Source organism: Rathayibacter tritici (assembly GCF_001641005.1).
GTDB classification, from domain to species: Bacteria; Actinomycetota; Actinomycetes; order Actinomycetales; family Microbacteriaceae; genus Rathayibacter; species Rathayibacter tritici.
The window spans coordinates 1,192,665-2,115,410 of sequence record NZ_CP015515.1 but is presented as its reverse complement, the minus strand read 5'-3'; the positions used below and the strand labels follow the sequence as shown (position 1 = coordinate 2,115,410).

Here is a 922,746-nt window from a genome sequence, read left to right as displayed (position 1 = left end):
GTACCTCTACTCCGATGCGGCGCAGAACCTCTACCTCGCTGCCGGTGCGTACCCGGTGCGCCTGGCCGCGATGACTGAGGCCGGCACGCTCGACCAGGGCGCGCTCGCCGCCGTCGGCGCTGCTCCCTCCGACCTGGTCCAGTTCACCGAGGAGCAGACGAAGGCCGCCTCGTCGCTCCTGGCCGAGAAGTGGGCTGCGGCGATCCAGGGATGAGCGCTCGTGCCGAAGCCGTTCCCGCCGCGCCGCTGGTCCGGGGACGGCGCAGCGCTCCGGCCGTGCTGGGTGTGGCCCCCTTCGCGCTCTACGTCCTGCTGTTCCTGGCCGTGCCCACCGTCCTCGTGGTGATGACCGGATTCACGGACGGCGAGGGCCGCTTCACCCTCACGAACCTCCAGGCGCTCGGCGACCCCGTCGTCCTCTCCGCCTTTGGCGCGTCGCTCGGGCTCTCGGCGGTCACTGCCGTGGTGGGCGCGGTCCTGGGCGCCGTCGTCTGCCTGGCGCTGGTGGGTTCGGATCCGCGCGGCCCGCTGCGCACCGTGGTCGACGCGGCGGCGAGCGTGCTCGCGCAGTTCGGTGGCGTGATGCTGGCGTTCGCGTTCATCGCGACGATCGGCGCGCAGGGGCTGGTGACCACCCTGCTCGCCGGAGCGGGGGTCGACCTGTACTCCGACGGGGTGTGGCTCTACCAGCTCCCCGGGCTCGTGCTGCCCTACCTCTCCTTCCAGGTCCCGCTGATGGTGCTGACCTTCCTCCCCGCGCTCGAGGGATTGCGCCCCGAATGGGCCGAGGCGAACGCCGTACTCGGCGGCGGCCGGCTCGGCTACTGGCTCCACGTCGCGGGTCCGGTGCTGGCCCCCTCGTTCCTCGGCTGTGTGTTGCTGCTGTTCGCGAACGCGTTCTCGTCCTTCGCCACGGCGGCGGCGCTGATCAGCCAGGGCGCGCAGATCGTGCCGCTGCAGATCCGCGCGGCGCTGGTCAGCGAGACGGTGCTGGGGCGGGAGAACCGTGCCGGCGTGCTCGCGCTCGGGATGCTCGCGGTGATGGTCGTGCTGATGTCCGGGTACGCCCTGCTGCAGCGCCGGACTCGGCGGTGGCAGCGGTGAGGCCGTCGCGGCTCCTCGCTCGGACGGTGCTGGTCGTCACCGGGCTCGTCTTCGCGGTCCCGCTGGTCGCGATGGCCGAGTTCACCCTCCGCGGCCCCGGCGGCTACGACCTCTCGCACTGGACGGCGATCCTCGATCCCGGACACGAGCGGGCGTACCGCTCCCTGTTCCAGGGGATCGGCAACTCGCTGATTCTCGCCGTCGTCACCGCCGTGATCGTCCTCGTGCTGCTGGTGCCGACGATGCTGCTCGTCGAGATCCGGCTCCCGCGGCTGCGCCGTGCTCTGGAGTTGGTGTGCCTGCTGCCGCTGACGGTGCCCGCGATCGTGCTGGTCGTCGGGTTGGCGCCGGTTTACTCCGTGGTCACCCGGCTCGCTGGTTCTGCACCCTGGACGCTCGCGCTGGCCTACGGCGTGCTGGTCCTGCCCTACGCCTACCGTGCGGTCGCGGCCGATCTCGCCGGACTCGACGCCGTGACGCTCTCGGAGGCCGCTCGCTCGCTCGGTGCGGGCCCGCTCGCCGTGCTCGGGAGGGTGCTCCTGCCCAATCTGCGCCGCGGCCTCGTCGCCGCCGCGCTGATCACGGTCGCGGTGGTCCTGGGCGAATACACGATCGCCTCGCTGCTCAGCCGCACGACCCTGCAGACCGCACTGGTGCAGGTCTCGAAGTCGGACGCCTACGTCGCCGTGATCTTCTCGCTGCTCTCCCTCCTCTTCGCCTTCGCCCTCCTCCTCGGGATCGGCCGCCTCGCGCGGATCGGTCTGCCGGTGGGCGCGGCGCGCTCCTCGAAAGGCTCCTCGTGACCGCTCCCACCCTGCCCGGCGCCCGCGTGCGCTTTGTCGACGTGGAGCGGCACTACGGCTCAGCGCGCGCCCTGGACGGCGTCTCGTTCGACGTGGCGCCGGGGGAGTTCGTCGCCCTGCTCGGCCCGTCCGGCTGCGGCAAGACGACGGCTCTGCGGGCCCTCAGCGGGCTCGAGCGGATCGACGCGGGCCGCATCCTCGTCGACGAGGAGGACATCGCGCAGGTCCCCGCGGCGAAGCGCGACATGGGCATGGTCTTCCAGTCGTACTCGCTCTTCCCGCACCTGCGGGCGCGCGAGAACGTCGAGTTCGGGCTGCGCACCCGCGGAGTGGCCGCCCGGGAGCGGCGCTCGGCCGCGCAGGAGGCCCTGGACGTCGTCGGCCTCGGCGGGCTCGGCGAGCGCTACGCTCACGAGCTCTCCGGCGGACAGCAGCAGCGCGTGGCGCTCGCGCGCGCCCTGGTCACCCGGCCGCGGGTGCTGCTGCTCGACGAGCCGCTGTCGGCGCTGGACGCGAAGGTCCGGGTACAGCTGCGCGACGAGATCAAGCGGCTCCAGTCCGAGATCGGGATCACCACCTTCTTCGTCACCCACGATCAGGAGGAGGCCCTCGCCGTCGCCGATCGGGTCGCGGTGATGAGCGCCGGCCGCATCGAGCAGCTGGGCGCGCCCGAGGACCTCTACGCGCGTCCGGCGACGGCTTTCGTCGCCCACTTCGTCGGCCTCTCGAACGTCGTCGCGGGTGCGGTCGCCGAAGGAACCGTCACCGCTCTAGGCACCCGGCTGCCGCTGGTCGACCGGGCGGCTCCGAGCGGACCGGTCTCGGTCTTCCTCCGCCCTGAGGACCTCGAGATCGTGGCCGAGGGTGCGCCTGACGCGCTCGTCGGCGCGGTCCTCGCCTCCAGCTTTCTCGGGCCGGTTCGCCGCTCGAGGGTGCTGCTGTCCACCGGCGAGGAGCTGGTCGTGCAGCACCCGTCGGGGCAGCGGCTCGAACCGGGGCAGCGCGTCGGCGTTCTGCTCGCGCGCCGGCCGGTCGCAGTGCGCGCTCACCGAGACGAGGTGCCGTCGACCGCCACCGGCTGAGCACGCCGGGGGGATGCCGCGCGGGGAATGCACCGGGGCCTATTCTGGGCAGATGAGACTCGGCAGGTCCCGCCGCACCTCCGGCCCGCGCGCCGGTGAGCCCGCGGCGCCTGCCGCTGCCACCGCTTCGAATCGGTCGGCATCAATCCCCGACTCCGCCTTCGTGAGCGATGGGATGCGCATCGCCGGTGCGTGGGCATGGCGCGTTCTGGTCGTGGTCGCGGCGCTGGCCGTGCTCGCGCTGCTGGTGATCGAGCTCCGGCTGATCGTCATCCCGCTGCTGGTCGCCATTGTGATCGCGGCGCTCCTCATCCCGTTCTCCAGCTTCCTCCAGCGTCATCGCTGGCCCAAATGGGCGGCCGTGGTGGTCGCGGAGCTCGGGATCGTGCTCGTGATCGGCGGGCTGCTCTTCCTCGTCGTCACCCAGGTCTACTCCGGCTTCGACGACCTCGGCCGTCAGACAGTGCAGTCCTACGCTGACTTCACGGTCTTTCTCCGGGAGTCGCCGCTCCACCTCACTGAGAGCGACATCAACCAGTACGCGCAGCAGGCCCTCACAGCGCTGCAGCAGGACTCCGGGATACTGGTCAGCGGGGCACTCAGTGTCGGCTCCACCGTCGGTCATGTGCTGGCCGGCGTCCTGCTCACCCTGTTCTCCACCCTGTTCATCTTGATCGACGGGCCGAACATCTGGAGCTGGGTCGTCCGCCTCTTCCCGCGTCGTGCTCGCGGAGCCGTGGACGGTGCGGGACGCGCCGGTTGGGTGACCCTCACCAACTTCGTCAAGGTCCAGATCCTCGTCGCGTTCGTCGATGCGCTCGGTATCGGCCTCGGTGCCTTCTTCCTCGGCGTCCCGCTCGCGATCCCGATCGGTGTGCTCGTCTTCCTCGGCTCCTTCGTGCCCGTCATCGGCGCCGTGGCGACCGGGGCGCTCGCCGTGTTCGTCGCACTGGTCTACAACGGCCCGCTGATCGCCCTCATCCTGCTGATCGTCGTGCTCGGCGTGCAGCAGCTCGAGGGCCATATCCTGCAGCCGCTGATCATGGGCTCGGCGGTGAAGGTGCATCCGCTGGCCGTCGTGCTCGCCGTAGCCGGAGGATCGATCGTCGCCGGAATCGCCGGCGCGTTCTTCGCCGTGCCGTTCGTGGCCACGCTCAACGTCATGGTCAACTACGTTGCGAGCGGAGCCTGGCGCTCGCCCGCCCGAACCCCCGAGAGAGTTGCCGCAGAGCATGCAGACTAGTCACGTCGTCGGTCCCGCGCTGCACGAGTACGAAGCGGCCCGCGCCGTCCTCGCCCCCGTCATCGCCGCCACTCCGATGGAGACGAGCACATTCCTCGCGCAGGTCCTCGGCTCGCCCGTATTCCTGAAGTGCGAGAATCTTCAGCGCACCGGCTCGTACAAGATCCGCGGAGCGGTGTTCCGGATGTCGCGGCTCACGCCGGAGGAGCGCGCCCGCGGCGTCGTCGCGGCGTCGGCCGGTAACCACGCTCAGGGCGTCGCCTTCGCGGCGAGGGAGCTCGGGATCAAGGCCACGATCTTCATGCCGATCGGCGTTGCGCTGCCTAAGCTCGCGGCCACCCGCGACTACGGAGCTGACGTCGTGTTGAGCGGTCACATCTTCAACGAGGCGCTCGCGGCGGCGGCCGAGTTCGCCGAGCGCACCGGCGCCGTCTTCGTACCGCCGTACGATCACCCGGACGTCATCACCGGGCAGGGCACGGTCGGCCTCGAGATCCTCGAGCAGGCACCCTCCGTCGACACGATCGTGGTGCCGATCGGCGGCGGCGGCTTGATCGCCGGAGTCGCGTCGGCGGCCAAGCAGAAGGCGGCAGAGGCCGGGCGCACCCTCCGCGTGATCGGTGTGCAGGCCGCCAACGCGGCTCCGTATCCGCTCTCGCTCGCGAGCGGAGAGCCGACCGCGATCACAATCTCTCCGACCATCGCCGACGGCATCGCGGTGGCGAAGCCGGGTCAGCTGAACTTCGCGATCATCCGCGAGACGGTGGACGAGGTCGTCACCGTGGAGGACGACGATATCGCCCGGGCGTTGCTGGTGCTGCTGGAGCGGGCGAAGCTCGTGGTGGAGCCCGCCGGTGCCGTGGGCATCGCGGCGATCCTGACGGGGAAGATCCGCGATGCGGGGGCGACCGTGGTGATCCTCTCCGGCGGGAACATCGATCCGCTGATGATGGAGCGGGTGATCAGCCGGGGCCTGGCCGCCTCGGAGCGCTACCTCAAGATGAGCATCGGCCTGCCGGATCGACCGGGGCAGCTCGCCCGCATCGCTGAGCTGATCTCGGAGGCCAATGCCAACGTGGTCGAGGTGTTGCACACCCGGCATGGTCGCGGCTTGCAGATCAGCGAGGTCGAGATCGAGATCAGTGTCGAGACCCGCGGCCCGGAGCACGCCGACCGCGTCATCCAGGTCCTCACCGACGCCGGCTACGCCCCCCGCATCTCCCGCGGCTGAGCCGCCCGGCCCCGGAAGGCCGGTCCAGCCGCTCCAGCAGCCAGCGTGGGCTCTTCTGCCGTACTCACGTCTGGACGCGCGTACCGCCGCCCTCCCCGATGGCGCGCGAAACGTCGCCGCCCGCCGTGGTGTGTTCGTGGTCCGCGGTGTTCTCCGCAAGGCGGAGGAGGATGCGATACCGGCGGTATCGCGCCCGACGACAACGCCGTGGGGTGTTTGGTCTGATCGTGGTCCGCGGTGTTCTCCGCAAGGCGGAGGAGGAAGCGATACCGGCGGTATCGCGCCCGACGACAACGCCGCGGAGAGCGCCGCGGACCGCGATCAGTGGCCCGACCAGGTTTCGACGTTGGCGACGCGAACCTCAATCTCCCGCCCGTTGGGTGCCGTGAAGCGCGTCGTATCGCCGACGTTCAGGCCCATGATCGCCGAGCCCAGGGGGCTCTGCGGGCTGTAGACGTCGAGGTCGCTCTCGCCCGCCATCTCGCGATTGCCCAGGAGGAAGCGGGATTCGTCGCCGGCGATGACGGCGGTGATGATCGTGCCGGCCTCGACCACTCCGTGGCTCTCGGGCGGCGTGCCGATCTCGGCTTCGCGCAGGAGCGAGGTCAGCTGGCGGATGCGGGCCTCGATCTTGCCCTGCTCGTCCTTCGCGGCGTGGTAGCCGCCGTTCTCCTTCAGGTCACCCTCCTCGCGGGCCACCTCGATGCGCTTGGCGATCTCCTCGCGTCCGGCGGTGGACAGCTCGGTGAGCTCCGCCTCGAGGCGGTCGTACGACTCCTGGGTCATCCAGGTCACCTGTGACTGGTCCGTCATGGTGGGCTCCTGCTCTGAGGGCCGCGCTCGCGGCGTCCGGCAGTGCCGTGCGGAGTGTCCGCGTCCGGCGGTCGGGACGGCCGGCGTCAGGCGGCGGTGGAAATGGCGACGCCCCGACGAGTCCGTCAGGGCTTCGGTCAAGCCTACGGGAGCCAGCAGGAGGAGATCAAACCTGTGTTCGCCAGCTCGGTGGTGCGGACGGTTTCGGTGTGCGAGCGGAAGCGCTCGGTGGAGGCGGGGTACTCCACTACCAGCCAGCCGACGACTGCGGACTGCTCGTTGAGGGCCTGGACGGCGCAGGCGACCTCACGCTCGACCGGGGCGGTGAGGTCGAAGGAGACGGTCACGGTGCGGTCGTCGACGACCTCGTGCGCAGTGTCCTGCACGTCCACCTGGCCGCGGGCGCCGTCGAGTCCGGCCCAGATCACCCAGGCTGCGAAGACGGCGACGAAGGCGAGCGCAACTCCGCCGAAGAGCCAGCGGTTGCCGAGGCGGGTGCGGCTCGTGCGGCCGTAGCGCGTGGCGAGGGGGCCGGCGGCGCGGAGCGAGTCCGGGTCGAGGGTGGACGCGCCGGGGCGGTCGACGCTCTCGGACGTGCGGGCGGCCACGGAACTCCCTCGATGATGCGTCTACTCTGGACAGGCGGCGCGCATCCACTCAGGGCAGTATCCCCCAGGGCAGAAGCGCCGGACTCTATTCAACCCCGAGGAATCGAGCGATCGTGTCCCAGGCCGTCGAGGTCTCCGTCGATTCGGAGGTGCGGGTCGTTCCGCGCCTCCTCGCCGTGCACGCCCATCCGGATGACGAGTCGAGCAAGGGTGCTGCGACTCTGGCGGCCTACGCCGAGCGAGGCGCTGAGGTCATGGTCGTCTCCTGCACCGGGGGTGAGGCCGGCTCGGTGCTGAATGAGGGCCTGGAGGCTCGCGCGCACGCCGAGCGCGACATCGGCGGCCTCCGCCGAGAAGAGATGGTCCTCGCCCGCGAGGCGCTGGGCGTGGAGCACACCTGGCTCGGATTCGTGGACTCCGGGATGCCGGAGGACGGGAAGGTCGATGGTGCCTCGTTCGCGGGTCTGCCGCTGGCGACCGCCGCTGCTCCGCTCGTGCGCCTGGTCCGGCGATTCCGCCCGCACGTGATCATCAGCTACGACGAGAACGGCGGCTACCCGCACCCCGACCACATCCGCGCGCACCAGGTCGCCGTTGAGGCGTACCGCGCGGCGGGCCTCGCCGAGGAGTACCGCGGGACGGGCGCTCCCTGGTCGGTCTCGAAGCTGTACTACGACCGCGTCTTCAGTGCTCAGAAGCTGCGGGCGATCGCCGAGCATCTGCGCTCGATCGACCCGGACGATTCGCGTGTGTCTGTTCTGGATGAGATGAAGGGCTGGTTCGAGAACACCCCCTTCCTCGCGACCACGCGCGTCGTGATCTCCGGCTTCCACGACCGGCGCGACGCCGCCCTGCGCGCCCACGCCAGCCAGGTCGCTCCGGATAACGCTTTCTTCTTCCTCCCGCACGCGGTGATCGACGCCGCCTGGCCCACCGACGACTTCCAGCTCATCGACAGCCGCGTCGACGCTCCGACTCCCGAGACCGACCTCTTCGCCGGCCTCGACCTGGCTGAGCTCGCCCCCGGCCCGAGCGCGGTCGTCCCGCCGATCCTTCCCGAGCCCGCGACGTCGGGCGCGGCCCCCATTTCCCCGGTGCCCGACGGATCCGGAGTCGCGATCGCCGACGAGGTGCGCGCGTGATCGCCGCGCTGCTCGAGGGCGCCCAGCGTGTCGTCGTCCTCGCCGCCACCTCGAGCCCCGTGCCGACCCCGGGCCCTGACTTCAACGAGGACACGGTCACCCCCGGCCTCTTCGGCTTCGTCACGATGCTCGTGATCGCCCTCGCCGCGGTCCTGCTCGCGCTCGACATGGCGCGCCGTGTGCGCCGCACCACCTACACCGCGCAGGTCAAGGAGCGGCTTGACGCCGAGGAGGCGGAGCGCAGGGACGGCTGAGCCCGTTCAGACGTTGTAGGCCGGATGCAGCGTGACGATCAACGCCGCCGTCCAGTGGCAGAGGAACGCCACGGCCGTGAGCGCGTGGAAGATCTCGTGGAAGCCGAAGACGCCCGGCACAGGGTTGGGTTTCTTGATGCCGTAGATCACGGCGCCCGCGGAGTAGCAGAGCCCGCCGACGAGGACGAGCACCATCATCGGCGCGCTGGCGTGGAAGAGCGGCCCCAGATACATCACCGCCGCCCAGCCCAGCAGCAGGTACAGCGGCACATACAGCCAGCGCGGCGCGCCGATCCAGAAGACGCGGAAGCCGATCCCGAGCAGCGCGCCCGCCCAGACCAGGACCAGCAGCAGCGTGCCCTGCGCGGGCGGCAGGGCGAGTACGGCGAGCGGCGTGTACGTGCCGGCAATCAGCAGGAAGATGTTCGCGTGGTCGATCCGCTTCAGGATCATCTTTGTCCGCGGCGTCCAGTCGAAGCGGTGGTACAGGGCGGAAGTGCCGAAGAGCAGGAGTGACGTGGTCGCGAATACCGCGGCCGCCCACGTCGCGGCGGTCCCGTCCGCGAGCACGACCAGCACCACTGCGGCGACGGCCGCGAGCGGGAAGATCCCGGCATGGATCCAGCCCCGCCAGGTCGGGCGCACCTCGGCTGCGGGGCCCTGCTCGATCGCGTCCTCGACCAGGGGGAGCACGGACGGGTCCGCTGCGTCGGCGGCGTGTGCGGAGGGATCGGACGGGGGAGGCGTCGGCCGCGAGCTCATGGCGGACAGACTACGACGCGATGCCGGTGTGACACCGAGCGTCCACCGGCTTCGAGGACCGGTCCGGGTCGGCTACCGTGTCACTGTGCCGAAGCCGAGACTGCCTGTGGGAAGGGACCTTCTCTACGGCGTCTATAAGAAGCGTCTGCGGTCGAGTCTTCCCCCCGACTCCCTACCGAACCACGTCGCGATGATCATCGACGGCAATCGGCGGTGGGCGCGGCAGCGGGCCTTCGAGACGGCGGCGCACGGGCACCGGGCGGGCGCCGCGAAGGTGCACGAGTTCCTCCAGTGGTGCGATGAGCTCGGTGTGCGGCACGTCACCCTGTACCTGCTCTCGCAGGACAATCTCGTCGGCCGGGACAGCAGCGAACTGACCGAGCTGATCGCGATCATCGCCGACCTCGCCGAGGAGGTCTCGCAGCAGCCGGACTGGCGGGTGCAGCACGTCGGCTCCGACGAGGGTCTCCCCGCCTCGCTCGTCACGGCCCTCGACACAGCCGAAGCGCGCACCGCCTCCCACACCGGCCTGCACGTGAATCTCGCGGTCGGCTACGGCGGTCGGCACGAGATCGCGCAGGCCGTGCGCAGCATCCTGGAGGAGCACGGCAAGCGCGGCTCCTCGATCGAGGACGTCGCGGGTCTGCTGACGCCGGAGCTGATCGGCGAGCATCTGTACACCAGCGGACAGCCCGATCCCGACCTGGTCATCCGCACCTCCGGGGAGCAGCGCCTCTCGGACTTCATGCTCTGGCAGAGCGCGCACAGCGAGTTCTACTTCATGGAGGCGTTGGGCCCGGACATCCGCGAGGTCGATTTCCTTCGCGCGCTCCGCGACTACGCCGGGCGCCACCGTCGCTTCGGCAGCTGACCTCGCGGCTCCTCCCGCAGTACCGACCGGAAGGGCCGGCATGAGTTCGAACGAGGTCACCCACCTCACCACGACCGAGGACTACCTCGCCGGGTTCGGCGAGGAACCCGGCTACCTCGACTTCGGCCGCGTGGGCCCGCTCTCGGCGACCGTCGCCGCCGAGCAGGAGGCGGCGGTCGAGCTGCTGATGCGCGCGCGCAGTGGCACCCTCGACGGGCTGTTCGGGCAGGATGAGCGCGTCCGCACGGCTGCCGCGGCGCTCGTGCGCGTCCCCGCCGCCCACGTCGTCTTCCAGCCCAACACCTCGACGGGCCTCCTGCATGCGCTGTTGGGCACGTCCGGTGCGGTGCTGCTGTCCGCCGCGGAGTTCCCGAGCCTGCCTTTCGCGGCGGTGCGCGCGGCGGAGGCCCTCGGGTCGGTGGAGCCCCGGTGGCTGCGCACGGAGCAGGGCCGAGTGACACCGGAGGCGCTCCGGGAGCAGCTCACCGACGACGTGACGACCGTCGCAGTGAGCCTGGTCGACTCCCGCACCGGCTACCTCGCGGACGTCGCGGCGATCCGCGACGTGATCGGCGACCGGATGCTCGTCCTCGACGCCATCCAGGGTTTCGGCGTCGTCGACGCTCCCTACGAGCTGGCCGACGTCGTGGTCACCGGAGGCCAGAAGTGGCTCCGAGCAGGCTGGGGAACCGGATTCCTCGCGCTCAGCGAGCGGGCGCTCTCGCGGGTGGCGCCGGTGCTCTCCGGCTGGAGCGGATCGGAGCAGGCGGAGCCGTGGGGCGAGGTAGCACCGCCGCGCGAAGACGCCCGGGCGTTCAGCATCAGCAAGCCGGATCCGATCGCTCAGGCGCGGCTCGCGTCAGCGCTGGAGGAGGTCGCGGTGGTCGGACAGTCGACGATCGCCGCGCTCGTGGCGGAGCGGGTCAGCGCGATCGTGGATCTGGCCGACGAGTTCGGACTGGCGGTCGTGGGTTCCCGCGGCGAGCACGAGCGCGCGGGCATGGTCGTCGTCGAGCCGGAGCCGGAGGAACTGGCGCCGCTGGCCGCCTCCCTCGCCGCGCACGGCGTCACTGCGCGCCTGCGGCCGGGCACGGTCCGCTTCAGCGCCCACGCGGGCACCACCGACGAGACCCTCGCGCTGCTCCGGGCCGCGCTGGTCTCTGCGGCGACGAGCATCGTCTACTAGCTGCGGATTCCGCGCGTTCACGTGTTGGTTACATATTCGTAGCGGTGCGAAGCACACGGATGTCATTCGCCGGGTTAGGTTCGAGTCATCAGGTACAGCGCCTGGTCGGGACAGCCTCAGACGCGGCTCGACATCGCGCAGACGCCGAAGGGATACTGCGCGGTGCACGACAGACACCGAAGAGGCCGGCTCGAGGACATGAGCCGGGGGCTCCGGCCCCCGGAGTGTGGAGAGTCATCGTGACAGTTCCCCAGGGCATGGATCCGCAGACCGGCGCGCAGGGCGGCCTCCACCGCCACGCGCAGCACGGCTCCGCGGATCCAACCGATCAGCTCCAGCGCACCTACGTCCTGGACACCTCGGTTCTGCTGTCGGATCCCTCCTCGATGTTCCGGTTCGCGGAGCACGCCGTGGTGCTGCCGATCGTCGTCATCAGCGAGCTCGAGGGCAAGCGCAACGACCCCGAGATCGGCTACTTCGCGCGGCAGGCGCTGCGACACCTCGACGAGCTGCGCGTGCAGCACGAGCGACTCGACTTCCCGATCGCGGTCGGCCGGGGCGGCACACTCCGGGTCGAGCTGAACCACTCGAACATGTCGGTGCTGCCGAGCGGGCTGCAGATGGGCGATAACGATGCGCGGATCCTCGCCGTCGCGCTCAACCTGCAGGGCGAGGGCGCCACGGTCACCGTCGTGTCCAAGGACATGCCGATGCGCGTGAAGGCTGCGTCGATCGGCCTCGCCGCCGAGGAGTACCTCGCCGAGCAGGCCCCCGAGTCCGGCTGGACCGGCATGGACGACGTGACGCTCGGCGGCGATGCGATGAGCGAGCTGTACGACCGCGAGCGCCTGTTCACGGACGTCGTGGCCGACATTCCGGTCAATACCGGCCTCGTCGTCCACTCCGACCGCGGCTCCGCCCTCGCCCGGGTGACCGGGAAGCGGCAGATCACGCTGGTGCGCGGCGACAAGGACGTGTTCGGCCTGCACGGGCGCTCGGCGGAGCAGCGGCTCGCGATCGACCTGCTCCTGGATCAGGAGGTGGGCATCGTCTCGCTCGGCGGCCGCGCCGGCACCGGCAAGTCGGCGCTCGCGCTCTGCGCGGGGCTGGAGGCAGTGCTCGAGAAGCGCCAGCACAAGAAGATCATGGTCTTCCGGCCGCTCTATGCGGTGGGCGGCCAGGACCTCGGTTTTCTGCCCGGCGACGCTGCCGAGAAGATGAACCCCTGGGCGCAGGCGGTCTTCGACACGCTCGGCGCGCTGGTCTCACAGAATGTGCTCGACGAGGTGATCGAGCGGGGCATGCTCGAGGTGCTACCGCTCACTCACATCCGTGGACGCTCGCTGCACGACGCCTTCGTGATCGTGGATGAGGCGCAGTCGCTGGAGCGGAACGTTCTGCTCACGGTGCTCTCGCGCGTCGGCCAGAACTCCCGGGTGGTGTTGACGCACGACGTGGCGCAACGCGACAACCTCAGGGTCGGTCGGCACGACGGAGTCGCCTCCGTGATCGAGACGCTGAAGGGGCATCCGCTGTTCGCGCACGTCACGCTGACCCGCTCCGAGCGCTCGGCGATCGCGGCGCTGGTCACCGAGATGCTGGAGTCGCACGAGCTCGCCTGAGCGGACGTCCGGCTCGTCGTGGAGCGTCCGGCTCGCTGAATCCGCTGGTTTCTGCGAGCCGGATGCGGTTCCGCGAGCCGGAGGCGCGGGGGCGTAGCGTGGGGCGGGTGAGCATCCTCGACGACGCGCTCCTGGAGCGCTTCCGCGGCCGTGCGGCCGACTACGACGAGCGCAACGCGTTCTGCTCCGAGGATCTGGAGGAATTGCGCACGATCGGCTACCTCGCGCTGCTCGTTCCCGAGGACCTCGGCGGCGCGGGTCTGGGCCTCGAGCAGGCGGCCGCTGAGCAGACCCGCCTCGCGACCGCGGCCCCGGCGACGGCGCTCGCCGTGAACATGCATTTGGTCTGGACCGGGATCGCACGCCTCCTGCTCGACCGTGGCGACGACTCCCTCCGCTCGGTGCTCATCGAGGCTGCGGCGGGTCACGTCTTCGCCTTCGGCAACAGTGAGGCGGGGAACGATCTGGTGCTCTCGGACTCGCTGACCCGTGCGGAGCCGGTCGGCGACGGCGGCTACCGCTTCACCGGCACGAAGGTCTTCACGTCCCTCGCGCCCGCGTGGACGCGGCTCGGCGTCTTCGGGCGCGACGACAGCGGCCCCCAGCCGCGCCTCGTGCACGGCTTCGTCGACCGGGAGACCCCGGAGACGCCCGTCGCCGGACTCGAGGTCCGCGACGACTGGGACACACTGGGCATGCGCGCGACACAGAGTCGCACGACAGTGCTCGACGGAGTGGTCGTCCCGGCCGAGCGGATGATCCGCTCGCTCCCCGTCGGACCGAGCGCCGACCCCTTCGTCTTCGCCGTCTTCGCGGCCTTCGAGCTGCTGATCTCCTCGGTCTACCTCGGCGTCGCGCAGCGGGCGCTGGACGTGGCCGTCGCCTCGGTGCACCGCCGGACCTCCCTCCGCTCGGGCGGGCGGCCGCTCGCCGAGGACCCCGACGTGCGCCGCCGGGTCGCCGTGGTCGGGATGCTGCTCGACGGAGTGGAAGCCCCACTGCGCTCGGCGGCGGCCGACGTGGACGCGCTTGTCGACCGGGGTGCGCGCTGGTTCCCCTCGCTCGTGGGCGTGAAGATCCGCACCACGGAGGCGGCGCTGCGCGTGGTCGAGAGCGCCGTGCAGATCGCGGGCGGCTCGGCCTACACGCGCGGGTCGGAGCTCGGCCGCCTCTACCGCGACGTGCTGGCGGGGCAGTTCCACCCCTCCGACGACTCCTCGGCGCACGGTGCCTGGGCGGCGCTGCTGCTCGGACCGCTGCCGCCGAGAGGCTGACTGCCCGGCGGCGGGCGCGATCGCCAACGTCCCGGTCGACGCCGTCCCCGGGGCTGCCCCCGGCCTGTGGAGAACGGTGACGGACGGAGGGCGATGCGCTCTACTCTCGGCGGATGATCCGCGGACTCCTGCTCGACCGCGCCGCCGTCCTGCTCGGCGCCGCCCTGCTGCTCGTCATCGCGGCACCGCGCCTCGGAGACGCGCCCGGCCTCGTCCCAGTGGCGCTCGTCAGTGTGCCGCTGGTGCTGGCGGATGTGCGCGGGAGGCGCCTCCCGAACGCGATCACGCTGCCGTTGCTGGCTGCGGGAGTCGCGTCGGCGCCGACGCCGGGGACACTGCTCGCCGTTCTCGCAACAGCGCTGGGCTTCGGGACGCTGCACGCGGCGGGAGGGTTGGGTCTCGGCGACGTGAAGCTCGGAGCGGCGCTCGCGCCTCCGCTCGCCGCCCTCGGACCCGACCGGGTCGCCACAGCACCGGCCCTCGCCTTCGTGCTGGCCGGACTGTGGGTGCTCGCGCTGCGCGGCCGGGGACGGATCGCGTTCGGCCCGTTCCAGCTCGCGGCGTTCTGGTTGATGCTGTGACGGCCCGCCCCGCTGCACGCGCAGGGACGGGCCGTCAGGGGGCCGGGCTCAGCCGGGGTGCGTCATCGACATGACGTCGAGGGCGCTGTCGAGCTGCTCCTGTGTCACCTCGCCGCGCTCGACGAAGCCGAGGTCGACGACCGACTCGCGGACCGTGATGCCCTTGGCGACCGAGTTCTTCGCGACCTTGGCGGCGGCCTCGTAGCCGATCACCTTGTTCAGCGGAGTGACGATCGAGGGCGAGGACTCGGCGAGGGCCCGCGCGTGCTCGACGTCGGCCTCGAGGCCATCGACGGTCTTGTCGGCGAGCAGGACGGCCGAGTTCGAGAGCAGTCGGATCGACTCCAGCAGCGCCGTGCCCATCACCGGGATCGCGACGTTGAGTTCGAAGGCACCCGAGGCGCCGGCCCACGCGATGGTGGCGTCGTTGCCGATCACGCGAGCGCAGACCATGAGGACCGCCTCCGGGATCACCGGATTCACTTTGCCGGGCATGATCGAGGAGCCGGGCTGCAGATCGGGGATCCGCAGCTCGCCGAGCCCGGTGTTCGGCCCTGAGCCCATCCAGCGCAGATCGTTGTTGATCTTCGTCAGGCTCACCGCGAGCACGCGCAGTGCGCCGGAGGCCTCGACCAGCGAGTCGCGCGCGCCCTGGGCCTCGAAGTGGTTGCGGGCCTCGGTGACGGGCAGGCCCGTCTCCTCCGCGAGGCGCGCGATGACCTTCTGCGGGAATCCGGCAGGGGTGTTGATGCCGGTGCCGACCGCGGTGCCGCCGAGCGGAACCTCGGCGACGCGGGGGAGAGCGGACTGCACACGCTCGATGCCGAGGCGGATCTGCGCGGCATAGCCGCCGAACTCCTGGCCGAGCGTCACCGGAGTGGCGTCCATCAGGTGTGTGCGACCGGCCTTGACGACCTCGGCCCACTGCTCCGCTTTGACCTCGAGCGACTCGGCGAGCTGCTCGAGCGAGGGAATCAGCGACTCGATCAGCGCGCCGGTGACGGCGACGTGCACGGAGGTGGGAAAGACGTCGTTGGAGGATTGCGACGCGTTGACGTGGTCGTTGGGATGCACGGTGCGGCCAAGAGCCGTGGTCGCGAGCGAGCCGAGCACCTCGTTCATGTTCATGTTCGAGGAGGTGCCCGAGCCGGTCTGGTAGACGTCGATCGGGAAGTGCGCCTCGTAGCCGCCCCCGACGACCAGGTCGGCCGCGTCCGCGATGGCGGTTGCGACGTCGGAGTCGAGGACGCCCAGCTCCGCGTTCGCGAGCGCCGCGGCCTTCTTGATGCGGGCGAGGGCCGCGATCTGCGCCGGCTCGAGTCCCGCACCCGAGATCGGGAAGTTCTCGACCGCCCGCTGGGTCTGCGCGGCGTAGAGGGCGTCGCGCGGGACCCGCACCTCGCCCATCGTGTCGTGCTCGATCCGGAAGTCGCCGGAGTCGTCGGTCGGGGAGTGATCCACCACGCTGTGTTCGTCCTTGTCTGATCGGTTGCTGCTGTGCTGTCCGGAGCCGCTCACGCGGGATCCGATCCCACCGCGCTCGGAGCGGCGGAGGGGGTCGAGCCGGAGTCGCGCTCCAGCTCAGAGACGTAGGGGCTGAGCTCGGGCGGCTCGATCCCGAGCACGACGTCGGACATCACGGTGCCGTCCGAGAGTCGGTAGTTGGCGCCGACCAGGGCGAGCTGCCCGGTAGCGACCGCGTCCGCAATCAGCGGGGAGCGTTGGAGCAGCTCGGCGACGGTGTCGCGCAGGTGCTCGCGGCCGACGGCCAGCGCGTCGGTCGCCGACGGGTCGACGAGCACGCGGCCGTCCGGCTGCGCGCCCACGTGGCGGCGCACGGCGGGGATGATCGGCTCGATCAAGTGCTCGATGTGCGGAGGAAGCCGCTCGGCTCCGGGCGCCTGCGACTGGATCGCCGCGCGGACCGCTCCGCACTCGTCGTGCCCGAGCACGAGCAGCACCTTCACGCCGAGGACGGCTACCCCGTACTCGAGCGAGCCGATGATGGAGTCGGCGATCACCTGGCCGGCGTTGCGGACGACGAAGAGGTCGCCGAGCCCTAGGTCGAAGATAATCTCGGCCGCGAGGCGGGAGTCGCTGCAGCCGAAGAGCGCGGCGAGCGGGGCCTGAGCGGCGGCGAGCTCGGCGCGGCGCTCGACGTCTTGGCGGGGGTGACGTGGTTCGCCCGCGACGAAGCGCTGGTTGCCGCGGAGCATCTCCTTCCAGACCCACGCCGGCGGTCGCGACTCGCGGGGGACGGTGCTGCTGGTGTCGAGGCTCATCGGGACTCCTCCTGGCCGATCTGCGGGCTGATGGCGTCGACGACCCGGCGGACCTCGTCCGTCGGGGCCGTGCCGTAGACGAGGTAGGTGCTGGAGCCCTCCGTCGTCTCGAGTGCGTACGGCGTGTTGCCGGTGTCACCACCGGACTCGCGATGGTCGTAGACCGTCCACTCGCGGCCGTCGATCGTCTCAACCCCCGTCGCCGCGCGGCGGTCCAGCTGCGTCGCGACCCAGGCCGCGTCCGCGTCGAGCCCCTGACTCAGGCCGATGTAGCCGGCCTTCGGGGTGATCAGGCCGATGTACCAGTAGTCGGTGCCGTTCTCGCGGCGCAGCTCGGCCGCGTTGGCCTTCCAGCCCTCGGGCAGGGCGGGCACGGCGAGCGTCTGCTGCTCGCCGAGCTGGACCTGCGCGGCGACGCGTGACACATCGACCGAGGAGAACTCCACGGTGTCGCCCCGGGGGACGAGCAACACGATCAGTGCCACGGCGCCGACGGTGGCGAGCAGCGAGAAGACGAGATTGTTCACCGTCTTGCGCTGGCGGTAGAGGCGGGAGTTCTCTGCTCTGCGAGCGGCTGTCTCTGCGGGGGTCTCCGGACGTCCGAGCTCGGCGACGACCCGTGCGGGTTTGCTGCGGCTCATCCGGCGCTCGCCCCTCCCGAGCGGGCCGCGTCCAACCGGGCGCGTGCTCCCACCAGCCACTCCTCGCAGCGGGCGGCGAGCGACTCGCCGCGCTCCCACAGGGCGAGCGAGCGCTCGAGCGTCGAGCTGCCCTGCTCGAGTTCGGAGACGACGCGAACGAGTTCGTCGCGCGCTTGCTCGTACGAGAATCCCGAGACGTCGGAGTCGGTCGCCAGGGCGTCGGGGGAGTCGGACATGGGGGTGATCCTATCGATCGGGGCTGAGGGGGGAGGTGGGGTGCGGCGTGCTCAGGAGCGGCCTGCTGGATCGCCGGCCGGGCCCTCGGAGCGGGCGCCGATGGCTCCCTCCGCGAGCGTGAGCACGAGCGCGCCGCCGGGGGGCGCGTCCTCGGGAGCGCGGACGACATGACCGGTCGCGTTCTGGACGATCGCGTAGCCGCGGTCGAGGGTGTGCTGGGGGGAGAGGGCACGCAGGTGACCGTGGAGGCGCTCGACCTCGAGGTGCGCACGTTCGAGGCGGCGCTCAACCAGCTCGGCGCCGCGCGCAACCCATCGGGTCAGCTCCTCGGAGTGGCGATCCACCAGGACCCGTGGCTGCGCGAGGACAGGGCGCGAGCGCAGCTGCGACAGCCGGTCGATCTCGTGCGAGACCAGTCCGCTCACGCGCCCGGTCATCCGTAGTCGGGCCTGCTGCACCCGCAGCAGCTCGTCGGAGACGTCCGGCACGACCCGCTTGGCCGCGTCGGTGGGCGTGGAGGCGCGCAGATCGGCGACGTCGTCGAGGAGTGGGCGGTCGGCCTCGTGGCCGATGGCGCTGACGACCGCAGTGGAGCAGGCGGCGACCGCGCGCACGAGGGCCTCGTCGCTGAAGCCGAGGAGGTTTTGGAAGTCACCGCCGCCGCGCGCGATCACGATCACGTCGATGCTCTCGTCGGCGTCGAGGGTTCTCAGCGCCGCGAGCACCTCGGGCACCGTCCGATCGCCCTGCACGGCGGAGTGGACGACCCGGAAGCGCACGGCGGGCCAGCGCAGCTGCGCGTTCCGCAGCACGTCCTTCTCGGCGTCCGAGTCCTTCCCGGTGATCAGGCCGATTCCGTGCGGGAGGAACGGCAGGGGCTTCTTCCGCGTCGCATCGAAGAGCCCCTCCGACGCGAGCTGCCGACGCAACCGCTCGAGCGTCTCGAGCAGATCGCCGAGGCCGACGTGGCGCATCTCGAACACCTGCATCGAGAGCGTGCCGCCCTTGACCCAGTAGTTGGGCTTCACGAGTGCGACGACGCGGTCGCCCTGCTTGAGGTCGGACGGGAGTCGGCTCCGCACCGACGACCAGACCGTGAAGCCGATCGTCGCGTCACCGGAGAGATCCTTCAGCTTGCCGTAGACGTTGCCGCCCGAGACTCCCCACTGGGTGATCTCGCCCTCGACCCAGGCGGTGCCGAGCCGCTCGATCCAGCCCTTGATCTTGCTGGCGAGCAGGCCGACCTGCCAGGGGGCGTCGGCGGTGGGTGGGGCGTCGGTCATCGCTGCCTCTGCTCGGAGGGACGGGGGAGCGGAAGTGCCCTCCCGCGCCGACCACGGTACGGGATGCCTCCGACACGGCGACCCCCCGGGCACGGGATACAGCACGTAGGATCAGGGGGTGAGTCACGTCCCGATCAGCCTGCCCATGCCGCGCATGCCCCGCGCCACCGGGCGTCTGCGCGACGTCCCCGTCGACGGGGCAAAGCGCGTTCTCCTCGCCGCCCCCCGCGGATACTGCGCCGGCGTCGACCGCGCAGTCGTCGCCGTCGAGAAGGCGATCGAGCACTACGGTGCCCCCGTGTACGTCCGCAAGCAGATCGTGCACAACCTGCACGTCGTCTCGACGCTCGAGAGCCAGGGCGCGATCTTCGTGGACGAGGTCGACGAAGTGCCGGAGGGCTCGCACATCGTCTTCAGTGCGCACGGAGTCTCGCCGGCGGTCGTGCAGGGCGCGGCCGATCGCAACCTCCAGGCCATCGACGCGACCTGCCCGCTCGTGACCAAGGTGCACCGCGAGGCCGTCCGGTTCGCGCGCGACGATGTCGAGATCCTCCTGATCGGTCACGAAGGCCATGAGGAGGTCGAGGGCACCGCAGGTGAGGCTCCCGATCACGTCACCCTCGTGGGCAGCCCCGACGACGTGCCCAACATTGTGGTGAAGGATCCGAATAAGGTCGTCTGGCTCTCGCAGACCACGCTGTCGGTCGACGAGACGATGGAGACGGTGCGTCGCCTCCGCGAGCGCTTCCCCAACCTCCAGGATCCGCCGAGCGACGACATCTGCTACGCCACCCAGAACCGCCAGGTCGCGATCAAGAAGGTCGCCGCGGGCGCCGAGCTGGTCATCGTCGTCGGCTCCGCCAACTCCTCCAACTCGGTGCGTCTGGTCGAGGTCGCCCTCGAGTACGGCGCGAAGGCGGCCTACCGGGTCGACTACGCGAGCGAGATCAAGCAGGAGTGGCTCGAGGGCATCCGCACCGTCGGCGTCACCAGCGGCGCCTCAGTGCCCGAGTTGCTGGTCCAGGAGGTCCTCGACGACCTGGCCGCCGCCGGCTACGGCGAGGTCGAAGAGGTCAAGACCGCTGAAGAGGACCTGATGTTCTCGCTCCCCAAGGAGCTGCGCAAGGACGTCGCCGGCAAGCGCGATGCCCGTGGAGTCGGCGGCCGGATCAGCGCGGGAGCCGGCGCCTAACGCGCCGCATCCCGCAGCGTCCCAAGACCCGTCTCGAACGCCTCCTCGAAGCGTGCGAGGTCGCCCGGGCGTGCGCCGTTCGACCGAGCAGCGTCCTGCCAGCCGGAGAGAGCTCCCACCACTGCGAGCAGTTCTGCCCGCACTTCATCGGGAGCGAGTCGGCACTGTTCCGCGAGGACGACCAGACCCTCCGCCTGATCCGCTCCGTTGTCCGCTCCTGCAATCGACGTCTGCCTCGCCCGCGTCAAGGAGCAGCTTCACCGACTCGAATCCGTCTTCGTCGCCGGTGACGGCTTCGGCGGAGCGCAGCAGCGCGGGCAGTTGGAGGAGTCGCGGTACGCCGTCGTCCGGGTTCAGGAAAGCGGCCGGGTGAGAACCACGGAATCGGAGGGCGCCCTGCCTCGTCGTGTCGGCGACTCCCGTCAGGAAGTCGACGTCGTCGAGAGCGCGGTACGTCCGCGATGGAACCGCGCTCGGCCTGCGAGCACAGTGGCGCCGTCGATCTCGACATGGACGTCGAGGGAGTCGTGTGCGGTCATCGGACGCGCTTTCGCAGGAGGAGGTCAGCGCGCGCGCGTCCCAGATCGGTCTTCAGGGGATCGAGTGCAGTGGTGAGGGTGTCACGAACACCGAGAGCACGGGCGACGCGGAGGAGGACATGGAAGGCGACGGTCGGGTCGCCGTGTTCCACCTTCCGGAGAGTCACTCGGGTCACACCCGCGCGGTCCGCGACCTGTTCCGCGGTCAGCCCGAGGATCTTCCGCCATCCGGCGAGGTTGGCGCCGATCTCGACCGCTGAGGCGCGTACTGCGGCGGGAAGGTCTGCGGTCATGGTTGCGCTCCTGTCCAGGTCCGTACAGCATCCACTAAACCTACATAGGGTCTGTTTGCTTTCCTTTAAGTGGTCGCCGCTCACTGGGGATGCCCTCCACCTGAGTGGCGTCGACGGCCACCACGACAGTGAAGACCTGCCCTTCAGACTGTGCAGCGGGACCTCGTCACGAGGACGCGACGATGATCGGCGCCGGAGTCCGCGAGCGGTCGCCTCGGGGGTTCAGGCGCCAGTCGTGGCGCCGCTTTGCCCGGAGGACATGCGGGTGACGTAGTCGGCGAACGTCGGATCGCCCAGGATGGCGATCGCAGCGATGATCAGCGAGAGCAGCACGGTCGCTGCGATCCCGAGGATCGGCACGAGCACTGCCCGCTTGCCCGCCCGCAGGCGACGGATCGAGATCCACACCGCGAAGGCGACGATCAGCGACTGGGCGAGCGCCACGACGACGCCGAGGATGCGCGCGAGTTCGGGCGACGCGTACGTGCCGATGCCCTGGGTGCGATAGAGCTCCTGCAGCGTCGTGGCGAAGCTGGACGGGTCGAGCAGCGTCGGTACGGCGAAGAACACGCCGAGTGCGAGCAGCACGACGGTGAGCAGGCGGTCGACGGGGTGCGCGACGGCCTTCGCGGACGGAGAGGTCGCGGGGCGCGGATCGGTCTCGGAGCCGCGCGGATCGGGGACGAGAACTGCGTCCTCGGGCGGCTGCCACGACCAGCCGGGCGGCGCGTACTCGCCGTACTGCGGCTCCGGACGTCCGGCGCCCGGCTGATCGTGTGCATTCGTCACGGAGCGGTGCCCTACTTCCCGGAGTTCCCGGCCGAACCGAGCTGGCGGGTGGCCTCGGCGACGCGTGCGGCCATCGCGGTCTCGGCGATCTTGCCCCAGGAACGCGGGTCGTAGACCTTCTTGTTGCCGACCTCTCCGTCCACCTTGAGGAACCCGTCGTAGTTCTTCAGTACGGTGTCCGCGATCGAGCGGCTGAACGCGTACTGGGTGTCGGTGTCGATGTTCATCTTCACGACGCCGTTGCGGACCGCCTCGGCGATCTCCTCGTCGGTCGAGCCCGATCCGCCGTGGAAGACGAGGTCGAGCGGGAGCGCGTCGGTGCCGTATTTCTGCTGCAGGCCGTCCTGGATCTCGCGGAGCAGCTCCGGGCGCAGGCGCACGTTGCCGGGCTTGTAGACGCCGTGGACGTTTCCGAAGGTGAGGGCGGCCATGTAACGGCCCTGCTCGCCGAAGCCGAGCGCCTCGACGGTTGCGATCGCGTCGTCGAGGGTGGTGTAGAGGTGCTCGTTGATGTCGTGCGAGACGCCGTCCTCCTCGCCGCCGACGACGCCGATCTCGACCTCGAGGATCGCGTTGATGTTCTTGACGCGGGGGAGGATCTCCTTCGCGATCGCGAGGTTCTCGTCGAGCGGGACCGCGGAGCCGTCCCACATGTGCGACTGGAACAGCGGCTCGCGACCGGCCTTGACCTCCTCCTCCGAGGCGGCGATCAGCGGGTAGACGAAGCCCTCGAGCGCGTTCTGCGGGCAGTGGTCGGTATGCAACGCGACGGTGACCGGGTAATTCTTGGCGACCTCGGTTGCGAACTTCGCGAAGGCGATTGCGCCGGCCGCACGGTTTTTGACGGTGTGACCGGCGAAGTAGTCCGCGCCTCCGGTGGTGACCTGGATGATGCCGTCCGAGCCCGACTCCGTCAGGCCCTGGAGGACCGCGTTGATGGTCTGCGACGACGAGACGTTGAACGCCGGGTAGGCGAAGCCGCCCGACTTCGCCTTGTCGAGCATCTCTGCGTACTGGTCCGGGGTAGCGACGGGCATGGCATCTCCTTTGACGGATGAACGAAGGGGGTCGGGCGAGGCCCGCGTCGCGGACGAGTCTACCGAGGCGCCCCTGCGCACTCCCTCCTGCGGCGGGAAGGCCCTGGACTAGGCTTCCCGTGGGATGGGGATCCGCTCCGCGGGTCCTGCGACGACGTGCACGAACTCGACGACGAAGGACTCCGCTCAGTGACTGATCACGACCTGACTGACAACGACTCGCTCTACCTCCACCCCGACCGCAACCTCGGCATGGAGCTCGTCCGCGCCACCGAGGCCGCCGCGATCCGCGCCGTTCCGTTCATCGGCAAGGGTGATAAGAACGCCGCCGACGGTGCTGCCGTCGATGCGATGCGGACCTTCCTCGGGACAGTGAACTTCGACGGCGTCGTCGTGATCGGCGAGGGCGAGAAGGACAACGCGCCCATGCTCTTCAACGGCGAGCATGTCGGCAACGGCTCGGGGCCCGCCGCCGATATTGCGGTCGACCCGATCGACGGCACCTCGCTGACCGCCGCCGGGCGGCAGAACGCGCTGTCGATGATCGCGGTGGCCGACCGAGGCGCGATGTTCGACCCCTCCGCCGTGTTCTACATGGAGAAGATCGTCACCGGTCCCGAGGGCGTCGGGATCATCGACATCCAGCGACCGATCGGCGAGAACATCCGTGCGCTCGCCCGCGCCAAGCGCAAGCCCGTGGAGGAGATGCGGATCGCGGTGCTGGACCGTCCCCGGCACGCTCAGCTCATCGAGGACATCCGCGCTGCCGGAGCCGGAACCCGGCTGCTGCTCGACGGCGACGTCGCGGGCGGCATCAATGCGGCGCGCCACGACTCGCGTCTGGACATGTGCGTCGGTACCGGAGGCACCCCCGAGGGCATCATTACGGCGTGCGCCATCCGCGCCCTGGGCGGGGTCATTCAGGGGATCCTGCGCCCGAAGGACGACGACGAGCGCCAGCGCGCTCTCGACGCCGGCCACGACCTCGACCGCGTGCTGCACGCGAACGACCTGGTCCGCAGCGACAACACCTACTTCGTCGCAACCGGTGTGACGAACGGCGGGCTCGTGAAGGGCGTGCGCAAGGAGGGTCACGTCATCACGACGGAGTCGATCGTCCTGCGCTCGCGTTCGGGCACCATCCGCCGCGTCACTGCTCAGCACCTCGCGGAGAAGTGGGTCTGAGCCCCGCCCCTCGGGCGGCCCGGCCTCCCTCTGCACTCCGTTCCCCGTCCGTCTTGTCCGCGAGCAGCTCGACCGCGGTCAGGCGGCGCGGGGAGGAGGTGACTCCCGCGACCGGGGCGATGACCCTGGACTCGTCGAGGGAGTCGAACTGGCGCGCGGTGACGAGCACGCGACTCTCCAGCGAGCCGGCGAAGGCGTTGTAGGAGTCGACCGTCTTCTCGAGGGAGCGGCGCAGGCCCTCGGCGTGGTCGGCGAGTGTGCCGAGGCGCGCATAGAGGGTCTTGCCGAGGTCGAGCAGGCGTTGTGCGTCGTCGGTGAGCACATCCTGCTGCCAGGTGTAGGCGACGGTCTTGAGCACGGACCAGAGGGTGACCGGCGAGGCGAGCGCGACGCGCTTGCGGAACGCGTACTCGAGCAGGCTCGGGTCGGCATCGAGCGCGCTGGCGAGCAGCGGCTCGCTGGGTACGAATGCGATGACGAACTCGGGACTCGCCGGGAGCCCCGTCCAGTAGGAGCGGGCGGCAAGCGCGTCCACGTGGCCGCGGAGCGCGCGGACGTGGGCGCGCAGGAGTGCCGCGCGCCGCGCCTCCTCCTCACCGACGGCCCCGGCCGGGATCGCGCTGGCCTCGAGGTATGCGTCGAACGGGACCTTGGCGTCGACGGCGATCGCCTTGCCACCGGGGAGGCGCACCACCATGTCGGCCCGGCCGCGACCCGCTTCTCCTTCGAGCCCGAACTGCACGTCGAAGTCGACCCGCTGTGTGAGCCCCGCGGCCTCGACGACGTTGCGGAGTTGAGTCTCACCCCACGCGCCGCGGCTGGTGGTGGAGCGCAACGCGGTGGCGAGGGTCTCGGTCGTCGAGCGAAGCTGCTCGCCCGCCGCCCGCTGGCCCTCCAGCTGCTCGGTGATCGCGCCGAACTGGGCGGCGCGCTCGCGCTCGAGCCGGCTCACCGCCTCCTGCATGCCGCGCAGGCTTTCGGCGACGGGGGAGAGGGTCTGCAGGATACGCGCGTCGTGCCGCTCGCGCTCGGCGACGACGCGCAGCTGCTCGTGGAGCTCGCGGATCTGATCGCGCGCGGACCCGAGATGCTCACGGTGCTGCTCGACGACGGCCTCGTGGCGCTCCTCCAGCCCCTCGGCGCGTGCGCGAGCGGTCGCGAGGTCGAGGGAGAGAGCGGCGTCGGGTGTGCGGGAGCGGGCGAGAAGGGCGGCGACGACTCCCGCGAGGAGCGCGCCGACCACCAGACCGAGGGCGAAGGAGACATCCATGCCGCCGATGACATCATGGACCTCCGACATCCTCGGATCGCCGTGCTATGCCCGCCAAATGAGGGACACGGGGTCGCTCCACCGCCTCGTAGACTTCGCGATCATGGGGAATCATCGTCGATCACCGCGCCTGCTCACCGCCGCGCTCGCCCTCGCAGTCGGGCTCGGCACCGCCGTCGTCCCGCTCACCGCCGCTTCCGCCGCCGAGGACGCGCCGTCGAGCGTCTCAGTCGAGACTGGCTCCCTCGACCCGGCGCTCGACCGAGCCGACCACGGCGTCCCGGACCAGTCGACGCAGTACGACGCCGCGCAGACGAAGAGCTTCCGCGCCGGCTTCATCATCAGCGACGCACAGTTCTTCGATGGCGACGCACTGAGCGCCGGCCAGGTGCAGTCGCTCTTGAACGAGAAGGGCAGCCGGTGCACGACCGGCGCAGGCACGCCCTGCCTCAAGAACTTCTCGCAGGCGACCCCGTCGAAGGCGCCGGACGCCATGTGCAGCGCCTACCAGGGCTCGGGCAGCGAGTCGTCGGCTGCGATCTTCACGCGCGTCGGAGCGGCCTGCGGGATCAACCCGCTGGCGCTCGTCGTCCTTGTGCAGAAGGAGCGGAGCCTCGTCACCACGACGAGGCCCGGCCCCGCCGACTACGCCAAGGCGACCGGGTACAACTGCCCGGACACCGCGGCCTGCGACCCCGGCTCCGCCGGCTTCTTCACGCAGGTCTACAGCGCGGCCCGCCAGTTCAAGCGCTACGCGAACCCGCCCGGCTCGGGCTCGAACTTCACCGCCTTCGCTCCGGGTACGACGCCGAACATCGAGTACAACCCGAGCACCGCGTGCGGCTCCTCGCCGGTCACCATCCGCAACCAGGCCACGGCCGACCTCTACTACTACACGCCGTACCAGCCGAACACGTACGCGCTCACCAACTCCGGCGATGCGAACTGTGCGACCTACGGCAACATCAACTTCTGGTACCTGTTCAGCGACTGGAACCCGAACGGGACTCTGGCGAACGCCGGAATCGCGCCCGCCGGCCGCGTCGATGCGCCACGCATCTCCGGCAGCACCCTCAGCGTGTCCGGCTGGGTGGTCGACCCGACCACGCAGCAGGCCGCACTGAGGACCACGGTCACCGTCATCGCCCCGGATGGCAGCCGCACGATTCGCACGCAGACTGCGAACGGCGACCGCGGCGACATCCCGGGCGACTACCCGGCCGCCGGCCGCGCCCACGGCTTCGGAGCGACGACGCCGGCCTCGACGCCGGGTACCTACCAGGTGTGCGTCGCGGCCGACTCCGTCGACTGGAACCGGTGGGTCGGCTCGGGAGACTCCCGTAGCCCGGGCGCCAAGGACCTCGGCTGCTCGAGCGTGAGCACGTCCGCGGGGATTGACGTCACGCGCCTCGCCGGCACCGACCGTCAGGGCACCGCCGTCGAGATCTCGAAGGCGGTCTACGGCGCGAACGTTCCCGTCGTCTACGTCGCGACCGGCGCGAACTTCCCCGACGCGCTGAGCGCCGCCCCCGCCGCCGCCAAGCAGGGCGGACCGCTCCTCTTGGTCGACCGCGACTCGATGTCGCAGCCCGTCCGCGACGAGCTCGCCCGGCTCAAGCCCGCGAAGATCGTGGTCGTCGGCTCTTCCCTGAGCGTCGGCGACGGCCTGCTGAACCAGCTGCGGTCCTTCTCCCCCCAGGTCCAGCGCATCGGCGGCAAGGACCGCTACGACACGTCGAAGCAGATCATCCAGTACGCGTTCTCGGGAGGTTCGGCGCGGGCGTGGCTCGCCACCGGTGAGAAGTTCCCCGACGCGCTCGGTGCGAGCGCAGCGGCCGGTGCCGTCGACGCGCCCGTGATCCTGGTGAACGGCGGTCTCGGTAGCGCCGACTCGACCACGCGGGCCATCGTGTCGGGCCTCAAGGTCCAGAATCTGACCATCGCGGGCAGCGCGCTCTCGGTGAGCGACGGGATCAAGAACTCCCTGTCGGGGCCGACGATTACGCGGATCGGCGGCGTCGACCGCTACGACACCTCGGAGCAGTTGAACCGCGCCGCCTTCTCCAGCGCGAAGACGGTGTTCCTGGCGACGGGCGAGAACTTCCCCGATGCGCTCGCTGGAGCCACGGCGGCGGGCTACTCGAATAGCCCCTTGTTCGCCGTGCCGCCGACCTGCGTGCCCCGCGCGGTCCTTGCGGACATCGCGAAGTCCGGAGCGAAGCGGGTCGTCCTCCTGGGCGGTCCGACCACTCTCTCGGAGGAGGTCGCGCGGCTCACGCCCTGCGGCTGATCGCGCTCGCCCCGCCACTAGCGTGGAGCAATGCTCTCGACCGCACCGCCCCCGACCGGCGCCCGACGCCGGCGGGGCGGTGCGGTCGTCGTCGTTCCGGTGCTGGCCGCGCTCGTGCTCGGGGGCTCGGTCGATGACATCCTGACGGCCGACTCGCGGGGGCCGCAGACCGTGCGATTGTGGACGTTCCTCCAGCCCGGGCCGGTGGCGGCCGACTTCGATCCGGGCGACCTCGTCTCGGACGAGGTTTTCTTCGACGGCGACGCCCTCGGCCCGCTCACGGTGCAGGCGTTCCTCAACGCCCGAGTCCCGGAGTGCGAGGGCTCTGAGATCCCGTGCCTGCGCGACTACGCGGAGGACACCGCGGCGATCGAGGGCGACGAGCAGTGCGCAGCTGTCCCCGCCGGACGCGACCGCCCCGCGGCCGAGATCATCAGCGCGGTCGCGGGCGCATGCACCGTGAATCCGGCCGTGCTCCTGGTGCTGCTGCAAAAGGAGCAGTCGCTCGTCACCGATCCGGAGCCGAGCGAGCGCCAGTTCCGCAGCGCCACAGGCTACGGCTGCCCCGACACCGCCGACTGCGACACGGACTCCTACGGCTTCGCGGCTCAAGTGTACGGAGCGGCGTGGCAGTTCCAGCGGTATCGGAACCCGGACAGCAGCTTCGATCGGTACCCGGTCGGCGCGACCAGCGACATCCGCTACTCCCCGGATGAGGCCTGCGGTGCGGCTGCGGTGACGGTCGTGAACGCGGCCACGGCGGGGCTCTACTCCTACACGCCGTATCAGCCGAACGCAGCGGTGCTCGAAAACCTGTACGGCGAGGGCGACGACTGCTCGGCCTACGGGAACCGCAACTTCTGGCGCATTTTCAGCACGTGGTTCGGGGATCCGCGCGGCTGACACGGCTCGCGCGGCGACGGCTCGGGCGGCACCGGATCAGGCGGCGACGACTCAGGCGGCGACGGGAGCCTTCGGGCGCAGACGCTTCACCGAGATGCCCGCCAGCTCGCCCAGCTCGGCCATGCTCGCGGCGCCGTGCCGTCGTGCCGCGTGCACGACGATCGCGGCGCACGCTTCCGCGTCTGCCGACGCGTCGTGGTGTCGGAAGTCCTCGAAACCCGCGGCCATCGCGACGACGGGGAGGCGGTAGGAGTCGAGCTCGTAGGTCTTGCGGGCGAGCTGGAGCGAACAGAGGTAGTCGTATTCGGGGTGCTCGAGGGCGGTGGCCGCGCAGGCCGCACGGATGACGCTCATGTCGAAGCCGGCGTTGTGCGCAACGAACACGTCCTCGCCCGCGAAGGCCGTCAGGTCGGCGAACTGCTCGACCCAGGTCGCGGCCGCGTGCACGTCGTGCTTGCGGATGCCGTGGATCCGCGTGTTCCACTCGAGGAAGTCGTCGAAGCCCAGCGGCGGGCGGATCAGCCAGCCGGCCCGATCGACGACGCGGCCGTCGCGAACCTTCACGAGCCCGACGGAGCAGGCCGAGGCTCCGTGCGAGTTGGCGGTTTCGAAGTCGATGGCGGTGAAGTCGATGGGCACGCTCCAGCCTCTCACGCACCTCCGACGCCGGCGGGAGGGGCGCGCGGCGCGGGCCCCGGGCGCACCCGTCCCGGCGCTCGGAGCCCACCGCGGCTCCGCCCGGCTCGGCCGCCGCCACGCCGTAGGATGAATGCCCGTGGCTCTCACTATCGCAATCGTCGGTCTCCCCAACGTCGGCAAGTCGACGCTCTTCAACGCGCTGACCAAGAATACGGTGCTCGCCGCGAACTACCCGTTTGCGACCATCGAGCCGAACGTCGGTGTTGTCAACCTGCCCGACTCGCGCCTCGAGGTGCTGGCCGGGATCTTCGGTTCCGAGCGCATCCTCCCCGCTCCCGTCTCCTTCGTCGACATCGCCGGCATCGTGCGGGGCGCGTCCGAGGGCGAGGGCCTGGGAAACAAGTTCCTCGCGAACATCCGCGAGGCCGACGCCATCGCACAGGTCATCCGCGGCTTCGAGGACTCCGACGTCGTGCACGTCGACGGCAAGGTCGACGCCGCGAGCGACATGGAGACGATCAACACCGAGCTCGTCCTCGCCGACCTCCAGACCCTCGAGAAGGCCGAGGCCCGCTACGAGAAGGAGCTGAAGGGCAAGAAGATCGAGCCGATCGTGGTCGAGACCGCGAAGAAGGCGCGCGAGTTCCTCGACTCCGGCAAGCCGCTCTCGGCGTCCTCGCTCGACCTCGAGCCGATTCGCGAGTTGGGCCTGCTGACGGCCAAGCCCTTCATCTATGTTTTCAACGTCGACGAGGCCGTGCTGACCGACGACGCGCGGAAGGCCGAGCTTTCGGCCCTCGTCGCGCCCGCGCAGGCGATCTTCCTCGACGCCAAAATCGAGTCCGAGCTGATCGACCTCGACGAGGCCGACGCCGCCGAGATGCTCGAATCGACCGGCCAGACGGAGTCGGGTCTGAACCAGCTCGCCCGCATCGGCTTCGACACCCTCGGCCTGCAGACCTACCTCACGGCCGGCCCGAAGGAGACGCGCGCCTGGACCATCGGGAAGGGCTGGACCGCGCCTCAGGCCGCGGGCGTCATTCACACCGACTTCCAGAAGGGCTTCATCAAGGCTGAGGTGATCTCGTTCGACGACCTCGTCGAGACGGGGTCGATCGCTGAGGCGCGTGCGAAGGGCAAGGCGCGGATTGAGGGCAAGGACTACGTGATGCAGGACGGGGATGTGGTGGAGTTCCGGTTCGGGTCGACATCGACGTCAAAAGGTTAAACGCGTGCGTGCTGTCTTCGTAGACGAGTCAGCCCGCGACGATCGGCTTTACTTCTTCGGTGCCCTGGTGGTGCACGAGCAGGCGGCAAGTGCGATCGAAGTTGGTCTGAACGGTATAGGCGAGCTTCTTGCCGAAAACGTCCCTGGCTTCAGCAGGGACACTGAGTTCCACGGCAACGAGATGTTCCACGGCGAAAAGGGGTGGGACCGAGTTCCGGTCGATTTTAAGATCCGTCGGGTTCCCGGTTATACCGATCGTCAGCTGTCTAGTCTGATCGACACTATGTACTTCGGGCCGTCCCACGCGAGTTGATTACTCCAGGCGACCGATGTGGCGACATACTTCTCGAATCGTAAGCTGACGATCGTGGAGAAGGATTCGCGTGCCAGGGCCGCCGTCGATCGGATCTCGAGCAGGATTCAGGCGGCGACGACGTCTTTCTACGTCTGGTACCCCTGAAAACACAACACCCCGCCGAGGCGGGGTGTTGGCCAGGTGCGGGAGGCCTTGCGGCGTCCTGCGTTCCTCAGTCTCGGGGTAGCCTCCGACATCGTCCTACGTCCTGCCGTGCGTTGAAGTGGTCCCTCGGTGATCACTTGCTGGCGCACGGGGCAGCCAACCACAAGCATGGCGCTCAGCAGCGACGCCCGTCCATCCGGCCCTTAACTTCAGTCGTCCAGGTCTGCTGAGGTCCCGACTGCCAGGGTGCGGCGGCAGGACGGCGACGCCGCAACGTCCCGCTTTACCGTATGACGCTCGTGCTCGGCGTCGTCCGCGGCTGGGATCATCAAGGCGCGGATTGAGGGCAAGGACTACGTGATGCAGGACGGGGATGCGGTGGAGTTCCGGTTCAACGTGTAGACGGCTCCGACTCGTTGGAACGCGGTCGGCTCGCGGGATCGGCTGATCCCGCGAGCCGGAGCCAAAGGCCGAACCATCCGGCACCGACGCATGCTCCAGCAGGAGGGGACCGCTGTGTCTTCGGGAGGTTGACCGGGCGGATGGGAGGCCGGTGGCAGCGCCCTCACGGTGCCGCCGCTCGCCGTCTCGACATCACGCCCTTCCACGGCGGCGCTCCAGACGATCGACTCGCATTCTGCTCGCGGTACGAGGGCGTTGGCCCCCGTACCGCGAGCCGCTGAGCCGAGAGGCCTACGCGGCAGCACCGAACGAGCTGTCGCGATGAAGGCGCTCGACGCCGACAACGACACGCTGGTGCTTGCACTCCGGGTGCACGGGGAGCGCCGAATAATTGGGCACGTCGTCTTCCCCCTGCCGGGTCGGAGCGCCGCAGTTCGAAATCGGCTGGGTCTTTGATCTCGAGCACGCGGCGCACCGGGGCTGCGCGGACGATCACCGAGCCGGGCTTCACAGGGGTGCGGCGCGCATCGGTTCGACGCGGAAAACGAAAGCATCCGAGATGAGCACGTCAGTGAACGAGGTCGCGGCGCTCCAGATGGTGAGCGACGGAGCAGCTCGAGAGAGGATCTCGGCTGCGACCGGAATTTTCCTTCGGCACGGTCGCCCTGAATGGACGTCCGTCCTAAGGATATGACGGTATCGACGAGAGAACCGAAGAGTATGAGGATCGGCAGACGATCAGGCACCGGCCTAGACATCGAGAAGTACCGAAGAATCATCTCTGTAAGATTCTTGTACCTCTCGCGGATCCTTCCTCGTGCATTTTTGATGCGCGGCCGTTTTCTCTGTGCACTCACGTCGTGGTGGTGGGCATGGAGAACCCCCGGGGCGTCGATGGCTCTCCGGATCCGAGCGGCAGAGCAGTTGTGGCCGTGCAGAGAGTCATCTCGGCAGCTCCCACGAGCGTGACTGTAGTCCGCGCTCGCGACGCCTCAAGTGCCGCAGATCAGCGCAGAGAACATGTCAAAGCGCACAGCCAGTTCTGCCGTGTCCGCAAGTGTCCGAGAGCGTTCGCCGTGCTGACCTATCAATCTATTGAGGAACCGGGATTTCTTGAGTTGATGGCATGAGAACTCCCAGCCGAAGCGCAGTTGCGTCGATTTGGGCCGGAGTACACTCACGCCGAAACACCCCCACACTCACCATCGCGAAAGAAGATAAAATGAACGACGCGGGCATTCTTGCAATCGAGCTCGACCTCGACAACATCGAGGTGATCGATGTGGCCAAGGGCTTGGATGACCGTGCACTCGGGATTTCTGCCTCCGACACGTGGCTTTGCACGTCCTCGTCCTCCTCCACGTGCAGCTCCACCTGCTAGAGAACGCCTCGACTGACTCATTCGCGGCCTGCGATCGAAGCAGTAGTCGCAGGCCCCTCCCGCTCTGAAGTAAGGGTGACAACAGGAACCCGTCAGGCTCGAGACGAGGATCACGATCATAAGTAAAACCGACAAATCGTACGTGGCCCTGAATCTTGAGCTACGGATTCCGAACTTCGATCCACGCATTGGTGATGAGGTCCTCACCCGTGTTGCTCATGATGTCGGCGATCGACCGTGGTGGTTCCTCCGATACTGGCAATCGGGGCCACACATCCGCTTCAGGGCGTTGCGTCGCGAAGACGCGGAGATCATCGAGCGCTCGGTGACGACCAGCTTCACGAAGTGTGCGACATCTTCCTGGAAAGACATCGCAGTACTGACAGATCGGGAATACCGGGACGCCACGTCGGGCGTTGCACGACAGGGCGAAGGGGATGGTGAAATGGAGTGTCTGCCGCTGGCGCCTCTAGGAGTGCATGCGCGTCCGTTCGAGAGCGAAGAGTCCCGATATGGGGGAGTGCAACGTTATCGCGCAGCCATTAGGGCCTTCAGCGCCTCTTCCGTCAGCGTGGGCCTCACGCTGGACTCCCATCGGGACATGGACGCGCGCACGAGATATCTCCTCGGTGCGTCGGCAATAGCCAACTTCTATGGGCGCGTTGCGGAGCTAGCGAATCCCTGTGGAACCGCGGATGGTTACGAAGGAAAGCGGCTGTCCATTTCTACACTGCGCAGTGCCCCGTTTGTTCCCGCGCCTGTCGTGACGATGATGAATCGCATCATCGCGAACCCTCGTCCAGATACTTTCGAGCACGTGGACCCGCGTCTCCTAGGCCCAACGGTCAAGGACGTGCTGACAACCGAGAACGTGCCGATACGCGGAGCGTACCTCGGCTCGATCATTCACACCACATGCAACAGGCTGGGGCTCGCCGTAGAAGCGGAGAGGTCATTGCGCTGGACGGCTCTTGATCTCGTGGAGGAACAACGTCGAGCTTCGCGCCGAGGTTAGGTCAAGTGATCCGGCCCCGATCCCGCGGAGAAGGACATGAAAAGTACGAGTCAGGAGCCGTATATGCATGACAGATCGCGCTTGAGTACTCCCAAGTCGAAGATCGTGATGGGTGCTGTAAACGTCGCGGTCCCGGTCGCGCTCTATTATTTGGCCCGCGCTCTCGGCGCGAGTCAGGTGGTGGGGCTGATGACGGGAGTAGGCTGGTCTCTCGTCTCCACGGTGTACGTATTCGCGATAACCAGGCGGATCAGTGCAAGTTCCGGGGCCGTCGGATTCCTCCTCCTTCTCAGTGTCATCACCGCGTTGGTCACGCGGGCTGCCTCGTCGGTCCTCGTCGCCTCCGGCGTCGTCCCCGCTGGCATAGGTCTGCTCATGATTGCGTCCGCCTTCGTCGGACGCCCCGTGATCCAGAGCCTGATCGCTCCGGCTATGGATGCCGCTGCGAAGAATGAACGAGTCACTGCCACGTGGATGTGGAACAACGAACCGACTTACCGGCGCGCCATGATCGTGTCCACGGCGCTGTGGGGATTTTTAGTCCTCGCCGAGGCGGTCGCAGGCATAGTCTTGGCTGTGAGTCTGCCGGTCGATGAAGTGGTGGCCATCCGGCCAGTGGTCGCTATTCTGATCGTCGGCGTAGCTGGTCTCTGCCAGTACCTGTACATAGGCCATCTGAAAAAGTCTGTGCCCGGAGAACTACGTGAAGGTAGGGACACCCAGTGAATCATCCGCAGCTCGTGAAGGACGTACAGCACAAGGTCATGAAATTCGGGGTCTCCTTTCTGCCGGATGTCAATCCTGGTCTTCGGTCACCGGTGCAGTACTACCGCGACCTCATTCGACTCAGTTTGCAGGCGGAAACACTCGGATTTGATTACGTCAAGATGACGGAGCACTATCTGGGAGACTACGGTGGCTATTGCCCATCGCCGATGATGTTCCTCTCGGCGGTGGCGGCCGAGACCCAGGACATAAAGCTCATGACGGGAGGCATCCTCCCGGTCTTCCATCACCCAATCCAGATCGCGTCGCAAGCGGGGATGCTCGATGCCTTGAGTGACGGTCGCTTGGAGCTGGGATTCGCACGCGGCTTCCTTCCCTACGAATACGCAGCGTTCCAGATCCCGATGAGCGAGAGTCGTGATCGCTTCTGGGCCACTGTTGACGCAGTTCGTCGGCTGCTGAGCTCCGAGGACGTCTCGATCAGCAACAAATACTGGGAATTCGCGCACGCGACGACGCGCCCGCGGCCGAGCGGTGTTGACGGAATTCGTTCTCTCGTGGCGGCGTCCACGTCAGAGGAGACGTTCGTCAGAGCAGGAGCGCAGGGAATGGGCCTAATGGTCAGTCCAGGTCTCACCGCGCCGTCGCCGCGTCTCGTGGAGGTGTACCGTAAGAACTTTATCCCCTCTGGCCACGATGCCGCCCCGCGGGTCGTGGTGAGCGTACCGGTGCTCGTTTCAGCGACGGATGACGAAGCAGTCGATGCGTCCCGGACGGCGCTCGACGGATACATCTCCGCAACATCTCGTGCGAGCGAGTCATGGGCGCACCTCGACGAGCCTGTCTCGTTCGCTCGATACCAGGACATGGGCCAATGAACCGCTCGAGCCAGCAGTAAGGCGATGATGCTGTCGGGAGCCGCACTTGTGGGCTCACCGAGTACTGTGATCAGTCAAATCGTCCGACTCGACAAGATTTACGGCGGGATAGACACCTTGCTTCTGCAGGTCGATTACGGCAACTTGAATCCGGTCGTCGCCGCCATGAGCATCGATCTCTTCTCCTCGGAGGTCGTCCCGGCGGTTCTGGCCGAGGTCGCCGCACCCGACCACCGGGTTCTCTGACCGATGAGGTCGAATGTCGTGGGGCTGCGGACCTACACCGTCGGCACTGACAGCATGGATATCCGAGCCGGACGGCGACTCTATGTCGATGATCGACTCGAGGCGCTTGTGAAATCAGGCGAGAAAGAAGACCTGCTCGTCGCCCTGCCGGGGCAGTCGTATTTTCTCTCCAGGGGTCTCTCCGATCTCAAGCTGTCTATCGCTGTGAACGCGCAGGACTCGCTGGAGCTCGCTCAACGAATCGATGATGTGGTGCGGGAGGCGTTCACGGTCACAGCAGTGACGGATCGAGAAGCGGTTTCACCGTTGGACGGAATATATTCAACGGCTTATGGCATGGTTCAGCGGTTGGCGCCTCCGACGACTTCCCATAAGCGTCTGATGCCTTTCTTGGTGACAGTGTTGCGAGCACTTGCGGACACACATCCTCGAGGCAGCTCCTACGGTTACGTTTCGCAGTATTCGAGTCGTGAAGCACTGATGGAGCTCGTCACTGAGGATGGCCGCGACAGTATTCGATCACAGGTGCGTGGGCAGCGCGAGTTGCTCGCGACAGCTGCCTGGGATGAAAAGTACCAAAGGGGCTCATCGTAATTGAGGGTGTAGTCGGGGTCTGAAGCCGCCAGTTTCGAGCAGGCTGCGGGCGATGTAGTTGGTGAGGTTGCGGAAGCCGAGGGCGGACCCTCGGAGGTGTTCGAGGCGGCCGTTGATCGCTTCGGTGGGGCCGTTCGATGTGCCGGGGCGGTCGAAGTAAGCGAGGATGTCGGCGGCGCGGGCGTTCATCGTGCGGCCGAGGGTGACCAGCTCTTTCAGGGCTCGTGGGACCTTGCCGCTGATCGAGTCGATCAGCGCTTGCATCGCCGTCTTCCCGGCGGTCCGATCCGGGTCGCGGTAGGCGGCGATCATGCGTTGATAGATGCCCCAGGTCGCCTCGACCTCGACGTGCTCGTCGACCGCGAACACCGTCTTGAGGCGGGCGTGTTGCTTGTCCGTGAGGAGGTCGGCGCCGGTGTGCAGGGTCCGGCGTGCCGAGTAGAGCGGGTCTCTGGAACGGCCGCGGTGCCCCGTCGACTGTTGTTGGACGCGTTGCCGGCAGCGGTCCAGGGCGTCGCCGGCGAGGCGGATGACGTGGAACGGGTCCATCACCGGAACCGCGTCGGGCAGTTCTTCCGCGGTCGCGGTCTTGAACCCGGTGAACCCGTCCATCGCGACGACCTCGACCCTCGCCCGCCAGGTGTCGGGTCGGTCGGCGAGCCACTGCTTGAACACGGCCTTCGAGCGCCCCTCGACCATGTCCAACAGCCTGGCAGGCCCAGTTTTCGCGCGGATCGGAGTGAGATCGATGATCACCGTGACGTACTTGTCTCCGCGGCGCGTGTGGCGCCAGACGTGCTCGTCGACACCGATCGTGGTCACGCCCTCGAACCGGGTCGGGTCATCGATCAGGACCCGTTTCCCCTCGGCGAGAACAGCCGCGTTCGCGGTATGCCACGACACCCCGAGGCCGGCCGCGACACGGGCGACGGTGAGGTGCCCAACGACGAGGCCTTCCAGCGCCCACCGCACGCCGCGGCGGGAGAGCTTCGCCCGCGGCTGCGCGGCCTTCGTGATGTCTTGTCGCCAGATCCGGCCGCAGCCCGTGCATGCGTAGCGGCGCACCCGGACCAACAGGGTCGTGGGTCGCCAACCGAACGGTTCGTGCGCGAGACGCCGCGTCACCGTGTCCCGAGGCACGCCCTCCGCACCACACTTCACGCACCACGGATCAGGGTCAACAACCCGACATTCCAGCACCGCCCGATCGGGCGCAAGATGCTGCCCGACAACACGAAGGCCGAGCTCGTCCAGGCGGCAGAAGGTCGTGAGATCAGGGTCGTCGAAGGTAGCGTGAGACACGTCGAGGTCTTTCTGATGGCTGGCGTAGGAACCTCCATCATCGGAAGACCTCGACCCCACTCCCGGCCACGACGCGCCGACCCCACACTCGTACGGCTACACCCTCAACTGCGAAGAGCCACCAAAGGCAGCTCATCCATTCCCGATTGGCCTTCATTTTAGGACAGATGCTTGGAGATCCTGGGGCATGGGACGTTCCGGATGGAATATTCATTCCGGAAATGATCTCTCGCTTTCATGTAAGCATTCAAGGTCGTTCCTTCCTCAATATTGGCACGACGCCCTGGTTTCAGGCTTACAGAAAACTCAGTGATCTTGTCTACAACTATGTGTTCTGGCTCTGTGGGGTAAGTCTTGTCGAGAGGATAGCCATACTCGAGACGACCCTGTTTGCAGCGCATGAAGACGGTTGGAGGCTGGCTTCACTCATCGACGACAAGTCGGCGCCGCCTGCATGATTCGTTGAGCTGTTCGCCCATCGTGGAGGGTCAATGATAGAGGAATTCGAACGTATTGTGGTGCTTCGATGGAACCCCGTCCCACAGCGCTCGCTCGCAAGCCCCGAATGGAAAGCCAAGCTGAGGCGACGTGAAGCGAGTTGGTCGAGATTCCGCCGCCTGCGAGTCGACACCGCGTGTTTGCTAGAGGAAATGATCGGTGCGGACGCGGAGTCCACGAAGGGTGGGCGGTCGCGGGAGCTACTAAACATCGCACGGAAGGTTCGACGATCCCGGATGGCGGCGTTGAACGCCTATCACCAGTATCGGACCACTGAGCGTGGGTCCGTTTTCGCGGCATGGGATGGGGTAGTCGAGGCGCTGCAGGATCTCGGGGACGATCTCGCGCGATCCGAGGCGGATGAGCTTCGTCGGGAGAGGAGTGCTCTGCGAGATGTCCTGCGGCTTGACTGCGTGCAGTTGCACGTGTCTTTGACATCTCCCGACCTGTATGACGGCATTTCCCGTCTTCTCGAGGAGGACCCGAGAGCCGGTTGCGCCGTGATCCCCAAGGATGAACGGCATTTCCTTGATCTCGCGTATCGAGCCATGTACCGAACCAGCCCGCTGGGGCGACTGACGGCTGTCACCATCGGTCTGGCTTCTGAGCGCGGTCTGGCCGCTGAGGACGGCCCGGTCGGATCGCTTTGTAGTCCCTCGTCTTTGATCACGTCCACTCCGTTGGTGGTGAGCGCACGCGTCTATGCCGATCTGTCCGCTCGATCCATCGACGCGTCATCGGGTGGTGACGTATCTAGCGCGCTGACTCTGAACCCGTCTCTGCGGCTGGCCGCGGAGAGAGTCGTCTTCGTGCGGAGCGTCGCCGGGGCGGCGGAGCGGGTGCCAGTCCGGGTCACACCCCTGCTGGACCACGTCGTCCAGCTCGTCCAGAATGTGAGCCTGACCCGCACCGAGCTGGCCGACGAACTCGCTGCGAGGTTCTACGACGGAAATTCGGAGGCATCCACGGCCTTTGTCGAATCAATGATCCGAGAGCGTCTTCTGGTCACGTCGCTTCCCGGACCGACGATCTTCGGAGAGAACCGTCTCGACACCTTTCCGGTGTCGGCGCTCGACACGTCTATCGAGGACCTCGCGACATCGGAGCCTCACAGACGACGTGTGCGCGTCGAGGGCATCAAGTCCGACCTGCGTCGTCGGCTCGCTCGCGAGGGGGTGGTCACCGAGCCGGTGCTCTACGAGGACCTCGGCGGCGTCGCTGCATTCGGGTCGGTAGAGCCTCTTCGGCGGGCGATCGCGCCGGGTCTCCGGCTGCTTGCTGCATTCGACACCAACCTCGACCTCGCGCTCATCTCGACGGACGTGTTCCACCGGCGCTTCGGGAACTCGACGCAGAATCTCATCGATTGCGGGGTGGCGCTCAACAGGGAGACGCGCGCCTCGTATGAGCATTTCCTCCAGCGACCGTCGCTCGATGTCGCGGAGCAGTTGGGCCTGCGTCGATTCGCACAGCTCGTTCGGGCGCGAGCTGAGGTGACGCACGCAGTCGACGCCATGTGGGAGAACAAGACGCTGGACTTCGACATCCGTTCGGATCAGCTGGCAGCGTTGAACGACTCTCTGATCGAGAGCGGCACGTCGAGATCGCCTCGTGCCTACTCCGTCTTCGCGCAGGGCCAAGGCGGTGACTGGGTCGTCAATGACGCGCTCGGGGGAGGGGGTGCCCTTTGGGCCCGGTACTTGCCGAGCCCGGACGCCGGTAGCTCGGGGTCGGACCTCTGGGACTATCTCCGCAAAGAAGCCACGTCGCGTGAGATGGAATCGGTGCAGGACACCTCGTTGCACGGGGTCTCGATCTCGAATTCCCCGCTGATCTCTCCCCGATCGGCGCGATGGGAGGACTGGCGGGGCATCAGCGTGCACTTGGATCCCGGGTCGGGGGGGCTCCTGCGATTCAACAGCGCCTTCTCGGACAGGGATGTTCCCGACTACCTCGGCGCTGGAGCGCCATGGCTCTTGGGGCCCTTCACGGGCCTCCTTCACTGGCACCGTGCTGGCGGTCGGCTGGGCGCTTCGCGGTTGCTGCTGGATGCTTATGGGGAAAGCGCACCAGGATGCGGCAGGTTGCGGATGAACGGCATCATCTTCCACCGTCGAAGCTGGAGCGTCCCCGAACTGAGCGTCAAACTCGGCAACGCGATGACCCGCTCTTTTGTGGAGATGTTCGATTTCTGGGTCGATGAAGGGCTCCCCTTTCAGGGGTTCTTCAAGCATCGGAACGGCGGCCGGGGAGCGAAGCGCGCCAAGCCGGTGTACTTCGACGCGAGCAGTGTCGCCTCGATGGTGACGCTCGGGCGTCGCCTGGGTGAACTCGAACGATACGGACTCCTTCAGGAGGCGTTTCCGGTTCCGGTCGACGGCGAGCGCGCGATGGAAATCATGTTGAATGCGAAGGTGTAGGAGCAATCGTGGAGTATGTGATGCGGCCGGGTGCGACGATGGCTTTTCTACCGGAGAAGGGGGTCTATTTCGGTTCCTCTGAGAAGGCGGTGGTCATTCCGGGTGGAAGGCCGCTCTTCGAGTACTTGTCTGATCGTGAGGAGGAGCTGCGCGAGGGCCTTCCCGTCAGCGAGCTGGCCAGTCGTTTCCCCCAGATATCCGCAGGGGCCTTATCTGGTCTGATGGACCGGCTCCTCGCTGCAGGTCTCGTCCGTCAGCGAACCTTCCCGGACCGTGACCTTCGAGAAGGGCTCTCCGAGCTCATCCGCTCTGTGCCCGGGCTGATGGCTGAAATCGAAGATCTCGTCGACCGTCCTGAGTACCTGTTGTCCCGATTCGTGTCCGATGAGAGACCAGTGATCTCGGGTTCCAGGGATCTGGTTGAGGCGGTCGAGAGCGAATTCGTGCGCATGCGAGTCCGTGCCTCGCGTGACGATCATGTCACCCGGATTCGCGAGGCGGTCGATTCGTCGGGCGGACTGGGGCACGCGCTCTGCCTCGTCCTTCGTTCCACGCGCATCGTCTCGTACGTCGTGTCCGGTGCGACCGGCGCGTTCTTGTTCAGTACGGATCGAAGCTCATCGACTGTCGGCGAGTTGGCGGTACTCAGAGCGTTATTCATAAGGTCTGATTCGGGCGTGTCGTTCCGAGGCATCGGCTTCCCATTCGGGAGAATAGAAGTTCCAAAGCTCGCTATTTTCGGAACGGGAAGCCGATGCGGTACGACTCTACTACAGGCCTGGATGCGGAGCAATTGACGGAGCTGATCTGTCGGATATGGCAGATTGTCACGGGGAGGGGTGAGGTTTCGGGACGCCCGGTGCTGCTGAACATTCGCGAGCAGGTCGTTATGACCCTGATCTTATTGCGGCAGAACGTGAACCAAGCGACTATCGCGGATATGTTCGGTGTGTCGCAGCCCACGATTTCTCGCGCATATCGGCGGATCGTCCCGCTGATCGAGCAGGCCTGCTGTTTGTCGGGGGTGTGTTTAAAGACGGCTATCCAGGGCCGAGTGGTCCTGGTCGACGGCACCGATGTTCCCACCGGGAACCGCGCCGTGACGGGGAGAGCGAACTACTCCGGGAAGCGACACCGTCAAGGGCTGAACGTGCAAGTTGCCTCGGACGTGAACGGTAACTTGCTTTGCGTGTCCGATCCGACCCCCGGCGCTCGGCACGACCGAGCGACCATCAGCCTGTGTGGATGGGAACCGATTCTCGATAATGCCGAGTGGATAGCGGACCCAGCGTACGTCGGAACCACCGCAGTCACTCCCCGGAAAAAATTTCACCACGGACAACATGATGACAACACACGTACAGCCAACCGATACATCTCCTCCATCCGTTCGGCGGTCGAAAGATGCATCGCGCACTGGAAGAACTGGAAAATCCTCAAGACCGGCTATCGCGGACGTCTTACAGAACTTCCCAACCTCATTCGCACCGTCACCCGCCTCGAACTTTACCGACTCGGCTGGTAAATGCTTATGAATAACGCTCTCAGTCGATGTGTGGGTGAACCTGTAGAGGGTGGGCCGGAGGCGCATCTTTATGAACTACCGCTACGCAGAAGCTTACCGGGCATGACCGTGTCGAGTCACGTTCGTCAGTCGGTGCTCGACGCGGGTTTCGAGATATTCGAGTTGCGGTTCGAACCTCCTTTTCTTCGGCGTCGTGATGGGCGTCAGGAGATCGCCCGCACGGGCAAGCCGGAGGGCACGTCCTCGGAATCCGAGGAGTCTCGCCTTTCGCGGGAATGGCTGAAGCCGTTCACCAGCGTCGGAATGACGATCATGCTGGTCGACCTCGACGAGGTTGACCAGCTGCCCACGTACTTCCAGGCCGCAGAGACCCGGTCGACCGCGCGGAGTCGTATTCTCGCCTGGAGCCCCAAGAGCCTAACGGATGCCTCCAAGTGCGCAGTTCTTGCCGCGTGCCGCGACTACGCGAGTTCTGTGGGCTCTCGTGGTTCGGGTCGGGGCGTCGGCGTGGCAGGAACGTCGGTCGACAGACGTTTCGTCGATGCCGCTCTGCGGCTGTCCGCGGTGGAGGAGCATTCCCTTGTGGCGTTGAGCGAGAGCGAATTGGACTTCTCTCCCGTGTCCGCCACGCTGGTGCGTGAGTTGGAGCAGTTTCTCGAGTTCTCCGTGCATCTCGGGAAGGTGTCGGGTACAGCTGTACACGTTGCCTGTGTTCTGACGGGTGGACGTACTTTCACCACGTACGAGGCGGATCCACAACTGGCCATCGTCCACTCCCTGGTGCGGCTCAAGGCGGTGACTCAGCTGAACAGAGGTGGCGACGTCTACCGGGTCGAGGAGATCGATACGTCCTTCCTCGAGCGTCTGGATAATCGCGACCTCGGCGAACTCGTCGCGGGTCTCAGCCGGAAACCTCTTGTCTGTGATGTGGTGGAGGTGTCGAATCGGTTCGTCGATGCGGGGCAGTGCGTCATGGGGGTCTCGTACAGGGTCGGTGCGCGTTGAGCGCGGAGACGGCAGTGGCGATCGTCGAGGGGGTGTCTTACCGCGATCTGCATCAGAGGGCATCACTCGCTGCTCTCCGAGCGCCAGCCGTGGTTCCCATCTACACGCGCGGTGGCGATGTCCTCGTCGGACCGGTTTACGTAGCGGGGGCGTCCGACATGCCCTGTCTGGGCTGCCTCGAGTACCAGCTCACGAACTTCGACTCGCATGCGGGCCTTGCCGTCTCTCGCGCCGCTGCGGGCGCTCGCATCGGAGCATCGCACGGTCTCGACATCCGTGAGGCGCGCGACCTTCTCGTCGACGTGGTCTTCCGGTCTGGCGGGGACCGATCCGGTGGTCGGGCTGTCGTCGGGACACTGTCGGGCGAGTGCGTGGGCGTGGGGAATCTGACGATCTCTCCGCTCTGTCGCCTGGGCGGCCACGTCGCTACTTGTGTGGGCGTCGAAGGGCCACGAGCGGCCGGAGGCGATGCGGATCTGCTGGTGCCCGGATTGCGCGGAGGGCGCTTCGCGTCGGCGCAGAGCAGACGAGACATGATCGCCATGTCCTGCGATTCTCTTTTCGGGCCGGTCGTCGGACCACGGAGATTTGAATCGATCTCGCCAGGAGTGTTGTCGGGTTCCGTTGTTCCTCCGGTGAAGAACGCGGGCTGGGGCCGCAAGAGGACGTCGCTGGATGCGGATTTCGTGGGGGTCCTGGAGGCTCTGGAGAGAATGTCGAGCCTCCCTTACCATGACGACGCGGTGGTGCGTCAGATCGACGGTGACGAGCGGTGCCTCGGTCCTGCTGATCTCGGGGGCTATCACGAGGACCAGTACACGCATTCGTCGAGTCGGATCAGTGCGGATGCGCCCGAGGAGTGGGTAGCGGGATGGGGGATGGACGGCGCTCGTGTCTGGGTCCCGGCGGAAATAGGCTTCTACAGCTACTTCCCTGAGTACGGTATCGCCGACATGGCTTCTGTGTTCGATGCGGAGCGCACTCCTCTTCGACGTTACGAGGAGTCGTCGAGTGGGAGTGCGACGGGTGCGACATACGGCGAGGCCTGTACGCACGCATTGCTGGAGGTGGTGGAACGGCATGCGTTCATGAGCTTCTGGTACTCCAGCGTCCTGTTGCCCCGTATTCCGAGTGAGGTCCTGTCGGGGTTCGCTCGCGAGGTGGAGCAGTGGATCTCGAACCGCGGGCACGAGGTGTCTCTCCTCTTGTTGTCGAGCCCGTATCCGATCATCTCGGTGGCCTGCGTTTCGTTCAACGCTCGTGGTGAGTATCCTGCGGTGATTCTGAGCGCAGCGAGCGGTCTGGGCTTCGACGCGGTGTGCGAGACAGCCCTCTGGGAAATGACGAACATGGTCGGCGGAGAACGCACTCTCTCGGAGAGCGAGGCGCGCGCCAGATTGATCTCCAAGTGGGATGTTATGGAGGCGGAGGACCACATCGCTTTCTGGGCTCTGCCGGAGCGAGCTCCCTTCATCCGCGCGAAGTGCCGTGGCAGTCTTCTGTCCGAGGGCGAGGTCGAGAAGCTTCGTGGTCGTCGTGGGGCGGGGAGCCGTCTGGATGCGTTGTCGGCGCTCAGCTACCTAATATCGGAGTTCCCCTCCCATGATCTGGGCGCGCCGGTCTTCGTCGATCAGACCAACGTGACGATCGGCGCCCTGGGAGTCAGCTGCGTGAAGTGCATCGTCCCGGGCGCGCTCGGCGTGTCCTTCGGCTTCGCTCACCAGCGCGTGGCGGAACTGCGTGTCCTCGAACGGTTGGGTAGAAGCGACCTGTTGGCTTCCACAGACGACCTCCTGCCCCATCCTTTTCCGTAGAACCCGACTTCGAAGTGGATTCGCAGTGATGACTGAGGCATTCGACTATTTTACGTTATGGCAAGTCGGTCCGGGCAAGCGGCTGAGGGCGGACTACCGCGGGAACGATCTCGATGACGAGTCGGGTCGCGCGAGCGGGGCGATCGTTCGTCGTGCTGACGTCGCTTCCGCGTACGTGTTGTTCGATCAAGTATCGGTGCAAACGGATTCAGTGACGGAGGGGCCTCCGAATGTGGGGATCGCCGATCTGCTGGCGTGCGCCCTCGCCGTCATCAGAATCGAGCCGTCCAGCACCTACGCACTGCATCCGCCTTATCCCTCGGTTCGGGCGAAGATCCCGGTACGTCTGGTCGACGTGCAAGAGCGCACGTCCTTCGATCCATGGCGTTGGGTCTGGCGCAGTTGGACCGAGGCTCCGGCGGAGATCGGGCCGGTAGACCGGTCGATGTTCCGGCTCGAGATCATCCCCGAGTATCTGCCCACGTTCTACGGCGAGCTGCGCCCGATCATCTGCTGGACCGAAATCGGGCTCGTCCTGCGGGTGATGACCATCATTGCGAACAGCCTGGGATACCGCCTCACCGTGGAGTATGTGGCGTCAGAGGGAGTGCATTTTTCGGTCATGCGCGAGCATTCGGCGTATGAGAGTCCGCGAGCATCCAGCAGCGCAGACACCTCCCTCGGCATGCTCTTCCGCGAACGGCAGTCCGGGCGATTGGGCGGGGGGCTGTTCGGCACATATCTGCGGAACCCTGTGGGTTTCGACGCGGACCCGTTCCTGTCGTGCTTCGACGCGAAGCAGGGTCTTCCGTTCGACGGCAAAGCTCATCTTGACGTGCGCACTCTGTATCTGACGCGAAGCGGGCGCTGGAAGTCGGGTGATGTTGAGATCGCTGGCGTCGACAAGGTGCTGAAGCCGCTGTCGGGTACGACGAGCCTGCGCGGAGGAAATCGACGCGCACGCGCCGAGATGCTGTTCTTCGTTACTGCCGACCTCTCGGCGGTGGTCAGCGAGGAGGGCGAGGTCGGGGTCGTCAAGAGTTTCATCGGCGCCGGCTGGCACGGCTACGAGCAGTGCGCGAGCGCCACGTTGGCAGGTCGTGTCCTGCGGCCCGTCCGGGAGTTCGATGACTTCGAGGTGGCCGAGCTGCTGGATCTGCCGCGCGCGACGCATGTCCTGCTCGCGGGATTCGGCGGCCTCGCTCGTGAGTTCGGAGCGGTTCACAACCTTGTCTGACGGGATCACCCGGGCGGTGATCGCATGCGGATGCGATTGCAGCCCTCGTCATCCGGCAGCCGGAGGTTCGCCCGCGAGAAATCCGCCTCCCGCAGGATCCGGAAATCATGCTTCAGTGCGCTCGACGTCGCCTCGTAGCCGGTCATCGAGCCTGTCAAGTTGTGTGTAAGCGCGTGGTCGTCGGGGGTTCAGAGGCAGTGGTGGATTCGTTCGGGGAATGCGATGGAGAGTTGCTCTACGGCCTTTCTCTAGTTCGTGAAAACTTGTCCTTCGACGAGGCATCCCTCGGCTCCATGTTCCGCGGCGGGGCGTCCTCGGTCGCGGGTTCGTTTGTCTTCGATGTCGCGGATCGCGAGCCAGAGGAGCTTGATCACGGCGTCGTCGTTGGGGAAGTTTCCGCGGTTATTCGTGACTTCGCGGAGCTGAAGGTTCAGCGACTCGATCGCGTTGGTCGTGCAGATCACTCGGTGGGCGTCGGGCAGCAACGCGAGGAAATGGTGTGGGCCGCTCCCAGGCGCTCTCGGACGCCGCTGCCGCGTTGCGGGTTCTCGCGCCCCGACTCCGACGCCGTGAACGCCTCAAGCGCCGTCCTGGCTGCGTCCGTGGTCGGTGCTTACTAGACCGGCTTCAGCGCGGCGGAGACGGCCTTGTGCTCCACGCGGTTCAGCGAGCCGGGAGTGGTCGTGCGAGCAGGAGTGGCGGGGCGCCGACGACGCCGACGGAACGGCCCAGCCGGGGACCTGATGAAGCTGTGGGCGTCCGTCACGATCGGCGACCCAAGCGAGTCCGGGGAACGAGCGTGTTGGCGTCCCTGGGAGCGGGACAGAGTGGATGAGAGACTCATTGCACGGAGCAAACGGTGCCGCTGATCCTCATCACTCGTCGCCTCGACATCACGCGCTTCGACCACGGCGACCTGGATGACCGTCTCGCGTACCAGTCGCGTGAGGACGTCGCCCGCTACCTACCTCTACCGCGAGCCGCTGAGCCGGGAGGCCTGCGCGGCGGGCATCGAGCGGGCCATCGCGACGGCGGCGCTGGAGGCCGACGGCGACACTCTGGTATTCGCGGTCCGGGTGCACGGGGAGCGGCGCGTCATCGGGGAGGTCGTCCTCACCCTGTCGGATCGTCGGGCCTCGCAGCTCGAGATCGGCTGGGTCTTCAATCCCGAGGACGCTGGCAGGGGATATGCCACCGAGGCTGCGCGGGCGATCGCCGAACTCGCGTTCTCGGAGTATGGCGCGCATCGGCTGTTCGCCCGGCTCGATACCGAGAACGAGCGTTCGGTGCTCCTGTGTCGACGGCTGGGCTTCCGACCTGAGGCGCACCTCATCGAGAACGATCGACGCCCGTCGGGGACGTGGGGGAGCGAGTTCGTCTATGCGGCGCTCAAAGGGGATCTCTTCCGTGACGACACACCGCGGCGATAGTTGCGCGGCCTCAGCCACTGATGTCGCCCGAGTACGGCTGACGCCCGCGCCGATCGGGGACGCCGTCCTCGGCCGGAGGGCGTTGGGTGCGACCAGGTGTTGTGTCACGCGGGCGAGGCACCTCTGTGTCGGCCGCGAAAGCGGAGCGGATCGATGAGCGTCGCTGCGAGCGCCTCCTCGTGCGGTCAGGACCGGCCGACCGGTACCGTGAGGCGCGGCGGGACGGCCATAAGCGGACAGCACGGGGAACAGGATGAGCAGTATCGACAGCGTGGACTTCACGAATTGGGATTGGCTTCCCCGTGCGGCGGAGGAGGTGGAGGGCTATGTGCAGCGGTTGCTCGCCGAGTCGAGCATTCAGCCGCATGCCGTGTCGGCGCGAGCGAAATCGATAGCGTCTTTTCAGCGGAAGCAGCGGGCGAAGAAGTACGCGGATCCGATGGGAGAGATTACCGACATCGTCGCGATCCGCATCATCACCTACTCGAATACGGATCGGGACCGGGTCGGCGAGCTGATCCGCTCCCGATTCGCGGTGCTGCCCGGGGAGGACCGGAACCCTGGAGAGGAGAAGCCGAAGCGCCTGCGCGGATACGACTGTCTGCACATCGTCGTGTCGGGAGAAGTCCACGGCCATGATTCAGACTGGGTCGTCTCCGGCGGAGAACTCGAGCGCTATTTCACGACGTTCGGAGGGCTGGAGATCCAGATCCGCACAGTGGCCGGACACGCGTGGGCCGAATTCGAGCATGCACGACGATACAAAGGCGCGCAGTACGAGGCGGTCGGCGAGCAGGACAGAGTAACGATTGACCAGCTCTTCGGAGCGGCGTCCGACGCTCGTCGTGCGCTCGATGAGACGTTTGTGGCGATCGACCGGATTCTCGCGCGGCCGTCGTTCGACGAGGAAAGCCGGCGCGACCAGGTCCGTGTCGAGCGGGAGACCGGTCCGGGGGACGCCACCGCGTCGACTCCTCTGGACGTCCGGGCGCTCTGCGAGTTCCTGGAGTCGAGGTTCCCCGACGACACGGACGGCAGTGAGAAGGGGATCGAATTCGGAATCGAGCTTGCACGATGCTGCGGGATCGACACGGTCGACCAGCTGGAATCGGCATTGGAGGACGTCGACAGCGAGCAGGTGCGGGCGCTGATGGAATCGGGTGGTCCGGTCACTCGGGTCCGGCGTCTCGACGACGAGCTGCTCGCGCGCTTCGGGCAGGACTACATCGAGAAAACCACGAACACGGGGACCGCTCGCCATCGCGGCCGGCAGCTCGAATGGCGTTACGACCGGTTGCGAGGAAAAACACGGTATCGGAGCTATCTCCTGCTGAGCCGTTCAGCTCGGACGGAGTTCGACGCCGGGCCGTACACGGCAATCGGTGCTCTGCGGGAAGTCGCGCGAATCATCGCGAGCAAATGCGGGAGGGAGGCCGTCGCTCTTCCGGGAGTCGTCTCCTTAGAACCCGATCTGCCCCCGAGGACGAGGGCCAAGAGGGTCTCGGTCGACGACGACTCGGACGTCTGGGTGATCTCGAATCTCGGTCGCGAGGCGGTGGAGGGCGTCATGGCGGACCTGCTCTCCCGGGTCTGCCCCTTCGACCTCCGGGTTGTGCGCGGCGATGTCGTGGTCGCCGACGGCCGGAGCGATCGCCCCGAGCGCGCGGCGGACGACACCGAGCGCGATCTGCGCCGGTGATGCGATCCGATCGACGGTGCTCTTGGTCGTGCCGATCCGCGCCTACGCACCCGTCTAGGCTCGCCACATGACTCGTCTCGACGGTGCCGTCGTCCTCGTTCTCGGAGCCTCGGGCGGCCTCGGCCGCCTCCTGGCGGATGCGCTGGACGCGCGCGGAGCCGTCGCAGTGCGCTCGGGGCGCACCCGGGCCGCCCTCGGCGACGCTCCGCTCGTCGCCGACCTGCGCGGGGAGGACGAGCCGCGCCGTCTGATCGCTGAGGTGCTGAAGCGGCACGGGCGCCTGGACGGCGTGGTCGTGGCGGCGGGCGTGGTGGCGTTCGGTCCGTCCGCCGAACTCGATCCGGCCGTGCTGGAGGAGCTGGTCGAGGTGAACGCGCTCGCGCCGATCCGCGTTCTGACCGCGGCCCTGCCGTCGCTCGTCACCTCGGCGGGCAAGGGGGGCGAGCCGTTCGCGCTGACCATCAGCGGAGTGGTGGCGGAGGCGCCGACCGCCGGTCTCGCGGCGTACTCCGCCTCGAAGGCAGCACTGCACGCCTTCGTGAAGGCCTCGGCGCGTGAGTACAAGCGGGCCGGCGTGCTGCTGCTTGACGCGCGGCCCGGGCACACCGAGACGGAGCTGTCCCGGCATCCGCTCGCGGGCGACGCTCCGCGCTTCGGTGCGGGGCTTGCTCCGCAGGCCGTCGTCGACCGTCTCGTCGCCGGCCTGGAGAGCGGTGAGGCCGACCTGCCTCCGGCCGTCTTCAGGGGCTGAGCACGTTCGCCCTCGAGGTCGAGAGCGCCGAGCTGGTGGCGACGGCCCCGCTCGGCGGGTCGATCGCAGCGCTGGTTCGCTGCCTTCAAGGGATGACGTCTGCACAACGAAGGTTGGGGCGCTCGAACGGGCGCCAGAGGGCCGCTGGTTGGCTTCCAGCCTTCGTTGTGCAGGCGCGGGCCCGCCGCCCGTCACCGCGCGTTCACCGGCGCGTCGCCCGGGCGCACTACGGTCCCTTCGTGCCCGACGACGCCCCCGAGACTGCCCACGACGCCCTCCGTCCCACTGCCGAGCTGCTCCGCTCGCTCGCACCCGACGACGCGCGGGACCTCGTCGTGCTCGACGAGGACGACGACGACCCGGTGCTGCTGCGCCGGGACGGCACGCAGATCGACACCTGGCGCGAGGGCTACCCGTACGACGAGCGGATGCCGCGCGAGGAGTACGAGGCGGGCAAGCGGCTCCTCCAGATCGAGCTGCTGAAGCTGCAGAACTGGATCAAGAAGCACGGTCGGCGGCTCGTGGTCGTGTTCGAGGGGCGCGACGCGGCGGGCAAGGGCGGCACGATCAAGCGCTTCACCGAGCACCTCAACCCGCGCGGAGCCCGCGTCGTCGCGCTCGAGAAGCCGACCGAGCGCGAAGCCGGACAGTGGTACTTCCAGCGCTACGTCTCGCACCTGCCGGCCGCCGGTGAGATCGTCCTGTTCGACCGCTCCTGGTACAACCGGGCCGGCGTGGAGCGGGTGATGGGCTTCTGCACGCCCGCGCAGTACGACGAGTTCATCCGTCAGACGCCGCTGTTCGAGCGGATGCTGGTGGGCGAGGGCATCGATCTGGTGAAGCTGTGGTTCTCGGTGTCGGCGGAGGAGCAGCGCACGCGGTTCACGATGCGGATGATCGACCCCGTGCGGCAGTGGAAGCTCTCGCCGATGGATTTCGCCTCGCTCGACAAGTGGGGCGACTACACGGCGGCGAAGGAGGCGATGATGGCGGCGACCGACACCGACGATGCTCCGTGGACCATCGTGAAGAGCAACGACAAGAAGCGCGCGCGGCTCGAGGCCATGCGCTACGTGCTGAGCCTCTACGACTATGACGGACGGGACGAGGAGGTCGTCGGGCCGCGGGGTCCGGACCCCCTGATCGTCGGGTCGGCCGCCGACGTCTACGAGCGCGGCGAGCAGGCCGCGACGAGCTGATCGGGGGACGGGAGATGAGGGAGTCGGGGATCGGCGCGGAGCTGCCGGGGGTGCATCTGCGCTGGCTGGCGCTGGACGAGCAAACCCTGGATGCGCGACGGCTGCTGCCGCTGCTGAGCGCGCCGGAGCGGGAGCGCTACGTCGGTACGGTCGCCGCAACGACGGCGGAGCGGTTCGTCTTCGGCCGAGTGCTGCTGCGGATGCTCGCCGCCGAACTCACGGGCACGCGCGCATCGGAGGTCCGGGTCGTCGCCCGCTGCGCGCGCTGCGGAGGAGCGCACGGCCGGCCTCGCCTGGAGGGGCGGGAGGGCGCGCTGGAGCCGCTCTCGGTGAGCATCGCGCACTGCGCGGGAGCGGTGGTCGTCGCGGCGAGCAGCGCCGGAGTGGTCGGTATCGACGTCGAGCCGTCCCTTGGGACACCGGAGCGCGATGAACGGATCACGCGGATTGCGGGGGCGCCGTTCGCAACGGGCGGCACGCGCCCCGCAGACCCCGTCCTGCACTGGACCCGGATCGAGGCCGCGCTGAAGGCGGACGGCCGCGGGCTCGAGCTTGACCCGCGCCGCGTGCACGTGCACGAGTCGCGGCACGCGGCGGAGGCGCGGATCGACAAGGTCCGTTTCCGGCTGGCCGAGCCGCGGCTCGATCCGACGCTGCGGGTCAGCGTCGCTCTGGGGCCGATGGGGGACTCGGGTGCCGGGCCGATCATCGGCTGGCGGCGCGAGCACGGCGACGCGCTCGCGGACTCGTTGGTCTCAGCGGGCGGGCGGTAGCGGCGGCAGCTCCTCGTCGAGGAGCCAGGCGTCGAGCAGGTCGTCCACGCCGTCGCCGAGCAGCTCGGTGCAGAGGTCGCGGAACTCCTCGTCGGTGACGGCGGCGAAGGCGTAGCGGGAGGTCCAGGCGTGCAGAAGCCCGAGGAAGGGCTCGTCGCCGACGATGAGCCGGAGCGCGTGCAGGGTGAGCGCGCCGCGTTTGTAGACGCGGTCATCGAACAGCGCGACCGGGCCGGGGTCGGCGAGCACCAGATCCTGCGCCGCAGCCCGGAGCACTGCATGGTGGCGGCGGGCGCAGGCGTCGGTGGAGGCGTGGCCCGACTCCTCGGACCACAACCACTCCGCGTAGCAGGCGAAGCCCTCGTTGAGCCAGATGTGCCGCCAGCGGGCGATACCGACGCTGTTGCCGAACCACTGGTGCGCGAGTTCGTGCGCGATCAGGCGCTCCGACCCGCCGCGGCCGTCGACGTGGTTCGCTCCGAAAATGGCCATCGCCTGCGCTTCAAGCGGGATCTCGAGCTTGTCCGCGGTGACGACCACGCAGTAGCGGGCGAAGGGATACGGCCCGAAGAGCCGCGTGAACAGGGCGAGCATGCGCTCGAGCGAAGCGAAGTCACGGGCAACCCGCGCGGCCAGGGCGGCGGGGCGGGCGAGGGTCACCGTGACTCCGGCGAGCACACGCTCCTCGAGCACGTACCGGCCGATCTGCACCGAGGCGAGATACGCGGCAGTGGGCTCGCGCTGCTCGTAGAGCCAGGTGCGGCGGCCCGAGCGGGCGCTCGAGTCGAGGAGTATCCCGTTCGCGAGCACGGCGTAGCCCTCCTCGGCCGTGATGCGGAAGCGGTAGGGCGCCTTGTCGGCGACGTCGTCGTTGCAGGGGAACCAGGTGGAGGAGCCGGAGGGCTGCGAGGCGACGAGCACGCCATCCTCCAACTCCTCCCAGCCCAACTCGCCCCAGTGGCTCGCGCGCGGGGCGGGGTAGCCGCTGTACTCGATCTCGACGACGATGCGCTCGCCGGTGACCAGGGGTTCGGCCGGGGTGACCCGCAGCTTGTGCGGTGCCTGCTCGTGGCGGGCGCGGCGCCCGTCGATGCGCACCCGGGCGACGCGGAGTCGGGAGAGGTCGAGGGAGAAGCGCCGCAGCGGCTGGAGGGCGATGATGCGCAGCACCGCCCGGCCGGTCAGCCGGTTCGAGGCGACGCGGTAGTCGAGGTCGAGGTCGTACGACTCGACGCGGTAGCCGGTATTCCCGATGCCGGGGACATCGGGGTCGCCGGCCGTCTCGAGTCCGGTCCGGGTCGGGCTCACGCGACGGGCGTGTGGTAGTCGGCGACGCGCACCTCGCGCCACGGGCCGATCGGGTTCCCGCTCCACCGGCTGCCCGCAGGCACCAGCTCGCCGCGCATGACGAGGGAGGCGGGGCCGACTGTGCCGTGCTCGGCGATTCGCGCGGCGGGAAGGATCACGCTGTGCGGGCCGAGGGTGGCGCCGGAATCCAGGCTCACGACATCCATGCTCATGATTCGATCATGGAACAGGTGAGTCTGCACGACGCAGCCCCGATTCACGGTCGCGCCGTCGCCGAGGGAGATCAGATCCGCCTCGGGGAGCCAGTAGCTCTCGCACCAGACGCCGCGGCCGATCCGGGCGCCGAGGCTCCGCAGCCACCAGATCAGAGCGGGGGTCCCTGTGGCCGCGTGGGCGAACCAGAAAGCGGCAACCATTTCGGTGAAGGTGTCGGCCAGTTCGCTCCGCCAGACGAAGGAGGACCACAGCGGCTGCTCGCTCGGCTCGACCCGCTGGATCAGGAGCCACTTCGCGGCGGTGGAGACGGTGGCGGCGACCGCCCCGGCCGCCAGCAGCACCACGCCTCCGATGAGCGCGGCGAGCACGGCGCCGAGCGCCAGGATCAGCGCCAGCAGGCCCACGACGACCCCGAGGCCGATCGCGACCGAGACGACCACCGGGACGAAGCGGCTGAGCTCCCAGGCGATGCGGGCCGCGCGGAGCCGTCGCGCCGGGCGGAAGGTGCGCGCCGACTCCGCCTCCACGACCGTGCGCCGCAGCCGAACCGGTGGCGACCCCAGCCAGGACGAGCCCGGTTTCGACGTCCGTGGCGCGGAGGAGAGCACGGCCACCAGTCCGCCGGCGGGCACCGTGTGGCCGGGAGCCGCCATGCCGGAGTTGCCGAGGAACGCGCGCTCGCCGATCTCGGCGCGGGCGAGCCGCATCCACCCGCCGCCGAGGGCGTAGGAGGCGACGAGTGTGTCGTCGGCGAGGAATGCGCCGTCGCGGATGGTCGTCATCGCGGGCAGGAGCAGCACGGTCGAGGCTTCGACGTCGCGACCGACCCTCGCGCCGAGCAGCCGCAGCCAGACCGGAGTGAACAGGCCGGAGTACAGCGGAAAGAGGAGGACCCGCGCGGAGTCCAGCAGCCGCTCCGTCGACCACACCTGCCAGCCGATCCGACCGTGCACCGGATGCGTGCCCGGCTCGACTCCCCGGCCGAGCAGGCGCACGAGGACGACCACCAGGGCGGCGAGGACGACTCCGGAGACGACGACGGCGGGCACGAGTGCCGCGAGAGCCGGCCCGAGTGCGGCGCCGAGGTCGGCCGAGCCCTGTGCAGCCGCGGCGACGACGGCGAGCCCGGCCGCGAGGGCGAGCACCGGGATCGCCGCGAGGCCGACCGCCGACACGGCGTAGGCCCAGACCCACCCCGGACTGCGTGCCGGACGCTCCGCAGGGAACCCGGTGTTCGCCCGGCCGAGCCGCTGGGCGGGGGAGCCGCCCCAGCGCTGCCCGGCCGGCACCCGCCCGAAGACGGCCGAACCGGGCTCGATCTGCGCATGCTTGCCGATCCGAGCGCCGGGGAGCAGTGTGCTGCGTGCTCCGACCGTGCTGCCGGCCCCGACCCGGACCGCGCCGACGCGCAGGACGTCGCCGTCGATCCAATACCCGGAGAGGTCGACCTCGGGCTCGATCGCGGCGCCGCGGCCGAGCGTGAGCATGCCGGTCAGCGGCGGGAGCGAGTGCAGGTCGACGTCGTCGGCGATGCGGGCGCCGAGCGCGCGGGCGTAGTAGGCGACCCAGGGCGCTCCGGCGAGGCTCACGGCCTTCAGCTGAAACGCGATCTGCTCGGCCAGCCACAGCCGCAGGTGCACGCTGCCGCCGCGCGGATGATCGCCCGCGCGGATCCCGCGCAGCAGCGTGCGCGCGGCGAGGACGGTGAGCCCCATCCGCCCGAAGGGCGTGAGGAAGAGCGCGAACGCGGGGATCAGGGCGGCGAGCGGAGCGGTGGGCAGCCAGCTGAAGCCGGGCACCAGGTCGAGCACGGCGGTGGCGGTGAGGATCGCCGTGACCCAGCGGGCGCTACCGAGCACGAGCAGCGGTGCGCCGAGGAGGGTCTGTAACACGCGCATCCGGAGGGGGACCGGGGCGATCCGGTGTGCGGAGACCGCCTGGGTGCCGGGTGCGCGGTTCTGGATCTCGGCGGACATCGCGGCCAGGCGCGGGTGGGCGTAGACGTCGGCCACCGTGAACTCGGGGTCGCGCTCGCGGATCCGCGCGACGAGCTGAGCGGCGGCGAGGGAGCCGCCGCCGAGGTCGAAGAAGTTCGCGCGCTCATCGACCGGCACGCCGAGCACGTCGCGCCAGAGACCGGCGAGCCAGGCCTCCTCGGGGTTCAGGGACGCGTCCTCGGTGACGCTGTCGGCGAGCGGCCAGGGGAGCGCGGCGCGGTCGACCTTGCCGGAGACGCGCGTCGGGAGTTCGTCGACGACGGCCAGCAGCGGCACCAGGGAGGCGGGCAGTTCCTCGCGCAGGCGCGTCAGCGCGACGTCGCGGTCGAGCGCGCGCCCGTCGGCCAGGGCGAGGTAGCCGACGAGGACCTGATGCCCCGCCGCGGTGGTGCGGACTGCGGCGGCCGCCCCCGAGACTCCGGGGAGCGCCTGGAGCGCTGCCTCGACCTCGCCGAGCTCGATCCTGCGTCCGCCGAGCTTCACCTGGTCGTCGGCGCGTCCCTGGAAAACGAGGCCGGCGCTCTCGAAGCGCACGAGGTCGCCGGAGCGGTAGGCGCGATCCCAGCCCAGGAGCGGCGCGGGCGCATACTTCTCGGCGTCCTTCACCGGGTCGAGGTAGCGTGCGAGCCCGACCCCGCCGATGACCAGCTCCCCGACCTCGCCGTCTCGGACGCGCCGTCCGTCCGCGTCGACGACGGCGAGTCGCCAGCCGTCCAGCGGCAGACCGATGCGCACCGGAGCGGGCCCGCCGAGCGGGGCGGCGCAGGCGACGACGGTGGCCTCGGTCGGGCCGTAGGTGTTCCACACCTCGCGGCCCTGGACAGCGAGGCGTTCGCCGAGTTCGGGCGGGCAGGCCTCGCCGCCGAAGATCAGCAGGCGGACGTTCTCGAGCGACTCCGCAGGCCAGAGCGCGGCGAGCGTCGGCACCGTCGAGACCACGGTGATGCCGTGCGTGGTCAGCCACGGGCCCAGGTCCATGCCGCTGCGCACGAGCGAGCGCGGCGCAGGGACGAGACAGGCGCCGTGCCGCCAGGCGAGCCACATCTCCTCGCAGGAAGCATCGAAGGCGACGGACAGACCGGCGAGTACCCGGTCGCCGGGGCCGAGCGGCTCCTCCTGGAGGAACAGGCGGGCTTCGGCGTCGACGAAGGCGGCGGCGGAGCGGTGGCTGACCGCCACGCCCTTCGGGGTGCCGGTGGAGCCGGACGTGAAGATGATCCAGGCGTCGTCCTCGAGCGAGGGCGGCTGCAGCAGCGGGATCGACGCGGTGCTCGGGTGCGGCGCGCTCGCGGTGAACAGGCGCGCGGCCGGCTCCTCGGCGCCGCTGCGCTCGAAGCGTCCGGGGCCGGTGATCACGCCGCGGACGGCGGCCTCGCCGAAGACGAGGCGGGCGCGCTCCTCGGGGTCGTCGGCGTCGACCGGGACGTAGGCGCCTCCCGCGGCGAGGACGGCCAGGATCGCGAGATACAGCTCCCGCGAGCCGCTGGGCATGCGGACCCCGACACGGTCGCCCCGACGGACGCCGGCGGCGGTGAGTTCCCCGGCGAGCTGCACCGTGCGGGCCAGCAGCTCTCGGTAGCTCAGCGCGCCGGCCGGGTCCTCGAGAGCGGAGGCGTCGGGGTGGCGCTCGGCGGTGTCGCGGAGGACGTCGACCAGCGTGCGCGCTGGAGTCGTCGCGGCTCCGGCGTCGAGCACGTCCTGCGCGCCGTCCGTCTCAGTCACGTCTCGTCTCCGTCCCGGCCGCGCGTCCCGGAGCGCGGCGGCCGGGGCGACACCGTAGGGAGGCGGGGTGTCGCGGAGGTGAACACGCGGGGCGGCCCGCCCTGCTCAGTGCGCCATCGGCAGCGGCGCGTCCGACTCGGCCGGGCGGCGGACGAAGAACGCGGCGACGATCGCAACGGTCGCGATGGAGGCGCCCCACAGGAAAGCGGAGTGGATCCCCCCGGCGTACGAGGCCGCCTGGTCGGCGCCACCCTGCGCGAGTTCCGCCGAGCGGATCGAGAGGACGGTGACGAACAGCGCCGTTCCCGCCGCCCCGCCCAGCTGCTGCACCGTACCGATGATCGCGCTGCCGTGCGAGTAGAGCGAGGGGCGGACCGAGCCGAGTCCGGCCGTGAACAGCGGCGTGAAGACGAAGGCCAGCCCGAGGCTCAGGGTCACATGCAGCGAGAGCACGAACCAGGGCGACGAGTCCGCCGCGAGCAGGGTGTACCCCCAGAGCGCGCCGGCGACCACGATCGATCCGGGCACGAGCAGTACCCGCGGGCCGAAGCGGTCGTACCCGCGGCCGACGAACGGCGCGAGCAGACCCATGAGCAGCCCGCCCGGGAGCAGCAGCAGCCCGGTCTCGAGCGGCGTGAGCCCCAGCACGTTCTGCGTGTAGAGGGGCAGCAGGATCAGCGTGCCGAACAGCGCCGACATGCTCACGGCCATCATCGCGATCACGATGGTGAAGTTCGTGGAGGAGAAGGTGCGCAGATCGAGCAGGGCGCGGTCGGTGCGCTGAAGGAGCAGCTGGCGCGCGATGAAGCCCGCGAGGCCCAGCCCCGCGACGACGAAGGGGATCCACGGCGCGAGGACCGCGGCTCCGCCCTCGCCCAGGCTCGACAGGCCGTAGACCAGACCGCCGAAGCCGAACACCGAGAGGACCACCGAGAGCGAGTCGATCGGGATCGAGCGCGGCTCCGTGACGTTCTCGACCTTGCGCAGGCCCAGCAGCAGCGCGCCGATCGCGATCGGCAGCACGATCCAGAACATCCAGCGCCAGCCGAGGAAGTTGAGGATGACACCCGAGATCGTGGGCCCGACGGCCGGCGCCACGGAGATCACGATCGAGATGTTGCCCATCATCCGGCCGCGGATCGCCGGCGGCACCAGCGTCATCACGGTCGTCATCAGCAGCGGCATCATGATCGCCGTGCCGCCGGCCTGCACCACGCGGGCCGCGAGGAGGACGGCGAAGGTCGGTGCGAGCGCGGCGCTGAGCGTGCCGAGGCTGAACAGGACCATCGCGGCGGCGAAGAGCGTGCGGGTGTGCAGCCGCTGGATCAGGTATCCGGTGATCGGGATGACGACGGCCATCGTCAGCATGAACGCGGTCGAGAGCCACTGGCCGACGTGCGCCTCGACGCCGAAGTCGCGCATGAGGTCCGGCAGTGCCACGCTCATGATCGTCTCGTTGAGGATCACGACGAACGCCGAGACCAGCAGGAGGCTGATAACCAGGCGGCTGCGCGGCTCGAGGGTCGTGGCGGCGGCGGGCGCGGCGGGCCGTGTCGCGGGAAGGGTGCTGCGCTCGGTCACAGGGGTTCTCCGGTCGTCGGGGGGATCGGCGTGAGGGGCGCATCGACGGCTCGATTCGCGGTCGCGGATGCGGGGTACGGACGGGAGAACAGTGCCGGACACCTCCGACATTCCCGATCGGCGAGGATCCGCTGCGAAAGGACTCAGGCGAGGACTGCGGCGAACGCGGAGGAGGCGGCCTGCGCCTCCTGAAGCGTGGCGCCCTCGCCGAAGCTGAACCGCACGGCTGTCTGGGCGAGCTCGGGGGCGAGCCCCAGGGCGAGCAGCGCAGGCGAAGGCTCGTCGCGCCCGGCCGCGCAGGCCGAGCCGCTGGAGACCACCACGCCGCGCTCCTCCAGCGCGAGGAGGGTCGACTCACCGCTGCGTCCGGGCACGGCGAACGCGGCGATCGAGGGGAGTCGGTGCGTCGCAGAGCCCAGCGGAACGGCGCGCGGCGCGAGGGTGGCGACCTGCTGGTCGAAGGCGTCGCGCACCGCAGCGACCCGGGTGGCGCGCGCCGGATCGAGCAGGCGCACGGCGGTGCCGAGCGCGACCGCGAAGGCGACGTTCTCGGTACCCGAGCGCCGCTGGCGCTCCTGGCCGCCGCCGTGCAGCAGCGGCTCGAACGGCAGGCGGCTGCGCAGCAGCAGCGCCCCGACGCCCTTGGGCGCCCCGAGCTTGTGCCCCGAGACCGAGATCGCGTCGGCGCCCCAGCCCGCCACGTCCAGCCAGCCCGCTGCCTGCACGGCGTCCACGTGCAGCGGCACGCCCCGCGAGCGGCAGAGCGCCGCGATCGCCGGCACGTCCTGCACCGTCCCGATCTCGTTGCTCGCGGCGAGGATCGACACCAGCGCGGTGTCCGGTCGGATCAGCGCGGCGAGTGCCTCGAGATCGAGCAGACCGGAACCGTCGACGGGAGCCACCGACACCGTGAATCCGTGCAGCCGCCGCAGGTGGTCGGCCGACTCGACGCTCGCCTCGTGCTCCAGCGCCGAGAGCACCAGGTGTCGGCCGCGCGGCGCTCCGAGTGCGAGACCCTTGATCGCCGTATTGATCGACTCCGTGCCGCCCGAGGTGAAGAGCGTCTCGGAGGCGCGCCCGCCCAGGAACCGGGCCACCTGCCCGCGCGCCGCCTCCAGCGCGCGGGCAGCGGCGTCGCCGAGCGCATGGCTGCTAGACGGGTTGCCGTACTCGGCAGTCAGGAACGGCCACATGGCCTCCAGCACCTCACGGCGCACCGGCGAGGTCGCCGCATGATCGAGGTAGATCACTCGACCCCGATGTCCAGGCCGAGGTCGAGCGAGCGGACGCTGTGGGTCAGCGCGCCGACCGAGATCACGTCGACCCCCGCCTGGGCGATCGCGCGCACGGTCGAGAGGTCGACGCCTCCGCTGGCCTCGACCACGGCGCGCCCGTCGATGAGCGCGACGCCCTGCCGCAGGAGCTCGGGCGTGAAGTTGTCGAGCATGATCGTGTCCGCCCCACCGGCCAGTGCGGGCTCGATCTGGTCGAGCCGGTCGACCTCGACCTCGAGGTGCGCGGTGTGCGGGATCGAGGCGCGCGCCGCCCGCAGCGCGGTGGTCAGGTCGATCCCGCGGGCGGCGAGCACCGCGAGGTGGTTGTCCTTCGCGAGGACCGCATCCGAGAGCGAGAAGCGGTGATTGCGGCCGCCTCCGCTGCGCACCGCGTGCCGCTCCAGCGCGCGCAGGCCCGGCGTGGTCTTGCGGGTGTCGACGATGCGGGCACGCGTCCCCTCGACGGCGGCGACGTACTGCGCCGTCAGGGTGGCGATGCCGCTCATCCGCTGCACCAGGTTGAGCGCGACCCGCTCGCCGCGGAGCACTCCTGCAGCCGGGCCCTCGATGCTCGCCAGGGACTGCCCGGCCTCGAAGGCCGCGCCGTCCTCGACGAGCACCGAGCAGTGGATCCGGGAGTCGGCCTGCCGCATCGTGCCGACGAGCACGGCGCCGCCGCTGAAGACGCCCGGCTCGCGGGCGATGAGGGCAGCGTTCGCCGTGGCGTCCAGCGGGATCAGGGTGTCGGAGGTGAGGTCGCCCCAGGGCGCGTCCTCGTCGAGGGCGAGGGTGACGACGCGGTCGATGCTCTGGCGGGTCAGCACGGGAGGGCCGCCTCTCTGGTGGGGGCGGCGGTGCTCGCCGTCGCGGGGGAGTCGGTGCGGTAGTGGGCGCCGACGGAGTCGGTGCGCTTGAGCGCCGCGTCGATCAGTGCGAGGGCGCAGGCCAGCAGGTTCGCGTCCTCGAGGGTCCGCAGCTCCAGCGGGGCGGGCGAGGCGGAGGCGACGAGGGCGTCGCGCGCGGCCTCGAGGCCCGCCGCGTCCCGGGCCAGGCCGGCTCCCGCCCACATCGCGTCCTGCAGGGCGGTGCGCTCCAGCGCCACAGGGACGAGGGCGGTCGAGGGGGCGACTGGAGCGCCGACAGAGGGAAGGGAGTCGAGAGCGGCCGCCGCGCGACGGGCGAACACGACGCCCTCGAGCAGGCTGTTCGAGGCCAGGCGGTTCGCGCCGTGGACGCCGGTGCGGGCGACTTCGCCGACCGCGAGCAGTCCGGGGAGGCTCGTGTGCCCGTCGAGGTCGGTGGCGATGCCGCCCATCCAGTAGTGCGCAGCCGGAGTCACGGGCAGGAGGTCATCGGCGAGGGAGAGCCCGTTCGCGCGGCAGACGGCCGAGATCGTCGGGAATCTCCGGGCTAGCACCTCGCGGTCGATACCCCGCGCGTCCAGGTGCACGGGCAGTCCGCCCTGGAGTCGCATCCGCTCAGCGATCGCCCGCGCCACGATGTCGCGAGGCGCCAGCTCCGCCTCGGGGTGCACGCCGACCAGGAACCGCTCGCCCGCCGCGTCGCGGAGCACCGCGCCCTCACCGCGCACCGCCTCCGAGACGAGGAACCCGCCCGGCAGGGCGAGCGTGGTGGGATGGAACTGGTAGAACTCCAGATCCGCCGTCGCCGCTCCGGCCCGCAGTGCCGCGGCGAGCCCGTCGCCGGTCGCCACGGTGGGGTTGGTGGTGTGCCGGTACAGCTGACCAGCGCCCCCGGTCGCCAGCACCACCGCATCGGCGGCCAGGCGCTCGGGCACCCCGTCGTGCAGGACGTCGACGCCCCTGATGGAGCCGCCCTCCCGCACCAGGTCGACCAGGGCGGTGTGCTCGCGCAGCTCGACGCCCGCCCTGCGCACCGCCGTGACCAGCGCCGCCTCGATCGCCGCACCCGTCGCGTCGCCACCCGCGTGCAGAATCCGCGGCCGCGAGTGCGCGCCCTCGAGCCCGCGCGCCGTCTCGCCACCCTCGCGATCGAAGTCGACACCCCACTCCTGCAGCGCCGCGACCGCCGCCGGCCCCTCGGCGCAGAGCACCTCGACCGCCGAGCGCACAGCCACCCCCGCTCCGGCCGAGAGCGTGTCCTGCACGTGCAGCGCCACGGAGTCGCCAGGCCCGGTGACCGCGGCGATCCCGCCCTGCGCGGCGCGGGTCGACGACTCCGCGAGCGTGCCCTTGGTGATGAGCAGCACCTCGTGGAGGCGGCAGGCCGTCAGGGCGGTGACCAGTCCGGCGATCCCGCTGCCGACGACGATGACGCGCGCCATGTCAGCGTGCCGGTCCGACGGGCGGCACCGCCGCGAGCATCCGCTCGAGCGCCACCCGCGCCTCAGCCTGCACCGACTCGGCGACCTCGATGCGGTTGAGCACGGTCCCGGCGACCAGGCCCTCCAGCACCCAGGCGAGGTAGCCCGGGTGGATGCGGTACATGGTCGAGCACGGGCAGACCACGTCGTCGAGGCAGAAGATGGTGTGCTGCGGGTACTGCGCGGCAAGGCGCTGAACCAGGTTGATCTCGGTGCCGATCGCGAAGGTCGAACCCGCGGGCGCCGCCTGGATCGCCTTCACGATGTAGTCGGTCGAGCCGTACTCGTCGGCCGCGTCCACGACCGCCATCGGGCACTCCGGGTGCACGATCACGCGCACGCCCGGGTGCTCGGTGCGCGCCTTCGCGATCTGGGCGGTCGTGAAGCGCTTGTGCACCGAGCAGAAGCCGTGCCAGAGGATCACCTGCGCGTCCAGGAGCGTCGCCGTGTCGGAGCCGCCCTGCGGCTTCCGCGGGTTCCACATCGGCATCCGCTCCAGCGGCACGCCCATCGCCTTCGCGGTGTTGCGGCCGAGGTGCTGGTCGGGGAAGAACAGCACCCGCTGCCCGCGTGCGAACGCGTCCTCGAGTACGGTCGCCGCGTTCGAGGAGGTGCAGACCACGCCGCCGTTGCGCCCGCAGAACGCCTTCAGTGCGGCGGAGGAGTTCATGTACGTCACCGGGACGAGCGGCACGCGGCCGTCCGCGTCCGGCTCGCTGCCGTAGAGCTCGGTCAGCTCGGCCCAGGCGTCCTCGACGGAGTCGATGTCGGCCATGTCGGCCATCGAGCAGCCGGCCGCAAGGTTCGGCAGGATCACGGCCTGCTGCGGCCCCGAGAGAATGTCGGCCGTCTCCGCCATGAAGTGCACTCCGCAGAAGACGATCGCCTCCGCGGTCGGTCGGCTGGTCGCCGCCTTCGCCAGCTGGAACGAGTCGCCCACGTAGTCGGCGTACTGCACCACTTCATCCCGCTGGTAGAAGTGGCCGAGCACGACCACCCGCTCGCCGAGAGTCTCCTTGGCGGCCAGGATGCGGTGGTGCAGCTCGTCGGCGCTCGCGGTCTGGTACTCCTCGGGCAGGCGGCCCTGAACCGGTGCGTCCGCGGGAATCGGGTCGGCCTGGGAGGCGCCGGGGCCGTAGGCGGGCAGGCCGAGGTCGAACGACCAGGGGGCCTCCGCGAGCTCGGGTGCGCAGGTGGCGCCGGGCGCGGATCCGCCCTCGATGAGCCGGATGGTGCTGTCGACGGATGTCACGGTGTTCTCCTCGTGAGGCGTGAGGCGTGCGGTGAGGCGGGCGGCGGGCTCAGACGGGCAGCGGGCCGTTGTCGACGAGCGCGGCCGACTCGTCGTAGCGGTACAGGCGCGGAGGGCGGTGACGGGTACCCGTCAGCCGCTGCCCGGTCGGCACCACGGTTCCGGAGCTCTCGATGGTGCGGCGGAAGTTGGCCGGGTCGAGCGGCTTCTGCAGGACGGCCTCGTGGACCTCGCGCAGCTGGGACAGGGTGAAGGTGTCGCCGAGGAAGGCGTGCGCGATGCGGGAGTACTCCATCTTGTTGCGCAGGCGCCAGAGGGCGTAGTCGATGATCAGGCCGTGGTCGAAGGCGAGGTCGAGCGGGAGGTCGGTGCAGAGCCAGGTGACGTTCTCTCCCACGATCGCCTCATCAGCCTCGGCGGAGCGCACGAGCGCCCAGTAGACGATCGACACGACGCGGTCCTCGCCCGGGGAGCGATCGGTGCCGCCCACGGCGTAAAGCTGCTCAAGGTAGCGCGGAGCGAGGCCCGTGGTCTCGTGGAGGGTGCGGCGGGCGGATTCGGCGAGGTCCTCGTCGGGATGCAGCGGTCCGCCGGGCAGGGCCCAGAGCCCCTCGAACGGCTCGCGGATGCGGCGGACGACGGGGATCCAGACAGTGCTCGCGCCGGTCTCGGGGTGTGGTCGCAGGGCGAAGATCACCGTCGAGACCGCGAGGTGCACATCCGGCATTCGAAGCTCCCAACTAAGAGTCGCTTTGACTCTAAGTGCTGAAGCAACCTTAGTGTCATCACCACCTGAACACCAAGCGCGGCCCGCGACACGCCGAGCGAGACCGGCCCCGCCCGCTAGGCTGACCGCACAACCGAATACCGGGCCGCAATACCCGACGCGGGAGAGCCGACTCCGGTCGGCACCGAAGGAGCAAGCCTCCCCGCCAATCTCTCAGGTCTTGTACCGCGTCGAACTGGCCACTCTGGAAAGCGATCCGCTTGGATCCGCCGACGGTGAAAGCGAAGGACCCCTCCGGTCGGCGCGAATCTCTCAGGCACCACGACAGAGGGGGAGTTCCCACGGCACTGCTGTGCTCTGCCGCATCGGCGGCGCGAGTCCAGCACTGCGACGAATTGGAGAACTCATGTCCGAGACCCCGGCGACCAGCCCCGACGTTCGCTACTCGCCCCTGCACGAGGTGCACGTCGCCGCCGGCGCGTCCTTCACCGACTTCGCAGGATGGCAGATGCCGGTCCGCTACTCCGGTGACCTCGCCGAGCACCACGCCGTGCGGACCGCCGCCGGACTGTTCGACCTCTCGCACATGGCCGAGATCCTCCTCGTCGGCCCCGAGGCGGTCGATGCCCTGGATTACGCCCTCGCGAGCGACCTCTCGGCCGTCGGCGTCGGCCGGGCGAAGTACACCCTCCTCCTGGAGCGCACCGGCGGAGTGATCGACGACCTGGTCGTCTACCGCACGGGCGAAGACCGCTTCATGGTCGTCGCGAACGCGGCCAACCGGCACATCGTCGTCGAGACCCTGCGCGACCGCACCGCGATGTTCGAGTGCGAGCTGTTCGACGAGAGCGACGACGTCGCGCTGATCGCCCTGCAGGGCCCGCGCTCGCTCGAGATCCTGCAGAACGTCCAGGGCCTGGCCGTCGAGACGGAGCGGGAAGCGGAGTCGGTGCTCGACACTGACGACGCCGCGCGCCTGCTCGCCGAGTTGCGCTACTACCGCGCCGTGCCCGCGAGCTTCGAGGCGCATCCGATCCTGATCGCGCGCACCGGCTACACCGGCGAGGACGGCTTCGAGATCTACGTCGCTCCGGAGACCGCCCCCGCCCTCTGGCAGGCCCTCGCCGAGACCGGCGCCGGAGCGGGACTTGTCCCCGCCGGCCTCGCCGCCCGCGACACCCTCCGGCTCGAGGCGGGCATGCCGCTCTACGGCCACGAACTCTCCCGCGACGTCTTCCCCGCGCAGGCCGGCCTCGGCCGCGTCGTCGCGCTCGGCAAGCCGATCGACTTCGTCGGCCGCGCCGCGAGCGAGGAGGGGCCCCCCGGCGAGGCACCCGTGCTCGTCGGGCTCGTCGGCGAGGGCCGCCGGGCCGCCCGCGCCGACTACTCCGTCTTCTCCGGCGACGACGAGGTCGGAGTGGTCACCAGCGGCGTGCTCTCGCCGACCCTCGGCGTGCCGATCGCGATGGCCTACGTCGCCCCCTCCTCCGCGCAGCCCGGGACGGCGCTCGCCGTCGACATCCGCGGCACGCGCCTCGCGATGACCGTCACCGAGCTCCCCTTCTATTCGAGAAAGAAGAACTGACATGGCCGTACCCTTCGAGCTGCAGTACACCTCCGATCACGAGTGGATCCGCGTCGACGGAGACAGTGCGACCGTCGGCATCACCGCCTACGCCGCGGACAAGCTGGGCGACGTCGTCTTCGTCGAGCTCCCCGAGGCGGGCTCCCGCGTCGAGGGCGGCAGTGTCGTCGGCGAGATCGAGTCGACGAAGTCGGTGGGCGAGCTGTTCGCGCCCGTCGACGGCGAGGTCCTCCAGGCCAACACGGCCGTCGTCGACAGCCCCGAACTCGTCAACTCCGACCCGTTCGGCGAGGGCTGGCTGATCCAGGTCCGCTTCGACGCTCTGCCGGACGGCCTCCTCGACGCCGCCGCCTACACCGAGCTGGTCGGCGAGTAGATGGCGGCCACCAGGACCCCCGGCGCCTTCGAGTCCCGCCACATCGGGACCGACGCCGACGCCCAGCGCACGATGCTCGCGGCCCTCGGCTACGACTGCGTCGAGGAACTCGTCACCGCGGCCGTCCCCGAGTCCATCCAGGTTGCCGGGTCGATCCCGGTCCACGACCTCGCTCGGGTGCTGCCCGCTCCGGCCACCGAGACGGAGGCGCTCGCCGAGCTGCGCGCCCTCGCGGCGCGGAACACGGTGCGTCGCCCGATGATCGGCCTCGGCTACTACGGCACGCACACCCCCGCCGTGATCAAGCGGAACGTGCTCGAGAACCCCAGCTGGTACACGGCCTATACGCCCTACCAGCCCGAGATCTCGCAGGGGCGCCTGGAGGCGCTGATCACCTTCCAGACGATGGTCTCCGACCTCACCGGCCTCGACACCGCGGGCGCGTCGATGCTCGATGAGGGCACCGCGGTCGTCGAGGCCATGCTGCTCGCCCGCCGCGCCTCGAAGGCGCGCACCGACGTCTTCGTCGTCGACTCCGACGCCCTCCCGCAGACACTCGCGCTGCTGCGCGGGCGAGCGGAGGCGGTCGGTATCCGCATCGTCGAGCTGCCGCTCTCGCGCACCGCTGCGGAGGAGGTGCCGGAGTCCTTCGGCGCCCTCGTGCAGTACCCGGGCGCCTCCGGGCACCTGTGGGACCCGTCGGCCGTGCTCGCCGCGGTCAAGGCTCACGGTGGCCTGGCCGTCGTCGCGGCCGACCTGCTCGCGCTCACCCTCGTCCGTTCGCCGGGCGAACTCGGCGCCGACGTCGCCGTCGGCACCACGCAGCGCTTCGGTGTGCCGCTGGGCTTCGGCGGGCCGCACGCGGGCTACCTCGCCGTTCGCACGGGGCTCGAGCGCCAGCTGCCCGGACGCCTCGTCGGCGTCAGCCAGGACGCGGACGGCCACCCCGCCTACCGCCTATCCCTGCAGGCCCGTGAGCAGCACATCCGCCGCGAGAAGGCGACCTCTAACATCTGCACCGCGCAAGTCCTGCTCGCCGTGATGGCGGCGATGTACGCGGTCTATCACGGGCCCGACGGACTCGCCGCCATCGCAGAGCGCGTGCACGGCCGGGCCGCGCTCCTCGCGCGCCTCCTCCTCGATCGCGGCCACTCCCTCCGGCACGCCGACTTCTTCGACACCGTCGCGGTCGTCGTGCCGGGAGGCGCGGAGGCGGCGGTCGCCCGCGCCCGCGAGGCCGGGTTCGACGTGCGGCTGGTCGACGCCGACACCGTCTCAGTGTCGCTCGACGAGACGGTCACCGACCTCGAGGTGATCGCCGTCGCGACCGCTATCGGGCAGCTGGACTCGTCCTTCGGCTTCATCGGCGGCTCGGCGCGGAGCATCCCCGCCGCACTCGACCGGCGGACGCCCTTCCTCGTGCACCCCGTCTTCAGCAGCCACCGCAGCGAGACGTCGATGATGCGCTACCTCAAGCGCCTCGCCGACTCCGACTACGCCCTCGACCGCGGCATGATCCCGCTCGGCTCCTGCACCATGAAGCTCAACGCCGCCACCGAGATGGAGGCGGTCAGCTGGCCCGAGTTCGCGAACCTGCACCCGTTCGCTCCCGAGGCCGACGTGCAGGGCTCGCTCGCGCTGATCGACCAGCTGGAGGGGTGGCTGGCCCACCTCACCGGTTACGACTCGGTGTCGCTCCAGCCCAACGCCGGCTCGCAGGGGGAGCTCGCCGGGCTCCTGGCGATCCGCGGCTGGCACCGCTCGAACGGCGACGTCGATCGCACGGTCTGCCTGATCCCCTCCAGCGCACACGGCACCAACGCCGCCAGCGCGGTCCTCGCGGGCATGCGGGTGGTCGTGGTGGCCTGCGACGAGCTCGGCAACGTCGACCTCGACGATCTGCGCGCGAAGATCGCCGAGCACGCGGGCTCTCTCGCCGCGCTGATGATCACCTACCCGTCCACCCACGGCGTCTACGAGCACGAGGTCGCCGAGATCTGTCGCCTGGTCCACGAGGCCGGCGGCCAGGTCTACGTGGACGGCGCGAACCTCAACGCCCTCCTCGGCTTCGCCCGTTTCGGCGACTTCGGCGGCGACGTCTCGCACCTCAACCTGCACAAGACCTTCTGCATCCCGCACGGCGGAGGCGGCCCCGGGGTTGGCCCCGTTGCCGCGAAGGCGCACCTCGCCCCGTTCCTGCCCGGGCACCCGCTCGCGCAGCGGCTCGAGCACGGCGTTGGGCAGCAGGGCGAGCGGATCGTGCACGGCGGCGCCCCGGTGTCGGCGGCGCCCTACGGCAGCCCCGGCATCCTGCCGATCTCCTGGGCTTACGCCCGGATGATGGGCGAGGAGGGACTGCGGGCCGCGACCGGCGCCGCCGTTCTCTCAGCGAACTACGTGGCCGCGCGCCTCCGCGAGCACTACCCGGTCCTCTATACGGGCGAGAACGGCCTGGTCGCGCACGAGTGCATCCTCGACATCCGCCCGCTGACGGCGGCGACCGGAGTGAGCGTGGACGATATCGCCAAGCGCCTCGTCGACTACGGCTTCCACGCGCCGACCATGAGTTTCCCGGTCGCGGGGACCCTGATGGTCGAGCCGACCGAGAGCGAGGACCTCGCCGAGATCGACCGCTTCATCGACGCGATGATCGGGATCAGGGCGGAGGCCGACCGCGTCGGCGCAGGGGAGTGGCCGGTGGACGACAACCCGCTGCGCGGCGCCCCGCACACCGCCGAGTGCCTAGTGGCCGAGGAGTGGACGCATCCGTATACCCGCGAGGAGGCCGTCTACCCGGTCCGCTCGCTCGTGCGCGGCAAGTACTGGCCGCCGGTCCGCCGGATTGACCAGGCCTACGGCGACCGCAACCTCGTCTGCGCCTGCCCGCCGATCGAGGCCTTCGCCTGATTCGCCTGCACAACGAAGGCTGAGAGTTCTGATCCGCCGCCGGGAGGCGGCTGACGAGGTCTCAGCCTTCGTTGTGAGGGGGCTGCGTCGAGTCCTCCGTCGAGGAGTGGTCGCCGAGCGTCCCTCCACAGTCGACGGATGACGTCCGCTGTCCACAGACGCCGGACGATAGGCCCCGACGCGGTCGCCCGCCGGTCATCGTTGCCGGATGGAGAGACTTCTCGCCGTTCTCGCCGAGCTGGGCGGCTTCGCCTCCGCGGCTCAGCTCGCCGCAGCCGGCTGCACGCGCCACCACCTGCTGAGCGCCGTTCGCACCGGTGCGGTGCTCCGAGTCCGCCGCGGGTGGTTCGCGCTGCCCGGTGCGCCGGAGGCCGAAATCGCTGCCGTCGCCGCGGGCGGTGTGCTCACCTGCGCCTCGGCGCTCGTGGCGGCAGGGCTGTGGGTGCTCGCGGAGGGGCCGCTCCACGTCGCCGTGCCGCCGAACGCGACAGCGCGCCCGCGACCGGGGGTGCTGCTCCACTGGCGGCGCTGGCCCGGGTGCGGCACCGGGACGGCGTCGGTCGACGGCATTCGCTCGTCCGTCCTGCACGTTCTGACCTGCCTCCCCGCTGAGGAGGCGGTCATGGCCCTCGACTCCGCGGTGAACTCCGGCGTGATCGCCTACTCGGATCTCCTCGATCTGCGCGGCATCGCTCCGGTCGGCAAGCGCGCCCTGTTCGATCTCGTCGAACCGCTGTGCCAGTCCGGGCTGGAGACGAGGATCCGCCTCGCCGCCGTTCGGATCGGAGCCCCTGTCCGCGCGCAGGTCCACGTCCCCGGAGTCGGGCGGCTGGACAACCTGATCGGGGACCGGCTGTGCGTGGAGACCGACGGGCGCCGGTTCCACGCCGGCTCGGTGCAGCTCGAGGAGGACTACCGGCGCGGCCTCGCCCTCCACGCCAGGGGGTTCGTCGTCGTGCGTCTGTCTGCGCGCCAGGTGCTCCACGAGTGGCCGGCGACCGAGGCGGTCCTCGCGTCGATGGTCCGGCAGGGAGTCCACCGCTGGGGCACGAGGACTCGCCCACTCCTGCACAACGAAGGCCGGGAGCGCTGATGAGCCCGAGAACCCCTCGCTCCGCGTGCTCAGCCTTCGTTCTGTCGGGACGGAGGCGCGAACAGCTCGGGCCAGAGCGCCACCGCCAGTGGGTACCCGACGAACGAGACGGTGTCGATGATCGAGTGGGCGATCACCAGCGGCAGCGTCCGCCCGAAGCGCTGGTAGAACAGTCCGAACACCACGCCCATGATCACGTTCCCGATGAACGGGCCGATGCCCTGGTAGAGGTGGTAACTGCCCCGCAGCAGCGCGCTGGTCATCAGGATCCGCCACCGCCCCCAGCCCAGGTCGCCGAGTCGGGCGTAGAGGTAGCCGATCACGATCACCTCCTCCTGCACCCCTGCCCGGATCGCCGAGAGCACGAGCACCGGAACCGTGTACCACCGCCAGTCGTCCGGCGCCGCGCTGACCGCCACCGTGATGCCCAGCGCTCGCCCGAGCACGTAGAGCCCGATGCCCGGCGCGCCGATCGCCACCGCCAGGATCGTCCCGGTTCCCAGATCGGAGAGCGGACGGCGCAGGTCGAGCCCCAGGCGCCCGAACGGACGGCCCGTGCCCTGCCAGAGCAGGAACGCGCACAGGGCGACGGGGACGAGATCGAAGAAGATCGCGAGGAGGTGGTAGATGAGATCGAAGCTCGGACGGTCGCTGAGCGCGCCGTTGATTGTCGCCGTCTGATCGCCGAGGGCCGTGGGGCGGGTCAGCCGATTCGTGATCGACACGATCGAATACACCGCGGAGGCGCCGAGCGAGAGCCCGAGCACGAGCACGATCTCGACATAATGTCGACAAAAAGGCCATCGAGACCCTGACAAGTCGGTGGACACTTCGTGCGACTCCTCTGGGTTCGATGTGTTGCGCGGTACCCGGCTTTCGCGCACGTTTCGTGCAGACCGACGCAAGGATTCCACCTCCCTGTTACCGCTGTGTAACGGTTGCCACCTGCTTTTGTGCAGATAGCGCATGAATACATAGTCTCGATCACGGCATTCGCGCGACGGCCACCAGTCTCGTGCGCCGCCGCCGTCGCCACGCGCACGGCACTCCACGCGTCAGGGAAACCACTTCTCGCGCGCCCCCACATCACTGGAGGAATTAGTGAATATCAGACGTTACGGATTCGGGGCTCTGGCGCTCGTCGCCGCGAGCACGCTGGTCCTGGCCGGCTGCAGCAGCTCGGGCGACTCCGGCGGGGGTGCATCGGGAGGCGACGCCGCCGCGATCATCTCCACCAACGGCTCCGAGCCCCAGAACCCGCTGGTCCCGACGAACACCAACGAGGTGGGCGGCGGCAAGATCCTCGACGAGATCTTCGCGGGCCTGGTCTACTACGACGCCAAGGGTGCGCCCGAGAACGACGTCGCTGAGTCCATCGAGTCCAGCGACGCGCAGAACTACACGATCACGATCAAGTCGGGACTGACCTTCACCAACGGCGATCCGGTCACCGCCAGCTCGTTCGTGGACGCCTGGAACTACGGCGCCAAGCTCTCGAACAACCAGATCAGCTCCTCGTTCTTCTCGAACATCGAGGGCTTCAGCGACACCGAGGACAGTGAGCTGACCGGTCTGAAGGTCGTCGACGACACCTCCTTCACGGTCGCGCTCAAGGCGCCGCAGTCCGACTTCCCGATCAGCCTCGGCTACTCGGCGTACTACCCCCTGCCGGCCGCAGCCTTCACTGACATGGCCGCTTTCGGCGAGAACCCGATCGGCAACGGACCGTACAAGCTGGCCGGTGACAACGCCTGGCAGCACGACGTCCAGATCGAGCTGGCCAAGAACGAGGACTACACCGGCCCCCGCGAGGCGCAGAACGGCGGGCTGAAGATCGTCTTCTACGCCACGCAGGACGCCTCCTACGCCGACCTTCTCGGCGGCAACGTCGACGTGATCGACCAGATCCCGGACTCGGCCTTCGGCACCTTCGAGAGCGACCTCGGCGACCGCGCCGTGAACCAGCCCTCGGCCGTGTTCCAGTCCTTCACCATCCCCAGCCGTCTCCCGCACTTCGACGGCGAGGAGGGCAAGCTCCGCCGCCAGGCCATCTCGATGGCCTTCGACCGCAAGGAGATCACCGACGTGATCTTCGAGGGCACCCGCACCCCGGCCTCCGACTTCACCTCCCCGGTGATCGACGGCTACAGCGACGCCCTCTCCGGCGCCGACGTGCTCTCGTACAACCCCGACGAGGCCAAGGCGCTGTGGGCGCAGGCCGACGCCATCAGCCCCTGGGACGGCACCTTCAAGATCGCGTACAACGCTGACGGCGGCCACCAGGGCTGGGTCGACGCGGTGACCAACTCGGTCAAGAACACGCTGGGTATCGACGCCGAGGGCGACGCGTACCCGACCTTCGCCGAGGCGCGGACCAAGATCGTCGACCGCTCGATCGAGACCGCGTTCCGCACCGGATGGCAGGCCGACTACCCGAGCCTGAACAACTTCCTCGGCCCGCTGTACGTGACCGGCGGCTCCTCGAACGACGGTGACTACTCGAACCCCGAGTTCGACTCCCTCGTTCAGCAGGGCCTGTCGGACGCCGACGCCAGTGCTGCGAACGCGACGTTCCAGCAGGCGCAGGAGATCCTGCTGCAGGATCTCCCCTCGCTGCCCCTGTGGTATGCGAACGTGACCGGCGGCTACGGCGAGGGTGTGTCGAATGTCGAGTTCGGCTGGAACTCGGTGCCGCTCTACTACGAGATCACCAAGAACTAAGCTCGAACCACTGGGGCGCTTCGCCCGTGCTGTCGGCCGCCCGGTCGCGGCACGGGCGAAGCGCCCTGTTTCGGTCACAATCGAATGAGGTCCCCATCCATGCGACTCCGGAACCGGCTGGGCTGACATGCTCGCCTACATCGTCCGACGCATCCTGCAAGCCGTCCCCGTGCTCATCGGCACCACGTTCCTCATCTACTTCATGGTCTTCTCCATGCCGGGGAACCCGCTCCTGTCGCTTTTCGGCGATAAGACGCCGAGCCCCGCGCTCCTGGCCCGCCTCGAGGAGCAGTACCACCTGAACGAGCCCTTCTTCGTGCAGTACCTGTACTACCTGGGAGGCGTCGTCCGCGGCGACTTCGGCATCTCGTTCTCCGGCCAGTCCGTCAACGAGATCCTCGCCCGCACCTTCCCGGTCACTCTGACGCTGGCGATGATGGCGATCATCATCGAGATCGTCGTCGCGCTGTCCATCGGCCTCATCAGCGGTCTGCGCAAGGGCAGTTTCTTCGACGCGAGCGCGCTGGTGGTCAGCCTTCTGCTCGTCTCGGTGCCGATCTTCGTGCTCTGCTTCATCGCGCAGTCGTTCTTCGCGATCCAGCTGGGGTGGTTCCCTCCGACCGTCGGAGCCGACGCGTCGTTCCAGAGGCTGCTACTGCCCGCGATCGTGCTGGCCCTCTTCGTGGTCGCCTCGGCCATCCGCCTCACGCGCGGCTCGGTCATCGAAACGGCCGGCTCGGACTTCGTGCGCACGGCGTACAGCAAGGGGCTCTCGCGACGCCGCGTCATCCCCGTGCACGTCCTGCGCAATTCGCTCATTCCGGTCACGACGCAGTTCGGGGCCGACTTCGGCCTCCTGATCGTCGGCGCGACTGTGACCGAGGGCATCTTCAACGTTCCCGGAGTCGGGAACACGCTCTACCAGGCGATCATCCGAGGGGAGCGACCGACCGTCGTCTCCTTCGTCACGGTCATGGTGCTGTTCTACCTCGTGGTGAACATCCTCGTCGACCTGCTCTACGCCGTACTCGACCCGAGGATCCGCTATGCCACATGAGTTCACCGGCGGCGCGCAGAAGCCCCGCCGCATCGACCACGTCGTGGCACCGCTCGAGGAGACGCCGATCGCGTCGATCGACGCGGTCAGCCTCGACGAGAAGCCCAGCAACCTCTGGACCGACGCGTGGCGGGATCTCCGCACGCGCCCGATGTTCTGGATCTCCGGGGTCCTGATCCTCGTCGTGATCGCGGTTGCGCTCTTCCCCGGCCTGTTCACGTCGGTGGACCCGCGGCAGTGCGCGCTCTCGTTCAGCAACCAGGGCCCGGGTGACGGCAGCCTGCTCGGCTACACCAAGCAGGGCTGCGACGTGTTCTCGCGGATCATTCACGGCACGTCGACCTCGCTGACGGTGGGGCTCATCGTGATCGTGATCACGACGGTCTCCGGAGTCATCGGCGGCGCCCTCGCCGGCTTCTTCGGCGGCTGGGTCGACACCGTCATCATGCGCCTGGGCGACATCTTCTTCTCGATCCCCTACATCCTCGCCGCGGTCGTCATCATGTCCGTCTTCTCGGCCTACCGGAACGTCTTCGTCATCGCCCTGGCGATCGGCGCGTTCGCGTGGCCGACGACGGCGCGCGTCCTGCGCTCCGAGGTCCTGCGCGTGAAGCAGTCCGACTTCGTCGGTGCCGCGACCGCGACCGGCCTCTCGCGCATGGCGATCCTGTTCCGGCACGTGCTGCCGAATTCGATCGCCCCCGTCATCGTCGTCACGACGATCTCGCTCGGCGCGGCGATCACCGCGGAGGCGACGCTGTCGTTCCTCGGCGTCGGCCTGCCCGGCTCGGTCATGTCGTGGGGCAACGACATCAGCCAGGCCCAGCGCGACCTGCGCACCAACCCGCAGACGCTGATCTATCCGTCGGTCGCCCTGACGGTGACGGTGCTGAGCTTCATCCTCCTCGGCGAGTCGCTCCGCGACGCGCTCGACCCGAAGGCGAGGGCCCTCCGATGACCGCGACGACACCGAACGCTCCGCAGGGGCACCTGCTCGAGGTCACCGATCTCGAGGTCGGCTTCCAGACCGGCAGCGGCCTGGTCCCCGCCCTGCGCGGCGTGAGCCTCACGATCGAGCACGGCCAGACCGTCGCGATCGTGGGGGAGTCGGGCTCCGGCAAGTCGACGACCGCCGCCGCGATCATCGGCCTGCTCCCCGGCACCGGCCGGGTTACCGCCGGCTCCGTGCTGTTCGACGGCAAGGACCTCGCCACGGCGACGAGGACCGAGCTGGAGGACATCCGCGGCCGACGCATCGGCTACGTGCCGCAGGACCCGATGTCCAACCTCAACCCGGTGTGGTCGGTCGGCTTCCAGGTGGAGGAGACCATCAAGGCCAACGGCCTCGCGAGCGGCCGCAAGGAGGTACGCGCCAAGGCGATCGAGGTCCTGCAGAACGCCGGTCTCGCGGACGCCGAGAAGCGACTCAAGCAGTTCCCGCACCAGTTCTCCGGAGGCATGCGCCAGCGCGTGCTGATCGGCATCGGCCTGGCCGCGGCTCCGCAGCTGCTGATCGCGGACGAGCCCACCTCGGCGCTCGACGTCACGGTCCAGCGCCGCATCCTCGACCACCTCGAGACGCTGACGAAGACCGACGGCACCGCTCTGCTCTTCATCACGCACGACCTGGGTCTGGCCGCCGAGCGGGCCGAGAAGCTCATCGTCATGTACAAGGGCCGCATCGTCGAGTCCGGCGCCTCGGTGGAGGTACTGCAGAACCCGCAGCACCCCTACACGCAGCGCCTGATCGCGGCGGCGCCGAGCCTCGCGTCGCGCCGGATCCAGTCGACGGCCGGTCGGGCCGTGGAGTCGGTGCGCGGCGAGTCCGAGGCCGTCCGCGAGGTCGACCTGGTCGGCGCGGGTGCCGCGCACCACGCCGGCGCGGTCGCTTCGGGCGCCCCGATGATCGAGGTCGACGGCCTCACCAAGGTCTTCAAGATCCGCCGCGGCGGGCTGAAGGCCGAGGACTTCACGGCCGTCGACTCCGTGTCGTTCTCGATCCCGAAGGGCACCACCACGGCGCTCGTCGGCGAGTCCGGCTCGGGTAAGTCGACCATCGCGCGCCTCGTTCTGGGGCTTGAGACGGCCACGTCGGGAGCGATCTCGATCGCCGGACGCCGAACCGAGAAGCTCAAGGGCCGCGAGATGCTGGCACTGCGCCGCTCGATGCAGCCCGTGTTCCAGGATCCGTACGGCTCGCTCGACCCGCTGCACAACATCGGCAACACCATCTCGGAGCCGCTGCGGGTGCACAAGGTCGGGGACCGGACGTCGCAGCGCGAGCGGGTCCTCGAGCTGCTCGATCAGGTGTCCCTGCCGCGGGTGATCGCGAGCCGGTACCCGAACGAGCTCTCCGGCGGCCAGCGCCAGCGGGTCGCGATCGCTCGTGCGCTGGCGCTCAAGCCCGAGATCGTGGTGCTGGACGAGGCGGTGTCGGCCCTGGACGTCCTCGTCCAGGCGCAGATCCTGCGTCTTCTCGCCGATCTCCAGGCGGAGCTCGGGCTCACCTACCTGTTCATCACGCACGACCTGGCGGTGGTCCGCGTGATCGCCGACGACGTCTGCGTGATGCAGAAGGGCCGGATCGTCGAGCACGCCCCAACGGATACCGTGTTCGACTCCCCGCAGCAGGAGTACACCCGTGAGCTGCTCGACGCCATCCCGGGCGCGGGCATCGAGTTCGCGGTCTGATCGACGGATCCACGGGCCCCGGCCCCGCAAGGAACGCCCTGCACAGGGCTGTCCGGAGTGGGGATCCGGGGCCCTTCGCCGTGCGGACGCCTCGCTGCGGTACGATGGATGGTCCCCTTTTTGCACGAGAACACGAGACGAGTCCGTATCCATGGCAAGTGCCACCCGCTCCGACCTGCGTAACGTCGCGATCGTCGCCCACGTCGACCACGGCAAGACCACGCTGGTCGACGCCATGCTCAAGCAGACGAACTCCTTCGACGCGCACGCCCACGTCGATGAGCGCGCGATGGACTCGAACGAGCTCGAGCGCGAGAAGGGCATCACGATCCTCGCGAAGAACACCGCTGTCTCATACAGCGGCAAGCACGCGAGCGACGGCCCCATCACCATCAACGTCATCGACACCCCGGGTCACGCCGACTTCGGCGGTGAGGTCGAGCGCGGCCTGTCGATGGTCGACGGCGTCTGCCTCCTCGTCGACGCGTCGGAGGGCCCGCTGCCCCAGACCCGTTTCGTCCTGCGCAAGGCACTCGAGGCGAAGCTCCCCGTCATCCTCCTGGTCAACAAGACCGACCGCCCCGATGCGCGCATCGACGAGGTCGTCGCCGAGAGCCAGGACCTGCTCCTCGGCCTCGCCTCCGACCTTGCGGACGACGTGCCGGATCTCGACCTCGACGCGATCCTCGACGTCCCCGTCGTGTACGCCTCGGGCAAGGCCGGCCGCGCCTCGGCGAACAAGCCCGAGGACGGCTCGCTGCCCGACGCCGAAGACCTGGAGCCGCTGTTCGAGGCGATCCTCAAGCACATCCCGGCCCCGACCTACGACGACGATGCACCCCTTCAGGCGCACGTCACCAACCTCGACGCCTCGCCGTTCCTCGGTCGGCTCGCCCTCCTGCGCGTCTTCAACGGCACGATCAAGAAGGGCCAGACCGTCGCCTGGGTCCACCACGACGGCACCCACACGAACGCGCGCATCACCGAGCTGCTGATCACCAGGGCGCTCGATCGCTACCCCGCGGAGTCGGCCGGGCCCGGCGACATCGTCGCGATCGCGGGCTTCCCCGAGATCACGATCGGCGAGACCATCGCCGACCCCGAAGACATCCGCCCGCTGCCGGCCATCACGGTCGACGACCCGGCGATCTCGATGACGATCGGCACCAACACGTCACCGCTGGTCGGGAAGGTCAAGGGCCACAAGCTCACCGCGCGCATGGTCAAGGACCGTCTCGACCGCGAGTTGATCGGAAACGTGTCGCTCAAGATCGTCGACATCGGACGCCCGGACTCGTGGGAGGTCCAGGGCCGCGGGGAGCTCGCGCTGGCGATCCTCGTCGAGCAGATGCGCCGCGAGGGCTACGAGCTGACCGTGGGCAAGCCCCAGGTGGTGACCCGCCAGGTCGACGGCAAGACGCACGAGCCCTTCGAGCACCTCACGATCGATGCTCCGGAGGAGTACCTCGGCGCGATCACCCAGCTCCTCGCCGCCCGCAAGGGTCGGATGGACGGCATGTCGAACCACGGCACCGGCTGGGTGCGCATGGAGTTCATCGTCCCCTCGCGCGGGCTGATCGGCTTCCGCACCGAGTTCCTCACCACCACCCGCGGCACCGGCATCGCGAACGCGATCCTGCACGGGTACGAGCCGTGGGCGGGCGCGATCGTCACCCGTAACAACGGCTCGATCGTCGCGGACCGCAACGGCGTGGTAACCCCGTTCGCCATCATCGCGCTCCAGGAGCGGATGACCTTCTTCGTGAACCCCACGGAGGAGGTCTACGAGGGCATGGTGATCGGCGAGAACTCGCGTAACGACGACATGGACGTCAACATCACCAAGGAGAAGAAGCTGACGAACATGCGTCAGTCCACCTCCGACACTTTCGAGTCGATGACCCCGTCGCGCCAGTTGACGCTCGAGGAGTGCCTCGAGTTCGCCCGCGAGGACGAGTGCGTCGAGGTGACCCCCGAGGTCGTCCGCATTCGCAAGGTCGAGCTCGACGCCAACGCCCGCGCTCGAATGACGAGCCGCCTCAAGAAGCAGGGCTGAGCCCCGGGCGCTATGGCGCTCGCACACGACGAGACCGGCCGGAGCATCGCTCCGGCCGGTCTCGTCGTCTCCCCACCCGCGTAGCGCGGGGTCAGCCCGCCGGAGTGGGTGACGGAGTACCGGACTCCGCGTCGAGCGTCGAGGTGACGAAGGAGACGAACGCCGACGCGTCATCGGGCTTCCCCGTGTACTGCTTTCCGTTCACGAGCACGGTCGGAGTCGACGCGAGCTTCGCGAGTGACGAGTTGGCCACCGGTCGGGTCGTCGCCCGGTCGGTGGCGGCTTTCACCCACGGGCGGAACTCTCCGCTGGTCATGCAGGCGAGGACGTTGTCGTTCGTCGCTCCCGCCCCGACCACGAGCGTTCGCAGCGCGTCGTCGCTCAGGCCCGTCGTCCCCTCGGCCGGCTGCTGCGCGAACAGCGCTGCGTTCACGGCGAGGAAGTGGTCGGGATCCTCATCGGCAACGCAGGCCGCCGCGTTCGCCGCGCGACTGGAGTACTCCGAGCCGGCCGAGGACGAGTCGAGGATCGCGACCGGGTGGATCTCGAGCGTGATCGCGCCCTTCGTCAGCCAGGACTGCAACTGTTCGGCGTTCGTCTTCTCGAACTGACTGCAGTAGGGGCAGAGGTAATCGACGTAGAGGTCGACCGCCACCACTCCGCCCGCCCGGGTCGCACTCTCGTCGGTCGGCACGGGCGAGGCCTCCGGAGCGATCGCGGCCGTCGTCTTCACCGTCACGGCAGAGCCGTCGCCCGCGAGGACGATGCCGTCGCTGAGCATGTTGGCGGGGCCGGCGGTCGCGATCTCCTGCTGCGACCAGACGTTCCAGCACACCAGCGCGACCACGGCGAGCAGCCCGACCCCGAGGCCGCCGTAGCCGAGCAGACGATTCCGGCGCCGTCTGCGCCTCTCCGTCTCACGGCGCTCCCGCGCCTCGGCTCGGGCGAGCTCCTGGCGCTCGCGTTTGGTCAGACCGTTTCTCGCACTGTTCCCGGACATCGCCGCCGACGCTACGAGAGCGCGCTATGGGCCACCGAGGAGCGCGCCCGCTGACGCCTGGGACGGCGTGCGGATGCTCTCAGGATCGTCCGAAGAGGGGATTGTCCGAAGAGGGGGTCAGCCGAAGAGGGGGGGTCAGCCGAAGAGGCCCGAGCCGAGGAAGTCGCTCTCGTCCCGAGCGCCGGGCGGTACCGCGAACACGGCGGAGCCCACGTGCTTGACGTACTCGTTCAGCGCGTCCGTCGCGAGGTTCCGCTGAACGGCGATGAACTGGTCCGGTGAGCGCTGGAAGGAGAGGAAGAACAGTCCCGCGTTCAGGCGGCCGAGCTCGTCGTTGCCGTCGACGAAGTTGTAGCCGCGGCGCAGGAGCCGTATGCCGTTGTTCCCGCTCGGATGCGCGAGGCGCACGTGCGAGTCCTTATCGATCAGGGGAGCGCCGGTCGCTCCGGCCGCGGTGAAGTCGGGCTCGGCGAACTCCGCGCCGCCCGAGAGCGGAGCGCCGGAGCCCTTGCTGCGTCCGATGACCCGCTCCTGCTCGCCGAGCTGGCTGCGGTCCCAGGTCTCGATGATCATCCGGATCTTCCGCGCCACCAGGTAGCTCCCGCCGACCATCCACTCCGGGCCGTCGGAGGAAGACACCCAGACGTGCTCCTGCACGGCGTCGGCCTCCTCGGACTTCACGTTCGCGGTGCCGTCCTTGAAGCCGAACAGGTTCCGCGGGGTCGCTTGGGCGGTCGACGTCGAGGAGGTGCGGCCGAAGCCGAGCTGCGACCAGCGGAGCGAGGCGCGCCCGAACGCGATCCGGCTCAGATTGCGGATGGCGTGCACAGCGACCTGCGGGTCGTCGGCGCAGGCCTGGACGCAGAGGTCGCCACCGCCGGCCGCGGGCACGAGCGCGTCGCCGCGGAAGCGAGGCAGGGCCTGCAGCGGGGCAGGGCGGCGGTCGGCGAGGCCGAAGCGGTCGACGCCGGACTCGTCGGTGAAGAGCGTGGGGCCGAAGCCGACGGTGATGGTCAGCGAGGCGGCGTCGAGCCCGAGGGCCTCCCCGGTGTCCTCGGGCGGTGCGGTGTCCGGTCCGTCCACCGCGCCGGTCTCGCCGACCTCGAGCCCCTGGGTCATCCGCGAAGCGGCGAGCGTCCAGTCCTGCAACAGCTCGATCAGATCCTCGCGGGTACTACCCGCCGCGAGGTCGAAGGCGGCGAAGTGCAGACGGTCCTGCGCCGCGGTGGTGATCCCCGCCTGGTTGGCGCCGAAGAATGGCACGGTGCGCGCGGCGGAGGGTGCGGTTGCGCCGGCGGAGGAGGTCACGGCGAGCGTCCCGCCGACTCCGGCGGCCAGCCCCGCGGTACCCGCCGAGACGAGGCCGAGCAGCCCGCGCCGCGAGAGGCGGTGGGGCTGCTCGGCGGGCTGCACGTCCGGGTGGTCGGCGGAGCGCTCGGGCGCGGGATCGGGGCGCTGCTCGGCGTTCACTCCGCGGTCGGCTCCTGGACACCGAGGACCGTGTGGGTCAGCTGCGAGAGCGGCTCGGAGAGGGCGTTCACCTGGTCCGAGAGTTCCTTCTTCTGCTCGGCGGTCAGGGTCGAGTAGGCGACGAAGCCGGAGTCGATCGAGCCGTACTGCGCGAGGCGGGCGTCCAGCTCCGAGAAGCGCTGCGTGATCTGCGCGGTGAGGTTCGCCCCGTCGTCACCGCTGGCGGTCGCGATCGGTTCCACGTTGCCGAAGGCCACCTGCGCGCCCTGCACGTTGGCGGCGAAGTCGGTCAGGTCGGTGCTCGACCACCAGTCCTCCTCGCCCGTGATCTTTCCGGCGGCGACCTCGTCGAGCAGGCCGATGGCGCCGTTCGAGATGTCGCCCACCGAGACGGTGAAGTCCGGGGAGTTGACGAGGTCGGCGAGGCTCTGCACATCCGCGACGAGCCCCTGGCCGAACTGGGCACGCTGCTCGGCCGTGGAGGGCGCCCAGTCGAGGAGGGCACTCGTCCCGTCCGAGTTGAGCGCGCCGTCCGCGGGGACCCAGAGATCCTTCTCGATGCGGTGGAACCCGGTCCAGTCCAGGCCTTCGGCGACTGCGTCGACCTCGCGGTAGTCGATGCGCGGATCGAGATCGCCGAACGCCTCAGCGGTCGGCTCGATGCGCTCGTAGAAGACGCGGGTGGAGGCGAAGAGGCTGCGCGCCTTCTCGTCCTCGCCCGCCTCGTAGGCCTGCGCGAACTCGGTGACCGCGGGAAGCAGCTCGCCAACCTGCGACTTCACGTACGAGACGTAGTTGGTGACCGCCGCTTGCGTCGCCGCTTTCTCGTCGGCCGACTGCGCAGTCGCCTGACCGGTGACGGTCAGGGCGCTGAGGCCGATCGGGGCGCCGACCTGCTGGAACTTGCAGGCGGTGTAGTAGGTGCCCGGTTCGAGCTGCGCGACGTAGGAGACGCTCTGCCCGGGGGTCAGGTTCTCCTTCTCGCCGACGATCCGCAGCTTGTCCTCCGCGAGGATCTCGAACTCGTTGACGTCCGACCCGCCGTTGGTCAGCGTGAACGTCACGGCTCCCGCTTCGGCGGTGGCCGCCGAGACCTCGCACGCGTCATCTCCGATTGCGACGTGGAGCGCAGCGGAGGAGGAGGCGGAGGAGGTGTTCGGCACGCACCCCGTCAGCAGGAGCGCCAGGGCGCCCGCTCCGGCAAGGCCGAGAGTGATGCGGGGGAGGGTGGGACGAGCGCGCGAGGACATGCTTCTCCTGGGATCGGGGTGGATGCGTCGGCGGGGCCGAAGCGGGTCGGACGGACGGCGGAAGCGGGTCAGACGGAGCGGGAAGCGGGAGCGGTGACCGGGGCCGCGCTGCCTCGTCGCGGACCGCGTCGGCGGATCTGGCGGACGAAGAGGCCGCCGACGACGACGAGGTACAGCAGCCAGACCGCGAACTGCAGGGCGGTCGGCTCTGGCGTGTAGTTGAACAGACCACCGACCACGGCGGTCACGGACGGCGGGAGGATCGGACCGAGCGAGAACAGCGGGGCGCCCCAGCCGGGTAGGAGCGCTGCCTCCTGCAGGTCGCCGACTCCGTACGAGAGCACGCCGGCGGCCACCAGGATGAGGAAGGCGCCCGTCCAGGTGAAGAAGCGGCCGAGGTCGATCCGGACGAAGCCGTGGAAGATCAGGTACGAGACCACGACCGAGCTGAGAATGCCCATCAGTGCGCCGATCGTGCCGACCCAGGCGCTGGAGCCGGACCCCGCGCTACTCGAGGACACGCTCGCCCAGACGAACAGTGCCGTCTCGATGCCTTCGCGTCCGACGCTGATGAACGCGATGGCGACAATCCCCAGCGCCGAGCCGGAGACCGCGCCGTCGAGCTTGGACTCGAGCTCGCCCTTCAGGCTGCGGGCGTTGGCGCCCATCCAGAAGATCATCCAGGTGACCAGGCCGACCGCAAGGATCGAGAGGCCACCTCCGATCAGCTCCTGCGCCTGGAAGGAGAGAGTCGAGGGCCCCCAGGTGAGGATCGCGCCGCTCGTGAGGGAGATCACGACGGCTGCGCCGATCCCGATCCAGAGCCGCGGCAGCACGTCGCGCCGGCCGAGCTTGGTCAGGTAGGCCACGAGGATGCCGACGACGAGGCCGGCTTCGAGGCCTTCGCGGAGGCCGATGAGGTAGTTTGCGAGCACGCGTGTTCTCTTGGTCGAAGGTGGACGAGGAGGGGGCGACTCCGCCCCGGGTCGATTCGGTCGGCGGGGCTACTTATTCGGTAAGCCTTGCCTAACCCGGGTCGACTGTAGTCCGCTGCCCGATCGCTGTCCAGAAGCGCGGCGCGGCGGAGGCCGCGTGGAACGAGAGGCGGAGAGTGGACGCAGGCCGGGACACAGTAGCGGAGCGCGTGGTGGCGGTGCACGCCCACCCCGACGACGAGACGATCACGATGGGCGGGACACTGGCGCGATTGGCGGCGCAGGGCGCCTGGGTCACCGTCGTGACCGCCACTCGGGGGGAGTGCGGCGAGGTCATTCCCGAGGATCTCGCGCCACTCGAGGGCTCGGCCGAACTGGCCGCGCACCGCACGACCGAGCTTGTCGTTGCACTGACCGCGCTCGGTGTCGCCGACCACCGCTTCCTCGGCGAGGCGGGCGCCCGCGCGCCCGGGCTCGCGCCGCGCATCTACCGGGACTCCGGCATGCAGTGGGGGCCGGGCCGCGTGCCCATTCCGCTCGAACCCGTGCACCCCGACTCCTTCACCGCCGCAGCTGAGGACGAGGAGGTGGCCGACCTCGTCGCCGTCCTCCGCGAGGTCGACGCGGGCGTTGTGCTCTCGTACGACGCGGGCGGCGGCTACGGCCACCCCGACCACGTCCGCACCGCCCGGGTCGCCGAGCGCGCTGCAGAGCTGCTCGGCCTGCGTCTGCTCGCCGTCCTGCCCGATGCGGCCCCGCCCCTGCCCGGCGATATCGCGATCGAACTCACCGCCGAGGACTTCGCCCGCAAGCGCGCCGCATTCGAGGCGCACGCCACACAGCTGGTGGTCGAGGGTGAGCAGGCCCGGCTCTCCAGCGGTCCGTCGTTCCCGATCGGCCGCGTCGAGCGCTTCCGCCCGAGCGCGCAGCCGGCCGGGCCTGCTGTGCCGGTGCCGGAGCGGCCAACGCTCGCCTCGCGCGCGCTGTCCGGAGTCGTCGGCGTCCTGGTCGGGGCAGTCGTCGGAGCGATCACCACCGTGGCGCACCAGAGCACCGTCTCCCTCGGATCAGTCGTCGTCCCGCTCGGCCTCGCCGCCTCCCTCACCGGCGTGCTGCTGCTCCTGCTCGGGCTTCGGCTCGTGCTGATCGACCGCTTCGTCGCGTTCTGCACCGCGATGGGGCTGCTCGGGATGATCGGGCTGCTCGCTCTGCGCAGCGCCGGCGGCTCCGTGCTCGTCCCCGCCAACGGCCTCGGCGTGGCCTGGACCTTCCTCCCCGCCCTGATCGCCCTGGTCGTGATCGCGTGGCCGCGGTTGCGCGCCGCCGCGCCCGCCGCCGAGCAGCCCGCGGACGCCGACCCTCCGTCGGCCCCCGTACGATAGACACACTGTTCGAAGGGATCTGGAGCACCGTGACCTACGTGATCGCACTTCCGTGCGTCGATGTCAAAGACCGCGCCTGCATCGACGAGTGCCCGGTCGACTGCATCTACGAAGGCGAGCGCTCGCTCTACATCCACCCCGACGAGTGCGTCGACTGCGGTGCCTGCGAGCCGGTCTGTCCCGTCGAGGCGATCTACTACGAGGACGACCTCCCGGAGCAGTGGTCGGACTACTACAAGGCCAACGTCGAGTTCTTCGATGAGCTCGGCTCCCCGGGTGGAGCCGCCAAGGTCGGCGTGATCGCGAAGGACCATCCGGTCATCGCGGCGCTCCCTCCGCAGAACCACTGAGGCGGCTCCCGTGGCCCTCGGCGCGCTGCCCGATTACCCCTGGGATCTGATGGCGCCCTTCGCCCGCACGGCGGCGGAGCACCCCGGCGGAATCGTCGACCTCTCGATCGGCTCGCCGGTCGATCCGACACCCGGTCCGATCCGTGACGCACTGGCCCGCGCCACCGACTCCCACGCCTACCCCACGACGGTGGGCACACCCGCCCTGCGCGAGGCGATCGCGGCCTGGTACGCGCGGCGACGGGGGGTCACGGGTCTTCGCGTCGACGAGGTGCTGCCGACGATCGGCTCGAAGGAGCTCGTCGCCTGGCTGCCCTTCCTGCTCGGCCTCGGCGAGGGCGACGTGGTCGTGCATCCGCGTGCCGCCTACCCGACCTACGCGATGGGCGCGGCGATCGCGGGAGCCGAGGCCATCGCCTCCGACGACCCCGACGAGTGGCCGGAGGCGACCCGTCTTATCTGGCTGAACTCTCCCGGGAACCCCGACGGTGCTGTGCTCGACGTCCCCGCGCTGCGGCGGGCGGTGGTCAGGGCGCGGGAGCTGGGCGCCGTCATTGCCGGCGACGAGTGCTACGCCGAGCTCGGCTGGGACGGTCCCTGGGCCGAGGAATCGATCCCCAGCGTCCTCGATCTGCGCGTCGTGGGGGAGGACCGCGCGGGCGTCCTCGGCGTGTACTCGCTGAGCAAGCAGTCGAACCTCGCCGGCTATCGCGCCGCGTTCGTAGCCGGCGACGCAGCATTGATCGCGCGCCTGGTCACCGTCCGCAAGCACGCCGGCATGATCGTCCCCGGTCCGCTCCAGGAGGCGATGGTGGTCGCCCTCGCCGACGACGAGCACGTCGCCGCACAGAAGCAGCGTTATCGCTCACGGCGCGACCGGCTCCGGCCCGCCCTCGAGTCCGCGGGCTTCCGGATCGATCGCAGCGAGGCCGGTCTGTATTTATGGGCCACCGAGGGGCGTCCTGCCTGGGAGTCCATCGAACGACTCGCGCGGGTCGGCGTGCTGGCCGGCCCCGGCGTGTTCTACGGCGACGGCTTCCCCGAGCACGTGCGCCTGTCGCTGACAGCGTCCGACGAGCGGATCGACGCGGCCGTGGAGCGCCTGGCGGACGGTCTCTGAGCGCTCGTCGTCTCGATCCTGGCGGGATTCCACAAAGCCGTCACCCGAGTGCTGGGCAATGTCACAGTGCCCGAACTTTGCCCATAGGCTGTATGCGGTTCGGTCGACGGCGCCACGCGAGGCCCCGGCTGCACCACGATCCAGACCCGGCGCCGCCGCTCCGTGCGAGCGCTTCCGGGGTGCGACCGCGACGACCTGGGAGGCGTTGTGACCGAATCCGGCACGCAGAGCGACGGAACCGCGACGGTGAGTTCCGCTGAGCCCGCTACCGGGAGCGCCACCACGCAGCCTCCCGTACCGGCGGAGCAGCAGCTCCCCGAGAAGGTCACTCTCACCTTCGGCGACCGGAGCGCGGAGTTCCCGGTCCTGCGCAGCGTCGACGGCTCCTCCAGCATCGATTTCTCGACCCTGTCGAAGCAGACCGGCTTCATGTCGCTCGACTACGGCTTCGTGAACACAGCGGCGACGAAGTCGCAGATCACCTACATCGACGGCGACCAGGGGATCCTGCGCTATCGCGGCTACCCGATCGAAGAGGTCGCCACCAACGCGACCTACCTCGAGGTGGCCTGGCTCCTCATTTACGGCGAGCTGCCGACTGCCGGCGAACTCGCGAGCTTCGACGAGCGGATCCGTCGCCACACGCTGCTGCACGAGGACCTCAAGCGCTTTTTCGATGCGCTCCCGCACAGCGCGCACCCGATGTCGGTCCTCTCGGCCGGAGTCTCGGCTCTGTCGACGTATTACGAGGACAGCTCCAATCCGAAGGACCCGGAGGCGGTCGAGCTGTCCACCATCCGGCTGCTCGCGAAGCTGCCGGTCATGGCGGCCTACGCGCACAAGAAGAGCATCGGCCAGGCGTTCCTCTACCCGGACAACTCGCTGAGCTTCGTCGACAACTTCCTCCGCTTGAACTTCGGCACGATGGCCGAGCAGTACGAGGTCGATCCGGTGCTCTCGAAGGCGCTCGATCGCCTCCTGATCCTGCACGAGGACCACGAGCAGAATGCGTCGACCTCGACCGTCCGCCTCGTCGGCTCGACGGAGGCGAACCTGTACGCCTCCGTCTCGGCCGGCATCAACGCTCTCTTCGGCCCGCTGCACGGCGGAGCGAATGAGGCCGTGCTGACCATGCTCGGTCGGATCCGGGAGTCGGGTGAGAGCGTGTCGACGTTCGTCGAGCGGGTGAAGAACAAGGAGGAGGGCGTGCGCCTGATGGGCTTCGGCCACCGGGTCTACAAGAACTACGACCCGCGCGCCAAGCTCGTCAAGGAGAGCGCCTCCGAAGTGCTGCAGTCGCTCGGCGTGAAGGACCCGCTGCTCGATATCGCGATGGAGCTCGAGGCCCTCGCGCTCGAGGACGACTACTTCAAGGAGCGCCGGCTCTACCCGAACGTCGACTTCTACACCGGCGTCATCTACAAGGCGATGGGCTTCCCGACCCGCATGTTCACCGTGCTTTTCGCGATCGGTCGCCTGCCCGGCTGGGTCGCGCATTGGCGCGAGATGAACATCGACAAGCAGACCAAGATCGGCCGCCCCCAGCAGCTGTATATGGGCTCGCCGGAGCGCCACTGGCCCACTGACCGCTGACTCGACCGCCGAGAGCCCGTCCCCGTCTGGGGCGGGCTCTCGCCGCATCGGCCCGAGGACGCGCGGTGTCGAGCCCGGACCGCCTCCACAGGCCTGCTGTTCTCCGTTCTCTCCCCGGCTTGCCACGAGAGCACAGATGCTGTCGAGCCGAGAGGCCATCTTTGAGGACATGCCCTCCGTCTACCTCCTCGAATGCTGCCAGCGACTCCGTTGGCAGTACTCGGATGCCCGCCCGCCCGTGTCGAGCGGGGCCGAGCGGGAAGCGCTGATGCGCAGCGATGACCCCGCGTTGCGGCGCGCGTCGAGAAGCAGGTCGGGGCCCGCCTGCCGGTCGATCGGGCGGAGTGAACGTCTTGCGGCAGGGGTGGGTCTCGAGGAGCCGACTGCGGCGCCTCCTCGACCAGCAGGGACAGGGGTGTGGTCAGGCGTGCAGGGCGGTGTTCAGCTCGATGCCGGCGCCGGTGCGGGGGAGGACTTCGACGGCACCGGTGAGCGAGTTGCGGCGGAACAGCAGGTTCGGGACTCCGGACAAGTGCACCGCCTTCATGGTCTGCGGGGTCCCGTCGGTGCGTGGCGCACCGCCGACCACGACGACCTTGGTCCCGGCGGTCACGTAGAGGCCCGCCTCGACCACGGTGTCGTCGCCGATCGGGATGCCGACGCCCGAGTTCGCGCCCAGCAGTGCCCGCGCGCCGATCGAGACACGCTGAACTCCTCCGCCCGAGAGCGTCCCCATGATCGAGGCGCCGCCGCCGATGTCCGAGCCATCGCCGACCACGACGCCCTGCGAGATCCGCCCCTCGACCATCGAGCTACCGAGAGTCCCGGCGTTGAAGTTCACGAAGCCCTCGTGCATCACGGTCGTGCCCGGAGCGAGGTGCGCCCCGAGGCGCACGCGCGACGTATCCGCGATCCGCACCTTCTCCGGCGTGACGTAGTCGGTCAGCCGCGGGAACTTGTCGATGCCGGTGGCCTGGATGCCGTGCCGCCGCAGCGACGGGCGCAGGCGCGTGAACGACTCGGGCGAGACCGGCCCGGCGTTGGTCCAGACCACGTTCGGCAGGTGCGCGAAGATGCCGTCCAGATTGACCTCGTTCGGCCGGACCAGGAGGTGGGAGAGCAGGTGCAGGCGCAGGTACGCGTCCGAGGTGGACGCGGGGGGCGCCTGCACGTCGATCTGAAGCGTGACCACGTCGATCCGGACCTCACGGCGCGGGTCCTCCCCGGCCTGCTCCTCGAACTCCGAGGGCACGATCCACGGGTCGCGTCCCGCGGGGATCGTGCCGAGCCGCGGCTCCGGGAACCAGGTGTCCAGGACGGTGCCGTCGGAGGCGATGGTGGCGAGCCCGTAACCCCAGGCGGAGGAGGGCACGGGGGAGTCTGCGGAGTGCTCGAGGGTCATGCCGTTCAGGGTCATGCCGTTCAGGGTAGCGCGGAGCCGGCTGCCGCTACCCTGGGGCGCATGTCCGACGTGACCGCTGCCCCTCCACTCGATCTGCGCACCGATCCGGTCGCTCTCACCCAGGTCCTCTGCGACATCCCATCCGTCTCGGGCGACGAACGTGAGATCGCGGACGCGGTGCAGTGGGCGCTCGAGCAGTACGAGCATCTCGAGGTGATCCGCGATGGGAACACGGTCGTCGCGCGGACGAACCTCGGCCTGACGCAGCGTGTCGTGATCGCTGGGCACCTCGACACGGTGCCGGTCAACGGAAACCTCCCGGTCGTCGCCGAGACGATCGACGGCGTCGAGCACCTCGTGGGCCGCGGCACGGTCGACATGAAGGCGGGGGTCGCCGTGCAGCTCGTGCTCGCCGCCGAGCTCACCGATCCCGCTGTCGACATCACCTGGATGTGGTACGACAACGAGGAGGTCGCCTCCGACCTCAACGGTCTCGGTCGGCTCTCCCGGCACCGCCCCGACCTCTTCTCCGCCGACTTCGCCGTGCTGAGCGAGCCGACCAGCGGAGCCGTGGAGGGCGGCTGCAACGGCACACTCCGTGTCGATGTCGTCGCCCGGGGGATCCGCGCGCATTCTGCCCGCAGCTGGGTCGGCGAGAACGCCATCCACGCCGCCGCGCCGGTCCTGGCGCGCCTCGCCGCGTACGAGCCGCGCGAGGTGGAGGTCGAAGGCCTGGTCTATCGCGAGGGAGTCAACGCGGTGCGCATCAACGGCGGAGTCGCGGGAAACGTGATCCCGGACCTCTGCACGGTGCAGGTCAACTATCGTTTCGCCCCTGACCGTTCCGGTGAGGAGGCGCTCGCGCACCTGCGGGAACTCTTCGAGGGCTTCGAGGTGACGGTGGACGATCTGGCCGAGGGTGCCCGGCCGGGCCTGGACGCGCCCCTGGCCCAAGGCTTCCTCGCAGCGGTCGACGCGCCGGCGAGACCCAAGTACGGCTGGACCGACGTCGCCCGCTTCTGGGGGATGGGGATCCCCGCCGTGAACTACGGGCCGGGCGATCCGCTCCGGGCCCACGCCGACGACGAGCGCGTGGCGGTGCACGAGATCACGGAGTGCGCCGAGGGTCTGCGCCGTTGGCTCACCGCGGCCTCATGAGCGCGACTACTGCACCCGCGCCGGTCCGCCTGCGCCTGATGATCCCCTGGTGGGCCCGGGTGCTCGCGGTGTACGTCGCGACCCGAGTGGTCACGACGGTGATCCTCCTGCAGTTCGCGGCGGAGCAGCTCGCCAACCCGTGGACCGGGCCCTCGCCCTCCTACTCCGCGTTCGCCTCGCTGTGGGACGGGCGCTGGTACGAGGTCATCGCGGCAGGTGGCTACCCGACGTCGCTGCCGATCACCCAGACCGGCCATGTGGGGGAGAGCGCCTGGGCCTTCATGCCGCTGTATCCGGGTGTGGTGAAGGTGGTGACGGCCGTCACCGGCCTCGCCTGGGCTCCGGCCGCCGTCGCCGTCTCGGTGCTCTGCGGGGCCGGCACCTGCCTCGTCCTCTACCGCCTGTTCCGCCACTCCCTCAGTGAGTCGCAGTCCCTCGTGGGGGTGCTGCTGTTCTGCGTGGCACCGACCTCCCCGCTCCTTCAGCTCGCCTATGCGGAGTCGATGGCGATGCTGCTGACGGCCGTCGTGCTCCTGCTCCTGGTGCGCCGTCGCTGGCTGGCGGTCGTGCCGGTCGTGCTGCTGCTGGGTCTGACCCGGCCGAGCGGACTCGCTTTCGCTGCGGCGCTGGGCCTCTACATCGTTTTCCGCTTCGTTCGGCGCCGCTCCGAGCCGTTTCCGCGGTCGGAGTGGCTGCCCGCCCTGGGCCTGACCGCGTGGGGTCTCGTCGTCGGCTTCCTCTGGCCCGCGATCGCCTGGGCGGTGACCGGGTCGATGACGGCCTACACCGACACCGAGCTGGCCTGGCGCTCCGTCTACATCGGGTACCAGGAGCTGCTGCCGCTGACGCCGTGGTTCCAGGGCGGCGCGTGGTGGGGCTCGTGGTGGTTCGGCGCTCCGGGAATCGGCATCGCTCTGGTGGTGCTCCTGCTGGCGGCCTTCGTCGGGATACTCGCGGCCCCGTGGACGCGCAGACTCGACGTGTTCAGCCGGGCGTGGGTCGCCGGCTACGGCCTGTATCTGGTGGCGTTCTTCTTCCCGCAGTCCAGCACATTCCGGCTGCTCGGCCCGATGTTCCCGCTCGTCGGGGCGCTCGCCGTCCCGCGCTCACCGATCTTCCGCGTCGCGCTGGTCCTGATCGGGATCGGCGGCCAGATTGTCTGGATCTCGATCTGCTGGGCGGTGACCGGTTCCGACTGGACCCCGCCGTGATCGCCGCAGCGCTTGCCAGCGAGCGCGGTTCATCGCGACCCCGCGGATGCACGATAATAGAGGGATACGTCACGAAAGGGGAACTCTATGGCGGCCATGAAGCCGAGGACCGGAGACGGACCAATGGAGGCTGTTAAGGAGGGTCGACTCATCGTCGTGCGTGTTCCGCTCGAAGGAGGCGGACGCCTCGTCGTCTCGGTCAACGATGCAGAGGCGAAAGAGCTGCACGACGCGCTCGCGTCGGTGGTGTCTCCCGACTGATCCGCACCGTCGAGAACGCCCGTCGCACACCGTGCGACGGGCGTTCCCTCTGTGCCGACGCGCCGCAGAGGCCCGTGAGCGGGAGCCTCCCGGTGCTCGCCCGCGGGCGCAACGGCGGAGGGGGCCCGTCAGGCGCGCCGCTTATTGGCCTGGAGCAGGCCGTCGCCGATCGGCGAGAGCACGCTGACGACGGCGGGGGAGGCGCACACCTCGGCTACCAGCGTGCGGAACGCGGTCGCGATCTCGTCGCGCTGCGCGGGGTTGGCCACCCGACCGCGCCAGAGTGCGTGCGGCACCAACACCGTGCCGCCCGGGCGCACGAGCCGCAGGGCGTGCTCGACGTTCTCGATGACCTGCAGCGGGTCGCCGTCGACGAAGACGATGTCGTAGGAGTTCTCGTTCATCCGCGGCAGCACCTCGAGGGCGCGGCCCGGGATCAGCCGGAGCCGGTTGGGTGAGATGCCGGCCTCGTGGAACTGAGCGCGCGCATGCTGGTGGTGCACGGCCTCCGAATCGATGGAGGTGAGCATCGCCTCGGGTGCGCCGTCCAGGAGCCACAGCCCGCTGACTCCGGTGCCGGTGCCGATCTCGATGATGGACGTGGCGCGCGCGGCCGCTGCGACGAGCGCGGCCTGCGCACCGATCGAGGGGGAGACGGCGTCGATGCCCAACTCGACCGAGAGCCGGCGAGCCGAGGCGATCGCCTCCGACTCGAGGATCGCGTCCTCGGCGTATTTCCAGTTGGCATCCTTATCGGACACGGGTGGGCTCCTCTGATCGGTGCACCGCGCGGATCGCGCCCGGGCATCGTCAGGGTACGGTGGCGCGCGGGCTCCACCGCGCAGGCGCGGCGGGTTAGTGTTGTCCTCGTGTTCGGTCTGACGTTCGACAAGCTCCTCATCATCGGGGTCATCGCTGTCTTCGTGCTGGGTCCCGACCGCCTCCCGCACTACGCCGCCCAGCTCGGGCAGCTCGTGCGGAAGGTGCGTGGATTCGCCACTCAAGCGCGGGAGCGCGTCAAGGACGAGATGGGCGACGAGTTCGACGAGGTCGACTGGAAGAAGCTCGACCCGCGCCAGTACGACCCCCGCCGCATCATCCGTGACGCCCTGCTCGATGACGACCCGGTCCCCACCGTGAAGCCGCCCTCCGCCGTCGCCGCTCCCGTCGTCCCGGGCGGCACCGGATCCGCTCAGGACAGCTATTACACGACCATGCAGCGTTCCGTCGGGTCGGGCACGCTCGCAAGCGTCGCGCCGCCGCCCATCGACTCCGAGGCCACCTGAGTTCTGCTCCCGCGGGAGCGGGCCGATGGCGCGTCAGCCGACAGCGAGTGGTAGCCGTCGCCCCGTGAGCCCTCGGGGTCGTGACGCGAGGGTCGCCGCCAGGGCATCAATCGCCCGCGCCGCCGGATCCTCGGGGTCGCCGACGACGACGGGTACCCCGTCGTCGCCCCCGGCTCGCAGGGACACGCTGATCGGCAGCGACGCGAGCAGCGGCACTGCATCTCCTGCGGCGGAGAGTCGGCGGGCCACCTCGGCTCCGCCTCCGCTGCCGAAGAGTTCCAACACCGAGCCGTCGGCCTGAGGGAGCCCCGACATGTTCTCGACGACGCCGATAATGCGCTGACCCGACTGCCGGGCCAGCGCACCGCTGCGCTCGGCCACGTCGGCCGCCGCGGGCTGCGGAGTCGTGACGATCAGCACCTCCGCGTGGGGGAGCAGCTGACCGATCGAGATCGCCACGTCGCCGGTACCGGGGGGCAAGTCGAGCAGCAGGACGTCGAGGTCGCCGAAGTAGACGTCGGTGAGGAACTGCGAGATGGTGCGGTGCAGCATCGGGCCGCGCCACGAGACCGCGGCGCCGCGCGTATCCCCCTCGAGGAACATCCCGATCGAAATGACCTTCACGCCGTGCGCCACCGGAGGCAGCATCAGCTCGCCGACGCGGGTCGGACCGGCGACGCGTCCGTCTCGCATCAGCCCGAGCAGGCCCGGGATCGAGAAACCGTGCACGTCCGCGTCGACCAGACCGACCGCGAGCCCCCGCTGAGCCAGCGCGACCGCGAGGTTGGCGGTGACGGTTGACTTGCCGACGCCGCCCTTGCCGCTGGTCACCGCGTAGACGCGAGTGAGGGACTCCGGACCGAAGGGCATGCTCCGCCGCCCGCCCTGCAGGCGCTCGGTGAGCGCTGTGCGCTGCGTCGGCGTCATGACTCCGACCGCGACCTCCACTGCCGTGACCCCGGGTACCGACGCCACGGCCTCGCGCACGGTGCGCTCGATCGTCGAGGCGGCCGGGCAGCCGACGATGGTCAGCCGGATCGCGACGCGGACCGCACCGTCGGCCGCCGCCCGGACCGATTCGACCATGTCGAGCTCGGTGATCGGCTTGCGGATCTCCGGATCGAGGACGCGGGCCAGCGCCGCCCGCACCGCCGCGTCGAGAGCGGCGGCGTCAGGCATCGCGCCGCTCGGGAGCCTGCGCCCGGTCCTTCTCGAGCTCCTCGAGCAGGCCGCGCAGCTCTGAGCGAATGAAGTCTTTGCTCGCCATATCGCGGATCGCGAGGCGGAGGGCGACGACCTCGCGCGCCAGGTACTCGGTGTCGGCGAGATTGCGCTCAGCCCGCTGGCGGTCCTGCTCGATCTGCACCCGGTCGCGGTCGTCCTGCCGGTTCTGCGCGAGCAGCAGCAGGGGCGCGGCGTACGAGGCCTGGAGCGAGAGGATCAGCGTCAGCACCGTGAAGCCCAGTGCCTGGGAGTCAAAGCGCGAGTCCGCGGGCCCGTAGGTGTTGAACATCAGCCAGAAGACGCAGAAGATCGTCATGCCGACCAGGAACCAGGGTGTTCCCATGCCGCGGGCGAACGACTCGGTCAGACGTCCGAACCGGTCGCTGCTCGGGCGGTTGCGCCGCGAAAGCACGCGGGTGCGCAATCCCTTCGGGGCGTCGAGCCGGCGGTCCTGCTTGCTGTCCCTAGCCACGCGCACCCCTCCGTCCTCGTCGTGCCCTGCCGGTCGTCACGGGTGCCGGCGGTAGGAGCGGGACGCCCTGCGTCGCCGTGCTCACCGGCGTCCTCGGTTCGTCGTCGTCGCCGTGGCTGCGCCAGTCGTCGGGGAGGAGGTAGTCGAGGACGTCGTCGATGGTCACCACACCGACGAGGCGGTGGGAGGCGTCCACGACGGGCACCGAGACGAGGTTGTAGCTCGCCAGGATGCGGGCGACCTCGGCGGCCGAGGTCTCGGGCGTGATCGGGTCCATGCTCGCATCCAGCAGGGTGCCGAGGCGCTCGTGCGGCGGGTACCGGAGCATCCGCTGGAAGTGCACCATCCCGAGGAACCGGCCGGTCGGTGGCTCGTAGGGCGGCAGGGTGACGCACACGGCGGCTCCCAGCGCGGGCGCGAGCTCGTGGCGTCGGATGAGGGCGAGGCCCTCGGCGACGGTCGCCTCCGAGGAGACGATGATCGGCTCCGTCGTCATCAATCCGCCGGCCGATTCCGGGGCGTAGGTGAGGAGCATGCGGACGTCCTCCGCCTCCTCCGGCTCCATCAGCTCGAGCAGCGCCTCGCCGCGCTCCTCGGAGAGCTGCGCGATCAGATCGGCCGCGTCGTCGGGCTGCATCTGATCGAGCACATCGGCGGCGCGGTCGTCGTTGAGTCGGCCGAGGATCTCGACCTGCTCGCTCTCGGGCATCTCCTCGAGCACGTCGGCGAGACGCTCGTCCGAGAGTTCGCCGGCCACCTCCAGCATCCGCTGCTGGGGAAGGTCGAGGAGCGTGCTGGCGAGGTCGGCGGGCTTGAGCTCGGAGAGGCTGGCGACGTAGTGCTCGGCGGACTGCGCCTCGGTCGAGACGCTCTCGCGGACCTCGCGCCAGGCGGCGAACGCGGTCGCGCCCTTGGCGAAGGGGGAGGGGCTGGTCTTGGGGCGCCGAACGAAGAGCTGCGCGAGTTCCCACTCGCCAGGGGCAGCCTCCTCGATCGCGACGTCCTCGACGGTCGCGTCTCCGGAGCCGTCGATGAAGCTCACCCGGCGGCCGAGGAGCTCGGCGATGACGCGGACCTCGCCGCCGCGCTGCTCGAAGCGACGCACGTTGATGAGCCCGGTGGTGATGATCTGGCCGCTGCCGATGCTGGTGACCCGCCCGATCGAGACGAAGACGCGTCGGCGCCCGGGGATCTCCACCACCAGTCCGACCACCCGCGGGGCGTCGTTCTGCCGGTAGACCAGGAGCACGTCGCGGACCTTGCCGACGCGATCGCCGGCGGGGTCGAAGACACTGCATCCGGCCAAGCGCGCGACGAAGACTCTGGCGGAACTCACGGCTACAAACCTAGACCCGCGCGCCCGGGCGGACGCCGAGGGTGCCCGGTTCGGTATCGATCGGTTCTCCTGAACCGTACAGAATGCTTCAAGTCCGCTGTGCCAGTCTGTGGAGGTGACTCAGCAGACGCCGTTCAGCGGCCGAGGGCCGGCCTTTCCCACGATCCCGCGCGGGGAGATCCTCGCCACCTTCGACACTTACCAGGAGGCGCAGGCCGCGGTGGACGTCCTCGCCCGAGCCGACTTCCCGGTGCGCCAGCTGGCCATCATCGGCAACGAGCTCAAGAGCGTCGAGCGGGTAACGGGCAAACTGACCTGGGGCCGAGTCGCCCTCGCCGGTGCGGCCTCCGGCGCATGGCTGGGTGTGTTCCTGGGGCTTCTGCTCATCATCTTCTCGCCGACGACGGAGTTCTCGTTCCTGATCGCGGCCGTGCTCCTCGGCGCGGGATTCGGCATGCTCTTCGGGCTCGCGTCCTATGCCGTCAACCGCCGCCGACGCGACTTCACCTCGACCATGCAGGTGATCGCAACCAGCTACTCGGTGCTCGTGGACCCCGAGGTCGTCAACCGCGCTCGCAACCTGCTCGACGGGAGCGCTGTCCCCGCCGAGACGCCGCAGACAGCCTGGGCGCCGCCGCCCGCCGCGGCCGGCGACCCGCAGCCCGTCCGTCCCGAGGACGACCAGCGCTGACGATCCTCCACGAAGGCCCCCGGTCCGCCGGGGGCCTTCGATGCTCCCGGGGAGGCTGCTCAGGCGGAGCCGACGGGCGGCAGGACGATGTCGACGGCGAGACCGCGGGGGGATCGGTTGACGAGGGCGACCGTCCCGCCGGCGGACAGCACCGTCGTGTGCACCAGGGCGAGCCCGAGTCCACTGCCGCCCGAGGCCAGTGCCCGGGAGTCATCCGGTCGGGAGAAGCGGTCGAAGGCGACGGGGATGAAGGCGGCGGGCATGCCGGGGCCGTCGTCCGAGACGGTGAGGAGCAGGCGTCCGTCCTTCTGTGCGAGGCAGGCGACGATCATGCCGCCGCCGTCCATCGCCTGGATCGCGTTCCTGACCAGATTGTCGATCACGCGCCCGAAGTCCTGGGTCGCCACGGCGTACAGGCGGGCCGGCTCGCGCTCGTCGATCTCATAGTCGATCTCGACCCCCGACTCCGAGGCGAGTAGGCGGGTGCGGTCGACCGCGCCGACCAGCTCCTCGACCAGCTCGGCGAAGGGAGCTGTCGGCCGGACGGTGCGGCTCTCGATGCGCGAGATGTCGAGCAGGGCGGAGGCGAGCCGCACGAGGCGGTCGACGCTCTTCTGCGCATCGAGGATGACCCGGTCCACCGCGGCGGGGTCCTCGACGCGGTGGTGGGCGATCTCGAGCTGCGCCGAGAGCGCGGCGAGCGGCGTACGCAATTCGTGACTCGCATCCGACACCATCTGCTTCTCGCGAGCGAGCGAGGCGGTCTGCTTGGTCAGGAACGCGTTCAGCGTTACCGCGAGCTCGTCGATCTCGTCGCGCGAGCCCACGACGGGGAGCTGATCGCCGTGGCCGGGCTCGGCGGCGATCTGATCCGCGCGCGCCCGCATGCGACGCACCGGCGCGAGCGCGGCTCCGGTCAGGATCCATGAGGCGAGACCGAAGGTGACCACGAGGAAGATCGCCGCGTAGACGAGGACGTGCGCGAAATCGTCGAGTACCAGCTGCGACGCCGCCTGGTCGCGCGCGGTGACAACCTGCCAGACGCCCTTATCGGTGGTGATCGCAGTGAACCGGACCAGGTAATTGCCACTCGCAGTGGTCACCTGGGAGTACCGGGGCGAGGTGTCCGCCGGTTCGGCCGCGAGGGCGGTCAGGACGTCGCCGCTGAGGCGCGAGGGCATGGTGGACGTACTGACGATCCCGTCCGGCGCGAGGGCCAGGAACAGCTGCCCGATCGAGGAGCCCTGGGTGCGAGGCACGGTGCCCGCCGAGATGTCGCGACGCACCTCGTCCTCGATCGACATCAGGATCGTCCGCTCGCTGCGCTCGACGATGCCGGTGACCACCTGGTAGAAGAGCATCGCCGAGAGCGCGAACAGGGCGGTTGCGACAGCGACGGTCCCGATGGTGATCCTCGCGCGGATCGAGAGCGCGCCGGCCCGGCGGCGTGCAGTGCCCATCCGCGGCACGGACTACTCGACCGGGCGGAGGAAGTAGCCCTTGCCGCGGACGGTCACGATGGCGACGCCGGTGTCCTCGGTCGGCAGTTTCTTGCGCAGGTAGCTGACGTACTGGTCGACGATGTTGTTGTCGACGATCTCGCCGCCGCCCCAGATCTCCGAGAGGATCCGCTGGCGGGTCACGACGGAGCCGACGGGGGTGATCAGCAGCTTGAGGAGTTCCAACTCCTTGGGGCTGACATGGATGCGCGAGCCGTCAGCCGTGCGCCGGATGCTCGAGCCGTCCACCGTGATCCGGCCGACGTCGATCGACGTCGACATCAGCGAGGGACTACGTCGCAACAGGGCGCGGAGGCGGGCGTTGAGTTCGGTGAAGGCGAACGGCTTGGTGACGTAGTCGTCCGCACCGGCGTCGAGCCCGAACACGCGGTCCTCGATCGCGTCGCGCGCCGTCAGGAGCATGATCGGCGTCGGACGTCCGAGCTCGCGGATCCGCCGACAGATCTCGAAGCCGGACATCGCCGGCAACATGACGTCCACGATCGCGGCTGAGAACTCGGCGTTACTGAACGCGACGAGCGCGTCGATGCCGTTCGTGGTCAGCACGGATTCGTAGCCGGCGTCTTCGAGGCCGCCCACGAGAGCCTCACCCATAGCCGGATCATCTTCGACGAGAAGGATATTCACGTGCTTACCCTACGGCCCGGCTCTTGGGAAGATCCGCTACGCCGGCCGTGTATCCAACCAGGTGAGAGCGGACCCCTCTGATGGGCGCCAGGCGGCGAAAAACGGCATGTCCGGCCCGGGATGGCGGCGGAGGTGGCGCGATTCGGTGGCGCGATTTTACTCTTCTGCCCAGGTGAGGCCGATGATACTGTTCGCCGAGTTCATCCCCACCGTCACCCGAAGGCGGCACAAAAATGCTCACCACCCTCTCCATCTGGGCGCGTCTTGCGCTGTCGATTTTTCTCTGGATCGTCTTCCTGCCCGTCATGCTGATCCTGCTCCCGTTCCGTTCGCGCCGAAGCGCCTGACGCTCCACTCGCTCGCCCGTGACGGCGCCGACGGTGGCGGTTGACTCGCGGGGCGCCTACTGACCCCTTCTTCGAAGGCGGGCGCCTCCCGTCTCCTGCTGACGAGCGCGCCACGGTTGTCAGTCGGCGACGCGTCCGGAACTCTCACGCCGCCAGGTGTCACTCTCGGGTACTACCGACCACGATCTCCGTCAAGCCCTTCGTGGGTTCTCAGAAAGCCGCAATACGGTGCTTCCACATGGTTCACCGATCAGAAGGAACACGGATGCCCCGCGCCGCGCCCGACACCGCTGGTATCTCGCTCGACCCGACCGTGGACGTTCCCGCGCGCTCCGATTCTCCGGTCTCGGTCGTCGCGTCGGGACCCCGGAGCCTGCTGTCGCGGATGCTTGGACGCCGCCGCTGCGAGGCGTGCGGCGCCGCCCTGGCCCGCCGCCGCGACGGATTCTGTTCGGACGCCTGCGCAGGCACCTTCCACCTCTACGAGTGAGGCCGGTCGGCCGAGCTGCGGCGAGGGTCCTCCCGAAGGTCCGTGATCAGCGATCGCGGGCCTTTGCGCTGTGCGCGCGGGGCGCGATGCGTGAGGTGCGCCTCGAGCCAGATCGAATGCCGCGCTCCCCTCTCCCGGGCTCAAGCAGGCCAGATCGCGCCCGTACCTGCGGTTCGTCGCGGCGTCGAGTTCTCGCCCTCTGAACAGCCTCTGGTGAGGAGCTCGGTCAGTCCCGACCACCACGAGCGCATCTGCTGGGTCAGCAGCCGTCAGCCAGCGGCCGCAGTGCCTCTACGGACGATCGTGATCGGCCAGCGGGAACTCCGGCGTGACGGACGAATTCCGTGTCCGCGACGAGCCCGCGGACGGACCGACTGTCGTCCACCATCCGTCGTCGGGAGGGAATCGAGGAGGTGGGGTCGAGTGTCATCGTGGGAGAGCGCTGCTTGAGTGTCACGACGACGCGAGTCGACCGCTCGAGCGGTGGTCAGACGCGAGGTCGCGGCCATGCCGGCACCGGTACCCTCGACGTATGGAACTTCTCGCTCGCGCCGAGGATCGCCGCCGTGCATCACTCGCGACTCTTGACTACAGCGGTCAGGCCGTGATGGGGCAGTTCTTTACCCCGGTGCTCGCCGCACAGATCATCGCGTCCCTTCCTCGAATCCGGGAGCGAGGGACGTTTCGGATCCTCGACCCCGGCGCAGGCACCGGCATTCTGACGGCCGCGATCGTTGAGCGTGTGCGACGTACGGCTCCGCATGTCCGAATCGCGGTTACTGCCATAGAGATAGACTCGACATTGCATCCAGCACTGGCCGAGACGCTCGCCGACTGCGAGCGAGCAGGGGCGGAGACCGAATTGATCAACGATGATTTCGTTGCTTGGGCTCTATCCACACCGAAGCGATTCGATCTGGTGATCCAGAACCCTCCGTACCGGAAGCTGCAATCTGGCTCAACGACGCACTCGGTACTCCGCGATGTCGGCATCGACGTGCCCAATGTCTACGCCGGCTTCCTCGCTCTCGGTCTTCGATTACTCGACGACGGTGGCCAGCAGACGTCGATCACCCCGCGCTCGTGGATGAACGGATCATACTACAAGGCCTTCCGGCACGACTTCGTGCGGCGCGCCGGCATCGACGCGATACACACATTCCAATCACGAAGCAAGGTCTTTGGCGATACGGGAGTCCTTCAAGAAGCGATTGTCGTCACAGCGACTCTTGGGGCCTATCCCGAGGAGATCATCGTTCGCACCTCGCATGACCACCGGGGCAAGGCGAGTGAACGAACTGTGCTTTATCGTGAAGTTGTGACCGAAGATTTCGTTCATGTCCCGGCGACGCAGACGGACGCCGATGCGGTGGCCTGGATGAACCGTGCAGTCTGCACTCTTAGTGACCTCGGTCTGTCGGTATCGACTGGCCGGGTGGTCGACTTTCGATCACGTGACCTTCTTACGGCTGAGCGGATGCCGCACAGTGTGCCTATGGTGTATCCGGGCAACTTCCGAGGGAATGAGATCGTGCATCCGCAGCCCAGCGCCAGAAAGCCCCAGTGGTTCACTGCTGACGCTGCGACTGCGGCGAAGCTACTCGTTCCAGCGGGTGACTACGTGCTCGTCAAGCGGTTCTCTGCCAAGGAGGAGAAACGCCGGTTGGTCGCCTCCGTATGGAGTGGTGAGGAAGCCCCTGCGTTCGACAATAAGATGAACTATGTGCATGACCACAAGCGCGGAATGGAGCCAGATGTCGCTCTCGGACTCGCAAAGTGGCTGAATTCTTCGCAGGTCGATCGCTATTTTCGAGTATTCTCCGGCCACACCCAGGTCAATGCCGGCGATCTGCTCCAGATGAAGTTTCCGACGCTTTCACAGCTCCGCGCGTTAGCAGAGTCCCCAGAAGAGACAGACGTGGCTGTCGAGCGAATAGTCACACGAGGGATCGTTGCAGCATGAGCACTTTAGCCGAAGCGCGCGCAATACTCACCACCTTCGGGTTCGACGCTGCCCGCTCGAACGAAGCCGCCGGGCGCACGCTTCTCGCACTTGCAAACCAGGATGCCGGGACCTCATGGGCAGGCGCGACGAACAGACGCATGGGCATCCGAGCGATGCTTGATTGGATGCGTCAGCGCTTGAACCACCCCATCGCGGAGAACACGCGCGAGCAAATCCGCCGATTCGTGATGCACCAGTTCCTCGAGTGCGGTTTCTGCCTTCAGAATGACGATGATCCGTCGAGAGCCACAAATTCGTCGCTGAACAACTACCGGCTCGCAGATGAAGCTCTTGCCGTCATACGACTTTACGGCACTCCCGCGTTCGACCGGGAGGTCACGAATTACCTTTTGGCGGCTCCAGGGCTCGCCGCCAAGTACGCCGCTGCACGCGACCTCGCACGCATCCCGATCATTCTTCCCGACGGCTTCGAACTGACGCTGAAAGCGGGCGGCCAAAACCGGCTCATTAAGGCGATGATCGACGACTTCTGCGCTTACTTTATTTCCGGCGGCGAGGTTCTTTACATCGGCGATGCCGACTCGAAACTGCTGCATTTCGATGACGAAAAGCTTGAACTACTCGGCGTTGTACTGGATACTCATGGTAAGCTTCCTGATCTTGTCGTTTACCAGCAGACAAAGAATTGGCTGTTCCTCATGGAGGCCGCGTCGTCCCACGGACCCGTCGATGCGAAGCGTCACGGCGAGCTGGCGACGCTTTTTGCTGGCAGCACGGCGGGTCTTGTGTACGTGAGCTGCTTCCCGGACCGGGCAACAATGCGGAGATTCTTCGTCGACCTCGCGTGGGAGACCGAGGCCTGGTGCGCCAGCGACCCGACGCACATGATCCACCTCAACGGAGACAGGTTTCTCGGGCCCCACGGCAGGTAAGTCCGGCGGCCGACTGCGGCCAGGTCGGACAGTCATGTCTCCTCACTAGGTCTTCACCTGCGATGAAGACGAGGGCTAGCCACGGAATGGCCCGCGCGCTCGGATTCTCCGGTCTCGGTCGTCGCGTCGGGACCCCGGAGCCTGCTGTCGCGGATGCTTGGACGCCGCCGCTGCGAGGCGTGCGGCGCCGCCCTGGCCCGCCGCCGCGACGGATTCTGTTCGGACGCCTGCGCAGGCACCTTCCACCTCTACGAGTGAGGCCGGTCGGCCGAGCTGCGGCGAGGGTCCTCCCGAAGGTCCGTGATCAGCGATCGCGGGCCTTTGCGCTGTGCGCGCGGGGCGGTACGGCCGTGCACGGCTGCCCGGGAGCAGCTGGAGGAGACGAGTCGACGGGCCGCTCAACCGAGGGGTGCGCCGTCGGAACCGGGGAAGGAGCGGGGCGCCGCGGTCGTGTGCGCAGAGGGAGTGCCCGCTCAGTCGTGCCTCAGAAGACAGCCGTGCCTCAGAAGACGTGCCCCCAGTAGGATTCGAACCTACGCCCCTGCCTCCGGAGGGCAGTGCTCTATCCCCTGAGCTATGGGGGCCAGGAGTGCCTGACAACATTAGCACCCGGGCGGAGCGGGCCCCGACGCGGGGAGCGCGCCTGCTGCGTGCCACGATGGAGTCATGCTGCGCACCGTCTCCGCCTCGCTGGATCTGCGTCTGAACGGTCCGACCGACCTGATCTTCCTCGTGGCGGCGATGCCCACGGGCGACTCCTTCGAGGACTCCTTCACCGTCCACCTCGACGGCGAGCCGGTCCCGGTACGGGAGTTCCCGGGCCGGCACGGGGCGCGGGTGCACCGCGTTGCCGGCATCCGGGGTGAGCTGCGGGTCGAGTACCGGGCGCGGGTCCTCGGACACGGTGCCCCGGACGAGCCGAGCGAACTCGAGCTGGTCGAATACTTGCGGCCGAGCCGGTATGCGGAGGCGGACGTGCTCGGCGGTATCGCCCGCCGCGAGTTCGGCCGGGCTCGCGGCTTCGAGGCGCTGACGGCGGTCGAGGAGTGGGTGCACGGGCACCTCTCCTACGTCGACGGCTCGACGGTCGGCACCGGGGGAGCGGCGCAGGTGATCGAGAGCGGGCAGGGCGTCTGCCGCGACTTCGCGCATACCGTCGCCGGCTTCCTCCGCGCCCTCGACATCCCCGCCCGGGTCACGGCGGTCTATGCGCCGGGCCTGGCACCGCGTGACTTCCATGCCGTGACGGAGGCCTGGGTGGGCGGCGCCTGGCACGCGGTGGACGCGACGCGGTTGGCTCCGCGCGGGTCGATGCTCCGCATCTCGTCGGGTCGGGACACGGCCGACACGGCGTTCCTCAGCAGTTACCTGACCGATCTGAGCTTGACGGGCATGGACGTTGTCGCCGACTGCGACGCCGCGCTCGTCGACGACCACGTGTCGCCGGTGCGGCTGGGCTGACGGGCGGGCTCAGTATCGACTCGCCGGCTGGGCCCACTGCCGCCTCACCCTGTGCTCAGCCGGCGAGCGCTCCGAGCGCCGACCGGATGATCGGCTCGGGGTCGCCGGGCTCGATGAAGGAGGCGCTGGAGGACTCGATCCAGTACTCGCCGACGAAAGCGTCCGCGACTCCGCGCCCCTCCGTCACCTGGTAGTAACCCTCGACCTGCGACGGCTCGCCGTAGGTGGGGACGGCCTTGCTCGTGGTGAAGAACTCGTTCTTGAGCGCCTCGATCACGTCGGGGTCGAGGTGCGCGACGGCGAGCTGCAGCTGGGCCCCCGAGTCGTCGGACCAGCCGCAGACCAGGCCGTTGTACTGCGCGATCTCCTGCGAGACGGCGGTCCGCTCGACGTCGTCGGTCGGCAAGAAACCACTCCACAGCCCGCTCAGCGCCGAGGCGGGCACCAGCTGCTCGCAGGAGAGGGGGATCGGAGTTCCGCTGACAGCGCCGCTCGCGCTCGGCTCCGGGTCGGCGGCGGGGGAGCAGCCGGCGAGGGTCGTCGCGGTGAGCGCGACGAGGAGGAGGGTGAGGGGACGGCGCATGCGTGGCACCCTAGCAACGCCTCCCGGCCGAGCGGCCGCGCGGTGTCGGGAGGCGGAGGGCGCGGGCGCGACGGCCGGTAGAATCGGGCCCCGTGACTCCTGAACAACTCGCATCCTCCCTGCACGCTCTCGTCCTCGACGCCGTGCAGCGACGAGGGAGCGACGCGGGCGTGGAGCTCTCTGACGTGGTGCTGGAGCGGCCGAAGAACCGCGATCACGGTGACTGGTCCTCGAACATCGCGATGAAGCTTGCGAAGCGGGTCGGCGCTAACCCGCGCGAGCTCGCGGCAGAGCTGGCCGAGGGCCTGGGCGCTGTCGACGGCGTGGCCACGGTCGAGGTCGCCGGGCCCGGCTTCCTCAATGTGCGGGTCGAGGCCGCGGCGGCGGGGGCCCTCGCGGGCGTGATCGTCGAGGCGGGCGAGGCGTACGGCACCGGGTCCGCCTACTCCGGGGTGCGGATGAACCTCGAGTTCGTCTCGGCCAACCCCACCGGACCGATACACATCGGCGGTACCCGATGGGCGGCGGTCGGCGACAGCCTGGCCCGGATGCTGCTCGCCCAGGGCGCCGACGTGACCCGGGAGTACTACTTCAACGACCACGGCGCGCAGATCGACCGCTTCACCCGGAGCCTCCTCGCGGCGCACCGGGGCGAGCCGACTCCCGAGGACGGCTACGGCGGCGCGTACATCGGGGACATCGCCGAGCGGGTGGTCGCCGCCTACCCGGGCGACCTCTCGGTTGTGCCCGAGGAGGAGCTGGCCGAGACCTTCCGCTCGATCGGCGTCGAGCTGATGTTCGGTGAGATCAAGCAGAGCCTGCACGAGTTCGGCGTCGACTTCGACGTCTACTTCCACGAGAACTCGCTGCACGAGTCGCGTGCTGTCGACCGCGCGATCCAGCGCCTGCGCGAGCTTGGCCACCTCTTCGAGGCGGACGGAGCGACGTGGCTGCGCACCACGTCCTTCGGCGACGACCGCGACCGCGTCGTGATCAAGAGCGACGGCGAGGCGGCCTACATCGCGGGCGACCTCGCCTACTACCTCGACAAGCGCGAGCGCGGCTTCGACCGGGCCATCATCATGCTCGGTGCCGACCACCACGGCTACCTCGGCCGGATGATGGCGATGTGCGCCGCGTTCGGCGACACTCCGGGCGTGAACCTCGAGATCCTGATCGGCCAGCTGGTCAACCTGATCCGCGACGGCCAGGCAGTCCGGATGTCCAAGCGCGCCGGGACCGTCGTGACGATGGAGGACCTCACGGAGGCCGTCGGCGTCGACGCCGCGCGCTACTCGCTGGTGCGCTCCTCCGCCGACTCGACCCTCGACATCGACCTCGACCTGCTGACCAAGCGCAGCAACGACAACCCCGTCTACTACGTGCAGTACGCGCATGCGCGCACCCGTCAGGTCGCCGCGAAGGCCGCGGGATCGGGCGTGCCCGTCGAACCGTTCGCGCCCGAGACGCTGGTGCACCCGACCGAGTCGGCGTTGCTGGGCGGTCTGCAGGAGTTCCCGCGGATCGTGGCGCACGCGGCCGAGCTGCGCGAGCCGCACCGCGTCGCGCGCTACCTGGAGGAGATCGCCGGTCTTTACCACCGCTGGTACGACACCTGCCGCGTCGTGCCGCAGGGCGAGGACCCGGTCGAAGCGGTGCACTCGACCCGGCTCCGCCTGAACGAGGCGACTGGGCAGGTGCTCCGCAACGGACTCTCGCTCCTGGGCGTCGGCGCCCCGGACCGGATGTGAGCGCGGTGGCGCCCCGGCGCGGGCGAGGGCGGCGCGCGGCGCTGGTGGTCGTCGTCACGCTGGTGCTGCTCGTGATCGCGGCGGTGGTCGGCGACTCGGTCGCCCGCCGGGCCGTCGCCGATCGCGCCGCCGCGAGCCTGCGCGAGGCGCTGGCGCTACCCGCTGACCGGACCGTGGACGTCGACGTGGCCGGATGGGCCGTGCTCCCGCAGCTGATCGCGGGGCGGCTGGACCGGCTGGACCTGCGCAGCTCCGACGTCGTGTTCGGCGAGCTCGACGGCGATGTCGCCGCGACCCTGATCGGCGTGCCGGTCAGCGCAGCGGGTGCCATCGACTCCGGCAGCACGACGGTCGCGATCGAGGCGGCGTCCGTCGCGCGGCTGGTCACCGAGCGCAGCACCGTGCCGGTCGACGACGTGACCCTCGATCCTCCGCTCGTGCGCGTGAGCGCTTCGGTGGACGTGCTCGGAGTGACGCTCGGCGCGGGTGTCGGCATGCAGCTGGCCGCTGTGGCCGGCGCGATCCAGCTGACTCCGGCCGAGATCTCGGCGGCGGGTGCGACCTTCTCGGCGACCGACTTTCGCGACCGCTTCGGTGCCGTCTCGGGCGACCTGCTCGCCCCGACCTCGCTCTGCATCGCGGATTCCGTACCGCGCGGGCTGACTCTCACCGGGGTCGAGGTCGCGGAAGAATCGCTGAACGCGACCTTCGCGCTCTCCCCGATGGTCCTCAGCGACCCGGAGCAGCAGGAGCCGGGCAGCTGCTCGTGAGCTGTAGCGAACCGCGAGAGCAGGGGCAGCGCACCCCCTGAGCCCGTGCGGGGCTCCCGGCGGCGACCGGTAGGATCGGAGCCCTGTGCCGGCGTTTCCCGCGGGCCGAACACTGACATCGCTGGCTTCAGGGGTCAATCCGGACCCGCTCGCCACGCAGTGACGCTCCCACTCTCTCTTGTGAGGTCTCACCCGTGGACACTGTCGACTCCCGCGCCCCGCGGCATCCGCTCGCTCCGGACTGGCTGCACACTCCCGAGGACGCCGACGCGCTCGTGGAGGGTGTCTGGTCGGACAACACCGTGCGCGATTCCACCGGCGCCGTCCGCATCGCCGGAGTGCCGGTCGCCGAGCTGGTGCGCGAATACGGCACTCCTCTCTATGTGATCGATGAGGCCGACGCCCGGCGACGAGCGGTCGAGATGCGCGAGGTCTTCTCGCGGGAGTTCGCCCGCGTCGGCACCGGCGTCACCGTCTATTACGCGAGCAAGGCCTTCCTCTCGGCGGACGTCGCCCGTTGGATGCGCGACGAGGGGCTGAATCTCGACCTCTCCAGCGGCGGCGAGCTGGCCGTGGCGCTGGCCGCGGGCATCGAGCCGGAGCGCTTCGGCCTGCACGGCAACAACAAGTCGCTCGCCGAGATCGACCGGGCCGTCGGGGTGGGCGTGGGGACGATCGTGCTGGACAGCCTGATCGAGATCGAGCGCGTCGCGGCGGCGGCGGAGCGGCACGGCCGGGTGCAGGCGGTGCGCCTGCGCGTGAACAGTGGAGTGCACGCGCACACCCACGAGTTCCTCGCCACCGCCCACGAGGACCAGAAGTTCGGTCTCGCGCTCGCCGACTGCCCGGCCGCCGTCGCGCGCATCCGCTCCCTCCCGTCGCTGCGCTTCCTCGGCCTGCACTGCCACATCGGCTCCCAGATTTTCGGCTCGGATGGCTTCGCCGAGTCGGCGTCGCGCCTGCTCGACGTGCACGCGTCCCTGCTCACCGACGGACCGGTTCCCGAGCTCAACCTCGGCGGCGGGTTCGGCATCGCCTACACCAGCGCGGACGATCCCACTCCGATCACCGCGATCGCGGCCGCCGTCGCGGACGCCGTCGCCGAGCAGTGCGCGGCGCGCGGGATCCCGGTGCCGCACATCGCGATCGAGCCGGGCAGGGCGCTGATCGGGCCCGCCGGGCTCACGCTCTACGAGGTCGGTACGGTCAAGGACGTGGTGGTCGGCACCGAAGGAGCGACCGCTGTCCGCCGCTACGTCAGCGTCGACGGCGGGATGAGCGACAACGCGCGTCCGGCCCTGTACGGGGCGGACTACACGGCGCGGATCGCCGGCCGCTCCTCCGCCGCGGAGCCCGCCCTCGTGCGTGTGGCCGGGAAGCACTGCGAGTCGGGCGACATCGTCGTCCACGACGACTTCCTGCCCGCGGACGTGCAGCCCGGCGACCTGCTCGCCGTCGCCGCGACCGGCGCCTACTGCTGGTCGCTCGCCAGCAACTACAACTATCTCGGGCGACCCCCGGTGGTCGCCGTGCGAGACGGGCGCTCGCGCGTCCTCGTGCGCGGCGAGACCGAGGAAGACCTCCTCCGCCGCGACGTCGGCATCGAACGAAAGGCCACCTCCCGATGATCGAGTACCGCAGCCTCCGCGTCGCCCTGCTGGGCGCCGGGTCCGTCGGTGCCCAGGTGGCGCGCCTCCTGCTCGACCACGGCGACGAGCTCGCCCAGCGCGTCGGGGCGCCGCTGGAGCTCGTGGGCGTGGCCGTCAGAGACGTCGATGCGCCCCGCACGGCAGATATCCCGCAGCACCTGCTCACCACCGACGCCGAGTCGCTGATCCTCGGCGCGGACATCGTCGTCGAGCTGATCGGCGGTCTGGAGCCTGCGCGCAGCCACATCCTTGCCGCGATCTCCTCCGGCGCAGACGTGATCACGGCGAACAAGGCACTGCTCGCCGCGCACGGCAACGAGCTGTTCGAGGCGGCCGACCAGGTGGGCGCACAGCTGAACTACGAAGCGGCCGTCGCCGGGGCGATCCCGATCATCCGGCCGCTGCGCGACAGCCTCGCCGGCGACCGGGTGCACCGAATCCTCGGCATCGTCAACGGCACGACCAACTACATCCTCGACCGGATGGACACCGAGCACTCCAGCCTTGAGGACGCGCTGGCCCGCGCGACGCAGCTCGGCTACGCGGAGGCGGATCCGACCGCGGACATCGAGGGCTACGACGCGGCCCAGAAGGCCGCGATCCTCGCTCGCCTGGCGTTCCACACCGACGTCCCGGTGACCCTGGTGCACCGCGAGGGCATTACCGGCATCACCACGGCACAGGTCAACCGGGCCCGCGACTCCGGCTACGTGATCAAGTTGCTCGCGATCTGCGAGCGCCTGACCGATGCGAAGACGGGGGAGGAGGGTGTGTCGGCCCGCGTCTATCCCGCGCTGGTGCACCGCTCCCACCCGCTCGCCGCCGTCCACGGCGCCAACAACGCGGTGTTCGTCGAGGCGGAGGCGGCGGGCGACCTGATGTTCTACGGCGCCGGCGCCGGTGGGATCGAGACGGCCTCCGCCGTGCTCGGGGACGTCGTCTCGGCCGCCCGCCGTCACGTCGTCGGTGGTCCCGGCCTCGTGACCAGTGCGAGTTCCGGCCTCGCTGTGCTGCCGATCGGCCACGTCACGACGCGCTACCAAGTGACCCTCGAGGTGCTTGACCGCCCCGGCGTGCTCGCGCAGATCGCCGGCGTCTTCGCCGACCACGGCGTCTCGGTCGAGACGCTGGTGCAGACCCCGCCAGGAGTCGACCCGTCGGTGGCGCAGGGCGGTGCGGAGCGGCGCGACCCGACCGCTACCCTGGTCATCGGCACGCACGCCGCGGCGGAATCCGATCTGGCAGCCACCGTCACCGCTCTCCATTCGCATGGTTTCGTCGGCGCCGTGACGTCCGTTCTACGAGTTGAAGGAGCCTGAGATGGCCAAGCAGTGGCGCGGAGTCCTGCACGAGTACGCGGACCGCCTCGATGTCACCGAGGCGACCCCGGTCATCACTCTCGGCGAGGGCGGCACGCCGCTCATCCCCGCCGCAGCCCTCTCGGCACGCACGGGCGCGAAGGTGTGGGTCAAGTACGAGGGCATGAACCCGACGGGATCCTTCAAGGACCGCGGCATGACGATGGCGATCTCGAAGGCCGTCGAGCACGGCGCTAAGGCCGTCATCTGCGCCTCGACCGGCAACACCTCGGCCTCGGCCGCGGCCTACGCCACGCACGCCGGCATCACCGCGGCCGTGCTTGTGCCGGAGGGCAAGATCGCCCTCGGTAAGCTCAGCCAGGCCATCGCGCATAACGCGCAGCTGCTGCAGGTGCAGGGCAACTTCGACGACTGCCTCGACATCGCCCGCGATCTTGCTAAGAACTACCCGGTGCACCTGGTGAACTCGGTCAACCCCGACCGCATCGCCGGCCAGAAGACCGCGGCCTTCGAGGTCGTCGAGGTCCTGGGCGACGCGCCGGACTTCCACATCGTGCCGGTGGGTAACGCGGGCAACTACACCGCGTACTTCCGCGGGTACTCGGAGGAGCTGGAGCGCGGAGAATCGACGCGCCTCCCGCGCATGTTCGGCTTCCAGGCCGAGGGCTCCGCTCCGATCGTGCACGGTGCCCCGGTCCGCCACCCCGAGACGATCGCCAGTGCGATCCGGATCGGCAACCCGGCCTCGTGGGAGCTCGCTCTGAACGCGCGCAGCGTCAGCGACGGCTACTTCGGGGCGATCAGTGACGAGAAGATTCTGGAGGCGTACCGCATCCTCGCGGGCGAGGTGGGCGTCTTCGTCGAGCCGGCGTCGGCGATCAGCGTCGCGGGGCTGCTCGAGCGCGCCGAGGCCGGAGCGATCCCGAAGGACGCGACCGTCGTTCTGACGGTCACCGGTCACGGCCTCAAAGACCCGCAGTGGGCATTGCGCACAGCCGATGGCGCGGACATCACGCCCACCGTCGTCCCGGTCGACACCGCCGCGATCGCGGAGGTGCTGGGGTTGGCCGGCGCATGACCTCGGCCGTTGCCGTCGGCCGCACCGTCCATGTGAAGGTCCCCGCCACCTCGGCGAATCTGGGCCCCGGGTTCGACACGCTCGGCCTCGCCCTCTCGTTTTACGACGAGCTCGATGTGACGGCCGTCGCAGCGACGGGCGCACGGGTCACTGTGCACGGCGTCGGCGAGGGCGAGGTAGCGACCGACGAGACGAACCTCGTCGTGCAGGCGATCGCATACACCTTCGCCGACCAGCGGCAGGAGATGCCCGGCATCGAGGTCATCGCGCGCAACATCATCCCGCATGGCCGCGGGATGGGGTCTTCCGGGGCCGCGATCGTGTCGGGGATCATGGCGGCGAAGGGGCTGCTCGAGGGCATCGTCGAGCTCGACTCGGACGACCTGCTCCGTATCGCCACCGAGATGGAGGGGCACCCCGACAACGTCGCACCCGCGCTCTTCGGTGGGCTGACCATCGCCTGGGTGGAGCCGCACGCCTCCGGTGCCGACAACTCGCCGCTCCGCCCGCGCTCGAAGAAGCTGATGGTGCACCGGGGAGTGTCCCCGGTCGTCTTCGTGCCCGAGCACACCATGTCGACGCGGCTCGCCCGCTCGCTCCAGCCGCAGAGCGTCCCGCACGAGGACGCGGTGTTCAACGTCTCGCGCTCCTCGCTCCTGATCGCGGCCCTCATTCAGAGCCCCGAGCTGCTGTTCGCGGCGACCGAGGACAAGCTGCACCAGAATTACCGCGCGGCGGCGATGCCGGAGACCTCCGCCCTGATCGCGCTCCTGCGCTCGCACGGCTACGCGGCCGTCGTCTCGGGCGCCGGACCGAGCGTCCTGGTGCTGTGCAGCGACCCCGCGCAGCGCCTCGCTGCCGCGGATCTGGTGGAGAAGCAGGCCCCCACGCCGTGGCGCGCGCACATGCTGGCCGTCGACTTCAAGGGTGCTACAGTGGGGACCGCATCCCGAGGAACCGCGTAACGAGCGGAATCTGTCCGACGGATCGTCCCGACAACCACGGCCATCACATCGTGTGAAGGGCGCCCCTGCTCCTCTTGCAGACCGGCGCCTGGTCTCCGGGCCCTTTCTGCGCTTTCTTCGGCAGTCGGCCTCGGCGGCCGAGAGCATCGCGTGGATCAGAACACGCGATGGCACCGCACGGTCGATGAGCTCTCCCGGTGAGCACTCGTTCCCGGGGGGAAGGAACCCTCTCCAGTGACAGACGTCAACACCCACGGCTCGACCGTGGATCTCACCGCCGACCTCTCGGCCCTGCGGGTCGCCGAGCTCCAGGCTCTTGCGACGCGCCTCGGCCTCGGCGGTGCCTCCAAGCTCCGCAAGGGCGAGCTCGTCCAGGCGATCTCGGACCTCCGCGCCGCCACCGCGGAGGACACGCCGGCCGCCGATGTGGTCGCTCCGGACGATGCCGCGCTCACCCTCGATGTCGCAGCGGTCGCGCTGGACGTCGAGGCAACCGGCGTCGCTCCCGATGTCGACGCCACCGGCATCGAGGCGGAGCCGGCCGACGTGGCCGAGCAGTCCGCTCCCGAGCCCGAGGCGCCGGCGGAGCTGCCGACGGCCGTCGAGAGCACCGAGGCCGACACAGCCGATGTGCTCGAGCAGGTCGCGCCCACTGTGGAGGAGCCGGCCGTGACCGTCGCCGAATCTGCCCCGCTCGAACTCCAGCTTCCCGCCGCCGCCGAGCAGGTCGCGGAGCCCGCCGAGCGCACCCCGCGCCGCCGCAGCTCGCGACGCGCCTCCAGCGGCACGGTCGCCGCCGGCGAGCACGTCAACATTCCCGGCGGGAGCGGCGTCGAGTCGCTGATCCCCGATCTGCCCGTCATCGAGCAGGATCGCGACGCCGACCAGGCCGCGAAGTCCGTGATCGACATCGAGCTGCCCAACGGGCCGGAGCCGGAGGACTCCTCCCGAGAGGGCGGCCAGCGCGAGCGTCGTGGACGCCGTCGCAGCCGCGGCGGCAGCGCTGAGCAGAACGACCAGGCCGAGCAGGCGCCCGCCGAGAACGACGCCGACTCCTCCGACTCCGGCGACCAGCAGGAGCAGCAGAACGGCGACCAGCAGCAGAACGGCGACCAGCAGGGCACGGGCCGCGGTCGCAATCGCCGTAACCGCAACCGCAACCGCGGGGAGGACCGTCAGAACGACGCTCAGCAGAGCCCCGCCGCGCAGTCCCAGCCGCAGAACGGCCAGGGCTCGCGCGCCGCACAGGCCGAGGGTCAGCAGGCTCCGCAGCAGCAGAACGGCTCCGGCCAGCAGCAGAACGGCCAGCAAGCCGAGGGCGAGGACGGGCGCCGAAGCCGCTACCGCGACCGCAAGCGCCGTGGCGGAGCGGTCGGCGACGACATCGAGCCCGAGATCGGTGAGGACGACGTCCTGATCCCGGTCGCCGGCATCCTGGACGTCCTCGACAACTACGCCTTCGTGCGCACCACCGGCTACCTGCCCGGCGTCAGCGATGTCTACGTCTCGCTCGGCCAGGTCAAGAAGTACAACCTGCGCAAGGGCGACGCGGTCGTCGGCGCCATCCGCCAACCCCGCGAGGGCGAGGGCGGCGGACGCCAGAAGTACAACGCAATCGTCAAGGTCGATTCGATCAACGGCCAGAGCGTCGAGGAGGCCGCGGCGCGGGTGGAGTTCCAGAAGCTCACCCCGCTCTACCCGACCGAGCGCCTGCGCCTCGAGACGGAGCCGGGCAAGCTGACCCAGCGGATCATCGACCTGGTCGCCCCGATCGGCAAGGGCCAGCGCGGCCTGATCGTCGCACCGCCCAAGGCCGGGAAGACCATCGTCCTGCAGCAGATCGCCAACGCGATCGTGCAGAACAACCCCGAGGTCCACCTCATGGTCGTCCTGGTCGATGAGCGTCCGGAGGAGGTCACCGACATGCAGCGCACCGTCCGCGGCGAGGTGGTCGCCTCCACCTTCGACCGCCCGGCCGAGGACCACACGACCGTCGCCGAGCTCGCGATCGAGCGCGCCAAGCGCCTGGTCGAGCTGGGCCACGACGTCGTCGTGCTGCTCGACTCCATCACCCGCCTCGGCCGTGCCTACAACGTGACCGCGCCGGCCTCGGGTCGCGTGCTCTCGGGCGGCGTGGACGCCTCGGCGCTGTACCCGCCGAAGAAGTTCTTCGGAGCGGCGCGCAACATCGAGAACGGCGGCTCGCTGACCATCCTCGCAACGGCGCTCATCGAGACCGGATCGAAGATGGACGAGGTGATCTTCGAGGAGTTCAAGGGCACGGGCAATATGGAGCTGCGGCTCTCGCGCCACCTCGCCGACAAGCGGATCTTCCCCGCCGTCGACGTGAACGCGTCCGGCACCCGCCGCGAGGAGATGCTGCTCAGCGCCGACGAGGTCAAGATCACCTGGAAGCTGCGCCGCGCCCTCGCCGGGCTCGACCAGCAGCAGGCGCTGGAGATCATCCTGTCGCGCTTGAAGGAGACGACGTCGAACGTCGAGTTCCTGATGCAGGTCTCGAAGTCGGCGGTCGGCCCGACCACCGCCGGCCACGGCAACGGCCACCACTAGCGCCCCGACGTCCGCGGTCGCCCCTGTCATCGGGGGCGGCCGCGGACGTTTTCGCGTCCCCGGGGCGAGCAGCCCCACCCCCGAACCACACCCGGAAGCCAGGACCCCATGTTCGAATCCGTCAGCGTCCTCCTCGCCGAGCACGAGGATCTCCAGACGCAGCTTTCCGATCCGGCTCTGCACGCCGATGCCGCGCGCGCCAAGAAGGTCAACCGGCGATACGCGGAGCTGAGTCGGATCGCGGCGGCGCACTCCGCGTGGATTCAGGCGGGCGAGGACCTGGAGGCGGCGCGCGAGCTCGCCCGCGAGGACGAGGCGTTCGCCGAGGAGATCCCCGAGCTCGAGGAGTCGCTGCGCGTGGCCCAGGAGAAGCTGCGGCGCCTCCTCATCCCGCGCGATCCGGACGACGGCCGCGACGTGATCATGGAGATCAAGGGCGGCGAGGGTGGGGCCGAGAGCGCGCTGTTCGCGGCCGACCTGCTCCGGATGTACCTGCACTACGCCGAGGCGAAGGGCTGGAAGACCGAGATGCTCGACCGCGACGAGTCCGACCTCGGCGGCTACAAGAACGTGCAGGTCGCGATCAAGAGCACCGCCACCGATCCCTCGCAGGGCGTCTGGGCCCATCTGAAGTACGAGGGCGGCGTGCACCGCGTGCAGCGCGTCCCCGTGACGGAGTCGCAGGGCCGCATCCACACCTCGACCACCGGCGTGCTGGTGTTTCCCGAGGTGGACGCGCCCGAGGAGGTCGCGATCAACCAGAACGACCTGAAGATCGATGTGTATCGCTCGTCCGGCCCCGGCGGGCAGTCGGTCAACACCACCGACTCCGCGGTGCGGATCACCCATCTCCCGACCGGCATCGTGGTTTCGATGCAGAACGAGAAGAGCCAACTGCAGAACCGGGAGGCCGGTATGCGCGTGCTGCGGGCCCGCATCCTGGCGCGCCAGCAGGAGGAGATCGCCGCGGCCGCCTCCGACGCGCGCAAGACGCAGATCCGCACGATGGACCGCTCCGAGCGGATTCGCACCTACAACTTCCCCGAGAATCGCATCGCCGATCACCGCACCGGCTACAAGGCCTACAACCTCGATGGCGTGATGAACGGGGCGCTCGACCCGGTGGTCGAGAGCGCCATTCAGGCCGACGAGGAGGCCCGCCTGGCCGACATCGGCTCCGAGGAGACATGAGCCTCGAGACCGCCGGCGTCGATGCGCGCGCCCTGCTCGCGGACGCGGTCGGCCGCCTCACCGCCGCGCGCGTCCCCACTCCGGACGTCGATGCCGAACTGCTCCTCGGGCACCTGCTCGGGCTCGGCCGCGGCCAGCTGCAGGCGCGCCTCATCACGGGGCTGACCGTCGACGAGGAGCACGGCCGGGCCTTCTCGAGCGCGATCGAGCGCCGAGCGGCACGCGAGCCGCTCCAGCACATCACCGGAGTCGCGCCGTTCCGATCGCTCGAGCTAGCGGTGGGTCCCGGAGTGTTCGTTCCGCGCCCCGAGACCGAGGGCGTCGCGCAGATCGCGATCGATGCCCTGCGCGCCGTCGTGGATCCGGAGCCGGTCGCCGTCGACCTCGGCACGGGCAGCGGAGCGCTGGCGCTCGCGCTCGCGCATGAGGTGCCGCACGCCCGCGTGATCGGCGTGGAGAACGCCCCCGAGGCGTTCATCTGGGCCCGGGGCAACCGCGAGCGGCTCGGGCTCGAGAACGCCCGGATCGTCTTCGACGACCTCGCCCGGGCCCTGCCCGAGCTCGACGGCACCGTCTCGGTGGTCGTCTCGAACCCGCCCTACATCCCGGCCGCCGCACTCCCGCGCGACCCGGAGGTGCGTGTGTACGATCCGCCCGCGGCCCTCTACGGCGGTGAGGACGGGCTCGACGTGATCCGCTCGCTCTCGCGGACCGCGCTGCGCCTGCTTCGTCCCGGGGGAGTGCTCGTGATCGAGCACGGCGAGCTGCAGGGCGCCGAGATCCGGGCGCTTCTCACCGCCGACGGCTGGCGCGGGGCAACGACGCAGCGTGATCTGACGGGACGCGACCGCGCGACGCTGGCGGTGCGCTGAAGCATCGTCAGGCTCTGCTAATGTCATCGGCGGTCCGGCGGCAGTGCCGGGTTGACACGCTCAGGAGGCTCGCATCGTCGCTGCACGCGAACCGCGCGATCGTCCACGCCGTCGGCTGCGCTCGGCCCTGCTGATCGGCGTGGCCGTCCTGCTGGTGCCGGCGCTGGTGATCGTCGCCGGGCGGCTCCTCGAGCCCGGCACACGCAGTGCCCCCGTCGCCTGCGGGCCGTCGTCCGCGACGACCGTTGATTCGGAATCCGTCGTCGCCTCCCCTGTCGTCACTCCCTCCGGCGACGACTACCTGGGCAAGCACGCCTTCCTCCGCGGTGTGAACGTGTTCGACCTGCAGGCGCGCGTTGACGTCGGCGTCGACTGCACCGCCGCCAACCCGGTCGAGAGCTACGACTATCTCGCCGGCCGCGGGCTCTCACTGGTGCGGCTCGCGGTGCCGTGGTCGCTCCTCCAGCCGCAGGCCGACGGCGAGAGCACCGACGACGCGCTGGCGAAGGAACTCGATCCGGACGCCGTCGCCCTGCTCCGCTCCGAGATCGAGGCGATCGGCGCCGCCGGCATGCGGGTGGTGCTTGATCTGCACAACAACGGCACGTATCCGGCGAGCCAGGGCGAGCTGCCCGAGGGGACAGTCTGGTTCGGCTCGGGGATCTCGGTGGCGCAGGCGCAACGGGTCTGGACCCTGCTCGCGACGCAGTTCTTGGCCGACGGACGGATCGCCGCGTACGACCTCTTCAACGAGGTCAAGCGGGCGCTGGTCCCCGTCGCGACGTACAAGGCTTACATGCAGGCCGTGGTGACGGCGATCCGTGACACCGGCGACCGGCACACGATCTGGGTCGAGGGGATGCGCGAGGGGGCGACCGGAACGCTCGCCGCGATCGCGCCCGACGGTCCGTGGATCCAGGATCCGCTGAAGAGGATCGTCTACTCGCAGCACTTCTACCCCGGCGGCACCGGCACGACGCTCCGCTCGGTCAAGCAGGGTGGGGTGGAGGAGGACCTGTTCGTCGGCTCGTTGACCATCTTCGGGCGGTGGTGTCAGCGGTACACAGTGCACTGCTCCGTCGGCGAGGTCGGCTGGCCGAGCGACGAGAGCCTCGTGCTCGCCACGGGCGGCGTCGGTTCCTGGACAGACCTCGGCGAAGCTTTCTACGCGGTCGCTGACGTCTACGGCCTCGACGTCACCTACTTCGGCTCCACTCGTAAGCCGGACTGCGGCTGGCTGATGGCGTACTGCGGGGACGACCATGAGATCAACGACGCACGCTCGCAGAGCGCGGTGATCGAAGAGCATCTCTCGCGCTGAGCGCCCATGTCCCCCTCGCGGGAGGGGGTACCCCCGAATAAGGCTCAGTCGCGCGTCCCGCCCGCGGGCCTTCCTGAGAATGGGGAGGCGTGGGGCTCTCCCACGACCCACGTCCGGGAGGCGCACCGATGATCGGCGACCCATATACACGCGAGACCGCGGGACACCCCGCTTCAGCGCTGCGACGCGGGATACTCGCCGCCGGGGCGATCGGAGCAGTCGGCGCCTGGAGTGCGGCCGCCGCACCGGCGGCCGAAGCGGCCGTCACCATCTCTCAGGGCGAGCTCGACCGAATCGCGGTTGTCGCCTCCGTCACCCGCTTCACGGGCATCGACGCGACCGGCGCGGCGGACTCGAGCGCCGGGCTGCAGAAGGCGATCAACGCCGTCCCCGAGGGGGGCCTGCTGGTGATCCCGGCCGGTACCTACCTCGTCGGCACCTCGCTCTACCCGCGGCTGGCCAAATCGATACGCGTCAGCGCGCACGGGGCGACGCTGGTCGCAACCTCATCGAAGCCGATCTTCTCGGTGTCCGGGGCGTACGGCACTGTCCTCGCGGTCTCCGCTCTCGTCGTCGCCGCGCCCGCTGGGGCGACGGCCGTCTCGCAGCTGAGCGTCGCGGGCACTCCGGACTGGGCGCCGGGCACGATCGTCAAGATCGTTTCGGACGACCCGATCCCGGAGCGCCGCCCGGGCGACGGGGTTATGGAGTCCCGGCTGGGCGAGTTCGCGGTGGTGCGCTCCTCATCAGGATCGACGGTGGTGCTCGGCGGCGTGCTGCGCGAGACCTACAGCACGAACATCCGCGTCGCGCCGATCTCGAACCAGACGTTCTCGATCGAGGGCGGCACGCTGATGGTGGCGGCCGCGCGGGCGAGCGCCTCGAATGAGCCGCTGGTGTACTTCTCGCGCCTGCGCTACCCGCAGCTTCGCTCGGTGACGGTGACTCGCGCCTCGGGGCCGGTGTTCCGCTTCACCTCCTGCTACGGCTATCTGGTCGAGGACGCGATCGTGGGCTTCGCGACTGACGACGCCGGCTCGTCGATCCTCGGCTACGGCGTCTCGGACGTCAGCAGCAGCTTCGGGCAGGTCGACCGCGGTGTGTACTCGCACGTGCGGCACTCCTACTCCGACGACACCAATCGCGTCGCGGAGAACAGCGACCTCTCCGGCTACGGCCGCACCTACGGCACAGTCGTCTCGGGCGTGAATGCGCTGATGACCACCTCCAGTGCCTTCGACACGCACCACTGCTCGGAGGGAGTGACCTTCATCGGCTGCACGGCGACCTCCGGCATCGGTCAGGGCAGCCAGGGGCAGTCCGGCTACCAGCTGCGCGGGATCGGGCACCGGGTGGTGGACTGCTCGGCCCGCTTCGTCGAGAACGGGGTGATCGTGCAGGACGAGGCCAAAGGTGGCGACTCGCGCTCGCATCAGATCAACGGCTTCCGGGTCTTCGACGCCCGCGGAGCAGCGGTGCGGGTGGTCCGCAGACCCAGCGGGCACCCGAGGGCCGGTGTCTTCGACTCCTCGCCCACCGTGACCGCCTCCGACGTCTACGCGGAGCGCGCCGGCGCGCTCGTGGTCAGCTACAACGCCTCGGTCGTGCTCGTCGGCGGCGTGTTCCGGGCCGGTGCGAGCAACCCCGGCACCGGGGATTACCACGGCATCTACTCCGAGAACAGCCTGCTGCGGATCCGGGACACGATTCTGGACTTCGAGGCCAACACGTCCGGCATTCCCCGGCCCGTCGGCTCCGGCAGTACCGCCGGCGCCGTACCGGGGCAGCAGCGGACCGAGATCGACGGGCTGGAGGTGCGCAGCACGCCCGACGTGGTCGCGCGCACCTGGGGCGTCTTCAGCGGCACCGACCACCTGGTGCGCGCCCGCAACGTGCGCTTCAGCTACCCATTCCGCTACATGCCCGGCGAGAACCTGTCACCGCAGTCGTCGATCGAGTGGCGCTGCGACGTGCCCATCGACGGAGCGACCGAGGTCGCCACGTCTAGTGCCTTCGTCTGGGGCAACAACGAGGTCACCGCGGTGCAGAAGCGACTGCCGCTCTCGCCGGATCCGGTGATCATGGTCCGGATCGTGTCGACGAACACGCTGACGATGGCCGCTCTGCCGGCGAGCAGCGTCTTCGGTCAGCGGCTGCACCTTCTGCACGCGGGGGCGCGACCGGTCACCGTGCGGCACGGAGCCGCGGGGGGCACCGCGCTCACCGGGGGCCAGGACGTCGCGATCGACCCGGGTGGGCAGCTGATGCTGTTCTGGGACGGCGGGGTCTGGCGCCAGTCGGTGTAGCGGGCCGACCAGCGGTGCTCCGGCCGCTCAGGGGTGGACACAGTGCCGCCCCCGCGTCGGATCCTCGGCCGGCGGCTGCGTCTTCATCCGCTGGGCGGCGACGGCGACGGCGAACACCAGCGGCCAGAGCGCGAGCGGGACGCCGGGGTTGGAGAAGTGGCTGTGGATGGTGGAGATCACCACGAGCACCACCAGCAGAATGCTCACCGGGAAGACGACCGCTGCTCCGAGCGCTCGGCGAGAGCGCAGCACGACGGCGAACGCGACCAGCAGCAGCAGGATCTCGGCGAGGAGGCCGACCACTCCGCCCGCGATCACCGTGCGTAGCCACTCCGACTCGGGCGAGCCCCACACCAGCGACAGCGGTCGCACCGGCCAGTCCTTCTCGGCGGCCGCATAGACCTGCGCTCCCCAGCCGGTGAAGGGACGCTCGGCGATGGCGGGGAGCGTCTCGGTGACCCAGATATTGACGCGGTAGCCGATCGTCTGCGGCAGCCAGGAGTACTGGGCGATCACGTACTGCGACTGCCCGGACTGCTGCTCCAGCCGCGCGGCGATGCTCTGCCCGAACGCGAGCCAGCCGCCCACCAGCACGGCGACCCCCGAGAGCACGAGCACAGGCCGGGCCTTCAGCCGTAGTGCCGTCAGCGCGAGGATGACCGCCGCAGCGCCGATGGTCGCGAAGGTCAGCGTCGTGACGGCTCCCGCGAAGAGCACGGTGAGGGTGATGATCGGCCAGGCGGCGAGCTTCGTGCCGGCCGAGCTGACGACCAGGTCGACGCAGGACGCGGCGATGATGCAGGCGAAGTAGCCGCCGAGCGCGGTCCAGTGGCCGATGGTCGAGGTTCCGCGGATGTCCCAGCCGCTCGAGAGCCGCTCGGTGAGTCCGTCGGAGCTCGTGACCTGCACCAGGACCTCGTTGACGCCCGGCACGCGGAGCAGCTGGGCGATCGCGATCCCCGCGACGAGGACACCCGGGGCACTGAAGCCGCGGAGGAATGGAGCGAGATCCGAGGGTGCGCGCACGACCATGCGGACAGGGAAGGTGGCCGCATAAGCAACACCGACAGTGAGCAGGACGCCGATGAAAGGAGAGTGTCGCATCTCGTTCGCATTCAGCAGCTCGATCAGTCCCCAGGCGAGGAGGAGAAGGAGGAAGGAATAGTCGAGAGGAGTCAGTCTGACTCGGGCGAGAGGAGCCTTGTCCTTCCAGAGGAGTGCGAGCAGGAAAGAGAGTACGACGAGCAGGATGGTGACTCCCTGGAAAGGACCGAGAGCGTTGATCTGCACTCCCACGAGTCCCGCGGCAGAACCCAGAAAGAGGCCGACCGCGAGGGGTCTTCTCGCCCGACGAGGATCGCTCGGAGGCATTCCACGATGCGCTGCTTTGTGTGGCCCGTTCGGGGGGTCAAGCACTGATCGATTGTTCGAGATGAGATCGTCTTCCGTCGAAAGCGTGGTCCTCGCTGTGGAGCGGGGATATCACGCGGTGAGAAGGGGGTGTCAGGGGCCATTAGTCTAGGTCCGCGTCGTGATTCTTGCATGCCGCAGGACGAGGAGAGCATACTTCCGTGCCGAAGATCGACGTAGTCCACTGGAACCCCGCACAGCCACTCAGTCGCGCCCCCTGGGCACGACTCGTTCCACTCCGTAGGAGAGTCGACAACTTCGGTGATCTGCTCGGACCGATGATCGTGGAGCGGATGCTGCAGCGCGAGGGGATCTCGGCCGACGACGCTCGGGAACCGCGCCGCCTGCTCGCCGTGGGGTCGATTCTCAAACTCGCCCGGGAGGGGGACACGCTCTGGGGGATCGGCGCGAACGGCAAGTCCCTCGATGCACGGTTCGACTTCACCGACCTCGACGTCCGCGCCGTCCGAGGCCCCCTGACCCGCGAGTTCCTCCGGGCTCGGGGCATCGCCGTCCCCGAGGTCTACGGCGACCCCGGGTTGCTCGTCGGCACCCTCTGGAGTCGCGAGGAGCTGCGCCGCGGCACCCCTGACCGCGGGCTGAGCGTGCTGCCCAACCTCAACGATCTCCGCCGGATGCGCGAGGACGGCACCGCCCCGCGCGCCGAGGACGGCCTGATCGAGCCGACCCGGCCCGTGCGCGAGGTGCTGGGCGCGATTGCCGCCAGCGAGTTCGTCGTCGGCTCGTCGCTGCACGCGATCGTGGTGGCGGAGTCGCTGGGGATCCCGGCCCGGCTAGTCGCCTCGGCGAGCGAGCCCGACTTCAAGTACCGCGACTACTACGAGGGCTCCGGCCGCTCCGGCTTCACGCCGGCCGCCACCGTGGACGAGGCAATCGCTGCGGGTGGCGAGCCGCCCCTGCAGTGGCGTCCGGACGCGCTGCTCGAGGCCTTCCCGCGCGATCTCTGGACCGTGCCGCGCGATCTCCGGGGAAGCGGCGTCGGGGCCTCACGGTGACCATCGCCGGCGACGCCGCGCGCGGCGCCGCGGCCACGCTCGGGGGGCAGTGGATCCGCTTCGTCCTGCAGCTCGGAGCGCTCGCGGTCCTCGCGCGCATCCTGAACCCGGACGACTATGGAGTGGTCTCGATGGTCCTCGCCATCGCCGGAGTCGCGACGCTCCTCGGCGACTTCGGGCTCTCGATGGCCTCGATCCAGTCGAGCGAGGTCACCGAAGCGCAGCGCACCAACCTGCTCTGGATCAATGTCGTGCTCGGCCTGGTGCTCGGCGGGATCGTCTTCCTGCTCGCGGTGCCGATTGCGGCGTTCTACGGGCGCGCCGAGCTCATCCCGGTCTGCCAGGTGCTCTCGCTGGTGTTCGTGGTCACCTCCGTCACCGCGCAGTTCAAGGCGGAGGTCTCGCGCCGCTTCCGCTTCCGCTGGCTCGCCGGCTCGGACGTGCTCGCGCAGCTGGTGGCCTCGACGGGCGCGGTCCTGCTCGCCCTCGCCGGGGCCGGATACTGGGCCTTGGTCGCGCAGCAGCTGCTGGTGGCGGTCACGACGCTGGTCGTTGTGGTGATCGGCGCCGGTTGGCTCCCCGGCCTTCCCTCGCGGACCGGGGGCATCCGCTCCTTCCTGGGTTTCGGCGCGAACACCGTCGGCGTGCAGCTGGTCAACTACATCAGCGGCAACGCGGACAGCGTCCTGATCGGCCGGGTCTGGGGTGCGGGGGCCCTGGGTGTCTACGACCGGGCCTATCAGATCTTCCGGATGCCGCTGCAGCAGATCGCCGCGCCGATGACCCGGGTGGCGTTTCCGGTGCTCTCGCGGATGAAGGACAGTCCCGAGTTCGAGCGCTACGTGCAGCGGGCCCAGCTCGTGCTCGCGTACGTGATGGGCGGGGTCTTTTTCGCCGCCGCCGCGCTGGCCGACCCGATCATGGAGATCGCCCTCGGCCCCGGCTGGGACGACTCGAAGACGATCTTTCGGATTCTCGCGATCGGTGGCGTGTTCCAGGCGCTGGGTTTTGTCTACTACTGGGTGTTCCTGGCCAAGGCGCTCACGGGCCTGCAGCTGCGCTTCAGCATCGTCTCGCGCTCGCTGATGGTCGTCTTCATGGCGGTCGGAGTGGTGTGGGGACCGGTCGGAGTCGCCGTCGGCAGCACGGTCGGCCTCGTCCTGAACTGGGTGGTGCTCTCCTTCTTCGCCGTGCCGCGCGCCGGGATCGAGGTGCGGGCGCTGCTGGTCCAGGCCGCCCGTCCGCTCGCGCTCGGTGTCGTGATCGTGATCCTCTCGCTGCCGGCACTGGGGCTGTCGGCGGGGCTCGGCGCCGTCGGGCAGCTGCTGATTGTGGGCGCGATCGACCTCGTGATCGCCGCGCTGGCGGTCCTGCTGATCCGCGCGTACCGCGAGGACGCCCGCCTGCTGCAGCACACGATCCTCGCGATTCGCCGTCGCTGAGGGTCGGCGGAGCGATCGTTCTCGGAGCGTCCGGCCGCGTCAGAGCGCGAGGGAGGCCCGCAGCTCGGCCAGGCGCTCGCGGCCGGTGGCGAGGTCGGCCAGCAGGTGCTCGCGCTGCCCGAGCAGGGCCTGGGCCCGCCGCAGCGCGTCCGCCTGGTCGGCGACGTCCTTCTCGGCGAAGGCGACGGGGAGGGGCGTCAGCGCGGCGAACGTGCGGCGCACCTTCTCGGGGTCGCCCGTGGTGAAGCCGAGGGGGACGGCGCCCTCGGTCATCCCCAGAATGAGGGCGTGGATCCGGTCGCTGACGACGGCGGCGCAGTCGCGGTAGAGCGCTCGGACCCGCTCCTCGTGGTCGGCGTGCGACACGGAGGCGTCCCAGTCGAGGACGGTGCCGTCGAGGTCCCGGGCGAGCTCTGCGCAGCGCTGCTCGTCCTCCTGCATCTGGTTGACGACGACGACGGTGGCGTCGAGCGAGCGGGCGAGGGCGCGGACAGTTCCGAGCCAGATCGGCCCGGGAGCGGGCCGGTCGCCGCGCAGGGTGACGGCGATGGTGCGCCGCCGGTCCGCGGGCAGGAACCGCTCGGCCGCGCTGCCCAGAGCGAAGGCCCAGTCCGGAGCGAGCGTCCCGACGCCCAGGTCGTCGCGGCTGTCCGGGTCGCGCCAGCTGGTCGTCCCGGTCAGGGCGAGCATGCGGCGGAACCAGCGCCGGGCGAGAGCGCCCTGGTCCCGCCGCAGGGCGATCCCGAGGGCGACCGGTCGGCCACCGCCCAGGCGCGAGCGGGTCAGCAATGCCGTCTGCCAGGTGGAGTTGATCAGGAAGCGGCGGTCGAGCACCCACTCGCCGGCGTTCAGCGCGAACCCCATCCGGGAGCCGCGCGGGCCGGCCGCGAGGGCGGCGCGCAGCCAGCTCGAGCGGGAGTGGTAGACGATGTCCTCCGCTACGAGGCCCAGGCCGGAGATGTACGCGGAGTGCGTGCCCGCGTAGACGTGCAGTTGCCCGCGATCGCGCAGGGCGTCGAGGTAGGCGCGGCGGAGCACCGAGTCGCCCAGGTTCTCCTTCTGGCCGCTCGGGTTGACGAAAATGCGGGTGCTCATGAAGTCTCTCCGGGTCGACGTGCACGAGCGACGGGGGCGTCGAGTGCGAGGTGGTAGGCGCGGGCGTACGACGCGCCGACGGCGCTCCACTCGCGCCCGGCGAGGGCGGGCCCGGAGGCGGGCAGGTCGGCGGTCGCGCGGGCGGCGGCGCGCAGGTCGTCTTGGCCGATCTCTCCGTCGAACATCCGCACCCACTCCTGGCCGACCTCCTGGGCGAGGAGGACGTTCGCGGGCGTGCGCGGGACGAGGACGGGACGGCCCAGCGAGAGCGCGACCAGGAGGATCCCCGAGTTGTGCATCTCGGTGTAGGGGAGGACGACCAGCTGCGCCGCCGTCATCTCGGCGACCATCTCCTCGTCCGGGACGAAGCCGAAGCGCGTCGTGACCCGGGGATCGAGAGCGGCGGCTGCTGCGATCCGCTCGGCGAGCTCCTGCGGCGCCTTGCCGACGACCCCGAGCGTGAGGTCCGGATCGTCGAGGCCGCGGAACACCTCGACCAGTCGCTCGATGTTCTTGTACGGCTCGATCCGGCCGAAGGAGAGCAGACGGCCGGGCTGGACCGGACGGCGGTGCTCGAGCGGGAGCACGTCGCGGTAGTGGCCGTGCGGGATGAGCATGGAGGGGGCGTTCCGCGGCACTGGCGTCACCCCCGTCAGGGTCACGAACAGGGTCGTCCTCCGCTCCAGCGCGGCCAGCAGCGCCGTCTCCAGGCGACCCCCGGGGGAGTGCGGCTCGAGGTTGTGCAGGGTGCGCACCACCTTTCCCCTGGTGATCGATAAGCGCACGAGAAAAAGGAGGAAAAGGAAGGTCCGCACCGCGGCGATCGGCGCCGATCGACCCCTCAGGAGGAATTCCGGCCAGTGTACGTGGAACGCATCCCACCGTCCCGCGATCGCTTTTCTCCAGGAGAAGAAGGAGAAGTCGATGTCGCGCGGGGCGAAGCGCGTCACCTGGTCGACGAAGCGGGTTGTCCCATCCGGCGCGGCGACGGAGAGGAGAACGCGAATCGTGTTCCTCTTCTGAGTGGTACCTATCACGGTGGGGGAGTGCCTCTCGACGTGGCTGAAATATGACGTTTCTTCTTGGCGACCAGCGATCGGGGGTCGGGCGAACGGGTGTCGTGCGATTATCGCGCACTGTCTGGAATGCTCGACAAGCACAGGGTAGAGCTGATCGAACAGGGTGGCGAGGTGAACGTTTCTCCCCTCGTTGTCCCCCCAACGGGTAGCACGATCGGGTTCGGCCGTGAATACCTCGGTGTTAGCGTCAGGTGATCAGTCTGGAGAGCGTTGCCCTGTGAAAGCACTGCCCGTGAAAGCACTCTACTTATCCGGCGCTCCACGCCTGTCGACCAAACCCTCGACGGAGAGTCTGGGTCCGCGGTCGCACATTCTCGGCGTGATCAACGGGCTCGAGCACAGCGGCGTCGACGTCGAGCGCTTCATCGTCGGCGACGCGATGCCCGAGGCCGTGCACGGTCAGGGCTCCGAGAGCCGGATGTCCGGGTCGCGGCTGTCCATCGTCGCGACCGACCTGTTCCGCCTGGTCTCCCGGGTCCGCTCGCGGTTCCAGCTCCAGCGCCGAGTCGCCGGCTCCCGCGCCGACTTCGCCTACGAGCGCTACGCACTGTTCCAGGAGCTGGGTTCCCTCGCCCGCCGCGTCACCGGAGCCGTCTGGGTGCTCGAGGTCAACGCACTCCTCGCCGTCGAGGCCACCAGCGAGCGTCGGGCGACCACCAGCCGTGCGCTCGCGGAGTGGATGGAGGGGCGCACCCTCCGCCGGGCAGACCTGATCGTCGCCGTCACCGACGCGCTCGCCGAGCAGCTCATCGCCCGCTACGGCATCCCGCGCGAGCGGATCCTCGTCGTCGCCAACGGCGTCGACCACACCGTGCACCGGCCGGCCGAGGTCGTGGCCGGGAGTGGCACCCCGCGGATCGGCTTCCTCGGCACGCTCTACCCGTGGCAGAACGTGTCCGCCCTGATCGAGCTCCTCGCGTCCGAGGAGCTGGGGGAGGTCCACCTCGACATCGCCGGGGACGGACCGGTGCGCGCGGACCTCGAGCGGCAGGTCCGCGAACTCGGCCTCGCCGACCGCGTCACGTTCCGCGGAAGGGTGCACCCCGACGACGTCCCCGCGTTCCTCGCCGACGTCGACCTCTGCTTTGCCGGTCACTCCAGCGCCAACGGCAGCTACTTCTCCCCCCTGAAGCTCTGGGAGTACCTCGCCGCAGGCAAGCCCGTCGTGGCGAGCCGCCATGACGTGACGGCCGACCTCCAGCGCGGGGGCTACCCCGTGGTCTGCTACGACTCCTCGGGCGAGGAGGACCTGCGCAGCGTCCTCACCCACAGCGTCCGCTCACTCCCCGAGCTCTCCCGGCTCGCCGCAGACCGCCAGCGCGATGTCTGGGCCGAGCACTCCTGGGCCCGGCGCGTCGAGACGATCGTCACCTCCGTGAAGGAGACCGTATGACAACCGCCGCGCGCACCGCGCTCCCCTTCGACCTCGGTCACGTGGACGCTCGGACGGCACCGGAGGTGATCGCCGAGATCCTCGCCGGAGAGCACCGCGGCCGGATCATCGGGAACCTCAACCTGCACGGCCTCTACATGGCGCAGACCGACGAGCACTTCCACCGGTTCTGCGAGCAGGCCGACACCGTGCTGATCGACGGTTGGCCGATCCTGGCGCTCGCCCGCGGCACGTCGACCACGTCGCCGCTGACCCCGGAGCACCGCATCGGCAGCACCGACTGGCTGTTCCCGCTGATCGAGAACGACGAGCCGCTCGTCGTCGTCGCCGTCGGCGGCACGGCGGAGTCGTCGGCCGCGGCCGCGGAGGACGTCGGCGCCCGCACCACGCGGATGACGTGGCTGGCCTACGACGGCTTCGACCAGCGGTGGCGCGGCTGCGGCGAGGAGCAGCCGCTCACCGAATCGCTCGCGCGCGCCGACCTCGTCCTCGTCGGAATGGGGATGCCTCGACAGGAGCGCTGGATCCTCGAGCACCGCGCGCTGGCTCCACGAGCCGCCTTCGCGAACGTCGGCGGCTGCCTCGATTACCTCGCCGGCACCCAGACCCTCGCTCCGCGCTGGATGGGAGCGCTCGGTGTGGAGTGGCTCTTCCGTCTCGCGCGCGATCCGCGCCGCCTCGCCGCGCGGTACCTCCTCGAGCCGCTGCAGCTCCTCCGGATCGTCCTGAGCGGGCGGAAGCGCTCGAAGCGGGCGCCCGACCCCTGTGACACGGCTCGGTCCACGGGCCGGCTCTCGACCGGGGCGACCCCCCGCTGAGTCGCCTCAGCCCTGGGCGGAGTACTTCGCCTCCGTGGCCGCCTTCGCCGGTCGCCACCACGCCTCGTTCGCCCGATACCAGTGGATCGTGGCCTCGAGACCCGCCTCGACGTCGGTGTAGTGGGGACGCCAGCCGAGTTCGGTGCGCAGGCGAGTGGAGTCGATCGCGTAGCGCAGGTCGTGCCCAGCGCGGTCGGCGACGTGGTCGAAGGCGTCCTGCGGTGCTCCGAAGGCGGTGAGGATGCTCCTGACGATCTCGAGATTGCTCCTCTCGCCGTCGGCACCGATGAGGTAGGTCTCGCCGATCTCACCGCGGTCGATGATCGCCCACACCCCGGCGTTGTGGTCGTCGACGTGGATCCAGTCACGGACGTTCGCGCCCGCCCCGTAGAGCTGGGGGCGGACGCCGTCGATGATGTTGGTGATCTGGCGGGGGATGAACTTCTCGACGTGCTGGTAGGGACCGTAGTTGTTCGAGCAGTTCGAGATCGTGGCGCGAACGCCGAACGAGCGCACCCAGGCGCGCACGAGCAGGTCGCTGGCCGCCTTCGTCGAGGAGTACGGGCTCGACGGGTTGTAGGGGGTGCGCTCGGTGAAGCGGGCGGGATCGGTGAGCTCCAGGTCGCCGTACACCTCGTCGGTGGAGATGTGGTGGTAGCGGACGTCGTGCGCGCGGACCGCCTGGAGCAACGTGAAAGTGCCGAGCACGTTCGTCTCGAGGAACGGCGTCGGGTCGTGCAGAGAGTTGTCGTTGTGCGACTCGGCCGCGAAGTGCACCACAAGGTCGGAGTCGGCGACCAGCCGGTCCACCAGCTCGGCGTCGGCGACGTCGCCCTCGACCAGCCGCACACGGTCGGCCACGGCGGAGAGGGAGGCGCGGCTGCCCGCGTAGGTGAGCTTGTCGAGCACGGTGATCCGCGCGTCGGGCCGCTCGCGCAGGGTCAGCTGGACGAAATTGCTGCCGATGAAGCCGGCGCCGCCGGTGACGAGGATCCGCACGGGTTCTCCTGGGGTTCGGGGAGGTCGGGGTAGCCGGGCTCAGCGGCCGGCGTTCGCGCCTTCGAGGCGCAGCAGGTGGTGCAGGTAGGCGCCGTAGCCGCTCTTGATCAGTGGCGCGGCGAGCTCCGCGAGCCGGGTGTCGTCGATCCAGGAGTTGCGCCAGGCGATCTCCTCGATGCAGCCGATCTTGAAGCCCTGCCGCTGCTCGATCACGCGGACGAACTCCGTCGCCTCGATCATCGAGTCGAAGGTCCCGGTGTCGAGCCAGGCCGTACCGCGATCGAGCACCTGCACGTGCAGGCGCCCCGCCTCGAGGTAGCGCTCGTTGATCGTCGAGATCTCCAACTCACCGCGAGCGGAGGGGGTGATCGTCTTCGCGATCGCCACTACGTCGTTGTCGTAGAAGTAGAGCCCCGGCACCGCGTAGTTGCTGCGCGGCTGCGCCGGCTTCTCCTGGATCGAGACGGCCCGGAACTGCTCGTCGAACTCGACGACTCCGTAGGCGCGGGGATCGGCGACCTGGTACGCGAAGATCACCGCGCCCTCGATCGTGGTGTTCGCCGCGAGGGCGGTGCCGAGCGCGGTGCCGTGAAAGATGTTGTCGCCCAGGACGAGGGCAACGGACTCGTCGCCGATGAACTCCTCGCCGATCAGGAACGCCTGCGCGAGGCCGTCGGGGGAGGCCTGAACGGCGTACTCGATCCGCATACCCAGGCTCGACCCGTCACCCAGCAGCGCGCGGAACTGCTCGTTGTACTCCGGGGTCGTGATCACCAGGACCTCGTCGATGCCCGCCATCATCAGGGTTGACAGCGGGTAGTAGATCATCGGCTTGTCGTAGATCGGCATCAGCTGCTTCGAGATGCCCTTGGTGATCGGCCACAGGCGCGATCCGGTGCCGCCCGCGAGGACGATGCCCCTCATCCGAGCCACCCGGCGCAGGAGGCCGGGGCCCGGCGGGCCGCCTGGGGGAGCGTGAAGGTCTGCGAGGCGAGGGTCACGGAGCCGACTCTATCGGCCGTGCCGCGGTGCTTGCGCAGGTCGCGGCGGCGGTCCCGACGCTTGTGGCGGGGACTGACGCACGCCGCGCCGCTCGCGTCGGGAGGCGGCGAGGGGGCCACTGCGCACGACGCCGCCGGCTCTGTTTCGCGCCGCTGTCTCGGGCGTGGCCGAGCCTCGGGATACCTTCTCGGACGTCCGTGGCTCCGCCTGCCGGGACGGAGAGAGGTACCGCCCTGTGTACGAGGTCATCGACCGTCGAGACGCTGCGCTCCTGCCGACCCCTCCCGGCTCGGGCCTGGACCCCCTGACGGAGAGGAACCGCTCGTGCTGACCATCGGGATCGTCGCCCTGGACGCCTGGCACGCGGCTGAGCTCGAGCGCGCCTGGCGCCGCGAGGGCCACCGCGTGATCGTCGTGACCGCCGACCCCGAAGGATTCAGCGGGGCCGAGCTGCGCGCCAGCCTCCTCGGCCGCCTGGTCGAGCCGGCCGGGCGGATCGGCATGGGGCCCGTCGGGCTCGCGGTCTTCACGCGCCGCGCCCGGCAGCTGCTCGCGCGCGAGCGACCAGACCTCGTCGTCGCGCTCCCCGGGACGGCGCTGGAGCTGCTCGGGCTCGCTCCTACGACGGTGCTCCTGGCCGATTGCGCTCCCGAGCCCGGTGTACCGCTGCGCCCCGCTGGACGCTCCGACCTTTCTGCTCGCTACGACGAGGAGCGCCGCCGCGCGGTCGTCATCGCTCCGACCGACCTGCTCGCGTCGCGGCTGTCGGGCGCTCCGGTCGTGCTGCAACTCGGCCTGCCGAGCGCGTCCTTCCCGACGCCGCCCGCGCCGGACGGACCGGTCCGCTTCACCGCAGTCGGGGGCGCCGGCCGCGATCACGGTGCCGACCGACTCGATCTGCTCGCCCGGCTCGCCGACACGGAGTACGTGAGTGTCGTCGACGACGGGTCCGGGATCGCCGACGACCTGGCTCCCGGAGTGCGCTGCGTCGGAGAGCAGGACCGCGCCGGTGTCGCGGAGGTGCTGCGGGGTTCGCACGCGTTCGCACTCCTGGCCCGCTCGACGAGCGGTGCGGCCGCAGGGCTCGACGCGCTGGCCAGCGGCCTGCCCGTGCTCACGACGGAGTCGAGCGTCCTCGCCGGCCTGTGCGCGGCGGGTGCGGGCGTCGTCGTTCCCGACGACGGGCGGCGCCGCGACTACGAGGACGCTGTGCTGCGCCTGCGACGCGACTGGTCCGCGCTCTCACAGGGTGCCCTCGAGCTCGCTCGGGAGCGGCCGTGGTCGGTCGCGGCCGAGGAACTCCTCGACCTGGCGGAGGGACGCGCCCGTGTCGCCTGATTCGACCCCGACTCCCGAGACCTCCGTCGTCGCCGCGCTCCCCAGCGCTGTGGCCCTGCGCCTGGCGGCCGTGCTCGTGCAGTACACCCTGCGCGATCACGACATCCGCAGCCTGATCGTCAAGGGCGAGGGGTTGCACCGACAGGGCATCCGGGCGCCCATGACGTCGGCCGACGTCGACCTGTGGGTCGACCCCGATCGCTTCGACGACGCGATCTCCCTGCTCGCCGAGATGGGCTGGCACCGGCGTGCCGAGGCCCTGAGCTGGACGCTCTTCGTCGACCACTCGATCACACTTGTGCATCCTTCCTGGCCGTGTGACGTCGACGTGCACCGCTCCTTCCCCGGCGCCTTCGAGGCGGACCGGGTCGTCTTCGACCGGCTCTGGGCCTCCAAAGAGGAGCTGCCGCTCAGCGACGAGGTCCTGCTCATCCCGGACTCCGCCCACCACCTGGTCCTGCACGCGTTGCACCAGTTGCGGAGCGCGCGCTCGGCGTCCTCGGCGACGATCCTCGCCGCCCTGGAGGTTCACGGCGCAAGCCTGCCGCAGAAGGGCAGGGAAGCGATCCGCGCCGCCGCCGTAGAACTCGGAGCGCAGACGCCGATGGCCGCGCTGCTCACTGCCTGGGGCGTGCCCGCTCCGGCCGAGGAACGCTACCGCCGTGCACAGGCGCTCTGGGACGTCCGCCGCCGCTCCGACCGGCACACCTTCAACTGGCTGCACGCTATCGCCTCTGCGCCCTGGCACCTCAAGGGGACGCTCCTGCTGCGCGCCGCCTTCCCCACCCGGGCCGATCTGGAGGCCAGCCACCCCGGTACGACCACGACACGCCGCCGCATGCGCCTGCGGTGGGAGCGGACCGTCCGCGCCGTCCGCGGCCTGCCCTCCGCCCTGTCCGGCTTCATCCGGGTGGCGCGGTCCGGAGCCGACGTCGAGCCGGAGCCGACCGCTCCCGCCCCGGAGATCGCCGAGGTCGCGGCGCCGATGGACGAGACTCCCGCCGTCGTCGAGGCGAGTGCGGGCACAGCCGCGGCGGTTCCTTCACCGGTTGACGACGCCGCTCCTCAACCGCGTCCGCGCGAACGCTTCGCCGTGGAGCACACCGAGGAGCAGGCCTACGTACTCGACCTCTCCCGCCCGGCGTCGCCCCCCGTCGTCCTCTCGCTCAGCGCGGACACCGTCTTCGAGGCCGTGATTCGGCAGCGACGAGCGCGCGACGAGGTCGTCGCCCTGCTCTCCGAGCGCTACAGCGTCGATCCGGAGACGATGGGCCGCGACGTCGACGCCGTCCTCGCAGTACTCGACGACTTCTTCCCCGACGCCGCCTCGGCCGGGGCGAGCACATGAGGGCTTGGGGCTCGTCATCGCTCCGGGTCCTCCACGTCCTGGACTCGTTCGAGGACGGTGGAGCTCAGCGCGTCGCCCTCTCGCTCGGCTCGTGGAGCAGGGAACACGGCTGCGCCACCGCCTACTGGGGCCGGCCCGGACCGCTCAGCGGCCGTGCGGCCCGGGACTCGGCGGTCTTCGTCGTCCGCGCCGCCGAGCAGAGCTTCGCCGCTGACCTGCGCGATCTCGCGCTGGCCGTCCGGCGCTTCCGACCGCACGTCCTCCACGCCCATCAGCGCCGCGAAGCGCTGCTGGCGCTCCTCGTCGGCTCCGCACTGCGCGTGCCCGTCGTCGAGCATGCGCATACGGAGCTACCCGCCATCGACCGGCGCGCGCTCTCGTTCCGCTCGCGACAGGTGTTCGCCGTCTCCGCCTCCGTGGGACGGATGGTCGTCGACGGCTACGGCCGCCCCTCGGCGCGCGTGGTGGTCACCGGCAATGCGCCGGCGAACGTGACCGCCGAGCCCGCGCAGGAGTCTGCGCTCGCCGAGCCGGTCGTGCGGGTCCTCGGCATCGGACGGCTCGCGGAGCAGAAGGATCCGCCGCGCTTCCTCGCGGCGATCGAGGCGCTGGCCCGGATCCGCCCCGTCGCGGCCACCTGGCTCGGTGATGGGCCGATGCTGCCGGTGCTGCGCGAGCGCGCGCGGGCGGCCGGAGTGGTCGATTTCGCAGGGCCGTCGAGCGACGTGACCGGCGCACTCGACGCGGCGCACCTGCTCCTGTCGACGTCGCGCTGGGAGGGGACGCCCCTGGTCATGCTTGAGTCGATGGCCCGGCGCCGCCCCGTGGTGGCGACCGAGGTGGGCGGGGTGGGCGAGCTCCTCGCCGACGGCAGAGGCCTGCTCCTGCCCGCCGACGCGGGAGCCGACGCGATCGCTGCGGCGCTGGCCGCGGCGCTGGAACGTCCGGACGAGCTGCTGCGGCATGCCGATCGGGCGAAGGCCTGGGTCGACGCGGTCGCGTCGCCGGACGCCGTCTTCGGACCCGTCCTCGCTGCCTATCGCCGACTCGGAGCCCGGCGGTGACCGCGCCGGCGCAGTCGGTGACCGTCATTGCACCCTGCTACAACGCGATCTCCCGGCTCGACGGCTTCCTCGCCGCGCTCGGTACGACCCTCGGGCCCGGCATGCGCGTCCTGCTCGTCGACGACGCCTCCTCCGACGGTTCAGCGGAGGTGCTCGAGCGCTGGGCCGCGGGGCGCGATGATGCGCAGGTCCTTCGCATCGACCAGAACGGTGGAGTCGCGGCGGCCCGCAATCGGGCGCTCGTGGAGGCCGACTCGGAGTTCGTCTGGTTCGTGGACGTCGACGACGAGTGGGATCCGGCGATCCTGCGCACCCTGACCGCCGAGGCCGAGCGGACGGCCGCCGACATCGTCGTCTGCCGTGCGCTGTACCGGACTCGGCAATCCGCCTCCGGCCGCGTGATCGACGGCCTCGACCGGCGCGAGCTGGTGTCGTCCGAGCACGCCCTCGAGCGGATGGCGTCCGGGCAGCTGCACGGCTTCCTGTGGAACAAGCTCTTCCGCCGGAGCGTTCTGCAGCAGGACCTCTTCCCGCGGCTGAGCTCCCAGTCCGACTTCATCGGCGTCCTCCGGGCGGTTCAGGCGTCGGAGCGGGTGCTCTTCGTCCCGGAGATCCTCTACTCCTACGTCTACACCGCCGCCTCGATCACCCGCCGTCGGGACCCGGATCTCGGTAACCTCCTCGTCTGTGCGGAGGAGATGCGCGCGGCACTCGCCCGGACGTTCGGGGAGGTGCCGAGGCCGCTGTCCGACTGGTTCACAACCTGGTTCTACGCGGTCCCCGTCGCCCTCACTCCGATCCGGCAGAACGCCGACCGCGCGCTGGTGAACTCGGGAGTCCGGCTCGGCTCCGCCGCGCTCCAGACCGTCGACCTGTTCCGTTCCGCCAGGAGACCGCGGATGCTCGCCCTGGGCCTGGTGCTCAAGCACCTACCCGCCGCTTTCACCGTCGTCAGCCGGATCCTCTACGCCGTGCACGACACCCACCGCCGACTCGCCAACCGCAGGAGCACCCGATGAACGGCCTGACCGTCTGCATCACCGCCCGGAACGCCGAGGGGACCATCGGTGCCTCGGTCCGCAGCGCCCTGGCCGCCCTGCCGCCCTCCGGCCGCGTCCTCGTCCGCGACGACGGGAGCGAGGACGGGACCGCGGCGGTCGTCGGCCGGATCGCCGATCGCCGACTGCGCGTCCTCGACGACGCCTCGCCGCAGGGGATCCCCGCCTCGCGCAACGCCCTCCTCGAGCAGGTCGAGACGCCCTACCTGGCGATCCTGGACGGCGACGACCGCGCTCTGCCGTGGCGCTTCCGCCGTCAGGGCCGGCTCCTGGCGCGCGGCGCCGACCTCGTCTTCTCGACCGTCATCATCCGCAAGCCGCCGATCCCGCTGCTCAAACCCCAGCTGCTCCCGCGCCTGTCGAGCCGCGCGATCGCCCTCGCCCTGCTCCTCGAGAACCCGCTGATGCATCCGACCATGACGGGCCGCACGAGCGTGGTCAGGGCGCTCGGGGGCTACCGCTCGGTCGCCGCGGAGGACTTCGACCTCTACCTCCGCGCAGTCACCGCCGGGCACCGCCTGCTGCGCGACACGGTGCCCACCGTCCTCTACCTCCGGCATGCGGGTCAGACGACGATCGATCCCGCGTGGATCCGTTCGAAGAGCGACAGCACTCTGGTGGCCGAGGCGTTCGCCGACCTGGGGCGCCGCGAACTCGGCTTCGCACCCGGCTGGTTCGCCTGGCGCCGCGAGGGCTTCCCGCCGGGGCGGGCGCCCGCCGACCTCCAGGTACAGCTCGGTGCCCTCCTGGACGCCGCCGAGTCGCTTCGGCCGTCGGAGCGCCGTCACCTGGCCGGCCTCGTCGCCTCCTTCCGCGCGCACGCCGCGCGGTGACCTCCCCCGCCCGCCCCCACTCCCGAGGAGTCCCGGCATGACGTCCTACATCACCGGCCGCATCGAGCGTATGCCCGCCAGCATCACCACGCTCGACGAGGCGGCGGATGCGGTGCTCGAGCTGTCCCGGAGCGGCCGCGACGAACTCGTCGTCACTCCGAACACCGACCACTTCGTTCGGTGGAAGCACTCGGGGGCGTTCCGCCGGTACTACGGCCGCGCGTCGCTCGTCGTGCTCGATGGAACGCCCCTGGTCTGGCTCGCGCGCTGGTACGGGCACCGCTCCGCAAGCCGCGTCACGGGGATCGACCTTTTCACCGAGGTCTGTCGGCGTGCGGCGCTCGAGGGTGCGCCGGTGGCACTGATCGGCGGACGCCCGGGCGTCGGCGATCGCGCGGCGGCCGAGTTGCAGCACCGCTTCCCCGGCCTCCAGCTGCCGGTTGTCGTCGCTCCCGAACCCGACGAGCTCGCCGACGATGCCTACCTGGCGCGACTCTCCGCGACCCTGCGCGCGGCCGAGGTCCGCATCGTCGCGCTCTGCCTCGGCTCCCCGAAGCAGGAGGAGGTGCGCGAGCGCCTGCTCGAGGTCGGCGGCACCGGAGCGGTGTGCCTGGGCGTCGGCGCCGCCATCGACTTCCTCGCCGGTGAGATCCCGCGGGCGCCGCTGCTGGTGCAGCGGCTCGGCCTCGAGTGGGCGCACCGGCTCAGCCGCGAGCCCGGCCGCCTCTGGCGCCGTTACCTCGGCGACGCCCTGCGGGTGCTGCCGAGCGTGGTCGCGGCGCTGCGCTACCGGTTGCGTCATGCCTCCCGCTGAGCCCGAGCGCGACGGGACGTCGGAGCTCCCCCTGGTCCTCGTCTGGAAGCGCGCCTGGCTGCAGGACTCGGAGACCTTCGTCCGCAATCAGATGCGGGGTCTTCAGCGCTGGCGCGCCCTCGGTGTCGGCCTCGAACTCACCGGTTCCGGCGTCCTGCGCGACAGCACGGACCTCGTCCTGCACGACCCGATCACCTCGCTGCGGCGCCGGGCTATCCTGCTCCGCTGGTTCGGAGTGTCGCGGCGGCTCGACGCGATCGTCGCGGAGCACCGGCCCGCGCTGATCCACGCCCACTTCCTCGTCGACGCCGCGTACATCGCGCGCTATGCGCGACGCAGGGGTCTCCCGTTGGTCGTGACCGGCCACGGCTATGACGTGACCAGTTGGCCCCTCGTGAGCGGAGCGCCTCGCCTTCTCCGGCCGCTCGCCCGCCGTCAGCGTGCGCGCGCGGCTCGCGCCGTGTTCCGCACGGCGCACACCGTGATCGGCGTCTCCCGGTTCATCGCCGACGGGCTGATCCGCTTGGGCGCCGATCCCGCGCGCACCGTCGTCAGCCACATCGGGATTCCGACCTCGGTCGACGGGGCCGCCCCGGACGCAGCCCGCGAGGGGATCGTCTTCGTCGGCCGACTCTCCGATAAGAAGGGCGTCGCCGACCTGCTCACGGCGGTGGCGGCCCTGCCCGCCCCGCTGCGCGAGGTCCCTCTCACCGTCGTCGGTGACGGCCATCTGCGCGCCACCCTCGTCGAGCAGGCGGCACGCCTCGGCCTGCGGGTGACGTTCGCTGGTTCCCTGCCGCCGTCCGAGGTCGCCCGGGTCCTCTCCGGCGCGGCCGTTTTCTGCGCCCCGTCGCTCACCGCGGCGAACGGTGACGCTGAGGGCTTCGGCATGGTCTTCCTCGAGGCCGCGCTCGCCGGAGCACCCGTGGTGTCGTACCGCCACGGTGGCGTTCCGGAGGCGGTGCAGGACGGCGTCACCGGGCTTCTCGTCCCGGAGGGCGACGTGCCCGCCCTCACGCGGGCACTCGCGGCCCTGCTCGGAGATCCGGAGCGTGCAGTACGGATGGGCCGGGCGGGCCGCGAGCGTGTGCTCGCCTCCTTCGACCTCGCCGAGCGCGTTCGCGACCTCGAAGACCTTTACGACCGGGCGGCCCGCCGGCTCCCGGTGACGACGAACGGAGACCGAGAATGAGCTTCGCCAAGCACGCCGTGGCTGAACACCGCCGCCGCCAGGGGGCCGCTGTCCCCGTCTACAGCCGTTCGACGGCTCCACTCCCGAGCACACGCACGGGCCGGCCGACCTTCTCCGAGGAGACGGCCGCGTCGGAGCGGGACGCCCACGACACCCGCCGGCGCCGCCTCCACTTCGCCGTCGTCCTCCTGCTCACCTTCACCATGACCTCGGGCGGCAAGATCGTCGACCTGTTCGTCGCGGGACGCGCGGCCTCCGACGGCTACTCGACCGGAGCGGTGAACCCGAGCTCCCTCGGCGCCGCCGTCGATGAGTGGGCGCCGACGCTCTTCCTCCTTGGCGTCGCTGTCATCGTCTTCCTCAACCTCAGGCGCAAACGGGCCAACCTGATCGGCCTGGTGGGCGCGGGCGTATACCTCGTCACGGCACAGCTGACCAACACGATCGCCGTCGGCGCTGTCAATCCGACGCCGAAGTACTGGGTGATCCTCGCGCTCGTCATCGCGCTCTGGTCGATCGCGCCGCGCTGGGACGACCTGCGGGTGATCGGTGTCGCCGTCGTCCTCATCGGTCTCGCCAGCCTGCTCACCGGACTCACCGACCAGGGTTGGATGCGCGAGGACGCCCTCCTCGCCGGTGAGACCAAGGCCCTGATCGGCACGCGCCTGCTCGCCGGCATCTTCCCGCAGATGAACGTGCTGGGCATGACGATGGCGCTGGGGCTGCCCTTCGTCCTGCTGCTGCGCACACGCAGGGCGCGCTACTCGGGGCTCGCGATCGTCCTGGCGAACCTGGTGCTCAGCGCGTCGCGGACCTCGTTGATCGCCGCGGGCATCACGATCCTCGTGGCGGTCGTTCTGCGCCTGGTGCGTCACCCCGGTACCCGTCGCGTTCTCGCGGTCGGTGCCGTCGTGACGGCCGCCACCGCCGTCGTGCTGCTCCCGATGCTGGTGCACGACCGTTCGGCCCTCACCAGCCGCGGCGCGATCTGGATGTCGTCGATGAGCGTGATCCCCGACCACCTGGTCTTCGGGCTCTCCACGAACGCCTTCACCAAGGAGGGGATCCTGCCCCGCCTGATCGGCCACACGCCGTGGCACGGACACAACCTCTTCGCCTCGACGATGGTCTGGGGCGGGCTCGTCCTGCTCGCCGCCCTCGTCGTGTTCCTCGTCAGCGTCCTGGTGCGCTCGCTCACCTACTTCGACCGCTCGATGGTCAGCTACCTCTTCGTCCTGATGCTGCTCGCGTGCTCGCTGGCCGAGATGCCCCTGCGAATCGACGACTTCGACGGCGTCTCGTGGCTGACCTGGATCGCGGTCCTCGCGGTGCTGATGGTGCCGGGCCCGCCCGCCTCCTCCGGGCAGGTCTGGCGGAGGCGACGCCCCTCGACGGTGGAGGAGGAAGCTCCGATCGTCCCGCGGTCCTCCGGCACCGGGCGGGTCCGGTGAGCCTGCGACGGACGACCGTCGATGCCACCACCTGGACCGCGATCTCGTTCGCCGTCGCCCTCGTCGTGCAGCTGGGGCAGTTCGCGCTGCTCGCGCGCCTCCTGGACGCCTCCGAGATGGGCATCATCGCGATCGTCGGCTTGCTGAACGCCTTCGTCGACATCTTCCTCGGCATGGGGGTCGCCCAGGCGATCATCCAGCGCCGTCGCGCGACCAGCTTCGAGCTCTCCTCGGTGTTCTGGCTCAACCTGTCGGTGGGCCTGGCGGTCACCGGGGTCGTGTTCCTGACAGCCGGGCCGATCGCCGCACTGCTCGGGTCCGCCGTGGCAGCACCGGTCCTCTCCGTCGCCTCGCTCGTCTTCGTCGGCAGCGCCGCCGGACAGGTCCCGCGGGCGGTGCTCGAGAAGGGCATCCGGTTCAAAGCGGTCGCCGTGTCCGAGACGGTCTCACTCATGGGCGGCTTCGCCGTCACGATCCTCCTCGCGTTCTCGGGCTCCGGCGCCCTCTCGTACGCCTGGGGCCTCGTCGCGACGGCGGCACTGCGCTCGGCGCTCGCCCTGCTGCAGGCGCGGCGCTGGTTCCGCCTGCGCCTACGGTTCCGGATCCGCGAGACCACGCGCTTTCTCTCCTTCGGCGTCTTTCAGACCCTTGACGGCATCGTGAACTATCTCGGCTCGAACGCCAGCTCGCTCGCGATCGGCCGCCTGCTGGGTCCGGCGCAGCTGGGTGGATACACGCTCGGCTACAACCTCGCGGTGAACCTGCCCGCGCGCGTCAACCCGATCGTGACGCGCGTGATGTTCCCGGTCTTCTCCTCCATCCAGCACGACCGCGACCGCGTCGCACGGAACTACCTCAGCGTCACCGCCGTGCTCAGCATGGCCAGCATCCCGCCCCTGACCCTGGTGGCGCTGCGTTCCGAGGACATCGTGCGCCTGTTCTACGGTCCGGACTGGGGCTGGATTGCCGGCATGACCAGCGCCCTCACCGTGGTGGGAGCGGTGCGGGCGATCGGTAACCCCGTCGGCTTCATCCTGATGGCGATGGACCGGGTGCGCTTTGGTCTGGTCGTGAACATCGCGAAGACGGCGATCACGATTCCCTTGATCGTCGGCGGGGGAGTGCTGTTCGGACTCGATGGGCTGATCGGCGGTCTTCTGGTCTCGAGCGCCATCGGCTTCCTCGTCACCTACGGCGTGCTGCGGGTCGTCCTCGGAGTGCGCCCCGGCGCTTTCCTGCGCGCCTGCGTGGCGGGCCCGCTGCTCGCGGCGCCGATGGCCGCCGTCCTGGTCCTGCTCCGGCTGCTCCCCGAGGGATCCCTCCTCCGCCTGTTCCCGGTGGAGCTGGCGCTCGCCGGACTGGTCCTGGCGGCGACCGTGCTGCTGGCTCCTGGCCGGGATCTCGCCGACGCGCGCTCCCTCGTCCTCTCGCGCCTGCCCGCCCGGTTCCGTCCCCGCTCCACCGACCCGGTCGACGTCGCCGTGGTGCTGGCGGCGGAGGAGCGCTTCGACGGTAGCGGCGGAGCCGTAGCGACGTGGGTCCGCGAGACGGTCTCACGGTCGCAGCTGCGGATCGTCGTGCACGCGCCGTGGTCGACGCCGACGCCGGGCATCGATGTCGCTCGGCACCGTCTCTACCGTCGGGTCTACTCCGCCCAGCGGCGCGCGGCCCTGCTCCTGGCCCGTCGACGCGACAGTGATCCCGCCGCGCAGCTGCGCCGACTGTCCCTCGGTGGGCGCCCCTGGTTGCTCCACCTCGCCCCGGCGCTGCGCCGCGTCCCGACTGTCTGGATCCACAACCGTCCCCGGTACGCCGTGCGGCTGCGCCGCCTCGGTTACCGCGGGCGGATCGTGGCGCACCAGCACAACGACCTGCTCGACCACCTCCCGCCGGATCCGATCGCCGCCCGTCCCTACCTCGACGCCGTGGACGAGTGGATCTTCTGCAGCGAGTTCCTCCGGGAGCGCGCGGTCGAGCGCTACGGACTGCTGGCGACGGCCGTGCTGCACAACGGCGTCGTACCGGCGGTCGATTCCGCGCCGCGTCCGTTCGGCCCCGTGCTGGAGGCGGTCTTCGCCGGGCGGCTGGTCCCCGAGAAGGGGGCACGCGAGGCGGTCGAGATCGTGCAGAAACTGAATGCGTGCGGTCGGGACGAGCTTCGCCTCGTGATCGCGGGCGCCTCGGGCCTCGGCGACGACGCGACACCGACCGCCTACGTCCGAGCGCTCGACGAGGCGGTCTCCGCCCTACCCGGGACGGTGCGCCGCCTGCCCTTCCTCCGCCACGAGGACCTGCTGGAGCTCTTCGCCTCCTCGGCGCTGCTGCTCTACCCCTGCCGGTGGGACGAGCCGTTCGGGATGGTCGTGGTGGAGGCGCTCTCCCGGGGGATCCCGGTCCTGACGGTCGAGCGCGGAGGCATCCCCGAGATTCTCCGCACTCCCGCGGGAGTGATCGACGGGTCGGTGCTCGTCGCGGCCGGCACCGAGGAGGAGGTCGCGGCCGCGATGATCCAGGCCCTTCCGCGCCTGCTCGCAGACCTCCGCGATCCGATCCGCCGCGAGGAGATTGCGGCGGCGTCACGCCGTCGCGCGGCCGTATTCGGCTGGCCGGACGTCGCGCGTCGGGCCGATGAGCTGCTGAGCTCTCCGAGGGTCTGACCACTCCGACCGACTGGGCCGGATCGGTCATCCGGCCGATCCGGTCGTCTGGGCGCCCCGGTCGTCTGGGCGCCCCGGTCCTCTGAGCGCTCCGGCCGTCTGAGGCGGGCTGATTGCTTGGGCGCCCCGGTCGTCTGAGCCGGTTCGATCCGGCCGTCCGCTGGCGCGAACCTTTATTCCGCGCCATACGGTGAGGATATGTCCGCCGCAGGTAATGTCGGCGCGCTATGGCATCCCGACCCTTCCTCATCTCCGAGTCCGTCCACCGTGACGGCTCGTGCTCCCGCCTCTCCCGCCTCTCCCGCGCGCTCGCGAACGGTCCCCGACCCGTTCCCCAGCACGTCTACGCCCTCCGATCCCTCTCCCTGAGCGGGCAGCGTCCCCAGGGGTGCTCGAGCGCCCCGAAGTCCCCCGTCCAGGCGCCGGGCTCCCCGGCGTCGACGCAGGCCGCAACGACTCCGAGAATCGGGGTCAACCTGCATCTCGCGCCAATCATGACGATCCTTCGCGGAATGCCCGCCGGTTCGTCACGGCGGGCCCCGGCCGCGAGCGCCCGCTCGTCCGCGACGGCGTCGGGGAGGGCCTGATATGGGCCGCCACGCCGATTCCATCACCGACACCGCGGTCCACGCCGCCGGCCGTCCGTCCACCGTCTCACCCTCTCGGCGAACCGGAACACCGGCCCCGCGCCGCGGTTCCTCGGCGCGGGCGAGACCGTCTCGCCCACTCGTCGATCCCGCTCAGCAGCGCCACGAGAAGGCGCTCTTGGTGTTCCTGGCCGTACTCGTGGCCCTCAGCGTCCTCCAGCTGTACACGCTCGGCCCGTTCACCGCTCCGGTCTCGTGGAGTCTGCTCTTCCTCCCGTACCTTCTGACCCGGCTCCGGGGCGCTCACGTCGACCGCGTCGTCGTCCTCGTCGCCTTCCTCCTCGTCGCGACGCTCTTCGCCCTGACCTACTCCCGGACCGCTGCGGTGGGCCTGCGCGAGTCCGTGTCCGTCCTCTCGTTCTTGAGCCCCTACCTCGCCGTCCGACAGCTCGGACAGAGCGCCTGGCGGATCGTCGGGCGCGCGCTCGCCTGGGCGACGCCCGTTTTCCTCGTCCAGGTCGCTCTCACCGTCCTCTTCCAGATCGACCCGGTCCAGGAGGCGGCGTACCTGCACTGGCCCAGCGCCGTGCTCTTCTCCGACGTGTACGTGCGCGACATCTACACGACCGCCTTCAATAACGTGCTCCAGGACAAGTCCGGTGGCTTCTTCCTCAACGGCAACATCGCTTCGATGTACATGGCCACCACCGCGATGCTCGCCTTCGCCGCCCGGCGCAAGGGCGGTCCGCGCGTGCTCGGGCTGACCGCCGTCGCGGGACTGGCCGGCGCCCTCTTCACCCTCTCGAAAACGGCGATCGTGCTCGCGATCGTCCTGCCGCTCGCCGTCGCCGCGGTTCGCGGCCTGAAGGGCAGGAGCCTGGGTCCGGTGGCGTGGATGATCGCCCTGCCCGCTAGTGCGGCCGCCGTCTACAGCGTCGCCGAGTTCTTCCCGCAGCTCGCGGAAGCAGGTCTGCTCACCCTCGGCGCACGAGGCGACTTCCTCCGGCTCGCGGCGAGCGCCTTCCCGGAGCACTGGCTCCTGGGGCTCGGCTACGGCGGCTGGGAAGATCTGTGGCACCTGCGAGCTTCCCAGTTCACGGCCCACAGCGAGGTGCGGCCCCCGCACAACCTGCTGATCGGGGCCTGGGCAAACGGTGGACTCCTCATCGCCGTGCCCGTCCTGATACTGCTCGTGACGGCGACGTGGCGGGCTCTGCGCCTGGTGCTCCGCGTCGAGAAGGGGCAGGCGTGGGCAGCAGGAGCCCTGGCGGTGGGGATCCTGTGGACCTTCCTGCACGGGATGGCCGACAACACCACGTGGTTCGGCGACCAGCATTCCCTCGCGACGCTCGCGATCGCTCTCGCGCTCCTCTCCGCGACCGAAGCGGAGACGGGGGAGCCGACCGCGGCGCGGATCCCCGCATCCAGCGCCGCACCGAGGGTGCCTGGCCGTGTTCCCACGAGGGTTCCGGGCCGTATCCCCACGCGGGTTCCGGGCCGTGCTCTGGCCCGATCCGGGACGATGCGCGGGCGGCCGGAGGCGCGATTGCGCGGCCACTGAGCGCGCCGCCGCGCCGCAACCGGTCGGGACACGGAGCGCGCCGGTATCATCGACGCGTTATGGCACGCATCTACGACTGCTCCGTCGACACGGACCTCCTGACCGGCACCCGTCTCGCGCGGACGGCCATCGGCCGTGGCGAGCTCGTGGTGATCCCCACCGACACCGTCTACGGCGTCGCGGCGAACGCCTTCGACGCCGCCGCGGTCCAGCGCCTACTCGACGCGAAGGGACGGACGCGGCAGTCGCCGCCGCCGGTGTTGATCGGGGACGTGGCCGCGCTCGACGCCCTCGCCGAGAACGTGCCGGAGGCTGTGCGCGATCTCGCGCGCGAGTTCTGGCCCGGCGGGCTCACCATCGTCCTGCACGCGCAGCCCTCCCTGGTCTGGGATCTGGGGGAGACTCGTGGCACCGTGGCGCTGCGGATGCCCGACAATCCCGTCACCATCGAACTCCTCGCCGAGACCGGACCGCTCGCGGTCTCCTCCGCGAACCGGACCGGTCAGCCCTCGGCCACGACAGCACAGGAGGCGTTCGATCAACTGGGCGACTCCGTCGACGTCTACCTCGACGCCGGTGCCGCGGGGTCGCAATACAGCGGCCGCCCGGCGGGAGCCAGCGAGTCCTCGACCATTGTCGACGCGACGGCCCTGAGCTTCGAGGGCGGCACACTGCGCATCCTGCGCCAGGGAGTCGTGTCGGCCGAGCGGATCCGAGAGGTCGTGGGCGATCTCCTCCCGGATCCGCAGGCGCAGCAGTCCGCGCCCGAGCCGATCACCACCGAGCCGGGGGCCGAGGCCGCCGGCACCGACGGAGCCGCGCCGGGGACCGACCCCTACGCGTTCGATCGCGGTCCCTCCGCCCGACCCGCCTGGGCTTCCGGCGCGCGACTCCAGGACGAAGCGGTAGCGGAGGAGGCGGCGCCCGACGCTGCGGCACCGGGCGAGGCGACGTCGGACGAGGCGACGTCGGACGAGGCGACGTCGGGCGAGGGAGCTTCCTCCGGGAGTCCCGGCGCCGGTCCCACACGCAACGACCCCGCCGCGGGTGAGTAGCCGGTGATCACCTTCGCCCTCGTCTCGCTCGCGGTCGCGCTCGTGACCGGAGCGCTGTCGTGGGTCATCTGGCGGCTGAGCCTGAAGTATCGGCTGTACCCGAAGATCCGCGTCCGCGATATGCACACCCGGCCGACGCCGCGCCTGGGCGGCATCGCGATGTTCCTCGGGATCCTGGTCGGCTTCGGCGTCGCCTCGCAGCTGCCCTACTTCCGGCTGGTGTTCGCCAATCCCGAGCCGATCCTCGCCATCCTCGGCGCGAGCCTGCTCATCGTCCTGATCGGCGTGGCCGATGACATCTGGGACCTGGACTGGACGACGAAGCTCGCCGGCCAGCTGATCGCGGCAGGCCTGATCGCCTGGAAGGGCGTACAGATCGTCTCGCTGCCGATCGGCGGGCTGACGGTCGGTTCGCCGTGGATGTCGCTGATCATCACGGTGCTCGCGATCGTCCTCGTCACCAACGCCCTCAACTTCATCGACGGTCTGGACGGGCTCGTCGCCGGCGTCGCTCTGATCGCCAACGGCGTCTTCTTCCTCTACAGCTATCTGCTGGTCCAGCAGACCTCGCCGACCGACTACTTCAACCTCGCCTCGCTGATCGCCGTGGTGCTGGTCGGCGCGTGCGCGGGATTCCTCCCGATCAACTGGCGGCCCGCCCGGATGTTCATGGGCGACAGCGGGGCGCTCCTGGTCGGGATGCTGATGGCCACCTCCGCCATCGCGGTCACCGGGCAGATCGACCCCGCGCAGCTCGCGGCGAAGGAGCTGTTGCCTGCGTTCATCCCGATCATCCTGCCGTTCGCCATCCTCGTGGTGCCGCTGATGGACTTCGGCCTCGCCGTGATCCGCCGCCTGCGCGCCGGCAAGTCCCCGTTCAGCGCCGACAGGAAGCACCTTCACCACCGCTTGCTCGATATGGGGCACTCGCACCTGCATGCCGTCCTGATCTTCTACGGCTGGACCGCCGTCGTCGCCGTCAGCTGCCTCTTGATGTTCGTCGTCGATGTGCTCTGGGTCCCGCTCGTCTTCCTCAGCATCGGACTGCTGGCGTGCACGGTCGTCACGCTCGCGCCGCTCAGCCGCCGCAAGCGCTTGGAGGCTGCTGCGCAGTCGGCTGAGGCCTCGCCCGTCCTCGATCCCCTCGACCGCGCGTCCTCGACGGAGCAGCTCCGTCCGCCGGCCGGACTCCCGATCGATCGGGACACGACAGCGCCGATCGTGGCGCAGAAGGAAGCATCATGACCGGAGCCTCGCCGGCCACCCCCCGCCCCCAGCCCGCCTCTGTCCCCGTCCTGCGCCGAGCGCTCGGCGTCGGTGGCCTCTTCGTGCTCGCCCTCGCGGTGCTCGGTACCATCGTCGGCGGGCTCGCCGCCGGGGGAGAGGGCGCGATCGGCGCCCTGCTGGGCGCGATCGTCGGCGGAGTGATGGTCCTGCTCACGGCCGCGAGCATCCTCGTCGCCAACCGGCTCGACATCGGCGGCTTCTTCGCCGTCGTGCTGGGCACGTGGCTCGCCAAGTTCGTCCTGTTCGTGATCGCGGCCCTGGTGCTGCGCGGCCAGCCCTGGCTGGACAGCACAGCGATGTTCGTCACGATCATCGTCGCCGTGCTCGGCTCGCTGGTGATCGACGTGATCGTCGTCTCGCGCTCGCGCATGCCGAATGTGAGCGACATCGCCCGATGAGGATGCGCCGGACGCTTCCTGAGAGGACCACGATTCGGCTCTCGCCGCGTTCTGTTGCTACAGTAGGGACGAATCCCGCAGGCGAACGTGTCCTCAGATCGTCTCATCGTTGATGGCGGTCGTCGAGTACGTGCGCCGTCCGAGCGGAAAACCCCACCTTTCGTCGTCGCGAGAGCGTTGCGTCCGAATGATTCGATTCGGTCGGCTGCAACGTGCCACGCCCCGAATTCCAGGAGCTAGCGCTGTTTGCTAACGCTGTGACCCTGTTGGTCTCGTCCTCGACCGGTGAGAGTGACTTCCACACCCCGTCGATCTCCGAGTTTTTCCCGCCCGGTTTCCTCTTCGAGGGAACCCCTTTCGAGATCAACCGCGTCATGCTGGTCCGCTTCATCGCGGTCATCGCCCTGATGCTGTTCTTCTGGCTCGGGACGCGCAAGCTGCGCCTCGTCCCCGGCCGTTTCCAGAACGTCGTCGAACTCGCGTTCGACTTCGTCCGCGTCACCATCGCGAAGGACATTCTCGGCGAGAAGGACGCCCGCCGCTTCCTCCCGATCCTCGTGACGATCTTCTTCGCGATCATCTCGATGAACCTGACCGGCATCGTCCCGTTCCTCAACATCGCGGGAACCTCCGTGGTGGGCATGCCGCTCTTCCTCGGCCTGGTCGCCTACGTGACCTTCATCTACGCGGGCATCAAGGACCGGGGGATGGGCTTCTTCAAGAACGCGCTGTTCCCGCCCGGAGCGCCGTTCCTGATCTACTTCATCCTCACGCCGATCGAGCTGCTGCAGACGTTCATCATCCGTCCGCTCTCGCTCGCGCTGCGGCTCGTGATGAACATGATCGTCGGCCACCTCCTGCTGGTGCTCTGCTTCTCCGCCACGCAGTTCTTCCTCTTCAGCTCCCAGATCGACCCGGGCTTCAAGCTCTTCGGCGTCGTGACCTTCGCCTTCGGCGGGGCGTTCACACTCTTCGAGCTTCTCGTCGCCGTGCTCCAGGCCTACATTTTCACCCTCCTCGCTGCGGTCTACATCCAGTTGGCCGTCGCCGAGGAGCACTGACCCCACTACGGCGGGCTCCCGCTCGCGCACACGATCACCACCTCGGTGTTCCTATGACCACCCACTGAAAGGACCCACTCGTGGACTCAGTCACCGTTCTCGCCGAACTCACCGGCAACATCGCGACGGTCGGTTACGGCCTCGCAGCGATCGGCCCCGGCATCGGTGTCGGCATCGTCGCGGGCAAGACCGTCGAGGCGATGGCACGCCAGCCCGAGATGGCCGGCCGCCTCCAGACCACGATGTTCCTCGGCATCGCGTTCACCGAGGTGCTCGCGCTCATCGGCCTCGCCACCTACTTCATCTTCGCGGCGTAGTCGTGGTCGGCACCGCTGTGAACATCGCTGCGGAAGAAGGTGACGTCCCCGCGGTCATTCTGATCCCGGAGTTCTACGACTTCTTCTGGTCGGGGGTGATCTTCCTCATCCTGCTGTTCTTCTTCTGGAGGCTGGTCCTGCCGCGCCTGCAGAAGATGCTGGATGCGCGCTCCGCCGCTATCGAGGGCACTATCGCGAAGGCCGACGAGGCTCAGCGACACGCCGAGGCCGCCCTCGAGAAGTACACCGCTCAGCTGGCCGAGGCACGCGCCGAGGCCGGAGCGATCCGCGAGAAGGCGAACGTCGACGGCACCGCGATCGTGGCGGCGAAGAAGGAGCAGGCGCAGGTCGAGGCCGAGCGCATCCTCCACAACGCGCACGCCCAGATCGAGGCGGACCGTCAGGCCGCTGTGGTCTCGCTCCGCTCCGAAGTCGGAACCCTCGCCATCGACCTCGCCTCCGGCGTGATCGGCGAAAGCCTCAACGACGACGCGAAGGCGTCCGCAATCGTGGACCGCTTCCTCGCCGACCTCGAGGCCTCGGAGAAGGCGAACAACTGATGGGCAGCGCGTCACGACAGGCTCTGGCCGCCGCGAAGGCGGAGCTGGCCGCCTTCAGCGGCCACGTGTCGCTCGGGGCGGCTCAGCAGCTCTTCGAAGCGGCCCGTGTCATCGACTCGCAGGCTCAATTGCGCTCGGCCCTCTCGGACCCGAGCGTCGAAGCAGCGAGCAAGCGCGCCCTCGTGGCCCGCGTGTTCGCTCCCTTCGACGCCAACGCGAAGCGTCTGCTCACCGTCATCGCCGGTCACCGCTGGTCGAGCCCGAGCGACCTGGTCGCCGGCATCGAGGAGGTCGGAGTTCGCGCGATTGCCTCCTCCGCCCCCGCGGGGGTGTCGATCGAGCGCGAACTCCAGATGTTCGGTGCGGTCGTCTCGTCCGATGCCGGCCTGGAGCTGGCCCTGGGCAGCAAGCTCGCCGCGGCCGACTCCAAGGTGTCACTCGTGCAGCGCCTCCTCGAGGGCAAGGCCTCGGCCGAGACGCTCGCGATCCTCCGGCAGCTGGTCGCGCACCCGCGCGGTCGCCGCATCCCGGAGCTCGTCCGCTTCGCCGCAGGCGTAGTAGCCGACCAGGGTGGTTTCACCATCGCCACGGTCTCTGTTGCTTCGCCGCTCGCGCCGCACCAGCTCGACCGGCTCCGGTCGGCACTATCGCGCCAGTACGACCGCCCCGTCTCCGTCAACATGCTGGTCGACCCCTCCCTTCTGGGCGGGATGCGCCTGCAGGTAGGCGACGAGGTCATCGACGGCACCGTTTCCGCACGGTTGTCCGACCTGAAGCTCCAGCTCGCGTCCTGACGGGCGCACGTATCCTGAGAGGGCACCGCCCTCGACCCCCGCACCATCCAGGTCAGGCCCCGACGACCTCTTCGGCTCGCACGGACCCAACGAATAGGAATTCCCATGGCAGATATCACCATCAGCCCGGATGAGATCCGCGACGCGCTGAAGGACTTCGTCTCGTCGTACGAGCCGGGCAAGGCCTCCACCACCGAGGTCGGCTACGTCATCGACGCCGCCGACGGCATCGCCCACGTCGAGGGCCTCCCCGGCGTCATGGCCAACGAACTCATCCGCTTCTCCAACGGCGTCCTGGGCCTGGCTCAGAACCTCGACGAGAACGAGATCGGCGTCGTCGTGCTCGGCGAGTTCTCCGGCATCGAGGAGGGCATGGAGGTCACCCGCACCGGCGAGGTCCTCTCCGTCCCGGTCGGCGACGGCTACCTCGGCCGCGTCGTCGACCCGCTCGGCAACCCGATCGACGGCCTCGGCGACATCGCCTCCGAGGGTCGTCGTGCGCTCGAACTCCAGGCCCCCGGCGTCATGTCGCGCAAGTCGGTCCACGAGCCGCTGCAGACCGGCATCAAGGCGATCGACGCGATGATCCCGGTCGGCCGTGGGCAGCGCCAGCTCATCATCGGCGACCGCCAGACCGGTAAGACGGCGATCGCGATCGACACGATCATCAATCAGAAGGCCAACTGGGAGTCGGGCGACGCGAACAAGCAGGTTCGCTGCATCTACGTCGCGATCGGCCAGAAGGGCTCGACCATCGCCTCGGTGAAGGGCGCGCTCGAGGACGCCGGGGCGATGGAGTACACGACGATCGTCGCGTCCCCCGCATCCGACCCCGCCGGTTTCAAGTACCTCGCCCCGTACACCGGCTCGGCCATCGGCCAGCACTGGATGTACGGCGGCAAGCACGTCCTGATCATCTTCGATGACCTGTCGAAGCAGGCCGAGGCCTACCGCGCCGTGTCGCTCCTGCTGCGCCGTCCGCCGGGACGCGAGGCGTACCCGGGTGACGTCTTCTACCTGCACTCCCGCCTGTTGGAGCGTTGCGCGAAGCTGTCGGACGAGCTCGGTGCCGGATCGATGACGGGCCTGCCGATCATCGAGACCAAGGCGAACGACGTTTCCGCGTATATCCCGACCAACGTGATCTCGATCACCGACGGCCAGATCTTCCTCCAGTCCGATCTCTTCAACGCCAACCAGCGTCCGGCGGTCGACGTGGGCATTTCGGTCTCGCGGGTCGGCGGCGATGCACAGGTCAAGTCGATCAAGAAGGTCTCCGGCACGCTCAAGCTCGAGCTGGCGCAGTACCGCTCGCTCGAGGCGTTCGCAATGTTCGCCTCCGACCTCGATGCAGCCTCGCGTCGTCAGCTCGCCCGCGGTGCCCGCCTCACTGAGTTGCTCAAGCAGCCGCAGTACTCGCCGTACCCGGTCGAGGAGCAGGTCGTCTCGATCTGGGCCGGCACGAACGGCAAGCTCGACGAGGTGCCGGTGCCGGACGTGCTGCGGTTCGAGCGCGAGCTCCTGGATTACCTGGGCCGCAATACTCAGGTCCTCAGTACCCTCCGCGACACGAACGTGCTCTCCGACGACACCGTCGCCGAGCTGAACCGTGCCGTCGATGGCTTCAAGCTCGAGTTCCAGACCGGTGAGGGCAAGCCGCTCGCCTCGGTCGGACGCGAAGAGCATCAGGCGATCGCGGCCGACGAGGTCGGCCAGGAAAAGATCGTCAAGGGCCGTCGCTGACCAGCGGCACCCCGACGATTCGCCACTTCTAGGACAACAGGAGACACATGGGAGCGCAACTCCGGGTCTACCGGTCGAAGATCCGCTCGGCCCAGACGACCAAAAAGATCACTCGGGCCATGGAGCTGATCTCGGCCTCGCGCATCCAGAAGGCGCAGAACCGCGTCGCTGCCGCGGCGCCGTACTCGAACGCGATTACCCGTGCGGTGTCCGCTGTCGCGACCTACTCGAACGTCGAGCACCCGCTGACGACCGAGCGCGAGAAGTTGGACACGGCCGCGATCGTGATCTTCACCTCCGACCGCGGCCTCGCCGGCGCCTTCTCCTCGAGCGTGCTCAAAGAGGCCGAGGAGCTGGCCGCTCTGCTGCGCAGCGAGGGCAAAGAGGTCGTCTTCTACCTGGTCGGGCGCAAGGCGAACGCGTACTTCTCGTTCCGGAAGCGGGCGAGTGTCCGCGTCTGGACGGGTGGCACCGACCAGCCCGTGTTCGAGACGGCGAAGGAGATCGCGGACGCGGTCGTCGAGTCGTACAACCTCGATGACGAGGAGGGCGGTGTGGACGAGATCCACCTCGTCTACAACCGTTTCGTCAGCATGGTCACCCAGCAGCCGACCGTCGTCCGGCTTCTGCCGCTCGAGGTCGTCGAGGGCGTCGAGGAGCAGAACAGCGAGTTCTACCCGCTGTACGAGTTCGAGCCCGATCCCGAGACGGTGCTCGACCGCCTCCTGCCTGTGTACGTCGAGAGCCGCATCTTCAACGCGATGTTGCAGTCGGCGGCCTCGGAGCACGCGGCGCGCCAGAAGGCGATGAAGTCGGCGAGCGACAACGCGGACACGCTGATCAAGACGTACACCCGCCTCGCCAATAACGCCCGCCAGACCGAGATCACGCAGCAGATCGCCGAGATCGTCGGCGGCGCCGACGCCCTGTCCTCCTCCAAGTAGGACGACTCCCCGCAGTTTCGACTCCGCCCTCCGGGTGCGGTGAGACCACAGAAGGAAGAAGCAATGACACTGACCGCACCTGAGGCGGCGACCGGGACGTCGGGCGGGGCCATCGGCCGCATTGCCCGCGTCACCGGCCCCGTCGTTGACATCGAGTTCCCCCACGACGCGATCCCCGAGGTCTACAACGCGCTCTACACGCACGTCGAGGTCGAGGGCGTCTCGAGCAAGCTGACCTTCGAGGTCGCGCAGCACCTGGGCGACGACCTCGTCCGCGCCATTTCACTCAACCCCACCGACGGACTCGTCCGCGGCCAGGAGGTCCACGACACCGGGCTGCCGATCTCGGTTCCGGTCGGCGATGTGACCAAGGGCAAGGTCTTCAACGTGATCGGCGAGGTGCTCAACGCCGACGCCGACGGGAAGATCAACGGCGAGTCGTTCGAGATCACCGAGCGCTGGCCCATCCACCGCAAGCCGCCGGCGTTCGACCAGCTCGAGTCCAAGACCGAGCTGTTCGAGACCGGCATCAAGGTCATCGACCTGCTCACCCCGTACGTCCAGGGCGGCAAGATCGGTCTGTTCGGTGGGGCGGGCGTGGGCAAGACCGTCCTCATCCAGGAGATGATTCAGCGCGTCGCGCAGGATCACGGCGGAGTGTCGGTGTTCGCCGGAGTCGGCGAGCGCACCCGTGAGGGCAACGACCTCATCGCCGAGATGGAGGAGGCGGGCGTCTTCGACAAGACCGCCCTCGTCTTCGGCCAGATGGACGAGCCGCCGGGAACGCGTCTGCGGGTCGCCCTGTCCGCCCTGACCATGGCGGAATACTTCCGTGATGTGCAGAAGCAGGACGTGCTGCTCTTCATCGACAACATCTTCCGCTTCACGCAGGCCGGTTCGGAGGTGTCGACCCTCCTGGGCCGCATGCCCTCCGCGGTGGGCTACCAGCCGAACCTCGCCGACGAGATGGGCGTGCTCCAGGAGCGCATCACCTCGACGCGTGGACACTCGATCACCTCCCTGCAGGCGATCTACGTCCCCGCCGACGACTACACCGACCCGGCTCCGGCGACCACCTTCGCCCACCTCGATGCCACCACCGAGCTCTCCCGCGAGATCGCGTCGAAGGGCCTCTACCCGGCCGTCGACCCGCTGACGTCCACCTCGCGCATCCTGGACCCCCGTTACCTGGGTGCCGACCACTACCGCGTAGCGACGAACGTGAAGCAGATCCTGCAGAAGAACAAGGAGCTGCAGGAGATCATCGCGATCCTCGGTGTTGACGAGCTCTCGGAGGAGGACAAGATCACGGTGTCGCGTGCGCGCCGGATCCAGCAGTTCCTCTCGCAGAACACCTACATGGCCAAGAAGTTCACCGGCGTCGAGGGGTCGACGGTGCCGCTGAAGGACACGATCGAGTCGTTCGACGCGATCACCAAGGGCGACTTCGACCACGTGGCCGAGCAGGCGTTCTTCAACGTCGGCTCGATCTCGGATGTCGAGGAGAAGTGGACGCAGATCCAGAAGGAGAACGGCTGATCATGGCCGGGACCCTGAAGGTCAGCGTCGTCTCCGCGAACGCCGAGGTGTGGTCCGGGGAGGCGAAGCAGCTCACGGCTCGCACGGTCGAGGGCGAAATCGGCATCCTCGCCGGCCATGAGCCGATGCTCGCGATCCTCGCTACGGGCGAGGTGCGGGTCACGGCCGTGGACGGCACGCGTCTCATCGCGCAGGCCGACGACGGCTTCCTGTCCGTCGAGAACGACGTAGTGACCGTGGTCGCGCGTCAGGCGTCGCTGGTCTGACACACGGCCGCGTGTCGCGGCACCGAAGGGGCTGGACGATCATCGCGATCGCTCGGCCCTTTCGTCGTGAGATCCCTGTCCCCGAGTGCTCGAAGGAGTTCCGTGCACGTCCTACTCCCACCGTCCGAGACCAAGCGGGACGGTGGCACCGAGGCATTCGCGCTCGAGTCGCTCGCTTTCCCGGAGCTTCAGGCGATGCGGCGCGCACTCGCGGATGCGGTGATCGCTCTGGCTTCGGACCGCGAGCTCTCGGCCAGGGCTTTGAAGCTCGGACCGCGTCAGCTCGGCGAGATCGACCGTAATGCCGCGCTCGCCAGGGCCCCCGGGCTCCCTGCGGTAGACCGGTTCGACGGGGTGCTCTTCGACGCTCTCGACGCGCGCAGCCTCGAGAGGGGAGCTCGGGAGGCGCTCGGACAAACCGTCATCGTGCAGTCCGCCCTCTGGGGGCCTGTCCGCGCGCTCGACGCGATCCCTGCTTATCGCCTGTCGCACGACTCTCGCGTCCCCGGGTTCCCGCTCAAGCGCTGGTGGGCGGCGGAGGCGGGACGGGTGCTCTCCACTCTCGACGGTCTTGTGCTGGACCTGCGCAGCGAGGCCTATGCTGCGCTCGGGCCGGTTCCGCCGGGCGAGGGGCGCTTCTTCGTGCGGGTGCGCTCGCGCGGCGCGCAGGGGGAGCTGCGCTCGCTGAACCACTTCAACAAGCAGGGCAAGGGCCGCTTCGTGCGCGCGCTGGCGGAGGACGGGCTGGCGACGGACTCGCTGGATGTGCTCGCGACGTGGGCGGAGGGGCGAGGCTTCTCTCTCTCCGAGAACCGCGAGACCGGCGAGCTCGACCTGGTGGTGCCGGAGGCGTAGTGCTCACGGTCGACGCCAACAGCCCGTGAGGTGGTCGTCGACGACTCCTGCCGACTGCATCAGCGCGTAGGCCGTGGTCGGCCCGACGAAGCGGAGCCCGATGCCCTTGAGCGCGCGCGCCAGGGCCACCGACTCGGGCGTCGAGGCCGGCACGTCTTTCACCTCGAGGACGCGGTGCGCCTGTGCCGGGTCGTGGAACGACCAGACCAGCCGGTCGAGCGCTCCCTCGCCCTCCTGATCGATGAACGCGAGGACGGAGCGGGCGTTGTCCCGCGTAGCGGTGATCTTCGCCCGGTTACGAATGATGCCGGTGTCCTCCATCAAGCGCTCGACATCGTCGTCATCGAATCGGGCGACGAGCGCCGGATCGAAGCCGGCGAACGCCTCGCGGAACTGCGGGCGCTTGCGGAGGATCGTGATCCACGAGAGCCCGGACTGGAATGCCTCGAGCGAGATCTTCTCGAAGAGCAAGCGGTCGCCGTGCAGCGGAGTACCCCACTCCTCATCGTGGTAACGGCGGTACTGCGCGTCCGCCCCACTCCATGCGCAGCGGAGGAGGCCGTCGTCGCCTCGGGTCAGCCCGTCGCCGACGCTCATCGGTGCGGGATCCCCTCGTGCTTCAGCAACCACGCTTTGGTGGTGATGCCCTCGCCCGCGCTGAAACCGGTGATGCGGCCGTCGCTGGCAAGCACCCGGTGGCAGCCGATGATGATCGGTACCGGATTCGCGCCGACTGCGCTGCCGATCGGTCGTCCCGCGCGCGGACGACCGGTGGCTGCGCCTAAAGCCCCGTAGGACGTGATCTCGCCGAAGGAGAGCGCCTGGAGGCGCCCCCAGACCTCGAGCTGGAACGGTGTGCCGTGAAGAGCGACGGGCAGGTCGAAGCAGCGGCGTGCTCCGCCGAAGTACTCGTTGAGCTGCTCGACCGCCCGCTCGAGCACCGGCAGCTCCGACTCCGGGAGGTGCTCGTGCGGGAGCCGGCCGGCCTTCTCGATGGCCAGCGAGACGATCGAGGCGCCGTCGGTGCCGACCTCGATGCGGCCGAGTGGGCTGGTGGTGCGTCGCACCTGGAGGGGAGTCGTTCTCATGGGTCGAGAGTATCCGCGCGGCCGGGGCCCGACCGGCGGGAATCGGACACCGGTGCAGAGCTCGCGGTATTCGTGGCTGTGGAGGGACGTTCTCCCGGATCGGACGCGGAGGAGGGGGGCTTGGCGACGCCGACGTCGATTCCTCCCTCCACAGGCGCCGATCAGGCGATTCGTCCGACGTCCGCGGAGGATTCAGCCCACGGCGGTGCAGCGGGTCGGCAGGATCGCCGCATGACCTCCTCAGCCCTTACCTCGACACCTGTTCCCGCCGCCCTTCCCTTCGTTCAGTGGGCCGATGCCGCACCGCTCCCCACGGCGTTCGCGGTCAGCCGTCCGCGGCCGAGCCCCGGCCCGGGGAGCCTCGTGCTCGTTGCGCTGCGCGCGGGTTTGCCGGTCGGCTCGCTCCGCTTCGCGTTGACGGGCGCCGGTCCCGAGCTCGTCGCGGGGGCCTGCCTCGGAGCGCTCGGCCGCTTCGGCCGCATCCAGCGCGCGATCGCACTGGTGCGACCTGACGAGCCCGATCCGGAGGCGAGCGCCCGCCTCGTCGTGGCGCTTCGTGAACGGGCGCGGAGCCTCCCCGCGCTGTCGCTGCGAATCGCCGTTCTCCCTCGTCCGGGCCGGGAGCAGGGCTTCGGTGAGACCGGGCGCGAGGACACGCGAGCGGTCGTGGCCGCCGTCGACCGGCTTCTCGACCGGCACCCGGATGCAGCACTGCCGCGGGTCCTGCTCCTCGCCGTGGACGATCTCGTCCGCCGGGCGCTCCGCGACCAGGACGCTCGGGCGAGGCCCGCGGCGCTGGCCGCGCTCATCGTCGCGGTGCAGAGCACTCGCGGCGCGGACCGCCTACTCCTGCTGGCCCGTGGGGGAGCGGAGGTATCCGCGGGATCGCTTGTCCCCCTGCTCCGACGCGCCGCAGCCGCCGCCCCCGTGAGCGAGCGAGCCGGTGTCCTCGTCGTGCTCGCCCGGCTCCTGGCGGGCGACGGGCAGGCTGCGCAGGCCCGAGATCTCGCGAGTCAAGCTGTCGCACTCGACCCGCACCACCTCGGCGCGCGTCGTCTCGCGTCCGCCCTCGCCGCCGAGCGGCAGGAGCGCGCGGCATGAGGACTCTAGAGACGCGACCAGGCCTCGGTCAGCACGGCCCGCAGGATCTGCTCGATCTCATCGAACTCCTTCGGACCGATTGTCAGCGGAGGAGCCAGCTGCACGACGGGATCCCCGCGGTCGTCCGCACGGCAGTACAGACCAGCATCGAAGAGCCCCTTCGAGAGGAATCCGCGCAGCAGCCGCTCCGACTCGTCCTCGTCGAACGTCTCCTTCGTCGCCTTGTCCTTCACCAGCTCGATGCCGAAGAAGTAGCCGTCGCCGCGCACGTCTCCGACAATCGGCAGGTCGAGGAGCTTCTCGAGTGTCGAGCGGAAGACGGGCGAGTTCTCGCGGACGCGTTCGTTCAGACCCTCCTCCTCGAAGATGTCGAGGTTCTCGAGCGCGACTGCTGCCGAGACGGGGTGCCCACCGAAGGTATAACCGTGCGGGAACACGACCTGGCCGTGTCGGAAGGGCTCGTAGATCCGATCGCTCACGATGGTCGCGCCGATGGGGGAGTAGCCGCTCGTCATCCCCTTGGCGCAGGTGATCATGTCCGGAACGTAGCCGTACTCGTCGCAGGCGAACATGCGGCCGATGCGACCGAACGCGCAAATGACTTCGTCCGAGACCAGCAGCACGTCGTGCTTGTCGCAGATCTCACGCACCCGCTGGAAGTAGCCGGGAGGCGGCGGGAAACAGCCGCCCGAGTTCTGCACGGGTTCCAGGAACACGGCGGCGACCGTGTCCGGCCCCTCGAACTCGATCATCTCCTCGATGCGATTGGCGGCCCAGAGACCGAATGCCTCCAGATCGTCGCCGTGCTCGGGCGCCCGGTAGAAGTTCGTGTTGGGCACGCGGAAGCCGCCCGGGACCAGCGGCTCGAACATCGACTTCATACCGGGAATGCCGGTGATGGCAAGGGCTCCCTGCGGAGTGCCGTGGTAAGCGACCGAGCGCGAGATCACCTTGTGCTTGCCGGGCTTGCCCTGCAACTTCCAGTAGTGCTTGGCGAGCTTGAAGGCGGTCTCGACGGCCTCGCCTCCGCCGGTCGAGAAGAAGACGCGGTTGAGGTCGCCCGGCGCGTAGTCGGCGAGGCGGTCGGCCAGCTCGATCGCCGAAGGGGTGGCGTACGACCACAGCGGGAAGAACGAGAGTTCCGAGGCCTGCTTCGCCGCCGCCTGCGCCAACCGGCGGCGGCCGTGGCCCGCATTGACGACGAAGAGGCCGGAGAGGCCGTCGAAGTACTTGCGTCCAGTGCTGTCCCAGATGTGGTGGCCCTCGCCGCGCGTCACGATCGGGACGCCCGCTCCGGAGTCCATCGTGGACTGGCGGGTGAAGTGCATCCAGAGGTGGTCCTTCGCCTTCTTCTGCAGCGAGGCGTCATCGATCCCCCCTGGTGCGTCGGTTCCGCGGACGGGATCGCCCGACTCGAGGCCGGAGGTCGAAAAAGCTGTCTCGGTGGTCATCGGTTACCGCGTTCCCCAGTTGTAGAACTGCTTGTGAAGCTTGAGATAGACGAAAGTCTCGGTCGAGAGGACGCCGGGCAGTGCACGGATCTCCTGATTGAGCAGGGCGATCAGGTCGTCGTCGTTCTCGCAGACGACCTCGGCGAGGATGTCGAAGGATCCGGCCGTCAGGACGACGTAGTCGACAGCGGGGATCGAGGCGAGCCGATCGGCCACGTCCCGGGTGTCGCCCGTGACGCGAACGCCGATCATCGCCTGGCGGTAGAAGCCGAGCTGCATGGGATCCGTCACCGCGACGATCTGCATGACTCCCGATTCGGTGAGTTTTTGCACCCGCTGCCGCACGGCCGCCTCGCTCAGGCCGACCGCCTTGCCGATCTCGGCGTACGAGCGCCGCCCGTCAGCCTGCAGCTGCTCGATGATCGCCTTCGAGACCTCGTCGAGCTGAATGGGACGCTGAGACGGAGGGCGGGAAGGGCTCATGCGGTGATTCTGGCAGTCGAGAAGGGGGTGGGCAAGTGAATCCGCATCCGCCGAGGTGCCGCAGCGGTGGAATCGGTGGTTCGAGGGGCGGTCGGGCGATCGGTCGGGCGGGCGATCGAGAGTGCCATCTCTCGCGCGTGACGAACCGTGGCGCGACGGCCGTCACCCCCTTGGTCGAGAGCCGGCAGCGACTAGCATCGGGAGGCGGCTGCGTGCCGGAAGGCACGAGCGATCCGGACAGCCCGACGGCTCGTGACCGGACCGGGCGGGAGCGAGGAGACGCGATGACGCAGATCGGCCGCAGCCGTGCATCCGTCACTGTTCCCGTCTCGGCCTGGACCTCGGACACCCCGTCCGCCGAGGTGACCCTCGGCTGGGCTGCTCGCACCGAGACCGGCCTCGTCCGCAGTGCGAATGAGGACAGCTACCTCGCCAAGAGTCCCGTCTTCGCGGTGGCCGACGGCATGGGCGGGCACGCGGCCGGAGAGGTCGCCAGCGACGCTGTCGTCTCGCGCCTCTCGACTGCGGCCCTGGGCGCAACCGTCGGGGCGGAGGAGATCGACAGGGCGCTGCGCGAAGCCGTCGGGGACATCGCCCGGCAGTCGCACACGGCCGACAGCGGCACCGGCACCACGGTAACCGGTATCGCGCTGACCGCGATCGGCGGCGAGCCCTACTGGTCCGTCTTCAATATCGGCGACTCTCGCGTCTACCTCAGGGTCGCCGGCAGCCTCGTGCAGCTCACCGTCGACCACTCGATCGTCCAAGAGTTGGTCGACGCGGGCCTGATCACGCGAGACGAAGCGGACGTGCATCCGCACAGCAATATGATCACCCGCGCGGTCGGCTTCCACGAGGCGCCCATTCCCGACTACCGCCTGGTCCCCGTCCTCGCGGGATCGCGCCTGCTGATCTGCTCCGACGGACTCACGAAGGAGCTCACCGACGCAGGCGTCGGCCACCTGCTCGCCGGGACGTACTCCGCACGGGAGGCGGCCGATGCGCTGGTAGACGCGGCACTGAGCAACGGCGGGCGCGACAACGTCACCGTGATCGTCGTCGACGTCCTCGCCGTCACCGGCGACGAGGAGACGGGCATCCCCATCTGAGACGAGATGGCGTGCACCGCCGCCGGCCGGTTCGCGTCGGGATCGGGCGGCTCAGGGGTCCCGGCGCTCGGGCTGGGTACGATGGGGAGAGGAAGGGCGTTCTCGGTGATCTGCAGCACGTGTGGCTCCACTCTCGCTCCCGGGGCGATTCTCTGCGGCGAGTGCGGTTCGTCGGTGGCGGCGCATGCCACGACGGGTGGCTTCCGGCCCTCCTCCTCCGGCGACACGACGGTCCTGGACCCGTCCCGTCGTGCCTGGCTGCCGGGCCTGGCCCCCAGCAGGCATCGGCGCCCCGCCCCCGGCGCTCCGATGGCGCCGCCCTCGCAGGGCCTCGTGCGCCTCGATTTCGCCACCGGGCAGCACGCGATCGTCACCGGCAACGGCCTGATCGGACGCCAGCCGCTGCCCGACCCCAACGAGACCTTCCGGCACATCCTCGCGATTCCCGATCCGTCTCGCTCGCTCTCGAAGACCCACCTCGAGTTCGGCTTCGACGAGGGCGGGCTCTGGGTCCGCGACCGCTGGTCGGCGAACGGCTCGATCCTGGTCGCGCCGACTCAGGCGCCGCTCCCGCTCGAAGCCGGCCGGCGGTACCGGGCGAAGCTCGGCAGCCGGATCCTGCTCTCCTCCGTCGAGATGGCCGTCGAGCGCGTCGACGGCTCCGCTGGCGGGTCGGGGCGCCCGAGCGTCACCCGCTGACCGTATCGGCGCTCGGGAACCGAATCAGTGGTGTCCACGTCGTCCGGGTGCGGATGTCGTGACGATCATGTTTCCGGATGAGTGTTCTCCTCCGTTCGCCGTGACAGGCGGACGAGCGCTGTGCCAGTATTTCCCCACATTCGGCCCTCGAGGTCCGAGCCTCGACGCAGTCAGGAGCCCCCGCTATGACCCGTCCCCTCCCGAGGGATCCTGTCCTCCGCCGGGCCATCGCGGTGGCTCGCTCGCACGAGCGCGAGCGCCGGGCGGTCCTCTCCCGTCGAGCGGTCCTCGGCGGTATTGGCCTCGGAGCGAGCACGCTCGCTCTGGCCGCCTGCGCTGCGCAGACCCGCGCCGCTCCGACCGCCGCCGCCGACGGCTCTGCGGGCGACCCGCAACTGGTCTGGGATAACTGGCCCGCCTACATGGACGAGGACGACGACGGGAACTACCCCTCGCTCCAGGGCTTCGAGGAGCAGAGCGGCATCTCGGTCACCTACAACGTCGCCGTCGATGACAACAACACGTACTACGGCAAGGTCAAGGACCAGCTCGCCCTCGGGCAGTACATCGGCGCCGACACCGTCTGCCTCACCGAATGGATGGTGTCGCGGCTGGTCCGTCGCGGCTACGTGCAGGAACTCGACCACGCCAACATCCCGAACATCGCCAATCTCACCCCCTCCCTGGCGAACCCCGACTTCGATCCTGGCCGCAAGCTCTCCCTCCCGTACCAGGCCGGATTCTCGGGGATCTGTTGGAACAAGGAGAAGCTGCCCGACGGCCTGTCCAGCATCGACGAGCTCTGGGACCCCTCGCTCCGAGGCCGGGTAGGCGTACTGAGCGAGATGCGCGACACGATCGGGCTGATCATGCTCGCGCAGGGGACCGATATCGCCGGCTCCTGGGGCGACGACGAGTACATGAACGCGATCGATGTCTTCCGCGAGCAGGTCGATGCCGGTCAGATCCGCAACATCAAGGGGAACGCGTACCTCAACGACCTGCAGAACGAGGACACCCTCGCGGCGATCTGCTGGTCCGGCGACGTCACTCTGATCAATGCCGAGGCCGGCGACAAGTGGGAGTTCGCCTTCCCCGATTCGGGCGGCGCGCTCTGGAACGACACCTTCGTCGTGCCCATGGGCTCCCAGCGCAAGGCGAACGCCGAAGCCCTGATGAACTACTACTACGAGCCCGAGGTCGCCGCCGAGGTGGCTGCCTGGGTCAACTACATCACCCCCGTGGATGGAGCGAAGGACGTCATGGAGAGTATCGACGCGGAGCTGGCCGAGAACCAGTTGATCTTCCCCGACGAGGACACGCTCGCACAGGCGCACGTGTTCCGCACCCTGACCGCCGCGGAGGAGAAGGAGTACCAGGCCGAGTTCCAGAAGGTACTCCTGGGCATCTGATGGCGATCGGGACCTTCGCCGAGAGCGGCGCCGACCTCCAGCTGGTCGGGATCAGCAAGCAGTACCCGGGTTTCGCCGCCGTCGACTCGCTCGACCTCACCATCCCGGCGGGCTCTTTCTTCGCGCTGCTCGGACCCTCCGGATGCGGCAAGACGACGACGCTGCGCTTGATCGCGGGACTCGAGGAACCGTCGGCCGGGCAGATCCTCATCGGCGGTCGCGACGTCACCGAGACCAAGACCTACCAACGGCCGGTCAACACGGTGTTCCAGTCGTACGCGCTGTTCCCGCACCTGTCGATCCTCGAGAACGTCGCCTTCGGGCTGAAGCGGCGGAAGATCGCCGACCCGGTCGGCAAGGCGCACGAGGCGCTCCGGCTGGTCGAGCTCGACCACCTCGCCCAGCGGCGCCCCGCGCAGCTCTCGGGCGGCCAGCAGCAGCGGGTCGCCCTGGCCCGAGCCCTGGTCAACCGGCCGGCGCTGCTCCTGCTCGACGAACCGCTGGGCGCTCTCGACCTCAAGCTCCGCCGCCAGATGCAGCGTGAGCTCACGTCGATTCAGCGGGAGGTGGGCCTCACCTTCCTGCACGTCACGCACGACCAGGAGGAGGCCATGACGATGGCCGACACGGTGGCGGTGATGAACAAGGGCCGCATCGAGCAGATGGGGGCGCCGGAGGAGCTCTACGAGTTGCCCCGCACCGCCTTCGTCGCGAACTTCCTCGGTCAGTCCAACCTCTTCACCGGCGAGGTGGTCGGCAGCACCGATCGGGCGATCACGGTGGACGCGGGTGGACACCGCATCGTGGTCCCCACGGCGCGCTGCGCCCGAACGACCGGCGAGATCACCGTGGGCGTTCGTCCCGAGAAGCTGCTGCTGCTGCTGACGCAGGAGCCGCCGACGAGTTCGGATCGCACCGTGCTCGGGCCCGGGCGCGTGACCGACGTCTCCTTCAGCGGAGTCAGCACCCAGTACACGATCCAGATGCCGGGCGTGGGGCCGGTGGTGGTCTTCGCGCAAAACATGGTCTTCGGGCCTGTCGTTGGCGAGGGTACGCAGGTGTGGGTCGGCTTCAGCACCGAGCACGGTTTCGGCCTGGCGGACGAGCCGGGCGCGATCCCGCGCTTCGCGGCGGACGACTCGACCAGCGCCATCGCCGTGCAGCGACGGGGGCTGTTCGCCGGCCGCAGCGGAGCGGCGTAGGCATGGCCTTCGCCGCTTTCGCGACCGGGTCGGCGACCCCGAAGGCCGCACCGGTCCGTCGGCGCTCGAGCGTCGCGCTGATCCTGCTGCTGCCGGGCATTGCCTACATGCTGCTGTTCTTCCTCGCACCGCTCATCTCGCTCGTGCTCACCTCGTTCCAGGCCGAGGTGCCGGACGGCGACATCGGGGAGTACGCGCCGGGATTCGCCTGGCAGAACTACCTCGCGGTGATGGCGGACTACTGGCCGCACGTGCTCCGCTCCTTCGGCTACGCACTGATCGCGACGGTGCTGGCACTGGTGATCAGCTATCCGCTCGCCTACTTCATCGGCGTCACGGCGCGGCCGTGGCCGCTGGTGCAGAATCTCCTCCTGACGCTCGTGATCGCGCCGTTCTTCATCAGCTTCCTGCTGCGGACCCTGGCGTGGAAGCAGATCCTGGCCGACGAGAGCCCGCTGGTGCAGGCGCTCAAGACCGTCGCGATCCTCCCGAGCGACGGCCACCTCACCGGCACGCCGATCGCGGTGATCTTCGGGATCACCTACAACTTCATCCCGTTCATGACGCTGCCGCTGTACACGACGCTCGAGCGGCTCGACGTGCGGTTCCTCGAGGCCGGCTCCGACCTCTACGCGCACCCCGCCTCGGTGTTCTGGACGGTGACCGTCCCGCTGTCGATGCCGGGCATCGTGTCGGGCACGCTGCTGACCTTCATCCCGGCGGCGGGCGACTACATCAACGCGAGCCGCGACTTCCTCGGCTCATCGCAGACCTCGATGGTGGGCAACGCGATCGAGGCGAACTTTCTCACCCTCGAGAACTACCCGGCGGCGGCCGCGCTCTCGATCGTGTTGATGGCCGTGATCCTGGTCATCGTCGGCTTCTACGTGAAGCGCAGTGGAACGGAGGACCTCCTGTGACCGCGACGGCCGATCGTCCGATCGCCAGCGCCCAGGAGGCGCTCGGTGCACCGGCTCCCAGTCCGATTCGTGGCCGGAGGCGCTTCGGGGGCCTCGGGCTCGGCGTCTACACAGCGCTCGCCCTGATCTTCCTGCTGATCCCGATCGGCTACACCTTCGTCTTCTCGTTCAACGACTCGGGCAAGAGCAATCTCGCCTGGCGCGGCTTCACCCTCGATAAGTGGGTATCGGCGTGGAGCAGCGAGGACGTGATGACCGCCTTCGGCAACAGCCTGCTCGTGGGCGTGATCGCGACTGTGCTGGCGACCGCGCTGGGCACAATGATCGCGATCGCCCTCGTGCGCTTCCGCTTCCGGTTCCGTTCGGCGATCAGCCTGCTGCTGTTTCTTCCGATGGCGACCCCGGAGGTCGTGCTCGGCGCCGGCCTGGCCGCGCAGTTCCTCAGCGTCGGCGCCGAGAAGGGGCTCGTCACGGTCGTTCTGGCGCACACGATGTTCTGTATCAGCTTCGTGGTGGTCACGGTGAAGGCGCGGGTCGCGAGCCTTGACCCGACGCTGGAGGAGGCGGGACGCGACCTGTACGCGTCGCCCCACCAGGTCTTCTGGCGGATCACCTTCCCGCTGCTGCTGCCCGGGATCCTCGCCGCGGCACTGCTCTCGTTCGCCCTCAGCTTTGACGACTTCATCATCACGAACTTCAACTCCGGATCGGTGACCACCTTCCCGAAGTACATCTATATCGCGGCGGCCCGCGGGATCCCGGCGGAGGCGAACGTCATCGCGTCGGCGGTGTTCGTGCTGGCGATCGTCGTCGTGGTGGTCACGCAGGTGTCCTCAGCGGCGCGGGCGAAACGCCTCGCGCGGGAGCAGTAGCACGGGGAGGCGCGAGGGCGCTCAGACGTAGGAGGCGCGGATCGCTCCGACTGGGCGCCCGCCGCCGGAGACGACCGGGTTGAGCCGCACCAGCACCTCGTTCGCCGCGGTGCGGTCCACCGCCTCCGCCTCGACGAGGAGCTTCAGCGCGACCACGGTCGCCGCGCGCAGGCTCCCGTCGAGGATCTTCAGTGCGACGGTGGTGCCGTCCGGTGAGGCCATCACGAGCACGCCCTCGGCACCGAGCTTGGCGACCAGACCCAGGCGCTCGATGACCACCGTGTTGTCGCGGCCCGGTCCATCGATCGCCCAGGCGTTCTCGAGGATCGCGGCGGTGAGCACGCCGGCTTGCCGGTAGAGGCCGAAGGGCGAGGCGGGGGAGGAGGAGACGATCCGCGAGATCCCCTTGGCCAGGGCGGTCAGGGGCAGGGCGTGCACAGGAGCACCGCAGCCGTCGATCCCGGTAGCGACGACGCGCTCGCCCGTCAGGCGCTCGATCGTGTCCACGATGTGCTGCTGCAGCGGATGGCTCCGCTCAAGGTAGTCCTCTGTGCTCCAGTCGTTCTGCACGCAGGCCAGCAGCATCGCCGCGTGCTTACCCGAGCAGTTCATGAAGAGCGCGTCCGGAGTCGCCCCCGCGCGCAGCAGCTGGGCACGGGTCGCGGAGTCGCCGGGCCAGTCGGCCGGGCACTGCAGCGCGGTGTGGTCCAGGCCGGCGCGGAAGAGCAGGTTCTGCACCAGGGCGACGTGCTGGGGAATGCCCGCGTGGCTCGCGGTGGCGATGACCGCCTCCGCGCCGGTCAGCTCGACTCCGGCGGTCATCACCGCGAGGGCCTGGAACGGCTTCAGGCAGGAGCGGGGGAAGACCGGGGCAGTCGGAGCGCCGAGGCTGCGGACGACGCGGCCCTCGGAGTCCAGGAGCACGGCGGAGCCGGCATGGCGGGACTCGACGAACCCGGAGCGCTCGACGACCGCCAGCTCGACGGACTCGGCGACAGTGAAGGTTCCTGCAGGCATCCCCCCATCCTGCCCGATGCGGCGACCGGTCCCGTGCCCGGAAACGCTGAGGGCCACCGGCGAGCGAAGTGTCGCTCCCCGGTGGCTCTCGGTGGATCGCGTCTAGAGAGTGGCGAAGGCGTCGGCGATGACGGACATCGCGTCGTCGAGCAGCTCGTCGGTGAGGGCGAGGCTGGGCAGGAAGCGGACGACGTTGCCGTAGGTGCCGGCGCTCAGCACGAGGACTCCGTGCTGCGCGGCGTAGTCGATGATCGCCTGCACGGCCGCGGTGTTCGGCTCCTTGGTGGTGGCGGCGGTGCCGGGCTGGACGAGCTCGATCGCCATCATCGCGCCGATGCCGCGCACCTCGCCGATGATGTCGTAGCGCTCCTGCAGGCCGCGCAGCGCGGTGCCGAGGCGGGCGCCGATCCGGTCGGCCTCGGCGAGCAGGCCCTCGCGCTCAATGCGCTCGAAGACCGCGACCGCGGCCGCCGCAGCGACGGGGTTGCCGCCGAAGGTGCCGCCGAGCCCACCGGCCTGCGCCGAGTCCATGATCTCGGCGCGGCCGGTCACACCGGCGAGCGGGAGGCCACCGGCGATGCCCTTGGCCGAGAGGACGAGGTCGGGGACGAGGCCCAGGTGCTCGCTGGCGAACCAGGCGCCGGTGCGGGCCATGCCCGACTGGATCTCGTCGGCGACGAAGACGATCCCGTTGGCCGTGCACCACTCCTGCAGCGCGGGCAGGAAGCCCTCGGCGGGGACCATGAAGCCGCCCTCGCCCTGGATCGGCTCGGCGACGAGACAGGCGAGGGCCGAGGCGCCGACCGTCTTGTCGAGGTAGGAGATGGCACGCTGAGCGGCCTCTGCTCCTGACAGGCCGTCGTGGTAGGGGTACGAGCTCGGCGCGCGGTGCACGTCGCTCGCGAACGGTCCGAAGCCCAGGCCGTACGGCAGGGCCTTGAAGTTCATCGCCATCGTGAGGTTGGTGCGGCCGTGGTAGGCGTGATCGAGCACCGCGACGCCGGGGCGCCCGGTGTGCTTGCGAGCGATTTTGACGGCGTTCTCGACCGCCTCCGCACCGGAGTTGACCAGGACGGTCTTTTTGGCGAAGTCACCGGGGGTGTGCTCGGCGAGCAGCTCCGCCACGCGGATGTACGGCTCGTAGGGAGTGACGGTGAAGAGCGTGTGCGTGAGGCGGGCGAGCTGCTGGGCGGCGGCTGCGACGACGGAGTCGTCAGTGTGCCCGATCGTCGTCACGCCGATGCCGGCGCCGAGGTCGATGAAGCTGTTGCCGTCGACGTCGACCAGGATCGCGCCGTGCGCGCGGTCGATGTAGACGGGGAGCGCGGTGCCGACTCCGGTGGGGACGACGGCGAGGCGGCGCTCGTGCAGGGCCCGGGATCGCGGCCCGGGGATCTCGGTCGCGACGCGCCGCTCCTGGGGGACTGCGGACGTGGGAACCTGGGGGGCGAGCGTGTCTGTCATGGTCCTCGAAGTCTACCCGCGGTGCTCCGACACCCAGAGGTCCAGACCGGCGCGAGCGGCCTGATCCACCGCCAGTGAAGGGGAGCCCTGATGACGTCCGAGCACAAGTACGCGGTGTCCGTCGTCTGGGAGGGCGATCGGGGAACCGGCACGAGCGGATACCGCGAGTACGGGCGCCAGCTCACCGTGACGGCACAGGGCCCAGCGCCCATCCTGGCCTCGGCCGACACGCCCTTCCGGGGGGAGGCCGACCGCTGGAACCCGGAGCAACTGCTGCTCGCCGCGCTCGCGCAGTGCCACCTCCTCTCCTACCTGCACGTGGCCGTGAAGAACGGAGTCGTCGTCACCGGCTACTCGGACGACGCGATCGGCGCGATGGTTCACGAGGGGGAGAGCGGCCACTTCACCTCGGTGACCCTCCGGCCGCGCGTGACGGTCGCCGAAGAGTCGATGGTCGAGCTTGCCCAGACGCTGCACGCCGAGGCGTCCCGGCTGTGTTTCATCGCGAACTCGGTGAACTTCCCCGTCGGGCACGAGCCGGAGGCATTCGCGCGCTGACGCTCAGCGGCGCTCGTGCGGGAGCGCACGGCGGATCCGCTCGACCGTGGTCGTCGGCGGTGACTCGTTGTATGCGCCGGCGAGCTCCTGCTCGGAGAGCGCGTGGATGGCGGCCATCACCTCGTCGGTTGCATGCCGGCGGGCCCGGCCGGAGTCGGCCGAGCCGTGCCGCGAGAGGTCCAGCGGTGCGCCGAAGCGGACCGTGATCCGGTGCAGGCGCGGGACCCGCGTGCCGACCGGTTGCAACTCCTGCGTGCCGATCAGGCCCACGGGGACAACCGGCGCACCCGTCGTGAGGGCGAGCCACGCCACTCCGGTGCGGCCCTTGTAGAGACGCCCGTCGCGGGAGCGGGTGCCCTCCGGGTAGACGGCGAACGCCTCATCCCGCTCCAGGATCGCCCGGCCGAGATCGAGCGCCTCCTGAGCTGCCTGGCCCGCGCCGCGCTCGACTGCGACGGCGCCGACGGTCGTGAAGAAGGCCCGCGAGAGGGCGCCGCGCACGCCGGTGCCCGTGAAGTAGTCCGCCTTCGCCAGGAACTGCACGGGCCTTGGCGCGAGCAGGGTCAGGACCGGGGAGTCGATGAAGGAGAGGTGGTTGCTGGCGAGGATCACGCGGCCCTCGGCCGGCACGTTGTCGCGGCCCTGCACGATCGGGCGGTAGACCAGCCGACCGATGCCGCCGAGGGACAGGCGCGCCACGCGCGCGGAGAGGCCGATCCCCGGGGGAGTCGGCCTCTCGTGGTCGTCGTCGATCCGCATTCCGACGAAGATACCGGCGCCTTCATGCCGCACCGGCTATGGCTCAGCCGAACTGGGCGAGCGCCTCCTCGATCACGCTCGCCGCGTCGTCGATGAGCTCTTCGCTGATCACGACGCTCGGCATGATCCGCAGCACGCTGTCCCAGCTGCCCGCGTCGAGCACGATCACGCCGTTCGTAGTGGCGTGCTTCAGGATCGCGGTGAGCGCCTCCGGGTACTGCTTCTTCGTGCCCGGGTGCACGAGCTCGACGCCCCACATGGCGCCCTTGCCGCGCACCTCGCCGACGACGGCGAAGCGCTCGGCCCAGTCGCCGATCCGCGCCTGAAGCAGGCGCTCGACGCGCTGCGCCTCCTCGAGCAGGCCCTCGGACTCGATGGCCTCGAAGGTCGCGAGCGCGGCCGCGGTCGAGACCGGGTTGCCGCCGAAGGTGCCGCCGATACCGCCGGGCTGCACCGCGTCCATGATCTCGGCGCGGCCGGTGACGGCGGCGAGGGGGAAGCCACCCGCGATGCCCTTGGCGGTCGTGATCAGGTCGGGGACCACTCCGTGGTGCTCGATCGAGTACCACGTGCCGGTGCGGGCGATGCCGGCCTGGATCTCGTCGGCGACGAACACGATGCCGTTCTCGGTGCAGAACTCGGACAGTCGGCGGAAGTAGCCCGGCGCCGGGATGATGATGCCGCCGTCGCCCTGGATCGGCTCGACGAAGAGCGCGGCCAACTCCTGCGCGCCGATGTGCGTGGTGATGGAGTCGATCGTGCGCTCGGCCGCCTCCTCGCCCGTCATGCCCTCGGGGTCGCGGAACGGGTAGCTGATCGGGAGGCTGTAGATCTCGCCAGGGAAGGGGCCCATGCCGGCGCGCTCCGGCCAGGGGCGGTAGGTCATCGCCATCGTGAGGTTGGTGCGGCCGTGGAAGGCGTGATCGAGCGTCGCGATTGCGCGCCGGCCGGTGAACTTGCGGGCGATCTTGACGGCGTTCTCGACCGCTTCTGCTCCGGAGTTGACCAGGATCGAGTGCTTCTCGAAGTCGCCGGGAGTGATCTGGGCGAGCTTTTCGGCGACGCGGACGTAGTTCTCGTACGGAGTGACGGTGAAGAGGGTGTGCGTCAGCTTCTCGGCCTGCGCGGCCGCGGCGGCGGCGACTGCGGGGTGCGCGTGACCGATGGTCGTGACTCCGATTCCGCAGCCCAGGTCGATCAGACGGTTGCCGTCGACGTCGACCAGGACGGCGCCCGAGGCGTGGTCCATATAGATGTTCGCGAGCGTCCCAGCCCCGCGGGAGACACTGGCGACGCGGCGCTCCTGCAGGGCGACGGAGCGCGGGCCGGGGAGCTCGGTGACGAGCTCTCGGGACTGGGGGACCGAGAATTCACGCATGCCCCGATGGTAGGCCTCGGACCCCGGCGGGCCTGCACCCAGCGCGTTGCGAGGCGCGCCGTGCAGGATGGGTGCTGATCCCCGAACGTTGCCGGCCGCCGCCGGTCAGGAAAGGTGCCCCTGTGCGCAGAACCCTCGCGATCCTCGCCGTCCTCGGCGCCTCTCTGAGCCTCGCGGCCTGCACCCCCGGAGCGCCGGACGCGGCGCCGACCGCCTCCGCGACTCCGCTGGGCTGCGCGAGCGAGGGGGAGGCGACCGCGGCGGTACAGACCAGCGGCGACTTCGGCACCAAGCCGGTCACCGTGTTCCCGAGCCCGATCAGCGTGGACGCCACCGAGCGCTCCGTCGCGATCGAGGGCACCGGTGCCGAGGTCGCCGAGGGCGACACCGTTCTGGTCGATTACACCCTCTACAACGGCAGCAGTGGCGCCGAGTTCTCGGCCAGCAGCTACGCCTCGGGCGGCCGGGCCGCCTTCGAGGTCGACACCGACCAGTACCTTGCCGGGCTCGTGAAGGCCGTGAACTGCGCGAGCGTCGGCTCGCGCGTCATCGCCGTCGTGCCCCCGGCCGATGCGTTCGGCGACGCCGGGCAGAGCGAGTTCGGCATCGCGGCGACCGACTCGATCGTCATGGTCATCGACGTCGAGCAGATCGTGCCGAGCGCCGCTGACGGCGAGCCGCAGCCTCCGGTCGACGGGCTGCCGACGGTGGCGCTCGCCGAGGACGGGGCGCCGACCGTCACGATTCCCTCCACCGACCCGCCCGCCGACCTGCAGCTCGCCGTGCTCAAGAAGGGGAGCGGAGCGACCGTGGCCGACGGCGACCAGCTGATCGTGCAGTACCAGGGTGTCGTCTGGGGCACCGGCACGGTGTTCGACCAGAGCTGGGGCAAGCCGACTCCTGCCGCTTTCGGCACGGGCGGCGTGATCGAGGGCTTCAAGGAGGCGGTGGTCGGCCAGACCGTCGGCTCGCAGGTCCTCGTCACCATCCCGCCGGCGAAGGGCTACGGCGACCAGGGCAACCAGAACGCGGGGATCAGCGGGACCGACACCCTCGTCTTCGTGGTGGACATCCTCGCCGTCAGCTGACCGGGAAGCGCCCTGCGCTCCGTGCCAGGATGGGCGGATGCGCAGGGTCATCATCCTCGGCTCGACCGGGTCCATCGGCACGCAGGCCCTCGACGTCATCGGCGCGAACCGCGAGCGGTTCGAGGTCGTCGGCCTCGCGGCCGGCTCCAACCGCGCCGTGGTCGCCGAGCAGGCGAGAGCGTTCGGTGTCGAGCACACGGCGTTCGGCGCCGAGGAGGCCGAGCAGTTGATCCGCACGGTCGACGCGGACGTGGTGCTCAACGGCATCACCGGCTCGGTCGGCCTCGGGCCGACCCTTGCCGCGCTCGAGGAGGGGCGGACGCTCGCCCTCGCCAACAAGGAGTCGCTGATCGTCGGTGGCGAGCTGGTCACCTCCGTCGCGGCCCCCGGTCAGATCGTCCCCGTCGACTCCGAGCACTCCGCGATCGCTCAGGCGCTCCTCGCGGGCGAGCACCGCGAGGTGCGGCGGCTCGTGCTGACCGCGTCGGGCGGGCCGTTCCGAGGCCGCGACCGCGCCTCCCTCCGCGATGCCACCCCCGCTCAGGCACTCGCGCACCCGACCTGGGACATGGGCCTGGTCGTCACCACCAACTCCTCGACCCTGGTCAACAAGGGCCTCGAGGTGATCGAGGCGCATCTGCTCTTCGACGTGCCCTACGACCGGATCGACGTCACTGTGCACCCGCAGTCGGTGATCCACTCGATGGTCGAGTACGTGGACGGCTCGACGATCGCCCAGGCGTCGCCGCCGGACATGCGCCTGCCGATCTCGCTCGGCCTCGATTGGCCGCACCGCGTCGCCGGAGTCGGTGTGCCGCTGGACTGGACCCGCTCGCACAGCTGGACCTTCGAGCCGCTGGACGAGGAGGCGTTCCCCTCCGTGCGCCTCGCCAAGCGCGTCGGCGAGGCCGGCGCCTCCTACCCCGCCGTCTTCAACGCCGCGAACGAGCAGGCCGTGCAGGCTTTCCACGCCGGCCGGATCGGCTACCTCGACATCCTCGAGACGGTGGAGGCCGTGGTCGACGCGCACAGCGTCGACGGCGCGCTGACCCGGGAATCGCTGGCCGCAGCGGAGCAGTGGGCGCGCCGCACAGCGGACGAGCGGATCGCTCGGGGCTGACGCGACGCCGTAACGTCAGCTGAGAGTGCTCCTCATCCACCATCGCGGCTGAGGTGCGCTCTCAGCTGACGTTGTGCGTTCGACCCGCGGGTACACACGGCTCAGTGCATCCGTGCAGGCGCACCCCAGCGCGGGCGACCGGCTCCGGCCTACAGTGAGTCGGTGGAATCCGTGCTGCTCTTCGTCCTCGGCGTCGTCATCATCGCCGTCGGCGTCGCCCTCTCGATCGCGCTGCACGAGGTCGGGCATCTGCTCCCGGCCAAGCTGTTCGGCGTCAAGGTCACTCAGTACATGATCGGCTTCGGTCCGACGCTCTTCTCCCGGCGCCGCGGCGAGACCGAGTACGGCGTCAAGGCGATCCCGCTCGGCGGCTACATCGCGATGATCGGGATGTACCCGCCGAAGCATCCGGGGGATCCCGTCACGGAGTCACCGGTCGGCATGTTCCAGGGCATCGGGTACGAATCGTCGGACAAGCGCGCGTCGAAGCGGCCGTCCATGATCGACGAAGCCCGTGCAGCGAGCGCCGAGACGATCGGCGAGGGCGAGGACCACCGTGCCTTCTACCGCCTCCCCGTGTGGAAACGCGTGATCGTGATGGCAGGCGGGCCCCTCATGAATCTTGTGATCGCCTCGGTCCTCTTCACCGTCCTGCTCTGCGGCATCGGCATCCCGCAGAGCACCAGCACCCTCGCCGCGGTGTCGCAGTGCGTGGTCCCGGAGTCGCAGCGCGCAACCGCGACCTGCACCGCCGACGACCCGCTCGCCCCCGGAGCTGCCGCGGGACTCCTGCCCGGTGATACGATCACGGCGATCGACGGCACTCCGGTGAGCACCTGGAACGATCTGACTCCGATCATTCAGCGTTCGGCAGGAGTACCGCTGAGCGTCTCGGTCGTCCGCGACGGCAGCTCGCTGACCCTCACCATCACCCCCGCCGAGAACGAGGTGGCGGTCACCGACCCGAACGGCGCGGCCGTCACCGACAGCTCCGGCGCACCTCGGACGCAGACGGTCGGCTTCATCGGCATCTCGCCCACCTCGGCACTCGCTCAGCAGCCGGTCACGGCGGTGCCCGAGACGGTCTGGTCGAACATCACGAGCGTCGCCCACGTCATCCTGAATCTGCCGCAGCGCCTCATCGACGTCGCTCAGGCGGCGTTCGGCTCGGAGGCGCGCGACGCCAACGGCCCGATCAGCGTCGTCGGAGTGGGCCGCATCGCAGGCGAGATCGCCGCCTCCGATCAGCTGCCGATCGTCTCGAAGGTGCAGACCATGGTCGGCGTCCTCGCTTCCCTCAACGTCGCCCTGCTCGTGTTCAACCTGGTGCCCCTCCTGCCGATGGACGGCGGACATATCGCGGGTGCTCTCTGGGAGGGCCTGCGCCGCCGGATCGCCAAGCTCTTCGGACGCCGCGACCCCGGCCCCGTCGACATCGCGCGCCTCCTTCCGCTGACGTACGTCGTCGTGCTCGTGCTCGGAGGGATGAGCGTCCTTCTGATGTATGCCGACATCGTGAAACCGATCACGCTGTTCTGACCTGCCACGCCGATCCTTCGCCGGAAGCGATTCGTCCTGTCACCCTGGGGGGACTCGGGCCGGTTTCGCTCGCTTCACCGGGTCGTTCCCTGCTCGGGCGTGATCGGCTGGGGTGGCGAGGTGCGATGTGCAGGGGATTCGGCTTCCCGGGTTCCAGCGACGCGACTGGGAGCGCTCTCAGCCGTCGGGGTCCTGCACATCGAACGTTCTCCTGCACATCGGACGGGGTCCTGCACATCGAACGGGGTCCTGCACATCGAACGTTCTCCTGCAGATCCGTTCGCCCGAGCGAGGCGCGACGGGACTCGATCGCCTCTCGGTCTCCCCTCCGGGTCGGGTGCCGCCTGGGAAGACGCGGCGAGCGGACGGGGGGTCCCGCGGCGCGCGTACGATGGGGCGCGTGCCAGCAGTGAATCTGGGTCTTCCCAAGGTCCCCATGACCCTCGCCCCCCGCCGCAAGTCCCGCCAGATCAAGGTCGGGAAGGTGCTCGTGGGCGGTGACGCGCAGGTCAGCGTCCAGTCGATGTGCACCACTCCGACCACGAACATCAACGCGACCCTCCAGCAGATCGCCGAGCTGACCGCCTCCGGCTGCGACATCGTCCGAGTGGCCGTCCCCAGCCGCGACGACGCGGAGGCGCTGCCGATCATTGCGAAGAAGAGCCAGATCCCGGTCATCGCCGACATCCACTTCCAGCCGAACTACGTGTACGCCGCCATCGACGCCGGCTGCGCGGCGGTCCGGGTGAACCCCGGCAACATCCGCAAGTTCGACGACCAGGTCGGGAAGATCGCTGCCGCCGCAAAGGCCGCGGGCGTCTCGATCCGCATCGGCGTCAACGCCGGCTCGCTCGAGCCGAGCATCCTGCAGAAGTACGGTAAGCCCACCCCCGAGGCCCTCGTCGAGAGTGCCGTGTGGGAGGCGAGCCTGTTCGAGGAGCACGACTTCCACGACTTCAAGATCTCGGTCAAGCACAACGACCCGGTCGTTATGGTGAAGGCCTACCGCCAGCTCGCCGAGCGCGGCGACTGGCCGTTGCACCTCGGCGTCACCGAGGCGGGCCCGGAGTTCCAGGGCACTATCAAGTCGGCCACCGCCTTCGGCATCCTGCTCGGCGAGGGCATCGGCGACACCATCCGCGTGTCCCTCTCGGCCCCGCCGGCGCAGGAGGTCAAAGTCGGACTGCAGATCCTGCAGTCCCTGAACCTCCGCGAGCGCAAGCTCGAGATCGTCTCCTGCCCGAGTTGCGGCCGCGCGCAGGTCGACGTGTACACCCTCGCCAATGACGTCACCGCCGGCCTCGAGGGCATGAGCGTCCCGCTGCGCGTCGCCGTCATGGGCTGCGTCGTCAATGGTCCGGGTGAGGCGCGCGAGGCCGACCTGGGCGTCGCCTCCGGCAACGGCAAGGGCCAGATCTTCGTCAAGGGCGAGGTCATCAAGACCGTGCCCGAGGCCGAGATCGTGCAGACGCTGATCGAGGAGGCCAACCGCCTGGCCGCCGAGATGCCCGCGGACGATACGTCGACCGGAGCCCCGGTCGTCTCCGTCGGCGCGAACTAAGTCGGCGCGGGGCGGATCGACGTGGTCCGTCCCGCTCTGCGTCTCGCTCTCGGCGTCGTCGCCGTGGCGCTCCTCGCCTCCGGAGTCGCCGCGCTCCGCAGCGGTCCGTCGTCCGAGGCCGGGGAGTGCATCGACAGCCGGACCCCGCAGGATCCTTTCGGCTGCGACCGCTGGGTGCTGACCGCGGCCGAAGGGGAGACCCCGTACACGGCCTGGGTCGAGGACGCCCGCGTTCGCCTCCGCTCCGAGCGCATCGGCGGGGCGCCCACCCTGGTCGTCGGTACTGGCTGCCTAGTGGTCAGCGCGACGTACCGGATCGACGGCGGCGTGCTGGTTCCGGGCGGCGAGGTAACCGGATCGGACGCCTGCTCCGACGCGCCGAGCCCCGAGGCGATCCGACTCCGAGCGCTCCTCTCGGGTCCGATGGCGATCGGAGGGACTCCCGACGACGTCCTGCTGGACGGCACGGGCGGCGCCGTCGTCTTCTCGCGCATCCCGGGCTGAGGCGCTCCGGCGCATCGCGAGCCGCGGGAGTGCAGCGGATAGGATCGTCCCTCGTGGTCACCCGTCTCTCGCATCTGTTCGTCCGCACGCTCCGGGAGGACCCCGCCGACGCCGAGGTCGCGGGCCACCGCCTCCTTGTCCGCGCGGGCTACATCCGCCGCCAGGCGCCCGGCGTCTTCGCCTGGCTGCCGCTGGGCCTGCGGGTGAAGCGTCGCATCGAGCGGATCATCCACGAGGAGATGGAGGCGGCCGGCGCCCAGGAGGTGCACTTCCCTGCTCTGCTGCCCCGCGAGCCCTACGAGCTCTCGGGACGCTGGACGGAGTACGGCGACGGCGTGTTCCGGCTGAAGGACCGCAAGGACGCCGACTACATGCTGGCCCCGACGCACGAGGAGTTCTTCACGCTGCTCGTCAAGGACCTCTACTCCTCCTACAAGGACCTGCCCTTGTCGATCTACCAGATTCAGGACAAGTACCGTGACGAGGCGCGTCCGCGCGCTGGCCTCCTGCGCGGCCGCGAGTTCACGATGAAGGACGCCTACTCCTTCGACTACACCGACGCCGGGCTCGATGCGAGCTACCAGCGCCAGCGCGACGCCTACGAGCGGATCTTCGCGCGCCTAGGGCTGGAGTACGTGATCGTTCAGGCCGACGCCGGCGCGATGGGCGGCTCGCGCAGCGAGGAGTTCCTGCACCCCACCCCCGTCGGCGAGGACACCTTCGTCCGCTCGGCCGGTGGCTACGCCGCGAACGTCGAGGCGTACCGAACCCCCGTCCCTGCGGCGCTGCCCGTCGAGGGTCAGCCGGAGGCGCGCGTCTTCGACTCACCCGACACCCCGACCATCCAGACTCTGGTCGACCTGGCGAACTCGACCCAGCCCCGCCCCGACGGCCGCGCCTGGACCGCGGCGGACACGCTCAAGAACGTGGTCTTGGCGCTCACCGCGCTCGATGGCACCCGCGAGCTCGTGATCGTCGGCCTGCCCGGCGACCGCGACGTCGACCTCAAGCGGGCCGAGGTGGCCTTCGCGCCGGCCGAGGTCGAGGCCGCGACGGCCGAGGACTTCGCGAAGCACCCCGGATTAGTCAAGGGCTACATCGGCCCGTGGTCGTCGGAGGGCGCGGTTCTGGGCGAGGAGTCCACGACTGGCGTGCGCTTCCTGCTCGACCCGCGGGTGGTCGACGGCACCGCCTGGATCACCGGGGCCAACGTCTCCGGGCAGCACGTGCTCGACCTGGTCGCGGGTCGCGACTTCCACGGCGACGGCACCATCGAGGTCGCGGATGTGCGCACCGGCGACGAGGCGCCCGACGGCTCCGGCCCGATCGAGACCGCCCGGGGCATGGAGATCGGCCACGTCTTCCAGCTCGGCCGCAAGTACGCCGACGTCCTGGGCCTGAAGGTGCTCGATGAGAACGGCAAGCTCATCACCGTCACGATGGGCTCCTACGGGATCGGCGTGACCCGTATCCTCGCGATCATCGCCGAGGCCACGCACGACGACCGCGGCCTGCTCTGGCCCGCGAACGTCGCCCCCTTCGACGTGCACGTGATCGCGACTGGCAAGGACGCGGCGGCACTGCAGCTCGCGGAGTCGGTCGGCGCCTCGCTGGAGGCGGCCGGCCGCGACGTGCTGATCGATGACCGACCGAAGGTCTCGCCGGGCGTCAAGTTCGGCGACGCCGAGCTGATCGGTGTGCCCGTGATCGTCATCGCCGGGCGGAGTGCAGCCGACGGGATCGTCGAGCTCTGGGACCGCCGGTCCGGCGAGCGCGAGCAGCTCCCCGTCGCCGAGGCTCTCGTCCGACTGGGCGCCTGACACCCCTGCGAGAGCCCTCGCCGCCGTCCTCCCGGGCGCGCGGCGAGAGCTTTCGTGCCCGTCCCACTCCGCCCGACGCAGCGAGATGATCGCGCTGGCCACCACGGTGAGGAAACCGGCGCCTCGGCAGGACCCGAACATCCGTGTCAGCTCCACCACTGCTCTCGCCGCCGCAGCATCTGCTGCACAGCCGCCTACCCCGGACGCAGTGGCTGCTCTCGCGTCTGCATCCCCCGAAGCGCTGGCCAACACAGCCACGCCCACTCCGTCTCCGCGGGGGTCAAAACAGAAGAGCGTTGTCAGCAACGCGCCTCTGCTTGCGTTCGGAACGGACAGCACCACGCCTGTCACGGTCGGCGCACCGTTCGCCGACACCGCCACCGCAGCCCCGACACAACAGGCGGGCGTGACTGTCTACGACAACCGCAACAGCACGTCCACGGTCGCCGTCACGCACACCGACGGCTCCGTTGCTGTCAACACCGTCATAGGGAGCAGTTCCGCCCCTCACGCCTCCAGTGACAACCTCGATCTTCCTGTCGGATCGAGCTTGCACGCCAATGACAGCGGCACAGTCAGCGTGCTCGACGCGGTCGGATTCTGGAGCGGAGGCGTGAAGGCCGCTTGGGCCCGCGACGCGAACGGAACGAGTATTCCTACCCATTACGACATCGCTGGCACGACACTCACTCAGATCGTCGACCTCTCTCAACCCGGTATCGCCTTCCCTCTGGTCGCGGACTCGTGGTTCGGTCAAGACCTCATCGATCACGTCACGTGGGTACAGGGCGACCCGCAGCGGGGACCCACCGCGCAGGTCTACCCCACGGACTACGGACGCGACCAGCTCGCCGTAGGCCCCGACGCCAACGAGGCCGCCTGGGGAGAAGCCCTGGAGAAGGGCGACCGGTCTCGACTCGATCACAACAACCTCCACGACCAGTTCAGCTGTCGCTTCCTCGGCCGCACCTCCATCGCAGGCAAGGAGAGCTGGAACCTCGACAGCAACCGACCCGACGTCGGACTCGCTGCCACGATCGCCGCCTCCTGCACTCCACAAGGTGGAGAAGACTAGCTCAACGGGCAGGAACGGTCGGTTCCTGATCGTTGTGTTCTCTCGGACGCCGCACCGGGCGCGTCCTGTCGGATCTTTCACGACGTCCTCTGCCACTCCTCCCGTTCCTCCCACCGCTTCCGGGTGTGCGGGTGGACCGTGCGGCCGCGTCGGGTACCCTGGATCGCTGATCCGGGTGTGAGCCCGGGGCGAACGTCCGCGGTCACCACCGCTGGATCCAAGTGAATAGAGAGAAAGGCCCGCCCGTGGACATCGACTTGAGCGTTCTGCGACTGATGGAGCGCGAGCGCGAGATCCCGTTCGAGGAACTCGTGCAGATCATCGAGCAGGCGATCCTGACCGCCTACCTCAAGCACATCGGCCAAGCCGACGACGCCGACAAGGCCACCGCCGTCGCCGCCCGTGTGCACCTGGACCGTAAGACCGGCCACGTCTCGGTCTTCGTGCCCGAGTACGACGACGAGGGCGCCGTCGTGGGCGAGGCCGAGGACTCGCCGCGCGACTTCGGCCGCATCGCCGCCTTCGCCGCCAAGCAGGTCATCAATCAGCGCCTGCGCGACATCGCCGATGAGCACGTGCTCGGCGAGTTCAAGGGCCGCGAGGGCGATATCGTCGCCGGAGTCATTCAGCAGGGCCCGAACCCGCGGATGATCCACGTCGACCTCGGCTCGATCGAGGCGATCCTCTCGCCGGAGGAGCAGGTGCCCGGCGAGGACTACAGCCACGGGCGCCGGATCCGCGTCTACGTCACGAGCGTCGGCCGCGGGCCCAAGGGCCCCTCGGTCCACGTGTCCCGCACCCACCCGTCGCTCGTGCGCAAGCTGTTCGCGCTCGAGGTCCCCGAGATCGCATCCGGCGTGGTCGAAATCGTCTCGCTCGCCCGCGAAGCCGGTCATCGGACCAAGATCGCCGTTCGCGCGACCGAGCCCGGTGTGAACGCCAAGGGCGCCTGCATCGGCGAGCTCGGCCAGCGCGTGCGCGCGGTGACCGCTGAACTCAATAACGAGAAGATCGACATCGTCGACTACTCCTCCGACCTGCCGACCTTCGTCGCCAGCGCTCTCTCACCGGCCAAGGTGACCAGCGCGTTCGTGATCGATCAGAGCCTCAAGGCCGTCCGGGCGCTCGTCCCCGACTATCAGCTCTCGCTCGCCATCGGCAAAGAGGGCCAGAACGCCCGGCTCGCCGCCAAGCTCACCGGCGCGAAGATCGACATCCAGCCCGATTCGGTGATGGACGGGGAGTGATCCGCGCGCATCGGCTCGACGGGGGAGCGGTCTCGGAGGGGAGGGAGTAGGGTGGAACCCGTCAGAACGTGCGTCGGCTGCCGTTTGCGCGCTCCCCGGGCCTCTCTTCTGAGGCTGGTCCTCCACTCGAACGTCCTCGCGGTAGATCCGCGTGCCGTTCGTCCCGGACGGGGAGCGTGGCTCCACAACGCGGTCGACTGCTACGAACTCGCGGTCAAGCGCCGCGCGTTCGGCAGGGCGTTTCGGACGCGCGAGAGCGTGGACGCGAGCGAACTGGAGCAGTACCTCGCACGATCCGACCGGCTCGGTCCCTCATCCGGAGGGCCCGGAGCAGCGCACGATCACACCATAGAGAACAGGCAGAACGGCCCGTGAACTGATCATGAGCGAAGACTGATGAGCGGCTCGATATGAGACCCGTCCGTTCGTAACGCCTGCCCCCGTCTTGGGTGCAGGCCCAAGACAGGAGAGAAGTGGCAAAACCACGCGTACACGAGATCGCATCCGAACTCGGTGTCGATAGCAAGGTCGCACTTGCGAAGTTGAAAGAGCTCGGCGAGTTCGTCAAGGGACCGTCCTCGAGCATCGAACCCCCGGTCGCCCGCAAGCTCCGCCAGGCCCTTCAGGGCCAGGGCGGATCCGCAGCGGGCGCGTCGTCGACCCCGGCGACCCCTACCGCCAGCGCCCGGCCCGGGGCTCCCCGCCCCGCCGGCGCACGCCCCTCCGCGCCGACGCCCGGCCCGGTGAAGCCGCCCGCTCCGGCGCCGGCTCCGCCGATGTCGGTCGCCGAACGCCAGGCTCAGGCTCAGGCCGCCCAGGAGGCCGCGGCCGCTCAGCGCGCTCAGGCCGCGAAGGACGCCCCGGCCGAGGCCGCCGCTCCGGCTCCGACCGAGGCGGCCGAGGCCCCGGCCGCGACCGACAAGCCGACGTCCGGCCCCACCCCGGGCGGACCCAAGCCTGTGACTCCGCGTCCGGCTCCCGCCGCGAACACTCCGCGCCCCAGTGGTGCCTCGGGCGGCTCCAACCGCCCCGGCGGCACCCCGCGTCCGGGCAACAACCCGTTCGCCAGCAACCAGGGCATGGGACAGCGTCCGGCCGCCCCGCGCCCCGGCAACAACCCCTTCGCCAGCTCGCAGGGCATGGGATCGCGTCCGACCCCGGGCAACATTCCCCGCCCCGCAGCTCCGCGCCCCGGCACGCCCCGACCCGGCGGACCCGGTATGGGCCAGCGCCCCGCCGGCTTCGGCCAGCGTCCCGGCGGGCCCGGCGGCGGCGCGGGACGTCCCGGCGGTGCCGGTCGTCCCGGCGGCGGCGGATTCCAGCGCCCCGGCGGTGCTCCCGGTGCCGGTGGCGGCTTCGCCCCGCGTCCCGGTGGTGGCGGCGGTCGCGGTCGCGGCCCCGGCGGTGGGACCGCGGGCGCCTTCGGCCGCGGTGGCGGCAAGAGCAAGGCCCGCAAGTCCAAGCGCACGAAGCGTCAGGAGTTCGAGCTCAGGGAGGCCCCGTCGCTCGGCGGTGTCAGCGTTCCCCGCGGGGACGGCAAGACGGTCATCCGTCTGCGCCGCGGCGCGTCGATCTCGGACTTCGCCGACAAGATCGAGGCCATGACCGGCGTGCCGGTACCCCCCGGCAACCTGGTCACCGTCCTCTTCGCCCTCGGCGAGATGGCGACGGCGACCGAGTCGCTCGACGAGGCCACCTTCGAGGTGCTCGGCTCCGAGCTCGGCTTCACGATCCAGGTCGTCTCGCCCGAGGATGAGGACAAGGAGCTCCTCGAGGGCTTCGGTCTCGACCTCGAGCAGGAGCTGGACGACGAGACGGACGAGGACCTCGAGATCCGTCCCCCCGTCGTCACCGTCATGGGTCACGTCGACCACGGAAAGACGCGCCTGCTCGACGCGATCCGCAACGCCAACGTCGTCGCCGGCGAGGCGGGCGGCATCACGCAGCACATCGGTGCGTACCAGGTCGTCGCGGAGCACGAGGGCATCGAGCGTCCGATCACCTTCATCGACACCCCGGGTCACGAGGCGTTCACCGCCATGCGAGCCCGCGGTGCCCAGGTCACGGACATCGCGATCCTGGTGGTCGCGGCGGATGACGGCATCATGCCGCAGACCATCGAAGCGCTGAACCACGCCCAGGCGGCCAACGTGCCGATCGTGGTCGCGGTGAACAAGGTGGACAAGCCCGACGCGAACCCGGCCAAGGTGCGCCAGCAGCTCACCGAGTTCGGGCTCGTCGCGGAGGAGTACGGCGGAGACGTCATGTTCGTCGACGTATCGGCCCGTGCCGGCACCGGTATCCAGGACCTCCTGGACGCCGTGCTGCTCACCGCGGACGCCGGTCTCGACCTGCGCGCCAACCCCGACAAGGAGGCGCGCGGAGTCGCGATCGAGGCGAAGCTCGACAAGGGACGCGGTGCGGTCGCGACCGTCCTCATCCAGTCGGGAACGTTGCGGGTCGGCGACGCGATCGTCGCCGGAACGGCGTACGGCCGCGTGCGTGCGATGGCGGACGAGAACGGCAACGCCGTCCTCGAGGCCGTACCGTCGCGTCCGGTTCAGGTGCAGGGACTCTCGTCCGTGCCCCGCGCCGGCGACACCTTCCTCGTCACCGAGGAGGATCGCACCGCTCGCCAGATCGCCGAGAAGCGCGAAGCCGCTCAGCGCAACGCCCTGCTGGCCAAGGCCCGCAAGCGCATCTCGCTCGAGGACTTCACCCGTGCTCTCGAGGAGGGGAAGGTCGAGTCGCTCAACCTCATCATCAAGGGCGACGTGTCCGGTGCCGTCGAGGCGCTGGAGGAGTCGCTCGTCAAGATCGAGGTCGACGACTCCGTGCAGCTGCGGATCATCCATCGCGGTGTCGGTGCGATCACGGAGTCGGATGTCAACCTCGCGACGATCGACAACGCGATCATCGTGGGCTTCAACGTCCGCCCCGACCCGAAGGCCCGCGAGCGCGCTGCCCGAGAAGGAGTGGACATCCGCTTCTACTCGGTCATCTACAACGCGATCGAAGAGGTCGAGAACTCGCTCACGGGCATGCTCAAGCCCGAGTTCGAGGAGGTCCAGTCCGGTGTCGCTGAGATTCGCGAGGTGTTCCGCTCCTCGAAGGTCGGCAACATCGCGGGTGTCATCGTCCGCTCCGGCACGATCACCCGCAACTCGAAGGCGCGTGTCATTCGTGACGGCGTGGTCGTCGGGGATAACCTCGCCATCGAGTCGCTGCGTCGCTTCAAGGACGACGTGACGGAGGTCCGTACGGACTACGAGGCCGGTATCGGTCTCGGTAAGTACAACGACATCCAGATCGGCGACGAGATCGAGACGATCGAGATGAAGGAGAAGCCGCGAGGCTGATTCGTTCCACTGGAAGGCCCGGGTCCGCCCGGGCCTTCCGGCGTTTCTCCTGGTGCGCAGTGGGATCGGGAGGGGACTCTCGTCCTCTCCCTCCTCCGGAGGAATGGGAAACGCCCTCGTCTCGGAGGCGCGGACCCTCCGACGGGCGCTGCCGCGGGTTGAGACCGAGGCGGCCGCGGCCGTCGCAGACTCGGGAAGACGTCGGACGACGCAAGGCCCCCCGGACGGGAACAGTCGGACGGGCGGGGAGTGGTTGAATGGCGAGCTGAACGGTTCGCCGAGAGAGATGTGAGGACCAGTCATGGCAGATCCGGCCCGGGCGAGGAAGCTCGCCGAACGTATCCAGGTGATCGTCGCGAGGCGGCTCGAACGCGGTCTCCGTGACCCGCGCCTCGGCTTCGTCACGATCACCGATGTCCAGGTGACCGGCGACCTGCAGCACGCTTCCGTGTTCTACACGGTGTACGGCACCGACGAGGAGCGTGCCGATTCGGCCGCCGCCCTCAAGGCCGCCACTGGCATGCTGCGGACCGAGGTGGGGAAGAACATCACCGCGCGGCTCACTCCATCGCTCGAGTTCATCCTCGACGCGCTTCCCGAGAACGCGAAGCACATCGAGGATCTTCTCGCCACCGCGCGCAGCCAGGACTCGCAGGTGCAGTCGCTCGCCGCTCAGGCGGACTACGCAGGCGAGGCCGACCCCTACGTGAAGCCCCGCGAGGACGACACCGAGGATTAGACGCCGAGGTTGAACGCAGCGGAGCCCGTGGCGACGTCGAGCGAGTCCAGGACGACGACAGCGGTGCAGCCGGCGCCGCGCAACAGCGTCGCCGCGGCGTACACGATCGCGAGCTGGGCGGGATCGTCGGTGTCGAGCCGGCGGAGGTAGGCGCCGTCGACGGCGACGACCTCCTCCTCGCGGAGGGTGAGGCTCGCCCCGTCGACGCTGTGCTGCACGCCGCGGTAGTCGAGGCGGGCGACGCCCGTGCGGTCGATGTCGGGGCGAGAGAGGCGGAGGCGGCGACCGGTCGCGGCGCCGATCCTACCCGCCTCCTCCGACGCCGGACGATGAACCGGCCTCAGGAGCCGGGGAGGAGATAGCCGTTGTCGGCGTCCCCGGTCGCCAGGCCGTCGGCCAGAAGCCCGGCCAGAGCCCGACCGCGTTGCTCAGCGTCGGGCCAGAGCGACTCCACCTCGGCCGCCGTGACCGGGCCGTGGGCGGCGCGCAGCTCGGCGAGGATGAGCCCGCGGACCTGACGATCGGAGCCTTCGAACCGCTTCTGCTTCGACTTCACCGCTCCGGTGTGCTCCGGGTAGCCCTCAGCCCGCCAGCGGCAGAGGTCGCGGATCGGGCACTCGCCGCAGCGCGGGGCTCGGGCGGTGCAGACGATCGCCCCCAGCTCCATCGCTCCGGCGTTGAAGGCCGCGGCGTCGGGTAGCGACTCGGGCAGCAGCGCCGACATCGCGTCGAGGTCGGCCTTCGCGCGCGGAGGACCGGGCTCGGCCGCACCGCCGACTGCGCGTGCGATCACCCGCCGGACGTTGGTGTCGACCACCGGATGGCGCCGTCCGTAGGCGAAGACGGCGACGGCGCGCGCGGTGTAGTCGCCGATGCCGGGCAGCGCGAGGAGGGTGTCGACGTCGTCCGGGACCACGTCGCCGTGCTCCTCGGCGATCGCCACGGCGCAGGCGTGCAGGCGGAGTGCCCGTCGCGGGTAGCCGAGGGACTGCCAGGCGCGCACCGCCTCGCCGGGCGGGACAGCAGCGAGGGCGGAGGGGGTCGGCCAGCGTTCCAGCCAGGCGGCCAATCGGGGCACGACGCGCAGGACAGGGGTTTGCTGCAGCATGACCTCGCTGACCAGAGTGCCCCAGGCGGGGAATCCCTCGCGGCGCCACGGCAGGTCGCGTGCGTTCGTGCGGTACCAGGCGACGATCGCAGTGGCGAGGGCGGCGGAGGGCATCAGCCCACACTAGGCGCTGGCGCGTATCGTGGGCGGATGACCAGGTGGGCTCCGCAGAAGGCCGATGTGCTCGACGCTCTCGCGGCGGAGGTGCTGCACAACTACGCGCGCGGACGGGTCACGGTCGGTATCGACGGCGACGACCCGGAGGTGAGCGGCGCATTCGCTCTCGAGCTGGCGGAGGCGCTGCGCCGGGCCGGTCGGGACGCGATCATCGCGCACCTTGCGGACTTCCGCCGTCCCCGGGCCGAGCGGGAGGATCCCGCCGTGCCCGAGCAGCAGCGCTCCTACGCGGGCGGCTACAACTACGAACTCCTGCGGCGGGTGCTCCTGGATCCGTTCACGCTCGGCGGAAGCACGAGATTCGTGCTCGCGGGCTTCGACTCGCTGCGGGACCAGGCGAGGCAGGCGCGCTGGCGGACCGCCGGCCGCGATGCGGTGCTGCTCGTGGACGGCGAGTTCGCGCTGCGGCCGGAGTTGCGCGGGGCGTGGAGCACCAGCATCCGGCTCGATACGCAGGAGCCGCCGGTTGATCGGGCCTACCGCGCCACGACGGATCCGCGCCGGCTCGCGGGCATCCTCGTCGACATCCGCGATCCGGAGCAGCCCCGCCGCATCTTCGCCGACTCCTGCTGAACGCGCCGCCTGCACAGCGAACGCAGAGAAGAGCCGGGACGGAGTCTCAGACCGCGGCGGCCCGGCGAACGACCTCGGCGGGGGGCAGGAAGGTGCCCGCCCGCTCGACCTCATGCACCAGGTCGACCAGCAGCTGGTTGACCGGGGCCTCGCGTCCACCGCGATGAGCGGTGCGGACCACGGCTCCGGCCAGGTGGTCGATCTCGCTGGGCACCCCGCGTCGGATGCTCTGCAGCGTCGATCCGGGGTTGGGCACCTCGCCCATGCCGGCGGCCATCCGGCGGGGGAGCAGCTCGACCACGGGCAGCGGAGCGGCGGCGAGTGCGCGGACGGAGGCGTTCGAGAGGCCCTGGAGCGAGCCGAAGCGGATGCCCGCAGCGATGCCGGTCCGGGCGGCCTCGCGGATCGCCCGAGCCAGGACTCGGCGCAGGCCCTGGTCGGCGATCGTCTCCTGCACCGAGAGCCCGGTGATCGCCGGGAGGGCGTTCATCTCGTTGATCAGCAGCTTCGTCCACTGCGCGCCGAGGAAGTCGTCCGTGACCGCGGTGGGGACTGCCTCGCCGAGAAGAGCGGCGGCGCGGCGCACGTCGTCGTCGGCCGGACGGCCGGGGACGCCGAGCGTGGTCGTCGCAGCGGCGGTGACGGTGACGCGACCGGGCTCGAGGTGGCTCGCGGCGAACAGGGCCAGGGCGCCGACGAGGCGAGCGTCGCGCACCTGGCGGGCGGCAGCGGTGAGGCCGTCGAGTCCGTTCTGCACGACGACGACCAGAGTGCCGTCGACGGTGCGACGGTTGCTGCGCAGCGCGTCCTCGGCGTCCTGCGCCTTCGTGCAGACGATGGCGAGATCCGGGACGAGGTCGAGGGTCTCACCGCAGCGGACCCACGCGGTGTGCTCGCCCCACGCCCCGTCCAGACGGAGCCCTGAGCGGCGGATCGCGATGAGGTGGTCGCCGCGAGCGGTGACCTCGACGTCGTGCCCCGCCTTGTCGAGAAGGGCGGCGACAGTGCCGCCGACGGCGCCTGCTCCGAGTACTGCGATCCTCATCCGGACAGCCTAGGGCGGGGAGGAGCGGGGTCCGACGCCACCCCCAGAGAGGACTCCCGATCCGTCCGTGTATCCTCACATCCGTGCTCGAGACCCCCGCCCCGGCTCCGAACGGCATCCTCCTGCTCGACAAGCCCGGCGGCATCACCAGCCACGACCTCGTCTCGCGGACTCGTCGCCGCGCGGGGACCCGGAAGGTCGGCCACGCGGGCACACTCGATCCGATGGCCACCGGGCTGATGATCCTCGGGCTCGGCCCCTCGACGCGGCTGCTCACCTACCTGGTGGGACTCGACAAGCAGTACGAGGCGACCATTCGGCTCGGCGCCTCGACGAGTACAGACGACCGCGAGGGCGAGGTCCTCGCCTCCGCCGACTCCGACCTCGTGGCAGCTCTCACCCCGGAGGCGGTGGCCGACGGCATCGCGGCCCTCACCGGAGCGATCGAGCAGGTTCCGAGCACAGTCAGCGCGATCAAGGTGGACGGCCGGCGTGCCTACGCTCGCGCCCGCGACGGCGAGGAGGTCGTTCTCGCCTCCCGTCCGGTGACCGTCTCGGCCTTCGACCTGCTGGAGAGTCGCCGGATCGACACCCTCGATGAGGGTGCACGCCTTGACCTCGACGTGCGCGTCACCTGCTCCTCCGGCACCTACATCCGTGCGCTGGCTCGTGACCTCGGCGCGGCGCTCGGAGTCGGCGGGCACCTCACGACCCTCCGCCGCACCGCCGTCGGACCGTTCTCGGTGGCGCAGGCCGGCGAGATCGACGAGCTCGACGTCCCCGCCGCGCTCCTGTCGCCGACGCGCGTGGCGGGCGAGCTGTTCCCGCTGCTCCGCCTCGATGCGCAGGAGGCGGGTGACCTCGCCAATGGCAAACGCATCCCGGCCCCGGAGGCGGTCGCGGGCTCGACGGGGCTCCTGGCCGCCGTCGGCCCGGGGGAGCGGCTGATCGGCCTCGCCGAGCGCCGCGGCACCCAGCTCAAGAGCGTGGTCAACTTCCCGACCGAGGACCTGCGGACGGTCGCGTCGTGATCGAGTGGTTCACGACCCTCCAGGTGGGGATCGCCGTCATGGCGGGCCTGCTCTGCCTGGTGCTCGGGCTGCTCGCCCGCCGCCCCTCCGACGTCTCGGTGGGAGCGACGGCGATCGTCGAGTTGCTCCTGATCGTGCAGCTGGCGGTCGCGCTCGTCTCTCCCCTGGTCGGCAACCGCCCGTCGGGGAGCCTGCCGGAGTACTACATCTACCTGATCTCGGCGCTGCTCCTGCCGCTCGCCGCGGGCTTCTGGGCGCTGATCGAGCGGAGCCGCTGGAGCACCGTGATCCTGGGCATCACCTGCCTCTCGATCGCGGTGATGGTCTACCGGATGCACCAGATCTGGTTCTTCCAGAGCGCCTGATCCGGCCTACCGCCGGACCCGGCCCGGCGAGCGCCTAGCATGGACCTGCGATGTCGAAACCAGCCAGCGATGCGTCCGGACGGGCCGCCCACAACCCTCGAAACCCCTCGGCCTCCGGAAGCGGCGACTCGACCCGCTCCGCCCGTTCGCGCGGTATCGGCAGCCTGCTCGTCGTGGTGTACGGGATTCTGGCGCTTGCCGCGACGGGCCGCTCCGTCTTTCAGATCATCGACCGCTTCGACGAGGCGCCGCTGGCGTTCTCGCTCTCGGCGCTCTCGGCCGTGGTGTACATCGTGGCGACCGTCGCGCTGGTCCAGCCGGGGCGCGCCTGGCAGCGAGTGGCTTGGGTGACCATCACCTTCGAGCTGGTGGGCGTGCTCGTGGTCGGCGCGCTCAGCCTGCTCGCACCGCAGCTGCTCGGGCTCACCAGCGCCGATCCGTTCGGCCGTCAGTCGACAGTCTGGGCGGCGTTCGGCGCGGGGTACCTGCTCATCCCGCTCGTCCTGCCGATGCTCGGCCTCTGGTGGCTCCGCGTGCAGGGGCGGCGCTCATCGAGGGCGGGGGTCTGATGCGCGTCGAGACTCGCCCCGGCGATCTAGCCGGGATCGGCCCCTCCGCGGTCACGATCGGCAAGTTCGACGGCGTCCACTCCGGGCATCGGGCCGTGATCGGCACGCTGCACGAGCGGGCGCGCGAGCGGGCTCTGGCCGCCGTGGTCGTCACCTTCGACCGCAATCCCCTCAGCGTGATCGCGCCGGAGAAGTGTCCGCCCGTCCTGGCCGGCAACGAGCAGAAACTGGAGTTGCTCGCGGGAACCGGCGTCGACGCGACGCTGTTGCTCACCTTCGACGAGGAGTTCCGCGCGCTCTCGCCGGAGGAGTTCGTTCAGCAGATCCTGGTCGACGCTCTCGAGGCCCGCGTGGTGCTCGTCGGCTCCGACTTCCGCTTCGGCGCCCGGGGCGCGGGCGACGTCGACCTGCTCCGCGTGCTCGGGCGGCAGTACGGCTTCGAGGTCGAGCTGATCGACGACGTGCGGCCCGAGGATGGCCGCCGCGTCTCCTCCACCTGGATCCGCCAGCTGCTCGCAGAAGGCGATGTGGAGCACGCGACGCGCCTGCTCGGGCACGAGCCCGTGGTCCGCGGAGTGGTCGTGCACGGCGCGAAGCGCGGGCGCGAGCTCGGCTTCCCGACCGCGAATCTCTCTCCCCAGTCGCAGGGCCTGATCCCGGCCGACGGCGTCTACGCGGGGCGGCTCAGCACCGACGGCGTCACGCATCCCGCCGCGATCTCGGTCGGCAGCAACCCCACCTTCGTCGGAGTGCCGCCGAAGCAGGTCGAGGCGTACGTGCTCGACCAGACGCTCGACACCCTCGACCTCTACGATCGCGTGGTCGACGTGGCGTTCGTCGGCCGGATTCGCGGCCAGGTCGCCTACGAGGGCGTCGAGCCGCTCATCCGCCAGATGAACCAGGACGTTCTGCGCGTCCGCGAGGTCCTCGGTATATCGCCTGAGCGCGAGTCAAGGCCCGCCTAGCAGGGCCCGCGAGCCCGCACCAGCGGGGGAGGTCGCGGCGCCACCGGCGTAGCGTGGCGACATGAGCGATACCCCCACCGACTCGGCGCGACCCCTCGCGCTCGTCACCGGCGCCACCGGCTACATCGGTGGTCGGCTGACACCCCGCCTTCTCGAGGCGGGCTTCCGGGTGCGCGTTCTCGTGCGTGATCCGCGCAAGCTCTCCGACGTGCCGTGGGCGGGTGAGGTCGAGGTCGCCCAGGGCGATCTCGGCGATCCGGAGTCGCTGACCGCGGCCGTGGAGGGCGTCGACGTCCTCTACTACCTCGTCCACTCGATGGGCTCCGGAAACGACCACGCCCACTTCGAGGAGGTCGAGAGCCGGGCCGCGCAGAATGTGGCCACGGCGGCGAAGGCGGGCGGCGTCGGTCGCATCGTCTACCTCGGCGGCCTGCACCCCGAGGGCCAGGAGCTCTCGAAGCACCTCCGCTCGCGGGCGGAGGTGGGCCGGATCCTGATGGAGTCGGGCGTGCCGACCATCGCGCTGCAGGCCGGCGTGATCATCGGCTCCGGATCGACCTCCTTCGAGATGGTTCGTCACCTCACCGACGTGCTGCCGTACATGCCCGCGCCGCAGTGGGTGCGCAACTTCATCCAGCCGATCGCGGTGCGCGACGTGCTGCATTACCTCATCGGTGCCGCTTCGCTCCAGGACGCCTCGCTGAACCGGACCTTCGACATCGGCGGGCCGGACGTGTTGCGCTACGGCCAGATGATGAACGGCTACGCAGTGGAGGCTGGTCTGCCGCAGCGGCCGATCGCGTCTCTGCCGGTGTTCACGCCGTGGCTGGCCTCGCAGTGGGTCAACCTGGTCACGCCGATCCCGCGCTCGCTCGCGGTGCCGATCATCGCCTCCCTCCAGTACGACTGCGTGGTGCACGAGCAGGACATCCGCTCGCTCATCCCCGACCCGGAGGGCGGATTGACCTCGTACCGCCGGGCGGTCCGGCTTGCGCTGGGCAAGATGCAGGCGGGCGAGATCGAGACGAGCTGGCAGAACGCGGAGGTCGTCGGCGCCCCCAGCGATCCGCTGCCGAGTGACCCGGAGTGGGCCGGCCACACGGTCTACGTCGACCTCAAGGAGCGGCGCACCCCCGCCGACCCGGCCAAGCTCTGGCGTGTGATCGAGGGCATCGGCGGCACCAACGGCTGGTACTCCTTCCCGCTCGCGTGGGTGATCCGCGGCTGGATGGACCGCCTGGTCGGGGGAGTGGGGCTCCAGCGCGGGCGCCGCGACTCCGCCCGCCTCCACGCGGGTGACGCGCTGGACTTCTGGAGGGTCGAGGCGATCGAGCGGCCGACGCTCCTGCGCCTGCGCGCCGAGATGAAGGTGCCCGGAGGCGCCTGGCTCGAGATGCGTGCCGAGCCCTCCGGAGACGGCGGATCGGTCTACACACAGCGCGCGGTCTTCTTCCCGCAGGGCCTCGCCGGCCGACTCTACTGGTTCGCGATCCTGCCCTTCCACGGCATCATCTTCAACGGTATGGCCAACCGCATCACGGCCACTGCGGCCGACCTGCCGGACTCCGGCGACGAGCGCTCCCCTGGCGGGCGCCGGGTGCAGCGGTGACAATGGAGGGGTCCGACGGCGGCGAGACCGCCCGGGACGCCGACGAGAGGAGCACGATGAGCGAACGGTCGATGGCGGACGCGGGGCGCGATTTCCAGCTGGGGAAGGTCCTTTTCATCGGGGACAGCATCATTCAGGCCGGTGCCTGGGGCGACTGGCTGACGGAGTCGACAGTCGTCGATGAGGGAGTCGGTGGGGCCACCACGGCGGACGTCGTCGCGCGGCTGCCCGAGCTCGTCGCGCAGGAGCCGGACACGGTGGTGCTGCTGATCGGCACCAACGACCTGGCCTGGCACCGCACCACCGAGCACGTCGTGCGCAACATCGAGACCGTGGTCGCAACGTTCCGCCGCGACCTGCCCGATGTGCGCATCCTGGTCACCTCGGTTCTGCCGCGCGGGCACGAGTTCGCCCCGCAGATCCGCGAGATCAACCGCCACCTTTGGCAGTTCGCGCCCACCGCGCACGCGGGCTACCTCGACCTGTGGCCGGTGCTCGCGGGGGAGGACGGCGGACTCCTCGAGCAGTACTCGCCGGATGGTCTGCACTTGAACGAGGACGGCTACCACGCTTGGCGGGAGGCACTGGGCCCGGCGCTCGAGGCTGTGGTGCGGATGCCCCCGCGGACCCGTCCGCTCACGCTGCCGTACGACGAGTTCGCGCGGCCGAAGACGGCGTAAACACGAGCGAGGGGGAGCCGACCGGCTGGTCGGCTCCCCTCCCCGTCACTCTGCGGCGAGGGCGGCCTCGAACGCGGCGAGGGCGGCCTCCGAGAAGAGCACGAAGCGAACCTCGTCGAGGGCGCCGTCGACGGTCGCCGACCGCACCGACTCCACCGCGATGCGCGCCGCGTCGTCCATCGGCCAGCCGTACACGCCCGCCGAGACAGCCGGGAAGGCGACCGTGTGTGCGCCGAGGCCGACCGCGATACGAACCGATTCGCGATAAGCGGAGGCGAGAACGGCACTGCGGTCCTCCGAGCGGGAGTGGACGGGGCCGACGGTGTGCACGACCCAGCGGGCCGGGAGGCGGCCTGCGGTGGTGGCGACGGCCGAGCCGGCGGGCAGGCCGCCGGGCAACTCGGTCTCGCGGAGCCGGTGGCAGGCGGCGAGGATCTCCGGACCGCCCGCGCGGTGAAGTGCTCCATCGACGCCGCCCCCGCCGAGGAGGGACGAGTTCGCGGCGTTCACGATCGCGTCGGCGTGTTCGCGGGTGAGGTCGCCGAGGACGGCTCGCAGAGAAGTCATGCGTCCTCTTCCAGGCTGCGGCCGAGAGCGGCGATCGCCGCCGGACCGACTCGGCAGCACCCGCCGATCAGGTCAGCGCCCGCCGCGCGCCAGGAGGCGACGAGTGCGGGATCGAAGGCCGCGTCGCCCGTCCAGCAGCGACCGACGGCGTCCCACTCCTCACCGCTATTGGGGTAGACGACGACCAGCTTGCGGGTGACCGAGCGGGCGATGCGCGTAGCCTCGGCGACGTCACCGGGGGGCCAGCAGTTCACTCCGACGCCGATCACCTCCGCGGAGGCGGCGGCGACGGTGAACGCTTCGGCCAGGGGCTCCCCGGCCGCGGTTCGGCCTGAGCGTCCGCTCACGCAGATCCAGGCGGGGATGGAGGAGCCCGCGAGGGCGGCCACGACGGCGCGCACCTCCCGGACGGAGGGGATGGTCTCGACCGCGAGCAGGTCCGGGCCGGCCGCGGCCAGCGCCTCGAGGCGGGGGCGGTGCCAGGCGGCGAGCTCGTCCACGGTGAGATCGTCGTCGCCGCGGTACTCGGAGCCGTCGCCGAGGCTCGCACCGTAGGGGCCGACGGAGGCGGCGACCCAGCCGCTCTGCGCCCGCCTGGCCAGCGCGACGCTCTCGCGGAGCGCGTGCTCGGCGAGCCCGGGAGCAAGGCCCGCGGCCGCGAATCCGCTCGCCGACACCTGGTAGCTCGCGGTCACCGCCACCCGTGCGCCCGCCTCGGCGAACGCGCGGTGGGCGGCGACGATCCGCTCAGGTTCTTCGAGCAGGACCCGAGCGCTCCAGAGGGCGGAGTCGACAGCGGCCCCCTGCGCCTCTAGCTCGGTGCCCAGGCCGCCGTCGAGCAGCAGCGGACGGTTCCTGGCGGCGGCGATGAGTGCGGCGCTCACGAGCGGTTGTGGGAGAGCTCGAAGATGGTCACGAGTTCGGCGATCGCGGCCTCGCGGGCGTCGCCGCCCTCCTCGAACATCGCGGTGATGTGCGTGCGGAGGTGGTTCTCGACGATGAGCTTGTTCAGCGAGCCGAGCGACTTTTGAATGGCGAGGGACTGCGTGACGATGTCGACGCAGTAGTCCTCGTTCTCGATCATCCGCTCGAGGCCGCGCATCTGGCCGCCGAGGATGCGGGCACGGTGCAGCGAACGCTTTTTGAGGTCCTCGATCACTCCGCCAGCCTACGCTCCGCCGTCCGTACCCGGGTGGGGTATCGGCCCCCGTACGATCGAGAGGTGAGCACCCGCAAGCCGACCAGGACGACCGCCGCCCGCTACCCCTCGCGGGACCGGGCGCGGATGGCGCTCGCGCCCGGGATCCTGGCAGCGATCGTGCTGTTGGCCGGGCTCGCCCTCGTCGGCTCCGATGCCTATGACGTGATCCGGTACCCGGTGGCAATCCTCGCGGCGGTGATCGGCTGGTTCGCGATCCAGGCGCGCGCTTTCCTGTGGCTGATCGGGCTCGTCCCGGTGCTCGTGCTGTGGAACCCGGTGCTGCCGTTCGCTTTTCCGGACGCGGTCTGGTCGTCACTGAGCCTCGCCGCGGTCGGCGTCTTCGTCGCCGCCGGGCTGATCATCCGCGTCCCGACCCCGGAGTGACGTCGGGCGCGCCTCCCCGCGCGGCGCAGGACCGCCGAGAGCCCGCCGAGGAGTAGACTTCTTCTGCATCCGCACGCCGGGGACGCTGCGACCGGGTCTCAGACCCGTTGCTCGGAGCTCCTGACAGCCACCGGATGCACCGACGCCCGTCGTCTCCCCGGAGGCGATCCGGCGGATGCACGGCGACGGCAGCGCGCGGGAATCCCTCCTCCGCCCCCGTCACACATCGAGGAGGAGCATGGCTCGCAGCGGCCAGCGTCAGTCCGGACAGACGCGTCGAGCGTCGAACGCCGCCGGGAGCCGACCCCGATCGCGTTCGCGCGGTGTGGACAACGCGGGGATCATTCCGATCCTCGCCCGCCGCGTCCGCGAGGTGGAGGCGAAGGCCCAGACCGGCAAGGTCGGGCCGACCAACCGGACGAAATTCTTGGTGATCGCCCTGCTGATGCGCGAGGAGCGCAAGCGGGTCAAGGTCGACACCTCGCTCAGCGAGGCCCAGCGCGCAGAAGAAATGAAGCGCCTCGACGGTATCGCCACGATCCTCGCCAAGACGGCCGCGCGCGACACCAGCCTGATCGCGCTGCTCGAATCGGAGGCGGGCGTCACGCCGGCCGCGCAGAAGCTGCGCCGCGACTGGCTGTTGGAGGCGGGTGCCGAGCTGAGCCCCGACGAGCTTGTGATCGTGACCGAACCGGAGCCCAAGGCCGAGGTGGCGGTGAACCAGGTCGTGCCCCCGTCGGTGCGTGCGCGCCAGCTGGCGAACCCCTTCCTCCCGCCGGACTTCTCGATCGCGGAGGCCGTAGCCCCGGCGCCGCGCCGCCGGCTGGACGACTGGGAGCTGCTCGGTCCGCTCTTCAAGGCCTTCGAGTACGGCGCGGGCGGACGGGCCGCGAGCATGGAGCTCCCGGAGCCGCCGAAACTCGACCGCGTCTCCCCGCGTGGGCGCGAGCTGATGCCGCACCAGGCGCGCTTCATCGAGAGCGCCCGCGAGGGCCACCGCAGCTTCCTACTCGCCGACGAGCCGGGCCTGGGCAAGACCGCGCAGAGCCTGCTCGCCGCCTCCGTCGTGGGTGCGTACCCGTTGCTCGCGGTGGTGCCGAACGTCGTCAAGATGAACTGGGCGCGCGAGGTCGAGCACTGGACCCCGCAGCGCCGCGCCACGGTAATCCACGGTGACGGCGGCACGCTCGACGCGTTCGCCGACGTGGTCATCGTCAACTACGACATCCTCGACCGGCACATCGGCTGGCTCGGGAGCCTGGGCTTTCGCGGCATGGTGGTCGACGAGGCGCACTTCATCAAAAACCTCCGCTCGCAGCGCTCGCAGAGCGTGCTCGCGCTGGCCTCGAGGATTCGCGAGACCACTCCGGGACACGACCCGCTGATGATCGCGCTCACCGGTACTCCGCTGATCAACGACGTCGACGACTTCCGTGCCATCTGGCGCTTCCTCGGCTGGATCGACGAGACGAAGCCGGGGCCGGATCTCCTGGGCCGCCTGGAGGAGACGGGCCTGACTCCCGCCGACACCGGCTTCTACCCGGAGGCGCGCGAGGCGGTCATCGACCTCGGCATCGTCCGACGCAAAAAGATCGACGTCGCCGCTGATCTGCCCTCGAAGCGGATCGTCGACCTGCCCGTCGAACTCGACGACGACCTCGGTCGCTCCATTCAGAAGGCCGAGCGTGAGCTCGGAGCGCGGATGCTCCAGCGTTTCCGGGCCGTCACCGCCTCGATCACGCACGAGCTCGACGACGACGAGCGCGAGCGGTTCATCCGCATCGTGGCGCAGAGCGAGCTGGAGGAGTCGAAGTCGGCCAAGACCGGCGAGAACGTCTTTACGATGGTCCGCCGGATCGGCCAGGCGAAGGCGGCACTGGCCGCCGATTACGCCTCACAGCTGGCCCGCTCGGTGGGCAAGGTGGTCTTCTTCGCCAAACACATCGACGTGTTGGATCAGGCCGAGGAGACTTTCGAGAAGCGCGAGCTCGCCTCGGTGTCCATCCGCGGCGACCAGACCGCGGCGTTCCGGCAGACCCAGATCGACGCCTTCAACGAGGACCCCGACGTCTCGGTCGCTGTCTGCTCACTCACCGCGGCGGGCGTCGGCGTGAACCTGCAAGCCTCCTCGAACGTGGTGCTTGCCGAGCTGTCCTGGACCTCGGCCGAGCAGACACAGGCCATCGACCGTGTGCACCGCATCGGTCAGGAGGAGCCGGTCACGGCCTGGCGGATCATCGCGGCGCATACGATCGACGCGAAGATCGCCGAACTCATCGATGCCAAGGCGGGCCTCGCCGCCCGCGCGCTCGACGGTGCGGACGCCGAGATCGCCTCGGCTGACACGGTGCAGCTGGACGCCCTCATGCACGTCCTACGCGAGGCGATCGGCTGAGCGGCGCGTGGACCGGACGCGATCAGCGGATCAGCGCCCGGTCCAGCGGAGCCGCGAAGAAGTCCCGCTCGAAGACGCTCGAGCGCAGGAACGCTTCTCGCATCGCAGCGCGCTCCCGCGGCGTGGCGTCTGCGGCTGCCTGCTCAGTGATCACGATCGCCCTCTCGGTGGCGGCTTCGAACACCGGATCGGCGTAGCTGAGCAGCCAGTCCGCGTAGGGGTGTTCCGCGTGGCCCGCGGCAGCCAGGCGGGAGCCGACGTCGGCGTAGAGCCAGAAGCAGGGGAGCAGGGCGGCGACGATCTCGCCGTAGCCACCGCGGGCACCGACCGCGAGCAGATGATCGACGTAGCTGCGAGTGACCGGGGCGTGCTGCGCCTCCCTGCTGCCGAGCCGGTCGCGGTGCAGCTGCGCCTCCGTCGCGAGAGCGGATGCCGAGCCCTCGGCCCAGAAGACCTGCTCGGCGGTGGTCGGCGCCCGCTGTGCCGCCACGGCCAGCACCCGCGCGTACTCGGTGAGGTAGAGCGCGTCCTGCTCCAGGTACCACTCGAAGTCCTCCCGGCGCAGCGAGCCGTCGCCGAGCGCCCGGACGAACGGCAGCGTGTCGATCTCATCGCGGAGCTCCCTCGTCTCCTCCCAGACACCCGTGCAGAACGTCGGCGGGCGGAGGCGGTGGAAGTGGTCGACGGGGCCGAGACCGGAGCCGACCTCGAGCGCGTCGGCGGCGCGCAGGGCGCCGGTCAGCCATTCCTTCGCCTCGATCAGCGCCTCGACCAGCGCGTCGGAACCGGCGCCGCGGCCGGCCAGGAGCGTCGCCATCGCAGAGGAGAGCGAGCAGCCGGTGCCGTGGGTGTTCGCGGTGGCGACGCGCACTCCGGGTACTTCGCGCACCCGGCCGTCGGGGGTGAGGATCGCGTCCGGAGTGGCGGGGCCGTCGAGGTGGCCGCCCTTCACCAAAACGGCCGCGTCGAGAGTGCGCGCGAGGGCGGCGCCCTGCGCGAGCGCGGTCGGCCAGTCGGAGGCGGTGGCGGCTCCGGCGAGCACGCCCAGCTCGGGGAGGTTCGGCGTCACCAGGTCGGCCCGACGGAGCAGGCCGTGCACGGCCTCCTCGGCCTCGGGGGCGAGCAGCCGGTGCCCGCTGCTGGCCACCATCACCGGATCGACGACCACGACGGGCGGGCGCACGTCATCGAGCCACTGCGCGACGACTCCGGCGTACTCGGCCGTGGCGAGCATCCCGATCTTCACGGCATCGATCGTCACATCGTCGCTCACCGCGTCGAGCTGCTCGCGGAGGAACGCGGCGGGCGGCAGGTGCACGGAGCGGACACCGTGCGTGTTCTGCGCGACGAGGGCGGTGACAACGGCCATGCCGTAGCCGCCGAGCGCACCGATGGTCTTCAGGTCGGCCTGGATGCCCGCGCCGCCGGTCGGGTCGGTGCCGGCGATGCTGAGGACGCGGGGGATGCGCGGGGGGAGCGGGATGCGCGAGGCGAGTGGGCTGCGCGGGGCGAGTGGGCTGGCAGGGGTGGCGGGGGTTTCTGGGGTGCCGACGGAGGCTGCGGTGGTGCGGGACGGGGCGCTGCCGGCGGTCATCGGTCCCACTCCGCCCGGATGCTGCGGGCGGCCTCCGCGGGGTCCGCGGCGGTGCAGACCGCCGAGACCACGGCGAGTCCCGCTGCACCGGCACACCGGAGCGGAGCCGCGTCCTGCGCTCCGACTCCGCCGATCGCGACACAGGGCAGTGGCGTCGCGGTGGCGAGGGCCGCGAATCCGTCGATGCCGAGGGGCGCGGGGTGGTCAGGTTTGGTCGAGGTCGGCCGGATCACGCCGACGCCGAGGTAGTCGACCGTGCCCGCTGGCAGGGCGCGGACGGCTGCGAGGTGCGCGGGAGTGTTCGCGGTGAGGCCGATCACGGCGTCGGCTCCGAGGAGTGAGCGCGCGGCGACGACGGGGAGGTCGGACTGCCCGAGGTGGACACCGTGCACGCGGGCACCAGCGAAGCGGGCGGCGAGGACCACGTCGACACGGTCGTCGACCAGCAGCGTGGTGCGCTCGGTGAGAACAGCGGCGACCGCGAGGGTCAGGGCGACGAGCTCGGCGGCCGAGGCATCGTGATCGCGGATCTGGACGGTCGTGACTCCGCCCGCGACCGCCGCCGCGACCACGGCGGGCACGCCGCGCGCGCCGCACTGGGCGGTGTCGGTGACGAGGTGGAGCGAGAGGTCGACGCTCATGCGATCCGCGCGCCCGACTCGGCCTCGGCCGGCCCGAGGGCCGCGAGGGCGTCGAGGAGGCCGACGGCGAAGGACCCGGGGCCACTGCTCGTTGCGGCGGCACGCTCGGCGGCGAGGCCCCACACGGCCGAGGCGCTGACGGCGGCGTCGAGCGGGCGGACCCCTGCGCCGAGGAATGCGGCCATCACCGCGCCCAGCGCGCAGCCGCCGCCGGTCACCCGGGTCAGCAGCGGGTGGCCGCCGGTGACCCGGACGACGCGCTCGCCGTCGGTGACGAGATCGATCGCTCCCGAGACGGCGAGAACGCCGCCCGTGCGGCGGGCCAGGTCTCGGGCGGAGTCGAGGGCCTGCTCGGCGGTGTCGACCGCGTCCACTCCACGCCCGCCCGCACCGGCTCCCGCCAGGGCGAGGATCTCGGAGGCGTTGCCGCGGATGATCGCGGGCCGCGCCTCCAGCAGCTCGACGGCGAGAACGGTGCGCACGGGCAGCGGGCCGACGGCGACGGGATCGAGCACCCACGGGGTACCGGCGCGGGTGGCCGCGGCGACCGCCTCCCGCGCGCCCTCGCGCTGCTCCGCTCCGGGCGTGCCGAGGTTGACGAGGACGGCGGAGGCGATACCCGCGAAGACGCCCGCCTCGCCGGGCAGATCGCACATCGCTGCGCTGGCGCCGAGGGCGAGCAGGCTGTTCGCGGTGAAGCCGGTCACAACCGCGTTCGTGATGCACTGCACGAGCGGCTCGGCGGCGCGGAGGGCGACGAGATCGCGACCGACGGACGCCGGGCCGGGCACCGCACGGGGCGCCGGGTCGGCGGCCGTGTCGGCGGGGAGGGGCGGGTGGACAGGCGTGCGAATACTCATTCGCGACATCCCTTCGCTAGTACGAACTAGATCAGGTTCAACGGGTCTTCTCTCAGCCCAGGCGGGCACCCCGTGTCACTGCGGATGACCCTAGCAGCGGGCGCGGCGACGCCCGCCCGCGTCGTCGGGCCGCGTCGCCGGCCTCGGCCTCTCTGGCCGTATCGGCCTCTGCGGCCGCACCGACCGAGGCTCCCGCCCCACCGCGTCGGCGCCGCCTCAGCCGGTGAGGATCGTGCTGTCGCCGCGGGGTCCGACGACGACGCGCAGGCCGATCGGCAGCCGCTCGCGCATCGCATCGACGTGGCTGATCAGGCCGATCGTGCGGCCGCCGGAGCGCAGCGCGTCGAGCGTGCCGAGCGCCGTCTCCAGCGTCTCGGCATCGAGCGAGCCGAAGCCCTCGTCGATGAACATGGTCTCGAGCGAGATCCCGCCGGACTGCGCCGTCACCACGTCGGCCAGGCCGAGTGCGAGGGCCAGCGAGGCGAGGAAGGTCTCGCCGCCGGACAGCGAGGCGGGGTGCCGCCGGACGCCGGTGAAGGCGTCGAGCACGTCGATCCCGAGGCCGGAGGCAGCGCCGCGGTAGGCGAGCGAGTCGTCGTGAGCGAGGGCGTAGCGGCCACTGGTCATCGCGTCGAGGCGGAGGTTCGCGGCGGCGACGATCTCCTCCAGCCTGCCGGCGAGCGCGAAGGCCTCCAGATCCATCCTGCGGGTGTTCTGCCCGCGGCCCGAGACGGTCTCGGCCAGGGCGCGCAACTCCTCGTGGCGGCGGAGGCGTTCGTCGAGCGCGCCGAGGCGGCCCGCGGCCACTGCAGCGAGCTCGGCCAGGCGCGAGGAGCGGTGCTCTAGCACGGAGAGTCGAGCTCGCGCCTCGTCGCGGCGAGCGGAGGCGTCGCGCGAGTGCTCCTCCGCGGCGAAGACGTCGGCGGGCGTGCTGGGCAGTGCGCGGAGCTCGGGCTCGGCGAGTGTCGCCTCGGTGGTGTTGCGGCGCCGCTCGTGTTCGGCGACGGCCGCCTCAGCGCGGGCGCGGTCGCCGCTCGCCAGTGCGGCGGACTCGGCCTCCTCAGGCGTGGCGAAACCGCGCTCGGCCAGAACCTGGGCGAGCTCGGCTCGGGCAACGGCGGCGGCCTCGGCGCGGGCGCCCGCCGCCTCCTCGGCCTCGACCAGGGCGACGGCTCGGCGGCGCTGGGCACTGAGGTCGGCGACGCGCGCCGTGACGCTCTCCGCTCCGTCCCGCGAGATCTCGACCCGCTCCCGTAGCAGCCTCAGCGCCTCGGCGGCGAGGGCGGCCTCGCCGACACGGGCCTGATGCTCGATGCTGGCGGCGTCCCTGTCGCTCGTGATGGCGTCGATCCTGGAGCGCAGCCGGGTGCGCTCGTGCCGGAGCTCCGCCACGCGGGCGGCGGCAGCCCGGGCCGAGGCCAGACGCTCCTCGTCGGCCGAGCGGAGCGAGTCCAGGTCGGCATCGTCGCCGACTCGCTCGTCGAGCGCTGCCAGGGCGAGGGCGGCGATGCCCTCGCGCTCCCGGGCGGAGTCGAGGGCGGCGGAAGCGCGCTGGACCGCGGTGTGCGCGCGGTCCAGGTCGGCGGTACCGACCGTCGTCGGTCCGTCGTGATCGGCCGGGCGGGGGTGCTCCGGCGAGCCGCAGACCGGGCATGGCGCTCCCGGCTCCAGGCGCTCGGCCAGCTCGCCGGCGAATCCGGCGAACCGGCGCGCGATGAGGGCGGCCTGTTCGGCGGCGCGCTCGCCGTGCGCACGAGCGGCGTCGGCGTAGGCGGTCCGCAACCGGTGCAACTCCGCGGCGGCGAGGTCGCGCTCGTGGACCGCGGCGATCCTCCGTTCGACGGCGGCGAGCTCCTCGGCGCGGGCGGCAACGGCGGCGGCCTCGTCGGCGAGGGACTCCTCCTCTTCGGCGAGCGCATCCACTCGAGCGGGCAGCTCGCGCAGCTCCTCCTCCACACCGGCCAGGGTGTTCGCGGCCGTCTGCTCGGCGCGGGCGGTGCGCTCAGCGGCACGCTCCGCTTCGGGGAGCCTGCGTTCCTCGGCCAGCGCCTCGGTCAGCGCGCCCAGCACGGCGGCGAGGTGCTCGGCCGTCTCGGCGGCCGGCCCTGCGGCGGAGTCGCCGTAGGCCTCGGCCGCGAGCTCACGCTGTTGCAGCGCCGCCCGCTCCTTCTCGTCGGCGGCGCGGGCCGAACGGAGCAGCGGCAGCACTCCGTCGGCGCGGCGGGCGCGCTCGATCGCCGCCCGCTGGCGCTCGACGTGCGCCTCGGCGACCGCCAGCTCCTCCGCCTCGATCAGCGCGAGTCGGCGCCGCTCCTGCCCGCGGGCGATGCGACGGGCCTCGTCGAGAGCGGTGCTCGCCGCTGCCTGCACTGCGTCGGCGGTCGCGGCGTCGGACCGGGCCTCGTCGAGCGGGGCGGCGAGACGGGCCGGCAGCCCGGCGAACCAGGCCGCATCGGGAGTGGGCGGTTCTGCACCGTCGTCGATGAGCCGGGAGGCCTCGTCGGCGAGTGCGGTCACGGCCGCTCGCTCCTCCTCCAGCCCCACGGCGCTCGCATCGCGCTGCTCCAGCAGGCGCCGGCGGAGCAGATCGAAGCGTTCGGTCGCGAAGAGGGTGCGCAGGAGCCGCTGCCGGTCGTCGTTCTTCGCGAGCAGGAACTCGTGGAAGCGGTTTTGCGCCAGCAGGATCACCTGGAGGAACTGGTCCTTCGTCAGCCCGACGATGCGGCCGATGTCAGTGGCCACCTCCTTGGCGCTGGATGAGAGGCCGACCCACGAGGCGTCGATCTGCTCCAGCAGCTCGACCTTCGCGGGTTGAGTGGTCGTCCCCGGACCGCGACGCTTGGGCCGCGCATACTCGGGCGAGCGGCGCACCCGGTAGACGCGCCCCGCCGCCTCGAACTCCAGCTCGGCGAAGGTCTCGTCCTCGGGCCCGCTGTGGTCGCTCCGCAGGCGCGAGGCCGTGCCGTCGAAACGCGGGACCGAGCCGTAGAGCGCGAAAGCGATCGCGTCGAGGATCGTCGACTTGCCAGCGCCCGTGCGGCCGGCGATGAGGTAGACGCCCACGTCTTCGAGCCGGTCGAAGTCGATGCACTGCTCGGCGCGGAACGGACCGAGGCCGGCGAACGCGAGGCGGCGGATCCTCACCGCAGCGCCTCGGCGTCGACCGCTGCGAGAGCGTCGAGGGTGAGGGCGCGCTCGGCGGCGGTGGCGCCGTGGCCGTCGCGGACGTGGGCGAGGAAGTCGTCGACGACCTCGACGTCGCTCCGCCCGCGGGCCCGCTCGGCGTAGGCGGGCGGCTCGGCGGCGGCGTGCGGGGGCCGGTGCTCGAGCGTCGCGCAGCCCGGGAACCGCGACTGCAGGCGCGCCATCGCGTCGAGCGGGCGTACAGAATCCGTCAGTACCGCCGACACCCAGTCGCCCTCCACGTCGGCTAGGGAAGGATCGCGCAGCAGCTGCTCGAGCTCGCCCTCGATCACGCTCAGCCGCCGCGGCACCGGGAGCGGCGACCACTCAACGCCCGCCAGCCCCTCGGCTCCGATCGTCACCAGCCAGGCGCCGCGCGGCTTCGCGGCCTCGCCGAACGAGTAGTGCAGCGGCGCCCCGGAGTACCGCACGCTCGGCGTGAGTTCGGCCCGCCCGTGGATGTGCCCGAGCGCCGCGTAGTCGGCGGCGGCGAAGTGCTCGACCGAGACATAGTCGAGCCCGCCCGCCGTGATGTCGCGCTCGAGCACCGCGGGCGGGGCTCCGACGGCGAAGCAGTGCGCGAGCACGACCCAGGGCCGACCGGCGGCCTCAGCGGCGGCACGGACCCGGCGCATCGCGAAGGCGAGCACGTCCTCGTGGCGCCGCAGCGGCTCCTCCGGGTGCCGGTGGCGGTAGAGCGCCGGTTCGAGGAACGGGATGCCGTGCACGCCCACCTCGAGACCGGACCCATCGCGGAGCACAACCGGCTCGGCGTACGCCTCCGGATCGGTGAGCACGTGCACGCCCGCGGTGCGCAGCAGCCCAGCCTGGAAGCCGAGCCGGGCGGGGGAGTCGTGGTTGCCGCTGGTCAGCACGACGTCCGCCCCGGCCGCGCGGATCGCCTCGAGGGTGCGGGTGAGCAGCGTGTAGTGCTCGGCGGCGGGAACGGCGGAGTCGAAGACGTCTCCGGCGATCAGCACCGCGTCGACCTGCTCGGCGCTCACCGTCTCGACGAGGGCCTCAAGCACCGTCGCGAGCGCCGCCACGGTGGAGTGCCCGTGAAAGGTGCGGCCGATGTGCCAGTCGGAGGTGTGCAGCAGCTTCACGGTCGTCCTTTCTCTGCGTCGTCCGGGGAGCGACTCCAGGCTAGTGAGAGCCTCCGACACCGGTGGCGCACCGGACACCTGCCGTTCACCCCGGGGTGCACAATAGGGCGTCGGTCGAGCAGGAGGAGAAGGTCGTGAAGCTACCCCGCGTCCCCGCGACGATCCTCGGGCTGGGCTCGCGCACCCGCGCGGCCGCCGAGGACACCGCACCGATCCAGCGACTCCGCCCGGACGATGAGCCGACGCGCACCAGCACCGTCGACAACGCGATCTACCAGGACGGCCGCCGGGTGGTCTCGCCGGGCAGCATCCCGGAGGCGCTCGCCGCCCTGCAGAAGCTGCCCGACGCGATGGCATGGATCGGCCTGTACCGGCCGAACGCGGCCGAGCTGGCGGCGCTCGAGGACGAGTTCTCCATGCACCCGCTCGCCCTCGAGGACGCGATCAGCGCGCACCAGCGGCCCAAGCTCGAGCGCTACGGCAGCGACATGTTCGTGGTGCTGCGCGCCGCCAGCTACGCCGACCAGCGCGAGGAGGTCGACTTCGGCGAGCTGCACCTGTTCGTCGGCGCGAACTTCGTCGTCACGGTCCGCCACTCCGAGAAGCCCGACCTCTCGCTGGTGCGGCGGCGGATGGAGGCCGACCCGGAGCTGCTGCGCGTCGGCCCGGTCGCCGTGCTCTACGCGATCCTCGACGCCGTGGTGGATCAGTACTCGCCCGTCGTCGCGGGTCTTGAGAACGACATCGACGAGATTGAGGCGCAGGTCTTCGAGGGCGACCCCGCGGTGTCTCGCCGCATCTACGAGCTCAGCCAGGAAGTGCTCGACTTCCAGCGCGCGGTCGCTCCGCTGACCGGCATGCTCACCCGGCTCGTCACCGACTTCGAGGTGTTCCAGTCGGATGTGGAGCTGCGCCGCTACATCCGCGACGTCGCTGACCACGTCGCGCTGGTCACCGAGCGGGTCGACGGCTTCCGCACGACGCTCCGCGAGATCCTGGCCGTGAACGCGACCCTCGTCGCCCAGCGCCAGAACGAGGACATGAAGAAGCTGGCGGAGGTCGGCAACCAGCAGAACGACGAAGTCAAGCGGATCTCGGCGTGGGCGGCCATCTTCTTCGCGCCGACCATGATCTCGAGCATCTACGGCATGAACTTCGACGTGATGCCCGAGCTGCATGTCGCCTGGGGCTATCCGGCGTCGCTCGCGGCGATGGTCGTCTCCAGCGTGGTGCTGCACCGGCTCTTCAGGCGCTGGGGTTGGCTCTGAGCGCCCGGGCCGCCTGTTCGCCGTGCTGAAGGAGCACGCCACCGCTCGCCGCTTCGGCCTCGCGACCCGCCTCGTCGGCGAGCCCGACGTCCCGTTCCCCAGCACGGCCGCGGTCGCGCTCGACGACCAGGCCCAGTTCGACCCGATGGACGTCCTCCAAGCCGTCGCGTTCAAGCCGTCTAGCTCCGGGCCTCCACCGGACAGCCCGAACGACCTGACATTGCAGTTCCTCCGCTCGCCCCACTACACGGACTGGAAGTGGGAAAGTCTTGCCGGCACCGTCGACAAAGAATTCATCTCGTTCGTTCAGGCCAAGAGCCGCGAGCGTGTCTATCACACGGTCGGCCCCGATCTGTCCACAATGATGGCTGTCAATCACATGATTGCGGCGATGACCGGCGCTCGCTACTACGGCGTACCCACCGACACATCGGCCTCCAATGCGGGTGACTTCCTCGGATGGTCGGGTGACGTGACCCAGACTTTCGTCGACTACGCGAACTCACGTAACTCGGGCGAAGAACGTGATCCATACTCATTCTACCGGGCATGGATCGGCCGCCGAGGAAAATTTGATGCCGATGATCACCAGGCGGATATCGACGGCTACGAGCGTTATTCATAAGCATTTACCAGCCGAGTCGGTAAAGTTCGAGGCGGGTGACGGTGCGAATGAGGTTGGGAAGTTCTGTAAGACGTCCGCGATAGCCGGTCTTGAGGATTTTCCAGTTCTTCCAGTGCGCGATGCATCTTTCGACCGCCGAACGGATGGAGGAGATGTATCGGTTGGCTGTACGTGTGTTGTCATCATGTTGTCCGTGGTGAAATTTTTTCCGGGGAGTGACTGCGGTGGTTCCGACGTACGCTGGGTCCGCTATCCACTCGGCATTATCGAGAATCGGTTCCCATCCACACAGGCTGATGGTCGCTCGGTCGTGCCGAGCGCCGGGGGTCGGATCGGACACGCAAAGCAAGTTACCGTTCACGTCCGAGGCAACTTGCACGTTCAGCCCTTGACGGTGTCGCTTCCCGGAGTAGTTCGCTCTCCCCGTCACGGCGCGGTTCCCGGTGGGAACATCGGTGCCGTCGACCAGGACCACTCGGCCCTGGATAGCCGTCTTTAAACACACCCCCGACAAACAGCAGGCCTGCTCGATCAGCGGGACGATCCGCCGATATGCGCGAGAAATCGTGGGCTGCGACACACCGAACATATCCGCGATAGTCGCTTGGTTCACGTTCTGCCGCAATAAGATCAGGGTCATAACGACCTGCTCGCGAATGTTCAGCAGCACCGGGCGTCCCGAAACCTCACCCCTCCCCGCGACAATCTGCCATATCCGACAGATCAGCTCCGTCAATTGCTCCGCATCCAGGCCTGTAGTAGAGTCGTACCGCATCGGCTTCCCGTTCCGAAAATAGCGAGCTTTGGAACTTCTATTCTCCCGAATGGGAAGCCGATGCCTCGGAACGACACGCCCGAGTCAGACCTTATGAATAACGCTCTACGTTCTCGGCCTCCTCGCAAAGGGGAAGACGACATCGGTATCAGCGGCGATGCGGACGTACTGCACAGCGACTTCGGGCGGCTACCGGACGAAATACAAGCAGTTCTTCGACGGGCGGTTCGGTGGTAGCTATACCAATGCCTACAACGCCGCTGTGCACTGGTTGACGACCTAAAATTCAGGATTACTGGAAAATGACCCCTTCCAACGATCAGGCGACCGAAGCCGAGCACAATCTCGGTGATTTCGCGGTGCTCATCCTCGCCATCGTTGCGCTCCTCTGCGCGATCGGGCTGACAGCAACCGATTCTCCCCTTGTCGGCATAGCATTCGTCGTCCAGGTGCTGGTCCTGGTTATGGTCGGATGGCGTACGTTGCACGTTCAGACAAGGCAACGACGCATCATGTGGAGTCTCGCCACGCTGGTGATGATCGGAATACCAATCTGGACCGCGGCTGTACCCCTTGGCGTGCTGAACCTGATGCGGTCTGACAACCAGCAGCAGATCGTCGCATGCGGCCGAGCCGCGTCAGCCGACCGTCTCCACCAAAGGATTGGTGATGTTACCGACCAATTGCTGCCGCCCGCGTCCATGTGTCGAACAGTCGAAGGGAATGTCTATTTCCTCACGCCGGTTTCGCAAACCGTTATTCTGACTGTCGCATATGTGGTGTTGCACCTCGTGGTCGTCGGGCTTCTCTGGATTTCCTTTTTTGGGATACAAATACGCAAGCATGAGGCGCATGCAAAAGACCATTGATCGAGATGGATTCGCACGTGTCGATCACGAACTACTCGGCTGAGCCAGGGCGCCTCCCGGGCCGTCAGTCCTCGTCGGCTCCCGGCTCCGCGACGTCGTCACCGTCGGCGCCCGACGCGTCGCCGGTCGTGTGCAGGTCGGTGTCGCCCGGGATGCTGAAGTCGCTCAGCGGGTCGAGGGGCTTCGTCTTATCGGTGCTGTCGGTGCCGTCGGGTCCGTCGGTGTGCTCGCTCATGCCTGCCACCCTACGAGCGTCCGGCGAGGCGCTGCACCGCGGCGACCGGGATCGACAGCCACTCGGGCCGGTTGCGCGCCTCGTAGATCGCCTCGTAGACGGCCTTGTCGAGCTCGAAAGCGTCGAGTACCGCCCAGTGCGCGGTTACCGCATCGCCGGCTCGCTCGGTGTACCCATCGAGGAAGGCGGCACGACTCCGAGCCGACCAGGCCGCCCGGGAGGTGCCAGGCGCGGCCTGCTCCTGCGCCCCGGCCGCGTAGTCGAAGGAACGCAGCATCCCGGCGACGTCGCGCAGTGCCACATCCGGCAGTCGACGCTCGTGCATCGGCCGCAGCGGCTCGCCCTCGAAGTCCAGCAGCACCCAGCCGCGGCTGGGCACCGAGAGTACCTGGCCGAGGTGGTAGTCGCCGTGGATGCGCTGGAGCCGCGGCCACGGCGCGCCCTCGGCGGCCCGGAACACGGCCTCGATCGCCTCCGAGTCCTCGGCAATGACGGGGACCTCGGCCGACGCGATACGCAGCCGCCGGCGCATGGTCGCGACCATCCGCTCGACGACCTCGGACGTGGTGTCTTCGGTCGGCATGACCTCGGCGAGCGTCGCGTGCACCTCGGCGGTGGCCCGGCCCAGCTCGCGGGCGGGGCCGGTGAAGTCGGAGTCGGCGGCGACCGCTTCGAGAGCGACGCGCCAGGCGTCCTGCACGCCGGGGAGGAACTCCTGCGCGAAGGCGAGGTGGCCGAAGGCTCGACCCGTCTCCTCGCCCTCGTCGTCCCACTCGCCGGTCACATTGCCGATCACGGGTGGGACGAGGGCGCTGCCGGCGGCGTTGAGGGCCGACTGGACGGTCACGTCCGGGTTGTCGCCGTGGTGCAGGGCGCGGAAGACCTTCACGATCACCGGAGTCGCGGCGGATCCGTCGTCTGCGGTAGTGCGGATGATCACCGACGTGTTCGACTGCTCGCCGCTGAGCACCGTCGATGACGCGAACGCTCCGATCACGGCTCCCGGCTGCCGGTGGCCCTCGGCACCGGCACCACCCTGGGCGCCATCCGTGTCGGAGCGGCCGCCGTCGGCGATCATGCCGAGCAGGGCGCGCGCGAACGCCGGGTCGCGCGGCGCGTCGTACACCCAGCGCGCGTCGTCGGAGTAGACGAGGGCGTCCTCGAGTCCGGCCACGGGGGCCGGGTGCACCGTCACCGGCACCTGGTAGAGGACCGGGCTGGTTCCGGCCCGGTCGAGGAAGAGATGGTCCACCACCTCCGCGTCGCCGAGGTGCAGCGACCACGCGCCGCGGACCTCCAGCTCGGGTCGCCGCCCCTTACTCGCGTACCATCTCTGATCCGCCACCCATGCGGCGATCCGGTCGATCGACAAGCCTGCGCTCATGCTCTTCCCTCCGTCGGCACCCCGACCCTACTGGCCGCCGACAACGGGTGGAGGGGCTTGCGGCGAGCAGGTCGAGCCGACCAGATGACGCCGACCAGATCAGGCCGACCAGGTCACGCCAGGCCGAGCACGTCCAGCGTCCAGGCGTACTCGAAGGCGATCTCGCGCCAGCGCTCGTAGCGCCCGCTGACTCCGCCGTGCCCCGCCGTCATCTCGGTGCGCAGCAACGCGGGAGCACCGACCTCGCGCAGTCGCGCCACCCACTTCGCCGGCTCCACGTAGAGCACCCGGGTGTCGTTCAGGCTCGTCGTGGCGAGGATCCGCGGATACTGCACACCCTCCCGCACGTTCTCGTAGGGCGAGTACGACTTCATGTAGGCGTACACCTCGGCGTCGTGCAGCGGGTCGCCCCACTCGTCCCACTCGATCACCGTCAGCGGCAGCGACGGATCGAGGATCGACGTGAGCGCGTCGACGAACGGCACCTGTGCGAGGATCCCGGCGAACGCCTCCGGAGCGAGGTTGGCGACCGCGCCCATCAGCAGGCCGCCGGCGGATCCGCCCTGTGCGACCAGCCGCTCCGGAGTCGTGAACCCCGCGTCGACCAGGTGCCGGGCCGCCGAGACGAAGTCGGTGAAGGTCGTCCGCTTGGTCAGCGTCTTCCCGTTCTCGTACCAGGAGCGGCCCATCTCCCCGCCGCCGCGCACGTGGGCGATGGCGAAGACGACGCCGCGGTCCAGCAGCGAGAGGCGCGCGATCGAGAAGCCCGGGTCGATGCTCGCCTCGTAGGAGCCGTAGCCGTAGAGCAGGAGAGGCGCGGGCGCCGAGTCCGGGTCGGCGGCGTCGCGGCGCCAGACGAGCGAGAGCGGCACGCGCATACCGTCCTCGGCGACCGCCCACTCCCGCCGCTGCACGTAGAGCGCGGGATCGTACTCGCCGAGCACCGGCTGCTGCTTGAGGACCGTCCGCTCGCCGGTCGCGACGTCGAGCGCGAGCACGGTCGAAGGGGTGATGAAGGAGGTGTACGCGAGGCGGAGCGAGGTCTGCTCCCACTCCGGATTACCGGCGAGGCCCGCGTCGTAGAGCGGCTCGTCGAAGACGATCTCCTCGAGCCGTGCGTCGCCGCCGTCCTCGCGGAGCAGCCCGAGCCGGGTGGCTCCCTCGGAGCGGTAGGAGACGACGACGTGCCGGGCGAAGGCGTCGACGCCCTCGATCCGGCGACCCTCCTGGTGCGGCACGACGACGCGGCGCTCACGGGCGCGGGCATCGGCGTCGAGCGACAGGTCAGCCGGCTCCTCGACGATCTCGAAGTCGAGCGCACCGTCGTTGTGCACGATCAGGAGGCGGTCGCGCCCATCGACGACGGCGTGCTCCACCTCGTACTCCACGCCCTCGCGGCGCGGCCAGACCGAGCGGAAGGAGCCGGTCGGGTCCGACGCGTCCAGCAGCAGGCACTCGCTGGTGATCTTGCTGCCGATCTCGATGACGAGGAAGCGGCGGCTGCGGGTGAGCCCCACTCCGATCCAGTACCGCTCGTCGGGTTCGGCGAAGACGACCTCGTCGGGAGCCCCACTGCCGACCGCGTGGCGCCAGATGGTGTCGGGGCGCCACGACGCATCGACGGTCGGGTAGAAGACGAACCGCGCGTCGGCACCGAAGGTCGCACCGCCTCCCGTGCCCTCGATCACGTCGGGCAGGTCCTCGCCGGTCTGGAGGTCGCGGATGCGCAGGGTGTACCGCTCGTCGCCCTCGACGTCGGTGCCGAAGAGGAGGTAGCGGCCGTCGGCGGAGACGTCGAAACTGCCGAGCGAGAAGAAGTCGTGCCCCTCCGCCTGCGCGTTGCCGTCCAGAACGACCTGCTCGCCCACCAGCGGGCCGCCTTCGGCGATCGACGGCGGCGTCCAGTCGTCCGGCCCGGTGATCGGCGCGCGGCAGTGCACGGCGTACTGGCGGCCCTCGTAGGAGCGCGAGAAGTACCACCACGAGCCCTCACGCACGGGGACCGAGAGGTCGGTCTCCTTCGTACGGGAACGGATCTCCTCGAACAGGCGCTCGCGCAGCGGCGCCAGGGGAGCCAGCGTCGCCTCGGTATAGGCGTTCTCGGCCTCGAGGTGCGCGATCACCTCGGGGTTCTCCTTCTCGCGCAGCCACTCGTAGGGGTCGAGCACCACGTCGCCGTGATGACGGCGCTCGAGGGGGACACGGCGGGCGACGGGCGGAACGGGCACGGTCATCGCTCCAGCCTAGGGCGAGGGCGCGCCAGGCCGCCCCGGGTGCCCGTCGGGCCCCGCGCGTGACCACAATGGAGCCATGGCCAGCGGTGCGGAGAACAAGTCGGCGACATCCCCGGCGGGCGGCGCGCGGAGGGTGCAGACCGAGGTCGAGCGCACGTACGACGTGGACGCCGGCACTCGCCTCCCCGACCTCGTCGGCGCCGGGAGCGTGGCGACAGCGCGCGCGGAGCAGCCGGTGACGCTGCGCGCCGAGTACTTCGACACCGTCGACCGCGCGCTCTCCCGGGCGCGCATCACCCTGCGCCGTCGCGAGGGCGGAGCCGACCAGGGCTGGCACGTCAAACTGCCCGGCTCCTCCGGCCGCACCGAGATCCACACGGACCTCACGCCCTCGCGGACCGTGCCGTCCGCCGTCCGCGAGCCCGTACTCGGCCACGTCGGGCGGGCACCGCTCGAACCGCTGGCGCTGCTCGAGACCGTCCGCTCGATCACCCGCGCCGTCGACTCCCGGGGCAGGCAGCTCGCCGAGATTGCCGACGACCTCGTGTCCGCCCGCGACCAGCGCACCGGACGCGAGCGGCGCTGGCGCGAGTGGGAGGTCGAGCTGGTCGACGTTTCGGGGGAGGAGGGGGAGCGGATCCTCGACGCGATCGAGCAGCGCCTCCTCGCCGCGGGCGCCCGCCCGGCCGAGAGCGCCTCCAAGCTCGCGCGCGCGACGGGCGGCCCGATCGACGAGCCAGTCGCGGATCCGCGTGACGGCGGGGAGGCGGCGCTCGCCGCGGTCCGCACACTCCTGCGGGAGCTGCGCGCCGTCGACCCACGCGTGCGCCTCGAGGCCGATGACGCCCTGCACCGGATGCGCGTCCTCACCCGCCGACTCCGCTCCGTTCTCGCCGCCTCCCGCTCCGTGCTCGATCGCGCGGCCACCGACCCCGTGCGCGACGAGCTGCGCTGGCTCGGCGGCGTCCTGGGCGCCGCCCGCGATCAGGAGGTCCTCACCGCCCGGTTCCGCGCGTCCCTCGCCGCGGTCCAGGGCGCCCCGAGCGCCCCCTCCGCTCTGCTGGAGGAGATCGAGCGGAGGCACGCGGCAGCGCTGCGCCGCGTCGCCCGCACCCTGCGCGGCGGCCGCTACCTCGCGCTCCTCGCCTCGCTCGACGTCGTGCTCGCCGATCCGCCCCGCACCGCCAAGGCAAACTCGAGCGCGACGACGCTGGTGCGTCGCTCGGTCGCGAAGGAGCTCTCGCGGATCGCGGACGCCCGCGCGGCGATGTCGGGCGGCTCGCTCGAGGCCCGGCACGACCTGCGGAAGGCGGCGAAGCGACTCCGCTACACCGTTGAGGCCTGGCGTGCGGTCGTCCCCGAGGCCGTCGGTGCCCGCCGTCGCTCGTTCGCCGAGACGGCTGAGGAGCTCGCGGACGCCCTGGGGGAGGAGCGCGACGCGCTCGCTGCTCGCACGCTGATCCTCGACGAGACCGACCGCAGCGGCGAGGGCGCCTTCGCGCTCGGTGTCGTCGCGGCCGAGGAGCGGCATCGCGCCCGCCGGGCCGCGAAGGCCGCCGAGAAGGCGATGAGCCGTCTGGAGTCGCTGTCAAGCTGACGGCCCGGTCACACGCACGAAATCCACGGCGGATAATGTGAATCATGCCTTCCGTCCGTGCTCTTCCGTCACCACTCCTGCGCCCGCGCCACTTCGACCGCGACGATGTCGTGGTCCACGCCGGCCTGTTCTCGCTGGTGAACTCGAGTACGACGCCGCGCGCGGCCTGGACCGAGGACCTGATCGCGATCGGCGAGGTCCTCGACGCCGCCGAATTCCCCTACCGCCTCATCCGCGGCACCGACGGCTCGCCGTTCCTCGCGGTCGACCGCGTGCTCGGCGCCGAGCTGGCGACCCTGCTGGCTCGCGCGTTCGCCACCGAGCCCTTTTACGCGAAGACCGTCGACAAACGCGGAACCCCGCCGCAGCTGCTGGCCGAGGGAGTTCTCGCTCCGTACCCGCGCGCCGCCGTCTTCAAGCTGTTCCGTCCGCGCGTCTCCTCCACCGGATCGCTGCGCTACGGCGCCAGGAGCGGCGTCCGCCTGGAGCTGTGGAAGGTCGGCGAGGAGGAAATCATCACTCCCGCCGAGAACGCGCTGATGCGCAACAGCCTCCCCGTCGCCGAGGCAATCGACGCGCACGTTGAAGCGTACGGCCGCACCTGGCCGACCTTCGAGGGCATGTTCGAGCCGCTGGTGAGCGACATCCGCTTCGAGGTCGACATCGTCTTCTCGTGGGTGGACGGCACCGATCTCGAGTTCCAGCGCGCCCGCGCGGCCCGGATGTCCAGTTACGTGGTGGGCGAGGGCGACGACGCCCCCGCGCGCTTCCGCCAGATCGATGAGCTGAAGTACGCCCTGCGCAGCGTCTACATGTACGCGCCGTGGATCCGGCACATCTACATCGTCACCGACTCCCCGCGTCCGCGCTGGCTCGACGAGCACCCCGACGTGACGCTCGTGCGCAGCGAGGACCACTTCCGCGACCTCTCGGTGCTGCCCACCCACAACTCCCACGCGGTCGAAAGCCAGCTGCACCGCATCCCGGGCCTGGCCGAACACTTTCTCTACTCCAACGACGACATGTTCTTCGGGCGCCCGGTCGATCCGTCGATCTTCTTTTCGCCCGGAGGCATCACCAAGTTCATCGAGGCGACCACGCGCATCGGCATGGGCGATTCCAACGCCTCGCGCAGCGGCTTCGAGAACGCGGCCCGCGTCAACCGGCGCCTGCTGCGCGAGCGCTTCGGGGCAATGACGACGCGCCACCTCGAGCACGCCGCCACTCCGCTCCGCAAGAGCGTGATGGCCGAGCTGGAGACAGAGTTCGAGCCGGAGTTCACCGCAACCGCCGCCAGCCGCTTCCGCTCGGCGAGCGACGTCTCCGTCACGAACTCGCTCTACCACTACTACGCGCTGATGACCGGGCGGGCGGTCGTGCAGGAGAACGCCGCAGTGAAGTACGTCGACACGACGATGCACCAGGGCCTGAAAGACATGCGCAAGCTCCTGAAGAATCGCGGAGTCGACTTCTTCTGCCTCAACGACGGCAGCTTCCCCGAGATCTCGGCGGAGGCGCGCACCAAGGCCGTGATCGGCTTCCTCGAGGAGTACTACCCGATCCCGGCCCCCTGGGAGCGCGAGGACTGAGCGCGCGCCGCGCCGCGCGATGTGCAGGCCCTCGTCCGGTGTGCAGGCCTTCGTTCGATGTGCAGGCCCTCGTCCGATGTGCAGGGGATCTGGACCGCCGTGCCCTCTTCATGCGGACGAGAGCGCTCTCCGAGAGGGATCCCCTGCTCATGGCACGGTCCCCTGCTCATCGCACGCTTCCCCGCGGGACAGCACGGTGTGCAGGCAGCCGTGCGATGTGCAGGAGATCTCGACGGCCGAGCTGCTCCAGAGCGGACGAGAGCGCTCTCTAGGATGTATCCCCTGCTTATCGGACGGGGCCCTGCGAATCGGACGGGGCCCTGCGAATCGGACGGGGCCCTGCGAATCGGACGGGGCCCTGCAGACCGGACCGGCCCCTGCAAATCGCACGACGGGCCCCCTATGCGCTGACGCCCACAGGCTCCGCGAGCGGCGGGTACAGCGCGACGTCGCGCGTCACCGGAGCCGTCGCCGCCGCCGCGATCTCGACGCCGTGGTCCGCGAGGATCCGCTGCGTCTCGACCGCCGAGACGTAGGACACCTCGGTCGAGGCCCCGATCGGCACCACCGAGTGCAGCACCGTGCCGTCGTAGACGTGGACCAGGTTGAAGGCCTGCGCCCCGTTGCGGGCGCGCGTCGCTCCGACCGGCACATTCAGGTCCTGCGTGTAGCAGGTGGCCGAGGCGACCGAGACGGGGATGCCGGCGAACATCGCGGTCGAGGAGTAGTGCAAGTGTCCCGCGATGATGCTGCGGACGTCGGAGCCCTCGAGCACCTCCGCGAGCGCGGACTGGTCGCGCAGCTCCACGAGCACCGACAGGTCCAGAACGCTCGGCACCGGCGGGTGGTGCAGCGCCAGGATCGTGCCGTGCGGGGCCGGGCTGGAGAGCTCCTCCGCGAGCCAGTCGAGTTGCGCGCCGGAGATGGCGCCGTAGTGGGCACCGGGAACGGTCGAGTCGAGTGCGATGATCCGCAGGCCGTTCACGTCGTGCACCCGGTCGACCGGCTGCGTGGTCGGGAGCTGGTCGAGCAGCCCCGAGCGGAATGCGCCGCGGTCGTCGTGGTTGCCCATTACCCAGATCACCTCGGCGCCGAGGCGAGCGGCCGCGGGCTCGACGACCGCGCGCAGCTTCGCGTACGCCGCCGACTCGCCCTTGTCGGCCAGGTCGCCCGTGATGACGATCGCCTCGGGGCGTCCGCCGGAGTTCTCCAGCTCATCGAACAGGAGCCGCAGTTGGGCCTCGCTGTCGACGTCGGAGCCGTACAGGCCGCCGTCTCCGGCAATGAAGTGGGTGTCGCTCAGGTGAAGGATGAAGTGGTGGGGCCGGGGGTACTCGGCCTGGCGGAGGGACATGATCCTCGGGTTCCACGATCGGCGGGAGCCGGATCACGCGACCCGGCGTCGGCACTTGCGCACTGTCTCAGCGGAGGCGGCCCCGCTGGAACCAGTCCATCATCGCGGGGTGAACACGCGGCCAACACCGATTGGCGCGTCATCGAACGCTTCTCCCACGTTCCTCGCCTCCGTCGGGACCCGGGACGCCGCCCGCACCTCGGACGCCGCCGGCACCCTCAGAGTCGCGCGAGCAGCCGCGCATAGAAACCGATCGCGCGCTCGAACTGGTCGACCTCGACCGACTCGTCGGCCCCGTGGATCCCGAGCTGCTGTCGCGGGCTGATCTCGAACGGGATGAAGCGGTACACGTGGTCGCTGATCGCGTGGAAGTGCCGCGCGTCGCTGCCGCCGGTCTGTACGTAGGGCGCGACGACCGCCTCCGGGAACGACTCCTGCACGACGGCACGGAGCAGGTCGTACGGTCCGCCGTCGCCGGGCTCGCCGGTGGGGGAGACAGGGGAGGGCTCGTGCGCGACCTTGACCTCGATCTCGACCGCGGGGTCGTCGATGACGGCGCGGATGCGGTCGACCACGCCCGCGACGGTGCCGCCCGGGTTGATCCGGACGTTCGCGGTGGCGCTGGCGGTGGAGGCGAGGACGTTCGCGCCGGTGCTGCCGCGCAGCTCGGTGATCGCCACGGTCGTCCGCAGCATCGCGGCCGCGCGGTTGGAGTGGGCGGCGAGCGCACCGATGACGGCCTCCGGATGCTCATGCGGGCGCGCGTACCAGACAGCGTGGGCCGCGTCCGCGTGGTCGGCGGCGGCGCGCACCAGCTCGGCGATCGGTTCGGGGAGGGTGGAGGGGAACGGGTTCTCGGTCAGGCGGTGGATCGCGCGGGCGAGCCGCTGGGTCGCGAGCAGGCCGGGCGGGGGCGGCGGAGCGGAGGCGTGGCCGCCGACGTCGCGGCAGGTCAGCTCGAGGTTCATGATCCCGCGCTCGGTGACGCCGATGACGGCGATCGGAGTGGTCACGCCGGGCAGGATGCCGCGCCGCACCGTGCCGCCCTCGTCGAGCACCAGGCGGGGCCGGATGCCGCGCGCGCCCAGCAGGGTCACGACCGAGGGGGCGCCGTCGCCGGCGGTCTCCTCGTTGTGGGTGGAGAGGAGGTACACGTCGTTCCGGGGTCGCTCGCCGCGCAGGACGGAGGCCTCCACCGCCTCGAGGAGGGCGACGAGGGAGCCCTTGTCGTCGAGGGCGCCGCGGCCCACCACGGAGGTGCGCCCGTCGGTGCCGACGACGGTCTCGGCGGCGAACGGGTCGTGCGACCACTCCGACGCCGTGACACTGACCACGTCGTAGTGCGCCATCAGCACGGCCGGCTCGCCCGGCTCCTCGCCGCGCCAGCGCCAGAGGAGGGAGTGCCCGGCGACGGTCTCGAACTCCAGCGCCGCGTGCAGCGCCGGGTAGAGCTCGGCGACGAGCTCGCGGAACGCGTCGAAGCGGCTCCAGTCCGTGGCCGTCTCGTCCGCGTGGGACACGGTGTCGACGCGCAGTAGGGCCTGGAAGCGCTCGAGCGCGGTCGTCGTCACCGGGCCAGCCTACTTCGGCGCCGCAGGTCCGCTCGTGCTACCGTCAGCCGTTGGGGGAGGTTTCCTCAGATTCCTGTCCCGCTCTCCCTGCGGGGCGCGACCGAGACGAGCAGGAGCACCGCCTATGACGGCACAGATCATCGACGCGAGCGACCTCGACGAGCTTCGGCGAGTCGGGCAGGAGCTCCGGGAAGGCGCGACGGTCATCGCGCAGACGGACACCAACTACGGGGTGTTCGCCAGCCCGTTCTCACGCAGCGCCTGCACCCGCCTCTACGACATGAAGAAGCGCGACGGCGCGAAACCGCTCACGCTCTTCGTCTCCACCCCCCGCGACTGGGCAACGTGGGCTTTCGCTCCGGAGACAGCCGACATGGACGCCGTCGTCGCAGCCTTCTGGCCCGGTCCCCTCAACGTGATCCTGCGCCGCAAGCCCGTCGTCCCGGACTGGGTGACCTCGGGTCACGACACGGTGTCGGTCGTGCACAACCTCAGCGCCCCGATCAACCTTCTCTCGATCTTCGCGGGGCTACCGCTCGCGGCGACGTCGGCCAACATCAGCGGCACGGTGTCCTCCGGCCTTGTCGACGTCGACCTCGCTGCGGAGCATCTCGGCGGCGACAGCGACTACCTCATCCGGAGTGACACCGCGCCAGACTCCACAATGAGCAGCACGATCATCTCCCTCGTGGGCGGCGCGTCCATCGTGCGGCAGGGTGATCTCGGCGCCGAGGCTCTGCGCGTCGTCGTGCCCGCCCTTGCCTGAGGGTCAACGCACGGACCTCGTGCGCGGGCGCAGCGCCGCCGCGCTGATCACCGTGTACCGGATCGTCTCGCGCGCCTACTTCCACCTGCCTGTGGTCGCGGTCTTCCTGTTCGCGCGGGGCTATTCGATCCCGGCGGTGGCGCTGCTCCTCGCGCTCTACGGAGTGGTGGCGGCACTCGCCGACGGCCCGCTTTCGCCACTCACGCGCCGGTTGTCCTCGTCGGGTGCGCTCGTCGTCGGGGAGGGCGTGAAGGCGCTGGGCCTCGTGGTGATCGTGCTGGACGCCGACCCGGTCGCCGTCGTGGTCAGTCAGCTGCTCGCCGGCTGCGGCTTCGCGCTGACGGCGGGGCGCGACGCCGCACTGGCGTCCTCCCTCCGGGCTGGTGCCGACGCGCGCCGACAGGAGACGGCGGTGCAGAGCGGGATGTTCCTCGCCTCCTGTGGTGCGGGAGTGATCGGAGCCGCCTCACTCGCGCTCTGGGACCGGCTGCCGTTCCTGCTCAGTGCGCTGGTCTCGTGCGGTGCGCTGGCCGTGGTGCTCCTCGCGCGCTTGCCGCTCGGCGCGCAGGTTTCTGCAGCAGGGAGAAGGCACACCGCACGACCGGCCGTGCTGCCCGCGGCAGTGCGCTTCTGGTCCCTCTATTACTCCGTGAACCGCGCCGTCCTGCTCGCCGCCTACACCTTCGTCGTGCCGCTGCTGCTCTTCCAGGAGCTGCGCCTGACGCTCCCCGCGTTCGGCGTGGTGCTGGGCCTGTACACCCTGGCCGGCCTCGCCGCCGCCCGACTCTCCCCGCTCGTCGCAGGCACGCCCCTGGTGTTCCTTCTCACCGCGCTCACTCAGGTGATCGGGCTCGCCCTGACCGCACTCGGCGTCCTGGGAGCCGCGATCGCAGGACTTGCCCTTCTCGGGATCGCGGGCGGCTTCGTTCGGCCCGCGACGATGATCGCCCTCGCTCCCGCGATGAACGGGGTCGACGATGGCGCTCGGGTCACGGTGATGCGTGGACTGGAGCGGAACCAGGGAATTCTCCAGGCGGTCCTGCTTATCGTCGCCGGGGTCCTCGTTCCTCTCACGGGAGGCACGGCGCCCACTCTCGTCGTCCTCATCGTCCTCGCGGTCGTCGCGCAGACACTCGGGGCACTCTCGATGCGGAGGAAGGGGACGAAGGCCGCTCCCGAGGACGCGGAGTGACCATGCCCTCCGAGAGGAGTCCTCCTGCACCCTCCCCGGTGCACGCCCGTCGGCGCAGGGCGTCGCGGCTCCAGCCGACGGGAGGCCATCCGCTAGGCTTCCGCTCGGCCGGGCCTCGCCCATCTTGGACACCACGAAAGGGACAGAATGACGAGCACGACGGTGATCGAATGGCGTGAGCAGGTTCCTGCGGAAGCGGTCGACGCGCTCTCCGCTCCCGGTGGACTGGTCGTCTGCGCGACCAAGGTCGGCTACATCCTGATGACGACCGACGGAGCGGGCCTGGAGCGCAAGTTCTCGGCCAAGCAGCGCAATCGCAACAAGCCGGGCGTCGTGCTCTGCGCGAGCATCGAGCAGCTCACCGAGCTCGCCGAGCTCAACGACGAGGTCCTCGCGTTCTACCGCAAGCACTGGGACCAGGACGTGCTGCTCGGCTGCATCCTGCCCTGGAAAGCCGAAGCCGTCGACCTGATCGACGAGGACGCCCGCGAACTGGTCCGCGACGGACGCGGCACGAGCTGCTTCGTCATCCGCTTCGGCCGCCCCGCCGAGCAGCTGGTCTCCACCCTGTGGGAGCGCGAGCGCACCCTCACCTTCGCCAGCTCCGCCAACCCCTCCGGTGTCGGCAACCGCGGCCGCGTCGCGAACATCGGCGAGCGGATCGAGAACGAGGCCGACATTATCGTCTCGGCCGACTCCTACGTCGCCTCGATCCAGCCGGACAAGGACGAGGACTCCCGCCACGAGCAGGGCGTCATGGTCTCGATGGTCGACGCCTCGGGCGCCCTCATTCCCGTGCAGGGCGGCGAGAGATCGATCACCCCGGGTCCCGTGCTCATCCGCCGCGGCCTGGACTACGAGCGCATCATGCTGAACCTCGCCGAGCAGTTCAACTCCTGGGACTACCGCCAGGGCGAGTACTACTGACCCGCTCGCTGCGTCTCCCCGGGGCGTCGATGGCAGTGTGACGACGTGCTGGAGACGCCGGAGCGGGGCGAGGGCCTCCCGGTTGAGAGAGGAGCTGCACGCGCTCCTCATGTCGACCAGGAGGTCCTCGTGCCCCACGCGCTGCGCGTTCTCGAATGGGCGGCCGCCGTCTCCCTTGTTCCCGTCGGCGTGACGTCGGCGCTGGCGGGACTTGCTGCGCTCGTAGCCCCCGGTTTCGCCTCGCTCTTCCTCTTCTTCGCCGCGATCGGGCTCATTCCTGGGGCGCTCGTCTTCGTCCTTCCGTGTGCGGCGCTGGGGCTTCGACGATCGACGTCGACCCGGCCGCTGACCTCGGCTCTCGTCCTGCTTCCGGCCTGGCTGGCGACTCTCCTCGTGGTGTCGCCGTCGATAGCGCTCGTGGTCGGGGTGTCCAACGGGCGGCTGAGCGCGAGCAGCGTCCTGCAGGCGGTCGCGCTGGGCCCAGCGCTCCTCGTCGCTGTTCCGCCGGCCGTCCTCGCTCTAGGCCTGTCCCTGCTCTTTCTGGTGCTCGGGCGGCGACGGCTCCACCGGTCAGGTGAATCCCGGTGCGAGGAGCGGGCGCCCGGCTGGGGCGAGTGATCCTGGTCGTGTTCCGCCGTCAGAGGTCCAGCACGTCGCCCGGCTCGAGGGCGTGGTACTCGCCGCCGCCCTCGTGGACGGCCCAGCCGAGCCGGTCGTGGCCGAGCGCACGCCCCGCCTCCGAGAGCACCTGCTCGTGGGTCGCGAACGCGTGCCGAGGAGCGATGGCGAGCACGTAGTCCATTGCCTCGGCGATCTTCATCCACGGAGCGCCCGAGGGAGCCGCGAGGACTTCCACGTTCACGCCCTGGGGCACTGTGAACGAGTCGCCGGCGTAGTAGAAGCGTCCGTTCACCAGGACGCCCACGTTGTCGATGACGGGAATGCTGCGGTGGATCACCGCGTGCCGGGAGCCGCAGAAGCGCAGCTCGAAGGGGCCGACTGTCACGACATCGCCGTCAGCGACCGTCTCGACATCGAAGCCCTCGGCCGCGGCGGCGACCCCGGCGGGCCCGAAGATCCGCAGTGACGGGGCCGCGTCGCGCAGGCGCCGCAGCTGCTCCGGGGTCCAGTGGTCGGCGTGCTCGTGCGTGAGCACCACGGCGACGGTGTTGGCGGTCCCCTCGATGGGGCGCGTGAAGGATCCGGGGTCGATCACGAGCCGGGCGCCGTCCTGCTCGATCAGGACGCTCGCGTGCTCGAGCTTCGTCAGTCTCATGCTCCGAGCCAACCGCTTCGGCGGGCGGCGGGCAAGGCCCTGCGCGGCCGCCGACCGGAGGCACGGGCCGCCCGATTTGCACCGGCGCAGATCCATGTGCGACACTCTTCGAGTTGCAAAAACGCGGCCCCATCGTTTAGCGGCCTAGGACGTCGCCCTCTCACGGCGGTAACGCGGGTTCAAATCCCGCTGGGGTCACCACGGCAGCACGACAAGAACCTCCGGTTTGACCGGGGGTTCTTCTCGTTTAACTCCCCCTCCGACTGCACCTTTCGTGACAGCGGCCGAGCCGATCGGCGCTAGGATCGCATCCGCGGAGGGGAGTATCCCGACCATCCCGCTCCCGTCAGTACGCACCGCCCCAGCGCGGCGCCGGGGGTGGGACGGGTGACGCGGACCGGCACGGCCGTCCGCTCCCCGGGGAGAGACTTCCGGACACTCACCCACTCGGAAGGCCTTCATGCTCGATCTGCCCGTTTGGTTCGTGATCGGCTCGTTCGTCGTTCTCAGCCTGATCCTCGCTGCCGACCTGCTGCTGGTGTACAAGCGCCCACACGTACCGAGCCTGAAGGAGTCGGGCCTGTGGGTCGGCTTCTACGTCACGCTGGCGCTCGTGTTCGCGCTGCTCATGCTCATCCTCGGCGGCGGTGAGCTCGCCGGTCAGTTCGTCGCGGGCTGGCTGACGGAATACAGCCTCTCGGTGGACAACCTGTTCGTCTTCGTGATCATCATGGGCCGCTTCGCGGTGCCGGCGAAGCTGCAGCAGGAGGTGCTGATGGTGGGCATCATCATCGCGCTGATCTTCCGGGGGGTCTTCATCCTGCTCGGCGCGCAGCTCATCGAGAGCTTCAGCTGGATCTTCTACCTCTTCGGCGCGTTCCTGGTGTACACCGCCTGGAATCAGGCGTTCGGCAAGGAGGACGAGAACGAGGGCACGGACAATGTGCTCATCCGGCTCCTGCGCCGCCGCGTGAAGATCTCGGACTCGTTCGACGACTCGAAGATCCGCACCACCATCGACGGCACGCGCTTCTTCACGCCGATGCTGATTGTCTTCCTGGCGATCGGTTCCACCGACCTGCTCTTCGCGCTCGATTCGATCCCGGCGATCTTCGGCATCACCGAGAGCCCCTTCATCGTCTTCACCGCGAATGTCTTCGCGCTGATGGGACTCCGCCAGCTCTACTTCCTGCTCGGCGGGCTGATCGACAAGCTCGAGTACCTCAAGTACGGCATCGCGTTCATCCTCGCCTTCATCGGCGTGAAGCTCGTGCTGCACGCCCTGCACGAGAATGATCTGCCCTTCATCAACGGCGGCGAGCCCGTGCCGGTGTGGGACATCGACACGATCACGTCGCTCGTGGTCATCGTGCTGAGCATGACCGTTGCGACGCTGGCGAGCCTGGCCTCGATGCGCCGCGAGCACCGCCACATCCAGATGCACAACGGGCACCCGGAGATCGTCTCGGACGACGCCCGGTCCAGCGCCGAGGAGAAGTGATCCCGCGATGACGACGACCACGGTCGACCTGCCCCAGGGGGCGCTGCGGCTCACCGTCAGCAGTAGTACCGATGTCGGAGCTGTCCGCCGAGTCAACGAGGACGCCCTCCTCGCGGAGGATCTGCTCCTGGCGGTCGCGGACGGGATGGGTGGGCACGCGCGTGGCGACCTGGCCAGCGCCGCCGCGGTCGAGGCGCTGCGCGAGAATCGGCCGGCGGGCCTCGGGTCGGTGGACGCGGTCTTCGACCTGGTGGAAGGCGCCAATGGGGCCGTGCGGTCGCTCGATGTGGGCGGCGCGCTCTGCGGCACGACGCTGACCGGGCTGATGCTCGTGCTGCCCGAGCCCGCCGGCCCCGCGCGCTGGGCGCTGTTCAACGTGGGCGACTCGCGGGTCTACCGCTGGGACGGCGCGGAGCTCCAGCAGCTGACGGTGGACCACTCGGCCGTGCAGGAGCTCGTCTCGGCCGGTCTCCTCACCCGCGAATCGGCGGAGTCGCATCCTGACCGCAACATCGTCACCCGCGCCCTCGGTGCCGACGACGAGGTCGAGACGGACGTCTGGACACTTCCGGTGGTATCCCGCGCCAGCTACCTGCTCTGTTCGGACGGGCTCACGAAGGAGCTCTCGGACGAGCAGATCGCGGCCTTGTTCGCGCGCCGCGACTCCGGTGACTCCGCCGACCTCGCGCAGACGCTCGTGCGTGCCGCGGTGGACGCCGGGGGTCGCGACAACGTGACGGTCCTCGTCGTCGATGCAGTGCTCGATCCCCGCGCCTGAGCCCCGTTACCACGCGCCGCGGGCGCCCCGAAAGCGGGGGAGTCCGGTGCTAGTGTCTCTGCATGCTGAGCGGCCCGCACCTCCTTCCGTGCCGCGGCGAGGCCTCGATCTGAGCGGCCTCCCTCGTCTCGGTGCCTCGACCGGCCGAGTAGCGACTCCAGGAGGAGAAGGAACCGTCATGATCGAGAGCACCTCCGGCGCTGCCGCGCCCGTATCGAGCGCCGCCGACGCCCGCGCGGAGAAGCCCCGCACCCTCGCCGAGAAAGTCTGGGACGACCACGTCGTCGTCAAGGGCGAGAACGGCGCACCGGATCTGGTCTACATCGACCTGCACCTGCTGCACGAGGTGACCAGCCCCCAGCCGTTCGACGGACTCCGCGCGGCTGGTCGCCCGCTGCGCCGCCCGGATCTCACCATCGCCACCGAGGACCACAACACCCCGACCCTCGAGATCGGGCGCCCGATCGAGGACCCGATCAGCCGCACCCAGATCGATGCGCTGCGCCGCAACGCCGACGAGTTCGGCGTCCGCCTGCACTCCCTCGGCGACGTCGAGCAGGGCATCGTGCACGTCGTCGGCCCCCAGCTCGGGCTGACGATGCCCGGGGTCACGGTCGTCTGCGGCGATTCGCACACCTCGACGCACGGCGCGTTCGGCGCGATCGCGTTCGGCATCGGCACCAGCGAGGTCGAGCACGTGATGGCTACGCAGACCCTGCCGCTGCAGCGCTTCAAGACGATGGCGATCACCGTCGAGGGAACGCTGAAGGAGGGGGTGACGGCGAAGGACATCATCCTCGCGGTCATCGCCCGTATCGGCACCGGTGGCGGGCAGGGCTACATCCTGGAGTACCGCGGCTCCGCGATCCGTGCGCTCTCGATGGAGGGTCGGATGACGATCTGCAACATGTCGATCGAGGCCGGTGCCCGCGCCGGCATGGTCGCTCCGGATGAGACGACGTTCGCTTATCTGCGCGGCCGCCCGCACGCCCCCGCGGGGGAGGACTGGGATGCGGCGGTCGCCTATTGGCGCACGCTCCCGAGCGACGAGGGCGCCGTGTTCGACGCCGAGGTCGTGATCGACGCCGATGCGCTCGAGCCGTTCGTCACCTGGGGGACCAACCCCGGCCAGGGCGTCTCGCTCTCGCAAACGGTGCCCGACCCGGAGGCCATCGACGACCCGAACGAGCGCACCAGCGCTGTGCGGGCGCTGGAGTACATGGCGCTGGCGCCCGGCACGCCGATGAAGGAGATCCCGGTCGACGTGGTCTTCATGGGCTCCTGCACCAACTCCCGTATCGAGGATTTGCGCGCCTTCGCCGCGATTGTCCAGGGCCGCACGAAGGCTCCCGGCGTCCGCGTGATGGTCGTTCCCGGCTCCGCCCGAGTGCGCCTGGAGGCCGAGGCGGAGGGGATCGACCGGATCGTCACCGCGTTCGGTGCGGAGTGGCGCTTCGCCGGCTGCTCGATGTGCCTCGGGATGAACACCGACCAGCTCGTCCAGGGGGAGCGCGTCGCGTCCACCTCCAACCGCAACTTCGAGGGGCGCCAGGGCAAGGGCGCCAAGACGCACCTCGTCTCGCCCCTGGTCGCCGCGGCGACCGCCGTACGCGGAACCCTCTCCAGCCCAGCGGACCTGGGCCCGGTCCGCGAGAGCGCAGGAGTGTGAGCATGCAGAAGTTCGAGACCGTGACCGCGATCGCAGCGCCGCTGAAGCGCGCGAACGTCGACACCGACCAGATCCTCCCCGGCGTGTACCTGCGCCGCATCACGAAGACCGGTTTCGAGGACGCCCTCTTCCACGGCTGGCGGCAGGAGGAGGATTTCGTGCTCAATCAGGAGCGCTATCGCGGCGCGGGCATCCTCGTCGCGGGCCCCGACTTCGGCACCGGTTCCAGCCGCGAGCACGCGGTCTGGGCGCTACGCGACTTCGGCTTCCGAGTCGTGATCTCGCCCCGGTTCGGCGACATCTTCCGCGGCAACGCCGGCAAGCAGGGGCTGCTCGCCGCGGTGGTGTCCGAGCCCGACGTCGAGCGCCTCTGGGAGATCATTGAAGCCACCCCGGGAATAGAACCGACGGTGGATCTGGTTGCGCGTACGGTCACCGCCGGTGGCGAGACCTTCGACTTCGAGATCGACGACTACACTCGATGGCGCCTGATCGAGGGCCTGGACGACATCGGCCTGACCCTGCGCGACGAAGCGCTCATTTCCGAATTCGAGACCCGCCGCGAGAGCTGGCGGCCCAAGACATTGCCGGTGAAATAGCGTGAATACACTTCTTCAGGACGCCAAGGCGGCGGGAGCCCGAGTGGGAATGACGACCGAGCGGCTCACCATCAACGGCGGTCGTCCCCTGGTGGGACGCATCGAACTCAAGGGTGCGAAGAACCTCGTCACGAAGGCGATGGTCGCGGCGCTGCTCGGTGAGACCGCGTCCACACTTCGGGACGTACCCGACATCAGCGACGTCCGCGTCGTGAAGGGTCTCCTCGAGGTGCACGGTGTGAAGGTGAAGCAGGGCGCCGAGGTCGGCGAGCTGATCCTCGACCCCTCCAACGTCGAGTCCGCGCACTTCGCTGACATCGATGCGCACGCTGGCTCCAGTCGCATCCCGATCCTCTTCTGCGGCCCGCTGTTGCACCGCCTGGGCGAGGCGTTCATTCCCGATCTCGGCGGCTGCCGCATCGGTGACCGCCCGATCGACTACCACCTCGAGGTGCTGCGCAACTTCGGCGCGGTCGTCGAGAAACTGCCCTCGGGTATCCGGATGTCGGCTCCTGAGGGCCTGCACGGAGCGAAGGTGTCGCTGCCCTACCCGAGCGTCGGAGCGACCGAGCAGGTGCTGCTCACCGCGGTCCGCGCCTCCGGGATCACCGAGCTCTCGGGCGCGGCGATCGAGCCCGAGATCATGGATCTGATCAACATCCTGCAGAAGATGGGCGCCATCATCTCGGTCGACACCGACCGCGTGATCCGCATCGAGGGCGTGGACCGGCTCACCGGCTACTCTCACCGCGCGCTCTTCGACCGCAACGAGGCCGCCTCCTGGGCCGCTGCGGCACTCGCGACCGACGGCGACATCTTCGTCGGCGGCGCCCGCCAGCAGGAGATGACGACGTTCCTCAACGTCTTCCGCAAGGTCGGCGGAGCATTCGAGATCGCCGAGGACGGCATCCGTTTCTACCACCCGGGCGGCGAGCTCAAGCCGGTCATCATCGAGACCGATGTGCACCCGGGCTTCATGACCGACTGGCAGCAGCCGCTGGTCGTGGCGCTGACGAAGGCCAAGGGCGTGTCGATCGTGCACGAGACCGTCTACGAGCAGCGCTTCGGCTTCGTCGACGCGTTGGTCGAGATGGGCGCGACGATCCAGATCCACCGCGAGTGCCTCGGTGGGCAGGCGTGTCGCTTCGGCCAGCGCAACTTCATGCACTCCGCCGTGATCTCGGGCCCGTCGAAGCTGCACGGCGCCGACATCGTCGTGCCGGACCTGCGCGGCGGCTTCTCGCACCTGATCGCCGCGCTCTCCGCCGAGGGCACGTCGACGGTCTCGAACGTCGGCATCATCAGCCGCGGCTACGAGAACTTCCTCACCAAGCTCGAGCTGCTGGGCGCCGACTTCTCGCTCGACGCCTGACCGAGGGAACCCCGACCCGTCGAGGGAGCCTGCACTATCAGGCTCCCTCGATGTGAAGTCTCGGGACATGGGTGACGGTTCTGTCTCAGGACATCGGTGACGGTTTGGCGGATTTGGTGGTGACGGTTCTTTCGGTCGTGATCGTGGGATGGCTGCTGTCACCCCGATCTCCTCGTCCGTTCGTCTCGCTATCGTTCAGTGGCCACAGGACGCTCCGCGGGGCGCGGTGACAGCGTTCTGCGCGGAGTGCGGGATCAGCCGGAAATCGTTTTACGCGATCCGCGCGCATGCTCGGGACGAGGGCCCGGTCCAGGCGCTCGCCCCGCGCTCGCGTCGACCCCGGACATCGCCCACGAGAACAGGGGAAGCTGTGATCGAGCAAGCGATTCGCGTGCGGGCATCGCTGGAGCAGTCAGGGCTGGACCACGGTCCGATCAGCGTCCACGACCGGATGGTGCAGCTGGGTCTTGCAGCGCCGTCGCGGGCAGCCCTCGCGCGAGCGTTCCAGGCGAGCGTGTCTGATGGTGTGTGTAAGGAGTGGGCCTCCTGATGGAAGGAATGACTCTGTTGGCTATCGATAGGGTGTCACGTGAAGCGCGGCGCAGGACCCAGGAGGCGGGCGCTGCGCGTTTGGTCGAGTCGGGCGTGATGGATGACCTGTTCGCGAAGATCGACGCGGGCGAGATCGAGTTGGAGGGCGCTGGAGGGCTGATCCAGCAGCTGATCAAGTCCGGGCTCGAGCGGGGGTTGCAGACGGAGCTGACCGAGCACGTCGGATACGAGAAGGGCGACCCGGACGCGGCGTTTCACGAGAACTCCCGGAACGGGTCGTTCCCGAAGACCGTCGCCACGAACGTCGGCGACGTTGAGCTGCGGATCCCGCGGGATCGCAAGGGAACGTTCACGCCTCGGCTGGTCCCGACGGGCAGCCGGCGGTTGTCGCAGTTGGACGAGATGATCGTGTCGCTGTATGCCGGTGGGATGACTGTCCGCGATATCGAGCATCACCTCGCCGCGACGGTGGGCACGGAGCTCTCGCGCGAGACGATCTCGAAGATCGTCGATGAGATCTCCGACGAGGTCCTCGCCTGGCAGTCGCGGCCGTTGGAGGCGTTCTATCCGGTGATCTACCTCGACGCTCTGATCGTGAAGGTCCGCGACGGCGGGCACGTGCGCAACAAGGCCGCGCACCTCGCGGTCGGCGTTGACATGGACGGCATCAAGCATGTTCTCGGGATCTGGGTCCAGCAGGCCGAGGGCGCGAAGTTCTGGGCGTCGGTCTGCGCGGAACTCGCGAACCGCGGCGTCCGTGACGTGCTCATCGTCTGCTGCGACGGGCTGACGGGGTTCCCGGAAGCGATCGAGGCGACCTGGCCGGACTCGATGGTCCAGACCTGCGTCGTGCACCTGATCCGCAATGCCGTGCGGTTCGTCGCCTACGGGCAGCGCAAGGCCGTCGCCGCCGCATTGAAGCCGGTCTATCAAGCGCCGACCGCGGACGCCGCCAGGACCGCGCTGGAGGCGTTCACGACGTCAGAGCTGGGGCGCGCGAACCCGCACGCGGCAGCGGTGTTCGAGAGCGCGTGGGAGCGGTTCACGCCGTTCCTCGCGTTCCCGCCCGAGGTGCGCCGAGCCTGTCAAGTTGTGTGTGTAAGTGCGTGGTCCTCGGGGGTTTAGAGGTAGCGGTGGATTCGTTCGGGAAACGCGATCGAGAGCTGCTCGAGAGCCTTCTTCCAATTCGTGACGACTTGTCCTTCGACGAGGCGTCCCTCAGCTCGACGTTCGGCGGCGGGGCGTCCTCGGTCGCGGGCTCGGTCGCGGGCGCGTTTGTCTTCGATGTCGCAGATCGCGAGCCAGAGCAGCTTGATCACGGCCGCGTCGTTGGGGAAGTGTCCGCGGTTCTTCGTGACTTTGCGCAGCTGGAAGTTCAGCGACTCGATCGCGTTGGTCGTATAGATCACCCGGCGCACCTCGGGCGGGAACGCGAGGAACGGCGTGAACCGCTCCCACGCGCTCTCGAACACCGCTGCCGCGTGCGGGTTCGCGCGCCCCAGCTCTGACGTCGTGAACGCCTCCAGCGCGGTCCTGGCGGCGTCCGCGGTCGGCGCTTGATAGACCGGCTTCAATGCGGCGGCGACGGCCTTGCGCTGCCCGTAGGCGACGAACCGCACGGCATTGCGGATCAGGTGCACGACGCAGGTCTGGACCATCGAGTCCGGCCAGGTCGCCTCGATCGCTTCCGGGAACCCCGTCAGCCCGTCGCAGCAGACGATGAGCACGTCACGGACGCCGCGGTTCGCGAGTTCCGCGCAGACCGACGCCCAGAACTTCGCGCCCTCGGCCTGCTGGACCCAGATCCCGAGAACATGCTTGATGCCGTCCATGTCAACGCCGACCGCGAGGTGCGCGGCCTTGTTGCGCACGTGCCCGCCGTCGCGGACCTTCACGATCAGAGCGTCGAGGTAGATCACCGGATAGAACGCCTCCAACGGCCGCGACTGCCAGGCGAGGACCTCGTCGGAGATCTCATCGACGATCTTCGAGATCGTCTCGCGCGAGAGCTCCGTGCCCACCGTCGCGGCGAGGTGATGCTCGATATCGCGGACAGTCATCCCACCGGCATACAGCGACACGATCATCTCGTCCAACTGCGACAACCGCCGGCTGCCCGTCGGGACCAGCCGAGGCGTGAACGTTCCCTTGCGATCCCGCGGGATCCGCAGCTCAACGTCGCCGACGTTCGTGGCGACGGTCTTCGGGAACGACCCGTTCCGGGAGTTCTCGTGAAACGCCGCGTCCGGGTCGCCCTTCTCGTATCCGACGTGCTCGGTCAGCTCCGTCTGCAACCCCCGCTCGAGCCCGGACTTGATCAGCTGCTGGATCAGCCCTCCAGCGCCCTCCAACTCGATCTCGCCCGCGTCGATCTTCGCGAACAGGTCATCCATCACGCCCGACTCGACCAAACGCGCAGCGCCCGCCTCCTGGGTCCTGCGCCGCGCTTCACGTGACACCCTATCGATAGCCAACAGAGTCATTCCTTCCATCAGGAGGCCCACTCCTTACACACACCATCAGACACGCTCGGTGCGCCGGGTGATCTATACGACCAACGCGATCGAGTCGCTGAACTTCCAGCTGCGCAAAGTCACGAAGAACCGCGGACACTTCCCCAACGACGCGGCCGTGATCAAGCTGCTCTGGCTCGCGATCTGCGACATCGAAGACAAACGCGCCCGCGACCGAGCCCGCGACCGAGGACGCCCCGCCGCCGAACGTCGAGCTGAGGGACGCCTCGTCGAAGGACAAGTCGTCACGAATTGGAAGAAGGCTCTCGAGCAGCTCTCGATCGCGTTTCCCGAACGAATCCACCGCTACCTCTAAACCCCCGAGGACCACGCACTTACACACACAACTTGACAGGCTCTTCCAGGCGGCCGGAGTGATCGTGCCCGAGCCGAAGAAGAAGCCCCGATCCGCGTATCGCCGATTCGTGTATCCGGCGCCGAACTGCCTCTGGCAACTCGACGCCACCCAATACGCGCTCACGGGCGGCCGGACGTGTGTGATCTTCCAACTCATCGATGACCACTCTCGCGTCGCTGTCGCCTCCCACGTCGCGTCCGGTGAAACCACGGAAGGCGCGCTGGCCGTGGTCCGCAAAGGGATCGCTGCGCGCGGAGTACCCCGGAAACTCCTCTCCGATAACGGTGCCGCGCTGAACCCGACCCGGCGCGGCGTCCGCGGCCAACTCGTCGACTACGTCACCGCGCTGGGCGTCGAAGCGATCACCGGGAAACCCGGGAAACCAACCACGCAGGGCAAGAACGAACGCTTCCACCAGACCCTGTTCCGTTGGCTCGACAAACAGCCCCTCGCCGCAACCCTCGACCAGCTACAGACGCAGGTCGATGAGTTCGATGACATCTACAACACCCAGCGCGGACACCAAGCCCTTCCCGGCCGGATCACCCCGCAACAGGCATGGAACGCGACCGACCCCATCGAACCGCCCCGACCCGCTCCCGCCCCCGACCTTCCCCAGCCGCTCACGAACACCTCGGGAACCGCGACCAGAACCGTCACCGCGAACGGCGTCATCGGAGTGGCCAGCACCCACGTCAAAATCGGCAAAGCCCACGCCAGAACGACCGTCCACGTCACCTGGAACCTCGACGCCATCACCGTCACCGACGCCCACGGCACCCACCTCGGGACCTTCCCCCGACCCCCCAAAGGCACCCGCTACATCGGCAACGGCAAACCCCGCGGCTTCATGGCCACCCACACACCGTCACCGATGTCCCGAGACACCAACCGTCACCCATGTCCCGAGACACAACCGTCACCCATGTCCTGAGACATCACATCAGGCTCCCTCGACGGTCCGAGGTTCCCTCGTCGGCGCCAGGGGTGGGGGCCGGGGGTGGGGGCCGGGATGGGAGGATGGGCGGGTGTCTGAGCGAAGCCGTCCGTCCATTTTCTGGTTCCTCGCAGTGGCGGTGATCCCCGTGATGACCGCCTCGGTCGACCTGCGGATCCGGAACGCGGAGAAAATTCCGCGTACCGGTGCATTCGTGTTCGCGCCGAACCACTACAGCGAGATCGATCCGATCATCACCGGCTGGACGCTCTGGCGGTCCGGGCGTGCGCCGCGATTCCTCGCCAAGGCCTCCCTGTTCTCGGTCCCCGTGCTCGGAGCGATCCTCCGCGGCTCCGGCCAGATTCCGGTCGAGCGCTCGGGCTCGGTCCGTGGCAGCGAGCCGCTGAGGACTGCGAAGGCGCTCGTGGACGAGGGCCGCTCGGTGATCATCTACCCCGAGGGAACGCTCACCCGCGACCCCGAGCTCTGGCCGATGCGCGGCAAGACGGGGGCGGTGCGGATGGCGTTGCAGTATGGGCTCCCGGTCGTCCCGGTCGCGCACTGGGGCGCCCAGCAGCTCATGGGCCGCTACTCCAAGCGGATCACGCTGTTCCGCCGCAAGCGCGTCGACGTGATCGTCGGCGACCCTGTCGACCTGTCCTCGTTCCGCGGGCGCAGCCTGGACTCCGCCACGTTGAACGAGGCGTCGGCCGTGGTGATGGCCGCGATCACCGGGCTGCTCGAGCAGCTGCGCGGCGAAACGGCGCCCGACACGCGCTGGAACCCGTCCGATCACAACCAGAAAGGCACGGGTCGCTTTGAGTCCGAGCAGTAGGAAGGCGCCCATCGCCGTGCCGCGTCGCGTCGCCGTCCTCGGCGCCGGCAGCTGGGGCACCACGTTCGCGAAGATCCTCGCCGACGGCGGGTCCGATGTCGTGATGTGGGCCCGCCGAGCCGAGCTCGCCCGCGAGATCACCGAGGCCAAGCGCAACAGCGACTACCTCCCCGGCATCAACCTGCCGCGCACCATTCGCGCCACGCCTCGGATCGAGGAGGCGCTGGAGGGTGCTGACCACGTCTACCTCTCCATCCCGTCGCAGTCGCTGCGGAGCAACCTCGAGGCGATCACCCCGTTCCTCACCGAGCGCACGGTACTGGTGAGCCTGATGAAGGGCGTCGAGAAGGGCACCGGGCAGCGGATGAGCGAGGTGATCGCGCAGATGCTGCCGGTCTCGCCGGATCGGATCGCCGTCGCGTCCGGCCCCAACCTCGCCCTCGAGATCGCGAAGGAGCAGCCGACCGCGGCGGTCATCGCCTCCGAAAGCCTCATCACGGCGCAGGAGGTGGCTCTCGCGGCGACCAACCGCTACTTCCGCTCCTACGTCAACACCGACGTGGTCGGTACCGAGTTCGGCGGTGTGCTGAAGAACCTGATCGCTGTGGCGATCGGGATCGTGGACGGCGTCGGCTACGGCGAGAACACGAAGGCATCGATCATCACGCGCGGCCTCGCCGAGATGACCGATTTCGCGGTGGCCTACGGCGGGCGGCCGGAGACGATGTCCGGCCTTGCAGGGCTGGGTGACCTCATCGCGACATCGAGCTCGTCGCTCTCGCGGAACAACACGGCGGGGCGCCTGCTCGGCCAGGGCTACAGCTTCAGCGATGTCGTGAAGTCGATGCAGCAGACGGCGGAGGGCCTCGCCTCCGTCGCTCCGGTGCTCGAGCTCGCCCGGGCCCGGGGCGTCGACATGCCCATCGTCGAGCAGGTGTCGCAGGTGCTCGCCGGTACGCTCGATCCCAAGGACATCGCGCCGCACCTGACCACGGATTCGGACGAGCCACAGGGTGAGAGGAACCTCGATGACCAGCAAGCTCCGCGTGGCCGTTCTGTTCGGGGGGCGCTCCAGCGAGCACTCGATCAGCTGCGCAACGGCGGCCGGGGTGCTGCGGGCGATCGACCGTGACCGCTTCGAGGTGATCCCGATCGGGATCACTCCCGACGGCGCCTTCGTGCTCGAGGAGGACCGGCCGGAGAAGTTCGCGCTCGACGCGGCGGCACTGCCCGTTGTCGAGGACAACGGAACCCGGGTGCACTGGCCGGAGTCGGTGCTCTCGCGCGAGCTGACCGTGACCGCCGCCGACGGGTCGTCGCGATCGCTCGGCGATGTCGACGTCGTGCTTCCGATCCTGCACGGCCCCTGGGGCGAGGACGGCACTGTTCAGGGGATGCTCGAGCTCGTCGGCGTGCCCTACGTCGGCTCGGGTGTGCTCGCGTCGGCGCTCGGAATGGACAAGCACTTCACCAAGACGGTGCTGCAGGCCGCAGGTCTCGCGGTCGCGCCCTGGTACCTCGTGACGGAGGCGGAGTGGCGCACTGACCCGGGCGACGCCTCCGCGGCGCTCGACGAGCTGGGCCTCCCCGCGTTCGTGAAGCCGGCGCGCGCCGGGTCGAGCGTCGGCGTCAGCCGGGTCGGCGAGCGCGCGCAGCTCGACGCGGCGCTGGAGGAGGCGTTCGCGCACGACTCGAGGGTGTTGATCGAGTCGGGCGTCATCGGCCGCGAGGTGGAGATCGGCGTGCTCGGCGGCCGTCGCGGCGTTCCGGCCCGCGCCTCCGTCGCCGGCGAGGTGATCGTCACCGGTCGCGGCTTCTACGACTTCGAGGCGAAGTACCTCGGGGCGTCCGGCATCGAGCTGGTCTGCCCGGCCGACCTCACCGGCGACGAGCTCGCCGAGATGCGCTCCCTCGCTGTCCGCGCCTTCGATGCGATCGGGGCCGAGGGCCTGGCCCGGGTCGACTTCTTCCTCACCGCACACGGCTTCGTCGTCAACGAGATCAACACCATGCCCGGATTCACGCCGGTTTCGATGTTCCCGAGGATGTGGGGAGCGAGCGGCGTGGACTACCCACACCTGATCGGCGAGCTGATCGACTCGGCGCTGGACCGCGTCCCGGTCGCCGCCCGCTGACGCAGGCGCCCGCGATCCGCGTCGAGGCCGACGCCGGTGCGGCGCCGTCCGAGCAGATCCGCGGGCAGATCGCCGCGCTGATCGCGGCGGGGAACGCGCCACGTCTCGGAGAGGATTCGGATGGAGCATCTGCGATCATCGTGGCGGCGCAGGCAGCGCTCGGCCCGCGGCAGAGGATGCACGGTCCCGCGTGATCGCTCGTCCTTCCCTGTCGTGCTCGCCGCACAACATCGATAATGAACTCAATCAGCAAGGTGGTCTGGTGTCTGTGAGACGGTCTCCGTTGTGTGCCGCGGGCCTCGTCGCCGTCCTCGCGTTAACCGCGTGCTCTCCGGTCGTGGCGCTCGATGCGGCAGATGATTCGGAAAGCGTGAACTGTGCAACTATTTCGTCGCGGCTACCGAGTGGTCTGATCGATGGTGCCGGTGGGGAAATCGCGCGACGCGAGACCAACGCTCAAGCGACAGCGGCGTGGGGTTCTCCGGCCGTCGTCCTGCTGCGATGCGGGCTCGAGCCCCCGGCCATTGATCCTCGCTGTATTGAAGTGAATGGCATCGATTGGATACCGGATGATTCCGACGCCCCCAGGTATCGGTTCATCACGTTCGGCCGCACCCCGGCGACCGAGGTCATCATCGACAGCGAAGCGATCTCGGGTAGTTCGGTCCTCGTCGACCTGGCGTCGGCGGTCGGCGCCCTTGCCCCTTCGGGCGACGTCAAGTGCCAGGGCCTTGGCGACATCCCTCTGCCGACACCCAGAACCCAGTAGGCCGACGAGACCGGCGTGTGCCGAGCGCGTTCTTCTCCGCTCGCTCCAGCGCGTCGTAGGCGTAGTGTCCGTCTGACGGGAACTCTGTCGCACATGTTGCCGACCGATCGCCCTTCTGAAGATCTGGAACCTGCTCCTCGGGGAGAAGGGCGGCGCTCCGCTAGCGTGGGACGCATGGCAGCGGATCGCAGTCCCACCCTGGCCGAGCTCAGCGAGGGCGAGGTGCTCGCGCGGGTGCTGACCCGTCTCCCCGGCGGGGGAGCGGAAACGGTGGTCGGGCCGGGGGACGACTGCGCGGTGCTGCGCGCACCCGACGGTCGCTTCGTGGTCACGACGGACATGATGGTGCACGGCCCCGACTTCCGGCTCGCCTGGTCGACTGCGGCGGATCTGGGCTGGAAGGCGGCTGCCTCGAACCTCGCCGACGTCGCGGCGATGGGTGCGCGGCCCACCGGGCTCGTCGTCGCGCTGGCGGCGCCGCAGTCGCTGGGCCTCGACGTGCTGGAGGGGATCGCGGACGGTCTCGCTGCGGGCTGCGCCGCGATGGCGCCTGGCTGCGGGGTTGTCGGGGGCGACCTGTCCGCCTCCGCGACGCTGACGCTCTCGATCACGGCCTTCGGCTCGCTCGACGGTCGGCCGCCGGTGCTGCGGAGCGGCGCGCGCCCGGGGGACGTTCTCGCGGTCGCCGGGCCGCTCGGCCGCGCTGGACTGGGGCTGCGTCTGCTGTTCGAGCAGGCGCGGGAGGAGGGGGAGCCGTCGGCGGACCTCGCGGCGCGGCTGCGTGAGCGGCACCCGTCCCTCCTAGACGCGCAGCTGCGGCCGACGGCGCCGATTGCGGCGGGCACGGCCGCTGGCGGGATCGCCTCCGCGATGATGGACGTCTCGGACGGAGTGGTGCTCGACGCGCGCCGGATGTCCCGGGCGAGCGGAGTGGTGATCGACCTGGACCCGGCGGCGGTCGACGCGCACGCACGACAGCTGACCGGGGTCGAGGGCGTGGATCTCGACCTGGCGAGGGCGCTGGTGCTGGGCGGTGGCGAGGACCACGCGATGCTCGCGTGCTTCCCGCCGGCGACCGTGCTGCCGGAGGAGTTCGTGCCGCTCGGGATCGTCCGCGAAGGGGCGCCGGAGGTGCGGTTGGGCGGGGTGGCGCTCGACGAGCGCGGCGGGTGGGACCCGTATCTCGGGTGGGATGGCGCGGCGGGCTGAGTCCAGCTACGCGGAGGCGGGCGGGGCAGGCGACGCAGGCGAAGCAGGCGAAGCCCACCAGATCGTCGTCTCGCCGTAGTCCTTCCTCCGCTCGCGCTCGAGCCCCGCGGGCCAGCGCGGCTCCGGGCTGCGGGAGCTGCGCTCCACGACGACCACTGCGTCCCCGCGCAAGAGCGGCAGCACTCCGGCGAGGTCGGCGGCGAGGTCGTCCTCGCCGAGGTCGTACGGCGGGTCGAGGAACACGGTGTCGGTGTTCAGCGCGGGAGAGCCGTCGAGGAACGAGCGGACGGAGCCGGTGACGACCTCGATCCGAGGAGCGGGGTGCCGATTCTTGGTAGCGGCGGTCGTGATCGCCCGCGCGTTCTCGCCGGCGGTCCGCGCGGCTGTGGGGTCTCGTTCGACGAGGACGACGGCGCTCGCCCCGCGGCTGGCCGACTCCAGCCCCAACGCCCCGGAGCCGGCGTAGAGGTCGATGACGGTCGCTCCGTCGAGCGCGTCGCGTGCCTCGAGCGCCGAGAAGACGGCCTCGCGCACGCGGTCGCTGGTGGGGCGGGTGCCCGCGCGCGGGACCTTGAGGGTGAGCGAGCCGGCGAATCCGGCGATGATCCTGGTCACCGAACCGAGCATAGGGCGGCACTCGGCCCGCCCTCGCCCGCGCCTACCGCCTGGCGGCACACTGCGAACTCGCGGAACCTGGACTCTTTTCCCGTTGGGACTGCGAGAATCCGTAGCTATGACGTCGCTCGAAGACACCCGCTCCACTGCCGGCCGCCGGGCGGCGCCCGAGACGCCCGTGACCCGCGAGGAGTTCACGGCGCACTGCGGCGCCGTGCTCGAGAACCTCACCCGCGTGATCGACGGCAAGTCGGCCGAGGTCTCGATGGCGCTGACGGTGTTTCTGGCCGGCGGCCATCTCCTGATGGAGGACGTGCCCGGCACGGGCAAGACGGTCCTGGCGAAGTCGCTGGCCGCCTCGGTCGGCGGCAGCGTCGCGCGCATCCAGTTCACCCCCGACCTCCTGCCCTCGGACGTCACCGGCGTCTCGGTCTACAACCAGGCGACCCGCGACTTCGAGTTCAAGCCGGGTCCGGTGTTCGCGAACATCCTGATCGGCGACGAGATCAACCGCGCCTCGCCCAAGACGCAGTCGGCGCTGCTGGAGTGTATGGAGGAGCGGCAGGTCTCCGTCGACGGTGTCACCCACCTGCTCCCGCGTCCCTTCGCGGTCATCGCGACGCAGAATCCGGTCGAGATGGAGGGCACTTACTCGCTGCCCGAGGCCCAGCGCGACCGCTTCATGGCCCGCCTCTCGCTGGGCTACCCCGACGAGCGCGCCGAGCTCGAGATGATCCGCACGCGCGACTCCGCCACCCCACTGGAAGAGCTGCGGCCCGTCGTCGGCCTCGCCGAGCTCGAACGGATGATGGCCTACGTGCGCTCGGTGTACGTCGCGCCGCCGGTGCAGGAGTACGTGGTGGCGATCATGCAGGCCACGCGCGTCGATCCGGAGCTCCGGCTGGGTGGGAGCCCGCGCGCCACCCTCCAGCTGATCGCCGCCTCGAAGGCACTCGCCGCCCTCGGCGACCGCGACTTCGTGGTGCCGGACGACGTCGACGCGCTCGCCGTTCCCGTGCTCGGACATCGCCTCCTGCCCGCCACGCGCTTGCCGGGCCGTTCGGGTGCCGGATCGTCGCACTCGGTCACCGAGATCGTGCAGCGCATCGTCGCGGCGACCCCCGTCCCCTTCGGCAATCGTGTCGACTGAGGCCCGTCCCGTCGAGGCACCCTCGGCCCGTCTGGGCGGCCTGCCCGCGCTTCGCGGGATCGCGCTGACGCTCCGCGGCTGGGTGCTCGTGCTGCTGGGCGTCGCGGGAGTGCTGATCGCGCCGCTCTGGGCTGTCCGCGAGCTGCTCTTCCTTGGTCTGGTGCTCCTCGGGCTGCCGCTGGGTGCCCTGGTGTCGCTGGCGCTGGCCGCTCCGTCCTTCCGCGTGCAACGCCGCTTCACTCCGCAGGGCGTGGCGGCCGGTGACGTAGTGGAGGTCGACGTGCTGCTGGAGAACCGTGGCCGCGCGGTGCACAGCGGGGCCCGCGCGCACGATCGGCTGGAGCGCGTGCAGCGCGGAGTCGTCGTCGGGCGGCCGGTCGCCGAGGGCGCCTTCGGGTTGCCCGGCGTTCCGGCAGGGGGCCGCGTTCGTGCCCACTACCGCCTGCCCGCTGAGCGGCGCGGCATCCACCGCGTCGGTCCGTTGCGCCTGGTGCGCGGCGACGGCCTCGGGCTGGCGCTGCGCGAGAGCGTCGTGGGCGCTGCCCAGCCGTTCGTGGTGACTCCGCGGGTCGTGCCGCTGCAGAGCGACGTCCTCGACGCCCACGGAGCCGGCGGATCGAGCCCGGTCGCGCACGCCACGGCCGGCGCCGGCACCGACGACGTGATCCCGCGCGACTACCGCCCGGGTGACGCGATGCGCCGGGTGCACTGGCGCGCGAGCGCCCGCTCCGGCGAGCTGATGGTCCGCCAGGACGAGCAGAACACGGATCCGCACGCCTGGATCCTGCTGGAGACCCGCGCGGAGCGCGTGCTCGAGCGCCGCGGTGACGAGCGGCTGGAGTGGGCGGTGTCGATGACGGCGTCGCTCGCGGTGCACCTGCTCGAGCGGGGATTCGAGACGCACCTCGTCGAGACCGGTGCGGACGGTGAGCCGGAGCACTCGGAGGACGAGCGGGAGGTGGCGCACGACGTGCTCCTGCGCCTGGCCGAGCTGGCACCCTCGCGCGAGTCGGTCGACGCGGTGAGCCGGATCTCGGCTGAAATGCGGGACACCGGGGGAGTGCGCCCCGTGTTCGCGGTCCTCACGCGCCTGCTCGAATCCGACCTCGACGCTCTCTCCTCCCTGGCCGCGCAGGCCCGGCCGGCGATCGCCTTCGTCGTCGCCGGCACCGCGGAGGAGGAGGCGGCCCTGGCCGCGCTGGGCTGGTATGCGGTCGCCGTCGACCCCAGCGCCTCGGTGGAGGAGGCGTGGGCGCAGGCCCTCGCGCTGCGGGTGGTGGCGTGAGCCGCCGCGCCGAGAGCGATCCGCGCGCCGGATCGGCTCCGCTCAGTGCGCTGCTCTGGCTGGCGATCACCGCTGCGGCCGCGGGCACGGGCCGGCTCCTCGTCGGCGTCGACTGGTTGGTGCTGCTCGCGAGTGCGGTCGCCGTTGTGCTCGGTGTCCCGGCGGCGGCGCGGGCGCTGCGGGTGCACCCCCTCGTCCCGCCGATCCTCGGCACGCTCACCGTGGTCGGTGTCCTGACCGCGATGTTCGTGCCCGCCCGGGCGCTGCTGTTCGTGATCCCGACTCCCGGCGCGGTGGCACAGGCGGAGGCGCTCGCGCAGGGCGGCTTCGCCTCGATCGCGCAGCAGGGGCTCCCCGCCGTCGCCGACGACGGGATCTCGTTCCTTTTGATCGGCGGAGTGGTCGTACTCGCCTGGGCGGCGGACCTGTTCGCCTTCTCGGTGCGGCTGCCCGCGCTGGCGGGGTTGTTTCCGGCCGCGCTGCTCGCGGTGCCCGCGATCATCGATCCGTCCGCTGTGTCCTGGCCGAGCCTGGTCGTCACGGCGCTCGCCTACGCCGGCGTGCTCGCCGTCAGCGCCGCCCCCGGACGACGGAGCGCGACGACGGCTCTGCTGCCCTCCCTTGCAGCCGTCACCGTGGTCGTGCTCGGAGCGGGCCTGCTCGCCGGATCCGCCAGCGGCTTCACCCGCACGACCGCCGCCTCCGGCGTCTCGGGCAGCCTCTTCAACGGCGCGATCGATCCCGTGGTCGCGCTGGGTGCCGACCTGCGCCGCCCCAACCCCGTGACGGTGCTGCGCTACGCCACCGACTCCGACCTGCCCGTCTACCTCCGCGTGCTCACCGTCTCGGACTTCGACGGCGACGACTGGGCGCCGAACGCGACCGAGGAGACCGCTCCGATCGACCAGCCGATCGCGCCCGAGGGGCTCGCCGAGAGCGTGCCGCGCCAGTCGGAGGAGGTGGACGTCTCGGTCGAGACGCTGCGGAGCCAGTGGCTCCCCGTGCCGTACCCGGTCGCCTCGCTGACTGGCGTGGGTGACGGCTGGCTGCAGGACGTGCAGGACGGCTCGATCCGCGGTGACGCGACCACCCGCTCCGGCGACGACTACGAGGTGCAGGCGCTACGACTCGAACCCGACCCCCGACAACTGCTCGCTGCCCCCGCGCCGACCGGCGTCGACCGCTACCTCTCGCTCCCGGACGACGTCCCCGAGATTGTCAGCACCACTGCGCAGGAGGTCACCGCCGGCGCGCCGACCGCCTACGACCGGGCTCGGGCTCTGCAGACCTACTTCCGCTCGTCGGAGTTCCGCTACTCGGAGCAAACCCCGGCCGAGGAGGGCTACGACGGCGACGGGGTGGGTGTTCTCGCCGCGTTCCTGGACCAGAAGGAGGGCTACTGCGTCCACTACGCCTCGGCGATGGCGGTGATGGCGCGCGAGCTCGGGATCCCGTCGCGACTCGCGATCGGCTACCAGCCCGGCTCGGTCGTCCCCTCGCGGGGCAACGATCTGACCACCTACCGGGTGCTCTCCTCGGATCTGCACGCGTGGCCCGAGCTGTACTTCGAGGGCGTGGGCTGGCTGCCCTTCGAACCGACGCCGAACCGCGGGGCACCGGCCTCCTACACCCTCCCGAGCGCGACGGCTTCGACGGGCCCGGCGACCCCGGGATCGGCGGCCGGCAGCACTCCCGGCGCATCCAGCGCTCCCGCCGAGACGCCGACGTCGACTGCCGCGTCCCCCACGCCGACCCCCGAGGCCGTCGGTGCCTCGGACACCGCGGCGGCTCCGGCCGTGACGCTCTGGGTGCTGCTGCTCCTGCTACTGATCGTGCCCTGGCTGCTGCGCGCGATCCAGCGCGCGCTGCGCCAGCGTTCCGCTCGCGCCGGCTCGGTCGAGGCGGCCTGGGCCGAGCTGCTCGCGACCGCGCGCGACCTGGGCATCCCCGCGGAGGAGACGGAGTCGCCCCGCGCTCAGGAGGCGCGCATAGCAGGAGCGCTCGACCCCGGGGCCGCGGCGGTGCTGCGGGGCCTGCGCGAGCGCGTCGAACGCCGCAGGTACTCGCCGGCTCCGACCGAGTCGGCGGCGTGGGACGATTCGGTCGCCGTGGCTGCTGCGCTCCGCGGATCCGTGGGCGCCGGGCGTCGGGTGCTGGCGACAGTCGTCCCGCGCTCGGCGCTCGACCCGGTCGCCCGGCTCGCGCGTCCGAGGTCCGCCCTATGATCGCTAGGTGATCCCGGACCCCCTCGACGCCTCCCTCGCGCCGCTGATCGGGCCGCGCACCGCGAGCGCTGTCGAGAAGGCCTTCGGCTACCGCACGGTCGGTGAGCTGCTGGGCCACTACCCGCGCCGCTATGCACAGCGGGGGGAGCTGACGGCGCTCTCGCGGCTTCCCGTGGGAGAGAGTGTGACGATCATCGCGGAGGTGCGCGAGGTGCGCGAGCGCCCGATGCGCAACCGGCGGGGAACACTGCTCGAGGTCGTGATCTCCGACGGCTCGGGCACGCTGTCGCTGACCTTCTTCGGGCAGCCGTGGCGTGCGGCGAAGCTGCACCGCGGCGTGCGCGGGATCTTCGCGGGCACGGTCTCGATGTTTCGCGACACGCCCCAACTCACCCACCCCGACTACCGCTTGTTCGACGACGAGGAAGCGGCCGCGGCCGACTCGGGTGGCGAGCTGGCGAAGGACTGGGCCGAGCGACCCATCCCGATCTACCCCGCAACCAGCGCGCTCTCGAGCTGGCAGCTCCAGGCCGCGATCGGCCTGCTGCTGGACGGCCTGCGCGAGGTTCCCGATCCGATGCCGGAGCACGTGCGCGCAGGCCGCTCGCTGCTGGGTCTCGGCGAGGCGCTGGAGCTCATTCACCGGCCGCAGCGCGAGGGCGAGGAGGCGCAGGCCCGCGAGACGCTGCGCTTCCACGAGGCGTTCCTCCTGCAGCTGGCCCTGCTCGAGCGCCGCGCCGCAGCGCGCAGCACCCCCGCAACCGCCCGCGTTCCCGCTCCCGGCGGCCTCCTCGAGCGTTTCGACGCCGGCCTGCCGTTCGCCCTCACCGGGGATCAGACCGCGGTGGGGCGCGAGATCGCTGCCGATCTCGCGACCGAGAACCCGATGACCCGCCTCGTGCAGGGCGAGGTCGGCTCTGGGAAGACCCTCGTCGCGCTCCGGGCGATGCTCGCGACCGCCGAGAGCGGCGGGCAGGCCGCGCTGCTCGCTCCGACCGAGGTCCTCGCGGGTCAGCATCTGCGCTCGATCGCGAGCACGCTCGGCCCCGAGCTCTCGGCCGAGCTGGTACCGACCCTCCTCACCGGCGGGCTGGGCGCGGCCGAGCGCCGTGCTGCGCTGCTGCGGATCGTCTCGGGCTCGGCGAAGATCGTCGTCGGCACGCACGCGCTCCTCGGCGACGCGGTCACCTTCTACGATCTGGGTCTCGTCGTGATCGACGAGCAGCACCGCTTCGGCGTCGACCAGCGCGACGCCCTGCGCCGCAAGGGCGCGCGGCCGCCGCACGTGCTCGTGCTGACAGCCACGCCGATCCCGCGCACCGTCGCGATGACCGTCTTCGGCGACCTCGACACCTCGACCATCCGCGAGCTGCCTGCGGGGCGCCCCGGGATCACCAGCCATGTGGTGCCCCTCGCCGAGCATCGCGCGTGGATCGCGCGGGCCTGGGAGCGGGCCGAGGAGGAGATCCGCTCGGGTCACCAGGTCTACCTGGTCTGCCCAGCGATCGAGCCGGGCGAGCCCGCCGAGGGCGCTCCGCCGGCCGAGGCGGACGCCGCCGCGCCGCTCACGACGGTCGCGGCGACGCTCGAGGGCGTCCGCGCGCATCCGCTGCTCGGGAAGCGGCGATCGGCGGCGCTGCACGGGCGGATGACGACGGACGAGAAGGATGCCGTGATGCGCTCCTTCGCGGCGGGCGAGATCGACGTGCTGGTCTCGACGACGGTGATCGAGGTCGGCGTCGACGTGCCGAACGCCTCGATGATGGTCGTGCTCGACGCCGAGCGCTTCGGTGTCTCGCAGTTGCACCAGCTCCGCGGGCGGATCGGGCGCGGCGGAGTCGCGGGAGTGTGCCTGTTCGTCACGGCGGCGGAGGCGGGGACCATCGCGCGGGAGCGGGTCGAGGCGGTCGCCGCGACGCTCGACGGCTTCGCACTCGCCGAGGTCGACCTGGAGCTGCGCCGCGAGGGCGACGTGCTGGGCGACTCGCAGTCCGGCGGCCGTTCCTCGCTCCGCCTGCTCCGGGTGGTGCAGGACGCGGACGTCATCGTGGAGGCGCGGGCACTCGCCGAGCGCCTGATCGCGGAGGATCCGTCCCTCGCCGCGCACGACCGGCTCCGTGCCGCGCTGGAACGCCGGGTGCAGGACCGCGACAGGGAGTTCCTCGCCAAGAGCTAGGCGCCGCCTGCCCGCTACTCTGTCGGCATGGCCCGCATCGCCGTCGTCCCCGGCTCCTTCGACCCCGTAACGCTGGGGCACCTCGATGTCATCGAGCGGGCCGCCCGGCTGGTCGACGAGCTGCACGTGGTGGTCGTGCACAACCCCGGCAAGACGGCCCTGCTGCCGATCGTGCAGCGCGTCGCGCTGATCGAGCACTCGATCGCGGAGGCGGGAGTGCAGGGGCGCATCATCGTCGCCTCGTGGAGCATGGGCCTGCTCGTCGACTACTGCACCGATGTCGGCGCCAGCATCCTGGTGAAGGGCATCCGCTCCCAGGTCGACGTCGCCTACGAGACGCCGATGGCGATCGTGAATCGCAACCTCGCGCATGTCGAGACGGTGTTCCTCCTGCCGGATCCCGCGCACGCCCATGTGTCCAGCTCGCTGGTGCGGCAGGTCTCCTCCCTCGGCGGTGACGTGGCCCCCTACGTGCCGCCCGCGGTCGCCGCGTACCTCGCCACCGTCTAGGGTTCTGCCGCGCGCGGCGATCTCGCGGCCGTGGCGCCGCGCGCCCGTGGCAGCCGGGAGAATGGAGCAGTGAGCGAGACGCGCGTGCAGGCCTGGGCCCTCGACGGTATCCCGGAGGTGGCTCCCGGCGACGATCTGCTCGACTTGATCCTCGCGGCGATCGCGGCCGCCTCCCCCGAGGACCGGGCCGTGGACGGCGACATCCTCGTCGTCACGAGCAAAATCGTGTCGAAGGCGGAGGGGCGCGTCGTCGCCGCGACCGACCGCGAGGACGCGATCACGGCCGAGACCGTCCGCGTCGTCGCCACCCGCGCGTACGGATCCGGAGTCACCCGCATCGTCGAGAACCGGCTCGGGATCGTGCAGGCGGCGGCGGGAGTCGATGCCAGCAACGTCGCGGAGGGGACGGTCCTCCTGCTCCCCGTCGATCCTGATGCCTCGGCCCGGGCGCTCTGCGCGGGCCTACGAGAGCGGCTCGGTGTGCGGGTCGGCGTGCTGATCAGCGACACCCTGGGCCGCGCCTGGCGCGTCGGCCAGACCGACGCCGCGATCGGAGCCGCGGGCGTTCTCGTCGTCGACGACCTGCGCGGCGGTGTGGACGCCCTCGGCCGCGCCCTCGGCGTGACCATGCCCGCCGTGGCTGACGAGATCGCGGCGCTCGGAGATCTCGTGAAGGGCAAGTCGAGCGGTCGCCCGGTGGCCGTGGTGCGCGGGCTCGGCCGTCTCGTGACGGATGTCGAGAGCCCCGGCGCCCGCACGCTCACCCGCACCGGCCCCGATGACATGTTCCGCCTCGGCGCCGACGAGGCCTTCGCCGAGGGCTTCGCCGCCGCAGTCGCCGCGCATGAGGAGCGCGGGTGACCGGCTGGAGTGCTGTCGTCGTGTTCAAGGGCCGCGGCGGCTCGAAGACGCGCCTTGATGTGCCGGGGCGCGCGGCACTGGCCGAGGCGTTCCTCCTGGATACCCTCGCCGCCGTGGCCGCCGCGGAGCCGGTGGCGGCCCTGCTCCTGGTCACCTCGGACCCTGGCGCCGCCGAGCGTGCGCGCAACGAGCATCCGCAGCTGGTGGTGGTGCCCGACCCGGGAACCCTCGACGCCGCCGTCTCGACCGGCGCCGGAACAGCCCTGCGCCGGCGGCCGGACGCCCCGGTGATCGTGCTGACCGGCGACCTGCCCGCGCTGGTGCCGTCGGACCTCGCCCGAGCCCTCGCTCTGCCCGCCCTCCCCGCCGTCGTCCCCGATCGCGAGGGGAGCGGCACCACGGCGCTCCTGCTCGCGGCCGGGGCCCTCGTCGCTCCCGCTTTCGGCCCGGGCTCGCTCGCCCGCCACCGCGACGCGGGCTGCACGGTCCTCGCGCTGCCCGTCACCTCGACGCTGCGTCTCGACGTCGACACACTCGCCGACCTGGGTGACGCGGAGGAGACGGGCGTCGGGCCGCACACGGCGCGCGCGCTCGCGGCAGTGGCCTGAGGCGCGTCCGTCAGTCGGCCAGCAGCCCCGCCTCGAACACGGACGTCAGAGCGCTGTCGAGCGCGAGCGATGTGCCGTCGACCGAGCGGATCGGGATCGCCCGGCGCGTGCTCGACACCAGCCAGGCGGCGTCCGCCTCCGTGAGCGCCGACGCCGGCACCTCGCGCCGGGCCGACCGCAACCCCCGCCGCTCGCCGAGAGCGAGGATCCGCTCCACCGTCGTCCCCGCCAGGACGCCGCCCGACGACGGGGTCGACAGCTCTCCGCCACCGAGGAGCACAAGGCTCGACGTCGCACCCTCCAGCAGCAGGCCGTCGCTCGTGCGCCAGAGCACGTCGTCCGCGCCCCGCGAGGCCGCCTCTCGCAGCGCGGCCCGGGTGATCGCGCCGGACGTCGTCTTCACGCCACCCAGGAGCCACGGCGCGAGCGGTCCACTCGCGTAGCCACGGTCGAGCACGACGACCGCGGCGCCTCGCTCCCGGAGCGCACTCGAATCGGGAGTCGGTGCTGCGCGCACCGTGCACCGCGCATCGTCGCCCGAGCTGTAGGCGGCGATCATCCGGATCGTCAGGTCGTCGACCGGATCGTGCTCGGTGACCGCGAGAGCGATCGCTCGGGACCACAGCCCCGCCTCCGGAATCCTCAGCCCGATCGCGCGGGCGGAGTCGGCCAGTCGCTCCAGGTGCTCGGTCAGGGCGCGCGGGCGTCCGTCGAGGACCGCGAGGGTCTCGAACACGCCGTCACCGCGGAGATAGCCGGCCTCATCGACCAGCACGAGTGGTGCTGCCGGATCACGAAGGACGGGGACGTCGGTCTCGATCTCGACCAGGACAGGGATGCTCATCAACCCATCCTGCCCCCGGTGGGCCGTCAGCGGGAGGAGCGTCGAGCCGTCGCGTCGGAGAGAGTGCCCGCGGTGTGCACGCCGAGGAACTCCTGGTCGACGCTCACTCCTCGACCTCCGTCGTCGTTCTCGCCGAGGGCGTGGCGCCCGCAGGCGCGGTGGGCGTCGCGGGGGGAGTCTGGGTGGCCGGGTCCGCGTCGCCGCTCGTCGCCGGCGCCTCGGTGGCGGGCGCCGGCACCTGAGAGCCGTTGCTGATCAGCAGGGCGATGTCGGAGTAACGTGCGACGGCCGTCCCCGCGGCCGGGTCGGTGCCGGCCACCACCCCGGCGGGAAGCGACGAATCGATGCGCGCGCCCTGCTTGACATCGAAGCCGAGATCCTCCAGTGCCTCCGTGGCATCGGCGACTGAGCGGCCGGAGACGGTCGGGACCGCGATCTGGCGGCCGTTCAGCAGGGCGCTGCTGGGCTCCTGGAACTCGTCCCCGCCGTACTTCTGATCGGCCCGGGTCATCACCGAGTTCCAGATGTAGTGGCGGATGTTCGAGGCGTAGGGCCGCGTGCCGAGGTCCGAGTTCGGGAAGCGGACCTCGCGCATCGAGGTGTGGCCGTCGATGTTGCCCACCCAGACCACGGTCGCGACGCGGGAGCTCGCGCCGTCCATCCAGGTCGACTCCGCGTTGTCGGTGGTGCCGGTCTTGCCGATGTGCTCGATGCCGTCGTCCGGGTTGGACTGGGCGGCGGTGCCGCTGGTGACGACCCGCTGCAGCGCGTAGTTCGCGACGGCGGTCAGCTCGGGGCTGAGCGCCTGATTGCAGGTCGAGGTCGGCGGCTGCACAGCCGCGCCGGACGGGTCGGTGATCGAGTCGATGGCGATCGCGGAGCAGGCGGTGCCGTTGTTGGCCAGGCCGGCGAAGGCAGTGACCATCGACAGCGGGGAGATGTTGGAGTCGGAGCCCAGCACGGAGGAGGGGTTGTAGCCCAGCGCGCCCCCGTCGGCGGCCTTGACGCCGAAGGCGGCCGCGCGGTCGCGGATCGCGCAGAGGTCGAGCTGCTGCGCCATCGACACGTAGACGGTGTTGATCGACTGCATCGTTCCGGTCAGCACGCTGTAGCTGCCATTCTCGCTGTCGTCATTCTTGACCTGGTAGGAGGTGCCTAATTCACCACCCGGTGCGCAGCTGGCGGGGAAGCCCGAGAAGGTGCGCTCCCGGCCGTTCACCGTCTCGTTCAGAGTCCGACCACTGGCGATCCACTGCGCCAGCGTGAACACCTTGTATGTCGATCCGACCTGGAATCCCGCCGAGCCGCCGTAGGCGGTGTCGGTGTTGAAGTTCACCGCGGAGAAGTTCTGCCCGTTGTCCGACCCGGCCGCGTCGTAGTCCTTGTTCTGCACCATTGCCAGGATGCGACCGGTGCCGACCTCCATCGAGACCGTCGAGCTGCCGATGTTGGTGTCGAGCGTCGGGACCTTGGGGACCGCATTGTTCGTCGCGTTGGCTGCCGTGTCCTGCAGGTCGCGGTCGAGAGTCGTGTAGATCTTGTAGCCGCCGCGCTGGAAGTTCGCGAGGCGGGTGTCCGTGTCCTCGCCGAATGCCGGGTCGTTCTGGACGACGCGGGTGATGTAGTCGCAGAAGAAAGCAGCGTTGCCGGCCGTCTGGCAACCGGTGGGCGTCTGCGTGATCGCGGGGACGATCTCCTCGGCGACAGCCGCGTCGTGATCGGCCTGCGAGATCTTCCCCTCCTTCATCATTTGATCGAGGACGTAGTCGCGGCGGACCTTGTTGTCCGGGATGTTCTCTGGCCGGTCGATCCGCAGTCCGTTGGGATTGTTGACCGTGGCGATCAGGCTCGCCGCCTGGGCGAGGCTGAGGTCGGCCGCGCTGGTCGAGAAGTAGTACTCGGCCGCGGCCTGAATGCCGTAGACCTGGCCGCCGAATCCAGCGATATTGAGGTAGCCGAGCAGGATGTCGTCTTTGCTGTACTTCTTCTCCAGGTCGACGGCGAGCTTCATCTCTTTGAGTTTGCGGCTCGGAGTGGTCGCGGTCGCCTCGTCGTAAGCCGCCTCGGAGGCCGCCTCATCGGTTGAACTGAGCGCCTCGGCCTTTTGCACGAGGACGTTCTTGACGTACTGCTGCGTGATCGAGGATCCGCCCTGCAGGTCGTCGCCGACGAGGGTGCTGACCACGGCGCGGATCGTGCCCTGCAGGTCGACGCCGCCGTGGTGGTAGAAGCGCGGGTCCTCGGTCGAGATCGCGGCGTCTTTGACGGACTGGCTGACCTGGTCGAAGGCCACCGCCTCGCGGTTCTGCGCGTAGAAGGAGGCGAGTAGCTCGTCCGAGCCGTCGGTGCGCTTCGCGTAGATCTCGGTTTTCTGGGCGAGCTGGCCGAGTTCGAGGTACTCGGGCACCGTCTCGAACAAGCCGATCGGGTTGTTCTCAGCGAGCCCGGTGACAGCGAGGGCGGGGGTCACTCCGACCGTGATGAGCAGACCCCCGGCGAGGCTGGCTCCCACGATCCCGAGGACGCGGGCGAGCACGCCGCCGCGGGCGGTTTCTTGCGCAGACATGGGTACGAGAGTAGGCGACGCGACTGGATCCGTCGTGCGGCTGGGTTCTCTCGCGCCCGAATAAGGGGGTGAGCGCGACCGGCTGACGGTGGTCGCCGGTACGGTGAACGGGTGAGCAGAGCCCGAGTATGACCGCCTCCGCCGACCCGGCCGAGAGGAGCCGCCGCGCGGTACTCGTGGTGGCCGTCCTCGCATCGTTCGTCGCCTTCCTCGACGGCACCGTCGTCAACGTCGCGCTGCCGGCGATCACCCGCGAACTCGGCGGCGGGCTCGCGGTGCAGCAGTGGGTGGTTGACGGGTACCTGATCACGCTCGGCGCTCTGATCCTGGTGGCCGGCTCACTCGCCGACCGCATCGGTCGGGCCCGCAGCATGAGCATCGGCCTGATCGGCTTCGGCATCACCTCGCTGCTGTGCGCGCTCGCGCCCACCGCCGAAGTCCTGATCGTGGCGCGGATGCTGCAAGGCGCGGCCGGGGCCGTCCTCGTGCCCAGCTCGCTCGCCCTCATCATCGCGACCGTGCGCGGTGCGGCGCAGGCCCGCACCATTGGCGCCTGGACCGCGTGGACCGGGACGGCAACGATCTCCGGTCCTGTTCTCGGTGGTGTACTCGTCGATGCGGGCTCATGGCGCGCCGTCTTCGCGCTCAACCTGCTGCCGATCGCGGTGACGCTCGTGCTGCTGCGGCGGCTCGGCGCCGTCGAGTCCGGGAGCCGGGTGCCGATCGACGGCGTCGGCGCGGTCCTCGGCGTGCTCGGCCTCGGCGGCCCGGTGTTCGCGCTGATCGAGCAGCAGCGGCTCGGGATCCAGGATCCGCTCGTGCTCACCGCTCTGATCGGCGGAGTCGCCGCACTGGTCGCGTTCGTGGCGTGGGAGCGGCGCGCCGCGCATCCGATGCTGCCGCTCTCGCTCTTCTCGTCGCGGAACTTCACCGTTGGCAACGTCTCGACGGCGTTCGTCTACGGAGCACTCTCGTTCGGCTTCTTCGCGCTGGGGCTCTTCCTTCAGCAGACCCTGGGCTTCACGGCCACGCTCGCCGGTCTGGCGACGCTTCCGCCGACGATCCTGCTGCTCCTGCTCTCGCAAACGTCCGGGTCCCTGTCGGCGCGGTTCGGTCCGCGGCTGTTCATGGGTGTCGGTCCGCTGATCGCCGCCGCCGGGTTCCTCCTGCTCTCGGTGGTCGAGGCGGGAGCCGCTTACGCCACGCAGCTGCTCCCCGGCATCCTGCTGTTCGGGTTCGGCCTGGCGGTGACGGTCGCTCCGCTGACCTCGACGATCCTCGGCGCGGTCGATGACGGGCACAGCGGAGTCGGCTCCGCCGTCAACAACGCGGTCTCCCGCATCGCGGGTCTGGTCGCCATCGCCGCCACCTCGCTGGTCGTCGGTGACTCCCTCGACGTCGCGGGCTTCTCGCGCGCCGCCGTCGCGACGGCCGCGCTCCTCATCGTCGGCGGTGTGGTCTCCCTGGCCGGCATCCGCAATCCCGCCCCCAGCCCCCGCTGACCGCAGCCCTCTCCCGGTAACCCGCCGCTCACACCAGAACGAATGCCCCGCGAACCCGGTGGTCGAGTAGCGACGCAGCGGCGTGACGAGACTCAGCTCCGCATCCCACCCCCCCGTCCGGGTTGGTGCACCACTCGTCCGCGCGCCATCCGCCGGGGCGTCGAGGTCTGGAGGGTGAAATAGTTGTCGCTACATGGAATACTGGTCGACGTCGATGCGCTTGCATACATCGGACGGGGACGCTCTCCCCGCGACGACCGTCACTCTCGAGGAGAAACCATGACCGACGCCATCACCATCCCCGGCTACAAGGCCGGCACCTGGGTCATCGACCCCACCCACAGCGAGGTCGCGTTCAGCGTCCGCCACCTGATGATCAGCAAGGTCAAGGGCAAGTTCGAGCGCTTCACGGCCACGTTCACCACCGGCGAGAACCCGCTCGACTCCAAGGTCGAGGCCACCGCCGAGGTCGCCTCCGTCAACACCAACGAGCCCAACCGCGACGGTCACCTCCGCACCGGCGACTTCTTCGAGGCCGAGCAGTACCCCGAGATCCACTTCGTCTCGACCGCCGTCCGCCCCCACGGCGACGACTTCCTCGTCGACGGCGAGCTCACGATCAAGGGCACCACCAAGCCCGTCACCTTCGAGGTGGAGTTCGGTGGCTTCGGCACCGACCCCTACGGCAACTACAAGGCTGGGCTGACCGCGAAGGCCACCATCGACCGCACCGACTTCGGTCTCACCTACAACGCGGCCCTCGAGACCGGTGGCGTGCTCATCGGCGAGAAGGTCACGATCACCCTCGACCTCCAGGCCGCCCACCAGGCGTAGTCCGAGCCGATCGACCGGAGCCGTCCCTCCCTCCGGGGAGCGGGCGGCTGCGTCGTTCCCGGGCGCGCGGCGCCGATCAGAGAATGCCGAGCGCCGTCAGCTGCTCCGCGATGCCGGCACCGTCGGGCGCATAGACCCAGGTCGTGCCGCTGGTCTCGGAGCGGTCCTCGGCCTTGGAGCGCCCTCCCGCCAGCACCGCCTCGCCGGTCGAGAGCTGACGGATCGCGATCGCCGCGACCTTGTCCGGATGTTCGTGCGCGAAGTCGGAGTAGATCTCCTCATCGTGCTGCCCGTCGTCGCCGACGAGCAGCCAGCGCACGTCCGGGAACTCGGCGGCGAGTCGACGGAGATTCATCTCCTTGTGCTGCTTGCCGCTGCGGAACCAGCGGTCGTGGGTAGGACCCCAGTCGGTGAGCAGGAGTGCGCCGGCCGGATAGAGGTGTCGCGAGAGGAAGCGGGTGAGCGCCGGAGCGACGTTCCACGCGCCGGTGGAGAGGTAGATGACGGGGGAGCCCTCGTACTGACGAGCGAAGCGGTCGAGGAAGACCGCCATGCCGGGAGTGGGCATTCGCGCGTGCTCGTCGAGCACGAAGGTGTTCCAGGCGGCGACGAACGGACGGGGGAGCGCAGTGACCATGACCGTGTCGTCGACGTCCGAGACGACACCGAGCCGCGCCTGCGGATGCACGATGAAGACGGGCGCCTCGACCGGCTTCGAGCCCGCGGTCGAGAAGGTGATGCTGTGCCAGCCCGGCTCGAGCGTGATCGGCAGGTCGGCATCGACCACACCGCCGCGATCAGCGGTGACACGGTGGCTCTGCCCGTCGGCCTCGACCGTCACGACCGCTCCGCTGACGAAGACGCTGGTGAAACTCCGCCAGCCGCGGACGCCCTCAACGGGGCGCACTTCCTCCACTCCGGGGGGTGTCGGCCTCGTGTAAAGGACACGGGCGAGGACCCGCAGCTGCGTGGTGGTCCCGTAGCCGGTGTAGGGGATAACCCGAGGCAGGTAGCCCTTGCGCGTCACCCGCCCCATCCGGAGAGAGTGCAGTCGGTCCTCAAGGCGGGCGGCGCGGTGCAGGACCTCGGCCTTGCCTGCGCTCAGTGGCTTGCTCTCGGGCGTCAGCGGCATCCCACCAGTCTGTCAGAACCGGTGCCCGAGCGCGGATCGCGCTCTCACCCGTGAACGCGACCCGGCCCTGCCGCTCGGGCCTCTGCCTGCTCGGTCACGTTGCGGCTCACTCGATCAGTGCAGGTCCGCTCGCCGAGACCGAGCCCACCGCTGTGCCGACCGCGCGCAGCTCGAGATCCTCCGCCAGCTCGGCCGCACCCTCGGCGGCCGCTCGGAGCAGCTCGCCGTCGCCGGGGGAGGCGGGATCGAGCCAGTCCTCGATCAGCTCCGGTTGCAGCAGGACCGGCATCCGCTCGTGCACCTCGGCCAGCGGCCCGGCGGAGGGCCGGGTGAGGATCGTCGCCGACAGCAACCACGGCGCTCCCGGCTGCGCGGAGCGCCACCACTCATAAAGTCCGGCGAACAGCACGAGCGAGCCCTCGCCCGGTGAGATGTAGACAGGGGCTTTCGCGCCCTCGGGTCCCTCGCGCCATTCGTACCAACCGGAGGCGGGCACGATCGCGCGCCGGGCGCCGAAGGACTCGCGGAAGAGGGGCTTCTCGGCGACCGATTCGATGCGCGCGTTGATCAGCGGTGGCCCGGCCGATGGGTCGGCGGCGGAGCGGGGCACGAGACCCCATCGGGCACCGGCGAGCCTGCGCCGAGGTGGGCTGCCCTCCTCGACGCCCTTCATCGACTCGGCAACCACGGCGATCCGCTGGGTCGGCGCGATGTTCCATGACGGGTCGGGCAGGTCGGCCCCCGGCTCGTCGATGTCGAAGAGCGCCACGAGATCGGCGGCGGTCTGCGAGAGGACGAAGCGTCCACACATGGGAACTCCTGGATGATCCGGCCCGACGCGCCGTCGCAGCCCGTTGAGGGGCACGAAACGCGAGGGACTTTCGTTGAGACGACCCCGACCGGCGGTCGGTGTGCGTACGATTGTAGGAACTACGAATAAAGGAGCCCGCTGTGCCTCTTGGAAACCTCGTCGACCGGCCGTTCGGTGAATCGTCTCAGGTCCGTAATGAGCCGGTGCAGGTGCGCAGCGCCGCCCGGCTCGCCTCGCTTCTCGATGCGGCAGCCGCCGTCGTCGACGAGGTCGGTTTCGACCGCCTCACGACTGCGATGGTCGCCGAGCGGGCCGGAGCCGCGATCGGCACCGTCTACCGCTACTTCCCGGACCGGATCGCTGTGCTCCAGGCGCTGCGCGAGCGGGCGCTTGAACGCTTCCGCCGTCGGGTGATCACCGAGATCCGCGACACCGAGCCGGCCAACTGGTGGGGCGCGGTCGACTGCGCGATCGATGCCTTCTGCGAGATGCACCGCAGCGAGCCGGGCTTTCGGTCGATCCGCTTCGTCGACACGATTCACGCCCCCGAGGCTGCGGGCGAGGCATTCGAGGCCGGCTTCTTTGCTCGCCGCTTCGCCGAGATCCTCGCTTCCGAGTACGGCCTGCCGGGCGGTGCTCAGCTCTCCTTCCGCCTGGAGGTCACCATCGAGGTCGCGGACGCGCTGCTCACGCGCGCGTTCCTCATTGACCCCGCCGGCGACCAGCGCTTCATCGACGAGAGCCGATCGCTGCTGCGCCACTACATGACGTCGCATTACGGAGCCGTCGAGGACTCCTGACCCCGCGGGGTACTCGGCCCTCGCGTCGGCGACAGGCCGGGCTTTGTGATGCGGGGGTGCCTCCTGGCGTGACGGTGCTGCGTCATTCGCCCCTCGCCAGGGGGCCCCGAGGGGCGGAACTCTGCATCGATCGCGTCGTCCGCGCCTGCGCCTACCGCGCATCCGCAGCGGTGCACCCGGCCGTCGCCGAACGCTGCGCCCGCAGGAATGTCATGAAGCCCCACGACCTTCTGCAGGACGACGACGTCGAACGCGTCAGCAACCTGACGGCCGAGGTGACCTGAGCGAAGCGAGAGAGAGCGGGCGTCCACATCGTCACCCTGCGCTCGGCAGGGTCATGTCCATCGACGACAACGAAGACTCCCAGGCCGTCGCCGCGTCGGATCATCTGGAGGGCACCGACCGTGAGGCCGGGGGTGGTGACGGCGGCAATGCTCTGGTGGAACTGGATGTCGGCGTCGGTGAGGTGGTCGAGGAGCATGTCGGCAAGGTCTTCACGGGCGCAGAAACGGCCCTCGATCTCGTCTCGGGCTGTCTGGTCGACGCCTTAACGGGAGGCAGTGATCGTGTCCTCCACGACGCTCCGCATCCTCGCGTGCCCGCGGTCTCCAGAGAGGCGGCGATGCCAGGACAGCACGATGGCGACGTCGGGAAGGTGAATGGGCAGTACGAAGACGGCCGCGCGGCCGGTTGCGGCGGCGCGCTGGGCAACGGTTGCGGGAACGGCCACGACCGAGTCGCTCGCCTGAAGGATCTCACTCGCAGCGGCGGTCGAGGCGACGGATGCCACCACGGTGCGCGTCACACCGTGAGCCTCGAGGAGCTCGTCGACGCGGTCGCGGAGACGCCTCGCCTCGACACGGTGATGTGATGTGCCGCGGCCCATCGAGGGACGTCGAGGCGGTTGTCGAAGAGAGGATGACCGGGCCGGGCGAGTCCGACGAGCGCGTCCGTGCCGACCTGCTCATGAGCGATGTCGGAGGACCCCGGAACCGCGGAGCCGATCTCGAGGTCCACGAGCCCCCGCCGCAGGTCCGCAGTGTCGTCCGCAGACTCCGTGAGGAACCTCAGCGCGACACGGGGAGCGTCGGCCATGACGCGTCCGACGAGACCACGTGCTCCTCGGCCGCTTCTCGTCGGCGAACCGCGTCGATGACGGCCCGTCGCTCCTCGCTAGTAGCCGACTGCATGGAAGCCTCCGTCGACGTGGATGATCGACCCGGTTGTGGCGCGCAGCAGGTCGCTCAGAAGTGCGACTGTCGCGTCGGCAACCGGCGCGGGGTCAGTGTCGTCCCAGCGCAGGGGAGCGCGGTTCCAGACTTCTCCCACCTCATTGATGCCCTCAATTGCTCGCATCGTCATGGTCTGGACCGGTCCAGCGGCGATGAGGTTGGAGCGGATCCCACGTGGCCCCAGATGAAGCGCAAGGTAACGATTGGTGGCCTCGTAGGCAGCCTTCGCAGGACCTGCCCAGCCGTAGATCGGCCACGCCACACCGGCATCGAAGGTGCACCCGACAACGCTTGAACCTGAACCCATGAGGGGCAGCGCGGCACGGACGAGGCTCTGAAGTGAGTATGCCGAGACCTGGAAGGAATGAGAAACATCCGCCCACGGAGCCTCAAGGAAGTGCCCACCGACGACCGACCGGTAGCTACCCGAGATGAAGTGCACGACACCGTGCAGCTCATCCGTCTGCTCCCGGAGAGCGGCAGTCAAGGCCTCGGGGTGACCAGATTCTGTGGCGTCGAATTCAAGCACAGCAGCGGGCTGGGGGAGCCTCCTGGCGATGGTTGTGGCGGCGCGGAGCTGCTTCCCGTAAGCCGTGCACAGGACCCGACCGCCATGCTGCTGTATCGCAGCCGCCGTAGGGAAGGCCAGAGATTGGTCGGTCCACAGACCAGCAACAAGGAAGGTCCTACCTGCGAGAAGCGCGCTCACGAGACACGCTCGAAGGCGACGACGATGTATCGACCTCGCTCTAGATGTACGTCTGCCGAAACTACCCGAACCCGGTACATAGTTCCGTTCAGGGTGTAGCCGTGCGGGGAGCTGGGCACTTCGGAACGTGCGGTGGTGCGGAACATATCGAGGAGTTCATCCAGCACCGACCCAACGGCCAGGTCAGCGAGGAGAATCGCGTCCGCGGGTAAGCCTGTCCGTTCCCAATTAGGGGATCGCATGAAGATCGTGCCCTGGATCACGTCGATGGCCGCAAGCGCTTGCGTCGTAGCGAGTGCGAATGCTGCGGAAGCCAGGCCATCAAGTGCTGGAGCCGCACGGTCAACCGGCTGAATCTTCGGGGATTTCTCAACGGAGTGACTGAATCCCCGAAGCCATAGGGCGCCTGGATCGTCTGGATCAGGATACGCACGCGCATACATGCACATGGCGAACGTGTCCCCCGTGTCCTGCCGGATCGCATCGTAACCCAGGACTTGAAGCGTCTGAGGCGCGTCCTTAATGCCGCTGTCGATGGCCAGTTTGATGGTGGCTGCTGAGGACGGGGGGAGGAACTTGGCGAGCCACTCGGCTGATGGCCCGCGGGTCGTGTCGATCCCTGCCGGGTCCACGCCATAGATGCGGTAGAGGTCGTCATTCCAGCGGCTGGCATTTGGCCCACGGTTCTGCCCCGTCCGGCGGTCGACACGCCATTGCCAGGTACCGATTACCGGGGCATCTTCTGCCACAGTACCAACTGGGTAGTAGATACCGGTTGCGCCGAGAATAGTGGTTCTGTCGGGACTCCACACCAGCCGCACATCAACGGCGTACTTTCGGCCGGCATAGGTTTCGTTGACGAAACGATCGGCTTCCGCCGCAACAGCCTCGCGCATCGATGCGTAAAGCAGGCGTACGCCGCGTCGATCAAGCGTTCGTCTCAGGCTGACACCAGGGAACTCCTGGCCACCGAGCTCCCTGAGCGCGATTGCATCACCCAGGATGTCACAGACGACCCAACTGCTGAGGGCGTCCACCTCTGTCAGACCCGACACGTCTACCTACTCTCGCCAACCATTGGATTAAACCTGATGGTATCGTAGACGGCGGCGCGCAGTGCCGCATCATTGAGCGTCAGGCTGTCACCTACGGAGGTGCAGACGTGGTAACGCAGAAGAGTGCGGATAGCACGAGAGCCAAAGCGCCGTTCGGCTTCCGTGTGCGGGACCGAGCCTGTGGGCGAGTCGCGGATCGCGACAATCAAGCCGAAGGCGCGCTGTTCGCAGATGGAAGGTAAGACGTGAGGTACTTTGGGCATGCTGAACCGATTTCAAGGTGTGAGAAATGCGTCCAGCACACCCGCTATCCAGCGAACACGCTATCGAGTACTGTACACCCAGCGGAGGTTGATGTGAAGAAGCTGGCGGTAGTTTTTGGCGCCTCGCGTGGTATTGGAGCAGCGACGGCGCGATGCTATCTCGCCAACGGGTTCGAGGTCGTCGGCACGCATCGAGGTAGCGGCCCCCCAGAAGGAGTTCAGGGCGTCGAAGCCGATGTGCGGGACCAGGCGTCGGTGCGCACAGTTTTCCGTCACGCTCGCGCGATGAGCGTTGAGACCACGCTGGATACGGTCGTGGTCAACGCCGGAATCGTCCGACAGGACCTACTCGTGCGGATGCGAGATGAAGACCTTCGAGAGGTATTTGAGACGAACACCTTCGGCGCGTTCAACGTGGTCCGTGCAGCGGTGCGGGAGATGAACCGCCTCGGTGGCGGTTCGATCGTGCTGGTTGCTTCTGAATCAGCTCGCGCCGGCATCCCGGGCGGAAGCCACTACACGGCCTCGAAGGCAGCTCTCGAAGGGCTGGCGCGGTCCGCCATGTGGGAGTACGGGAGCGTTGGTATTCGGTTCAACGTTGTGTCACCTGGAGCAACTGAGACAGACATGTTCTCCCTGGTGAGCGAAGAGAACCGAGCAGCGCACGTCGCTCGTACACCGCTCGGCCGCATCGGTCGACCCGAGGAGATCGCTTCGGTCATCTACTGGGTCTCACAGTCCACCTACATGACTGGCGCGACGATCCCTGTGACAGGCGGGGAAGGGCTCGGACTTTAGGTGATCCGACGCATGAAGGCATCCAGGACCGCTTGGTAGCGATCGTGGTTGACGCGCCACATCACCGAGCGGCCCGGCCACATAGCGCGTGGCAAATTGGCTTCGACGATCCCCAAACCTTCTAGGAAGGTCAGCGTGCGATGGACCGTGTCGGCATTCAGACCCGTTGACTCCATGATCTGAGTCCGCAAGATCGGCTCCCCGGCGTCCCGAAGCATCAGCAACACCGCAAGACGAGCGGGGACCGCGAATGCTTGCCGTGCAGCCTCGGCGTCGTCGTCCCAGTCACGATCCTGGCTCGGAGCCGCGAATTTGGGCACGCGCACCCTCCGGATAGCACTTCCTGAATGAGGTCCAGACCTCACTCTACAGGGCGCTCCCGTTGTCTTCCCGCCAGACCTCGACAACCTGCGCATACGATGCAACTATGGTCGGTATCAGTCCGGTTAGTATCGGGCCGTTTCCGTAGGAGAGGGATTGTCATGTTTAGTTGTTGTGGTGCGAGTGTGGATGAGTCCGTGATCGCCGGTCCCCCACTCGCCAGCTCCAGCTCTCACGCGCCCCAGACGCCCCAGATACGGGCGCTCGTGCGGGCGTTGTCCGCCGCGGTCCTGGCCAACGTGATCGTCACGTTTGCACTCGCAACCGCTGGCTGCGCCGGGTGGATCGGTGGTGGCCCGGCCGCCCGTAAGCGCCGCGCCACCGCGGCCGCGGACACGACCAGCGACACCCAGCGGTAACCCTCCCGCTTTGCCGCGGCCGGAGGGCGTGCGGGCGGATGCCGTACCCGAGACGGCATCCACCCGCACGCCCCCGGACCCAGCACCTCTGAAAGAGGCCATGACGCACACACCCCGCACCCCTCGCGCCGCACCGTCCCGAGCACTCGCGGCATCCCGCGGCGGGTCCGTGTCGTCCATCGCGCAGCACGCCCGATCGACCCCGATCAAGGAGAGACCATGAGCGGCACCACATCCATCACCCCTACGGGCTCACCGGAGCTGAACGTTCTGCGGAGGAACACCGTGGCACCCGGCACCAATGGGGTGCGGCCGCGGCAACAGCGCGGGATCGAGACGCGCGAGCGGCTCCTCCGGGCGGCGACGGTGGTCATGGCGGAGGTCGGCCGGGACCGACTCACGATCTGCGAGGTCGTGAAGCGCGCGGGAGTGGCAGCCGGAACGTTCTACCGTTACTTCCCCGACCGAGCCGTCCTGATCGAGGCCGTCCTGGCTCGTGACCCGGTCCATCAAGCTCAGCTCGAGATCCTCAACGAAGCCGTGCTCACGGCAACGACCGTCGGCACCGAGGGGTGCTCGGCCGCGCTTACAGCAGCAGCGAGACGGCTCGTACAAGTAGTCGCCGACGAGGCCCCCGCTCTCGAACCGGCGCGACCGCGCGCAGCGGCTCCCTAGACCGGTCGTGGCGCCAACCCGCCCGCGGCGTCACCTCCGTGACAGCAGTGGATGCCTAGCCGCTCCCGGAACATCCCGCAACACGCGGCGCCTCGGGTTGGCAGGCGGCTCCGAATGGTGTTTGGCTGACCGCCTGGCCCCGTTCGGGGTCGACGGGTCGTGTAGCGGCCACACGCGCGGAGCGAGAGCGGGCACAGACGTGGGACAGGGACGAATCGGCGCGCACTCCGCCGGACGGCGGGCGGTTTCGTGATCGAGTTCCGTGGCGTCAGCAAGCAGTACCCGGACGGCACGCGAGCGGTCGACGACTTCTCGCTCGTGCTGGAGTCCCGGCAGACCACCGTCTTCGTCGGTTCGTCCGGCTGCGGTAAGACCACGATCCTGCGCATGATCAACCGGATGATCGAGCCCACCGGCGGCACGATCGAGATCGACGGCGAAAACATCTCTTCGCTCCCGGCCGTAGCACTGCGCCGCCGGATCGGCTACGTGATGCAGAACTCCGGACTCCTGCCGCATCGGAAGGTGATCGACAACATCGCGACCGTGCCGCGGTTGAATGGCGTTTCGAAGAAGCAGGCGCACGTCCACGCGCTGGAGCTGATGGACACGGTGGGCCTGGACCGCTCGCTCGCCACCCGCTACCCGAGCCAGCTCTCGGGCGGTCAGCAGCAACGCGTCGGAGTGGCGCGCGGCCTCGCCGTGGACCCGAACATCCTGCTCATGGACGAGCCGTTCGGAGCCGTCGACCCTCTGGTGCGCGCCGACCTGCAGCGCGAGACGCTGCGCCTCCAGGACGAGCTCGACAAGACGGTCGTCTTCGTCACCCACGACATCGACGAGGCGTTCCTGCTCGGCGACCAGGTCGTGATTCTGGAGAAGGGCGGCCGGATCGCGCAAAAGGGCTCACCGGCCGAGATCCTCGCGAATCCCGCGAGCGAGTTCGTGGCCGGCTTCGTGGGAGCCGACCGCGGCAAGCGCTCCCTCCACATTCTGGAGCGCGACGGCGTGCGCATCGTCGTGGATAGTGACGGGCGCCCCACGGGTGTGCTGCGCTCACAGGACGGCCCCGCCGCGTGACCTGGGTCGTCAACAATACGGACGCGATCGTCGCGAACCTGCTGGCGCATCTGGCTCTCTCGGTGCCGCCGATCCTGCTCAGCTTTCTCGTCTCGCTGCCGTTCGGCTGGTTCGCGAACCGTTACCGCTGGAGCCGCGGCACGCTGTTGACCGGGCTCGGTGTGCTCTATGCGATCCCCTCGCTGGCGATGTTCATTCTGTTGCCGGTTCTGCTGGGGATCCCGCTGCGCTCGACAGCGAATGTGATCACCGGCCTGACCCTTTACGGTGTCGCGCTGATGGTCCGCACGACCTCTGACGCTCTTGGCGCCGTCTCGGACGACGTCCGCCAGTCGGCGACCGCAATGGGCTACTCCGGTTGGGCGCGCTTCTGGCGGGTGGAGTTCCCGCTCGCCGGTCCCGTGCTGCTTTCGGGGCTGCGGGTGGTGACCGTGAGCACGGTCAGCCTGGTCACGGTCGGGGCGGTGCTCGGGATCCAAAGCCTCGGCCTGCTCTTCACCGACGGCTTCCAGCGCGGCATCACCGGCGAGATCGTCACCGGCATCGTGCTCACTATCGTGCTGGCGCTGGTGCTCGACGGGCTGCTGGTGGCGATCGGGCGCCTGCTGATGCCGTGGACGGCACTGGATCGCGCCCGCCGCGCACGTCGACCGGTCGCCATCGAAGGGGCGGTGACGACGTGAACCTCATCGCTGCGGCCTTCGCGTGGATCACCGATCCCGCGCACTGGAGCGGCGACTATCCGATCCCGACCCGCGTCGCCCAGCACATCGGCATCAGCCTGCTGGTGCTGGTGATCGCGGCGGCGATCGCGATCCCGATCGGCTACCTGATCGGGCACACCGGTCGCGGCAAGGGCATCGCGGTCCCGGTCGCCGGTGGTCTGCGCGCTCTGCCGACGCTCGGCGTGCTCGTCCTTGCGGCGATGAGCCTGGGTCTGGGTCTGGGTGCTCCGCTGATCGCGTTGGTCGTGCTCGCGATTCCGTCGGTGCTCGCCGGGGCCTACGCCGGACTCGAGGCGGTTGACCGTCGCACAATCGACGCGGCGCGCTCGCTGGGGATGACGGAGTGGCAGATCCTGACGAGGGTGGAGATCCCCCTGGGCCTGCCGCTGTTGCTCGGCGGGCTGCGCTCCGCGACGCTGCAGATCATCGCCACCGCCACCCTCGCCGACTACATCGGCGCCGGCGGACTCGGCCAGTACATCTTCCGCGGAGTGAAGTCGGGTGATTATCCGCAGATGCTCGCGGGCTCGATCCTGGTGATTGTCCTGACGCTGCTCAGCGAGATCGTCTTCGCCGTCCTCCAGCGTCTCGCCGTGCCGCGCGGAGTCGTGCTCGGTCTGGCCGGTTCCGCCGGCCGCACAGGTTCCCGCGCCTCGTCGCCCCGACGACGCGCGGTGGTGGGAATCCCCATCGAAGAAGGGAAATAGCAATGTTCACAGCACATTTCACGAAGGGCCGTGTCGCGTTGAGCGCACTCGCGGTCGGTGCCGTCGTGGCACTGGCAGGGTGTTCTTCGAGCGATCCGCTGGATGAGGGATCGGGTGCGACTGCGGGCGCCGAGACCATCGTGGTCGGCTCGCAGGACTACTACTCCAACGAGATCCTCGCCGAGATCTACGCGCAGGCACTGGAGAACGACGGCCTCACCGTCGACCGCCAACTGCGCATCGGCCAGCGAGAGATCTACCTGCCCGAGATCGAGAGCGGATCCATCGACGTCTTCCCGGAGTACGACGGCAGCCTCCTCCAGGCGCTCCAGCCCGACGCGACGGCGACGACCGCCGAGGACGTCTACTCCGCGCTCGGCGGGGCCCTGCCCGACGGCCTCCGTGCCCTTGATGCGGCCGGCGCCAGCGACCAGAATTCCTACACGGTGACGAAGGCTTTCGCCGACAAGTGGAAGCTCACCGATATCGCATCGCTGAAGAACGTCACCGACCCGATCGTGGTCGGTGGCAACTCCGAGCTGCAGACGCGCCCCTACGGGCCCGAGGCCCTGCAGTCCAAGTACGGCATCTCGACCACCTTCCAGGCGATCGAGGACAGCGGCGGATCGACCACGGTCGACGCGCTCACCAGCAACCAGATCCAGCTGGCGAACGTCTACACCGCCGACCCGAACATCCAGAAGAACGACTTGGTTGCCCTGGCGGACCCGGACGGACTGTTCGTCGCCGACAACGTCGTGCCGATCGTCTCGAGCAAGATCACGGACGATGCCGCCGCGGTGCTGAACGCGGTCAGCGCGAAGCTGACGGCGGACGATCTGGTCGCCCTCAACTCCGAGAGCGTCAACGACCAGAAGTCGGCCTCGGCCGTCGCGGGCGAGTGGCTGACCTCGGCGGGTCTGCTCGACTGATCCTCGCCAGATCCACCCCCGGAGGCGCGTCACTCATCGAGGTGACGCGCCTCCGCTCGGTTGAGGAGCTTCTTGCCCAGGAGCACGAGCAGCGCGAAGACGACGATGACGCCGACGAAGATGTAGCCCGCGCCGTGCAGGCTCTCGGAGAGTTCTCGGTAGCTGCCCGCCGCCGCAGCGCCGACACCGACGTACGCCGAGGACCAGAGCACGCACGCCGGGATCGTCCACGCCATGAAGGTGCGATAGCGCATGCCGCTCATCCCTACGGTGAGCGGGATCAGCGAGTGCAGCACCGGCAGGAAGCGCGAGAGGAACACCGCGATCCCGCCGCGCCGGGCGAGGTAGCGCTCGGCCAGCAACCAGTTCTTCTCGCCGAGCCGACGTCCGAGGCGGGAGGTGCGGATCCGCGGGCCGAACCAGCGACCGAGGTAAAAGCCGACGGACTCGCCGCAGAGGGCACCGATGACGACGGTGACGGCGAGCGCGATGAACTGGAGCGGGGAGGTGACGCCGGTGGCGCTGACGATCACGATCGTGTCGCCGGGGACGATCAGGCCCGCCAGGATCGTCGTCTCGAAGAAGATCGCGAGCCCGGCGAGGAGGGTGCGCCAGATCGGGGGGACGCCGACCACGACGTCGAGGATGTCGGTGAGGGTGTCGTTCACCGCGGGCCCCCGACGCGGGAGGGGCGGCTCCGGATGCTCGGCATGGCTCGATCGTAGGGGCGGGCGGCTGGGCGGCGGCAGGGCTGCGCCCGGGAGGCTCGTGGATGCCGAGTGGGTATCGCGTGGTCACGGTACGGTGACGATCGCCGGACCGCCCGTGCCCGCCGGGGGCGACCACGAGAGCGTGGCCGTGTCTCCGGAGCCCGCCGAACCCGTCACGACGGTCGGCGCTCTGGGGAGCGCGACGAGGGTCGCCGTCAGCGTCGTGCCGCTCAGAGGAGTGACGACGCTGTGGGAGGCGGCGCCACCGTCGGACCAGGAGGAGAAACGGTAGGCGGTGCCCGATGCGTCGGTCTGGTCGGGGACCTCGAGCTGGAGTGCCGAGCCCGCCCACGAGACGACGCTCGTCCCTCCGCGGACCTCGCTCCCGTTGACCACGACCGTGCGCCCGGCGGGCTCGGTGACGAGAGTGACGGACACCTTCTGCGGCGAGAACGTGCGCGTGGCCGTCGCGGAGACTCCGTCCGAATCGGTCGCGGTCACGCTGATCAGCAGGTCGCTGTTCGCGGCGGCTGCGAGGTCCTCCGGGCCGGGGGCGGTGAAGGCGAGGTCGTTCCCGGTCAGCGGGCCGAGGAACGGATGCGTGTGCTCGGCGTGACGGCGCTGGACCGTCCAGGTCAGTGCCGACGCGGGGAGGGCGCCGTCCTCCGGGTCGGTCGCCGTCGCGCGCAGGCGGTAGCTCCGCCCTGAGACGAAGACTGCGCCGTCCGCGGGCGCGGTGATGCTCACGCTCGGAGCGCGATCGCCCGAGGTGATCGTCGTCGTTGCGGCAGCCGAGACCGCCCCCTTCGGATCGAGGACGCGGAGGGTCGCGGTCCAGCGGCCTGCCGCATAGCTGTGCGTGAAGGTCGGTCCGGTCGTGATGCGGTCGGGTGTGCCATCCCCGAAGGACCAGAAGTAGCGCAGTGCGCCGCCCTCAGGGTCGCTGCTGCCGGTGCCGTTCAACCGCGCGGCGAGAGGCGCCGCGCCCGAGGAGGGGGCCGCAGAGAGGGTCGCGGTCGGTGCGCGGTTCGCCGCGGCGGTGTAGGCCAGCCGACGCAGTTGGCCGCCGTTCGCGTAGCTGGTGTAGAAGAGATCTTGCGTTCCGCGCGAGGGGCCGAAGGCCATCGCGACCGCGCTGCTGCCACCGAGGCCGGTCACGAGGTCGCCGGCGGTGCCTGTGCGATCAAGGGTCCTGATCTTCCCGCAGACGTAGTCGCCGAAGAGGTAGGAGCCGCTGTACGCGGCCGGCCAGACGCCGTTCGGGACGAAGGCGCCGCCGGTGATCGAGCCGCAGCCGCTGCTGTGCGCGTAGTCGAAGAGCGGATCGGTGAGTCCGGCCGGTGCTGGGGCTCCGCAGTTCGAGGCGGAGCCGGTCTGCGCGCAGTGGCCCTCGCGGGAGTTCCAGCCGTAGTCGGCGCCGGCCGCGCCCTGGTCGATTTCCTCCTAGGAGTCCTGGCCGACGTCATTGATGCGGAAGACGGTACCGGCCGCGTTCGGGTCGAACGCCATGCGGAACGGATTCCGCAGCCCGCTCGCGAACGTCTCGCGGCAGCGCAGGCCGTCAGCGGCAGGAGCGAGTCGGCAGGAGGCGCTGCCGGTGCCCTGGTAGGGGTTACCGGCCGGGATCCCGCCGGTGAGGGTGATCCGGAGGATCTTGCCGTTGAGGATGTTCGGGTCGCGGGCCGCGTCGTTGCGGCCGCCGCAGCCGCTGCCACCCGGCGAGCCCACTCCGCCGCGGTAGTCGCAGCCCCCATCGCCGACGCTGACGTAGAGCAGGCCGTCTTTGCCGATGGCGAGGTCGCCGGCGTTGTGATTACCCGCGGGGGAGTAGATGCCGTCGAGGAGGACGCGCTCGGAGGCCGGGTCGATGCGGTCGTCGGTCCCGAGGTGGAACGAGGAGACGCGGTTGCGGGGTGCCCCCGTGGGGTTCGTGGTGCCGCTCGCGTTGGTGGGGCAGGAGGCGTCGGAGCCCTTCGCGGTGTAGTAAACGACGACCGTCCGGGAGCCGGGAGCGGGGTCGACCGCGAGGCCGAGCACGCCGCGCTCGCCGTTCGAGCAGATTCTCGAGCGCAGATCGAGCGCCGGAGTGGCGACCAGCGCGCCTGCGCGCAGCACCCGGATCGCGCCGGTCTGCGAGGAGACCAGGGTCCGCCCGTCAGTGGTGAAGGCGAGGGCGGTCGGCGAGGGGACGGCGGCCACCAGCGAATCGGTGAAGCCGGCGGGCACGACCGGGGCGGCGGAGGCCGGGGCCGCGGGGCCCGCGACGAGCGCGGCGGCCGTGACCGCCAGAGCGGAGACTAGTGCGAGAGTGCGCAGGCGGTTCCTCGAGCGGGGCATCGGTGACTCCGAGACGGTCGGCGCTGCCGAAGAGGCAGAGGACTGCGACGGTGCAGTGGGCCCGCGTCGGCGATGGCGCGGGGCCAGGATAGGCTTCCGGGAGCGAAAGACAGTGGCCCCCATCAGGGTCAACGCTGGGGTCCGGAACCTCCGCTCCTGCACGCCGATGGACGGCACGGTCTGCGGCTGACCGACCGGCCCGCCCCTCCCCGTCCGTTGGCACGGAAGGGGGCGTCCGCGTCCGCCGCCGGTCCTTACTCCAGGGCGGGCAGGACCACCGCGCGGACCGCCTCCGAGAAGCGGGCGTAGCCGGCGTCGTTGAAGTGCAGGCCGTCATCGAGGAAGAGGGAGGGGTCGATCGACCCGTCGGGGGTGAGTAGTACCTGCGCGGTCGGCACGAACGTGACGCGGTCGTCGGTCTCGGCATAGGCGCTGATGGCGCTGTTCGCGGCGCGGACCTCCGCGCTGACGGACGCGCGCGCCGGAGTCTCGGCGATCTCGACGTAGTAGAGCTCCGCCTCCGGGGCGACCTCCTCGACGCGCTGGAGGTACTCGATGACCGCATCCGCGGTCTGCGCGCCGCTGCGTGAATCCGCTTCGCCGGTGATGTCGTTGGCACCGACGTAGACGATGACGGCGCGCGGATTGAAGGGAGTGATCATCCGGTCGAGCCAGGCGAGGTGGTCGGCAACCGTCGTCCCGCCGATCCCGATGTTGTAGGTCTCGAGCGGACGCAGATCCTCCTTCGAGCTCGTCCAGCGGCCGATTGTGGAGCTGCCGGTGAGGACGATGCTGTGCTGCGGGAATCCGCCCGCGAAACGCTTCTCCAGCCCGGCGACCCGCTCGGCCATGTCGACCGAGGAGGTCGGGGCGGGAGCGGAGGAGGTCACGGCGGGAGCGGCCGTCCCTCCGCTCCGGGAGGCGAGCGCGAGGGCCGCGGCGACGCTGCCGAGGATCAGCGCAAGCACCAGGAGCGCGACCAGCAGGCGCAGGCGGATGCGGCGAGGGGAACCGGGGGACGTCGCTGGAGTCATGCCTCGATCATCGGACATCCGTGGGGCGGCCGGGGCCGACTCGGAGGAGGATCGTCGGTTCGTCCACCCCGTGGTCGCTCCAGCGTCACCGGATCGACCGATTCTGAAGTGTGCGAAACGTCACAGCTGATCCACAGCTGTGTAACACTTGCTCATCGCCTGCGCCATCGTCGCCGCCGGCCGATTTCCGACGGATGACCACGACGAGGACTCATGGCACGCGCACGCATCAGCTGGGTGGACACCGCGAAGGGCATCGCGATCATCCTGGTCGCTCTCGCCCACTCCGTGCAGTGGACGACGACGGCCGGGATCGCCCCCGAGTCGTGGAACGACATCAACCTGCTGCTGATCACGTTCCGGATGCCGCTGTTCTTTCTTGCGTCCGGTCTGTTCGCGGGTTCGGTGCTCACCCGCTCCTGGCCCGAGCTCTGGCGCTCGCGGCTGAGCCTGCTGGTATGGGCGTTCCTGCTGTGGTCGGTGGTGCGGTTCCTCTTCTTCTTGGTGGTCCCCAATCCCGGCGGCACTGACGAGTCCGACCTGCTCGCGCTGCTCTTGCAACCGGTGATGCCGCATAACGGGCTCTGGTTCCTCTACGCGCTGACGATCTTTTTCGTCCTGGCGAAACTAGCCCAGGGGTGGCTCGACTGGCGCGTGCAGATCGGGATCGCGACGGCGATTGCCGTGCTCTGGTATGCGATCCGTTCGAGCACCTCCGGGGGCACCGGCAATATCGCCTGGGACGGTATGGCCCGCTACCTGATGTTCTTCTTGCTCGGGCTGTATCTGCGCACTGCGGTGATGGCGTTCGTCGAGCGTCGCGGGCTGCTCAGCGGGCTGGGCTTCGGTGTGCTGTTCCTCGCGCTGGCCGGTGTGATCCTCGCTGTCCGCGGCCGCTTTCCGTTGCTGACGATCGGGCTCGTCCTGGTCAGCGTGCTGGCGGTGCTGGCCGGGCTCGTCGTGGCGCGCTTTCTCTCCCACCGCCGGGGAGCGGGCTGGATCACGTTCATCGGCCGCAATACCCTGCCGGTGTATGTGGTGCACGTCCTCTTCGTCTCGCTCGCGACCAGTGTGCTGCTGCTGTTCGAGGGCCAGCGCTGGCTGGACGTGATCGGTCCGGTGGTGCCGCTGCTGGTCTGCGCTCTCGGCGTCGCAGCGGCGCTGGGCTACTGGCGCCTCACCCGCGACCTTCCCGTGCTGAGGTATGGCTTCCGGGCGCCGGCCTGGTTCTCGGGCGCCCGCTCCCGCGTTGACGCCGGCTGATGACGCCGCCCGCTGGGTATCGGGTGAACGAAATCCCAGAGCGACTGTCGCGGGCGTGCGCCTGGGAATGAGGCAGGGAAAGGTGAGACGAACGCTCAGGGGCCGGGGGCGGTGCGGATCGCTCGGCCTCGAGAGGTTGGCTGCCGAGCCTTCGACGGACGCGAGGGCTGCTCGGCTGTGAACGCGCGGAGGCCTTCCTCGACATCGAGAGGGATTGTCTCGACGTCGAGCGAGTGATCAACCATCGCGCTCGGAACGCTGAGCGCAACCACCCCGGAAGGGGTGTTGCGACGGGGGCGCACATCCGGCCGAGTACGGGGATCGAAGGCCGTCGGGCCCCTCCCGTCGACCTACTCTCTGAGCTGTGAACGAACTCCTGGATCCGCTCCTGCTCTCACGGTGGCAGTTCGGTCTGACGACGATCTACCACTTCCTGTTCGTCCCGCTCACGATCGGGATGGCGCTCACTGTCGCGATCTTCCAGACCTGCTGGGTGCGCACGGGGAAGGTGCACTACCTCCAGCTGACGAAATTCTTCGGGAAGCTCTTTCTGATCAACTTCGCGATGGGCGTGGTGACCGGGATTGTTCAGGAGTTCCAGTTCGGGATGAACTGGAGCGACTACTCCCGCTTCGTCGGCGACGTCTTCGGCGCGCCACTCGCCTTCGAAGGCCTGCTCGCCTTCTTCCTCGAGGCGACCTTCATCGGCCTCTGGATCTTCGGTTGGGACAAGCTGCCCGAGAAACTGCACCTGGCGACCATCTGGTTGACCACCCTCGGCACGACTCTCTCGGCCTACTTCATCATCGCGGCGAACGCTTTCATGCAGAATCCAGTCGGGTTCCGCATCAACGAGTCCAAGGGCCGCGCAGAGCTCACCGATATCTGGGCACTCCTGACGAATAAGGTCGCGCTCGCCGCCTTCCCGCACACGATCTTCGCCTGCTTCATGGTGTCGGCGGCCGTGATTATCAGCGTCGCGGCCTACCACCTCTCGCGCAACCAGCACCTCGAGACCATGCGGCCCGCCCTGACCTTCGGCGCCTGGATGATGGTGATCAGCGGCGGGCTGACCCTGGTCACGGGCGACTCGCTCGGCCTCGCGATGGTCGACACTCAGCCGATGAAGATGGCGTCGGCGGAGGCGCTCTACCGCACGTCCACGGGTATCGACGCCTCGTTCTCGGTGTTCACTTGGGGTACCCCCGACGGATCGAGCGAGCTGTTCTCGATCCGCATTCCGTACCTGCTCTCCTTCCTCTCGACGCACACCTTCACCGGCACTGTGGAGGGCATCAACGATCTTCAGGCGCAGTACACCGAGGTCTACGGACCCGGCGACTACACCCCGATCATCTGGGTCACTTACTGGTCGTTCCGCTGGATGATGGCACTCGGCGTCCTCGCGATCGGGGTCGCAGCTGCCGGCCTCTGGTTCACGCGGAAGGGCCGTGAGCCCAAGCAGTGGATGTGGAAGGTCGCGATCTGGGCCGCCCCGCTACCGCTGATGGCGATGATCGTCGGCTGGGTCTTCACCGAGATGGGCCGCCAGCCGTGGCTCGTGTTCGGGCTGCTGAAGACCGCCGACGGCGTCTCGCCCGGAGTGAGTGGACTCGAGGTCCTGATCTCGCTACTCGCCTTCACCGCGATCTACGGCACGCTCGCCGTGGTCGAGTTCCGCCTGATCAAACGGGCCGCGCAGGCCGGCCCCGACGACGCTCCCGAAGTCGACGAGGAAAGCGGTCGCCCGCAGCTCGTCGGCACCGTCTACTAGGAGGCACCTCATGGATCTCGCCGTGCTCTGGTTCTGGATCGTCGCGTTCTTCTTCATCGGCTACTTCGTTCTCGACGGCTTCGACTTCGGTGTCGGCATGTCGCTTCCGTTCCTCGGTCGCGACGACACCGATCGCCGGGTACTGATCAATACGATCGGCCCGGTCTGGGATCTCAACGAGACCTGGGTGATCGTTGCCGGAGCCGCGATGTTCGCGGCGTTCCCGGAGTGGTACGCCACGCTCTTCAGCGGGTTCTATCTACCGCTGCTGCTTATCCTGCTCGCGCTGATCGCCCGCGGCGTCTCGTTCGAGTATCGGCACCAGCGCCCCGAGGCAGAGTGGAAGCGGCGATTCGACGCGATGATCGTCGTCGGTTCGGCGGTGCCCGCCTTTCTCTGGGGCGTCGCCTTCGCGAATATCGTGCAGGGCGTGCCGATGGACGCTGACCACAACTACATCGGCACGGTTCTGGACCTGCTGAACCCCTACGCTCTGCTGGGCGGAGCGACGACACTCCTGCTGTTCTTCACGCACGGAGTCGTCTTCGTCGCGCTGAAGACGGAGGGGGAGATCCGGCAGCGGGCTCGCCGGCTGGCGACGCGCGCGGGGCTGCTCGCCGTGGTTGTGGCCGCCGTCTTCCTCGCCTGGACCAACCTGGGACAGGGCAGCACCGCCTCCTGGATGCTCTCGGCGGGGGCGGCCGTGACCCTCGTCGGTGGCTGGCTCGCTATCACCCGGGGCCGGGAGGGACGGGCCTTCGCGCTGCTCGCCGGCACCATCGCGCTGGCGGTGCTCGCCCTCTTCGCGACGCTGTTCCCCGCGGTAATGCCCGCCTCGAACGACCCCACTTTCGGGCTGACGATCGAGAACGCGTCGAGCACGCCCTATACGCTGACGGTCATGAGTTGGACCGCCCTGGTGTTCGTGCCGCTCATCGTCGGCTACCAGGCCTGGACCTACTGGATTTTCCGCAAGCGGATCAGCCGGGCGCACATCCCGGTCGACGCGCACTGACCTGAAGCTGCACCAACGTGAAGCCGCTCGACCCGCGACTGCTGCGCTACGCCCGCGCAGCCCGGGTGTTCCTGCTGCTCGGCGGGGCCCTCGCGCTAGCCCGCACCCTCGCGATCGTCGCCTTCGCGTGGCTTGTGGCGCAGCTGGTGGCCGGCGCGGTCGATGGGAGAAGCGCCTCGGACCTCGCGCCGCTCCTGGCCGTGCTGCTCGCGGTGGTCGCTGCACGGGCGGTTCTCGCCTGGGCGGGCGAGGTGAATGCGGTGCGCGGCGGAGTGGGCGCGAAGGCGCAGCTGCGCCAGGCCGTCCTGGCCGCGCTGGTCGAGCTCGGACCGGCGGGCCGGCGCGAGGGCGGTTCCGGCGGCATCGTTGCGCTGCTCGGCGGCGGGTTGGACGCCCTCGACGGCTACTTCGCCCGCTACCTGCCGCAGCTGATCGCCACCGCGGTGGCGACTCCGCTGCTGACCCTCGTCGTGTTCTTCGCCGACCCGCTGAGTGCGGTGTTCCTGGTGGTCGCGCTGCCGCTGATCCCGGTGTTCATGGTGCTGATCGGCTGGGCGACCCAGGCGGTCCAGGCGCGGCAGTGGGAGCGGCTGCAGACGCTGGCCTCCGGCTTCGTCGACACCGTCGGCGGACTGGCGACCCTCAAGATCTTCGGGCGGGCCGAGCGGCAGGCGGCGCGGATCCGTGCGCTGACCGAGGACTACCGGCGGCACACGATGTCCGTGCTGCGAGTGACCTTCGTCAGCGGCTTCGTGCTGGAGCTGGCGGGATCGCTCTCGGTCGCGCTGGTCGCAGTGTCGATCGGGCTCCGCCTCGTCGACGGCTCGTTGGGACTCGCGGTGGGGTTGTTCGTGCTGGTGCTCGCGCCGGAGGTGTTCCTGCCGGTGCGCCAGGTCGGTGCGGAGTTCCACGCAGCGGCGGAGGGGGTGCAGGCGGCGGATCGGGCGTTCGTGGTGATCGAGCGCGCGGCGGCGCTGCCCGCTCGCGTAGGCGCCCCGGGATCCCTGGAGGCCCCCGGAGAGCTGGGGGTACCCGGAGAGCTGGAGCTGCGCGGCCTCGAGGTCGACGACGGACACGGACGGGTGCTCGCTCCCGTCGACGCGGTGCTGCCGGTCGGCTCGATCACGGTCGTGACCGGGCCGAGCGGATCGGGGAAGTCGACGCTGCTCGCCGCGCTCGCGGGGTTCGTGCCCTTCTCGGGCATGCTACTGCTCGGCGGGACTCCAGTCGCCGATCTGCGCTCGACGCTCGCCTGGGCGGGCCAGCGAGCCGACCTGCTGCCGGGCACCGTCGCCTCCGCCGTCGAGCTCGGCACGCTCGCCGCGGATCCCGACCGCGTGCGGCGGGCGCTCTCGATCGCCGGCGCCGACGTCGCTCCGGAGCGCCGCCTGGACGCCGAGGGCACTGGCCTCTCGGGCGGGCAGAGCGCCCGGGTCGCCGTCGCCCGCGCTGTGCACCGGCTGCTCGAGCGGGACTGCGCCGTGCTCGCCCTTGACGAGCCGACCGCCGCCCTCGACGAGAAGTCGGAACAGGCCCTGCTCGCGGGGCTACGGACCCTCGCAGCGCGCGGCACGATCATCGTCGTTGCCAGCCACCGGCCCGCGACCATCGCCGCGGCCGACACGGTGATCGCCCTCGAGCCGGCGGAGGTGATCGCGCGATGAAGCGCGCCGACGTCCTCCGCGCCGCGATGCCCGGGCCGCGCCGCTTCCTGCCCGGGCTCGGCTTCGGTGTGCTCTCCTCCGCCTCCGCGGTGGCGCTGCTGGCCTGCTCAGCCTGGCTGATCGTGCGCGCGGCCGAGCAGCCGCCGATCCTGTTCCTCTCGATGGCTGTGGTCGGGGTGCGGGCGTTCGCACTCGCGCGGGCCTTCTTCCGGTACCTGGAGCGGCTCGCCGGGCACGACGCGGCGTTCCGTGCGCTCGCGGAGCTGCGGGTCGGCGTCTACGAGCGTCTGGTGCCGGTCGCACCCGCTGGACTGGGGCGGGTGCGGCGCGGCGACCTGGTCTCCCGCGTGGTCGCGGACGTCGACGCGCTGCAGGATGTGCCGCTGCGGGTCGTGCAGCCGCTGCTCGTCTCGGCGGTCATCGCGTCGGCCTCGGTGGTCGGGGTGTGGCTGCTACTGCCGGCGATGGGCGCTGTGCTGCTGGTGCTCCTCTTGGTCGCGTTCGCGGTGGGCGCGGTGGGCGCAGGCACGCTCTCGGCGCAGGCCGACCGCGAGCTGGCGCCACTGCGGGGAGAGCTCGCCGAGCGCCTGAACCTGCTGGTCACTCGGCTCGACGTGCTGATCGCGTTCGACGCGGCCGACGAGGCCCTGGCGGCGGTCGAGCGGGCGGAGGAGGCGCTCGCGAAAGCGGCGCGCCGGCGGGCGACCTCCACGGGGCTTGCTGCGGCCGTGCTCGCGCTCTGCTCCGGCGGAGCGGTGTGGGCCGGCCTCGCGCTCGGGATCCCCGCTCTCGGCGATCTCGGCGGACCCGCGCTCGGTGTCGTCGCGCTCGTGCCGCTCGCGGTCTTCGAAGTCGCCGCCGCGGCTCCGCTCGCCGTCCAGTCCGCGCGCGCGGCGCTCTCCAGCGCCCAGCGCGTGGCTGATCTGGATGCGGAAGCGGCATCGCCGGCGCTCGCGAGCGACGCCGACGTGGATCCGCTCGCTGCGACGCCCCGGGGCAGTGACATCGTGCTGCGCGACCTGGCGGTGAGCTGGCCCGGCGCCGCTGAGCCCGCCCTGCGCGGTGTCTCGCTGGAGCTACCGGCCGGTGCACGTGTGCTCGTGACGGGCGGCAGCGGTTCCGGCAAGACCACGCTCGCGCATGCCCTGGTGCGCTTCCTGGGCTATTCCGGCAGCTTCCTCCTGGGCGGAGTCGAGGCACGCACCCTGCCGCAGGCCGAGGTGCGGCGTGTAGTCGGGTTGGTGGAGCAGCAGCCGTACCTCTTCGACGACACGATCCGGCAGAACCTGCTCTTCGCGCGGCCCGACGCCGATGACGCTGTGCTCGAGGCGGTGCTGGAGCGGGTCGGGCTCGGCTCGTGGCTGGCCGCGCGCGGCGGGCTCGACGCCCGCGTGGGCGAGCGCGGATCGCTCGTCTCGGGCGGGCAGGCACAGCGGATTGCACTGGCCCGCGCGCTCCTGGCCGGCTTCGGGGTGCTGATACTGGACGAGCCGACCGCGTCAGTCGATGCTCCCGTCGCCGACGCGCTGCTCGCCGATCTGCTGCGGGCGGCCGAGGGGCGGACAGTGGTGCTGATCGCGCACCGGGTCGCGCCCGGGCTGGTGGTCGACCGGCGGATCCGGGTGGCCGACGGCACTGCAGGCGAGGACGACCTGCGCAACGAAGGCTGAGGCGTCCGTACGGGCGTCGCTGCGTCGGGTCGCCCGGATCAGCCTTCGTTCTGCAGATGCCTCGGGCGAGCCAGGGCGGCCGTGCGCGCCAAGCGCCCGCCCTCTGCTTCCCAGCGGTCCAGGACAGCGTCGGCCCGGCTTCTCGCCGCACTGTCCAGGCCGGCGAGCAGCGGAGCCAGAACGTCACGGGCCAGCGGGTCGCTCAGCTCGTCCACCCGCGCATTGCGCACGAAGCCCTCGAGGCGGGTGAGGTCCCCGGCGTGCAGCCAGCCCGCGCAGGACTGGAGCACGACCACGGCGGCCAGGCGCGGCTCGAACACCGGCAGATCCCACAGCTCCGAGGAGAGGGCGGTGATCTCGTCGTGCTCGAGCCCACGAAACTTGTTGAGCGCGTCGCGCACAGTGCCGCGGACGGCCCCGACCGAGGCGCCCGTGGAGTCCAGGCCCGCCCCGAGCCGCTCCCGCACGTCCTGCGCACGCCAGATGTCGCCCTCGTAGGCCAGAGCTGCTCTGATGAAGTCACCGGGGGCGCTCACCCCACCATCCTCATCCTCCGCCGTGCTGTCCGGTCCGGGCTCGCGCGCAGCTTCTCGGCCTTGAGGCTGTCAGCGGACGGACCAGACCGCGCGGCGGCTGTCGTACTCGACGAGGTTGCCGTCGTCCTGCAGCACGAGCCGGAACGGACCGGCCGCCGACGCGGGCGGAACTGCCGACCATCCGCTGGTGGTCTCGGTGCCTACGGCCAGCTCCCCGCCGGTGTCGATCGCGAAAAAGGCACCGGAGCGAGAGGTCTTCGTCGCCCAGAGCGGGCCGTTCTTGCCGTAGAGAACGAAATTGCCGTCGGCCTGCATCACCGCGCGGTAGACGCCGTTGGCCGAGCGGAGGAAGCTGCCCGCCTCGAGAGAGTTGGCGGCAGAGAGGGTGCTTGAGGGGAAGGCTGCCTGGCTGGTCCAGAGGACGTCGTCGTCCCTGTCCACGAGGATCAGCGAGCCGGCGTTGTTGACGCCGAGGCGGAGGTTTCTGCCGGACGTGCCCGAGAACCACTTCACCGATTCGTCCGCGCCGTAGATCACGATGTTGCCGTCCTTCTGCAGGGCGACCCGGTTGCCCTTGCCGGAGGTGCCGACGCTCCACACGACGCCCTGCGGGCCGTAGCCGACGAAGTTGCCGTCGCTTTGCATCACAGCGCGGAACCGGCCGTCGGCCGAGGTCAGCTGGTGGACCGGGCGGAGGTTCTGCTCCGAGAAGAGGGTGTCGGTGACCGGTTCCGGGATGGTGCGGCGGACGTTGCTCGCCCAGGCGGGGGAGCCGTTCTCGCGGTAGACGACGAGGTTGCCGTCACCCTGGATGATGACCGAGGCGCCGGCCTCATTGGTGGTCGTCGTGCTCCACACGGCGACGTTCCTCGCGGAGTAGACGACGAGCTCGCCGTTCTTCTGCATCGAGATGTAGGAGCCGCGGCCCTGCGTGCCGGTCGAGAACGACGCTCGGCCCTGGGCGTCAGAGGTCACCGCATTGCCGTCGCTCTGCATCCGGAATTCGTACCCGCCTGCTCCGGAGGCGATTTTTTGGCCGGCGGTCAGCCGCTCACCGCCGACGAGGGCGTCGTAGTAGGTGACGGTCGCACGGGCGCTCTGTTGCGTGGCGTCGGGGGAGTCGCTCGCGGGAGCGAGGTCGGCGGGGGACTGCTGGGAGGAGGAGAGCGGCTGCTGGGGGTTCTCCGCGGCCAGGGCGGGGGTAGCGCCGAAAGCAGCGCGCTGGTCGCGACGAGAGCGACCAGCCCGGAGGCGAGGGGGCGGGGGGAGCGGGGATGCGTCATCGCAGGACTTTCTCGAGTGGCCGACGGGGCCGGGAGAGGGGGTACTCGATGCTTGCACGGCGCGGCGCCCGAGTGTCACCAGAACGGGGGCCCTTCCGTCGGCCGGACGTGGCTTCGGCGCCGCCTGGTGACGTCTCCCCGTCCGATTTGCAGGACCGACACTCACCTGCCCGTCCGATGTGCAGGGGATCCGCGCCCGCCTCGCCGATTCTGGGGGCGGAGAGCGCTCTCGCGTAGAAATCCCCTGCACATCGGACGGTGTCGGCGAGGCGGTCCCTGCACATCGGACGGTGTCGGCGAGGCGGTCCCTGCACATCGGACGGCGCGGGCGAAGCAGTCCCTGCACATCGCACCCGGGGCTCTGAGCCTCACCCCTCCGGCAGCGGCCGCCGCAGCACGTCGAGCCGCCGCCGCCACGCATCCAGGCGCCCCGGCTCCGCGGCGAGCGCCGGCCCGTCCACCCACCGAGTCGCCAGGCGGAGGCCGTGCAGGGCGTTCGCCGCCCAAACCTCCCGCCCCTCCAGCGACTCGGGTTCGGCCGGGGCCTCGATCACGTCGACGCCGAGCGCCCCGGCGAGCACCGACACCGTGCCGGCCGTCACGCTGCGCACCCGCGTGCTCGTCACCGGAGGGACGACCAGCGCGTCGCCGAGCCACCACAGGATTGCGCTGCTCGCCCCGTCGACCACCGCGCCTTCCGCGTCCAGCAGCACCGGTTCATCCGCCCCCGCCGCCCGAGCGCGCGCCCGCAGCAGCTCCAGACGGGCGATGTCCGGTCCCTTCCAGGAGGGGGTGCGCCGCGGATCCACAGGGCTGGTCCACAGCACCACGGAGCGGCCGAGCGACGGGGCCGGCCGCAGCCGGAGTCGCAGGGCGCCCCCGGAGAGCTCGACGCGGGGGAACGAGCGACCCGCACGGGGTAGGGCGGCGATCGCTGCGTCGAGGAACAGCTCCACGTCGGGGTGCCCGCCCGCCGAGGCGACGGAGCGGGTGAAGCGCTCGCGGTGCAGATCGAGTCCGCGCATCCGGCCCTCGTCGACCAGCCAGGAGTCGGCGGCAGCCAGGGGAGCCGCGGGCGGCTGCGCCACGGGGACGAGCCGGCGCCCGTCCCACTCCTGCACCCGCTCGCCGTCCACGACGGCCTACGCTAGCCCAGTGGTCTCGGAGGATCGGCACGTCCGCTCGATCGAGCTGCCCTGGGTCGACCCGGAGCTCGCGTACGTCGCCCTGTTCGCGCCAGCCGAGGCGTCCTTCTGGCTCGACTCCGGTCCGGGAGCCGCGAGTGGCCGCTCCTACCTCGGCTCCTGCGCGGCGGAGGACGTGCTCGTCGTCGACGCGGGCGCCGAGGTTGCGGCGGCGCTTGCCGCGGTCGACGCTGAGACCCGTGCAGGCGCCCACAGTTCCGCCGGCGACCGGGCACTCGGACGCTACGGCTGGATCTCCTACGAGGCCGGAGCCGCCTCCGTCGCCCTGCCGCCCGTGCCGGAGGGTCCCGGTGCTCCGCCCGCGCTCGCCCTCCTGCGCGGCGACCCGGTCCTCGAGGTCGACCACGCGAAGCGGACCCTGCGGCTGGTCGCCACGGGTGACGCGCAGGAGCTCGCCGACCGGGTGCGCGCGCTCGCCGGGGCCCCGGCTCTCGCAGGTCCCGCCGCCGCCGAGCTCGCCGGGGAGCCGGTCCGCCGCCATCGCGCCGACGAGTACACCGGGCTGATCGCCCGCTGCCAGGCGGCCATCCGCGCCGGCCACGCCTATCAGGCGTGCCTCACCGACGAGATCGTCGTCGAGGGCCGCTTCGACCCGGTCGAGGCCTACCGTCGGCTCCGTCGCTCCAGCCCGAGCCACCACGGCGGGCTGATCCGGCTCGGTCCGCTCGCCCTCGTCAGCGCGTCGCCCGAGCGTTTCCTCTCCGGCACCGCCGACGGACGCGTTGCGACGCATCCGATCAAGGGAACCCGGCCCCGGGGAAGGGATACCGAGGAGGACCGCGCGCTGCGGGACGAGCTCGTCGCGAGCGTCAAGGAGCGCGCCGAGAACGTGATGATCGTGGACCTCGTCCGCAACGACCTTGCGCGGATCGCCGTTCCCGGCTCCGTTGTCGTCGACCGGCTCCTCCAGGTGGAGAGCTACCCGCATGTGCACCAGCTGGTCAGCGAGGTCTCGGCCCGCCGGGCGCCCGGAGTCGGCATCGCCGCGCTGATCGCGGCCCTGTTCCCGGCCGGCTCGATGACAGGCGCGCCCAAGCGGCGGGCCGTGGAGCTGCTGCGCGAGTGGGAGGGCGGGCCGCGCGGGATCTACTCCGGCGCCTTCGGCCGCCTGGGCTCGGACGGATCGCTGGATCTCGCGATGACCATCCGCACCCTCGTGCTCGACGCCGAACGCGCTCGCCTGGGCACGGGCGGCGGCATCACCGCGCTCTCAGTGCCGGAGGAGGAGGTCGAGGAGACGCGGTTGAAGGCGCGGGCGCTCCTCGCGGTGCTGGGCGCCGCCGAGAGGTGAGCGGGCGCCCGGTTCGTCTGCCGTCTGCGCGGGGCCAGTAGGGTTGATGGTCGAACGCAGCCGCCCACGTGTGCGCGTTCTCCCCCTCCTTCAGAAGTGAGAAGCACCTGTGGCAGAAGACACCTCCCAGCAGACCGGCGCCGGCGACGAGGAGCGCTACGACTTCCGAGCGCTCCAGGAGAAGTGGCTCCCGATCTGGGAGGAGACGCGCCCGTTCGCGACGGACGACCCCGACGACAAGCGCCCCCGCAAGTACGTGCTCGATATGTTCCCGTACCCCTCCGGAGACCTGCACATGGGTCACGCCGAGGCGTACGCGCTGGGTGACGTCATCGCGCGCTACTGGCGCCAGCAGGGCTTCACTGTGTTGCATCCGATCGGCTGGGACAGCTTCGGCCTGCCCGCCGAGAATGCCGCGATCAAGCGGGGGCTGAATCCGGTCACGTGGACCTACGACAACATTGAGCAGCAGAAGCGCTCGATGAAGCGCTACGCCGCGTCCTTCGACTGGGACCGCGTGCTGCACACCTCCGACCCCGAGTACTACAAGTGGAACCAGTGGCTGTTCCTGAAGATGTACGAGAAGGGTCTGGCGTACCGCAAGGACAGCTGGGTCAACTGGGATCCGGTGGACCAGACCGTTCTCGCGAACGAGCAGGTCCTCGCGGACGGCACGTCCGAGCGCTCCGGCGCGGTGGTGGTCAAGAAGAAGCTCACGCAGTGGTATTTCAAGATCACGGATTACGCCGATCGCCTGCTCGACGATTTGAATCAGCTTGAGGGCTCCTGGCCGTCGAAGGTCATCGCCATGCAGCGCAACTGGATCGGCCGCTCCGTGGGCGCCGACGTCGAGTTCGAGATCGAGGGTCGTGACGGGCGCGTCACCGTCTTCACCACCCGCCCGGACACGCTCTACGGCGCGACCTTCATGGTCGTCGCCCCCGACTCCGACCTCGCCGCCGAGCTGGTCGAAGACTCCGAGGCCGAGGTCCGCGACGCCTTCCGCGCGTACCTCGAGACGGTGCAGAAGTCGAGCGAGATCGAGCGCCTGACGGCCGACCGCCCCAAGACGGGCGTCTTTCTCGGTCGGTACGCGGTGAACCCCGTGAACGGCGAGCGCCTGCCGATCTGGGCCGCCGACTACGTCCTCTCCGACTACGGTCACGGAGCGGTCATGGCCGTCCCCGCGCACGACCAGCGCGACCTCGACTTCGCCCGCGCCTTCGACCTACCCGTGCGCGTCGTGGTGGACACGACCGCCTCCGTCACCGGCGCGATCCCGGTCATCCCGAAGGACCCGGAGGAGTTGGCCGCGCTCGAGAAGGAGTACTCGCTCGACCCGGCCACGACCGGCGAGGCGCTGACGGGTGACGGCCGCCTGATCAACTCCGGTCCGCTCGACGGACTCTCCAAGCGGACCGCGATCGAGCGCGTGATCCGGCTGCTGGAGGAGCGCGGCCGTGGCCGTTCCGCGAAGAACTACCGCCTGCGCGACTGGCTCATCTCGCGTCAGCGCTACTGGGGCACGCCCATCCCGATCATTCACGCGGCCGACGGCGAGCTCGTGCCGGTCCCCGAGGATCAGCTGCCCGTCGTCCTGCCCGACACCGAGGGCCTCGACCTGCAGCCCAAGGGCTCGTCGCCGCTCGGAGCGGCGGAGGAGTGGGTGAGCGTGCCGCATCCGGTCGACGGCTCGCCCGCGCGTCGCGACCCCGACACGATGGACACCTTTGTCGACTCGTCGTGGTACTTCCTCCGCTTCCTCTCGCCCAAGGACGACACGCAGGCGTTCGATCCGAAGCTCGCCGAGAAGTGGGCGCCGGTCGATCAGTACGTGGGAGGAGTGACGCACGCGATCCTGCACCTGCTCTACGCCCGCTTCATCACCAAAGTGCTGTTCGATCTGGGCTATGTCTCGTTCACGGAGCCGTTCACCGCGCTGCTGAACCAGGGCATGGTGCAGATGGATGGCGCCGCGATGTCGAAGTCGAAGGGCAATATCGTTCGCCTGTCGGACCAGCTCGACGAGTTCGGCGTCGACGCCGTGCGCCTGACGATGGCCTTCGCCGGCCCGCCCGAGGATGACATCGACTGGGCCGACGTGTCTCCCGGCGGCAGCGGAAAGTTCCTCGCGCGCGCCTGGCGCCTGGCGAAGGACGTCACCTCCAAGCCCGACGTGGAATGGAAGAACGGCGACGCATCGCTGCGCCGCCAGACGCACCGATTCCTTGCGGAGTCGCCGTCGCTGATCGAGGCGTTCAAGTTCAACGTCGTGGTCGCGCGCCTGATGGAGCTGGTCAACGCGACGCGCAAGGTGCTCGACTCGGGCGCGGGAGCCGGCGATCCCGCGGTTCGTGAGGCCACGGAGGTCGTCGCGATGGCGCTGAACCTCTTCGCGCCGTACACGGCCGAGGACATGTGGCACCGGCTTGGCTACGAGGGCACCGTCGCGCACGCGCTGTGGCGCAAGGCCGACCCGACGCTGCTGGTCGAGGAGAAGGTCACCGCGATCCTCCAGGTCGACGGGAAGGTCCGCGATCGCCTCGAGGTGTCGCCGAAGATCTCGTCCGACGAGCTCGAGGAGCGCGCGCGGGCGACGAGCGGGGTGGCACGGGCTCTCGTCGGCCGCGAGGTCGTGAAGGCGATCGTGCGGGTGCCGCGACTGGTGAATCTGGTGACGAAGGCGGTCTAGTGCTCGGGCGTCCGGCTCGTTCTGTTCGAGCGGCCGGATGCTGGCGGCATGGGCACCGGAGCACGAGAGGCTCGTGACTCGCGGCTCGTGAGTCATCGTGTCTGGATAGTGCCATCACTCATTCTCCGGATTGCTGTACCTCGGGAAGATTCGCGTTAAGCGAATGAGAGAGATCCTGCCGATAGTGAGTATGGAGGCTTATGCAAAATTGGTTTTTTGCCGAGTGAAAAAGATGAGTCCGCGGACGGCGTTGAAGGCATCTCGGAAGGTGCGCAGTGGCCGCCGGTAGTCGGTGTGGAATATCCGCCAGGTCTTGATGCTAGCAATTGTTCTCTCGATCACGTAGCGGTGGGTGTTCACGAAGCGATTGTGGTGTTTGGCGTAATTTGGCAGATGTTCTTCGCTTGGCCTCTTCTTTATTGGTGTGACCATTCCGGTGCCTTGAGGCTTATGCAAAATTGGTTTTTTGCCGAGTGAAAAAGATGAGTCCGCGGACGGCGTTGAAGGCATCTCGGAAGGTGCGCAGTGGCCGCCGGTAGTCGGTGTGGAATATCCGCCAGGTCTTGATGCTAGCAATTGTTCTCTCGATCACGTAGCGGTGGGTGTTCACGAAGCGATTGTGGTGTTTGGCGTAATTTGGCAGATGTTCTTCGCTTGGCCTCTTCTTTATTGGTGTGACCATTCCGGTGCCTTGATAGCCTTTGTCGGCCAGCGTGTTCGAGAGGTTAACGGTGTCGGCCAACCCGGTTTCTCGAAACGCGTGGGCATCGTGATGCTTGCCCGCGATCGGATCCGAAATGTGGATCAACCGACCGGAGAGATCGGCGAGGACCTGGCAGTTGTGCCCCGTGGTCATGTGTTTCCCGGAGTACAGCTCTGGCGCGTCCGACCAGGACCAGCACGGCAGGAGCGTGCCGTCGATGACGGCCGTTGTCCCGCGGAGCGCGGCCTCGACGTCCGGTTGCTCGTCGTCTATCACGACATTGAGCATCGCCTCAACCGACGCGATCGTTCGCGACACGGTCGACTGACTGACACCGACCACATCAGCGATCAACTGCTCGGTCACATTCTGGCGATAATAGAGAAGAGTGACCCGCAATGCTCCCTCGAGGGAAAGTCTGCGCGGACGTCCTCGCCGCCGACGCCACATGAACTCGTTCTCGATCCGTTCGGCGAGGATCGCGTAGTGCTCGGCCGTCATTCCCGTAGTAGACTGTGTGCGCACCGGCTGGTTCCTTTGCGAAGAGTTTCTGTTAAAGGCTGCTCTTCAATCAAAGCGGATTAGCCGGTGTTATTCGTGACCGACACGCGCAAATCCATCTCGATCAATCGTATTTTGCATAAGCCTCCTTGATAGCCTTTGTCGGCCAGCGTGTTCGAGAGGTTAACGGTGTCGGCCAACCCGGTTTCTCGAAACGCGTGGGCATCGTGATGCTTGCCCGCGATCGGATCCGAAATGTGGATCAACCGACCGGAGAGATCGGCGAGGACCTGGCAGTTGTGCCCCGTGGTCATGTGTTTCCCGGAGTACAGCTCTGGCGCGTCCGACCAGGACCAGCACGGCAGGAGCGTGCCGTCGATGACGGCCGTTGTCCCGCGGAGCGCGGCCTCGACGTCCGGTTGCTCGTCGTCTATCACGACATTGAGCATCGCCTCAACCGACGCGATCGTTCGCGACACGGTCGACTGACTGACACCGACCACATCAGCGATCAACTGCTCGGTCACATTCTGGCGATAATAGAGAAGAGTGACCCGCAATGCTCCCTCGAGGGAAAGTCTGCGCGGACGTCCTCGCCGCCGACGCCACATGAACTCGTTCTCGATCCGTTCGGCGAGGATCGCGTAGTGCTCGGCCGTCATTCCCGTAGTAGACTGTGTGCGCACCGGCTGGTTCCTTTGCGAAGAGTTTCTGTTAGAGGCTGCTCTTCAATCAAAGCGGATTAGCCGGTGTTATTCGTGACCGACACGCGCAAATCCATCTCGATCAATCGTATTTTGCATAAGCCTCATTGTCTCAGTGCGCACTCGCGGCCAGACACTGTAGTCTGCGACTATGCGCAAGCAGGAGCGTTCATGAATCGTGACTATCAACAGTGGACAGTGCGAACGGGAGTCGTAATCGCCGCCACCGCTTTGGTGATCAGCGCAGCTTGTCCGGCCTCTGCGATGACGCTCCTCTCAAAGGATCCGGCATCACAATCATCAGGGCAAGTGTCCACGGCACGAGCGCTGAGTCGGGATCAGATGACCCGACTTGCTGAAGAATTGAAGAGCGGATCCTCATCCCGTTCCGTTACATCGGTGGCTGAGGGTTCACGTGTTGCCTTTCATTTTCGAGGCGGTGACTCCTCGGAGCAGGCCGCGGGCGCGGGGGCTGCCGCAGGCGGGCTGGCGGCGGCGATCTGTGCGGCCCTCGGCCCCGAGAGCGGCGGCGTGGGCTGTGTGGTGGCCGGCGGTATCGGAGTCACCATTGCCTCCATCGCGGCTGCGCACGGGTCTGCCCTGACGGCCAAGACTTCCGCATCTACCTTCTGACTCTCGAGGATCAGTGTCGCGAATGAAGAATCACAGAAAGATATCCTGGGTTCCCTGGCTGATCGTCATGATCGTCATTCCGGTTCAGATCTCGGCGCTGGTGCGGGGGTCGGATGCCGCGAATGTGTCCTCGTGGATCTTCGTTCTGGGATTCGATGCACTCATGATCGTGTTCGTCTACGGCGTCGTGGCCTTGCGGAGGCAGTGGGACCAGCGTCGACGCCCCTGAGAACAGCGCTCACGTCCGAGAGGGATCGAGGCTCCTCCACAACGGGCTCATCGGCTAGCTCTCCGCTGATCGGCGCCTGCTGTCCTCGGGGACAGTGGCCGGCGTCCTACCGTCGTCGCATGCCAGACAGCACCGGGACGGACGACGAGCAGCTGACGGCGCTGCTGCGGCCACGCCGCTCCCGGCCCCGCTGGCGAATCGGTGCGGGGGCGGCAGTGGTGCTCGTCGTCGGAGCCGCGGTCGTCGCGGTCCTGCTCTCGGGTGCTCGCGCGGGAGGGCGCGAGCGGGTCCTCGAGCCGACGGTGGCGGCGAGTGCGCCCGCCACGGCGGTCGAGTCGCTGTACGTGCACGTCGCCGGCGAGGTCGCGACTCCGGGGCTGTACTTGCTGTCGCCCGGGGCGCGGGTGGCGGATGCGGTCGCCGCGGCGGGCGGGTTCGGCGGGTCGGCGGAGCGGGCGGCGGTGAATCTGGCGCGCAAGCTCGTCGACGGTGAGCAGATCGTGGTGCCGGCGGTGGGAGCGGCGCCAGCGATGTCCGGCGGGGCGCCGGGTGCCTCCGCTACGGGGTCGGTTCTGAGCCTGAGCACGGCGAGCGCGGCGCAGCTCGAGGCGCTGCCCGAGATCGGGCCCTCGACGGCCGCGAAGATCGTCGCCTACCGCGAGGAGAACGGACCGTTCACGTCGGTCGACCAGCTGCTCGAAGTGCCCGGCATCGGCGAGAAGACGCTCGCCGCGTTCCGCGATCAGGTCGCGCCGTGAGGGCCGTGCGGTCGTCGGACCTGCGCCTGCTGCCGGTTGCGGTGACGAGCTGGGCGGCCGCGTGGTCGGTGGGCCTGCTCCCGGTGGCGGTGGTGCTCGATCAGGGAGGCGCCGCATGCGCCGCGACGTGGGCGTTGGTCGGCGCGGCGGCCGGCCTGCTCCTGGTCCGCCGCGACCGCGTACGCGCTCTACCGGGAGTCGTGCTGGTCGCGGCGGCGGGTGCCGCCCTGGCGATGACCTCCGTCGTCGTCTCCGCGCCCGGCGATCACCCGGAGGCCCTCCGCTCGGCGGTTGAGGATCGCGCGGAGAGGGTGGTCACCGTCCGCATCGACACGGGAGCACGACCGCTGCGCACCGGCGGGGTCTGGTTCGAGGCGACTGCGCTGCGGATTGGCGACGACGCGGTGTCGGCTCCGGTCCGGGTTCTGCTCGCCGAACCGGGCGGGCGCCTCCCGGTCGCCTCCGAGCTGGTGCTCGACGCGCGCGCGGGGCCGGGAGAGGGGGCCGTTGGTGAGGCGACTCTGCTCGCCGCCTCGAGGATCGTGGAGCGGCGCGGACCGGAAGGCGCGGGCGCGGTGGCGGAGCTTCTCCGCTCGCGCTTCCTCGAGCGCGCGGATCGGATCGGCGGCGACGTCGCGGGTCTGCTGCCGGGGCTCGCGACCGGCGACACCTCCGCGCTCGACGCAGAGCTCGAGGAGGCGATGCGCACCGCCTCGCTCACCCACCTGACCGCCGTGTCGGGCGCGAACTGCGCGGTCGTGGTGCTGGCAGGCTGGACGATCGCGGCACTCCTCGGAGTCGGGCGCCGCCTCCGGACCGCCGCCGCGCTCGCCCTGCTCGCGGCCTTCGTCGTGCTCGTGACCCCGGAGCCGAGCGTGGTGCGGGCCGCGGCGATGGCGACGGTGGTCCTTCTCGCCCGACTCGGGCGGCGCTCCGGAGCGGCGGTGCCGGCCCTGCTGGCGAGTGTCGTCGTGCTCGTGGTCGCCGATCCGTCGATTGCGGGCAGGCTCGGCTTCGTCCTCTCCGTCCTCGCCACCGCGGGGCTCCTACTGCTGGCCGAGCCGATCGGCGCCGCGCTCGGCCGGCTGCTGCCTCGTCCGCTCGCCCTTGTGCTCGCAGTGCCGACCGCCGCGCAGCTCGCCTGCCAGCCGGTCCTGGTGCTCGTGGATCCGTCAGTGCCGGTGTACGGGGTGCTCGCGAATCTGCTCGCCGAGCCGGCGGCACCCGCTGCGACCGGTCTCGGACTGATCGGCTGCCTACTCGCACCGTGGTGGCCCGGCGGCGCCGATGTCGCGATCCGCCTCGCGGCAGTGCCCACGTGGTGGATCGCCGCGATCGCCCGCGCTGTGGCCTCCTGGCCCGCCCCGCGGATCGCCTGGTGGCCGGGCGTCGCAGGGGCGCTCGCGCTGACCGTGCTCACCGCTCTCGCGCTCGTGCTGGTCACCCGATCGCCGAGGCTCGCGCGGCTGCGGAGGATCACCGCGGTCGCCCTCGCCTGCGCGCTCGCAGCGGCCGGGGGCAGCACCGCCGCAACTCCGTTCCTCCGCGCCGCGTCGGTGCCCGACGACTGGCGCGTTGCGATGTGCGACGTCGGCCAGGGCGACGCGATCCTCCTCCGCGGCGATGCGGGCGTGCTGCTCGTCGACAGCGGGCCGGAACCCGCACCGCTGGACGACTGCCTCCGCCTCATGGGAGTGGACCGGGTCTCGTTGCTGGTGCTTACTCATTACGACCTCGACCACGTCGGCGGGCTCGAATCCGCCCTTGGCCGGATCGACGCCGCGCTGGTCGGGCCCGCCGCCGGCCGCGACGACGAGCGCGACCGGGCCGCGCTCTCGCGGGCGGGAGCGACCGTGCAGGAGGCGGCCCGCGGCGACAGCGGCGCGCTCGGCTCCCTCCGGTGGCGGGTGGAGTGGCCGGAGCGGGCGAGTGCGCTGCGCGGGAATGAGGCGAGCGTGATGCTGCGGGTCGACATCGGCGCCGACGCCCGGGGAGGCCCGCTGTCCGTCGCGCTGCTGGGCGACCTCGGGGCGGAGGAACAGGGCCGCGTCTCCCGGCTGCCTGTCGGCCGGGTCGACGTGGTGAAGGTCGCGCACCACGGCTCGGCGGATCAGGCGCCCGCCCTCTATGATGCGCTCGGCGCGGGGGTCGGGCTGATCTCGGTCGGGGCGGGGAACGACTACGGGCACCCCACTGCGTCGCTGCTCGCCCTGCTCGCCGAGCGCGGCGTCGAGGCGCTGAGGACGGATGTCGAGGGCACGGTCGTGCTCGCGTCCCGGAATGACGGGATCGCGGTCTGGGCGAGCGGAGCGGCGCCGGCGACGGCTCGGCGTCGGAGGTGGGCCATAGGGTGGAGGGCACTCGAATGGCGCGGCACGAAGGGATGACGGCATGGCAGGCAGGGCCCCGACACGCGCAAAGGCAGCGCCCTCGAAGGCGGCGATCCCGCAGCTCCCCTGGAACCAGACGCGGCCCGCACCGATCGTGCTGATCACCGGTCCGGAGCAGTTTCTCGCCGATCGCGCCGTGCGCTTCCTCCGCGAGTTCCTGCGCGCCGAGGACCCGAGCCTGGAGGTCAGCGACATCGACGCCGGCGGGTACGCGCCGGGGGAGCTGCTGACGCTCGCGAGCCCGTCCCTCTTCGACGAGCCCCGCCTCATCCGAGTCTCGAACGTCGAGAAGTGCACCGACGCGTTTCTCCTCGAGACGCTCGACTACCTCGCCGCCCCCGCCGACGGCGCCACCCTCGTGCTGCGCCACGGCGGCGGTAACCGCGGCAAGAAGCTGCTCGACGCCATCCGGTCGGGCACCGGCGGCGGCATCGAGATCGTCTGCGCCGAGCTCAAGCGCGAGAGCGACAAAGTCGACTTCGCGATCGCCGAGTTCCGCACCGCCGGCCGCACCGCAACAACCGGCGCCGTCCGCGCCCTCGTCTCGGCGTTCTCCGACGACCTCGACGAACTCGCCTCGGCGTGCCAGCAGCTGCTCTCGGATGCGTCCGGCGAGATCACCGAGGCGACCGTCGCGAAGTACTACGGCGGCCGGGTCGAGACGACGGCGTTCACCGTCGCCGACTCCGCCATCGCCGGCCGGCATGGGGAGGCCCTGCTGGGCCTCCGTCACGCCCTCGCGTCCGGTGCCGATCCGGTGCCGATCGTCGCCGCGTTCGCGAGCAAGCTCCGCACGATGGCGAAGGTCGCCGGCACCCGCGAGGGCTCCGGGCAGGTCGCCTCCCGCCTGGGGCTCGCCCCCTGGCAGGTGGACCGGGCCCGCCGCGACCTCCAGGGCTGGACAGGCGAGGGCCTCGGCACCGCGATTCTCACGGTCGCCGATGCGGACGCCAACGTGAAGGGTGCCACCCGCGACCCCGTCTACGCCCTCGAGCGCCTGGTGACGGTCGTCTCCGCCCGCGGTCTCTGAGCCCCCTCCCGCCCCTCACGACTCCCCGCCGCAAAGGCCCTGTCCAGGTGAGGGTGGGGCTCCCTCACCCAGGAGCACCGACCACCCAGGAGCATCGACGTCGTCGAGGAGATCCCGCAGACCGATATCGGCGAGCTCTCGATCTCCGCCCGTCGACGCTCGCGGTGAACGGGGAGCCCGTCGACGCCGGGCTGCAACGACGAAGGGCCCGACCATCGGCCGGACCCTTTGTCGTTGCTGCGAGGCGCCGTATTACAGCCCCGCGACCTGCTTCGCGATGGCGGACTTGCGGTTCGCGGCCTGGTTCTTGTGGATGACGCCCTTGCTGGCGGCCTTGTCGAGCTTCTTGGCGGCGAAGGCGAGGGCGGTGCCGGCCTTCTCGGTGTCGCCGGCGGCGATGGCGGTGTGGACCGAGCGGATGGCGGTCTTGAGCTCGCTCTTGACGGCCTTGTTGCGCTCGTTCGCCTTCTTGTTGGTGAGGTTGCGCTTGATCTGCGACTTGATGTTTGCCACGTGGATTACCTTCTTCTCGGATGTGCGTGTGTGCAGCCGGCTACTCGTCGGAGTGCCCCTTCCGCGGGTGTCTGGATGCCCTGCGGTGCGACTGGAGGTCGCCGGCTTCTGATCACTCCACGCCTGCCGGGTGTCCGGAGGGGGAGCGCAAGCCAACAAGGAACTTTAGCGCACCCGTCGCCGCCCTTCAACCGCCGGCCATCGCCCGCATCGCGCAGCGCGAGCGCCCGGTCCCGGCCCCCGCCGCCGGGCATGGGACACTGGTCGCACGATGTCTCCACGTGCACACTCCGGGCTCGAGCCCGCCGCGACTGATCCGGCGTCCCTCCGCAACTTCTGCATCATCGCCCACATCGACCACGGCAAGTCCACTCTCGCCGATCGGATGCTGGGCATCACGGGGGTCGTCGAGGACCGGGCGATGCGCGCGCAGTACCTCGACCGCATGGACATCGAGCGCGAGCGCGGTATCACGATCAAATCGCAGGCCGTGCGGATGCCGTGGGAACGCGGCGGCCGCACCTTCGCCCTGAACATGATCGACACTCCGGGGCACGTCGACTTCTCCTACGAGGTCAGCCGCTCGCTCGCCGCGTGCGAGGGCGCGATCCTCCTGGTTGACGCCGCGCAGGGCATCGAGGCGCAGACGCTCGCGAACCTGTACCTCGCGCTCGAGAACGACCTCACGATCATCCCGGTCCTGAACAAGATCGACCTGCCCGCGGCCGATCCGGAGAAGTACGCGAAGGAACTCGCGAGCCTCATCGGCGGCGACCCCGACGACGTGCTGCGCGTGTCCGGCAAGACCGGTGCGGGTGTCGAGGCGCTCCTGGACCGCGTTACGGAGCTCATTCCGCCACCCGTCGGCGACGCCGACGCCCCCGCGCGCGCCATGATCTTCGACTCCGTGTACGACGCCTACCGCGGCGTCGTCACCTACGTGCGGATGATCGACGGCAAGCTCTCGCCGCGCGAGAAGATCCAGATGATGTCGACGCGCGCGACCCACGAGATCCTCGAGATCGGCGTCTCCAGCCCCGAACCGGTGGCGACCAAGGGCCTCGCGGTCGGCGAGGTCGGCTATCTGATCACCGGAGTGAAGGACGTCCGCCAGTCGAAGGTCGGCGACACCGTCACCACCGCCTCCAAGCCCGCGACGCAGGCGCTGCCCGGCTACACCGAGCCGCTGCCGATGGTCTTCTCCGGCCTGTACCCGATCGACGGCAGTGACTACCCGGATCTGCGCGAGGCCCTCGACAAGCTCAAGCTCTCGGACGCGGCGCTCGTGTACGAGCCCGAGACCTCCGTGGCGCTCGGCTTCGGTTTCCGCTGCGGTTTCCTCGGCCTGCTGCACCTCGAGATCATCACCGAGCGCCTGCAGCGTGAGTTTGGTCTCGACCTCATCACCACCGCGCCCTCGGTCATCTATGAGGTCTCGACGGAGGACAAGAAGACCGTCACCGTCACCAACCCGAGTGAATTCCCGGTCGGCAAGATCGCGGCCGTTACGGAGCCGATCGTCAAGGCCGCCATCCTCGCGCCGAAGGACTACGTCGGCACCATCATGGAGCTGTGCCAGAGCCGCCGCGGCACGCTGATCGGTATGGAGTACCTGGGCGAGGATCGCGTCGAAATCCGCTATCACATGCCCCTCGGCGAGATCGTCTTCGACTTCTTCGACAACCTGAAGTCGAAGACCGCCGGCTACGCCTCGCTCGACTACGAGCCCGCCGGTTCGCAGGAGGCCGATCTGGTGAAGGTCGACATTCTGCTCCAGGGCGAGCAGGTCGACGCGTTCAGTGCGATCGTGCACCGTGAGAAGGCCTACGCCTACGGAGTCCTGATGACGGGACGCCTGCGCAAGCTCATTCCGCGGCAGCAGTTCGAGGTGCCGATCCAGGCCGCGATCGGCGCGCGGATCATCGCCCGCGAGTCGATCAGCGCGATGCGCAAAGACGTCCTGGCCAAGTGCTACGGCGGCGACATCACTCGCAAGCGCAAGCTCCTCGAGAAGCAGAAGGAGGGCAAGAAGCGAATGAAGATGGTCGGCCGCGTCGAGGTCCCCCAGGAGGCGTTCATCGCCGCGCTCTCGGGCGACGTCGAGACCAAGGACAAGAAGTAGGGCGGCCCCGCATCGCGGGCATCCCTCCTCGCTTGCTGTCCCCCCATCCGGGATATCGTGCCGACGGGGATTGCGGCGCTGGACAGGCGCCCGATAGCTTTCGAGCGCTAGGACGCGGCCGCGGATCAGGATCGATCCGCGCGGGGGGCTGCAGCGTCGACGATCGGTCCTCCACCATGACGAAGGGTGGAAGTCCATGGTATTTACGAGCGTTATCTCTACGAAGACGAGCAAGCGCTGGATCAGGGCGGGGGCGGCGCTCGCGAGTGTCGCCGCCGTCGTTGCGGGATCGCTGGTGTCGGCGGGATCCGCCTCCGCGGCGAACCGGGTTGTCGAGGTCGCCCCGGCGCCGTACATCTGGTCGGACTCCGGCCGGTTCGGCGGCGCTCCGCCGCTGCCCGTGCCCGGCGACGCGACCACGCTGACCGTCGAGCTCCCCGACTCCAGCGCGCCGGACTCCTTCACGAAGTGGTCGCACCCGGCCTACCGCAGCGTCGACTGGCAGCTGGGCAGTACACCGACCGACCTGGCCACCGGCACGGTCGCCGTCGATCCCGCCACTAACTCCATCGCCATCCCGCTACCGCGCACCGTCGACTCCTTCACGGGCGGCCCACTCTCGCTGAACCTCACCGGCTCCGAGGATCGAGCTGCCGACGCCTACGCACCGGCCGGTGTCGAGAGGACCGGCTTCGTCCTCGACCTGGCTGCGGTCCTCACGGCCGCCCCTCCGAGTGGATCAGGAGAGGCGGACCTCGATCTGTCGGCGCCCACTCCCACCGACCGCACTGCGGGCGGCATCTTCTGGGCCGGCGGCGGGACCGTCACCGAAGCGGGCGCGGGCGACGTGATCGTCCTCGACTCCGGCGTCCCCGGCTTCTTCGACCTGACGGGCCTCAGCGCCACGGTCGGCACTGATGACGGCTCACGACTGAGCGCCCCGACCCGCGTCCTGAACGGTGGCGCCTCCGTCGCGGTCCAGCCGACGCAGGAGTTCTACGACCGCTACCTCACCTTCGGCGACACCTCGCCGCTTGGAGCCCCGTCCGTCCAGGTGCGCGGACTCAGCAAGGGCGGCGAGCAGCCGGCCGGCGCCGGCGTTGTGGTGCGCGCGCCGCTGCGCGTCGTCCCGGCGACGACTCCGACGCCCACCCCGGGCACCGGCCCGACCGTCACCCGCCTCGCGGGCAGCGACCGCCAGGGCACCGCCGTCGAGGTCTCGAAGTCGATCTTCTCCCCGGGCGTCCCCGTCGTCTACGTGGCGACCGGCTCGAACTTCCCCGACGCGCTCAGCGCCGGACCGGCCGCCGCCAAGCAGGGCGGCCCGCTGCTCCTGGTCGACCGCGACTCGATGAGCCAGGTCGTCCGCGACGAGCTGACCCGCCTCAAGCCGAAGCGGATCGTCGTAGTCGGCTCCGCACTGAGCGTCGGCGACACGCTCGCAACCGAGCTCGCCGGCTACGCCGAGAACCGCAACCTGATCCGTCTCGGCGGCGTCGATCGCTACGACACCTCGCGTCAGATCATCCAGTACGCGTTCGGCGGCGGGTCGTCGAAGGCGTGGCTGGCCACGGGCGAAAAGTTCCCGGACGCACTGGGCGCGAGTGCCGCGGCCGGTTCGGTCGATGCTCCCGTCATCCTGGTGAACGGCACGCTCCCGCAGGCTGACCCCATCACCAAGGCGATCGTGTCGCGGCTGCGGGTGTCGACCCTGACCATCGCCGGCTCGGAGCTCTCGGTCAGCGCGGGTATCCAGAGCTCGCTCACCGGCCCCGCGATCACCCGCATCGGTGGCACCGACCGCTACGACACCTCGGAGCAGCTGAACCGCGCGGCCTTCCGCACGGCCAAGACGGTGTTCCTGGCGACCGGCGAGAACTTCCCCGACGCCCTCTCCGGAGCGACGGCCGCCGGCTACGCGAACAGCCCCCTCTTCGCCGTGCAGCCGACCTGCGTGCCCGCCGCTGTGCTGAACGACATCAAGGCCAGCGGAGCGACGCGCGTCGTCCTCCTCGGCGGCCCCGGCACCCTGTCGGACGCCGTCGCGAAGCTCACCCCCTGCGGCTGAGCCGTCCTGCACCACCGCGAGGGCCCTCCTCCTGCTCCGGCACGGGGAGGGCCCTCCGTCGTCCCCGCCGGGCTCTGGCCTGACGGCTCGGACGGTCGGATACGCTGGGTCGGATGGAGAGCACCACCCGGCACGCGGAACCCGCGCGTGCCGTGCTCGAGGAATCCGGGAAAGAAGGTCGGGACGTGAGCATCCGCCGCTCCAACTTCGAGGGCCAGCCGCAGGTCACCTACGCGGCCGTCGGCGGCACCCTTGCGCCGGACCTGCTCGAGTACCCGCCTGACGGCTTCACCGCCGAGCGCTTCGAGGCGCGCCTGGGTTCCGGCGACGAGCGCTTTGCGATCACCACCGCCTCCCTGATGACCTGGGGCGTCCAGCGCGGCAGCGGTATCGAGGTGACCGGTATCACCAGCGGCAGCGGCGTGCAGTACACCGGCGTCAACTTCGACTCCGCGGGCACCCCGATCGACCTGGTCAGCCGACCGACCGAGGAGCATTTCGCCCCCGACGGCACCCCCTACATCACCGCCGGCGTAACCGCCGTGCTGCGGGTGAGGCTCCTCGGCCGGGTCTTCGACGCTCCGGTCCGCGTCGTGTACGTCGTCGACGAGCCCGACCAGGTCGGCTTCGCCTACGGCACCCTCGAGGGCCACCCTGAGAGCGGCGAGGAGTCGTTCGTCGTCGAGAAGCGCGCCGACGACTCCGTCTGGCTCGTCATCCGCGTCTTCTCGCGCCCCTCCACCCGCCTGTACCGCCTGGGTGCGCCCGTGTTGCGTGCCGTGCAGAAGCGCCAGGTTGCGAAGTACCTCCGCGCGCTGCTCCCCGCGCGCGTCAGCTGACGTGGGGAGCGCCCTCCCGATCGCCGACCCCGCCCCGCCGGACGGCGGTCTGCCCGCATCCGTCGCCGACGGCGTCGAGGACCGCGACCTCGGCCTGTACGTGCACGTACCGTTCTGCCGGGTCCGCTGCGGCTACTGCGACTTCAACACCTACACCGCGACGGAGCTCCGGGGGGCGAAGAAGCAGGACTACGCCGACGAGGCGATCACCGAAATGGCCCTCGGCGCCGGAGTTCTTGCGCGTGCGGGCCTGCCCCACCGCCCAGCCCGCACGGTCTTCTTCGGCGGAGGGACACCCACGCTCCTGCCCGCGGGCGATCTGGTGCGGATGCTGGCCGGCCTGCGCTCCCACTTCGGCCTCGCCGCCGATGCCGAAGTGACGACGGAGGCGAACCCCGACTCCGTCGACGCCGCGTACCTGCGGGCGCTGGCCGAGGCCGGCTTCACGCGGGTGAGTTTCGGGATGCAGTCGGCCGTGCCGCACGTGCTCGCCACTCTCGAGCGCACCCACGACCCGGAGCGGGTGCCGCTCGTGGTCGAGTGGGCGCGGGAGGCCGGCCTGCAGGTCAGCCTCGACCTCATCTACGGCACGCCGGGGGAGTCGCTGGCCGACTGGGAGCGCTCGCTCGACTCCGCGCTTGCCAACCGGCCGGACCACTTTTCGGCCTATGCGCTGATCGTCGAGGACGGCACGAAGCTCGCCCGGCAGATCCGCCGCGGCGAGGTCGCGACCCCGGACGACGACCTGACCGCCGACATGTACGAGCTCGCGGACGCGCGCCTGGCCGCGGCGGGCTACTCCTGGTACGAGGTCAGCAATTGGGCGCGGGACGACGCGCACCGCTCGCGGCACAACCTCTCCTACTGGCTCGGCCACGACTGGTGGGGGATCGGTCCGGGGGCGCACAGCCACGTCGGTGGCGTGCGCTGGTGGAATGTGAAGCACCCCGCGGCCTATGCCGACCGGCTGAGCGCGGGCGCGTCACCGGCTGCCGGGCGCGAAACGCTCGACGCGAGCACGCGGCAGGTGGAGGACGTACTGCTGCGATCTCGTCTGGCCGACGGCCTGCCGATCGCCTCGATCCACCCGGAGCGGCGGAGCGACGTGGCGGGTCTCATCGCCGATGGCCTGATCGACGGCCGGGCCGCACTGCAGGGCCGCGTGGTGCTGACGCTGCGCGGCCGGCTGCTGGCCGACGCGGTGGTGCGCCGTCTCACCGACGGCTGAGGCCGCCCCGAACCCGCCGCTATTTGAAGAACGGGATGCTGAGCGGGTACGTGTAGTACTCACCCGCGCTAGCCCGCACCGAGGCGATGATCGCGAACACGATCACCAGGATCGGCACCACGATGAACACGATGAAGCCGACCAGCACGAAGGACAGGATCGTCCCGGCCACGTACGCGATCAGCATGGTGAGCTGGAAGTTCAGTGCCGACTTCGCGTGCGCCTCCAGGAACGGTCCGCGGCCCTTGAAGACCAGGAAGACGATCAGCGACGGCAAGAAGTTGAAGAAGATGCCGATCACGTGCGTGAGGACGGCCCAGGTCTTCTCGTCCGCGGGGTTCAGCTGTGCAGCCGGTGTGCCGTAGGCGGGGGGCGGGGGAGGGGTGGCCGACATGATGGTCTCCGTTCCGACGTCGGCGCCGGGCATCCCCGAGCGCTCGGCGTCCATCGTGGCATGCGGCGGCCGCGTCCGCACGTGGCAGCGCGGGCTGTGCTTCCGCAGGGACGACGATGCTCCTCCACAGGCCGCTCAGAGGGCCGAACCCGGCCGATACCGGCGCAACCTCGTCCCGTCGTCTGTCACCCGGTTATGATTGGCACTCAGAGTTGCGGAGTGCCAGGCTCCGCGCGGCGCGCGCGCCGCAGACGGTCGTGCCCGCGGGCACTCGGAGTCCGGCGGGAGGTCGGTCGTATGGTGACGGAGCGCGGTCTCCAGGTCCTGCGCGTGATCGTGCAGGACTACGTCGCACACCGAGAGCCGGTCGGCTCCAAGTCGATCGTCGAGCGGCACGCGTTCGGTGTCTCGGCCGCGACCATCCGCAACGAGATGGCCCAGCTCGAGGAGGAGGAGCTGATCGCCGCTCCGCACACCTCCTCCGGCCGCGTCCCGACCGACAAGGGCTATCGCCTCTTCGTCGACCAGCTCGCCGACCTGCGACCGCTCACCTCAGCCCAGCGGCAGGCGATCGAGACCTTCCTCGGTCAGAGCCCGGACCTCGACGAGGTGCTGGTCAAGACCGTGCGCCTGCTCTCGCAGCTCACCAACAGCGTCGCGCTCGTGCAGTATCCGTCGTTCGGAGCCGCGCGGCTGCGCCACGTGGAGCTCGTCGCCCTCGCTCCGCGCCGGCTCCTGTCGGTGCTGATCACCGACACGGGCCGGGTCGACCAGCGCGTGCTCGAGACCCCGGAGGACATCGACGACGCGCTCCTGGGCGAGATCCGCGCCAAGCTCAACACGGCCGTGCTCGGCCTCGGCCTTCAGCAGGCGGCCGAGACGCTCGGCTCGGTCGCCGAGCGGTTCAGCCCGGAGCGGGCTCCCATGCTGGCGCCGATCGTGCAGACCCTGCTCGAGCAGGTCGGTGCCAACCGTCAGGACCGCCTGGTGATGGCCGGCGCCGCCAACCTCGTCCGCACCGAGGAGGACTTCTCGGGCAGCATTTACCCGGTGCTCGAGGCGATCGAGGAGCAGGTGGAGCTGTTGCGCCTGTTCGCCGAGATGACGCCTGATCCCCGAGGCATTTCGGTGCGCATCGGCCGCGAAAACGCGCCGTTCGGCCTGCAGGAGACCTCCGTGCTCACCAGCGGTTACAACACCGGGGGCGGCCAGGTCTCGCGCCTGGGCGTGCTCGGCCCGATCCGGATGGACTACTCCGGGAACATCACGGCGGTGCGCGCCGTCGCCCGCTACCTCTCCCGCCTCCTCGGCGAGGAGTAGGCCAGACCTCCCGGCCCCGCCGGTTCCCTCGGGCGCGCAGTGCCCGCCCCATCGACCCACGAACGAAGGACGAAGCCACCTGTGGCCGATCACTACGAAGTGCTGGGCGTCGACCGCGACGCCTCCGCCGACGAGATCAAGAAGGCGTACCGCCGACTCGCCCGCGAGCTGCACCCCGACGTCAACCCGAGCAGCGACGCCTCCGAGCGCTTCAAGCTCGTCACGCACGCCTACGACGTCCTGAGCGACGAGCAGCAGCGGGCGCAGTACGACCGCGGCCCGCAGGAGGGCTTCGGCGGTGGCGGTCAAGGCTTCGGCGGCTTCGGCGACATCTTCGAGACCTTCTTCGGACAGGGCGCGCAGGGCTCGTCCCGCGGGCCGCGCTCCCGCCGCGAGCGTGGGCAGGATGCCCTCTTGCGGGTGGAGGTTTCGCTCGACGAGGTCGTCTTCGGCGCGCACCGCGACCTCGAGGTGGACACCGCTGTGCTCTGCGAGACCTGCCAGGGCTCGTGCTGCCAGCCCGGCACCTCGCCGGTCACCTGCGACATCTGCCACGGCTCCGGTCAGATCCAGCGCACGGTCCGCTCGCTCCTGGGCAACGTGATGACCGCCAGCCCCTGTGGCACCTGCCGCGGCTACGGCACCGTCATCGCGACGCCCTGCTCCACCTGCCAGGGCCAGGGCCGCGTCCGCGCGCGCCGCACCATCCCCGTCGACGTCCCCGCGGGTGTCGACACAGGACTGCGCCTACAGATGCCCGGCAGTGGCGAGGTCGGCCCGGCCGGCGGCCCCAACGGCGACCTCTATCTCGAGATCAAGGTCAAGCACCACGACGTCTTCAGCCGCAACGGCGACGACCTGCTCTGCACCCTGGAGGTGCAGATGACGGACGCGATCCTCGGGTCGACCGCGTCGCTCAAAGCCCTCGACGGCGACATCGAGATCGAGATCAAGCCGGGTACGCAGAGCACCGAGATCGTCACCATCAAGGGCCGCGGAGTGACGCGGCTGCGCGGCAGCGGACGCGGCGATCTGCGCATCGGCATCCAGGTCGTCACCCCGACGAAGCTGGGGCACCGCGAGCGGGAGCTGGTCCAGGAGCTCGCCAAGCACTACAAGCCGCAGAAGCCCGCGCTGACGCACTTCCAGCAGGGCCTGTTCTCCAAGCTCCGCGACCGCTTCCTCGGCTGAGCCGTGGCGCACCACTACATCGACGAATCGCTAGACTCCGCAGGTTTCCTCGTCGGCGGTCGGCTGGCGCTCACCGGAGCGGAGGCGCGGCACGCGGCGACCGTCAGCCGGATCCGCGCGGGCGAGAGTGTGCGGGTCGGCGACGGGCGCGGCCTGGTCGCGACCGCGGTGGTGGAGAGCGCCGAGGCGGCGCGAGTGGTGCTCGTGGTCGAGTCGGTTCAGGAGTCGCCGGTGCCGTCACCGCGCCTGGTGCTCGTTCAGGCGCTCGCGAAGGGCGACCGCGACGAACTCGCCGTGCAGGCCGCGACCGAACTCGGGGTCGACGAGGTCGTGCCGTGGCAGGCCGCGCGCTGCATCTCGCGCTGGTCGGGTGCGAAGTCGGGTACGAAGGAGGAGAAGGGGCGGGAGCGCTGGCGTGCCGTCGTGCGCGAGGCGAGCAAGCAGTCGCTGCGCCCCCGGGTGCCCGAGGTCGCACCGCTGGAGCACATCCGCGCTCTCGTCGCCCGGGCGGCGACCGCGCGCGTGCTGGTGCTCGAGCCCTCGGCCGAGGCCCGACTCTCCCAGGTGGTCCCCGACGGGCGGGATCTGGTGCTCGTCGTCGGCCCGGAGGGGGGCATCGCGCCGGAGGAGCTGCGGCAGCTCGCGGAGGCGGGCGCCGAGGCCGTCGCGCTCGGCGGCTCCGTTCTGCGCACCTCGACGGCGGGGCCCGCTGCGATCGCTGTCCTCTCGGCTCGCCTGGGCCGCTGGTGATGCTCCGGCACGACTGGAGTACTCCTGCTCTGCTCGAGTACTCCTGCTCTGCTCGAGTGCTCCTCCACAGGCCCTTGGCAGGCTCGGACGAGCGTGCCGTGGGCGAACGCGGCACCCGCTCCGCTCGGCCCCCGTTTAAGATGACTGCATGAGCGAACCCACCGTCTTCACGCGCATTGTTCAGGGCGAGATCCCGGCCAATGTGATGTTCGAGAACGAGCGCATCCTTGCGATCACGGACATCGAGCCGAAGGCGCCCGTCCATCTCCTCGTCTTCCCCAAGACTCAGGAGTACACCACGGTCGCGGCCCTCGCCGCCGCGGAGCCCGCCCTGCTCGCTGAGCTGGTGCAGGTCGCCCAGTCGCTCGCCGACGCCCACAGCAACGGTCAGTTCCGCCTCGTCTTCAACTCCGGCGAGGAGGCGGGCCAGACTGTCCACCACGTCCACGCCCACGTCTTGGGCGGCCACCAGACGGAAGGCTCCCTTGCCACCGGTTGAGAATGCGGGCGCGAGCCCCGACGAGCGTCCCGCCCCCGGCGTGGACGCGTCCGAGACGACGCGGCGCGTCGTCGCCGTCGACGGAGTCGCGATGGTGCGCCTGCTCGGACCCCAGGACCGTCTCATCCGGGCGGTCGAAGGACGATTCCCCGATGTCCGGGTGCACGTGCGCGGCAACGAGGTGACGCTCGAGGGTGAGCGTGAGCCCGTCACCGCGGCGACGCGCCTGGTGGAAGAACTGGTGCGCATGACCGCGAGCGGGCACGATCTCGACCCGGAGGGCGTGCGCGAGTCCGCCCGCATCCTGCAGAACGGTGGACCGGTGAGCCCGGCCGAGGCGTTCGGCCAGGCGATCCTCACGGCCCGCGGCCGGAGTGTCCGCCCCAAGACGCTCGGCCAGCGCGAGTATGTCGACGCGGTCGATCAGAACACGATCGTCTTCGGTATCGGCCCGGCCGGCACCGGCAAGACCTATCTGGCGATGGCGAAGGCCGTTCAGGCGTTGCAGCGCAAGGAGGTCGAGCGGATCATCCTGACCCGCCCGGCGGTGGAGGCGGGGGAGCGCCTGGGCTACCTGCCCGGCTCGCTCACCGACAAGATCGACCCGTACCTGCGTCCGCTGTACGACGCGCTCAACGAGATGATGGATCCCGAGATCGTTCCGAAGCTGCTCGCTGCCGGCACGATCGAGGTCGCTCCGCTGGCGTACATGCGCGGGCGCACGCTCAACACCTCGTTCGTCGTCCTCGACGAGGCGCAGAACACGACGCCGGAGCAGATGAAGATGTTCCTGACCCGCCTCGGCTTCGGTTCCAAGATGGTCGTCACCGGCGACATCACTCAGGTCGACCTGCCGACCGGCGCCAGCGGTCTTCGCCTTGTGACGCGGGTGCTCGAGGGCATCGACGACATCCACTTCTCTCGCCTGACCAGCGAGGACGTGGTGCGTCACAGCCTGGTCGGGCGCATTGTCGACGCCTACACGGAATACGACCAGCAGAAGCAGGCCCAGCACTTCGAACGCGAGCAAGCGCGCGAGTTCGCCCACCGCGCCGAGCGCCGCGGTCAGACGGCCCGGCCGCCCGGAGACCGCCAGCCTCCGCGCGGCTGAGACCGCCCGCCCCTCCCGAACCGAAGGACAACACCTCCCCGTGAGCATCGAGATCAACAACGAGTCGAGCGTCCCCGTCGACGAGGCCGCCCTGCTGCGCCTCGCCGGCTACGCGCTCGACTCCCTCCACGTGCACCCCGACGCCGAGCTCGCGATCGTGCTGGTGGACGAGGGCGCGATGGAGCAGCTGCACGTGCAGTGGATGGATGAGCCGGGCCCGACAGACGTGCTGAGTTTCCCGATGGACGAGCTGCGCCCCGGTACCGAGGATGAGCAGACCCCCGCGGGGCTCCTGGGCGACATCGTGCTCTGCCCGCAGGTCGCGCAGACGCAGGCCGAGTCGGCCGGCCACTCGGTGCTCGACGAGCTCCAGCTGCTCACCGCTCACGGGCTGCTGCACCTGCTCGGTTTCGACCACGCCGAGCCGGAGGAGGAGCGCGAGATGTTCGGCATCCAGCGCGACATCCTGGTCGGCTTCCACATCGGCGAGCGACGCCGCTAGAGCACGCCGTGCCCACCCTTCAGCTCTTCATCGCCGCCCTCGCGCTCGTCGCCGTCGGCGGCTGGTTCGCTGCGACCGACGCCGCGCTCGGCGTCCTCTCGCGCAGCGACCTGCTCGACATGGCCCAGCACTCCCGCAGTGCGCGCGCTCTGCGCGCCATCGCGGGTGACATGAGCGCCCACGTCAACGTCGTCAACTTCTCGCGGATCGCGGCCGAGACGACCGCAGCGGTGTTCGTCACCACGGTGCTGGTCGTCGAGATCGCCCAGCTCTGGTTGGCGCTGCTGCTGGCGGTCCTGATCATGGCAGCCGTCTCGTTCGTGCTGGTCGGCTCCAGCCCGCGCAGCGTCGGGCGCGCGAACGCCCGCGCGGTCCTCGCCACGAGCGCCTCGCTCGTGCACGTGCTCCGGCTCGCTCTGGGCCCGGTCGCGCACGGGCTTGTGGCCCTCGGGAACCGGGTGACGCCGGGCACCGGGCGCTCGGCGGGGTTCTCCTCCGAGGAGCAGCTGCTCAGCATGGTGGACGAAGCGACCGAGCAGGACGTGCTCGAGCAGGACGACCGTGAATTGATCCACTCGATCTTCGAGTTCAACGACACCTTCGTTCGTGAGGTGATGGTGCCGCGCACCGACATGGTGACGATCGAGGCGACCTCCTCCGTCGGCGCCGGCATGGGCCTCCTGCTCAGCCGCGGCATCTCGCGCCTGCCCGTGATCGGCGACGGCGTCGATGACGTCCTCGGCGTGCTCTACCTGCGCGACGTGGCGCGGCACACCTACGAGCGGCCGGACGGCGCCGACACCGTGGCCGAGCTGGCGCGGCCCGCACTGTTCGTGCCGGAGTCGAAGAAGGCCGACGAGCTGCTGCGCCAGATGCAGCTCGAGTCCAACCACCTGGCTATGGTCGTGGACGAGTACGGCGGTATCGCTGGACTGGTCACTCTGGAGGATCTGATCGAGGAGCTCGTCGGCGACATCTCGGACGAGTACGACCGCGAGGTGGACCTCGTCGAGGAGACGGAGCCGGGCGTGTATCGCGTGTCGGCGCGCCTGCCGGTGGACGAGCTCGGCGAGCTGTTCGAGCTGGACCTCGATGACGACGACGTCGACTCGGTCGGCGGGCTGCTGACCAAGGCCTACGGGCGCCTCCCCGAGCGCGGCGCGACCGCCCGGATCGGCGGTGTGCTTCTCGAGGCCGAGCAGGCGGACCCGCGCCGTGGCACGATCTCCACGGTGATCGTTCGCCGCGATCCCGATCTGGACAGCGCCGGCGAGCCGGGCACCGGACCCGTCGCGATCATCGCGGACGGCGGCACCACCACACCCAGCCCGAGCCAGGTTCCCCGCCGCGGGGCCTCGGGCGACCAGCACGAGGACGCACGATGACCGACAGCACTTCCGCCGCCGCACCCTACCGGGCGGGCTTCGTGTCCTTCGTCGGCCGCCCCAACGTGGGCAAGTCGACGCTGACCAATGCGCTGGTCGGCGAGAAGATCGCCATCACCAGCTCCAAGCCGCAGACCACACGGCGTGCGATCCGCGGAGTGGTGCACCGCCCTGACGGCCAATTGATCGTCGTCGACACCCCCGGTATCCACCGGCCGCGCACCCTTCTGGGCGAACGGCTGAACTCGCTGGTCACCTCGACCCTCGGCGACGTCGACGTGATCGGGATGCTCTTCCCGGCCGACGAGCCGATCGGCCCGGGCGATCGCTTCATCAACGAGCAGCTCGACGCGTTCCCGCGCGCCCGGAAGGTCGCCATCGTCTCGAAGGTCGACCTCTCGTCCAAGAAATCCGTGGCGAAGCAGCTGCTCGCCGTGTCGGAGCTGCGCGACTGGGACACGATCGTTCCGATCTCGGCCGTGACCGAGGAGCAGCTCGACGTGCTGTCCGTCGAGCTGCTGCGGTTGATGCCGGTGTCGCCCGCGCTCTACCCGAAGGAGGCGGTGACCGATGAGGACCTGTTCTCGCGCATCGCCGAATTCATCCGCGAGGCCGCTCTCGAGGGTGTCTCGGACGAGCTGCCGCACTCCCTCGCCGTCACTCTCGACGACATGGTGGAGCGCGAGGACGGATCGTTGATCGACATTTACGCCAACGTCTTCGTGGAACGCGACAGCCAGAAGGGCATCATCATCGGCAAGGGCGGTCAGCGCCTGCGCGAGGTCGGTGCGGTCTCGCGCGAGCAGATCGAGCGCCTGCTCGGGCGCCGTGTGTTCCTCTCCATCCGCGTCAAGGTCGCCAAAGAGTGGCAGCGCGACCCCAAGCTGCTGGGCCGCCTGGGCTTCTGACACCCTCCGACCGACGGCGGTCACCCAGGAGGACGACGCCGCGGAAAGAGTGAACCCCTAGCGTGGACTTCATGCGCATACTCCTGGACCGACCGGCGACTCTGCCGATCGCCGGCGTGTTGCTTGCAGCTCTCGATCTGCTGGCCGTTTTCTCCGGAGTCAGCCCGCCCGAGCAGATCGCGGGCGGCCTTGTGCTCGCCCTGGCCCTGGCTGTCGCCGGGTTCCTCCCCGCCCTGGCCCCCTCGCTCGTCGGGATCGGTGTCCTCGTCGGCGGTGGCGTCCAGCTGGGTGGTCTCTCGGTCGACGGCGCGCTCGTGGGGTTCGTGGTGCTCTGGCAGACCACCCGCAGGGTTGGGCCCTGGACACGAGCGGTGGCGCTTGCCGGTGGGCTGGTCCTGGCCGGCGTCGGCGGCATCACCGTCGCCGGCGAGCTTTCGGGTCCACTCGACCCGTCCGGGCTTTCTCTCCGGATGGAAATCCTCGTGCGGGTCCTGGTGGCCCTCACCGTCGCCTCGGTCCTCGGCGCCGCGCAGGTCCTCGTCCACCTCCTCGCCCTGCGCGCGCCCGTTCTCCGGGGCGACCGGATCGACGCACTGCTGACCCGGATCGTCGGCCCGCAGGATCCGTATGCCGTCGGCATCGCGGGCGGGCAGGCGCTGGTGCTCCTCCTGATCGACAGGGCGCTCGTCGGCTCGGCTGCGGAGCCACTGCACCTTCCTGCGACCGCGGTGCTCGCCGTGGCCCTGGTGCTCCACCGACGCTCGCCCGCGTGGGCCCTGGCAATCGCCTGGCTCGGCGCCGTTCTCCAAATGGGCCTGCACCTGGCTCCCAGTGCCGCCGACCTCGCGATCATGGTGGTGCTCTTCGGCACTGGCGCGTCCGAGTCGCGGCGGGTGAGGGCGGCGGGAGCGGCGTCCGCGGTCGTCGGGGCGATCGTGGCGGCGATATACCTTCTTGTCGTCTTCGAGCTGTTTCGGAGCGACGGATTCGCTCTCATCAGCGTCGGCGGCACCTTCGGCGGCATCCTGGCGACCCTCGGTCTCTCCTGGACCACCGGCCTGCTCTCCCGCTCGGTGCGCCGCGCCCGGGAGGGCCAGACCCTGCGCGCGCAGGCCGAGCAGGAGCGCGCCCGAGCCCAGCGCGAACTCGACGCTGTGGAGGAACGCAACCGGATCGCCCGCGACATGCACGACGTCGTCGCCCACTCCCTCGCCGTGGTGATCGCGCAGGCCGACGGCGCCCGCTACCTCGGTGCCACCAGTCCGGACCAGACCGATGCGGCCCTGCTGACCATCTCCTCCGTCGCCCGGGATGCACTCGGCGATGTCCGCGTGCTCCTCGCCCAGCTGCGGCACTCGGAGAGCGACGGCCCGCAGCCGGGCGCGAGCAATATGCCGGCTCTGCTCGAGAGCGTCAGCGGAGCCGGCGCGCCGATCCGCGCCGATCTCGCCGTCGACCTGGAGGCAGTGCCGCGCGCCGTCGGGCTCGCCCTGTACCGCATCGCCCAGGAGGCGACCACCAACGCCCTCCGGCACGGTCGCCCGGGCTCCCCGCTCGACGTCTCCCTCCGCCAGAACGGCGGTGAACTCACCCTCACGGTGCGCAACGCCCGACGCGCCGACCTCGATCCCGACGCCCTGCCCGGCGAGGGCCACGGCCTGGTCGGCATGCGCGAGCGCGCCGCCCTGGTCGGGGGAGTGCTGTCCGCGGGCCCGGTCGGAGACGACTTCGTCGTCGACGCGCGTCTCCCCTCCTCCCCCTCCCTTGCCCGCACCGCCCCACCCCTCGCCCTCGGAGGCAGCCCCGCATGACCGACACCATCCGCCTCGTCCTCGTCGACGACCAGGCCCTCTTCCGCGCGGGAATCCGTATGCTGCTCGGCTCGCAACCCGACCTCGAGGTCGTCGGCGAGGCCTCGGACGGAGCGGAGGGGGCGGAGCTGGTCGCGAGGTTGACTCCCGATGTGGTGCTGATGGACATCCGCATGCCCGGCGTCGACGGCATCGAGTCGACCCGGCGGATCCTCGCGCAGGCCCAGGAGCGCCGGGTCGAGCCGCCGCGCATCCTGGTGTTGACCACGTTCGACCTCGACGAGGCCGCCGCTCGCGCAATCCGCGCGGGCGCCAGCGGCTTCCTGCTCAAGGACACGGAGCCCGGCTTCCTGCTCGCCTCCGTCCGCACCGTGCACGCGGGGACTGCGGTGGTCGCCGCCTCCGCGACTCGCGAACTCTTCGAGCACTTCGGAGCGGCGGGCAGCGGTCGCGAGACGCCGACCGCATTCACGACGCTCACCGATCGTGAGCGTGAGATCTTCCACCTCGCCGCTCGGGGGATGAGCAACACCGAGATCGCCCGCGCGGAGTTCCTGAGCGAGGCGACGGTGAAGACCCATATCAGCCGCACCCTCGGCAAGCTCGGCCTGCGAGACCGCGTGCAACTGGTGGTCTACGCCTACGAGAACGGCCTCGTCGCCTGAGTGCGACCGCCGGGTGACGGACTGCGGGCGCGGTGCTAGCCTGGCCGTGTGCGCTTCGGACAGCTCCTTCTTCTCCGCCGCGACGAGATCTGATCCTCAGGCCATCCTCGTCGCGGAGTCCGTCGTCGGCTGAACCATCCCTCGCCCGCGAGGTCGATCCGCATCCGGATCCCCGGGGTAGCGAGAATAAACACGTGCGCGAATCCGCGCCGGGAGAGCACCTCATGCTGAACAACCAGAAGCCGTCGCCCATGCCGATCGGCAAGTACCGTCCCTTCCACGAGTTGATCGCGGTGGACCTGCCCGACCGCACCTGGCCGGGCAAGCGCATCACCGCCGCGCCGCGCTGGTGCGCCGTGGATCTGCGCGACGGTAATCAGGCGCTGATCGACCCGATGAGCCCCGAGCGCAAGCGCATCATGTTCGATCTGCTGGTCCGGATGGGTTACAAGGAGATCGAGGTCGGGTTCCCGAGCGCGAGCCAGACCGACTTCGACTTCGTGCGCAGCCTCATCGAGGAGGGCGCGATCCCCGAGGACGTCACCATCCAGGTGCTGACCCAGGCGCGCGACCACCTGATCGAGCGCACCTACGAGTCGATTCGCGGCGCGCGCCAGGCGATCGTGCACCTCTACAACTCCACAAGTGTGCTGCAGCGCGACGTCGTGTTCCGCAAGGACCGTCAGGGGATCATCGACATCGCCCTGGCCGGGGCTCGCACGTGCCGCGAAATGGAGTCCTCCGTCCCCGGCACGACCGTCTACTACGAGTACTCGCCCGAGAGCTACACCGGCACGGAGCTCGACTTCGCCCGCGAGATCTGCGACCGCGTCGTGGCGGTCTTCGAGCCCACTCCCGAGCGCAAGGTCATTCTGAACCTGCCGGCAACGGTCGAGATGGCCACCCCGAACGTCTACGCCGATTCGATCGAGTGGATGAGCCGGAACCTCGCCCAGCGCGAGAACATTGTCCTGTCGCTGCACCCCCACAACGACCGCGGCACGGCCGTGGCCGCCGCCGAGCTCGGCTACCTGGCGGGCGCCGACCGGATCGAGGGCTGCCTGTTCGGCAACGGCGAGCGCACCGGCAACGTCGACCTGGTCGCGCTGGGCGTGAACCTGTTCACCCAGGGCATCGACCCGCAGATCGACTTCAGCGACATGGACGGCATCAAGCGCACCGCTGAGTACTGCAACCAACTGTCGGTGCCGGAGCGCAGCCCCTGGGCGGGCGACCTGGTCTTCACCGCCTTCAGCGGCTCGCACCAGGACGCCATCAAGAAGGGCTTCGAGGCGATGCAGTCCGAAGCCGAGCGCACCGGCCGCAGTGTCGATGAGCTCACCTGGGCCGTGCCTTACCTGCCGGTCGACCCGAAAGACCTGGGCCGCTCCTACGAGGCGGTCATCCGCGTCAACTCGCAGTCCGGCAAGGGCGGAGTCGCGTACCTGCTCAAGACCGACCACGCGCTCGATCTGCCGCGTCGGTTGCAGATCGAGTTCTCGGGCGTCGTCCAGGCCAAGACCGACGCCGAGGGCGGCGAGGTCACGAGCGAGCAGATCTGGTCGGTGTTCCAGGACGAGTACCTGCCGGCGCCGGCCGAGCGCGCCGACGAGAAGTGGGGCCGCTTCGAGCTGCTGCGCACGAACACCTCGAGTGATCTGGGCGGCAGCATCGCGCTGGACGCGGTCCTCCGCGTCGGCGAGGAGCGCGTCTCGGCCAGCTCCCGCGGCAACGGCCCGATCAACGCCTTCGAGGCCGTGCTGGAGCAGCAGGGCGTGGAGGTGCGGGTCCTCGACTACGTCGAGCACGCTCTCAGCGCCGGGGGCGACGCACTGGCCGCCTCCTACGTCGAGTGCACGGTGAACGGCCGCACCCTCTGGGGCGTGGGCGTGGACGCGGACATCGCGACGGCGTCGCTCAGAGCCATCGTCTCGGCCGTCAACCGCGCGTTGCGTGAGGAGGTCCCCGTCCTCGAGCTGGCCGTCGTCTCCGCCTGAGCGGGTGGCCTGGCGCCGGGGGTCGGCGCGGTCAGGTGCGGCGGCGCCAGCGGAGCCGCGGCACCCCGCTGAGTCCGCGCTGCTCCGGCAGGCTCCAGCCGTAGCGGACCGCGAGCAGGCGGATGAGCGTGGTCACGCCCACGGCGAGCGGCGCGGCGAAGTCGATCGTCACGTCGAACCGCAGCGCGAGGACCAGCACGCCCGTCCCCACCGAGGCGGCGACCGCGTAGAGCGAGCCGACGTGCATCAGCGCGATCGGTCGGTTCAGCAGAATGTCGCGCACGACTGAGCCGCCGACCGCTGAGACCGTTCCGACGAAGACGGCCGGCACCTCCGGCACGCCCAGCGAGAGGGCCTTGGTGGTGCCGATCGCACCGAAGAGCCCGAGGGTCAACGCGTCGAGGGCGGTGATCGTGCCGTCAACCCGGTTCAGCAGGTGCTGCAGCAGCATCCCGAGCAGGGAGGCGGTGACCGCGACGATCAGGTAGGCATTGCTGTGCAGCGCCACGAGCGGCGTCTGCAGCAGCACATCGCGGAGGACGCCGCCGCCCAAGCCGGTCGCCGTACCGATGATGGTGACGCCGAGCAGGTCGATCCGGCGGTCACGGAACTCGCCCGCGAACATCGCGCCCTGGAGGCAGCCGATGGCGATCGCGAGCAGATCGGCCCAGGCCGGGATCTGGAACAGGGAGGCTGCCACCTGGACATCGTTCCACGACCGGGGGGCTGCGCTCCCGCCGCGCCGCCCAGCGGACCTCAGGCCGGCTGTCGGGGGTCGGGGGGATAATCGGGGGATGCCCACTTATCGTGACGAAGCCGTGGTGCTCCGCACACACAAGCTGGGCGAGGCCGACCGCATCGTGACCCTGCTCTCGCGCAGCCACGGCAAGATCCGCGCGGTCGCGAAGGGCGTGCGGAAGACCGGCTCCAAGTTCGGCTCGCGGCTCGAGCCGTTCATGGTGGCCGACCTCCAGCTCTACGAGGGACGAAGTCTCGACATCGTCACGCAGGCCGAGTCGCTCGGCGCCTACGGTGCGCTGATCGCTGCCGACTACGACAGCTACACCGCGGCGAGCGCGATGGTCGAGACCGCCGACCGCCTCACCGACGCGGACGCGTCCCTGCAGCAGTACCTCTTGCTCGTCGGCGCCCTGCGCTCGCTCTCCAAGCGCGAGCACGAGCCGGTACTCACGCTCGACTCCTACCTCCTGCGCGCGCTCTCGATCGCCGGCTGGGCGCCGAGCTTCGAGGACTGTGCGCGCTGCGGCGCCCCCGGGCCTCACGGCGCGGTCGTGGTGCAGCTCGGAGGCGTCGTCTGCGCCGACTGCACGCCGCCCGGAGCGCCGCGGGTCGCCCCGGAGGTCGTGGTCCTGCTGGGCGCGCTGCTCACGGGAGACTGGGCCCACGCCGAGACCACCGAGCCGACCACACGATCGCGAGCGAGCGGAGTCGTCGCCGCTTACACCCAGTTCCACCTCGAACGCGGTCTGAGATCTTTGGAGCACGTCACCCGATGAAGCCGTTCACCCATAAGGACGCCGAGCCCTACCGCCCGCTGGACTGGACCGGGATCCAGCCGCCCGAGATTCCGCGCAAGGCCGTCCCCGCACACGTTGCGATCGTGATGGACGGCAACGGCCGGTGGGCCAACTCGCGCGGCCTGACCCGGATCGAGGGGCACAAGCGCGGCGAGATGGCGCTGCTGGACGTGGTGGCCGGTGCGATTCAGATCGGCGTGAAACACCTCAGTGTCTACGCGTTCTCGACCGAGAACTGGAAGCGCTCGCCCGAGGAGGTGCGCTTTTTGATGGGCTTCAACCGCGACGTGCTGCATCGGCGCCGCGACCAGCTCAACGAGTGGGGCGTGCGCGTCCGCTGGGCCGGCCGGAAGCCGCGCCTGTGGGCGTCGGTGATCACCGAGCTGCAGTTCGCCGAGCGGATGACGGCAGGGAACGACGTGCTCAGCCTGACCCTGTGCGTCAACTACGGCGGACGCACCGAGATCGCCGACGCGGTGCAGCGGCTCGCCGCCGACGTCCAGGCGGGGAAGCTGAAGCCCTCCGGCATCACCGAGAAGACGATCGCCCGCGCGCTCTATGTGCCTGAGATGCCGGACGTCGACCTGTTCGTGCGCTCCTCCGGCGAGCAGCGCACCAGCAACTTCCTGCTCTGGCAGAGCGCCTACGCCGAGATGGTGTTCCTCGACCGGCTCTGGCCCGACTTCAGCCGGACGGACCTGTGGGAGGCGATCGAGTACTACTCCGGCCGCTCCCGGCGCTTCGGCGGCGCGATCGACCTGCCGGGAGCGGCCTCGTGATCCGGGTGGCGCTCGTCGGGTACGGGCTCGCGGGCAGCGTCTTCCACGGGCCCTTCCTTGCCGCCGATCCCTCGTTCGAGGTCGTTGCCGTCGCGACGCGTGCTGCCGGGCGCTCGAGGCGGGCGTTGCCGTCGTGATCGACAAACCCTTCGCGCCGAGCACGGCCGACGCGGATGCGATCATCGCCGCATCGGAGGCGAGCGGAGCCGCTGTGTTCGTGTTCCAGAACCGGCGCTGGGACGCCGATCTGCTCACGCTCCGCCGCCTGCTCGACGAAGGGGCGCTGGGGGAGGTCCTCCGCTTCGAGTCGACGTTCGAGCGCTGGAGCGCGCGGAAGACCGGGCGTTGGCAGAGCGAGATCGGCGTGGCCGAGGGCGGCGGGATCCTCTTCGACCTCGGCAGTCACCTGGTCGACCAGGCGCTGCTGCTCTTCGGACCGGCCACCGTGACAGCGGCCGAAACGCGCGTGGCGCACGAGGGCTCGGCGAGCGAGGACGACGCATTCGTCTCGCTCCTGCACGGCAGCGGCGTGCGCTCGCACCTCGCAATGAGCCGCGTCGCTCGGGCGACCGGTCCGCGCTTCCGGGTGCTCGGAACGCGCGGCGCGTTCAGCGTCGACGGCCTCGATCCGCAGGAGAACGCACTCCGCACCGGTGGCGCGCGCCCGGACGACCTGGGCTTTGGCGAGGTCGCACCGGAGAGCTGGGGCGTCCTGGTCGACGACTCCGGTTCCCGTCGCGTGCCGAGTGAACGCGGACGCTACTCCGCCTTCTGGGAGCAGGTCGCCCGCTCCCTGCGGGAGGGAGCCGCGCCGCCGGTCGATGCCCGCGAGGCGCGGGAGGTGGTCGCCGTGATCGAACGGGCACACGCGCTCGCCGCCCGCTGAGGGCACGACACCGACGCGCCCGGCACCGTCCTCGTCTTGGCGATCCGGCTCCGGAGCGTCATCCTCGAGGGGTGAGCACCGCACTACCCGACCACGCCGACCTGCGCGCGCGCTTCGCCGGTGCCCGCGGCTACCACAACGCCTGCACGCTCGGCTTGCCGCCCCGCGAGAGCGTCGACGCACTGCGCGCCGACCTCGACGGCTGGTCGAACGGCGAGAGCACGGCCGCCGGCTACGGAGCAGTCGCCGAGCGCGCCCGGGCCTCGTTCGCCGCGATCGTCGGCGTGCCGGTCGACCACGTCGCGATCGGCTCGCAGACCTCCGCGATGGCTGCCGTGCTCGCCGCCTCGCTGCCCGACGGGGCGCGGGTGCTGTGCGTCGACGGCGACTTCTCCTCGATCGTCTTCCCCTTCCTCGCGCAGGCGTACCGCGGCGTTCTCGTGCGCTGCGTGCCACTGGAGGCGCTGGCCGAGGCGGTCGAGGACGCGGATGACCTCGTGGTCTTCTCTGCCGTGCAGTCCAGCAGCGGTGCCCTCGCCGATCTCGACGCCGTGATCGAGGCGGCCGCTCGCCACGGAGTGCGCACGGCCTGCGACCTCACGCAGGCGGCCGGCGTCCTGCCGGTCGACGCTTCCCGTTTCGACGCGACGCTCACTCACGCCTACAAGTGGCTGTGCTCACCGCGCGGAGTCGCTTTCCTCACCGTCTCACCCGCCTACGCGGCCGAGCTCATGCCCGTTCAGGCCGGCTGGTACTCCGGTGAGGACGTCTGGTCCTCCTGCTACGGACCGGCCATGCATCTGGCCGAGAATGCCCGCCGCTTCGACGTCTCGCCCGCCTGGCAGGCGTTCGCCGGGGCGGAGGCGTCGCTCGCGCTCTTCCGCTCGCTCGACCTCGACGCGGTGTGGACGCACGCGTCCGGCCTCGGCGATGAGCTCTGCGAGCGGCTCGACCGGGAGCCGCAGCACCGCGCGATCGTCTCGTGGCCGGACGCGGGAGGCGCGGATCTAGAGCGGCTGCAGGCCGCGGGCTTGCGCGTCTCAGGGCGCGGTGGCCGCCTCCGCATCGCCTTTCACCTCTGGAACGACGAGTCGGACGTCGATGAACTCGTGCGGGTGTTGACGGGCCCGACCGCGTGACCGGTCAGCGCGCAGGCTCCTCGACGGTGATGTCGGCCACTGTCGCCGCGTAGGCGGCCACCAGGGCGTCCGCGTCGACGAAGGCGCTGCGCCCGTCGGTGCCCGCGCCCATCGCGACACGACGGCCCAAGAGGCGCTCATCGGCGTAGACCGGCCAGGCAGTCGTGGAGCCGATGGGCGTGATGGTGCCGCGCCGGTAGCCGGTCGCCTCGAGGGCGGCGGTCTCGTCGGGGAGGCGCAGCTTGTTCACTCCGACGACCGCGCGCAGTTTCGGCCAGGCGATCTGACGCCCGCCCGGGACGAGTGCGAACAGATAGCCGCCGTCGTGGCGCTTCACCACCAGCGACTTCACGATGTCACCGGGCTCGATGCCGAGCAGCTCGGCCGCCTCGTGCAGGCTCCCGGCGACCGGCCGCTCCACGACCTCGACGGTCAGGCCGCGTGCCGCCGCGTCTGCCTCCAGCCGCCGCGAACCGTCCTCCACAGGCCTGCTCTCGCTCATTTCTGCACCTCTCTGCTCGTCACTCCGCCTTCCCCAACACAGGATCTGGGAGAATCGATACCGATGTCCTCCACTCTTCTGGCCGCCCCGCCCGCGCGCACCGCGCCGGCGCTCCGGATCGGCCCCCTCGACCTCGATGCGCCCGTGGTGCTCGCCCCGATGGCGGGTATCACCAACACGGCGTTCCGCCGCCTCTGCCGCGAGTTCGGAGACGGCCCCGGTGCTGGCGGGACGAGCAGTGCTGGCGTGACGAGCAGTGCCGGCGGGATGCTGTTCGTCAGCGAGATGATCACCTCGCGCGCTCTCGTGGAGCGCACACCGGAATCGATGCGCCTCATCCGGCACCATCCCAGCGAGTCGGTGCGTTCGATCCAGCTCTACGGAGTCGACCCGCGCACGGTCGCCGAAGCCGTGACCATGCTCGTCGCGGAGGACCGGGCCGACCACATCGACCTCAACTTCGGCTGCCCCGTTCCCAAGGTCACCCGGAAGGGCGGGGGAGCGGCGCTGCCGTGGAAGCTGCCGCTGTTCCGCCAGATCGTCGAGGGCGCAGTGAAGGCCGCGGGTGATATCCCGCTCACCATCAAGATGCGCAAGGGCATCGACGCCGATCACCTCACCTACCTCGACGCCGCGCGGGCGGCCGAGGGCGCCGGAGTCGCGTCGATCGCGCTGCACGCGCGCACCGCCTCCGAGTTCTACAGCGGACACGCCGACTGGTCAGCCGTCGCCGCGCTCAAGGAGGCGATCACGAGCGTTCCGGTGCTCGGCAACGGCGACATCTGGTCCGCCGAGGACGCCCTGCGGATGATGGCGGAGACGGGGTGCGACGGCGTGGTCGTCGGTCGCGGCTGCCTCGGACGGCCCTGGCTCTTCGGCGATCTCGCCGCCGCCTTCGCCGGCTCCGACGAACGCTTCCGCCCCTCACTCGGGCAGGTCGCCGCGGCGTTCCGCCGCCACGCAGAACTGCTCGTCGACTTCTTCGACAGCGAGGAGCGCGGCTGCCGCGACATCCGCAAGCACGTGGCCTGGTACTTCAAGGGCTACGCCGTCGGCGGCGACCTGCGAGCACGCCTGGCCACGGTCGAATCGCTCGCCCAGCTCGACGAACTCCTGGCCACGCTGGACTGGGCGCAGCCCTACCCCGGCGAGGCGGCCGAGGGCCAGCGTGGACGCGCGGGCTCGCCCAAAGTCCCCTCGCTGCCGGACCGTTGGCTCGACTCCCGCGAACTCGACGCCGGACAGCGCGACGCGGTCTCGGCCGCCGAGATCCACCACAGCGGTGGATGACCGCGCGCTCTGGGGGTACTCGCTCGTCGACACCGAGCGTTTCCTGCCGGAGGACCACTCGACCCGCCGCTCCGACTTCGCCCGCGACCGCGCCCGGCTCTTCCACTCCAGCGCTCTGCGGCGCCTGGCCGCCAAGACCCAGGTGCTCAGCCCCACGGCCGGTGTCGACTTCGCACGCAACCGGCTGACGCACTCGCTCGAAGTCGCGCAGATCGGCCGCGAACTCGCCACGAGCCTCGACCTCGACCCCGACGTAGTCGACACGGCCTGCCTCGCGCACGACATCGGGCATCCGCCGTTCGGGCACAACGGCGAGCGCGCTCTCAACGGCTGGGCGGAGGGGATCGGCGGCTTCGAGGGCAATGCGCAGACCTTCCGACTGCTCACCCGCCTCGAACCCAAGGTGTTCGGCGACGACGCGCGCCCCTACGGACTGAACCTCACCCGAGCCAGCCTCGACGCAAGCTGCAAGTACCCCTGGCCGGACACACGCTCCGTCGCCGATCCGTCCGGCCGCGCCAAGTTCGGCTTCTACGCCGACGACGAACCCGCCTTCGCGTGGATGCGCCAGGGCGCCCCCGAGGGAGTGCGCTGCATCGAAGCCGAAGTGATGGACCTTTCGGACGACATCGCCTACTCCGTGCACGACTTCGAGGACGCGGTGTTCTCCGGCTTCATCGACGTCGAAGCGCTCGGCTCCCGCGCGGACCACGAGGATCTGGTGCAGTCGATGCACTCCTGGGTCGGCGGCGAAGTCGGCCACGACGAACTAGTGGCCGCCTTCGACCGGCTCGACTCGCTCGACGTGTGGGTGTCCTCCTGGGACGGCTCCCGCCGCGACCAGGCCCGGCTTAAGAACCTCACCAGCCAGCTCATCGGCCGCTTTGCCGCCGCCGCCACCGAAGCGACCCGCGAGGCCCACCAGCACCCCGACCTCGTCCGCTTCGGCGGTCACGTCGTCGTCCCCCGCGAGCAGCAGGCCGAGATCGCCGTGCTCAAGGGGATCGTCGCGACCTTCGTGATGTCCAGAAACACCCGCCAGCCGATCTACGCCCAGCAGCGCGAAGTCCTCACTCACCTGGCCGACACCCTCCTCGACCGCGGCCCCGGCACCCTCGAATCCGGCTTCGCAGAGGACTGGCACGAGGCACGCGACGACGACGCCCGCCGCCGCGTGATCGTCGACCAGGTCGCCAACCTCACCGACCAGAGCGCACTCGCGTGGTTCGAGAGGCTGTGTTGACGTCCACGCCGGTCCCTGCCCGGCGTCGCGCAGGGCCGGGGCGAGCGGGTGGCCAGCGCCGCGCGGGTGAGAGAGGACAGCTCGGAGATTAGCGGCACGGGATCCTCGGAGAGGCCGGGCGAGTGAATCTCCTGGGCACGCTCGCGGGGAAGCGTGGGCCTTGAAACTCGACGCGTAGCCGAAGCGCTCGTCGGGCCGGTGCTCGACGCGGCGGCCGGAGCCGGTGTCGACGGCGCTCACGCCGATCCGCGCGTCGGACTCGCTTTCCAGGGCGGCCACTTCTCCACACCCCGGCTCGGCGACCACCGCGGCCGATACGATAAACCCCATGCCTCGGATCCGACAGTCAGATGTCGAAGAGATCAAGGCGCGGGTGAACATCGGCGACGTGATCGGCGAGTACGTCACGCTGAAGTCGGCCGGAGTCGGCTCCCTCAAGGGCCTCTGTCCCTTCCACGACGAGCGCAGCCCGAGCTTTCATGTGCGCCCGCAGGCCGGTTTCTACCACTGCTTCGGCTGCCAGGAGTCGGGTGACGTCTACAGCTTCATCATGAAGATGGACCACAGCTCGTTCAGTGAGACCGTTGAGCGTCTGGCCGGACGGATCGGCTTCCCGCTGCAGTACGAGGAGGGCGACGGCCGCGCTCCCGAAACCGGTGGTCGCGCGCGCCTGCTGGCCGCCAACGACGCGGCCGAGGAGTACTTCCGCGAGCAGCTCGCGACCCCCGGCGCCGATGTAGGGCGTCGCTTCCTCGGCGAGCGTGGCTTCGACCGCGCTGCGGCCGACCGGTTCGGAGTCGGCTTCGCGCCCGACGGTTGGGACGGGCTCACCACCGCGCTCAAGCGCCGCGGTTTCTCGGAGGAGGAACTCAGCACGGCCGGTCTGGTCAGCAGCAACAACCGCGGCGGCGTCTACGACCGCTTCCGTGGCCGCCTCGTCTGGCCGATCCGCGACGTCACGGGGCAGACCGTCGGATTCGGAGCCCGCCGCCTCCTCGAGGAGGACAAGGGCCCCAAGTACCTCAACACTCCCGAGACCCCCGTCTACCACAAGTCGCAGGTGCTCTACGGCCTCGACCTCGCCAAGCGCGATATCTCGCGCGGGCACCGTGTGGTGGTCGTCGAGGGGTACACGGATGTCATGGCCTGCCATCTCGCGGGCGTCACCACCGCGGTCGCGACCTGCGGCACCTCCTTCGGCGTGGATCACATCAAGGTGCTGCGCCGGGTGCTGGGAGACGACAGCGGAGTCGGCGAGGTCGTCTTCACCTTCGACCCCGATGCAGCCGGCCAGAAGGCAGCGATGCGCGCGTTCCAGGAGGAGCACCGCTTCGCCGCGCAGACCTTCGTCGCGGTCGCGCCGGAGGGCCTGGATCCGTGCGACCTCCGCCTGAACCGCGGAGACGACGCCGTGCGCCGGCTGATCGACGACAAGAAGCCGATGGTCGAGTTCGTGATCCGGCAGCTGCTCGACCGCTACGACCTCGAGACCGTCGAGGGCCGGATCGCGGCGCTGAGGGCGGCGGCTCCCGTCGTCGCCGACATCCGCGACCCGGCGCTACGGCCCGGCTACTCCCGCGAGCTCGCCCGCATGCTGGGGCTGGACATGGCGGAGGTGAACGCTGCCGTGCGCTCCGCGGGATCGAGGCCCCGCTCCTCCGCCCCTAGAACCGGACCTGCAGACGAGAGCCGAGACGGTGGTGGCGCTGACGCCCCGATGGGAACAACCATCGCCGACCTTCCGACCGACGTGGTCACCAGGCTGGAGCGTGAGGCGCTCATGGCGATGCTTCAACTTCCAGAGTCGATCGGTCTCGAGCTCCTCACCCGGGCAGCCCACGCCGCCGTGACGAATGAGACCCTTCGCGTGGTGCGCGACGCCATCGTCCTGAATCTCGAACGCGCGACGAGCCGCGAGTGGATCGACCACATAGCAAACGACGTTCCCACTCCTTTCGCGTCGTTCGTTCGACAATTGGCGGTCGCTCCTCTGCCTGCTTCGGACGAGGTCCGGCTCGTTCGCTGGGCGAAGGGAGTCGCGATCGCAGTGATCGAACGGGACATGCTCCGAGAAATTGCAGACCTGAGGGGCGCGCTGCAACGCGCTTCAGACCCCGTGGTCCGACGGACGATTCAGGTGCGTCTCGCAGGTCTCGAGAACGATAGGCGCGCGCTTAACCCCGAGTAATCTCGAGCGCGAGAAGCGGGCGCATCGGACAGAATGAGCGTGTTGCGGTCGTGTGAAGAAATCGGCCGCGCGCCCGTCCCGGTTCGGGGAGCGCTCCCAACTGTGTTACCACTGAGGAACAGCAATGCGGGCGTCCAGTGTCGTGACGCCACTGCCACAGGTGATCTGTGTGCCGAGAGTCCGCGCGCCACCTGCGCGCCCGCATCCCATCCCTTGACAGGAAGAGGCAGACGGAGATGATTTCCGCATCCACCCGCGGTACCCGCGCACTCGCTGCGACGGCAGGCTTCGCCGCGGTCGCGCTCGTGCTGGCGGGCTGCTCCGCCGGCGGGAACGACTCGTCCGGCGGCAGCGCCGGAGGGGCCCTGACCATCGGCACCACCGACAAGCTCACGGCTCTGGACCCCGCGGGCTCCTACGACAACGGCTCTTTCGCCGTGATGAACCAGGTGTTCCCGTTCCTGATGAACACCCCCTACGGCAGCCCGGACGTCGAACCCGACATCGCGGAGTCGGCGGAGTTCACCTCGCCCACCGAGTACACCGTGACTCTGAAGGACGGACTGAAGTGGGCCAACGGCCACGACCTCACCTCCTCCGACGTCAAGTTCTCGTTCGACCGCCAGGTCGGCATCGCCGCCGAGAACGGTCCGTCCTCGCTCCTCGCGAACCTCGACAGCGTCGCGGCGCCGGACGACACGACCGTGGTCTTCACGCTCAAGTCCGACAACGACCAGACCTTCCCGCAAATCCTCTCGAGCCCCGCCGGCCCGATCGTGGACGAGGAGGTCTTCTCGGCCGACGAGCTGACCCCCGACGCCGACATCGTCTCGGGCGATGCCTTCGCCGGCCAGTACACGATCGCCAACTACGACGTGAACAACCTCGTCCAGTACAAGGCGTACCCGGGATACCAGGGCGTCCTGGGCGCGGCGAAGACCGACACCGTCAACGTCAAGTACTACGCCGACTCCTCCAACCTCAAGCTGGACATCCAGGAGGGGAACATCGACGTCGCGTTCCGCAGCCTCTCGGCGACCGACATCGACGACCTGCGCGGCAACGACACGGTGAAGGTCGTGGACGGACCCGGCGGCGAGATCCGCTACATCGTCTTCAACTTCGACACGCAGCCCTTCGGCGCGACCACCGGAGAGGCCGACAGCACGAAGGCTCTCGCCGTGCGCCAGGCTGTCGCCGACCTGATCGACCGCGACGAGATCGCCGACCAGGTCTACAAGGGCACCTACACCGCGCTCTACTCCTACGTCCCGGCCGGTCTGACCGGCGCGGTCGAGCCGCTGAAGTCGCTCTACGGCGACGGCAACGGCGCGCCCGATGCGGGCAAGGCGAAGGCGACCCTCGAGGCCGCCGGTGTCACCACTCCGGTCACCCTGAACCTGCAGTATTCGAACGACCACTACGGCCCGTCCTCGGGCGACGAGTACGCGCTGATCAAGGACCAGTTGGAGTCGACCGGTCTCTTCACGGTCAACCTGCAGACCACGGAGTGGGTGCAGTACTCGAAGGACCGCTCAAGCGACGTCTACCCGGCGTACCAGCTCGGCTGGTTCCCGGACTACTCCGACGCCGACAACTACCTCTCGCCGTTCTTCATCAAGGAGAACTTCCTCGCGAACCACTACGACGACGCTGAGGTGCAGAGCCTGATCGCCCAGCAGGTCTCGACCACCGACGCCGGCGCGCGCACCGCGCTGATCGAGCAGATCCAGGAGAAGGTCGCGGCGCAGCTCTCGACCGTCCCCTACCTGCAGGGCTCGCAGGTCGCGGTCGTCGGCAGCACGGTGAGCGGAGCCGAGGACACCCTCGACGCCTCGTTCAAGTTCCGCTACGCGGCACTCAGCAAGGGCTGATCACCTCCCTCGCGGCCGGCGCCTCCCCGAGAGGAGGCGCCGGCCGTTCTCCTCGAAAGGCATCACGTGACGACTGCCACGACGGCTGCGGCGACGGCGCCCACCCGGCGACCGCGCGGCTCCGGGGGCGGACTCGGGCGCTACCTGCTCGTCCGCTTCCTGCTCATCATCCCCACCGTCTTCATCCTCGTGACGCTGGTGTTCCTGCTCATGCGCTCCACGGGCGACCCGATCACGGCGGCGCTCGGCGGCCGCCTGACCGCGGACCAGCTCGCGGAGCGCGTGGCCGCCGCCGGCTACGACCGGCCGCTGATCGTGCAGTACTTCGAGTACCTCGGCAAGCTGTTGACGGGCGATTTCGGCACCACCCTGAGCGATAACCGCCCGGTGACCGAGGTGCTGCTCACCTACGGTGCCGCGACCGTCGAACTCGCCTTCTACGGGCTGATCGTGGCATTCCTCGTCGGCATCCCACTCGGCATGCTCGCCGCCTACCACCGCGACCGCACGCCCGACGCGGTGCTGCGGATCTTCGCGATCCTCTGCTACGCGACTCCGGTGTTCTTCGCGGGCCTGCTGCTCAAGCTGGTGTTCTCGGTGTGGTTGAAGTGGTTCCCTGTCGCCGGACGCGCCTCGACGAGTACCGAGCTCTCGCTCCAGTTCCTCGAAACCAAGACCGGTATCTACCTCATCGACGCGATCCAGACCGGCGATCCGGCGGCGATCGCGGATGTGCTCTCGCACGCGGTGCTCCCGGCCGTCGCGCTGGGTCTGCTTACCGCGGGCATCTTCCTGCGCCTGGTGCGTACCAATGTGATCGGCACCCTCGGCACCGACTACGTCGACGCGGCGCGCTCGCGCGGAGTGAGCGAGTTCCGCCTGGTCCGCACGCACGCGTACCGACCGGCGCTCATCCCGATCATCACCGTGATCGGCCTACAGATCGCCCTGCTGCTCGGCGGCGCCGTCCTCACCGAGACCACCTTCGAGTGGAAGGGGCTCGGCTTTCAGCTGGCCGAGTACCTCCAGGCCCGCGACTTCGTGGCCGTGCAGGGCATCGTCGCCCTGCTCGCCGTGATCGTGGCGCTGACCAACTTCATCGTCGACGTCATCGCGGCGCTCATCGACCCGCGAGTGAGGTACTGAGCATGAGCACCACCGCATCGGCGCACCCGCGCCGCCGCCTCGTCGACCGCTTGCCGGTCGTCCGCCAACTCCGTCAAAGCGTCGGTCTCCAGCGGGGGATGCTCGTCACCGGCCTCATCATCACCGGCGTGTTCCTGCTGGTCGCACTCTTCGCTCCGCTGATCGCCCCCTACGGCTACTCGCAGCTGCGCTCGGGCGACGAGTCGTTCGGTGCGCAGGAGCCGCCGAGCGGCGGGCACCTGCTCGGCACGACCGTCGGCGGCTACGACGTGCTTTCGCGGGTGATCTGGGGTACACAGACCGCCTTCCTCGTGATCGTCGTCGCCGTCGTCCTGTCGATCTTCCTCGGCGTGTTCCTCGGCCTCGTCTCCGGCTACCTCGGCGGCTGGCTCGACCGGGTGCTCGTCGTGATCTGCGACGCGATCTACGCGTTCCCGACCCTGCTCCTGGCGATCGTGATATCGATCGTCATCTCGGGCGGCCAATCGAACCTCTGGGCAGGCATCGTCGCCGCGGCGATCTCGATCACGGTGGTCTACATCCCGCAGTACTTCCGCGTCATCCGGGCCGAAACGGTGCGGATCAAGGGCGACGCGTTCGTGGAGTCGGCAAAGGTCATCGGAGCATCGACGCCGCGGATCATGTTCCGCCACGTCCTGCGCAACGCCACGCGCACGCTGCCGCTGATCTTCACGCTCAACTCCTCCGAGGCGATTCTGACCCTCGCCGGCCTGGGCTTTCTCGGCTTCGGCATCGAGCCGACGTCGGCCGCCGAGTGGGGGTACGACCTCAACAAGGCGCTGTCCGATGTCACGAGCGGCATCTGGTGGACCTCGGTCTTCCCGGGCCTGGCGATCGTGCTCGTGGTGCTGGGCATCACCCTCGTAGGCGAGAGCCTGAACGATCTCGCCGACCCGCGCCTGCGTGGTCGGCGCGCAGTGGCGGCCGGTGCCGGCGACCTCGCCGCAACGTCCGTCGTGCCGGGCGGCGTGCTCGCCGCCGACGGTCTGGAGACGCCGGGGCACGACCCCGTCGCCGGAGTGGAGAGGACGCGATGAGCGACCAGCGCACTGTCCGGGACGCCGCCGCGCGTCCGATCGTGGACATTACTGATCTCGAGGTCGCCTTCGCGAGCGACCGCGGAGCCGTTCGCGCCGTCGCCGGGGTCAGCCTCCGCGTCGAGCGCGGTGAGGTGCTGGCGATCGTCGGCGAGTCCGGCAGCGGCAAGACCGTGACGGCGAAGACCATCCTGGGCCTGCTGCCCGAAACGGCGACCGCCTCCGGCGTGGTGCTGCTCTCGAAGAAGGACGGCAGTGCGGCGACCGATGTCGTCTCGGTGCCGAAGGCGCGCCTCCGGGAGCTGCGCGGCACCGACGTCGCGATGGTGTTCCAGGAGCCGGGCACGGCCCTCAACCCCGTCTTCACCGTGGGCTGGCAGATCGCCGAGGGGCTGCGCGCCCACGGCTCCGTCTCGAAGAAGCAGGCGCGGCAGCGCGCGATCGAGGTGCTGCGCACCGTCGGCATCCCGGAGCCGGAGAAGCGGGTCGACTACTACCCGCACCAGTTCTCGGGCGGGCAGAAGCAGCGCGTCGTGATCGCGATGGCACTCGTGCTCGACCCCGGACTGATCGTGGCGGACGAGCCGACCACCGCGCTCGACGTGACCGTGCAGGCGGAGATCCTCGATCTGCTCCGCCGGTGCCGCGACGAGTTCGGCACCTCGATCGTGCTGATCACCCACAACATGGGCGTCGTCGCGGATCTCGCTGACCGTGTCGCCGTGATGTACCAGGGCGAGCTGGTCGAGGAGGCGAGCGTCGCCGAGCTGTTCTCGGCGCCGAAGGCCGAGTACACCAGGACGCTTCTCGCCGCCGTCCCGCACGTGGGCCAGGGCGTCGAACGCGCCCGCGTCCGCGCCCTGGAACGCGCTGAGGCACCCGAGGCCGAGACGCTCGTCGCCGCCGAGGGCCTGCGGATCCAGTACCCCGGCCGGCTCGGCCGCCCCGGCTTCGTCGCGGTGGACGGCGTCTCATTCCGCATCCGCGCGGGCGAGGTGCTCGGCCTGGTCGGCGAGAGCGGCTCGGGCAAGACCACCATCGGGCGCGCCATCGCCGGCCTGACCCCGGTCACCGGCGGCTCGCTGACGGTCCTCGGCAAGGAGATGCGCGGCATCCGCGAGCGCGCCTTCCGTCCGGTCCGCGGTGACATCGGCTTCGTGTTCCAGGATCCGGCGTCGAGCTTCAATCCGCTGCTCACCATCGCCGAGTGCGTGGCCGAGCCCCTGATCGTGCACCGCCGTGCCGGGGACGCCGCCGCGGCCCGCTCGCGCGTCGACGAGCTGCTCGAAGCGGTGCAGCTGCCACGCTCCTACGGCGATCGTTACCCGCACGAGCTCTCCGGCGGCCAACGTCAGCGCGCCAGCCTCGCCCGGGCCCTCGCGCTCGAGCCGAAGCTGCTGATCGTCGACGAGCCGACCTCGGCGCTGGACGTGTCGGTGCAGGCCCGCGTGCTCGAACTCTTCGCCGAGCTTCAGCGGGAGTTCGGCTTCGCCTCGCTCTTCATCAGCCACGACCTCGCCGTGGTCGACCTGCTCGCCGACCGCATCGCGGTGCTCTACCGCGGAGAGCTGGTCGAGGAGGGGACCGGAGCCGAGGTGCTGGCCGCGCCGAAACACCCCTACACGCAGCGCCTGCTCGCCTCCCTGCCCGTGCCCGATCCGGTCGAGCAGGCATCGCGGCGCGAGCTGCTGCGCAGCATCACCGAGGCGGAGCGCCGCGCGTGAGCAGCACCGCTGAAGATCCGGCCCCGATCGTCATCGACGACCTCAGCGTCGAGTACCCGCCACGCGGCATCAGCCGCCGGTGGACGGCCCTGCGGGGGGTGAGCCTCCGGGTGGAGCCGGGGGAGGTGCTCGGGATCCTCGGCGGCAGCGGCTCCGGCAAGTCCACGCTCGCCCGCGTGCTCGGCGGCGACGGCCTGGGACACGACGGCGCCCGCACGCGCCCCGTGATCATCGGAGGGGACGCGACGGTCGCGGGCCACCGACTCCGCTCGCTCCCCACGCGCGAAGTCAAGCGCTTCACCGTCGACGTGGCGCACCTCGCACAGGACGCCGGCGCGACTCTGCGACCCGAGCTGACCGTCTCGGAGCTGATCGCCGAGCCGATCTTCCTCCGCGACCGCCACTACGATCCCCAGGCGGCGGCCGTCCGGGTGGCGACCCTGCTCGACTCCGTGCACCTCCCGCTGTTCCTGCTGGATCGCTACCCGTACGAGCTCTCCAGCGGCCAGCGCCAGCGGGTGGCCGTCGCGCGCTCGCTGGTGCTCGGGCCGAAGGTCCTGATCGCCGACGAGCCGACCTCGGGCATCGACGCGACGGTGCGGGAGTCGATCGTCGACCTGCTCGCCGACCTGCGGAGCCAGGAGGGCTTCGCGGCCGTCGTGGTCAGCCATGACATCGACGTGCTGAGTCGCGCGACCGATCGGATCGCCGTCCTGGTCAGCGGTGAGGTGGTCGCCTACGGGCCGCTGCTGGACGTGCTGGTCGAGGCGCGCCACCCCTACGTCCGCGAGCTCGGAGCGGCATTCGCCGAGTACGAGCGCTTCGATGCCTCCCGGGCTCAGCGCGTCGAGGCGGCTGAGCAGTGAGCGGCCCGCGCGTCGCGGTGCTCCCGCGCCCCAAGCCCGTGTTCACCGAGGCCGTCGAGTCGGGTGGGGGAGTGGTCGTCGAGATCGACGAGAGCCCGGAGGGGCTGCTCTGGCTCTCCTACGGCCGGACGGATGAGCTGGCGGCCGTGCTCGAGGAGCACCCGTCGATTCGCTGGGTGCAGCTGCCGTGGGCCGGAGTCGACGTCTTCGCGCCGGTGCTCGCCTCAGCACGCGACGACCTGGTCTGGACCAGCGCCAAGGGTGCCTACGCCGAGCCCGTCGCCGAGCACGCGCTCGCGCTGATGCTGGCCCTGCTGCGTTCGCTGCCCGAGCGGGCGCGCGCCGACTCCTGGGGGCCGAAGAAGGCGGTCACGCTGCACCGCGCTTGCGTCGTGATCGTCGGAGCGGGCGGGATCGCGCGCGAGCTGCTGCGGCTGCTGAGCGTCTTCGGCTGCCGGGCGACCATCGTTCGCCGCGGCGATGAGCCCGTCGAGGGCGCCGCCCGTACGTTGCCGTCGTCGCGGCTGGCCGAGGCGGCGGCGGAGGCCGACGTGCTGGTCCTGGCCGCCGCCGCGACGACGGGGACCGAGCGGATGGTCGACGCCGACCTACTCGCGCACCTGCCCGTGCATGCCGTGCTGGTCAACGTGGCGCGGGGGAGCCTCGTCGACACCGACGCGCTCGTCGCGGCCCTCGCCGAGGGCCGTCTCGCCGGTGCGGCGCTCGATGTGACCGACCCCGAGCCGCTGCCGGACGGGCATCCGCTCTGGAGCGAGCCCCGCTGCCTGATCACGCCGCACAGCGCCGACACCCCCGAGATCACCGCGCCGCTCCTGGCCGAGCGGGTGCGCGCCAACGTCGCTGCCCTCGCCGTCGGGGCGCCGCTGGTGGGCCGGGTCGATCCGGTCGCGGGCTACTGAGGCGGGGTCGATTTTGCGTTCGCGGAGAGTTTGCTAAAGTAGTAGCGCGCTGATCACCTCCGGGTGATCGGATGATCCTCGATAGCTCAATTGGCAGAGCAATCGGCTGTTAACCGGTAGGTTCTTGGTTCGAGTCCAAGTCGGGGAGCGAAGGGCCCCTAGATTCCGCGGAATCTAGGGGTTTTCGTGTGCCTGCAGGTCCTGCACGTCGCCAAACATCCAGTTCCGCGGCCACCATCGTGGCCACTCTGGCCAGCAACGGTGCTGAGGTCGGCGGTGGCCACCGGTCACTACGGCCAGCCCCGGCAGGACACTGAACACGATTCGTGCTGAGCTGCTCCAGGTCTCCCCGCGAACGCTCGAGGACTGGCGCCTCGCCGAGTCAGTACGGAGGCTGTCAGGTTCCGGCGCCACCGAAGCTGCCGCGCTCGAGAACCTGCACGCACAAGCTCAAGCGCTGCGGAACGGAGACGTCGCTGACATCACGGAAGCGTCGACGGTGACGGAGGCGGCTCGAGTCTGGCTCGCCGAGGTGCGCAGCACGGAGCAGACCACGATGTCGACGGTGGAGACGTCCGAGAACACCGTGAGGACCCTCGTCATACTGAGGTGCCCCATCGCTCGACGCGAAGGGCATCGGCTCGACCGCGAGCGTTCTCGACACGCTGAGCAGGACCACGAACGTCATCACCGTCTCCCACATCGAAGGGTCCGGGCCCGATTCGCGTCGACCGTCGGCGTGAGCCTCGCGAGCGGCACGAGCCTCGCGACGGTGAACCGGTGGTGACCGGCGGCCCGTCGCGGGTCCGCAGGCGTGATTGAGCCTGCCGCAGCGGCCCTGGCGTATCGCGGGATTCCCTGTCTGCCTAGGCAAACCCGAGCTGCTGCTCGGTCACCAGCAGCCCGGAAGCCTGCCCGGCGCAGTGAGCCGAGGCAGAGCATTCGCCTTGCCTATCGGATACACAAACATCGAAGATCCCCCACGATCACGTCGTGGCTGAGTCAGAGGGGCCGAAGCTGTTCGACATCTTCGGCGACGAGTCCATGACCTTGACCGATTCCCGGGAGAGCATCTTCAGCTCCGAAGTCCTAGCTCGCTCGATCTTTGCATCCGCCCGGCAGGCCTGTGCACGGTCGCAGCGGCGGCTGGTGACCGTCCCTATCGTCGACGTGGTGGATGCGATTCAGAGCCTGAATAGGTGGGAAGCCCGTGTCCATCGAGGGCCGCTTCCGGTGACGATGCTGCCTAGCGGCGGAATATTCGCGCTCGCCAGCCTGCGACGCGTCCTCGACAACGTCCAGCACTCCGGCGAGACCCTCGACGTCGTCCTCATTCGCTTCGACGAGTGGGAGGACGTTCCCTGCCCCACGGCAACGCTTCCGCTCATCGAAGACGTCGAGCTCGAGACTGCCGCCCGAGCCGCGCACATCGAGGGTACGAGCACCGGCGATGAGCGGCACCCGCGCGGCCACGCCGCCCATCCCGGCCGTTTCTCCACGAAACCGCAATCCGACACGGAAGGCTCCCTCGCAGAGCAGTCGCGGCCCGCCCTCGAGCGGTCCTTCGTCGTTGGGGCGGGGGAGGAGGTGGAGCTCGCGGGAACGACGTTCCGGACCGAAACGACATATGCCGTCGGGGAGAGGGTCTTCTTGCTCATCGGCCCGCGCGAAAAGGCCTATTAGTTCGTGCCCCGGTCAGCCGACGGCACCCGCGGGACCCTGCGCTCGTTCCTCACCCGCACCGTGTTCTCGAAGCGTATCAACTCGGTGACTGTGACGAAGATCGGCGACGCGGTGGAAGTCAGTCGATGATGAGCACGAGCGTGACGCCGCCGCCTACATGACCGCCATGACCATCTTCGTGTCGCTTGAGAATTCGGATGCTGGCCTGCGCTAAGGCAGATTGCGGGTGCTGGCCGGATTCCCTACTTCTCCAGGCTTTGGGGCTGGCGAGCATGAGACGGCTAAATGTAGGGGGGGGGCGAAGGTGGGTCAGCCCCTCGTCGGCAAAGCACAGGTGCTTGCGCGAAGCGTTGCCGTATCAGAACTCGAACACTGCGGCGATCTCATCGGACAACAGCACTGTGTAGGGGAGGTTGCTCAGTGCGTCAGGTGCAATGGAGATTCCACGAAGTTGCGCAGCCTTCGAGTAATCGTCCCACGGGAATGATCCAGGGTCGGGCTCGTCGCCTTGTATCAGAGTCAGCACCTCTGTGATGACGTCAGCTGACGTTCGTTTCCAGGAGAGCGGCTCCGTGTAGCCGTACTTGAAGGTGACCACGCCACGATCCATATCAAGACGGATCATCGACTCATCGGACAGGCAAAGATACTGAGTCATCTTCATCACCAACGTCGGTCTGGAGTTCCCCGGAGGAGGGTCATCGCGCTCGCAAACGATGACTAACCCCGTCACTGAGAGTTTGGAGAGGTCAAACGGTTGACGTTGAAAGGGTTCGGTATGTCCTCCTCCATCACCGAGCGGGACATACCGAACCCTCTGCGTATCACCTGTCATGCGGGCGAGCACGACAGGTCGACCGCTGCACCATAGCTCGCACCGTAGGGGTGCCATAAGTTCGACAGGCCCACATAGATCTCCCCTCGCCATGCAACTGGATTCGAGTTGGCGCAACCCTTGTGCGGGGTCGCCCAATGTCCGGTACCTGATCCCGGGGTGACTGCGACAGCTGTATCGGTTGCCTGAGTGATCCAGGAGCAACCAAAAGTGGTGCATCCAAGGGCTAGTCCGCCTTACCTTCCCAGCCGCACCCCCACCAGTCGTTCAGCGGAGTCAGCACGGCTCCGGTTGCCTCGGGAGTGGCCTTGTTCACGTCGTCAGAGGCCTCGGCTGCCGGATCGAACCCGAACTGGGCCACGGCTGGTGCGGCGAGGACCAACGCGAACGCTGTCGCGAATACCAGGCCGAGTCTCTTCATTGATGTCATGACGTCTCCACGTCTCCCTTTCATCGTGCCTTGCCCCCGACCCTATGGCTCATCTGAATGCTCGTCTGTCCTTCGTTCGGGGGATAGGCAAGCGGAGCCAAGGTGAGCTACCGCGTGGTGGCGGGGATCCACCTGTAGAGGCGTGGGGACGGAGTGGACCATACCCGCTTCGGTGGACTCGGGATTGCCGGGGTTCCCGAGCTGTACGAGACTACTTTCATGGGTTCAACCCGCAGGAGCTTTACCGAGGAAGACAAGCGCGACGGAAGACAAGCGCGACGCGATCGCGTTGATCATCGACGGCGGATATTCCGTCGCGGAAGTGTCGAAGCAACTCAACGTCAGTGAGACAAGTATCAGAAAATGGATGGCGAAAGCCGCGCCCACCCCGCTGTGCGACGCGGCCGATGTTGGCGACACGCCCTTGACGGAACCCGAGCGTGCCGAGGTGAAACGCCTTCGACGCGAGCGCGCACATAGGGAAAGGCAGATCGACTTCGCAAAAAAGTGTCGACCTGGTTCGCGAACGGCCAGCGGTACTCTGCGCTGGCATCGCTGACTGGGCTGCATCGGCTGAATATCCCGTCGCGTTCATGTGCATCGAATGGGGTGTCTCGAAGTCCGGCTTCTACGCCTGGCTTGGTCGAGCGACCAGTGCGCGCGCTGTGACGGACGAGGCTCTTCTCGCGGTCGCTGGGTCGGCGATATCACCTCTATCACGACCTGGAACGGGTGGGCGTATCTCGCGACGGTCATTGGCGTGTATTCACACTGACGCTCGACGGGCGTCGCGCTGACGAGGAACCATGACCGATATCATCCTGGCGGCGCTGCCCGCTCCCTACGGGACGCAGGCCCTCCTCGCCCAAGCATGGGACGACGCCGGGCCGCAGGTCCTCGCTGTCATCGGTGACGACGGGGTCCTCGCCGACTTCACCCAGGACAACGGCCTGCCTGGCGCCGACGTCCGCTACGACACGTCCGAGTACCCGGACCGGCTCGACGACGGCGACGGCGTCCGCCAGCACTTCACGGAGTTCGGCTACGGCGAGGAGCACAACGTGTTCGTGATCCCGCTCAGGTAGGCCGGACTGGCGGCTGGCGCTCGTTCGTCGTGACCAGTGCTCGCCCATCTGTGAGGCAGCTCGGCCGGCCGCTTCGGCCCTCCTGCCAGCGAAGCGCAGCAGTTGCTGGGCAGCCAGTCGGTGGCGACTGCGCGAAGAAGACCCGAGGAGTGGAGTCCCCGGGCCTTCTTCAACGACCGTAGCGTGTCCCACCGGAGGTTTCAAACCCGGTCGAGAAGCGTGTCCATGTTCATGGCCGCATGGGTCTGATTGGCCAGTTGGAGGCAGTACCTGCCTGCAACGGCCCGTAGAGTGGAACCACCAGATCGGTGCGCAGCAGCGGAGTCTCGATGATTCTGAGTCAACCTCGGTGGCGGCGGCACGAGGACCTACAAGACGGTAGGTTCTTGGTTCGAGTCCAAGTCGGGAAGCGAAGGGTCCGGGACTACACTCTCGGGCCCTTTTTCTCTGCCTGCGGGCGGTCCGCCTCCGAGACACCGCCGCTGGCGCAGACCACAGATCGGAGGCGCGATGCGCGAGGACGTGCTCGCCCTCCTCCGCCGACTGCCCGATATCGAGGCGCCGGATCTGGTCGCCGTCGATGCGAGCGACCGCCTGCTCCTCGGCCTCGCCCCCGAGCGAGGCCGCATCGCCGTCGTAGGCGACGCCTACGGCGCACTGAGCCTCGCTCTCGCCGCCGACGGCCGACCCGTGCGCGTCGTGCAGGACTCGATCACGGCCGAGCGCGCTCTCGCCCAGAACCTCGAGGCGGTGCGCGCTTCCGGAGTCGATCCCGCGCCGATCGACATCGTCGACTCCGTCGCCGCGGCCGTCAGCGATGCCGACACGGTACTCGTCCGCCTGCCGCGCTCGCTCGACGCCCTGGCTGCCCTCGCCGCCGAGACAGCACTCGCGAATCCGGCCGCGACGATGATCAGCGCCGGCCGCATCAAGCACATGACTCGCACGATGAACGACGTGCTCGCCAGGCGCTACGGCCGGATCGACGTCTCGCTCGCCCGACAGAAGTCCCGTGCCCTGCTCGCGAGCGAGGCGCACCACGACCAGCCGCCAGCTCCGGAGCCCGAGCGCCGCCGCCTCGACGAGCTCGACCTCGAGGTTGTCGCCCTGCCCGGTGTTTTCGCCGGCGCACGCCTGGACCTCGGCACCCGGGCCCTGGTCGCCGCGCTCGACCCCGACTCCCTTCCCGCCGGCGCCGCCCTCGACCTCGGCTGCGGCACCGGCGTGCTCGCCGCCGTGCTCGCCCGCGCGCGACCCGATGTCACGGTGACGGCGACCGACAGCTCCCGCGCCGCCGTCGAGTCCGCCCGGGCGACCGCTGCGGCCAACGGAGTCGCCGTCCGCGTCCTCCGAGACGACAACGCCTCCACTCTGGAGCCGTCCTCCGTCGACGTCGTGCTCTGCAACCCGCCGTTCCACTCCGACGGAGCCGTCACCGACCTCGTCGCCCGGCGGATGCTCTGCGCGGCCGGTCGTGTGCTGCGACCCGGAGGCGTGCTGTGGACGGTCTTCAACTCCCACCTCGCCCATCCGGTGGAGCTGCGGCGCGCGGTCGGACCGACCACGGTCGTGGCACGCGACCGGCGCTTCACCGTGACGCGGTCCGTGCGCTCCGGGAGCTGACGCCTCCGCAACCCCCTCCGCGGGCTCAGGTCCCGGATCCGGCGCGCGGGTACGATCTCTCACCGGCGCCCCCGCGCCGAACCCGTACCGTTCCCCGGAGGCCGTCGTGCTCGAAGTCGTCCTCGCCATCACCCTGATCGCCGTCGTGGCGGCCGTTGTTCTCTGGCGCCGCGCGGTCGGCGACACACGTCGTGCCCTCGAGAGCCGGGCCGAGTCGTCGGCGCGGGTCGTGCGCCTTGAGCTAGCCGTCGGAGAGCAGGAGGCGCGACTGCGCATCGTCGGCGAGCTCGAGCAGATCGCCGTCCGCAGTGCCGCGCGTGTCGTCGAGGAGGCCGAGAGCGTCAGCCTCACCATCGACCGCGACCCCGCCGCCGCTGCCCGCTCGGCGCAGCGGGCCGTGCGGGCCGCCGAGGCTTCGCTGGCCCAGTTGCGCCGCATCGGGACCGTCGCCTCGGTCGATCCGGGGGACCTGCCGCGCACCGGCGGCTCCGTCCCGCTGATCGACGACGCCCGCGAGCGCGGGCTCAGGGTGCGCGAGGAGTCGTTCGGCGAGCCGTTTATGCTGCGGGACGGTGCCGAGGTGGCCGTGCTCCGCGTGCTCGAGTACGCGTTCGACTCGGCGCTGGCCGCCGGAGGCCCGGGCACCGAGGTGCGCATCAGCTCGCGCTGGACCACCACGGGCCTGCGCGTCGAGGTGGACGACGATCGCGAGCAGCACGCAGCGGCGGAGCAGGACGCGAGCGCCCTCGACGCCGATCTGCGCTCGCTCACCGAGCGGATCGACAGTCCCGCCCTCGCCGAGTTGCGAGAGCGCGCCGCCCTCTTCGGCGGCGATGTGACGGAGAAGCGGACGCCGGGCGTGGGCCGCAGCGTCACCGCTTCCTTCCCCGCGATCCGCCACCATAACGGCGTGCACGGGGTCGACCTGGCCTGAGGAGGTTCTCGGGCCCGCGTCAGTGCTCGAGCCCGCGTCAGTCCTCGAGCCCGCGTCAGTCCTCGAGGTGCTCTTCGCCGGGCAGCCAGGAGACGCCGGGGCCGCCCCAACCGCGCTTGCGGGTGATCTTCGCGACCGACTTCTGGTAGTCGTGCTCAAGGCGGTCGACGTACAGGACGCCGTCGAGGTGGTCGAACTCGTGTTGGAAGACGCGGGCGAACCAGCCGTCGGCGACGATCTCGAAGGGCTTCTGCTCCAGGTCGACGGCGCGGAGGATCGCGCGCTCGGAGCGGCGCAGCGGGAAGCGCTCGCCGGGGAAGGACAGGCATCCCTCCGACTCCGTGTCGTCGTCGGCCTCGCCGAGCGGAGTCGGCGTGACGAACAGCTCCGGGTTGATCGCGACACCCCGGCGGGGGGAACCGTCGTCGTCGGCGTAGTCGTAGACGAACAGGCGCAGGGGGATACCGACCTGCGGGCCGGCGAGGCCGACTCCGGGCGCGGTGTCCATCGTCTCGAACATGTCGGCGACGAGTGTGCGGAGGGTGTCGTCGAACTCCGTGACGGGAGAGGCGGGCGAGTGCAGGACGGGGTCGCCGACGATGCGGATGGGGAGGACGGCCATGAGGGACAGGGTATCGCCGAGTCGCGCGGTCGCCGGGTCGCCCGGTCGTCGGGTCGCCCGTGAGTCGGAAGACTCCTGGGAGCGATCTGGGTAGGGTCGAACCTATGCCCGCCGACCTCGCCGAACTCCTCAACGACCCGGGGAAATTCATCGGCATCCCGATCGCCCTCGTCGGTGCGGTGTTCCTCGCTCTGGGCGCGCAGTTCCAGCACCGCGGAGTCGCGAAAGTCGAACGCTTTTCGAAGCGGTCCGGCTCTTCCGGGCTCAGCGGGGGCCAGCTGGTCGCGCTGCTCTCGCGGCCGTCGTGGGTGATCGGCACGCTGCTCCTGGGCCTCGCGATCGTCTTCCAGCTGACCAGCCTGGGTTTCGCGCCACTCATCGTGGTGCAGCCGCTCGGAGCCGTCGCGCTTGTGATCACGACGATCGTCAACGCGCGGGTCAGCCATGTGCGACTCAATCCGGCGTCGATCCGGGCCGTCGTGCTCTGCGTTGCCGGCGTGGGCATCTTCGTCCTCGTCGCTGCCTTCAATGCTGTCGACAAGTCGATCAAGACGCCCGAGCTCATCACGATCCTGGTGATCCTCGGAGTGGTCCTCACGGTGTTCGTGATCGCCTTCCGCGTCTTCCGCCGCGGGGCGAAGGCGATCTTCTACATTGTCGGGGCGGGAGTGGTGTACGGCTTCGTCGCGACGCTTGCGAAGGTCGTGCTCAACCGCATCAAGTACGGCGAGTTCGATCCGCTGACCACGGTGTGCATCGTGGCGCTCCTCGCGGCGACCGCGCTCGGCGGCTACTTCGTGCAGAACGCCTACTCCTCCGGTCCGCCGGACCTCGTCGTCGCAGGCCTCACCGTCATCGATCCGCTGGTCGCCGTGGCGATCGGCATCATCGTGCTGGGGGAGGCGGAGTACGCGGCTCCGTGGGCGGTGCCGCTCTTCGTGGTGGCCGGCGGTATCGCCATCTCCGGAGTCTTCCTCCTCGCTAAGCACCACCCGCAGGCGCGCTGACGGCGCGGGATCCCGGGTTGGCAGGACTGCCCTCCCTACAATGGGTCCGCGCCGAGAACCCCGAAACCGAACGACCTCCGCCGATCGCTCCCTTCTCTCCTCGAGCGGCACGACACCGATAGGACCCCGCCCGTGTCAGATCCCCGCGACGCGTCCCGACCGGTGTCGCCCGAATCCCGACCGTTGACGGTCGTGATCGGTTGCGACACGTTCGCCCCCGACGTGAACGGTGCCGCGAAGTTCGCCGAGCGTCTCGCCGCCGGTCTCGAGCAGCGCGGCCACGAGGTTCACATCGTTGCCCCTTCGGCCGATGGCTGGAGCGGCACCCGGGTGGAGACCCACGAAGGCCGGCGGATCATCGTGCACCGCCTCTACAGCTGGCGGTGGTACCCGCACGACTGGTTGCGCTTCGCGATGCCGTGGCGGATCCGCCAGAACAGTGCGCGCATTCTCGACGAGGTGAAGCCCGACGTCGTGCATTTCCAGTCGCACATCATCGTCGGCCGAGGACTCGGCATCGAGGCGGCCAAGCGCGGCATCCGCATCGTCGGTACGAACCATTTCATGCCGGAGAACATGCTCGAGTTCACCCTGTTGCCCAAGGCCGTCCAGGCCAAGGCCGTCGCGATGGCGTGGCGGGCCGCGCGCCGCACCTTCGGCCGGGCCGAAGCCGTCACCACGCCGACCCGTAAGGCCGCCCAGTTCCTCGAGAAGTACACGGGCCTGCGGGGCGTGCGCTCCATCTCCTGCGGCATCGACGCCGACAACTACACGCCTGACTTCACCCCGCGCTCCGGCAACACGATCCTCTTCGTCGGCCGTGTGACGGGCGAGAAGAACATCGACGTCCTGCTGCGGGCCGTCGCCCTGCTCGACCCGGCGCTCGACGCGAAGCTCGAGATCGTCGGTGGCGGCGATCAGATGCGCACTCTCCAGCAGCTCGCCTCGACGCTCGGCATCGCCGATCGTGTCCACTTCACCGGTTATGTCGCAGACGCCGAGCTGAAGGAGGCGTACTCCCGCGCCACCGTGTTCGCCATGCCGTCGATCGCCGAGCTGCAGAGCATCGCGACGATGGAGGCGATGGCCTCGGCCCTGCCCGTCGTCGCCGCCGACGCAATGGCTCTCCCGCACCTCGTGCACAACGGCGAGAACGGCTACCTGTTCGCTCCGGGCAGCGCCGAGGCCCTCGCCGAGCGCCTGACCGCGGTGCTCACCGCCGACGAGGACGACTTCGAGGCGATGAAGCGTGCCTCCCTCCGCATCGTCGCGGCGCACGACATCAACCGCACGATCAGCACCTTCGAGAGCCTGTATCGTGGGGAACCGGTGGCCGATCCGGCCCCCGACGCAGCGTCCGCACCAGCCGCCTCCTGACGGGCGCACGGTCGGTCGCCGCGGGGCGTTAGCTCAGCTGGTCAGAGCAGCGGACTCATAATCCGTCGGTCACGGGTTCAAGTCCCGTACGCCCTACTGAACAGTCCCGATCAGCCGAAGGATCGACACGCGGCTGGCATCCGAGAAGGGGTCCGATCGTGGTGGATCTCGTCGTCGCAGATCTCGCTGCCGTCGTCTACACCTCGGGCCGCGTCTTCGACGGATTAGCCACGGGGCGGCTCGACACCGAGAGCTTTCTTCGCTCCGGCGATCTCTCCGGGGTGACCTCCCGCGCCGATCTGGCGCTTCTGGAGGATCTGAGGGACGCCTCCCGCTTCATCATCGAGAACCGGACGCGCCCGATCGACGCGGACTATGTGCGCGAGATCAACGGCACCCTCACCCGCAGCGGCTCTCTGCACCCCGGTCGGCTCCGCAGCACGACCGATCGCATCGGTGTGTCCACCCGATTCGGTCGGCACGAGCCGGAGGCGGTCGACGAGGCAGGCCTCCAGCGAATCCTCGTTGCGGCGTGCGCGGCCTTTGGTCCTCGCGAGCAGGCCCTCGATCTCTTCGTGAAGATCGCGAAAGCTCAGCCCTTCATGGACGGTAACAAGCGCACCGCGATCTTTACCGCGAACAGCCTGCTCCTGCGTCAGGATCCGCCCGAGCTGCTCACTGTCCCCGTCGACGAGCGGGCCCCGGACTCGGCGCGCCGCTTCAATGACCTGCTGGCGCGCGCCTACCTGCACGACGAGCACGACCCCGTGAAGGACCTGCTTCGTCGCCATGGCTTCCAGCCCGTCCGCCCGCGAAGCATCTGATTCGTCGATTCGTTCACTCGCAGAACAATTCGTCGGCGATGTCTGGTGATTGCGGGGATGCAACCAAGCAAGAATGGTGCACCGCAGCACAGAGTCAAACTTGCTGCGGTTCTCACGAGAATATTGAGAGGAGATGCGGAGATCACTGCGACGGCTGGGATGAGAGCGCTTGCTTCGACTGCGCACGACTCGACTCGATTGGCGATCGTTCGCAGATCGGAGTAGACATCGGTCTACCACTAGTGGTTCCACGAAACTGAGCGGACTCACGATTACGCGGTGAGGTTCGGAACAATGAAGAAGAAACAGACAACGAAGGCGTTCTTTTGTCAGGTGGTTGCTGGGTCGGCGGCGCTTGTGCTTTCCGTCGGCGCCATTTCGCCGTCAGTAGGTGCAGCAGAGATGTCGCCTCCTCGTTCGTCGGCTTTGCCCGGCCAGCCCGATCGCGCCGCCCTTGATGCCGCAATCTCCTCTCTCCCTGGTTCTTCTCTTCCCCGAAGGACGCATCGCGAAGGAGGAATGACCGTCACACACTACGACCTGGGCGATGGGCTCACGATCACCACGGAAGCCGTCGAACCGTCTGCTACGTCGTCGATCGTCGGAGTGTCTCTACTTGGCGGAGGGTGGGACGTGAGCGGGCCATCCTTGGATATGAACAGGGTTGACCAAGGGGTGGCTGCGTCGGGCGGTGCAGCAGGCATGGCGGCAGCCTACATCGCGAGCAACGGCATGTGCGAGGCTGAATTGCGTATTCATGTGCCAGAACTCGGGTATCCGGAGTGTGTGTCATCGTCAAGCCGCCATTGCAGATAAGATAAGGCGTCACGGCGGGTATCATCGTCGCCGCGGTGGCCGTTCCGGTCTTCGCAGTGAAGAATGGGCTCTCGCTGGCGGAAACGGCGGGAGTTGCGGCCGGATGTCTGGTGATCATCTCCGCCCTGTATCTGTTGATGAGTGCCATCAATCGGGTCAGGGGACGGGGCGACGGCGGACGATAGGGGCCTCGTGTGCGCCGCGTCTTCGACGGCGAGAAGACAGCCTGACCATCAATGCTAGGGGACGTTCGTGAACACCGAGTCTTCGTAGTCGAACGACGGAGCGATCTGGACGATGACCTTCGCGGGGTCTGCAACGGAATAGGCCTCGGTCCATGTCACCGTACCGCCGGGCAGGATGACCGTGTTGGGCGTGGTGTTTACGTCGACCGTCTCGTTCCCTGCGTCGAAGATGCGCGACGCTTCGACGCCGCCGGACGCTACCCGGGAATAAGTGGACGGGTCCAGGTTCACGTCTGAATTGTTGGTGATAGTCAGAGTGAACGCGATGTTCGCCGCTTGTGTTGCTCCCGATGCTTACTCGCCCGGAATGTACTCGCCCGGAGCGGACACGCTGATGGCAACGCCGTCGGTGTAGGTGACGGCCGCTCCGAATGCAGAGTTCAGATCGGCCACCGGCGCGGGTTCGGGAGCATCGGGAGCAAAGGACGGATCGGAGGCAGGCGATTCCTGGATGGAACCGAGGGCGAGGCCGGTGATGCTGAGCCACTTCGGGTGTCCGCGCTTGATGAGGGCGATCGCGCCGACGATGACGGCTCCAACGCCGACCGGAATTGCGAGTCCCCAAATGAGGGGAATGATCGAAAGGATGATCGCGACGATGCCGAGGATGAGTGCGGTGAGGGCCAGAGCACTGCGAGGGCGAACGGGCGCGGGCTCCGGGCCGACCTCGGTTGTGGGTACTGGGAAGGGGGGTGCTGTGTCATTCGATAAGTGTTGCAGTCCGGCGACCGTAGAGAATAAGTAGTTTAACTCTTGTCTCTCGCTGACGTCTTTCTTTTCTCGATTCTTCACAAGTCGGTTAAGCCACCACTTCACAGCGAGGTCTCCGGCAACTTCGATTATCGTGCTCTCGTCACGAAGGCGACGTCAGGTTCGTCGGAACTCGGCAGGCCCCGCACGTCGCCCCCGCCGAACCGCTAGCACGTCCCGCCCCGCCGCGCCCGTACTGGCTGCTCCCCGTTCGACGTGGTTGCCTGATCCCGTGCCTGATCTCCCGATGTTCCCGCTCGGCTCCGTGCTCCTGCCGCACATGCCGCTTCCGCTCCGGCTCTTCGAGCCGCGGTACCTGCGGATGCTCGGCGACGTCCTCGAGGACGAGACCCTCGCGTTCGGCGTCGTCCTCATCGAGCGCGGCCAGGAGGTGGGCGGCGGCGACCAGCGGTTCGCGGTCGGAGCCCGGGCGCGCATCCTGAATATCGACGGTGCCGAGTCGTTCGTCACGCTCGACTCGGTTGGCGAGGAACGGTTCGAGGTTGTCCGTTGGCACGAGGACGACCCGTACCCTCGCGCAGAGGTCCGCCCTCTGCCCGATCTGGAGTGGGACGAGAAGCACGCTCCCGCGCTGGCGGCGGCGGAGTCGGCGGTCCGCACGGCGCTGGCCGTGGCGAGTGAGTTCGTCGAGCAGCGCTACGGAGCCGTCGTCGAACTGGCCGAGGATCCGGCCGCCCACGCCTGGCAGCTCGCGGGCGTCGCTCCGGTCACCGAGTTCGACCGGCTGGCGTTCCTCCGCAGCGCGACGATGGAGGAGTTGCTGGAGTCGGTACGTGAGCGCTCGACCGAGGCAACTGAATCGTTCCGGGCCGGCTGGGCATAAATTCGAAGTCCCATCAGCCCTCGAGGCTGACGCCGCGCTCCTCCGCCAGCTTGGCCAGGTCGTCCACGATCACGAGTGCCATCCGCACCGAGCGGTCGCGGCGGTACTCCTCCGCCTCTGGGTCCAGGCGCGTCGTGCGGTCGAGAGTCTCCTCGATCGACTGGGCCAACTCGCGCCAGGCGTCCTGACGCGCGTCGTCGACGAGCGTGGTGAGGTACTCGCGGTCTCGGGCGCGCTGGTGCAGGGAGTCGGCGACCAGGAGCGAGAGTTGCTCGCGGTGATCGAGGTTGTCCACGTCCGCCGAGCGGTAGTCGTGCACGTGGTCGGAGCGGCCGCCCACCGACGTCACGTCGGCGGTGATGGTGCGCAGGCGCTCGGCGGCCGCCTCCGATTCGCGCGCCAGCTTCTCGAGCTCCTCCGCAGCGATAACGGAATAGCGGTCGACGTCGAAGGGCACGTCGGCGCGCAGGCCGTCCATCAGCACGCGGTTCTTCACGGCCATCCGGCTCGCGTACTGCGCGAGCATCAGGCCCTCCTCGGCGGCCTCCTCGACGGAGGCGGGCTCGCGCGACGGGTTCTCGTCGGGGTCGTACGGTTCCATCTTGAACCTGCGTCGACGCCGGAACCACACGCGCGTCACCTCCATCCCGGAGCAGGCGCCCCGACCGCCGAAGCACCCCCTCGAGAGTACCCGGCGGGGAGGAGTCGCGGGCGGCCGACAGGTGTGGCGGTATCTCCGCTGAGGGCAGGTATCGCGTTGACTGGGTGGATGGATTACCGGCGCATCTCGGTCGTCGTCCCCGTGAAGGACGATGCCCGTCACCTCGAGCAGCTGCTCGAGCTCCTCCGCGAGCAGACGCTCGCCCCGTTCGAGATCGTCGTCGTGGACGACGGGAGTACAGATGACAGCGCCGCGGTCGCCCGCGCGTCGGGCGCCCGGGTGGTGCGGCACGACGGAGCCGGGATCCCGGCGAGCACAGCGCACGGCTTCGACGAGGCCCGCGGCGACGTGCTTGCACGCCTCGACGCGGACTCCCGCCCGGGACCGGACTGGCTGGCGCGCCTGGCCGGCCACTTCGCGGATCCGGAGGTCGGAGCGGTCACCGGTCCCGGCCGCTTCGACGAACTCGGCCCCGTTGCCCGGGTGCTTGCGCGGGTCGCCTACATGGATGCGTATTTCGTCCTGATGGGCTCGGCGCTGGCCAACTGGCCGCTCTTCGGCTCGAACTGCGCCGTCCGGCGCTCGGCGTGGGAGGAGATTGCGGAGGAGATGCACCGGCACGACGCCTACGTGCACGACGACGTCGAAATCAGCGTGCACCTGGGGTTGCGGCACCGGATCGTCCTCGACCGTCACCTCGAGGTGGGCATCTCGGCGCGTCCCTTCGGCGCTTTCGCCGATATGCTCCGCCGCTTCGATCGCGCACTGCACACGCTGGCGCGGCACCCGGGCATGGGGTCGTCGCTGCAGCGCTGGACGCACCGTGTGCGCCGCCGTCACCGCGATCGTCTGCGCGCGACGGCCGCGGCGCGCCGCTCCGGCTGAGGCCGCGCCGATTCGCGCAGATCCGGCTAGGCCGTGTCGGGCTCGGGCCGGTGCTCCTTCGGCATCGCCCACACGGCGAGGAGCATGCCCACGGCGAGCACCGTCAGCGCGATGCAGACGAAGCGGGTGCCCTCGGCGAGGTCGGCCGGCGCGGGCACGCCGACGCCCGCCGACGCGTTGACGATCGCGCCGAACACCGCCACGGCGACGGCACTGCCGATGTTCCGGGCGAAGAAGTTGGTCGAGGAGACCACTCCGCGCTCGTTCCAGTCGACGCTCGACTGCGCCCTGATCAGCGTCGGCGTCGCGACGAGGCCCATCCCTGCGCCGATCAGCACGCAGAAGCCCGCGATCTCCCAGAGCGTCGAGGAGGCGCCGAGCAGGATGGTCAGTGCTGTGCCGATCACGACCAGTCCCGCTCCGAGAAAACCCGTGTTGCGGAAACCGATCCGCAGGTAGAGCCGCCCCGACAGGCTCGCCGCAACAGGCCAGCCGAGGGTCATGGCGGCGACCGCGAAGCCCGCGCCGAGGGCGGAGCTGCCCAGCACGCCCTGCGCGAAAGTGGGGAAGTAGGAGGTGATGCCGAGCGTGATCGCGCCGACCGTCACCGAGACCAGGCTGGTCGAGATCAGCACCCGCCGAGTGAGGACCCACAGGGGGAGCACGGGCGCGGCAGCCCGCCGCTCGATCGCGACGAAGCCGACGAACGCGAGGGCCGCGACGACGAAGACGCCGACACCGGCGGGGGAGAGCCACGGCCAGGCGCTGCCGCCCTCGAGCAGCCCGAGGATCAGCAGTGCGGTGCCGACGGCGAGCACGCAGGCGCCCGCCACGTCGATCCGCTGCTTCTCGCCGCGTGCGGTCTCGTGGAAGCTGCGCATCAGAAGGAACGCCGCGAGCAGGCAGAGGGGGATATTGACGAGGAAGATGCCGCGCCACGCGCCGAGGTCCGAGAGCACGCCGCCGAGGGTCGGCCCGACGACGGAGGAGATGCCCCACACGCTCGCGAGATAGCCCTGGGTCTTCGCCCGCTCGGCGACGGTGTAGATGTCACCTGCGATGGTGATCCCCATCGGCTGGATCGCTCCGGCCCCCAGGCCTTGCAACGCTCGGAACGCGATGAGGGCGGGCATGCTCCAGGCGAGGCCGCACAGGAGCGAGCCGACCAGGAACAGGGCGATGCCGATCAGCATGATGGGCTTTCGCCCGATGACGTCTGCGAGCTTTCCGTAGAGGGGAACCGAGACGGCCTGGGCCAGCAGGTAGATCGAGAACAGCCAGGGGAACTGCTCGAAGCCGCCGAGGTCGGCGACGATGGACGGGACGGCCGTCGAGAGGATCGTGGCGTCGAGGGCGACCAGAGCGGTCGAGATCATCAGGGACAGAAGGATCGGGCCGCGCTCTGAGCGCAGTCCGACACTTGCACGGGTGGGGGCGTCGGTCACTCTGCCCAGGCTATCCCCTCGTCGGGGGGTCAAAGCCGCGCGGAAAGGATCCCCTCCGCGCCTGGATAGACTGCACTCATGGAACTCGTTCTCTGGCTCGTCGTGTCCGCCATCGCCGGTGTGGGCATCGTTTCCGGAGTCGCGGCTCTGATCGCCATGACGAGGGCCCCGTGGTCGGCCGATAAGTAATCCACTCCGCGCCGCCTCCGCGCCTGGTCTGTCCCGGCGTTACTCGTGCTTCCGTTCACTCGCCGGACCCTCTGGCCGTTCGAACATGTGTTCGATAGTCTGTGAGTGTACGCCGCGGCGACCGTACTCGCCACGGTGGCCGAGAGACCGGAGACGCGATGATCGAGTGGAGTCCGCTCCAGATGCTGCGCAGCAGCGGGCAGGACGAGTGGGTGATGGTCGACGCGCTGCGCACCGGCAGGATCGGCCTGGTCCGCCGGATCGAGACCGGCCCGTACCGCGAGACCTGGTTCCGGGCGGTGACCTGGGCCGCTGAGCCCGAGAAACGCACGCTCGTCGGTTACTCCCGCTCGATGGACACGATCGCGGCAGCGCTCTGGAAGCACCAGCCGCCGACCGCGCAGGAGAAGGCGTTCCCGGGCTACCCGCCGTCGCGGCCGTCGCCGTGACGTCGACGAGTGGCGCCTCAGCACAGGGAAAGAGAGCACAGGGGAACAGAGCACAGGGGAACAGAGCACAGGGGGAGAATGGCCCGATGCTCCTCGCACTCGTCGGCGGCCCCACCGGGGCGTGGCGAGCGGTCGACCCCGCCAGCGGCGCCGAGGTGGGGAGCGGTCGTGGTCCCGCCGAACTGGCGGCATTCGTCCGCGAGTGGGAGACGGAGCGTCCGCGCTGGGTGTGGGACGACACCGCGCGCTGGTACCCCGCGCTGCTGGCGGCGGGGGTGCTCGTCGCGCGGTGCCACGACCTCCGGTTGGCCCGTGCGATCCTCCGCCGCTCCTCGGCCGTCGCCGGTTCGGCCCTCGCGCGGTCGCCCCTGGATGCGTGGGACGCGGGAGCCGTCGCTCCCGCCGCCCTCGACACGCTGATTGGCTTCGAGGAGGCGGCGGGCGGCTCCGACGAGCTCGACCCCGTCCTTGAGCTGGCCCGGCAGGAGGAGGCGCTCGCGGGAGCCGCGGAGGCCGGCCGCCGCCTCCGCTTGTTGCTGGCCGCCGAATCGGTCGGCGCCCTGATCGCGCGCGAGATCGCCGACGCGGGGTTGCCGTGGCGCGCCGACGTGCACGACCGTCTGCTCACCGAGCTGCTCGGCCCTCGCCCGCTCTTCGGTGGGCGTCCGGCGCGGCTGGAGGCGCTGGCCGTTCAACTGCGCGACGAGCTCGGCGCGCCCGAGCTCAACCCCGACTCGCCGGCCGAGCTCCTGAAGGCGCTTCGACGCGCGGGGCTGCCGGTCGAATCGACGCGCTCCTGGGAGCTGCAGGCGATCGAGCACCCCGCGGTCCCGCCGCTGCTGGAGTACAAGAAGCTCTCGCGCCTGCTGACCGCCAACGGCTGGGCCTGGCTCGACGCGTGGGTGCGCAAGGGGCGGTTCCGCCCCGAGTACGTGGTCGGTGGCGTCGTCACCGGCCGCTGGGCGACATCGGGCGGAGGCGCGTTGCAGCTGTCGCGGCAGATTCGTGCGGCGGTGACCGCCGATCCCGGCTGGAGCCTCGTGGTGGCGGACGCGGCGCAGCTCGAGCCGCGCATCCTCGCCGCACTCTCGGGCGACTCCGCAATGGCTGCCGCGGGGCGGGGTCGCGATCTCTACCAGGGCATCGTCGACGCGGGCGTGATCCCCGATCGGCCCCGCGCCAAAGTCGCGATGCTGGGCGCGATGTACGGAGCGACGAGCGGAGAGGCGGGGCGGCTACTCCCGCGGCTCGCGCATGCCTACCCGCGCTCAGTCGCGCACGTCGAGGCGGCGGCGCGGGCGGGGGAGCGCGGCGAGAGCGTCTCGACGTGGCTCGGGCGCAGTTCGCCGCCCGGGCCGGAGGGTCTGGCGTCCGATGCGGCGCGAGCGCGCGAGTGGGGCCGCTTCACCCGCAACTTCGTAGTGCAGGGCACGGCGGCCGAGTGGGCGCTGTGCTGGATGGGCGAGCTGCGGGCGCGACTGCGCGCTGAGGGCGGCGCGCTCGGCCGGGCGCACCTGGTCTACTTCCTGCACGACGAGGTGATCGTGCATGCTCCCACGGAGGTGGCGGAGCGAGTTGCCGGGATCCTCCGCGAGGCGGCGGTGCGTGCCGGACGCTCGCTGTTCGGCGCGGGCGAGGTCGACTTCCCGGTCACCGTCGCCGTCGTCGACTCCTACGACCGAGCGAAGTGAGGCAGGCCTCCCCGCTCAGCACCAGTGCCCGCTCAGTACCAGTGCCCGCTCAGTACCAGTGAGGAGAGCGGCTGTTCCAACTCGACCAGGCGTTGCACGGTGAGCCGTAGGAATTCTTGATGTAGGACAGGCCCCAGTCGATCTGCGTCGCGGCGTTCGTCTGGTAGTCGGCTCCGGAGTTGGCCATCTTGCTCGCAGGCAGTGCCTGCGGGATGCCGTAGGCGCCGGAAGAGACGTTCAGCGCGTTCCAACGCCATCCGGATTCGCCGTTCCACAGTGGGATGAGGCAGCGATCGACCTGGTCGGATCCCCAGCCGAAGCGGCCGACGGCCGTGCGGGCGTAGGCCTGAGCCTCAGCAGGAGAGAGGCCATCCGATCGCCCCGTGTAACTGCCGAGAGCACCGATGGTCTTGGCGGAGCTGTTGCGCGCGCCTGTCGGGTCGTCGTCGCCGAGTTCGACGGCGCCTCCGCCTCCGCCGCCGGAGGGTGCCGCCGGAGCAGTTCCCGCTGCCGGAGCGGACGCGGCGAGCTGGCGGGCAGCCTCGGCTTCCGCCGCGAGGCGGGAGAGGCGCTGCTGCTCCTCGAAAGCCGACTTCGCGTCCTGGCCGTCGGCGTACTCCTTCTCGACCTCGGCGGTGGTGTTCTTCAACGAGGCGAGCTGGATGTAGAGCTCCTGGCTGTACTTCTCCTGCTCGGCGACCTTCGCGTCCGCGTCGGCCTGGGCGGACCGGGCGGCCGACAGTGCATCGGCTGCGGCCGTGGCCAGTGAGACCCGCTCGCTCCGGGCCTTTTCGGCCTGGGCGGCGAGGGAGACGGCCTGGTTCTCGGTCGACTGCGCCGCGGTCTGTAGGCGACTGGTCTGCTGCGTGAGCTGGGTCATCGTGCCAAGGCGGTAAAGGAGCTGGCTCGACTGCTCGCCGCCGATGAGGAGATTGAGCGTGGCATCGGTGCCGCCGTTGCGGTAGAGCTGCGCGGCGAGGCGGCCGGCCTGCTCCTTCGCGGAGTCGGCATCGGAGCGGGCGGCGGAGGCGCGCTCCTCGAGGGCGCTCACCCGCTGGGTCGCCTCGTCGAGGGCGCTCTGCGCGGCGTCCGCCTCGGCGGCACGGCTGATAGCCGCGTCGGTGAGCGCTGCGGCCTGATCGCGCAGGTCGGCGAGGAAGGCGGTGATGCGGTCGACCTCGGCGGCGGTGGCGCTTTCGCTCGACTTCGCAGCCTCGACATCGGACCACGACGGGTAGTCGGACGGGTTGTACGCGGCGGACGCCGAGAGCGGAGCGGCCAGGGCGGCGCAGAGAACGAGGACCGTGCCCGCTCCCGTGGCGACGAGGCGCCGACGCGCCCGAGAGGGGACGCGGAGGCCGAGGGGGGTGCGAGGCATGCGAACCACCTTAGGCGACAGCACCTGTGCGTGTCTCACCCGTGCCTCTCTCGTCCCGACTGACGGCGCGACGCCCGCGGCGCGGACGCTCCTGAGCGTAGCCGCGCACCCCGCGTGCCGGACCCTCGCCGGTGAGCTCGTCCCGGGCGGCCTGGAGCAGTCGGCCCAGCGCCTCCTTTCGCACCTGGTCGGCGATCGCAGCAAGGCGTCGCTGCGGGTGCGCGGCGGCGGCGCCGTCCTCCGTGTGCTCCGGGCCGCTCCCGGGCGGGGAAGGCTCGTAGGCATCGAGCACGGCGGCCAGGTCGGCGCCGGACAGGCTCGACGCCAGCAGCACCCGGTCCAGAACGTCGTCCCAGTCCTCCTCCGGGGACGCTCCGTCCCCTCGCAGCCACGCGCTCGCCTCCGTCAGGCCGTCGTCGGTGAGGGTGTGCAGGGGGAGGCCGTCGTCGGTGGAGCCCGCTGAGGTGACGAGGCCGCGCTCGCGCAGGCGCTCGAGCGTCGAGTAGATCTGACCGACATTCACCCGGCGCCGGTGCGCGGCGCGGTCGAGCAGCTCGGCGTGCAGCTGCAGGCCGTAGGCGGGGCCGAGCGTGAGCAGGGCCAGCAGGCCGTCGCGGATGGACACGGTGCTCCTCCCGGCGGTCGTTTGAGGGTGTGCGGTGTCCGGCGGCGCGGACGACCCGAGTATAGGCACGCGGCGAGCCGCCTTGACGCAGGTGCACGGCTCCTGCATGATCGGGCGTGGTGGCATGTCCACCGTCAAACTGAAGAAGGCGCACCGCAGGTGTTCCGTGGTCCGGGTCGTTGGGGAAGACGCACCGGGACGAACGGAGGACAGCATGGTGGCGCAACAAACTCGGGGTGTGCTCTTCGTGCACTCCGCCCCCCGCGCGCTCTGCCCCCACCTCGAGTGGGGGACAGGCCGCGCTCTTGGTCGTGCCGTGAACTTCGCCTGGATCGAGCAACCCGTCCTCCGCGGTGCCCAGCGCGCCGAGTTCGTGTGGGATGGTCCGGTCGGCACGGGAGCGGTCATCGCCTCCGCACTGCGCGGCTGGGCGGACGTGCGCTACGAGGTCACCGAGGAGCCCTCTCCCGGGGTCGACGGAGGCCGTTGGATGCACACGCCTGAGCTGGGCATCTTTTATGCGCAGACCGACAGCGCAGGCAACACGGTCGTTCCGGAGGACCGCATCCGCTCTGCAATGGAGCTCGCCGGCGCCGACCCCATCGAGCTGCACCGTGAGCTCCGCCTGGCCCTCGGCCAGGCCTGGGAGGACGAACTCGAGCCCTTCCGCTACGGCGGCGACTTCGCGCCGGTCGTCTGGATGCACGGGGTCGGCTGAGCGGTGCTCGCCTCGACGCCGCTCCCGCGCGGCGTCGCCGATCGGCTGGCACGTGGATCGTCGGCTCTGCCCCGCTACACGGTCCGGAACGCGACTACAGCATTGTGCCCACCGAACCCGAACGAGTTCGAGAGGGCGACCAGCGGTCCGTCGCCGAGAGCGCGGGGGCTGGTGACGACGTCCAGGGGGATCTGGGGGTCCTGGTCGAGGAGGTTGATGGTGGGCGGCGCGGTGCGCTCGTGGAGGGCGAGCACGGTGAAGATCGCTTCGATGGCGCCGGTGCCGCCGAGAAGGTGGCCGGTCGCCGCCTTGGTCGCGGAGACGGCGATGTTCGGGAGGTGGTCACCGAAGACGCGGAGCAGGGCGCGGTATTCGGCGATGTCGCCGACGGGGGTACTGGTCGCGTGCGCGTTGACATGCGTGACGTCGGTGAGCGCCGCTCCGGCCTGTTCGAGGGCGCCGATCATGGCGCGGGCGGCGGCGGAGCCTTCCGGGTCCGGGGCCGTGATGTGGTAGGAGTCGCTGGTGACGGCGCCGCCGGCGAGTTCCGCGTAGATACGGGCCCCGCGTGCGTGCGCGTGCTCTTCGGTCTCGAGGATGAGCGTTCCGGCGCCTTCGCCGAGGACGAAGCCGTCACGGGAGACGTCGTAGGGGCGCGAGGCGGTCGCCGGGTCGTCGTTGCGGCGGGAGAGGGCTTGCATCGACGCGAAGGCGGCGATCGGGAGCGGGTGAACGACCGACTCCGTGCCGCCCGCGATGACGACGTCGGCGAGCCCGAGCTGCATGTGCTCGTAGGCGTTCGCCAGGGCTTCGGTGCTGGAGGCGCAGGCCGACACATCGGTGCGGGCGTAGGCGCGGGAGGGGATGGCCATGCTGATCGCGGCGGCAGCCGCGTTGGGCATGAGCATCGGGATGGTCATCGGCAATACTCGTCGCGGACCGCGCTCGCGCAGGGTGTCCCACGCATCGAGGAGGGTCCACAGGCCGCCGATGCCGGTGGAGTAGTCGACGCCGACGCGCAGCGGGTCGACGTCGGTGATACCGGAGTCGGCCCAGGCTTCGCGGGCCGAGATGAGGGCGAACTGGCTGGAGGGGTCGAGGCGCTTCGCCTCGGGGCGGGAGAGCACCTCGTCCGGACGCACCCTGGCCTGGGCCGCGAAGGTGACCGGGATGTCGTACTGAGCGACCCAGTCCTGCTCAAGGGAGCGGGCACCCGATTCGCCGGCGAGGAGTGCGTTCCAGGAGTCCCGGGCGGTCCCGCCGAGGGGAGTACTGGCACCGATTCCGGTGACGACGATCTTCTTGGTCATGACGAGCTTCTCTGTTTCGTGGGGTGGATGGCGGACACCCCGGCCGGCGATCACCGGCCGGGGCGTACGGGCGCTGACTACTCGGACGCCTTGACGATGAAGGTGACCGCGTCGCCGACCGACTTGAGGTTCTTGACCTCGTCGTCGGGGATCTTCACGTCGAACTTCTCCTCGGCGTTGACAACGATGGTCATCATCGAGATGGAGTCGATGTCGAGGTCGTCCGTGAACGACTTGTCCATCTCGACGGAGTCGGTCGCGATGCCCGTCTCGTCGTTGACAAGCTCGGCCAGGCCGGCGAGGACTTCTTCGTTGGACAGTGCCATGGTTCTCTCCTTGGGGGGTTTCTTCGGGTGTTCGTCAGTGACCGTAGGTCAGTTTAGGGGTGGGGTCGCGCAGGTCAGGGGAGCACCACGACCTGGGCACCGAACACCAGTCCGGCGCCGAAGCCGATCTGCAGGGCGAGTCCGCCGTGCAGTTCCGGGTGCTCCTCGAGCAGGCGGTGAGTGGCGAGCGGGATCGACGCCGCGGAGGTGTTGCCGGTGGTCTCGATGTCGCGGCCGATCGCCACGGTCTCGGGCAGCTTGAGCTGCTTCGCGAGCTCGTCGATGATGCGCATGTTCGCCTGGTGCGGGATGAACGCGGCGAGGTCCTCGGGCTGGACGCCCGCCTCCGCGAGCGCCTGCTTGGCGACCTTCGCCATCTCCCAGACCGCCCAGCGGAAGACCGACGGGCCGTCCTGGCGCAGCGTGGGCCATTCGGCGGTACCGTCGCGGTAGGCGGCGAGCGGGTTGTCCATGCCGACGGTGTCCCACTTGGAGCCGTCGGATCCCCAGACGGTCTTCGAGATGCCGGCGGTGTCGCTGGGGCCGACGACCGCGGCGCCCGCTCCGTCGCCGAGGAGGAAGGAGATGCTGCGGTCGGTCGACTTGACCAGGTCGGACAGCTTCTCGGCTCCGACGACGAGCACGTACTCGGCGAGACCGGAGCGGATGAAGGAGTCGGCCTGGGCGATGCCGTAGGTGTAACCGGCGCAGGCGGCCGAGATGTCGTAGGCCGGGGCCGGATTCGCACCGATGCGCTCGGCGAGCAGAGCGGCCAGTGACGGGGTCTGCACGGTATTGCTGATCGTGGAGACGAGAACGACGCCGATCTGCTCCGGGCGGATGCCGGCCTTCTCGATCGCCTCCAGAGAGGCGGTGGTCGCGAGATCGACCGCGTGGATATCGGCGGAGGCGCGGCGGCGCTCGATGATGCCGGTGCGCTGGCGGATCCACTCGTCGGAGGAGTTGATCGGCTCGATCAGGTCGTTGTTGGAGACGACGAGGTCGCCGCGCGCCGCGCCGATGCCGAGGATGCGGGTGTAGGCGCTGCCGCTGGACTGGGTGAGGGAAGGGGTCGTCATGGGGCTGTCTCCTGCTAGGCGGCGTGCTCGTCGAGGAAGGCGCGGGCGGCGTCCACGTCATCGGGGGTGGTGATGGCAATGCTCGGCACGCCCTTGAGCCCGCGCTTGGCGAGGCCGACGAGCGCGCCGGCCGGGGCCAACTCGATGATCCCGGTGACACCGGCCTCGGCGAACGCCGCCATGCAGAGGTCCCAGCGCACGGGGGAGGCGACCTGGCCGACCAGCAGCTCGAGGAACGCTGCGCCGGAGTCGACGACGGAGCCGTCGCGGTTCGTCCAGAGCCGCAGAGTCGGGTCGGTGGGAGTCAGCCCGGCGGCGACGCCGGCGAGGGAGTCGCGCGCAGGCGCCATGTAGCGGGTGTGGAACGCACCGGCCACCTGCAGCGGGATCACGCGGGTCCCGCGCAGCGGCTCGGCCCTGAGCGCCTCGAGCGCGTCGACCGCGCCGGCGACGACGATCTGGCCGCCGCCGTTGTAGTTGGCGGGCTCGAGGCCGAGTTCAGCGAGTCGGGCGAGGAGCGCCTGCTCGTCACCGCCGAGGACCGCGCTCATCGCGGTCGGCGTCGCGGCGGCGGCGGCGGCCATCGCGCGGGCGCGCTCGCGGACGAACACGAGAGCGTCGGCCTCCGTCAGGACGCCGGCTCCGGCTGCCGCGGTAATCTCGCCGACCGAGTGGCCGGCGATTCCCGCTATCCGCTCGCGGCGCCCGTCCTGCAGCAGTGCGGCGAGGCTGACGAGACCGGCGGAGACGATCAGCGGCTGCGCGATCGCGGTGTCGCGGATGGTGTCTGCATCCGAGACGGTGCCGTGCGCGGCGAGGTCGATGCCGACCGCCTCCGAGTGCGCGGCGACCTGCTCGGCCACAGCGGGCACTCCGAGCCAGGGTGCGAGGAATCCGGGGGTCTGGGAGCCCTGACCCGGGGCGACGACGACGATCACGGTGTCCAGTCTTCCGATCTGCGCTCGCGGGTGCGGCGCGTGGAGCCACTGACAAAGGAGACAGAGCTTGTCGCGGGTCTACAAGATGTCAGCGGCGGGTGGGCTTGCGGCGGACGGCGCCGTCCGGGTCGCTCATCGAGCCGAGGATGAGGGCGGACTGGAGGATGAGCGCCTCGCGGGCTCCCGTCGCGTCCCAGCCGATCACTTCGGCGACGCGCTTGAGCCGGTAGCGCACCGTGTTCGGGTGCACGAACAGCTCCCGCGCGGTCGCCTCGAGCGAGCGGCCGTTGTCGAGGTAGGCCCACAGCGTGCTCAGCAGCTCGGTCGAGTGCGTCTGCAGCGGGCGGTAGATCTGCGTGATGAGGCTCTGCCGGGCAAGCGGATCGCCGGCGAGAGCCCGCTCAGGGAGCAGGTCGTCTGCGTTCACCGGTCGCGGGGCGTTCCGCCACGAGCGTGCCACTGCGAAGCCGGCGAGTGCCGCGCGAGCGCTGCGCGACGCCTCCACCAGGGTCGGCACTTCGTGGCCGAGGACGAGGTGGCCCGCCCCGAATCCGGGTTCGAGCGCCTCCGCGATCTCGAGGAAGGCGACCGGCGGACCGGTCTCCTCCGTGGCGTTCTCGCTCGGCTCCGCCCGGCCGATGACCAGGACGAGCCGACTGCCCTGCACGCCGATCAGCACGTCGGCGTCCATGTGTCGGGCGGTGCGGCGCAGCTGGTCGACGTCGAGCATCTTGGGTGCGGTGCCCACCAGGACGGCGACCTCGCCGTGGCCGTGCCAGCCGAGGGCGGCGATGCGGCTCGGCAGTTCGTCGTCGGCCTCGCCCGTGAGGATCGAGTCGACGACCAGCGCCTCCAGGCGCGCGTCCCAGAGGCCGCGCGCTTCGGCAGCGCGGGCGTAGACGTCGGCGGCGGCGAAGGCGATCTCGCGCGAGTAGAGCAGGATCCCCTCGCGCAGGTCCTCGCCGCCGTTCTTGATCCGGTCCTCGACGACCTCGACGGTCACCTTGATCAGCTGCAGCGTCTGCGTCAGCGACACCGAGCGCAGCAGTTCCCTCGGCGCGGCGCCGAAGACGTCCGCGGCGATCCAGGGTGTAGCCGAGGGGTCGTCGAACCAGGAGATGAACGAGGTGATGCCGGCCTGAGCCACGAGGCCGACGGCAGAGCGCCGGCCGGGGGGCATGCTGCCGTACCAGGGCAGCGTGTCCTCGAGGCGCTTGATCGTCTGCGTCGAGAGCTCGCCCGCGAGGGTGCGCAGCCAGGCGAGGGTCTGCTCCTTCGTGCGCACCGACTCCGCCGTCAGCTCTCGCCGCCCGCGTTGCCCGTGGTGCCGGCGTTCACATCCAGAAGGCGGTACTTCTCGATCGCCTGCACCGCGAGCGAAGGGTCGACCTCGCCGCGCTTGGCGAGCAACTGCAGCGTCCGCACCACGACCGAGGGGCCGTCGATCTGGAAGTAGCGTCGCGCAGCCGCACGGGTGTCCGAGAAGCCGAAGTCGTCCGCTCCGAGCGTCGCGAAGTCGCCCGGGATGAACTGGCGCAGCTGGTCGGGGACCTGGTGCGAGAAGTCGGACACGGCGACGAAGGGGCCCTTCGCGTCGGCCAGCTTCTGCGTCACGTACGGCACCTGCTCGGCGTCCTCGGGGTGGAGGAAGTTGTGCTGCTCCGCCTTGATGCCGTCGCGGCGCAACTCGTTCCACGAGGTGACCGACCAGACGTCCGCCGAGACGCCCCAGTCCTCAGCGAGGAGCTTCTGCGCCTCGATCGCCCACGGCACCGCGACGCCGGAGGCGAGGAGCTGGGCCTTCGGCCCGTCCCACTGGCCCCAGGAGATGCGGTGGATGCCGCGGACGATGCCCTCGACGTCGACGTCCTCCGGCTCCTTCGGCTGCACGATCGGCTCGTTGTAGACCGTGATGTAGTACATGACGTTCGGGTCGGAGTGCTTCCCGCCGTACATGCGCTCGAGTCCGGACTGGACGATGTGCGCGATCTCGTACCCGTAGGCCGGGTCGTAGCTGACGACGGCCGGGTTGGTCGCCGCGAGGATCGGGGAGTGCCCGTCCGCGTGCTGGAGGCCCTCACCGGTCAGCGTGGTGCGGCCCGCAGTGGCCCCGATCATGAAGCCGCGGGACATCATGTCGCCGGCCGCCCAGATCGCGTCGCCCGTGCGCTGGAATCCGAACATCGAGTAGAAGACGTAGACCGGGATGAGGGGCTCGCCCTGCGTCGAGTACGACGTGCCGATCGCGGTGAACGCGGCGAGCGCGCCCGCCTCGTTGATGCCGACGTGGAGGATCTGGCCCTGCGGGCTCTCCTTGTAGGCCAGCAGCAGCTCGCGGTCGACCGATGTGTAGTGCTGGCCGCGCGGATTGTAGATCTTCGCGTTCGGGAAGAACGCGTCCATGCCGAAGGTGCGCGCCTCGTCCGGAATGATCGGGACGACGCGGTTGCCGAAGTCCTTCGAGCGCAGGATGTCCTTGAGGATGCGGACGAACGCCATCGTGGTGGCGATCTCCTGCGTCCCGGAGCCCTTCTTGCCGACCGCGTACGCCGAGTCCTCGGGGAGGTTCAGCTGCGTGTACTTCGAGCGGCGCTCGGGGAGGTAGCCGCCGAGCGCGCGACGGCGCTCGTGCAGGTACTCGATCGCCTCGTCGTTCTGGCCGGGGTGGTAGTACGGCGGGAGGTACGGGTTCTCTTCCAGCTGCGCGTCCGTGATCGGGATGCGCATGGTGTCGCGGAAGGACTTGAGGTTGTCCAGCGTCATCTTCTTCATCTGGTGGGTCGCGTTGCGGCCCTCGAAGCTGCGGCCGAGACCGTAGCCCTTGATGGTGTGCGCGAGGATGACGGTGGGCTGACCCTTGTGCTCCGTCGCGGCCTTCATTGCCGCGTAGATCTTGCGGTAGTCGTGGCCGCCGCGGCGTAGGCCCCAGATCTGCTCATCGGAGTAGCCCTCGACGAGCTTCTTGGCGCGCGGGTCGCGGCCGAAGAAGTTCTCGCGGACGTAGGCGCCGTCCTCCGTCTTGTACGTCTGGAAGTCGCCGTCGGGCGTCGTGTTCATCAGGTCCAGGAGTGCGCCCTCGGTGTCGCGGGCGAGCAGGTCGTCCCACTCGCGGCCCCAGATGAGCTTGATGACGTTCCAGCCCGCGCCGCGGAAGTACGACTCGAGCTCCTGCACGATCTTGCCGTTGCCGCGAACGGGTCCGTCGAGGCGCTGGAGGTTGCAGTTGACGATGAAGTTCAGGTTGTCGAGGCCGTCGTTCGCGGCGACCTGGAGCTGACCGCGCGACTCGACCTCGTCCATCTCGCCGTCGCCGAGGAACGCCCAGACCTGCTGGTCGGAGGCGTCCTTAATGCCGCGGTTGGTGAGGTACTTGTTCGCCTGTGCCTGGTAGATCGCGTTGATCGGGCCCAGTCCCATCGATACGGTCGGGAACTGCCAGAACTCCGGCATCAGGCGCGGGTGCGGGTAGCTGGAGAGCCCGCCGCCCCGGTGCGACTTCTCCTGGCGGAACCCGTCGAGCTGGTGCTCGCTCAGGCGTCCCTCGAGGAAGGCGCGCGCGTAGGGGCCGGGGGAGGCGTGGCCCTGGATGAAGATCTGGTCGCCGCCGCCCGGGTGGTCCTGGCCGCGGAAGAAGTGATTGAAGCCGACCTCGTACAGCGACGCGCTCGACGCGTAGGTCGAGATGTGGCCGCCGACCCCGATCCCGGGACGCTGCGCGCGGTGCACGAGGACGGCCGCGTTCCAGCGGATCCACGCGCGGTAGCGGCGCTCGACGTCCTCGTCTCCCGGGAAGTCGGGCTCGTTCTCGGGCGCGATGGTGTTGATGTAGTCCGTGGTGGGCACCATCGGCACGCCGAGGTGGAGTTCCTTGGAGCGCTTGAGGAGACTGAGCACGACGTCGCGCCCGCGACCCCGGCCCCGCTCCTCGACGAGCGCATCGAGCGACTCGTTCCACTCCGACGTTTCCTCGGGGTCCGAGTCCACGTGACCGACGGAATACGGGTCCTGATCGTTAACAGTCACCCTCGACCTCTCTCTGGGGGCAGATCGTGCCCGAGACATCACTCTCATGAAGCGGTGCGGATCCGCGGATCCGAGGCTCGGATGACGAGCCGCGCGCAGGCACCTCCGTCAGCCTAGCCCGGATACCGGCGGTTCCTTGGAGTCTGCGCGCAGCAGGTCTAGCATTGCCCCTCGTGCTCGCGCGACTCTCGTGCGCACGGAAGGACATCGGACCGATGGCTCTCGAGAAGCTGACCCTGGCTCCCGACTTCGAACTCGCGAACCAGTACGGCGAGCGCATCCAGTTGGGCGACTTCCACGGGCGACGCAACGTTGCCCTGGTGTTCTTCCCCCTCGCCTTCTCCGGCACCTGCACCGGCGAGTTCTGCGCACTGCGCGAAAACCTGGCGCTCTTCGAGCACGCCGAGGTGGAGCTGATCGGTGTGTCGGTCGACTCGAAGCACACACTGCGCGCGTGGGGGGAGCAGCAGGGGTACGGCTTCACCCTCCTCTCCGACTTCTGGCCGCACGGTGACGTCGCCAAGCAGTACGGCGTCTTCATGGAGGCGAGGGGCTACGCGACCCGCGCGACCTTCCTGATCGACAAGGCCGGCGTCATCCGCGACACCTTCATGACCGCGCCGGGCGAGGCCCGCTCGATCGGGGCCTACCGCGCCGCGATCGACGCGCTCGCTCCGGCGCACGTCTGAGTCGCGCTGCGGTCGGCTCGGGACGCCGACTGCCGTAGGATCGAGGCGATCGTCCGCGGGTGTACCGCGGCGGGGGCCTTTAGCTCAGTTGGTAGAGCGCCACGTTTACACCGTGGATGTCATCGGTTCGAGCCCGGTAGGGCCCACGGGAGCGGTCCGCGTCAGCGGGACTGGCGGCGCTTGTAGGGCTTGGGCTGGCCCTTCACGATGGGGGCTCGGCCGGTGCCTTTGGAGGCCTTGGCCTTGCCGCCGGACTTCGGGGCGGCTTCCGGCTCGTCGCCGAGCGACGCGAGTTCTTCCCGGGCGGAAACGAGGCGTCGGCGGCCCGCGGCGGTGAGCGTCGTCGCGGCGGCTCCGGGCTCGAAGAGCGGCTTACCGAGGTCGAGTTCCACGGCAGCGACGGAAGAGTCGAGTTTCTGCCGCGAGATCCCGAGGCGCTCAGCGGCGCGCACGAAGTGCAGCTCCTCGGCGACCGCCACGAAGTGACGCAGCTGGCTGATCTTCATCCCGAACCCTTCACGGCCGCTCGCTGCGGCACGTCCACGGTACGCGGTCCGGGCGGAGGGAGAGACCGCGCCCTCCCTCCGCCCTCGTCAGAACCAGAGGTCGATAGTGAAGTCGAACTCGTCGCCGGCCTGCTCCTGCAGCTCTTTGAGGAGGCGGAAGCCCTCGACCTGGAACCAGCGCCGTTTCTCCTCCGAGCCGAAGAGGCTGGTGTCGAGGTCGGCGTTCTCCCGGAAGAATGTCGCCCAGTCGCGCAGGCGCTTCTTGAGCTCCGGCGTGATCTTCGAATCCCAGTCGACGATCGGCCCCGGCCCGATGTAGTCGTTCAGTGGCCACTTCTGCCCCCAGTCGACGGACAGCCGAAGCGTCCGCTTGGCGGGCTTCGAGACGACCATTTGTGTTCCTCCTCGGGAAGGTCAGGGCAGGTACCCCGATCGAGCGTGGCGCATCGGCGGTCGCTGGCCCAGAGCAGCGCGCTCGACGTCCTCTGAGAGAGCGGTCAGGCATTTCGCGCCAGGCCGGGGTGCGACCGTTGCCGGGCAGGGTCGAGGGGCCTACCCTCACGCCGGTGGGCGGTCCCGAAGCCGTCTGCGGAGAGAGGCCGACGTGGGCGTGCTCATGTACAGCTCCATTGCGTCGCTAGACGGCTATGTGAACGACGCGGACGGCGGGTTCGCGTGGGCGGAGCCGCGGCCCGCGGTGCATCGCTTCATCACAGAGCGGGAGGCGCGGGTGGGCACCTACCTCTACGGGCGTCGCATGTACGAGACGATGCGCGCGTGGGAGCAGACGTGGGAACTCGCCGACGAGTTCGCGTTCATCCGCGACTTCCAAGAGATGTGGCGCGCGGCGGACAAGGTGGTCTACTCGACCACGTTGACGTCGACCGACACGCGGCGCACCCGCCTTCACGCCGAGTTCGATCCGGTGGTGGTCGCCGCGGCGGTCCGGGCTGCCGAGCACGACGTGTCGATCGGCGGGCCGACCCTCGCGCGCCACGCGCTGCTCGCCGGGATCGTCGACGAGGTGCAGCTGTACACCGTTCCGGTCGCGGTAGGCGGTGGCACTCACTTCCTCCCACCCGGGTTCCACGCCCGGCTCGACCTGCGCGAGGAGCACTGCTTCACGGACGGGACCGTCTTCACGCGCTACAGCGTGCGGCGCTGACCCCGCCCGGCTCCTCCGCGCCGACCAGCGCAGTGATGCGATCGGCGAGGCGGGCGCCCTGCGCGCGTCCGGCCCGAGCGGAGGCGGCGCGGACGGTCGGGTCGAGCGAGTTCGGTCCGAAGGCGCGCACCGACTCCTCGTCGGCGTAGAGCACCTCGACGCGCGACGCGGCGAGGGCGTCGAGCTCGGCGGAGGGGATCAGGCCGGCGCCCGGAGTGCCGACTCCGGGGAGCGGGGTGACGATCAGGACCCAGTCGGCTCCCGCGGCGAGGTCGGCGTTGCTGCCGGAGCGCACTCCGCCGTCCATGTAGCGCGCGCCGTCGATGCTGACCGGCGGCCAGACTCCGGGGACCGCGCAGCTCGCGGAGATCGCGTCGACCAGGGCGACCCCGCTCTCGCGGTCGAGCACACGCAACTCGCCCGTGGCCGTGTCGACGGCGGTGATCAGGAGGCGCTGCTCGGGCCAGTCGGCATCGCCCACACGAGCGGAGATGACGGCGCGGCGGGTGTCCTCGGGGAGGGTCTCGGCCTCCAGCGCGAGGGTGCCGATGCGGCGGCGCGCGTCCTGGGGCGAGGTGGCACCCTCGACGGCGGCGGCGAAGAGGGCCTTGAGACGTTCGCCATCGATGTCCGCGCCGATCTCGGCCGACTCCTCCTGCAGCTGCGCCTCGTAGGACTCCTCGAGCCCGGTGCCGGTGCTCAGCTGTGCGGCGACGGCCGAGCCGGCGGAGGTACCGATGAAGGTGGTCGACGGATCGAGCAGGAGGCGTGCCGCCTCGGGGGAGGCGTCGGCGAGTCCGCGGAGAACACCGAGCTCCCACGCGATTCCGGCGAGGCCGCCGCCGGCGAGGACGAGTGCACCAGGCATGGAGGAGGTCCTTTCGTTCATGGTCGGGCGGGATCGACCGTACATCCACTCAGCTCTTCGCGGCTGCGAGCGCGTCGGCGGCGAGACGGACGGAGGCTTCGCGTTCGTTCAGCCAGAGCGGCACCGAGCGGACGCGGAGTCCGGTCAACTCGAGCGCGGGCACGGCCCCTGCGTCTTCCTCGCCGACGAGCCAGGCGTCGAGCAACCCGCCTCCGCTCCGCGCGCCGTAGTGCCGGCCGATCGCCTCGGCCGTGGTCTCGACGCCGATCGCGGCAAGGCACGCGTCGGCCATGCCGCGCACCACCGCACCGCCGATGACGGGGGAGACGCCCACAACCGGGGCGGCCGTCCGCCGGAGGGCGTCGGCGATCCCGGGGACACCGAGGATCGTGCCGATCGAGACGACGGGGTTGGAGGGGGCGACCAGCACGGCGTCGGTGTCGGCGATCGCCGCCAGCACGCCCGGGGCGGGACGGGCGCTCTCGACGCCCTGCTGCACGAAACGGCGGGCGGGAGCGCCGGCGCGAAGGCGCACCCACCACTCCTCGAAGTGCAGCAGGCGCACGCCCTCGCCGGGCAGCTCGACCTCGACGTGGGTCTCGACGTCCTGATCGGACATCGGCAGGAGGCGGACACCGAGCGGCCAGCGCGCGGTGATGCGGGCGGTTGCCTCCGAGAGGGTCAGCCCGTCGCGCAGCATCGCGCTGCGGGCGATGTGGGTGCCGAGATCGAGGTCGCCGAGGGTGAACCACGGCCAGCCGACGCCGAAGGCGGTGAGCTCGGCCGAGACGCGCTCGCTCTCGCCGGCCCGGCCCCAGCCGCGCTCGGTGTCGTTGACGCCGCCGAGCGCGTACGTGAGCGAGTCGAGGTCGGGGCACACCTTCAGGCCGGTGAGCCACAGGTCGTCGCCGGTGTTGACAACAACGGTGATCTCGCTCGCCTCGCCGCCGGCGGCCTCGAGATCGCGGAGGTGCTCGCGGACGGCGGACGTGAAGCGGGCGCCGCCGACGCCTCCGGCCAGGATCGTGATGCGCATCCGCTTACGCTAGCGGCACCGATGGATTCCGCTCCGCCTGAGCTGTGATGCTGCGGATCCGCGCCGGAAACACCGGAGAAACCTCGGACCTGGACGATGAAGACCTGTTAGATGAAGACCTGTTAGATGAAGGCCAGGCCAAGGAAGGCCTGCCCCTGGAGGTACTGATGACCATCGTCCGCGCAGCGATCACCCAGACGACCTGGACCGGCGATAAGGAGTCGATGCTCGACAAGCACGAGCAGATGGCCCGGGACGCCGCGGCCGACGGCGCGCAGATCGTCTGCTTCCAAGAGCTGTTCTACGGCCCCTATTTCGGGATCACGCAGGACAAGAAGTACTACCGCTATGCGGAGCCGGCCGACGGAATGATCGTGCAGCGGTTCGCGGCCCTGGCGAAGGAGCTCGGAGTGGTGATGATCCTCCCGATCTACGAGGAGGAGCAGACCGGCGTCTACTACAACACCGCGGTCGTGGTGGACGCGGACGGCACGATCCTCGGGAAATACCGCAAGCACCACATTCCTCACCTCGACCGGTTCTGGGAGAAGTTCTACTTTCGCCCCGGAAATCTCGGCTTCCCGGTCTTCGACACGGCGGTCGGCAAGGTCGGCGTGCACATTTGCTACGACCGTCACTTCCCGGAAGGCTGGCGCGAGCTGGGGCTGAACGGCGCGCACCTGGTCTTCAACCCCAACGCGACCAAGCCCGGCCTGTCGAACCGGCTGTGGGAGGTTGAGGGCCCGGCGGCTGCGGTGGCGAACGGCTACTTCGTGCTTCAGCCCAACCGGGTCGGCCGCGAGGACAACGAGTACGGCGAGCTGGCGGTCGACTTCTACGGCACCAGTCAGGTCATCGATCCGCGCGGGAACTTCGTCGGCGAGCGGGGCTCGGGCGACGCGGAGGAGATCCTGATCCGCGACCTGGAGATGGACATGGTGCAGCAGATGCGCGACGACTGGCAGTTCTACCGGGACCGCCGGCCGGAGTCGTACACCAGCATCCCGAAGCCGTGACCGCAGTTCGAGACGGGGAAAACCGATGAAGACCCTCATCACGGGCGGGACCGTCGTCAACGCGACCGGCGCCGGAGCCGCCGATGTTCTGATCGACGGGGAGACGATCGCCGCGGTGCTCGCTCCCGGCTCCACTCTGCTGGGCTTCGACCTTGCCGCGAACGTGGATCGGGTGATCGACGCGAGCGGCAAGTATGTGATTCCGGGCGGAATCGACGCGCATACCCACATGGAGATGCCGTTCGGCGGCACCTTCGCCTCGGACACCTTCGAGACCGGCACGCGGGCGGCGGCCTGGGGCGGCACGACGTCGATCGTCGACTTCGTGGTGCAGTACCCGGGCGAGAGTGTCGTGGACCGCTTCCAGGCCTGGCAGGAGAAGGCGGCGGGCAATTGCGCGATTGACTACGGCTTCCACCAGATCCTCTCCGACGTGCAGGACTCCTCGCTCGTCGCGATGGACGAGCTGATGCGCGAGGGAGTGACCAGCTTCAAGCTGTTCATGGCCTACAAGGGCGTGTTCCTCTCGGACGATGGGCAGATCCTTCGGGCTTTCCAGAAGGGCGCCGACATCGGCGCGATGATGATGATGCATGCCGAGAACGGCGCGCTCATTGACGAGCTGGTGAAGCAGACCCTCGCCGCGGGGACCATCTCGCCGTACTTCCACGGCACGTCGCGGCCGTGGCAGGCGGAGGAGGAGGCGACACACCGGGCGATCATGATCGCCGACCTCACCGGCGCGCCGCTGTACGTGGTGCACGTCTCCGCGAAGCAGGCGGTGGAGCAGATCGCGCAGGCCCGCGACCGCGGGATGAATGTCTTCGGCGAGACCTGCCCGCAGTATCTCTACCTCTCGCTCGAGGAGCAGCTCGGCGCTTCCTCTCCGGAGTGGGGGAGCTTCGAGGGCGCGAAGTGGGTATGTTCCACTCCGCTGCGCTCGAGGGCCGAGGGGCACCAGCACCACATGTGGCAGTCGCTGCGCACCAACGACATCCAGATGGTCTCGACCGACCACTGCCCCTTCTGCATGAAGGGCCAGAAGGATCTGGGGCTCGGCGACTTCTCGAGGATCCCCAACGGCATCGGCTCGGTCGAGCACCGGATGGACCTGATGTATCAGGGCGTGGTGTCCGGGCAGATCAGCCTGCCGCGCTGGGTCGAGCTCACCTCGACCACTCCCGCGCGAATGTTCGGCATGTACGGGAAGAAGGGCGTCCTCCAGCCCGGCGCCGACGGCGATGTCGTCGTCTACGACCCGCACGGGCACACCTCGATCGGAATCGGCGAGGGACGCAGTCACCATATGAACATGGACTACTCGGCGTGGGAGGGCTTCGAGATTGACGGGCACGTCGACACGGTGATCTCCCGGGGCACGGTCGTCGTCGACGGCGGCTCCTACGTCGGCGCGAAGGGCGATGGGCGCTACATCCCCCGCGGCCTCTCGCAGTACCTGATCTGAACCAGTACCTGATCTGAACCAGTACCTGATCTGAGAAGGAACCTCATGGATTTCGGAGTCGTCCTCCAGACCAACCCGCCCGCCTCGCGCACTGTCGCGCTCGCCGTGCTCGCCGAGACGCACGGCTTCGACTACGCGTGGACCTTCGACTCGCACCTGCTCTGGCAGGAGCCCTACGTGATCTACTCGCAGATCCTCGAGCGGACGCACCGGATCACGGTCGGCCCGATGGTGACCAACCCCGCTACGCGCGACTGGACCGTGATCGCCTCGCTGCACGCGACGCTGAACGAGATGTACGGCAACCGCACCGTCTGCGGGATCGGCCGCGGCGACTCCGCGGTGAGGGTGACCGGAGGCGCCCCGACGACGCTGAAGACGCTGCGGGAGTCGATCCACGTGATCCGCGAGCTGGCCAACTCTCGCCCGGTCGAGCACCACGGGCAGACCTTGCAGTTCCCGTGGAGTCGGGGCTCGTCGCTCGAGGTGTGGGTCGCCGCGTACGGCCCGCTCGCGCTGAAGCTGGCGGGCGAGGTCGGCGACGGATTCATCCTGCAGCTGGCCGACGTGGACATCGCGCGCTGGATGATCGGCGCGGTGAAGGAATCGGCGGCGAACGCCGGCCGGGATCCCGAGACGCTGCAGTTCTGCGTCGCAGCGCCGATGTACATCGGCACCGATCGCGAGCACATGCGCGATCAGTGCCGCTGGTTCGGCGGGATGGTCGGTAACCACGTCGCCGACATCGTGGGCCGCTACGGCGCCTCCGGAGCGGTGCCGCAGGCGCTGACCGACTACATCGCCGGGCGTGAGGGCTACGACTACAACGAGCACGGGCGTGCCGGGAACAGCCACGCGTCCTTCGTGCCGGACGAGATCGTCGAGCGCTTCTGCGTGCTCGGGACCGCGGAGGAGCACATCGAGAAGCTCCGGGCGCTCGCCGATATCGGCGTCACGCAGTTCGCGGGCTACCTTCAGCACGACAACAAGGAGGAGACCCTGCGCGTGTACGGCGAGCGGATCATCCCCGAGCTTCGCGAACACATCGTGGCCCGCGCGTGAGGTGAGCCCTGAGCCGACGAGCCCTGAGTAGACTGGATCCTCGTGACTACTTTCAAGAAGACGCCGTTCACCGTGAACGTGCGCGACCTCGTGAGGCGACCGGGCGAGATGCGCGAGCACCGCCTCGAGCTCGAGGCGCCGGAGCAGTTCGGCGAGGGGATCGTCGCAGTCCGCCGGGGATCGGCCGTCGACCTGGACGTCCGGCTCGAGTCCGTGCACGAGGGCATCCTGGCCAGTGTCGAGGTGTCGGCCGAGGCCGACGGCGAGTGCAGCCGGTGCCTGAGGGACATCTCCCTGCCTGTCGATGTCGAGTTCCAGGAACTTTTCGCGTACTCTTCTGACGAAGCTTTCGACTATGAGGTTCACGACGACCACGTGGATCTTGAACCTCTGGTCAGGGATGCGGTGGTTCTGTCGCTGCCGTTCCAGCCGGTCTGTCGGCCGGACTGTCCGGGCCTCGATCCCGTCACGGGGGAGCGGCTGGCCGATTCCTCGGCGCCCGAACCCGAGGCGCCGCGGGACTCGCGGTGGGATGTGCTGGCTGCCAGGGCCTCCGCAGACGCCACGGCTTCCGCAGAAACCACGGCCTCCGCAGAAACCACGGCTTCCGCAGACAGCGGTGAGGGCGCGACCGCCCGCACCGAATCCGACTAGAGGTAGAGAAGAGAGAATCATGGCTGTTCCCAAGAGGAAGAAGTCCCGCGCGAACACCCACGCTCGTCGTTCGCAGTGGAAGGCGGAGGTTCCGCCCCTGGTCAAGACCGTCGAGAACGGCAAGGTCGTCTACAGCCTTCCCCACCGCGCCAAGGTCGTCGAGGACTCCGCGGGCACCGCGCTGTTCCTCGAGTACAAGGGCCGCAAGGTCGCCGACGTCTGATCCGCACCCGCGCTTTCACGCGGCCACAGTGAACCAGACCTCGGCACGACCCTCCAGCGACGACCGGTCGCGTCTGGAGGCCACGCTCGGCGTGAGCCTCGACGGTGAGCTTTTCGAACTCGCCCTGACGCACCGGTCGTTCGCGTTCGAGCACGGCGGCATTCCGCACAACGAACGCCTCGAGTTCCTCGGCGATTCGATCCTCGGGCAGGCGGTGACCGTCATGCTCTACACCGAGTACCCCGCTCTCAGCGAGGGCGACCTGGCCAAGCGCCGGGCGAGCCTGGTCTCGACCGTGGCGCTCGCCGAGATCGCCCGCGGCATCGGTCTCGGTGAGTTCCTCCGGCTCGGCCGTGGTGAGGAGCTGACCGGTGGCCGCGATAAGGCGTCGATCCTCGCGGACACGGTCGAGGCGATCATCGGCGCCGTGTACCTGGGCATCGGGCCGGACGCTGCGCGCGACCTGGTGTTGCGCCTGATCGCACCGCTGCGGGCCGACCCGCTGCGTTTCGGTGTGTCGATGGACCCGAAGACGAGCCTCCAGGAGGCGGCGGCCGAGCGCGGTGCGCCGGCCCCGCGCTATGAGATCGTGGCCACCGGACCCGACCACAACAAGGTGTTCGTCGCCACCGTGATCGTCGGCGGATTCGTCACGGCCCGCGGTGAGGGCACCAGTAAGAAGGCGGCGGAGATGGCCGCGGCGCTGGACGCGTGGACTCGCCTGGCGGGTTCCGCTGCGCCCGTCCCTCCTGCTGCCGTCCCTCCTGCTGCCGGAGATTGACCGTGCCCGAGCTGCCCGAGGTCGAGGTGGTGCGCGCGGGACTGGCCCCCGCCGTCACCGGAGCACTGGTCACCGGCGTCGACATCGTCGACGAGCGGTCGCTGAAGCGCCACGTGCATCCGCACGGCACGTTCGAGCGCCTGCTGGTCGGGCGTCGGCTCGAGGGGGCGGTGCGGCGCGGCAAGTTCCTCTGGCTGCCCGCGGGCTGTGACGAGGCGCTGCTGGTGCACCTCGGGATGAGCGGCCAGGTGCTGCTGCGCACGGCGGACGCGGCACTGCCCCGGCTCGCGCGCATCCGGATCGGGATCGAGCACCCCGAGCACGGCGAACTTGCCCTGCACTTCGTCGATCAGCGGATCTTCGGGTCGATGGCGGTCGACGCGCTGGTGCCGACCCCGGACGGCGCGCCCGGCGGTTTCGCGGGTGAGGACGCGCGCGCCGGGGACTGGCTGCGCGCCGTACCCTCGCAGGTCGCGCACATCGCGCGCGATCCGCTCGACCCCTCCTTCGACCTCGGGGCTGTCGTCGCCTCGCTGGCACGGCGGAACAGCGGGATCAAGCGAGCGCTGCTCGATCAGACGCTGGTGAGCGGCATCGGCAACATCTACGCGGACGAGTCGCTCTGGGCGGCAGAGCTGCACCCGGAGCGACCCGGCTCGTCGCTGGGCGAGGCGCGGATCCGCCGCCTCTTCGCCGAGGTGCGCTCGGTGCTGGAGCGTGCCCTGGCCGAGGGCGGCACCAGCTTCGACGCGCAATACGTCAACGTGAACGGCGCCTCCGGCTACTTCTCGCACAGCCTGCACGCGTACGGGCAGACGGGGAAGCCGTGCGCCCGCTGTGGTGAGGCGATAGTACGGGTGCCGTTCATGAATCGCTCCTCGCACCTCTGCCCGCACTGCCAACAGCTGCCGCGCTGACGCGTTGCGTTACGCCGTCAGGTCGGTGGGAGTGGGGCCGACGTAGCGGGAGTGAACGACGAGCTCGCCGAGCAGTGTCGCGACGAGGGTGATCACGGCGGCGACGGCGAGGCCGAGCCAGAGTCCGACGAGTAGGGCGAGCGCTCCGACTCCGGCGCCTGAGGCGATGAGGGCGATGGCGGCGGCGCGACGGAACCAGGGCTGGCCGGAGCCGCCGGCGAGGCGCGAGTCGGCGGCGAGCCCGGTGATCGTCGAGGTGACGACGACGGTGGTGACGTCCTTCACCGCGAGGTGGCGCGCGGTCGCGGCCTGGAGACCCATCGCTGCGCCGAGAACCCCGGTGACGGTGAGGGCGAGCGGTTCCGGGGGCTCGGGCACCACGGCGAGCAGGATCGCCAGGGCGCCCAGCAGGATCCCGACCACCGCGAACAGCCAGGTCGAGCGGGAGGTCCACCCCTTCTTCACCGGGCGGAGCACCCGGCCACCGATCACGGCGCCGATCATGAAGGCGCCGAGCGCGATCAGGGGTCCGACCACGGGCAGATTGGCGGCGCCCGCGAGGGCCATGCCGAGGATGACGACGTTGCCGGTCATGTTGCCGGCGAAGACGCGGTCGAGCCCGAGGTAGCCGACGGCGTCGATGATGCCGGTGGAGAAGGTGAGGGCCAGCATCAGGCCGAGGGTCGCGCCCTCGGTGCGGGTGCGCAGGCGTCGGAACACGGGAGTCCTGTCGTCGGGGTGGGTCTGGAGAATCGTGACACACGGGTGCTACTGCGTGAAACACGACGTCGTTATGGTCGGACGACGCGGACGGGCCGCGGAGAGGCGGACTCCCATGCGGCAGGCGGAGTGGACGGTTCAGCCAGGCGAGGGCGGCGTGCTAGAGGATCAGGGCCGGGATCCGGTCGGCCGATGGGGGAGACGGAGGAGTTCGTCGTGCCCGCCTCCGCGTACTCGCGTCTGGACGGCGGACGTCGATGCCTGATCTGCGGGTGACGACGCTGGAGGGCGTGCTGCCGACGGGCCTGGTCGACGCGGTCGAGGCGTACGCGGCGGCGCTGGCGGCGGATGACGTCGCGGCCCTCGCGGATGCGCAGCTGTGGATTCGTGAGGCCGGGAGGTGGCGAGTGCGCGCGGCGCAGGTGCAGGAGCAGGCTCTCGACGCTCGTGTCTGGCGGGCGGTGGGAGCGCCGCTCGTGCCGGCCTCCGGCGCCGGGGCGTTGAACGGACTCGACGTGGCGGTGAAGGACCTGTTCGCGATCGAGGGACAGCGGATCGGTGCGGGAGTGCCCGCCTACCTGGCCGCGGCGCCGATCGAGTCGGCGACCGCTCCGGCCGTCGCGCGCCTGCTTCACGCGGGCGCGACGGTGCGCGGGATCGCGCAGACCGACGAGTTCGCGTACAGCATCGCCGGCCGAAACTCCGGCTACGGGACGCCGCCGAATCCGGCCGTGCTGGGGGCGATCCCGGGTGGCTCGTCCAGCGGACCGGCGACCGCGGTGTCGCTCGGGCAGGCGGCGATCGGGCTCGCGACCGACACGGCGGGCTCGATTCGGGTGCCGGCGTCGTATCAGGGGCTGTGGGGGCTGCGGACCACGCACGGTGTGGTGTCCGTCGAGGGGCTGCTGCCACTGGCGCCGAGCTTCGACACGGTGGGCTGGCTGACGCGGGACCTCGGGACGCTACAGCGGGTGGCGGAGGTCTGCCTGCCCCGGGGGCCGTCGACCCGCGGGTTCGTGGTGGCACCTGCGCTGCTCGGCGGGGTGAATGCGGTGGTGGCCGTTGCATTCCAAGCAGCGGTCGAGGGTCTGGGCGCCGATCAGGTGGCGCTGCCGCCAGTCGCGGAGATGTTCGAGGCGTTCCGGGTGGTGCAGGCGGCGGAGGCGTGGCAGTCCAGCGGTACCTGGGTCGCGGCGCACCCGGGGGTTGTGGCCGACGACGTGCAGGCGCGGTTCGACGCGGCCTCTCAGGTGGCCGCGGAGGCAGAGGCGAGTGCGCGAGCGCGGGTGGCGGGCTTCCGCGAGGCGCTCGACGCGGCGCTGGACGGGCGGGTGCTGCTCCTGCCCTCGACGTCGTCGGTCGCGCCGGCCCTTGATGACTCGGCGGAGGCGCTCGACGCGGCGCGCACGGCGACGCTCGGCCTGACCTGCGTGGCCGGGATCGGCGGATATCCGGCGCTCTCGGTGCCGCGACTGAGTGTCGACGGCGCTCCGGTGGGGCTCTGCCTCGTGGGTCCGCGGGGAGCGGATCTCGCGCTGCTGGAGCTGGCCGCGGGGTTGGCGAGGGCCGAGGACTGAGGGTTGAGGACTGAGGGCCGAGGACTCAGAACGGCGGTGGGGCGTCGGCGAAGCTCGGCCTACGCGTGGACGTCGGCGGATCCGGCGGATCGGGCGGCCGGGTGACCACGCGGCGGCCCGTGGGAGTGGTCCAGTCGGCCGCACCGTCGGGATGGAGGGTGTAGGTCCAGCGATCGCCGTGACGGACGTGATGGTGCGCGACGCAGAGCGATGCCAGGTTGTGCAGGGCGGTGGCTCCTCCGTGGCGCCACTCGAGGGTGTGGTCGGCCTCGGCGCTCGCGGCGGGCCGGGTGCAGCCGGGAAAGCGGCAGGTCCGGTCCCGCAGCTGTAGGGCGAGGCGCATCCGCGGGGGCGGGAGGCGGTACGTGCGTCCCACGGACACGATCGCACCGGTGCCGGGCTGAGTGAGGACGGGCGTGATCACGGCGTCTGCTCCGAGAAGGTCGCGGGCGATGCCGGCGGGGACGAATCCGTAGCCGTCCAGCTCGACCGGACCCTCATCGCGACCGGCCGCGGTGCTCGCGGCGAGGGTCAGGCGCACCTCGGCGCGGATGCCGGTGGCGAACGTGCGCGGACGCTCCTCGCCCGGTGCGGTGCCGGACACATCGCCGTCGCAGAGCAGGTCGGCGAGGGCGTCGGCCCGCAGTTGCGAGAGCGTGCGCTCCTCCGCAGGGGCGCCCGGGTCGCTGCCGGTGCTCCCGGTGCTCCCGGTGCTCCCGGTGCTGCCGGTGCCGTCGCGGAGCGTCCGCGCGATTCGATCGAGCCGTGCGAGCGCGCCGAGGGCGATCGGAGCGGGGAGGGTCGCGCAGAGTGTCGCCATGCCGTCGTGCTCGGGCGAGACCCAGACGGCGCGGTCCTCGCGAGCGCGGGCATGCCGATCCGCGAGGGGGACGTCGTGCAGCTCATCGCGGAGCCGGGCGAGGCGTCGGCGCAGCTGGGTCGGGGTCATCTCGGCGGCCAGTCCCGCGGCGCGCTCATCGAACGCGGCGAGAGAGGCGGCGGGCAGGGTCGCAGCGACTCCGCAGATGAGCTGACCCGCCTCCCACCGCAGGCGTGCCTGCGCCAGGGCGGCGCGAGTACACGGCAGGTGCTCGACCAGCAACCGGGCGTGCTCGAGCTCTCGGGTGGCCACGCGCTCGGACACGTTCAGCGCCACGGCGAGCTCGGCCCGGACCGACCGTTCGACGAGGTCGCGCGATTCCCGGGGCGAGCCGCCACGGGCGAACGACTCCGGGCAGCGCAGCGCTGCCGTGTAGGCCGCGTGCAGAGCCTCGGCGGAGGCGAGGTGCAGCGGAGCCGCGGAGCGGGCGAGCCGCGCCGCATGGTCGCCGAGGGCGCGGACCTCCTCGAGTCCCTGCTGCCTGTCATCCGTCATACTCGTATTGAATCAGGGATCACCGACATCCGGGCCCCGAAGCCATCCGATCCGGACAACTCGCGCCCCGACACTGCCTGTGGAGGAGGCATCGCGCCGGAGCAGGGGCGGCCGACGCCCTCGGGTTCGGAAACATGGGCGAAACGTCCGTCGCATAGGCTCTGACGCTGAAACACCTGTTTCTCCTACGCACGCTCGCATCCCCGCGCACCCGCACGTGAAGAGGTGGCACCATGACCGCGCCCGCGCCGTTCCTCCCCGTCGATCCGCCGCCGCGTCTGCTGATGGGTCCGGGCCCGATCAACGCCGATCCGCGCGTGCTGCGTGCGATGTCGGCTCAACTGGTCGGGCAGTACGACCCGTTCATGACGGCGACGATGACCGAGACGCAGGAGCTGTACCGGCAGGTCTTCCGCACCCGCAACGACAAGACGATGCTGATCGACGGCACGAGCCGCGCGGGCATCGAGGCGGCGCTGGTCTCGATGCTGGAGCCGGGGGACCGCGTGCTGGTGCCGATCTTCGGGCGGTTCGGGCACCTCCTGCGCGAGATCGCGGAGCGGTGCGGAGCCGAGGTGCACGTGATCGAGGCGGAGTGGGGGCAGGTCTTCCCCGTGTCCGCGATCGCCGAGGCTCTGGCGCGCGTGAAGCCGAAGGTTCTCGCCGTGGTCCACGGCGACACCTCGACCACGATGGCGCAGCCGCTGGAGGATCTCGGCGCGCTCTGCGAGAAGCACGGCGCCCTCTTCTACACCGACGTCACCGCCTCCCTCGCGGGCAACGCTTTTGCGGCCGACGAGCTGGGGCTCGACGCGGTGTCGGCCGGGCTGCAGAAGTGCCTGGGCGGCCCGTCCGGATCGGCGCCGGTCACCTTCTCCGAGAAGGCCGTCGCGGTGATCGAGTCGCGCAAGAGCATCGAGGCGGGGATCCGCGACGAGGGCGACGCGGTCAGCGCGCGCCGGGTCCGCTCCAACTACTTCGACCTCGGAATGGTCTTCGACTACTGGGGACCGCGTCGGCTCAACCACCACACCGAGGCGACCACGATGCTCTACGGCGCCCGCGAGTGCGCTCGCCTCCTCGTCGAGGAGGGGATCGACGCGGCCGTCGCGCGCCACGAGCTGCACGGCGCGGCGATGCTCGCAGGCGTGCGCGGGCTCGGCCTCGAGGTGTTCGGCGACGTCGCCCACAAGATGAGCAATGTGGTCGCGGTGCACATCCCGCAGGGCGTGAACGGGGACGCGGTGCGGGGGGAGATGCTCACCGACTTCGGCATCGAGATCGGCACCTCCTTCGGCCCACTGCACGGGAAGGTCTGGCGCATCGGCACGATGGGCTACAACGCTCGCACCGACGCCGTACTGACCACCCTGGCGGCGCTGGAGGCGGTGCTGCGCCGCGCGGGCGCCGCTGTGCCGGTGGGCGGCGGAATTGCGGGAGCGTACGAGGTGTACGGGGCGGCACGAGCATGAGCGACGCCACAGCCATCGATGCCATCGCCATCATGGCCCGCTGCGACGAGCTCGCCGCAGTCTCCTCCAGCCGCGACGGGATCGAGCGGGTCTACCTCTCGCCCGAGCACGTCCGCGTGAACGCGATGGCCGCGCGCTGGATGACCGAGGCCGGAATGCGCACGTGGCAGGACGCGGCCGGCAACCAGTGCGGCCGTTACGAGGGAGCGACCCCGGGACTCCCAGCGCTGCTGCTCGGCTCGCACCTCGACACCGTGCCCGACGCCGGCCGGTACGACGGGATCCTCGGTGTGACGCTCGCGATCGCGGTGGTCTCGCGCCTGCACTCGGCGGGTCGGCGGCTGCCGTTCGCGGTCGAGGTCGTCGCGTTCGGCGACGAGGAGGGCACCCGCTTCGGCACGGCGCTCCTGGGCTCCCGCGCACTCGCCGGCACCTGGGACGAGCGCTGGTGGGAGCTCGAGGACGCCGACGGGACCACGCTCGTCGAGGCGTTCCGCGACTTCGGGCTCGACCCCTCCCGCATCCACACCGCCGCGCGCGACGCGCAGGACGTGCTCGCCTACCTCGAGGCCCACATCGAGCAGGGACCATACCTCGAGGAAGCAGACCGCGCTCTGGCCGTCGTCTCCTCCATTGCGGGGGCGCGTCGCTTCTCGCTCACTCTCACCGGCACGGCCGGGCACGCGGGCGGAGTCCCGCTCGACCGCCGCCGTGACGCGCTGACCGGAGCGGCGGAGGCGGTGCTCGCGGTGGAACGGATCGCGCGCGAGCAGGGCGTGATCGCGACGGTCGGCCGGCTCGAGACCTTCCCCGGCGCGGTCAACGTCATCCCCGGCCGAGTCGACTTCACCCTCGACCTGCGCGCCGAGACCGACGCACAGCGCGACGCGGCGTGGGACGCAATCGAGCACGCGATGTCGGAGTCGGCCTCGCGCCGCCGCCTCGCGCTCACGGTGGAGCAGACCCACTCGGCCCCCGCGGTCGTTGCTTCCCCGCGGCTCCAGGACGTCGTGCGCGCGGGCATCCGAGCGACCGGGGACGCGGAGCCAATGGTGCTGTTCTCCAAGGCCGGGCACGACGCGATGGCGGTCGCCGATCTCACCGACTACGCGATGCTCTTCCTCCGCTGCAAGGGCGGCGTCAGCCACCACCCGGACGAGAGCGTGACCGAGGCCGACGTCGCAACAGCCCTGGACGCGTTCGAGGCGGCGGTCCTGGCGCTCGCCGAAGGGGCGCCGGCCGCGTGACCTCCGCAATCGCCTCAGCCTCAGCCCCCTCAGCCTCGACGAGCATCGGCCACCGCATCGATGCCGGCTACGCCGCACTCTCTCGGCAGGAGCAGCGGGCGGCCGACTTCATCCTCGACCACCTCGGCGACCTGGCCGTCTACACGGCGACCGAGCTCGCCCAGCACAGCGGAGTCTCGAAGGCCACGGTCTCACGGCTGTTCCGCCGGCTGGGGTTCTCGAACTCGCAGGAGGTTCGTGAGCACGCCCGCGCGCTGCGCTCCTCCGGTGTGCCGGTCGGGCCAGCGCAGGGGCACGGCGATCCGCTCATCGCGCACCTCGAGAGCGAGCGGGCGAACCTGGCGCGCCTGGCCGGCGCGGTCGGTGACGGGCGGCTGGAGGAAGCGGTGCGGCTGGTCGCCGGCGCGCGCGAGGTGGTCGTGATCGGCCTGCGCAACAGCTACCCGGTGGCGCTGCACCTGCGCCAGCAGCTCGCCCAGGCACGCGGGCGGGTGCGGATCGCACCGCAGCCCGGTCAATCGCTCGGCGAGGAACTGGCCGGCTTGGGAGCCGAGGACGTCGTGGTACTGGTGGGTTTCCGGCGCCGTCCGGCCTCGTTCGCGGGGCTGGTCGAGACGCTGGCCGCGCGCGCCGTGCCGGTGGTGCTGCTCGCGGATCCGCCCGCTCGGCGCTACGCGGAGCAGGCGCGGGTCTGGTTGGAGTGCCCTGTCGACAGCGGCACGGCGTTCGACAGCTACGCGGCGGCGATGAGCGCGGTGGCGTTGCTGGCCTCCGGAGTGCTCGGCGCGGCCCCACGGGAGTCCCGCGAGCGAATCGCGGGCATCAGCACGGCCTACGCCGAGCTCGCCGAGCTGGAGGACCGGACGTGAGCGAGGCGGCGGAGCTGATCCGCGCGCATGCGAAGGACCCGGTGGGGCGCTCGGACCCCGCTCCGTCCCTCGGCCGCGCCGAGCTGATCACGCCGACCTGCGGCGACCGGATCGAGCTGCGCGTCGACGGGAGCGCGGAGCAGATTCGGGTCGCCTGGAGCGGGCGGGGCTGCGAGATCTCGCGGGGCTCCGCGTCGCTCCTGGTCGACGGCCTCGACGCACGACCGGCGGCCGAGGTGCGCGCTCGGATCGACGCGTTCCTTACGGCGATGGCGCGTCGGGAGGGTCCGCTCGCCGGCGAGGAGGCGGCGCTGCTCGCGGTGGCGGGCAACCCGGTCCGCTCGGTCTGCGCCACGCTCGCCTGGCGCGCTCTGGCCGCTGCCCTGGATGATGCGGGATGTGCGTGAGCGGCTCAGCGCGGCCCGTCGCGGTCCACCCCCGACCACAGGTCGCCGCACTCGATCCCGCGCACTCCCTCCGCGAGCAGCAGGTCGCGGGCGCCGGAGTCGCCGTGGACGCTCGCGAGGAGCGTCGGCCAGTAGTCGCTGCCCACCAGCACCGGATGACCGGGACGGCCGTCGAAGACAGCGCGCGCGAGCACTCCGGGCTCCGGTGGGGCCTGCGCGAGCAGCCGGGCTCCCACACTCGGCGGCTCGTCGGGCAGGTCGACCAGGGTGATCAGGGACGCGACCCCCTCGGCCGCGACCAGGCCGGCCCGGAGCGACGCCGAGAGACCCGCCTGCCATGCGGCCGCGACGAGCACCGTCGCCGTCGCCGGCACCAGGTCGCGCGCCCGCTCCGCCCCCGCACCCAGCACGACAAGCACCCGCCCGCAGCCGGCCGCGTCGAGCCGCCGCACGGCGCGCTCGACCCACGGCACACCCTCCGCGTCTCGCCGCAGCGCCTTCGGGCCGCCCGCGCGGCGCCCCGCACCCGCGGCGAGCACCAGCCCGACGAGCTCACGACTCCCGACCGCATCCACCCGACCATCGTGCCCCAGGCGGAGCCTGCCGCTTCGCCGGACGAAGGAGACCGCATGACCGACACCCGATCCGAGACCGCGCGCGACGTGCTCCTCGCCTGCCTCGCCGTCCCGCGCTGGGCCGACGAGGTCGCCGCCGGCGCCCCCTACTCCGACGTCGATGCGCTGGCCGAGGCGGCCGAGCGCGTGGCGCGCACCCTCACCGCCGAGGAGGTGGACGCGGCGCTGGCCGACCACCCGCGGATCGGCGAGCGGCGCGCGGGCGCTGGGCGTTCCTCCGCCTTCTCTGCCGCGGAGCAGGCGGCGAGCCGCACCGCCGACGAGGCGCTGACCGAGCGGCTGCTGGCCGGCAACCGCGCCTATGAGGAGCGGTTCGGGCGCGTCTTCCTGATCCGCGCGGCGGGACGCGATCGGGCCGCGGTCGTCGCTGAGCTGGAGCGTCGTCTCGGGCTCGACCCGGAGACGGAGGCCCGGATCGTCACCGAGCAGCTGCGCGAGATCACGGTGCTGCGCGTGCGCGGGCTCGAGCACGGGCTCCTCGTGGCTGAGGAGGCGTCGCGATGAGCGGGCACGCCAGCCGCGTCACGACGCACGTGCTCGACGCCGTCCGCGGCCGACCCGCGCGCGATGTGCCCGTCGCCCTGGAGGCGCGGAGCGGCTCCGGCTGGCACCGCCTCGCCCAGGCCCGCACCGACGACGACGGACGCGTCGAAGCCTTCGGGCCGCAACGGCTGCCCGCCGGGGTCTACCGCGTCGTCTTCGACACCGGCTCCTGGTTCGCGGCCTCGGGAACGGAGTCGTTCTACCCGGAGGTCGTCGTCGCATTCCGGCTCGACGACGAGGACGCGCACCTCCACATCCCACTCCTGATCAGTCCGTTCGCCTACTCGACCTACCGGGGCAGCTAATGCAGCTGCAGGACGTCCTCGACGCGCCGCAGCTGCGCCTGCGCGTGCTCGTCGCCGGCGACGGGGCGCTCGCGCGGCCGGTCGACGGCATCTTCACGACCGACCTGCTCGACCCCCGCCGCTACCTGGCGCGTGGTCAGCTCGTTCTGACGGGCCTGGTCTGGCACCGGGGACCGCAGGACAGCGCGGCTTTCGTCGCCGCGGTCGCCGACTCCGGAGCCAGCGCGCTGCTCGCAGGCGAGGGCCTGCTCGGCTTCGTGCCGGACGACCTCGTCGTCGCCTGCCGCGAGCACGACGTCCCGCTGATCGCGGTGCCGGCCGACGTCTCGTTCGGTGCGATCACGGCGCACCTCTCGAACGCTCTCGCGGGGGATCGGGTGGCGCGGCTGACCGCGGCCCTCGCCCGTCAGCGGGAGCTACTGACCGAGGTCTACCGGGGGCAGCAGCTCGACGAACTCATCGCGCGCACCTCCCGCGAACTCGGGCTTCCGGTGACCGTGCTGACCGCGACCGGCCGCACGGCCGCCTCCGCCGCTCCACTGGGACTCGGCGAGATCGAGCGGATCGTGCACGCCGCGCTCACGGCCCGGCGCAGCCCCGTAGTAGTGCCGGATGTGCGCGGCAGCGCTCTCTCCGTGCTCGCGGTCGCCGGCGCGGGCGAGCACCGTGCCACCTCCTGGCTGGTCGTGGTCGGCGGCGACTGGAACGATTGGCCCGCGTCCGTGCTCGACGCCGTCACCGAGCTGGTCGGAGTGGTGGGGGTCTACCGGCTGCAGCACGAGGCGGCCCTGCTGGCGGATTCCGCTCTCGCCGACCGCCTGCTCGAGCTGGTCGAGGAGGACAGCGAGCAGCCGGAGGCCGCGGTGTACCTCCGCCAGCTCGGACTCGGCGGAGTCGGGCGCTGCATTGTGGCCTCGGCAGAGTTCGAGGGGGATGCGCCGCCGGATCTGGCGCGCCGCATGCTGCTCGATGCCGCGGCGCATCTGGGCCGGGCCGTGGTCGGCCGAAACGCGAAGGGCTGCGCGGTCGCGGTGCTGCCCGCGGAGGCGACCGACGCGATCCCGACGGGTGCGGATCCGCTCGCCGTGGTCACCTCGGCGCTGCGGCGCGCGGGGGCCGCGTGGCCGGGTGCTGTGCTGCGGGTGGGGACGAGTGCTGCGACGGCGCTGCCCGCACTCGGCGGCGCCCTGCGCTCGGCGCGCTACGGCATGATGCTGCCGGGCGTGCCGGGCGACGACTCGCCGGTGCGGATCAGCGACTCCGGGGAGGTGACCTCGGCGGTGCAGCTGCTGAGCGCGGTGCCGGACCACCTGCGCTCCGTGTTCGTCGAGCTGGTGCTCGGAAAGCTGGTTCAGCACGACGCGCGTTACAGCTCGCAGCTGGTCGCCACGCTCGCGGCGTTCCTCGACTGCGGCGGCTCGTGGGTGCGCACGGCGGAGCAGACACACCTGCACCTGAACACGGTCCGGTATCGCATTGCGCGGGTGGAGGAGCTCACGCAGCGCGACCTGTCGGACACGGCGGATCGCGCCGACCTGTTCCTGGCGCTGCGACTGCGCTGAGCCGAGCGGTGCGCTGCCGGGCTGCGCGATGTGCAGGGCCGTGTGGGATGTGCAGGGCCGCCGTCCGATGTGCAGGGCCGTGTGCGATTCGCAGGGCCGCCGTCCGATTCGCAGGACCGTGTGCGATGTGCAGGGGATACGTCTCGCGCAGGTCGGCGGAGGCGGAGGAGAGCGCTCTCGGCGCGGGATCCCCTGCAAATCGAACGTCCGCGCCCCGCCCGGCCCCGTCACTACGGAGCAGCGCGCCGCCCCCGCACGTGCACCGCCGCGATCGCCGGCTCCCGCAGCGTCATCAGCAGCGCGAAGAGCAGCTGCTCGGTCGCCTCGGCCGCGTCATCGGCTCGGATCCCGTGGGCGAGCACGTCGGCGAGCGGCTCCCAGCGGTCGGGCTCGATGCGCACCAGGTCCGCGTCCTTGCCGAGGTCGAAGTTGCCGAAGCGGTCCTCCTGGTCGAGGGCCCGCGCCCCGGCCAGCGTCGCCGTGAACAGGAGCTCGGCCGGGTGCAGCGCGACCGCCGCGTCGCCCGGCTCCGACACGTGCACCTTGAACGCGTCGTTCGCCACGCGCGGGAGCAGCCACTCGTCGCCCGCGCCCACATCGCTTCCCAACGCGACGGTGACACCCGAGGCGACGGTTCGGCGCCAGGGCATCGTACCGGAGCCGAGGAACTGCTGCGAGGTCGGGCAGTGCGCGATCGAGGTGCCGGTCTCGGCCATCCGGTGCAGCTCGTTGTCCTGGCAGTGGACGGCGTGCGCGAGGATCGTGCGCGGTCCGAGCAGGGAGGAGCCGCCGCGTGCGGAGCCGGGCAGGAAGAGCCCGTCGTAGGTGTCCAGGTAGCTGCGGGTGCGGTACGAGCCGAGGACCGCGGCGATCTCGCCGTCGCCGGGCCGATCGTTCTCGTTGAGGTGGCTGTGCACGTAGACGCCGCGCCCGCGCACGTCGTCGTACAGGTCGCCGAGGGCGCCGAGGGTCCGCGGAGTGACGGAGAGCGAGAACCGCGGGACGATGGCGACCTGCAGGAGAGGGTCCCTCCCGTGCCAGCGGGCGATCTCGTCCGCGGTGAGCGCCAGCGCCTCCGCCTCCGAGGTGATCAGCGGCGCCGCCGATACGGGGCCCACGGTCTGGATGCCGCGCCCCGACACAACCCGCAAGCCGACCTCGCGGGTGCGCTCGAAGAGGGCGTCCTGCGCGGCCGGGAACGCGGAGCCGATGACCATCGCTGCGGTCGTCCCCGCGGCGATCCGCCGCCGGGTGAAGGCGCGCGCGACCACGTCGGCGAACTCCGGATCGGCGAGTCGCGCCTCCGCCGGGAATACCGTCCGGTCGAGCCACTCGAGCAGCTGGCCGCCGCCGAAGCCGTCGGTCGAGAACGTCTGAGGGAAGTGCATGTGCGTGTCGACGAACCCGGGCAGCAGGATCGACGCGGCGTCGCCCGAGACCGGCCAGTCGGCGAATCGCTCCGGAAGCTCGCCGTGCTGGCCGACCCAGGCGATGGTGCCGTCCTCGGCCACCGCGAGGGCGCCGTCCGGGATGGACACCAGCGCCTCGCGCGCGGTCTCGAGTCTTGCGCGCCCGGCGATGTGCAGGATGTGCCCGCGGTGGACGCCCCGGACCTCGGTCATACCAGGCCCGTGTACGCGGTCCAGGCGGGACCCGCGGGCGGCGCGTCATCGCGGGTGACGCTCGCCTGGATCAGCCCGTAGGGGCGGTCGTCGGCGTGGAACACCTCGTTGTCGTTCTCGACGCCGAAGGGAGCGAGGTCGTAGACGAAGTGGTGCTTATTCGGAGCCGAGAGTCGGATCTCGACGATCTGCGGGTACTCCTCCAGTACCGCCTTGCCCATCTCGAAGAGCGTCTGCTGGAGGGCGAGGGAGTGCACGGTCGCGAAGCGGCTCGTCATCAGCGCCTTGACGCCCGCGTAGACGGCCTCCCAGTCCATGTCGGCGATCTCCGCCTCCGTGAGGGCGAAGCGCCACCGGGCGACCAGCGAGGTCGCCATGACCCGGTCGTTCGTGGGCTGGAGGACGGTGTACGGATCGGTGAGGAAGCCGTGGAACTCGCTCCCGGTGGATTTGAGGATGGTGAGGTCCTTGAATCCGCCGGTAATCCAGATCCGTCGCTTATCGGCCGAGCCCTCGACCGTGACCGAGGCGATCCGCGTCTCCTGGCCTGTCCGGACCCAGGTGTGATCGTGCTCCCGCCCGTCCACGAGCACACGCTCCCAGGCGAACTCCTCGATCTCGATGCGGGCGCCGCGGACCGGCTCGTAGCCGTCGACGAAGTGGCGGGCCAGCTCGAGGCCGTAGGGCTCGATCGAGCGCAGGCCCTTCTCTTTGGCGAAGGAGTAGGCGGTCTGCTTCTGGGTGTCGGTGGGCAGGACGGCCGACTGGTCGCCCTCGCGGTGTGCGGCCTCGAAGTCGCCGCGGAGGGCGGTTGAGACGTTGACGTCGTGGATCTCGTGCCGCGGCGTCTCGCGGTAAATGCGCACGACACGGTTCTCGGCCTTTCCGTACTGGTGGTCCCCGAGGATGATCGACATGTCCGCTCCTGTCCGTTCCGTGCGGCCGTGGCCGGTCACTCGGCGGTGCTCGTCCGGATCGGTGTCCGTGCGGCCAGCCTCGCGCCTGCGGAGTGGACCGCGCACCGGCGGAGCATCCCGAGTCGCCGCAGTTGAGACTCTGAGTCTTGTACGACCCGCCCGCCCCGTGCCCCTCGACGCGCCCGAGTTCATCCGCTCGAAACGTCCTGGGAACACTCCGCGAGATGCCACCTGTGACGGCCTTCGTCGGCGTGTCGTCGTCACAAGTGGCATCTCGCGGAGTGGGAGGGCGGGGGTGGAGAGGCGGGGGCGGCGGGTCAGGGGCGGGTGAGGAGGCGGCCGACGGGCGGGGCGGTGTCGGGGGTGATGCGGCGGCCACCGACCCAGGTGGCGGCGATGGCGCCGCGGAGGACGCGACCCTCGTAGGCCGAGACGGGGTTCTTGTGCGCGAGGGCGTCGACGTCGACGCGCCACTGCGCCTCCGGATCGAAGGCGACGAGATCGGCGTCCGAACCGGCGTGCAGCAGGCCCTTCTGCCCCAGCCCGGCGAACGCAGCGGTGGCCGTCGACATCCACGCCACGACCTGCTCCAGCGGGATGCCGCGTTCGCGCGCCCCGGTCCACACCGCGCGGAAGCTCAACTCGAGGCCCGAGATACCGCCCCACGCGACGCCGAAGTCGCCGCCCGCGGCGACCTTCAGCTCGGCTGTGGCGGGGGAATGGTCCGAGGCGATGATGTCGATCGTGCCATCGAGCAGGCCCTTCCAGAGCAGCTCGCGGTTGCGCTCGTCGCGGATCGGCGGGCAGCACTTGTACTGCGTGCCGCCGTCGGGGATCCAGCCCGCGTCGAAGGTGAGGTAGTGCGGGCAGGTCTCGGCGGTGATCCGAAGCCCCTCGGCCTTCGCCTCCCGTAGCAGCGGCAGTGCGTCGGCGGAGGAGAGGTGCAGGATATGCGCTCGGCAGCCGGTCTCGCGGGCCGACTCGATCACGTGCAGGATCGCGCTGCACTCGGAGGCGGGCGGCCGAGAGTCGACGAAGGCGCCGTAGGAGGTGCCGGGCTCGTTCGCGCTGGCCTCCAGCTCGGCCGGGTCCTCCGCATGCACGATCAGCAGTCCGTCGAAGGCGGCGATCTCGCGCATCGCCTCGACCAGCTGCTCGCGGTCGAGGTGCGGGAAGTCGTCCACTCCGCTCGGCGACAGGAAGCATTTGAAGCCGAAGACGCCCGCGTCGTGCAGCTCGCGGAGGGTGCCGAGAGTGGCGGGGATCACACCGCCCCAGAATCCGACGTCGACCTGCGCCTGCGGTCCCGCGGCCGCGCGCTTGGCCTCGAGCCCGGCCACCGTGGTGGTCGGCGGGATGGAGTTGAGCGGCATGTCGATGATCGTGGTGACGCCTCCGGCGGCGGCGGCGCGGGTGGCGGAGGCGAACCCCTCCCACTCCGTGCGGCCCGGCTCATTGACGTGGACGTGCGTGTCGACGACTCCCGGGATGAGCACCTGGCCCTCGGGGAGGACGACCTCTTCCCTCGTCCGCCACGGGGCGTCCCGCTCGCCGACCGCGACGATCAGACCCTCGGCGATCGCGACGCTGGCGGGGCGCCGGCCGTTCTCGGTCAGCACATCGGAGGCGCGGATCACGAGGTCGAGGAAGGGAGCGTCGTCGGGCATGGATCGACCCTATACTCGGCATGTTTCCTGCGTGTGTGCGCCCGTCGGCGGCTCCGCCCCTCCACCCCTCCGCCCAGCAGCCCCGGCGCCGTCGCCTCCCGACCGAGAAGAGGAGGCCGCCGTGCTCGAACTCGCCGCCGCCCTGCTCGAGCGCGTCGAAGCGGGCGGGAGCGTCGCGGTCGTCACCGTCACGCACGTCTTCGGTTCGGCTCCGCGCGCGCTCGGCTCGTCGATGGCGGTCGACGCCCAGGGCTGCGCGATCGGCTCGATTTCTGGCGGTTGCGTCGAGGCGCAGGCGTACGCGCTGGCTCAGGAAGTGCTCGGCAGTTCGGGCAGCACGGCCGAGCACTTCGGCTTCGACGACGAGGACGCGTTCGCCGCGGGTCTCTCCTGCGGGGGCCAGCTGCGGGTGTTCGGCCAGGTCGTCGACTCCGGGTCCACCGCGGTGCTCGCCGAGCTGCGCGCCGCCCGGGCCGGTCGCTCGGCCGCGCTGGCGATCGTCGTCGGCGGCCCCTCCGAGCTGGTCGGCCTCGTCCTCACCGGAGCGACGCGCCTCCAGGATGTCGTCGGCCCGCACCTGGACGAGGACATGGCTCGGCGCATCCTCGCCGAGCGGGCCGGGCGCCTGGCCTCCGGGCGCTCAGCCACCGTCGAGATCCTGTGTCGTGACGCGGAACTCGAGATCGCGTACATCGTGCAGGCGGAGCGACCGCGGCTGCTGATCTTCGGTGCGGTCGACTTCTCGGCCGCGCTCTGCTCCGCCGGAGCGCTGCTCGGCTACCGGGTCACCGTCTGCGACGCGCGGCCCGTGTTCGCCACCGCCGAGCGCTTCGCCGGCGCCGACGAGGTCGTCGTCGCGTGGCCGTCCGACTACCTCGCCGCGACCGTCGTCGACTCCCGCACCGTGATCGCGGTGCTCACCCACGACGAGAAGTTCGACGTGCCGCTGCTCGAGACCGCGCTGGCCCTGCCGGTCGCCTATGTCGGCGCGATGGGCTCGCGGCAGACGCACGAGCGGCGGCTGGGGCTGCTGCGCGACGCGGGCGTGACGGAGGAGGCGCTGGCCCGCCTGCACTCGCCGATCGGGCTGGACATCGGCGCGTCGACCCCGGAGGAGACGGCGGTATCGATCCTGGCGGAGATCCTCGCGGTGCGCACGGGGACGACGGGGGAGCCGCTCGCGGGGCGTACGGGGCCGATCCACGCGGGGCGCTGACCGGGGGCTGTGCGCTGTGCAGGCCCGCGTGCGCTGTGCAGGCCCTGCTCGGATGTGCAGGACCTGGCGCGCTGTGCAGGCGTGCGATGTGCAGGCGTCTGTTCGATAAGCAGGGGATGCGGCCGGTTCACCGTCGATTGAGCGGGCAGACGGGCAGTCCGCCGCGGATCCCCTGCACATCGCACCTCGGTAGCCGCGTCCCGACCGATCGAGCCCGGGTAACGGCCCAGAAACACCGCCCTGCCATGCTCGAGCCATGCAGCGCTACGTCCTCACCGGAGCCCACGTCGCGACGGTCGACGAGCACGGCACCGAGCATCCCGCGGGCCACGTCGTCGTCGACGACTCCCGCATCGTCGCGGTGGGACCCGGCGCTCCGCCCGCGTGGGCCCTCGACGGCCGCGCCCCCACCGGTCTCCCCCCGCAGGAGCCGGTCACGCTCACCAGGGTCGACGGCCGCGGCCACCTGCTCACCCCCGGGCTCGTCAATACGCACCACCACCTCTACCAGTGGCTCACGCGCGGCTGGGCCCAGGACTCGATCCTGTTCGACTGGCTGGTTGCGCTCTACCCCGCCTGGTCCCGGATCGACGCCGATCTCACCCGCTCCGCTGCCCTCGGTGCGATGGGCGTCCTCGCCCGCTCGGGGTGCAGTACCGTCGCCGACCACCACTACGTCTTCCCGCGCGGCTCCGGCGACATCGTCGGCGGCATCGTGGACGCGGCCGGCACGCTCGGGCTCCGCCTGCACGCGACGCGAGGGTCGATGGACCTCGGGCAGTCGCAGGGCGGTCTCCCGCCGGATTTCGCTGTCGAGACCACGGCGGCGGCGGTACAGGCGAGCGGAGAGGCTGTTGAGCGGTACCACGACGCCTCCGACGACGCGATGGTGCGGGTCGCGATCGCGCCGTGTTCGCCGTTCTCCGTGACCGCCGACCTCTTGCGCGAATCGGCCGTGCTCGCGAGGCAGCTCGGCGTGCGGCTGCACACCCACGGCTCCGAAACCCTCGAGGAGGACGCCTACACGCGGGAGGCGTTCGGCCTCTCGCCCACCGACTACCTGGAGTCCCTCGGCTGGCTCGGGGAGGACGTGTGGATGGCGCACGGCGTGCACCTCGATTCTGCGGCGATCGCGAAGTTCGCCGCAACGGGCACCGGAGTGGCGCACTGCCCGTCCTCGAACGGCCGCCTCGCCGCGGGGATCGCGCCGATTCCGCAGCTGCTGGCCGCCGGGGCGCCGGTGGGGCTCGGCGTCGACGGTGCCGCCTCGAACGAGTCCGGCCAGCTCGGCTCCGAAATCCGCGCCGCCGTGCTGATGAACCGCCTCCGCGCCGGTGCCGACCGGATGAGCGCCCGGCAGGCCCTCTCGATCGCCACGATGGGCGGCGCGCGGGTGCTCGGCCGGCAGGACGAGATCGGCTCGATCGAGGTGGGCAAGCTCGCCGACCTCGCGCTGTGGCGGATCGACGGGATCGAGCACGCGGGCAGTGCGGACCCGATCGCGGCGCTGGCGCTCGGGGCGCAGCCGCCAGTGAGCCTCCTCCTGGTGCAGGGGCGACCGATCGTCCGGGAGGGGCGGCTGGTGAACGCGGACGAGGACGCGATCGCCCGTGAGGTGGCCCGCGCGAGCGCGGAACTCGCGTCGCGGCTCTGAGCGGCGGGCGGGTACTGCGCCGGATGGCGCCTCGACGACGACGCGCTCAGCCGGGCGGCGCCTCCGACTCGACGGTTGCGACCGGTGCCGCGTTCGGGTGCAGGAGTCGCCAGATACGGTCACGGGAGAGCGGCAGCTCGGTGGGACGGGTGCCGATCGCGTCGCGGACGGCGTTCGCGAGCGCGGGAGCGACCGGGTTGTAGGGCGCCTCGCTCATCGACTTCGCCCCGAACGGGCCGAGCTCGTCGGCGGTGTCGGCGAAGTAGACCTCGGTCTCGGGCACGTCCGCCATCTGCGGGATGTGGTAGTTGCGGAGGATCGCCGTGGTGACGGTGCCCCCGCCGTCGAGGATCACCTCCTCGTAGAGCGCCGAGCCGATCGCCTGCGCAACCCCGCCCTCGACCTGCCCGCGGCACTGCGCCGGATTGATCACGAAACCCGCATCGGCCGCCTGCACCGACTGCAGGATCCGCACCTCGCCCGTCGGCTCGTGCACCGCCACGCGGAAGCCCTGCACGTTGAAGGCGAGCGAGCGCTGCGCTCCGTCTTCGCTGCCGGTCGCGGTGACCGGTCCCCCCGCCGCCCGCACCAGATCCGCGAAACCGACCCGGGTGCCGTCCGCGGCGAGCAGGCCCTCGTCGTCGGGTTCGAAGGTCTCGTCGTGCCCCGTGAGCCGCTTGGCGAGCGCCTGCAGATCGGCGAGCAGGCGTGTCGCGGCCGAGTACACGGCCTTGCCCGCGACGACCGTCCCCGCGCTGCCGAATGCGCCGGTGTCGTAGCGGGCCGCGTCCGTGTCGGACTGGCGGATCCGCACCCGGTCCGCGGAGGCACGGAACGCACTCGCGACCAACTGGGTGTGCACGGTCGTCGTCCCGTTGCCGAACTCCGCCGTGCCGACGCCGACACTCAGCACGCCCTCGGCATCGACGGTGACGCTCGCCTCCGAGAAGTGGCCCCGCGGAGGGATGGTGGCGATCATCGCGAGCGCGGTGCCCTGTCCCGTCCGCCAGCCGGGGCCCGCGGGCATGGGGGAGCCGGCTCCGCTGGCGAGGGCCGCCTCGGTGAGGTCGAGGCACTGGTCGAGCCCGTAGGAGGCGAAGCCGATGTCGTCGCCCTCGACGTGCGTGACCACCAGCGGCTCGCCCGGGCGCACCGCGTTGATCCGCCGCAGCTCGAACGGGTCGATCCCGAGCTCGCGCGCCAACTCGTCCATCGCCGACTCGATCCCGAAGATCACCTGCCCGAGCCCGTAGCCGCGGAAGGCGCCCGAGGGCAGGTTGTTGGTGTAGACGGCCTGCGCGTCGACGCGCTTGTTCGGCGCGCTGTAGACGGCGACCGACTCCGAGGTGCCGTGGAACATCACACCGGGGCCGTGGTTGCCGTAGGCGCCGGTGTCCGAGAGCACATCGACCGCGAGAGCAGTCAGCCGCCCGTCGCGCCGCGCGCCGAGGGTCACGCCGACGCGCATCGGGTGGCGGCAGGGTGCCATCGTGAATTCGTCGCTCCGAGTGAACTCGAACTGCACGGGACGGCCGGTGGCGAGCACGGCGAGGGCGACGACGTCCTCGGTCAGGATCTCCTGCTTGCCGCCGAATCCGCCGCCGACGCGCGCCGTGAAGACCCGGACGGTCGACGGGTCCCGGTCGAACAGCCGAGCGATCTCGTCGCGCACCAGGAAGGGAACCTGCGTCGAGGTCCGTAGCACCAGTTCCTCGCCCTCGAGCCAGCCGATCGTGCCGTGGGTCTCGAGCGCCGTGTGCGCCACCCGCGAGGTCGAGTAGCGCCCCTCCACGACCACGTCCGCCTCCGCCAGACCGCCGGCCAGATCGCCGTATTCGCCGTGCAGCTCGGCGACCACGTTCGCGTCGGGTCGGGCAATGCGCGAGGCGATCGGGTCCTTCTCCGCGTGCAGGAGCGGAGCGCCGGGCGAGCGCGCCTCCTCCGGGTCGAAGACGGCGGGCAGCACCTCGTAGTCGACCTCGATGGCGCGGCAGGCCGCCTCCGCCACAGCCACCGACTCCGCGACCACCACGGCCACCCGCTGGCCGCGGAACCGCACGACCGTGTCGAGCATGCGGGTGTCGTCGGGGTCGTCGAGCCGCGACTCGTGGCGGGCGGTGGAGTAGAGGACGTCCGGCACGTCGGCTGCGGTGAGCACCGCGACGACGCCCGGCAGAGCGCGGGCGGCCGCGGCCTCGATCGAGCGGATGCGTGCGTGCGCGTGGGGACTCTGCAGCACCTTCAGGTGCAGGAGGCCGGGGACGGCGACGTCGAGGGTGAAGGGCTCCCGGCCCTGCACGATCCCTCGCCCGGCCGGTGCGCCGAGCGACCGGCCCACCTGCGACTGCTCGACCGCGGGGCGCCCGGTCCTGCGCACAGGGGTGAGCCCTGCCGGCTGGGCCGCGTGCCGGCCGGCGCCCGACGCCTGCGGCCGGTCCGACCCCGACGGCTTAGCCGCGTGTGCCCCGTGCTCGGCGATGCACGCTCCGGTCACCGCCTCGCGGATCGGCCGGTAGCCCGTGCACCGGCAGAGGTTGCCCTTCATCAGCCGGGGCACGTCCTCGGCCCGTGCTCCCTCCAGCGCCGTGGCCGTGACCACCATGCCGGCCGTGCAGAAGCCGCACTGGAACGCGCCCGCCTCGACGAACGCCTCCTGCACCGCGCTCGGCTCCTCGAGCGAGCCCAGGCCGGCTGCCGTGGTCACGTCGCGCCCCTCGACGCGGTGGGCGGGGTAGAGGCAGGAGTGGAACGGCGTCCCGTCGACCAGGACGGAGCAGGCTCCGCAATCGCCGGCGTCGCAGCCCTTCTTGACCTCGAAGTGCTCGTGGTCGCGGAGGAGGGTCCGCAGCACCTGGCCGGGCCGAGGGGAGGCGTCGATCGGCTCCCCGTTGACGGTGAACCTCACGGGGTGCCTCCGCTCAGCTCGGCGCGGATCTCCTCGGCGAGCACACGGACGACGGCGTGCCGCCAGTCGGCGGCGCCGTGCGGGTCGGTGAACCAGCTGAGGATGCCGTCGATCGCCGCAGCGAGCTCCTCCGCGGTGGGGGCGGCGACGAACCGGAGCAGCTCCGGTCGCACGGTCGCCGCGGTGATCGTGAGGACGAACGCGCCGTCGGTGTCCAGGCGGCCGATCACGACGGCCCCGGAGCGCCCGAGCGGCGAGAGCGCCGTCTTGCGGAACGCGGTCCGCGCCCGCAGGGAGGACCGCGGGACTTCGATCGAGCGGATGACGTCGTCGCGCGCGAGCGTCGTCGTCATGTTCCCCGTCACCAACTCGGCTACCGGCACGAGCGCGTCACTCCCGTCGGCCCGCCAGAGGAGGGCGGAGGCGTCGAGCGCCGCGGCGAGGCTGATCATCGGTCCGGCGGGGAGGGCGTTGGCGATGTTGCCGCCGACGGTCGCGACGTTCCAGATCTTGAAGGAACCCAGCAGTGCCGTGCAGCACTGGAAGAAGAGCGGATGCGCGGTGTCGCCCGTATCCGGCATCGCGGCGAGTTCGCTCAGCGTGCAGGTCGCCGCGATCGAGAGTCCGTCGTCCGTGCGGACGATCGGCTCCCACCCGAAGCCCTGCAGGTCGAGGAGCTCGTCGAGGTGGTCGTGGGGGAGGGAGAAGACCCAGGAGCCGCCTCCGATGACCGCGGATCGAGGCCCGCGGCTCGCCAGCTCGGACCGCTCACGCACCACCCGGACACTCTGAATCGTGTTCAGGTCCATGCCACCCTCCTGTCCTCCGCGCCCCCGCACTGCCGTCCCCTAGTGAACCCCACACCTGTGACACTCGTGTTTCTCCACCTGGTCCGTCCGGCACTTCCGCGCAGGTCGCGGACCCGACCAGGCTCAGGCTCAGGAGGGCGTGCTGAGCAGGAGCAACCCTTCGGTCACCCCACGCTCGCGACCCACTCCGAGCTGCCGTCGACGAACGACTGCTCCTTCCAGATCGGCACGCTCGCCTTAATGTCGTCCACCAGCGCCGCGCAGGCCGCGAACGCCGCCGCCCGATGGGCCGAGGCCACCGCGCAGGCGAGCGCGAGGTCGCCGACGACCAGTTCGCCCACCCGGTGCACGGCCGCGATGCGCACGTCGGGCCAGCGTTCCGCGATGCGCCGGGCGGAGGCGTGCAGCGCGGCGGGCGCGTCCGGGTGCGCCTCGTACGACAGGCGCACTACTCCGCGGCCCTCGTCGTGGTCGCGGACCACGCCCGCGAAGGTCACGACGGCGCCGTGCGTCGGGGATTCGACGGCGTGCTCGCACTCGTCCACCGTGATCGCCTCGGCCGCGAGGCGCGCGAGGGCGACGGGATCAGCGGGCATGGTCACCGCCGCCGAGCTGGTCGAGGAGGTGGCCGATCACCGGGTCGAGCACGTCGATCCCATCGCGGACGCCGCCGGGCGAGCCGGGAAGATTGACCACGACGGTGCGGCCGCTCACGCCCGCGAGCCCGCGGCTGAGCGCGGCCGTCGGCAGGTGGGCCGCGCCTCGCGCCCGGACCGCTTCCGCAAGGCCGGGCAGGGAGCGTTCCAGGAGGGGCGCGGTCTGCTCCGGAGTGACGTCGCTCGCAGCGACGCCCGTCCCGCCGGTGGTCACCACCACGTCCACCCCGCTGCCGATCGCGTCGGCGATCGCCTCGCCCACTGCGTCTCCGTCAGCGACGACGACCACTCGCGACTCCCAGCCCCGGCTCGCGAACCAGGCGTCGAGCGCCGGCCCCGTCCGGTCCTCGTACACGCCCGAGGCGGCCCGCGTGGAGGCGACGACCGCCACCGCCCGTCGTGCCGCCGCGCTCACTCGCTCGTCCACGAGCCGCTCCTCCCGCCCGCCTTCGCGAGCACCCGGATCCCGGTGATCGCGGCTGCGCGATCGACCGCTTTGATCATGTCGTAGACCGTGAGCGCGGCCACGCTGACCGCGGTCAACGCCTCCATCTCGACTCCGGTACGCCCGGTCGTGCGCACCCGCGCCTCGATCCGCACTCGGCCGTCCTGCGGCTCCAGGTCGATGTCGACGCCGTCCAGCGCCAGCGGGTGGCAGAGCGGGATGAGGCTCGAGGTTGCCTTCGCGCCGAGGATCCCGGCGATCCGCGCCACTCCGAGCGCCTCGCCCTTGGGCAGTTCCCCTTGCGCGAGCAGTCGTACCACGTCGGGCGACGTCTCGACGTACCCCTCGGCAACGGCGGTGCGCGCCGTCACCTCTTTCGCGCTCACGTCGACCATGTGCACAGCTCCATCGCCGCGCACATGGGTGAGCTGGTCGCTCTCAGTCATCGATCCTCCAGATCTCGACCGTATCGCCGGTCGCAGTGCGGTCGGTCCCCACGGGGACGTGGATGAGCACCGTCGAGCGCGCGTAGGACGCCAGCAGGTGCGAACTCGGGCCGCCGACGGGGTGCACGAGCCCCTCGTCGTCGAGGACGCCCCGGCGGATCTGGTGCAGGTGCGCGGGGGAATCGAGCGCCATACCGAGGCGAGCGCGCAGCCGCGGGCGCGCGGCCGGCACGCGACCCGCGAGCGAGCGCAGCACGGGTCGGAGGAACACCTCGAACGACACCAGCGCGCTCACCGGATTGCCCGGCAGCGAGACCACCGGCAGGTGCAGACCGTCGGCCACGCGCACGCGGCCCAGGCCCTGCGGCCCGCCCGGCTGCATCTCGACGTGGCCGAACTCCGAACCGATCGGTCCGAGCGCGTCGCGGACGACCTCGTAGGCGCCCGCGCTGACCCCGCCCACCGTGATCACCAGATCCGCTCCGCCCGCGTGCTCCTCGAGCAGCGCCAGCAGCTCCTCCGCCCGGTCGCTCGTGCAGGCGGCCACGATCGGCAGCGCTCCCGCCTCGCGCACGGCCTCGGCCAGCAGGGCGCCGTTGGCGTCGTGGATCTGCGCGTCCGCCAGCATCGCTCCGGGGGGACGGATCTCGTTCCCGGTCGGCACCACCAGCACCCGCAGTCGCGGCAGCACCTCCACCTCGGTCAGTCCGAGGGAGGCGAGGAGCCCGAAATGGGCTGAGCGGAGGACCGTGCCGGCCGGGAGGGCGAGATCGCCTGTCCGGGCGTCGCTGCCCCGCGCACGGACGAACGTCGCCGGTTTCACCGGATGCGCGAAGGCAACGCTCCCTGCGGCTGGGAAGCGCGGCGGGTCGACGCGCTCGACGGGGACGACGGCGTCTGCGCCCTCCGGCAGGGGGGATCCGGTCATGATCGGAGTCGCGGTGCCCGGCTCGTGTCGCGGCGCGCGGTCGCCGGCCGGGATCGGCGCCGATACGGGCAGGGTGACGGGGTGCTCGAGGGTCGCCGCGTCGAGGTCTGCCGCCCGCACCGCGAAGCCGTCCATCTGGGAGTTGTCGAAGCGTGGCAGGTCGAGGGGGGATCGGACGGAGCGGGCGAGCACGCGCCGGTCGTATGCGCCGGGATCGACAGCGACGGCGGCCGGATCCAGGTCCAGCGTCTCGCGCGCACCCCGCGTCGCGAGCGGCGCGAGCAGCGCCCGCACCCGGGCGGCGTGCAGGTCGATCGAGGTCATCGGGTCCTCTCGCGAGTGGTGGTTCCCGACCGGCGGCGGGACCGAGTCCATCTTGCCGGGTCGCGCCCGGTTCCGCGGCGTAGTGTGAGCAAATGAGTACAGCACTGGGGATCCCCGGCTTCCGGCCCCGACAGCGCAGCGCCGTCCTCCCGGCAGAGCGCCCGGCGACTCCGCTCCTCCTGGACAGCTACGGCCGCGTCGCCGACGATCTGCGGATCTCGCTCACCGACAAGTGCAACCTGCGCTGCACCTACTGCATGCCCGCCGAGGGCCTGCCGTTCCAACCGCCGGCGTCGCTGCTCAGCCGCGACGAGATCCTCCGCTTGGCCCGCATCGCCGTGGAGCAGTTCGGCGTCCGCCAGATCCGTTTCACCGGCGGGGAGCCGCTGCTGCGGAAGGATCTCGTCGACATCATCCGCGACGTCGCCTCCCTCGATCCGCGGCCCGAGATCTCACTCACCACGAACGCCATTGGACTCTCGGGGCGGGCGGTGGCGCTTGCCGAGGCGGGTCTGAACCGGGTCAACGTCTCGCTCGACTCGATCTGCGCCGAGACCTTCGCGAAGGTCACCCGGCGTCCCTTCCTCGACCGGGTGCTCGCCGGCATCGACGCGCTCGGGCCCGCCGGCCTGGAGCAGACCAAGATCAATGCGGTGCTGCTGCCCGGGATCAACGACCACGAGGCTCCGGAGCTGCTCGCCTGGGCTCTCGCCGGAGGCCACCAGCTCCGCTTCATCGAGCAGATGGCCCTCGACGCCGACCACGGCTGGGACCGGGCGACAATGATCACCGCCGCGGACATCCGCGCTCGTGTCTCGGAGCGCTTCGCGCTCAGCCCGCACGCAGCGCCGCGCGACGGGGCGCCCGCCGAGCTCTTCGACGTGCGCGAGGTCGGCGGCACCGAGGTCCTCGGGCAGGTGGGGATCATCGCCTCCGTGACCGAGAACTTCTGCGGCGACTGCCGCCGCACCCGGCTCACCGCCGAGGGGGGCGTCCGAAGCTGCCTGTTCTCGAACGAGGAGACCGATCTGCTCGGCCCGATGCGCGCGGGTGCCGACGACCACGAGGTCGCCCAGCTGTGGCGCGGCGCGATGTGGGCCAAGCCCGCGGGACACGAGATGAACCGGGCCGGTTTCGTCCAGCCCGAACGCACGATGAGCGCGATCGGCGGATGAGCGTGCGGGTCCGCTACTTCGCGGCGGCGAAGGCCGCCCTCGGCCGCGGCTCCGACGAGCTCACCGGCGTCGAGGACCTGGGCGCGCTCGAAGCGCGACTCGTCGCCTCCGCGCCCGACGCCGCTCCCGTGCTCGCGCGCTGCACGTTCCTCATCGGCGGCGTCTCGACGACTGACCGGGCGACCGCGCTGCCGGCGGACGCCACCGTCGACGTGCTGCCGCCTTTCGCCGGCGGCTGACCCGGTCCTTCGGCGTTCTGCTCGACTCAGGCGTCCCAGCCGCCCATGCCTCCCACGAGCGAGTCGACCGCGACCCCCGCTTCGGCCGCACGCTCCGCGGCCAGTCGTGAGCGGACGCCCGATGCGCAGTACAGGACCAGCGGGCCAGCGGGCAGCGCCCGCGGGTCGAAGCGGGACATCGGCATCCGTATCGCGCCCGGGACTGCCACCGAGCGGTTCTCGTGATCCTCCCGCAGGTCGACCACTGTCGGAGGCCGAGGTCCCGATAACCGCTCGCGCAGGTGCAGCGCCGTGACCGTGCCCGGCGTCGCCCGCAACTCAGCGATCGGAGGAACGCTCCGCGCCAATGCCAGCTCAGTCCACGACCCGTCCAGCGCGTCGTGCAGGAGCACCCGCCCGAACAACGGTGTTCCGACTCCGGTCACCAGCTTCACCACCTCGGCCGCCATCGCCGAGCCGATCGTCGCGCACAGTGCCCCGAGCACTCCGACGCTGGCACAGCTGTCCGCCGCGTCCTGGGCCTGGGGATGGAGGGCGCGCAGCGTGACTCCTCCGCCCGGCGCCTGCGCCCAGAACGTCGAGAGCTGCCCGTCGAAGCCCAGTGCTGATCCCCAGACATGCGGCACCCCGGCCCGAGTCGTCGCGTCGGAGGCGAGGTAGCGGGCGCCGAAAGTGTCGAAGCCGTCGACCACGACGTCCCAGTCCGCGACCAGCTCGTCGGCGCTGGCCGAGGTGAACGCGACGGGGAACGCCCGCGCATCGATGTCGGGGGAGAGCCGCCGCGCGGTCGCCGCCGCCGACTCGGCCTTCGACACGCCGATCGCAGAGTCGTCGTGCGCCGTCTGCCGCGCCAGGTTCGAGAGTTCGACCACATCTGCATCGACGATCCCCAGCCGTCCGATGCCCGCCGCGGCGAGCGCCGTGATCACGGGAGAGCCGATCCCGCCCGCGCCGAGCACGAGCACACGCGCGTTGCGCAGCCGCCGCTGTCCGTCCTCGCCCATCGGGGAGAGGCGGATCTGCCGCGCGAATCGCTCGCGCTCGGCGTCCGTCAGCGGGGGTCCGGGCCGCACCGGCACTGGCGCGGTCCGCGTCTGGGCGAGACGTCGCTGCGGGTCAAGAGCTCGGATCACCTCTCCAGTGTGCACGTCCAGCACCGGTCGCCGGGGTCGCCGGTCCCGTCTCTCAGCCCGTCGTGGGAGCCTGCCGCGTGATGAACCGAGGTCGAGAACGCCCCTTTCTCCGCGTTCTCAGTCTCGGTCGCGGACACAGCGGCCTCCTGCCACCCCATCGACTACCGTGGGAGCGTTGTGGACGGGAGCGAGGCGGCCGGGTGTACCTGAAAAGCCTGACCCTCAAGGGATTCAAGTCCTTCGCTCAGCCGACCACGTTCGCCTTCGAGCCGGGGGTCACCTGCGTCGTCGGCCCGAACGGCTCGGGTAAGAGCAACGTCGTCGACGCGCTTGCCTGGGTGATGGGGGAGCAGGGCGCGAAGACCCTCCGCGGCGGCACGATGGAGGACGTCATCTTCGCAGGCACCTCCACCCGCGGACCCCTCGGCCGGGCCGAGGTGGCGCTGACCATCGACAACTCCGACGGCGCGCTCCCCATCGAGTACACCGAGGTGACGATCAGCCGCACCCTGTTCCGCAACGGCGGCAGCGAGTACGCGATCAACGGTCGCGGTTGCCGACTGCTCGATGTGCAGGAGCTGCTGAGCGACTCCGGTCTCGGCCGGGAGATGCACGTGATCGTCGGGCAGGGCCAGCTCGATGCGGTGTTGCGCGCCACCCCGGAGGAGCGGCGCGGCTTCATCGAGGAGGCGGCCGGCATCCTCAAGCACCGCCGCCGCAAGGAGAAGACGCTCCGCAAGCTCGAGGCGATGCAGGCGAACCTGACGCGCCTCTCCGACCTCGCCGGCGAGATCCGCCGCCAGCTCAAGCCCCTTGGGCGCCAGGCCGAGGTCGCGCGGCAGGCGCAGACTATCGCCGCCGTGGTCCGCGACGCCCGGGCGCGGCTGCTCGCCGACGACGTGGTCGGCCTCCGCAACGCTCTGGACGGCTTCGCCCGCTCCGAGAGCGAGCGGCACAGCGAGCGGGTGGTGCTGCACCAGCGGCTCGAGCAGGCCACGCTCCGACGCGCGCGGATCGAAGCGGAGGTGGTCGGCGACGCGGTCGACGACGCGCGACGGACCGCGTTCGAGCTCGAGTCGGTGCAGGAGAGGCTCCGCAACCTGTCGGCGCTCGCCGGACAGCGCCTCGCGATGCTCGAGCTGGAGTCCGAGCAGCCGCAGATCCAGCCGCGTGTCACGCCGGTGCAGGTGGAGGAGGCGCGAGTCGAGCTGGAGCGCCTGCGGCAGGGGGTCCTCGACGCGGAGCTCGCCTGGGTGCAGGCGCAGCACGCGACACTCACCGCCCGCTCCGCCCTCGACGCCGTCGATGAGGAGATCGCCGCCCGAGCGGCCCTTGTGTCGCGCTACGACCTCGACCTCTCCACGCTGGCGGGGCGCGCCGACACCGCGGCCTCGCGCCTCGCCTCCGTCCGCGGTGAGGTGCTGCGCGCGCAGAACACGCTCGATTCCGCCGGTGCGCGTCGGGATGCGGCGCGCCGCGCGCTGGACGCCCTGGAGGTCGAGCTGGGCGATGCGGACCGCGGGCCCGACGGCACCCTCGACGAGGGCTACGAACTCGCCCAGTCCGCGGTCTCGGCCGCCGAGAGCGAGATCGAACGGCTGCGCGAGGAACTGCACGCCCTGGAGCGCGAGCGCGAGGCCCTCGCCGCTCGCACCGGAGCGCTCTCACTCGCGCTCGACGTCTCCGACGGCTCGGCCGAGCTGATGGCGGCGCGGATCGACGGGGTGCACGGGCGCGTCGCCGAGCGGATCCAGGTGCGGCCGGGTGCCGAGGCCGCCCTCGCCGCCGCCCTCGGGGCCGTCGCCGACGCCGTGCTCGTCGACTCGACCGCCCGCGCCGATGCTGCTCTGGACGCTGCCCTGGACCGCGACCTCGGTCGGGTCGAGCTGCTGGTCGCCGACTCGGCCCGCCCGCCGCTCGAACTCGCCGTGCCCGAGGGAGCTGTCCGCGCGGCCGAACTCGTGACCGCGCCGCCCGGCGTCCTCTCGCTCCTGGAGCGCGTGCTCGTGGTCGAGGATCTCGCCGTCGCGCGTCGGCTGCGTGCGAAGGTCGACCCCGGCGTCGTCCTCGTCACTCGCGACGGCGCCACCGTCTCGGACGCCGTGCAGAGCGCCGGGGTCGGCGGGCAGCGCAGCCGCATCGAGCTCATCTCCGAGCGCGACTCAGCGGCGGCCCGTCTGAAAGAGGTGGAGGGCGGGATCAATCGCCTCCGCTTCGAGCTGGCCGAGCAGACCGGCGCCCTCCGCGGTGCGAAGGAGCAGTCCGCGATCGCCCTCGCCGCCCTCCGAGAGCACGATGCCGCCCGTGCCGCGCACACCGAGCGGCTCGGCCGCGTGCGCGCCCAGCTCGAGGCGGCGACCGCGGAGCACGGCCGCGGCGTGAGCGCCCTGGCCGTCGCCTCCGATCGGGTCGGCGATGCCGAACGGGCTGCCGGTGACGCGAAGGCCGCCCTCGACGCTGCCCGTGCCCGGCCCCGGCCGGTCCTCGACGCGAGCGCCCGCGACGGGCTCCAGCGCGAGGTCGACGCCGCCCGAGAGCACGAGATCGAGACCCGCCTGGGCGTGGAGACCGCGAAGGAGCGGGTGCGGGCCGAGCAGTCCCGCGGCGAGTCGCTGGCGCGTCAGCTGGCCGCCGATCGGGCCGCCGCCGACGAGGCGGCCCGGCGCGCCGTGATCCGCCGCCGTCAACGCGACGCGGCGGCCGAGGTGACCGCCGCGCTCCCCGCCGTCCTCGCCTCCGTGGACCGCTCGGTACAGCAGGCGCGTGCCGAGCTCGTCATGGCCGAGGCCGCCCGGTCGCAGCAGAACGCCGAGCTGCAGGTTGTGCGCCGCGAGGAGGGGACCCTGCGCGACCGGCTCCAGTCGGTCACCGAGAGCGTGCACGGCCTGGAGCTGCAGATCTATGAGAAGCGGTTGCAGCTCACCGGGCTCCTCGAGCGAGCGGGCTCCGAACTCGGACTCACTGAGGACGTGCTCGTGGCGGAGTACGGTCCCGGCGTCGGCGTCCCCGATGAGACAGGCGAGCAGGAGGAGCCGCGGCCGTACGTCCGCGACGATCAGCGGCGGCGTCTGGCCAAGGCCGAAAAACAGCTCGCGCAGCTGGGCCGCGTGAATCCGCTCGCCCTGGAGGAGTTCGCCGCGCTGGAGCAGCGGCACGCCTTCCTGACCGAGCAGCTCGCCGACCTCACCGGCACCCGGCGCGACCTGCTCACCATCATCGAGGAGCTCGATGAGACGATGCAGACCGTCTTCGCCTCCGCCTTCGAAGACACGCAGGCGGCATTCGCGGACGTCTTCCCCGTCCTCTTCCCGGGCGGCACGGGCAGCATCCGCCTGACCGACCCGGAGAATCTGCTCACCACCGGCATCGAGGTCGCGGTGCGACCCGCGGGCAAGAAGATCGAGCGGCTCTCGCTGCTCTCGGGCGGTGAGCGCTCGCTCGCGGCGGTGGCGTTCATGGTCGCGATCTTCACGTCTCGGCCGAGCCCGTTCTACATCATGGACGAGGTGGAGGCTGCGCTCGACGACGCGAACCTCGGCCGACTGCTGAGTATCTTCGAGGGACTGCGCGCCTCCAGCCAGCTGATCGTCATCACGCATCAGAAGCGGACGATGGAGATCGCGGACGCCCTCTACGGTGTCTCGATGCGGCAGGACGGCGTCTCGGCCGTCGTCGGCCAGCGCGTCGCGGCGCCCCCTGCCTGAGCGGCGCGCCCTCCTCCGCCACCCCCGTGCGATTCGCAGGAACCCGTGCGATTCGCAGGAACCCGTGCGATTCGCAGGGGATGCTCGCGAGAGAGCGCGATCCTCCGCCTGATTCGCCGCAGACGGGCCCTCGATCCTGCACATCGCACCTCGGCAGCCCGCGCTGCCCCCCGCCGGTAGCCTGGACGCATGGCAGAACGCACCTCCTGGTCGCTCGGTCGCGCACTGCGCGGCCTGTTCGAGAAGCGCACGATCGACGACCAGACCTGGGACGACCTCGAGACGGCGCTGATCACCGCCGATTTCGGCCCCGATATCACTGAGGAGATCGTCGACGACCTCCGCGCCAAGGTCGCCCGCTACTCCACCACCGACCCGCGCGACCTGCAGCGGATGCTCCGCGAGTCGCTCGAGGAGCGCCTGTCGAAGTACGACACGACCCTCAAGCTCAGCGAGCGCCCCGCCGTGATCCTCGTGGTCGGCGTGAACGGCGTCGGCAAGACCACCACCATCGGTAAGTTCGCCAAGTTCCTGCGTAACTACGGCCGCAGTGTCGTGGTCGGCGCCGCGGACACCTTCCGCGCCGCCGCCGTCGACCAGCTCGCCACCTGGGCCCAGCGCGCCGACGCACAGATCGTCCGCCCGCAGCAGGAGCGACAGGATCCCGCATCCGTCGCCTTCCAGACCGTGCAGTTCGCGAAGGACACCGGAGTGGAGATGGTCATCATCGATACGGCCGGCCGCCTGCACACCAAGGGCGGCCTGATGGACGAGCTCACCAAGATCAAGCGCGTCATCGAGAAGCAGGCGCCGATTTCCGAGATCCTGCTCGTGCTCGACGCGACCACCGGTCAGAACGGTCTGAGCCAGGCGGAGGCGTTCATCGAGCACGCCGGCGTCACCGGCCTGGTCATCACCAAGCTCGACGGCTCAGCAAAGGGCGGTTTCGTGCTGGCGGTGCAGGAGAAGACCGGCATTCCGATCAAGCTCGTCGGCCAGGGCGAGGGCATCGGCGATCTCACCGGCTTCACGCCCCACGTCTTCGCCCAGCAGCTGGTCAGCTGAGCCAGTCTGCGGGACATCGCCGCGCCGCTGACTGCACAACGTCAGCTGAGAGACCGTCTCATCCACCATCGTGGCTGAGACCCCCTCTCAGCTGACGTTGTGTCGGGGGCGCCGCGGGTTACACCGCCTGCGAGAAGCCCAGCGCCGCGTCGGCCAGGTGGCGCAGGTGCTCCGGCACCGGCAGCCCCTTCGACTCCATCGAGCGAGCCCAAAGGCGTCCGGCCCGGTAGGAGGAGCGCACCAGTGGCCCCGCGAGCACGCCGAGGAAGCCGATGTCTTCCGCCTCCTCCTTGATCGCCACGAACTCCTCCGGGTGCACCCAGCGGTCCACCGGCAGGTGGCGCGGAGTAGGGCGGAGGTACTGCGTGATCGTGACGATGTCGGTGCCCGCGTCGTAGAGGTCCTGCAGCGCCTGCGAGATCTCCTCGCGCTCCTCGCCCATGCCGAGGATAAGGTTCGACTTCGTGATCAGCCCAGCGTCCCGGCCCTGAGTGAGGACGTCGAGCGAGCGCTCGTAGCGGAAGGCCGGGCGGATGCGCTTGAAGATCCGCGGCACCGTCTCGACATTGTGCGCGAACACCTCGGGCTGTGCGTCGAACACCCGCTGGAGGTGCTCGGCGCGGCCGGTGAAGTCGGGGACCAGAATCTCGACACCCGTGCCCGGCGCCTGGGCATGGATCTGCCGGATCGTCTCGGCGTAGAGCCAGGAGCCTTCGTCCGGCAGGTCGTCGCGCGCGACTCCGGTGACGGTCGCGTAGCGAAGGTTCATCCGGGCCACCGATTCGCCGACCCGTCGTGGCTCGTCCTCGTCGTAGTCCGCGGGCTTCCCGGTGTCGATCTGGCAGAAGTCGCACCGCCGGGTGCACTGGGCTCCGCCGATGAGGAAGGTCGCCTCGCGGTCCTCCCAGCACTCGAAGATGTTGGGGCAGCCCGCCTCCTGGCAGACCGTATGCAGTTCCTCGCTCTTCACGAGGGACTGCAGCTTCCGGTACTCCGGGCCCAGTGAGGCCTTCGTGCGGATCCACTCCGGCTTGCGCTCGATCGGCGTCTCGGCGTTGCGGATCTCGAGTCGCAGGAGCTTGCGACCGCCGACGTCCGCGCTCACGCGACGGCCTCGGCGACGCGGGCGCAGAACGTGGGCGCCGCCTCCGAGAAGCGCGCCACGACCCTGGCCCGGACCACGGCCATCGGCGGACTGTCGCCGCGCTCGCGTTCGAGCGTGGTGACGCCGGCGTCGGCGATTCCGCAGGCGACGATGCGGGAGTAGGGCTCGAGGCTGTTCGTGACGTTGAGTGCGAAGCCGTGCATCGTCACTCCCGAGGCCACGCGGATGCCGATCGCCGCGATCTTGACGGCGCCGCCGTCGCGAGGGATCCACACCCCGGAGCGCCCCCGGACGCGCTGCCCCTGGACGTCCAGGTCCTCTAGCACGCCGATCAGAACGTCCTCCAGTGAGCGAACGTAGGCGACCACATCGACCGGTTCGCCCAGCCGCACGATCGGATAGCCGACGAGCTGTCCTGGGCCGTGCCAGGTGATTCGGCCGCCGCGGTCGACGTCGACCACCGGGGAGCCGTCAGTGGGGCGCTCGTGCGCTTCGGTGCGCTTGCCGGCGGTGTAGACGGAGGCGTGCTCGCAGAGCACGAGGGTGTCCGGTCGGCGGTCGGCCACCACCTCGGCGTGGAGGCGGCGCTGGAGCTCCCAGCCGTCGCGGTAGTCCAGGGGGTCGGCGGAGTCGCCCGCTACGAGTGTCTCGATCACCGGATCACCCTAACTCGCTTCTTGGACCCGAACCAGGTAATCATCGGCCGCGCGTCGGCGCCGATCCTGCCTCCGCTGGAGCCGCCCGCCCGCCGACCGGCCGGGGCTCCGGTAGAATTCCGGGCATCATGGCTACTTTCGGCACCCTCTCCGATCGACTCGTCGAGACCTTCAAGAACCTCCGCACGAAGGGCAAGCTGTCGGCCTCGGACGTCGACGGCACCGTCCGCGAGATCCGACGCGCCCTGCTCGACGCCGACGTCGCGCTCGAGGTCGTGAAGACGTTCACCGGCACGGTGCGTGAGCGCGCTCTCGGCGACGAGGTCAACAAGGCGCTCAACCCGGCGCAGCAGGTCGTCCAGATCGTCAACGAGGAGCTCGTCGCGATCCTCGGCGGGCAGTCGCGCCGTCTGGAGTTCGCCAAGCGCCCGCCGACGGTCATCATGCTCGCCGGCCTCCAGGGCGCGGGTAAGACGACCCTCGCCGGCAAGCTCGGCAAGTACCTCGGCAAGGACGGTCACACCCCGCTGTTGGTCGCGGCCGACCTCCAGCGCCCCAATGCGGTGCAGCAGCTGCAGGTCGTCGGCGAGCAGGCCGGAGTCGCGGTGTACGCACCCGAGCCGGGCAACGGCGTCGGCAATCCGGTGAAGGTCGCGCAGAACGCGATCCGCTTCGCGACCGATAAGCAGTACGACACCGTCATCATCGACACGGCCGGCCGGCTGGGAGTCGACGCCGACATGATGAAGCAGGCCGCCGACATCCGCCGCGTCACCAACCCCGACGAGGTGTTGTTCGTCATCGACGCGATGATCGGGCAGGACGCGGTCGCGACCGCGAAGGCCTTCCAGGAGGGAGTCGACTTCACCGGCGTTGTCCTGTCCAAACTCGACGGCGACGCCCGCGGAGGAGCGGCGCTCTCGGTCGCGTCCCTCACCGGCCGTCCCATCCTCTTCGCCTCGACCGGCGAGTCGCTGGACGACTTCGAGCAGTTCCACCCCGACCGGATGGCGAGCCGGATCCTCGACCTCGGTGACGTGCTCACCCTCATCGAGCAGGCGCAGGCCGCGTTCGACGAGGACGAGGCGCGCGCGATCGCCGAGAAGATCATGGGCGACACGTTCACGCTCGACGACTTCCTCGGCCAGATGCAGCAGCTGCGCAACATGGGCTCGATCAAGAAGATGATCGGCATGCTGCCCGGCGCGAAGGGCATGCGCGAGCAGCTCGACCAGTTCGACGAGCGCGAGATCGTGCGCACCGAGGCGATCATCCAGTCGATGACGAAGGCGGAGCGGGTGAACCCGAAGCTCCTGAACGGCTCTCGGCGTCTGCGCATCGCCCGCGGCTCGGGCATGAGCGTCACCGATGTCAACCAGCTCGTGCAGCGCTTCGAGCAGGCCGCGAAGATGATGAAGACGGTCGCGAAGGGCGGCATGCCCTCCGTCCCCGGTATGGGCCCGGTGCCCGGCGCCGGCTACCAGGGCCGCCCGAAGCCGCAGAAGAAGAAGAGCAGCAAGTCCGGCAACCCGGCCAAGCGTGCCGCCGAGAACGCGGCGATCACAGCCGGACCCCGCGCGGGTGACGCCGGCGGCTCCGGCTTCGGCCTGGGCGGTGGCGGCGCGAAGGGCGCACAGCCCACGCCGGAGGAGCTGGAGCAGCTGCAGAAGCTCCTCGGCCGATGAAGCGGCGCGCGGGCGCGGTCCTCGCGGTCGCCGCCGTGCTCGGCCTCACCGGCTGCGCCGGAAGTTCCGGAAGGGAGGCGATGGCGCCTCCCTCGCCCGAGGAGCTGGTCGGCCGCTGGGTGACCGGCATGTCGTCCGATGCACCCGACGTGCCGTTCCTCCTGATCGCGGGGGACGGCACGTGGACCGGATCGGACGGCTGCAACGGCGCGCAAGGGCAGTGGTCGATCGATGGCGAGGGCGCGCTCTCGGTGTCGGCCGGCCCGAGCACCCTCATCGCCTGCGACGGTGTCGCGCTGCCGCGAATCTTCTCGGAGGCGGCGGCGGCCTCGCTCGACGGCGGGCGGTTGCGCCTGTTCGATGACGCAGGCGCCACCGTGGTCGCACTCGCCCGCTCTACGAGCGACGAGGCGCCGTCGGCCGCGCCGGACCCGGCGGGGGAGTAGGACCTCCATGTGGAGGGAGGAGTGGGGTCCCCGTGCGTCGAACCGCTCGCTAGCGTGAAGGCATGACAACCGCACACGCGCGCCCCGTCCGCATCGGCGTCCAGATCGCCCCTCAGCACGTCCCCTACGAGGTCATCCGCGACACGCTCGCCGAGATCGAGGATCTCGGCGTCGACATCGCCTTCAACTGGGACCACTTCTTCCCGCTGTCGGGGGAGTCGAACGGCCTGCACTTCGAGGGTTGGAGCATGCTCGCGGCCTGGGCCGAGCAGACCAGCCGGATCGAGTTCGGCCCGCTGGTCTCCTGCAACAGCTACCGCAATCCCGACCTGCTCGCCGACATGGCCCGGACGGTGGATCACATCAGCGCTCAGGGCGCCGAAGGCCGCCTGATCTTCGGCATCGGCTCCGGCTGGTTCGAGCGCGATTACGAGGAGTACGGCTACGAGTTCGGCACCGCCGGCTCGCGCCTGGACGGGCTCGCCGAGGCCATGCCGCGCATCCGTAGCCGCTGGTCGATGCTCAACCCCGCACCGACGCGTGACATCCCGGTCATGATCGGCGGCGGCGGCGAGAAGAAGACTCTGCGGATCGTCGCCGAGCACGCCGACATCTGGCACAGCTTCTCGGACGTCCCGACCCTCGAGCGCAAGCTCGGCGTTCTCGCGGAGTGGTGCGCCCGGGTCGAGCGCGATCCAGCCGCGATCGAGATCTCGACCGGTGCGGGCGTCCGCAGTGGCGTCGGCGACGCCTCCTTCGACGTGCTCGATCAGCAGTTCGACCTCGGTGCGAGCCTGTTCACGATCGGCCTCACGGGGCCGGACATCGACCTCGCACCCGTTCGGGACCTGCTCGGCTGGCGCGACGGGAAGAACAGCACCGCTCGCTGACTCGGCGGGGCGTCGTCGTCCGGCGGCGCCCCGACTCCGCGTCAGTCCGCCGGAGCGTCCGTCGCGCGCTGGTCGGTCGGCACTGGGCGGGCCAGCCCCGACTTCTCTGCGGCGACCTCGAACGCGTGTGCGAGGGCCCGGTGGCCCTCCACCGTCGGATGCACGCCGTCATCGCCCAGCAGTCCGTCCTCACTCAGCGGGTCCGGGTATTCCAGCGCACCTCCGTCGGCGGCCGTCACTGCGTCGATCAGACTCACGTCGTACTGGTCGAGATCCGTCGGCCGCGGGTCAGGACCCCAGACCGAGTCGATCGCGATCAACCGCGCAGAGGGCGAGGCGGCCGCGATCGCATCGACGGCGGACACGATCGCGGCATCGACCTCTTCCGGGGCCCAGCCCAGGTCGTTGCTGCTGGCGATCAGCACGATCGCGTCCGGCTGCGTGTCCGCGATCTCCTCCGCCCGGTCGCCGATCGCCTGGCCGCAGTCGCCCGGTTCGATGAACCCGCCTCCGTCGCAACCGAGGTCGGTGACGTCCCAGCCGAAGTTGTCGCCCACGAGAGCGGGCCAGGCCTGCTCCGTCTCGACGTTCAGACCGCGCACGATGCTGTCGCCGACGACCGTGACGCGGGAGCCGGCGGGCAGCGAGGTGCCGAGGGGAAGCGGCACCGGATCCGCGGAGACCTTTGCGGGAGGAGTGGCTGTGCCGGTCGGGGTCGGCGAACTGATCGGCGAGGACGGCGCGGAGCAGCCGGTGAGTCCGAGCGCGAGCCCGCCGATCGCGGCGGCGGTGAGCAGGGCGGGCCGCCTCATGCTCGCGGGTCCTGGAGTCCGTCGCGCAGCTCCCCCGCGAGTGCGCGCACGACCGCCTTCAGGTCGCCGTCGTGCGTCGCGGCGGTGCGCAGCTGGCGCTGGTAGCTCGCGCCCGCGACCAGGATGAGCTCCACGTCGGCCAGCTCCTGCACGCAGCCGAGTCGCTCGGCGACCGGCGCGAGGGTCACGAGGAGGTCGCGGATGTCGTCGGTAACCAGGCGCTCCGCTCCGGACGCGTCCAAGATGATCTCGGCGTCGAGCCCGTAGCGGGCCGCGCGCCACTTGTTCTCGCGCACATACCAGGGCTGCATCGTCGGCAGATCCTCGCCGGCGTCCAACCGCGAGGACAGGTGCTCGACGAGGCACTGGATCAGCGCGGCGACCGCTCCGATCTCCTCGGCAGAGGAGAGGCCGTCGCAGGCGCGCATCTCGAGCGTCCCCCACTGCGGCGAGGGGCGGATGTCCCAGCGGACTTCGGTGTGGTCGTCGATGACGCCGGTGCGCATCATGTCGTCGACGTACTCCTCGTAGTTCGCCCAGGCGCCGAACTGCGGGGGCAGGCCCGCTGTGGGCAACTGCTGGAACATCAGTGCCCGGTTCGACGCATAGCCGGTGTCGACTCCGCCCCAGAACGGGCTCGACGCCGAGAGCGCCTGCAGGTGCGGGTAGTAGCCGAGCAGCGAGTTCAGGATCGGCAGCACCTTGTCGCGGTGTTCGATGCCGACGTGCACATGGATGCCCCAGATCATCATGTTCCGCCCCCACCACTGGGTACGGTCGATGAGGCGGTGATAGCGCTCTTTGTCGGTGATGGTCTGGTCGAACCACTGCGCGAACGGATGCGTACCCGAGCAGACCAGATCCAGTCCCATCGGGTCGGTGATCTCGCGTACCTGCCGCAGCTGGTCTCGCAGATCGGCGACCGCGTCGCGGACTCGAGTGTGCACGCCCGAGACCAGCTCGATCGTGTTGCGCAGGAGCTCGCCCGTGATCTGCGGATGCGGGGCGTCGCCCTCGCCGCGTAGCGCGTCCAGCACCACGTCGGCGACGTTGGCCAGATCGCCCGTCTGACGGTCGACGATCGCTACCTCCCACTCGATCCCGAGAGTGGAGCGGTCGGACGCGGCGAAGCTGATCTTCATGGCGAGGTCCTCATCGGATCCGGGCGTCCGCCGATCGGGACGCGCTCCGCCATCCTCGCACCTGCGAGCGGAGCGGACGCCGAACCCCGCCACGCCCGCTCTCAGCCCGTCCTACGCTCACGCGGGCGACGGCGAGGAGCGGCGGCGTGCCGGGCCCGCACCGGCGCGGTTTTTCTGGCAGAATGATCCGTCGGGTCCGAGGCGGTCGACCCTCTACTCACCGCTGACGAAACCCCCTCGAGCTTTCGCCGGGTGTGCCCCCACGCTCACGGCTCAGTTCATCCATCATCGACCGGACACCGGTCAACGACCACACAGGAGAATTGTGGCTGTCAAGATTCGTCTGAAGCGCCTCGGCAAGATCCGGGCGCCCTACTACCGCATCGTCGTCGCCGACTCGCGCACCAAACGCGACGGTCGCGTGATCGAGGAGATCGGCAAGTACCACCCCACCGAGCAGCCCTCGTTCATCCAGGTCGACTCGGAGCGCGCGCAGTACTGGCTCGGAGTCGGCGCGCAGCCGACCGAGCAGGTCGCCGCGATCCTCAAGCTGACCGGAGACTGGGGCCGCTTCCAGGGCGACGCCGATGCCGTCAGCACCGTGCAGGTGAAGGAGCCCAAGGCTCCGTTCGTCGTCGACGCGAAGAAGAAGCCCGTCCTCAAGCCGAAGTCCGAGGCTCCGGCCAAGGCCGCCCCGGTCGCGGACACCGCCGACGAGACCTCCACCGAGGCATAGTCCGTGCTCGCTCCCGCCGTCGAACACCTCGTTAAGGGGATCGTCGAGAACCCCGACGAGGTCCGTGTCGTGGCGACGAGCTCCCCGCGCGGAGAGGTCCTCGAGGTGCGCGTGCACCCCGAGGACCTTGGCCGCGTGATCGGACGCTCCGGTCGCACCGCCAAAGCCGTCCGCACTCTCGTTGCCGCTCTCGCCGACGGGCGCCGAGTGCGGGTCGACGTCGTCGATACCGACAAGTAGAGGTGTCGGTCACCGGACCGGGCACGACGCAGCTCCGCGTCGCCCGACTCACCAAGGCTCACGGACTCAAGGGCGCGATCAAGCTCGAGCTCTACACCGATGAGCCCGATAAGCGCTTCACCCCCGGATCCACGTTCACGTTGCAGGTGCCCCGCACCTCCGAGTGGCACGGGAAGAAGCTCGAGCTCGTCGAATTGCGCTGGTACAACAGCCACCCCGTTGCCTTCTTCCGGGGCGTGGCGGACCGCAGTGCCGCGGAAACCCTCCTCAAAGCGATCCTCTGGATCGACGAGGAGGTGCAGACGCAGCCGGGCGAGGACGACTCCTGGTACGACTACCAGCTGGTCGGTATGAAGGTCGTGCGCGACGGCGTCGAGGTCGGCACCGTGCGCCGCGTCGACCACTTCCCGGCGCAGGACCTGCTGATCGTCGGCACCCCCTCGGGTGAGGTGATGGTGCCGTTCGTGAACGCCATCGTGCCCTCCGTCGACGCCGTCGCAGGGATCGTCACGGTCACCCCTCCGATCGGCCTCTTCGAGGACGCTCCGGAGGAGGAGCCGGCCGCGATCGACCTCAGCGGTGTCGACCTCACCGATCCGGCGCTGAGCGCTGCTGCGCCCATCGGCGACCCCGCATCCTCCGAGGAGGAGCCCCGGTCGTGAGGATCGACATCGTCACGATCTTCCCGGAGTTCTTCGGCGTGCTCGACGTCAGCCTGCTCGGCCGCGCGCGGCGGAGCGGGCTGATCGACCTCGGCGTGCACGACCTGCGCGACTGCACCCACGACCGGCATCGCACCGTCGACGACACGCCCTACGGCGGCGGCGCCGGCATGGTGATGCGCCCGGAGCCGTGGGGCGAGGCTCTCGACTCGATCCTCGTGTCGGCGGAGGACCCGGTGGTGATCTTCCCCTCGCCCGCCGGCGAGCTCTTCACCCAGGCGACCGCCCGCGAGCTGGCCGAGGAGTCCACGCTGGTGTTCGGCTGCGGCCGCTACGAGGGGATCGACCAGCGCGTCATCGACCACACCGCAGAGCGCGCCCGGGTGCGGATGATCAGCCTGGGCGACTACGTCCTCAATGGGGGAGAGGTCGCCGTCATGGCAATGATCGAGGCCATCGGACGCCTCGTCCCCGGTGTCGTCGGCAACCCGGCGAGCCTGGTCGAAGAGAGCCACTCCGACGGGCTCCTGGAGTACCCGAGCTATACCAAACCGGCCTCGTGGCGCGGGTTCGACGTCCCTCCGGTCCTGCTGAGCGGCGACCACGCAGCGATCGCCGCCTGGCGTCGCGAGCAGAGCGTCGAGCGCACGCGCCGCGTCCGACCCGAACTGCTGCCCTGACCTCGCACCCCGCCCCCTCCTCCGCGAGATGCCACTTGTGACGCCTCGCTCCGGCGTGTCGTCATCATAAGTGGCATCTCGCGGAGGGGGGCGAGGGTGGGCGAGGGGCATGAGGGTGCAGTTTCAGTCGCGGGCGGAGAGGACGATGTTGCCCGTCTCGGTGATCGCGATCGTGTGCTCCATGTGTGCGCCTCGCGATCCGTCGCGGCTGCGCAGCGTCCAGCCGTCTTTATCGGTGTAGATCTCGTCCGTGCTCTGGAGGAACCACGGCTCGATCGCGATCACCAGGCCCGGGCGGAGGGGGAAGCCGCGACCGGCGCGGCCGTCGTTGGGGATGTGCGGGTCGCCGTGCATGGTGCGGCCCACGCCGTGACCGCCGAAGTCGGTGTTGATGCTGAGCCCCTCGGCACGCGCGATCGCGGCGATGGCCGCAGAGATGTCGCCGATCTTCTTGCCGGGCTGCGCGGCGGCGATGCCGGCCTCGAGCGCCCGGGTAGTCGCGTCGATGAGCGCGAGGTCCTCGTCGCGGGGTGTGCCGACGACCACGCTGATCGCGGAGTCGGCCACCCAGCCGTCCACGGAGGCGGCGAAATCCAGGGTCAGCAGGTCGCCGTCCTTCAGCCGGTAGTCGAACGGTAGGCCGTGCAGCACGGCGTCGTTCACAGAGGTGCAGAGGACCTTGCCGAACGGGCTCGCGCCGAAGGAGGGGTGGTAGTCGATGTAGCAGGACTCGGCGCCGGACGCGCGGATCATGTCGTGAGCGAGCCGGTCGAGCTCCAGCAGGTTCACACCCACGGCGGCGGCGGCGGACGTGGCCGTCAGGACCTCTCCGACGAAGCGCCCGGCGGGACGCATCTCCTCGATTTCGGCGGGGGTGCGTAGCTCGATCATCCTGATCCTCTCGGCGTCCGCTGAGCCGTCGCTCAGCGGTGGTGGGTATGGTCGGTGCATGCGCACGCGACGGGCATTCGGTTCCTGGCAGTTTCCGGCGGCGATCGTGCTGCCCCTGTGGATCCTCATCGGCTACGGCCTCTTCGGAGGGTCGAGCGGGTGGACCGTCCTCGGTCTGTTGATCGCCCTCCCCATTCTGGCGGTCGCGCTGGCTGTCGTGGCGGGGATCGTCGCATTCCGGGTGACTGTGCGACCGACCCGGACCCCCTCCTGGAGCGACGTGGCCGTCGTGGGGGCGTGGCACCTATCCCTGATCGCCGTCGGATTCTTCGCTCCCGGCGCCGCAGCCCTGGGGCTGCTCTCGGTGATCCTCGGGGCTGCCGCCTTCTGGCACTCGACCTGGCGCTTCCTGGCCGATGCTCGGGCGACTCTGCTCGCCTTCTCCCAGTCGGCCGCCGTGCCGACGGAGGGCGGCACACGACCTGTCGCGGAGGAGCGCTTCGACCCCGAGCGCCCGCAGGACGGACAGACGATCGTCCTTTGACCGGGCGGATGATCGGCCACTGACCGGCGCAGCCCGTTTTGACGCGGATCAGCGCGGCATGGCAGAATGAGCGCTTGTGCCTCGCGCAGGCTCTGCCACAGGGGAGCCGCGACGACGTGGGCGCGCCACCGACTTCCATCAACGAAACGGTGCTCGACCTGTGGCGGGCACGGAGAGCGATACAGCATGCACATCCTCGATTCCGTCGATGCGGCGTCCCTCCGCAGCGATGTCCCGGACTTCCGTGCCGGCGACACCGTCAAGGTCCACGTCAACATCGTCGAGGGCAACCGCTCGCGTATTCAGGTCTTTCAGGGTGTCGTCATCGGCCGCTCCGGCGAGGGCATCCGCGAGACTTTCACCGTCCGCAAGGTCAGCTTTCAGGTCGGCGTCGAGCGCACCTTCCCGGTGCACTCTCCGGTCATCGACCACATCGAGCTCGTCACCCGTGGCGACGTACGTCGCGCGAAGCTCTACTACCTCCGCAACCTGCGTGGCAAGAAGGCCAAGATCAAGGAGAAGCGCGACGCCTGAGCGGCATCCGCACGGCTTTTCGGGAACCCCGGTCCACCTATGATGGACCGGGGTTCCTCCCTTTCCCGGGGGCGATCCGTCCGGGAAGTCCACCCGGTGATGCACAGTAGGGGCGACGGCGAGCGATGACAGACAGCACGGCTCCGGTCCGCCTGCCCGGCGACGACGACGAGCACGCGAGGCACTCCGCGGATCCGTCGGAGAACCGCCCCCGCAAGCGCCGAGGCGTCCTGCTCTTCCTCCGCGATGTGCTGATCATCGTCGTGGTCGCGGTGCTGGTCTCCTTCCTCGTGAAGACTTTCCTGGTCCGCTCCTTCTACATCCCGTCCTCCTCGATGGAGCAAACACTCGTCGAGAACGACCGCATCCTCGTCAACGAGCTCGTGCCCGGAGTCGTGCCGATCTCGCGCGGCGATGTCGTCGTCTTCCGCGACCCCGGCGGGTGGCTCTCGCCGAGCTCCGAGGCCTCGCTGCCGCCGCTCCAAGCCGCCGTCGATTCCGCTCTCGCCCTGGTCGGACTCACTGCCCCCGACAGCAACGACCACCTGATCAAACGGGTGATCGGCCTACCCGGCGACCACGTGACCTGCTGCACTCCGCTAGGCCAGGTCGAGATCAACGGCAACCCGATCACCGAGCCCTACGTGAAGCTCCCGGAGGGCGTCCAGGCTGTCTCGGCCACCCCCTTCGACGTGGTGGTGCCCGCGGGCTCTCTCTGGGTGATGGGCGACAACCGCTACAACTCCGCCGACTCCCGCTACAACACCGACAAGCCCGGCGGCGGCTTCGTGCCCATTGACCACGTCGTCGGGCGCGCGGTCCTGGTGACCTGGCCCGTGCAGCACTGGGCCTGGCTCGACGACTACCCGTCGGTGTTCCGCGGAGTCGAGACGGACGCGTCCGAGGAGAACTCGGACGACACGCAGAGCGGGCAGGGCTAGGTGGTCGTCGCCGAGCCGACACTGCTGCAGGAGCGCCGACTGTTCCGGCAGGGCTACGAGACGGTGATCGGCTGCGACGAGGTCGGCCGCGGTGCGATCGCGGGCCCGGTCTCGGTCGGAGTGGTCTCGATCGGGCGGCGCTGCGGGCGCTTCCCCGAGGGTCTCCGCGATTCCAAGATGCTGGCGCCTGCTCGTCGTGAGGCACTCCAGCCCGCGGTGGCGACCTGGGTCTCGGCATGGGCGATCGGCGAGTCCGCCGCCGACGAGATCGATGAGACTGGGATCATCGCCGGACTCGGCCGCGCCGCCTCGCGGGGCATCGAGCGGCTCGCCGACCAGGGTGTCGACCTCGCCACTGCGGTCGTCCTCCTTGACGGCAGCCATGACTGGCTGACGCCGGCACTGGGCCCCTGGGCTGCGGAGCTCACCATCGTCACCCGGGTGAAGGCCGACCGCGATTGCGCCGCGGTCTCGGCCGCCTCCGTCCTCGCAAAGGTGGGCCGCGATGGACAGATGGTGCGGCACCACGAGGACTTCGCCGACTACGCCTGGCACAGCAACAAGGGCTACGGCAGCGCGGCGCACTGGGCGGGGATCGAGCGGGTCGGACCCTCGCCACTGCACCGGGTGACCTGGCTGTCGAAGTCGCGCGCATCGGCCGAGGAGCCGCTCCCGGCGTTCACGTCCGCCGGCTCGGCGTAGGATTGTCCAACAATGGATGAGGACGAATTCGAGGACTACGACCGCGAGGTCGAGCTGGCACTGTACCGGGAGTACCGCGACGTCGTCTCGCAGTTCTCGTACGTCGTCGAGACCGAGCGGCGCTTCTACCTCGCCAACGAGGTCGAGCTGGTCCGCCGCGACACCGAGCACGACTTCTACTTCGAGCTGACCATGCGCGACGTGTGGGTCTGGGACGTCTACCGTTCGGACCGCTTCGTCAAGTCGGTCCGAGTGCTGACCTTCAAGGACGTCAACGTCGAGGAGCTCTCCCGCAAGGAGTTCGAACTCCCGAAGGAGCTCGCGCTCGACGAGTAACACGCGGCGCGAGTGCCCGTAGCGACATCGGTCCCGCGGATGGCGTGCGCGCTCGAGCAGGCGAGGTCGAGTCGCGCGGTGCCTCGACGCGGCGATGAGTCGCTGCGCCCAGCTCTCCTGCACCGGGACGTTCGCCGGGTGCACGTCGGCGGGGCGCCCAAAGAGGGCGTTTGTCTACCCCGTCTCTTCTTGGACATGTCATCCTTTCTCTCGGGCTGGTTCACTTCTCCGCCGCTGAGTGGACATTCCGTCCCTTTTCTCGCGGGTCGAGAAGCATTCTGCGTGCGCGGGTACTGCTGCCGTGCGCCACCGTCTGCATGATCGCGCCGGTCAGTCCTCTCTCAGTGAGAACGACTTACCGTGTGCTTGTCGGCTCACTACTCGGCGTCAAGGCCACGTCTTATCCTGAGCGTATTCGTATCCTGAGCGTTTCCTCGGGTAGTGAAGGGTCGACTCTGAAGAAAGGGAGTTTCTCATGCTGTCTGTAGCAACCGCACAATCAGGACCCGGAGTAAAACAGCGACGCCGACGAGTGGTGGCGGCGCTGATCGTGACACTGTCGGCCGCCGCTCTGGCGACGCCGGCAGTCGCGGCCGAGGAAAGCAATCGATGCGACTCCGCCACCGTCATTGCTGTCCGGGGAAGTGGCGAGCCGGCCGGCAACGGCTCGGCACACGGTGATCGAACGTATGCGTCAGGAGGCCTGGGGGGACTCCTCCAGAAGCTGGCAAGCGGTCTCCAGGGCGACCCGCACGTTCCCGTCACCGCGGAAGGTCTGAAGTATCCCGCGACCATAGTCAATCCCGACAACTTCGGCCCCTATTTCGAGAGCGTCAACACCGGCGCCAAGAACCTCGTGCTCGAGGTGCAGGACCGGGCCCGGTCCTGCCCGAATTCCCCGATCGTTCTTGCCGGTTACTCGCAGGGTGCCGAGGTCATCCGAGCCGCGATCACCGGCACGGACTACGAGGGGCGGCACTACGGACTCACTGCGGATGACAAGAAGCACCTCCGGTCCGTCGTCCTGTTCGGTGCGCCGTCCTACCACGGAGGCGAGCCGTGGAACGCGCCCGACAGCGGGCCTAAGAACGGAATGACCGGTTGGGACGGTAATCCCTACGAGTCATTGACAGTCGCAGCATCGTCGCCTTCCTCTCACTCGAAGAACGACAAGTCCTCCATTGTAAGGTCCTACTGCTTGACTGATGATTACTTCTGTCAGTCGAACTACACCGACAAGGGGATGGACATCCACAACAGCTATGCGAATTCCGTCATGGTGGGTGAGTCGCGCTCCTTCGTGATGTCACTGCTCTCGAGGAAGGCCTAGTCTTCCTCGCGACCATGCGGCCCGCCGTTCCAGGAGCAGGTCGTCGGGAAGTCGCGTCATCGGAGCCTTGATCACGAGCTCTCCGAGTCGCGGCTCGTAGGGGACGGGTTGCGCGCTGTCGTCCGTCGTTCGAGGGACTCTTCAGCTGTCGCAACCCCTCCTCCACAGGAGAAGAATCGCCTTTTTCCTCCCCAGAACCGCCGTCGCCTCTGCACCAGTAGCGCGGTATCCGGCACGGTTCTCTCAGGAGGACGCATGGACAAGGACGAATTGGGGCGGCGCGGCGAGGAGATCGCTGCGGCACACCTGAGAGATAACGGATTCGAGATTCTCGACCGCAACTGGCGGGTCCGCGAGGGTGAGCTCGACATCGTCGCCCGAGACGGTACAGCGCTGGTCGTGGTCGAGGTCAAGACGCGCTCATCGACGCGGTATGGGCTGCCGGTCGAGGCCATCACGCGCGCCAAGGCGCAGCGGCTGCGCCGCCTGGCCTACGCCTGGGCCGACGAGCACCACGAGCGCTCCCGGCACCTGCGGATCGACGCGGTCGGCATCGTGGCGCCCGGCGGAGTCCCGTCGCAGATCCGACACCTGAGGGCGGTGGCCTGATGGGCCTGGGGAGGACATCGGCCGTCGGCCTCGTCGGCTTCACGGGCGCTGTGGTCGGAGTGGAGGCGCACTCGGCGGACGGGACCCCCGGCATGGTCATCATCGGTCTGCCGGACGCGGCCCTCGCCCAGGCGAAGGAGCGGGTGCGCTCGGCCGCGATCAACTCCGGCAGCACGATCGCCGAGTACAAGATCACGGTCAACCTCTCACCGGCCGCGATGCCCAAGCACGGCTCCGCCTTCGACCTGGCGATCGGCCTCGCCGCTCTCGCGGCCCTGCACGAGGTGGACGCCGAGTCCGTCGCCGGGGTCGTGCATATCGGCGAGCTCGGCTTGGACGGCCGGTTGCGCTCCGTGCCCGGAGTCCTTCCCGCGGTGCTCGCCGCCGCGCGCGAGGGCCGGCGCCGAGTGATGGTGCCCGTCGAGGACCGGCTCGAGGCCGAGCTGGTCGACGGCGTCGAAGTGATCGCTGTCTCCTCGCTGGCCGCCGCCGCGGTCTGGCACGGGGCGCAGTGGGAGGTGCCGGTGCTCCCGGAGGTCTCGGCCGCGCCCGCCGCCGCCCCCGAGCCGGAGCCAGGCGGCGACCTCTCCGACGTGGTCGGCAACGAGGAAGCGGCCGAGGCAATGGTGGTCGCAGCGGCGGGAGGACATCACGTGTTCCTGCTCGGTCCGCCGGGGGCGGGGAAGACGATGCTCGCGTCGCGACTGCCGGGCATCCTGCCCGACCTCGATGACGAGGCCGCGCTGGAAGCCACCTGCATGCGCTCGCTCGTCGGCGCAGCCACCGGTGGTGCCCTGGTACGCAGGCCGCCGTTCGAGAGCCCGCATCACTCCGCCTCCTCCGCCGCGATCGTCGGCGGCGGCAGCGGACGCATCCGTCCCGGCGCCGTGGCCCGCGCCACCCGCGGAGTACTGTTCCTCGACGAGGCCCCGGAATTCTCCTCCGTGGCCCTCGACGCCCTGCGTCAGCCGCTCGAGTCGGGCGTCATCCGCATCCACCGTGCGAACGCCGTCGCCGAATTCCCGGCGCGGGTGCAGCTCGTCCTCGCCGCGAACCCCTGCCCGTGCGGCCGCTTCGGCATCCCCGGCGAGACCTGCACCTGCGCCCCTGCGCTGCGGCGCCGCTATCTCGCGCGGCTCAGCGGCCCGCTGCTCGATCGGGTCGACATCCGCCTCACGGTCCGTCGTATCGGCGCAGCCCAGCTCGCCGCCCGCCGCGACTGCGCCGGGATGTCGACGGCGCAGGCACGGAACCGCGTCACCTCCGCCCGCAGGAGAGCCGCTGCCCGCCTGGCCTCGACGCCGTGGATGCTCAACTCGGAGGTCGCCGGCGCGTGGCTGCGCTCGGACGCCCGACGCCCGACGATCCTCGAATCCCGCACGCTCGACCAAGCCCTGGAGCGCGGTCTCGTGACGATGCGGGGCTACGATCGCGTCCTGCGCCTGGGGTGGACCCTCGCCGACCTCGACGGAGCCGACCGCCCGACGGCCGCCCACCTGGCACGCGCCCTCATCCTGCGCGGGGGTGCCGCATGATCCGGCCCGAGGCGTTTTTCGACGCCGCGGAGCTGCGGGCTGTCCGGCGTCTGCTGCCGACGGAGCTCCTCGACGGCGGCGCGCATGCGCGCGTCGTCGGGGTCGAGTCGGAGGGGGTCGACGCTGCCTCCGCCTCGGTCGCTGCCTCCGGCACGGGCGGTGGCGCGGTCCCCGTGCCGGACGTGCTGATCGATGCCGCCGCTCGGTGCGCCTGGAGTTCGCTGACCGAGCCGGGCGACTCCGCGGCCGCCCTCCTCATTGAGCGGGTCGGAGCCGCGGAAGCCTTCGCTCACGTCGTTTCCGCCTCCTCGGCCGCTGACATCCTGGCGGCGTCACCGATCGGCTCCTCAGCGGAGGGGACCGACCAGGTGGGGCCCCTCGACTCGGAGGTCGCAGCTCTGCACTCAGGGCTGGCTCGGTGGCGCCCACGCCTGGATCGCAGACTCCTGTTCCGTCGGGTAGAGATCGCCGGACGCCTCGGCGCCCGCCTGCTCCTGCCCGACACTCCCGGCTGGCCCGGCTCGCTCGACGACCTCGGGCCGCACGCGCCGCTACTGCTCTGGCTGCGCGGCGACCGCGCCGCGTTCGACCCCCCATACCGTCTCGCTCTCGTCGGCGCCCGCGCCGCGACCGGCTACGGCGAGCACATCGCCGCCGAGCTCGCGGCCGGCGTCGCGATCCGCGGCGTCTGCGTCGTCTCGGGTGGTGCCTTCGGGATCGACGCCGTCGCGCACCGCGGCGCCCTCGGCTCCGGAGGGCGTACCGTCGCCTTCCTCGCCGGAGGAGCGGACCGCCTCTACCCGACGGCCCACGCGGACCTCCTCCAGCGCATCATCGCGACCCCCGGGTGCGCCGTCGCGACCGAGGTCCCTCCCGGCACCACCCCCACCCGCTGGCGTTTCCTGCAGCGCAACCGCCTCATCGCCGCCTCAACCGCCGCCACCGTCGTCGTCGAGGCGGGCGCGCGCTCCGGCTCGCTGAACACCGCCGGCCACGCGGCCGCCCTGGGGCGCCCGCTCGGCGCGGTGCCGGGCCCGGTCACCAGCGCCTCTTCCACGGGCTGCCACCGCCTCCTGCGCGAGTACGCGGCGACCTGCGTCACCTCGCCGGCGGACGTCCTCGAACTGCTCGGGTCCGACGCGGCGGAGAACCCGATGCGGGCCGTAACGGGCTGTGAGACGAGAGTCTTGGAAGCACTGACGGGCGGCGCTGTCCGCGACGCCGCGACAGTGGCTCGCACCTCCGGCGAGACTCTTGACGACACGCTGGCGGCGTTAGGAACGCTTCTCGCCGACGGCCTGGTCAGGCGATCCGAGAACGGGGAGTGGACCCGGTCACCCGGGTGACCGGCCGCGCTACAGCGGCGCTGTCGGCGGTCCGCCCTACGCTGAAGACGCATCGGCGAGGGGAGCGGCATGGACGCCACGGCAGCAGGACACGGTGCGGAGCGCCCGCAGCTCGGGCACTTCCGCGCGGCGGATAGGGTGATCGCCCACCTCAGCGATACGCATCTGCTGGCCGAGGGGGTACCCCTCTACGGGAAGGTCGACACGGTCGCCCGGCTCTCGCAGGCGGCGGAGCGGCTCGTCGAGCGCGGCGGACGTCTGGACGCGATCGTGGTCACCGGGGACGTCGCGGACCGGGGCGAAGAGGACGCCTATCGGCGGGTGCGCGCACAGCTCGACCCCGTGGCGAAGCGGCACGGGTGCCCGATCGTCTGGGTGATGGGCAATCACGACGAGCGCGGAGCATTTCGCCGGGTGCTGCTCGACCAGGACCCGGCCGGAGCGGGGCCGGTCGATCAGGTCGTGGACCTGGGCGGACTCCGGCTGATCGCGCTCGACAGCGCGGTCCCCGGGTTCCACCACGGCGACCTCACCGACGCGCAGCTCGCCCGGCTGAGGGACGAGCTCGCCGCTCCCGCGCCGCTCGGCACGATCCTCGCCCTGCACCATCCGCCGCTGCCCACTCCGCTGGGCGCGATGACGGTACTCGAACTGCGCGGGATCGACCGGCTGGAGGACGTCGTGCGCGGCACGGACGTCCGCGCGATCCTCGGCGGGCACCTGCACTACCCGACTGCGGCCATCTTCGCGGGCGTGCCCGTCTTCGTCGCCGGCGCCACCAGCTACACGATGGACCTCGGAGCACCCGAACGGGAACTCACCGGCGTCGACGGCGCGCAGAGCCTCTCCCTCATCCACGTCCACCCCGAAACCGTCGCTGCGTCGTTCGTCCCCTCCGCGGCAGCGCCGATCGCGACCCGTTTCGGCTCCGACCTGACGGAGCGACTCGAAGGCCTCGACGAGCAGGGGCGGATCGACCTGTGGTCGCGGATGCCGGAGGGCTCATGAGCGACGAGACGCTCACCGACTCGGTCGAGCACTTCCTCCGCTACGTCCTCGACGAGCGCTCGCTCTCTCCCGCAACGGCGAAGGGCTACCGCTCCGACCTCGTGCGGCTCGTCGCCCACGCGGCGGAGAAAGGGCAACTCCTCACCGCCGAGCTCGACCTGGAGCTGCTGCGGGACTGGCTCTGGCGCGAGTCGGAGTCGGGCGTCGCGCGGGCGACGCTCGCCCGGCGCACGGCCGCTGTCCGCTCCTTCTCCTCCTGGGCGCAGCGCACGGAGCGGCTGCCGATCGACGTCGCCGCCCGGCTCAAGTCTCCCAAGGCCGGCCGGACCCTCCCGCGGGTGCTGACCCTTCCGCAGGCGGAGCAGGTGCTGGACACGGTCGCGGCACGCGGGGCGACGGAAGATCCGGTGGCACTGCGCGACCTGGCGATCATCGAGTTGCTGTACGCCTCGGGCATTCGCGTCTCGGAGCTGGTCGCTGTCGACCTGGGGGACGTCGACCTGAGTCGGCTGACCGTGCTCGTCACCGGCAAGGGCGCGAAGCAGCGGGTCGTCCCGTTCGGCGTGCCCGCGAAGGAGGCTCTGGTCACCTACCTCGAGCGCGCCCGGCCCGCGCTCGCCACCGGTGACGGCATCCGCGCCCTCCTGCTCGGACGTCGAGGCGCTCGGCTGACCCCGCGCACGGTCTACGGGATCGTGGCGCGCCTGCTCGACGGCGGCCAGGGCTCCGGCCCCTCCGGCCCGCACACCCTCCGCCATACCGCGGCGACCCATCTGCTCGACGGGGGAGCGGACCTGCGTGCCGTGCAGGAGCTGCTCGGTCACGCGAGCCTGGGTACCACGCAGATCTACACCCACGTCTCGACCGAGCGCATCCGCGACGCCTACCGCCTGGCCCACCCCCGCGCCTGACCCGGACCCCGCGCCTGAGCCGCCGCCCGACCCCTGGCTCAACCCCGCGACCGAGCAGACCACCACCCTCGCGCCCGCCCTGACGGACCCCCTCGCCTCCCCGTCCATCGGCAGCAGCACCGCCCTCGGGATCCCGCCGAAGAACCGCATCGGCGACACGTACTCCCCGCCTTCGCGCACCCCGAGGTGCACGCACCGCTCGGAGCAGTGGCCGCCGGTTCCCACCACGCCGACTGCCTGCCCCGCCGCAAGGACCTGCCCCGCGCTCACCGACGTGTCCACCGGCTCGAGCGACGAGACCAGCCCGCCGGCGTGCGCGATGCTCAGCACGGGCCGGTCCGCCACCTTTCCCGCGTACACCACCGTTCCCGCCGCGACCGCGACCACCGGCTGCCCCGGCATGGCCGACAGGTCGACCCCGCGATGGCCCGCGGCGTAGCGGTGCGCAGGAGCGTTCCACGGAGCGACGAGCGAGAAGCCCCCGACCGGCGAGCTCCACCGGACGGCGGTCGCGTCGGTGGACAGGGCGTGGACGGGTGCGCCGGAGAGCAGCGCGACGAGCGCGAACACGCCCGGGCGCAGGAGACGAGAACTGATCATGAGACCACCCTCCAGGGCCCATTGACGCTCCGGGCGGGAGTCGTCCTGACCGGGGGAGAAGCGGCGGAAGAGCAAGGCTGTGGAGGGAGGTCATCCGCTTCAGGGAGCGCACCCCGTCTCACCGCATGCCGGGCGGGGAGTAACGTGCCGGTGATCCGGCTCGGGAGCGGTACCCTGCACCCACCGGCGGCGAGAATCGGAGACGACCATGACCAGCGGACAAGCTGACACGACCAGTGGGAGAGCGGACATCCCGAATCCTTCGGCGGCGAAGCTGAAGAGGAAGGTGATCGGCCTCGCGATCGCGGCGGCGGTCGGTGGCTTCCTCTTCGGCTTCGACTCCTCGGTAGTCAACGGAGCCGTGGAAGCGATTCAGGGGGATTTCTCCCTTTCGGCAGCGCTGATCGGCTTCGCCGTCGCCTCCGCACTACTCGGTTGCGCACTCGGCGCCTACCTCGCCGGCCGCCTGGCCGACCGTTGGGGCCGCATCAGGGTCATGCTGCTCGGCGCCGCCCTGTTCTTCATCTCTTCCATCGGCGCCGGCGTGGCGGTCGCGGTCTGGGACCTCGTGCTCTGGCGCGTCGTCGGGGGCCTGGGCATCGGCATCGCCTCGGTGATCGCGCCGACCTACATCTCGGAGATCGCGCCGAAGGCGATCCGCGGCGCGCTCGCCTCCCTGCAGCAGCTGGCGATCACGCTCGGCATCTTCGCCGCCCTGCTCTCGGACACTCTCATCGCGACCGGCGCGAACGGCGCGTCGGAGCCGTTCTGGTTCGGCGTGGCCGCCTGGCGCTGGATGTTCATCGCCTGTGCCGTGCCCGCGGTGATCTACGGTCTCCTGGCGCTGACTCTCCCGGAGTCGCCCCGCTACCTCGCGACGCGCGGCCGCTCCAAGGACGCCCGCGCGGTGCTCGCTACGGTCACCCCGCGCGACGAGGTCGACGAGGCCCTCGCGGACATCCAGAAGAAGATCGACGAGGACGCCGAGAACGCCAAGCGCTCCAGCCTGCGCGGACCCGCGCTCGGCCTGCTTCCCGTGGTCTGGGTCGGAATTCTGCTCTCGGTGTTCCAGCAGTTCGTGGGCATCAACGTGATCTTCTACTACTCCACCTCGCTCTGGAGCGCGGTCGGCTTCGACGAGTCGAACTCGTTCGCGATCTCGGTCTTCACCTCGGTGGTCAACGTCGTCGTGACCTTCGTGGCGATCTTCCTGGTCGACAAGGTCGGGCGAAAGCCGCTGCTCCTGGTCGGCTCGGCGGGCATGGCGATCTCGCTCGCGCTGATGGCGATCGCCTTCAGCCAGTCGACGATCAGCGGCGAGGATGTCTCGTTGCCCGGCGCCTGGGGTCCGATCGCCCTGGTCTCGGCGAATGCGTTCGTCGTGTTCTTCGGCGCCACCTGGGGCCCGCTGGTCTGGGTGCTCCTGGGTGAGATCTTCCCCAACCGGATCCGCGCCGCGGCGCTCGGCCTCGCCGCCTCCGCCCAGTGGATCGCGAACTTCGTCATCACCGTGACCTTCCCGATCCTCTCGCAGGACGTGTCGCTCACCCTCGCCTACGGCCTCTACGCGGCGTTCGCGGCGATCTCGTTCGTCTTCGTCTTCATGTTCGTCCCCGAGACCAAGGGCCGCTCGCTGGAGGAGATGGACACGCTGCACATCCGCACGGTGATGAAGTCGGCGCGCAAGTAGCGCCCGGCTCCAGGCTCCTACGGCCGCCCTCCGCAGCAGCGGGGAGGCGGCCGTTCTGGTGCTAGAGTGCACGGAGCACCTCGCTCGTCGGGGTGACTACGCGCGCCCATTCGGCCTCCGCTTCCCACGGTCCCTCTCCGCTCACGCGGCGGGGGCGGGAGTGCGCCGGGCGCCAGGGCGATGTGCCGACCGGCCGTCGCAGACAACCGAACGGGAGTTCGGCGCCGTCGTGCGCCCGGGCCCCGAGACAAGGAGAACGACTCATGGCAGTCGTCACCATGCGCCAGCTGCTCGACAGCGGCGTCCACTTCGGGCACCAGACCCGTCGCTGGAACCCGAAGATGAAGCGCTTCATCCTGACCGAGCGCTCGGGCAGCTACATCATCGATCTCCAGCAGTCGCTGGCCTACATCGACAAGACCTACGACTTCGTCAAGGAGACGGTCGCCCACGGCGGCACCATTCTCTTCGTCGGTACCAAGAAGCAGGCGCAGAACGCGATCTCGGAGCAGGCCACCCGCGTTGGCCAGCCGTACGTGAACCAGCGCTGGCTCGGCGGACTCCTGACCAACTTTCAGACGGTCTCGAAGCGCCTCGCCCGCATGAAGGAGCTGGAGGAGCTCGACTTCGACGACACGTCGAAGAGCGGCTTCACCAAGAAGGAGCTCCTCATCAAGAAGCGCGAGCTCGACAAGCTGCACAAGTCACTCGGTGGAATCCGCAACCTTTCGAAGACGCCGTCGGCCCTCTGGGTCGTCGACACCAAGAAGGAGCACCTCGCGATCGACGAGGCCAAGAAGCTGGGCATCCCGGTCATCGGCATCCTCGACACGAACTGCGACCCGGACGAGGTCCAGTACCCGATCCCGGGTAACGACGACGCGATCCGCTCGGTGAGCCTGCTCACCCGCATCGTCGCCGACGCCGCGGCCGAGGGCCTCATCCAGCGCCACCAGAAGCCCGAGGCCGAGGGCAATGTCTCCGCCGTGGAGCCGCTGGCGGAGTGGGAGCAGGAGCTGCTCGCCACGGGCGCCGACGCGCCCGCTGCCGACGCCCCCGCCGTTGACGCCCCCGCTGCCGCCGAGGTGCAGGAGCCGAACGAGCAGGCCGGAGCGGAGACCGAGAAGGTCGCCGACGCCGAGGCCGCGACGGCTGACGAGGCCGTCGCCGAGGCCGAGACACCCGCCGCGGAGGAGGCCCCCGAGGCCGACGCCGCCGCGACCTCGACCGACGAGACCGCCGCCGTCTGACCTCCCGTTCCGTGACGGGGGTCGGACGCCGCGTTCGCGGTCGTCCGGCCCCCGCTCGGTCGGTACACGTTCACCACGAGTAAGAACCGTCGTCACCTCGGCGTGCTGGGCTTTTCGAGAGTCCGCCGCCCCGCGTGAGGGCGCCGCAGAGTTTCCGAACCAAGAGGAGTTCCGAGAACATGGCTAATTTCAGCCTCGCTGACGTCAAGACGCTGCGCGAGCAGCTCGGTACCGGCATGGTCGACACGAAGAATGCGCTCGTCGAGGCCGATGGCGACCTGGACAAGGCGGTCGAGATCCTCCGCCTCAAGGGCGCTAAGGGTAACGCGAAGCGCGCCGACCGCTCCACAAGCGAGGGCCTCGTCGCCGCCGCCGAGAAGGACGGCGTCGCCACGATGATCGAACTCGCCTGCGAGACCGACTTCGTCGCCAAGGGCACCAAATTCATCGCCCTCGCCGACGCCGTGCTCGCCGCGGTCGTCGCCGCCGGCTCCACCACAGTCGAGGAGGCCCTCGCGGCCCCCGCCGACGGCAAGACCGTTGCCGACCTCATCAACGACGAGGCCGCGATCCTCGGCGAGAAGGTGGAGCTGCGTCGTGTGGCCGTCGTCTCGGGCGAGCACTTCGCGATCTACCTGCACAAGACCAACAAGGACCTGCCTCCGCAGGTCGGCGTGGTCGTGGGCTACGCGGGTGAGGACGCCGAGACCGCGCGCTCCGTCGCTCAGCACATTTCGTTTGCGAACCCGTCCTACCTCTCGCGTGAGGACGTTCCGCAGTCCGAGGTCGACACCGAGCGCCGCATCGTCGAGGAGATCTCGCGCGGCGAGGGCAAGCCCGAGGCGGCCCTGCCGACGATTATCGAGGGACGCGTGAACGCGTACTTCAAGCAGGTCGCGCTGTTCGACCAGGAGTACGCGAAGGACAACAAGCTGTCCATCAGCAAGGTCCTGAGCGACGCGGGTCTGAGCGTTTCGGGCTTCGCCCGCTTCAAGGTCGGCGCCTGACAGCACCGCAGGAGGGAGTCCGGGTCGTTCAGTCGACCCGGACTCCCTTCGCTCTGCCCGGGCCGTCCGCGGCGCGGTCGCGGGGCGTGCTCCGGGCGGGATAAGTTTGTACGGGTCTACGGGAGGAAACGTCCATGACGCAGACGGATGCGATGACGACGGGCAAGCGCCGCAGGGTGCTGCTGAAGCTGTCGGGGGAGGCGTTCGGCGCCGGCACGCTCGGCGTGAATCCTGATGTGATCAGCGCCCTCGCCCGCGAAATCGCCGATGCCGCCACCGAGGTCGAGGTCTCGGTGGTCGTGGGCGGCGGCAACTTCTTCCGCGGAGCCGAGCTCTCCCAGCGCGGGATGGACCGCGGTCGGGCCGATTACATGGGCATGCTGGGTACGGTGATGAACGCCCTCGCGCTCCAGGACTTCCTCGAGCAGGCGGGCGCCGAGACCCGTGTGCAGTCGGCGATCGCGATGACACAGGTCGCCGAGCCCTATATCCCCCGTCGAGCGATTCGGCACATGGAGAAGGGTCGCGTCGTGATCTTCGGTGCCGGCGCCGGGCTTCCGTACTTCTCGACCGACACGGTCGCCGCCCAGCGCGCACTCGAGACGCACGCCGACGTGGTGCTCGTTGCGAAGAACGGAGTGGACGGCGTGTACGACGCCGACCCGCGCACCACGCCCGAGGCGAAAAAGCTGGACACTCTGACCTATCTGGAGGCGCTCCAGCGCGGCCTTAAGGTCGTCGACTCCACTGCGTTCAGCCTGTGCATGGACAACGGCATGCCGATGCAGGTCTTTGGGATGGAGCCCTCAGGCAATGTCGCGAAGGCCATCCGCGGCGCCGATCTCGGCACCCTCGTCTCGAACTAGACTGACCACTTCCCTCTCTTAAGGAGTTCCCTGTGATCTCGGATGTACTGGCCGACGCGAAGACCAAGATGGGCAAGGCCGTCGAGGTCGCCAAGGAGGACTTCTCCACGGTCCGCACCGGGCGGGCGAACCCCGGCATGTTCCAGAAGGTGCTGGTGAGCTACTACGGAACGCCGACGCCGCTCTCGCAGCTCGCCTCGCTGCAGAACCAGGAGGCCCGCACCCTCCTCGTCACGCCGTACGACAAGGGCTCGCTGCGCGACATCGAGCAGGCCATCCGGGACATGCCGAACCTCGGTGCGAACCCGACGAACGACGGCACGCTGATCCGAGTGACCCTGCCGGAGCTCACCGCCGAGCGCCGCAAGGAGTTCGTGAAGATCGTGCGCACGAAGGCCGAGGACGCGAAGATCGCGGTGCGCAACATCCGCCGGAAGGGCAAGGACGACCTCGACGCACTGAAGGGCGACATCGGCGACGACGAGCTCTCCCGCGGCGAGAAGGAGCTCGAGGCGCTGACGAAGCAGCACGTCGACGCGATCGACGAGGCGCTCAAGCGCAAGGAATCCGAACTGCTCGAGGTGTAGCGGTGGGCGAGATCCCCGAAGGACCCGTGGGCGGCCAGAAGAGCGTGGACGGCCAGAAGAGACCGTCTCCGCGCGTCCCGGGTGCCCGGGGGTCCCGGATGGTCACCAGGGACGCGTTGCGCGCGCGTGCCCAGCAGGGCCGGGCCGATGTCGAGCGCCAGCTCGAAGCGACCCGGGCTCAGCTCGAGGCGACGAACGACCGCCTGACCGCGCGCTCCGGCCGGAACCTCGTGTCGGCGACCGCCATCGGTCTGATCGGCGGTGGCGCGATGGTCGTCAGTCTGCTGGTGGTCAAGGAACTCTTCATGGTGCTCGCGGGCGCTCTGGTGCTCCTCGCGGCGCTGGAGCTCTCGAACGCGCTCCGCCACGCCGGCCGTGACATCCCGCGCATCCCGACCGGAATCGCGGCGGTCGCCGCAGTGCCGGCCGCCTACTACGGGGGTCTCGGAGCGGCGTGGGCGGCGGTGCTCGGCGGCTCGATCCTCGTCGGCGTCTGGCGTCTGGGCGAGCAGCTGTTCCGGCGCACGGCCTCCAGTCGGCGCGACCTCGCCCTCGACATCGGCCTCGGCGCCTTCGTGCAGGGTTACACCACCTTCCTCTGCGCCTTCGCGATCCGCTTGGTCGCCGAGCCGGGCGGCCAGCTCTGGGCCTTCGCGTTCCTGGTGCTGGTGATCGTCGTGGACACCGGCGCCTATATCAGTGGGCTGACCTGGGGCAAGCACCCGATGGCGCCCCGGATCAGTCCGAAGAAGACCTGGGAGGGTTTCGCCGGCGCGGCGGTCGCAGGCATCGTCGTCGGTGTCCTTCTCGCCCTGCTGATGCTTGGTCAGCCGTGGTGGGTCGGTGCGGTCTTCGGGGCGGTCGTGCTGCTGACGGCGACGCTCGGGGACCTGGCGGAGTCGCTGATCAAACGTGACATCGGCATTAAGGACATGAGCTCGTGGCTGCCAGGGCACGGGGGAGTGCTCGACCGCCTCGACTCGATCCTGCCCTCGGCCGCCGCGGCCTACGTGCTGTACTTCCTCTTCGGGCACTGAGCCGACTCGGAGGTCCGGCGGGGCGCGCCGATTCCTCTCCCGACCCGCGGCTTGGCATGATGTCGGGATGACCGCTCCCTTCCCCCGTGCCCGCGAGTCCCGTCCTGGCTACGACACGGGTGAGGTCGACTCCTTTCTCGCTTCCGCCCGAGAGGCCTACTCGCAGCTGTCCGGGGGACCGGCGGATCTCCGGGCGGCCGACCTGCGCCACGCCGCCTTCACCCTGCGCAAGGGCGGCTATTCCGCGCCGCACGTGGACGCGGCACTGGAGCGACTCGAGGACGCCTTCGCGATGCGCGAGCGGCAGTACGCCATCGCGGCGCACGGGGAGGAGGCGTGGCTCGCGGATGCGCGAGCGAGGGCCCAGGAGATCGTGAACCGGTTGGCCCGGGCTCCCCGCGAACGCTTCACGCGAGCGGGCGTGCTGACGACCGGGTACAACATTCGCCAGGTCGATGCCTTCGCCGATCGGATCTCGGGCTACTTCCGTGACGGCTCGGTGCTGACTGTGGACGATGTGCGCACCGTCTCCTTCGCTCCGCTGCGCGGGGGCTACGCTGAACCGCAGGTCGATCTGCTGCTCGACACGGTGGTCGACGTCATGCTCGCGGTCCGCTGACCGATTGACGCTGCCGGTCGGCCGCGGATCTGCTGGCCGATCAGGACGTCGTCCGTTATGCTTTCGTCATCGTGGCTCAGCATTCTCAGACTTCCGTCGCCCGCCCGCCCGCGTACCGTAGCAGCGGTCGCCCGGCGGTCCCGCGTCAAACCCCGGTGCGGCGCTCCTGGGCCCGGGTTCCGGTGGCGGTTCTGGCCTTCATGGCCTCGATCGCGTTCGCGATGGTGAACGTCGTCGATCCGTCCAGCGGCGCGGTCGCCTCCCCGTACTACCAGGCACCGGCGCGTTTCAACGGCGATGCGGCACAGCGACTCGTGGTGGCCGACGCCGCAGAGCGTACCGTTCAGCGCGACTCCTTCGGTGCCGAGGCGAAGCCCAAGCCCACCCCGACCCCGACCCCCACTCCGGCGGCGATCCCCGCCCAGGCGCAGCCCGCCCCGGGTGGCGTCGAGGAGGAGTCGGGCTCTTCCGCCCAGGCCGCAGCACCCGTCGCGCGCGCCGCCGCTCCGGACCCGGGCTCGGCCAAGGCCATCGCCTACGACATGATCGTGCAGCGGGGCTGGGCCGACAGCGAGTACGACTGCCTCGTCCTGCTGTGGAACCGCGAGTCCGGCTGGAACGTGTACGCCGAGAACAAGTCCAGCGGTGCCTACGGCATCCCGCAGGCGTTGCCCGGCAGCAAGATGGCCACGTCCGGGTCGGACTGGGCAACGAATGCCAGCACGCAGATCGTCTGGGGCATCGATTACATCTCGGGCCGCTACGGATCGCCGTGCGGTGCGTGGGGGCACTCGCAGTCACTGGGCTGGTACTGAACCGACGCGGCTGAACGTCTCGCTACCCTGGAGCCGTGGATGACGCGCTGCTCGGGATCGTCGGGATCATCACCGTCGTTACGGTCGCGCGATTCTCGAGCCGCCTCGGCATCGCGGCGCCGCTGCTTCTCGTCGTCATCGGCATCGGCGCGTCCTACCTTCCCGGCGTCCCGGCCATCGAGGTCGAACCGGAGCTGATCCTCGCCGGGGTGCTGCCGCCGCTGCTCTACTCGGCGGCGATCCAGGTTCCGCTCACCGACTTCCGGCGGAACCTGCGATCGATCTTCGGGCTCTCGGTGCTGCTGGTCGTGGTGACGGCACTGGTCGTCGGTGGCTTCCTCTATCTCGTCTTCCCCGATCTCAGCCTGCCCGCGGCGATCGCTCTCGGCGCCGTGGTGAGTCCGACGGACGCGGTGGCAGCGACGTCGATCGGCAAGAAGCTCGGCCTGCCGCCGCGGCTGGTCACGGTGCTCGAGGGCGAGAGCCTGGTCAACGACGCGTCCGCGCTGGTGCTGTTGCGGGCAGCGACGGCGGCGGCCGCGGTGGTCGGTGCCTCCGTCACCGCCGACGCGATTGACGTGGGCGAGGTGAGCGTCCTCTTCGTCTACTCCGTCCTGATGGCGATCGCCCTGGGCGTGGCGATCGGGGTGATCACCGTCTTCGTGCGCTCGACGCTGCGCGACCCGGTGCTCGACACGGCCGTATCGTTCGCCGTACCCTTCCTGGCCTACATCCCGGCGGAGGAGATGGGCGCATCCGGCGTGCTCGCCGTCGTCGTGACCGGGATCTACACGGGGCACAACAGCGCGCGCTTCCTCTCGCCGCAGTCGCGGATCAGCGAGCGGGTGAACTGGCGGACCGCGCAGTTCCTGCTCGAGAACGGCGTCTTCCTGCTGATGGGAGCCGAGATCAAGGCCATCATCAGCGGGGTCGTCGACCCAGGGGAGTTCGGGGTGGGCACGGCGGTGCTGCTGGGACTGGCGACGGTGGTCATCCTGATCGCGCTGCGCACGCTGTTCGTCTTGCCGCTGTTGCTGTGGTTGCGCAGCTCCGGGCGCCGCGCCGAGCGGATCAACCGGCGGCTCGCGGTCGGAGTGATGCGGCTGCGCAACAGCGCGACCAGCGACGAGCGCTTCCGGCGCCGGCAGGTCCGGGCGGAGCGGCTGTACCAGCGGCGCGAGACCGACCTGGCCGCGACGACGAGCGAGGCGTTCGGCTGGCGGGGCGGAGTCGTCCTCTCCTGGTCCGGAATGCGCGGCGTGGTCACGCTCGCGGCGGCCCAGTCGCTCCCGGGGGAGACGCCGTATCGTTCTCAGCTGATCCTGATCGCGTTCACCGTCGCCGTGGTGACTCTGCTGCTTCAGGGCGCGACGCTGCCGGCCCTGATCCGCCTGACCGGCATCCAGGGCTCCGACGGTGAGGCCGACCGCCGCGAGCTGGCGACGCTCCTGGACGAGGTCGCGGCCACGGGCATCCAGGCGCTGCCGGAGGCGGTCGCCGAGCTTCCCGACGGCGAGGCGGGTGAGCGCGTGGTCGAGCGGGTGCGCCGGGACACCCTGACCCGCTCGCAGGTGGCGTGGGAGCAGGTGGGGCGGGCGGAGGATGCGCCTCCGGGACCGCATGCGCAGTACCTTCGGCTGCGCCGCGCGGTGCTGCTGGCTGAGCGCGAGGCGCTGCTGGAGGCGCGGGGCCGCGGCGTCTACTCCTCGAGGACCCTGCGGCGTGCCCAGCTGATGCTCGACGCCGAGGAGACCCGCCTGGAGATGGACGACAGCTCGCACTGACGGGAGCCCAGGACGGCGGCCTTCTCGAGCGGCTTCTAGACTGGGTGGATGCCGCGCAGCAATCGACCCCGGGGCAGCCGTCGTGATGACGACGAGGAGTCGCGCGACCTCTCGCAGATGCTCGCTGGATTCCGACGCACCGAGTCGCACGCCGGCCGGGAGTGGAACGTGCAGCCTGTCTCCGCGGCCCGCGCGGTGAAGAGCTACCTCTGCCCGGGCTGCGGTCTCACGATCGACATCGGCCAAGCCCACCTGGTCACGTGGCGCGCGGACGGCGCTCTCGGCGACGCCGCCGACCTGGCCGGCCGACGCCACTGGCACACGCACTGCTGGAGAATCCGAGGAGCACGATGACCCACGAGATCCGCGGAGGCGTCGTCCTCCCCGCCCGCCGCGAGGACGTCGAACTGCTGACCGCCGACGGGCTGACGCTGGTCGGCGAGCTCGCGCTGCCGTTGGAGCGCGAGCCGGTCGCGACGCTGGTGACGCTGCATCCACTGCCGACTCACGGCGGCTTCATGGACTCGCACATCCTGCGCAAGGCCGCCGCGCGGCTGCCCGCTCTCGCCGATCTGGCGGTCCTGCGTTTCAATACGCGCGGCACGGCATCGGCACGCGGCACGAGCGAGGGCGCGTTCGGACACGGTACCGAGGAGCGGGCCGACGTCGCCGCGGCGATGGCGTTCGTCGCGGAGCGCGTTCTGCCTCGCCCCTGGCTGGTCGGCTGGTCGTTCGGCACGGAACTGGCGCTGAAGTGGGGCAGGGAGCATCCGGTTGAGGGTGCGATCCTGCTCTCGCCGCCGCTGCACCGCACGAGCGCGGACGAGGTGGCCGCCTGGGGCGAGGACGGCCGCCCGCTCGTCGCACTGATCCCGGAGTTCGACGATTACCTGCGACCGGACGCGGCCGCCGAGCGCTTCGCGAGCGTGCCGCAGCTGGATCTCGTCGCGGTGGCGGGCGGCAAGCACCTCTGGGTCGGCGAGGCGCAGACGCGCCGGGTGCTCGAGGAGATCGTGCGCGTCGTCGCCCCGGCCTCCGCACCGCTGCCGACCCAGTGGGAGGGCGAGCTCGGCTGAGCCCGCCCGCGCGGCGCCCGACTAGCGCCCGGAGGAGGAGCGGCTGCGCTCGGTGTTCACACCGGAAGCCTCCTCCGAGCTGCTGTCGGAGCCGTCGGGGGAGCCGGTGCCGTCGTCGTCCTTGTCACTGCGGGAGTCACTGCCGGAGTCGCTGCTCGCGTCGTCGGCGGAGTCGTCGTCGTCCAGATCATCGATGTGCCCGATCAGGCCGCGCAGCCCCGAGACGTACCCGGCGATCGCGTCGCGCTCGGTCCGGATCTCATCGAGGCGCCGCTCGGCCGTGTCCATCAGCTCGCGGCTACGACGCTCCGCGTCCGCGATGAGCGTCTGCGCCCTGTCGCGCGCGTCGTCGAGCAGGGCATCGGAGTCGTCCTGGGCTTTCCGGCGCAGGCGGGTCGTCTCGTCGAGAGCGTCGCTGCGGAGGGCATCGGCCTCGAGGCGCTTGTCGTTCGCGCGGCGGATCGCGTCGGCGAGTTGCAGGTTCGATTCGTCGAGGTATCGCTGCGTCTGCGCGACCGCCTCCTGGTGTCGGAGCAGGTCGTCGCGGTCGGCCTCCTCGCGGCGCGCGGCCAGCTCGACGACCAGGTCGATACGGGCCTGCTCGACCTCGCGCGCGAGTGCAGCGGCCTCGTCGGCGGAGGCGGCCCGCAGGCCGGCCAGCTCGGCGTCCAGGACGGCGACGGCCTCGGCGCGCTCCTGAGCCAGACGGGTGCGCTGGTCCGCGACCTCCCTGGCACCCTCGGCGCGGATGCCGGCGACCTCGGCGTCGAGCGCGGCGCGGGTCGAGAGCAGCTCGGCCTCGAGCGCCGCGCGCCCCTGCGCGACCTCGGCCTCGACGGCCGCGCGGAGGTGATCGACCTCGGAGGCGACCTCGGCCCGCAGCAGCTCGTTCGCCTGGGCGAGGCGGGCGGCCTCGGCGCGGGCGACCTCGATCTCGCGGGCAGCGACGGCGCGCATCTCCGCGGCCTCGCGCTCGGCCTCGGAGCGGATCGCGGCGGCCTCCCGCTTGGCAGTGGCGCGCGTTTCGGCGGCCTCGGTTGCGACGGTGCCGCGGATCGCGGCGGCCTCGCGGACCGCGTCCTGGGTCATCACGTCGCGGTCGTCCGCGGCCTTGCCGAGGGTCGCGGCGGCCTGCGCCTCGGACTCGTCGCGGGTGCGATCAGCGCGGCGGCGGGCCTGAGTCACGAGGCGCTCGGCCTCGTCACGGGCTTCCTGGAGCAGGCGATCGCCGTCGTCGCGAATGGAACGGCGGAGGGCGGAGGCGTCGTTCTCGGCTTGCGCGATGATCCGCTCGGACTGCTCCTCGGCGACGCGCAGGGTGTGCTCGAGCTTGGCGCCCAGACCCGCGTAGGTGGGAGCACCGACCTGCTGGAGCTCCTTCTCGAGTCCCTCGATCCGCGAGGAAAGGCGCTTCACCTCCCGGCCGCTCTCGGCCGCCTGGGTGTTCGAGTGGATGAGCTCGCGGCGCAGGCCCTGGATGGCCTTGTCGACCTCGTCCCGGTCGTAGCCACGGAACACCTGGGTGAATTCGGCCTCGTCGTTCGCCACGTCGTCTCCTTCAGAGCAGGACCGCGGGGGGCTCGCGGCACTCCGAAAGTGTATTCAGCGAGAGGGCTTCGGCCGGGGCGACACCCGCGCCGCGCGCCGCTTCGGCCGCACTCTCGGCTTCTGCCGGGTATCGAGCCGAGGGCATCGGCTATCGTGGACTGTCTTTGTCTGTTGCCGTCGCGTCCCGGTCCGGCTGCGTACCCCGAGCCGGCCCCGGCCGTCACCCCGATCCGGCAACGCAGGAGGAGTTCTTTCGTGCGGTTCGTCTTCGCCATCATCGCCACCGTCATCGCTGCCGCGATGATCGTGCTCGGCATCGGTCAGCGGACGGTCTGGGCTCCTCCGGAGTCCCTCACCGCCCAGACCTCCCTGGACTCTTCCGCCCCCTACGCGGTGATCGACGGCAGCACCCTTGGTGCGAATCCGGGTCGGCAGACCATCACGATCGAGGGGAGCGGCGACCTCGTCGTCGCCTACGCCCCTACCTCCGACGTGCTCGGCTGGGTGGGTCGTTCCAGCTACGACGCGGTCGGCTACGAGCCGGTCGGCGACACCCTCACCGCCGAGGAGGAGACAGGCCAGCGCGTCCGGTTGGCCTCCGACGTCGAGACCGCCGATGCGGCCGTCGTCGACCCGAGAGGCTCCGACCTCTGGCTGGAGCAGTTCGAGGGCAGCGGCAGCGTCACGGTGGCGCTCGACGTGCCCGAGGACGTCTCCATCCTCATCGCGAGCGACGGCACTGCGCCTGCCGCCGACTCCGTGCGGGTCACCTGGCCCGTCGACACCTCGACTCCGCTCGCCGGTCCGCTTCTGCTCGGCGGGGCCGTCTTTCTCCTGCTCGGCCTCATCCTCTACATCTGGGCGTTCGTGCACCTGCGTCGCCAGCACGGTCCGCGGCGGAAGGGTCCGCAGGGGAGGATCCCGCGCGGCGCCCGCCGGCCTCGACCGCGCGCCGGCATTCAGGCCTCGGTCGCGTCCCCGACGCCGACGCGCCGTCGTGCCGCCCTGGTGCTGCCGGTGGTGCTCGGTTCCGCTGTCCTGCTCTCGGGGTGCAGCTCCGACTACTGGCCCGACCTCGCGGCAGGTGCGAGTGAGGCGCCCACTGTCACGGCCACGGCTACCGCCGGTGCGGAGCCGGTCTCTGCCGCGCCGACCCCGGTTGTCACAACGCAGCAGGCGGAGGCGATCGTCGCCGCGGTCGCCGATGTCGCGTCCCGAGCGGACGCGGCGCGCGATGCCTCGATCCTCGCCGAGCGCTTCCAGGGCGAGGCGCTGACCGAGCGGACCACCAACTACGAGGTCACCGCCAAGGGCGGCACGATCGACCCGCCGCAGACCATCCCGGCCTCGCCGGTGAGCCTCGTGCTCCCGCAGGACACGGAGTCGTGGCCGCGTCTGGTGACCGCCGTCGTGCAGAACTCGGCGGACAGCACTCAGGCACCGATCGCTCTGATGCTGAGTCAGGCCAGCCCGCGAGTGGGCTACAAGGTCGATTACGCGATCTCGCTCGAGGCCAACGCCCGCATCCCCGACGTCGCCCCGGTGACCGTCGGAACGTCAATCGTGGCTCCGGATTCACGGTTGATGAAGCTCGCGCCGCAGACCGTCGGATCCGCTTACGCGGACGTGCTCGCCAACGGCGATGCGAGCCAGTATGCCGGGCTGTTCGTGGCCGACGGCGACACGCTGCGCGGGCAGGTCGGCGTCGAGAAGAAGAACGCCGACCGCCAGGCGCTGCCCGACACCGCCTCGATCGAGTTCTCGAACGCGGCTGGCACGTCGCCGACGATCGCCCTCGCGACGAATAACTCGGGAGCCCTGGTCGCGGCGAGCATCGCCGAGACGTCCACCGTCCGCCCCACCGCCGAGGGCTCGACTGTCTCGACCTCCGGCGCCTCGCAGACGCTGCTGGGGACGGATAAGTCGACGACCGGCATCCAGACCACCTACGGCTACCAATTGCTGTTCTACGTACCGCCTGTCGGATCGGAGGAGAAGATCGTGATGCTCGGATGGAGCCAGGGACTCGTTTCGGTGGTGCAGCTGCCGTGAGCACCGTCCCGCCCCTGCCCGGAAACCTCCGCGGCGCCGTCGACCTGTCATCGCTGGTGAACCGCCGGACTCCGCCCGCCGGCGGTACCGCCGCCCCGGCGCCTGCCTCCGAGGCCGCGCCCGGCGCGAATCCGCTGCTGCTGAGCGCGGGCGACGCCGAGTTCGACCACGTGGTACAGCTCTCTTCGCGGGTCCCGGTGATCGTCGACCTGCGCGGCTCCTGGTCGGATCAGAGCCAGAGTATGACCGCGCTGCTCGAGAAGGTGGTCGTCTCGTACGCCGGTGCGTTCGTTCTGGTCGGGGTCGACGTGGAGTCGAGCCCGCAGCTGGCCCAGGCGTTCCAGGTGCAGTCCGTGCCGACCGTGGCCGCGATCATCGGCGGCCGCCCGGTTCCTCTGTTCAGCGGCCTCGTCGCCGAGGAGCAGCTGCGCGATCTGCTGGAGCAGGTGCTCCAGCTCGCGGCGCAGAATGGCGTGACGGGCACGGTACCGGTGGAGGGAGCGGCTCCCGCCGAGGGCGCCGAGTCCGAACCGGAGCCGCTGCCGCCGCACCACCAGGAGGCCTACGACGCGATCGATCGGGGCGATTACGCTGCGGCGATCACCGAGTACGAGACGGCGATCGCGCAGAACCCGCGCGACGACCTCGCCGTCGCCGGTCTCGCCCAGGTGAAGCTGCTGGCGCGCCTGCAGGGCCACACGCTCGACGACATCCGCTCGACGGCCGCGGCCGAGCCTTCGAACCTCGACGCGCAGCTCGCCGTGGCCGATCTCGATGTCTCCGGCGGTCACGTCGAGGACGCCTTCGACCGGCTGCTCTCGATGTTCCCGCGCCTGGACGCCGACGGGAAGGCCGCCGTTCGAGCGCGCCTGCTGGAGCTGTTCGAGATCGTCGGGCAGACCGATCCCCGCGTGAACAAGGCTCGCGCCCGCCTCACCGCCCTGCTCTACTGAGCCTGGTCCACTGAGGACGGCCGGAACCTCGGGAGGCCGCCCGCTCGTGACGATCGTCGCGGCGGACGGCCTCTCTCGTGCGGTGTCTGCTCAGGCGGCGGGGCGCAGGTAGAGCACGGCGAGCGGGGGGAGCACCAGCTCGGCAGAGGCGGGTCGACCCGCCCACGGCTCCTCGCGCGCCTCGACGGCGCCGAAGTTGCCGACTCCGCTACCGCCGTAGATCTCGGCGTCGGTGTTGACGAGTTCCTCCCAGCGGCCGGCCGTGGGCAGGCTCACGCGATAGCCGTGCACAGGAGACCCGGAGAAGTTCGCGATGACGGCGATCGGGCGACCCTCGCTGTCCTTCCGCAGGAACGAGACGACGTTCGGTGCGGCCGCGCCGCCGTCGATCCACTCGAAGCCCGACTGCTCGTGATCCAGCTCCCACAGCGGCGGCGAGTCGCGGTACACGCGATTCAGTTGCCCGACGAGGCTCCACAGGCCGCGGTGGCTCGGCTGGTCGAGGATCCACCAGTCCAGGCCGCGCTCCTCGCTCCATTCGGAGTACTGGCCGAACTCCTGGCCCATGAAGAGCAGCTGCTTGCCGGGGTGCGCCCACATGAAGGCGAGGTACGCGCGCACGTTCGCGAGCTGCTGCCAGTGGTCGCCGGGCATCTTCTGGATCAACGAGCCCTTGCCGTGCACGACCTCGTCGTGGCTGATCGGCAGGACGAACTTCTCGCTGAAGGCGTAGACGAAGGAGAAGGTGATCTCGCCGAGGTGGTACTGGCGCCAGAGCGGGTCGTTCGCCATGTAGTCGAGCGAGTCGTGCATCCAGCCCATGTTCCATTTGAGCCCGAAGCCGAGTCCGCCGGAGCTGGTGGGCTGCGTGACGCCGGGCCAGCTCGTCGACTCCTCGGCAATCATCATGATGCCGGGGTGCAGCCTGTAGGCCGTGGCGTTCACCTCCTGGATGAAGCTGATCGCCTCGAGGTGCTCGCGTCCGCCGTACTGGTTCGGCAGCCACTCGCCCTCCTTGCGGGAGTAGTCGAGGTAGAGCATCGAGGCGACGGCGTCCACGCGCAGGGCGTCCACGTGGAACTCCTCGAGCCAGAACAGCGCATTCGCGACGAGGAAGTTGCGCACCTGAGTGTGACCGAAGTCGAAGACGTAGGTTCCCCAGTCCATCTGCTCACCGCGACGCCAATCCGGGTGCTCGTAGAGCGGCTCACCGTCGAAGCGGGCGAGGGCGAAGTCGTCCTTGGGGAAGTGCCCGGGGACCCAGTCGACGATGACGCCGATGCCGGCCTGGTGCAGGCGGTCGATCAGATACTTGAGGTCGTCGACCGTGCCGAAGCGGCTCGAGGCCGCGTAGTACCCGGTGACCTGGTAGCCCCAGGACCCGCCGAAGGGGTGCTCGGCGAGCGGCATGAACTCGACGTGCGTAAAGCCGAGCTCGGTGACGTACTCGATCAGCGGGTCCGCGAGGTCGCGGTACCCCAGGCCGGGCCGCCAGGAGCCGAGGTGCATCTCGTAGACGCTGAGCGGCTGCGTGTGCGGATCGACGGAGGCGCGCTTCTCCATCCAGGCGGAGTCGCCCCACTGATGGTGCGAGACGGGGACCTTCGACGCGGTCGCGGGCGGCACCTCCGTGGCGCGGGCCATCGGGTCGGCCTTGCGGACCCAGTGGCCGTCGCGCGAGAGCAGGTCGAACTTGTAGGACGCGCCGGGCTCGATGCCGGGCACGAAAATCTCCCACACGCCGGTCGTGCCGAGGTTGCGGAGGGAGTGGCCCTCGCCACTCCAGTCGTTGAAGTCACCGACGACGCGCGCGGCCTGCGCGTGCGGTGCCCAGACGGCGAAGCTGGTGCCCCAGACACCCTCGTGCTCGCGGTGGCGGGCGCCGAGCGCTTCCCAGAGTCGCTCGTGACGCCCCTCGCCGATCAGGTAGAGGTCGACGTCGCCCACCGTCTTCGAGAAGCGGTACGGGTCCTCGGCCGTCCACTCGCTGCCTCCGCCGTAGCGAGCCTGGACCGTGTAGGCCTGCGGGCCGAGGACGTGAAAGCCCTGCCAGATGCCGTCGCTGAGGTGGCTGAGCTCGACTCGGGCACCGGTGTCGAGCACCACGGCCACCTTGTCGGCGAGCGGACGGCGCACGCGTACGACGGTCACGGGGTCCGCGACGCCGGGGGCCGAGACGAGGTGCTGTCCGAGGACGTCGTGGGGGAGAGCGTTGCTGCCGGTGGCGAGCTGCTGCAGGACCCACTCCGGGATGTCGGGAAGCGCGAGGGCGGCGGTGCCGTCGATCGGACCGGAGGCGGGAGCGGCGGGGGCCGCGGTGTCAGCCGCGGCGGTCTCGCCCGCGACGGTCTCGCCCGCGACGGTCTCGCTCGAGGAGCCGACGCCGACCGCGCCTGGGTCCGCGGCGACCCACTGCGGCGCCTCCGGGACCGTCTCGACCGCGTAGCGACGCGCGTTCTCACCGTCGGCTCCGGGGTGCTCGGGAGCGTCGGGCGCCGTGTCGGCGGCGTGCGCACCGTGTGCGGAGGTGGTCGCCGAGCTGGTGCCCGTCGTGGGCACCGTGTCGGCGTGCGCGGCGAGGCCCGCCTCGTCGGCCGGGCTCGTGCCCTCGGGCATGGTTCCGCTCATCGTCCGTCCGCCTTCACGCTCAGGATGTGCACGGGCTCGACGAACGAGTCGAGCCGCACGTAGTCGTCGCTGCCCCAGGTCCAGACGGCGCCCGTGATCAGATCCTCGACCTCGAAGCTCGCGCCCCAGTCGAGCCCGATCGCGGGCAGGTCGAGGTGGACCGTGGTCTCGCGGGCCGAGTGCGGGTCGGTGTTGACGACGACGATGATCGTGTCGTCGGCTCCGGTGCCCGTGAACGCCGCCTGCAGGTGCTTGGAGTAGACCAGGATCGCGTCGTCGTCGCTGCCGTGCACGTGCAGGTTCCGCAGCTGTCCGAGCGCGGGGTGCGCCCGGCGGATCTCGTTCAGACGCGTGAGGAATGGCGCGAGCGAGCTTCCGGTCTCCTCGGCGCCGGCCCAGTCCCGGGTCTTGTATTCGTACTTCTCGTTGTCAATGTTCTCTTCGGCTCCCGGGCGCGCGACGTTCTCGACCAGCTCGTAGCCGGCGTAGACGCCCCAGAGCGGCGACGCGGTCGCGGCCAGCGCGGCCCGCACCTTATAGGCCGAACGCCCGCCGTACTGGAGGTACTCGGTGAGGATGTCGGGGGTGTTCACGAAGAGGTTCGGCCGCATGTAGTCGGCCGTCTCCTGCGAGATGCTCGTGAAGAACTCGCTGAGCTCCTCCTTGGTGTTGCGCCAGGTGAAATACGAGTAGGACTGCTGGAAGCCGACCTTGCCGAGCGCGCGCATAATCGCGGGCCGGGTGAACGCCTCCGCGAGGAAGACGACCTCCGGGTGCTCGGCGTTGACCTCGTGGATGATCCACTCCCAGAAGTCGAGCGGCTTCGTGTGCGGATTGTCGACGCGGAAGATCCGCACGCCCAGGTCGATCCAGTGCCGCAGGACCCGCAGCGCCTCCTGACGGATGCCCTCGGGGTCATTGTCGAAATTGATCGGATAAATGTCCTGGTACTTCTTCGGCGGGTTCTCGGCGTAGGCGATGCTGCCGTCGGGGAGCGTCGTGAACCACTCCGGGTGGCTCCTCACCCAGGGGTGGTCGGGCGAGGCCTGCAGAGCGAAGTCGAGGGCGAGCTCAAGGCCCGCGTCGGTGACCGCGGCGTGGAAGGCGCGGAAGTCCTCCTCGGTGCCGAGGTCGGGATGGATGGCGTCGTGGCCGCCCTCGGCCGAGCCGATCGCCCACGGCGAGCCGGGGTCGTTCTCGCCGGCGTCGAGCGTGTTGTTCGGGCCCTTGCGGAAGGAGCGGCCGATCGGGTGGATCGGCGGCAGGTAGAGCACGTCGAAGCCCATCGCGGCGACGGCGGGGACGCGCTCGATCGCGGTGCGGAAGGATCCGCTGGTTACGGTGCCGTCCTCGTGGCGGACGGCGCCCTCGGAGCGGGGGAAGAACTCGTACCAGGCACCGACACCCGCGCGGGTGCGCTCGACGTGAACGGTGCGCGGCTCCGAGACGCTGCTGAGGCTCCACACGGGGCGGGCGTCGAACGCTGCGTGGACGGCGGGATCGGTTGCCGCGGCGAGGCGCTCGTCGGCGTCGAGCGAGGTGTCGGCGACGCGGGCCGCGGTTTCGGTGAGCAGGCTGCGCTCTCCTTCGGGGCGCGAGGCGTCCTCGGCACCGCTGCGCAGGAGCCCCCCACCGATGGCGAAAGTGACGTCGTGGTCGAGGCCCGCCGGAATCTTGACCTCCGCGGTGTGCAGCCAGGTCGCCCAGTCGTCGGCGAAGGCGCGGATCCGGTAGCTCCAGTCGCCCTCCTCATCGAGCGCGACGAGCCGGCCGTAGCGGTCGGTGCCGGTCGCGAGCAACGACATCCGGTGCTCCGACTCGACGCCGGAGGGCGAGGTCAGGAGAAGATCGACGCCGATCAGGTCGTGACCCTCGCGGAACGCCGTCGCGGCGAAGGGGACGACCTCGCCAGCGAAGGCCTTGGCAGGCCAGCGGTCGTCCTCGAGCCGGGGCTGCGGGTCGAGGATCGGCAGGCGCTCCGCCCGGACCTGATAACCGCTGCCGGTCCTGGCAGGCGCCGAGGCAGCCTCGGGTGCCCGACCGCGATCCGCTCGCTTCGCGCCTGTGCCGTTCGCGCCTGTGCCGTTCGCGCCTGTGCCGTTCTGAGCCTTGCCGAAAGGTATCTGAGCCACGTCACGACAGTAGCGACCGGCGGCGGCTCGCACACGACGCTTGCGCCCGCGCTCGGGCCTGTGCAAATGAAGGCGGACGAGTGCGACCGAGGGCGAAGGAGGGCTCGGGCCAGGCTCGCGCCGGGTCCGCGCCGCGCCGATCCGCGCTGGCCGCGGTCCGCTAGGGTGACCGAGCGTAACCGCCCCGGCGCTCCGCGACCGGGCGCTCCGGGGTCCGCAGAGAGTCGAGGGATGCCGTGAAGGCGATTCGCCGCTTCATCGTCCGCTCCGTCCTCCCGCCCGAAATCTCGGCTCTGGGCGATCTTGCCGGCAATCTGCGCTGGGCCTGGCACGAGCCCACCCGGCGTCTGTTCGAACGGGTCGACCCCGAGCTCTGGCGACGCGCAGGCGCGGACCCGACGGCGCTGCTGGGCGCCGTCAGCCCCGAGCGCCTTGCCGAGTTGGCAGACGACCAGGGCTTCGTCGACGAGGCGTGGCACCTGCGCGAGGACCTGGAGCGCTACCGCAGCGAGCCGCGCTGGTACCAGTCGCTCCCGGAGTCGGCGCCGCGCTCGATCGCGTACTTCTCGCCGGAGTTCGGCATCGCCGCGGCCCTGCCGCAGTACTCGGGAGGCCTGGGCATCCTCGCCGGCGACCACCTCAAGGCCTCCTCGGATCTGGGCGTCCCGCTCATCGGGGTCGGCCTGTTCTACCGCTCGGGCTACTTCTCGCAGACGCTCTCGGCCGACGGCTGGCAGCTCGAGTCCTACCCCTCGCTCGACCCGGACGGACTGCCGTTGCGCGTCGTGCGTCTCGCGGACGGCTCACCCGCCCGGATCGTGCTCGCGCTGCCGGCGGGCCGAGCACTCTACGCGCGGGTGTGGCGGGCCGAGGTCGGCCGGGTGACCCTGCTCCTGCTCGATACCGACATCCCCGAGAACGAGGACTCTCTCCGCTCAGTCACCGACCGCCTCTACGGCGGCGGCGGTGAGCACCGGCTGCTGCAGGAGCTGCTGCTGGGCATCGGTGGCGTGCGCGCGCTTGCGCTCTGGGCCGAGGTCTCGGGCAGCGCCCTGCCGGAGGTGTTCCACACCAACGAGGGGCACGCCGGCTTCCAGGGGCTCGAGCGCATCTCCGGACTGATCGGCGCGGGCCTGGACGTCGACCAGGCGCTCCAGGTCGTGCGGGCGAGCACGGTCTTCACTACGCACACTCCGGTGCCGGCGGGCATCGACCGGTTCGATCGCGCCATGATCGAGGAGTACTTCTCGACCGAGCTGCTGCCCGGGGTGCAGGTCGAGGACGTGCTCGCGCTGGGCGCCGAGCCGGGCGACTCCGGGACCGCGTTCAACATGGCCTACATGGGCTTGCGCCTTGCCCAGCGCGCCAACGGCGTCTCGACCCTGCACGGCGAGGTCAGCCGCTCGATGTTCTCCAGCCTCTGGCCCGGCTTCGAGACGGCGGAGGTGCCGATCGGCTCGGTGACGAACGGCGTCCACGCGGCGAGCTGGACCGATCCGATCCTCCGCTCGCTCGCGCAGGAGCGGCTCGGCACCGATGACACGACACGGGCCGACTGGGCGTCGGAGGCACTCGGGGACACCGAGCTGTGGGCGGCGCGCCGAGCGATGCGGGAGCAGCTGGTCCAGGACGCGCGCCGCCGTGCCGCCCGCTCGTGGCAGGAGCAGAATCCGGGTGGCATGCCTCCGGCCTGGCTCGACGAGCTACTCGACCCGGACGTGCTGACCATCGGGTTCGCCCGGCGGGTGCCGACCTACAAACGGCTGACGCTGATGCTGCACGACCCGGAGCGGCTGCGCGCGCTGCTGACCCACCCGCAGCACCCCATCCAGATCGTCATCGCCGGCAAGTCCCACCCGGCCGATGAGGAGGGGAAGCGGTTGATCCAGCGCCTCGTCCGGTTCGCGCAGGAACCGGATGTGCGCCGCCGGATCGTTTTCCTCCCGGACTACGACATCGCGATGGCCCAGCTGCTCTACCCGGGCACTGATGTCTGGTTGAACAATCCGCTGCGTCCCCTCGAGGCCTGCGGCACCTCCGGAATGAAGGCCGCGCTGAACGGGTCGCTCAACCTCTCGATCCTCGACGGCTGGTGGAACGAGTACTTCGACGGGGAGAACGGTTGGGCGATCCCCTCCTCCGACCGCGCGCTCGACCCGGAGGACCGTGACACTCTCGAGGCGGACGCGCTCTACGAGCTGCTCGAGACCGAGGTGGTGCCGCGATACTACGAGCGTGACCACGAGGGAGTCCCCCGGCACTGGGTGCGCTCGATCCGGCACACCCTGGCGACGCTCTCGCCCGAACTCTCGGCCGAGCGGATGGTGCGCCAGTACGTGGAGGCCCTCTACGCGCCGGCGGCCGAGGCGGGACGCGCGGTGGCCGCCGATCACTACGAGCCGGCGAAGGAGCTGGCCGCATGGAAGCGCCGGGTGCGCGCCGGTTGGCCGGGCGTCGCCGTCGCCTCGGTCGAGTCGGGCGGGATCGACGCGGTGCCTCAGCGTGGCGACCGACTCGCCGTGCGGGCCGGGGTGCGGCTGGGCGAACTCTCCCCGGCCGACGTCTCGGTCGAGGTCGTCTACGGGACGACCGCGCCCGACGGCTCGCTCAGCGAGGTCCGCCACCACGAGCTCGAGGTGGTCGAGGAGTCCGGCGCTGTGGTGCCCGCCGATGCGGTGGGCCGGGTACCGTACGCCGGCGTGGTGACCCTCGACCGCAGCGGCTCCTTCGGCTACACCGTCCGCGTGGTGCCCCGGCACCCGCTCCTCGCCCGCTCCGCCGAGCTCGGCCTGACCGCCACCGCCGGCTGACCCGCCCCGCCCCCTCCGCCCCGCCCGCCCCTCGCGAGATGCCACTTGGGTACGCGACACGCCGAGGAAGGCGTGCGTAAGTGGCATCTCGCGGGGAGGAAGGCCGGGCGGGGCGGGATTCAGCGGGCGATGTCGGCGAGGAGGGCGGCTGTCGCGGCGACGAGGTCGGCCGGGGCGAGCTCGATGTCGAAGCCGCGGCGACCGCCCGAGACGAGCACCGTGTCGTACAGCTCGGCCGTCTCGTCGATCACGGTGCGATGCCGGGTCTTCTGCCCGAGCGGAGAGATGCCGCCGAGCACGTAGCCGGTGCGGCGCTGCGCGAGGGCGGGATCGGCCATCGCTGCCCGCTTCCCTCCGACCGCGGCCGCGAGTTCCTTGAGCCCCAGTGAGCCGGTGACGGGCACGACGCCGACCACGAGTTCGCCGTCCACGTCGACCAGCAGTGTCTTGAAGACCCGCTCCGGCTCGACGCCGAGCGCCTGCGCTGCTTCGAGACCGTAGAGCGTCGTCGCGGGGTCGTGCCGATACTCCCGCGGAGCAAAGCGGATGCCCGCGGCGCTTAGCGCGACGGTCGCCGGGGTGCCCGGTCCGCTGCGAGCCATCAGGTGTCCTGCTCCGCCGCAGTCCCGTGAGCGGCGAAGAGCTGCATCGAGGTACCCGCGACCCGGATCACCTGCCCCGGCTGGAACGACTCGCCGTGCTCGAGCGGCTCCGGCTCCTCGCTGTTCCACAGCCGCGTGTAGCCGGTGATGCCGTCGCCCTCGGCGAGCACTACGGTGGTGTCCTGCTCGACGCCGTGCACCACCAGCAGCACGCGGTCAGGATCACCCTCGACGGGCGTGGAGACCGCGAGGTACTGCAGCGTGCGGTGGGCCGCCGAGGTCCAGTCGTGCTCGGACATCCCGTGCCCGTGCGCATCGAACCACGTCATGCTCGTCGCGCCGGGGACGGCCTCGTCGCCGCTGGCGTAGCGGGAGGGCCGCAGCGCCGGGTGCTCGCGGCGCAACCGCAGCAGTGTCCGCGTGTGCGCGCGCAGTGCGAGCTGCCAGTCGGCCAGACCCTCCCAGCGCACCCAGGTGAGGTCCGAGTCCTGGCAGTAGGCGTTGTTGTTGCCGCGCTGGCTGCGCCCGGTCTCGTCGCCCGCGGTGATCATCGGGACTCCGGCGGACAGCAGCAGGGTGCCGAGGAGGTTCCGCATCGCCTTGCGCCGGGCGAGCGTGATCCGCTCGTCGGTGGTGGGACCCTCGAAGCCGTGATTGAAGGAGCGGTTGGTGTCGGCTCCGTCGCGGTTCGACTCGCCGTTGCCGATGTTGTGCTTGACGTTGTACGAGACGAGATCGGCGAGGGTGAAGCCGTCGTGCGCCGTGACGAAGTTGACCGAGGCGAGGGGTCCCCGCTGCGCTGAGAACGTGTTGGAGGAGCCCGAGAGCCGGGTCGCGAACCCACCGACGCCGACGGGCGCTGTGCCCGCGCGCCGGGCGTAGTCGATGTCCGACAGCCAGAAATTGCGGGCGCGATCGCGGTAGCGGTCGTTCCACTCCGACCAGCCCGCCGGAAAATTGCCGGTCTGCCAGCCGCCCATGCCCACGTCCCAGGGCTCGGCGATCATCTTGACTCCGGCCAGCGCCGGGTCCTCGACGGCGGCGCGCAGCAGCGGGTGGTCGCTCCGGAAGTGCGCGATCTCGTCACGCCCGAGCGCCGCGGCGAGGTCGAGTCGGAAGCCGTCGATGCCGACCTCGCCCGACCAGTAGCGCATCGAGTCGAGCGCCAGGCGCTGCGCCGCGGGCCGGCTGAAGTCGATCGTGTTGCCGCAGCCGGTCACGTCGACGTAGTGCCCCTCGGGCGTCTGGCGATACCAGCCGGCGTCGTCGATGCCGCGCAGGCTCGACATCGGCCCGCCCGGCCCCTCTTCGGCGGTGTGGTTGTAGACCACATCCAGGATCACCTCGAGGCCGGCCTCGTGCAGGAGCTTCACCATCCCCTTGAACTCGCGGAGCACCGCGCTCGGGCCGCCGCGCTGAGCGGTGGGGGAGGCGTACGCGGCGTGTGGCGCGAAAAAGTTCAGCGTGTTGTAGCCCCAGTAGTTGGTCAGGCCCTGGCGCAGCAGGCGCTGCTCCGAGACGAACGCGTGCACGGGGAGCAGCTCGATCGCGCTGACGCCCAGCTCGAGCAGCGCCGCGACCGTCGACTCGTGCGCCAGACCCGCGTAGGTGCCGCGCAGCTCCACCGGGAGCGCCGGATTCAGGCGGGTGAGGCCCTTCACGTGCGCCTCGTAGATCACGGTGCGCTCCATCGGGGTGCGGGGGCGGGAGGAGGTGCCCCAGTCGAACGCGTCGTCGACGACGACCGAGCGCCACGCGTTCTCGGCCACCCGGTGCAGACCACGGGAGTAGGGCTCGAGCAGGACCCGGCGCGGATCGAAGCGGTGGCGCGGCCCGGTCGGACCGTCCACCCGCAGCGCGTAGCGGCGGCCGGGAGTCAGGAGGTCGGAGCGGGCGGACCAGACGGCTGCGTCGTCGCGGGTGAGCGGAACGGTTCGGGTGACCCAGGTCGGGTCCTTCTCGTCGTACAGCAGTAGGTCGACGGCGCTCGCGCTCTCGGACCAGACCCGCAGCTCACCGCCCTGATCATCCACACTCACGCCGAGCCTGGACAGCGGATCGGGGGAGGTCATGCGACTTACAGTAGTGACGGGCACCGGCTCCCTCTGTGCCCGTGACGCGGAACGAAGGGCTGCTGTGATCTACCTCGACCACGCTGCGACGACTCCGTTGCGCGCCTCGGCGCTCGTCGCCTTCGCCGAGGCGTCTGCTCACCCGGGCAACCCCTCCTCCGTGCACGGCTCGGGTCAGCAGGCGCGCCGCCGACTGGAGGACGCCCGCTCGGCGCTCGCCGGAGTGCTCGGCTGCGAGCCGATCGAGGTGATCCTCACCGCGGGTGGAACTGAAGCGGTCAACCTCGGGATCAAGGGCCTGTTCTGGCAGCGCCGGGCCGAGAACACGGCCCGCGTGCGCATCCTCGTCGCGGACGGCGAGCACCACGCGACTCTCGACAGCGCCGCCTGGCTCGCCGAGCACGAAGGCGCCAGGATCGACTGGCTGCCGCTCGATGACGAGGGGACGCTGCGTCCCGAGACGCTCGCCGCGGCGCTGGAGGAGGACCCCGGATCGGTCGCGCTGGTCACGGTGCTCTGGGTCAACAACGAGATCGGCACGATCAATCCGATCCAGGAGTTGGCGGCCGTCTGCGCCCGCGCTGGTGTGCCCCTCCACTCCGACGCTGTCGCCGCCCTCGGACATCTGCCGTTGCGGATCGCGGAAGTCCGCCGCGCCTCCGGGTCGCATCGCGGCGTGGGCCTGGTCGCGGTCAGTGTCTCGGGGCACAAGGTCGGTGGTCCGATCGCGACGGGCGCGCTCGTGCTCGCCCGCGACGCCCGGGTGGTGCCGGTGCTGCACGGAGGCGGTCAGCAGCGCGGCGTCCGCTCCGGCACCCAGGACGTGCCCGGCGCCGCGGCCTTCGCCGCCGCCGCGGTCGAGGCCGCCGCCGAACTCCCGGCTGAGGAGCAGCGGCTCGCCGCCCTGCGCGACCGGCTCGTCGCCGGGATCCGCGCCGCCGTACCGGGTGCGACGCTGACCGGGCCCGCCCTCGACTCCGGACGCCGCGTCGCGAACAACGCGCACCTCGCCTTCCCGGGAGCTCAGGGCGACTCCCTTCTCTTCCTCCTGGACACCGCCGGTGTCTCCGTCTCGACCGGCTCGGCTTGCACGGCGGGGATCCCGGAGGCCTCGCACGTGGTCCTCGCGCTCGGCCGGAGCGAAGACGAGGCACGCGGCGTACTCCGGATGACGCTGGGGCACACCTCGACTGACGCGGACGTAGATGCGCTGCTCGCTGCGCTGCCGGACGCCTACGCCCGCGCCGCGCGTGCTGGCCTCTCGAACCGCGCAGTGCTGCCCGCCTGAGATCGTGACGGTCGCCCCGCGGGAAACGTAGACTCGCACGGTGAAGGTTCTCGCGGCGATGAGTGGTGGAGTGGACTCGGCGGTGGCCGCGGCCCGCGCGGTGGAGGCGGGACACGACGTGGTCGGCGTGCACCTCGCCCTGAGCAGGATGCCCGGCACGTTGCGCACCGGGAGCCGGGGCTGCTGCACCATCGAGGACTCGATGGACGCGCAGCGTGCCGCGAACGTCCTCGGCATTCCCTACTATGTGTGGGACTTCTCCGAGCGCTTCACGCTCGACGTGGTCGATGACTTCGTCGCCGAGTACTCGGCCGGACGCACCCCGAACCCCTGCATGCGCTGCAACGAGCGGATCAAGTTCGCCGCACTCCTCGAGAAGGCGCTCGACCTCGGCTTCGACGCCGTCTGCACCGGCCACTACGCCTCCCTCCGCACTGCCGCAGACGGCTCGCTCGAATTGCACCGCGCGAGCGACGAGGCGAAGGACCAGTCCTACGTCCTCGGCGTGCTGACCGAGCAGCAGCTGCGGCACTCGATGTTCCCGCTCGGCTCGACCCCGTCGAAGGCGATCGTCCGCGCGGAGGCGGCGGAGCGCGGGCTCAGCGTCGCGAGCAAGCCCGACAGCTACGACATCTGCTTCATCCCCGACGGCGACACCCGCGGCTGGCTCGCGGAGCGGGTCGCACCGGAGACCGGGGTGATCGTGGACCGCGACGGAGCGGTCGTCGGCTCGCACGAGGGTGCGCACGGCTACACGGTCGGACAGCGGCGTGGGCTGCACCTGGGTGTTCCGGCCCCTGACGGCCGGCCCCGCTTCGTGTTGGAGGTGCGTCCCGTCTCCAACGAGGTCGTCGTGGGTCCGCGGGAGGCGCTGCGCATCGGGCAGATCGCCGGCGCGCGTTTCAGCTGGGCTGGAGCGGCACCGGAGGATGCGACGACGCCGTTCAGCTGCGACGTGCAGATCCGGGCGCACGCCGATCCGGTTCCGGCCTCCGCGGTGGTGTCGGAGGTCGATGGCAGGGTGGAACTCGTGATCACTCCGGACTCCCCACTCGACGGCGTCGCCCCCGGCCAGACGGCCGTCGTGTACCTCGGCACCCGCGTGCTGGGCCAGTGCACGATCGACCGCACGGTGGCCGCCGACGCCGCGGTACCTCGGTGAGCGCGCTCGAGCCGGCCGCTCGCGTCGAGGAGCTGCGGGCGCTCCTCCGTTCGGCGAGCGACGACTACTACGCGGCCGACTCGTCGTCGCTGTCGGACGCCGAGTACGACGCGCTGGTGCGCGAACTTGCCGCGCTCGAGGAGGAGCACCCCGAGCTGGCCACCGCGGATTCGCCCACGCAGACCGTCGGCGGCATCGTCGGCCCGGGCCTCGCTCCGGTCGACCACGCCGAGCGGATGCTCTCGCTCGACAACGTGTTCTCGGCCGAGGAGCTGCGCGAGTGGTGCGAGAAGACGGTCGCCTCAGCGGATCGACCCATCGCCTGGCTCACCGAGCTCAAGATCGACGGGCTCGCCATCTCGCTGCACTACGAGCAGGGGCGCCTCGTCACGGCGGCCACCCGAGGTGACGGCCGCATCGGTGAGGACGTCACCGTGAATGCGCTCCGCGTAGCGGGAATCCCGGAGCAGCTCGCGGGCGAGGGCCACCCGGCGCTGGTGGAGGTCCGCGGCGAGGTCTTCATCCCGGTTGCCGCTTTTGCCGAGCTCAATGCGCTGCAGGTGACGCTGCGCGAGGAGGCGGTCGGGGAGGCGCGGGCGCGCTGGGCCGTCCGCCCCGCCGCCACCCGAGGCGACTTCGACGAGGGGAAGGCGCGCACCAGCGCTCTCCGCCGCTTCCCGACCTTCGCCAACCCGCGGAACGCTGCGAGCGGCGGCCTCCGCCAGCAGCTTGATAAGAAGGCTGGTCTCGACCTGCGCGCCGGGCAGGCCCGCGTCGACTCGCTCGCGCTCTACGTACACGGTATCGGCGCCTGGCCCGACCCGCCGGTCGCGACCCAGTCCGAGGTCTACGGGCTGCTCTCTTCCTGGGGACTGCCGGTCAGCGGTCACAACCGCGTCTCGGCCTCGGTGGAGGAGGTGCTCGCCTTCGTCGAGCGCTACGGCCGCGAGCGCCACTCGGTCGAGCACGAGCTCGACGGAGTCGTCGTCAAGGTGGACGAGCTCGAGCTGCACGGCGAGCTCGGCGCCACCAGCCGGGCCCCGCGCTGGGCGATCGCCTACAAGTACCCGCCCGAGGAGGTGCACACGACGCTCCTCGACATCGTCGTGAGCGTGGGGCGCACCGGCCGCGCCACTCCGTTCGCGCAGATGACCAAGGTCAGGGTTGCCGGGTCGGAGGTACGCCAGGCGACGCTGCACAACGCCGACGTGGTGAAGGCGAAGGGCGTGCTGATCGGGGACACCGTCGTGCTGCGCAAGGCGGGCGACGTCATCCCCGAGGTGCTCGGGCCGGTGGTCGAGCTGCGCGACGGCAGCGAGCGCGAGTTCGTGATGCCGACCCAGTGCCCCGAGTGCGGCACCACCCTCGCTCCGGCGAAGGAGGGCGACGTCGATCTGCGCTGCCCCAATGCGGAGTCCTGCCCCGCCCAGGTCCGCGGCCGCGTCGAGCACATCGGTAGCCGCGGCGCGCTCGACATCGAGGCACTCGGCGAAGTCAGCGCGGCGGCCCTCACCCAACCGCTGGTGCCCGCGGAGCCGCCGCTGCGGACCGAGGCGGGCCTCTTCGAGCTCACCGTGGCCGATCTCTTCCCGATCGAGGTCGTCGTGCGCGACTCCGAGACGGGGCTGCAGAAGCTCGACGCGAACGGCGATCCGAAGGTGGTCGCTCCGTTCAAGCGGAGGCGACAGCCGGCGAAAGACGGCGCGTTCGATCCGACGGCCGACGCCTTCGCGGGCGACGAGGTCGCGGTGCCCTCGACCAACGCGCTCCGGCTGATCGAGAACATCGAGCGGGCGAAGACGAAGGAGTTGTGGCGCCTGCTGGTCTCGCTCAGCATCCGCCATGTCGGCCCGGTCGCGGCGCGCGCGCTGGCCGGCTACTTCGGGTCGCTCGACGCGATCCGCGGGGCGAGCCGGGACGAGCTGGCCGCCGTGGACGGCGTGGGCGGCATCATCGCCGACGCCCTGATCGCTTGGTTCGAGGTCAGCTGGCACGTCGAGATCGTCGAGCGGTGGGCCGCGGCCGGCGTACGTTTCGCCACGCCGGGGCACCCCGGTCCCGGGGCCGCGGACGCCGCGGGCGGAGTGCTCGCCGGGCTCACGGTCGTCGCGACGGGCAGCCTCGAGGGGTACTCGCGCGAGGGCGCCCAGGAGGCGATCCTCGCCGCCGGCGGCAAGGCCGGCTCGAGCGTCTCGAAGAAGACCGACTACGTCGCCGCCGGCCCCGGCGCGGGCAGCAAGCTCGGCAAGGCCGAGGCGCTGGGGCTGCGGATCATCACCGCGGCCGAGTTCCACCTCCTCGTGACGGAGGGACCGGCGGCCATCGCGCTGCCGGAGGCGGGGGCCGCGGCCGAGGGCGCTCCTGACGCGGATGCCGCCGCCGTTGAGACCGCGCCTGTCCCGGCCGCTGCCACCGACCCCGCGAGCACAGAGGAACCGACCGCGCCCGATATCTGAGACCGGCGGCGGTGAGCGGCGCGGGTTCTTCTGCCGAGCGCGAGACGGCGGCGGTGCTCGCACGGTTCCATCACCTCACATCAAGCCCTGCCCGTGCTGTCGGAGAGCACGGTGACGACCAACGGCGTGCCTCATGCGGGTCTGCCTGCGTCTCGTAGAGAGAAGTGGCGCACCGGTTCGGTGCCGTTGCCGATCTTCGGAGAGGGAATCTCCGACGTTGCGAGCCGCGCAGTGCTTCTTGTGATGAACTCCCGGTCTAAGGAGCCGACGCTCCGCACTGTCCGAATTGTCTCGGAAGGGCAGTACCGGGGAACGGTCCAGTGCGACTACTCGCTCGCGATGACGCGGACGATCGATGTGCTCGGCCACGCGACGTTCGATACGAAGGAGGACGACAACTTCTACGCAACGGTGGAGCAGGAAGAAAACGGCAATGTTCGCGAGGCGGCCCTCGCCAGTCCGGCGCACGCGAACCGCGACAAGCCGCTGAGCCCGCCCGCCGTCGGACTGACGGGACTGCTGCTCGCCCGCTACGGCGAGCCCGGCGGGGAGCAACCGACCACCGACGAGGGCGCCTACGACGCCCTGCTGACGCACGGCGCGAGCCTCTTCGGCGGCCCGTGACCGCGAGGGGGTGCGGCGGAGTCGCCGCGGGCGGGCCGAGTAGACTGGCCGCCGGAAATCCCCCCGAATCACCAGACGGAGACGCATGTCCGAGATCACGGCCGATACGGTCGCCCATCTGGCCCAGCTGGCCAGGATCGACCTCACTTCCGATGAGATCGGCAGCCTGACCAGGGAGCTCGGCCAGATCGTCGACTCCGTGCGCGCGGTCCAGGCGGTCGCCACGCCGGACGTGCCGGCGACCAGCCACCCGATCCCGCTCCAGAACGTCTTCCGCCCCGACGTGGTCGGCGAGACCCTCACGCTCGAGCAGGCCCTTTCCGGCGCGCCCGAGCACGACGGCAGCCGCTTCCAGGTCTCCGCGATCCTGGGGGAGGAGCAGTGAGTGCGCACGGCGACGCGCTCGTCCGCCTGAGCGCCTCTGCCCTGTCCGAGAGACTGGCCGACGGCTCGGTCTCCTCGGTCGAGGCCACTCGCGCCCACCTCGAGCGCATCGACGCGGTCGACGGAGCAGTCCACGCTTTCCTGCACGTCGCGCGCGAGGGTGCCGTTGCGTCCGCCGAGGCCGTCGACCGCCGCCGCGCCGATGGCGAGGCGCTGCACCCGCTCGCCGGCGTGCCCCTCGCGGTCAAGGACGTCATCGTGACGAACGACATGCCGACCACCAGCGGCTCTCGGATCCTCGAGGGTTGGCGCCCGCCGTACGACGCGACGGTGATGCGGAAGGTCCGCGAGGCAGGACTCGTGCCGATCGGCAAGACCAACATGGACGAGTTCGCGATGGGCTCGACGACCGAGCGTTCCGCCTATGGCCCCACCCACAACCCGTGGGACCTCGACCGCATCCCCGGCGGCTCCGGTGGCGGATCCGCTGCGGCCGTCGCGAGCTACGAGGTCCCACTGGCCCTCGGCTCCGACACCGGCGGCTCGATCCGTCAGCCCGCCCACGTCACCGGCACGGTCGGCGTGAAGCCGACCTACGGCGGCGTCTCGCGGTACGGAGCGATCGCGCTCGCCTCGAGCCTCGACCAGATCGGCCCGGTCTCTCGGACCGTCCTCGACTCCGCCCTGCTGCACGACGTGATCGCCGGGCACGACCCGCGCGACTCCACCTCGCTCCGCGACTCCTGGCCCTCCTTCGCCGACGCCGTCCGCCGCGCTGACGTGACAGGCCTGCGGATCGGCGTGGTGAAGGAACTCGACGGCGGCGAGGGCTTCCAGCCCGGCGTGCTGGCCCGATTCCATGAGGCTCTCGAGATTCTCCAGGGCGCGGGAGCCGAGGTTGTCGAGGTCAGCCTCCCGAGCATCGAGCACGCGGTCGCCGCGTACTACCTGATCCTTCCGGCCGAGGCCTCCAGCAACCTCGCCAAGTTCGACTCGGTGCGCTTCGGCCTGCGCGTCACTCCCGAGGGCGGCGGCACCGTCGAGCAGGTGATGGCCGCGACCCGGGAGCAGGGCTTCGGCCCCGAGGTCAAGCGCCGGATCATCCTGGGCACCTACGCCCTCTCGGCCGGCTACTACGACGCTTATTACGGCAGCGCGCAGAAGGTGCGGACGCTGGTGCAGCGCGACTTCGACGCCGCGTTCGCGAGCGTCGACGTCATCGCTTCGCCGACCGCGCCGACCACCGCCTACCGCCTCGGCGAGAAGCTCGACGACCCGCTGGCGATGTACCGCGGTGACATCGCGACCATTCCGGCGAACCTGGCCGGCATCCCCGGCATCTCCGTGCCCGCCGGTCTGGCCGACGAGGACGGCCTGCCCGTGGGCGTGCAGTTCCTTGCTCCCGCTCGCGAGGACGTGCGCCTCTACACGGTCGGCGCCGCGCTGGAGGCGCTGCTGGAGGAGAAGTGGGGCCACCCGCTACTCGCTCAGGCACCCGACCTGACCCACTCCGTGCTCTCCGCGACCGAGGAAGGTGCCGTCTGATGGCCTCCGCGCACACGTCCGCCCCCGAGCTGATGGACTACGACGAGGTCTTCGAGACCTTCGAGCCGGTGCTCGGCTTCGAGGTGCACGTCGAACTCAACACGACGACCAAGATGTTCTCGGACGCGCCCAACGAGTTCGGCTCCGAGCCCAACACGAATGTCACTCCCGTCGACCTCGGCCTCCCCGGCTCGCTGCCCGTGGTCAACGAGCAGGCCGTCCGGTACTCGATCAGCCTCGGCCTCGCTCTGGGCTGCTCGATCGCGCCGTCCAGCCGGTTCGCGCGGAAGAACTACTTCTACCCCGATCTCGCGAAGAACTACCAGATCTCGCAGTTCGACGAGCCGATCGCGTTCGAGGGCTCCGTCGAGATCGAGCTGAGCGACGGCTCGCTCGTGCAGATCCCGATCGAGCGCGCGCACATGGAGGAGGACGCCGGCAAGCTCACGCACGTCGGCGGCGCGACCGGCCGCATCCAGGGCGCCGAGTACTCGCTCGTCGACTACAACCGTGCGGGCGTCCCGCTGGTCGAGATCGTCACCAAGCCGATCTACGGAGCCGGGAAGAGCGCGCCGGAGTACGCGAAGGCTTACGTCGCAACCATCCGTGACATCGTGCTCGCGCTGGGCATTTCCGACGCCAAGATGGAGCGCGGCAACCTCCGCTGCGACGCGAACGTCTCGCTCCGCCCGATCGGCCAGGAGAAGCTCGGCACCCGCACCGAGACCAAAAACGTGAACTCCCTGCGCTCGGTTGAGCGTGCCGTGCGTTACGAGATCCAGCGCCAGGCGGCGATCCTTGCCTCCGGCGGCACGATCACTCAGGAGACGCGCCACTGGCACGAGGACACCGGACGCACCTCCGCGGGTCGGCCTAAGAGCGACGCCGACGACTACCGCTACTTCCCGGAACCCGATCTGCTTCCCGTCGTGCCGAGCCACGAGCTGATCGAGGAGCTGCGCGCCGCGCTCCCCGAGAAGCCCGCGGAGCGCCGTCGCCGCCTGAAGACCGAGTGGGGCTTCACCGATCTCGAGTTCCAGGACGTCGCCAACAGCGGCCTGCTGGTGGAGATCACCGAGACCATCGCCGCCGGCGCGACTGCGCAGGCTGCCCGCAAGTGGTGGACCGGCGAGATCGCGCGGCTCGCGAACGCGGCGGGCGAGGACCCGGCCGCCCTCGTCACCCCCGCCCACGTCGCCGAGCTCGCCGGGCTGATCGAGAGCGGTACGCTGACCGACCGCCTCGCCCGGGAAGTCCTCCAGGGCGTCATCGCCGGGGAGGGCACACCGCAGGAGGTCGTCGACGCCCGCGGACTCGCGGTCGTGTCGGACGACGGCGCGCTCATCGAGGCGATCGACGCGGCGCTGGCCTCGCAGCCGGACGTGCTCGCGAAGATCCGCGACGGCAAGGTGCAGGCCGCTGGCGCCGTGATCGGCGCCGTCATGAAGGCGATGAAGGGCCAGGCCGACGCGGCCCGTGTCCGCGAACTCGTCCTGGCGCGCGCGGCCGGCTGAACCGGTGGGTGCGGAGGTGCGGTCATGAGCGGTGGATCCGGCGACGCACCCGTCCCCACACGGCTCGAGCTACCGGCGGGCGCGCTCCTGCGCCCGCTGGTCTCGAGCGACGCGGACCTCCTGCACGAGGCGATCGGCGAGCAGCGCTCCTGGCTCGCCGCGCTGCTGCCCGCCGATGACCCGGCCGCGCTCCCGTCTGCCTCCCTCGGTGACGATGTGCGCGGGCTCCTGCGGGTCGAGGAGGAGGCGCGCGCCGGCCGGGCATACGCGTTCCTGCTCGTCGGCCCGGACCGCACGGACGCGGTGGGCGCTGTGAGCGTGCGACCCGGTGGCGGCGACTCCGCCGAGGCCTCCTGGTGGGTCGTTCCCGCCGTCCGCGGGTCGCGGCTCGAGGAGGAGCTCGACGCCTACACGCGCCGCTGGTTGCAGCAGCACTGGCCGTTCGAGACCGTGACCACTCCCGACAATCGTCCAGACGATCCCGCCGCTCTGGCCGGCGCGAATATCGTCGCTCTCGTCCCGGCCGTCCCGGAACTGACGGCCCCGCCACAACCGGATGGGGACTCGGCCACTCGACTCTGGGCGCAGTACCGCGCCGCGCATCCGGCCGTCGAGGAGGAGCTCCCGCCTGTCGAGTCCTTCGGCGACAGCACCGCGATGGCCGACGAGTTGCTGGGCCTCGTGCGGCGCGGTGTGAAGACGGCCACCGCCTCACTCGCCGCAGACGGCGCACCCGCCGCGGGCGAGCACTGGATCGTCTGCGATGGCGGCGGGATCGCGCGGGTGGTCCTCGTGACCGAGGGGGTGCGGATCGGTCCGCTGGACTCGGTCGACGACGCCTTCGCCTGGGCCGAGGGCGAGGGCGAGCGCACCCGCGAGTACTGGCTCGACGGGCACCGCCGCTTCTTCTCCCGCGTCTCGTCCGGCGGCATCGGCGATGTCGTCTTCGAGCGCTTCCGCGTGGTGTGGCCAGAGGCCGACGCTGAGCGAGCAGCTGCCTTCGCCCGCTCGATCGGAGCGTCCCGCCCCGAGGAGCTCGACGGAACTCCCGCGCACGACTAGGGGGTTTCCCGGATACCCCGCTCAGCCGCCCTACGACACAGTGGAGTCATGGCTACTCTCGTGCGCCCCCGTCGGGGCAAGATCATCGCCGGCGTCTGTGCCGGTCTCGCCCGCCGTTTCGGCTGGAGCCCCTTCCTGGTGCGGCTCCTGTTCGTGCTCTCGTGCCTGCTCCCCGGGCCGCAGATCATCGCGTACCTCGTGATGTGGGTGGTCATTCCGAAGCAGAAGTGACCCGGGCCCTCTCGCTCCGAGCCACCGCTGAGAGAACGCTCAGCCTGTGAAGCGGTGGGAGGCCTACCGTGGCGCTGTGCGCCCGTCGGGCGCCGAGGAGGAGATCATGGGATTCCTGGACCGACTGCTGGGCCGCGACGAGCAGCCCGAGAGCGCACGTCGCTCAACCTACGCCCCGCCCCAGGCTGCGGACCGCAGGCCCGAGTACGGTTCCCCGCCGGCGACCTCCCCGCGCAGCGACGACGAGCGGGCGATCGAGCGCTACCGCTACCTCCTCCGCACGGCGCCGCCCGAGGCGATCGAGCAGGTGCACCGCGAGGCCTTCGAGCAGCTGACCCCCCAGCAGCGTCAGCAGGTGTTCCGCGAACTCAGCGAGGGTGCGCCCGTGGGTGACGCGCCGAAGGACGACGATCCCCGCACGCTCGCCCAGTCCGCGACGCGGAGCGAGCTGCGCCAGCCCGGGTTCATGGAGCGCCGCTTCGCCGGTGGTGGCGGCATGGGCTTCGGCGGCGTCCTCGCCTCCTCGATGCTCGGCACGATCGCCGGCTTCGCGATCGGCTCGGCCGTCGCGGGTGCCTTCCTCCCGGACGCGGGCGGCGACTACGCGGGCGGCGAGGACGCGGGTGACGCGTCGGCCGATGGCGGAGCGGACGCGGGCAGTTCCGGAGCGGACGCGGGCGATGGTGGCTGGGGCGACTCCGGCGGCGACGTCGGTGGCGCGGATTTCGGTGGCGCGGATTTCGGTGGCGGGGATTTCGGTGGCGGGGACTTCGGCGGCGACTTCGGTTTCTAGCTCGGATACCGAGGGCCCCGACCACAAGGAGTGGTCGGGGCCCTCGGTTCATTCCGGGCTCAGTCGCCGTCGGTCAGCATCGCCTTCACCTGGCGGCGGAGGACCTTGCCGATCATGTTCCGCGGCAGCTCGTCGACCACTGTGATCCGCTTGGGCACCTTGTAGGCGGTCAGCGCCTCGCGCACGGCCTTCCGCGCCGCGCCGACGTCGAGCTGCGCACCCGGCTCCAGCACGACGGCGGCCGCCACGGATTCGCCGCTGCGGGGATCGGGTAGACCGACCACGGCCACCTCCTTGATCTCGGGCAGACGCAACAGCACCTCTTCCACCTCGGACGGCGAGACGTTGAAGCCGCCGGTGATCACGAGTTCTTTGAGCCGGTCGACGATGCGCACGAAGCCGTCCTCGTCGATCGTTGCGATGTCTCCGGTGCGGAACCAGCCGTCGCTCGTGAAGGTCGCTGCCGTCTCCTCGGGCTTGCGGTAATAGCCGCGGAACACCTGCGGACCACGGACGATCAGCTCGCCCTGCTCACCGACCGCCATCTCCCTGGCCGGGTCGTCCGGGTCGACAATTCGGACGTCCGTGCCCGGCAGCGGAAGACCGACCGTTCCGGCGCGCCGCGTGGGCCCGACGGGATTCGCCATCAGCACCGGCGAGGTCTCCGAGAGGCCGTAGCCCTCGACGAGCGTCCCGCCCGTGAGCGCCTCGAACGACTCGACGAGAGCCGGATCCAGCGGCATCGCGCCGGAGATCGCGATCTCGATGCCGTGGAGCGAGACTCCGCTCTGCTGAGCGCTGCGCGCCAGGCGCTCCGCGATCGGCGGCACAGCCGGGAGGAACGTGGCGGGGTGCTTCTTCACCACCTTCAGCACCAGCTCCGGGTCGAACTTGGGGAACAGCACCAGTCGCGCGCCCATGCTCATCGCAAAGGTGAGGCAGAGCGTGAGGCCGTAAGCGTGGAACATCGGCAGCACCGCATAGACGACGCAATCGCCACGTCGAACCGTGGGCACCCAGGCGCGCGACTGGGCGGCGTTCGCGGTGAGGTTCGCGTGGGTCAACTCGGCGGCCTTGGGCGTGCCGGTCGTGCCGCTCGTGTACTGGATGACCGCCAGGTCCTCCGCCGTCGGCCGTGGGTGCTCGGAGTCGATCCGGCGGCGCAGCAGCGACTCCCACTCGACCGCCCCCCGAGCCGGACCCGTGAGGGCGAATCGCGACTCTCGTGCCTTCTTCAGGGGGAGGCGCAGGGCCGCCCGCAGTGGCGCGGGCATGGCCCGCGTGAGGTCGACGGCGATGACGGACTCGATGCCGAGATCGGCGGGAAGATCGTGCACCGTCGGGACGACGCGGGTCCAGGCGATCACGACGCGAGCGCCGTGGTCCTCGAACTGGTGCCGGAGCTCGCGCGGCGTGTACAGCGGATTGTGCTCGACGACGACGGCGCCGAGCCGGAGGATCGCGTAGAAGGCGACAACGTGCTGAGGGCAGTTGGGCAGAATGAGGGCCACCGGGTCGCCCGCGCGCACGCCCAGGCGGCGCAGGCCCTCGGCGGCCCGTTCGACCTCGTCGGCGAGCTGGGAGTAGCTGGTCGAGCGGCCGAAGAACTCGAGCGCGACGTGCTGCGGATAGCGCTCGGCCGACTCGGTGACAATATCCACGAGCGAGCCGGTCGGGAGCTCGAGCTCCGTCGGCACGCCGGGAGCGTAGCTGCGGGTCCAGGGGCGGGGCGGGTGGGTGCTCACCCGCCCCACTCTAGAAGGCGGTGCCGGTGCTCAGACTCCCTGCGCCACAGCATCCTCGATCGGCGTCGGACCCGAGACGATCTCCCAGGTCTTGGCGATCGAGGTCGGCTGGGCCAGCGCAGCGATCACGGTGGCCGCAACGTCCGCCCGAGGGATGCTGCCCTTCTCGACGGAGGTGCCGAGCGTGATCGAGCCGGTGCCCTCGTCGTCGGTGAGTCCGCCCGGGCGGAGGATCGTGTAGTCGAGTCCGGAGTCGCGCAGCGCCGCGTCGGCGTCGCGCTTGGCCTCGACGTAGGCCTTCCAGCCCTCCTCGGTGTCCTCGGGCAGCGGCTCGTCCACGCCGATGGCGCTGACCTGCACGAAGTGCGCAACCCCGATGATCGCGGCGGCCTTCTGGCTGAGCACGGACGCCCCCAGGTCGACGGTGCGCTTGCGCTCGGGGCCGGAGTCGGGCCCCGCGCCGGCGGTGAAGACCATGCCGTCAACCTGGCCGAGCGCCTCGGCGAAAGCCTCGACTGTGGTGTCCTCGAGGTCGTGCACGAGCGGCTCGCCGCCGAGGCGGATGATGTCCTCCGCATGATCGGGGTTGCGGATCACTCCGACCGACTCATGTCCGGCGTCGTAGAGCAGGTGCAGGATCTGCTGCCCCACCTTGCCGTGGGCTCCGATGACAGCAATACGGGTCATGGATGTTCCTCTCCTCGTCGGGGCGGGCCGCCCCGGGTTCGTGGTCGCCCTCATCCTGCTGCGGCCTCCTCCGAGCGCCCCAGGCCTTGACGGCGTGCTCAGGCTGCCAGGCGGTCGTCGCGACCGGTGATCGCGAGCAGGCGGCTCTGCAGCGATGCGGCCGCGCCGACGGGCACGGGTGCGGCGTAGAGCCCGCTGGCTCGCAGAGTCGCCTCCTGGGGTGCGAACAGCTCCCAGACGGCCGCCACGAGTTCGTCGTCGAGTCGTTCGTCACTGCTGGTCGCACGGGCGAGGTCCCAGGCGTGCACGGTCACGTCGGCCGTCTGCTCCTGCAGGAGCTCGACGGCACTGACGGTGTCGCGTCCCAGCTGCACGGTGGCCTCCGGATCGACGGACTGGGCGACGGCGCGCAGGCTGTCGGTCACGCGGCGCCACTCGCTCCGCAGGTCGGGCGCGACGGGCTCGAGACGGAGGGCCGACTCGTCGCCGCCGGACAGGAGCGTGTGCGCGCGCTGCTGCTCGCGGACGACGTGCAACACCAGCGCGCGCGTATCCCACTCGCTGTCGGGCGTGGGGGAGGACCAGTCCTGGACTGCGCTGAGCCGGAGCTCGAAGGCGCGGTGGGCGCGGTCCTGCAGATCGAGCCAGCGGGCCAACTCCGCGCTGGTGCTCGTCGTAGTGGCGGTGGGGGAGTCGGGCTGCTCGTGCGTCATGGTCTCTCCGGAGCGTCGTGGTGCTCGGGTCAACCACGAGCGGTCTGCGCTCATTCCCCGACCGCGCAGTCCTTCCCCGACCGCGCAGTCCTTCCCCGACCGCGCAGTCCGCTCCGGGCGTGCCAGCAATGTCGGTGGTGCGTGCGACCATGAGGCGGAGTGCAGGTGAGCAGGACGGCACGGTGTGAGCAAGCAGGACGGCACGGTGTGAGCAAGCAGGACGGCACGGCTCGGCAGGTCACGACCGAGCCCTTCGACGACCCGCGCGCGAGCATCCTGCACATCGACATGGACGCGTTCTTCGCCTCCGTCGAGCTGCTCGATCGGCCGGATCTGCGGGGAAGACCGGTCATCGTCGGCCACCACGGCGCGCGCTCGGTCGTCACCGCCGCCACCTACGAGGCCCGCCGCTACGGCGTCAACTCCGCGATGCCGATGGCGGTCGCCCTCCGCCGCTGCCCGCATGCCGTGGTCCTCGAGCCGCACATGGAGCGCTACCGCGAGGCCTCCCGCCGCGTAATGGCGATTTTCGACTCGTTCACACCGTTGGTCGAGCGTCTGAGCATCGACGAGGCATTCCTCGACGTCGCGGGTGCCCGCCGCCTCTCCGGCTCACCGTTCGCGATCGGCACCGAGATCCGCCGCCGGGTCCACGACGAGTTGGGTTTGACCTGCTCCGTCGGGATCGCCAGTACCAAGTTCGTCGCCAAGCTCGCCTCCGGCCGCTCCAAACCCGACGGCCTGCTCGTCGTCCCCGCCGACGCGGTCCGCGAGTTCCTCGATCCGCTGCCCGTGAGCGCCCTGTGGGGGGTCGGCGCCAGCACCGAAGAGGCACTCGTGCGCCGGGGCCTGCGCACCGTGGCCGACGTCGCTTCCACTCCGCTGACCTCGTTGGTCTCGGCGCTCGGCGAGGCCACCGGGCGCCGCCTGCACGCCCTGGCGAACGGCGTGGACCCGCGGCCGGTCGACACCCGTCAGATCGAGAAGAGCGCCGGCCACGAGATCACCTTCGCCGACGATGTGGCCGACCCCGAGCTCGTGCGGCGAGAACTGCTGCGGCTCTGCGACAAGGTCGCGGTGCGGATGCGCCGCTCCGGCGTGCGCTGCCGCACGGTCGCGGTCAAGGTCCGCTTCGGCGACTTCAGCACCCTCACCCGGTCGCGCACGCTCGTCGAGGCGACCGACGTCGCCCGGGTCCTCTACGAGGCGTCCTCCGCACTGCTGGAGGCGGCGAATCCGCTCCGCCGCCCCGTGCGGCTGATCGGCGTGCGCGGCGAGCAGCTTGTTGAGGGCGACGACGTCGCGTTCTCGCTGTGGAGCGACTCCGACGACTGGCGCGACGCTGAGCTCGCGGTCGACGGTGTGGCGGCCCGCTTCGGCTCCGCGGCCGTCCGCCCCGCCTCGCTGCTCTCCCCCAGGGCCCCCGAGTCGGCGAAGGGGATCGACCTGAGCGACACGCTCGCTACGCGGAACCGATCGTCAGACTGATGGGCCGGTGGTCGGAGCCGTTCGGCGGCAGGACCGCCAGGGTCGCGGCCGGAACGCCGTCGGCCAGGGCATGGTCGAGCGAGACCAGCGGCAGAACCGACGGCCAGGTCGCCGGGAAGCCGACTCCGCCGGTGCGCACCAGTCCCGCCTCGGCGAGCACGGGCGCGAGCAGATGATCGTCGGTCGGCGTGTTGAAGTCGCCGATGACCAGGGTCCGCGCCGACGCATCATCACGGAGCACTGTGGCGAGGTTCGAGAGCATCGTGTCCCGCTCCGCGTGCTCACCCGGCCGGAACGATGCCAGGTGCACGACGAACAGGCGCGTGCCGCCCACCGGGGTGTCCACATCGACCGCCAGCGCACGCTTCCAGCCGAGACCGAGATCGAGTGGCTCCTCAGCCGTCAGCTCGGTGCGGCTCCAGACGCCGACGGTGCTCGAGACGAAGGAGTAGGGGTACTCGTTGGCCAGCTCGTCATCGACGGCGCGCACGGCTGCCCCGTCGAGCTCCTGCAGGGTGATCACGTCAGGATCGCGCGCGGCGAGAGACGCGGCGAGTTCACCCGCGTCCTGGCTCGTCTTGATGTTCTGGCTGATGACGGTGAACACCCCGGAGCGAACCGGCGGCGCGGGCAGCGCGACAGGCAGGACCAGCACGCCGTAGACCATCGCCAGCACGGTGACGGCGGCCGCCGTCCGCCGCGAGCGGAGAGTCGCCCCGGCAGCGATGAGCAGCAGGACGAGCAGTCCCGTCCAGGGGATCCCGACTTCCAGCACCGACAGCCAGCCGAGCGGATCCGGCAGCACCCGGTGCAGGGCGAGGAACGCCGCCAGGACCAGGCTCGCGATCGCGACCGCAACCGAGCGCACAGGGCGGCGGCGGGAGCGAGCGGGCATCAGACGATCATGTCAGCCGGTCCCGGAGGATGCATGGGCGAGTCCTGTACGCTCCGGCGGGCCGCTTGTCGCCGCGGAGAGGCGCGGAGTACCGTCGCACCATGCCCAACATCGCAGTCTCCCTGGCCGACACCGTCACTACCGCGGGTACCTCGACGATCTACGGCGAGCCCGTCACCGTCGACGGTGTCTCGCTCGTCCCCGTCGCTCTGCGCTGGTTCGGCTTCGGCGGAGGCAGCGGATCCGAGGGCGGCCAGGAGGGCGGCGGCGGAGGCGGCGGCGCCACGGTCATCCCGATCGGCGCGTACATCAAGGACGACCTGGGCCTGCGGTTCCAACCCAACGTGATCTCGGTTCTGGCTGTCGGCATCCCCTTCGTCTGGGTCACCGGCAAGGCCCTGGCCCGCATCATCCGCGCCCTGAAGAAATAGTCGGAGCGGTCGTCCGTCACCTGGCACGTTGCTGGCGCGCGGGGTACCACTTCTTCTTCGTCCGGCCGAAGCCGACGATCAGCCGTTCGACGTCGTCCGGCCGCTTCGGGTCGTAGATCACCGCCGCCGGCTCACCCGCCATCCAGGCGTCGCCCCGCTTCTGCGGGTACTTCAGGGCACGCTTTTCCTCGCCCTCGGCGGTGCGGTAGACGACCAGGAGACGCCCCAGATCCCGGGCGGAATCGCGGTCGCCTCGCGCTGGATCCGGCCCGACCACGCTGGCCGTCACTCGGGTGCCGTAGCTGAGGAGCTCGCGGCGGATCCGCGCACGGCGCTGCCAGAGCAGAGCCTGCAGCAACACGAGCAGCACCACGGCGAGAACGACGACCACCGACCAGGACATGACGTCTATGATTACCGACGAACACGGGAGTCCGGTGCACCGGACTGAGAGGAAGGCAGAAGCCTTCGACCGTCGAACCTGATCTGGGTCATGCCAGCGAAGGAACGTTTCGATCTCCTCTTCTCCAACCCGTGCCCTCCATTCGCTCCCACGAAAGGGCACGCCAGTGCAGAAAACGAACGCGCAGAAAACGACCGCGCAGAACACGAACGCGCAGCCCCTCGGCTCCTCCACCGCCACAGCTCGGCGGAACCTGCGCTGGCGGGTGGTCGACATCGTGGTGGCGAGCGTCGTCGCTGTCGCGAGCGGGGTCGTCTTCTGGGCCTGGGGCCTGGCGACGAACGTCCTCGGCCTCGCCTTCGACTTCCTACCCGGGCTCGGCGGGCTCCTCGGCGGCGGCTGGCTCTTCGCCGGCGTCCTGGGCGGCCTGATCATCCGCAAGCCCGGAGCGGCGCTCTTCACTGAGCTCGTCGCCGCGGCGGTCTCCGCGCTGATCGGCACCCAGTGGGGGTACACCGTGCTGATCTCCGGCCTGGTCCAGGGGCTCGGCGCCGAGATCGTCCTCGCGCTCTTCCTCTACCGCAGCGGCCGTCCGCTCGTTGCGATGCTCGCCGGCGCCGGCGCGGGCCTCGCCCTCGCGATCAACGACCTGCTGTCGTACTACGCCGCGAATGACGCGCTCTTCATGAGCGTGTACGTCGTGTCCTCGATCGTGTCGGGCGTTATCCTGGCCGGTCTGCTGTCCTGGTTCGCAGTTCGCGGACTCGCCGCCTCCGGTGCGCTGGACCGGTTCGCCTCCGGTCGCGAGGGCCGAACGGTCGAGGGAGCCGGCGCGGTCGCCCGATGAGCGGCGCGTCCGTCCGGGCCCGGGGCTGGAGCTGGCGTCACGCGGGACGCTCTCGTTCCGCCATCTCTGGGCTCGATCTCGCTCTGGAGCCGGGCGAGCGCGTGCTGCTGCTCGGCCCCTCCGGAGCGGGCAAGAGCACGCTTCTGCACGCGCTGGCTGGGGTCCTCGGCGACGAAGAGGACGGAGCCGCGGCAGGAGAGCTCGCGATCGACGGCGCAGCCCCGCTCGCTCGACGCGGAGTCGCCGGCCTCGTGCTGCAGGACCCGGACACCCAGGCAGTGCTCGCGCGGGTCGGTGACGACGTCGCCTTCGCCTGCGAGAACCTCGGTGTGCCGCCCGCGGAGATCCCCGCCCGAGTGCGGCAGGCACTGGAGGACGTCGGGCTCGACGTGCCGCTCGGCCACTCCACCTCGGCACTCTCCGGCGGGCAGAAGCAGCGGCTCGCCCTGGCGGGCGTTCTCGCGATGCGCCCTCGGCTCCTCCTGCTGGACGAGCCGACCGCGAACCTCGACCCCGAGGGGGTGCGGGAGGTGCGAGCGGCAGTCGAGCGCACGGCGGCCCACACGGGAGCGACGCTGATCGTGGTCGAGCACCGGGTCGATGTCTGGGTCGATCTGGTCGACCGCATCGTGGTCCTCGACCGCGACGGCGCGGTCGTCGCCGACGGTGCACCGGCCGAGGTCCTGCGTGAGGCGCGCGAGGTGCTCCGCGCCTCGGGCGTCTGGCTGCCGGGCGAGCATCCCCAGCGCCGAGCCCCCAGCATCCTGGCGTCACCGGCCGTGCTCAGCACACGCGATCTCTCGATAGGCCGGCCCGTCTTCGGGCGCCGTGGCGCCACCGTCGTCGCCTCCGGGCTCGACCTCGCCGTCGCTTCCGCTCGGGTCACGGCCGTGCTCGGGCCCAACGGCGTCGGAAAGTCGACCCTGGCTCTCACGCTGGCCGGCCTCCTCCCGCCGGTCGCGGGGCGCGTGAGCGCCTCCGAGTCGCTGCGGGCCGGCGCCGGGCCCGATCCGATCCGCTGGAGCTCCGCTCAGCTCGCCGAGCGGATCGCGATGGTCTTTCAGGAACCGGAGCACCAGTTCCTCACCGCTCGGGTGCGCGCCGAGCTCGCCCTCGGCGCCCGGGACGGGGCGGAGCGCCGGCGCGCGGAGGAGTTGCTGGATCGTCTCGGACTCGCTCACCTGGCCGACGCGAACCCCTTCACTCTGTCCGGAGGTGAGAAGCGGCGGCTCGCGGTCGCGTCCGCTCTCACCCGGAAGCCGTCCGTGCTCGTGCTCGATGAGCCGACGTTCGGGCAGGACCGTCTCACCTGGGAGGTCCTCGTCGGCCTTCTCGCCGAGCAGCGCATCGAGGGCGTGGCGGTGCTCGCCATCACCCACGACGAGGCGCTGGTGGCGGCCCTCGCCGACTCGGTCCTCACCCTCGGCGCACGCGAAGCGGTGTCCGGATGACGCTCCTGGATGCCCTGCCCGCCCGCGGTCGGATCGCTCGCGCGAACCCCGTGGCGAAGCTACTGGCGAGCCTGGTGATCGCCCTCGCTCTGATCCTCACCGTCGATGCCGTCTCGGCTGCTACCGCGCTCGTGCTCGAGCTGCTGGTCCTGCCGTTCGCCGGGCTCCGGGTAGGCGAGCTCGTCCGGCGGACGGCGCCCGTCTGGGTCGCCGCCCCGCTGGCCGGGCTCTCCACCGTCCTCTACGGGCGTGACAGCGGAACCGTCTACGCAGAGTTCCTGATCGTCTCGGTGACCGAGGGCTCGGTCGCGCTCGGTGCAGCCATCACCCTGCGGGTGCTGGCGATTGGTCTGCCGAGCGTGGTCCTGATCGCGACCACCGACCCGACCGATCTCGCGGACGGCCTCGCCCAGATCCTTCGGCTGCCCTCGCGCTTCGTGCTCGGCGCCCTCGCCGGTATGCGAGTGGTCGGCCTGCTCGTCGACGATTGGCGCACCCTCTCGATGGCCCGCCGGGCGCGGGGCGTCGCCGACGGCCGAGGGGCCGTGCACGCACTGCGCGGTCTCGCTTCGCGGAGCTTCTCGCTGTTCGTCCTGGCGATCCGGCGGGGGAGCAGGCTGGCGACGGCGATGGAGGCGAAGGGGTTCGGCTCCGGAGTCCCGCGCACCTGGGCCCGGGAGTCGCGGCTGCGAGCGGGAGACCTGCTGCTGATCGCAGGTGCACTGGCGATCGCGGCGACGGCCGTCACGGTGTCCGTCGTGTCCGGAGCGTGGAGCTTCGTGCTGCATGGCTGAGCGGAGCGTTCCCCTGACCGGTGCGTCGGTGCGTCAGCTCTCCCGGTCAATCCTCGCGAGACGCTGTCGCACTGTCCTCGTGGACGGGCCGAGCGGTTCCGGGAAGTCCACGGTCGCGCGCGCACTGGTGGAGCAGATCCGCCTCGCGCCGGGCGCACCGACTATCGCTCTCGTGCAGATGGACGACCTCTACCCCGGGTGGTCGGGCCTGGACCGGGCGTCTCAGGAAAGCGCCCGGGTGCTCGTGCGCCCGCACGCTCTCGGACTCGCGGCGCACTGGCGCCCGTGGAACTGGGCTGCCGGGACGACGGCCGGCCGACGAGTCGTCCGTGAGGATGTTCTCGTGCTCGAAGGCTGCGGGTCGGCCAGCGCCGACGCGCGGCGCGTTGCGGACCTGGTCATCTGGCTCGAAGCGGGCGACGAGCTGCGGAGGGCGCGCGCACTCGCCCGCGACGGTGAGCTCTTCGCGGCGCACTGGGATGCCTGGGATCGGAGCTTCCGCTCGTACTGCGAGCGTGAGCGGCCGCGCCGGGGGGCAGACCTCGTGCTGGACTCGAGTGGCGCAGCAGGAGACGCCTGAGGCGGGGAGAATCGACGCTCGACCGGGCGAGCGCCGCGTCGTGCAGCGGGGCGTCAGGCCCAGCCGAGGTCGTGCAGCCGCTCGTCGTCGATGCCGTAGAAGTGCGCGATCTCGTGCACGAGTGTGACGTGGATCTCGTCCCGCAGGGAGTCCAGATCCTCGCAGGCCGCCAGGTGCGGCTCCCGGAACACAACGATGCGGTCGGGCATCTCGCCGAATCCGTAGCGCTCGCGCTCGGTCAGTGCGACGCCGTCGTAGTAGCCCAGCACATCGAGAGTGCCGTCCTCCGGCCGGTCCTCCACGACGAACACGAGGTTGTCGAGGCCGTCGACCATATCGTCGGGGAGGGCGTCGAGCTCGGCAACGACCAGGGCCTCGAAGGCGTCCTCGTCCAGGTCGAGCATCCGTGGCCTCTCTCTACGCGTGCTCGTGATCGGCCGCTGGAGAGGCGAAGAGGCCCGGAGTCGGAACTCCGGGCCTCTTCCGCTGCATGTACAGCTACTGGGGTGAGTAACGGGGCTCGAACCCGCGACCTCCTAGACCACAACCAGGCGCTCTGCCAACTGAGCTATACCCACCAGGAGCGTGTTCCGCCGGGGCGACCCCGCGAAGCACCTGTACGAGAGTACTACATCCGCGAGGCGAACTCGTCCACGACGGCGGCCGAGACAGCCTGCACCTCGGCCGTGGTCGGTCCCGGCTCCGCCACGAAGACGGCGCGGCGGTAGTACTGGAGTTCCCGGATGCTCTCGAGGATGTCTGCGAGAGCGCGGTGGCCGCCATTCTTCTTCGGGGCGTTGAAGTAGATGCGGGGGAACCAGCGCCGGGCCAGCTCCTTGATCGTGCTGACGTCGACGTTGCGGTAGTGCAGGTGAGCGTCGAGGCGGGGCATGAACGTGGCCAGGAACGCGCGGTCGGTGCCGATCGAGTTGCCGGCGAGCGGCGCCTGCTGCTCGGCCGGGACATGCCGGAGCACGTACTCGAGCACTTCGTACTCGGCTTCCGCGACACTCACTCCGGAGGGAATCTCGGTGAGCAGCCCCGAGGTCTCGTGCATCGTCCGGACGAACTCACCCATGTTCTTGAGCGCGGTGGCGTCCGGTCTGATGACGAGCGAGAGGCCCTCATCCAGGGGATTCAGCTCGAAGTCGGTGACGACGACAGCGATCTCGACCAGCTCGTCGACGGCGAGATCGAGCCCCGTCATCTCGCAGTCGATCCAGACAAGACGGTCGGGGGCGCTACTCATGCCGGGCAGTCTATCCGCGGCCACCGACACCCGATCCTGTCCGCGCGCTCCTCCTAGACTGAATCCCCGTGATCGCGCTCGTCTGCTCCCTTCTGATCGTCAACGCCGTGTGGAATGCGGTCGTCTGGCCGCCCTTCCTGCGTCGCGTGCGGAAGGATCCGCGCGCACGCGATGCCGATGGCCGGGCGACGACCTTCCTCCGCGTCCACACGGTGCTCATCGGGACCTCGCTCGCCCTCGCCGCCGTTTCGCTCGTCGGGGGAGTGCTCGGACTAGTCCAGGGCGCGTAGTCGGCAGGGGAGCGGGCTCGGACGGACGTCGAGGTGGAACGAGAACGTCCGACGAGGATCCGGCGCCGAGCCGATCCTCGCCGTCTGCGACAACCCGGCGGTGATCGCGCTGTGGTCCGACGAGCGCCTACCGACCGTCGTCATCCCGGGCTGGGGTGTCCGCCTGACGGAGGGTCCTCCCCTCGAACCGACGGCGGTCTGAGGGCCGAGTGTGACGTTCCGGCGCTGCGGTGCCCCCGGCAGGACTCGAACCTGCGACCGTCAGATTAGAAGGCTGCTGCTCTATCCGCTGAGCTACGGGGGCGCCTGGTCAGGGTACTACGAGGCCGAGCGGGCGCCCGTCGTCCTGGCGTCCCCCGCGGGCGGGTCACCCGCTCGACATCCGCGGTTTCATCCTCCCGCCTGGCCCTCGAACGAGGACTCGCGGGTCCTGCATCCGTAATACACCGGTACATCGGAGGCAACACCGGCGTGTTTCCCAACGGATGTCGGTGGAGTGTCATTCGGGCATCTACTGTGGAGTTGTCCGGAATTACAACGACGTAACGAACGGAGGTACGACCATGCTGCTCCTCGCCATCCTCGGTGGAATCGCCGTCGCGTGGACGATCGTCGCGGCGCCCCTCGCCGTGCTGGTCGGCCGAGTCGCCCGTGCACGAGATGCACACAGCTAGTCCGTACATGCACCGCCGCACCACAGAGAAGGCCCCGACCGCTATCGCGATAGGGGCCTTCTCTGCATCTTCGGGTGGTGGCTGCTGGGGAGATGCGCTGGTGATCGGCCTTAGAGGGCAGTGTGCTCGTCCCGCTGGTCGTTCTCGGCGGCGGAGCGCTGGAAGCGGGCTTCGTCCGCGCGGACGACGGCGTCGTCCTGACCGTCCGGATCGGCCGGGGCGCCGGCCGGTGTGCCGTCGCCGCGGAAGGCCTGCCCATTGTTCCCGACGGGCGACGGAGCGCCCGCGTCCTGCTCGGACTCCTTACCGGCAGTGACGGGCTTCGTCTCGACGGGCGGCAGCTCTTCGACGGTGCGCTCGCGCGAGGGGACGTCCAAGCGATCGACGTCGGCGAGGAGGCGGTGCGTCTCGTCCTGCGATGCGTCTGCGGCCGACGGCGGCAGGACGATCGTGGGAGTCACGGCGGCGGCCGTACCCTCCGCAGCGCCGGACGCGGTCGCGGCACCCACGACGACGGGGGCCACCGCCGCCGGCTGAGCGGCCGAGGGAGTGGTCCCCTCCGGTGCCGTCCTCCCGGTGTTCCCGATCTGCTCGGCCAGGTCCGAGAGTGCCGACTCGGCCGAGTCCTCACGACCGGTCTCCGAGAATCGCCAGCGCTCGAGGTCTTCCAGGAACGCCTTCCGCGCGCGCCCCGGCTTGTCGCGCCAGAGCACCAGTCGGTCGCGGAACTCGCCCACGCTCGCCTGCGTCTGGTACCCGCCGGTGCTGGAGGTGTGCTTGAGTTCGGCGAGCTCGTGTGCGGCCCAGTTGGCTGCGACTCCGGAGCCCTTGATCGGCAGCAAGCGCAGGTGGGTCTCGGCCTGGGCCGATGCGCGGTCGCTGAGGACGCGTTCGGGGCTGCTCAGGGCGTTCCAAGCGGAGGCATCGACGGCGGCATCCACGAGCGTCGCGATGATCGCGTTCTTGCGCTCGTAATCCTGCTGCCGGATCAGGCGCGCTATCGACGCGCGAAAGACGGAGCCGATCACGACCGCTCCGATCACGACCGCCAACAGCACCACGACGGCCGTGAAGACCGCCTGGTGCCCGTCACTCGTACGGATCCAGGACATGAACTCGTTCCACCACTGCATGGGGCGAACGCTAGCCGTGGCCGCCACCGCCTCTCGTTCGGCACGCCGCCGAGCGGATGGATCGGCGCGGACTCAAGCGACCCGGAACACCTCGATCGCGTCATCGACACTCCAGAACTCGCCCAGCTCGGCACCCGCGGGCATCCCCGCGCGAAGGAGCCGGGCGCGGTAACGCTCACCGAGCGGGTCGTCCACGAGCTCGATGTGGCCGACGACGGACCCCGAGCCGGAGCTGACGCGCCACAGCCGGGAGTTGACGCGAGTGAGCGACGGCGGGGTGCGGATCGCGTGCAGAGTGGACAGTGACATCGGTTCCTCCTGCTTCAGGGTCGGAGCACTCACCGGCTGAGTGCTGTCGCAGACTACGGCCGACCACCGACATCCCCGGCCGCGATTCAGCGCAGGGTCGTGCCGTGCACCGCGAACTCCTCGATGGCCTCGATCTCCTCCGCTGAGAGGGGTCCTGCGTCGAGCGCAGCGACGTTCTGCTCGAGCTGGGCGACGCTCGAGGCGCCGATGATCGCGCTGGTGACCGTCGGCACGCGGAGCACCCAGCTCAGCGCGAGCTGCGCCAGTGACTGCCCGCGCTGCTGGGCGATCGCCGTCAGGCCCCGCGCCCGCGCGAGGTACGCGTCATCGATCCGGTCGGCGGAGAGGAAGCGGGAGGTTGCGGCGCGAGAACCCTCCGGGACGGTGCCGTCGAGGTAGCGGTCGGTCAGCAGGCCCTGCGCCAGCGGCGAGAAGACGATGCAGCCGGATCCGAGTTCGTCCAGGACGGGGAAGAGGCCGTCCTCAGGGCCGCGGTCGAAGAGGGAGTAGCGCGGCTGGTGCAGCAGGAGCGGGACGCCGCTGCCCGCAAGCGCAGCCTCGGCCGCCCGGGTCTGCTCGGGCGAGTAATTGGAGATGCCGGCGTAGAGCGCCTTGCCCTGCTGCACGGCGGTGACCAGGGCGCCCATGGTCTCCTCGATCGGTGTCTCAGGGTCCGGCCGGTGGGAGTAGAAGACGTCGACGTAGTCCACGCCGATCCGCCGCAGGCTTTGATCGAGGGAGGAGAGCAGATACTTGCGCGACCCGCCGTCGCCGTACGGCCCCGGCCACATGTCGTAACCGGCCTTCGAGGAGATCACCATCTCGTCGCGATAGGGCAGGAGGTCCTCGGCGAGGATCCGACCGAAGGCTGTCTCGGCTGCCCCGTAAGGCGGTCCATAGTTGTTCGCGAGGTCGACATGGGTGATGCCGAGGTCGAACGCGCGGCGCAGGATCGCCCGCTGAGTGTCGAGGGTGCGGTCGGACCCGAAGTTGTGCCAGAGGCCCAGAGAGAGCGCGGGCAGGAGCAACCCGCTCCGTCCGGTGCGTCGGTAGTCCATACGGTCGTAGCGGGCGGGGGCGGCGTCGTAGCTCACGCGGCGACTCTATTCCAGGGGTGCGGGCTCACGGAATGCACAGGGCCGAGAGGGTGTTGGATCAGGGGACGCGCCCGGCGCCCCGGATGCGTCGATGCGACAGGAAGTGAGTCACACGCAATGCGCACATTCGTACTCGCCGGAGGATGCTTCTGGTGTTTGGACGCCGTCTATCGCGTCCTTGATGGCGTGACCGACGTCGTTTCCGGTTACACCGGCGGCCGCACGACCGAACCCGACTACGAGGACGTCTGCTCCGGTCGCACCGGGCACGCGGAGGCGGTCGCCGTCACCTTCGACCCCGAGATGATCCCCGAGCAGGTGATCCTCGATGTCTTCTTCACCCTGCACGACCCCCGCCAGCTGAACCGTCAGGGCAACGACGTCGGCACGCAGTACCGCTCAGCGATGTTCTACTCCTCGGACGAGGAGAAGGAACTGTTCGAGTCCGCCCGTGACCGGGCGTCGGAGTGGTGGGAGGGCCCGATCGTCACCGAGATCTCTCCCTTGGGGGTCTACTACCCGGCGGAGGACTATCACCAGGACTTCTTCGCGAAGAACCCGGGGCAGGGCTACTGCCTCGCCGTCGCGCTGCCGAAGGTGAATAAAATCCGTTCGTCGTACTCGTCCTACATCACCGCGTCGTAACGCTCCTCCACAGGGAACGGCTTCGTCGGTTTCTCCCCAGAAGGGCCCACCTCCACCTCGGAGTCGGGCCCTTCGTCGCGACACTGTCTCTGCGGCGCCCGAGCGGTACCAGCCCCCTCCGCCCGGGCGCCGTCTCCGCCGCAGACGTGGCGGGGGAGGATGAAGAGAGGACACGACCATGACCGACACACTGACCGTCATCGGGACCATCGGCACCGACCCACGGAGCATCGACACCTCCACCGGCACGGCAATGACCAGCTTCCGCCTGGCCACAGCGCAGCGACGCTACGACCGAACCGAGCAGCGCTGGATCGACGTCTCTACCAACTGGTACACCGTCACTGCGTTCAACGGCCTCGCCGGCAACGCGCTGTCCTCTCTGTCCCGGGGCGACCGAGTCCTGGTCACCGGCCGACTCGGCGTGAAGGCGTGGGAGGCGGGCGGGAAGACCGGGACCGATGTGGTCATCACGGCCGAGGGCATCGGACACGATCTCGCCTGGGGTACGACCCGCTACACGAAGACCGTGGTGCGGGTCGCCGCGCCCGCCGCCCCCGCGGGTGAGCCGGCCTGGAGCGAGGAGGCGCCCGGGGAGGGGTCCACGCCGAAGGACTGGGGAGGCGCGACGGAGGGATCCGGAGCCGTCCGTGCTGCGGAGGAATCGCGATCGATGGTCGGGCGTGAGGAGGACGCTCCGCTGATCTCGGTAGGATCCGGGGACACCCCGTTCTGATCAGGGGCCCGAAGCGAGAGCCGCTGCGGTGGGGAGGAGCCAGGCGTGAGACGCAACCGCGCGGCCCATATCGTGCTCGCGATCGGCGCTCTCACCGCCTGCCTCGGTGGCTGCACGGCGCCCGGAGCGCCCGAGCCCGACACCTCGGCAACCGCGTCGCAAGAGTCGGTTCCCGAACAGGCCGCCCCCGCCGCCTATGTCCCCGGCGGGACGACCGAGCAGAACCTCCCGGCCTTCGAGCAGACGTTGCGGTCGGCCGCAGAGCCCGATCCTGAGGTGGCCGGTTCGAGGGTGGTCCAGGCGCTCGTTGCAGCCGGATTCCCTCGCGAGTCACTGCAAGTGACGGCCGACGAGACCTCGGTCGGACTCGACGCGGACTCGGTGCAGGTCTCCGTCAAGCTCGGCGAGTCCTGCCTCGTTGGTCAGTACGGTCCGAAGAGCGGCGGTGTGCGGGCCGTGATCGCGGCGCCGATCGCGACCGGTGCCTGCCTCGTCGGCCGTACGGAGCCGATCGAGGGCTGAGACGCTCGTACCCCGAACGGGGTGCGAGTCGGAGAACCGATGCTCGAAAAGGGAGGCACGGTGCTCCTGCGGGGTCGGCCTGCCCGTGGCTGATCGGGCCGCCGAGCACAGCGGAACCGCCGGTGGCGCACCTCTCTCCGTTGCGAGCACCGGCGGGAGTGTGTCGATCCGGGCGGACAACGACCCTGCCCGGGCCCCCTCGGTCGGGTTAGGCTGCCCTGACCGACATCTGTGCCCCATCTGAGGATCACGGGGACGATCGTGCCGACGGGAGTGTTCGGCACGAGGACCACGACGAGGGGGAACTCGCCATGACCACAGCCCAATCGCCTGCGACGACGCGGGGGAGGTGGCTGCGTTCCGCGGTCGCCGTTGTCGGCGCCACCGCCGTCATCCTCGGCGTCACGAGCGGGGGCGGGGCAGCGTCGGCCGAGACCCGTCGCGTCGGAATGTCGACGGCTCCGTACACCTGGTCGGTCACGGAGGACTACAGCGCAGCTCAGGTCGCGCCGGTCGCCGCGGACGCCACCGAACTCGAGATCACCCTCTCGAGGTCGGCCCGCCCGACGTCGCCCTACCCCGACTTCACCACGGTGAACTGGACGGTCGGCGCTCTGCGGGGCCAGAGCGAGCTCACCTCGGGTAGCCGGACCTTCCGCATCCCGCTGAAGCAGAGCCTGTCCTCTCTCGGTGGCTCGTCGATCCCGCTGCAGCTGACCGCGCAGAAGGAGCCGCTGAGCGCCTCCGCGAAGCCGTACGGCCAGGCGTTCGACATCGGATACGAGCTCTTCACCACCGCAACCCTCACTGTGGGCGGGAACGCCGGCGCGGGGCTCGGCCGGGTCGACCTGTCCGGGGACGCTGTGAGCCTTGCCCGCGGAGGCTCTTTCTGGGGCACGAACTCGAGCGCGCAGAACGTCGCAGACAACGACGTGATCGTCCTCGAATCCAACAGTGCAGGCTTCTTCGACTTCGAGGGCCTCACCGCGAACGTCGGGCCGAGTCGCTCCAACCGCCTCGGCGCGCAGATCAGCGTCGACAGTGATCAGTCCGCCGTCTCCGTGACCGTCCCCGCCGGCGCCTACGCCGCCTCGAAGGACGCCGCGGGCAGTCTCGTCCAGGTCTCCGGAATCAGCCGAGGCCGCGGGCAGCCGGCCGGGACCACCGTGAACATGGACGCGGCGATCCGTGTGACGGGGGGCGGCTCGACCACGCCGCCGGCCACGCCCACCCCGACCGCCACAGCGACGACTCCTCCCGCCGGAGGATCGCCGACGGTCTCGCGGATCGCCGGCGTCGATCGCCAGGCCACCGCGGTCGAGGTGTCCAAGCGCACCTTCGGCGTGAACGTGCCCGTCGTCTACGTCGCCACCGGCCAGAACTTCCCCGACGCGTTGAGCGCCGGACCTGCCGCGGCGAAGCAGGGCGGCCCGCTGCTGCTGGTCGATCGGGACTCGATGAGCCAGGTCGTCCGCGACGAGCTGACCCGCCTGAAGCCCGCGAAGATCGTCGTCGTCGGGTCCGAGCTGAGTATCGGCGGCCAGGTCTACCGAGACCTGACTGCCTACGCGAAGAACGGCGACATCCGCCGCCTCGGCGGAGTCGACCGGTACGACACCTCGAAGCGGATCATCCAGTACGCCTTCTCCGGCGGCTCGTCCAGGGCCTGGCTGGCGACGGGGGAGAAGTTCCCCGATGCCCTCAGCGCCAGCGCGGCAGCCGGCGCGGTTGACGCTCCCGTGATCCTGACCAACGGGACGGGCGCCACGGCGGACGCCCTCACCCGCGGAATCATCAGTGGACTCGGGGTGAAGACGCTGACCATCGCGGGCTCACCGCTCTCCGTCAGCTCCGGCATCGAGCGCTCGATCCAGGGGCCGGAGATCACCCGCATCGGCGGAACCGACCGCTACGACACGTCGGAGAAGCTGAACCGGGCCGCCTTCGGCGCGGTGAAGACCGTGTACCTCGCCACCGGCGAGAACTTCCCCGACGCCCTCGCAGGAGCTACGGCTGCCGGCTTCACCGGCAGCCCGCTGTTCGCGGTGCAGCCCACCTGCGTGCCCGCGGCCGTCCTGGCCGACATCTCCGCCTCCGGAGCGAGCCGGGTCGTTCTGCTCGGCAGCACGAGGACACTGTCCGACTCGGTGGCGGCGCTGACGCCCTGCGGCTGATCCGGGACTGCTGACGCTTTCCGCCCTCCCCGCGCGTCCGCCGGCAGGGAGGGCGGTTCGTCTTCCGGCACTCCTGCCGACGCGGGGGAGCGACTTGCCGTTATCCTCAAATGGTGCGGGTGGTCCCGCGGCCCGCGCTCCGCGTCGGGCCGGGGACCGGCGTTCCGCCCCGGTCCGAGCCTCCGGCAGCGCCCACGCGCGGAGCAGGGGACGAGCGGGCGACGCGACTCCGCGCAGACCTACGGACTTGAGGACTTAGTGTGGCTGAATACATTTACTCGATGGTGCGCGCGCGCAAGGCGGTCGGCGACAAGCTGATTCTGGACGATGTGACCATGTCGTTCCTGCCCGGCGCGAAGATCGGCGTGGTCGGGCCCAACGGCGCCGGCAAGTCGACGATCCTGAAGATCATGGCGGGCCTGGACACTCCCAGCAACGGCGAGGCGCGGCTGAGCCCGGGCTACTCCGTCGGCATTCTGATGCAGGAGCCGGAGCTCGACGAGACGAAGACGGTTCTCGAGAACGTCCAGGAGGGCGTCGGCGAGATCAAGGGCAAGATCGACCGTTTCAACGAGATCTCGCTCGCGATGGCCGACCCGGACGCAGACTTCGACAGTCTCCTTGCCGAGATGGGCACCCTGCAGGAGGCCATCGACGCCGCGGACGCCTGGGACCTCGACTCGCAGCTGGAGCAGGCGATGGACGCACTGCGCACCCCGCCGGGCGACTCGCTCGTCACTAACCTCTCCGGTGGCGAGAAGCGACGCGTGGCGCTCACCAAGCTCCTGCTGCAGAAGCCAGACCTGCTGCTGCTCGATGAGCCCACGAACCACCTCGATGCCGAGAGCGTGCTCTGGCTGGAGCAGTTCCTCTCCAAGTACCCCGGCGCCGTACTGGCCGTCACTCACGACCGGTACTTCCTCGACAACGTCGCGGAGTGGATCGCCGAGGTCGACCGCGGCCACCTGTACCCCTACGAGGGCAACTACTCGACCTACCTCGAGAAGAAGAGCGCACGCCTGGAGGTCCAGGGCAAGAAGGACGCCAAGCTCGCTAAGCGCCTCACCACCGAGCTGGACTGGGTGCGCAGCAACGCGAAGGGCCGTCAGGCGAAGTCGAAGGCGCGCCTGGCGCGCTACGAGGAGATGGCAGCAGAGGCCGAGAAGACGCGGGTGCTCGACTTCGAAGAGATCGTGATCCCGGTCGGCCCGCGCCTGGGAGCGCAGGTGATCGACGCGAAGAAGCTGCACAAGCAGTTCGGCGAGCGCGTCCTCATCGACGACCTCAGCTTCACCCTGCCCCGCAACGGCATCGTGGGCGTCATCGGCCCGAACGGTGTCGGCAAGACGACGCTGTTCAAGACGATCGTCGGATTCGAGCCGCTCGACTCGGGCGACCTGAAGATCGGTGAGACCGTCGACATCTCCTACGTCGACCAGAGCCGCGGCGGCATCGACCCGCAGAAAAATCTGTGGGAGGTCGTCTCGGACGGCCACGACTACATCACGGTCGGCAAGACCGAGATCCCCTCGCGCGCGTACGTCTCGCAGTTCGGCTTCAAGGGCCCGGACCAGCAGAAGAAGGCCGGAGTCCTCTCCGGTGGTGAGCGCAACCGGCTCAACCTGGCGCTGACCCTCAAGCAGGGCGGTAACCTGCTCCTGCTCGACGAGCCCACCAACGACCTCGACGTCGAGACCCTCGGCAGCCTCGAGAACGCGCTCCTCGAGTTCCCGGGCTGCGCAGTGGTGATCACCCACGACCGGTGGTTCCTCGACCGGATCGCCACCCACATCCTCGCCTACGAGGGAACCGAGGCGGACCCGGCCAACTGGTACTGGTTCGAGGGCAACTTCGAGGCGTATGAGGAGAACAAAATCGAGCGCCTGGGCCCGGACGCGGCGAAGCCGCATCGCTCCGCTTACCGCAAGCTCACCCGCGACTGATGCGCCTGCACGTCGCCATCCCGCTGCGCTGGTCGGACGTCGACGCCTACGCGCACGTGAACAACGCCGAGATGCTGCGCCTGCTCGAAGAGGCGCGCATCCAGGCGTTCTGGAAGCCGGACTCGCCGCAGGCCGGTGGGATGGCGACGGCGGTGCTCGACGCGCGGCCCGGAACGACGTCGATCAGCCTGATCGCGCGGCAGGAGATCGAGTACCTCGCGCCGATCCCGTACATGCGTGCGCCGATCGACGTGGAGCTGTGGATCGGGCGGATCGGCGGGGCGAGCTTCGAGGTCTGCTACGAGTTGTACTCGCCCGCCGGCGTCGTCCCGCGGGTGCTTTTCACGAAGGCCGCCACGACACTCGTCCTGGTTACCGCCGAGACCGGGCGGCCCGAGCGCGTCCCGGAGGAGGTGCGCGAGGCGTGGGGCCCCTACGTCGAGGAGCCGGTCAGGTTCTCCACGCGCCGCTGATCCGGCGCTCCTGCGGGTTCGGTCCGAACACGGAGGTCGTCTCCGGCTCGTGATTCTCGGCTCGGCTCGCTCGATCCCGGACTTCTCGCGAGCCGGACGTGATCCGGCGAGCCGAAGCCGGAGGTCGAGCGCGGCAGCTACGCCAGCGGGACACGAACCATGCCCTCCTGGGCGACGCTCGCCACCAGTAGGCCATCGCGGGTGTAGATCCGCCCGAGCGAGAGGCCGCGCCCGCCGGACGCGCTCGGTGACTCCTGCACATAGAGGAGCCACTGGTCCACCCGCGCGGGGCGATGCCACCACATCGCGTGGTCGAGGCTCGCGATGCGCAGCCCCGGCGTGGTCCAGGCCGCGCCGTGGCGGCGGAGCGTGGATTCGAGGATCGTGTAGTCGCTCGCGTAGGCGAGGGCCGCGCGGTGCAGCATCGCGTCGTCCGGCAGGGGGCCCAGCGAGCGCATCCACACGCTCTGGTGCGCCACCCGCTCGGGGTCGGCCCGGAGGTAGACGGGCTGCTCGACATGGCGCACGTCGAAGGGGCGCTGGGTGGCCCAGAAGCTGCCGACCGGATGGTCGACCCCCGCCAGGACCTCGGCGGTGCTCGGCAGCGACTCCGGATCGGGGACGCCCTCCGGCATCGGAGCCTGGTGGTCGAGCCCGTCGTCGTCGGTCTGGAACGAGGCGATCATCGAGAGGATCGGCCGTCCGTTCTGGTAGGCCTGCGTGCGCCGCGTGCAGAACGAGCGGCCGTCGTGGATCCGGTCGACCGAGAATGTGATCGGCAGGGTGACGTCGCCCGGGCGGAGGAAGTAGCCGTGCATGGAGTGCACGGAGCGCTCCTCGACGGTGCGGCCGGCCGCGATCAAGGACTGCGCGAGGACCTGGCCGCCGAAGACGCGCCCCTCGGGCATCCACTGCGACGGCCCTGTCGAAATGTCCTCGCTGGTGCGGGCGCCCGTATCGACGAGATCGAGTGCGGTGAGGAACGAGGAGAGGGGGTCGGGCACGGTACCTCCGGGGTGTCGGGCGGTAGGGCGGGCCGCCTCGGGTAAGTTTATCGACGCGATGAGTTCGTCCTTCTCCCTGGCGGATCCGCCGAGCCTGTCGGATCTGCGTGTCTTCCTGGGTCGTTCGGCCCGGGTCGAGGACGGTGCGGTCCGGCTGCTCGCCGACGACCACGTGCTGGCCGTCTATACGCCGGTCCTTCAGCCACGAGGGCTGCTCGACCGCTCCTCCACTGTGCTGGGCCTGCGGGTCTTCGCGCTCGGCGAGCCCGCCGAGTTCGACAGGATCGTACCGATCCGGGCGCTCTCGGACCGACTCGCCCGGTTGCAGTGGGAGCCGGGCGGAGCGGACGGCAAGCCGGTCGTGCTGCCCGACGGCGACGACGCGACGGCGGGGCCCTGGGCGGGCGTCTCCCCGCCCCGCGGTGGCTGGACTCGACGCGAACCGGTGGACCCCGGCTTCTTGGAGCGGGTGGCGCGCGAGGGGATCGACGAGATCGCGGCTGCCGTCGGCTCCGAGACCGGCGAGCAGATCGTCGGCCGCGTGCGCGTGAGCGTGTGGGGGCGCCCGCTCGACGGCCTCCCGGACGTCCCCGCCGGTGCGGCGTTCGCGCTCTTCGCACTCGGATTCCTCGGCGCCGATGATCCGGTGGCGCTACTGGAGAGCGGGGCCTGGCGCCGGCTCACGTCCCGTCGCGGACACGTCCTCGTCCGCACTCCGGGCTGAGCCGTCGGCTACTCCTCGAAGGTGTTCACCATCGCGTGGGCGGCGCGCTCCAGATAGTCCCAGAGCAGGGCGTCGTCTGCCGGAGCGAGGTCGAGCTCGTCGACGGCGGTGCGCATGTGCTGGAGCCAGTGGTCGCGGGCCTCGGGGTTGATCCGGAAGGGCTGGTGCCGCATCCGCAGGCGCGGATGGCCCCGCTGCTCGCTGTAGGTGCCCGGCCCGCCCCAGTACTGCTCGAGGAAGCCGGTGAGACGCTGAATCGCGCCCTCGAGGTCGTGCTCGGGGTACATCGGCCAGAGCACCTCGTCCTCGCGGACACCCTCGTAGAATCGGCGCACCAGGCGCTCGAAGGTCGGTCGGCCGCCGAGATGCTCCCAGAAGCTGCGGAGCGGAGGCGTCCCGCCGATCTGCAGGCCGCTCACGAGCGCGGCTCCGACGCTCCGGGAACGCTGCCGTCGGTCGACGGAGGCGTCCCGCCCCCGCGCCGCAGCGCCCGGGGGAGCCGAACGGGCTTGCCGTGCTCGGTGCTGATCGTGGGGGAGGGAGTGGTCCGTGGCGGCTTGGCGCCTCCGACACTCGTCGCGCCCTCGAAGCCCTCGAGCACGACGGTCGCGAGGGAGGGCAGCTTCACGTCGAGTGCGTCGAGCGACGTCTTCAGACGCAGCCGCAGCTCGCGGGCGACGTCGTCCTTCGCGGTGGTGCGCGTTTTGACGACGACCCGGATGACCAGGGCGTCGTCGGCGATCGACTCCAGCCCCCAGAGTTCCGGCTTCTCGATGATCCGGGCGCGCCACCGGCTGCTCGCGGCGAGGTCGTTCGCCGTGGCGAGGACGGTGGACTGCACCTGCTCGAGATCCGTCTCGTACGGCACTGCGAGGTCGACGATCACGCGGGACCAGCCCTGCGACATGTTGCCGACCCGGACGATCTCGCCGTTGCGGACGAACCAGAGGGTGCCGTTGACGTCGCGGATCTGGGTGACGCGGACGCCGACCGACTCGACCACGCCGGTGGCCTGCCCGGTGTCGACGACGTCCCCGACGCCGAGCTGGTCTTCCGCGACCATGAAGAGGCCGTTCAGCACGTCCTTCACGATGTTCTGGGCGCCGAAGCCCAGGCCCGCGCCGAGCGCGGCTGTCAGCAGGGCGAAGGAGCCGATCAGATCCTTGTCGATGGTCGTCACGATCATCACCAGGGCGATGACGACGATCAGAATCGAGCTGAGATTGTTCAGGATCGAGCCGAGCGTGCGCGTGCGCTGCACTACCCGCACGGCCGCGAGCGGCGAGGCGGCGATCGACTGGGTGTCTTCGACCCGCTGCCGACGCTTCACCCCCGAGACGATCTGGTCGACCACGCGACCGATCACGAAGTGCGCGATGACGCGCACCAGCAGCGCGCCCAGCACGATCCCGAGGATCGCGATCACCTTCCAGAAGGCGTCGGACTCGAAGAAGGAGACGGTGGCGACGACAGGGTCCGGGGTGGAGGTCTGAAGAAGCAGCATGACCGCTCCAGGCTACGGGACGCCTCCCTCCGAGTCGGGTGCACGAGCCCCGCGCGCGTATAGATTCGAGTCGGGTCCGCACGGACCCGGACACCGCCCTGGGAAGGACGCCCGATGCTCCACTCCACCCGGACTCCCGCCGAGAAGCGCCGCCTCTTCCGCGAGCGCCTCGCTTCGGGCGAGCTGCTGCAGCTGCCCGGCGCGTTCACTCCTCTCTCCGCACGCCTGATCGAGGCGAAGGGCTTCGACGGGATCTACGTCTCGGGCGCCGTGCTCTCGGCCGAGCTGGGACTGCCGGACATTGGGCTGACCACCCTCTCCGAGGTTGCCGACCGCGGGCAGCAGATCGCGCGGATGACCGACCTCCCGGTCCTGGTGGACGCCGACACCGGCTTCGGCGAGCCGCTGAACGTGGCGCGCACCGTGCAGATGCTCGAGGACGCCGGAGTTGCGGGGCTGCACATCGAGGACCAGGTGAACCCCAAGCGCTGCGGGCACCTGGACGGCAAGGCCGTCGTCGACGGGGCCACCTCGGTGCGCAGGATCGCGGCGGCGGTCGACGCGCGGCGCGACTGCGACCTCGTGATCATGGCGCGCACCGACATCCGGGCCCTCGACGGGCTGCCGGCCGCGATCGACCGGGCGAAGCGGCTGGTTGACGCCGGTGCCGACGCGGTCTTCCCCGAGGCGATGCGCGACCTGTCCGAGTTCGAGGCGGTCCGCGCGGCGATCGACGTGCCGATCCTCGCCAACATGACGGAGTTCGGCAAGAGCGAGCTGTTCACGGCGCAGCAGCTCACCGATGTCGGCGTCACCATCGTGATCCACCCGGTGTCGCTGCTGCGGATCGCGATGGGCGCGGCGATGCGCGCGCTCGACACGCTCAAGGCTGAGGGATCGCTCCGCTCGGAGGTGCCCGGGATGCAGACGCGCGCCGAGCTCTACGAACTGCTGGACTACGCCTCCTACAGCCGCTTCGACGAGGGCGTCTTCGACTTCTCGCTCGCCGACCACTACGGCGCCTGACCGCACCCCACCGGCACCAGCCGGCGGCGCGCACCGGCGCCGTCGCCCGCCTCTCCCCCAGGAGCGAACAATGAGCACGACCGACCAGGACATCCGCAAGGGACTCGTGGGGGTCGTCGTCGACACGACGGCGGTCTCGAAGGTCGACCCGGAGTCGAACTCGCTGCTCTATCGCGGCTACCCGGTTCAGGAGCTCGCCGCCCAGACCTCGTTCGAGGACGTGGCCTGGCTGCTCTGGCACGGCGAACTGCCCACGAGCGAACAGGCTGCGGAACTCGCGGCCGTGGAGCGCGCCCATCGCGCCCTCGCAGCGGAGGTTCGCACCGTGATCGACCTGCTGCCACTCGCAGCGCACCCGATGGACGTCGTGCGGACGGCCGTCAGCGTCCTGGGCGCGCTCGACCCCGACCCGGACGCCGATGCTCCCGGCGCCGTGCTCGATCGCTCGGTGCGGCTCTGGGCGGCGCTGCCGGCGATCGTCGCGTCTGCACAGCGGCGCAGGCGAGGGCTCGAGCCGATCGAGCCGCGCGATGACCTGGGCTACTCCGAGAACTTCCTCTGGATGACGTTCGGCGAGGTGCCGGAGCCGGTCGTCGTCGACGCCTTCCGCGTCTCGCTGGTGCTCTACGCCGAGCACTCCTTCAACGCGTCGACCTTTACCGCGCGCGTCGTGACGTCGACGCTCTCGGACGTCTATTCCGCCGTCACCGCGGCGATCGGAGCCCTCAAGGGCCCGCTGCACGGCGGAGCGAACGAGGCGGTGCTGCACGTGCTGGACGAGGTCGGCACCGGGCCCGAGGCGAAGCGGCGCTCTCAGGAGTGGCTCTCCGCCGCGCTCGCGCAGAAGCGGAAGGTGATGGGATTCGGGCACCGGGTCTACAAATCGGGCGACTCGCGGGTGCCGACGATGGACGCGGCGCTTCGCCGGCTCGCCGAGCATGAGGACGCCGGCGACCTGATGGAACTCTACGACGCCCTGGCCGAGGCGATGGCCCAGCGGACGGGCATCCTGCCCAACCTCGACTACCCGTCGGGACCCGCCTACCGCCTGATGGGTTTCGACACCGAGATCTTCACGCCCCTGTTCGTCGCGGCGCGCGTGGTGGGCTGGACGGCACACGTGATCGAGCAGCGCGGCTCGAACGCGCTGATCCGGCCGCTCTCGGCGTACGACGGACCGCAGCGCCGCTCGGTCCCGCAGCGCTGAGGCGTCGCGGGACCGAGCGGTGGCGAGTCACCCCTGGGCGTCCCGTTCCTGGGCGCGAAGCGCTCGTTCCACGCCGGCCAGGTTCTCGATCACGAGGCGGCGCAGCGCCGGGACCTCCGGGTTCGCCTCCAGCCAGGCGCGGGTGGCGTCGACGATCTGCTGCGAGGGCGTGGCTGCCGGGTAGAACCCGACGACCAGGTATTCGGCGATCTTGTAGCTCTTGGACTCCCAGAGTGAGCGGAGGGCGTCGAAGTAGACCGGGATCATCGCCTCGAGCAGGTGCGGGTCGGCGACACGCTGGAAGCCGAGGCCGGTGGAGCGGACGATCGTGTTCGGCGCCGAGTCATCGGCCGTGACCGACTCCCAGGCCGCACGCTTGGCTTCCGCGGTCGGCAGCGCGGCACGGGCGTGCGCAGCCGACTGCTGGCCGGTCGCCGTGTTGTCCGAGGCGAGCGCGGCGTCGATATCGTCCGCTCCGGCGCGCCCTCCGGCAACGAGCGCGATCAGCAGCTCCCAGCCGAGGTCGGTGTCGATGTCCAGGCCCTCGAGCGTGGCGGAGCCGTCGAGCAGCGCCTGCACGGCCTCGAGGTGCGCCGGAGTGGACGCGACCGTGGCGAAGAACTTCACGAACTGGAACTGCGCGTCGCTGCCCGGCTCGGCGGTCTGCGCGAGCGTCCAGAGCTGATCCCCCGTCTCCTCGATGACCTCGGCCCGGAACTCCGGAGCGACGTACTGGGTGGCGGTGGCCACGAGTTGGTTGAGCACCGTCCGCAGGGTCGTGGACTCCGTCTCGGTGGCACTGTTGCCGAGCACGAGGCGGACGAAGTCGCGCGGGGCGGACTCGGCGTCGCGTGTCGCGTCCCAGGCCGAGCCCCAGACGAGGGAGCGGGCCAGCGGGCTCTCGATGCCCGCGAGGTGCTCGATGGCGACGGCGAGCGAGTCCGCATCGAGGCGGATCTTCGCATAGGCGAGGTCGTCGTCGTTGAGCAGGATGAGGGCCGGGCGGGTGCGGCCGATCAGCTCGGGCACCTCGGTGCGCTCGCCGTCCACGTCGAGTTCGAGCCGGTCGACGCGGACGAGGCGCTCGCCCTCGAAGTCGTACAGCCCGATCGCCAACCGGTGCGGGCGGATCGTCGGATACTCCTCGACCGCGCTCTGCAGGATCGCGAACGACGCGATCACTCCGCTCTCATCGACCGCGATCTCCGGGCGGAGCGTATTCACGCCCGCCGTCTCGAGCCACTGCGCCGACCAGTCGGTGAGGTCGCGTCCACTGGTCGCCTCGAGCTCGACCAGCAGGTCGCGCAGCTCGGTGTTCGAGAACGCGTGCTTCACGAAGTAGTCGTGCACTCCCGCGAGGAACTCCTTCTCGCCGACCCACGCGACCAGCTGCTTCACCACCGACGCCCCCTTGGCGTAGGTGATGCCGTCGAAGTTGACCTGGACGTCCTCGAGGTCGTTGATCGTCGCGACGATCGGGTGGGTGGAGGGCAGCTGGTCCTGGCGGTAGGCCCAGCTCTTCTCCATTGCGGCGAACGTGGTCCACGCCTCGGTCCACTCGGTGGCCTCGGCGGTGGCGAGGGTGGAGGCGTATTCGGCGAACGACTCGTTCAGCCAGAGGTCGTTCCACCACTTCATCGTGACCAGGTCGCCGAACCACATGTGCGCGAGCTCGTGCAGGATCGTGACGACCCGGCGCTCCTTGACCGCGTCCGTCACCTTCGAGCGGAACACGTAGGTCTCGGTGAAGGTCACCGCTCCCGCGTTCTCCATCGCGCCGGCGTTGAACTCGGGCACGAACAGCTGGTCGTACTTCGCGAACGGGTAGGGGACGCCGAACTTCTCCTCGTAGAAGGCGAAGCCCTGCTTCGTCTTCTCGAACACGTAGTCGGCGTCCAGGAAGGGGGCGAGGGAGGCTCGCGCGAACACGCCGAGCGGGATCGTGCGGCCGTCGGAGGAGACGAGGGAGTCGGTCCGGACGACGTACGGGCCCGCGATGAGGGCCGTGATGTACGAGGAGATGCGCGGCGTGGGCTCGAAGCGCCAGATCGCGGTCCCCTCGCCCGCAGGCTCCGGCTCGGGCGTCGGCTGGTTCGACACGACCTGCCACTGCGCGGGCGCGGTGACGGTGAAGCGGAACTGCGCCTTCAGATCCGGCTGCTCGAAGACCGCGAAGACGCGGCGGGAGTCGGGGACCTCGAACTGCGAGTACAGGTACACCTCGTTGTCGACTGGATCGACGAAGCGGTGCAGGCCCTCGCCCGTGTTGGTGTACACCGCGTCGGCGACGACGGTGAGCTCGTTGTCGGCGGCGAGGGAGTCCAGCCGAAGACGCACGCCGTCGGCGACCTCGGCCGGGTCGAGCTCGACGCCGTTCAGGGTGACGGAGTGGACCGTGCGCGTGATCGCGTCGATGAAGCTGGATGCTCCGGCGGTGGCGGAGAAGCGCACGGTGGTCGTGCTGAGGAAGGTCTCGGCACCCCGGGTCAGATCCAGAGCGATGTCGTAGTCGTGGACCTGGATCAGCGAGGCGCGCTGCTGCGCCTCGCTCCGGGTGAGGTTGTCTCCTGGCACGGGGGTGCTCCATCCGTTCGTCTCGGCGCTGCCGCGGGCGCCGGGGTGCGGACGCCGCCGATCCACCCTAGGGCCGTGGCGACCCGCCGGGGAGCCCCGCCGCCGCGATCCCCGGAGCCGCCTGGGAGCGGCGGCTGCGGCTCCTGCGAGCGGCGTACCGTGTCTCCATGACCTCTGTGGACTTCTGGTTCGATCCCTCCTGCCCGTGGGCCTGGATGACGTCGCGACTCGTCGACGAGGTGACCCCCGCCCGCGAGCTCGACGTGCAGTGGCACATCATGAGCCTCGCCGTCCTCAACGAGGACAAGGACGTGGACGACTCGTACCGCGCCTTCCTCCCGCGCGCGCTCCGCTACACGCGCCTGGTCGCCGCCGTCGCCGAGCGCGAGGGCCGCGAGCACGTGAAGCCGCTCTACGACGCGCTCGGCACCCGCATCCACGTGGGCGGCCGCACCGACGTCGACGCGGTGATCGCTGAGTCGCTCGCCGAGCTCGGCCTGCCCGCGGAGCTCGCCGCGTACGCCGACTCGGACGAGTACGACGAGCCGATGCGCGCCTCCCACGTCGACGGGATCGAGCGCGTCGGCCAGGACGTCGGCACGCCGGTCATCGCGATCGGCGACGTCGCCTTCTTCGGCCCCGTCATTTCGCCGACCCCGCGCGGGGAGCAGGCGCTGACGCTCTGGGACGGCATCGTCGCGGCGGCCTCGTTCGACGGCTTCTTCGAACTCAAGCGCTCGCGGACCCGCGACCCGCAGTTCGACTGAGCCGGCCCGCGGTACTCTGACTCCCGGCCCGGGCACCGCGGGTCGCAGACGTCTCCTGGAGGAGTTCTCTCGTGCGCATCCACCTCGCCACGGACCACGCAGGGCTGGACTTCAGCCGTCACCTGATCGAGCACCTGAGTGCCGCCGGTCACGAGGTGGTCGACCACGGCCCCACCTCCTACGACCCGCTGGACGACTATCCGTCCTTCTGCATCACCGCCGCGGCCGCGGTCGTGCGCGATCAGGAGGCGGGGGTCCAGGCCCTCGGCGTCGTCTTCGGCGGCTCGGGCAACGGCGAGCAGATCGCCGCGAACAAGGTCGCGGGTGTGCGCGCGGCCCTGGTCTGGAATCTCAGCACCGCGGTGCTCGCCCGCCAGCACAACGACGCCAACGTCATCTCGATCGGTGCGCGCCAGCACTCGGTCGAGGAGGCGACGGGCTTCATCGACGCGTTCGTCGCCGAGCCCTTCAGTTTCGAGGAGCGCCACGTGCGCCGCATCGCACAGCTCGCCGAGTACGAGGCGACCGGGGACATCGCCGGCCGCTTCGTCGACTCCGCCGCGAAGGAGCGCTGAGTGCCCGAGGGGCACTCCGTTCACCGGATCGCACTGCAGTTCGAGCGCGACGTCGTCGGGCACCGTGTCGCGACCAGCAGCCCCCAGGGTCGCTTCACAGAGGGAGCCGCGGTGCTGGACGGCCGCGAGCTGCGCGAGTCGACCGCTGTCGGCAAGCACCTTCTGCTCCGCTTTGAGGGAGAGCTCACCCTGCACGTGCACCTCGGCCTCTACGGGGCGTGGGACTTCCTCGGGCACGTCTCGCCGCTGTTCCCCGAGGGGAAGGCCGGCAGCAGCATCGGCGCCCCGCGCCGCCGACGCGCGGTGCGCCTGTCCGAGACGGAGCACGAGACCGACTCCGACCTCGACGCATTCCCGCCGCCGCCCGTGGGGGCGGTGCGGGTGCGCATCCAGACGGAGGAGACCGTCGCCGACCTGCGCGGCCCCACCGCGTGCGAGGTGATGGACCCCGCCCAGGTGGCTGTCTTGCTCGCCCGGCTCGGCCCGGATCCCGCCGCCGACGACTCCGACGAGGCGCGCGATCGCTTCGTGAACCGGCTGCGCAAGACGGCCACCCCGGTCGGCCTGGTGCTGATGGACCAGTCCGTCGTCAGCGGCATCGGCAACATCTACCGCGCCGAGCTGCTCTACCGTGCGGGCCTCGATCCACACACGCCGGGCAAGCAGGTGCCGCTCGAGCTTGCGCAGGAGTTGTGGCACGACTGGGCGCACCTGCTCGAGGACGGCATCCGCACCGGCATGATGATCACGCGCCGCGGCCTGACGAAGACGGAGCGCTCGAAGGTCGTCCGCAGCCGCGCCGAGCGCAACTACGTCTACAAGCGCGAGGGCCTGCCGTGCCGGGTCTGCGGCACGAACGTCCTGCTCGAGGAGATCGGTGCGCGCAAGCTCTACTGGTGCCCGGTGTGCCAGTCGTGAGCACCGGAGCACTGGAGGCCCGCCTGCCCCACGACCACCGAGCGCTCCCCACCGCGACCCGGCGGGCCGGTCGATGAGCCGCGGGCTCCTGCTGCAGGGCGCCCGCCTCCTCGGGTCCTCCACGCCCTGTGCCGTGCAGCTGCGCGAGGGCCGCGTGGCAGCGATCGGGCCCGACGTCGTGCCCGCTCCCGGCGATGAGGTGCGCAACCTCGACGGGCGCTGGCTGCTCCCCGGGCTCTGGGACGAGCACGTCCACTTCTCGCAGTGGGCGATGACGGCCCCGCGCCTGAACGTCTCGGCGGCCGCTTCGGCCCGCGAGACGGCGGACGCGGTGCGGCGAAGACTCGCGGAGCAACCGGGCGCCGGCACTCTGATCGGTTTCGGTTTCCGCGACGGGCTCTGGCCCGAGCCGCCGACGACCGCGCTCCTCGACGAGGTCTCTCCCGAGCGGCCGGTCGTGCTGATCAGCGGCGACCTGCACTGCGCCTGGCTGAACTCCGCCGCCTACCGGCAGTACGGCGTCGCTCCGGAGCGGGAACTCGTCCGCGAGGACCCCTGCTTCGAGCTGGTCACCGCGCTCGGTGCGCTCGGCGACGACGAGCTCGATGCTCTTACCGACGCGGCGGCCGGGCGGGCGGCGGCTCGGGGCGTGGTCGGTGTCGTCGATCTGGAGATGGGCTGGAACGCGGGCGACTGGGTCCGCCGCGTCGGCCGCGGCATACGCTCCCTCCGCGTCGACACCGGCGTCTACCGCGACGACCTCGATCGGGCCCTGGCCGAGGGCCTGCGCTCGGGAGAGGAGCTCCCGGGCGGCGGGGGATTGCTGCGGATGGGGCCCCTCAAGGTCCTGATCGACGGCTCACTCAACACCCGGACCGCCTACTGCGCCCACCCCTATGCCGACCACGACGACTGCGGTGTGCTCACGGTGGAGCCCGCCGAACTCGACGCGCTGCTCGCCCGCGCGGCCGCCGGCGGAATCCGCTCGACCGTGCACGCGATCGGCGACGCGGCGGTGACTCTCGCCCTGGACGCACTCGGCCGGGTCGGCGGGGGACGCATTGAGCACGCTCAGCTGCTGGCCGAGTCCGACCTGCCGCGGTTTGCCGCGCTCGGCGTGGACGCCGGAGTGCAGCCGGCGCACGCACTCGACGACCGTGAGGTGGCAGAGCGCTACTGGCCGGGACGCACCGGTCGCGCGTTCCCGCTGCGCTCGCTGCTCGACTCCGGAGCCCGCGTCGTACTCGGCTCGGACGCGCCGGTCGCGCCGCTGGATCCGTGGGTCGCCGTCTCGGCCGCGGTCTCCCGGGCGCTTCCCGGCGACGAGCCGTGGCACCCGGAGCAGCGGGTGAGTGTGGAGGAGGCGATCATCGCCTCGACCCGGGTGCGGCGGCTGATACCCGCGGTCGGTGATCCGGCCGATCTGGTCGTGGTGGAGCGTGATCCGCTCCGCTCGGACCCCGCCGAGCTCCGCTCGATGCCCGTCGCGGCGACGCTCCTGGCCGGACGCTTCACGCACGGAGCCTGACCACTCGCCGCGGGCCTCGCGCGTCGCGGGGACGACGAACGGCCCCCGGATCCGAGGATCCGCGGGCCGTTGTGGGCGTGGTCGCTCAGCTCTCGCTGACGTGCGCGAAGAGGAACCAGCGGTCCTTCTCGAGGCCGCGGCCGATCTCGATGGCGACATCCTGGCTGCTCGCGTCGATCTCGGCGAGCTCGGCGATCGCCGTGTTGACGATCGAGATCGCGACGTCCATCTGGCGGATGATCTCGACGATCGCGTTCTCGGAGCGCTGGAAGCCGGGGGTGAGCGGCTCGGACTGCGTCGCCGACGCGACGGTCTGGATGCGGGCGTCGACCGGGAGGCCCAGGGCGACGACGCGCTCCGCGGCCAGATCAGCCCACTCGATGGCGCGGCCAACGATCGCGTCGAGGAGCTCGTGGACGCCGATGAAGTTCGCGCCGCGGACGTGCCAGTGCGCCTGCTTGCCGTTGACGGCGAGCGCGGTCATCTCGACGACGACGGGGCTGAGGAACTGAGCGACTCCGGAGGCGACATCGGGGTTCGAGGAGGTGTGCGACGTGATGGACGTGGTAGACATCGTCTGGTCCTTTCGAGAGGGGGTGACTGATCGTCAACTGTACGCAGATCCCGCGGTGCCGCAAGGAAGCGCAGGCTCGGCTCAGTGGGGCGAAGGGCAGGCTCGCCTGCCTCGCGCACCGCCGATCCGGGGGTCTGCCCCCGGGCGTCCGCGGCCGGACGCCGATACGCTCGACCGGTCTACCGGGACGACCGCTCCGGCCAGGAGGGGCCGAGGAGCACCGGCGAGGAGAGGCGTATGAGCACCGTATCGACCGCGCTCAGGGAGGCCGCCCGCGCGTACCTCCGGCTGTGGTGCGGGCTGCCGCGCGAAGTACTCTCGCTGGTCGCCGCCGTCCCTGTCGCCCTCGTCGGCGCCCTCTGCGCCGGCCTTGCTCTCGCGCTGACCCTCGGGTTCGTCGGCGTCCTGATCGGCCTCGTCTTCCTGCCCGCCGCCCTCTACACCGCGCGACTGTTCTCCCGTGCCACTGTCGGCCTCGACGTCCTCGCCGGTCGACCCGCGGTGCCGCGCCCGCAGTGGCGGCGGCCACCAGCCTCCGCGACGCCGTCGACATTCGCGCTGTACGGCCCGGTGATCGACGGCCACTACTGGCTCGCGCTGGTGCACACACTCGTCGTCGGTCCACTCGTCGCCGTGCTGTTCGGGCTGCTTCTCGCGCTGTGGATCTGGGCGGGAGTCGGCGGGCTGGTGGCCGCGCTGAGGGGCACCGCTGGACCCGCCCGCCTGCTGGCCGAGCAGGGCGCCGCGCTCCTGAACGTCGCGCAGCCGCCGACCGCGCTGATCACCGCAGCTGCGCTCGCCACCACGGTCCTCTTCGTCTCGACCCTGCCGTTCGCTACGCGGGGGCTCACCCTCGCGCGCTGGCTGATCGACCGGCTGCTCCTGGGGCCCTGGGAGTCGGAGGCGCTGCAGCGCGAGGTCGCCGAGCTGAGCGCTTCCCGCGGTGCGGCGGTCGCCGCTGAGGACCGCGCTCTGCGCCGGCTCGAGCGGGACATCCACGACGGCCCGCAGCAGCGCCTGATCCGGGTGCAGATGGATCTCGCCTCCGCTCGCAACCGCCTCGGCGCCGATCCGGAGTCGGCCGGGCGGCTCGTCGACGAGGCCCGCGAGCACGTGGGCGCCGCGCTCGATGAGCTTCGGGCGCTCTCTCGGGGAGTCGCGCCGCCGATCCTGCAGGACCGGGGCTTCGAGGCGGCCGTGCGCTCGCTCGCCGCCCTGGGCTCGGTACCGATCGAGGTGCTCGTGGAGCATTCGCTCGGGGACATTCCGCCGGAGGTCGAGCGCAGCGTCTACTTCGTGGTCGCCGAGCTTCTCGCCAACGTGTCCAAGCACTCGCACGCCCAGTCCGTGCGGGTGCACCTGGACACGCGTGACTCAGGCACGCCGGGAGAACGCTGGTTCGATACCTGGGTCATCGACGACGGAATCGGTGGAGCGTCGACTGTCCCCGGCCACGGGCTGGAGGGGGCTGACGGCCGTGTCCGGGGCCTGCGCGGGATCTTCACGGTGGACTCGCCCGTCGGCGGACCGAGCACCGTGGGCGTCCACGTCCCCTACCGGCCGATCGTTCTATCCTGAGGGCGTGTCCGTCATCCGCGTCGCCATCGCCGAGGACTCGGTCCTCCTGCGCGAGGGCCTGGTCCGACTCTTCGAAGACGCAGGATTCGCCTCCGTGGGTGCCTTCGGGGATGCTGACGGACTGCTCGCCGCCCTCGTCCATGATTCTGCCGCGGTCGATGTCGCCGTGCTCGATGTGCGGATGCCGCCGACGTTCCGGGACGAGGGGGTCCGTGCGGCGCTCGAGATCCGCCGCCGCCATCCCGGCATTGCGGTCCTGCTGCTCAGCCAGTACGTCGAGGTCACCTATGCGCAGGAGCTGCTCAGCTCGGGCGACGGCGGGCTGGGCTACCTGCTGAAGGACCGGGTCGCTTCGGTGGAGGAGCTGCGGGATGCCGTCGAGCGTGTTGCGGCCGGCGGAACCGTCCTCGATCCGCAGGTCGTCGCCTCGCTCCTGCAGCGCAACCGCGATCCGCTCGCCGCGCTCACCCCGCGCGAGCGCGAGGTGCTGGAGCAGATGGCGCAGGGCCGTACGAACGCAGGGATCGCCGCCGCCCTCTTCGTCGGCGTGGGGGCCGTGGAGAAGAACGTGACCGCGATCTTTCAGAAGCTCGGACTCGAGGACTCGGGATCCGATCACCGCCGCGTGCTGGCCGTGCTCGCCTGGCTGCGCGCCGGCCACTGAGCCCGAGAGAGAGGACCACCGGATGACGTCGACCCGCGCGGAGGGCGCTCGCGTTCTCGCCCTGCCCGGTGGCCGCACGCCCGAGATCGCCGCCACGGCCTGGATCGCTCCGGGCGCGACCGTGGTCGGCTCCGTGCTGCTGAGCGAGCAGGCGAGCGTCTGGTACGGAGCTGTGCTCCGCGCCGAGCACGCCCGGATCGAACTGGGCGCCCGCAGCAATCTGCAGGACGGCGTGGTCGTCCATGTCGACACCGGTCACGACGCGGTGATCGGTGCGGGTGTGTCGGTCGGGCACAACGCCGTCCTGCACGGCTGCACGCTCGAGGACGACGTGCTGGTCGGGATGAACGCGACCGTCCTGAACGGGGCCGTGATCGGCTCCGGCTCGCTCGTCGCCGCGGGTGCTGTCGTGCTGGAGGGGACCCTCGTCCCGCCGGGCTCGCTGGTCGCGGGCGTCCCGGCGAAGGTCCGCCGCGAGCTGTCCGAGCAGGAGCGGGTGGGCATCCGCCGCAATGCTGCCTCGTACCTCGCACTGACGGAGGAACACCGCGGCGCGATCGGCTGATCATCGGCTGAGGAGTGCGCGGGGAAGCCGGCTCAGACCGGTGAGCAGTCGCGTCAGGCGCGCGCGGCGGAGAGCCGATGTCGACGGCCCCACCTCGGGGTGCTCCGCACGGAAGCCGTCCTCTGCCGGCCACAGGGCCTCGGCGAGGAGACGGTGGCGCCGGTGCAGCGGCGTCGAGCGGAAGGCGCGGACCCAGGCCAGAGTCCGCCCGCGATGCGCGTTCGAGGCGTGCAGGACCCAGTCGGCGTAGGCCTCGACGTTCCGCGGCGGCGACACCGAGGGCACCCCGAGGCGGGTCAGGAACGGAGCGAGAGTGGCGGTCGCGTCGGTCGCGTCGGCCAGGCGCAGCAGAGCGTCGATCGAGAGGTCAGCGCGTCCGCTGCCCCACCGCTGCACAAGTCCGTCGAGCTCTCGTCGGCCGCGGGCAGCGGCAGGATGGCGCAGGGCGTGCAGCGCGAGAACAGCGCTGTTCGCGACCGGATCCGCGACCAGGACCGCCGCAGCGGCCAGCTCGGCCGGCAGCCTTCGTGCCCAGAGCTCGTCGAAGACCGTGTCACTCGGTGCCAGAAATCCGGGGAAGGCGTGGTGCACGTCGATGTCGCACGGCCACTGGTCATGCAGCAGCGTCACCGAGTGCAGCGGCAGGATCCGCGGCGCCGACATCCCGGGTCGCTCCCGCCAGCCCCGCACACGCAACTCCGCCAGGAGATCAGCACAGCGGGCGGGCTCGACCAGAGCATCGACGTCACTCGAGCGGTACGGATCGCGCAGCTGCTGCTGTTCGAGGACCGGCCCCTTGACCGAGAGACAGCGGATCCCGCGGTCGCGGGCGATGCGACCGACCAGCGCATGCCCGAGCAGGATCGCGTCGTCTGTGCGCAGTCGGCCGATCATCCGCAGACGTCAGTGGAGGGCGCAGGAGACGCCTCGAGGAACCCGAGAGCGGCCAGGGTACACAGAAAGGCCAGGACGTCCTCGCGGATGTCGTCTTCCCGCTCGCCGGTGAGCGCGGCGAGGCGCACGATCATCGCCTCTGCGGAGCAGGGTGCGGCGGTCTGCCGCCAGATCAGCGGGGCGGCGCCCTCCAAGAGGACGGGGTGCGCCCCCGGGGCACCGAGGTCGAGGATCGTCGTACGGTCCTTCCGATCAACGACCGCCAGCCCCGACCTACGGGACCACAGTTCCTTCGCCGCTGCTGTCTGCTGCATCCGCGCTGCCTCCTCCTCGTCGTCCTCCGGGGCAGAAGACCGTGTGCCTGCGCCCCGGACTCCTGGTTAGCCGTCCAGCTCTGCCGTGCTCAGGCCGAACGTCAGTTCAGGATTCTGGACGCCGGCGTAGATGAAGCCGAAGGGGTTATCGCCCCCGACGATCGCGTTGTAGACGCCGGTCACTTCGAACGCTCCGGTCTGCGAGTCGATCGGAACAAGAAGTCCAGCGTCCCGGCGCAGGTCGACGCGGCCGGGCGAGGGCTCGGAGAAGCTCAGGACGACCTGCTCCGGCAGCGGTCCGCCGGTCACTGAGACGGTCCCGGTCAGGGTGGGGAAGTCGACTCGCGAGCCATTGCGAGTACCGCGGTACTGGACTGGGTTGAACGCGATGGAGCCGGAGCGGGGCTCCGGGTCGGTGACGCTGATGGTCGCTGTGCCCGCCGTGTACCCGTCGACGGAGGCGGTCACCGTGCCGGTGATGACGGCGGAGGGGCTGGTGACGTTGGGGACCACGAAGGTTCCATCGGCCTGGACGGGCACACTGCCGGGGCCGCTGAAGCCGGGGAGTAGCGCAGAAGCACGACGGTCGGGACGCGGCCCGACACGTACCCCGTCAGCGTGATGGTGCCCAGTCCGGTGCGATTGACATAGGTACTGGGTGCGAAGCCGACCGTGCCGGTCCCGGAGGCGGCGAGTGCCGGTGTCGCGACAGCGAGTGCGATCACGGGAACGGACCAGCCCGCGGCGCGCAGGGCGGCCCGTCGGGTCGGTTGCGTCGTCGAAGCTGGGAGGGCGGTGTTCTCAGTCATTCGGGGTTCTCCTTGTCGCGGATCACGGCGGGGAGGTGTTCCCAGCCGCGTGGTCGATCATCACAAGGAGGTCAGTGAATCGGGGACAAAAACGGTAGATGCCCCACTGACGAGGGGACAGGGGGACCGGCGGAAAGCTGGCGTACGAACGCGCACCGTGCGGCGGCGGATCAGTCGCGGCACAGACGCCGACGGCGCCCCTGCTGTGGAACCGCGGAGGGATGATGAGACGTCAGAGGGGCTGACGAGAACGATGAGGGGCTGACGAGAATCGAACTCGCATCATCTGTTTGGAAGACAGAGGCTTTACCACTAAGCTACAGCCCCGACTCGGCGGCCTGGCGGCGCCGATCGGTGTGACTCGATCTGACGACCGGGCACCAGGACAGCGTAGTACATCACGCGAAGGTCGGGAACACGGCCGTGCACAGCGCGGGGTTCGCGCCGCGTGACCGAGCCAGCGGGCCACCGCCGCGCCGTTCCGGTCGCAGTGGCCGCCGTGCAGTACACTTGCGAAGGCCATTTCGGCGTGTTGCGCGAGCGGACGTGCGGGGAAGGCTCGACGAGAGTCTCACGCACGGTCCCCAGGTCCGCGCATCCGGGGCGTAGCTCAGCTTGGCTAGAGCGCCCGCTTTGGGAGCGGGAGGTCGCAGGTTCGAATCCTGTCGCCCCGACCACGAGTACTCATCGTGACGACATCGACCCGTGACGACCGTCATCCGGCGCCGACACCAACCAGCACAGGAGATCCCCTCACGTGAAGACCACGGTAGAACAGCTGAGCCCGACCCGCGTGAAGCTCGCGATTTCGGTCACCCCGGACGAGCTCGGCCCGAGCATCACGCACGCCTACGGACACATCGCCGAGCAGATCACCGTCCCCGGCTTCCGTAAGGGCAAGGTCCCGCCGGCGATCGTCGATCAGCGCGTCGGCAAGGCAGCCGTGCTCGAGCACGCGGTCAACGAGGGTCTGGACGGCTTCTATCGTGAGGCCGTTCGCGAGAGCGAGGTGCGCCCGCTGGGCCGTCCGCAGGCCGACATCGTCGCCTGGCCGAGTGACAAGGACTTCACCGGCGACCTCGAGCTCGCCATCGAGGTCGATGTGCGCCCCGAGATCACCGTCCCGAACTACGACGGCATCGAGCTGACCGTCGATGCAGCCGAGGTCACCGACGCCGATGTCGACGCCGAGCTGGACACGCTCCGCAGCCGCTTCGGCACCCTGGTCACCGTCGACCGCCCGGCGACGACCGGTGACTTCGCACAGATCGATCTGGTCGCCACCATCGACGGGGTCGAGGTCGACACCGCCAACGCCATCTCCTACGAGCTCGGCTCGGGCGAGCTGATCGAGGGCATCGACGAGGCGCTCGACTCGCTGACCGCGGGCGAGAGCACCACCTTCACCGCCCCGCTGCTCGGCGGCGACCACGCCGGCGAGCAGGCCGAGATCGCCGTCACCCTCACCGCCGTCAAGGAGCGCGAGCTGCCGGACGCCGACGACGACTTCGCTCAGATCGCCAGCGAGTTCGACACGATCGCCGAGCTGCGCGAGTCGCTCAAGGAGCAGTCCGCTCAGCAGAAGACCTTCGGGCAGGGCGGCGAGGCTCGTGAGAAGCTCGTCGAGGCGCTGCTTGCCCTCGTCGAGGTGCCCGTGCCGACCGGCCTCGTCGAGGACGAGGTGCACCGCCACCTCGAGGGCGAAAACCGCCTCGAGGACGACGAGCACCGCGCAGAGGTGACCGAGGCCAGTGAGAAGACCTTCAGGACGCAGATCCTCCTCGACCACGTCGTCGAGCAGGAGAAGGTCCAGGTCAGCCAGGACGAACTCATGCAGTACCTGATCCAGGGTGCGGCGCAGTACGGCATGGAGCCGAACGAGTTCATCAAGATCCTGTCCGAGAACAACCAGATCGGCCAGATGGTTGGTGAGGTCGCCCGCAACAAGGCGCTCGCGATCGTCCTGGGCAAAGCGAAGGTCACCGATACCGAGGGCAACCCCGTCGACCTGACCGCGTTCACCGCCGTTGCCAGTGACGACGAGTCCGCCGATGCGGCCGAGTCCGGCGCTTCAGAGGAGTCCGTCGCTTCGGAGGGAACCGAGATCGTCGAGGAGGCCCAGGCCGCCGCCGACGCCGAGGTTCCCGCCGAGCCCGACGCCGACGAGGAGCCCGCCCCGGCCCCCAAGAAGAAGCGCGCGCCCGCCAAGAAGAAGGCGGCCGCTGCCGCCGAGGAGACCCCGGCCGCGGAGTAGTCCCCGCGAGCACGACCAGGAGCCGCCCCCGATCCGTCGGAGGGCGGCTCCTGCCGTTGGTGGGCTCCGCTCCGCCGCGGGCGAACACCGCCGACTCCCGCTCCGCCCCCGGCGAACACGGCCAGGTCGGGCTGGTGCCGTCCGATAGATTCGCCTCCGAAGCGACAACTGAAACGGAGCAATACATGGCCGACATGGTTATGCCCAACAGTGTTTTCGACCGCCTGCTCAAGGACCGGATCATCTGGCTCGGTTCCGAGGTGCGCGACGAGAACGCGAACGAGATCGCCGCGAAGCTCCTGCTCCTGGCAGCCGAGGACTCCGAGCGGGACATCTACCTCTACATCAACTCGCCCGGCGGCTCGATCACCGCGGGCATGGCGATCTACGACACGATGCAGTTCGTCCCGAACGACATCGTGACCGTGGGTATCGGAATGGCGGCCTCGATGGGCCAGCTGCTCCTCACCGCCGGAACCCAGGGCAAGCGCTACATCACCCCGAACGCGCGGGTGCTCCTGCACCAGCCGCACGGCGGCTTCGGTGGCACCGCCTCCGACATCCAGACCCAGGCGCAGCTCATCCTCGATATGAAGAAGCGCCTCGCCGAGATCACCGCGAAGGCGACCGGCAAGACCGTCGAGCAGGTCAACGAGGACGGCGACCGCGACCGCTGGTTCAGCGCCGAGGAGGCTCTGGCCTACGGCTTCGTGGACCACATCCGCTCGTCGGCGACCGACGTGGCCGGCGGTGGCGGAACCGCCGTCGACGAGTAGTCCAGCGAACGCGCCGAGAGATCAGGAACAGACAATGACCACACCCACCTTCGGCGGAACGGCGTTCGGCTCGGGAGCCGCGCCGTCCTCTCGTTACATCCTGCCCACATTCGAGGAGCGCACGGCCTACGGCTACAAGCGCCAAGATCCGTACGCGAAGCTCTTCGAGGACCGCATCATCTTCCTCGGCGTGCAGGTCGACGACGCCTCCGCGGACGACATCATGGCGCAGCTCCTCGTTCTGGAGAGCCAGGACCCGGACCGCGACATCGTGATGTACATCAACTCGCCCGGTGGCTCCTTCACCGCGATGACGGCGATCTACGACACGATGCAGTACATCCGTCCGCACATCCAGACGGTCGTGCTCGGTCAGGCCGCCTCGGCCGCTGCCGTGCTGACCGCCGCGGGCACGCCCGGCAAACGCCTCGCCCTGCCGAACGCGCGCATCCTCATTCACCAGCCCGCCGTGCAGCAGGGCGGAGGCCAGGCCTCGGACATCGAGATCCAGGCCGCCGAAATCATGCGCATGCGCGAGTGGCTCGAGGAGACGCTCTCGCACCACTCGAACCGCTCGATCGAGCAGGTCAAGAAGGACATCGACCGGGACAAGATCCTCGGCGCGAGCGATGCGCTCGAGTACGGGCTCATCGACCAGGTCCTCACCAGCCGTAAGAGCTTGCCGGCTCTCACGGCCTGAGAATCGCCGACCAGGGGCCGGGGGACGGAGTCATCCGCCGCCCGGCCCCTTCTCCGTCTGCCGCGATCCCGTAGCAAAGCGCCACGCGAGCCGCAAGGCGCGGCGAATCCGGCCCGCCTGCCGAGCGTCCGCGGCTCAGCGGCTAGGCTCGGAGCAGTGTATGAGGGGGTCGTCCCCCTCGCACTCGCCGGGGCCCCGGGCTCCGCCGTTCGACTCGACAGACGCACGACAAGGAAGTGGAGCATCCCCGTGGCACGTATTGGCGAAAGCGCCGACCTGCTGAAGTGCTCCTTCTGCGGCAAGAGCCAGAAGCAGGTTCAGCAGCTCATCGCAGGACCTGGTGTCTACATCTGCGACGAGTGCGTCGAACTCTGCAACGAAATCATCGAGGAGCGCCTCTCCGAGTCGAGCGAGGAGACGAGCCACGAGTTCGACCTCCCGAAACCGAAGGAGATCTTCGGCTTCCTCGAGGAGTACGTGATCGGGCAGGAGCAGGCCAAGAAGGCCCTCGCCGTCGCGGTCTACAACCATTACAAGCGGGTGCGCGCCCGCAACACCATTACCGCCGCTGATGCGATCCACGACGAAGTCGAGATCGCCAAGAGCAACATCCTGCTCATCGGGCCCACCGGTTGCGGCAAGACCTATCTCGCGCAGACCCTCGCGAAGCGGCTCAATGTGCCGTTCGCGGTCGCGGACGCAACGGCCCTCACCGAGGCGGGCTATGTGGGCGAGGACGTCGAGAACATCCTGCTCAAGCTCATTCAGGCCGCCGACTACGACGTCAAGCGTGCCGAGACCGGCATCATCTACATCGACGAGGTCGACAAGATCGCGCGGAAGGCCGAGAACCCCTCGATCACCCGCGACGTCTCCGGGGAGGGGGTGCAGCAGGCGCTGCTCAAAATCCTGGAGGGCACCGTCGCCTCGGTGCCGCCGCAGGGTGGTCGCAAGCACCCGCACCAGGAGTTCATCCAGATCGACACGACGAACGTCCTCTTCATCGTCGCCGGTGCCTTCGCCGGGCTTGAAGACATCATCTCGTCGCGGGCGGGCAAGCGCGGCATCGGCTTCGGCGCCCCGCTGCACAACAAGGACGACGAGATCAACATCTTCAGCGAGGTGCTCCCGGAGGACCTGCACAAGTTCGGACTGATCCCCGAGTTCATCGGGCGACTGCCCGTCGTCACCACGGTCACCCAACTCGACCAGGACGCGCTGATGCAGATTCTCACCGAGCCTCGTAACGCGTTGGTGAAGCAGTACCAGCGAATGTTCGAGATCGACGGCGTCGAGCTCGATTTCGACCGAGGCGCCCTGGAGGCGATCGCCGACCTGGCGGTCCTCCGCCAGACAGGCGCCCGCGGGCTGCGTGCGATCCTCGAGGAGGTGCTGGGCCCGATCATGTTCGAGGTGCCATCCTCCGATGAGGTGGCGCGGGTCGTGGTTACCCGCGCGGCCGTGCTCGACAATGCGGCGCCGACGATCGTGCCCCACGCTCCCCGTCGCCAGGAGAAGAGCGCCTAGGCACTGCTCGCCTCGGCGCGCCAGTTCACCGCGATTGGCCCGGCGGATCGACGATCGTGCCGCATCGACGTCCCTACTCTGGCGGAGCGCGCCGCAGGTGTGCCCGGGGGCCCGCGGCTCCCGGCTGACACGCCGGGAGGCTCCGCCATCGTTCAGCCGCTCCTTGCCGGAATCGTTGCCGCCCTCACCGGCTTCTCCAGCTCGTTCGCGATCGTGCTCGCCGGAGTCGTCGCGGTCGGCGCGACCGACGCGCAGGCCGCGTCGGGCCTGCTCGCGGTCTGCGTGCTGCAGGGCGTGCTCTGCATCGCCCTGAGCGTTCACTACCGCGTGCCGATGACCTTCGCCTGGAGCACTCCTGGTGCTGCGCTGCTGGCCGCCACGGCGACGCTCCCGGGCGGTTTCGACCGTGCGGTCGGCGCGTTTCTGGTCGCCTCCGCTCTGCTCGTGGTCACCGGGCTGTGGCCGGCGCTCGGGAGTCTGGTGGCGCGCATCCCGCGGCCGCTGGCGAACGCCATGCTCGCTGGCATTCTGTTCCCGCTCGTCCTGGCGCCGGTGCGGGCGGCGGTCGAGATTCCCGCGCTCGCACTGCCGGTGATCCTGCTCTGGTTGCTCCTCCTGCGGCTGCTGCCCCGCTGGGCGGTGCCGACCGCGATCGCGCTGGCGATCGTCCTGCTGGTGGTCTCGGGCGGTGCCGCTCTGGCCGGTGCTCCGCTGCTGCCGGTGCCGCAGTTCGTCGCTCCGGTGTTCGAGATCGGCGCGATGGTGGGGATCGGCCTGCCGCTCTACGTCGTGACGATGGCCGGACAGAACATCCCGGGTATGGCGGTGCTGTCGAGCTTCGGCTACGCGGCCCACTCGCGGCCAGCGATCGTCGCGACCGGCGCCCTCTCCGGAGTCTCCGCGGTCTTCGGGGGAGTGCCGATCAACTACGCCGCACTCAGCGCCGCGCTGACGGCCGGCCCCGAAGCGTCGCCGCATCCGGAGCAGCGCTGGATCGCCTCGGTGTCGGCGGGCGCCTCCTACCTGGTGCTCGGCGTGTTCGCGGGGGCGGCCGCCGCGCTGGTGTCCTCCGCGAGCCCGCTGCTGATCGAGGCGGTCGCCGGGCTGGCGCTGCTGGGCGTGTTCGTCGCGGCGGTGCAGTCTGCCGTCGAGGACCTACGGCTGCGGCTGCCCGCGGCCGCGACCCTCCTGGTCACCGCCTCCGGCACGACGATCGCCGGGATCGGCTCTGCCTTCTGGGGGCTGGTCGTCGGGCTCGTCCTCCTGGCCTGGCTCGTTCCGAGGCGCCACTAGAGGGGGCCGCGGCGGGTGCGAGCAGGAGTCGGTCTGTATGGCCGCGCAGGGAAGAAGACCTGGGCGACGGAGGTGCTGCACGAGCGGGGCGCGCCGGCCCGGGTGCGCCGACGAGTTCACGACGCTTCCGCGCCGCGGATCAGCCCCAGTCGTCGTCGTCCTCGCCCTCGACCCGGCCCTGCGGCTGCGTGATGGAGGCCGCGTCCTCGTCGGGGCGGTAGCTGATTGTCGTGCCGTCGTCGAGTTCGAGGACGGGCTTGCCCTCGAGCCAGGTCAGCGTCCACCGCCAGTCGGCGGTCGCCGTGCCGATCGCGGCGAGGTCGCGCTCGACGTCGCCGATCGCGGTGACCACGATGTCGGGAAGGGTCTGCGGCGGAGCCTGGCCCACTACCCAGCGGGTTCCGAGCTGCATGCGAGGGTCCTCTCGTCGGTAAGGAGGGAGGCGGGACGGTCCCGTCTCTCGGGGAAGAGCGCTACGCCTCGGTCTCGAGCTCGATGCTCACCGCGAGCGCGTCGCCCTCCGCGAAATCGAGCGCCGCAATCCGTCCCACTGCCGCGAGATCGTCGGCCGCGAGGCGCAGCGACGCGACGAGATCGGCCGGAGCCGTGACCATCGCCGAGCGGGCCGGTGTCTTCTGCGAGGCCTTCGCGTCGGTCTTCGCGCGGCGGATCGCCGTGAGCACCGAACTCGCGGCGGCCAGCACGGCGGGGTCGCCGCCCAGGCCCTCGACGGTCGGCCAGGGGCGCAGATGCACCGAGTCGTCGTGCGACCACGACCAGGTCTGCTCCGTCGCGAACGGCAGGAACGGTGCGAACAGGCGCTGCAGCACGTCGAGCGACCGGTGCAGGGCGGCCGCGGCGGACGCGCCGTCCTCGCTGTAGGCGCGCTCCTTCACCAGCTCCAGGTAGTCGTCACAGAACGTCCAGAAGAACGCCTCCGTCGTCTCGAGGGCGCGGGCATGGTCGTAGTTCTCCAGTGCCGTCGTCGCGTCGGCGATCACGGTGTCGAGGGTGGCGAGCATGCTGAGATCCAGCGGATCCGTGACCCCGGCGCCCTCGGCCTGCGGGAAGCCGTGGATGAACTTCGCCGCATTGAGGATCTTGATCGCCAGACGGCGGCCGATCTTGATCTGCGTCGGATTCTGCGGATCGAAGGCCGCGTCGGTGCCCAGCCGCGAGGAGGCGGCCCAGTAGCGCACCGCGTCCGAACCGTGCTGCTCCAGCATCGCGGCCGGAGTGACCACGTTCCCCTTCGACTTCGACATCTTCTTGCGGTCGGGGTCGACGATGAAGCCCGAGACCGTGGCGTTCCGCCAGGGTGCACGGCCGTCCTCGAGCTGGGAGCGCAGGAGGGTCGAGAAAAGCCAGGTGCGGATGATGTCCTGGCCCTGGGGCCGCAGATCGTAGGGGGCCACGAGCTGCCAGAGGTCGTCGTCGCGCTCCCAGCCGCCCGCGAGCTGCGGGGTCAGCGAGGAGGTCGCCCAAGTGTCCATCACGTCGAGCTCGCCCTGGAAGCCGCCCGCGACTCCGCGCTGGTCCTCGGAGTAGCCGGGGGCGGGGTCGCTGGACGGATCCACGGGCAGGGCCGCCTCCTCCGGGACGATCGGCGAGTCGAAGACAGGGTTGCCGTCGCCGTCGAGCGGATACCAGACCGGGATCGGTACGCCGAAGAAGCGCTGGCGCGAGATCAGCCAGTCGCCCGAGAGGCCGTTCACCCAGTTCTCGTAGCGGACACGCATGAACTCGGGGACGAAGCGCACCTCGCGGCCGAGCTCCAGCAGGCGCTCCTTGAGCGACGCGTCGCGAGCACCGTTGCTGATGTACCACTGGCGGGTCGAGACGATCTCGAGCGGCTTGTCGCCCTTCTCGAAGAACTTGACCTGGTGCGTGATCGGCCGGGAGTCGCCGATCATCTCCCCGGACTCCTTCAGCAGCGCCACGACAGCCTGCTTGGCCGAGAAGACGGTCTTGCCGGCGAGCTGCTGGTAGGCGGACCGACCGGTGTCGCTCGTGATCGCGGCAGGCGCCTCCGAGACGAGGCGGCCGTCGAAACCGATGATCGCGCGGTTGGGCAGGTCGAGTTCGCGCCACCAGACCACGTCGGTGATGTCGCCGAAGGTGCAGATCATCGCGATGCCCGAGCCCTTGTCCTTCTGCGCGAGGTGGTGCGCGAGCACTGGGACCTCCACGTCGAAGAGCGGCGTGCGGACGGTGGTGCCGAACAGCGCCTGGTAGCGCTCGTCGTCGGGATGGGCGACCAGGGCGACACAGGCGGGCAGCAGCTCCGGGCGGGTCGTTTCGATGACGACGTCCTCGCCGCCCTCGCGGTGGAAGCCCAGCCGGTGGTAGGCGCCGGGCTGGTCCTTGTCCTCGAGCTCGGCCTGCGCAACCGCGGTGCGGAAGGTGATGTCCCAGAGCGTCGGGGCCTGCGCCTGGTAGGCCTCGCCGCGGGCGAGAGTGCGCAGGAAGGCGCGCTGAGACGCGGCCTGCGACTCGTCGCCGATGGTGCGGTAGCTCTGCGACCAGTCCACCGAGAGCCCGAGCATCCGCCAGACGTCCTCGAACTGCTTCTCGTCCTCCACGGTGAGGCGCTCGCACAGCTCGATAAAATTGCGGCGCGAGATCGGCTTCTGAGCGGCCGCCTTGCTGCTCGCGGTGTCGCCGCCCTCGAACGGAGGCGTGAAGCCCGGCTCGTACGGGAGCGTCGGGTCGCAGCGCACTCCGTAGTAGTTCTGCACCCGGCGCTCGGTGGGCAGACCGTTGTCGTCCCAGCCCATCGGGTAGAAGACTTTCTTGCCGCGCATCCGCTGGAACCGAGCCACGACGTCGGTGTGCGTGTAGGAGAAGACGTGTCCGATGTGCAGCGAACCGGACGCGGTGGGCGGCGGTGTGTCGATCGAGTAGACGTCGTCCCGGGTGAGGCCGGTGCGGTCGAACCGGTAGGTCCCGTCGGTCTGCCAGCGCGGGCCCCAGTAGCCCTCTAATCCCTCGAGGGCGGGCTTCGCGGGGAGACGGTCGGCGAGGGTCATGATGCTCCGGTTCGCTGTGGGCGGCACCGTGTCGGTGGTGATGGTGCCTGGATGGGGGCTCCGGGGCGGGTCGCCCGTCGGCCGTGCCGATTCTAGCCGAGCGACGGGAGTGGGGTCAGCCGAGGACGGGCGCGAAACCGGCGCAGACAGGTGCGAGCGCCTCATCGAGGTACGGCACGAGCTCGCCGCGGGTCGGCCCGGCCGCGGCCCAGGCCTGCACCGCGGCGACCGCGGCTCCGATACTCGCGTAGGCGATGGCCCGGGCCAGGTGGGAGGGCAGCGGATGCGCGGTCCGCTCGTGCACGAAGCGCGCGATCACGGCCGCCTGGCGGGCGAGGCGAGAGAGGGCCGACGCCTGCAGCTCGTGCACGCTGCCGATCAGCTCCGACTGGGTGAGCACCCACGGCACGCTCGCCGGGCCGAAGCCGGAGCCGATGGCGAGGAGCGCGTCGCGGAGAGCAGCCATCACTCCGTCCTGGCAGCCGGCCTGAGCCAGGGCCTCGGGAAGCTCGGCCAGCCGGTCGTCGACCAGCACCCAGAACACGTCGCTCTTGGACTCGAAGTAGTTGAAGAACGTGTTGCGGGAGACTCCTGCGCGCTGGGCGATCTGCTCGATGGTCGTGCCCGCGTAGCTCCGCTCGACGAACAGGTCCAGGGCGGCGTCCTCGAGCATCGAGCGCGACGATGCGCGAGGCCGTCCGCGCTGCACTCCTGACACCATGACCTGCTCCTGCTCCACTTTCCCCGACGCGCTAGGATAGCGGCGGAAGACATCGACCCGGCCATCACCGGTGAGTCTCCGGAAGAACGGCGTCGGCTCCGGCCGGAGCCCAGTAGACCCGGACGGGTGCGGCCCGTAACAGCCGATCGAGTGGGAACGCGTCAGTGGACACTCCTCCGGGAGGGTCCGGCCGACCGGTCCAAGCGAGGTGGTACCGCGACCCGGCCCGGGGTCTGAGATCCGGGCGGGCCGTCCTCGTGCAGACCAGCAGCACTGCCAGGAGACCGCACGTGACCTACCCTCTGACCCCGCCCACCCCGCACGGAGCCGAGCCCGCCGAGGACTCCGCGTTCGGACGGGGGGTGACCCCGTCGCCGCGTTTCCCCGAGATCGAGGAGCGCGTCCTGGCCTACTGGAAGGCGGACGACACCTTCCAGGAGTCGATCCGCCAGCGTGAGGGCGCACCGGAATGGGTGTTCTACGACGGCCCCCCGTTCGCCAACGGCCTGCCGCACTACGGGCACCTGCTCACCGGCTACGCCAAGGACGTCTTCCCCCGCTTCGAGACGATGCGCGGGAAGCAGGTGCACCGCCGCTTCGGCTGGGACACGCACGGACTGCCCGCCGAGCTCGAGGCGGAGCGCCAGCTCGGCATCACCGATAAGTCGCAGATCGAGGAGATGGGCGTCGCGGCCTTCAACGCCGCCGCGAAGGAGTCGGTGCTGCGCTACACGGGGGAGTGGCAGGAGTACGTCACCCGCCAGGCGCGCTGGGTCGACTTCGATGACGACTACAAAACGCTGGATCCCTCCTTCATGGAGTCCGTGATCTGGGCGTTCAAGCAGCTGTACGACAAGGGCCTCGCCTACGAGGGCCACCGCGTGCTGCCGTACTGCTGGCGCGACCAGACTCCGCTCTCGAACCACGAGCTGCGGATGGACGACGACGTCTACGCGATGCGCCAGGACCAGACGGTCACCGTCACCTTCCCGCTGGTGGGCGAGACGGCGGAGGCGCTGCAGCTGACGGCGGTCCGCGCGCTCGCCTGGACGACGACGCCGTGGACACTGCCGACGAACCTCGCGCTCGCCGTGGGGCCGGACATCGAGTACGCCGTCGTTCCCGCCGGCCCGAACGGCGCTGCCGACGGCAAGGGTGAGCCGGAGGAGCGCGAGCTGTCGGCCGAGTACCTCCTCGCCATCGACCAGGTCGGCGCCTACGCGAAAGACCTCGGCTATCCCGATGCGGAGTCGGCCCTGGCCGCCGTCTCGCGCACGCACCGCGGCGCGGAGTTGGAGGGGATCAGCTACGACCGCCTCTGGGACCACTACGCCGACACCCGGGCCTGGGGCACGCAGAACGCGTGGCGCATCCTCGTCGCCGACTACGTGACCACCAGCGAGGGCACCGGCATCGTGCACCAGGCGCCCGCCTACGGCGAAGAGGACCAGAAGGTCTGTGAGGCGGCGGGCATCCCCGTCATCATCTCGGTGGACGACGGCGGCCGCTTTCTGCCGCAGATCAGCGAGGTCGCCGGCTTGCAGGTCTTCGACGCGAACAAGCCGCTCACGCAGCTGCTCCGTGCCGAGCACCGCCTGCTCCGCCAGGCGAGCTATGAGCACTCGTACCCGCATTGCTGGCGCTGCCGCAACCCGCTGATCTACAAGGCGGTCTCGAGCTGGTTCGTGCGCGTCACCGCGCTTCGCGACCGGATGGAAGAGCTCAACCAGGAGATCACCTGGGTGCCCGAGAACGTCAAGGACGGGCAATTCGGCAAGTGGCTGTCGGGGGCTCGCGACTGGTCGATCAGCCGCAATCGCTACTTCGGCTCACCGATCCCGGTCTGGAAGAGCGACGACCCCGAGTACCCGCGTATCGACGTCTACGGCTCCCTCGACGAGCTCGAGCGCGACTTCGGCGTGCGGCCAGAGGACCTGCACCGCCCGTACATCGACGACCTCACCCGCCCGAACCCCGACGACCCCACCGGCCGCTCGACGATGCGGCGCATCAGCGATGTGCTCGACGTCTGGTTCGACTCCGGATCGATGCCCTTCGCCCAGGTGCACTACCCGTTCGAGAACGCCGACTGGTTCGACACTCACAACCCGGCGGACTTCATCGTCGAGTACATCGGGCAGACCCGCGGCTGGTTCTACACGCTGCACGTGCTCTCCACCGCGCTCTTCGACCGACCGGCGTTCCGCAACGTGGTGAGCCACGGCATCGTGCTGGGCAATGACGGGCAGAAGATGTCGAAATCGCTGCGCAACTACCCCGACGTGGCGGAGGTCTTCGACCGAGACGGTTCGGACGCGATGCGCTGGTTCCTGATGTCGAGCCCGGTGCTGCGCGGCGGCAACCTCGTCGTCACCGAGGAGGGCATCCGCGAGGGCGTCCGCCAGGTGCTCCTGCCGCTGTGGAGCACCTGGTACTTCTTCTCCCTCTACGCCAACGCCTCGGCGGGAGGCGGCTACGAGGCGACCAGGCGCACCGACTCCGACGACGTGCTCGACCGCTACCTGCTGGCCAAGACTCGCGACCTCGTCGCGACCGTCACCGGCCACCTCGAGGCCCTCGACTCGACGCTCGCGGCCGCCGCACTGCGGGACTTCGCGGACGTCCTCACCAACTGGTACGTCCGGCGGTCCCGCGACCGCTTCTGGCGGGGAGTCGACGAGGAGGGACACGGGTCCGCGGCATTCGACACCCTCTTCACCGTCCTCGAGACCGTGTGCCGGGTGGCCGCGCCACTGCTCCCGCTCGTGAGCGAGCAGATCTGGCAGGGCCTCACCGGCGGCCGTAGCGTCCATCTGGCCGACTGGCCGGAGGCGGACGAGTTCCCCGCCGACGAGGTGCTCGTGCATGGGATGGACGCGGTGCGCGCGATCTCGTCGACCGCTCTCTCGCTGCGCAAGCAGGCCGGGCTCCGCGTCCGCCTACCGCTCGCGCGCCTGAGCGTCGTGATCGCGGACGCCGAGGAGCTCGCGCCCTTCGAGGCAATCCTCCGTGACGAGTTGAACGTGAAAGAGGTGTCGCTGGTGCCGCTCGTCGGCTCCAGCGCGGCCGACTACGGAGTCACCTCTCGGCTCGCGGTGAATGCGCGCGCCGCCGGTCCGCGCCTCGGCAAGGGCGTGCAGAGCGTGATCAGGGCCGCGAAGGCCGGCGATTGGAGCGAGACGGACGGCGTCGTCACCGCCGGTGGCGTCGAGCTGGTCCAGGGCGAGTACGAGCTCACGCTCGAGGTCGGCGGCTCGGCCGGCGATGATCGCGCCATCGCCCTGCTCCCGCGCGGCGGCTTCGTGCTGCTCGACACCGCGACCACGCCCGAGCTCGAGGCGGAGGGGCTCGCGCGCGACCTCATCCGCGCGGTGCAGGACGCCCGCAAGGCGGCCGGCCTCGAGGTCAGCGACCGGATCGTGTTGGACGTCGTGCTCGACGAGCCGAGCCTGCGGGCGCTCGAACCGCACGCGCTGTGGATCGCGGAGGAGACGCTCGCGACCGGCTGCGCGTTCACTCCGCTCACCACGGCGCTGGAGGGCGGCGAGGGCGCGATCGCGTTCGGCCCCGCCGGCACCGCCATCATCCGCGTCGAGAAGGTCGAGGCCGCCGATGTCTGATCCGCTCGAGACCGACGACGGCGATCGCGCAGCCGCCGACGCCGTCTACGCGGCGCTCCTCGAGCGCCTGGGCGAGGCGAGCATCCGGCCGCGCCTCGCGCCGACCCGCCGCGCCGTCGAGATCCTCGGTGACCCGCAACGGGCCTACCCGGTCATCCAGATCGCGGGCACCAACGGCAAGACCTCGACCAGCCGGATGATCGAGAGCCTCCTGCGCGCCCACGGGCTGCGGGTGGGGCTGTTCACCAGTCCGCACCTCGAGCGCTTCAACGAGCGGATCGTGATCGACGGCGAGCCGATCTCTGACCGCCGGCTCGCCGACAACTGGCAGGACGTCGAGCCGTACCTGCGGATGACCGATGCCGAGCTCGCCGAGCAGGGCGAGGCGCCGCTGTCGTTCTTCGAGGCGATCACCGTCCTGGCCTACGCCGCCTTCGCCGACACCCCGGTGGACGTCGCCGTGGTCGAGGTGGGCATGGGCGGCGAGTGGGATTCGACGACCGTCGCCGACGCGCAGGTCGCCGTCTTCACGCCGATAGCCCTCGACCACATGGAGCGCCTCGGCTCGAGCATAGAGGAGATCGCACGGACGAAGTCGGGCATCGTGAAGCCGCTGGCGTCCGTGGTCTCGGCGAAGCAGGTCCCGGAGGCGGAGGCGGTGCTGCGGCAGGCGGCCGAGGCCACCGAATCCTCGATCGTCGTCGAGGGGGCGGATTTCGACGTCGACTCGACGACCGTCGCGGTCGGCGGGCAGGTCGTCACCGTTCGCGGACTGGTCAGCACCTACGAGCAGCTCCTGCTGCCGATCTTCGGCGACCACCAGGCCGAGAACGCGGCCGTCGCCGTCGCCGCCGTCGAGACCTTCCTCGGCGGCGGCACACAAGAACTCACCGGCGACGTCCTCGACGAGGGCTTCGCCGCCGCGACCTCTCCGGGCCGCCTCCAGCTCGTCGGCCTCGCACCGCGCACGATCGTGGACGCCGCTCACAATCCGCATGGCGCGGCATCGCTCGCCGCCGCGCTCGGCCGCTACTTCGACTTCGACCGCGTCACCGCCGTCCTCGGCGTCCTCGCCGAGAAGGACGCCGAGGGGATCCTCCGGGAGCTGCGACCGGTCGTGGACGAGCTGATCGTGACGACCGCACCGAGTGGGCGCGCGATGCCCGCCGACCAGCTCGCGGCCCTGGCCCGGACGGTGTTCCCGGAGGAGGCGGTCCGCGTCGCGGACGATCCGTTGGGCGCGCTCACCGCCGGTCGCGTCCTCGCGGCGCGCACCGAGAAGGGCGCGCTCCTGGTCACCGGCTCGATCACTCTCGTCGGTCGCACAATCACCGCCGCGCGCGACGAGAACTGGCTCGGCTCGTGAGGGCCGGTCGGCCCCGCCGCACCCGGACGGTCCGCGAGAGCCTCGGCTCGATCATCCTCGGCTTCGAGGCGGTCATCGTCTTCCTCGCCACGCTCGTCGCCTTCGGGCTGAAGGCCGCCGATCCCGTCGTCGTGCTGGTCGGCGGAGCGGTGGTCTGCCTCGCTCTCGTCGCGACGCTGGGTCTGCTGAACCGCCCGGTCGGCTTCCGCATCGGCTGGCTGCTGCAGTTCGTTATCGTGGCCTCGGGCCTACTGGTCCCGATCATGTACGTCATCGGCGCCGCGTTCGTGGCGCTGTGGACCTACTGCATGGTCACCGGCACCCGCCTAGACGCTCAGACCCGACACGACATCGAGACGGGGAGGGCGGCGGAGCCCACCGACCCCATCGACCCCACCGAAGGAGACCGCTGAATCATGGCCACCCAGGAGACTCTCGTCCTCGTCAAGCCCGACGGCGTCGCCCGCAACCTCACTGGCGAGATCCTGCGCCGCATCGAGGCGAAGGGATACTCCCTCGTCGACGTGAAGCTCGTCGAGGCAGACCGTGCGCTGCTCGCCGCGCACTACGCCGAGCACGAGGGCAAGCCGTTCTACGAGCCCCTCGTCGAGTTCATGGAGAGCGGACCGATCGTCGCCCTCCGCATCGCCGGTGACCGCGTCATCGAAGGGTTCCGCGCTCTCGCCGGCACCACCGACCCGACCACCGCTGCGCCCGGCACCATCCGCGGTGATCTCGGCCGCGACTGGGGACTGAAGGTGCAGCAGAACCTCGTGCACGGCTCCGACTCCGAGGAGTCGGCCGCGCGCGAGCTCGGCCTCTGGTTCGCCTGACCTCAGGTGTGCTCCACCCGCGGTGTGCTCGATCCGATCGACCGCCTGCCTCTGACGGGAGTCGTCAGAGGTAGGCGAGCACGTCGAGGCGCACCTGCGCGATCACCGCGATCAGCAGGTAGCAGATCAGCGTGATGAACCCGCTCCAGCCGTAGGCGGCGCCGGCGACTCGGCGCACTCCGGCCGGCACCGGGTACACGCCCTCGCGGAGATTCCGGAGCGTCACCAGCCAGAAGCCGGGGATGACGACCGCCCAGGTGAGCATGCACCAGGGGCAGAGCGTCCCGAGCGCGAAGATGCTCGTCGCGACGAGCCAGCCGACGAACACGAGGGCCAGCAGGAACCCGAGGTTGAAGAACGCCCAGAACCAGCGATCGAACCGGGCGCCCGCAAGCAGACCGGCGCCCACCACGATCGGCGCAATCCACGTTGCGAGGCCGATGAGCGGGTTCGGGAAGCCGAAGACCGCCCCCTGCGCCGAGGTCAGGTTCGCGCTGCACTGCACCAGCAGGCTGAAGTCGCAGCCCAGGCTTGCACCGGGGTCCGTGAGCGCCGCGAACTTGTCAAGGGTGAGAGCGAAGGCGGCGGTCCAGCCGATCACGCCCAGGACGATCAGCAGGACGGCGAAGGTGACGGGGCGCTGCTGGGAGGGGGCGTCGCGCACCCCGAGATCGCTGGACACCGGGGGATTATGACACGCGTCGGACCAGCGCCTCTGGGAATGCGTGCGATAATCGGAGCCGTCGGTCCGGGAGATCCCGCATCGACGCGAAGAAGGTTTACCGGGCGAGTACCGGGCCACAGGAGATCGCCAGCGTTCCGCGAATGGACGCGCCGGATCTCCGCTCCGCCGGGAGACGACCGCAGGTCGCACCGCGGGGGAGCGCGTGTCGGATAGTCAGTTCCGAGAGTGCAGCTGCAACCGGAGTCACGCGCCACGAGAGCGACGGGACCGGGGGAGCGGAAGGATTCGCGTCGGGCTGAGGCCCCTCGCACGAGAGAAGCATCCGGGAAGACGACGCGGCGGACGACCCGGCCGAGGAGTGCACCAGGAATGGTGGAAGACAACAGTACGAGCGGATCCGATCCGGACCGCGACGAGCCCCGCAGCGGGGCCAGGAAGATCAGCCGCCTCTTCGGTGGCCGCCGGGCCACCCGGCGGACCGAGTCGAGCGCGCCAGTGACAGGGGAGACGATCATCGACAGCAACGAGACCGACCGGACCGCGATCGCGGGCGTCGGGCAGCCCGAATCGGGCAGTGCCGACCAGCCCGACACCGGAAGTGCCGACCAGCCCGACGCCGGAGGCGGGGTTGCCGCCGAGACCGGGAGTGCCGACCAGGACGGCAGCGCCGTTCAGGCGGGCGAGCCGTCAACGTCGACGGGCGCGGTGTTCGCTGATGCCCCGGCTCAGACCGCGGCGGCCGATCAGGAGGAGCCACGACGTCCCGCCCTGCCGAGTCCGTCGCTCCTGTTCCAGGCGCCGGTCCTCCCCGACTACGTCGAACTGGCCCCGCTGCCGCCCCGCGGTGCACCGCTGGGCGTTGAGGAGGAGCGCGAGCGTCCCTCCGAGGAGCAGGGCTCCGTTCGCCGCCGCTCGCGCCGTCGCAGCGGCGAAAGTGAGCGCTCGGGGTCCAATGACCCGGAGAACACCGTGGTCCGGGTCCGCCAGCCGCGCGAGCAGCGCGAGACGCGCGAGCCCGAACTCATCACCGAGCCTCAGCGGATCAAGGGCTCCACTCGCCTCGAGGCGAAGAAGCAGCGCCGCCGCGATGGCCGCGACGCCGGCCGCCGGCGCACGGTGGTCACCGAGTCCGAGTTCCTCGCCCGCCGCGAGGCCGTGGACCGTGTCATGGTGGTCCGCTCGAAGGAGGACAGCATCCGCATCGGCGTGCTGGAGGACGGTGTGCTCGCCGAGCACTACGTCGCCCGCTCGCAGGAGGCGTCGCTGATCGGCAACGTCTACCTCGGTCGCGTGCAGAATGTCCTGCCCAGCATGGAGGCCGCCTTCGTCGACATCGGACGTGGTCGCAACGCCGTGCTCTACTCCGGCGAGGTCGACTGGGACGCCGCGAACAACGCCGGTGGCCCGCGTCGCATCGAGCTGGCGCTCAAGCCCGGCGACCGCGTCCTCGTGCAGGTCTCGAAGGACCCCGTCGGCCACAAGGGCGCCCGGCTCACGAGCCAGATCTCCCTCCCCGGCCGCTACCTCGTCTACGTGCCCAACGGCTCGATGAACGGCATCTCGCGCAAGCTGCCCGACACGGAGCGCGCGCGCCTCAAGAAGATCCTGAAGGAGGTGCTCCCCGAGAACGTGGGCGTCATCGTGCGCACCGCCGCCGAGGGCGCCACGGAGGAGCAGCTGACCGTCGACGTCGAGCGCTTGACCGCGCAGTGGACCGCCCTCAGCACAAAGGCCGCAACCGGGCAGGCTCCCGCCCTCCTGCACAGCGAGCCCGACCTCCTGATCAAGATCGTCCGCGACGTCTTCAACGAGGACTTCGAGAAGATGGTGATCGCCGGCGAGGACGCCCGCGAGACCATCGAGCTCTACCTCAGCCAGGTCGCCCCCGACCTGCTCGAGCGTGTCGAGATCTATACCGGCGAGAAGGACGCGTTCGACGAGTTCCGGATCACCGAGCAGATCGAGAAGGCGCTGGAGCGCAAGGTCTGGTTGCCCAGCGGCGGCTCGCTCGTGATCGACCGCACCGAGGCGATGACGGTGGTGGACGTGAACACCGGCAAGTTCGTCGGCTCGGGCGGCAACCTCGAGGAGACCGTCACCAAGAACAACCTGGAGGCGGCCGAGGAGATCGTCCGTCAGCTGCGCCTGCGCGACATCGGCGGCATCATCGTCGTCGACTTCATCGACATGGTGCTCGAGTCCAACCGCGACCTCGTGCTCCGCCGTCTGGTCGAGTGCCTCAGCCGCGATCGCACCAAGCACCAGGTGGCCGAGGTCACCTCGCTCGGCCTTGTCCAGATGACCCGCAAGAAGTTGGGCCTGGGCCTGCTCGAGACCTTCAGCGAGAACTGCGAGGTCTGTGCCGGACGGGGCGTCATCGTCCATCACGACCCGGTCCTCAAGCACCGCTCCACCGCCGCTCCGCAGCAGGAGCAGCGCCGCCGCGGCAAGGGTGGCGAGCAGCAGCCCGCCGCCTCGGGCCGCTCGAACGGCGCGCAGAACGGCCAGGGCGCCTCGGCGACCAAGGCTGTGAGCACCCACGCCATCACCGACGACGCGAAGAACGCGCTCGCGCAGATCGCCGCGAGCACCATCCAGCCCCAGGCCGTGCGCCAGGCGGCGGAGGTGGCCGCGACACTTGTCGAGGACGCCACGGACGCGGTCGCGGCGGAGGCACCCGAGGAGATCACCGAGATCGCGCAGGAGCAGCCGACCGAGTCCAGTCGTCGCGGCGAGCGTCCCGCCCGGGGTGAGCGCCGCCGTCGCAGCCGCGATCGCGAGCCGCGCCCGGAGGTCGCCGAGGCGCCCGAGGCGCCGATCGAGGTCCCCGTCGAGGAGGAGGCCGCGCCGGCCGCTGCCGCGCCGATCCTCGATATCCCGATCGCTCCGCTCACGCCCCCGCGCCGGGTCCGCAGCGAGGTGGCCGAGCACCTGCTCGACTCCGTACTCGATGCGCTGCCTGCCCCGAAGCAGCCCGGTCAGGGCCGCGCCAGGAGCCGACGCGTCACCACGGCGGCCCTCACCGGAGTCGTGGTCATCCCCGAGCAGACCCCGCGCCGCGCCGACCAGTAGCGCGACGTGGCATCAGGAGGGCTCGGTAGTCGGCGACAGCCGACGCCGGGCCCTTTCGGCGTCCCGGTCGCGCCCACGGACGCGGAGCCCGCTCTCGCGCAGCCGCTCGACCAGCTCCCGCGCGCTGACCGTCACCGCTCCGGCGGCGACGAACTCGTCGATCCGCTCCTCGGGCACGTCGTAGTGATCCAGATCGAAGCCGCGCTCGGACACGCCGAGGCGGCGCGCGAAGTCGTGCAGCTCCTCCAGGGAGGCGTCGCTGACCAGGTGCGCCCAAAGCCGACCGTGGGCCGGCCAGCGCGCGGTATCCACGAGGATGGCCATTCCCCCATCGTAGGCGGCGCGCCGTCCGTTCATCCGTGTCGCGCTCGACTATCGTGACGGGGTCGCCGGTCGGGCGGACGCGGCTCCAGGGCTGTGCGCGTTTGACCGTGGAGCACGGATCCCGTACTCTTGACCGTTGGTGTGGCGCGCTCCATGTGCTCACGCAGATTTCCGTTGTCGCTCGGCCCCTCGCGGGGCGCGGGCCGCGGTGCCGGTTCCCTCGTGTCGTGAGGAGACGGGTACGAACCGGAAGACCGGGGCTCAGCCCCGTCCCTACAAGCCCCGGACGAGGCCTCCGCTCCGTCCAGATGAGAAACAGGTACGAGAAGTGGTTTACGCAGTTGTGCGCGCCGGCGGTCGGCAGGAGAAGGTCGAGGTCGGCACCATCGTGACGATGGACCGGGTCAAGGCCGACAAGAACGGCACCGTGCAGCTTCCTGCCGTGCTGCTCGTCGACGGCGAGTCGATCACCTCGGACGCGGCGACCCTCGCGGGCGTCACCGTCACCGCCGAGGTGCTCGAGGACCTCCGCGGTCCGAAGATCATCATCCAGAAGTTCAAGAACAAGACCGGTTACAAGAAGCGCCAGGGGCACCGTCAGGACCTCACGCGCGTCAAGGTCACCGGCATCAAGTAGTCCTGCACAAGAATTGAGCTGACCTGCCGGGCGAGCCATCGCTCAGCGGGGGATCAGCACGGGGCTGCGGCCCCCGGTCTCGAGGAGATGAGAAATGGCACACAAGAAGGGCGCGAGTTCCACTCGCAACGGTCGCGACTCGAACGCGCAGCGTCTCGGCGTCAAGCGCTTCGGCGGCCAGGTCGTGAACGCGGGCGAGATCATCGTCCGCCAGCGCGGCACGCACTTCCACCCCGGCGCGAATGTCGGACGCGGTGGCGACGACACTCTGTTCGCCCTCTCGGCGGGTGCTGTCGAGTTCGGCAGCAAGGGTGGCCGCAAGGTCGTCAACATCGTGGCGGCCGCCCAGTAGGGTCGACCTCCTCGGCCGCACAGGCACAGGACGCAAGGGGCGGGCTTCGGCTCGCCCCTTGCGCGTTTCTCGGGGCGCAGCCCCTCGGCGTCGGCATCTCGGCGCCCCTCGCACTCACGGACGGATTCACATCATGGTCACCTTCGTCGACAACGTCACGCTGCATCTGCGTGCCGGCCACGGCGGCAATGGCTGCGTCTCCGTCCGCCGCGAGAAGTTCAAACCGCTCGCCGGGCCCGACGGCGGCAACGGCGGTCACGGCGGCGACATCGTCCTCGTCGCCGACCCGCAGACGACGACACTGCTCGCCTACCACCGCCATCCGCACCGCAGCTCCGACAACGGCGGCCCCGGCATGGGCGACCACCGCGCAGGGGGCAACGGCGAGCTCCTGGAACTGCCCGTCCCGGTCGGCACAGTCGTGAAGTCGTCCGCCGGCGACGAGCTGATCGACATGGACGAGCCGGGCGTGCGGTTCGTCATCGCTCCGGGCGGGCAGGGCGGGCTCGGCAACGCGTCGCTGGCGACCACCAAGCGCAAGGCCCCCGGCTTCGCGCTGCTGGGAACGCCGGGTTGGGAGGGCGATGTCGTCCTTGAGCTGAAGACCGTCGCCGATGTGGCGCTGGTCGGATTCCCGTCGGCGGGCAAGTCGAGCCTGGTCGCGGCCATCTCGGCGGCCAAGCCCAAGATCGCCGACTACCCCTTCACTACCCTCGCCCCGAATCTCGGCGTGGTTCAGGCGGGGGAGTCGCGATTCACCGTCGCGGACGTCCCCGGATTGATCGAGGGTGCGAGCGAGGGCAAGGGCCTAGGCCTGGAGTTCCTGCGCCACGTCGAGCGTTGCACCGCGCTCGTCCACGTGCTCGACTGCGCCACGCTCGAGCCCGGCCGCGACCCGCTGACGGACCTCGACATCATCCTGGGCGAGCTCGCGGCGTACCCCGTCGGCGACGGACAGGTTCCCCTGATCGAGCGCCCGCAGTTGATCGCCCTCAACAAGGTCGACGTTCCCGAGGCCCACGAACTGGCCGACTTCGTCCGGGCCGACCTCGAGAGCCGCGGCTACCGCGTGTTCGAGATCTCGGCGGTCAGCCACTCCGGGCTCCGTCAGCTCACCTTCGCCCTCGCTGAGATCGTCGAGAAGCACCGCCTGGAGCTTGCCGCCGTGCCGCGGGCCGAGCGGATCACGATCCGACCCCGCGCCGTGGACGAGAAAGACTTCGAGATCAAGGTCGAGGGCGGCTCGTACGGCAACGTCTACCGCGTGCTCGGCACGAAGCCCGTGCGCTGGGTCGCCCAGACCGACTTCACGAACGACGAGGCGGTCGGCTTCCTCGCCGACCGTCTGGCCAAGCTCGGAGTCGAGAACGGCCTGTTCACGGCGGGTGCGGTCGCCGGCTCCACGGTCGTCATCGGCCCAGGCGACGGCGTCGTCTTCGACTGGGAGCCCACCCTCACCTCGACGGCCGAGCTCATCACAGCGCCCCGTGGCACCGATGTCCGCCTGGACGAGAACCGGCGCAAGACCCGCAACGAGCGCCGCGAGGACTACTTCGAGCGGATGGACGCCAAGGCCCAGGCCCGGGCCGAACTCGAACGCGAGCGGCAGGGCGGCGTCTGGCGCGTCGCCGATGAGGACGACGGCACGGAGCACAACGAGCAGAGCTGACCCTGCCCTCGGGGTCGTCTGCGCCTACACTGGCCGGATGCCGCAGACGACCCCCGCCAGCAGTGCGCTGACCGAGCGGTTCGCCGCCTCCCGTGCAGCATCGCGCTCCCTCCGCAGCGCGACGACCGACCTCAAGAACCGGGCGCTGCTTGCTCTGGCCGACGCGCTGCGCGCCAGCGCCGAACGAGTCGCGCCGGCGAACGAGCTCGACCTCCAGCGCGGTCGGGAGAGCGGGATGAGCGCGGGACTGCAGGACCGCCTCCGCCTCGACGCCGCGCGCCTGGGCTCTCTCGCCGACGCCGTCGTCGCGGTCGCCGGGCTCACCGATCCGGTCGGGCAGACGGTGCGGGGAGCGAACCTGCCCAACGGAGCCTCGCTGACGCAGGTGCGCGTGCCCTTCGGAGTGGTCGGAGCGATCTACGAGGCCCGGCCCAACGTCACCATCGACATCGCCGCGCTCGCGCTCAAGAGCGGCAACGCCGTTGTCCTGCGCGGGGGCACCGCCGCCGAGAACACGAACCGCGTCCTGGTCGAGCTGCTTCAGGAGGCGGTCGCCTCGGTGGGGCTTCCGGCCGAGCTGATCCAGAGCGTCGATGACCACGGCCGTGAAGGCGCAAAGGCGCTGATGCGCGCGCGGGGCTTTGTCGACGTGCTGGTGCCGAGGGGGAGCGCGGGGCTGATCGAATCCGTGGTGACGGAGTCGACGGTCCCCGTGATCGAGACGGGCGCCGGAGTGGTCCACGTCTTCCTCGATGCCAGCGCCGATGAGCAGTGGGCCCTCGACATCGTGCACAACGCGAAGGTCCAGCGCCCGAGCACCTGCAATGCCCTCGAGACCCTCCTCGTGCACCAGGACGCGGCGGAGCGCCTGCTGCCGCCGGTGCTCGGACGCCTCGCTGAGGCGGGCGTGACTGTGCACGGGGACGAGCGCGTCGTGGCTCTCTGGCCGGATGCCGTTCCGGCCACCGAGGAGGACTGGTCGGCCGAGTACTATTCGCTCGACCTCGCGGTCGCTGTGGTCGACGACCTCGATGCGGCGATGGCCCACATCGACCGCTACTCGACGCACCACACCGAGTCGATCGTGACCGAAGACCTCCGCAGCGCCGAGCGCTTCCTCGCTGAGGTCGACTCGGCCGTCGTGATGGTCAACGCGTCGACCCGCTTCACCGACGGCGGAGAGTTCGGCTTCGGCGCCGAGGTCGGCATCTCGACCCAGAAGCTCCACGCGCGGGGCCCGATGGGCCTGGCCGAGCTGACCAGCACGAAGTGGTTGTTGCGCGGCTCCGGTCAGATTCGCCCCTGACCGACGCGGACGATTCGGCGCCCCGCGGCGTCCGGGTAGACTCGACGAAGCCCCGCCGGGGCGACCACGACCTCCAAGGAGCACTGCATGTCCCTCGCGACGACCGTCCTCGCCGAAGCAGCGGCCCATGCGGAGCTGCCGTTCCCCCCGATCGTCTTCGGGCTGATCGCCGCCGTCGCCTTCACGGCGCTCGGCTTCGTCACCTGGAGCTACCGCGATGTCGCGAACCGCCACTCGCACAAGACGGGTGCGGGCTCGAACGACCAGCACGGTCACGGTCACTAGGCGGGGAGCCCAGCGATCGTGACGTCCGCCGCGAGCGGAGGCCCGCGGCGTCCCCGTATCGGCGTGATGGGCGGCACCTTCGACCCGATCCACCACGGCCACCTGGTCGCCGCGTCCGAGGTGGCCCAATCGTTCGACTTGGACGAGGTCGTCTTCGTCCCCACCGGTCAGCCGTGGCACAAGAAGACAGTCACCTCGGCGGAGCACCGCTACCTGATGACGGTCATCGCCACCGCATCGAACCCGAGCTTCACGGTCAGCCGCGTCGACGTCGATCGGGTCGGGACGACCTATACGATCGATACCCTGCGCGATATCCACACCGCGCATCCGGACGCCGAGCTCTTCTTCATCACCGGCGCGGACGCGGTCGCGCAGATCCTCAGCTGGAAGGATTACGACGAGTTGTGGGAGCTGGCTCACTTCGTCGCCGTCAGCCGACCGGGGCACGTCCTCAACGTTTCGGGATTGCCGGCCCAGGACGTATCCTTGTTGGAGATTCCGGCACTAGCGATTTCCTCGACGGACTGTCGGAGCCGCGTGAACCGGGGTCATCCGGTCTGGTACCTGGTTCCCGACGGTGTCGTCCAGTACATCTCGAAGCACCACCTGTATCGGAGTACGTCATGACAGTTCAGCCCGAGGAGAAGCCGCTCACCCGGCGCGAGATCCGCGAGCGCGAGAGGCGCGAGGCCGGCGCGGCCCCTGCTGCCGTCGCTGCGACGACCTCTCGTCGAGCTGCCACGGCCTCCGTCACCACCGCCGGCGACATGCCTGTGCTCACTCCGACTCAGGCCCTGAGGATCACACCCGTCGACCCGGGCCCGGCGAGCGAACCCGACCTGCGTACCTCCTCGACGGAGATCGTCGCCACCGAGAATGCGACCGGCCGGCCGCTGACCCGTCGCGAGCTGCGCGCCCTGCTGGCGCAGCAGCAGGCCGCGAAGGTTGCGGCGACGCCGGAGGCCGAGCCGTCAGCTCTCGCCGGTCGGGAGCGGTCCAGCGAGGTCGAGGGCGCGCTCGAGCGCGCGTCGGCGCTTCCGCCGACGGGCGCAGTGGCCGTGGTCGAGGCCGCCGACGAGTCGCGCGACGCCGAGCCGGTCCCCGAAATCGAGGACGCCGCCACGGAGGGGGGCGTGCCCGAGGCCGCCGAGACGGCTGCGCCGCTCGAGGAGTCGGAGGCGTCCGAGGATGCCGCGCCTCCTTCGACCGAGTCCGATGACCCCGCGCCCGAGGAGCCGACGGCGACCAGCGGGCTCGAGGAGTCGGCCGGTGCGTCGTCCTCGTCCGACACGCCGGAGGAGCAGGACGGGCCGGCGCCTGCGGAGGAGCCGGAGCCTGCGGGTCAGACCGTGGATGAACCCGCGCCAGAGCCCGAGCAGCCGCATCTCAACACCGCCCTGTTCGCCTCTGTCGGCGGCTCGCTCGACATCGTCGACGAGAAGGCGACCGAGATCACCGGCAGCTTCGAACCGCCGATCGAGCACCTCGCCATCACCGAGGAGTTGGACAGCAAGTCGAAGGAGGAGGTGGACGCCTCGTTCGACTCCCTCATTGCGAGCGGAGTCGCCGCCACCGGCGCCGTCACGACGACCAACGCGCTGATCCTGCCGACCACCGGCCCCGCCACCTCCATCGGAACCGACTCAGGCGAGATCCTCGTCACCGGATCGTTCGACCTCCCGCGAAGCCTCGGCTCCACGGGGCAGCACCCGAACCTCTACGACTCGCCCGACGTCGACCGCTACGTCGACCGCATCGACCGCGAGCAGCCCGCTGGCGAGTCCGAGCCGGTCCGTGCCTCCAGCGCCGTGTCGACTCACGCCGCGGGAACCTCCATGATCGCGCCGCAGAAACGCGCCGGCATCAGCGTCCCGGTAGTTCTCGCGATCACCGCCGCCGTCCTCCTGGTCGCCTCGATCGCGCTGTTCATCGGTGGCTTCGTGCTCAACATCTTCTGACCTCCACCACCAACACTGAAGGCTTCATGACTGCTACCGACTCCGCCCGCGCCCTGCTCCAGCTCGCGGCCACCGCCGCCGACTCCAAGGGCGGAGAGGACCTCGTCGCCCTCGATGTCTCGGGACCGCTGCCGCTCGTCGACATCTTCCTCCTCGCCACCGGCCGCTCCGAGCGAAACGTGGTCGCCATTGCGAACGAGGTGGAGGATCGCCTGAACGAGTCCGGTGCCAAGCTCCTGCGTCGCGAGGGCCGTGCGGAGGGGCGGTGGATCCTGCTCGACTTCGGAGACCTGGTCGTGCACGTCTTCCACGAAGAGGACCGGATGTACTACTCGCTGGAGCGCCTGTGGAAGGACTGCCCGACGGTGCCGTTCACGATCGATCGGACGGCCGCCGTCGAGGCGACGACGCCCTCGACCTGACGAACACGCCCGGCGACAGCGGTCGATTTCCCTTCGCGCCGTTCATGTTGTAATTTATTCGAGTTGCTTCCGCCGGGCGGAAAAGGCAGCAAAAACGGTCGATCACGATCCTCGATCGAGTAGAAATCGTACGGCGTACGGGTCCGTGGCGCAGCTGGTAGCGCACCTGCATGGCATGCAGGGGGTCAGGGGTTCGAATCCCCTCGGATCCACCGAACAGGTCCGCACTCCTCCGGGAGTGCGGACCTTCGTCGTATCCGGGGCGACCCGCTCGGTTGGGCTCCGTTCGGATCCCTCCCCGTCAGGTCACCCCGTCAGGTCACCCCGTCGGGCAGGCTCGTCATGCTGCGCCGTTAGGCCGCCCGCGGTCCCACCGGCTCCACGTGGGCACCGCAGCCGGTCAGGAACGTTGAGAGTTCCCCCCAGGCGTTGTCCGCGATGGTGGTGTGGGGACGCCGCGCGAGGTCGGCCAGTGCATCCGTCAGCTCCTCCGCGCCGGTGACGATTCGGGTCCGCGCCGAGCCGGCGCCCTGCCATGCGGGAGCGTAGGTCGTGACGTCCGGGTGGCTGTAGAGGACCGCGGTATCGAACCACGGAGTCGGCAGTCCCTGCTCGGCGAGGTGGTCCTTCAAGCGGGCAGCCTGTGTCCGGACGTGCAGGGCGGGGACCCGGTGCTCGAGGTGCGTCCTGACCGTCCACTGCGCCGCGGTGTCCGGAGCGATCTGGACGGCGAATGCATCGGGCAGCGCGTCCTCGTCCATGAGCACGCCGTAGGACGGGTGCACGGTACCGGGCCGAACGCCGTCGAAGACCACCCCCTGCCAGTACTTGGCCTCGATGATGATCGCTCCGTGCCGGGTCAGCAGGAGGTGATCGATCTGGGCGAGGAAGCGCCGCGTCGTTCGGGCATCAGCCGGCACGAAGACGACATTAGTAGCGAGCAGGCCGGACAAACCCGCCGCCAGGCAGGCCTCGCGGATCAACCGGTGCGAGACGGCCTCTCCCTTCCAGGTCTTCGCGAGTGCTCTCCGACTCTGCTCGGCCTCCTCACGCACCGTCTGGAGCTCGACCCGCCTCTCCTCGAGCTCCGCCTCGTGCGTGCGGGACACAGCGTCGAGATGATCCCGGTGGCCCTGCTGGAGCTGCGCGGAGGAGCGCTCGTTCTCCTCCGCGGCTCTGCGCGCGTCGACCGCCGCCGCCGCACGCCGCCTTCGTCCGAGCAGAATCGTGATCACGAGGGTCAGGGTCAGCACGGCCGTTACGGCCCAGGGCAGTGTCTCGTTCATGCCGCCAGGCAATCACGGACCACCGACCACGCGCCCGTGGCGCTCGATAACGCGCCGACCCGGCGGATCGGCCCGGCGGCATCCTCGCCACCTTCACGCGGGCCGTGCGGGTGACGCCCTCCACGCCGTCGAGACCGAGCACCGCGCTGGGCGCCCCTACCCTGGACACATGTCCACTCTGCGCGACGTCCACGCCGTCATCGATCGTCTCTGGCCCGAGGCGGCTGCCGAGAGCTGGGACGCTCCCGGACTGGTGACGGGTGACCCCGCCGCCTCCGTCGAACGCATTCTGCTGACCGTCGATGTCGTCTCGGACACCGTCGCCGAAGCGGTCGACGGCGGCTTCCAGCTGCTGATCGCGCACCACCCGCTGCTGTTGCGCGGAGTCACCTCGATTGCGGAGGACGGCTACAAGGGGCGCCTGCTCGCCGAGCTGATCCGCAGCGGCTGCGCCCTCGTGTCGGCCCACACGAACGCCGACATCGTGACCGACGGCGTCTCGGATGTCATCGCAACGCGGCTCGGCCTGACCGGCGCCACACCGCTGATCCCCGGCTCCGACCCCTCCGTCGGGCTGGGGCGTGTCGGCGACCTGCCGGAGGAGGTCACCCTCGGCCGTCTCGCCGCGGCGGTCGCCGACCTCCTGCCCGCCACGGCCGGGGGAGTGCGGGTCGCGGGCGGCTACGAGAGCCCGGTGCGCCGCGTCTCGCTCTGCGCAGGAGCGGGGGACTCGCTCCTGGACGCCCCCGCGGTCCGCACGAGCGACGTCTTCATCACCGCCGACCTCCGGCACCACCCGGCCTCGGAGGCCCGTGAGAAGGCTCTGCACGGGACAGGCCCCGCGCTCATCGACGTCTCGCACTGGGCGAGTGAGTGGCTGTGGCTCGACGTCGCCGCGGCCGCTCTGCGCGAGGCCCTCCCCACGGTAACCGTCGAGGTGAGCGAGACCCGTACCGACCCGTGGGATTTCGCGATCGTGCACTGAGCTGCCGCGGGCACGGGAGAATGGACGCGGCGCGCCCACCCTGCGTGCCGGGAACGAGGACCGCCACGTGAAAGCCAGCCCCGCACACCAGCGCGAACTCCTGACTCTGGCGAGTCTGGACACGAGGGGCGCACAGCTGCGCCACGCGCTCGCGACGCTTCCGCAGATCGCGCGGATCCAGGCGATGCAGGCCCGTGACAACGAGACCCGTCGCGGCCTCGCCGAGCGCACCGGGCGCCTCGAAGATGTGCGCACCGAACTCGGCCGCATCGAGTCTGACGTCAGCGTCGTCGAGAAGCGCCTCACGCGCGACCGGGACCGCCTGCAGACCGCATCTGCCGCGAAGGACATCGCCGCGCTCGAGAGCGAGATCTCCTCCTTGGTGAAACGCCGGGGCGACCTGGAGGACATCGAGCTGACGCTGATGGAGCGCATCGAGGGCATCGAAGCCGAGGTCGCCGCCGCTCGAACCGAGCGCGACGAGGTCGTCGCCTCGCTCACCACTCTCGCCGAGGAGCGCGACGCGCAGGCCGAGAAGCTCCGCGACAAGCAGGAGGCGCTGGCCCGCGACCGCGCCGATCTCGTCACGACACTCCCGGAGGATCTCGTCGAGCTCTACGACAAGCAGCGCGCCCGCTATGGCGTCGGAGCGGCACTGCTGCGCGGCAAGGTGTCCGAGGGCAGCGGAGTCGCGCTCACCGAGTCGGATCTGTCCTGGATCCGCGCTTCTGCACCGGACGAGGTCGTCCTCTGCCCCGATAGCGGCTGCATCCTGGTGCGCGGCGAAGAGTCGACGCTCGCCTGAGCCGTACACTGGACGGGCGAACGGGTCGGCAAGACGGTCGCGTCACCGCGGCGAGAGCCCGGTGCCGAGGAACGTCCGGGCTCCGCAGAGCAGGGCGGTGGGTAACACCCACCCGGGGCGACCCGCGAGACAGTGCCACAGAGAACAGACCGCCGCAGGCTTCGGTCGGCGGTAAGGGTGAAACGGTGGTGTAAGAGACCACCAGGGGCCGGAGTGATCCGGTCCGCTCGGTAAACCTCGCCCGGAGCAAGGTCAGACAGAGGACGATGCGGCTGCTCGTCGGGTCCTCGGGTAGACCGCTGGAGGGTCACGGCAACGTGGCTCCGAGAGAGATGGCCGTCCAGCGCCCGCCGAGAGGCGCGGCGTGAACAGAACCCGGCGTATCAGCCGACCCCTTCGCCATGAGATGCCCCGCCCCGGCGGGGCATCTCATGCCCGTGCCGCCTTCCGCGTACGGCGGTCTCGAAACGCCGCCGGGTACTCCGACCAGCACGTCCCCCGCGCGTCGCAGCCCCACCATCAGCGGCCGCCGCCCGTAGCCGACCGCGACCCGCTCTACGAAACGCACCACCCTGGCACGCCAACCGCGCCGCGGCGGGCGGGGACCGCCGCGGGCAACAACTCAGCCCGCGAGGGCTGCCGCGCCGAGTATGCCGGCGTTGTTGCGTAGCGCGGCGGGGATGATCGGCGTGCGCAGATCGAGTAGCGGCAGGAATTCCTCGTGGTGTTTGGAGATGCCGCCGCCGACGATGAAGAGGTCGGGCCAGAGGAGCGCTTCGAGGTGGGAGTAGTAGCGCTGGAGTCGCTTCGCCCAGTGCTTGTAGTCGAGGTCGTCGCGCTCCTTGGCGGCGAATGACGCCTTCTTCTCATAGTCTCCGCCGTGGATCTCGAGGTGGCCGAGCTCTGCGTTGGGGATGAGGGTCCCGTCGTGGATCTGCGCCGTGCCGATTCCCGTGCCGAGGGTGGTCATGATGACCAGGCCCTTGGTGTCCTTCGCCGCTCCGAAGCGGGATTCGGCGTAGCCCGCCGCGTCGGCGTCGTTGACGAAGAAGATGTTCCGGTTGAGCGCGTCTTCGAACAGCTTCTCGGCCTCGAGGCCGATCCATTCGTCCGAGACGTTGGCCGCCGACATCGTGCGGCCGTGGACGACGACGGCCGGGAAGCAGATGCCGACCGGGGTGTCCGAGGGGAGGTCCGGAATGTGCTCGAGGATCTGCTGAACGGTGGCGACGATGTCCTTCGGCTTTCCGCCGTCGGGGGTGGCGAGCTTCATCCTGTCGCTGAGCAGTGTGCCCGCGGCCAGGTCGACCGAAGCCCCCTTAATGCCCGTTCCCCCGATGTCGATCCCGATGGCGGTCGCCGCAGCAGTCATAGTCGCCATGCTAGCGAAGGGCGAGTGGTTCGGCCCGACGCGGGGTCCAGCGTAGGATCGCGCGCATGGCTGACGGCGACGCGAATTCCTGGTGGTACAACCTCACGGCCGGCACGGTGGAGCAGGGCTTCGTATCCCCCTCCGTCGACCGGGTCGGACCTTTCTCCTCACGCGAGGAGGCGGCGCATGCTCTGGAGCGGCTGCGCGAGAACAGCCGGAAGTGGGCCGAGGAGGACGCTGCCGAGGACCGCTAGGCGCAACTATTCGTAGCTGTGCTCGGCGCCGGGGTAGGCACCGGACTCGACGTCCTCCCGGTAGGCGGTTACGGCTCCGGTCAGTACTCCCCGCAGGTCGGCATACTGCTTGACGAAACGGGGGATGCGACCAGTGGTGAAGCCTGCGAAGTCGGTCCACACGAGGAGCTGGCCATCCACATCGGGTCCCGCACCGACTCCGATCGTCGGGATCCGAAGCTCCTGGGTGACCTGCCGCGCCGCATCAGCCGGAACCATCTCGAGGACGACGGCGAAGGCGCCCGCCTCCTGGACGGCATGCGCGTCGGCGAGCAGTTGCTCGAGCCCCTCGCCACGGCCCTGGACCATGTGCCCGCCGAGCCCGTGCTCGCTCTGCGGCGTGAAGCCGATGTGCGCCATGACGGGGATGCCCGCCTCGACGATGCGGCGGATCTGCTCGGCTGAGCGCACTCCACCCTCGAGCTTGACCGCGTGCGCGTGCGTCTCCTTCATGAAGCGGAAAGCCGTGTGCAGCGCGTCGTCGGGCCCGGACTCGTACGAGCCGAAGGGCATGTCGGCAACGACGAAGGCACGCTCCACGGCCCCAGCGACAGCACGCGCCAGGGGGATCAGCTCATCGACGGTCACGGGGAGCGTCGTGTCGTAGCCGAGTACGGTATTGCCGGCGGAGTCACCGACGAGGAGGAAGTCGATCCCGGCCTCGTCGAAAATCTTCGCCGTCAGCTGGTCGTAGCTCGTCAGCCCGGTGATGCGGACACCGGAGTCCTTCGCGGTCTGGAAGTGGCGGGTTCGAACGCGTTTGGCGGGCTGCGCGGGCATGGGCGCCAGTCTACGGCGCGCCTGCAGCGCCCCGCGGGCCCCGGTCGAAGGCAGTAGCCTGAGGGTCGAAACAGGAGGGGTCTGGATGGACAAGCAACGGGACTTCGTTCTTCGCACCATTGAAGAGCGAGGGATCAAATTCGTTCGCCTCTGGTTCACCGATGTCGTCGGCACGCTCAAGTCGGTCGCCATCGCGCCGGCCGAGGTCGAGGGTGCGTTCGCGGAGGGCCTCGGCTTCGACGGTTCCGCGATCGAGGGCCTCACCCGCTCGTTCGAGGCGGACGTCCTGGCGCACCCGGACCCCTCGACGTTCCAGATCCTGCCGTGGCGCGGAGAGATCGACCCGACGGCGCGGATGTTCTGCGACATCACGACGCCCGACGGTCAGCCCGCCGTCGCCGATCCGCGCAACGTGCTCAAGCGCACGCTGGCGAAGGCGGCTGAGCGCGGGTTCACGTTCTACACGCACCCCGAGATCGAGTTCTATCTGCTGAAGTCGTCGTCGTTCGGCGCCGAGGGGCCGGAGCCGGTCGACTCCGCCGGGTACTTCGACAACGTCCCCGGAGGCACGGCGCACGACTTCCGGCGGCGCTCCGTGCGGATGCTGGAGGACTTGGGTATCTCGGTCGAGTTCAGCCACCACGAGGCGGGACCTGGTCAGAACGAGATCGACCTCCGCTACGCCGATGCGCTCACGACGGCCGACAACATCATGACCTTCCGCACGGTTATTAAGGAGGTGGCGATCGAGCAGGGCGTGTACGCGACCTTCATGCCCAAGCCGCTCTCCGGGCACCCCGGTTCGGGCATGCACACCCACCTGTCACTCTTCGAGGGCGACGTGAACGTGTTCTACGAGCAGGGCGCCCAGTACCAGCTGTCCAAGCTCGGCCGGCAGTTCATCGCGGGCTTGCTCAAGCACGCCCCCGAGATCACCGCGGTGACCAACCAGTTCGTCAACTCCTACAAGCGCCTCTGGGGCGGAGACGAAGCGCCGAGCTACGTCTCGTGGGGCCACAACAACCGCTCCGCCCTCGTGCGGGTGCCGCTGTACAAGCCGAACAAGGGCCAGTCCTCGCGCATCGAGTACCGCGCTCTCGACTCCGCGGCGAATCCCTACCTCGCCTACTCGCTGCTCCTGGCCGCCGGGTTGAAGGGCATTGAGGAGGGCTACGAGCTCCCCGCCGAGGCCGAGGACAACGTCTGGGCGCTCTCGGACGCGGAGCGCCGTGCACTCGGCTACGGGGCCCTGCCCGCGAGTTTGGACCGCGCCATCTCGCTGATGGAGGAGTCGGAGCTGGTCGCGGAGACGCTGGGCGAGCAGGTGTTCAACTTCGTGCTGCTCAACAAGCGGAAGGACTGGGCCGAGTATCGCGCCCAGGTCACTCCGTACGAGCTGCGCAGCAACCTCGAGATGCTCTGACCTCTCGGCCATGCCCCGGGAACGCTCTCTGCGCGATGTCGCTCGCCTCGGCTTCGCCGCGCTCGGCGAGACCGGAGCGCGGCTGGCCGAGGCGGAGCTGCTGGCGGGTCGGCAGCTCGAGTCCGTACTGCCCTCCTTCGCTCGCGTGGCCGATCCGGACGAGGCTCTGCTCGCACTGATCGACATACTGCGGCGGAACCGCGATCGGATGGACGCGGTCCTCGCCGACGATGAGGCTCTGACGCGCCTGCTGCTGGTGGTCGGGGCCTCCTCCGGGCTCGCCGACTTCCTGCAGCGGCGTCCCGAGGAGCTCGCGAGCATCCTGGAGCCGGTCCGGACTCTTTCCGGCCGCGCCGAGATGAGGGCCGAGCTGCTGGATTCGGTCGGCGCGATCGACGGCTTCTCGACGCTTCGGGAGGAGGCGGGGTGGACCGCGCTGCGCGTGCGGTACCGACGCCTGCTCACCCGGATCGTCGTGCACGACCTCAGCCAAGCCGATCCGGTGTCGGCGATCGACCGGGTGACACGCGCGCTAGCCGACCTCGCCGGCGCGGCGCTGGAGGCCTCGCTCGCCGTGGCGCGGAGCGAGCTGGTCGGCGGCGCAGGCCCCGGACATGTCGGCCGGGACGAGGTGGCGGCCACCCGCTTCGCCGTGATCGGCATGGGCAAGGCCGGCGCCTCCGAGCTCAACTACGTCAGCGACGTCGATGTGATCTTCGTGGCCGAGGGCGACCCGGAGCGCGGGCTCTCGAACGCGCGCGCGATCGACATCGCCACCCGGCTCGCCGTTCTACTGATGCGCGGCACGTCCGCCCTGGCGATGGAGCCGGAGCTGTGGGAGGTCGACCCGAACCTCCGGCCGGAGGGAAAGCAGGGTGCCCTCGTGCGCACCCTCGAGTCCCACATCACCTACTACGACCGCTGGGCGAAGAGCTGGGAGTTCCAGGCGCTCCTCAAGGCGCGTCCGCTCGCCGGCGATCTGGAGCTCGGTCGGGCGTACGTCGATGCGGTCGCGCCGAAAGTGTGGTCGAGCGCCTCCCGTGAGAACTTCGTCGAGTCGGTCCAGCGGATGCGCGAGCGAGTCACCGCGAACATCCCGCAGAACGATGTCCACTACCAGATCAAGCTCGGGCCGGGCGGGCTGCGCGATATCGAGTTCACGGTGCAGCTGCTGCAACTCGTGCACGGGCAGACCGACGACGAGATCCACATGCCCGGCACTCTGCTCGCCCTGGGAGCCCTCGCCGAACGCGGCTACATCGGCCGCGCCGCTGCGGAGGAATTCGCGCAGGACTACCGCGCGCTGCGCCTCCTGGAGCACCGCGTGCAACTGCGGCGCCTGCGTCGAACGCATCTCATGCCCCGCGACGAGCACGAACTCCGCACCCTCGCCCGCTCCAGCGGCCTCGCTCGCACGGCGGAGGAACTGCTGAGCGTCTGGAACGGCATCAAGAACCGCGTTCGCGGACTGCACGAGCGTCTGTTCTACCGCCCGCTCCTCTCGGCCGTTGCCGCACTCTCCGACGGGGGAACCGAGCTCTCCACCGGCCAGGCGGAGGCGCGCCTCGCCGCCATCGGCTTCGCGGACGCCCGGGGGGCGCTGGGCCACATTGCCGCGATGACCTCGGGCGTCTCGCGCCGCGCGAGCATCCAACGCCACCTCGTTCCGGTGATGTTGCAGTGGTTCGCGGACGGCCCGGACCCTGACTACGGACTGCTCGCGTTCCGTCGGCTCAGCGACGTCCTCGGCGGTACGCCCTGGTTCCTCCGCATGCTGCGCGACTCCTCGGGCGCCGCGAAGCGCCTGACGACGGTGCTCTCGGGATCGCGTTTCGTCGGTGAACTCCTCGACCGGATCCCGGAGTCGGCCGCGTGGCTCGAGGACGACGACGCTGTACGCCCGCGAAACGCCGCCCAGCTGGGCGAGGAGGTCCGCGCCGTGCTCGCCCGCCACGACAGCGCCGACGCGGTGGCCTCCGTCCTGCGTTCGATGCGCAGGCGGGAGGTACTGCGGACAGCAATGGGCGGCATACTGGGGCTCAGCACCATCGACGAGATCGCGACGAGCCTCACCGACATCATCAGCGCCCTGCTGACCGGGGTGCTCGCTGCGATTCGCCGCGACAGCGGCACGCGGCCCGGCTCCCAGGCCGAGTTCGCGATCATCGGCATGGGGCGCTACGGAGGAGCGGAGCTCGGCTTCGGCTCGGACGCCGACGTCATGTACGTGCAGCGACCAGGGACAGCCGAACCGCACCAGGCGCAGCTGTACTCCCAGTTCGTTGTCGCGGAGCTGGTGCGGTTGACCGAGGACTCGCGCCTCCCGCTGGACCTCGACGCTGACCTGCGCCCCGAAGGCAAGAACGGGCCGCTCGTGCGCTCTCTCGACTCGCACCGGGCCTATTACGCCCGTTGGTCGCTGACGTGGGAGGCGCAGGCGTTGCTGCGAGCCAGGGGAGTGGCAGGCGACCAGGCGCTGATCGACGACTTCACGGAGCTGGCCGACGGCGTTCGCTATCCCGCCGAGATCTCGGACCGCGACATCCGCGAGGTGAAGCGGATCAAGGCTCGCGTCGAGAGCGAGCGCCTGCCGCAGGGCGCCGATCCCCGCCGACACCTCAAACTCGGCCGCGGATCGCTGAGCGACGTGGAGTGGCTGGTGCAGCTCCTCCAGCTGCAGCACGCGCGCTCCTTGCCGCCCCTCCGGACCACGTCGACCCTCGTAGCGCTGGCGGTGGCGGAGGAGGAGGGCTTGATCGGCGGCCAGGATGCGAAGCGACTCCGCGCGGCCTGGATCCTCGCCTCCCGCGTCCGCTCGGGCACCACGCTCTGGGGGAACCGTACGAGCGACGTCCTCCCTACCGATCGCCGCCAGCTCGAGGGCGTCGCGCGCCTGCTGGAGTACCCGGCCGGCTCCGCGACGGCCCTGGAGGACGACTATCTCGGCGTAACCCGCCGAGCCCGCGCGGTCTTCGAGCGGCTGTTCTACGGGCCAGCCGCGGGGGACTCTCCGACCCACCGCTGACGCCTGCCTCCGAGAACGGCGAAGGGCCGCTCCTCCGAAAAGGAACGGCCCGTCTGGCGGTGCTGCGGGACTAGACCCCGTAGTACAGCTCGAACTCGAACGGGTGCGGGCGCTGCGCGAGGGGCTTGATCTCCTTCTCGCGCTTGTACTCGATCCAGGTATCGATGAGCTCCTGCGTGAACACGCCGCCCTGGAGCAGGAAGTCGTGGTCGGCCTCGAGGGCGTCGAGCGCCTCGCCGAGGGTCGCGGGGACCTGCGGGATGAGCTTCGCCTCCTCGGGGGGCAGCTCATAGAGGTCCTTGTCGACCGGCTCGTGCGGCTCGATGCGGTTCTTGATGCCGTCCAGGCCCGCCATCAGCTGAGCGGCGAACGCGAGGTAGGGGTTGCCGGAGGCGTCGGGCGCGCGGAACTCGATGCGCTTCGCCTTCGGGTTGGTGCCCGTGATCGGGATACGGATGGACGCGGAGCGGTTGCCGGCCGAGTACACGAGGTTGACCGGCGCCTCGAAGCCCGGGATCAGGCGGTGGTACGAGTTGACCGTCGGGTTCGTGAACGCGAGGACCGCGGGGGCGTGCTTGAGCAGGCCGCCGATGTACCAGCGCGCGACATCCGAGAGTCCGCCGTAGCCGTTCTCGTCATAGAACAGCGGCGTGCCGTCGTTCCACAGCGACTGGTGCGTGTGCATGCCCGAGCCGTTGTCGCCGAAGAGGGGCTTGGGCATGAATGTTGCGGTCTTGCCCCACTGCTCGGCCGTGTTCTTGACGATGTACTTGAACTTCAGGATGTCGTCCGCCGCGTGCACCATCGTGTCGAAGCGGTAGTTGATCTCGGCCTGTCCGCCGGTGCCCACCTCGTGGTGCGACCGCTCGAGGATGAGGCCGGCATCGATCAGCTTGAGGCAGATGTCGTCGCGGAGGTCGGCCTGCTTGTCGACCGGGCTGACGGGGAAGTAGCCGCCCTTGTAGGGCGTCTTGTTGCCGAGGTTACCGCCCTCCTCGACACGTCCCGAGTTCCACGCACCCTCGACGGAGTCGACGGAGTGGAAGGCCGCGTTCTGCGTGACCTCGTAGCGGACGTCGTCAAAGATGTAGAACTCGGCCTCGGGGGCGAAGAACGCCGTGTCGGCGATGCCGGTCGACGCGAGGTACTTCTCGGCCTTCTTCGCGACCTGGCGGGGGTCTTTGGAGTAGATCTCGCCGTTGCGCGGGTTGTAGATGTCGAAGACGAGGATCAGTGTGCGCTCGACGCGGAACGGGTCCACGTAGGCGGTCGTCACGTCGGGGATCAGCTGCATGTCCGATTCGTGGATGTTCGCGAATCCGCGGATCGAGGACCCGTCGAAGAGCTGGCCGACGGAGAAGAACTCTTCGTCGACAGTCGAGGCGGGGATGTTGAAGTGCTGCTGGACACCGGGGAGGTCGGTGAACCGGATGTCGAGGAACTTGACGTCCGTGTCCTTGATGAACGTGAGCACCTCGGAAGAATCTTTAAACATGCAAAGGTCTCCAATGGCGTAACGGGTCGCTGCTGAACGCAGCTGCTCCAGGGTAGTGACGGGGGGTTTCCCCACCGTGTCCCTGTTGTTTCCGGCATGTTACGGCGCCGGGCCGGACCGCCGCGCCCGCTCCGCTGTCCCGAGGCCGCTGCGAGACTCCGCGGATAAGATCGAAGGATGTCAGCCGCCGATCGCAGGACCTTCGCCGACGCCGCCCCGAGCGAGTACCCGGGGGAGCGCCTCGGCCTCCCCCGCGAGGGCCGGCTCTCGATCGGACGTCCGGGACGCCGCATCGCCGCCCTCGCCGTCGACTTCGCGGTGTCCGCCTTGCTCTCGCTGGCCTTCTTCGACTACGACCGCTGGGCGAGCCTGCTGCTCTTTATTGTGCTGCAGGTGGTCTTCATCCCCACGATCGGCGGCAGCGTCGGCCACCGCCTCCTCGGCATGCGCGTCGTCCGGCTCGGTGGTGGCTGGGTCGGTGTGTGGCGCCCGCTCGTGCGCTCCGTGCTGCTGGCGGTGCTCGTTCCCGCGCTCGTCTGGGACTCGGACCAGCGCGGCTTCCACGACAAGGTCGCCGGCACAGTGCTCGTGCGCTCCTAACGGATGCCGTGCCTGGCGAACATCAGCGCGGGCGCTGCGACCGCACCTTGAAGGGGTCGACGCCCTTCGGGATCGGCAGCGAGGTGTTCAAGGAGGAGAGCCGGTTCTTGACCGCGATCACCTCCGCCTTCGTGAGGACCTTCTTCGTCTTCGCGAGGCGGCGCGGTACCCGATGCAGCGGCGTGGCGTCGGCATCCGGGCCGACAGTCACGAACGTGACGGGGACGTTCGGCAGGATCCGCGACACCTTGCGCCGTTCGTCCTCCAGCATCCGCTTGGTTCGGGAGGCGGGACCCTCGGCGATCAGCACGACGCCGCCGCGCCCGACCGCGCGGTAGACCGCGTCCTGGGTCTTGCCATTGACGGCGACGGGCATCTCGCCGCCGGTCCACGTGCCGCGCAGACCGCTGCGCAGGACCGCGCCCACCGCTCCGGGCTGCCCGGCGATCTGGCCGTAGGCGGCGCGCTCGGCGCGACGGGAGAGGACCGCGAGACCGGCGACCAGGCCCGCCATCACGCCGACGACGATCCACAGCGCGATCACGAAGCCGTTGCCGTTGCCGAGCAGGATTCCGAGGAGCACGCCCAGCAGGACGGGGAGCAGGAGGGCGAGGAGGATGATCCACACGGCGCTGCTGTCGTAGCGGCGGGTCATCTGGAACACCTGCCACATCTGCTTGAGACGTCCGGGTTCCTTGGCCGCCTTCGTCGACGGTTCCGTGCTGCGTGCCATGACCACAAGGATACCGAGCGGGAGCTCCGCGGCCGACCGGGAGAGAGATCCGGCTCCTCCACAGGGGTGAACTGCGTCGTTCTCTCCACCGATCGGGGAGAGCACTCCCCGCGCTGCGTGGCAGCCGGGCAGGCTCTCCCCATGATGAGCAGCGGGACGGCCCAGGGCCGGATGCACGGCGCCGGCCGGATGGACGGGGAGAAGCGCCCGCCCGTCACGCCCGCCTCCGACGACCCCGGGTTCGCGTCGCGGGTCCTCCGACGCCGGGAGGCGGAGGAGCTGCGGAGCGTGCCGGTCGCCGTTCTCGCCGAGCATCGGCATCGCGAGCGCATCGTTCGCATGGAGCCGCGGCACGGTAAGCGCAGTGTGCTGACCTCTCCTGCTGTCGTCGCCGTCCTCGAGCAGTTTCTGACGGCCGGGCGGACGATCGGGCCGGGTGCCGCGGTGACCCTCCTCGCACCTGTGGTCGGTGCTGTGCGTTCCGCCGCGGCCGAGGGCATCTGGCTCGCTCCGACAGCGGACGACATCGGCCTGACCGAGCAGGGCCGCCCGGTGCTGCTGCTGACGACCCCGGCCGTCGACACTCCACGGGAGACACGCGAGTCACTTCAACGAGTTCTGGAGCGTGTCGGCCCCCACTGCCCGAAGCTTCCCGTCGCCGCCCTCGCCCGGCATCGCGATCTGCTGGCGCTGGAGGGTACGCTCTACGGGCTCGCCGATCCGCAGGGCATCGGGGAGGAAGTGCGCGCTCTTCGGGCGAGCGCAGGGGCCGGCGTCCGGCCAAGCGCCGCATCAGTGCCGCTCGGTAGGCACCGACGCGTGCATCCGCTCGACGGTTGGCCTGATCGCGCGCGTGCCCTCGCGGTGCGGCGACGGGGTCCGCTGGCCACGGCACTCGTGATCCTGCTGGGTGCAGTACTCACCGGGATGCTCGCCGGGTCTCCGGACGAGCTGCGCGCTGCCGGCGCGGCGGACTCGGTGTCGACGAGCAGCGGCACTCCGTACCCGACGGTGAATCCGTCGCTGCCCCCGACTCCTGCTGCACAGGCTGTCCCGGCCGCGCTCGAGGCAGAGGAAGCGGCGGAACTCCTGCTCGCCGCTGCACGAGCATGCGAAGACCAGAGCTGCACCCGGCGCCTCGTCACTGCGGACTCTCCGCTCGGTACGGTCGGCGACGGAGTCGCCGACCGCCTTCCCGCTCACGGCGACGTATCGGCGGTCCTCGCCGACGTGAACGGAGCGTCGGCAGTGGTCCATCTCGGAACACCGCCGGGAACAGCAGCGGCCTCCGTCCTGATCATCAGGACGGAGGCCGGCTGGGCTATCCGCGACGTCTATGCCGGAGCGACCCCATGAGAGGGCGGCTCAGCGCGGGCAGCTCAGATGCCGAGGTCGTTCTCGAACGAGCCCTCTTCGAGGCGCTCCTTGATCGCGACCAGGAAGCGCGCCGCGTCGGCCCCGTCGACCGTGCGGTGGTCGTAGGAGAGCGCGAGGAAGACGGTCGAGCGGATCGCGATGGCGTCAGCGCCGTCCACCTGCACGATGGCCGGCTTCTTGGTGACGATGCCGGTGCCGAGGATCGCCGTCTGCGGGAGGAAGACGACGGGGGTGTCGAACAGGGCACCGCGCGAGCCGGTGTTGGTCAACGTGAAGGTGCCGCCGGCGAGCTCGTCGGGCTTGAGCTTGTTGTTGCGGGTGCGCTCGGCCAGGTCCCCGATCGTCGTGGCGATTTGTGCGAGGTTCAGCTCGGACGCATTCTTCAGGACCGGAGTCAGCAGGCCGCGCTCGGTGTCGACGGCGATGCTGATGTTCTCGTGGTCCGGGTAGACGATCGACTCGCCGTCCAGCGTCGAGTTGATCACCGGGTAGGCCTTGAGCGCCTCCGCGGCCGCCAGAGCGAAGAACGGGAGGAAGGACAGCTTGGCGCCGGTCTTCTCCTGGAAGCTCGTCTTGACGGAGTCGCGGAAGCGGGCGACGGCGGTGACGTCGACCTCGATCACCGACGTGAGCTGAGCACTGGTCTGCATCGACTCGACCGCGCGCTGAGCGAGCACCTTGCGCAGACGCGACATCGGCTGCGTCGTGCCGCGCAGCGGCGAGGTCTCGAGCGGGGTGCGGGCGAGCGTGGCGGCAGCGCCTGCCGGAGCCGGCACCGGCGCGGCGGGAGCCGACTTCGCGGCCTCGACCGCATCGAGGACGTCCTGCTTGCGGATACGGCCTCCGACGCCGGTACCGGTGAGGGTCGAGAGGTCGATGCCGTTCTCGCCCGCGAGCTTGCGCACGAGGGGGGTGACGTAGCCGGGGTTGGAGTCAGTCGGCTCCGGCGAGGCGTCAGGCGCAGCAGCAGGAGCGGGGGTCGCGGCAGCTGCCGGGGCGGGAGCAGCTGCAGGCGCAGACGGAGCAGGAGCCGCGGCCTCGGGGGCGGCGGGCTTCTCGGCCGCCGGTGCGGGCTCAGGCTCGGCCGGAGCGGGACCCTCGGCGTCGCTGTCCGCGTCGACCGACGGCGTCGCCTCCTCCGTCGGCTCGGTCTCAGCGGCCTCGACCTCGGGGGTCTCCTGCGCCGGAGCCTCGGGCTCGGCCGAGGTCGTGGCTCCGGAACCGTCCCCGATGCGGACCAGCTCGGCGCCGACCTCGACCGTCTCGTCCTCCTGGACGAGGATCTCCTCGATCACGCCCGCGATCGGCGACGGGATCTCGGTGTCGACCTTGTCGGTCGAGACCTCGAGCAGGGGCTCGTCCACCTCGACGCGGTCCCCGACGTTCTTCAGCCAGCGGGTGACCGTTCCTTCCGTGACACTCTCTCCGAGTGCCGGGAGGCTGACGGATTCGCTCATGAGCCTGTCTCCTTAAGACGCTTGTGTTTCCATGTTCAGCTTAGTGATGCGGACGCGGCGGGTCGCCGCCCCGCAGTGGTTCTACAGAGCGTGCAGCGGCTTCCCGGCCAGCGCGAGGTGCGCCTCGCCGAGCGCCTCGTTCTGAGTGGGATGGGCGTGTAGGTGGGGGGCGACGTCCTCGGGGTGCGCTTCCCAGTTCACGATGAGCTGGGCCTCGCCGATCAGCTCGCCGACCCGCGCGCCGACCATGTGGACACCGACGACGGGACCGTCGAGCACGCGCACGACCTTGACAGAGCCCGTCGTGCCGATGATCGTGCTGCGGGCGTTACCGCCCAGCCCGTAGTCGTACACGGCGACGCGCTCAGCGCCGTACTCGGCGATCGCACGCGCCTCACTGAGGCCGACGGAGGCGACCTCCGGGTCGCTATAGGTCACCTTCGGCACGTTGACATCCAAGACGACCTGCGGGCCGAGCCCGGCAATCTCCTCCGCTACGAAGATCCCCTGCTGGAAACTCCGATGCGCGAGCTGCAGGCCCGGAACAATGTCGCCGACGGCGTACACGCCGGGGACGGAGGTCTGCAACCGCTCATCGGTGAGGACGTAGCCCCGATCGAGGCTCACGCCGACCTCCTCCAGGCCGATGTCCGCGGTCACCGGGCCGCGGCCGACGGCGACGAGCAGCACCTCACCCTCCACGGTGGCGCCGCTCTCGAGCGTCACCGAGACGCCGCCCTCGCCCTGCGAGACCGAGGCGACGCGAGATCCCAGCCGGAAGGCGATCCCGCGCTTGCGGAAGGCCCGCTCAAGCTGCTTGCTGACGCTCTCGTCCTCATTGGGGACGAGGTGGGGGAGGGCCTCGACGATCGTCACCTCTGCTCCGAACGAGCGCCAGACGCTGGCGAACTCGACGCCGATCACTCCGCCGCCGAGAACGACGACCTTCGCGGGCACGTGAGCGAGCTCGAGCGCCTGGTCGCTCGTGATGATGCGTCCACCGATCTCGATCCCGGGGAGCGTCCGCGAGGCGGATCCCGTGGCGACGACGACCGACCCGCCGTGCAGCACGTGCTCACCCACCGTCACCGTGCCCGCCGCGCTCAGACGACCCTCGCCGGAGACCACGGTGATGCCGCGCGAGGACACGAGACTCTGCAGACCCTTGTACTTGCCCGCGACGACGCCCTCGCGGTAGCGGGTCACTCCCGCCATGTCGATGCCGGCGAAGCTCGAGAGCACACCGTACTTGCCGCCCTCTCGAGCGCCGTCCGCCAGCTCTGCGGCGTGCAGGAGTGCCTTGGTCGGCACACAGCCGCGGTGCAGGCAGGTCCCGCCGAGCTTGTCGCGCTCGACGAGCGCGACGCTCATCCCGAGCTGCGTCGCCCGCAGGGCCGCCGCGTACCCGCCGCTGCCACCTCCGAGCACGACCAGGTCGTAGCGCTCTTCCGACACCCAGTGACTCCCTCGCGACGTGCGGTCCCGCTGCCCGGCCGACCTGATCCGGCGCACAACGCTCGGCGGATCGGGAGGAGGGACGAGGCGGAATCTCCCGCCCTGTCGACCCTACTACGCGCTCGCGAAGCCCTCGGCCAGTGCGATCAGCGCTCGGACGGAGGCGCCGGTGGCACCGGCTCCGGTGAAGCCGTAGCCGGTTCCTCCGTTGCTCGAGGGCCCGGCAATGTCGAGGTGCGCCCACGGAATCCGGGTCGCGTCGTCTCCCTCTCCGCGCGTGCCGACGAACTCGCGAAGGAAGTGGCCGGCGAGCAGCATCCCGCCGGCGATGTTGCCCGGCTTGACGTTCGCGATGTCGGCGATCTCGGAGTTGAGCAGCGGTCGCAGCTCGGCGGGAAGGGGCATCTGCCAGAAGGTCTCACCGGCCGTGCGAGCAGCCTCGAGGACACTCGCGACGAGCTCGTCATCGCCGAGGATGCCGATGGTCCGGTTGCCCAGGGCGACGACCGAGGCCCCGGTCAGCGTGGCAACATCGATGATCGCATCAGGCTGCTCCTCGCTCGCGGCAACGAGGCCGTCGGCGAGCACCAGGCGACCCTCGGCGTCGGTGTTCAGCACCTCGACTGTGGTCCCGCCGCGAACCGTGAGCACGTCGTCGGGCCGGATCGCCGTGCCCGAAGGCAGGTTCTCGGCAATGCAGAGCCACGCGGTCGCGCGCAGCTGCAGGCCGAGCTCGGCGATAGCGCGGACGACGGCGTACACAGTGGCCGCTCCCGCCATATCGGTCTTCATCCCGATCATCGACATCGGCGGCTTGAGCGAGAGTCCGCCGCTGTCGAAAGTGATACCCTTGCCGACGAGCGCGAGGTGAGTGCTCGCTCCCTCGGGCGAGTAGACGACCTTCACCAGTCGCGGCGGGCGGGAGGAGCCGCTGCCGACGCCGAGAATGCCGCCGAACCCCTCCTCAGCGAGGGCCTTTTCGTCCCAGACGGTGACCTCGAGGGGCAGCCCCTCCGCGCCGGACTGCACGGCCTCGGCGAGTGTCTGGGGGTAGAGGTGCGACGGAGGAGTGTTGACCAGGTCCTTGACCGTCGAGACGGCGCGGCCGAGCACGAGTGCACGGTCGAGGACGGCGGTGTCGGGGGCGCCCAGCAGGACGACGCGCTCGACTGCCGGCTTCACCGTCGCGGCGGTGGTGCCCCGGAAGGCGGTGAAAGCGTAGGAGCCGAGAGCCGCGCCTTCCGCAACGGCGGCATGAGTGCCGTCGGAGCCGGCGGGAAGCGCCAGGGCGACGGAGGCGGAGCCGGCCAGCAGGCGGACAGCGGCCCCGGCGGCGCTGCGCAGGGCGGTGTCATCGGGCTCCGCCGAGCCGAGGCCGACGAGGACGACCACTCCCGCGCGGACCGAGGACGGCACGCGGACGAGCGTGTCGGCGGCACCGGTTGCGCCCAGCGCGCTGAGCGCGGAAGCCAGCTCCTCGAAGCCCTCTGCGCCGACGAGTCGAGGACCGTCAGGCCCGGGGGCGACGCCCAGGACCAGGGCGTCGGTGTCGATGTCGGAGGCGGGGACGCTCGAGTACTCGAGAGAGGAGAGGGGCATGGCGGCAATGCTAGGCGCTGTTCGCTGAGGGCTCAGCGGACCCGGCCGGAGCGGGGAGACCCCCGTTTACACTGGACCCATGCTGGATCCGGAAGACCTGTTCGAGATCGAGGGCGACCTCTCCGAGATCCCGCGCGGGCTGCACCTCGTCGCGGGTCTGACCGGCTCGGCGGACGCCGGCGGCGCGGTGGGCCAGCTCGGCGAGTACCTGTTCCAGACACTCGAACACCGCCAGGTCGTGGTCTTCGACCAGGACCAGCTCCTCGACTACCGTGCTCGGCGTCCCATCATCACCTTCGACCAGGACCACTTGACCGACTACCGACCGGCGATGCTTCGGCTCTCGCTCGCGCACGACGAACTGCATCAGCCGTTCCTTCTGCTCACCGGTTTCGAGCCCGACTTTCAGTGGGAGCGGTTCACCCGGGCCGTGGTCTCGCTGATCGAGCGCCTCGACGTTGCGTCGACGACCTGGGTTCAGGCGATACCGATGCCGGTGCCGCACACGCGGCCCGTCGGAGTCACCGTGAGCGGCAACCGCGAAGACCTGATCGACGCGATGTCGGTGTGGAGGCCGCACACGCAGGTCCCCTCGAACGTCCTCCACCTGCTCGAGCTGCGCCTCTACCAGCGCGGTCTCGCCGTCGTCGGATTCGCGTTGCTGATCCCGCACTACCTCTCGGACACCGAATACCCGCAGGCGGCCGTCGCGGCGCTCGAGAGCATTTCGGCCTCGACCGGTCTGATCTTCCCGACCGATCGCCTGCGCGAAAGCGGGCGGGAGTTCCTCGGCAAGGTCGACGAGCAGGTGGGCGGAAACGAGGAGCTGCACACACTGGTCTCGGCCCTCGAGGCCCGCCACGACACCTACATGGAGGGGACGAGCCTGCGCTCGCCGCTCACCGACGAGGACGGCTTCGTTCCCAGCGCCGACGCCATCGCCGCTGAACTCGAGAAGTTCCTCGCCATCCGACGCCCCGGCGAGGAGCCGACCGCCCCCTGAGCGGCCGTAGGATCGGACGAGTGCGGAATCGTCGAGCCTGGTTCGTCTTCAGTGCCGGAGCCTTCGCCTACCTCGTAGCGGTCCTGGACCGCACAACACTGGGCGTCGCCGGAGTGGACGCGGCTGAGCGGTTCGGGGTGGCGGCCGCCGTCCTCTCAACGCTCGCCGTCGTCCAGCTGATCGTCTACGCCGGGATGCAGATCCCAGTCGGAATCCTGATCGACCGATTCGGTCCGCGGACCCTCATCCTCTCGGGCACCGCCCTGATGATGGCCGGACAGGTCGTGGTCGCGCTCGCACCGAACATCGGTGTTGCGATTCTCGGCCGCGTCCTACTGGGAGCGGGCGATGCGGCTATCTTCACCTCGGTGATCCGCCTGATCGTCACCTGGTTCAGCGGGCCGATCGTGCCCCAGCTCTCCCAATGGATCGGAAACATCGGCCAGGTCGGCCAGATCCTCTCCGCTCTTCCGTTCGCGGCGGTTCTGCACACCTTCGGCTGGGAGCCGGCGTTCCTCTCGGCCGCGGGCTTGGGCGCCGTGTCCTTCCTCGGCGTCCTCCTCCTCATCGCCGATGTCCCGCCGCGCACCGAGCCGATCGTTCTCGTACCGCCGACACTCCGCGCGACGATCGCGCAGCTCGGAGTGAGCATGCGACGGCCGGGGACGCAGCTCGGCTTCTGGTCGCACTTCGTGACGCAGTCCTCCGGCACGGTGTTCACGCTCCTCTGGGGCTACCCGTTCCTCGTCTACGCGATCGGCCTGACGCCCACGGTCGCGGCACCAACACTCACCATCGTCGTGATCGCGGGGATCATCGTCGGGCCGGTCCTCGGGATCCTGACCGCGCGCCACCCGACGCGGCGCAGCAACCTCGTACTCGGCATCGTCTCGGCGATGGCCGTCGCCTGGACCGTCGTGCTGGTCTGGCCCGGCGTCCCGCCGTACTGGCTGATCGTCCTCCTGCTGATCGTCGTAGGCGCGGGCGGCCCCGGGTCGATGATCGGGTTCGACTTCGCCCGCACCTTCAATCCCGCGAGGAGCCTCGGCGCGGCCAACGGCGTCGTGAACGTCGGGGGTTTTCTCGCCAGCTTCACGATGATGTTCGCGATCGGCCTGATCCTGGACGCGCTCGCGGGCCCGGGTGCCGCCTCCGAGCAGACCTATGCGTTGGAGCACTTCCGCCTGGCGTGGTGCGTGCAATACGTGGTGATCGGCGCCGGAGTCGTGGGTCTCCTGCTCGCGCGTCGCCGGACCCGCCGTCGTCTCGCGGAGGACGAGGGAATAACAGTGGCCCCGCTGTGGGTTGCACTCAATGATCGTCTGCGCCGCGGCCGCGCCGGGCCTTGACCATCGTCTTCGCCGATTCGCCGATCCGAAAACTCAGCCGTCGTGTAGACATACTGTCCCCAGGAGCGGTCCGGATCCCTCGGACCGAGTCCCACTCGCGCCGCACCGCACGGCTGCACTACTCAGACGTGCAATAATTGTCAATAGGACCCGTTCGGGTCGAGGAGCACCAGGCCCACGTCGGGCGTGCGACGTCCTCGACTTGACATGGGTCCTCGTAATGCCCACCGACGGACGACGCCTTTCCTGGCGCCGCCCGCCTCCGGGTCGCAACGGATGGAGAGGTGCCGCCATGGCCACCAGAGCTACCAAGACCGCAACGCTCGACGCCGTCGACGACGACGCGACGACGACCACGAAGAAGCCCGCGGCGCGCAAGCCCGCGGCGAAGACCACGGCGGCCAAGAACGCCGCCGCCAAGACCACGCGCTCGCGCGCCACCACCAAGGCGGCTGCACCGGCGGAGACCGACGAGGAGCCGACAGGCCCCACCGAGCCCGACGAGGCCGAGGTCGCGGAGGACGAGGAGACCGAGGTCGTCGTCGAGGACACCGAGACCGAGGCCAAAGACGACACGGAGACGCCCGAGGCTCCGGCCGCCGTTGCGACCGCTCCGGTCGAGCCGCTCCCCAGCGGTGCACTCGTCCTCTCGTTCGGCGGCGAGGACGACGAAGTCCCCGTCTACTCGACCGCGATCACCGGCGCCACCGCCGATCCGGTCAAGGACTATCTCAAGCAGATCGGCAAGGTCGCGCTCCTCAACGCGGCCGAGGAGGTCGAGCTCGCGATGCGCATCGAGGCCGGCCTGTTCGCCGAGGACAAGCTCGCCAACTCCAGCGAGCTCAGCCCGGAGCTCGTCCGCGAGCTGCGCTGGGTGGCCAAGGATGGGCAGCGCGCGAAGAGTCACCTGCTTGGAGCGAACCTCCGACTCGTCGTCAGCCTTGCGAAGCGCTACACGGGTCGCGGCATGCAGTTCCTCGACCTGATCCAGGAGGGGAACCTCGGTCTGATCCGTGCCGTCGAAAAGTTCGACTACACCAAGGGCTTCAAGTTCTCGACCTACGCGACCTGGTGGATCCGCCAGGCGATCACCCGAGCGATGGCCGATCAGGCGCGCACCATCCGCATCCCGGTGCACATGGTCGAGGTCATCAACAAGCTCGCCCGCGTGCAGCGCCAGATGCTGCAGGACCTGGGTCGCGAGCCCACGCCCGAGGAGCTCTCGCGCGAGCTCGACATGACCCCCGAGAAGGTCATCGAGGTGCAGAAGTACGGCCGCGAGCCGATCTCGCTGCACACTCCTCTGGGCGAGGACGGCGACAGCGAGTTCGGCGACCTCATCGAGGACACCGAGGCGGTCGTCCCGGCCGACGCGGTCGGCTTCACCATGCTGCAGAAGCAGCTGGAGTCGCTGCTCGACTCGCTCTCGGAGCGCGAGGCCGGCGTGATCCGCATGCGCTTCGGTCTCGGCGACGGCATGCCGAAGACGCTCGACCAGATCGGCGATACCTTCGGTGTGACGCGCGAGCGCATCCGGCAGATCGAATCCAAGACGATGGCCAAGCTCCGCCACCCGTCCCGCTCGCAGTCGCTCCGCGACTACCTCGAGTAGGCCGGTGATCCGCTATGCGCCGGCGGTCCTCCTCGGGAGGGCCGCTCGGTTCGCTGCGCGGCTCCGCAAGCCCGGCGGAGGGTCCGCCGTGCCCGGGCTCGTCGTGAACCGGGTCGCGCCCGGGTTTCTGCCCGCCGCGCTCGACGGCTTCCCCGACGGCCTCGTCGTCGTGACTGGATCCGCGGGCAAATCGACCACCACCAAGATGCTGGTCGCCGTCCTCCGCGCGCACGGTCTCCGCGTGTTCACCAATCCCTCCACGGCCAACATCGCGCAGGGCCTCACCTCCGCTCTGCTCGAACGCGCCGACCTGCGCGGGCGGATCGATGCGGACATCGCCGTCCTCGAGATGGACGAGGGGCACGGTGCCCGGCTCGCGCCCCGGATGCGCCCCCGGGTCGTGCTGCTGACGAACGTCGTCGTCGACCAGATCGACCGCTTCTTCGATCCGGCGATGGTCGCCCGCATGCTCGGCACGATCGCGTCCCGAGCCACCGGTCCCGTCGTGCTCAATGCCGACGACCGCCACATCGCCGATGTCGCGACCTCGCTCCCAGACGATCGGGTTCGCTGGTACGGGGTCTCCGACGCGGTGCGCGCATCTGCTGCGGGCGGTCTGGGCTACGCCTCGGAGTCGGACGGCGGCGCCGATCGCGCCACCACCATCGTCGACAGCACTCAGGGAGCGGCCGCGCGGATCGTCAGTGACGGCGATCCGCTCGAGGTGCGCCTGCCCGCCCGGGGAGTGCACTACGCGGTCGACGCCGCAGCCGCCGTCTCGACGGCCCGTGCCGTCCTGGCCGAGCGCTTCGACGCGACGCTGACCGCATCCGCGCTGTCCGCCATCGACCCCGTCTTCGGGCGCGGCGAGATCGTCACTGTGCGCGGACACGAGGTCGAGTTCGTGCTCGTGCAGAACCCGGCCAGCTACCGTCTGAACATCACCGAGATCCCCGAGGGGACCGAGCAGATCATGCTCGCTATCGGCTCCGACGTGCGCGACCCCTCCTACTTCTGGCCCGTCGACACTTCGGTGCTCGGACGCGTGCGGATCGTCTCGGGGTCGAAGGCGCAGGAGGCGGCGCTGCACCTGCGTTACGACGGAGTCGTCATCGACGAGGTCGACGACGACCTCGGCCGCGCGCTCGACACCTTCCTCGCACTGCCGACCCCCGTCTCCGGCCGGAAGACCATCATTTTCTCGGCCGACTCCATGCGCCGCACGCGCGCGCACCTGCAACTCGTCACCAACCGCGAGGAGACCGCGTGACCACCCTCCGCATCGCCGTGCTCGCCCCCGATGTCTTGGACAGCAACGGCGACGCAGCGAACGCCCGGGTCCTCGCGGCCCGCGCACGCTGGTCGGGGGTCGCGGCCGACGTCGTACCCCTGGCCGTCGCCGCGGATGCGGAGGTGCGCCCGGACGTGCTGGTCGCCGGCACCGGCGCCGACGAGGACCTGGCCGCTGTGCTCGCACTCCTGCGAGAAGTGGCTCCGACGCTGCGCTCGTGGGTCGAGCAGGGTACGCAGGTCCTCGCCGTGGGCGCCGGTTGGGACATGCTGGCGGGGTCGATCAGCACTCCGCATGGCGAGGTCGAGGGCATCGGCCTTTTTCCCGGCGCGTCGATCGCGGGGGAGCGGGTGACCGACGACCTCCTGGTCGAGAGCTCCTCTGGCGTCCTGGTGGGCTTCGAGAACCACGAGCGCCGGATGACCGGCATCGCTCCCGCGGACGCGTTGGGCCGGGTGCTGCACGGCACCGGGGACGGAGTCGGTTATGAGGGCTACTCCGCGGGTGGCTTGCTCGGCACACACCTGCACGGCCCTGTTCTGGCAAAGAACCCGGTACTCGCCGATACGATCCTGCGCCGCGCGCTCGGCGACTCCTACTCCGCGTCCGACGCGCGCATCCGCACGGTCGATGACACGGCACGAGCCGCCCGCGATGTGATCGCGAAGCGGCTCGGTGTCGGTCGGTAGCGGTGTCGGTCAGTACGGCATGGACACGCCGTCCGAGCCGGTCGGGAACCAGCTAGGGGCGCTGCTCCTCGAAAAGCCGGGCGGACTCGTCGTGCCAGCTCTGGGCGATGCCGGAGAGCTTCTCCTGATACTTCTTGCCGTGGTGTGCGCAGAACAGCAGTTCTCCGTTGTTCACGACCACTCGGATGTACGCCTGCGCACCGCAGCTGTCGCAGCGGTCGGCGGCGGAGAGCTGGTGGGCGCTGGCGAGTTCGTCCACGCCGTTCTGGGTTGCTGTGGTCGACATGACTTGGCCTCCTGCACTCGGTCTTCGATCTCTGCTTAGTGGAACCCATCCAAGCACGCGATTGTTTCCGCACGGAGTCGATCGGGCGGCATTTCGCTCTGCGCGTAGGGGCACTCGTCCGGCGGACATCGGGCGCACGCGGTGCGTCGCGCCACCGCGGTCGAATCCGCTCACGAAAGTAGACTGAGCGGATGGCCTCTACCGACTACAACGCCCGGCATCTCTCCGTCCTCGAGGGTCTCGAAGCGGTCCGGAAGCGGCCCGGCATGTACATCGGCTCGACCGATTCGCGCGGCCTCATGCACTGCCTGTGGGAGGTCATCGACAACTCCGTCGACGAGGCCTTGGCCGGGCACGGCACCGAGATCAGCGTGCTGCTGCACGCGGATGGCAGCGTCGAGGTACGCGACCGTGCGCGGGGCATCCCCGTCGACATCGAGCCCAAGACCGGACTCTCCGGCGTGGAGGTCGTCTTCACGAAGCTGCATGCCGGTGGCAAATTCGGCTCCGGCTCGTACGCCGCGTCCGGCGGTCTCCACGGGGTCGGCGCCTCGGTGGTCAACGCGCTCTCGGAGCGCCTGGATGTCGAGGTCGACCGCAATGGCCGTACCTACCGGATGTCGTTCCACCGCGGCGAGCCGGGCCGCTTCGCCGATACGGGCGAGCCCACTCCCGACGCCCCGTTCATGCCGTTCGAGAACGGATCGGAGCTGGCGGTGGTCGGGAAGGTCGCCAAGGGCGTCACCGGCACCCGCGTGCGCTATTGGGCCGACCGCCAGATTTTCACGAAGGGCGCGTCGTTCCAGACGGATGACCTGGTGACCCGCGCTCGGCAGACCGCGTTCCTGGTCCCGGGGCTCACGATCGACATCGTCGACGACCGGGCGGAGGAGCGCCGCGCCGAGATGTTCCGCTACGACGGCGGCATCTCGGAGTTCGTCGAGTTCCTGGCTCCCGATGCGCCCGTGACCGATGTGCTGCGTCTGACCGGCTCGGGAACCTTCACGGAAACGGTGCCGGTGCTCACTCCCGGCGGCGCGATGGTGCCCACCGAGGTGGAGCGCACCTGCGAGGTCGACATCGCGCTGCGCTGGGGGACCGGCTACGAGACGGTGATGCGCAGCTTCGTCAACATCATCTCGACGCCCAAGGGCGGGACGCACCAGACCGGCTTCGAGCAGGGCCTGCTGAAGCTGCTCCGCTCGCAGGTGGAGGCGAATGCGCGGCGCCTGAAGGTCGGCTCGGACAAGCTCGAGAAGGACGACGTGCTTGCGGGACTCAGCGCCGTACTGACCGTGCGCCTCCCCGAGCCACAGTTCGAGGGCCAGACCAAAGAAGTGCTCGGTACGCCCGCGGTCCGCGCGATCGTCGCCTCGACCATCGGCTCGACTCTGGGCGCCGTCTTTTCCTCCACCCGCCGCGAGGACAAGGCGCAGACCGCGCAATTGCTCGAGAAGGTCGTCGCCGAAATGAAGTCGCGGATCTCGGCCCGCGCGCATAAGGAGACTCAGCGCCGCAAGAACGCGCTGGAGTCGTCCTCGCTGCCGGCGAAGCTCGTGGACTGCCGCAGCAACGACGTCGAGAACAGCGAGCTCTTCATCGTCGAGGGCGACTCCGCGCTCGGCACGGCGAAGCTCGCCCGTCACAGCGAGTACCAGGCGCTGCTGCCGATCCGCGGGAAGATCCTCAATACGCAGAAGGCGAGCATCGCCGACATGCTCTCGAACGCCGAGTGCGCGTCGATGATCCAGGTGATCGGCGCCGGCTCCGGCCGCTCCTTCGATCTGTCCGCTGCGCGCTACGGGAAGATCATCCTGATGAGCGACGCCGATGTGGACGGTGCCCACATTCGCACGCTGCTGCTGACGCTCTTCTTCCGCTACATGCGGCCCCTGGTCGAGGCGGGGCGCGTGTTCGCGGCCGTGCCTCCGCTGCACCGCCTAGTCGTGCTGAACGCGGGCAAGAAGCCGAACGAGACGATCTACACCTACTCCGAGAAGGAGCTGCAGAGCGTTCTCGCCACCCTCGGCAAAGCGGGTCGCCGCTACCAAGACCCGATCCAGCGCTACAAGGGCCTCGGCGAGATGGACGCTGACCAGCTTGCGACGACGACGATGGACCGCGCCCGACGAACACTGCGCCGGGTGCGGGTCGCCGACGCCGAGAACGCCGGGCGGGTCTTCGAGCTGCTGATGGGCAACGACGTCGCACCGCGCAAGGAGTTCATTGTCCGCGGCTCGGAGTCGCTCTCGCGGGACCGCATCGACGTCTGACGTGCGGGCGTCCCGGCGTCAGAACAGCTCGGGCGCCGCTCCCAGGGTGGCGATCGGGGCCGCGAGGGCGACTCCGGAGCCGTCGCGCTTCATCCCGGAGTCCGGGAGAGCGGCAGCCGAGCCGTCGGCCTCGAGGGCGTGTGCGGGACCGGGACCGACCCAGGCGACTCCGAGGGCCGTCTCGCCCTTGAGGAAGCGGTGAGCGCGCACTCCGCCGGTGGCTCGGCCCTTTGCGGGGAACTCGGAGAATGACGACACCTTCGCGCTGCCGGTGTCGGTCCCCGAGAGCGCCCAGCTGTCGACGGCGACTGTCGCGACGACCGCCCCGTCCCTGTCTTCGGCAGCGACGACGGCGAAGTGCACGACGTCGTCGGTCTCGGCGAGCTTCACTCCGACCATGCCCGCGGCGGTGCGCCCCTGGGGGCGAACAGCGGACGCGGAGAAACGCAGGAGCTGCGCCTCGCCGGTCACAAAGACGAGCTCGTCCTCCTCGGCCGAGGCGGCCGCTCCAACGACGGCGTCCTTGGGCTTCAGCGCGATGAGCTCGATGTCCGGGCGGTTCGGCAGCTCGCCCGGCGCGACGCGCTTGACCACGCCCTGCAGGGTGCCGAGGGCGATCGGCCGCTCGTCGTCGAGTGCAACGAGAGCGAGCACCCGCTCGTCCTTGGCGAGATGCGGGAGGTAATCGCTCATGCGTACCCCGGCGCCGAGCTGCACGGAGGAGGAGGGGACGGCCGGCACGTCGACGGGGGAGAAGCGCAACAGCCGCCCTGCGCTGGTGACGGCCCCGATCTCGGCACGGGTGGTCGTGTCGAGGACGCTCAGCACCGCGTCGTGCTTCGAGCGGCGGGTGGCGCGCTCGGGGTGCGGCGCCGCGTCGGGGTCGCGGTCGATGCGCACCATGCGGCCGGTGGTGCTGAGGAGTACCCGGCAGGGGACATCGGCGATCTCAAGGACGGCCGCGGCCTTGCGCCCGGTGGTGGCGACGGAGGGGCGCGCCTCGGTCAGCAGGGTCCGCCGGGGGGTGCCCAGGCGCTGGGCGACGTCGTCGAGCTCGTCCGAGACCAGCTCGTCGATCCGCGAGCGACTGGCGAGCAGGGCCTCCAGCTCGGCGATCTCGGCGAGCAGAGTGTCGCGCTCGGTCTCGAGCTCGATGCGCGAGAACTTCGTGAGCCGGCGCAGCTGGAGTTCGAGGATGTAGTCGGCCTGCAGAGTGCTGAGGTCGAACACCTCGATCAGCCAGGCGCGGGCCGACGCCGTGTCGTCGCTGCTACGGATGAGGTGGATCACCTCGTCAATGTCCAGAATCGCGAGGAGAAGCCCCTCGACGAGGTGCAGCCGCTCCTGGCGCTTGCGCAGGCGGTAGCGGGATCGGCGGGTGACGACCTGCACACGGTGGCCGATGTAGACCTGCAGCAGCTCCTTGAGACCGAGAGTGCGCGGTCCGCCGTCGACCAGTGCGACAGTGTTGATCGAGAACGCGTCCTCGAGCGGGGTGTAGCGATACAGCTGTTCCAGGACGGCCTCGGGGCTGAATCCGGTCTTGATGCCGATCACCAGGCGGAGGCCGTTGTCGCGATCCGTGAGGTCGGTGACGTCCGAAATGCCGCTGAGCTTCTTGTTCTGCACCCCGTCCTTGATCTTGTCGATCACCTTCTCGGCGCCGACGAGGTAGGGCAGCTCGGTGACGACGAGGCCGGACTTGCGCGCGGTGATGCTCTCGACCGAGACGCGGGCGCGGGTCTTGAAGCTGCCCCGGCCGGTCGCATAGGCATCGCGCACACCCGCGAGGCCGACGATCGTTCCACCGCTGGGGAAATCGGGACCGGGGACGAACGACATCAGGTCGTCGAGGGAGGCGTCCGGGTGCGCGATAAGGTGCCGCGCCGCTCCGATCACCTCGACGAGATTGTGCGGTGCCATATTCGTCGCCATGCCGACGGCGATGCCGCTCGCGCCGTTGACCAGCAGGTTCGGGAACGCGGACGGGAGGACCTCGGGCTGGTCGTGCGAGTTGTCGTAGTTGGGTACGAAGTCGACGACGTCCTCGCCGAGGTGCTCGGTCATCGCCGTGGCGGCCGGAGCGAGACGGGCCTCGGTGTAGCGCGCCGCGGCCGGCCCGTCGTCGAGGGAACCGAAGTTGCCATGACCATCGACGAGCGCCACCCGCATGGTGAACGGCTGCGCGAGTCGCACCAGGGAGTCGTAGATCGAGGCGTCTCCGTGCGGGTGCAGTTTTCCCATCACCTCGCCGACCACGCGGGCCGACTTCACGTGCCCGTGGTCGGGTCGCAGACCCATCTCGCTCATCATGTAGAGAATGCGGCGCTGCACGGGCTTCAAACCGTCCCGGGCGTCGGGGAGCGCGCGCGAGTAGATGACCGAGTAGGCGTATTCGAGGAAGGATCCCTCCATCTCGGCCGAGACGTCGACGTCCTCGATGCGTTCGGTGAGCGAGGATCCGGAGGAGGGGGCTGCAGCGTTCATGACTCACTTCGGTGGCGGACGCGGGACGGCGGCGGGGGAGTGCACCGCCAATCGGTTCCCGACGAGCGGAGCGGAAGCAGCGCCTCGCGGACGGGACCGGCCTTCCCGTGCACGCAGGCGATCCGTTGCACCGGCCCGGCGGGAGCGGCGGTGCTGTGCGAAACTGGGCGCAATGCCCCACATGCTACCGCCAGCCCCCGACGGGCGGCGGAGCCTCGCCGACGTCCTGCCGGGAGCCTTCGACGCGCTCCTGGGTCGCCCCGGCCTCTTCGGATCTCCGCGAGTCGAGCGCATCGTGGTGGTCCTGGTCGACGGCCTCGGGGCCGCGAACCTTCGCCAGCGCTCGGGCCACTCGCGCATCCTCGCCCCCGCGCTGAACCGCGGCACCACCCTCGTCTCCGGATTCCCGACGACCACGGCGGTCGCCCTCGCGAGCCTCACCACGGGCCTGCGCCCGGGCGGGCACGGGATGGTCGGTTACCGCGTGCTCGACCGCGCCTCCGACCGCCTGGTGAACCAACTCTCCGGCTGGGACGAGCGGATGGTGCCCGAGCAGTGGCAGACGCAGCCCACGGTCTTCGAGCAGGCCTCGGCCGCCGGTATCCGAGCGGGAGTGATCGGCCCCGCGCGATACGCGTACTCGGGTCTCACCCGCGCGATCCTCCGTGGCGCCGACTACCACTCCGCAGGCGGCGTCGCCGAGCGCTTCACGGCGGCACGCGCCCTGTTGGACGAGGGCGGACGACAGCTGGTGTACCTCTACGTCCCCGAACTCGACCAGGCGGCGCACGCGCGGGGCTGGGAATCGCCGGAGTGGACCCGCGCCCTCGAGCTGCTAGACGGCGAGGTCGGCGGCGCAGTCCGGGGGCTCTCGGCTCGGGAGGGGCTGCTGGTCACCGCCGACCACGGGATCGTGGACGTTCCCGCCTCCTCGCACGTGCTGATCGAGCGCAGCCCGCTGCTCGAGGGCGTCCGGCACCTCGGCGGAGAGCCGCGCTGCCTCCAGCTGCACCTCGAGGCGGGCGTACCGGCCGAGGAGGTGGCGCGGCGCTGGGTCGAAGCGGAGGGATCGCGCGCCTGGATCGCGACACGCGAGGAGGTCGTGGCGAGCGGCTGGTTCGGTGAGGTCTCGCCGACAGCGGCCGACCGGATGGGCGACGTGTTCGTCGCAGCGCGGAAGACCGTCGCCTACTACGCGGCGGACGACTCCTCCGGTCGCTCGATGCTCGGGCAGCACGGCTCCCTCACGCCGGAGGAGACACAGGTGCCGCTCCTGCGCTTCGGCGCGCTGGCCTGAGCGGATCCGGGCGCCCGTGAGCGCCGGTCAGTCGTCCGTGCGGGCTCCGAAGACGATCTCGTCCCAGCTCGGCATCGCGGCGCGGCCCCGGCGCATGCTCCCGCGCACGCCCGACGGCTGCTCGGGGGCCGCAGGAGCGGCACGCGGTGGCTCCGGCGCCTTCTCGACCACAGGAGCCTCGACCTCGGGCTCCGGCTCCTCGCGGACACGAAGGTTCGATGCGTGATCGCGCTCGCCGCGACGTCGCCGCAGGGCGTCGAGCAGGTCGGCGGTGTCAGTGAGATTGCGCTCGCGCTGCTCCGTGGTGCTGGTGATGGGACGGGGCAGTGTCGAGATCGGGCGCGGGGCCTCGGCGAGGGCCGGCTGCGGCTCCGTGTCGGAGGGACGCACGGCGGCGGGACGCGCGTGCGGCATCGCAGCCGGCCGGCCGGCCGTCGGGTGATCGGACCGGGCGGGTCGGGTCGGTGCCTCGGCCGAGTCCGGGTCGAAGCGCGTCGCGAGCTCATCGACGGCGGCGGGGATGACGGCACGCAGACGGGGGATCAGCGTCGGACGGATCTCGCCCTGCTGGGACAGCGTGATGGCCTCGGACGTCAGTGGGGAGAGCAGCGCCTTCCGCGGGTCAAAACGCCAGCGGGCGTCGTGATCGATCTCGTCCGAGCGGAAGAGGAGCTTGACGACCCAGCCGTCCTCCTCCTTCCAGCTGGACCACTGCTCGCCCTCGGCCCCGAGGGCGACGAGCCGGTCGCGAATCACGTCGCCGAACGGCGTCCCCTCCTCGAGCGGATCGGGGTCGGTGCTCGTGTAGACGCGGACCGCGAGTGCGGAGGCGACGATGTGCTCGCGCTCGGCGGTGACCGGACCCTCGAAGCGCTGCACATAATCCAGGTCGGCGCCGGTGAGATCGGCGACCTCCTCCGCCGAAAGCCCAGAGCGGATATGCGCCTGGATCTCGCGGGGAGAGACACGCTTCTCACGAGGAGGGAGAGAGTGGACGCGCGGACGCAGCTGGCTCTGCAACGTCTCGTCGATGCGGACCGAGAAGCGCTCGCCGCCTTCGGACACGAGCACGAGCGATCCGCCCTCGACGCCGATCACCTTCAGTTCCATCATCGCGGGGACCCTCCTTGTGGACGCGGACCGGGCAAGGATGCCACGCGCCCGGGCCGTTGACCGGGAATACCCCGGGCGGGTCGAAAGTTGGTGCGGAAGGAGGCGGGGCGAGCGGGTGTCAAGAGCCGTCCGCGGTGGTTTGCGAATCGATGCGTCGTGATGCACACTGACCCCGCCGATTTGTTGAACAGCAGAAATAAGAAGTGGATGGGAATGGCTACGGACTACGACGCCCCCCGCAAGACCGATGACGACTCCGAGTCGATCGAGGCCCTGAAGGAGCGAGTCCCCGACAAGATGTCCGGAGTCGTCGACGTCGATGACGCCGACAACCCGGGCGGATTCGAACTGCCCGGTGCCGATCTGTCCGACCTCGATCTGGACGTCGTGGTGCTTCCGCCCCAGGCGGACGAGTTCACGTGCGTGAGCTGCTTCCTGGTGAAGCACCGCTCGCAGATCGATCACGAGGAGAAGCTGGGGCCGATCTGCCTGGAGTGCGCCGCCTAAACGCCGCCAGGCTCCGAAGGACGACCGCTCCGTCGCCGTGATCCCCGGATCGCGGCGACGATGTCGTTCGGGCGGCGACTGGAGATCAGCCAGTACGGCGTCGGGTCGGCCGGATCCTCGATCGGGACCCGAACCACGTCCTTCACCCAGCCGCGGATGACCAGGTACGCCCGCGCGTCCAGCCGGGGCCCCCGCTCGGCGAAGGCCTGATCTCCGGTGTGCGCGGACGGCTCGCCCAGCAGATCGAGCGAGATGTGCGCGCGACCGGCGCGCAGCTCCCCCTCCGCTACCTCGACCACCGGAGACAGGGCGAGGAGCGAGAGCACGCAACCTGCGTACAGCACGATCGCGACGATCACCCCAACCTGGAGGTCGATGGGCGCGAAAACCAGAATGCTGGCGGGGAGGACGAGGGCGGTGGCGACGAAGAGCCAGGGCGCGGGCCATAGCCTCTCTCGGTAAGACGGCATGACCCTATTGCACCAGACGATGTGGTCTACCCTCGTCACGTGCTTGCAACCGTCGACGTCCCCATCACCGCGGAGCGGCTCCCCCTCTACGCCCGACCGGGTGATGCCGGCGCCGACCTGCAGTCCACCCAGGACGTGCTGCTCGCTCCCGGTGAGCGCGCGTCCGTCGGCACCGGAGTGGCCCTCGCGCTGCCCGAGGGGCACGTCGGCTTCGTCGTCCCCCGCAGCGGGCTCGCCTTCAGGCACGGCATCACCGTCGTCAACGCCCCCGGCACGATCGACGCGGGCTATCGCGGCGAGATCCGGGTGGCGCTGCTGAACACCGACAGTCGCGAGAGCTACCGCATCACGGCAGGCGACCGGATCGCGCAACTCGTGATCGTCCCCGTCGTGCGGGCGCGATTCACAGCCGTCGAGGAGCTTCCCGAGTCGGTGCGCGGAACGGGCGGCTTCGGATCCACCGGGTACGCCGCCGCAACCCAGGAGACCAGAATCCACGAGGAGAGCGCATGAGCGACATCCAGCCCACGGCCGGCGAGGCCGCCGAGCCCGTTCAGCAGGACTTCGAGAAGTCCGCCCCGGAGGACCGCGCCGAGGCCGGTCCGCTCGACGAGCGCGAGGCCAATCCGGTTCGCCCCTACATCGACCTCGGCGGGGTGAAGGTTCTCCCGCGCGAGGGCATGCACATCCGCCTCGAGGTCGAGGAGAACACCAAGCGAGTCATTGCCGTCGGCCTCGACTACGCAGGCTCGACGCTGCAGGTGCAGCCCTTCTCCGCGCCGCGCTCCTCGGGCCTCTGGCACGAGATCCGCGGCCAGATCGCCGAGCAGATCGGCCGCCAGGGCGGCTCGACCACCGAGCGCGAGGGAGTCTTCGGCCCCGAGCTCGTCGCCGAGCTGCCGGTCGCCGGCGGTCAGACCCGCGTCGCGCGGTTCGTCGGAGTCGACGGCCCGCGCTGGTTCCTCCGCGGCGTGATCGCCGGTGCGGGTGCCGTCGACGAGCAGGCCGCGGCCTCGGTCGAGGAGCTCTTCCGCAGCATCGTCGTGGTGCGCGGCAGCGGCCCGATGCCTCCGCGTGACCTCATCCCGCTGAAGGTGCCGACCGGCGGCCAGACCCAGCAGAGCGCGAGCTGAGCGGCATGGACCCGGCGCGGCCCGAGGACCCGACCGGAGGCGAGGATGCGGCCCGGCCCGAGGTGGGCGACGCGATCGCGCAGGCGGCCCGCCGCTCCGGCCTGGGCGCCGTAGCGGACGGCGAGCCGTTCGACGGGCGCGCGTTGCTGCGCACGATGGGCGGCGTGCGGGGGATCCTCGAGGCCGTCGTGCCCGGCATCGCCTTCGTGCTGCTCTACACGATCACTGCCGAGCTCGTCCTCTCGCTGGTCGCCTCCGTCGGTCTGGCCGTGGCGTTCACCGTGGCGAGGGTCCTCGGTCGCACGCCGGTCATCCAAGCGGTCGGCGGGCTGCTCGGCGTCGTGGTGTCCGCGGCCCTCGCTCTGTTCACGGGGCGTGCCGTCGACAACTTCGTGCCGGGCCTGGTGACGAACCTGGTCTACGGCCTGGTCTTCCTGCTCTCGGTGCTGGTGCGCTGGCCGCTGATCGGAGTGGCCGCCGGCTACCTGATGGGCGACGGAACCGCCTGGCGCGGCGACCGGCGCAAGCGCCGCCTCTTCGGCGCGCTGACTCTCGCCTGGGCCGGACTCTTCCTCCTGCGCCTGGCCGTGCAGTACCCGCTGTACCTCGCTCAGGACACCACGGCGCTGGGCACGTGGAAGCTCGTCCTGGGTCTGCCCCTGTACGCGCCGTTGCTGGTGCTCACCGTGCTCGCCGTTCGCGCGGAGTACCGCGGGGCCGCCGAGCGCGCCGATGCGGGCGATGCTCCGGATCGTGCGTAGAATTGTCTCGACGTCGAGATAAATAGCGCTCGCCTCCCCGCATCGTCGCGGGGAGGACGACCGGGAGTTGCGACGTTGTGGAGTTAGGTCCTCCTTGGTGGCAGGTCGCTGTGCGCGGTCGTCAAGATGAGGGCGGAGAGCGGCGCCGCCCGTCGGCGGACGCTGCAGTCAGCGAAGGAGAGGGCGACGTGTCCGCGGTAGATAGCTTGGGATCCAAAGACACCCTGACGGTCGGCTCGACCGACTACGAGGTGTTCCGCATCGACCGGGTCCCCGGTCACGAGAAGCTTCCGTTCAGCCTCAAGGTGCTGCTCGAGAACCTCCTGCGCACCGAGGACGGTGCGAATATCACCGCCGAGCACATTCGCGCCCTCGGCGAGTGGGTCCCGGAGTCGGAGCCCGACACCGAGATTCAATTCACCCCCGCCCGGGTGGTCATGCAGGACTTCACCGGTGTGCCGTGCATCGTCGACCTCGCCACGATGCGCGAGGCCGTTGCGGCCCTCGGCGGCGATGCGAACCGGATCAATCCGCTCGCTCCTGCCGAGATGGTCATCGACCACTCTGTCATCGCCGACCTCTTCGGCACCGAGGACGCACTGGAGCGCAACGTCGAGCTCGAGTACGAGCGCAACGGTGAGCGGTACCAGTTCCTCCGCTGGGGCCAGACCGCCTTCGACGACTTCAAGGTCGTCCCGCCGGGGACCGGCATCGTCCACCAGGTCAACATCGAATACCTGGCCCGCGTCACGATGACGCGCGAGGTCGGCGGCGTCGTGCGCGCCTACCCCGACACCTGCGTCGGCACCGACTCGCACACCACGATGGTCAACGGCCTGGGCGTGCTCGGCTGGGGTGTCGGCGGCATCGAGGCCGAGGCCGCGATGCTCGGCCAGCCGGTGTCGATGCTGATCCCGAAGGTCGTCGGCTTCAAGCTCGCCGGCGCTATCCCGACCGGTGTGACCGCGACGGACGTCGTGCTCACCATCACGCAGATGCTGCGCAAGCACGGCGTGGTCGGCAAGTTCGTCGAGTTCTACGGAGCCGGCGTCGCCGCGGTGCCGCTCGCGAACCGCGCGACCATCGGCAACATGAGCCCCGAATTCGGCTCGACCGCTGCCATGTTCCCCATCGACGACGTCACCCTCGATTACCTGCGCCTCACCGGCCGCAGTGACGAGCAGATCGCGCTCGTCGAGCAGTACTCCAAGCTGCAGAAGCTCTGGCACGACCCCGCGGTCGAGCCCGTGTTCAGCGAGTACCTCGAGCTCGACCTCAGCACCGTCGTCCCCTCGATCGCGGGCCCGAAGCGCCCGCAGGACAGGATCGAGCTCTCCTCCGCGAAGACGCAGTTCGAGTCGGACCTCAACAACTACGCGGACGTCTCGCACGACATCGTCGACTTGACGATCGCCGAATCGTTCCCCGCCTCCGACCCGGGCGAGCTCCAGCCGCAGGACGCCCACAGCAGCCACGAGCACACCCACCGCTCGCACGCGCCGTCCACTGCCTCCAAGCCGACCACGGTCGAGCTCGGCGAGGGCGAAAGCTTCACGATCGACCACGGTGCCGTAGCGATCGCGGCGATCACCTCGTGCACCAACACCTCGAACCCCTCGGTGATGCTCGCCGCCGGCCTGCTGGCGCGCAACGCCGCGCAAAGGGGCTTGAAAGCCAAGCCGTGGGTCAAGACCACGCTGGCCCCCGGCTCCAAAGTCGTCACCGACTACTACGAGAAGGCTGGTTTGACGCAGTCGCTCGAGGCGCTCGGGTTCTACACCGTCGGCTACGGCTGCACGACCTGTATCGGCAACTCCGGGCCGCTACTCGAGGAGATCTCCACCGCGGTCCAGGACAACGACCTCGCCGTGACCGCGGTGCTCTCCGGTAACCGCAACTTCGAGGGCCGGATCAACCCCGACGTCAAGATGAACTACCTTGCGAGCCCGCCGCTCGTGATCGCCTACGCACTCGCAGGCTCGATGAACTTCGACTTCGAGGTCGATGCGCTGGGGACCGACTCCGACGGCAACGACGTGTTCCTCAAGGACATCTGGCCCGACACGGCCGAGGTCCAGGCGACGATCGACTCCTCGATCGATAAGTCGATGTTCGACACCCAGTACGCGGGCGTGTTCGACGGCGACGAGCGCTGGCGGGCGCTGCAGACCCCCGAGGGCTCGATCTTCGAGTGGGACGAGTCGTCGACCTACGTGCGCAAGCCCCCGTACTTCGACGGCATGACGATGGAGACGACTCCGGTCACCGACATCGCCGGTGCTCGCGTGCTCGCCAAGCTCGGCGACTCCGTCACCACCGACCACATCAGCCCCGCCGGCTCGATCAAGGCCGACAGCCCCGCTGGCCGCTACCTCGACGATCACGGCATCGACCGGAAGGACTACAACTCCTACGGCTCGCGCCGCGGCAACCACGAGGTGATGATCCGCGGGACCTTCGCGAACATCCGCCTGCGCAACCAGCTGCTCGACGGCGTGGAGGGCGGCTACACCCGCGACTTCACGAAGGCCGACGCGCCGCAGTCCTTCATCTACGACGCCTCCGAGAACTACCAGGCCGAGGGAACCCCGCTCGTGATCCTGGGCGGCAAGGAGTACGGCTCCGGTTCGTCGCGCGACTGGGCGGCCAAGGGCACGAGCCTGCTGGGCGTCAAGGCGGTCATCGTCGAAAGTTTCGAGCGGATCCACCGCTCCAATCTCATCGGCATGGGCGTTGTCCCGTTGCAGTTCCCCGTGGGTGAGAGCTGGGAGTCGCTGGGCCTGGACGGCACCGAGTCGATCAGTATCACGGGCATCGAGACGTTGAACCAGGGCGTCACCCCCAAGACGGTGCGCGTGGTCGCCGAGCCGACCGAGCACTCGGCCGAGGGCAAGCAGACCGTCGAATTCGACGCGGTCGTCCGCATCGACACTCCCGGCGAGGCCGACTACTACCGCAACGGCGGCATTCTGCAGTATGTGCTGCGCTCGCTCGTCTAAATCGGCTCCCGGATGTGTGCGCCTCCCCTAAGGGGGAGGCGCACCCGCGTTCCGGGGAGCCCGTGCGTAGACTCGGGAAACGTCCCACCCCACGATCCCCCCCGGAAGGCGGCGCGCATGGCTGTTCTCGAGACCATCGGCGGTCCGCGCGATCTTGATCGCCTGACCGCAGCAGAGCTCGAGACGCTGGCGCAGGAGATCCGCGACTTCCTGGTGCGCGAGGTCTCGAAGACCGGCGGACACCTCGGTCCCAATCTCGGCGTCGTCGAGACCACCATCGCCATCCACCGGGTCTTCGACTCGCCCCACGACGCCATCGTCTTCGACACCGGCCACCAGTCCTACGTGCACAAGCTGCTGACCGGGCGCCAGGACTTCTCCAAGCTCCGCCAGCGGGGCGGCCTCGCCGGGTACCCGCAGCGGAGGGAGTCGCCGCACGACATCGTCGAGAGCTCGCACGCCTCCAGCTCGCTGTCCTGGGCCGACGGCATCTCGCGCGCCTTCACCATGACCGGCCAGACCGACCGCCATGTCGTCGCGGTGGTCGGCGACGGGGCCCTGACCGGCGGCATGACCTGGGAGGCGCTGAACAACATCAGCGACGACAACTCCCGCGGCCTCGTCATCGTGGTCAACGACAACGGCCGCTCCTACGCGCCGACCATCGGTGGCATGGCCCGCTTCCTCAACGGCGTCCGCACCCGGCCGACCTACCGCACGATGCACCGCGGCTCCCGCGCCGTCTCGGAGCGGCTGGGCGGTCCCGCCGCGGCCATGTACCGCGGGATGCGCGGCGGCCTGCACGGATTCCTCAGCCGCTTCATCAACAACGAGGCGCTCTACTCCAACCTCGATATCAAGTACCTGGGCCCCATCGACGGTCATGATCTGACCGCGATGGAAGAGGCTCTCCAGCAGGCGAAGGACTACGGCCAGCCGGTGATCGTGCATGCGATCACGCAGAAGGGCAAGGGTTTCGGTCCGGCCGTGCACGACCTCGCGGACCAGTTCCACGCGGTCGGCCAGATCGACCCCGAGACTGGTGAGCCGCTCAGCGCGGCCGGGGCCCGCTCGTGGACGTCCGTGTTCGCCGAGGAGATCGTCGCCCTCGCGGACGAGGACCCGACCATCGTCGGTATCACGGCCGCCATGCTGCGCCCGGTGGGTCTTGACCGTCTCGCCGAAAAGTACCCGGAGCGCGTGTTCGATGTGGGGATCGCGGAGCAGCACGCCGTCACCTCGGCCGCGGGACTAGCCTACGGTGGCCTGCATCCCGTGGTCGCCCTCTACGCGACCTTCGTGAACCGCGCCTTCGACCAAGTGCTGATGGATGTCGCGCTGCACCGGGCGGGTGTCACCTTCGTCCTCGACCGCGCCGGAGTGACGGGGCCGGACGGACCGAGCCACCACGGCATGTGGGACCTCGCAATTCTGCAGGTCGTGCCGAACATCCGCCTGGCCGCGCCACGCGACTCCGTGCGCCTGCGCGAGGAGTTGCGCGAGGCCGTCGGGATCACCGACGCGCCGACCGTCGTGCGCTTCTCCAAGGGGAGCGTCGGCGACGAGATCGATGCGGTCGAGCGCCTCGACGACGGGGTCGATGTGCTTGCGCGTGCCGAGCGGAGGGACGTGCTGCTTGTCACGGTCGGGCCGATGGCCGCGATGGGCCTCGAGGTGGCTCAGCGGCTCGCGGCGCAGGGCATCGGTGCGACGGTCGTCGACCCGCGCTGGGTCGTGCCCGTGCCCGCCAGCATCATCGAGCTCGCCCGGGAGCACCGCATCGTCGTGTCGATCGAGGACGGCGTGCGCGTCGGCGGCATCGGCACCCGGATCCGCCAGGACCTGCGCCAGGCGGGGGTGGACACCGCAGTGACCGAGCTCGGACTCCCGGACCAGTTCCTCGACCACGCGAAGCGCGAGGAGATCCTCGAGGACGTGGGCCTCACTCCGCAGAACATCGCCCGCGACGTGGTCGCGCAGGTGCTGGGCAGCAAGATCCCGGTCGCCCGTCCTCTGCCGGACGAGGTCGCTGCTCGGGACGACGCCCGCAGCGACTGACGAGGTGACTGCTTGCGGGCGCCTCTTGGACCACCGTGCCGTTTGCAGGAGACGGTGCGATTCGCAGGAGACGGTGCGATTCGCAGGGCTCCTGCGTCGGATTGGTGATTCTGCCGCCAAAGGTAGTCGCGAATGGTTCGATTTCCTGCGAATCGGACCATCCCCTGCAGATCGAACGGAGGGATGAGGAGGTTGGAGGAGCGGACAGGCGTTGGAGGAGCGCCCGAGGAGCGGACAGGCGTTGGACGGGCGCCCGAGGAGCGGAGGGGCGTCGGAGGTTCCGACGCCCCTGCGGGTCAGGCGACGCCGCGGATGGCGGGGTGGTGGAAGGTGTCTCCGAAGGCGCGCTCGCTGGCGCCGACTCGGTCGAGGTAGGGCGTGAGTCCACCCATCTGGAACGGGTAGCCGGCTCCGAGGATCACGCAGAGGTCAACGTCCTCGGCGGCGTGCACGACGTCGTCGTCCAGCATCCGCTTCACCTCGTCCGCGAGACCCGTCTCGACGCGCAGCCGCAGCTGCTCCGCCGTCATCGGCTCCGTGCCGCCCGCCACGATCGCGACCGCGCGCTTGTCGACGCCCTTCACCCGGCCCTTCGCATCGCGCTCGAAGACATGGCCGAGTTCGGCGAGACGGTGCAGGTTGGCACTCTCGAAGAAGCGGTCGGGGAACGCGGCGTGGTGCGTGTCGAGAACGTGTGCGCCGACCTTGAGACCGACCAGCTCGAGCAGCTCGAACGGCGTCATCGGCACACCGAACGGAACGAGTGACTGCTCGACCACCTCGAACGGGGTGCCGGTGTCGACGGCGTGCATCGCCTCACCCAGGATCTTCGCCAGCACGCGGTTCACCACGAAGCCCGGGGTGTCGCGAGTGATCACGGCATTCTTCTTCAGCTTCGCGGCGGTCACCATCGCGGTCGAGAGGGTCTCGTCGTCGGTGTGCGGGGTGCGGACCACCTCGATCAACGGCATCACCGCGACCGGATTGAAGAAGTGGAAGCCGACGAGTCGCTCCGGGTGCTGCAGCCGCTCGCCGATTCGCTCGACGGAGAGCGAGGAGGTGTTGGTCGCGAGGACCGCCGTCGGCGAGACGTAGCGCTCGATGTCGGCGAACACCTCCTGCTTCACCGACAGCTCCTCGAAGACGGCCTCGATCACCCAGTCGGCGTCGGCGAAGTCGGAGCGATCGGTCGTGCCGGTGATCAGCGCGCGCAGGCGGTTGGCGTCGTCGGGGGAGACCCGGCCCTTCGCCAGCAGGGCGTCGATCTCGGCGCGGATGCCCGCGACCCCCTTGTCGACCCGCTCCTGATCGAGGTCGGTGATAACCACCGGCACCTGGAGGCGACGCAGGAAGAGCAGGGCGAACTGCGAGGCCATGAGACCCGCGCCGACCACTCCAACCTTCGTGACGGGCTTCGCGAGCGCCCTATCGGGCGCACCGGCCGGACGCTTCGCCCGCTTCTGCACCAGGTCGAACGCGTAGATGCTCGCGCGGAACTGATCTCCCGAGATCAGGTCGGCCAGCGCCTCATCCTCGGCAGCGAACCCCTCCTCGCGCGTGGTGTTCTTCGCCGCCTTCAGCAGCTCCAACGCGCGGTACGGCGAGGCGGCGACGGTGCCGATGCGCGACTCCAGCTGCCGGCGCGCGATCGAGATCGCGACATCCCACTTGACCAGGCGCTCCAGCTTGCCGGGCGCGTTCGGCCGCTCCACCGTCACGGAGCCTCCTATCACGCCGTCGGCCCAGCGGAGGGAGTCCTCGAGGAAGGTGGCCGGGGGGAAGATCGCGTCCGCGATGCCGAGATCGAACACCTCCTGGCCCTTGAGGGTGCGGTTGTTCTTCAGCGGGTTCTCGACGACGACCTTCAGAGCGTTCTCGATCCCGATCAGGTTCGGCAGCAGCCAGGCGCCGCCCCAGCCCGGGATGATGCCGAGGAAGACCTCGGGAAGACCGAGCGCGGGGATGGAGGAGTCGACAGTGCGGTAGTCCGCGTTCAGGCCGATCTCGGTGCCGCCGCCGAGCGCGAGTCCGTTGATGAAGGCGAAGGACGGCACTCCCAGCTCGGCAAGCATCCCGAGCGTGCGGTGGCCCAGGCGCGCGAGCTGGCGGCCGAGCTCGCGGCTGGGTATCGTCCCGACCTTACTGAGGTCGGCTCCCGCGGCGAGGATGAACGGCTTGCCGGTGACACCGACCGCCTGGATCTCGCCGCGCGAGGCACGCTCCTTCTGCGCGACCAGCACGTCCGCCAGCTCGAAGAGCGACGCCGGGCCGAAGGTGTTGGGGCGGGTGTGGTCACGATCGTTGTCGAGCGTGATCAGGGCGAGCGTGCGGCCGCTGGGCAGCGGCACGTCACGGACGTAGGAGTGGGTGACGACCTCGCCCTCGGCGAGGTCCACGAGGTTCTCGAATCCGTCGAGCATGGGTCAGCGTCCCTTCCGTCGTCCGCGCTTGCCGTCGAAGTGCGGGTTCTCCCAGATCACCGTGCCGCCCTGGCCAAGGCCCACGCAGAGCGCGGTCAGGCCGTAGCGCACCTCGGGGTGCGCCTCGAACTGCCGGGCGAGCTGGATCATCAGCCGCACGCCGGAGGAGGCGAGCGGATGGCCGACCGCGATCGCTCCGCCGTACTCGTTGACCCGCGGGTCGTCGTCATCGAGGCCGAAGTGGTCGAGGAAGGAGAGCACCTGCACGGCGAATGCCTCGTTGAGCTCGAACAGCCCGATGTCCTCGACACTCAGGCCCGCCTTGCGGAGTGCCTTTTCGGTCGACGGAACGGGTCCGATGCCCATGATCTCCGGCTCGACTCCCGCGTAGGCGAAGCTCACCATCCGCATCTTCGTGGACAGACCCAGCTCCTTCGCCGCCTCCGCGCTCGCCAGAAGCGACACGGTCGCGCCGTCGTTGAGTCCGGAGGAGTTGCCCGCGGTGACGCGGCCGTGCGGGCGGAAGGGGGTGCGGAGTCCCGCGAGCCCCTCCAGGGTCGTCTCGGGGCGCGGCGCTTCGTCGGCCGTCGCGAGGCCCCAGCCGGAGGCGCTGCGCGTCGCGACCGGCACCAGGTCGGGCTGGATGCTGCCGGCGGAGTACGCGGCGGCGAGCTTCTGCTGACTGCGCAGGGCGTAGCGGTCGGCGCGCTCCTTCGTCAAATGCGGGAACCGGTCGTGGATCCGCTCGGCCGTGCGGCCCATAGTGAGTGCGTCCTCGCCGACCAGGCGCTCCGAGAGGAAACGCGGGTTCGGATCGGCGCCGGAGCCCATCGGATGCCGGCCCATGTGCTCCACCCCGCCCGCCAAGACGACGTCGTAGGCGCCGAACGCGATGCCGCCAGCGGTGGCCGTGACCGAGGTCATCGCTCCGGCACACATGCGGTCGATGGCGAAGCCGGGCACCGACGTCGGCAGTCCGGCGAGCAGCGCCGCCGTTCGACCGAGGGTCAGACCCTGGTCGCCCTGCTGGGTGGTGGCGGCAATCGCCACCTCGTCGACCCGTTCTTTCGGCAGCGCACCGTTGCGCTCCAGCAGCCCGATCATCGCCTTGACGACGAGGTCGTCGGCTCGGGTCTGCCAGTACATGCCCTTCTCGCCGGCACGCCCGAACGGAGTACGGACTCCATCCACGAACACGACTTCGGATCTCTCGGCCACAATGCCTCCCAGGAACTCACGGTCGCCGTCGATCGTAGGAACCGGCACCGCGCAGCCGGAATCCTTTGCCGCTTCCTACGAAGGGGTTTCGGTGCCGTCGGTCGGCGCTTGGGCCGCTTCGACAAACGCAGTCGCGATCGAGCCCGACGTCGCCTCGACCTGCCAGGCACGGGCGCCGGCGCGGCTCAGCTCGGCGGCGACCGTCTCCGCGGTCAGCGGCTCCGGCGGGTTCCAGGCCACCCGGCGCAGCAACTCCGGAGTAAGCAGATTCTCGACCGGCAGCGAGAGCAGCTCGGCGATCTCGGTGACGACAGCGCGTCCCGCCTTCAGGCGCGCGTCGGCGGCAGGGTTGCGGTCGCCCCAGGCACGGGGCGGGGGGAGCGTGTCGGCCGCCGGGCGAGTCACGCTCGGCAGGTCCTCCGTCGTCGTCGCGCGCTCAATAGCGGCCCACCAGCGCTCAACCTCGCCGCGGCTGGCGCGGCCGGTGAAGTCGCGGCGGCCGGAGAGCTGGCCGATGCTGGTCGGGATGTTGCGGGCGACGGCGATGATCGAGGCATCGGGGATCAGACGTCCGGGGGCGATGTCGCGTTCGCGCGCGAAAGCGTCACGGGCCAGCCAGAGCTCCCGCGCCACGGCGAGGGGACGCGGCCCACGGAGAGAGTGCATGCCGGAGAGGCGGCGCCACGGGTCCGGCGGGACGACCTTGGGAGCTCGGGCGAGGGTCGCCTCGAACTCCTCGCGGGCGATGCGCGTTTTGCGCGCGGCAGTGAGCATCTCCTGCATGCGGTCGCGCAGATCGACGAGCAGCTCGACGTCCTGTGCTGCATATACGAGCCAGCTCTGCGGGAGGGGGCGAGTCGACCAATCCGCGGCCGAATGCTCCTTCGCGAGGTGGATGCCGAGCAGGTCCTCGACGACGGCGCCCAGGCCGACCCTGGCCAGACCGAGGAGCCGGGCGGCGAGCTCGGTGTCGAAGATCCGCACCGGGTCAAGGCCCACCTCGCGCAGACAGGCGAGGTCCTGGCTGGCGGCGTGCAGCACCCACTCCTCCTGCCCGATGACCGCCTGCAGGGCGTCCATCCGCCCGATGGCTGGGGGATCGAAGAGGAAGGCGCCGGCGCCGCGCCGATAGACCTGGATCAGGTAGGCGCGCTGCGAGTAGGTGAAGCCGGAGGCACGCTCGGCGTCGACAGCGACGGGGCCCTCGCCTGCGGCGAGAGCGTCGACCGCGGCGAGGAACTCGTCGGGCGTGGTGAGGACACGATATTCAGTCACGGTTGTTCCGTCGGAAGGCGAGCGAGGTCACACCGTCGCTCGATACGGGCGGGAGACCCGCGAGCATGCACAACAGTTCCCCCCACCCTTCCACGTGTGCGGCGAGGTGCGCATCATCCGGACTCCAGGAGGCGCGGATCTCGATCTGGGCACCGTCGCCCTGCGCGGCGAGTTCGCCGAAGCCGGTGGAGAGGACCTTGGTGGCTGTGCCGGACGCCGCGGAGTAGACGGCACCACGCGCCTCAAGCGCGTCGATGAGCCAGGACCAGGCGACCTCGGCGAGGAAGGGGTCGGTGCCGATCTCGACCTCGAGCGGCGCCTGGGCGAAGCACACGACGCGGAAAGGTCCGCCCCACTGCTCCGGCTCGTCGCGGTCGTAGAGCAGGATGAAGCGGCCGGTGCCCAAATCGGAGTCGCGGCCGTGCGCGGCCGGCGAGACGTCGCCCGAGAGGGCGAGCGCCCACGGAGCGAGGCCGGAGGGCGAGGCGATCTCGGACACGGTCAGCTCGGCGCGCGTCGCAGCAGCGCGGATCGAGTCCGTCGCGACCCGGAACTCCTCGGGGAGCTGGGACGACGCTGAGAACTCGGGCACGAGTGCAGAATAGGGTTCCGACGCGCCAGGGACGCGGAGGCACGCCGGACGCGGCCGGTCAGCTCGGCCGGTCAGCTCGCGCGACTCCAGCGGGTGTACACGGCCCCGCAGTCGTCGGCCGCCAGCAGAACGAGCGTGTAGGCGTCGTCCACCTCGGCCGCACCGGTCGCGACCGGCAGGCCGGGGAGGACGACGCGCGGCGACGTGGTGAGGCAGAGCTCGTCAACCCGGCCGGAGGCGAGGAACTGCCCGGAGAGGGAGGCGCCGCCCTCGCAGACCACACGGTGCAGTCCGCGCGCGGCGAGCGCGTCCAGCAGCGCGTCCACGCCGAGGCGGTCCGAGTCGGACGGGACTGCGACCACCTCGACTCCGACAGGGAGCCCTTCGATCGGGCCGCGCGACTCCGGGACCAGCAGGAGAACCCGAGAACCCTCCTCCAGTTCGAGGCGGTGCCCGACGAGATCGCCCGAGGCGGAGACCACGGCGAGCGGAACTCGCTTGGGCACTCGGTAGCCCTCGGCGCGGACACTCGCCGCTCCGACGAGGACCACGTCGGCCTGCTCGCGGATCACACCCAGGATCGTGCGGTCGACCCGATTGGTGAGGGTCTCGCTGGTGCCGTCGGCGCCGATGCTCGAGCCGGTGACGCTCGCGATCATGTTCAGCCGCACCCGCACCGTGTCGGCGGGGCGCCACGCGTCGACGACGGCCGCGCGCGCTCCCTCCTCGCCGAAAACGATCGGGGGTCCGGTGGGAACCAGCTGCCGGAGGATCATGCGGCCAGGTGCGCGCGAACCTGGCGCTTGGTGCGGCCGAGCAGCGCGGTCATCCCACGCAGGCGCAGCGGCGACACTGCCTCCGAGAGGCCGATGGTCTGCGGGAAGTCGTCCGGGACGGCGAGCACCTGCTCGGGGGTGAGCCCGGCGAGCCCCTGCGCCAGGATCGATGCGAAGCCGCGGGTCGTCGGCGCCTCGCGGGGAGCCGTCGCGTGCAAGTGCACGATGCCTCCTTCAACGTCGACGACGATGAACACGGGCGCCTGGCACTCCTCGACGCGCTCGAAGAGGTCGGGGTGGTCGCGGTAGCGCTCCGGCAGCTCGGGGAGTTCGTTCGAGAACTCGAGGAGCAGCTGCAGACGCTCCGGCTTCTCGAGGGCGAGGAACTCCTCGCGGATGGTGCGCAGAGCGTCGGGGAGCGTCGAGTCAGTCATCGGGTCCAGTGTCTCATCGGGATGCGGGGCGAAGGGCCCTCACACCGAAGGCCGAGAGGTCCGATTCGGCCCACATTGGGTCATCTCGGCGCACTCGGCCTTCGTTGTGACGCTCAGCGGGCGGCGGGGGCCTCGCCGGGCTCGGCGCCCTGCACGATCGGGACGCGCACGGCGCTGCCCCACTCCGTCCAGGAGCCGTCGTAGTTGCGGACGCCCTCGAAGCCCAGGAGGTGGGTCAGCACGAACCAGGTGTGGGCGGAGCGCTCGCCGATGCGGCAGTAGGCGATCACGGAGTCGCCGTCCTTCAAACCGGCGCCTTCGCGATAGATGCCGTTCAGCTCGTCCAGGGGCCGGAAGGTGCCGTCCTCGGCTGCGGCCCTGCCCCACGGCACGTTCTGCGCGCTCGGGATGTGGCCGGCCCGCAGAGAGCCCTCCTCCGGGTAGGCCGGCGCGGTGGTGCGCTGGCCGGTGAACTCCTCGGGGGAACGGACATCGATCAGCGGGTTGCCGAAGTGAGCGAGCACGTCGTCCTTGAACGCGCGGATCTCGGCGTCACTGCGCTCGAGCACCGGGTACTCGGCCCGCTCCGGTGAGGAGGCCTCGGTGGTCGTCGGGCGGCCCTCGGCGATCCACTTGTCGCGCCCGCCGTCCAGCAAGCGCACATCCGCGTGACCGAAAAGGGTGAAGACCCAGAGCGCGTACGCGGCCCACCAGTTGTTCTTGTCGCCGTAGATGACGACGGTGGTGTCGCGGGCGATGCCCTTGCCGCCGACGAGCGCGGCGAACGCGGCTCCGTCGATGTAGTCGCGCTGCACCGGGTCATTGAGGTCGGTGTGCCAGTCGATCTTGACCGAGCCGGGGATGTGGCCGGTCTCGTAGAGCAGGACGTCCTCGTCGGACTCGACGATGACCAGGCCGGGAGTGCCGAGGCGCTGCTCGAGCCAGTCGGCGCTGACGAGCCGCTCGGGGTGCGCGTAGGAGGCGAACTTCGGAGACGGATCGGTTTCGACGGACAAGGAGGACCTCCAGAATGGTGCGCGGAGCGCGGGCGTGATTCCACGGCGGGCTACGCTGGAGCCCGCCCTTCAGCGACAGTACGCGTCCGCGGACGACGCCGCACGGAGGGCGCCGTAAGAGTTCGACACAGAACCGCGGCGGCTCCGTGCCCGGCGCGGCCGCCGCCCGTGAGCGCACCGGCCCCCGCCCTGCGCAGGATGCGAGACGCGAGTGAGCCCCGACGACGTCCGATCGACGAGCAGCCTGACTGCGCGCTCGCCCCAGATCAGCGGGCACGAGATCGCGTCGACCCTGGTACCCCCGCGCCAGTTCGAGGGCGCCACGTTCGAGAGCTACCGCCCCGACCCCGAGTACCCCTCGCAGGCCGCAGCGGTCGAAGCGCTGCGTGCGTTCGCGGCGGGCGGCGGGTCCACGGGCGGCGGAGGCGGCTTCCTCGGCTTCGGGAGGAAGAAGGCGCCGGCGCTCAAGCCGGGCGTCTACCTCGACGGCGGCTTCGGCGTCGGCAAGACCCACCTGCTCGCGGCGATCTGGCACGCGGTGCCGGGACGCACCTCCTTCGGCACCTTCATCGAGTACACCGCGCTCGTCGGCGCCCTCGGCTACGCGGCGACCGTCTCGCTCCTCAAGGGCTCTGCGCTGCTCTGCATCGACGAGTTCGAGCTGGACGACCCGGGCGACACGATGCTGATGACGCGCTTGCTGGGCGAGCTCGTCGCCTCCGGAACCCGCATCGCGGCGACCTCGAACACTCCGCCGAACGCTCTGGGGGAGGGACGCTTCGCCGCCGCCGACTTCCTCCGCGAGATCCAGTCGATGGCCGCGCACTTCGACACGATGCGGATCGACGGCACCGACTACCGGCGCCGCGACATCGAGGGCCATGCCGTGGTGCGCACCGATGCCGAGATCGACGCGCTCGTCGCGGCCGCCCCGACCGGCTCCGTCGTCACGGACGATTCCTTCGCCGACGCGGTGCGCCATCTGGGGACAGTGCACCCCTCGCGCTACATCAAGGTAATCGACGGCGTCGACACGATCGTGCTTCGCGACGTCGCGACCCTCACCGACCAGACCGACGCGTTGCGCCTGGTGGCGTTCATCGACCGGGTCTACGACGCGCAGATCCCGGTGCTCGCCTCCGGGACGCCGCTGGACGAGGTCTTCGGCGGCGACATGCTCAGCGGCGGCTATCGGAAGAAGTACCTGCGCTCGATGTCGCGCCTGATCGCGCTGACCTCGATGGCGGCGCGCTCCTAGCTCCGGATCGGCGCATCTCCGACGAACCCGGGACCGTCATCGGTACCGATCGCCAGCGCTGCGTCACGCGCTTGTTACACGGCGGCCCCATCCGTAACCTCCGCGAAACGCGGTGCCGCACGGGACGAAACCTCTCGCGACCAGACTGTCGCTACCCGAGGTGACCCGACACCTGCGTGTCTCGAGGCCGCGCACCGACGCAGCGTCCTCGCTCCGGGCTTTTCTCTGCACATTCACGAGAGGTTCAACAATGGATCAAGGCAATACCGCGTTCCTGCTCATCGCAGCCGCGCTGGTCCTGCTCATGACCCCCGGACTCGCCTTCTTCTACGGCGGTCTGGTGCGTGCAAAGAGCGTCATCAGCATGATGATGCTCAGCTTCGGAGCTATGGGACTCATCGGAGTCCTCTGGGTCTTGTACGGCTACGCGATCGCCTTCGGCAACGGCCCGGCAGGCCCCGCGGGCACCGACACCTTCGTCGGCATCGACGGCGTCCTCGGCATCGACACCGCCCAGATCGGCCTGCAGGGCCTCTACACCGACGCGCTCGGCGAGCAGAGTGCGGCCTACCCGACGCTGGCCTTCGCTGCATTCCAGGCGACCTTCGCGATCATCACCGTCGCGCTGATCTCCGGCGCAATCGCCGACCGCGCGAAGTTCGGCGCCTGGATGGTCTTCGCCGGCGTCTGGGCGACGGTCGTCTACTTCCCGGTCGCGTCCTGGGTCTTCAACTTCACCCTCGGCGACGACGCGAGCGTCGTGGACGGCGGCTGGATCGCCTACGGCGTCGGCGCGATCGACTTCGCCGGCGGCACCGCGGTGCACATCAACGCGGGTGCGGCGGCCCTCGCCCTCGCCCTGGTGCTGGGCAAGCGGGTCAACTTCACCAAGGGTGCGCACCAGCCGCACAACCCGCCGTTCGTGCTCCTGGGCGCCGGACTGCTCTGGTTCGGTTGGTTCGGCTTCAACGCCGGCTCCGAACTCGCGGCCGACGGCATCGCGGCTATCGCGTTCCTGAATACCATCGCCGCCCCGGCCGCCGCGATCCTCGGCTGGCTCGTCGTCGAGAAGATCAAGGATGGCAAGCCCACCTCCATCGGTGCCGCCTCGGGTGCGGTCGCCGGCCTCGTCGCGATCACCCCAGCTTGCGCGAGCCTGTCTCCGTTCTGGGCGATCGTCCTCGGCGTCATCACCGGTGCGGTCTGCGCCCTGGCGATCGACCTCAAGTACCGCCTCGGCTACGACGACTCGCTCGACGTGGTCGGCGTGCACCTGGTCGGCGGTCTGATCGGAACGCTCTACATCGGCTTCTTCGGCACCGGCGTCGGCCTGTTCCTCACCGGCGACGCAAGCCAACTCGGCAAGCAGGCCCTCGCGGCCTTCACCGTCCTGGTCTACTCGTTCGTGATGACGCTCCTCATCGGCTGGATCATCCAGAAGACGATGGGCTTCCGCGTGAAGAACGAGGACGAAATCGCGGGCATCGACACGGCCATCCACGGCGAGGCGGGCTACGTCCTGGCGGACTGACTCCGCGCCCTCCTCGCCACCGGACGGGGTGCCGGCTCTTCGGAGTCGGCACCCCGTTTGCGTCTCTGCACGGGCGGCGCGTCGTGAGAGACGGGGGAGCGCTCATCCGGGCTAGGGTTCCGGGGTGCCCTTCTCGCGCTCGGTCGTGTCCCTGCTCCTCCGGCTCCTCGGTCGCGCGGGCGCTCCACGACCGGACGTCGGCCCGCGGCCGCAGCGCCCGTACCTGAGCACGACGGCGCCGACACCCGGAGCGAGCGGAGTCGGCCGCACCGTCGAGGTCGACCCGAGCCGCCTGCGCGGCGTCCGCCTGGGCTATGCGCCCACGCCGGACGGCGACCCGGATCCGGGCGAGGTCGTGTGGACCTGGGTGCCCTACGAGGAGGACGACGGCCGCGGCAAAGACCGCCCGGTACTCGTGCTGGCGGTCGAGAAGTCGGGGACGGTGCTGGCCGTGCGGCTGAGCTCGAAGGAGCACACCGGCTACCTGCCCGTCGGGATCGGCGGCTGGGATAAGGACGGGCGCCCCAGCTGGGTCGATCCTGAGCGCGTGTTTCGGGTGCATCCGGCGGGGATGCGCCGCGAGGGCGCCGCGCTGGAGCGGACGCGGTACGACGCTGTCGCCCGTGTGCTCTCGGCGCGGTACGGGTGGCGCTGAGCGCTAGGCGCTGAGCGCTAGGCGCTGAGCGGTGTCGCCGGGACCAGCGCGACCCTCTCCGCTGGCGGCACCTCAGGCGGGATCGACGGGGACGAAGGCGCCATACTTCGCCGCGCGACCGTCGCCGGAGGACGTGCCGGTGAGCCTCCGCCGCACCCAGGGTGCGACGTGGTGGCGGTAATACTGCACTGTGCCACGGCGCGCAGGAGCGGCAGCGGGCGAGCCCGAAAGGTCCGCGGGCGGCGTCGGCGGCGTGACGCCGAGCGAGCAAAGGACCCGGTCGGCGACCCGGCGGTGCCCGCGGTGGCCGAGGTGTAGACGATCCTCCGCCCACAGCCCCGGATCGGCGAAGGCGGGATCGTGCCAGTTGTCGGCGACGACGACATCGCTCCGGTGGTCCGTCCGGCGTCGCACCGCGTCGGTCAGCGCGTCGCCGCGGCGCCGGATGAGGGAGCCGAGGGGGAGCCGCGGGGACGGATCGGGGCCGGCGAGGGCAATCAGGGTGACTCCCTCCTCGTCGCATCGTTCGAGGACGCGGAGGTAGGCGTCGGCGATCCGCTCGATGTCGGCGCGCGGACGCAGCATGTCGTTGCCGCCGCCGTTGAAGGAGAGGTGGGTCGGCCGCAGAGCGAGCGCGGGCTCGAGCTGCTCGGCGAGGATCGGTGCGATCAGACGACCGCGAATGGCGAGGTTGGCGTACTCGATCCGCTCACCGATCGCAGCGGCCCAGCCCTCGGCCGTGAGGTCCGCCCAGCCGCGTGGGGTGCCGTCCGGACGTTCGTCGCCGACGCCCTCGGTGAAGGAATCGCCGATCGCGACGTAGCGGACGGGTGTCATCGGCGGATCCCGGAGCTATGCATCGTCGCACTGTACCGCTCGGGAGCGAGGCTCAGGCGCGCGGCCTCAGGGGGGTTACTGGCGCCGAGCGGGCCGACGGCGACTCGGCAGAGGCGGTGCGGCTCGACGTCCGGGGTCGCGGGGCAGCCCGAAACCAGGCGGCGAGGGCGGAGTAGCGGCGGTGCCGGCGATGGTCGCGGTCGAGCTCGGCTGTGCCGCGGTAGCCGGAGCCGCGGGCTATCCGATCGAGGCCACCGAGCGTGACCGGGATGCTCGCCATCAAGACGTCCGCCAGCTCCAGGCGACTCTGGGCGAGATGCTCGTCGAGGCCGAGACCGTAGAAGCGCCGGAAGCGCAGCCGCAGCAGAATCACCGGAATGCGCAGCTCGGTGGCCAGCGCGGGGACGGTGAAGCGTCGATCGACGAAGCGCTCGTTGACGAGGGCGGCCGCCGCGATGGCGAGGACGTCCAGACGTCTGCGGGTGCCCGCGGGGCGGATGGTCGGGGGTGCGCAGTGGAGCAGAGGCATGTAGGGGAGACTCGCTCGGACGCCGGTCATGACGCTGTGGCGCGAGATCCGTCCGAGGTGGCGGGCTGGGCTGGCCGGCGCGCTGCGATACCCGGTCCCTCCTGCTCGACCTGTCGCTCCGGGTATGCCAGTCCTGGGCCGAGGGCTCTCCCTGGGTCTGAAAAGGCGGGATCGACGCGTCGAGCGGGTGATGAGCCGACCGGACAGGACCGCACTATCGCCGCATAAGCCGAGTCAGTCAATCCTCTTCTCCGTTCAGGACCAGGCGGAAAAAATAATGGAGCCGATTCTGACTAACTGTTCTATGCTGACACGGCTTCCCTGTTTCCGCTGAGGCGAAGGCAATCGGAATCAGTACTGTGAGCACTGCCGCTCTCTCACTGAACGCCTTCTCCTCCTCCTTCGATCGGTGTACCCAGAACGGACACGATCGGAAAGGTAGTTTCTTTCGTGACCCCTCGCGACATCGTCGTCGGCGACTCCGGCGACTCTTCCCGCACTGATTCCCGATCCGCCACCCGACCTCTCTCCTCTCTCTCGCGCCGCACAATTCTCGCCGGATCCGTCGCCGGCGCGGGCGCCCTCGCGTTCGCGACGCCCGCCCTCGCGGCCGGCGACCTCACCGCTGTGCCGCGTCTGCCGGGGGAGGTCTCGCGCCAGGCGACCGCGACCTCGAGGACCGGACGGAACCGCTACGAGATCATCGATGTCGTCGTTGCGGGAGACAGAGCCCGCCTGTTCGTGCCGCACGCGACACCCCCGTCGCAGAGCGTCGGCGCCTCGATGCTCTGGTACTACCACGCCCGCAACGGCACCCACACAGCACTGTCGAGCGCCTTCGCCTACTCGGCCGACCTCGCCGTGGATCGCGGAATCGTGAGCATCTGCCCGACCTTCGGCGGCAGCATCTGGACGAGCCCGAGGGCGATCGAGATCCAGACCGCCGTCGCCGCCTGGGCCACGGCGCTGTGGCGGATCGACGCGAGCCTGTTGCGCTCCGACTCCGGGGGCGGACCGCTGCTCGCCTGGGCGTACGGCAACCGGATGCTGCCGAACATCCGCGGCGCGTATCTCGTCAACAGCTCCTACGACATGGAGGAGAGGGCCGCGAGCGAGCCGGACAAGATCGGCCCCGAGTACGTCGATGCCGTGGCCGTCGTGGCCACGAACCCGGCGCGTCTCCCGGCGTCGGTGTGGCGCGGCGCGCGGCTGCGGATCACGGGGTCACCGGAGGACGTGGTCGTGCCGTTCGCCCTCCACGGCGCGGCTCTGCACGCCGCGGCGCTGCCGCTGGCGAAGGAGGCGACCCTGCGCTCGCACGCGGGAGAAGGCACCGGCGGCCACGCGGTACCGAGCTTCACGAATAAGGAGATGCTCGAGACCTTCCAGCGGTGGCTCGCCGAGGGGCCGGTGCCGCAGACGGAGCCGGAACCTGAGACGCCGCCCGTGTCCGCGCTGCCCGGGGCGGGTACCTACGAGAACGGCGCCGCGCAGATCGTCACGACCGGCACCTGGTCGACGTTGAAGGCCGCCGGGGACAGCGGAGGCAGCATCGCCTACTCCACCACGGCGGGCGCTTCTGCCACGCTCGCCTTCTCGGGCACCAGCGTGAGCTGGATCAGCCGGCTCACCGCATCCTCCGGCATCAACGAGGTGGAGGTGGACGGGGTGCCCGTCGCCACGGTCGACCGCTACAGCGCCACCACCCGCTCGAAGCAGACGGTATGGAGCAGCGGGCAGCTCGCCGCAGGAGCACACACACTAACGATTCGGCGCGGAAGCAGCCGCAACCCCGCCGCGAGCGGCACCACGCTGATCCTCGACGCGTTCGTCGTCGGCGACTCCGCACCCGCCCCCGTGACGAGCGTGCCCTCCCCGGTCGCCGACTGGTCCTTTGCCGAGAGCACTGCCCCCTTTACCTCGGCGGTCGCGGGGGCACCGGCGTTGCAGCAGGGCGTGGGATCCACGGCCCAGGTGGTCGCCACGCCGTTCGGGCCCGGAATTGCGATGAACGGGAAAACGGATCACCTCCTCGTGCCCAAGGGAGAGCTGGGTCCGCTCAATCTCGGCGCCTCGACGGGCCAGGTGACGATCGCGGTCTGGGTGCTCAACTCCGACCCGGACGGCGCCTGCCTCGCGGGTGTCTGGGAGGAATCGACGGTCGGCCCGCTGCGCTCTTACGCGCTGTTCAACAATCTGTCCGCGTACGGCGGCTGGGAGCGAGTGTGCATGCACGTCTCGAAGCTCGGCGGGCCCACCCCCGGCTACCCCCACTCACGCGACTATTCGGCGGAGCCCCGCCGTCTGACCCGTGGCATCTGGCAGCTGCACGTCGGCACCTACGACGGCAGCGTCGCGATCTCGTACCTCGACGGCACGGCGACCGCCTCTCCGAGCTACACCGACTCCCTCGGAGCGACCTACGCCAAGAATCCCTACGTCTACCCCGACGGATTGAACGCGACTCCGGGTGACTTCGTGGTCGGAGCGGTCGGCCGTGACGGCACGATGATCAATCGGTTCACCGGCACTCTCGCCCGGCTGAGAGTGTGGGACAGGGCATTGACTGCGGAGCAAGTGAAGCAGATCTATTCGGCCGAGAAATCCACTCTCGCCTGATGTCCCGGGGAGCGTGACACGGGCCTGATAAGAGCGAGAGTGCTCATCGGGCGATGGAAGAAAACACTTGGCGCTGTCCTCTCGGCGGTGACTCGACGCGGTCGGGAAAGGGGGTCGTCCCAGGCGGAGAGACGCCCGCGTCCACGACCGTCACCCCGAGAGACGGAGGCGACTCCAATACCTATGCGAGAAGGCGACCCGCGCAGCACCGCCCGAGTGCTGCGCGGGCCCGCCGCCGCGATCGGAGACCGCGACGCTCATACACTCGGATGATGCGACACGGCATCGTCATCCTTCCGCAGGACCCGTGGGCTCTGGCCCGCAGGAAGTGGCAGTCAGCCGAGGGATTGGGCTTTGATCACGCCTGGACCTACGACCACCTCTCCTGGCGCTCCCTCGCCGACGAACCGTGGGGCGCGAGCATCCTCACCCTCACCGCCGCCGCGCTCGTGACCGAGACCGTGCGCTTGGGCACCTTCGTCGCTTCGCCGAATTTCCGGCACCCGGTGCCCTTCGCCAAGGACATCGCCACCCTCGACGAGATCTCGGGCGGTCGGGCGATCCTCGGCGTCGGTTCGGGTGGCACCGGCTTCGACGCGCGCGTGCTCGGGCAACCGGAGTACTCGCCGCGACAGCGGCACGAGCGCTTCGCGGAATTCGTGACGGCCCTCGACACGCTGCTGCGCTTCGAGGAGCCTGGCTCGGGGGGCGTGAGTGTTGAGGGGGAATGGTTCACTGCCCGCTCGGCTCGGATGGTCGGCGAGCCCGCGCAGAGCCCGCGCGTCCCGTTCGTCCTGGCCGCGAACGGACCGAAGGGGCTGGCTCTCGTCGCCGAGCGTGGGCAGGGGTGGGTCACGACCGGACCCGGCGGCGTGTCGAGCGAGGAGTGGTGGCGGGGCGTCGCAGAACTCGGCCGCCGGCTCGACCAGGCGCTGGAGACCGTCGGACGCGACCCGCGCACCCTCGAGCGCCACCTCTCGCTCGACTCCGGAGGCGACTACTCCCTCGAGAGCGTGGCTCGCTTCGAGGACATGGCGGGTAGAGCCGCAGAGCTCGGCTTCACCGACGTGATCTCGCACTGGCCGCGGCCAGAGGGGATCTACGCCGGCGACGACGACGTCCTCTACGACGTCGCCTCGCGCTTCTGAGCAGGCCGTCATCCGAGTGTTCGATGCGCGACGAGCACCGTGCACCGGAGTGCGCGCCGGTCGAGGCGTGCTCCCGCAGCACGCGGCGGATGGCCGCACCGGGTGCGAAAGGATGAGGGCATGACGCTCCCGAACTCCCGGCAGACGACTCTCTCCCCTCAGCTGCTCGACCGCCTGACGCGGTGGTTCGACGGTGCAGCGCCCGTGGCGCCCTCCCTCAGCTGGGCCCTGTTCGACCGCGGTGGCCTCCTCGTTCAGCACGGGATCGGCGAGCACCGGCGGGACGGTGCTGCCCCGGGCCCCGACACCGTGCACCGGATCGCCTCGATGTCGAAGAGCTTCGAGGCGGCGGCCGTACTGATCCTGCGCGATCGGGGGCTGCTCGACCTCGACGATCGGGTCGGCGCTCACGTGCCGGAGTTCGCCGACCCGGTCAATGCCGCGGGCCGGACGATGCCCGTGACGATCCGGATGCTGCTCAGCAACTGCTCCGGTCTCCCGGAGGACAACGGCTGGGCCGATCACGTCATGGCGATGCCGCGCGCGGACTTCCTCGAGCTCATCAGCCGTGGACTGACCTTTACGGAGCGGCCGGGCGAGGTGTACCAGTATTCGAACATCGGCTTCTGGCTGCTCGGCGTCGTCGTCGAAAACGTTACGGGGGAGGACTTCGTCGCGTTCGCGACGCGGACGATCCTCGAGCCCCTCGGGCTCGGGCAGACTCGTTACGACGCCGACTCCTACCCGAACGGAACGGATGTCGCGCAAGGGTTCAGCAGCTTCGACGACGGCGTGACCTGGACAGTGCGCCCCGTCACCGGCACCGGAGTCGGAGCCTGCGCGGCGAGCATGTTCAGCACGGTCGGCTACATCGCCCGGTGGAGCGCCTGGCTGTCCTCGGCCTTCGACGGCGATGACGGGCCCGCGGACGAGGACGCGGTGCTCAGCCGCGCCTCCCGCCGCGAGATGCAGCGCGGGCTGACCCCGGTGCCCGCGCTCAGCCCGCGCGCCGTGGACGGCACGCTCGACGGTTCGGCCTACGGCTTCGGGCTCGTGATCGAGCACGACGTCCGCTTCGGCAGCATCGCCCACCATTCCGGCGGGCTGCCGGGCTGGTCCTCGAACATGCGCTGGCACCTCGACTCGGGCCTCGGCGCCGTGGTGTTCGCGACCGCGAACGGCGCGAAACTCGCCTCCGCCGCGGCCGGCGCCGTCGAGGCCGCGATCATCGACTCCGGAGACCTCACCCGCGCGCAGGCGGCGGGCAGCGGTGTCCTGTTCAGCCCCAATCTCCTGAGCGACGTGCCGGCCGAGGTGCGCGCGCGTCGCCTCGCCGCTGCGATCGCCCAGATCGGCGGGCTCGCGCAGAACCCAACCGCGCGGCCCCTGCGCGAGCGGCTGCTGTGGAGCGCCTCCGCGGCGCAGCTCGCCTTCAGCCTGCCGGGGCGCGAGGGGGAGCTCGAGTGCAGGATCGAGACGACACCGACGATTCCCGCTCTGCTCCAGCGCATGAAGATCGTGGTGCGCGCGGACCAGGCGGCGCGGGCCCCGGTGGTGCGCTCCTACCGCCCGCGGCTCGACTGAGCGGACGACGGCTCTCGCCGCCCAGGCGTGGCTCCTGCTGGACAGAGGACTGGTCGAACCTTCTCAGCCCGATCCGGAGGGAGCCGCCGGCCCCCGCGTGTACGGCGCTCCGGCCTGATCAACGTCCCAGCGGCCCGCGGGGGAGGGCCGGACCACTGCGGGCGGCGCAGGTGTCGAGCCCAGCGCGGAGTGCCAGCGGAAGATCGCGTCGATGCCGTCCTGATTCGCCCAGGACGGCGGGTTGTGGCCGAGGCTGTGCGTGCGGACGCTCGCCTCCTTCGCGGTCGATGTCGCCTTGTCGACGAGAGCACGACCGTGCAGGGCAGGCGGGACGCTCGTATCGGGGTGCGCCGTGTCCGAGACGACGACGCGGATGTTGGCTCCGGCCCAGGCGGAGGCGGGCAACCGCTTCGGATTGTGCGCGTCGACCTGGGCGGTGCTGCCGCCGAAGGCGCCGCCGATCGAGAAGCGGCCACGGACCGTGCGGTCGTAGATGTCGCGCAGGTCGTAAACACCGTTGATCAGGTACATGCCGTTGATGCCGGGGAAGACCTGGGAACCGTAGTTCTCGCAGGCCAGCGCTCCACCGGCCGACATCGCCCAGAGGTAGCTCGCGGCGATCGGGAACTGGTCTGAGAGGTAGGCGTAGCCGTCGCGCTGATGCTGCTGCGCAGTGTCGTTGGTCCACAGCGTGCCGCCGAGGCTCTGGCAGATCGCAAGGGCGCCCCGCTCGACGGCGAGCTCAGCCGGGTATGCGAAGACGGTGGACAGCGAGGTGTGGTCGGCCTGAGCGGAGTGGAGGAACCAGATCACCGGGGTCGGGGTCGCCTGCCTGGGCTCTACCGTCTGCGGGATACAGATGCGCGCGAGGTCGCCGTTGATCGAGACCGTGACGACGTCGTAGAGCACACCTCGATTCTTCGTCCTCAGGGACGTCGTGCGGCTCGTCTCCCCGGGCAGGCCGGGGACGGGGGAAGCAGCGGCAGCCGGGAGCGATGCCGCGCCCAGCGCGACAGCACCCGAGAGGGCTCCGCCGACGACGGTGCGCCGACGGAGGCCGAGAGCTCGGGAAGAAATGCCTGCTGAATCGTCGGGGGACATGAAATCTCCTCCTGCGGAGGCCGCTCGCCGACGGGATCGGCAGTACGGCCCGGATCGGCGGGGTCTGACTCCTTCACGCTAGCGGGAGATGCGGGCCCGCTGCCCCCTCGAATCGCGACACCCGCGCGACGGCGGGATCGGACGACCACGGCTCCCGCCGTCGTCCGACCCCGCCTGGGTCACCCTGCGCTGGCGCCTGCGCGCTTTCGACGGCGCCGGACGAGGCCGGTGATCACATCGATGACGACGAACGCCGCGAGACTAGCCCCCACCAGCGGCAGGAACAGTCCGACCGCGAGGGCGACAGCGAGGACCGCAGCGACACCCCACCAGGGGGCACGCTGGAGGGCGCCACGCGCAGGAGCACTGCCCACCGGTCGCCGTGGGTCGCCGGTGGGACGGCGCTTCCACCACATCAGGTAGCCGAGCACGACCATCGTGGCGATTCCCGCTGCGGTCACGAAGAGCAGCAGCTGATTGGGCAGGCCGAACATCGAGCCCATGTGCGTATCGATGCCCCAGCGGGAAAGCTTGGCGACCAGACCGAAGTCGGCGAAGTCGACGCGGTCGACAACCTGCATCGTCTCCGCGTCGATGGCGACTGCGTCGACCTCGGTCGGGAAGCTGCGCTGGATCTCCTGCACCACCCACGCCGACCCTTCGCCCGCGGGCGGTCGGATCTCGACCATTCCGGTGTTCACGTTGACCTCGCGAGCGAGCGAGAGGACGTCGTCGTAGGAGCCCCGCGGGTCGTCGACCGCGGCGGCCGCGTGTCCGACGTGTCCGCCGTGGCCCGCGTGTCCGGCGTGTCCGGAATGGCCTGCATGCTCGTCTCCGACGTCTCCCGTTCGCTCTCCGAGCGTGGTCTTCAGCGAGGGGGTCGTCCAGCCGAGCGCAGCGCGCAGGCTCTCGACGTTACCTCCGCCGTACAGGGACCAGGTGATCCCCGTCGCCGAGAGGAACAGCGCGCCGACAAGGAGCCAGATCCCGGTGGAGGCGTGCCAGGAGAACAGTCGCCGGTAGCCGGTTGTCCTCGGCGCGGGCCGGAACAGGTCCCTTCTCACCCGGGCCCGGCGGACGCGATTGATCCACAGGCCCAGGCCGGCGAGCGCCACAACACCCAGCCAGGAGGCGGCGAGCTCGCTGTAGGAGCGGCCGACGTCTCCCAGGTGGAGCGTGCGGTGCAGGTCGCTGACCCAGGTGCGCAGTGGCAGGGCGCCGCTGGTGCCGTAGGCGGTGAGATCCCCGCGGACATCGGCGGTCGCCGGGTCGATGAAGACCGCTCGAGTCTCGCCCGCTCCGAGTGACGGGTCCGCGAACATGACCCGGGTGGTGTCGCCCGGATCAGGGGCTGGGCGGACGGCGACAATGCGCTGCCCGCCCCCGGTGTACTCCTCGGCCGCGTCGATCTGGTCGGCCAGGGGCAGGGAGCGGTCAGCTTCGGGGACATGCAGCTCCTGGGCGTACACGAGCTGCTCGAGCTGCGGTGTGAGCGCGTAGAGCCCACCGCTGCCTGCGGCGACCAGGATGAACGGTCCGACGAACAGGGCGGCTAAGAAGTGCAGGCGCAGCAGCAGCTGCCCGAACCAGCCTGCACTGCTCCGGCGGGGCGAGCGCGGGGGAGGGGTGTCGGCGGATTCGCGGGGCTCACGGGCGGTGGTGGTCATCAGTGTGGTCCTTCGGTGCTGGCGTGCGGAGAAGTGAGGGTCGCCGACGGAGCCGCTCTCGGCGGTGCACGGCGGGATCGCGAGGGCTCCGGGATCACCGGGGAACCCGATGGCCGTCATCGCTGCAAAGGCGGACGGCGAAGCCCTGACGTCCGGCCGCGCTGGAGCGGGCGCGGAGGCATCACGACAGCGGCTCACCCGGACCCTCGGCAGAGTTCACGGCCGGGCCGGCGTCGGTCTCGTCAAGAAACTCGCTGGACGGGAGGGCCGCGGCGCGGGGCGGCCTGAGGGAAGACTCCTACCGCGAGCGGGAGGACGTCGCGGAGTTCGAACGAGGATCGCAGCGCAGGACGAGGCGCGGCAGCGGGCAACGGCGGCAGGCGCACCAGCCGGGTGACGAGGTGACCGGTCGTTGCCGCGATCCGGATCAGCATCGCCTCGCCGCGGTGCAGGAGGGCGATCGTCACGACCGCGGCGACCATGTGCGCGATCGACATCGATGACCCGGCCATCCCGGAGTGCGCCATCGCACCGCTGACCTCGATGACGGTGCCGTGATGTGCGTGCGTCGGCGCCGGGCCCGGGCCCTCGCTCGAACCGAGAACGAAGAGCGTGTGAAACAGCACCTGGCTCACCGCGACCGAGATCGTGACCCGGATCAACGACAAGCCCCGCCCCGCCAGCCCCACGCACACGAGTACCGACAGCACCAGCGGCACGGCGATGCCGAGCAGCCCCGGAATCGGCCCGCCCCGACGACGTGCGAGAACAGAGCGATCAGCGTCGAAACGGTCGCTGCCACGACACCCCGGAGGGTGCGGAGCGCACGAGTCGACGACACGCGACCAGTGTTGCAGACGCGAGGAGCGCGGCGAGGCGGCGCCGGCTCCGTCACTCCCTCCCGGCCCGAATCACTCCCTCCCGGCCCGAATCACTCCGCCGTCAAGCCGAGCGCCGCCAGCACCTCCGCGACCCGGTTCCGCGCCCGAAGGTCGAGCCCGCGGACCGGCCTCGGCAGGCAGTCCACCGCAACGAGCCCGAGCTGCTCCGCCATCGCCGCGACCACGCGGTAGCTGCCGCCGTACTCGGCGAAGAGATCCCAGAGCGGTTGCAGCCGCGCCGATTCCGCCGTCACCGCCGCCGAGTCGCCGGCGCGCACCGCCCGGACCATCCTCAGCGCCGTCTGCGGGAAGAGACCGCCCAGCACCGAATACCAGGCGTCGCAACCGGCGAGCAGTCCGCGCGCCGCCGCGTCGTCTCTGGAGACCCCGATGCCCACCTCCTTCGGGAGCAGATGCCGGATCGCCTGCACGCGCAGGGTCGCGGCTTCCTGCTCCGCAGGCACTCCGGGGATCTTGATCGACGCGACGTGCGGGAGCGCGGCGACGGCGGCGTAGAGATCATCGGTGAAGGTGACGTGCGTCGTCCCAGGGTTGTCGTAGACGACCAGCGGAACCGAGAGCTGCGCGGTGACGTCCTCGTAGAGTCCGAACACCTCCTCGTCTGTCAGGGCTGGTAGCTGAGCGGAGCCAGCAGCACCGCGCTCGCTCCGGCGTTCTGCGCGTCCTCGGCGAGCGCCAGCACCTGCGAGGTGCGCAGCGCTCCGATCCCGACGACGACGGGCACCGGGCCGGCGCTGCGTACGGCGATCTGCGCGGCCCGGCGGCGCTCGCCGCGGTCGAGGTACGGCGCCGAGCCGGTCGAGCCCAGCGCGCCGATTGAGTCGACCCCCGCACGGGCCAGCCGCTCGACGAGAGCCGCGAACGACGGCTCGTCGACACTGTCGTCGGTCAGGGGAGTGAGGGGGAAGGCACTGAGTCCGGTGAGCACGTCGATCCATTCGCTGGCAGTGTGGGAGGAGTCCGACTAGTCTCCCCGGCCGGGCCGCCGCCGAGAATCGCGTGCGGCGCGTCCAGTCGCCGGCGGACTCCGAGCAGGTCGCCGACAGTATCGTCCGGCCCTCGCTCAGGCGGGCAGTCGCAGGAGTCCGCCGGGGGAGCGGATGGTCGCGGCAGCGACGTCCATCGCTCGCGTCAGCGCCGGGACGGGATCGAGGACGCCGGCGGCCAGAGCTGCGACGACGGTGGCGAAGACGGCGTCGCCCGCGCCCATCGTGTCGACGATCTCTCCGTCGGCGCGCGCGATCGGCACGGCGACGCGCTCGCCGCGCCGTACGAAGGCTGCTCCGTCGGGCCCTGTCGTCTCGAGCACCGCCTGCGCTCCTGCGTCGAGGACGCGAGCGGTTGCCGCAGCGAGCCCGGTCGCGAAGATCAGTTCGGCGTCGTCGGCGCCCAGCTTCACGAGCGCGGCGCCGGCCGAGAGGTCGAGGAGCCCCGCGGCGAAAGCGGCCCGGTCGCGCAGGAGGCCGGGTCGAGGGTTGGCGTCGATGGCCAATCGAGCGCCGTCGACGACCAGGGCCCGCAGCATCGCGACCTCGACCGAGACGTCGAACGGGAATCCGCTGACGACGACGAGATCGGCTCGCGCGGCTGGCTGCCGAAGCTCCCCGGTCGGCACGAGAGTACGGGAGCGCGAGGCCTCGGAGAAGGAGTACTGCGGCTCCCCGCCGTCCGGTCGGAGATCGCCCTCCCCGTTCCCAGCGGAGCGGTGGTGGCCCAGCAGGGTCACCCCGTGGGTCGGCCGCGTGCCGCCGGAGCATCCCGCCTGACTCGTCCTCGGCCCACCATCCCGGCCAGGACGGCGGGGACTTCCAGCACGGCGAGTCCGACGGCGACATTGAGTGCGGACCCTCCTGCGACGTCGACCGACCCTGCAGGAGTGCGGAGTTCGTCGACGAGGATGTCGCCGAGCACGGAGCACGGAGGCGGTCATCCTTTGACCGCGCCGGCGGTGAGGCCCGCGATGACCTGCTTCTGGAAAAGCGCGTAGATCACGAGCTGGGGGAGGAGTACCAGGGTCGCGGCGGCCATCATCGCTCCGTAGTCGACGGTGTACTGCCCCTGGAAGCGGGAGACTGCGAGCGAGACGGTCGCCATATCCGGATTGTTGAGGAGGATCGACACGAACGGGAACTCATTGAAAACGTAGACGATGTTGAAGATCAGGACGGTGGCGATGACCGGTCGCATGACGGGCAGCACGACGGATCGGCAGATGCGGAACAGTCCCGCGCCGTCGATGATCGCCGCCTCTTCGAGCTCGGTCGGGAACTCGCGCAGGAAACCGGTGAGCAGGAGAGTGTTGAAAGGAATCGAGACGGCGATGTAGGGGAGGATCACGGCGGCGAAGGTGCCGAAGATGCCCAGCGCGAGGTCGAGTCGGTAGATCGGGAACAGCAGCACATAGACCGGAACGGCGAGACCCGCGAGGAGGTAGAAGCGCAGCGCGGACTGTGCTCGCGGCCGCCGGAAGATCATCCGGGTGAGCGCGTAGCTGGCCATAAACGAGACGACTGTTCCGACGAGGACCGAGATCACCGCGATGAGGAGCGTGTTCGCGTACATCTGCAGCAGCGGGAGCGAGCCGATGACGTTTGCGTAGTTGTCCAGGGTGAGGGAGAGCAGCGAGAAGGGGTCGGAGAGGATCTTGTCGCTGGGCTGCAGCGAGAGCAGGGCGATCCAGAGGATCGGCAGGATGATCAGGAACGTGACCAGGTAGGCGGCGATTCCCGTGATGATCAAGGCTCGGCGGGCTCGGCGCGCCAGGGACCACGGTCTGCTCCTCTCTGCTCCGTCTCCGCGGTGGCCAGGACGGTGTCGTGCTGCGGGGTGAGGGTGCTCATGCGATGCTCCGTCGTCGTGCGAGTGCGAGGTAGACGCCGGAGACGAGGGCGCCGAGGACGAACACGATCACGGCAATGGCCATGCCGGATCCGTAGTTCTGGTTCGTGAAGGTGACGAAGTACATGTAGCTCACCAGGGTCTCGGAGCGATGGACCGGGCCGCCGCCGGTGAGCATGTAGACGAGCTCGAAAATCTTGAAGACATTCGTGATGAGGAGGAGGGTGACGATCCCGAAGGTCTCGTTCATCATCGGGACGGTGATGTAGCGCAGTCGCTGCCAGCCGGAGGCGCCGTCGATGTCGCCAGCTTCCATGATCGATTCCGGAGCTGCTGAAGCCAGAAAATCGGCAGCCGATGCTGCTCCAGATAAGCGAGGGTGAGGGTGTCTCCGCCGATCCACTGGATCTCGGGGACGCCGAGTGGAGCGAGGAGGCGGTTGAGGAGTCCGATCTTCGGGTCGAGGATGAACACCCAGATGAGTCCCCGAGGATCGGCGCGATGATCGCGGGTCCGAAGACGAGGGCTCGAAGCAGTCCTCCGCCGCGTTTGTGCCGCTGGAGCAGGAGTGCCAGGGCGAACGAGGAAGGGATCAGGACGGCGAGGCTGACGATCAGGATAATGACGGTGTTGGACAGGGCCTGCCAGAAGAAAGGGTCCGAGCCCAGCGCGTAGTTGGCGCGCGGCGCCGAAGCTGGTGAAGCTGTAGCCGAGGGAGTAGAGGACGGGGTAGACGACGAAAGCGGTGAAGAAGACGAGCGCCGGGAGAAGCATCAGCGTGATCTTCCAGCGAGAGCTGACCCAGGTCATAGTGATCTCGATTCGAGAGGGGTGATCGGGGGAGGGGCGGAGTCGCGGTTGCGACTCCGCCCGGGGCAGGTCACTGGCCTGCGTCGATGGCCTTCTGAACGAGATCGACGGCCTGCTGCGGGCTGAGCTGGTCCTGGATCACGCCGTAGATGCTGTCGTACATGGCGCTCGAGACGCGGTCGAGACGAGCAGATCGGGCTGGGTCTGCGGGCTGGACACTCCGTCGGCGGTCGTGGCGTCGAGGGCGCTCTTCAGGGCGCTCTGCTTCGTTGCGTCGAGCTGGGGTGCGTAGTCGGTAACGGGTGGCTGGCCGTTGTCGACCAGCAGCTGCTGCGCCTGGTCGCTGTAGTAGAAGGCGAGGAACTTCTCGACGGCGGCGAGCTTGTTCTCGTCGTCTCCGACCTTGTGGTCGACGACGAGCGGGGCGGAGGCGACGTTCATGATGATGTTCTGTTCGCCGACGCCGTCGCTGAACTGCGGTCCGGCCCAGAAGCCGGTGTCGGCGGCGACGGCCGAGTCCTGGATGGAGCTGGACGCCCAGACGTCGGCGTCGAGCATGGCAGCCTTGCCCTGCAGGAACTGGTCGACGGCCTGCTGATAGGTCTGCGTCGACACGTTCGAGGCGAAGGCACCCGCGTCGCGGAGCTCGGCGATGTGCTCGTACATGCGCAGGAAGTCGGGTCGGAGTCGAGGAGCCGTCGATCTTGTCCTGGTAGCCGAAGCGGTCGAGCCACACGAGGAAGGACCACACGCTGAACGAGGACTGGTTCGCGCCGTTGGAGATCGTGACGATCCCCTTCTTGCCCGACGAGATCGTCGAACGTCGTGGGAACCGCAAGTCCGTTGTCCGAGAGAATCTTCTCGTTGTACCAGAGGCCAGTGAGCAGCCCCTGGTACGGGACGCCGTACATCACGTCGTCCTTCGTGAAGCGGTGACGGCTGGGAAGCGGTTTTCGTCGAGCACGGGGCGAGGTCGAGGAGTCGCCCCGCGTCAAGCATGTCCTCAGCGGTGGCCTTGTAGACCCAGAAGACGTCGGGAAGGGTGTCGCTCTGCGCAGCGATGGTCAGGCTCTGCAGGTGCTCGGCGACCGCCTGACCGGTCACATCGACGGTGATGTCGGGGTTGGCGGCCTCGAAAGCCTGGACGATCGCCCAGGTTGCCGGGTCAGCGGTCTCGACATCGGGGTTCTGCATCGAGAGGGTGATCGTCGTGGTGCCGTCAGCGGAGTCCCCGCCGGTGGCGGTGGAGCAGCCCGCGAGGACGACGGTGCTGACGAGGGCGAGGGCGACGGCCGCGGTGAGCCTCGGCTTCTGCGGGTGAATCCGATGTCCGAGCATGGGCATCTCCTTTGATGAGGGGGGCGTCAGGAAGACTCGCACATCGAAACGTTTGCGCGAACCGTTTGCCCGAGAGTAGAAGCGGCTTCTACCCGCTGTCAAGTAATGCTTACAGGGAGAACTCGAACGCTTCTGTCGACGTCCGAAGCTCGAGGGTCTGCTGCAGCCGCACGGTGCGGGGGGCTGGCCGGCCGCTCGATTCTCTCGAGCAGCAGCCTCACTGCCGCCGTTCCCATGTCGAATCCGGGCTGCCTGATCGTCGTGAGCGCGGGCTCGAAGAGATCGGCGTGGTCGAAGCCGTCGAAGGTCGCAAAGGCGATGTCACGGGGAATCGCGAGGCCTTCTGCGCGGAGGCGCTCGAGGGCTTGAACGGCGAGCGGCGTGCTCGAGGCGATGACCACCGAGGGACGAAGCGGTCGACGGATCGCCGCCATCACCGCGGCATCGACGGCTTCACGCTCGCGTCGTCGATCACTGCCTGGTCGTCTCGGTCGGACGCGGGGACCGCGTCCCGGAATCCTGCCGCCCTCTCCGCAGGGTGGGCACGCGCTGGTCGCCTGCGATGAGGATGAACCGCCGGTGGCCCGCTGCGCGCAGGTGCTCGACGAGACGGCGCATGCTCTCGCGATTGTCCGCCCCGACCTGATCGACGGGCGCAGCGTCGAAGACGCGGTCGAGCAGGACGACCGCCTTGCAGCTCGCCCAGCCCGGAGTCGCCGGAGTCTGCGGAGAGCGCGAGGATCAGGCCGTCGACGCGTCGGCCCAGCAGGGTCTGGACGGCCCGCGCCTCACGCACCTGATCCTCGGAGGAGTTGGCGAGGAGAAGGGTCATGCCCTCGGCGCGGCATCCTCCACGCCATGCACCATGGCTGCGAAGGCGGGCTCGCCGGCGTCCGAGACGACGAGTCCGATGCTGTCGGTGCGGGAGCGCCGGAGGGACCGGGCCAGGGTGTCCTGGCGGTAGGACGTCTTCTTGATGGCGTCCATCACGCGGCGACGCGTGGCGGGGTCGACCGGCCGAGTGTTGTTGAGGACGTGCGAAACGGTCGACGTCGAAACCCCGCCATGCGTGCGACCTGAACCATGGTGGCCATTTTTCTCGATCAATCCTTTGCGCGTGGCCCCACCGTAGTCAGGTTCCCCAGAGCCATTGCGGCCCACGGGGCGTCCTGTCTAGGATCACACTCACCGCGCGCAAACGTTTCGATGCGGCGGTACGACAAGCGAATCGAAGCTCTGCCGCTTCGCAGGAAGGACGATGATGACCGATCCGATCACTCCCGGAGGCCTCCTGGGCGATCTCACGAGGACTCGACCGGGGCGCTCCGCCAGGGCGTCGAGCTTCGATCAGACCGGCCGCAACCGGGACAACTGGATCGTGATGCCGGGGGAGGAGCGCACCCTCGCCGATCTCGAGGGTCCCGGTGCGATCACCCACATCTGGATGACGCAGTCCTGCCGCGTCCAGCCCGGTCCGGGGCAGATCGACCCGGCGGTCGTCGGCGTGCCGATGCTCGAGATCCACAATGCGCTCGGCGTGAGCTGGGAGGTCGTGGACCCCGACTACTACCGGAAGATCCTGCAAGATCTACTGGGATGACCAGGAGACCCCGTCGTCGCGCCCCTGGGCGACTTCTTCGGCCTGATGAACTCCCTCTCCGGCAGCTATGATTCCCTCCCGCTCTCGGTCTCCGCGAAGGAGCCGGAGCTGCACTCCTTCGGCGGAGCGCCGCCTTCAACAGCTACTTCCGGATGCCGTTCGGCTCTCGCGCGCGCCAGAACGACATCCCCTACCTCCAGTACTTCTACATCGACTACGAACTCTCGCCCGAGCCCCTGCCGGAGGACACCGTCTACTTCCACGCACTGGCGGCGAGCGCTCCCCAACGTTGGCTGGGGTCCTGATCTGCAAGCGAACAGCATCGAGACGACGGTCGCGAACCTGACCGGCGAGGACAACTACGTCGCCCTCGAGACCGAAGGTCGCGGCCACTACGTCGCGTCACTCCTGGTGGGGTGAGGGCGACGACATGATCTTCATCGATGACGACACCTGGCCGCCGAGCCTGCACGGCACCGGGATGGAGGACTACTTCGGGCCGGCGCAATATCAGTTCAACGGCACGATCGTGCACGAAGAGGACGTCCCCGGGTTCCACCACAGTTACCGGGTCGACCCGATCTTCGAGAAGCGCATCAAGGTCACCTTCGAGCACGGGCACGGCAACCATCTCGGACGACTGGTCCTCGACCGCGTACTGGTACCAGACACTGCCCTCGCCGATCCTCGAGGTTCCGCCTGTCGAGGAGCGGCTCCCACTGCGACCCGTCGACCGGGTGATCACGAGCGAGCTCCCGGCCCTCAACGACGAGCAGCGGGCAGCGCGGGAGGCGGCCTCGGAACGGATGAAGCACTTCACCTCCGCCCGCGACGCCCTCCGTGAGGAGCGCCGTGCGCAGATCGACGACTGGGAACGCGGGAACCGCGCAGATCCGCCGGCGCTACGACGGAGGACGCGCGTGACCCGCCCGCCACTTCACTGCCGAGACCGGGTGGATCAATGACCCGCACGGGATCACCTTCCACGACGGCGAGTACCACCTCTTCCACCAGTACGTCCCGGACAGCACGGTGTGGGCCCCGAACTGCCACTGGGGACACGCGGTCGGACCGGACTTGCTGCACTGGGACCGCCGACCCGTCGCCCTCGCGCCCGGCGATGGGGACGACGGAATCTGGACCGGCAGTCTCGTCGATCGACCCGACGGAGCGGTCATCCTTTACACCTCGACCGGCCCCTCGGCCGGGGCCGCATCCGCATCGCCCGTGCGACGGACGGATCCTGGGATCACTGGGAGAAGGGCGCTGTCCTGCTCGAAACCCCCGACGACCTCGACCTGATCGCCTTCCGCGACCCGTTCATCATCCGAGAGGGCAAGAGCTGGCGCATGGTCGTCGGCGCCGGTACCGCGGACGGGGATGCCCTCGCCGTCACCTACACCTCGACAGACCTGCAGGACTGGACCTTCGACGGCGTCGCCGCACGACGCAACACAGCGGAACGGGAACCCGTCTGGGTCGGTGCACTCTGGGAGTGCCCGCAGATCATCGAGGTCGACGGGCGCCACGTCCTGGTCAGCTCGGTCTGGGATGACGACGTGCTCTACTACTACGCGGGCTACGGCGTCGGCAGTTACGCGAACGGCCGCTTCGACGCGGATACCTGGGGGAGGCTGAGCTTCGGCGAGTCCTACTACGCCCCGTCCTTCTTCCGCGATGCCGACGGCCGGCCGTGCTTGATGTTCTGGATGCGTGGCGTCGAGGACGGGGACGTCGGCTGGAGCAGCGCACTCAGCGTCCCGCACGTCCTGGAGATCCGCGACGGCAGCCTCGTCACCACCGCCCACCCGTCGCTCGAGGCAGCTCGAGCCGGTCGGGCGGATCTGAGTCGGATCGCAGGGCAGGTCGTCGACCTGGAATGGACGCCGGGCGGGATCGGCGAGCGGATCGACCTCCTCAACGCCGGTGAACGAGTCGCCGCTCTGATTCGGACCGAAGACTCCATCGTGCTCGAACGAACGGGCGAGGAGACCTGGAGCGCACCGCATGCCGGTGGCATGGTCAGGATCATCCTCGACGGCCCCGTCCTCGAGGCGATCACGTCTGCTGGAGTACTCGGCGGCGCGTGTCACCGGTGACAGCAGTGACCGTCAACGAGGAGACGGTGTCTGCTTACTTTCTTGGAGTAACCGAGCTCGGGCCGGGAGCACTGCGACAGCAGGACTCCCGGCCCGATCGTGCGGCACATTCTCGCGCACAGCGCTGACCCCACGGTGAACTGGTCAGCCACGAACTGACATAATGTGCATTATCGGAGTATGAGGAGCGACCGGATCAGAGCGGCTACCTGCCCGTCGGGATCGGCGGCTGGGATAAGGACGGGCGCCCCAGCTGGGTCGATCCTGAGCGCGTGTTTCGGGTGCATCCGGCGGGGATGCGCCGCGAGGGCCGCGCTGGAGCGGACGCGGTACGACGCTGTCGCCCGTGTGCTCTCGGCGCGGTACGGGTGGCGCTGAGCGCTAGGCGCTGAGCGCTAGGCGCTGAGCGGTGTCGCCGGGACCAGCGCGACCCTCTCCGCTGGCGGCACCTCAGGCGGGATCGACGGGGACGAAGGCGCCATACTTCGCCGCGCGACCGTCGCCGGAGGACGTGCCGGTGAGCCTCCGCCGCACCCAGGGTGCGACGTGGTGGCGGTAATACTGCACTGTGCCACGGCGCGCAGGAGCGGCAGCGGGCGAGCCCGAAAGGTCCGCGGGCGGCGTCGGCGGCGTGACGCCGAGCGAGCAAAGGACCCGGTCGGCGACCCGGCGGTGCCCGCGGTGGCCGAGGTGTAGACGATCCTCCGCCCACAGCCCCGGATCGGCGAAGGCGGGATCGTGCCAGTTGTCGGCGACGACGACATCGCTCCGGTGGTCCGTCCGGCGTCGCACCGCGTCGGTCAGCGCGTCGCCGCGGCGCCGGATGAGGGAGCCGAGGGGGAGCCGCGGGGACGGATCGGGGCCGGCGAGGGCAATCAGGGTGACTCCCTCCTCGTCGCATCGTTCGAGGACGCGGAGGTAGGCGTCGGCGATCCGCTCGATGTCGGCGCGCGGACGCAGCATGTCGTTGCCGCCGCCGTTGAAGGAGAGGTGGGTCGGCCGCAGAGCGAGCGCGGGCTCGAGCTGCTCGGCGAGGATCGGTGCGATCAGACGACCGCGAATGGCGAGGTTGGCGTACTCGATCCGCTCACCGATCGCAGCGGCCCAGCCCTCGGCCGTGAGGTCCGCCCAGCCGCGGGGTGCCGTCCGGACGTTCGTCGCCGACGCCCTCGGTGAAGGAATCGCCGATCGCGACGTAGCGGACGGGTGTCATCGGGGATCCCGGAGCTATGCATCGTCGCACTGTACCGCTCGGGAGCGAGGCTCAGGCGCGCGGCCTCAGGGGGTTACTGGCGCCGAGCGGGCCGACGGCGACTCGGCAGAGGCGGTGCGGCTCGACGTCCGGGGTCGCGGGGCAGCCCGAAACCAGGCGGCGAGGGCGGAGTAGCGGCGGTGCCGGCGATGGTCGCGGTCGAGCTCGGCTGTGCCGCGGTAGCCGGAGCCGCGGGCTATCCGATCGAGGCCACCGAGCGTGACCGGGATGCTCGCCATCAAGACGTCCGCCAGCTCCAGGCGACTCTGGGCGAGATGCTCGTCGAGGCCGAGACCGTAGAAGCGCCGGAAGCGCAGCCGCAGCAGAATCACCGGAATGCGCAGCTCGGTGGCCAGCGGGGACGGTGAAGCGTCGATCGACGAAGCGCTCGTTGACGAGGGCGGCCGCCGCGATGGCGAGGACGTCCAGACGTCTGCGGGTGCCCGCGGGGCGGATGGTCGGGGTGCGCAGTGGAGCAGAGGCATGTAGGGGAGACTCGCTCGGACGCCGGTCATGACGCTGTGGCGCGAGATCCGTCCGGGGGCGGGCTGGGCTGGCCGGCGCGCTGCGATACCCGGTCCCTCCTGCTCGACCTGTCGCTCCGGGTATGCCAGTCCTGGGCCGAGGGCTCTCCCTGGGTCTGAAAAGGCGGGATCGACGCGTCGAGCGGGTGATGAGCCGACCGGACAGGACCGCACTATCGCCGCATAAGCCGAGTCAGTCAATCCTCTTCTCCGTTCAGGACCAGGCGGAAAAAATAATGGAGCCGATTCTGACTAACTGTTCTATGCTGACACGGCTTCCCTGTTTCCGCTGAGGCGAAGGCAATCGGAATCAGTACTGTGAGCACTGCCGCTCTCTCACTGAACGCCTTCTCCTCCTCCTTCGATCGGTGTACCCAGAACGGACACGATCGGAAAGGTAGTTTCTTTCGTGACCCCTCGCGACATCGTCGTCGGCGACTCCGGCGACTCTTCCCGCACTGATTCCCGATCCGCACCCGACCTCTCTCCTCTCTCTCGCGCCGCACAATTCTCGCCGGATCCGTCGCCGGCGCGGGCGCCCTCGCGTTCGCGACGCCCGCCCTCGCGGCCGGCGACCTCACCGCTGTGCCGCGTCTGCCGGGGGAGGTCTCGCGCCAGGCGACCGCGACCTCGAGGACCGGACGGAACCGCTACGAGATCATCGATGTCGTCGTTGCGGGAGACAGAGCCCGCCTGTTCGTGCCGCACGCGACACCCCCGTCGCAGAGCGTCGGCGCCTCGATGCTCTGGTACTACCACGCCCGCAACGGCACCCACACAGCACTGTCGAGCGCCTTCGCCTACTCGGCCGACCTCGCGTGGATCGCGGAATCGTGAGCATCTGCCCGACCTCGGCGGCAGCATCTGGACGAGCCCGAGGGCGATCGAGATCCAGACCGCCGTCGCCGCCTGGGCCACGGCGCTGTGGCGGATCGACGCGAGCCTGTTGCGCTCCGACTCCGGGGGCGGACCGCTGCTCGCCTGGGCGTACGGCAACCGGATGCTGCCGAACATCCGCGGCGCGTATCTCGTCAACAGCTCCTACGACATGGAGGAGAGGGCCGCGAGCGAGCCGGACAAGATCGGCCCCGAGTACGTCGATGCCGTGGCCGTCGTGGCCACGAACCCGGCGCGTCTCCCGGCGTCGGTGTGGCGCGGCGCGCGGCTGCGGATCACGGGGTCACCGGAGGACGTGGTCGTGCCGTTCGCCCTCCACGGCGCGGCTCTGCACGCCGCGGCGCTGCCGCTGGCGAAGGAGGCGACCCTGCGCTCGCACGCGGGAGAAGGCACCGGCGGCCACGCGGTACCGAGCTTCACGAATAAGGAGATGCTCGAGACCTTCCAGCGGTGGCTCGCCGAGGGGCCGGTGCCGCAGACGGAGCCGGAACCTGAGACGCCGCCCGTGTCCGCGCTGCCCGGGGCGGGTACCTACGAGAACGGCGCCGCGCAGATCGTCACGACCGGCACCTGGTCGACGTTGAAGGCCGCCGGGGACAGCGGAGGCAGCATCGCCTACTCCACCACGGCGGGCGCTTCTGCCACGCTCGCCTTCTCGGGCACCAGCGTGAGCTGGATCAGCCGGCTCACCGCATCCTCCGGCATCAACGAGGTGGAGGTGGACGGGGTGCCCGTCGCCACGGTCGACCGCTACAGCGCCACCACCCGCTCGAAGCAGACGGTATGGAGCAGCGGGCAGCTCGCCGCAGGAGCACACACACTAACGATTCGGCGCGGAAGCAGCCGCAACCCCGCCGCGAGCGGCACCACGCTGATCCTCGACGCGTTCGTCGTCGGCGACTCCGCACCCGCCCCCGTGACGAGCGTGCCCTCCCCGGTCGCCGACTGGTCCTTTGCCGAGAGCACTGCCCCCTTTACCTCGGCGGTCGCGGGGGCACCGGCGTTGCAGCAGGGCGTGGGATCCACGGCCCAGGTGGTCGCCACGCCGTTCGGGCCCGGAATTGCGATGAACGGGAAAACGGATCACCTCCTCGTGCCCAAGGGAGAGCTGGGTCCGCTCAATCTCGGCGCCTCGACGGGCCAGGTGACGATCGCGGTCTGGGTGCTCAACTCCGACCCGGACGGCGCCTGCCTCGCGGGTGTCTGGGAGGAATCGACGGTCGGCCCGCTGCGCTCTTACGCGCTGTTCAACAATCTGTCCGCGTACGGCGGCTGGGAGCGAGTGTGCATGCACGTCTCGAAGCTCGGCGGGCCCACCCCCGGCTACCCCCACTCACGCGACTATTCGGCGGAGCCCCGCCGTCTGACCCGTGGCATCTGGCAGCTGCACGTCGGCACCTACGACGGCAGCGTCGCGATCTCGTACCTCGACGGCACGGCGACCGCCTCTCCGAGCTACACCGACTCCCTCGGAGCGACCTACGCCAAGAATCCCTACGTCTACCCCGACGGATTGAACGCGACTCCGGGTGACTTCGTGGTCGGAGCGGTCGGCCGTGACGGCACGATGATCAATCGGTTCACCGGCACTCTCGCCCGGCTGAGAGTGTGGGACAGGGCATTGACTGCGGAGCAAGTGAAGCAGATCTATTCGGCCGAGAAATCCACTCTCGCCTGATGTCCCGGGGAGCGTGACACGGGCCTGATAAGAGCGAGAGTGCTCATCGGGCGATGGAAGAAAACACTTGGCGCTGTCCTCTCGGCGGTGACTCGACGCGGTCGGGAAAGGGGGTCGTCCCAGGCGGAGAGACGCCCGCGTCCACGACCGTCACCCCGAGAGACGGAGGCGACTCCAATACCTATGCGAGAAGGCGACCCGCGCAGCACCGCCCGAGTGCTGCGCGGGCCCGCCGCCGCGATCGGAGACCGCGACGCTCATACACTCGGATGATGCGACACGGCATCGTCATCCTTCCGCAGGACCCGTGGGCTCTGGCCCGCAGGAAGTGGCAGTCAGCCGAGGGATTGGGCTTTGATCACGCCTGGACCTACGACCACCTCTCCTGGCGCTCCCTCGCCGACGAACCGTGGGGCGCGAGCATCCTCACCCTCACCGCCGCCGCGCTCGTGACCGAGACCGTGCGCTTGGGCACCTTCGTCGCTTCGCCGAATTTCCGGCACCCGGTGCCCTTCGCCAAGGACATCGCCACCCTCGACGAGATCTCGGGCGGTCGGGCGATCCTCGGCGTCGGTTCGGGTGGCACCGGCTTCGACGCGCGCGTGCTCGGGCAACCGGAGTACTCGCCGCGACAGCGGCACGAGCGCTTCGCGGAATTCGTGACGGCCCTCGACACGCTGCTGCGCTTCGAGGAGCCTGGCTCGGGGGGCGTGAGTGTTGAGGGGGAATGGTTCACTGCCCGCTCGGCTCGGATGGTCGGCGAGCCCGCGCAGAGCCCGCGCGTCCCGTTCGTCCTGGCCGCGAACGGACCGAAGGGGCTGGCTCTCGTCGCCGAGCGTGGGCAGGGGTGGGTCACGACCGGACCCGGCGGCGTGTCGAGCGAGGAGTGGTGGCGGGGCGTCGCAGAACTCGGCCGCCGGCTCGACCAGGCGCTGGAGACCGTCGGACGCGACCCGCGCACCCTCGAGCGCCACCTCTCGCTCGACTCCGGAGGCGACTACTCCCTCGAGAGCGTGGCTCGCTTCGAGGACATGGCGGGTAGAGCCGCAGAGCTCGGCTTCACCGACGTGATCTCGCACTGGCCGCGGCCAGAGGGGATCTACGCCGGCGACGACGACGTCCTCTACGACGTCGCCTCGCGCTTCTGAGCAGGCCGTCATCCGAGTGTTCGATGCGCGACGAGCACCGTGCACCGGAGTGCGCGCCGGTCGAGGCGTGCTCCCGCAGCACGCGGCGGATGGCCGCACCGGGTGCGAAAGGATGAGGGCATGACGCTCCCGAACTCCCGGCAGACGACTCTCTCCCCTCAGCTGCTCGACCGCCTGACGCGGTGGTTCGACGGTGCAGCGCCCGTGGCGCCCTCCCTCAGCTGGGCCCTGTTCGACCGCGGTGGCCTCCTCGTTCAGCACGGGATCGGCGAGCACCGGCGGGACGGTGCTGCCCCGGGCCCCGACACCGTGCACCGGATCGCCTCGATGTCGAAGAGCTTCGAGGCGGCGGCCGTACTGATCCTGCGCGATCGGGGGCTGCTCGACCTCGACGATCGGGTCGGCGCTCACGTGCCGGAGTTCGCCGACCCGGTCAATGCCGCGGGCCGGACGATGCCCGTGACGATCCGGATGCTGCTCAGCAACTGCTCCGGTCTCCCGGAGGACAACGGCTGGGCCGATCACGTCATGGCGATGCCGCGCGCGGACTTCCTCGAGCTCATCAGCCGTGGACTGACCTTTACGGAGCGGCCGGGCGAGGTGTACCAGTATTCGAACATCGGCTTCTGGCTGCTCGGCGTCGTCGTCGAAAACGTTACGGGGGAGGACTTCGTCGCGTTCGCGACGCGGACGATCCTCGAGCCCCTCGGGCTCGGGCAGACTCGTTACGACGCCGACTCCTACCCGAACGGAACGGATGTCGCGCAAGGGTTCAGCAGCTTCGACGACGGCGTGACCTGGACAGTGCGCCCCGTCACCGGCACCGGAGTCGGAGCCTGCGCGGCGAGCATGTTCAGCACGGTCGGCTACATCGCCCGGTGGAGCGCCTGGCTGTCCTCGGCCTTCGACGGCGATGACGGGCCCGCGGACGAGGACGCGGTGCTCAGCCGCGCCTCCCGCCGCGAGATGCAGCGCGGGCTGACCCCGGTGCCCGCGCTCAGCCCGCGCGCCGTGGACGGCACGCTCGACGGTTCGGCCTACGGCTTCGGGCTCGTGATCGAGCACGACGTCCGCTTCGGCAGCATCGCCCACCATTCCGGCGGGCTGCCGGGCTGGTCCTCGAACATGCGCTGGCACCTCGACTCGGGCCTCGGCGCCGTGGTGTTCGCGACCGCGAACGGCGCGAAACTCGCCTCCGCCGCGGCCGGCGCCGTCGAGGCCGCGATCATCGACTCCGGAGACCTCACCCGCGCGCAGGCGGCGGGCAGCGGTGTCCTGTTCAGCCCCAATCTCCTGAGCGACGTGCCGGCCGAGGTGCGCGCGCGTCGCCTCGCCGCTGCGATCGCCCAGATCGGCGGGCTCGCGCAGAACCCAACCGCGCGGCCCCTGCGCGAGCGGCTGCTGTGGAGCGCCTCCGCGGCGCAGCTCGCCTTCAGCCTGCCGGGGCGCGAGGGGGAGCTCGAGTGCAGGATCGAGACGACACCGACGATTCCCGCTCTGCTCCAGCGCATGAAGATCGTGGTGCGCGCGGACCAGGCGGCGCGGGCCCCGGTGGTGCGCTCCTACCGCCCGCGGCTCGACTGAGCGGACGACGGCTCTCGCCGCCCAGGCGTGGCTCCTGCTGGACAGAGGACTGGTCGAACCTTCTCAGCCCGATCCGGAGGGAGCCGCCGGCCCCCGCGTGTACGGCGCTCCGGCCTGATCAACGTCCCAGCGGCCCGCGGGGGAGGGCCGGACCACTGCGGGCGGCGCAGGTGTCGAGCCCAGCGCGGAGTGCCAGCGGAAGATCGCGTCGATGCCGTCCTGATTCGCCCAGGACGGCGGGTTGTGGCCGAGGCTGTGCGTGCGGACGCTCGCCTCCTTCGCGGTCGATGTCGCCTTGTCGACGAGAGCACGACCGTGCAGGGCAGGCGGGACGCTCGTATCGGGGTGCGCCGTGTCCGAGACGACGACGCGGATGTTGGCTCCGGCCCAGGCGGAGGCGGGCAACCGCTTCGGATTGTGCGCGTCGACCTGGGCGGTGCTGCCGCCGAAGGCGCCGCCGATCGAGAAGCGGCCACGGACCGTGCGGTCGTAGATGTCGCGCAGGTCGTAAACACCGTTGATCAGGTACATGCCGTTGATGCCGGGGAAGACCTGGGAACCGTAGTTCTCGCAGGCCAGCGCTCCACCGGCCGACATCGCCCAGAGGTAGCTCGCGGCGATCGGGAACTGGTCTGAGAGGTAGGCGTAGCCGTCGCGCTGATGCTGCTGCGCAGTGTCGTTGGTCCACAGCGTGCCGCCGAGGCTCTGGCAGATCGCAAGGGCGCCCCGCTCGACGGCGAGCTCAGCCGGGTATGCGAAGACGGTGGACAGCGAGGTGTGGTCGGCCTGAGCGGAGTGGAGGAACCAGATCACCGGGGTCGGGGTCGCCTGCCTGGGCTCTACCGTCTGCGGGATACAGATGCGCGCGAGGTCGCCGTTGATCGAGACCGTGACGACGTCGTAGAGCACACCTCGATTCTTCGTCCTCAGGGACGTCGTGCGGCTCGTCTCCCCGGGCAGGCCGGGGACGGGGGAAGCAGCGGCAGCCGGGAGCGATGCCGCGCCCAGCGCGACAGCACCCGAGAGGGCTCCGCCGACGACGGTGCGCCGACGGAGGCCGAGAGCTCGGGAAGAAATGCCTGCTGAATCGTCGGGGGACATGAAATCTCCTCCTGCGGAGGCCGCTCGCCGACGGGATCGGCAGTACGGCCCGGATCGGCGGGGTCTGACTCCTTCACGCTAGCGGGAGATGCGGGCCCGCTGCCCCCTCGAATCGCGACACCCGCGCGACGGCGGGATCGGACGACCACGGCTCCCGCCGTCGTCCGACCCCGCCTGGGTCACCCTGCGCTGGCGCCTGCGCGCTTTCGACGGCGCCGGACGAGGCCGGTGATCACATCGATGACGACGAACGCCGCGAGACTAGCCCCCACCAGCGGCAGGAACAGTCCGACCGCGAGGGCGACAGCGAGGACCGCAGCGACACCCCACCAGGGGGCACGCTGGAGGGCGCCACGCGCAGGAGCACTGCCCACCGGTCGCCGTGGGTCGCCGGTGGGACGGCGCTTCCACCACATCAGGTAGCCGAGCACGACCATCGTGGCGATTCCCGCTGCGGTCACGAAGAGCAGCAGCTGATTGGGCAGGCCGAACATCGAGCCCATGTGCGTATCGATGCCCCAGCGGGAAAGCTTGGCGACCAGACCGAAGTCGGCGAAGTCGACGCGGTCGACAACCTGCATCGTCTCCGCGTCGATGGCGACTGCGTCGACCTCGGTCGGGAAGCTGCGCTGGATCTCCTGCACCACCCACGCCGACCCTTCGCCCGCGGGCGGTCGGATCTCGACCATTCCGGTGTTCACGTTGACCTCGCGAGCGAGCGAGAGGACGTCGTCGTAGGAGCCCCGCGGGTCGTCGACCGCGGCGGCCGCGTGTCCGACGTGTCCGCCGTGGCCCGCGTGTCCGGCGTGTCCGGAATGGCCTGCATGCTCGTCTCCGACGTCTCCCGTTCGCTCTCCGAGCGTGGTCTTCAGCGAGGGGGTCGTCCAGCCGAGCGCAGCGCGCAGGCTCTCGACGTTACCTCCGCCGTACAGGGACCAGGTGATCCCCGTCGCCGAGAGGAACAGCGCGCCGACAAGGAGCCAGATCCCGGTGGAGGCGTGCCAGGAGAACAGTCGCCGGTAGCCGGTTGTCCTCGGCGCGGGCCGGAACAGGTCCCTTCTCACCCGGGCCCGGCGGACGCGATTGATCCACAGGCCCAGGCCGGCGAGCGCCACAACACCCAGCCAGGAGGCGGCGAGCTCGCTGTAGGAGCGGCCGACGTCTCCCAGGTGGAGCGTGCGGTGCAGGTCGCTGACCCAGGTGCGCAGTGGCAGGGCGCCGCTGGTGCCGTAGGCGGTGAGATCCCCGCGGACATCGGCGGTCGCCGGGTCGATGAAGACCGCTCGAGTCTCGCCCGCTCCGAGTGACGGGTCCGCGAACATGACCCGGGTGGTGTCGCCCGGATCAGGGGCTGGGCGGACGGCGACAATGCGCTGCCCGCCCCCGGTGTACTCCTCGGCCGCGTCGATCTGGTCGGCCAGGGGCAGGGAGCGGTCAGCTTCGGGGACATGCAGCTCCTGGGCGTACACGAGCTGCTCGAGCTGCGGTGTGAGCGCGTAGAGCCCACCGCTGCCTGCGGCGACCAGGATGAACGGTCCGACGAACAGGGCGGCTAAGAAGTGCAGGCGCAGCAGCAGCTGCCCGAACCAGCCTGCACTGCTCCGGCGGGGCGAGCGCGGGGGAGGGGTGTCGGCGGATTCGCGGGGCTCACGGGCGGTGGTGGTCATCAGTGTGGTCCTTCGGTGCTGGCGTGCGGAGAAGTGAGGGTCGCCGACGGAGCCGCTCTCGGCGGTGCACGGCGGGATCGCGAGGGCTCCGGGATCACCGGGGAACCCGATGGCCGTCATCGCTGCAAAGGCGGACGGCGAAGCCCTGACGTCCGGCCGCGCTGGAGCGGGCGCGGAGGCATCACGACAGCGGCTCACCCGGACCCTCGGCAGAGTTCACGGCCGGGCCGGCGTCGGTCTCGTCAAGAAACTCGCTGGACGGGAGGGCCGCGGCGCGGGGCGGCCTGAGGGAAGACTCCTACCGCGAGCGGGAGGACGTCGCGGAGTTCGAACGAGGATCGCAGCGCAGGACGAGGCGCGGCAGCGGGCAACGGCGGCAGGCGCACCAGCCGGGTGACGAGGTGACCGGTCGTTGCCGCGATCCGGATCAGCATCGCCTCGCCGCGGTGCAGGAGGGCGATCGTCACGACCGCGGCGACCATGTGCGCGATCGACATCGATGACCCGGCCATCCCGGAGTGCGCCATCGCACCGCTGACCTCGATGACGGTGCCGTGATGTGCGTGCGTCGGCGCCGGGCCCGGGCCCTCGCTCGAACCGAGAACGAAGAGCGTGTGAAACAGCACCTGGCTCACCGCGACCGAGATCGTGACCCGGATCAACGACAAGCCCCGCCCCGCCAGCCCCACGCACACGAGTACCGACAGCACCAGCGGCACGGCGATGCCGAGCAGCCCCGGAATCGGCCCGCCCCCGACGACGTGCGAGAACAGAGCGATCAGCGTCGAAACGGTCGCTGCCACGACACCCCGGAGGGTGCGGAGCGCACGAGTCGACGACACGCGACCAGTGTTGCAGACGCGAGGAGCGCGGCGAGGCGGCGCCGGCTCCGTCACTCCCTCCCGGCCCGAATCACTCCCTCCCGGCCCGAATCACTCCGCCGTCAAGCCGAGCGCCGCCAGCACCTCCGCGACCCGGTTCCGCGCCCGAAGGTCGAGCCCGCGGACCGGCCTCGGCAGGCAGTCCACCGCAACGAGCCCGAGCTGCTCCGCCATCGCCGCGACCACGCGGTAGCTGCCGCCGTACTCGGCGAAGAGATCCCAGAGCGGTTGCAGCCGCGCCGATTCCGCCGTCACCGCCGCCGAGTCGCCGGCGCGCACCGCCCGGACCATCCTCAGCGCCGTCTGCGGGAAGAGACCGCCCAGCACCGAATACCAGGCGTCGCAACCGGCGAGCAGTCCGCGCGCCGCCGCGTCGTCTCTGGAGACCCCGATGCCCACCTCCTTCGGGAGCAGATGCCGGATCGCCTGCACGCGCAGGGTCGCGGCTTCCTGCTCCGCAGGCACTCCGGGGATCTTGATCGACGCGACGTGCGGGAGCGCGGCGACGGCGGCGTAGAGATCATCGGTGAAGGTGACGTGCGTCGTCCCAGGGTTGTCGTAGACGACCAGCGGAACCGAGAGCTGCGCGGTGACGTCCTCGTAGAGTCCGAACACCTCCTCGTCTGTCAGGGGCTGGTAGCTGAGCGGAGCCAGCAGCACCGCGCTCGCTCCGGCGTTCTGCGCGTCCTCGGCGAGCGCCAGCACCTGCGAGGTGCGCAGCGCTCCGATCCCGACGACGACGGGCACCGGGCCGGCGCTGCGTACGGCGATCTGCGCGGCCCGGCGGCGCTCGCCGCGGTCGAGGTACGGCGCCGAGCCGGTCGAGCCCAGCGCGCCGATTGAGTCGACCCCCGCACGGGCCAGCCGCTCGACGAGAGCCGCGAACGACGGCTCGTCGACACTGTCGTCGGTCAGGGGAGTGAGGGGGAAGGCACTGAGTCCGGTGAGCACGTCGATCCATTCGCTGGCAGTGTGGGAGGAGTCCGACTAGTCTCCCCGGCCGGGCCGCCGCCGAGAATCGCGTGCGGCGCGTCCAGTCGCCGGCGGACTCCGAGCAGGTCGCCGACAGTATCGTCCGGCCCTCGCTCAGGCGGGCAGTCGCAGGAGTCCGCCGGGGGAGCGGATGGTCGCGGCAGCGACGTCCATCGCTCGCGTCAGCGCCGGGACGGGATCGAGGACGCCGGCGGCCAGAGCTGCGACGACGGTGGCGAAGACGGCGTCGCCCGCGCCCATCGTGTCGACGATCTCTCCGTCGGCGCGCGCGATCGGCACGGCGACGCGCTCGCCGCGCCGTACGAAGGCTGCTCCGTCGGGCCCTGTCGTCTCGAGCACCGCCTGCGCTCCTGCGTCGAGGACGCGAGCGGTTGCCGCAGCGAGCCCGGTCGCGAAGATCAGTTCGGCGTCGTCGGCGCCCAGCTTCACGAGCGCGGCGCCGGCCGAGAGGTCGAGGAGCCCCGCGGCGAAAGCGGCCCGGTCGCGCAGGAGGCCGGGTCGAGGGTTGGCGTCGATGGCCAATCGAGCGCCGTCGACGACCAGGGCCCGCAGCATCGCGACCTCGACCGAGACGTCGAACGGGAATCCGCTGACGACGACGAGATCGGCTCGCGCGGCTGCCTGCCGAAGCTCCCCGGTCGGCACGAGAGTACGGGAGCGCGAGGCCTCGGAGAAGGAGTACTGCGGCTCCCCGGCCGTCCGGTCGGAGATCGCCCTCCCCGTTCCCAGCGGAGCGGTGGTGGCCAGCAGGGTCACCCCGTGGTCGGCCGCGTGCCGCCGGAGCATCCCGCCTGACTCGTCCTCGCCCACCATCCCGGCCAGGACGGCGGGGACTTCCAGCACGGCGAGTCCGACGGCGACATTGAGTGCGGACCCTCCTGCGACGTCGACCGACCCTGCAGGAGTGCGGAGTTCGTCGACGAGGATGTCGCCGAGCACGAGCACGGAGGCGGTCATCCTTTGACCGCGCCGGCGGTGAGGCCCGCGATGACCTGCTTCTGGAAAAGCGCGTAGATCACGAGCTGGGGGAGGAGTACCAGGGTCGCGGCGGCCATCATCGCTCCGTAGTCGACGGTGTACTGCCCCTGGAAGCGGGAGACTGCGAGCGAGACGGTCGCCATATCCGGATTGTTGAGGAGGATCGACACGAACGGGAACTCATTGAAAACGTAGACGATGTTGAAGATCAGGACGGTGGCGATGACCGGTCGCATGACGGGCAGCACGACGGATCGGCAGATGCGGAACAGTCCCGCGCCGTCGATGATCGCCGCCTCTTCGAGCTCGGTCGGGAACTCGCGCAGGAAACCGGTGAGCAGGAGAGTGTTGAAAGGAATCGAGACGGCGATGTAGGGGAGGATCACGGCGGCGAAGGTGCCGAAGATGCCCAGCGCGAGGTCGAGTCGGTAGATCGGGAACAGCAGCACATAGACCGGAACGGCGAGACCCGCGAGGAGGTAGAAGCGCAGCGCGGACTGTGCTCGCGGCCGCCGGAAGATCATCCGGGTGAGCGCGTAGCTGGCCATAAACGAGACGACTGTTCCGACGAGGACCGAGATCACCGCGATGAGGAGCGTGTTCGCGTACATCTGCAGCAGCGGGAGCGAGCCGATGACGTTTGCGTAGTTGTCCAGGGTGAGGGAGAGCAGCGAGAAGGGGTCGGAGAGGATCTTGTCGCTGGGCTGCAGCGAGAGCAGGGCGATCCAGAGGATCGGCAGGATGATCAGGAACGTGACCAGGTAGGCGGCGATTCCCGTGATGATCAAGGCTCGGCGGGCTCGGGCGCGCCAGGGACCACGGTCTGCTCCTCTCTGCTCCGTCTCCGCGGTGGCCAGGACGGTGTCGTGCTGCGGGGTGAGGGTGCTCATGCGATGCTCCGTCGTCGTGCGAGTGCGAGGTAGACGCCGGAGACGAGGGCGCCGAGGACGAACACGATCACGGCAATGGCCATGCCGGATCCGTAGTTCTGGTTCGTGAAGGTGACGAAGTACATGTAGCTCACCAGGGTCTCGGAGCGATGGACCGGGCCGCCGCCGGTGAGCATGTAGACGAGCTCGAAAATCTTGAAGACATTCGTGATGAGGAGGAGGGTGACGATCCCGAAGGTCTCGTTCATCATCGGGACGGTGATGTAGCGCAGTCGCTGCCAGCCGGAGGCGCCGTCGATGTCGCCAGCTTCCATGATCGATTCCGGGAGCTGCTGAAGCCCGGCGTAGAAAATCGTCATGGCAAAGCCGATGCTGCTCCAGATAAAGACGAGCGAGACCGCGTAGGGCGTGAGGGTGTCTCCGCCGATCCACTGGATCTCGGGGACGCCGAGTGGAGCGAGGAGGCGGTTGAGGAGTCCGATCTTCGGGTCGAGGATGAACACCCAGATGAGTCCCACGAGGATCGGCGCGATGATCGCGGGTCCGAAGACGAGGGCTCGAAGCAGTCCTCCGCCGCGTTTGTGCCGCTGGAGCAGGAGTGCCAGGGCGAACGAGGAAGGGATCAGGACGGCGAGGCTGACGATCAGGATAATGACGGTGTTGGACAGGGCCTGCCAGAAGAAAGGGTCCGAGCCCAGCGCGACGTAGTTGGCGAGCCCGTTGAAGGTCGCGGCGCCGAAGCCGGCGAAGCTGGTGAAGCTGTAGCCGAGGGAGTAGAGGACGGGGTAGACGACGAAAGCGGTGAAGAAGACGAGCGCCGGGAGAAGCATCAGCGTGATCTTCCAGCGAGAGCTGACCCAGGTCATAGTGATCTCGATTCGAGAGGGGTGATCGGGGGAGGGGCGGAGTCGCGGTTGCGACTCCGCCCGGGGCAGGTCACTGGCCTGCGTCGATGGCCTTCTGAACGAGATCGACGGCCTGCTGCGGGCTGAGCTGGTCCTGGATCACGCCGTAGATGCTGTCGTACATGGCGCTCGAGACGGCGGTCGAGACGAGCAGATCGGGCTGGGTCTGCGGGCTGGACACTCCGTCGGCGGTCGTGGCGTCGAGGGCGCTCTTCAGGGCGCTCTGCTTCGTTGCGTCGAGCTGGGGTGCGTAGTCGGTAACGGGTGGCTGGCCGTTGTCGACCAGCAGCTGCTGCGCCTGGTCGCTGTAGTAGAAGGCGAGGAACTTCTCGACGGCGGCGAGCTTGTTCTCGTCGTCTCCGACCTTGTGGTCGACGACGAGCGGGGCGGAGGCGACGTTCATGATGATGTTCTGTTCGCCGACGCCGTCGCTGAACTGCGGTCCGGCCCAGAAGCCGGTGTCGGCGGCGACGGCCGAGTCCTGGATGGAGCTGGACGCCCAGACGTCGGCGTCGAGCATGGCAGCCTTGCCCTGCAGGAACTGGTCGACGGCCTGCTGATAGGTCTGCGTCGACACGTTCGAGGCGAAGGCACCCGCGTCGCGGAGCTCGGCGATGTGCTCGTACATGCGCAGGAAGTCGGGGTTCGAGTAGCTGTCGGAGCCGTCGAGGATGCCGTCGATCTTGTCCTGGTAGCCGAAGCGGTCGAGCCACACGAGGAAGGACCACACGCTGAACGAGGACTGGTTCGCGCCGTTGGAGATCGTGACGATCCCCTTCTTGCTGAGGGTGTCGGCGACCTCGACGAGATCGTCGAACGTCGTGGGAACCGCAAGTCCGTTGTCCGAGAGAATCTTCTCGTTGTACCAGAGGCCAGTGAGCAGCCCCTGGTACGGGACGCCGTACATCACGTCGTCCTTCGTGAAGTTGGTGACCGTGCTCTCCGGGAAGCGGTCGGTGACGTTCAGCTCGTCGAGCACGGGGGCGAGGTCGAGGAGTCGCCCCGCGTCAAGCATGTCCTCAGCGGTGGCCTTGTAGACCCAGAAGACGTCGGGAAGGGTGTCGCTCTGCGCAGCGATGGTCAGGCTCTGCAGGTGCTCGGCGACCGCCTGACCGGTCACATCGACGGTGATGTCGGGGTTGGCGGCCTCGAAAGCCTGGACGATCGCCCAGGTTGCCGGGTCAGCGGTCTCGACATCGGGGTTCTGCATCGAGAGGGTGATCGTCGTGGTGCCGTCAGCGGAGTCCCCGCCGGTGGCGGTGGAGCAGCCCGCGAGGACGACGGTGCTGACGAGGGCGAGGGCGACGGCCGCGGTGAGCCTCGGCTTCTGCGGGTGAATCCGATGTCCGAGCATGGGCATCTCCTTTGATGAGGGGGGCGTCAGGAAGACTCGCACATCGAAACGTTTGCGCGAACCGTTTGCCCGAGAGTAGAAGCGGCTTCTACCCGCTGTCAAGTAATGCTTACAGGGAGAACTCGAACGCTTCTGTCGACGTCCGAAGCTCGAGGGTCTGCTGCAGCCGCACGGTGCGGGGGCTGCTGGCCGGCCGCTCGATTCTCTCGAGCAGCAGCCTCACTGCCGCCGTTCCCATGTCGAATCCGGGCTGCCTGATCGTCGTGAGCGCGGGCTCGAAGAGATCGGCGTGGTCGAAGCCGTCGAAGGTCGCAAAGGCGATGTCACGGGGAATCGCGAGGCCTTCTGCGCGGAGGCGCTCGAGGGCTTGAACGGCGAGCGGCGTGCTCGAGGCGATGACCACCGAGGGACGAAGCGGTCGACGGATCGCCGCCATCACCGCGGCATCGACGGCTTCACGCTCGCTGTCGTCGATCACTGCCTGGTCGTCTCGGTCGGACGCGGGGACCGCGTCCCGGAATCCTGCCGCCCTCTCCCGCAGGGTGGGCACGCGCTGGTCGCCTGCGATGAGGATGAACCGCCGGTGGCCCGCTGCGCGCAGGTGCTCGACGAGACGGCGCATGCTCTCGCGATTGTCCGCCCCGACCTGATCGACGGGCGCAGCGTCGAAGACGCGGTCGAGCAGGACGACCGGGGGAGATCCGCCTTGCAGCTCGCCCAGCCCGGAGTCGCCGGAGTCTGCGGAGAGCGCGAGGATCAGGCCGTCGACGCGTCGGCCCAGCAGGGTCTGGACGGCCCGCGCCTCACGCACCTGATCCTCGGAGGAGTTGGCGAGGAGAAGGGTCATGCCCTCGGCCGCGGCGGCATCCTCCACGCCATGCACCATGGCTGCGAAGGCGGGCTCGCCGGCGTCCGAGACGACGAGTCCGATGCTGTCGGTGCGGGAGCGCCGGAGGGACCGGGCCAGGGTGTCCTGGCGGTAGGACGTCTTCTTGATGGCGTCCATCACGCGGCGACGCGTGGCGGGGTCGACCGGCCGAGTGTTGTTGAGGACGTGCGAAACGGTCGACGTCGAAACCCCCGCCATGCGTGCGACCTGAACCATGGTGGCCATTTTTCTCCGATCAATCCTTTGCGCGTGGCCCCACCGTAGTCAGGTTCCCGCTCCAGAGCCATTGCGGCCCACGGGGCGTCCTGTCTAGGATCACACTCACCGCGCAAACGTTTCGATGCGGCGGTACGACAAGCGAATCGAAGCTCTGCCGCTTCGCAGGAAGGACGATGATGACCGATCCGATCACTCCCGGAGGCCTCCTGGGCGATCTCACGAGGACTCGACCGGGGCGCTCCGCCAGGGCGTCGAGCTTCGATCAGACCGGCCGCAACCGGGACAACTGGATCGTGATGCCGGGGGAGGAGCGCACCCTCGCCGATCTCGAGGGTCCCGGTGCGATCACCCACATCTGGATGACGCAGTCCTGCCGCGTCCAGCCCGGTCCGGGGCAGATCGACCCGGCGGTCGTCGGCGTGCCGATGCTCGAGATCCACAATGCGCTCGGCGTGAGCTGGGAGGTCGTGGACCCCGACTACTACCGGAAGATCCTGCTCAAGATCTACTGGGATGACCAGGAGACCCCGAGCGTCGTCGCGCCCCTGGGCGACTTCTTCGGCCTGATGAACTCCCTCTCCGGCAGCTATGATTCCCTCCCGCTCTCGGTCTCCGCGAAGGAGCCGGAGCTGCACTCCTTCGGCGGGAGCGCCGCCTTCAACAGCTACTTCCGGATGCCGTTCGGCTCTCGCGCGCGCGTGGTCGTCGAGAACCAGAACGACATCCCCTACCTCCAGTACTTCTACATCGACTACGAACTCTCGCCCGAGCCCCTGCCGGAGGACACCGTCTACTTCCACGCACACTGGCGGCGAGCGCTCCCCAACGTTGGCTGGGGTCCTGATCTGCAAGCGAACAGCATCGAGACGACGGTCGCGAACCTGACCGGCGAGGACAACTACGTCGCCCTCGAGACCGAAGGTCGCGGCCACTACGTCGGCTGCACCCTCGCGGTCCGTCACTTCCAGGGCTCCTGGTGGGGTGAGGGCGACGACATGATCTTCATCGATGACGACACCTGGCCGCCGAGCCTGCACGGCACCGGGATGGAGGACTACTTCGGTCATGCCTGGGGAATGCAGCGCAACGCGTATCAGTTCAACGGCACGATCGTGCACGAAGAGGACGTCCCCGGGTTCCACCACAGTTACCGGTTCCACCTGGTCGACCCGATCCGCTTCGAGAAGCGCATCAAGGTCACCTTCGAGCACGGGCACGGCAACCATCTCTCGGACGACTGGTCCTCGACCGCGTACTGGTACCAGACACTGCCCTCGCCGATCCTCGAGGTTCCGCCTGTCGAGGAGCGGCTCCCACTGCGACCCGTCGACCGGGTGATCACGAGCGAGCTCCCGGCCCTCAACGACGAGCAGCGGGCAGCGCGGGAGGCGGCCTCGGAACGGATGAAGCACTTCACCTCCGCCCGCGACGCCCTCCGTGAGGAGCGCCGTGCGCAGATCGACGACTGGGAACGCGGGAACCGCGAGCAGGCCGCGCAGATCCGCCGGCGCTACGACGGAGGACGCGCGTGACCCGCCCGCGGATCCACTTCACTGCCGAGACCGGGTGGATCAATGACCCGCACGGGATCACCTTCCACGACGGCGAGTACCACCTCTTCCACCAGTACGTCCCGGACAGCACGGTGTGGGCCCCGAACTGCCACTGGGGACACGCGGTCGGACCGGACTTGCTGCACTGGGACCGCCGACCCGTCGCCCTCGCGCCCGGCGATGGGGACGACGGAATCTGGACCGGCAGTCTCGTCGATCGACCCGACGGAGCGGTCATCCTTTACACCTCGACCGTCCAGCCCGACCTCGGCCGGGGCCGCATCCGCATCGCCCGTGCGACGGACGGATCCTGGGATCACTGGGAGAAGGGCGCTGTCCTGCTCGAAACCCCCGACGACCTCGACCTGATCGCCTTCCGCGACCCGTTCATCATCCGAGAGGGCAAGAGCTGGCGCATGGTCGTCGGCGCCGGTACCGCGGACGGGGATGCCCTCGCCGTCACCTACACCTCGACAGACCTGCAGGACTGGACCTTCGACGGCGTCGCCGCACGACGCAACACAGCGGAACGGGAACCCGTCTGGGTCGGTGCACTCTGGGAGTGCCCGCAGATCATCGAGGTCGACGGGCGCCACGTCCTGGTCAGCTCGGTCTGGGATGACGACGTGCTCTACTACGCGGGCTACGGCGTCGGCAGTTACGCGAACGGCCGCTTCGACGCGGATACCTGGGGGAGGCTGAGCTTCGGCGAGTCCTACTACGCCCCGTCCTTCTTCCGCGATGCCGACGGCCGGCCGTGCTTGATGTTCTGGATGCGTGGCGTCGAGGACGGGGACGTCGGCTGGAGCAGCGCACTCAGCGTCCCGCACGTCCTGGAGATCCGCGACGGCAGCCTCGTCACCACCGCCCACCCGTCGCTCGAGGCAGCTCGAGCCGGTCGGGCGGATCTGAGTCGGATCGCAGGGCAGGTCGTCGACCTGGAATGGACGCCGGGCGGGATCGGCGAGCGGATCGACCTCCTCAACGCCGGTGAACGAGTCGCCGCTCTGATTCGGACCGAAGACTCCATCGTGCTCGAACGAACGGGCGAGGAGACCTGGAGCGCACCGCATGCCGGTGGCATGGTCAGGATCATCCTCGACGGCCCCGTCCTCGAGGCGATCACGTCTGCTGGAGTACTCGGCGGCGCCGTGTCACCGGTGACAGCAGTGACCGTCAACGAGGAGACGGTGTCTGCTTACTTCTTGGAGTAACCGAGCTCGGGCCGGGAGCACTGCGACAGCAGGACTCCCGGCCCGATCGTGCGGCACATTCTCGCGCACCAGCGCTGACCCTCCACGGTGAACTGGTCAGCCACGAACTGACATAATGTGCATTATCGGAGTATGAGGAGCGACCGGATCAGAGCACTGGTCGACGGCACGTGTCCGAGACGCCACGGGCGCCCATCACCCGCGGATCTGATCAGCTAAAGTCCGAGATGTCGCCGACCAAGCGCGTGTTGTCCGCCGGGATCGGCTCGACCGCCGCCAGCGCGACCTCGGCCGCGAACTCCTGCACGTTGTAGAGCTTGCCCGCCGACTCGCGCCGCGAGCTGATCGCACCCGGGTTCGAGCGCTCCAGCAGCGTCGCTGTGATGGTTCCCTCGATCATGTCGCCGGACACGACGACAAAGCCGATTCCGCGCTCCGCGAGCTCGCCGATCCGCTCGCGCAGGGCGTCCTCGCCGGCCCGCTTCGACAGGGCGACAGGCTCGTACTCCGGCATCGTCGGAGTCGTGTGGATGAAGTGCGCCTGGTGGCTCGTCACGAACACGACCCGTGAGCCCTCGCCGAGCAGCGGAAGAGCCGCGTCGAGCACGGCGAGCTGCGAGTCGCGATTGAGGACCATCGCGTAGTCCTCTCCTCTGTTGCTCTCCATGCCGCCGGAGGCGTTGAGCACCAGGATGTCGAGTCCGCCGTACTCCTGCTCGATGCGCGAGAAGAGCTGGGCGCGCGAGTCGGCGTCGGTGAGGTCGGCGCCGACCGCGATGGCGCTGCCGCCGGCCTCGACGATCTGCGCGACGAGCTTGTCGGCCCGGGGCGCCTTCGAGCGGTAGTTGACGACGACGCGGGCTCCTGCCTCGGCGAAGTAGCGGACCGTGTCGGCGCCGATGCCACGGGACGATCCGGTGACGAGGGCGCGCGTGCCGTCGAGGGAACCGGGTGCGAGGGGATTGGACACGAGGTATTCCTCCAGGACGCCGACTCGGGGCCGGATCGGGCACGATAACGGGCCGCGGCCCGACCCCGAAGCCTACCAACCGCCCCGAGGCCACGGAGCACACTCCGCTCTCAGGCCCTGTCCGGGGGGTGTTGCTAGCCTGCAACTGCTCGTCGAGGGGAAGGAGCAGACAGCATGGACGCTGTCACCCAGTACGCGTGGATCCTCTGGCTCGCGCTGATCCTCATCTTCGTGATCATCGAGATGATCACCCTCGAGTTCACCTTCCTGATGCTGGCCGTCGGCAGCATCGGCGGCTTGCTCGTCGGCCTGGTCGGAGCTCCCTTCTGGATCCAGGTCCCCGTTGCTGCAATCCTCGCCGCGCTGCTGTTATTCACCGTGCGCCCTCCCCTTCTGCGCCTCCTCAAACGCGGAGGAGATCCCACCCCCAGCGGTGCGGACGCCCTCCTCGGCTTGGCCGGCAGCGTCGTCATCGCCGGCCCCGGCGCCGGCCAGGTCAAGCTCGCCAACGGCGAGACGTGGACCGTCCGTCTGTCCCCGCTCGTCCAGGACCGCACACTCGGAGTCGGCGAGAGAGTCGTCGTCACCGCCATCGAGGGCGCGACCGCGGTCGTCGTCCCCGCCGAAAGGAGCACTTCGTGACACCCTCCTCCGTGGTGACGCTCGTCATCGTCGCTGCCGTCGTCCTCTTCGCGCTGGTCGTCCTGTTCCGGGCGGTCCGCATCATCCCTCAGGCCACCGCCGGTGTGCTTGAGCGGCTGGGCAAGTACCACAAGACTCTGCTGCCCGGCCTGAACCTCGTGGTGCCGTTCGTCGACCGGGTCCGCCCCCTGATCGACCTCCGCGAGCAGGTTGTCTCGTTCCCGCCGCAGCCCGTGATTACCGAGGACAATCTGGTGGTCTCGATCGACACGGTCGTCTACTTCCAGGTGACGGACGCGCGGGCCGCGACCTACGAGATCGCGAACTACCTCGGCGCGGTCGAGCAATTGACCACCACCACCCTCCGCAACGTTGTCGGCGGCCTGAACCTCGAGGAGGCACTGACCTCCCGCGACAACATCAACGGCCAGCTGCGCATCGTCCTCGACGAGGCCACTGGTAAGTGGGGCATCCGGGTCGGACGCGTCGAGCTCAAGGCCATCGATCCGCCCCTCTCCATTCAGGACTCGATGGAGAAGCAGATGCGCGCCGAGCGCGACCGTCGCGCCGTGATCCTCACCGCTGAGGGCACGAAGCAGTCCCAGATCCTCAACGCGGAGGGACAGCGCCAGGCCGCCATCCTCGCAGCGGAGGGGCAGGCGAAAGCCGCGGTGCTGCGAGCCGAGGGTGAGGCGAAGGCGATCACGACGGTGTTTCACGCGATTCACGAGGGTCGCCCGGACAGCGAGCTCCTCGCCTACCAGTACCTTCAGACGCTGCCCAAGATTGCCGAGGGCAGTGCGAACAAGCTCTGGGTCATTCCGAGCGAGCTCACGGAGGCGCTCAAGGGCATCGGAGGCGCGCTGGGCCAGCGTGGCCAGGCCGCCCCCGCGGTCCGGCCCCAGGACTCGCCGCAGGCGGGATCCGCGCCCACTCCCCCGCCGCCCGCCGTCTGATCCGCGCGAAGAGCCCGCAATGCGCGCACCCGTGCGTCCCCTCGTCCTCAGCGGACCGACGCCCCGGGTGCTCGCGCATCGCGGATGTGGTCCGCCCGCCGAGGGCAACACGATTGCCGCCTTCGAGCGGGCTCTCGCCGCCGGCGCCGATCTGCTGGAGACCGACGCACGCGCCTCTCTCGAGCAGGCCCTCGCCTCCCTCCCCCATGCGCGCTTCAGCATCGACGTGAAGGCGGGCGACGCGGTCGTGCCGGTCGTCGCTGCAATCATGGGCGCCTCCGCCGCACGCCCTCCGTGGCATCGACGCGCTCCACGTGCCCGAGACCGCGGTCGGTTTGCGGGTCGCCCGACCGCGGATTCTCTCCCGGCTGCGGGCGACCGGCTGCGACATCCACCTTTGGACGATCAACGATCCAGAGCGGATGAGAGAACTCCTCGCACTCGGAGTCGACGCCCTCGTGACCGACCGCACCGACCTCGCCCGAGCGGCCGTCGACACGCTCTCCGAAGCCACCCGCTCGCGGGCCGCCTGAGCCGTCGATTATGCCTCCGACCTGAGGATTCTCTGGCAAAGGCAGGGACGGGAAGACCACCTCCAGCTACGACGTTGACACTGGGGAATCACAGCGAGAGGAGACCACACAATGGCAGATCGAAGCTTGCGAGGAATGCGGCTCGGATCCCAGAGCCTGCAGAGCGAAGAAGGCGTCGTCTTCTCCGCGCGATCGACCTACGAATACCACTGCGCGAACTGCGGCCACGACACCGACATGGTGTTCTCGGCCGACGCGGAAGCGCCAGAGACCTGGGAGTGCCGTTCCTGCGGCCACGAGGCCACTCTGATGGTGGACTCGAAGCCGGTCGTCGTGGACAAGGGCGAGCAAAAAGTTCCGCGCACCCACTGGGACATGCTGCTCGAGCGGCGCACCCGTGCAGAGCTGGAGGAGCTGCTCGAGGAGCGGCTCGCCTACCTGCGGGCCCGGCGCGGCGAGCACAAGATCGGCGCCTAGCGCCGCTCAGCGGGAACGGCGGAGCGTCTCGCGAGTCCTGAGGACGAACGAGACCATGCCGACGAGACCAGCGGCCAGGAAGTACCAGCCCAGGTTTCGAGCCCACACCAGAGCCGGGGTCGTGGTGGAGGCGAGGGGAACCTCGTCCACCATGACACCCGGCTCGAACCATGTCAGAGAGTCGATCGTTGTGCCGTCCGGACCGATGATCGCGCTCGTCCCGACGGTCGAGATGTTGACCACGCTCCGCCCGGTCTCGATGGCGCGCAGGCGTGCGATCGCCAGCTGCTGGACGCTCTCGTCGGTCCGGCCGAAGTCGGCGTTGTTGGTCTGTCCGAGGATGACCTGCGCACCCCCGTCGACCATCGCGTTCGTCAGCGCGTCGTCCGAAATGTCGAAGCAGATCGCGATACCGGCGAGCACGCCGTTCACATCGAAGACGTTGGGCCGGGTGCCGATCGAGTAGTCGCGGCTCACCAGGTCGACCAGGTCGGGTGCGAACATCCGCCAGAACGCTCGGTCCGGCATGTACTCGGCGAAGGGGACCGGGTGCACCTTGTCGTACACCTGGGTGGCACCCTCCCCCGCCTTCCAGAGCAGCGAGCTGTTGTAGAAGACGTTGTCGGAGGGAGTGGTGATGGTGCCGATGATGAACGGCGCGTCCATCGTCCGGCTGAGGTAGTCGAGCACGGCGGCGGACTGGCGGTTGCGAGTCGGGTCGATGTCGACTCCGTTCTCGGGCCACACCACCATGTCGACGTCCTGGTCGAGGATCGGCAACGTCGCGGAAGTGTGATCCTCGAGGATCTGACCGCGATAGCTCTGCGAGAACAGCCCCGCGTCGGAGTCTCCCTGGACGGCGGCAATTCGCGTGGTGCCCTCGGTCGGCGCGGGCCAGGCGGGGAACACCAGAGCGACGATCGCGAAGCCCGCGACCGCACTCACCCGTGCGGGAGCCGGGACGGAGACCTCCCGGACCGCCTGCGCGAGCACGGCGGCGAGGAACGCCACCACGAAGCCCAGGCCGGCGAAGCCGATCCACGCCGCGAGACCAGCGAGCGGGCCGAGGGACTGCGAGATCGCCAGCCGTCCCCAGGAGAACCCTCCGTACGGCCAGACGTTCGTGGTCGTCTCCCGCCCGATCCAGAGCGCGGCGAGCAGGGCGGGGAGGCCGACCATGCGGCCGAGCGGACCCGTCCAGACGCGGTGGCCGCGCGTCGAGACGACCGCCATGAGCCCCGCAGCGAGAGCGAAGAAGATCGCCTGCAGGCCGGCGAGAGCCGCCCACGGAACAGGTCCGAGGTAGAGGGTCAGCCATTCGATGTGGACACCCCAGAAGACGGCGCCGCCGACGAGGCCGACGAGGGCGCCGCTCCAGAAGCCGCGTCCCGCCAGGGCGAAGAGGATAGCCGCCGTACCCGCGATGGCGAGCGGCCAGATATCCGAGTCGGGGAAGCCGCGATCGAGCACGGCGCCGCCGAGGGCCGCGAGGGGCAACGCCACCCACAGGGGAACGGTCCGCCCGTCGGGCGGAGGGCCGACCGGCTTCATGCGACGGTCGAGTAGGCGACGATGCCGCGGCGCACGAGGTCGAGGGCGGTGCGCGCGGCGCGGCCGACTTTCCCCTCGGCGACGACCGACAGCTGGTCGAGCAGGTCGATGGTCTGCTTGGCCCAGCGGACGAAGTCGCCGGCCGCCATGTCGGATTCGCGCAGCACCATGTCGAGCGGCATCCCCTTGGCCCACATGTTCATCGAGAGCGCGAGACTCGTCGACATCGGGTTGCTGCCGGGCAGCCGGTGCTCGCGCTCGACATCGTCGAGGCGGGCCCAGAGCAGCTGCGTCTTCTCGAGTGCCTCCGGGAACGCGCCACGAGGCAGGAAGCGCTCACCGAGCGTCCCCTCCTCGCGCCGCGGCTCGAAGACGAGGCAGCACGCCATCGCCGCGAGTCCGGCGGGGTCGAGCTCGATCCACGCCTGCTTGCGAAGGCACTCCGCGACGAGCAGATCGCGCTCACCGTAGATCCGACGCAGTGTCCGTCCGTTGGGAGTCAGGGAGAGTTCGCCGACCTCGTCGCGGCGGAAGTACCCGAGCTCGAGCAGGACCTCGGTGATGTGATCGAAGATGCGGGCGACGGCTCCGGTGCGCGAGCGGATCTGACGCTCGATCTCGTCTGTCTCGCGGCGCAGCTTCCACCAGCGCTCGGCCCAGCGGGCGTGCTGCTCGCGGTCGGAGCAGGCATGGCACGGGTGTGCCTTCATCCGCCGCCGTAGACTCGTCAGCTGTCCCTGCCGCTTCTCGCGCTCGGCGTGCGAGGCCGACTCGCCGCGCACCGCTCCCCTGCGCTCGAGGTCCCCGATCTCTCGGCGGATCGCCGCGTACTGCTCGAAGTCGCCCAGGTGACACTGCATCGCCGCGACGTAGCCCGCCATCGACTCCTCCTGCTGGCGGACCCGACGGGCGAGGTCGACCACGGAGCGATCGGCCTGGAACTGCGCGAACGACGACTCGAGGATCTCGCGCGTGCGCACTCGGCCGAACTGCTCGATCAAATTCGCGGCCATGTTGTAGCTGGGGCGAAAGCTGGAATTGAGCGGATAGGTCCGCCGCGAGGCGAGGGAGGCGACCGCCTGGGGGTCCATCCCGCCTCGCCACTGAATGACGGAGTGGCCCTCCACGTCGATCCCGCGCCGCCCCGCGCGACCGGTGAGCTGGGTGTACTCCCCCGGAGTGATCGGCACGCGCGCCTCGCCGTTGAACTTCTCGAGCTTCTCGAGGACCACGGTGCGGGCCGGCATGTTGATGCCGAGAGCGAGCGTCTCGGTCGCGAAGACCACGCGCACGAGTCGGCGCAGGAAGAGTTCCTCGACGACCTCCTTGAAGGCGGGGAGCATGCCGGCGTGGTGCGCCGCGACTCCGCGCTGCAGACCGTCGAGCCACTCCCAGTAGCCCAAGACGGCGAGGTCCTCGTCGCGGATGGTCCGGCAGCGTTCCTCGACGATGGCGCGGATCTCGTCGCGCTCGTGCCGCTCAGTGAGGCGCACGCCCGAGCGCAGCACCTGGCGGACGGCCTGGTCGCAGCCGGCCCGGCTGAAGACGAAGAAGATCGCCGGGAGGAGATTCTTGCCACGGAGGATGTCGACGACCTCCGAGCGCAGCACCAGCTCCTCGCTGCGTTGCTCCGGGACGCGGCCACGACCGCCCCGCCCACCGCGGCCGCTGCGCCCACCGCGCTCGACGCGCGAGCCGCCCTGAGCCATCCGAGCGAGCTCCGGGTTCACCCGGTTGGTCGCCGCCCGGCCTGAGGAGTCGAAGAGGTCGACGAGCTTGCCGCCCACGAGGACGTGCTGGTCGAGCGGCACGGGCCGCTCCTCCGAAACGATCACCTCGGTCTCACCGCGGACGGTCTGCAGCCAGTCGCCGAACTCCTCGGCGTTCGACACGGTCGCGCTGAGCGAGACCAGCCGCACGCGCTGCGGAAGGTGAATGATCACCTCCTCCCAGACGGCGCCGCGGAAGCGGTCGGCGAGATAGTGCACCTCGTCCATCACCACGTAGGCGAGATCGCGCAGGAGGTCGGAGTCGGCGTAGAGCATGTTCCGCAGAACTTCGGTCGTCATGACGACGATCCGAGCGCGCGAGTTGACGTTGGAGTCACCGGTGAGCAGGCCCACTTCGGACGCCCCGTAGTCCTCGACGAACTCCTGGAACTTTTGGTTGCTCAGCGCCTTCATCGGCGTCGTATAGAAGACCTTGGCCGTCGGATCCTGCATGGCGAGGTGGATCGCGAATTCGGCCACGGCCGTCTTGCCGGCACCGGTGGGTGCCGCGACGAGGACGCTGTGGCCGTCGTCGAGAGCGCTGCACGCCTCGTACTGGAAGGGGTCGAGGTCGAACGCGAGGGTCGAGCGGAACGCTTCGACCCTCGCGTGACCCTGGCGCGTGCGGAACGCGGCGAACCGCTCGGCGGGAGACGGTTCGGTCACGCGGGCAGGTCGGAGGGACTACCGTCGAACACCAGCTGGCGCTTGGCGGCGCGCCGGTCGTGCAGGATCGCGATCCCGCACGCGAGGAAGAACAGGACAATGATCGGGATGGCCAGGAGGAACATCGAGATCGGGTCGGCGGCCGGCGTCGCGATCGCCGTGAAGAGCACGATCGCCATGATCGCCAAGCGCCACGACTTCAGGATCAGCATGCCGGGGAGCACGCCGAGGAAGTTGAGCAGCACGAGGAATACCGGCAGCACGAAAGCGATGCCGACGACGAGGACCAGCTTGAGCACGAACTCGTAGTAGATCTTCGCGTCGAGGAAGCTCGCGGCGTCGGTACCGGTAAAGCTGGTCAGCAGCTCGACGATGTGCGGGAACACGAACCAGCCTGCCGCGCACCCCGCGAAGAACAGCGGGATGGCGGTCAGGATGAATCCCAGCCCGTACCGCATCTCTTTGCGGGTGAGGCCGGGCACGAGGAACGCCCAGATCTGGTAGAGCCAGACCGGGCTCGCCAGAACAATGCCCACCGTGAGGGCGATCTGGAGCCGAAGGTCGAAAGCGCCGGCGATGGTCGGGAAGTTGAGGATCGCCTCTTTGCCCTGGGTCGCGGCCACCTCGGAGATCGGAGCCTTGAGGGCCTCGAAGACCCACTCCGAGACGAACCATCCGACGACGCACGCGATGACGATGGCGATCGCCGACTTGAAGAGCCGATTGCGAAGCTCGACGAGATGTGCCCCGAGCGACATGCGCCCGTCGGTGTTCTTCGTCCGCTTCGTCCGTGGCTTCTTCGCTGCCACGGACGTCATTACTTGAGCGGGGACTCAGGCGGCGTGGTGGTGCCGGTTCCGGTGGTCGTCCCGGTGGACCCGGCGACAGTGCCGCTGGTTCCGTCGGTCGACTCACGGCGCTCGGTGCCGTCTTCGTCCTTCATGGTTTTGACCTCGCTCTTGAAGATCCGCATCGACTGCCCGACACTGCGGGCCAGCTGCGGGAGCTTGGGCGCACCGAACAGGAGGAGGATCACGGCGAGGATGATGAGGAGGTGCCACCCCTGGAGGCCAGCGAACATTGCAGACTCACTTCACTTGTCGGTTGCGGTGTACCAGGAGCTTACCCCGTTCGACCCTTTCCGACCGTCTGAGATCGATCCTGTCGCGCCGGGCGTCGCGGCGGCCCTCGCGAGCACGCCGCACGTCGTCGCGATCGGCGAACAGTGACGAGGGCGGCCGCGGCGGCAGATCGTCCGTCGCACCCGGGCTGAGGGTCTCGAGCTTCGCGGTCACCTCCGACAGCTGCCCGAGCAGGCGCTTTCCCTTGCGCCAGTAGGCCAGCGCGACGAACACGAGCATCGCGAGAGCACCCAGAACGAGCCCGACCCAGATCAGGATCCACGACCACCAGGTCACGACGACTCCTCCTCGTTCGCGGCGAGTGCGGCGGCCGCCCACTGCCTGACGGCGACGCGCGCCTCAGGGGGTGCCACCACGGTGACGAGTCCCGCCAACGACGCAACCAGCCGGGTCAGACCCTGCAAGTGGGCAACGCGCAGGCGCACCAGGACGCCCCGGTCCTCCTCCCCCGGCACCGGCTCGGGGAACTCGGCGTCGGCCGCGTAGTCACCCAGCAGCGCGACAGCGCTCGGCGCGACCCGCACATCCACGACCAGGTCCGATGCGGAGGCCTCGAACAGCCGCTCCGAGAGGGTGACCTCGTTGCGGCGGCGGACGATCGGCGTCGCTGTGTCGCGGAGCGAGCGCATCCGGTCGACGCGGAAGGTGCGGACGCCCTCGCGCAGGTGGTCCCACCCCCGCAGATACCAGTCCCGGTCCACGGACTCGAGGACGAAAGGGTCGACGAGCCGCGACTCCGTCTCACCGCGCGCGCTGCGGTAGTCGAAGGCGACCTGAGTCGCTGACGCCATCGCGGTGCGCAGAAGCGCCACCGCGCTGTCGGCGCCGGTACCGCGTGAAACAGCCACCGCGCTCGGGGCCGACGAGGCGCCGCGCGCGAGCTTGCCCATCAGTGAGGCGATCCGATCGTTCCCCTGGTTCTCCGGCAGCGCCGCGAGGTACTGCATCCCTGCGATGAGCGCGGCGGCTTCGCGCGCCGAGAACCGCGGCGAGTCGTCGATCGCGACCTGCTGGGTGAGGACGACGTGATCGTTCTCCTCGAAGTCGTCCCAGCTGATGTCGAAGAGGTCGTTCGCCTGGTACTGCGCTGTCTCGCCCGGGATCCCCGAGACGGCGATGAGGCGCACGGCGCGCCGCACCTCCTCCTGGGCGATCTCGAAGTGGGCGGCGACCTCGGCGACCGAGACCCGGCCGCGGTCGAGCAGGTAGGGCACGAGCGAGAGCAGGACGGCCAAGCGGTCACGGGCCTGCAGGGAGCGGGGTCTAGCCACGGGGGTCGCCTTCGTGATCGTCCAGGGTGCGTCGGAGGCGCTCGAGGACGCGCCGACGCAACTCTTCCGGCTCGAGAACGCGGACCTCGGGGCCGTGGCTGGCGAGCTCGTCGGCGAGCACGTCGGGGTCGGTGTAGTGCAGTCGCAGCAGGTCCTGCCCCTCGTCGGCGGCTTCGGCGCGTCCGCCCAGGCGAAGGGCAGCGTCGGAGTCGGGGGCAACCCGCAGGAGCGCGCTGTTGCGCAGGAGGATCTCGTCGAGCTGGGCGAGCGCCGTCGCCGCGTGAGCGCCGTCCGCCGGCGGAGAGAGGCGGCCGGTCGAAGCGACCGGTCCGACGATCCGGGAGAGGAGGAAGGTCCTGGTGCCCTCGGCGCCCTCATCCCAGCCGTGCAAGTGCCAGCGGCCCTGGTGATGGACCAGCGCGCGGGGCTGCACGGTGCGCACTCGCGGCTTGTCGCCTCCCGGCTTGAGGTAGGGGAAGCGGACGACCTGGCCGCGGTCCAGCGCGGCGTTCAGCGGCTCGAACGAGGCCTCGCGGACTCGGATCGAGGGGCTGATGCCGATGACGGGGTCAACCGACTCCACGCCGAGTGAGCGCAGCTTGATCAGCGCGCGCCGCGACTCCGCCGAGAGGGTACCCTCCCGCCACACGGCGCCGGCCAGACGCAGGAGGGCGAGTTCCTCCGGGTCGAAAGCGAGGTCGGCGGGGAGATCGTAGCTGCGCTTCGCGATGCGGTACCGGACGGTCTGCGTGTTGCCGGGATCGCCCGGAGCGTCGACCGTCTCGATCGGGATGCCCAGCTCGCGCAGGTCGTCCTTATCCCGCTCGAACTGACGCTCGAGCGACGTACGGTCACCTCGTCCCGAGCGCTGGCGGTAGCCCTGCACAGTGGAAAGCACATCGGCCTTCGTCAATCCGTTCTCGGCCGCGACGAGCGCGAGCACGAGGTTGAACAGACGCTCCTCGGCCGGAACGCGGCTCGATGGCGGGGCGTCGGCAGGCACGCTCTCCAGTCTAGGGGCGGGTCCGGTCAGACCTTTCCGAGGATGTCGGCGACGAAGATCAGCGTGGCGCCGCCGGGGATACCGCCCTGGGGCGAGCCCTGGTCGCCGTAGCCCTGTTCCGGCGGGATCACCGCGATGACCTGCGAGCCGACGGGCTGGCCGATGAGTGCCTTCGCGAATCCGGCGATCACTCCGCCCTGGGTCGTCGATCCGTCGGCCGCGGTGAACACCGTGGGCGCGCCCTTCTCCCAACTGGAGTCGAACACCTTCCCGTCGCTCCACTGCCAGCCGGTGTAGGCCACCACGACCTGGTCGCCCTCTGCGACTACGTCGCCGTCGCCCTTCTTGAGCTGCGCGATGCGCAGGTCGGTCGGAGCGCTACCGGAGGGTTTCGCCAGGCCGGGGCGTCCGTCGTTGCCGAGGGTCACGATGGGGAAGCCGTCGGGGACGGGCTGGGCGGAGCCGTTCGCGCGGGCGAGCGACGCCTCGCGGACGTCAGCGACGAGCACGAGGGTGTCATCGGCAGAAATGCCCAGCTGGGAGGCCGCCTGACCGAAGCCGTCCTCGGGGGCGATCGCGATGGCCACCCTTGAGCCGACCCGGGTGCAGAGCAGACCCTCGTTGAGGCCGGCGAGTCCGGCCCCGCCGACACCGAAGCGCGCGGTGCTCGACCCGTCGTAGGGCGAGGTCTCGAGGACGGTGCCGTCCGCTCCGTTGACCAGGGTGTAGTCGATGGTGACCAGCTGGCCCTTCTCGAGGGGAGCACCGGAGCCCTTGATCAGCGTGCTGACCTGGGTGCCGTCGGCCTTCAGCGGCGACGGCACACTGACGTCCGGCTTCACGCCGAAGTCGCCCGTGGCCCTGACCGCGGCCGACGAGTCGCCGGAGGAGAACGGAGCGTCGCAGTCCGCTGTCGAGGAGGACGCGGTGCATCCGGTGAGAGCGGCGACGATTCCGATGCCTGCGATGAGCGCGGTGGTCCTGCGCACGAGTCCTCGATTCGAGAGAAGGGGAGCGGTGACATCCCGAGTAGTGACGCTCCGAGTGGAGTCGGCCCGGAGGCCGGGAACAGCTTAGAGGATGCCCTCGTCGTCGGGCTCCGCAGGGTCCTCGCCGAAGCCGCGGGCGCGGGAGAGCTCAGCGCTGGTGGCTGCCTCCCGGACCCGCTTGCGCAGGCTCTTCTGGCTGACGGCCCGTTCGCCGAGCGCGCCGGGGGTCCAGGCCTCCACGTCCTCGTCGCTGAAGTCCGTCTTCGACGGGCGCCGCTTGAGCTCGGGCAACACGGTATCCGGAGCGAGGCGGCGGGCCGTGATGAGGAAACCGGTGTGGCCGATCATCCGGTGGTCGGGGCGGACGGCCAGACCCTCGACGTGCCAGCCGCGGACCATCGTCTCGTTCGACGCCGGATTGGTGAACAGTCCCGCCGCGCGGATCGCCTCGGCCGTCCGCGACAGCTGAGTGACGGTGGCCACGTAGCACAGGAGCACTCCCCCGGGCGTGAGGGCCTCGGCAGCAACGTCCAGGCACTCCCACGGGGCGAGCATGTCCAGCACGACACGGTCGGCCTCACCGGCGGGAACAGTCTCGGGCAGCGCCTCGACAAGGTCACCGACCGTGACGCTCCAGTTCTCGGGCGCGTAGCCGAGGAAGGTCTCGATGTTCGCGCGGGCGACGTCGGCGAACTCCTCGCGCCGTTCGAACGAGGCGAGCCGACCTGTCGGCCCGACCGCCCGGAGCAGCCACAGGGAGAGCGCGCCGGAGCCAACGCCCGCCTCGACCACGCGGGCGCCGGGGAAGACGTCGGCGAGCGCGAGGATCTGCGCGGCGTCCTTCGGGTAGACGATCGCCGCTCCCCGGGGCATCGACATCACGAAGTCGGCGAGGAGCGGGCGAAGCGCGAGGTGCTCCACTCCGACCGTGTTGGTCACGACGGAGCCATCGGGCAGCCCGATGACGGTGTCGTGCTCGATGCCGCCGCGGTGGGTGTGGAACACCGCGCCCGGGACGAGCGTGATGGTGTTCATCCGCCCCTTCGGCCCGGTCAGCTGGACTCGGTCACCTGCGCGGAAGGGGCCGGAATGCTGAAGTGCTTCACCGGTCATCGGCGGGCCCCCGTCTCGGTCGGAGCCGGGCCGGCACCGCGGTGCTCGGAGAACACCCTCGTGAGATCCGCGACGGTGCGGCCCGCAAGGGTGGGCCAGAGGGCGTAGGGGGCGGTGGGGTCCAGTTCGAGCTGGTGCGGGACGCCGACGACGGCGGCTCCGGAGGCGACGGCGGCGCTGAGGCCGGTGAGCGAGTCCTCGATCGCGACGCACGCGGTGATGTCGACTCCGAGCGTGCTCGCGGCGAGGAGGTAGGCCTCCGGGTCGGGCTTGCTGCGTTCGACCATGTCGCCGCTGACGACGGCCGCGAAGGCGACGAACGGGATCCGGTCGACAACGGCGGCGGCCATCCGCGAGATCGACATCGTGACCAGGGCCTGCGGGACACCCGCGTCCGCGACGGCGCGGAGGAGTTCCAGGGCTCCCGGCCGCCACGGAATACTCACGGCGAGCTGCGCGATCACCTCGTCGGTCATCCGGTCGATGATCGCGTCGACGGAGAGGTCGACGCCCTTGCTCTGCAGGATTCGAGCGGCGTCCGGCAGACCGGAGCCGACGAGGCCCATCGCGTCCTCGTGCGTCCACACTCCGCCGAACGACGAGACCAGAGCGTGCTCGGACGCCATCCAGTAGGGCTCAGTGTCGACGAGTGTGCCGTCCATGTCCCACAGGACGGCGGCGAGAGCGCCGACCTCCTCGAGCGGCTCGAAGGGTAGCGGCCGGGCAGAGGTCTCGGGAGTCACGAGCGTCTATGGTACCGGCAGCGCGTTCGCCTCCCCGGGCCGAGAACTCAGGACCGACTCTCGCCCGCGGAGTGATGTGCGAGCCGAGAGCGAACAGCGCGGCCGATCCCAGCGGCCGGGACAGGCGAGGGTGAAGGCGGGTCCTATCCTGGACCGACGGGGCAGGCGCGATGTGCGCTTCCCGGACATCGAGCCGAACGCGGAGATCCTGCCTATGAACGTGATCACGGGGAACGTCCTGGTCGTGGCCTTCGAGGGCTGGAACGACGCCGGCGACGCTGCGAGTGGCGCGCTGAGGCTCGTCAAGGACGCCGGGGAGTACGTGCCCCTCTTCGCCGTCGACGCCGAGCAGTACTACGACTTCCAGTACACCCGCCCCCTGCTCTCCATCGGGGAGGACGGTCGTCGCAGTCTTTCCTGGCCCGGCACGCAGATCTTCGGCCCCGCCGAGACCTCTGTCGACGCCGAGAGCGCCCTCTATTTGATGATCGGCACCGAGCCCTCGCGCAGCTGGAAGAGTTTCGCCGCAGAGGTGGTCGACGCGATGCTCGCGATCGACATCTCGGCGGTGGTCTTCCTCGGCGCGATGCTCGCGGATGTCCCGCACACCCGCCCGATCTCGATCTTCGCGTCGAGCGAAAACGGCGAACTGCGCAACTCGTTCGAACTCGAACGCTCCAGCTACGAAGGTCCGGTCGGCATTCTCAGCGTGATCGGCGAGGCCGCGCAGAAGGTGGGGATTCCGGCCGTGTCGATCTGGGCGTCCGTCCCGCACTACGTGCACAACGCTCCTTCGCCCAAGGCCATGCTGGCGCTGCTCGAGAAGCTCGAGGAGGTCGTCGGCCTGGCGATTCCCCGCGGGGACCTGGTCGAAGAGGCGGAGGAGTGGGAACGCGGCATCGACGCTCTCGCCGCCGACGACGAGGAGATGGCCGCCTACATCGCCCAGCTGGAGCAGGCACGCGATACGGTCGACTCCCCCGAGGCCAGCGGCGAGGCGATCGCGCAGGAGTTCGAGCGCTACCTCCGTCGCCGCGGCGACGGCCGGTCCGGCGAGGAGCCCTGGCGTCCCTAGTCTGCGCTGGTCCACCGGAGTAGCCGAGGGCTTTTCGCGCGCTCAGGCCGGGCGGACGCCGAGGAGGGCGTCGAGGGCGTCGCGCAGGAGCGACGGATCGTCCACTCCGTCCGCCAGCGCGGCGTCGACGACGGACAGCGCTCCCGGAGTGTCCAGATCCTCGGCCAGCACCTCGCGCAGACGCGCGAGCACCTCCAGGGCTGAGCGCGGGCCCTCGCCGGAGAGCGCCGCCTCCCACTGGGCCAGGCGAGCCTCGGCCGTCGGCAGGTCCTCGGGTAGCCACTCCCAGTCGGAGCGGTAGTGGTGCGCGAGCAGTGCGAGGCGGATCGCGCGCGGGTCCACTCCTTCGCTGCGCAGGCGAGAGACCAGCACCAGGTTGCCCAGCGACTTGCTCATCTTCTCGCCCTGGTAGGACACCATCCCGGCGTGCGCGTAGGCGCGGGCCAGCGGGCGACCGGACAGCGAGGCCGCATGGCCGGCGCTGAATTCGTGGTGCGGGAAGATGAGGTCGCTTCCGCCGCCCTGCAGGGTGAAGTCGGGACCGAGGCGGTCCAGCGCGATCACCGAGCACTCGATGTGCCAGCCCGGGCGCCCCCGGCCGACCTCGGCGTCCCAGGCGGGCTCGCCGGCACGTTCGGCGCGCCAGAGCAGCGGATCCAGGGGATCGCGCTTGCCGACGCGCTCCGGGTCGCCGCCGCGCTGGGCCGAGAACCGAGCCATCGACTCCGCGTCGAGGCCGCTCTCGCTGCCCAGGTGCCAGACGGCGCTCTCGGCTGCGGCGATGTCGTAGTAGAGGTCGCTCGCACCGTCCGCGGCCGCATCCCCAGCCGGGACGCGGTAGGCGACGCCGTCGCGCTCCAGTCGAGCGACCGCCTCCGCGATCGGAGCCACTGTCTCGGTGACGCCCACGTAGTGCTGGGGAGGCAGCACGCGCAGCGCCGCCATGTCGCCGCGGAACAGCTCGACCTGCTCCTCGGCCAGCTCGCGCCAGTTCACACCCGTGGCATTCGCCCGCTCGAGCAGCGGGTCGTCGACGTCAGTGACGTTCTGCGCGTACTCGACGGTGTACCCGGCGTCGAGCCAGACGCGCTGCACCGTGTCGAAGGCGAGGTAGGTGGCGGCGTGGCCGAGATGGGTCGCGTCGTAGGGGGTGATGCCGCAGACGTACAGGCCCGCCACTCCGGTCGGCGCAGCGAGCTCGACGGGGCCCGCGGTGGCGGTGTCGTACAGGCGCGGGGCGCTGCCCCGGCCGGGCAGGGCGGGGACGTCGGTGGCAGTCCAGGCGCGCATCTACGCGGCGATGAGGCCGGTGCCGAGCGCGACCATCAGGACGACTCCGAGCACGATGCGGTAGATGACGAACGGGAGGAAGCTGCGGCGCGAGATGTAGCTCATGAAGAACGCGATGACAACGAAGCCGACCACGAACGCGACGATGGTCGCGACCAGGGTCTCGAGCCCGCCGACCTGGACTTGGTTCGGCAGCACCTCCGGGTCGCTGATGCTCTTGTACAGCTGGTAGAGCCCGCTGCCGAACACCGCCGGGATCGCGAGAAGGAAGGAGTATCGAGCCGCCGCTTTGCGCTCGTAGCCGAGGAAGAGGCCGGCGGTGATGGTGCCACCCGAGCGCGAAACACCCGGAATCAGGGCGAGCGCCTGCGCGCCTCCGAAGATCAGACCGTCGCGGACGCCGAGGTCGCGCAGGCGGCGCTTCTTCGCACCGACCGCGTCGGCGACGCCGAGCAGAATGCCGAAGAGGATCAGAGTGGTGGCGACGACCCAGAGCGAGCGGAGTGTCGTCTCGATCGCGTCCTGGAAGACGAGCCCGAGCACGATGATCGGGAGGCTGCCGAGGATGATGAGCCAGCCCATCCGCGCCTCGGGGTCGGTACGCGGGACCCGGCCGATGAGCGAACGCGCCCAGCCCGACACGATTCGCACGATATCGCGCCAGAAGTAGATGATGACCGCGGTCTCGGTGCCCAACTGCGTGATCGCGGTGAATGCGGCGCCGGTATCGCGCCCGCCGAGACCGGGCAGCAGCTCGCTGACGATCCGGAGGTGGGCGCTGGAGGAGATGGGGAGGAATTCGGTCAGACCCTGGACGAGTCCCAGGATCAGCGCGTCGAGCAGGCCCATGCGTCACTTTCGAAGAGGGCTGGGGCGTCGTCGGCCAGCAGGCGGTCGGAGTCGGTGGGTGCTGACCCTCGGAGCACCGTCAGGAACTCAGCAGGAGATCGGTCAGGACCTTCCTGCCAAACACTAGTGCGTCCAGTGGGACGCGCTCGTCGACCCCGTGGAACATCGCCGGGAAGTCCAGCGATGACGGGAGCTGGAGTGGCGCGAACCCGTATCCGGTGATCCCGAGTGTCGAGAGAGCCTTGTTGTCGGTGCCGCCCGAGAGCAGGTACGGGAGCACTTCGGCGCCCGGATCAAACCGCCGCAACGAGGCGGCCATGCTTTCGACGAGGGGGCCGGCGAAGGGGACCTCGAGCCCGATGTCGCGGTGCTGCACCAGGATCTCGACGTGCTCGCCCGCAAGGACCGTGAGGCGTTCGAGCACTGCGTCCTCCTCGCCCGGGAGGACGCGCACGTCGATCGTCGCCTCCGCCGTGTCCGGAATGACGTTGGCCTTGTAGCCGGCCGAGAGCATCGAGGGATTCGCGGTGGTGCGCAGCGTTGCCGCGATGAAGCGCGAGGCGGTGCCAGTGGCGAGCGCGAGCTCCTCCGGAGTGCTGCGCTGGGGGTCGTGGCCGAGGAGGCGCGCGACCTCGTCGAGCAGCTCGCGCGTGGTATCGGTCAGGCGGGTGGGCCACTCCTCACTGCCGATGCGGGCGATCGCCTGCGCCAGACGGGTGACGGCGTTCGTGGCGTTGATCTGCGAGCCGTGCCCGGCCGTGCCGTGCGCACGGAGCGTCAGCCACATCAGCGCCTTCTCCCCCGTCTGGACGAGGTAGGCGCGCTTGCCCGCGAGTTCGATCGAATAGCCGCCGACCTCGCTGATCGCCTCGGTCGCTCCGGCGAACAGCTCCGGCCGCTCACGCGCCAGGTAGCCCGAGCCCCGCACGCCGCCGGCCTCCTCGTCGGCGAAGAACGCGATGACGAGGTCGCGGGAGGGACGCCGGCCCTCGCGGAGGATGTCGCCGAGCGAGGCGAGAATCATCGCGTCCATGTTCTTCATGTCGACGGCGCCGCGGCCCCAGAGCATCCCGTCCTTGATCTCGCCGCCGAACGGATCGACGCTCCAATTGTCCGCGATGGCCGGCACCACGTCGAGGTGCCCGTGGACGACGAGGGCTCCGCGCTCGCGGTCCTCCCCCGTAACCCGCGCGACGACGCTGGTGCGTCCCGGGTCCGAGTCGATCAACTCCGGCTCGAGGCCGAGGTCGCGCAGCTTCGCCGCGACGTACTCGGCGGCAGGGCGCTCGGGCTCGGCCTTCCCGTCGCCGTAGTTGCTGGTGTCGAACCGGATGAGGTCGCGCGCGAGAAGCGCGGTCTCATCGAGGGTGGCGCCGGTCACGTCTGCACTGTCAGGCATGCCGGCAACGCTACCGGCGTGTGCCCGGCGGCGCTCGGACGATGGCGGCCGCGGCTGGCCTTCGGGGCCCCGGAACCGTGCTAATGTCTTCTTCGGCCGCGGAAACACAGGCCGGCAGCAACACTCGTCCGGGTGGCGGAAATGGCAGACGCGCTAGCTTGAGGTGCTAGTGCCCGTATAGGGCGTGGGGGTTCAAGTCCCCCCTCGGACACAGTGATCGGGCGACATACCGATCGGATCCCCTCGTCTCTCCTCGGAGAGGCGGGGGGATTCGTCGTTTTCGACGTGCGACGAATCGCCCGCGTCTCTTTGCGGGAGATGGAGGAGCCCTCACCTTCAGGTGGGGCCTCTTCTCGAGTAGAGGCAGGACCGCCGGTTTATTGATTTCTACCGGAGGACACAGAAACCTCGCACCCGCGAACTGAGGGTTCATCGAAGGACAAGCACGCTCAATCCGCGACGACTTCGCTCTCGGAGTCGGTTCCAGTCTCGTTGCCTTCTCGGATCAGGTCCTGCCAGGGCCATTCGACAGTCCGGTACTTGCGGTAAAATAAAAGGTCGCGGTTCACAACAGTGACCTCCGGGTTTGTAGGGTTGTAAGCGAGAACCAATCCACGTTCCTCATCATCGACTTGCAGGCCTTCAATCTTGCGAAGCGCCGCCTTAAGATTGCCCTTCTGAATGCGGGGCTCTCTGCCATGAGCGACGTTGAAGATCGTGTCAAGGGACACGCCTTTGATCAAGTCGGCGTCGTCTTGTTCGAGCACGACAGCCATGGCGTGGGCGTAGATGGCTGTGGTGTTGTTCCTCTTACGGATGCCGGACGCCACGTTACTCGCGAAGGTCTGGAACACCGGCACAAGCTGATCCGAGTACTCCATCGCCGCCGAATCGAGCGCATCGTGGTCGTCGACGTAGATCTCGTTCTTCGGACGCTCAACGATTCCTATCTCGTCTAGCATTTCCAGAGTAAGTGACTGAAGGATGCCGACGTTTCCGTAGCAGTCTTCGGTGAGTCGATCCGCTATGGCGGAATCAAACTTGAGGTTGAGGCAAGCTGCCCCTTGGTGGATTACCTTCTTCAGATCGTCTGGTGACCAGCCGATCGAAACCTCCTTCAAGCGGCCGCTGAGGTCCGCGTTAAAGTTGAGAAGCATGTTGTTCTGGCTCCACACCCCGATGATCACGACGTAAAGGTTCGACTCCCATGGGGCTTTGAGGTCTGACGCGAGCCACTTGCGCTCCGCTACTGGGAGATAGTGGAAGTCCTCGATCACGAGGCGACGTCCGCTGAGCTTGATTAGTTCGGCGATTGCCCTGAGGTCATGTATGGCTGCGACAGAGGGCTCTGAGAGCGTTATTCATAAGGTTGTTTACCAGCCGAGTCGGTAGAGTTCGAGTTTTGTGATGGTGCGGATGATGGCGGGGAGTTCGCTGAGGCGTCCGCGGTAGCCGGTGGCGATGATTTTCCAGTTCTTGAAGTGGGCGATGCACCTCTCGACTGCGGATCGGGTTCTGGAGATTTCCCGGTTCGATTTCTTGGTGTTGTCGTCGAGGGTGGTGCCGTGGGGTCGTTTGCGGGGAGTGGTCGCGGTGGTGCCGATGTAGCCCGGGTCGGCGATCCAGTCCGTGTCATCGAGGATCGGCTCCCAGCCGCAGAGCGCGAGAGCGACACGATCATGACGGGCGCCGGCGACAGGGTCTGACGCGGCGAGGAGGCCGCCGTCCAGATCTGCGGCGATCTGCACATTGAGGCCTTGTCGGTGCCGCTTCCCGGAGTAATTCGACCGACCCGTTTTCGCGCGGTTCCCGGTGGGAACGTCTGTCCCATCGACCAGGACGACACGGCCTCGGACAGCTTCTTCCAGGGAAATCCCTGAGAAGCAACAGGCTTGCTCGATCAGCGGAACGATGCGCCGGTAGATCCGCGAGACGGTGGCTTGGGAGACGCCGTGCAGGTCCGCGACGGCGGCTTGGTTCAGGTTCTGTCGCAACAGCAGCAACGTCAGGATGACCTGCTCCCGCAGGTTGAGAAGCGCGGGGCGGCCAGGCAACGATGGACGCCCGGACAGGACCTGGAATATCCGAGCCACCAACTCCGTCACCTGCCCAGAGGTCAAACCTGTAGTAGAGTCATAGCGCATCGACTTCTCGCTTCAAGAATGGTGTGTAGGAACTTCCATTCTCTCCCGCGAGAAGTCGATGTCTTCACAGCGACACGCGCGAAACAGACCTTATGAATAACGCTCTGAGGTCACGGATTCTGACTGGGATGCCGTGATGCCAAGCTTCGCGCGTAGCTTACCGATTAGGCTTAACCCAATCTCGGTCTCGCCACTAATGCTTCCTTCGAAGCCTCGGTTGGTAGTGGTCCTAACCTCTAGGCTTAGCCCCAACTCGTTCAAGGCCAAGCGGTAGAGGTCTACAACTGTGTGGTTGTAACGACACTGCACAACGATTGCGTCAGGCAGAATTCGCTGTCGAAGCCAGGACTTACCCGCCTTTGAGGATCCCCGTAGGGCAATGTGCTTGTCTCTGTCCAGCAACTTCCGCACCTTCTCATCGAGGCCGCCGCGATCTACGTACGCTCCCGGACGCACGTCCGTGCTGATTCCGAAGACATCCTTGGTCTGCATGGTCACAGACACCCCCTCTATTCCTCGAAGAAGTATCGCACCGTACTACGGCGGACGTGCTCCGTCGGGGATGCCCTCTCGTCGTCGGCTTGTCAGCGTCTAACAGCACAGGAGTGGCACGCGCATGGTCGCGGAAAGGAAGCCTATGCCGGAACCATGCCCTCCTCAGCATCCGCCGGTCTGCTGCTCTTCCCGCCGCTGGCGCAGGACAACCGATGATCCGCGACAGCTCCGCCGAGGAGTGCTCAATACTTGTATGGTGATCGCATCAGGTAGGCAGACAGGGAGGAGTGACGTGGGTCAGGTGATTGCGCCCCGCAGGGTGCTGCACGAGGGCGGCTCCCGTGATCGGCGGGAGCACGCTCGACAAGGCAGGCTGAGTCTCAGCAGGCGTCGAAATCAGCCGAGACGGAGGCCGAGACCTCGATGTCCTCGGGCTTGAGGGTGAGCGCCTCCTCCGCCGACGAGAACGCCGCGGCGCGGCTCATCAGGGCCGATCCGCCCTCGATGCGCGTGTGCGGGCGCAGCCCGGGCTCGAACAGCGTCAGCACCCGCACCTCGGAGAGCCCCAGGGCGGCTGCGTAAGCCTCCGCCCTCTCGCGGGCGTCGCGCACGGCCGCGGTGCGGACCTCGCGCTCGATGTCCGCCCGCCGTGCCGCCGTGACGGTCCAGTCGACCCCCGAGACCTCGACCCCCGGCACCTCGGATATCGAGCCGACCCAGCGTCCGAGCGCCGCGAAATCGCGGTATTTCACTCGGACGCCGGCGGCCGCCACCTGGAAGAGCTGGGTGACATCGGAGTCCTTCAAGTACCTGCGGATCGACGAGACCGAGATCTGATCGGAGGACCACCAGGTGGCGGCACCGGACGCCTGCTCGGCCGCGGCCTCCTCGCGGACCCGCGCGTGCAGGGCGGTGACCTCGGCGAGCGCCTGAGCACGCGAGCGCGACTCCCGGCAGATCTGGAGGCGAACCGTGCCCCGCTCCGCGGGATGGAAGTGCTGGGCGAGACCGGCAACGGTGATGGTGACCATCACTCCATGCTGCCGTACGCACTGCGTCAGTTCCGAGCTGCGATCATCGCCCGGATGTGCTCAGCCAGGACCCGCTCCGTGGCCAGATTGCTGATCAGCTGCGCGCAGTGTCCTTTGCACGCTCCAGGCAGAGGCTCTCCGCTGCGCGGATCGGTTTTGTCCCGCAAAGCTCGCTCGCTCTCAGCGATCGAGGTCTCGAGCAGCGCGAGCCGGCGTGCGAGACGCTCGGACTGGAAGCTCTCGTGCGAGATGCTGAACCCAGAAGCGTGGTCGGCAGTAGAAATGGGGACGCTCATTGGTCATCCGTTCCGTCGGGCGCCCAGGAGTGGCACCATCACCAGGAAGACGCCCGGGAATGGCGATCATGACGCGGAGGCGCGAAACGCACCGAAGGATGGCGCGCCTCCTACCGTCAGGGGCGGAAGACGGCGAGATTCTCGTTCTCGACGATGGCGAGGGTGCGCACGAGACGCGTGTAGCGCTCGACCAGCTCGCGCTCTCCTGCACCCTGACCCAGTAGCGCCGAAATGCTCTCGGCGGGGAAGAGCGAGACGATCTCCATCGCTACTGCCCGCGCATGCTCGGAGGAGAGGGTGCGCGCGTACTCGAGCGCACGGGTCAGCTGCGGCCGCTCCTCCGCCTCGGGGACCGTGGACGGTGACAGTGAAGCCGCATGACCGAGGACCGCCACGAAGACCCGGGCGATCTCGTCGACCCGGAGCGCGCGGACCAGTGTCAGCAGGCGCGAGGAGACCCGCGAGACACCGCGCGCGAGAAGCTCGCCGCCCAGGGCGCGCACCTCGATCACGTCACCGCCGCCAAAGTCGCCCGAGACGCGCTTAATACCCGAGGCGAACAGGCTCGAGCCGGCGGCGATGCTCCGCTCGGCCTCAAGGTTGATCTCGACGCGGCCACGGCCGGTGGCCACGCCGGAGATCCAACGCTGCTCCACAGGCGGATGCGCATGCACGGCACGGACAAGGGTGCCGGGGCCGGAGCCTCCCAGCGCACCGAGGATGACCTCGGGGGTGCGGGCGCCGGCAATCCGAGTCGAGACGCCGTTGTGCGCGGCGAGTTCGGCGGCCCGCAGCTTCGAGCGGATGCCTCCGCGGCCAGTGCCGCCCTTCTGCACGCCGATCCGGCGCAGTTCCGAGATGCCCAGCTCCTCCAGGTGCACGCCCTCGGCGATGCTGCCGGCGAAGACGCCGGGGACGTCGGTGAGCAGCAGCAGCAAGTCGGCGCCGAGAAGCATCGCCAGCCCTCCCGCGACGCCGTCGTTGTCCGAGCCGGCAGAGTCGATCGTGTCGTTGCCGTTGACCACCGGTACGACTCCGGCGTCGAGTGCGTGGCGGATCGCCTCCGCAACGTGGGACATCTGCCGGGGCGAGGCGAGGTCGGACTCGCCGATCAGGATCTGCGCGACCAGCGCGCCGGAGAGCTCGGCCACCGAGCGGTAGAAGCCCATCAGGACGGTCTGACCCACAGCCGCCGCCAGCCGTGCACTGATCGGCTCCTCCTGCGCACGGGCGAAGAGCGCGCGGCCGGAGGAGACGGCGCCGGAAGAGACGAGCACGACGTCCCAGCCGAGGGCGCGGGCGGCGAAAGCGCTCTCGAGCGCACTGGCGAGCAGGACCGGGTCGGGGCCGGACTGCTTGGTCACCGAACTGGAGCCCATCTTGACCACGAGAGTCCGCCGGCGAGGTGCGGCCGGGGCGGTGACGTCGAAGTCGGCGGGGTCGGGTAGGGCGTCGGACATGGCTCCCATGCTAGAGGCGCGGGAGGAGGCGGTTCCGCGCGGCGACGCGGCACAGGGGGCGGTGCGGGGATGTCGGAGGCGGGTGCGAGACTGCCGGGGCGGGCCGTGGTTCACTCCTCCACAGGGCGCTTTCCCGCCCGCTTCTGCACTGTTCCGAAACCGCCGCGGCGGATGTCGGTGGCGATTGACATACTCGAACACATGTTCGAACATGGGCAGATGAGCCCCCCTTCCCCCCTCGTCTCCGCGGAGACGGCCGAGGCCGCAGAGCCCCTTCTGCGACAGCTCGCGTCGGTGAAGGAGCTGCAGTCCCGGATCCGCGAGATGCAGGCGGCCACGCTCGAGACCTCGAGCCTCGCCACCCTGCCCGCTTTCTCCTCCGTGCTCCCCGGCGGCTCGCTCAAGCAGGGCGCGGCCTACTCGGTCGAGGGTTCGATGAGCCTGGCAATGGGGCTGCTCGCCGGCCCGTCGGCCGAGGGCTCATGGTGCGGCGTCGTGGGGGTTCCCGAGTTCGGGGCCGAAGCGGCGGCGGGCATGGGGATCGACCTCGAGCGGCTCGTGCTCGTGCCCTCGCCGGCCGAGCACTGGCTCACCGTCACCGCCGCTCTCATCGACGTCTTGACCGTCGTGCTCACCCGTCCGCCAGCCTCCGTCTCCTCGGCCGACGTCTCACGGCTCGGAGCACGGCTGCGGCAGCGGGGAGCAGCGCTCGTGGTCCTCGGCGAGTGGCCGCAGGCCGAAGCCCGGCTCAGCATCCGCAGCAGCCGCTGGGAGGGCCTCGGCGCCGGTCACGGCTACCTCCGCTCGCGCGAGGCGATGGTCGACGTGGTCGGCCGCGCGGGCACACGCGTCCGCACAGTGCGGATGAGCATGCCGGGCCTCGAGCACGCCTTCGGCTCCCAGAGCGAGCACGGCCGCCTGCGCGAACGGGCGGTCTGAGATGGAGAGCGCACCCGAGCTGCGGCGGACGATCCTCGTCTGGTGCCCCGACTGGCCCCTCCTCGCGGCCGCCGCCGAAGCCGGTCTCGGCGCCGAACGCCCCCTGGCCCTCACCGAAAAGAGCCTCGTCTTCGCCTCCTCCCCCGCCGCCCGAGCCGAGGGAGTGCGCCGGGGTATGCGCGTGCGCGAGGCGCAGTCCCGCTGCACGGATCTCGCAGTCCTGCCGTACGACCCGGTGCTCGATCACCGGGCTTTCGAGCCGCTGATGCAGGCGCTCGAGGAGATCACCCCGGGCGTCCAATTGATCCGGCCGGGCCTCTGCGCCATCCGCGCCCGCGGGCCGCGCCGCTACTACGGGAGCGAGCAGAGCGCAGCCGAGGCGATCCTGCGGCGGCTGGCCGAGCTGGGGCTGCCCGGCGCGCGCATCGGGATCGCCGACGGGCTCTTCGCCTCCGAGCTCGCCGCCAAGCACTCCGGCCACCCCGTCGCGATCGTCCCGGCCGAAGCGGCGGCCGAGTTCCTCGCCCCGCTCCCGCTCGACGCCCTCGAGACCGAGGCCGTCGCTGCTCCCGCCCGAGTCCCCCACCGCGGAGACGACCTGGTCGCGCTGCTGCGCAAGCTCGGGGTCCGCACCCTCGGCGCCTTCGCTGCACTCCCCCGCGAGGATGTCGCGGCCCGGTTCGGACCCGACGGGGCCCGGGCGCACCTGCTTGCAGCCGGAGCCGAGTCGGCGACGGTGGTGCCGCGGCTGCCGCCCGAGCGGCTCGACCGGGCGATGGACTTCGAGCCGCCGCTGGACCGCATCGACCAGGCCGCCTTCGCCTTCCGGGTTCCCGCCGAGGAGTTCGTCGCCGGGCTCACCCGCGCACAACTGGTCGCGACCGCCATCCGCATCGAGGTCGTCAGCGAACGGGGCGAGGTCTCTTCCCGGAGCTGGCTGCATCCGCGCTGGTTCACCCCGGGCGACGTGCTCGACCGGGTGCGCTGGCAGCTCCAGGGCAGCGGGGCCATCGACACGGGGCTCGGAGCGCCGATCTCGCGCCTGTGCGTCGAGCCCGAGGCCGTCGACGCGATCGGGAACCACGAGCAGGGCCTCTGGGGCACCGCTCCCGAGGAGCGCGTGCACCACGGACTGAGCCGCGTGCAGAGCATGCTCGGGCACGAGGCCGTCATGACCGCGTCGATCGGAGGAGGGCGTGCGCTGCGCGACCGTCAGCACCTGATCCCGTGGGGCGACCGCGAGCCCGGGGACGCGCGACCACGCGGCCTGCCCTGGCCCGGCTCGCTGCCACCTCCGCTGCCGCCGACAGTCTTCGCCGAGCCGGCCACGGTGCTCGTGCGGGGGCCACGAGGCGAGCCCGTCTCGGTCGACGAGCGGGGCGCCCTCAGCTCCGTACCCGCCTACTTCACTCCCGGCACCTCCCAGGCACGCCTGGAGCCCCTAGCGGGATGGGCCGGGCCGTGGCCCATCGACGAGCGCTGGTGGGACCCGGGCACGGCCGTCCGCTACGACCGCTTCCAGGTGGTCGACGCCGCCGGGGTCGCCTGGCTGCTGCTCTGCCTCGACGGAGTCTGGGCCGCCGAGGCCCGATACGACTGACGCGCAGTCACTTCCCCCCTCCATCCGCGAACGAGTACGAAGGAGCCCCGATGGGCTGGAACAACCCGCCGATCCCGTGGTCGGAGTTCGAGCGCCGCCTCTCCAGCGGCAGACGTGCCGACGGCACGGTCGTCCGCGGCGACGGCGGCGACAGCCCGGCTTGGTCGCACAAGCGGCCCGCTTACATGCCGGGCGACGACGTCCGCCCGCCGGCGCACACCGTGCCCTACGCCGAACTGCACGCCCACTCCCACTTCAGCTTCCTCGACGGGGCAAGCAAGCCGGAGCAGCTGGTCGAGGAGGCCGTCCGGCTCGGCATCGATACCCTCGCGCTCACCGACCACGACGGCCTCTACGGCATCGTCAGAATGGCCGAGGCCGCCCAGGGCCACGACGTCCGCACGGCGTTCGGGGCTGAGCTCTCGATCGGACTCACCTCGCCGCAGAACGGCGTCGCCGACCCGGAGGGATCCCACCTGCTCGTCCTCGCCCGTCGCGAGGAGGGGTACCACCGCCTCGCCCGCGCGATCACCACCGCCCAGCTCTCCGGAGCCGAGAAGGGTAAACCGAGCTACGAGCTCGAGGAGCTCGCCCGCGCGGCGGACGGGCACTGGATCGTGCTCACGGGCTGCCGCAAGGGAGCGGTCCGCCAGGCGCTCGCCGCCTCGGGCGAAGCCGCAGCCGAGCGGGAGGTCCGCGAGCTCGTCCGGCTCTTCGGGCCCGCCAACGTCCTCGTCGAGCTCTACGACCACGGTGATCCGCTCGCCTCGCGCTCCAACGACCAACTGGCGGGCATCGCCGAGCGCCTGCGGCTGCGGGTGGTCGCCACCGGCAACGTGCACTACGCCCGGCCGGAGGAACGCCCCCTCCAGACAGCGCTCGCGGCGGTCAGAGCGCGGCGGAGCCTCGACGAAATGGACGGCTGGCTGCCGGCGGCCGGCGGCGCCCACCTACGCTCCGGTGCAGAGATGACCGAGCGCTTCGCCCGCTACCCGGGCTCCGTCGAGAACACGGTGCGCATCGCCGACGAGATCGCTTTCGAACTCGGTCGTGTCCGTCCCCGACTCCCCCGCCAGCAGGTCCCCGCGGGACACACCTCGATGACCTGGCTGCGCGAACTTGTCCGGGAGGCGACGCCGACCAAATACCCGCACGCCGACGCCGACGTCCTCGCCCGGCTCGAAAAGGAGCTTGCGGTGATCGAGCAGAAGGACTTCCCCGGCTACTTCCTGATCGTCCACGACATCGTTCACTACGCCAAGCGCCACGGGATCCTCTGCCAGGGCCGCGGCTCAGCAGCGAACTCGGCGGTCTGCTATGTCCTGGGGATCACCGCGGTCGACTCGATCTTCTACGACCTGCCGTTCGAGCGATTCCTCTCCAGCATCCGCGACGAGGAGCCCGATATCGACGTCGACTTCGACTCGGAGCGACGGGAGGAAGTGATTCAGTACGTCTACCGGAAGTACGGGCGGCTGAACGCGGCCCAGGTCGCCAACGTCATCACCTACCGGCCCAAATTCGCCGTCCGAGACATGGCCAAAGCTCTCGGTTACAGCGCCGGGCAGCAGGACGGCTGGTCGAAGCAGGTCGAGCGATGGGGCTCGATCACTGAGAGCACCGATCACGACATCCCCGAGGACGTCGTTGCGCTGACCACCCGGGTACTCGGCACGCCCCGGCACCTGGGCATCCACTCCGGCGGCATGGTCCTGACCGACCGCCCGGTGGGCGAGGTCTGCCCGATCGAGCCCGCGCGGATGGAGGACCGCACCGTCCTGCAGTGGGACAAGGACGACTGCGCCTGGATGGGCCTGGTCAAGTTCGACCTGCTCGGGTTGGGAATGCTGGCCGCGCTGCAGTACACCTTCGACCTCGTCGCCGAGCACGTCGGCGAGAAGTGGGACCTCTCGACCATCCCGCGCGAGGAAAAGGGCGTTTACGACCAGCTCTGCCGCGCCGACTCGATCGGAGTGTTCCAGGTCGAGAGCCGCGCGCAGATGGGCACCCTCCCCCGGCTGCAGCCGCGACGCTTCTACGACCTGGTGATCGAGGTGGCGCTCATCCGGCCCGGGCCCATCCAGGGCGGTGCCGTCCACCCCTACATCCGCCGCAAACTCGGCGAGGAGCCGGTGACCTATCAGCACCCCCTCCTCGTCACCCCGCTCAAGCGCACTCTGGGTGTGCCGCTCTTCCAGGAACAGCTGATGCAGGTGGCGGTGGCGGTCGGCGACTGCAACGCGGAGGACGCCGACCTGCTGCGCCGGGCGATGGGCTCCAAACGCGGAACCGAGAAGATCGAGACGCTACGCGAGCGGCTCTACCAGGGGATGGCCCGCAACGGGATCACCGGCGAGGTCGCCGACGACATCTACCGTCGGATCCAGGCCTTCGCGAACTTCGGTTTCGCCGAAAGCCACGCGATCAGCTTCGCCCTGCTGGTCTACGCCAGCGCCTGGCTCCGCCTGCACTACCCCGCCGCCTTCACCGCCGCGCTGCTGAGGGCTCAGCCGATGGGCTTCTACGCGCCGCACACCCTGGTCGCCGATGCGCGCCGGCACGGGGTCGAGGTCGCCTCGCCCGACATCAACCGCTCGCTGGCCCCGCCCGGACTCGAGGCACAGGAGGGCGCCTGCGTACGCCGACGGGGCGGCGCCGCCTACGGGAGCGACGACTGCCTCCGCGCCGACCAGCCCCCGACCGGGCTCTTCGAGCGCTCCGAGCACTTCCACACGGACGACCACCGGCGCGACAGCGGCTTCGTGATCCGACTCGGACTCGCCGGAGTGAAGGGCATCGGCACAGCGCTCGCCGAGCACATCGTCGCCGAGCGCGAGCGCGGCGGGCCCTACACGAGCATGGCCGACCTCTCGCGCCGGGTCGGCACGACCGCCGCCCAGCTCGAGGCTCTGGGCGCTGCCGGCGCCTTCGACTCGCTCGGGCTGCAGCGCAGGCAGGCGCTCTGGGAGGCGGGAACCGCTGCGGGCGACCGCGAGGAGTTCCTCGCCGGCTCGACGGTCGTCGTGCAGCCCCCGCTGCTGCCGATGCTGTCTGCGCAGGAGCGGGTCGTCTTCGATTTCTGGGCCACCGGGATCTCACCGGATGACCATCCACTGCGCCACCTGCGCGAGGGACTCGTCCGGCGCGGAGCCCGCTCCTCAGCCGACCTCCCCAGCACCCCGTCGGGCACCCGAATCGAGGTCGGCGGGGTCGTGATCCACCGTCAACGTCCCTCCACAGCCGGCGGAGTGACCTTTCTCAACCTCGAAGACGAACACGGGATCCTCAATGTGATCTGCTCCGTCGGAGTATGGAACCGCTACCGACGCGTGGCACGCGAGGCACCCGCCCTGCTGGTCAGGGGGATCCTCGAGCGCTCCGACGAGGGAGTGACCAACCTGCTCGCCGACCGGTTCGAAACCCTCACTGTCGGCGCGCGTACCACCTCACGCAACTTCCGATGACCACTGAGCGGCACCACCCGCTCGACCCACCAGAAAGCGACACCATGACGACCCTCGACCACGCCGCTCCCGCGCCGCACCTGGATACACCGCTCCTGAACGCACCGCTCCTGAACGACCGCGAGCTGCGCGAGCGCGTCTCCTCACTGATCGGGCCCGCCTACCGCCGCGCACTCTGGCCGATCTTCCTCGATCGAGACGGCGTGCAGCTGCCGATCCTCTACCCGGTCGACGGGCTGCCCGTGCACCCCGACGAAGAAAAGACCGAGCGGATCGTCGCCATACTCGCGAAGGCCGTCGCCCACCAGGACGTAGGCTCGATCGCCTTCGCCCTCGAGCGTCCCGGGCGGGCATTCCTCGGCGCGACCGACCGAGTCCTCGCCCGACACCTCGCAGCCGCCTGCCACCGGAGGGCGATCCCGTTGCGCGCGCTCCTGCTCGTCCACGACGAGGGCGTGCGCGTCGTGGCCGCGACGGAGTACGCCGCGGCCACGACATGAGATGCTCAGGCGCCGAGCGTCACCAGCAGCGACGAGGCCCCGAGGTCCACCGCCGTGTCGCCGGCCTGCACCGCGTACTCACCGACGGCAAGCAGGGTCTCCGCCACCTCGGGCAGGCGGACGCGCGCGGCGGCCTCCCCCACGTTGATCGCGACAGTCACCCGTCCACGACCAAGGGTCAGCCAGCGGGCCTGCTCGTCGAACTCCACCCGGAACGACCCGAAGCGCGGGTCTGTCAGCTCGGGGAAGCGACGGCGGATCGCCGCCAGCTCGCGGTAAACGGCCAGGATGCGGGCATGACGCCCCTCCTGGGCCTCCGACCAGTTCAGGCGCGAGCGGAGGAACGTCTCCGGATCCTGCGGGTCGGGCACGACCTCCGGGTCCCAGCCCATCTTCGCAAACTCCTCGATGCGGCCCTTCGCCGTCGCCTCGCCCAGATCCTTCTCCGGGTGCGAGGTGAAGAACTGCCACGGGGTCGACGCCGCCCACTCCTCACCCATGAAGAGCATCGGCGTGAACGGGCCGAGCAGCGTCAGTGCGGCGGCGATCGCGAGACGGCCCTCGTCGAGCGTCGCGGTCAGGCGGTCGCCGATCGCCCGGTTACCGATCTGGTCATGGTTCTGGCTACACACCACGAGACGCCAGGTCGGCATGCGCTCGGTGTCGATCGGGCGGCCGTGGTGACGGCCGCGGAAGGTCGAAAGGGTGCCGTCGTGGAAGAAGCCCCGGGTCAGGACCTTCGCGAGGGCGCCCAACGGAGCGAAGTCCTCGTAGTAGCCCGTGGTCTCCCCCGTCAGAGCAACGTGCACGGCATGGTGGAAGTCGTCGCTCCACTGCGCATCGAGTCCGTAACCGTGTGCCTCCCGCGGCGTGATCAGCTTCGGGTCGTTCAGATCCGACTCAGCGATCAGCGTCAACGGGCGTCCGACGTGCGCCGAGAGCACGGCCACCTCGGCGGCCATCTCCTCGAGCACGTGCACGGCCCGTTCGTCCGAGAGCGCGTGCACCGCGTCCAGGCGCAGAGCGTCGACGTGGTAGTCGCGCAGCCACATCAGCGCGTTGTCGATGATGTAGCCGCGAACCGTATCCGAGCCCTCACCGTCCAGGTTGATCGAGCTGCCCCAGGTGTTCGCCTTCTCGTTCTTGAGGTAGGGGCCGAACTCGGGGAGGTAGTTGCCGCTTGGACCGAGGTGGTTGTAGACGACGTCCTGGACCAGGCCGAGTCCCGCGCGGTGAGCGGCGTCGACGAAGCGCTGGTACGCCTCGGGTCCGCCGTACGGCTCGTGCACGGCGTACCAGAGAACGCCGTCATAACCCCAGTTGTGCGTGCCGTTCACCGCGTTGACCGGCAGCAACTCGATGAAGTCGACGCCGATCGAGCGCAGGTGCTCGAAACGCTCAGCCGCCGCATCCAGCGTGCCCTCGGGCGTGAACGTGCCCAGGTGCAGCTCGTAGACGACGGCACCGGCCAGCTCGCGACCCGTCCAGGCGGAGTCGCCCCACTCGTGCACCGAGGGGTCGAACGTGCGCGAGAGTTCGTGCACGCCCTGCGGCTGGCGGCGCGAACGGGGATCCGGCAGTGGTCCACTGCCGTCCACGCGGTAGCCGTAGTCGACCTCGCCGGTAGCGGGGGCCGACGCGGGGGCTCGCCACCAACCCTGGTCACCGAGGCGGGTCATGGTCAGCGACGAATCCCCGCCGAGCAGGAGCTCGACGGTAGAGGCCTCGGGTGCCCAGACGTCGAAGCGCTCCGGTCCGGTCGTCGGCAGGGCGTAGCGGTAGGGAGTCGTGCGGGTCACTGCGGTCTCCAGAAGGTGTCGAGGCGGTCGGAGGTGTGGCGGTGGAACAGATCAGGAGATCGGTACCAGCAGGGCCACGGGGTACACCCCGAGAAGCTCCGCCACGGGAGTCACGCCTCCCGCGAAGGTGCGGCCCGTAAGGACGTCCTCCATCGGGTGGCCGGGGAGCACGACGACGGTTCCGCCCCAACCACCGGCGGAGGCGAGCCCCGCGGGGAGGCGGGTCGCGATGGTCAGGGCACCGCCGCGGTCGAAGGCGATCGCATGCTCGGCCGCGGGGCCGATCGCGGGAACGGCTGCGTAGCGGGTGAACAGCTCCGGGCGGTCGCGGCGGAGTCGGAGGGCACGGGAGGTGACGAGGAGCTTCGCAGCTCCCACGGCGTCGATCGGCGGCTGCCAGCCCCCGTCGATCTGCTCGAGCAGCGCACGGCGGTGTCCAAAGTCGACCTCACGGCGGTTATCCGGATCGACGAGGGAAGTCTCCCAGAGCTCGCTGCCCTGGTAGACGTCCGGGATGCCGGGCGCCGTGATCTGCACGAGCTTCGCAGCAAGCCCGTTCGACCAGCCGGCGGCCGAGACCCGCTCGACGCTCTGCTCGACGAGCCGGTGCACGGCGGGCTCGTCGAACGCGGCATCGATAGCGGCGTGCATCCGCTTCTCGAACGCCTCGTCCGGCGCGGTCCAGTGCGTCGAGTCGTCGGCCTCCCGGGACGCCTTCTCAGCGTAGGCGTGCAGACGCTCACGGGTCGCGGGCCAGGTGCCGACGACGGCCTCCCAGAGCAGGTGCTCGATCGGACCATCGCCGAAGCCGACCAGGGAGTGCAGCTCGCGCAGCGTCGACGCCCAGGCCTCAGGGTCCTCCGCCAACGCCGTGATGCGGGCCCGGGTGTCCTCGCCGCGCTTGGTGTCATGCGTCGAGAGAGTGGTCAGCGAGGCCGGGAACGAGGCTTGGCGCACGGCCTGGCGACGATGGAACTCGACCAGGTCGATCGCGAACTCGTCCGGGTCCGCTCCGACCTCGTTGAGCGAGGTGAGGCGGCTGAAACGGTAGAAGGCGGTGTCCTCCACGCCCTTGGCCATCACCATGCCGGACGTCTGCTGGAAGCGGACGGAGACGGGAGTGCCGGTCTCGCCCAGCGCGACGGCGACCTCGTCGATGGTCGACGCGATCTCGGGTCGGCGGCGCACAGCGTCGACCCGGGCGTGCTCGAGGTGCTCGGCTCCGTAGGGCAGGTAGCTGCGGTACACGGGGTAGGTCGCGAGGAGCTCGGCCAGTGCATCATCGGCTCCATCGATCTGCGGCAGAAGTCGGGCGAGCCGCAGCACCTCCGAGCGGAGGATGCCGTCGGCGATGCCCCGCTTGGTGTCGTGGATGAGGTCGGCCCATTTCAGGGGCGCGCCTCCCCCGCCGAGTTCGGCATCGAGGCCCTCGAGCACCGGGCGTGCATCGGGGTCGACCAGGATGCGGTCGACGTCGGCCAGGGCGTCGTAGCCGGTGGTGCCCACCGTCGCCCAGTGCGGAGGAAGTTCCTCGTCGCCCTCGAGGATCTTCTCGACCCAGACGGGAGCGCCACCGATTGCACGGGCGAGATCGTCGAGGTATCCGCCCGGGTCGGCCAGGCCGTCCGGGTGGTCCACGCGCAGACCGTCGGCGAGCCCCTCGGTAAACCAGCGGACGATCTCGCGGTGGGAGGCGTCGAACACCTCCGGACGCTCGACCGCGAGAGCGGCGAGGGTGTTCACCGCGAAGAAGCGGCGGTAGTTCAGCTCGGCGTCGGCGCGGCGCCAATTCACCAGCTCATAGCTCTGCCGTTCGTGCACTGTGCGGCCGGAGTCGCCGGGCTCGGCGGTCCCCGGCGCGATCGGCAGGCGGTTCTCGTAGTAGTGCAGCTCGTCGCCGACGACCTCGAGCGCGTCGAGCTCGCTGTCACTGTCACCCTCGCTCGCGCCGTCGCCCAGGATCGGCACGCGCAGCTTCCCTCCGCCCGCCTCCCAATCGATGTCGAACGCGCTGGAGTAGCGGGAGGACATGCCGTTCTTCAGGAGGTCCCACCACCACGAATTCTCGCTCGGAGTCGCGACGCCCATGTGGTTCGGCACGATGTCGATGAGGACCCCGAGGCCCTCGGCCCTTGCCGCTCGCGAAGCATTCGACAGGCCCGCCGCACCACCGCGGTCCGGGTCGACCTCGCTGTGGTCCACCACGTCGTAGCCGTGGTCCGAGCCGGGCTCGGCCTTCAGCAGCGGCGAGAAGTACAGCCAGTCCGCTCCGAGCGAGCGCACGTAGTCGGCGACGCGCGCGGCGTCGTCGAGGTCGAACGCCGACCGGATCTGGAGGCGGTAGGTGGAGGCGGGCAGACGCACGTCAGGCTCCTGTCGAGGGGGCGGTCGCGGAGTCGGTCGACTCGGCATGGGGGCTGGTGGGTCCCGTCGAGGAGACGATCGGGATGGCCGACGTCGCGGCGAGGGATGCGAGTGAGGCGGCGACCGAGTGATCGACCTCGGGCTCGGGGGTACTGTGCTCCTGCAGAATGACCAGCGACTTCGCCTGGACGGTGAGCGTCGCCCCCGCCGGGCGCGGGATCGAGTCGGCCTCAGCACCGGCTGTGTCCACGAGGACACGCCACTCCAGCGCGTACTCGTCGCTCGGGATCGAGAACTCGACGTCCACGTCATCCGCGTTGAAGTACAGCAGGAAACTGTCGTCGGTGACGGGGCGCCCGCGCTGGTCGCGCTCACGGATGCCGTTGCCGTTGAGGTAGATGCCGACCGAGCGTCCGAGCCCCGAGTCCCAGTCCGACGGCGACATCTCGGTGCCCGCCGCCGTGAACCAGACGATGTCGGGCAGGGGCTCGCCGTCACCGCGCAGCACGGGCCGGCCGTCGAAGAAGCGCATGCGCCGGAACGTGGGGTGCTCGGCCCGCAGGCGGATGAGAGCCGCGGTGAACTCCAGCAGCGGCCGGTCAGCGTGAGCCCAGTCGATCCAGGTCAGCTCGCCGTCCTGCGCGTAGGTGTTGTTGTTGCCGTTCTGCGTGCGGCCCAGCTCGTCGCCGTGCAGGATCATCGGCACACCCTGCGAGATCAGCATCGTCGCGAGGAAGTTGCGCTGCTGGCGCGCGCGGAGCGCGAGCACCCGCGGATCATCGGTCGGCCCCTCCACTCCGTGATTCCACGAGCGATTGTGCGACTCGCCGTCGTTGCCGTCCTCACCGTTCGCGTCGTTGTGCTTCTCGTTGTACGAGACCAGATCGCGGAGCGTGAAGCCGTCGTGCGCGGTGACGAAGTTGATCGAGGCCACCGGATAACGACCCGAGTGCGCGTAGAGGTCGGCCGAGCCGGTGAGGCGCGACGCGAACTCCCCCAGCGTCGACGGCTCGCCGCGCCAGAAGTCGCGGACGGTATCGCGGTACTTCCCGTTCCACTCCGTCCACTGGGGCGGGAAGTTGCCCACCTGGTAGCCGCCGGGCCCGACGTCCCACGGCTCTGCGATGAGCTTCACCTGCGAAACCACCGGGTCCTGCTGGACAAGCTCGAAGAAGGTCGAAAGCCGGTCGACGTCGTAGAACTCCCGGGCCAGCGCCGAGGCGAGGTCGAAGCGGAAGCCGTCGACGCGCATCTCGGTCACCCAGTACCGCAGCGAGTCCATGATCAGCTGCAGCGAGTGCGGGTGGCGGACGTTCAGCGTGTTGCCGGTGCCGGTGTAGTCCATGTAGTACCGCTTGTCGTCATCGACCAGCCGGTAGTACGCCTCGTTGTCGATCCCGCGGAAGGACAGAGTCGGGCCGAGGTGGTTCCCCTCCGCCGTGTGGTTGTAGACAACGTCGAGGATCACCTCGATACCGGCCGCGTGCAGCGCCTTCACCATGCTCTTGAACTCCTGGACCTGCTGGCCCTGGTCGCCCGTGGAGGAGTAGGTATTCTGCGGAGCAAAGAACCCGATCGTGTTGTAGCCCCAATAGTTCGAGAGGCCCTTCTCCATCAGGGTGGAGTCGTTCACGAACTGGTGCACGGGCATGAGCTCGATCGCCGAGACACCGAGGTGCTTGAGGTGGTCGATCACTGCGGGGTGCGCGACGCCGGCGTAGGTGCCGCGGAGCTCCTCCGGCACGTCGGGATGCGTCTTGGTGAGGCCCTTCACGTGAGCCTCGTAGATCACGGTGCTGTCGTACGAGGTGCGCGGGCGGCGATCCCCCGCCCAGTCGAAGAACGGATTGATGACGACGCCCATCATCATGTGCGGCGCCGAGTCCTCGTCATTCGTCGAGTCGGGATCGCCGAAAGTGTACGAGAAGAGGGACTGGTCCCAGTCGATCTCTCCCGAGATCGCTTTCGCGTAGGGGTCCAGCAACAGCTTGTTCGGGTTGCAGCGGTGGCCGGAGTCGGGATCGTACGACCCGTGAATCCGGAAGCCATAGCGCTGACCCGGCTGCACCTGAGGCAGGTAGCAGTGCCAGACGTAGGCGTCCGACTCCTGGACGTCGACCCGCGTCTCGGTCCCGTCCTCGTCGAAGAGGCAGAGCTCGACGCGCTCGGCGATCTCACTGAACAGGGCGAAGTTCGTGCCGCTTCCATCGAATGTCGCGCCCAGCGGGTAGGCGGTTCCAGGCCAGGTCTCCACGAGACTCCTCAAGGGATCATTCTCGGGCACTCCGGAAGACGCCGATGTGCGGTCTTCGGATGCCCGACGTCGGGGGTGATGGTCCGTCACTTCCGCGGCGGACCGACTGCCCACCTTAGCGAGCGCGTCTCGAGCTTTCCCCTGACGATCAGCGCTCATCGCGCAGTCCTCCTCCGGTGGTCACGACCAGCGGCCGGGACCGCCGTGCGAATCGTCCTGCGCACGCGCGCGCGAGCAGGTCGTTCCGGTGGGTCACGCTCGAACCGTACGGTCGCGCCGCGTCCGTCCGGGAGGGCTGGCGCTGCGCCGGGTGCATCGGCTAAACGGCCGAGACGGGCCCCGGTGGCTCACGCGAGCACGCTCTCCACGCCACGTACGACAGCCACCCGCGCCGCGCTCCACCGCTCAGTGCGAGCCGAGACGGCGCCGGAGGAGGTCGATCCGCGCCTGCAACTGCGTCACGCTGGCCTGCGCCACTGCCGGGCCGCCGCAGAGCCGCCGAAGCTCGGTATGGACCTGGCCGTGCGACTCGCCTGTCCCGCGCGCCCAGAGCCCGACCAGCGAGTTGAGCAGACTGCGCTGCTCCTTGAGCGTGCGGTACAGCGGCGCCGGGATCTCGTTCTTCGGCTCGGCGGGAGCTGCGGCTCCCGCGTGCGCGCCGGCCCGCTTGGCCTGGCGCTGCTGCCGGTGCTGCAGCAGTTCGCGCACCTGGTCCGGCTCCAACAGCCCCGGCAGGCCGATGAAGTCGAGCTCCTCCTCGCTCTCGACCTCGACCTCCATCCCGAATTCGGCACCCTCATAGACGACACGGTCGAAGGTGGCGGCGGAGCCGATCGACTCGAACCGCCCTTCCTCGAGCAGATCCGAGGACGCCTTGTCGCTGCGCTCGGCGTCGGCCATCAGGTCGGCCTCGGGGTACTCCTCGTCGTCCGACCTCCTACGGTCGAGCGCGTGGTCGCGCTGCAGCTCCATCGAGCCCGCCAGAGCGAGCAGACCGGGCACGTTCGGGAGAAACACGGAGGCGGTCTCGCCGCGGCGCCGCGCGCGCACGAAGCGGCCGATCGCCTGGGCGAAGAACAGCGGAGTCGACGCCGAGGTCGCGTAGACGCCCACCGCGAGCCGCGGCACGTCGACGCCCTCGGACACCATCCGCACCGCGACCATCCAGCGACTGGTGTCCTTCGCGAACTCCTCGATCCGCTCGCTCGCCTCCTTCTCGTCGGAGAGGACGACAGTGACGCTCTCGCCGCTGATCTCGCGGAGCATCGCGGCGTAGGCGCGCGCGCTGTAGTGGTCGGTCGCGATAACCAGGCCGCCGGCGTCGGGTACCGCGCGCCGCACCTCCGTCAGCCGCGTGTTGGCGGCACGGAGCACCGAGGGGATCCAGTCCCCCCGGGGATCCAGCGCGGTCCGCCAGGCCTGCGAGGTGATGTCCTTCGTATTGCCCTCGCCGAGCCGCGCCTCCATCTCATCGCCGGCCTTGGACTTCCAGCGCATCTGCCCCGCATAGACCATGAAGAGCACCGGCCGGACGACGCCGTCGGCCAGCGCGCGGCCGTAGCCGTAGGCGTAGTCGGTGAGCGAGGTGCGGATGCCCTCCTCGTCCGGCAGGTAGCTCACGAACGGGATCGGCGCCGTGTCCGAGCGGAAGGGCGTCCCGGTCAGCGAGAGTCGGCGGACGGCGGGCTCGAAGGCCTCGCGCACCGCGTCGCCCCAACTCAGAGCATCGCCCGCGTGGTGGACCTCGTCGAGGATGACGAGCGTGCGGCCCGAGACCGTGAGCTCACGGTGCAGCTCGGCACGCACCGCGACCTGCGCGTAGGTGACGGCGACGCCGTGGTAGTGCCGTGCGTGGCGGCCCATGCGGTTCGTGAAGGTCGGGTCCAGGCGGATCCCGACGCGGTGCGCCGCCTCGGCCCACTGGCGCTTGAGGTGCTCGGTCGGCGCGACCACGGTGATCCGATCGACCGTGCGATTGTGCAGGAGTTCGGCGGCCAGGCGCAGCGCGAAGGTGGTCTTGCCCGCGCCCGGGGTCGCCGCGGCGAGGAAGTCGCGCGGCTCGTGCTGGAAGTAGGCCTCCAGGGCCTCGGCCTGCCAGGCCCTCAGCTTGTTCGCGGTTCCCCACGGGGCCCTGCCGGGGAACGACGGGGACAGGTGCTCAGCGGCGGAGGTACCGACCTGATGACCGAAGCTCGAGGGAGGATTCACGTGGATCGAATCTAGCCGACGGCTCCGACAGCAGGCCCGTGCCCGCGGCCCGTCGGGAGGACCCCGGCGTGTCGCAGTGCGCCGCCTGCTCTTCGGGGGCGGAGCACAATGGACGGATGGTCGAGCAGCGTCATCCGTGGTCCCGCTATGTCGCCTTGGGCGACTCGTTCACCGAGGGGATCGGTGATCCCGAGCCCGGCAGTCCCGGTGGGCACCGCGGCTGGGCGGACCGGGTGGCGGAGGTCCTCGGCAGCCAGAACGAGGACTTCGCGTACGCCAATCTCGCGGTTCGCGGGCGGCTCCTGCAGCAGATCGTCGACGAGCAGATCGAGCCGGCCCTGGAGCTGCGGCCCGACCTGATCACGATCTCCGCGGGAGGGAACGACGTCATCCGGCCCGGCACCGACCCCGACGACATCGCCGCGCGCTTCGAGTCTGGCCTCGAGCGCCTCCGCGCGGACGGAGCCACGGTGGTCCTCTTCACGGGCGTCGATGTGGGCTTCTCCCCCGTCTTCGGTCGCATCCGCGGCAAGGTTGCGATCTACAACGAGAACCTGCGGGCGCTGGCCAAGCGCTACGACTGCATCGTCGCCGACCAGTGGTCGCTGCAGGAGATCCAGGACGTGCGGATGTGGGCACCGGACCGCCTGCACCTCAACCCGCACGGCCACCACGAGGTGGCGCGGATGGTGCTCGAGGCGCTGAACGTCGAGAACGACCTGCGTCCCCTCGCTCCGCAGCCGCTGCCTGCCCGAACGTGGCGCGCCGCGCGCACGGAGGACATCCAGTGGGCGCGCGAGTACCTCGTGCCGTGGGTGCTGCGCCGGGTGCGCCACCAGTCCTCCGGCGATTTCATCACCGCCAAGCGGCCCTCGGCGGAGCGCTGGATCGCCGACCCCGCAGAGTCCCAGCCCGGCTCGCTGGTTCCGGGCAACGCCACTCCGGAGCAGGTCGCGGCGGACATCGCGACGGCCGGGGTGCGGATCATCGGCGAGCAGCCCGCGGGCTGAGAACGACCGGCCAGTCGGCAACGCCCGATCGCAATGACCGGCACCAGCGGCTCAGCCGAACAGCTCCGCCGGGTGAGCGAGGCGCCAGGCGAACCCCGGATCCTCGATTGCGCCGTCCGCTACGAGGGGCAGCTCGTACGGGGTGCCGTTGACTGACACGGTCGCGGTGCCCACTCGCCCTCCGTCGGTGACGGTCTCGACCGGATCCAGGGCGACGGAGGTGCTGGTCGACACCGCACCCCACACCAGCACGGACTGCGCCTGAGCAGTCTCGGCGGCCACCATCTCGCCCCAGGCGCTCGTGAGGCTGCCGTAGTCCTGGCCCTCAGCGGTCAGGGGGACGCTGTGGAATCCCGCTTCGACACTCGGGATCAGCGCCAGCACATCGGCGGCGAGCTGCGGATGGGTGCGGGCTCCGACCACCACGCCGACGAGGGTGACCGGTTGCCCCTCGACGGTCGCGTCCAGCGAGAAGAGCAGGCACGAGCCCGCCTCGTCGGTCGTTCCGGTCTTGATCCCGTCGACTCCGGAGCGGCCGAGCAGCGAGTTCGTGTTCTCGAGCTCACCGACCCCCGGGATGTCCGCGGTCGGCAGGGCGACGATCGGAGCGAGCACCGGATCCACGATCAGCAGCTCGCCCAGCCGCACCATCTCTGCCGTCGTACTGACCGTGGCCGGCGAGAGCCCGCTGGCATCGGCGAGAGAGGTCCGCGCGAGCCCCTGCCCGTCGAGCCAGCTGCGCGCGGCGGCCAGGAAGGCCTCCTCGGAGCCGTAGGCCCAGATCGCGAGTGACTTCGCGTAGTTGTTGGCGGACGGGAGCATCATCGCCGTCAACGCCTGCCGCTCGGTCAGTTGCAGACCCGCAGTGACGGGAGCGTTCGAGCCGTCCTCGGCGAGGGTCTCGGCGTAGTACTGGACGTCTGCGCTGGTGAAGGTGATCGTCTCCCCGTCGGTCCCCACGGCGATCGGCTTCGCGGCGAGCACGACCAGAGCGGTGACCACCTTGGCGATGCTCCCCGTCGGCAGCGTGTCGGTGGAGCCGTAGCGCGCAAGCAGCCCGTCCTCCTCCGCACCGTCGACACCGACGGCAGCCACTGCGCCGGAGCCGTACGCCGGCCAGGCCAGTGCGGGGGCAGCGAGAGTGCGGGACACCGGCTCGAGGGTGACGGCGCTCGCGGCGGGCAGCTCGGCCGTCGCCGCGTTCGTGGCGTAGGCGCCGCCCGCACCGAACAGAACCGTCGCGGCGACAGCACCCGCGATGACCGCCCCGCGCCGCCGGCGCGGCCGGGACTTCTGCGCGGCGGGCTCCCCGAACAGGTCGAGCGCGTCGTCGGATCGGGTCGGGGAGGCCATCCGGACATCGTACGGGCGGCCCCTCGCCTCAGCGCCCCCGCGTCAGCGCCCAGAGTGCGACGGCGCTCGCCGAGGCCACGTTGAGCGAGTCAACGCCATGCAGCATCGGGATCGTGACCACGGCGTCCGAGGCGTCCAGAGCCGCACGGCTGAGCCCGTCCCCCTCCGCTCCCAGCACGATCGCGACCCGCTCGGGCCGGGCGGCCGCGAACTCGTCCAGCGGCATCGCGTCCGGCGCGAGGGCCAGCGCCGCCACCGAGAACCCCGCCGCGAGCAGCGCCTCCCGGGTCGGCGCCCAGTCGGGCGTCCGCGTCCACGGCACCTGGAGCACGGTGCCCATGCTCACGCGCACGCTGCGCCGGTAGAGCGGATCCGCGCATCGGGGCGTCACCAGGACCGCGTCCGCGCCCAGGCCGGCGGCCGCTCGGAAGACGGCTCCGACGTTGGTGTGGTCGACCAGATTCTCCAGGATGACGACCAGGCGCGCGTCCGCCAGCAGCTCGGCCATCGGGCGCAGCGGAGGACGGTGCATCGACGCGAGCGCCCCGCGGTGGAGGTGGAACCCGGTCAGCTCCTCGATCAGCAGATCGGGCGCGACGAACACCGGCACCTCGGGGAAGCGCTCGAGGACCTCGGCCGCGTCCGGCAGCCGCTTCTGCTGCACGAGCACGGAGCGCGGTCGGTGCCCCGCGTCGAGGGCCCGCTCGATCACCGTGGCCGACTCCGCAATGTACAGCCCGCCCTCCGGCTCCAGCACCCGTCGCAGCGCAACGTCGGTGAGGCGGTGGTAGTCCGCGAGGAGCGGGTGGTCGAGGGCCGTGATGTGCACGATCGGCATCCCGGCAATCTAGGGCACGGCGCGGTCTAAACTCGTCCAGGGTCGCTCGAACGGCCCTCGAAGGAGGCGCGGATGGAGTCGAGTCCGACACCGGTCGCCGAGGGCCCCGACGCTCTCGCGATCGAGCAGGCCGTCGACCTCCTCACTGGCCGCAGCATCGCTGCTGTCACCGGTGCTGGCATGAGCACCGACTCGGGCATCCCCGACTACCGCGGCGCCGGCGCACCGGTGCGCAGCCCGATGACGTATTCGCAGTTCGTCGCCGATCCGGACTACCGCCGGCGCTACTGGGCCGGCAGCCAGCTCGGCTGGCGCCGCTTCACCAGCACGGTGCCCAACGACGGACACCGCGCTCTGGCCCGACTCGAGGAGCGCGGGCTGCTCACCGGAGTCGTCACGCAGAACGTCGACGGCCTGCACGTGCGAGCGGGCTCCCGCCGTGTGGTCGACTTGCACGGGTCAGCCGACCGGGTCCGCTGCATGACCTGCGGCCAGTTCTTCGCGCGCGACGCGGTCGCCGAGCGGATCGAGGAGCTCAATCCCTGGCTCGACGACCCCGACGTCTCCTCCCTCAACCCCGACGGCGACGCGGAGGTGCACGACGTCTCCGCAATGGCCGTCCCCGAGTGCACCGTCTGCGGCGGGATCCTCAAGCCTGACATCGTCTTTTTCGGCGAGTTCATCCCCACGGAGCGGTTCGAGGAGGCGCGCGCCCTTGTCGCGGGCGCCGACGCCCTGCTCGTGGCCGGCTCATCCCTCGTGGTGAACTCAGGCATCCGCTTCCTCGAGATCGCCCGGCGCGCCCGGATGCCGATCGTGATCGTGAATCGTGGCGCCACCAAGGGCGACTCGCGCGCGAGCATCAAGATCGACGGGGGCACCAGCGAGGTGCTGCGCGAGCTCGCCGAGCGCCTTCCCGCCCGGCGCTCCGTCGCTCTCTGATCCTGCGACTTTCGCACCCGACCGCCTGAGAGGCCCCCGTGACCCAGTTCACCCTTGTCCGCCACGGCCAGACCGACTGGAACGCCGCCCGACGCATCCAGGGCAGGAGCGACATTCCGCTCAACGCTGTCGGCCGCGCGCAGGCCCGGGCCGCCGCGCGGCTGCTGAGCGAGCGGCATGTCGATGCGGTCGTCGCCAGCCCGTTGCAGCGCGCGTTCGACACCGGAGCGATCATCGCGCGAGGCCTGGGGCTCGTTGAGCCGCTGGCCGTCCCGGGGCTCGCCGAGCGCGCCTATGGCGAGGCCGAGGGCATGACGGGGCCTGAACTCGCCGAGCGGTTTCCCGGCGGTATCGAGCATGCTCCGATCCCCGGTTGCGAGTCGCGCGCCGACGTCGTCGAGCGGGCGACCGTCGCGCTGCTCGATGTCGCCGAGCGCTTCCCCGACGCCTCAGTCGTCGTCGCGACGCACGGCGCCGTGATCGGCAGTCTGATCCGCGCGCTGAGTAGCGAGGATCTCCCGGTGCACGGGATCTCGGTCGGCAACGGCTCCCGGCACGATTTCGCGATCGTCGACGGTGCCCTGCGGATCGTCGGCGTCGACGACTCCGGCGATGTCGTGGTCGCCGACGTCGACCTCGATGACGTGCTCAGCCCGTCCGTCGGAGCCTGAGCCGGCGCAGATCGGGTCCGCTCAGCGCCGACCGAGGTCCTCGAGGACCCCGAAGAGCACCCTGGCGGAGTCTCGCCACGAGAAGGCGGCCGCGCGCTGCTTCGCCCGCGCCGACTGCCCCTGCCAGGTCTGCCCGTCCTCCAGGGACCGCACACCGTCCGCGATTCCCTTCGCGCTCGACGGATCGACGTAGACTGCCGCGTCCTGCGCGATCTCCCGGAAGATCGGGATGTCGCTGACCACCACCGGCGTCCCGAGCGCCATCGCCTCGACGAGCGGGATCCCGAAGCCCTCGTCCCTGCTCGCGGTGACGAGCGCCGTCGCCCGGGCCAGCACGCCGCGGTACTCCGCATCCGGAGCCCCCTGATGGAAGACGAGCTTGGCGGTGGGCGCCAGTGCGCGCAGCGTCTCGATCGTCTCCTCGCTCGCCCGGCTCATGAGGTGCAGCTCGTAGTCGGGGAGGAGCCGCATCGCCCGCGCCAGCGTTTCGACGTTCTTGTACGGCATGAACGAGCCCATGTAGACGAGCGAGCGCGCAGCGGAGCGGTCGGGCAGCGACGAGGCCAGCGCGACACTCGCTTCGTCGGGCTCGGTCGCCGCGTTCGGCACCACGACGACCGGCCGGGTGGTCAAGCGGTACAGGCGGATCAGATCGCGGGTCGTCTCCGAGACGGTGACGACCGCGTCAGCGTGCTGGAGGAGCCTGCGCTGCGGCCACCATGCCAGGTGGTAGAGCCGCCAGAGCGCTCGCAAAGGCACCGGGAGATCCCGCGGCGGAGTGCGGTGGCGGTAGTAGATGAGGTCGTGCACCGTCAGCACGAGCCGGTAGCGGCGGCCGAGGGAGCCCATCGTCTGCATGGGCGAGAACACCACGTCCGGCCGCAGCCGGTTCACCAGCAGGGCGACGAACGGCTCGAAAACGCTGGATGGTCCTGTCACCCGCTCCCACGGGAGCGCGGGCAGCATCGTGAGCTGACGGCGGTCGCTGATCAGCATCGTGACGTCGTGCAGGCGGGCGAGCTCACGCACGATCTCCGCGGTGTAGCGGCTGATCCCGTCATGCCGCTCGAGCCGGGTGTATCGGCAGTCGACGACGATCCTCATCGGTCGATCCCCTCCTCCAGGGCCGCCCGCAGTACTGCGGCGGCCTCGCCAGGAGTCTCGTAGTGGATGAGATGGCCGACCCCGTCGATGACGTGCAGGCGGGCGTGCGGGAGTCGCTCGAGCAGGCGGTACTGCGCCGAGAGCGGGGTGATGTCGTCCTGCGCCGCCGCGATCAACAGCGTCGGGACGGCGATTCGGGGGGCGTACTCGCCGACGTCGTGCGAAACGGAGGCGCGGAACGCCTCGAGCACCGTCTCGCGGGAGGCGAAGGCGCTGAAGTACCGGTCGTGCTGGTCGTGCACGAAGCGGCGCAGTACCGGCTCCTTCGTCTTCACCATCGCCAGGCTCATCAACCGAACAATCATCGGGTTGCTCAGCAGGCGGTGTCCCAGCGGTCCGGGCAGCACCGCGCCGAGCCGGTAATAAAGGACCGCGAGACGGGTCAGGACACCCCGCGGGCCCTGCAGCGCGGGCGCCCCGATCGGATTGACCAACACCAGGAGCGGAGTCGGCAGCCCGCCGGCGACGGCCGCCGCGGCGACGATCGAGCCGAAGGAGTGGCCGAGCACCACCGCGTCGCCGCGCAGCCCCAGCGCATCCAGGAACATCCCGAGCCAGGCGGCGTAGCCCTCGACATCGTGCGGGAAGCGCGTCATCGGCGCGGAGGCGCCGAAGCCGGGCAGGTCCGGAGCGATGACCCGGACATCCGCTCCGCCGGCGAGGAGGCGCGCGATCACCGGCTCGAGCCCGTGATGCTCGCCGCGGAACCCGTGCACCAGCACGAGGACCCTCGAGGCCGACGGCGAACCGTAGCTCCAGTAGGAGGTGCGGGATCCGGCGACGTCCACGGCGCCCTCCCGGATGGGGACACGGCCAAGATCGGAGGCGTAAGGGGAGGGAGTGGTCATCGCGCTCCTTATCGTAGGGAACAGCCGTCGAAGATCTGGCCGCAACGCCTTGCGTGGCCTCGATCGGAGCCGAGAGCATGATCACGCGCTCGCTTCGCGGCGCATCGCCCCCCGTCCGTCCTCCCCCGACGGCCATCCGCTCAGGCAGCAGCAGAAGGAGCACCGTGAGCTTCACGTCGCCGATCCAACTCCCCGGACTCGCCCTCGACCCTCAGTGGTACCGCCGAGCGGTGTTCTACGAGGTGATGATCCGGTCGTACTACGACTCCAATGGGGACGGCGCCGGCGACATCAACGGACTCGCCTCCAAGCTCGACTACCTCCAGTGGCTCGGGATCGACGCTCTCTGGCTGCCGCCGTTCTACATGTCGCCCCTGCGCGACGGCGGGTACGACGTCTCCGATTTCAAGGCGATTCTCCCCGAGTTCGGCACGATGGAGGACTTCCGCGACCTGGTCACGAAGGCCCACGAGCGCAATATGCGCATCGTGATGGATTTCCCGCTCAACCACACCAGCGACCAGCACGAGTGGTTTCAGCAGTCGCGCTCCGACCCCGAGGGTCCCTACGGCGACTTCTACGTCTGGAACGACACCGACGACAAGTGGCCGGACATCCGCATCATCTTCGTCGACACCGAGGACTCGAACTGGGCTTTCGACGCCGAGCGCCGCCAGTTCTACTTCCACCGCTTCTTCTCACACCAGCCCGATCTCAATTTCGAGAACCCCGCCGTGCACGAGGCCATTCACGATGTCGTGAAGTTCTGGCTCGACCTGGGCGTGGACGGCATCCGCCTCGACGCGATCCCCTACCTCTACGAGTCCGACGAAGGCAACGGCGAGGGCGAGCCGCCCACGCACGAGTTCATCAAGAACCTGCGCACGATGGTCGACCGGGATTACCCGGGCCGCATCCTGATCGCCGAGGCAAATCAGTGGCCGCGCGAGGTCGCCGCATTCTTCGGCACGGAGGAGGAGCCGGAGTGCCATATGGCCTTCGACTTCCCAGTCATGCCGCGCATTTTCTACTCGCTCCGGGCACAGACGGCGAACGAGCTGAAAAAGGTGCTGTCGGAGACCTTCGACATCCCCAGCGGCGCCGCCTGGGGCGTCTTTCTGCGCAACCACGACGAGCTCACCCTCGAGATGGTCTCGGAGGAGTACCGCCAGGCGATGTACGGCTGGTACGCCTACGACCCGCGGATGCGCTCCAACATCGGTATCCGCCGCCGCCTCGCGCCGCTTCTGGACAATTCGCGCGCCGAACTCGAGCTGATCAACGCCCTGCTCTTCTCCCTTGCCGGCAGCCCGTTTCTCTACTATGGCGACGAGATCGGGATGGGCGACAACATCTGGCTCAACGACCGCGACGCCTCCCGCACCCCCATGCAGTGGACGCCCGACCGCAATGCCGGCTTCTCGGCCGCCGATCCCGGCAAACTCGTGCAGCCGATCGTGCAGTCGCTCGTCTACCACTACAACCAGGTCAACGTGGAGGCGCAGCTCGCGCAATCGCGCTCCCTGCTGCACTGGATGCGGAACGTCTTGCACGTGCGCCGTGGCCACCCCGCGTTCGGCCTGGGCTCCATGCGGGTGCTCGAGACCGATCACGAGTCGGTGCTCGCGTTCGTGCGCGATTACGCGGGCTCGGGCACGGCGATGGGTGACCAGCCGGAGGAGGTGCTCTGCGTCTTCAGCTTCAACCACAACCCGGTCTCGGTGACGATCACCGACCCCGAGAACCCCGGATCGACGCTGAGCGACCTCTTCGGCGGCGGGCGCTTCCCCGGCTTCAGGGACGACGGCACGCTGACGATGACCCTCGGAACCCAGGGCTTCTTCTGGCTGCACGTGGCCAAGGCGCGCGAGGCGCGCTGACCCGGGAGCACGCCGCGGGGCCTGCGGCCGATGTCGGGGGCCCCGTTTATGCTGTCCGCGTGAGCACCACCGGAACGACCGAGCCGCAGACCGAGCCGACGCTGTTCGATGACGCCGAGCTGGGGCTCGCGCCGTCCGAGGGGGCGCGCTGGTTCGACCTGCTGGCGGTGTTCGACCTCGAGACCACCGGCGTCGACGTCCGCACGAGCCGCATCGTCACCGCGCACGTCGGCGTGATCGACGCGGCGGGCGAGCCGATCGAGGGGACGACCTGGCTCGCGGACCCCGGAGTCGAGATCCCGGCCGGCGCCTCGGCGGTCCACGGCATCAGTACCGAGCACGCGCGCGAGCACGGCCGCCCCGCAGGCGAGGTCGTGGCCGAGGTCTCCGAGGCCCTGCGCTCGCTGCTCGCCCGCGGCGTCCCGGTCGTTGTCTACAACGCCCCCTACGACCTCTCCCTGCTCGCGCACGAGGCGCGCCGCTGGGGCGTCCCCGTGCTGCTGGACCCGAGCCCGGTCATCGATCCGCTCGTCATCGACAAGGCGGTGGATCGCTACCGCAGGGGCAAGCGCACTCTCGCCCTCGCCGCCGAGCACTACGGAGTCGCGCTGACGGACGCACACGACGCGAGCGCAGACGCCGTCGCGGCCGGCCGGGTCGCTCAGGCGTTGGGCCGAACCTTCGCCGACGAGCTCGGGGTCGGCGCTGACGCCCTGCACGCGCTCCAGGTCGACTGGTGCCGCACGCAGGCGGAGTCGTTCCAGGAGTACATGCGCCGTGTCCGCGATGACTCATTCGTCGCCGACGGCGCCTGGCCCGTCCGCCACTGATCCCTCAGGTGAGCGTGCGCCCCTCGTGCAGGAGCACCACGTACTCGGCGATCCGCCGGTCCCGGGACTCGGCCCGTTTCAGCTGCGACAGCCGGAACAGGAAGGCGAAGCGCTTCTGACCGGTGACGGTTTCGAAGAACGCGAGCGCCTCCGGATCCGCGTCGAGCCCCCGCTGGAAATCGGCCGGCACCTCCGCGTCGCGCTGCCGGTACGCGGCGTCCCAGCGCCCGTCTGCCCGCGCACGCTCGACCTCCGCGAGCCCGGCCGGCAGCATCCGGCCTTCTGCGATCAGCCGTGCGACGTGGTCGCGATTGACCTTCGACCACGGGCTCGCCCGGCACCGCGGAGTAAATGCCTGGAGCTTGTACTGCTCGTCGAACGCCCCCGCCTGCCCGTCGATCCAGCCGTGGCAGAGCGCGACGTCGAGCGCCTCGGCGTAACTGATCCCCGGATCCACGGCCGCCTTCTTCCGCAGCTTCAGCCGGACTCCCCCCGGGTCGGGGTTGTCCCGGAGGTAGGCGTCCCACTCCTCGGGAGCCGTGAACGGCAGGATCGGCTTGTCGGCGAAGGACACCATGTCTGGACGTTACCGCGTCATCAACCCCCGGCTCGCGGAAACCCGTCGGGCTCGCGAACAGGGGCGGTTTTTGCGAGCCGAACCCGATTCCGCGAGCCGAACCAGCCCGACAACGACGAAGGGCCCCCGACCGCGAGGTCGAGGGCCCTTCGAGGAGTGCTACTTGCCGAAGTTCTTGTAGCGGCTGTTGAACTTCTCGACGCGACCGGCCGAGTCCATGATGCGCTGCTTGCCCGTGTAGAAGGGGTGCGAGGCAGACGAGATCTCGACATCGATGACGGGATAGGTCACGCCGTCGAGCTCGATCGTCTTGCTGCTCTTCGCCGTCGAACGGGTGAGGAAGGTCTCACCAGATGCGAGGTCGCGGAAGACGATCGCGGAGTACTCGGGGTGGATATCGGTCTTCATGGTCGTGTCCTGTCGTCGATGGTCCTGAACCGCACCTGTCGTCGACGGGAACGGGTGGAGGGGGCGGGCGCACCGCGAACGGGCCCGAACCAGCTACCGAGAATAGCAGACCGGCCGCCCGCGGAGAAGGCGCGCCGTGCCCGGGTCTCGGAGCCGCGGTCAGGTCCGGGCGCGGGCCGAGAAGCGCCCGTTCTCGCGGGCGAGCGCGATGTCGAGCCCGAAGGTCTCCGCGAGAGTGGCCTCCGTCAGCGACTCGGCGAGCGGGCCCGCCGCCACGACCGCTCCGTCGCGCAGGAGCAGCGCGTGGGTGAAGCCGTCAGGGATTTCCTCGACGTGGTGGGTCACCATCACGATCGCCGGTGACGCCGGGTCCTTCGCGAAGCCACCGAGCAGCTGGACAAGCTCTTCGCGGGCGCCGAGGTCGAGGCTCGCGGCGGGCTCGTCGAGCAGAAGCAGCTCCGGGTCCGTCATAATCGCGCGGGCGATCTGAACCCGCTTTTGCTCGCCGTCCGAGAGGGTCCCGAAGGTCCGCTCGGCGAGGTGCTCAAGCTTCCACTCCGACAGCACGCGACGTGCACGGCGTTCGTCGATCGCGTCGTAGCCCTCGTTCCACCGGCCGGTGACAGCATAGGCAGCGGTCATCACGACGTCGAGCACGCTCTCGCCGGCAGGGAGGCGGCGTGCCATCGCGGTCGAGGCGTAACCGATCCGCGGGCGCAGCTCGAAGACGTCGACCCGGCCGAGCGTCTCCTCGAGCAGGTGCGCGGCACCGGTCGAGGGGTAGTTCTGCGCAGCCGCAACCTGCAGGATCGACGTTTTACCCGCCCCGTTGGGGCCGAGGATCACCCAGCGCTCGTCCTCGGCCACGTCCCACGACACGTGGTCGAGGATCCGCTTGCCGTTCCGGACGAAGGACACATCGACGAACGAGACAACGCTGGGCATGGCAGCCATTCTAAAGGGGGCGGTCGGGAGGCTCAGACGAGTGAGGCGTAGATCGCCCGGGTGTCCCGCGCGATCTGCGTCCAACTGAAGTGGCTCTGTGCGCGCTCGCGGCCGGCAGCGCCCATCCGCTTCGCCGCTTCCGGATCGGCGACGACCTCCGCGAGCGCGGCGGCGAGATCCGCGACGTAGCGCTCCGGATCCACGGGCGTCCCGGTGCCGTCGGTAACCTGCTCGATCGGAACGAGCCGGCCGGTCACGCCGTCGACGACGACCTCCGGGACACCGCCCGTCGCCGTCCCGACGACAGCCGCACCGCACGCCATCGCCTCGAGGTTGACGATGCCGAGGGGCTCGTAGATCGAGGGGCAGACGAACGTGGTCGCCGCGCTCAACACCGCGGAGAGCTGGTGGCGCGGCAGGTGCCGGTCGATCCAGACCACGCCGGTGCGCTCCTGCTGGAGAGCGCGGACCAGCGTGGTCACCTCGGCCATGATCTCCGGAGTGTCGGGGGCGCCTGCGCAGAGCACGAGCTGCACCTCGGGCGGCAGGGTCGCCGCGGCTCGGAGCAGATACGGCAGGCCCTTCTGCCGGGTGATGCGTCCGACGAAGACGACGGAGGGGCGCGAGGGATCGATGCCCAGCTCGGCGAGGACGGCCTCGTCCTCGACGGGGTGCCAAGCGTCGAGGTCGATGCCGTTGTAGACGACGTGGACCTTCGCCGGGTCCAGGGCCGGGTAGGAGCGGAGGATGTCCTCGCGCATGCCGCCGGACACCGCGATCACGGCGTCGGCGTTCTCGTACGCCTCCCGCTCGATCCAGCTCGAGACGCGGTAGCCGCCACCGAGCTGCTCTGCTTTCCACGGCCGCAACGGTTCGAGGCTGTGCGCCGAGACGACGTGCGGGACGCCGTGCAGCAGTTGAGCGAGCCTGCCGGCAGCGTTGGCGTACCAGGTGTGGGAGTGGACCAGGTCGGCCCCCGCTGCGTCCTGCGCCATCTGCAGGTCGACTCCGAGGGTCTGCAACGCGCCGTTCGCGTCGGCGAGCTCGACGGGGACGGGGTAGGCGAACGTGCCCTCCTCCTCGCGCCGCGCGCCGAAGCAGCGCACCACGACCTCCAGGTCACGGCGCAGCGCCGCGGTGAGTTCGGCAACGTGAACGCCGGCTCCTCCGTACACCTCGGGCGGGTATTCCTTGGTCAGCAGATCGACTCGCACCCCCGAACCGTAGTACAGCCGACTCCCCCGGCGACAGCCGGGTCCGCCGACTTCGTCGACCCCCTACTGTGGTGCCATGCAGTCACAGAAGATCTTCGGCATCGTCCTCGCCGGTGGCGAGGGAAAGCGGCTCATGCCCCTCACTGCCGACCGGGCCAAGCCCGCGGTTCCGTTCGGCGGGCAGTACCGGCTGATCGACTTCGCACTGTCCAACCTGATCAACTCCGGTCTCACCCAGATCGTGGTGCTGACTCAGTACAAGTCGCACTCGCTCGACCGCCATGTCTCCCAGACGTGGCGCCTCTCGGGCCTGCTGAATTCCTATGTCGCCTCGGTCCCCGCGCAGCAGCGCCTGGGCAAGCGCTGGTTCAGCGGCTCGGCCGACGCGATCCTGCAGAGCCTCAACCTGATCCGAGACGAGAAGCCCGACATCGTCGTGGTCGTCGGCGCCGACCACGTCTACCGGATGGACTTCTCGCAGATGATCGATGCGCACATCATGTCAGGAGCGAAGGCGACTGTCGCAGCGATCCGCCAGCCGATCGAGCTTGCGGACCAGTTCGGCGTCATCCAGCTCGCCGGTGACGAGGCGGGGGACGGCATCGTCCCGACGATGATTTCCGAGTTCCTCGAGAAGCCCAAGGACGCAGTCGGCCTGGCCGACTCGCCGCACGAGGTCCTCGCCTCGATGGGGAATTACGTCTTCGACGCCGACGCGCTGATCGATGCGGTCATCCGCGACGGCGAGTCCTCGACGTCGGACCACGACATGGGCGGCGACATCATCCCCGACTTCGTCGCGCGCGGCGAAGCGGGCGTCTACGACCTCAAGCTCAACGATGTCCCCGGCTCGACCGACCGCGACCGCTACTACTGGCGCGATGTCGGCACCATCGACTCCTTCTTCGAAGCGCACCAGGACCTCATCTCGGCACTGCCCGTGTTCAATCTCTACAACCAGCAGTGGCCGATCTTCTCGTCGCAGCTCAACTCGCCGCCGGCCAAAATCGTGCGTGACGGCAAGGGCAACATGGGATCGACGGTCGACTCGGTCGTCTCGCTCGGGACCGTCATCTCCGGTGCGCACATCGAGAGAAGCGTCGTCGGTCCGTGGACGATCATCGAGTCGAACGCGACGGTCACCGACTCCGTTGTCTTCGACAAGGTGCGCATCGGCCCGGACGCTCTGATCGCCCGCGCTATCCTCGACAAGGACGTCGTCGTCGAGCCCGGAGCTCGCATCGGCGTGGACCACGACCGCGATCGCGAACGCGGGTTCACTGTCACCGAGTCGGGCATCACCGTCGTCGGCAAGGGCGTCGTCGTCCACCCGTAGCACCCCCACGGGTCGAGATCTGCGCTCCGGCGCATCCACCCGACCGATTGGCCCGGCCCATGAGTGAGCGCCCTGCGACGCCTGCCCGCTTCCTCGTCGTCCTCGACGCGGACTCCACCCTCCTCCAGGACGAGGTCATTGAACTCCTCGCGGTCCACGCCGGGTCCGAGGAGCGCGTGGCGGCCGTGACGGAACGGGCGATGCGTGGTGAGCTCGACTTCGGCGAAAGCCTCCGCGAGCGGGTGGCGACCCTGGCGGGCGTTCCGGACACGGTCTTCTCGGGAGTGAGCGCCGGTGTCCGGGTCACGCCCGGTGCTGCCGAGCTCGTCGCGGGCGTGCATGCCGCAGGAGGCCGCATCGGAGTGGTCTCCGGCGGCTTCCACGAGATCCTCGATCCCGTCGCGGGTGCCCTCGCGCTGGACTTCGTCCGTGCGAACCGCCTGTGCTGCCGCGGCGGCACGCTGACGGGCGACGTCCACGGCCGGATCATCGACGCAGGAGCCAAGGCGGAGGCGCTGCGCGAGTGGGCGGCGGCCTCGGGAGTCCCTCCTCAGCGCACGATCGCCGTCGGCGACGGTGCCAACGATCTCGAGATGATGGCGGTCGCGGCCCTGGCCGTCGCCTTCAATGCCAAGCCCCTCGTCCGAGAACGCGCAGATCTCGTGCTCGGTGACCTCGACCTCGCGCAGCTCCTGCCGGTCCTGGGCCTGCGCGGCTGACGACATTCTCGCCTCCCGGCCGCGCGGCAGCGGTAGGGAAGCCGACGTCGTGAACGGCCGACTGACGCAGTGCCGTCGGTGCTGCTGTCACGCGAAAGGGTCGGCGCTGGTGACGAGTCGGGGAGGTGTCTTCTCCAGGGCCGCGTCACCGCGGCTCGGAGGGTGAGGTGGTTGTGGATGGTGACCCAGGCTGTTCAGGCTCACGGGCGGAGCGCGCGCGTGCTGCAGTGAAGCCGGATTCACGCGATCTCGCTCACCGTCTGGGTGCTCGCCGCGCTCGGGCTGGTCCTGCGTGCGCCCTTCATCCTGGGTCCTGGTCACCGCTTCGACGCGGACCACTCGGTCGTCTACCTCCTTTCACGACAAGTCGCTGAGGGGAGTTCGCGGCTTTCTTCTGGGGTCAGTCCTGCGGCGGGACCTTGCTGCAGACCACCGCGGGGCTCACGATGCTCGTCTTCGGTCGCCACGTCGAAGTCCTCGCGATCGTCTCACCGCTCCGGTTCCTCGGCGCCGCTGTCCTGCTCCATCCGGGGTTCTACGGTCCGGGGATCTGCTCGAGAACAAACGCCTGTCTGAGCGCGAACGCGCAGTGACGCGCGGACCGGTCAGTGCCCCATCCCGAGCCCGCCGTCAACCGGGATCACTGCGCCCGAGATGTAGGCCGCCTCATCGCTGGTCAGCCAGCGGGTGACCTTCGCGACCTCGGCCGCCGTTCCATAGCGCGCAAGCGGGATGCTCGTACGGTACTCGGCCTGCTGCTCCGCGGAGAGCCCAGCGGTCATGTCGGTCTCGATGAAGCCGGGAGCGACGACGTTCGCGGTGATGTTGCGGGCACCGAGCTCTCGGGTGAGCGAACGGGCGAAGCCCACGAGAGCCGCCTTCGATGAGGAGTAGTTGATCTGCCCGGGCGACCCGTAGAGGCCGACAACGCTGGAGATGAGGACGACGCGGCCGAAGCGCTGCTTCAGCATCCCCTTCGATGCACGCTTGACGACGCGGAAGGCCCCGGTGAGGTTGGTGTCGATGACGGAGGTGAAATCCTCCTCGGACATGCGCAGCAGCAGTGTGTCCCGCGTGATGCCCGCGTTCGCCACGAGGATGTCGACCGGCCCGAGCTCGGCTTCGACCTGCGTGAACGCGGCATCGATGGAGGCGGTGTCCGTCACGTCGGCGACGACGGTGAGCGACCCCTCCGGGCCGGAGCCCGAGCGCGCCGTGACGGCGACACGGTGACCAGCGGCCACGAACTCCTGGGCGATGGCGAAGCCGATCCCCCGGTTGCCCCCGGTGACGAGGACGGTGCGCGGCGTGGTCATGGTGTCCCTCCTGCCGGCGCTCGTGCGGCGCCGGGCGACCCGTACATCCTAGAGGCGCGTCGCGCAACAGATTCCGGGATGCGGTCCTCCCGGTCCGCACCTGCCCGCCGGGACGTAAACTTGCAGGGCTGTGAAACCACGCGAAACTCTGACCTCCCTACCGCCGTCGCCGAGCGCCGAGCGGCGCTCCCGTGCGATCAAGTACTCGATCGCGATGGGCATCCGGATGCTCTGCGTGATCTGTCTGCTCTTCGCCCACGGCTGGTGGCTCCTCTTCTTCGCGATCGGAGCCGTCGTGCTCCCCTACTTCGCCGTCGTGCTCGCCAATGTCGGCAGCGCGGGCGAGGGGGGCGCAGTGGAGCGACCCGGCGCGATCGTCCTCTCCCGTCCCGTTCCGCCGCCGCCCCCGGCCGCCGACTCCGAGGCGCCGTTGGGCCCTGAGGGCGGCGACCCGCGGGGAGCACGGCCGTGATTCCGCTCGGAGGAATTCCGGACGCGCACGTCTGCTCACGGGCGGGCTGCCAGACCACGGCGACCTACGCGGTGGAGTGGCGGAACCCGAAGATCCATGCCGAGGACCGCCGCAAGACCTGGCTGGCCTGCGGCGAGCACCTCGACTTCCTGCGGGAGTTCCTTTTGGCCCGGGACTTCCCGCTCGAGGTCAAGCCGCTCTACACAGTCGATCGCGGAGCCGCGCTGTGAGCGCAGACGCGCCGCGGCCCTCCTGGCGCTTCGTGCTCTCCCGCCGCTGGTTCGGATACCTCGCCCTCGCGATCGTCTTCGCTATCGCCTGCATCCTGCTCTCGCGCTGGCAGATGGCGCGCCTCGATGAGGCTGCCTCGACCAATCGGCTGGTCACGGCGAACTGGACCGCCGATCCGAGCGCCCTTGACGGCCTGCTGCCGGCCGGGTCGCCCTGGAATGACGCTCTCGAGTACCGCCCCGTCGAGGTCAACGGCGTCTACGAGACGCAGGGGCAGACGCTGGTGCGCAACCGCCCCTACAACGGCAACCCCGGCTTCGAGGTTCTCACGCCCCTCCGCCTCGCCGACGGCGGTCTGTTCGTCGTGGACCGCGGCTGGATCCCGGTCGGTTCGACCGAGGACTCCCCCGACACAGTCCCTGCCCCGCCGGAGGGCGAGGTGACCGTCGTCGCCCGCCTCAAGCCTGCCGAGGGGCGGATCGAGGGCCGCTCCGCACCCGCCGGTCAGATCGCGACCATTCAGCTCGACGACCTCGCGGCTCAGCTGGATGAGCCCCTCCGCACGGCGGCCTACGGCCTGCTCGTCGCCGAGGCACCCGCGCCACTCGACGCTCCCCCGCTTGCAGCGATCAAGCCGGTCGCGGACGAGGGCCTGCACATCAGCTACGCCATCCAGTGGGTGCTGTTCGCGGTCATGGGCTTCGGCGGGCTCCTCTGGGCAATCCGGCACGAGTACCGGATTCGCAACGCCGACGACCCCGAGGTTGTCGCGGCCGAGGAGCGCCGCGAGCAGCGTCGGCGCCGTCGAGGTCGGAGTGATTCCGAGGTCGAGGACGAGCTGCTCGACGCCCGTCAGGCCAGCGTGATCAGGTCGAGGTAGTCGGTCGCCCAGTGGTCCTCGGTGCCCTCGGGCAAGATCAGCACACGCTCGGGGTTCAGGGCTTCGACGGCTCCCTCGTCGTGGCTGACCAGAACGACCGCCCCCTCGTAGTGGGCGAGCGCGTCCAGGATCTCCTCGCGGCTCGCCGGGTCGAGGTTGTTCGTGGGCTCGTCGAGCAGGAGCACATTCGCGCCGGACACGACGATCATCGCGAGAGCGAGGCGGGTCTTCTCTCCGCCCGAGAGGACGCCCGCCGGCTTGTGCGAGTCGTCCCCCGTGAAGAGGAACGAGCCCAGCACCCGACGGGCCTCGGTCTCGGTGAGGTTCGGACTGGCCGAGACCATGTTCTCCAGCACTGAGCGCTTGACGTCGATCGTCTCGTGCTCCTGTGCGTAGTAGCCGATCCGCAGTCCGTGCCCGGCCTCGATCACGCCGGTGTCGGGCTGGTCGACACCGCCGAGGATCCGCAGCAGTGTCGTCTTGCCCGCGCCGTTCAGACCCAGGATGACGACCTTGGAGCCGCGGTCGATGGCGAGGTCGACAGCCGTGAAGATTTCGAGCGAGCCGTAGCTCTTCGACAGGTTCTCGGCGTGCAGAGGAGTGCGCCCGCAGGCCATCGGAGTCGGGAAGCGCAGCTTGGCGACGCGATCCACCGCGCGCACCTCCTCGAGGCCGCTGAGCATCTTCTCGGCGCGGGCGACCATCTGGTGCGCGGCCGCTGCCTTGGAGGCCTTGGCTCCGAATCGCGCGGCCTGGAGCTGGAGTGCGCCCGCCTTCTTCTCGACGTTCGCGCGCTCCTTTTTGCGACGCTCCTCGTCGGCGGCGCGCTGGCGCTGGTAGTTCTTCCAGTTCATGTTGTAGACGTCGATGACCTGGCGGTTGGCGTCGAGGTAGAAGACGCGGTTCACGGTCTCGCCGACAAGCTCGATGTCGTGGCTGATCACGATGAAACCGCCGCGGTAGTTCTTGAGGAACTCGCGAAGCCAGACCACCGAATCCGCATCGAGGTGGTTGGTCGGCTCGTCGAGGATGAGCGTGCTGGCGTCCGAGAACAGGATGCGTGCGAGCTCGATCCGGCGCCGCTGGCCACCGGAAAGCGTCTTCAGCGGCTGCTCGAGGATCCGATCGGGCAGGTTGAGGTTGCTCGCGATGGACGCAGCCTCCGCCTCCGCCGCGTACCCGCCCAGCGCGAGGAAGCGGTCGGTCAGAGTGCCGTACTTCTTCATGCCGGACGCGCTGACGGAGGCATCGCTGCTCGACATCGCGACGGTCGCCTCCTGCATACCGAGCACGAGCTGCCCCAGCCCGCGCGCGTCGAGAATGCGGGTACGCGCCAACTCGTCCGGGTCACCGGAGCGCGGGTCCTGCGGCAGGTAGCCGATCTCGCCACCGCGGTCGACCGTGCCCCTCGAGGCGATCAGGTCGCCCGCGAGGACCTTGGTCAGCGTCGTCTTCCCCGCCCCGTTGCGGCCGACGAGGCCGACCTTGTCGCCGTCGCTGACCCGGAAGGAGACGTTCTCCATCAGGAGTCGGGCGCCGACTCGGAGTTCGAGGTCGTGCACGCTGAGCACAGTTCTGTCCGTTCTCGCCAAGAAATGGCGCTCGGTTCGTCAGGGATGAGGCAAGAGGCCGCGATACAGCAGCCCCCTAGTATAAATGCTGCGCCACCGGGCAGATCGACGTCCGTGTCCACTCAGCGCTTCCGTACCCTCGTCGCACCGCGGCCGGTCTTTGGAGGACCCATGTCCACACTCTCGCTCGGACCGTCTCGGCCGGTGCTTGCCGACATCCTCGTCACTCGGTCACTCGCGACCGACCTGGGCCTCGTGCTCGGCGGTGCCGCCGTGACCGCGGGTCTGGCGCAGATCACCGTCCCGATGTGGCCGGTGCCGGTCACGGGACAGACGCTGGCCGTCCTGCTGGTCGGCTCGACGCTCGGTGCAGCGCGCGGTGCGTCCTCGCTCGCGCTGTACCTCGTCCTCGGGCTGGTCGGCCTGCCCGTGTACGCCCCGCAGGCCGACGGTACTCACTCGACCGGTCTCGCGGCGGCCGCATCGCCGAGCTTCGGCTACATCGTCGGCTTCGTGCTCTCGGCAGCCGTCGTCGGCTGGTTGTCGGAGCGATCGTGGGAGCGCGTCTTCCCCAAGGCATTGGCAACGTTCGTCGGCGGCTCGCTGGTCGTCTTCGCCGTCGGTCTGCCGTGGCTCGCGGTGAGCCTGCACACCCTCGGCTACCCGAGCGACCTGCAATCGACCCTCGTCGGAGGCTTCTACCCGTTCCTGATCGGCGGAGCGGTTAAGGCGGTCATCGCCGCGGTCCTCCTGCCGGTGGCCTGGCGCGGAGCGGACGCCCTGACGAAGCGGCGCCGCTGAGCCGAATCGTCGCGAACGCCGAAGGGCCGGGGGGCATCGTCCTCCCGGCCCTTCGGCGTTCGCCGTGCAGCCTCTAGATCGAGAAGCCGAGCGCGCGCATCATGTCGCGGCCGTCCTCGGTGATCCGCTCGGGACCCCACGGCGGCATCCAGACCCAGTTGATCCTGAAGGCCTCGACGATGCCGTCCAGCGACTCCGCGGTCTGCTCCTCGAGGACGTCGGTCAGCGGACAGCCCGCCGAGGTGAGGGTCATGTGGATCACGAGGGCGTCGTTCTCGTCGTCCCAGCCCAGATCGTAGATCAGGCCCAGATCGACGACGTTCACCCCGAGCTCGGGGTCCATGACGTCCTTGAGCGCCTCCTCGACCTGGTCGAAGAGCTTCGGATCGAGAGTGGTGACCCCCACAATCAGACCGTCGCCGACGTCAGGAAGCGGTCGTAGCCCTCGTCCTCGAGCCGCGAGGCCAACTCCTTGCCGCCCTGCTCGGCGACGCGGCCGGCGACGAAGACGTGCACGAAGTCCGGCTGGATGTAGCGCAGGATCCGGGTGTAGTGCGTGATCAGCAGCACGCCGAGGCCGGTGCTCTGGTGCGCGCGGTTCACACCCTCCGACACGATCTTGAGCGCATCGACGTCGAGACCGGAGTCGGTCTCGTCGAGGACGGCGAACTGCGGGGCGAGCAGCTCGAGCTGGAGGATCTCGTTGCGCTTCTTCTCGCCGCCCGAGAAGCCCTCGTTGACGTTGCGCGCCGCGAAGGACGAGTCCATCCGCAGGTTCGCCATCGCGGCCTTGACGTCCTTGGTCCACGTGCGGATCGCCGGCGCCTCGCCGTCGATCGCGGTCTTCGCCGTGCGAAGGAAGTTGGTGTTGGTCACACCGGGGATCTCGACCGGGTACTGCATCGCGAGGAACAGGCCGGCGCGGGCACGCTCGTCGACGGTCATGTCGAGGACCTCGACACCGTCGAGGGTGATTGATCCGCCGTCGACGTGGTACTTGGGGTGTCCCGCGATCGTGTACGCCAGGGTGGACTTACCGGACCCGTTGGGGCCCATGATCGCGTGGATCTCGCCCTTGTTGATGGTGAGATCGACACCGCGGAGGATCTGCTTGGTCCCCTGCTCGGTCTCGACACTGACGTGGAGATCGCTGATCTGGAGAACGGACATTCAGACTTCCTTCGTGACAGTCGGGTCGATGTAAACGTCGCCGTCGATGATCTCGACGACGAAGACGGGGACCGGCTCGTACGCCGGGAGGTTCAGCGGGGCGCCGGTGCGCAGGGAGAACTGGGAGCCGTGCGCCCAGCACTCAAGGCTCTCGCCCTCGACGAAGCCTTCGGACAGCGAAATCTCGCCATGTGTGCAGGTATCGCCGATCGCGTGGATGTCGCCGGCGGAGTCTTGGACGACCGCGATCGCGACTCCGTCGACCTCGACGCGGATGGCCTGATTGGGGATCAGCTCGGAGACCGAGCAGATCATCGCGGCGTTGCTCATGCTGTGACCGCCGCTCCGCGCGAGGATCCTGTCTGACCGGCGCTGCCAGCCAGCTCGGCCTCGATCGCGAGCTGCAGGCGGTCCTCGAGCTCAGCCACCTTGATCTGCTGCACGATCTCGCTGAGGAAGCCGCGGACCACCAATCGACGCGCCTCGTCTTCGCGGATGCCGCGCGACTGCAAGTAGAAGAGCTGCTCGTCGTCGAAGCGACCGGTCGCCGAGGCGTGTCCCGCTCCGGCGATGTCGCCGGTCTCGATCTCGAGGTTCGGGATGGAGTCGGCGCGCGTGCCGTCCGAGAGAACCAGGTTGCGGTTCTGCTCGTAGCTGTCGGTGCCGGTCGCGCTGTTGCGGATCAGGACATCGCCGACCCAGACGGTGCGCGCGCCCTCACCCTGCAGTGCGCCCTTGTAGGTCACGCGGCTGCGGGTGTCGGGGGCGTCGTGGTCGACGTACACCTGCTGTTCGAGGTGCTGGCCGCCGTCGGCGAAGTACAGGCCGAACAGCTCCCCCTCCGCCCCGCGCTCGACGAGGTGCGCCGAGGGATTCACCCGGACGATGGATCCGCCGAGGCTGACCACGATGTGCTTCAGCTTCGCGTCGCGTCCCACGCGGATGATGTGGTTGGCGAGGTGGCGGGCGCCGTCGGCCCACTCCTGCACGGTGACCACGGTGAGCTGCGCGCCCTCGCCCACCAGGATCTCGACGTTTTCGGCGAGCGAGGCCTCACCCTTGTTCTGCAGCACGACGACGGCGCGGGCATAGGGGGCCGCCTCGATGATCGTGTGCGCGGCGCGGGGTGCGGAGCCGAGACCGGAGCGGATGAAGGTTGCGACCTTCTCGTCCTCGCCCGTGACACGCACGACGAGGGCCTTCTCGAAGCTCGACCAGGCGTTCGCGGCGGCACGGTCCTCGGGCAGGCCGGCCATGCCGATCCGCTCGTCGTCGCGGCCGACCCACGAGACGTTCACCCCGTCCACCACTGCATGCTCGAGCGAGGCGGGCGAGCCGTCGAGCGCGCCGTCGATGAGATCGCCCAGCCGCGCAACGGGCGTCAGCTTCCAAGCGATCTCGCGGCCGTTCACGGCCTCAAAGGCCAGAACGTCGGCCGAGGCGAAGCGCTCGGAGCGCGTCTGCACGGGCGTGAACGCCCCATCGGAGTGGGCACTGATGCCCAGGCGCTCAGCGGCGGCCGCGCCGTCGATCTCGGAGGTCGCGGCGCTCGTGGGGACCGTCATCTGGCGGTGATTCCTTTCGATGAGTGCGGGGCGCCCCATTCGGGCGCCCCTTCGAGGGGGGAGGCGGGCGTCAACCGACGCTGCCCTCCATCCCCATCTCGATCAGCTTGTTCAGCTCGAGCGCGTACTCCATGGGCAGTTCGCGCGCGATCGGCTCGATGAAGCCGCGGACGATCATGGCCATCGCCTCGTCCTCCGGCAGGCCGCGAGACATCAGGTAGAAGAGCTGCTCCTCGCTGACCTTCGACACGGTCGCCTCGTGGCCGAGTTGCACGTCGTCGACGCGGATGTCGATCGCCGGATACGTGTCCGAGCGCGAGATGGTGTCGACGAGGAGTGCGTCGCAACGCACGGTGTTCGCCGAGTGGTGCGCGTTGGCGTCCACCCGGACCTCTCCGCGGTACCCGGCCCGGCCGCCTCCGCGGGCGATCGACTTCGAGACGATCGACGACTGCGTGTACGGCGCCATGTGTACCATCTTCGCGCCGGCGTCCTGGTGCTGACCGGGGCCCGCGAACGCGACGGAGAGGGTCTCACCCTTGGCGTGCTCGCCGACCAGGAAGATCGACGGGTACTTCATGGTGACCTTGGAGCCGATGTTGCCATCGATCCACTCCATCGTCGCGCCCTCGTGAGCGATTGCGCGCTTGGTGACGAGGTTGTAGACGTTGTTGGACCAGTTCTGGATCGTCGTGTAGCGCACGCGGGCGTTCTTCTTCACGATGATCTCGACCACGGCCGAGTGCAGGGAATCCGACTTGTAGATCGGAGCCGTGCACCCCTCGATGTAGTGGACGTAGCTGTCCTCGTCCGCGATGATCAGGGTCCGCTCGAACTGGCCCATGTTCTCGGTGTTGATCCGGAAGTAGGCCTGCAGCGGGATGTCGACATGGACACCCTTGGGAACGTAGACGAACGAGCCGCCGGACCAGACCGCGGTGTTCAGCGCCGCGAACTTGTTGTCGCCCGCGGGGATGACGGTGCCGAAGTACTCCTCGAAGATCTCGGGGTGCTCGCGGAGGGCCGTGTCCGTGTCCATGAAGATGACGCCCTGCTCCTCCAGGTCCTCGCGGATCTGGTGGTAGACGACCTCGGACTCGTACTGTGCCGCGACGCCGCCGACGAGGCGCTGGCGCTCTGCCTCGGGGATGCCGAGCTTCTCGTAGGTGTTCTTGATGTCGTCGGGGAGGTCGTCCCAGGTCTGCGCCTGCTTCTCGGTGGAGCGGACGAAGTACTTGATGTTGTCGAAGTCGATGTCCGACAGATCGGCGCCCCACGTGGGCATGGGCTTGCGCTCGAAGAGCTTCAGCGCCTTCATGCGGCGGTCGCGCATCCAGGCGGGCTCATTCTTCAGCGCGGAGATGTCGGAGACGACCTCGGGTGAGACCCCGCGACGTGCGGACGCTCCAGCGGAGTCCGAGTCGGACCAGCCGAACTCGTAAACGCCCAGGCTCTCGAGCTCGGGGCGGTCGATCAGGATGTCTGACATGTGTACCTCGTTTCCTACCCACTGCTAACCGGTCGGGTCCCGGAGTCATTCCCCCGGGGGTGACCCGCGGGTGCTTTCCGGCCGGTCGCGCCATCGATCTGATGCGCGAAGCGGGTGATGTGCGTCCCTGGGATTCCTGAGGTGTGCTTCGGCGCTTCGTCGGGCCGTCCGTGCGGGTCACGCGCCCTGTCCGCGAAACGCAGGCTGCGCTCAGGACGACGCGGGATGCGATGGAGCGTGACCAGCTTCTCATTCTACGGGCGTCCGCCGCTCAGCGGAACCTCCGCGCCTGGGTGTCGGCCGGGCGCCGGGCGACACGCCGCCAAACGCACATGACCACACGAGTGTCGGTGGTGCGTGATGCAGTTCTCCCATGACGATCAACACCTCGATCCCGATCCCCGCCCGACTCCTGACCGCACTGTTCGCTGCGGGCCTGCCCGCCGAGCCCGCCTGCGCGTTCGGTCCCCTCGCCCGCGCGCTCGCCTCGGAGCTCCCGCTCCGGGCACTCCCCCGCGTGCTGCTACGACTACGCCGGCACCTGCTCTTCGCCGAGCAGACCCCACCGCTCAGGCGGTCGGCTGGAGCTGCGGAGCGGATTCGCGGCGCTGAGCACGCACGGTGAACAGGCGTGGATTCACATCGAGCAGTACGCGGACGGCACCGACCCAGACGAGCGCCGATCCGAGCAGATGGACGGCGACGAGAGCCTCGGGCAGCGCCGTGAGCGACTGCACGACACCGACCAGGGCCTGCAGCACCACGACCACGAGGAAGGTCGCGACGCGCCGCCGGGAGAGTTCGGAGCCCGCCATCCGCGACAGGCGCGCGAGCAGCACGGCACCCACGAGGAGCACCGCCGTCCCGAGGACCCCGTGAACGACGCTCACGCTCTCCCAGTGGAACTGCATGCGAGGTACCTCCGCCGAGTCGCCGGCGTGCGGACCGGTGCCCGTCACGAGGGTCCCGACGAGGATCACGAGCAGGGTGAGAGCGACGAGGCCGATGCTGAGCACCCGCGTCACCCGGTCCGGTGCGAAGGCGACGGACTGCGAGCGGTGGGCGCGGTGCCAGGTGAGGGCGGTCGTGGTGAGCAGGGCGATCGCAAGGACGAAGTGCCCGGCCACGATGTACGGGTTGAGACCGGAGTGCACGGTTGCTCCCCCCGCGAGGGCGTTGGCGACCACGAGCCAGAACTGCGACCACGCGAGCCGGGTCATGGTGCGATCGCGCGGCTTCTGCAGGCGCGCAGCGGTGATCGCCCAGCCGACCGCGACCACGAGGACACCGGTGAAGGCGCGGTTCGTGAACTCGATGAAACCATGGATTCCCAGCTCCGGCGTGGAGGTGAGGGAGCCCGTCTCGCAGGCGGGCCACGTCGGGCAGCCAAGACCGGAGCCGGTGAGCCGGACGACTCCGCCGAAGAAGATGATCAGGATGCTCGCAAGGAGCGCCGCGGTGGTCCCCCAGCGCAGGGCGCGCGGCCCCAGGCTCACCCGCTCCGCGAGGAAGGAGAACGGCGTGATCATCAGAACGGCAGCAGCGGGTCGATGCCGACGGCGAGGAAGAGCAGGGTGAGGTACCCGATCGAACCGTGGAAGACCCGCATGGGTGAGACGTGCTCGTGACGAATCGCCAGACTGTACAGGCGGTGCGTCTCGGCGACGAACCAGACTCCACTACCGAGGGCGACCACGGTGTACACGACTCCCATGCCCGCGACGGGGATGAGCAGGAGCGAGCAGACGACGGCGGCCCAGGCGTAAAGGATCACCTGGAGGCCGACGATGGTGCGCCCGCGAACAACGGCCAGCATGGGGACGCCCGCCGCCTGGTAGTCGTCGCGGTACTTCATCGAGAGCGGCCAGTAGTGCGGCGGCGTCCAGAGGAAGATCACCGAGAAGAGGATGACCGGCGCCCAGTCGAGCGAGTTCGTCACCGCGGCCCAGCCGATCAGGACGGGCATGCAGCCCGCGATCCCGCCCCAGACGATGTTCTGCGGAGTGCGGCGTTTGAGAAAGAGGGTGTAGAAGACGACGTAGATGAGGATCGCGGCGAACGAGAGACCCGCGGAGAGCCAGTTCGCGGTGAGACCGAGCCAGACGATCGAGAGCACGCCGATCGTGGTCGCGAACACGAGCGCCGACCGGTCCGAGATCACCCCCGTCACGAGCGGACGGTTCTTCGTCCGGTTCATGATGCGGTCGATGTCGCGGTCGAAGTAGCAGTTGAAGGCGCCGGCGGATCCCGCGCTCAGCGCACCACCGATCAGGACGTTCAGCACGAGCAACAGATCCGGGATACCACCCTGCGCCAGAATCATCGTGGGTGCCGTCACCACGAGGAGAAGCTCGATCACCCGTGGCTTCGTCAGAGCGACGAAGGCCTTCACCTTGCGCGAGAGGGTCGTCGACGCCCCGCCCCCCTCGATGGCGGTGGTCTCCACGACTGCGTCCATTGCTCCTCTAACGATTCGATGATCCCGAACGAGTGTAATGCGCCCGCCAGGGAGCAGGGTCCGGCGTGCACGCTTGTCCAATCGGACGCAGACAAATGCGACCGCGCAACCCCCGGTCCACGGGGCACCCCCTCCGTATACTCGGGACTGCTCGCCAGAGTGCCCGGTACGTCTCCGAGCCCGCCCGATGATCGTCGGCACGGGGCCGAGAGGGCCGTCGCCGGAGCATCGTGTCGACGTCGTCATGCGGCGTGCTCCACCATGCGAGAGGGCGGACGGTCCCCGTCTGCCCCACGTCTCGAGAAGGGTCAGTACCAAGTGTCAGAACTGCAATGGGAATCCATTGACGAGAAGGCAGTCGACACGGCGAGGGTTCTCGCCGCGGATGCAGTCGAGAAGGTCGGCAACGGCCATCCCGGAACCGCCATGAGCCTCGCGCCGGCCGCGTACCTCCTGTTCCAGAAGGTCATGCGCCGCGATCCGTCCGATGCCACCTGGATCGGTCGTGACCGCTTCATCCTGTCGGTCGGCCACTCCTCGCTGACGCAGTACGTCCAGTTCTACCTGGGCGGCTACGGACTCGAACTCGACGACCTCAAGGCGTTGCGCACCTGGGGTTCGAAGACCCCGGGCCACCCCGAGTACGGCCACACCGACGGCGTGGAGATCACCACCGGACCCCTTGGCCAGGGTCTCGCCTCCGCCGTGGGCTTCGCCTACGCCTCGCGTTTCGAGCGCGACCTGTTCGATCCGGAGGCTGCCGCGGGCACCTCCCCGTTCGATCACTTCGTCTATGCCATCGCCGGCGATGGCGACCTGCAGGAGGGCGTCACCAGCGAAGCCTCCTCACTCGCCGGCCATCAGAAGCTCGGCAATCTGGTCGTCATCTACGACTCCAACCAGATCTCGATCGAGGACGACACGAACATCGCCTTCACCGAGGACGTCAAGGCGCGCTATGAGGCGTACGACTGGCAGGTCCAGGTCGTCGACTGGAAGAAGACCGGCGAGTACCACGAGGACGTCGCCGAGCTGCACGCCGCGATCGAGGCCGCGAAGAGCGAGACGGACAAGCCGTCACTCATCATCCTGCGCACCATCATCGGCTGGCCCTCGCCGAAGAAGCAGAACACCGGCAAGATCCACGGCTCCGCCCTGGGCGCCGACGAGCTCCGCGGCCTGAAGGAGGTGCTCGGCTTCGACCCCGAGAAGACCTTCGACGTCGCCGACGAGGTCATCCAGCACACCCGCAGGGCCGTCGAGCGCGGCCAGGCGCAGCACGCCGAATGGGACGAGCAGTTCGCCGCCTGGGCGTCGGCGAATCCCGAGAAGAAGGAGCTGCTGGACCGGGTCCTCTCGGGTGAGCTGCCCGAGGGCGTCCAGGAGGCACTCCCCGTCTTCGAGCCGGGCAAGGAGGTCTCGACCCGCGCCGCGTCCGGCAAGGTCATCAACGCCCTCGCCGGGGTGATCCCGGAGCTGTGGGGCGGCTCCGCCGACCTCGCCGAGTCGAACAACACCACGATCGAGGGAGCCGGCTCCTTCGTCCCCTCGGAGTTCTCGACGCACGAGTGGACCGGCACGAAGGGCGGCCGCGTGCTGCACTTCGGCATCCGCGAGCACGCGATGGGCGCGATCCTCAACGGCATCGTGCTCCACGGGAACACCCGTCCCTTCGGCGGCACCTTCTTGATCTTCTCCGACTACATGCGCCCGGCAGTCCGTCTCGCCGCGCTGATGAAGGCGCCGGCGATCTACGTCTGGACCCACGACTCCGTGGCGCTCGGTGAGGACGGCCCGACGCACCAGCCGATCGAGCAGCTGGCGACTCTCCGCGCGATCCCCGGCCTGGACATCGTTCGCCCCGGCGACGCCAACGAGGTCGCCTACGCCTGGAAGACTATCCTCGAGCGCCGCGAGGGACCCGCCGGCCTCGCGCTCACCCGTCAGAACATCCCGGTGTTCGAGCGCGGCGACGGCGACGCGGTGGGCGAAACCTTCGCCTCCGCTGCGAATGTGGCACGAGGCGCCTACATCCTGGCCGAGGCACCGGGCGGCGCCCCGGACGTGATCTTCATCGCGACCGGCTCCGAGGTCCAGATCGCCGTCGAGGCGCGCGAAGCGCTGAAGGGCGAGGGCATCAACGCCCGCGTCGTCTCGGCTCCGTCGCTCGAGTGGTTCGAGGAGCAGGACGCCGAGTACCGCGAGAAGGTCCTCCCCTCCTCCGTGAAGGCCCGCGTCTCGATCGAGGCCGGCCTGAGCCTGGGGTGGCAGAAGTACGTCGGCGACGCCGGCCGCTCCGTCTCGATCGAGCACTTCGGCGCCTCGGCCGACTACAAGACCCTGTTCCGCGAGTTCGGAATCACCACCGAGGCGGCTCTGTCCGCCGCCAAGGAGTCGCTCGCAGCGTCCTGACCCGAAGGCCGCGTCCACCACGGACGCGGCCTTCGCGCTCGGGGCCGCGGCTCCCCCTCACACCACGCACCATCGACGCAGAAGAAGAAGAGACATGACCGAGAACACCCCCACCGCAGACCTCTCCGCCGCCGGAGTCAGCATCTGGCTCGACGACCTCTCCCGCTCGCGTATTTCCACCGGAGGGCTGCAGAAGCTCATCGAGGAGAAGAACGTCGTCGGAGTCACCACGAACCCGACGATCTTCGCCGCTGCCCTGACCAACGGCGAGTCCTACGACGCGCAGGTGCGCGAGCTCGCCGCCGCCGGCACCTCGGTGACCGACGCCGTCTTCGAGATCACCACCGACGACGTCGCCGCGGCGTCCGACATCTTCCGCCCGATCTACGACGCGACCGACGGCTACGACGGCCGTGTCTCGATCGAGGTCGAGCCCGGTCTCGCGCACGACGCCCAGGGCACCATCGAGCAGGCCAAGGCCCTCTGGAAGAAGGTCGACCGCCCGAACGTGATGATTAAGATCCCCGCGACCGTCGAGGGCCTCGAGGCCATCACCGAGGTCATCGGATCCGGCATCTCGGTGAACGTCACGCTGATCTTCTCGCTTGCCCGCTACCGCGCCGTCATCAACGCCTACCTGGCCGGCCTCGAGAAGGCCAAGGACGCCGGCATCGACCTGTCCACCATCCACTCCGTCGCCTCGTTCTTCGTCTCGCGCGTCGACACCGAGATCGACAAGCGCCTCGAGGCCGTCGGCACCGACGAGGCCCGCGCGCTGAAGAGCAAGTCGGGCGTCGCCAACGCGCAGCTCGCGTACGAAGTCTTCGTGGAGGCGTTCGCCACCGAGCGCGCGCTGCTGCTGCAGGAGTCGGGAGCCAACCGCCAGCGCCCCCTGTGGGCCTCGACCGGCGTCAAGTCGACCGATCTCCCCGACACCCTCTACGTGACCGAGCTGGTTGCGGCCGGCGTCGTCAACACGATGCCCGAGAAGACCCTTGAGGCGACCTTCGATCACGGCGAGATCACCGGCGACACCGTCACCGGCTCCTACGCCGACGCGAACGCCGTCCTCGACGCCGTCGCGGCGCAGGGCGTCTCCTACGCCGAGGTCACCGAGCTGCTCGAGAAGGAGGGAGTCGAGAAGTTCATCGTCTCCTGGAACGAGCTGCTCGACACCGTCACCGCCGCGCTCGAGGGCGCGAAGGCGCAGGCCTGATCATGGCCCTCCAGATCCACGTCAGCGGAGACGCCGAAAAGGCCGTCGACCGCGTCGTCCCGGAACTCGTCGCCGACGAGGTCGCGTCCGGCATCACCGCCCAGGTCCCCACGCTGTGGGGCGCCGCGGCGGAGGAGGAGTCGGCCAAGCGCCTCGGTTGGACCGAGTCGACCTCCGTCTCCAGACCGTTGATCCCCGAGATCCTCGCCCTGCGCGAGGAGTTTCAGGCCAAGGGCATCGACCACATCGTCCTCGGCGGGATGGGCGGTTCGTCGCTCGCGCCCGAGGTCATCACGCGCACCGCCGGAGTCGAGCTGACCGTGCTCGACTCGACGGCGCCTGGGCAGGTGCTCGCGGCTCTGAACGACCGGCTCGCCTCGACCGCGGTCGTCATCTCCTCCAAGTCCGGCTCGACCGTCGAGACCGCGAGCCAGAAGAAGGCCTACGAGAAGGCGTTCACCGAGGCGGGCATCGACCCGCTGGAGCGCATCGTCATCGTGACCGACCCCGGCTCGCCGTTGGACTCTTCGTCCCGCGAGGCGGGCTACCGCGTCTTCAACGCCGACCCGAACATCGGCGGGCGTTTCTCGGCGCTCTCCGCGTTCGGACTCGTGCCCTCCGGGCTCGCCGGCGCCGACATCGAGGCCCTCCTCGACGAGGCTGCCGAGGCCTCGCTCGGGCTGGCCGTCGACAGCCCCGAGAACCCGGGTCTGATCCTCGGAGCGGCAATCGCCGCCACCAGCCCGCGCCGCGACAAGCTCGCGATCGTCGCCGACGGGACCGACATCGTCGGGTTCGCCGACTGGGCCGAGCAGCTCATTGCCGAGTCCACCGGCAAGGACGGCACCGGCATCCTCCCCGTCGTCCTCGGTACCCTCGCCCCCGAGCTCTCGGAGGACCTGCCTGACGTACAGGTCGTCCGCCTCGTCGAGGACGCCACCGCGCTGCACCTGTTCCCGCGCGACCGGCACGCGGGCGAGATCCTCCTCTCCGGCTCGCTCGGCGCGCAGATGCTGACCTGGGAGTACGCCGTCGCGGTCGCGGGACGGCTCCTCGGCATCAACCCGTTCGACCAGCCCGACGTCGAATCAGCCAAGGTCGCGACCCGGGCGCTGCTCGAGAAGCGCCCTGAGCCCGAGGCACCCGCGTTCACCGACGCGGGCATCGAGGTCACCGGAAGCAGCAGCGTCACCGAGGGTGTCGCGACCGTCGCCGCGGCGGTGGACCGGCTCCTCGCCCAGCTCGGCGACGGCGGCTACGTCTCGATCCAGGCCTATGTCGACCGCCTCACCCTGCCGCAGCTCGAGGGCGTCCGCGACCTGCTCGCCGCGCAGGCGCAGCGCCCCGTCACCTTCGGATGGGGCCCGCGCTTCCTCCACTCGACTGGGCAGTACCACAAGGGTGGCGCGCCGACGGGCGTGTTCCTGCAGATCACCGAGCGCTCCGACGTGGATCTCGAGATCCCGGAGAGTCCGTTCACCTTCGGCCAGCTGATCCTGGCCCAGGCCGCAGGCGACGCGAGCGTGCTCGCCGAGCATGGCCGGCCGGTGCTCACGCTCACGCTGACCGACCCCGAGGCCGACCTCGAGGCGCTCTTCGAAGCCCTGAACACCTGATCCGCCGGGAACGCCGCTGCCGCGTCTCCGGCGTGCAGCGGCGTGCCCGCGGTCGTCCCCCGTGATCGCTTCCCACGATCACTTCCGGGAACGGCTCCGCGCGCGCCCACTCCTCCCCCTCCTCCTCACCGAGAGCAGTGCGTCGGTCCCACCGGCACACAGAAGGACACTGCACATGTCTGTGGACATCACCCCCGAATTCAACCCGCTGAGGTTGAGCTTCGACCGCCGATTGAACCGGATCGCCGGGCCCAGCGGGCTCGTTATCTTCGGCGTGACCGGCGACCTCTCCCGGAAAAAACTCATGCCCGCGGTGTACGACCTCGCGAACCGCGGTCTCCTGCCGCCCGGCTTCGCCCTCGTCGGGTTCGCCCGGCGCGACTGGGACGACCAGGACTTCGAGCAGGTCGTCCACGACTCAGTGAAGAAGCACGCACGCACCGAGTTCCACGAGGAGGTCTGGGCGCAACTCGCCCAGGGAATCCGCTTCGTGCAGGGCGAGTTCGACGATCCGGAGGCGTTCGCGCGACTGAAGACTACGGTCGACGAACTCGACCGCGAGCGCGGGACGAACGGCAACTTCGCCTTCTACCTCTCGATTCCCCCGAAATCTTTCCCGCAGGTCACCGAACAGCTGCGCAACTCGGGTCTCGCCGAGCAAAAGGACGGCCAGTGGCGCCGCGTCGTCATCGAAAAGCCGTTCGGCAGCGACCTGACGACGGCCCGCGAACTCAACGACGTGGTCGAGTCGGTCTTCCCGCCCGACTCCGTCTTCCGCATCGACCACTACCTCGGCAAGGAGACCGTCCAGAACATCCTGGCGTTGCGCTTCGCCAACATGATGTACGAGCCGCTCTGGAACGCGAACTATGTCGACCACGTTCAGATCACGATGGCCGAGGACATCGGCGTCGGTGGTCGCGCGGGCTACTACGACGGCATCGGAGCGGCGCGCGACGTCATCCAGAACCACCTGCTCCAGCTGCTCGCGCTCACCGCGATGGAGGAGCCGATCTCGTTCGATGCGGCCGACCTCCGCGCCGAGAAGGAGAAAGTGCTTGCGGCCGTGCGCCTGCCCGCCGATCTGTCGACAGCGACCGCTCGCGGGCAGTACGCCGGCGGTTGGCAGGGCGGAGAGAAGGTCCTCGGCTTCCTCGAGGAGGACGGCATGAGCCCCACGTCGACCACCGAGACCTACGCCGCCATGCGCCTGGATATCGGCACCCGCCGCTGGGCCGGCGTCCCGTTCTACCTGCGCGCCGGCAAGCGCCTCGGTCGTCGAGTAACGGAAATCGCCGTCGTGTTCAAGCGCGCGCCGCAGCAGCTCTTCGCTGAGAGCCAGACCACCTCGCTGGGCCAGAACGCGCTCGTCATCCGGGTACAGCCCGACGAAGGGGTCACCATGCGCTTCGGCTCCAAGGTGCCCGGCGCCGGGATGCAGGTGCGCGATGTGACGATGGACTTCGGTTACGGCCACGCCTTCACCGAGGCCAGCCCCGAGGCCTACGAGCGCCTCATCCTCGACGTCCTGCTGGGAGAGCCGCCGCTCTTCCCGCGGCACGAGGAAGTCGAGCTGTCCTGGAAGATCCTCGACCCGATCGAGGAGTTCTGGAGCACGCAGGGCCAGCCCGAGCAGTACCGCCCCGGAACCTGGGGCCCCGATTCCGCCGACGAGCTCCTCGCCCGCGACGGCCGCACCTGGAGGCGTCCATGATCGTCGATCTGCCCGACACCACGACGAGCGAGGTCTCGAAGACCCTCGTCAAGATCCGTGAGGAGGGCGGCGCCGTCGCCCTCGGCCGCGTGCTGACCCTCATCATCGCCACCTCCCGGGGTCACGAGGAGGAGGCCATCGAGGCCGCCAACGACGCGTCCCGCGAGCATCCCATGCGCGTCATCGTGGTCTCCAAGGACGACGGCACCACGACGGTGCCGGTCGACGCGACCGCCCGAGTCGACGCGCAGATCCGGGTCGGAGGCGACGCCGGAGCGAGCGAGGTGGTGGTCCTTCGCCCCTACGGCGATGCGGCGGTGGATGAGGAGAGCCTCGTCACGGGCCTGCTCCTGCCCGACGCTCCCGTCGTCGCCTGGTGGCCGAACAGCGCGCCCGGGAACGCCTCCGCGTCGCCGATCGGCCGCATCGCGACCCGGCGCATCACCGACGCCTCGGCCCAGTCGAACCCGGCGGAGGCGTTGCACCACCTCGCCTCCACCTACGCGCCCGGCGACACCGACTTCGCCTGGACCCGCCTCACCCTCTGGCGCGCTCAGCTCGCCGCCGTGCTGGACCAGCCGCCGTACGAGCCGATCACCGCCGTCCAGGTCTCGGGCGCGCCCGACTCCCCCTCGACGATCCTGCTCGCCGCCTGGCTACAGCTCGAACTCGGCATCCCGGTCGACCACGAGCTCACGATCAGCGCGACCGGGTCCAGCGGGATCCACGGCGTGCGGCTGATCCGCGACTCCGGAGTCATCGAGCTCGAGCGCTCCGTCCCCGATATCGCAACGCTCACGCAGCCCGAGCAGCCGGTACACGACATCTCGCTCCCGCGCCGCAGCCTCCGCGACTGTCTGGCGGAGGAGCTGCGCCGCCTCGATCCGGATGACCTGTACGGTGAAGTGATCTCGCGCGGGGTCGACATGCTCACCGAGAAGGCCGAGGCCCGCAGCGCCTCCTGAGGTGTGAGCGCCTGTCCCGGGCGCCCCACCTCAGAACTTCCCGACACCGGAGCCGAACCCCGCCGCTCGGCACCCGAACCCGAAGGAGATCCCCAGATGACCACCGAACGCCGCGTGCTGGTCCATCGCGACAAGCAGACCCTCGCCGGCTCGGTCGCCGCGCGGTTCCTGACCAAGACGATCGACATCCTCGACGAACTGGGGTCGGCGAACGTGGTGCTCACCGGAGGGAGCATGGGGGCCGCGACACTCGCGGAGATCGCCTCCTCCTCCGCCGCAGGTAACGTCGACTGGTCGCGTGTGCACTTCTGGTGGGGCGATGAGCGCTGGGTGCCGCGGGGACACGAGGATCGCAACGACGTCCAGGCCGGAGATCTGTTCCGTGTCCTGGACGTGCCAGCGGCGAACGTGCACTCGTACCCCGCATCGGACGAGGGCCTCGACCTCGACGGGGCCGCCGCCGCTTACGATGCGCAGCTGCGGGAGCACGCCTCCGAGGGCCGCGAGTACCCGCGGTTCGACATCACCTTCCTCGGCGTCGGACCGGACGGACATATCGCCTCGCTCTTCCCCGAGCGCTCCGCGATCCGCTCGAGAACTCCGGGCGTTCTCGCGGTCCGCAACTCCCCCAAGCCGCCGCCCGAGCGCCTGACGCTCACACTGCCGCTGATCAACCAGTCGGACCGCATCTGGATGGTCCTCGCCGGCGCCGACAAGGCCTCGGCCCTCGGACTCGCGCTCGCGGGTGCCAGTACCAACGAGGTCCCGGCGTCGGGTGCGTTCGGGCGCAAGCGCACGGTCTTCTTCGTCGACCAGGAGGCCGCGGCCGAGGTCCCGGAGTCGCTGATCGCCCCCAGCTACTGAGGCTCGCAGACGCCGGAAGGTCCGTCCCCGAGGGGGCGGGCCTTCCGGCGTTCTCCCGTCCGAGAGGATCAGGAGGGGGTGGCGGTTCCCCGGCGAGCACGCAGCTGCTGCAAGGCCTCCTCGAGGAGCTGCGCCGCCTCGGCCTCGGTCCGGCGCTCCTTCACGTAGGCGAGGTGCGTCTTGTACGGCTCGGCCTTCGCGACCTGGGGCGGGTTCGCCCGGTCACGGCCCGCGGGGAGACCGGACTGCGGGGAGTCGATCACCTCGGGGATCTCGTCATCGGGGAGCGCCGCCGAGAAGTGGCGCACCGTCTCGTTGCCGAGAGCGTCCCAGTAGGAGACCGCGACGCGTTCCGCGTGGAAGCCCCGGTCCTGCTCGCCCATCGGTCCTGCGCCGACGCGCGAACCGCGGATTGCACTGCCGCCTGATGCCATTGCGAGTACCCCTATGCTCCGGTGGTGAACTTGGTGATGAGGCCGAGCACCACGATGCACGCCAGCCAGATGAGCCCGAGAATCACAGTGATGCGGTTCAGGTTGCGCTCGGCGACGCCCGAGGCACCGAGGTTGGAGGTGACTCCGCCCCCGAACATGTCGGACAGACCGCCGCCGCGCCCCTTGTGGAGCAGGATCAGCATGGTGAGCAGAAGGCTCGTGATGCCCAGGATGACCTGGAGCACGACCTGGAGGATGTCCACGCGGTACCTTTCGAAGTTCTTGCGCCTTGCGCGCCCCGACGAGTATAACGGCGCCTGCGAATCGCCGAGGAATGCGTAGCCTCGTGTTCCCGCGGACGGATATGGGCGGGCCTCCGACAAGCCGCGCGCAGCCGTGCAAGGCGAACCGGTGATCCGCGGTCCAGCGGATCGACGGAGCCGAGCGTCGCACGCTCTCCGCAACGCACCCCGCCATCGAGCCGACCGCGCCACGCCGCGCAGGGAGCGGTGTGGACGAGGAAAGGGCGGGCCCCACGGGCCCGCCCTTTCCTCGCACCAGCTCAGACCCCGACGTGGTTCCGGAATCGTGCGATCGCGGCGAACTCGTCGACCTGGAGGCTGGCGCCTCCGACGAGCGCTCCATCGACATCGGGCTCGCGCATGAAGCCGGCGATGTTGCCGGACTTCACGGACCCGCCGTAGAGGATGCGGGTCTTCGCCGCGGTGTCCGCGCCGAGGACATCGGCGACTACCGCGCGCAGGGCCTTGCAGACCTGCTGCGCCTGCTCGGGCGTCGCCGCCTGGCCGGAGCCGATGGCCCAGACCGGCTCGTACGCGACGACCAGGTCAGCGTCCGTCGGGAGGCCGGTGAGGGCCTCCTTCAGCTGCGCGACCGGCACGGCCGAGGGGCCGTGCTTCTCGAGGTCCTCCGCGGTCTCGCCGACGCAGATGATCGGGGCGACGCCGTGCTTGACCGCTGCGGCCGACTTGGCTGCGATGTCCGCATCCGTCTCGCCGTGGAGCGTGCGCCGCTCCGAGTGGCCGACGATCACGTAGTCGCAGTCCAGCTGCTTCAAGAACTGGCCCGAGATCTCCCCGGTGTAGGCACCGCTGTCGAACTTCGAGACGTCTTGCGCACCGTACGTGAGCGGCAGGGCGTCCGAGTCGATGAGGATCTGCACCGGCCGGAGGTCGGTGAAGGGCGGAAACACCGCGACCTCGACGCCGTCGAAGTCGTGGTTGGCGTCCTTGAGGCTCCACGCCAGCTTCTGCACGAAGGCAATGGCCTGGAGGTGGTCCAGATTCATCTTCCAGTTGCCGGCGATGAGCGGGGTGCGGGCGGTGGTGTCTACCATCCGAGGACCTCCAATCCGGGGAGGCGCTTGCCTTCGAGGAATTCGAGGCTCGCTCCACCTCCCGTTGAGATGTGGCCGAACTGGTCGTCCTCGAAGCCGAGGGCCCGGACGGCGGCGGCGGAGTCGCCGCCACCGACGACGCTGAGTCCGTCGACCTCGGTGAGCGCCTGCGCGACGGTCTTCGTGCCGGCCGCGAACGGCTCCAGCTCGAAGACGCCCATCGGTCCGTTCCAGAACACCGTCGTGGACGCTGCAATGACCTCGGCGAAGCGCTTCGCCGTGTCCGGTCCGATGTCGAGGCCGAGGCCCTTGTCACCGAACGCGGTGTCCTCGATCGCATCGGCCGCAGTGACCTCGTGCTCGGCGTCGGCGCCGAACCTTGAGGCCACCACGATGTCGGTGGGCAGCACGATCTCGACCCCCAGCTCCTTCGCCCTCGCAAGGTAGCCGAGCACGGTGTCGACCTGGTCCGCCTCGAGCAGGCTCGCGCCGACCTCGTGGCCCTGGGCCTTGAGGAAGGTGAAGAGCATCCCGCCACCGATGAGGATCGAGTCGACCTTCGGCAGCAGGTGCTCGATCACGCCGAGCTTGTCCGACACCTTCGAGCCGCCGAGAACGACGGAATAGGGGCGCTCGGGCTTCTCGGTCAGACGCTCCAGCACCTTCAACTCGGCCGCGATCAGCGTGCCCGCAGCACTGGGGAGCAGCTGAGCGAGCTCGTAGACGCTGGCCTGCTTGCGGTGGACGACTCCGAAGCCGTCGGAGACGAAGGCGTCGCCGTAGGCGGCGAGCTTCTCGGCGAAGGCACGGCGCTCCGCCTCGTCCTTGCTCGTCTCCCCGGGGTTGAACCGCAGATTCTCGAGGACGACGACCTGGCCGTCCTCGAGGGCGTCGACGGCGGCCGAAGCGGCCTCGCCGACGGTGTCGTCTGCGAAGGACACTGGAGCATCGAGCAGCTCGCCGAGGCGGGCGGCGACGGGAGCGAGACTGTACTTCGCCTCGGGCGTCCCCTCGGGGCGCCCAAGGTGGCTCACGACCACGACTCGGGCACCCTCGGAGACCAGACGCTGGAGCGTGGGGACCGACGCACGCACGCGACCGTCGTCCGTGATCGTCGCGTCCCTCAGGGGGACGTTCAGATCGCAGCGGACGACGACGCGCTTGCCTGCGAGGGAACCCAGTGAGTCCAGAGTGCGGAACGTCACTGCGCGCAGCCCCTAGAGCTTGCCGGCGACGAACTCGGCGACGTCGACGAGACGGTTGGAGTAGCCCCACTCGTTGTCGTACCAGGAGGCGACCTTGACCTGGTTGCCAATCACTTTGGTGAGACCCGAATCGAAGATCGAGGAGTGCGGGTCGGTCACGATGTCACTCGACACGATCGGGTCCTCGGTGTACTTCAGGATGCCCTTGAGGTCGCCCTCGGAGGCCGCCTTGTACGCCGCGTTGATCTCCTCGACGGTGGCGGGGGTGGTCAGCTCAACGGTGAGGTCGGTGATCGAGCCGGTCGGGACCGGGACACGCAGGGCGTAGCCGTCGAGCTTGCCGACGAGCTCCGGGATGACCAGGCCGAGAGCCTTGGCGGCACCGGTCGAGGTCGGGATGATGTTGAGCGCGGCGGCGCGTGCGCGACGCAGGTCGCTGTGCGGGCCGTCCTGCAGGTTCTGATCCGCGGTGTACGCGTGGACCGTGGTCATCAGCCCTCGCTCGATGCCGAAGGTGTCGAGCAGAACCTTGGCGAGCGGCGCGAGGCAGTTCGTCGTGCAGGACGCGTTCGAAATGATGTCGTGCGTCGCCGGGTCGTAGGTGTTCTCGTTCACACCGAGGACCAGGGTCGCGACGTCACTGCCGGTGGCGGGAGCGGAGACGATGACCTTCTTGGCACCCGCGGTAATGTGCTTGCGCGCATCCTCCGACTTGGTGAAGCGGCCGGTCGACTCGATGACGACGTCCACTCCCAGCTCACCCCAGGGGAGGTTCGCGGGGTCGCGCTCCTCAAGGACGATGATCGGCCGACCGTTGACGACGATGCGGTCGCCGTCGAGCTCGACGGTCGCGTCGAGACGGCCCGTGATGGAGTCGTATTTCAGGAGGTGCGCGAGGGCCTTGTTGTCGGTGAGGTCGTTGACCGCGACGATCTCGAGGTCGCTGCCCTTGGCGAGGGCCGCGCGGAAGAAGTTACGACCGATACGGCCAAAGCCATTGATGCCGATCTTGACGGACACAGATATCTCCTGATGAGGACAGGCACCTCGACGGTGCAGTGGAGGGGTGGAAGCCGGCGACAGGGCGTCCCGGGCGCGGGGCCCGGGACGCCGAGATCGCTACGACAGTAGCAGCAGACCCGACGTCCGCTCGCGAGCCTTCTCGAAGCGCGCGGACACGTCGGCCCAGTTCACAATGTTCCAGAATGCCGCGACGTAGTCGGCCTTTACATTGACGTAGTCGAGGTAGAAGGCGTGCTCCCACATGTCGAGCAGGAGGACCGGGACGGTCGCCGCGGCGAGGTTGCCCTGGTGGTCGTAGAGCTGCTCGATGAGGAGCTTCTCGCCGAGCGAGTCCCAAGCGAGGATCGACCAGCCGGAGCCCTGGATGCCGAGGGCCGACGCGGTGAAGTGGGCGCGGAACTTATCGAACGAGCCGAAGTTGTCGTCGATTGCCGCGGCGAGCTCGCCGACGGGCTTGTCGCCGCCGTCCGGCGAGAGGTTGTTCCAGAACACGGTGTGGTTCACGTGACCGGCGAGGTTGAAGGCCAGGTCCTTCTGGAGCTTGTTCACGTTCGCGAGGTTCTCGCTGTCGCGAGCCTCCTGCAGCGCGGCGAGAGCGGTGTTCGCCCCGGTCACGTACGTCGCGTGGTGCTTGTCGTGGTGGAGCTCCATGATCCGCCCACTGATGTTCGGCTCGAGGGCCGAGTAGTCGTAGGGCAGTTCGGCGAGCGTGTAGTCAGCCATGTGCGATCTCCTGTTCGTGGTCGTCGCTCCCGTGCGACCCGTCGGCGTCTCGGCGTCTTCCGCACGGCGGAGGAAGAGGGCCGGGAGTGTCCTGAGCGACCCGATCAGTCTAGCGAGAGGCCCCCACGGCGTTCGGAGGGCTTGTGCTGTTCGACCAGGCGACACTCAGCGTTCGCCTGGCGACGCTGGCCCGCCCGCCGGGTCTACAGGTCCTGCAGTTCGGCGGGAAGGTTCGCGTCGGTGCCCGGGATATCAAGATCGGAGGCGCGCTTGTCGGCCATCGCGAGCAGTCGGCGAATCCGACCGGCCACGGCGTCCTTGGTCATCGGCGGGTCGGCGTGGTGACCGAGCTCGTCCAGGCTCGCGTCGCGGTGGGCCAGGCGCAGGCGTCCGGCATAGCGGAGGTGCTCGGGGATGTCGTCGCCGAGGATCTCCATCGCGCGCTCCACTCGCGCGCACGCGGCAACGGCGGCCTGGGCGGAGCGGCGCAGGTTGGCGTCGTCGAAGTTGACGAGCCGATTCGCGGTCGCGCGGACCTCGCGGCGCTGGCGCAGCTCCTCCCAGCTCGCGACGGTCGCGGTCGCGCCCATCAGGGTGAGCATCGCGCTGATGCTCTCGCCGTCGCGGATGACGACGCGGTGCACGCCGCGGACTTCGCGGGACTTGGCCTGGACGCCGAGGCGTCCCGCCGCTCCGACGATCGCCATCGCCGCTTCATTGCCCGGGCAGACGACCTCGAGCGCGGCAGAGCGGCCGGGGTCGGTCAGCGAGCCCTGCGCGAGGAAGGCGCCGCGCCACAGAGCGGCGAGTTCCTCACGGGAGCCGGTGGTCAGGCGATTCGGCAGGCCGCGGACGGGGCGGCCGCGCTGGTCGAGCAGGCCGGTCTGCCGGGCGAGGGTGTCCCCGCCGTCGACGACGCGCACGAGCCAGCTCGTAGTGCGGCGCGAGCCGCCGGCCGAGACGATGCTGCCCTCGCTGCGGACGCCGTAGAGTTCGGCGAGGTCGCGGCGCACGCGGGTCGCGAGCGGGGCGGAGTCGAGCTCGACCTCGACCGCGAGGCGGTGGGAAATGATGTGCAGTCCTCCGCAGAAGCGGAGGATGGTCGCCAGTTCGGCGGCTCGGACGGTGTTCTTGCGCGAGACGATCGCAACCAGTTCGCCCTTGACGTCTGCGGTGAGGGCCACGGAGTCTTCCTTACGTCGGGTGCGCGGCTGAGCGCGCGGGGATCATTCTCGGCCGAGGTCGCGGTGCGCCACGTTGACGGCGACGCCGGGCAGTTCAGCCAGCCGAGCCGCGACACGGCCGGCGACCGCGACGGAGCGGTGCTTGCCTCCTGTGCAGCCGATGGCGATGGTCGCGTGGCGCTTGTTCTCGCGCTGGTAGCCGTCGAGCACGGGGCGCAGAGCCCGGGAGTAGGAGTCGATGAACTCCTCGGCGCCCTGCTGGGCCAGCACGTAGTCTCTCACCTCTTCGTCGAGACCCGTATGCGGACGCAGCTCCGGAATCCAGTACGGGTTCGGCAGGAACCGTGCGTCGGCGACCATGTCGGCGTCGGTCGGCAGTCCGTACTTGAAGCCGAAGCTCATCACCGTGACCTGTAGACCGGCGCGGCCGGCCTCGGCGAAGCGCTCCGTGATGCTGGTGGCGAGCTGGTGGATGTTGAGATCCGAGGTGTCGATGACGATATCTGCCGACTCCCGCAGTTGGGCCAGGCGCGTGCGCTCGGCGGAGATGCCGTCCAGGAGCGTGCCCCGGCCCTGCAGCGGGTGCGGCCGGCGTACCTGCTCGAAGCGGCGGACCAGGGCGGCGTCGGTCGCCTCCAGGAACACCACCCGCAGGTCGACTCCGGCGCGCAGCTCGCGGATGATGTCGCCCAGGTCCTCGAAGAAGTCGCGTCCGCGGACATCGACGACCGCGGCGATCTTCGGCAGCGTGTCCCCCGCCCGCTGGGCGAGGTCGACGAGCGGCCGCAGCATCTGCGGCGGCAGATTGTCGACGACGTACCAGCCGAGGTCCTCCAGCGCGTTCGCGGCTGTGGACCGGCCCGCTCCGGACATCCCCGTGACGATCAGCACGTCTTGCTGCTCGCTCTCCGTGCTCATGCGCTCTCCGTGCTCGTGTCTGCTCGTGTCCTCGGTGCCGGGCACCGGCCCGCTCTCCCCGGAGGACGGGCCTCCAGCCTAGGGCGTGCCCCCTGCGGCGGACCCGTCCGGGTGTAGGTGTGCGTGGATCGCGCCCGCCAGAGTCGGGCCGATGCCGGTGACCTCGGCGATCTCGCTCTCGCCCGCCTCGCGCAGTCGCGCGACGGAGCCGAAGTGCTTGAGCAGCTCGCGCACGCGCGTGCTGCCGAGCCCGGGCACCTCGGCGAGCTGCGACGAGATGTCGCGCTTGCGTCGCGTGCGCTGGTGCGTGATCGCGAAGCGGTGGGCCTCGTCGCGAATCCGCTGAAAGAGGAAGAGAGCGTCACTATTGCGCGGCAGGATCACGGGGAAGTCGGAGTCGGGCAGCCAGATCTCCTCGAGGCGCTTGGCGATCCCGCACAGGGTGATGCCCGTCACCCCCGACTCGTTCAGCGCACGCTGGGCGGCCGCGACCTGGGGCTGACCGCCGTCGACGATCAGCAGCTGCGGCGGGTAGGAGAACTTGCGCCGCTTGGCCTCGCCCGTCTCCGGGTCGATCGCCGCGGGCTCGACCGGCTCGCGCAGGTAGGCGAGGCGGCGGGTGAGCACCTGGTGCAGCGACTCCGTGTCATCGGTGGACTCGGCGATGGAGAAGCGACGGTACTGGTCCTTGCGAGCGAGCCCGTCCTCGAAGACCACCATCGAGGCGACGATGTTGGTGCCGCTGAGGTGGGAGACGTCGTAGCACTCCATCCGCAGCGGCGCCTCACTCATTCCCAGGGCGTCGCGGATGTCCTCGAGCGCCTGCGTGCGCGCGGTGAAATCGGCCGAGCGGCGGGTCTTATAGAGCATCAGCGAGTGCTTCGCGTTCTGCGTCGCCGTCTCGAGCAGAGCCGCCTTATCACCGCGCTGAGCCGCTCGGAGGCGGACATTCGTACCGCGCAGACCGCTCAGCCACTCCTCGAGCGCCTCGGTGTCCTCCGGCAGCTCCGGCACGACGACCTCCCGGGGCGGGATGTCGCCGGTCTCGTACGCGGCCTGAAGAGCCGTGTCGACGAGCTCCGCCGTGCTCATGTCGAGCTCCTTGTCGACGACCCAGCCGCGCTCACCGCGAATGCGGCCCCCGCGGACGCGGAACTGCTGCACGGAGGCGGCGAGTTCGTCGTGCACGATCGCATAGAGATCGACATCGACGTTGTCTCTGAGCACGACCGCGCTCTTGGCCAGGACCGCGTCGAGGGCGGCAGCCTGGTCGCGCAGCTTGCCCGCTCGCTCGTACTCCATCGCGCTGGCGGCCTCGCGCATCTCCTTCTCGAGTTCGCCGATCATCCGCCGGTCATGACTGCCCATGAAGGCGACGAAACGATCGACCATCTCGCGGTGCTCCGCAAAGGTGACCCGGTGCGAGCAGGGCCCGCCGCAGCGTCCGATCTGCGACGCGAAGCAGGGTTTACCGCTCTGCATCGCGCGCTTGTAGGTGGAGTCGTTGCAGGTCCTGATCGGGAACGCCTTGATCATCAGGTCGATCGTCTCGTGGATCGCCCAGATCTTCGGGTAGGGCCCGAAGTAGCGGGCCTTGCGAATTTTCGCGTTGCGCGTGACCATCACTCTCGGCGCCTCGTCGCCGAGCGTCACCGCCATATAGGGGTACGACTTGTCGTCGCGGAACTTGACGTTGAAGGGCGGGTCGAACTCGTTGATCCAGGTGAATTCGAGCTGGAGTGCCTCGACGTCGGTCCCCACGACGGTCCACTCGACTCCCGAGGCCGAGGTGACCATCCGCCGAGTTCGCTCGTGCAGGCTCGGGAGTGGCGCGAAGTAGTTGCTCAGCCGAGCGCGGAGGTTCTTGGCCTTGCCCACGTAGAGCACCCGACCCCGGGCGTCCGTGAAGCGGTACACGCCCGGGAGGGTCGGGATCTCGCCCGGCTTCGGCCGGAAGTCGACTGTCTGCGTCATGCCTCTCGCTCGCGTCAGCCGAGGATCTCGGCGAGGAACATGCCCGTGTGGCTTCCCTCGGCCTTCGCGACATGCTCGGGCGTGCCCACGGCCACCACCTGGCCGCCGCCCGCTCCGCCCTCGGGGCCCATGTCGATCAGCCAATCGGCCGACTTGATCACGTCGAGGTTGTGCTCGATGGTGATGACCGTGTTGCCCTTGTCGACCAGGCCGTTGAGCACCATCAGGAGCTTGCGGACGTCCTCGAAGTGCAGGCCCGTGGTCGGCTCGTCGAGCACGTAGACGCTGCGGCCGTTCGAGCGGCGCTGGAGCTCGGTGGCGAGCTTCACGCGCTGCGCCTCGCCGCCGGAGAGCGTGGTCGCGCTCTGACCGAGGCGGACGTAACCGAGGCCCACCTCGACCAGTGTCCGGAGGAAGCGGTGGATCGCCGTGATCGGCTCGAAGAAGTCGGCGGCCTCGGCGATCGGCATGTCGAGTACCTCGGCGATGTTCTTGCCCTTGTAGTGCACGGTGAGGGTGTCGCGGTTGTAGCGCGCTCCCCCGCAGACCTCGCACGCGACATAGACGTCGGGAAGGAAGTTCATCTCGATCTTGATCGTGCCGTCGCCCGAGCAGGCCTCGCAGCGTCCGCCCTTGACATTGAAGCTGAACCGGCCGGGCAGATAGCCGCGTGCCTTGGCCTCCGTCGTCTCTGCGAAGAGATTGCGGATGCGATCGAACACCCCGGTGTAGGTGGCGGGGTTCGAGCGCGGCGTGCGGCCGATCGGGTTCTGGTCGACGTGCACGACCTTGTCGAGGTTCTCGAGGCCGGTGACGCGGGTGTGCTTGCCCGGTACTTTCCGGGCTCCATTGAGCTGGTTGGCGAGCACTCGATACAGGATGTCGTTGACCAGGGTGCTCTTGCCCGATCCTGAGACTCCGGTGACCGCGACGAACGTGCCGAGCGGGAACTCCGCATCGACTTTGCGCAGGTTGTTGGCGTTCGCCCCGACGACCTTGATCATCCGCTTGCGGTCGATCTTGCGGCGCTTCTTCGGAACCTCGATCGCCTTGCGGCCGGACACGTAGTCGCCGGTGAGCGAGTGGGTGTTCTGGAGTAGGGATTCGTAGGAGCCGGAGTGCACGACCCTGCCGCCGTTGACCCCTGCACCCGGGCCGATGTCGACGATCCAGTCGGCGGTGCGGATCGTGTCCTCGTCGTGCTCGACCACGATCAGAGTGTTGCCGAGATCGCGCAGCTTGATGAGCGTGTCGATGAGGCGGCGGTTGTCGCGCTGATGGAGGCCGATGCTCGGCTCGTCGAGCACGTAGAGCACACCGGTGAGCCCGGAGCCGATCTGGGTCGCGAGCCGGATCCGCTGCGCCTCACCGCCGGACAGGGAGGCAGCGGCGCGCGAGAGGTTGAGGTAGTTCAGCCCGACTTCGATGAGGAAGTCGATGCGCGCCCGGATCTCGCGGAGCACCTGCGCGGCAATGTGCGCCTCGCGGTCGGTGAGCTCAAGCCTGCTCATGAAGTCCTGGGCGTCGCCCAGACTGAGGTCGGCCACATCGGCGATGCTCGCGCCGTGCACGAGCACGGCGAGCACCTCGGGCTTGAGGCGTGAGCCCTTGCACACGGGGCAGGGCACCTCACGGAGGAACTCGGCCCAGCGGGTGCGCTGGACGTCGGTCTCGGCCTGAACGAACTGGCGCTCGATGTAGGGCACGACGCCCTCGAAGCCGGAGGTGTAGCTCATTTCGCGGCCGTAGCGGTTCTTCCACTTGACCTTGACCTCGAAGTTGTCGCCGTGGAGGACGGCCTGCTGCACCTCGGTGCTGAGGCGCTTCCACGGGGTGGTCAGCGCGAAGCCCAGGTCGCGCGCCAGGCCGTCGAGCAGCTTCTCGTAGTACTGGAAGAGGCCCTTGCCCTGGGTGGTCCAGGGAATGATGACGCCCTCGGCGATGCTGAGGTCGGGGTCGCCGAGCAGCAGTTCGTCGTCGACCGACATCCGCGTGCCGAGGCCGGAGCACTCGGGGCAGGCTCCGAACGGCGCGTTGAAGGAAAAGGTGCGCGGCTCGATCTCGGTGAGCGAGATCGGGTGATTGTTCGGGCAGGACAGCTTCTCGGAGTAGGTGGTCCACGCGCCCTCGCCCTCACCGTCGACGAAGTTGATCTGGACGATGCCGTCGGTGAGCCGCAGAGCCGTCTCGAGAGAGTCGGTGAGGCGTCCGAGGATGTCGGGGCCGGCGACGAGCCGGTCGACGACGACCGAGATGTCGTGCTTATACTGCTTCTTGAGCACGGGCGGCTCACTCAGCTGGATGAGCTTCCCGTCGACCATCGCACGCGAATAGCCGCCCGCGGTCAGCTCCTTGAAGAGGTCGACGAACTCGCCCTTCTTCTGCGAGACGACAGGGCTGAGGATCTGGTAGCGAGTGCCGGACTCGAGTTCCATCAGCTGGTCGGCGATCTGCTGAACAGTCTGCGCCGAGATCTGCTCGCTGCAGATCGGGCAGTGCGGAATTCCGATGCGGGCCCAGAGCAGACGCATGTAGTCGAAGATCTCGGTGATCGTGCCGACGGTCGAGCGCGGGTTGCGGTTCGTCGACTTCTGGTCGATCGAGACGGCGGGGCTGAGGCCCTCGATGAAATCGACGTCTGGTCGGTCCACCTGTCCGAGGAACTGGCGGGCGTAGGCGGAGAGCGACTCGACGTAGCGCCGCTGGCCCTCGGCGAAGATCGTGTCGAAGGCGAGGGACGACTTGCCGGAGCCCGACAGACCGGTGAACACCACCATCGAGTCGCGGGGGATCTCGAGGTCGACGTTCTGCAGGTTGTGCACCCGCGCGCCGCTCACCACCAGCTTCGACGTCGACTCGTCGAGCGAGGAGACGAAGCGGTGGAAGGAGGGAGAGGGGGTGGAGGAGGGGTCCGTAACGGCGTTCAGGATCGACACTCCGAAAGTGTATGCGGAGCCACCGACATCGCCCGAGGCGTTCGCTGGGCGCTGATCCGCCGGTCCCTCCCCTTGCCGATCAGCGCTCTCGATCACGACAGGTGGCCGGCCTTCTCCATCTGCCGCAGCTCGCGCTTGAGCTCCTGGACCTCGTCGCGCAGCCGGGCCGCAAGCTCGAACTTGAGCTCGCCCGCCGCCTGGAGCATCTGACCATTGAGGTCCGCAATGATCGCCTCCAGGTCGTTGCCGCCGTTGGCCGCGAGTCCCTGCCGGCGCAGGTTGGGCGTAGGACTCTTCTTCTTGGAGTCGCGGCCGGCGAGCAGCTTGGCGGTATCGGCCCCCTCACGGGCGAGGGCGTCGGTGATGTCGGCGATCTTCTTGCGCAGCGGCGTCGGGTCGATGCCGTGGTCGAGGTTGTAGGCGACCTGCTTCTCGCGCCGGCGGTCGGTCTCGTCGATCGCGAGCCGCATCGAGTCGGTCACCTTATCGGCGTACATGTGCACCTCGCCCGAGACGTTGCGGGCAGCGCGGCCGATGGTCTGGATGAGCGACGTCGACGAGCGGAGGAAGCCCTCCTTGTCGGCGTCGAGGATCGCCACGAGCGACACCTCGGGAAGGTCGAGACCCTCGCGCAGCAGATTGATGCCGACGAGGACGTCGTACACCCCGGCGCGCAACTCCGAGAGGAGCTCGACTCGGCGCAACGTGTCGACGTCCGAGTGCAGGTACCGCACGCGAACGCCGGCCTCGGTGAGGAAGTCGGTCAGCTCCTCCGCCATGCGCTTGGTCAGCGTCGTGACGAGCACCCGCTCATCGCGCTCGGTGCGACGCGTGATCTCCTCGAGCAGGTCGTCGATCTGGCCCTTGGTCGGCTTGACAACGATCTCGGGATCGATCAGTCCGGTGGGGCGGATGATCTGCTCGACGATGCCGTCGGCGATCCCCATCTCGTAGCGACCGGGGGTCGCCGAGAGGTAGACCGTCTGGCCGACGCGAGACGTGAACTCCTCCCACTTCAGCGGGCGGTTGTCCATCGCCGAGGGCAGACGGAAGCCGTGCTCGACGAGGGTGCGCTTGCGAGAGGCGTCGCCCTCGTACATCGCGCCGATCTGCGGCACAGTGACGTGCGACTCGTCGATCACGACAAGGAAGTCGTCCGGGAAGTAGTCGAGCAGACAGTGCGGGGCCTCGCCCGACTCGCGGCCGTCGATGTGCCGGGAGTAGTTCTCGATGCCCGAGCAGAAGCCGATCTGCTGCATCATCTCGAGGTCGAAGGTGGTGCGCATCCGCAGCCTCTGAGCCTCGAGGAGCTTGTTCTGCTTCTCGAGGTCGGCCAGACGTACCTCGAGCTCCTGCTGAATAGTGTCGATCGCCCGATGCATGACGTCCTGGCTGGCGACATAGTGCGAGCCGGGGAACACCGAGACCGACTCGAGCTTACGGACGATGTCGCCGGTGAGCGGATGCAGTGTGTACAGAGCCTCGATCTCGTCGCCGAACATCTCGATCCGGATCGCGAGTTCCTCGTACATGGGGATGATCTCGATCGTGTCGCCCCGCACCCGGAAGGTTCCCCTGGCGAAGTCGACGTCGTTCCTGGCGTACTGCATCGAGACAAACTTGCGGATGAGGCGGTCGCGGTCCACGCGCTGGCCCACCTGGAGCGCCACCATCGCCTCGAGGTACTGCTCGGGCTGGCCAAGGCCGTAAATGCAGGAGACGGTGGAGACGACGATCACGTCCCGGCGGCTCAGGAGCGAATTGGTGGTGGAGTGCCGCAACCGCTCGACCTCGGCGTTGACCGAGCTGTCCTTCTCGATGAAGGTGTCGGTCTGCGGGACGTAGGCCTCGGGCTGGTAATAGTCGTAATACGAGACGAAATACTCGACCGCATTGTTCGGGAAGAGTTCGCGGAACTCGTTGGCCAGCTGCGCGGCGAGCGTTTTATTGTGCGCGAGAACGAGAGTGGGACGCTGCACGGCCTCGACGAGCCACGCGGTGGTGGCCGACTTGCCGGTTCCGGTGGCGCCGAGCAGCACGACATCGGTCTCGCCGGCGTTGATCCGAGCGCTCAGGTCGGCGATGGCGGCGGGCTGATCACCGCTCGGCTTGTACTCGCTGACGACCTCGAACGGGTGCACGGCACGGGTTGGCTCCATGATCCGAAGCGTAGCCGTGACCACCGACACCGGGCTCGTCCTGCGCTGGGGGCGAACGCGAGTGCGCGCGTCCGGGACGCCGCCAGTTCGATTTGCAGGGGATACAGGCTCCGCGACGGCGCACAAGCGGAGGAGAGCGCTCCACGCGCGGGAAGACCTGCACATCGCACGCCTTCCTGCAGATCGGACGGCGGCCCGGCGAGCGGACGGCGGCCCGGCGAGCGGACGGCGGCCCGGCGAGCGGACGGCGGCCCGGCGAGCGGTGCGGGTCAGCGCGTCAGGCGCTCCCAGAGTGCGTCGGCCTGGGCGAGCGTCTCGTCAAGGGTTCCGGAGGCGTCGATCACGACGTCGGCGAGAGCCAGGCGCTCCTCGTCGCTCGCCTGCGAGGAGACGCGGGCGCGCGCCTGCTCCTCCGTCATACCGCGCACCGCGACCAGCCGCTCGATCCGGGTCCGCTGCGGTGCCTGCACGACGACAACCTCGTCGAACTCCCGCGCACCGCGGCCCTCGGCCAGCAGCGGGACGTCGTAGACGACCACGACGTCCGGATCCGCCGCGGCCGCCTCCGCGAAGAGGCGCTGCGAGCGGAGTGTCACCGCCGGATGGGTGATGGCGTTCAGATCGGCGCGCGCGACTGCGTCCGAGAAGACGATTGCGCCGAGGGCTGCGCGGTTGAGGGCGCCGTCGGAGCGGATCACAGCCGGGCCGAACCGCTCGATGATTGCCGCTAGTGCGGGCTCCCCCGGCTCGACGACCTGCCGGGCGAGGACGTCAGCATCGACGATCACGGCTCCGTGCTCGGCGAGACGGCGGGCGACGGTGGACTTGCCCGAGGCGATGCCTCCGGTGAGGGCGACGAGATGCACCCGGCCACCCTACCCAGCCGAGCCGTGACCCTGGAGACGCCGAACGGCCGGCCCCCGAGGGAACCGGCCGTTCGATGCGACGTGCTCGCGATCAGTTGCTCGCGATCAGTTGCTGGAGGACAGCTTTTCGCGCAACGCGGCGAGGGACTCGTCATCGGCGAGAGTGCCGCCGGTGGTCGCCTCGCTGGTGAAGCCAGCGCCGACCGAGACACCCTCGGAGACGGTCGCCGCCTCCTCCTGCGACTTGACGACCTGGGCCTTGTGGGCCTCCCAGCGCGCCTGAGCAGCGGCGTACTCCAGCTCCCAGGCCTCACGCTGAGACTCGAAGCCCTCGCGCCACTCGTTGGTCTCGGGGTCGAAGCCCTCGGGGTACTTGTAGTTCCCCTGGTCGTCGTACTCCGTGGCCATGCCGTAGAGCGCCGGGTCGAACTCGGTGCCCTCGGGGTCGACGCCCTCGTTCGCCTGCTTGAGCGAGAGGGAGATGCGGCGACGGTCGAGGTCGATGTCGATGACCTTGACGAACACCTCTTCGCCGACCGACACGACCTGCTCGGCGAGCTCGACGTGCTTGCCCGACAGCTCGGAGATGTGGACGAGGCCCTCGATGCCGTCCGCAACGCGGACGAAGGCACCGAACGGAACAAGCTTCGTGACCTTGCCCGGCGCGACCTGTCCGATCGCGTGGGTGCGGGCGAAGACCTGCCACGGGTCCTCCTGCGTCGCCTTGAGCGAGAGCGATACGCGCTCGCGGTCGAGGTCGACCTCGAGAATCTCGACGGTGACCTCCTGGCCCACCTCGACGACCTCGGAGGCGTGCTCGATGTGCTTCCAGGAGAGCTCGGAGACGTGGACGAGACCGTCGACGCCGCCGAGGTCGACGAACGCACCGAAGTTGACGATCGACGACACGACGCCCTTGCGGACCTGACCCTTGTGCAGGTTGTTCAGGAACGTGGTGCGGCTCTCGGACTGCGTCTGCTCGAGGAGCGCGCGACGCGACAGAACCACGTTGTTGCGGTTCTTGTCGAGTTCGAGGATCTTCGCCTCGATCTCCTGGCCGAGGTACGGCGTGAGATCGCGGACACGGCGCAGCTCGATGAGCGACGCCGGAAGGAAGCCGCGGAGGCCGATGTCGACGATGAGACCGCCCTTGACGACCTCGATGACCGAGCCGGTGACGACGCCGTCCGACTCCTTGATCTTCTCGACGTCGCCCCACGCACGCTCGTACTGCGCGCGCTTCTTGGAGAGGATCAGTCGCCCCTCCTTGTCCTCCTTCTGGAGGACGAGGGCCTCGACACTGTCGCCCACGTTGACGACCTCGGAGGGGTCGACGTCGTGCTTGATGGAGAGTTCGCGCGAGGGGATGACGCCCTCGGTCTTGTACCCGACGTCGAGGAGGACCTCGTCGCGGTCGATCTTCACGACGGTGCCTTCGATGAGGTCTCCGTCGTTGAAGAACTTCAGAGTCTTTTCGACCGCGGCAAGAAAGTCTTCAGCAGACCCGATGTCGTTGATCGCGACCTGCTTGGTTGCCTTGTCGGTCGTTGCGGTTGTCATTAAGGGATGCTCCAGGATGGATGGGTCTCGGGCGGCGGCCCCCTGCGAGCCTCGCGGCTCGGCGGAGTGGTGACCACTGCGGTGGTGAGGATGTGCCTCCGACCCCGGAGCGGCGCTTGTTGGACCGGGAACCGGTCCTCCTCACGCGCCGCGGGCGCGGCGGCGCCACACATGTGACAACTGAGTTTACCAACCCGGCCGGGCGCACAGCAATCTCGACGCGCCCGTCTCGGCCTCGGGATCCGAGCTCAGCCCGCGAGACTGGCGCGGAGCGTGTCGAGTCCGACGCCGCCGAGGTCGAGCGCCCGCCGGTGGAAGCCCGCGAGCGAGAAGCTCGCGCCCTCACGGATCTGGGCCTGGTCGCGCAGCTGCTCCCAGATCCGCTGGCCGATCTTGTAGGACGGAGCCTGCCCCGGCCAGCCGAGGTAGCGGTTCACCTCGAAGCGAACGAAGGCGTCGTCCATAGTCACGTTGGCGCGCAAGAAGTCGAGGGCGGAGTCGGCGGTCCAGCCCCGGCCGGAGCCGGGCATCGGCTTCTGCAGGTGTACTCCGATGTCGAGGACGACGCGCGCCGCGCGCATCCGCTGGCCATCGAGCATGCCCAGGCGGTCGGCCGGGTCGTCGAGGTAGCCGAAACTCTCCATCAGCCGCTCCGCGTAGAGGGCCCACCCCTCGGCGTGACCCGACGTGCCTGCGAGTTGGCGGCGCCAGGTGTTCAGGCGGGCGCGGTTGTGCACCGCCTGCCCGATCTGCAGGTGATGCCCGGGGACGCCCTCGTGGTAGACGGTGGTCAGCTCGCGCCAGGTGGCGAACTCGGTGACGCCCGCGGGCACCGACCACCACATCCGGCCCGGACGCGAGAAGTCGTCGCTCGGTCCGGTGTAATAAATGCCGCCCTCCTGGGTCGGCGCGATGCGGCACTCGAGGCGGCGCACCTCCTCCGGGATGTCGAACGCAGTGCCGGCGAGCTCGCGGACGGAGCGGTCGCTCGTCTCCTGCATCCAGGCCTGCAACGCGTTGACACCGTGCAGCGTCCGCGCCGGATCGGCCTCGAGGTGGGCGATCGCCTCGGCGACGGAGGCACCGGGCAGGATCTCGCGAGCGATGGCCTCCTGCTCGGCCGTCATCCGCGCCAGCTCCTCGATCCCCCACTCGTAGGTCTCGTCGAGGTCGACGACGGCCCCGAGGAAGCGGCGCGAGTGCAGCGCGTACAGCTCGCGGCCGACGGCATCCTGCTCGGTCGCGGCGGGAGCGAGCTCGCTGCGGAGGAATTGCGCGAGGGAGCCGTACGCGGCCGAGGCGCGCCGGGCGCCGTCCTCGAGCCGCTGCGCGAGTGAGGCGGGCAGCGAACCGGCAGCGGGAGCGGCCTCGGCGGCCAGCTGGGCGAAGAATCCGCGGGGCGCGGCGATCGTGCGGGCCTGCTCCGCGACGAGCTCGACCTGGCGGAGAGCGGGAACCACTCCGGTACGGACCCCCGCGCGAAGGGTCTCGGCGTAGCCCTCGAGCGCCGTCGGCACGGCCAGCAGCCGCTCGGCGATCGCGTCCCAGTCGGCGACCTCGTCGGTCGGCATCAGGTCGAAGACGTCGCGCAGCTCCTGGGCAGGGGACGCGATCACGTTGATGTCGCGCAGCGGCAGGCCCGCATCGTGCCCCTCGAGGGCGAGACGGAGCTCGGCGCTCAGGTCGGCGACGGTGACACGGTCGACCTCGTCGGCGGGCTCGACTGCCTCCAGCTCGGCGAGTGCGGAGGCCGTCGCGGCCCGCGCGCGCTCGAGGCCGATCGGCGAATAGTCACCCAGGAGCCCGTTCGCCTCGGCGCGGCCGATGGCGGTGCCGAGGGTGGGGTCGAGGTCGACGAGCGTGTCGACCCAGCGCTCGGCGACGGCGTCGACGGCGGTGGGCTCGCGGGGGATGTCGGTGCTCATGCCTCCGAGCCTAGCCAGGCCGCGCAGCCGGCTCAGTGCGCCGCGACATCCCAGTCGGCTCCGTGGCCCACCTGTACCTCGAGCGGGACGCTCAGGTCGGCGGCCCCCGCCATCCGGTTGCGGACGATCGCCTCCAGCGGCTCCTCCTCGCCGGGAGCGACGTCGAAGATCAGCTCGTCGTGCACCTGGAGGAGCATGCGCGAGCCGAGGCCGCGCTCGTCGAGGTCGGACTGCACGCCGATCATCGCGCGCTTCATGATGTCGGCGGCCGAGCCCTGGATGGGCGAGTTCAGCGCCGCGCGCTCGGCGTTGTCGCGGAGCACGCGGTTCGCGCTCTGTAGCTCGGGGAACGGGCGGCGGCGCCCGAAGATCGTCTCGGTGTAGCCCGTCTCGCGGGCCTGCTCGACGACGCTGCGGAGGTAGTCGCGCACGGCGCCGAAGCGGACGAAGTAGTCGGTCATCAGCTGCTTGGCCTCGGCGCTCGAGATCCGCAGCTGCTTGGACAGGCCGAAGGCGCTCAGGCCGTAGGCGAGACCGTAGGACATCGCCTTCACCTTGTTGCGCATGGCGGACGTGACCTCGCCCGGCTCGACGCCGAAGATCCGCGAGCCGACGAACCGGTGCAGGTCCTCGCCGGAGTGGAAGGCCTCGATCAGCCCTGCGTCGCCGGAGAGGTGCGCCATGATCCGCATCTCGATCTGCGAGTAGTCGGCGGTGAGCAGGGTACTCGCCTCCGCTCCGTGCACGAAGGCGGTGCGGATGCGGCGGCCGACCTCGCTGCGGACGGGGATGTTCTGCAGGTTCGGGTCGTTGGAGGAGATGCGTCCGGTGGCGGTGCCGGTCTGGTCGTAGCTGGTATGGATCCGGCCGTCGGTGGTGACCGACTTCTCGAGGGTCTCGATGATCTGCTTGAGCTTTGTCGCGTCGCGGTGCTCGAGCAGCAGGCCGAGGAACGGGTGCGGATGGGACTCCTGGAGGTCGGCCAGGGCGGACGCGTCGGTGGTGTAGCCCGTCTTCGTCGCCCGGGTCCGGGGCATGTCGAGCTCCTCGAAGAGGACCTGCTGCAACTGCTTCGGCGAGCCGAGGTTCATTTCGTGACCGATCTCGGCGAAGGCGCGGCTCGCGAGGTCGGCGGCCGAGGTGGTCAGCTCGCCCCGGAGGCGCGCGAGCACCTCGGCGTCGATCGCAACGCCGGTGAGCTCCATCGTCGCGAGCACCTGCACGATCGGCAGCTCGATGTCGACGAGCACCGACAGCATCCCCTCGCCCAGACGCTCGCGGAGCGGCGCGACGAGCCGGTAGGCGTACCAGGCCTCGGTCGCCGGGCCCATCGGCTCGACGGTGGGGACGAGCTGGTTCGGGTCTCCCTGCGCCATCGTCTCGTCGAGGTGCTGCGCGACCTGGGCCGAGAGGGTGGCCGGGTGGCCGGTCGGCTGCAGGAGCCAGGAGGCGACGCGGGTGTCGAACTCGAGGCCCGCGACGGGGAGGGCTGCGCGGCGCAGCGCCTTGATCTGGGGCTTGGCGTCGGCGAAGTACTTGGGTGCGGGGCCGGCCAGCCATTCTTCGAGCGCGGTGTAGTCGGGCCGCTCAGCGGCCCACGGCACGAACGCCGTCTCCTTCTCGACCGCGAGACCGACGCCCTCGAGTCCGTCCGCTCCGAGCTGCACCTGAACGGCGACGGGCGCGGTGCCCTGCGACGAGACGCGGTCGAGCCAGTGCGCGAGCTCCTCGTCGACCAGGGTGCGGACGGCGGGGGCGGAGGTCGTGACCACGTCGCCCGCCAGAGCCGCGGCGGCGCCGTCGACGCCCTCCTCCGCGGCGATCGTCAGCACCCGCTCCTGGAGCGTCTTGAACTCCAGGCGGCTGAAGATCTCGCGCACCGCGTCCGGATCGATCGGCCGCCGAGTGAGGTCGTGCGGACCGAGCGGCAGCTCGACATCGGTCACGAGGCGATTGAGGCGGCGGTTGCGGAGTGCGTTCTCCTTCTGCTCGCGGAGCTTCTCGCCGACGACGCCCTTGATGTCGTCGGCGTGGGCGATGATGTCGGCCACCGTGCCGTACTGAGTGACCCACTTGGCGGCCGTCTTGGGGCCGACCTTGTCGACTCCGGGCAGGTTGTCGCTCGTCTCACCAACGAGAGCCGCGATCTCGGGGTACTGGTGCGGCTCGACACCGTACTTCTCGAACACCTTGTCACGGTCGTAGCGCGTGAGCTGCGAGACGCCCTGAGTGGAGGGGTAGAGCAGGGTGACCTCGGGGGTCACCAGCTGGATGGTGTCGCGGTCGCCCGAGACGACCAGCACCCGGAAGCCGGCCTCGGCGCCCTGGCGCGCGAGGGTGGCGAGGATATCGTCGGCCTCGAAGTCCTCCTTCGAGACGGTGCGGATGTTCATCGCGTGCAGCGCCTCCTCGAGGAGGGGGACCTGGCCCGTGAACTCGGGCGGAGTCTCGCCGCGGGTGCCCTTGTACTCGGGGTACTCCCGGGTGCGGAACGAGTAGCGGGAGATGTCGAACGCGACGCCGAGGTGGGTCGGCTTCTCGTTCTTGAGCAGCAGGATCAGCATCGACAGGAAACCGTGGATGGCATTCGTGTGCTGGCCCTCGCGGGTCTGGAAGCTGTCGACCGGGAGAGCGTAGAACGCCCGGAACGCCAGGGAATGGCCGTCGACGAGCAGGAGGGTAGGCTGTTCCGGATCTGACACACGGCCAGACTACACAGCGCCTCCGACACCGGATCGGCCCGCTCGCGCCCGCCGATCAGGGCCGCTCCGAGGCTCCAGCACGAGGAGCGACGTGACCGAGCCGACCCCCAGCACGACCGCCTGGATCCGCCCGCCAGGACTCGACCTGGATGCCGGGATCGGCCGCGGCATGGGCGAGCTCGCCGAGCGGATGGGCATCCTCTGGCACGAGCTCACTCCGCAGCACTCGGTCGCCTCGATGCCGGTCGAGGGCAACCGGCAGCCGTTCGGCATCCTGCATGGCGGCGCGCACGTGGTGCTGGCGGAGTCGATGGGCTCGATCGCGGCGAATGTGCATGCGGGCGAGGGGCGGCTTGCGATGGGCATCGAGCTGAACGCGAGCCACAGCCGCTCCGTCCGGTCGGGCTTCGTGATTGCCACCTGCGACGCGCTCCACCTCGGCTCCACCCTCGCCACGCACGAGATCGTCGTCCGCGATCAGGAGGGGCGCCGCCTCTCCACTGTCCGAATCACCACCATCATCCGCGACGCCCGGTGACGGAGCACAGTCAGCCCGTAGCGCGGGAGCGGAGGGTGAGGAGCACGCCAAGGACGGCGACGACGCCCGCCGTCGACAGCGAGACGGCCGGGGCACTCGGCGCTGTCAAGCGACAGCCGACGACTGTGCCCGTCCCCGTCCAAGGGGCGACACTGGGCGGATGAGCCTTCGCCTACTCCTCAAGAGCCTTCCGTCCATGCCCTCCGAGCTGCCTTCGTTCGATGCGGAGGCGACCCCGGCCGATCCGATCCAGCTTTTCGGGCAGTGGCTCGAGGAGGCGAAGGACGCGGGGCAGCTCCTCCCCCACGGCGCCACGGTGTCCACCGCCGCCGCCGACGGCACCGTCTCGGCACGCGTGTTGGTGCTGCGCGAGATCGACGAGGCCGGGTGGGCCTTCTCGACACACGCGTCCAGCCCGAAGGGGCGAGACATGGAGGAGAACCCGCACGCCGCGCTGACCTTCTTCTGGCCGGTGCAGGGCCGGCAGGTCCGCGTGGAGGGCCGCGTCGAGCGCGCCAGTGCGCAGGAGTCGGCCGACGACTTCCGCCGCCGCTCCGAGGCTGCGCGCACGGCGCTCCTCGTCGGACGCCAGAGCGAGCCGATGCGCAGCGCTGAGGACTTCGGTCTCGTCACGCTGCAGACCAGCGTCGCCGTGAGCTGCTCCCCCGCCACGCTCGACCGCGACTGGGCCGTCTACCGGGTGATTCCCGAGCGGATCGAGTTCTGGCAGGGCTCGGCCGCCCCCGAGCAGGACCACACCCGCCTCGAGTACCGTCCGGGAACGACGGAGGCGGGCGGCTCCCGCTGGGAGCGCACCCGCCTGTGGCCCTGAGGCCGAGAGCTACGCCTTCTTGATGCTGAGCTGCTCGATGATCGCCTGGGCGACGTCGTGCATGGTGAGGCGGCGGTCCATCGATGCCTTCTGGATCCACCGGAACGCCTCGGGCTCGGTGAGGCCCATCTTCTCGTTCAGCAGGCCCTTGGCGCGGTCGACGAGCTTGCGAGTCTCGAAGCGCTCGACCATGTCGGCGACCTCGGCCTCGAGAGTGAGGATCTGGGCGTAGCGCGAGAGAGCGATCTCGATCGCGGGCAGCAGGTCGTTCGGAGTGAACGGCTTCACCACATAGGCGAGCGCTCCGGCCTCGCTCGCGCGCTCCACGAGCTCCTTCTGGCTGAAGGCCGTGAGCAGGACGACCGGCGCGATGTGGGCCTTCGACAGGCGCTCGGCCGCCGAGATGCCGTCGAGCTGGGGCATCTTGACGTCCATGATGACGAGATCGGGGCGCAGCTCGGTGGCGAGAGCCACAGCGGTCTCGCCGTCGCCCGCCTCACCGACCACCTCGAAGCCGTTGTCGCGGAGAATCTCCACGATGTCGAGGCGGATGAGGGATTCGTCTTCGGCGACGACGACCCGACGGGGCGCGGTCGACGAGGGTTCCTGGTCAGTCACGCCGATGAGCCTACGGTATTCTCGACGAGCTGGTGATGAGCCGGTGTGGCGGAATGGCAGACGCGGGGCACTCAAAATGCTCTGCCCGAGAGGGCGTGTGGGTTCGAGTCCCACCACCGGTACCCAGACGGCGTGCCTGGCGACACCGTGGCGCGTGACGGGCGCGCCGACCTCTGCGGCGCCGCCCGAGTAGCGGTCAGCGGGACAGCGGCAGGCTGCCCGCCAGCCATGCGACCTGCCGCTTCGCCCCGGCGAGGACGACGCCCACGGCGCCGTGCTCCTCCGTCCGGGCGTTCGCCATCGCCGCGGTAGAGGAGTCGTAGTCGCGTGCCGCTTGAGCTCCCCGGCCTCACACCGCGACGTCGCGCCGGCGTCCCGGGAACGGCGCTCCCGAGCGCTGGTCACCAGAACATGGTGCCCGGCGAGCCCTTGAACGGGCCCACCACGCGCGCAGTGATCCAGCCGCCGTAGAAGTCGCCCGGCTGCGGCTGGACCGTCTCGCCGGCGACGGTGCAGGAGTCCATCCGGCCGGGGTACAGGGCGACCGTGTCGACGAGCGCCTCGAACCCGGCCATCGGCTCGAGGTAGGTCCAGCCCGCCGCCTCGGCGATCGCTCCTCCTCCGCCCCTGACCGTGAGGTAGGACGCGGCGCCCTTGAACTCGCAGATGCTGCGGCCGGGCGCCGGTTCGAGCGCTCCCGACGCGAACGAGGACACGGGGAGGTAGTAGACGGGCGGGTGGCTCGTCTCGAGAACGCGGAGGGCGTCGGTGGTCTCGGCGACGACGACTCCGCCCAGCGTGACGACGACGTGCTCCGAGGTGGCTTCGACCCTGGGCGGTCGCGGGTAGTCCCAGACGGATTCTTGGCCCTCTGCGGGCGGCACACGCTTCATCCCGCTCACGCTACGCGGCACTAAGCAGCCGTCCGCCGCCTCCCAGAGGATGCCCGGGCGGGCGCCGTCGCCCCGCTGATCGCCGCCGCCAGAACGCGCGGACGCCCTGGTCGCGTAACGTCGTCCTTGCGCCGGAACCCCGAGACCGCGCGCAGAAGGAATCCAGAGTGCCCACCGAATGCATCCACGGCCTCGACATCGCGCTCTGCGACGTCTGCTCCCCCGCCAAGCTCCCCGAGCCCGTGGGACGCGCCAGCCGGGCACCCGCGCGCGTGCCGGGCACCTCCCGAGCGGCTACCGCCCGCGCCGCTGCTCGCGGTACGGTGCGCGAGAAGCCCCTGCCCGAGGTGGACATCGCCGCGCAGCGGATCTACCACGTCACCCACCTCGACAACCTCGAGGCGATCGTCGCCGCCGGTGCGATCCTGGCCGACCAGCAGCTCGTTGAGCGTCCCGCGGTCGACGTCAGCGCCGAAACGACCCGCGAGCACCGCCGTGCCGTGCAAGTGAAGGACGGCGTGAGCGTCGCCGGCTTCGTCCCCTTCTTCCTCTCGCCCGACGCCGCGCTCTGGGCCGACCTGCGCGGCGAGCGCGTCGCTCCGCACTGGTCGCCCAGCGCCCACGAGACCACGGCCTCGCAGTACGTCGTGCTGGTGGGCTCGCTCGCCTCGGCTCCCGTGCTCAGCGACGGAGACGCCTCCCACGTACTGACCCGCTTCACCGAGGGCGACGCCCTGGTGCGCACTATGGCCCGCCTCCTGGTCGACGAGCCGGCGCTGCGCAGCGCCGAGGCGCTCGTTCCCGAGCGCTTCCCGCTCGACGGCGTCGCCACGGTCGGAGTGGCCTCGGTCGCCGCGCGCAACCGCGTCAAGGCGCTGTTCGAGGGCGTCGACGCCTCGCCCCGCGTGGCCGTCTACCCGCCGTGGTTCCACCCGGTGGCCGCGGAGGAGTGATCCGGGCCTAGTCGGCTTCGAGCAGGTCGAGGCGGTCGGCAAGGTAGCGACGCAGCGGCATCAAACCCTGGTCGCCGAGGCCGGGCGCCCAGCGCACCAGCACCTCGGAGCCGCGCAGGACCAGCGGCTCCTCTCCCGCCTCGAGGGCGGCGGCGTCGAGCGCGAGGGGACGCCAGCCGTAGTTGACGATCTCGCCCTCCTGGAACGGGCCGTCGAAGGCGGCACGGCGGATCTCGCGCCGCGCCTCCTGCGACTCCGACTGATTGTTGGCGTGCAGCGGAGCGACGGCCCGCGTGACCGATCCGGTGGCGAACAGCTCGCCCTGGCGCCCGAGAAGGAGCACGCCCAGTCGCCAGGCCCGAGTCACCGGAGCCATCACGGGCTTGCGTCGGAAACCGAGGATCGCCCGCGGGATGCGCAGCTGCGCGAGGGCCTGATCGGCGACGCTGCGCGCCTCGAGTTCGGCGCACACCTCCCCGAGTAGCGCGGTCAGGGCGGCGACGGCCTGCTCGGCCCCGGGTGCTGCGGGCATCGCTCCTCCTCGTTGCGTGCCGCCAGCCTACGGGCGGCACCGGCGCCGGGCTTCCGCCCTCCGCACCGACCTCGCCGCCGCGCACCGCTAGCATCGCCTGACAACACTGAGGAGGACGAGCGATGCGCGTCATCATGATGGGCCCGCCAGGCGTGGGCAAGGGCACCCAGGCGGACGCGCTCTCGCGCGAGCTGGGGGTGCCGGCAATCTCCACCGGCGAGCTGTTCCGCGCCCACGTTGCCGATGGCACCGACCTCGGCCGACGGCTGCGGGCGCTCGTCGAGGCGGGCGAGTACGTGCCGGACCAGCTCACGAACGCGCTCGTTGCGGAACGGATCGACGAGGACGACGCTCGCGACGGCTTCATTCTGGACGGTTATCCGCGCACTCTCGCGCAGGTCGACGCTCTCACCGAGTTGCTCGACGAGCGCGGGACGCCCCTGTCGTGCGTCGTTCTCCTGACGGCCGGCGCTGACGTGGTCCTCGCGCGACTGCACGCACGGGCGCAGGAGCAGGGCCGGGCCGACGACGACCCCGAGGTGGTGCGGAACCGGATCGAGGTCTACGAGCGCGAGACCGCTCCCCTGGCGAAGGTCTACGAGGAGCGCAGTCTGCTGGTGCGCATCGACGGCTCAGCCTCACAGGACGAGGTGGCGGCCAGGATCATCGCGGCGTGCCGGCCCGAGTGAGCCGACCCGCCGCGACGGGCATCAGATCGCCGAGGCGAGGACTTCGTCGAGCTTGGCGGAAGCCTCCTCATCCGTGCCCTTCAGGGCGAGCGAGAGTTCGGAGACGAGGATCTGACGGGCCTTGAGCAACATCCGCTTCTCTCCGGCCGAGACGCCGCCCGCCTGCTCCCGACGCCACAGGTCGCGGACGACCTCGCTGACGCGGTAGACGCTGCCGCTGGCCATCTTCTCCTGGTTGGCCTTGAAGCGGCGCGACCAGTTGCTGGCCTCCTCCGCGACATCGCTGCGCAGGACGTCGTAGACGGCCTGGACGCCGGCGTCGTCGATGATCTCGCGTACGCCGACAAGTTCGGCGTTCTCGACGGGGAGGGTGATGGTGAGCTCGCTGGTGTGCACGTTCATAGTCATGAACGTCTTCTCGACGCCCTTCACCGAGCGCTTCTCGAGCCCGGTGATCGTCACCGCTCCGTGGTGCGGGTAGACCAGGGTCTCGCCGACCTCGAATGTCATCATGTCGTGCCTTTCGTCGTGGGGCGTGGTGGGAGTGAGGAGTCGAGGGGTTGCAGGGTCGCCTCGGCGAGCCACAGCGGCAGCAGCGCGACGAGATGCTCGACGAGCTCCTCGTCGGTGCCGTCGAGCGAGCCGGCGAGCCAGGCGCCGACCACGGCGAGCACCCCGCCGGCCGCGAAGACCGCGGTGAGCTCGGGGTCGACCGCAGGGGGGACGTCGACGCGGGCGAGCACTGCGTGGTGCAGGGCCAGTGCCGTGTCGAGCACGGCATCGTCCGACGCGACCCGGGCGGAGGCGCGGGCCCGGAGGCGGGCGTGGAAGGCGTGGCGGTCGACCAGGCGCTCGATCAGGCGCGAGTAGCCGCGCTGCAGGGCATCCCCTCCTGAGCGATCTGCCGGGGAACTCTCGGCGACGTCGGCGACCACGAGGTCCTGCCGGAGGAGGGCCGAGGCGACTCCCGCGGCGTCGTCGAAATGGGCGTAGAACGCGCTGCGGCTGATGCCTGCCTCGCGCACGATGTCGCTCACGGCGATCCCCTCTGCTCGCTCGCCGTCGCTCTGCATCACGAGGCGCTCGACCGCATCGAAGACTCGGCCGCGAGTGCGTCGAGCCCGCGGATCGGCGGAGCCGGGCGCCGAGGGGGACTCCGCCGCGGGCACGGAAGCAAGGCGCACGGACGTCATTGGTGGTGAGTCTACCACTTCCCGGACAGGTGTACGGGAAGCGGGTCAGGCTCCGCTGGACACCTGCGCGAGACGCGCGATCCGGTCGATCGCTGCCTGCTCGCTCGGCGAGACCGGACCGAGGTAGCGGCGCAGGAACACGAACAGCAGCCGATTCGCCGTGATTGCGGGCCACCAGGGGCGGCGCAGACCCAGCAACCGGCGCACGTCCGGCCTGAGCGAGGCCACGGCTCCGGCGAACAGCAGCGGATAGACGGCACCGGCCTCGCCGGGCAAGCGGATGTCGCGGAGAAAGCCAACTGCCTCTCGCACGCGCGCGTCCGGCTTCAGCTCGCCCGCGAATCCGGCGAGCTGTTCGCGGAGCTCCGCGACGCTCTCGGGCGGGTGCTCCACCCCGAGCAGTCGACCGGAGGCCGCCCACTCGCGCACGTAGGCGTCGGGGCCGCCGGGGATCCTGCCGCCCCACACCTCGTGGGCACCGAGGAACGCCTCGGTGAAGGCATCGTGCACCCACAGCAGCAGCCGCGGATCCTGAGCGGAGTACGGGCGCTCGAGGCCGCCGGCGTCCTCGTAAGAGCCCACGATCCGCTCATGAACACCGGTGACCCAGCGCGCTGCTCCGCTCGCCGCCGCGGTGTCGCCGAAGCTGGTCGTCAGGACCCAGCGGACAGTGTTGTCGAGTCGGCCCATCGGATCTTCGCGGTAGCGCGAGTGGTCGTGCACGCCCGCCATCGCTCCGGCGTGCAGGGTCTGCATCAGCAGGGCGCGGACTCCAGCGATCATCGTCGGCAGCCCGCCGTTGACCGCCCAGACGGCACTGCCCGGTCCGAAGAGCCCGGCGTCGGCTCCCTGCTCGAGGGCGACGATCCAGTCGGCGCGGGGGCGGGGGCGTCGGCTCATCCGCCCAGTGTGCGCCCGGTCCCTGGGTCGCGGCTGGCTGTTTTGTCACCCTTCGTGGGGTCGTCAGTCGGCGAGCAGCTCGCGGACGTCGTCGGCGGTCAGGGCCCGGGCGAAGAGCTCGCCCTCGTCGAGCACCGCCGTACTGAGGCGGCCCTTGCGCTCTTGGAGACGCACGATCTTCTCCTCGATCGTGTCCGTCGCGACCATGCGGTACACGTTCACCCGCCGCTGCTGGCCGATGCGGTGGGCCCGATCCACAGCCTGCGCCTCGGCGGCGGGGTTCCACCACGGATCGAGGACGAACACGTGGTCGGCCTCGGTGAGCGTGAGTCCGGTGCCGCCCGCCTTGAGGCTGATCAGGAAGACGGGGGCGGCACCGGAGCGGAACTCCTCGATGACTCCGGCGCGGTCCCGCGTGGACCCGTCGAGCTGCACGAAGGGGATCCCGCGCTGACGCAGCCGCTCCCCCGCCCGCTCCAGATAGGACGTGAACGTACTGAAGACGAGGGCCCGGCGGCCCTCGGCGAGCACGTCGTCGAGCTGCTCGACCAGCACGTCGAGCTTGGCGGACGGGACATGCCGGTAGGCCGGATCGACCAGAGAGGCGTCCAGCGCGAGCAGGCGGAGCAGGGTGAGCGAGCGGAATACGGTGAAGCGCTGGCGGTCGAGGTCGTCGACCATCCCCAGGAGCTTGCGCCGCTCGCGCTGGAGGTAGCTGTCGTAGAGCACCCGGTGAGCAGGTGTCAGCACGATCTCGAGCGTCTGCTCCTGCTTCTCGGGCAGCTCCGGCGCGACCGCCTCCTTGGTGCGGCGGAGCAGGAACGGCCGGAGCCGTCGCCGCAGACGCTCGAGGCGACGGCGCGCACCTTCGGTGTGGCCGACCGTCCGCCCCTCGGACAGATCCGGCGAAGCGATGCCGATCGGCGCCTCCGCATGCAGGATCGGCCGGGTGTACTCCTCGCGGAACCGGCGCAGCGGCGGCAGCAAGCCGGGCGCGACCAGGGCCAGGACCGCCCACAGCTCATCGAGCGAGTTCTCCAGCGGCGTGCCGGTGAGCGCGAGCACGACGGGTGCTCCCACACCGCCCGCGGCCCGGTGCGTCTGCGAGGCGGGGTTCTTGACGAACTGCGCCTCGTCGAGCACCAGGGCCGACCACTCCCGTGCCGCCCAGCGCTCGCCCGCGAGGCGCAGAACCGCGTAGCTGGTGAGCACCACGTCCACGTCCGCCGGGATCGCGTCGAAGGCGCTCTCCCGCGAGCTCGCGACGACGTGGACGCGCAGCCCCGGCGCGAACCGCTCGGCCTCGGAGCGCCAGCCGGGCACGACCGAGGTCGGGGCGACCACGAGGAACGGCGCGCGACGGACTCCGACGCGGCGCCCCTCCTCCACTGCCCACACCATCATCGCCAGCGCCTGCAGTGTCTTACCGAGGCCCATGTCGTCGGCGAGGATTCCGCCGAGTCCATGACCGAGGCGGTGTACGAGCCAGGCGTAGCCCGCCCGCTGGTAGGGGCGCAGCTGCGCGGTGAGGCCGGCGGGCGCCTCCACCTCATCCGGCGAGCCGGCGGCCAGGGCGGAGGCGAGCACGTCGCGCCAGGCGTCGGAGGCGATGTTCTCGTCGGCCAGCTCTGCCAGCTCGCTCCAGAGCTCGGTCTGGTGCCGGCCGAGCCGCGGCCCCGTCTCCCACTCGTCGAGCTCGTCGGCCCGGGTCAGCAGCTCGCGGAGCCGGTCGAGGCCGGGGTGCGCGAGCGAGAGGTAGGAATGGTCGACCAGGCGGATGCGGTCGCCACCCGCCGCCAGGGAGCGGAAGAGGGGCAGGAACGGCACGGTCGCGTCGCCGATCGTGACGACGACACCGAGGTCGAACCAGTCGGCGCTCTCGGTGTCGACGGCCGTGATCGTGAGGGTGAGCGGTCCGTTCAGCAGGCGGTAATCCGGAGCGGCGCCCTCGCGCTCCACCCGCACACCGCCGACTCCCTCCAGCTGCGGCAGCTGCTCCACCACGAAAACCGCGGCCTCGGCCCCGCGCAGGACCGCGCTCGTCCCCGGCTCCGGGACCACGGTGGATCCGGCCTCTCCGAGCACTGAGCGCACCCGGCGGAGCACGGCCCGCTCGAGGACGTCGTCGGGCGTGCCGTCGAGCTCGGTCGCACGGTCGGGCGTGCGGCGCCAGTGCCAGCCGACCCTGACCGTGCGCCGGGGCTCGAACGCCACGGTACAGACGAGGCGGGGCGGCTCTGGCTCGTCGAGCACGAGGTCGACCCCCTCTTCGCGAAGCGCGATGCGGCCACGAAGGGCCGGGAGGTGCTCGCGGACGAACTCGGACACGTCCTCGGCCGGGACGTTCGTCTGCTCGGGGTGCTCGAGGAGCCGCAGCTCCTCGTCGTCGAAGGGCAGCGGCGCGGGGGCGAGGAGGATCGAGGACGGATCGCCGCCCTCGACCGCGTAGACACCGTGCCGGGCGACGGGACGCGCCGACTCCAGCGGATACTCCGCCCCGTCGATCCGCAGGACGGGCCGCAGCCGCAGCGCGCCCTCCTCCGCCGAGACCGTCACCGCCACGTGGGCGGGACCGCCGAGGCGCACCGCCCCCTTCTCGGGGGCGAGCAGTGGTACGGCCGCCGCCTGAGCCTGCTCGAGCAGCCGCCAGAGCAGCGGACTCTCGTAGTCGTCGAGGTGGATCCAGTCGGGGTCCTGCCCGAGGTGCACCGTGCGGGTGGCCCGATGGAGCGCGGCGAATTCGGCGAACCAGCGCTGATGGGCGGGGTCGAGCGAGAGCCGATGAGTCTGGAAGTTGAGCGACTTCCAGGTGAGCGTGGTGCGGTTCCAGGCGCCGCCGCGTCCGCGCACGACGGGCCGGGTAGCGAGCCGATGGTCGCGGCGCTCGGCCGGGTCGTAGCCCTTCGCCGTGACGCGCTCGCTCGCAGGCGCCCGCCACGGATCGTCGGCACGGCGCACCAGCCGGCGCAATTCGAACTGCAGGCCGATCGGTGTGAGGACCGGCGACGCCTCCGCCTCCGTGGAGCCGCTGAGCTCGCCCACGCGAGCGCGCCAGGAGGAGGGGGTCGACTCGGGAGGCATCGCCCCATGCTGCCACGCACCTCCGACATGCCCACAAGGCCCGCCAGGCGGGCAGAATCGGAGCATGAGTAGCAGCGACTCCCCGGCGCCCACCGTCCTCACCCTCGGCAGCGAGAGCCTGCGCGTCGCCCTGACCACCGCCGGGGCCGAGATGACCTCGCTCCGCGACGGCGAGGGCCGCGAGTACCTCTGGCAGGCCGGGCCCCAGTGGCGTCGGCACGCTCCCGTGCTGTTCCCGATCATCGGGCGCCTCCCGGGCGACACCCTGCAGCACGATGGCGCCGAGCACCGGATGGGGCAGCACGGCTTCGCGCGCGACCGGGTCTTCGATCTCGCCGGCGTCTCGGCCGACGAGGCTGTGTTCCGGCTCCGGAGCGACAACGCCACACGCGCGATGTTCCCCTTCGACTGGACGCTGCTCATCGCGTACGCCGTGACCGACGCGACACTGCGGATCACCCAGACCGTCGAGAACCGCGGCTCGACCCCGCTGGGCTACTCGCTCGGCAACCACCCGGCCTTCGCGCTACCGCTGCCCGGCGGCCGTGGTGCACACCGCATCCGCTTCGCGCAGCCCGAGCCGGAGGGGTACCGCCGCGCGCCCGAGAATCTGCTGCTGGCGCAACGCCACCCCGCGCCGCTCGAGGACGGCGTGCTGGCGGTGGACGACGCGCACTTCGAAGCGGGCGTGATGATCTTCGATGAGTCGCGCCGACGCACGCTTCGGCTCGAGGCCGACGGAGCGGCCCGCTCGATCGAGGTCGACACCGGGGACTTCGACGTGGTCGGCGTGTGGAAGCCGGTCGGCGCGCCGTTCGTCTGCCTGGAACCGTGGCGCAGCGTGCCGACGCCGGAGGGCTGGGACGGCGACATCGTCGACAAGCCGCGCCAGATCGTCCTCGGGCCGGGCGAGCAGCGCGCACTGTCCTACCGCATCGCGCTGAGCTGAACGTCCTCCCGTTGGATCTGTGCGTCGAGCCGCTCGAAGCGGCGGATGATCAGGCCCTCGCGCGTGGCCCAGGGGCAGATCACCAGCGTCTGGACGCCGAGGGCCTCCATCGCAGCCTCCGCGACGAGGGCTCCGGCGAGGAGCTGCGGGGCCCGCAGAGCGGAGACGCCCGGGAGCGCTGAGCGGTCGGCCGCGCTGATCGCGGCGAGACGCGAGGTCCAGAGCCGCAGGTCGACCAGGTGCAGCTCGCGGCGCACGAGGGGGCCGGCCGCGCTCGAAGCGGCGCCGGTGATCCGCGCGAGCGAGCGGAAGGTCTTCGAGGTGCCCGCCACGAGGTCGGGGCGACCGAGGGCGACGAAGGCGCGGGCGGGCTTCGCAAGCAGCTCCCTAGCGTGACGGCGGGCGGCCTTCACGCTCGTGGCGGAGGCGGGATCGCCGACCAGCAGATCGCGCGTCACCCGGCCCGCCCCCAACGGGACGGACACCGCCAGCTCCGGCACCTCGTCGATACCCATCGAGAGCTCGAACGAGCCGCCGCCGATGTCGAGGTCGAGGATCGAGCCGGCACCCCAGCCGAACCAGCGGCGCACGGCGAGAAAGGTGGCCGACGCCTCCGCCTCGCCGCCGAGTTCCTGCAGATGTACGCCCGTCTCGGCGCGGACCCGGTCGAGGACCGTGGCGCCGTTCCCGGCCTCGCGGATCGCGGAGGTGGCGAAGGCGAGCAGGTCCTCCGCCCGGTGCTCGCGGGCGACCTCGGCTGCCTCGGCGACGAACGCGATCAGCTCGCGCTGCCCCTGCTCGGTGATGTCACCCGCCGCGTCGAGGTGCGCCACGAGCGCGAGACTGCGCTTGTGCGAGCGGTAGGACACCGGACGGGCGCCGGGGTGCGCGTCGACGAGGAGCAGATGGACCGTGTTGGAGCCGATGTCGAGCACGCCGAGTCGCATGGGTCCACGGTATCCGCCTGCGCAGCCGCATCCGGCCAGGGGCGCCGATCTCGGCGGGACCACGGAGGGCCCGGCCGCCTGCGCGACCGGGCCCTCCGGGGAGTGCTGGACTCAGTGATCCCAGTTCTCGGCCCTGTCGTCCGAGCTGGACGAGCCGACGATGTGCACCCGCATGTCGTTCGTCGTTCCGGCGCGCCCGGGGGGTGACCCGGAGACGACGACGACGGTCTCGCCGGGCTGGGCGAGACCCTCGCGCAGCAGCACAGCATCCACCTGCGCGAACATCGCGTCAGTGTGGTTGACCCTCGGCGTGACGAACGACTGGACTCCCCAGTTCAACGCCATGCGGCGACGGACGGCGGGCTCGGGGGTGAAACCGATGATCGGGATGCCGTGGCGCAGGCGCGTCATGCGGCGCACCGAGTCGCCCGACTCCGTGAACACGCAGAGGAACTTGGCCTCGACGAACTCTGCGACCTCGGCGGCGGCCAGCGTGACCGATCCGCCCTGGGTACGGGGCTTGCTTCCGAGCGGCGGGATCCGCTCCAGGCCGTGCTCCTCGGTGGACTCGACGATGCGCGCCATGGTCTGCACGGTGACGACCGGCCACGCTCCGACGCTGGTTTCGCCCGAGAGCATGACCGCGTCCGCGCCGTCGAGGATCGCGTTGGCGACGTCCGAGGCCTCGGCTCGGGTGGGGCGTGGGCTTTCGATCATCGACTCGAGCATCTGGGTCGCGACGATGACCGGCTTCGCCCACCGGCGGGCGAGCTCGACGGCGTGCTTCTGCACGATCGGCACGGCCTCGAGGGGCAGCTCGACGCCGAGGTCGCCGCGGGCGACCATGATGCCGTCGAAGACGTCGATGATCTCCTGGAGGTTATCGACCGCCTGCGGCTTCTCGATCTTCGCGATGACAGGAGCCTTGCGGCCCTCTTCCGCCATGATCTCGTGCACCCGCTCGATGTCGCTGGCGTTGCGCACGAAGGAGAGCGCGATGATGTCGGCGCCGAGGCGGATCGCCCAGCGCAGATCGTCCTCATCCTTCTGCGAGAGGGCCGGAACGTTGACTGCGACCCCGGGCAGGTTGATGCCCTTGTTGTTCGAGACGTTGCCGGGGACGACAACCTCGGTGACCACGCGCGGCCCCTCGACGGCGGTGACGCGGACCGCGACCTTACCGTCGTCGATCAGGAGCATGTCGCCCGGGTTCACGTCGTCGGGGAGGCCCTTGAACGTGGTGCCCGAGAGCTCGCGCGTGCCGATGACGTCCTCGGTGGTGATGGTGAAGACATCACCCTCGGCGAGGGCGTACGGACCGCCCTCGAACTTGCCGAGGCGGATCTTCGGCCCCTGCAGGTCGACGAGGATCGCGACAGCGCGGCCGGCGTCGTCAGCGGCCTTCCGCACGATGCGATAGATGCCTTCGTGGACGTCGTAGCTTCCGTGACTGAGGTTCATGCGGGCCACGTCCACGCCGGCGTCGATGATCGCACGAATGGTCTCGTACGACGACGTTGCCGGGCCGAGGGTGGCGACGATTTTCGCTCGTCTCATTGAGGGGGTGCTCCGTTGTTCTGCGCTCAGAGGCGCGTCGTTAGCGGGGGAAGTGAGCTGATTGCTGGCGGGCCGAGACTATCGCGTCCCGAAGACTAGAGCGTGAAGCCCCGGTCGTTCGGGCCGACCGGCGCCGGCAGCTGTGTGGTGCCCTCGAGGTAGCGGTCGACCTCGGCCGCGACGGAGCGACCCTCGGCGATAGCCCAGACGATCAAGGACTGTCCGCGCCCGGCATCGCCGGCCACAAAGACGCCGGGGGCACTGGTCTCGAAGGAGGCGCCGCGCGCGACATTGCCTCGCTCGGTGAAGGGGACCTCGAGCTGGCGAGCGAGGTGGTCCGCCTCCGGACCCGTGAAGCCGAGGGCGAGCAGGACCAGGTCGGCCGGGATCTCGCGTTCGGTGCCCGCCTTGGGCACGCGACGCCCGTCGAGATACTCGGTTTCGGCCACGCGCACCGCACGGACCTCGCCGCCCTCGTTGGCCAGGAACTCCACGGTCGAGGCGAGGAACACGCGCTCCCCACCCTCTTCGTGAGCGCTCGAGACCTCGAACACGGTCGGATCCATCGGCCAGGGCTGAGTGTCCGGGCGCTCGGACGGCGGCTGCTGCCCGATCGCCAGAGTGGTGACCGAGGCGGCCTTCTGGCGGTGTGCGGTTCCGATGCAGTCGGCTCCGGTGTCGCCTCCGCCGAGGACCACGACGTGCTTGCCCTCCGCCGAGATCTGCTCGAAAACACGGTCGCCCGCGATCGCGCGGTTCGACTGCACCAGGTACTCCATCGCGAAGTGCACGCCGTCGAGGTCGCGGCCCGGAACGGGCAGATCCCGCGGAACGAGAGCGCCGGTGGCGACCACGATTGCGTCGTAGCGCGCGCGCAGGTCGTCCCAGGTGATGTCGGAGCCGATGTCGACTCCGGCGCGGAAGCGGGTGCCCTCCGCCTTCATCTGGTTCAGGCGCAGTTCGAGGTGCTTCTTCTCCATTTTGAAGTCGGGGATGCCGTAGCGCAGGAGTCCGCCGATGCGGTCGTCGCGCTCGTAGACCGCGACCGTGTGCCCGGCGCGAGTGAGCTGCTGCGCGGCGGCGAGCCCCGCGGGGCCGGAGCCGACCACCGCGACGGTCTTGCCGGTCAGACGCTCCGGCGGGTGCGGCTGCACCCAGTCGTTGCCGAACGCCTGATCGATGATCGAGACCTCGATCTGCTTGATCGTGACCGCCGGCTGGTTGATCCCGAGCACGCAGGACGACTCGCACGGCGCCGGGCAGAGCCGACCCGTGAACTCCGGGAAGTTGTTCGTCGCGTGCAGACGCTCGATGGCCTGGCGGCCCTCGCCGCGCCACATCAGGTCGTTCCACTCGGGGATCAGGTTCCCCAGCGGGCAGCCCTTGTGACAGAACGGGATGCCGCAGTCCATGCAGCGGCCCGCCTGACGGCGCAGCACGGCGGAGTCGCCCTGCTCGTAGACCTCTTTCCAGTCCATCAGGCGCACGGACACCGGGCGCCGATGGGGCAGCTCCCGGTCCTGCACCTTCAGGAACCCCTTGGGATCAGCCACCGGTCACCTCCAGAATCCGTCCCCAGACGACATCGCCGTCGGGGTCGAGCCCCTCCTCGACGGCGGATGCCCGCGTCGCGAGCACCGCAGCGAAATCGCGGGGCAGTACCTTGACGAAACGCGAGACCGTTCCGTCCCAATCATCGAGCATCCCCTGGGCCAGGGGCGACTCGGTCTCGACGACATGCCGTTCGAGCAGGTCGCGCAGCATTTCTGCATCGGCACTGCCGAGCTCGGAGAGGGTGAGTTCACCGGACGCGAGGGCGTCGCGGTTGACGAGCTCCCGGCGCAGGCCGTGGATGTAGGCGGTGCCGCCGGACATGCCTGCGCCGAGGTTCCGTCCGGTCTCGCCGAGGATCACCGCCAAACCGCCGGTCATGTATTCGAGCGCGTGGTCTCCCACGCCCTCGACCACCGCGGTGGCACCGGAATTGCGCACGAGGAAACGCTCGCCGACCATCCCGCGGAGGAACATCGTGCCCTGAGTCGCCCCGTAGCCGATCACGTTGCCTGCGATCACGTTGGCGGAGGCGTCGAACGTGCTACGGCGGTCGGGCCGCATCACGATCTGGCCGCCCGAGAGCCCCTTGCCGACGTAATCGTTGGAGTCGCCCTCAAGGCGCAGCGTGATGCCCGCCGGGAGGAACGCCCCGAACGATTGCCCGGCCGAGCCGCGCAGGGAGACCACGATCGAGTCGGCCGGCAAGCCGTTCTCGCCGTAGCGGACGGTGACCTCGTGGCCGAGCATCGTGCCGACCGCGCGCTCAGTGTTCTTGATCTCGCGCTCGATCGAGACGGTGCCGCGATGATCGAGGACGTTCGCCGCACGACGAATCAGCTCGTTGTCGAAGTGCTGCTCGAGCTCGTGCTTCTGGCGGCGCGCATTCCGGCGCGGCTCGTCGTCGGCGAACTCGGGGCCGACCAGGATCGGCGTCAGGTCGAGGCCGCTCGCCTTCCAATGCTCCACGGCGCGATTCACGTCGAGCAGCTCGCGGCGGCCGACGATCTCGTCGATGCTCCGGTAGCCGAGGTGCGCGAGGTACTCGCGCACCTCCTGAGCGATGAACTCGAAGAAATTGACGACGAACTCGGGCTTGCCGGTGAAGCGCTTGCGCAGCTCCGGGTTCTGCGTGGCGACTCCGACGGGGCAGGTGTCGAGATGGCAGACGCGCATCATGATGCAGCCCTCGACAATCAGCGGAGCCGTCGCGAAGCCGAACTCCTCGGCCCCGAGCAGCGCGCCGATGACGACGTCGCGGCCTGTCTTCATCTGCCCGTCGACCTGCACGACCACGCGGTCCCGCATGCCGTTGAGCATGAGGGTCTGCTGGGTCTCGGCGAGGCCGAGCTCCCAGGGAGTCCCCGCGTGCTTCAGCGAGTTGACCGGGCTCGCGCCCGTGCCGCCGTCATGGCCCGAGACGAGGATGACGTCGGCCAGGGCCTTCGCCGTGCCCGCCGCGACCGCTCCGATACCCGACTGGCTGACCAGCTTCGCGTGGATGCGGGCCGACGGGTTAGCGCGCTTGAGGTCGAAGATCAGCTGCTTGAGGTCCTCGATCGAGTAGATGTCGTGGTGCGGGGGCGGCGAGATCAGCCCGACCCCGGCGGTCGCGTGCCGGGTGCGCGCGATCCACGGGTACACCTTCGTCGGCGGCAGCTGACCGCCCTCGCCGGGCTTGGCGCCCTGGGCGAGCTTGATCTGGATGTCGTCCGCGTGGGTGAGGTACATGCTCGTGACGCCGAAACGACCAGACGCGACCTGCTTGATCGCGGACCGGCGCTCGGGGTCGAGTAGCCGCTCGGTGTCCTCACCGCCCTCGCCGGTGTTCGACTTGGCGCCGAGCCGGTTCATCGCAATGGCGAGCGTCTCGTGGGCCTCGGGCGAGATGGAGCCGTAGCTCATCGCTCCGGTGGAGAATCGCTTGACGATGGCCTCGACCGGCTCGACCTCGTCGAGCGGGACGGGCGTGCGTCCGCCGGCGAACGCGAACATGCCACGGAGGGTCATCAGGGCACTCGACTGGTCATCGACCATCGAGGTGTACTCGCGGAAGATGTCGTAGCGGCGGTTGCGGGTCGAGTGCTGTAGGCGGAACACCGTGTCCGGGTTGAACAGGTGCGGCGCGCCGTCGCGGCGCCACTGGTATTCGCCCCCGACCGCGAGGCGCTCGTGTGCGATGACGGCGCCGTCCTCCGGGTAGGCAGCGCGGTGACGGGCCGCGTTCTCCTCGGCGACGACCTCCATACCGATGCCGCCGAGCTTGGAGACGGTGCCGGTGAAATACTGGTCGACGAATTTCTGGCTGAGTCCCACCGCCTCGAACGTCTGCGCTCCGGCGTAGCTCGAGACGGTCGAGATGCCCATCTTCGACATGATCTTCAGCACGCCCTTGCCGAGGGCCTTGATCACATTCTTGACGGCCTTCTCCGGCGAGAGATCCGAGATCATCCCACTGCGCACCAGCTGCTCGCACGTCTCCATTGCCAGGTACGGGTTCACCGCGGAGGCGCCGTAACCGATCAACGTCGCGACGTGGTGCACCTCTCGGACGTCACCGGCCTCGACGACGAGCCCCACGCGCATCCGGTTCTCGGTGCGGATGAGGTGGTGGTGCACCGCCGCGAGCATCAGCAACGACGGAATGGGCGCGAGATCCTTGGTGGAGTCGCGGTCCGAGAGTACGAGGAACTGCGCTCCGGCGGCGATCGCCTCGTCGGCCTCGTCGCACATGGCGTCGATCCGCTCCTGCATGGCGCGCGGTCCGGCGTCGACACGGTAGAGACCGCGGATCGTCGTGGTGATGTGGCTGAGCGGACGCGGCGCGATGTGCTGGATCTTCGCGAGTTCGTCATTGTCGATCACCGGGAAGTCGAGGACCACTTGCCGCGCGTGCTCGGGACCGGCGCTCAGCAGGTTGCGCGATGGCCCGAGGCCGAGGCGGAGCGAGGTGACCACCTCCTCCCGAATGGAGTCCAGCGGCGGATTGGTGACCTGCGCGAACGCCTGGGTGAAGTAGTCGAACAGCAGGCGCGGGCGCTGGGAGAGCACCGCCACCGGAGTGTCCGACCCCATCGCGCCGAGCGGCTCCGCACCGGCGCGCGCCATGGGCAGCAGAAGGAGGCGGACCTCCTCCTCCGTGTAGCCGAAGGTGCGCTGGCGGCGGTTGACCGAAGCGGGGGTGTGCACGATGTGCTCGCGCTCGGGGAGGTCCCTGAGGTTGATGCGGCCGTTCTCCAGCCACTCCTCGAAGGGACCGGAAGCAGCGAGCTGCGCCTTGATCTCCTCGTCCTCGACGATGCGGCCCTGCTCCGTGTCGACCAGGAACATGCGACCGGGCTGAAGGCGTCCCTTGCGGACCACCGTCGCCGGGTCGATGTCGAGCACGCCGATCTCGCTCGCGAGCACCACGAGTCCATCGTCCGTGACCATGAAGCGGCCGGGGCGAAGCCCGTTGCGGTCGAGCGTGGCGCCCACGAGCACGCCGTCGGTGAAGCCGATCGCGGCCGGACCGTCCCACGGCTCCATGAGCATCGAGTGGTACTCGTAGAAGGCGCGGCGCTTCGCATCGAGGGCGCCACCCTGGTTCTCCCAGGCCTCGGGCACCATCATCATCACGGCGTGCGGGAGCGAGCGGCCGGCCAGGGTGAGCAGCTCGACGGCCTCGTCGAAGGACGCGGAGTCGCTTCGGCCCGGCGAGACGATCGGGAGCAGCGGCGCGAGGTCACCCAGTTCGCGACTCTTCAGCTGCGACTGGCGGGCGCGCATCCAGTTGCGGTTGCCCTGCACAGTGTTGATCTCGCCGTTGTGCGCGATCATCCGGAACGGCTGCGCGAGCGGCCAGGACGGGAAGGTGTTGGTCGAGTAGCGGGAGTGCACGACGGCGAGCTTGGACGCGAAGCGCTCGTCCGAGAGATCGGGGTAGAACGGCTCCAACTGGAGGGTCGTCACCATCCCCTTGTAGACGAGTGTGCGGCTCGACAGCGACATGAAGTACGCCTCGAACTCGCGCTCGACCCGCTTGCGCAGGCGGAAGGTCTGCCGGTCCAGGCGGAGGGAGGCCAGGGGGACCCCGTCCTCGTCGGTCAGCTCGCTGGAGACATAGACCTGCTCGATCGCCGGCATCGCAGCGCGAGCGAGGGTACCGATCTCGTCGGGCTGCACCGGCACGGACCGCCAGCCGAGCACGGTCAGGTTCTCCTCGCGGGCGATCTCAGCGATCGATGTCTTCACCCGCTCGCGGGCGAAGACGTCCACGGGCAAGAAGGCGTTACCGACGGCGTACTGCCCCACGGGCGGCAGTTCGACCGGAGCGACCGCGCGTAAGAACTCGTCGGGGATCTGCGTGATGATGCCCGCGCCGTCACCGGTCCCGGCATCGGAGCCGACGGCTCCGCGGTGCTCGAGGTTGCGCAGCGCATTGAGTGCCGCGTCGATGATGTCGTGGCCGGGGGTGCCGCGCAGGGTGGCGACCATCGCGAGACCGCATGCGTCCTTCTCTGCGGCCGGGTCGTACATCCCCTGGGCCGACGGCGTGCCGATGAAGGGCACGACGGGAGCCTGGGGCGAGGGCTGGGCGGAGGCCATGTGAACCGTCCTCACGGGGGTGATGGCTGATCGGGGCGTCGCTGGCCCGCGGGGGTGGAGGAGGGACGGCTTCCCGGTCAGGAGAGCCGCAGAGTTCTGCGCAGTGCGAGCGTCGTGCGCCGCCGGCGGTGCCAGCACGACCTCCCACCCGCGGCAGCGCTCGTGGCTGCGCCGTGAGGGGCGGTCGTGGAGGTGTCGGGCACCTGGGCGGCGATCGCGGAGGCTCCGCGACCCCGTCAGGTGCGGGAGACCGTCGGCTTCTCGGCGACGGTGCCGGAAGCAGGGGTGGTGGTGTCGTCGGAGTGGGACTCGACGTCCTCGAACTCTATCTCAGCGGAAGCCGGAGTCCACTCCCGACCCGGCCGGTACGCCGAGGGCTCGCCACCGGGATGTTCGCGCTTCTGAATCACCACGATCACCAGGCCGATGACGACGGCAGCGAGGGCAGCCCAGACATTGGTGCGGATGCCCCAGAAGAACTCACTCGGGTCGATGCGGATGGACTCGAACCAGACTCGGCCGACGCCGTACCAGATCAGATAGGCGGCGAAGACGGTGCCCCACTGCAGTCGGAGGCGGCGCTCGAGCACCAGAACGACGGCGATGCCGACGACGTTCCAGAGAATCTCGTACAGGAAGGTCGGGTGGAAGAGGGTGCCCGCCTGCAGGCCGACCGGGAAAGCCGGGTTCGTGGTTTCGATTTCCAGGCCCCAGGGCAGGGTGGTGGGCAGGCCGAAGAGCTCGTGATTGAACCAGTTGCCCAGGCGTCCGAGCGCCTGCGCGGCCAGCAGGCCGGGAGCAAGGGCGTCGGCGAAGCTCCAGAAGCGGACGCCGGTCCAGCGGCAACCGATGAACGCGCCGACCGCGCCACCGATCAGGCCGCCGAAGATCGCGTTACCGCCGTTCCAGATGCGGACGACCTCCCACGGGTCGGCGCCGGCGAAGAAGTAGTCGCCGGGGTGCGTCAGCACGTGATAAGCCCGAGCGCCGACGATGCCCAGCGGGACCGCCCAGATGATGATGTCGAGCACGACCCACGGCTCGACGCCGCGACGCCTGAGGCGCTGGTCGGTCATGATCGTCGCCACGATGATCCCCGCGAGGATGCACAGCGCGTAGGTGTGGATCGCGAGGGTCCAGTTGCCGATCGTGAGGTCGTACTGACTCCACGCGTCGGGGGGGCTCGGAATGCTCAGCGGTACGGACACCGGTACTCGACCTTTCGAAGGAGGGGGTCCCCCGGGCGCAGCTCGGCCGCGCCCCGGTGGGCATCCCGATTGTAGCGGGAGGGCGTCAGCGCTCGGCGCGCGTGCCCTCAGCGAGGCCGCGGGACGTCTCGGCGACAGCGGCCACCCCTCCGGATGCCAGGGCGCGCACCAGCGCGGAGCCGACGATAGCGCCGTCCGCGTACGCGAGGATCTCGGCGACCTGCTCGCCGGTCGAGATGCCCAGGCCGACGCAGGCGCTCTCGGAGCCGGCGACGCGGAGCCGGTCGACCAGCGTGCGCGCTGCGGAGTCGACGTCGGTGCGGGCCCCGGTAATACCCATCGTCGAGACCGCGTAGACGAAGCCGCGGCTGGAGTCGACCGCCTGGCGCAGCCGCGTGTCCGTCGAGGACGGCGCGGCCAGGAACACCCGGTCGAGGCCGAGGCGCTCGGACACGGCGAGCCACTCGGCTCCCTCGTCCGGGATCAGGTCGGGCGTGATCAGGCCGGAGCCGCCCGCCTCCGCGAGGTCGCTCGCGAAGCGCTCCACGCCGTACTGCAGCACGGGGTTGTAGTAGGTCATCACCAGAACCGGCACGTCGACGCGCGCGCGGATGCTGCGCACCGCTTCGAAGCCGTGCCGCAGGCGGAACCCGCCGGCGATGGCGGCCTGCGTCGCCTCCTGAATGACCGGTCCGTCCATCACAGGGTCGGAGTAGGGCAGGCCCAGTTCGATCGCGTCCACGCCGTTCTCGGCCATCGCGACCGCGGCGTCGATACTCGTCGGCAGGTCGGGGAAGCCGACGGGCAGGTAGCCGATCAGGGCGCCCGCGGCCTCCTCGTTGCGGCGCCGGACGGTCTCGGCGACGCTCGGCCCCCGACCACTCACGACTGCACCGCGCCCTGGTCCATCAGACCGAAGTAGTGCGCGGCCGTTGTCATGTCCTTGTCGCCGCGGCCGGAGAGGTTGACGAGGATCGTCGCGTCCGGGCCGAGTTCGCGACCCAGCTCGAGCGTGCCGGCGAGGGCGTGCGCGGACTCGATGGCCGGGATGATGCCCTCGGTGCGGCTCAGCAGCATCAGAGCATCCATCGCGGCGGAGTCGGTGACCGCTCGGTAGTCGGCGCGGCCGATGCTCGAGAGCCAGGCGTGCTCCGGGCCGATCCCGGGGTAGTCCAGGCCGGCCGAGATCGAGTGCGATTCGACCGTCTGGCCATCCTCGTCCTGAAGGAGGAAGCTGCGCGCACCGTGCAGGACGCCCGGCCGGCCCTTGCTGATGGTCGCCGCGTGGCGCGGGGTCTCGATCCCGTCGCCCCCCGCCTCGAAGCCGACGAGGCGGACCTCGGGGTCGTCGAGGAAGGCGTGGAAGATGCCCATCGCGTTCGATCCACCGCCGACGCAGGCCGTAACCGCGGTCGGCAGCGAGCCGGTGAGCTCGAGGACCTGCTCGCGCGCCTCCTCGCCGATGATCTTCTGGAAGTCGCGCACCAGCGCGGGGAACGGATGCGGCCCCGCGACGGTCCCGAAGATGTAGTTGGTCGTGCCGACGTTCGTGACCCAGTCGCGCATCGCGTCGTTGATCGCATCCTTGAGGGTGCGCGAACCGGTCGTCACGGGGATCACCTCGGCGCCCAGGAGCCGCATCCGGGCGACGTTGAGCGCCTGGCGTTCGGTGTCGACCTCGCCCATGTAGACCACGCAGTCGAGGCCGAAGAGCGCGGCGGCCGTGGCGGTCGCGACTCCGTGCTGGCCGGCGCCCGTCTCCGCGATGACCCTCGTCTTGCCGATCCGCTTGGTCAGCAGCGCCTGCCCCAGCACATTGTTGATCTTGTGCGAGCCGGTGTGGTTGAGGTCCTCGCGCTTGAGGATGATCCGCGCACCGCCGGCGTGCTCGGCGAACCGGGGTACCTCCGTGATGATCGACGGCCGGCCGGTATAGCTGCGGTGCAGCTCCATCAGCTCGGCCGCGAACGCGGGGTCGACCTTGGTGCGCTCGTACTCGGCGCTCAGCTCATCGAGTGCCTCGACGAGCGACTCGGGGACGTAGCGTCCGCCGAACTCGCCGAAGTAGGGGCCGAGTTCATCCCGGAGTGCCATGCGGTTCCGCCTTACGGTGATCAGGACGCCAGGAACCTGGCGAGAGTGGAGACGGGGTCGCCTCCGGTGACGAGCGCCTCGCCCACGAGGACGACATCGGCACCAGAACGGCGGTAGTGGGCGACATCGTCCGCCGTCTTGACCGCGGACTCGGCGACCTTGACCGCAGTGGCGGGGATGCGATCGGAGAGTCGGCCGAAGAGGTCGCGGTCGAGTTCGAAGGTCGTCAGGTTGCGCGCGTTCACGCCGATGAGGTGGGCGCCGAGGTCGATCGCGCGCTCGAGCTCGTCGGCCGAGTGGGTCTCGACGAGCGGGGTCATCCCGAGCTCGAGGACCAGGGCGTGCAGCTCGGTGAGCAGGGGCTGTTCGAGCGCGGCGACGATGAGCAGGACCAGGTCGGCACCGGCCGCTCGGGCCTCGAGGACCTGGTACGGCTCGGCGATGAAGTCCTTGCGCAGGACGGGGATCGAGACGCGCTCGCGGACCGCCTCCAGGTCGGCGAGCGACCCCTTGAAGCGGCGCTCCTCGGTGAGGACGCTGATCGCGCTCGCTCCCCCGAGCTCGTACTGCCCGGCCAGATCGGCGGGAACGGGGATGTCGGCGAGGGCCCCGCGCGACGGGCTCGCGCGCTTGACCTCGGCAATGATCTTGACGCGCTCGGCGGGAGCCAGCGCGGCCAGGGCGTCCAGGGCGGGGGTCTGAGCGAGCGCACGACGCTCAACGACCTCGATCGGGGCGCTCTCGCGGCGGCGAGCCGCATCGGCCAGGGCTCCGGCGGTCAGGTCTGTGAGCATCAGGCACCCACCTTCGAGTTCGCCTTCGGGCCGTCGACGCCATAGCCCGCTCTGGCCATCCCCACGCCCACGAGCAGGCCTACCACGACCAGGCCGGCCGAGAGCCAGACGACGAGCGGCACGTCGAACCAGAACGCGATCGTGCCAATCGTGAATCCGACCAACATGATGACGACGGCCGTCCAGGCCGCGGGCGAGTGGCCGTGGTTGTCGTCGTCGTGCTCGCTGCTCATGGGTCTCCTCCTTGTAGTGCATCGGAACCCGAGCAGTCTAGCGTGAGGCACCTGGGGACCCTGGCCGGGACGCACCTGCCGCGGGCCCCCGTCAGGGGCCGGACTCGGGCCGTCTTCGAGCGGGTAGCCGGCCCGGGTCAGCGGGAGGACGTGGGGTCGTCACCGCGCGAGAGCTCGTCCCAGGAGACGACCGGATCGATGTCGCCGTCGTCGGTGTGGACCGTCGAGGCGCCGTGGCCGTAGCCGTCGGCCGGCTCGAAGCGGGACGTCCGCTTCTTCGCCGCCCCGGGCCACCGGCGCGAGGTCGCGAGCACGCCGATCCCGAGCACCGCTGCGAGCACACCGCACGCCAGAGCCACGACCGGCCAGGCCGTGACGGCGGAGGAGGCGACCAGGGCCGCGACGGACTGCTCACCGGCGATGGCGGTCGCCCCGGTGACCAGCGAGGCCCCGGCGCGCACGGGGTCGCCCAGGGCGGTCGCAGCCGCCAGCACGACCGACGCGCCGAGAAGCACCTGAAGCAGTCCCAGCAGGATCCGGAAGACGGGACCGGCGATCGCGAGCGCCGCCGCGAGGGCCAGGCCCGCGAGCGCGAGCGCCGAGAGTGCCGGAGCGGCGACCGTGCCCGCCACGTCGATCCGCTGGCCCTCGCCCTCGGTTGCCGCGAGCGTCAGCGTGAACCACGACTGCGTGGAGGAGGTCAGCTCGAGCGCGGCGAGCAGCACGACCCCGAGGATCGCGGAGTACTTCAGCCGCCGGCCGCTCACGCTCACTCCCCCGGGCCGAGGCCGGTGAACGGCGCGAGCGGATCGACGTCGAAGCAGGCGTGCTCGCCGGTGTGGCACGCGGCTCCGATCTGCTCGACCTGCACCAGCAGCGTGTCGGCATCGCAGTCGAGCGCGGCTGCCCGCACGAACTGGGCGTGGCCGGAGGTGTCGCCCTTGCGCCAGTACTCCTGCCGCGAGCGCGACCAGAAGGTGACGCGGCCCTCGCTGAGGGTTCTGCGGAGCGCCTCGCGGTCCATCCACCCCATCATCAGCACCTCGCGGGTGTCGTGCTGCTGAATGATCGCGGGCAGCAGCCCGGTCGGATCGAAGGCGGCGCGCTCGAGGACGGCGTCGAGCTCGGCGGGGGTCATCGGACCTCGATCCCGGAGTCGGCGAGCGCGCGTTTGACGTCCCCGATCGTCAGCTCGCGGTTGTGGAAGACGGAGGCGGCGAGGACGGCGTCGGCTCCCGCGTCGATCGCGGGGGCGAAGTGTCGGGCGGCGCCGGCGCCCCCGGAGGCGATGACAGGGACGCTACTGCGCTCGCGCATCGCGGCGATCAGCTCGAGGTCGAAACCCTGCTTGGTGCCGTCGGCGTCGATGGAGTTGACCAGCAGCTCCCCGGCGCCGCGCTCGACGGCCTCGGCCGCCCACGCCAGGGCGTCCAGGTCGGTCTCGTGGCGACCGCCGTGGGTGGTGACGACGAAGCCGGACGCCGTGGCGTCACTCCGCTTGACATCGAGCGAGAGCACGAGCACCTGCGCGCCGAAGACGTCGGCGATCTCGCCCAGGAGCTCCGGCCGGGCGATTGCGGCGGAGTTGACGCCGACCTTGTCCGCGCCGTGCGCGAGCAGGCGCGACACGTCATCGGCGCTGCGCACGCCCCCACCGACGGTGAGCGGGATGAAGACCTGCTCGGCCGTCGCCCGCACCACGTCGTAGGTGGTCGAGCGGTCATCGACCGTGGCGGTGACGTCGAGGAAGGTCAGCTCGTCGGCACCCTGCTCGAAGTAGAGGCGTGCGAGCTCGACGGGGTCGCCCGCATCGCGCAGGTTCTGGAAGTTGACGCCCTTGACGACGCGGCCGGCGGCAACGTCGAGGCAGGGGATGACGCGGACGGCGAGACTCATCGGCTCCCCCTTCTACAGGCGCGCGGCGTGGATCGAGGTGACCAGGATCGCGCGAGCGCCCAGGTCGTACAGGCGGTCCATCACCTGGTTCATGTCCGCCCGGGGCACCATCACGCGAACGGCGACCCACTCGGCGTCGTGCAGCGGCGAGACGGTCGGCGACTCGAAACCCGGTGCGATTGCAGTGGCGCTCTCGAGCAGGGACACGGGGCAGTCGTAGTCGAGCAGCACGTACTCGCGAGCGACCAGAACGCCCTGCAGGCGCCGCAGCAGCACGGGAATGCCCTCCGGCTCCCCCTCGGCCGAGACGAGCACAGCGGTCGAGTCGAGGATGACCGGGCCGAAAATCTCGAGCCCCGCCTTGCGGAGCGTGGTGCCGGTTTCAACGACATCGGCGATCACATCGGCGACACCCAGCTGGATCGCGGACTCGACGGCGCCGTCGAGACGGATCAGAGCCACGTCGACGCCGTGCTCGCGGAGGAAGCGACCGACCAGACCCGGGTAGCTGGTCGCGACCCGGAGGCCGTCGATCTGCGCGAGGTCGTCGTAGCGGCCGGCCGGTCCGGCGAAACGGAAGGTGGAGTTCGCGAAGCCGAGGCTTGCGATCTCGCGCGCCTGGGAGCCGGAGTCGATCAGGAGATCGCGCCCCGTCACTCCGACATCGAGGGCGCCGGAGCCGACGTAGGTCGCGATGTCGCGTGGACGGAGGTAGAAGAACTCGACACCGTTGCGCTCATCGACGACGTGCAACTCCTTCGGGTCGCGGCGACCGGTGTAGCCCGCCTCCGCGAGCATCTGGCCGGCGGTCTCCGACAGGGAGCCCTTGTTGGGAACGGCGACGCGCAGCAGCGCCGGGGCGGGGGTGGTGGTCACGGGAGGTCCTTCATGACTCGACGGCTGTTCGATGGGCGGCACGGTTCCTCGGGGAGCGTGCGGACGCGACGGCGCGGATCGACGGCGCACCCCGGCGAGCGGGGCGGTGCTCACAGATGCCGGTAGACGTCGGCCGTCGTCAGACCCTTCGCGAGCATCAGCACCTGGAGGTGGTAGAGCAGCTGCGAGATCTCCTCGGCGGTGCGCTCGTCGCCCTCGTACTCGGCGGCCATCCACACCTCGGCGGCCTCCTCGACGATCTTCTTGCCGATGAAGTGCACGCCGGCGTCGAGCTCACGGACGGTACCCGATCCCTCGGGCCGGATGGCGGCCTTCTCGCCCAGCTCCGCGAAGAGGTCGTCGAAAGTTTTCACCGGGGAAGTCTATACGGCGGGCGGGACGGGGCCGCGTGGGCGCTGTGAGCGGCGTGCGAGGCGTGCGATGTGCAGGAGCCCGTCCGATTCGCAGGAGACCGTCCGATTCGCAGGAGACCGTCCGATTCGCAGGAGACCGTCCGATTCGCAGGAGACCGTCCGATTCGCAGGAGAAGGTCGCCGTCACGCGTTCGTCATGCGGCAGAACCGGGCATCTCGCACGGATCTCCTGCACACCGCACGGAAGCCTGCACACCGCACGGAAGCCTGCACACCGCACGGAAGCCTGCACACCGCACGAAGGCCTGCACACCGCACGGGATCCTGCAGATCGGACGGCGTCCGCCGCCTCAGTGCCGGTGCAGGTGCGCGGTAGCCGTAGCGCGCAGGGCCGCGATGGCCTGCTCCGGGTCGTCGGCGCCGAAAACCGCGGAGCCGGCGACGAACGTGTCGGCCCCCGCCTCCGCCGCGATCTCGATCGTGCCCGGCGCGATGCCGCCGTCGACCTGAAGCCAGACGTCAAGTCCGGTGCGGTCCACGACGTTCCGCAGGGTGCGCAGCTTGGGCATCGTCTCCGCCAGGAACGACTGGCCGCCGAATCCGGGCTCGACCGTCATCACGAGGACCTGGTCGAACTCCGGCAGCAGGTCGAGGTACTCATCCACCATCGTCCCCGGTTTGAGCGCGATGCCGGCGCGCGAGCCGATCTCGCGCAGGCGCCGCGCGAGAGCCACGGCGTCGCGTGCGGCCTCGGCGTGGAAGGTGACCGAATAGGCGCCGGTCTCGGCGTAGTCGGGCGCCCAGCGGTCCGGGTCTTCGATCATCAGGTGCAGGTCGAGCGGACGGGGCGACACGTCCTGCAGGCGCTGGACCATCGTCAGGCCGAAGGTCAGATTTGGCACGAAATGGTTGTCCATCACGTCGACGTGCACGAAGTCGGCTCCGGCGATCCGCTGCAGCTCGGCCTCGAAGTTCACGAAGTCGGCGGAGAGGATGCTGGGGTTGATCCGTGCGGGCATGCGTCCAGCCTAGAGCGGGCCCGCTCCCGCGGCAGGCGTCACGACCGGCGGCGCAGGAGCTGAATGAACATGGCGTCGGTGCCGTGCCGGTGGGGCCACAGCTGCACATGGGTCGCTCCGTCGGGAAGCGCAAGCGGTGCGGCGCTCACTCCGCGGAGCACGGCGGGGGTGTCCACGAGCTCGAGCGCGTGCCGCTCCTGGGCGAGAGCGAGTACGCGCCGCGTCTCGCCGAGGTGCGGCGAGCAGGTCACGTACGCGAGCAGTCCCTCCGGCGCGAGAGCTTTCACGGCGGAGTCGAGCAGCTCGCCCTGCAGAGCGGCCAGCGGCTCGACGTCGGCCGCCGACTTGCGCCAGCGCGCCTCCGGCCGGCGTCGCAACGCCCCCAGGCCGGTGCAGGGCGCGTCGAGCAGGATCCGGTCGAACGCTCCCGGCCGCTCGTCACCGAGCTCGCGCCCGTCCCCGGTGCGCACCTCGACCGTGGGATCGACAGCCGCCAGCGCCTGCCGCACGAGTCCCGCGCGGCCGGGCACCACCTCGTTCGCGAGCAGTGTCGCCCCGCCGGCCCGCGCCTCCGCTGCGAGCAGAGCCGCCTTGCCGCCGGGGCCGGCGCAGAGATCGAGCCAGCGCTCACCCGAACGGACCGGGCGCGCTCGGGAGAGGGCCAGCGCGGCCAGCTGCGAGCCCTCGTCCTGGACACGCACCCGGCCCTCGCGCACGGCGGGGAACGCCTCCGGGTCGCCGCCGGTGCTGGTCATGCCGACCGGCGAGAACCGATCGGGCTCGGCGTCGGCAATCTCGCCGGGAGCCGCTGACCCGGGCAGGGCGACCAGGTTGACGCGCGGTGCCGCGTTGTCGGAGGCGAGTAGCGCGTCCAGCTCGTCGGCCGCGCCCTCCGCCGCCAGCGCCCGCCGCAGGGCGCGGACGATCCAGACGGGGTGGGAGTTCAGTGCGGCGATCCGGTCGTCTGCGGAGACGGCGGCGGCGGACACCCGTTCGCGCCACTCGTCCGCGCTCGAGCGCGAGACCGTGCGCAGCACCGCGTTGGCGAAGGCGACCGCCCCGCGCGAGGAGCCGGCGGCAACGAGCGCGACGCTCTCATTCACCGCGGCGTGCGGAGCCACGCGGGTCGCGAGCAGCTGGTGCGCACCCAGGCGCAGCGCGTCCAGGACCGGCGGGTCGAGGCTGTCCGCAGGTCGGCGCGCGGCCAGGGCGATCACCCTGTCGTAGTAGCCGGACATCCGCAGGGTGCCGTAGCACAGCTCGGTGGCCAGCCCCGCGTCGGCGGGCGAGAGACCGGCCGCGCTGATCCGCGCCGGCAGGACGAGGTTCGCGTAGGCGTCCGATCCGCTCACCGCGAGCAGGACCTCGTAGGCGACCCGGCGGGCGGGGGCGGCGCCGCGACGGGCGCTCATCCGAGCACCGTGCTGTCGCGCAGCCCCCGCGCCCAGGCGGCGCCCGGCATCGGAGTCTTGCCGGCGGGCTGGACGGTGACCAGCTCGATCGCTCCGTCCCCGGTGCCGACGAGCGCGCGTCCGGAGTGAAGGCGCACGCTGCCCGGAGCGAGATCCCCCTCCGCGGCGCGCACGGCCAGCACCTTCAGGCGCGCGCCGCCCACCGCGGTGGAAGCGCCGGGCTCGGGGGTCGTGCCGCGCACCAGCGCCAGGATCCGCGCGGTCGGCAGCGTCCAGTCGATCCGGCCGTCGGTCGCGTCGAGCTTGGGCGCGAGGGTCACCTCGCCGACCTGCGGGGTGGCGACGGCGGTCCCCCGTTCGAGTGCGTCGACCACGTCGAGGGTGAGGTTCGCGCCGCTTTCGGCCAGCTCCGCCAGCAGCGCGCCCGCGGTGCGCTCCCCCGCGTCGACGGGGAGTTCGGCGTAGACGTCGCCCGCATCGAGTTCGGCGACGAGCTGGAAGACGCTCGCGCCGATCCGCGTCTCCCCCGCCATCAGCGCGCGCTGGAGGGGAGCCGCTCCCCGCCAGCGCGGCAGCAGCGAGAAGTGCAGGTTGATCCAGCCGAGCCTCGGCACCGCCAGCAGCCGCTCGCGCACGAGCCCGCCGTAGGCGACGATCACGCCCAGATCCGGGGTGAGCTCGGCGAGGTGGTCGGTCACCTCCTCGTCGAGCCGATTCGTGCGGATCACGGGGAGCCCCAGCTCCTCCGCCGCGACGGCGACCGGCGACGGAGTGAGCACGCGCTTGCGGCCCACCGGAGCATCCGCCCGGGTGACCACGGCGACGACCTCATGCGCGGAGGCGGCGAGGCCCTGGAGGGTCGGGACGGCCGCGGCGGGCGTACCGGCGAAGACGAGGCGCACAGGGCTCTCCCGGGGTGTCAGAGGATGTCGGGGTCGTCGAGGCGAACCCGGAGCTTGGGGGCCGGCCGGAAGCGACCGGGCGTGGTCGGCGGCCGACGGCGGCGCGTGGCATTGCGGATCACGGCGGAGCGGAGGCGGGCGGCCACCTCCGCACCGCGAGCGTAGTCGAAGCGCACGATGGCCCGGACGGAGCCGTCCTCGAGCCCGACCGGGCCGAGCACCTCCTGCCGGTCCTCCTCGTCGAGCGCGTCCAGCGCCTCCGCCACCGCGTGCGCGTCACCGCTGACCGTTGCGAGCCGCACCGCGGGCGGGAACCGCAGTGCGCGCCGCTCCAGCAGCTCGGCGCGGAGGTACTCGGCCTGACGCCAGGTCGCGAGGGCGGTCGCGAGCCGACCGCCGACCCCGACCAGCAGTACCGGAGCGCCCGGGCGGGCCAGGGCAGCGGCGTTCGACCAGGTGCGAAGTGCGTCGTCGGCGACGCGCAGGCTCTCGCGCGCCAGCATCCGCTCGCCGTCCAGGAGCAGGACGGCGTGGTAGCCGCCGTCGACCCGCGGCTCTGCGCCTCGCGTGGCCACGACGAGCGCGGGCTCGGCGGGGAGGGTGAGCACGGGCCGCTGGCCGTCGGCGACGATCACCTTGGCGCCGGGGAAGGCGCGCCCCAACTCCTCCGCGGTGCGCCCGGCCCCGAGGGTGACCAGGCGGAGGGCCGTGGCCTCGCAGACCGAGCAGGTCCAGTCCGCCGCGATCAGGCCGCACCAGCCACAGCTCGGACGCCCGCCCGCAGAGTGCACGCCGAGCGGTCCCTGGCAGCGGTTGCAGCGCGCGACGGTGCGGCAGCGGGCGCAGGCGACCACCGGCGCATAGCCGGGCCGCGCGACCTGCACCAGCACGGGGCCGGAGTCGAGGGCCTTCCGTGCCTCTCGCCAGGCGGAGGAGGGGATGCGCGCGGCAGCGTCATGCTCGTCGGCCGCCCACTGCTGCGCGGTCGGCACCACGTGCGGGCGGCGGCTCGGGCGCGGTTCCACCTCGGCCGCGAAGCCGATCTCGACCAGACGCTCGACCTCGACGGTGCGGGTGTTGCCCAGCAGCACGAGGCCCGCGCCACTCTGCTCCTGACGGATCAGGGCGACGTCACGGGCATGCGCGTAGGGCGCCAGGGGCTCGGCGAAGAGCGGGTCCCCGTCGTCCCAGAGCGCGATCAGGCCGAGGGCGGAGGAGGGGGCGTAGAGCACGGAGCGGTTGCCCACGACGACCCGCGGCCCGGGATCGAGGCAGCGGACGAAGGCGGCGTAGCGCTCGGCGCCCTTCTGGCGCGCGTCGAGCCGCACAAGCGACTCCGCCGGGACGTGGGCCGCGAGAGCGAGCTCCAGCTGCTCCTGATCGCGGTAGTCGGGCACCGCCAGGATCGCGTCGCGCCCCGCGGCGAGCGTATCGCGGGCGAGCTCGGCCAGCGTGACGGCCCAGCCACCGACCCACCCACCGGAGTCGAGCTGCACGGGAGTCGGCACGGCACCGACTGCCAGACGCGCACCCTCGGCGAGTCCGGCGAAGGAGTCGACGGGATACCCCGTCACTCCGCCCGCCTCGACCAAGGGAGCAGCCGGAGCCGGACCCGCCGCGAGACGCGCCTTCTCGACCCGCACGTGGCGCCGCGGTACGGCAAGGCGCAGCACGTCGCTCGCTCCTCCGCAGGCGCGGTCGGCGACACGGCGTGCAAGGGCCCAGACCTCGGGCGTCAGCACCACGAGCGGCGAAACCAGCTCCTCGACCTCGCTCAGCGCGCCGACGTGCTCGGATCCCTCCCCCGTCTCCACGACGAGGGCGTCGGCGATCCGCCCGCCGGTGCGCAGCGGCACCCGCACGCGGACACCGGGCACCACCTGCCCGCGCAGCGCCTCCGGCACCGCATAGTCCAGGAGCCGGTCGAGCTGCGGGAGTGGCGAGTCCAGGAGCACGCGCGCGACGGCTCCACTCGTCGCCATCGCCGCGGGGCCCGCTACGAGAGGCCCGCGGCGGAGCGCAGGTCCTCGACCCGGTCGAGGCGCTCCCAGGTGAAGTCGGGAAGTTCGCGGCCGAAGTGACCGTAGGCCGCGGTCTGCGCGTAGATCGGGCGCAGCAGGTCGAGGGCGTGGATGATCGCGGCCGGGCGGAGGTCGAAGACGGAGCGGATCGCCTCGGTGATCGTCTCGTCCGAGACGGTCCCGGTGCCGAAGGTCTCGACGTAGAGGCCGACCGGAGCGGCCTTACCGATCGCGTAGGCGACCTGCACCTCCATCCGTGAGGCGAGGCCCGCGGCGACCGCATTCTTGGCGACCCAGCGCATCGCGTACGCGGCCGAGCGGTCCACCTTGGACGGGTCCTTGCCCGAGAACGCTCCGCCGCCGTGGCGCGATGCTCCGCCGTAGGTGTCGACGATGATCTTGCGGCCGGTGAGCCCGGCGTCGCCCTGCGGGCCGCCGATCTCGAAACGGCCGGTCGGGTTGATCAGCAGGCGGACGGCCGAGGAGTCGAGGTCGACCGTCTCGAGCACCGGGCGGATCACGTGCGCCTCGATGTCCGCGTGGATCGTCTCGGTGCTGACGTGCTCGGCGTGCTGCGTGGAGAGCACGACGGTGTCGATGGTCGACGGAGTGGTGCCGTCGTAGCCGATCGTGACCTGGGTCTTGCCGTCGGGACGGAGGTAGTCGAGCTCGCCCGACTTCCGTACGGCCGCCAGGCGCTCGGCGAGGCGGTGCGAGAGCCAGCTGGGCAGCGGCATGTACTCGGGAGTCTCGTCGGTCGCGAAGCCGAACATCAGACCCTGGTCGCCCGCGCCCTGGCGGTCGAAGGCGTCCTCCCCCGCCGTGAGAGTGCGGACCTCGAGGGCCGTGTCGACGCCGGCCGCGATCTCGGGCGACTGCTGGCCGATCGACACCGAGACGCCGCAGGAGCGACCGTCGAAGCCCTTCTCGGAGGAGTCGTACCCGATCTCGACGATCGTGTCGCGGACGATCTTGGGGATCTCGACGTAACCGCTCGTGGACACCTCGCCCGCGACGTGCACGAGGCCCGTCGTGACCAGCGTTTCGACGGCGACGCGGCTGTGCGGGTCCTCGCGGAGCAGCGCGTCGAGGATATGGTCCGAGATCTGATCGCAGATCTTGTCCGGGTGGCCCTCGGTGACGGACTCGGAGGTGAACAGGCGGAGGGGACCGGAGGTCATGCTTCTCTTCTCGTCCCGGTGTCGTGCGGACCGGGGTCGTTCGTACCGGACGTGGCCGGGCGGGCACAGTGGCCGCGCGGGCAGGCGGTCGGCGCCTCCGCGGGCAGACCGGTGGGGCTAGCGCGCGATCGCGTCGAGGACGCGGTCGGCCACCTCCGCCTTGCTTCCCGAGGCCTCGCCCACTATATCGCCGGCTCGATCCAGGACCACGACGGCGTTGCGCTCGCTCTGGAAACCCTCGGCCCAGCCGACCCTGTTGACAACAAGCAGATCGCACCCCTTGCGGGCGATCTTGGCGCGCCCGAGCGCGAGCATCGCGTCCCGGTCCGGCTCGGTCTCGGCGGCGAACCCGACAACGATCTGCCCCTCGTGTCGCGCGGAAGCGATCTCGGCCAGAACGTCCGGGGTCTTGATCAGCTCGAGGACCAGCCGCTCGCCCTGCTGCTCCTTCTTGATCTTCGCGTCGGCGACCTCGGCCGGCCGATAGTCGGCGACGGCCGCGGCCATGATCACGACGTCCGCTCCGGGAGCGGCGGCCAGGGCGGCCGCGCGCAACTCGAGAGCGGTGCCCACCTGGCGCACCGTGACGCCCTGCGGGACCGACACGTCGAGGTTGGCGGCGAGGAGGGTCACCTCGGCGCCGCGGGCCGCAGCGGCCAGCGCGAGCGCGACCCCCTGCCGACCGCTGGAGCGGTTGCCGACAAAGCGCACCGGATCGAGGGGCTCGCGGGTGCCCCCCGCAGTCACCAGGACGCGGAGCCCCTCCAGATCGCGGCGGGCGCCGACGGCCCGGGCGTGCACGGCCAGAGCCTCGGCAACGATCGTCTCGGGCTCCTCCATGCGGCCGGGTCCGGAGTCGGCGCCGGTAAGACGCCCGACGGCGGGGCCGATCACGTGCACGCCGCGCGAGCGGAGGGTCGCCGTATTGGCGACGGTCGCGGCGTTCGCCCACATCTCGGTGTGCATCGCCGGGGCGACGACCAGCGGGGCAGTACTCGCGAGGACGGTGGTGCCCAGCAGGTCATCGGCCAGGCCGGCGGCGAGCTTGGCGAGCGTGTGCGCCGTGGCCGGAGCGATGACGATGAGGTCGGCGGTCTGACCGATCGCCACGTGCCGCACTTCCGCGACGCCCTCATACAACTCGGTGTGTACGGGGTTACGCGAGATGGCCTCGAGGGTGGGCTTGCCGACGAAGCGCAACGCCGCCTCGGTCGCGATGACGTGGACGTCGTGCCCCGAGAGGACCAGCGCGCGCACGACTCCCACTGCCTTGTACGCGGCGATGCCGCCGGTGATGCCGACGACGACCGTGAGCCGTCGACCGGTCTCGTGAGAGGAGCCCACCCGGCGAGGACTACTCGGCGAGGGGCTGGGCGACCAGCTTGTCCTCGTTGATCTCGTGCAGCGCGACCGAGAGCGGCTTGTCGTCGATGGTCGAGTCGACCAGCGGGCCGACGTTGTCGAACAGGCTGCCCTCGTGGAGGTCGGCGTAGTAGTCGTTGATCTGGCGGGCGCGCTTGGAGGCGAAGATCACCAGCGCGTACTTCGAGTCCACCTTCGAGAGGAGCTCGTCGATGGGCGGGTCGATGATGCCGAGATTGTTGGCCATGAGTGTCTCCTTGCGGGCGCATCAGCGCCGATCTGCGGCTCCGGAGCGGCACGACGCGGGCTCCCGGAGGCGCGAGCCCGAAGGAACCCGGGCGTCGGCCCGGAGGTGGTCGGTGGCCCGGTGTCAGCGACCCGGATCAGCGGGGGCGTCGTCGGCACGAGGCGACATCAATGCTACGACCTCGCGGGCCGCTTCGGGCACGGTGCTGTTCACGACGGCGACATCGAACTCATCCTGCGCGGCCAGCTCCACCTTCGCGGTGGCCAGGCGGCGCTCCTGCTCCTCAGCGCTCTCGGTGCCGCGGCCGACCAGGCGGCGCACCAGCTCGTCCCAGCTGGGCGGCAGGAGGAAGACCAGGCGGGCATCCGGCATCCGCTCGCGCACCTGGCGCGCACCCTGGATATCGATCTCGAGCATCACCTGCCGACCCTGCTCCAGTGCGGCGTCGATCGGCCCGCGCGGCGTCCCGTAACGGTGCGCGTTGTGCACGACCGCGTACTCGAGGAACTCCCCCGCCGCGATCATCCGGTCGAACTCGGCGTCGTCGACGAAGTAGTAGCTCACGCCGTCCACCTCGCCGGGGCGCGGGGCCCGAGTGGTGGCCGAAACCGAGAGCAGCACCTCGGGGTAGTTCTCGCGGATGTAGGTCGAAACGGTGCCCTTGCCGACCGCGGTGGGACCGGCGAGCACGAGCAGCCGGTTGCGGGAGGGGCGGCGCCGGCGCGCCTCCCGCTCCTCCAGGAACGACGCCAGGCCCTCGACCTGACGACGCCCGAGGCCACCGAGGCGCTTCGACTCAGCGATCCGCAGCTGGTCCATCACCCGTGGCGTCTTGACCACGCCGAGAGCCGGGACGGAGCGCAGCAGCTCACTGACCCGCATCCGCCCCTCGACCCCGAGCGGTTCGGCCTGCGCAGCGGCGAGCACGGCGGTCGCGGGGCGGCGACCGGAGGCGACCGCCTTCTTCACGACGGCGCGGGCACGGCGCGCCGCGATGGCGGCCTCGGAAGCGGCGCGGCGGTCGACCTCGGGCGGAGAGGGACGGTGCACGGCCTCCGGGCGCGACGGGGCGCCGGGGTCGGGGCTGACGGTTTCAGCGGACAAGGGTCTCCTGGATGTCGGTCGCGCGTCGGGCGATCTCGGCAGCGATCCCGGAGGGGCCGGCGCCGAGCACGCTGCGCGACTCGCTGACGATGGTGGCGGCGCTCCACGCGCCGAACAACCGCTGCGCGTCCGCGACAGCGGCGCCCTGGTGGCCGAAGCCGGGCGCGAGCACCGGGAGTGCGGGGTGCAGCGGCTCGTCGGTGCCGATGCCGAAGTCGCTCAGGGCGACGGTGGCGCCGAGCACCACGCCGACCGAGCCGATCGGCGCGCGAGCATGAGCGTCGTTCCAGGATGCCACGTCCGCCACGACCGCGTGTGCCACCGTCGTTCCCGCCCGGTCGCCGTCCTGCACGAGCGCGCGCTGCACGAGCCGTGCCTCCGGGTTGGACGTGGCGGCGAGCACGAACACGCCCTTGCCCGCCTCCTCCGCCAGCGTCAGCATCCCCCCGAGCGAGCCGAGGCCCTGGTAGGCGGCCGCGGTCATCGCGTCCGCCTCCAGCGGCGAGCCGGGCCGGAGCCAGGCCTCGGCGTAGGCGGTCGCACTGGTGCCGATGTCGCCGCGCTTGACGTCGGCGATCACCAGTAGCCCGGCCGCTCGGGCGTCGGCGAGCACGCGCTCGAGGGCGGCGTACCCCGCGGAGCCGTGCCGCTCGAAGAAGGCGACCTGCGGCTTCACGATGCCGGCCCGCCCGGCCGCGGCGTCGACGACGGTGCGGCCGAAGCGCTCGAGCCCGCCCGCGTCATCGGCCAGCCCCCAGGCGTCGAGGAGGAAGGAGTGCGGATCGATCCCCACGCACAGCTGTCCGTGCGCGGCGAACGCCGCCTCGAGGCGTGAGCCGAAGGAGGCGGCGCCCACCGCGCGGGTGATCACGCCGTCCGCTCCGCGCGGCGCCGCGCGTAGTCCTGCAGGCTGGTCACCTCGAAGGGCTCGTTCGCCGCGTCCAGCGAGGCGACAGCGGCCGCGAGCTGGGCGATGGTCGTGAACAGCGGCTTGTCGGCGGCAACCGCGGCGGCGCGAATCTCGTAGCCGTCGGCGCGGGTCGCTCCTCCGCTGGGCGTGTTAATCACCACATCGACCTCGTCCCGGCTGATCAGCTCGACGATCGAGGGCGCATCGCCCTCGGCGCTCTCGCTGTACTTGCGCACCACGCGGGCCTGGATGCCGTTGCGGTTCAGCACCTCAGCCGTGCCCTCGGTCGCGAGAAGCTCGAAGCCGAGCTGGCGCAGCCGCAGCGCCGGCAGCACGATCGAGCGCTTGTCGCGGTCGGCGACCGAGATGAAGACCGTGCCGCTGGCGGGCATACCGCCGTACGCCGCGTCCTGACTCTTGGCGAACGCGCGCGGGAAGTCGCGATCGATCCCCATCACCTCACCCGTGGAGCGCATCTCGGGGCCGAGCAGCGAGTCGACGATCTGGCCCTCCTTGGTGCGGAAGCGCTTGAACGGCAGGACCGCCTCCTTCACGGCGATGGGCGAGTCCATCGGCACGTCGGACCCGTCGCACTCGGGGAGGAGCCCCTCGGCCTTCAGCGCCGCGATCGTCTCGCCGACCATCAGGCGCGAGGCGGCCTTGGCGAGCGGGATGCCGAGCGCCTTCGAGACGAACGGCACCGTGCGGGAGGCGCGCGGGTTCGCCTCCAGCACGTAGAGCACGCCCTGGCCGATGGCGAACTGCACATTGAGCAGGCCGCGGACGCCGACGCCGCGGGCGATGGCGAGGGTCGCCTCCCGCACCTGGTCGATTTGGCGGCGGCCCAGCGTCACCGGCGGCAGAGTGCAGGCCGAGTCGCCGGAGTGGATACCGGCCTCCTCGATGTGCTCCATGACGCCACCGATGTACAGCTGCTCGCCGTCGAAGAGGGCGTCGACGTCGATCTCGATCGCGTCGTCGAGGAAACGGTCGACCAGGAGCGGATGCGCCTCGTCGATGATCCCCTCGCCAGCCATCCGCTCGAAGTAGTCCTCGAGCTGCAGGGTGCCGTACACGATCTCCATGCCGCGCCCGCCGAGCACGAACGAGGGCCGGACGAGGACCGGGTAGCCAATCTCGACTGCGACCTCACGGGCGCCGTCGAGGTCGGTCGCCGTGCCGTTGCGCGGAGCGAGCAGGCCCGCCTCGTCGAGGATGCGCGAGAAGGCGCCGCGCTCCTCCGCCAGGTCGATGTTCGCGGGGGTGGTGCCGAGGATGGGCACGCCGGCCGCCTCAAGGCCCGCCGCGAGTCCCAGAGCGGTCTGGCCGCCCAGCTGCACGACCACGCCGACGAGCTCGCCCGACTGCGACTCCGCGTGGATCACCTCCAGCACGTCCTCCAGCGTCAGCGGCTCGAAGTAGAGGCGGTCGGAGGTGTCGTAGTCGGTCGAGACGGTCTCGGGGTTGCAGTTGATCATGATCGTCTCGAAGCCCGCGGCCGAGAGGGCGAACGAGGCGTGCACGCAGGAGTAGTCGAACTCGACCCCCTGCCCGATGCGGTTGGGGCCGGAGCCGAGGATGACGACCTTGCGGCGGTCGGCGGCCACGACCTCCGTCTCCTCGTCATAGGAGGAGTAGTGGTAGGGCGTGAGCGCCGGGAACTCGCCCGCGCAGGTGTCGACGGTCTTGTAGACCGGGCGCACGTCGAGCGCGTGGCGGGTGCGCCGCACCTCCGCCTCATCGAGTCCGCGGAGCTCGGCGATCTGCGCGTCCGAGAAGCCGTGGTCCTTGGCCAGGCGGAGCAGCCCCGCGTCGAGCCCGTCGTGCTCGCGCACCAGCTCCGCGATCTCGTTGATCAACACGATCTGGTCGAGGAACCAGGGGTCGATCTTCGTGGCCTCGAACGCCTGCTCGATGCTCGCTCCCCGGCGCAGCGCCTGCTGCACGGTGACGATGCGACCGTCGGTGGGGGTCTTCGCGATCTCGAGCAATTCGTCCACCGAGCGCTCCTCGCTGCCCCAGTGGAACGACGAGCCGCGCTTCTCGAGCGAGCGGAGGGCCTTCTGCAGCGCCTGCGCATAGTTGCGGCCGATCGCCATCGCCTCACCCACCGACTTCATGGTGGTGGTCAGCGTCTTGTCCGCGGCCGGGAACTTCTCGAACGCGAACCGTGGCACCTTGACGACGACATAGTCCAGCGTCGGCTCGAAACTCGCCGGTGTGACCTTCGTGATGTCGTTCGGGATCTCATCGAGGCGGTACCCGATCGCGAGCTTCGCGGCGATCTTGGCGATCGGGAAGCCGGTCGCCTTCGACGCTAAGGCGGAGGAACGGGAGACGCGCGGGTTCATCTCGATCACGATGATCCGGCCGTCGGCGGGATCGATCGCGAACTGGATGTTGCAGCCGCCGGTGTCCACTCCCACGTCCCGGATGATCCGGATACCGATATCGCGCAGCTTCTGGTACTCGCGGTCGGTCAGGGTCAGCGCCGGAGCGACGGTGATCGAATCGCCGGTGTGCACGCCGACGGGGTCGACGTTCTCGATCGAGCAGACGACGACCGTGTTGTCGGCCGTGTCGCGCATCAGCTCGAGCTCGTACTCCTTCCAGCCGAGGATCGACTCCTCCAGGAGCACCTCGGTGGTCGGGCTCTGGTGCAGGCCGTCGCCGACCATCCGCACCAGCTCCTCGCGGGTGTACGCGAATCCGGAACCGAGGCCACCCATCGTGAACGACGGGCGGATGACGAGCGGGTAACCGAGGTCCTCGGCGTAGTCGATCGCCTCCTCCACGGTGTGCGCGATATACGACTTGGCAACGTCCGCGCCCGCGTCGAGCACCAGCTGCTTGAAGATCTGGCGGTCCTCGCCGCGGTTGATTGCCTCGAAGCTCGCTCCGATCAACTCGACGCCGTACTTCTCGAGGATTCCGAGGTCGTGCAGCTGAATCGCCGCGTTCAGGGCCGTCTGGCCGCCGAGGGTCGGCAGAATCGCGTCCGGCTTCTCCTTGGCGATGATCGCCTCGATCGCTTTCGGGGTGATCGGCTCGACGTAAGTGGCGTCGGCGAAGTCGGGGTCGGTCATGATCGTCGCCGGGTTGGAGTTGACCAGGATCACGCGCACCCCCTCGGCGCGCAGCACGCGGCAGGCCTGAGTACCGGAGTAGTCGAACTCGACAGCCTGCCCGATGACGATCGGGCCGGAGCCGATGACGAGAACGCTCTGGATGTCTTCCCTGCGCGGCATTACTTCTGCTCTCCGATGCTGCTATTCGTGGGGATGCTGCTGGTCGTGGGGCTGCCCGTGGGCTCCGAGGCGTGCCGCCCGGCCGAGCGCTCTCGCCCGACCGAACGCTCAACGACCATGTCGCGGAAGCGATCGAAGAGGTGATTGGCATCGTGCGGGCCGGCCGCCGCCTCCGGGTGGTACTGCACCGAGAAGGCGGGGATGTCGAGGCAGCGCAGCCCCTCCACGACCGAGTCATTGAGGGAGTAGTGGCTCACCTCGACGCGACCGAAGCCCTCCGGCGAGTCGAGCTCGCCCTCGATCGGCGCGTCCACCGCGAAACCGTGGTTCTGCGAGGTGATCTCCACGCGGCCGGTGAGCTTGTCGAGCACGGGCTGATTGATCCCGCGGTGGCCGAACGGGAGCTTGTAGGTGCCGAAGCCGAGTGCGCGGCCGAGCAGCTGGTTGCCAAAGCAGATGCCGAAGAACGGCAGGTCGGCGCGCAGGGTCGTGCGCAGCAGCTCGACGTGGCGGTCCGAGGCCTCGGGGTCACCGGGGCCGTTCGAGAAGAACAGCGCGGACGGGTCCAGGGCGAGCACCTGCTCCGCCGACGCCGACTCGGGCAGCACGTGCACGTCGAAGCCGCGCTCCGCGAGGTAGTGCACCGTCGAGGTCTTCACGCCCAAGTCGATCACCGCGACCGAGCCGACGCGCTCGCCGCGGGCGGGCACCACGTACTGCTCGTCGGTCGACACAGCGGAGGAGAGGTTTAGCCCCTGCATCTGACGGCCGCCGAGGACCAGCGCGAGCTGCTCCTCCTGCGGGAGAGCGAGGTCCTCGCCCGAGAACACGCCGGCGCGCATCGACCCTGCCGAGCGGATATGGCGAGTGATCGCCCGGGTGTCGACAGCCGAGATGCCCACGATGCCGTCGGAGTCGAGGTCGTCGCCGAGCGAGCGCTGCGCGCGGAAGTTGGAGACGACCCGGGAGGGATCGCGGACGACATAGCCCGCGACCCAGATGCGGCGCGACTCCCTGTCCTCATCGTTGGTCCCGGTGTTGCCGATATGCGGGGCCGTCTGCACGACGATCTGGCCGGCGTAGCTCGGGTCGGTCAGCGTCTCCTGGTAGCCGGTCATGCCGGTCGCGAAGACGATCTCACCCAGGGTGCGGCCTCGGGCGCCGTAGGCCTGACCCGTGAATCGTCGTCCGTCCTCGAGGACGAGGACGGCGGTGGGTTCGGTGCTGAGGCGTGTCGTTGGCACGGACTAGGAGCCCTTCTGGGTCGTGTCGGGGCCGCCGTCGGCGGCTCCGGGGTGGGAGGGGGAGGAACGGGGGCCGGCGAGGCGCTGCAACTCGGCGACCAGGTGCTCGCGGAGGGCCGGCTCGGCGACGCGGAGGTAACTGTCGACGCTCTCCTCGCCGCGTGGCGACCACGAGAGCACGAGAAGCCCGCCCTCCTCGACGGCGCGGTCGATCACGTAGCTGCCCTGACCGGCTCCGCGCAGCAGCGCCGCCGGGATCACGGTCTCGCGCTCGCCGACGGGGGCGATCACGACCCCGCGCTCGTGCAGACGCAGCACGGCATTGCCCCGGAAGCCCAACCCGGGCAGCACGACCCGCTCGAGCGGCTGCTCGAACCGGGTCGTGGCGACGTAGGGCAGCTCGACGCGCTCGACCTCGGCGCCCAGCGACGAGGGGGGAACCGGCTCCGGCGCGAGATCGGCCGATCGGCGGCGGCGCGCGCGCCACGAGAGCAGCATCCCGACGAAGACGAGGACGACGACCGCGGCGATGACGATCGTGATCGCGGCCCTATCCACGGGAGGCCTTCGCGGAGGCGGCGACGACGGCCGCGTCGACGAGCTCGCCGTCGAGCACGGTCGGGAAGCCCCGGTGCAGCGTCGCGACGACCCGGCCCGGCAACTCGCGGCCGAGGTACGGGGAGTTGCGGCTGCGGCCGCGCAGATCTCCCGCCGAGAACCGGCGGCGCGCCTCCGGGTCGTAGAGCACCACGTTCGCGGCAGCACCGATGACCAGACCGCGGTCGTAGCCGCTCAGCCTGCCGATGCGAGCGGGCGCGGAGGAGAGGACCCGCGCAACATCCCTCCAGCTCATCCGGCCGTCCTCGACGACAGCGGCGTGCACGACGCTCAGTGCGCTCTCGAGACCCACCATGCCGAACGCGGCGGCGTCCCACTCGCAGTCCTTCGCCTCGACCGGATGCGGGGCGTGATCGGTAGCGACGATATCGATCGTGCCGTCGGCGAGGGCCTCGCGGAGCGCGAGCACGTCCTCGTCGCGGCGCAGCGGCGGGTTCACCTTGAAGCGAGCGTCGTAGCTCGGGCCGTCCTGACCCGCGACGGCCTGCTCGGTGAGGAGGAGGTGGTGCGGCGTGACCTCCGCCGTTACGTCGATCCCGCGCGCCTTCGCCCAGCGGAGGACGTCCACGGAGCCCGCGGTCGAGACGTGGCAGACGTGCAGGCGCGAGCCGACGTGCTCGGCGAGGAGCACATCGCGGGCGATGATCGCCTCCTCCGCGACGGCCGGCCAGCCCTGGAGCCCGAGAGCGCTAGACACGGCTCCCTCATTCATCTGCGCGCCGACCGTGAGGCGCGGCTCCTGCGCGTGCTGGGCGACGACCCCGTCGAACGCCTTGACGTACTCGAGCGCTCGGCGCATCAGCAGCGCGTCCGACACGCACCTCCCGTCGTCCGAGAAGACGCGCACGGCGGCGCGGCTACGGGCCATCGCGCCGAGCTCGGCGAGCGACTCCCCCGCCAGGCCCACGGTGACCGCGCCGATCGGGCGGACCGTCGCGTAGCCGGCGTCCTCGCCCAGACTCTGTACCTGCTCGACCACGCCCGCGGTGTCCTGCACCGGCGAGGTGTTCGCCATCGCGAAGACAGCGGTGAAGCCGCCGGCGGCCGCGGCACGGGTACCGGTCAGGATGGTCTCGCTCTGCTCGAAGCCGGGCTCACGAAGGTGGGTGTGCAGGTCGACCAGGCCGGGCAGCGCCAGCAGGCCGTCGGCGTCGATCACGCGCGCGCCACTCGAATCGAGATCGGCGCCGATCTCGACGATCACGCCCCCGTCGATCAGGAGGTCGGCGGTCGACTCGTCGGCGAACGTCGCCCCGGAGATCAGGATCCGCTCGGTCGGCGCAGTGCTCGTGGGGAGCGGCGCAGTGCTCCTCGGTGGCGGCGCAGTGCTCATCGGTGGACCTCCCGTTCGCCGGACAGCAGCAGGTAGAGCGCGGCCATCCTGACGGACACGCCGTTCGTGACCTGTTCGAGCACCGTGGAGCGGCTCGAATCGGCGGCGGCCGAGGAGATCTCGACGCCCCTGTTCATGGGGCCGGGGTGCATCACGATGGTATCGGGACCCAGGCGAGCGAGTCGTTCATCGTCGAGCCCCCAGATCCGCGCGTACTCCCGCCCGTTGGGGAAGAACCCGCTCGACATCCGCTCCAGCTGGATGCGCAGGAGCATCACCACGTCGGGTAGGCCCGCATCGATCGCCTCGTCGAGGTCGAAACGGATGGTCGCGGGCCAGTCGCGGGTGTCGACCGGCACCAGGGTCGGCGGCGCGATCAGCGTCACCTCAGCGCCCAGGGCCGTCAGCAGCCAGACGTTCGAGCGCGCCACCCGTGAGTGCAGGATGTCGCCGACGATCGTGACCGCGACGCCGTCGAGGCTCTTGCCGCGCGACGCGGCCGCTCCGTGCAGGCGCCGGCGGATGGTGAACGCGTCCAGGAGCGCCTGGGTCGGGTGCTCGTGCGTGCCGTCGCCGGCGTTCAGGATCGACGCGTCGATCCAGCCGCTCGCCGCCAGCACCGCAGGCGCACCGGAGGCGCTGTGGCGGATGACGACACCGTCTGCGCCCATCGCCGCGAGGGTCTGCGCGGTGTCCTTCAGGCTCTCGCCCTTCGAGACGCTGGAGCCCTTCGCGCTGAAATTGATCACGTCGGCCGAGAGCCGCTTCGCCGCCGCCTCGAACGAGATCCGCGTGCGGGTGGAGTCCTCGAAGAAGAGGTTGACCACGGTCTTCCCGCGCAGGGTCGGCAGCTTCTTGACCTCGCGGTTCTGCACGTCCGCCATGTCCTCGGCGATGTCGAGGAGGGCGATCGCACTCGCGCGGTCGAGGTCGCGGGTCGAGAGCAGGTGCTTCATCGCGTGAGCTCCTCGTCGTCGTTCGACTCGATCGCGACCAGGTCCTCGCCGTCCGTCTCGACGAGGCGCACGTTGATCCGCTCGCTCAGGCTGCTCGGCAGGTTCTTTCCTACGAAGTCGGCCCGGATCGGAAGCTCGCGGTGCCCGCGGTCAACCAGCGCGGCCAGCCGCACGGCGCGCGGGCGGCCAATGTCACTGAGGGCGTCGAGCGCGGCGCGAATGGTGCGGCCCGAGAAGAGGACGTCGTCCACGAGAACCACAGTGCGGCCGTCTATGCGCGCGGGGACCGCGGTCCGTGCCGGGGTGCGCACCGGGTGCCGGGCGAGATCGTCGCGGTACATCGTCACGTCGAGGGATCCGGCGAACACGGGGACCGCGTGCGGCTCTATCCGGCCGATCGTCTCGGCGATACGCTGCGCGAGGGCGACGCCGCGGGTGGGGATCCCCAGGATGACCAGCGACTCGGGGCCGCGGTTCGACTCGAGAATCTCGTGAGCGATGCGCGTGAGCGCACGCGTGATGTCAGCGCCGTTCAGCACAGTTCGTGCCGTCACACCGACCTCCTTCCCCGCCTCACAGGACGGCTGTTAAAGGAAAAGCCGTGACGAGTATAGGGGCCACCAACCCGCCCGCCTGTCCCACCTCCGGCTCGCGAAAACACGTTCGGCTCGCAGAATCGAAGGGATTCGACGAGCCGAAGCCGGTTCTGCGAGCCGGAGGTGATCCGAACCGGAGCGGGCGAGCAGCGCTCACGCGGTCGCGCGCGACTCCGCGACCGAGGCGAGCAGGCCGTTGATGAAGCCGGCGGAGTCGTCCGTCGACAGCAACGTCGCCGCCTCGACCGCCTCCGCGATGGCGACACCGTCGGGCACCTCGTCGTTGTGCAGGATCTCCCAAACGCCGATCCGCAGGATGGCCCGGTCGACCAGCGGCATCCGCGACAGCGTCCAGCCTTGCGCGAGCTGCGCGATCAGCGCGTCGATCTCGTCCGCATGGTCGATGACCCCGTCGACGATCTCGCGGGCGTAGAGCCACGACGCCTCGCGAGCCGGCTCGTTCGCCGCCCGCTCCGCCTCGGCGCGCAACGACTGGGCGAAGCTGATCTGCCGGACGTCGGCGTTGTAGAGGATGTCGAGAGCGCGTTTCCGCGCCTTCGTGCGAGCACTCACGGCAGACCCGGCTCAGCTGACGCGGCCGAGGTAGTCACCCGTGCGGGTGTCAACCTTGACCTTCGTGCCCTGCTCCAGGAAGAGCGGGACCTGGATCTGGTAGCCGGTCTCCACCGTCGCGGGCTTGGTGCCGCCGGTCGAGCGGTCGCCCTGCAGGCCCGGCTCGGTGTAGGTGATCTCGAGCACGACGGAGGCGGGGAGGTCGATGTACAGCGGGTCGCCATCGTGCAGGGCGAGGGTCACGTTCTGGTTCTCGAGCATGAAATTCGCCGCGTCGCCCACGACCGCCTCGGGGACGGTGATCTGGTCGTAGTCGCTGGTGTCCATGAAGACGAAGTCCGCGCCGTCGCGGTAGAGGTACTGGAAGTCGCGGCGGTCGACATTGGCCGTGTCGATCTTCGCGCCTGCGTTGAACGTCTTGTCGACGACCTTGCCGGTGAGGACATTCTTCATCTTGGTGCGGACGAAGGCGCCGCCCTTGCCCGGCTTGACGTGCTGGAAGTCGATGACGTTCCAGAGCTGGCCGTCGATGCTGAGGACGGTGCCGTTCTTGATGTCGGTGGTAGAGGCCATGCGAAGGGGAATCCGTTTCGGTGGAAGTCTGCGCCGGCGAGCCCGGATGCGCGGGCGCGGCGATATCGGCCGGTCCGGCTGACCCGTCGAGTGTAGTCGACGAGCCCTTTCCCGCGAGAAGAACGGACGGCACCGCCTCCGACCGACGATCCACGCCAGAGGACGCGCCAGCCGCCGCCGCTGTCCGACCCCACGTGATTACCATACGCGAGCCTTCCTCGGTGCGCTTCTCGGCCGACCGGGACCGCGATGTGCGGGCGGCAGGAGCGGGCGCCGGTGCGACGAGCGCCGGGTTCATCGCCGGGGCGAGAGGAGTCACTGTGGCGGATCTGGGCGCGATCGAGGAGAACGTTGTCTTCAGTCATGCGACGGCAGAACAGCTGACCGGCGCGGTCCGCTCCGCCGCTGCCACGATCGAGGGCCAGGCGGGCTCGCGGGCCGCCCTCGTCACCGCGGCGAGCGCCGAGTTCCGCGGCTGGTTCGCCGAGCTCTTCGCAGAGAATGCGCGGGTGGCGTCCGCGGATGCGGGCGAGCTCGTCGGCCGCCTGCGCGAGGTGGGGGACGCGGTGCAGCAGCTCGCCCGCGAGGCGCTCGCCGAGCAGAAGCGGCGCCTCGTCGCGCGGGAGTGGAAACGCCAGCAGTACGCGCGGAACCTCCTCGAGCATCTGCACGACGGCCTGTTCGGCGAGGAGGAGCCGCCCGTGGGTCCGCCGGCGACACCGCTGTGCGTCAGCGTCGATCCGTCCCCGATCAAGAGCCGGCAGAACCCCCTCCCCGGCGGCGGAGGAGGAGGGGGCGGAGGCACCACCTCGGCCCGTCCGGAGGACCTCCGCTCGTTCGCCGATTCGTCGAGGACCGCGAACGTGGAGCTGCGGGGCGCGCTCGCATCCGTCCGCGGCTGGCTCGCCGAGTTCGCCACGTCCTGCCGCTGGGGCGCGCTCGCGGCCGACGCGGTGGTGACCGGCTTCGAGCAGTGGCTGAGCGCGAACGACCAGGACGTGACCTGGGCCGGCACGATCGCCGAGGCGTTCACGGCGGCCGGCGGCGAGGGAAGCGTCATCGCGCTTCCGGACGCTGCGCTCGCGGTCGCCCTCACCTCGGCCGGCGTGTCACTCGTGCGTCAAGACCTCATCATCGCTCCGCCGCAGGCGTTCGGCGCTCCGCCCACCACCGGCTACGCCGACGATCCCGTCAACACGGCCACCGGCAACTTCCTCGAGACCGAAGTCGATCTCGGCTTCGCCGGTGGCAGCGCGGCAGTGCGCTTCGCCCGCGCCTACAACTCGCTGGACGACCATGTCGGCGCCTTCGGGCGCGGCTGGTCCTCCGAGGCCGAGGTGCGCCTGCGGCTGGCGGACGACGGCGCGACCCTCGTGCTCGCCGACGGCCGGGAGACGGTGTTTCCGCGGCGGGACGACGGCTGGGACCGGGCCGACGGCGAGAACCTCTGGCTCGACCGGGTCGGCGACGCTCTCCTCGTCTCCGACAACGCCGGTGGCCGCTGGGAGTTCTCGGCGTCCGGGATCTGGCGTGCATCGAGTACCGGCCCGGGAACGCGGGTGAGCGGCGAACGCGACGCCGAGGGCCGCCTCAGTGCCCTGCAGCACGAGCGGGGTCGACGCATCGACGTGGTCTGGGCCGGGGAGCGCATCGCCGCTCTCCAGGCGTCGGACGGGCGGCGGGTGCACTTCGAGTACGAGGGCGGGGTCCTGGTCTCCGCGACCGGCCCGGCCGGGACCCGCCGGTACGGCTGGAGCGAGGCCGGCCTGCTCGAGAGCGTGACTGACACGGCCGGCGTTGCCGAGGTCCGCAACCGCTACGACTCCCGTCGAAGGGTCGTCGCCCAGACCTCGCCGTTCGGCCGCACCACCCGCTTCGCGTACCTTCCGGGGCGGATCACCGTCGCCTCCGACGAGGACGGCACGCGGGCGAACAGCTGGGTCGCCGACGCTCGTGGACGCCTGGTCGGAGTACTCGACCCGGCGGGCCGGCGGCAGTCGATGAGCTTCGACGCACACGGGAACCTCCTCTCCGCGACCGAGCGCGACGGGGCGACGACGGTCCACGCCTACGACGCGCGCGGTCACCGCCTCCGCTCGAAGACCCCCTCCGGCGCGGACGTCACCGTCGGCTGGGACGACCACGACCGCGTGACGACGGTCGTCGCGGAGTCCGGCGCCGTGACGCACTACGAGTACGCGGAGGACGCCGACCGGAACCCGAGCCTCGTCGTCGATCCCGAGGGCGGACGCACGGCACTGCAGTGGACCGACGGCCTCCTCACCGAGATCGTCGATCCCGTCGGCGTGCGCCTCCGCTTCGGCTACGACCGGTTCGGCGACCTGATCGCCACCACGGACGCCGACGGCGGGACCGCCCGGCTGGAGCGGGACGAGGCGGGCCGTGTCGTCGCCGCGGTCACTCCCTCCGGAGCCGTGACCCGCTTCCGCTACGACGCGGCGGGGCGGCTGCTCTCGACGCGCGACGCCCTCGGCGCGACCTGGCGCTACGAGTACGACACCGGCGGGCGCCGCATCGCTGTCGTCGACCCGCTCGGCGCTCGCACCACCATCGAGCACGGCGAGCACGGCGCACCCGTCACCACCGTCGATCCTCTGGGCCGAGCGGTATCCCGCGTCCTCGACGACGTCGGCCTCGTCAGTGAGACGATCCTGCCGGACGGCTCGTCGTGGCGATTCGGCCACGACGCCCTCTCCCGGTTGACCGAGACGGTCGACCCCAGCGGAGGCGTATGGCGGCGCGAGCACAACGCGACCGGCGCCCTGACGGCCACCATCGACCCCACCGGTGTCCGGCGCGGCCTCCACCACGAACCGCAGTCGCTCCGGATCGACGACGGCGGCGCGCAGCAGCTGAGCCGCTTCGACTCGCTCGGCCGCCTTGTCCGCGTCGAGGAGCAGGACGAGACGGTGGCGCTCGCCTCCTACGACCTCTGCGGACGCCCGGTCGAGCTGGTCGACGGCGAAGGCTCCGTCACGGTTCTGCGCCGGGACGCGGCCGGGAGGGTCGTCGAGCGCGTCTCCCCCACCGGCGCCGTGACCGCCTTCGAATACGACGATTGCGGTCGGCCGTCCGCCGTCATCGATCCGCTCGGGGCCCGCACCGAGATCGGCTACGACCGCGACTCGCGCCGCGTGCGGACCGTGCTGCCCACGGGCGAGGTCGAGCGCATCGAGTACGACGCCGTCGGCCGCGTCGTCCTGCGCGCGCTCCCTGGCCTCGGCACGGCCCGGTTCGCGTACGACGCCCTCGGGCGGGTGGTCCGCGTCAGCGACCCGTGGACAGGCCGGCGACGGTTCCGCTACGACGCGGCGGGTCAGCTGATCGAGGCGGTCGACGGGCTCGGCGGGGTCACCCGCTTCGACTACGACGAGCGCGGCCGCAACACCGTCATCACCGACCCGATGGGGGGCGTGATCCGTCGGCGTTTCGACGCCTGCGACCGGGCCGTCGAGGTGATCGATCCGCTCGGCCGCTCGACGACCGCCGGCTATGACGCCGCGGGCCGCCAGATCTGGCAGCGGGATCGGGACGGGTCGCGCTGGGAGCGGCACTACGATTCCGACGGCCGCGAGAAGAGCTTCGCGATCGACGGCCGCGTCGTCTCCGAGACGCACCGGGACATCCGGGGCCGCGCCCTCCGCATTACCGACCGCACTGCCCCCGGCGAGCCGGTCGAGCACGAGCTGAGGTGGGACCGGTGCGGCCGGCTCATCGAGCGCCGTCGCGGCGGCCGCGGAGTCTCGTGGGAGTACGACGCTGACGGCTCGCGCAGCGCCGCCGTACATCCCGACGGCGGGCGGACCGAATACGAGCGCGACGCCCGCGGACTGGTCACCGCCGTCGCGCATCCGGGCCTGGGCCGTGCGACCTTCGGCTACGACCGCTCCGGCCGCCTGGTGCGCTCTTCCGCGGGCGCCCTGGCCCAGGAGTGGGTCTTCCGCGACGGCGCGCTCGTCGAGCACCGGCACTACGGTGGCGGTCGCCGCGCCACCACGGTCTTGGAGCGAGACGAGGACGGACGTCTCAGCGGGGTGAGCGGACCGGACGGCTCCGTCGCCTACCGGTACGACGACGCACACCAGCTGATCGCAGCGATACCCGAGTCGGGGGACGCCCGCGAGTGGAGCTTCGACGCGGCCGGGCGCCTCGTGCGCGAGCAGGTGGGCGGGACCGTCCACTCACGGCACTACGACGCGGGCGGCCGGCTGATCGCCGCGGAGTCGAGCGACGGCACCCGGGTGGAGTACGTGCACGACGGGCTCGGTCGCCGCATCCGCGAGGTCTCCTCCGACGGCACGGAGCGCAGCTATGCGTGGTCTGCGATGGGCAGCCTGGCGTCGGTTTCTCACTCGTATGCGGGTTCCGCGCCGCGCACCACCGCACTCTGGGTGGACGTGCTCGGCGACCTCGCCTCCGTCGATGGCACCGACGTGTGGTGGGACGACGCGAGCGGAGCTCCCGATCTCCTTGCCGTCGGTGACTCCCCCGTCCTGCGCACACCGGGCGGCGTCATCGGCATCGGCGACCAGTGGAGCGACCCCGGCTGGCGCGCCGAACGCTCCACCAGCGCCCACGACCCGTGGAACCCCTCCGCCGCCACCACCATCGCCGACGGCGTCGGAGTCACCCCCGCCGGCGCCCTCACCTTCGCCGGACTCGAATGGATGGGACACCGCGCCTACGACCCCGCCACCCGCGGATTCCTCTCCACCGACCCCGTATCACCGACGTGGGGCGCGGCCTGGTCGGGGAACCCGTACTCCTTCGCCGGCAACGACCCCGTCCACGCCCTCGACCCCGCGGGTTTGAGCCCAGTCACCGACACGCAACTGCAGGCCTACCGCGACGGGAACAACGGAGCCTTCGCCGCAGCCGGCGACTGGATGGCCCAGAACTGGGAGTACATCGCCGGCGGCGCGATGATCGTCGCCGGCGGCGTGCTGATGGCGACCGGCGTCGGCGGGCCCATCGGCGCAGGCCTCGTCGGCGCCGGAATCGACGTCATCGTCCAGAAAGCCACGACCGGCTCCGTCAACTGGGGACAGACAGCACTCACCGCCGTCACCGGAGGCCTCGGCGGCAGCATGACGGCAGCCCGTCTCGGCGCCGCCGGCATCAGCGGCCTCAAAGCCGCCGTCGCTTCCGAAGCAGCCTCCGGCGCCGCATCCGGCGCGGCAGGCGACGCCTACGCCTACGCCACCGGGCCCGGACCCCACACCGTCGACGGCTTCCTCCAAGCCTCCGGCGGCGGCGCAATCGCTGGCGCCGCCATGGGAGCCGACGGACCACTGCTCGGACGCGGCCTCACCGGCACCGGACGCGCCGGCGGAAACCTCCTCGGCAAGGAAGCAGACGCCCTCACACCAGACATCACCACCCCGAGCGAACCGCTCAACGCCGTCAAACCCGTCCCCGAGGAATACATCAACCTCGCCAGCCCCTCACGAACCAGGCATATCCTCGAAGGCGACGGGACCTCCACAGGTAAAGCTGGAGGACATCGTTGGACGGACTCCCCAGACCGGGACCCGAATAAGACTAGGTTCCCCGCGGAATGGTCTGACGCAAAAATCATGCATGAGGTATCCGACGTCGCAACAGACCCCTCATTGCGCTGGAAACAAAACAAGGGACCATTAGGAAGCGACTATGCGAAAAACGGTGAGCCGTCAAGAATCTTGGTAGAGGGGCTACGGGATGGCGTAACCATTCGCGTCATCGTCGAACCGATTGGGGAAGGCATAATAACCGCGTTTCCAATTAATTAAGGAGAATAAGTGGATAAGAAACTTCGAATCTTACGCGAGCAGCAGCTAAACGACTTACTCGAACGGACGATCGACAGAATGAACCCCGACCAAGCCCAGCGAGTCACGGACTACCTCGACCACGGGGAATACGCGCTCTGCCTTGATCAGCTTGCATATGAGCTGAGCGAGGTCGACCAACCGCTTCCGTCCGATGTTATTCAGACGATAGTCTCGCTCGGTAGAACGATGGGCCTTGACCCCAGATCCTGGCAACTTCTGAGAGAGGCACGACCCAGCACGTCATCATAAACCTTGAGGCTTATGCAAAATACGATTGATCGAGATGGATTTGCGCGTGTTAATTGACAAAGAGGAGAGGCAGGAATGAGGCTAACGCAAAATTTAGATAGGGCTTCACAAGAACCCTGGTCGGAAACCGGTTCGCTAGGCGCGCGAGGAAATTTTGCATAAGCGTCAATGAGCCATATCTGGAGGCTTATGCAAAATTGGTTTTTTGCCGAGTGAAAAAGATGAGTCCGCGGACGGCGTTGAAGGCATCTCGGAAGGTGCGCAGTGGCCGCCGGTAGTCGGTGTGGAATATCCGCCAGGTCTTGATGCTAGCAATTGTTCTCTCGATCACGTAGCGGTGGGTGTTCACGAAGCGATTGTGGTGTTTGGCGTAATTTGGCAGATGTTCTTCGCTTGGCCTCTTCTTTATTGGTGTGACCATTCCGGTGCCTTGATAGCCTTTGTCGGCCAGCGTGTTCGAGAGGTTAACGGTGTCGGCCAACCCGGTTTCTCGAAACGCGTGGGCATCGTGATGCTTGCCCGCGATCGGATCCGAAATGTGGATCAACCGACCGGAGAGATCGGCGAGGACCTGGCAGTTGTGCCCCGTGGTCATGTGTTTCCCGGAGTACAGCTCTGGCGCGTCCGACCAGGACCAGCACGGCAGGAGCGTGCCGTCGATGACGGCCGTTGTCCCGCGGAGCGCGGCCTCGACGTCCGGTTGCTCGTCGTCTATCACGACATTGAGCATCGCCTCAACCGACGCGATCGTTCGCGACACGGTCGACTGACTGACACCGACCACATCAGCGATCAACTGCTCGGTCACATTCTGGCGATAATAGAGAAGAGTGACCCGCAATGCTCCCTCGAGGGAAAGTCTGCGCGGACGTCCTCGCCGCCGACGCCACATGAACTCGTTCTCGATCCGTTCGGCGAGGATCGCGTAGTGCTCGGCCGTCATTCCCGTAGTAGACTGTGTGCGCACCGGCTGGTTCCTTTGCGAAGAGTTTCTGTTAGAGGCTGCTCTTCAATCAAAGCGGATTAGCCGGTGTTATTCGTGACCGACACGCGCAAATCCATCTCGATCAATCGTATTTTGCATAAGCCTCCTGGACTCGGCAAAGTACTATTAAGCGCGACAAGCACAAGAGCCAATAATGATGCTCTAGCAGAAATCGGCGTGGCAGTTCCGGTCACCTCGGCGCACTCGGCATCAAGGGAGCTCAAGCCACAGTCGTCGTCAGCGCCGCATCCGGCGCCTCCGGCGGCGGAGCAGGAAGCGCCTACGCATACGCCACCAGCCCCGGACCCCACACCGCCGGCGACTTCATCGGAGCCACCGCCGGCGGCGCCTTCACCGGCGCAGCCCTCGGCGCCGCAGGCGGAGCCATCAGCGGAGGACTCTCCCGTGCAGCCTCCAAGCTCGGGAGTAGGTTGCCTGCCAGCGCAGCCTCGCCGGAAACCACCCCCTCCTCGTTGGAGGACGATATCGCGGCTACCTTCACCGGCTCGCGATACACCTCCTCCGAGTTGGCTGAGCCAACCACGCTCTTCCGAGCCGGATCGTTTGAGAAGGGAGCATTTGGGCAGTTTTGGACTGAAACCCCGCCCTATAGTGTTATCCAGACCAGAATTGATCGCGCCCTGCCGCCTGTCTGGTCAACGGGAGAGCCGGCGCACCTAGACACAGGATATGCCGTTCGCTTTCCCGCCGGTACGACGGTATTTTCAGGAGAAATAGCTAACCAAGGAGGATTTTACATGGGACGAACAACACAGCACGTCATCATTAAGCCATGGCTTATGGACAACGTGGAAATTCTCGGCTATTGGGGGCTGAAATGACCGTCGATATGTTGCGCGAAACACTTAAGGCATTGGAAAAAGTCTTTATTAGTGGCAAAGATAAGTTCTGGGCCGGCGTGATGCACTCTCTGCTCGATGATTTGGATGCCTCACTCGATTCCACAGACATCAGCGACCTTTCACGGAAGATCATTCACATGTATGGCGGCATGGGAACTTTTGGCGATGCCGTTATCTACAACAATGGCAATTATCCTCGAGAACTCAACGATGATCTTAGCCTCTTGCGCACCCGACTGTACAAGATAGCCAATCGACTTGCGTAAAGCATGACAGTCGGACTCGCGCACGGAGCGCTCTTACGCGTGGTCTGCGATGGGCAGCCTGGCGTCGGTTTCTCACTCGTATGCGGGTTCCGCGCCGCGCACCACCGCACTCTGGGTGGACGTGCTCGGCGACCTCGCCTCCGTCGATGGCACCGACGTGTGGTGGGACGACGCGAGCGGAGCTCCCGATCTCCTTGCCGTCGGTGACTCCCCCGTCCTGCGCACACCGGGCGGCGTCATCGGCATCGGCGACCAGTGGAGCGACCCCGGCTGGCGCGCCGAACGCTCCACCAGCGCCCACGACCCGTGGAACCCCTCCGCCGCCACCACCATCGCCGACGGCGTCGGAGTCACCCCCGCCGGCGCCCTCACCTTCGCCGGACTCGAATGGATGGGACACCGCGCCTACGACCCCGCCACCCGCGGATTCCTCTCCACCGACCCCGTATCACCGACGTGGGGCGCGGCCTGGTCGGGGAACCCGTACTCCTTCGCCGGCAACGACCCCGTCCACGCCCTCGACCCCGCGGGTTTGAGCCCAGTCACCGACACGCAACTGCAGGCCTACCGCGACGGGAACAACGGAGCCTTCGCCGCAGCCGGCGACTGGATGGCCCAGAACTGGGAGTACATCGCCGGCGGCGCGATGATCGTCGCCGGCGGCGTGCTGATGGCGACCGGCGTCGGCGGGCCCATCGGCGCAGGCCTCGTCGGCGCCGGAATCGACGTCATCGTCCAGAAAGCCACGACCGGCTCCGTCAACTGGGGACAGACAGCACTCACCGCCGTCACCGGAGGCCTCGGCGGCAGCATGACGGCAGCCCGTCTCGGCGCCGCCGGCATCAGCGGCCTCAAAGCCGCCGTCGCTTCCGAAGCAGCCTCCGGCGCCGCATCCGGCGCGGCAGGCGACGCCTACGCCTACGCCACCGGGCCCGGACCCCACACCGTCGACGGCTTCCTCCAAGCCTCCGGCGGCGGCGCAATCGCTGGCGCCGCCATGGGAGCCGACGGACCACTGCTCGGACGCGGCCTCACCGGCACCGGACGCGCCGGCGGAAACCTCCTCGGCAAGGAAGCAGACGCCCTCACACCAGACATCACCACCCCGAGCGAACCGCTCAACGCCGTCAAACCCGTCCCCGAGGAATACATCAACCTCGCCAGCCCCTCACGAACCAGGCATATCCTCGACGGCGAGCAAATAGGAAATAGAAATTCAGGCGGACATCGCTGGCCGGGCCTCAGCGGAAAAACACCCTTCCCGGAAGAGTGGTCCGATGAGAAAATTATGCACGAAATATCGGACGTCGCGACTGATCCGACACTCAAATGGAACCTTCAATCACTCCCGCCTGGAATTGATCCGTCGTCGGAACTGTATCGGCCTAGATTCAACGTGACTGGCGAAAGAGACGGAGTTAGAATCAAAGTCGTCGTCGCGCCGAGCGGGGAGGGAATCATCACCGCTCATCCAGTCCGCTAGGGCCAGTCGTGCCGCATTTCTAAAGACTAGGCGCAAGACTCCTACTGCAATTTAGTAATCGACGCGCCAACAAAATGCACGCCCATGTTTCCAGTTTATTAGGGAGAAAAGTGGATAAGAAACTTCAAGCCGTGCGCGAGCAACAGTTAAACGACGTGCTCGAACGGACGATCGACACGACGAACCCTGACCAAGCCCAGCGCGTCACAGACTACCTCGACAACGGAGAGTACGCGCTCTGCCTGGATCAGCTTGCTTACGAGCTGAGCGAGGTCGACGAACCGCTTCCGTCCGACGTTATTCGGAGAATCATTTCGCTCGGAACCACGATGAGCATTGACCCAAGATCATGGCAGGTTTTGAGATCGGAATGAGCGAGCAGAAACGGCCAACCATGGATGATCTCCATGAAGGAGAGTTGCACAGCACGTCATCATTCAGCGGCGGCTCATGGAGAGCGCGAAAGTTCTCGCCCATGAGAAGCTTGACCGATGTCAATGCTTTGCGCGAAACGCTCAAGGCCTTGGAGAGGATCTTCAGCAGAGGCAAAGACTCCTTCTGGGCCGGCGCGATACACTCTTTGCTCGACGAGGTGGACAGCTCACACGATTCCACCGACGTCAGCCGCGTGTCGCGGAAGGTCATTCACCTGTATGGCGGAATGGGTTCTTTCAACGACGCCGTCATCTACAGGAACGGCAAGTATCCGCGAGGGCTCAATAACGATCTGGGCGTCTTGCGCACGAAACTTTACGAGATCGCAAACCACCTTGCCTGACATATGGTAGGCGGACTCACAACCGGATCGCACCGACGCCTGGTCCGCGGCCAGCAACCTGGCGCTCCAAGCACTCGGACTCGGCGCCGCGCACAACTCAGCCTCGCTGGGCGTCCTGGGTGTCCTCGCATCCCGCGACGGGAGTCGACGTCCAGACACTGCCCGCGGCGTCGGCATCCGACTACCCCTCACGACAGCGCAAGCCTGTGAACGCGCCACTCCCGGCAGCAGACGGCCCTCGACCTCGACTCCGTCGCCACGTACACATCATCATGAACAGGAGAACCCATGAACGATCAGCGACTCAGTCGTGTGCGCAGCGACCTCCGCACGGCACTCGAACGAGTGCATCGGCGACTCGATCCGGGGACCGAGGTCTATCTTCGCCATCCACTGAGCGAGGAGGATTTCGCCCTCTGTCTCGACGAACTCCTCGAGGAGTTGGACAGCGAGAACTGGGCGGACGTGCTGACCCGCAACTACCCCGTCGCGTACATCGTGAACCTCGACACCGTGATGGATCGGCTCCCCCGCTACGAGGGCGCCCGCGCCTCACCTACTCCAGGGGACGGGAACACAGGGCCGACCGAATCCACCGGCGAGAGGGGCCTATCGCCCTTGGACGGCCACGGGACTCTGCGTCCGAAGACCGTACACATTCTGCGCAGGGGCCTGGGCATGCTGTACTCCGAACGGATGGAGCGCGCTCTCGACCACCTGCTCGATCGGCTGGAGGAGCGTTTCGATCCCGACTGGTTCTCCTGGTGCCGAGAGTACAACGAACACACGGAGTTCACGCTCTGCCTCGAGACTGTCGTCGACGCCCTCTACTTCTCCGCCTCGAAAGTCCCCGCCCTGCTCCTCGATCGGATCCACGAGCTCGCGCGCATCATGGAGATGTCGAGCAGGCGTCTGGATCGCCTCCGATCACTCTGAGCCGTGGAGGTCTCCCGCACATCTCCGCACCGACGACGACCCGAGAAGGACCACGGTCGCCACCACGAGCGCCCGACCCGGAGCCCAGACCTACGACCCCTGATACGCCGCGAACAGCAGCGACGTCTCCGACCCCTGCAGGATGCTCGGCCGGGCGACGTCGTCAAGCACCACGAAACGGAGCATGCCCGCGCGGCTCTTCTCGTCTCCCTATATGGCCGCCAGGAGCGTCTTCCCGAGAAACCAATGCAACTCCTGGACCAACTCGACGCAGCTGGTGAGACTTTTCATTACATTGAGGCTTATGCAAAATCCGATTGATCGACATGGATTCGTGCGTGTCGTTCACGGTTAACACCGGCTGGTCCGCTGTGCTTGAAGAGCAACCTTCGACAGAAACTCTTCGCACAGGAACCAGCCGGTGCACACACAGACTACTACGGGAATGACGGCCGAGCACTACGCGATCCTCGCCGAACGGATCGAGAACGAGTTCACGTGGAATCGGCGTCGAGGACGGCCACGCACACTCTCGCTCGCCGGGGCACCGCAGATCACTCTCCTCTATTATCGCCAGAATGTCACCGAGCAGTTGGTCGCTGATGTGGTCGGTATCAGTCAGTCGACCGTGTCGTGAACGATCGCGGTGGTTGAGGCGATGCTCAATGTCGTTGTCGACGACGAGCAGCCGGACGTTGACGCCGCGCTCCGCGGGACGACGCCGTCAATCGACGGCACCCTCCTGCCGTGCTGGTCCTGGGCAGACGCGCCCGAGCTGTACTCCGGGAAACGCAAGACCACCGGGCACAACTGCCAAGTCCTCGCCGACCTCTCCGGCCGGTTGATCCACATCTCGGATCCCATCGCGGGCAAGCATCATGATGCCCACGCGTTTCGAGAAACCGGGTTAGCCGACACCCTCAACCTCTCGAACACGCTGGCCGACAAAGGCTACCAAGGCACCGGAATAGTTACACCCATAAAAAAGCAGCCAGGTCAAAAACATGTGCTAGATCACGCGAAGCAACACAATCGCTTCGTGAACACTCACCGGTACGTGATCGAAAGAACACTTGCTCACATCAAAACCTGGCGCATCTTTCACACCGACTACCGGCGACCACTACACACCTTCCACGACGCCTTCAACGCGGTCCGCGGCCTCATCTTCTTCATCCAGAAAGAAACCGATTTTGCATAAGCCTCAATGAGGCTCTAGCAGAACTCGGCGTGGCAGTCCCGGTCACATCACGCATCATCACGATCAGGAGAACCCAGGGACGACGAGCGACTTCGCCGTGTGCGCACCGACCTCCGTACGGCGTTCAATCGGGTGCGGCGGCAACTCGATCCGCACGCTGAGGTATATCTGCGGCATCCGCTGAGCCCTCAGGATTTCGCCCCCTGCCTGAGAGAACTCCTCCAGGCCGTGGAGGGAGAGAATTTGTCAGACGTCCTGCTCCGCCATTACCCTGTCGAGAACATCGTGAAACTCGACACAGTGATGGATCGGGTCCCGCGGCGGGTGGGTGCCCAGGCTCCACCCGAGACGTGGAAGAACAGAGCAGGATCGACTGATCTCCTCCGCGCGAGGGGCCTGTGGCGCCGGAAGGACCGCGAGTCGATGCGTCCAGAGACCGTGCTCATCCTGCGCAAGGGCCTGGGCATGCTGTATTCCCGCCGAATGAAACTCGCCCTCGACCACCTGCTCGATCGGCTGGAGGAGCGATTCGATCCCGACTGGTTCTTCTGGTGCCGAGAGTTGAACGATCACACCGAGTACGTGCTCTGCCTGGAGACGGTCGTCGATGCCCTCGACGACTCCGACTCGAAAGTGCCTGCTCTGCTTCTCGACCGGATCCACGAGCTCGCGCGCATCATGAAGATGTCGGTCTGGATCGCCTCCCGTCGTCGTAAGCCCGAGCGAACCTACGACCCGATCTCCTGATACGCCGCGAACAGCAGCGACGTCTCCGGCCCCTGCAGAATACTCGGCCGAGCGAGGTCATCGAGCACCACGAAGCGGAGCATGCCCGCGCGGCTCTTCTTGTCGCGCTGCATAGCGGCGAGGAGTGTCTCCCATCGGCCGAGCGGGTAACTCGTCGGTAGGGTCAGCGACTCAAGGATGCTGCGCTGCCGGTCGACGACGGCATCGCTCAGCGATCCGGTCAGGCGGGAGAGCTCAGCGGCGAACATCATCCCGACCGACACGGCTGCACCGTGGCGCCACTGATAGCGCTCGGCATGCTCGACCGCGTGCCCGAGAGTGTGCCCGTAATTCAGGATCTCGCGCAGACCCTTCTCGGTGAAGTCCTCGCCGACGACGCGCGCCTTGATCCCGATCGACAGTTCGACCAGGCTGCGGAACTCCTCCGACGTCGGATCGGTTGCCAAGTCGATATCCGACTCGATGATGTCGAGGATGCGCGGCTCCGCGATCATCCCGCACTTCACGATCTCGCCGAAGCCGGCCAGCACCTCATTGCGTGGAAGGCTGGTCAGCACGTCGAGGTCGGCGACGACGGCGCTCGGCGCGTGGAAGGCGCCGACCAGGTTCTTGCCCTCGGCCGTGTTGATACCGGTCTTGCCGCCGACGGCCGCATCGACCATCCCGAGCACCGTGGTCGGCACCTGCACGACATCGACTCCGCGAAGCCAGGTCGCGGCAACGAAGCCGGCCAGATCGGTGATCGCCCCGCCGCCGAAACCGACGACCACGTCGGTACGGGTGAAGTCGGACTGGCCCATCACCTGCCAGCAGAACGCGGCGACCTCAACACGCTTCGCAGCCTCGGCGTCCGGCACCTCGGCGAGCAGCACCTCGTAGCGCTCAAGCAGGCTCTCGCGGATGTCGGCGGCCAGGACCGCCAGGGTCGGCGGGTGCACGATGAGCACCTTCGCGGCGCGGGGGCCGATCGCGTCGGCCAGGCCGTCGAGGAGTCCGCGCCCGACGTGGATGTCGTAGCCGTTCTCGCCAGTGACGGAGAGGGCGGTGGTGCCGTCGTTCATGACTGTCTTCCGCTCGGGCGGCTGAAGGCCGCCGATTCCGATGGTGCAGGGGTTCCGGAGGGATGCGGTGCCCGCAGCCACTCAGCGATCTCGGCGGCGATCAGGGTGATCGGCCGTCGGGAGGTGTCGACGACACGGTCGGCGAGGGCCTCGTAGACCGGACGCCGCTCCTCAAAGATGCGGACCCAGTCGTCGACTCCGCCGCGCACGAGCGGGCGGGAGCCGGAGCCGAAACGGTCGCGGACAGCCTCGGCCGTGGTGGTCAGGAGCACGACGGGCACAGCGGCGAGGTCGGCGCGCGTGTCGAGGTCGAGCACCGCTCCCCCACCCAGGCTCAGCACCACGTCGCGGCGAACGGCGCGTTCAACGACCTTCCGCTCTTCGCGACGGAACGCGGCCTCGCCGTGTGCGTCGAAATAGGGGGTGATCGGACCGTGGCTGCGGACGAACTCGGCGTCGGAGTCGACGAACCCGGCGCTGAGTGCCGTAGCGACCCGCTTGCCGATCGTCGTCTTCCCGGCGCCCATCGGGCCGATCAGGACGACGCGAGCTCGGGCCGCGCCCGTGTCATGACCCGCCATCAACGAACTGCCAGGGGCCGGACCATCAGACGAGTCCGAGCGCCGGATCGCTGGACGAGGCCGTGCGGAGCTCGACGGGGATGGCGGCGAGGTAGCCCTGCAGATTGCGGCGGGTCTCGGCGACACTGTCCCCGCCGAACTTCTCGAGCACTGCATTCGCGAGCACCAGGGCGATCATGGCCTCCGCGACCACGCCGGACGCCGGTACCGCGCAGACGTCGGAGCGCTGGTGGTGGGCTCCCGCCGACTCCCCGGTAGCGACGTCGACGGTGCGTAGCGCGTGCGGCACGGTCGAGATCGGCTTCATGCCGGCGCGGACCCGCAGGACGGTCCCGGTGCTCATCCCGCCCTCGGTGCCACCCGCGCGATCGCTGGAGCGAGAAATGCCATCGGCCGTCTGGAAGAGTTCGTCGTGCGCCTCGGACCCGCGGCGGGTGGCGGTGACGAAGCCGTCACCGACCTCCACACCCTTGATCGCCTGGATGCCCATCACGGCGGCGGCGAGCTGCGCGTCGAGCCGACGGTCCCAGTGCACGTAGGAGCCCAGGCCGGGCGGCAGGTCGTAGGCGAGCACCTCGACCACTCCGCCGAGGGTGTCCCCGTCTTCGTGCGCGCGATCCACCTCGGCCACCATGAGCGCGCTGGTCGCGGCGTCGTGGCAGCGCAGCGGGTCGGCATCGAGAGCATCGACGTCGGCCGGTGCCGGCAGAGGCGAGCCCTCGGGCACGCGGACCGATCCGATGGCGAGGGTGTGGCTGACGAGGGTGATGCCGAGTTCGCCGAGGAACCGGCGGGCGATGGCGCCGAGTGCGACGCGGGCCGCGGTCTCGCGGGCGGAGGCGCGCTCGAGGACATTGCGCGACTCCGGAAAAGCATATTTCTGCATGCCGACCAGATCGGCGTGGCCGGGGCGGGGGCGGGTGAGCGGGGCTCCGCGGCCCTTGGGCAGAGTCTCGGGGTCACGGGGCTCGGCCGACATCACGTCCTCCCAGCGCGGCCACTCGGTGTTGCCGATGCGCAGGGCGATGGGGCTGCCCATCGTCGCGCCGTGGCGGACACCGGAGGAGATCGTGAGCTCGTCCTGCTCGAAGCCCATCCGGACGCCGCGGCCGTAGCCGAGCTTCCGGCGTGCCAGGTCGGCGCGGATGTCGTCGAGAGAAACGAAGACACCCGCCGGCAGTCCTTCGAGGACGGCGACGAGTTCGGGGCCGTGGGATTCCCCGGCCGTGAGCCAACGGAGCATCCTCCGATTCTCGCACACGCGCTCAGGGCACCGGACCCGCCGAGACGGCCAGGCGGAGTGCCGCGAGCACCTCGTCCTCACGCTCGAGCGGCACAGCGGGATCTCCGACGACGAAGATCCGCACCTGTACGAGCGCCTGGTGGAGCAGCATTCCCAGACCCGACACGACCGGCGAGCCGACCGCGTCCCAGCGGCGGGCAAGCGCGCTGGGCCACGGGGAATAAACGACGTCGAAGAGCGTCGAGCCCGCGACCACCGTGTCGGGGACGTCGAGGCCGTCCGCGGCCCCGCCGGGCAGAGTCGAGATCACCAGCGGGGCACCCATCGACCAGTCGGCGAACGAGCGGACGACGAGGTCGACACCGAGTTCGCCGGCGATCCGGATCAGCGTCGCGGCCTTGGCGGGCGTGCGCAGCACGACCTCGACGCGGTCCGCACCCCGTTCCACCGCCGCGACCAGGGCTGAGGCGGCGGTCGCTCCCCCGCCGAGGATCTGGACGCACCCCGCCCGGGCCACTCCGGCCTCGTCGAGGGCACGGACGATTCCCGTCACGTCGGTGTTGTAGCCGCGCAGGAGCGGCACGGGACCGGAACGGTCGACGAGCACCGTGTTGACGGCGCCGGTGGCCGTCGCGACCGCGTCCTCCTCCGTCAGCAGCGGTCGCACCGCGTGCTTCAGCGGCATCGTCAGCGAGAGGCCGTGCCAGGAGCCGCGAGTGAGGACATCGGCGAGTGTCGCCTCAGTCGTCTCGACGGCACTATAGCTCCAGTCGAGTCCGAGCACCCGGTAGGCGGCGGCATGCAGCGCCGGCGATTTCGAGTGCGCGATCGGCGAGCCGAGGACCGCCAGGCGGTACCCGACGCGCGTCACTGGTACTCCGGGTGGTCCCGCATCCAGGCCTGCCACTGGGCGACGGCCGCGGTGTGCTCGGCGTCGGTGGTGGAGTAGATTGTCTCGCCCGACTGGAGGTTCACCGTGACGAAGTACATCCAGGTGCCGTCCGCCGGGTGCACGACCGCGTTGATCGCGACGTCGCCGGGGTTCGAGATCGGCGCCGGCGGCAGTCCGTCGCGCTGATAGGTGTTGTAGACGTTGCCGGCGTCGTTCCGCTCGGCGTCGGTCGTGGAGACGCGGTCGGTCGCGCCCGTGCCGTAGGCGACGGTGGCGTCCGACTGCAGACGCCAGCCCTGATCGAGGCGGTTCTGGAACACCCGGGCGACCTTCGGGAAGTCCGCGGCCACCCGCGCCTCGCGCTGCACGAGCGAAGCGAACACCACGACGCGGTAGCGGTCGTCGACGGGCACGCCGGCCCTGTCGAGCGACTGGTACATCCGGTCAACGAGCGTCTTCAGGATGTCGTGAGCCGGCGTCGACGGATCGATGTCGTAGGTCGCGGGGAACAGGAAGCCCTCAAGGCTCGTCGCCCCGGCGGGGAGACCGAACGAACCCCAGTCCGCGGCCGCCGCCTCGAGGTCGGTCAGAGCGACTCCGGTGCCGTCGGCGATCAGCGGAAGCGCCGCCTTCAATGCCGTGCCCTCGGGAATGACGAAGGTGTTCGCCAGGCGCGTCGAGTCCGAATCGAGCAGGGCCGACAGGGCGGCCTCGGAGCTCATCTCGGCCTTCAGCGAGTAGGCGCCGGGCTGGAAGACCGGCTCCGGGCTCTGCGAGAGGAGCAGCTTGTAGAACGGGGCGTAGGACTTGATGACGCCGTCCGACACCAGGTTGTTCGCGATGTCGCTCCCGTCGTCGCCCTGGTGGATCGTGAAGAGCACCTCACTGGATCCAGTGCCGGTATAGTCGGCGGCCTCGGGCTCGGCGAACAGGCCGCGTACCGGCTCGAGAAAGATGGTCACGGCAATCGCGACGAGGGCCGCGAAGACGCCGAAGGCGAGTAGGCCGCCGATGAGCCCGCGGTGGTTGCGGCGCTTCCTCGCGCCGCGCGTCGTGCGGGAGGAGCGGCGCCGCTTCGGGCGTGCGCTCGCATCGAGGGCGACGGCGTCGTCGCGGCCGCGGGGCGCGGGCACATCGGGCCCGGTGAAGAGGCGGGTGAGCGGGTCGTGCGCCTCAGTCGGTGCGGCTCCCTGCTCCGGGGTCGAGGCGGGCGGAGTCGACTTCGCTGACTCGGCGGCGCGGGCGTCGCGGCGGCTCGGGGGGACGTCGGTCACGGGGAGATCCTTCGTTCGGTTCGAGCGACACTCCGGCCGGGGTGCCGGCCGAGCGCTCGGAATCGATGGCGTGCTGCAGGATCACCACGGCGGCGACCTGATCGATCACGGCACGGGAGCCGCGGGTAGTGCGTCCGGAGCGGTGCAGGGCGCTCTGGGCGGTCACGGTCGACAGCCGCTCGTCGACGAGGCGCACCGCAGCGGTCGGAACCGCTTCGGCGAGTCGTCGGGCGAATCCGCGGGCGTCCTCCGTCGAGGCCGTCTCGGCCCCCGACAGCGACAGCGGTAGTCCGACGATGATTGCCTGGGCATCGTACTCGGCGGCGAGGTGGGCGATCCGGGAGACGTCCGCGGATCCGCTGTCAGCGCTGGCCCGCGCGACCGTCTCCACCGGCACCGCGAGGAGACCGTCGGCGTCGCAGCGCGCGACTCCGATGCGGGAGCGGCCCACATCGATGCCGAGCCGGACGCCGAACCGCACCATTCAGCTGGTCGCTTCCTGCACGACGGCGTCAAGCGCTGCGTCGATCGCGGAGACGTCCGAACCGCCACCCTGCGCGAGATCGTCCTTGCCGCCTCCGCCGCCGCCCAGGATCCCGGCGGCGCGCTTCGCGAGCGCGCCCGCGCGGCGTCCCTGGTCGCGGGCGGCCTGGTTGGTGGCGACGATCACGGCGGGCTTGCCCGAGACGTCCGCGGCCAGAGCGACGACGGCCGGCTCGGCGCCGAGCCGCTCACGGACGGAGGTGACCAGCGAGCGCAGCTCGTCCGTCGACCCCGCGGCGCCGATGCTCTCGGCGACGACGGTCGTACCGCCCAGCGTGCGTCGGGTGGCCGCGAGGGCGGGGACCCGGTCGGCGAGAGCCCTGGCCTCGAAGGCGGCGATCCGCTTCTCGGCGGCCTTGAGGCTCGCCACCAGTTCGCCGATCCGCTCGGGCAGCTGCTCGCGCGGGGTCTTCAGCGACGAGGAGATCGTGCTGACGAGCGCCCGCTCGGCGGCGAGTTCGCGGAAAGCCTCCCTGCCCACCAGAGACTCCACGCGGCGGTTCGTCGATCCGACCGAGGACTCGCTGACCAGGCTGATCACACCGACCTCGGAGGAGCGGCCGACGTGCGTGCCCGCGCAGAGCTCGCGCGACCAGGGCCCGCCGATGTCGACGACCCGCACGACGTCGCCGTACTTCTCGCCGAAGAGAGCCATCGCTCCAAGTGCCTTCGCCTCGTCGATCGGCAGCTCGCGGGTGACCACCTCGAGGTTGTCCCGGATCGCCGTATTGGCGATCTCCTCGATCTCGCTGCGCGTCTCGAGCGAGAGCGCCTGATTCCACGAGAAGTCCAGGCGCAGGTAGCCGGCCTTGTTGTACGAGCCGGACTGGTGCGCCTGCGGTCCGAGCACCTGCCGCAGGGCGGCATGGATGAGGTGCGTTCCGGAGTGGGCCTGTGCGGCTCCCCGGCGCCAGTCGCGGTCGACGACGGAGGTGGCGGCGTCGCCCACTCCGGCCTCGCCACTGGCGACCTGCACCGTGTGGCTGATCAGGCCCTTGACGGGCTTCTGCACGTCGAGGACCTCGAGGTCGAAGCCGGAGCCGACGATGCGGCCCGCGTCCGCCTCCTGCCCACCCGACTCCGCGTAGAGAGACGTGGCCTCCAGGATCACCTCGGCGATGTCGCCCGCGACCGCCTTCGTCACGGAGTGGCCGCCGACGATGAGGCCGAGGATGCGCGACTCGGTGTCGAGCACGTCGTAGCCGGTGAACAGCGTCTCGCCGTGTGCACGGAAGTCGGCGTAGACCGAGAGGTCGGCCAACGCGGACTTCTTCGACGTCGCGTCGGCCTTCGCACGGGAGCGCTGCGCGGTCATCAGAGAGTCGAACGCCTCTCGGTCGACCGACAGACCGGATTCCTCGGCGATCTCGAGGGTCAGGTCGATCGGGAACCCGAAAGTGTCGTGCAGGAGGAACGCGGTGTCTCCCGGCAGGGTCGGCGATGCGGCCTTCTTGGTCTTCAGTACTGCGAGGTCGAGGATCTCGGTGCCGGCGGCGAGGGTCCGCAGGAACGCCTCCTCCTCGCCGTACGCGCTGCTTGACAGGCGCTCGAACTCGGTGGAGACCTCGGGGTACGCCGCGGCCATCGCGTCGCGCGAGGCGGTGAAGAGCTCGGGGAACGTCGCAGTGTCCACTCCGAGAAGGCGCATGGCGCGCACGGTGCGGCGCATCAGGCGGCGCAGGATGTAGCCACGTCCCTCGTTCGAGGGCGTTACCCCGTCCGAGAGCAGCATGAGCGAGGAGCGCACGTGGTCGGCGATCACGCGCATCCGCACGTCGTCCTCGTGGGTCGCGCCGTAACGGCGGCCGGAGAGTTCCGCAGCGCGGTCCAGGACCGGACGGACCTGATCGATCTCGTACATGTTCTCGACGCCCTGCTTGAGGAACGCAACCCGCTCCAGGCCCATGCCGGTGTCGATGTTCTTGCGCGGCAGCTCGCCGAGGATGTCGAAGTCGACCTTGCTGGTGCCCTCGCCGCGGAGGTACTGCATGAAGACGAGGTTCCAGATCTCGACGTAGCGATCGTCGTCCGTGACCGGCCCGCCGTCGATGCCATAGGCGGGTCCGCGGTCGAAGAAGATCTCGGAGCAGGGGCCGGCCGGGCCGGGCTGGCCGGTGGACCAGTAGTTGGTGTCCCTGTCCAGGCGCTGGATGCGCTCGTCCGGCAGACCCGCGATCGACTTCCAGAGCGCGATCGCCTCGTCGTCGTCCTTGTAGACGGTGACCCACAGGTCCTTCTCGTCGAAGCCCAGTCCCCCGTCGCTTTCGGCGCCCGTAAGCAACTCCCAGGCGTAGCCGATCGCACCCTCCTTGAAGTAGTCGCCGAAGGAGAAGTTGCCGTTCATCTGGAAGAACGTGCCGTGACGAGGGGTCTTGCCGACCTCCTCGATGTCGTTGGTGCGGATGCACTTCTGCACGCTGGTCGCGCGCGGATACGGTGCCGGGACCACTCCGGTGAGGTAGGGCACGAACGGCACCATGCCGGCGACGGTGAAGAGGAGGCTCGGATCCTCGCTCACGAGGGACGCGGAGGGGACCACGGTGTGGCCGCGGCTCGCAAAAAAGTCGAGCCAGCGGTTGCGGATGTCTGCGGTCTGCATGGGTTCCGTTACGGTTCGGTCGGTGACGACGCGGATGTCGGGCGGCGAGGGCGTCAGCCTTCGCCGATGGCGGCCTTCAATTCGGCCTCGCGCTGGTGGTATCCCTCGGACACGGCCTCACCGAGTTCCTTCGCGGTGCGGTTGAGGTCGGCGAAGAGCCGGGATCCCGCCTCGGTGCGCGAGACCTGGTGGGCGACCGCGAATCCGAGGCCGATCCCGATGACGATCAAGAGGATGTTCTTCACGGGGTGTCCTTCCACGGCGATGGGGCGGCGCGACGGCGCGACGACCCGTTCGATTCTGACCCGTTCGATTCTAGGGCGCGGGCGCAGTACTACTTCGAGCGCACACGCTTCGAGCGCTTGGCGACGGTGCGACCGGTCGCCGCTCCGACCTTGTCCGCGGTGCGTCCGGCGACGAGCACGGCACGGACTCCGGCGGTGAAGCCGGCGAGCTTGATCAGCGGACCGCCGACGGTCGCGGCGGTAAGAGCGACGAGCGCGTTGACGTTGCCGGTGACCTCGGCGACGTCCTTGGTGATCGTGTCGACCCGGGCGAGCTGGTGGTTGGCCTCGCGGAGGGTGGACGCGGACTGGTCAAGAATCGGAGTCAGCCCGTCGCTCGCCTGCTTGATGGCCTCGCTCGTGCTGTCGAAGACGCGTCCGAGCTTCCAGAGCGGGATCGCGGCGATCGCGACCAGGATCGCGAACACCCCCGCAGCGATGAGCCCTGCGATGTCTCCACCGGTCACGGTGACCTCCCTTCGATGCCGCCCAGCGCGGCACTCCAGCCTAGCGACGGGCCGCCGACCGGTCGGACGCGAGCCCTGCGACGTCCCGCGTACGGTGTGCAGGACTCCGTCCGGTGTGCAGGACTTCGCACGGTATGCAGGACTCCGCACGGTATGCAGGACTCCGCACGGTATGCAGGACTCCGCACGATGTGCAGGGGTGCGACCACGGATCGACCACTTTTCCGCGAATCCAGGCTCCGGACGTCGAGATCCCCTGCAAACCGCACCACGTCCTGCAAATCGCACCACGTCCTGCGAATCGCACCACGTCCTGCAAATCGGACGGCCCCGGGAATGGGAAAGGCCCCGGCGCGGACACCGGGGCCTTTCTCGCACGGAACTGGACTCAGCGGGCCGCGTAGTACTCGACGACGAGCTGAACTTCGCAGGTCACGGGGACCTCGGCGCGCTTCGGGCGGCGCAGGAGCGTCGCCTGCAGCTTGTCGATCTCGACCTCGAGGTAGCCCGGGGTTTTGGGGAGGACGTCGACGTGTCCACCGGCGGCGGCGACCTGGAAGGGCTCGGTGCCTTCGGAGCGGGTCTTGACGTGGATGACCTGACCCGGCTTCACGCGGAAGGAGGGGCGGTCGACCGTCTTGCCGTCCACCATGATGTGGCGGTGGGTGACGAACTGGCGGGCCTGCGCGGTCGTCCGGGCGAAGCCCGAGCGAAGGACGAGCGCGTCGAGACGCATTTCGAGGAGCTCGACCAGGTTCTCACCGGTCAGGCCCTGGGTGCGGCGCGCCTCCTGGAAGGCGATGCGGAGCTGCTTCTCGCGGATGCCGTACTGGGCACGCAGACGCTGCTTCTCGCGCAGGCGGACTGCGTAGTCGGAGTCGGCCTTGCGCTTCGACCGGCCGTGCTCACCGGGAGCGTAGGGACGCTTCTCCAGGTAGCGGGCGGCCTTCGGGGTCAGAGGAATGCCGAGGGCGCGCGAGAGGCGCGTCTTCGAACGGGTACGGGAGGTGGTCGACACTGTGGTCCTTCCAAGGTCTGAGAGGTTCGGTCGCAGCTCTCATCCGCCGGCTCCGGGAGGAGGGCGGACGCCGCGGTCGTGTCCTCCGCGGGTGCCGAGGAAGGGTGACCGCGGTAGCGAACTGCGCGATTCAGAGGGATGTGCTGCTCCGCTCGGCTACAGAGCGGTGGGCAACCTCCGAAGACTATCAGGCCGGGAGCATGTGCGCCGGTGGCCGAGCTGAGTCAGCCCCGGCCGCCGCGGATGATGCGCAGCAGCTTCGCCAGTCGCGCCGAAACGTCCCGCTCGTTCCCGTGCTCGGTGGGCCGGTAGTAGCGCGCACCCTGGAGCGCGTCCGGCAGGTATTGCTGCTCGAGCACGCCGAGGTCGACGTCGTGCGGGTAGCGGTAGCCCTTGCCGTGGCCCAGGCGCTTGGCACCGGGGTAGTGCGCGTCGCGCAGGTGCGCCGGCACTCGCCCCGCCTTGCCGGCGCGGACGTCGGCGATGGCGGCGTCGATGGCGGAGTAGGAGGCGTTCGACTTCGGGGCCGTGGCCAGGTGCACCACCGCCTGCGCCAGCGGGATGCGCCCCTCGGGCATGCCGATGAACTGCACGGCGTCTGCCGCGGCGATCGCGACGACGAGGGCCTGCGGGTCGGCCATGCCGATGTCCTCGGAGGCGGAGACGATGATCCGGCGGGCGATGAAACGCGGGTCCTCCCCCGCCTCGATCATCCGCGCCAGATAGTGCAGCGCAGCGTCGACGTCCGAGCCGCGGATCGACTTGATGAAGGCGCTGATGACGTCGTAGTGCTCGTCGCCGTTGCGGTCGTAGCGGAGCAGAGCACGGTCGACGGCGCGCGCGACCACCTCCGTCGTGATCACGGGCAGCACGGGCTCCTCCGCGGCGGCGGCGGGCGCCTCATCGTCCACGTCGTCCTCACCGTCCACGTCGTCCTCATCGTCGACATCGTCCACGGCAGATGCCCGCGCGACGCGGTCGGCCTCGCGCGCCTCCGAGCGAGCCGAGGTGGCGGCGGCCTCGAGCGCCGTCAATGCCCGTCGGGCGTCTCCCGAGGCGAGGCGCACGATGCTCGCACGGGCCTCCTCGTCGAGCATCACGGAGTCGCGCAACCCGCGCTCGTCGTGGAGCGCGCGGTCGACCAGCACACCCAAGTCGTCATCGCTCAACGGCTCGAGCGTCAACAGGAGCGACCGGGAGAGCAACGGGGCGATCACCGAGAACGACGGATTCTCGGTCGTCGCCGCGATCAGGATCACCCAGCCGTTCTCGACCCCGGGCAGCAGCGCGTCCTGCTGCGCCTTGGTGAAACGATGGATCTCGTCAAGGAACAGCACGGTCGATGTGCCGTAGAGGTCGCGGGTGGAGAGCGCCTCCTCCATCACCTGCCGCACATCCTTCACCCCCGCGGTGACGGCGGAGAGTTCGACGAAGCGTCGCCCGCTGGAGTGGGCGACCGCCTGCGCAAGCGTGGTCTTGCCGGTGCCGGGCGGCCCCCACAGGATGACGGAGACCGCTCCCCGCTCACCCGTCGTGTCGGCGGCGAGGGCGACCAGTGGCGAACCGGGCGTGAGGAGGTGGCGCTGACCGGCGACCTCCTCGAGGCTGCGCGGCCGCATCCGGACGGCGAGCGGAGTCGCCCCCGAGCGGAGCCCGGCCTGCTGCATGGTCATGCCCTCAGCGTAACGACGGCCTCCGACAGCGGACCCGTCGCTCTACTGAACCGGACGGAGCCCCCAGACGGAGCGGCGTTTGTCGCGCCTCCGGCGGTTCTCGTAGGCTCGACCCGGCCTGCGTGGGCGGGCCGCCGCGCCGAAGCCGCGCGGGCGAGAATGTCGGAGGAACACGTGGCCCAGGGCAAGTCGAACGACCGCGAGGCGCGCACCCGGCTCCGGGCCTATCAGGCCCGTCAGAGCCTGCACCGGTCGAGGCAGAAGCGGCGCGTGCGCGACAACGTGATCGCGGCGGTCGCTGCCGTCGTCGTGATCGGGCTCGCGGTCGTCGCCCAGCTCCTCTACTTCTCCGGCGGACCCGGTACGCCGGTCGCCGGGCCGACACCGACGCCCGCCGCCACGGGCGAGAACACCGGCGACGTCCCCTCCTCCGACATCGCCGAGAGCCGCGACTGGACCGGCACGCTCACGATCAACGACGATCCGCTGGACATCACTCTCGCGGGCGGGGCGGCACCGCAGGCCGTCTCCTCCTTCATCTCCCTCACCCAGTCCGGCTTCTACGACGGTGTCTCCTGCCACCGCCTCACCACCGAAGGCCTCTACGTCCTCCAGTGCGGCGACCCGGACGGCGACGGGACCGGCGGCCCCGGCTACAGCTACGGGCCCGTGGAGAACGCCCCGGCGGACGGCGTCTATCCGGCCGGAACCATCGCGATGGCCCGTCAGGGTGGAAACGCTTACAGCCAGGGCAGCCAGTTCTTCGTCGTCTACCAGGACACGACCCTCCCCGCCGACGCCGCCGGCGGGTACACCGTCGTCGGACAGGTGACCTCGGGCCTGGACGCGCTGGTGAGCGATGTCGTCGCGAAGGGCACGGCCGACGGCTCGGGCGACGGCGCTCCCGCCGAACCGGTGACCATCAGCTCCGTCTCCGTCCAGTAACCGCACTCGCCAGGAGCGGCACCCGCAGCACCGGCACGGTCCGCCCGCGCGGGGAGTGCAATAGGCTTGTCGTCACTGCCCGTTCGCGGCCGAGCGCGGTCTTCGGCCCTCCGGCCGTCGAGCCCCTCCGGCCGACGACGCGACGGGCACCGAGAAGCACGACATCGAACAGCAAGGTGAGGCTCCGAGCGATGAGTGACCAGCAGCCGTGGGGACGGGTCGGCGACGACGGGACGGTCTACGTTCGCGTCGGCGACGGGGAGCGCGAGGTCGGTCAGTACCCCGATGCGACTCCCGAGGAGGCGCTCGCCTACTACGAGCGCAAGTACACGGAACTCGCCGGGCAGGTCTCCCTGCTCGAACAGCGCGCCAAGCGGGGCGCCCCCGCCGGGGACGTGGCACGCACCGTGCAGTCGCTGTCCGCGGCCGTCGCGCAGGCGAACGCTGTCGGCGATCTTGACGCGCTGCGGGCCCGCGTGGACGCACTGGGCGGCTCGGTCGAGGACCTCACCGAGCAGCAGGCGGCGGAGTCGAAGGCCGCGCTGTCGGAGGCGCTCGCCTACCGCGAGTCCATTGTCGCCGAGGCCGAAGCGCTCGCGGCGGTCGACCCGGCGAAGACACAGTGGAAGCAGGCGAGCGCTGTGATCGACGATCTTTTCGCGCGCTGGCAGAACCACCAGCAGCAGGGCCCGCGTCTGCCCAAGAACGACGCGAACGAGCTGTGGCGACGCTTCCGTGGTGCCCGCACCACGATCGAGCAGAACCGCAAGGCGTTCTTCGCCGACCTCGACTCGGCGCATCGTGAGGCCAAGCAGGCCAAGCAAGCGCTGATCGATCAGGCCGAGGCGCTGGTGCCCCAGGGCGCCGACGCGATCCCGGAGTACCGCGCGCTCCTCGAGCGCTGGCGGGTCGCTGGACGGGCCGGCAAGCGGTTCGACGATGCGCTCTGGGCACGCTTCAAGGCGGCCGGCGACGCGATTTACGGCGCCAAGGCCGAGATCGTCGCGCAGGAGAGCGTCGAGTACACCGAGAACCTCGACCTCAAGCTCGCCCTGCTCGAGGAGGCCGAGCCGCTTCTGCAAGAGCAGGACCGCGAGAAAGCCAAGCGCGTCCTGCTCTCGATCCAAAAGCGCTGGGACGCGATCGGTCGGGTGCCGCGGGAGCAGGTGCGTGCGGTCGAGGACCGGCTCCGCAAGGTTGAGGCGCATGTTCGCAAGCTCGACGAGGAGCACTGGAACCGCAGCAACCCCGAGCGCAAGGCACGCTCGGAGGGCCTCGCGTCGCAGCTGACCGCCGCGATCCAGAAGCTCCAGGACGAACTCGACGAAGCGAAGGCGCGCGGTGACCGCGCGGCCATCGCCCAGGCGCAGGAGGCGCTCGACGCTCGGAAGATCTGGCTCGACGCGATCGGTTAGACCCGCTCGGGCGATTCCTCCACAGATCTGCCCGTAACGCTCCGGAGGGGAGGCGCATCGGCCAGCATGGGCTGCATGCGTCTCCCCACCGTTCTGCTGCCCGGGCACCTCCCCCTCGCCGAACTCTGCGCCGCCCGGTTGGACGGCGAGCTGATCGCTCTCGATGAGGCTTTCCTCGTCGCCGATCTTCCGATTGGCGCCCCCGAACGAGCAGCTGCTCTGGGGTCACTGCTCCCTCAGGGGTCGGTCGCCGACCGTCTCTCCGCCGCCTGGGTGCACGGCGCACTGCGCGACCCTCCCCGGGTGCACAGCGCCTCGATCGACAGGCGGAGACGCCTCCAGCCGCCGACGAGCGCCCGACTGTGCTGCCACGAGGTACTCCTCGACGAAGCCGATGTGGTGCAGCTCGGCGGCACCCTCGTCACATCGGCGGTCCGCACGATGATCGACCTGGCACGGACGGAGGGCGATGGCCGCGTCCTCCAGGCGCTCTCGCGAAGCACCCGCACCGGCCTCCACCCGGTCCTCCAGCGGCTGGAGGACGGGCCCGGTGTCGCTGGGCGGCGGATCGTCGAACGGCGTCTACGGGCGGCGCTCGGATCGACCCCGCCCGGGGATCAGCCCCCGTTCACCCGGTAGACGTCGTAGACCGCATCGATCCGGCGCACCGCGTTGAGCACACGGTCGAGGTGGGTGGTGTCACCCATCTCGAAGACGAAGCGGCTGATCGCCAGGCGATCGCTGGAGGTAGAGACGGTGGCCGAGAGGATATTGACGTGATGCTCCGATAGCACTCGCGTGACGTCGCTCAGCAGTCCGGAGCGGTCCAGCGCCTCCACTTGGATCTGCACGAGGAAGATGCTCTTCGAAGACGGCGCCCATTCGACGTCGACGATCCGCTCCGGCTCCTTCAGCAGCTCCTGCACGTTGTGGCAATTCGCCTGGTGCACCGAGACGCCGGCGCCGCGGGTGACGAAGCCGACGATCTGGTCGCCCGGCACGGGTGTGCAGCATTTTGCGAGCTTCACCAGGATGTCCGGCGCACCCTTGACCAGAACGCCCGACTCGCTGCTGCGGCTGCGCGGACGGGGCGAGCGCGGGAGGGTGACCTCGTTCTCATCCGACTCCGGATCGCCCTGAATGGAGGAGACGACCTTCTCGAGCACCGACTGGGTCGAGACGTGGCCCTCGCCGACCGCTGCGTACAGCGCCTCCACGTCGTTGTAGCGCAGCTGACTCGCCACCTCGGTGAAGGTGTCCTGACTCATCAACTTCTGCAACGGCAGGTTCTGCTTCCGCATCGCACGGGCGATGGAGTCCTTGCCCTGCTCGATCGCCTCGTCGCGCCGCTCCTTCGTGAACCACTGGCGGATCTTGTTGCGGGCCCGCGGGCTCTGCACGAAGTGCAGCCAATCCTGGCTCGGCCCGGAATCGGGATTCTTGGAGGTGAAGACCTCGACCACGTCGCCCGTGGTCAGCGAGGACTCCAAAGGCACGAGCCGCCCGTTGACCTTCGCACCCATCGTCCGATGGCCGACCTCGGTATGCACGGCATAGGCGAAGTCGACGGGAGTCGCACCCGTCGGGAGGCCGATCACTCGCCCCTTCGGAGTGAAGACGTAGACCTCCTTCGCGCCGATCTCGAAGCGGAGGGAGTCGAGGAACTCGTTCGGATCGGTGGTCTCGGACTGCCAGTCGGAGAGATGCGCGAGCCAGGCGAGGTCGGTGTCGTTCGACCCGGAGGTGGGCACCTTACCGGTGGCCATCTGCTCCTTGTACTTCCAGTGGGCCGCGATACCGAACTCGGCGTGCTGGTGCATCTCATTGGTGCGGATCTGGATCTCGACCGCACGACCCTTCGGCCCCACCACCGTCGTGTGCAGCGACTGATAAAGGTTGAACTTGGGCGTCGCGATGTAGTCCTTGAAGCGCCCCGGCATCGGGGTCCAGCGGGCATGGATGGAGCCGAGTACGGCGTAGCAGTCGCGAACGGAATTGACGAGTACCCGGATACCGACCAGGTCGTAGATCTCGTCGAACTCGCGACCGCGGATGACCATCTTCTGGTAGATCGAGTAATACTGCTTCGGCCGCCCGACGACGCGCCCGCGGATCCGGCCCGCGCGCAGGTCCTCGCTGATCAGATCGATGACGTTCTGCACGAACTCCTCGCGCTGCGGGGTCCTCCGCTTCACCAGGCTCTCGATCTCGTTGTAGATCTTGGGGTAGAGCACCGCGAAGGACAAGTCCTCGAGCTCCCACTTGATCGCCTGGATGCCGAGGCGATGTGCGAGCGGCGCGTAGATTTCGAGCGTCTCGGTCGCCTTGCGCGCTGCGGACGCAGCGGGAACGAAGCCCCAGGTGCGCGCATTGTGGAGGCGGTCGGCGAGCTTGATGATCAGGACGCGGATGTCCTTCGACATCGCCACGATCATCTTGCGGACCGTCTCCGCCTGCGCGCTGTCGCCGTACTTGACCTTGTCGAGCTTGGTGACACCGTCGACCAGCATCGCGACCTCGTCGCCGAAGTCCGCGCGCAACTCGTCGAGCTGGTAGTCGGTGTCCTCGACCGTGTCGTGCAGGAGCGCTGCCGCGATGGTCTTCGAGCCGATCCCAAGATCGGCGAGGATCTGCGCGACGGCGAGCGGATGCGTGATGTACGGCTCGCCGCTGCGGCGCTTCTGGGTTGCGTGCGCCCGCTCCGCGACAGAGTACGCGCGCTCGATCAGCGCGATGTCGCTCTTGGGGTGGTGCATCCGGACGGTGCGGACAAGGGTGTCGACCGCGCCGGAGGGCTGCGCGCGCGAGAAGATCCGGGGGACCAGTCTGCGCAGGGCAGCGGTCGAGGACGTCGTCGTCGTTTCCGTCACGCGGGGATCTCCATCGCCCCATTATCGCCCGTGCGAAGAGTGCCGACGACCGCCGCGCCCCCGGCGAACTGGCGGAGTTAGCCGATACGGCCTGGTTTCCCCTCGCCGTCGACCACGGCACCGCCCGCCGCGGCCCACGCGGTCATCCCGGCGTCGATGTTCGCGACCTCGTAGCCGGCGCCGTCGAGCGCCTGGGTGATCATTGCGGAGCGGACTCCCGAGTGGCAGACCACCAGGATGGCCGTGTCGGTGGGCAGCTCGTCCTGCCGCCCAGCGATCTCTCCCATCGGGATATGGTGGGCGGCCGGCGCGTGCCCCGCCGCCCACTCGTGCGGCTCCCGCACATCCAACAGCCAGACCTCCTCGCGCTCGACGAGGCCGATCGCGTCGGCGGCGGTGACCTGTGCGTATTCGGCCACGGCTCAGCCCTGCACGGCCGGCACCGCCGACGCCGTCGCCTTCGCGCGGGTCGACTCCACGCGCTTGTCGTGCTTCGCGATCTCGCCCTCGCGGCTGCGCAACTGGGCATACAGCGGTGCTGCGACGAAGATCGTCGAGTACGTGCCGACGATGACGCCGATCAGCAGGGCGAGGGAGATGTCGCGGAGGGTGCCCGCGCCGAGGACGAATGCACCGATCACGAGGATCGCGGCCACCGGGAGCGCAGCGACGATCGAGGTGTTGATCGAGCGCACGAGGGTCTGGTTCTCCGCCAGGTTCACCGTCTCGGAGAAGGTGCGCGTCGTGCTGCTGAGCGCCTCCGCCGTATTCTCGCGGATCTTATCGAACACCACGACCGTGTCGTAGAGGGAGTAGCCGAGGATGGTGAGCAGACCGATCACCGCAGCGGGCGAGACCTCGGTGCCGGTGATGCCATAAACACCGGCCACGATCACGAGGTCGTGCAGGAGCGCGACGATCGCTGCCAGTGACATCTTCCAGGTCCGGAAATACGCCCACATCGCCAGGGCCGCCAGGACCACGAAGATGACGAGGCCGCGCAGGGCCTGCTGGGTGACGTCGTTCCCCCACGCCGCTCCGATAAACGAGGAAGCGACCTGCTCGGCGGGTACCGAGTAGGCCTCGGACAGCGCGTTCCGGACGGCGGTCGACTCGTCGGTCGAGAGCTGGCCGGTCTGCACGCGGATGGAGTCGTCGCCGACGATCGACACGCGCGGCACGGTTTCGGGAGCGACCGAGGTGACCGCGTCCGTAGCCGTTGCCTGGTCCAGGCTCGACGGCGAGGACACCGTGAACTGCGAGCCGCCGGTGAACTCGATGCCGAAATTGAACCCGCCGCGCGCGAGCGTCCCGAGCAGCGTGATCAGGATCAGAGCGAGGGAGATGAGGTACCAGGTGCGGCGGCGGCCGACGAAGTCGATCGAGCGCGCACCGGTGTAGAGGTCGTTTCCGAACTGCGAGAAGCTGGCCATCACGCGTCCTTCCCGTTCGAGTCGTGGGAGCCGCGCAGACCGGCCGCCTCGGCGGCCTTGCGCTCGGCGATGGTCTGGCGCTTGGCGGCCTCTCGGGCCGCGGAGGCCCGCTTGCCGGCGACCACCTGATCCTGCGGGCGGAACGCGGCACGGCCGCGGTAGACCGCTCCGAGCGCCCGGGGGTCCAGGCCCGAGGCCCTATGCCCCTCGGCGAAGAACGGCCTGGTCGCCATCAGTTGCAGCATCGGGTGGGTGAAGAGGGCCACCACGACGAGGTCGATGATCGTGGTGATCCCGAGGGTGAGCGCGAAGCCGCGCACACTGCCGACGGCGAGGACGAAGAGGACCACCGCGGCGAGCAGGTTCACCATGTCGGACGCGAAGATCGTGCGCAGCGCCCGGCGCCAGCCGGCCTCGACGGCGGACTCGAGCCCGCGGCCGTCTCGCAGCTCGTCGCGGATGCGCTCGAAGTACACGATGAAGGAGTCGGCCGTGATGCCGATGGCGACGATCAGACCCGCGACTCCCGCGAGCGAGAGGCGCAGCCCTTCCCGCCAGGAGAGCAGCGTGACGACGAGGTAGGTGACGACCGCGGCGACGATCAGCGAGGCGATCGTCACGGCTCCCAGCACGCGGTACTGCGCGATGGAGTAGAGGATCACCAGGATCAGGCCGATCAGGCCCGCGAGCAGGCCGCTGGCCAGCTGCGCCGAGCCGAGCGTCGCCGAGATGCTGTCGGAGCTCTGCACCTGGAAACCGATCGGCAGAGCGCCGTACTTGAGCTGATCGGCGAGCGTCTTCGACGACTCCTGGGTGAACGACCCCGAGATCTGCGCGTTGCCGTCGGTGATCGCCGCATTGGTCGACGGAGCCGAGATGACGCGGCCGTCCAGCACGATCGCGAACTGGTTCTGTGCTCCCTGAAGCGCGACGAGGCGCGAGGTCACGTCGCCGAAGGCCTGCGTTCCCTGGTCGTCGAAGGAGAGATTGACGGCCCAGGTGCCGGTGCTCGCTCCGGAGGAGGTGGTCATCAGGCCGTTCGACGCGTCCGAGATGTCCTCGCCGGTGATCTCGACGGGTCCGAGCACGTACTTGACGGTGCCGCTGCCGTCGCAGGTGATGAGCGGCTGGTCGGCCGGCGCGAGGTTCGGGTCCTGGTTGTTCAGGAAGGCGCAGTCGAACGAGGTGTACTGGGCTTCGAGCGCCGGCGTGAGGTATGCGAGGTCGCTCGCGCTGGTGGGCGAGGCGGTCGGCTCCGTCGCGAGGGACGGATCGACCGGAGTCGGCGTGGGCGAGGAGGTCGCGTCGCCGCCGACCGAGCTGTTGGTGGCCTGACTCGCGACGAGCACGGGCCGGAAGTCGAGCTTCGCCGAGGCCTCGATGCGCTGGAGTGTCTCGTCATCGGGAGTACCCGGAATCGAGACCACGATGTTGCTCGAGCCCTGGGTCGTGATCTCGGCCTCGGAAACGCCCGACGCGTCGATGCGCTGGCGGATGATCGAGACAGCCTGGGTGAGCTGCTCGGAGGAGACCGTGTCGCCGTCGTTCAGTTGCGGCTGGAGGACGATCTGCGTGCCGCCCTCGAGGTCGAGGGCGAGCTTCGGCGTCCAGGAGCCGCCGCCCCAGAGGACGGCCGCCGTGTTGAGTCCGACGAGAGCGAGGATGATGACACCGAGCCAGCTCAGGGAGCGGCGGGCCTTCCGGACGGGGGTTGATGCGGCCACCCAGGGCTCAGCTTTCTCTTCGGTCGACGGTGTTCGGCCCGGGGATCGCCCGGACGCGGAGAAGGGCGAGCTGGCGCCGGTGCGCCCTGCCCGCCCAGGAGACTACTGCGCGTCGGGCCGGCGGTCGCGCTCGACCGGGTCCACCAGCGGGTCGCGGTGCGCGGAGTCGCGCTCGCCGAACTCGGGCGAGCCGGTCGTGGCGAGCGGCTCGACCTCGACCTCGTCCGCGGTCTCGACGGTGTTCTCGCTCGGGTCGATGAGCCGGGCGATGGCCTGACGGTGGATGGTCAGCAATGTGCCGGGGGTCGACTCGATGACGATCTTGTTCGCCTCGTCGTCGATCGACACGACGGTGCCGAAGAGGCCGGAGCCCGTCATCAACTCCACCCCCGGCTGGAGGTTGTTCTTCATGTTCTCCGCGTCGCGCTGGCGCTTCTTGTTGTTGCGGAACATGAAGATGATCATCACGGCGAGCAACAGGACGAGCAGGATGATCGTCGGATCCATGAGTGGGCCTTCCGGAGTGGATGGGCGATCCGACGCACGGCCTCTGGCCGAGGAAAAGCGGATCGAGCGGCCCGTCGGGCCTAGAGAATCATAGGTCATCGGGGAACAGGGGCGGCTGGGCCGCCGTTGCCCGGGGGTCGATCCCGAAGTGGCGGTAGGCGTCCGCAGTGGCGACGCGGCCCCGCGGCGTGCGCGTGAGCAGCCCGATCCGCACGAGGAACGGCTCGACGACCGCCTCGACCGTCTCGGCCTCCTCCCCCACCGAGACGGCAAGAGTGTTCAGGCCCACGGGCCCACCGTCGAAGCGGGTCAGCACGATCTCCATGACCGCCCGGTCGAGCCGGTCGAGCCCGAGCGCGTCGACGTCGTACAACTCCAGCGCCGCACGGACAGCGGTGACGTCGGCCCGGCCACCGTGCACCAGGGCGAAGTCACGCACCCGGCGCAGCAGCCGATTGGCGATGCGCGGAGTGCCCCGGCAGCGCCCGGCGATCTCGGCCACCGCATCCGCATCGATGTCGAGTTCGAGCAGCCGAGCCGCCCGCGCGAGGACCTGACGCAGCTCGTCCTCCGCGTAGAACTCGAGATGCGCGGTGAAGCCGAAGCGGTCGCGCAGCGGATTGGGCAGGAGACCCGATCGGGTTGTCGCCCCGACGAGGGTGAACGGAGCGAGATCGAGCGGGACGGACGTGGCTCCCGCCCCCTTGCCGACCATGATGTCGATCCGGAAGTCCTCCATCGCGAGGTAGAGCATCTCTTCCGCGGAGCGCGCCATGCGATGGATCTCGTCGATGAAGAGGATCTCGCCGGGCAGCAACGAGGAGAGCACAGCGGCGAGGTCGCCCGCGTGCTGGATCGCCGGGCCGCTGGACAGGCGCAGCGGCGACGAGCTCTCCTCCGCCACGATCATCGCGAGCGTCGTCTTGCCGAGACCGGGCGGACCGGCCAGCAGGATGTGGTCGGGCGTGCGCCCCTGCATCGCCGCGGCCTTGAGCAGCAGCTCGAGCTGACCGCGCACCTTGCGCTGCCCGACGAACTCGCTCAGGTTCTTGGGCCGCAGGGCGCCCTCGAAGGCGACCTCCGCCTCCGAGGCCACCTCGGCGCCGAGCACGTCGTCGCTCACGAGCGGGCCGCCGGGCCGAGGCGAGAGAGGGCGAGGCGGAGCAGCGCCTGCACGTTCACGGCGTCGGAGGCCTGCGCGTCGAACAGGATCTCGTCGACCACCTCGGACGCGGTGCGCTCGGGCCAGCCGAGACCGATGAGGGCCGCGAGCACGTTCTGAGCGGCGGTGGCCGCCGGACCGGAGCCGCGGGCGGCGCGCGGGCGGACGCTCACCTTGCCGGCGAGCGACAGGATGATCAGCTTCGCCGTCTTGGGACCGATGCCGCTCACCTTGCGGAACACCGCGTCATCCTCGTCGGCGACCGCCTGCGCGATCCGATCCGGCTCGACCGCACCGAGCACGCCGAGAGCCGACTTCGGGCCGACCCCCGTCACTCCGATCAGCAGCTCAAAGATGTCGAGCTGCTCCTCGTCGGGGAAGCCGTAGAGCGTCAGTGAATCCTCGCGCACGACGAGCACGGTGCTGACGGTGGTCTCGTCCCCGACCCGCATCTCGAGCGCGTGCTGCGGAGTCACGTTGACCGCGTAGCCGACGCCGTGAACATCGATCACGGCGAGACTCCCGCGGGCGGAGAGGACGGTACCGCGGAGGGAGGAGATCACCGCGCCAGTCTAGATGCTCGAACAGGCGTTCGACTCGCGGCTTCGGCGGCGCGCCATGCCCGCTGAGCGGCGGTGCCTTCCGCGGCGGCTGCCACGGCGGCAGGAACCGGTGCGCCGGGAGCCGCTGCCGCCGAGCCGGCTGATGCCCCGAGCGGCGCCCGCCAGGCGTGGCAGACCGCGAGGGCGAGCGCATCGGCGGCGTCCGCCGGTGTCGGTGGGGCGTCGAGCCGGAGGACGCGCTGGATCATGGCGGTGACCTGCCGCTTATCCGCCGCTCCATAGCCGGTGACGGCCGCCTTCACCTCGCTCGGCGTGTGCATGCCGACGGGCAGGCCGCGCCGGGCGGCCGCGACCAGCGCGACTCCGCTGATCTGCGCGATGCTCATGACGGTCCTGACGTTGTCCTGCGCGAAGACCCGCTCGATTGCGACGGAGTGTGGGCGGTACTCGTCCATCAGCGCCTCGAGTCCGTCGCCCAGGGCGAGCAGGCGACGCTCGAGCGCGTCGTCGGGGTGTGTACGGAGGACCGTCACGTGTACGAGCGTCGCGCGGCGGTCGCGACCGACGTCGACAATGCCGACGCCGCAGCGGGTGAGCCCGGGGTCGATCCCGAGGACGCGCATCAGGCCGTCCTCAGCGGCCAAACCGACCTCACCGTGTCACTCCTCGTTCTCGAGCTCGACGCGAACCTCGGGGGTGATGTCGAGGTTCGTGTAAACGTTCTGCACGTCGTCCGAGTCCTCGAGCGCGTCGATCAGGCGGAACACCTTGCGGGCCGTCTCAGCGTCGGCCTCGACCTGCAGCGAGGCGACGAACTCGACATCGGCGGAGTCGTAGTCGATACCCGCCTCCTGCAGGGCGGAGCGTGCCGGCACCAGTTCGCTCGGCTCGACCCGCACCTCGAAGCTCTCGCCGTGGTCGAGCACGTCGTCGACCCCGAAATCGAGGACCGCTCCAAGCACGTCGTCCTCGGTGACGCTCTCGCCGTGCGGCACTGAGATGACGCCCTTCCTTGCGAAGTTGTACGCGACGCTGCCCGGGTCGGCCATCGTGCCCCCGTTGCGGGTCATCGCGGTGCGCACGTCGGCTGCCGCGCGGTTCTTGTTGTCGGTCAGGCACTCGACGAGCAGCGCGATGCCGTTCGGGCCGTACGCCTCGTACATGATGGTCGTGTAGTCGATGACCTCGCCGGTGAGGCCCGCACCGCGCTTGATCGCGCGGTCGATGTTGTCGTTGGGCACCGAGGTCTTCTTTGCCTTCTGCACGGCATCGACGAGCGTCGGATTGCCGGAGAGGTCGGCGCCGCCGATCTTGGCGGCCACCTCGATGTTCTTGATCAGCTTGGCGAAGGACTTCGCGCGGCGCGAGTCCTTGATCGCCTTCTGGTGCTTGGTCGTGGCCCACTTGGAATGCCCGGACACGGTGCTCCCTCGGAAATCTCGTTGCGTGCGACCCCCGAGGGCGCCGCTGATGGCAGGGGCCAGTCTATTCGAGAGCCGGTCCCCGCCCGGCTCTCCGCAGCCGGCCGGGCGAGGTGAGTGCGGAGGAGCGCGGTGTGCAGCAGATCGGATCAACGGGGGTCTGCACGGCGCACAAGCTCCTCCACAGGCTGTTAGCGGCGGTGAGTTCTCCCGTTGGGGCGATCTCACCGGGTCGATGTCGGCGTTCCCTGGTTCATTACAGATATGGGATGGACGACGAGCGCGGAGGCGTCGGAGACGGCGCTCAAGGAGGTGCGGGCGCGGGCGGATCGCGCGTCCGCGCTCGCCCGCTCCGCCGCGCCCATCCTGCTCGGGGCCGCGGACGAACTGTACGCGAGCTACACCGCCGCACTCGCCCGACCTGAGTCCTTCGCCCGAGGTCGCAGCCTCTCGCGGAGCGAGGCGGGCGACCTCGTGGAGCGGTCGATCCGCGCCGAGTTGGCGGTCTCGCTGGGAGTCTCCGAGCGTGTCGCGGCTCGAGAGCTCGAGCAGGCGCGGCTGTTGGCAGAAGATCTGCCCCGCACCCGCGCAGCGCTTGCAGAGGCGCGAATCCGGTGGGAGGCCGGGCAGGTGATCTGCGGAGTCGCGCGGACCCTGCCTGCCGATTCCCGGGCCGCGTTCGACCAGCGGGCGGCCGATGCGGCCGTCTCGCTGACGCCTACACGCCTGCGGAGTTTTGTCGCCCAGTTACGGGACGAGGTGCACGAGGAGCCGCTCGCCGAACGGCACGCTCGCGCCCGCGACGACCGGAGTGTCTGGGTCGGCGCTGACGCCGACGGAATGGCTACGCTGTGTGCCCGACTGCCGGCGCCCGTCGCACTCGGAGCGTTCATTCGGCTCGACCGCATCGCCCGGGCCCTCCGCGAGAACGCAAGCACCCGCGGGCAGGAGCGCGACGCGGAGGCTCGCACGATGCCGCAGCTGCGTGCCGATGCCCTCGCTGATCTGCTCTGCGACGGCGACGTCTCAGGGACGACACCCGGCGGCGACGAACTCGACACAACCTTCGTGCCCGGCGTGCGCGCTGAGGTCCGCCTGACCCTTCCCGCCCGGACCGCCGCCGGACTTGACGACGCCCCGGCACACCTGGACGGATACGGACTGATCCCTGCTGTCCTCGCTCGCGAACTCGCGGGCGTTGCGACCTCGTTCACCCGGGTCCTGACGGATCCGGTCACCGGTGCGGTCCTCTCGGTCGGGCGCACCCTTCGCGTACCGCCACCGCGTATGCGGCTCCACCTTCAGCTGCGGGACGTGACCTGTCGCTTCCCCGGTTGCACCCGGCCTGCGTCGACCACCGAGGCAGACCACGCGCTCGAGTGGCGCAATGGCGGCGAGACGGCCCTCCGCAATCTCCTCAGCCTCTGCGTCGCCCACCACCACGTCCGACACGGCGATCGCTGGACCTACGTCCTCCACGCCGACGGCACAGCCGACTGGACCACCCCGACCGGCCGCCGCGTCACCACCCGGCCGCCTGCTCTGCCCGGCGCTCCCCCGCGCGCGCGCCCTCCCCTCGTCGACACCCCTCCCCCCCTGTAATCCGGCGACCCTTGTGCCCCGCCACCCCAGCCCGCTAGCGGAGCAGCCGCGACAGCACGCGGTCGGCGAGGACCTTGCCGCCGGTCTGGCAGGTCGGGCAGTACTGGAGCGTGGAGTCGTGGAAGATCACCTGCCGGACGGTGTCGCCACAGACCGGACAGGCTTCGCCAGTGCGGCCGTGGACACGCATCCCTAGCTTTTTCTCCCGCTTGAGGTCGGCGGCGTGCAGGCCCTCAGCGCGAGCGAGCGCCTCCTCCAGGGTGTAGCGGAGCGCGGAGTAGAGACGGTCGAGCTCGTCGACGGTGAGCGCCGCGGGTTTGAACGGAGACATTCCCGCGACGTGCAGGATCTCGTCGGAGTAGGCATTGCCGATGCCGGCGATGCGCGACTGGTCGCGGAGAACGCCCTTCAGCTGCGCCCGGCCCGCGGTGGCGAGGATCGCGCCGAAGATCTCCTTCGTGAAAGCCGGATCGAGCGGGTCGGGCCCCAGGCGGGCGACGCCCGGCACATCGAGCGGGTCGGCGACGATCGAGAGCGCCAGGCTCTTCTTCGTGCCTGCCTCCGTTACATCGAAGCCCGACCCGTCGTCGAGGGTCAACCGCGCGGCTAGCGGACCGCGGCCCGGCTTCACCGGAGCCGTCGGTCGCTCCGGACGCCAGCGAACCCAGCCGGCGCGGGCCAGGTGCAGCAGGACGTGCGCGTCTCCGACGGCGAGGTCGAGGAGCTTGCCGTGCCGCGTCACGCCGTGCACGATCTCGCCGGCCAGGGCCGAGGGTGGGATCGCCACCGTCTTCAGCGCGGAGATCGCGAACACGTCGAGCCGTCCGAGCGTACGTCCGCTGAGACGCGCATTCAGGTCGAGCGTGAGCGCCTGGACCTCGGGGAGTTCGGGCATGCGACCACCCTGCCGCGCACCCCCGACCCCGTCCACCCCTGACCAGCGGATTCGCGAGCGCCTCAGGCGCCGAAGCGCGTCGCTGCGACCTTCCGCAGGAACAGCTCGTGGAAGCGGTAGTCGCCGGTGATCTCCGGATGAAAGGCCGTGCCGAGCAGAGCGCCCTGCTCTACCGCGACCACGCGACCGTCGGCCACGCTCGCGAGCGCCGTCGCCCGCTCCCCCAGCTCCTCCACGACCGGTGCCCGGATGAAGACTGCGTGCACAGGAGGATCACCGATCACCGGCACGTCCAGATCGGTTTCGAAGGAGTCGAGCTGATTGCCGAACGCGTTCCTGCGGACCGACACGTCCAGGCCGCCGAAACTGCGCTGGCCGTCGATCCGGTCGAGTACCCGATCGGCGAGCATGATCAGCCCGGCGCAGGTCCCGTAGACGGGCAGGCCCGCCTCGATCGCGTCGGCCACCGGCTCGGCGAGTCCGAAGAGCCGCGAGAGCTTGTCCATCACCGTCGATTCGCCGCCCGGGATGACCAGACCGGCGACGGACGCGAGCTCCTCTGGACGACGCACCAGCACCACCTCGGCGCCAAGCTCGCGCAGGACGTGGGCGTGCTCTCGGAAGTCCCCCTGCAATGCAAGGACACCGACGCGGAGGCCCTCGAGGGACTCCCGCATCAGTCCTCCGCCGACCGGCGCCGTGTCCCGGCTACCAGCCACGCTCGGCGAGACGGTGCGGCGCGGGCACGTCGGCCACATTGATGCCGACCATCGCCTCGCCTAGGCCGCGCGACGCCTCCGCGACGACTTTCGCGTCGTCGAAGAAGGTGGTCGCCTTCACGATGGCGGCCGCGCGCTTGGCAGGCTCGCCCGACTTGAAGACGCCGGAGCCGACGAACACGCCGTCAGCCCCCAGCTGCATCATCAGCGCCGCATCGGCCGGAGTCGCGACTCCGCCGGCAGTGAAGAGGACGACGGGGAGCGTGCCGGTGCGCGCGATCTCGACGACCAAGTCGTACGGCGCCTGCAGTTCCTTGGCCGCGACGTAGAGCTCGTCCTTCGTCATTGCAGCGAGGCGGTTGACCTCGGCCGAGATGGTACGGATGTGTTTGGTCGCCTCGGAGACGTCGCCCGTGCCGGCCTCACCCTTCGAGCGGATCATGGCCGCGCCCTCGGTGATGCGGCGCAACGCCTCGCCCAGGTTGGTCGCGCCGCAGACGAAGGGGACGGTGAAGTTCCACTTATCGATGTGGTTCACGTAGTCGGCAGGCGAGAGGACCTCGGACTCGTCGATGTAGTCGACGCCGAGCTCCTGCAGGATCTGCGCCTCGACGAAGTGGCCGATACGCGCCTTCGCCATGACGGGGATCGAGACGGCCGAGACGATGCCGTCGATCAGGTCGGGGTCGCTCATCCGCGCGACTCCGCCCTGCGAGCGGATGTCGGCGGGGACCCGCTCGAGCGCCATGACGGCGACCGCGCCGGCGTCCTCGGCGATCCGGGCCTGCTCGGCGTTGACGACGTCCATGATCACGCCGCCCTTGAGCATCTCGGCGAGACCGCGCTTGACGCGGCTCGAACCGAACTGCTCCGAGGCGGACGAGGACGAAGTGGTGGTGTCGGTCATGTTCGCGAGTCCTGTTCTATGCGGCGTCCCAGTCTACCGGGGCGGCCGGACCTACCGGGTCGGCCAGGCCGACGCGAGGCTCGCCCGGACGTCGCCGAGCAGCTGCGGGAGCGCCTTCGTGCGGGCGATGATCGGGAAAAAGTTGGCGTCGGTCGCCCAGCGCGGGACCACGTGCTGGTGCAAGTGCGCGGCGATCCCGGCTCCGGCGACCGCGCCCTGGTTCATTCCGAGGTTGAAGCCGTCGTTGTTCGACACCGAGCGGACAACGCGCATGGCCGTCTGGGTGAGCGACCCGACCTCGGCCACTTCCTCCGGGGTGGCCTCGTCGTAGAGCGGGATGTGCCGGTACGGGCAGACCAGGAGGTGACCGGAGTTGTACGGGAACAGGTTCAGCAGCACGTAGGCGTGCTCCCCGCGGGCCACGATCAGGGCCTCCTCATCGCTCAGCGTGGGAGCCACGCAGAAGGGGCAGTCGTCGGCGCCGGGCTGTCCCTTCTGGATGTAGACCATGCGGTGCGGCGTCCACAGCCGCTGGAACTCATCGGGCACGCCCGCGAGGTGCGCGGAGCCCTCCGCTCCGTCAGGCACGAGGTCAGGCACGAGGTCGGGCACGCTCAGACCTGCGCCTTCGTGGCGACGGCCTCGCGGATGCGCGCGACGGCGTCAGCGACCGGGATCCCGTTCTCCTGCGTGCCGTCCCGGAATCGGAAGCTGACGGCTCCGGCGTCGCGGTCCTTCTCGCCCACGATCATCTGGAACGGCACCTTCTGCAGCGTGGCGTTACGGATTTTCTTCTGCATCCGGTCGCTGGAGTAGTCGATCTCGGCGCGGATCCCGGAGCGCCTGAGCTCGCCGACGACCTCCTCGAGGTAGGGCAGGTACTCGTCGGCGATCGGGATCCCCACGACCTGCACCGGCGACAGCCAGACCGGGAACGCGCCCGCGTAGTGCTCGGTGAGAATGGCGAAAAAGCGCTCGATCGAGCCGAAGAGCGCGCGGTGGATCATCACGGGACGCTTCTTCGATCCGTCCGACGCGGTGTACTCGAGCTCGAAGCGCTCAGGCTGGTTGAAGTCGAGCTGGATCGTGGACATCTGCCAGGTGCGGCCGATGGCGTCGCGCGCCTGCACCGAGATCTTCGGACCGTAGAACGCCGCTCCCCCCGGATCGGGCACCAACTCGAGGCCGGAAGCGACGGCGACCGCGCGCAGCGAGGCGATCGCCTCCTCCCACTGCTCGGGCGCGCCGACGAACTTCGGGTTGCCCTCTTCATTGGTGGAGAGCTCGAGGTAGAAGTCGTCGAGGCCGTAGTCGCGCAGTACCTGCAGTACGAACTCCAGGTTGCGGGTCAGCTCGGCCGGCACGTCCTCCTGCGCGACGTAGATGTGGGCATCGTCCTGGGTGAGGCCGCGGACGCGGGTGAGGCCCTGGAGGGTGCCGCTCTTCTCGTAGCGGTACACCGTGCCGAACTCGGCCAGCCGCAGCGGCAGCTCGCGGTAGCTGCGGCCGCGCGAGCGGAAGATCAGGTTGTGGAACGGGCAGTTCATGGGCTTGAGGTAGTAGTCCTGGCCCTGGCGCGTGACGTTGCCGTCCTCGTCCTGCAGCTCGTCGAGGTGCATCGGGGGGAACATTCCCTCGGAGTACCACTGCAGGTGCCCGCTGGTCAGGAACAGGTCGCCCTTGGTGATGTGCGGCGTGTAGACGAGCTCGTAGCCGTGAGCGAGCAGCTGCTCGCGCATGTATTGCTCGATCTCGTAGCGGATGATCCCGCCCCTGGGGTGGAACACGGCCAGACCGGAGCCGATCTCGTCCGGGAACGAGAACAGGTCGAGCTCGTGGCCGAGCTTGCGGTGGTCGCGGCGGGCCGCCTCCTTGAGCCGGGCCTGGTACTCGCGCAGCTCGTCCTTCGTGGGCCAGGCAGTGCCGTACACGCGCTGGAGCTGGGGGTTCTTCTCGGAGCCGCGCCAGTACGCCGCCGCATTGCGGGTCAGGGCGTAGCCGTTGCCGATCATGCGGGTGTTGGGCAGGTGCGGGCCGCGGCAGAGGTCCTTCCACACCGTCTCGCCCGAGCGCGGGTCGACGTTGTCGTAGATGGTCAGCTCGGCGCCGCCGACCTCGACGCTCTCGTCTTCGGCTCCCCCGCCCTTGATGCCGATCAGTTCGAGCTTGTAGGGCTCGCCGGCGAGCTCGGCGCGCGCCTGCTCCTCGCTGACGACGCGGCGGACGAACCGCTGGCCCTGGCGCACGATGCGGTCCATCGCCTTCTCGAGCGCCTTCATCGCCTCGGGCGTGAAGGGCTCCTCGACGTCGAAGTCGTAGTAGAAGCCGTCGGTGACGGGCGGGCCGATGCCCAGCTTCGCCTCCGGATTGATCTGTTGCACGGCCTGCGCGAGCACGTGAGCGGTGGAGTGCCGGAGGATGTTCAGACCGTCGGGCGAGGAGATCAGCACCGGCTCGATGCGGTCGCCGGGGACGACGTCGGCGGCGAGGTCCTTGAGCTCACCGTTGACGCGGATCGCGACCACGGCCCGGTCGGTGAAGTGCGTGAATCCCGTGCCCGCCTCGGTGACGACCGAGTGGGATTCGTTCTCTGCGGGATTCGACAGTTCGTTCGACACGTGCGGGCACTCCTCGGGCTCGGCTGACCCCTCGACTGTAGTCGGCGGCGGCCACTCCCCGAGCGCGTCGGGAGTCAGCTCGTAGGCGCAGCAGACGGAGTGCTCCGACCCGGTGGAGGCGCCGAACGGGGGGATGGCGTGGCGCGAAGGATCGCCGTGGCCGCACCGGTGCCACGGGCGACGGGGTCGGCGGACATCCGCTTGCCGAAGAGCTGATCGGCACCGCTCTAGAATCAGCGCATGCCAGACGACTCCGCCCCACTGCCCGCGCCCGGGTGGTATCCGCACCCGGCCGATCTCGGCTCAGAGCTCTACTGGGACGGTGCAGCGTGGACCGACCGGTCCCGCCCGTCCTCCTCCGCGCCCGTCCCCGCGTACGGGACGCCCGAGGGCGCCCCGGAGCAGGAGCTCTACGCCTACCCCTCGGCTCCGTCGTCCACGGCCGGGCGCAATCCGATGGCGGTCGCGAGCCTCGTACTCGGCGTCCTGAGCCTGCTCATCAACCCGCTGCTGGTCCCGTCGATCCTGGCCATCGTCTTCTCCGTGCGCGGCCGGGCGGCCGCCGCAGTGGTCGGCGGCGGACGCGGGCTCGCGACGGCGGGACTCGTTACCGGGATCCTCGGCCTGGTGTCTGGCGTGTTCACCTTCGTGACCAACGTCTCGGCCGAACTCTTCGGCCTGGCCGGCTGACCGGGGTGCCGCTGCCGCCGATGCTCCGATGACCGCGCGCCGGAGTGCTCCCTGGCTCGTCGTCCTCGCGGTCGCACTCGCCGCCCTTGTGCTGCGCGGACCGATCGTCGCGGTCGCACCGGTGATCGACGTGGTGCGTGCGGACCTCGCGCTCTCGTCCGGCCAAGCGGGGATCCTCACCAGCATCCCCGTGCTCTGCTTCGCCCTGGCGACCCCACTCGCGCTGCTGGTGATCCGCCGGGTCGGGCCGGACGCCGCCGTCACGGTTACGGTGCTCGGCGTCGCGCTCGGCACGATCGTGCGCTCCATCGGCGATGTCGCGCCGGTCGTCGTGGGGACGATCCTGATCGGCGTGTTCATCACGGTCGGCAATGTCGTCCTCCCCGTCGTGATCCGCCGCGACGTCCCGCCCGAGCGTGTCGACCTGACGACCGGCGTGTACACCGCGGCCCTCAACATCGGGTCCACGATCACCTCGCTCGGGACCGCCCCACTCGCCCTCGCACTCGGCTGGCGTGGCGCCCTGCTCGTCTGGCTCGCGCTGAACGCGCTCGCGCTCGTCGGCTGGCTCCTCGCTGTCGGCTCTCCGGCGGCCCTGCTGCCGGCACCACGCCCCGCCCGCGCCGACCGTGAGTCGCCCGGGCCCGCCCCGCGCATCTTCCGCAGCGCCACCGTCCTCGCGCTCGCCCTGTGCTTCTCGAGCCAGGCGTTCTCGTACTACGGGGTGACCGCCTGGCTGCCGTCGCTGCTGGTCGACCGCAACGGCTTCTCGAGCGCGACGGCCGGTGCGAGCGCCTCCGTGTTTCAGCTCGCCGCGGTCGCCGGCGCGCTCGGCGTGCCGCTCCTGGTGCGCCGGCTGGGGCCGCTGGGCAGCATCGTGCTGGTGGGCCTGCTCTGGTGCACGGTGCCGGCGGGTCTGCTGCTCGCGCCGCAGCTCTGGGCCCTGTGGTGTGTTCTGGGCGGGGCGGCGCAGGGCGGCGGATTCACGGTGGTGTTCGTTCTCGTGGTGCGGCTCTCGCGCTCGGACGGGCACGCGTCACGGCTTTCGGCCACGGTGCAGGGCATCGGCTACGCCGTGGCCGCCACCGCGCCGACCGTCATCGGCTTCGCGCACGACGTGAGCGGGGGCTGGGCGGCGCCGCTGGTGACGGTGCTCGCCGCCACCTGCTCCTTCCTCCTCTTCGGGACGCTCGCCGCGGCGCGCCAGCGCCGGGCGTGACCATCGACACGTCCGATCGGAGAGTCAAGTGAGCCGTTCGAGAACTGTCCGACCCATAGCGTGTCGGCATGGCCGAGAAGAGCACGACCCGCGAGAAGACCGCGCCCGATCCCGACGATGCACGTAAGCCCGATGACGTCACCGACATCACCAAGCGTTCCTGGTTCTACGTCCTCAAGAAGACGGCACGCGAATTCGGAGCCGACCAGTGCACCGATCTGGCTGCCGCGCTCACGTACTACGCCGTCCTCGCACTGTTCCCGGCCCTGCTCGCAATCGTGTCGGTGCTGGGCCTCTTCGGCCAGGCGCAAGCCACGACCGATCTGGTCCTCGACCTGATCGGCACCCTCGCATCCGGCCAGGTCGTCGACCTGCTGCGCGACCCGGTCCAGGCATTGACCAGCTCCTCCGCCGCGGGCCTGGCCTTCGTGACGGGTGTCGTCGGCGCCATGTGGTCCGCCTCCGGCTACGTGGGCGCCTTCGGTCGAGCGATGAACCGGGTCTACCAGATCGACGAGGGCCGTCCCTTCTGGAAGCTCCGCCCGACGATGCTCGGCGTCACTGTCGTGACCGTCGTCCTGATCGTCGTCGCAGCGCTGATCCTGGTGCTCAGCGGGCCTGTCGCGTCGGCCGTCGGCGACGTGGTGGGCCTGGGGCCCGCCGCACTCACCGTCTGGAACATCGCCAAGTGGCCGGTGCTGCTCGTCATCGCGATCGTGATCATCGCGATCCTGTACTACTGGGCGCCCAACATCCGTCAGCCGAAGTTCCGGTGGATCAGCATCGGCTCGATCGTCGCCCTGGCGATCTGGCTGATCGCCTCGACCGGATTTGCGTTCTACGTCGCGAACTTCTCCAACTACAACAAGACCTACGGCTCCCTCGGCGCGGTGATCGTCTTCCTGCTCTGGATCTGGATCACCAACATCGCCCTGCTCTTCGGAGCCGAGTTCGACGCGGAGCTCGAGCGCGGCCGCGAGCTCCAGGCCGGCATCGAGGCGGAGGAGACCGTCCAGCTCCCCCCACGCGACACGGCGGCGAGCGACAAGAAGGCGGCGGCGCACGAGAAGGACGTCCGTGACGGCCGCTGGTTGCGCCTGTCCAGCGAAAACCGCGGCGACGCCGACGACCACGGCGAGGACGCAGAGAAGGACTGAGTCAGGACTCGGCCCTTCAGTCAGCGCAGATGTGCGATCTCGCGCCGAAGATCCACGCCGCCTGAGACTGGATTCCAGCGCAGGGAGCCCTCGGCCACGCAGAAGGAGAGGCCGTCGAGTCGGTCGCGCCAGGCGAGCACCGGATTGGTCCCGCCGTGCAAAATACGCGCCAGTTCAGGGATCCGGAAGCCCTCGAGCGAGGGCCGCCGCGTCAGGTACGGTCCACTCATGCCCCCAGGGTGAGCGGCAGGACTCCGAAGACATCCGCAAGCTGCATCCCGCGCCAATCGGATCCTCCGAGTAGCGCGCCCCTACCCTTTTGGGCGTGCTGGAGCAGCCGCTCCGCGCGCCCGGTGACGAAGGAACCCCCGTGACGCAGAGCGACGACGACCTCGAGCCGGCGCAGCCCGACTTCTCCAGGGAGCAGGAGGGCTACCGGCCCGGCCTGAAGCCCCGACAGCTGCAGATGATCGCCATCGGCGGTGCGATCGGCACCGGTCTCTTCCTCGGCGCGGGCGGACGTCTCGCCTCCGCGGGCCCCTCGCTCGTGGTGGTCTACGCGGTCTGCGGCGGCTTCGCCTACCTCATCCTGCGCGCGCTCGGGGAGCTCGTGCTGCACCGGCCCAGCTCCGGGTCCTTCATTTCCTACGCCCGCGAGTTCCTGGGCGAGAAGGCCGCTTTCGTCGCGGGTTGGATGTACTTCCTGAACTGGGCGATGACAGCGATCGCCGACGTCACCGCGGTGGCCCTCTACGTGAAGTACTGGTCGCTGTTCTCCTCCGTGCCCCAGTGGTTGCTCGCCCTGATCGCCCTGGTCGTGGTGCTCTCGCTCAACCTGGTCTCGGTGAAGGTCTTCGGCGAGCTGGAGTTCTGGTTCGCGCTCATCAAGGTGACCGCACTGGTGGTCTTCCTCGTGATCGGAGTCGTCGTGCTCGCCGCGGGCTGGCCGCTGCAAGCCGGCCCCGTCACGGTCGATCCGGGAATCAGCCTCTGGAAGGACAACGGCGGCGTCCTCCCGGGCGGGCTGATCGCGAGCGTGCTGGTCGTCCAGGGAGTCGTCTTCGCCTACTCGGGCGTGGAGCTGGTGGGCACGGCGGCCGGCGAGACCGCCGAGCCGGCGAAGGTGATCCCTCGGGCGATCAACTCGGTCATCCTGCGCATCGCCGTCTTCTACGTCGGCTCGGTGCTGCTGCTGACCCTGCTCCTGCCCTACACGGCCTACTCGAAGGGCGAGAGTCCGTTCGTTACGTTCTTCAGCTCGCTCGGCGACGGCTCGTCGGGTGAGATCGCCGGCTCGATCATGAACTTCGTCGTCCTGACCGCCGCCCTCTCGAGCATCAACGCCGGGCTCTACTCGACGGGCCGGATCCTGCGCTCGATGGCCCTCAACGGCTCCGCTCCTGCTTTCACGGGGCGGATGAACAAGCAGGGAGTCCCCTACGGCGGCATCCTGCTCACCGCGAGCATCACGCTGGTCGGTATCGTGCTCAACCTCTTCGTTCCGGCGGAAGCGTTCGAGATCGTCCTCAATGTGTCGGCGCTGGGTATCGTCACCGGCTGGGGCATAATCGTCCTCTGCCAGATGCAGCTCCAGCGCTGGGCCGCCGAGGGCCGCCTTCAGCGCCCCTCCTTCCGAATGCCGGGCGCTCCCGTAACCTCGTGGATCACCCTGGCCTTCCTCGTGATCGTCGTCGTCCTGATCGCCGTGGACTTCCCCACGGGCACCTGGACCGTGGGGATCGTCGCCGTGATCGGTGTCCCGGCCCTCTTCGTCGGCTGGAACGTCGCCAAGCCCCGCATCCTGTCCATCGCCGCCGCCCGCGACGGCTTCACGGGCGCCCACCCCGTGATCGCCGCTCGACCCGCCTCCGAAGCCAAACGCGGCGAGAACGAGCGGCGTCGCGAGTAGACGAGGCCAGCGCCACCGCAGGTCGGCGCCGCCGCAGAGAGCGCAAGAGCAGCGTGTCGCCGGCGCTGAGCACGTGCGCGAGGTGCTGCGGGCGCGGCCCGGGGACGTCCCCGTTCGCGAGTCGCCCGGAGTCGCCCGCCTCGAGCGTCGGGCCGACGGTGAGGCGGCACTCGCGACAACGTCGACTCGGAGCCACTCCGCTTCCGTCCCCTCCGCAGAGGGGGCCAGCAATGCCGCGTCGGAGAGATCGCGACCCGGGGGCGAGCGCCCGTCGATACGCGTGCTCACGCCGCCGACGTCGCACTGTGGCGGAGGAAGGCGGGCGCACGCCAGCCGTCGAGTGAGCTCGAGGGTGTGCAGGGTGTTCTTGTTCAGGTCATGGCCGGGGTCGACGGTGATCAGCTCGGGCTCGCTGCGCGGGGCTCCCAGGCTGTGGGCGATCACGAGCTGGGCGGAGGAGGACGCGAGGACACCGAGCATCCCCGGGTCGTGCAGCCCGCTCGTGTCGTTGACCACGCCTGCCCCGGCGGCGATGCTCGCGCGGGCCACCTCGGCCCGCGTGGTGTCCACCGAGACCACCACGTCGCTCCGCTCCGCGATACCCGCCACGACCGGAACGACCCGGTCGAGCTCCTTCTGCACCGAGACGGCCGGGCCGCGCCCGAAGGGCACCCCGCCGATGTCGACCCAGTCGGCGCCGGACTCAGCGGCGCGCACTGCCGCCTGAATCGCGCTGTCCAGAGCGAAGGTGGAATCCCTGTCGTAAAAGGAGTCGGGGGTGCGGTTCACGACCGCCAGGACGGCGACCTGCCGCTCGACGTCGAACTCTCGTCCACCGATGCGCCGCATCGTCCCCGGAGGCTCGAGCGGTCCACCCTCGACGGCGGCGGTGGTCACGCCACGGACGATCCTCGCCACTGTCACCGGGCCGACGACACCGCCGGAGTCTGGAAACGACAGAACCCTCGGCCAGGGGCCGAGGGTTCTCGTGGTGGGCGATACTGGGATCGAACCAGTGACCTCTTCCGTGTCAGGGAAGCGCGCTACCGCTGCGCCAATCGCCCGCTGCTCCCTGCGGAGCTCCTCGTTCGGTGAACGATCGAGGTGGATACGGGATTCGAACCCGTGTAGACGGCTTTGCAGGCCGCTGCCTCGCCTCTCGGCCAATCCACCGTGTACGGGATTCGGTGTCGGCGGCCCGAAGACCGTCCAGGTGGGAGGCGCCCGAGGGGTGCTTTCCCGATGACAACGGCCCGGGGGCCGGTGTTCGAGCGGATGACGAGATTCGAACTCGCGACCCTCACCTTGGCAAGGTGATGCGCTACCGCTGCGCCACATCCGCATGTAGGTCGTGCTGGTGTTGCTGTCGTGCTTGACGCACTGTCGTGCTTGTCCTGTCGTGCTTGTCGCACTGTCTCCCCGGCGCTTTCGCTGACCGGCCCGACCTAGAAGAATGTATACGACGCGAGCGCAGGTTTCCAAATCGAACGGGTACCGATTCTCGGCCCTGGACGGCGATTCCGCGTTTTCCCGAGCGAAACCGGGTTCTCACAGCCCGTTCACCCGGGCGTGGCGGGTGAGCGCGGTGCATCCGGGCCCCGCGGATCCGCTACGATCGACTCTCGGGTCGTCCAGCACGTCCCCATGGGGCGATTGGCGCAGTTGGTAGCGCGCTTCCTTCACACGGAAGAGGTCATCGGTTCGAGTCCGGTATCGCCCACCCTATGATGGGCCGCTCGCACGCTGTCTCCGGCGCGCTCGCCTGGGCCGCGGCAACCTCGGTGCCCGCCGTCGCGGTCTCTTTCGGCCTTGACGGGCTGCCGCTCGAACTGCGCTTAGTCGGTCTCGGGGTCACTGCGGGCTGGGCTTTGGCACCCGATGCCGACCACGCGAGCGCGACCATCTCCCGCTCTGCCCCCGGCGCGTCCCTCCTCACCGCGACCGCCGGCCGCATCAGCGGCGGGCACCGCCACGGGATGCACTCGCTGCTGGCTGTCGCCGTCGTCTGGTACCTGGTGCCGGTGCTCACTGCGCTGCGATTTTCGGTGCCGTTCGTGGGACCGGTCGCCGTCGCAGCCGCCATCACCCTGCCCGCCCTGGCCTTTGCGGCGAAGGCCGTCCGCGCCGCCCCCTCGTGGCCGATCGCCTGGGCCGGAGCGACGGTCGTCACCGTTCTCGTCGTGGCCCTCGCCGACGGCACCTGGGCATGGCTGCGGGTTGCCGCGACCCTGGGCTACCTCGTGCACCTCGCCGGCGACGCTCTCACCACCGAGGGGATCAACTGGCTGTGGCCGTTGCGCGTGCGCCTGCCGCACCGACTCCGCCGCACTCCGCTGCGCCATGTCTGGACCTCCGGCGGCTACGCCGCGCTCCCCGTGCTGGGCTCCGCCGGCTCGTGGCGCGAGACGATTCTGTACTGGCTGATGTGCGCGGCGACCATCGCCATCACCGCCTCCGTCCTCGCGGCCGAGCTGCGCTAGGGCGTGCGGATCGCGCCTCGAGCTTCCCTCCCCGCGCCTGCGACCCCTCGGGGCGCCTCTGCCCGCCTACTCTCACCAGCGACCCGGAGCGACGGTCGGGCAGACCCGACCACCGACACCGGCGCGGGGAAGTGGAGCGACGCGATGAAGATCTTCGCCGCGATGACGGTCAAGGACGAGGCGGACATCGTCGAGGACGTGATCCGTGCCGCGCTGTCCTGGGCGGATCTGGTCCTGGTGATGGACAACGGCAGCACCGACGGGACGTGGGAGGTGCTGGAACGGCTCGCCGCCTCCGAGGAGCGCGTCGTGCTCTGGGGCCGCTTCCTCGGGCGGTTCCGCGACTCGCTCCGTCAGCAGATCTTCGCCGACTTCCGGCACCTCTCGGCGCCGGGCGACTGGTGGTGCCGCCTCGACGCCGACGAGTTCTACCTCGACGACCCGAGGCAGTTCCTCGAGAGCCTGCCCTCCCGCGTCGACCACGTCTTCAGTGCATCGTTCCAGTTCTTCCTCACCGAGGAGGACCTCGCCCGCGAGCGGGAGAGCGGACCGGACCACTCCGCGATGTCCTGGTATCTCTGCAACCACTCCGAGATCCGCTTCGTGCAGCATCGCCCGCGGACGCTCTGGCCGCAGCACACCGTCTGGCCGCTCGGGCTCGCGCATCCCGCGACAACCCGGATCCGGCTGCGGCACTACCAGTATCGGACGGCCCAGCAGGTCCAGGGACGTCTGGCGGTTCGGGCAGCGAGCGGCCCCGACGCCGTGCTCTTCGGGCACGAGAAGGGCTCGGCCGAGCAGTGGTACCGGCGGCGCGGCCTCACCCCGCCGGCCGACCCGGCGCTCCAGGCCGCCCGGGTCGTCCTGACCTCCGAGCTGCAGAACTCCCCGGTGTTCGACCCGACTGCCGCGTATCCCGATCCGCCCCGACGCCGATCGCCGCAGCGGGCACTGGCCGAGAGCGTGATCGCGGCGGCCGAGGCGGTCTCAGCCCCGTTCCTGCGCCGCCTGGGCGACTGATCCGACCAGGTCAGAGCACCTTCCCCGGGTTCATGATTCCCAGCGGGTCGAACACCGCCTTGATGCCCCGCTGCAAGGACATCGAGTCCTCGCCCAGCTCCTGCGCCAGCCAGCGCCGCTTGAGCAGGCCCACGCCGTGTTCGCCCGTGAGCGTCCCGCCCAGGGACAGGGCGGTGCGGAAGAGTTCGGCCGCCGCCGTCCACACCTCCTCGCTCACACCGACGTCGCCCGCGGGCAGCACGAAGTTCGGGTGCAGGTTCCCGTCTCCCGCGTGCGCGACCGTGGGGATGTCGAGCCCCGTGCGCTGTTCTATGCCACGGATCGCCGCGAACATCGCCGGCAATGCGGAGCGGGGCACGCAGACGTCCTCGATCAGCACCCTGCCCTCGGCCTCGAGCGCCGGGTGGAAGGCGCGGCGGACGGCCAGCAGCGCCTCACCCTCCGCCGGATCCCCGGTCGCCTCAGCAACGCCCCCGGACGCGGTGACGATCTCGAGAATCCGCCGCGACTCCTGCATCGCTCCGGCGCCGTCCGCCTGCACGAGCAGGTAGGCCGCGCCGCGGTCCAGCGCCGCGCCGGTGTAGCGCGAGATCGCGGCGAGCGCCGCCTCGTCCATCAGCTCCATGACCGCGGGGCGGAGCCGGGCGGCGGTGATCGCGGCGGAGGCGGCGGCTGCAGCGACCACGCTCGGGAAGTACGCGCCGACGGTGACCATGCCTCCGCTCGGGATCGGCCGCAGCTTCACGGTCGCCTCGACGATCACGCCCAGGGTCCCCTCCGAGCCTGTCAGCAGCGCGGTGAGGTCGTAGCCGGTGACACCCTTCACGCTGCGGCGGCCGGTGCGGAGGAGGCGGCCGTCGGGGAGCACGACAGCGAGGCCGAGCACGGCCTCCCGGGTCACGCCGTACTTGGCGCACAGCAGTCCGCCCGCGTTGGTCGCGATGTTGCCGCCGATACTCGAGATCGCCTTACTCGCGGGATCGGGCGAGAACACGAGTCCGTGCGGGGCCACGGCATCCGAGAGCGCCTGGTTGATCACGCCGGGCTCGACGACCGCCAGCTCGTCCTCCAGCGACACCTCGAGGATCCGGTCCATCGCTGCGGTCGAGAGCACGAGTGCCCCCTCACTCGCGACTCCCCCGGCAGCCAGCCCCGTCCCCGCCCCGCGCGGAACCACCGGGATGCGGTACTGGGTGGCGATACGCAGGGCCGCCTGGACGTCGGCGATGCAGCGCGCCGTGACGAGCGCGAGAGCACGCCCCTGTGCGGCGTAGCCCGATTTGTCTGTGTGCACCCCCTCGAACTCCGGCCCCTCGGTGAGCACCGCGTCCCCGAGCGTGTCACGCAACAGCCGGAGGATCTCGTGATCGTGCATGATTCGCTCCCTGAGGTCGCGGGCGGGTCCTCCCGATCCTTCCACGGGCGCCCGGTGCGCTCTCAGTCGGCGGTCGCGTACACGCGCAGGCCGAGCGGGACGATACGCACCACGGCCTCATCGAAGCCGTCCCGGGTCCCGTCGAAGCACTCCGTCTCGCCGTCGTGCGCCCACTCGGGGTCGCTCCCCGCAGGCCTGCGCACGGCGACGGTGATCTCCGGCGTGGAGAACGACTCCACCACCGGCGCTCGCCAGCCGGGCACGCGCCCGAGCACCGGAGTGGCCGCGCGGCCGAGGAGGAGCGAGAACGCTCCGCGAGTGCGCGGAGTCCGTCCTGAATGCAGGATGCGCACATCGAGGTGGCCGTCATCGAGCCTGCGCCGCGCCAGCGGAGCAGCAGTGCGAGGGTGCTCCTGGTTCACGCCGACGAAATACGACCAGACGAGCTGCGTGCGCCCGTCGCGCCGGAGCTCGAACGGGTCGGTGCGCCGGACGACCGAAAAGGCCGCGATCACCGCGGCGAGCGGTTTACCGATCCGCTTCTCGCGCGTCTCCCGGGCCGCCACGAACTCGGGGTAGACGCCGATCGAGACCGTGTTCAGCACGGTCACCGGGTCTCCCCCGTCGGCGACCACCTCGGCAACGTCGACGTCTCGGCGCTCGCCGATCGTCGCCGCGTCCAGAGCGTCCTGGACAGTGAGCAGCCCCAGCGCCTTCGCGAAGTGGTTCATCGTTCCACCCGGCAGGACGAGCAGCGTCATCCCCTCGGCACGGGCGAGCGCGGCGCCGACCGAGACGGTGCCGTCTCCGCCGTAGATCCCGAGCACCGTGGGCGGAGCCTCGGTGGCCCGGGCCGCGTGCACCACCTCGGCGAGATCCTCGCCGTCGGCAAGCCGGTGCACCCGCGCCTTCGGGAAGCGTCCACGGATCAGCGGCTCCGGATCGGGCCGGTGCGAGTCTCGTCCCGCGCCGGGGTTCAGCACCACGAGCAGCGCCGCGCCGTCACCGAGCGGGCTGCGGTCCACCGGCGGCCGGATCGAGCGCTCCGAGACCGGAACGCGGCGCGGCTCGGCGGGAAGGACCACCCTGCCCAGGATCGCCACCGCCGCGCCGAGCACTGCGCCGCCGAGTACGTCCGAGAGCCAATGCACGCCCACATGCAGGCGCGAGAACGCGACCGCGGCGGCGAGCGGAGCGACGATCGCACCCGCCCGCGGCGACTCGAGCGCGACTCCCGCGGCGAAGGCGGCGGCGCTCGCCGCATGGCCCGACGGGAAGGACGGCGAGGCCGGCACCGTCGCGAGGCGCCGGCCGACCGGGACGTCGACGAGGAGGGGCCGATCGCCACCGAAGAGCCGCTTACCGACCACGTTCGCGAGAGCGCTGGCAGCGGCCAGTGAGGCGGTCCCGCGCAGGGCCTCGCGCGGTCGACCGGCCAGCAGGAGCAGCACGCCCACGCCGGTCCAGAGCAGGCCGTGGTCGGCGGAGCGGGAGAGCCCGACGAGGGCGGCGTCGATCAGGGGCGAGGAGCGCCGCGCATTCAGACGGCGAGCCGCGCGTGCATCCGCCCGGCGCACGACCCGCGGAACCGTGACGAGTCGGCGGAGCAGGACGGACGGGGGTCGGGTTCCGCGGAGGGCCATACGCTCAGCGTAGGAGGAGGCGCCTCCGCGGTCCCTGGTGCGCAGTCCCTGGTGCGCTGCCCGGGGCTATACCTCGCCGAACCCCGATTCGACCAGGTCGCCGAGCCGACGGACCGCCTCCTGAGCCTCGGGCCCCGTCGCCGAAAGCACTACCTCGTCCCCGCGGTCGAGTCCCAGTGACATCACACCGAGCAGACTCGTGGCGTCCTTGCCGTTGGCATCGATCCGGGCGTCGAAGGTCGCGGCGAGGGTCACGAAGTCGGCCGCGGGACGCGCATGCAGGCCGTTGGGGTTGATCAACCGGACGCGGCGCTGCACCTGCTCGTCGCTCGGCTCGTTCTCGTCGGCCACCGGCACCTCACCCCTGGCCGATTCCGCGGCGGCCAGCACCTCCTCCAGCGGGGCTCCCGTGCCCGCGGCGACGGCGGCCGCTACAGCCCCCTCGACCAGCGGAGCGTCGGCGATCCGCACCCGGGATCGCGCGTCGTCGTCGAGGAATTCCAGCGCCGTCTCGGCCGTCATGATCGCCGAGCCCAGGTCGCAGAGCACGACGACCCCCTCGCCGGAGTCGGCCGCGCCGAGCGCCGCCGTGATGCGCTCGAAGCTGGTGCCGATCCCACCCTCATCCGTCCCGCCGGCCGGCACCAGCGCGACCGTGGCCGCCATCTGCTCCGCGAGCTCGACCAGCCCCTCGGCCAGACGGGCACTGTGCGAGACCAGGACCAGGCCGACGCTCACTCCGCCGCCTCGGCCGCCGCGCGCAGCAGCAGCACTGTCGACACGCTGCCCGGATCGCGGTGCCCGATGGCGCGCTCGCCGAGGTAGCTGGCGCGCCCCTTGCGGGCGACCAACGGATCGGTGGACTCCGCTCCGCTCTGCGCCGCCTCCGCCGCTGCTGCGAGGACCGCTGCGGGGGATGCTCCGCCGTCGGCCGATGCTGTTGCCGCGTCCACCGCCGGCGTCCAGGCGTCGATCATCGTCTTGTCGCCCACCTCGGCCTTGCCGCGGAGAACGATGCCGTCCCGCGCCGCCGCTAGCAGCGCCGCGACATCCGCACCCTCGAGCACGTCCCGGCCCGCGACCGCGCCGGAGGCCTTCAGGAACGCCGTGCCGAACAGCGGACCGGAGGCACCCCCGACGGTCGAGATGAGCGTCGTCGCCACCAGCTTCAGCACGTCCGCCGGTGCCGCCGGCTCGGGCGTCGCCGCCAGCTTCGAGACGACGGCCTGGAAACCGCGGTCCATGTTCTCGCCGTGGTCACCGTCGCCGATCGCTCGGTCGAGCGTGATCAGCTCGACCCGGTGCTCCGCGATCGCCTCGGCGGCGCGACGGATCCACGCCATCGCCCACGCCACGTCGAGCCCGGCCCGCTGTGGCTCCTGCATCGTCGTCTCCTCCTCGTGCGCCGCCTGTGCGGCCCTGGTCCCGATCACGGTGTGCGCGTCGCCCCTCAGCGTCCCCAGCGCAGCGCCGCGGTCTGCACCGGAGTGTCCCACAGCGCGGTGAGCGCGTCGTCGAGCCTCAGCACCGTCAGCGAGAAGCCCTGCATCTCGAGCGACGTCGTGTAGTTGCCGACGAGGCTGCGGGTGACGGTGATCCCCTTCTCGGCCAACGCCTCGGCGGCCCGGCGGTAGGCGAGGTAGAGTTCGATCTGCGGAGTGCCGCCCATTCCGTTCAGCAGGAGCAGCGCGTCGTCGCCGGAGGAGAACGGCAGGTCCTCGAGGAGGGGACCGAGGAGACGGTCGACGATGCGGTCGGCGGGCTCCAGCGCGATCTTCTCGCGGCCGGGCTCCCCGTGGATTCCGATGCCGATCTCGATCTCGTCCTCAGCCAGCTCGAAGCTCGGCTCGCCGGCGTGCGGCACGATGCACGGAGTGAGGGCGACGCCCATCGAGCGCACGTTCGCGATCACCGACTCGGCGATCGACGCCACCTCCTCGAGCGAGTCGCCCCGCTCGGCCGCGGCGCCCGCGATCCGCTCGACGAGCACGGTGCCGGCCACGCCGCGGCGGCCCGCCGTGTACAGGGAGTCCTTGACCGCGACATCGTCATCCACGATCACACTGCGCACCTCGATCCCCTCAGCGGCGGCCAGGTCGGCCGCGGTCTCGAAGTTCAGGACGTCGCCGGTGTAGTTCTTCACGATGTGCAGCACGCCCGCGCCGCCGTCCACGGCCTGCGTCGCCGCGACGATCGGGTCGGGAGTGGGCGAGGTGAAGACGGGGCCGGGCACGGCGGCGTCGAGCATCCCGAACCCGACGAAGCCCGCGTGCAACGGCTCGTGCCCGCTGCCGCCTCCGCTGACGATGCCGACCTTGCCCGAGCGGGGAGCGTCCGCTCGCACCACGAACAGCGGATCGGACACCACCCGGACCAGGTCGGCGTGTGCGAGGCCGAAGCCGACCACCGACTCCGTGACGACGTTCTTCGGGTCGTTGATGAGCTTCTTCATCGAGGTCTCCTCCAGCGTCGCGGCCCACACCATCGCGGACAGCATGTCCACGGTACGCCCCGCGCTCGCGCCTACGGCAGCGGCAGGACCGCGAGCTGCGTCTCGTGCACCCACTCGTCGAGCTTGGCCGTGGCGGTACCGGAGTCGACGGCCTCGGCCGCGCGCTCCATCGACGTATGCAGGCGCTCCAGGATGGGCGTGCGCACCAGATCCGGATCGCGCGCCAGGTCGAACGCCGCGAGGCCCGCAGCAGCATTCAGCAGCACGATGTCGCGCACCGGGCCGCTGTCGCCGGCGAGCACCGAGCGCACCACGCTCGCGTTGTAGGCGGCGTCGCGGCCGCGCAGCTCCTCGATCCGCCCGCGGCGCAGCCCGAGGTCGCGGGGGTCGAGGTCGTGCTCGACGACCGATCCGCGCGACACCTCCCAGATGTGGCTGTGCCCGGTGGTGGTGAGCTCGTCGAGCCCGTCGTCGCCCCGGAACACCAGAGCCGTCGCCCCACGGGTCTGGAACACCCCTACGACCAGCGGTACGCGGTCGAGGTGCGCGACCCCGACCGCGGACGCCTCCGGCCGCGCGGGGTTGCAGAGTGGACCGAGAAAGTTGAAGACGGTCGGCACGCCCAACTCAGCGCGGACCGGTCCGGCATGCTGGAAGCCGGGGTGGAAGAGCGAGGCGAAAACGAACGCGATCCCCGTGCGCCGGAACACCTCAGCGACGCGCTCCGGAGAAAGGGAGAGATCGACTCCGAGGGCTGCGAGCACGTCGGAGGAGCCGGAGGAGGAGGACGCGGCCTTGTTCCCGTGCTTCACGACGGGCGTCCCCGCCGCGGCCGCGATGATCGACGCTGTCGAGGAGATGTTGACGGTGCCGAAGCGGTCCCCGCCCGTCCCGACGATGTCCAGCGCCATCGGATCCACATCCAACGGCACGGCGTGATCGAGAATCGCGTCGCGGAAACCGACGATCTCGTCGACCGTCTCGCCCTTCGCGCGAAGCGCCACCAGCAGCCCTGCGAGCTGCGCCGGGGTGGCCGCGCCCTCCATCACCTGCTCCATCGCCCACGTCGCCTCGGAGACGCTCAGATCGGAGGACTCGAGGAGTGCGCTGAGAACGTGCGGCCAGGACAGGGTTTCCGACATGGCTCCCAGATTATGCGACGAGGATCGCCTCCCGGCTAGTGCGAGTTCGGCGCCGTGCATCGGCCATAATGGTCTGTGTGACGAGCACCTCTCTCTCCCCCACGGCCACCGCGCCCGTAGTGAACCGACCCAACCCGGTCGCGGTCGGAACGATCGTCTGGCTGGGTAGTGAGGTCATGTTCTTCGCGGGCCTCTTCGCGATCTACTTCACCCTGCGCAGCACCTCCCCCGAGCTCTGGGCTGCCGAGACACAGATCCTCAACGTGCCCTACGCGGGCGTGAACACGGTGATCCTCGTGGCCTCCTCCTTCAGCTGCCAGTTCGGCGTGTTCGCCGCCGAGCGGCTTCAGCCGCGCGCGACGGGCCTCAGCCCGTTCAAGTGGGGCATGGTCGAGTGGTTCTTCCTCACCTACGCCCTTGGCGCCGTCTTCGTCTCGGGCCAGGTCCTCGAGTACGCGACCCTCGTCTCCGAGGGCGTCACCCTCTCCAGCAACGCCTACGGCTCCGCCTTCTACCTCACGACCGGCTTCCACGCCCTGCATGTCACCGGCGGCCTCCTCGCGTTCCTCCTCGTGATCGGTCGCGGCTTCGCGGTCAAGAACTTCGGCCACAAGGAGGCGACGAGCGCCATCGTCGTCTCGTACTACTGGCACTTCGTCGACGTCGTCTGGGTCGGCCTCTTCGCCGTCATCTACTTCCTCAAGTGATGCGCTCGCCGATGTCCCACTCCACTCCCGACCCCCGCAGGAAGGACGCCTCGATGGCCTCCCCGAAGACGAAGAGCCGAGCCAAGAAGGGTCGCCGTCACCCGCTCGCGACCCTGGCCCTGATCGCCATCGGCCTCGGGCTCACCGGCGGAACCTACGCGGCTGTCGGCGTCGCCACGTCGGCGTCGGCGGAGACCTCGTCCACCAGTCAGCAGACGATCGACGAGGGCTCCAAGCTCTTCGCCGCCAACTGCGCTACCTGCCACGGCCTCGATGCCGCGGGCACCGACAACGCTCCCTCGCTGATCGGCGTGGGCGCCGCATCCGTCGACTTCCAGGTCGGCACGGGCCGCATGCCCATGCAGATGCACGGCCCGCAGGCGCTCGAGAAGCCGGTCCAGTTCACCGACGAGCAGGTCGGCGAGCTCGCCGCCTACGTCGCATCGCTCGCGCCTGGCCCCGCAATCCCCGAGGGCGAGGTCCTCGACGGGCAGGGCGACTCCGCCAACGGCGCCGAAGGGTTCCGGATCAACTGCGCGATGTGCCACAACGTCGCGGGAGTCGGCGGCGCGCTCACCGGTGGCAAGTTCGCTCCCCAGTTGACCGGTGTGACCGAGGCGCACATCTACGAGGCGATGGTCACCGGCCCGCAGAACATGCCGGTCTTCAACGACCTGAACATCTCGCCCGAGGACAAGCGCGACATCATCTCGTACCTCAAGTACATCGAGGCCAACCCGTCCCCGGGCGGCTTCGCGCTCGGCTCCCTCGGGCCGGTGGCGGAGGGCCTGTTCCTCTGGATCTTCGGCCTCGGAGCCATCGTGGCGCTGACGGTGTGGATCACCGCACGATCCAATTAGACGAGCGCAGCGCCCTGACGGGCGCGACTGACCCACGGCACCGGCTGGTGTCGACACGGCGTGAAAAGGAGAACCATGGCAGAGCACGATGAGGGTGGCACGGACCTCGCCACCTCGTCGGCCACCGGGCACGGGACGGCACCGGCCGGCACCGCGGTCGTGACGCGGGACCGCGTCCAGGACCCGGGCCTCCCGCCGCACCGCCCCCGGATGACCGACCTCGACCCCAGGGTCGAGAAGCGTGCCGAGCGCACGGTGTACACGCTCTTCTACCTCTCCTTCGCGGGATCGATTTTCGCGGTTGCCGCCTATATGGCGTTTCCGATCACGGAGGACGTCGCGTCGGTCCGGTTGAACACGCTGTTCATCGGCCTGGGCATGTCTCTCGCGCTCCTGGGCATTGGCATCGCCGCCGTCCACTGGGGTAAGCAGCTGATGTCGGACCACGAGGGCATCGACATCCGCCACCCCGTCCGTAGCGCGGAACCCACCCGCGCTCGTGCTCTCGAGATCTTCGACCAGTCCGACAAGGAGTCCGGCTTCGGCCGCCGCTCGCTCGTCCGCAACAGCCTGATCGCCTCCCTCGTCGTGTTCCCCCTGCCCGCCGTGATCCTGTTCCGGGGCCTCGGCCCGCAGGACCAGAACCCCGTCGACCTCCTCAAGACCACACTGTGGCGAGAGGGCACGAGGCTCACCCTGGACCCTTCGGGAGCGCCGATCCTCGCATCGGACGTCACCCTGGGATCCGCCTTCCACGTCATCCCGGAGGGCCTCGAGGACGCCGAAGGCAAGCTGGAGGAGAAGGCCAAGGCCGCTGTCCTCCTGATGCGCCTGAAGCCGGAGGACCTCATCGTCAGTGAGGGTCGCGAGACCTGGAACTACGACGGAATCGTCGCCTACTCCAAGATCTGCACGCACGTCGGTTGCCCTGTGGCGCTGTACGAGCAGCAGACCCACCACCTGCTGTGCCCGTGCCACCAGTCGCAATTCGACATCACGCGCGAGGCCGCCGTCATTTTCGGCCCGGCGAAGCGTCCGCTTCCACAGCTCCCCATCACCGTCGACGCCGAGGGTTACCTGGTCGCCAGAAGCGACTTCACGGAGCCCGTCGGTCCGTCCTTCTGGGAGCGATGACTCACATGTCCACCACCACCCCCTCACGCCCCTCGAGTTCCCCCACGGAGCCCGAGGACGGCGTCATTCTCGGATCCGGCACGTTCCAGAAGGGCTATGTCGGAGCGGCGTCGAACTACATCGACGAACGCACGAGCATCTCGGCGGTCGTCAAGGAGTTCGGTCGGAAGATCTTCCCCGACCACTGGTCCTTCCTCCTCGGCGAGGTTGCGCTCTACAGCTTCGTCATTATCCTGCTGTCGGGCACCTTCCTCACCTTCTTCTTCCAGGCCTCGATGGTCGAGACGCACTACGAGGGCAGTTATCTGCCCCTCAAGGGCATCGAGATGTCGGCGGCCATGTCCTCCTCGCTGGACATCTCGTTCGACGTTCGCGGCGGCCTGCTGATGCGGCAGATCCACCACTGGGCGGCGCTGCTGTTCGTGGCCTCGATCGGTTTGCACATGCTGCGCATCTTCTTCACCGGTGCGTTCCGCAAGCCGCGCGAGCTGAACTGGGTGATCGGCTTCGTCCTGTTCATCCTCGCGATGGCCGAGGGCTTTACCGGCTACTCCCTCCCGGACGACCTGCTCTCGGGCAACGGCCTGCGCATCATCGACGGCATGGTCAAGGGCATCCCGATCGTGGGCACCTGGATCTCGTTCCTGCTTTTCGGCGGCGAGTTCCCGGGAACCGACATCGTCGGCCGCCTCTACACCCTGCACATCCTGCTGCTGCCGGCGCTGGTGCTCGCGTTTATCGCCCTGCACCTCGTGTTCGTAGTCGTCCACAAGCACACCCAGTTCCCCGGAGCGGGCAAGACGGAGCAGAACGTCGTCGGCTACCCGGTGTTGCCGGTCTACGCCGCCAAGGCCGGTGGATTCTTCTTCATCGTCTTCGGCGTCGTCGTCCTCATCGCGTCGCTGTTCACGATCAACCCGATCTGGAACTACGGCCCGTACGACCCCTCCCCCGTCTCCGCGGGAACCCAGCCCGACTGGTACATCGGCTTCGCCGACGGTGCCCTGCGTCTGGTCCCGCCGGGACTCGAGTGGGCCATCCCCGGCATCGGAACCCTGTCGTTCAACATTCTGATTCCGCTGGTCGGTCTCGGACTGTTCATCGCCGTGGTGATGCTGTACCCGTTCCTCGAGGCGTGGATCACCGGTGACAAGCGCGAGCACCACCTGCTCGACCGCCCGCGCAACGCCGCGACCCGCACGGCGATCGGTGCCGCTGGAGTCAGCTTCTACGCCGTCCTCTGGGCTGCTGCGTCGTCCGACCTCATCGCGACCCACTTCCACCTCACGATGGAGGGAGTGATTCACGGCCTGCAGTTCCTGCTGATCGCGGGACCGTTCATCGCCTACTTCATCACCAAGCGCATCTGCCTCGCGTTGCAGAAGAAGGACCGCGAGATTGCGCTGCACGGCTTCGAGTCGGGACGCATCGTCCGCCTCCCGGGTGGCGAGTTCATCGAGGTCCACCAGCAGCTCGACGAGTACGAGCGCTGGAAGCTGGTTGGTCAGGACGAGTACGAGCCGCTGATGATCCGCCCGGACTCGCGTGGACGCATCACCGCCCCGCAGCGCGTGCGTGCGGGACTGTCCCGCTGGTTCTTCGAGGACCGGATCACCCCCGTCACTCAGAAGGAACTCGAGAGCTCGCACAGCGAGCACTGACCCTCCCTCATCGAAGGGCCCGGACGTTCATTCGTCCGGGCCCTTCGTCGTTCCCGGGCGAGGGATCGGTGGACGTGTTCGATCTCTTCCCGGAGTCTGCGGGCGCCTGGGGGCGGGACGTCGTCGGGTGATGTGGCAGGGCGATCGTGCGGCGCAGCCCGCCGGTCGAGGTGATGGCTGTTTCGTCCTCGTGGACCTCGGCGCGAGGGACTCGGGAGCGGTCATCGATGACGGCGTGCACGACCTCGGGCGGTGCGCGACGCGTGCCGGTCGTGCACAGGGGGGCGGCTCGAGGATCTGGGCGGCGAGGAGCCGGTCTCCGCGGGGCGCCGTCAAGACCCGCATCGAGCCCCAAGCTCAGTCGCCCCCTCAGCGAGCACGGGCGTGTCCCACCCGCACCGGGGTATGTATGCGAAAGGGCCGGGTGCCCGAAGCCGAAGCCCTCGTGCGCCCGGCCCTCGGCCGAGAAATGCCTTAGCGGGCGAAGTACCCGCGGTAATACTCGTACACCCAGCCGGCGATCGCGACGAGGAAGAGACCGACCGCGATGTAGGTGATCCAGAAGCCGACGGCAAGGCCGAGGAAGCCCAGAGCTGCGGAGCCGCCGAGGATCAGCGGCCACCAGCTCCACGGACTGAAGAAGCCCAGTTCGGGGTCTCCGTCATCGATGTCGGCGTCGAGGCGATCCTCGGGCAGCTCCGCGCCCTGCGCCTGATGCACGCGGCCGACATAGAACGCGATGAACGCACCCAGCACGGCCGAGAGACCAATCGCGACTGCGCCTACCCACTCCACCTGGCCCGTGTCCAGCAGGGACCAGACGATATAGGTGACGTCGGCGACAAGGAAGAAGCCCGCGAGGAGCCAGAACAGATTGACGTTGGCGCGCATAGCCCTACTTCACCATGCCTTCGGACTTGTCGTACGTGGGGGCGTCCGGGGCGTCCTTCGCCGGACCGATGCCGACGGGGATACCGGCCTCGGGGTGGTTCAGGTCGAACGCCGGAGCCTCGCTGCGAATGCGCGGGATCGAGGTGAAGTTGTGGCGGGGCGGGGGGCACGAGGTCGCCCACTCCAGCGACCGTGAGAAGCCCCACGGGTCATTCACCGTCACCTTGGGCGCCGTGCGGGCTGTGATGTACACGTTCAAGAAGAACGGGATCAGCGAGACCGCAAGAATCATCGCTCCGACCGTGGACAGCTGGTTCATCCAGGTGAAGCCGTCCTCGGGCAGATAGCTGGCATAGCGGCGGGGCATGCCCATGACGCCGAGCCAGTGCTGGATGAGGAACGTGGTGTGGAAGCCGATGAACAGGAGCCAGAAGTGCCACTTGCCCAGCGTCTCGTTGAGCATCTTTCCGGTCCACTTGGGCCACCAGAAGTAGAAGCCCGAGAACATTGCGAAGACGACGGTGCCGAAGACGACGTAGTGGAAGTGCGCCACCACGAAGTAGGAGTCGGACACGTGGAAGTCCAGCGGGGGCGACGCGAGGATAACGCCGGTGAGGCCGCCAAAGGTGAAGGTGACCAGGAAGCCGATCGCCCAGATCATCGGCGTCTCGAAGGTCACCGAGCCGCGCCACATCGTGCCGACCCAGTTGAAGATCTTCACGCCGGTCGGCACCGCGATCAGCATCGTCATCAGCGAGAAGAACGGCAGCAGGACCGAGCCGGTGACGTACATGTGGTGGGCCCACACCGTCACGGAGAGAGCGGCGATGGAGATCGTCGCGTAGATCAGCGTCTTGTAGCCGAAGATCGGCTTGCGGCTGAAGACCGGGAACACCTCCGACACGATGCCGAAGAACGGCAGCGCGATGATGTACACCTCGGGGTGGCCGAAGAACCAGAACAGGTGCTGCCAGAGCAGGACTCCGCCATTGGCCGCGTCGTAGATGTGCGCGTCGAAGACGCGGTCGGCACCGAGGGCGAACATCGCGGCGGCGAGCACCGGGAAGGCGAGCAGCACCAGGATCGAGGTCACCAGGATGTTCCAGGTGAAGATCGGCATGCGGAACATGGTCATGCCCGGAGCGCGCATCGTGATGACCGTGGTGATGAAGTTCACCGCACCGAGAATCGTGCCGAAGCCCGAGAGAGCGAGGCCGAACACCCAGAGGTTGCCGCCCAACCCCGGCGAGAACGTCGTACTGGACAGGGGCGCGTAGGCGAACCATCCGAACGAGGCCGCACCCTGCGGGGTGATGAAGCCTGCGACAGCGATCAGCGAGCCGAAGCTGTAGAGCCAGTATGCGAACGCGTTCAAGCGCGGGAACGCGACGTCGGGGGCGCCGATCTGCAACGGCATCAAGACGTTGGCGAACCCGGCGAACAACGGCGTCGCGAACATCAGCAGCATGATCGTGCCGTGCATCGTGAACAACTGGTTGTACTGCTCGCGCGTCTCGACCACATTCAGGCCGGGCTCGAACAGCTGGGCGCGGATGACCAGCGCCATCACGCCCGCGATGCAGAAGTAGATGAACGACGTGATCAGGTACATGTACCCGATGACCTTGTGGTCGGTCGACGTCATCCAGCGGACGAGGACGTTCGCCTTGCGCTGGACCGGCGGCGTGCCGGTCGTGCGCGTCGGGCGGGGTGCTGTGGCGGTGCTCATGCTCCCTTACTCCTCGTTCTCGCGGGCCGGCGCGCCGGTTCCCGGAAGGTTCGAATTGCGGTTGTACTCCGCGCCGAGCTGACCGGTCTGGCCGGCGTCGCGCAGGGACTGGATGTAGTCGTCGTACTCGGCCTGCGAGACGACCTTGACGTTGAAGAGCATCGCGGAGTGGTATTCGCCGCAGAACTCAGCGCACCTGCCGCTCTGAGTCCCCTCCTTGAGCGGCGTGACGTACATGTAGTTCGTCTTACCGGGGATCATGTCTTTTTTGTAGAGGAATTCGGCGATCCAGAACGAGTGGATGACGTCGCGGGAATCGAGCTGAATTTTGATCTTCTTGCCCACCGGCAGATAGAGCGTGGGAACCTCGGACTCGACGAGCGAACCCGCTGGGTCGGCGCCCTCCTGGTACTGCCCCTGGATTCCGGCCGAGTAGACGTTCTCGTCGACGTAGTTGAAGTCCCACGCCCACTGCTTGCCGTACACCTGGATGGTCTCGTCCGGGTCGTCGTAGGGCTCCTCGATGGCAGCCTGGTCGCGCGCAGTGAAGGCGAAGAAGCCGATCACGAGAATCAGCGGCACGATCGTGTAGAAGATCTCGATCGGCATGTTGTACCGCAACTGGACCGGCAGGCCGGTCTGGCCCTTGCGACGGCGGTAGACGACCACCGCCCAGATGGTGAGACCCCACGTGACGACGCCGACGGCGAGCAGGACGATCCAGGAGGTGACCCAGAGTCCGATGACGCGATCCACGTGGTTCGTCGTGCCGGGCTCAGTGGGAAGCCAGCCCTGGAGCTGCTCCTGCGTGCAGCCCGCGAGGACGAGGGCGAGGGCTCCTGCGACGGGGGCAGCGACCCATCTGCGGATTCGGCGATTGAAGCGCACCGGTGACCTTTCGGAAGACTGGGGACCAGTTCACACGAAACTGTATTAGACCGGCCCTAGCCTACCCTTCCGCTCCGGCGCCCCGATGCACGACGACCCGCTCTTGACGTCCTGACCCCGTGGTGCAGTCGGGACGAGCGGCCCCGACTCGGGGCCGCTCGGGGTCAGTGGAAGCTGTCGCCGCAGGCGCAGCTACCGCCCGCGTTGGGGTTGTCGATCGTAAAACCCTGCTTCTGGATGGTGTCCTCGAAGTCGATGGAGGCGCCGTCGAGGTAGGGCACGCTCATCTTGTCGACGACGAGGCCGACGCCCTCGAACTCGACCGCCGCGTCGCCCTCGAGAGTGCGCTCGTCGAAGTAGAGCTGGTAGATCAGGCCCGAGCAGCCGCCGGGCTGCACGGCGACTCGAAGGCGGAGGTCGTCGCGACCCTCCTGCTCGAGCAGGCTCTTGACCTTCGCAGCGGCGGTCGGGGTCATCGAGACGCCGTGGGCCGTGCTCGGCTGGGTGGCGACGGGGGTCGCCGTCTGGTCGGTCAGTGTGTCTGACATGTCACTCCTCAGGGGACGGGCGGAACGGTCGTCGTGCCTTCCGGGATTCTACGGCTGAAACCCGGCTGCACACCGGGGTATTCCCTCGCCGGCGGTTAGTCGCGATGGGCGGTCGCGCGCAGGAGGAACAGCGCCTCGGTCTGCGCGGCTCGCTTGAAGACGCCCAGGTGCAGCGACTCGTTGGGGCTGTGCGCGCGCGAGTCGGGGTCTTCGACTCCGGTGACCAGGATCTGCGCCGTCGGGAACTCGCGCACCAGGTCGGCGATGAAGGGGATGCTCCCGCCGATGCCGGTCTCCAGCGGTTCGCGGCCCCAGGCGTCCGCCATCGCGCGCTTGACCAGGTCCACCGCCCAGCCGGTCGCGTCGACGAGGAAGGGGTTCCCGGTACTGACATCGTCGATCGCCAGGTGCGCGCCGAACGGGGCGTTGGCGTGCAGGTGGCGCTCGATCGCGGTGGAGGCCTGCTCCGCGTCCTGGCCCGGGGCGATGCGCGCGCTGATCTTCACCCGCACCGACGGCACGAGGGTGTTGGACGCGTCGACGACCGCGGGGGCGTCGATCCCGGTGACGGTGACCGCCGGCTTCGACCACAGGCGCGAGAGGATCGTGCCGGTACCGATCGGCGAGACGCCGTCGAGGAGGCCGGAGTCACGGCGCAGGTCCTCCTCCGTCATGTCGGGGACCGTACCGTCGTGCTCGGTGAGACCGGCGATCGCGACCGAGCCGTCCTCGTCCCAGAGCGTCGAGAGCAGGCGGACTGCCGCGAGCATCGCGTCCGGGACCGCTCCGCCGAGCATGCCCGAGTGCGAGGCGTGGGCGAGGGTGCTGATCGTGAGGGTGAAGGTGACATTACCGCGCAGGCCCACGGTCAGCGCGGGGGTGTCGACGTCCCAATTATCGCTGTCGGCCACGATGATCGCGTCGGCCCGGAGGGCACTGTGGTGCTCGCGAAGGAAGGTAGGGAAGGAGCGGGAGCCGAACTCCTCCTCCCCCTCGATGAAGAGGACGAGCCCGAGCTCGAAGTCCTCGCCCGCGACCTCGCGCAGCGCACGGACCGCGGCGAGATGCGAGACGACACCGGCCTTGTCGTCGGCGGCGCCGCGGCCGTAGAGGCGGTCGCCGCGCACGGTCGGCTCGAACGGAGGGGTCTCCCACGCCGACTCTGCACCCTGGGGCTGCACGTCGTGGTGAGCGTAGAGCAGGACGGTCGGCGCCCCGTTGCGGGCGGCGCGGGTCGCGAGCACCGCGGGCTGACCGAGCACGTCGGTGCCGTCGATCGTGGCGCTGTGGAGTGCGACGTCGTCAAAGACGCCGGTCTCCCGCGCGAGCTCGGCGATGGCCTCGGCGCTGGCGGCCACCCGGGTGGCGTCGAAGCCGTCCCACGAGACGGACGGGATCCGCACCAGCTGCCCGAGCTGGGCGAGCGAGCGCGGCAGGTCGTCGCGGACGGCGGCGAGGACGGCCTCCTCATCGGAGGAGAGTACGGACGGAGTCGAAGCGTCGTGAGCCATGCAGGTAATCTTAAGAGATCCCCGAATCCAAGGACGTTCCCCGTGGCCAAGCACCCGATTGCAACCGACACGCCCGACGACGCCGGCTCCCCCGGCGCCGGCAAGGGGCGGCCGACGCCGACCCGGCGCGAGCAGGAGCTGGCCCGCAAGCGTCCACTGGTCGTCACCGACCGCAAGCAGGCCGCGCGCGACGCCCGCGAGAAGGCCGCGGTCTCCCGTGAGCAGGCTCGCCTCGGACTCGCCGCCGGCGACCAGCGCTACCTACCGCTGCGTGACAAGGGCCCCCAGCGCAGGTTCGTCCGCGACTGGGTGGACGCGCGCTTCAGCCTCGGTGAGTTCCTCATCCCGGTGATGGTCGTGGTCCTCCTGCTGAGCTTCTTCCCGCAGCCCGAGCTGCAGTACGTGACGCTCGTCATCCTCTGGGTGTTCTTCCTCGTCGCGGTGATCGACTGCATCCTCCTCGGCATCCGTCTGCGGCGGAAGCTGGCGGAGCGCTACGGCGCCGACAAGGTCGAGAAGGGCATCCGCTGGTACGCCGCGATGCGCGCCCTCCAGTTGCGCGTGATGCGCCTGCCCAAGCCGCAGGTCAAGCGCGGCGCCTTCCCCGAGTAATCGGGCGGGAACGCCGAGGGCCGACAGCAGGGCGGCTCAGGAGTCGCGGGCCAGTCCCCGGTTGATCGCCCGGGCCCAGAGGGGTCCGCGGTAGATGAAGGCGGTGTAGCCCTGGACGAGGGTGGCGCCGGCGGCGAGACGCTGCCGCACGTCTGCGGCCGTCTCGATCCCACCGACCGAGATCACGCAGAACCCCGCGGGGACGACGGCGCGGATCACGCGCAGCACCTCGAGTGACCGGGCCGCTAGCGGAGCCCCGGAGAGGCCGCCGACTCCGGCCGCCTCGACCACGGACCGGTCGGCGACGAGGCCTTCGCGCGAGAGCGTCGTATTGGTCGCAATGATGCCGTCTAAGCCCAGCCGGACCGCGAGCTCGGCAACGCGGCGGACCTCGTCGTCGGAGAGGTCGGGGGCGATCTTGACCAGCAGGGGCGTCGCGTCGGCGGCGTCCTTGACCGCGGCGAGCAGGGGCTCGAGGCGGTCGATCTTCTGCAGGCCGCGCAAGCCGGGGGTGTTCGGCGAGCTCACGTTCACGACAAGGTAGTCGGCAAGCGGCGCGAGGAGCCGGGTGCTGATCAGGTAGTCCTCGACCGCATCGTCCACCTCGACCACTCGGCTCTTGCCGATGTTCACACCGATCACCGGTCGGCGGCGTGCGCTGCGCAGGCGGACGAGGCGCTTCGCCGCGGCCTGCGCGCCGTGATTGTTGAAGCCCATCCGGTTGATGACGGCCCGATCGGCGATCAGACGAAACAGGCGCGGCCGAGCGTTGCCCGGCTGCTCCCGAGCGGTCAGCGTCCCCACCTCGACGTGCCCGAACCCCAGCGCGCCGAGGCCCAGGACCGCGGTGGCGTCCTTGTCGAAGCCAGCGGCGACTCCGAAGGGCGTCTCGAAGCGGAGTCCGAGCGCCTCGACCGACGGGGTGCCCCGCGGCACGGTCAGGCGCCGCAACGCCGGGGCGACGCCGCCAAGAGCCCTGATCACCGGGAAGCTGAGGTGGTGCGCCTGCTCGGGGTCGAGGCGACGCAGGAGGGTGCGGAACAACAGCGGGTACACGCGGGCCTCAGATCTCGTCGGCGCGGTTCGGCACGGAGCTGCGTTCGGCGCGAAGCTGCGTGATCGCCGACTCGAAGTCATCGAGCGAGTCGAACGCCTGGTACACGCTGGCGAAGCGGAGGTAGGCCACCTCGTCGAGCTCGCGCAGCGGCGGCAGAATGGCGAGGCCAATGTCGTTGGCGTCGATCTGGGAGGCACCGGTCGAGCGGATGCTCTCCTCCACCCGCTGCGCGAGCACCGCCAGATCGGAGTCGGTGACGGGACGTCCCTGGCAAGCCTTCCGGACGCCGCTGACGATCTTCTCGCGGCTGAATGGCTCCACGACTCCGCTGCGCTTGATCACAACGAGGCTCGCGGTCTCGGTGGTTGAGAAGCGACGGCCGCAGGACGGGCATTGGCGGCGGCGACGGATGGAGAGACCGTCGTCGCTCGTGCGGGAGTCGATCACGCGGGAGTCGGGGTGCCGGCAGAAGGGGCAGAACATCGAGGGCCTCTCGGTCTCAGGCGAAGCGGGCGTCGACGGCGTCCCCGTGAGCGGGTAGGGCCTCGGCGTCGCTGAGAGCGCGGATATGCGGGGCGACCCGCTCGAGCGCTGCGCGGTCGTACGAGATCAGCTGCTGCGGGCGGAGGAACGTATAGGCGCCGAGCCCCGAAGAGAAACGCGCCTGCCCGAGCGTGGGCAGCACGTGGTTGGATCCGGCGAGGTAGTCGCCCAGGCTGACCGGAGTGGTGGGGCCGAGGAAGATCGCGCCGGCGTCGTGGATCCGCTCCGCCATCGCGACCGGGTCGACCGTGTGCAGCTCGAGGTGTTCGGGGCCGTAGGCGTCACTGAATGCGCAGGCGAGGTCGAGGTCGTCGACGATCACGAGCGCCGACTGCGGGCCGCCGAGCGCGATCGCGACCCGCTCGGCGTGCTGGGTGCCTGCCGCCTGCTCGGCGACCTCGCGCTGCACGGCTGCGGCGAGGTTGGCGCTGTCCGTCACCAGGACCGCCGACGCGGCCTCGTCGTGCTCGGCCTGACTGACCAGGTCGGCAGCGACCAGGCGCGGGTCGGCGGAGTCGTCGGCGATGACGAGAATCTCCGTTGGGCCGGCCTCGGAGTCGATGCCGACCTGGCCGAGCACCTGGCGCTTCGCCGTGGTGACCCAAATATTGCCCGGGCCGGTGATGATGCTGACGGGATCGAGGCCGATCGAGTCGACACCGTAGGCCAGCGCGGCGACTGCGCCCGCGCCTCCGAGCGCGTAGACCTCGTCGATGCCCAGCAGCGCGGCAGCCGCGAGGATCGTGGGGTGCACGGAGCCGCCGAATGCCTTCTGCGGCGGCGAGACCAGGGCGATGGAGGCGACACCGGCGGCCTGGGCGGGCACCGCGTTCATCACGACGCTCGAGGGGTAGACCGCTTTGCCGCCGGGGACGTAGAGGCCGGCGCGAGCGACGGGCTGCCAGCGCTGGGTGACGGTGGCGCCGTCGTCGAGCTCAGTCGTGCGGGCCGGCGGGATCTGCGCGGCGCTGGCGCGACGGACACGGGCGATCGCCTCCTCGAGAGCGCGGCGGATAGCCGGGTCGAGGCGGTCCACGGCCTGCGCGATCTGCTCGGCGGGCACGCGGAGGTGCGGGGGGCGCACGCCGTCCAGCCGCTCCGACTGATCGAGCAGCGCGTCGGCACCGCGCGCGCGGACGTCGGCGATCAGCTCGGTGACCACGGGCCCGACGGCCGCGGAGGTACCCGGATTGCGGGGTACGAGGTCGAGGAGCTCGGCGGCGGAGGGACGACGGCCGCGGAGGTCGAGGGTCTGGATCATGGCCGCCCCAGTCTACGCGCCGCCCTCCCCGGCTCCCTCGCCCCCGCTGCGCCTCGACCACCAGGCCCGGCCGCGCAACGCCCATCCCGCAGCCACCCCTTCGCCGCCACGCCCAAGGCGAACCGCCGATCCGCGTCCCAGCGGATCGCCGTCGCCGCACGCACCCCGCTCCACACAACCCCGCCACCCTCCCCAGCCAACCGCGCCGAGCCGGGCAGGGACCGGCTCACCACGCCCAAGGCGAACCGCCGATCCGCGTCCCAGCGGATCGCCGTCGCCGCACGCACTCCGCTCCACACAACCCCGACACCCTCCCCAGCCAACCGCGCCGAGCCGGGCAGGGACCGGCTCGGAAGTCAGTACAGACAGTTCGGCCCCAGCAGGCTCTTCAGCTCCCCGAACAGGTCCGGCGTGATCCGCACCGGGAACGGCACCTCGAAGACGCGCGCGGTGTCGCCCTTGATGAGCTTCAGGCGGACCTCGGTCCGACCCGAGTGGCGGATGAGTACGTCGCTGAGCTGCGAGATCGTGTCGGTGGTCGCGCGCGGCTCGGGCATCGAGACGGTGAGCGGCCCGGAGTCGCCGTCCTGGCTCATCTCGGGGGCGAAGAGGCTGAACGCGTGCAGGTTCATCCCGTCGTCGCGCATGCTGACGCGGCCACGGACAACGACGATGGAGTCGTTGGTGAGCGCGGGGGCGAACTCCTGGTACGCCTTCCCCATGAACATGCAGGTGATCTCGCCGCCGAAGTCCTCGACCTGGATCATCCCGTACTGGTTGCCGGAGGCTTTGGCCATCCGGTGTTGGACGCTCGTGACGAGGCCAGCGACGACCACGGTCTCGCCGTCGGCGATCGTCTCCGAGATCAGCAGGTCGGCGATAGTCGTGCTGTAGTGCTTGGCGAGCTCGGTCTCGAGCCCGGCGAGCGGATGGTCGGACACGTACAGGCCGAGCATGTCGCGTTCGAAGGCGAGCTTGTCCCGCTTGGCCCATTCCGGACGCTCGGGCACCTGGATCGCGGCCTGCGGCTCGTCCCAGAGGCTGTCGAAGTCGAAGCCGACCTGGCCGTTGGCCTCGTTGCGCTTCTCCCCGACGGCGGCCTCGACGGCATCCTCGTGCACCTCGACGAGGGCGCGGCGAGTCGAGCCGAGCGAATCGAAGGCTCCGGCTTTGATCAGCGATTCGATGGTGCGCTTGTTCGCCACCTGGAGCGGCACCTTGCGGAGGAAGTCGTGGAACGTCTCGAATCGCCCCTTCTCCTCGCGTGCGGCGCGGATCCCCTCGACCACGTTCGTTCCGACGTTGCGGACGGCGCCGAGACCGAAGCGGATGTCGGTGCCGACCGCGGTGAAGAAGCCGATCGACTCGTTGACGTCCGGCGGAAGCACCTTGATCCCCATCCGCCGGCACTCGTTGAGGTAGGCGGCCATCTTGTCCTTGGAGTCGCCGACGCTGGTGAGCAGCGCGGCCATGTACTCAGCGGGGTAGTGGGCCTTGAGGTAGGCGGTCCAGTAGGACACCACTCCGTACGCCGCCGAGTGCGCCTTGTTGAAGGCGTAGTCGGAGAAGGGCAGGAGGATGTCCCAGAGGGTCTTGACGGCCTCCATCGAGTAGCCGTTGGCGATCATGCCGCCGGAGAAGCCCTCGAACTGCTTGTCGAGCTCGGACTTCTTCTTCTTGCCCATCGCGCGCCGCAGCAGGTCGGCCTGCGCGAGGGTGAAGCCCGCGAGCTTCTGCGCGATCGACATGACCTGCTCCTGGTACACGATCAGGCCGTACGTCCCACCGAGCACCTCCGAGAGCGGCTCCTCGAGCTCGGGGTGGATCGGGGTGATCTGCTGCACGCCGTTCTTGCGCAGCGCGTAGTTGGTGTGGGAGTCGGCGCCCATCGGTCCCGGGCGGTAGAGCGCGAGGACCGCGGAGATGTCCTCGAAGTTGTCCGGTTTCATCAGGCGCAGCAGCCCGCGCATCGGTCCGCCGTCGAGCTGGAACACGCCGAGGGTGTCTCCGCGGGCCAGCAGCTCGTAGGCCGCCGGGTCGTCGAGTTCGAGGTCCTCCAGCACGAGATCCTGCTTGCGGTTCGCACGGATGTTGTCGAGGGCGTCGTCGATGATCGTGAGGTTCCGCAGCCCCAGGAAGTCCATCTTGATCAGGCCGAGGGATTCGCACGCGGGGTAGTCGAACTGCGTGACGATCTGACCGTCCTGCTCCCGCTTCATGATCGGGATGATGTCGAGCAGCGGATCGCTGGACATGATGACGCCGGCCGCGTGCACGCCCCACTGGCGCTTGAGGTTCTCGAGTCCGAGCGCGGTGTCGAAGACCAGCTTGGCCTGCGGATCCTCGGCGATCACAGTGCGGACGTCGAGCGCCTCCTTGTAGCGGGCGTGTGCGGGGTCGTTGATTCCGCTGAGCGGGATGTCCTTGCCCATGATCGCGGGCGGCATCGCCTTTGTCAGCTTCTCGCCCATCCCGAACGGGAAGCCGAGGACTCGTGAGGCATCTTTGAGTGCCTGCTTCGCCTTGATCGTGCCGTAGGTGACGATCTGGGCGACGCGCTCGTCACCGTACTTGTCGGTGACATACCGGATGACCTCGCCGCGGCGACGGTCGTCGAAGTCGACGTCGAAGTCGGGCATCGAGACGCGGTCCGGGTTGAGGAACCGCTCGAAGATCAGGCCGTGGCGCAGCGGATCGAGGTCGGTGATCTTCATCGCGTAGGCGGCCATCGACCCCGCGCCGGAACCGCGGCCGGGGCCGACCCTTATCCCGTTGCGCTTGGACCAGTTGATGAAGTCGGCGACGACGAGGAAGTAACCGGGGAAGCCCATCTGCAGGATGACCTGCGTCTCGTAGTCGGCGCGAGCGCGCACCTCCTCCGAGACACCGTCCGGGTAGCGCTCGCGCAGTCCGGCCTCGACCTCTTTCACGAACCAGGTGTCCTCGGTCTCGCCCTCGGGGACCGGGAAGCGGGGCATGTAGTTGGCGGACGTGTCGAACTGCACGTCGCAGCGCTCGGCGATGAGGAGTGTGTTGTCGCAGGCCTCGGGGTGGTCGCGGAAGACCTGGCGCATCTCGCGCGGCGACTTGAGGTAGAACTCGTCCGCGTCGAACTTGAAACGCTTGGGGTCATCGAGCGTTGTGCCGGACTGCACGCAGAGCAGCGCGGCGTGCGACGTCGCGTCGTGCGCGTGGGTGTAGTGCAGGTCGTTAGTGGCGACGAGCGGGAGGCCCACATCCTTGGCGAGCCGGATGACGTCGCCGATGACCCGCCGCTCGATGTCGAGACCGTGGTCCATGATCTCGGCGAAGAAGTTCTCTGCGCCGAAGATGTCGCGGTAGTCGGCGGCCGCCTGCCGCGCCTCCTTGTACTGCCCCAGGCGGAGGCGGGTCTGCACCTCACCGCTCGGGCAGCCGGTCGTGCCGATCAGCCCCTCGGAGTACTGCGAGAGGATCTCGCGGTCCATCCGCGGTTTGAAGTAGTAGCCCTCGATCGAGGCGCGCGAGGAGAGGCGGAAGAGGTTGTGCATGCCCGTCGTGGTCGAGCTGAGCAGCGTCATGTGTGTATAGGCGCCGGAGCCGGACACGTCATCGCCGCCCCCGTCGCCCCAGCGGATCCGCGTCTTGTCGGAGCGGTGCGTGCCCGGAGTGAGGTACGCCTCGGTGCCGATGATGGGCTTGATCCCCGCCGCCGTCGCGGTGCGCCAGAAGTCGAAGGCTCCGAACACGTTCCCGTGGTCGGTCACGGCGATCGCCGGCATGCCCTCCTCGACCGCCGCATCGATCAGCGGCTTCACCCGCGCGGCACCGTCGAGCATCGAGTACTCACTGTGCACGTGCAGGTGGACGAAGGAATCGTTACTCGGCAAGGATGCGCCTCCGGCGGACTGCGGGCAGGGGAGGGACGGCCGGCGACCCGGGAGGGCCCGTGGGCACGACGGGAAGAAGTCTAACCGCGCCGGACGCGGCTCCCGCCCGGAGGGCGCGGATCACTCTCCGCGGAGTACCTCCAGGGCGTGCGCGAGGTCGTCGGGGTAGGCGGCCTCGAACTGCACCCACTCCCCCGTGCCCGGGTGCGTGAATCCGAGCCGGACCGCGTCGAGCCACTGGCGGGAGAGGCCGAGGCGCTTCGAGAGGGTCGGATCGGCTCCGTACATCGCGTCGCCGACGCACGGGTGGCGCTGTGCGGCCATGTGCACGCGGATCTGGTGGGTGCGACCGGTCTCGAGGTGGATCTCGAGGAGGGAGGCGAACGGGAAGGCCTCGATCGTCTCGTAGTGAGTGACCGAGGGCTTGCCGTCGGCGCGGACCGCGAACTTCCAGTCCGAGGACGGGTGGCGGCCGAGCGGAGCGTCGATGGTGCCCGCGAGCGGATCCGGATGGCCCTGCACGACCGCGTGGTACACCTTCTCGACCGTGCGGTCGTGGAACGCGCGCTTGAGGTGGGTGTAGGCCTGCTCCGACTTCGCGACGACCATGAGGCCGCTCGTTCCGGCGTCGAGGCGGTGCACGATGCCGGCCCGCTCCGCCGCTCCGGAGGTCGAGATCCGGAAACCGGCAGCGGCGAGGGCGCCGAGCACCGTCGGCCCCTCCCAGCCCACGGCGGGGTGCGCAGCGACCCCGACCGGCTTGTCGATCACGACGATGTCGTCGTCGTCGTGCACGATGCCGAGGTCGGGGACTGCGATCGGCACGATCCGAGGCTCCTCGCGCGCGGTCCACTCGACGCTCAGCCAGGCGCCGGAGCGCACGCGGTCGCTCTTGTCGAGGACCCGGCCATCGACGCTCACTCCGCCGGCCTCGGCCACCTCAGCCGCGAAGGTGCGCGAGAAGCCGAGCAACTTGGCGACGGCCGCATCGACGCGCAGGCCGTCGAGCCCGTCCGGGACCGGCAGCTCTCGGGACTGCACCATCAGCGTCCGCCGCGGCTGCCGTCGAGCCCGATGCCGCGCAGGCTCAGCAGAACGAACAGGGCCATCGCCGTGCAGATCGCGACGTCGGCGACGTTGTAGATCGCCGGGAGCAGCCACGGCGTGAAGAGGAAGTCGACGACGTGTCCGAGCCCGAAGGAGGGCTCCCGGAACAGCCGGTCGAAGAGGTTGCCGAGCGTGCCGCCGAGCAGCAGTCCGAAGAAGACCGCCCACGGAGTGGACCGGATGCGGCGAGAGAACCAGATGACCGCGATGACGACGCAGGCCGCGATGATCGAGAAGATCCACGTCGATCCGCTCGCCAGAGAGAAGGCCGCACCCGGATTTTTCACGTAGTGCAGGATCAGCACGTCACCGAGAACGTGAACGTCCTCGCCGAGGGTCAGAGTCGTCGTGACCAGGAATTTCGCGATCTGATCGATCGCGAAGACCGCGAGCGCGACGAGGCCGAGGGTGACGAGCACCCTCGGCCTGACGTGCGCTGCGGCGGAACTACGCCCCAAAGCCCGACAGCGAGGACTCCGACGTCGCCGGCTGGGTGTCGAGGTCGCGAAGCTGACCCTCGATGTAGCTCTTGAGCTTCTGGCGGTACTCGCGCTCGAAGGTGCGGAGCTCGTCGATGCGGTGTTCGACGGTTGCCCGCTCCTCCTCGAGCTTCGCAATCTGCTGGCGCTGTGCGGCCTCTGCCTCGGCGACCAGACGCGCGGCGGTCGCACGACCCTCGGCGACCAGGGCGTCGCGCTTCTCGGCACCCTCACGTACGTGCTCCTCGTGCAGGCGGCGAGCCAGCTGGAGAAGCCCGCTGGAACTCTCGGCCTCATCGACCGGGGCTGACTGCTGGGCACCGCTCGGAGCGGTGACCGGAGCGGGAGCCGGGGTGGGCTCCGGCTCGGGCTGCGGCTCCGGCTCGGGCGCCTCGTCGACGACCGGGGCAGGAGCAGGAGTGCTCTCGCGCGGGGCGTCGGAGACGCGGGCATCCGAGGGGCGGCTGTCGCCGGAGGAGAGGCGCTGACGCAGTTCCTCGTTCTCCTGGTTCAGGCGGCGAAGCTCCACGACGACCTCGTCGAGGAAGTCGTCGACCTCGTCCTGGTCGTATCCCTCGCGGAACTTGGTCGGCTGGAACCGCTTATTGACAACGTCTTCGGGAGTGAGCGCCATGGCTTTCCACCTTCGATTTCAAGTAGGTACACGTCTAACAACGCGCGACTAAAGCTAGCAACTTCAGGCGCACGGCGCAGTGCTGACACCGCGGGGAACGTCCGGACGTGCCAACGATACGACGCGTCAACGATACGACGTGTCAACGATACAGGGACGTCTAGGCTCGCTGTAGCCACGTCGCGATGTACATGCCCACGATGACGCAGAGCATGGTGAGACTCCAGCCGAAGTCGAGGGCGATCGGGCCGATCGAGACCGGCTTGATCAACCGGCGAAAAAAGCCGATCGGGGGGTCAGTGACCGTGTAGACGCCCTCCGCGGCGACGAGGCCGGCACCGCGCGGGCGCCAGTCGCGACGGATGACGCGGACGAGGTCGAGCACGAACCGCGCCCACATCGCGAAGAAGTAGAGCAGGAGCACGAAGTAGAGGACGCTCCCGAGGAGCGAGACGACGGAGTTCACCGGGGGCCAGGGCTCCCCGAGGTCAAGACTTCGCAAAGAACGACGCGTCGGCGTCGCTCTCGGCCGAGGCGGAGTCGCCGGCGACGGTGATGTGCGACGGGGAGAGCAGGAACACCTTGCTCGTCACCCGCTCGATACGGCCGTAGAGCCCCTGCGAGAGTCCGCTCGCGAAGTCGATGAGGCGGCGGGCGTCCGCATCGCTCATCTGCGAGAGGTTGATGATCACGGGGATGCCGTCGCGGAAGTTCTCCGCGATGACCTGCGCGTCACGGTACTGCTTCGGGTGGACGGTGAGGATCTCGTTCATCTCGGCGTGTGCCGTCGCCTTCGGGGTCTGGGGGGTGGGCTTGCGGAGCGGGGTGACCGTCGCGCGCGGCTGCTGCACCGGCTCGACGGGCGGGACGGGCTGCACCGGGGAGACCGGTGCGCGGTGGGCCGTCGCCGGGGCCGCCTCGACGGGCTCTGCGCGCTCGTACTCGACCTCTTCATCGGCGAGTCCGAGGTAGACCATCGTCTTCTTCAGCGGGTTGGCCATGGTGTCCTCCGTGTTGTGTGTGCTCCCACAGGTGGGTCATCACGAGGTTAGGTGCGGGCGGGGCGTTCTCCGGTGATTGCCGTCCCGATTCGCAGGTGTGTCGCACCCTCGGCGATCGCCTCGGCAAAGTCGTGCGACATCCCCGCCGAGATCGCTGTCGCGGCGGGGTCGATGGAGCGCAGCCGCTCCGAGGTCGCACGCAGCCGGGCGAAGGCGGGACGGGGCTCCTCGCCCAGCGGAGCGACCGCCATCACTCCGCGCAGGGTCAGCCCGGGAGCCTGCGCGAGGGCTTCGGCGAGGGGCTCGATCTCGGCCGGGGCCGCTCCCCCGCGGTCCGGATCCTCGGTGAGGTTGACCTGCAGGAAGACGTCGAGCGGCTCCTCGCCGGTGTCGAGCAGCGGGACGAGTGCGAGCCGGTCGACGGAGTGGACCGCGCTCGCATAGCGGCGGACCTGCCGGGCCTTCTTGCTCTGGAGCTGCCCGAGGAAGTGCCAGCGCGCCGCGCTACCCGCGAGGTCGACCGACTTCTCCTGAGCCTCCTGGTGCCTGTTCTCGCCGAAGTCGACGACACCCAGCTCGAGGAGGTCGCGCAGCACGGAGACCGGGTGGAACTTGGTCACCACAATGGTCGTCACCGAGGAAGCCTCGCGACCGACCGAGCGGGCCGCGTCGGCGACCCGCTCGGAGACCTCGGCCCAGCGCGCGGCCAGCTCCGGATCAGCCACGGTTACTTGAGGAAGTCCGGGATGTCGAGGTCGCTGTCGTCCTCGTCGAAGGACGGGTCGGCGACAGGGGCCGGAGCGGCGACAGGGGTGCTCGACCAGATCGAACCGGCAGCGGGCGGCGCGGCGGGAGCCGGAACGGGAGCCGGCTCGGCGGTCGGCTCGGCCGCGGAACTCTGCTGCTGGCGCGGCTGGGCGATCGCGGCCGGAGCGGTCCCGCCCGGCTCGCCGCCGTCGAAGCCCGCGGCGATGACGGTCACGCGCACCTCGTCACCGAGCGTGTCGTCGATCACCGCGCCGAAGATGATGTTCGCCTCGGCGTGCACCGCCTCCTGAACGAGGCGGGCCGCATCGTTGATCTCGAAGATGCCGAGGTTCGACCCGCCCTGGATCGAGAGCAGCACGCCGTGCGCGCCGTCGATACTGGCCTCGAGCAGCGGGGAGGCGACGGCCAGCTCGGCCGCCTTGATCGCCCGATCGGCACCGCGCGAGGAGCCGATGCCCATCAGCGCCGAACCTGCGCCCTGCATGACCGACTTCACGTCGGCGAAGTCGAGGTTGATCAGGCCGGGGGTGGTGATCAGGTCGGTGATGCCCTGGACACCGGCGAGCAGTACCTGGTCGGCCGTCGCGAACGCCTCCAGCATCGAGATCCCGCGGTCGCTGATCTCGAGGAGGCGATCGTTCGGGACGACAATGAGGGTGTCGACCTCGTTCTTGAGCGTCGCGACGCCGGCCTCGGCCTGGGTCTGGCGGCGGCGGCCCTCGAAGCCGAAGGGCTTGGTCACGACGCCGATGGTCAGCGCGCCGATCGACTTGGCGATGCGCGCGACGACGGGCGCGCCTCCGGTGCCGGTTCCGCCGCCCTCGCCCGCGGTGACGAAGACCATGTCGGCCCCGGCGAGGACCTCCTCGATCTCCTCGGCGTGGTCCTCGGCGGCACGGCGGCCGACCTCGGGGTCGGCACCTGCGCCGAGACCGCGGGTCAGCTCACGTCCGACGTCGAGCTTGACGTCGGCGTCGCTGAGCAGGAGCGCTTGAGCGTCCGTATTGATCGCGATGAATTCGACACCGCGCAGGCCGAGCTCGATCATGCGGTTGACGGCGTTGACGCCGCCACCGCCGATGCCGACGACCTTGATCACGGCGAGGTAGTTCTGGTTTGAAGTCACGTCTCCGGCCTCCGGGCTGAACCTTAAACCTGTAGTTGAGGCTTAAAGTTATGCTGAGTATGCATTTGGGGTTCGGCTCTGACGGTAGGCGGAGTCCGGTCGCGCTCCCAGCAGACACGCCAGCAACGCCCGAAAGAACGCGCGGATCCGCCGGACCTTAAGATCGGGGCGCGACGACCGCGGCTTCGGGCGAGGACACGTCGTAGCTGCCGACGGCGGCCGGATCGGTTGCGGCCATCAGCTTCTCGAGCACGACGGCCTTGAGCGCCGACTCGTCGGAGCCGCCCCACACCACGGACGCGCCGTTCTGCAGGGTGAGCGCGACATCGTCACCGGTCGTGGCCGTGGCGGCCGTGACCTGCGCGGCGAGCGAGGCGGGCAGTGCGCGCAGCACACGCGCGGTGGCGCGGAAGCCCGCTCCGGACGCGTCACCTGATGGGGTGGTGAGGACCGGATAGCCCGGCTGCGCCGCGTCCGCCGATTCGATGACCACTCCTGCCGCATCGACGAGCTCGAACCGGCCGCCCTTCGCGATCACGCCGAGCGGGGAGCGCTCGATGATCGAGACGACGAGGGTACTCGGCGGCCGGGTCTGCACCGAGTAGCTCTGGATGAGCGGCGACGCCCCCAGCACCCGGCCGACCTCGTCGCGGTCGACGAGGGTGAGCGGCACACCGAGCTGATCGTCGAGCGCGCTCTGCATGGCGGCAGCATCAACACGCTGGGTGCCCGTGATCTCGATCGTGCGTACCGCCATCAGCGGCGAGTACGCGGCGACACCGACCACCGCCGCTAGAGCGACCAGCGACCCGGCGACGACGAGAGCGATCAGGCGCCGCCGACGAGCGCGCTTGGTGAAGCGGCGGACCTCACCGCGCTCGTAGCGCCTCCGCTCCCGAGCGGCCCGCGAGACGGCGCGGCGCTCGGCGCCCGGCAGCCTGAGGCCGGCGAGGGTGCGGCGGGCGGCGTCCAGACGCGAAGGCTCCTGCTCGGAGCGCGTGGGGTCCACGCGGACCGAGGAGACGACGTGGACCGGCTCGGTGTCCGGCTCCGCGGTACGCGCTCCGTCGCCGCGGCCGGGCAAGGGTGCACGGGCGCCGTCGGGCCGCCTCACAGCAGCTCCTCCGCGGCGGGCGTGTGAGCTGCGGTCATCGAGCGACCGGCGCGGCCTCGCTCGCGCCGAGCGACTCGAGCACCTGCGGGATGATCCGGTAGACATCGCCGCAACCGAGCGTGATGACGAAGTCGCCCTCGCGCGCGATCTCGGCGGTGCGGCGGGCCGCCTCCGCCCAGTCCGGCACGAACGAGACGCGGGACGGATCGGCGAACTTCTCGCTGACCAGCGCGCCGGTGACTCCGGGCTCCGGGTCCTCGCGCGCACCGTAGACGTCGAGAACGACCGTCTCGTCGGCGTAGCGCTCCAGCGTCTCGGCGAACTCGCGGGCGAAGAGGCGAGTGCGGCTGTACAGGTGCGGCTGGTGCACTGCGATGATGCGGCCCGCACCGACCACCGTACGCGCGGCGGAAAGAGCGGCCGCGACCTCGGTGGGATGGTGGGCGTAGTCGTCGTACACGCTGACGCCGCGGACCGCGCCGTGCAGCTCGAAGCGGCGCTCCGTTCCTCCGAACGCCGCCACGGCCTCGAGCGAGGCCGCCGGGTCGAAGCCCAGCCCCACCAGCACCGCGAAGGCACCGGCCGCGTTGATCGCGTTGTGCCGACCGGGGATGCGCAGGCGGGCGGAGTAGCGGCGCCCCTGGTACTCGAGCGAGAAGCCGACCGGACCCACCAGCTCGAGATCGACGACGCGGACGTCCGCTCCCACGTCCTCGCCGAAGGTCACCACCCGGCGGTCGACGATCCGCTCGGCGACGCGGACGGCGCCCGGGTCGTCGGAGGAGAGGACGACCAGTTCGCTCGCGGAGGACGCGAAGGTGACGAAAGCCTCCTCGAAGGCCTCGAGCGAGCCGTAGTGGTCGAGGTGGTCCGGGTCGACGTTCGTGATGAGCGCGACCGCGGGGTCGTAGAGGAGGAAGCTGCCATCGGACTCGTCCGCCTCGACCACGAAGACCTCGCCGGCTCCGGCGGCGGAGGAGGTACCGAGGCTCTCGATGATCCCGCCGTTAACGAAGCTCGGGTCGGCGTCGACGCCGAGCAGGCCCGTCACGATCATCCCGGTCGAGGTGGTCTTGCCGTGCGCGCCGGCGACCGCGACCAGGCGCTTGCCGCGCACCAGCCAGGCGAGCGCCTGCGAGCGGTGCAGGACGGGCAGGCCGCGCTCCTTCGCGAGCAGGTACTCGGGGTTGTCAGGCCAGAGCGCCGAGGTGACCACGACCGCTTCGGCGTCGCCCAGAGTGGCCGCGTCATGCCCGATGGCGACCGGGACCCCGAGTTCGCGCAGCTGCTCGATCGGGTGCGACTCACGCACGTCCGAGCCGGTGACCCGGTGGCCGGCGTGCTGGAACAGGCGCGCGATCCCGCTCATCCCGGAGCCGCCGATGCCGATGAAGTGGACCGAGCCGAGCTCGTCGGGGACGGTGATGCCGAGGTCGGGCTTGATCACGGGGCTCTCGCTTTCGGGTGGGACACGGCGGGCGGAAGGTGCCTTGCTCGGTGCGCCGGATCAGTGTAAACGCTGGGCCGGAGTGCGCCCCCGAGCCGCGCGGAGCGACCTCATCTCGGCGCGGTGAGACTCGACTCGATCAGGTCCACGAGCCTCCCGGAGCCGTCGCGCACGCCGATGCGAGCCGCCCTGCACGCCATCTCGTCGCGGCGGACGGCATCGCCCAGCAGCGGTACGAGCTCGCGCTCGACCCAACCGGGGAGGAAGGCCGCGTCCTCGACGAGGACGGCCCCACGAGCATCGACCACGCCGCGCGCGTTGAAGCGCTGCTCGCCGTTGCCGACCGGGTACGGGACGTAGACCGCGGGCAGGCCCAGCGCGGTCAGCTCACTGACGGTCGCCGCGCCGGCACGGGAGACGGCGACGTCGGCGGCCGAGAGCGCGAGGTCCATCCGGTCGCAGTAGGAGAGGAGGTGATAGCCCGCGATACCGGGGTCCGTGATCTCTGCGCGGCCGCCGGTGATGTGCAGGATCTGGAAGCCGGTGGCGACGAGGGCGGGGGCGGCGGCGTGCACGGTCGCGTTGATCCGCCGGGCGCCGAGGGAGCCACCGGTGACCAGGAGGGTCGACCGCGACGGATCCAGACCCAGCGCGGCCATTGCCTCGTCGCGGCGGGCGGCGCGGTCGAGCTGCGCGATCTCGCGGCGCAGCGGCATCCCTACCATCCGCGCGTGCGGCAGCGAAGTGCCCTCGAACGCGACGCCGACGGAGCGAGTCGCGCGGGCGCCGAGGCGATTGGCCAGCCCGGGGCGCGCGTTCGCCTCGTGCACGGTGAAGGGGACGCCGGCGCGACGGGCGGCGAGGTAGGCGGGGGCCGCGGCGTACCCGCCGAAACCGACGACCGCGTCGATCCGCCGTTCACGAATCGTCCGCACGATCCCGGCGACGGTGGCGCCGAAGGCGCCCGGGAAGCGCAGCGCGGCCGGGTTCGGCCGCCGCGGGAACGGCAGGCGCGGAATCACCGAGAGTTCGTAGCCGCGCAGGGGGACCAGACGCGCCTCCAGTCCCTCAGCGGTGCCCAGCACCAGCACCTCGTCGTTCGGACGCCGCGAGCGGATCTCGTCGGCGGTCGCGAGCAGCGGATTCACGTGGCCGGCTGTGCCGCCACCGGCGAGCAGGTAGCGGGTCACTCGGCCGCCGCCTTCCTGCGGCGCAGGACGCCCGCGCCGGGCAGGGGCGCTGTCTGCGTGCGGGCGAAGGAGAGGACGACGCCGATGGCGAGGAGCGAGCTGAGCAGAGCGGTGCCTCCGGAGGAGATCAGCGGCAGGGGGACCCCGAGCACGGGGAGCACCCCCAGCACCACGCCGATGTTGACGAAGGCCTGGCCGATCAGCCAGACCATGATCGCGCCCGTGCTGATCCGCACGAACGGATCGGTGGAGGCGTGGATGACGCGGAAGAATGCGACGGCGAGCACGACGAACAACGCCAGCACGACGATCGCGCCGATCAGTCCGAGCTCCTCGCCGATGATCGCGAAGATGTAGTCGTTGTCGGCGGCGGGCAGCCACGACCACTTGGCCTTGGAGTTGCCCAGGCCCACGCCGAAGATCCCGCCGGAAGCCATCGCCCAGGTGCCGTGCACCGGCTGCCAGCACGAGTTCTGGTACTCCTCGACGTTCGAGCAGTCGCCGAGGAAGGACATGATCCGGGTGAGCCGGTTGTCACTCGATACGGCGAACAGCACCGCTCCGATCGCCCCGACGACCACGATCGGGACGAGGATCCGCATCTGCACGTTCGCGTAGAAGAGCGCCGCGAGGACGATGCCCGCCATGATGACGACCGTCCCGAGGTCGCCGCCGATCAGGACCAGGCCGATCGCGAAGCCGCCGACGATGAGGACCGGGACGAGCGCGTCCTTCCAGTCCTTCGCCGAGCGGTAGCGGCGGGCGAGCAGGAGCCCCAGCCAGAGCGCGAGGGCGAGCTTGATGATCTCGGACGGCTGCATGCTGAACGCGCCGAGTCGGATCCAGTTGCGGTTGCCGCCGACGGATTCGCCGAGCGGCGTGAAAAGCACGAGACCCTGCAGGACGCAGCCGGCCACGAGCAAGGCGGGCGTGATCCGCTTCCAGACAGTGACGGGCAGTCGCGAGACCACCAGCATCATCGGGATGCCGAGTAGCGCGAAGCCGCCCTGGCGCAGGAACCCGCCGAACGAGTCATCGCTCGACACGTAGGAGGTGACCGACGAGGAGGAGAGCACCATCGTCAGCCCGAACAGCACCAGGAAGAGCGTGGTGCCGAAGAGCAGGTAGAAGTTCGGCGAGTGGGAAGCGAAGACCTTCGAGAGGACGATCCGCGCGGAGCGGGCCCCGCTCCGGTCCTTCCCGCGCGACTCAGTGCGCGAGCGGCCCGCGAGGCGGCTCGTCGTCGGAGCGGTCATCGGCTCCCCCTCCCAGGTGTGTCGCCACGGCGGCCACGAAGGAGCGGCCCCGAGCCGCGTAGTCGCGGAACTGGTCCATCGAGGCTGCAGCGGGTGCGAGCAGAACGACATCGCCCGGGCGGGCGAGCGTCGCGGCGGCCTCGACGGCCGCCTGCATCACGGCACCAGTGTCGTCCGGGACGACCTCGCGCACGGGGAGGGCGGGCGCGTGTCGCCCGAATGCGCCGAGCAGCGCCGAGCGATCCGCGCCGATCACCACCGCACCGCGCAGTCGGTTGACGTGCGCGGCGACCAGGGCATCCACGTCGACTCCCTTGAGCAGCCCGCCGACGACCCAGACGACCGACGGATAGGCGCGCAGCGCGGCGTCGGCGGCATGCGGATTCGTCGCCTTGGAGTCGTTCACCCAGGTCACCCCCGAGCGCTCGGCCACGACCTGGATGCGGTGCTCGTCGAGCTCGAAGCTCGCCAGCGCCCGGCGGATCGCGGCGACCTCGATCCCGCAGGCACGGGAGAGCGCGGCCGCCGCCAGGACGTTCTGCACGATGTGCGGTGCGGCGAGGTGACGCTCGGCGAGCTCGTCGACGGTGGCGATCTCGAGCGCGCTGGTGCGCCGGTCCTCGAGGAAGGCGCGGTCGCAGAGGATGCCGTCGACGACACCGAAGTCGCTGGGCCCGGGCACGCCCAGGCCGAAGCCGATCGCGCGCGCTCCCTCGATCACGTCGGCGTCCAGCACCATCTGCTCGGTCGCCGCATCCGCCCGGTTGTACACACAGGCGACGCGTGTTCCGGCGTAGACCTTCCCCTTGGCGGCGCGGTACGCCCCGAAGGAGCCGTGCCAGTCCAGGTGGTCGTCGGCGATGTTGAGGCAGGTGCTCGCGATCGGCTCGATCGCGCCCAGATAGTGCAGCTGGTAGCTCGAGAGCTCGACGACGAGGACGTCGAAGCCCTGCGGGTCACGGACGGCGTCGAGCACGGGGACGCCGATGTTGCCACACGGAGCGGCGCGGAGATCGCCGGCCACGAGCATCGTCGCCGTGAGCTGGACGGTCGTGGTCTTGCCGTTGGTCCCGGTCACGACCACCCAGTCCGCCGGAGTGCCGTCGGCCCTGAGGACCTTGTCGCGGACCCGCCAGGCCAGCTCGACATCGCCCCACACGATGATCCCGGACTCCCGCGCCCACCGCAGGATCGGGTGCGTCGGCCGGAAGCCGGGTGAGACCACGACCAGCTCCGGTGCGAACGAGCGCAGCTCCTCCGGGGCCGAGTCGAGGCTGTCCGCGCGGTGCAGGCGCGCACCGATCACCTCGAGCAGGCGCTCGCGCTCCTCGTCGGCGCGGTCGGCGAGCACCAGCACCTCCGAGCCGAGCTCGGTCAGCGTGTCGGCTACCGAGAACCCCGTGACGCCCAGGCCCAGCACGGCGACCCGCAGGCCCCGCCAGTTCGAGTGCCAGCTGCGGAGGGAGTCGAGACGGGTGCGATCGGTCATTCCAGCGAGAGCCATTCCAGGTAGAAGAGCCCGACACCGGCGGCGACGAAGATGCCGGCGATGATCCAGAAGCGGACGACGACGGTGATCTCGGCCCAGCCCTTGAGCTCGAAGTGGTGGTGGAGCGGGCTCATCAGGAAGATGCGCTTACCCCGGGTCAGCTTGAAGTAGATCCGCTGCAGGATCACCGAGCCGGTCACGATCACGAACAGCCCGCCGATGAGGATGACGAGCAGCTCGGTGCGGGTGAGGATCGCCAGGGCCGCGAGCGCGCCACCCAGGCCGAGGGATCCGGTGTCGCCCATGAAGATCTGGGCCGGCGAGGTGTTCCACCAGAGAAAGCCGACTAGGGCCCCGGAGACCGCCGCCGCGATGATCGCCAGATCGAAGGGATCGCTCACCTGGTAGCACTTGTCGACGACTTCGGGGCTGAGGCGCTGGTCGAAGCACCACTGGTTCGACTGCCAGAAGCCGATGATGACGTAGGAGCCGATCGCGAGAATCGAGGACCCGGTCGCGAGGCCGTCGAGGCCGTCGGCGACGTTCACCCCGTTCGAGGTACTGGTGACGATGACGCAGATCCACAGCACGAACAGGCCGATGCCGATCCACCCGAGGGCGGCGAAGTCGAACGGCAGGTCGCGGATGAACGAGATCGAGGTGGACGCGGGCGTGAGCCCGTTGGAGTCGCGGACCATGATCGCGATGACGGCGAAGGCCGCCGCGACGACCACCTGCCCGGTGATCTTCGCCCAGCCGCCGAGCCCGAGGCTGCGCTGGTTGCGGGTCTTGAGGAAGTCGTCGACGAAGCCGACGAGCCCGAGTCCGACCATCATGAACAGCACGAGCAGCGCGGAGGGGGCGATCGCACGGTTGCCGAACAGCATTCCGAGGAAGTAGCCGACCACGGTGCCGATGATGATGACGATGCCCCCCATCGTCGCCGTGCCGTGCTTGACGTGGTGCGATTTCGGCCCGTCCTCGCGGATGAACTGGCCCCACTGCAGGCGGTGGAAGAGGCGGATGAACAGGGGCGTCATCAGGAGCGTGAACGCTCCGGAGAGCGCGCCGGCCAGCAGGAGTGCCCTCATCGGTGGCGCTCCCCGAGACGCTCGGCGAGGAAACGCAGGCCCGCGGAGTTGGAGGACTTGACCAGCACGGTGTCACCCGGGCGCAGGTACTCCTCCAGGAACGCGAACGCCTCGTCCGAGGTCTCGGCGAAAACGGACTCGCCGCTCCAGGACCCCTCGCGCTCGGCCGCGACGTGGATACGCCGGGCGCCGCGGCCCACCACGACGATCTGGGCGATGTTCAAGCGCACGGCCAGCAGGCCGACGCGATCGTGCTCCTCGTCGGCCCACTCGCCGAGTTCGCTCATCTCGCCCAGGACCGCGACTGTGCGCCCCTGGGGCTTCGCGATCTGGGCGAGCGTGCGCAGCGCGGCGGCGGTGGAGTCGGGGCTCGCGTTGTAGGCGTCATTGATGACGCGGACGTCCTCGCCGCCGAGGACCTCCATCCGGCCGCGCTCGGCGAGGGTGACGGTGGCGAGCGCGTCCACGATCGCGGGCAGCGTCACTCCGACCGAGAGCGCGGCGGCGGTCGCCGCGAGGGCGTTCATCACGTGGTGCTCGCCGAGGACGCGCAGCAGGAGCTCGGCACGGGCGGACTCCCGGCCCTCCCCCGCTGCGACCTCGATCGTGAAGCGGGTGCCGTCCGGGGTGGCGTCGATGTCGACGGCGCGAACATCAGCGCTCTCGCCGCGGCCGAACCAGAGGACGCGAGCGGCGGCGCGGGCCGCCATCGAGGCGACACGGCCATCATCAGCGTTCAGCACGGCGACGTCGTCGACGGTGAGGTCGGCGACCATTTCGGTCTTGGCCTCGAGCGTGCGCTCGATCCCGCCGAACTCCCCCGCGTGCGCGAGGCCCACCGCGAGCACGACGCCGACATCCGGCTTCGCCATCCGGACGAGGCGGCGGATCTCGCCGACCGCGCTCGCCCCCATCTCGGCGACGAGGAAGCGCGTCGACTCCGACACCTGCAGCATCGTGATCGGCGCACCGACCTCGTTGTTGAAGGAGCCGCGCGGCGCGACCGTCTCGCCGACGCGCTCGAGGATCGTGCGCAGGAGGTTCTTGGTCGTCGTCTTGCCGTTCGAACCGGTAACACCGATGACGGTGAGCCCACCCTTCGCTCGCACACGGCGGACGACCTCGGTCGCGAGGGCGCCGAGCGCCTCGACCGAGTCGTCGACGAGAACCTGCGGCACGTCGAGGTCGAGCGGACGCTCCACGATCAGGAGCGCAGCCCCGTGCTCGAGCGCGGCGGGCGCGAAGAGGTGGCCGTCGGTGTGCTCGCCGCGCTTGGCGACGAAGATCCCGCCGGGCGCGATCTCGCGGGAATCGGTCTCGGTCGCTCCGTCCACAACGGTGGCGGCCGTGGCGGCCGAGCCGGCCAGGTGGAGGCGGCCGGAGACGGCCTCGGCGATCTCGGTGAGGGTGAGGGCGATCATCTACAGCCAGCCTGCCTCACGCAGTGCGTCACGGACGTCGTCTCTGGCCGAATACGGCATGTGCACTCCTGCGATCTCCTGGTGGTCCTCGTGGCCGGGCCCGGCGTAGAGGATCGAGTCCCCTTCGTGCGCGAGAGCGACGGCAGCGCGCACGGCCGCGCGCGGGTCGGCGATCTCGTGGATCTCCCGGTCGGGCGCGGCGGCCCGGGCCCCCTGGAGGAGCGCGGCACGGATGGCGGCCGGATCCTCCCAGCGCGGGTGGAAGTCGGTCACGATCACGACGTCGGCCAGACGCGCCGCGATGGCGCCCATGTCGCTGCGCTTCGTGGTGTCGCGGTCGCCGTCGGCACCGAACACCATGAACAGGCGACCGGGAGTGATGGTCCGCAGCGCCTCGAGCGCGTTCTGGAAAGCGTCAGGAGTGTGGCCGTAGTCGACGTAGACGCGCGGCCCGCGCACGCCCGAGACCAGTTCGGCGCGGCCGGGGATGTAGACGTCGAGCCGACTGTCCTCCAGCGCGTGCGCGATGGCGTCCAGGTCGAAACCCGACTCCACCAGCATCACGATCGCGAGCGCCGCGTTCGCCGCCATGTACCAGCCGATCAGCGAGACGGTGACGACGACGGAGCGGTTCTCGGGCCCGTCGAGGCGGAACATGGTGCTGTCGGCGGTCGCGTCGACGACGGTCATCGACCAGTCGGCGGGAGTGGTGGGGGCGACTCCGACGACCGACGAGCTGGCGAGCGTCGCGACGGGAATGCGGCTGCGCTCGGCGAGCTCGCGGCCCCACGCGCTGTCCACGGTGACGACACCGCGTCGCGCCCGCTCCGGCTCGAAAAGGTCGGCCTTGGCCTCGAAGTACTCGCGCATGTCGGAGTAGTCGTCGAGGTGGTCGTGGCTGAGGTTGGTGAAGCCGACGACGTCGAAGACGAGGCCGTCGATCCGATGCCGACTGAGCGCCTGCGCCGAGACCTCGATCGAGACCGCGCGGACGGCGGACTCGCGCATCCGGGCCAGCAGGCCGTGCAGCTCGCTCGCCTCGGGAGTGGTCAGCGAGCTGACGACCGCGACATCGCCGATGCGCCGCTCCGCCGTGGAGCTGAGCCCCGAGACGACCCCGAGCCGGCGCAGCAGGGCGTCGAGGAGGTAGACGGCGCTCGTCTTGCCGTTCGTGCCCGTCACTCCGAAGAGCGTCGGCACGTCCTCGCGCGTGCGGTGGATCCACGCGGCGACATCGCCCAGGGCGGCACGCGGATCGGGGGTCACCAGGACGGGGAGGCCGCTGTCGGCGGCGAGCTCCGCACCGGCGGGATCGGTCAGCACGGCCACAGCGCCGGACGCGGCAGCCGCGGACGCGAAGGCCGCGCCATGTGCCCGCCGCCCCGCGACACCGACGTAGAGATCGCCGGATTCGACCTGGTTCGAGTCGAGAGTGACCCCGCTCACCTCGACGCCCTCGACACCGACGACCGGCCCGAGCGAGAACTCGGCGACGAGCTGGGAGAGGCTGCGCGGCACGGGGTGCTCGGGGCGGAGGGAGGACTGCGGGCGAGGGTCGTGCACTGCCCGCTCTTTCTCTCGTTCTGGTACCTGGATCGCGGTCCCGGCCGGGCTCACCACGTCGTGGGGTACTCGACGGGAGGAACCGTGGACGGCTCCACCCGGTTGGTCTTGAGCACCTGCGTCATGACCTGCTGGAATACCGGAGCCGTCGCTTGGGACGTATTCATCTTAACCGGATCGGCGATGGTGACCGTCACGACGTACTCCGGGTCCTCCGCCGGAGCGAGTCCGGCGAGCGAGACCGTGTAGCTCTTCGAGTAGCCGCCCTTGCCGTCCGGCTGCTGAGCGGTGCCGGTCTTGGTGGCGATGTTGTAGCCGTCGATGTGGATGTCCTTCGCCAGCCAACCCTCGTTGTAATGAGTCTGCAGCATGTCGACAACCTGCTTGGCCGCCGAACTCGAGACCACCTGGGACCCCGTCGAGTCGGGCACGTCCACCTCCGAGCCCTCGGCCGTGGTGCAGCCCGCGATCAGCTGCGCCGGGAGCCGGACTCCGCCGTTGCCGAGCGTCTGGTAGATGCTCGCGACCTGCACGGCGGTCGCTGAAACGCCCTGGCCGAACATCGTCGTGTAGTTCGTCTGGTTGTCCCAGTCCTGGTAGTCGGCGAGGAGGCCGCCCTCCTCGCCGGGGAAGCCGCTGGTGGTGGGGGCGCCGAGGCCGAACTTCTGCAGGTAGTCGTACCGGGTCTGGGCCGACAGGCGAGAGCCGAGCATCGAGATACCGACGTTGGAGGAGTCCTTCAGGATGCCGGTCAGCGTGTAGTTCGTCGGCGTGTGCGAGAAGTCGTCACTGAACGACGCGCCGTCCTTCTCGAAGGCGTCCGGAACGACGACGTGCGTCGTCGGGCTTGCCTGGTCCTGGTCGATCAGCATCGCGGCCGTCATCGGCTTGAAGGTGGAGCCCGGCTCGAAGGGCGCCCGGAAGGCGCGCGAGCTGCGGTCCGCCGAGCCGCTCGCCTCGACGTTGTTCGGGTCGACGGTCGGAGTCTCTGCGACGGTGAGCAGCTTGCCGGTCTTGACCTCCTGCACCACGACGATCCCGTAGCTACCACCGACCTCGGCGACCCGCTGCGAGAGAACCTGCTGCGAGTAGTACTGCAGGTCGGAGTCGATGGTGAGCTTCAGCGTCCCGCCGTCCACGGCCGGTGTCTCTGAGACGGTGCTGCCCGGGATCCGAACGTAGTCGGCGCTGCGCTCGTAGCTCTCGGAGCCGTTCTGCCCGGCGAGGCAGGTGTTCTCGGCGTACTCCATGCCCTCCTGGGCGGCTCCGTCCGCTCCGACGTAGCCGACGAGGTTGCCGGCCACCGCGCCATTGGGGTAGCTGCGGCCCTGCTGCGTCTCGAAGTAGGTCCACGGGATGTCGAGCGCGACGAGCTTCTGGTACGCCTCCAGGTCGAGCCCCTCGGCGAGGACCAGGTAGTTGGCCTTCGCGTCCTTCGCCAGTGCCGCGTCGACCGCTCCGGTGATCTGCTCGATGGTCTGGCCGGTGACGGCGCCGATCTCAGAGGCGGCCTGCTGGACGCTGACCATGACCTTCTGGTCGCCGCCCAGCTCACGCGGGAACTCCGCGACGTTCTTCGGCGAGGTCGTCAGACGGTAGCGCGTGGTGGTGTCCGCGAGCACTGTTCCGGAGCGGTCCACGATCGGACCGCGCTGACCGTAGGTGACAACGCTGTTCGACTGGTTCTGGGCGGCCGCATCGGTGAGCTCGTTCGCCCGCACGATCTGGATGTCGACCAGCTTGCCGATGAAAAGTCCGACGACGGCGACGATGATGACGAACGTGACGGCCGTGCGGCGTCTACTCGAGCGGTGGTGTCTCACTGCGGCGGTGTCCTTCTGTGCATCAGTGCGGGCTGCGTCAGTGTGTGATGGGCGCGGGCAACTCGCCCTGCAACGGTACGGCTGCACCGTCGACGGCCGGGGAGGACGCGCTCGCACCCGATTGAAGAGCAGGAACGAGAGCGTTCGACACCAGTGGCGTCGCGGCGGTACCCGCGACCTCGCTCGAGCTGGCCGAGGACGGGTCGCCGAGGACGGCGCCGTCGGAGAGGCGGAGGTAGACGGGCGCGGTGTTCGCGACCATGCCCAGGCCCTGCGCCGCCGTGGCGAGGTTCTGCGGCGAACTCAGCGTGTCGACCGCGTTCTGCTTCTCTGCGTTGCTGCGAGTGAGCGACTTCTGCTCGGTCTGTAGCGCCGAGATCTGGTAGGCCCCCTGCGAGAGTCCGACGCTCACCAGGAGCTGCACCACGATGATCGCGAACAGTCCGGCGACGGCGACGATCCCGTAGACAAGCGTGGGACGCGATTTCACCCGGCCCGACGGGACGGCTTCAATCCGGGGGCCGGGCGTGCGCTCCTCGGGACGTGCCCGACGGGCGGTGTCGATAATGGCGGGGTCGATGACGGCGGTAGCGCTCATGCAGTGCTCCTGATCCTCTCGGCCGCGCGCAGACGCACGGGTGTCGCTCGGGGGTTCTGGGCCTTCTCGTCCTCGGAGGCGAGCTCGGCCCCGCGGATGACGAGTCGGAACTCGGGTCGGTGTTCCGGCAGCTCCATCGGGAGACCGTCCGGGGCAGTGGAGGAGGACGCGGCCTGGAGCGCGCGCTTGACGATGCGGTCCTCGAGCGACTGGTACGCCTCGACGACGATCCGCCCGCCGACGCCGATCCGGGCCAGTGCCGAGGGAATCGCCCGCCCGAGAACGGACAACTCCTGATTGACCTCGATCCGCAGCGCCTGAAAGACGCGCTTGGCGGGGTGGCCGTTGCGCTGGATCGCGACCGGGGTCGCCGCCTGGATGATCTCGACCAGCCGGCCGGAGCGCTCCAGCGGGCCCTCGCGGCGCGCCTCGACAATCTTTTTCGCGTAGCGAGCAGCGAGCCGCTCCTCGCCGTACTCGTGGAAGAGTCGGCGCAGGGCGCTCTCGTCGTACTCGGCGAGAACGGTCGCCGCAGTGAGCGGGGCGGTCGAGTCCATCCGCATGTCCAGCGGCGCGTCCTTGGAGTAGGAGAAACCGCGCTCGGTCTCGTCGAGCTGGAGCGAGGAGACGCCGAGGTCGAAAAGCGCGCCGTCGATCGTGTCGATGCCCAGCTCGTCGAGCACGTCCGGCAGCTCATCGTAGACGGCGTGCACGAGGTCGATCCGGGAGGCGTGGGCCGCGAGCCTCTCCCCCGCGAGCTGCAGGGCCTCGGGGTCACGATCCAGACCGACGAGGTGCAGCCCCGGGAAGCGCTCGAGCAACGCGAGCGAGTGCCCGCCCATGCCGAGCGTCGCATCCACGACCACTGCCCCGTCGCGCTCTAGCGCCGGTGCCAGGAGTTCGACGCAGCGCTCGAGCAGCACGGGGAGGTGCCGCTGCTCGGTGGGGCGGGGGGTGTTCTGGGGAGTGTTCTCTGTCATGGCGGTCCCGCCGGTCCCGATCCTGTCGCCCGATCCCCATCCAGCTCGCGTCCGGACACCGGGGAAGGTGCGTCCGGGCGCCGAGTGGCTGGGAGTCGCGCGACAGGAGCTAGAACAGGCCGGGGATCACCTCCTCCTGAGTGTCGGAGAACACGGACTCCTGCTCGTGCAGGTAGCTCTCCCAGGCGTCCTGCGCCCAGATCTCGGCGCGGTTGCCCGCCCCGATGACGGTCAGGTCGCGGTCCAGCCCGGCGTAAGCGCGCAGCGGAGCCGGCAGGGTCACGCGGTTTTGCTTGTCCGGCATCTCGGCGCTCGCCCCCGAGAGGAACACCCGGAGGAAGTCGCGTGCCTGCTTGCTGGTCACCGGCGCCTGCCGGATCTTCTCGTGCATCACCTCGAACTCGGCCTGGCTGAACACGTAGAGGCACCGCTCCTGGCCGCGCGTGACGACGACTCCGGAGGAGAGCTCGTCGCGGAACTTGGCGGGGAGGATCACACGGCCCTTCTCGTCGAGTTTGGGGGAATGGGTGCCGAGGAACACGGACTGCCCCCCAGTTCTTCCGGCCACGGATGGTGTGTCCTCCACAGTACTCCACTTCCCCCCACTCACAACCCGGGCACAGGCCGTGGCGCGCCGAAGGGACCCCCGTGATCCGCGTCATTCCGCGGATCCGTGATGGTGGGGCGAAGTGGAGGAGAACTGCGGCTGAGGGGAGGGCCGAGGCACGAAAAAAGGGCCGATCCGTGAGGATCGACCCTGGGGTGGAGCGGAGGGGGGGGCTAGCCGCGCCCGTCTCCGCGGTTGTCCCACCTGTCGTTCAGACGGTCCATGAAACCGGAGCCCTGGCGGTTGCCCGTGCGGGGCCTGGTCTGCCGACCGACGTCGGGGAGCCCGGGCGCGGAGGAACCACCGGCTGCCGGCCGCATCGCGACGATCACACCGCCGAGCATGAACGCGAAGCCGAGGATGCCGACGAGGGGCTGACGCACGACCACGCCCGCCACGAGGACGCCGAGACCGAGGATGCCGAGGAGGATGCCGAGCACCAGAGCGCGGTAGTTGGTGCCGCCGCGCCCCTTGCCGACCGCCGCCACGAAATCGGCATCGTTCTGATAGAGGTTGCGCTCCATCTCATCGAGGAGCCGTTGCTCGTGTTCCGAAAGCGGCATCATGACCCCTTCAGGGTGTGGCGTCGATAGGGCGTGGCGTCGATCCTTCCGCGGAACGACACCGAGTAGGCGGGGTCTGGGCTCGAGCGGTCGGGCGGCGCTTCAGTGTAGACCGAGCCCGACGCAGTCACCAGGCACCTTCGGTGCATAGGCTGGTCGGGTGAACCACAGCTCTCGACTCATCGATCGCGTCCAGCTCCGAATCGATGAATTCCTCACCGGGCGCACACCAATTCTGCGCTCCATAGGAGAGGACGTCTCCGCCCTCGGCGACCTTTCGCGGGACTTTCTCAGCGGGGGCAAGCGGTTTCGCGCGCGCTTCTGCGAGGCGGGCTGGAACGCCGTCTCGAGCGCCCCGAGCCAGGCCCACCCGAGTGGCTCCGATCCGATCGCTCGAGTCGGGGCGAGCCTTGAGCTGTTCCACGCGGCGGCGCTCGTGCACGACGACGTGATCGACAACTCCGACACCCGCCGCGGCGCGCCTGCGGCGCACCGGCGCTTCTCCTTCCTCCACGCCGACGGCGACTGGAGCGGAGACCGCGACGAGTTCGGCCGTTCCTCCGCGATCCTCCTGGGCGACCTACTCCTGGTCTGGTCCGACGAGATCTTCGCCGACGCGGAGTGGTCGCTCGGCGACCGCGCCGCCGCCGAGCGCGCACGAGCCGAGTTCAACCTGATGCGCACCGAAGTCACCCTGGGCCAGTACCTGGACATCCTCGAAGAGAGCGCGTGGGTGCGCCACCCCGAGCACGAGCACCTGGAGCGGGCCGAGCGGGTGGTCGTGTATAAGAGCGCCAAGTACAGCATCGAGGCGCCACTCGCGATCGGAGGCTCGCTGGCCGGCGGTGATGACGCCCAGCTCGACGCGCTGCGCCGCTTCGGACTCCCGGTCGGGATCGCGTTCCAGCTGCGCGACGACGTACTCGGCGTCTTCGGCGACCCGGCCGTGACGGGCAAGCCCGCCGGCGACGACCTGCGTGAGGGCAAGCGCACCGTGCTGCTCGGGCTGGCCCGCGGCGCCTGCTCGCCGAGCGATCGAGCCGAACTCGACGCCGTTGTCGGCCACAGCGATGCCGACGCGGCCGCGATCGCGCGCGCGCAGGAGATCGTCGCGGGCAGCGGTGCCCTGGAGCAGCTGGAGGAGCGGATCGCCCATGAGGTTCAGGCCGCGACGGCGGTCCTCCCCGACGCGCCGCTGCGAGCCGAGGGCATCGCCGAACTCCGCGAGCTGGCAGCGCAGGTCACGGTCCGCACCTCCTAGGAGCGGATCCAGGGCTCAGGCCAGGGCCTGGGCCACCCGACGGACCTCGGCCTTGCGACCGGCGCGGAGGGCGAGGATCGGGCTCGTGCCCAGGCTCTCCTCAACGGCCAGCAGCCAGTCGACGGCCTCATCGTCGGTGAAGCCGGAGTCCGCGAGCAGGATCGCGGTGCCCCGGATCTCCGTCATCGGCTCGCCCTCGCGGAGGAAGAGGGCCGGCACCTTCAGGACACCGTCCCGGCGGCTGCCGAGCAGGTGGCGCTCCTCGAGGAGGCGGCGGACCCGGCCGGCGCCGAGTCCGGTCAGCTCTACGAGGTCGGGGACGGTCAACCACTCCAGCTCGGAGTCGGTCGAGGTGGCGGGGGCAGCGGACGAGTCGGTCACCCGTTAAGACTGCCACGAGCCCGCAGGGCCGCCAACCGCGACGGCGGCCAGGTGGGACGGGCCGGGTCCTGCGCCGCCCGGGCGTCGCTCACCGGTTCCGCCGGGGGTCTTGCCTAGACTCATCGCGTGACCACCAGCCAGCTCGACCCTCTCCTCGGCCGTCTCGTCGACGGCCGGTACGAGGTGCGCTCGCGAATTGCGCGGGGCGGCATGGCAACCGTCTATCTGGCACACGATCAGCGCCTTGAGCGCCGCGTCGCGATGAAGGTCATGCACGGTCACCTCTCCGATGATGCGACCTTCAAGAACCGCTTCGTCCAGGAGGCGCGCTCGGCCGCCCGCCTCGCCCATCCGAACGTCGTGAGCGTCTTCGACCAGGGCCAGGACTCGGACATGGCCTACCTGGTGATGGAGTATCTCCCCGGCATCACCCTGCGCGACCTGCTGAAGGAACGCGGCCGATTGACCGCCCAGCAGGTGGTCGACATCATGCACTCGGTGCTCTCCGGTCTCGCCGCCGCGCACCGAGCCGGCATCCTGCACCGCGACCTCAAGCCAGAGAACGTCCTCCTCGCCGATGATGGCCGGATCAAGATCGGCGACTTCGGCCTCGCTCGCGCCGCCTCCGCGAACACCGCCTCCGGCCAGGCGCTCCTGGGCACCATCGCCTACCTCTCCCCCGAGCTGGTCACCCGCGGTACCGCCGACACCCGCAGCGACATCTACGCCATCGGGATCATGATCTACGAGATGCTCACCGGCCAGCAGCCCTTCACGGGCGAGCAGCCGATGCAGATCGCCTACCAGCACGCGAACGACTCCGTGCCCTACCCGAGTGCGACGGTCGCCTCAGTGCCCACCTCGCTCGATGAGCTCGTGCTCTGGGCGACCGAGCGCGACCCGGACATGCGCCCCCGGGACGCCGGAGTCATGCTCGCGCAGCTGCTCGAGGCCGAACGCCTGATGGGCATCACTCCGAGCGACCGGCGCGGCGACACCCAGGCGGTCGCTCCGCTCCCCGTTCCCGAACCGGCGACGGCCCTCTTCGCCCCGGCGGAGCCCGGCCGCACCTCGGTCATCGAGCGCTCGCCGGCTACCGGCGCCGTCCTGGTGATGGACGAGGACGACGACACGGTCGCCCGTCTCGCCGCGAAGCGCCGCGTCCGGCGGCGCCGTGGAGTCCTGCTGACGGTGGTCGTGCTCCTCCTCGCCCTGATCGGCGGAGGAACGGCCTGGTGGTTCGGCGAGGGACCGGGGGCGATCGTGTCGATCCCGAACGTCGTCAGCCAGTCCCAGCAAGACGCGACGACCCAGCTGCAGGCGCAGGGGTTCGAGGTAGAGCCGCAGGCGGCACCCGACCTCACCGTTCCCGCGGGCACAGTCATGAGTTCCGATCCGCCCGGCGGGCAGGGAGTGCACAAGGGCTCCGTCATCACCCTGACGGTCTCCAGCGGGCCGCGCCAGCTGCCGGTCCCCGATCTCGCCGGCCTCTCGGAGGCCGACGCGACCGCGAAGGTCGCCGCAGGCTCCTTCACCGTCGGCGATGTGTCGAGAAGGTTCGACGCCGACGTCGCGGCGGGCGTGGTCATCTCCGCCGCGCTCCCCGACGGCTCCGCGCTGCCCAAGACGATGTCGGAGACCAGCAGCATCGCGATGGTGGTGAGCCTCGGACCGATCCCCAACGTCGTCGGTCTCTCGATCGACGACGCGACAGCGAAGGCGAAGGCCGCAGGCCTCGCGCTCGACCGCAGCGGCGAGGACTGGAGCGACACGGTCGCCGTCGGCGTGGTCCTCACCCAGGCGAACCCGGAGGCACCGGCGGTGACGGGAGACGCCATCTCCGTCGTCACCTCGAAGGGCCCGAAGCCGGTGGCCGTACCGAACCTGGTCGGGATGAACCGCGACCAGGCGAAGGCGGCCCTCGAGGCGGCAAACCTCGCGTGGAGCTACTCGCTGACCACCCTCGGTCCGCTGATCGACGCGGCGCCGAACGAGCTGACGAAGGTCACCAACCAGTCCAACAAGGCCGGTGACCTCGTGCAGCGCGGGACGACCATCCAGCTGTCCATCACGATCACGACCTGACGTCCCGGAGGCCGAGCCGCCCCTGAGCGACGGGTCGACCGGCGGGACGGAGTCAGAGTGCGCGGCCGCGCAGCTCCTCAGCCACAAGGAAGGCGAGTTCGAGCGACTGCATGTGGTTGAGCCGCGGGTCGCAGACCGACTCGTAGCGGGTGGCCAGCGTCGCCTCATCGATGTGCTCCGAGCCGCCGAGGCACTCGGTGACGTCGTCGCCCGTGAGCTCCACGTGGATGCCGCCCGGGTGCGTTCCCGCCGCTCGGTGCGCCTCGAAGAAGCCCTTCACCTCGTCGACCACGTCGTCGAAGCGCCGGGTCTTGTAGCCGGTCGGGGTCGTCAGCCCGTTGCCGTGCATCGGGTCGGTGACCCACAGCGGCAGGGCGTCGCTGCGCGTGACCGCCTCGAGCAGCGGCGGCAGCGCGTCGCGGATCTTTCCGGCTCCCATCCGGGTGATGAAGGTGAGCCGGCCGGGCTCGCGCTCCGGGTCGAGCTTGTCGATCAGCTCGAGCATGGTCTCCGGCGTCGTCGAGGGGCCGAGCTTCACGCCGATCGGGTTGCGCACGCGCGAGAGGAAGTCGACGTGAGCGCCGTCGAGATCGCGAGTGCGCTCACCGATCCAGATGAAGTGGCTCGACGTGTTGTACGGCGTGCCGGTGCGTGAGTCGATCCGCGTCATCGGGCGCTCGTAGTCCATCAGCAGGCCCTCGTGACCCGTGTAGAACTCGGTGCGCTGCATGCCCTCGAAGTCGGCCCCGCAGGCCACCATGAACTTGACCGCGCGATCGATTTCCCGGGCCAGCTGCTCGTAGCGCTGATTCTGCGGATTCTCGGTGAAGCCCTTGTTCCAGTAGTGGACGAGACGCAGGTCGGCGAACCCTCCCTGCGTGAAGGCGCGGATGAGGTTCAGGGTCGAGGCTGCCGTGTGGTACCCCTGCACGATGCGGCGCGGATCCGCGGCACGCGACTCCGGAGTGAAGTCGTAGCCGTTCACGATGTCGCCGCGGTAGGCCGGCAGCGTCACGTCGCCGCGGGTCTCGAGGTCGCTTGAGCGCGGCTTGGCGAACTGGCCGGCCATGCGGCCCATCTTGATAACCGGCATGCTCGCGCCGTAGGTGAGGACGACGGCCATCTGCAGCACCGTCTTGACCCGGTTGCGGATCTGGTCCGCGGTCGCTCCCGCGAAGGTCTCGGCGCAGTCGCCGCCCTGCAGCAGGAAGGCCTCGCCACGGGCCGCGGCTCCGAGGCGCTCGCGCAGCTGGTCCACTTCGCCGGCGAAGACGAGCGGCGGCAACGCGGCGACCTCGGCGGACGCCTTCGTCACGGCCTCGATGTCGGGCCAGTGCGGCTGCTGCTTGATCTCGAGCTCCCGCCACGAGTCCAGGCCGGCGACCACGGAGGGGGCGGCGAGGACGTACGGTTCGTTCGGATCGATGACCACGAGGGTGTTCCCGGTTCTAACGGGCGCCAGCGGCGCGCGGAGGGCCGCCGCCCGGACGGACGGCAGCGGTTGACGAGCTTATCGCCTGGGCGGCGGTGCGGCCGGGCAAGGGCGCCGAACGGGCGCTCAGCGGGTGAGCGCCGCGCGCTTCTCCTTGACCGAGGTCGCATAGACGTCGAGATACTCCTGTCCGCTCAGGGCAAGGAGCTCGTACATGATCTCGTCCGTGATCGAGCGGAGGATAAAGCGGTCGCCCTCCATGCCCTCGAAGCGGCTGAAGTCGAGCGGCTCGCCGAACACGATGCCAATCCGACCGAGTGCGGGCAGGCGCTTACCGATCGGCATGATCCTGGCGGTGTCGATCATCGCGACGGGGATGACGGGCACGCGCCCCTCGAGGACCATCCGGGCGACTCCGGTGCGGCCGCGGTACATCCGCCCGTCGGGGCTTCGCGTGCCCTCGGGATAAATGCCCAGCGCGTGGCCGCCGGCGAGAACGCGCAGCCCCGTGTTGAGCGAGGCCTCCGACGCCTTGCCACCGGAGCGGTCGATCGGCAGCATCCCGGTGGCGGTGAAAAACGTCTTCGTCGCCCAGCCCTTGAGTCCCTTGCCGGTGAAGTAGTCGCTCTTCGCCAAGAACACCATGTTGCGCTCGATCACCAGCGGGAGGATCACGGAGTCGATGAACGAGAGGTGGTTGCTGGCGAGGATCACACCACCGCTCGCGGGAATGCGATCGGCACCGACCACCCACGGGCGGAAAATCGTCTTCAGGAGCGGGCCCGCGACGATGTGCTTCATGAACCAGTAGAACATCGGGCTCCTCGGCGGTGCGGTGGGTCGGGTGCGGCGGGTGGCGTCAGAGGGAGTTCGCGTGCACGCGCGCGAGGTCGGCGGCCCCGACGACTCCGGCGTCGTTGACGAGCTCGGCGATACGGAACTCGGGCTCCGGGTGGAACCCTCGGGCGGGCAGATTGTCGACGTAGGCCTGGCGGATCGGGTCCAGCAGCAGATCCCCGGCCTGCGCCACTCCCCCGCCGATGACGAACATCTGCGGGTCGAGGACGGCACTGAGGCTGGCGGCCGCCTCGCCCAGCCAGTGGCCGAGCTGGCGCAGCGCGGCGAGGGCGCCGAGGTCGCCCGCCGTGATCAGCTCGGAGATGACGTGTCCGGTCAACTCGCCGCCGTTGCGGGTGCGGGCGTCAGCGATGCCCTGGCCGATCCCGCCCGCGTCGGCGAGCTCGCCGGCGAAACGCTGGAGCGCGCGCCCCGAACCGTACTGTTCGATGCAGCCACGGGCACCGCAGCCGCAGGGCAGACCACCGGGGACGACACGCATGTGCCCGATCTCAGCCGCGGCGCCGAAGCCGCCGCGCAACAGCCGGTCGTTGATCACGATCGCGCCGCCCACTCCGGTGCCGATCGTGAGCATCAGCATGTCGCTGACGAGACGGCCGGAGCCATAGCGGAACTCGGCCCAGCCCGCGGCGTTCGCGTCGTTCTCGATGATGATCGGGAGGTCGATACGGGCCGACAGCTTCTCGCGGAAGGGCTCGTTGCGCCAATTGATGTTCGGGGCGTAGTAGACGATCGACTGGGACGCGTCGATGAAACCGGCGGCGGCGACTCCAACTGCGGCGACGTCCCCAGGGAGCAGGCCCGAGCGCAGGTGCTCGACCATCTCCACGACGACGTCGACAATCAGCTCGGGGTGCCCGGCGGGAGTGGGCCGACGGTCCTCGCGGAGGATCCCGCCGAACTCATCGACCAGGGCTCCGGCGATCTTCGTGCCGCCGATGTCGATCCCGATCGCGTGCACGCGCACCGCCTTCCCGTCGTCACCGGCGCTGGAGCGACGGCGGGCCGACCTGAGCGGCGGCCAGATCGAGTGTAGTGACCGAGGGGTGCCCGGTGCGGCTCGGCGATGAGACCCGGCGGGGTGTGTCGGCTCTGCGCCGGATTGTCAGCCTGAAAAGATCCACAGCTTCGACGACGCCGCTAGGGTGGAGGCGACGTTGATTCAGGTACCGAAGGAGTTGCCGTGGACCAGTTCGATTCTCCCCTCGTGGTGGCGGCCGACCCGCAGGCTAACGCGACCGCCCTCCTCCTGGACCGCGTGCGCGAAACGCCCGAGCGGCCGCTGTTCGCGTTGCCCGACGGCGCGCACTGGCGCGACGTGACGGCGCAGGAGTTCCTCGATCAGGTCACCGCGCTCGCCAAGGGGCTCGTCGCCGCCGGTGTCGAGCCGGGCGAGAAAGTCGGGCTGATCTGCACGACCCGCTACGAGTGGACGCTGATCGACTTCGCCGTCTGGTTCGCCGGCGGTGTCCTCGTCCCCGTGTACGAGACGTCCTCCCCCGCCCAGGTGCAGTGGAATCTCGCCGACTCGGGCGCTCATGCCGTGATCGTCGAAACCGCCGAGCACTTCGCCCGCTTCGACGAGGTCCGCGCCGATCTGCCGGAGGTCCGTCTCGCCTGGCAGATCGGGCTCGGCGACCTCGACAAGCTCGTCGCGCGCGGCGTCGACGTCCCGAACGCCGAGATCGAGCGCCGCCGCTCGCTGGCAGCCGGTGCCGACATCGCGACGATCATCTACACCTCCGGCTCCACCGGCCGCCCCAAGGGCTGCATCATCAGGCACTCGAATTTTGTCGAGCTCAGCCGCAACTCGGCGGTTGCCCTCACGGAGCTGATTCACCAGCCCGGCGCGTCGACACTACTGTTCATCACCACGGCGCACGTGTTCGCCCGCTTCATCGCGATCCTGTGCGTGCACGGCGGGGTGAAAGTCGGGCATCAGGCCGACACCAAGCAGCTGCTCCCCTCGCTCGCCTCCTTCAAGCCGACCTTCCTCCTGGCCGTCCCGCGCGTGTTCGAGAAGGTGTACAACTCCGCCGAGCAGAAGGCCGAGGCCGCGGGGCGGGGGACGATCTTCCGTCGCGCCGCCGATGTCGCGGTCGCCCATTCGATGGCCGCGGAGGCGGGCTCGGTGCCGTTCGCGCTGAGGCTGCAGTTCCTGCTCTTCGACCGGCTCGTCTACTCGAAGTTGCGGGCCGCGATGGGCGGCAGTGTGCGCTTCGCCGTCTCGGGGTCCGCGCCGCTGGGCGACCGGCTCGGGCACTTCTTTCACAGCCTCGGCATCAAGATCCTCGAGGGCTATGGCCTCACCGAGACGACGGCGCCCGCCACAGTGAACCGTACGGAACGGTTCAAGATCGGTTCGGTCGGTCCGGCGCTGCCGGGCGTCTCGGTGCGGATCGTGGACGACGGCGAAATCCAGGTGCGCGGGATCGACGTCTTCGGCGGCTATTGGAACAACGAGGCGGCCACGGCGGAGGCGTTCGACGGCGAGTGGTTCCGGACGGGTGATCTCGGAACGCTCGATGAGGACGGCTACCTGCGGGTCACGGGTCGGAAGAAGGAGATCATCGTCACGGCGGGTGGCAAGAATGTGGCGCCGGCCGCGCTTGAGGACCCGATCCGGGCGAATCCTCTGGTCGGTCAGGTCGTTGTCGTGGGGGATCAGCGTCCGTTCATCGCCGCGCTGGTCACGCTCGACTCCGAGATGTTGCCGACCTGGCTGGCGAACAACGGGCAGGAGGCGGGTCTGTCGCTCGAGGCTGCGGCCGTGAATCCGGCTGTGCTGGCTGAGGTGCAGCGGGCCGTCGATGCGGCGAACGAGCGCGTGTCCCGTGCCGAGTCGGTCCGGAAGTTCGTGATCCTGCCGACCGAGTTCACGGAGGCCAGCGGTCACCTGACCCCGAAGATGAGCATCAAGCGGAACGTCATCCTCGCCGATTTCGCCGACACCATCGCCGCCGTCTACTCCGCCGCCCCCGCCACCGAGGGCATCTCCCTCCGCTGACTCGCTTTCCCGTCGGCGAAACGCACCCCGCTCTCCGAAACGCACCCACCTCAACAGGCCAACCGCGCCGAGCCGGGCAAGGACCGGCACGGAAATTAGCGGAGCCGTATCCGGCAAAGCGCGTCCCAGCGCTTTCCCGTCGGCGAAACGCACCCCGCTCTCCGAAACGCACCCACCTCAACAGGCCGACCGCGCCGAGCCGGGCAGGGACCGGCTCGGAATCAACTCAGAACCAGTGGGATTCGCGGACGGCTTTCATGGCGGCGCGGCGGTCGTCCTTCGACAGGCGGTCGAGGTAGAGGCGTCCATCGAGGTGGTCGCATTCGTGTTGGAGGGCCTGGGCCATCAGACCGTCGCCTTCGAGGACGATGTCGTTGCCGTCGAGGTCGGTACCGCGGACTTTCGCGTGCGGGTAGCGGATCGCCGGGTACCAGAGGTTCGGGACGGAGAGGCAGCCTTCGTCCACGGGCTGCGGTTCTCCGTTGAGCTCGATGATCTCGGGGTTCAGGACGTAGCCGATCACGCCGTCGACGTTGTAGCTGAAGGCGCGGAGGTTGACGCCGATCTGGGGGGCGGCGACGCCGGCTCGTCCGGGCGGGCGGACGCTGTCGAGGAGGTCGTCGACGAGGCCGCGAACTCCGGCGTCGACCGTGTCGATCATCGAGGACGGGGTCTTCAGCACCGGGTCCCCGAAGATCCGGATCTGGCGTTCGGTCATGTGGTGCGCTCCCTCAGGGCCTCCTCCGCGCTCAGGAGGGCGTTCTCGACGACTTCGCTCGCTGCGGGGTGCGGCCAGTACTGGCTGCGGGCGAGTCCGCGGATGCCGATGCCGGCGCTGGCGGCGTGGACGAGCGGCTGAATGAGGATACTGGCCTGCGGCCCGATGATGTGCGCGCCGAGGAGGGCGCCGTCGAGTCCGACGACCAGGAGGCAGGCGCTGGAGTCGTCTTCGAGCGCCCAGCCGAATGCGGTGGAGCCGTACTCCTGGGTGACGGTGATCACGTCACGGCCCTGCTCGCGGGCTTGGGCGGCGCTGAGGCCGAAGTGGGCGATCTGCGGGTGGGCGAAGATCGCGCCCGGCACCGGCGAGAGCGTGTTCGAGAGCAGCTCCCGCGGGTGGAGGAGGTTGTGCGCGACGAGTCGCGCCTCGTGGTTGGCAACGTGTTTCAGCTGCCAGCGCGACGAGACGTCTCCGAGCGCGAAGAGCCCCGGCACGGGGCGCCCGCCGGAGAGCACGCGCTGTTCGGAGTCGACGCTGATCCGGCCGTCCTCGTGCAGGTCGATGCCAACAGTCGCGGCGGCGACAGTGTCGCTGTTGGCTTGGCGGCCGAGGGCCACCAGGAGCAGGTCGGTCTCGACCGTGGTGCCGTCCTCGAGGGCGACGTGCAGGCCGTCGTCGCGGGCGTCCACGCTGTCGACGCTCACGCCGGTCAGCACGGTGTAGCGCTCTGCGGCGATCGCGGTGAAGCGGCGGGCGACGTCCTCGTCGAGGGCGCGGAGGAGCCGGTCGCTGCGGACGGCGACGGTGACCGCGGTGCCGAAGGAGGAGAAGACATGCGCGAACTCGACGGCGACCGCGCCTCCGCCGAGGATCAGCATCCGCTCGGGGAGCTCGTCGAGCCGCATCACGGAGGAGGAGTCATGGATGCGCGGGTCGGGCTCGTAGGCCGCGAGGAGGGGCCGCGGCCGAGAACCGGCGGCGATGACCACCTGCGGAGCGCTGATGCGCGCTCCGCTCGCGCTGGCGAGAACGTGCGGCCGGACGCCGTCGCCGAGGGATTCGAAGCCGAAGCTCTCGCGCAGGACCGTCACGTTCGGGGAGCGCTGGTCGCGGTACTCGAAGCCGCCCTCGCTGATCGCGTCGATCCGACCGAAAACCCGATCGCGGACCTCGGCCCACTCGGGGCGCTGGAGCCGGGAGCGCACGCCGATCCGCTCGCCCTGGTCGACGTCGGTGACGACATCGGCGACGTGGACGAACATCTTCGTGGGGATACAGCCCGCGTTGAGGCAGGTGCCGCCGAACCACTCGCCGTCGTCGAGGATCGCGACCCGCAGGTCGTCGAACTCGGGTCCGACGATCGAGTTGCCGGATCCCGCGCCGATCACGATCAGGTCGAAGGCGTCGATCCGGCTGGTGTCACCCCGAGTGACATCGACAAGATCAGACACGCCGAACCGGCATCCCTTCGACGACGAGCGCGGCGAGCAGGCGCGCCGCCTCCTTCGTGCCCTCCCGCAGCTGCTCCCACTTCACGACGGACCCGGCGGCGAGTACGGGGTCGTACGGGATGCGGACGATGTCGCGGACGCGGGAGCGGAAGTGCGACTCGATCTCCTCCAGCTTGACCAGGCTCGTGCCCTGCGTCGCCGTGTTGAGCGCGACGACCGCGTTGCGCACCAGGTCGCCGTAGCCGTTCGCGTCGAGCCAGGTGAGGGTCTCGGAGGCGAGGCGCGCCTCGTCGACGCTGCCGCCCGAGACGATCACGACGGTATCCGCTCGCTGCAGCGTCGGCCGCATCACCGAGTGCACGATCCCCGTGCCGCAGTCGGTGAGCATGATCGAGTAGAAGCGCTCGACCAGGTCGGCGACGACGTTGTAGTCGTTCTCGTCGAACGCCTCGGAGAGCTGCGGGTCGGTGTCCGAGGCGAGAACGTCGAGGCGGGTCTCGTCGCGCGAGACCATCGTCGAGAACTCGGTGAAGCCGGTCACGCCGGCGGCGCGGTTCACGACGTCGCGGACCGTCGCCCGCGTCTGCTTCGGCACGCGCTCGGCCAGCGTGCCGCGGTCCGGGTTGGCGTCCACGGCGATGATGCGGTCCTCACGGGCATCGGCGAGGGCCATGCCGAGCAGCGTCGTAACCGTGGTCTTGCCGACGCCGCCCTTGCGAGTCATGACCGGGACGAAGCGGGTGCCGCCCTCGAACTGCCGACCGATCCGCTCATCCATCGCCTTCCACGCCTTCACTTTGGCGGAGTCGCCGAGGTTGACCGTGTGGAAGCTGACGCCATACAGGAAGCGGTGCCAGCCGCCGGTGGGGGCGGGCCGCGTCTTGCGGTTGACCTCGAGCAGCCGGTCCGGCGTGAGCATCGACGCCGACTCGGGTGCCGCTGCGCTCGGCTCAGTCGGAGTGGGAGCCGCGCTCGAAGACTCGGCACGGAGGCGGTCGCGGCGGGTGGGTCCGGCGGCGTGCTCGCCCGCGGGCTCGTCGGGCGCCGGCAGCGGGGCCCGGGTCGGGATGCCTGCCGTGACGGGTCCGTGCGCGACCGGTCCGTGCGCGGCAGGAGCGGGCGCGTCGGGAATGCGCGCCGAACCAGGAGTGGGCTCCGGCGGCAGGAGGGCGTGCGAGCGGGTGGGCGGTAGGCCGAGGCGGCCGACATCGATCGCCTCTTCGTCCTCGACGGGCGCGGGAGCGGTGGAGCGGCGCCGCGGGCCGGGCGGAGTGATTCGCACCCCGTCGGGCAGGAGGGTCGGTGCGGTGTCGGTCGGCCGCGGAGAGTACTGACCCGACTCCCGGGCCGCGTCCAGGGCGGTTCGCGGTGTGGGACCGGTCTCGGTGTCGGGCTGTTCGTCGTTGCGCTCATCCATGCGAACGAGCCTCCTTCCGCTTGCGATGAGTGTACCGGCGGGCTCGGATCGCACCGGGCGGCTTGGTCGGAGCCCGCCGCTGCTGCTAGTGGGACGCGCCTGCGCAGGCCCCGCGGACGACGTGTGCAGACAACGGTTAGGTTCTGCCGCCCGGGGGAACGTAAAGTAGTCAGCCATGCATGTACTCAGCGTGAGCTCCCTCAAGGGCGGCGTCGGCAAGACCACGGTGACCCTCGGCCTTGCATCCGCGGCGTTCTCGAAGGGCCTGCGAACGCTGGTCGTCGACCTCGATCCCCAGTCAGATGTGTCGACCGGAATGGACATCAATGTCGCCGGTCACCTCAACATCGCCGATGTCCTGACGTCGCCGAAGGAGAAGATCGTCCGCTCGGCGATCGCTCCCTCCGGTTGGACCAAGGAGCACCACGGCACGATCGACGTCCTGATCGGCAGCCCGTCCGCGATCAACTTCGACGGACCGCATCCCAGCATCCGCGACATCTGGAAGCTCGAGGAGGCCCTCGCCAGCGTCGAGGCCGACTACGACCTCGTTCTGATCGACTGCGCCCCCTCGCTCAACGCGCTCACCCGCACGGCGTGGGCGGCGAGTGACCGCGTGGCCGTCGTCACTGAGCCCGGCCTGTTCTCGGTGGCCGCCGCCGACCGTGCGCTGCGGGCGATCGAGGAGATCCGGCGCGGCCTGAGCCCGCGCCTGCAGCCACTCGGCATCATCGTCAACCGCGCTCGCGTCCAGTCGCTCGAGCACCAGTTCCGGATCAAGGAGCTGCGTGACATGTTCGGGCCGCTCGTGCTCAGCCCGCAGCTGCCCGAGCGGACCTCGCTTCAGCAGGCGCAGGGCGCGGCGAAGCCCGTCCACGTCTGGCCCGGTGAGAGCGCGCAGGAGATGGCGCACAACTTCGATCTGCTGCTCGACCGGGTCATCAGGACCGGCCGCATCGGCGAGCAGGTGTCGGCCGCTCAGTAGTGGCCGGCGGCGGCGTACCGGGACCGGGAGAAGAGCCAGCCCTCTCAGCCGGCGCGGCGGGAGGCGCGGCGCTGCGCGAGTTCGTCGGTGGGATCGACCGACTGGTGGTCGAGTTCGACCAGGCTCGACTCGACCTCACGGAGCACCTTGCCGACGGCGATACCGAAAACGCCCTGGCCCCGGCTGAGCAGGTCGATGACCTCGTCGTCCGACGTGCAGAGGTAGACGCTCGCGCCGTCGCTCATCAGTGTCGTCTGCGCGAGATCATCGACTCCGGACTCGCGGAGCTGCGTGACGGCCGTGCGGATCTGCTGGAGCGAGATACCGGTGTCGAGGAGACGCTTGACGAGCTTCAGGACGAGAATGTCGCGGAAGCCGTAGAGGCGCTGTGTGCCGGAGCCGGAGGCGCCGCGGACGGTGGGCTCGACGAGCCCGGTGCGGGCCCAGTAGTCGAGCTGGCGGTAGGTGATGCCGGCAGCGCGGGCCGCGACGGCCCCTCGGTAGCCAGCGTCGGCGTCGAGTTCGGGCAGTCCGTCGGTAAACAGGAGGAGGTCGCGCTGGCCGCTGACGTCGCGGCTGACTTCTCTCATCCCTGTGCCTTTCGGATCCGGACGCCGGATCCTCCGAACGCGCTCCCTACCGTACCGACCGGGACCGGCCGAGTAAACGACATCGGCCTCGGGGTCGCGGCGTGTCGCACGGGGCCCTCCGCTGCGGGCGGAGCGGCGCTCACGAGCGGGCGATCCGCGAGAGGGCGCTGCGCACCATCGCCCCGCGGATCGTGCCCAGCTGGGCGGCCAGGCTCACCGCGTTCTCGGCGGCGCCGGCCGACCCCGAAGCCTCGCCGCGGCGCGCACTCGAGGCGACGACGCTCTCGATGAGGGACATTTCGCGTTCGACGGCGACCCGCAGCGGTCGGAGGTGGCGCGGCTCGATGCCCGAGCGGCCGAGGTCGACGAGTGCCTTGAGCGTTGTCACGGCCTCGTCGCCGAACACGTCCCCGCCTCGCACGAGACCCGCGGCGATCGCCTCCTGAACGAGGGCGGGCGTGGCGCCGGACTCGGCCACCAGCCCTTGCCTGGTCAGCCGGGTGGCCGGGCCGAGGAGCGAGGCTCCAGGACCCCCGACGCCCGCGGGCAGCGTGGGCTCGCGTCCGGCATCGATGTCGTCGAGGTATCCGCGGATCACTTTGAGCGGCAGGTAGTGGTCACGCTGCAGCGCGAGGATCATCCGGAGTCGCTCGACGTCGGACGGGGAGAACTTGCGGTACCCGGAGTCGGTGCGGGCCGGCGAGACGAGCCCCTGCTCCTCCAAGAAGCGCAACTTGGACGGGGTGACATCCGGGAACTCAGTGGTCAGCCGGGCCAGCACCTGCCCGATGCTCAGCAGAGCGGCGGAACCGGTGGGGAGGGCGCGCGCCGAGGAGCGGCCCACGGCTCACGCGTCCGGAGCAGCGACGAGGTCGGCGCGGGACGCGTAGAAGGTGAGGCGGAACTTGCCGACCTGCACCTCGGAGCCGTCGGTGAGGATCGCGGACTCGATCCGAACCCCGTCGAAGTAGGTGCCGTTCAGGGAGCCGAGGTCGTGGACCTCGAAGGAGGTGCCCCGACGAACGAACTCCGCGTGCCGACGCGAGACCGTGACGTCGTCGAGGAAGATGCCCGCGTCGGGGTGACGGCCGACCGTCGTCGAGTCGGTGTCGAGGAGGAACCGGGCGCCGGTGTTGGGCCCGCGACGCACGACGAGCAGCGCCGAGCCGGAGGGCAGGGCACCGACGGCCTCGGCCTCCTCGCGGGACGCGCGGTTGTCGAGAGCGGCGAGCTGGGCGCCGATGTCGTCGGTGAACGTCAGAGTCGTCTCCGTCGACGGCTCACCGGGAACGGACTTGTGCTGGGCGGATGATGCTCCACCGACGGGCTCGACCAAGACGTACCTCCTATCCGCTCAGCGTATCCGAATCGTGACCCTCGCCGGACCCGTGAGCACCTGAGCGGACCCCGAGGACGAGGTCCCGGGTCTGCACGGCATAGACGACCCCGGCCCACCAGTAGAGGAACGCGCCCCAGAGCGCGAACGCCCAGGCGATGGGCAGGGAGGCGGGCGACAGCGCCGGGAAGGCCTGCCCCAGCATGATCAGCGGGAGGGCGTAGAAGAGGCAGAAGGTCGCGAATTTACCCAGGTGGTGCACGGGAAGCGGGCCGTAGCCGTGACTGGCCAGGACGACCGCCAGCACGACGAGCATGAGGTCGCGGGCCAGCAGCACCGCCACGAGCCACCAGGGCACCAGCCCACGGGCGGCGAGCCCCACAACGGTGGCGAAGATGTAGAGCCGGTCGGCGGCGGGATCGAGGACGCGGCCCAGGCGCGTCATCTGGTCGAAGCGGCGCGCGATCCAGCCGTCGAGGTAGTCGGTGAGGCTCGAGACGACGAGAGCGAGGAGCGCGAGGGCGTCCTCACCGGAGACAACCAGCACGAGGAAGACGGGCACCAGCGCCAGGCGCACCAGGCTGAGGACGTTCGGGACCGTCCAGATCCGGTCCTCACCGGTGCGTGCCATGCGCCCAGCCTAGGCGGGGCGTACTGCGGCGGGCTCAGCGCTTGTCGCGCCAGACGCGCTCGAAGGGCAGGCGCCAGGCGTGCGGAGCGATCAGCTGGTGGATCGCGTTCGGCCCCCAGGAGCCGGGCGCGTAGAGGCGGACGGGCGGCGGGTCCTGCAGAAGGGGCGCCGACACCTCCCACAGCCGCTCGATACCCTCGGCCGTCGTGAACAGGGTGTGGTCTCCGCGCATCGCGTCGAGGATCAGGCGCTCGTAGGCCTCGAGCGCGTCGCCGGCGCGATCGGTCTCCTGCAGCGCGAACTGCATGCTCAGCTTGTCCAACCGCATCCCGGGGCCCGGCCGCTTCCCGTAGAAGGAGAGCGAGACCTTCGAGGCGTCGGCGAGGTCGAACGTGAGGTGGTCGGGGCCGTGCGCGCCGACTCCGGAGCCCTGGGGGAACATGCTCTTCGGCGGCTCGCGGAACGCGATCGAGATGATGCGCTGGCCCTCCGCCATCCGCTTGCCGGTGCGGAGGTAGAACGGGACACCGGCCCAGCGCCAATTGTCGATCTCGCACTTCAGCGCGACGAAGGTGTCGGTCTCGGAGTCGGCGGCGACGCCGGGCTCGTCACGGTAGCCGATGTACTGGCCCCGCACGACGTTCTCGGGGTTCAGCGGGCGCATCGAGCGGAAGACCTTGTTCTTCTCCTCGCTGATCGCCTGCGGCTCGAGCGCGGTCGGCGGCTCCATCGCCATGAAGGCGAGCACCTGGAAGAGGTGGGTGACCACCATGTCCTTATAGGCGCCGGTCGACTCGTAGAACTCGGCGCGGCGGTCCAGCGTGAGGCGCTCGGGGATGTCGATCTGAACGTGATCGATGAAGTTGCGGTTCCAGATCGGCTCGAACAGGCCATTGGCGAAGCGGAAGGCGAGGATGTTCTGCGCCGGCTCCTTGCCGAGGAAGTGGTCGATCCGGAAGATCTGCTCCTCGCCGAAGGTCTCGTGCAGCTCGGCGTTGAGCACGACGGCGCTCTCGAGGTCGACGCCGAACGGCTTCTCCATGATGATCCGCGACCGCTCGACCAGGCCGGCTTCGGCGAGCATTCGCACGACCGAGAGCGCCGCCCTGGGCGGAACGCTGAGGTGGTGCAGGCGGCTGACGTCCGGGCCCAGGACCGCCTCGGCGTCGGTCACGGCGGCCGCCAGTGCGGCGGGGCCGGCGGACTGCGGGACGTAGCGGAGCTTGGAGGCGAATTCATCCCACTGCGCCGGCGTGAGGGAGCGGCTGCCGAACTCGTCGTAGGCGAGCTTCGCGAAGGCACGGAACGAGTCGTCGTCGTGCTCTTCGAGCGAGGTACCGACGATCTGCAGATCGGGAGCGAGGGAGGAGAGCGCGAGGTGGGCCATGCCCGGGATGAGCTTGCGCCGGGCCAGATCGCCGACAGCGCCGAACAGCACGACGACGTGAGGTGCTGCCTGCTCGGTCTGAACGGCGGGAGCGGAGGGTGCGGTTGTCACGGTCACTCCTTGATCATTCCAGTTCGGATCGTGACCGCGGCGTCGTGTGCTGGATACGCGCCGCCGCTAAGGTCTCTCCCGTGCCTTCGTTCTCCGACGCGTCCGCCGCACCCGCCTCCTCCGCCGCCCCGTCCTCCGCCGACGGGACGACCGCGCCCGTGCTCGAGGAGAGGATCCGCGCCGACGTCCATCTTCTGGGCGAACTGCTCGGCCAGGTCCTGCGCGAATCGGGTGAGCCCGCGCTCTACGAGGACGTGGAGCGCCTCAGGGCTCTGACGATCAGCGCCTACGACAGCGGCGACGCGGCGGGGACGGCCGAGGCGGAGGAGTTCGTGGCCTCGCTCTCGCTCGAGCGCGCCGAGGAGGTGGCCCGAGCCTTCACCTGCTACTTCCATCTCGTCAACGTGGCGGAGGAGTTCCACCGGGTGCGGGTGCTGCGCCGCCGCGAGGCGGATGCAGGCGCGCAGTCGCCGGAGGATTCGATCCTCGCCTCGATGCGCCGCCTCACCGGCGAGCTCGGCGAGGCCGAGGCGTTCGCACGCCTCTCCCGCCTGGAGTTCCGCCCCGTTCTGACGGCGCACCCGACCGAGGCCCGCCGTCGTGCGGTTGCCTCGACCATCCGGCGCATCAGCGACCTGCTCGAGCAGCGCGACGATCCGCGCATGGGCGGAGTCGTGCTGGTCGAGATCCGTCGTCGGCTGCTGGCCGAGGTCGACACTCTCTGGCGCACGGCGCCGCTGCGCGAGTCGAAGCCGACTCCGCTGGACGAGGTGCGCACGGCGATGAGCGTGTTCGACGAGTCGCTGTTCTCGGTGCTCCCCCGGGTCTACCGCCGCCTCGACGACGCCCTGCTCGGTGAGGGCTCGGGCACGCGCGCGCCGGTCGCGCCGGCCTTCGTCCGCCTGGGCACCTGGATCGGCGGTGATCGCGACGGTAACCCGTTCGTCACGGCCGAGACGACCCTCGCGGCGGTCGACATCGCCTCGGAGCACGTCCTGATGGGCCTCGAGCGCGTCGCCCGTCGCGTGGGCCGCGCGCTGACGCTCGATGCGTCGACCACTCCGCCCTCCGCCGCCGTCGAGGCGCTCTGGGCGTCCTGCGTCGAGCGCGCCCCCGAGCTCGCCACCGACATCGCCGAGCGCTCCCCCAACGAGACGCACCGGCGGGTCCTGCTCTTCGCGGCCGAGCGCCTGGCCGCGACACGCTCCGAGGGGCCGCTGGCCTACTCCGCCGCCACCGAGCTGCTCGGCGAGCTGCGCACGCTGCAGGAGTCCCTGGTCGAGGCCGACGACGTCCGCGCGGCCTACGGCGACCTGCAGGACTTCGTCTGGCAGCTCGAGACCTTCGGCTTCCACCTGGCCGAGATCGAGGTGCGCCAGCACTCGAAGGTCCACCGCGAGACGATCGCCGCACTCCGCGCCGGCGAGGAGCTGGATGATCGTGGCCGCGAGGTCTTGGCGGTGTTCCGCGCGATCGCGAGGGTCCAGGAGCGCTTCGGCACCGGTGCCGCGCGGCGCTACATCGTCTCGTTCACGCAGTCGGCCGACGACCTCCGCACGGTCTTCGAGCTGGCGGAGGCGGCCACCGACGGCGAGCCGCCGATCATCGACGCGGTCCCGCTCTTCGAGACCTTCGCCGACCTCGACGCGTCCACCGACATCCTCGCCGAGATGATCCGCCTCCCTCAGGTGCAGGCGCGCCTCGCGGCGACGGGCAACCGCCTCGAGGTGATGCTGGGCTACTCCGACTCGTCGAAGGACGTCGGACCGGTCTCGGCGACGCTCGCGCTCTACGACGCGCAGGCGCGCATCGCGCAGTGGGCGGCCGACGAGGGGATCGTGCTGACGCTGTTCCACGGTCGCGGCGGCGCGCTCGGTCGCGGCGGCGGGCCGGCCAACCGTGCCGTGCTCGCGCAGCCGCCGGGATCGGTGGACGGCCGCTTCAAGCTGACGGAGCAGGGCGAGGTCATCTTCGCCCGCTACGGCAACCCGGACATCGCGACCCGGCACATCGAGCAGGTGGCGGGCGCGACGCTGCTCGCCTCCTCCCCCGCGGTCGGCGAGCGCAATGCCGCAGCCGCGGAGCGCTTCGCCGAGGTCGCCGCGACGATGGACCGCGAGTCGCGCCGCCGCTTCTTCGAGCTGGTGAAGGCCGACGGCTTCGCGCCGTGGTTCGCCCGGGTGACCCCGCAGGAGGAGGTGGGCCTGCTCGCGCTCGGCTCGCGTCCCGCCCGTCGCGGGCTCTCCGTCGAATCGCTCGAGGACCTGCGCGCGATCCCCTGGGTCTTCGCGTGGACGCAGGCCCGGGTCAACCTGACCGGCTGGTTCGGTCTGGGCAGTGCCCTCGAGGCGGTCGGCGACCTGGACCTGCTGCGCGAGGCCTACGCCTCCTGGCCGCTGTTCACGACAATGGTCGACAACGTCGAGATGTCGCTCGCGAAGACCGACGAGGGCATCGCCCGCCGCTACCTCGCCCTCGACTCCCGGGACGATCTCGCCGGGCTCGTGCTCGAGGAGATGGCGCTCACCCGCCGGTGGGTGCTCTCGATCACCGGCGAGGAGAGCCTGCTCACCGGCCACCGCGTGCTCGGCCGCGCGGTGCGGCTGCGCACCCCCTACGTCAACGCGCTCTCGCTCCTGCAGCTGCGGGCGCTGCGGGCGCTGCGCACCGACCCCGGAGGACCGGGGACAGAGCAGAACCAGCGGTTGCTGCTGCTCGCGGTCAACGGCGTCGCGGCGGGGTTGCAGAACACGGGCTGACCCCGCTCCGGAACGGCGGAACCCCCGGCGGCCTCACGGCTGACGGGGGTTCCGGCGCGTCTGCTGGCGGATCAGGCCTGCTGGGCGGCCTTCGCCTCCTCGTACTGACGGCGCACGTCGTCCATGTCGAGTCCACGGACCTGCTCGATGAGGGTGTCGAGAGCGGGGGCCGGCAGTGCGCCGGGCTGAGCCATCAGCGGAATGCCGTCGCGGTACACGACGAGGGTGGGGATGGAGGAGATGCCGTAGCTCGCGGCGAGCTGCTGCTGGTCCTCCGTGTCGACCTTCGCGAAGGTGATGTCGGCGTTCTTCTCGCTCGTGGCCTCGAAGACCGGAGCGAACTGCTTGCACGGGCCGCACCAGTCGGCCCAGAAGTCGATGAGGACGATGCCGTCGGCGATCGTCTGGTCGTGAGAGTCGAGGGTCATCGCAGTCGTAGCCATGCGGGGTGCAACCGGACTCCCCCGCGGCCTATTCCCGGAGGGGATCGAGGAGCTCGAGCAGCGTCCGCGGCCCGACGGCGGCCGCGCCGAGCGCCTCGATGCGTGCGACGAGACCGCGGTCGGCCGTGACGACGACCGCCGACTCCTGCCCGCCGACGAGGTCGACGATCGCGTCGTCGCCCGACCCTGCGGCCGTGTGCACGGCCACTCGGTCCTCCCCAGCGAGGAGAGCCGTGCGGGCGGCGCGCGCCGCTCCCTCGAGCACCACAGCGATACGCGGCCAGACCGTCTCGGCCTCGACTCCCAGAAGACGCCCGGGGACGCCGACGGCCGCGAGCCGAGCGAGAGCGGCGAGGAGGCGCTCAGCGGCTCCGGCGCGGTCCCGCCACCAGCCGTCGGGGCGCGAGCCGACCACGTTGGCGGCGTCCACGACGAGCACCGGGATCGAGGATCCGAGCGCGCGCAGACCCGGCCAGGCCGCTGCGAACCCGGGGTGCAGCGGCAGCGAGTCGACGTCCTCCGGCGCGACCCAGCGCAGCTCCGTGCTCTCGGCGTCGCTGATGCGCGGGACGAAATGCTCGCGGGCCTCGGCCAGGACGGTCGAGTAGCTCCACGGGCCGATCACGACCACGCTGGAGAGCACGGGCAGGATCAGTTCGGTGGGGACGCCCGCCTCCTCCTCCGACTCCCGGAGAGCGGCCTCGAACGCCGTCTCCTCCGGATGCCGGGCCCCGCCGGGCAGGCCCCACGTGTCGCCGAAGTGGCTCCAGCTGACGCGGTGCTGGAGCAGGACGCGGCCGGACGGATCACGCAGGAGCAGTCCGGCGGCGCCGAAGCGGCCCCAGAAGCGGCGCCCGTCGCCGATCTCGACCCAGCCGTCGCCGAGGGAGGCGTCGAAAGGGTGGCGCGGGAGCTCGGCGTCGGTGCCGGGGTCCTTTCTGGTCATGCCCTCCAGCCTCCCACACCGCGGTCACTGCCTCCGCCGCCGCCGACCTGGCACAATCGGACGATGCGCCGCCTGAGACTTCTCCGCCTCGCGACGCTCGCCTGGCTCGCGCTGATCGCACTGATCACGCTGACGCCCGCGCCGTACCCGGCAGGCGAGCCGAACTCGCTGATCCGCGGGATCATCGCCTTCCTCGCCTCGACTCCACTCACCGGCTGGTTCGACTTCGCAGTGGCGGAGTTCACCGCGAACGTGCTGCTCTTCGTGCCGCTCGGTGCGCTGATCGCCGCGCAGCTGCCGGCGGGGCGGCGCCTGGTGGCCGCGCCGATCGGGCTGGGAGTCTCGGTGGTCGTCGAGACGGCACAGCTGCTCTGGCTGCCCAGCCGTGTCGCCGATGTGCACGATCTGGTCTCGAACGGCAGCGGCTCGCTGATCGGCGCACTGCTGGTGATCGTGCTGCCACGCCTCTCCCCCCGCTCCCGCTCCCGGAAGGAATTCACCGCCCGTGCCCGCTGACACCCTCGTCGTTCTCAACCGCCCCTCCCTCGCCGCCGACCCGCACTCGCCGGGCGGACCCGCTTACCGCGTCGACGCGGGCGGGAGCGGCGACCTCGACGTCACCGACCTCGGATTCACCCGCGGAGACGGAGTGTTCGAGACGATCAATCTCGTCGACGGACGGCTGCAGGCCCTCGACGCTCATCTGGACCGGTTCGAGCGCTCGGCCCGCATGCTCGATCTGCCCCAGCCCGACCGAGCGGCGTGGGTTGAGGCGATCGCCGCGGCGGTCGCCGCGCACCCTCGCGTCGCCGAGGCGATGCTGAAGACGATCCTGACCCGCGGTGTCGAGGGCGGTGGTCGGCCGACCGGCGTCGTCTTCGTGCAGACCAGTCCGGACTTCGGCCCGGCCCGCCGCGACGGCGTCCGAGTGGTGCTGCTGGATCGGGGTCTGCGCTCGGACGTCCAGGAGACCTCGCCCTGGCTGCTCGCGGGAGCGAAGACGCTCTCCTACGCGGTGAACCGGGCGGCCTCGCGCGAGGCGGCCCGCCGCGGAGCGGACGATGCAGTGTTCGTCTCGAGCGACGGTTACCTGCTCGAGGGGCCGTCCGCGAACCTCGTCCTGCTGGCGACCGGCGAGCTGGTGACGCCCCCGCCGAGTCTCGGGCTGCTGCCCGGCACCACGCAGGCCGACCTGTTCGCGCTCGCTCCGGGCCTGGGCCTCGGCACGGCGGTCCGTCCGCTGCGCGCGGGCGACCTGGAGGCGGCGGACGCGGCGTGGTTGGTGTCCAGCGCACGCAACGCCGCTCCGATCCGCGCCGTCGACGGGGTCGATCGCCGCGTCGACCCGGACCTCTCGGCCCGGATCAACGCTGCGCTCCTCGCCCGCTGAGAGCCGCTCCGGCGACTCTCGTGGGCGAATGGGTCAGGAGAGGCCGTCGACGTCCGCAGGTCCGCGGCTGATCAGTCCGCCGCGGACGTGCTCGACGGTCGGGTCGAGCTGGACGGGCCCGCGCTCGTCGGCCGCCTCATCGTTGATGACGGCCGAGACGATGCCGCGCCAGTCGGTGCCCTCGGCCACGGCGTCCTCGGAGCCGACGCGGCGGGTGACGAACACGGCCTCCGACTCCTCGCCCGCGTGCGAGATGACGGCGAGCACACCGACGGTGCGGCCGCCCGGGTGCTCGATCCGCCACTCCTCGTGCCCGGACGGGACGAGCGAGAACTCCAGGCCGGCGTGCGGGAAGCCGGTGGGACGCAACTCGGACGGCGAGCCGCTCTGCGGGGGCGCGCCGCGCGTGGGCACACCGGTGCCCTCGCCGCTCGTCGTGCTCATGCCGACGTCGCCGCGGGTACCGCCGGCCCCGGAGCTGTCGTTCGCGGCGACCATACGGTCCTCGCCGCTCTGCAGGGCGTCGTCCGCTCCGGTGTAGATGCTGTCGTCTCGGTTCATGGGAACCTCCTTGTCGGCGGCCAGTGTAGGACCGCGGGGTGGGGTAGGACGCGGAGTGCCGGCGAGCGGGCCCCGTTTCGTAGACTGGGCGGATGCAGATCCCGGTGACCGGTGCCGTGCGGGTGGACGCCTGGCTCTGGGCGGTCCGTGTCTACAAGACCCGCTCCGCCGCGACGACCGCAGCGCGAGCCGGCCACATCCGCGTGAACGGGGAGCGGGCGAAGGCGGCGCAGACCGTGCGTGTCGGCGACGAGGTCCGCGCCCGCATCGGCGGGTTCGACCGGGAGCTGATCGTCCGGGGACTCGTGGTCAAGCGGGTCGGAGCGCCGGTCGCCGCCGAGTGCATGGAGGACCACACGCCGCCACCGCCACCCCGGGAGTCCGCCCCGGGCGTGATCGTCCGCGACCGCGGGGCGGGCCGCCCCACCAAGCGCGACCGGCGCGACATCGAGCGGCTCCGCGGGTTCTGACGCCTCGGCCGCTCAGGGAGCGAGGGCGCGCAGGCGCTCGAGCAGCCCCTCTGCCGCCTCGTCGAGGAAACGCTGCTGCAGCTCGTCGCCGACCTGCACGAGGGCGATGTCGGTGAAGCCCGCCTCGATGTAGGGCACGAAGCTCTGGGCGAGCTCGTCGAGGTCGGGTCCACAAGCGATCTGCTCGGCGACGTCCTCCGGCCGGACGAACTGGCTCGCTCCGGCGAATCCCGCGGGTGTGGGCAGGTCGGAGTTGACCGCCCAGCCGCCGGCGAACCAGCGGAACTGCTCGTGGGCGAGCGCCACGCCCTGCTCCTTATCGGGCGCCCAGCAGATCGGGATCTGGCCGATCGTGCGCGAGGGGGCGGCATCCGCGCCCCGGACCGAGGTCCACTGCGAGATCAGCTCGGCGTCGGCCTCGGTCGTGATCAGGTGGTCGCCGATCGGTGCGAAGCGCGCGATCGACTTCTCTCCGGAGACGGCGAGGCCGATCTGGACCGGCGTGTCCGGCAGGTCCCAGATGCGGGCCGAGTCGACGCGGAAGTACTCGCCCTCCCAGGTCACCAGCTCGCCGGTATGCAGCTCGCGGATGAGGTGCACGGCCTCCTCGAGCATGTCCTGGCGCACGGCAACCGAGGGCCAGCCTTCGCCGACGACGTGCTCGTTGAGGTTCTCGCCCGAGCCCAGGCCCAGGGTGAAGCGGTCGTCCGAGAGGATCGCGAGCGTGGCCGCCTTCTGCGCGACCACGGCGGGGTGGTAGCGGATGGTCGGCGCCGTGACGTACGTCGTGAGGTCGATGGTCGAGGTCGCCTGCGCGACGGCACCGAGCAGGGTCCAGGCGTACGAGGCGTGCCCCTGCTCCGTCAGCCAGGGCGAGTAGTGGTCGCTCGAAACCGCGAACTCGAAGCCGAGTCGCTCGGCGTCGACCGCGTAGCCCACCAGCTGCTTGGGTCCGCTCTGCTCGGTCATCAGGGTGTAGCCGAATCTCACCATCGTCCGTCCTCGTTCCGCTCGTTGTGGGATGCCCGGAGGCACCTCCCATGCTGGGTCGGGAGCGGAGTGCGCGCTAACCCCTTGCCCCGACCGCGAGCGGCGGCTAGCGAGGAGTCAGACGAAGCGGATGCGGTTCTGCACGCGGGTGCGCACCTCGAACGACTCGCCGTAGCCACCCAGGCGCGGGTCGTCGATGCCGGAGCGCAGCAGCTGCGGCAACAGCGAGCGACGGAGGACGACGGCGCCCTGATGCCGGCCGCGCTCGACCTGCTCGAACGGCTGCTCCAGCGCGTCATCCGGGACGACGACGACGCTCGCCGAGAAGCGGACGCCCAGCTCGCGGCCGAGTCGCCGCGCAGCCTTGGCGAGCGACGCGATCGGCTTCTCGTCCTCGGCGATCCCGGGGCCCTCCAGCTCGCCCTTGCGCAGCCGCACCGGGTCGCCCCAGTCCGCGGAGGTGAGGGCGAGCAGACCCGCCGGACCGAGCACGAGGTGGTCGATTTTGAGACCGCCGTCGCCCACCGCCACGTCGTTCCAGATGGTGTAGGCGATGCCGAGGGCGCCGACCAGGGCAGCCGTCGCCTCCTCCGCCTGCGCCTTGGCGAGCCAGGAGCGGACCTCGCGCGGGGCGGAGCGGACGATCGCCGGGTCGAAGGGGTCGTCGGTCTCGACGCCGCGGCCCAGCCACTCGCGGACCAGGCGCAGGTAGTACTCGCGTGCCGCGCCTCCGGGGTGACCGTAGGAGCGAGCCCGCACCGCGGAAGCGGTCTGCGGGCGGGGCGAGCCGGTGTAGGGCGAGTGCGGGGAGGACGCTCCGGGAGCGGGAGCACCGCGGTCGTAGTCGCTGCGGGCCGAAGCGCTGCCGATCCGCTCCCACGCGAGCTGCACGGCGTGGAAGGACGCGGCGTCGCCCCCGGTGTCCGGGTGGGTTTCGCGCAGCCGCAGGCGGTAGGCCCGGCGGAGCTCGTCCTCGGACGCGGTGGCGGCGACGCCCAGCACCTCGTAGGGGGTGCGGGCGGCGTGGCTGTCGGGCATGTGCTTCCGGGAGGGTCGGGGCGGCGAGGTTCCGAGTGTATCGACGTCGGCCTGGTGATCAGCGGGCGAGCAGCTCGCGGACCCGCGGGATCACCTCGGTGCCGTAGAGCTCGATGGTGTGCATGATCGCCGGGTGCGGGAGCGTTCCGGCGCTGTACTTGAGGTCGAAGCGGTCGATGCCCAGCGCGGCCACCGTCCGAGCGATCTTCTGCGCGACGGTCTCGGGCGAGCCGAGGTGGAGGGCGCCGTCGGGCCCGGCCTCCTCCTCGAAACGCTCGCGGGTCATGGGGGACCAGCCGCGCTCGCGGCCGATGGCGTCCATCATCGCCTGGTGATGGGGGAAGTAGAGTTCGCGCGCCTCCTCGTCGGTGTCGGCGACGAAGCCGGGCGAGTGCACGGCGATGGGCAGCCGGGGCTGCTCGAGCTGGTCGAGCGCACGGCCGAAGAGGTCGACGTAGGGGCGGAACCGGGCGGGCGAGCCGCCAATGATCGCCAGGACGAGCGGGAAGCCGTAGCGGGCGGCGCGCACGACGGACTCCGGGCTGCCGCCGACGCCGATCCACGTGCGGAGAGTGCCGCTGTCGGGCGCGGGGTAGACGCTCTGCTCGGTGAGCGCGGGGCGGGTCGTGCCCTGCCAGGTCACCGGACCGCCCTGCAGCAGGGCGTGGAAGAGGTCGAGCTTCTCCTCGAAGAGGACCTCGTACTGCGCCAGGTCGTAGCCGAAGAGCGGGAACGACTCGGTGAAGGAGCCGCGGCCCAGGATCACCTCGGCGCGACCGCCGGAGAGGCCGTCGAGGGTGGCGAAACGCTGGTAGACCCGCACCGGGTCGTCGGAGGAGAGCACCGTCACCGCGGAGCCGAGGTGTATCCGCTCGGTGCGGGCGGCGATGGCGGCGAGCACGACATCCGGTGCGCTCACGGCGAAGTCGGCGCGGTGGTGCTCGCCGATGCCGAAGAAGTCGATGCCGACTCGATCCGCGAGGACCCCCTCCTCGACCACGTCGCGCAGGACCTGGCCGTACGGCAGCGGGGCACCGTCGGGCCCGGCGGTGACGTCGCCGAACGTGTCGACGCCGAACCTCACTTCATGCATACTCATGGACTTCTGCAACCGCCGCTGATCGCCGACTATTCCTGCTGGTCGAGTCGGTCGGAGCCATCCCCCTCCGGTGCGAGGATCCCCGCCGCGATCGCCGGCTCGCGATAGGCACGGCCGAGAGAAGCGACGGTGTCGTGGGCGTTCAGTCCGCTCGGGTTCGGCAGCACCCAGAGCGGCACGCCGGCGACGCCCTCCTCCTGTCGGCCCTGCACGGCGGTTCGGCGGCTGAAGGCGACGCGGAAGGCGGTGATTCCCACCACGGCGACGGCCGCCGGCCGCACGCGCTCGACCGTGGCCAGGAGCCGCCGGGCGCCCGCACGCAGCTCCTGCGCACTCAGCTCATCGGCGCGCGCCGTCGCGCGGGCGGCGAGGTTCGTGATGCCGATGCCGCGCGAGACCAGATCCGCTCGGTCGGCGGCGCTCATCCCCTCCGAGACCCGCGGCACCCGATCGAGAATCCCGGCGGCCGTGAGTGCCGGGTAGAAGCGGTTGCCGGGGTGTGCGAAGTGCGCGCCGGTGGCGGCGGTCCACAGGCCCGGATTGATGCCGACGAAGAGGAGGCGGACGTCGTCGCCGAGCAGGTCCTCGACCGTGCGGCCGTGGAACGACGCGAGTTCGGCGCGGGAAAAGGGCACACGACCATCCTGCCCCGACGCAAGTCCTCTCGGCGCCCGCCGGCCGATGCCAGCATGGGGAGATGACGAACGCATCCCAGGACCACCCGATCCAGCACGGCAGCGAGGACGCGCAGCTCGACGAGAAGCTGCGCGGCGTGCTGCTGCAGGTCGCCGGCGACGCCGAATTGCGACCGGAGGAGGACGTCGAGACACTGTTACGCCAGCGTCTGCGCGACACCAGAATCGCGATCTCGGAGGAGGCGATCCCGGGGCTCGCGAAGCGCATCCCGGGCCTGACCCAGCGCGGTGGCGGGGACGTGAACCCCGGCGCGCACTGAGCACTGATCTCGACGAGCGTCGCGGGTGCGACCGGGACTACTCCGGGACCGCCGGGCCCTTGCGGTGGTGGTCGAAGACCAGGCTCGTCCGCGTCGAGGCCACCGCCGGATGCGCCGAGAGGTTCGAGACCACGAAGTCCCGCACGTCGTTCGAGTCGCGCACGGCGACGTGGATGATGAAGTCCTCCGACCCGCCGAGGAAGAACAGCTGCACCACCTCGGGCAGCGCGCGGATCTCCTGGGCGAACCGGGTGATCGCCTGCCGCTGACCGACGCGGATGTTGACGCTGATCAGGGCCTCGAGGGTGAGTCCGAGCGCGGCCGGATCGAGGTCGACCGTGAACCCGGTGATCACGCCGCGCGCGACCAGGCCGCGCACTCGCGCGACGCAGGTCGACGGGGCGATCCCGGCGCGCTCGGCGAGCCGACTGTTGGGGGTGCGCGCGTCGGCGCGGAGCAGGCGCACCAGTGTGCGATCAACCGGATCGAGGTCGTCGAGGTCGTGCAGATCCTTCGGTGCCACTCGCCCGCTCCCCCGCTCCTCCGATGAATCTTCGGCTGATGCCGCTACTTCTGATTGATCCTGCGGAATCTCTCCGCCCTGGGCACGATCTTCGCACGATGGGGGCAGAGCCGGTGCAGGATCGGCGCCCACCGCCCGCCCCGCGGGCCGCAGCGAAGGAGCCGTCGTGCGCGTCGGAATCCCCACCGAGATCAAGAACAACGAGAACCGGGTCGCCGCTACTCCGGCCGGCGTGCACGAGCTGGTGCGCCGCGGCCACGAGGTCCTGGTCGAGGCGGGAGCCGGCGTCGGCTCCCGAGTGTCGGACGACGACTTCCGCGACGCGGGCGCCCGCCTCGTCGACGGAGCCGACGAGGTCTGGGGCGAGTCCGAGCTGATCCTGAAGGTCAAGGAGCCGATCGAAGCCGAGTACCCGCGGATGCGCCGCGACCAGGTGCTCTTCACCTACCTCCACCTCGCCGCCTCCCGGCCCTGCACGGACGCGCTGCTCGCCGCAGGGACGACCGCCATCGCCTACGAGACCGTGCAGCTCGACGACCGCCGGCTGCCACTGCTCTCGCCGATGAGCGAGGTGGCCGGTCGCCTGTCGATCACGGTCGGTGCGTACCACCTGATGAGCGCTGTCGGCGGGCGCGGCACACTGCTCGGCGGCGTCCCCGGCACGCCGAAGGCGAAGGTCGTCGTGATCGGCGGAGGTACGGCCGGCGAGCACGCCGCGGCGAACGCCCTCGGCCTGGGTGCCGACGTCACCATCGTCGACCTCTCGCTCCCCCGCCTGGCCCAGCTGGAGAACCGGTTCCAGGGCGCGATTCAGACCCGCGCCTCCTCCGCCTACGAGATCGCGGCGCAGCTTGCCGACGCCGACCTCGTGATCGGCTCGGTCCTCATCCCCGGCGCGAAGGCGCCCAAGCTGGTGACGGACGAGATGGTCGCCTCGATGAAGCCCGGCTCGGTGCTGGTGGACATCGCGATCGACCAGGGCGGCTGCTTCGAGGGCTCGCGTCCGACCACGCACGATGACCCGGTGTTCCCCGTGCACCAGAGCGTCTACTACTGCGTGGCGAACATGCCCGGTGCCGTGCCCGAGACCTCGACGCGCGCGCTGACCACTGCGACGCTCCCCTACGCGGTCGCGCTCGCCGACCGCGGCTGGCGGGCCGCCCTGGCCGCCGACCCCGCGCTCGCCCGCGGGCTGAGCACGCACGACGCTCAGGTGACCAACGCGGCCGCCGCGGCGGCCTTCGACCTGCCCGCGACGCCCGCGGCAACACTGCTCGGCTAAGCGCCCGCCAGCCCGAGCCGCTCGAGGATCGCGGCGACCTCCTCCTCCGGAGCGCCGCCCACATCGACCGTGACGTGGAACTCGTCGTCGCCGAGGGGCTCCAGCGCCTCGAACTGCGAGTGGAGCAGGGTGGTCGGCATGAAGTGGCCGACGCGGGAGGCGAGGCGTCCGGCGATCCGGTCGCGCGAGCCCGCGAGGTGCGCGAAGACGAGGTCGTCGCGGCGCAGGACGTCGCGGTAGCGCCGGCGCAGAGCGGAGCAGGTCACGACGACCGACGCTCCCGCCGCGATCCGCTGCTCGAGGACGCACGCGATCTCGGCCAACCACGGTGCTCGGTCCTCGTCGGTCAGCGGGATCCCCGCGTGCATCCGGTCGACGTTGGCCTGCGGGTGCAGGTCGTCGCCCTCGAGGAACTCCCAGCCCAGGCGGGCGGACAGCAGCGACGCGACGGTCGACTTGCCGCTGCCGGAGACGCCCATCACGACGACGGCGCGGACGGAGACGGTGGGCAGAGCGGTCATCAGATACCTCCTACGAAGAGACCGATCAGGAGGACCCCGACGAGCCCGGTCACGGAGACCAGGCACTCCATCACGGTCCAGGTCTTCAGGGTCTGGCCGATGCTGAGCCCGAGGTACTCCTTCACCAGCCAGAATCCGGCGTCGTTGACATGCGACAGGAACACCGAGCCCGCCCCGATCGCGAGCACCATGAGGGCCACCATCGGCCCGTCCATACTCTCGGTCAGCGGCTGGAGGATCCCCGCAGCCGTCACGGTGGCGACGGTCGCCGAACCGGTGGCCACGCGGATCACGACGGCGACGAGCCAGGCGAGCAGCAGAGCCGAGGCGCCGCTGCCCTCGGCGAGCTGAGCGACGACTCCGCCGATCCCCGTGTCGACAAGGACCTGCTTGAAGCCGCCGCCCGCGCCGACGATCAGCAGGATGCCCGCGATCGGCGGCAGCGAGCTGGAGAGCGAAGTCTGCAGCTCGGTGCGGTCCATCCGGCCGCCGCGGCCGAGGAGGACGAGGCTGACCAGCAGGGCGATCGCCAGCGCAATGGTCGGTGTGCCGAGGAAGTCGAGGGCGCCCTTCCAGGCGACGGTGGAGCCGGGGGCGGCGATGTCGGCGATCGCCTTGCCGAGCATCAGGACGACCGGCAGCAGGATGCTCGCGACGGCGGCCGCGAAGCCTGGCCCGTGCTCGCGCGCCTCGCCGGCTCCCTCCCCGAACAGGGGTGGCGTCTCGACCGGCGCCCAGCGTGCGGCGAGCCGGCCGAAGAGTGGACCCGCGACGACGACGGTGGGGATCGCGACCAGGACGCCGAACGCGAGGGTCACGCCGAGGTTCGCGCCGAGCGCGTCGATCGCGACAAGGGGGCCCGGGTGCGGCGGGACGAGGCCGTGCATCACGGAGAGTCCGGCGAGCGTGGGAATGGCGACCGTCATCAGCGGCAGTCCACTGCGGCGAGCGACCAGGATCACGACCGGGATCAGGAGCACCAGGCCGACCTCGAAGAACATCGGCAGGCCGATCAGTGCTCCGACGAAGCCCATCATCCAGGGCAGCGCCCGGGTGCTCGAGCGGGCGATCAGGGTGTCCACGATGCGGTCGGCTCCGCCCGAATCGGCGAGCAGCTTGCCGTACATTGCGCCGAGGCCGATCAGGATGCCGACCCCGCCCATCGTGGAGCCGAAGCCGACCGCGAAGCTCGCGACCGCGTCGGCCGCGGCGATACCCGCGATCAGACCCGTGGTCAGCGCGCCGATCAGCAGCGAGACGAACGGATGCAGCTTCAGCCAGGTGATCAGGACGACGATCACAGCGATACCGATGACGGCGGCGAGGATCAACTGCCCCTGCCCGGCAGCGCTGACGGGGTCGTCGCCGGCGGCGGCGGTGCGGAGAGTAGTGAGGAGGGTCGGTGTCATGAGCGTCCTTGATCGAGCCGACGGCCAGCGGTCGGCTTTTGTCCGACATAACCTGCGTCGGTCACGATCATGCCCGAAGACGGGCCAGGACGCGACCTCCACGATGGCAGGATGACCGCATGCCCGCGCCGACGCCCTCGCTGCACCATGCGGTGCTGAACGAACTCGGCTCGCAGATCGTGCGCGGCGAACTCGCTCCGGGCACCACCTTCAGCGCCGACGAGCGGGCGGAGCGGCGGGGAGTCTCGCGTTCGGTGATGCGCGAGGCCGTGCGCGTGCTCGAGACCCTGGGCCTGGTGACCTCCCGCCGTCGCGCCGGGACACGCGTGCAGCCTCCGGAGTGCTGGAACGCCCTGGACACGCGGGTTATCGCCTGGGGCCTGGACGGGCCCGACCGGCGGCGCCAGCTGCACCAGCTCAGCGAGCTCCGGCTCGGGGTGGAGCCGCTGGCCGCCCGGCTCGCCGCGGCGAACGCGTCGAAGGAGCAGCGGCGAGCGCTCACGGAGGCGGGCGACGCGCTCTCGATGCACTCCCGCGCCGCCGATCAATCCGCCTACCTCGCCGCCGACACCGCCTTCCACCGCTCCCTGCTGGCCGCCTCCGGCAACCGCATGCTCGCGCAGCTGGGCGATCTGGTCGCCGAGGTGCTGGCGGGCCGCACCCGCAACGCGCTGATGCCGCGGGAGGCCGACTCGACGGCGGTGCGGCTGCACCGCGCGGTGGCGGCAGCGGTCGCCTCTGGGGATGCGGACGGGGCGGAAGCCGCGATGCGGGCCATCGTCGAGGAGTCGGACCGCGCAGTGCAGGAGAGCTGATGGGGTTGCAGCTGAGCGGTGCGGCGCGCACAGTAAGACGCATGGTCGAGGGATACACGTCCGCACAGGTGCGAGCAGCCGAGGCGCCGCACCTGGCCCGTCGGGAGCCGCTGATGCAGCGGGCCGCCGGCGGTCTCGCCCGCGAGCTGCGGCTCGTGCTCGCCGGCCGCTCCGACCGCTCCCGACCGGGCTTCGTGCTCGTGCTGGTCGGGCCGGGCGACAACGGCGGCGATGCGCTCTACGCGGCTGCCGAACTCTCCTCCTCAGGGACCGACGTGGCCCTCGTGCTCACGGCGGAGCGGGCGCACCGCCGCGGCCTCGCCGTCGCGCTCGACGAGGGCTGCGGGCAGGTCTCCGCCGACGACGCGCCGGGCCTCGCTGCGGCGGTGGCTCGCGCGGACGTTCTGGTCGACGGGATCCTCGGCATCGGAGCCACCGAGCCGGCACTGCGGGGACGTCCGCGCACCGTGGTCGAGGCGGTGCTGGCGGCACTGGAGCGGCGCTCCGAGCGCCCGGTGGTCGTCGCGGTCGACCTGCCGAGCGGCATCCACCCCGACGACGGGTCGGTCCCCGATTCCACGGTGCTGCGCGCCGACATCACGGTGACCTTCGGCGCGATCAAGGCTGGTCTGCTGCTGCCTCCGGCCGACTCCTACGCGGGCCGCCTGCGCCTTATCGACATCGGCCTCGGTCCGGACCTCGCCGGAGTGGAGCCCGCGGTTCGCGCGTGAGCGGGGCGGATCAGGCGGGGGCGGATCAGGCGGGGGCGAGCAGGTGCGCCTTCTCGGGGTGCTGCTCGAACCACTGACCGACGTACCAGCACATCGGCACCACGCTCCGGCCGCCGGCGGCCTCGATGTCGTCGACGGCGAAGGCGACCAGCTCCCCCGCGAGCCCGCGGCCGCGGAAGGGCGGGGTCGTGAAGGAGCGGATGAGCGAGACGCTGCCGGGCGTCTCGCGGTAGTCGAGGACGCCTACCAGGGCCCCGTCGAGGTGCAGCTCGTAGCGCGACGCGTCGTCCGCCCGGCGGAAGTCCTTGGCCATGCCTCCAGAGTAGGACGGCTCGGGCGGGTCAGGCCTCGTCGTCGAGCATCTCGCCGTCGACGTAGAGCCAGCGGCCGTCCGCGCGCAGGAAGCGGCTCCGCTCGTGCACAAGGCCGGGACCGGCGGGCGAGCGGTAGGAGGCGCGGAACTCGACGAGGCCCTCCTCGTCGCCCTCGGCGCCGAATGAGGTGTCGACGATCTGGAGGCGCCGCCACCGGACCTCCGGATCAAGGTCGATGCGACGCGGCCTGGTCGAGGGGTGCCAGCTGGCGAGCAGGTACGGGGCGCTGCCGAGGACGTTCGCGCTGTAGCGACTGCGCATCAGGCGCTCCGCCGTCGGCGAGGGTTCTTCGCCGAGGTGGGCAGGGCGGCAGCAGTCGGTGTAGTGGCGGCGGCTTCCGCAGGGGCAGGAGTCGGCGGGGTGCATCCGGCCAGTGTGGCAGGGAGTACCGCGGGCCTGCGCGTGCCGCCCGGGTGTGCATCCCCTCCACGTCTGCCGCGGCGCCGTGAGTCTGCCGCCGGATCTCGGCACCGTTGCCCCCTCATCGACCACGAACGGAAGGAACGACCCCATGCTCACGCTCACGGACACCGCCAGCACCGTCGTCACGACCATCACCGGACAGACGCAGACCCCCATCGAGGGCGGCCTGCGGATCACCGGCACCGACCTCGACGCGAGCACTTTCGCGGTCGCTGTCGCCGCGGCCCCCGAGCCAACGGACACCGTTGTCGAGCAGGACGGAGCCCGTCTCTTCCTCGACGGGGCCGCCTCCGTCGTGCTCGGCGACAAGGTGCTCGACGCGCACGTGGATGAGGGCGGCTCCGTCAGCTTCGAGATCACTCCGCAGGGCTGACCAGCACGACAAGGGTCAGGACAGAACGTCGCGGGTGGTGAAGCGCCCGATGGCGAGCGAGCCGAAGACGGCCACGTAGGCCAATTGGAGCAGCGCGTTCTCGCCGAAGGAACCCCACGCGATCGGGTCGCGCAGTAGGTCGGCGAAGTCGAACCAGTGGTCCGTCAGCAAGAACGGGTGCAGGACCTGGAGCTGCGAGAGCGAGCCGACGATCTGCGCCGCGATCGAGATCACGACGGTGGCCGCCATCGCGCCGACCGGCACATCGGTCAGCGTGGAGATGAAGAGGCCGACCGCCGCGAGCCCGACCAGCGAGAGCGCCGCGTACACCGCGATCGCCAGGGCGCGCCCGATCGCATCGGCGAGCGGGACGGTCGTGCCCGAGAGCATCGTCACTGGTCCGACCGGGAAGAGCGCCAAGCCGATCAGGACGCCCACCACCATCACCGTCAGCGCAGCCGCGAGGCAGAACGCGACGCACGCGATGAACTTGACCGCGAGCAGCCGCACGCGGCCGACGGGGCTGACCAGGAGGTAGCGCAGGGTGCCCAGCGACGCCTCCCCCGCGATCGCATCGCCCGCGACGACCCCGACGGTCAGCGGAAGGAAGAGCGGCACGGCGACCGTGATCGCCGCGAATCCGGTGAACAGGCCGTTACCACCGATCGCGCCGACGAAGGACGGGCCACCGGCGTCACCTCCCGAGAGCCGCACCGCAACGGCGAGCAGGATCGGGAGGGCGGCTAAGGCTGCGAGCAACGCCCAGGTGCGGCGACGTCGAAAGAGCAGGGCCAGCTCGGAGGCGAGCAGCGAGCCGATCCCGCCGCGGCGGACAGTGGTCTCAGCGCTCGACATCGAAGCCCTCCCCGGTCAGCTCGACGAAGCGCTCCTCGAGCGAGGGCCGGCGGACGGCGAAGCCGCGGACTCGGACATCGGCCCGCACCAGGTCGGCGACAAGCGTCTCGCCCGCGAGCCCCGACGGTAGGGCGGCGACCACGAGCGGCGGATCAGCCGGGTGCGGACCCGGCGCGGTGCGCGGCTCCAGCCCGCGGGCGCGGAGGGTGACGAGGGCGCGTTCGGGATCGGGGGTCGCAAGTTCGACGGCGGCGGCGTCGCCCCGCAGCTCATCGAGGCCGCCCTGCGCCACCAGGCGTCCGGTGCGCATGACGGCGGCATGGGTGCAGAGCTGCTCGATCTCGGCGAGCAGGTGACTCGAGACGAGGACCGTGGTGCCGTCCTGGTTGAGGCCGCGCACCAGGGCGCGGACCTCACGAGTCCCCTGCGGGTCGAGACCGTTCGTCGGCTCGTCGAGCACGATCAGGTCGCGGGGCGAGAGCAGGGCGACGGCGATGCCGAGCCGCTGCTTCATCCCGAGTGAGTAGGAGCCGACCTTCTTGCGTGCGGCGGCGGAGAGGCCCACCCGGGCCAGGGCCTCCGTGACGCGGCTGTCGCGGGTGCGGGGCGAGGTGCCCTCCTCCGCGGCGTCGAAGCGGCGGAGGTTCGCAGCTCCGGAGAGAAACGGGTAGAAGCCCGGGCCCTCGACCAGCGCACCCACACGGGGGAGTACGTCGCCGGCCCGCCGAGGCATCGCCGAACCGAGGACCGTGATGCTGCCCTCCGTCGGCGCGGCCAGGGCGAGCAGCATCCGGATGGTCGTCGTCTTACCCGAGCCGTTGGGGCCGAGGAAGCCGAACACGGCGCCACGCGGAACGGCGAGATCGAGACTCGAGACCGCCTCCTGACGCCCGAATCGCTTGGTGAGGCCCCGCGTCTGGACCGCGAGCTCGCCCGTCGTCACCGAGCGGCAGCCGCGTCGCGCAACGTCTCGACCGTCACGGCGCCCGCGAGGACGCGACCGTCCTCGGTGAGGAGCACGGTCAGCAGGGCGGAGGAGAGGACGCGGCCACCATCGACCCGCGTCGTGATCGCCTCGAGCGAGCCGAGACCCGCGGGGTTGCCCGCGGGCAGCTCGACAACAGTGCCCCAGCCGGAGCCAGTGGTCGTGACATCGGCGTCACCGGGAGTCACGGAGTCGGGGGCATCGGTCGACGGGGTCTCGGCAGCGGGGACATCGGTCGCGTCGTCGACCGGCGCGGCGTTCTCCGACACCTGAGCGCCCGCCGGGGGCGTGAACGTGAAGAGGGAGGCGTCAGGCCTCGAGAAGTCGATGCTCGTGTAGGCGAGGCTGAAGGCGGGAGCGGTGCCGCCGCGGGCCGTCACGGTCACGCCGAGCGGGAGACCGGTCTGGCCGTCGACCGAGACGCTCACGGAGCCGACCAGAGTGCCGCTGTCACGCGGGGTGAGAACGAGTTCGTACGCGTCGCGCCCGGCGACCCGGACATCCGATCCGACGGCCACGGAGGTCGTCGGGTCGATCGCGGCGAGCAGGTGCTCGGCGGCCGAGGACGGCGTGAGAACCTGGTCGCTCGGAGTGCCCTCGTGGACCGCTCCGCTGGGCGGAGAGTGGTGCGTCGCGGTGTTCGCACCCGAGTCGTAGACCCAGACGCCGTCCGTCTTCGAGGCGATCACGTCGCGCTCGGCCAGTCGATCCAGCACTTGCAGGCGTGCGCCCTGCTCGGAGTCGACATAGACCCGAGCCTGGTGTGATCCGGTCGCCATCTCGACGAGGGCGTCGATCGGGTCGGCGGAGCCCGACGTCGCACCGGTCGAGCCGCCGAGGGCAGAAAGGTCGGGCAGTCCGAGGTCGGAACTCTGCTGAATCTCGCCCGAGAAGGCGGTGGCGTCGCTCTCGGCGACGAAGGCGAGGAGGTCGGCGGCCGACTTCTCGGGGAGATCTCCTGCGGCACTCGCGGAGAGGGGGAGGGCGACGGCCGCGGCGACGACGACTGCGGGGACCACGACGACAGGTGTCCAGCGCTTCCAGTCAATGCTCATGGAGGAGACGCTACGCCTCGAACCACCGCGGCGGCTGCGAATGAGGCAGTGCACAGCCTCCCGGAAGGGGGTGCGCAGGGCGGGCCGGGCCGGGATGATCGGCAGATGGACCTGCCCTTCGCGCTCCCACTCGCTCCGATGCTCGCCAAGGCGGTGCCGCGGGTACCGGCGCGCAACGCGGTCGAGGGCGGTTACTCCTACGAGCCCAAATGGGACGGCTTCCGCGCGATCGTGTCGGTCTCGGGAGGCGAGTGCGAGATCGGAAGCCGCGGCTCGAAGCCGCTGACGCGGTACTTCCCCGAGCTGGTCGAGGCGTTCCTCCGGGTCCTCCCCGACGGCTGCGTGCTCGACGGCGAGATCGTGCTGGCGACCGGCGAGCCGGGAGCGCAGCGGCTCGACTGGGACCTGCTCTCCCAGCGCATCCACCCCGCTGCCAGCCGCGTGACGATGCTGGCGGAGACGACTCCGGCGATGCTCGTCGCCTTCGACCTGCTCGCGGCCAACGGGCGCAGCCTGCTCGAGGAGCCGTACTCGGTGCGGCGGGAGGCGCTCGCCGAGCTGCTGGCCGGGGCGCCGCATCCGCTGCACCTGGGCCGCACCACGGCCGACGAGGACCTGGCGCGGGACTGGCTGGAGCGCTTCGAGGGCGCGGGACTAGACGGCGTGGTGGCTAAACCCCTCGCCGCGCCGTACTCCCCGGGCAAGCGCACGATGCTCAAGGTCAAGCACCACCGCACGGCCGACGTGATCGCGATCGGCTACCGCGAGCACGCCTCGAAACCGGGAGTGGGGTCGATCCTGCTCGGGCTGCACGGCGACGACGGCGAGGTGCGCCAGGTCGGTGGCGCCTCGGCGTTCAGTGACGAGCGGCGAGTGCACCTGCTCGACGAACTCGCGCCTGCGGTCGTGCGCGACGCGGAGGGCGAGCCGGTGCGCGGCGACGGCGAGCGGAGCCGGTTCTCCAGCGGCCGCGACACCTCCTTCGTGCGCCTGCGGCCCGAGCTGGTGCTCGAGGTGCGCTACGACCAGCGCGAGGGCGACCGCTTCCGGCACACCGTGCAGTTCGAGCGCTGGCGCCCGGACCGCGAGGCGGCGTCCTGCACGATGGAGCAGCTGGAGCAGCCGACCGCCTACGACCTCGGCGACGTGCTCGGCGGGGACTTCTTCGCGCGGCTGGGCTGCACGCGCGGCGGCTCCCCCGGCATCTTGGGGAAATCCGGCGGGAACGGCAGCTCGCCCAGACCCTGAGCGAGGTCGCGCTCCCACCAGCCGAGCAGGGCGTCGAGGCGACCGGGAGCCTCGTGCATCCGCTCCCACGGATCGCCGCGCTCGGCTACTCTCGCCGGGACCGTGCGGATCGTGAAGGCGCGCGGATCGACACCGTCCAGCTCGTCCCAGTCCAGCGGAGTCGAGACCGGCGCGTGCGGGAGCGGGCGGGGGCTGTAGGCGCCGGCGATCGTGCGGTCGCGGTTGGCCTGGTTGAAGTCGACGAAGATGCGCTCGCCGCGCTCCTCCTTCCACCACGCCGTCGTGACCTGCTCGGGCATCCGCCGCTCGAGCTCGCGCGCAGCGGCGATGACTGCGTGCCGCACGTCGAGGAACTCGTGCTCGGCGACGATCGGCGCGAAGACGTGCAGCCCGCGGTTGCCGGACGTCTTCACGAACGCTTCGAGGCCGGCCTCGCGCAGGACCTCGCGCAACGCGTGCGCCGCGACGACCGCGTCGGCGACATCGGTGCCGGGCTGCGGGTCGAGGTCGATCCGCAGCTCGTCGGGCAGGTCGGGGGCGTCGGCCCGGGAGGCCCAGGGGTGGAAGACGACCGTGTTCATCTGGGCGGCCCAGACGGCGGCGGCGGGCTCGTCGATCACGAGCTGCGGGTGCACCCGTCCGCTCGGATAGGTCACCGGGACGGACCGCACGTACTCCGGTGCGCCCTTGGGCGGGTTCTTGGAGAAGAACTGCTCGCCCTCGATCCCGGAGGAGAAGCGCTGCAGCGAGACGGGGCGGCCCCCGTTGGCCGCGACGAACGCAGGGCCGACCGCGATCAGATACTCCGCGACCTCTCGCTTCGTGATGCCCGGCTCGGGGAAGAGCACGCGCCCGGGGCTCGAGATCCGCACCTCCCGATCGCCGTCGGGTCCGGGCACGGTGAGGACGACGGCGTCGCTGCTGGGCATCTGCTGAGGCTAGCCCGCGGCACCGTCGGGCGACAGGGGGCCGCCCGGGCGCCTCCGCAGTCGGATGGGGCCCTTGGCGCGCGACGGGTCGACCAGCTGGCCGCCCTGCACGATCTCGATCTCGCCCCGGTCGACGAGGCGGCGCGCGGCCCGGCGGACCGGCTCCATCAGCGGTCGCCACTGCTCTCCGACGACCCGCCGCGCCACTTCCGACGGACACGCCGTCGAGGACGGAGCCCGCGCGAGCAGGACGGTACGGATCTCGTCCTCGAGTCGCGCCTCCTCCGGGCCGACTCCGCGGCGGCGGCAGGCGTCGGAGCAGTAGCGCACCGCCTCCCAGTCGCGCGCCCACTTCGCGCGCCACTCGATCTCGCGGCCGCAGGAGACGCACGTCTTGCTCTCGGGGTGCTGGCTGGAGGTGCGCTGACGGTGGGCCATGTTCTCGAGTCTGCGCGCGAGCAGGAGCGGGGGCGACGGGTTGCGCTGAGGGCGAGCGCGGGGTGCGCGATTCGCAGGAGGGCGTGCGATGTGCAGGACGGCGTGCCATCCGCCGGACAGCGTGCCATGTGCAGGACAGCGTGCCGTGTGCAGGACAGCGTGCCGTGTGCAGGGGATTCGAACGTCATCCGGCCGACGTCGCGGCGGAAATCGATTTCCGGGCAGCATGTCCTGCGAATCGCACGGTCCCCTGCGAATCGCACGGTCCCCTGCAAAACGCGCGGTCCCCCCCGGCGGAGGGAGGAGGGCGGCGTGGTCGGCGGTCGCCGCGTCATACTCCGCAATGGGGCGCCCATTCCTCAGCCGGTGCGTCAGGCTGGAGGGGCCGTGCTGCGGCGCGACGGCGGGGTGCGTCCCGTGCCGCACCCTCGATCGATCAGGAGTCTCCGATGAGCCGTGAGAATCTGGCCGCCACCCCGGCCGGCGTACCGGAGCACCACGCCTTCGCCGGGCTCTCGCCGGAGGAGTTCAAGCTGGCGTTCCGCAACCACGCCGCCGGCGTCGCGTTGATCACCGCCGACCCGGGAACCGGCCCCGTCGCTCTGACCGCGACCTCCGTCTTCTCGGTCAGCGCTGAGCCGCCGCTCTTCGTGTTCTCGCTCTCGTCCGCCTCGTCCAGCTCGCCCGCGATCCAGGCATCCGAGACGCTGGTCGTGCACCTGCTCGGTGCGGAACAGCTCGATCTGGCCCGCCTGGGCTCGACCAGCGGCATCGACCGCTTCGCCGACACGTCGCTCTGGTCGCGGCTGCCCACGGGCGAACCCTTCTTCCCGGGCGCGGCCGCCTGGATCCGCGGCACGGTGATCAACCGCATGGAGGCGGGTTCGTCGACGATCGTCGCCGTGCACGCGCTCGAGGCGCACGTACCCGAGGACTCCGAGTCGACGGCTCCGCTCGTCTACCACAACCGCACCTGGCATCACCTCGGCGAGCACTCCCGCCTGAGCTGAGGTCCGGCCGCGCCGGGGACTCCCGAGCGGAGGCTTCCGCGGGTCAGGCCCGCGGTCCGGTCGCCACCCGCCGGCCCGGTGTGTTCGACCACTGCGACCAGGAGCCCGGGTAGAGGGCCGGAGCGAAGCCGGCGAGGGTGAGCGCGACCGCGTCGAGCGCGGCCGAGACGCCGCTTCCGCAGTACACCCCGACCGGGGCGTCCTCCCCGACACCGAGCGTTTCAAATCCCGCGCGCAGCTCGTCGGCGGGTCGGAACCGCCCCTCAGAGTCCAGCACCGCGGAGGCCGGGGCGTTTCGTGCACCGGGTATGTGGCCCGCCTGGGGATCGTACGGCTCTACCTCGCCGCAATAGCGCTCGGGAGCGCGGGCGTCGAGCAGGACGCCCAACACGGGCAGCGCCGCCGCCTCGTCGATGTCCAGCACCGGGAGACGCCCGTAGGCCAGCTCGACATCGCCGCGCTCGCGGGGGACATCGCCCGCCTCGAGCCTGCGCCCCGAACGGATCCAGCCCGGGAGTGAGCCGTCGAGCAGGCGGACGTCCTCGACCCCCGTCGCCCGCAGCAGCCACCACGCTCGTGCTGCCGCAACGTTCTGGGCGTCGTCGTACACGACGACGGCTCGGCCTCGGCGCATTCCCCATCCGCGAGCCGCCTCCTGCAATGCCTCAATCGGGGGCAGCGGATGGCGCCCCTCCTCCGGCTCGCCGTGGGCGGCCAGCTCGTGGTCGAGGTCGACGTACACCGCACCGGGCAGATGGCCCGCGAGGTACTCGGGGCGGCCGTCCGGCCGGTCGAGCTGCCAGCGTACGTCGAGCACGAGCGGCGGCTCCGGCGAGAGCAGGAGCGCGGCGAGCTGGTCGGGGGTGGTCAGGATGCTCTCGCGGGCGGGTGTTGTCGGAGTCATGTCGTCCTTCCGATCCGCGTCGTCAGCGGAGTACTGCTTCAGGATGCTCGGCCGAGTGCCGGTTCGGTGCGCCCGAGCCATCCGGGACAGCGATGGGCCCGTCCCCCAGATCGGAAGACGGGCCCATCGGCGGCGTTCAGTTCGCCTCGCAGGCCATCCGGTCACCGTCGCGGTCAAGATCCGCGATGTCGCCGTAGTACGGGTAGTAGCGGTCGAACCACTCCTGCGCAGCGGGCTGCGACGAGAAGTCGCTGCAGTTGACTGCGTCCCCAGGGTTGCCCGGCCGACCGGGGCCAGGCGCAGGCGCCGGCGCAGGCTGGTTGCTCTGCCAGAGCGCGCGGCCCTGGGACGAGTAGATCACCAGGTTGCCGTCGTTCTGCATCACCATGCGCGAGCCCGGGTTGTTCCCCGTGCCCGACTGCCAGAGCGCACGACCGGAGGGCGAGTAGATCACGGCGTTGCCGTCGGCCTGCATCTCGAGGCGGTTGCCACCGCCAGAGGTGCCCGCGGTCCACCGGACACCGCCGTTGGAGTAGACGACGAAGTTGCCGTCGCCCTGCATGGCCGCTTCGCTCCGACCATCGGAGGAGCGCAGCCGCTGGTCGGCGGTCAGGCGGTTGCCGCCGTAGAGGGTGTCACTGAAGGTGGGGGCGGGCGGAGCCGGCGGCGAGTAGCTGGACCACAGCGCTCGACCCGACGCCGAGTAGATCACCAGGTTGCCGTCGTTCTGCATGACCATCCGCGCTCCGCCGTTGCCCGAGGTACCCGACTGCCACACGGCGCGACCAGACGCGGAGTAGACCACGGCGTTGCCGTCGGTCTGCATCACCAGGCGCACACCCTGGCCCTGGGTGCCCGCGGTCCAGCGCACGGACCCGCCGGAGTAGACGACGACATTGCCGTCGGTCTGCATCGCGGCGCGCGATCCGCCGTCGTTGGAGGTGAGCTGCTGTCCGCGCTGGAGTTCGGCTCCGCCGGCGAGGACGTCGCGGATGACCGGTGCCGGCGGCGTGACGCTCGACCAGACCGGGCGGCCCGAGGCGGCGTAGATCACGAGGTTGCCGTCGTTCTGCATCACCATGCGCGCGCCGGATTCACCCGACGTGCCGGACTGCCAGCGGGCTCCTCCGCTGGGCGAGTAGATAACCGCGTTGCCGTCGGTCTGCATCTCGAGCCGGTTGCCGCTGCCGGAAGTGCCCGAGCTCCAGCGCGGGGAGCCGTCGGTGTAGACGACGAAGTTCCCGTCCCGCTGCATCGAGGCGCGCGAGCGTCCGTCGCTCGAGGTGAGCTGCTGCTCCGACCGCAGCGCCTGCCCGCTGACCAGCGTGTCCTGCACTGCCGGACGGGTATCGCGCGAGCTCCACGCGATGCTCGAGTCGGTCCGGTGGACCACGAGCCGGCCGTCGCCGTCGAGCAGGAGGGTGGCTCCGGGGTTGCCGTCGGTCCCCGTGCTCCAGACCGGCGCGCCCGAGTCGGCGGAGAGGACGACGTTGCCGTCGTCCTGCACGCGGAGAATCGATCCGATCCCCTGGGTGAGCGTGCTCCAGACGGGACGGCGCGCCGCGTCGTAGATCACCGCGTTGCCGTCGTACTGCATCTCGAAGGTGAAGGCGCCGTTCGAGGAGGCGAGGCTCTCGCCGGGGAGCAGGTACTCGCCGGGGACCAGGGCGTTGTAGTAGGTCTGCGCACCACTCAGAGTCGAGCCGTCCGACGCAGCAGCGGGTCGGGAGGACGAGCCCGGCTCGAAGGCCGAGGAGGCCGAGGACGCCGAGGAGGCCGAGGACGCCGTGGCGGCGGGCAGCGCTGTCGCGAGAGGCGCGACGACCGTCGCTCCCCCGGACGCGAGAAGGCAGGTAAGAGTGATCGCCGCAAGGCGGCGGGAGGGTGGCAGCGGCACAGGTGACCCTTTCGAGGTGGGGAGTGAGCGGCTCCGCCGGCGGGCGAGCATCCGTCGGAGGATCGCACGCCCTGAGCCGGCCGTCCATCCCCGGTGGGCGGAACTACTCACCGGCGCCTGCGGCACCGAGAGCTACTCGGAACCTCCTAAAATCGGAGCCATGTCGAAAGTGTTGAGCAGTCTGCCCGTGGGCGAGCGTGTCGGAATCGCATTCTCGGGAGGCCTCGACACATCCGTCGCCGTCGCCTGGATGCGCGAAAAGGGCGCGGTGCCCTGCACTTACACGGCCGACATCGGCCAGTACGACGAGCCCGATATCGAGAGCGTCCCCTCGCGCGCGGCGCAGTACGGCGCCGAGATCTCGCGCCTCGTCGACGCGAAGAGCGCCCTGGTGGAGGAGGGACTCGTCGCGCTGCAGTGCGGCGCCTTCCACATCCGCTCGGGCGGGAAGACCTACTTCAACACCACTCCCCTGGGCCGAGCCGTGACCGGCACCCTCCTCGTCCGCGCGATGCGCGAGGACGGCGTCGACATCTGGGGCGACGGCTCGACCTACAAGGGGAACGACATCGAGCGGTTCTACCGCTACGGCCTGCTCGCCAATCCGCGCCTGCGCATCTACAAGCCGTGGCTGGACGTGCAGTTCGTCAACGAGCTCGGCGGCCGCACCGAGATGTCGGAGTGGCTCGTCGCGCGCGGCTTCCCCTACCGCGACGCTACCGAGAAGGCCTACTCGACCGATGCGAACATCTGGGGCGCCACCCACGAGGCCAAGCGCCTCGAGGAGCTCTCCAGCGGCCTTGAGCTGGTCGAGCCGATCATGGGAGTCGCGTCCTGGCGCGACGAGGTCGAGATCGCCTCCGAGGTCGTCTCGGTGCGCTTCGAGGCCGGCCGCCCGGTGGCACTGAACGGCGTCGAGTTCTCGGATGCGGTCGCGCTGGTACTGGAGGCGAACGCGATCGGCGGGCGCCACGGCCTGGGCGTCTCGGACCAGATCGAGAACCGCATCATCGAGGCGAAGAGCCGCGGCATCTACGAGGCCCCGGGCATGGCCCTGCTCCACATCGCCTACGAGCGCCTGCTCAACGCGATCCACAACGAGGACACGGTGGCCCAGTACCACTCCGAGGGCCGTCGCCTGGGCCGCCTGATGTATGAGGGGCGCTGGCTCGACCCGCAGTCGCTGATGCTGCGCGAGTCGATTCAGCGCTGGGTCGGCTCGGCCGTGTCCGGCGAGGTCACTCTGCGACTGCGCCGCGGCGACGACTACACGATTCTCGACACCACCGGAGCGGCGCTGAGCTACCACCCCGACAAGCTCTCGATGGAGCGCGTGGGCGACGCCGCCTTCGGCCCGGAGGACCGCATCGGCCAGCTCACGATGCGCAACCTCGACATCGCCGACTCCCGCTCGCGGCTCGAGCAGTACGCGGCGGCCGGCCTGGTCGGCGGCGCGACCGCCGAACTTGTCGGCGAGCTCGAGATCGGCGAGGCCGACGCGATCACCGCGGGCGGTGGCTCGGCGGCCGCCGACGCACTCGGGCGAGCGACCGATCTGGCCTCGGAGGGTGCGGCGTTCGACGCCGGCACCGACTGAGGCCGCGGCTCAGGAGACGACGGAACCCGGGGTAGACGACCGCACCAGAGCGAGCGCGGCGTCGACGGTCTCGAGGGACGGCACCGGATCGACGCGGGCCAGAACCAGCGCCGCCACCAGCAGCGAGACCAGGACCTCGGCCTGCCCGGCGGCCCACTCGGGGCTGTCGGGCCAGCGGGCCAGCGCTCCCGCCCGCAGCGCACCGACCAGCTCAGCGCGGTAGTCCGCGATCACCTCGCGCACGGCGTCGTCGCGGGCGATCGGCGCAGCCGCGGCGTTGAGCAGGAGGCAGCCGCTGCGGGCCGAGAGTGTCCGGGAATCGGCGAGCGCCACCCGAAGCCCAGCGAAGTAGTCCGCGAGCGCCGTCGGTGACACTCCGGCGGGATCGACGAGGGGCGCCAGCCGCGGCCGGACGATCTCGTCGAGGTAGCTCTGCACCGCTGCGTCGAAGAGTCCGCGCTTGCTGCCGAAGGCGTGGTAGAGGCTGGAGCGGCGCAGTCCGGTCGCGAACTCCAGGTCCGGGAGCGACGCCTGTTCGAAGCCGTTCTCCCAGAACACGGCGCGGGCGGCGCGGACGACCTGCACGGTGTCGAAGCCCTGCGTGCGACCCACGGCGCCTCCTCCTGACCGGTGACGGATGCGGGACCGCACTGGCGCGGGCCACGCGCTCAGTATATTGTGGACCGGTCGATACACAAACGGCCCGGAACCCTTCGTGCCGCTGACATCTGCTGGAGGCTCCCGTGATCGTTCTCGGACTGGTGCTCGCCGCTCTCGCCGCGGTGCTGCACGTCTACATCTTCGTGCTCGAGTCGGTCCTCTGGAGGACCCCGCGCGCGCGCTCGACATTCGGCACGACCGCGAGCGAGGCGGAAGCGACGAAGGAGATGGCCTACAACCAGGGCTTCTACAACCTCTTCCTCGCGATCGTCACCGTGGTCGGCATCGTCGCCGTCGCGACCGGAGCTGTCGCCGTCGGCGCCGCGCTCGTGTTCGCGGGCACCGGGTCGATGGTTGCCGCGGCGCTCGTCCTCCTCCTCTCCGCCCCGACCAACCGCCGTGCCGCACTGACCCAGATGACTCCGGGTCTGCTCGCGGTGATCGCGCTCGCCGTCGGCCTCGCCCTCTGACCTGCTCCGCTCCACCACCACGAAAGGCGCCATGACCTCCGTCACCAGCACCCAGATCCAGCTCGTCCGCCGTCCCGACGGGTGGCCCGTCGCCGAGGACTTCCGCACCGCGAGCGTCGAGTACGGCGACCCGGCCGCGGGCGAGGTCCGCGTCGAGAACGCTTTCCTCTCCGTCGACCCCTACATGCGCGGCCGGATGAACGACGTGAAGAGCTACACCCCGCCCTTCGCCCTCGGCGAGACCATGACCGGCGGCGCCATCGGCCGGGTCACCGTCTCCGACGATCCGGCCTTCCCGGTCGGTAGTGCGGTCCTCCATCAGCTCGGCTGGCGCGACATCGCCCAGGCGGAGTCGTCGCAGTTCCGCGTCGTCCCCGAGATCCCGGGGGTCCCGCTCTCGCTGCGCCTCGGCGTCCTCGGCATGACCGGGCTCACCGCCTACGTCGGGCTCACTGCGATCGCCGGCATGAAGGAGGGCGATACCGTCTTCGTGTCGGGAGCCGCGGGGGCCGTGGGCTCGGCCGCCGGCCAGATCGCGCGGCTACTCGGCGCGACGAGGGTCATCGGATCCGCGGGCTCGGCGGAGAAGGTCGCGCTGCTGACGACGAAGTACGGCTACGACGCCGCCTTCGACTATCACTCCGGTCCCGTGCGCGAGCAGTTGGCCGAGGCGGCGCCCGACGGCATCGACGTCTACTTCGACAATGTTGGTGGCGACCACCTCGAGGCGGCGCTCGATGCCTTCCGCGACGGCGGGCGGGCGGCGCTCTGCGGAGCGATCGCCGGCTACAACAGCACCGGAAAGACCGCCGGACCCGACAACATGGCGAACATCATCACCCGCGGGCTCACGCTGCGCGGCTTCACCCTCTCGGGCTACCTCGACCACGCGCCGGCGTTCGATCGGCTGATGTCCGGCTGGCTCGCCGAGGGCAGAATCGCCTACGACGAGACCGTCGTCGAGGGCATCGACCACGCGGTGGACGCGTTCCTCTCGATGATGCACGGCGGCAACACCGGCAAAATGATCGTCCGCCTCTAGCCGGGCGCGGCGGGCGGGCCTCCTCTCCGGGTCGCCCCGCCCACCGCCATGTTCTCGAAGCGAGACCAAGGACCCGTGTCCAATCGCTCCGGACGGTGCCAGACTGCCGGGATGAGCACGTTCTCGCCGCGCCTCGCCGCCCGGGCGCTGACGGCAGCAGCACTCGTCCTCCTGCTCGGCGGCTGCGCGGGCGGCAACGGGCCGTCCACGGTGCGGACGCCGCTGCCCACGCCGACCGTCAGCGCGACTGCGACCGCACCGCCGGTCCCGATGCCGACCGTGACCGAGACGGTGACCGCGACTCCTCAGGCAGCGGTGACTCCGGCTCGCGAGCCCTCGACGTCTCGCTGTACCGGCTCCGACCTGACGATGGAGTACCGCCCGGATCCCGGCGCGTCCGGCGCCGGCAGCAGCGCCTTCGACCTGGTGCTCACCAATGTCTCCTCGAGCGCCTGCACCCTGGCCGGTATCCCGGGCGTGTACGCGATCGACGCGAGTGGCGCCCGGATCAGCGCGGTCGCCGACGCCTCCGGCCCGAACCCGCCGGGTCTGATCGAGGTCGCGTCGGGCGCCCGGGCGGACGTGCGGGTCGCCTGGCACTCGCCCGGCGCGTACGGCTGCACCGTCGGCACCTCCGCCGCCCTGGTCGCCGAGGTCCTCGACGCCGAGGACGGCGCGGTCCGCGCTCCCGCCGAGCTTGAGGTCTGCACCGATGGGACCGTGATGATGGACGCCTCTGCCTACAGGATGCTCTGAGCGCGACCCCTTGACCGGAACCTGTCGACCCGCGAGCCTCGCACTACACGTCCCCACCCCTCCCGGAGGTCACCATGAAGGTCGGCTCGCTCATTCTCCGTCTCGCCGTCGGCGGGCTCTTCGTCGGACACGGCTTGCAGAAGCTGCGAGGCTCGTTCGACGGCCCGGGCCTGGACGGCACCGAGCAGATGATGTCGAGCCTGGAGCTGCACCCGGCTCGGCGGAACGCGGTCGCCGCGGCGGTGACCGAGACGGCTGGCGGCGCGGCGCTGGCGCTGGGTGCCGCGACTCCGCTCGCCGCTGCCGGCCTGATCGCGACGATGGTCACCGCTGTGCGGAAGGTGCACTGGAGCAACGGACTCTGGAACACGGGCGGCGGCTGGGAGTACAACGGCGTCCTGGTGGCGGCGACGGCCGCGATCGTCGCGGACGGACCCGGCGCGCTCTCCTTCGACAATCTGATCGGCAAGAAGACGTGGGGTGCGGGGTGGGCGCTCTTCGCGCTCGTCGGCGGTGCCGCTGCGTCGACCGCGCTGATCGAAGCCGGTCGTCGCGCCGCCCCGGTCGCGGCGGCGGCCTCCTCTGAGTCCGAGGACGGATCCGGCGAGAGCTCCTCCTAGCCGCACCGCGCGCTCCCCGGGGAGCGACCGGGTCGCCGCATTCGAGCTGGGCGGCGCCCACGACAGTGCCGGGCACGAGGCGGAGTACGAACGGGTGCTGCCCGCTGGCCTGGATGACGAGCGACAGGCACGGCTGAGGATCCAGTCCGCCTCCACCCTCCGAAACCTCGGCCGCTACCCCGCACCGACACTAAGCGGTAGCGCGCAGCGCGTCAGCCTTCGAGCAGGATCGCGTCGATCTGGCTCATCGCCTGGCGCAGCCCCTCCTCCATGCCCATCTCGATCATCTGCTCGAGCTGCTCGACCGACTCGAAACGGCTGCTGAGGATCATCCGCGTCCGCCCCGGCGCGACCTCGTCGAGGACGACGGTCGCACGGGTCACGCCCATCGCGTCGACCGGATCGCCCCGCTCGTCGGCAAAGCCGTCCTCGAAGTCGAACCGGCTCGGCTCCTCAACGCGGGTCACCCGCCACCAGCCGCGCGCCTGCTCGCCGTCCGGGCCCGTCATGACGTAAGCGCTGCGTCCGCCCTCGACGGGCTCGTGCCGCTCGAACGTCGCGGGCCAGGTCGGTGGCCCCCACCAGCGCTCAAGCCGGCGCGGGTCGGTCCAGAGGAGCCAGACGCGCTCGATACCCGCGTCGAACTCGGCGGTGACGGTCAGGGTCAGTTCCTCGATGTCCTTGATGGACTGCAGCACGGTCATGTGCGTCTCCTTCTAGCACGTCCCGCGAGCCGGTCGGCTCCCGGGTGGTCACTCCTCAGTGAGGAGGTCCGACATGCGGTCGACCCTCCCCCGCCACAGCTGCTCGTAGGCGTCGAGCAGGCGCGACACCCGCCGCACCGTGGCGACCTCGCCCTGCACCAACTGCTCCCGACCACTGCGGCGCTTGCGTACGAGAGCCGCCCGCTCGAGGACGGCCACATGCTTTTGCACCGCCGCGAACGACATGTCGTATCGGGCCGCCAGCGCCGAGACGGACTGCTCACCGACGAGCACTCGGGCGACGATGTCGCGCCGGGTGCCATCGGCCAGCGCCCGAAAGAGCAGATCGACCTCGGGGTCCGCTTGTACAACCATATGGTTGCACGATAGACGTGGGCGCCGTACGGCGCAAGAGCGCTGTCGCACCTACCCGGCGCCCGTCAGCTCAGCGCGGATCAGTTCAGGCGCTCGCCGCGGCAGGTGCTCGCCGCGTCGAGAGCCTCGGCGGCGCCGTCCAGAACCCACTCCGGTAGGGCGCGCGTCGCGAACAAAGCAGCATAGAGCTGGGCCATCGAATTGTCGGGGTCGAGCCGCAGGGCCTCGTTGAGGTGGAGCGCAGCGAGGCTCGACACTCCGCGCGCCCACCAGCACCACGCGAGCACCGTGAGCACCGGCGACCGCGCTCCCTCGGGGGCGAGTGCTGCCGCCCGAGCCAGAAGCCGGGTCGCCTGAGTCAGCCGTCCGCGCTCCGGAGCCCGACCGGTCCCGAGGAGCAGCGCCGACATCTCCTGGTCGTGGTCGTCGCCCGGTCCGGCCAGGAACTCCCGTGCGGCGAGAGAGGACACGCTCTCCCCGGTCTGCGCGCTGAGGGCTTCGAGCCGCTCCTGGCGGTGCGCCTGCATCGCGCCCACCTCGGCGGTGCGAGCGATCTGCATCGTGACCTGGTCCCGCAGCGGCGGAAATTGCAGCATCCGGACGACCAGCCCCTCGCGGCGCACGTCGGGCGGCCCGGTGAGCCAGCGCTCGACGAGCGCCACCGTGTCGCCGAGCAGGGGCGGCCTCCCGAGCACCTCCCCGACGAGCGCGCGATCGGCCTCCGCGACGGCGGGAAGCGCGGAGAGCGCAGCGAGATCGAGCGGCTCGTCAACGACCGCCCGAGCGAAGACCCCCGTCTCGCTCCGCTCGATCTCGAGGAGCGGCCGCGGCTGTCGGCACTCCTCGGGCTCGGTGTAGCGCCCCCAGCCGTCGCCCGCCACGCAGGCCACCGCGACGATGCCGAGCCGGGTGCGCCCGAGACGCCGCAGCACCGCCCGCCCGAGGTCGAGCTGCGGGATGCCCCGCTTCTCGGCGTACCCCGCGGAGGTGTAGACCACCACCAGCACCGCGGTCGCGCGCGGCATGGTCTCCATCAGTCGAGCGCAGCCGCGCGCCAGAGCCTCGACCTCGGCGCGGCGCAATCGCTCCGGGAGGGGGAGGCGGAAGCCGCCGCCGGCGCGCGTCCCGAGGAATGGCACCACGACTACCGACTCCTCCGGACGGATGCCGATGATGGAGGGGACGGCGGCGAGGAGATCCTGGATCTCGCTCGCCCGAACGATCTCGGGGTCGCGGCGGCGGGACGAAGGAGTGGAGGTGCGCTGAGGTGATGTCATGACCGACACCCTGCTCGCCTCGCCGCGAGCGCAGGGGCAGCACAGCCGGATCCGTGGAGAGTCGCGGCGAAGCGATGCCTGTGGAGGAAGGCCTGCGCCCGCCGCCGCTCTCACACCACCGCGGGAGCCGCTCGCAGCACCTTCGCCATCGGCCGCCCCCGGGCGATCTCGTCGATCAGCTTGTCGAGGTATCGGATCCGCTGCATCAACGGGTCCTCGATCGTCTCAACACGCACTCCGCAGACCACGCCCGTGATCGCCGACGCGTGCGGATGCAGGCGCGCCGCCGCGAAGAACTCCTCGAACGTCGTCCTGGCCTCGAGGTGCTGCCGCAGCTGCGCGTCCGTGAAGCCCGTGAGCCAGCGCACTGCCTCATCGACCTCGTCCCGGGTACGACCCTTGCGTTCCGCCTTCGCGACGTAGAGGGGGTGCACGTCCGCGAACGCCACCGAGAAGATCCTGCTCATGGCCGGGAAGCGTACTCGCCCGCCGCCCGGCGCGGCAGAGGCGCCCGCCCCGCTATCCTCCCCAGTGGCCCTCGCGCCTCCACTCCACTCCGAAGCCGACAGAGAGAACCACCGTGAGCCTCCTGCGCACCAAGTCCGTCGAGCAGTCGATCGCCGACACCGACGAGCCCGAGTACAAGCTCAAGAAGTCGCTGTCCGCGCTCGACCTCACGGTCTTCGGCGTCGGAGTCGTCATCGGCGCCGGCATCTTCACCCTCACGGGTCGCGCCGCGCACGACATCGCCGGCCCCGCGATCGTCCTCAGCTTCGTCGTCGCCGCCTTCGCCTGCGCCCTCGCGGCCATGTGCTACGCCGAGTTCGCCTCGACGGTGCCCGTCTCGGGGTCGGCCTACACGTTCTCCTACGCCTCGCTCGGCGAGCTCTTCGCCTGGATCATCGGCTGGGACCTGATCCTCGAGCTCTTCCTCGGCGCGAGCGTGGTCGCGCAGGGCTGGAGCACCTACCTCAGCTCCCTCCTGGAGCAGCTGGGCGTCTCCCTGCCACCCGCGCTCGCCAACGGCGGAGTGGTCGATGTGCCCGCGATCCTCCTGGTGCTGGTGCTCGGCGCACTGATGACTCTCGGCATCAAGGAGTCGCTGCGCGTCAACCTGGTGCTCGTGGCGATCAAACTCTTCATCGTTCTGTTCGTCATCGTCGCGGGTCTGCAGTTCGTCACCATGGACAATTACTCGCCGTTCGTTCCCGCGGCCGAGCCCTCGCAGTCCGCCTCCGGCCTCACCCAGCCCCTGCTGCAGTTCCTCTCGGGCATCGAGCCCGCGACCTTCGGAGTCGGCGGCATCATCGCGGGCGCCTCCCTCGTCTTCTTCGCCTACATCGGCTTCGACGTCGTCGCGACCACAGCGGAGGAGACCCGCCGCCCGCAGCGAGACCTGCCCATCGGCATCATCGCGTCGCTCATCATCTGCACCGTGCTCTACTGCGCTGTCGCCCTCGTGGTGACCGGGATGGTGCCCTACCGCGAGCTGGACCCCTCCGCTGCGCTCGCCAATGCCTTCGCCTACCACGGGCAGGCCTGGATGGCGACGGTCATCTCCGCCGGTGCCGTCGCCGGCCTGACCACTGTGGTGCTGACGCTGCTGATCGGTGCGACCCGCATCATCTTCGCGATGGCCCGCGACGGACTGCTCCCCCGGCGTCTCGCCGCGGTCCACCCGCGCCTGCGCACGCCGTGGTTCACCTCCGTGGTGGTGACCGTCGTGGTCGCCCTGCTCGCCGGCCTCACCCCGATCGGCGTGCTCGAGGAGATGGTCAACATCGGCACGCTCTCGGCGTTCGTGCTGGTCTCGGTCGGTGTCGTCGTCCTCCGCCGCAAGCGTCCTGACCTGAAGCGGGGCTTCCGGGTGCCGCTGAACCCGTGGCTCCCGCTCTTGTCGGCGCTGATCTGCACCTACCTGATGCTCAACCTCTCGATCGAGACCTGGCTGCGCTTCCTGATCTGGCTGGCCGTCGGCTTCGGGATCTACTTCACGTACTCGCGCAGCCACGCGAAAATCGGGCGGTAGCACTCAGTCGGCCAGGCCCACCTTGGGCCTGGCCCACGAGCGCCCACGGGTGTCCTTGAGGATGTCGTACTCGACCTCGACGTGCGGTTCGATGGCGCTGTACTTATCGTTCGGGGCGCCGATAACGAGCTGGAAGCCGAGTCCCCGCCACGCACCGATCGCGCGCGCGGTGAAGTGGGCGTCCGCCTTGATCAGTGCCTCGTCCAGGAAGACCGGGGCGTAGCGGGGGCGGTCGGCGCCCGCGTCCCCGAGCTGGTAGCGCAACGCTGCTCCGACGATGAACGCGATCAGCTCCTGCGACTCACCACCGGACTTCTCGCCGATGTGGTCGTAGAGCGCGACGTGCGCGCGGGTGAGGGCATCGACGCGCTCGGCGCTGACGCGGACGTGATTGCGCACGTCGACGAGGTCGCCGAAGTCGGGCGCGGTGCGCCGCAGCCGCTGAATGAGCCGCGACATGCGTCGGTAGACCTGCTCCCGCTCCTCCTCCGTCGCCACGGCCTGAATCTGCGCGCGCACCTCGCGAAGTTCGCGCCGGAAGCGGCGGCGCACCTCCGACTGGTTCTCGCGGGTGGTGATCTGGAGGCGGTGCCCGTCGTCGTAGAACGGCAGATCCTGCATGATCACGTTGATCGGCTCGATGCGCTCGCGGATCTCTCTGAGGGAGCGGCCAAGCGTGGAGTCGAAGCTGGTCAGGTCGTTGCCGGAGAGGGTGAGGAGGCTGTCGCGCCACTCGGACTCGAGCCGGTGCAGACCGCTGGTCTCGAGCGCGTCGAGCAGGCGCTCGAAGTCGCCCGCGGAGGCCTCGGGATCGACGATCAGATTCGGGTTCGGCCAGCGGTCGAGGAAGCCGGCCATGATCCGGCCGACGCTCTCCCGCTGCTGCTCGTGCGCCTGCGCGGCGGAGCGGCGGTCCTCCTCTAGCCGCTGCGCCGCCGAGGCGAGCGCGGCGTCGAAGCGGACCAGCACGTCCGAGGCGCTGCCGGACGCGGCGGCCTCGGTCAGTGTAAAGCGGGCGTCGAGGAAAGCGCGCTCGTCGTCGTGCAGCTCGCGTCCGGCCCGCTCCGCAGCGTCGAGGGTTGCCTGACTCGCGTCGACGTCGTCGACCACCACGGCCCACTCCGCCTCGATCCGCTCGCGCTCCACGCTCGCCCGGGCGATCTCCTGTCGCAGCCGCTCCGTCCGCTCCCGGAGTTCGGCGATCTGCTCCTGCAGTCGCGCCAGCTCGGGGTTCGCCTCCGCCACCTCCCCGAGAACCGCGGTCCAGCGCTCCTGCTCCGCGACGAGCGAATCGACGTCGACCTGGTCCCACGAGACGCGGGTGATGCGGGCGAAACGGGTGAGACGGTCCTCGATCGCATCGAGCGCCTCCTCCGCGACTCGGGACGCCGCTGTTGCCGCCGTGCTGCGAGCCCGCGCCGTCTCGACGAGTGCGCTCAGCTCGCGCAGCCTCCGCGCATTCGAGAAGCCCAGGACGCTCGCCGCGCCGTGGCCGCCGTGCGCACCGCGCTGGCCCTGCGAGAGCTGACCGGAGAGAGTGAGCGCCAGATGGTGCCGCCCCAGCTCGTCCGCGTGGTCAACGCAGACGAAGCCGAAGCGGTCCTCGAGGCGGTCCTGCAGCCAGCCGGTGAAGGGCGTGGAGCGGTAGTCGAGACGACCGGGCAGCGTCGATGAGTCGAGGCCGCGCACCTCCTCAAGGCCGGTCTGCACGCCCTCGTAGCGGAGGCGGACCGGGAGCCGCACCGCATCGATCGCGGTGCGGAAGCGACCCAGGTGGGCGACGTCGAGCAGGAGCGTCGTCGCGAAGCCGCCGAGGGCAAGGCTGAACGCCTCTCGCCACGGCTCGAACTCGCTCCGTACCTCGACGAGCTCTCCCACGTAGGGCAGGTCCTCGGCCGAGAGGCCCGCTGCACGGGCGATCACCTCGCGCGCCTCGTGCAGCGGTCTCGGAATGCTGTCGTGATGCTGCGAGGCAGCGCGCTCCTCCGCCTCGAGCTCGGCGAGTTCGCGGGCGGCCGCCGTGCGCTGCGTCATCGCCTCCGAGTACGTCGCGCGGGCGTCGCGCTTCGCCTCGGCCGCGCCCGCGGCGTCGGAGGCGCGCGCGAGGACACCCTCGAAAGCCTCGCGGGTGGTCTCCTCACCCAGCGCACGCAGATCCTCGTCGAGCCGAACCCTGCTGTCGCGCACCGTCTCGAGCCGCCGCTGCACCTCGCGGAGTTCGCGCTGCGCCGTCTCGAGCCGATCGCCGCCGGAGGCCCGTAGCACCTCGGCCAGAGCGTCCCGCTCCGACTCCGCTGCCCCGGCCAGGGCATGCTTCTCGCGCAGCACCGCGTCGACGAAGCGCGTGCGCTCGCGCAGTTCGGCCTCGACATCGCGGAGGAGGCCGAGGCGCTTCTCCGCCCGCCACACGGCGGCCGGCGAGCCCGGGGCGTCGAGGTCGCCCAGGGCGTCGATCAGCCGCACGCGCTCGGCCGAGGCGGCGATGCGCAGGCGCAGGCCCCGCAGCGGCTCGAGTGCGGCGACCTGCTGGCGCGCGGTGAGCATCCGCTGCCGGGTGCCCTCGAGCTCGTCGAAATGGGCCACGACCGCGTCGGCCGAGGCGAGGGTCTCGGGCTCTTCGAGCACGAGCCGCTTGTAAAGGTCGTCGACCGTGGTGATCTGCTGCCCGGCCTGGATGCGCGCGAGCAGGCTCATTGCCTTCGACCCGGCGCCGGCGGCTCCGATGCCGAGCACCGCGTGCAGGCGGGCCGAGAACTCCCGGTCGGTAGCGAGCGGATCCAGGCCCGCCGCACGCAGCGACGCATCGGAGAAGCGGTGCGCCGCCGCGCCGTCGAGTGCGGCGAGGTCGACCGGGCCCTCAGCGCTCGCGCGGACGCGCACGGTCTCCTCGAGCACGCGCGCAGCGGCCGGGACGTACCAGGCCCGGACCGCGCTGAAGTGCGAGCCGTCGTGGTCGACCCAGGTCATCGCGACCGCGGTCCAGGTGTCGGTGCCGTCCCCGCGCAGGACGCGCATCCTCGTGCCCTCCTCCGTCCGCGACTCATCGAGCTTGCCGCGGGCGTAGGAGAGGATGTTCCGCTGGTCCTCACCGCGCGGTCGCCCCGTCACTCCGCCGTTGGAGGCGCCATTGAACGGCGTGGTGTGCGGCATCATCAACGCGATGTAGGCGTCCATCAGGGTCGACTTGCCGGAGCCGGAGCCGCCGCAGAGCAGGGTGGCGCCGGGCGAGAAGCGGACTCGGTGGGCGCCGTCGTAGCCGCCCCAATTGACCAGCTGCAGGTCCTCGGCGAGCCACTGCTGTCCGCGGGAGGCGGCGGGGATGAGGCCGAAGAGGGTGTCGAGCATGGTCATCGGGGGTCGTCCTCCGGGTCGGGGGTGTCAGCGTCGGGGGTGTCAGCGTCGACGGGATCATCCTCGCCGGGCTCGTCCTCGACGGGCTCCGGATCGCCGGAGTCCGCCTCCTCGGCGAGCGCCGTGTCGCTCCGCCCCTCCTGGGTCGCCTCATCACTCCGGCGCCCGCGCAGCCAGTCGCTCAGCTCCCGCAGCTTCGGCGCGCTCAGCACGATCTCCACGATCGGGCTGATCCGGTACCGCCCCGCCGACTCCTCCTCGACGATGCCGTCCCGGCCCAGCCGCTCCAGCGCTTTGCGGACCATCCGCTGCCGACGCGCGGTGTCGCGCTCGGCGTCCGCGAAGTAGCTGAGCACCGTCTGCTCGACCTCCTCAACGTCCACCCGCGCCGACGGCTCGCCGGCCGCCGACTCCCGCTGGTACACGGTGCGCAGGTGCACCAGAACCAGCGTCTCGGCGCGGGTGTAGGGGAGATCGCGCAGCAGCACCGGCATCTCGACCTCGTCGGAGCGCACCTGCTGCTTGTAGGCGACTCCGCGCTCGTGGTCGACGATCAGCCGCACGAACAGGTCGTTGAGCCGCGACTCGATCAGTTGCCGATGCTCCTGGAGCACGGCCCACTGCTCCCGGTGCCGGTCGGCGAGGAGGAAACGGCGTTGCAGCACGTGCACGAGCACGCGGCGGACCTCGGTGTCGAGGACGCCGCGGTCGCCGGGGAAGAGCTCGTCGGGGTCCTCCTCCATCGACACGGGCGCGATGAACGGATCGACGGCGGGCTCGTCGGCTGCCACGGGGTCAGTCATCGTCGGTCTCCTTCTCGGTGCGGGCGGTCACGGATCCGAAGGCGAAGCGGCGGGTGGTCCCGTCAGGTCTGCGGGCGCTCACGACGGAGTAGCCCTCGCCGTCGACGAGGCCCGTGCGGTGCGCGATCTCGAGCAGACCGAGCAGGTCGACGGGCCGTCGCGTCTCCTCCGGAGCCGCGCTGAACGCGTCCCCCAGGTCGAACTCGTCGCCGAGCTGCGCGACGTAGGCCTCCAGCTCGGCGTAGCGAGGGCCGCCCCAGGCACGACTGTCGTCGCCGATGAACTCCGCCGCATCGTCCTCGGCCAGCGGAGCCGGTCCCCCGGCCGGTCGCACGTCCCCCAGCGTCTGCCGCAGGTGACCGATCCCGGCGACCGGCAGGTGCACCAGCGGTGCGACCGGCGCATCCGGGGAGACTCCGCCGGTCCACTCCTGCAGCCCCGCCATCACCTCGCGTAGCAGCTCGTCCACCTGGCGGTCGCGGGCCGGATCGTGGGTGCGGACCTGGCCCGTGATGACATGGGAGGCGCGGCGCTGCGCGGTCAGCACCTCCTGGACGCCCAACTCCACCCGGCGGCCGATCGCGCTGAGCTCCGCCCGCTGAGCCGGATCCATCAGGCGAGAGAACGGCTGCACGAGCACCGTGTGCAGCTGATCGGCCAGCGCGTCGATCCGCTCGGCGTCGCCGAGAAGCCGGAGCGCTCCAGCGAACGCCCGGCCCTCGCTGGTGGCCTGCATCACGTGCTGCCCGCGCTCCAGATACTCCCGCAGCACGTCCCCGGTGGGCCGGACGTCACGGCGCAGGTCGGCGACCACGTCGCGCTGCATCGCCTTGATCGACTCGGCCACCCTCGCGAAGTCGGCCGGTAGCTCGCGCGCGAGGTGGACCACATTCTCGGCCTCCTCGAGCAGCTGCTCGTCATCGATCGGCTCGAGACCGGCGCCCTCCTCCAGGGCCCCGATCTCGGCGTCGAGGCGCGCCCGCTCCTCGCGCAGCCGCGCCAACCGGGCCTGCGGGTCGGGCTCGACGTCCGCGGCCAGGCGCTCGACCGCCTCCAGGAGCGTGCGCACCCGCGAGTTCGAGACCCGCGTACGGCCGCCGCCGGTGCGTCCGGTGATCTCGAGCGCGCTGACGGCGTGCGCGCTGAGGCGGTAGACCTCCGCCTCCCCGTCGATCTGTGGGACGAGCCAGCCGACGCGGACCCAGTAGCGGCAGAGCTCGCGCGCCGTGCCGCTCGGCAGCGCCCGCTCCCCCTCGTCGTAGCCGGCCGAGCGCAGCTCCTCCAGCAGCTCGCCGACCTCGGCGTGCGCGTCCGCCACGGCGACGACGTGCCGGTCGACCGTGAACACGAGCGAGAGGGCGGCGACGACGAACGGCGCGTACCGGCCGTGCAGGAGATCGAGGGTCGGCGTCCGGAAGGCGCCGAGGGAGCGCAGGTAGGCGGCCTCGGCACGGGAGTTCGACATCGCCCTCCAGGATAGGCGGCGGGCCGGAGGTGTGCGGACGATCGCGGCGGACGCGCCTCCCGCTTGCACCGACCGCCTGGCCGAGGTATGCCTCTTCGTCATGTTCTCGTCGCTACTGTCACTGTCGCTCGAACCGAGGTCGGATCCGCTGCGCTCGGCCGGCCCGTCCTGCCCTGGATCGACCACGGAGTTCCCGGATGTCGCTACACACTGAGAACGAGACCGCGCTGTGGATCGAGTCCTGCACGGATGAAGAATTCGTTCGCGTGTGCACTATCGCGCACTTCCTGCTCTACCACGGCCCGCACACCGCCTCGGGTCGGTCGATGTCGTATGCCCAAGCGGGCGCCATTGCCGCCGTCTCCATTCACGAACGTGCCCCGAGAAAGCTCAAGCGACATCGGAGGGACTTCACGCATGCTCTTCCCGACCGGTCCCCGTGGCCGAAACGGCGGACCAACGACATCGTCATGGCGGCTCTCCCGACCTACGACAGCGTGAACAGCGACGTCATCGACTTTTGAGCCGAATCCCCCGTCGACGCGCGGAACCACGTTGACCGGATGGCACCGCTCTCCCCCGCCGTCCACCGTTTGGCCACTGCATTCGGCGGGTAGATGAGAGTGCTGGTGGCGGAGTCGTGCACGGCGAGTTCGGTGCCGTACTCGTCCGTCGCCATGACCCCTCTCATCATCGTCCTCCGCACCAGGTGCTCGCCGAAGACGGTCCCGAGGGCGTTAACCGAGACCGTCGGATCACTGGGATTCTCTGCCGGAAAATAGCGCCAGCTCTGCAGAATCAGTTCGTAGAGCGACACGATCTGCGCGATGTCGGCCACCTCCACGCCGAGGTCGGCCGCGAGCGGGAGATGCCCCGCCATCCAGGTCTTCTCGGCCTCGTTCGGCTCGGAGAACCGCGGCTCGGTCTGAATGAACGCGAGGGGCCGCTTCGACGCGGGCCGCTGGAAGAACTTCTTCACGGCGAGGATCCTATGCAGGAGCGATCTCCTGCAGGACTCGCTGGCGTGGATCGAGGTTCGACTGGTCCCCGTGATCCCGGAGTCGGCCTCGATCCGCAGAGCGAGCCGATCACGCGGCCGCGGCGGGCAAGAGCCCGCACACACAGGAAACCCTGACGGCAGTAGCTGCTCACCAGGGCTTTCTCGTCGGGCTGACAGGATTTGAACCTGCGACCCCTTGACCCCCAGTCAAGTGCGCTACCAAGCTGCGCCACAGCCCGTGGCAGTCCGGGCCGAGGCCCGGGCAACTCGACTACCCTAGCGGATGCCGACGCCGGAAGCGAAAACGAGCGCAACCCGTAGACTCACCTCGCGGAACGCGTCGGCACCGGCCGATGCGCCGCCGACAACTCGGGAGGCATCAGCAGTGGATGCGCGGCAGAAGCGATCACAGGTGGCCCTGCATCGGGCAATCATCGAACTCGCGACCGACTGCGACGTCGCTACACTGACCGTCTCCGAGATCACCGGTCTCGCGGGCGTGAACCGCTCCACCTTCTACGCCCATGCCTCCTCCGTCGCGGAACTGCTCTGCGCGGCCCTGCGGGACGAACTCGACCTGATCCGCGAGGGCTACCTCCAGCAGCTCCGCAGCGGCGCCGCCACCGACGCGAGCATCCGCGAAGCCACTGCCTGCGTCCTCGGGCACCTCGACGGCCACCGCGACCTCTATCTGCGGGCCTTCGACGCGCCCGGCGGCGACTCCGGACTGCGCGCGATGCTCGCCGATCACTTCCGCGGCGCCGTCTCGGCGACCCTGGACACCGGCGTCCTCGACGTCCCGGCCGCGAACACTCCGCTCGGATTCCTCGAAAACGCGACCGCCTCATTCCTCGCGGCAGGCTCCGTCGGCCTGATGGAGCAGTGGCTCCGCCTGCCCGCCCCGCGCGACCCCGACGTGTACCTCGGCGCGTACCGTCGGCTCCTGCCGCCCTGGTGGCCCTTCGCGCCCGTCGGCTGAGCGTCGGCGCTCTGCGCAGACTCGGACGGCCCGCGGGAGGAACCCCCGCGGGCCGGACTCGTCGCAGCAAACGGTCAGCGCGCGCGCTTCTCCCGGACCCGCATGTTGACGTTCACCGGCGACCCCTGGAAGCCGTAGATCTCGCGCAGGCGGCGCGCGATGTAGCGGCGGTAGCCCGGGTCGAGGAAGCCGGTGGTGAAGAGCACGAATGTCGGTGGGCGTGATGAGGCCTGGGTGCCGAAGAGCACGCGCGGCTGCTTTCCCCCGCGCAGAGGGTGCGGGTGCGCCGCGGTCAGCTCGGCGAGGAAGGCGTTGAACTTGCCGGTCGGAATGCGGGTGTCCCACGACTCGAGGGCGAGTTCGAGCGCCGGCACGAGCTTCTCGAGGTGGCGGCCGGTGCGGGCCGAGATGTTGACGCGGGGCGCCCAGGCCACGTGCGCCAGATCCGTCTCGATCTCGCGTTCCAGGTAGCGGCGGCGCTCGTCGTCGAGCAGGTCCCACTTGTTGAACGCGAGCACCAGCGCACGACCCGACTCCAGCACCAGATCGATGATGCGCACGTCCTGCTCCGAGATCGGCTGCGAGACGTCGAGGACGACGACGGCGACCTCGGCCTTTTCGAGCGCAGTCGAGGTGCGCAGCGATGCGTAGAAGTCGGCGCCCTGCTGCAGGTGCACGCGGCGGCGGATACCCGCGGTGTCGACGAAGCGCCACACCTTCCCGGCGATCTCGACCTGCTCGTCGACCGGGTCGCGCGTGGTGCCGGCGAGTTCGTTGACGACCACCCGCTCCTCCCCCGCGGCCTTGTTGAGCAGGCTGGACTTGCCGACGTTCGGACGGCCGAGGATCGCGACACGGCGCGGGCCGCCGACCTCGCGCTTGGCGACGGCCGACTCGAGCGGCAACTTCTCGAGCACCGCGTCGAGCAGGTCGGCCACGCCGCGCCCGTGGACGGCCGAGACGGGGCGGGGCTCGCCGAGACCGAGCGACCACAGCGAGGCGGCGTTGGGCTCCTGGCGGGCATCGTCCACCTTGTTGGCGGCGAGGAAGACCGGCTTCTTCGTCTTGCGGAGCAGCTTCACGACATGCTCATCGGTTGCGGTCGCGCCGACGTTCGCGTCGACGACGAAGATCACGGCGTCGGCGAGGTCGATGGCGATCTCGGCCTGCATCGCAACGGACGCGTCGATCCCGCGCGCGTCGGGCTCCCAGCCACCGGTGTCGACGATGGTGAACGAGCGGTCGATCCACTCCGCCTTGTACGACACGCGGTCTCGGGTGACGCCCGGGGTGTCCTCGACGACGGCCTCGCGGCGGCCGAGGACGCGGTTCACCAGCGCCGACTTGCCGACGTTCGGGCGGCCCACGATCGCCACGACCGGGAGGGCGGGGAGGTAGCGGACCTCGTCCGAGTCCTCGCCGGCGAACTCGAGGAGGTCGAGGTCCTCCTCGTCGAGGGCGTAGTCCGCGAGTCCGCTGCGGAGCGCCTGCGCGCGTGAGGAGGCGAGCTGCTCGTCGAGGTCGCCGAGGCGCTCAACGAGGTCGTCGTCTCCGAAGTTCAGCTCGTCGTCACCGACGTGCGTGTCCTGTGCCATGATCGGCCCTTGCTCTCGAAGTTCGGACCTCGGCGACGACCGCGTCGACGGTCTGCTCGAAGTCGAGATGAGTGGAGTCGAGAAGAGTGACTCCGTCTGCGGCGTTCATGAAGTCGACGACCTGCGAGTCGGCGCGATCCCTTGACCGCAGTGCCTGACCCGTCGCCTCGGCGGATTCCGTGGTGACCTCGCGCGAACGCCTGGCCATTCTAGCCTCTTCGCTCGCGGTCAGGAGGATCCGCACCGGAGCGGTGGGAGCGACGACCGTCGTGATGTCGCGGCCCTCGACGATGATTCCCTCGCGCCGCGTCTCCCCGATGATCCGCCGGAACAGCAGCGTAATCCTCCGGCGGACCTCGGGCACCTTCGCCACGGCCGAGACGCGCGCGGTGACCCGGGGCTCCCGGATTGCGGCGGTCACCTCGGTCGGGCCGACCCAGACCGAGTACGACTCCGGGTCGGTGCCGATGGAGTAGTCGAAGCCGTCGAGCGCATCGACGATCGCGTCCTCGTCCTCGAAGTCGACTCCACGATCCAACCCGTGCCAGGCGAGTGCGCGGTAGGCGGCGCCCGTGTCGAGAAACTCGAAGTCGAGGCGGCGGGCCGCCGCTCGCGACACGCTGGACTTGCCGCTGCCGGCCGGGCCGTCGATCGCGACCACGACGGCCTCACCGAAGTCGCCCTGCACCACGGCCTCGGAGCGGGCCTCGCTCTCGGGAGCCGCGCCCCCGTCCTCCGGGATGCTCTGCTGCGCGCGGCGGGCGGGCGTCATCCTGTTCAGGCCGCCCTCCTGCCTGTTCTGCTCGGTGCTCATCCGGCGATCCTCCAGCCGCGTATGGTCAGTTCCTCGGTGAGCGGCGCGACCGCCTCGGGTACCACGGAGATCTCGGCGAGCCCCACTCTGCGCCCCTGCGCGTGCTCGAGACGCACATCCTCGAGGTTGACGCCCGCCTCGCCGATCTCGACGAGGAGCCGCGCGAGAGTTCCTGGCGAATCGTCGATGAGCACGATCAGAGTGGAGAAACGCTGGTCCTGACCGTGCTTACCGGGCAGGCGCGCCACTCCCGCGTTACCCGCGGCGAGGTGCTCGGCGAGGACGCGGCGCGACCCCGGCGCATCGAGGTCGCGGAGCGCGTCGGCGACCGCGGCGACGTCGTCCCGGAAGGCGTCGAGCACCGCGACGACATGCTCACGGTTGGCCGCGAGGATCTGCATCCACAGCTCGGGTGCGGAGGCGGCCAGGCGCGAGACGTCGCGGACGCCCTGCCCGGCCAGGCGCAGAGCCGCGTTCGGAGCATCGAGGAGGCGCTGGCCGAGCAGCGAGGAGATCACCTGCGGGGCGTGAGAGACCAGCCCGACCGAGAGGTCGTGCTCCTGCGGATCCATCTCCACGATGGTGCCGCCGAGATCCAGCGCGAGACCCTCCACCCGCGCGAGCACCTCGGAGGTCGTCTCGCCGTCGCGGCAGATCACCCAGGGACGACCGACGAAGAGGTCGCCGCGCGCCGCGACCGGGCCGCCGCGCTCGCGGCCGGCCATCGGGTGCGAGCCGATGTAGCGGGCGAGGTCCACGCCACGGGAGCGCAGCTCGCGCAGGGGCTGCGTCTTCACGCTCGCCACATCGGTGACGACCGCCTCGGGGTATGCCGCGAGCTCGCGCTCGACGACGCTCGCGGTGACGTCCGGAGGGACGCACACGACGACCAGGGACGGCCGATCATCGGCGGAGGCGGCGCGGCCGGCCCCGTAGTCGATGGCGAGAGACAGGCTCGCGGGCGACGCATCGTCCAGGACGACGTCGATCCCGCGCGAGGCGAGACCGAGGCCGATGGAGGCGCCGAGCAGGCCGGAGCCGACCACCCGCACCGTGCCGGTCGTCCGCAGGGCGGGCGGGGCGGGGTGCAGGAGTTCGTTCACCCCGACAGCCTAGCGATCGATGCGGCGCTGCTTGTCGGTGCCGGAGCGGCGCGGAGCAGTCGCTCCCCCGCGGCCGCCTGTGGAGGAGCCTCCGCGGTCGCCGGAGCGGTCGCCCGAGCGCTCCGCCTCACGCCGTGGACGCCGGGCCCCCACGCTCGCCTTCTTCGTCGGAAGCGCAGGAGCGACGGCCACCGCCTCGCCGCCCTGCCGCGCGATCGTCAACAGCGCACCCAGCTCATCGCGCGTCAGGTCGCGCAGATCGCCCGAGCGCAGAGTGCCCAGGTGCAGCGGGCCGAACTGGCGTCGAACGAGCTCGATCACCGGATGCCCGACCGCCGCCATCATTCGACGCACGATGCGGTTGCGCCCCGAGTGCAGGGTGATCTCCACGAGTGACGCAGTCGAGCGCCCCTCCGGCCGACCCAGCAGCCGCGCCTTGTCGGCCGCCACCGATCCGTCGTCGAGCTCGATCCCGGCGGTCAGCATTGCGATCGTCTGCGGGAGGACCTGCCCGTGCACCTTGGCGATGTACGTCTTCGTCACGCCGAACGACGGATGCGCAAGCACGTGCGCCAGCTCGCCGTCGTTGGTCAGCACCAGCAGGCCCGACGTCTCCGCGTCGAGGCGACCGACATTGAACAGCCGCTCAGAAAAGTTCTTCGTGTAGAGGCTGAGATCGGTGCGGCCGTTCTCGTCGGCCAACGAGCTGACGACGCCGACCGGCTTGTTGAGCATCACGTAGCGGCGCGAGGTGTCCAGCTGCACCGCGACTCCGTCGACCTCGATCCGGTCGGTCGCCGGATCGATGCGTCGACCGAGCTCATCCGCCACTTCGCCGTTCACGCGGATCCGCCGCGCCACGATCATCTCCTCGACCACGCGTCGGGAGGCGACCCCCGCTGCCGCGAGGACCTTCTGCAGTCGTTCACCCTCGGGGCCGCTGTCAGGCTCGCTCATCGAATCCGTCTCTTCCGTCGCTCAGTAGGGGGGAGATCTTCGGCAGCTCGTCGAGCGAGGCGAGGCCGAGGTGCACGAGCAGCTGCTCGGTGGTGCCGTAGAGGATCGCACCGGTCTCGGGGTCGTGACCGACCTCCGCGATCAGGCCGCGCCCGAGGAGGGTACGTGCGACGGAGTCGACATTGACCGCGCGGATCTGCGCGACCTGGCCGCGCGAAACCGGCTGCTTGTATGCGATGACCGCCAGCGTCTCGAGCGCCGCCTGCGAGAGCCGGGTCGGGTTCTGGGTCAGCACGAAGTCCGTCACCACCGGGTCGTACTCACGGCGAACGTAGATCCGCCAGCCCGCGCCGACCTCGCGCAACTCGAAGCCCCGCCGAAGGGACCCGTCGACGCCGTCGTAGTCGGCGACCAGCCGCTCGACCGACTGGCGCACCACCGCGATCGGCCGCGAGAGCGCCGTAGCGAGCGCCGCCAGCGACTGCGGCTCGTCGGCGACCATCAGGATCGCCTCGATTGCCCGGTCGATCTCGAACGCGACGGTCCCAGCGCCGGCGTCAGGACTCATAGTCCGCTCCGAGCGTGGCGAGGCTCGCGTCGCTCCACTGCTCCGCGACCCAGCGCAGCGTCAGCTCGCCGAGCGGCTCCGGCTGCTCGAACGTGATCGCCGCATGCCGGTAGAGCTCAAGCACGGCCAGGAACCGCGCGACGATCACGCCCTTCTCGTCGGCGCCGAGGATCAGGTCGCGGAAGGTGGCCGACTCCCGGACACGCAGCACGGCCACCACGTGGGCGGCCTGCTCCCGAATGCTGATCTGCGGCGCGTGCAGGTGGTCCAGGCCGACTGCCGGCAGCTCGCGCGGGGCGAGGGCGACGGCCGCGAGAGCGGCGAAGTCGGCGGCCGACAGGGTCCACACCAGCTCCGGCTTCGCGGCCCGGTACTCCTCCTCCAGTGGCACATCGCGCGCGTGCCGGGCGGTCTCGACTGCCATCCGCTCGGCGAACCACGACGAGACCTGCTTGAACGCCTTGTACTGCAGGAGCCGGGCGAACAGCAGGTCGCGCGCCTCCAGCAGAGCCGCGTCCTCCGCGTCCACGAGCTCGCCCTGCGGCAGCAGCCCGGCAATCTTGAGGTCGAGGAGGGTCGCTGCGACGACCAGGAACTCGGAGGCGAGGTCTAGTCCCTCCAGCGTGTCGATCCCGTGCAGGTACGCGAGGAACTCGTCCGTGACCGCGCTCAGTGCGATCTCGGTGATATCGACCTGCTGCTTCGCAATCAGGCTCAGCAGGAGGTCGAACGGGCCCTCGAAGTTGGTCAGGGCGACGCGGAATCCAGTCGGAGCGGGACGCTCCTCGAGCACAGCCTCAGGCGACCGCGCCACGCGAGATCAGCTCCCTGGCGAGCTTGCGGTACGCCTTCGCGGCGTTGTGCTCGGGGGCGAACTGGGTGATCGGCACGCCGGACACGCTGGCGTCCGGAAACTTCACCGTGCGGCCGATGACCGTCTCGAGCACGCTATCGCCGAAGGCGTCGACCACGCGATCGAGCACCTCGCGCGAGTGCAGGGTCCGGGAGTCGTACATCGTGGGCAGGATGCCGTCGAGCTCGATCACCGGATTGAGGCGGTCGCGGACCTTGTCGATCGTCTCGATCAGCAGGGCCACACCGCGCAGAGCGAAGAATTCGCACTCGAGCGGAATGAGCACGCCGTGGCTCGCGGTGAGGGCGTTGACGGTGAGCAGGCCCAGCGAGGGCTGGCAATCGATCAGCACGACGTCGTAGTCGGCGCTCACCTTGCGCAGCACCCGGGCAAGGATCTGCTCGCGGGCGACCTCGTTGACGAGGTGCACCTCGGCCGCCGACAGGTCGATGTTGGCGGGGATGATGTCCAGGCCCGGGACGCGGGTCTTCCGGATCGCCTCGGCCGGGTCCTTCACGGTGCCCAGGAGCAGGTCGTAGATCGTGATCGAGTCGTACGTCGTGACGCCGAGACCGGCCGAGAGGGCGCCCTGCGGGTCGAAGTCGATGGCCAGGACGCGGCGGCCGTATTCGGCGAGCGTCGCGCCCAGGTTGATGGTCGTTGTCGTCTTACCGACGCCACCCTTTTGGTTGCAGAGCGAGATGATCCGAGCGGGTCCGTGACCGGTGAGCTCCACCGGCAGCGGGAAATCGCGCAGGGGGCGGCCGGTCGGGCCGAGCGTCGGGGCTTCGAGACCGGTGAGCTCGGCCTTGTCGTCCGTCTTGCGTGTCACCTGCGTCGTCCTCGCTTCCGTGTCGGCGTGCGCTCCCGCGCGGCCTTCGTCGAGTGTACCGGCGCGCCGCTCCCCCGCCGCGGCGCCCCGCCGCACGGCCCTGCGCCTCAGCGCCGCGCTCGCGGATGCGCCGACGTGTACACGTCCCGCAGCGTGTCCGCCGTCACCAGCGTGTAGATCTGCGTCGTCGCCACCGAGGCGTGCCCCAGCAACTCCTGCACCACGCGAACGTCCGCGCCGCCCGCGAGCAGGTGGGTCGCGAACGAGTGCCGGAACGTGTGCGGCGAGATCTCGCGGTCCAGGCCCGCCTTCTCGGCGACCGCGCGGATGACCAGCCACGCGCTCTGTCGTGAGAGTCGGCTCCCGCGCACCCCGAGAAAGAGCGCAGGAGTCGCCCGTCCGCGCCGCGACAGCTCCGGCCGGGCCCGCACCAGGTACTCCTCGACCGCCTCCCGGGCGTAGCGCCCGAGCGGCACCATCCGCTGCTTCGAACCCTTGCCCGTGAGGCGCACCACCTCGGCGTCCACCACGTCGTCGACGTTCAGGTCGACCGCCTCCGAGATCCGTGCCCCGGTCGCGTAGAGCAGTTCGAGCAGCGCCCGATCGCGCAGGTCGGCGAGCTCCTCGCCCCGCGCCGCGTCGAGCAGCGCCGCCATCTGCTCGACCGTGACCGCCTTCGGCAGGGTCATCGGGATCTTCGGCGGCACGACGTCACGGGCCACGTCGTCCGCGACGAGCCCCTCTTCCAGAGCGAACCGGTGCAACCCGCGGACGCTCGAGAGGATCCGCGCCCGCGAGCTCGCCGCGAGCGGACGCTCCGGCCGCGCGGCCAGCCAGGAGGAGAACTCCCCCACGTCGGCCCGGCGCAGCTGCGCCAGATCGCAGGTCCCGCGCTCCGCGAGCCAGCCGAGGTAGAGCTCCAGGTCCCGCCGGTAGGCGGCGAGTGTGTGCGCCGAGAGCCCGCGCTCCACGCTCGCCTGGCGGAGGTACGCCTCGGCGCACGCGCGCGGAGTCACTCCCGAGGGTGGCGCACCCGCGGGTGGCGGGTCCACGGCGAGGAGGCGTCACCCAGCCCGCTCCAGTCGCGCGAGCGAAACGCGTGCGCAGCGAGCACCGCGATGCTCAGCGACGGGTTCTGCACCCGGCGGGCCAGCACCGCCTCGACGACCTCGTCGAGCGGTACCCAGCGCAGCTCCATATCGGCCTCCTCGGCCTCGCGGTCGAAGGCGGAGCCGGTGGCCGAGAGCCCGCGCGCGAGATAGATCCGGATCACCTCGTCGCTGCCGCCGGGCGAGGTCGCGAACTCCGACAGCAGGTCCCAGCGCTCGGCCTGCAGGTCCGTCTCCTCGCCCAGCTCGCGCTGCGCAGCGATGAGCGGATCCTCACCCTGCACATCGAGGAGTCCGGCGGGAATCTCCCACTCCCGGGTGCGAACCGGATGCCGGTACTGCTTAATCAGGGCGACGCGGTCCTCGTCGTCCAGAGCAAGAACCGCGACGGCGCCGGTGTGATCGAGGAACTCCCGGCGCAGCTCCCCGCCGCCGTAGCGGAACGTCTCAGCGCGGACGCCCCAGACCATCCCGTCGAAGACCCGATCGCTGGTCAGGACCTCTGGCTCGACCAGCTCGTCCGAGAGCGGCTCACTCATGGGCGCCGGCCTCCGACGCCGGGAAGAGCCGTGACGACTCCTGGCGCTCGAGCGCCGCGCTCACCAGACCGCGGAAAAGCGGGTGTGCGGCGTTCGGGCGCGAGCGGAGCTCCGGGTGCGCCTGGGTGCCGACGTAGAAGGGGTGCTTCTCCCGGGGCAGCTCGACGTACTCGACCAGGTGCCCGTCGGGCGAGAGGCCCGAGAACCAGAGCCCTGCCTGCGCGATCTGCTCGCGGTAGCGGTTGTTGACCTCGTAGCGGTGGCGGTGGCGCTCGGCCGCCTCCGGTGCGCCGTAGACCTCGGCGACGATCGAGCCCTCGGCGAGCTCGGCCGTGTACAGGCCCAGGCGCATCGTCCCGCCCATGTCGCCGGAGGCCAGGATCTCGACCTGTTCGGCCATCGTCGCGATCACCGGGAATGCGGTCTCGGGGTCGAACTCCGATGACGACGCCCCCTCGAGCCCCGCCTCGTGGCGCGCGTACTCGATGACCATGCACTGCAGCCCCAGACAGAGCCCCAGAGTCGGGATCCCGTTCTCCCGCGCGAAACGCAGCGCACCGAGCTTCCCCTCGATCCCGCGGATGCCGAAGCCGCCGGGCACGCAGATGCCGTCAAGCTCCGAGAGCGCCTTCGCGGCGGCCTCCGGGTCCTCGAGCCCGTCAGAGGCGATCCAGCGGATGGTCACCTTCGTCTGCTGCGCGAAGCCACCGGCCCGCAGCGCCTCCGTCACGGACAGGTAGGCGTCGGGCAGGTCGATGTACTTGCCGACCAGGCCGATCGTGACCTCGTGCTGCGGCTCGTGCACGGCCTCCAGCAGCCGGGACCAGCCGTCCCAGACGACCTCGCCGGCCGGCAGGCCCAGTTGGTCGATGATGTAGGCGTCGAGCCCCTGCTCGTTGAGCATTTGCGGGATCTCGTAGATGGACGCGACATCCTTCGCGTTGACCACGGCCTGCTCGTCGACATCGCACATCAGCGCGATCTTGCGCTTGTTCGACTCCGAGACGGGACGGTCGCTGCGCAGCACCAGAGCATCCGGCTGGATACCGATCGAGCGCAATGCCGCGACGGAGTGCTGAGTCGGCTTGGTCTTCTGCTCACCGGAGGCCCCCATGAACGGCACCAGCGAGACGTGCACGAAGAACACGGTGCGGCGCCCGAGCTCGTGGCGCACCTGGCGCGCCGACTCCAGGAACGGCTGACTCTCGATGTCGCCGACCGTGCCGCCGATCTCGGTGATGATGACGTCCGGCTGCGGGTCGTCCTCCGCCTGGAGGCGCATGCGCCGCTTGATCTCGTCGGTGATGTGCGGGATGACCTGCACCGTGTCGCCGAGGTACTCGCCGGCGCGCTCGCGGGCGATAACCCGCGAGTAGATCTGGCCGGTCGTGACGTTCGCCGCCTGGTTGAGGTTGATATCGAGAAAGCGCTCGTAGTGGCCGATATCCAGGTCCGTCTCGGCTCCGTCGTCGGTCACGAAGACCTCGCCGTGCTGGAACGGGTTCATCGTGCCCGGATCCACGTTGAGGTACGGGTCGAGCTTCTGCATCACGACGCGCAGCCCGCGCGCCGTCAGCAGGTTGCCGAGGCTCGCGGCGGTAAGGCCCTTGCCGAGCGAGGAGACGACACCGCCGGTGACGAAGATGTGCTTCGTGATCGTCGCGGGCGCGCCCTGCCCGGTCGGTGAAGCGTCCCGAGTCGAGGACCCGGAGGAGCCCTCGGAACCAGAGGGAGAAGAAGAGGAAAGGCCCGTGTTCGTAAAGTCCACCACGGGGTTCCACCGTAACAGCAGAACAGGCGCGACGGACCGCCGGTCCCGGATCGGTGCCGACCCGGGCCGTCGCCATCAGCCCCGCCGGCTCGTCTCGAGCAACTCCCGGGCGTGAGCGAGGGCGTTCGCGGAGTCGGCGAGGCCCGACAGCAGGCGCGCCATCTCCGACACCCGCTCCTCAGAGTCGAGCTGGGTCACCGCACTCGAGGTCACCGCTCCGTCCGAGCCCTTCTCGACGCGGAGGTGGTTCGTCGCGAACGCCGCGACCTGCGCCAGGTGCGTCACCACGATCACCTGCGACGTCTCGGCGAGCCGCGCGAGGCGCCGACCGATCTCGATCGCCGCCGCGCCGCCGACTCCCGCGTCGACCTCGTCGAACACGAACGTCGGCACCGGATCGTTGGCCGCGACCACGACTTCGATCGCGAGCATCACCCGCGACAGCTCGCCACCCGAGGCCCCGCGGGCCAGCGGCCGCGGTGTCGCACCCGTGTGCGGTTGCAGCAGCATCTCGATCGAGTCGCGCCCGTGCGCGGCCGGCTCCCCCGCCGAGGTCACCTGTACGTGCAGGCGCGCGTCGGCCATCGCCAGCGCCGTGAGCTCGTCGCTGACCCGCTCGCTCAGCTCCGCGGCCGCCGCGGTCCGCACCTCGGTCAGCCAGGCGGCGAGCCGGTCGACGAGATCGGCATCGGCGTCCGTGTCGGCCTCGAGCGCCGCGATCCGCTCGTCGTCGCCGTCCAACTCGAGCAGACGCAGTCCGGAGGAGTCGACCAGGTCCAGCACATCGTCGAGCGTCGGCCCGTAGCTGCGGACCAGCAGGGACAGCTCGGCCCGGCGGTTCTCGATCAGCTCCAGGTCGTGAGCGCCGTCGAGGTCGAGCTCGGCGAAGTAGGAGGAGAGGCCGCCGGCCGCGTCGACGAGGAGCACCGCAGCCTCCCCGAGTGTCTGCACCATCGGCTGGAGGGCTGCATCGTGCTCGGCCGCCCGCTCCAGCACCCGGCGCGCCGTCTCCACCAGCCCGAGCGCGTCTCGCCCGTCCAACTCCTCCGACGAGATTGCCTCGCGCGCCTCGCCGGCCGCGACCCGCAACTGCTCGATGCTGCCGAGCCGGGCCGACTGCGCTGCGAGCTCCACGTCCTCGCCCCGCTGGGGCGCGACGACCTCGATCTCGGCGAGGGCGGCACGGAGCCGGTCCGCCTCGAGGGCGCGCGCCTCCCGCGCCTGGATCAGGGAGTCGAGCTCCTCCCGGTTGGCCCGCCAGCGCTCGAACGCGCTCGCGTACTCGCGGAGGGCGTTCGCCAGCTCGGGCCCGCCGAACCGGTCGAGCGCCTCGCGCTGGGCCGCGGCCGACCGGAGTCGGATCTGGTCCGACTGTCCGTGCACGACCACCAGCTGGTCCGCGAGCTCACTCAGCACGCTGACCGGAGCACTGCGACCGCCGACGACCGCGCGACCGCGCCCCTCCGCCGAGACGGAGCGAGCAAGCAGCAGCTCGGGGCCGTCGAGATCACCCCCGGCGTCGTGCACCCGCTCGGCGACCGGACCCTTCTCCGGCACCAGCCAGCGGCCGGACACCCACGCTTGCTTCGCCCCTGACCGCACCGCGGAGGCGTCCGACCTCGCACCCAGCACCAGGCCGAGCGCCGTGACCACCATCGTCTTGCCGGCTCCCGTCTCGCCCGTGACGGCGGTGAAGCCCGGTCCGAGCGGGAGCGTCGCCTCGGCAATCACTCCGAGATCGCGGATCTGCAGCTCTTCGAGCATCGGGCCCTACTCCGTCTCCGCCGACCCCCGCCATCCGCGGATGGGGAGACCGAACTTGTGCACGAGTCGATCAGTGAAGGAGGCGTCGTGCAGGCGCGCGAAGCGCACGGGCACGGGCGAGCGGCGGTACACGACACGTGCCCCCGGGGGGAGTTCGTAGGCTCGCCGACCATCGGCCCAGAGCACGCCGACGCCATCGGTCCGCTCCTTGACCTCGACAGCGAGGCTCGACGAGGGTCCGACGACGAGCGGACGCGCGAAGAGGGCGTGCGCACTAAGCGGCACGAGGAGCATGGCCTCGACCGACGGCCACACCACGGGCCCGCCGCCGGAGAACGCATAGGCGGTCGATCCGGTGGGAGTGGAGACGACGATCCCGTCGCAGCCGAAACTGGACAGCGGCCGCCCGTCGACCCCGACCATCACCTCCAGCATCCGCTCGCGGCTGCCCTTCTCGACGGTGGCCTCGTTGAGCGCCCAGGTCTCATAGACGACGGTCTCGTCGATCGTGACGCGCACCTGGAGCGTCATCCGCTCCTCGACCGCGTAGTCGCCGTCGAGCGCACGTGCCACGGCGTCGTCCAGGTCATCGCGTTCGCTCTCGGCGAGGAAGCCGACGTGGCCGAGGTTGACCCCGAGCAGTGGCGCGGTCCCCGCGCGCACGATCTCGGCTGCGCGCAGGATCGTGCCGTCCCCACCGAGCACGAACACGAGCTCGATCGACTCCAGCGGGACGTCGGCGCCGAGCACGGAGATATCGCCGAGGTCCGGAGCAACCGTGACGATGTCGCCCTTGTCGTCGGCACAGAGCACGGGGCGCGCCCCGGAGTTCCTCAGGCGGTGGACGACGAGGATCGCCGCGTCGAGGGAGTCCGTCCGTCCGGTATGGGCGATGACGAGGATGTTGCGCTCGCCAGGAGGGGACTGCATCGAGGGGATGTCCTTCTGTTCGGTCGACAGCGGCGGACACGATCGCGTCATCCGGTGGTGAGCGCGGTGACCGCGTCCCTCCATTCTGTCGGAATCGTTCCGCGGTCGCGGTGGAGGTGCACCAGATACTCCCGATTCCCAGCGCTCCCCGGGAGTGGCGACTCGGCCAGCCCGACGATGCCGAGGCCGAGGTCCCAGGCCGCCCAGAGCACGTCCGAGAGCGCCTCTCGGCGCAACTCCGGGTCGCGCACGATACCTTCGCGCACTCCGGTGCGCCCGACTTCGAATTGCGGCTTCACCAGCACCACGACGTCGGCGAGCGGGTCGACTGAAGCGGCGATCGGCGGCAGCACCATCGTGAGTGAGATGAAGGAGACGTCTGATACGACAAGTCCCGGGACGACGTCGGTCCCGGCGGCCTCCGCGAGCCGGGCAGGGGTCAGGTCCCGAGCGTTGAAGCCCTCCACGACGTGGACCCGGTCGTCCGAGCGGATCCGCGGCGCGAGCTGCGCATGCCCGACGTCGAGCGCGATCACCGACGCCGCGCCGCGTTCGAGCAGCAC

General features: G+C 69.9%; 847 protein-coding genes, 17 tRNA genes, 1 other RNA gene, 15 pseudogenes and 4 riboswitches (2 of these 884 running past the window's edge). Of the genes and pseudogenes, 455 read left to right on the top strand and 425 right to left on the bottom strand.

The features are described 5' to 3' along the window. The 6 genes in view from A6122_RS09625 to ilvA are tightly spaced (at most 52 nt apart) and all read left to right on the top strand, a layout consistent with a single transcriptional unit that may run on beyond the window. Positions 1–214 carry the 3' portion of an ABC transporter substrate-binding protein gene (locus A6122_RS09625; protein WP_373408569.1) on the top strand. The gene continues 929 nt to the left of window position 1, outside the view, so 214 of the gene's 1,143 nt are visible here — the last part of the coding sequence; its start codon lies beyond the left edge, outside the window; its stop codon occupies positions 212–214. After that, positions 211–1,104: an ABC transporter permease gene (locus tag A6122_RS16555; RefSeq protein WP_068254277.1), complete on the top strand. Its 894-nt coding sequence runs from the start codon at positions 211–213 to the stop codon at positions 1,102–1,104. The genes A6122_RS09625 and A6122_RS16555 overlap by 4 nt, the downstream gene beginning before the upstream one ends. Continuing rightward, a complete protein-coding gene (locus A6122_RS16550) occupies positions 1,092–1,907 on the top strand; it encodes an ABC transporter permease (protein WP_068254275.1) in 816 nt (271 codons plus the stop codon). The genes A6122_RS16555 and A6122_RS16550 overlap by 13 nt, the downstream gene beginning before the upstream one ends. Further along, the gene (locus A6122_RS09610; protein WP_068254272.1) at positions 1,904–2,989 is read left to right on the top strand and encodes an ABC transporter ATP-binding protein; all 1,086 of its coding nucleotides are present in this window, start codon (positions 1,904–1,906) and stop codon (positions 2,987–2,989) included. Before A6122_RS16550 ends, A6122_RS09610 begins: the two co-directional genes overlap by 4 nt. 52 nt (positions 2,990–3,041) lie before the next feature. After that, a complete protein-coding gene (locus A6122_RS09605) occupies positions 3,042–4,232 on the top strand; it encodes an AI-2E family transporter (protein WP_068254270.1) in 1,191 nt (396 codons plus the stop codon). Continuing rightward, complete coding sequence (gene ilvA / locus A6122_RS09600; protein ID WP_068254268.1) at positions 4,222–5,463, top strand: threonine ammonia-lyase; 1,242 nt, start codon at positions 4,222–4,224, stop codon at positions 5,461–5,463. Before A6122_RS09605 ends, ilvA begins: the two co-directional genes overlap by 11 nt. A 321-nt stretch (positions 5,464–5,784) precedes the next feature. Here ilvA and greA read toward each other — a convergent pair whose 3' ends face one another. Together greA and A6122_RS09590 are read right to left on the bottom strand one after the other, a co-directional pair. Further along, the gene (greA, locus tag A6122_RS09595; protein WP_068254265.1) at positions 5,785–6,276 is read right to left on the bottom strand and encodes a transcription elongation factor GreA; all 492 of its coding nucleotides are present in this window, start codon (positions 6,274–6,276) and stop codon (positions 5,785–5,787) included. Positions 6,277–6,419: 143 nt separating this feature from the next. Beyond that, positions 6,420–6,884, bottom strand: a complete 465-nt coding sequence (locus tag A6122_RS09590; protein WP_084415939.1) for a DUF4307 domain-containing protein — start codon at positions 6,882–6,884, stop codon at positions 6,420–6,422. 113 nt (positions 6,885–6,997) lie between these two features. Between A6122_RS09590 and mca the strand changes: the two genes are divergently transcribed. Beyond that, on the top strand, positions 6,998–8,026 hold the full coding sequence (mca, locus tag A6122_RS09585) for a mycothiol conjugate amidase Mca (RefSeq protein WP_068254264.1): 1,029 nt from the start codon (positions 6,998–7,000) through the stop codon (positions 8,024–8,026). Next, positions 8,023–8,280: a hypothetical protein gene (locus A6122_RS09580; protein ID WP_068254262.1), complete on the top strand. Its 258-nt coding sequence runs from the start codon at positions 8,023–8,025 to the stop codon at positions 8,278–8,280. The genes mca and A6122_RS09580 overlap by 4 nt, the downstream gene beginning before the upstream one ends. Before the next feature lie 6 nt (positions 8,281–8,286). On the opposite strand, the gene trhA is transcribed toward A6122_RS09580, so the two are convergent. Then, positions 8,287–9,042, bottom strand: coding sequence for a PAQR family membrane homeostasis protein TrhA (trhA, locus tag A6122_RS09575; protein ID WP_084415938.1), 756 nt, complete (start codon positions 9,040–9,042; stop codon positions 8,287–8,289). An 85-nt stretch (positions 9,043–9,127) separates the two neighbouring features. On the opposite strand from trhA, the gene A6122_RS09570 reads away from it, so the two are divergent. From A6122_RS09570 to A6122_RS09550, 5 genes are all read left to right on the top strand, one after another. Continuing rightward, complete coding sequence (locus A6122_RS09570) at positions 9,128–9,913, top strand: isoprenyl transferase (RefSeq protein ID WP_068254258.1); 786 nt, start codon at positions 9,128–9,130, stop codon at positions 9,911–9,913. 40 nt (positions 9,914–9,953) lie between these two features. Further along, on the top strand, positions 9,954–11,099 hold the full coding sequence (locus tag A6122_RS09565; RefSeq protein ID WP_068254257.1) for an aminotransferase class V-fold PLP-dependent enzyme: 1,146 nt from the start codon (positions 9,954–9,956) through the stop codon (positions 11,097–11,099). Positions 11,100–11,356: 257 nt separating this feature from the next. Beyond that, positions 11,357–12,721 (top strand): PhoH family protein, encoded by a 1,365-nt coding sequence (locus A6122_RS09560; protein WP_084415936.1) that lies wholly within the window; start codon positions 11,357–11,359, stop codon positions 12,719–12,721. A gap of 62 nt (positions 12,722–12,783) precedes the next feature. After that, entirely contained in the window at positions 12,784–13,995 is a 1,212-nt protein-coding gene (locus tag A6122_RS09555; protein WP_068254255.1) for an acyl-CoA dehydrogenase family protein, read from the top strand. Between the two features lie 113 nt (positions 13,996–14,108). Next, positions 14,109–14,576: a prepilin peptidase gene (locus tag A6122_RS09550; RefSeq protein WP_068254253.1), complete on the top strand. Its 468-nt coding sequence runs from the start codon at positions 14,109–14,111 to the stop codon at positions 14,574–14,576. Positions 14,577–14,624: 48 nt separating this feature from the next. Here the strand turns inward: A6122_RS09550 and A6122_RS09545 are convergent, their stop codons facing one another. From A6122_RS09545 to xseA, 5 genes are read right to left on the bottom strand one after another with little or no spacing between them, the layout of a single operon-like run. Beyond that, positions 14,625–16,040 (bottom strand): class II fumarate hydratase, encoded by a 1,416-nt coding sequence (locus tag A6122_RS09545; protein WP_084415935.1) that lies wholly within the window; start codon positions 16,038–16,040, stop codon positions 14,625–14,627. Positions 16,041–16,090: 50 nt separating this feature from the next. After that, entirely contained in the window at positions 16,091–16,858 is a 768-nt protein-coding gene (locus A6122_RS09540) for a carbonic anhydrase (protein WP_068254251.1), read from the bottom strand. Next, positions 16,855–17,499 (bottom strand): DUF4245 domain-containing protein, encoded by a 645-nt coding sequence (locus A6122_RS09535; protein ID WP_068254242.1) that lies wholly within the window; start codon positions 17,497–17,499, stop codon positions 16,855–16,857. The genes A6122_RS09540 and A6122_RS09535 overlap by 4 nt, the downstream gene beginning before the upstream one ends. Further along, positions 17,496–17,735 (bottom strand): exodeoxyribonuclease VII small subunit, encoded by a 240-nt coding sequence (locus A6122_RS09530; protein ID WP_068254239.1) that lies wholly within the window; start codon positions 17,733–17,735, stop codon positions 17,496–17,498. Before A6122_RS09530 ends, A6122_RS09535 begins: the two co-directional genes overlap by 4 nt. Positions 17,736–17,786: 51 nt before the next feature. Next, complete coding sequence (gene xseA / locus A6122_RS09525) at positions 17,787–19,019, bottom strand: exodeoxyribonuclease VII large subunit (RefSeq protein WP_068254237.1); 1,233 nt, start codon at positions 19,017–19,019, stop codon at positions 17,787–17,789. A 145-nt stretch (positions 19,020–19,164) separates the two neighbouring features. Between xseA and A6122_RS09520 the strand changes: the two genes are divergently transcribed. After that, positions 19,165–20,211 (top strand): 4-hydroxy-3-methylbut-2-enyl diphosphate reductase, encoded by a 1,047-nt coding sequence (locus A6122_RS09520; protein ID WP_068257411.1) that lies wholly within the window; start codon positions 19,165–19,167, stop codon positions 20,209–20,211. Here A6122_RS09520 and A6122_RS09515 read toward each other — a convergent pair. The 4 genes from A6122_RS09515 to fbaA form a co-directional block, all read right to left on the bottom strand. After that, entirely contained in the window at positions 20,208–20,459 is a 252-nt protein-coding gene (locus A6122_RS09515) for a hypothetical protein (RefSeq protein WP_068254236.1), read from the bottom strand. The two genes, A6122_RS09520 and A6122_RS09515, sit on opposite strands and share 4 nt — an antisense overlap. A gap of 287 nt (positions 20,460–20,746) precedes the next feature. Then, a complete protein-coding gene (locus A6122_RS09510; protein ID WP_068254235.1) occupies positions 20,747–21,043 on the bottom strand; it encodes a helix-turn-helix domain-containing protein in 297 nt (98 codons plus the stop codon). Positions 21,044–21,265: 222 nt separating this feature from the next. Continuing rightward, complete coding sequence (locus A6122_RS09505) at positions 21,266–21,832, bottom strand: DUF6264 family protein (RefSeq protein WP_068254234.1); 567 nt, start codon at positions 21,830–21,832, stop codon at positions 21,266–21,268. Positions 21,833–21,843: 11 nt separating this feature from the next. After that, on the bottom strand, positions 21,844–22,869 hold the full coding sequence (gene fbaA / locus A6122_RS09500) for a class II fructose-bisphosphate aldolase (RefSeq protein ID WP_068254231.1): 1,026 nt from the start codon (positions 22,867–22,869) through the stop codon (positions 21,844–21,846). Between the two features lie 252 nt (positions 22,870–23,121). Between fbaA and glpX the strand changes: the two genes are divergently transcribed. Beyond that, a complete protein-coding gene (glpX, locus tag A6122_RS09495) occupies positions 23,122–24,054 on the top strand; it encodes a class II fructose-bisphosphatase (RefSeq protein ID WP_068257409.1) in 933 nt (310 codons plus the stop codon). Here the strand turns inward: glpX and A6122_RS09490 are convergent. Then, complete coding sequence (locus tag A6122_RS09490; protein ID WP_104261886.1) at positions 24,020–25,354, bottom strand: DNA recombination protein RmuC; 1,335 nt, start codon at positions 25,352–25,354, stop codon at positions 24,020–24,022. The genes glpX and A6122_RS09490 overlap by 35 nt on opposite strands. Positions 25,355–25,427: 73 nt before the next feature. On the opposite strand from A6122_RS09490, the gene A6122_RS09485 reads away from it, so the two are divergent. Both A6122_RS09485 and A6122_RS09480 read left to right on the top strand, forming a co-directional pair. Continuing rightward, positions 25,428–27,614: a cell wall-binding repeat-containing protein gene (locus A6122_RS09485; protein ID WP_146085075.1), complete on the top strand. Its 2,187-nt coding sequence runs from the start codon at positions 25,428–25,430 to the stop codon at positions 27,612–27,614. Positions 27,615–27,644: 30 nt separating this feature from the next. Continuing rightward, the gene (locus A6122_RS09480) at positions 27,645–28,517 is read left to right on the top strand and encodes a hypothetical protein (RefSeq protein WP_068254218.1); all 873 of its coding nucleotides are present in this window, start codon (positions 27,645–27,647) and stop codon (positions 28,515–28,517) included. A gap of 51 nt (positions 28,518–28,568) precedes the next feature. Here the strand turns inward: A6122_RS09480 and A6122_RS09475 are convergent, their stop codons facing one another. Further along, positions 28,569–29,156: an exonuclease domain-containing protein gene (locus A6122_RS09475; RefSeq protein WP_068254217.1), complete on the bottom strand. Its 588-nt coding sequence runs from the start codon at positions 29,154–29,156 to the stop codon at positions 28,569–28,571. Positions 29,157–29,292: 136 nt separating this feature from the next. On the opposite strand from A6122_RS09475, the gene ychF reads away from it, so the two are divergent. The 9 genes and pseudogenes from ychF to A6122_RS16540 all read left to right on the top strand — a co-directional run bounded on the left by ychF (position 29,293) and on the right by A6122_RS16540 (position 36,086). Next, on the top strand, positions 29,293–30,384 hold the full coding sequence (ychF, locus tag A6122_RS09470) for a redox-regulated ATPase YchF (RefSeq protein ID WP_068257406.1): 1,092 nt from the start codon (positions 29,293–29,295) through the stop codon (positions 30,382–30,384). A gap of 4 nt (positions 30,385–30,388) precedes the next feature. Then, positions 30,389–30,697: a hypothetical protein gene (locus tag A6122_RS09465; RefSeq protein WP_068254216.1), complete on the top strand. Its 309-nt coding sequence runs from the start codon at positions 30,389–30,391 to the stop codon at positions 30,695–30,697. Between the two features lie 477 nt (positions 30,698–31,174). Further along, positions 31,175–31,246, top strand: a pseudogene (locus tag A6122_RS15805) (DUF933 domain-containing protein); the annotation flags it as partial. A gap of 1,222 nt (positions 31,247–32,468) precedes the next feature. Then, a complete protein-coding gene (locus A6122_RS16975) occupies positions 32,469–32,627 on the top strand; it encodes a thiazolylpeptide-type bacteriocin (RefSeq protein ID WP_167542364.1) in 159 nt (52 codons plus the stop codon). Positions 32,628–32,769: 142 nt separating this feature from the next. Continuing rightward, a complete protein-coding gene (locus A6122_RS15800) occupies positions 32,770–33,642 on the top strand; it encodes a lantibiotic dehydratase C-terminal domain-containing protein (RefSeq protein WP_167542363.1) in 873 nt (290 codons plus the stop codon). 81 nt (positions 33,643–33,723) lie between these two features. Beyond that, positions 33,724–34,368 (top strand): VC0807 family protein, encoded by a 645-nt coding sequence (locus A6122_RS09460; RefSeq protein ID WP_167542362.1) that lies wholly within the window; start codon positions 33,724–33,726, stop codon positions 34,366–34,368. Further along, on the top strand, positions 34,365–35,246 hold the full coding sequence (locus tag A6122_RS09455; protein ID WP_068254214.1) for an LLM class flavin-dependent oxidoreductase: 882 nt from the start codon (positions 34,365–34,367) through the stop codon (positions 35,244–35,246). Before A6122_RS09460 ends, A6122_RS09455 begins: the two co-directional genes overlap by 4 nt. A 66-nt stretch (positions 35,247–35,312) precedes the next feature. After that, complete coding sequence (locus A6122_RS09450) at positions 35,313–35,492, top strand: hypothetical protein (RefSeq protein WP_068254213.1); 180 nt, start codon at positions 35,313–35,315, stop codon at positions 35,490–35,492. 18 nt (positions 35,493–35,510) lie between these two features. Then, on the top strand, positions 35,511–36,086 hold the full coding sequence (locus A6122_RS16540; protein WP_146085076.1) for a hypothetical protein: 576 nt from the start codon (positions 35,511–35,513) through the stop codon (positions 36,084–36,086). Here A6122_RS16540 and A6122_RS09445 read toward each other — a convergent pair. Then, on the bottom strand, positions 36,078–37,388 hold the full coding sequence (locus A6122_RS09445; RefSeq protein ID WP_068250249.1) for an ISL3 family transposase: 1,311 nt from the start codon (positions 37,386–37,388) through the stop codon (positions 36,078–36,080). The genes A6122_RS16540 and A6122_RS09445 overlap by 9 nt on opposite strands. A 167-nt stretch (positions 37,389–37,555) precedes the next feature. Here A6122_RS09445 and A6122_RS16535 point away from each other — a divergent pair, with 167 nt between their 5' ends. The 7 genes from A6122_RS16535 (at position 37,556) to A6122_RS09420 (ending at position 45,887) form a co-directional block, all read left to right on the top strand. Beyond that, positions 37,556–37,846, top strand: coding sequence for a hypothetical protein (locus tag A6122_RS16535; RefSeq protein WP_167542361.1), 291 nt, complete (start codon positions 37,556–37,558; stop codon positions 37,844–37,846). Between the two features lie 276 nt (positions 37,847–38,122). Beyond that, entirely contained in the window at positions 38,123–40,306 is a 2,184-nt protein-coding gene (locus A6122_RS09440) for a lantibiotic dehydratase (protein ID WP_068254211.1), read from the top strand. A gap of 8 nt (positions 40,307–40,314) precedes the next feature. Then, the gene (locus A6122_RS16530; RefSeq protein WP_068254208.1) at positions 40,315–41,103 is read left to right on the top strand and encodes a helix-turn-helix domain-containing protein; all 789 of its coding nucleotides are present in this window, start codon (positions 40,315–40,317) and stop codon (positions 41,101–41,103) included. Beyond that, positions 41,061–41,831 carry a transposase family protein gene (locus A6122_RS15790; RefSeq protein WP_084415932.1) on the top strand — a complete coding sequence of 257 codons (771 nt, stop codon included), beginning with the start codon at positions 41,061–41,063 and terminating at the stop codon, positions 41,829–41,831. Before A6122_RS16530 ends, A6122_RS15790 begins: the two co-directional genes overlap by 43 nt. A gap of 102 nt (positions 41,832–41,933) precedes the next feature. Beyond that, positions 41,934–42,836, top strand: a complete 903-nt coding sequence (locus A6122_RS09430; protein WP_104261888.1) for a hypothetical protein — start codon at positions 41,934–41,936, stop codon at positions 42,834–42,836. Positions 42,837–42,850: 14 nt separating this feature from the next. Beyond that, positions 42,851–44,650 carry a YcaO-like family protein gene (locus A6122_RS09425; RefSeq protein WP_084415931.1) on the top strand — a complete coding sequence of 600 codons (1,800 nt, stop codon included), beginning with the start codon at positions 42,851–42,853 and terminating at the stop codon, positions 44,648–44,650. Between the two features lie 28 nt (positions 44,651–44,678). Then, the gene (locus tag A6122_RS09420; RefSeq protein WP_146077227.1) at positions 44,679–45,887 is read left to right on the top strand and encodes a hypothetical protein; all 1,209 of its coding nucleotides are present in this window, start codon (positions 44,679–44,681) and stop codon (positions 45,885–45,887) included. Between the two features lie 5 nt (positions 45,888–45,892). On the opposite strand, the gene A6122_RS16525 is transcribed toward A6122_RS09420, so the two are convergent. Then, the gene (locus tag A6122_RS16525; RefSeq protein WP_157593795.1) at positions 45,893–46,033 is read right to left on the bottom strand and encodes a hypothetical protein; all 141 of its coding nucleotides are present in this window, start codon (positions 46,031–46,033) and stop codon (positions 45,893–45,895) included. A gap of 102 nt (positions 46,034–46,135) precedes the next feature. Next, positions 46,136–46,500: pseudogene (locus A6122_RS09415) on the bottom strand (transposase); the annotation flags it as partial. Between the two features lie 307 nt (positions 46,501–46,807). Here A6122_RS09415 and A6122_RS09410 point away from each other — a divergent pair. The 5 genes from A6122_RS09410 to A6122_RS09390 all read left to right on the top strand — a co-directional run bounded on the left by A6122_RS09410 (position 46,808) and on the right by A6122_RS09390 (position 51,739). After that, a complete protein-coding gene (locus tag A6122_RS09410) occupies positions 46,808–47,317 on the top strand; it encodes a GNAT family N-acetyltransferase (RefSeq protein WP_208855017.1) in 510 nt (169 codons plus the stop codon). A 253-nt stretch (positions 47,318–47,570) separates the two neighbouring features. Beyond that, complete coding sequence (locus tag A6122_RS09405) at positions 47,571–49,016, top strand: GTP pyrophosphokinase (protein WP_068254192.1); 1,446 nt, start codon at positions 47,571–47,573, stop codon at positions 49,014–49,016. Positions 49,017–49,083: 67 nt separating this feature from the next. After that, entirely contained in the window at positions 49,084–49,767 is a 684-nt protein-coding gene (locus tag A6122_RS09400) for an SDR family NAD(P)-dependent oxidoreductase (RefSeq protein ID WP_068254190.1), read from the top strand. Between the two features lie 239 nt (positions 49,768–50,006). Continuing rightward, complete coding sequence (ppk2, locus tag A6122_RS09395; protein ID WP_373408570.1) at positions 50,007–50,966, top strand: polyphosphate kinase 2; 960 nt, start codon at positions 50,007–50,009, stop codon at positions 50,964–50,966. A gap of 14 nt (positions 50,967–50,980) precedes the next feature. After that, positions 50,981–51,739: a 4'-phosphopantetheinyl transferase family protein gene (locus tag A6122_RS09390; protein WP_068254188.1), complete on the top strand. Its 759-nt coding sequence runs from the start codon at positions 50,981–50,983 to the stop codon at positions 51,737–51,739. Here the strand turns inward: A6122_RS09390 and A6122_RS09385 are convergent. The 8 genes from A6122_RS09385 to A6122_RS09350 all read right to left on the bottom strand — a co-directional run bounded on the left by A6122_RS09385 (position 51,722) and on the right by A6122_RS09350 (position 64,160). After that, positions 51,722–53,047, bottom strand: coding sequence for a M1 family metallopeptidase (locus tag A6122_RS09385; RefSeq protein ID WP_068254186.1), 1,326 nt, complete (start codon positions 53,045–53,047; stop codon positions 51,722–51,724). The genes A6122_RS09390 and A6122_RS09385 overlap by 18 nt on opposite strands. After that, the gene (locus A6122_RS09380) at positions 53,044–56,982 is read right to left on the bottom strand and encodes a Pls/PosA family non-ribosomal peptide synthetase (protein ID WP_068254183.1); all 3,939 of its coding nucleotides are present in this window, start codon (positions 56,980–56,982) and stop codon (positions 53,044–53,046) included. Before A6122_RS09380 ends, A6122_RS09385 begins: the two co-directional genes overlap by 4 nt. A gap of 105 nt (positions 56,983–57,087) precedes the next feature. After that, complete coding sequence (locus A6122_RS09375; RefSeq protein WP_068254180.1) at positions 57,088–58,563, bottom strand: DHA2 family efflux MFS transporter permease subunit; 1,476 nt, start codon at positions 58,561–58,563, stop codon at positions 57,088–57,090. A gap of 143 nt (positions 58,564–58,706) precedes the next feature. Further along, entirely contained in the window at positions 58,707–59,813 is a 1,107-nt protein-coding gene (locus A6122_RS09370; RefSeq protein ID WP_068254178.1) for a cysteine desulfurase family protein, read from the bottom strand. After that, positions 59,810–60,661, bottom strand: a complete 852-nt coding sequence (nadC, locus tag A6122_RS09365; RefSeq protein WP_068254176.1) for a carboxylating nicotinate-nucleotide diphosphorylase — start codon at positions 60,659–60,661, stop codon at positions 59,810–59,812. The genes A6122_RS09370 and nadC overlap by 4 nt, the downstream gene beginning before the upstream one ends. Further along, positions 60,655–62,142, bottom strand: a complete 1,488-nt coding sequence (nadB, locus tag A6122_RS09360) for an L-aspartate oxidase (RefSeq protein WP_068254173.1) — start codon at positions 62,140–62,142, stop codon at positions 60,655–60,657. Before nadB ends, nadC begins: the two co-directional genes overlap by 7 nt. Position 62,143: 1 nt before the next feature. Then, positions 62,144–63,433 carry a quinolinate synthase NadA gene (gene nadA / locus A6122_RS09355; protein ID WP_068254170.1) on the bottom strand — a complete coding sequence of 430 codons (1,290 nt, stop codon included), beginning with the start codon at positions 63,431–63,433 and terminating at the stop codon, positions 62,144–62,146. Positions 63,434–63,482: 49 nt separating this feature from the next. Continuing rightward, positions 63,483–64,160: an NUDIX hydrolase gene (locus A6122_RS09350; protein WP_068254167.1), complete on the bottom strand. Its 678-nt coding sequence runs from the start codon at positions 64,158–64,160 to the stop codon at positions 63,483–63,485. A 150-nt stretch (positions 64,161–64,310) separates the two neighbouring features. Then, a riboswitch (glycine riboswitch) is annotated at positions 64,311–64,398 on the top strand. A gap of 1 nt (position 64,399) precedes the next feature. Continuing rightward, positions 64,400–64,495, top strand: a riboswitch (glycine riboswitch). A gap of 71 nt (positions 64,496–64,566) precedes the next feature. On the opposite strand from A6122_RS09350, the gene gcvT reads away from it, so the two are divergent. The 4 genes from gcvT to A6122_RS09330 all read left to right on the top strand — a co-directional run bounded on the left by gcvT (position 64,567) and on the right by A6122_RS09330 (position 70,121). Further along, entirely contained in the window at positions 64,567–65,745 is a 1,179-nt protein-coding gene (gcvT, locus tag A6122_RS09345; RefSeq protein ID WP_068254164.1) for a glycine cleavage system aminomethyltransferase GcvT, read from the top strand. A 1-nt stretch (position 65,746) separates the two neighbouring features. After that, positions 65,747–66,121, top strand: coding sequence for a glycine cleavage system protein GcvH (gcvH, locus tag A6122_RS09340; protein WP_068254161.1), 375 nt, complete (start codon positions 65,747–65,749; stop codon positions 66,119–66,121). Beyond that, on the top strand, positions 66,122–69,028 hold the full coding sequence (gene gcvP, locus A6122_RS09335; protein WP_068254158.1) for an aminomethyl-transferring glycine dehydrogenase: 2,907 nt from the start codon (positions 66,122–66,124) through the stop codon (positions 69,026–69,028). It abuts the gene before it with no gap. A 208-nt stretch (positions 69,029–69,236) separates the two neighbouring features. Beyond that, on the top strand, positions 69,237–70,121 hold the full coding sequence (locus tag A6122_RS09330) for a type IV toxin-antitoxin system AbiEi family antitoxin domain-containing protein (RefSeq protein ID WP_084415927.1): 885 nt from the start codon (positions 69,237–69,239) through the stop codon (positions 70,119–70,121). A gap of 29 nt (positions 70,122–70,150) precedes the next feature. Here A6122_RS09330 and A6122_RS09325 read toward each other — a convergent pair whose 3' ends face one another. Continuing rightward, a complete protein-coding gene (locus A6122_RS09325; RefSeq protein WP_258061843.1) occupies positions 70,151–70,894 on the bottom strand; it encodes a CPBP family intramembrane glutamic endopeptidase in 744 nt (247 codons plus the stop codon). A 328-nt stretch (positions 70,895–71,222) separates the two neighbouring features. Between A6122_RS09325 and A6122_RS09320 the strand changes: the two genes are divergently transcribed. The 5 genes from A6122_RS09320 (at position 71,223) to typA (ending at position 78,646) form a co-directional block, all read left to right on the top strand. Then, positions 71,223–72,842 carry a peptide ABC transporter substrate-binding protein gene (locus A6122_RS09320; RefSeq protein ID WP_068254155.1) on the top strand — a complete coding sequence of 540 codons (1,620 nt, stop codon included), beginning with the start codon at positions 71,223–71,225 and terminating at the stop codon, positions 72,840–72,842. A 127-nt stretch (positions 72,843–72,969) separates the two neighbouring features. Continuing rightward, positions 72,970–73,899, top strand: coding sequence for an ABC transporter permease (locus A6122_RS09315; RefSeq protein ID WP_068254152.1), 930 nt, complete (start codon positions 72,970–72,972; stop codon positions 73,897–73,899). Next, positions 73,889–74,857 carry an ABC transporter permease gene (locus tag A6122_RS09310; RefSeq protein ID WP_068254149.1) on the top strand — a complete coding sequence of 323 codons (969 nt, stop codon included), beginning with the start codon at positions 73,889–73,891 and terminating at the stop codon, positions 74,855–74,857. Before A6122_RS09315 ends, A6122_RS09310 begins: the two co-directional genes overlap by 11 nt. Beyond that, the gene (locus A6122_RS09305; RefSeq protein ID WP_068254148.1) at positions 74,854–76,590 is read left to right on the top strand and encodes a dipeptide ABC transporter ATP-binding protein; all 1,737 of its coding nucleotides are present in this window, start codon (positions 74,854–74,856) and stop codon (positions 76,588–76,590) included. Before A6122_RS09310 ends, A6122_RS09305 begins: the two co-directional genes overlap by 4 nt. Before the next feature lie 151 nt (positions 76,591–76,741). Further along, positions 76,742–78,646 (top strand): translational GTPase TypA, encoded by a 1,905-nt coding sequence (gene typA / locus A6122_RS09300; RefSeq protein ID WP_068254145.1) that lies wholly within the window; start codon positions 76,742–76,744, stop codon positions 78,644–78,646. A gap of 91 nt (positions 78,647–78,737) precedes the next feature. Here typA and A6122_RS09295 read toward each other — a convergent pair whose 3' ends face one another. From A6122_RS09295 to efeU, 4 genes are all read right to left on the bottom strand, one after another. After that, positions 78,738–79,646: a DsbA family protein gene (locus tag A6122_RS09295; protein ID WP_068254141.1), complete on the bottom strand. Its 909-nt coding sequence runs from the start codon at positions 79,644–79,646 to the stop codon at positions 78,738–78,740. 135 nt (positions 79,647–79,781) lie between these two features. Continuing rightward, on the bottom strand, positions 79,782–81,116 hold the full coding sequence (gene efeB, locus A6122_RS09290; protein WP_084415925.1) for an iron uptake transporter deferrochelatase/peroxidase subunit: 1,335 nt from the start codon (positions 81,114–81,116) through the stop codon (positions 79,782–79,784). Then, positions 81,113–82,366, bottom strand: coding sequence for an iron uptake system protein EfeO (gene efeO, locus A6122_RS09285; RefSeq protein ID WP_068254139.1), 1,254 nt, complete (start codon positions 82,364–82,366; stop codon positions 81,113–81,115). The genes efeB and efeO overlap by 4 nt, the downstream gene beginning before the upstream one ends. Positions 82,367–82,434: 68 nt before the next feature. Next, positions 82,435–83,301, bottom strand: a complete 867-nt coding sequence (gene efeU / locus A6122_RS09280) for an iron uptake transporter permease EfeU (protein WP_068254138.1) — start codon at positions 83,299–83,301, stop codon at positions 82,435–82,437. Positions 83,302–83,510: 209 nt separating this feature from the next. On the opposite strand from efeU, the gene A6122_RS09275 reads away from it, so the two are divergent. The 4 genes from A6122_RS09275 (at position 83,511) to A6122_RS09260 (ending at position 87,746) form a co-directional block, all read left to right on the top strand. Continuing rightward, complete coding sequence (locus A6122_RS09275; RefSeq protein WP_068254137.1) at positions 83,511–84,683, top strand: PIG-L family deacetylase; 1,173 nt, start codon at positions 83,511–83,513, stop codon at positions 84,681–84,683. 29 nt (positions 84,684–84,712) lie between these two features. Continuing rightward, complete coding sequence (fdxA, locus tag A6122_RS09270; protein WP_068254134.1) at positions 84,713–85,033, top strand: ferredoxin; 321 nt, start codon at positions 84,713–84,715, stop codon at positions 85,031–85,033. Positions 85,034–85,043: 10 nt separating this feature from the next. Then, positions 85,044–86,153, top strand: a complete 1,110-nt coding sequence (gene dapC / locus A6122_RS09265; RefSeq protein WP_068254132.1) for a succinyldiaminopimelate transaminase — start codon at positions 85,044–85,046, stop codon at positions 86,151–86,153. Between the two features lie 207 nt (positions 86,154–86,360). Further along, positions 86,361–87,746: a citrate synthase gene (locus A6122_RS09260; protein WP_084416186.1), complete on the top strand. Its 1,386-nt coding sequence runs from the start codon at positions 86,361–86,363 to the stop codon at positions 87,744–87,746. 421 nt (positions 87,747–88,167) lie between these two features. On the opposite strand, the gene dapD is transcribed toward A6122_RS09260, so the two are convergent. Further along, positions 88,168–89,163: a 2,3,4,5-tetrahydropyridine-2,6-dicarboxylate N-succinyltransferase gene (gene dapD, locus A6122_RS09255; RefSeq protein ID WP_068254126.1), complete on the bottom strand. Its 996-nt coding sequence runs from the start codon at positions 89,161–89,163 to the stop codon at positions 88,168–88,170. A 45-nt stretch (positions 89,164–89,208) separates the two neighbouring features. On the opposite strand from dapD, the gene dapE reads away from it, so the two are divergent. The 3 genes from dapE to A6122_RS15785 all read left to right on the top strand — a co-directional run bounded on the left by dapE (position 89,209) and on the right by A6122_RS15785 (position 91,778). After that, positions 89,209–90,306, top strand: a complete 1,098-nt coding sequence (dapE, locus tag A6122_RS09250; RefSeq protein WP_068254125.1) for a succinyl-diaminopimelate desuccinylase — start codon at positions 89,209–89,211, stop codon at positions 90,304–90,306. After that, positions 90,303–91,517, top strand: a complete 1,215-nt coding sequence (locus A6122_RS09245; protein ID WP_068254123.1) for a hypothetical protein — start codon at positions 90,303–90,305, stop codon at positions 91,515–91,517. The genes dapE and A6122_RS09245 overlap by 4 nt, the downstream gene beginning before the upstream one ends. A gap of 87 nt (positions 91,518–91,604) precedes the next feature. After that, positions 91,605–91,778 (top strand): DUF3117 domain-containing protein, encoded by a 174-nt coding sequence (locus A6122_RS15785; RefSeq protein WP_084415923.1) that lies wholly within the window; start codon positions 91,605–91,607, stop codon positions 91,776–91,778. A gap of 128 nt (positions 91,779–91,906) precedes the next feature. Here the strand turns inward: A6122_RS15785 and A6122_RS09240 are convergent, their stop codons facing one another. Beyond that, the gene (locus A6122_RS09240; RefSeq protein ID WP_068254111.1) at positions 91,907–92,539 is read right to left on the bottom strand and encodes an O-methyltransferase; all 633 of its coding nucleotides are present in this window, start codon (positions 92,537–92,539) and stop codon (positions 91,907–91,909) included. Positions 92,540–92,647: 108 nt separating this feature from the next. On the opposite strand from A6122_RS09240, the gene A6122_RS15780 reads away from it, so the two are divergent. Then, positions 92,648–93,064: a twin-arginine translocase TatA/TatE family subunit gene (locus tag A6122_RS15780; RefSeq protein WP_084415922.1), complete on the top strand. Its 417-nt coding sequence runs from the start codon at positions 92,648–92,650 to the stop codon at positions 93,062–93,064. 33 nt (positions 93,065–93,097) lie between these two features. Here A6122_RS15780 and A6122_RS09230 read toward each other — a convergent pair whose 3' ends face one another. From A6122_RS09230 to A6122_RS09220, 3 genes are read right to left on the bottom strand one after another with little or no spacing between them, the layout of a single operon-like run. Beyond that, entirely contained in the window at positions 93,098–94,243 is a 1,146-nt protein-coding gene (locus A6122_RS09230) for a P-loop NTPase (protein ID WP_068254107.1), read from the bottom strand. Beyond that, positions 94,236–94,760 carry a DUF1003 domain-containing protein gene (locus A6122_RS09225; RefSeq protein ID WP_068257393.1) on the bottom strand — a complete coding sequence of 175 codons (525 nt, stop codon included), beginning with the start codon at positions 94,758–94,760 and terminating at the stop codon, positions 94,236–94,238. Before A6122_RS09225 ends, A6122_RS09230 begins: the two co-directional genes overlap by 8 nt. Continuing rightward, positions 94,753–96,096: a magnesium transporter MgtE N-terminal domain-containing protein gene (locus tag A6122_RS09220; protein WP_068254104.1), complete on the bottom strand. Its 1,344-nt coding sequence runs from the start codon at positions 96,094–96,096 to the stop codon at positions 94,753–94,755. The genes A6122_RS09225 and A6122_RS09220 overlap by 8 nt, the downstream gene beginning before the upstream one ends. A gap of 115 nt (positions 96,097–96,211) precedes the next feature. Between A6122_RS09220 and A6122_RS09215 the strand changes: the two genes are divergently transcribed. Beyond that, positions 96,212–96,787: a YflT domain-containing protein gene (locus A6122_RS09215; protein ID WP_104259216.1), complete on the top strand. Its 576-nt coding sequence runs from the start codon at positions 96,212–96,214 to the stop codon at positions 96,785–96,787. Positions 96,788–96,846: 59 nt separating this feature from the next. On the opposite strand, the gene A6122_RS09210 is transcribed toward A6122_RS09215, so the two are convergent. Both A6122_RS09210 and A6122_RS09205 read right to left on the bottom strand, forming a co-directional pair. Continuing rightward, entirely contained in the window at positions 96,847–98,247 is a 1,401-nt protein-coding gene (locus tag A6122_RS09210; RefSeq protein WP_068254102.1) for a sensor histidine kinase, read from the bottom strand. 12 nt (positions 98,248–98,259) lie between these two features. Beyond that, entirely contained in the window at positions 98,260–98,934 is a 675-nt protein-coding gene (locus tag A6122_RS09205; protein ID WP_068254099.1) for a response regulator transcription factor, read from the bottom strand. A gap of 612 nt (positions 98,935–99,546) precedes the next feature. Here A6122_RS09205 and A6122_RS09200 point away from each other — a divergent pair. The 3 genes from A6122_RS09200 to A6122_RS09190 all read left to right on the top strand — a co-directional run bounded on the left by A6122_RS09200 (position 99,547) and on the right by A6122_RS09190 (position 102,669). Continuing rightward, positions 99,547–99,771, top strand: coding sequence for a hypothetical protein (locus A6122_RS09200; protein ID WP_068254098.1), 225 nt, complete (start codon positions 99,547–99,549; stop codon positions 99,769–99,771). A gap of 532 nt (positions 99,772–100,303) precedes the next feature. Beyond that, a complete protein-coding gene (locus A6122_RS09195) occupies positions 100,304–101,734 on the top strand; it encodes an Eco57I restriction-modification methylase domain-containing protein (RefSeq protein ID WP_068254096.1) in 1,431 nt (476 codons plus the stop codon). Continuing rightward, on the top strand, positions 101,731–102,669 hold the full coding sequence (locus tag A6122_RS09190) for a BsuBI/PstI family type II restriction endonuclease (protein ID WP_068254093.1): 939 nt from the start codon (positions 101,731–101,733) through the stop codon (positions 102,667–102,669). Before A6122_RS09195 ends, A6122_RS09190 begins: the two co-directional genes overlap by 4 nt. Positions 102,670–103,181: 512 nt before the next feature. Here the strand turns inward: A6122_RS09190 and A6122_RS09185 are convergent. Next, positions 103,182–103,253 (bottom strand) — tRNA-Arg (locus A6122_RS09185). A gap of 82 nt (positions 103,254–103,335) precedes the next feature. On the opposite strand from A6122_RS09185, the gene A6122_RS09180 reads away from it, so the two are divergent. Next, positions 103,336–104,130 (top strand): transglutaminase-like domain-containing protein, encoded by a 795-nt coding sequence (locus tag A6122_RS09180; protein ID WP_068254092.1) that lies wholly within the window; start codon positions 103,336–103,338, stop codon positions 104,128–104,130. Between the two features lie 55 nt (positions 104,131–104,185). Here A6122_RS09180 and A6122_RS09175 read toward each other — a convergent pair whose 3' ends face one another. Next, on the bottom strand, positions 104,186–104,713 hold the full coding sequence (locus tag A6122_RS09175) for a hypothetical protein (RefSeq protein ID WP_068254091.1): 528 nt from the start codon (positions 104,711–104,713) through the stop codon (positions 104,186–104,188). A 92-nt stretch (positions 104,714–104,805) separates the two neighbouring features. On the opposite strand from A6122_RS09175, the gene argS reads away from it, so the two are divergent. From argS to A6122_RS09120, 11 genes are all read left to right on the top strand, one after another. Beyond that, positions 104,806–106,464, top strand: a complete 1,659-nt coding sequence (gene argS / locus A6122_RS09170; protein ID WP_068254089.1) for an arginine--tRNA ligase — start codon at positions 104,806–104,808, stop codon at positions 106,462–106,464. Next, positions 106,461–107,234, top strand: a complete 774-nt coding sequence (locus A6122_RS09165; RefSeq protein WP_068254087.1) for an LmeA family phospholipid-binding protein — start codon at positions 106,461–106,463, stop codon at positions 107,232–107,234. The genes argS and A6122_RS09165 overlap by 4 nt, the downstream gene beginning before the upstream one ends. A 194-nt stretch (positions 107,235–107,428) precedes the next feature. Next, on the top strand, positions 107,429–108,862 hold the full coding sequence (lysA, locus tag A6122_RS09160) for a diaminopimelate decarboxylase (RefSeq protein WP_068254085.1): 1,434 nt from the start codon (positions 107,429–107,431) through the stop codon (positions 108,860–108,862). Further along, positions 108,859–110,202, top strand: coding sequence for a homoserine dehydrogenase (locus A6122_RS09155; protein WP_068254082.1), 1,344 nt, complete (start codon positions 108,859–108,861; stop codon positions 110,200–110,202). Before lysA ends, A6122_RS09155 begins: the two co-directional genes overlap by 4 nt. A 1-nt stretch (position 110,203) precedes the next feature. After that, positions 110,204–111,280 carry a threonine synthase gene (gene thrC, locus A6122_RS09150; RefSeq protein ID WP_068254080.1) on the top strand — a complete coding sequence of 359 codons (1,077 nt, stop codon included), beginning with the start codon at positions 110,204–110,206 and terminating at the stop codon, positions 111,278–111,280. Continuing rightward, entirely contained in the window at positions 111,277–112,245 is a 969-nt protein-coding gene (gene thrB, locus A6122_RS09145) for a homoserine kinase (RefSeq protein WP_068254077.1), read from the top strand. Before thrC ends, thrB begins: the two co-directional genes overlap by 4 nt. Before the next feature lie 234 nt (positions 112,246–112,479). Next, positions 112,480–114,816: a transcription termination factor Rho gene (gene rho / locus A6122_RS09140; protein ID WP_068254074.1), complete on the top strand. Its 2,337-nt coding sequence runs from the start codon at positions 112,480–112,482 to the stop codon at positions 114,814–114,816. 108 nt (positions 114,817–114,924) lie between these two features. After that, a complete protein-coding gene (gene prfA / locus A6122_RS09135; RefSeq protein WP_068254070.1) occupies positions 114,925–116,007 on the top strand; it encodes a peptide chain release factor 1 in 1,083 nt (360 codons plus the stop codon). Beyond that, on the top strand, positions 116,004–116,879 hold the full coding sequence (prmC, locus tag A6122_RS09130) for a peptide chain release factor N(5)-glutamine methyltransferase (RefSeq protein WP_068254065.1): 876 nt from the start codon (positions 116,004–116,006) through the stop codon (positions 116,877–116,879). Before prfA ends, prmC begins: the two co-directional genes overlap by 4 nt. A gap of 139 nt (positions 116,880–117,018) precedes the next feature. Then, positions 117,019–118,200: a glycoside hydrolase family 5 protein gene (locus A6122_RS09125; protein WP_068254064.1), complete on the top strand. Its 1,182-nt coding sequence runs from the start codon at positions 117,019–117,021 to the stop codon at positions 118,198–118,200. Between the two features lie 128 nt (positions 118,201–118,328). Beyond that, entirely contained in the window at positions 118,329–120,506 is a 2,178-nt protein-coding gene (locus A6122_RS09120) for a hypothetical protein (RefSeq protein WP_068254063.1), read from the top strand. A gap of 27 nt (positions 120,507–120,533) precedes the next feature. Here A6122_RS09120 and A6122_RS09115 read toward each other — a convergent pair whose 3' ends face one another. Continuing rightward, a complete protein-coding gene (locus A6122_RS09115; protein ID WP_167542360.1) occupies positions 120,534–121,796 on the bottom strand; it encodes an O-antigen ligase family protein in 1,263 nt (420 codons plus the stop codon). A 281-nt stretch (positions 121,797–122,077) separates the two neighbouring features. On the opposite strand from A6122_RS09115, the gene A6122_RS09110 reads away from it, so the two are divergent. Together A6122_RS09110 and A6122_RS09105 are read left to right on the top strand one after the other, a co-directional pair. Continuing rightward, complete coding sequence (locus A6122_RS09110; RefSeq protein ID WP_068254058.1) at positions 122,078–122,932, top strand: polysaccharide pyruvyl transferase family protein; 855 nt, start codon at positions 122,078–122,080, stop codon at positions 122,930–122,932. Further along, positions 122,929–124,374 (top strand): lipopolysaccharide biosynthesis protein, encoded by a 1,446-nt coding sequence (locus A6122_RS09105; protein ID WP_167542359.1) that lies wholly within the window; start codon positions 122,929–122,931, stop codon positions 124,372–124,374. The genes A6122_RS09110 and A6122_RS09105 overlap by 4 nt, the downstream gene beginning before the upstream one ends. A gap of 39 nt (positions 124,375–124,413) precedes the next feature. Here the strand turns inward: A6122_RS09105 and A6122_RS09100 are convergent, their stop codons facing one another. Then, a complete protein-coding gene (locus A6122_RS09100) occupies positions 124,414–125,469 on the bottom strand; it encodes a hypothetical protein (protein ID WP_068254054.1) in 1,056 nt (351 codons plus the stop codon). After that, entirely contained in the window at positions 125,466–126,506 is a 1,041-nt protein-coding gene (locus tag A6122_RS09095) for a glycosyltransferase (RefSeq protein ID WP_068254051.1), read from the bottom strand. Before A6122_RS09095 ends, A6122_RS09100 begins: the two co-directional genes overlap by 4 nt. A 208-nt stretch (positions 126,507–126,714) precedes the next feature. On the opposite strand from A6122_RS09095, the gene A6122_RS09090 reads away from it, so the two are divergent. Both A6122_RS09090 and A6122_RS09085 read left to right on the top strand, forming a co-directional pair. Beyond that, positions 126,715–127,941 (top strand): glycosyltransferase family 4 protein, encoded by a 1,227-nt coding sequence (locus A6122_RS09090; RefSeq protein WP_335720328.1) that lies wholly within the window; start codon positions 126,715–126,717, stop codon positions 127,939–127,941. Then, positions 127,938–128,759: a WecB/TagA/CpsF family glycosyltransferase gene (locus A6122_RS09085; RefSeq protein WP_068254049.1), complete on the top strand. Its 822-nt coding sequence runs from the start codon at positions 127,938–127,940 to the stop codon at positions 128,757–128,759. Before A6122_RS09090 ends, A6122_RS09085 begins: the two co-directional genes overlap by 4 nt. Positions 128,760–128,765: 6 nt before the next feature. Here A6122_RS09085 and rfbB read toward each other — a convergent pair whose 3' ends face one another. Together rfbB and rfbA are read right to left on the bottom strand one after the other, a co-directional pair. Next, entirely contained in the window at positions 128,766–129,758 is a 993-nt protein-coding gene (rfbB, locus tag A6122_RS09080; protein WP_068254048.1) for a dTDP-glucose 4,6-dehydratase, read from the bottom strand. A gap of 39 nt (positions 129,759–129,797) precedes the next feature. Further along, positions 129,798–130,682: a glucose-1-phosphate thymidylyltransferase RfbA gene (gene rfbA, locus A6122_RS09075; protein WP_068254047.1), complete on the bottom strand. Its 885-nt coding sequence runs from the start codon at positions 130,680–130,682 to the stop codon at positions 129,798–129,800. A gap of 402 nt (positions 130,683–131,084) precedes the next feature. Between rfbA and A6122_RS16520 the strand changes: the two genes are divergently transcribed. The 22 genes from A6122_RS16520 to A6122_RS08965 all read left to right on the top strand — a co-directional run bounded on the left by A6122_RS16520 (position 131,085) and on the right by A6122_RS08965 (position 155,482). After that, positions 131,085–132,098, top strand: coding sequence for a glycosyltransferase (locus A6122_RS16520; RefSeq protein WP_068254046.1), 1,014 nt, complete (start codon positions 131,085–131,087; stop codon positions 132,096–132,098). Further along, on the top strand, positions 132,088–133,446 hold the full coding sequence (locus A6122_RS09065) for a nucleotidyltransferase family protein (protein WP_068254043.1): 1,359 nt from the start codon (positions 132,088–132,090) through the stop codon (positions 133,444–133,446). Before A6122_RS16520 ends, A6122_RS09065 begins: the two co-directional genes overlap by 11 nt. Further along, positions 133,443–134,510 carry a glycosyltransferase gene (locus tag A6122_RS09060; protein WP_068254040.1) on the top strand — a complete coding sequence of 356 codons (1,068 nt, stop codon included), beginning with the start codon at positions 133,443–133,445 and terminating at the stop codon, positions 134,508–134,510. Before A6122_RS09065 ends, A6122_RS09060 begins: the two co-directional genes overlap by 4 nt. Next, the gene (locus A6122_RS09055; protein WP_068254038.1) at positions 134,507–135,529 is read left to right on the top strand and encodes a glycosyltransferase family 2 protein; all 1,023 of its coding nucleotides are present in this window, start codon (positions 134,507–134,509) and stop codon (positions 135,527–135,529) included. The genes A6122_RS09060 and A6122_RS09055 overlap by 4 nt, the downstream gene beginning before the upstream one ends. Continuing rightward, on the top strand, positions 135,526–136,401 hold the full coding sequence (locus A6122_RS09050) for a glycosyltransferase family 2 protein (RefSeq protein ID WP_068254036.1): 876 nt from the start codon (positions 135,526–135,528) through the stop codon (positions 136,399–136,401). The genes A6122_RS09055 and A6122_RS09050 overlap by 4 nt, the downstream gene beginning before the upstream one ends. 37 nt (positions 136,402–136,438) lie before the next feature. Next, positions 136,439–137,215, top strand: a complete 777-nt coding sequence (locus tag A6122_RS09045; RefSeq protein ID WP_068254033.1) for a WecB/TagA/CpsF family glycosyltransferase — start codon at positions 136,439–136,441, stop codon at positions 137,213–137,215. Then, positions 137,202–138,407, top strand: a complete 1,206-nt coding sequence (locus A6122_RS09040) for a glycosyltransferase (protein WP_068254031.1) — start codon at positions 137,202–137,204, stop codon at positions 138,405–138,407. Before A6122_RS09045 ends, A6122_RS09040 begins: the two co-directional genes overlap by 14 nt. Further along, on the top strand, positions 138,404–139,858 hold the full coding sequence (locus A6122_RS16515) for an O-antigen ligase family protein (RefSeq protein ID WP_068254028.1): 1,455 nt from the start codon (positions 138,404–138,406) through the stop codon (positions 139,856–139,858). Before A6122_RS09040 ends, A6122_RS16515 begins: the two co-directional genes overlap by 4 nt. Further along, a complete protein-coding gene (locus A6122_RS09030; RefSeq protein WP_068254025.1) occupies positions 139,855–142,515 on the top strand; it encodes an MOP flippase family protein in 2,661 nt (886 codons plus the stop codon). The genes A6122_RS16515 and A6122_RS09030 overlap by 4 nt, the downstream gene beginning before the upstream one ends. A gap of 768 nt (positions 142,516–143,283) precedes the next feature. Next, on the top strand, positions 143,284–144,663 hold the full coding sequence (locus A6122_RS09025; protein WP_104273966.1) for an O-antigen ligase family protein: 1,380 nt from the start codon (positions 143,284–143,286) through the stop codon (positions 144,661–144,663). A gap of 59 nt (positions 144,664–144,722) precedes the next feature. Then, positions 144,723–145,718: an L-threonylcarbamoyladenylate synthase gene (locus A6122_RS09020; RefSeq protein ID WP_084415913.1), complete on the top strand. Its 996-nt coding sequence runs from the start codon at positions 144,723–144,725 to the stop codon at positions 145,716–145,718. A 3-nt stretch (positions 145,719–145,721) separates the two neighbouring features. Then, on the top strand, positions 145,722–146,963 hold the full coding sequence (locus tag A6122_RS09015; RefSeq protein WP_068254021.1) for an MraY family glycosyltransferase: 1,242 nt from the start codon (positions 145,722–145,724) through the stop codon (positions 146,961–146,963). Then, entirely contained in the window at positions 146,960–147,403 is a 444-nt protein-coding gene (locus tag A6122_RS09010; RefSeq protein WP_068254018.1) for a hypothetical protein, read from the top strand. The genes A6122_RS09015 and A6122_RS09010 overlap by 4 nt, the downstream gene beginning before the upstream one ends. Positions 147,404–147,660: 257 nt before the next feature. After that, positions 147,661–148,464, top strand: coding sequence for a F0F1 ATP synthase subunit A (atpB, locus tag A6122_RS09005; protein ID WP_068254016.1), 804 nt, complete (start codon positions 147,661–147,663; stop codon positions 148,462–148,464). Positions 148,465–148,544: 80 nt separating this feature from the next. Further along, positions 148,545–148,781, top strand: a complete 237-nt coding sequence (locus A6122_RS09000) for an ATP synthase F0 subunit C (protein ID WP_055794702.1) — start codon at positions 148,545–148,547, stop codon at positions 148,779–148,781. 2 nt (positions 148,782–148,783) lie between these two features. Continuing rightward, positions 148,784–149,341, top strand: a complete 558-nt coding sequence (locus tag A6122_RS08995; protein WP_068254013.1) for a F0F1 ATP synthase subunit B — start codon at positions 148,784–148,786, stop codon at positions 149,339–149,341. Beyond that, a complete protein-coding gene (locus A6122_RS08990; RefSeq protein ID WP_068254010.1) occupies positions 149,341–150,135 on the top strand; it encodes a F0F1 ATP synthase subunit delta in 795 nt (264 codons plus the stop codon). Before A6122_RS08995 ends, A6122_RS08990 begins: the two co-directional genes overlap by 1 nt. A 105-nt stretch (positions 150,136–150,240) precedes the next feature. After that, positions 150,241–151,878, top strand: coding sequence for a F0F1 ATP synthase subunit alpha (atpA, locus tag A6122_RS08985; protein ID WP_068254008.1), 1,638 nt, complete (start codon positions 150,241–150,243; stop codon positions 151,876–151,878). 47 nt (positions 151,879–151,925) lie between these two features. Continuing rightward, complete coding sequence (locus A6122_RS08980) at positions 151,926–152,822, top strand: F0F1 ATP synthase subunit gamma (protein ID WP_068254005.1); 897 nt, start codon at positions 151,926–151,928, stop codon at positions 152,820–152,822. A gap of 63 nt (positions 152,823–152,885) precedes the next feature. After that, on the top strand, positions 152,886–154,361 hold the full coding sequence (atpD, locus tag A6122_RS08975; protein WP_068254002.1) for a F0F1 ATP synthase subunit beta: 1,476 nt from the start codon (positions 152,886–152,888) through the stop codon (positions 154,359–154,361). 2 nt (positions 154,362–154,363) lie between these two features. After that, the gene (locus A6122_RS08970) at positions 154,364–154,627 is read left to right on the top strand and encodes a F0F1 ATP synthase subunit epsilon (protein ID WP_068253998.1); all 264 of its coding nucleotides are present in this window, start codon (positions 154,364–154,366) and stop codon (positions 154,625–154,627) included. A 102-nt stretch (positions 154,628–154,729) separates the two neighbouring features. Beyond that, on the top strand, positions 154,730–155,482 hold the full coding sequence (locus A6122_RS08965; RefSeq protein WP_068253995.1) for a YaaA family protein: 753 nt from the start codon (positions 154,730–154,732) through the stop codon (positions 155,480–155,482). A gap of 3 nt (positions 155,483–155,485) precedes the next feature. Here the strand turns inward: A6122_RS08965 and A6122_RS08960 are convergent, their stop codons facing one another. Together A6122_RS08960 and A6122_RS08955 are read right to left on the bottom strand one after the other, a co-directional pair. Continuing rightward, complete coding sequence (locus tag A6122_RS08960) at positions 155,486–156,079, bottom strand: DNA-3-methyladenine glycosylase I (protein WP_068253993.1); 594 nt, start codon at positions 156,077–156,079, stop codon at positions 155,486–155,488. Then, on the bottom strand, positions 156,076–156,570 hold the full coding sequence (locus tag A6122_RS08955) for a methylated-DNA--[protein]-cysteine S-methyltransferase (protein WP_068253990.1): 495 nt from the start codon (positions 156,568–156,570) through the stop codon (positions 156,076–156,078). The genes A6122_RS08960 and A6122_RS08955 overlap by 4 nt, the downstream gene beginning before the upstream one ends. Positions 156,571–156,801: 231 nt before the next feature. Here A6122_RS08955 and A6122_RS08950 point away from each other — a divergent pair, with 231 nt between their 5' ends. After that, the gene (locus A6122_RS08950; RefSeq protein WP_068253987.1) at positions 156,802–157,671 is read left to right on the top strand and encodes a hypothetical protein; all 870 of its coding nucleotides are present in this window, start codon (positions 156,802–156,804) and stop codon (positions 157,669–157,671) included. A gap of 5 nt (positions 157,672–157,676) precedes the next feature. Here the strand turns inward: A6122_RS08950 and A6122_RS08945 are convergent, their stop codons facing one another. Both A6122_RS08945 and A6122_RS08940 read right to left on the bottom strand, forming a co-directional pair. Next, the gene (locus tag A6122_RS08945) at positions 157,677–159,122 is read right to left on the bottom strand and encodes an aspartate aminotransferase family protein (RefSeq protein ID WP_068253984.1); all 1,446 of its coding nucleotides are present in this window, start codon (positions 159,120–159,122) and stop codon (positions 157,677–157,679) included. Positions 159,123–159,125: 3 nt separating this feature from the next. Further along, entirely contained in the window at positions 159,126–159,605 is a 480-nt protein-coding gene (locus tag A6122_RS08940) for an Lrp/AsnC family transcriptional regulator (RefSeq protein ID WP_068253981.1), read from the bottom strand. Positions 159,606–159,889: 284 nt separating this feature from the next. On the opposite strand from A6122_RS08940, the gene A6122_RS08935 reads away from it, so the two are divergent. From A6122_RS08935 to A6122_RS08910, 6 genes are all read left to right on the top strand, one after another. Next, complete coding sequence (locus A6122_RS08935; protein WP_068253979.1) at positions 159,890–160,714, top strand: PP2C family protein-serine/threonine phosphatase; 825 nt, start codon at positions 159,890–159,892, stop codon at positions 160,712–160,714. 105 nt (positions 160,715–160,819) lie between these two features. Next, positions 160,820–161,413 (top strand): hypothetical protein, encoded by a 594-nt coding sequence (locus A6122_RS08930; protein ID WP_146076659.1) that lies wholly within the window; start codon positions 160,820–160,822, stop codon positions 161,411–161,413. A gap of 185 nt (positions 161,414–161,598) precedes the next feature. After that, positions 161,599–162,825 carry an ABC transporter substrate-binding protein gene (locus A6122_RS08925; RefSeq protein ID WP_084415912.1) on the top strand — a complete coding sequence of 409 codons (1,227 nt, stop codon included), beginning with the start codon at positions 161,599–161,601 and terminating at the stop codon, positions 162,823–162,825. Next, positions 162,825–164,027, top strand: a complete 1,203-nt coding sequence (locus A6122_RS08920; RefSeq protein WP_068253973.1) for an ABC transporter ATP-binding protein — start codon at positions 162,825–162,827, stop codon at positions 164,025–164,027. The genes A6122_RS08925 and A6122_RS08920 overlap by 1 nt, the downstream gene beginning before the upstream one ends. Before the next feature lie 2 nt (positions 164,028–164,029). After that, entirely contained in the window at positions 164,030–164,947 is a 918-nt protein-coding gene (locus A6122_RS08915) for an ABC transporter permease (protein WP_068253970.1), read from the top strand. Between the two features lie 65 nt (positions 164,948–165,012). Beyond that, positions 165,013–165,819 (top strand): ABC transporter permease, encoded by an 807-nt coding sequence (locus tag A6122_RS08910; protein WP_237358270.1) that lies wholly within the window; start codon positions 165,013–165,015, stop codon positions 165,817–165,819. Between the two features lie 21 nt (positions 165,820–165,840). Here the strand turns inward: A6122_RS08910 and A6122_RS08905 are convergent, their stop codons facing one another. Together A6122_RS08905 and gabT are read right to left on the bottom strand one after the other, a co-directional pair. Beyond that, positions 165,841–166,836, bottom strand: coding sequence for an asparaginase (locus A6122_RS08905; RefSeq protein ID WP_068253967.1), 996 nt, complete (start codon positions 166,834–166,836; stop codon positions 165,841–165,843). A gap of 102 nt (positions 166,837–166,938) precedes the next feature. Next, entirely contained in the window at positions 166,939–168,300 is a 1,362-nt protein-coding gene (gene gabT / locus A6122_RS08900; RefSeq protein ID WP_068253964.1) for a 4-aminobutyrate--2-oxoglutarate transaminase, read from the bottom strand. Between the two features lie 90 nt (positions 168,301–168,390). Here gabT and A6122_RS08895 point away from each other — a divergent pair, with 90 nt between their 5' ends. Next, on the top strand, positions 168,391–168,858 hold the full coding sequence (locus A6122_RS08895; protein ID WP_068253961.1) for an OsmC family protein: 468 nt from the start codon (positions 168,391–168,393) through the stop codon (positions 168,856–168,858). Between the two features lie 3 nt (positions 168,859–168,861). Here A6122_RS08895 and A6122_RS08890 read toward each other — a convergent pair whose 3' ends face one another. Beyond that, positions 168,862–169,617, bottom strand: coding sequence for a lysophospholipid acyltransferase family protein (locus A6122_RS08890; protein WP_068257381.1), 756 nt, complete (start codon positions 169,615–169,617; stop codon positions 168,862–168,864). 43 nt (positions 169,618–169,660) lie between these two features. Then, entirely contained in the window at positions 169,661–170,995 is a 1,335-nt protein-coding gene (locus tag A6122_RS08885; protein ID WP_068253959.1) for an aminotransferase class III-fold pyridoxal phosphate-dependent enzyme, read from the bottom strand. A gap of 122 nt (positions 170,996–171,117) precedes the next feature. Between A6122_RS08885 and A6122_RS08880 the strand changes: the two genes are divergently transcribed. The 11 genes from A6122_RS08880 to rbfA all read left to right on the top strand — a co-directional run bounded on the left by A6122_RS08880 (position 171,118) and on the right by rbfA (position 185,047). Beyond that, the gene (locus A6122_RS08880; RefSeq protein WP_068253956.1) at positions 171,118–172,083 is read left to right on the top strand and encodes an FKBP-type peptidyl-prolyl cis-trans isomerase; all 966 of its coding nucleotides are present in this window, start codon (positions 171,118–171,120) and stop codon (positions 172,081–172,083) included. Positions 172,084–172,120: 37 nt separating this feature from the next. Continuing rightward, entirely contained in the window at positions 172,121–173,203 is a 1,083-nt protein-coding gene (dxr, locus tag A6122_RS08875) for a 1-deoxy-D-xylulose-5-phosphate reductoisomerase (RefSeq protein WP_068253954.1), read from the top strand. Positions 173,204–173,365: 162 nt separating this feature from the next. Next, positions 173,366–174,742, top strand: a complete 1,377-nt coding sequence (locus A6122_RS08870) for a M50 family metallopeptidase (RefSeq protein ID WP_208855016.1) — start codon at positions 173,366–173,368, stop codon at positions 174,740–174,742. 400 nt (positions 174,743–175,142) lie between these two features. Beyond that, the gene (ispG, locus tag A6122_RS08865) at positions 175,143–176,303 is read left to right on the top strand and encodes a flavodoxin-dependent (E)-4-hydroxy-3-methylbut-2-enyl-diphosphate synthase (protein WP_181026329.1); all 1,161 of its coding nucleotides are present in this window, start codon (positions 175,143–175,145) and stop codon (positions 176,301–176,303) included. A gap of 21 nt (positions 176,304–176,324) precedes the next feature. After that, on the top strand, positions 176,325–176,807 hold the full coding sequence (locus tag A6122_RS08860; RefSeq protein WP_068253945.1) for a hypothetical protein: 483 nt from the start codon (positions 176,325–176,327) through the stop codon (positions 176,805–176,807). Positions 176,808–176,860: 53 nt separating this feature from the next. Beyond that, positions 176,861–178,627: a proline--tRNA ligase gene (locus tag A6122_RS08855; protein WP_068253942.1), complete on the top strand. Its 1,767-nt coding sequence runs from the start codon at positions 176,861–176,863 to the stop codon at positions 178,625–178,627. An 85-nt stretch (positions 178,628–178,712) separates the two neighbouring features. Further along, positions 178,713–179,702: a DUF2599 domain-containing protein gene (locus A6122_RS15775; protein ID WP_084415911.1), complete on the top strand. Its 990-nt coding sequence runs from the start codon at positions 178,713–178,715 to the stop codon at positions 179,700–179,702. Between the two features lie 245 nt (positions 179,703–179,947). Next, positions 179,948–180,949: a transcription termination factor NusA gene (gene nusA / locus A6122_RS08845; RefSeq protein WP_068253939.1), complete on the top strand. Its 1,002-nt coding sequence runs from the start codon at positions 179,948–179,950 to the stop codon at positions 180,947–180,949. Positions 180,950–181,000: 51 nt separating this feature from the next. Then, positions 181,001–181,324, top strand: coding sequence for a YlxR family protein (locus A6122_RS15770; protein ID WP_084415910.1), 324 nt, complete (start codon positions 181,001–181,003; stop codon positions 181,322–181,324). A gap of 98 nt (positions 181,325–181,422) precedes the next feature. Beyond that, positions 181,423–184,308: a translation initiation factor IF-2 gene (gene infB / locus A6122_RS08840; RefSeq protein WP_068253936.1), complete on the top strand. Its 2,886-nt coding sequence runs from the start codon at positions 181,423–181,425 to the stop codon at positions 184,306–184,308. Between the two features lie 301 nt (positions 184,309–184,609). Next, positions 184,610–185,047 carry a 30S ribosome-binding factor RbfA gene (gene rbfA / locus A6122_RS08835; protein WP_068253933.1) on the top strand — a complete coding sequence of 146 codons (438 nt, stop codon included), beginning with the start codon at positions 184,610–184,612 and terminating at the stop codon, positions 185,045–185,047. Here rbfA and A6122_RS08830 read toward each other — a convergent pair. Further along, positions 185,044–185,265, bottom strand: a complete 222-nt coding sequence (locus A6122_RS08830) for a hypothetical protein (protein WP_068253930.1) — start codon at positions 185,263–185,265, stop codon at positions 185,044–185,046. The two genes, rbfA and A6122_RS08830, sit on opposite strands and share 4 nt — an antisense overlap. A 122-nt stretch (positions 185,266–185,387) precedes the next feature. Next, the gene (locus tag A6122_RS08825) at positions 185,388–186,269 is read right to left on the bottom strand and encodes an HhH-GPD family protein (protein WP_068253927.1); all 882 of its coding nucleotides are present in this window, start codon (positions 186,267–186,269) and stop codon (positions 185,388–185,390) included. 36 nt (positions 186,270–186,305) lie between these two features. On the opposite strand from A6122_RS08825, the gene A6122_RS08820 reads away from it, so the two are divergent. Further along, on the top strand, positions 186,306–186,905 hold the full coding sequence (locus A6122_RS08820) for a nucleoside/nucleotide kinase family protein (RefSeq protein WP_146085083.1): 600 nt from the start codon (positions 186,306–186,308) through the stop codon (positions 186,903–186,905). Between the two features lie 46 nt (positions 186,906–186,951). Here the strand turns inward: A6122_RS08820 and A6122_RS08815 are convergent, their stop codons facing one another. Continuing rightward, positions 186,952–187,950, bottom strand: a complete 999-nt coding sequence (locus A6122_RS08815) for a ketopantoate reductase family protein (RefSeq protein ID WP_068253922.1) — start codon at positions 187,948–187,950, stop codon at positions 186,952–186,954. A gap of 83 nt (positions 187,951–188,033) precedes the next feature. Between A6122_RS08815 and truB the strand changes: the two genes are divergently transcribed. From truB to A6122_RS08785, 6 genes are all read left to right on the top strand, one after another. After that, a complete protein-coding gene (truB, locus tag A6122_RS08810; protein ID WP_068253919.1) occupies positions 188,034–188,981 on the top strand; it encodes a tRNA pseudouridine(55) synthase TruB in 948 nt (315 codons plus the stop codon). Beyond that, entirely contained in the window at positions 188,978–189,346 is a 369-nt protein-coding gene (locus tag A6122_RS08805; RefSeq protein WP_068253916.1) for a hypothetical protein, read from the top strand. The genes truB and A6122_RS08805 overlap by 4 nt, the downstream gene beginning before the upstream one ends. Before the next feature lie 50 nt (positions 189,347–189,396). Beyond that, positions 189,397–189,915, top strand: a complete 519-nt coding sequence (locus tag A6122_RS08800) for a hypothetical protein (RefSeq protein WP_068253913.1) — start codon at positions 189,397–189,399, stop codon at positions 189,913–189,915. Continuing rightward, positions 189,915–190,880, top strand: a complete 966-nt coding sequence (locus A6122_RS08795) for a bifunctional riboflavin kinase/FAD synthetase (RefSeq protein WP_068257375.1) — start codon at positions 189,915–189,917, stop codon at positions 190,878–190,880. Before A6122_RS08800 ends, A6122_RS08795 begins: the two co-directional genes overlap by 1 nt. A gap of 61 nt (positions 190,881–190,941) precedes the next feature. Beyond that, positions 190,942–192,489: an SDR family oxidoreductase gene (locus A6122_RS08790; protein WP_068253910.1), complete on the top strand. Its 1,548-nt coding sequence runs from the start codon at positions 190,942–190,944 to the stop codon at positions 192,487–192,489. A gap of 56 nt (positions 192,490–192,545) precedes the next feature. Further along, positions 192,546–193,169 (top strand): GDSL-type esterase/lipase family protein, encoded by a 624-nt coding sequence (locus A6122_RS08785; RefSeq protein WP_237358157.1) that lies wholly within the window; start codon positions 192,546–192,548, stop codon positions 193,167–193,169. Between the two features lie 45 nt (positions 193,170–193,214). Here A6122_RS08785 and A6122_RS08780 read toward each other — a convergent pair whose 3' ends face one another. The 3 genes from A6122_RS08780 to A6122_RS08770 are packed head-to-tail and all read right to left on the bottom strand — an operon-like array spanning position 193,215 to position 194,895. Further along, complete coding sequence (locus A6122_RS08780; protein WP_068253907.1) at positions 193,215–193,736, bottom strand: O-acetyl-ADP-ribose deacetylase; 522 nt, start codon at positions 193,734–193,736, stop codon at positions 193,215–193,217. After that, positions 193,733–194,620: a homocysteine S-methyltransferase gene (gene mmuM / locus A6122_RS08775; RefSeq protein ID WP_068253905.1), complete on the bottom strand. Its 888-nt coding sequence runs from the start codon at positions 194,618–194,620 to the stop codon at positions 193,733–193,735. Before mmuM ends, A6122_RS08780 begins: the two co-directional genes overlap by 4 nt. Beyond that, a complete protein-coding gene (locus A6122_RS08770) occupies positions 194,617–194,895 on the bottom strand; it encodes a metal-sensitive transcriptional regulator (RefSeq protein WP_068253902.1) in 279 nt (92 codons plus the stop codon). The genes mmuM and A6122_RS08770 overlap by 4 nt, the downstream gene beginning before the upstream one ends. A gap of 63 nt (positions 194,896–194,958) precedes the next feature. Here A6122_RS08770 and A6122_RS08765 point away from each other — a divergent pair, with 63 nt between their 5' ends. Together A6122_RS08765 and A6122_RS08760 are read left to right on the top strand one after the other, a co-directional pair. Continuing rightward, positions 194,959–195,321 carry a DUF6804 family protein gene (locus tag A6122_RS08765; protein ID WP_237358156.1) on the top strand — a complete coding sequence of 121 codons (363 nt, stop codon included), beginning with the start codon at positions 194,959–194,961 and terminating at the stop codon, positions 195,319–195,321. 238 nt (positions 195,322–195,559) lie between these two features. Then, positions 195,560–197,716: a DEAD/DEAH box helicase gene (locus tag A6122_RS08760; RefSeq protein ID WP_068253899.1), complete on the top strand. Its 2,157-nt coding sequence runs from the start codon at positions 195,560–195,562 to the stop codon at positions 197,714–197,716. A gap of 22 nt (positions 197,717–197,738) precedes the next feature. On the opposite strand, the gene thiD is transcribed toward A6122_RS08760, so the two are convergent. From thiD to A6122_RS08735, 5 genes are all read right to left on the bottom strand, one after another. After that, positions 197,739–199,310: a bifunctional hydroxymethylpyrimidine kinase/phosphomethylpyrimidine kinase gene (gene thiD / locus A6122_RS08755; protein ID WP_084415908.1), complete on the bottom strand. Its 1,572-nt coding sequence runs from the start codon at positions 199,308–199,310 to the stop codon at positions 197,739–197,741. After that, on the bottom strand, positions 199,307–199,951 hold the full coding sequence (thiE, locus tag A6122_RS08750; protein WP_068253896.1) for a thiamine phosphate synthase: 645 nt from the start codon (positions 199,949–199,951) through the stop codon (positions 199,307–199,309). The genes thiD and thiE overlap by 4 nt, the downstream gene beginning before the upstream one ends. Next, positions 199,948–200,811 carry a hydroxyethylthiazole kinase gene (gene thiM / locus A6122_RS08745; RefSeq protein ID WP_084415907.1) on the bottom strand — a complete coding sequence of 288 codons (864 nt, stop codon included), beginning with the start codon at positions 200,809–200,811 and terminating at the stop codon, positions 199,948–199,950. Before thiM ends, thiE begins: the two co-directional genes overlap by 4 nt. Beyond that, positions 200,803–200,894, bottom strand: a riboswitch (TPP riboswitch). It overlaps the preceding gene by 9 nt. Positions 200,895–201,027: 133 nt before the next feature. Beyond that, positions 201,028–203,955, bottom strand: coding sequence for an AAA family ATPase (locus A6122_RS08740; protein WP_068253893.1), 2,928 nt, complete (start codon positions 203,953–203,955; stop codon positions 201,028–201,030). Next, complete coding sequence (locus tag A6122_RS08735; RefSeq protein WP_068253890.1) at positions 203,952–205,100, bottom strand: exonuclease SbcCD subunit D; 1,149 nt, start codon at positions 205,098–205,100, stop codon at positions 203,952–203,954. The genes A6122_RS08740 and A6122_RS08735 overlap by 4 nt, the downstream gene beginning before the upstream one ends. Before the next feature lie 134 nt (positions 205,101–205,234). On the opposite strand from A6122_RS08735, the gene A6122_RS08730 reads away from it, so the two are divergent. Both A6122_RS08730 and A6122_RS08725 read left to right on the top strand, forming a co-directional pair. Beyond that, complete coding sequence (locus tag A6122_RS08730) at positions 205,235–206,368, top strand: magnesium and cobalt transport protein CorA (RefSeq protein ID WP_084415906.1); 1,134 nt, start codon at positions 205,235–205,237, stop codon at positions 206,366–206,368. Between the two features lie 22 nt (positions 206,369–206,390). Next, entirely contained in the window at positions 206,391–206,993 is a 603-nt protein-coding gene (locus A6122_RS08725; protein WP_068253887.1) for a hypothetical protein, read from the top strand. A 4-nt stretch (positions 206,994–206,997) separates the two neighbouring features. Here the strand turns inward: A6122_RS08725 and A6122_RS15760 are convergent, their stop codons facing one another. Further along, complete coding sequence (locus A6122_RS15760; protein WP_084415905.1) at positions 206,998–207,768, bottom strand: transposase family protein; 771 nt, start codon at positions 207,766–207,768, stop codon at positions 206,998–207,000. Between the two features lie 302 nt (positions 207,769–208,070). Between A6122_RS15760 and A6122_RS08720 the strand changes: the two genes are divergently transcribed. Beyond that, complete coding sequence (locus A6122_RS08720; protein WP_068253884.1) at positions 208,071–208,637, top strand: hypothetical protein; 567 nt, start codon at positions 208,071–208,073, stop codon at positions 208,635–208,637. 64 nt (positions 208,638–208,701) lie between these two features. On the opposite strand, the gene A6122_RS08715 is transcribed toward A6122_RS08720, so the two are convergent. From A6122_RS08715 to A6122_RS08705, 3 genes are all read right to left on the bottom strand, one after another. Next, on the bottom strand, positions 208,702–208,872 hold the full coding sequence (locus tag A6122_RS08715) for a hypothetical protein (protein WP_157593794.1): 171 nt from the start codon (positions 208,870–208,872) through the stop codon (positions 208,702–208,704). A gap of 10 nt (positions 208,873–208,882) precedes the next feature. Further along, the gene (locus A6122_RS08710; protein WP_068253878.1) at positions 208,883–210,256 is read right to left on the bottom strand and encodes a maltokinase N-terminal cap-like domain-containing protein; all 1,374 of its coding nucleotides are present in this window, start codon (positions 210,254–210,256) and stop codon (positions 208,883–208,885) included. A gap of 113 nt (positions 210,257–210,369) precedes the next feature. Continuing rightward, positions 210,370–212,490 carry a S9 family peptidase gene (locus A6122_RS08705; protein ID WP_068253875.1) on the bottom strand — a complete coding sequence of 707 codons (2,121 nt, stop codon included), beginning with the start codon at positions 212,488–212,490 and terminating at the stop codon, positions 210,370–210,372. A 76-nt stretch (positions 212,491–212,566) separates the two neighbouring features. Here A6122_RS08705 and A6122_RS08700 point away from each other — a divergent pair, with 76 nt between their 5' ends. Further along, entirely contained in the window at positions 212,567–214,087 is a 1,521-nt protein-coding gene (locus A6122_RS08700; RefSeq protein ID WP_084415904.1) for a CYTH and CHAD domain-containing protein, read from the top strand. A 44-nt stretch (positions 214,088–214,131) separates the two neighbouring features. Then, positions 214,132–215,676 carry a stealth family protein gene (locus A6122_RS08695; protein ID WP_068253872.1) on the top strand — a complete coding sequence of 515 codons (1,545 nt, stop codon included), beginning with the start codon at positions 214,132–214,134 and terminating at the stop codon, positions 215,674–215,676. 400 nt (positions 215,677–216,076) lie between these two features. Here A6122_RS08695 and A6122_RS08690 read toward each other — a convergent pair whose 3' ends face one another. Continuing rightward, positions 216,077–217,030 (bottom strand): phosphodiesterase, encoded by a 954-nt coding sequence (locus A6122_RS08690; protein ID WP_068253869.1) that lies wholly within the window; start codon positions 217,028–217,030, stop codon positions 216,077–216,079. 218 nt (positions 217,031–217,248) lie between these two features. Further along, a complete protein-coding gene (locus A6122_RS08685) occupies positions 217,249–218,601 on the bottom strand; it encodes a M20/M25/M40 family metallo-hydrolase (RefSeq protein WP_068253866.1) in 1,353 nt (450 codons plus the stop codon). Positions 218,602–218,725: 124 nt separating this feature from the next. On the opposite strand from A6122_RS08685, the gene A6122_RS08680 reads away from it, so the two are divergent. The 4 genes from A6122_RS08680 to A6122_RS08665 all read left to right on the top strand — a co-directional run bounded on the left by A6122_RS08680 (position 218,726) and on the right by A6122_RS08665 (position 222,104). Continuing rightward, complete coding sequence (locus A6122_RS08680) at positions 218,726–219,367, top strand: L-threonylcarbamoyladenylate synthase (RefSeq protein ID WP_068253863.1); 642 nt, start codon at positions 218,726–218,728, stop codon at positions 219,365–219,367. Positions 219,368–219,386: 19 nt separating this feature from the next. After that, positions 219,387–220,559 carry an MFS transporter gene (locus A6122_RS08675; RefSeq protein ID WP_068253860.1) on the top strand — a complete coding sequence of 391 codons (1,173 nt, stop codon included), beginning with the start codon at positions 219,387–219,389 and terminating at the stop codon, positions 220,557–220,559. A gap of 147 nt (positions 220,560–220,706) precedes the next feature. Then, positions 220,707–221,486 carry an L-threonylcarbamoyladenylate synthase gene (locus A6122_RS08670; RefSeq protein ID WP_068253856.1) on the top strand — a complete coding sequence of 260 codons (780 nt, stop codon included), beginning with the start codon at positions 220,707–220,709 and terminating at the stop codon, positions 221,484–221,486. Between the two features lie 129 nt (positions 221,487–221,615). After that, positions 221,616–222,104 (top strand): hypothetical protein, encoded by a 489-nt coding sequence (locus A6122_RS08665; RefSeq protein ID WP_068253853.1) that lies wholly within the window; start codon positions 221,616–221,618, stop codon positions 222,102–222,104. Between the two features lie 19 nt (positions 222,105–222,123). Here A6122_RS08665 and A6122_RS08660 read toward each other — a convergent pair whose 3' ends face one another. Beyond that, the gene (locus tag A6122_RS08660) at positions 222,124–222,762 is read right to left on the bottom strand and encodes an MBL fold metallo-hydrolase (protein ID WP_068253850.1); all 639 of its coding nucleotides are present in this window, start codon (positions 222,760–222,762) and stop codon (positions 222,124–222,126) included. A gap of 125 nt (positions 222,763–222,887) precedes the next feature. Here A6122_RS08660 and A6122_RS08655 point away from each other — a divergent pair. The 8 genes and pseudogenes from A6122_RS08655 to A6122_RS08620 form a co-directional block, all read left to right on the top strand. Beyond that, positions 222,888–222,963: transfer RNA gene (locus A6122_RS08655), tRNA-Glu, on the top strand. Positions 222,964–223,222: 259 nt separating this feature from the next. Continuing rightward, positions 223,223–224,263: a TerC family protein gene (locus A6122_RS08650; protein ID WP_084415903.1), complete on the top strand. Its 1,041-nt coding sequence runs from the start codon at positions 223,223–223,225 to the stop codon at positions 224,261–224,263. 7 nt (positions 224,264–224,270) lie between these two features. Further along, positions 224,271–225,041, top strand: coding sequence for a PP2C family protein-serine/threonine phosphatase (locus tag A6122_RS08645; protein ID WP_068253847.1), 771 nt, complete (start codon positions 224,271–224,273; stop codon positions 225,039–225,041). Positions 225,042–225,219: 178 nt separating this feature from the next. Beyond that, positions 225,220–226,710, top strand: coding sequence for a 3-isopropylmalate dehydratase large subunit (leuC, locus tag A6122_RS08640; protein ID WP_068253844.1), 1,491 nt, complete (start codon positions 225,220–225,222; stop codon positions 226,708–226,710). A 2-nt stretch (positions 226,711–226,712) separates the two neighbouring features. Further along, positions 226,713–227,309: a 3-isopropylmalate dehydratase small subunit gene (leuD, locus tag A6122_RS08635; RefSeq protein ID WP_068253841.1), complete on the top strand. Its 597-nt coding sequence runs from the start codon at positions 226,713–226,715 to the stop codon at positions 227,307–227,309. A gap of 1 nt (position 227,310) precedes the next feature. Beyond that, positions 227,311–228,681, top strand: a complete 1,371-nt coding sequence (gene murA, locus A6122_RS08630; RefSeq protein WP_084415902.1) for a UDP-N-acetylglucosamine 1-carboxyvinyltransferase — start codon at positions 227,311–227,313, stop codon at positions 228,679–228,681. A gap of 148 nt (positions 228,682–228,829) precedes the next feature. After that, positions 228,830–229,186 (top strand): annotated as a pseudogene (locus tag A6122_RS17300) (helix-turn-helix domain-containing protein); the annotation flags it as partial. Positions 229,187–229,329: 143 nt separating this feature from the next. Next, positions 229,330–230,313, top strand: a pseudogene (locus A6122_RS08620) (IS256 family transposase); the annotation flags it as partial. A 41-nt stretch (positions 230,314–230,354) separates the two neighbouring features. Here A6122_RS08620 and A6122_RS08615 read toward each other — a convergent pair. Then, positions 230,355–231,626 (bottom strand): IS256 family transposase, encoded by a 1,272-nt coding sequence (locus A6122_RS08615; RefSeq protein ID WP_418320007.1) that lies wholly within the window; start codon positions 231,624–231,626, stop codon positions 230,355–230,357. A gap of 139 nt (positions 231,627–231,765) precedes the next feature. On the opposite strand from A6122_RS08615, the pseudogene A6122_RS08610 reads away from it, so the two are divergent. From A6122_RS08610 to thiL, 7 genes and pseudogenes are all read left to right on the top strand, one after another. Beyond that, positions 231,766–232,062, top strand: a pseudogene (locus A6122_RS08610) (transposase); the annotation flags it as partial. Positions 232,063–232,126: 64 nt separating this feature from the next. Continuing rightward, positions 232,127–233,038, top strand: a complete 912-nt coding sequence (locus A6122_RS16510; RefSeq protein ID WP_472511563.1) for an integrase core domain-containing protein — start codon at positions 232,127–232,129, stop codon at positions 233,036–233,038. 154 nt (positions 233,039–233,192) lie between these two features. Then, positions 233,193–233,876, top strand: a complete 684-nt coding sequence (locus tag A6122_RS08600; RefSeq protein WP_084416182.1) for a lysophospholipid acyltransferase family protein — start codon at positions 233,193–233,195, stop codon at positions 233,874–233,876. A gap of 16 nt (positions 233,877–233,892) precedes the next feature. Then, entirely contained in the window at positions 233,893–235,008 is a 1,116-nt protein-coding gene (locus A6122_RS08595) for an NAD(P)H-dependent glycerol-3-phosphate dehydrogenase (RefSeq protein WP_181026328.1), read from the top strand. Continuing rightward, positions 234,905–236,011, top strand: a complete 1,107-nt coding sequence (locus A6122_RS08590; protein WP_068253823.1) for a D-alanine--D-alanine ligase family protein — start codon at positions 234,905–234,907, stop codon at positions 236,009–236,011. Before A6122_RS08595 ends, A6122_RS08590 begins: the two co-directional genes overlap by 104 nt. Positions 236,012–236,201: 190 nt before the next feature. Next, complete coding sequence (locus A6122_RS08585) at positions 236,202–236,780, top strand: DUF3515 family protein (protein WP_237358155.1); 579 nt, start codon at positions 236,202–236,204, stop codon at positions 236,778–236,780. Positions 236,781–236,954: 174 nt separating this feature from the next. Continuing rightward, entirely contained in the window at positions 236,955–237,989 is a 1,035-nt protein-coding gene (thiL, locus tag A6122_RS08580) for a thiamine-phosphate kinase (RefSeq protein ID WP_068253821.1), read from the top strand. Between the two features lie 6 nt (positions 237,990–237,995). On the opposite strand, the gene A6122_RS08575 is transcribed toward thiL, so the two are convergent. Further along, positions 237,996–238,604, bottom strand: coding sequence for an RsmD family RNA methyltransferase (locus A6122_RS08575; RefSeq protein WP_068257354.1), 609 nt, complete (start codon positions 238,602–238,604; stop codon positions 237,996–237,998). Between the two features lie 118 nt (positions 238,605–238,722). Here A6122_RS08575 and A6122_RS08570 point away from each other — a divergent pair, with 118 nt between their 5' ends. The 7 genes from A6122_RS08570 (at position 238,723) to cofC (ending at position 247,419) form a co-directional block, all read left to right on the top strand. Further along, positions 238,723–239,754, top strand: coding sequence for an AAA family ATPase (locus tag A6122_RS08570; protein WP_068253818.1), 1,032 nt, complete (start codon positions 238,723–238,725; stop codon positions 239,752–239,754). After that, positions 239,744–241,039: a DUF58 domain-containing protein gene (locus tag A6122_RS08565; protein WP_068253815.1), complete on the top strand. Its 1,296-nt coding sequence runs from the start codon at positions 239,744–239,746 to the stop codon at positions 241,037–241,039. Before A6122_RS08570 ends, A6122_RS08565 begins: the two co-directional genes overlap by 11 nt. Further along, positions 241,036–243,264: a transglutaminase TgpA family protein gene (locus A6122_RS08560; protein WP_146077213.1), complete on the top strand. Its 2,229-nt coding sequence runs from the start codon at positions 241,036–241,038 to the stop codon at positions 243,262–243,264. The genes A6122_RS08565 and A6122_RS08560 overlap by 4 nt, the downstream gene beginning before the upstream one ends. 7 nt (positions 243,265–243,271) lie before the next feature. Continuing rightward, positions 243,272–245,440, top strand: coding sequence for an ATP-dependent DNA helicase RecG (locus A6122_RS08555; RefSeq protein ID WP_068253810.1), 2,169 nt, complete (start codon positions 243,272–243,274; stop codon positions 245,438–245,440). 27 nt (positions 245,441–245,467) lie between these two features. Next, positions 245,468–245,950, top strand: coding sequence for a pantetheine-phosphate adenylyltransferase (coaD, locus tag A6122_RS08550; protein ID WP_068253807.1), 483 nt, complete (start codon positions 245,468–245,470; stop codon positions 245,948–245,950). 69 nt (positions 245,951–246,019) lie between these two features. Continuing rightward, a complete protein-coding gene (locus A6122_RS08545) occupies positions 246,020–246,811 on the top strand; it encodes a coenzyme F420-0:L-glutamate ligase (RefSeq protein ID WP_068253804.1) in 792 nt (263 codons plus the stop codon). Beyond that, on the top strand, positions 246,808–247,419 hold the full coding sequence (cofC, locus tag A6122_RS08540) for a 2-phospho-L-lactate guanylyltransferase (RefSeq protein ID WP_068253801.1): 612 nt from the start codon (positions 246,808–246,810) through the stop codon (positions 247,417–247,419). Before A6122_RS08545 ends, cofC begins: the two co-directional genes overlap by 4 nt. A gap of 10 nt (positions 247,420–247,429) precedes the next feature. On the opposite strand, the gene A6122_RS08535 is transcribed toward cofC, so the two are convergent. Continuing rightward, positions 247,430–248,263 carry an aminotransferase class IV gene (locus tag A6122_RS08535; protein WP_068253798.1) on the bottom strand — a complete coding sequence of 278 codons (834 nt, stop codon included), beginning with the start codon at positions 248,261–248,263 and terminating at the stop codon, positions 247,430–247,432. Between the two features lie 103 nt (positions 248,264–248,366). After that, positions 248,367–250,829: a transglycosylase domain-containing protein gene (locus A6122_RS08530; protein ID WP_068253795.1), complete on the bottom strand. Its 2,463-nt coding sequence runs from the start codon at positions 250,827–250,829 to the stop codon at positions 248,367–248,369. A 128-nt stretch (positions 250,830–250,957) separates the two neighbouring features. Between A6122_RS08530 and A6122_RS08525 the strand changes: the two genes are divergently transcribed. Both A6122_RS08525 and A6122_RS08520 read left to right on the top strand, forming a co-directional pair. Further along, complete coding sequence (locus A6122_RS08525) at positions 250,958–252,331, top strand: MFS transporter (protein ID WP_068253792.1); 1,374 nt, start codon at positions 250,958–250,960, stop codon at positions 252,329–252,331. A 279-nt stretch (positions 252,332–252,610) separates the two neighbouring features. Then, positions 252,611–253,165, top strand: coding sequence for a YceI family protein (locus A6122_RS08520; protein ID WP_068253789.1), 555 nt, complete (start codon positions 252,611–252,613; stop codon positions 253,163–253,165). Between the two features lie 76 nt (positions 253,166–253,241). Here the strand turns inward: A6122_RS08520 and A6122_RS08515 are convergent, their stop codons facing one another. Together A6122_RS08515 and A6122_RS08510 are read right to left on the bottom strand one after the other, a co-directional pair. After that, complete coding sequence (locus A6122_RS08515) at positions 253,242–254,297, bottom strand: App1 family protein (protein WP_068253786.1); 1,056 nt, start codon at positions 254,295–254,297, stop codon at positions 253,242–253,244. A gap of 106 nt (positions 254,298–254,403) precedes the next feature. Further along, positions 254,404–255,108 (bottom strand): SOS response-associated peptidase, encoded by a 705-nt coding sequence (locus tag A6122_RS08510; protein WP_068253783.1) that lies wholly within the window; start codon positions 255,106–255,108, stop codon positions 254,404–254,406. Positions 255,109–255,248: 140 nt separating this feature from the next. On the opposite strand from A6122_RS08510, the gene A6122_RS08505 reads away from it, so the two are divergent. Further along, entirely contained in the window at positions 255,249–255,908 is a 660-nt protein-coding gene (locus tag A6122_RS08505) for a TetR/AcrR family transcriptional regulator (protein ID WP_068253779.1), read from the top strand. 151 nt (positions 255,909–256,059) lie between these two features. Here the strand turns inward: A6122_RS08505 and A6122_RS17700 are convergent, their stop codons facing one another. From A6122_RS17700 to A6122_RS16505, 5 genes and pseudogenes are all read right to left on the bottom strand, one after another. Further along, positions 256,060–256,389 carry a hypothetical protein gene (locus tag A6122_RS17700; protein ID WP_068253776.1) on the bottom strand — a complete coding sequence of 110 codons (330 nt, stop codon included), beginning with the start codon at positions 256,387–256,389 and terminating at the stop codon, positions 256,060–256,062. Between the two features lie 66 nt (positions 256,390–256,455). Next, entirely contained in the window at positions 256,456–256,794 is a 339-nt protein-coding gene (locus A6122_RS17695) for a LysR substrate-binding domain-containing protein (protein ID WP_084415898.1), read from the bottom strand. Further along, positions 256,710–257,006: pseudogene (locus A6122_RS17690) on the bottom strand (LysR substrate-binding domain-containing protein); the annotation flags it as partial. The pseudogene A6122_RS17690 and the gene A6122_RS17695, both read right to left, overlap by 85 nt. A gap of 75 nt (positions 257,007–257,081) precedes the next feature. Beyond that, the gene (gene fabI / locus A6122_RS08485; RefSeq protein ID WP_068253768.1) at positions 257,082–257,849 is read right to left on the bottom strand and encodes an enoyl-ACP reductase FabI; all 768 of its coding nucleotides are present in this window, start codon (positions 257,847–257,849) and stop codon (positions 257,082–257,084) included. Beyond that, positions 257,846–258,904 (bottom strand): hypothetical protein, encoded by a 1,059-nt coding sequence (locus tag A6122_RS16505; RefSeq protein ID WP_146085085.1) that lies wholly within the window; start codon positions 258,902–258,904, stop codon positions 257,846–257,848. The genes fabI and A6122_RS16505 overlap by 4 nt, the downstream gene beginning before the upstream one ends. 245 nt (positions 258,905–259,149) lie before the next feature. On the opposite strand from A6122_RS16505, the gene A6122_RS08475 reads away from it, so the two are divergent. Then, positions 259,150–259,965 (top strand): SDR family NAD(P)-dependent oxidoreductase, encoded by an 816-nt coding sequence (locus A6122_RS08475; protein ID WP_084415897.1) that lies wholly within the window; start codon positions 259,150–259,152, stop codon positions 259,963–259,965. On the opposite strand, the gene A6122_RS08470 is transcribed toward A6122_RS08475, so the two are convergent. Then, the gene (locus A6122_RS08470) at positions 259,962–260,285 is read right to left on the bottom strand and encodes a helix-turn-helix domain-containing protein (RefSeq protein WP_068253760.1); all 324 of its coding nucleotides are present in this window, start codon (positions 260,283–260,285) and stop codon (positions 259,962–259,964) included. The two genes, A6122_RS08475 and A6122_RS08470, sit on opposite strands and share 4 nt — an antisense overlap. Positions 260,286–260,924: 639 nt before the next feature. On the opposite strand from A6122_RS08470, the gene A6122_RS08460 reads away from it, so the two are divergent. From A6122_RS08460 to A6122_RS08440, 5 genes are all read left to right on the top strand, one after another. Beyond that, entirely contained in the window at positions 260,925–261,380 is a 456-nt protein-coding gene (locus A6122_RS08460) for a TetR/AcrR family transcriptional regulator (RefSeq protein WP_068253754.1), read from the top strand. A gap of 249 nt (positions 261,381–261,629) precedes the next feature. Next, a complete protein-coding gene (locus tag A6122_RS08455) occupies positions 261,630–262,460 on the top strand; it encodes an ABC transporter ATP-binding protein (RefSeq protein WP_068253751.1) in 831 nt (276 codons plus the stop codon). Next, positions 262,457–263,143 (top strand): ABC transporter permease, encoded by a 687-nt coding sequence (locus A6122_RS08450; RefSeq protein ID WP_068253748.1) that lies wholly within the window; start codon positions 262,457–262,459, stop codon positions 263,141–263,143. Before A6122_RS08455 ends, A6122_RS08450 begins: the two co-directional genes overlap by 4 nt. Next, positions 263,140–263,892 carry an ABC transporter permease gene (locus A6122_RS08445; protein ID WP_068253745.1) on the top strand — a complete coding sequence of 251 codons (753 nt, stop codon included), beginning with the start codon at positions 263,140–263,142 and terminating at the stop codon, positions 263,890–263,892. The genes A6122_RS08450 and A6122_RS08445 overlap by 4 nt, the downstream gene beginning before the upstream one ends. A gap of 2 nt (positions 263,893–263,894) precedes the next feature. Continuing rightward, the gene (locus A6122_RS08440) at positions 263,895–264,824 is read left to right on the top strand and encodes a glycine betaine ABC transporter substrate-binding protein (protein WP_068253742.1); all 930 of its coding nucleotides are present in this window, start codon (positions 263,895–263,897) and stop codon (positions 264,822–264,824) included. Positions 264,825–264,853: 29 nt separating this feature from the next. On the opposite strand, the gene A6122_RS08435 is transcribed toward A6122_RS08440, so the two are convergent. The 4 genes from A6122_RS08435 to A6122_RS08420 form a co-directional block, all read right to left on the bottom strand. Continuing rightward, positions 264,854–265,492, bottom strand: a complete 639-nt coding sequence (locus A6122_RS08435) for a DedA family protein (protein ID WP_068253739.1) — start codon at positions 265,490–265,492, stop codon at positions 264,854–264,856. Positions 265,493–265,618: 126 nt separating this feature from the next. Then, positions 265,619–266,692 carry a PKD domain-containing protein gene (locus A6122_RS17285; RefSeq protein WP_068253736.1) on the bottom strand — a complete coding sequence of 358 codons (1,074 nt, stop codon included), beginning with the start codon at positions 266,690–266,692 and terminating at the stop codon, positions 265,619–265,621. Between the two features lie 285 nt (positions 266,693–266,977). Continuing rightward, the gene (locus A6122_RS17280) at positions 266,978–267,871 is read right to left on the bottom strand and encodes a PQQ-dependent sugar dehydrogenase (RefSeq protein WP_068253733.1); all 894 of its coding nucleotides are present in this window, start codon (positions 267,869–267,871) and stop codon (positions 266,978–266,980) included. A 254-nt stretch (positions 267,872–268,125) separates the two neighbouring features. After that, positions 268,126–268,905 (bottom strand): DUF459 domain-containing protein, encoded by a 780-nt coding sequence (locus tag A6122_RS08420; RefSeq protein ID WP_068253730.1) that lies wholly within the window; start codon positions 268,903–268,905, stop codon positions 268,126–268,128. Between the two features lie 213 nt (positions 268,906–269,118). On the opposite strand from A6122_RS08420, the gene A6122_RS08415 reads away from it, so the two are divergent. The 5 genes from A6122_RS08415 (at position 269,119) to cydC (ending at position 276,291) form a co-directional block, all read left to right on the top strand. Continuing rightward, positions 269,119–270,168 carry an acyltransferase family protein gene (locus tag A6122_RS08415; protein ID WP_068253728.1) on the top strand — a complete coding sequence of 350 codons (1,050 nt, stop codon included), beginning with the start codon at positions 269,119–269,121 and terminating at the stop codon, positions 270,166–270,168. 364 nt (positions 270,169–270,532) lie between these two features. After that, positions 270,533–271,942 (top strand): cytochrome ubiquinol oxidase subunit I, encoded by a 1,410-nt coding sequence (locus A6122_RS08410; protein ID WP_068253725.1) that lies wholly within the window; start codon positions 270,533–270,535, stop codon positions 271,940–271,942. Positions 271,943–271,952: 10 nt separating this feature from the next. Next, positions 271,953–272,957, top strand: a complete 1,005-nt coding sequence (cydB, locus tag A6122_RS08405; protein WP_068253722.1) for a cytochrome d ubiquinol oxidase subunit II — start codon at positions 271,953–271,955, stop codon at positions 272,955–272,957. A 17-nt stretch (positions 272,958–272,974) separates the two neighbouring features. Continuing rightward, on the top strand, positions 272,975–274,621 hold the full coding sequence (gene cydD, locus A6122_RS08400; RefSeq protein ID WP_068253719.1) for a thiol reductant ABC exporter subunit CydD: 1,647 nt from the start codon (positions 272,975–272,977) through the stop codon (positions 274,619–274,621). After that, complete coding sequence (cydC, locus tag A6122_RS08395; RefSeq protein ID WP_068253716.1) at positions 274,618–276,291, top strand: thiol reductant ABC exporter subunit CydC; 1,674 nt, start codon at positions 274,618–274,620, stop codon at positions 276,289–276,291. The genes cydD and cydC overlap by 4 nt, the downstream gene beginning before the upstream one ends. A 38-nt stretch (positions 276,292–276,329) precedes the next feature. Here cydC and A6122_RS08390 read toward each other — a convergent pair whose 3' ends face one another. From A6122_RS08390 to A6122_RS08380, 3 genes are all read right to left on the bottom strand, one after another. After that, positions 276,330–276,827, bottom strand: coding sequence for a DNA alkylation repair protein (locus tag A6122_RS08390; RefSeq protein ID WP_068253713.1), 498 nt, complete (start codon positions 276,825–276,827; stop codon positions 276,330–276,332). A gap of 69 nt (positions 276,828–276,896) precedes the next feature. Beyond that, complete coding sequence (locus A6122_RS15745) at positions 276,897–278,189, bottom strand: hypothetical protein (RefSeq protein ID WP_157593793.1); 1,293 nt, start codon at positions 278,187–278,189, stop codon at positions 276,897–276,899. A gap of 289 nt (positions 278,190–278,478) precedes the next feature. Continuing rightward, positions 278,479–279,246: an aminotransferase class IV gene (locus A6122_RS08380; protein WP_237358152.1), complete on the bottom strand. Its 768-nt coding sequence runs from the start codon at positions 279,244–279,246 to the stop codon at positions 278,479–278,481. A 19-nt stretch (positions 279,247–279,265) separates the two neighbouring features. Here A6122_RS08380 and A6122_RS08375 point away from each other — a divergent pair, with 19 nt between their 5' ends. Both A6122_RS08375 and leuS read left to right on the top strand, forming a co-directional pair. After that, positions 279,266–280,606, top strand: a complete 1,341-nt coding sequence (locus A6122_RS08375) for an anthranilate synthase component I family protein (RefSeq protein ID WP_068253707.1) — start codon at positions 279,266–279,268, stop codon at positions 280,604–280,606. 109 nt (positions 280,607–280,715) lie between these two features. Next, complete coding sequence (leuS, locus tag A6122_RS08370; RefSeq protein ID WP_068253704.1) at positions 280,716–283,298, top strand: leucine--tRNA ligase; 2,583 nt, start codon at positions 280,716–280,718, stop codon at positions 283,296–283,298. Between the two features lie 198 nt (positions 283,299–283,496). Here leuS and A6122_RS16500 read toward each other — a convergent pair whose 3' ends face one another. The 3 genes from A6122_RS16500 to A6122_RS08360 all read right to left on the bottom strand — a co-directional run bounded on the left by A6122_RS16500 (position 283,497) and on the right by A6122_RS08360 (position 285,164). Beyond that, positions 283,497–283,754 carry a hypothetical protein gene (locus A6122_RS16500; protein WP_146085087.1) on the bottom strand — a complete coding sequence of 86 codons (258 nt, stop codon included), beginning with the start codon at positions 283,752–283,754 and terminating at the stop codon, positions 283,497–283,499. Beyond that, entirely contained in the window at positions 283,747–284,502 is a 756-nt protein-coding gene (locus A6122_RS08365; RefSeq protein WP_084415693.1) for a transposase family protein, read from the bottom strand. The genes A6122_RS16500 and A6122_RS08365 overlap by 8 nt, the downstream gene beginning before the upstream one ends. Positions 284,503–284,582: 80 nt before the next feature. Beyond that, complete coding sequence (locus A6122_RS08360; RefSeq protein ID WP_068253701.1) at positions 284,583–285,164, bottom strand: transposase family protein; 582 nt, start codon at positions 285,162–285,164, stop codon at positions 284,583–284,585. 96 nt (positions 285,165–285,260) lie between these two features. Between A6122_RS08360 and A6122_RS16495 the strand changes: the two genes are divergently transcribed. The 5 genes from A6122_RS16495 (at position 285,261) to holA (ending at position 290,246) form a co-directional block, all read left to right on the top strand. Then, the gene (locus tag A6122_RS16495) at positions 285,261–285,839 is read left to right on the top strand and encodes a hypothetical protein (protein WP_146085088.1); all 579 of its coding nucleotides are present in this window, start codon (positions 285,261–285,263) and stop codon (positions 285,837–285,839) included. A 67-nt stretch (positions 285,840–285,906) separates the two neighbouring features. Then, entirely contained in the window at positions 285,907–286,068 is a 162-nt protein-coding gene (locus A6122_RS08355; protein ID WP_167542358.1) for a hypothetical protein, read from the top strand. A 119-nt stretch (positions 286,069–286,187) separates the two neighbouring features. Next, positions 286,188–286,826, top strand: a complete 639-nt coding sequence (locus A6122_RS08350; RefSeq protein ID WP_084415895.1) for a ComEA family DNA-binding protein — start codon at positions 286,188–286,190, stop codon at positions 286,824–286,826. Continuing rightward, on the top strand, positions 286,823–289,213 hold the full coding sequence (locus A6122_RS08345; RefSeq protein WP_104259248.1) for a ComEC/Rec2 family competence protein: 2,391 nt from the start codon (positions 286,823–286,825) through the stop codon (positions 289,211–289,213). Before A6122_RS08350 ends, A6122_RS08345 begins: the two co-directional genes overlap by 4 nt. Positions 289,214–289,217: 4 nt before the next feature. After that, the gene (gene holA / locus A6122_RS08340) at positions 289,218–290,246 is read left to right on the top strand and encodes a DNA polymerase III subunit delta (RefSeq protein ID WP_068253689.1); all 1,029 of its coding nucleotides are present in this window, start codon (positions 289,218–289,220) and stop codon (positions 290,244–290,246) included. 252 nt (positions 290,247–290,498) lie between these two features. Here holA and rpsT read toward each other — a convergent pair whose 3' ends face one another. Further along, positions 290,499–290,759 (bottom strand): 30S ribosomal protein S20, encoded by a 261-nt coding sequence (gene rpsT / locus A6122_RS08335; protein WP_068253686.1) that lies wholly within the window; start codon positions 290,757–290,759, stop codon positions 290,499–290,501. Positions 290,760–291,030: 271 nt separating this feature from the next. On the opposite strand from rpsT, the gene lepA reads away from it, so the two are divergent. The 4 genes from lepA to hemW all read left to right on the top strand — a co-directional run bounded on the left by lepA (position 291,031) and on the right by hemW (position 297,016). Beyond that, positions 291,031–292,881, top strand: a complete 1,851-nt coding sequence (lepA, locus tag A6122_RS08330) for a translation elongation factor 4 (protein WP_068253683.1) — start codon at positions 291,031–291,033, stop codon at positions 292,879–292,881. A 196-nt stretch (positions 292,882–293,077) separates the two neighbouring features. After that, the gene (locus A6122_RS08325; protein WP_084415894.1) at positions 293,078–294,949 is read left to right on the top strand and encodes a cell wall-binding repeat-containing protein; all 1,872 of its coding nucleotides are present in this window, start codon (positions 293,078–293,080) and stop codon (positions 294,947–294,949) included. Between the two features lie 185 nt (positions 294,950–295,134). After that, the gene (locus A6122_RS08320; RefSeq protein ID WP_237358151.1) at positions 295,135–295,788 is read left to right on the top strand and encodes a DUF1990 family protein; all 654 of its coding nucleotides are present in this window, start codon (positions 295,135–295,137) and stop codon (positions 295,786–295,788) included. 1 nt (position 295,789) lies between these two features. Next, on the top strand, positions 295,790–297,016 hold the full coding sequence (gene hemW, locus A6122_RS08315) for a radical SAM family heme chaperone HemW (protein WP_068253678.1): 1,227 nt from the start codon (positions 295,790–295,792) through the stop codon (positions 297,014–297,016). A gap of 19 nt (positions 297,017–297,035) precedes the next feature. Here hemW and A6122_RS08310 read toward each other — a convergent pair whose 3' ends face one another. Beyond that, entirely contained in the window at positions 297,036–297,464 is a 429-nt protein-coding gene (locus A6122_RS08310) for a DUF4870 domain-containing protein (protein WP_237358150.1), read from the bottom strand. Positions 297,465–297,707: 243 nt separating this feature from the next. Here A6122_RS08310 and hrcA point away from each other — a divergent pair, with 243 nt between their 5' ends. The 11 genes from hrcA (at position 297,708) to leuA (ending at position 309,549) form a co-directional block, all read left to right on the top strand. Beyond that, on the top strand, positions 297,708–298,730 hold the full coding sequence (gene hrcA, locus A6122_RS08305; RefSeq protein WP_068253675.1) for a heat-inducible transcriptional repressor HrcA: 1,023 nt from the start codon (positions 297,708–297,710) through the stop codon (positions 298,728–298,730). Between the two features lie 81 nt (positions 298,731–298,811). After that, positions 298,812–299,921, top strand: coding sequence for a molecular chaperone DnaJ (gene dnaJ, locus A6122_RS08300; RefSeq protein ID WP_068253673.1), 1,110 nt, complete (start codon positions 298,812–298,814; stop codon positions 299,919–299,921). Between the two features lie 3 nt (positions 299,922–299,924). Continuing rightward, entirely contained in the window at positions 299,925–300,671 is a 747-nt protein-coding gene (locus A6122_RS08295) for a 16S rRNA (uracil(1498)-N(3))-methyltransferase (RefSeq protein ID WP_068253671.1), read from the top strand. 148 nt (positions 300,672–300,819) lie between these two features. Beyond that, entirely contained in the window at positions 300,820–301,170 is a 351-nt protein-coding gene (locus tag A6122_RS08290; protein ID WP_068253669.1) for an HIT domain-containing protein, read from the top strand. 91 nt (positions 301,171–301,261) lie between these two features. Next, positions 301,262–302,281: a PhoH family protein gene (locus A6122_RS08285; RefSeq protein ID WP_084416180.1), complete on the top strand. Its 1,020-nt coding sequence runs from the start codon at positions 301,262–301,264 to the stop codon at positions 302,279–302,281. Positions 302,282–302,321: 40 nt separating this feature from the next. Continuing rightward, positions 302,322–302,783 (top strand): rRNA maturation RNase YbeY, encoded by a 462-nt coding sequence (gene ybeY / locus A6122_RS08280; RefSeq protein WP_068253664.1) that lies wholly within the window; start codon positions 302,322–302,324, stop codon positions 302,781–302,783. A gap of 8 nt (positions 302,784–302,791) precedes the next feature. Beyond that, entirely contained in the window at positions 302,792–304,168 is a 1,377-nt protein-coding gene (locus A6122_RS08275; protein ID WP_068253662.1) for a hemolysin family protein, read from the top strand. Then, positions 304,165–305,076, top strand: a complete 912-nt coding sequence (gene era, locus A6122_RS08270; RefSeq protein ID WP_068253660.1) for a GTPase Era — start codon at positions 304,165–304,167, stop codon at positions 305,074–305,076. Before A6122_RS08275 ends, era begins: the two co-directional genes overlap by 4 nt. 71 nt (positions 305,077–305,147) lie before the next feature. Continuing rightward, on the top strand, positions 305,148–306,887 hold the full coding sequence (locus A6122_RS08265) for a sensor histidine kinase (protein WP_146085089.1): 1,740 nt from the start codon (positions 305,148–305,150) through the stop codon (positions 306,885–306,887). Then, positions 306,884–307,552: a response regulator gene (locus A6122_RS08260; protein WP_068253657.1), complete on the top strand. Its 669-nt coding sequence runs from the start codon at positions 306,884–306,886 to the stop codon at positions 307,550–307,552. The genes A6122_RS08265 and A6122_RS08260 overlap by 4 nt, the downstream gene beginning before the upstream one ends. Positions 307,553–307,776: 224 nt before the next feature. Beyond that, on the top strand, positions 307,777–309,549 hold the full coding sequence (gene leuA, locus A6122_RS08255; RefSeq protein ID WP_068257337.1) for a 2-isopropylmalate synthase: 1,773 nt from the start codon (positions 307,777–307,779) through the stop codon (positions 309,547–309,549). Positions 309,550–309,580: 31 nt separating this feature from the next. On the opposite strand, the gene A6122_RS08250 is transcribed toward leuA, so the two are convergent. Further along, positions 309,581–310,249, bottom strand: coding sequence for a trimeric intracellular cation channel family protein (locus A6122_RS08250; RefSeq protein ID WP_068253654.1), 669 nt, complete (start codon positions 310,247–310,249; stop codon positions 309,581–309,583). A 94-nt stretch (positions 310,250–310,343) separates the two neighbouring features. On the opposite strand from A6122_RS08250, the gene recO reads away from it, so the two are divergent. The 4 genes from recO (at position 310,344) to A6122_RS08230 (ending at position 313,891) form a co-directional block, all read left to right on the top strand. After that, positions 310,344–311,066 carry a DNA repair protein RecO gene (recO, locus tag A6122_RS08245; protein WP_068253651.1) on the top strand — a complete coding sequence of 241 codons (723 nt, stop codon included), beginning with the start codon at positions 310,344–310,346 and terminating at the stop codon, positions 311,064–311,066. Further along, positions 311,063–311,866 carry an isoprenyl transferase gene (locus A6122_RS08240; protein WP_068253648.1) on the top strand — a complete coding sequence of 268 codons (804 nt, stop codon included), beginning with the start codon at positions 311,063–311,065 and terminating at the stop codon, positions 311,864–311,866. Before recO ends, A6122_RS08240 begins: the two co-directional genes overlap by 4 nt. Before the next feature lie 133 nt (positions 311,867–311,999). Further along, the gene (locus A6122_RS08235; RefSeq protein ID WP_237358149.1) at positions 312,000–312,752 is read left to right on the top strand and encodes a Gfo/Idh/MocA family protein; all 753 of its coding nucleotides are present in this window, start codon (positions 312,000–312,002) and stop codon (positions 312,750–312,752) included. Between the two features lie 71 nt (positions 312,753–312,823). Then, positions 312,824–313,891 (top strand): aminotransferase class V-fold PLP-dependent enzyme, encoded by a 1,068-nt coding sequence (locus A6122_RS08230; protein WP_068253645.1) that lies wholly within the window; start codon positions 312,824–312,826, stop codon positions 313,889–313,891. Between the two features lie 4 nt (positions 313,892–313,895). On the opposite strand, the gene A6122_RS08225 is transcribed toward A6122_RS08230, so the two are convergent. Beyond that, positions 313,896–314,393, bottom strand: coding sequence for an aminoacyl-tRNA deacylase (locus A6122_RS08225; protein ID WP_068253644.1), 498 nt, complete (start codon positions 314,391–314,393; stop codon positions 313,896–313,898). Between the two features lie 63 nt (positions 314,394–314,456). On the opposite strand from A6122_RS08225, the gene dusB reads away from it, so the two are divergent. From dusB to A6122_RS08175, 10 genes are all read left to right on the top strand, one after another. Then, the gene (dusB, locus tag A6122_RS08220; protein WP_068253643.1) at positions 314,457–315,683 is read left to right on the top strand and encodes a tRNA dihydrouridine synthase DusB; all 1,227 of its coding nucleotides are present in this window, start codon (positions 314,457–314,459) and stop codon (positions 315,681–315,683) included. After that, positions 315,676–316,926: a deoxyguanosinetriphosphate triphosphohydrolase gene (locus A6122_RS08215; RefSeq protein ID WP_068253641.1), complete on the top strand. Its 1,251-nt coding sequence runs from the start codon at positions 315,676–315,678 to the stop codon at positions 316,924–316,926. The genes dusB and A6122_RS08215 overlap by 8 nt, the downstream gene beginning before the upstream one ends. Before the next feature lie 328 nt (positions 316,927–317,254). Next, a complete protein-coding gene (dnaG, locus tag A6122_RS08210; protein WP_068253638.1) occupies positions 317,255–319,114 on the top strand; it encodes a DNA primase in 1,860 nt (619 codons plus the stop codon). Positions 319,115–319,350: 236 nt separating this feature from the next. Beyond that, the gene (locus A6122_RS08205; RefSeq protein ID WP_068253637.1) at positions 319,351–320,988 is read left to right on the top strand and encodes an ABC transporter substrate-binding protein; all 1,638 of its coding nucleotides are present in this window, start codon (positions 319,351–319,353) and stop codon (positions 320,986–320,988) included. A 66-nt stretch (positions 320,989–321,054) separates the two neighbouring features. Next, complete coding sequence (locus tag A6122_RS08200) at positions 321,055–322,134, top strand: ABC transporter permease (protein WP_068253633.1); 1,080 nt, start codon at positions 321,055–321,057, stop codon at positions 322,132–322,134. 2 nt (positions 322,135–322,136) lie between these two features. After that, entirely contained in the window at positions 322,137–323,192 is a 1,056-nt protein-coding gene (locus A6122_RS08195; protein WP_068253630.1) for an ABC transporter permease, read from the top strand. Beyond that, a complete protein-coding gene (locus A6122_RS08190) occupies positions 323,189–324,916 on the top strand; it encodes a dipeptide ABC transporter ATP-binding protein (RefSeq protein WP_068253628.1) in 1,728 nt (575 codons plus the stop codon). Before A6122_RS08195 ends, A6122_RS08190 begins: the two co-directional genes overlap by 4 nt. Then, positions 324,913–325,782: an ATP-binding cassette domain-containing protein gene (locus tag A6122_RS08185; RefSeq protein WP_068253624.1), complete on the top strand. Its 870-nt coding sequence runs from the start codon at positions 324,913–324,915 to the stop codon at positions 325,780–325,782. Before A6122_RS08190 ends, A6122_RS08185 begins: the two co-directional genes overlap by 4 nt. Further along, on the top strand, positions 325,779–326,702 hold the full coding sequence (locus A6122_RS08180; protein WP_237358148.1) for a D-isomer specific 2-hydroxyacid dehydrogenase family protein: 924 nt from the start codon (positions 325,779–325,781) through the stop codon (positions 326,700–326,702). Before A6122_RS08185 ends, A6122_RS08180 begins: the two co-directional genes overlap by 4 nt. Before the next feature lie 75 nt (positions 326,703–326,777). After that, a tRNA-Asn gene (locus A6122_RS08175) sits at positions 326,778–326,850 on the top strand. A 302-nt stretch (positions 326,851–327,152) separates the two neighbouring features. Here A6122_RS08175 and A6122_RS16485 read toward each other — a convergent pair. After that, on the bottom strand, positions 327,153–327,320 hold the full coding sequence (locus A6122_RS16485; protein ID WP_157593792.1) for a hypothetical protein: 168 nt from the start codon (positions 327,318–327,320) through the stop codon (positions 327,153–327,155). Between the two features lie 375 nt (positions 327,321–327,695). Here A6122_RS16485 and A6122_RS08170 point away from each other — a divergent pair, with 375 nt between their 5' ends. Continuing rightward, entirely contained in the window at positions 327,696–328,385 is a 690-nt protein-coding gene (locus tag A6122_RS08170; RefSeq protein ID WP_068253621.1) for a hypothetical protein, read from the top strand. Positions 328,386–328,388: 3 nt separating this feature from the next. Beyond that, positions 328,389–328,514 carry a hypothetical protein gene (locus tag A6122_RS17485; RefSeq protein WP_257722295.1) on the top strand — a complete coding sequence of 42 codons (126 nt, stop codon included), beginning with the start codon at positions 328,389–328,391 and terminating at the stop codon, positions 328,512–328,514. 229 nt (positions 328,515–328,743) lie between these two features. Here A6122_RS17485 and A6122_RS08165 read toward each other — a convergent pair whose 3' ends face one another. Both A6122_RS08165 and A6122_RS08160 read right to left on the bottom strand, forming a co-directional pair. Beyond that, on the bottom strand, positions 328,744–329,010 hold the full coding sequence (locus A6122_RS08165; RefSeq protein ID WP_146077210.1) for a hypothetical protein: 267 nt from the start codon (positions 329,008–329,010) through the stop codon (positions 328,744–328,746). Between the two features lie 436 nt (positions 329,011–329,446). Continuing rightward, the gene (locus A6122_RS08160; RefSeq protein ID WP_146077209.1) at positions 329,447–329,650 is read right to left on the bottom strand and encodes a hypothetical protein; all 204 of its coding nucleotides are present in this window, start codon (positions 329,648–329,650) and stop codon (positions 329,447–329,449) included. Between the two features lie 142 nt (positions 329,651–329,792). Between A6122_RS08160 and A6122_RS17685 the strand changes: the two genes are divergently transcribed. The 4 genes from A6122_RS17685 (at position 329,793) to A6122_RS08145 (ending at position 333,292) form a co-directional block, all read left to right on the top strand. After that, positions 329,793–330,209: a transposase gene (locus A6122_RS17685; protein ID WP_084415892.1), complete on the top strand. Its 417-nt coding sequence runs from the start codon at positions 329,793–329,795 to the stop codon at positions 330,207–330,209. 247 nt (positions 330,210–330,456) lie between these two features. Next, entirely contained in the window at positions 330,457–330,735 is a 279-nt protein-coding gene (locus A6122_RS08155; RefSeq protein WP_068253616.1) for a hypothetical protein, read from the top strand. A gap of 510 nt (positions 330,736–331,245) precedes the next feature. Further along, a complete protein-coding gene (locus tag A6122_RS08150; protein WP_068253615.1) occupies positions 331,246–332,358 on the top strand; it encodes a class I SAM-dependent methyltransferase in 1,113 nt (370 codons plus the stop codon). A 106-nt stretch (positions 332,359–332,464) separates the two neighbouring features. Next, complete coding sequence (locus tag A6122_RS08145) at positions 332,465–333,292, top strand: sensor histidine kinase (RefSeq protein ID WP_068253614.1); 828 nt, start codon at positions 332,465–332,467, stop codon at positions 333,290–333,292. Between the two features lie 55 nt (positions 333,293–333,347). On the opposite strand, the gene def (A6122_RS08140) is transcribed toward A6122_RS08145, so the two are convergent. Beyond that, entirely contained in the window at positions 333,348–333,914 is a 567-nt protein-coding gene (gene def, locus A6122_RS08140) for a peptide deformylase (protein WP_068253613.1), read from the bottom strand. Between the two features lie 104 nt (positions 333,915–334,018). Between def (A6122_RS08140) and A6122_RS16480 the strand changes: the two genes are divergently transcribed. The 5 genes from A6122_RS16480 (at position 334,019) to A6122_RS16470 (ending at position 337,938) form a co-directional block, all read left to right on the top strand. Continuing rightward, on the top strand, positions 334,019–334,921 hold the full coding sequence (locus A6122_RS16480; protein ID WP_068253611.1) for a DMT family transporter: 903 nt from the start codon (positions 334,019–334,021) through the stop codon (positions 334,919–334,921). Between the two features lie 132 nt (positions 334,922–335,053). Beyond that, entirely contained in the window at positions 335,054–336,298 is a 1,245-nt protein-coding gene (locus A6122_RS16475) for a glycosyltransferase (protein WP_237358147.1), read from the top strand. Positions 336,299–336,320: 22 nt separating this feature from the next. Then, a tRNA-Ile gene (locus A6122_RS08125) sits at positions 336,321–336,394 on the top strand. Positions 336,395–336,456: 62 nt separating this feature from the next. After that, on the top strand, positions 336,457–337,122 hold the full coding sequence (locus tag A6122_RS08120; protein WP_068253606.1) for a Fic family protein: 666 nt from the start codon (positions 336,457–336,459) through the stop codon (positions 337,120–337,122). A gap of 294 nt (positions 337,123–337,416) precedes the next feature. Next, complete coding sequence (locus A6122_RS16470; RefSeq protein ID WP_146076720.1) at positions 337,417–337,938, top strand: hypothetical protein; 522 nt, start codon at positions 337,417–337,419, stop codon at positions 337,936–337,938. A gap of 239 nt (positions 337,939–338,177) precedes the next feature. Here A6122_RS16470 and A6122_RS08115 read toward each other — a convergent pair whose 3' ends face one another. Both A6122_RS08115 and A6122_RS08110 read right to left on the bottom strand, forming a co-directional pair. Further along, entirely contained in the window at positions 338,178–338,414 is a 237-nt protein-coding gene (locus A6122_RS08115; RefSeq protein WP_068253603.1) for a hypothetical protein, read from the bottom strand. A 63-nt stretch (positions 338,415–338,477) separates the two neighbouring features. Continuing rightward, positions 338,478–338,999 (bottom strand): hypothetical protein, encoded by a 522-nt coding sequence (locus tag A6122_RS08110; protein ID WP_146076719.1) that lies wholly within the window; start codon positions 338,997–338,999, stop codon positions 338,478–338,480. Positions 339,000–339,165: 166 nt separating this feature from the next. On the opposite strand from A6122_RS08110, the gene A6122_RS08105 reads away from it, so the two are divergent. Beyond that, the gene (locus A6122_RS08105) at positions 339,166–339,777 is read left to right on the top strand and encodes an LON peptidase substrate-binding domain-containing protein (RefSeq protein WP_237358146.1); all 612 of its coding nucleotides are present in this window, start codon (positions 339,166–339,168) and stop codon (positions 339,775–339,777) included. A gap of 13 nt (positions 339,778–339,790) precedes the next feature. Here A6122_RS08105 and A6122_RS08100 read toward each other — a convergent pair whose 3' ends face one another. Further along, positions 339,791–340,378: a hypothetical protein gene (locus A6122_RS08100; protein WP_104261896.1), complete on the bottom strand. Its 588-nt coding sequence runs from the start codon at positions 340,376–340,378 to the stop codon at positions 339,791–339,793. Between the two features lie 168 nt (positions 340,379–340,546). Between A6122_RS08100 and A6122_RS08095 the strand changes: the two genes are divergently transcribed. Then, on the top strand, positions 340,547–341,323 hold the full coding sequence (locus A6122_RS08095) for a glycosyltransferase family 2 protein (RefSeq protein WP_068253594.1): 777 nt from the start codon (positions 340,547–340,549) through the stop codon (positions 341,321–341,323). Positions 341,324–341,349: 26 nt separating this feature from the next. Here A6122_RS08095 and A6122_RS08090 read toward each other — a convergent pair whose 3' ends face one another. Further along, positions 341,350–342,699 (bottom strand): MFS transporter, encoded by a 1,350-nt coding sequence (locus A6122_RS08090; protein ID WP_084416178.1) that lies wholly within the window; start codon positions 342,697–342,699, stop codon positions 341,350–341,352. Between the two features lie 416 nt (positions 342,700–343,115). Between A6122_RS08090 and A6122_RS08085 the strand changes: the two genes are divergently transcribed. Then, positions 343,116–343,406 (top strand): hypothetical protein, encoded by a 291-nt coding sequence (locus tag A6122_RS08085; RefSeq protein ID WP_068253588.1) that lies wholly within the window; start codon positions 343,116–343,118, stop codon positions 343,404–343,406. An 86-nt stretch (positions 343,407–343,492) separates the two neighbouring features. Further along, complete coding sequence (locus A6122_RS08080) at positions 343,493–345,097, top strand: bifunctional 3'-5' exonuclease/DNA polymerase (RefSeq protein WP_068253585.1); 1,605 nt, start codon at positions 343,493–343,495, stop codon at positions 345,095–345,097. A gap of 49 nt (positions 345,098–345,146) precedes the next feature. Here the strand turns inward: A6122_RS08080 and A6122_RS08075 are convergent, their stop codons facing one another. Both A6122_RS08075 and A6122_RS08070 read right to left on the bottom strand, forming a co-directional pair. After that, positions 345,147–346,475 carry a coiled-coil domain-containing protein gene (locus A6122_RS08075; protein ID WP_084415891.1) on the bottom strand — a complete coding sequence of 443 codons (1,329 nt, stop codon included), beginning with the start codon at positions 346,473–346,475 and terminating at the stop codon, positions 345,147–345,149. Positions 346,476–346,485: 10 nt separating this feature from the next. After that, positions 346,486–347,100 (bottom strand): PadR family transcriptional regulator, encoded by a 615-nt coding sequence (locus A6122_RS08070; RefSeq protein ID WP_167542356.1) that lies wholly within the window; start codon positions 347,098–347,100, stop codon positions 346,486–346,488. Positions 347,101–347,314: 214 nt separating this feature from the next. Between A6122_RS08070 and A6122_RS08065 the strand changes: the two genes are divergently transcribed. After that, positions 347,315–347,818 carry a DUF3145 domain-containing protein gene (locus A6122_RS08065; RefSeq protein WP_068253582.1) on the top strand — a complete coding sequence of 168 codons (504 nt, stop codon included), beginning with the start codon at positions 347,315–347,317 and terminating at the stop codon, positions 347,816–347,818. Positions 347,819–347,892: 74 nt separating this feature from the next. On the opposite strand, the gene A6122_RS08060 is transcribed toward A6122_RS08065, so the two are convergent. From A6122_RS08060 to aceE, 6 genes are all read right to left on the bottom strand, one after another. After that, positions 347,893–349,128 carry a beta-ketoacyl-[acyl-carrier-protein] synthase family protein gene (locus tag A6122_RS08060; RefSeq protein WP_068253580.1) on the bottom strand — a complete coding sequence of 412 codons (1,236 nt, stop codon included), beginning with the start codon at positions 349,126–349,128 and terminating at the stop codon, positions 347,893–347,895. 77 nt (positions 349,129–349,205) lie between these two features. Further along, the gene (locus tag A6122_RS08055; RefSeq protein ID WP_068253578.1) at positions 349,206–349,454 is read right to left on the bottom strand and encodes an acyl carrier protein; all 249 of its coding nucleotides are present in this window, start codon (positions 349,452–349,454) and stop codon (positions 349,206–349,208) included. A 74-nt stretch (positions 349,455–349,528) separates the two neighbouring features. Beyond that, on the bottom strand, positions 349,529–350,533 hold the full coding sequence (locus tag A6122_RS08050) for a beta-ketoacyl-ACP synthase III (protein ID WP_068253577.1): 1,005 nt from the start codon (positions 350,531–350,533) through the stop codon (positions 349,529–349,531). A 14-nt stretch (positions 350,534–350,547) separates the two neighbouring features. Continuing rightward, positions 350,548–351,471, bottom strand: a complete 924-nt coding sequence (locus tag A6122_RS08045; protein ID WP_068253574.1) for an ACP S-malonyltransferase — start codon at positions 351,469–351,471, stop codon at positions 350,548–350,550. Between the two features lie 88 nt (positions 351,472–351,559). Continuing rightward, positions 351,560–352,756, bottom strand: coding sequence for a PucR family transcriptional regulator (locus tag A6122_RS08040; protein ID WP_237358145.1), 1,197 nt, complete (start codon positions 352,754–352,756; stop codon positions 351,560–351,562). Positions 352,757–352,767: 11 nt separating this feature from the next. Then, the gene (aceE, locus tag A6122_RS08035; protein ID WP_068253572.1) at positions 352,768–355,494 is read right to left on the bottom strand and encodes a pyruvate dehydrogenase (acetyl-transferring), homodimeric type; all 2,727 of its coding nucleotides are present in this window, start codon (positions 355,492–355,494) and stop codon (positions 352,768–352,770) included. A 215-nt stretch (positions 355,495–355,709) separates the two neighbouring features. Here aceE and A6122_RS08030 point away from each other — a divergent pair, with 215 nt between their 5' ends. Together A6122_RS08030 and A6122_RS08025 are read left to right on the top strand one after the other, a co-directional pair. Continuing rightward, entirely contained in the window at positions 355,710–356,183 is a 474-nt protein-coding gene (locus tag A6122_RS08030) for a peroxiredoxin (RefSeq protein WP_068253570.1), read from the top strand. A gap of 73 nt (positions 356,184–356,256) precedes the next feature. Further along, a tRNA-Val gene (locus A6122_RS08025) sits at positions 356,257–356,329 on the top strand. Between the two features lie 15 nt (positions 356,330–356,344). Here the strand turns inward: A6122_RS08025 and A6122_RS08020 are convergent. Together A6122_RS08020 and A6122_RS08015 are read right to left on the bottom strand one after the other, a co-directional pair. Then, positions 356,345–356,689, bottom strand: coding sequence for a LysR family transcriptional regulator (locus A6122_RS08020; RefSeq protein WP_068253567.1), 345 nt, complete (start codon positions 356,687–356,689; stop codon positions 356,345–356,347). Positions 356,690–356,776: 87 nt separating this feature from the next. Continuing rightward, positions 356,777–357,082, bottom strand: a complete 306-nt coding sequence (locus A6122_RS08015; protein WP_068253565.1) for a hypothetical protein — start codon at positions 357,080–357,082, stop codon at positions 356,777–356,779. A gap of 223 nt (positions 357,083–357,305) precedes the next feature. Between A6122_RS08015 and A6122_RS08010 the strand changes: the two genes are divergently transcribed. Continuing rightward, positions 357,306–357,854, top strand: coding sequence for a dihydrofolate reductase family protein (locus A6122_RS08010; protein ID WP_237358144.1), 549 nt, complete (start codon positions 357,306–357,308; stop codon positions 357,852–357,854). Here A6122_RS08010 and A6122_RS08005 read toward each other — a convergent pair. Further along, positions 357,829–358,722 (bottom strand): patatin-like phospholipase family protein, encoded by an 894-nt coding sequence (locus tag A6122_RS08005; protein WP_068253549.1) that lies wholly within the window; start codon positions 358,720–358,722, stop codon positions 357,829–357,831. The two genes, A6122_RS08010 and A6122_RS08005, sit on opposite strands and share 26 nt — an antisense overlap. Positions 358,723–358,771: 49 nt before the next feature. Further along, the gene (gene cofD, locus A6122_RS08000; protein WP_068253546.1) at positions 358,772–359,758 is read right to left on the bottom strand and encodes a 2-phospho-L-lactate transferase; all 987 of its coding nucleotides are present in this window, start codon (positions 359,756–359,758) and stop codon (positions 358,772–358,774) included. A 167-nt stretch (positions 359,759–359,925) separates the two neighbouring features. Between cofD and A6122_RS07995 the strand changes: the two genes are divergently transcribed. The 7 genes from A6122_RS07995 (at position 359,926) to mutM (ending at position 365,876) form a co-directional block, all read left to right on the top strand. After that, on the top strand, positions 359,926–360,774 hold the full coding sequence (locus A6122_RS07995; RefSeq protein ID WP_068253543.1) for a nitrilase-related carbon-nitrogen hydrolase: 849 nt from the start codon (positions 359,926–359,928) through the stop codon (positions 360,772–360,774). Positions 360,775–360,799: 25 nt separating this feature from the next. Beyond that, positions 360,800–362,239, top strand: a complete 1,440-nt coding sequence (hydA, locus tag A6122_RS07990) for a dihydropyrimidinase (RefSeq protein WP_068253541.1) — start codon at positions 360,800–360,802, stop codon at positions 362,237–362,239. 45 nt (positions 362,240–362,284) lie between these two features. Beyond that, a complete protein-coding gene (locus A6122_RS07985; protein ID WP_068253536.1) occupies positions 362,285–363,301 on the top strand; it encodes a TIGR03842 family LLM class F420-dependent oxidoreductase in 1,017 nt (338 codons plus the stop codon). A 108-nt stretch (positions 363,302–363,409) separates the two neighbouring features. Next, complete coding sequence (locus A6122_RS07980) at positions 363,410–363,955, top strand: YceD family protein (RefSeq protein ID WP_084416177.1); 546 nt, start codon at positions 363,410–363,412, stop codon at positions 363,953–363,955. Between the two features lie 19 nt (positions 363,956–363,974). Beyond that, complete coding sequence (gene rpmF, locus A6122_RS07975; protein ID WP_068253530.1) at positions 363,975–364,178, top strand: 50S ribosomal protein L32; 204 nt, start codon at positions 363,975–363,977, stop codon at positions 364,176–364,178. A 28-nt stretch (positions 364,179–364,206) separates the two neighbouring features. After that, positions 364,207–364,959: a ribonuclease III gene (gene rnc / locus A6122_RS07970; protein ID WP_068253528.1), complete on the top strand. Its 753-nt coding sequence runs from the start codon at positions 364,207–364,209 to the stop codon at positions 364,957–364,959. A 2-nt stretch (positions 364,960–364,961) separates the two neighbouring features. Next, complete coding sequence (gene mutM, locus A6122_RS07965; RefSeq protein ID WP_068253525.1) at positions 364,962–365,876, top strand: bifunctional DNA-formamidopyrimidine glycosylase/DNA-(apurinic or apyrimidinic site) lyase; 915 nt, start codon at positions 364,962–364,964, stop codon at positions 365,874–365,876. 9 nt (positions 365,877–365,885) lie between these two features. Here the strand turns inward: mutM and A6122_RS07960 are convergent, their stop codons facing one another. Next, entirely contained in the window at positions 365,886–366,596 is a 711-nt protein-coding gene (locus A6122_RS07960) for a YoaK family protein (protein ID WP_308470756.1), read from the bottom strand. A 257-nt stretch (positions 366,597–366,853) separates the two neighbouring features. On the opposite strand from A6122_RS07960, the gene A6122_RS07955 reads away from it, so the two are divergent. After that, on the top strand, positions 366,854–368,173 hold the full coding sequence (locus tag A6122_RS07955) for an amidase family protein (protein WP_084415889.1): 1,320 nt from the start codon (positions 366,854–366,856) through the stop codon (positions 368,171–368,173). 25 nt (positions 368,174–368,198) lie between these two features. Here the strand turns inward: A6122_RS07955 and A6122_RS07950 are convergent, their stop codons facing one another. Then, positions 368,199–369,548, bottom strand: coding sequence for an HNH endonuclease signature motif containing protein (locus tag A6122_RS07950; protein WP_068253524.1), 1,350 nt, complete (start codon positions 369,546–369,548; stop codon positions 368,199–368,201). A gap of 233 nt (positions 369,549–369,781) precedes the next feature. On the opposite strand from A6122_RS07950, the gene A6122_RS07945 reads away from it, so the two are divergent. The 4 genes from A6122_RS07945 to A6122_RS07930 are packed head-to-tail and all read left to right on the top strand — an operon-like array spanning position 369,782 to position 373,543. Continuing rightward, positions 369,782–371,020, top strand: a complete 1,239-nt coding sequence (locus A6122_RS07945; protein ID WP_068253523.1) for a pyridoxal-phosphate-dependent aminotransferase family protein — start codon at positions 369,782–369,784, stop codon at positions 371,018–371,020. Beyond that, complete coding sequence (locus A6122_RS07940) at positions 371,017–372,267, top strand: allantoate amidohydrolase (RefSeq protein ID WP_068253520.1); 1,251 nt, start codon at positions 371,017–371,019, stop codon at positions 372,265–372,267. The genes A6122_RS07945 and A6122_RS07940 overlap by 4 nt, the downstream gene beginning before the upstream one ends. Further along, a complete protein-coding gene (locus tag A6122_RS07935) occupies positions 372,264–373,136 on the top strand; it encodes a MurR/RpiR family transcriptional regulator (RefSeq protein ID WP_237358142.1) in 873 nt (290 codons plus the stop codon). Before A6122_RS07940 ends, A6122_RS07935 begins: the two co-directional genes overlap by 4 nt. Continuing rightward, positions 373,133–373,543 carry an iron-sulfur cluster assembly scaffold protein gene (locus tag A6122_RS07930; protein ID WP_068253517.1) on the top strand — a complete coding sequence of 137 codons (411 nt, stop codon included), beginning with the start codon at positions 373,133–373,135 and terminating at the stop codon, positions 373,541–373,543. The genes A6122_RS07935 and A6122_RS07930 overlap by 4 nt, the downstream gene beginning before the upstream one ends. 5 nt (positions 373,544–373,548) lie before the next feature. Here the strand turns inward: A6122_RS07930 and A6122_RS07925 are convergent, their stop codons facing one another. Beyond that, positions 373,549–374,118, bottom strand: a complete 570-nt coding sequence (locus A6122_RS07925; RefSeq protein ID WP_068253515.1) for a nucleotidyltransferase family protein — start codon at positions 374,116–374,118, stop codon at positions 373,549–373,551. 54 nt (positions 374,119–374,172) lie between these two features. Between A6122_RS07925 and uraD the strand changes: the two genes are divergently transcribed. The 3 genes from uraD to A6122_RS07910 are packed head-to-tail and all read left to right on the top strand — an operon-like array spanning position 374,173 to position 376,588. After that, the gene (gene uraD / locus A6122_RS07920; protein ID WP_068253513.1) at positions 374,173–374,682 is read left to right on the top strand and encodes a 2-oxo-4-hydroxy-4-carboxy-5-ureidoimidazoline decarboxylase; all 510 of its coding nucleotides are present in this window, start codon (positions 374,173–374,175) and stop codon (positions 374,680–374,682) included. Next, positions 374,679–375,026: a hydroxyisourate hydrolase gene (uraH, locus tag A6122_RS07915; RefSeq protein WP_068253511.1), complete on the top strand. Its 348-nt coding sequence runs from the start codon at positions 374,679–374,681 to the stop codon at positions 375,024–375,026. Before uraD ends, uraH begins: the two co-directional genes overlap by 4 nt. Then, the gene (locus A6122_RS07910; RefSeq protein ID WP_068253509.1) at positions 375,026–376,588 is read left to right on the top strand and encodes a PucR family transcriptional regulator; all 1,563 of its coding nucleotides are present in this window, start codon (positions 375,026–375,028) and stop codon (positions 376,586–376,588) included. Before uraH ends, A6122_RS07910 begins: the two co-directional genes overlap by 1 nt. 230 nt (positions 376,589–376,818) lie before the next feature. Here the strand turns inward: A6122_RS07910 and A6122_RS07905 are convergent, their stop codons facing one another. The 3 genes from A6122_RS07905 to allB form a co-directional block, all read right to left on the bottom strand. Next, complete coding sequence (locus A6122_RS07905; RefSeq protein WP_068253508.1) at positions 376,819–378,210, bottom strand: amidohydrolase family protein; 1,392 nt, start codon at positions 378,208–378,210, stop codon at positions 376,819–376,821. Beyond that, entirely contained in the window at positions 378,207–379,127 is a 921-nt protein-coding gene (pucL, locus tag A6122_RS07900; RefSeq protein ID WP_068253506.1) for a factor-independent urate hydroxylase, read from the bottom strand. Before pucL ends, A6122_RS07905 begins: the two co-directional genes overlap by 4 nt. A gap of 317 nt (positions 379,128–379,444) precedes the next feature. Further along, entirely contained in the window at positions 379,445–380,794 is a 1,350-nt protein-coding gene (allB, locus tag A6122_RS07895) for an allantoinase AllB (protein WP_068253504.1), read from the bottom strand. Between the two features lie 121 nt (positions 380,795–380,915). On the opposite strand from allB, the gene A6122_RS07890 reads away from it, so the two are divergent. Continuing rightward, a complete protein-coding gene (locus A6122_RS07890) occupies positions 380,916–382,010 on the top strand; it encodes an XdhC family protein (protein WP_068253501.1) in 1,095 nt (364 codons plus the stop codon). 256 nt (positions 382,011–382,266) lie between these two features. Continuing rightward, positions 382,267–383,664: an 8-oxoguanine deaminase gene (locus A6122_RS07885; protein WP_068253498.1), complete on the top strand. Its 1,398-nt coding sequence runs from the start codon at positions 382,267–382,269 to the stop codon at positions 383,662–383,664. A gap of 46 nt (positions 383,665–383,710) precedes the next feature. Here the strand turns inward: A6122_RS07885 and A6122_RS07880 are convergent, their stop codons facing one another. The 6 genes from A6122_RS07880 to A6122_RS07855 form a co-directional block, all read right to left on the bottom strand. Further along, positions 383,711–386,569, bottom strand: coding sequence for a molybdopterin-dependent oxidoreductase (locus A6122_RS07880; protein WP_068253497.1), 2,859 nt, complete (start codon positions 386,567–386,569; stop codon positions 383,711–383,713). Further along, positions 386,566–387,378, bottom strand: a complete 813-nt coding sequence (locus tag A6122_RS07875; protein WP_068253495.1) for an FAD binding domain-containing protein — start codon at positions 387,376–387,378, stop codon at positions 386,566–386,568. The genes A6122_RS07880 and A6122_RS07875 overlap by 4 nt, the downstream gene beginning before the upstream one ends. Before the next feature lie 164 nt (positions 387,379–387,542). Further along, complete coding sequence (locus A6122_RS07870; RefSeq protein ID WP_068253489.1) at positions 387,543–387,974, bottom strand: molybdenum cofactor biosynthesis protein MoaE; 432 nt, start codon at positions 387,972–387,974, stop codon at positions 387,543–387,545. Then, positions 387,964–388,461, bottom strand: coding sequence for a molybdenum cofactor synthesis domain-containing protein (locus A6122_RS07865; RefSeq protein ID WP_084415888.1), 498 nt, complete (start codon positions 388,459–388,461; stop codon positions 387,964–387,966). Before A6122_RS07865 ends, A6122_RS07870 begins: the two co-directional genes overlap by 11 nt. Next, positions 388,446–388,925, bottom strand: coding sequence for a cyclic pyranopterin monophosphate synthase MoaC (gene moaC, locus A6122_RS07860; RefSeq protein ID WP_068253486.1), 480 nt, complete (start codon positions 388,923–388,925; stop codon positions 388,446–388,448). Before moaC ends, A6122_RS07865 begins: the two co-directional genes overlap by 16 nt. Continuing rightward, on the bottom strand, positions 388,918–390,177 hold the full coding sequence (locus A6122_RS07855; protein WP_068257315.1) for a molybdopterin molybdotransferase MoeA: 1,260 nt from the start codon (positions 390,175–390,177) through the stop codon (positions 388,918–388,920). The genes moaC and A6122_RS07855 overlap by 8 nt, the downstream gene beginning before the upstream one ends. Positions 390,178–390,269: 92 nt before the next feature. Between A6122_RS07855 and moaA the strand changes: the two genes are divergently transcribed. Continuing rightward, complete coding sequence (moaA, locus tag A6122_RS07850) at positions 390,270–391,352, top strand: GTP 3',8-cyclase MoaA (protein ID WP_068253484.1); 1,083 nt, start codon at positions 390,270–390,272, stop codon at positions 391,350–391,352. Continuing rightward, on the top strand, positions 391,349–391,591 hold the full coding sequence (locus tag A6122_RS07845; protein ID WP_068253481.1) for a MoaD/ThiS family protein: 243 nt from the start codon (positions 391,349–391,351) through the stop codon (positions 391,589–391,591). Before moaA ends, A6122_RS07845 begins: the two co-directional genes overlap by 4 nt. 26 nt (positions 391,592–391,617) lie before the next feature. Here the strand turns inward: A6122_RS07845 and A6122_RS07840 are convergent, their stop codons facing one another. Further along, on the bottom strand, positions 391,618–392,724 hold the full coding sequence (locus A6122_RS07840; RefSeq protein ID WP_237358141.1) for a ThiF family adenylyltransferase: 1,107 nt from the start codon (positions 392,722–392,724) through the stop codon (positions 391,618–391,620). 200 nt (positions 392,725–392,924) lie between these two features. Between A6122_RS07840 and smc the strand changes: the two genes are divergently transcribed. Next, a complete protein-coding gene (gene smc, locus A6122_RS07835; RefSeq protein ID WP_068253476.1) occupies positions 392,925–396,428 on the top strand; it encodes a chromosome segregation protein SMC in 3,504 nt (1,167 codons plus the stop codon). 189 nt (positions 396,429–396,617) lie between these two features. After that, entirely contained in the window at positions 396,618–397,493 is an 876-nt protein-coding gene (ftsY, locus tag A6122_RS07830) for a signal recognition particle-docking protein FtsY (protein WP_068253475.1), read from the top strand. Between the two features lie 118 nt (positions 397,494–397,611). Here ftsY and lipA read toward each other — a convergent pair whose 3' ends face one another. Both lipA and lipB read right to left on the bottom strand, forming a co-directional pair. Then, complete coding sequence (lipA, locus tag A6122_RS07825) at positions 397,612–398,598, bottom strand: lipoyl synthase (protein ID WP_068253473.1); 987 nt, start codon at positions 398,596–398,598, stop codon at positions 397,612–397,614. Continuing rightward, complete coding sequence (gene lipB, locus A6122_RS07820; RefSeq protein WP_068253464.1) at positions 398,595–399,254, bottom strand: lipoyl(octanoyl) transferase LipB; 660 nt, start codon at positions 399,252–399,254, stop codon at positions 398,595–398,597. The genes lipA and lipB overlap by 4 nt, the downstream gene beginning before the upstream one ends. Positions 399,255–399,382: 128 nt before the next feature. Between lipB and ffh the strand changes: the two genes are divergently transcribed. The 3 genes from ffh to A6122_RS07805 all read left to right on the top strand — a co-directional run bounded on the left by ffh (position 399,383) and on the right by A6122_RS07805 (position 402,275). After that, a complete protein-coding gene (ffh, locus tag A6122_RS07815; RefSeq protein ID WP_068253462.1) occupies positions 399,383–400,939 on the top strand; it encodes a signal recognition particle protein in 1,557 nt (518 codons plus the stop codon). Continuing rightward, positions 400,936–401,385, top strand: a complete 450-nt coding sequence (locus A6122_RS07810; protein ID WP_068253459.1) for an META domain-containing protein — start codon at positions 400,936–400,938, stop codon at positions 401,383–401,385. Before ffh ends, A6122_RS07810 begins: the two co-directional genes overlap by 4 nt. A 62-nt stretch (positions 401,386–401,447) precedes the next feature. Then, complete coding sequence (locus tag A6122_RS07805) at positions 401,448–402,275, top strand: LLM class F420-dependent oxidoreductase (protein ID WP_068253457.1); 828 nt, start codon at positions 401,448–401,450, stop codon at positions 402,273–402,275. A gap of 41 nt (positions 402,276–402,316) precedes the next feature. Here the strand turns inward: A6122_RS07805 and A6122_RS07800 are convergent, their stop codons facing one another. Together A6122_RS07800 and A6122_RS07795 are read right to left on the bottom strand one after the other, a co-directional pair. Continuing rightward, positions 402,317–403,087: an SGNH/GDSL hydrolase family protein gene (locus tag A6122_RS07800; protein WP_068253454.1), complete on the bottom strand. Its 771-nt coding sequence runs from the start codon at positions 403,085–403,087 to the stop codon at positions 402,317–402,319. Continuing rightward, positions 403,084–404,229 (bottom strand): glutamate--cysteine ligase, encoded by a 1,146-nt coding sequence (locus tag A6122_RS07795; protein WP_068253451.1) that lies wholly within the window; start codon positions 404,227–404,229, stop codon positions 403,084–403,086. Before A6122_RS07795 ends, A6122_RS07800 begins: the two co-directional genes overlap by 4 nt. Positions 404,230–404,554: 325 nt before the next feature. Here A6122_RS07795 and rpsP point away from each other — a divergent pair, with 325 nt between their 5' ends. From rpsP to trmD, 4 genes are read left to right on the top strand one after another with little or no spacing between them, the layout of a single operon-like run. Further along, a complete protein-coding gene (gene rpsP / locus A6122_RS07790) occupies positions 404,555–404,965 on the top strand; it encodes a 30S ribosomal protein S16 (RefSeq protein ID WP_068253448.1) in 411 nt (136 codons plus the stop codon). Between the two features lie 3 nt (positions 404,966–404,968). Next, entirely contained in the window at positions 404,969–405,205 is a 237-nt protein-coding gene (locus A6122_RS07785; RefSeq protein WP_055792605.1) for an RNA-binding protein, read from the top strand. A gap of 2 nt (positions 405,206–405,207) precedes the next feature. Further along, positions 405,208–405,867 (top strand): ribosome maturation factor RimM, encoded by a 660-nt coding sequence (gene rimM / locus A6122_RS07780; protein ID WP_068253445.1) that lies wholly within the window; start codon positions 405,208–405,210, stop codon positions 405,865–405,867. Beyond that, positions 405,864–406,547, top strand: coding sequence for a tRNA (guanosine(37)-N1)-methyltransferase TrmD (gene trmD / locus A6122_RS07775; RefSeq protein WP_068253442.1), 684 nt, complete (start codon positions 405,864–405,866; stop codon positions 406,545–406,547). The genes rimM and trmD overlap by 4 nt, the downstream gene beginning before the upstream one ends. Positions 406,548–406,670: 123 nt before the next feature. Here the strand turns inward: trmD and map are convergent, their stop codons facing one another. Continuing rightward, on the bottom strand, positions 406,671–407,438 hold the full coding sequence (map, locus tag A6122_RS07770) for a type I methionyl aminopeptidase (RefSeq protein WP_068253440.1): 768 nt from the start codon (positions 407,436–407,438) through the stop codon (positions 406,671–406,673). Between the two features lie 58 nt (positions 407,439–407,496). Between map and A6122_RS07765 the strand changes: the two genes are divergently transcribed. The 11 genes from A6122_RS07765 to A6122_RS07715 all read left to right on the top strand — a co-directional run bounded on the left by A6122_RS07765 (position 407,497) and on the right by A6122_RS07715 (position 417,234). After that, complete coding sequence (locus A6122_RS07765; RefSeq protein ID WP_068253438.1) at positions 407,497–407,982, top strand: hypothetical protein; 486 nt, start codon at positions 407,497–407,499, stop codon at positions 407,980–407,982. Between the two features lie 186 nt (positions 407,983–408,168). Further along, positions 408,169–408,516 (top strand): 50S ribosomal protein L19, encoded by a 348-nt coding sequence (gene rplS / locus A6122_RS07760; protein WP_068253437.1) that lies wholly within the window; start codon positions 408,169–408,171, stop codon positions 408,514–408,516. 125 nt (positions 408,517–408,641) lie between these two features. Beyond that, on the top strand, positions 408,642–409,457 hold the full coding sequence (lepB, locus tag A6122_RS07755; protein WP_068253435.1) for a signal peptidase I: 816 nt from the start codon (positions 408,642–408,644) through the stop codon (positions 409,455–409,457). Beyond that, positions 409,458–410,159 (top strand): ribonuclease HII, encoded by a 702-nt coding sequence (locus A6122_RS07750; RefSeq protein WP_068253432.1) that lies wholly within the window; start codon positions 409,458–409,460, stop codon positions 410,157–410,159. It abuts the gene before it with no gap. Positions 410,160–410,171: 12 nt separating this feature from the next. Then, a complete protein-coding gene (locus A6122_RS07745; RefSeq protein ID WP_056044100.1) occupies positions 410,172–410,495 on the top strand; it encodes a DUF2469 family protein in 324 nt (107 codons plus the stop codon). A 535-nt stretch (positions 410,496–411,030) separates the two neighbouring features. Then, positions 411,031–411,825, top strand: coding sequence for a cutinase family protein (locus A6122_RS07740; RefSeq protein ID WP_068253430.1), 795 nt, complete (start codon positions 411,031–411,033; stop codon positions 411,823–411,825). Between the two features lie 255 nt (positions 411,826–412,080). Next, the gene (locus A6122_RS07735; protein ID WP_068253427.1) at positions 412,081–412,434 is read left to right on the top strand and encodes a YraN family protein; all 354 of its coding nucleotides are present in this window, start codon (positions 412,081–412,083) and stop codon (positions 412,432–412,434) included. Then, positions 412,434–413,969 (top strand): YifB family Mg chelatase-like AAA ATPase, encoded by a 1,536-nt coding sequence (locus A6122_RS07730; RefSeq protein WP_068253424.1) that lies wholly within the window; start codon positions 412,434–412,436, stop codon positions 413,967–413,969. The genes A6122_RS07735 and A6122_RS07730 overlap by 1 nt, the downstream gene beginning before the upstream one ends. Then, positions 413,966–415,315 (top strand): DNA-processing protein DprA, encoded by a 1,350-nt coding sequence (locus A6122_RS07725; RefSeq protein WP_084415886.1) that lies wholly within the window; start codon positions 413,966–413,968, stop codon positions 415,313–415,315. The genes A6122_RS07730 and A6122_RS07725 overlap by 4 nt, the downstream gene beginning before the upstream one ends. Positions 415,316–415,384: 69 nt before the next feature. Next, positions 415,385–416,323 (top strand): phosphodiesterase, encoded by a 939-nt coding sequence (locus A6122_RS07720; RefSeq protein ID WP_068253421.1) that lies wholly within the window; start codon positions 415,385–415,387, stop codon positions 416,321–416,323. Next, the gene (locus A6122_RS07715) at positions 416,320–417,234 is read left to right on the top strand and encodes a tyrosine recombinase XerC (protein WP_068257303.1); all 915 of its coding nucleotides are present in this window, start codon (positions 416,320–416,322) and stop codon (positions 417,232–417,234) included. The genes A6122_RS07720 and A6122_RS07715 overlap by 4 nt, the downstream gene beginning before the upstream one ends. Positions 417,235–417,396: 162 nt before the next feature. Here A6122_RS07715 and A6122_RS17680 read toward each other — a convergent pair. Next, positions 417,397–417,834: pseudogene (locus A6122_RS17680) on the bottom strand (peptidoglycan DD-metalloendopeptidase family protein); the annotation flags it as partial. Positions 417,835–418,042: 208 nt separating this feature from the next. Here A6122_RS17680 and A6122_RS07710 point away from each other — a divergent pair. The 11 genes from A6122_RS07710 (at position 418,043) to A6122_RS07660 (ending at position 428,565) form a co-directional block, all read left to right on the top strand. Continuing rightward, positions 418,043–419,524: a sugar porter family MFS transporter gene (locus A6122_RS07710; protein ID WP_084415885.1), complete on the top strand. Its 1,482-nt coding sequence runs from the start codon at positions 418,043–418,045 to the stop codon at positions 419,522–419,524. A gap of 263 nt (positions 419,525–419,787) precedes the next feature. After that, positions 419,788–420,774, top strand: a complete 987-nt coding sequence (gene rpsB, locus A6122_RS07705; protein ID WP_068253418.1) for a 30S ribosomal protein S2 — start codon at positions 419,788–419,790, stop codon at positions 420,772–420,774. Between the two features lie 179 nt (positions 420,775–420,953). After that, positions 420,954–421,781 carry a translation elongation factor Ts gene (tsf, locus tag A6122_RS07700; protein ID WP_068253414.1) on the top strand — a complete coding sequence of 276 codons (828 nt, stop codon included), beginning with the start codon at positions 420,954–420,956 and terminating at the stop codon, positions 421,779–421,781. Positions 421,782–421,933: 152 nt separating this feature from the next. Then, a complete protein-coding gene (pyrH, locus tag A6122_RS07695) occupies positions 421,934–422,647 on the top strand; it encodes a UMP kinase (protein ID WP_068257297.1) in 714 nt (237 codons plus the stop codon). A gap of 32 nt (positions 422,648–422,679) precedes the next feature. Then, positions 422,680–423,234, top strand: a complete 555-nt coding sequence (frr, locus tag A6122_RS07690; protein ID WP_068253412.1) for a ribosome recycling factor — start codon at positions 422,680–422,682, stop codon at positions 423,232–423,234. A gap of 98 nt (positions 423,235–423,332) precedes the next feature. Further along, on the top strand, positions 423,333–424,271 hold the full coding sequence (locus A6122_RS07685) for a phosphatidate cytidylyltransferase (RefSeq protein ID WP_084416173.1): 939 nt from the start codon (positions 423,333–423,335) through the stop codon (positions 424,269–424,271). A gap of 67 nt (positions 424,272–424,338) precedes the next feature. Next, on the top strand, positions 424,339–424,890 hold the full coding sequence (locus A6122_RS07680) for a DivIVA domain-containing protein (protein ID WP_068253411.1): 552 nt from the start codon (positions 424,339–424,341) through the stop codon (positions 424,888–424,890). 200 nt (positions 424,891–425,090) lie between these two features. Then, positions 425,091–425,705, top strand: coding sequence for an aggregation-promoting factor C-terminal-like domain-containing protein (locus A6122_RS07675; RefSeq protein WP_237358140.1), 615 nt, complete (start codon positions 425,091–425,093; stop codon positions 425,703–425,705). Between the two features lie 35 nt (positions 425,706–425,740). Further along, on the top strand, positions 425,741–427,489 hold the full coding sequence (locus A6122_RS07670) for a cation:proton antiporter (protein ID WP_068253408.1): 1,749 nt from the start codon (positions 425,741–425,743) through the stop codon (positions 427,487–427,489). A gap of 48 nt (positions 427,490–427,537) precedes the next feature. Next, positions 427,538–427,843, top strand: coding sequence for a hypothetical protein (locus A6122_RS07665; protein ID WP_068253406.1), 306 nt, complete (start codon positions 427,538–427,540; stop codon positions 427,841–427,843). Next, positions 427,840–428,565, top strand: coding sequence for an alpha/beta hydrolase (locus A6122_RS07660; RefSeq protein WP_068253404.1), 726 nt, complete (start codon positions 427,840–427,842; stop codon positions 428,563–428,565). The genes A6122_RS07665 and A6122_RS07660 overlap by 4 nt, the downstream gene beginning before the upstream one ends. Positions 428,566–428,586: 21 nt before the next feature. Here the strand turns inward: A6122_RS07660 and A6122_RS07655 are convergent, their stop codons facing one another. Then, a complete protein-coding gene (locus A6122_RS07655; protein WP_068253400.1) occupies positions 428,587–430,113 on the bottom strand; it encodes a DivIVA domain-containing protein in 1,527 nt (508 codons plus the stop codon). A 255-nt stretch (positions 430,114–430,368) separates the two neighbouring features. Here A6122_RS07655 and A6122_RS07650 point away from each other — a divergent pair, with 255 nt between their 5' ends. After that, the gene (locus A6122_RS07650) at positions 430,369–432,165 is read left to right on the top strand and encodes a DUF8094 domain-containing protein (protein WP_068253399.1); all 1,797 of its coding nucleotides are present in this window, start codon (positions 430,369–430,371) and stop codon (positions 432,163–432,165) included. Further along, a complete protein-coding gene (locus tag A6122_RS07645) occupies positions 432,162–433,118 on the top strand; it encodes a tetratricopeptide repeat protein (protein WP_068253398.1) in 957 nt (318 codons plus the stop codon). The genes A6122_RS07650 and A6122_RS07645 overlap by 4 nt, the downstream gene beginning before the upstream one ends. A 90-nt stretch (positions 433,119–433,208) precedes the next feature. Here the strand turns inward: A6122_RS07645 and glgB are convergent, their stop codons facing one another. Continuing rightward, on the bottom strand, positions 433,209–435,746 hold the full coding sequence (glgB, locus tag A6122_RS07640) for a 1,4-alpha-glucan branching protein GlgB (protein WP_237358139.1): 2,538 nt from the start codon (positions 435,744–435,746) through the stop codon (positions 433,209–433,211). Beyond that, a complete protein-coding gene (locus A6122_RS07635; RefSeq protein ID WP_084416172.1) occupies positions 435,743–437,719 on the bottom strand; it encodes an alpha-1,4-glucan--maltose-1-phosphate maltosyltransferase in 1,977 nt (658 codons plus the stop codon). Before A6122_RS07635 ends, glgB begins: the two co-directional genes overlap by 4 nt. A gap of 395 nt (positions 437,720–438,114) precedes the next feature. On the opposite strand from A6122_RS07635, the gene glgP reads away from it, so the two are divergent. Then, the gene (gene glgP, locus A6122_RS07630) at positions 438,115–440,688 is read left to right on the top strand and encodes an alpha-glucan family phosphorylase (protein WP_068253394.1); all 2,574 of its coding nucleotides are present in this window, start codon (positions 438,115–438,117) and stop codon (positions 440,686–440,688) included. A 119-nt stretch (positions 440,689–440,807) separates the two neighbouring features. Here the strand turns inward: glgP and ybaK are convergent, their stop codons facing one another. Further along, positions 440,808–441,290, bottom strand: a complete 483-nt coding sequence (gene ybaK, locus A6122_RS07625) for a Cys-tRNA(Pro) deacylase (protein ID WP_068253393.1) — start codon at positions 441,288–441,290, stop codon at positions 440,808–440,810. Beyond that, positions 441,290–443,362 (bottom strand): glycogen debranching protein GlgX, encoded by a 2,073-nt coding sequence (gene glgX / locus A6122_RS07620; RefSeq protein ID WP_068253391.1) that lies wholly within the window; start codon positions 443,360–443,362, stop codon positions 441,290–441,292. Before glgX (A6122_RS07620) ends, ybaK begins: the two co-directional genes overlap by 1 nt. Positions 443,363–443,426: 64 nt before the next feature. On the opposite strand from glgX (A6122_RS07620), the gene A6122_RS07615 reads away from it, so the two are divergent. From A6122_RS07615 to A6122_RS07570, 10 genes are all read left to right on the top strand, one after another. Next, positions 443,427–444,650: a cysteine desulfurase family protein gene (locus tag A6122_RS07615; protein WP_068253390.1), complete on the top strand. Its 1,224-nt coding sequence runs from the start codon at positions 443,427–443,429 to the stop codon at positions 444,648–444,650. Between the two features lie 40 nt (positions 444,651–444,690). Continuing rightward, the gene (mnmA, locus tag A6122_RS07610; RefSeq protein WP_181137197.1) at positions 444,691–445,812 is read left to right on the top strand and encodes a tRNA 2-thiouridine(34) synthase MnmA; all 1,122 of its coding nucleotides are present in this window, start codon (positions 444,691–444,693) and stop codon (positions 445,810–445,812) included. Then, positions 445,809–448,268: an NAD-dependent DNA ligase LigA gene (ligA, locus tag A6122_RS07605; protein WP_084415881.1), complete on the top strand. Its 2,460-nt coding sequence runs from the start codon at positions 445,809–445,811 to the stop codon at positions 448,266–448,268. The genes mnmA and ligA overlap by 4 nt, the downstream gene beginning before the upstream one ends. A gap of 339 nt (positions 448,269–448,607) precedes the next feature. Continuing rightward, entirely contained in the window at positions 448,608–448,892 is a 285-nt protein-coding gene (locus A6122_RS16465) for a hypothetical protein (RefSeq protein WP_146077252.1), read from the top strand. A gap of 85 nt (positions 448,893–448,977) precedes the next feature. Next, positions 448,978–449,277 carry an Asp-tRNA(Asn)/Glu-tRNA(Gln) amidotransferase subunit GatC gene (gene gatC, locus A6122_RS07595; RefSeq protein ID WP_068253386.1) on the top strand — a complete coding sequence of 100 codons (300 nt, stop codon included), beginning with the start codon at positions 448,978–448,980 and terminating at the stop codon, positions 449,275–449,277. Then, on the top strand, positions 449,274–450,821 hold the full coding sequence (gatA, locus tag A6122_RS07590; RefSeq protein ID WP_068253385.1) for an Asp-tRNA(Asn)/Glu-tRNA(Gln) amidotransferase subunit GatA: 1,548 nt from the start codon (positions 449,274–449,276) through the stop codon (positions 450,819–450,821). Before gatC ends, gatA begins: the two co-directional genes overlap by 4 nt. Beyond that, positions 450,821–452,335 (top strand): Asp-tRNA(Asn)/Glu-tRNA(Gln) amidotransferase subunit GatB, encoded by a 1,515-nt coding sequence (gatB, locus tag A6122_RS07585; protein WP_068253384.1) that lies wholly within the window; start codon positions 450,821–450,823, stop codon positions 452,333–452,335. The genes gatA and gatB overlap by 1 nt, the downstream gene beginning before the upstream one ends. A 24-nt stretch (positions 452,336–452,359) precedes the next feature. After that, on the top strand, positions 452,360–453,397 hold the full coding sequence (locus A6122_RS07580; protein WP_068253377.1) for an ASCH domain-containing protein: 1,038 nt from the start codon (positions 452,360–452,362) through the stop codon (positions 453,395–453,397). A gap of 48 nt (positions 453,398–453,445) precedes the next feature. Further along, entirely contained in the window at positions 453,446–453,628 is a 183-nt protein-coding gene (locus A6122_RS07575; RefSeq protein WP_068253376.1) for a PspC domain-containing protein, read from the top strand. A gap of 46 nt (positions 453,629–453,674) precedes the next feature. After that, a complete protein-coding gene (locus A6122_RS07570) occupies positions 453,675–454,421 on the top strand; it encodes a hypothetical protein (protein ID WP_308471017.1) in 747 nt (248 codons plus the stop codon). Between the two features lie 59 nt (positions 454,422–454,480). Here A6122_RS07570 and A6122_RS07565 read toward each other — a convergent pair whose 3' ends face one another. The 3 genes from A6122_RS07565 to A6122_RS07555 all read right to left on the bottom strand — a co-directional run bounded on the left by A6122_RS07565 (position 454,481) and on the right by A6122_RS07555 (position 457,566). Then, positions 454,481–456,166 (bottom strand): long-chain-fatty-acid--CoA ligase, encoded by a 1,686-nt coding sequence (locus A6122_RS07565; RefSeq protein WP_068253372.1) that lies wholly within the window; start codon positions 456,164–456,166, stop codon positions 454,481–454,483. Between the two features lie 30 nt (positions 456,167–456,196). Then, complete coding sequence (locus A6122_RS07560) at positions 456,197–456,853, bottom strand: SDR family oxidoreductase (protein WP_068253370.1); 657 nt, start codon at positions 456,851–456,853, stop codon at positions 456,197–456,199. 98 nt (positions 456,854–456,951) lie between these two features. Continuing rightward, complete coding sequence (locus A6122_RS07555; RefSeq protein ID WP_084415880.1) at positions 456,952–457,566, bottom strand: TIGR03086 family metal-binding protein; 615 nt, start codon at positions 457,564–457,566, stop codon at positions 456,952–456,954. 207 nt (positions 457,567–457,773) lie between these two features. Here A6122_RS07555 and dinB point away from each other — a divergent pair, with 207 nt between their 5' ends. Further along, positions 457,774–459,054, top strand: a complete 1,281-nt coding sequence (gene dinB / locus A6122_RS07550) for a DNA polymerase IV (RefSeq protein ID WP_068253369.1) — start codon at positions 457,774–457,776, stop codon at positions 459,052–459,054. Here dinB and A6122_RS07545 read toward each other — a convergent pair. Beyond that, complete coding sequence (locus A6122_RS07545; protein WP_068253368.1) at positions 459,029–459,949, bottom strand: endonuclease/exonuclease/phosphatase family protein; 921 nt, start codon at positions 459,947–459,949, stop codon at positions 459,029–459,031. The two genes, dinB and A6122_RS07545, sit on opposite strands and share 26 nt — an antisense overlap. Positions 459,950–460,050: 101 nt before the next feature. On the opposite strand from A6122_RS07545, the gene A6122_RS07540 reads away from it, so the two are divergent. Next, on the top strand, positions 460,051–460,380 hold the full coding sequence (locus A6122_RS07540; protein ID WP_068253366.1) for a hypothetical protein: 330 nt from the start codon (positions 460,051–460,053) through the stop codon (positions 460,378–460,380). Between the two features lie 16 nt (positions 460,381–460,396). On the opposite strand, the gene A6122_RS07535 is transcribed toward A6122_RS07540, so the two are convergent. Further along, complete coding sequence (locus A6122_RS07535; protein WP_068253358.1) at positions 460,397–460,783, bottom strand: DUF3592 domain-containing protein; 387 nt, start codon at positions 460,781–460,783, stop codon at positions 460,397–460,399. A 14-nt stretch (positions 460,784–460,797) separates the two neighbouring features. After that, positions 460,798–460,905, top strand: a riboswitch (TPP riboswitch). A gap of 44 nt (positions 460,906–460,949) precedes the next feature. Between A6122_RS07535 and A6122_RS07530 the strand changes: the two genes are divergently transcribed. The 4 genes from A6122_RS07530 (at position 460,950) to A6122_RS07515 (ending at position 464,455) form a co-directional block, all read left to right on the top strand. Then, positions 460,950–461,630: an ECF transporter S component gene (locus A6122_RS07530; protein WP_084415879.1), complete on the top strand. Its 681-nt coding sequence runs from the start codon at positions 460,950–460,952 to the stop codon at positions 461,628–461,630. Beyond that, a complete protein-coding gene (locus tag A6122_RS07525) occupies positions 461,627–463,081 on the top strand; it encodes an ABC transporter ATP-binding protein (protein ID WP_068253356.1) in 1,455 nt (484 codons plus the stop codon). Before A6122_RS07530 ends, A6122_RS07525 begins: the two co-directional genes overlap by 4 nt. Continuing rightward, positions 463,078–463,875 carry an energy-coupling factor transporter transmembrane component T family protein gene (locus tag A6122_RS07520; RefSeq protein WP_068253353.1) on the top strand — a complete coding sequence of 266 codons (798 nt, stop codon included), beginning with the start codon at positions 463,078–463,080 and terminating at the stop codon, positions 463,873–463,875. Before A6122_RS07525 ends, A6122_RS07520 begins: the two co-directional genes overlap by 4 nt. A gap of 79 nt (positions 463,876–463,954) precedes the next feature. Then, positions 463,955–464,455 carry an AAA family ATPase gene (locus tag A6122_RS07515; protein ID WP_167542355.1) on the top strand — a complete coding sequence of 167 codons (501 nt, stop codon included), beginning with the start codon at positions 463,955–463,957 and terminating at the stop codon, positions 464,453–464,455. 53 nt (positions 464,456–464,508) lie between these two features. Here the strand turns inward: A6122_RS07515 and A6122_RS07510 are convergent, their stop codons facing one another. The 3 genes from A6122_RS07510 to orn all read right to left on the bottom strand — a co-directional run bounded on the left by A6122_RS07510 (position 464,509) and on the right by orn (position 465,704). Then, complete coding sequence (locus A6122_RS07510) at positions 464,509–464,859, bottom strand: metallopeptidase family protein (RefSeq protein ID WP_068253349.1); 351 nt, start codon at positions 464,857–464,859, stop codon at positions 464,509–464,511. A gap of 98 nt (positions 464,860–464,957) precedes the next feature. After that, positions 464,958–465,033: transfer RNA gene (locus A6122_RS07505), tRNA-His, on the bottom strand. A 50-nt stretch (positions 465,034–465,083) separates the two neighbouring features. Further along, on the bottom strand, positions 465,084–465,704 hold the full coding sequence (orn, locus tag A6122_RS07500) for an oligoribonuclease (RefSeq protein ID WP_068253347.1): 621 nt from the start codon (positions 465,702–465,704) through the stop codon (positions 465,084–465,086). A gap of 68 nt (positions 465,705–465,772) precedes the next feature. On the opposite strand from orn, the gene A6122_RS07495 reads away from it, so the two are divergent. After that, positions 465,773–465,994 (top strand): SCO4848 family membrane protein, encoded by a 222-nt coding sequence (locus tag A6122_RS07495; protein ID WP_068253345.1) that lies wholly within the window; start codon positions 465,773–465,775, stop codon positions 465,992–465,994. 231 nt (positions 465,995–466,225) lie between these two features. Here the strand turns inward: A6122_RS07495 and A6122_RS07490 are convergent. The 4 genes from A6122_RS07490 to A6122_RS07475 all read right to left on the bottom strand — a co-directional run bounded on the left by A6122_RS07490 (position 466,226) and on the right by A6122_RS07475 (position 469,204). Continuing rightward, positions 466,226–466,298, bottom strand: a tRNA-Arg gene (locus A6122_RS07490). A 480-nt stretch (positions 466,299–466,778) separates the two neighbouring features. Beyond that, positions 466,779–467,801, bottom strand: a complete 1,023-nt coding sequence (locus tag A6122_RS07485) for a hypothetical protein (RefSeq protein ID WP_068253342.1) — start codon at positions 467,799–467,801, stop codon at positions 466,779–466,781. A 72-nt stretch (positions 467,802–467,873) separates the two neighbouring features. Beyond that, positions 467,874–468,110, bottom strand: a complete 237-nt coding sequence (locus A6122_RS07480) for a hypothetical protein (RefSeq protein WP_068253340.1) — start codon at positions 468,108–468,110, stop codon at positions 467,874–467,876. Positions 468,111–468,196: 86 nt separating this feature from the next. Next, positions 468,197–469,204 carry an aldo/keto reductase gene (locus tag A6122_RS07475; RefSeq protein WP_068253338.1) on the bottom strand — a complete coding sequence of 336 codons (1,008 nt, stop codon included), beginning with the start codon at positions 469,202–469,204 and terminating at the stop codon, positions 468,197–468,199. A 120-nt stretch (positions 469,205–469,324) separates the two neighbouring features. Here A6122_RS07475 and msrA point away from each other — a divergent pair, with 120 nt between their 5' ends. The 6 genes from msrA to A6122_RS07445 all read left to right on the top strand — a co-directional run bounded on the left by msrA (position 469,325) and on the right by A6122_RS07445 (position 475,700). Continuing rightward, a complete protein-coding gene (gene msrA / locus A6122_RS07470; RefSeq protein WP_068253337.1) occupies positions 469,325–469,852 on the top strand; it encodes a peptide-methionine (S)-S-oxide reductase MsrA in 528 nt (175 codons plus the stop codon). Between the two features lie 178 nt (positions 469,853–470,030). Further along, positions 470,031–470,588 carry a single-stranded DNA-binding protein gene (locus tag A6122_RS07465; protein WP_068253335.1) on the top strand — a complete coding sequence of 186 codons (558 nt, stop codon included), beginning with the start codon at positions 470,031–470,033 and terminating at the stop codon, positions 470,586–470,588. 45 nt (positions 470,589–470,633) lie between these two features. Beyond that, positions 470,634–471,110 carry a DUF6993 domain-containing protein gene (locus tag A6122_RS07460; RefSeq protein WP_068253333.1) on the top strand — a complete coding sequence of 159 codons (477 nt, stop codon included), beginning with the start codon at positions 470,634–470,636 and terminating at the stop codon, positions 471,108–471,110. Positions 471,111–471,421: 311 nt separating this feature from the next. Then, a complete protein-coding gene (locus A6122_RS07455) occupies positions 471,422–473,284 on the top strand; it encodes a cell wall-binding repeat-containing protein (RefSeq protein WP_068253331.1) in 1,863 nt (620 codons plus the stop codon). A gap of 260 nt (positions 473,285–473,544) precedes the next feature. Next, positions 473,545–475,227, top strand: a complete 1,683-nt coding sequence (gene ettA / locus A6122_RS07450) for an energy-dependent translational throttle protein EttA (protein ID WP_068253326.1) — start codon at positions 473,545–473,547, stop codon at positions 475,225–475,227. Further along, positions 475,227–475,700 carry an acyl-CoA thioesterase gene (locus A6122_RS07445; RefSeq protein ID WP_068253324.1) on the top strand — a complete coding sequence of 158 codons (474 nt, stop codon included), beginning with the start codon at positions 475,227–475,229 and terminating at the stop codon, positions 475,698–475,700. Before ettA ends, A6122_RS07445 begins: the two co-directional genes overlap by 1 nt. A 137-nt stretch (positions 475,701–475,837) precedes the next feature. On the opposite strand, the gene A6122_RS07440 is transcribed toward A6122_RS07445, so the two are convergent. Beyond that, a complete protein-coding gene (locus tag A6122_RS07440) occupies positions 475,838–476,704 on the bottom strand; it encodes an acyl-CoA thioesterase (RefSeq protein WP_068253322.1) in 867 nt (288 codons plus the stop codon). Positions 476,705–476,762: 58 nt separating this feature from the next. On the opposite strand from A6122_RS07440, the gene A6122_RS07435 reads away from it, so the two are divergent. Continuing rightward, positions 476,763–477,428, top strand: a complete 666-nt coding sequence (locus tag A6122_RS07435; protein ID WP_068253320.1) for a DUF8185 domain-containing protein — start codon at positions 476,763–476,765, stop codon at positions 477,426–477,428. Between the two features lie 8 nt (positions 477,429–477,436). Here the strand turns inward: A6122_RS07435 and A6122_RS07430 are convergent, their stop codons facing one another. Both A6122_RS07430 and A6122_RS07425 read right to left on the bottom strand, forming a co-directional pair. Further along, on the bottom strand, positions 477,437–477,847 hold the full coding sequence (locus tag A6122_RS07430; protein ID WP_269465688.1) for a globin: 411 nt from the start codon (positions 477,845–477,847) through the stop codon (positions 477,437–477,439). Further along, a complete protein-coding gene (locus A6122_RS07425) occupies positions 477,844–478,932 on the bottom strand; it encodes a mechanosensitive ion channel family protein (protein ID WP_068253319.1) in 1,089 nt (362 codons plus the stop codon). The genes A6122_RS07430 and A6122_RS07425 overlap by 4 nt, the downstream gene beginning before the upstream one ends. Before the next feature lie 114 nt (positions 478,933–479,046). Between A6122_RS07425 and prpB the strand changes: the two genes are divergently transcribed. Both prpB and A6122_RS07415 read left to right on the top strand, forming a co-directional pair. Continuing rightward, positions 479,047–479,958, top strand: coding sequence for a methylisocitrate lyase (gene prpB / locus A6122_RS07420; RefSeq protein ID WP_068253318.1), 912 nt, complete (start codon positions 479,047–479,049; stop codon positions 479,956–479,958). 70 nt (positions 479,959–480,028) lie between these two features. Then, positions 480,029–481,165 carry a bifunctional 2-methylcitrate synthase/citrate synthase gene (locus A6122_RS07415; RefSeq protein ID WP_068253317.1) on the top strand — a complete coding sequence of 379 codons (1,137 nt, stop codon included), beginning with the start codon at positions 480,029–480,031 and terminating at the stop codon, positions 481,163–481,165. A 27-nt stretch (positions 481,166–481,192) separates the two neighbouring features. On the opposite strand, the gene pepN is transcribed toward A6122_RS07415, so the two are convergent. Further along, a complete protein-coding gene (gene pepN, locus A6122_RS07410; protein WP_068253316.1) occupies positions 481,193–483,739 on the bottom strand; it encodes an aminopeptidase N in 2,547 nt (848 codons plus the stop codon). Positions 483,740–483,906: 167 nt separating this feature from the next. On the opposite strand from pepN, the gene A6122_RS07405 reads away from it, so the two are divergent. The 4 genes from A6122_RS07405 (at position 483,907) to A6122_RS07390 (ending at position 487,527) form a co-directional block, all read left to right on the top strand. Then, positions 483,907–484,506, top strand: coding sequence for a mycothiol-dependent nitroreductase Rv2466c family protein (locus A6122_RS07405; protein WP_068253314.1), 600 nt, complete (start codon positions 483,907–483,909; stop codon positions 484,504–484,506). A 71-nt stretch (positions 484,507–484,577) separates the two neighbouring features. After that, on the top strand, positions 484,578–485,081 hold the full coding sequence (locus tag A6122_RS07400) for a ribose-5-phosphate isomerase (protein WP_068253311.1): 504 nt from the start codon (positions 484,578–484,580) through the stop codon (positions 485,079–485,081). Then, a complete protein-coding gene (locus tag A6122_RS07395; RefSeq protein WP_068253308.1) occupies positions 485,082–485,999 on the top strand; it encodes an Fpg/Nei family DNA glycosylase in 918 nt (305 codons plus the stop codon). It begins immediately after the preceding gene. 73 nt (positions 486,000–486,072) lie between these two features. Beyond that, a complete protein-coding gene (locus tag A6122_RS07390; RefSeq protein ID WP_068253305.1) occupies positions 486,073–487,527 on the top strand; it encodes an amidohydrolase in 1,455 nt (484 codons plus the stop codon). An 85-nt stretch (positions 487,528–487,612) separates the two neighbouring features. On the opposite strand, the gene A6122_RS07385 is transcribed toward A6122_RS07390, so the two are convergent. Further along, entirely contained in the window at positions 487,613–488,101 is a 489-nt protein-coding gene (locus A6122_RS07385) for a Dps family protein (RefSeq protein ID WP_068253299.1), read from the bottom strand. A gap of 237 nt (positions 488,102–488,338) precedes the next feature. Here A6122_RS07385 and A6122_RS07380 point away from each other — a divergent pair, with 237 nt between their 5' ends. From A6122_RS07380 to A6122_RS07370, 3 genes are read left to right on the top strand one after another with little or no spacing between them, the layout of a single operon-like run. Next, the gene (locus A6122_RS07380) at positions 488,339–489,679 is read left to right on the top strand and encodes a sensor histidine kinase (RefSeq protein WP_068253298.1); all 1,341 of its coding nucleotides are present in this window, start codon (positions 488,339–488,341) and stop codon (positions 489,677–489,679) included. 4 nt (positions 489,680–489,683) lie between these two features. Beyond that, complete coding sequence (locus tag A6122_RS07375; RefSeq protein ID WP_068253296.1) at positions 489,684–490,343, top strand: response regulator transcription factor; 660 nt, start codon at positions 489,684–489,686, stop codon at positions 490,341–490,343. A gap of 22 nt (positions 490,344–490,365) precedes the next feature. Next, a complete protein-coding gene (locus A6122_RS07370; protein ID WP_068253294.1) occupies positions 490,366–490,908 on the top strand; it encodes a gamma carbonic anhydrase family protein in 543 nt (180 codons plus the stop codon). On the opposite strand, the gene A6122_RS07365 is transcribed toward A6122_RS07370, so the two are convergent. The 4 genes from A6122_RS07365 to A6122_RS07350 all read right to left on the bottom strand — a co-directional run bounded on the left by A6122_RS07365 (position 490,909) and on the right by A6122_RS07350 (position 493,252). Beyond that, positions 490,909–491,802, bottom strand: a complete 894-nt coding sequence (locus A6122_RS07365; RefSeq protein WP_068253293.1) for a nucleotidyltransferase family protein — start codon at positions 491,800–491,802, stop codon at positions 490,909–490,911. Further along, positions 491,799–492,116, bottom strand: coding sequence for a PqqD family protein (locus A6122_RS07360; protein WP_068253292.1), 318 nt, complete (start codon positions 492,114–492,116; stop codon positions 491,799–491,801). The genes A6122_RS07365 and A6122_RS07360 overlap by 4 nt, the downstream gene beginning before the upstream one ends. Before the next feature lie 66 nt (positions 492,117–492,182). Next, positions 492,183–492,629 carry a hypothetical protein gene (locus A6122_RS07355; RefSeq protein WP_068253291.1) on the bottom strand — a complete coding sequence of 149 codons (447 nt, stop codon included), beginning with the start codon at positions 492,627–492,629 and terminating at the stop codon, positions 492,183–492,185. A gap of 552 nt (positions 492,630–493,181) precedes the next feature. Continuing rightward, positions 493,182–493,252, bottom strand: a tRNA-Gly gene (locus tag A6122_RS07350). 272 nt (positions 493,253–493,524) lie between these two features. Between A6122_RS07350 and A6122_RS07345 the strand changes: the two genes are divergently transcribed. The 6 genes from A6122_RS07345 to A6122_RS07320 all read left to right on the top strand — a co-directional run bounded on the left by A6122_RS07345 (position 493,525) and on the right by A6122_RS07320 (position 499,475). Next, positions 493,525–493,602 (top strand) — tRNA-Pro (locus A6122_RS07345). An 80-nt stretch (positions 493,603–493,682) separates the two neighbouring features. Then, positions 493,683–495,179, top strand: coding sequence for a trigger factor (tig, locus tag A6122_RS07340; protein WP_068253288.1), 1,497 nt, complete (start codon positions 493,683–493,685; stop codon positions 495,177–495,179). Positions 495,180–495,364: 185 nt separating this feature from the next. Then, positions 495,365–495,955, top strand: coding sequence for an ATP-dependent Clp protease proteolytic subunit (locus A6122_RS07335; RefSeq protein ID WP_068253285.1), 591 nt, complete (start codon positions 495,365–495,367; stop codon positions 495,953–495,955). 34 nt (positions 495,956–495,989) lie between these two features. Then, the gene (locus tag A6122_RS07330; protein WP_068253282.1) at positions 495,990–496,655 is read left to right on the top strand and encodes an ATP-dependent Clp protease proteolytic subunit; all 666 of its coding nucleotides are present in this window, start codon (positions 495,990–495,992) and stop codon (positions 496,653–496,655) included. A 249-nt stretch (positions 496,656–496,904) separates the two neighbouring features. Continuing rightward, the gene (gene clpX / locus A6122_RS07325) at positions 496,905–498,182 is read left to right on the top strand and encodes an ATP-dependent Clp protease ATP-binding subunit ClpX (RefSeq protein WP_068253281.1); all 1,278 of its coding nucleotides are present in this window, start codon (positions 496,905–496,907) and stop codon (positions 498,180–498,182) included. A gap of 99 nt (positions 498,183–498,281) precedes the next feature. Next, positions 498,282–499,475: a benzoate/H(+) symporter BenE family transporter gene (locus tag A6122_RS07320; protein WP_104261901.1), complete on the top strand. Its 1,194-nt coding sequence runs from the start codon at positions 498,282–498,284 to the stop codon at positions 499,473–499,475. A gap of 139 nt (positions 499,476–499,614) precedes the next feature. Here A6122_RS07320 and A6122_RS07315 read toward each other — a convergent pair whose 3' ends face one another. The 3 genes from A6122_RS07315 to A6122_RS07305 form a co-directional block, all read right to left on the bottom strand. Beyond that, positions 499,615–499,887 (bottom strand): hypothetical protein, encoded by a 273-nt coding sequence (locus tag A6122_RS07315; protein WP_068253280.1) that lies wholly within the window; start codon positions 499,885–499,887, stop codon positions 499,615–499,617. A 61-nt stretch (positions 499,888–499,948) separates the two neighbouring features. Next, a complete protein-coding gene (gene valS, locus A6122_RS07310; RefSeq protein WP_068253275.1) occupies positions 499,949–502,504 on the bottom strand; it encodes a valine--tRNA ligase in 2,556 nt (851 codons plus the stop codon). A gap of 115 nt (positions 502,505–502,619) precedes the next feature. Next, positions 502,620–503,177 (bottom strand): TetR/AcrR family transcriptional regulator, encoded by a 558-nt coding sequence (locus A6122_RS07305; protein WP_237358257.1) that lies wholly within the window; start codon positions 503,175–503,177, stop codon positions 502,620–502,622. Between the two features lie 338 nt (positions 503,178–503,515). On the opposite strand from A6122_RS07305, the gene ileS reads away from it, so the two are divergent. The 4 genes from ileS to ndk are packed head-to-tail and all read left to right on the top strand — an operon-like array spanning position 503,516 to position 509,044. Beyond that, positions 503,516–506,845, top strand: a complete 3,330-nt coding sequence (ileS, locus tag A6122_RS07300; protein ID WP_084415876.1) for an isoleucine--tRNA ligase — start codon at positions 503,516–503,518, stop codon at positions 506,843–506,845. Continuing rightward, a complete protein-coding gene (locus A6122_RS07295; RefSeq protein WP_068253273.1) occupies positions 506,838–508,211 on the top strand; it encodes a bifunctional folylpolyglutamate synthase/dihydrofolate synthase in 1,374 nt (457 codons plus the stop codon). Before ileS ends, A6122_RS07295 begins: the two co-directional genes overlap by 8 nt. Further along, positions 508,208–508,624, top strand: coding sequence for a DUF4233 domain-containing protein (locus A6122_RS07290; protein WP_237358256.1), 417 nt, complete (start codon positions 508,208–508,210; stop codon positions 508,622–508,624). Before A6122_RS07295 ends, A6122_RS07290 begins: the two co-directional genes overlap by 4 nt. A gap of 3 nt (positions 508,625–508,627) precedes the next feature. Continuing rightward, on the top strand, positions 508,628–509,044 hold the full coding sequence (gene ndk, locus A6122_RS07285) for a nucleoside-diphosphate kinase (RefSeq protein ID WP_068253271.1): 417 nt from the start codon (positions 508,628–508,630) through the stop codon (positions 509,042–509,044). 64 nt (positions 509,045–509,108) lie between these two features. Here the strand turns inward: ndk and A6122_RS07280 are convergent, their stop codons facing one another. Continuing rightward, the gene (locus A6122_RS07280) at positions 509,109–509,726 is read right to left on the bottom strand and encodes a vitamin K epoxide reductase family protein (protein ID WP_237358255.1); all 618 of its coding nucleotides are present in this window, start codon (positions 509,724–509,726) and stop codon (positions 509,109–509,111) included. Between the two features lie 372 nt (positions 509,727–510,098). On the opposite strand from A6122_RS07280, the gene A6122_RS07275 reads away from it, so the two are divergent. Then, on the top strand, positions 510,099–512,801 hold the full coding sequence (locus A6122_RS07275; protein ID WP_068253267.1) for an Rne/Rng family ribonuclease: 2,703 nt from the start codon (positions 510,099–510,101) through the stop codon (positions 512,799–512,801). Between the two features lie 12 nt (positions 512,802–512,813). Here the strand turns inward: A6122_RS07275 and A6122_RS07270 are convergent, their stop codons facing one another. Beyond that, positions 512,814–513,125, bottom strand: a complete 312-nt coding sequence (locus A6122_RS07270) for a DUF4031 domain-containing protein (protein ID WP_068253264.1) — start codon at positions 513,123–513,125, stop codon at positions 512,814–512,816. A 328-nt stretch (positions 513,126–513,453) separates the two neighbouring features. Here A6122_RS07270 and rplU point away from each other — a divergent pair, with 328 nt between their 5' ends. The 9 genes from rplU (at position 513,454) to A6122_RS07225 (ending at position 519,969) form a co-directional block, all read left to right on the top strand. Further along, the gene (rplU, locus tag A6122_RS07265) at positions 513,454–513,762 is read left to right on the top strand and encodes a 50S ribosomal protein L21 (protein WP_068209104.1); all 309 of its coding nucleotides are present in this window, start codon (positions 513,454–513,456) and stop codon (positions 513,760–513,762) included. A gap of 94 nt (positions 513,763–513,856) precedes the next feature. Continuing rightward, positions 513,857–514,114 carry a 50S ribosomal protein L27 gene (rpmA, locus tag A6122_RS07260; protein ID WP_068209107.1) on the top strand — a complete coding sequence of 86 codons (258 nt, stop codon included), beginning with the start codon at positions 513,857–513,859 and terminating at the stop codon, positions 514,112–514,114. A 133-nt stretch (positions 514,115–514,247) separates the two neighbouring features. After that, positions 514,248–515,783: a GTPase ObgE gene (gene obgE / locus A6122_RS07255; protein ID WP_068253261.1), complete on the top strand. Its 1,536-nt coding sequence runs from the start codon at positions 514,248–514,250 to the stop codon at positions 515,781–515,783. Positions 515,784–515,820: 37 nt separating this feature from the next. Next, positions 515,821–517,089 carry a glutamate-5-semialdehyde dehydrogenase gene (locus A6122_RS07250; protein ID WP_068253259.1) on the top strand — a complete coding sequence of 423 codons (1,269 nt, stop codon included), beginning with the start codon at positions 515,821–515,823 and terminating at the stop codon, positions 517,087–517,089. 87 nt (positions 517,090–517,176) lie between these two features. Next, positions 517,177–517,374, top strand: coding sequence for a hypothetical protein (locus A6122_RS07245; protein WP_068253257.1), 198 nt, complete (start codon positions 517,177–517,179; stop codon positions 517,372–517,374). 18 nt (positions 517,375–517,392) lie between these two features. Continuing rightward, positions 517,393–518,004, top strand: a complete 612-nt coding sequence (gene nadD / locus A6122_RS07240; RefSeq protein WP_084415875.1) for a nicotinate-nucleotide adenylyltransferase — start codon at positions 517,393–517,395, stop codon at positions 518,002–518,004. Further along, entirely contained in the window at positions 518,001–519,335 is a 1,335-nt protein-coding gene (locus A6122_RS07235; RefSeq protein ID WP_068253253.1) for a hypothetical protein, read from the top strand. Before nadD ends, A6122_RS07235 begins: the two co-directional genes overlap by 4 nt. 26 nt (positions 519,336–519,361) lie before the next feature. Next, complete coding sequence (gene rsfS, locus A6122_RS07230) at positions 519,362–519,757, top strand: ribosome silencing factor (RefSeq protein ID WP_068253252.1); 396 nt, start codon at positions 519,362–519,364, stop codon at positions 519,755–519,757. Between the two features lie 139 nt (positions 519,758–519,896). Beyond that, positions 519,897–519,969: transfer RNA gene (locus tag A6122_RS07225), tRNA-Ala, on the top strand. Between the two features lie 141 nt (positions 519,970–520,110). Here A6122_RS07225 and A6122_RS07220 read toward each other — a convergent pair. Then, complete coding sequence (locus tag A6122_RS07220; protein WP_084415874.1) at positions 520,111–521,043, bottom strand: nuclease-related domain-containing protein; 933 nt, start codon at positions 521,041–521,043, stop codon at positions 520,111–520,113. A gap of 169 nt (positions 521,044–521,212) precedes the next feature. Here A6122_RS07220 and A6122_RS07215 point away from each other — a divergent pair, with 169 nt between their 5' ends. The 3 genes from A6122_RS07215 to rnpB all read left to right on the top strand — a co-directional run bounded on the left by A6122_RS07215 (position 521,213) and on the right by rnpB (position 523,232). Then, positions 521,213–522,028, top strand: a complete 816-nt coding sequence (locus tag A6122_RS07215) for a Nif3-like dinuclear metal center hexameric protein (protein ID WP_068253248.1) — start codon at positions 521,213–521,215, stop codon at positions 522,026–522,028. Positions 522,029–522,095: 67 nt separating this feature from the next. Next, on the top strand, positions 522,096–522,833 hold the full coding sequence (locus A6122_RS07210) for a zinc ribbon domain-containing protein (protein ID WP_068253246.1): 738 nt from the start codon (positions 522,096–522,098) through the stop codon (positions 522,831–522,833). Between the two features lie 21 nt (positions 522,834–522,854). Then, an RNA gene (gene rnpB, locus A6122_RS07205) (RNase P RNA component class A) lies at positions 522,855–523,232 on the top strand. 223 nt (positions 523,233–523,455) lie between these two features. Here the strand turns inward: rnpB and ppgK are convergent. After that, positions 523,456–524,205: a polyphosphate--glucose phosphotransferase gene (ppgK, locus tag A6122_RS07200; protein ID WP_068253244.1), complete on the bottom strand. Its 750-nt coding sequence runs from the start codon at positions 524,203–524,205 to the stop codon at positions 523,456–523,458. A gap of 65 nt (positions 524,206–524,270) precedes the next feature. Here ppgK and A6122_RS07195 point away from each other — a divergent pair, with 65 nt between their 5' ends. After that, complete coding sequence (locus tag A6122_RS07195; protein WP_068253242.1) at positions 524,271–524,459, top strand: SPOR domain-containing protein; 189 nt, start codon at positions 524,271–524,273, stop codon at positions 524,457–524,459. A 6-nt stretch (positions 524,460–524,465) separates the two neighbouring features. Here the strand turns inward: A6122_RS07195 and panB are convergent, their stop codons facing one another. Continuing rightward, positions 524,466–525,278 (bottom strand): 3-methyl-2-oxobutanoate hydroxymethyltransferase, encoded by an 813-nt coding sequence (gene panB / locus A6122_RS07190; protein ID WP_068253239.1) that lies wholly within the window; start codon positions 525,276–525,278, stop codon positions 524,466–524,468. Between the two features lie 85 nt (positions 525,279–525,363). On the opposite strand from panB, the gene A6122_RS07185 reads away from it, so the two are divergent. Both A6122_RS07185 and A6122_RS07180 read left to right on the top strand, forming a co-directional pair. Beyond that, on the top strand, positions 525,364–526,701 hold the full coding sequence (locus A6122_RS07185; protein ID WP_068253236.1) for a glutamine synthetase family protein: 1,338 nt from the start codon (positions 525,364–525,366) through the stop codon (positions 526,699–526,701). Between the two features lie 10 nt (positions 526,702–526,711). Further along, positions 526,712–529,726, top strand: a complete 3,015-nt coding sequence (locus tag A6122_RS07180; RefSeq protein WP_068253233.1) for a bifunctional [glutamine synthetase] adenylyltransferase/[glutamine synthetase]-adenylyl-L-tyrosine phosphorylase — start codon at positions 526,712–526,714, stop codon at positions 529,724–529,726. Positions 529,727–529,796: 70 nt separating this feature from the next. Here A6122_RS07180 and glnA read toward each other — a convergent pair whose 3' ends face one another. Next, positions 529,797–531,221, bottom strand: coding sequence for a type I glutamate--ammonia ligase (gene glnA / locus A6122_RS07175; RefSeq protein ID WP_068253230.1), 1,425 nt, complete (start codon positions 531,219–531,221; stop codon positions 529,797–529,799). Positions 531,222–531,398: 177 nt separating this feature from the next. On the opposite strand from glnA, the gene A6122_RS07170 reads away from it, so the two are divergent. Next, positions 531,399–531,821: an RDD family protein gene (locus A6122_RS07170; protein ID WP_068253228.1), complete on the top strand. Its 423-nt coding sequence runs from the start codon at positions 531,399–531,401 to the stop codon at positions 531,819–531,821. Between the two features lie 22 nt (positions 531,822–531,843). Here the strand turns inward: A6122_RS07170 and A6122_RS07165 are convergent, their stop codons facing one another. Continuing rightward, positions 531,844–532,554: a DUF4191 domain-containing protein gene (locus A6122_RS07165; RefSeq protein ID WP_068253225.1), complete on the bottom strand. Its 711-nt coding sequence runs from the start codon at positions 532,552–532,554 to the stop codon at positions 531,844–531,846. 141 nt (positions 532,555–532,695) lie between these two features. Between A6122_RS07165 and A6122_RS07160 the strand changes: the two genes are divergently transcribed. Continuing rightward, positions 532,696–533,910, top strand: coding sequence for a hypothetical protein (locus A6122_RS07160; protein WP_104261902.1), 1,215 nt, complete (start codon positions 532,696–532,698; stop codon positions 533,908–533,910). A 23-nt stretch (positions 533,911–533,933) separates the two neighbouring features. Here the strand turns inward: A6122_RS07160 and sucB are convergent, their stop codons facing one another. The 3 genes from sucB to A6122_RS07145 form a co-directional block, all read right to left on the bottom strand. Then, complete coding sequence (gene sucB / locus A6122_RS07155; RefSeq protein WP_068253220.1) at positions 533,934–535,388, bottom strand: 2-oxoglutarate dehydrogenase, E2 component, dihydrolipoamide succinyltransferase; 1,455 nt, start codon at positions 535,386–535,388, stop codon at positions 533,934–533,936. Positions 535,389–535,469: 81 nt separating this feature from the next. Further along, positions 535,470–536,843: a dihydrolipoyl dehydrogenase gene (gene lpdA / locus A6122_RS07150; RefSeq protein WP_068253217.1), complete on the bottom strand. Its 1,374-nt coding sequence runs from the start codon at positions 536,841–536,843 to the stop codon at positions 535,470–535,472. A 114-nt stretch (positions 536,844–536,957) separates the two neighbouring features. Continuing rightward, the gene (locus A6122_RS07145) at positions 536,958–538,442 is read right to left on the bottom strand and encodes a leucyl aminopeptidase (RefSeq protein ID WP_068253215.1); all 1,485 of its coding nucleotides are present in this window, start codon (positions 538,440–538,442) and stop codon (positions 536,958–536,960) included. A 79-nt stretch (positions 538,443–538,521) separates the two neighbouring features. Here A6122_RS07145 and A6122_RS07140 point away from each other — a divergent pair, with 79 nt between their 5' ends. From A6122_RS07140 to A6122_RS16965, 5 genes are all read left to right on the top strand, one after another. After that, the gene (locus A6122_RS07140; RefSeq protein WP_068253212.1) at positions 538,522–539,445 is read left to right on the top strand and encodes a proteasome assembly chaperone family protein; all 924 of its coding nucleotides are present in this window, start codon (positions 538,522–538,524) and stop codon (positions 539,443–539,445) included. Between the two features lie 20 nt (positions 539,446–539,465). Then, a complete protein-coding gene (locus A6122_RS07135) occupies positions 539,466–540,794 on the top strand; it encodes an MFS transporter (RefSeq protein ID WP_068253209.1) in 1,329 nt (442 codons plus the stop codon). A gap of 292 nt (positions 540,795–541,086) precedes the next feature. Continuing rightward, positions 541,087–542,406, top strand: a complete 1,320-nt coding sequence (locus A6122_RS07130; RefSeq protein ID WP_068253207.1) for an RNA polymerase sigma factor — start codon at positions 541,087–541,089, stop codon at positions 542,404–542,406. Positions 542,407–542,410: 4 nt separating this feature from the next. Beyond that, a complete protein-coding gene (locus A6122_RS07125; protein WP_084415873.1) occupies positions 542,411–543,676 on the top strand; it encodes a Mur ligase family protein in 1,266 nt (421 codons plus the stop codon). Continuing rightward, on the top strand, positions 543,673–544,386 hold the full coding sequence (locus A6122_RS16965; RefSeq protein WP_068253205.1) for a type 1 glutamine amidotransferase: 714 nt from the start codon (positions 543,673–543,675) through the stop codon (positions 544,384–544,386). Before A6122_RS07125 ends, A6122_RS16965 begins: the two co-directional genes overlap by 4 nt. Before the next feature lie 52 nt (positions 544,387–544,438). Here A6122_RS16965 and A6122_RS07115 read toward each other — a convergent pair whose 3' ends face one another. Then, on the bottom strand, positions 544,439–544,672 hold the full coding sequence (locus A6122_RS07115; protein ID WP_068253202.1) for a DUF7455 domain-containing protein: 234 nt from the start codon (positions 544,670–544,672) through the stop codon (positions 544,439–544,441). Between the two features lie 191 nt (positions 544,673–544,863). Here A6122_RS07115 and A6122_RS07110 point away from each other — a divergent pair, with 191 nt between their 5' ends. Next, entirely contained in the window at positions 544,864–546,945 is a 2,082-nt protein-coding gene (locus A6122_RS07110) for a DNA gyrase/topoisomerase IV subunit B (RefSeq protein WP_068253199.1), read from the top strand. An 18-nt stretch (positions 546,946–546,963) separates the two neighbouring features. Here A6122_RS07110 and A6122_RS07105 read toward each other — a convergent pair whose 3' ends face one another. Further along, complete coding sequence (locus A6122_RS07105; RefSeq protein ID WP_068253196.1) at positions 546,964–549,432, bottom strand: DNA gyrase/topoisomerase IV subunit A; 2,469 nt, start codon at positions 549,430–549,432, stop codon at positions 546,964–546,966. 172 nt (positions 549,433–549,604) lie between these two features. Here A6122_RS07105 and A6122_RS07100 point away from each other — a divergent pair, with 172 nt between their 5' ends. Next, the gene (locus tag A6122_RS07100) at positions 549,605–550,729 is read left to right on the top strand and encodes an alkaline phosphatase family protein (protein ID WP_237358254.1); all 1,125 of its coding nucleotides are present in this window, start codon (positions 549,605–549,607) and stop codon (positions 550,727–550,729) included. 27 nt (positions 550,730–550,756) lie between these two features. Here the strand turns inward: A6122_RS07100 and sepH are convergent, their stop codons facing one another. Beyond that, positions 550,757–551,842: a septation protein SepH gene (gene sepH / locus A6122_RS07095; RefSeq protein WP_068253193.1), complete on the bottom strand. Its 1,086-nt coding sequence runs from the start codon at positions 551,840–551,842 to the stop codon at positions 550,757–550,759. Between the two features lie 213 nt (positions 551,843–552,055). Here sepH and A6122_RS07090 point away from each other — a divergent pair, with 213 nt between their 5' ends. Next, positions 552,056–552,349: a DUF4193 domain-containing protein gene (locus A6122_RS07090; protein ID WP_055792269.1), complete on the top strand. Its 294-nt coding sequence runs from the start codon at positions 552,056–552,058 to the stop codon at positions 552,347–552,349. On the opposite strand, the gene A6122_RS07085 is transcribed toward A6122_RS07090, so the two are convergent. Beyond that, positions 552,346–552,819 (bottom strand): DUF3093 domain-containing protein, encoded by a 474-nt coding sequence (locus tag A6122_RS07085; protein ID WP_068253190.1) that lies wholly within the window; start codon positions 552,817–552,819, stop codon positions 552,346–552,348. The two genes, A6122_RS07090 and A6122_RS07085, sit on opposite strands and share 4 nt — an antisense overlap. A 39-nt stretch (positions 552,820–552,858) precedes the next feature. On the opposite strand from A6122_RS07085, the gene dut reads away from it, so the two are divergent. The 5 genes from dut (at position 552,859) to dxs (ending at position 559,770) form a co-directional block, all read left to right on the top strand. Next, complete coding sequence (gene dut / locus A6122_RS07080; protein WP_068253187.1) at positions 552,859–553,332, top strand: dUTP diphosphatase; 474 nt, start codon at positions 552,859–552,861, stop codon at positions 553,330–553,332. Further along, entirely contained in the window at positions 553,329–553,952 is a 624-nt protein-coding gene (locus A6122_RS07075) for a DUF3710 domain-containing protein (RefSeq protein ID WP_068253184.1), read from the top strand. The genes dut and A6122_RS07075 overlap by 4 nt, the downstream gene beginning before the upstream one ends. 5 nt (positions 553,953–553,957) lie before the next feature. Continuing rightward, positions 553,958–554,713 (top strand): DUF3159 domain-containing protein, encoded by a 756-nt coding sequence (locus A6122_RS07070; RefSeq protein WP_068253181.1) that lies wholly within the window; start codon positions 553,958–553,960, stop codon positions 554,711–554,713. Positions 554,714–554,901: 188 nt separating this feature from the next. Continuing rightward, complete coding sequence (gene acnA, locus A6122_RS07065) at positions 554,902–557,712, top strand: aconitate hydratase AcnA (RefSeq protein WP_068253178.1); 2,811 nt, start codon at positions 554,902–554,904, stop codon at positions 557,710–557,712. Between the two features lie 117 nt (positions 557,713–557,829). Beyond that, the gene (gene dxs / locus A6122_RS07060) at positions 557,830–559,770 is read left to right on the top strand and encodes a 1-deoxy-D-xylulose-5-phosphate synthase (RefSeq protein WP_068253176.1); all 1,941 of its coding nucleotides are present in this window, start codon (positions 557,830–557,832) and stop codon (positions 559,768–559,770) included. Between the two features lie 296 nt (positions 559,771–560,066). Here the strand turns inward: dxs and A6122_RS07055 are convergent, their stop codons facing one another. The 7 genes from A6122_RS07055 to A6122_RS07025 form a co-directional block, all read right to left on the bottom strand. After that, positions 560,067–562,190, bottom strand: a complete 2,124-nt coding sequence (locus A6122_RS07055; RefSeq protein WP_068253173.1) for a 3-hydroxyacyl-CoA dehydrogenase NAD-binding domain-containing protein — start codon at positions 562,188–562,190, stop codon at positions 560,067–560,069. 3 nt (positions 562,191–562,193) lie between these two features. Beyond that, entirely contained in the window at positions 562,194–563,408 is a 1,215-nt protein-coding gene (locus A6122_RS07050) for a thiolase family protein (RefSeq protein WP_068257252.1), read from the bottom strand. 75 nt (positions 563,409–563,483) lie between these two features. Then, complete coding sequence (locus A6122_RS07045) at positions 563,484–564,683, bottom strand: ribonuclease D (RefSeq protein WP_068253170.1); 1,200 nt, start codon at positions 564,681–564,683, stop codon at positions 563,484–563,486. Next, the gene (locus tag A6122_RS07040; RefSeq protein ID WP_068253166.1) at positions 564,676–565,275 is read right to left on the bottom strand and encodes a DUF3000 domain-containing protein; all 600 of its coding nucleotides are present in this window, start codon (positions 565,273–565,275) and stop codon (positions 564,676–564,678) included. Before A6122_RS07040 ends, A6122_RS07045 begins: the two co-directional genes overlap by 8 nt. Before the next feature lie 71 nt (positions 565,276–565,346). Next, complete coding sequence (locus A6122_RS07035; RefSeq protein ID WP_068253163.1) at positions 565,347–566,051, bottom strand: dihydrofolate reductase family protein; 705 nt, start codon at positions 566,049–566,051, stop codon at positions 565,347–565,349. Beyond that, positions 566,048–566,485, bottom strand: a complete 438-nt coding sequence (locus A6122_RS07030; RefSeq protein WP_068253160.1) for a SufE family protein — start codon at positions 566,483–566,485, stop codon at positions 566,048–566,050. Before A6122_RS07030 ends, A6122_RS07035 begins: the two co-directional genes overlap by 4 nt. A gap of 113 nt (positions 566,486–566,598) precedes the next feature. Further along, on the bottom strand, positions 566,599–567,501 hold the full coding sequence (locus A6122_RS07025) for a sulfurtransferase (RefSeq protein ID WP_068253157.1): 903 nt from the start codon (positions 567,499–567,501) through the stop codon (positions 566,599–566,601). A gap of 211 nt (positions 567,502–567,712) precedes the next feature. On the opposite strand from A6122_RS07025, the gene zapE reads away from it, so the two are divergent. The 3 genes from zapE to A6122_RS07010 all read left to right on the top strand — a co-directional run bounded on the left by zapE (position 567,713) and on the right by A6122_RS07010 (position 570,945). After that, positions 567,713–568,759: a cell division protein ZapE gene (zapE, locus tag A6122_RS07020; RefSeq protein WP_068253154.1), complete on the top strand. Its 1,047-nt coding sequence runs from the start codon at positions 567,713–567,715 to the stop codon at positions 568,757–568,759. A 250-nt stretch (positions 568,760–569,009) separates the two neighbouring features. Next, complete coding sequence (locus tag A6122_RS07015; protein WP_068253151.1) at positions 569,010–570,290, top strand: ammonium transporter; 1,281 nt, start codon at positions 569,010–569,012, stop codon at positions 570,288–570,290. 124 nt (positions 570,291–570,414) lie between these two features. Further along, on the top strand, positions 570,415–570,945 hold the full coding sequence (locus A6122_RS07010) for a type II toxin-antitoxin system PemK/MazF family toxin (protein WP_084415871.1): 531 nt from the start codon (positions 570,415–570,417) through the stop codon (positions 570,943–570,945). 72 nt (positions 570,946–571,017) lie between these two features. On the opposite strand, the gene A6122_RS07005 is transcribed toward A6122_RS07010, so the two are convergent. Then, positions 571,018–571,782, bottom strand: a complete 765-nt coding sequence (locus A6122_RS07005) for an SGNH/GDSL hydrolase family protein (protein ID WP_068253149.1) — start codon at positions 571,780–571,782, stop codon at positions 571,018–571,020. A gap of 52 nt (positions 571,783–571,834) precedes the next feature. Further along, on the bottom strand, positions 571,835–572,311 hold the full coding sequence (locus A6122_RS07000) for a hypothetical protein (protein WP_146076654.1): 477 nt from the start codon (positions 572,309–572,311) through the stop codon (positions 571,835–571,837). A 450-nt stretch (positions 572,312–572,761) separates the two neighbouring features. On the opposite strand from A6122_RS07000, the gene A6122_RS06995 reads away from it, so the two are divergent. From A6122_RS06995 to A6122_RS06985, 3 genes are all read left to right on the top strand, one after another. Beyond that, positions 572,762–574,930: a LamG-like jellyroll fold domain-containing protein gene (locus A6122_RS06995; RefSeq protein ID WP_068253143.1), complete on the top strand. Its 2,169-nt coding sequence runs from the start codon at positions 572,762–572,764 to the stop codon at positions 574,928–574,930. 272 nt (positions 574,931–575,202) lie between these two features. Beyond that, positions 575,203–576,078: an LLM class flavin-dependent oxidoreductase gene (locus tag A6122_RS06990; protein WP_068257246.1), complete on the top strand. Its 876-nt coding sequence runs from the start codon at positions 575,203–575,205 to the stop codon at positions 576,076–576,078. A 120-nt stretch (positions 576,079–576,198) separates the two neighbouring features. Beyond that, positions 576,199–577,662 (top strand): serine hydrolase domain-containing protein, encoded by a 1,464-nt coding sequence (locus A6122_RS06985; RefSeq protein WP_068253119.1) that lies wholly within the window; start codon positions 576,199–576,201, stop codon positions 577,660–577,662. A 63-nt stretch (positions 577,663–577,725) separates the two neighbouring features. On the opposite strand, the gene A6122_RS06980 is transcribed toward A6122_RS06985, so the two are convergent. From A6122_RS06980 to A6122_RS17145, 8 genes are all read right to left on the bottom strand, one after another. Then, the gene (locus A6122_RS06980) at positions 577,726–578,763 is read right to left on the bottom strand and encodes a hypothetical protein (RefSeq protein ID WP_146076653.1); all 1,038 of its coding nucleotides are present in this window, start codon (positions 578,761–578,763) and stop codon (positions 577,726–577,728) included. Positions 578,764–578,942: 179 nt separating this feature from the next. After that, positions 578,943–580,430, bottom strand: a complete 1,488-nt coding sequence (locus A6122_RS06975) for a PepSY-associated TM helix domain-containing protein (RefSeq protein WP_068257244.1) — start codon at positions 580,428–580,430, stop codon at positions 578,943–578,945. Positions 580,431–580,672: 242 nt separating this feature from the next. Then, complete coding sequence (locus A6122_RS06970; protein ID WP_167542354.1) at positions 580,673–581,065, bottom strand: hypothetical protein; 393 nt, start codon at positions 581,063–581,065, stop codon at positions 580,673–580,675. Between the two features lie 296 nt (positions 581,066–581,361). Next, positions 581,362–581,925: a dihydrodipicolinate synthase family protein gene (locus A6122_RS17560; protein ID WP_335720336.1), complete on the bottom strand. Its 564-nt coding sequence runs from the start codon at positions 581,923–581,925 to the stop codon at positions 581,362–581,364. Positions 581,926–581,936: 11 nt separating this feature from the next. Further along, the gene (locus A6122_RS17555; protein ID WP_335720335.1) at positions 581,937–582,260 is read right to left on the bottom strand and encodes a dihydrodipicolinate synthase family protein; all 324 of its coding nucleotides are present in this window, start codon (positions 582,258–582,260) and stop codon (positions 581,937–581,939) included. Between the two features lie 135 nt (positions 582,261–582,395). Continuing rightward, positions 582,396–583,058, bottom strand: a complete 663-nt coding sequence (locus tag A6122_RS06960) for a carbohydrate kinase family protein (protein ID WP_068253137.1) — start codon at positions 583,056–583,058, stop codon at positions 582,396–582,398. Positions 583,059–583,258: 200 nt separating this feature from the next. After that, positions 583,259–584,071: a carbohydrate ABC transporter permease gene (locus A6122_RS06950; protein WP_068257242.1), complete on the bottom strand. Its 813-nt coding sequence runs from the start codon at positions 584,069–584,071 to the stop codon at positions 583,259–583,261. A gap of 97 nt (positions 584,072–584,168) precedes the next feature. Continuing rightward, positions 584,169–584,573, bottom strand: coding sequence for a carbohydrate ABC transporter permease (locus tag A6122_RS17145; RefSeq protein WP_257722317.1), 405 nt, complete (start codon positions 584,571–584,573; stop codon positions 584,169–584,171). Here A6122_RS17145 and A6122_RS17140 point away from each other — a divergent pair. Then, positions 584,528–584,845 carry a hypothetical protein gene (locus tag A6122_RS17140; protein WP_208855056.1) on the top strand — a complete coding sequence of 106 codons (318 nt, stop codon included), beginning with the start codon at positions 584,528–584,530 and terminating at the stop codon, positions 584,843–584,845. The genes A6122_RS17145 and A6122_RS17140 overlap by 46 nt on opposite strands. 273 nt (positions 584,846–585,118) lie before the next feature. Here the strand turns inward: A6122_RS17140 and A6122_RS17275 are convergent, their stop codons facing one another. Continuing rightward, positions 585,119–585,646 carry a type 2 periplasmic-binding domain-containing protein gene (locus A6122_RS17275; RefSeq protein ID WP_237358253.1) on the bottom strand — a complete coding sequence of 176 codons (528 nt, stop codon included), beginning with the start codon at positions 585,644–585,646 and terminating at the stop codon, positions 585,119–585,121. 411 nt (positions 585,647–586,057) lie between these two features. Here A6122_RS17275 and A6122_RS17270 point away from each other — a divergent pair, with 411 nt between their 5' ends. Then, positions 586,058–586,333, top strand: a complete 276-nt coding sequence (locus A6122_RS17270; RefSeq protein WP_237358252.1) for a hypothetical protein — start codon at positions 586,058–586,060, stop codon at positions 586,331–586,333. 83 nt (positions 586,334–586,416) lie between these two features. Here the strand turns inward: A6122_RS17270 and A6122_RS17135 are convergent, their stop codons facing one another. Further along, positions 586,417–586,755: a substrate-binding domain-containing protein gene (locus tag A6122_RS17135; protein WP_208855054.1), complete on the bottom strand. Its 339-nt coding sequence runs from the start codon at positions 586,753–586,755 to the stop codon at positions 586,417–586,419. 391 nt (positions 586,756–587,146) lie between these two features. Further along, a complete protein-coding gene (locus A6122_RS17265) occupies positions 587,147–587,425 on the bottom strand; it encodes a LacI family DNA-binding transcriptional regulator (RefSeq protein WP_237358250.1) in 279 nt (92 codons plus the stop codon). A gap of 154 nt (positions 587,426–587,579) precedes the next feature. Here A6122_RS17265 and A6122_RS17125 point away from each other — a divergent pair, with 154 nt between their 5' ends. The 5 genes and pseudogenes from A6122_RS17125 (at position 587,580) to A6122_RS06925 (ending at position 590,017) form a co-directional block, all read left to right on the top strand. Continuing rightward, the gene (locus tag A6122_RS17125) at positions 587,580–587,918 is read left to right on the top strand and encodes a hypothetical protein (protein WP_208855053.1); all 339 of its coding nucleotides are present in this window, start codon (positions 587,580–587,582) and stop codon (positions 587,916–587,918) included. Between the two features lie 152 nt (positions 587,919–588,070). After that, positions 588,071–588,223, top strand: coding sequence for a DUF2961 domain-containing protein (locus tag A6122_RS17260; RefSeq protein WP_237358249.1), 153 nt, complete (start codon positions 588,071–588,073; stop codon positions 588,221–588,223). A gap of 125 nt (positions 588,224–588,348) precedes the next feature. Further along, positions 588,349–588,762: a DUF2961 domain-containing protein gene (locus A6122_RS17115; RefSeq protein WP_208855069.1), complete on the top strand. Its 414-nt coding sequence runs from the start codon at positions 588,349–588,351 to the stop codon at positions 588,760–588,762. 101 nt (positions 588,763–588,863) lie between these two features. After that, positions 588,864–589,220: pseudogene (locus tag A6122_RS17675) on the top strand (hypothetical protein); the annotation flags it as partial. Next, positions 589,133–590,017 (top strand): glycoside hydrolase family 32 protein, encoded by an 885-nt coding sequence (locus A6122_RS06925; protein ID WP_418320019.1) that lies wholly within the window; start codon positions 589,133–589,135, stop codon positions 590,015–590,017. The pseudogene A6122_RS17675 and the gene A6122_RS06925, both read left to right, overlap by 88 nt. A 450-nt stretch (positions 590,018–590,467) precedes the next feature. On the opposite strand, the pseudogene A6122_RS06920 reads toward A6122_RS06925, so the two are convergent. Both A6122_RS06920 and A6122_RS06915 read right to left on the bottom strand, forming a co-directional pair. Next, positions 590,468–591,230, bottom strand: a pseudogene (locus tag A6122_RS06920) (SGNH/GDSL hydrolase family protein). Between the two features lie 65 nt (positions 591,231–591,295). After that, positions 591,296–591,754, bottom strand: coding sequence for a hypothetical protein (locus A6122_RS06915; protein WP_167542353.1), 459 nt, complete (start codon positions 591,752–591,754; stop codon positions 591,296–591,298). A 624-nt stretch (positions 591,755–592,378) separates the two neighbouring features. Between A6122_RS06915 and A6122_RS16460 the strand changes: the two genes are divergently transcribed. The 4 genes from A6122_RS16460 (at position 592,379) to A6122_RS06895 (ending at position 597,100) form a co-directional block, all read left to right on the top strand. Then, positions 592,379–592,630: a hypothetical protein gene (locus A6122_RS16460; protein WP_068253124.1), complete on the top strand. Its 252-nt coding sequence runs from the start codon at positions 592,379–592,381 to the stop codon at positions 592,628–592,630. A gap of 109 nt (positions 592,631–592,739) precedes the next feature. Further along, the gene (locus A6122_RS06905) at positions 592,740–594,368 is read left to right on the top strand and encodes a LamG-like jellyroll fold domain-containing protein (protein WP_068253122.1); all 1,629 of its coding nucleotides are present in this window, start codon (positions 592,740–592,742) and stop codon (positions 594,366–594,368) included. A 272-nt stretch (positions 594,369–594,640) separates the two neighbouring features. Continuing rightward, positions 594,641–595,516 (top strand): LLM class flavin-dependent oxidoreductase, encoded by an 876-nt coding sequence (locus A6122_RS06900; RefSeq protein ID WP_068257246.1) that lies wholly within the window; start codon positions 594,641–594,643, stop codon positions 595,514–595,516. Between the two features lie 120 nt (positions 595,517–595,636). Further along, positions 595,637–597,100 (top strand): serine hydrolase domain-containing protein, encoded by a 1,464-nt coding sequence (locus tag A6122_RS06895; protein ID WP_068253119.1) that lies wholly within the window; start codon positions 595,637–595,639, stop codon positions 597,098–597,100. A 63-nt stretch (positions 597,101–597,163) separates the two neighbouring features. Here A6122_RS06895 and A6122_RS06890 read toward each other — a convergent pair whose 3' ends face one another. The 9 genes from A6122_RS06890 to A6122_RS06850 form a co-directional block, all read right to left on the bottom strand. After that, complete coding sequence (locus A6122_RS06890) at positions 597,164–598,201, bottom strand: hypothetical protein (protein WP_146076653.1); 1,038 nt, start codon at positions 598,199–598,201, stop codon at positions 597,164–597,166. Between the two features lie 179 nt (positions 598,202–598,380). Next, a complete protein-coding gene (locus A6122_RS06885) occupies positions 598,381–599,868 on the bottom strand; it encodes a PepSY-associated TM helix domain-containing protein (protein WP_068257244.1) in 1,488 nt (495 codons plus the stop codon). A 242-nt stretch (positions 599,869–600,110) separates the two neighbouring features. After that, the gene (locus tag A6122_RS06880; protein WP_068253113.1) at positions 600,111–600,710 is read right to left on the bottom strand and encodes a hypothetical protein; all 600 of its coding nucleotides are present in this window, start codon (positions 600,708–600,710) and stop codon (positions 600,111–600,113) included. 90 nt (positions 600,711–600,800) lie between these two features. Next, entirely contained in the window at positions 600,801–601,700 is a 900-nt protein-coding gene (locus A6122_RS06875; protein WP_068253110.1) for a dihydrodipicolinate synthase family protein, read from the bottom strand. 135 nt (positions 601,701–601,835) lie between these two features. After that, entirely contained in the window at positions 601,836–602,699 is an 864-nt protein-coding gene (locus A6122_RS06870) for a carbohydrate kinase family protein (RefSeq protein WP_068253107.1), read from the bottom strand. Next, positions 602,696–603,610, bottom strand: a complete 915-nt coding sequence (locus A6122_RS06865; protein ID WP_084415866.1) for a carbohydrate ABC transporter permease — start codon at positions 603,608–603,610, stop codon at positions 602,696–602,698. Before A6122_RS06865 ends, A6122_RS06870 begins: the two co-directional genes overlap by 4 nt. Continuing rightward, positions 603,607–604,476, bottom strand: coding sequence for a carbohydrate ABC transporter permease (locus A6122_RS06860; protein ID WP_068253104.1), 870 nt, complete (start codon positions 604,474–604,476; stop codon positions 603,607–603,609). The genes A6122_RS06865 and A6122_RS06860 overlap by 4 nt, the downstream gene beginning before the upstream one ends. A 70-nt stretch (positions 604,477–604,546) precedes the next feature. Further along, entirely contained in the window at positions 604,547–605,869 is a 1,323-nt protein-coding gene (locus tag A6122_RS06855) for an ABC transporter substrate-binding protein (RefSeq protein ID WP_068253101.1), read from the bottom strand. 109 nt (positions 605,870–605,978) lie between these two features. Continuing rightward, positions 605,979–606,974 (bottom strand): LacI family DNA-binding transcriptional regulator, encoded by a 996-nt coding sequence (locus A6122_RS06850; protein WP_237358248.1) that lies wholly within the window; start codon positions 606,972–606,974, stop codon positions 605,979–605,981. Positions 606,975–607,153: 179 nt separating this feature from the next. On the opposite strand from A6122_RS06850, the gene A6122_RS06845 reads away from it, so the two are divergent. Both A6122_RS06845 and A6122_RS06840 read left to right on the top strand, forming a co-directional pair. Then, complete coding sequence (locus A6122_RS06845; protein WP_068257241.1) at positions 607,154–608,509, top strand: glycoside hydrolase family 172 protein; 1,356 nt, start codon at positions 607,154–607,156, stop codon at positions 608,507–608,509. Further along, positions 608,506–609,744 (top strand): glycoside hydrolase family 32 protein, encoded by a 1,239-nt coding sequence (locus A6122_RS06840; protein WP_068253095.1) that lies wholly within the window; start codon positions 608,506–608,508, stop codon positions 609,742–609,744. Before A6122_RS06845 ends, A6122_RS06840 begins: the two co-directional genes overlap by 4 nt. 211 nt (positions 609,745–609,955) lie before the next feature. Here the strand turns inward: A6122_RS06840 and A6122_RS06835 are convergent, their stop codons facing one another. Beyond that, positions 609,956–610,714 (bottom strand): SDR family oxidoreductase, encoded by a 759-nt coding sequence (locus tag A6122_RS06835; protein WP_068253092.1) that lies wholly within the window; start codon positions 610,712–610,714, stop codon positions 609,956–609,958. A gap of 174 nt (positions 610,715–610,888) precedes the next feature. Here A6122_RS06835 and A6122_RS06830 point away from each other — a divergent pair, with 174 nt between their 5' ends. From A6122_RS06830 to A6122_RS06815, 5 genes and pseudogenes are all read left to right on the top strand, one after another. Next, positions 610,889–611,356 (top strand): NfeD family protein, encoded by a 468-nt coding sequence (locus A6122_RS06830; protein ID WP_068253089.1) that lies wholly within the window; start codon positions 610,889–610,891, stop codon positions 611,354–611,356. Next, the gene (locus A6122_RS06825) at positions 611,353–612,312 is read left to right on the top strand and encodes an SPFH domain-containing protein (protein ID WP_084415865.1); all 960 of its coding nucleotides are present in this window, start codon (positions 611,353–611,355) and stop codon (positions 612,310–612,312) included. The genes A6122_RS06830 and A6122_RS06825 overlap by 4 nt, the downstream gene beginning before the upstream one ends. Positions 612,313–612,331: 19 nt before the next feature. Then, a pseudogene (locus A6122_RS17550) lies at positions 612,332–612,442 on the top strand (hypothetical protein); the annotation flags it as partial. Between the two features lie 184 nt (positions 612,443–612,626). Next, positions 612,627–612,845, top strand: a complete 219-nt coding sequence (locus A6122_RS17255; RefSeq protein ID WP_068253086.1) for a glycerophosphodiester phosphodiesterase family protein — start codon at positions 612,627–612,629, stop codon at positions 612,843–612,845. A gap of 111 nt (positions 612,846–612,956) precedes the next feature. Beyond that, positions 612,957–613,322, top strand: a complete 366-nt coding sequence (locus A6122_RS06815; protein WP_068253083.1) for an RNA polymerase-binding protein RbpA — start codon at positions 612,957–612,959, stop codon at positions 613,320–613,322. 6 nt (positions 613,323–613,328) lie between these two features. Here the strand turns inward: A6122_RS06815 and lnt are convergent, their stop codons facing one another. The 10 genes from lnt to A6122_RS06765 all read right to left on the bottom strand — a co-directional run bounded on the left by lnt (position 613,329) and on the right by A6122_RS06765 (position 623,497). Beyond that, on the bottom strand, positions 613,329–614,825 hold the full coding sequence (gene lnt, locus A6122_RS06810) for an apolipoprotein N-acyltransferase (protein WP_237358247.1): 1,497 nt from the start codon (positions 614,823–614,825) through the stop codon (positions 613,329–613,331). Between the two features lie 44 nt (positions 614,826–614,869). After that, the gene (locus A6122_RS06805) at positions 614,870–617,308 is read right to left on the bottom strand and encodes a DEAD/DEAH box helicase (protein ID WP_068253080.1); all 2,439 of its coding nucleotides are present in this window, start codon (positions 617,306–617,308) and stop codon (positions 614,870–614,872) included. Continuing rightward, a complete protein-coding gene (gene tatC / locus A6122_RS06800; protein WP_373408347.1) occupies positions 617,305–618,126 on the bottom strand; it encodes a twin-arginine translocase subunit TatC in 822 nt (273 codons plus the stop codon). The genes A6122_RS06805 and tatC overlap by 4 nt, the downstream gene beginning before the upstream one ends. Beyond that, positions 618,126–618,389: a Sec-independent protein translocase subunit TatA gene (gene tatA, locus A6122_RS06795; RefSeq protein WP_068253077.1), complete on the bottom strand. Its 264-nt coding sequence runs from the start codon at positions 618,387–618,389 to the stop codon at positions 618,126–618,128. Before tatA ends, tatC begins: the two co-directional genes overlap by 1 nt. 7 nt (positions 618,390–618,396) lie before the next feature. Further along, positions 618,397–618,726, bottom strand: coding sequence for a hypothetical protein (locus A6122_RS06790; RefSeq protein ID WP_068253074.1), 330 nt, complete (start codon positions 618,724–618,726; stop codon positions 618,397–618,399). Further along, positions 618,723–619,721 (bottom strand): helix-turn-helix transcriptional regulator, encoded by a 999-nt coding sequence (locus A6122_RS06785; protein ID WP_068253072.1) that lies wholly within the window; start codon positions 619,719–619,721, stop codon positions 618,723–618,725. The genes A6122_RS06790 and A6122_RS06785 overlap by 4 nt, the downstream gene beginning before the upstream one ends. Beyond that, positions 619,714–620,724, bottom strand: a complete 1,011-nt coding sequence (locus A6122_RS16960; protein WP_068253069.1) for a helix-turn-helix transcriptional regulator — start codon at positions 620,722–620,724, stop codon at positions 619,714–619,716. The genes A6122_RS06785 and A6122_RS16960 overlap by 8 nt, the downstream gene beginning before the upstream one ends. A 26-nt stretch (positions 620,725–620,750) precedes the next feature. Further along, positions 620,751–621,713 carry an FKBP-type peptidyl-prolyl cis-trans isomerase gene (locus A6122_RS06775; RefSeq protein WP_068253066.1) on the bottom strand — a complete coding sequence of 321 codons (963 nt, stop codon included), beginning with the start codon at positions 621,711–621,713 and terminating at the stop codon, positions 620,751–620,753. Between the two features lie 84 nt (positions 621,714–621,797). Beyond that, positions 621,798–622,826 carry a tRNA (adenine-N1)-methyltransferase gene (locus A6122_RS06770; RefSeq protein ID WP_068253063.1) on the bottom strand — a complete coding sequence of 343 codons (1,029 nt, stop codon included), beginning with the start codon at positions 622,824–622,826 and terminating at the stop codon, positions 621,798–621,800. Then, on the bottom strand, positions 622,823–623,497 hold the full coding sequence (locus tag A6122_RS06765) for an HAD family hydrolase (RefSeq protein WP_257722322.1): 675 nt from the start codon (positions 623,495–623,497) through the stop codon (positions 622,823–622,825). Before A6122_RS06765 ends, A6122_RS06770 begins: the two co-directional genes overlap by 4 nt. 286 nt (positions 623,498–623,783) lie before the next feature. Between A6122_RS06765 and A6122_RS06760 the strand changes: the two genes are divergently transcribed. After that, positions 623,784–624,644: a proteasome assembly chaperone family protein gene (locus tag A6122_RS06760; RefSeq protein WP_068257226.1), complete on the top strand. Its 861-nt coding sequence runs from the start codon at positions 623,784–623,786 to the stop codon at positions 624,642–624,644. Positions 624,645–624,686: 42 nt separating this feature from the next. On the opposite strand, the gene mshC is transcribed toward A6122_RS06760, so the two are convergent. The 3 genes from mshC to A6122_RS06745 all read right to left on the bottom strand — a co-directional run bounded on the left by mshC (position 624,687) and on the right by A6122_RS06745 (position 628,182). Continuing rightward, on the bottom strand, positions 624,687–625,934 hold the full coding sequence (gene mshC / locus A6122_RS06755; protein ID WP_068253060.1) for a cysteine--1-D-myo-inosityl 2-amino-2-deoxy-alpha-D-glucopyranoside ligase: 1,248 nt from the start codon (positions 625,932–625,934) through the stop codon (positions 624,687–624,689). Next, positions 625,935–626,783 (bottom strand): undecaprenyl-diphosphate phosphatase, encoded by an 849-nt coding sequence (locus A6122_RS06750; RefSeq protein ID WP_068253057.1) that lies wholly within the window; start codon positions 626,781–626,783, stop codon positions 625,935–625,937. It abuts the gene before it with no gap. A gap of 79 nt (positions 626,784–626,862) precedes the next feature. Beyond that, entirely contained in the window at positions 626,863–628,182 is a 1,320-nt protein-coding gene (locus A6122_RS06745) for a M20/M25/M40 family metallo-hydrolase (protein ID WP_068253054.1), read from the bottom strand. Between the two features lie 126 nt (positions 628,183–628,308). Between A6122_RS06745 and A6122_RS06740 the strand changes: the two genes are divergently transcribed. After that, a tRNA-Leu gene (locus A6122_RS06740) sits at positions 628,309–628,393 on the top strand. 238 nt (positions 628,394–628,631) lie between these two features. On the opposite strand, the gene A6122_RS06735 is transcribed toward A6122_RS06740, so the two are convergent. The 5 genes from A6122_RS06735 to proB form a co-directional block, all read right to left on the bottom strand. Continuing rightward, positions 628,632–629,459: a hypothetical protein gene (locus tag A6122_RS06735; RefSeq protein WP_068253051.1), complete on the bottom strand. Its 828-nt coding sequence runs from the start codon at positions 629,457–629,459 to the stop codon at positions 628,632–628,634. 96 nt (positions 629,460–629,555) lie between these two features. Further along, entirely contained in the window at positions 629,556–630,326 is a 771-nt protein-coding gene (locus A6122_RS06730; RefSeq protein WP_084415728.1) for a transposase family protein, read from the bottom strand. 90 nt (positions 630,327–630,416) lie between these two features. Further along, positions 630,417–630,824: a hypothetical protein gene (locus A6122_RS16450; protein ID WP_146085090.1), complete on the bottom strand. Its 408-nt coding sequence runs from the start codon at positions 630,822–630,824 to the stop codon at positions 630,417–630,419. Between the two features lie 377 nt (positions 630,825–631,201). Next, positions 631,202–631,852 (bottom strand): SIMPL domain-containing protein, encoded by a 651-nt coding sequence (locus A6122_RS06725; RefSeq protein WP_068253049.1) that lies wholly within the window; start codon positions 631,850–631,852, stop codon positions 631,202–631,204. 412 nt (positions 631,853–632,264) lie between these two features. After that, positions 632,265–633,608 (bottom strand): glutamate 5-kinase, encoded by a 1,344-nt coding sequence (gene proB / locus A6122_RS06715; protein WP_068253043.1) that lies wholly within the window; start codon positions 633,606–633,608, stop codon positions 632,265–632,267. Positions 633,609–633,827: 219 nt separating this feature from the next. On the opposite strand from proB, the gene A6122_RS06710 reads away from it, so the two are divergent. The 4 genes from A6122_RS06710 to A6122_RS06695 are packed head-to-tail and all read left to right on the top strand — an operon-like array spanning position 633,828 to position 640,111. After that, positions 633,828–634,547 (top strand): hypothetical protein, encoded by a 720-nt coding sequence (locus A6122_RS06710; RefSeq protein ID WP_068257223.1) that lies wholly within the window; start codon positions 633,828–633,830, stop codon positions 634,545–634,547. A 1-nt stretch (position 634,548) separates the two neighbouring features. Next, positions 634,549–636,147, top strand: coding sequence for a DNA polymerase Y family protein (locus A6122_RS06705; RefSeq protein WP_068253040.1), 1,599 nt, complete (start codon positions 634,549–634,551; stop codon positions 636,145–636,147). A gap of 50 nt (positions 636,148–636,197) precedes the next feature. Further along, positions 636,198–639,611, top strand: a complete 3,414-nt coding sequence (locus A6122_RS06700) for an error-prone DNA polymerase (protein WP_068253038.1) — start codon at positions 636,198–636,200, stop codon at positions 639,609–639,611. 44 nt (positions 639,612–639,655) lie between these two features. Further along, positions 639,656–640,111, top strand: coding sequence for a hypothetical protein (locus A6122_RS06695; RefSeq protein WP_068253036.1), 456 nt, complete (start codon positions 639,656–639,658; stop codon positions 640,109–640,111). Between the two features lie 5 nt (positions 640,112–640,116). Here the strand turns inward: A6122_RS06695 and treZ are convergent, their stop codons facing one another. From treZ to A6122_RS06675, 4 genes are all read right to left on the bottom strand, one after another. Next, entirely contained in the window at positions 640,117–641,910 is a 1,794-nt protein-coding gene (gene treZ / locus A6122_RS06690; RefSeq protein ID WP_237358246.1) for a malto-oligosyltrehalose trehalohydrolase, read from the bottom strand. Between the two features lie 51 nt (positions 641,911–641,961). Next, positions 641,962–644,274 carry a malto-oligosyltrehalose synthase gene (gene treY, locus A6122_RS06685; RefSeq protein WP_068253033.1) on the bottom strand — a complete coding sequence of 771 codons (2,313 nt, stop codon included), beginning with the start codon at positions 644,272–644,274 and terminating at the stop codon, positions 641,962–641,964. Position 644,275: 1 nt separating this feature from the next. Next, positions 644,276–646,528, bottom strand: a complete 2,253-nt coding sequence (gene glgX, locus A6122_RS06680; protein ID WP_084415862.1) for a glycogen debranching protein GlgX — start codon at positions 646,526–646,528, stop codon at positions 644,276–644,278. Positions 646,529–646,933: 405 nt separating this feature from the next. Next, positions 646,934–648,736 carry a DEAD/DEAH box helicase gene (locus A6122_RS06675; RefSeq protein ID WP_068253030.1) on the bottom strand — a complete coding sequence of 601 codons (1,803 nt, stop codon included), beginning with the start codon at positions 648,734–648,736 and terminating at the stop codon, positions 646,934–646,936. 116 nt (positions 648,737–648,852) lie between these two features. Between A6122_RS06675 and A6122_RS06670 the strand changes: the two genes are divergently transcribed. Next, positions 648,853–649,746, top strand: a complete 894-nt coding sequence (locus A6122_RS06670; protein WP_084415861.1) for an SGNH/GDSL hydrolase family protein — start codon at positions 648,853–648,855, stop codon at positions 649,744–649,746. A gap of 51 nt (positions 649,747–649,797) precedes the next feature. Here A6122_RS06670 and A6122_RS06665 read toward each other — a convergent pair whose 3' ends face one another. After that, complete coding sequence (locus A6122_RS06665) at positions 649,798–651,099, bottom strand: D-alanyl-D-alanine carboxypeptidase family protein (RefSeq protein WP_068253027.1); 1,302 nt, start codon at positions 651,097–651,099, stop codon at positions 649,798–649,800. Positions 651,100–651,127: 28 nt separating this feature from the next. Next, entirely contained in the window at positions 651,128–651,937 is an 810-nt protein-coding gene (locus A6122_RS06660; RefSeq protein ID WP_068253024.1) for a TrmH family RNA methyltransferase, read from the bottom strand. A 72-nt stretch (positions 651,938–652,009) separates the two neighbouring features. Between A6122_RS06660 and A6122_RS06655 the strand changes: the two genes are divergently transcribed. Then, positions 652,010–652,879, top strand: a complete 870-nt coding sequence (locus tag A6122_RS06655) for a Sir2 family NAD-dependent protein deacetylase (RefSeq protein ID WP_068253021.1) — start codon at positions 652,010–652,012, stop codon at positions 652,877–652,879. A 38-nt stretch (positions 652,880–652,917) separates the two neighbouring features. Continuing rightward, positions 652,918–653,550 carry a histidine phosphatase family protein gene (locus A6122_RS06650; RefSeq protein WP_068253018.1) on the top strand — a complete coding sequence of 211 codons (633 nt, stop codon included), beginning with the start codon at positions 652,918–652,920 and terminating at the stop codon, positions 653,548–653,550. Between the two features lie 21 nt (positions 653,551–653,571). On the opposite strand, the gene A6122_RS06645 is transcribed toward A6122_RS06650, so the two are convergent. Beyond that, positions 653,572–654,654 carry a glycosyltransferase family 4 protein gene (locus tag A6122_RS06645; protein WP_068253015.1) on the bottom strand — a complete coding sequence of 361 codons (1,083 nt, stop codon included), beginning with the start codon at positions 654,652–654,654 and terminating at the stop codon, positions 653,572–653,574. Further along, a complete protein-coding gene (locus tag A6122_RS06640) occupies positions 654,651–655,562 on the bottom strand; it encodes an alpha/beta fold hydrolase (protein ID WP_068253012.1) in 912 nt (303 codons plus the stop codon). Before A6122_RS06640 ends, A6122_RS06645 begins: the two co-directional genes overlap by 4 nt. A gap of 164 nt (positions 655,563–655,726) precedes the next feature. Here A6122_RS06640 and treS point away from each other — a divergent pair, with 164 nt between their 5' ends. Then, entirely contained in the window at positions 655,727–657,442 is a 1,716-nt protein-coding gene (gene treS / locus A6122_RS06635; RefSeq protein ID WP_068253009.1) for a maltose alpha-D-glucosyltransferase, read from the top strand. Between the two features lie 101 nt (positions 657,443–657,543). After that, positions 657,544–658,272 (top strand): 3'-5' exonuclease, encoded by a 729-nt coding sequence (locus A6122_RS06630; protein WP_181026348.1) that lies wholly within the window; start codon positions 657,544–657,546, stop codon positions 658,270–658,272. Positions 658,273–658,276: 4 nt separating this feature from the next. Here the strand turns inward: A6122_RS06630 and A6122_RS06625 are convergent, their stop codons facing one another. The 4 genes from A6122_RS06625 to glgA form a co-directional block, all read right to left on the bottom strand. Beyond that, positions 658,277–658,849, bottom strand: a complete 573-nt coding sequence (locus A6122_RS06625) for a YdeI/OmpD-associated family protein (RefSeq protein ID WP_068253006.1) — start codon at positions 658,847–658,849, stop codon at positions 658,277–658,279. A gap of 159 nt (positions 658,850–659,008) precedes the next feature. Beyond that, entirely contained in the window at positions 659,009–659,257 is a 249-nt protein-coding gene (locus A6122_RS06620) for a type B 50S ribosomal protein L31 (RefSeq protein ID WP_068253003.1), read from the bottom strand. Between the two features lie 159 nt (positions 659,258–659,416). Further along, on the bottom strand, positions 659,417–660,202 hold the full coding sequence (locus A6122_RS06615; protein WP_068253000.1) for an ABC transporter ATP-binding protein: 786 nt from the start codon (positions 660,200–660,202) through the stop codon (positions 659,417–659,419). A 32-nt stretch (positions 660,203–660,234) separates the two neighbouring features. Further along, on the bottom strand, positions 660,235–661,416 hold the full coding sequence (gene glgA / locus A6122_RS06610; RefSeq protein ID WP_068252997.1) for a glycogen synthase: 1,182 nt from the start codon (positions 661,414–661,416) through the stop codon (positions 660,235–660,237). 76 nt (positions 661,417–661,492) lie between these two features. Between glgA and A6122_RS06605 the strand changes: the two genes are divergently transcribed. From A6122_RS06605 to A6122_RS16445, 3 genes are all read left to right on the top strand, one after another. After that, on the top strand, positions 661,493–662,752 hold the full coding sequence (locus A6122_RS06605; RefSeq protein WP_068252994.1) for a glucose-1-phosphate adenylyltransferase: 1,260 nt from the start codon (positions 661,493–661,495) through the stop codon (positions 662,750–662,752). A 59-nt stretch (positions 662,753–662,811) separates the two neighbouring features. Beyond that, positions 662,812–663,471: a phosphoserine phosphatase SerB gene (gene serB, locus A6122_RS06600; protein ID WP_068252991.1), complete on the top strand. Its 660-nt coding sequence runs from the start codon at positions 662,812–662,814 to the stop codon at positions 663,469–663,471. 419 nt (positions 663,472–663,890) lie between these two features. Next, complete coding sequence (locus tag A6122_RS16445) at positions 663,891–664,064, top strand: hypothetical protein (RefSeq protein ID WP_157593789.1); 174 nt, start codon at positions 663,891–663,893, stop codon at positions 664,062–664,064. Positions 664,065–664,076: 12 nt separating this feature from the next. Here A6122_RS16445 and A6122_RS06595 read toward each other — a convergent pair whose 3' ends face one another. Further along, positions 664,077–664,787, bottom strand: coding sequence for a beta-ketoacyl-ACP reductase (locus A6122_RS06595; protein ID WP_068252989.1), 711 nt, complete (start codon positions 664,785–664,787; stop codon positions 664,077–664,079). A gap of 130 nt (positions 664,788–664,917) precedes the next feature. Here A6122_RS06595 and A6122_RS06590 point away from each other — a divergent pair, with 130 nt between their 5' ends. Genes A6122_RS06590 through A6122_RS06580 form a run of 3 tightly spaced genes read left to right on the top strand, consistent with a single transcriptional unit; the run spans position 664,918 to position 666,370 of the window. Further along, positions 664,918–665,259, top strand: a complete 342-nt coding sequence (locus A6122_RS06590; protein ID WP_084415859.1) for a DUF3099 domain-containing protein — start codon at positions 664,918–664,920, stop codon at positions 665,257–665,259. Beyond that, positions 665,256–665,489 carry a hypothetical protein gene (locus A6122_RS06585; RefSeq protein ID WP_181026346.1) on the top strand — a complete coding sequence of 78 codons (234 nt, stop codon included), beginning with the start codon at positions 665,256–665,258 and terminating at the stop codon, positions 665,487–665,489. The genes A6122_RS06590 and A6122_RS06585 overlap by 4 nt, the downstream gene beginning before the upstream one ends. After that, the gene (locus tag A6122_RS06580) at positions 665,486–666,370 is read left to right on the top strand and encodes an SURF1 family cytochrome oxidase biogenesis protein (RefSeq protein ID WP_068252986.1); all 885 of its coding nucleotides are present in this window, start codon (positions 665,486–665,488) and stop codon (positions 666,368–666,370) included. The genes A6122_RS06585 and A6122_RS06580 overlap by 4 nt, the downstream gene beginning before the upstream one ends. Here the strand turns inward: A6122_RS06580 and A6122_RS06575 are convergent. Beyond that, positions 666,343–667,941: an ABC-F family ATP-binding cassette domain-containing protein gene (locus tag A6122_RS06575; RefSeq protein ID WP_068252983.1), complete on the bottom strand. Its 1,599-nt coding sequence runs from the start codon at positions 667,939–667,941 to the stop codon at positions 666,343–666,345. The two genes, A6122_RS06580 and A6122_RS06575, sit on opposite strands and share 28 nt — an antisense overlap. Before the next feature lie 171 nt (positions 667,942–668,112). Here A6122_RS06575 and A6122_RS06570 point away from each other — a divergent pair, with 171 nt between their 5' ends. After that, positions 668,113–668,742: a biotin transporter BioY gene (locus A6122_RS06570; RefSeq protein ID WP_068252980.1), complete on the top strand. Its 630-nt coding sequence runs from the start codon at positions 668,113–668,115 to the stop codon at positions 668,740–668,742. A 73-nt stretch (positions 668,743–668,815) separates the two neighbouring features. Here A6122_RS06570 and A6122_RS06565 read toward each other — a convergent pair whose 3' ends face one another. The 7 genes from A6122_RS06565 to A6122_RS06535 form a co-directional block, all read right to left on the bottom strand. Next, a complete protein-coding gene (locus A6122_RS06565) occupies positions 668,816–669,148 on the bottom strand; it encodes a metal-sulfur cluster assembly factor (RefSeq protein WP_373408346.1) in 333 nt (110 codons plus the stop codon). Positions 669,149–669,150: 2 nt separating this feature from the next. Then, positions 669,151–669,912, bottom strand: coding sequence for a Fe-S cluster assembly ATPase SufC (gene sufC, locus A6122_RS06560; RefSeq protein WP_068252978.1), 762 nt, complete (start codon positions 669,910–669,912; stop codon positions 669,151–669,153). Continuing rightward, positions 669,913–670,242 (bottom strand): non-heme iron oxygenase ferredoxin subunit, encoded by a 330-nt coding sequence (locus A6122_RS06555; protein WP_084415858.1) that lies wholly within the window; start codon positions 670,240–670,242, stop codon positions 669,913–669,915. Next, entirely contained in the window at positions 670,239–671,477 is a 1,239-nt protein-coding gene (gene sufD / locus A6122_RS06550) for a Fe-S cluster assembly protein SufD (protein WP_068252975.1), read from the bottom strand. Before sufD ends, A6122_RS06555 begins: the two co-directional genes overlap by 4 nt. A 70-nt stretch (positions 671,478–671,547) precedes the next feature. Next, positions 671,548–672,966, bottom strand: a complete 1,419-nt coding sequence (sufB, locus tag A6122_RS06545) for a Fe-S cluster assembly protein SufB (protein ID WP_068252972.1) — start codon at positions 672,964–672,966, stop codon at positions 671,548–671,550. Between the two features lie 569 nt (positions 672,967–673,535). Then, positions 673,536–674,495, bottom strand: coding sequence for a COX15/CtaA family protein (locus tag A6122_RS06540; protein WP_068252969.1), 960 nt, complete (start codon positions 674,493–674,495; stop codon positions 673,536–673,538). Beyond that, the gene (locus A6122_RS06535; RefSeq protein ID WP_068252966.1) at positions 674,495–675,424 is read right to left on the bottom strand and encodes a heme o synthase; all 930 of its coding nucleotides are present in this window, start codon (positions 675,422–675,424) and stop codon (positions 674,495–674,497) included. Before A6122_RS06535 ends, A6122_RS06540 begins: the two co-directional genes overlap by 1 nt. A gap of 318 nt (positions 675,425–675,742) precedes the next feature. Between A6122_RS06535 and tkt the strand changes: the two genes are divergently transcribed. From tkt to pgl, 6 genes are all read left to right on the top strand, one after another. Then, positions 675,743–677,836 carry a transketolase gene (gene tkt / locus A6122_RS06530; RefSeq protein WP_068252963.1) on the top strand — a complete coding sequence of 698 codons (2,094 nt, stop codon included), beginning with the start codon at positions 675,743–675,745 and terminating at the stop codon, positions 677,834–677,836. 94 nt (positions 677,837–677,930) lie between these two features. Continuing rightward, entirely contained in the window at positions 677,931–679,052 is a 1,122-nt protein-coding gene (gene tal / locus A6122_RS06525; RefSeq protein WP_068252960.1) for a transaldolase, read from the top strand. 2 nt (positions 679,053–679,054) lie between these two features. Further along, complete coding sequence (locus A6122_RS06520; RefSeq protein ID WP_068252957.1) at positions 679,055–680,668, top strand: glucose-6-phosphate isomerase; 1,614 nt, start codon at positions 679,055–679,057, stop codon at positions 680,666–680,668. 175 nt (positions 680,669–680,843) lie between these two features. Continuing rightward, a complete protein-coding gene (gene zwf, locus A6122_RS06515; protein WP_068252954.1) occupies positions 680,844–682,382 on the top strand; it encodes a glucose-6-phosphate dehydrogenase in 1,539 nt (512 codons plus the stop codon). Continuing rightward, a complete protein-coding gene (locus tag A6122_RS06510; RefSeq protein ID WP_068252952.1) occupies positions 682,379–683,347 on the top strand; it encodes a glucose-6-phosphate dehydrogenase assembly protein OpcA in 969 nt (322 codons plus the stop codon). Before zwf (A6122_RS06515) ends, A6122_RS06510 begins: the two co-directional genes overlap by 4 nt. 96 nt (positions 683,348–683,443) lie before the next feature. Then, positions 683,444–684,211, top strand: a complete 768-nt coding sequence (gene pgl / locus A6122_RS06505; protein WP_068252949.1) for a 6-phosphogluconolactonase — start codon at positions 683,444–683,446, stop codon at positions 684,209–684,211. A 68-nt stretch (positions 684,212–684,279) separates the two neighbouring features. On the opposite strand, the gene A6122_RS06500 is transcribed toward pgl, so the two are convergent. The 15 genes from A6122_RS06500 to polA form a co-directional block, all read right to left on the bottom strand. Further along, complete coding sequence (locus tag A6122_RS06500) at positions 684,280–684,645, bottom strand: RNA polymerase-binding protein RbpA (protein ID WP_068252946.1); 366 nt, start codon at positions 684,643–684,645, stop codon at positions 684,280–684,282. An 11-nt stretch (positions 684,646–684,656) separates the two neighbouring features. Further along, positions 684,657–684,908 carry a preprotein translocase subunit SecG gene (gene secG / locus A6122_RS06495; protein WP_068252943.1) on the bottom strand — a complete coding sequence of 84 codons (252 nt, stop codon included), beginning with the start codon at positions 684,906–684,908 and terminating at the stop codon, positions 684,657–684,659. Positions 684,909–685,207: 299 nt separating this feature from the next. After that, positions 685,208–686,002 (bottom strand): triose-phosphate isomerase, encoded by a 795-nt coding sequence (tpiA, locus tag A6122_RS06490; protein ID WP_068252940.1) that lies wholly within the window; start codon positions 686,000–686,002, stop codon positions 685,208–685,210. Continuing rightward, positions 685,996–687,207 (bottom strand): phosphoglycerate kinase, encoded by a 1,212-nt coding sequence (locus A6122_RS06485; protein WP_068252937.1) that lies wholly within the window; start codon positions 687,205–687,207, stop codon positions 685,996–685,998. The genes tpiA and A6122_RS06485 overlap by 7 nt, the downstream gene beginning before the upstream one ends. 12 nt (positions 687,208–687,219) lie before the next feature. Beyond that, positions 687,220–688,227, bottom strand: coding sequence for a type I glyceraldehyde-3-phosphate dehydrogenase (gap, locus tag A6122_RS06480; protein WP_068252934.1), 1,008 nt, complete (start codon positions 688,225–688,227; stop codon positions 687,220–687,222). 99 nt (positions 688,228–688,326) lie between these two features. Next, a complete protein-coding gene (locus tag A6122_RS06475) occupies positions 688,327–688,953 on the bottom strand; it encodes a superoxide dismutase (protein ID WP_068252931.1) in 627 nt (208 codons plus the stop codon). Between the two features lie 203 nt (positions 688,954–689,156). Beyond that, a complete protein-coding gene (gene whiA / locus A6122_RS06470) occupies positions 689,157–690,137 on the bottom strand; it encodes a DNA-binding protein WhiA (protein WP_068252928.1) in 981 nt (326 codons plus the stop codon). Positions 690,138–690,179: 42 nt separating this feature from the next. Then, positions 690,180–691,055, bottom strand: a complete 876-nt coding sequence (gene rapZ / locus A6122_RS06465; RefSeq protein WP_068257200.1) for an RNase adapter RapZ — start codon at positions 691,053–691,055, stop codon at positions 690,180–690,182. Between the two features lie 78 nt (positions 691,056–691,133). Next, the gene (gene uvrC, locus A6122_RS06460) at positions 691,134–693,029 is read right to left on the bottom strand and encodes an excinuclease ABC subunit UvrC (protein WP_068252925.1); all 1,896 of its coding nucleotides are present in this window, start codon (positions 693,027–693,029) and stop codon (positions 691,134–691,136) included. A gap of 14 nt (positions 693,030–693,043) precedes the next feature. Beyond that, complete coding sequence (gene uvrA / locus A6122_RS06455) at positions 693,044–695,869, bottom strand: excinuclease ABC subunit UvrA (RefSeq protein ID WP_237358266.1); 2,826 nt, start codon at positions 695,867–695,869, stop codon at positions 693,044–693,046. A gap of 188 nt (positions 695,870–696,057) precedes the next feature. Next, positions 696,058–698,124, bottom strand: coding sequence for an excinuclease ABC subunit UvrB (gene uvrB, locus A6122_RS06450; RefSeq protein WP_068257194.1), 2,067 nt, complete (start codon positions 698,122–698,124; stop codon positions 696,058–696,060). A gap of 269 nt (positions 698,125–698,393) precedes the next feature. Further along, on the bottom strand, positions 698,394–698,990 hold the full coding sequence (coaE, locus tag A6122_RS06445; protein WP_068252922.1) for a dephospho-CoA kinase: 597 nt from the start codon (positions 698,988–698,990) through the stop codon (positions 698,394–698,396). Positions 698,991–699,095: 105 nt separating this feature from the next. After that, complete coding sequence (rpsA, locus tag A6122_RS06440) at positions 699,096–700,550, bottom strand: 30S ribosomal protein S1 (protein ID WP_068252919.1); 1,455 nt, start codon at positions 700,548–700,550, stop codon at positions 699,096–699,098. A 248-nt stretch (positions 700,551–700,798) separates the two neighbouring features. Continuing rightward, positions 700,799–702,475 carry a DUF885 domain-containing protein gene (locus A6122_RS06435; RefSeq protein WP_068252916.1) on the bottom strand — a complete coding sequence of 559 codons (1,677 nt, stop codon included), beginning with the start codon at positions 702,473–702,475 and terminating at the stop codon, positions 700,799–700,801. A 32-nt stretch (positions 702,476–702,507) separates the two neighbouring features. After that, complete coding sequence (polA, locus tag A6122_RS06430; protein WP_068252911.1) at positions 702,508–705,177, bottom strand: DNA polymerase I; 2,670 nt, start codon at positions 705,175–705,177, stop codon at positions 702,508–702,510. A gap of 91 nt (positions 705,178–705,268) precedes the next feature. Here polA and A6122_RS06425 point away from each other — a divergent pair, with 91 nt between their 5' ends. Continuing rightward, entirely contained in the window at positions 705,269–705,715 is a 447-nt protein-coding gene (locus A6122_RS06425) for a PaaI family thioesterase (protein WP_373408345.1), read from the top strand. Positions 705,716–705,911: 196 nt separating this feature from the next. Then, positions 705,912–706,547 (top strand): pyridoxine/pyridoxamine 5'-phosphate oxidase, encoded by a 636-nt coding sequence (locus A6122_RS06420; RefSeq protein WP_208855051.1) that lies wholly within the window; start codon positions 705,912–705,914, stop codon positions 706,545–706,547. Between the two features lie 9 nt (positions 706,548–706,556). Here A6122_RS06420 and A6122_RS06415 read toward each other — a convergent pair whose 3' ends face one another. After that, entirely contained in the window at positions 706,557–707,165 is a 609-nt protein-coding gene (locus tag A6122_RS06415) for an ANTAR domain-containing response regulator (RefSeq protein ID WP_068252905.1), read from the bottom strand. 39 nt (positions 707,166–707,204) lie between these two features. On the opposite strand from A6122_RS06415, the gene A6122_RS06410 reads away from it, so the two are divergent. Further along, positions 707,205–707,287: transfer RNA gene (locus tag A6122_RS06410), tRNA-Leu, on the top strand. Between the two features lie 74 nt (positions 707,288–707,361). On the opposite strand, the pseudogene A6122_RS16440 reads toward A6122_RS06410, so the two are convergent. Both A6122_RS16440 and A6122_RS06405 read right to left on the bottom strand, forming a co-directional pair. After that, positions 707,362–707,493 (bottom strand): annotated as a pseudogene (locus tag A6122_RS16440) (hypothetical protein); the annotation flags it as partial. Between the two features lie 73 nt (positions 707,494–707,566). Further along, complete coding sequence (locus A6122_RS06405) at positions 707,567–708,058, bottom strand: DUF427 domain-containing protein (protein WP_068252902.1); 492 nt, start codon at positions 708,056–708,058, stop codon at positions 707,567–707,569. A 167-nt stretch (positions 708,059–708,225) separates the two neighbouring features. Between A6122_RS06405 and A6122_RS15720 the strand changes: the two genes are divergently transcribed. Next, on the top strand, positions 708,226–709,011 hold the full coding sequence (locus A6122_RS15720; RefSeq protein WP_167542351.1) for a DarT ssDNA thymidine ADP-ribosyltransferase family protein: 786 nt from the start codon (positions 708,226–708,228) through the stop codon (positions 709,009–709,011). 7 nt (positions 709,012–709,018) lie between these two features. Here the strand turns inward: A6122_RS15720 and A6122_RS06395 are convergent, their stop codons facing one another. Next, a complete protein-coding gene (locus A6122_RS06395; protein WP_084415855.1) occupies positions 709,019–709,543 on the bottom strand; it encodes a hypothetical protein in 525 nt (174 codons plus the stop codon). Between the two features lie 122 nt (positions 709,544–709,665). Between A6122_RS06395 and A6122_RS06390 the strand changes: the two genes are divergently transcribed. Next, positions 709,666–710,232, top strand: coding sequence for an adenylate kinase (locus A6122_RS06390; protein WP_068252900.1), 567 nt, complete (start codon positions 709,666–709,668; stop codon positions 710,230–710,232). A gap of 21 nt (positions 710,233–710,253) precedes the next feature. Here A6122_RS06390 and A6122_RS06385 read toward each other — a convergent pair whose 3' ends face one another. From A6122_RS06385 to A6122_RS06370, 4 genes are all read right to left on the bottom strand, one after another. After that, the gene (locus A6122_RS06385; protein WP_068257183.1) at positions 710,254–710,742 is read right to left on the bottom strand and encodes a CarD family transcriptional regulator; all 489 of its coding nucleotides are present in this window, start codon (positions 710,740–710,742) and stop codon (positions 710,254–710,256) included. Further along, on the bottom strand, positions 710,742–711,425 hold the full coding sequence (locus A6122_RS06380; protein WP_068252896.1) for a TetR/AcrR family transcriptional regulator: 684 nt from the start codon (positions 711,423–711,425) through the stop codon (positions 710,742–710,744). Before A6122_RS06380 ends, A6122_RS06385 begins: the two co-directional genes overlap by 1 nt. Before the next feature lie 45 nt (positions 711,426–711,470). Further along, complete coding sequence (locus A6122_RS06375) at positions 711,471–712,325, bottom strand: oxygenase MpaB family protein (protein ID WP_068252893.1); 855 nt, start codon at positions 712,323–712,325, stop codon at positions 711,471–711,473. 63 nt (positions 712,326–712,388) lie between these two features. Then, positions 712,389–715,406, bottom strand: coding sequence for a DEAD/DEAH box helicase (locus A6122_RS06370; protein WP_084415854.1), 3,018 nt, complete (start codon positions 715,404–715,406; stop codon positions 712,389–712,391). A gap of 64 nt (positions 715,407–715,470) precedes the next feature. Here A6122_RS06370 and A6122_RS06365 point away from each other — a divergent pair, with 64 nt between their 5' ends. Next, positions 715,471–716,355 carry an aldose 1-epimerase family protein gene (locus tag A6122_RS06365; RefSeq protein ID WP_068252891.1) on the top strand — a complete coding sequence of 295 codons (885 nt, stop codon included), beginning with the start codon at positions 715,471–715,473 and terminating at the stop codon, positions 716,353–716,355. Here the strand turns inward: A6122_RS06365 and A6122_RS06360 are convergent. The 31 genes from A6122_RS06360 to efp all read right to left on the bottom strand — a co-directional run bounded on the left by A6122_RS06360 (position 716,334) and on the right by efp (position 751,771). After that, positions 716,334–717,302: a Ppx/GppA family phosphatase gene (locus A6122_RS06360; protein WP_068252889.1), complete on the bottom strand. Its 969-nt coding sequence runs from the start codon at positions 717,300–717,302 to the stop codon at positions 716,334–716,336. The two genes, A6122_RS06365 and A6122_RS06360, sit on opposite strands and share 22 nt — an antisense overlap. A 111-nt stretch (positions 717,303–717,413) precedes the next feature. Continuing rightward, complete coding sequence (gene pyk / locus A6122_RS06355; protein WP_068252884.1) at positions 717,414–718,859, bottom strand: pyruvate kinase; 1,446 nt, start codon at positions 718,857–718,859, stop codon at positions 717,414–717,416. Between the two features lie 95 nt (positions 718,860–718,954). Beyond that, positions 718,955–720,412 carry a glutamate synthase subunit beta gene (locus A6122_RS06350; RefSeq protein WP_068252881.1) on the bottom strand — a complete coding sequence of 486 codons (1,458 nt, stop codon included), beginning with the start codon at positions 720,410–720,412 and terminating at the stop codon, positions 718,955–718,957. Next, positions 720,405–724,997 carry a glutamate synthase large subunit gene (gene gltB, locus A6122_RS06345; RefSeq protein ID WP_068252878.1) on the bottom strand — a complete coding sequence of 1,531 codons (4,593 nt, stop codon included), beginning with the start codon at positions 724,995–724,997 and terminating at the stop codon, positions 720,405–720,407. Before gltB ends, A6122_RS06350 begins: the two co-directional genes overlap by 8 nt. 236 nt (positions 724,998–725,233) lie before the next feature. Next, complete coding sequence (gene lgt, locus A6122_RS06340; protein WP_068252877.1) at positions 725,234–726,205, bottom strand: prolipoprotein diacylglyceryl transferase; 972 nt, start codon at positions 726,203–726,205, stop codon at positions 725,234–725,236. An 85-nt stretch (positions 726,206–726,290) separates the two neighbouring features. Further along, on the bottom strand, positions 726,291–727,091 hold the full coding sequence (gene trpA, locus A6122_RS06335; protein ID WP_068252876.1) for a tryptophan synthase subunit alpha: 801 nt from the start codon (positions 727,089–727,091) through the stop codon (positions 726,291–726,293). Continuing rightward, positions 727,088–728,299: a tryptophan synthase subunit beta gene (gene trpB / locus A6122_RS06330; protein WP_068252874.1), complete on the bottom strand. Its 1,212-nt coding sequence runs from the start codon at positions 728,297–728,299 to the stop codon at positions 727,088–727,090. Before trpB ends, trpA begins: the two co-directional genes overlap by 4 nt. A gap of 20 nt (positions 728,300–728,319) precedes the next feature. Then, positions 728,320–729,093, bottom strand: coding sequence for an indole-3-glycerol phosphate synthase TrpC (gene trpC / locus A6122_RS06325; RefSeq protein ID WP_068252873.1), 774 nt, complete (start codon positions 729,091–729,093; stop codon positions 728,320–728,322). After that, positions 729,093–729,326 carry a DUF6704 family protein gene (locus A6122_RS06320; RefSeq protein WP_068252870.1) on the bottom strand — a complete coding sequence of 78 codons (234 nt, stop codon included), beginning with the start codon at positions 729,324–729,326 and terminating at the stop codon, positions 729,093–729,095. The genes trpC and A6122_RS06320 overlap by 1 nt, the downstream gene beginning before the upstream one ends. A gap of 137 nt (positions 729,327–729,463) precedes the next feature. Next, positions 729,464–730,093 (bottom strand): Trp biosynthesis-associated membrane protein, encoded by a 630-nt coding sequence (locus A6122_RS06315; RefSeq protein WP_237358245.1) that lies wholly within the window; start codon positions 730,091–730,093, stop codon positions 729,464–729,466. Positions 730,094–730,095: 2 nt separating this feature from the next. After that, complete coding sequence (gene hisI / locus A6122_RS06310) at positions 730,096–730,464, bottom strand: phosphoribosyl-AMP cyclohydrolase (RefSeq protein WP_068252861.1); 369 nt, start codon at positions 730,462–730,464, stop codon at positions 730,096–730,098. Further along, positions 730,461–731,222, bottom strand: coding sequence for an imidazole glycerol phosphate synthase subunit HisF (hisF, locus tag A6122_RS06305; RefSeq protein ID WP_068252858.1), 762 nt, complete (start codon positions 731,220–731,222; stop codon positions 730,461–730,463). Before hisF ends, hisI begins: the two co-directional genes overlap by 4 nt. 12 nt (positions 731,223–731,234) lie before the next feature. Further along, positions 731,235–732,074 (bottom strand): ATP phosphoribosyltransferase, encoded by an 840-nt coding sequence (gene hisG, locus A6122_RS06300; RefSeq protein WP_068257176.1) that lies wholly within the window; start codon positions 732,072–732,074, stop codon positions 731,235–731,237. A 134-nt stretch (positions 732,075–732,208) separates the two neighbouring features. Next, entirely contained in the window at positions 732,209–732,472 is a 264-nt protein-coding gene (locus A6122_RS06295; protein WP_068252855.1) for a phosphoribosyl-ATP diphosphatase, read from the bottom strand. 350 nt (positions 732,473–732,822) lie between these two features. Next, positions 732,823–733,491 carry a ribulose-phosphate 3-epimerase gene (rpe, locus tag A6122_RS06290; RefSeq protein WP_068252852.1) on the bottom strand — a complete coding sequence of 223 codons (669 nt, stop codon included), beginning with the start codon at positions 733,489–733,491 and terminating at the stop codon, positions 732,823–732,825. 38 nt (positions 733,492–733,529) lie between these two features. Beyond that, the gene (locus A6122_RS06285) at positions 733,530–734,903 is read right to left on the bottom strand and encodes an RsmB/NOP family class I SAM-dependent RNA methyltransferase (RefSeq protein ID WP_068252849.1); all 1,374 of its coding nucleotides are present in this window, start codon (positions 734,901–734,903) and stop codon (positions 733,530–733,532) included. Continuing rightward, on the bottom strand, positions 734,900–735,805 hold the full coding sequence (gene fmt / locus A6122_RS06280) for a methionyl-tRNA formyltransferase (RefSeq protein ID WP_068252847.1): 906 nt from the start codon (positions 735,803–735,805) through the stop codon (positions 734,900–734,902). Before fmt ends, A6122_RS06285 begins: the two co-directional genes overlap by 4 nt. Positions 735,806–735,822: 17 nt before the next feature. Continuing rightward, a complete protein-coding gene (locus A6122_RS06275) occupies positions 735,823–737,787 on the bottom strand; it encodes a primosomal protein N' family DNA-binding protein (protein ID WP_068252845.1) in 1,965 nt (654 codons plus the stop codon). 14 nt (positions 737,788–737,801) lie between these two features. Further along, entirely contained in the window at positions 737,802–739,007 is a 1,206-nt protein-coding gene (metK, locus tag A6122_RS06270) for a methionine adenosyltransferase (protein ID WP_068252842.1), read from the bottom strand. 117 nt (positions 739,008–739,124) lie between these two features. Next, positions 739,125–740,351 carry a bifunctional phosphopantothenoylcysteine decarboxylase/phosphopantothenate--cysteine ligase CoaBC gene (coaBC, locus tag A6122_RS06265; protein ID WP_068252839.1) on the bottom strand — a complete coding sequence of 409 codons (1,227 nt, stop codon included), beginning with the start codon at positions 740,349–740,351 and terminating at the stop codon, positions 739,125–739,127. 10 nt (positions 740,352–740,361) lie between these two features. Next, a complete protein-coding gene (gene rpoZ, locus A6122_RS06260) occupies positions 740,362–740,616 on the bottom strand; it encodes a DNA-directed RNA polymerase subunit omega (protein ID WP_055791825.1) in 255 nt (84 codons plus the stop codon). Positions 740,617–740,739: 123 nt separating this feature from the next. Continuing rightward, complete coding sequence (gene gmk / locus A6122_RS06255; protein ID WP_068257175.1) at positions 740,740–741,666, bottom strand: guanylate kinase; 927 nt, start codon at positions 741,664–741,666, stop codon at positions 740,740–740,742. 43 nt (positions 741,667–741,709) lie between these two features. Beyond that, a complete protein-coding gene (pyrF, locus tag A6122_RS06250; protein WP_373408454.1) occupies positions 741,710–742,591 on the bottom strand; it encodes an orotidine-5'-phosphate decarboxylase in 882 nt (293 codons plus the stop codon). Next, positions 742,588–745,878 carry a carbamoyl-phosphate synthase large subunit gene (carB, locus tag A6122_RS06245; RefSeq protein ID WP_068252837.1) on the bottom strand — a complete coding sequence of 1,097 codons (3,291 nt, stop codon included), beginning with the start codon at positions 745,876–745,878 and terminating at the stop codon, positions 742,588–742,590. The genes pyrF and carB overlap by 4 nt, the downstream gene beginning before the upstream one ends. Next, complete coding sequence (gene carA / locus A6122_RS06240; protein ID WP_084415853.1) at positions 745,878–747,122, bottom strand: glutamine-hydrolyzing carbamoyl-phosphate synthase small subunit; 1,245 nt, start codon at positions 747,120–747,122, stop codon at positions 745,878–745,880. The genes carB and carA overlap by 1 nt, the downstream gene beginning before the upstream one ends. A gap of 3 nt (positions 747,123–747,125) precedes the next feature. Next, positions 747,126–747,680, bottom strand: a complete 555-nt coding sequence (locus A6122_RS06235; protein ID WP_068252834.1) for a PH-like domain-containing protein — start codon at positions 747,678–747,680, stop codon at positions 747,126–747,128. Further along, complete coding sequence (locus tag A6122_RS06230; RefSeq protein WP_068252832.1) at positions 747,673–749,073, bottom strand: dihydroorotase; 1,401 nt, start codon at positions 749,071–749,073, stop codon at positions 747,673–747,675. Before A6122_RS06230 ends, A6122_RS06235 begins: the two co-directional genes overlap by 8 nt. Further along, on the bottom strand, positions 749,070–750,029 hold the full coding sequence (locus tag A6122_RS06225; RefSeq protein WP_068252829.1) for an aspartate carbamoyltransferase catalytic subunit: 960 nt from the start codon (positions 750,027–750,029) through the stop codon (positions 749,070–749,072). The genes A6122_RS06230 and A6122_RS06225 overlap by 4 nt, the downstream gene beginning before the upstream one ends. After that, positions 750,026–750,583, bottom strand: coding sequence for a bifunctional pyr operon transcriptional regulator/uracil phosphoribosyltransferase PyrR (pyrR, locus tag A6122_RS06220; protein WP_068252823.1), 558 nt, complete (start codon positions 750,581–750,583; stop codon positions 750,026–750,028). Before pyrR ends, A6122_RS06225 begins: the two co-directional genes overlap by 4 nt. Positions 750,584–750,778: 195 nt before the next feature. After that, complete coding sequence (gene nusB, locus A6122_RS06215) at positions 750,779–751,198, bottom strand: transcription antitermination factor NusB (protein WP_068252820.1); 420 nt, start codon at positions 751,196–751,198, stop codon at positions 750,779–750,781. A 12-nt stretch (positions 751,199–751,210) separates the two neighbouring features. Further along, positions 751,211–751,771, bottom strand: a complete 561-nt coding sequence (gene efp, locus A6122_RS06210; RefSeq protein WP_068210208.1) for an elongation factor P — start codon at positions 751,769–751,771, stop codon at positions 751,211–751,213. Positions 751,772–751,992: 221 nt separating this feature from the next. On the opposite strand from efp, the gene A6122_RS06205 reads away from it, so the two are divergent. Next, positions 751,993–757,563 carry a DUF6531 domain-containing protein gene (locus A6122_RS06205; protein WP_068252818.1) on the top strand — a complete coding sequence of 1,857 codons (5,571 nt, stop codon included), beginning with the start codon at positions 751,993–751,995 and terminating at the stop codon, positions 757,561–757,563. A 9-nt stretch (positions 757,564–757,572) separates the two neighbouring features. Beyond that, positions 757,573–757,854 carry a MafI family immunity protein gene (locus A6122_RS06200; protein WP_068252815.1) on the top strand — a complete coding sequence of 94 codons (282 nt, stop codon included), beginning with the start codon at positions 757,573–757,575 and terminating at the stop codon, positions 757,852–757,854. Positions 757,855–758,041: 187 nt separating this feature from the next. Here the strand turns inward: A6122_RS06200 and A6122_RS06195 are convergent, their stop codons facing one another. Beyond that, complete coding sequence (locus tag A6122_RS06195) at positions 758,042–758,797, bottom strand: transposase family protein (protein ID WP_084415693.1); 756 nt, start codon at positions 758,795–758,797, stop codon at positions 758,042–758,044. An 835-nt stretch (positions 758,798–759,632) separates the two neighbouring features. Between A6122_RS06195 and A6122_RS16435 the strand changes: the two genes are divergently transcribed. The 5 genes from A6122_RS16435 to A6122_RS06175 all read left to right on the top strand — a co-directional run bounded on the left by A6122_RS16435 (position 759,633) and on the right by A6122_RS06175 (position 763,165). Then, a complete protein-coding gene (locus A6122_RS16435) occupies positions 759,633–759,968 on the top strand; it encodes a DUF6966 domain-containing protein (RefSeq protein WP_146077317.1) in 336 nt (111 codons plus the stop codon). A 49-nt stretch (positions 759,969–760,017) separates the two neighbouring features. Beyond that, positions 760,018–761,451: an EndoU domain-containing protein gene (locus A6122_RS06190; protein ID WP_068252812.1), complete on the top strand. Its 1,434-nt coding sequence runs from the start codon at positions 760,018–760,020 to the stop codon at positions 761,449–761,451. 110 nt (positions 761,452–761,561) lie between these two features. Next, complete coding sequence (locus A6122_RS06185; protein ID WP_068252809.1) at positions 761,562–761,825, top strand: hypothetical protein; 264 nt, start codon at positions 761,562–761,564, stop codon at positions 761,823–761,825. Further along, positions 761,801–762,229 (top strand): DUF6966 domain-containing protein, encoded by a 429-nt coding sequence (locus tag A6122_RS06180; RefSeq protein WP_146085091.1) that lies wholly within the window; start codon positions 761,801–761,803, stop codon positions 762,227–762,229. Before A6122_RS06185 ends, A6122_RS06180 begins: the two co-directional genes overlap by 25 nt. A gap of 288 nt (positions 762,230–762,517) precedes the next feature. After that, entirely contained in the window at positions 762,518–763,165 is a 648-nt protein-coding gene (locus A6122_RS06175; RefSeq protein ID WP_068252803.1) for a hypothetical protein, read from the top strand. 90 nt (positions 763,166–763,255) lie between these two features. On the opposite strand, the pseudogene A6122_RS17250 reads toward A6122_RS06175, so the two are convergent. Continuing rightward, positions 763,256–763,372 (bottom strand): annotated as a pseudogene (locus A6122_RS17250) (3-dehydroquinate synthase); the annotation flags it as partial. A 238-nt stretch (positions 763,373–763,610) separates the two neighbouring features. Between A6122_RS17250 and A6122_RS15715 the strand changes: the two are divergent. From A6122_RS15715 to A6122_RS06165, 3 genes are all read left to right on the top strand, one after another. Further along, positions 763,611–763,802: a helix-turn-helix domain-containing protein gene (locus A6122_RS15715; RefSeq protein ID WP_084415852.1), complete on the top strand. Its 192-nt coding sequence runs from the start codon at positions 763,611–763,613 to the stop codon at positions 763,800–763,802. A gap of 9 nt (positions 763,803–763,811) precedes the next feature. Beyond that, entirely contained in the window at positions 763,812–764,366 is a 555-nt protein-coding gene (locus tag A6122_RS06170) for a transposase family protein (protein WP_084415851.1), read from the top strand. Positions 764,367–764,465: 99 nt separating this feature from the next. Further along, a complete protein-coding gene (locus tag A6122_RS06165; protein ID WP_157593787.1) occupies positions 764,466–765,113 on the top strand; it encodes a hypothetical protein in 648 nt (215 codons plus the stop codon). On the opposite strand, the gene aroB is transcribed toward A6122_RS06165, so the two are convergent. From aroB to A6122_RS06110, 11 genes are all read right to left on the bottom strand, one after another. Beyond that, on the bottom strand, positions 765,095–766,174 hold the full coding sequence (gene aroB / locus A6122_RS06160) for a 3-dehydroquinate synthase (RefSeq protein WP_068252797.1): 1,080 nt from the start codon (positions 766,172–766,174) through the stop codon (positions 765,095–765,097). The genes A6122_RS06165 and aroB overlap by 19 nt on opposite strands. After that, positions 766,171–766,755 (bottom strand): shikimate kinase, encoded by a 585-nt coding sequence (locus tag A6122_RS06155; RefSeq protein WP_068252794.1) that lies wholly within the window; start codon positions 766,753–766,755, stop codon positions 766,171–766,173. Before A6122_RS06155 ends, aroB begins: the two co-directional genes overlap by 4 nt. A 25-nt stretch (positions 766,756–766,780) precedes the next feature. Continuing rightward, a complete protein-coding gene (gene aroC / locus A6122_RS06150) occupies positions 766,781–767,998 on the bottom strand; it encodes a chorismate synthase (protein ID WP_068252791.1) in 1,218 nt (405 codons plus the stop codon). 22 nt (positions 767,999–768,020) lie between these two features. Beyond that, positions 768,021–768,869: a shikimate dehydrogenase family protein gene (locus tag A6122_RS06145; RefSeq protein WP_068252788.1), complete on the bottom strand. Its 849-nt coding sequence runs from the start codon at positions 768,867–768,869 to the stop codon at positions 768,021–768,023. Then, positions 768,866–770,164, bottom strand: a complete 1,299-nt coding sequence (gene mltG / locus A6122_RS06140) for an endolytic transglycosylase MltG (RefSeq protein ID WP_167542350.1) — start codon at positions 770,162–770,164, stop codon at positions 768,866–768,868. The genes A6122_RS06145 and mltG overlap by 4 nt, the downstream gene beginning before the upstream one ends. After that, positions 770,064–770,648 (bottom strand): Holliday junction resolvase RuvX, encoded by a 585-nt coding sequence (gene ruvX, locus A6122_RS06135; RefSeq protein WP_068252786.1) that lies wholly within the window; start codon positions 770,646–770,648, stop codon positions 770,064–770,066. Before ruvX ends, mltG begins: the two co-directional genes overlap by 101 nt. Next, entirely contained in the window at positions 770,649–773,306 is a 2,658-nt protein-coding gene (gene alaS, locus A6122_RS06130) for an alanine--tRNA ligase (protein WP_068252783.1), read from the bottom strand. A gap of 53 nt (positions 773,307–773,359) precedes the next feature. Next, a complete protein-coding gene (locus A6122_RS06125; RefSeq protein ID WP_068252781.1) occupies positions 773,360–773,551 on the bottom strand; it encodes a hypothetical protein in 192 nt (63 codons plus the stop codon). Between the two features lie 89 nt (positions 773,552–773,640). Further along, positions 773,641–774,057, bottom strand: coding sequence for a DUF948 domain-containing protein (locus A6122_RS06120; protein ID WP_068252779.1), 417 nt, complete (start codon positions 774,055–774,057; stop codon positions 773,641–773,643). A 388-nt stretch (positions 774,058–774,445) separates the two neighbouring features. Next, a complete protein-coding gene (gene rpsD, locus A6122_RS06115; RefSeq protein ID WP_068210518.1) occupies positions 774,446–775,075 on the bottom strand; it encodes a 30S ribosomal protein S4 in 630 nt (209 codons plus the stop codon). A gap of 224 nt (positions 775,076–775,299) precedes the next feature. After that, on the bottom strand, positions 775,300–776,748 hold the full coding sequence (locus A6122_RS06110; protein WP_084415850.1) for a replication-associated recombination protein A: 1,449 nt from the start codon (positions 776,746–776,748) through the stop codon (positions 775,300–775,302). Positions 776,749–776,922: 174 nt separating this feature from the next. Between A6122_RS06110 and A6122_RS06105 the strand changes: the two genes are divergently transcribed. From A6122_RS06105 to A6122_RS06095, 3 genes are all read left to right on the top strand, one after another. Then, positions 776,923–777,693, top strand: coding sequence for a peptidylprolyl isomerase (locus A6122_RS06105; protein WP_237358244.1), 771 nt, complete (start codon positions 776,923–776,925; stop codon positions 777,691–777,693). Between the two features lie 191 nt (positions 777,694–777,884). After that, complete coding sequence (locus tag A6122_RS06100) at positions 777,885–779,108, top strand: DUF349 domain-containing protein (protein WP_068252771.1); 1,224 nt, start codon at positions 777,885–777,887, stop codon at positions 779,106–779,108. A 75-nt stretch (positions 779,109–779,183) separates the two neighbouring features. Beyond that, entirely contained in the window at positions 779,184–779,747 is a 564-nt protein-coding gene (locus A6122_RS06095) for a hypothetical protein (protein ID WP_068252770.1), read from the top strand. On the opposite strand, the gene A6122_RS06090 is transcribed toward A6122_RS06095, so the two are convergent. The 9 genes from A6122_RS06090 to A6122_RS06050 all read right to left on the bottom strand — a co-directional run bounded on the left by A6122_RS06090 (position 779,726) and on the right by A6122_RS06050 (position 788,788). Continuing rightward, positions 779,726–781,978, bottom strand: a complete 2,253-nt coding sequence (locus A6122_RS06090) for a RelA/SpoT family protein (protein WP_068252769.1) — start codon at positions 781,976–781,978, stop codon at positions 779,726–779,728. The genes A6122_RS06095 and A6122_RS06090 overlap by 22 nt on opposite strands. Positions 781,979–782,055: 77 nt before the next feature. Continuing rightward, complete coding sequence (locus A6122_RS06085) at positions 782,056–782,397, bottom strand: rhodanese-like domain-containing protein (protein WP_068252767.1); 342 nt, start codon at positions 782,395–782,397, stop codon at positions 782,056–782,058. A 3-nt stretch (positions 782,398–782,400) separates the two neighbouring features. Then, positions 782,401–783,411, bottom strand: a complete 1,011-nt coding sequence (gene secF, locus A6122_RS06080; protein WP_068252764.1) for a protein translocase subunit SecF — start codon at positions 783,409–783,411, stop codon at positions 782,401–782,403. Beyond that, entirely contained in the window at positions 783,411–785,135 is a 1,725-nt protein-coding gene (gene secD, locus A6122_RS06075; RefSeq protein ID WP_068252761.1) for a protein translocase subunit SecD, read from the bottom strand. Before secD ends, secF begins: the two co-directional genes overlap by 1 nt. Before the next feature lie 102 nt (positions 785,136–785,237). Further along, positions 785,238–785,642: a preprotein translocase subunit YajC gene (gene yajC / locus A6122_RS06070; protein WP_068252758.1), complete on the bottom strand. Its 405-nt coding sequence runs from the start codon at positions 785,640–785,642 to the stop codon at positions 785,238–785,240. 88 nt (positions 785,643–785,730) lie between these two features. Then, positions 785,731–786,765, bottom strand: coding sequence for a Holliday junction branch migration DNA helicase RuvB (gene ruvB / locus A6122_RS06065; RefSeq protein WP_068252755.1), 1,035 nt, complete (start codon positions 786,763–786,765; stop codon positions 785,731–785,733). After that, entirely contained in the window at positions 786,762–787,367 is a 606-nt protein-coding gene (ruvA, locus tag A6122_RS06060) for a Holliday junction branch migration protein RuvA (RefSeq protein ID WP_068252752.1), read from the bottom strand. Before ruvA ends, ruvB begins: the two co-directional genes overlap by 4 nt. Then, complete coding sequence (ruvC, locus tag A6122_RS06055; protein WP_068252748.1) at positions 787,364–787,990, bottom strand: crossover junction endodeoxyribonuclease RuvC; 627 nt, start codon at positions 787,988–787,990, stop codon at positions 787,364–787,366. Before ruvC ends, ruvA begins: the two co-directional genes overlap by 4 nt. A gap of 36 nt (positions 787,991–788,026) precedes the next feature. Beyond that, positions 788,027–788,788, bottom strand: coding sequence for a YebC/PmpR family DNA-binding transcriptional regulator (locus tag A6122_RS06050; protein WP_068252745.1), 762 nt, complete (start codon positions 788,786–788,788; stop codon positions 788,027–788,029). 264 nt (positions 788,789–789,052) lie between these two features. Here A6122_RS06050 and A6122_RS06045 point away from each other — a divergent pair, with 264 nt between their 5' ends. Further along, entirely contained in the window at positions 789,053–790,390 is a 1,338-nt protein-coding gene (locus A6122_RS06045; protein ID WP_068252742.1) for an HNH endonuclease signature motif containing protein, read from the top strand. Between the two features lie 34 nt (positions 790,391–790,424). On the opposite strand, the gene A6122_RS06040 is transcribed toward A6122_RS06045, so the two are convergent. The 5 genes from A6122_RS06040 to thrS form a co-directional block, all read right to left on the bottom strand. After that, the gene (locus A6122_RS06040; RefSeq protein ID WP_068252739.1) at positions 790,425–791,285 is read right to left on the bottom strand and encodes a DNA-formamidopyrimidine glycosylase family protein; all 861 of its coding nucleotides are present in this window, start codon (positions 791,283–791,285) and stop codon (positions 790,425–790,427) included. Between the two features lie 62 nt (positions 791,286–791,347). Continuing rightward, on the bottom strand, positions 791,348–791,962 hold the full coding sequence (gene pdxT / locus A6122_RS06035) for a pyridoxal 5'-phosphate synthase glutaminase subunit PdxT (RefSeq protein WP_068252736.1): 615 nt from the start codon (positions 791,960–791,962) through the stop codon (positions 791,348–791,350). A gap of 31 nt (positions 791,963–791,993) precedes the next feature. Further along, the gene (gene pdxS, locus A6122_RS06030) at positions 791,994–792,911 is read right to left on the bottom strand and encodes a pyridoxal 5'-phosphate synthase lyase subunit PdxS (RefSeq protein WP_068252734.1); all 918 of its coding nucleotides are present in this window, start codon (positions 792,909–792,911) and stop codon (positions 791,994–791,996) included. 51 nt (positions 792,912–792,962) lie between these two features. Next, the gene (locus A6122_RS06025; RefSeq protein WP_237358243.1) at positions 792,963–793,523 is read right to left on the bottom strand and encodes an HIT family protein; all 561 of its coding nucleotides are present in this window, start codon (positions 793,521–793,523) and stop codon (positions 792,963–792,965) included. 2 nt (positions 793,524–793,525) lie between these two features. Then, the gene (thrS, locus tag A6122_RS06020) at positions 793,526–795,517 is read right to left on the bottom strand and encodes a threonine--tRNA ligase (protein WP_068257161.1); all 1,992 of its coding nucleotides are present in this window, start codon (positions 795,515–795,517) and stop codon (positions 793,526–793,528) included. 252 nt (positions 795,518–795,769) lie between these two features. Between thrS and A6122_RS06015 the strand changes: the two genes are divergently transcribed. The 3 genes from A6122_RS06015 to A6122_RS06005 all read left to right on the top strand — a co-directional run bounded on the left by A6122_RS06015 (position 795,770) and on the right by A6122_RS06005 (position 798,595). Then, positions 795,770–796,219: a DUF4190 domain-containing protein gene (locus A6122_RS06015; RefSeq protein ID WP_068252731.1), complete on the top strand. Its 450-nt coding sequence runs from the start codon at positions 795,770–795,772 to the stop codon at positions 796,217–796,219. A 28-nt stretch (positions 796,220–796,247) separates the two neighbouring features. Then, a complete protein-coding gene (locus A6122_RS06010) occupies positions 796,248–797,438 on the top strand; it encodes an MFS transporter (protein ID WP_068252728.1) in 1,191 nt (396 codons plus the stop codon). Positions 797,439–797,506: 68 nt separating this feature from the next. Beyond that, positions 797,507–798,595, top strand: a complete 1,089-nt coding sequence (locus tag A6122_RS06005) for a YihY/virulence factor BrkB family protein (RefSeq protein WP_068252726.1) — start codon at positions 797,507–797,509, stop codon at positions 798,593–798,595. A 20-nt stretch (positions 798,596–798,615) separates the two neighbouring features. On the opposite strand, the gene A6122_RS06000 is transcribed toward A6122_RS06005, so the two are convergent. Then, positions 798,616–798,825 (bottom strand): hypothetical protein, encoded by a 210-nt coding sequence (locus A6122_RS06000; RefSeq protein WP_068252723.1) that lies wholly within the window; start codon positions 798,823–798,825, stop codon positions 798,616–798,618. A 140-nt stretch (positions 798,826–798,965) separates the two neighbouring features. On the opposite strand from A6122_RS06000, the gene A6122_RS05995 reads away from it, so the two are divergent. Further along, a complete protein-coding gene (locus A6122_RS05995; protein ID WP_068252720.1) occupies positions 798,966–800,504 on the top strand; it encodes an amino acid permease in 1,539 nt (512 codons plus the stop codon). Between the two features lie 468 nt (positions 800,505–800,972). Here A6122_RS05995 and A6122_RS17670 read toward each other — a convergent pair. The 4 genes and pseudogenes from A6122_RS17670 to A6122_RS05975 all read right to left on the bottom strand — a co-directional run. Then, positions 800,973–801,353, bottom strand: a pseudogene (locus tag A6122_RS17670) (dihydropteroate synthase); the annotation flags it as partial. Positions 801,354–801,493: 140 nt separating this feature from the next. Then, positions 801,494–801,568: transfer RNA gene (locus A6122_RS05985), tRNA-Val, on the bottom strand. Between the two features lie 38 nt (positions 801,569–801,606). Next, positions 801,607–801,677, bottom strand: a tRNA-Cys gene (locus A6122_RS05980). Between the two features lie 97 nt (positions 801,678–801,774). Further along, a tRNA-Gly gene (locus tag A6122_RS05975) sits at positions 801,775–801,846 on the bottom strand. 305 nt (positions 801,847–802,151) lie between these two features. Here A6122_RS05975 and A6122_RS05970 point away from each other — a divergent pair. From A6122_RS05970 to A6122_RS05960, 3 genes are all read left to right on the top strand, one after another. Further along, positions 802,152–802,224, top strand: a tRNA-Val gene (locus tag A6122_RS05970). Positions 802,225–802,228: 4 nt separating this feature from the next. Then, positions 802,229–802,984: a metal-dependent hydrolase gene (locus tag A6122_RS05965; RefSeq protein ID WP_068252712.1), complete on the top strand. Its 756-nt coding sequence runs from the start codon at positions 802,229–802,231 to the stop codon at positions 802,982–802,984. Positions 802,985–803,128: 144 nt separating this feature from the next. Beyond that, positions 803,129–804,004: a glycosyltransferase family 2 protein gene (locus A6122_RS05960; protein WP_068252709.1), complete on the top strand. Its 876-nt coding sequence runs from the start codon at positions 803,129–803,131 to the stop codon at positions 804,002–804,004. 10 nt (positions 804,005–804,014) lie between these two features. Here A6122_RS05960 and A6122_RS05955 read toward each other — a convergent pair whose 3' ends face one another. The 6 genes from A6122_RS05955 to trpD form a co-directional block, all read right to left on the bottom strand. After that, entirely contained in the window at positions 804,015–805,379 is a 1,365-nt protein-coding gene (locus A6122_RS05955; RefSeq protein WP_068252704.1) for an FAD-binding oxidoreductase, read from the bottom strand. A 62-nt stretch (positions 805,380–805,441) separates the two neighbouring features. Next, on the bottom strand, positions 805,442–807,022 hold the full coding sequence (locus A6122_RS05950; protein ID WP_084415848.1) for a bifunctional phosphatase PAP2/diacylglycerol kinase family protein: 1,581 nt from the start codon (positions 807,020–807,022) through the stop codon (positions 805,442–805,444). A 66-nt stretch (positions 807,023–807,088) separates the two neighbouring features. Continuing rightward, on the bottom strand, positions 807,089–807,760 hold the full coding sequence (gene dhaM, locus A6122_RS05945) for a dihydroxyacetone kinase phosphoryl donor subunit DhaM (RefSeq protein ID WP_068252701.1): 672 nt from the start codon (positions 807,758–807,760) through the stop codon (positions 807,089–807,091). Further along, positions 807,757–808,407 carry a dihydroxyacetone kinase subunit DhaL gene (gene dhaL, locus A6122_RS05940; RefSeq protein WP_068257152.1) on the bottom strand — a complete coding sequence of 217 codons (651 nt, stop codon included), beginning with the start codon at positions 808,405–808,407 and terminating at the stop codon, positions 807,757–807,759. Before dhaL ends, dhaM begins: the two co-directional genes overlap by 4 nt. A 65-nt stretch (positions 808,408–808,472) precedes the next feature. Then, on the bottom strand, positions 808,473–809,474 hold the full coding sequence (gene dhaK, locus A6122_RS05935; RefSeq protein ID WP_068257149.1) for a dihydroxyacetone kinase subunit DhaK: 1,002 nt from the start codon (positions 809,472–809,474) through the stop codon (positions 808,473–808,475). 71 nt (positions 809,475–809,545) lie between these two features. Further along, the gene (gene trpD, locus A6122_RS05930) at positions 809,546–810,616 is read right to left on the bottom strand and encodes an anthranilate phosphoribosyltransferase (protein WP_068252698.1); all 1,071 of its coding nucleotides are present in this window, start codon (positions 810,614–810,616) and stop codon (positions 809,546–809,548) included. Positions 810,617–810,684: 68 nt separating this feature from the next. On the opposite strand from trpD, the gene ctaE reads away from it, so the two are divergent. From ctaE to qcrB, 4 genes are all read left to right on the top strand, one after another. After that, a complete protein-coding gene (gene ctaE, locus A6122_RS05925; protein ID WP_068252695.1) occupies positions 810,685–811,323 on the top strand; it encodes an aa3-type cytochrome oxidase subunit III in 639 nt (212 codons plus the stop codon). Between the two features lie 53 nt (positions 811,324–811,376). Beyond that, positions 811,377–812,183 carry a cytochrome bc1 complex diheme cytochrome c subunit gene (gene qcrC, locus A6122_RS05920; RefSeq protein WP_068252692.1) on the top strand — a complete coding sequence of 269 codons (807 nt, stop codon included), beginning with the start codon at positions 811,377–811,379 and terminating at the stop codon, positions 812,181–812,183. A 75-nt stretch (positions 812,184–812,258) separates the two neighbouring features. Beyond that, entirely contained in the window at positions 812,259–813,317 is a 1,059-nt protein-coding gene (gene qcrA / locus A6122_RS05915) for a cytochrome bc1 complex Rieske iron-sulfur subunit (protein ID WP_068252690.1), read from the top strand. 5 nt (positions 813,318–813,322) lie between these two features. After that, entirely contained in the window at positions 813,323–814,978 is a 1,656-nt protein-coding gene (gene qcrB / locus A6122_RS05910; protein ID WP_068252687.1) for a cytochrome bc1 complex cytochrome b subunit, read from the top strand. A 139-nt stretch (positions 814,979–815,117) separates the two neighbouring features. On the opposite strand, the pseudogene A6122_RS17240 reads toward qcrB, so the two are convergent. From A6122_RS17240 to A6122_RS05885, 6 genes and pseudogenes are all read right to left on the bottom strand, one after another. Beyond that, positions 815,118–815,219: pseudogene (locus A6122_RS17240) on the bottom strand (IS481 family transposase); the annotation flags it as partial. Between the two features lie 233 nt (positions 815,220–815,452). Beyond that, entirely contained in the window at positions 815,453–815,869 is a 417-nt protein-coding gene (locus A6122_RS05905) for a cytochrome c oxidase subunit 4 (protein ID WP_068252681.1), read from the bottom strand. A gap of 4 nt (positions 815,870–815,873) precedes the next feature. After that, positions 815,874–817,598: an aa3-type cytochrome oxidase subunit I gene (gene ctaD / locus A6122_RS05900; RefSeq protein WP_068252678.1), complete on the bottom strand. Its 1,725-nt coding sequence runs from the start codon at positions 817,596–817,598 to the stop codon at positions 815,874–815,876. Positions 817,599–817,604: 6 nt separating this feature from the next. Continuing rightward, on the bottom strand, positions 817,605–818,486 hold the full coding sequence (gene ctaC, locus A6122_RS05895; protein WP_068252676.1) for an aa3-type cytochrome oxidase subunit II: 882 nt from the start codon (positions 818,484–818,486) through the stop codon (positions 817,605–817,607). Positions 818,487–818,650: 164 nt separating this feature from the next. Then, positions 818,651–819,034 (bottom strand): iron-sulfur cluster insertion protein ErpA, encoded by a 384-nt coding sequence (gene erpA / locus A6122_RS05890; RefSeq protein ID WP_068252673.1) that lies wholly within the window; start codon positions 819,032–819,034, stop codon positions 818,651–818,653. Positions 819,035–819,129: 95 nt separating this feature from the next. Next, a complete protein-coding gene (locus A6122_RS05885; RefSeq protein WP_068252671.1) occupies positions 819,130–820,545 on the bottom strand; it encodes a dipeptidase in 1,416 nt (471 codons plus the stop codon). A 42-nt stretch (positions 820,546–820,587) separates the two neighbouring features. On the opposite strand from A6122_RS05885, the gene A6122_RS05880 reads away from it, so the two are divergent. Continuing rightward, positions 820,588–821,157 (top strand): DUF3043 domain-containing protein, encoded by a 570-nt coding sequence (locus A6122_RS05880; RefSeq protein WP_068252669.1) that lies wholly within the window; start codon positions 820,588–820,590, stop codon positions 821,155–821,157. Between the two features lie 36 nt (positions 821,158–821,193). On the opposite strand, the gene A6122_RS05875 is transcribed toward A6122_RS05880, so the two are convergent. The 24 genes from A6122_RS05875 to A6122_RS05760 all read right to left on the bottom strand — a co-directional run bounded on the left by A6122_RS05875 (position 821,194) and on the right by A6122_RS05760 (position 848,144). Continuing rightward, a complete protein-coding gene (locus A6122_RS05875) occupies positions 821,194–822,213 on the bottom strand; it encodes a quinone-dependent dihydroorotate dehydrogenase (RefSeq protein WP_068252666.1) in 1,020 nt (339 codons plus the stop codon). 7 nt (positions 822,214–822,220) lie between these two features. After that, positions 822,221–822,697: a transcriptional regulator NrdR gene (gene nrdR, locus A6122_RS05870; protein WP_068252663.1), complete on the bottom strand. Its 477-nt coding sequence runs from the start codon at positions 822,695–822,697 to the stop codon at positions 822,221–822,223. Positions 822,698–822,713: 16 nt separating this feature from the next. Next, positions 822,714–824,018 (bottom strand): histidinol dehydrogenase, encoded by a 1,305-nt coding sequence (gene hisD, locus A6122_RS05865; RefSeq protein WP_068252660.1) that lies wholly within the window; start codon positions 824,016–824,018, stop codon positions 822,714–822,716. A 356-nt stretch (positions 824,019–824,374) separates the two neighbouring features. Then, a complete protein-coding gene (dnaE, locus tag A6122_RS05860; RefSeq protein ID WP_068257147.1) occupies positions 824,375–827,836 on the bottom strand; it encodes a DNA polymerase III subunit alpha in 3,462 nt (1,153 codons plus the stop codon). A 171-nt stretch (positions 827,837–828,007) separates the two neighbouring features. Continuing rightward, the gene (locus tag A6122_RS05855; protein WP_068257145.1) at positions 828,008–828,928 is read right to left on the bottom strand and encodes an RluA family pseudouridine synthase; all 921 of its coding nucleotides are present in this window, start codon (positions 828,926–828,928) and stop codon (positions 828,008–828,010) included. A gap of 2 nt (positions 828,929–828,930) precedes the next feature. Further along, positions 828,931–829,413, bottom strand: coding sequence for a signal peptidase II (gene lspA / locus A6122_RS16430; RefSeq protein ID WP_068252657.1), 483 nt, complete (start codon positions 829,411–829,413; stop codon positions 828,931–828,933). A 28-nt stretch (positions 829,414–829,441) separates the two neighbouring features. Beyond that, complete coding sequence (locus A6122_RS05845) at positions 829,442–830,107, bottom strand: DivIVA domain-containing protein (protein ID WP_068252654.1); 666 nt, start codon at positions 830,105–830,107, stop codon at positions 829,442–829,444. 160 nt (positions 830,108–830,267) lie between these two features. Next, the gene (locus tag A6122_RS05840) at positions 830,268–830,573 is read right to left on the bottom strand and encodes a YggT family protein (RefSeq protein ID WP_068212828.1); all 306 of its coding nucleotides are present in this window, start codon (positions 830,571–830,573) and stop codon (positions 830,268–830,270) included. 22 nt (positions 830,574–830,595) lie between these two features. Beyond that, entirely contained in the window at positions 830,596–831,108 is a 513-nt protein-coding gene (locus tag A6122_RS05835) for a cell division protein SepF (protein ID WP_068252651.1), read from the bottom strand. Between the two features lie 47 nt (positions 831,109–831,155). Then, a complete protein-coding gene (locus A6122_RS05830; RefSeq protein ID WP_068252648.1) occupies positions 831,156–831,833 on the bottom strand; it encodes a YggS family pyridoxal phosphate-dependent enzyme in 678 nt (225 codons plus the stop codon). Between the two features lie 2 nt (positions 831,834–831,835). Then, a complete protein-coding gene (ftsZ, locus tag A6122_RS05825) occupies positions 831,836–833,002 on the bottom strand; it encodes a cell division protein FtsZ (protein ID WP_068252645.1) in 1,167 nt (388 codons plus the stop codon). A 157-nt stretch (positions 833,003–833,159) separates the two neighbouring features. Next, on the bottom strand, positions 833,160–834,116 hold the full coding sequence (locus A6122_RS05820; protein ID WP_167542349.1) for a cell division protein FtsQ/DivIB: 957 nt from the start codon (positions 834,114–834,116) through the stop codon (positions 833,160–833,162). A gap of 34 nt (positions 834,117–834,150) precedes the next feature. Then, complete coding sequence (gene murC, locus A6122_RS05815) at positions 834,151–835,563, bottom strand: UDP-N-acetylmuramate--L-alanine ligase (RefSeq protein ID WP_068252642.1); 1,413 nt, start codon at positions 835,561–835,563, stop codon at positions 834,151–834,153. Positions 835,564–835,673: 110 nt separating this feature from the next. Then, positions 835,674–836,753, bottom strand: a complete 1,080-nt coding sequence (locus A6122_RS05810; protein ID WP_068252641.1) for a UDP-N-acetylglucosamine--N-acetylmuramyl-(pentapeptide) pyrophosphoryl-undecaprenol N-acetylglucosamine transferase — start codon at positions 836,751–836,753, stop codon at positions 835,674–835,676. Next, positions 836,750–838,009: a putative lipid II flippase FtsW gene (ftsW, locus tag A6122_RS05805; protein WP_084415845.1), complete on the bottom strand. Its 1,260-nt coding sequence runs from the start codon at positions 838,007–838,009 to the stop codon at positions 836,750–836,752. The genes A6122_RS05810 and ftsW overlap by 4 nt, the downstream gene beginning before the upstream one ends. Further along, entirely contained in the window at positions 837,963–839,498 is a 1,536-nt protein-coding gene (murD, locus tag A6122_RS05800) for a UDP-N-acetylmuramoyl-L-alanine--D-glutamate ligase (RefSeq protein WP_068252636.1), read from the bottom strand. Before murD ends, ftsW begins: the two co-directional genes overlap by 47 nt. Then, entirely contained in the window at positions 839,495–840,589 is a 1,095-nt protein-coding gene (gene mraY / locus A6122_RS05795; protein ID WP_068252633.1) for a phospho-N-acetylmuramoyl-pentapeptide-transferase, read from the bottom strand. The genes murD and mraY overlap by 4 nt, the downstream gene beginning before the upstream one ends. After that, complete coding sequence (locus A6122_RS05790; RefSeq protein WP_068252627.1) at positions 840,586–842,010, bottom strand: UDP-N-acetylmuramoyl-tripeptide--D-alanyl-D-alanine ligase; 1,425 nt, start codon at positions 842,008–842,010, stop codon at positions 840,586–840,588. Before A6122_RS05790 ends, mraY begins: the two co-directional genes overlap by 4 nt. Next, the gene (locus A6122_RS05785; protein ID WP_068252626.1) at positions 842,011–843,573 is read right to left on the bottom strand and encodes a Mur ligase family protein; all 1,563 of its coding nucleotides are present in this window, start codon (positions 843,571–843,573) and stop codon (positions 842,011–842,013) included. Positions 843,574–843,623: 50 nt separating this feature from the next. Next, the gene (locus tag A6122_RS05780) at positions 843,624–845,396 is read right to left on the bottom strand and encodes a peptidoglycan D,D-transpeptidase FtsI family protein (RefSeq protein WP_068252625.1); all 1,773 of its coding nucleotides are present in this window, start codon (positions 845,394–845,396) and stop codon (positions 843,624–843,626) included. A gap of 37 nt (positions 845,397–845,433) precedes the next feature. Continuing rightward, a complete protein-coding gene (gene ftsL / locus A6122_RS05775) occupies positions 845,434–845,994 on the bottom strand; it encodes a cell division protein FtsL (protein WP_068252622.1) in 561 nt (186 codons plus the stop codon). Continuing rightward, positions 845,991–846,974, bottom strand: a complete 984-nt coding sequence (gene rsmH, locus A6122_RS05770) for a 16S rRNA (cytosine(1402)-N(4))-methyltransferase RsmH (protein WP_068252620.1) — start codon at positions 846,972–846,974, stop codon at positions 845,991–845,993. The genes ftsL and rsmH overlap by 4 nt, the downstream gene beginning before the upstream one ends. 109 nt (positions 846,975–847,083) lie before the next feature. Then, positions 847,084–847,515, bottom strand: coding sequence for a division/cell wall cluster transcriptional repressor MraZ (gene mraZ, locus A6122_RS05765; protein WP_068252618.1), 432 nt, complete (start codon positions 847,513–847,515; stop codon positions 847,084–847,086). Between the two features lie 239 nt (positions 847,516–847,754). After that, positions 847,755–848,144 carry a DUF3040 domain-containing protein gene (locus tag A6122_RS05760; protein ID WP_068257132.1) on the bottom strand — a complete coding sequence of 130 codons (390 nt, stop codon included), beginning with the start codon at positions 848,142–848,144 and terminating at the stop codon, positions 847,755–847,757. Between the two features lie 160 nt (positions 848,145–848,304). On the opposite strand from A6122_RS05760, the gene A6122_RS05755 reads away from it, so the two are divergent. Then, entirely contained in the window at positions 848,305–849,405 is a 1,101-nt protein-coding gene (locus A6122_RS05755; RefSeq protein ID WP_068252616.1) for a polyprenyl synthetase family protein, read from the top strand. Positions 849,406–849,420: 15 nt separating this feature from the next. On the opposite strand, the gene A6122_RS05750 is transcribed toward A6122_RS05755, so the two are convergent. Beyond that, positions 849,421–849,786: an Rv2175c family DNA-binding protein gene (locus A6122_RS05750; protein ID WP_068252615.1), complete on the bottom strand. Its 366-nt coding sequence runs from the start codon at positions 849,784–849,786 to the stop codon at positions 849,421–849,423. Between the two features lie 126 nt (positions 849,787–849,912). On the opposite strand from A6122_RS05750, the gene pknB reads away from it, so the two are divergent. Further along, entirely contained in the window at positions 849,913–851,871 is a 1,959-nt protein-coding gene (pknB, locus tag A6122_RS05745) for a Stk1 family PASTA domain-containing Ser/Thr kinase (RefSeq protein ID WP_068252614.1), read from the top strand. A 52-nt stretch (positions 851,872–851,923) separates the two neighbouring features. Here the strand turns inward: pknB and A6122_RS05740 are convergent, their stop codons facing one another. The 3 genes from A6122_RS05740 to A6122_RS05730 all read right to left on the bottom strand — a co-directional run bounded on the left by A6122_RS05740 (position 851,924) and on the right by A6122_RS05730 (position 855,122). After that, positions 851,924–853,303: a class II 3-deoxy-7-phosphoheptulonate synthase gene (locus tag A6122_RS05740; RefSeq protein WP_373408352.1), complete on the bottom strand. Its 1,380-nt coding sequence runs from the start codon at positions 853,301–853,303 to the stop codon at positions 851,924–851,926. Positions 853,304–853,429: 126 nt separating this feature from the next. Beyond that, positions 853,430–854,119 (bottom strand): lysophospholipid acyltransferase family protein, encoded by a 690-nt coding sequence (locus A6122_RS05735; protein WP_068252613.1) that lies wholly within the window; start codon positions 854,117–854,119, stop codon positions 853,430–853,432. Positions 854,120–854,162: 43 nt separating this feature from the next. Next, positions 854,163–855,122 (bottom strand): ROK family glucokinase, encoded by a 960-nt coding sequence (locus tag A6122_RS05730; RefSeq protein ID WP_068257128.1) that lies wholly within the window; start codon positions 855,120–855,122, stop codon positions 854,163–854,165. 222 nt (positions 855,123–855,344) lie between these two features. Here A6122_RS05730 and A6122_RS05725 point away from each other — a divergent pair, with 222 nt between their 5' ends. After that, a complete protein-coding gene (locus tag A6122_RS05725) occupies positions 855,345–857,168 on the top strand; it encodes an AMP-dependent synthetase/ligase (protein ID WP_068252612.1) in 1,824 nt (607 codons plus the stop codon). 226 nt (positions 857,169–857,394) lie between these two features. Here A6122_RS05725 and def (A6122_RS05720) read toward each other — a convergent pair whose 3' ends face one another. From def (A6122_RS05720) to A6122_RS05710, 3 genes are read right to left on the bottom strand one after another with little or no spacing between them, the layout of a single operon-like run. Continuing rightward, complete coding sequence (def, locus tag A6122_RS05720; RefSeq protein ID WP_068252611.1) at positions 857,395–857,886, bottom strand: peptide deformylase; 492 nt, start codon at positions 857,884–857,886, stop codon at positions 857,395–857,397. Further along, entirely contained in the window at positions 857,883–859,340 is a 1,458-nt protein-coding gene (locus A6122_RS05715; protein ID WP_068252608.1) for a mycothione reductase, read from the bottom strand. The genes def (A6122_RS05720) and A6122_RS05715 overlap by 4 nt, the downstream gene beginning before the upstream one ends. Then, a complete protein-coding gene (locus tag A6122_RS05710; protein WP_084415844.1) occupies positions 859,333–860,757 on the bottom strand; it encodes a MinD/ParA family ATP-binding protein in 1,425 nt (474 codons plus the stop codon). The genes A6122_RS05715 and A6122_RS05710 overlap by 8 nt, the downstream gene beginning before the upstream one ends. 175 nt (positions 860,758–860,932) lie before the next feature. Between A6122_RS05710 and A6122_RS05705 the strand changes: the two genes are divergently transcribed. After that, the gene (locus A6122_RS05705; protein ID WP_068252605.1) at positions 860,933–861,742 is read left to right on the top strand and encodes a ParA family protein; all 810 of its coding nucleotides are present in this window, start codon (positions 860,933–860,935) and stop codon (positions 861,740–861,742) included. 44 nt (positions 861,743–861,786) lie between these two features. On the opposite strand, the gene A6122_RS05700 is transcribed toward A6122_RS05705, so the two are convergent. From A6122_RS05700 to zwf (A6122_RS05680), 5 genes are all read right to left on the bottom strand, one after another. After that, entirely contained in the window at positions 861,787–862,332 is a 546-nt protein-coding gene (locus A6122_RS05700) for a MerR family transcriptional regulator (protein ID WP_068252604.1), read from the bottom strand. A 139-nt stretch (positions 862,333–862,471) separates the two neighbouring features. After that, positions 862,472–863,176: a transcriptional regulator FtsR gene (gene ftsR, locus A6122_RS05695; RefSeq protein ID WP_068252603.1), complete on the bottom strand. Its 705-nt coding sequence runs from the start codon at positions 863,174–863,176 to the stop codon at positions 862,472–862,474. 3 nt (positions 863,177–863,179) lie between these two features. After that, complete coding sequence (locus A6122_RS05690) at positions 863,180–863,668, bottom strand: FHA domain-containing protein (protein WP_068252601.1); 489 nt, start codon at positions 863,666–863,668, stop codon at positions 863,180–863,182. 10 nt (positions 863,669–863,678) lie between these two features. Beyond that, a complete protein-coding gene (locus A6122_RS05685) occupies positions 863,679–864,299 on the bottom strand; it encodes a CDP-alcohol phosphatidyltransferase family protein (RefSeq protein ID WP_068252600.1) in 621 nt (206 codons plus the stop codon). A 34-nt stretch (positions 864,300–864,333) separates the two neighbouring features. Continuing rightward, positions 864,334–865,797, bottom strand: coding sequence for a glucose-6-phosphate dehydrogenase (zwf, locus tag A6122_RS05680; RefSeq protein WP_068257126.1), 1,464 nt, complete (start codon positions 865,795–865,797; stop codon positions 864,334–864,336). An 80-nt stretch (positions 865,798–865,877) separates the two neighbouring features. Here zwf (A6122_RS05680) and A6122_RS05675 point away from each other — a divergent pair, with 80 nt between their 5' ends. Continuing rightward, a complete protein-coding gene (locus A6122_RS05675) occupies positions 865,878–868,556 on the top strand; it encodes a phosphoenolpyruvate carboxylase (RefSeq protein WP_084415843.1) in 2,679 nt (892 codons plus the stop codon). Positions 868,557–868,627: 71 nt separating this feature from the next. On the opposite strand, the gene trxA is transcribed toward A6122_RS05675, so the two are convergent. Together trxA and A6122_RS05665 are read right to left on the bottom strand one after the other, a co-directional pair. Continuing rightward, positions 868,628–868,999 carry a thioredoxin gene (trxA, locus tag A6122_RS05670; RefSeq protein ID WP_068252599.1) on the bottom strand — a complete coding sequence of 124 codons (372 nt, stop codon included), beginning with the start codon at positions 868,997–868,999 and terminating at the stop codon, positions 868,628–868,630. Positions 869,000–869,027: 28 nt separating this feature from the next. After that, a complete protein-coding gene (locus A6122_RS05665; RefSeq protein ID WP_068252595.1) occupies positions 869,028–869,945 on the bottom strand; it encodes an NUDIX hydrolase in 918 nt (305 codons plus the stop codon). Between the two features lie 63 nt (positions 869,946–870,008). Here A6122_RS05665 and A6122_RS05660 point away from each other — a divergent pair, with 63 nt between their 5' ends. Then, a complete protein-coding gene (locus A6122_RS05660) occupies positions 870,009–870,461 on the top strand; it encodes a VanZ family protein (RefSeq protein WP_084415842.1) in 453 nt (150 codons plus the stop codon). Continuing rightward, on the top strand, positions 870,451–871,335 hold the full coding sequence (locus A6122_RS05655) for an aminotransferase class IV (protein WP_068252592.1): 885 nt from the start codon (positions 870,451–870,453) through the stop codon (positions 871,333–871,335). The genes A6122_RS05660 and A6122_RS05655 overlap by 11 nt, the downstream gene beginning before the upstream one ends. 33 nt (positions 871,336–871,368) lie before the next feature. Here the strand turns inward: A6122_RS05655 and A6122_RS05650 are convergent, their stop codons facing one another. Continuing rightward, positions 871,369–871,896, bottom strand: a complete 528-nt coding sequence (locus tag A6122_RS05650) for a hypothetical protein (RefSeq protein WP_068252589.1) — start codon at positions 871,894–871,896, stop codon at positions 871,369–871,371. Between the two features lie 92 nt (positions 871,897–871,988). On the opposite strand from A6122_RS05650, the gene A6122_RS05645 reads away from it, so the two are divergent. After that, positions 871,989–872,366, top strand: coding sequence for an RNA-binding S4 domain-containing protein (locus A6122_RS05645; RefSeq protein ID WP_068252586.1), 378 nt, complete (start codon positions 871,989–871,991; stop codon positions 872,364–872,366). A gap of 12 nt (positions 872,367–872,378) precedes the next feature. Here the strand turns inward: A6122_RS05645 and A6122_RS05640 are convergent, their stop codons facing one another. The 4 genes from A6122_RS05640 to A6122_RS05625 form a co-directional block, all read right to left on the bottom strand. Then, positions 872,379–873,359, bottom strand: a complete 981-nt coding sequence (locus A6122_RS05640) for a TIGR03557 family F420-dependent LLM class oxidoreductase (RefSeq protein ID WP_068252584.1) — start codon at positions 873,357–873,359, stop codon at positions 872,379–872,381. Positions 873,360–873,473: 114 nt separating this feature from the next. Continuing rightward, positions 873,474–874,394: a J domain-containing protein gene (locus tag A6122_RS05635; protein WP_068252582.1), complete on the bottom strand. Its 921-nt coding sequence runs from the start codon at positions 874,392–874,394 to the stop codon at positions 873,474–873,476. A gap of 58 nt (positions 874,395–874,452) precedes the next feature. Next, a complete protein-coding gene (locus A6122_RS05630; RefSeq protein WP_068257118.1) occupies positions 874,453–875,487 on the bottom strand; it encodes an LLM class flavin-dependent oxidoreductase in 1,035 nt (344 codons plus the stop codon). 35 nt (positions 875,488–875,522) lie between these two features. Further along, the gene (locus tag A6122_RS05625) at positions 875,523–876,128 is read right to left on the bottom strand and encodes a mismatch-specific DNA-glycosylase (protein WP_068252580.1); all 606 of its coding nucleotides are present in this window, start codon (positions 876,126–876,128) and stop codon (positions 875,523–875,525) included. Positions 876,129–876,190: 62 nt separating this feature from the next. On the opposite strand from A6122_RS05625, the gene A6122_RS05620 reads away from it, so the two are divergent. Next, positions 876,191–876,448: a hypothetical protein gene (locus tag A6122_RS05620; protein ID WP_068252577.1), complete on the top strand. Its 258-nt coding sequence runs from the start codon at positions 876,191–876,193 to the stop codon at positions 876,446–876,448. A gap of 37 nt (positions 876,449–876,485) precedes the next feature. Here A6122_RS05620 and A6122_RS05615 read toward each other — a convergent pair whose 3' ends face one another. Further along, the gene (locus A6122_RS05615; RefSeq protein ID WP_068252575.1) at positions 876,486–876,971 is read right to left on the bottom strand and encodes an Lrp/AsnC family transcriptional regulator; all 486 of its coding nucleotides are present in this window, start codon (positions 876,969–876,971) and stop codon (positions 876,486–876,488) included. A 166-nt stretch (positions 876,972–877,137) separates the two neighbouring features. Here A6122_RS05615 and ald point away from each other — a divergent pair, with 166 nt between their 5' ends. Continuing rightward, entirely contained in the window at positions 877,138–878,253 is a 1,116-nt protein-coding gene (gene ald, locus A6122_RS05610) for an alanine dehydrogenase (protein ID WP_068252572.1), read from the top strand. Here the strand turns inward: ald and A6122_RS05605 are convergent. Next, positions 878,250–878,774, bottom strand: coding sequence for a gluconokinase (locus A6122_RS05605; RefSeq protein ID WP_068252567.1), 525 nt, complete (start codon positions 878,772–878,774; stop codon positions 878,250–878,252). The two genes, ald and A6122_RS05605, sit on opposite strands and share 4 nt — an antisense overlap. Next, positions 878,774–880,183 (bottom strand): GntP family permease, encoded by a 1,410-nt coding sequence (locus A6122_RS05600; protein ID WP_068252565.1) that lies wholly within the window; start codon positions 880,181–880,183, stop codon positions 878,774–878,776. Before A6122_RS05600 ends, A6122_RS05605 begins: the two co-directional genes overlap by 1 nt. Before the next feature lie 119 nt (positions 880,184–880,302). On the opposite strand from A6122_RS05600, the gene A6122_RS05595 reads away from it, so the two are divergent. Next, complete coding sequence (locus A6122_RS05595; protein WP_068252562.1) at positions 880,303–880,998, top strand: FadR/GntR family transcriptional regulator; 696 nt, start codon at positions 880,303–880,305, stop codon at positions 880,996–880,998. Continuing rightward, positions 880,998–881,729, top strand: a complete 732-nt coding sequence (locus tag A6122_RS05590; RefSeq protein WP_237358241.1) for an NAD(P)H-hydrate epimerase — start codon at positions 880,998–881,000, stop codon at positions 881,727–881,729. Before A6122_RS05595 ends, A6122_RS05590 begins: the two co-directional genes overlap by 1 nt. A 25-nt stretch (positions 881,730–881,754) precedes the next feature. On the opposite strand, the gene A6122_RS05585 is transcribed toward A6122_RS05590, so the two are convergent. Both A6122_RS05585 and A6122_RS05580 read right to left on the bottom strand, forming a co-directional pair. Next, a complete protein-coding gene (locus tag A6122_RS05585) occupies positions 881,755–882,153 on the bottom strand; it encodes a GNAT family N-acetyltransferase (protein ID WP_335720334.1) in 399 nt (132 codons plus the stop codon). Then, a complete protein-coding gene (locus A6122_RS05580) occupies positions 882,071–882,469 on the bottom strand; it encodes a YchJ family protein (protein WP_068252555.1) in 399 nt (132 codons plus the stop codon). The genes A6122_RS05585 and A6122_RS05580 overlap by 83 nt, the downstream gene beginning before the upstream one ends. A gap of 145 nt (positions 882,470–882,614) precedes the next feature. Here A6122_RS05580 and A6122_RS05575 point away from each other — a divergent pair, with 145 nt between their 5' ends. After that, on the top strand, positions 882,615–882,899 hold the full coding sequence (locus tag A6122_RS05575; protein WP_068252552.1) for a hypothetical protein: 285 nt from the start codon (positions 882,615–882,617) through the stop codon (positions 882,897–882,899). 15 nt (positions 882,900–882,914) lie between these two features. Here the strand turns inward: A6122_RS05575 and A6122_RS05570 are convergent, their stop codons facing one another. Genes A6122_RS05570 through A6122_RS05560 form a run of 3 tightly spaced genes read right to left on the bottom strand, consistent with a single transcriptional unit; the run spans position 882,915 to position 885,794 of the window. Further along, positions 882,915–883,754, bottom strand: a complete 840-nt coding sequence (locus tag A6122_RS05570; RefSeq protein WP_068252549.1) for an ABC transporter permease — start codon at positions 883,752–883,754, stop codon at positions 882,915–882,917. Further along, a complete protein-coding gene (locus tag A6122_RS05565; protein WP_068252546.1) occupies positions 883,741–884,697 on the bottom strand; it encodes an ABC transporter ATP-binding protein in 957 nt (318 codons plus the stop codon). Before A6122_RS05565 ends, A6122_RS05570 begins: the two co-directional genes overlap by 14 nt. Continuing rightward, entirely contained in the window at positions 884,694–885,794 is a 1,101-nt protein-coding gene (locus A6122_RS05560) for a LolA family protein (RefSeq protein WP_068252543.1), read from the bottom strand. Before A6122_RS05560 ends, A6122_RS05565 begins: the two co-directional genes overlap by 4 nt. A 105-nt stretch (positions 885,795–885,899) precedes the next feature. On the opposite strand from A6122_RS05560, the gene A6122_RS15700 reads away from it, so the two are divergent. Further along, complete coding sequence (locus tag A6122_RS15700; protein WP_084415841.1) at positions 885,900–887,042, top strand: ATP-dependent DNA ligase; 1,143 nt, start codon at positions 885,900–885,902, stop codon at positions 887,040–887,042. Here the strand turns inward: A6122_RS15700 and ligD are convergent. Both ligD and A6122_RS05540 read right to left on the bottom strand, forming a co-directional pair. Then, the gene (gene ligD, locus A6122_RS05545; protein ID WP_181026364.1) at positions 886,925–887,971 is read right to left on the bottom strand and encodes a non-homologous end-joining DNA ligase; all 1,047 of its coding nucleotides are present in this window, start codon (positions 887,969–887,971) and stop codon (positions 886,925–886,927) included. The two genes, A6122_RS15700 and ligD, sit on opposite strands and share 118 nt — an antisense overlap. Before the next feature lie 9 nt (positions 887,972–887,980). Further along, on the bottom strand, positions 887,981–888,409 hold the full coding sequence (locus A6122_RS05540) for a DUF2256 and DUF3253 domain-containing protein (protein WP_068252535.1): 429 nt from the start codon (positions 888,407–888,409) through the stop codon (positions 887,981–887,983). A gap of 449 nt (positions 888,410–888,858) precedes the next feature. Between A6122_RS05540 and A6122_RS05535 the strand changes: the two genes are divergently transcribed. Next, the gene (locus tag A6122_RS05535) at positions 888,859–889,419 is read left to right on the top strand and encodes a flavin reductase family protein (RefSeq protein ID WP_068252528.1); all 561 of its coding nucleotides are present in this window, start codon (positions 888,859–888,861) and stop codon (positions 889,417–889,419) included. Positions 889,420–889,462: 43 nt separating this feature from the next. On the opposite strand, the gene A6122_RS05530 is transcribed toward A6122_RS05535, so the two are convergent. Both A6122_RS05530 and A6122_RS05525 read right to left on the bottom strand, forming a co-directional pair. Beyond that, complete coding sequence (locus A6122_RS05530; RefSeq protein ID WP_068257112.1) at positions 889,463–890,323, bottom strand: sulfurtransferase; 861 nt, start codon at positions 890,321–890,323, stop codon at positions 889,463–889,465. 136 nt (positions 890,324–890,459) lie between these two features. Further along, entirely contained in the window at positions 890,460–892,220 is a 1,761-nt protein-coding gene (locus tag A6122_RS05525; RefSeq protein ID WP_068252525.1) for an excalibur calcium-binding domain-containing protein, read from the bottom strand. A 160-nt stretch (positions 892,221–892,380) separates the two neighbouring features. Between A6122_RS05525 and argG the strand changes: the two genes are divergently transcribed. After that, a complete protein-coding gene (gene argG, locus A6122_RS05520; protein ID WP_068252522.1) occupies positions 892,381–893,817 on the top strand; it encodes an argininosuccinate synthase in 1,437 nt (478 codons plus the stop codon). Positions 893,818–893,826: 9 nt separating this feature from the next. On the opposite strand, the gene A6122_RS05515 is transcribed toward argG, so the two are convergent. Then, positions 893,827–894,429, bottom strand: a complete 603-nt coding sequence (locus A6122_RS05515) for a TetR/AcrR family transcriptional regulator (protein ID WP_068252520.1) — start codon at positions 894,427–894,429, stop codon at positions 893,827–893,829. Between the two features lie 131 nt (positions 894,430–894,560). Here A6122_RS05515 and A6122_RS05510 point away from each other — a divergent pair, with 131 nt between their 5' ends. From A6122_RS05510 to A6122_RS15690, 5 genes are all read left to right on the top strand, one after another. Next, a complete protein-coding gene (locus A6122_RS05510; RefSeq protein ID WP_068252518.1) occupies positions 894,561–894,947 on the top strand; it encodes a DUF1304 domain-containing protein in 387 nt (128 codons plus the stop codon). Between the two features lie 31 nt (positions 894,948–894,978). After that, positions 894,979–895,989, top strand: a complete 1,011-nt coding sequence (locus tag A6122_RS05505; protein WP_068252515.1) for an NADP-dependent oxidoreductase — start codon at positions 894,979–894,981, stop codon at positions 895,987–895,989. A 111-nt stretch (positions 895,990–896,100) separates the two neighbouring features. After that, positions 896,101–896,745 (top strand): DUF4232 domain-containing protein, encoded by a 645-nt coding sequence (locus A6122_RS05500; RefSeq protein WP_068252513.1) that lies wholly within the window; start codon positions 896,101–896,103, stop codon positions 896,743–896,745. A 74-nt stretch (positions 896,746–896,819) separates the two neighbouring features. Next, the gene (locus tag A6122_RS05495; protein WP_068252510.1) at positions 896,820–897,365 is read left to right on the top strand and encodes a DoxX family protein; all 546 of its coding nucleotides are present in this window, start codon (positions 896,820–896,822) and stop codon (positions 897,363–897,365) included. Then, a complete protein-coding gene (locus tag A6122_RS15690; RefSeq protein WP_084415838.1) occupies positions 897,328–897,690 on the top strand; it encodes a tetratricopeptide repeat protein in 363 nt (120 codons plus the stop codon). The genes A6122_RS05495 and A6122_RS15690 overlap by 38 nt, the downstream gene beginning before the upstream one ends. Here A6122_RS15690 and A6122_RS05490 read toward each other — a convergent pair. The 4 genes from A6122_RS05490 to A6122_RS05475 all read right to left on the bottom strand — a co-directional run bounded on the left by A6122_RS05490 (position 897,578) and on the right by A6122_RS05475 (position 900,188). Then, on the bottom strand, positions 897,578–898,069 hold the full coding sequence (locus A6122_RS05490; RefSeq protein ID WP_068252507.1) for an SRPBCC family protein: 492 nt from the start codon (positions 898,067–898,069) through the stop codon (positions 897,578–897,580). The genes A6122_RS15690 and A6122_RS05490 overlap by 113 nt on opposite strands. A gap of 48 nt (positions 898,070–898,117) precedes the next feature. Continuing rightward, a complete protein-coding gene (locus A6122_RS05485) occupies positions 898,118–898,444 on the bottom strand; it encodes an ArsR/SmtB family transcription factor (RefSeq protein ID WP_068252504.1) in 327 nt (108 codons plus the stop codon). An 80-nt stretch (positions 898,445–898,524) separates the two neighbouring features. Further along, on the bottom strand, positions 898,525–899,721 hold the full coding sequence (locus A6122_RS05480; RefSeq protein ID WP_146085093.1) for a DUF4192 family protein: 1,197 nt from the start codon (positions 899,719–899,721) through the stop codon (positions 898,525–898,527). Between the two features lie 110 nt (positions 899,722–899,831). Then, positions 899,832–900,188, bottom strand: coding sequence for a DUF2200 domain-containing protein (locus A6122_RS05475; RefSeq protein ID WP_068252498.1), 357 nt, complete (start codon positions 900,186–900,188; stop codon positions 899,832–899,834). Between the two features lie 113 nt (positions 900,189–900,301). Here A6122_RS05475 and A6122_RS05470 point away from each other — a divergent pair, with 113 nt between their 5' ends. Continuing rightward, positions 900,302–901,750 (top strand): amino acid permease, encoded by a 1,449-nt coding sequence (locus tag A6122_RS05470; RefSeq protein WP_068252494.1) that lies wholly within the window; start codon positions 900,302–900,304, stop codon positions 901,748–901,750. Positions 901,751–901,753: 3 nt separating this feature from the next. Here A6122_RS05470 and A6122_RS05465 read toward each other — a convergent pair whose 3' ends face one another. The 5 genes from A6122_RS05465 to A6122_RS05440 all read right to left on the bottom strand — a co-directional run bounded on the left by A6122_RS05465 (position 901,754) and on the right by A6122_RS05440 (position 908,608). After that, positions 901,754–905,101: an ATP-binding protein gene (locus A6122_RS05465; protein ID WP_068252491.1), complete on the bottom strand. Its 3,348-nt coding sequence runs from the start codon at positions 905,099–905,101 to the stop codon at positions 901,754–901,756. Next, complete coding sequence (locus tag A6122_RS05460; RefSeq protein WP_084415837.1) at positions 905,098–905,904, bottom strand: DUF4194 domain-containing protein; 807 nt, start codon at positions 905,902–905,904, stop codon at positions 905,098–905,100. The genes A6122_RS05465 and A6122_RS05460 overlap by 4 nt, the downstream gene beginning before the upstream one ends. Then, positions 905,897–907,369, bottom strand: a complete 1,473-nt coding sequence (locus A6122_RS05455; protein ID WP_068252488.1) for a DUF3375 domain-containing protein — start codon at positions 907,367–907,369, stop codon at positions 905,897–905,899. The genes A6122_RS05460 and A6122_RS05455 overlap by 8 nt, the downstream gene beginning before the upstream one ends. Before the next feature lie 487 nt (positions 907,370–907,856). Next, a complete protein-coding gene (locus A6122_RS05445; protein WP_068252482.1) occupies positions 907,857–908,348 on the bottom strand; it encodes a DUF3806 domain-containing protein in 492 nt (163 codons plus the stop codon). A 186-nt stretch (positions 908,349–908,534) separates the two neighbouring features. Further along, positions 908,535–908,608 (bottom strand) — tRNA-Pro (locus tag A6122_RS05440). A gap of 173 nt (positions 908,609–908,781) precedes the next feature. Between A6122_RS05440 and A6122_RS05435 the strand changes: the two genes are divergently transcribed. After that, the gene (locus A6122_RS05435; RefSeq protein WP_068252479.1) at positions 908,782–909,348 is read left to right on the top strand and encodes a TetR/AcrR family transcriptional regulator; all 567 of its coding nucleotides are present in this window, start codon (positions 908,782–908,784) and stop codon (positions 909,346–909,348) included. A gap of 74 nt (positions 909,349–909,422) precedes the next feature. On the opposite strand, the gene der is transcribed toward A6122_RS05435, so the two are convergent. The 13 genes and pseudogenes from der to A6122_RS05370 form a co-directional block, all read right to left on the bottom strand. Further along, positions 909,423–910,943, bottom strand: a complete 1,521-nt coding sequence (gene der / locus A6122_RS05430; protein ID WP_068252478.1) for a ribosome biogenesis GTPase Der — start codon at positions 910,941–910,943, stop codon at positions 909,423–909,425. Next, a complete protein-coding gene (cmk, locus tag A6122_RS05425; protein ID WP_237358239.1) occupies positions 910,918–911,757 on the bottom strand; it encodes a (d)CMP kinase in 840 nt (279 codons plus the stop codon). Before cmk ends, der begins: the two co-directional genes overlap by 26 nt. Beyond that, positions 911,754–912,860, bottom strand: coding sequence for a prephenate dehydrogenase (locus A6122_RS05420; protein WP_068252476.1), 1,107 nt, complete (start codon positions 912,858–912,860; stop codon positions 911,754–911,756). Before A6122_RS05420 ends, cmk begins: the two co-directional genes overlap by 4 nt. A gap of 204 nt (positions 912,861–913,064) precedes the next feature. Beyond that, positions 913,065–913,817: pseudogene (locus A6122_RS05415) on the bottom strand (pseudouridine synthase); the annotation flags it as partial. Continuing rightward, positions 913,804–914,385: an SMC-Scp complex subunit ScpB gene (gene scpB / locus A6122_RS05410; RefSeq protein ID WP_068252473.1), complete on the bottom strand. Its 582-nt coding sequence runs from the start codon at positions 914,383–914,385 to the stop codon at positions 913,804–913,806. The pseudogene A6122_RS05415 and the gene scpB, both read right to left, overlap by 14 nt. Continuing rightward, positions 914,375–915,199 carry a segregation and condensation protein A gene (locus A6122_RS05405; protein ID WP_068252470.1) on the bottom strand — a complete coding sequence of 275 codons (825 nt, stop codon included), beginning with the start codon at positions 915,197–915,199 and terminating at the stop codon, positions 914,375–914,377. Before A6122_RS05405 ends, scpB begins: the two co-directional genes overlap by 11 nt. Continuing rightward, entirely contained in the window at positions 915,183–916,070 is an 888-nt protein-coding gene (locus tag A6122_RS05400; RefSeq protein WP_068252467.1) for a ParA family protein, read from the bottom strand. The genes A6122_RS05405 and A6122_RS05400 overlap by 17 nt, the downstream gene beginning before the upstream one ends. Positions 916,071–916,177: 107 nt before the next feature. After that, positions 916,178–917,086, bottom strand: a complete 909-nt coding sequence (xerD, locus tag A6122_RS05395) for a site-specific tyrosine recombinase XerD (protein ID WP_068252464.1) — start codon at positions 917,084–917,086, stop codon at positions 916,178–916,180. Then, complete coding sequence (locus A6122_RS05390) at positions 917,083–917,718, bottom strand: NUDIX domain-containing protein (protein ID WP_068252462.1); 636 nt, start codon at positions 917,716–917,718, stop codon at positions 917,083–917,085. The genes xerD and A6122_RS05390 overlap by 4 nt, the downstream gene beginning before the upstream one ends. Further along, entirely contained in the window at positions 917,711–919,375 is a 1,665-nt protein-coding gene (locus A6122_RS05385; RefSeq protein ID WP_068257107.1) for a CTP synthase, read from the bottom strand. Before A6122_RS05385 ends, A6122_RS05390 begins: the two co-directional genes overlap by 8 nt. 189 nt (positions 919,376–919,564) lie before the next feature. Beyond that, positions 919,565–921,253 carry a DNA repair protein RecN gene (gene recN, locus A6122_RS05380; protein ID WP_068252459.1) on the bottom strand — a complete coding sequence of 563 codons (1,689 nt, stop codon included), beginning with the start codon at positions 921,251–921,253 and terminating at the stop codon, positions 919,565–919,567. Positions 921,254–921,259: 6 nt separating this feature from the next. After that, the gene (locus tag A6122_RS05375; protein WP_068257105.1) at positions 921,260–922,183 is read right to left on the bottom strand and encodes an NAD kinase; all 924 of its coding nucleotides are present in this window, start codon (positions 922,181–922,183) and stop codon (positions 921,260–921,262) included. 47 nt (positions 922,184–922,230) lie between these two features. Next, positions 922,231–922,746: the 3' portion of a TlyA family RNA methyltransferase gene (locus A6122_RS05370; protein WP_068252457.1), read on the bottom strand. 291 nt of this gene lie beyond the right edge of the window; only the last 516 of its 807 coding nucleotides appear in the window; the start codon falls outside the window, past its right edge; it ends in the stop codon at positions 922,231–922,233.

Coding starts and splice junctions, on each gene's coding strand:
- A6122_RS05790 (WP_068252627.1), bottom strand. CDS start 842,010: ATGATCGCCCTCACCCTCACCGAGATCGCCGAGGCCGTCTCCGGCCGC.
- A6122_RS08955 (WP_068253990.1), bottom strand. CDS start 156,570: ATGAGAACGACTCCCCTCCAGGTGCGACGCACCACCAGCCCACTCGGC.
- A6122_RS06320 (WP_068252870.1), bottom strand. CDS start 729,326: ATGAGCAGCGAGCACGACGACGACAACCACGGCCACTCGCCCGCGGCC.
- A6122_RS08205 (WP_068253637.1), top strand. CDS start 319,351: ATGATTTCCGCATCCACCCGCGGTACCCGCGCACTCGCTGCGACGGCA.
- A6122_RS09420 (WP_146077227.1), top strand. CDS start 44,679: ATGACTGAGGCATTCGACTATTTTACGTTATGGCAAGTCGGTCCGGGC.
- A6122_RS06570 (WP_068252980.1), top strand. CDS start 668,113: ATGTCCACACTCTCGCTCGGACCGTCTCGGCCGGTGCTTGCCGACATC.
- A6122_RS08015 (WP_068253565.1), bottom strand. CDS start 357,082: ATGGTCGTCTCGAAGCCCGCCAAGCGGACGCTTCGGCTGTCCGTCGAC.
- A6122_RS08760 (WP_068253899.1), top strand. CDS start 195,560: ATGGCTCGCAGCGGCCAGCGTCAGTCCGGACAGACGCGTCGAGCGTCG.
- A6122_RS08075 (WP_084415891.1), bottom strand. CDS start 346,475: ATGCCTCGCACCCCCCTCGGCCTCCGCGTCCCCTCTCGGGCGCGTCGG.
- A6122_RS06670 (WP_084415861.1), top strand. CDS start 648,853: ATGGTCGAGCAGCGTCATCCGTGGTCCCGCTATGTCGCCTTGGGCGAC.
- A6122_RS08950 (WP_068253987.1), top strand. CDS start 156,802: ATGACCTCCTCAGCCCTTACCTCGACACCTGTTCCCGCCGCCCTTCCC.
- A6122_RS08795 (WP_068257375.1), top strand. CDS start 189,915: ATGCGCGTCGAGACTCGCCCCGGCGATCTAGCCGGGATCGGCCCCTCC.
- leuC (WP_068253844.1), top strand. CDS start 225,220: ATGATCGAGAGCACCTCCGGCGCTGCCGCGCCCGTATCGAGCGCCGCC.
- thiL (WP_068253821.1), top strand. CDS start 236,955: ATGGCAGCGGATCGCAGTCCCACCCTGGCCGAGCTCAGCGAGGGCGAG.
- A6122_RS06510 (WP_068252952.1), top strand. CDS start 682,379: ATGATCGTCGATCTGCCCGACACCACGACGAGCGAGGTCTCGAAGACC.
- A6122_RS05570 (WP_068252549.1), bottom strand. CDS start 883,754: ATGTCGAGCGCTGAGACCACTGTCCGCCGCGGCGGGATCGGCTCGCTG.
- A6122_RS07130 (WP_068253207.1), top strand. CDS start 541,087: ATGGCCACCAGAGCTACCAAGACCGCAACGCTCGACGCCGTCGACGAC.
- rpoZ (WP_055791825.1), bottom strand. CDS start 740,616: ATGGCCAACAATCTCGGCATCATCGACCCGCCCATCGACGAGCTCCTC.
- qcrA (WP_068252690.1), top strand. CDS start 812,259: ATGGCAGAGCACGATGAGGGTGGCACGGACCTCGCCACCTCGTCGGCC.
- lepB (WP_068253435.1), top strand. CDS start 408,642: ATGACAGACAGCACGGCTCCGGTCCGCCTGCCCGGCGACGACGACGAG.
- A6122_RS05685 (WP_068252600.1), bottom strand. CDS start 864,299: ATGGCACGCACCGGTGAGGACCGGATCTGGACGGTCCCGAACGTCCTC.
- ilvA (WP_068254268.1), top strand. CDS start 4,222: ATGCAGACTAGTCACGTCGTCGGTCCCGCGCTGCACGAGTACGAAGCG.
- A6122_RS07950 (WP_068253524.1), bottom strand. CDS start 369,548: ATGACGGATGACAGGCAGCAGGGACTCGAGGAGGTCCGCGCCCTCGGC.
- fbaA (WP_068254231.1), bottom strand. CDS start 22,869: ATGCCCGTCGCTACCCCGGACCAGTACGCAGAGATGCTCGACAAGGCG.
- A6122_RS06745 (WP_068253054.1), bottom strand. CDS start 628,182: ATGCCTGACAGTGCAGACGTGACCGGCGCCACCCTCGATGAGACCGCG.
- A6122_RS07385 (WP_068253299.1), bottom strand. CDS start 488,101: ATGTCTACCACGTCCATCACGTCGCACACCTCCTCGAACCCCGATGTC.
- metK (WP_068252842.1), bottom strand. CDS start 739,007: ATGACCTCCGGTCCCCTCCGCCTGTTCACCTCCGAGTCCGTCACCGAG.
- A6122_RS05640 (WP_068252584.1), bottom strand. CDS start 873,359: ATGGTGAGATTCGGCTACACCCTGATGACCGAGCAGAGCGGACCCAAG.
- secF (WP_068252764.1), bottom strand. CDS start 783,411: ATGGCCAGCTTCTCGCAGTTCGGAAACGACCTCTACACCGGTGCGCGC.
- A6122_RS05735 (WP_068252613.1), bottom strand. CDS start 854,119: ATGTTCTACTGGTTCATGAAGCACATCGTCGCGGGCCCGCTCCTGAAG.
- pdxT (WP_068252736.1), bottom strand. CDS start 791,962: ATGCGGGAGTCCCTCGAGGGCCTCCGCGTCGGTGTCCTTGCATTGCAG.
- A6122_RS07800 (WP_068253454.1), bottom strand. CDS start 403,087: ATGAGGCGGCCCGCCCTGCTCACCGCCGCCGCGATCGGCGGGCTCGCG.
- A6122_RS05950 (WP_084415848.1), bottom strand. CDS start 807,022: ATGGCCCTCCGCGGAACCCGACCCCCGTCCGTCCTGCTCCGCCGACTC.
- A6122_RS09040 (WP_068254031.1), top strand. CDS start 137,202: ATGCCTCCCGCTGAGCCCGAGCGCGACGGGACGTCGGAGCTCCCCCTG.
- aroC (WP_068252791.1), bottom strand. CDS start 767,998: ATGCTCCGTTGGCTCACGGCCGGGGAATCCCACGGCCCCGAACTCGTC.
- A6122_RS07370 (WP_068253294.1), top strand. CDS start 490,366: ATGACGTCGACCCGCGCGGAGGGCGCTCGCGTTCTCGCCCTGCCCGGT.
- A6122_RS05650 (WP_068252589.1), bottom strand. CDS start 871,896: ATGAACCGAGACGACAGCATCTACACCGGAGCGGACGACGCCCTGCAG.
- sufB (WP_068252972.1), bottom strand. CDS start 672,966: ATGTCAGACATCCTGATCGACCGCCCCGAGCTCGAGAGCCTGGGCGTT.
- A6122_RS05905 (WP_068252681.1), bottom strand. CDS start 815,869: ATGCGCGCCAACGTCAATCTGTTCTGGCTCCTCGCGGGCTTCTTCCTT.
- A6122_RS08825 (WP_068253927.1), bottom strand. CDS start 186,269: ATGCCCTCCGCCGCCCTCGCCACTGCGATCGTCGCCTGGTACCGCACG.
- A6122_RS08005 (WP_068253549.1), bottom strand. CDS start 358,722: ATGCCTGGTGCACTCGTCCTCGCCGGCGGCGGCCTCGCCGGAATCGCG.
- A6122_RS07110 (WP_068253199.1), top strand. CDS start 544,864: ATGGCCTCTACCGACTACAACGCCCGGCATCTCTCCGTCCTCGAGGGT.
- A6122_RS08710 (WP_068253878.1), bottom strand. CDS start 210,256: ATGAGCGCAGGCTTGTCGATCGACCGGATCGCCGCATGGGTGGCGGAT.
- A6122_RS09480 (WP_068254218.1), top strand. CDS start 27,645: ATGCTCTCGACCGCACCGCCCCCGACCGGCGCCCGACGCCGGCGGGGC.
- A6122_RS06395 (WP_084415855.1), bottom strand. CDS start 709,543: ATGCCCGCAGCACCCGGGGCCGAGCAGGCCGTCGCCGCCCTGACCGCG.
- A6122_RS06520 (WP_068252957.1), top strand. CDS start 679,055: ATGGCCCTCCAGATCCACGTCAGCGGAGACGCCGAAAAGGCCGTCGAC.
- aroB (WP_068252797.1), bottom strand. CDS start 766,174: ATGAACGACGGCACCACCGCCCTCTCCGTCACTGGCGAGAACGGCTAC.
- A6122_RS08440 (WP_068253742.1), top strand. CDS start 263,895: ATGTTCACAGCACATTTCACGAAGGGCCGTGTCGCGTTGAGCGCACTC.
- A6122_RS05835 (WP_068252651.1), bottom strand. CDS start 831,108: ATGGCCAACCCGCTGAAGAAGACGATGGTCTACCTCGGACTCGCCGAT.
- uraD (WP_068253513.1), top strand. CDS start 374,173: ATGACCGACACCCGATCCGAGACCGCGCGCGACGTGCTCCTCGCCTGC.
- A6122_RS08520 (WP_068253789.1), top strand. CDS start 252,611: ATGACCGACGCCATCACCATCCCCGGCTACAAGGCCGGCACCTGGGTC.
- A6122_RS08705 (WP_068253875.1), bottom strand. CDS start 212,490: ATGACCGTGCCCGTTCCGCCCGTCGCCCGCCGTGTCCCCCTCGAGCGC.
- def (WP_068253613.1), bottom strand. CDS start 333,914: ATGGCCGTCCTCCCCATCCGCATCGTCGGCGACCCCGTCCTGCACTCG.
- thiM (WP_084415907.1), bottom strand. CDS start 200,811: ATGAGTATTCGCACGCCTGTCCACCCGCCCCTCCCCGCCGACACGGCC.
- A6122_RS08650 (WP_084415903.1), top strand. CDS start 223,223: ATGCTCGATCTGCCCGTTTGGTTCGTGATCGGCTCGTTCGTCGTTCTC.
- A6122_RS09510 (WP_068254235.1), bottom strand. CDS start 21,043: ATGACCGCAGACCTTCCCGCCGCAGTACGCGCCTCAGCGGTCGAGATC.
- A6122_RS09430 (WP_104261888.1), top strand. CDS start 41,934: ATGACCGTGTCGAGTCACGTTCGTCAGTCGGTGCTCGACGCGGGTTTC.
- A6122_RS08935 (WP_068253979.1), top strand. CDS start 159,890: ATGACGCAGATCGGCCGCAGCCGTGCATCCGTCACTGTTCCCGTCTCG.
- A6122_RS07085 (WP_068253190.1), bottom strand. CDS start 552,819: ATGCCGTCTTACCGAGAGAGGCTATGGCCCGCGCCCTGGCTCTTCGTC.
- A6122_RS08020 (WP_068253567.1), bottom strand. CDS start 356,689: ATGAAGATCAGCCAGCTGCGTCACTTCGTGGCGGTCGCCGAGGAGCTG.
- A6122_RS06010 (WP_068252728.1), top strand. CDS start 796,248: ATGACCGCGCGCCGGAGTGCTCCCTGGCTCGTCGTCCTCGCGGTCGCA.
- leuA (WP_068257337.1), top strand. CDS start 307,777: ATGCTGAACAACCAGAAGCCGTCGCCCATGCCGATCGGCAAGTACCGT.
- A6122_RS07445 (WP_068253324.1), top strand. CDS start 475,227: ATGCGCCTGCACGTCGCCATCCCGCTGCGCTGGTCGGACGTCGACGCC.
- A6122_RS06095 (WP_068252770.1), top strand. CDS start 779,184: ATGCGTCTCCCCACCGTTCTGCTGCCCGGGCACCTCCCCCTCGCCGAA.
- gcvH (WP_068254161.1), top strand. CDS start 65,747: ATGGCCGTACCCTTCGAGCTGCAGTACACCTCCGATCACGAGTGGATC.
- A6122_RS08680 (WP_068253863.1), top strand. CDS start 218,726: ATGACGGCACAGATCATCGACGCGAGCGACCTCGACGAGCTTCGGCGA.
- A6122_RS08960 (WP_068253993.1), bottom strand. CDS start 156,079: ATGAGCGTCGGCGACGGGCTGACCCGAGGCGACGACGGCCTCCTCCGC.
- A6122_RS17695 (WP_084415898.1), bottom strand. CDS start 256,794: ATGGGCCGCGGCACATCACATCACCGTGTCGAGGCGAGGCGTCTCCGC.
- A6122_RS16470 (WP_146076720.1), top strand. CDS start 337,417: ATGAAGAAGAAACAGACAACGAAGGCGTTCTTTTGTCAGGTGGTTGCT.
- A6122_RS06980 (WP_146076653.1), bottom strand. CDS start 578,763: ATGTCCCCCGACGATTCAGCAGGCATTTCTTCCCGAGCTCTCGGCCTC.
- A6122_RS07145 (WP_068253215.1), bottom strand. CDS start 538,442: ATGCCCCTCTCCTCTCTCGAGTACTCGAGCGTCCCCGCCTCCGACATC.
- A6122_RS07560 (WP_068253370.1), bottom strand. CDS start 456,853: ATGACCCGTATTGCTGTCATCGGAGCCCACGGCAAGGTGGGGCAGCAG.
- lepA (WP_068253683.1), top strand. CDS start 291,031: ATGTCTCCACGTGCACACTCCGGGCTCGAGCCCGCCGCGACTGATCCG.
- A6122_RS08645 (WP_068253847.1), top strand. CDS start 224,271: ATGACGACGACCACGGTCGACCTGCCCCAGGGGGCGCTGCGGCTCACC.
- hisI (WP_068252861.1), bottom strand. CDS start 730,464: ATGACCCCCGCCGAGCTCGACGCCGTCCTCGAGCGCGCCGCCTTCGAT.
- A6122_RS08355 (WP_167542358.1), top strand. CDS start 285,907: ATGATCGTCATTCCGGTTCAGATCTCGGCGCTGGTGCGGGGGTCGGAT.
- A6122_RS06225 (WP_068252829.1), bottom strand. CDS start 750,029: ATGAAGCACCTGCTCTCGACCCGCGACCTCGACCGCGCGAGTGCGATC.
- A6122_RS06705 (WP_068253040.1), top strand. CDS start 634,549: ATGGAGAGCGCACCCGAGCTGCGGCGGACGATCCTCGTCTGGTGCCCC.
- A6122_RS05760 (WP_068257132.1), bottom strand. CDS start 848,144: ATGCCGCTTTCGGAACACGAGCAACGGCTCCTCGATGAGATGGAGCGC.
- A6122_RS07910 (WP_068253509.1), top strand. CDS start 375,026: ATGCAGCTGCAGGACGTCCTCGACGCGCCGCAGCTGCGCCTGCGCGTG.
- rpmF (WP_068253530.1), top strand. CDS start 363,975: ATGGCTGTTCCCAAGAGGAAGAAGTCCCGCGCGAACACCCACGCTCGT.
- rplS (WP_068253437.1), top strand. CDS start 408,169: ATGCACATCCTCGATTCCGTCGATGCGGCGTCCCTCCGCAGCGATGTC.
- A6122_RS09530 (WP_068254239.1), bottom strand. CDS start 17,735: ATGTCCGACTCCCCCGACGCCCTGGCGACCGACTCCGACGTCTCGGGA.
- A6122_RS07035 (WP_068253163.1), bottom strand. CDS start 566,051: ATGATCCTCCGGCAGCTGGTTCCCACCGGACCCCCGATCGTTTTCGGC.
- A6122_RS05530 (WP_068257112.1), bottom strand. CDS start 890,323: ATGACTCCGACAACACCCGCCCGCGAGAGCATCCTGACCACCCCCGAC.
- A6122_RS05575 (WP_068252552.1), top strand. CDS start 882,615: ATGCTCACGCTCACGGACACCGCCAGCACCGTCGTCACGACCATCACC.
- def (WP_068252611.1), bottom strand. CDS start 857,886: ATGACCGAACGCCAGATCCGGATCTTCGGGGACCCGGTGCTGAAGACC.
- der (WP_068252478.1), bottom strand. CDS start 910,943: ATGGCACAGGACACGCACGTCGGTGACGACGAGCTGAACTTCGGAGAC.
- A6122_RS09245 (WP_068254123.1), top strand. CDS start 90,303: ATGAGCGCGACTACTGCACCCGCGCCGGTCCGCCTGCGCCTGATGATC.
- A6122_RS06190 (WP_068252812.1), top strand. CDS start 760,018: ATGGGCAGCCTGGCGTCGGTTTCTCACTCGTATGCGGGTTCCGCGCCG.
- A6122_RS07295 (WP_068253273.1), top strand. CDS start 506,838: ATGTCTGATCCGCTCGAGACCGACGACGGCGATCGCGCAGCCGCCGAC.
- A6122_RS08100 (WP_104261896.1), bottom strand. CDS start 340,378: ATGGAACCGTACGACCCCGACGAGAACCCGTCGCGCGAGCCCGCCTCC.
- A6122_RS09060 (WP_068254040.1), top strand. CDS start 133,443: ATGAGGGCTTGGGGCTCGTCATCGCTCCGGGTCCTCCACGTCCTGGAC.
- glgX (WP_068253391.1), bottom strand. CDS start 443,362: ATGACCTCCCCCGATCCGCTGTCCAGGCTCGGCGTGAGTGTGGATGAT.
- A6122_RS07945 (WP_068253523.1), top strand. CDS start 369,782: ATGACCGCGCCCGCGCCGTTCCTCCCCGTCGATCCGCCGCCGCGTCTG.
- A6122_RS06195 (WP_084415693.1), bottom strand. CDS start 758,797: ATGACGGCCGAGCACTACGCGATCCTCGCCGAACGGATCGAGAACGAG.
- A6122_RS08050 (WP_068253577.1), bottom strand. CDS start 350,533: ATGACGACCCCTTCCCTCACCCAGTCCAGCGGCAGCGCCTACACCCGC.
- A6122_RS16975 (WP_167542364.1), top strand. CDS start 32,469: ATGAACGACGCGGGCATTCTTGCAATCGAGCTCGACCTCGACAACATC.
- A6122_RS07000 (WP_146076654.1), bottom strand. CDS start 572,311: ATGCCTCTGCTCCACTGCGCACCCCCGACCATCCGCCCCGCGGGCACC.
- A6122_RS09535 (WP_068254242.1), bottom strand. CDS start 17,499: ATGAGCCGCAGCAAACCCGCACGGGTCGTCGCCGAGCTCGGACGTCCG.
- A6122_RS07160 (WP_104261902.1), top strand. CDS start 532,696: ATGATGAGCAGCGGGACGGCCCAGGGCCGGATGCACGGCGCCGGCCGG.
- A6122_RS07090 (WP_055792269.1), top strand. CDS start 552,056: ATGGCTACGGACTACGACGCCCCCCGCAAGACCGATGACGACTCCGAG.
- A6122_RS09390 (WP_068254188.1), top strand. CDS start 50,981: ATGAGGGAGTCGGGGATCGGCGCGGAGCTGCCGGGGGTGCATCTGCGC.
- A6122_RS07510 (WP_068253349.1), bottom strand. CDS start 464,859: ATGCTCGACCTGGACGAGGACGCCTTCGAGGCCCTGGTCGTTGCCGAG.
- A6122_RS06975 (WP_068257244.1), bottom strand. CDS start 580,430: ATGACCACCACCGCCCGTGAGCCCCGCGAATCCGCCGACACCCCTCCC.
- recN (WP_068252459.1), bottom strand. CDS start 921,253: ATGCTCGAAGAGCTGCAGATCCGCGATCTCGGAGTGATTGCCGAGGCG.
- holA (WP_068253689.1), top strand. CDS start 289,218: ATGGCAGGCAGGGCCCCGACACGCGCAAAGGCAGCGCCCTCGAAGGCG.
- A6122_RS07315 (WP_068253280.1), bottom strand. CDS start 499,887: ATGCAGCTCGGAACCCGCTGGGTAGTGGGCCAGGCTCCGCCGCAGACC.
- A6122_RS05660 (WP_084415842.1), top strand. CDS start 870,009: ATGCGCCGCCTGAGACTTCTCCGCCTCGCGACGCTCGCCTGGCTCGCG.
- A6122_RS17115 (WP_208855069.1), top strand. CDS start 588,349: ATGATCTTCATCGATGACGACACCTGGCCGCCGAGCCTGCACGGCACC.
- A6122_RS08535 (WP_068253798.1), bottom strand. CDS start 248,263: ATGAGCATCCCTGTCCTGGTCGAGATCGAGACCGACGTCCCCGTCCTT.
- proB (WP_068253043.1), bottom strand. CDS start 633,608: ATGTCCGACGCCCTACCCGACCCCGCCGACTTCGACGTCACCGCCCCG.
- A6122_RS05885 (WP_068252671.1), bottom strand. CDS start 820,545: ATGGCTCACGACGCTTCGACTCCGTCCGTACTCTCCTCCGATGAGGAG.
- A6122_RS08065 (WP_068253582.1), top strand. CDS start 347,315: ATGGTGGCGCAACAAACTCGGGGTGTGCTCTTCGTGCACTCCGCCCCC.
- A6122_RS17260 (WP_237358249.1), top strand. CDS start 588,071: ATGCCGTTCGGCTCTCGCGCGCGCCAGAACGACATCCCCTACCTCCAG.
- A6122_RS07745 (WP_056044100.1), top strand. CDS start 410,172: ATGGATGAGGACGAATTCGAGGACTACGACCGCGAGGTCGAGCTGGCA.
- A6122_RS15785 (WP_084415923.1), top strand. CDS start 91,605: ATGGCGGCCATGAAGCCGAGGACCGGAGACGGACCAATGGAGGCTGTT.
- A6122_RS07885 (WP_068253498.1), top strand. CDS start 382,267: ATGCAGCGCTACGTCCTCACCGGAGCCCACGTCGCGACGGTCGACGAG.
- A6122_RS08980 (WP_068254005.1), top strand. CDS start 151,926: ATGGGAGCGCAACTCCGGGTCTACCGGTCGAAGATCCGCTCGGCCCAG.
- A6122_RS08165 (WP_146077210.1), bottom strand. CDS start 329,010: ATGATCCGTCTTGATATGGATCGTGGCGTGGTCACCTTCAAGTACGGC.
- A6122_RS07845 (WP_068253481.1), top strand. CDS start 391,349: ATGAGCGTGCGGGTCCGCTACTTCGCGGCGGCGAAGGCCGCCCTCGGC.
- A6122_RS06725 (WP_068253049.1), bottom strand. CDS start 631,852: ATGGTCACCATCACCGTTGCCGGTCTCGCCCAGCACTTCCATCCCGCG.
- A6122_RS06700 (WP_068253038.1), top strand. CDS start 636,198: ATGGGCTGGAACAACCCGCCGATCCCGTGGTCGGAGTTCGAGCGCCGC.
- argG (WP_068252522.1), top strand. CDS start 892,381: ATGTCGAAAGTGTTGAGCAGTCTGCCCGTGGGCGAGCGTGTCGGAATC.
- gatB (WP_068253384.1), top strand. CDS start 450,821: ATGGCCTCCGCGCACACGTCCGCCCCCGAGCTGATGGACTACGACGAG.
- qcrB (WP_068252687.1), top strand. CDS start 813,323: ATGTCCACCACCACCCCCTCACGCCCCTCGAGTTCCCCCACGGAGCCC.
- tatC (WP_373408347.1), bottom strand. CDS start 618,126: ATGACGTCCGTGGCAGCGAAGAAGCCACGGACGAAGCGGACGAAGAAC.
- A6122_RS07725 (WP_084415886.1), top strand. CDS start 413,966: ATGATCCGGCCCGAGGCGTTTTTCGACGCCGCGGAGCTGCGGGCTGTC.
- A6122_RS05390 (WP_068252462.1), bottom strand. CDS start 917,718: ATGAGTGAGCCGCTCTCGGACGAGCTGGTCGAGCCAGAGGTCCTGACC.
- A6122_RS06760 (WP_068257226.1), top strand. CDS start 623,784: ATGAACGTGATCACGGGGAACGTCCTGGTCGTGGCCTTCGAGGGCTGG.
- A6122_RS06595 (WP_068252989.1), bottom strand. CDS start 664,787: ATGACCACGCCGCGCACCGTCCTCGTCACCGGGGGCAACCGGGGGATC.
- glpX (WP_068257409.1), top strand. CDS start 23,122: ATGGAGCTCGTCCGCGCCACCGAGGCCGCCGCGATCCGCGCCGTTCCG.
- A6122_RS06275 (WP_068252845.1), bottom strand. CDS start 737,787: ATGGCGACGAGTGGAGCCGTCGCGCGCGTGCTCCTGGACTCGCCACTC.
- dapE (WP_068254125.1), top strand. CDS start 89,209: ATGTCCGACGTGACCGCTGCCCCTCCACTCGATCTGCGCACCGATCCG.
- A6122_RS08990 (WP_068254010.1), top strand. CDS start 149,341: ATGGGCAGCGCGTCACGACAGGCTCTGGCCGCCGCGAAGGCGGAGCTG.
- A6122_RS05375 (WP_068257105.1), bottom strand. CDS start 922,183: ATGCAGTCCCCTCCTGGCGAGCGCAACATCCTCGTCATCGCCCATACC.
- A6122_RS06625 (WP_068253006.1), bottom strand. CDS start 658,849: ATGGTGTCCTTCGCCGACAAGCCGATCCTGCCGTTCACGGCTCCCGAG.
- A6122_RS07055 (WP_068253173.1), bottom strand. CDS start 562,190: ATGCTCGACGGATTCGAGAACCTCGTGGACCTCGCCGAGGGCGAGGTC.
- A6122_RS08530 (WP_068253795.1), bottom strand. CDS start 250,829: ATGTCTGCGCAAGAAACCGCCCGCGGCGGCGTGCTCGCCCGCGTCCTC.
- rpe (WP_068252852.1), bottom strand. CDS start 733,491: ATGCCCGCACGGATCAACCCCAGCATCCTCTCCGCCGACTTCGTGAAC.
- A6122_RS06890 (WP_146076653.1), bottom strand. CDS start 598,201: ATGTCCCCCGACGATTCAGCAGGCATTTCTTCCCGAGCTCTCGGCCTC.
- A6122_RS07575 (WP_068253376.1), top strand. CDS start 453,446: ATGGCTACTCTCGTGCGCCCCCGTCGGGGCAAGATCATCGCCGGCGTC.
- A6122_RS09200 (WP_068254098.1), top strand. CDS start 99,547: ATGCCCCGCGCCGCGCCCGACACCGCTGGTATCTCGCTCGACCCGACC.
- A6122_RS07730 (WP_068253424.1), top strand. CDS start 412,434: ATGGGCCTGGGGAGGACATCGGCCGTCGGCCTCGTCGGCTTCACGGGC.
- cmk (WP_237358239.1), bottom strand. CDS start 911,757: ATGAGCACCGAGCAGAACAGGCAGGAGGGCGGCCTGAACAGGATGACG.
- mshC (WP_068253060.1), bottom strand. CDS start 625,934: ATGCGCGCCTGGACTGCCACCGACGTCCCCGCCCTGCCCGGCCGGGGC.
- A6122_RS07235 (WP_068253253.1), top strand. CDS start 518,001: ATGACAGTTCAGCCCGAGGAGAAGCCGCTCACCCGGCGCGAGATCCGC.
- A6122_RS09175 (WP_068254091.1), bottom strand. CDS start 104,713: ATGCGCCGTCCCCTCACCCTCCTCCTCGTCGCGCTCACCGCGACGACC.
- A6122_RS08095 (WP_068253594.1), top strand. CDS start 340,547: ATGGATTACCGGCGCATCTCGGTCGTCGTCCCCGTGAAGGACGATGCC.
- uraH (WP_068253511.1), top strand. CDS start 374,679: ATGAGCGGGCACGCCAGCCGCGTCACGACGCACGTGCTCGACGCCGTC.
- A6122_RS08415 (WP_068253728.1), top strand. CDS start 269,119: ATGGCACGCGCACGCATCAGCTGGGTGGACACCGCGAAGGGCATCGCG.
- A6122_RS07665 (WP_068253406.1), top strand. CDS start 427,538: ATGCCGCGCAGCAATCGACCCCGGGGCAGCCGTCGTGATGACGACGAG.
- cofD (WP_068253546.1), bottom strand. CDS start 359,758: ATGCGCATCACGATCCTGGCCGGAGGCGTCGGCGGCGCCCGCTTCACG.
- A6122_RS09190 (WP_068254093.1), top strand. CDS start 101,731: ATGAGCACTTTAGCCGAAGCGCGCGCAATACTCACCACCTTCGGGTTC.
- A6122_RS06360 (WP_068252889.1), bottom strand. CDS start 717,302: ATGCGACTCGGCGTGCTCGACATCGGCTCCAACACGGTCCATCTGCTC.
- prpB (WP_068253318.1), top strand. CDS start 479,047: ATGCTCCACTCCACCCGGACTCCCGCCGAGAAGCGCCGCCTCTTCCGC.
- A6122_RS07525 (WP_068253356.1), top strand. CDS start 461,627: ATGAGCGGCGCGTCCGTCCGGGCCCGGGGCTGGAGCTGGCGTCACGCG.
- rsmH (WP_068252620.1), bottom strand. CDS start 846,974: ATGACAGAGAACACTCCCCAGAACACCCCCCGCCCCACCGAGCAGCGG.
- A6122_RS05455 (WP_068252488.1), bottom strand. CDS start 907,369: ATGTCGAACTCCCGTGCCGAGGCCGCCTACCTGCGCTCCCTCGGCGCC.
- A6122_RS15760 (WP_084415905.1), bottom strand. CDS start 207,768: ATGCGGTACGACTCTACTACAGGCCTGGATGCGGAGCAATTGACGGAG.
- A6122_RS09315 (WP_068254152.1), top strand. CDS start 72,970: ATGCTCGCCTACATCGTCCGACGCATCCTGCAAGCCGTCCCCGTGCTC.
- A6122_RS08790 (WP_068253910.1), top strand. CDS start 190,942: ATGAGCGATACCCCCACCGACTCGGCGCGACCCCTCGCGCTCGTCACC.
- erpA (WP_068252673.1), bottom strand. CDS start 819,034: ATGTCAGACACACTGACCGACCAGACGGCGACCCCCGTCGCCACCCAG.
- A6122_RS08030 (WP_068253570.1), top strand. CDS start 355,710: ATGGCTCTCGAGAAGCTGACCCTGGCTCCCGACTTCGAACTCGCGAAC.
- A6122_RS05460 (WP_084415837.1), bottom strand. CDS start 905,904: ATGACTGACCCCGTGGCAGCCGACGAGCCCGCCGTCGATCCGTTCATC.
- A6122_RS07870 (WP_068253489.1), bottom strand. CDS start 387,974: ATGCCCGCTGATCCCGTCGCCCTCGCGCGCCTCGCGGCCGAGGCGATC.
- A6122_RS08695 (WP_068253872.1), top strand. CDS start 214,132: ATGCCTTCCGTCCGTGCTCTTCCGTCACCACTCCTGCGCCCGCGCCAC.
- A6122_RS08715 (WP_157593794.1), bottom strand. CDS start 208,872: ATGAGCGAGCACACCGACGGACCCGACGGCACCGACAGCACCGATAAG.
- A6122_RS05605 (WP_068252567.1), bottom strand. CDS start 878,774: ATGACCGCTCTGCCCACCGTCTCCGTCCGCGCCGTCGTCGTGATGGGC.
- qcrC (WP_068252692.1), top strand. CDS start 811,377: ATGGCCTCCCCGAAGACGAAGAGCCGAGCCAAGAAGGGTCGCCGTCAC.
- A6122_RS07335 (WP_068253285.1), top strand. CDS start 495,365: ATGGCCGACATGGTTATGCCCAACAGTGTTTTCGACCGCCTGCTCAAG.
- atpD (WP_068254002.1), top strand. CDS start 152,886: ATGACACTGACCGCACCTGAGGCGGCGACCGGGACGTCGGGCGGGGCC.
- A6122_RS05580 (WP_068252555.1), bottom strand. CDS start 882,469: ATGCACCCCGCCGACTCCTGCCCCTGCGGAAGCCGCCGCCACTACACC.
- thiD (WP_084415908.1), bottom strand. CDS start 199,310: ATGACCGCCGGCAGCGCCCCGTCCCGCACCACCGCAGCCTCCGTCGGC.
- A6122_RS05465 (WP_068252491.1), bottom strand. CDS start 905,101: ATGACCATGCTCGACACCCTCTTCGGCCTCATCCCCGCCGCCTCCCGC.
- obgE (WP_068253261.1), top strand. CDS start 514,248: ATGGTCACCTTCGTCGACAACGTCACGCTGCATCTGCGTGCCGGCCAC.
- A6122_RS05500 (WP_068252513.1), top strand. CDS start 896,101: ATGAGCACGTTCTCGCCGCGCCTCGCCGCCCGGGCGCTGACGGCAGCA.
- A6122_RS09565 (WP_068254257.1), top strand. CDS start 9,954: ATGAGTTCGAACGAGGTCACCCACCTCACCACGACCGAGGACTACCTC.
- ppgK (WP_068253244.1), bottom strand. CDS start 524,205: ATGACTGCTGCGGCGACCGCCATCGGGATCGACATCGGGGGAACGGGC.
- A6122_RS06850 (WP_237358248.1), bottom strand. CDS start 606,974: ATGGTTCAGGTCGCACGCATGGCGGGGGTTTCGACGTCGACCGTTTCG.
- A6122_RS06370 (WP_084415854.1), bottom strand. CDS start 715,406: ATGCCTCCCGAGTCGACCCCCTCCTCCTGGCGCGCTCGCGTGGGCGAG.
- A6122_RS06420 (WP_208855051.1), top strand. CDS start 705,912: ATGCCCTCCGAGCTGCCTTCGTTCGATGCGGAGGCGACCCCGGCCGAT.
- gatC (WP_068253386.1), top strand. CDS start 448,978: ATGTCCGAGATCACGGCCGATACGGTCGCCCATCTGGCCCAGCTGGCC.
- A6122_RS07005 (WP_068253149.1), bottom strand. CDS start 571,782: ATGACACCCGTCCGCTACGTCGCGATCGGCGATTCCTTCACCGAGGGC.
- A6122_RS07115 (WP_068253202.1), bottom strand. CDS start 544,672: ATGTCGACCACAGCAACCCAGAACGGCGTGGACGAACTCGCCAGCGCC.
- A6122_RS09305 (WP_068254148.1), top strand. CDS start 74,854: ATGACCGCGACGACACCGAACGCTCCGCAGGGGCACCTGCTCGAGGTC.
- A6122_RS05665 (WP_068252595.1), bottom strand. CDS start 869,945: ATGACCAGAAAGGACCCCGGCACCGACGCCGAGCTCCCGCGCCACCCT.
- nadB (WP_068254173.1), bottom strand. CDS start 62,142: ATGGCGCGCGTCATCGTCGTCGGCAGCGGGATCGCCGGACTGGTCACC.
- A6122_RS07465 (WP_068253335.1), top strand. CDS start 470,031: ATGACCGACACACTGACCGTCATCGGGACCATCGGCACCGACCCACGG.
- moaC (WP_068253486.1), bottom strand. CDS start 388,925: ATGACTGAGAGCGACCAGCTCACCCATGTGCGCGGCGATGGAGCTGTG.
- era (WP_068253660.1), top strand. CDS start 304,165: ATGACCGACAGCACTTCCGCCGCCGCACCCTACCGGGCGGGCTTCGTG.
- A6122_RS06230 (WP_068252832.1), bottom strand. CDS start 749,073: ATGAGCACTGCGCCGCCACCGAGGAGCACTGCGCCGCTCCCCACGAGC.
- A6122_RS16465 (WP_146077252.1), top strand. CDS start 448,608: ATGACGCGGACGATCGATGTGCTCGGCCACGCGACGTTCGATACGAAG.
- A6122_RS07195 (WP_068253242.1), top strand. CDS start 524,271: ATGGCTGACGGCGACGCGAATTCCTGGTGGTACAACCTCACGGCCGGC.
- prfA (WP_068254070.1), top strand. CDS start 114,925: ATGTTCGAATCCGTCAGCGTCCTCCTCGCCGAGCACGAGGATCTCCAG.
- A6122_RS07380 (WP_068253298.1), top strand. CDS start 488,339: ATGAGCACCGTATCGACCGCGCTCAGGGAGGCCGCCCGCGCGTACCTC.
- A6122_RS06605 (WP_068252994.1), top strand. CDS start 661,493: ATGCAGTCACAGAAGATCTTCGGCATCGTCCTCGCCGGTGGCGAGGGA.
- A6122_RS08325 (WP_084415894.1), top strand. CDS start 293,078: ATGGTATTTACGAGCGTTATCTCTACGAAGACGAGCAAGCGCTGGATC.
- A6122_RS09350 (WP_068254167.1), bottom strand. CDS start 64,160: ATGCCGGATGTGCACCTCGCGGTCTCGACGGTGATCTTCGCCCTGCGA.
- hrcA (WP_068253675.1), top strand. CDS start 297,708: ATGGTGACGGAGCGCGGTCTCCAGGTCCTGCGCGTGATCGTGCAGGAC.
- scpB (WP_068252473.1), bottom strand. CDS start 914,385: ATGAGTCCTGACGCCGGCGCTGGGACCGTCGCGTTCGAGATCGACCGG.
- coaD (WP_068253807.1), top strand. CDS start 245,468: ATGGCCCGCATCGCCGTCGTCCCCGGCTCCTTCGACCCCGTAACGCTG.
- A6122_RS09045 (WP_068254033.1), top strand. CDS start 136,439: ATGACGTCCTACATCACCGGCCGCATCGAGCGTATGCCCGCCAGCATC.
- trpD (WP_068252698.1), bottom strand. CDS start 810,616: ATGTCGGAAACCCTGTCCTGGCCGCACGTTCTCAGCGCACTCCTCGAG.
- A6122_RS05590 (WP_237358241.1), top strand. CDS start 880,998: ATGGGGTTGCAGCTGAGCGGTGCGGCGCGCACAGTAAGACGCATGGTC.
- A6122_RS17280 (WP_068253733.1), bottom strand. CDS start 267,871: ATGCCCCGCTCGAGGAACCGCCTGCGCACTCTCGCACTAGTCTCCGCT.
- nrdR (WP_068252663.1), bottom strand. CDS start 822,697: ATGTTCTGCCCCTTCTGCCGGCACCCCGACTCCCGCGTGATCGACTCC.
- A6122_RS07810 (WP_068253459.1), top strand. CDS start 400,936: ATGAAGCGGCGCGCGGGCGCGGTCCTCGCGGTCGCCGCCGTGCTCGGC.
- A6122_RS08700 (WP_084415904.1), top strand. CDS start 212,567: ATGGCCAGCGGTGCGGAGAACAAGTCGGCGACATCCCCGGCGGGCGGC.
- A6122_RS07980 (WP_084416177.1), top strand. CDS start 363,410: ATGCGCGAGCACCGCCTCGAGCTCGAGGCGCCGGAGCAGTTCGGCGAG.
- A6122_RS07710 (WP_084415885.1), top strand. CDS start 418,043: ATGACCAGCGGACAAGCTGACACGACCAGTGGGAGAGCGGACATCCCG.
- A6122_RS07535 (WP_068253358.1), bottom strand. CDS start 460,783: ATGTCCTGGTCGGTGGTCGTCGTTCTCGCCGTGGTGCTGCTCGTGTTG.
- A6122_RS08260 (WP_068253657.1), top strand. CDS start 306,884: ATGACCGACACCATCCGCCTCGTCCTCGTCGACGACCAGGCCCTCTTC.
- ndk (WP_068253271.1), top strand. CDS start 508,628: ATGGCCACCCAGGAGACTCTCGTCCTCGTCAAGCCCGACGGCGTCGCC.
- A6122_RS07075 (WP_068253184.1), top strand. CDS start 553,329: ATGAGCGACATCCAGCCCACGGCCGGCGAGGCCGCCGAGCCCGTTCAG.
- valS (WP_068253275.1), bottom strand. CDS start 502,504: ATGACCCTCGCCGACCGTCTCCCCGCGAAGCCCGCCCTCGAGGGATTA.
- A6122_RS07270 (WP_068253264.1), bottom strand. CDS start 513,125: ATGGCCATCCTCGTGGATACCGCGCGCTGGCCGGCCCACGGTCGGCTT.
- A6122_RS08525 (WP_068253792.1), top strand. CDS start 250,958: ATGACCGCCTCCGCCGACCCGGCCGAGAGGAGCCGCCGCGCGGTACTC.
- A6122_RS07100 (WP_237358254.1), top strand. CDS start 549,605: ATGCCCCACATGCTACCGCCAGCCCCCGACGGGCGGCGGAGCCTCGCC.
- gcvT (WP_068254164.1), top strand. CDS start 64,567: ATGTCCGAGACCCCGGCGACCAGCCCCGACGTTCGCTACTCGCCCCTG.
- A6122_RS09120 (WP_068254063.1), top strand. CDS start 118,329: ATGATCGGCGACCCATATACACGCGAGACCGCGGGACACCCCGCTTCA.
- A6122_RS05955 (WP_068252704.1), bottom strand. CDS start 805,379: ATGCACGATCACGAGATCCTCCGGCTGTTGCGTGACACGCTCGGGGAC.
- A6122_RS05630 (WP_068257118.1), bottom strand. CDS start 875,487: ATGCATGAAGTGAGGTTCGGCGTCGACACGTTCGGCGACGTCACCGCC.
- A6122_RS05965 (WP_068252712.1), top strand. CDS start 802,229: ATGATGGGCCGCTCGCACGCTGTCTCCGGCGCGCTCGCCTGGGCCGCG.
- allB (WP_068253504.1), bottom strand. CDS start 380,794: ATGCCCGACGACGCTCCCTTCCTCGACCTCGTGATCCGCGCCTCCGAT.
- A6122_RS07435 (WP_068253320.1), top strand. CDS start 476,763: ATGAGTTCGTCCTTCTCCCTGGCGGATCCGCCGAGCCTGTCGGATCTG.
- A6122_RS06900 (WP_068257246.1), top strand. CDS start 594,641: ATGCGACACGGCATCGTCATCCTTCCGCAGGACCCGTGGGCTCTGGCC.
- tatA (WP_068253077.1), bottom strand. CDS start 618,389: ATGTTCGCTGGCCTCCAGGGGTGGCACCTCCTCATCATCCTCGCCGTG.
- A6122_RS09410 (WP_208855017.1), top strand. CDS start 46,808: ATGACCGTCTCGCGTACCAGTCGCGTGAGGACGTCGCCCGCTACCTAC.
- A6122_RS07480 (WP_068253340.1), bottom strand. CDS start 468,110: ATGTCACTGTCCACTCTGCACGCGATCCGCACCCCGCCGTCGCTCACT.
- A6122_RS07170 (WP_068253228.1), top strand. CDS start 531,399: ATGTCAGCCGCCGATCGCAGGACCTTCGCCGACGCCGCCCCGAGCGAG.
- pyrH (WP_068257297.1), top strand. CDS start 421,934: ATGACGACGGGCAAGCGCCGCAGGGTGCTGCTGAAGCTGTCGGGGGAG.
- A6122_RS08350 (WP_084415895.1), top strand. CDS start 286,188: ATGCCAGACAGCACCGGGACGGACGACGAGCAGCTGACGGCGCTGCTG.
- A6122_RS09195 (WP_068254096.1), top strand. CDS start 100,304: ATGGAACTTCTCGCTCGCGCCGAGGATCGCCGCCGTGCATCACTCGCG.
- trpC (WP_068252873.1), bottom strand. CDS start 729,093: ATGCTCACAGACCTGACCGCCGGAGCCCTGGCCGATGCGGCTCGCCGC.
- A6122_RS06380 (WP_068252896.1), bottom strand. CDS start 711,425: ATGACGTCCGTGCGCCTTGCTTCCGTGCCCGCGGCGGAGTCCCCCTCG.
- A6122_RS07940 (WP_068253520.1), top strand. CDS start 371,017: ATGAGCGACGCCACAGCCATCGATGCCATCGCCATCATGGCCCGCTGC.
- A6122_RS07070 (WP_068253181.1), top strand. CDS start 553,958: ATGGACCCGGCGCGGCCCGAGGACCCGACCGGAGGCGAGGATGCGGCC.
- A6122_RS09050 (WP_068254036.1), top strand. CDS start 135,526: ATGAACGGCCTGACCGTCTGCATCACCGCCCGGAACGCCGAGGGGACC.
- A6122_RS09020 (WP_084415913.1), top strand. CDS start 144,723: ATGGCACGCATCTACGACTGCTCCGTCGACACGGACCTCCTGACCGGC.
- A6122_RS05480 (WP_146085093.1), bottom strand. CDS start 899,721: ATGACATCACCTCAGCGCACCTCCACTCCTTCGTCCCGCCGCCGCGAC.
- A6122_RS06435 (WP_068252916.1), bottom strand. CDS start 702,475: ATGAGCACCGACATCCCCCGCGAGCCCACCGCCGTCGACGCCGTCGCC.
- A6122_RS07995 (WP_068253543.1), top strand. CDS start 359,926: ATGACCATCGTCCGCGCAGCGATCACCCAGACGACCTGGACCGGCGAT.
- A6122_RS15775 (WP_084415911.1), top strand. CDS start 178,713: ATGATCGCGCTGGCCACCACGGTGAGGAAACCGGCGCCTCGGCAGGAC.
- A6122_RS08670 (WP_068253856.1), top strand. CDS start 220,707: ATGACGAGCACGACGGTGATCGAATGGCGTGAGCAGGTTCCTGCGGAA.
- A6122_RS08590 (WP_068253823.1), top strand. CDS start 234,905: ATGACCAGCAAGCTCCGCGTGGCCGTTCTGTTCGGGGGGCGCTCCAGC.
- A6122_RS07015 (WP_068253151.1), top strand. CDS start 569,010: ATGGATCAAGGCAATACCGCGTTCCTGCTCATCGCAGCCGCGCTGGTC.
- A6122_RS16435 (WP_146077317.1), top strand. CDS start 759,633: ATGGCTTATGGACAACGTGGAAATTCTCGGCTATTGGGGGCTGAAATG.
- A6122_RS08225 (WP_068253644.1), bottom strand. CDS start 314,393: ATGAGCGAGAGCAGGCCTGTGGAGGACGGTTCGCGGCGGCTGGAGGCA.
- dhaK (WP_068257149.1), bottom strand. CDS start 809,474: ATGAAGAAGCTCATCAACGACCCGAAGAACGTCGTCACGGAGTCGGTG.
- A6122_RS05960 (WP_068252709.1), top strand. CDS start 803,129: ATGAAGATCTTCGCCGCGATGACGGTCAAGGACGAGGCGGACATCGTC.
- trhA (WP_084415938.1), bottom strand. CDS start 9,042: ATGAGCTCGCGGCCGACGCCTCCCCCGTCCGATCCCTCCGCACACGCC.
- A6122_RS07545 (WP_068253368.1), bottom strand. CDS start 459,949: ATGCCCGCTCGCTCCCGCCGCCGCCCTGTGCGCTCGGTTGCGGTCGCG.
- A6122_RS08570 (WP_068253818.1), top strand. CDS start 238,723: ATGACGTCGCTCGAAGACACCCGCTCCACTGCCGGCCGCCGGGCGGCG.
- A6122_RS07330 (WP_068253282.1), top strand. CDS start 495,990: ATGACCACACCCACCTTCGGCGGAACGGCGTTCGGCTCGGGAGCCGCG.
- A6122_RS08150 (WP_068253615.1), top strand. CDS start 331,246: ATGCGCGAGGACGTGCTCGCCCTCCTCCGCCGACTGCCCGATATCGAG.
- A6122_RS05710 (WP_084415844.1), bottom strand. CDS start 860,757: ATGGATGAGCGCAACGACGAACAGCCCGACACCGAGACCGGTCCCACA.
- A6122_RS07905 (WP_068253508.1), bottom strand. CDS start 378,210: ATGACCGAGGTCCGGGGCGTCCACCGCGGGCACATCCTGCACATCGCC.
- A6122_RS08240 (WP_068253648.1), top strand. CDS start 311,063: ATGAAGCCGTTCACCCATAAGGACGCCGAGCCCTACCGCCCGCTGGAC.
- A6122_RS06180 (WP_146085091.1), top strand. CDS start 761,801: ATGGCAGGTTTTGAGATCGGAATGAGCGAGCAGAAACGGCCAACCATG.
- hisF (WP_068252858.1), bottom strand. CDS start 731,222: ATGAGTCTCGCCGTCCGCGTCATCCCCTGCCTCGACGTTGCCGCCGGC.
- rpsA (WP_068252919.1), bottom strand. CDS start 700,550: ATGACAACCGCAACGACCGACAAGGCAACCAAGCAGGTCGCGATCAAC.
- A6122_RS17125 (WP_208855053.1), top strand. CDS start 587,580: ATGACCGATCCGATCACTCCCGGAGGCCTCCTGGGCGATCTCACGAGG.
- A6122_RS06845 (WP_068257241.1), top strand. CDS start 607,154: ATGACCGATCCGATCACTCCCGGAGGCCTCCTGGGCGATCTCACGAGG.
- A6122_RS06985 (WP_068253119.1), top strand. CDS start 576,199: ATGACGCTCCCGAACTCCCGGCAGACGACTCTCTCCCCTCAGCTGCTC.
- A6122_RS08060 (WP_068253580.1), bottom strand. CDS start 349,128: ATGACCAAGAAGATCGTCGTCACCGGAATCGGTGCCAGTACTCCCCTC.
- dusB (WP_068253643.1), top strand. CDS start 314,457: ATGTCCTCCACTCTTCTGGCCGCCCCGCCCGCGCGCACCGCGCCGGCG.
- A6122_RS05540 (WP_068252535.1), bottom strand. CDS start 888,409: ATGGCCCACCGTCAGCGCACCTCCAGCCAGCACCCCGAGAGCAAGACG.
- A6122_RS06990 (WP_068257246.1), top strand. CDS start 575,203: ATGCGACACGGCATCGTCATCCTTCCGCAGGACCCGTGGGCTCTGGCC.
- A6122_RS06620 (WP_068253003.1), bottom strand. CDS start 659,257: ATGAAGACCGATATCCACCCCGAGTACTCCGCGATCGTCTTCCGCGAC.
- A6122_RS09310 (WP_068254149.1), top strand. CDS start 73,889: ATGCCACATGAGTTCACCGGCGGCGCGCAGAAGCCCCGCCGCATCGAC.
- ruvX (WP_068252786.1), bottom strand. CDS start 770,648: ATGGTGCGGTTCGGCGTCCGGCTCGGCATCGATGTGGGCCGCTCCCGC.
- A6122_RS06540 (WP_068252969.1), bottom strand. CDS start 674,495: ATGATCACGCCGTTCTCCTTCCTCGCGGAGCGGGTGAGCCTGGGGCCG.
- A6122_RS08720 (WP_068253884.1), top strand. CDS start 208,071: ATGACCCCTTCCAACGATCAGGCGACCGAAGCCGAGCACAATCTCGGT.
- A6122_RS05490 (WP_068252507.1), bottom strand. CDS start 898,069: ATGACCGTGCTGCAGTCCATCAAGGACATCGAGGAACTGACCCTGACC.
- A6122_RS05560 (WP_068252543.1), bottom strand. CDS start 885,794: ATGAGCATTGACTGGAAGCGCTGGACACCTGTCGTCGTGGTCCCCGCA.
- A6122_RS08010 (WP_237358144.1), top strand. CDS start 357,306: ATGTACAGCTCCATTGCGTCGCTAGACGGCTATGTGAACGACGCGGAC.
- A6122_RS08970 (WP_068253998.1), top strand. CDS start 154,364: ATGGCCGGGACCCTGAAGGTCAGCGTCGTCTCCGCGAACGCCGAGGTG.
- A6122_RS06660 (WP_068253024.1), bottom strand. CDS start 651,937: ATGCCGATCGTGCACATCACGGCCCTCGACCACCCGCTCCTCGCGGAC.
- A6122_RS07390 (WP_068253305.1), top strand. CDS start 486,073: ATGAGCCGCGGGCTCCTGCTGCAGGGCGCCCGCCTCCTCGGGTCCTCC.
- A6122_RS06555 (WP_084415858.1), bottom strand. CDS start 670,242: ATGAGCAACGCCGCGATGATCTGCTCGGTCTCCGAGCTGATCCCCAAT.
- A6122_RS08785 (WP_237358157.1), top strand. CDS start 192,546: ATGAGCGAACGGTCGATGGCGGACGCGGGGCGCGATTTCCAGCTGGGG.
- A6122_RS09520 (WP_068257411.1), top strand. CDS start 19,165: ATGCCGCGCATGCCCCGCGCCACCGGGCGTCTGCGCGACGTCCCCGTC.
- A6122_RS05845 (WP_068252654.1), bottom strand. CDS start 830,107: ATGGCGCTCACTCCCGAAGACGTTGTCAATAAGCGGTTCCAGCCGACC.
- A6122_RS07795 (WP_068253451.1), bottom strand. CDS start 404,229: ATGAAGATCAGCTTCGCCGCGTCCGACCGCTCCACTCTCGGGATCGAG.
- zwf (WP_068252954.1), top strand. CDS start 680,844: ATGTCTGTGGACATCACCCCCGAATTCAACCCGCTGAGGTTGAGCTTC.
- A6122_RS09295 (WP_068254141.1), bottom strand. CDS start 79,646: ATGTCCGGGAACAGTGCGAGAAACGGTCTGACCAAACGCGAGCGCCAG.
- A6122_RS06000 (WP_068252723.1), bottom strand. CDS start 798,825: ATGAGTGGACCGTACCTGACGCGGCGGCCCTCGCTCGAGGGCTTCCGG.
- A6122_RS08895 (WP_068253961.1), top strand. CDS start 168,391: ATGACGTCCGAGCACAAGTACGCGGTGTCCGTCGTCTGGGAGGGCGAT.
- A6122_RS07405 (WP_068253314.1), top strand. CDS start 483,907: ATGACCTCTGTGGACTTCTGGTTCGATCCCTCCTGCCCGTGGGCCTGG.
- A6122_RS09210 (WP_068254102.1), bottom strand. CDS start 98,247: ATGGGCACTGCACGCCGCCGGGCCGGCGCGCTCTCGATCCGCGCGAGG.
- A6122_RS06655 (WP_068253021.1), top strand. CDS start 652,010: ATGGAGTCGAGTCCGACACCGGTCGCCGAGGGCCCCGACGCTCTCGCG.
- A6122_RS17700 (WP_068253776.1), bottom strand. CDS start 256,389: ATGCTCCTCGACCACCTCACCGACGCCGACATCCAGTTCCACCAGAGC.
- pgl (WP_068252949.1), top strand. CDS start 683,444: ATGACCACCGAACGCCGCGTGCTGGTCCATCGCGACAAGCAGACCCTC.
- xseA (WP_068254237.1), bottom strand. CDS start 19,019: ATGACCGACGCCCCACCCACCGCCGACGCCCCCTGGCAGGTCGGCCTG.
- A6122_RS08815 (WP_068253922.1), bottom strand. CDS start 187,950: ATGAGGATCGCAGTACTCGGAGCAGGCGCCGTCGGCGGCACTGTCGCC.
- rapZ (WP_068257200.1), bottom strand. CDS start 691,055: ATGAGCACGGAGAGCGAGCAGCAAGACGTGCTGATCGTCACGGGGATG.
- A6122_RS06915 (WP_167542353.1), bottom strand. CDS start 591,754: ATGCCTCTGCTCCACTGCGCACCCCGACCATCCGCCCCGCGGGCACCC.
- A6122_RS07680 (WP_068253411.1), top strand. CDS start 424,339: ATGACCGCTCCCTTCCCCCGTGCCCGCGAGTCCCGTCCTGGCTACGAC.
- A6122_RS07245 (WP_068253257.1), top strand. CDS start 517,177: ATGTCCCTCGCGACGACCGTCCTCGCCGAAGCAGCGGCCCATGCGGAG.
- cydC (WP_068253716.1), top strand. CDS start 274,618: ATGAAGCGCGCCGACGTCCTCCGCGCCGCGATGCCCGGGCCGCGCCGC.
- A6122_RS07485 (WP_068253342.1), bottom strand. CDS start 467,801: ATGCAGTGGTGGAACGAGTTCATGTCCTGGATCCGTACGAGTGACGGG.
- efp (WP_068210208.1), bottom strand. CDS start 751,771: ATGGCCTCTACCACCGACATCAAGAACGGCACCGTCCTCAGCATCGAC.
- A6122_RS08195 (WP_068253630.1), top strand. CDS start 322,137: ATGAGCACCACCGCATCGGCGCACCCGCGCCGCCGCCTCGTCGACCGC.
- A6122_RS09555 (WP_068254255.1), top strand. CDS start 12,784: ATGCGGTTCCGCGAGCCGGAGGCGCGGGGGCGTAGCGTGGGGCGGGTG.
- A6122_RS05495 (WP_068252510.1), top strand. CDS start 896,820: ATGAAGGTCGGCTCGCTCATTCTCCGTCTCGCCGTCGGCGGGCTCTTC.
- A6122_RS06665 (WP_068253027.1), bottom strand. CDS start 651,099: ATGGCCTCCCCGACCCGATCCGACGACGCGCTCGACCTGTTCGGGGAG.
- glnA (WP_068253230.1), bottom strand. CDS start 531,221: ATGTTTAAAGATTCTTCCGAGGTGCTCACGTTCATCAAGGACACGGAC.
- A6122_RS07180 (WP_068253233.1), top strand. CDS start 526,712: ATGCCCCGGGAACGCTCTCTGCGCGATGTCGCTCGCCTCGGCTTCGCC.
- sucB (WP_068253220.1), bottom strand. CDS start 535,388: ATGAGCGAATCCGTCAGCCTCCCGGCACTCGGAGAGAGTGTCACGGAA.
- gcvP (WP_068254158.1), top strand. CDS start 66,122: ATGGCGGCCACCAGGACCCCCGGCGCCTTCGAGTCCCGCCACATCGGG.
- A6122_RS07415 (WP_068253317.1), top strand. CDS start 480,029: ATGAGCACGACCGACCAGGACATCCGCAAGGGACTCGTGGGGGTCGTC.
- greA (WP_068254265.1), bottom strand. CDS start 6,276: ATGACGGACCAGTCACAGGTGACCTGGATGACCCAGGAGTCGTACGAC.
- A6122_RS06040 (WP_068252739.1), bottom strand. CDS start 791,285: ATGCCCGAACTCCCCGAGGTCCAGGCGCTCACGCTCGACCTGAATGCG.
- A6122_RS06730 (WP_084415728.1), bottom strand. CDS start 630,326: ATGCGCTATGACTCTACTACAGGTTTGACCTCTGGGCAGGTGACGGAG.
- A6122_RS08690 (WP_068253869.1), bottom strand. CDS start 217,030: ATGTCCCTCCGCCAGGCCGAGTACCCCCGGCCCCACCACTTCATCCTT.
- A6122_RS06285 (WP_068252849.1), bottom strand. CDS start 734,903: ATGAGCGCCCGTCGCGGCGCCGCCCCCGCCCGCCGGGTCGCCTACGAG.
- ftsL (WP_068252622.1), bottom strand. CDS start 845,994: ATGAGCGCTACCGCCGTCATCGACCCCGCCATTATCGACACCGCCCGT.
- A6122_RS06895 (WP_068253119.1), top strand. CDS start 595,637: ATGACGCTCCCGAACTCCCGGCAGACGACTCTCTCCCCTCAGCTGCTC.
- A6122_RS07555 (WP_084415880.1), bottom strand. CDS start 457,566: ATGACGCACGAGCAGCCCGACTCCCCCACCGCCACTACGACGAGCACC.
- A6122_RS06870 (WP_068253107.1), bottom strand. CDS start 602,699: ATGACCGCCTCCGTGCTCGTGCTCGGCGACATCCTCGTCGACGAACTC.
- A6122_RS09560 (WP_084415936.1), top strand. CDS start 11,357: ATGGATCCGCAGACCGGCGCGCAGGGCGGCCTCCACCGCCACGCGCAG.
- A6122_RS06475 (WP_068252931.1), bottom strand. CDS start 688,953: ATGGCTGACTACACGCTCGCCGAACTGCCCTACGACTACTCGGCCCTC.
- sepH (WP_068253193.1), bottom strand. CDS start 551,842: ATGATGGAACTGAAGGTGATCGGCGTCGAGGGCGGATCGCTCGTGCTC.
- A6122_RS08090 (WP_084416178.1), bottom strand. CDS start 342,699: ATGATCTCGACCGCTCTGGTCGCCCTCGACGCCACGATCCTCTCGACG.
- A6122_RS08600 (WP_084416182.1), top strand. CDS start 233,193: ATGACCGCCTCGGTCGACCTGCGGATCCGGAACGCGGAGAAAATTCCG.
- A6122_RS06750 (WP_068253057.1), bottom strand. CDS start 626,783: ATGGGCCTGCTCGACGCGCTGATCCTGGGACTCGTCCAGGGTCTGACC.
- trpB (WP_068252874.1), bottom strand. CDS start 728,299: ATGGCACTCCGGGATGAACTCGGCCCCTACTTCGGCGAGTTCGGCGGA.
- alaS (WP_068252783.1), bottom strand. CDS start 773,306: ATGCAGACCGCAGACATCCGCAACCGCTGGCTCGACTTTTTTGCGAGC.
- sufC (WP_068252978.1), bottom strand. CDS start 669,912: ATGTCCGTTCTCCAGATCAGCGATCTCCACGTCAGTGTCGAGACCGAG.
- A6122_RS08905 (WP_068253967.1), bottom strand. CDS start 166,836: ATGCCTGCAGGAACCTTCACTGTCGCCGAGTCCGTCGAGCTGGCGGTC.
- recO (WP_068253651.1), top strand. CDS start 310,344: ATGCCCACTTATCGTGACGAAGCCGTGGTGCTCCGCACACACAAGCTG.
- A6122_RS16535 (WP_167542361.1), top strand. CDS start 37,556: ATGCTTGGAGATCCTGGGGCATGGGACGTTCCGGATGGAATATTCATT.
- A6122_RS07275 (WP_068253267.1), top strand. CDS start 510,099: ATGGTGGAAGACAACAGTACGAGCGGATCCGATCCGGACCGCGACGAG.
- A6122_RS06815 (WP_068253083.1), top strand. CDS start 612,957: ATGGCAGATCGAAGCTTGCGAGGAATGCGGCTCGGATCCCAGAGCCTG.
- dhaL (WP_068257152.1), bottom strand. CDS start 808,407: ATGCAGGAGCCACAGCGGGCCGGGCTCGACGTGGCGTGGGCGATGGCG.
- A6122_RS06770 (WP_068253063.1), bottom strand. CDS start 622,826: ATGACCGGTGAAGCACTTCAGCATTCCGGCCCCTTCCGCGCAGGTGAC.
- hydA (WP_068253541.1), top strand. CDS start 360,800: ATGAAGACCCTCATCACGGGCGGGACCGTCGTCAACGCGACCGGCGCC.
- A6122_RS07580 (WP_068253377.1), top strand. CDS start 452,360: ATGAGCGGTGGATCCGGCGACGCACCCGTCCCCACACGGCTCGAGCTA.
- rfbA (WP_068254047.1), bottom strand. CDS start 130,682: ATGAGGGGCATCGTCCTCGCGGGCGGCACCGGATCGCGCCTGTGGCCG.
- A6122_RS05620 (WP_068252577.1), top strand. CDS start 876,191: ATGACGAACGCATCCCAGGACCACCCGATCCAGCACGGCAGCGAGGAC.
- A6122_RS07955 (WP_084415889.1), top strand. CDS start 366,854: ATGCCTGATCTGCGGGTGACGACGCTGGAGGGCGTGCTGCCGACGGGC.
- A6122_RS08085 (WP_068253588.1), top strand. CDS start 343,116: ATGATCGAGTGGAGTCCGCTCCAGATGCTGCGCAGCAGCGGGCAGGAC.
- rsfS (WP_068253252.1), top strand. CDS start 519,362: ATGACTGCTACCGACTCCGCCCGCGCCCTGCTCCAGCTCGCGGCCACC.
- A6122_RS05595 (WP_068252562.1), top strand. CDS start 880,303: ATGCCCGCGCCGACGCCCTCGCTGCACCATGCGGTGCTGAACGAACTC.
- A6122_RS09100 (WP_068254054.1), bottom strand. CDS start 125,469: ATGAGCACCCGCATTTTCGTCAACCCGAGCGGCCAGAAGGAGAACCTG.
- A6122_RS08890 (WP_068257381.1), bottom strand. CDS start 169,617: ATGCGGATCGACGACGACCACGAGAGGCCGACTCCCCCGGGGATCGGC.
- tpiA (WP_068252940.1), bottom strand. CDS start 686,002: ATGGTAGACACCACCGCCCGCACCCCGCTCATCGCCGGCAACTGGAAG.
- serB (WP_068252991.1), top strand. CDS start 662,812: ATGAGTGAGCGCCCTGCGACGCCTGCCCGCTTCCTCGTCGTCCTCGAC.
- trxA (WP_068252599.1), bottom strand. CDS start 868,999: ATGGCTACGACTGCGATGACCCTCGACTCTCACGACCAGACGATCGCC.
- A6122_RS07675 (WP_237358140.1), top strand. CDS start 425,091: ATGGCCTCGATCGCGTTCGCGATGGTGAACGTCGTCGATCCGTCCAGC.
- yajC (WP_068252758.1), bottom strand. CDS start 785,642: ATGGATCCGACGATCATCCTGCTCGTCCTGTTGCTCGCCGTGATGATC.
- A6122_RS07140 (WP_068253212.1), top strand. CDS start 538,522: ATGCTGGATCCGGAAGACCTGTTCGAGATCGAGGGCGACCTCTCCGAG.
- panB (WP_068253239.1), bottom strand. CDS start 525,278: ATGCCCGCGCAGCCCGCCAAACGCGTTCGAACCCGCCACTTCCAGACC.
- map (WP_068253440.1), bottom strand. CDS start 407,438: ATGATCGAGCTACGCACCCCCGCCGAAATCGAGGAGATGCGTCCCGCC.
- pyk (WP_068252884.1), bottom strand. CDS start 718,859: ATGAGACGAGCGAAAATCGTCGCCACCCTCGGCCCGGCAACGTCGTCG.
- ligD (WP_181026364.1), bottom strand. CDS start 887,971: ATGCCCAGCAGCGACGCCGTCGTCCTCACCGTGCCCGGACCCGACGGC.
- A6122_RS08615 (WP_418320007.1), bottom strand. CDS start 231,626: ATGGATGACCTGTTCGCGAAGATCGACGCGGGCGAGATCGAGTTGGAG.
- A6122_RS06615 (WP_068253000.1), bottom strand. CDS start 660,202: ATGCCCAGCGTTGTCTCGTTCGTCGATGTGTCCTTCGTCCGGAACGGC.
- A6122_RS09230 (WP_068254107.1), bottom strand. CDS start 94,243: ATGCCTGACGCCGCCGCTCTCGACGCGGCGGTGCGGGCGGCGCTGGCC.
- A6122_RS08885 (WP_068253959.1), bottom strand. CDS start 170,995: ATGCGTGAATTCTCGGTCCCCCAGTCCCGAGAGCTCGTCACCGAGCTC.
- A6122_RS07735 (WP_068253427.1), top strand. CDS start 412,081: ATGGACAAGGACGAATTGGGGCGGCGCGGCGAGGAGATCGCTGCGGCA.
- tal (WP_068252960.1), top strand. CDS start 677,931: ATGACCGAGAACACCCCCACCGCAGACCTCTCCGCCGCCGGAGTCAGC.
- A6122_RS09400 (WP_068254190.1), top strand. CDS start 49,084: ATGACTCGTCTCGACGGTGCCGTCGTCCTCGTTCTCGGAGCCTCGGGC.
- hisD (WP_068252660.1), bottom strand. CDS start 824,018: ATGATCCAGACCCTCGACCTCCGCGGCCGTCGTCCCTCCGCCGCCGAG.
- A6122_RS05475 (WP_068252498.1), bottom strand. CDS start 900,188: ATGAGCAGGATCTTCTCGGTGGCGTTCGCGGACGTGCACCCCCTCTAC.
- rpsB (WP_068253418.1), top strand. CDS start 419,788: ATGGCAGTCGTCACCATGCGCCAGCTGCTCGACAGCGGCGTCCACTTC.
- A6122_RS06015 (WP_068252731.1), top strand. CDS start 795,770: ATGCCAGACGACTCCGCCCCACTGCCCGCGCCCGGGTGGTATCCGCAC.
- A6122_RS09605 (WP_068254270.1), top strand. CDS start 3,042: ATGAGACTCGGCAGGTCCCGCCGCACCTCCGGCCCGCGCGCCGGTGAG.
- dnaE (WP_068257147.1), bottom strand. CDS start 827,836: ATGCTCGACGGTGCCGCGCGGGTGAAGCCGCTGATCGATGCGGCGGTC.
- A6122_RS07165 (WP_068253225.1), bottom strand. CDS start 532,554: ATGGCACGCAGCACGGAACCGTCGACGAAGGCGGCCAAGGAACCCGGA.
- A6122_RS06710 (WP_068257223.1), top strand. CDS start 633,828: ATGAGCCCCCCTTCCCCCCTCGTCTCCGCGGAGACGGCCGAGGCCGCA.
- A6122_RS08780 (WP_068253907.1), bottom strand. CDS start 193,736: ATGACTTCTCTGCGAGCCGTCCTCGGCGACCTCACCCGCGAACACGCC.
- A6122_RS07855 (WP_068257315.1), bottom strand. CDS start 390,177: ATGACCTCGATCGACCTGCACGCCGCCCGGGTGCGGGCGCTGCTCGCG.
- A6122_RS08290 (WP_068253669.1), top strand. CDS start 300,820: ATGAGCGAACCCACCGTCTTCACGCGCATTGTTCAGGGCGAGATCCCG.
- A6122_RS06405 (WP_068252902.1), bottom strand. CDS start 708,058: ATGAAGCGTGTGCCGCCCGCAGAGGGCCAAGAATCCGTCTGGGACTAC.
- A6122_RS16515 (WP_068254028.1), top strand. CDS start 138,404: ATGAGCTTCGCCAAGCACGCCGTGGCTGAACACCGCCGCCGCCAGGGG.
- sufD (WP_068252975.1), bottom strand. CDS start 671,477: ATGACGGTCCCCACGAGCGCCGCGACCTCCGAGATCGACGGCGCGGCC.
- A6122_RS08080 (WP_068253585.1), top strand. CDS start 343,493: ATGCTCCTCGCACTCGTCGGCGGCCCCACCGGGGCGTGGCGAGCGGTC.
- A6122_RS09085 (WP_068254049.1), top strand. CDS start 127,938: ATGACAACCGCCGCGCGCACCGCGCTCCCCTTCGACCTCGGTCACGTG.
- thiE (WP_068253896.1), bottom strand. CDS start 199,951: ATGAGCGTCGACCTCTCGCTCCACCTCGTCACCGACACCGCCCAGTGC.
- A6122_RS09550 (WP_068254253.1), top strand. CDS start 14,109: ATGATCCGCGGACTCCTGCTCGACCGCGCCGCCGTCCTGCTCGGCGCC.
- thrC (WP_068254080.1), top strand. CDS start 110,204: ATGGCCAAGCAGTGGCGCGGAGTCCTGCACGAGTACGCGGACCGCCTC.
- A6122_RS09330 (WP_084415927.1), top strand. CDS start 69,237: ATGGAGAGACTTCTCGCCGTTCTCGCCGAGCTGGGCGGCTTCGCCTCC.
- ftsW (WP_084415845.1), bottom strand. CDS start 838,009: ATGACCGCTCCGACGACGAGCCGCCTCGCGGGCCGCTCGCGCACTGAG.
- dapD (WP_068254126.1), bottom strand. CDS start 89,163: ATGACCCTGAACGGCATGACCCTCGAGCACTCCGCAGACTCCCCCGTG.
- dxr (WP_068253954.1), top strand. CDS start 172,121: ATGCGCAGGGTCATCATCCTCGGCTCGACCGGGTCCATCGGCACGCAG.
- tsf (WP_068253414.1), top strand. CDS start 420,954: ATGGCTAATTTCAGCCTCGCTGACGTCAAGACGCTGCGCGAGCAGCTC.
- A6122_RS07365 (WP_068253293.1), bottom strand. CDS start 491,802: ATGATCGGCCGACTGCGCACAGACGACGCGATCCTGCTCGGGCATGCG.
- A6122_RS08365 (WP_084415693.1), bottom strand. CDS start 284,502: ATGACGGCCGAGCACTACGCGATCCTCGCCGAACGGATCGAGAACGAG.
- A6122_RS07875 (WP_068253495.1), bottom strand. CDS start 387,378: ATGGACCTGAACACGATTCAGAGTGTCCGGGTGGTGCGTGAGCGGTCC.
- uvrB (WP_068257194.1), bottom strand. CDS start 698,124: ATGGAGCCAACCCGTGCCGTGCACCCGTTCGAGGTCGTCAGCGAGTAC.
- A6122_RS06855 (WP_068253101.1), bottom strand. CDS start 605,869: ATGCTCGGACATCGGATTCACCCGCAGAAGCCGAGGCTCACCGCGGCC.
- A6122_RS07030 (WP_068253160.1), bottom strand. CDS start 566,485: ATGACTGACTCGACGCTCCCCGACGCTCTGCGCACCATCCGCGAGGAG.
- A6122_RS09010 (WP_068254018.1), top strand. CDS start 146,960: ATGACCGGAGCCTCGCCGGCCACCCCCCGCCCCCAGCCCGCCTCTGTC.
- A6122_RS16555 (WP_068254277.1), top strand. CDS start 211: ATGAGCGCTCGTGCCGAAGCCGTTCCCGCCGCGCCGCTGGTCCGGGGA.
- A6122_RS06885 (WP_068257244.1), bottom strand. CDS start 599,868: ATGACCACCACCGCCCGTGAGCCCCGCGAATCCGCCGACACCCCTCCC.
- A6122_RS08155 (WP_068253616.1), top strand. CDS start 330,457: ATGACCGATATCATCCTGGCGGCGCTGCCCGCTCCCTACGGGACGCAG.
- typA (WP_068254145.1), top strand. CDS start 76,742: ATGGCAAGTGCCACCCGCTCCGACCTGCGTAACGTCGCGATCGTCGCC.
- A6122_RS05600 (WP_068252565.1), bottom strand. CDS start 880,183: ATGACACCGACCCTCCTCACTACTCTCCGCACCGCCGCCGCCGGCGAC.
- A6122_RS06110 (WP_084415850.1), bottom strand. CDS start 776,748: ATGACCATGCAGCAGGCCGGGCTCCGCTCGGGGGCGACTCCGCTCGCC.
- rbfA (WP_068253933.1), top strand. CDS start 184,610: ATGGCAGATCCGGCCCGGGCGAGGAAGCTCGCCGAACGTATCCAGGTG.
- A6122_RS16485 (WP_157593792.1), bottom strand. CDS start 327,320: ATGGGGCACCTCAGTATGACGAGGGTCCTCACGGTGTTCTCGGACGTC.
- msrA (WP_068253337.1), top strand. CDS start 469,325: ATGCGCACATTCGTACTCGCCGGAGGATGCTTCTGGTGTTTGGACGCC.
- A6122_RS08940 (WP_068253981.1), bottom strand. CDS start 159,605: ATGAGCCCTTCCCGCCCTCCGTCTCAGCGTCCCATTCAGCTCGACGAG.
- carB (WP_068252837.1), bottom strand. CDS start 745,878: ATGCCGCGCAGGGAAGACATCCAGAGCGTTCTCGTCATCGGCTCCGGC.
- A6122_RS09180 (WP_068254092.1), top strand. CDS start 103,336: ATGCTGCGCACCGTCTCCGCCTCGCTGGATCTGCGTCTGAACGGTCCG.
- A6122_RS08510 (WP_068253783.1), bottom strand. CDS start 255,108: ATGTGTGGACGCTTCGTCCTCTCGCAGACCGCCGCCGATCTCGTGGCG.
- mraY (WP_068252633.1), bottom strand. CDS start 840,589: ATGAGGGCACTCCTGCTGGCCGGCGCGCTCTCCGGAGCGTTCACGCTC.
- A6122_RS06860 (WP_068253104.1), bottom strand. CDS start 604,476: ATGACCTGGGTCAGCTCTCGCTGGAAGATCACGCTGATGCTTCTCCCG.
- A6122_RS08360 (WP_068253701.1), bottom strand. CDS start 285,164: ATGACGGCCGAGCACTACGCGATCCTCGCCGAACGGATCGAGAACGAG.
- A6122_RS08915 (WP_068253970.1), top strand. CDS start 164,030: ATGGCCTTCGCCGCTTTCGCGACCGGGTCGGCGACCCCGAAGGCCGCA.
- A6122_RS07685 (WP_084416173.1), top strand. CDS start 423,333: ATGGTCACCAGGGACGCGTTGCGCGCGCGTGCCCAGCAGGGCCGGGCC.
- gltB (WP_068252878.1), bottom strand. CDS start 724,997: ATGGCCTCCGCCCAGCCCTCGCCCCAGGCTCCCGTCGTGCCCTTCATC.
- A6122_RS07425 (WP_068253319.1), bottom strand. CDS start 478,932: ATGCTGCTTCTTCAGACCTCCACCCCGGACCCTGTCGTCGCCACCGTC.
- A6122_RS07215 (WP_068253248.1), top strand. CDS start 521,213: ATGTCCACTCTGCGCGACGTCCACGCCGTCATCGATCGTCTCTGGCCC.
- pucL (WP_068253506.1), bottom strand. CDS start 379,127: ATGTCGATCATCCTCGGGGACCACCAGTACGGAAAGGCCGAGAACCGT.
- dxs (WP_068253176.1), top strand. CDS start 557,830: ATGGCTGTTCTCGAGACCATCGGCGGTCCGCGCGATCTTGATCGCCTG.
- A6122_RS05505 (WP_068252515.1), top strand. CDS start 894,979: ATGACCTCCGTCACCAGCACCCAGATCCAGCTCGTCCGCCGTCCCGAC.
- prmC (WP_068254065.1), top strand. CDS start 116,004: ATGAGCCTCGAGACCGCCGGCGTCGATGCGCGCGCCCTGCTCGCGGAC.
- A6122_RS15715 (WP_084415852.1), top strand. CDS start 763,611: ATGACGGCCGAGCACTACGCGATCCTCGCCGAACGGATCGAGAACGAG.
- A6122_RS08820 (WP_146085083.1), top strand. CDS start 186,306: ATGACCAGGTGGGCTCCGCAGAAGGCCGATGTGCTCGACGCTCTCGCG.
- A6122_RS08055 (WP_068253578.1), bottom strand. CDS start 349,454: ATGGCACTGTCCAACGAAGAAGTCCTCGCCGGCCTGGCCGAGCTTGTC.
- A6122_RS07765 (WP_068253438.1), top strand. CDS start 407,497: ATGCGCACGCGACGGGCATTCGGTTCCTGGCAGTTTCCGGCGGCGATC.
- A6122_RS15700 (WP_084415841.1), top strand. CDS start 885,900: ATGGACCTGCCCTTCGCGCTCCCACTCGCTCCGATGCTCGCCAAGGCG.
- gabT (WP_068253964.1), bottom strand. CDS start 168,300: ATGACAGACACGCTCGCCCCCCAGGTTCCCACGTCCGCAGTCCCCCAG.
- pdxS (WP_068252734.1), bottom strand. CDS start 792,911: ATGACCGACACCACCACTTCGTCCTCGTCCGCCTCGGAGCAGTTCGGT.
- A6122_RS06100 (WP_068252771.1), top strand. CDS start 777,885: ATGAGTGACCAGCAGCCGTGGGGACGGGTCGGCGACGACGGGACGGTC.
- A6122_RS09540 (WP_068254251.1), bottom strand. CDS start 16,858: ATGAGCCTCGACACCAGCAGCACCGTCCCCCGCGAGTCGCGACCGCCG.
- A6122_RS06375 (WP_068252893.1), bottom strand. CDS start 712,325: ATGAGCCGACGCCCCCGCCCCCGCGCCGACTGGATCGTCGCCCTCGAG.
- A6122_RS06500 (WP_068252946.1), bottom strand. CDS start 684,645: ATGGCATCAGGCGGCAGTGCAATCCGCGGTTCGCGCGTCGGCGCAGGA.
- A6122_RS07455 (WP_068253331.1), top strand. CDS start 471,422: ATGACCACAGCCCAATCGCCTGCGACGACGCGGGGGAGGTGGCTGCGT.
- ruvC (WP_068252748.1), bottom strand. CDS start 787,990: ATGCGCGTCCTCGGGATCGACCCCGGGCTCACCCGCTGCGGCGTCGGC.
- moaA (WP_068253484.1), top strand. CDS start 390,270: ATGAGTACAGCACTGGGGATCCCCGGCTTCCGGCCCCGACAGCGCAGC.
- A6122_RS07105 (WP_068253196.1), bottom strand. CDS start 549,432: ATGAACGCTGCAGCCCCCTCCTCCGGATCCTCGCTCACCGAACGCATC.
- thrB (WP_068254077.1), top strand. CDS start 111,277: ATGACCTCGGCCGTTGCCGTCGGCCGCACCGTCCATGTGAAGGTCCCC.
- A6122_RS06645 (WP_068253015.1), bottom strand. CDS start 654,654: ATGAGGATCGTCGTCGACTGCCGATACACCCGGCTCGAGCGGCATGAC.
- A6122_RS07520 (WP_068253353.1), top strand. CDS start 463,078: ATGACGCTCCTGGATGCCCTGCCCGCCCGCGGTCGGATCGCTCGCGCG.
- A6122_RS05700 (WP_068252604.1), bottom strand. CDS start 862,332: ATGAGAGAAGTCAGCCGCGACGTCAGCGGCCAGCGCGACCTCCTCCTG.
- A6122_RS08800 (WP_068253913.1), top strand. CDS start 189,397: ATGTCGAAACCAGCCAGCGATGCGTCCGGACGGGCCGCCCACAACCCT.
- A6122_RS07250 (WP_068253259.1), top strand. CDS start 515,821: ATGCCGCAGACGACCCCCGCCAGCAGTGCGCTGACCGAGCGGTTCGCC.
- A6122_RS06175 (WP_068252803.1), top strand. CDS start 762,518: ATGAACGATCAGCGACTCAGTCGTGTGCGCAGCGACCTCCGCACGGCA.
- A6122_RS08515 (WP_068253786.1), bottom strand. CDS start 254,297: ATGCCGCTGACGCCCGAGAGCAAGCCACTGAGCGCAGGCAAGGCCGAG.
- A6122_RS15790 (WP_084415932.1), top strand. CDS start 41,061: ATGCGGTACGACTCTACTACAGGCCTGGATGCGGAGCAATTGACGGAG.
- A6122_RS05535 (WP_068252528.1), top strand. CDS start 888,859: ATGAGCCGTGAGAATCTGGCCGCCACCCCGGCCGGCGTACCGGAGCAC.
- orn (WP_068253347.1), bottom strand. CDS start 465,704: ATGAGTAGCGCCCCCGACCGTCTTGTCTGGATCGACTGCGAGATGACG.
- uvrC (WP_068252925.1), bottom strand. CDS start 693,029: ATGACGCAGACAGTCGACTTCCGGCCGAAGCCGGGCGAGATCCCGACC.
- A6122_RS09155 (WP_068254082.1), top strand. CDS start 108,859: ATGATCGAGTACCGCAGCCTCCGCGTCGCCCTGCTGGGCGCCGGGTCC.
- A6122_RS06005 (WP_068252726.1), top strand. CDS start 797,507: ATGGCCGAGAAGAGCACGACCCGCGAGAAGACCGCGCCCGATCCCGAC.
- cydB (WP_068253722.1), top strand. CDS start 271,953: ATGGATCTCGCCGTGCTCTGGTTCTGGATCGTCGCGTTCTTCTTCATC.
- A6122_RS09485 (WP_146085075.1), top strand. CDS start 25,428: ATGGGGAATCATCGTCGATCACCGCGCCTGCTCACCGCCGCGCTCGCC.
- A6122_RS06695 (WP_068253036.1), top strand. CDS start 639,656: ATGACGACCCTCGACCACGCCGCTCCCGCGCCGCACCTGGATACACCG.
- A6122_RS17275 (WP_237358253.1), bottom strand. CDS start 585,646: ATGTACGAGCACATCGCCGAGCTCCGCGACGCGGGTGCCTTCGCCTCG.
- A6122_RS07305 (WP_237358257.1), bottom strand. CDS start 503,177: ATGCTCGAGGACGCCGCCCTGGACCTGTTCGTCGAGCGGAGCTACGCG.
- A6122_RS08925 (WP_084415912.1), top strand. CDS start 161,599: ATGACCCGTCCCCTCCCGAGGGATCCTGTCCTCCGCCGGGCCATCGCG.
- A6122_RS06385 (WP_068257183.1), bottom strand. CDS start 710,742: ATGACATTCGAGGTCGGCGAGACCCTGGTCTACCCGCACCACGGAGCG.
- A6122_RS08190 (WP_068253628.1), top strand. CDS start 323,189: ATGAGCGACCAGCGCACTGTCCGGGACGCCGCCGCGCGTCCGATCGTG.
- A6122_RS08920 (WP_068253973.1), top strand. CDS start 162,825: ATGGCGATCGGGACCTTCGCCGAGAGCGGCGCCGACCTCCAGCTGGTC.
- A6122_RS16480 (WP_068253611.1), top strand. CDS start 334,019: ATGCCCGCCGACCTCGCCGAACTCCTCAACGACCCGGGGAAATTCATC.
- A6122_RS07805 (WP_068253457.1), top strand. CDS start 401,448: ATGACAACCGCACACGCGCGCCCCGTCCGCATCGGCGTCCAGATCGCC.
- A6122_RS06365 (WP_068252891.1), top strand. CDS start 715,471: ATGAGTAGCAGCGACTCCCCGGCGCCCACCGTCCTCACCCTCGGCAGC.
- efeO (WP_068254139.1), bottom strand. CDS start 82,366: ATGTCCTCGCGCGCTCGTCCCACCCTCCCCCGCATCACTCTCGGCCTT.
- A6122_RS07715 (WP_068257303.1), top strand. CDS start 416,320: ATGAGCGACGAGACGCTCACCGACTCGGTCGAGCACTTCCTCCGCTAC.
- A6122_RS07540 (WP_068253366.1), top strand. CDS start 460,051: ATGCCCAACATCGCAGTCTCCCTGGCCGACACCGTCACTACCGCGGGT.
- A6122_RS06155 (WP_068252794.1), bottom strand. CDS start 766,755: ATGGCGGGTCATGACACGGGCGCGGCCCGAGCTCGCGTCGTCCTGATC.
- rpmA (WP_068209107.1), top strand. CDS start 513,857: ATGGCACACAAGAAGGGCGCGAGTTCCACTCGCAACGGTCGCGACTCG.
- A6122_RS08285 (WP_084416180.1), top strand. CDS start 301,262: ATGGTGCGCCTGCTCGGACCCCAGGACCGTCTCATCCGGGCGGTCGAA.
- A6122_RS07720 (WP_068253421.1), top strand. CDS start 415,385: ATGGACGCCACGGCAGCAGGACACGGTGCGGAGCGCCCGCAGCTCGGG.
- A6122_RS08160 (WP_146077209.1), bottom strand. CDS start 329,650: ATGACATCAATGAAGAGACTCGGCCTGGTATTCGCGACAGCGTTCGCG.
- A6122_RS05705 (WP_068252605.1), top strand. CDS start 860,933: ATGCATGTACTCAGCGTGAGCTCCCTCAAGGGCGGCGTCGGCAAGACC.
- A6122_RS05645 (WP_068252586.1), top strand. CDS start 871,989: ATGCAGATCCCGGTGACCGGTGCCGTGCGGGTGGACGCCTGGCTCTGG.
- A6122_RS06640 (WP_068253012.1), bottom strand. CDS start 655,562: ATGACCACTCCCTCCCCTTACGCCTCCGATCTTGGCCGTGTCCCCATC.
- murD (WP_068252636.1), bottom strand. CDS start 839,498: ATGACCGATCGCACCCGTCTCGACTCCCTCCGCAGCTGGCACTCGAAC.
- A6122_RS06390 (WP_068252900.1), top strand. CDS start 709,666: ATGCGCGTCATCATGATGGGCCCGCCAGGCGTGGGCAAGGGCACCCAG.
- dnaG (WP_068253638.1), top strand. CDS start 317,255: ATGCCTCGGATCCGACAGTCAGATGTCGAAGAGATCAAGGCGCGGGTG.
- A6122_RS07360 (WP_068253292.1), bottom strand. CDS start 492,116: ATGCAGCAGACAGCAGCGGCGAAGGAACTGTGGTCCCGTAGGTCGGGG.
- A6122_RS07660 (WP_068253404.1), top strand. CDS start 427,840: ATGACCCACGAGATCCGCGGAGGCGTCGTCCTCCCCGCCCGCCGCGAG.
- A6122_RS07185 (WP_068253236.1), top strand. CDS start 525,364: ATGGACAAGCAACGGGACTTCGTTCTTCGCACCATTGAAGAGCGAGGG.
- ybaK (WP_068253393.1), bottom strand. CDS start 441,290: ATGGCTCGCAGCGGACCGGGCACCCCGGCGACCGTCGCGCTAAGCGCC.
- ftsY (WP_068253475.1), top strand. CDS start 396,618: ATGGCAGAACGCACCTCCTGGTCGCTCGGTCGCGCACTGCGCGGCCTG.
- A6122_RS06045 (WP_068252742.1), top strand. CDS start 789,053: ATGGGATGGACGACGAGCGCGGAGGCGTCGGAGACGGCGCTCAAGGAG.
- A6122_RS06865 (WP_084415866.1), bottom strand. CDS start 603,610: ATGAGCACCCTCACCCCGCAGCACGACACCGTCCTGGCCACCGCGGAG.
- A6122_RS08660 (WP_068253850.1), bottom strand. CDS start 222,762: ATGAGACTGACGAAGCTCGAGCACGCGAGCGTCCTGATCGAGCAGGAC.
- A6122_RS17140 (WP_208855056.1), top strand. CDS start 584,528: ATGCTGCTCCAGATAAGCGAGGGTGAGGGTGTCTCCGCCGATCCACTG.
- A6122_RS09440 (WP_068254211.1), top strand. CDS start 38,123: ATGGCGGCGTTGAACGCCTATCACCAGTATCGGACCACTGAGCGTGGG.
- A6122_RS05485 (WP_068252504.1), bottom strand. CDS start 898,444: ATGGTTGTACAAGCGGACCCCGAGGTCGATCTGCTCTTTCGGGCGCTG.
- A6122_RS08265 (WP_146085089.1), top strand. CDS start 305,148: ATGCGCATACTCCTGGACCGACCGGCGACTCTGCCGATCGCCGGCGTG.
- A6122_RS08945 (WP_068253984.1), bottom strand. CDS start 159,122: ATGACCACCGAGACAGCTTTTTCGACCTCCGGCCTCGAGTCGGGCGAT.
- leuD (WP_068253841.1), top strand. CDS start 226,713: ATGCAGAAGTTCGAGACCGTGACCGCGATCGCAGCGCCGCTGAAGCGC.
- ctaD (WP_068252678.1), bottom strand. CDS start 817,598: ATGAGCACCGCCACAGCACCCCGCCCGACGCGCACGACCGGCACGCCG.
- ffh (WP_068253462.1), top strand. CDS start 399,383: ATGGCTACTTTCGGCACCCTCTCCGATCGACTCGTCGAGACCTTCAAG.
- ctaE (WP_068252695.1), top strand. CDS start 810,685: ATGGTCTGTGTGACGAGCACCTCTCTCTCCCCCACGGCCACCGCGCCC.
- A6122_RS07985 (WP_068253536.1), top strand. CDS start 362,285: ATGGATTTCGGAGTCGTCCTCCAGACCAACCCGCCCGCCTCGCGCACT.
- A6122_RS16525 (WP_157593795.1), bottom strand. CDS start 46,033: ATGACCGGCTACGAGGCGACGTCGAGCGCACTGAAGCATGATTTCCGG.
- A6122_RS09405 (WP_068254192.1), top strand. CDS start 47,571: ATGAGCAGTATCGACAGCGTGGACTTCACGAATTGGGATTGGCTTCCC.
- atpA (WP_068254008.1), top strand. CDS start 150,241: ATGGCAGATATCACCATCAGCCCGGATGAGATCCGCGACGCGCTGAAG.
- A6122_RS07220 (WP_084415874.1), bottom strand. CDS start 521,043: ATGAACGAGACACTGCCCTGGGCCGTAACGGCCGTGCTGACCCTGACC.
- A6122_RS08460 (WP_068253754.1), top strand. CDS start 260,925: ATGAGCGGCACCACATCCATCACCCCTACGGGCTCACCGGAGCTGAAC.
- A6122_RS06535 (WP_068252966.1), bottom strand. CDS start 675,424: ATGGACGCAGTCGTGGAGACCACCGCCATCGAGGGGGGCGGGGCGTCG.
- A6122_RS06830 (WP_068253089.1), top strand. CDS start 610,889: ATGGACGCTGTCACCCAGTACGCGTGGATCCTCTGGCTCGCGCTGATC.
- glgB (WP_237358139.1), bottom strand. CDS start 435,746: ATGAGCGGAACCATGCCCGAGGGCACGAGCCCGGCCGACGAGGCGGGC.
- A6122_RS09490 (WP_104261886.1), bottom strand. CDS start 25,354: ATGTCGGAGGTCCATGATGTCATCGGCGGCATGGATGTCTCCTTCGCC.
- A6122_RS08310 (WP_237358150.1), bottom strand. CDS start 297,464: ATGGACGCCGAGCGCTCGGGGATGCCCGGCGCCGACGTCGGAACGGAG.
- A6122_RS08420 (WP_068253730.1), bottom strand. CDS start 268,905: ATGACTCCAGCGACGTCCCCCGGTTCCCCTCGCCGCATCCGCCTGCGC.
- A6122_RS05635 (WP_068252582.1), bottom strand. CDS start 874,394: ATGCCCGACAGCCACGCCGCCCGCACCCCCTACGAGGTGCTGGGCGTC.